A 922746-nucleotide genomic window follows, 5' to 3' on the forward strand; every position below is an offset into this window, starting at 1 on the left:
AGAGACAGAAAAGGAGTGAATTATTTCATACGATTGTGCAGACTTATATTGAATATAGAAATTCTGAAAGAGAAATTATTAGGGAAGAAAATATTTTAACAATTAGCGCTAACACAAGTGGAAATACAGAAGACGCATTTGGTTTAGATATCGCTTTTGTTAATCCGAAATTATTATATGGTGTGAATTATACAAAAGTATATTTAATTGAAGGCTACCGTTTAATTATCGACGAGTCTCTCAATAATTCAGAAATACTAAAAAGATCATTTAAGGAGACCAAATTCGAAAACCTCAATTAGCAGTTAAGCACATTGACTACAGTGTAAAAAATTGGTATCTTATATTAATGATGATTATGAGATCATCGCAATTCCAGCGCCCTATCAAAAATCGGATGAAATAAAAAACTACTGATGAAAAAAGGTGTGAAGATTAAGAATCTTTAGATTCCACTATGAATGACAATTTGTGTAAAAAACAATAAACTGCTTACCATCTGAAACCACTTTCCAAAATCTCTAAATTTTTGAACAAATTCCTGTTCAAATTTCTCTTGTTCCGAAAAGCATGTCGTTTTTAGCGATTTACTTTTCCAAACCTTCGAAATTTCAAAAGAAAATCCTCCCTTCAAACCTAGCCCCGATGGAAGCGGCTACCCCACAGCAAGCGGGGGAATTTGCGGCTGCGCGAGGAGTAATAGCGGACAGTGGGAACACCTGTGAAAGAAAGCCAGCCCTTGTTGCTCCAAAAAAATCAGAACTTTGTGAGGATTCCCCAGTGGATTTTGGTGTCGCTGAACTTGATGGGATTGCCGAATTCGCTGCCGTTTGAAATCTGGAAACTCATTAACCCGATCGGAAGAAAAAAGTTGAAACCCGTGCCGAAACTGTAGAATTTTGGTTTTAGGGAAAGCGTTTTGTTGTTGAGCTGGCCGTACTGACCAAAGATGTCGAAGAACGCCTGATTGCCGATTACGTAGCGGTATTCTGCGGTACCGAAATAGTACAGGTCGGCGTAGAGCGAATTTTCGTTGAAGCCGCGCAGGGAATTCCAGCCGCCGAAACGCAGCAGCTCGTTGGCTGCAAACTCGTTTTTGGAGTTGATCATCGCGGTTTCGCCCCGAAGATTGAGCCAGTTGTTGCCCTTGATATTGAAGTTCCTTTCGCCATAGAAATAGAAATTGCTCTGCGAAACTTTCAGATCCTGTTTGGTATAGTTGGTCGAGAGCACATCTACTTCTGCGCGAATCTTTGTGCGGTGCATGAAAAGCTCGATTTCCGACGGCTCCGTAAAATCGTACCACACGCCGATCCCTTTTTTTTCGTAATCTTTTCCCGCGACGTAGAGCGAATCCATGACGGTGGAAGTTTCGAAAGTCCCTCTGAGTCCGAGTTTCTGACGGTTATTGAGATGCAGGTAAAGTGCGGGAATGAGTTTTACATTGGCGAAAGTGGAGTCCTGCCGATAGATATTGGCGTTGATATTGGTCCCGATATTGGAGCCGAAAAGGTAGGGAATATCGGTTTTCAGGTCGAAGGTTTGTCCGCGGTCGGGATTTCGCTGCCAGAAGATATTGATGCTCTCAAAGCTGTTGAACATATTTCGGAAGTTCAAATTGATGCTTCCGTTGAAGGTGAATTTGTCGGTTTTGTCGTTTCCGAAACCTAAAACACCGTCGAAGGAATTGGATTTCCGTTTCAGGGTAAAGAGAAAAATCTGGGTGGAATCTTTCGTGAAGAGCGTTTGTGGCGGTCTCTCGAGGATGATGAACGGATGGCTCTGCAACGATTGGTTGATTTGTAACAGGTTTCGGTCGTCGTAGATTTTTCCCTTAAAATCTTTTTCAAGGTTTTTGATGAATCTTTTCGGCACATTTTCATAACCGCGGAGAACGAAGCCGTCAATTTTCCTGACTGCTCCTGGAATTATGGATAACTCCACTTGTGGAACCCCGTTTTTCATTCCCGCGAATCTTGATTTTACCCGGTTGAAGGAATAACCCTGGTTTCGGTATTTTTCGCTGATCTGTTTCTTTAGTGAATCCAGATTTTTGGTGAAGAATTCTTTTTTCAGTTTCAGGTTTTGCTCGATTTCCTGTGAGATTTTCACATTTGCTTCATTGAAGTTCTTTCCCTTATCATAGATAATTTCGGTGGAGTTTCCGTTTTTGATGACGTCCTTTAGCTCGGTGAGGTAAAAATTATTTTGCGAAAGCGAATCCAGGAATTTCACAGCGTTGGCGGAATCTTTAACCAAAACCTTTTTGTTGGTCTGTACATCCACCATCCAGAATTCTTTTTGCTGTGCGTGGAAAAAGACACAGAAAAAAATGAGGAATATGTGGGTAAGGATTTTCAAAGGGAGATGTTCTCAATTTGAACTGAATTCTACGAAGTTTATTATCTTGCGGATGATTATTTTTATCTTTGGCAAATTATAAAAAATCTGTCGATTTTCCGTAGTTTTAATGTTTATGAAAAAAGTAGGTCTGTTTTTCGGTTCCTTTAACCCGATCCACATCGGACATTTGATTTTGGCGAACTATATCCTCGAAAATTCCGATATGGAAGAGCTTTGGTTTGTGGTGAGTCCGCAAAATCCGTTTAAGGACAAGAAATCTTTGCTGAAAGACCACAACCGTCTCGACATGGTGCAGCTCGCCGTGAAGAATTATCCCAAAATGAGGGCTTCAAATGTGGAGTTTTCTTTGCCAAAACCCAGTTACACGATCGACACGCTGACTTACCTCCACGAGAAATATCCCGATGTTTCGTTTTCGCTAATTATGGGAGAAGACAATCTGGACGGACTTTCGAAATGGAAAAATTCTGAAACCTTAATTAAGAACCACCAAATCATTGTTTATCCCCGGGTTTTTGAGGGTGAGAAAAAGGATCACGAATACCTGCAAAACGAGAATATCCATTTGGTAAAGGCACCGGTTATCGAACTTTCAGCCACGGAAATTCGGGCAATGATCAAAGAGGGAAAAAATGTGCGACCGATGTTGCCGCCGGAAGTTTTTGAGTATTTGGACGGAAGTTCTTTTTATAGGTGATGGGTGATGAGCGATATGTGATAGGTGATAACTGATAACTGATAGTGATTAATGATAGATTATGGAATTTGTAGATAAGTTGATTAATAAATATTCTGAAGAAAAAATTACCGACTGGTTTAAGAAAGTCTGCACGCTGGAAGCGATTTCGTGGTGCCTGCTTTTCTCGGCGATGATTTGGATCAGGTACGATAGGGAAGGGCTTTTGCCCACGATCTACATCATCATAATGGGAAACCTTCACGGACTGTTTTTTACCCTATATCTAATTCTTGTTTTACCTGCAAGAAAAATCTTTAAGTGGGATGACGAAGATTTTGTATTTGCATTAATTGCTGCTTTCTTTCCATTTGCCACAATCTGGGTAGAGAAAAAGTTGGCGAGATTTGACAGGGAATAACTTCTTTTTTATAAAAAAATTCTATTGAGATGTAATATTTTGCATCCTTTTGTTGTCTTTCGGATAGACCTTTAATTTTCAAAATAAATTTTTATTATTGATAATCAGCTGATTAAATTTGAATTTTAATTTTCTTTACTACTTTGTATTGCATGATACTAAAATAAAAATATATCTTTGTAACGGAAAGTATTATAAAACTACTCATTATTAAAATTCAAAAAAAATTAGAACCGGAAGAAAAGAAGAAAGCAAAACCAATAACCAAAAAACTGATCACCGAAAAAACAATAACCAGCTTTCTTCTTTTTCTTTTTTAAAAATCAAACTCATGAAAAAATTACTCATCTCGCTTTCTCTGCTGACAGGAATTGTTGCTTTTTCACAAACAGATTCAGCAAAGGTTCAAAACATTGAAAATGTAACCGTTACTAAAAAGGTCATTCAGAAAAAATCCGACCGCCTCGTTTTCGATGTATCCGCATCGCCAGTTGCGAAAGGAAATACAGCGTTCAACCTTTTGAAAGAAACTCCGCTCGTTTCTTCCACCGACGATAAAACCTTGAAAATTGCAGGAAAATCCAACGCGGTTATTTTCATTAATGGAAAGAAAACCCAGATGAATGCCGATGCCATCGAAGCTTTGCTGAAAAATACACCTGCTGAAAATATCCAGAAAATTGAGGTGATTACTTTGCCTGGAAGTGAATTCAACGTTGAAAGTTCGGACGGAATTATCAATATCGTTTTAAAGAAAAAATTAACCGACGGTGCAAACGGAAATTTCAGAGCGAGCAATTATCAGGGAAAGTTCAACAGTCAGTCGAGCTCGGCAAGTCTAAATTTCAGAAAAAATAAATGGGCGATAAGTTCTAATCTAAGTTCAAGAAACCAAATCCGAATTCAGGAATACGATATGATGAACGGCGATGCGAGAAGCACGAACAATTCCGTGGGATACGTAAAAAACGGAACTTTCGACATTGGCGGTTACCTGAATATTGATTACGATTTATCCGAAAAACAAACGCTCGGATTTTCCTACAACACTTGGTACAGCGAGAATTTCGATACCGAAACGAATCTTTTCAATACCATTAAATTTCTGGACAATTCGAATAATTGGCAAACGCATTACAACCGCACCCAAAATTTTATGACGTCGGATGACCTCAACAATAATTTCAATTTGAATTATGAACTGAAACTGGACGATAAAGGCAGCAAAATCAATGTGAATGCGGCTTACCTGAAATTCGGACAAACCGAAAAAAACCAAAGCATGACGAGTACCACCAACTCACAGAATCAGATTATCGGCTTGGAAGGAAAATTCAACCAACTCATTCCGCAGCATATTGATAATTTTTCTGGAACTGTTGACTTTACCAAAGCTTTTAAGAGTTTCACTTTGGGAGCAGGCGGAAATTTCAACAAGACAAAAACCGACAACGACACTTATCTCGAAAATCTGGATTTGAACACGGGGAATTATGTGAAGGATCTTCAGCAAAGCAACCATTTTGTGTACGACGAAAAGATTTCAGGACTATATCTGAATTTTGACAAGAATTTTGGTGAAAAAATTTCGGCAAAGTTGGGCGCAAGAATGGAATTTACCGACAGTTACGGACAAATTTTAGGGAGCACAATTGAAGTCGCAAGAAAACATCAGAATTTTTTGCCGACGTTCAGCGTCAACTATAATATCAATCCAACCAATTCCATTTCGTATTCCTTCACAAGTCGCATGAAGAGACCGAGTTTCTGGGAAATTAATCCTGAAAGAATTTATTTGACGAAGGTGAATTATGTACAAAATAATCCTTTTATGAAGGCGTCTTCGGTTTTCAATCAGGAGTTGATGTATATGTTTAAAAGTGCTTATTTCCTGCAAATTTCTAATTCTTACACGAAAGATGCAACAACGCAGGTTCCGCTCCAGAGAACGGTAAATGGCGTTAATGAATTGCGTTATATCCGAACAAATTACGGAACTAAGAATAATTTTGCCGCGAATTTGGGAATGAACAAATCCTTTTTCAAACAGATCTGGAATGTGAATTATGTGGTTGGTTTGCAGATTAATTCTTACAAAGGCAGCATCGATCAGGATCCGATTACGCACGAAGTTTTTGATCCGTTCGTGGTGGATGGAAGTTTGGTGACGCCGTTTGTCCAGCTTCAAAATACTGTTCGGCTCTCGGCAAAAAAAGATTGGTTTTTGGGCGTGAATTATTTCTACCTCGGCAAAAACAGAATTGATTTGGGAACATTAAAACCACTTCAACAGTTGGACATCAATGTGAAAAAAATCTGGAACGACTGGACTTTTTCTCTCGATTTAAAGGATATTCTGAAGACCAACAAAATTTACATCCACGATGTGCAGCCGACCGGAAAATTCAATATCATCGATCAGTATCAGGATTCGCGAAAAGCATTTTTTACCGTGACTTACAATTTTGGAAATCAGAAAATCAAAAAAGCGAGATCGATCGAAGGTGCGGCAAGCGAAATTAAAAACAGAACTGGAAACTAAAAACACTTCCTCATTAATTCTGCAAATAAAGACACAAAATCGAGGACGAGATCAATATGGAAACAGCAATTTCAAAGCTTAGAAAGAACATTTGGGCAAACTATTACATTTTAGGTGTTAGATTTGTGATAGGTTTTCCTTTGTTCCTTCGGGCTTAACAAAAATTTTTGAAGATCGGTTCACAAGTATTTCCACAGATAATCCCATTGGTGAAGGACTTTATCAAACAGGAATTTACTGGAATTTCTTAGGATTCTGTCAGTTACTTGCTGCATTTTTATTGATTACCCAAAGATTTGCGACCATTGGTGCATTGCTATTTTTCGCGATTATTTCAAATATTATGATGATTACGTTGAGTATGGATTTTAATTATACTCCTGTGATCACCGTACTGATGTGGTTGGCAAACTTAACTTTACTGATTTGGGATTGGGATAAATTGCGGGTTCTTTTTTCCGAAAAGTCGCATGAAAAGATCTATCAAACGCCAGAACGTATTTCAAAAAAGTGGAGAATTGGTGGTTTGGTTTTCTATGTTGTCATCATCATATTTCTTTGTTATGGGCGTTTTTTCTTTAAATAAATTACATTCATACTTCCTGTATTATTTTAAAAGAAATCTGCGTTTAGAATTCTGAACGCAGATTTTTTTTGCATAAAATTTGCAACCTCCATTTCAGTCCAAAATCTATTTTTTATGAAAAATTTTCTGTTTGTAATTTTCGGTTATTTGATAATTTCCTGTTCAGGTTCCACCACCGGAAATCCAACTGACGAACCGCAAAACCTTGCTGCCAAAGATGAAATGAATATTTCCTACGGAAGTAATACGCAGCAGAAATACGACATTTTTCTACCCGCCGGAAGAAGTGCAGACAAAACAAAAGTGCTCATCTACATTCACGGAGGTGGTTGGATTGCGGGTGATAAATCTGAAATCTATGGAGGACTTCCCAAAATGAAGCAGACCTATTTCCCGAAATATGCGATTGTAACCATGAACTACGTTTTGGCTCAACCGGGAACTTCTAATTATGCATTGCCAAATCACATTAACGATATTCAGCACGTCATCAATCAGATCAAGGCAAAATCGCAGGAATACCAGGTGAAGCCGGAATTTGTCCTTTGCGGAAGCAGTGCGGGTGCACATCTGTCGATGTTTTATGCGTACACGAAAAACAATCCGGAAGTAAAAGCGGTGGTGAATATGGTGGGACCTTCTGATTTTAATGACAGTGCATTTTCTACCAATCCGCTTGCGGGATATTTCTCGGGGTTCGTCAATCCTGCATCGGTACCATCGGGAATGAACATGCTTACTTATGCAAGTCCTTTAACCTGGATTACCAATGCCTCGGTTCCGACACTCGGCTTTTATGGAACAGGCGATACTACTGTTCCACTTTCCCAAAAAAATTTGCTCGAAGCAAAACTCACGCAAGAAAATGTACCCCACGAAATATATACCTATAACGGCGATCACGTAGGTTGGATGAGCGAGCCAATTACTTCTTGGATGCTGGATAAGACAAAGAAATTCTTAGAAAAGTACAATCCTTAAAAACAAAAAAGTCGAAAATTTTCGACTTTTTTTATTTTCTGCGGAAAATGAGCATTTATGATTTTGGCAAGAAAACCTCCGCCAACATGCATCTTGCGCTTCCTCCACCGTTGGTTTCAATGGTATGGAGGTCGGAATAGATGATTTCAGAATACTTTTCGATCCCTGAAATCTGTTCCTTGGTTAAAGATTTAAAGGCGGTCTCGCTCATTACTAAAAAAGTTTTTCCTTCGGAATTCCTTACCTGTAGCATATTTCCGGCAAACTGCTGCATCTGGTCTTCGGAAATTTCGATCAGTTCCTTGTCGGTGGATTTGATGACTTCCTGAACTTTTTCGCGCTCCAGCTCGTCGTCGATACAGTCGAGGCAGATGATTGCAAATTGATCCGCGATACACATCATCACATTCGTGTGGTAAATCGGCAAACGCTGATCGCCGACATTTTGGAAAGAATGGAAAACTACGGGTGTGAATCCAAATTCAGCACAGAATTTTCTGAACAGGTCCTCGTCGAGTCGGAGCGAAACAGAACCGTAAGCAATCTTGTAGTCGTGGTCGAAAATCATACTTCCAGTACCTTCTAAAAATCGATCTTCATTTTCGAAATGGGAAAGATCATCGACTTTGTCAATTTTAAAACCTTGATTTTTAATGGTCTCGAGAATGTCCTTGCGACGCTCAACTCGTCGATTTGGCGCAAACATTGGGTACAGCACTACTTTTCCGTCGCTGTGGAAACTCACCCAGTTGTTTGGGAAAATAGAGTCGGGTGAGTGTGGTTCGAGCGTATCTTTCACGGTGATCACATTCACTTCTTTTGCTCTCAGTTTTTCCACAAAGCTGTTGAATTCCTCAAGAGCTTTCTGCTGCGTGTCGGAATCTTTTTGTTCGACCTGGAAATAGTTGTTTTCTGCAGTTTGGGCGTTGTATCCGAAAGCAATCGGCTCGATCATCAGAACGGTATCTGTAGCTTGCATAAAGTAATTATTGAATTTATACAAAAATAGCCAATATTTTGTAATTTGGCATTGGGAAAATTGCTTAAGCGTTTTTTTAACTTTACATCAAATTATCATCAAACAACTACTGAAATTAAAAATTTCTAAGCAAAAATTTTCGTAATAATCCCTTATATTTACAATAACTAAATGAAAAAAATGTACGCAAAAATTTCAACTCTGGCCTTTATACTTTCCACAATTTTCATCAGTTCGCAAGTTACTACAAGTATTGTTTCAGAGGCGGCACGCTTTAACCGGTTTATGAATAGTGTGAAATCTGCAAAATTTGGTCCTATTCCTTATGACGAGATCGAAGGAAACCCTTTCTTCAACAAGAATTTTCTTGCAGCAAAGGTTGAAAGCGCTACAAATCCAATCCCTGCAAGGTACAACATGTTTACCGACTCTATTGAAATGATTAATGATGGGACAATTTATGAGCTGCCGAAAACAAGCGCCTACTCTAAAATTAGCTTTATTGCCTCCAGAGAAAACTTTGTGTATTTGAACCATGGAGTGGAAGCTAATGGATACTATCTGCTGCTCGCCGATGGGAAAAACAGATTGCTGAAAAAACTGAAAACCGAGTTCCGAGATGCGGTGCCTGCACTGAATTCCTTTACCCAGGCAACTCCGGCGAGATTTGAAAATCTACCGGCTGAATATTTTATTCAAACTGGTGAAAATTTAGTCAAAATCCCTAGGAAACAAAATGAATTCTATAAAATTTTTGGAGATAACAAGAACGAAGTTGAAAGTTTTGTCAAAAAGCAAAAACTCAAAGTCAACCAAGAATTAGACCTTATTAGATTAGTTCAGTTTCTGAACACCCAATAAGAAATGTCCGGCAAATTCGCCGGACATTTTTTTAGAAAAGCTCTTGCGCCACTTTCTTAATATTATTGCTTTTCCCCATCGAATAAAAGTGCAGCACCGGAACTCCGAAATCCAATAATTCTCTGCACTGGCTGATTGCCCATTCCACACCGATTTGTTTCACGGCGGTATTGTCTTTTGCTTTGGTAATTTCAGAAATCAAATCTTCAGGTAAATCAATCTTGAAAGTTTTCGGCAGCATCGAAAGATGACCTTTCGTCGCAATCGGCTTAATTCCTGGAATAATCGGCACATCAATTCCCATTGCTCGTGCTTCTTTCACAAAATCAAAGTATTTTTTATTGTCAAAAAACATTTGCGTCACCACATAATCTGCACCGGCTTCTACTTTTTGCTTCAGCCGCTCCAAATCATATTTCATCGACGGTGCTTCGATATGCTTCTCAGGATAACCTGCAACACCGATACAGAATTTGTTGTTTTCATCGCACCTGTCCTCGTCCGTCAAATATTTTCCGTGACCAATATCGTTGATATGCTCCACCAAATCAATCGCATAGCGGTGACCGCCTTCTGTCGGAACAAACTGATTCTGGCCCTTCATTGCATCACCGCGAAGCGCCATCACATTATCAATTCCGAGGTAAAGACAATCCACCAAAAGATATTCGGTTTCCTCCTTCGTAAAGCCGCCACACAAAACATGCGGAACTGTATCTACATTGTATTTATGCTGAATCGAGGCGCAAATTCCCAAAGTTCCGGGACGCATTCTTGTAATTTTTCGCTCCATCAAGCCGTTGCCTTTTTCGATATAAACGTATTCTTCACGCGACGTAGTCACATCAATAAAAGGCGGTTTAAATTCCATCAAAGGATCGATATTTTTGTATAAATCCTCAATCCCCACCCCTTTTTGTGGTGGAATTACTTCAAGTGAAAAAAGCGTTTTGCCGTTGGCGTTTTTTATGTGTTCGGTTATTTTCATTTTCTATTTTTTAACACAAAGTCAAAAGGTTTTTGCACAATGTGCAAAATATTTTGCGTCTTTGTGAAATTCTTAGTGCCTTTGTGGTTAATTTTCTACTAAGTTTGGTCGAAGCCATTTTCTCGCAAACTCTAAATCTACATTTTTACGTTTTGCATAGTCTTCAACCTGTTCTTCAGTAATTTTTCCAACACCGAAATACTTCGATTTTGGATTTGCAAAATAATATCCGGAAACTGCTGCAGTTGGAAACATTGCCAATCCCGGAGTAAGTTCCAAACCAATTTTTTCTTTTACATCCATCAGTTTCCAAATGGTTTCTTTTTCCAAATGGTCTGGACATGCCGGATAACCGGGAGCTGGACGAATTCCTAAATATTTTTCAGCGATTAATTCTTCATTGTCCAGATTTTCATCTTCGGCGTAACCCCAAAATTCTGTTCTCACTTTATGGTGCAGATATTCGGCATATGCTTCAGCCAATCTATCTGAAAGCGCTTTAGCGATAATCGCATTATAATCGTCGTGATCGTCTTTGTATTTCTGAACCAGTTCATCCGTTCCGAAACCTGTCGTCACGGCAAAACATCCGACATAATCCTGCTTTCCTGAATTTTTTGGAGCCACAAAATCCGCTAAAGCCAGATATTCTTTTCCTGCTGAACGCTTCAACTGCTGGCGAAGTGTGTGGAAAGTTCCAATCACATTTCTATTATTATCATACACTTCAATATCATCGTCGTTCACTGTGTTCGCAGGGAAAATTCCGAAAATGGCCTTTCCGGTCAGCAATTTATTATCGATGATTTCTTTGAGCATTTTTTTTGCGTCGTTGTAAAGTTCTTTTGCATGTTCACCTACAATTTCATCTTCCAAAATATTCGGAAATTTCCCGTGAAGTTCCCAACTTCTGAAAAATGGTGACCAATCCATAAACGGAATCAATTCGTTTAAGTCCTGATCTTCAATCACATAAATTCCTAATTTCTTCGGAACAGCAATTTCTTCGTTTTCCCAATCGATTTTAAATTTCTGTTCACGCACTTCCGCCATTGGCAGATATTCTTTTTCAACCTGTCTTGACAAAAATTTCTCCCGGAAATCGGCGTATTCTGTTTTCAGTTCAGAAACATACTCACCGTTTCTGTTGCTCAACAATGAACTTACCACACCAACTGCACGTGAAGCGTCGTTCACATGAACCACGGCGTTGTTATATTTCGGATCAATTTTTACAGCAGTATGTGCTTTAGAAGTGGTTGCACCGCCAATCAACAATGGAAAATTCAGATTTTTTCTTTGAAGTTCATCAGCAACATGAACCATTTCATCCAAACTTGGCGTAATCAAACCGCTCAAACCAATGACATCCACTTTTTCATCAATCGCAGTCTGAATAATTTTTTCCGCAGGAACCATCACTCCCAAATCCACAATTTCATAATTGTTGCAGCCCAAAACTACGGCCACAATATTTTTCCCAATATCATGAACATCCCCTTTTACCGTTGCCATCAACACTTTGCCGTTGGCAGGTTTTGAAGTGTCTTTTTCCGCTTCGATAAATGGCTGAAGGTAAGCCACGGCTTTTTTCATTACCCTTGCAGATTTTACTACTTGCGGAAGAAACATTTTCCCACTCCCGAAAAGGTCGCCGACAACGCCCATTCCTGTCATCAGATTGATTTCTATAACATCTAAAGGTCTTGGCGTGAGTTGTCTCGCTTCTTCCACATCTTCAATAATAAAACGGTCGATACCTTTGACCAAAGCGTGTGTAATTCTGTCCTGAAGCGGGTTTCTGCGCCACTCCAAATCTTCGACGATTTCTTTTTTAGATGATTTATGTTTTTCGGAATAATCTAAAAGTCTTTCAGTGGCATCATCTCTTTTGTCGAGCATCACATCTTCCACCAATTCCAACAAATCTTTCGGAATTTCGTCATAAACTTCCAGCATTGCAGGATTTACAATTCCCATATTCATTCCCGCTTTTATGGCGTGGTAAAGGAATACGGAATGCATCGCCTCACGCACCGAATCATTCCCGCGGAACGAAAACGACACATTGGAAACACCTCCCGAAACCGAAACATGCGGCAGGTTTTCGCGAACCCATTTTGTACCTTCAATGAAATCGAGGGCATTTCTGCGGTGTTCTTCCATTCCTGTTGCGACAGGGAAAATATTTAAATCGAAAATAATATCTTCCGGCGGAAAACCAACTTTGTTCACCAAAATATCGTATGAACGCTTCGCAATTTCGATTCTCCGTTCCAGGTTATCGGCTTGTCCTACCTCATCAAACGCCATCACAATCGCAGCGGCACCGTATCTTTTAATAGTTGTCGCGTGATGAATAAATTCTTCCTCTCCTTCTTTCAAACTGATCGAATTCACCACACATTTCCCTTGAACCACCTGCAGTCCTGCTTCCAAAATTTCCCATTTTGAAGAATCAATCATAATCGGAATTCTCGCAATATCAGGTTCTGAGGCGATTAAATTCAGGAATTTTACCATACAGTATTTTCCATCCAACAATCCATCATCAAAATTGACATCGAGAATCTGTGCTCCGCCTTCAACCTGGTGTCGCGCAATATCCAATGCCTCTGCAAATTTTTCTTCTTTAATCAAACGAAGAAATTTTTTGGAACCTGCAACATTGGTTCGCTCACCAACATTGATGAAGTTGGATTCCGGGGTTATAATTAGCGGTTCGAGACCGGAGAGTTTTAAGTATTTCATAATATTAATGTAACAATTTGAAAATGTACCAATATAACAATCAATGCGATTGATACATTGTTAGATTGATACATTGTTAGATTAAACAATCTTCCTTGGCTGATAGTTTTTCACCAAATCTGCAATGGCTTTAATATGTGGCGGTGTTGTTCCGCAGCAGCCGCCAACAACATTAATCAAACATTTTTCTGCGTATTCTTTAATCTGTTCTGCCATTTGCTCCGGCGTTTCATCGTAATGACCGAAAGCGTTCGGTAATCCTGCATTCGGATAGGCAGACACGTAAAATTCTGAATTATTGGAAAGGGTTTCCAAATATGGCGTCAGTTGTTTTGCTCCTAAAGCACAATTGAAACCGACACTCAACAGATTGAGATGCGAAACGGAAATCAGGAATGCTTCTGCGGTTTGTCCGCTCAAAGTTCGTCCCGATGCATCGGTAATAGTTCCCGAAACCATAATAGGAATTTGAATATTTCTTTCTTCCTGAATTTGATCAATGGCGAAAAGTGCGGCTTTTGCATTCAAAGTGTCGAAAATGGTTTCTACCAAAAGAATATCTGCACCACCGTCGAGAAGTGCTTCGCACTGCTGTTTGTAGGCAATTCTTAATTCATCAAAAGTAATAGCACGAAACCCGGGATCATTGACATCAGGACTTAAACTCGCTGTTTTGTTGGTTGGCCCGATTGATCCTGCTACAAATCTTGGTTTTTCAGGATTTTGAGCGGTAAATTCGTCACAGACTTTTCTTGCAATTTTTGCAGATTCAAAATTCAGTTCGTAAACCAAATCTTCCATATGGTAATCTGCCATTGCAATGGTAGTTCCCGAAAATGTATTGGTTTCGATAATGTCTGCTCCTGCTTCCAGATATTTTCTGTGAACTTCCTCTATTGCCTGTGGTTGCGTAAGCGAAAGCAAATCGTTGTTTCCTTTTACAGGATGTTCCCAATCTTTAAAACGCTCGCCACGGTAATCTTCCTCCGTAAATTTATAACGCTGAAGCATGGTTCCCATCGCTCCGTCGAGCACGAGAATGCGTTCGTTGAGGGCTTTGTATAGTTGTTCTGAATTTTTCATCATATTTTTTTTGTTTGAAAGATTTGAAATTGTTTGATTTCGTTTGACATTGTTGTTGTTGCACTCTTTGAACTTTTCAAACAACATCAAACCCTTAAACTGTCTTTTTTTTGCAATTTTACCCTTTTTTTGCTTGATTTTCAATTTATGACGCGCCTTTGCGTGAGGGCGAAGGCAATTGTTGGAGCTCTTTTTCGGGCGGCGGCTTCGCCGCCCGAAAAAAGCGACTTGCCGTAGACCGACCTGTTTTCAGCGAAGGGAAAAAGCGCGGGAAAAACAGGGCACGCCCAAATATTAATCCAACGCCTGTTTCAAATCGGCGATAATGTCTTCCACATTTTCTAAACCGACCGAACATCTCACCAAACCTGCGGAAATCCCAACCTCGTTTCTTTCTGCATCCGAAAGTTTGGAATGCGTGGTGGAAGCGGGATGTGTAACAATGGTACGCGTATCGCCAAGGTTGGCTGAAAGCGAACACATCTTGATTTTGTTGAGGAAATTTCTGCCGCCTTCAATTCCGCCTTTTACTTCAAAAGTAACGATATTTCCGCCTAATTTCATCTGTTTTTTGGCAATTTCGTAACTTGGATGTGATTTCAGGAAAGGATATTTCACGAACTCTACATTTGGATGATTTTCGAGAAACTCAGCGACTTTCAGTGCGTTTTCGCAGTGTTTTTCTACTCTTACCGCCAATGTTTCCAAGCTTTTGCTTAAAACCCAAGCATTGAAGGGCGATAATGAAGGTCCCGTTAATCTCGAAAAAGAATAAATTTCCTGAATCAAATCTTTTCTACCTACACAAACTCCTCCTAAAACACGACCTTGACCGTCAATAAGTTTTGTAGCGGAATGTACAACCAAATCAGCTCCATATTTAATCGGCTGCTGAAGATAAGGCGTTGCAAAACAGTTGTCTACAATAAAAATCAGGTTATGTTTTTTCGCAATCTGTCCGAAATATTCCAAATCCAAAACTTCAATCGCGGGATTGGTTGGCGTTTCGAGATAAAGGATTTTTGTGTTTGGTTTGATGTAATTTTCAACATTTGCAGAATCATCGGCTTTAAAATAAGTCGTTTCGATATTCCATTTTGGAAGATATTTCGTGAAAAGTGTGTGTGTCGCCCCGAAAACCGACTGACAGCTCAAGATGTGATCGCCCGAATTCAGCAGGGCTGCAAAAGTGGAATACACTGCTGCCATTCCAGTAGCAAAAGCGTAACCTGCTTCCGCACCTTCCATTTTGGTGATTTTATCAATAAATTCGTTGGTGTTCGGATTGCTGTAACGGCTGTAAAGATTTTTCTCCTTCTCCTCCGCGAAACTTGCACGCATATCCTCGGCTTCATCAAAAACAAAGCTTGAAGTGAGAAAAATCGGAACGGAATGTTCGCCATACTGACTTCTTTCTGCTTGAGAGCGTATTGCTAATGTTTCAAAATTTTCCATAATATTGGGTTTTTTAAGGAAGACCGGCAACAAGGTCAAACTGCTCTTTTCTTTAAAAAATAATTAATCCTTTCATTTTACTTTTTAATAGCCTTGTTACCTGAACTTTCCTGTTTTATTTATTTTCTGAAATTCTTAAAATGTCCCCAAAAACGCCCCGCGCCGTAACTTTTGCGCCTGCGCCTGCGCCCATAATTACTATTGGGTTTTCACCGTAACTTTCAGTGTAGATTTCAAAAATGGAGTCTGAACCTTTGAGTTGTCCGAGTGCTGAACTTGCAGGAACCGAAATCAGTTTCACGTCGAGTTCGCCTTTTTCCTGATGAAGATCGCCGTGTAAATCGCCTACGTAACGCAAAACGTGGTCAGGCTCCTGATTATCTTTTATTTTCTGATATTCTTCATCGAGTTCAGGAATTCTTGAGATGAATTCTTCTTTTGAAATATCAAGAAGATTTTCAGGAATAAGATTCTGAATGTTGATGTCTGAAAACTCGTTAATCAGGTCAAGCTCGCGCGCCAAAATCAGAAGTTTTCTTGCTACATCATTTCCTGAAAGGTCTTCGCGAGGATCGGGTTCTATAAAACCTTTCTCCATTGCCTCGCCAATAATGGTTGAAAATTTATCGTCACGAACCGAAAAATTATTAAAAATATAACTCAGTGAACCGGAAAAAACGCCTTTAATTCTCGTAATATTTTCGCCTGAAAGATGAAGTAATTTAATCGTATCAATCAATGGCAAACCTGCACCAACATTGGTTTCGTAAAGGTATTTCTTATTGTTTCTAGAAAGTGTCGTTCTGAACGTTCGGTATTCATCAATCGGCAAAGTGTTGAAAATTTTATTGGACGAAACCAGGTCGAAGCCGTTTTCTGCGAGTTTGTGGTAGTTCCTCACAAAATCCTTTGAACCCGTGTTGTCCACAGCGATCAGATTTTCCAACTGATTTTCTTTCGAAAAGCGAATGAGTTCATCCACATCCGAATTTCTTTCTGTTACCGACACTTCGTTATTCCAATCATTTCCGATTCCTTCGCGGTTCAGAGCCATTTTTTTAGAATTGGCGATGGCTACAATTTTCAAGTCGAGTTTCTTTCTCCGCCTGATTTCTTCCGAACTTTCCAAAACCTGGTTGATCAAAGTTCCGCCTATATTTCCGTGACCGATGATGGCGAGATGTACGGTTTTTGGTTTCCCAAAAATTTCAGTTTCGATGATGTTTTTCGCTTTCTCGTCCTGACTGGAACTTACCACAATATTCACCCGGTTTTCTGATGCGACCTGGTTCAGAATCAGTGGAAAGATATTGTTTCGTCCCAGCTCCTGCGCAATTTTCGTGTAGTCATTGGTTACAAATCCGATGACCGAAACATTGTTGATGCTGTAAATCATCTTTACTTTCCCCGATTTTCTTTCTTCGGAAAACTCTTCAATAAGGCAGTTTACGGCTTTTTCAGCATCTTTTTCATTGACCAAAACCGAGATCCCGTTTTCAATCGCCTGTTGCGAAATCACACCGACACTGATTCTTGCATAAGTTAGCGCCTTGAAAATCCGTCCGTCAATTCCCACTTCTCCGAGAAAATTCTTTCCTTCGAACCGAATGATCGATCTGTTCTTAATCAGTTTTATTTCATTTCTTCCTTTCATATATAGATTCTATTTAGCAATTGCTGCAATTTCGCAGAATAGTGGTTTTAAGATTGTATTCAGTTGGTCATATTCCATCAAAAAAGCGTCGTGACCGTGGATGGACTTGATTTCCCGATAATGAATATTGTTGGTTTCTTTCAGCAAATCATTAGTTTTTTGAATTTCAAAAGCGGGAAAAAACAGGTCGGAATTAACTGCTACCAAGTGTATTTCTGCAGAAATCTTCTTTAATTTTGATTCATCTGCATTGATCGTCATCAGCAGGTGATTCATGAGGCGATATGCCTTTAAACTAAATCTTTCGTTTAAAGATTTTGCGTGATAATTGAGCCAGTCGTGAGATTTTAGAATTTCGGGATTTTGAAGTTTTTCCCCTTTAAATCTTAAATTCAATGATTGCGGAGTACGATAACATAACATCGCATGAATCCGAGCTTTCTCCAATGGTTGAGTTTCAGATTCCAGCAGAAACTTCTGGACTAAACACTGTGAATGAAGCCAATCCGAAGTTTTGTAATCGCAGGCAACCGGAATGAATTTTTTTGCAAGATGATTTTCAAGAGCCAGCATTTCCCAACCGATTGCTCCGCCAACAGAACCGCCGATGATGGCAAAAAGTTTAGAAATTTGAAGAGATTTTAATCCCAAAAGAAAAATTTTAGCAATATCAACAGTTCTAAAATCCGCATAATGATCAATGGAGAAACCGTCGTATCCATTTCCAGGAACGTTAAAACAAATCACGGTGTAATGATTGGTATCAATCGTTTTGCCTTCACCTACCAAAGTTTTCCACCAACCACTTTCTCCAGCAGCGGTGGAGTTTCCAGTCAATGCGTGATTCACCAACACGACAGGTGCGGTGTGCAGAGGTTTTCCGAATAATTCGTAACTCAAAGAAATATCGAGAGTATTTCCCGATACGGTTCTAAAATTCTGTAAAGTGATATGTTGCAGCGAATTTTTCAATTTCTAAAAACTTGGTTAAAAATTGAAAATGCTACCTAAGAAAGTAATGAAGTCCGTGTTATCTCCCTCAAAAAAACTGAGTAGAATTTAGCACCTTTCCGCTTTCGCGGGAGGTTGCCAAGGTTTCACAGGGTCTATTCCCTCCACCTTTCTTGATAACATTTTCAATATGTAAATGAACAAATCTGACGCAAAAGTAGGGCAAATTTTGCGAACTGCAAATTTTTACAAGATCTTTTGTAAAAAATTTAATCCTCAGAAAAGATAATTTCCTTGTTTTTCAGGTTGGCCGCTTCTTTATCTTTGCCGATTTCTTTTAAGCTTTTTACTCACACCTCAATAAGAAGACGAATTTTGTCGAAAAGTTCCTCAATCGTTTTACCTTCCGACTGGATCCCGTCAAGTTCACGCGAATATCCGGAATATCCGCGAAGTGTTGGATGGTTAATAATGTGGATGCTGCTGGTTTTCATTTTATTTTAATATGACTTAAAATTAGTAATTTATTGATTTTCTTGGTGTTAAATATTATTCATTTCCCGTTTAAAAATAATTAACCAAAAAAAATATAAATTCGCATTATGAATGCAGAAAAAGAGCGGTTACAAAACCCCGACTGGAAAAATTGGGGACCTTATGTAAGCAATAGACAATGGGGAACGGTGCGAAGATTACAGTCCGAACGGAAACGCGTGGGGTTACACCACTTATGACGACGCGATCAGCAGAGCTTACCGCTGGAGTGAAGACGGAATTGCAGGAATCTGTGACAGCAAACAGCGGCTATGTTTTGCGTTCTCATTTTGGAACCGAAAGGACAAAATGATCAAGGAGCGGTTTTTCGGATTAAGCAATTATCAGGGAAATCATGGGGAGGATCTGAAAGAAATTTATTATTATCTCGACAACACGCCGTCTCATTCCTATATGAAGATGGTTTATAAATATCCGATCGACGAGTTTCCTTACGATGAATTGATTACTGAAAACGAAAGACGGTCCAAAACAGAACCTGAATATGAAATCGCTGAAACAGGGATTTTTGACAAAAATGAATACTTCGATATTTTCATTGAGTATGCCAAAATCAATCACGACGATATTCTGATCAGAGTTACTTGCTGTAACAGAAGTGGCAGTAAAGCGCCATTGGTAATTCTTCCGACGGTTTGGTTCCGCAATAACTGGAAATGGGGATATGGAACTTATATTCCAAAACTAAAGTCTTCGGTGAAGGGAATGATTGATATTGAACACGGCTCGATTCCTTTAAGAAAACTGTACTCAAGAGATCCCAATACTGAAGCTCTTTTTTGTGACAATGAGAGCAACCCTGAAATTATTGCCAATACCGAAACAGATTTCAAATTTTTCAAAGACGGCATTAATAACTTCCTAATTAATGGGGATAAAAATACCATTAACCCTGAAAAAACAGGCACCAAAGCTAGCTTCTTTATCGACACTGAAATTCAAGCTGGCGAAAGCAAAACCTTTGATTTCCGGCTTAGTCCGCATGAAATGGAAAATGCCTTTTTTGATTTCGACGAAGTTTTTAGTTTAAGAAAGAAAGAAGCAGATGATTTCTATGCGGAGCTTCAATGTGACATTGAAAACGAGGAAGAAAAAAATATTCAAAGACAAGCATTCGCAGGACTTCTGTGGAATAAGCAGTTCTATCATTATACCGTCTCGAAATGGTTGAAAGGTGATCCCAAACAGGAAGTAACAAGAGATTTCGACCATTATGTTAGAAATACGGAATGGGAACATATGCAGAATAAAGACGTCATTTCCATGCCCGATAAATGGGAATACCCTTGGTTTGCGACTTGGGATTTGGCGTTTCACTGCGTTCCTTTTGCACTGATTGATGGCGGTTTCGCTAAACATCAGCTGAAATTGCTGACCAAAGAATGGTACCTGCATCCGAACGGACAGCTTCCTGCGTATGAGTGGGATTTCAGCGACGTGAATCCGCCCGTTCATGCGTGGTCAACATTCCGGGTTTTCAAGATTGATGAAAAAGTAAACGGAAAAGCCGACATTCCTTTTCTGGAAAGTGTATTCCAAAAGTTGCTGCTCAACTTCACGTGGTGGGTGAACCGAAAGGACAAAAAAGGGAACAATGTTTTCGGCGGCGGATTCCTCGGTCTTGATAACATCGGCGCTTTCGACCGAAATATGCAGTTCAAGAACGGCGACCATTTGGAGCAAGCCGACGGAACAAGCTGGATGGCGATGTTTGCGCTGAATATGATGCGGATCGCAATGGAATTGGCGCTCCATAATCCGGTTTACGAAGATATGGCGATCAAGTTTTTTGAGCATTATCTGTACATCGCGGAAGCAATGGAAAATCTGGGTGAAGGAATTGACGGACTGTGGAATGAAGAGGATGGTTTTTTTTATGATGTACTGCAACTGAACAATGGCGAATCTATTTCACTGAAACTGAGAAGTATCGTTGGTTTAATCCCCATGTTTGCGGTGGAAATCATCGAGCGAGACACATTGGATAGACTCCCGAACTTTACCGCTAGAATGGAGTGGGTTTTGAAAAATCGGCCGGAACTTGCGAATCTCGTTTCGCATTGGGAGGTGGAAGGAAAAGGCGGAAAACATTTGATGAGCATCCTTCGAAAAACCCGTCTCAAAAGAGTTTTGAAGAGAATGGCAGATCCGAATGAATTCCTGTCGGAGTACGGAATTCGCTCGATGTCTAAGATTTATGAAGAAACCCCGTTCAAATTTTCAACCGACGAGCATGAATATGTTGTGAAATATATGCCCGCAGAAAGCGACAGCCGAATGTTTGGAGGCAACAGCAATTGGCGAGGTCCGATCTGGTTTCCGATTAATTTCCTGATTGTCGAAAGTTTGCAACGATATCATTTCTACTACGGTGAAAGCTTGCAGGTAGAATACCCGACGGGAAGTGGCGAAATGAGAAATCTTGATTTTGTAGCAGAAGACCTCAGCAAAAGGTTGCGCTCAATTTTTATTAAAGATGAGAACGGAAACCGAGCTTTCAACGGAGGAAACGAAATGATGAATCACGACGAATTCTTCAAGGACTATATCATGTTTTACGAATATTTCAACGGTGATACCGGAAAAGGAATCGGCGCTTCGCACCAGTGTGGATGGACTGCAACCGTCGCGAAGTTGATACAGCCGAGATGGAGGTAGATTTGCGATGCAGTGGTTCAGTGGAAAAGTGGTCCAGTGATTCAGTAGTAGAATCGATCACTTTCACTTGTTAATCAACTTTTTCGTTGTTTACATAAACACTGTATTCTACAGTTACATTGGGTTCAAAAGTTTTGGAAACTGAGCAGTATTTCTCAAATGAAAGTTCAGCAGCTTTCCGGGCTTTTTTAGGATCTATTTCACCTTCCAGAAAAAATTTCACTTGGATTTTCTTGAAAGGTTTTGCGTCATCTACCTGTACTCTTTCTCCTTCGACTTCTGCAGAAAAGGAGGTGATATGTTGTCTTTGTTTTTTCAGGATAGAGACTACATCAATCCCGCTACAGCCGGCAACTGCCATCAATACACTTTCCATCGGCGAAACCCCTTTCGCGTTTGGTTGTGAGGTGTTATCTAAAAGAATTTTGTTTCCTGCAGAATTGGTGCATTCAAAAAGGAAATCGTCGTTAATGCGGTTGAGTTTAATTTTCATCGTCAATATTGTTCAATAATGTAAAAATAGTGAAACAGCTTCGGAATACTTTCAGAATTTTTATTTTTATTTTGTAATTTTAAAAAAATAAAAAATTAAGATGAAATTTGAAAATAATAAATCTGGAAATGGTGGCTTTATTTCCCTTAATAATGAAACCGAAGAAGTAGGAAGACTTACTTACACTATTTTCCCCGAACTTCAAAAATTAATTATTTCATTTGTTCTGGTTCACCCAAAATTTGAGGGGAGGGGAATGGGGAAATTCCTCGTCGAAGAAGCGATTAAGTTTGCTCGCGAAAACAGTTGGAAAATCTACCCTCACTGTTCCTATGCACGTTCAGTAATGCAACGCCTGAGCGACGTTGATGACATTCTCTTAACATAAAAAAAACCGGGTTTGCTACCCGGTTAGTTTATTTATAAAGATTCCATCTGTTCATCGGTGATTTCCATGTTGTGGTAAACATTCTGCACGTCGTCATCTTCCTCAAAACGTTCGAGCATTTTCATATTTGCTTTGAACTGTTCGTCCGTCACTTCTTTCGTATTGTTGGGAATCCGCTGCAGTTCGCCACTTTTCGCCTCTATTCTGAGTTCGTCAAGCTTATGTGAAAGATGTCCGAAGTCTTCAAATGCTGTGGTCACCAACACTTCTTCGTCATCGCTTTCTATATCTTCAGCGCCACCGTCGATCATTTCCATTTCAAACTCTTCCCAATCCATTTTAATCACGGATTTTTCAATTGAAAAAATTCCTTTGCGATCAAAGATAAAGGCGAGTTCCCCATTTTTCCCAAGATTACCGTCAAACTTGTTGAAAATTGCTCTTACGTTTGCCACTGTCCTAGTTGGGTTGTTTGTGGTACATTCCACAAAAAAAGCAACACCTCCCTGTCCGTATCCTTCATAAGTGATTTCCTCGTAATTTTCAGCGTCTGCACCGCTTGCTTTTTTTATCGCTCTTTCTACATTATCTTTTGGCATGTTTGCACCCTTGGCATTTTGTATGCATCTTCTGAGTGCAGGATTAGAGTCTGGATCAGGTCCGCCAGCTTTTACAGCGAGCGCAATATCCTTCCCTATTTTTGAAAATGTTTTGGCCATTTTGTCCCAACGAGCCATTTTTGAAGCTTTTCTGTATTCGAATGCGCGTCCCATATTTTCTTAAAATTGTGATTGCAAAAATACGAATTAGTTCACAAAAAAACACCCCCAAAACTCGAGGGTGTTTATTATTTAGAAAACTTTTTTAATTATTTTCTTTTTTTAGCTGGAGCTTTTTTCTTAGCTGGAGCTTTTTTCACTGGAACTACTACATCATGTTTTTTGTATGTACCCCATTCAGTAGCATCTTCGATTGCTCTTACAACAACTTTTCTGTCTTGTTGTCTTTCAGCGTCTGTTGCAGTTTCAGGAACTACAGCTTTCGCTTCACCAACACCGATTGATTTCAATGCACCTGGATCAACTCCTCTTGCGTCTAATGCGTTAACTACAGCTTGCGCTCTTCTTCTTGAAAGGTCTAAGTTATATGCTTCAGAACCTTTTTTGTCAGTTTGACCTTCAAGTAGGTAGTTACCACCGTCAGTTTTGATGATTGTAGCAGCAGCATCCAATCTTGCGCTAGATTGCGGAGTGATTGTAGCTTTGTTGAAATCGAAATAGATGTTTTTCAATTCACCTTCAACTTCAGAAGCTGTTACAGATTTAGGTTTTGGACAACCGTTGTACTGTGGAAGACCTGGAACTGTAGGACAAGCATCGTCTTTATCAAGGATTCCGTCACCATCAGTATCTGGCCAAGGACAACCGTTGTTTTCAGCTGGACCTGCTACTGTAGGACAAGCATCGTCTTTATCAACTACACCGTCACCGTCAGTATCTGGCCAAGGACAACCATTGTTTTCTTTTGGTCCTGCTACATCTGGACATTGATCATCGATATCTGGGATTCCGTCACCATCAGTATCAGGACATCCTTGGAACTCAGCTAAACCTGGAGTATCTGGACATCTGTCTTCCTTATCTGGGATTCCGTCTTTATCTCTGTCAGTATTTCCGAATCTGAACAATAGGGAAGCAGAAGCTTGCCAGAAGTTAGCGATATCGGATTTGTCGATAGGTGTAGCTACATAATCACCTTGGATTCCTAAACCAAAGTTTTTAGTCAACCAGAAGTTAGATCCTAAACCACCAGCAACTGTGAAGTGGTCTTTTCTTCGTTGAGTAAATGGTTTGTTTTCAGAGAAACCAGGATATACATGATTATGATACATATCTGTCACTGGGAAATTCACCCCTGAATAATCATGTCTCAAATAGTTTGCTCCGATTCTTAAATATGGATCAAACCAAGATTCTTCGTTCCAAAGACTGTTGAATTTGAATTGAAGACCTAAACCAGTCTGAAGGAAAAATTCTTTTCCCATGTTGATTCTCTTGTTGTCGATGTTACCAACGGTGGTTTGCCAGTCTAGAACTAAGTATTTGTTCAAGCTTCTTGCAACTGTCAATTTTGACAAAGGAGGCATAATCGTGAAATAGTTCATATGGTACAAACGGTTAGCATCTTCGCCACCAAATGCACTTCCAAGAACTTTTCCTGCACCACCTGCACCAACGGCAACGTGATTTACTCCGTGTGCACCAACTCCGATTAACCACGGATTGTTGGTCGTCTGAGCGAAAACAGTAGAGGCAACTGTAAGTGCCAATGCTGAAATTCCTAATTTTAGATTTTTCATAGAATTAAATGATTAAATAATTGATAATGCAAAATAAATATAATTTTTCTTTATAAACAAAGATTTTCCGAGTTTTTTTAACTTTTCTTTAATAGTCGGTCGAGATTCCTTTTATTTTCTCTCTCTTTAATACTCTCCCTTTTATCAAAGAGTTTCTTACCGCGAGCAAGAGAAATTAGAAGCTTGGCTTTTCCTTTTTGGTTAATGTATAGTTTTAAAGGTATAATAGTATTGCCAACATCCTTCAGTTTTTTTTCAAACTTCAACAGCTCCTTTTTGTGTAAAAGCAATTTCCGTTCCCTTTTTGTTTTATGGTTATAAAAAGTTCCCAATTTATACTCGTCAATCATCATATTGATGATGTATAATTCACCGTCGATGAACTGGCAAAAAGACTCCGTGATGCTCGCTTTGGAAGACCTCAAAGATTTGATCTCAGTCCCTGTAAGAACCATGCCTGCCTCGATTTCCTCCAATATTTCATATTCGAACCGGGCTCTTTTATTTTGAATATTTATAGATTTTTCGATCTTCATTTTTCCCAAAAAAAACATCAATTTTTTTTATGTTAATTTTTTTAAATTTTAACATTTCACGATTCTCAAATTTTTGATTTTTTGATGAAAATAATCAAATTTTCACCGATACATCTCTACTTAAAAACCCGTTTTCTTTTCGTATTTTTGCCGCAAATTTACAAAACTATATGTTAACAGTATCTAATTTATCTTTACAGTTCGGAAAAAGAGTACTTTTCGATGAAGTAAACATCATGTTTACCAAAGGAAACTGCTACGGAATTATCGGCGCGAATGGCGCTGGAAAATCCACTTTCCTCAAAATATTAACCGGAAAACACGAAGCAACTTCTGGAAACGTCTCCTTAGAACCCGGTAAAAGAATGTCGGTTCTCGAGCAGGATCACTTTGCTTACGATAACTACACCGTTCTGGAAACCGTTTTAAGAGGTAACAAAAAACTTTTCGACATTAAGGAAGAAATGGACGCTCTCTACGCAAAAGAGGATTTCTCTGATGCCGATGGAATCAAAGCAGGCGAACTCGGCGTAATCTACGACGAAATGGGTGGCTGGAATTCCGAATCCGACGCGATGACGATGCTCTCCAATGTTGGGATCAAAGAAGATATGCATTACCAAATGATGGGCGAGCTTGAAAATAAGGACAAGGTAAAAGTTCTTCTTGCACAGGCGCTGTTCGGAAATCCCGACGTACTCATCCTCGACGAACCTACGAACGACCTCGATATCGACACCATTTCCTGGCTCGAAGATTTTCTGGCAGACTATGAAAATACCGTGATTGTTGTTTCTCACGACCGTCACTTCCTCGATGCGGTTTGCACGCACATCGGCGACCTCGACTATTCGAAACTCAACCTTTATACAGGAAATTATTCCTTCTGGTACCAAGCTTCGCAGTTAGCGACAAGACAGCGTCAACAGCAGAACAAAAAAGCCGAGGAAAAGAAAAAGGAACTCCAGGAATTTATCGCGCGTTTCTCTTCCAACGTGGCTAAAGCAAAACAGGCAACCGCACGTAAGAAGATGATCGACAAACTCAATATCGAAGACATCAAACCGACCTCCAGAAGATATCCCGCCATTATTTTCGATACCGAAAGAGAAGCAGGGGATCAGATTCTGGAGATCAAGGGACTCGAGAAAACCAAGGATGGCGAACTCCTTTTCTCCAACATCGACCTCAACCTCAAAAAAGGCGATAAAGTTGCGGTACTCTCCAAAAACTCTTTGGCGGTTACTGAATTTTTCGAAATCCTTGCAGGAAACTCAACACAGGATAAAGGAACGTACAATTGGGGAGTTACCACGACGCAATCTTACATGCCGCTCGACAACTCCGACTTTTTCAAAGAAAATATCAACCTCGTCGATTGGTTGCGACAATTCACTAAAAACGACGAAGAACGCCACGAAGAATTTATGCGCGGATTCCTCGGCAGAATGCTCTTCTCCGGAGACGAAGCCCTAAAATCCTGCACTGTACTTTCAGGAGGAGAAAAAATGCGCTGCATGTTCTCCCGAATGATGCTCCAGAAAGCCAACATCCTTTTGATGGACGAGCCAACCAACCACCTCGACCTCGAAAGCATCACCACGCTCAACAACTCGCTCGTGAGTTTCAAGGGAACCATCCTCCTTTCCTCACACGACCACGAAATGCTCGAAACAGTGTGTAACCGAATCATCGAACTCACCCCGAAAGGAATCATCGACCGCGAAATGACTTACGACGAATACCTTCAGGACAAAAAAGTGAAAGAACTGCAACAGCAAATGTATTCATAAATACGAAGTACGAAGTACGAATTAAGAAATGGTCGCTCAAGAAATTGGGCGGCTTTTTTTGGATCAACCCGATTCCGCATCCTTTCAATCGGGGACCGGCTTTCACTACTCGCTTTTTTTCTTTTCCCCCAAGCTTTTCCATTGCCAAAGAAAAAGAAAAAAGAGCTCAAACATGCCGTTCAATCCGGGCTAAAACAACAGAAATCGCTTCTTACCAAGGAGCTGCGTTGTTAAGGATTTTCTTCAAAATAAACTTCCATATTTATCGAAAAGGTGATTTCCCCCTGCAGAATTTCCAACTATTTTGAGTATTTTTGTAAACTATGAATCAAAAGTGGATCTACAAACCCGAACCTGATGAAGATATCGTGGACGGACTAAGTTCGTCGCTCGGTTTTGGAACTTTTGAATCCAAAATCCTAGTTCTTCGCGGCATCGACAATTACCAGAAAGCACGCGAATTCTTCAAGCCCAACCTCAACGATATCCATAATCCTTTCTTAATGAAGGACATGCAAATCGCCGTTGACAGAATTGCGACCGCCATTGAAAATGGTGAAAAAATATTGGTTTATGGCGATTACGATGTGGACGGAACCACCGCGGTTGCCTTAATGTACCTCTACCTCAGCAAAATCGTCGAAAAAAAATACCTCGATTTCTACATTCCCGACAGAAATTCCGAAGGTTACGGAATCTCGACCGAAGGAATCGACTTTGCGAAAGAAAACGACTTCTCATTAATTATTGCTTTGGATTGTGGGATCAAGGCATTAGACAAAATCCAGTACGCAAAAGAAAAAGGAATCGACTTTATCATTTGTGACCACCATTTACCGGGCGACGAAATTCCCGACGCAGTCGCTGTTCTCGATCCGAAAAGAAAAGACTGCAGGTATCCGTTCAAAGAACTCTCAGGTTGCGGAGTCGGCTTCAAACTTTGCCAAGGTCTAAACACCATCTACAAGATTCCAGAAGCAGAATTGTTCGAACTTACTGATCTTCTGGCGATTTCGATTGCTGCAGATATTGTTTCAATGACTGGCGAAAACCGCGTTCTTGCAAAACAGGGACTGAAAGTTTTAAGAAAAACCCGAAACCTCGGATTGCGGCTTTTGATTCCGGAAGACAAACTCGCAACTTTCGATATTTCCAACATCGTTTTTGAAATTGCACCGAAAATCAACGCCGCGGGAAGAATTTCTCACGGGAAAGCCGCAGTGGAATTAATGGTTTCCGACAACCTGAAGCACGCACACCAAATCGTAAACGACATCGTCAATCTGAACGATTCCCGCCGCGAAATGGACATGAGCAGTACAACCGAAGCTCTTTTACAAGTAGAAAAAACCGGGCAAGTCACCAATTTTACCACCGTAGTTTACGACCCTGAATGGAACAAAGGTGTGATTGGAATTGTAGCTTCACGACTGACAGAAACTTATTACAAACCGACCTTGGTTTTCACCGACGGGAACAATGGCGAAATGGTTGCTTCAGCAAGATCCGTTTCCGATTTTGATGTGCACGACGCGCTGGAAAACTGTTCCGACCTTTTTCTGAAATTCGGTGGACATCCCGCTGCAGCAGGACTCTCAATGGCGAAAGATAAATTTGATCTCTTCAAGGAAAAATTTGAAAAAGTAGTTGCCGAAAAAATTCAGGAACACCAGAAAGAACCGAGTGTCACCATCGATTCTGATGTAGAGATCGACGAGCTGAACAAGGATTTTTTCAACTTCCACAGAAAATTGGCGCCGTTCGGTCCGCATAATATGAAACCGATTCTGGTACTGAAAAACCAAAAAGTTTCCGGATACGTGAAGACAATGGGAAAAGACGGAAGTCACCTGAAATTCTATATTAAGCAGGAATCTACGGGGAGAAATATCGAGTGTGTCGGTTTCAAGTTAGGGAAATATGCAGACGATTTCCGTGAGAAAACATTCGACATTGCTTTCACTGCGGAAGAAAACCATTGGAAAGGAAACGTTACCTATTACCTGAATATTCGGGATGTGAAGTTTTCTGAAGCTTTGGATTAAAGAGATTGCACACCTACGGCGTGCCTTGAATTCAAAACAAATTTTTTGGCTACACAGATATTATTCCCACGGAATAAAGTTTCGTTAATCCTACAGAATTCTATGCCGCTCAAAAGTTTTCGTGCGGTCGAACAGATAGCGGTACGTCGCTAATTTTCTGGTAACTTCAGTTTCAAGGTTTTCTGCGATCTTCATCATTTTCGGATTGAAATCTCCGATCCACTGCATTTCGTAATCCTCGAAATCGGTGGTTTTGCGGAAATGTTTTGTGCCTTCCCAAATCATATAGCCGTCGATTCCCTTTCTTTGCCATTCGGGAACGATCCCGAAAACCAGTCCAATCATTTTCCTGTTCTTGGTAAATTTTTTCACCAGCAAAAATTTCAGTTTCTGCCAAATCCCGAATTTTCCGTCGAGATGTTTGAACCATTGGTTCAGGTCGGGAATGTTCATCCACATCGCGATCGGTTTTTCGTTTTCGTAGATGAACCAGGAAATATGTTCGTTGATGATCGGCTTCAAAGAATTGAAAAGTTTCAGTGTCTGTGTTTCGGTGAGCTGTTTTCCTTCTCCGTGACTTGCCCACGCTTTATTGTAAACTTCGGTAAAATCTTTGGCGAATTTTCCAAGGTCTTTAACTTTCAGTCTTTTTGAGGAAATATTTTTGTTTTTGGAAATCCTTGCGTGCATCTCCATGAAATTTTCGGCAACCGAATCGTGCACTTTCCTGCCAAAACACAATTGGTTAAAGTAAATCTCGAAACCATAATTTTCGAAAAGATTTTTATAATAAGGAGGGTGGTAATTCATCCCGTAAAGTGGCTCGCTGAATCCTTCGATGAGTAGTCCCCAGAATTTGTCGCGTTCACCGAAATTGATCGGTCCGTCCATCGCCTCCATTCCTTTTTCGGCGAGATGGTTTTTAGCGAAATCAAAGATGAAGTTTGCGGTTCGCTGGTCATTGATACAGTCGAAAAAACCGATTCCTCCGGTTGGCTGTTCCTGTCGGTATTTTTTGTTGATGAAGATGGCGACTTTGCCCACTGTTTCATTATTCTCATTCAAAAAAAGAAACCGCTCACATTCGCCGGAACGGAAAAACTTATTCTTCTTTTTGTCGAAAACCTCCTCAATATCTTTATCTAATGGTCGGATGTAATTTTTGTCATCGCTGAAAATCCGAATAGGAAAATCCAAAAATTCTTTCCGCTGTTCGTGGGAAACCACCTGTACTGCCTTCATATCTCAAAATTAAAAAAATATTTACCTTAACGATAAAATACCTCTGATTTTTTCATTAATTTTATAGAAAGTTACCCACTTTGAAAAAATCACTGGTTCTTTTCGCCCATCCCTATTTCGAATATTCTACGACCAACGTTGAATTAATCAAGGTTTATGAGGAATCGGGCAGTTTTGAGTTTAGGGATCTTTACGAGGAATATCCTGATTTCCATATCGCCACTTTTCGGGAAAGAAAACGGCTGCCAAATTATGACCGCCTGATTTTTCACTTTCCATTGATTTGGTTTGGTGTTCCGCCGCTTCTAAAACTTTGGATGGATGAGGTTTTCGATATGAATTGGTTTTCTGAGGACGATCATCCTTTAAGCAACAAAGATGCGGTAATCATTGTAACCATCGGTGGCAAAGAAGAAAATTATTCTACAGAAGGACTTTATGAAACCACAATCGATAATCTCATGCAGCAGCTGACGCTTTCTCTAAAAGTTTACAATATCGAGGTCCAGGAAATTATCGCGGTTCATGATGCGGATGATTTGGATCAGGAACAACTGGAAAAAATCTGCCAAGAAATTAAGAAAAAACTGGAAATATGATGGCGGAAAACTCACTCGCATATACTGCACTCGTATTTTTAGGAGCGGCGATCGTGATGGTTCCGCTGGTTCGTCGGCTTGGTCTGAGTTCTGTGATTGGATTCATTCTGGGCGGAATCATCATCGGTCCTTTCGGCTTAAAATTAACCGGAAGAGAAGCTGCAGACATTATGCATACTGCGGAATTCGGAGTGATCATGTTGCTTTTTCTGGTCGGTTTAGAAATTGAGCCAAGAAAATTCTGGGTCATCCGTAAAAAGATTTTCGGGATGGGTTTGAGCCAGGTTGTGATTACCGCACTTATTTTGTTTGTCATTTTCTATTTTGCAAAATGGCGTCCCGATCAGGCGATTGTCGCGGCATTGTGTTTCTCGCTATCATCCACGGCGATTGTTTTGCAAACCCTGAAGGAGAAGAATATTTTCCGAACCGACGCGGGTGAAGCTTCATTTTCGATTCTGCTTTTTCAGGATATTTCGGTGATTCCGATTCTGGCTCTGCTTCCCATCATTGCAAAAAAATCCGACGAAGATGAAAACCAGATCCTCCTGCAGTATCTTCCGGATTGGTTGCAACCGTTCTCCATTATTTTGGGAATTGCACTTTTGATTTTCATGGGAAGATATGTCTTTGTTCCATTTTTAAGGTTTGTTTCCAGATCGGGGATGAACGAGCTATTGACTGCATCTTCACTTTTCCTCGTTATCGGAGTTTCCGAACTGATGTATTCTGCGGGTTTAAGTGCGGCACTAGGAGCGTTTATCGCTGGCTTAATGTTGGCGAACAGTGAATTTCGACACGAATTGGAAAATCAGATTGAGCCGTTCAAGGGACTGCTTCTCGCGCTTTTCTTTGTGAGCGTGGGATCAACCATTAATTTTCATGTGATCATGCAGGATCCGATGTTTATATTCACGGTTGTCGTGGTCGTACTCATTGTAAAGTTTTTGGTTTTGTACGGCATCGGGAAGTTTTTCGGGTTAAAGACGAACCAAAATCTTCTCGTGGCATTCGCGCTTTCACAAGTGGGTGAATTTGCCTTTGTACTGGTGAATTATTCCACAAAACTCTACTTGCTAAGTCCACAATTGACGGCGCAACTGATGGCGGTCACTGCAATTACTATGTGTATAACTCCTTTGCTTTTAATTCTTAATGAAAAGCTGATCGAGCCAAGGACGACTTTTACCAAAAAAGAAGAAAATAAACTGGGACCGATTGTGCAGCAAAAAATAATCATCATCGGTTTCGGGCATTTCGGAAGCACTGTTGGCCGACTTTTGAGAGTGAATGGAATTCGTGCCACGGTTTTAGACAACGATCCGGAGCGGGTGAATCTGCTTCGTTCACACGGCTTCAAGGTGTATTATGGTGATGCGACCAAACCTAGAGTTCTTCGTTCAGCTGGAGCAGAAACTGCAGACATTCTCATTCTGTGCCTTGATAACGCCGAAAGCAATAAGTTTATTCTGACCTACGCCCGAAAGAATTATCCGCAGCTGAAGATTTTTGTAAGAGCCAAAAACCGTCTCGATGCTTATGATTTCCTCAACAATGGCGTTGATAATATTTACCGCGAAACTTTGGGAACCGCTGTTGAAATGGCAGTAGATGTGCTGAAAACTACGGGAATGCGTTCATACGCAGCACGAAGATTGGGACGAAGATTTATGCTCATTGACAAAGCGATGGTACGAAAACTCGCAAAAGAGCAGCTTCAGGACAACGTAACTTTCACGATGAAGCAGTCATTAGAACGGGAAGCAGAGCTCCTTGCAGAAGACAGCCACTCCTTCGACGAATCCCAATGGAATGAGAATGAGGAATATATGAATTAAGACTGCTTAAAATTTTCTTCTATTTAATAAAATTTTCGTTGATCGCAAAAATATGCTGCTGCAGTTCGGGGAAGAACCGGTCGAACTGTATTTTCAGCTCGGGTTTGTTACTGAGGAAAGTTTCGAAAACGGGTAGGTCTTTCTCCAGATATTTGGCTTTGTTGAGGACGTTTTGGATTGAAAATTTAATTCCCCAATCTTCACGGTAATTGTAGAGCCAGTTGTCTTTTTCCATTTTTTCCAGCATCAGAATGAGATTGATGGGAAGGAGTTCCCGGTATTTTCTGAAAGTATTGTACACTTTTTGGGAATGATCGAAAAGTTGTTTTTCTGGGATTGAATTGGCGAGGAAATAATCAAAACTTACATCGACGAACGCTCCTGAATACAGACGGACAAGCGGACTGAACACTTTCTTCGCCTCCGAAATTGCAGGATGTGAATCGGTAAACGTATCGATTTCGCGGTGGAGGGTAATTCCTTCTTGAATTTTTTCCGGAAACGAAAAGCGCTCGCTGTTTCGGATAAAGTCTTCGAGAAACTGTCCGACTATTTGCTCGTCGGTAAAAGTGAGGTAGGAGTGGGCGAGGAAATTCATTGATTACAAATCGAGGACGATTTTCAGGTTTCTCTTAAGTTTTGTTGCTTGTATTTCGTTTAACATTCCAATTCTTTTGATGAAACGGTCATTGTCTATTGCACGGATTTGGTCGACTAGAACATCTGATTCTGCGCTCAATCCATTAATATCTGCAGAAAGCCGCAATCGCAGAATCTGGGAGTTTTGCAAATTCGTTGTGATGGGACAAATAATCGTTGATGGATGTGCAATCTCGTTCAGGTCGTCGGTTTGAATGATTACAACCGGGCGAACTTTTCCTGCTTCTGTACCGAATTGTGGCTCCAAATCGGCGAGCCAAATTTCATTCCGGTATTTCATCTTCCAGTGCTTCAAATTCTTTTAAAACCTTCATTGATTCTTCACGTACCAATAGCGATTCTTTTTTCAGCTGAGCTCGCAGCATTTCTCTCTGTTGAGCTTTATTATAGAAATCGATCGCTTCGTTGATGTAGCGGTTTCTGGGCTTTTTCTTGGTTTTGAGGATGTCTTCAGTTTCCCTGAAAATATCGTCATCGATCTTTAGCGAAATAGTTTTCATATTAATTTGGTATATACTTTTTGGATATACAAATATAATGCAAAAACGAATATGAAAATTTCTTAATTTAAATTAAAACAGAAATTCGTGAAAATCTTCAATTTTGCTCACTTCAACGATAGTGATGCCGAATTTTCTCTTAGGGATTTTGTTGAGGTTGGAAATAAAGATCTTTTCGTAGCCCAACTTTTCGGCTTCAGAGATTCGCTGTTCGATTTGAGGAACCGGACGAATTTCACCACTCAAACCAATTTCGCCGGCAAAACAGAAATGTTCAGAAATGGCAATGTCTTCATTTGAGGAAAGAATTGATGCGACCACCGCCAAATCCAGTGCGGGATCATCGGTTTTGATTCCGCCGGTAATGTTCAGGAAAACGTCTTTTGCACCCAATTGAAATCCTGCTCTTTTTTCTAAAACGGCGAGAAGCATATTCAGCCGTTTGGAGTCGAAACCGGTACAGCTTCTTTGTGGCGTTCCATAAACCGCGGTGGAAACCAATGCCTGAATTTCAATCAGCATCGGTCGGTTTCCTTCGAGGGTTACGGCGACTGAATTCCCGGAGAGTTCCTCGGATTTCTTGGTAATGAGGATTTCGGATGGATTCTTGATTTCCTTCAAACCCTGCGAAATCATCTCGTAAATCCCGATTTCTGCAGTAGAGCCGAAACGGTTTTTGTTGGCGCGCAACAATCGGAAAAGGTGATTTCGGTCGCCATCGAAGTTGAGTACGACATCTACCATGTGTTCTAAAACTTTTGGACCTGCGATTTGTCCATCTTTAGTGATGTGACCGACAAGAAAAACCGGAGTGTTTGTTTCTTTCGCGAACTTGATAATTTCGTTGGAGCATTCACGGATTTGCGAAACGGTTCCGGGTGAGCTTTCTATCAGCTGGCTTTGTAAAGTCTGAATGGAGTCGATAATGATGAAATCGGGTTTCAGTTTTTTGGTTTCGTGAAGGATTTTCTCAACAGAAGTTTCGGTAAAGAGGAAGCAGTTTGGGTTTTGCAATTCCGTTAACCGGTCGGCTCTCATCTTGATTTGCGACGCGCTTTCTTCACCGGAAACATACAGGATTTTCTTCTTCATTTTTAATGCTAACTGAAGAAGAAGCGTGGATTTGCCGATTCCAGGTTCACCGCCAATCAAGGTAACAGAGCCCAAAACAATTCCACCACCGAGAACGCGGTTCAGTTCTTCGGAAGGGGTTTTAATCCGCGGTTCCTCATTGGTTTCAACTTCGATAATGTTGATGATGTGCTGCTTGCCTTTATCCGAAAAACTTTTCGACGGAGATTTTTCTACGATTTCTTCCACCAAAGTATTCCACTGTCCGCAGTTTTTGCATTGACCAAGCCATTGCGGATATTGCGTTCCGCAGTTCTGACAGAAATATGCTGTTTTTAGTTTTGCCAAGATTGAATGAATGATTTAAGTTCCAAGTTCCGAGTTTCAGGTTTCACGTTAATTCTTCAAACCTCAAACTTCAAACCTCAAACTTTCCTGTTTCGGTTTGCAATTTACGAATGATAATCCAAAAAAAAACAGCCGCCTAAAAAAAGGCAGCTGTTCCATAAAATATGATTGATCCGTGTTTAGTTAGCCACAATGTTTACAGTGATTTTTAGGGCGTCACCAGTTCTTACCCCCATGAATCCAGGTCTTTCCATTCCGAAGTCAGAAAGTTTCATGTCTTCTGTTCCGGTGATATTATAGGAGTTTCCGTTTTTCACAACATTTACAGGTAAGGTTACATCTTTTGTTACACCTGCGATGCTCAATTTTCCGGTCAAGTTGCCTTTTCCAACAGGTAGTGACGCAGCGGTGAAAGTAATCGTTGGGTTTTTGTCAGCTTTCAAAGCAGCGTAAGCTTTGTTATCCATCATTTTACCTTTTGTACTTACCAAGTTTTTTGCAGGCATTGTGAATCTTACGTTGGTAATTGCGTTTCCGCTCACAGTTCCGCTAAATGTTGCAGAAGACGAGGTCATCGTCCAGTCGTGCATTGGTGAAGTTCCGTCAACAGCTACTTTGGTAGATTTTCCGGTGATGTTTTGTGCGTTTACAAATCCGAACATGGAGATTGCAAAGAAGGCAAGAACAAGTTTCAGTGAATTTTTCATTTTATAATTGTTTTAAAGTTAAATTCAATATTTTTCTTTCTGTCTCTTGGACAAATTTTCTGATGTAAAGTTAAAGCGATTCCCCCTGAATTTCAATGACAAATCTCATGTTTAAGTTATGAAATAAATCACCCAGAAAGAGTGGTAAACATTTGTTTAAATTTTATTATTTCCACCAAATACAGATTGCCCCATAAAAGTTTTTAAGCTAACTTTGCGCAAACCTAATCTAATGAGTAAAAAGAACACCAAATACATCTTCGTCACGGGAGGTGTTACTTCATCTTTGGGTAAAGGAATTGTGTCGGCATCGCTTGGTTTGCTGTTAAAATCAAGAGGTTTCAAGGTCACCATCCAAAAGCTCGACCCCTATATCAATATCGATCCCGGAACTTTAAATCCATACGAACACGGCGAATGTTATGTAACCGAAGACGGTGCTGAAACTGATTTGGATTTGGGCCATTATGAGCGTTTTCTTGATTCGCAGACTTCGCAGAATAATAATGTGACGACCGGGAAAATTTACCAAACCGTCATCGAAAAAGAGAGAAAGGGCGACTTCCTCGGGAAAACGGTTCAGGTCATCCCACATATTACTAATGAGATTAAGCGGCGGATAAAGATTTTAGCCAAGAAAGATTACGACATCATCATTACCGAAATTGGCGGAACAGTGGGCGATATCGAGTCGCTTCCGTATATCGAATCGGTTCGCCAGCTGAAATGGGAACTGGGCGAGAACAACTCGATGGTGATTCATTTGACGCTGCTTCCTTACCTGTCTTCAAGCGGGGAACTGAAGACCAAACCTTCGCAGCACTCTGTTCGTCAATTAATGGAAAGCGGAATTCAGGCGGATGTTTTGGTTTGCCGAACCGAGTATAAAATCCCTAAAGAGCAGCGTGCGAAATTGGCGCAGTTCTGCAACGTTCCTTTGGAAAATGTAATTGAATGCAAAGATTTGGATACCATTTACGAAGTTCCGCTCTACCTGCAAAAGCAGGATTTTGATGATGTGGTGTTAAAGGAACTTGGCCTGAAATCTGACAAGGAAGCCGATTTGAAAGACTGGAAAAACTTCCTGAAGAAATATCAAAACCCCAAAAAGAAGGTGGAGATTGCTTTGGTCGGGAAATATGTTTCGCTGCAGGATTCGTACAAATCCATCGCGGAAGCGTTTATTCACGCCGGTGCAGATTTGGAGACTGAAGTGAAGATTCGATGGGTTTACAGCGGTGACATTACTAAAGATAATGTAGAAAACCTTTTCAAGGGAATTGACGGAATGCTGATCGCTCCAGGTTTTGGCGACCGCGGAATTGAAGGAAAGATTCTTTCGGCAAAATATGCGAGGGAAAACAACATCCCGCTTCTCGGTATTTGTTTGGGAATGCAGGTGATGACGATCGAGTTTGCAAGAAACGTTTTAGGAATGGCTAAAGCCAACTCGATGGAATTCGACACTTCGACTCCTGAACCTGTAATTTCATTGATGGAGGAACAGAAGAATGTGGTAGAAAAAGGCGGGACAATGCGACTTGGCGCGTGGAAATGTTCGTTGAAAGCGGGTTCGAAACTTTCAGAAATTTACGGAGCAAAAACAATTTCGGAAAGACACCGACACCGTTACGAGTTCAACTCGGAATTCAAAGATGAGTTTGAAAAAAAGGGCTTAGTTCCAACAGGATTTAACCCCGAAACAGGTTTGGTGGAAACGATCGAGTTGAGCAATCACCCGTTCTACATCGGTGTGCAGTACCATCCCGAATACAAAAGTACGGTGGCAACGCCGCATCCTTTATTCAAGGCGCTGATTAAGGCGGCGACAAAGAAATAAATTTTGTATTTTTACAAATAAAATGCCCAAGCTTTACGAAATATTTTGGTCTTATTATTTTGTTTTACTCGAATGAGCACGAACCTATTCACTTTCATTGCAAATTTCAGGAGAAAGAAAGCAAAGCGGAGATTATTTTTGAAGACGGCAAGTTTGTTGAAGTGAGAATTAAAGAGGTTAAAGGAAAAGACTCCTCTCGACGAAAAAAAAATCTCAAGAAGCTGAAAAAGCTTGTCGAGTATTATCGTGACGATATTGTTAGAAAATGGATAGATTTCTTTGTATATAATAAAGAAATAAAATCTGAAAAAATCACTAAAAAAATATGACAAAAGTAATTGCAATAACCAAAGCAGAATACAAAGGAAACTTTATGATAGAGCTGCAGTTTTCTGATGATTCGATGAAGGTTGTGGATTTCAAGTCATTTCTCGAAGAATCTAAAAACCCGATGACTAAGAAATATCTTGTTGAAAGCAATTTCAAAAAATTTAGATTAGCATATGGCGACCTGCTTTGGAGCGACTACGAAATGTGTTTTCCGATTTGGGATTTATATACAGGTAAGATTTGTGAATAATTCTGATGCCCGTTTTTCAGCGGGCATTTTTATTTGATGCCAAAATGCAGACCTATTTTAAAAAAATGAGTATTTTTGTCACCCAAAATAAGAGAGGTCCAAAGTTTGAAAATACTCGAGCTTTAAACCTCAAACTTCAAACCCCAAATCGTAGTAATGCAGCAAAACAACGGTCTTGATAAAAACCAGCTTCTAAGCTTCGTGCTTTTCACCTTAATATTAATGGGTGGAATGTTTTATTTCCAGAACAAGCAGGCAAAAGAACAGCAGCTGAAAGATGCAGAAAATAAAGTGCAGGCGACGCAAACTGCCCAAAGCAATCCAGTGAAACCGGCGATGGTTACCAATCTGAACGACAGTGTGAAAACAACTTCGATTCAGCAGGTTGAACTGAAAAATAAGGAACTTACCTTGAATATTTCCACACTTGGCGGGCAAATTTCTACCGTGCAGCTCAACGAGTTCAAAGCGTATGACAAAGCTGCCGACAGAAACGTAAAGCCGCTCCTGCTGTTCGATAAAAATAATTCTTCGTACGGATTTCAGTTTAAAGACAAAACCGGGAAAATCTTCAATACTAAGGATTTGGTTTTTAGCCCTACTCAAAACGGTAATTCTGTGACGATGCAGGCAAATGCAAACGGAGCAATCATTCAGTTTATTTATACACTTCTCGATAAATATACCGTTGACTTTAATGTAAAAACGCAGGGACTTTCGCAATTGGTTTCCGATTCCAAAACTGATTTTGTGTGGGATTACAATGTGCGCGGCGTTGAAAAAGGGCGTTCGCAGGAGCAAACCCACACCGAATTCAACTATGCTTTCAACAACTACAAAAGTTTTGATTACGACGGCAGAACCACAATGGAGGAGCCGAAGGAAACCTTGAACTGGTTGGGTGTGAAGCAGCAGTTTTTCTCTGCAGTAATCGAGCCGCAATATGGTTTCAAAAATTCTCGCGGTCACCAGGAAATGATCGAGGAAGGTGAGTTTTTGAAGAAATTCAATTTCAACGGGCAGATCGATTTGGCAGGAAACGAGCTCAATCAGGATTTCAAATGGTATTTTATGCCGCTTGATCTGAAGCTTTTGAAATCGTATGAAGGCAAAAATTTTGACGAACTCCTTCCGCTTGGTTGGTCGTTTATCGGTACGTTGAACAGATGGTTTTTCATCCCGATGTACAACCTGATTTCCAGTTGGGGAATTGCTGCAGGTTGGGTGATTTTCCTGATGACGATTTTTGTGAAGATCATTCTTTCGCCGGTAATGTTCAAGCAGCACAAACTCAGTGCGATGATGAGGGTAATCCGTCCGGAAATTGATGAGGTCAATAATAAATTCAAAGACGCCGATCCGATGAAGAAGCAACAGGAAGTGATGGCGGTTTACCGAAAAGCGGGCGTGAACCAGATGGCGGGCTGTTTGCCGGGGTTGATTCAGATTCCGATTTTCTACGCGCTGTTCCGCTTCTTCCCGAATATGATTGATTTGAGGGGCAAAAGTTTCTGGTTTGCAAAAGACCTTACCGCTTATGATGATGTGATCAAGCTGCCTTTCCACATTCCTTTTCTGCAGGATCACCTCAGTATTTTTGCGATTGCGTGTACTGTTGCGATTTTGATCTATACAATGATGACTGCCGGAAATATTCAGCAGCCGACGCAGCCGGGAATGCCGAATATGAAGGTTCTGATGTACATCTTCCCGATTACGTTCCTGTTTTTCCTTAATACTTCCGCATCGGGACTTTCGTGGTACTACTTTGTTTCGAATGCGATTAACGTGATTATTATCTTAGTCATTAACTATTTAATTCTTGACGAGAAAAAAATCCACGCGCAAATTCAGGCCAACAAACAGAAAGAGCCAAAACCGGAAGGAAAATTCCAAAAGAGAATGCGCGAGATGATGGAACAGGCGCAGGAACAACAGCGTTTGCAGCAACAGCAGCAACAAAAGAAGAAAAAATAACACACCTTAATATATAGTATAAAAAAACGGAAGCGACTGACTTCCGTTTTTTATTATCACTCATCACCTATCACCCATCACTCATAGATAAGCCGGAACGATTTTCTGTGATGTATCGTGGGTCCGTACTTGTTCAGTGCTTCACAGTGCTGTTTGGTGGCATAACCCATATTCCTGTTCCACCCATATTCTGGGAATTCGTCGTGGAGCTGGATCATCAGTTGGTCGCGATAATTTTTGGCGAGGATTGAAGCGCAGGCGATGGAGAGCACTTTTGAATCACCTTTAACGACGCATTGATGGGGAATATAGTTGTAGGGATGAAATTTGTTTCCATCCACTACGATGAATTCAGGTGGGTTCTTCAATTGGTCGAGTGCGAGATGCATTGCGTGGATGCTCGCGTTGAGGATGTTGTGCTGGTCAATCAGCGCGGGTGAAATCTCGGCGACGGCGAATTCTTTAACGTTGCTTTTTATATAGTCGTCAAGATCGGTTCTTTGTTTAAAAGTTAACTTTTTGGAATCATTAACCAAATTTTGGTTAAAATTTTCATCGAGGATTACCGCTGCGGCGACAACCGGACCACACAGGCAACCTCGGCCGACTTCGTCGCAACCTGCTTCAATAGAAAGATTTGACCATTTTTTTATTAAATCCACAATAAACAAATTAAATAGGCGTTTGAAATTATGACGAATGTCATATTACAAATTTATTAAGAATTTTTTAACAAAAAATTTTGTCGTTTAAGGAAAGTTTTGCACATTTGTCTATTGAAAAAATTTAATTTGATATGAAGAAACTAACAACAAGCGTTCTGGCTGTCGTTTTAACTTCCTCATTTGCTTTGGTAAATGCACAGAAGGTGGACACTGCGAGAACACAGGATATCGAGGGCGTTGTAGTGACGGCTCTTGGTATTAAAAGAGAAAGAAAATCTTTAGGTTACGCTACTCAGAGCGTTAAAGCTGAAGATATTGTAAAATCTCCTACCAATAACTTTACAAGTAACCTTTCGGGTAAAGTAGCTGGTTTGAACATCAAGAGCAGTGGTAACATTGGTGGTTCGGTAGACGTTACCTTAAGAGGTTACCGTTCTATGACTGGAAACAACTCTGTACTGTTTGTTGTAGATGGAGCGCCGCTAATTAACTCCTACACAAGTATCAATACTTCTGGATTGGCGATCGATACCGGAAACACAATTTCCGACATCAACCCTGAAGACATTGCAGAAGTAAACGTACTGAAAGGTGCGGCTGCAACCGCCCTTTATGGTTCACGTGCTGCGAATGGTGCGATTATCATTACGACTAAGAAAGGGAAAAGATCACAGAAGTTAGATATTGATCTTTCTTCATCAATTTCTTATTCGGCAATCAATAAAGAAACCTTCCCAACTTATCAAGATAAGTACGGTCAAGGTTATGGTACCGGATATGGCTATGCTCCTAATGATTTCTTTGAAGAGTATAATGGGCAACCTATGTCTCCACTTTATGAAGATGCTTCTTACGGGGCGGCTTATGATCCAAATCTTATGGTATGGCAGTATACAGCTTTTATCCCTGGATCAAAAGATTTTGGCAAAGCGACTCCCTGGGTAAAAGCAGCGCATGATCCTTCATATTTATTTGAAAAAGCGTTTAATTTCAATAACTCTATTTCGGTTTCGAAAGGGAATGATGTTGCATCTTTCCGTTTGTCTTATCAAAACTCACAAGGAAACGATATCTTACCAAACTCACGGTTAGATAAGAACGCGTTTACCGGTAATGCTTCTTACAAGATTGCTGATAACTTGACTGCAAATTTGTATGCAACTTACGTAACTCAGGGTACTGTTGGTAAAAACCCAACCGGTTACCATGGTATGATGGGTAACTTCCGTCAGTGGTGGGCTACAAACGTGGACATGTATGACCAAAGGGATCTTTATTTCATGGACAGAAAAAATAATTCATGGAATATGATGGATCCTGAAAATACTGCGCCGCTTTATTGGGATAACCCTTATTTCCGTCTGTACGAAAACTACGTTACCGACTCAAGACAGAGATTTGCAGGAAACTTCAGTGTAAGCTATGATGTTACGAGCAAGATCAACTTATTGGGTAGAGTATCTCATGACGGCTTTAACTATATGATTGACGAGAGAAGAGCTGTTGGCTCACTACCTGATGCAATGTCAATCGGACCTGGTACCGGAAACCACCCTTCAGGATACGCCGTTGTGAATCAAAAGAGAAATGAAGAAAACTTCGACTTCATTGCAACCTATAAAGATGATGTTACTGAAAACATTAACTTGACTGCATTAGTTGGAACCAACGTTAACATACAAAAGTTCTATTCGAATTCACAAAGTACACAGGGGGGATTAGTTATTCCAGGAGTATATTCAGTTACGAATAGTGCTTCAGCTCCGAACGCACCGATTATAAGAGATACTCAGAAAAATATCTATGGTATTTTTGGTCAGGCATCATTAGGATTCTTCGATACTTACTTCTTGGAGGGTTCAATCAGAAGAGACGTTTCAACTGCTTTGCCTGCTGAGAATAGAGTATACTGGTATCCATCTGTTTCTGCAAGTATGGTGATTTCTAACTGGGACTTCTTGAAAGACTCAGCATTGAACTTTGGTAAAATTAGAGCATCCTATGCTGTAGTTGGTAATGACACGGATCCAAACCAAATTATGAACCAATATAACGTAGGAACAACTTTCGGCACACCAACTTTCTTTTATAATACAACTGCGAAGAACCCTAACTTGAAACCAGAGAAAACTAAGTCTTTGGAAGCGGGTATCAATTTGCAATTCTTCAAAAACCGTCTGGGATTAGATTTTGGATGGTTTAGAAGTGATACTTCCGATCAGCTTCTTGCGCTTCCTGTAACACTTTCTTCAGGTGTGGCAGCGAAATTCCAGAATGTTGGTAACATGAGATCTCAAGGTATGGAAGTTGCCCTGAATTTGGTACCGGTGAAAACAAGCGACTTTACTTGGGGGCTCGACCTGAACTGGTCTAACCCACGTTCTAAAGTTACAGAACTAGCTTCAGGTGTGGAGAATATTACTTTGGGATCGTTCCAGGGTGGTGTAACTATTAACGCTTCTTTGAACGACGATTATGGTACCATCAAAGGATCTGATTTTGTTTATGACTCAAATGGTAATAAGATCATCTCTGCTGCAACTGGAAAATATCTTACTTCAAATACCAATTCTGTGATTGGTAATATGCAGGCAGATTGGTTTGGTAGTGTTATTAACCGCCTTTCTTACAAAAATTTGGCATTGTCATTCCAAGTTGACGTTAAGCAGGGAGGTTCAATCTTCTCTCTTGACCAGTACTATGGTTTGGCAACCGGTCTTTATCCTGAAACAGTTTTCATCAATGATTTAGGAAACCCTGTTAGAAACTCTTTAGCTGATGGTGGTGGGTTAATTTTGCCAGGTGTTGTAAATACCGGTACTGCTGCAAACCCTAACTATGTTCCGAATACAAAAAGAATTGATGCAGAATCATTCAATGCGTTTGGTTATCAAGCATATCCTGCGTCGCAGTTTGTATATGACGCTTCGTATATTAAGTTAAGAGAAGCAGCGATTACTTACTCACTTCCTAAGAAATTCTTAACATCTACATTTATTCAGGGAGCTTCATTCAGCTTGATCGGAAACAACCTTTGGATCATCAAGAAGCACATTCCTTATGCAGATCCTGAATCAGGATTAAGTGCTGGTAACGTACAAGGTTATCAAACCAGTGTTCTTCCAACAACAAGAACAGTTTCTTTCAATGTTAGACTTAACTTTTAATTAAAAAAAATGAAAAAAATATTAGCATCAATATTATTGGTTACTTTACTGCAGTCTTGCGGAAGAGAATCAATGTCGGAGATCAACACTGACCCGAACAGCTACTATACTGCAACTCCCGCTACATTGTTAACTTATGCGGAAAAGCAGTTGGCAGACTATGTTACAACTCCGAACGTTAACATCAACAACTTCAGACTGACAATGCAGTACTGGCAGGAAACAACTTACATCGATGAAAGTAATTATGACTTTTCAACGCGTAATGTTTCAAACAATGTGTGGACTTACTTGTATATCAGATCACTTAAGAACTTATCTGAAGCGAAAAAATTGGTTAACCAATATGCGCCTACAGCTAGTGAAGCTGCTACTTGGCCTGCCACAAAAGCTAATCAGTTAGCTATTTTGGATTTGCTGCAAGTTTATAGCTACCAGTTATTAGTGGATGCAAATGGGGACGTTCCTTATTCTGAAGCAGGTGACATCGATGCGCACCCACTACCAAAATATGATTCAGGTAAGGACATTTACGCAAGTCTTATTTCGAGAACGAAGCAAGATATCGCAAGCTTGACAAGTGGGAAGAGTTTTTCATCTGGTGAAAAATTCTACAACGGTGATGTTACAAAGTGGAAAAAGTTTGCAAACTCTTTACTTTTGAAATTAGCGATCGGTATTGCAGATTCTGATCCTGCACTTGCTCAAGCTACTGCTCAACAAGCAATTGCCGGTGGAGTTTTTGCGTCAAAAGCAGATGATGCTTTGATGCCTTATGCCGCTTCTCCTAACTATAGCCAGCTTTACGCCAACTTGGTTGCAAGTAATAGAAATGACTATGTAGCTGGGAAAACTTTGGTTGATTATATGAATGCTGGTAATGATGTTAGAAGAGATGTTTATTTCCAAAAGAATGTGCATTACTTAGCAGGTGTTGTTACAGGAGTTACTGGAAGTACAATCACATTTGATCCAGCTGATCCAGCAGCACCAGTTGCACCGCAAGTTGGTGATCAGGTTTTTGTAATGCCAAATACATTGGTGGGAACAATCACGAGCATCTCTGGAAATTCATTCACGCTTAGTGGTTATAAAGAAGGTTCTGTTATTCCTGATAATAATTTGGGATATAGTTTCTACTATCGTGGAGGTACGATTGGAGCGAGATCTTCTTTCAACTCATTCTCGAGAGCAGGTGCATTTGCTTACGCAGTTTCTACACCAGGAATCCTGTTGAACTATACAGAAGTTGCTTTCTACTTAGCTGAAGCTTCTGCAAGATGGGGAATTGGAGGGGATCCAGCAACCAACTATGCAAACGCGGTTACTGCTTCCTTCTTGCAATGGGGTAAAACTGCTGCTGAAGCGACTGCTTATCTTGCAACGCATCCTTATGATGCTACCAATTGGAAAAAGTCAATCGGTGAGCAAGCTTGGGTAGCAATGTATGACCAACCGCTGAACAGTTTCAATTTCTGGAGACGTCTTGACTATCCTGTAATGAGTCCAGCTGTTGCTGCAGTTGCTGAGTCTGAAGGAAAAATTCCTGTTCGTTTGAAATATCCAGTTACAGAACAATCAACAAATCCAACTAATTATGAGGCGGGATCCGCGGCAATTGGTGGAGACAAACTTACAACCAAACTGTTCTGGGACAAAAACTAATCAAATTTAGTATATACCTCAAACCACTCTTCGGAGTGGTTTTTTTATTTCCGTATATTTGTAACTCAATTTTTTCCAATGAATATCAAAGACCTTATTCAACATAAACTGGCTGAAATCGTCCAGACCAACTATCAGTTAGAAGATCAGAACAATCCCAAACCGGTGACACTCGAAGTCCAGCAAAACAAGACTGAGTACGAAGGAGATTTTACTATCGTCACTTTTCCTTTGGTTAAAATTTTGAAAAAAAGTCCAGACCAGATTGCAACAGATTTGGGAAACGCGCTCTCTACAAGGACAGATTTTGTTCAGAGCTACCACGTGGTAAAAGGTTTTCTGAATTTTAAAGTGAAGAACGAATTCTTTCTTGATAACTTCAATTCCATTAAAGAAAATTTCGACAAAGTTGAAGACAAAAACAAAATGGTAATGGTGGAATATTCTTCGCCAAACACCAATAAGCCGCTGCACTTGGGACACATCAGAAACAATCTTCTGGGGTACTCCGTTTCGCAAATCTTAAAAGCGGATGGTTATGAAGTCATCAAAACCCAAATCATCAACGACCGCGGAATCCATATCTGCAAATCAATGCTTGCATGGGAAAAATTCGGAAATGGCGCAACGCCGCAGTCAACCCAAACCAAAGGCGATAAGTTGGTCGGGAATTATTATGTAGAATTCGACAAAAATTACAAAGCACAAATCAAGGAATTGACCGAAAAAGGACAGTCGGAAGATGAAGCCAAAAAGAACGCACCGATTATTCAAGAAGCCCAGAAAATGCTCATCGATTGGGAAAAGGGCGACGAGAAAGTTCGGTCTCTGTGGAACGAAATGAATTCGTGGGTATATGATGGTTTTAATGAGACCTATCAACGACTCGGCGTAGATTTCGACCAGGTTCAGTACGAAAGCAATACCTATATTTTAGGCAAAGATTTGATTCAGGAGGGTTTAAATAAAGGGGTTTTATACAGAAAAGACGACGGTTCTGTTTGGTGCGATCTCACCGACGAAGGACTCGACCACAAACTTCTGCTTCGTTCCGACGGAACCTCGGTCTATATGACCCAGGATTTGGGAACCGCCGTGCAACGTTTCAAGGAAAACAACATCCAGAAATTGATTTACACGGTGGGAAATGAGCAGGATTATCATTTTGACGTCCTCTTTAAAATCCTCAAAAAATTGGGTTACAACTGGGCAGAAAACCTGTACCACCTTTCTTACGGAATGGTTGAACTACCGGAAGGAAAAATGAAATCCCGCGAAGGAACCGTTGTTGACGCCGATGATCTGATGCAGGAAATGTACGAAACCGCAAAAGAAAAAGCGGAAGAACTTGGCAAACTTGAAAATCTTTCACCCGAAGAAAAGGAGAAATCTTACGAAACCGTCGGAATCGGTGCACTGAAATATTTTATGCTGAAAGTGGATCCTAAAAAGAAAATGCTCTTTAATCCCAAAGAAAGCATCGACTTCAACGGAAATACGGGACCTTTTATCCAGTACACTTACGCAAGGATCCAGTCGTTGCTCAACAAAGCCAATTATCATGAACAAAAAGTTTCAGATTATGAAATGAATGAATCCGAGAAGGAACTGGTCGCCAATCTTTCCAATTTCAAGGAAGTGATTGCTAAAGCAGCGGAAACGCTTTCTCCTGCGTTGGTTGCGAATTATGTTTACGATTTGGTGAAATCCTACAACTCGTTTTACCAGAACAACCCGATCCTCAATCAGGACGACGATAACGCAAAACAGTTCCGTCTGCAACTTTCAGAACTTACAGGGAAAACCATCAAGAAAGGACTTTCGTTATTGGGAATCGGAACGGTGGATAGGATGTAGGGAAGAGCCAAGGAAAAAGAGCCAAGAGCCAAGGAAAAAGAGCCAAGAGCCAAGGCAAAAGAGTGAAGAGACAAGAAGTTGGAGAGTTGGAGAGTGGGTGAGTTGGAGTGGTGGAGAATGATAAGTGATAGGTGATAATTCGGAGCTTAGATGGCGAGAAAATTTTCCTCCCTCTATGGATTTTGGGGTAATCAAATTCAGGTTTAATTTTGATCTAGCTTTTTTGCAATATTTCTTATTGTGTTTAGTTAGTCGCCTAAATTAAGGATTCTTGAAACCTTGTATTCTACCTTTGCTAAATGAAATTGCTTTGCGCTCGTCATAGTTAGCATTTTCATTAAATTCTCTTTGCATCTTTGCGATAAAATACGCACGCAAAATTTGCTTTTCATTAATTGTCACTCAAACTTCATCCATGCAAATCGATTTTTCACAAAATATCAATTTACTATCACTTTCACCCCAAACCGAATTTGAGCGGAAAGTCGTTTCTTTTTTAGAAGAATGGTTTTCCGATTCTGAAACCGTTTTAGTACAAACTTCGGGTTCCACAGGAGTTCCAAAAATTCTTGAAGTTGAAAAAGTGCGAATGCTGAATTCCGCAAAGATGACCTGCAATTTTCTTGGACTGAAAAAAGGCGATTCGGCTTTTCTTTGCCTTCCCGTAGAATATATTTCCGGAAAAATGATGTTGGTTCGATCCATTGAGAGAAAGTTAAAACTGACCATTGTCAATCCTACTTCAAAACCACTCGAAAATATTGAACAATGGTTTGATTTCTGCGCGATGTCTCCGTTACAGGTCGAGAATTCTTTAGCCAAAACAAAAAATATCGGTAAACTGATTATCGGCGGAGCGCAGGTTTCAGAAACGCTCAAAAAAAAACTCAATCAAGCGCTCACTTCTTCTAACGCTCAAACTACAGTTTTCGAAACGTATGGAATGAGTGAGACACTCTCTCACATTGCGTTGAAAGAACTATTTCCTACTGATGAAAATTACTTTTCTGTTTTGGATGGAATTGAAGTTTCCAAAGACGAACGTGGTTGTCTGACAATTTTTGCGCCGAAACTCAATGCAGAAGTTCTCAAAACTAACGATTTAGTTGAACTTCGAAATTTAGAATCTGATAAGTTTGATAGACAGCAATTCAAATTTTTAGGAAGAACAGACAATGTAATTAATTCGGCTGGATTAAAAATTTGTCCCGAAGAACTGGAAAGCTTGGTGAAAAAGAAAATTGCAAATGAAGCTGTTTTCATCGGGGTTACAAATGATTTACTTGGCAAAAAATTGGTGCTGATTATTGAGGGAATTCAGAATGAAAAGTTGCTGCAGGATTTATCAGAAATTTCTTATCCAACCAAAAACCATCAGCCGAAAGAGATTATCTTTGTAGAAACCATTCCGAGAAAACCCAACGGAAAAATCGACCGGATGGAATTGAAGAAGAGATTTTAACCACCCCTGTCTTCTCCTTCGTCGAAGACACCCCCCCCAAAGGAGGGGAATTCCGAAAACCTTAACCCAAATGAAAGACTTTTCTACAGAGCTCACTTTCAAAACCTCGCGCAGCAGCGGCGCGGGTGGACAAAACGTGAACAAGGTAGAAACTTCGGTAACCGTAATGTGGAAAGTTTCGGCGAGTGAATTTTTCAGCGAGGAGGAGAAAGAACTCATTTCCCAAAAACTCAAAAACCGGATAAATTTGGACGGGATTCTTCAGATCACTGTTTCCGACAGTAGGACCCAACTGCAAAACCGAAAAATTGCGGTTGAAAGAATTACGGAACTGGTCAACAAATCCTTAATCAAACCAAAACCCCGGAAATCAACAAAACCATCGAAAGCACAAATCGAAAAAAGGTTGGACACCAAAAAGAAACTTTCGGCAAAGAAAGACAACAGGAGATTCCGTCCTGATCTTTAACTATTTGTTTTTTAGAAAGTTAATGATTATCTTTGAAGAAATTGAAAACATCCGGATGATCAATTTCCTATTTCATAACTCACGTCTTGACCAGATTCTGTCATCACTGCGTTATCTGCACCGCGACGCTTTCCTTAGGAACTCCAAGGAATTCGTCAGCTAAACCCTGTCCGGTCCGCGACAGGGTACTTATACATTCATTTTATTTTTTCGCTTCCGAAATTAGCATTACAGGACTTTGCTAAATTCGTTTTGCGGGTCATTTTGCGAAATATCATTTAATTTAGAGTGAAATATTTCAAAATAAAATAGTAACGGAAATTTTCTTTTTGCACTATTCGTCGCGACGAACGGACAGTTTCCCTCTAAATAAAGCTGAATTTGCTCCTTTTAGGGTCGGGGTAATCAAATTCAGGTTTATTTAGAAAAACCTAATTAATCTTAATTTAAATATTACAAAAATGTCAGAGAACATAATCTTAACAACCGGAATTTATGATGCCATTAAAGAGCATCTCAGAAGAAGAAAGGTAAGTATCGAGGAAGAAAAACGCCTACAAACCGAACTTAAGGGCGCACAACAGGTTTTGCGCAGGGATTTACCCGAAGACGTGGTGACTGTTGACAGGAAAGTTACCATCAAAGACCACACGAACGATCATGAGAATGAGTACATCTTTGTGGCTTCGACCAAAGCAAAACCGAAAAAGAACAAATACTCTATCCTCTCAGATATTGCACTTGCAGCGGTAGGTTACAAAGCAGGTGACATTATCAAGTGGCCTTTCAAAGACGGAGAAAGAAAAATCGAGATTCTCAAGGTAGAACCGTGGATTCAGCCAGCGTAAATGGTTTTCACGTTATCACAAAAGCCGTTTCCGAACAAGAGACGGCTTTGTTTTTGGGAACTCAACGCCGGGTTTCTGCTTCCAACCCAAATCCCTATCTTTGTGAAATCAAAAAAAACCTTTAAAAAATGAACAAGCCGATTACTGAATTTATCGAAAAATATTACCTGCACTTCAACGCTGCGGCTTTGGTAGATGCTTCCAAAGGATATGTCGCCCATTTGAAAGACGGCGGAAAAATGCTGATTTCTTTGGCGGGCGCGATGTCAACCGCGGAACTGGGCAAAATCTTGGCAGAAATGATTCGTCAGGACAAAGTGCAGATCATTTCCTGCACCGGAGCAAACCTGGAGGAAGATTTGATGAATTTGGTGGCGCATTCGCACTACGTGAGAGTTCCCAACTATCGTGACCTCACTCCGCAGGAAGAATGGGCGTTGCTCGAAAAAGGGCTGAACCGAGTTACAGACACCTGCATTCCCGAAGAAGAGGCGTTCCGACGGTTACAGAAGCACATCTACGAAATCTGGAAAGATGCCGAAGAAAAAGGAGAACGATATTTTCCGCACGAATATATGTACAAAATGCTTTTGTCAGGCGTTTTGGAGCAGTATTATGAAATCCCGAAAGAGAACTCTTGGATGCTTGCTGCCGCCGAGAAAAACCTTCCGATCGTGGTTCCAGGATGGGAAGATTCCACAATGGGGAATATCTTCGCGAGCTACTGTATCAAAGGCGATTTGAAACCTTCGACGATGAAATCTGGAATTGAATACATGACCTTCCTTGCCGATTGGTACCCGAAAAACTCAGCAGGAAAAGGAGTCGGATTCTTCCAAATCGGTGGCGGAATCGCGGGAGATTTCCCAATCTGCGTCGTACCGATGCTTTACCAGGATTTAGAAATGACCGACATCCCGTTCTGGTCGTACTTCTGCCAGATTTCAGATTCCACCACGTCGTTCGGATCCTATTCCGGCGCGGTACCCAACGAAAAAATTACTTGGGGAAAACTCGACATCAACACCCCGAAATACATCGTGGAAAGCGACGCCACCATTTGCGCGCCGCTGATGTTCCAGTACATTCTTGAAAACTCTTAAAAAGTACGAATTACGAAATACGAAATACAAATTGTCTCCAGAATTTGGGGGCGATTTTTTTTGGAGCAACGAGGTGGGAGTTTTCTTGCACATGCAGTCCCGCTTTTCCCTGTCTGACGACAGGCAGGGTTGCAATCTTTTTTGTTTTTTTGCGATTGTAGGAATGCGCCAAGAGGCGCATTTAATTAAGAAAAAAAACAAAAAAGGATTTCAACTGCGATCGGGGCTAGAAACTCATTCCCGTACTTCTTTGCAAAGCTGTGCGCTACAAAATCACTTTTCGGCGCTCGCTCCGCTCGCTCCTTCCTACTTACACCAAAAAATCCTACCTTTGAAATATGGACGAACTTTTCAAAAAACAGGTTTACCAAATCATTCGGCTCATCCCGGAAGGAAGGGTAACGAGTTATGGAGCGATTGCGAAGGCGGTTGGTTATCCGAATCATTCGCGCCACGTTGGAAATGTCCTGCGTAATTACGGCGACGATTTTCCTGCGCACCGTGTATGCAATTCGTGCGGACATATCACAGCGAGCTGTCTCCGTGATTTTGTCGGCAAACTGGCAAAAGAAGGAGTGGAAGTGAAGGACAATAGAATTCAGAATTTTAGGAATATCTTTTGGAATCCGTTGATTGAATTATGATATCTTAAGAGCCCAAAAAACTTAGCTTAACTTACTGGAATCATTCAAGAATTAGTTAGTTTCTTTTCATGTAAAATGTTTTGCACTGATGATATTAAATGAGTTAAAAATTTCCGAATTGTGATAAACACAGTATTGACCGCGTTTTTTCCTCATATTTATTTTGCATATTACAATGATAAATAAATATTATTGGGAATAGTAAGATAAAAAACATTCTTTTTCTAATCGTTGTAGTGTTCAATGTTTTACGGCGGAGAACATTTTTTTCATCATTTGTGTTTTTATAAATCCATCAATCTCAGCAGATTGGTGGATTTTTATTTACTCAAAGTGAGAAAAAGCGGTATAGATTAAATTTTTATCGAAAACGTGTTTGCGGAATTCAAAAATTATTTCAATATTTGCAGTGGTCAATTGTTCAACAATGGCCAAGAATAAATTTTTTTCATCATTTGTGTTTTTAGAATCTACCGAAGTTTTTCGGTAGGTTTTTTTTTATTTCTACCGGTTCATTTTACAAATTCGGAATTCAATAAGTTTCCCTATTTTTGCACGTCGAAAATTACTCATTACAAATACTTTATTGCTCATGATTTCAGTTCAGGGTTTAGGTCTGCACCACTCGGGAAATTATCTTTTTCAGAACGTCAATTTTACCATTAAGAAAGATGATAAGATCGGTTTGGTCGGGAAAAATGGAGCAGGGAAATCTACGCTGCTGAAAATGCTTTCCGGGGAAATTAATTTCTTCGAAGGTTTTATCGTTCCTGAAGGAAATATCACCATCGGTTTCCTGAAGCAGGATTTGGATTTCGTGAAAGGAAGAACGGTATGGAATGAGACTTTGCAGGCATTCGAACAGATCAACGCGATGAAGGCGGAACTCGATGACGTGAATCATCAGTTGGCGACAAGAACCGATTACGAAAGCGACGCCTACGAAAAATTGATCCATCGAATGACGGAATTAAATGATTTGTTGATGCACCACGACGCATACAATTTGGAAGGTGATGTGGAAAAAGTGCTTTTAGGATTAGGTTTTAAAGCCGATGATTTCCACAAAATTACTGATGAGTTTTCCGGAGGTTGGAGAATGAGAATCGAGTTGGCAAAACTCCTCCTTCAGAAAAACGACTTGATGCTCCTCGACGAACCGACGAACCACCTCGATATGGAGTCCATCATTTGGCTCGAAAGTTTTCTGAAGGAATATCCCGGTTCCATCGTTTTGGTGAGCCACGACAAACAGTTTATGACTTCCGTTTGCAACCGGACTTTCGATATTAACAATAAAAAGATTGACGACTATAAAGCCAACTATTCCAAATACCTTGAGCTGAGTAAGGAGCGAAAGGAAAAACTCACCCAAGCAAAGAAAAACCAGGACGCGGAAATCAAGCAGATGGAAGACAATATCAACCGGTTCCGTGCTTCTGCAACGAAGGCATCTTTTGCGCAGTCTTTGATTAAAAAATTAGAAAAAATCGAGCGCATCGAGATTGATAATGACGATGTTTCCAAATTCAACATCCGTTTTGTGCAGTCGGTTGTTCCCGGTAAAGTTATTTTCGAGGCGAAGAATTTAGGGAAAGCATATGGCAAGAAACAGGTTTTCGACAAAGTGGATTTCTTTGTGGAACGAGGAAGCAGAATCGCGCTTCTCGGGCAAAACGGACAGGGCAAAACGACTTTGGCAAAAATCCTCGCCGGTGAAATCAAAGATTATTCAGGAGAATGGAATCTCGGTCACAATGTGAATATTGGGTATTTTGCGCAAAATCAGGAAGAAGTTCTTTCGCCGAACAAAACTGTTTTGGAGGAAGCCGAAGACGCCGCAACCGAAGAAACCCGACCGCGAGTTCGCGATTTGTTGGGAAGCTTTCTTTTTCAGGGCGATGACGTGACGAAGAAAACCCGCGTTCTTTCCGGGGGTGAGCGAAACCGACTGGCTTTGTGTAAATTACTTTTACGTCCGTTCAACACCCTGATTATGGACGAACCGACAAACCACCTCGATATTCAGTCCAAGGAAATTATCAAATTGGCGCTACAAAAATTCGAAGGAACGTTGATTGTGATTTCTCACGACCGTGAATTTTTGCAAGGACTTTCCGACAAAATCTTTGAATTCCGCGACGGAAGGATGAAGGAGTTTCTCGGAAACATTGATGAATACCTTGAGTTCAGGCAAAAAGAATCGATCCGTGAAATTTCGGCCGAAAAGTCGAAACTGTCGGAAATGCGAAACGAACCCGTTGTTCAAAAGGAAGACGTTCCATCAAACGATGTCAAACCACATCAATCCAACCCTGTCCCGAGCAATTCGGGATCAAACTCTTTTCAAACCAAAGAACAAAAAAACCTTCAAAACAAGATCAAAAAAGTCGAGGAAAAGATTTCTGCTTTAGAACTGGAGATTGAAAATTTTGAAAGTTCCTTTGCCAAAGAAAATCCGTCGGCTGAAATTTTGGAACAGTATAATTCCAAAAAAGAGGAGCTGGATCTGGCTTTGCAGGAATGGGAGTATTTGGGAACGCAGCTGGAAAGTTAATACTTAATTTCTAAGACTGCGATAATCTGTCACGCTGAGGTTCTCGAAGCGTCAAAACTGATTATTTTCCAAAATAATTTTTGATTAAAGAAAAATTTTTTTTTTTGGACTTTTTTTGTCTGTACCGATGCTTCGAGAACCTCAGCATGACAAAGTTCTGGCTTCTAACAGGTTTTCACTGAAAGTTTTCGGTTTTTTATTTTTTTACAATCTGTCTTCCGACTTCGGACTTCGGACCTCAAGCTTTCTGGAAAAATACAATTCTAAAAAAGAGGAACTGGATTTTGATTTGTACGAATGCAGGAATGTGTCACGCTGAGGTTCTCGAAGCGTCAAAATGATTATTTTCCAAAATAACTTTAGACTAAAGAAAATTTTTTGGATTTTTTTGTCTGTACTGATGCTTCGAGAACCTCAGCATGACAAAGTTTTGTCTGCTAAGAAATCTTTACCGAAATCTTTCGGTTTTTTTGTTTTTTTTACAATCTGTCTTCCGACTTCGGACTTCAAACTTCAAACTTTTCAGTAGGAAAGTTAGTATCTCCGGAAATTCACAGGTTGAAACCGGTATCTTGAAGTTCTGATCTCAGCTGCGTTGACATCCAGTTCGTACCAAGGCGAAATTTTTGGATCAAACGGATTGCTCATTATTGAGATTGACTGTGCAGGAGTAAAACCTTCCGCCAAGAGATAACGTTTTTCTCCTTTTTCGTTTTTGCACGTTCCTGCAATGAAAACCACATGACCTGGACTTCCTGCGGTGATCAGGAGGTCGCCCGTTCTTAAATCAGAATTGCTTTTCAGAGGTTTTGTCTCGCGAAACTGCGAAATTGTACCCGCATAATTGTAAACAAGTTCCAGATATTTTATGAAATTGCCATATGAATCATCACGTGTTTCGGCTTTCCTGAAGGTTACTTTATTGCCGTTCACGAAAGCCCGCACTCCTTCCCTGTAGTCGTTCCACGTAAGTAAATCTCCGCTGGTGAAGTGAAATTTTATTTCATCGAATTTTCTGGTTTTGAACAGAAATTCTGATCTCATACGAATCACCGCATCCGCGCATTGCTGCAAATCTCTGGTTCCAACATCGAGATCGAAAACTCCTTCGCGCAGGTTTTGGTTGGCAACTGGTTCGCTGTTGAATTTCACGATTGGGGAACCATAGCTTTTCAGGGGAAAATGCTCAATGAAGTTGCCGTACGAATTTTCCTCAGATGTTATCCAGGTAAAACCTTGTGGTGGCTGAAATCGCTCGATAATCGTATTCTTTTCCCGGTTGATTTCAACTTTACCTGGCTTTTCATAAACAGCATCAGTTTCTCCAACCACTTGAGTTGAGGAAACGACTTTTTGCTCGCAATTGAGAAGCAGAAAGAACATCAGGAATAGGGAAATATATTTCATTTTCTAAAGTTAGCAATTATTGTTATTCGTTCCTCCGTCTTCCGCTTTCCAACCGAAAATCTTATCTTTACATGAAATTTTTGAATTATGACCCACAAACCGGTTGAAGGTTTTTCCAAGCTGCCAAAACAGGGAAAAATCGATTGGATTGTTAATGAATATCTCCACGGAAAAGAGGAATACCAGAAAATACTGAAACAATATTGGAACGAAGATGCGCAATTGCAGAAGCTCCACGAGGAATTTTCTGAAAATACCATTTCCAATTTTTACATGCCCTATGGAATTGCACCCAACTTCCTGATTGACGGTAAGTTACTGGCTTTGCCAATGGCGGTTGAGGAAAGTTCAGTGGTTGCAGCCGCTTCAAAATCGGCAAAATTTTGGATCGATAAAGGCGGTTTTAAAACGACGATTATCAACACCAAAAAATTAGGTCACACTCATTTCATATTTAATGTGGAATCGCACAAGCTGCAACATTTCTTCAACTTTAAACTGAAACAGAAACTGTTTGAAGCCACGGAAGACATCACCAAAAATATGCGCAACCGCGGCGGTGGAATCCTGAATATCCGACTGATCGACAAAACCGCGGATATGCCGAATTATTACCAGATCAAGGCGAGTTTCGATACCGTGGATTCGATGGGAGCGAATTTCATCAACTCCTGTCTTGAACAGTTCGGGAAAACGCTGAAAGACGAGGTTGCGAAAGACGAAACCTTTACCGCAGAAGAAAAAGATTCGTTGCAGATTGTGATGAACATTCTTTCGAACTTCACACCTGACTGTATAGTGAGAGCTGAAGTTTCCTGTAAAATCGACGACCTGAATGACGACAGCGGAATTTCCAACGAAGAGTTTGCGACCAAGTTCAAACGTGCGGTAACGATTGCAGAGATTGAACCTTTCCGGGCAACTACCCACAACAAGGGAATTATGAACGGTGTAGATGCGGTGGTAATCGCGACTGGAAACGACTTCCGAGCAACGGAAGCGTGTGCTCACGCGTATGCTGCGAAAGACGGAAGATACCGAAGTTTAACCCACTGCACGATCGACGACGGAGTTTTCAGATTCTGGATCGATCTTCCAATTTCGGTGGGAGTTGTTGGTGGCTTGACGAATCTGCATCCTTTGGTGAAATTTTCTCTTGCTTTGTTGGGAAAACCTTCTGCACAGGAGCTGATGAGTATTTTGGCGGTTTCAGGATTGGCGCAGAATTTTGCGGCACTCCGCTCGCTCGTAACGACCGGAATCCAGAAAGGACACATGAAGATGCATTTGTTCAATATCCTCAATCAGTTTAATGCCACCGAGGAAGAAAAACAGCACTTTGTAACTTACTTCAAGGACAAAACGGTGAGCCACCACGAGGTGATTGCGGAGTTGGAGAGAATTAGAAAAAATAATTAATTATGAAGATAATGATTGTTGCTGAAGGATCTGAAGAAAACTTAGATTTGCTCTTAGCTGTTGCCAACAAGTTTGATATACAAATCACCAAACCTTCATCTGAGCTAATCAATAATTACTTGGAAAAGGGAAGAGATTTAAGTCGTAAAGCTTATCTACCTTGGACGGAGTCGGATGATGAGAAACTTGAAATGTTTTATGTTGCAGGCAAGCAAGTAAAGGAAATGTGTCGTGTTTTTGAAAGAAATGAAGGCGCAATCAGGTCGAGAATAAAAAAACTCCAACTTTTTGAGAAATACGGAAAAATCTAAAATTATGCTACACTACTTACAATACGGATTGCCATTAATTTTTGTCGCATTGGGTTTGACAATCAAATTCAGCAAGAACCCTCGATGGAATTCCTCAAGGAAAATGGCGAATATTTTGATTATTTTGGGAATCCTCACTTTGCTGGGACGGATTTTTATTGATTATAGCAAAGGATAAGAAATCTGAAATCTGACATCTAAAAAACATGAAATCATTAACTTTAATTATTGGTGCAGTTTACGGGCTGCTTTCCGTAATCTTGGGAGCGTTCGGTGCGCATGCCTTCAAAAAAATTCTATCGCCGGATCGGCTTGAAAGTTTCGAGACCGGAGTGCGTTACCAAATGTATGCAGCATTCTTCCTCTTGATTGTCGGCTGGATTTTGAAATACGAAACGAAATCTGAAAACTGGATTTCTTGGATGATGATCTTTGGAACGCTGCTGTTTTCTTTCAGTATTTATTTCCTTGCGTTTCAGGATTATTTGGGAGTCAACCTGAAGTTTCTCGGGCCAATCACGCCGATTGGTGGTTTGCTGATGATTATTTCCTGGGTAATGCTGATTTTCTATTTTGTAAAAATGAAATTCTAAATCTAATAGGTTTTGGGATTTTTGATTATTTTTACTTGTCTCTTGTATCGTTGAAATTATGTTCTTCATCTTCGGATTCAATAAAAAGCCCATCGGCAAAGAAAACCGCAAAATCAGGCGAAATGGTTTTGAGGTCAATGCCATGATTACGGTTTACAGAAGGTACTTCGAGCTGTTCTTCATTCCGTTGATTCCCTACGGAAAAAGTTACAGCGTTTATATTCCGCACACTGACGAATATTACGAGCAGGGAACTTTCAGCAAGATGCCGGAAGATTTGCTGGAGATCTGTAAGGAAGTTGGAAGAAGTTATTAATGAAAGTTTGCAGTAATTGAGTTGGGAGTGGTTGAGTGGTTCAGAAGTTCAGTGGTTCAGAGGTTCAGTGGTGGAGCGGGAAGTTTGTAGATGTGGGGTGTAAAGTTTGAGGCATCGATGTTTGCGTAACGTGGTCAGCTTCGTAGAAGCGGAAAGTTTGTAGAAATATTAGCGCAACAATAGGCGGCTCCGTAGGAGCCGAATGTTTTTGAACGATTCTTTTTGTTAATGTTTGAAATCCACAAAGCGGTGCTGTACTTTGCACTTTTAAAATATTGTTAATACCCGTAGTGCATTATACATTTGCCACGAATACACGAATTTTTATGAAAGCCATGCTTCTTTTTTATAATTTTCTCGATTAAATGAATGATTTGTATTCAAGTTATTCATTTGGGGTGCTTCATTGATGAAATTATAATAATGTCTAATTCGTGTATTCGTGGCTAAAGATTAATAGTCTGATATTTAGTAGCTTATATTACGATTGATAATGCACTACTGGTTGTTAATGTTTTTTTTGACAAAAATCATTAGAGACTGAGGGACGGATAGATTGAAAAATATTAAATTCGCAGTCAATGCAAAAATTCATTACATGAAATTAAAACTATCTTTTTTCTTCCTGTTTCTTGTGATTCTATTGTCTGCACAAAACAGTTGGGAAGTGCTAAACCCTAAACCCAGCAGCGGCTCATATAGATCTTTGGTTTTTAATAATAATCGAGGGTTCGCGATTAATGATTCCCAGCAACTTATCATTACAGCTGATTATGGTCAAAGCTGGTCAGTGAAACAGCAGGTTTCTTCGGCAAACGATATTAAGTTCTTTGGTAATAATGGATATATTGTTGGCGACAGTGGCTATGTCTTGAAATCCGTAGATTCTGGCGAAACCTGGTCGGTAATTAACGTCGGAGCTTCGGAAAATTTAAATAGCGTAGATGTTTTTTCCAACAAAATAATCATCTCTTCAGGTACTAATCTATATGTTTCAACGGATGGAGTATCATGGAACAAAATTCCTTTCAACATTCCCAATGTTTGGGCGGTAAAGACTGTTTTCACCAGCTCTTCGAAGGGAGTGGTCTACACAAAAGGAAGTATCTTCAGAACAGCAGATGGCGGCAATACTTGGAATCTGACTTATGGTGACAATCAGAAAGCAAATGACCTGAATCTTCTTTACTTTAAGAATGAAAACGAAGGTTACCTGCATGACTATCACAGAAATTTTCTTAAGACAGTTGACGGTGGTCAAACCTGGTCCGCTGTTGTCGCCAATATTCCTTATCGAGTGAAGTCGGCTTTCTTTATTAATGAAAGTACCGGTTTCCTCGTTGGTCAGTATGGGAATATTTATAAAACAACAGACAATGGCGCATCATGGGTAAATTATCCTGAAAGCTATTTCATAGACTCAGGAAAAGACTTGAACAGCGTTTACTTTACAAGTTCTACTCAAGGTTTTGCTGTTGGAAATAACGGAATTATTTTAAAGACCGATAATAATGGCGATACTTGGGAGAAGTATACGTTTACATATGATTCCGTGTATAAGATTCAAAAAAATAATAATTTCACCGTAATAAACGCAGGAACCAGTTTTTTTAAAACAAATGATTATGCTTCATGGCAAAAATTGGGATCTCCTGTAGAGGAGGGACTTTATCCATATATCATGGACTTCCAGTTTGTTTCTGATCTTGTTGGTTATGCGCTTGTTGGTACTTCTGGTTCCACTAATTTGGCAAAAACTGTGGATGGAGGCGTTAGCTGGACAATAGTTCCAGATAGTTATAGTGGAGCGAGAAAGTTGCAGTTCATCAACGAGAATGTTGGTTTTAGGAGCGACAGCGGATTGACGAAAACAACCGATGGCGGATTAACATGGACCACGTTGTCTAATGCCGCATACTATAATGTAAAATTTGTTAGCGAGCAAGTTGGCTACGCGATGGGGAACTCCAAACTGTACAAATCAGTTGACGGTGGAATGATTTGGAATATCATCTCCGGAGCCGAATATATCAATGGATTTGACGTGATAAATGAAAATACCATTTATGCATCAGCAAGTAACAGCTTCATGCGTACAAATAGCGGTGGCGAAAAATGGGAAAAAGTAAATGTCCCAAATAACTATTATTATGTAAACTTCAGTGATGCAAATATTGGTTTTCTTACTGGGGGGAATATAAACGATAACCTGTATACCGACAATGGTGGTATTACATGGAACTCATTCGGCAAGTTATATGACACAAGTGTTTTTACGGCTTTTGACCAGCAACTTTACACGGGTTCGGGTTATGGGAGACTAGCTAGAACAAACATTACAACTTATAATCCTTTTCATCTTGTTGCTCGCCCTGCGAGTTTGGTCACTGCTGAGAAGGCGGTGTTGGCAGGATATGCAAGTGCAAACATCGGCAAGTTCGATAACGTTGTCTTTGAGGTAAGTACAGATAATGCTTTCAGCAACATAGTTGAATCGGTTTCAGCTCCTGGAAACATCCTTCAAAACCAAAATACGTTTCTATCAGCAACTGTTAATAATCTGATGCCTTCAACCAAATATTTTTTTAGAGTTAGAGCCGTCCATCAAGGAACTACACAGTACAGTAATGTGTTGGATTTTACTACGCTTCCTTCGTTTACCCAGGTTCTTTCTTTTCCGAAAATTCATACGAATCAAGTTACCATGAAAGCAGATATCACCAGCAATGACAGCAATGGAATTCAGAATATTCAGTTCATTTACGGTACTGATCAAACAAGCTTAAATAATGTTATTAATGTAACTCCAAATTCTGTAGATGGAAACTCGTCACAATCAATCCCATATGTTTTAAGTGGTCTTCAGGCGGATACAAGGTATTATGTAAAAATAAAATTCAATCATAATGGCAATGAGTTCTTGAGTAATGTATATACCTTCAAGACATTGAATGGACCTTTATTAAGGATCAACCCAAATTCAGGATCTAGTTTTTTCACAGGATTCGTAAGTGCAGATGCAGATGTTTCCAACATTGTTTTTCAGTATGGCACATTGAATTTTGAACAAACTTTGGAATCAGTTCCAAACTTTGTTGAAGCAGGTACTTCCAACGCAATTCGTTCAATTTATGCCTCCAATTTCGGATTGTATCCCGTAATTTTTTATCGTGCAAAAGCGGAACATCTGGGAAATACGATATACAGCAAAATACTCCTTGAGATCATGGGAATCCCAATTGATATAGCTCGCAAAAACGAAGTAGTCAATTCACCGTCCTCTGCTAAAGTTAATGGTTACATTAATACAGACGGAAACAGTATTACCAATCTCAAGGTTGTTTACGGAACCAGCTCAGCGTCGCTCAACAATAGCGTAACAATAAATCCAGGTCCTTACACAGTAGGTGATACAGACGAGATTTCTGCAGACCTTAATGGTTTGGATGAGAACACAACGTACTATTATCGTTATTCAGCACGCTACAACAACCAAACTCATTATTCAGATATTTATAGCTTTAAGTTAGCAGAACTAGGAACTCATTCAACGAAAAAAGAAGAATGGACGGTTTATCCTAATCCATTCGATCAAATTTTTAAGATTAACGGAACAGTAGAAAATGTGGTAAGTGCAGCATTATTTGATTCGAGCGGGAAGTTGATCAGAAATATAGACAAAAATAAAAATCTTGCTGACCATGGTTTTGATACGGGCGAAATTTCATCAGGATTGTACTTTTTGCATCTTAAACTAAAATCTGGTGAAATCGTGATCAAAAAAATTATGAAGAAATAAGATGAGGTTTTACGCTCTATTCAAAACAGATTCGGTGCTTTTTTCTTATCTTTGTCAATCTTAAAAAAATTAAATCTAACTAAAATATTATGAATCTTCACGAGTATCAGTCTAAAGAGATTTTAGCAAAGTATGGCGTTAATATTCAGCGTGGTTTCGTGGCAAACAACGTGGATGAAGCAGTGGATGCAGCCAACAAATTGAAAGCAATGACCGGGAACGAAGGTTGGGTGGTTAAAGCCCAGGTTCACGCAGGTGGTCGCGGAAAAGGTGGTGGTGTAAAATTCTCGCCGAATATGGACAAGCTGAAAGAAAATGCACAGAACATTATCGGGATGCAGCTGGTTACGCCGCAAACTTCTGCGGAAGGGAAAAAGGTAAATTCCGTACTGATCGCTGAAGATGTGTATTACCCGGGAGAAACCGAAACCAAGGAATTTTATGTTTCGATCCTTTTGGACAGAGCTAAAGGAAAAAACATGATCGTGTATTCTACCGAAGGTGGGATGGATATCGAACATGTTGCCGAGGTGACTCCGCATTTGATCCACAACGAGGTGATTGATCCAGCTGTCGGACTTCAGGGATTCCAGGCGAGAAAGATTGCATTCAACTTGGGTTTAAGCGGCGATTCGTTCAAGGATTTCACCAAATTCATTACCAATCTTTATAATGCTTATGTAGGGATCGACGCTTCTCTTTTCGAGATCAATCCGGTTCTGAAAACCTCAGACAACAAAATCATTGCGGTAGATGCGAAAGTGACTTTGGACGACAACGCATTGTTCCGTCACAAAGATTTGGCTGAACTTAGAGATACAAGAGAAGAAGATCCGACTGATGTGGAAGCTGGTGAAGCCGGACTGAACTTCGTGAAACTCGACGGTGATGTTGCATGTATGGTAAATGGAGCAGGTTTGGCGATGGCGACGATGGACATTATTAAACTTTCGGGCGGTAATCCTGCAAACTTCCTTGACGTGGGTGGAACTGCGGATGCTGAAAGAGTGCAGAAAGCGTTCGGAATCATTCTGAAAGATCCGAACGTGAAGGCAATCCTTATCAATATCTTCGGTGGAATTGTACGTTGCGACAGAGTTGCACAGGGAGTTGTGGACGCCTACAAAGCGATGGGTTCACTACCTGTTCCGCTCATCGTTCGTCTTCAGGGAACGAATGCTGTTGAAGCAAAACAGTTGATCGACAATTCCGGTCTACCTGTTCACTCGGCGATTACTTTGGAGGAAGCTGCAAATAAAGTGAAGGAGGTGATTGGTCATTAAGACTGAAACTCGAATATAATTAAATCCGTTCGGTTGTTGACTGAACGGATTTTTTTTCGCTTAAGTAATGATTTAGTGATGATTGCACGAATTGTCGTATTGGTTTTCAAAGGATTGTAATATTTGTTAATTACTTTTTATTTATTGCGGGTTTTGCATAAAAAGTTTATATTTACCATCCAAATCATGCTCCGATGAACTTAATTTACCTTTTGTCGTTAATGTTTTTTATTAACTGCACTTCGGGAACTGCCGCAATTGCTTCTGATGATAATTCTGGAAAAGTCAAAATTCAATTTGAGGAAGTAAATCACTATCCGTATTCGTTGACTTCAAAACGGTTTTTAGTAATTGACACACAACAAAAAATGGATCAGGTTTATTCGGTCATCCATCAAAAAAATGGAGGTGGAGGTAGAATGGCGCCGATTCCAACAGTTTCAAAAGAGGAAACTTATTTGGTTTTTAAACCGTCCGTAAAGTCCACCAATGATGTAACTGTAAAAGAAATGTACTTGAAAGGCAAAACGCTTTATGTTAATGTAAAGCCATTTCAAAGTCCCGATATTGCAAAAAGCAGTCGCGTTTCACCGAATGTTTTGGTTAAGCTCCTTGGTAAATACAATATTTTAGATGTCAAAGTTAATTATCAATAAAAAGTTACAGATTTTATGAAAACAAAATTTATCTCTTTATCATGTTTGTTGATAGGGGTATTTGGTTTCGGGCAGAATTATTGGTCCGCAACTAAAGCAACGCCAATCGATAATGTTAGTTCAAGAACTGCAGTTCCTAAGAATTTCTCTCTCTATCAGGTTGATATGGACAGAATTAAGAATGATTTAGCTAAAGTTCCACAACGTTTTTCGGCAGACAAAAGTCATCTGATCACTTTCCCTGCAACGGATGGGAAGTATCGTGACTATATCATTCAAGAAGCATCTGTAATGCAAGACGAACTCCAGGCAATGTATCCTGAGATGAGATCCTATGTTGGTTGGCAAAAAGACAATCCGCAGAATTCAATCCGTTTCAGCGTTACACCGCAGTATGGGATCAGCGTGATGTATTTTGACGGTTGGGACGTGAGCTATCTTGACCGTTATACGGATGACAATTCAAAATTTATTCTTTACAAAAGAAATGACCTGCCTGTAAATCAGCGCTCATTCGAATGTAATGTTGAAGGAACAGAAATGGCTCCAGCTGATCTTAAAGCTCCCCTTGTTTCCGACGGGCAATTTAGGAAATACCGTATTGCTGTAGCTGCAACCGGTGAATACACCACCTTCCATGGTGGAACCGTTGCAAAAGCTTTAGCTGCAATTATGACGACGATGACCAGGGTAAACGGCGTTTATGAAAAAACGATTTCGGCGACGATGGTACTTGTTAAAAATAATAACCTCATTATTTATACTGACCCAACGACCGATCCATATTCAAATGGTAATCCTAGTACGATGATTAATCAAAACCAGACCAATATCGACAGTGTTATAGGCACTGCCAATTACGATATCGGACACGTTGTTGGAACAAACAGTGGAGGATTGGCTGGATTAGGTGTTATTTGTACATCAAGTAAAGCAAGAGGAGTTACCGGATCTGGGGCACCGATCAACGATCCTTTTGATATTGATTATGTTGCTCACGAGATTGGTCATCAGTTTGGAGCTAACCACACTTTCCGTGCAAGTACTGGTAGTTGCTCCGGAAACGCAAATAATGCGACTGCATATGAGCCAGGAAGTGGAAGCACAATTATGGCATACGCAGGAATCTGCGGTGCAGCGAATGTGCAGACCAATAGCGACGCTTACTTTCACAATGTCAGCGTAACTGAAATGTATTCGGTTATAACCCGACCTTCTGACTGCTCGATAAAATCTCCTAACGGTAACCAGGTTCCAACAGCAGATGCTGGTGCCAATTATACAATTCCTTTTAGTACACCTTTCGTTTTAACAGGAATCGGTTCAGATCCTGATGGAGATGCAATTACCTATTCTTGGGAACAGATGAACAATCAAACCAGTACACAGCCGCCGGTTTCAACTGCAACGGGAGGTCCTGTTTATAGATCTTTAACACCAACAGATTCGCCGTCAAGATACTTCCCGGCAATGAGCAATATACTTTCAGGAAATTTAACGCCAACTTGGGAAGTTACTCCAAGTGTAGCACGAACCTTAAATTTCACGGTATTGGTAAATGATAATAAAGCAACTGGTAATCAGGCGGCAAGAGCGTCAATGATTGTTACGGTTGCGAATGCAGGTCCATTCAAAGTAACCTCGCATACAAGCAACATACAATATAATGCTACAACACCAACAACAGTAACTTGGGATGTTGCTGGAACCAATGCTGCGCCGATAAATACTTCAACGGTAACCATTTATTTGTCGAGAGACTTAGGTGTAACATTTACTGAGGTGCTCGCAACAGGTATTCCAAACAATGGATCCGCATCAATCATGTTGCCTAACGAAGATATTGCGGTAGCAAGATTAATGGTAAAAGCTGATAACAATATTTATTTTGCGGTAAATTCTTCGTTTTTCTCGATTAAGAAAGGCAGTATGGCGACTTCTGATGTAAAAACCAAAGCAATTGCAATCTATCCAAATCCTGCAAAAAATGAAGTGAGCGTAATCGCAAATAATAAATCTCAAGCTGCGGTTTACACAATTCACGACATCAACGGTAGAATTGTTTCTAAAGGAAATGTTGCAGTAAATGGAAAAATTAATGTTGAAAAATTAATTAACGGTAACTATGTTTTAAGTGTACAGCTTAATAACGGAGAAGTGGTAACCGAAAAACTGATGATTAAGAAATAAGTTCAGATTTTGTATTATAGTTGAAGGATGGCAATCGCCATCCTTTTTTTTTGTTAAAAACGCTGTGACTGTAGGTAATCATCGAAAATTTTTCTATGATGTGAAACTGTTTTTCTAGACGAGCTTTAGAAGATAAACAACATTGAACTTAAAACCTGAAACCTGAAACTTGAAACTTGAAACTCCAAAATCTTTACAACTGTACCATTTCCGTAACCTCTACATCATATCCACCGACAAGCGGTTTCTGGTTAACATTCTGGGTGATGACGCGGAATTTGTTGATGCCGAGATTTTTCAGGATCTGCGTCCCGATACCGTAATCCCTGAAGTTGGAAGCCAAGGTCGGGCGTTTTTCCTGCCCATCCTGGAAATCTAAGAATTGCTGAAGTTTACGCATCGTATTTTCGGAATTCGACACATTATTGATGAAAATCAAAGCGCCTTTTCCTTCGTCGTTAATCATATTGGTCACCTTTTCCAGTAAAGGTTTTTCGCCGGTAATCAGTCGGCTCAATGCGTCGAAATAGGAATTCGACGACTGTACCCTAACCAAAACCGGCTCATCTTCCGCCCAACTTCCTTTGGTTAAGGCGAAATGCATCTGCTCCGTACTCGTTTCCTTAAATGCAAAAAAATCGAAATCGCCATAAAAAGTCTTCACCTTTCTTTCTTCGATTCTTTCGATGAGGTTGCCTTTTCGCAATTGGTATTCAATCAAATCCTCAATAGAAACGATCTTTAGTCCGTGTTTCTGCGCGAGTTCGTGCAGTTGAGGCAAACGCGCCATTGAACCGTCCTCGTTCATAATTTCGCAAATCACGCCGCCTTCTTTCAGCCCAGCAAGTTTGGTGAGGTCGATCGCAGCTTCGGTGTGGCCCGCTCTTTTTAGAACACCGCCCTTTTTCGCCCGAAGCGGAAAAATGTGACCTGGACGCATAAAATCCGTCGGCTTCGTTTTTTCATCCATCAAAGCCAAAATCGTCTTACTTCTGTCGCTTGCAGAAATTCCTGTAGAAACACCTTCTCCCAGCAAATCCACAGAAACGGTAAACGCGGTTTCTTTCGGGTCGCTGCTTCTCGTGACCATAATGTCGAGTCCGAGTTCGTCGCAACGTTTTTCCGGAAGCGGCGTACAGATCAAACCTCTTCCGTGAAGGGTCATAAAGTTGATGATTTCGGGAGTTGTCAGTTCCGCTGCAGAAAGAAAATCGCCCTCGTTTTCGCGGTTTTCGTCATCAACAACGATGATGATTTTACCATTTCTCAGGTCTTCGATGGCTTCTGGAATCGTATTGAGTTTAATATCGGACATTTTTACTTTTAAGATTTCTGCAAAGATACTCACAATTAGCCCCAACTGCAATTTTTATTTGGGCGTCTTCATCCGTCTTCCGCTCCCAATCTTTTTTTCCAGCCGCCGAAATCCCATTCAAAAAAAAAGGATTTCCGCTCAAGCCGGGACGCGGGGTTGGGCATTCTAAGAAAGGGTATTCAATAATTCAAAGGAGCGAAATCAATAGCAACGATTTCAATAGCGACGGTTTCAATAGGAACGGGCTTTAGCCCGTTTAGAAGGGGAAATAATCAATTGGCTTTAGCCGAAACTTTTGGAAATTGAACTTTAAAAAAATAAGGTAAGAAATTACGACAAAGAATCCACCACGTTCCTGAAAATCCCGTACGATTTCAGCCGCGCTTCGTGGTCGTAGATATGCGACGTAATCATAATTTCATCCACATTAAACATTTTCTGGAAATTCTCCGTTTGCCTTTTTACGGTTTCTTCGCTTCCAATAAAACTGTACCGCAGCTTTTGGAGCACTCCCGCTTTTTCCATCGGGTTCCAGATTTCGTCCATATCATCAACTGGCGGTGAATAAGGTTTTCTGTCGTTTCTGATAATATTGATGAACGCCTGATAAAGCGTGGTCGCCAATTTTTTTGCTTCGTCATCGGTTTCTGCGGCAATTCCGTTGACGCATGCGATGATATAAGGTTCGGGAAATTTTTCGCTCGGTTTGTAGTTGTCGCGGTAAATTTCGAATGCGAAACTCATCATTTCTGGCGCGAAATGTCCCGCAAAAGCATACGGCAAACCAAATTCCGCAGCAAGCCACGCCGAATCGGTACTCGAACCCAATACATAAATCGGGATGTCGCAACCTTCACCAGGAATTGCGCGAACTGCACCCTCGGAATTCTCCGAAGAGAAATATTGCTGCAATTCCCTGATCTGTCGCGGGAACTGCTCATTAATAATCATCGGATTTCTTCCAAGAGCTTTTGCGGTGAGTCCATCGGTTCCTGGTGCTCTTCCTACTCCCAAATCGATTCTTTCCGGGAACAGACTTTCAAGCGTTCCAAACTGTTCTGCAATTACAAGCGAACTGTGATTGGGAAGCATCACTCCGCCTGAACCGACACGGATTTTGGAAGTTCCATTGGCAATAAAACCTATCAGCACCGAAGTTGCCGAACTCGCGATCGACGCCATATTGTGGTGTTCGGCGAGCCAAAATCTTTTGTAATCAAGTTTCTCAACAAACCTCGCCAAATCGAGACTGTCCTGAAAGGTGTCGTGAATGGTCTTATTTTGTTTTACGGGCGCCAAATCCAAAACGGAGATTTCGAATGGTTTCATACATGTTCTGTTTTTTCGGTTGTAACAAACTCGGAATTTTTTTGCAGGAAATTTTCCGCCCTTTAGGGTTGGGGTAAATGAAAATTTCCGATTCTACCAATAGCTCTGTATCAAGATATTACCTGTCCTTGCTAAACAACGTGCTGTTGCGTACTTGAAGTACAACTATTTTTTAAATTGTTTCCTTGCGTCGTTGCGATTAAAATTAAATATTTAACAAAGAGAAAATGAAATTTTATTGATATTTGCGTTTCAATCAAAACAATAAAATGCGGATATTCCCAATTTTGCTCCTACTGATTTTTTCGCACAAAATCTTTGCCCAACAGAATGCTCCTGCCAATTCGGCAGAGGAAATTGTTTTTCCGAAGATTAAGTCCTCGATTACGATGCCCGTAAAGATTCCGTTGTCAGAGATTTCAAACATCATCAATGCGTCGGTTCCCCAACTGATTTTTCAGGACGATTCCTATTCCGACAACAATAACGACCAGTTTAAGGTAAAAGTTTGGAAAACAAGACCGATCCGATTAGTAGGCGGAACTCAGCAAAATCTTCTGATCGAAGTCCCGCTGAAAATCTGGGCAGAAAAAGGGGTGGGAACTTTTGGCGTTTACAGCTATCAGAACACGACTTTTGAAACGGTGATGTACTTCAATTCGCAGCTCACCTTTAATAATAACTGGACCATTGCCACGAAAACTCAGCCGATGGGCTTCAAATGGGTGACGAAACCTGTTCTGGATTACGGCAGAATAAAAGTTCCCATCACTTCGCTTGTAGAATCGAGTTTAAAGAAACAGCAGCAGGATTTCTGCAAAACCATCGACGAAATGATGTCGAAGCAGCTCAACTTTCAACCGTATGCAGTGACTGCATGGAACCAGTTTTCGCAACCGTTCCACATTTCGGAGGAATACAGTACCTGGCTGAAAGTGACACCGATCGCCATCAATATTTCGCCATTGGTATTCTACGGAAATCAGATCGAGGCCAATATCGGAATCGACACTTATTCGGAGACCTTTACTGGAAGCAGACCGCAGGATTCGCCTTTAATTAAAACCATTGCCAACTTCAATTCGGTGCAGACGCTGCCGCAGAAGTTTCTGTTGCAAACCACCGCCAATATTCCTTTCACAGAAGCGACAAGAATTGCGGAAAAGATGTTTTTGGACAAGGAATTCGACTTTCGTGAAGGAAAATCAAAAATAAAGATCACGGGAATCAAAGTATATGGCGATAGAGAAAAAGTGATGATTGAAGCAAAAACGGAGGGTTCGGTTGAGGGAACTTCCTTTATTTCCGGTATTCCCGTTTATGATGAAACGAAAAGGAAAATTGTTCTGAGCGGAACCAAGTTTAAACTGCAAACCAAAAATATCCTGCAGAAAACGGCGACCTTGCTTTTCCAGGGAAAAATTGTGAGGATAATCGAGGACGAATACGGAATCCCAACCGCAGAATTGGAGGATTCGTCAAGGAAGAGCATAGAGGAGACCTTTAATAAAGAATATTATAAAGGGCTGAAAATGCAGGGAAAAGTGTTCAATCTAAAACCGTCGAAAATTATTGTGAATCCATCGGCAATAACTGCGGTGATCGACACGGAGGCACAATTAAAGATGCTGGTTCAGGGATTTCAGTTATAATCGAAAACTAATTTTTCAGAAGTTGGAAAAATTCTTATATTTGCAAACCCAAATGGTACTTTGGCCGAGTGGTTAGGCAGTGGTCTGCAACACCATCTACAGCGGTTCGAATCCGCTAGGTACCTCTTTTTTTAGCAAGTTATTGATTTTCAATAGCTTGCTTTTTCGTTTTAAGCAATTTTCTAATTTTTAACGTTTCTTTAACACCGCGTTGGTTTTGTTTTTGGCATACTCCTACCAACGATGACAAAAAAATCTATTTATTATTTAAAAAATTAAAGTTATGAAAAATATAGTATTAACAGGTTTGATGTCAGTTCTAATGCTGACCGCCTGTAAAAAGGACAACACGGTAGCTGAAAAATCTTTAGAACAACAAAAAGTTGAATTCCAACAAAGACAGCTCGAAATAGAAAAACAAAAACTCGCGATCGAAAAAGAAAGAATGGCTTACGAAACCCAAAAGAAAGCCGACAGTATCGCCGAAGTAAATAAAGCAAAAGCCGCTACTGCAGCAGCTGCAGCCGCTAAACCTAAAGTTGTTACCAGAACCAGAACGGTTTATGTAAACAACACACCGAGAAGAGCTTCAAGCTCTGGAACTTACGCAGGAACTACCGGTTCACAGGGAACTTCCGCAGGAACTACTCAGGGAACAACCCAGAAACAGGGAATGAGTAAAGCAGCCAAAGGTACAATTATCGGTACTGTAGGTGGTGCAGCAGCAGGTGCGATCATCAACAAGAATAACCGTGGTGCAGGTGCCGTAATCGGAGGAATCGTAGGTGGAGCAACCGGTTATGCAATTGGTAGAGCACAGGATAGAAAAGACGGTAGAGTGCAGCCGAAATAATAACACCAAACACTCATCATATTGAAAGATTGCTTACTTTTAAGCAATCTTTTTTTGTGAACTGAAATGAAAATATTTTTACCGTTCGTATTGGGTGCAGGAATTTTTCTTAATGCCCAACAAAATGTAGTCATCCACAGTGGGACACCTACAGAACCAACCATCGCCATTCATCCCACAAATCCAAATATCGTGGTTGCTGCGGCAAACATTAACAATTATTACTTCTCCACAAACGGCGGACAAAACTGGACCAGGAGAACTTTGACTTCGACTTATGGAGTTTGGGGCGATCCGGTGATGGTTTTCGACAATACGGGAAATCTCTTTTTTGGACATTTGTCGAATCCTTCTTCAGGAAGCTGGCTCGACAGAATCGTGGTGCAGAAATCCACCGATGGCGGCGTAACTTACAACAACGGAAGTTTTGCGGGACTGAACGGAAAACAGCACGACAAACAATGGCTCGCTGTCGACACCAACAACAACCTGTATATGATATGGACTCAGTTTGATTCCTACGGAAGTACAAATCCGAACCACAAAACGTCTATCCTTTTTGCAAAATCGACTGATGGCGGAGCTTCGTGGAGTACCGCAAAAAAAATTAATGAAGTTGACGGCGATTGCAACGACGAAGACAATACCGTTGAAGGTGCCGTTCCCGCAATCGGTCCCAATAACGAGATGTATGTTTCCTGGGCGGGAGCAGCAGGTTTGGTTTTCGACCGATCGCTCGACGGCGGAAATACCTGGTTGACCAACGACATTAAAATTGCCGACATTCCCGGAGGTTGGGATTATATGATTCCTGGAGTTGACCGTTGCAACGGTTTGCCGGTTACTGCGTGCGACGTGAGCAACGGACCCAACCGCGGCACTATCTACGTCAACTGGAGCGACCAAAGAAACGGCACCGATAATACCGACATTTTCCTCAGCAAATCCACCGATGGCGGAAATACTTGGTCGGCACCGATTAAGGTAAATAATGACAATTCTGGAAAACACCAGTTCTTGACCTGGATGACGATCGACCAATCCAACGGAAACCTGTATTTCGTTTTCTATGACCGCAGAAGTTATAACGACAACCGCACCGATGTTTATATAGCAAAGTCAACCGACGGCGGACAAACCTTTACCAATATGAAAATCAACGAGATCACATTTACTCCTAATGATCAGATCTTCTTTGGTGATTATACCAATATCGCAGTAAAAAATGGGAGAGTACACGCAATTTGGGGTGACCAAGTCGGCGGAAATAGTCGCATTGTAACTGCTGCGATTAATAGTGACCAAATTCTGCAAACTGTTGAATCTCACGATGACCACCAGATTTCATTTTTCCCGAATCCTGTTGTGAATGAAGCATTTGTGTCTTACAAATTACGTGAGGAGTCGCTGGTTGAAATCAATATTTATGACATGAGCGGCAAGAAAGTTCACAAGGTTTTGAAAGAAAAACAGGGTTACGGAAAATACATCCAAAAGATTGATGTAGAACACCTGAAACTGCCGAGAGGAAACTACCTGTGTGAACTGAAAGTAAACCACGAACTAAAAAAATCGGTGAAGTTTATTAAATAGCGGGTGTTTTATCTTTTACTTTCTGCGATTTTTCTGCTGCCGATTTTATGGGGAATCGGAGAGGTTTTCAGTCGGGTTTTTAAAATCGCGACCAAAGAATTTTCGTGGAAAATCATTTTCGGGATTTTCTCGCTTTCATTGGTTTTTACAGGCATTGCGTTTTTTGCACCATTAAGCTTGCATGTTGAGGTCGCAACGATCGTCATCGGCTTGTCTTCATTTTTTTGGTTCAAAGGTTACCTGCAATTTTGGGATTTCTTTTCGCGACAGAAATTGTCTCTCTGGTTTTTTGGCGGAGCGGTTTTATTCTTCGGTTCATTTTATCCGTTCATCCTTGATCATTTCGGGTATTATGTTCCGACGGTCAAATGGATTTCCGAGGTAGGTTTGGTTAAGGGAATTTCCAACCTCGATCTGCTTTTGGGGCAAATGTCGGTTTGGCATATTTTTCAGGCGGGTTTCTCGCATTTTTCGGATCCTTTTCTCCGGATGAATGGGATTGTCTTATTGGTTTACCTTGTTTTCATTTTCGAAAAAAAATCGTGGATTCATCTGGTTTTCCTGCCCATTCTGTTTTTGTTTTCGCAGTCGCCGAGCACAGATTTGCCCGTGATCGTATTCTCATTAATTATTTTGGATGAACTTTTCAAAAACAATAATAGAACTGGACATCTTTTCGCGCTTTCCGTTTTTGTTTTCGCCATCAAACCGACGATGATCTGGCTTCCTTTGCTGGTTTTTCTGTATCTGGTCTTCATCGTGAAATCGGGTTTCAAGGTGATCGTTCCAGGAACTTTCATCCTGATTTTATTCTTTGTCAAAAACATCTGGACTTTCGGGTTTCCTGTTTTCCCGGTGCAGTATTTCGATTTTGATTTTTCGTGGAAACCTAATGCGGATCTTTTGAAAAATTCTTCGGAAATGGCAATTATGAAAACTTACGACCTACAGTATTCCATTGATGAAATCAATAAATTCACTCATTTCGACCACATCAAAAACTGGTTTTTACTAAAAGGAATTAAAGGGAAAATCAACATTTTCTTCATCCTTACTTTAGTTGCATTTTTGGTGTATTCCCTGATCAAAAAATCAAGGTTGGTCTGGATTGTTTTCGTTTCTGTTTTGGTCAAAAGTGTTTTGGTGCTTCTGTTTTCCGCACAATACAGGTTTTTCATCGATGTGTTTTTTGTCGTGTTCTTTGTGATATTTTACAAAGAAATTTCATCGGTGTATGCGAAACTTATCTTTGTGGGTTTGTCGGTTGTTCTTGCGGGATTTTTGTCTTTTCCAAATATTCTCAAAACGCATCTGCCAAGTTTTCAATCGGGAAGTTTTATGGGTGGATTTAAATTCGCTCAGCTTTACCAACCTTCTGATTATGAATGGGATCAATTCAAAACTCATCAAATCGGAAATCTGAAATTCAATTGGGTCGATGGATATATTTTCAGTTTTCAGACGCCGATTCCCGCCATTTCGCCAGGTTTCGTTCAGGAGGATTTGAATGCCGGAATTTTCCCACAATTAAAAGGAAAAACTTTACGTGAAGGTTTCATCTGGAAAAAAATTAACGACGGCGAAAAAAAGCAACTTCAAAAAATCCTGGATGATTATTTAGAATCAGGTCGAAAGCAGTAGGACAACATATTTTTTTAAACCACAAAAGGAACAAAAGAATTTTGCTTAAAGCTTTGATTAATTGTTATTTGTGGACACTTTTGATAGATCGTAAAAGAAAAAATCGTAGATTTTTAAACTTTTGTGTCCTTTCAGAGTTGTGCATTAAGAGTTTTTTTAACGCAAAGGTTTGTATTAAAATCCTCTAAATTGAGTTAGGCAAAGATTGCGGATAAATCCGCTGAATAAGCGACCGCTTCATCAATTCGCTTTAGCGGATCAAGCTTTGCATTCTTATGATTGTGCGTATAAACCTTTAATTCTTTGCGTTTTCTAACATTAAGAATTTGATTATCAATGTCCTATCATTGATTTGACTGATTTTACCCAAATGTGTAATAGGTGCTATTTCATCTTTTTCATTTATAAAATAAAAACTTTTGTCCCTTTTCTGGTTAAAATATTTACGTATTTGACCCGATTCAAAATCGTTGACCGCTTTTCACTAACTTTGTAAAATGTTCAGTTTAGGAAATTTTCTCACACTCTCCACTTTCGGCGAAAGCCACGGAATCGCGTATGGCGGAATCATCACCAATTTTCCCGCAGGTTTGAAAGTCGATTTCGATGAGGTACAGAAACAGCTCGACCGCAGAAAACCTGGTCAAAGTTCAATCGTTACCCAACGAAAAGAAAGCGACACTGTGAAGTTTCTTTCTGGAATTTTTGAAGGAAAAACCACAGGAACTCCGATCGGTTTTATTATTGAGAACGAGAACCAGAAATCCAAAGATTACGGCCACCTCGAAAATACCTTTCGGCCAAGTCATGCCGATTTTACCTATGACCAAAAATTCGGTTTCCGCGATTACCGTGGCGGCGGAAGATCTTCTGCGCGCGAAACCGTGAACTGGGTCGTTGCAGGAAGTTTGGCAAAACAACTCCTTCCCGAAAATGTGGAGATTAATGCTTACGTTTCTTCGGTAGGCGAAATTTTCTGCGAGAAACCTTATCAGGATTTAGATTTTTCTAAAACCGATTCCAATGAAGTTCGCTGTCCCGACTCGGAAACTGCCGAGAAGATGATTTCTAAAATTAAAGAGATTCGGAAGGAAGGAAACACGATCGGCGGAACCATTACCTGCGTCATCAAAAATCTTCCTGCAGGAATCGGCGAACCTGTTTTCGGGAAACTTCAGGCAGAACTGGCAAAAGCGATGATGAACATTAACGCGGCAAAAGGTTTCGAATACGGAAGCGGTTTTTGTGGCGCAAAGATGACGGGAAAGGAGCACAACGATTTATTCAACAAAGATTTCAGCACCAAAACCAATCTTTCGGGCGGGATCCAGGGTGGAATTTCAAACGGGATGGACATCTATTTCCGTGTCGCGTTCAAACCTGTGGCAACGATTTTGCGTCCGCAGGAAAGTTTTGACAAAGACGGCAATCCCGTCATCCTCGAAGGAAAAGGAAGACACGATCCGTGCGTTTTGCCGAGAGCTGTTCCCATTGTGGAAAATCTCGCGGCGTTTGTTCTCGCGGATTTATTCCTGATCAACCAGCTCAGAAAAATCTAATGTGATTTCAGTTACAATTCTTAACAACGATAAAGACGAAATTTGTAAAAAATTTATAAAATGAAAGAATATTGGCAGAAAGCCCTCAGTGTCGACGGGTATATGGACATTGCAAAAGAAAGGGCAACCAACAATCCCAACAAAAACGACGAAAAACAGGAGTATTACGAACTCGGTCTCCAAAGAATGGAGCGCACCCTGAAAACTTTTAAGATGGATGAAGCTCAGCTGGAGAAACTCAAAACTAAAAATTTCGGTGGCAAAGTTTTGATCATTTCCGAACCGTGGTGCGGCGATGCAAGTGCGACAGTTCCTGCAGTTTCCAAATTTTTCGAGCAGGGCGGAAATGAAGTGCGCGTTTTCTTAAGAGATTCCGACACCTCGCTGATCGACCAGTTTTTGGTGAACGGAACGCAGTCCATCCCGATCGTACTTTTATTGGATGAGGACTACAACGTGATTTCCAATTGGGGACCCCGACCGAAATTCGGCACCGAACTTCTCAAGAAATTCAAGGAAAATCCCGAAACCTATCCAAGAGAGGAATTCTACAACGACCTTCAGGTGTACTACGCGAAAAACCGCGGCAAAGACGCCATCGAAGAGATTTTAGATTTATTGTAAATTTGTGAAGTGGCAATTTCCAAATTACCAAATTTTCAAATTACCAAATTAGAAACGGTATGAACTTTCTCAAAAAAAATCTTTTCTATCTCGTTGCAACCGCGATTTTATTGGTGGTGTGGCTCGTTCCGTCGGTTCGCGTCAAACTCAATACCTTGTTTTTCCCCATTGCAACGGTGGAAGAAGCGATCACGCTCAACGATGCCGATTACAACATCCAGCTTAAAGGAATGAACGTTCCCGATGCAAACCTGAAAGATTTTAAGGGCAAAAAACTCGTGCTGCTCAACTTTTGGGGAACTTGGTGCGCTCCGTGCCGCGAAGAATGGCCTACAATCCAGAAGCTGCACGACAGCAAAAAAGACAAGGTAGATTTCGTACTGATCGCGATGCAGGACAAAGAGGAAGCGGTGAAGAAGTTCCTTCAGGAAAATAATTACACCGTCCCCGTTTATATGGCGGAAAGTCCGGTAACTGCGAATGTGCTTCCTAAAGCTTTCCCCACGACTTTCCTGCTCGACAAAAACGGCAGAATCCTGCTGAAAGAGGACGCATCGAAAGACTGGAACACCAAATCGGTACACGATATGATCGATGCGATGGCGAAATAACTTTAACTAAAGTTTACGAAATCTTGGTACAGAATTTGCGAATTTAGTAGCGTTCTAAAACTAAAAAACAGAAATGAGAATATCAAAAATTCAGCTGGCAAAAGAGGCGTTCAAGCACAAAGGATTCATCCAAAAAATCCCCGTGATTGTGAGGATGATGAAGTCGGTGCTCAACAAAAACGGCTACAGACCAGAAGTCAAAAACATGATCGTTCCAGGTTTGGTGCTGCTTTACTTGGTATCGCCGCTCGACATCATCCCCGACTGGCTGCCTGTAATCGGCGTCCTCGACGACATGGCGCTCCTCGCTTTAGCCATCCCGATGCTCACTTCCGAAGCCGAAAAATTCGTAATGTGGGAAGCATCCAAAAAAACGGATCCCAACATCGCAGAAGCCGAAATCGTAGGATAAACATAGCCGCTCAGTAAAATGGGCGTTTTTTTTTGGAGCAAGAAACTGGGATCAATTTTCCACACCCGGTCCCGCTCTTCGCTGCAATTCCTCGCTCCTCCTTCGTCGGCGCTGCGGGATTTCCGCTGCGATCGGGGCTCAGAAGCAGGTCACATTAAAATTTTCCCCACAAAAGATTCACAAAAGAATAGTGTTTAAATCAATGAACTTGTTTAATGTAACTGTAACCGCAAAAGCGATAAAAGATAATAATACTGCGAAGTTCTTCAAAAGGCCATAAAAGCATATGGTATAAGAATTTCACCTTTTTTGTTCTTTTGGAGAGCTTATTGCATCAATCTTTTGCGGTAATAAAAAATGATTTTGCATTTACTTTAAACAACTTTAATATTTAATGAAATTCAAATGAAGTTTATAAGAGATAACGAAAGAAAAAATCTTCGATTTTTTGAACTTTTGTGTTCTATTAATAAGTTATATTTCAACTTTATCATTTTTTAGATATTGAGCTTTTGTGACTTTTGTGGTTGTAATGGATTTGTCTTTTAAATGCGTATGACCTGGTTAAGAAGACGATTCATTTCTTCTTTCAAAAAAAATCAGGAAATTAGCGCCATGAAAACTTTAATCTCCGTTATCGGAACCACTGGAATCGGCAAAACGAAACTCGCCATCGGAATCGCGAAACATTTCGGGACCGAAATCGTTTCCTGCGATTCGCGCCAGTTTTTCCGGGAGATGAAGATCGGAACCGCCACACCGAGCGACGCCGAACTTGCCGAAGTTACTCACCATTTCATCGGAAACCTTTCCGTGAAAGATTATTATTCTATCGGACAATTCGAAAAAGATGCTGCGGAAAAACTTGCCGAACTTTTCCAAAAACACGACGTCGCAGTTCTCGTCGGTGGAAGTATGATGTACGAAAAAGCCGTCATCGAGGGACTCAACGATTTACCCGAAGCCGACGAAAACCATCAGAAAAGACTCGCCGAAATTTGGGACTCCGAAGGAATCGAAAAACTCCAGCAAATGCTTCTCGACCTCGATCCCGAATATTACAGAAATGTTGATCTCAACAATCCGCGACGCCTGTTGAGGGCGATCGACATTATTTGGCAAACAAGAAAAACCTACACCGAAAATATTGCCGATCAGGTAATGAAAAGAAATTTCGAAGTCGTCCGAATTGGGATTGAAGCACCGCGCGAAACAATTTACGAAAGAATCAACCAGCGTGTCGAACAGATGATTTCCGATGGATTGGTCGATGAGGCGAGAAGTTTGGTCGACTATAAAAATCTTGTCCCGCTTCAAACTGTTGGTTACACCGAGCTATTCAAATACTTCGACGGATCGTGGACTTTGGATTTCGCGATTGAGGAAATCAAGAAAAACTCCCGCAGATTCGCAAAGCGGCAACTCACGTGGTACCGAAAAGAGGAAAACATCCACTGGGTAAATTTCGAAAATTCGCTGGAAGAATCCTTATCTTTGCTCAAGAAAATAATGTAACAATGTAACAATGTAGCAATGTAGCAATGAAGCAATGAAGCAAGGAAGCAAGGAAGCAATGTTTATTTAATAAGAATAATTTTTTCTGCAGTAGATTGGTAAATTGTTACATTGGTAAATTAGTAAATTAGTAAATTGAAAATTATGGCAAACACCCCCTCCAATATGCTTGAACTCGGAACAAAGGCACCTTTCTTCGAACTTCCCAATCCTTCGCACAGCAACGAAATCCAGTCGCTCGACGAGTTGAAAGGCGAAAAAGGAACTTTGGTGATCTTTATGTGCAACCACTGTCCGTTTGTGATTCATGTAATCGACAAACTCACGGAGCTGTATGAAGACTATCAGGAAAAAGGAATCGAGTTCATCGCGATCAATTCCAACGACGTGGAAAAATATCCGGCGGATTCCCCAGAAAAAATGGTCGAATTCCAGGTGGAGCGTCGGTTTGATTTTCCTTATCTGTACGACAAAAGTCAGGCGGTTGCAAAAGCTTACGACGCGGCATGCACTCCCGACTTCTATTTCTTCGATGACAAACTCGATTTGATATACCGTGGGCAAATGGACGATTCCCGCCCCGGAAACAGCAAGGAAATCACGGGTGAAGATTTAATCATTGCCTTTGAAAATCTTCTCGCAGGCGAACCGCAGGAAGAACTGCAGCGACCAAGTATGGGCTGCAACATTAAATGGAAGGCGGTGTAGGAACGCGACGAGAAACAATGATTAGCGGCTGCAAGAACTTTTCTCTTCTGTCTTTTTCCTTTAGTCTTTTTTCTTACCTAAAAAACGGATTATATTCCCTCTCAAAACCAATCTTCGTAGGATTTCCGTGTCCGCAGAAAACTTGGGTTTCACCGTCTAAAACGAAAAGTTTAGTTTTAATGCTTTCGAGCAGCTGCTCGTGGTTTCCTTTGTAGAGGTCGGTTCTCCCGATGCTTCCCTCAAAAAGGACGTCACCAGAAACGACGATTTTTTGTGCTTCGTTATGGAACGCAATATGACCGGGTGAATGTCCAGGAACGTGCAGAACTTTGAATTGGTCTTCACCTAAATTTATAGTTTCACCTTCTTTTAAGAATTGAATTTCACCTTCAAACGGTTTGAAGAAAAATCCAAATTGTCTCGCCGTCATTGGATTTCTGTCGAGGATTTCCTTTTCGGTTTCGTGAATCAGAACGGGAACTTTGTAGCGGTCGTAAACGGTTTGCAATCCGAGAACGTGGTCGATGTGTGCGTGTGTGAGAAGAATATTCTTTACATTCAGCCCGTTTGCGGAAATAAAATTCGTGAGCGCGGCGGTTTCCTGCTCGTTGAAATTTCCTGGATCGATGATAAAGCAGTCTTTATGATCGTTTAAAGCGATATAGGTGTTTTCTGAAAAAGGGTTGAAAGCAAAGGATTGGAGGTGCATCATAAACTTCTTTTGCCGCAAAGTTAACCCATTTTCTGTGGAAATGATTTATGGCTCTTCACCAAAATTTTTTAGCTCGTTTTTCGTTATCTTCGTACCGATGAAAAACTTATATCTCATTTTGCTTTTTTGCGTTTCGTTCAGCTTTGGTCAGGACATCAGAGGAATCCAACTGTTTAATCCGCAAACCAACGACGAAACTCCCGTGATTGGTTTCAATGAGCGCTTGATTCTGCGTTTCGACGACCTTTCCAATTCCAGCACGATTTATCGCTATACGATTAAGCATTTCGACAGAAATTGGAATGATGACGGACTCTTTTTCACCGAATATGCGAACGGAAGTTTAAATGGGCTCATCGACCAGTTTCAGTACTCGTTCAACACTTTGCAGCAGTACACGAATTATACGCTGACTTTCCCAAATGATAAGATGCAGCCAAAGATTTCGGGAAATTTCGAACTGATCGTCTATAAAGATTCTGCGAGCAAACCGATTTTTACCAAGAGATTCTCCGTGGTTGAAGATGGGGCGAATCTCGGGTTGAACGTGACCAGAACTTCGGATGCGCGAAATCCGCAAATCAATCAGAGAGTGGAAGTACAGGCGATTGGAAATTCCGGGGTTCTGACTTCGAACGTGAATTCTGTTTCGCTGAACGTCATCCAAAACAACAACTGGAATATGTCTGTACAGAATCTTCGACCAAGCTCAACTTTAGGGAATAAACTTTTGTTCCAGCAGATGAATTTGGTTTTCCCCGGAAACAACGAGTTTTATTATTTCGACAATAAGAATCTGATGGGCGCTTTCGATATGGTCGCAGGAAACGAAAATGTGGACGGCGTGAATTACACCTATCTCCATCCAGTTTGGGCTTTTCCGCTAAATTACCAATATCAACCAGATGTGAACGGAGCTTTCTATTTCCGAAGAAACGATTTGGGAATCGAGCGAAATGCTGATCGCGAAGCAGATTATTCGTGGGTGTATTTTGCCCTCGACTCCGAAAAGACCGATAAGGAAATTTATGTTTTGGGCGGCTTTAATGACTTTATCCCCTCAACAGAGAACCAAATGTTTTACGATGAAAAAGCAAAGAAGTATATCGCCAAAATTTATCTGAAACAGGGATTCTACAATTACATTTTAACGACAAAAAATCCTGACGGCACTTTGAACTTCGGGGAGATCAACGGGAATTTTTGGCAAACTGAGAATCTTTATCAGGCATTTCTGTATTACCAACCTTTCGGCAGAAACTACGACGGGCTCATTGGTTACGGCGAATTCCGATCACCAGTTCGATAACTTCTTACACATAACAACTTTAATATTGCCTGTTTTTAAGCAGGCATTTTTATTTTTCTTTCTTAATGATATCAATGATTTTCCATATCAGTAATGGCTTTTTCGTAATATATTGATATTCAATTATGATTAATTTAAATAGATATAAATAAGGAAAAGCAAATGGTTATTAGTAATTTATTGATATTTTTTTTATCATAAAGCATTAATGATTACAAGAAATTTATATAATATTGATGTTCATGATGAAAAAGATAAGTATTGAATAATATTTATTTTTAATTTTTCTCAACTAAAGTATGGTGTGAATGAAAATAAACAATACATTTATTCTGCAATTTTAAAAATCAATAAAAATGAACCGCAAATTTCTCCTCGCTGCTGCTTTCCTTTCAGCAACATTTGTTTTCGCTCAGGAAGCGCCTTCCAAATTAATTACAGGCAAAAACGGACTTCACGCCGAGTTCCTGAGATTTGACAAAAATGCACCCGATTTTCAGGGATTGCCAGTTTTGTTTAATGAAAGTTCAAGACAGTTTTCCAACGCTGAAGCCAGAAATTAGGAACCGAAACCGATCAGTTGGGTTATGAAGCCCACCGTTTTCTGCAGATGATTAACGGACTTCCTGTGGAATGCGGAATGATGAACGTTCAAACCAAGAACGGCAAAATCGTTGGTGAAACCGGAAAGTGGATTGTGGACAGCCAAAAATTATCTGCTGCAGCAAAATCGAAACAGATTGCTCTTTCTGAAAGTATCGCATTTCAGAATGCCTTGAATTTTGTGGGCGCTAAAGTGTACAAATGGGAAAATGCAGACGAAGAAAATATGCATAAAGCAAGCTCAAACAGCGATTTGGCAACCTATATGCCGAAAGGAGAAAAAGTGTATTACTCGCAACCGACAGATGAAAACCTTTCTGACCTTAAACTGGCTTATAAATTCGATATTTATGCGGAAGAACCTTTGAGCAGACAATACGTTTTCGTAGATGCAAAATCAGGAGAAATTCTCGGTACAGAGCAACTCATTCACGAAACGAACGCTCCAGGAACTGCGGTAACCGGCTACAGCGGAACGCAAACGAAGCAGCGCCTTCTGAAAAGAGGCGCTGTTTTGATTTTAGGTAATATTGAAGAAGCTTCAGACCAAATAGAAATCTCCCAACTCTTCTTCGCAAAGTGTTTTCACCACTTCAACCCATCGGTCTTCATCGTTCAGACAGGGAATGTAGTGGAAGTTTTCTCCACCCGCGTGAAGGAATTCCTCTTTTCCTTCAACCGAAATTTCTTCTAAAGTTTCCAGGCAGTCGGAAACAAATGCGGGACAGACGATTGCCAGATTCTTCACTCCTTTTTTCGGTAGATTTTCTAAAGTTTCGTCAGTGTATGGCTCGATCCACTTGTCTTTTCCCAGTCGTGATTGAAACGTAACCAAAGCTTTTTCTTTGGGTAAATTTAATTTTTCTAAAACCAATTCAGTCGTTTTGAAACATTGGTGTCGGTAGCAAAACCGGTGACTTGGATTATTTTCGCGTGAGCAGCAATCTTTCAGATTACAGGTTTTTGTTGGATCGGTTTTATAGAGGTGTCTTTCAGGAACGCCGTGATAAGAGAACTGCAGTGCGTCGAAATTCTCGGGCAGTTTTTCTCGGATGCTTTCCGCCAAACAGTCGATGTAGATTTCTCTGTTGTAAAACGGCTGCACATAATTGATTTTCACACCGGGGAAAAATTCCTTTCTCACTTCCTCTGCTTTTTCGACCACCGTTTCCGTCGTGCTCATCGCGTATTGCGGATAAAGCGGGAAAAGTACAATTTCAGAAACTCCCTGGTCAACCAGCTTTTGGATTCCTGTCCTGATGCTTGGTTCGGCGTATCTCATCCCGATTTCGACAGGAACGTCCACTAATTTTTGAAGTTTTCTCTGGATCTGTTCGGTAATGACGATCAACGGAGAACCTTCGTCGGTCCATACCGTTTTGTAAGCTTCCGCCGATTTTGCGGGGCGTGTTCTAAGAATAATTCCGCGTACCAAAAGCGTTCGGAAAAACCAGCGGTAGTCGATCACGCGTTCATCCATCAGGAATTCGTCCAGATATTCTTTTACATCTTCAACCTTTGTCGATTTTGGCGAACCGAGGTTTACAAGCAATATTCCTTTTCGGGAATCTTTCGGCTGTAGATTTGATATTTGCGATTCTTTACTCAAAAAAATTGACTTTTAATATTTAAAATTTTAAACTCGTATTCCGACGATTCAGTTTTGAACTTGAAACTTGAAACTCGAAACAAAAATCTACTCGTTCACTGCTTCCACTTTTTCCACGAGATCGGGAACGAATTGTTTTAGGATATTTTCAATTCCGCCCTTCAACGTCGCGGTAGAACTTGGGCATCCTGAACACGCACCTTGAAGTAGCATTTTCGCCACCTTATTTTCTTCGTCGTATTCCATTAATGAAATTTTTCCGCCATCGCCTTCTACAGCGGGAGCAACGTATTCATTAAGGATATCGGAAATTTTTTGTTCGTTTTCGTTGTATTCGCGGTTGATCAATTTCTCAACGGGAGTCTCGTGTTTTTGCGGCTCGATGTTCGCAACTCTTCCGCCATTCTGCAGATAGTCGGAAATAAAAGCTCTCACCGGAACCATAATTTCGTGCCACTGGTAAGTGTCGTCTTTGGTCACTGCCACGAAATTGTCGGAAATAAAAACCTGTGTCACATATTCAAACTCGTCAAAAATTGCTTTTGCCAAAGGAATGTCGTCAGCTTCTTCCCTCGATTTTGCTTCCAGAAAACCTTCGAGTAAAAATTTCGTGGAAACGAATTTCATCACATTCGGATTGGGCGTCATTTCCGAATAAATCTGGTACATTTCTTTTCTTTTTTGAAGATAAACCCGTGGATTTGCGAGCAACTCGTCTTCGATAACGGTTTTTAAGATTTCAGCAACGTGTTCCCATTCCACGGAATCCTGTTTCGCCACAGCAACAAAATTTGCGGTAATGAAAATTCTCTCAACGAAAGGATATTTCAGAAGTTCCTGCGCTAAAGGAATTTCGGAAAGATCGGAAGTTCTGTCCAGCTCCAAAGATCCAGGAATCAGGTTGTAATCTGCCACAAACTTCATCACTTTCGGATTCTCTGTCGGCTCTATGATAATCTTTGTCATTTTATTTATTAAATTTGAGATGCAAAAATACGGATAAGAAATCGGATAGCGAAGTCCTTATTTTAGACTTTGTCAATCACTGAAATTTTGATGGAAGATGGGAGATGGAAGTCTGAAGTCCGAAGACAAAGTATTGAAAGATTGAAATTTCAACAAACTGATCCGAAATCTGAATTGCGAAGCAATCACGAACTCCATAAAAATAATAGATTAATTCGTGAGTAAACTTGAAACTTGAAACCTGAGACTTGAAACCTGAAACTTGAAACTTGTAACAAATTCAAACAAATTCAAATTTATCAAACCAAATCAAACCAAAAGAATGGCAATTATTCGTGAGCTTTTAGGCAAAACCCCACAAATCGGTGAAGGAACTTTTTTGGCAGAAACCGCAACGATCATCGGCGACGTCGTAATGGGCAAAAACTGCAGTATTTGGTACAATGCGGTAATTCGTGGCGATGTGCATTATATCAGAATGGGCGATAAAGTCAACGTTCAGGACAACGCCATGCTGCACTGCACCTACGAGAAATTTCCGCTTACGTTGGGTAACAATGTTTCGATCGGTCACAATGCGATTGTTCACGGCTGCACGATCCACGACAATGTGCTGATCGGAATGGGCGCGATCGTGATGGACGACTGTTTGGTGGAAAGCAACTCCATCGTGGGTGCAGGTTCGGTGGTTACTCAGGGAACGCACATCAAGTCCGGCGAAGTTTGGGGCGGAGTTCCCGCAAGAAAAATCAAAGACATTTCCGCCGATTTATTGGAAGGCGAAGTGAACAGAATTGCAAATAATTACGTGAAATATTCCAGTTGGTACATGTAAGGACAAATCGAGCTTTGTCCAAAAACCGAAGGTTTTTTCGAGAATGATTTCAGGAAAACTATTTATTGACTCAATAGGAGCGAAATCTGTGTTCCAAATTACACGCAAAATAATCTGCGCTCCGAAGGAGTGATATTACAAATTTAATGATAGAATTAGGCGTTTACATAATGGTATCTAACATCAATAGGAACGGGCTTTAGCCCGTTTGTTTTAAGTGATTTCATTTGGCTTTAGCCAAAACTTATTTATTTTTAATCTGAATATCCAGCATTCTATAGTGCTTTTCGTATTAGTTAATTGTCTAAATCGGTATAATGAAAACCTTCCCCCAACTCCAAACACAGCGGCTCCTCTTAAACCGTCCCGTTCAATCCGACACCGACGATTTAATCAAGCAGTTGAACACCGATTCCGCATTTTCCGAAAACACGCTCAGTATTCCCTTTCCGTACAAAATCGAAGACGCGCAATTTTTCATGGAAAATTTGGTGAATAAAGGTTTTGAAGATCAAACCAATTTCACATTTGCAATCAGGCAGAAAGAGCAACCCGCGCTAATCGGCGCCATCGGAATTCATATCGACTTTAAAAACAAGAAAGCAGAGCTCGGTTACTGGTTGGGAAAAGATTTCTGGAATCGTGGATTTGTCACCGAAGCATTGAAGGAAGTCATCCGCTTCGGGTTTACCGACCTTCACCTAAATAAACTGTACGCATCCCATTTTCCGCATAATCCTGCTTCGGGAAAAATTATGATGAACTGTGGTATGAATTTGGAAGCGCAACTAAAAGAGGAATATTTTAAAAACGGGAAACACATCGATGTTTTAAGATATTCCATACTGAAAACCGATTTCGAAAACGGAATCTGAAATTCCTAAATAAAAATGCGCTACCTGAAATTCACTTGGCAACTTCTGAAAGAGACTTTCACCTCGTGGAATAATTCCTCCGCATCCAAAGATTCGGCGAGCATCGCCTACAACGCCATTTTTTCACTTCCCGGACTTTTGATTATCATTATTTGGGTAGCGGGAATGTTTTTTGGCGACGAAGCAATTCGCGGTGAAATCACCCGCCAAATCAGTGGGATTACAGGAAAAGAAATCGGTGACAGTGTTCAGGATATGGTGATGAGCGCGGTTTGGGACAGAGAAAATGTCTTCATGAAAATCATCGGAATCGCATCGCTGGTTTTCGGGGCGACTACCTTGTTTTTTCAGATGCAGCAAAGCTTAAACACTTTGTGGGATGTGGAAGCGGCACCGAAAAAAGCGTTTCAGAAATATATCCTCGACCGCGCCAACTCTTTGGGAATGATCCTGATTATCGCTTTTTTGTTATTGATAAGTTTGGTCCTTTCTTCACTCTTAGGAATCGCAAGCGACTGGATTACAAGACGTTTCGGTATCGAAACTTTGATTTTCACCCAAATCGTCAATTTTGTGGTAAGCTTTGTGGTGGTGACGGTTCTATTTGCAATGATGTTTAAAATTCTTCCCGATGTCGATATTTCCTGGCGTTCGGTTTGGATGGGTGCGTTGCTTACCGCCTTTCTTTTCAATGTCGGAAAATATCTGCTCGGAATTTATTTTGAATTTTCGAAGCCGACTTCAGTTTTCGGTGCGGCGGGAACGATTATTTTGCTGATGATGTGGATCAACTATTCGTGTCAGCTTGTATTTTTCGGAGCTGAATTTACCAAGGTTTATGCTGAAAAGATGGGGCATTACATCAAGCCGTCCCGTCACGCAAAATGGAGCGCAGCAAAACTTCTGAAAGACTCCCTGCACAAAACGGAGAGCAACCAAAGCGTCGGTTAAATCACTGCACTTCTGATACCGCCGACTTTCCTCCCATCAAAACTGCTTTTCCATTTTCGCAACGGATTCCGGAAGGAGCGGGAACCACCGCGCAATCCGAAATAATTCCGTATTTCTGGTTAAAGGCCGACTGCATTTGCGTAACGTTTTTGATTTTCGGGAGAATTTCGTTTTCGATTTTTATCGGATAGGCGATGTAGGAACTCGGACCGCCGCAAGGTTTGGACCCGATCGGTGAAATCCGCCATTCTGAGGCATCGGTGCAGGTTTCTTTCGCAATCTCGGCCTCAATTTCCTGAATCATCACCGAGAGCTTTTTGTAGTCCTCCTGCTGCACATAATTGTTGTCGGGTTTCAGCGCGATGTCTTTCGGAAGTGTTTCGGTATCAATATTTTTCTTTGATTTACAGGAATTTAATGATAAAACAGAAATGGCGATTACAAGAAAATACTTCATTTTTTGGGTTTTGAATTGTGCATCAAAAATACTGCCTTTTCCACGGAATACCAATTTTTGGGTGTTTTCCACATGGTTTGCGTCGAACATTTTCAGTATTTTTGAAGGATGAATGAATCTCTCTTCAATTTAGCCGAACATACCAACAGAAGTATTTTCCTCACCGGAAAAGCCGGAACCGGGAAAACTACTTTTCTGAACGATTTTGTGAAGAGAACCCGTAAGAAACACATCGTGGTCGCACCAACCGGGATTGCCGCGATCAACGCAGGTGGAGTTACGATTCACTCGATGTTTGGTTTGCCACTGCGAACTTTTGCTCCCACCACAGAAAGGATTGACGGAAATCTTGCGATGAATATTGCAGATTTAATGCACCACTTCAGATACCGAAAAGAAAAACTGAAACTGCTGCGAGAAATCGAGATCATCATTATCGATGAGGTTTCGATGTTGAGAGCCGATGTGTTGGATATGATGGATTTTTCTCTTCGCCACGTGCGAAGAAATCAGCAGAAATTCGGGGGAGTACAGATGCTGTTCATCGGAGATTTGTATCAGCTTCCGCCGGTGGTTCGCGATGAGAATATTTTGAACCAATATTATAATTCCCCTTTCTTTTTTGAAAGTTTGGCGCTGAAGGAATTGCCTTTAATAACGATTGAACTGACCACCGTTTACCGCCAGAAAGACGAAAAATTTCTCGACATCCTCAATGAAATCCGTGATGGTGAAATTCGCGATATCGATTTTGAAAGTTTGAATGAAAGGTATATTCCTGATTTCGAACCGACCGACGAACCTTATGTTTACCTCACTTCCCACAACCGAATGGCGGATGAAATCAACCGGAAAAAATTGGCGGAACTTCCCGGGAAATCCTTTTTCTTTAAAGCAGATATTGTCGGTGATTTTAATGAAAACCAGTATCCGAACGATGAAACGCTGGAACTGAAAGTCGGCTCGCAAATTATGTTTATCCGAAACGATGCTAGTGGCGAAAGAAGATATTTCAACGGAAAGTTGGCGGAAATTGTTGACCTCGACGAAAAAGGAATTACCGTAGTCATCGATGGCGACGATGAAAGTTACACTTTAAAGAAAGAAGTGTGGGAACAGAAAAGATATTCCCTCGATTCTGAGAAAAACATCACCGAAGATATTTTGGGAAGTTTCAAACAATACCCGATCCGTTTAGCTTGGGCGGTTACGATCCATAAAAGTCAGGGACTCACTTTCGACCGGCTCATCATCGATGCAGGAAAATCTTTTGCTTCCGGGCAGGTTTACGTCGCACTTTCGCGTTGCAGAACTTTGGAAGGAATTGTCTTAAAATCCAAAATCACACCCGACGTTATTTTTGCCGACAGAAGGGTTTCAAAATTTCAGGATGATACTCATGCAAACGACAGAATGGACGAAATCCTGAATGCCGAAAAATATGATTACAGCATCAAGAAAGTCCTGAATCGTCTCGACTGCAGGTGGTTTAAAAATTCATTGGATTCGTGGAACAACTCGTCGAAATACAGCAAATTCGTCGATAAGGATAAGGTGAAATTTCTTTATCAGGGAATCAAGCCCGAACTCGAAAACCTGATTTCCATTTATGATAAATTCGAAAAAATCATTCTTCAGAAAACGCAGAAGTTTGTTCATGGAAACGGGGAGTGGAGCGAGATTGAGGCCAAGTCAAAAGGGGCGGTGAATTTTTTCTTTAACAATGTTAATGAAAAGATTTTCCAGCAGTTGTTGGATTTTTATGCCGAAACTAAAGGCGTGAAAGGTCTGAAACAATATAATGAGGATTTCCGTGTTTTTCTGGATGATTTGGAAGATTATCTGAATGACCTGAAAAAAGTTTACCTGCTGGAAACCAAGCTGTTTGATGGAGAAAACGACGTGAAAATATCAACCAAGATTGCAAAAGTTCCTTCACATATTCTCACTTTCCAAATGTTTGAGGAAGGCAAAACCATTCCCGAAATCGCAAAGGAAAGAGGTTTGGTTACGGAAACCATTTTCGGGCACCTCTCGAAATTTGCAAGTCAGGGTTTGCTCGATCTTTCCAGAATTTTCCCAAAAGAAAAACTCAAGATTTTCGAAAAGGAATTTCAAAACGCCGATTCCCACGACAGTCTCACCGACTGGAAAAACGCGTTACCAAAAGATTTCGAATACAACGAAATCCGAATGCTGCTGAATCATTATACTTTTGAAAGAGCCAAGTAAAAAGAGCCAAGTAAAAAGAGCCAAGTAAATAGGTACGAACAAAAATTCACCATTCACCGACGAAGTCGAATTGACTATTGACTTTTCTTCCTCGCCTGAAACTGCTTAATCAAAGTATAAAACACCAAAAATCCGAGCACGAAAATTGAAATTCTGGAGAGCAAATCTCCGGCTCTGGTGTAGAAAGTCATTCCTTCATAAAGGTTGACTTTTGCAAAAAGGGCGGTTTTGTCGCCGTAAAGCGTATCTGCCAAAACATCGCCTCTCGCATTGATATGTGCAGAGATTCCACTGTTTGCGGATCGTGCGATTTCACGACGGGTTTCAATCGCGCGCAGTTGCGCATAAGACATCAATTGTTCGTGTCCCTGCGTAACTCCCCACCAGGAATCATTGGTCATAATTGCCAAGAAATTTGCGCCCTTTTTCACATATTCCGTCGTGAATTCTCCATAAATACTTTCATAACAAATGATCGGAGCGAGTTTTCCTTTGTTGAAAGGATTGGTGAAAACTTTTCTGTCCTCGTCAATTCCGAGTGAAGCCACAGTTCCGCCGAGATTCAGCATTGCGTCGCCGAGAATCGGTTTCAGAACATTCATATAAGGGAAAATCTCCACACCGGGAACGAGTTTTCCTTTATGGTAAACTTCCACTTTTTGGTTGGGAATAATCTGTACTGCGGAATTGTAACTGTCTACAAAACTTCCGTCGGAAACCTGATACGCCGAGTTCGGTTTTTCTTCGGAACCAGAATAAAATCGGTGAGAAGAAATGCCCGTTGCAAAAACCGATTTCGGATGTTTGGTGAGGAAATTTTTAACCGTATTCAAAAGCAGACTTTGCTCAAAACCTTTTTCGGAAATCGATCCAAAACCGGGAAGCGATGTTTCAGGACCGATGTAGTAATCGATCTGTCCTTTTGAATTTTGTTCCGCCAAAGTAAGCAGGTCGTTCAGAATCGTCAAACTGTCTTTTGCGTATTTTTCGGTATAGGGATCGAGTTCCGGCTGCAACAAAAGTACATTTACAGAGCCGCTCGGTTTTTCATTAAAGTTATTGTACTTCACAAGTGAAATCAAAATTGGCAGAAAAATGAATAGTGCAACAATCGACGTGTTGATAATCAGGGATTTGCGTTTCCTTCCTGCTTCCCAAATTCTTAAGGTATAGAAAACGTAAACATTAATAAGCAAAATCCAGAAACTTCCTCCGGTTGCGCCTAAAGTGTCGTACCACTGGATCAGCTTCGGATAATCAGAAAAGACATTTCCAAGATTTAACCATGGCCAAGTCAGTTCCCAACTCATGTGGAATTTTTCGAAACACATCCAGATCGCCACAAAAAAAGTGAGCCCCCAATAAGTTCCCTGCGCTTTTTTGTACCAGTGATACAGTTGAAAAACCAGCGAATACAAAAGTGAATTCACCACAACCGGAAAAACCACCGCCATCAGAGAATGGGTTCCATCGGGATTTTTCGAACCGTACAGCCAACCCGTCGTCACAATATTCCAAATGACAAAAGCGAGATAGGAGAGTCCGAAAACCGCCCAACCTTTTCTTTTGATTTTTGAGAATTTCGTGATATCGTGCTCCATCATCAGAAGCGGGACGAGCGCGAAAAATATGAAAAACGGGATGCCGTAAGTGGGCCACGAAATGCTGAGAAGTACCGCCGATAAAAGCGAGAGAATAAAATATTTCATACTGCGATTAATTTTGCCCAAGAAAAAAAGTAGGCAGAAATTTTTTGTTGCCGCACAAATTTAGGGAAAAATAAATGGGTTTTCTTTTTAGAAAAAAATATTGCCGAAGTTTAATTCTTCGGCAATATGTTGTTAATCTTTAATTCAATAACTTTTTTCAATTTCCACGCTTACTCCGCTCATTTCGCCGCGCATCGGTGGATTGGTTTTGGTCATCCTTACTTTAATAAAGGTAATCTGCGGAAACGCCAGCTTAATTTTCTTTGAAATCCTTCCTACGACGTGCTCCATCAGTTTCGAGGGGATTTTCATTTCTTCGTGAATAATGTCGTTCACTTCAGCATAATTAATGGTGTCGTTCAGATCATCGGTTCCGACTGCTTTCCACAAATCGGCGTGGATTTCGACATTCAGAATAAAGTAAGTGCCGATGATGTTTTCTTCGGGAAGAACACCGTGATAGCCGTAAATTTTTAGATTTTCAAGAAAAATTTTGCTGGTCATATTAAAAGGAATGAGCTAATTTGTGAATTTTCAAATTTTCAAATTTCCAAATTATTTAATCGATTTCGAAAGCTCCATCATCTTTTCGATCGGCTCCAATGCTTTCAGGCGAAGTTCCTCGTCGATGGTGATTTCCGGAAGTTCATACTTCATGCACAGATAAAGCTTTTCTAAAGTATTTCGCTTCATATAGAAACATTCCGAGCAATTGCACGATTCGTCAAAAACCAGTGCGGGAATCAGTTCTTTCTGTGGTGCGCGTTTTCTCATTTCGTGCAGGATTCCTTCCTCGGTTGCCACAATGAATTTCTGGCAGTCGTCTTTTTCCACATAATTAAGGAGTGCCGAAGTGGAGCCCACAAATTCCGCCAAATCCAGAACCGGAGTCTCACTTTCAGGGTGCGCGATAAGTTTCGCATCGGGATTATCGGCGAGCTGTTTTGCAATTCTTTCCATAGAAAACGCTTCGTGCACAATGCAGCTTCCGTCCCACAAAATCATGTCGCGACCGGTTTTTTTCATCAGGTATCTTCCGAGGTTTTTATCCGGAGCAAAAATAATCGGTCTGTCTTCCGGCATCGATTTAATGATGGTTTCTGCGTTGGAACTCGTCACGATAATGTCGGATTCCGCCTTGGTTTCCGCATTACAGTTGATGTAGGTTGCGATCAGCGCTCCCGGATGTTGTTCGCGCATCGCACGCAAACCTTCGCCGCTGCAACCGTCTGCAAGTGAGCAACCTGCCTGTGTATCGGGAAGAACCACTTTCTTGGTCGGGTTCAAAATTTTCGCTGCTTCCGCCATAAAGTGCACACCGCAGAACGCGATCATATCCGCATCGGTGTCGCGCGCTGCTCTCGCCAATTGCAGGGAATCACCAAGATAATCGGCAATATCCTGAATTGCAGGCGGTTGGTAATAATGCGCGAGGATTACCGCGTTTTTTTCTTTTTTTAATTCGAGGATTGCTTTTACCAATTCTTCACCGTCAGGAATAATCAGGTCGTCGATTTTTAGGAATCCTCTCACCGGAAGATTAGAGATGGCTTTATCTAATGTTGTTGTGCTCATAATATGTTTGAACTTTGTTTGAAATTGTTTGAAGTGGTTTGAAGTGGTTTGAAACTTACAAATAAATCGTGTTCCTCAAATTTAAGCATTTAAAAATTCCTGCACCAATTTACTGATTTCGGATTTGGCTTCGTCCAGATTATTGTTCACCACGATTTTATCAAATTGGTTTTGGAACGTCATTTCGTGCGCCGCTTTTTCCACTCTGGTTTGAATGGTTTCCGCGTCGTCCGTTGCTCTTGATATCAATCTTCGTTCCAGTTCCTCGATCGATGGAGGCATAATGAAAATGGAAAGCGCCTTTTCGCCAAAATATTTTTTCAGCGAGATTCCGCCTTTCACGTCCACATCAAAAATTACGGTTTTTCCTTCGCTCCAAATTCTTTCGACCTCCGATTTCAGCGTGCCGTAATATTTGTCTTCATACACTTCCTCGAACTCCACAAACGCTTCCTCCCAAATCTTCTGGCGGAATTTTTCGGGAGTGATGAAGTGGTAATCAACCCCGTCTTTTTCGGTTCCGCGCGGATTTCTCGTGGTACACGAAATCGAAAATGCCAGTTCGGGAAAATTTTCCAGGCAGTGCTTTACCAAAGTGGTTTTGCCGCTTCCGCTGGGTGCGGAGAAGATGATGACTTTTTCCCCCTTTCCCCCAAAGGGGGAGCGATGGTCAGTATGTGTTGCAGTTTGCATTTTTGTTCAAAAATTTAGAGTTTTTATCGAAGTTTGACTCGTTTACACTTTTTGCGTCAAATTTGTAGACCTTTTCTCCCCTTTGGGGGAAAGGGGGGATTATAGAACGTTCAGCGTTTGCTCCTTTATTTTTTCCAGGTCGTCTTTCATTTTTACGACTAATTTCTGGATTTCGGCGTGGTTGGCTTTCGAACCGAGCGTGTTGATTTCGCGGCCAATTTCCTGCGAAATAAAACCGAGTTTTTTTCCGTTGAAATCTTCGTCTTTCATCACTTCCAGATAGTATTTCAAATGTTGCGCGAGCCGGACTTTTTCTTCGGAAATGTCGAGTTTTTCTGTGTAATAAGCCATTTCCTGATAGAAACGCGTTTCGTCCAGATTATCGAATTCGTTCAGGGTTTTTCGGTAGCGTTCCTTCACGCCGTCCATTCTTACTGATTCAAATGGCTCAACCAAAGCTAGATTGTTTTCAATGTTTTGGATGTTTTTCGCGAGTTCATCGTGCAGGATTTCACCTTCTGTTTTTCTGAAGCTGTCGAATTTTGAAAGTGCCTCGTTCAGTAATCCGGTCAGGAAAATCCACTCGTTTTCGTTGAGTTCGTCGGGTCTTGTCGAGATAGCGTCGGGAAATCTGATCGCCATTTTCAGGTACTCGAAATCGGGGCCGTCGCTCGTGATTTTCTTTAATTCATCGATATAGGATTTCACCAGATCGTGGTTGATGCTCACGTCGTTGGAATCGTTGAGGGTTTCCAGATTGATGAAGCAGTCCACTTTTCCGCGCAGAATTTTGTCGTTCAGGATTTTTCTGACGTCGAATTCCTTTTCTTTATATCTTAAAGGAATTTTAATATTCAGGTCAAACTGCTTGCTGTTGAGCGACTTGATATCGACCGTGATTTTTTTTCCTTCAAAAACTCCCTCGCTTCTTCCGAAGCCGGTCATTGATAAAACCATTGGATAAATTTAATAAGCAAAGATACAGATTTCATGGCTTTTTCAATAAAAAACTGATTCTTCCGTTCTGATTACCGAAAAGATTATTTTATATATTTGCACTTATATTTTAAAGATTCCGTTTTATGCTAAAATCACTTTTCCACTGGAAAGTTCTGTTGAATTTACTATTGGCGGCTGCAGTTTTCACAGGTTTGGTTTGGCTTACGTTCCGCTGGTTGGAGCTTCATACCAATCACGGTAAAGAAATTCCGGTACCGAATGTGATGAACAAATCTGTGCACGACGCCATCAAGATTTTGGACGATTCCGGTCTGGAATATGAAGTGGACAGTTTCAAATACGACCCGAAATACCGTCCGTTCCAGGTTTTGCAGGTGTATCCTTCTCCGGGTTCCCGAGTGAAAGACGGAAGAACGGTCATCTTGAAAGTGAATCCTAGAACTTGGGCACAAGTTTCGGTACCCGATGTTTTGGATCGTTATAAAGGGTTGGCTTTCAGGCAACTTGAACAGGTTGGGCTGAAAGTGGGCGATACGATTTTTGAGCCAAGTATTCAGCGCGATGCAGTTTTGCGAATGCTGTACAATGGTTCTACGTTGAAACCGGGCGCACTTTTGCCCAGATTTTCCACCATCGATTTAGTCATCGGATCCGGTCCGAAAAGAAATATTGTCATTCCAAATCTCATCGGCTTAACCGTGCAGGAAGCAAAGGCGATTATCGTACAAAACTTATTTGAAGTTGGCTTGGTTGAACACGAAGACGGAAAGCAGGACGAATCCGATATCGTTTATTATCAAGATCCTGCATCGAGCGACGTTCGCGATCAGGGAATGCAGATCGACATTTGGGCGAGCAAGAAAACTCCGGCGGAAATGGGCGGAAAAATTTCTCAGCTGAACTCGATTTACAGAATCAAAATCGACACTACCGCACCACGGATCAACTACGATGTTCCCGTTTACAGAGAACCGTCACCACGTGTAACTCAGCCAAGAACGGAAGAGCCACCGACTGAAACTCCGCAACAGAAACCTTCAGCAGAAACCCCGAAACCTGCGGAAACAAAACCGAAACCAGCTGCAGAAACTAAACCTAAAGCAGACACTAAACCAAAGACAGAACCGGCAACTTCGGCACCGAAATCAACACCGAAACCTGAAGAAAAGCCAAAAGCCAAGAAAGTAATCGTTGAATAAACTTCAACCCAAAATATCATAAAGCTTCAGCAGAATGTTGGAGCTTTATTTTTCAAAAATAATGACTGACGAATACGAAGAATTTTCAGAAGAGGAGTTTTTAAACCAGGAATCCAGCGATGCGGAATCGGAAGGACTTTATGAGCATTTCAGTATCAAGGTTGACCGTGGTCAGGAACCGTTGAGAATTGATAAATTCCTTCAGAACTTCAGGCAGAATTCTTCCCGCAATAAAATCTCGCAAACATGTAGAGCCGGAAATGTGGTGGTCAACGGAAAAACCGTCAAACAAAACTACCGCGTAAAACCGGGAGACGAAATTTCGGTGCTTTTAACGAGACCTCCGCGGGAAAATGTCGTTATTCCACAAGATATTCCGCTAAATATCGTTTATGAAGATGACGATTTGGTTGTGGTCGATAAACCCGCAGGAATGGTGGTTCACCCCGGTCACGGAAACTGGGACGGAACTTTGGTCAACGCGCTTGCTTTCCATTTTGAAAAAAACGGAGAAAAGTCTGATTTGGACAGGGTTGGTTTGGTCCACCGGATTGATAAGGATACCTCCGGACTTTTGGTGATTGCAAAGAACGAATATGCACTAAGCTATCTTGCGAAGCAGTTTTTCGACCGGAAAACAAAGCGGCTTTACTGGGCATTTGTCTGGGGAAATTTAGCAGAAGACTCCGGAACCATCCGCGGAAATATCGGCAGACATTTGAAAAACAGAATGCAGATGGCGGTTTTCGAAGACGGAAGTATGGGGAAACACGCGGTGACGCACTACAAAGTCATTGAACGGTTTAAGTACATGACCTGGGTGGAATGTAAACTGGAAACGGGGAGGACGCACCAAATCCGTGCGCACTTTAAACATATTGGTCATACTTTGTTTAATGATGAAAGATATGAAGGCAACCAGATTCTGAAGGGAGTCAACCTGCCAAAATACAAGCAGTTTGTGAAGAATGTTTTCGAAGTGTTGCCGCGGCACGCTTTGCATGCACACACACTGGGATTCATTCACCCCACCACAAAGGAAGAAATGTATTTTGAAAGCCCGATGCCTGAAGATATGGACGAAGCCGTAAAAAAATGGCGAAAATATTTGGAATAGTTTGTATTAAAAAGTTTTTATATTTGCCGGAAATTCACTCAAATCTAATTATGAGAAAAATATATGCGTTGGTTTTCACAATAATTTGTACTGCATTGTGGAAGGGTCAGGAAACATTACCTTATTATCAACAATATTTGATGGAGGGCGATTTCCTTTTCAATCCGGCGCTATATGGAAAAACTAACGATGTCGTAGTGAATTTGAATTACCAAAAGCAGTTCTCGAAATTTGATCAGTCGCCAAATGTTCAGTCCATCGGTGTTCACGCCAATATTTTTGACAGGGTAGGAGCCGGATTACACTTTTTTAGAGACCAGAACGGGCCCGTTTCGTCGAACGGATTTTCTGCCGGAGCTTCCTACTTTATTCCAATTGATGATGATGGCGAAAGAAAGAGCCAGTTTTCATTTGGTACTAATGTGAGCTTCTATAATATGAGCTTCGATTATGGTATGCTTAATCCGCAAGATCCGGGAGATCCTGTACTGACGGGTGATCACAACAATCTGTTCTTGGTTTATGCCAATTTGGGACTTGCTGCAACCTACCGTAATTTTTTCACAGGTTTTTCGATTAATGATATTGCGCTAACCAATGATATTCCCATTATCAACGGTATTGAGCCGGAACCAACTAAATTTATGGTCAACGCCGGTTATAACTATTATATTGGTGAGCAGTTTTTTATAACGCCTTCTGCGATGGTGAACTTCAATACCAATTCCTCAAAAATGATCGATCTGAACCTAATGGCGACGGTTTTGGGTGAGGAGAATTCGTTTTCTGCTGGTGCAAGTTTCAGAACAGCAAACAATAAATTCGGTAATCAGAGTTTAGGGATTTCTCCCATCATCAAGGCGACGGTGAGCAGATTTACTTTCGGCGCCAGTTATAATTTCGGATTGTCAGATATTCAGCAATACGCGGGAAGCAGCTTTATGCTGAGCGTTGGCTACAATATCGAGAACTTTATCAACACGAGAGGTTTCAGGTATTAATTATAAGTGATGGATGATAAGCGATGTGCGATGGAATGCCCGTTTTAAGTGCTTTCACAGAACAAGATTTACATGCTCTACCTCCATATTCCCTTCTGCAAACAGAAATGCAGCTACTGCAATTTTCATTTCTCGACTTCCTTAAACTTTAAGGATGAAATGATTTCGGCCATAAAGAAAGAAATTTTTCTAAGAAATGGCGAGCTTCAAAACAAAAACTTAAAATCCCTTTACTTCGGCGGTGGAACACCATCAATCTTGAAAGTGGATGAACTAAAATCCATTATTGACGAGGTGCTGAAATATTTTACCTTCGACCGGGAAATTGAAATCACCCTCGAAGCCAATCCCGATGATCTTGATAAAAATTATTTAAAGGATTTATCGGATTCCGCAGTCAACCGTTTGTCGATCGGTACCCAAAGTTTTTTTGATGAGGATTTAAAGATGATGAACCGCGCCCATAATTCATCTGAGGCGGAAAGCTCCATCAAGAGAGCGCAGGATTTCGGATTCGAAAACATCAGCATCGACCTGATTTATGGTTCACCCACTTCCGATTTCGAAATCTGGAAGGAGAATTTAAACAAAATCATTGAACTCCAGGTTCCGCATGTTTCTTCATACGCTTTAACGGTGGAGCCGAAAACGGCATTAAATCAATGGATTAAAAACGGAAAAATCAATGCGCCGAAAGAATCGGAACAGAACCGCGAGTTCTACTATATGTCGGATTTTCTGAAAGATCACGGTTTCGAACATTATGAGATTTCCAATTTTGGGAAACCGGGTTTTCATTCCAAACACAATTCTGCATACTGGAAATATCGGGAATATTTAGGAATCGGTCCATCCGCACATTCCTACAACGGGCGAAATGAGAGGAGCTGGAATATTGCCAATAACCAGCAGTATATCAAGTTATTAAGTCAAAATATTTTAGCTAAAGAAACAGAGATTCTGTCTGAAAAAGACCGCTTCAACGAAATGCTGATGATTGGTTTAAGGACAATTTGGGGAGTGGATCTTTCAGATTTTGATAAAAATTTTGGTGACGAAATTAGGGAGCACTTCCAAAAAGAAATTACTCCAAAAATGGAGGAAGGTTTCCTGATCCTTGAAGACAACCACTTGAAAATACCTGAAAAACATTGGTTTCTTGCGGACGGGATTGCATCGGATTTGTTTATGGTTTGATGCTTCACCTTTTTTAGGAGGAGTTTTTACTCGCAACGAGCGCAAGGAAAACTTTGACAAAATTACTTCATATCTTATGAGCGCAAAGGCATTTCATTTAGCAAAGACCGAGAAGTTCCAATTAAAATGTGCTAAACTAGGTGTTCATTGTTTAGCATTAATAAGCGACAGCGCCTTGGTTTATCTTATTTTGAGGAATAAGAGTCAGATAATCTTGGTTTAGCTTTGCGAGAAATTTTCCAGGTAAAAGATACAGCGGAATTTTTACACTTTTGGCAGAATGGATTTGGCATAATAATTTGCGATAAGGTGAAAAATCGTTTTCCGCTCATTTTCATTATTTTTGTACAAATATTTTTCCTTTGAAAAACAGAAAACCAGATTTCAGCCATCTTTCGCCGAACCAGCCGATCGGGATTTTTGATTCCGGAGTGGGCGGATTAACCGTGGCCAAAGAAATCAAGCGACTGCTTCCACATGAAAACCTCATCTATTTTGGAGATACCAAACATTTACCGTACGGTGAAAAATCCAAGGAAGCGATTGTGGGATACTCCGAAAAAATCACCGAATTCCTTTTAGAAAAAAACTGCAAAGCCATCGTGATCGCCTGTAATTCGGCGACAGCAAATGCGCTGAAAGAAGTTCAGGATTTGGTGGCAGAAAAAGTTCCCGTGATCGACGTGATCAATCCGGTTGCAGAGAAAGTTTCCTACGAAATCCACAACAATGTCGGTGTGATTGCCACAAAAGCTACCGTGAATTCGGGACTTTACAAAAAATCCATCCGAAAGCACAACAAGTTCATCAAGGTGGACGAACTGGCAACACCGCTTTTGGTTCCCGCAATAGAGGAAGGTTTTAAGAACCATCCGATCACGCACTCGATCATCTACAATTACCTGAGCAACAATAAGTTAAAAAATATCGAAACACTCATTCTTGGTTGCACACATTATCCGCTCCTTATTGACGAGATCAAACAGTATTACGGAAACCGCGTGAGAGTCATCGATTCGCCGAATATTGTTGCCAATCAGCTGAAAATGATTTTGGAGAAACACCACCTTCTCAATGAAAATAATCCGAACCCAACCTACCATTTTTATCTTTCGGATATTACCAAGAATTTTGAGAGAATCTCTAAGAAGTTCTTCGGGAAATCTATTGATCTTGAGCTGAAGGTGCTTTAAGATTTTTTTGTTAACGGCGATCTACAAATAAGTAAAGGAGCTTCTTTTCAATTTGATTGGGCTTTCTATGTTTTGGCTAAAGCCAATGAATACTTTACTTCTGATAAACGGGCTAAAGCCCGTTCCAATTGATTCAACAAAAGACCTTTAATGAATTAATTCGGATTCTTCGTATGTCCTTGCTAAATGAAATGCTTTAACACACTTCAAATATGCAGTCATTTTGTTAAGTTTTTCTGTGCGAATTGCGGGGAAAATTCTCGCAAAGCAAAACAAAGCCATATTCATCTTTATTGCTCAGATATAAGCTAAACAACGGCGCTATCGCTTATTTTAGCTACACAAAGATAGCAATAAGACATTAAATATTTGGGTAATCAAATCGGAATCGTTGTGTGTCCTTGCTAAATGAAATGCCTTAACGCACTTCAAATATGCAGTCATTTTGTTAAGTTTTTCTGTGCGAATTGCGGGGAAAATTTTCGCAAAGCAAAACAAAGCCATATTCATCTTTATTGCTCAGATATAAGCTAAACAACGGCGCTATCGCTTATTTTAGCTGCACAAAGATAGCAATAAGACATTCAATATTTGGGTAATTAAATCGGAATCGTAGTGTGTCCTTGCTAAATGAAATGCCTTTGCGCTCTTCAAATATGAAGTCTTTAGTAAAAAAATCCTTGCGCGCTTTGCGAGAAATTGCAGTCACGAAGTCAAATTGAGGCAAATTAATATTTCACACCAATATTAATAGAAATGAAGACGACCTCGAACTCCGAAAACATTCTTATTTTTTAGCTAAATTTGTGCGCACAGAATATTATGCAGAAACTTTCGCTACTTTTCACCAAGGACGGGCTACAATACAGGATTTCAAAAAACAGGAAGGTTCTTGAGGAACACGAGTTTTTCGTTAATGAGGAAACTCCGGAGAATTATGTTCCGCTGAAACTTGACGAAATTCTTTCCCAAAAACAATTTTCCGAAATCAATGTTATTTCTGCGCTGAACCATTTCACGATGATGGCTGAAGGATTTTCGCACCACGATTTAGGAATGGATCTGATTGGGTTCAATGCTGATGTGGACAAAGAAAATGAAGAACTGATGCTCGCTGTGAATAAAAAGTTCGGCGTTCAGTTTTACTATACTTTTCCCAAGGATAACTATGGAAAAATCAAGGATTTGCAAAAAAAGACGACGTTCAATTTTTCAGGTGAAAAGTTTCTGGGCAGCATCACGACAAAAAATCAGAAGGAAATCCATATCAACCTTTACCATCACCAGTGTGAGTTTTTTGCGCTCGACAAAAAGAAAGTCATTCTGTACAACAATCTCGACGTGAGTTCGGAGGTGGATTTTCTGTATTTCATTATGTTTACCTTAAGCAAAATCGGTTTCGGAACTGCGGAAACCCAGTTTTTTGTCTACGGAGAAACGACCAGAAACGAGACCTTTATTTCAGAACTTCGGAAGTTTGTGAAGAACCTGAAAATTGTTTTCGACAATATTCCCAATAAGAACTTTATCCTCAGTTAAACAGCGCAGAACCCACGAATTATGTACAGAATTATTAGCGGAAAATGGAAATCAAAAAGAATTTCTGCACCGAAAAATTTCGAGGTTCGACCGACCACCGACTTTGCGAAAGAGGCGTTGTTCAGCATTATCGAAAACCGCTACGATATGGAAGCGGAGTTCATTTCGGTACTTGATCTGTTTGCGGGGATTGGCTCGATTTCGCTGGAGTTTGCTTCCCGTGGTTGCAACGATGTGACTTCCGTGGAGATGAATCCGAAACACGCGGCGTTCATTAATTCTACCGCTGCAGAGCTCGAAATGGCGATTCAGGTCAATGTTCAGCGCGCCGATGTTTTTGATTATTTAAAGAAAAACCGAAACCATAAAACTTATGATTTGCTGGTAGCGGATCCGCCTTTCGATACTGAGGAAAAAAAATATAACGAGCTGATCAGCTTGGTTTTAAATAATAAATTTCTGAAGCCAAACGGGATTTTCGTCCTCGAGCATCAAAGCCGAACGAAACTTTCGCACCCCAATATTCTCGAAACCAGAAAATACGGGAATGTGAGTTTTTCCTTCATTAAAGCAAATGAGGAAACGACGATAGAAAGCGAGTAATGTCATCAATATTTAGAATCCGTTACATTTTCAAAATAAACGTGAATTTGCTCCTTTTAGGATCGGGGTAAAGGAATTTCCGACATAATATTTTCTTAATAAAATTTAGACAACTATTAGTATTTACTACTTAATGAAAACCGTCACTTTTCCTGTTTGGTGATAGAAAAATTCGTGGTCTTCAAATTCCAAATTCGTTTGTCCTTCCAAGTAATCGTGCACCATTTTTTGTAAAACGCCGTCTCCGATTCCGTGAATGATTTCAAGTTTCCTGATTTTGTTTTTTCTGCAAAATTCAATGGTTTCGATGAGGTGATCGCGTTGGATGAAAAGCCGTTCGGTAGCGTCGTATTGTTTTGGATTCTCGACTAATTTCTCAAAATGAAGGTCGAGGACTTTGTGTATTTTTGGGTTTTTCTGTGATGTGGATTTTGTCTGCACCTTTTTGTTGACGGTTCCAAGTTCTTCATAAATGGAGGCGTTCTTCAGAACCAGCTTCTCTTTTTGATATTCGTGAACAAACCCGTGGTCATCTTTGAAATAAACGGTATCCTGCTTCACTGAGGTTATCTTTCCTTCCAAGTCTTCATCAATTACGGAAACGTGGTCGCCAATTTTCATTCGGTTATTTTTTTGCAAAGGTAATTAATCAGCAATTTACCAATTTACCGGTGTAGCAATTAGCGGTCGGCATTCGGCATTCAGCTTTCGGCAAATGAAAGCAACACGAGAAAATTCTGGATACCAAAAAGTTGAAACTTAAACCTGAAATGCGTAGCATTCACGAACTCAAATAAGAAATTAAAAAATTGTGAGTAAACTTCAAACTTCCATCTTGCACTCTGCAACTTGCACCTTGCAACATGAAACTTGTGTTTTGCATCTTTCACCTCGAATCTCGAATCTTAAAACTTGAAATGCATAGCATTCATGAACTCAAATAAGAAAATAAATAAGATTGTGAGTAATCTTGAATCTTGAATCTCCATTTTTTTTCTTTAAATTTACATCTTTAATCATTTAAACCAATTCCTTTATTTAAACTGATATGGATCCAATTTTTGACCTGATCGAACAGGAAAGACAAAGACAGACTCACGGAATCGAGCTTATCGCCTCAGAAAATTTTGTTTCGGAAAATGTGATGAAAGCGATGGGAAGCGTCCTCACCAACAAATATGCGGAAGGTTACCCTGGAAGAAGATATTACGGAGGTTGCGAAGTAGTGGATGAAGTGGAAACTTTGGCAATTGAGCGTGCAAAACAACTTTTCGGAGTGGAGTACGCAAATGTACAGCCACATTCCGGTTCACAGGCAAATGCCGCGGTTTATCTGTCAGTTTTGAAACCAGGGGATTCAATTCTAGGACTTGATCTTTCAATGGGAGGTCACCTTACCCATGGTTCTGCGGTGAATTTTTCGGGGATTCAGTATAATGCTAATTTTTATGGAGTTGATCGTGAAAGCGGACTGATTGATTACGAAGCAATGCACCACAAAGCACTTGAAGTAAAACCAAAAATGATTATTGCGGGTTATTCTGCCTATTCCAGAGATTTGGATTTCAAGAAATTCCGTGAAGTGGCAGATGAAGTGGGAGCGACGCTTTGGGCAGATATTGCGCATCCCGCAGGTTTGATGGCGAAAGGACTTTTGAGCACACCGTTTGAACATTGCCACGTTGTAACTACAACGACACACAAAACACTGCGCGGACCAAGAGGCGGACTCATCATGATCGGAAAAGATTATGAAAATCCATACGGACATAAAACTCCAAAAGGCGAAACCAAAATGATGAGCGCTGTAATCGACAGTGCTGTGTTTCCTGGGATTCAGGGTGGACCGCTGGAACATGTGATTGCAGGAAAAGCCGTTGCTTTCGGTGAAGCGATTGACGGAAAGTTTGAAACTTACGCTAAACAAGTGATATCCAATGCAAGAGCTTTAGCAAAAGCAATGATCGATAATGGTTTCAATATTGTGAGTGGTGGAACCGACAACCATTTGATGCTCGTGGATTTAAGGAATAAAAATGTCAACGGAAAAGAAACTGAAAAAGCATTGGTAAAAGCCGATATTACCTGCAACAAAAACATGGTCCCTTTTGACGATAAAACAGCGTTTACCACTTCGGGAATCCGTTTGGGAACCGCCGCCATTACAACTCGCGGACTGAAAGAAGAAGATATGTCAACTATTGCGGGACTCATCAATGATGTGGTAATGAATATTAAAGATGATAATGTAATCACCGGAGTTCGCAAGAAAGTAAACGAATTGATGGATTCGCGGCCGCTGTTTCAATACTAAAAGAATGGGGCGCGATAATCGCGTCCCAACTCTTTTGGCAACTTTTCTTTTTCGAATCAAGAATGCTCCCAGAAAAAAAATCCTACACCTTTGCAGAAATCAAGCAGAAAATGGCAAACTACTGTGTTTACCAGGATCGCTGCCATCAGGAAGTGGAACAGAAATTGCTTGAGTTCCGCGTTATTCCCGAAGCTAGAGAGGAAATCCTGCTTTATTTGATGAAGGAGAACTATCTCAACGAGGAGCGGTTTACCAGAAGTTATATCCGTGGAAAATTCAAGATTAAGCAGTGGGGCAGAAACAAGATCAGGAACCATTTGCGTATGAAAGGAATTTCTGACAAGTTGACTTCAAAATGTATGGATGAAATCGATGAAGGGGAGTACCAAAAGACCATCGTGAAGATCTATGAAGATTATGTTACGAGAATCCGCGGATTGAAGGAGTATCAAAAAAGGGCAAAAACGATACGTTATCTGTTAGGTAGGGGATTCGAATATGACGTGATGCAGAATGTATTGTTAAATAATTCTTGCGAATGAAAAAAAATTACAGTTATTTGAAATAAATTTAATTAATTTGCATGAAATATTACACTAAAATAATAACTATTAATAACTGGATATGAAGAAACCCATATTATTGTTAACAATTTTTCTCATGGTGATGGGTAATGCACAGGATTTTAAGTATGGAGTTACCGCAAATTTCCATAAGGGATCTATTGTCGGAGTTCATGACCGTTCGATAGGGAAGTTTGGTGGAAACTTAGGGATGTTCTTTCAGTTTCCATTAGTGGATAACGATATCTTTGATTCTGCATGGCTTTATCTTGAACCGCATGTAGAATACAGTATGCAGGGTGAAAATGCGGAGGTTAAAAAAGATGTGTACGGACTGCAAAAATTTCATCACGACTATATTACAGGAACCGTATATGTGAAATATTTTTTTAATAGTAAGGGATATAAAAAAGATTTCTTTGTTTTTGCGGGTCCTCAGATCCAGTTACTGGTGAGAGAAAACAGAAAAGTTGACCCAGAATATGATCGTACCCACTATAAATATAATTTGGACGACAAGGTAAACAGTTTTGGGTACGGAGTATCCTTAGGTGCCGGCCTTAGAATCGATGACGAGATCGAGGCGTTCATTCGTTTTGATAGGGGATTTAGTAAGGTATATCCGAATAATGACCGAAACAATACCTATAACAGATTCTTAGGAATCGGTATTAACTATTATTTGCAGGATCTGTTTGAGAGAAGAACTTTCTAATCAGATTCAATCAACAAAGATTTCAAAGTGTAATATTTTGATACATTTGTAATCTTATTTAATAAAAAATGAAAGAATACTTTAAGGTATTTATTATAATTTTCTTATGCTTACTCTCTTCCTGTAAACCTAAGGAAAATTTCGTCTATATGTCGAATGACAACTTCGAGAAAGAAGTTTCACAGGCAAAATATTCAGGGCTTCATATACAGGAGGGTGATGTGCTCCAGATCTTAGTTTCGGCTTTTGACGAGATTGCGGTCCGCCCCTTCAATGTTCGTACAATGCCCAGAACTTCCGATCCCTCTTCCGGTGCAGGGGGAAATATCAACCAGGCATCATCAGGTACTGAATACATTGTGAATTCCGATGGCACCATCACGATGCCAGTTTTGGGACAGGTATTCTGTAAGGGAATGACGAAGCAGCAGTTGAAAGCAGATCTCGAAAATCGTTTGAAAAGATACCTGACCGATCCACTGGTGACCATCACGCTGACTAATTTCAATATCAGCATTTTGGGCGACGTGAAAAATCCTGGTCAAAAGACGAGTCCCACCGAAAAAATCAATATTTTCCAGGCAATTGCTTTAGCGGGAGATTTAAATGATTCTGCCAACCGAACCAACATTAAGCTGATCAGATACTCGGAGCAGGAACAGAAAGATAAAGTGGTTTCCCTCGATCTCTCCGAGGCGTCTATTGTCAATTCTCCTTATTACTATCTTCAGCAAAACGATATCCTTTACGTGGAGGCCGACAGAAATAAGCAGATTGCCGCAAACACCACCAACCCCAACCGAAACCTGATTATCCAACTCGGAGGAATCGCATTGGGTCTCGTAACATTAATTTTCAGTTTAACTCGCAAATAATTTTTGATGGAACTACTCGAAAGTTCGCTTCCGGCTCATAAACCAAAACCTGTTAACATCAAGAGAGTTATTCTGAAATACCTCCGCAAGTGGCCTTGGTTCCTGCTCAGTATGGCGGTTTTTTATACTGCCGCAAAAATCTATCTCCGGTATGTGGAGCCACAGTATTTCAGCAAAACCAATTTGATGGTTCAGCAAAGCAAGAATACCGCCTCCGCTTCAGCCCTTAACGATATGAAGAATTTGGGGATGGGCGTTAGTGGAAACAGTGAGCTGGAGGGAGAAACAGTGGTCATTGTTTCAAAACCGATTCTGGGAAAAGTGGCAAAAAACCTTAATCTCGATGTAAGCTTTTTTGCGGTGGGAAAAATTAAGGAGGTTGAAATGTACGCCAACGGACTCACTGGTAAAATCATCAAATTGTATAGTCCCAACAGCTTTAGTGGAGCCACTTATTTTCTTCATAGTGTCGGAAAGAATTCATATAAACTCATAGACGAAAAAGGGTCGTCCAGTTTAACAATCCCTTTTGGCGTTCCGGCAAAATTACCTTTTGGTACCATCCAGATTGATATTGAGCCGGGAATGAAGCTCACCTCGCCACTAAAAGTGATTTTCAAGAATATCAACAGGGTTTCGCGCGGTTTAGAAAACAGTATTACTGTAAATCTTCCACAGGGAAAAGGAATGCTCATGGAGCTTTCCACAGTGGGGCCGGTTCCAAAAAAATCAGAAGATATCCTTAACGAGTTAACGAAGCAATATATCCTCGATGGGATCAACGATAAGAATCAGGAAGCCGAAGGTACTCAGGAATTCATCAACGACCGTCTTGCGATTATTACGGAAGACCTTTCAGGCATTGAAGGGCAAAAAGAAAACTTCAAAAGGCAGAACGGTATTGTAAACCTGGAACAGCAGGGGAGTATAAGTCTGGAAAACCTTAACGAAAACACCAAACAGATCCTGACTAACTCGATGGAACTGGAGTTGGTGAATGCCGTACTCTCCGCATCATCAGGTGAGCAGTTGCTGCCGACAGGTTTGGGTTTAAGTCCGGCGCTCGAAACAAATATTTCCGAGTACAATAATTTGGTTCTAACCAGAAATCGTGTGCTGAAGCAGGCAACGGGAGAAAACCCGGCAGTGATCGAATTCAATAAGCAGATTGCCGCAATGAAAAATCTCATACGCAAAAATCTCATTGAAGCCAGGGAAACCCTACAGCTCAAAATCGGACAGGCCAACGCGCAACTGAATTTGGCCAAAGGAAACATCAGCCGATATCCCACCCAGGAAAAAATATTCCGAAGCATCGACCGTCAACAGACTCTGAAAGAGCAGCTCTACCTCTATCTTCTACAAAAAAGAGAGGAAAATGCGATTACGCTTGCTGTGACTGCACCTAAGGCAAAAGTGGTTAATCCCGCCTTTACTACAGGGATTGTTCAGCCCAAATACGACCAGATTCTCTACGGATCTTTAGCGGCAGGTTTCCTGTTGCCGCTGCTTTTCTTCTACACAAGGAATATGCTCGATACCAAAGTTCATTCCCGGCAGCAGATCCTGTCACATATTCCGGATGCCTCAGTCATCGCTGAAATTCCAGAAAATGACGAGGACTACGCCATTGTGAAACCGAATGATTTCTCTGTATTTGCGGAATCGTTTAGAATTTTGGGATCCAACCTGAAGTTCCTGCTGAAAACCAAGGCAACAGCAAACGGAGGAGTGGTATTGGTGACTTCCTCGGTTAAAGGAGAAGGGAAAACAACGATTTCAATGAATATCGCCTTGACTTTGGCTGGGAAAAACAAAGTTATTGTTATCGGTGCCGACATCCGTAATCCGCAGCTGCACCGTTTTGTGGAAGGAAAAAATATTGGACTGACCGATTTTCTTATTTCAGACGAGACCGTGCCCGACAAGTGGATCGTCCATTCGAAGGTGAACGATAATCTTGATGTTCTTTTCAGCGGCCAGATCGCTCCAAATCCAAATGACCTGCTCGATATGCAGAAGTTTGATGACATGATCGGGTATCTGAAAACAAAATATGAATTCATCATTCTCGACTCTGCACCGGTAATGCTCGTAAGCGACACGCTGCACTTAATCGAGAATGCGGATGTGGTGCTGTACGCCGTTAAGTCCGACTTTACCGAAAAAGAAATGATCGATTTTGCGGAAGGTTTCAAAGCCGACAACAATATCCGTAACATGGCATTTGTCTTAAATGGAGTAAAACCGGAAAATACCAGATACGGCAAAAAATATGGTTACGGCTATTATTCCTATACCCACGACGAAAAACCGCCACTATTGGAAAGGATGAAATTCTGGAAATGGTAGGGAGTCCGAAGTCCGAAGTCGGAAGACCGAGATGCATGATGGAATGTGAGAAAATTTTCCTCCCCTGTCTGCCGACAAGGCAGGCTTTAGGGATGGGATAAAGAAAATTTTAGAACGAGTCCGAAGTCGGAAGTTCGAAGTGTCGGAGAGTGGGAGAGTGGGAGAGTTGGTGTGTAAGAGAGTTGGTGAGTAGGTGAACTGGAGAGTAGGGACAAATCGCGAAACCTAACGAAGTGGTTTGACGAAGTCAATTGTCCAATCAAAAGAGTTGGTGAGTGATATGAAATTCCGAATTCCGAGTTGCGAGTTCTGAATCTTCAAACCTGAAACCTGAAACTTGAAACTCGAAATTTCTTGGTAGTAATAATTAGGGAAACTTCAAACCCTCAAACTTCAAACTTCAATGAACATACTTATTACCGGCGGTGCCGGATTTATCGGATCCAATTTATGCGATTATTTTATTTCGAAAGGACATCAGATTACCTGTCTGGATAATTTTTCAACGGGGTTCCGTAACAATATCGAACATCTTTTAGAAAACCCCAATTTTATTTTGATCGAAGGCGACATCCGCGATTTGGAAACCTGCCGGAAAGCGTGTGAAGGTCAGGACTATGTACTGCACCAAGCTGCGCTCGGCTCCGTTCCGCGCTCGATCAACGATCCCATTACCAGCAACGACGTAAATGTGGGTGGATTCCTGAATATGTTGGTGGCGGTACGTGACGCTAAAGTGAAAAGATTTATTTATGCGGCAAGTTCCTCCACTTACGGAGATTCCAAAACGCTTCCGAAAGTGGAGGACGTGATCGGAAAACCACTTTCGCCTTATGCTATCACTAAGTATGTAAATGAACTGTACGCCGATGTTTTTAGCAAAACCTACGGAATGGAATGTATCGGACTGCGCTATTTCAATGTTTTTGGGAGAAGACAGAATCCGAATGGCGCGTATGCAGCAGTGATTCCCAAGTTCGTCATTCAGCTCATGAACCACGAAAGTCCCGTAATCAATGGAGACGGAGAGTATTCCCGCGACTTCACTTATATCGACAATGTCATCCAAATGAATGAACTGGCGATGCTGTCCGATAATCCCGAAGCGGTCAACCAAGTGTATAATACGGCAGTTGGCGACAGAACCACCATCAAGGATGTGGCTCAACTTTTAAAAGAATTTCTTTCAAAATATGATGAAAAAATCGGCGATGTGGAAATCAAGTACGGTCCGGTTCGTGCGGGAGACGTTCCCCATTCCAAAGCGAGTATCGAAAAAGCAGCAAGTTTATTGGGATATTCACCCAGTCACCGTTTCGCGGATGGATTGAAAGAAGCTGTAGATTGGTATTGGGAGCATTTGTAATACCGAAGAAATCTTACAATTAGATTTTCTTTTCTTATTTTTGAAGGTGATCCAACAAAACAATATCAAATAACCGATCCAACCCATGAAGGAAAAAATATTAATTACCGGAGGAGCTGGATTCATTGGTTCTCATCTTGCGCTACATCTTTTGGAGCTGGGAAAAGAAATAGTGGTTCTTGATAATCTTTCACCTCAAATCCATGGGAACCCGGATGATTCTCCGCTTTATCAAAGCATAAAAGATAAAGTGGAATTTATTAATGGGGATGTTCGGAATTATGAGGATTGGGAAAAAGCGCTCGAAAATGTCCAAAAAGTGGTACATCTTGCAGCAGAAACTGGTACCGGGCAGAGTATGTATGAAATTCAGAAGTACATTGATGTCAATTGTGGTGGAACAGGGATTCTTCTTGATGTTCTCGCCAATCGAAAACATCAGGTTAGAAAAGTGGTCATTGCATCTTCGAGAGCGGTGTATGGAGAGGGAAAATACAGTTGTTCAATTCACGGGGTAGTGTTTCCCGAATCCAGAAAAGATGCAGATATGGCGAAAGGCGAATTTCAGCCAAAATGCCCGGAATGTAATGCGGACCTTCAAATGCTTCCCACCACCGAAGACTCAAAAATTCATCCCGCATCAGTTTACGGAATTACCAAGCAGTTTCAGGAACAGTCCGTTCTTAATGTTTGCGATGCTTTGGGAATTGACGCAATCGCGCTGCGTTACCAGAACGTGTATGGACCGGGACAGTCCCTCAAAAATCCATATACCGGTATTCTTTCCATTTTTTCCACCCAAATGCTGAACGGTAATCCTGTTACTATTTTTGAAGACGGAGAAGAAAGCAGGGATTTTGTCTATATTGACGATGTGGTCAGAATCACGGCAATGGCTCTGGATGATGGAAGAGTAGGGGAAAAGTGTTATAATGTAGGTTCGGGTAAGGCGACTTCGGTACTTGCAGTGGCTGAAAAACTGAAGAGTATTTACAACAGTGATGTCGAAATTAAGATCTCCGGAAATTACAGAATCGGTGATATTCGACATAATATTGCTTGTGTAGATCAGTTGAAGAACGACTTTAAAATTTCTCAATTGGTAAGTTTTGAAGAAGGGATTACTCATTTTGGGAACTGGGTAAAGCAACAGGAAATCCAAACGGATCTTTCTGAGCAGTCCATGATCGAATTGAGAGAAAAGGGACTTTATAAATAAACGAATGCAAAACATAATAAAAAAATATTGAACATTGCATTAATTATATCATGAAAGCATGGGAATAGATTCCTTTTCAAGGTGTTCTGTTGATAAAGTTCGGAAAAGCGGTTTCCAAATTTTAAGAATTATTTAAAACCACAAATCTAAAAATAGAATATCTTTGCAGGATAATCTTTAAAAATATTATTTTTTCTACTAAATCAGAAAACACAGTGAATCATAAAATAACAGTTATCGGATTAGGATATGTAGGATTGCCGTTGGCGCGGCTTTTCGCGACAAAATTTCCCGTGGTGGGATTCGACATCAACCAAAAAAGGGTAGCCGAACTCAAAAATGGGCACGACGACACGTTGGAAGTTTCCGACGAACTCCTGAAGTCCGTCCTACTCTCAGAAAACCCATCCGTCATTGCCAGCGAAGCGTGTCACCCTGAGGTTCTCGAAGGGTCGACCGCCGCGAAGCAGGAAAACAACTCACCGACACTCCAACTCTCCGACACTCCAACACTTCCGTCTTCGGTCATTGCGAGCACAGCGTGTCACCCTGAGGTTCTCGAAGGGTCGACCGATGCGCAGCAAGGTTTGTACATCACCGACCAAATCTCCGATATCACAGATTCCAATATCTACATCATTACCGTTCCAACACCGGTGGACAAAAACAACCGCCCAGTTTTAACCCCCTTAATCAAGGCGAGTGAAACGGTGGGCAAAGTCATCAAAAAAGGCGATATCGTGATTTATGAATCTACGGTTTATCCCGGTGCGACAGAGGAAGACTGTATACCGGTGGTGGAAAAAACTTCCGGACTGAAATACAATGAGGATTTCTTCGCCGGTTATTCTCCCGAAAGAATCAATCCCGGAGACAAGGAACATACAGTCGAAAAAATCTTGAAGGTTACTTCCGGTTCCACTCCCGAAATTGGGAAAGTGGTGGACGAAATCTATAAATCCGTTATCACCGCGGGAACGCATTTGGCTCCGACCATCAAAGTGGCGGAAGCGGCGAAAGTCATCGAGAACTCACAGCGCGACATCAATATTGCATTTGTGAATGAGCTGGCAAAAATTTTCAACCTGATGGAAATCGACACCCACGCTGTCCTCGAAGCGGCGGGAACCAAATGGAACTTCCTCCCTTTCAAACCGGGATTGGTTGGCGGACACTGTATTGGTGTAGATCCCTATTATCTGGCACAGAAAGCACAGGAATACGGATATCATCCTGAGATTATCTTAGCGGGAAGAAGATTGAACGATTCCATGGGGAAATATGTTGCAGAGCAGGTCATCAAGGCAATGATCAAGAAGAATATTTCGGTAAACGGTGCAGAAGTGCTGATGTTGGGAATTACTTTTAAAGAAAACTGTCCCGATGTGCGCAATACCAAAATTGTGGACGTGATCGCCGCACTGGAAGATTTCGGGGTGAAGGTCACCACTTTCGATCCATGGGCAAATCCCGACGAAGTAAAACACGAGTATGGAGTCGAAAGTACGACTCAAATGCCGAAGAAAAAGTTTGATGCCGTGGTTTTAGGCGTGGCTCACAAGGAATTCCGCGACCTCGACCTCAGCCTCAACCTCAAGGAAAAAGGCGTGGTGTATGATGTGAAGGGAGTATTAGAAGAATCGCACGCAAAATTGTAATTGAATAAAATATATGATACCGGTAACCAAACCATTTTTACCACCACAACAGGTCTACCAAAGTTATTTGGATGGCATTTGGAAAAGACAGTGGCTTACCAATATGGGGCCATTGTCTTCGGATTTGGAATTGCGGTTGAAAGAAGTACTGAATGTGGATCATCTGCTTTTTGTGACCAATGGAACGGTGGCGTTGCAAATGGCAATTAAAGCCTTAGATATGAAAGGAGAAATTATTACCACACCCTTTTCCTTTGTGGCGACCACGAGCAGCATTGTGTGGGAAGGATGTACACCGGTATTTGTGGATATTGATGAAGATTCTCTGAATATCAATGCGGATCTTATTGAGGCAGCGATAACTGATAAAACCTCCGCCATCCTGGCGACGCATGTTTATGGTAATCCTTGCGATGTGGAGAAAATTGAAGAGATTGCCCAAAAGCATCAGCTTAAAGTGATCTATGATGCCGCACACGCTTTTGGAGTGGAGGTAAATGGGAAATCGATCTTTGAGTACGGCGATATATCCACCTGTTCGCTGCATGCTACCAAGCTCTATCATTCCGTGGAGGGTGGATTGGTGATTACCAAAGATGCTATTTTGTTGAAAAAGTTAGCGTACATGAGAAACTTTGGTTTCGATGGTCCGGAAAACTTTGCTGAATTGGGAATCAATGGCAAAAACTCTGAATACCATGCCGCGATGGGATTGGCAAACCTGAAATATTTGGACGCCATCCATCAGAGAAGAAAGGAACTCACCGAAAGGTATGATGAAAAACTAAAAAACCTAAAAGCGAGAAGACCCATATGGCATGCCGGTTCCGAAAACAACTTTGCCTATTATCCTTTGGTGTTCGAATCGGAAGCATTGATGTTGAAATGTGTGGAGCTGCTGAAACTGAATGAAATCTTTACCCGAAGATATTTTTATCCTTCCTTAGCAACTTCTTTGCCTTATGTACAACCTCAGGAATTACCAGTAACAGGCGATATTGCCCAAAGGGTTTTGTGTTTGCCTTTGTATTATGACCTAACTTTAGAGGAAGTAGATTTAATTTGTCGTTTAATTTTAAGAGTACAAAATAACTAATTATGCTGATCATTGGTGCGAAAGGTTTCGCAAAAGAAGTGCTTGAGATTCTTCATCAAAACGGACAAACCGAAGATCTTTGTTTTTATGATGATGTGAGTGACGATGTACCTGAGAAATTATTCTGGGAGTTTCCTGTTTTAAGAACGATGGAACAAGCAAAAACCTATTTTAATCAAACCTCAAATCAATTTATTTTAGGTATTGGGAATCCTCTTTTGCGCAAAAAACTTTGTGACCAATTTGAAAATATAGGTGGCGCGCTGAGCAGTGCCATCAGCAAAAATGCTGAAATAGGAAGTTTTGGAATTAACATCAGTTCAGGATGTAATATCCTTTCAGGAGCAAAAATTTCTAATGAGGTAGAAATAGGAAAGGGCACCATGATTTATTATAATTCAGTGATTACGCATGATGTAAAAATTGGAGAGTTTTGTGAACTCTCTCCATCGGTGAACATCTTGGGAAGAGTTCATATCGGCAGTTTTGTGAGTATAGGAGCAGGCTCCGTAATTTTTCCTGATGTGGTTATTGGTAGCAATTCGGTCATTGCTGCAGGATCAGTAGTGAGGAATAATGTGCCTGAAAAAGTGATGGTCGCCGGAATCCCTGCGGTGATTAAGAAAGAATTGATAAAGCCATAGAATGAAAAGAATTATTCATTTTGCCAATGATGAAAAGTTTATCGATAAAGCTTATGATGAATTCAAGCAGTTTGAATCATTAGCTCATTCGGATTTTACTATTTTCAGTAATAATTCTCAATTGAAACACATTCGTTTTAAGTGTTCTATAGCAGATGAAAATTATTTTAACCATCCAGAAACAGAGGTAATCTTAAATTCTTATGATTTAATTATTATTCACTTCATGGATGTAAGATATTTTGATTTGCTTAAAAACCAAAGAATTAAAACAAAAATTTTATGGATTGGATGGGGTGGAGATTACTATTGGTTGATCAATACGATTAATAATTTCTCAATATATAAGGAATTAACAAAAGCCCAACTTGGAATAAAAGACAACTTTTTTCTCAAAATTCTGAAAAAGTATAAAAACAACAAAAATGTAAATTTACTGAATAGAGTAAATTACTTTTCACCAGTATTAGAGGAAGACTTTTCACTAATTAAGAAAAATTATAAGAATTTTAAGCCTCAATACGTTGCATGGAATTATGGTAATCTAGAAGACCATTATAGATCCGATTTGCCAATACTTGGGGATGCTGTACTTTTAGGGAATAGTGCTACTGCTACCAATAATCACTATGATCTTATCAAGATTATTGACCAACTGAATCTCTCTTATGAAAAAATCTTCATACCGTTAAGTTATGGAGAGAAAGGATATAAAGATCGCTTGAAAAATTATCTTTTGAAAAGGGATATTAATGTAAAAAATATCATATTACTGGAGGATTTCCTGACAGTGGACGAATATAATAATATACTTTCCCAATGTAGTAATGTTTTTATGGGACATATTAGGCAACAGGCAATGGGAAATGTGATCTCTTTAATTTACATGGGAGCTCGGTTATTTTTCTTCAGGGAAAGTGTGGTATATAATTATCTCATCAAGAATGGTCTTGCGGTATATTCTTTTGATCAGTTACTCGACAATAGACAATTGTTACATGAAACAGTGGATTCCGAAACTCATTTACAGAATCAGGAAATCTTAACAGCACTTTGGGGAAAACAGATCAATAGAGAGAATACAGAAAGAATAATTATGTTGGCATAAAAGTATGAATAAGAATTTACCAAAAGTTAGTGTAGTAACCATCACTTATGGTCACGAGAAATACATCAAAGAAACCCTTGATGGAGTGATGATGCAACAGCATTCGGGACCCGTGGAATTTATTATCGCAAACGACAACTCTCCAGATGCCACCGATGAGGTCGTGAAGAAGTATTTCTTAGAAAATCCGGCACCCAGCAATTTTGAAATAAAATATACCAAACACAGCCAATAAGGGCATGATGCCTAATTTCATATGGGCATTAGAACAGGCAACCGGAAAATACATCGCCCTTTGTGAAGGTGACGACTATTGGAAAGATTCTTTGAAGTTGCAGAAGCAGGTGGATTTTTTGAATGAAAATAGGGAGTGTGTTTTTGTTTTTACTGGAGCAAATGTTTTAACGAATGAAAGCAAAATTCGATCTTATTATAAGCACAAATGTTTTAAAGAAGGGATTATGAAAAGCAAGAAGCACTTAGCTGAAGTCCTGACTAAAGTTTCGAAAGCAAACTTTAAGCCCCTTGTTTATGAAAATCATCGACAGGAAATCCGACAATTCGGATGGAAAGAAAAAATTAAAACTTGGGATCGCTTTTACAGATCACTATAATCAGAATGTCATTACGGAGTAAAACTTTTTCAGGCATTATTTGGTCTGCGATACAGCAGTTCAGTACACAAGGAATTCGTTTTGTTGTTTCCATATTTCTTGCAAGAACTCTCTTGCCCGAAGAGTTTGGTCTTATAGGAATGATCGCCATTTTTATGGCAGTTGCGACAGAACTTATTACTTCAGGTCTTGGTACTTCTTTAATACGTGCGGATGCCCCGGATGAACGGGATTTTTCTACAGTTTTTTTCTACAATCTTGTCGCAAGTGTTATTTTATACATTATGCTTTTTATTACTGCTCCTTTGATTGCAGATTTTTTTGATCAACCGCAGCTTATAAGTATCACTAGGCTTTATGCTCTTACTTTTATTATTAGTTCAGTTTCCGTGATACAGATTAGTGTACTGCGGAAAACAATGAATTTCAAAGGAGAAACTAGAGCTTCGGTTATTTCAACTATATTTTCGGCAATCGTTGGTATTGGCATGGCAAAATCCGGATTTGGAGTTATGAGTCTTGTTTGGATGTCAATTGTAGGTGCTGCTGTTCAGTCTTTAATTTTGTGGTTTGGCTCATCCTGGCGTCCTAAACTAATTTTCGACAGAAAAAAATTCAGATATCATTATAAATTTGGGTACAGAATGGCAATTGCTGGAGTGCTGAATGCGGTTTTCAATAATATTTATACTCTGGTAATCGGTAAACTTTTTTCCCCTGCACAATTGGGATTTTACACCAGGGCGGATACCCTTAAACAGTTTCCGGTAAGCAATATAGGAACTGTACTTAATAAAGTTACTTTTCCGCTTTTTGCAGAAATAAAAAACGATAACCAGAGGTTGCGGAGTGCATACCGCGAAATAATTCAGCTGGTAATCTATATCATTGCTCCATTACTTATTTTTATGGGAATACTTGCAGAACCTCTGTTCAGATTTCTGTTTACCGAAAAATGGCTGCCCGCAGTTCCTTATTTTCAGATTTTGTGTATTAATGGTATTTTGTATCCCCTTCATTCCTATAATCTGAATATTTTATTGGTTAAGGGGAGAAGCGATTTGGTGTTAAGGCTGGAAACACTAAAAAAAATAATTCTTGCTGTAATCCTGGTTTCATCTGTTCCATTTGGAATTTATGGATTGCTGTGGGGACAGGTTATTTATTCTGTAACTTGTTATTTTATCAATTCTTTTTATTCCGGAAAAATGATTGAGTATCCGGCCCTTAATCAATTATATGATATATCAGGAATAATAGTCCTTACATTTGCAGTTGGTGTTATTCTATATTTTTTTAATGAGTTTGTCATAAATTCAAGTTTCGGTGACCTTCTAAGAATTTTAGCGAATCTTTTTGTTGGATTTTTTTTATTTTATGCAAGCAGTTACTTTTTAAAGGTTGAAGCATTACAAAACATTATAAAAATGTACCATTCAAACATAAAGAAACACATGTCTCAAATTAAACTATAAAATTATCAATGCTAAAAAAAGATAAAAAAAAAAAAACAAAATCCTCCATATTCAACAATCTGTATCGTATGGTGGGGTTGAAAGACGTCGACTTTCGATGGCAAAATATTTGGATAAAAACTTGTTTGAACAAAAACTTGTTTGCACAGATGCTCGCGGTCCCATTTTAGAAGGACTTGATAAAGAAGGTGTAGAAGTAATTACGATTGGTCAATTCAAATCTCCTTTTGACTGGAAGCAACATAAAAAAGTCCAGAAAATAATTGAAGATTATCAGCCCAACATTATCCACGGTGCAGTTTTCGAAGGGGTTACCATGGCGGCAATTAATGGGTGGATTAAAAAAGTTCCTGTTATCATTATTGAAGAAACTTCATTCCCAGTCAACCGAACCTGGAAAGGAAATCTTTTAATGAAGTTGTTTTCAAAATTGGCAGATATTGTTGTGGGTGTTTCTACTGCTGTGACGGAAGAGTATTTAAAAGGGAAACTGAATTTATCCGACAAAAAAGTGGTTTTAATCAACAACGGAGTAGCACTGCCCAGATTGGTTTTGAGAGAAGAACTCCAGGAAGCAAAAGAAAAGTGGGGAATCAATGAAAATGATTTTGTCATAGGTTCGACAGGAAGGATGTTAAATGATTCCAACAAAAGATATTCCGATTTGATAAAAGCTTTTGCTGAATTTTCAAAGGGAAAGGAGAATGTCAAGCTTTTGTTGGTAGGAGACGGTCCGGAAAGAGAAGGTTACCAAAGATTAGTCAAAAAATTAGGGATTTCAGATAAAGTTATTTTTGTGGGTTACCAATCGGATGTTAGTCTGTTTTACGGCATGATGGATGTTTTTGCTTTGGTTTCGGCACATGAATCATTTGGTTTGGTATTAGCGGAAGCCATGTTAAACAAATTGCCTGTAATTGCTACGCGAGTGGGAGGAATGAAATATATAGTAGAAGATCAGGAAACAGGATATTTAATTGAGCCCAAAAACACTGAGGAAATAAAGAGCAAATTAGAGGTCTTATATGCAGATGCTGATTTAAGAAATAAAATGGGAAGTAGAGGACGATCTAAGGCGTTAAGAGAATATACCGAAGAAAATTATGTACAAAAAATTCAGGCATTGTATATAGACTTAATAAAACAAAAAGAAATCAACCAATGAAAAATATAGCTGTTTTAGATACATCTATCGTGACTCAGAATGTAGGTGATGAAATAATTATGGATTCTGTTTATCGGGAATTACATCATATATTTAATGAGGATATGTTTTTGAAAATACCCACTCACGAGATTATTGGTTTATCCAGTTTATCCCTTATTCGTAATTCGGAATTTGGAATTGTGGGTGGTTCAAACATCTTGTCTTCCGAGATGAATAGATACAGGCAATGGAAGATAAAAATATTGCAGAGTTTCTTCATTAAGAACAAAATGATTTTATTGGGTGTTGGTTGGCGTAATTATCAGCAAAAGCCTAACTTCTATACACGAAAACTTTTAAAAAATTTGCTCAATGAGGAATATCTACATTCAGTACGCGATAGTTATACAGAGAAAAAACTGAAAGATGAAGGTTTCCAAAATGTGATAAATACTGCATGTCCTACAATGTGGCAACTTACCCCGGGCCATTGCCAGCAAATACCCAAAAAAAAACAAGAAAAAGTTGTTTTCACTTTAACTGATTATTCAAAAGATCCGCAAAATGATAGATTTTTAATTGATACGTTATTGTCGAATTATGAAGAAGTTTTTTATTGGGTTCAAAGCAGAAAAGATTTAATTTATTTAAATGAATTAGTCAAAGATGCTAACCGGATAAAAATAATAGCACCAACCTTAAAGGCCTATACAGATTTTCTGGAATTCAGTGAATGCGACTATGTAGGGACCCGTTTACATGGTGGTATAAGAGCTTTGCAGTATAAAAAAAGAACTATTATAATTGGAGTGGATAACAGGGCTATTGAGAAGAAGAAAGATTTTAATTTAAACGTTATTGAAAGGAATGATTTAAAAAGCAATCTCGAAGGAATGATAAACTCGGAATTTGAAACTAAAATAAATATTCCGATGGAAAATATTGCAATGTGGAAAAGTCAGTTTATTTCAAAGAATTAGATTGTATGAAAATTATTCGCCTTTCTACTTTCCTTGATTTTGGTGGAATTGAATCCAAAATGGTTAATCTTTCTACGTATACAGATGATGAAAATGAATGGGTATTTGTTGCAATTGGAAAAGGAGGTGTAGCAGAAAAAAAAATCCTTTCAAATGGTAAGAAAGTAATCACATTGGGCTTAAATCATAGAATTCCTTCTGTCAGGACTCTTAGGGAATTATATAAGTTTTTAAAAAGTGAAAAGCCCGATGTAGTTCACTCCTCTGGTGCAGAAGCAAATTTTTTTGGCTTTATTGCAGGGAAAATGGCAGGCATTAAGAATATTGTTGTGGAAGAAATTGGAATACCCACTCATTCCAACAAAGCTAGAAAGATATTTCAATATATTTTTAAATATGCGGATTGGGTAGTAGGAGAATCCAAAATCGTCACTCAAAATTTAATTCAGAATTATGGTGTTTATCCGTCGAAAGCAAAGGTTATTCATAATTTTGGCATTTTTCAGCCACTCCCATCTTATGAAAAAGAATCAGGAAGTTCAGGAGTATTTAAATTAGTAATGATATCCCGTTTAGAGCCTGTAAAAAATATTGATGGAGTTCTAAATGTTTTAGCAAAATTGGTTAAGGGAACTAAAGACATTCATTTGACCATTGCCGGAACGGGAACTTCCGAGAGCAATTTAAAGGCAAAAGTAAAATCTCTACATCTGGAGGATTATGTGGACTTTGTAGGATTCATCCATGATCCTTATCCTTATCTTCTCAATTCAGATTTGTATGTCTTAAATTCCTTTTCGGAAGGTTTTTCCAATTCCTTGGTTGAAGCCATGTACAGTAAAACACCATCTTTAAGTACTGAGGTAGGCGCTGCATCTGAGATGATAAAAGATGGTAAAAATGGGTTTTTGGTTTCCGTAAATGATGAAAATGCATTGTATGATAAAATAATAAACATCATGAACCTGACAAAAACGGAAAGATTGGAAATTGGAAAAAAAGGAAACGCAACAGTCGTCCAGAACTTTTCATTAGAAAAACATATCCAAAACTTAATGACGATTTATGCAGAAAAATAAATCTATATATCTTCCCGGCCTAAATGGTATCAGAGCCATTGCGGCCATGTCGGTAATTGTATCTCATATAGGATTAAATTTAAAATTATATGATATTCCAAATTTTGGCGGATATTCCTTAGCCAATTTTGGGGTTACAATGTTTTTTGCTTTGAGTGGTTTTTTAATTACTTATCTATTATTAAAGGAAAAGGAGAAGATGGGAACAATTGCCATACGAAAGTTTTATTTTAGAAGACTTTTAAGAATTTGGCCGTTATACTATTTTTATTTGATTGTCACTTTAGTCGTATTAGGATTCTCAATCAATTCTTATTCATGGATGTATTTATTCATGCTTCCAAATGTTCCTTTTGCATTGGAGGCAGCATCTGTTTTTCCAGCCACTTTGCCACATCTTGCACATTATTGGTCAGTAGGTGTTGAGGAACAGTTTTATGGATTTTGGCCTTGGTTTATAAAGAAATCTAAGCGTTTGTTTCGGATATTAGTTGGATTTGCAGTTTTCTTTTTTTTAATTAAAGTTTTACTAACAGTATTAAATGCACCTAAGTTCATTGTTGTATTATTTCATTATACCCGATTTGGATGTTTAGGAATGGGAGGAATTGCGGCATTTTTATTAGTAAAAGGAAACAAGAGTTTTTTATCAATCTTCCAGAACAGAATAGTTGAACTCTGTGCTTGGTTTGTGTTTTTATTAATCTCGATTAATCAATTTCACTTGTTTTCAATTGTGGATCATGAAATTGCAACGCTGGCTACATTAGTAATCATCATTAACCAAGTAAATAATCAGAAAAAATTAATCAGTTTAGAAAATAAGGTTTTTGATTACCTGGGAAAAATTTCTTACGGACTTTATATATATAATCCCCTGATTATTTTTTTGATTTCATTTGTTCTGAAAGATTTATTAACATCCAGTTTATTCGTAAATCTAATTCTGATCTATTCAGTTACCATTTTAGTTGTCATACTGGTATCTCATTTGTCCTATTTTTATTTTGAAAGCAAATTTCTAAAATGGAAAGACAAATTTGCCGTTGTAAAAAGCAAGAGTAGTTATAGCAAATAAAATAAATAATTTAACCGATTTATGCAAAAAACTAAACCCATCTACTTCTCAGGTTTAAACGGGATCAGAGCCATCGCGGCTTTGGTCGTGGTGATTTCCCATATCAACAATCGTTTGCCCAATTTTAATCTAGAAAAAGGCCCACTGATCGTGGCAGCTGACTATGCCGTAACGGTTTTTTTCACATTGAGTGGATTTTTGATCACGTATTTGTTACTCGCAGAATTAAAAGAAAAACAATTCATCGATGTGAAGAAGTTTTACATCAGGAGGATTTTGCGGATCTGGCCCTTGTATTTTCTGTATTTGGTACTGACTATGGCGATCATCGGATTTGACCAATTGAGATGGCCTATCCTGCTCTACATTTTTATGATTCCGAATTTCAGAAATTCTATCGCCCAATATTTTTCAGGTTTGGTTTCAAAAATTCCGGGCCATAATTTTCTGGTAGGACATTATTGGTCGTTGGGTGTGGAAGAACAATTCTATGCGTTCTGGCCATGGATCGTACGGAAAACGAAATATTTACTGCCATTTCTTTTGATTTTTCCGGTGACGTATGTGGCATTAAAAATTCTGCTTCATTTTATTGATGCGCCTAAATCTATTTTGGTATTTGTAAATTATACCCGATTTGGCTGTATGGTGATCGGGGCATTGGGTGCTTATTTATATTTTCATAAAAAAGAATGGATAACGGACTTATTAAATAGGAAAGTTTTTGAGATTCTTGCTGTGTTGTTTTTTGTATTAGTTTTATTCAATAAATTTCACATAGCATCACCCATAAATCACGAGATAGCATCTGCCTTTACTTTGTTAATTATTATCAATCAAATTACTAATTCCAAAAAATTATTTTCTTTAGAAAACAGAATTTTAAACTTTTTGGGAAAAATTTCTTATGGCTTATATGTTTGGAATCCTTTGTTGATTTATTTAGTTTCTTTAATTTATCAGAACTACTTTTTAGACATTAAAATGAATACCGTGCTTTTGGTAATTTTAGTATTTATGATAAACACGGCTGTAATTATTGCTGTTTCGTATGTGTCTTATGAATATTTTGAAAAAAGATTTTTGCGCATAAAGCATAAATATACGACTGTGAAAAGTTCAGCAACCAAAGAAGAATATAATGAAAAAGCATAAAATCCTTTTCATCACTTGGGATGGTCCGCAAACTTCGTATAGGGAAGGATTGTTTATGCCGATTTTCATGAAATAGCAAAACTCCGTTCGCAAAACCAGAATATATGTAAAAATTTAAGATGCATAATCGAAAAAATTCCGAGAATCTGTTTATATTGTTACTTCAGGCATTATCCTTAAAATTAAAATCAAAACGATAACTTTAAAAATAAGTGGAAAAGTTTTAACTGTAATTATAATATTTATATATTTGCTGAATAATTAAAATACGATTATAGTTTTTATATCACGAAAAATGGATTCCGCAATTCCTCGTCCTAAGTATCTGAAGCGCATTGAGCCATTTATCGGGAAAAATCTCATTAAGGTTTTTACCGGACAGCGGCGTGTCGGGAAAAGTTATTTGCTTTTCCAGATTATAGAAGAAATTAAAAAAAAGGATTCCGAAGCTAAAATCATTTACATCAACAAAGAAGATTTGGCTTTTGCACATCTTCGAAATGCCGATGATTTGAACGGGTATGTTTTGCAAAATAAATCCGCAGAACAAAAAACCTATGTTTTCATTGACGAAATTCAAGATATAGAAAATTTTGAAGCAGCGCTTCGCTCCCTTTTGCTCGACAAAAATTTAGATTTGTATTGCACCGGAAGCAATGCGAATCTTCTTTCCTCGGATATCGCTGGACATTTGAGCGGCAGATACATTGAAATTCCTGTTTATAGTTTGTCTTATACCGAATTTTTGGATTTTCATCAGTTGGAGGATTCCGATGATGTGCTGGAAAAATATCTGAAATTAGGTGGATTGCCTTATCTTATTCATCTTCCTTTGGAAGAAGCGGTTGTATTTGAATACCTTGAAAATGTATATTCCACGATTTTGTTTCGGGACATCATCAATCGGTTTTCGGTGCGCAATACCGTGTTTTTGGAACAGTTGATTTTGTTTCTCGCTTCCAACACCGGAAGTCTTTTTTCTGCAAAAAAAATCAGTGATTTCTTGAAATCCCAAAAAATAAAAATGGCTCCAAACCAAGTTCAAACCTACATTCAGCATCTTACCAATGCCTTTTTAATTCATCGGGTAAACCGTTATGATATTGTAGGGAAACGGTTGTTTGAAATTGGCGAAAAATATTATTTTGAGAATCTCGGTATTCGAAATGCACTTTGGGGATTTCGTGCGGAAGATCGAGGGAAAATTCTCGAAAATGCAGTTTATAACCATTTGCTTACGGAAAATTATAAAGTACAAGTGGGGATTATTGCAGACAGCGAAATTGATTTTATTGCCGAAAAAAACGGTGAAAAAATGTATATTCAAGCCACTTTGACGCTCAACGAAGAGAAAACCATCGAAAGGGAATTCGGGAATTTATTGAAAATAAAAGACAATTATCCGAAACTACTCATCACAATGGACAAGTTTTCAGGAAACACTTTTGAAGGCGTAAAACTAACCGATTTAAGAACTTTTTTAATGGGAAATTAAAAACACAAATAAAACAATGAAAAACCTCCTCTTCATCACCTGGGACGGTCCCCAAACTTCCTATATGGAAGGATTGTTTATGCCGATTTTTCAAGAGGTTTCCAAAAGGGAAAATATCCGTTTCCACGTGATGCAGTTTACTTGGGCAGATCCGCAGAAAATCGCCGCGATAAAAAAAGTTGCTGAAGAATTCGGGATTCAATACACGTCGGTTCCAATTATGAAAAAACCGGTGGCTTCGCTTGGAAGTTTGTTCACACTGTTTACTTCAACCAAAAAAATAGAAAAATATATCCGCAGAAATAACATCGATGTGGTGATGCCACGCAGTACGTTTCCTGCTTTTATGGTGAATAAAATCAAAAACCAAAATTTCAGCATCATCTTCGATGCAGATGGACTGCCCATTGAAGAAAGAGTAGATTTTGCAGGATTAAGCCGACGCACTCGCCAGTACCGCTGGATGAAAGCCATTGAAACCCGAATGCTGAAAAATGCAGATGCAGTGATTACCCGTTCGCAAAAAGCAATTGAATTACATCTGCAAAATATTGGCGAATCGTACCGCGGGAAATTCTCCGTCGTAAAAAATGGGAAGGATGCAACGGTTTTTATACCCAACGAAATACAAAGAATTCAAACCCGAAAGGAATTGGGAATTGCAGACGAGAAACTTTTTGTGTATGCCGGTTCTCTCGGTCCTCAATACGGCATTGCAGAAATGCTGGAAATTTTCGGTCGATACAGCGCACTTCATCCGGCGAGATTTTTAATCCTCACCGGTTCTCCCGAAGTATTGGAATCTTATCTTACAACAGAACTTCGCGGCAAAACCATCATCCGCAAAGTTCCAGCAAATGAAGTTCCCCGCTATTTAAATGCTGCAGATTTGGCATTCGCCATCAGAAAACCCACTTTCAGCATGCAGGGAGTTGCACCGATCAAGTTGGGCGAATATCTGCTGTGCGGACTTCCCGTAATTGCCAGCAAAGGAATCGGCGACAGCGAATCGATTCTTAAAAACTTTCCGGAGAGCTACCTTTTCGACCACGACGTGTGCATTGAAAACCAAGGGCAAAAAATCCTAAACTTTATCGGGCAGTCTCAATCCTTTAATCGCGAAAATTGCCACGTCCGTGCAAAGGAATTTTTTTCGTTGGAAGCGGCGGCGGAATCGTATATTAGTGCATTGAAAAAATTAATATGAATACAGAAAAAATACTGATTACCGGTGGTGCCGGATTTATCGGCTCTAATCTTGCCCTTCATCTTTTGGAGCAGGGAAAGGAAGTCGTGGTTCTGGATAATCTATCGTCACAGATTCATGGGAATCCTGATGAATCTCCACTGTATCAGAGCATCAAAAGTAAGGTCACTTTTATTAAAGGTGATGTACGCAATTCCGATGACTGGAAGCAAGCTTTAAAAGGAGTCCATAAAGTGGTTCATCTTGCTGCTGAAACCGGTACCGGACAAAGCATGTATGATATTCAGAAGTATATCGACGTGAACTGCAGCGGTACAGGAATTCTGCTCAATTATTTGGCCAACGAAGAGCATGAGATCGACCGTGTAATTGTCGCTTCCTCGAGAGCAATTTACGGGGAAGGAAAATATCATTGTACAGAACACGGCATTGTTTATCCCGAAAGCAGAAAAGAAAGCGATATGGCAAAAGGTGAGTTTGAACCGAAATGTCCGGTTTGTAATTCAGAACTCAAACTGTTGCCAACAACCGAGGATTCTAAAATTCACCCATCATCGGTGTACGGGATCACCAAACAGTTTCAGGAACAAACAGTTCTGAATGTTTGTGGTTCACTTGGAATTGACGCAGTCGGCTTAAGGTATCAGAATGTTTACGGGCCGGGTCAGTCGCTTAAGAATCCATATACCGGAATCCTCTCCATCTTTTCTACCCAGATTTTGAATGGGAACAACATCAATATTTTTGAGGACGGAAATGAGAGCAGAGATTTTGTCTTCATTGACGACATCGTAAAAGTCACCGCAATGGCTCTTGACAATGAGAATGCTTCGGGAAAAAGCTATAATGTTGGAACCGGAAAGCAAACTACGGTATTACAGGTCGCAGAGAATCTCCGAAAGATTTACGGAAGCGAAGTGGAAATTAACATTTCTGGAAATTTCAGAATTGGAGATATCCGTCATAATATTGCAGATTTAACCCAACTTCAGAATGATTTTCAATTTACTCCTGAAGTGATGTTTGAAGAGGGAATTGCAAAATTTGGCAATTGGGTGAAAACACAGAAAGTGGAAGAAGACCGGTATGCAAAATCTATTCAGGAAATGAAGGAGAAAGGGTTATACAAATAATAGCGGATGAAGGAATTTGTTTTTTTTACGCTCAACGATTTTACCAAAGAGGGAGGTGGTACGATTCGGATTCTCGGCATTCTGAATGAACTTGCCAAGAAAGAGGTGGCAATTACGCTGATTTCAAATATTCAGGATCGGTCAAAGGTTGACTCCCGAGTGAAACATATTCCCATAAATTTTCCCATTTCAAGAGAAGATAAAAGGAAAATCCAGTTTCTACTCGGCGTCACAAATTATCAAACGGTAAACAGGAAATATAAGCCTTTGCTGTCGCGGCTTTCAGAAATTTTCAGCACACTAAGTCCGGAAAGCAAATTTATCTTTTGTGAATACCTTGATAATTCTGTGGGTTACTGGTTGAAAAAAAACAAGGTCATTCCCTCTTACATCAACGACATTCATGGAGTTGCGGGATTTGAATTTGATTTCCAGGCAAAGCAGGCAAAGAATCTGAAAACCAAATTGGGATTCATGCTTAGAAAATTTATTGCCGAAAGATTAGACCGCAAAGTCTTTGATGAAGCTTCAGGAATTATTTATGCAAGCAAAGCGATGTACAGCTATTATGACAGAAAGTACCGTTCCTTTCATACAAAGAAAAATTACCATCTTCCTTATCTCTTAAATGATGCCAATGTTTCGGCTTCTGATGAAAAGCTTGTTGCAGAAATTAGAAAGAATCTGGACTTAAATGAAAATGACTTTATATTTCTTTTTGCCGGTGCGTTTAAAGAAACGGGTGGTGTTCCCGATTTAATCAAAGCTTTTGCAAAGGTTAAGAAAAGGTTTTCTTCAGCGAAACTTATTGTGATCGGTGATGGTCCATCGTATGCCGAATGTGAAAAGATTGTCAAAGATGAAAAAATTGGGGACCGCTGTTTTCTTGTGGGCAGAAAACCGTATCACGAGTTGAGTTCGTACCAGGAAGTTGCAGATGTAATTGTTTGTCCAGACCGCCAAAATAATTATTCGGAACTGATCGTTCACGTGAAATACCTCGATGCACTTGCTTCAGGAAAATTGGTGATCAACGGAAGTTTTAAGAGCGTACAAGAAATTAATCAGGATAAGGAACTTTCCCTATTGTTTAAGCCATCGGATATTAATTCCCTTGCTGAACAAATGTCTTTAGCCATCACTAATCGTGAAGAATTGGAAAGAAAATTCGAAGGAGTAAACCGTTATGTTTTAGAGATTCTGACTTATAAAAATAATATTAACGTGCTTTTAAACTGATTTCTCTACATTTGTTTACATGATCCTTGACCTGATATACTTGCTCGTCATTATTGCTGTTACGCTGCAGTTCCCTGGGATGTTGCTTAATCAAAAAGAGCAGCAGTTTTTGGATATTGCTAAAAAACTGGTGTTGTTTCATTTTTTGCTGGGGGTCGCATACTACTTTCAGACCCGAAACGGCGGTGGAGATGCATGGGGGTATTGGCGTGCCGGAAAAAGTATGACAGGCGACACTTTTTGGGTGGCAATCAGAGAAGGAGAAGGAACGCTTTTCACTCAGGCACTCAACTATTTTCCTGCAGGAGTTCTCAATATGGGTTTTTTTGCCAACACCATGTTTTTCAGCATGCTGGGAGCATTGGGGATGGTTTTGTTTTTTGTGGTGGCCATCCGTACTGTTCCCTACAATAAAATTATTTCTGGTTATGTGTTATTTCCTGTCATTTTCTTTCTGCCCAACCTGCATTTCTGGAGTGCAGGGGTCGGAAAAGATACGATTCTTTTTCTGTGCATCGCGATGTTCGCTTATGGCGTGATGAAGCCGCTTGTAAGGATGCCTCTTTTGATCATCAGTATTTTACTGGCACTTTCCATCCGTCCTCATATCGTGCTTTTCCTCGTGGTGGGTTTTGGTTTGGCGTATATCATGGGGGGTAAAGTTTCCGCCTTTCAGCGGTTTGCATTTTCTGCCGTCCTGATCGGAATCGGCATTGCCATCCTGCCCTCCGTAATGGAGTTTGCAAAAATCGAGGAGGCCTCCGTGGAAAGTTTTGACAGTTTTGCAGCAAAAAAAGCAGACGTGCTTTCTCGTTCGCATACGGGTTCCGCAATTGATATTTCATCTTATCCTTTTCCTCTGAAAGTACTCACTTTCTGGTTCAGGCCTTTCTTTTTTGATGCAAGAAATATTAACGGACTTGTAGCTTCAATAGAAAATCTTTTGCTGGTAATCGTTTTCATTAAAGCGATGCGTACGCAGCCGCTTAAAGCCTTCAGAGCAGCCCCTTTCGTTATTAAAGGGCTTGTGTTTTTCCTGATCGTGGGTACCCTCGCTTTTTCACAATCCTTAGGAAATGTCGGGATCATGATCCGAATGAGGAATATGTTTCTTCCCGGTCTGCTTATTTACCTGATGTGGGTCTTTTCCTACGAACAGCAAAGAATCCGCGAGTTTCAACTCTACCAAAAACAACTTTCTGCACTGAAAAAGAAGAAAGAGGAATAGATGCAAATTGTTGCAGGTTGCAAATGGGTGCAAATTGTTGCAAGGTGCAGGGCGCAACAGCACCGCTGCGGCTTTGCCTCGGTGAGCAACCTTCGGAGTGACAAAACGCTGAGTACAGCTTTTTCGTCATTTTCAAGATAGCGTTTGTCGTGCTGTAAGCACCTCAACCCCGCGCAGCGGCACGGTTGCAAAACTCACCCGCTCACCAACCCCCAACTCATGCGCTCCTGTCATCCAGAACGCAGCGCAGCGGAGTGAAGGATCTGTTCAAAGTACGAAATGCGAAATACGAAAAGAAAATCTCAAGTTGGTTAAGTTCACTCGCAGAAACCTCAAACCTCAAACCTTAAATTCACGAACCTTCCAACACACCCCGTTTTTCTTCGGACTTCGGACTTCCGTCTCTCCAAGCTTGCACATCACTCTAAAGATAGCGTTTGTCGTGCTGGAAGCCCCTCAACCACTCGTAGTGGCACGGTTAGAAAACACTCCAACATCCGCTTCACGCAGAATAATTTGCCACAAATGCACGAATATTTCTTCTGATAATCTTTCGACCTCGGAGATTTTTGCGTGAAGAAAAATTGAAGTTTCTTCCGGACGGAATTTTCTACTGCTTCTGCATAAAAACCTCCACTGTCCGAAGCGCGGCAAAAATCGTTATCGAAGACAAATCTTACTTCCGCGCAAGTTTTGGAAACCTAATGAAATGGTTCAACGACCAACGGGAGTTAATTTTTCTTCGAAGAAACTTCAATTTTTTAGCAAAAAGATCCAGTCTTGATCTTTTGTTACTTTTGCATCAAGGCAAAAGTAAAAGAATAAAAAGGAACCTTGCTTCTGCAAAATCGTCCGACTTTTGAGCGAATTCACTCGCACAAATCCACCCGAAGCAACTTCACTCGCAGAAATTCACGCATTTCAATCTCCATCCCAATTGCCGAAAGCCGACCGCCGAAAGCAATCTCAAACCAAATTCCCTACATTTGCACAGCAATGAAAAAGTTTCAGCAATATTTTCCCGTGCTGCTTATATGCTACCACTTTGCGTTTTTCTACGTCGCGTGGCGGGTATTGCTGCTGAAAAATGGCGACGCCTACAAATACTGGTTCGTGGGAAAGGATTTGTCGGGAATCAGCTGGACAAGCTTCCTGAAACCCGGAACCGATCTCATCAATCTCCTCACTTTCCCATTGGTCAAATACCTGCATCTCCCATTTTGGAGCGGTTTTCTCATTTTCAGTGCTGTAAGTGGAGTAGGGATTTGGATTCTTTGGCGACTGCTGATGAATCTTGCAGAGGACCGCTTGAAAATCGTCGCGGGAATTCTGCTGTTATTACCCAACCTCCATTTCTGGACTTCGATTCCGGGAAAGGAGAGTGCGGTATTTTTGATATTGGTACTGCTATTGAAACGGTTTTTGGAACAGAAGGTTTTTACGCCCGCATTTCTCTTGTTTTTTATTGCTTTGGTTTTAATCCGGCCACATATTGGTGCGGTTTTTTTGGCTGCATTGGTTTTCGCTTTGGTCTTTACTGCAAAAATAGGGGTAAAGAACAAGGTTTTTTTGACGATCGGTGCGCTATTGCTAATGTCGGGAGTCGCCTGGATTTTAAAGGGAATACTTCGCGGAAATTATCCGCTTTTTTATAATATCGAGCGTTATTACCGTGCGCATATCAAAGTGCTCAAACATACCGAGGCGTATGTTCCTTTGGACCAGTACTGGCTCCCCCACAAGATTTTCACCTTCTGGTTTCGTCCGCTACCTTTTGAAAAGTCAGGTCTGCTTTACACCGTGCTCAGTATCGAAAATACGGTCTTGCTTCTCATTTCTGCATTTGCGGTGTATTTTGCCATCAGAAATTTCAGGAAAGTAATTGCAGATCAGAGGATCATTTTCTGCGCTTTATTCCTTCTCTTCTTCTCTGTGATGTATGTGTATGCATACGCGAACTACGGGCTTATTATGCGAACGAGGATTATGGGGTTTCCTTTCGTTGCGGTTGTTTTGATGATCGCATTGGGTTCTTTTCAGCGAAGAAGATAGTGATCTCGTGGGTGCATATGGGTGTTTAAAAAGAGCCAAGGAAAAAGAGCCAAGAGCCAAGTGCAAATTGGTGCAAGGTGCAGATGGACGTTAAAAAGAGCCAAGGAAAAAGAGCCAAGAGCCAAGTGCAAATTGGTGCAGGGTGCAGATGGACGTTAAAAAGAGCCAAGGAAAAAGAGCCAAGAGCCAAGTGCAAATTGGTGCAGGGTGCAGATGGACGTTTAAAAAGAGCCAAGGAAAAAGAGCTAAGAGCCAAGTGCAAATTGGTGCAAGGTGCAGATGGACGTTTAAAAAGAGCCAAGGAAACAGAGCCGAGAGCCAAGTGCAAATTGGTGTAATGTGAAGTGGTAAAGTGGTGCAGAGGAGAAGAGGTTCAGAGGTTTACTCACAATTTTATTTATTTTTTTATTTGAGTTCGTGAATGCTGCGCATTTCGAGTTTACTCACAATTTCATTTATTTTCTTTTATGAGTTCGTGAATGCTGCGCATTTCGAGTTTCAAGTTCCAACGTGGATAAACTCACTCGAAGAAATTCACAGCTCCGTGAATTCACTATTGACATTTTCCCGCTCCAATTCACCAACTCACCCACACACCAACACAAAAATTGCCGCCCAGCTTCCGACTTTTCATTATCTTCGCAGCCAGAAACAAGACATGAAAAAACTCATCCGCGTTACCACTATTCCGCTTTCCTTAGACAAACTTCTGGGGGAGCAACTGCGTTTTATGAACGGGCATTTTGATCTAACTGCGGTTGCTGCGGAAGAGGAGGAGCTGAAAAGAGTGGCCCGAAAATATGGAGTAAAGTATTTTCATGTTGAAATGACGAGGCAAATTACCCCGATTAAGGATTTACGGGCCGTTTGGAAAATGTACAGGTTTCTACGAAAAGAAAGCCCGGAAATTATTCACACCCATACTCCTAAAGCGGGATTGGTTGGAATGTTGGCTGGTTTTCTTGCGGGTGTTCCGGTTCGTGCGCATACCGTTGCAGGATTGCCTTTACTGGAAACAAGTGGAGCAAAAAGGAAAGTTCTGAATTTCGTGGAATGGTTTACGTACCGGTGCGCAACGCATGTTTATCCGAACTCTTTTGGATTGAAACAAATTATCCTTAACGAAAAATTCTGTAATCCCACAAAACTTAAAGTCATCGGGAAAGGGAGTTCCAACGGGATCGATACTGAATTTTTTAACCGTTCTCATATTTCTGAAGACGCCAGAGTTACTTTACGCAATGAGTTAGGAATTTCTGAAAAAGACTTTGTTTTTATATTTGTCGGGCGATTGGTAAAAGATAAGGGAATCAACGAATTGGTAAAAGCATTTTGTGAACTTCGAAACAGCAGAGATTTTACATTTTCCAATAATGGCATCGATTTATCGAATGTGAAACTTCTCCTGGTAGGACCACTGGAACAGGAACTCGATCCGCTTTCACCGGAAACCATTGCTGAGATTGAGAAAAACTTCAATATCATTACCACGGGTTACCGCGATGATGTGCGTCCTTATTTTGCGCTATCGGATGTATTGGTATTTCCGAGTTACCGTGAAGGATTTCCGAATGTGGTGCTTCAAGCAGGTTCGATGGAGCTTCCAGCCATTGTAACCGATATTAACGGCTGCAATGAAATAATCAAGGATGGCGAAAATGGACTTATTGTTCCGGCAAAGAACAGTGATCAGCTTCTGAAAGCGATGCGGAAAGTTTTTGATCCAGAACTCAGAAACCGTCTAAAAAGTAACTCCAGAACAGAAATTGTATCCAATTACCGGCGAGAAATAGTATGGAACGCACTCCTTGAGGAATACGGAAAACTTCTTAGCCAAAACCGTTGAGGTGCTTCCAGAGCAACAAACGTTATCGTCAAATTGAGGACATGCTATAAGAAGCGTTTTATCACTTCGAAGGTTGCCCACCGCGGCGAAGCCGTACCGGTACACTCACTCACTGTACTCAAACAAATGGTTGAGGAACTCCAGCTGTGGATTGACCCTGCGAATCAGTTCCCATTTTTTCGCCCGGGTAAAATCCTTGATTTCCTTCTCTCTGGCGATAGCTTCCTGAATCTATGTGAATTTTTCGTAATACAATAAATATCCGAGGTGATACCGCGCCGAAAAACTTTTGGGGTTTAACCTTGTTTGGTGCTGCCACAGTCTTCTGGCTAAATGGTTGTTTACTCCCGTCTAAAGGACTGTGCTGTTTTTGTTGGTGATGATGTAAATGTAGTAGGTGTGGTACCCTTCGAAGAAAGCGTTCATGGTTGAGTTTTGATCAAAGTTAGAAATTTTTTTCAACCTTGCCGCTGCGCGTGGTTGAGGTTCTTCCAGCACGACAAAAGTTGTCTTTAAAGTGACGTACATATTATACCCTGCGTTTTGTCACTCCAAAGGAGTCTCACCTCGGCGCAGCTGCAACGGTGCAATCACTCAGTCACTTAACTACATAGTCGATGATTTTCAGGAAGTTACTTAAACGCCTCCACAACTTCCTCCACCGTTACATTTCCGAAGAATTCAGTGAGGTTTTCTGATTCGAAAAGTTTCGTGAGCTGTTCAACTTCATGATGGAGCCCGATCAGTTTAGATTCTAATTCCTCTACAGGTCGGGATGCGAAAAAGTCGCCGAAAATCTTTGCCTTTTCGATGGTTCCTTTTACCACGTCCAAATGCACTTCAATAAAACCGGCGGGAACTTTAATCGCTTTCTGAAAATTATAGTTCGGCGAAAAACCGAAATTCCAGTCCCAGGTTTCGTATTTTTCTTTGGCGAGCTGCTCGATTCCGGCAATATCTTCAGCAGTGAGCATGTACGCTTTCGCTCCCGGATTGTTGGCGGCAATTTCTTCTTTTAGCAGGTGCTTCATCTTCTCGGTCGTTGTTCCTTCCGGAAGATAATGGATGAGGTTGGTGACGCGTGATCGGGTGGATTTTGTTCCTTTGTCGGTAAATTTTAGGGGGTTCACTTTTAAAGCTTCTGCCAGAACTTCCATTTCAGAATTCAGGAGGATGGTGCCGTGTTGGATCATTTTTCCCAGTCTTGCGAGTTTTGCGTTGCCGCTGAATTTCTTGTCTTCTACCAGAAGGTCATTTCGTCCTTTAAGAACTGCGGGTACTCCAAGTTTGTTCAAAAGTTTCAGCACCGGTTCGGTAAACTGTTTGAAATCCCCGAAATCATGGTCTCCTAAAAGCGTGTGGAAAGAGAAGTTGAGGTTGCCCAAATCATGGTAAACTGCGCCTCCTCCTGACATTCTGCGTACTACATTTATTCCTTTTTCTTTTACGTAATCGAGGTTGATTTCAGCAAGCGTATTCTGGAATTTTCCAACAATGATGGAGGGTGCATTTACATAAAGTAAAAACAGGTCTTCGGTTGGGAATCTGCTCAGAAGGTATTCTTCGGTAGCGATATTGAAATAGGCATTGTTGGAAGGGGAGTCGATAAGGAGCATGGGCTTTTTTCGCAAAATTAAGGAATTCTAACATTTTTTTTGCTCTTCTTTCCGCGGCAGAAAAAAACTAATCCTGTTTAGTTTAAGTTCTTTTAATTTTTGTGGTATCCAAAATACCTGGCTGTTCGGTGGACTAGTATAGGGTTTTAATAAAAATTTAGAGCAGGTTTAAATTTTACCAAATAGACCTGAATTTGTTTTCCCCAACCCTAAAAGGAGCAAATTCAGGTTTATTTGGAAGGAAATTTTCCTCCCTTTAGGGACGGGGTAAAGAAAATTTCCGATATAAAACTTTTATTGAATAAAATTTAAACAGGCTCTAAACAGGCTCTTAAAAGATATTGTTTTTTTTGATTTATCTTTGCACCGTCATGAGAAGACGCAGCGCTTATTTTTTGCTGTCTGGCTTCTATTAATGGCGAAAAAAACACAAATGATGAGTTGAGTTGTAACCATTAATTCATCATCTATGAAAGAATTTCAACAGCTGCAAAATAAGTTCGCTATAAGCAGCATTTTGACCAGGAAAACAATTTTCTTTGTTTTTCTATTGGTCTCATTTTTTACATTTGCCCAAAGTGCCGGTGATTTCAGAACTAAGGTTCCACAGTCTGCAAGCCAGAACTGGATTACCGTTTCTGCTTGGGAGACCTTTAATGGGACTTCTTGGGTGCCTGCAACGCAATATCCTGGTCAAACCTCTGGAAACTATAAAGTAACGGTTTCTGCGCAGACTTCAATTTTTACATCACTCCCGACGATCAGTATTGGAACCCTTGTTATTGAGGGTTTTCTTCAGATTGATGCAGATCTTACTTTGCCAACTACGTCAGTATTGCAAATTAACGCCGGAACATTGTATCTGAACGGAAAGAAAAGACAGGTTCGCTTAGCGGCGAATACCAAAATTGAGATCACCGGATATACCGGAACCAACGGAATTCAATCTTCGGACTGTAATAATAATGTTGCCGTTTTTATCGGATCTGTGAAATATGCTGCTTGTACCGGAAGCGGAAATACCACGGTGGGTGATTTTTCAACGATCAACGAAAATGGAGGATCGCTTAAGGCGGAACCTCTTGCAACGCCCAATGCAATCTGCTCAGGAGAAAGCGTAAATATCACTGCAACTGCAAATACTGTTACGGACTTAACCTATAAATGGCAGGTTGTGAGTGCGCCACCAGGATACAGTTTACCTAGTGGAAATTCAACTGCACAGTTTTTGGGAACGATGGTGCTTACACTTCCGGGTACCTACACATTCCGTTATACGGTGAGCAAAAACTCAACTTCGGTATCGGGAGACGTTACCATTCAGGTGTATGCAAAACCAGATGCCGGAACTATCAGCGGAGTTAATCTGTGCAGCAAATATGGTAATAACACTGTAACACTTACCGGACACACCGGAAATATCGTAAAGTGGCAGTCGTCGCCAACTTCGGATTTCAGCAGCGGTGTTGTAGATATTGCGGAAACAGCAAGTCAGATCCATATCGGTAGTCTTCAGCAAAATTTATTTTACCGTGCTTTAATTGCCAACGGTACTTGCAGCGTTTTCTCGCCGGTTGCCGCGGTAACAGTAAGTGCAACGGCTTTCGAAGGTAATCAGTGGAGTAACGGGCTTCCTGATATTACCAAAAGAATCGTGATCTATAACGATTATTCTTTTTCCGGAGATGTGCAGGGTTGTGCATTGGAAGTAGTTTCAGGAGCGAAAGTTACCGTTCCCGGAAACAGCAGCTTGACCTTGGACGGTGAAATTGAAGTTATTTCAGGTACTTTTACAGTGGACAGTGACGCAGGGTTGATTCAGAAAAATGACAATGCTCAAAATACTGGGAATATCACTGTAAAAAGACAGTCCAGAATGAAGCGTCTTGATTACACGTTGTGGGGAGCTCCGGTTGCTCAGCAGAACTTGTTCGGTTTTTCACCGCAAACTTTGACCAACCGATTTTATCTTTACAATGAGACCGATGATACTTTTAATACCAACGGACTTACCAGCTCAACGGTATTCGTTCCGGGGAAAGGTTATGTAGTTCGGTCACCAAATAATTTTCCTTCAACGTACAGCGAAACCAGCTCGGCAAACCTGTTTACCGGCGTATTCACAGGGAAGCCAAATAACGGGGCTTATTCGGTAACGCTTCAAAAACTGGGACAGGGCTTTAATTTGGTAGGAAATCCGTACCCGTCGAATATCGATTTTGACCAACTGTATCAGCAAAACAGTGCAGCAATTGAAAGCACTGCCTATTTTTGGACCTATGTGAACTCGGCCGATCCAAATGGGAACTATGTAGCCAACAACTATGCACAGTATGTGGGTGGAACCGGGAATCCTGCCACCAACGGAACCCAGGTTCCAACCAATATCATCAAAACCGGACAGGGATTTTTCGTACTGGCAAAAACTGATGGTGCTGTTTTGCACTTTAACAACAATATAAGAACAGAAAGGAAAACCGGTATCTTCTTCAATGTAGCGCATCGTGGCGTTTCTGCAGCTAAAGACCGGTTCTGGCTTAAACTCACCTCACCATTGGGCAACAGCAATTCTTTAGCAATTGTTTATACAGAGGGTGCAAAAGACCAGTTTGATGCTGAATATGACGGCAAGTTACGTATCATCGGTTCTGATTCCTTCTATTCTGTTGTCGATGAACACAAATTGGCAATCCAGGGAAGAAGCTACCCGCTTAAGCAGGACGACAAGGTGCAGATTGGGTTTGTAGCTTATCAGGACGGAATTCACACGGTATCGCTCGCCGGTAAAGAAGGAATTTTTAATGACGGTAATCCGGTGTATCTTCATGATAAAGTTACAGGCGTTTACAAAAATTTGCAGGAAGGGGATTATCAGTTCTCCGCTGAAAAAGGTTCCAACGATACCCGTTTCGAGATTGTTTATCTGGACAAAAATGTGCTTTCTGTAAATCCGGGGGCAAGAGAAGATATAATCATCTATAAAGACGGAGCAGATGTAGTCGTGAAGTCATCTGAGAAAATAGTTGAGGTTCAGCTTTATGACCTTTCGGGGAAACTGGTCTACCGTTCAAATGCAAACGGTAATGAGTTACGGGTAGAAAATCGATCAGCCCCAGGTGTTTTTATCCTGAAAGTGTTTCAAAAAGGAAAAATCACCGTGAAGAAAGTGAGAAACTAAATCACGGGAGATCAAATATTTTGTAAAGAAGGACAGGTGATGCCGTCCTTCTTTTTTATTTCTAAAAATTAATAATTAATTAACTAAAAAAAAACACATCGCAAAGCAAAAATATAGTAACTTTGTGCCGTGCGAGTCAGTGGTTACGATAAATATTGCTCTTGCATTTTAGCCCTGTATGCTTTTAAACTAAAGATTATGAAAAAAATATATTTACTGCGTTTTGTTTTTTCGCTCGTTTTTGCTGTTTTGTCTATAAAAGGAAGGGGGCAGGCTACACTGCCATTTTCTTATGATGATGGAAAAGGTTCATTGCCCACCGGACTAACCCAATCTGGATTAGGTTCAGATTATTCAGCGTCCCCGAAGCTGAAATTTGATACACAGGGAGCTGCTCTTAACCTGTTTTTCTCAGATTATCCAGGAGTTTTAAGTTATAATGTCAAAGGAAATCCAGGTACTGGTAGCGCTACTTCGGGCACGTTCTTAATTGAAGAATCCGATAATGGCATCAATTGGACTACTCTTCGGACCATTACTAACAAAAATAATACGACAACTACTTTTAATGATAATCCTAAGAACACCACAAGGCACATTAGGTGGACTTATAGTATTAAAACTTCTGGGAATATTGCATTAGGAGCAATAAATTTGACAAAATCTTCCTGCACAACCCCCACTCAATCCTTTTCCTCTTCTTCTGTAACAAAAACTGTCGGCGATCCTGCGTTTACCAATACTTTTACCACCAATTCCACAGGTACGGTAACGTACAGCAGCAGTAATACCGCGGTTGCTACTGTAAATACAACGACAGGATTGGTAACGATTGCGGGAGCCGGATCTGCAAACATCACTGCAACAACCGCTGCAAACGGATCTTTCTGTGCGGCGACATTAAGTTACTCGCTCACCGTAAATACCGGCTCAACGCCCTCTATTTCGGCTATTCCCACATCGCTCAGTGGTTTTACCTATGTTGCGGGTAGTGGTCCTTCTGCATCGCAAAGCTTTACCGTAACGGGAAATAATTTGAGTTCCGGAATTACCGTAACCGCACCTGCCAACTTTGAGGTTTCAACCAATAACAGCACTTTTAGCAATACGGTAAGTTTGCCAGTTTCAGGTGGCACGGTTTACGCACGTCTTGTTTCCGGACTTGCAGTGAACAATTATTCGGGGAATATTTCTTTATCCAGTACCGGTGCAACCACACAGAATGTGGCAGTTTCGGGGAGCGTGACGGCGGCAGTTTGTACTTTTTCCGAGACGTTTAGCGGAATTGGAACTACTGCAAGTTACGGCACACGAACTTGGACAGGTATTGATTCGACGGGTGGGAATACCGGTGCGTGGACTGCCACGGATGCAAGAGAAGATCAGACGATTAACGGAAAAGCAATTACAATAAGAAGCGGAGCGGTAACCTCACCAACATTCAATAATGGGATAGCAAGTTTGACACTAAAAACGAAATTTCCTTTTGCTGAAAGTTCTGGAAATTTAGTTTTAAAAATAAATGGAACGAGCGTTGGAACATTGCTTTATTCTGAAATGGATGGCTCAACAGTTATAACAAAAACATTCAGTAATATTAATATACCGGGAAATATAGTGATTACACTAGAGTCTTCGGGGGCGAGATACACCATCGACGACATTTCCTGGACCTGCTTCTCCGGATCACCAACCCCCGTAATCAACGTAAAAGGTAACAACATCACCATTCCCAATGGAAGTACCACCACTTCTACCGGCAACAACACTGACTTCGGTACGACATTAATTTCTGCTCCAATTACCAAAACCTTTACCATTGAAAATAATGGTTCTGCCAATCTGATTTTAGACACTCCTGCAGTGTTAATGCTTGACGGTTCAAAAGGGTTCAACGTATCTGCACAACCGGCAACCAACCCGATGACGGGATACAGTAACCAGACTTTTACGATCACATTTACGAAAACAACTCCAGGAATCTATGAAGATACGGTGATGATTGGCAGCAACGCGTCGAACACCACCGTTTATTCCTATAAGATAAAAGCCCAGGTTTTGGAACCGGTACTTAATGTATCCACCACTGCGCTCAGTGGATTTACGTATCCGCTTTCTCAGGGACCTTCCGATACACAGAACTTCACAGTGAACGCGAGCAATCTTAGTAGTGATGTTACCGTAACTTCCACCACAAACTGGGAAATCTCAACCAACCTAACTTATGATGGAAGCAATACAAGTCCTTACAATAGCATTACCTTACCGAAGACTGCTTCGAACACCGCACAAACCAATCCGAGCATCCATGTGAGGTTGAAAGACGGACTTCCCATTGGAATTTATTCCGGAACTATTACCATTGCTACGCCGGGAACTGCCTCGAAGACAATTGCTTTGAGCGGGGAAGTAACTGCGGGTATACCTTCTATAAAAGTTACAGGCGCAGGAAGTACGATTAATAATGGCAGCAGCAACCCAACTGGTTTGAACAACACACTTTTTGCCGGAACCAATTTGGGAAGCTCCAGTATCATAAAAGATTACGTAATTGAGAACAGGGGAGCGCTACCTTTAGTGATCAATGAGATTACGCTTACCGGCGCAGATGTTTCTAATTTTGTCCTGATCAATCCGCCTGCACCGGGAACAACGCTTAATCAGTTCGAGACGTACACGTTTTCTGCACAGTTCGCTCCGGTATCAGAAGGGGTTAAGAATGCAACCGTTACGATATCAAATAACGATTCCACCCAAAATCCATTCACCTTTGCCATCCGTGGAAATGGGCAGTATTGCGCGGCAGTGGGTAAAATCATACTTGCTCAGCAGGGATTTGAAGGAGCGACTACTGATCCGCTTGCTTTTTCAACGACGAGCTTTGGTGAACCAGGTCCGCTCACAGGGCTTATTTCAGGGAAAAGCACCACCGCTGATCGACCATCCAACAATAACTTCTATGCTGAAGGATTACAGGGCTATGCTGTGCAGGGAAAAGATCTCGTGGGCGAAATTGAGTCCGGACTTATCTTTACTTTTGATCCTGTAAGTACATTACACTACACAAACATTGAACTATCGATGAAAATTGCCGGTTTTTCCATTGGAAGTACTACAAACGGGATCGACTGTTCCAATACCGGAAATACGTGTTTAACCAATGACACGGAAAAGATCGACCGGTTTTTAATCGAGGTGAGTCCGGATGGAGGTGCTAACTGGTACAAGCAGGCAGCAGTTGTCGCTGGAGAAATGAATGTGGCATGGAGTTTTGGAAGTGCCAACGGTTCACCGGCCTCTATCGGCTACAACGAAAGTAATAATCCACAGTATTTTAAAGCTTATACTTCGGGTGCAATCAATGCCTTATCAATTACCAATCTTCCTGCCGTTGCAGCGCTCAAAGTTAGAATTACTGCGGGGAATAACAGTGACAAGGAAATGTGGGTCATCGATGCCGTAAAAATCACCAGTACCGGTTTGAATCCCAATATTTGGAACGGTACCCAATGGTCGCGAAATACTGTTCCCATTAATTCCGACAAAGTGATTATTGATGGAAATTATGATTCAGCAGTAAATGGTTCTTTTCAGGCATGCCAATGTGAGATTAAGAGTGGTGCAAAACTTACCGTTGCTGCAGGAAATCCTGTAACCGTTTCCGACTGGATGGTGAACAACGGCATTGTGTCGGTTCAAAATGATGCCGGTTTCGTACAGGTTAAAGATGTAAATTCCAACAGCGGAACGGGAACTTACGAAATCCACCGCGATGCGTTGATGAAACGCCTTGACTATACCTATTGGGGATCACCTGTTCAGTCACAACAGCTCAAAGCATTTTCTCCTCTTACGGTAGCGACTAGATTTTATACTTATAGGGAATCTACCGACCTTTTCGAAACAGTAGACTATAATCAGAATTTTATTCCTGGAAAAGGGTATGCAATCCGTGCGGCAAATACCAATCTTTCGTCAACATACAGTACTACAGCAGTAGTGCATCCCTACGTTTTTGTAGGTACAGTAAACAATGCAACGATTTCTTTCCCACTTTCCTATACTCCGGTAACCGACCCTATGACAGGGCTGCATGCTGTTGCAGGTTATAATTTAGTGGGAAATCCGTATCCGTCCAATATCAATTTTAGAAAATTTTACCAGAACAACAATACTAAAATTCAAAACAAGGCCTATTTCTGGACCAATACCAATCCAACTCCTTCAACTCCGCAGGGATCAACTTACAACGGCGCCAACTACGCAGCACTCAATGCTACAGGAGGTGCTGCAGCGACCAATTCATTTAAGATTCCAACAGAATATATCAAAGTGGGGCAAGGTTTTATGGTGCAGGCAAAACCAGGGAATAATAATATAAATTTGGTGTTTAGCAATTCCATCCGAGATAACCGACCAGACCATTCCTCTGTATTTTACAACAAAGGTCTGTCCGGAACTACTGATCAGCTTGACCGCTATTGGTTGAAACTGACCACTCCTTCGGGAAATTTTAATACGCTACTTATCGGCTATATTGATGGTGCAACCGATGGCATTGACGAAGATTACGATTCGCAGGTTTTCAAAATGGGCAGCGACGTGTTCTACAGTAGCGTGAATGATGAAAAACTGATTATCCAGGGAAGAAGTTATCCGCTGAACACGAATGATGTGGTTAAACTTGGTGCGGTAATGTATGAAACAGGAAACTATACCATCAGTTTGCTGAATAAAGAAGGAGTTTTTGACGGTACACAAACCATATACCTGAAAGACAAGCTCACCGGAATTGAAACCAACCTTAGTATTTCAGATTATGTATTCTCCGCTGAGCAGGGAACCAGTGCGGGACGGTTTGAAATCCGTTACCTTCCGGAGGCAATCCTTGGTGCTTCCGACTCCACAGCAAAAGGAGATGTTGAGGTCTACCGCGACGGAAATGCCTTCGTGATCCGCTCCCACAAAGAGGAAATCAAAAGCGTGGAAGTTTATGATTCGTCGGGAAGAATGGTCAGATCAAACAAAAATAAAGCGAAAGAAATCAGGATGGACGCGGAAGCGCTTTCTAATGGCGTCTATATTCTCAAAATTGAGCAACAAGATCAACAGATAACTAAAAAGGTCATTAGATAATCAATTTTTTAAGCCCTCTTTTACCTCTTCAAAATCATTTCGGGAACCGTAGGTGTTCCCGATTTTTTTATTTCTCATTTTGAGATTTTCTGTTTTTATCAGTTTTCTCAGGAAAATTTTAAGAAATTTTTAATAGATAATATGCTTAGAATAATTTATTAAGAAAGATTGTGAGTTGCGGATAATCTCCAAAAAAAAGGGATTTTTTTGGAGATTCCTAACACTTATCAACTCGACCAACGCATTCGATGTGAATACTGATGCACCCTTGCTGATCGTGGGATCTGATTCCTTATTCAGGGAAGGGCTTATCCGCTGCTGGTTACGGATGTAGTAAATCTGGGCATGAAAATGTTCCAACCGGGAATCCATACCATTTCGATGGTGGAAAGAGGAGGGGTGTTCGAGAGTGGACAACCAATTTACCTGCACGATAAAGTACAGGGAACTTACACAAACCTTCAAAATGGAGACTACACTTTCACAGCCAATGTTGGAGCTGACGAGTCACGCTTCGAAATCGTGTATGAAACAGGTGCGGTTTTAGGAACCGATTCTATGGTGAAAAAAGATATTTTGGTGTACCGCGACGGATATACATTTGTAGTAAAAGCGTCTGAAAATATCACGCAAATTCAAGTCTATGACACATCAGGCAAATTAATTTCAGTACAGTAGCCAAATTCTGCAAAAGCAGTTTATGATGCAGAATCTACCAGCAACGCGGTCTATGTATTGAAAATCACTACTGCAAGCGGAAATATCGTTACCAGAAAAGTGGTGAGGTAAATTGCGGGACAAGATGATAAAAAAGCTGTAGCTTCTTTGGACGCTGCAGCTTTTTTTCTTAAATTTAGTTTCTAAAAAATTAGTGAAAATTTATTATTTGGTTAATATAGAGGTTGGTATTCTTTTTGATAATGAGATGAAAAATATTTATAGGATTTAGCTGTATTCATCGTTGTTTGAGAGTACTAAATATAATTGTTCTTAAGAATTAACAGCTGAAATTCAAAAGTTGAAATAAAAATTAATAATTTTGTAACCTTAATCCTTTCGAAAAATTTTTGCGAATCGGTTTGAAAATTGTAATAAAGGCACAAAAAACATTAATATGAGTAAAGATTTATTTTTTAGAATAAGCGGTTTATTTGCTTTCGTTTTGTTATTTATGTCCGTTGATGTATTCGGGCAGATCTATACCTATGATTTTGGCACTGGTACAGGAACTGCCGATGGATCCAACGCCAATAACGGTGGAGCTGGAATTACCAACTTTTTCACTGGAACACCTGCAGGAGGAGGAACGTACAGAGTTCGAATGGGGACTGCTGGAGGTTCTTTAATCCTGGCCAATCCTGGTACTTCACTGGGAACAGGATCCGAAGCTCAGTTAACCGCATCCAGCAGTGGTGCGGTCAATATGTTCAGTGTGTACAACTGGAATAATCCGCAACAGATTCTCTATCTGAAAACAAAAATAAGAAGTACGTCCTCTGCAGACGGGACCATAACTAAACACAGCAGGGAATGGACAATGGTCGATTTGAAGTAGTGTATGAGATTCCTAATTTGGCAACTGGTGACAACATAAAGGAAAGCGTTTCCATTTTTAGCAAAGAAGAATCATTGTAGTGAAATCCTCAGAAACGATATCAAACATTCAAGTTTATGATACTTCAGGAAGATTGATTTCAACTGTATCACCTAATGCCAAAATCGCGGAAATTAATTCTTTTAGTTTTGTGAGAGGAATGTATGTTATGAAAATCTCTTTGGCTAAAGGAGAAGTGATCAATAAAAAGGTGATTAAGAATTAAACCGAAATTGTCATAACTGCTTTCAATAAACAGCGCACTTTATTTTTTTGAAAGCAGTTGTGTTTTTATCACAAAAAAACTAAAAAGTTTATTACTTTTGCATTCGAAAAAATAGAAGTAAAATTTACTGGTTATGTCTTTAACTTATTATTAAATTTTTGAAGTCGTAGTTGTGAGTTTTAAAAAAAATCATAAATTCGTTGAAATAAAAACGCATTGTCAATTATTTAGCTAAGTATTTATAATTTAGTTTTAAATAGTACAATCATTCAAGAAACAAAATGAAAAAAACTATAATAATACTGTTGCTCTGGGTCTGTGGGAATGTGTTTTCGCAGGAATACGGAAACCGTTTCCAGCAGAATGACGGACAGAACAACGTGGAAGGTTCTTACCAAATGGAAAATGCTCCCGGTGATCCACCAGGCGACGACGATCCGCCACCAACGCCAATTGATGACTATGTCCCTCTACTTGCAATAACTGCCGTAGGACTTATTGTATACTATTCCCGCAAGAGAATTATAATAACCAAGAGTTGAAATTTATTCTTTTTAGATTAAATTTGGGCTCAGTACTGTATAAAATGTACAAAAACCAACTAAAACCTGTATTAGATTTTACTGTTGCACTTGTAGCTTTCATTTTGTTAAGTCCTGTTTTTCTTGTTGTTAGCTTGCTGCTGGCAATAAGTAATAATGGGAAGCCATTTTTCTTTCAGAGAAGACCCGGTAAAGATGGGAAGATATTTAAGATCATCAAGTTCAAGTCGATGAATGATAAAAAGGACAAAGATGGTAATTTGCTCCCCGATTACGATCGGTTGACATTTGTTGGTAAAATTGTAAGAAAAACCTCTCTTGATGAACTGCCTCAGCTACTTAACGTGCTGAAAGGAGATATGAGTTTGGTTGGACCCAGACCGCTTTTGCCCGAATATCTTCCATTATACAATGCGATACAAAAAAGAAGACACGAGGTTAGACCGGGAATTACGGGTTGGGCACAGGTGAACGGGCGCAACGCCCTGAGTTGGGAAGAAAAATTTCACTACGATGTGGAATATGTTGATCATGTATCTTTCGTATTAGATATGAAGATAATCTTGATCACATTAGAAAAAGTGTACAAGAGACACGGGATAAACCCCAATAATTATGTGAGTGTGGAACCGTTTAAAGGGAGTTCTGTATGATTCTTTATGGAGCCAGAGGACAGGCAAAAGTGATCTATGACCTCATCCTTTCAAACAACCACCTGCTGGAGTATTTGGTGGATGATAACCCACCTGAGAATTTTCCGCATAATCTGGCCATCTATAAGCCGGAAAAAGGGTTAATCCAAGGAAAAAAGGTTATTATTGCGATTGGTGATAATAAAATCAGAGAAAAGATATGTAATGACATAAAGTTTCTCTGCGAATTTGAAACAATGCAGCACCATACCGCCTATGTTTCACGATTTGTGCAGATTGGAGAAGGTACTGTGATCATGCCGAAAGTGTGTATTAATGCAGAAGTGAAAATAGGTAAGCATTGTATTATTAACACTGGAGCAGTTATTGAACATGAGTGTGTTATCGAGGATTTTGTACATGTTTCACCCAACGCAACTTTGGCGGGAAATATTATGATTAAAAAGGGTGCCCATATCGGTATGGGAGCAAATATTATTCAAGGAGTGACGATTGGTGAGAATGCCACTGTCGGGGCAGGATCTGTAATCTTGAATGATGTTCCTGATAATGCCGTAGTCGTGGGAAATCCTGGACGGCTTATAAAGATGAAGCAAGAAAAATGAAAAACGAAAAAATTTGGCTTTCATCGCCTCATATGGGCGGTGCCGAAATGAAATACATTCAACAGGCATTTGACGAAAACTGGATTGCTCCGCAAGGTCCTAATGTGAATGGTTTTGAGCATGATATCGAAAAATTTCTTAATGAAGATATTTATGTAGCAGTATTAAGTTCAGGAACTGCGGCATTACATCTTGCACTTATTTTATTGGGTGTAGAGAAAGATGACTTTGTCATATGCCAATCCTTAACGTTTTCTGCTTCTGCAAATCCTATCGTCTATATGGGAGCTGTCCCGATTTTTGTAGACAGCGAGAAAGATACCTGGAATCTGTGTCCCAACGCTGTTGAAGACGCGATAAAGTATGGGATTTCTAAAGGGAAGAAACCAAAAGCTATTATTGCTGTATCATTATATGGAATGCCCTACAAGGCAGATGAAATAAAGGCTTTGTCAGAAAAATACGAAATTCCGGTTATTGAAGACAGCGCGGAAGCGTTGGGAAGCTCCTACAAAGGACAAAAATGTGGAACTTTCGGTGACCTCTCGGTTCTTAGTTTCAATGGGAACAAAATAATTACAACCTCAGGTGGCGGCGCACTTATCCTTAAAGATATGGAGTTTAAGAATAAGGCGGTTTTCTTGTCAACACAAGCAAAAGATGATGCGCCACATTATGAGCATACTTATATTGGATACAACTATAGGATGAGTAATATTTGTGCAGGGATTGGTAGAGGGCAAATGGAGGTGCTTGCGGAAAGGATCGATCAACGCCGAAAAAACCACTTCTTTTACAAAGAAATATTTAAAGATCACCCACACTTTAAGCTACATATGGAGCCAAGTTCAGATTTCTTTTCTAACCATTGGCTTAGTATCGTTCAGCTCGACCCTTCATCGAAAATAGATTCAGCACAACTTCGACATAATTTTCATCAGCAAAATATCGAGACAAGGCCAGTGTGGAAACCAATGCACATGCAGCCAGTGTTTAGGGATGCTTTATTTTTCGGATCTCATCTCTCTGATAATTTGTTTAGGAATGGTCTCTGTCTACCATCTGGCTCTAATCTTTCCGACAAAGATTTTGTAAGGATTAAGGAAGTACTATCCGAGGTATTCTTATTATCATAAGGAAAAATTGAAAATTAGTCGAATTTTCGTATTTTCGTATACTTTAGTGTGGCTCTCTTTTGTGAGGTAGTTATTTTTTGTTTATTAATCAATTAATGAAATGAATTTCCGCAAAAAAATCAGGAAGAAAATATACAGCGGGGATAATATTATGAACTTATCAGATATAAGATATTTACCACGATGGATAATATTGTTAATTGATGTTTTCTTTATTTTTCTCGCTATTTCTTTTTCTTGTTATCTTATAGAAAAGCTGAGCTTTAGTACCCAAAAGGTTTTTTATGACGGGCGATATATGTATGGGTTGATTGTGGCTACAAGTGTTGTATTCATGGTGGCTTTCCGTACATATGCCGGAATTATTAGACATTCTACATTTATTGATCTTTTTAAGCTTTTCTTGGCTACTTTATGTACAGCGATTGTTGTCGGTGTCATTAGTTTCTCAGTACGGATTGTTTCAGGATTCCGAATGATTCATATGTCGGTTCCTTTCCTAGCAATTTTTTTTGCATCTTCTTTTATGTTGCTGTTCATATTCCGACTTTTTGTGAAAGAGTTCTTTCACATTGCGCGTGAATTTAGGCGAAGTACTCTCAAGAAAAGGATTTTGGTTTTGGGTATTGATGAGCAGTCCATTGCTATTGCAAGAGCTATCCTGGATAATCCAAATTTGCCTTACCATGTAGTAGGATTTTTAACCCAAAGACACGACTCCAAACGTGCTCATTTGCTTGGGAAACCCATATTCATTAAAGAAAAAATAGAACGAAATACGAAGGAAGACCTTGCGTTAGATGGGGTTTTGATAGTTAAGGAAATGATGGCCAAAAACGAGATGGATTCTTGGGTTAATCTTTTTCTTGAAAAAGATCTTCAAGTTTTCAAAGCGCCTTCTGTACAAAAACTGCGAGATAGTGATTTTGGGATGACTATCCGAAATCTTCAGATTGAAGATCTTCTCAATCGTAAACCGATCAGGATCGAAAATGAAGAGGTCAAAAAAAGACACTATAAGAAATCCGTATTGATAACCGGTGGAGCTGGATCAATAGGAAGCGAAATATTGAGACAAGTTGCACAATTTGATCCCGAAGTCATAGTTGTCGTGGATCAGGCAGAAACGCCGCTTTACGAGATAGAGCTTGAAATGCGCAAAAGCTATCCTCATATTCAGTTCAAGTTTGTTCTAGCAGATATTTCTAACATTCATAGGATTGAACCGCTTTTCGAGAAGTACCGTTTCTCTATGGTCTATCATGCGGCTGCTTACAAACATGTGCCAATGATTGAAGAAAATCCACATGAAGCAATTTTGGTCAATGTGCTCGGCAGTAGAAATTTGGCCACGCTGTCTTGTAAGTACAAGGTAAACCGGTTTGTAATGGTATCAACGGATAAGGCGGTAAAGCCAACCAATGTGATGGGTGCATCGAAACGAGCTGCTGAACTTTTTGTGCAGGCACTGCAGAATACCGAAGGAAATATTACAAAATTCATTACCACACGTTTTGGGAATGTTTTAGGTTCAAATGGTTCTGTAATACCGCACTTCAAAAAACAGATTGAAGCAGGAGGTCCGGTTACAATCACTCATCCCGATATTGTGCGGTATTTCATGACAATCCCCGAAGCTTGTGATCTCGTTTTGCAAGCAGGTACAATGGGCAAGGGAGGTGAGATTTTCGTTTTTGATATGGGGGAACCAATGAAAATTCTTGATCTTGCCACAAGGATGATTAAGCTATCAGGATTTGAGCCAAATTCTGATATCAAAATTGTTTTCACAGGTTTAAGACCGGGCGAGAAATTATATGAAGAACTGTTAAGCGATGACGCTAAGACAATGCCTACCCACAACGAGAAAATAATGATTTCAAAAGATCCTACAATGGCTTATGAAGAAATCGAGGTTTTCTTCAAAAGAATTATTCGTTCTGCCTTTCGAAGGGAAAAAGTTGAAGTGGTGCAGATTTTGAAGGAGATCGTTCCCGAATTCAAAAGCAACAATTCCATTTACGAGGTTTTGGATAAGTAATACAGAATTGTATATTTGCAAAAATTTTTTTAGAAGATTTATAATGAATAAAAATATTCCATGGTTCCTATGCGTCATTTTTTTTATTACCGCATGTAAAACAAAAGAAAAAACCAGCCAGTTAAACTACATGCAAAATGTAGAACAGGTCGCGGTAGAAGCATCGATGAAGAATGCTTATCCTACAATCCAGATCGGGGATAACCTTTTGATCTACGTCACTGCAAAAAACATGGATGTAGTAAGACCATTCAACCAAAATTATTACTCTACTCAAACTTCCACCGCAGTAAATGCGCCTTCTTCTGAAAAACCTTACATTGTTGATACATCCTACGAAATCGACTTTCCAACACTGGGTAAAATTAATGTTCAAAATAAAACTGTTGAAGCGATCAAGCAAGAACTCACTACGCAAATTTCAAAATATGTGATTAATCCTACGGTTACCGTTCGGCTTGCAAACTTCAAAGTTACCGTATTGGGTGAAGTCGCTCGACCCGGTATTGTGGGTGTACCGGAGGGACAAACTAATCTCTTGGCTGCATTAGGTTTAGCTGGAGATGTCACAATGTATGCTGATAGACGCAACGTACTTATTGTGCGTAACGCTGATAACGAAATTTCTAAGCATCGAATCGATATGATGGATGCTAATTTCATCAATTCCCCCTATTTTCAGTTGAAGCAGAATGATGTAATCTATGTTGCGTCGAACGAAAACAAAGAAAAAGTTGCAAGGCAGGATCCAAACACCGGTATATACATTGCGGTTGCAGGTATGGTGATCGGTCTTGCGGGCATTTTTATTACCATTTTTAAAAAATAATTTAGTTTAGAAAATGAGTCAGATCTCAAAAGCAGAAAATTCAGAAGAAATAAATATAAGCGAGATAATTAGACCTTACCTTAATAAATGGAAATGGTTTTTACTTTCGTTATTTTTGCTCATATCTTTGGTTTTGTTTTACATTTTAAGGACATCACCAGTCTATGAAATACGTTCTACAGTACTCATTCGTGATGTCAAAAAATCGGCTCTGGATTTTGGGATGATGTCTGAACTTTCAAGTTTTGGTGGACGATCTTCGAGTACGATTAATAATGAGATGGAGTTATTGAGGTCTAGAAAGCTCATGAAGGAAGTAGTAGAGCGACTAGGCATTCGTACAAAAGTTTTTGCCGAAAATGGATTGAAAAAACCTGAATTATATGGGGAAATGATGCCCTTCGCTGTAAAAGTTATCACGGAAAAGGAGATTGACCCTGATGTAAAAATACGACCGGTCAAGGTTAAGATGTCAGGTGATATACTTACACTTGATGCAGATAATTTTAGCAAGCCAATTACGACCACATACAACAAGACTATCAGCTTGCCCTACGCAAATTTGATGATTGTAAAAAACCCGAATTTTAATAAAGTCAAAGCAAAGAAATTAGAAAACTTCTTTTTCACCTTTACTCCTGAAGAGAAAACCGTCATCGATTTACAGAAGAATCTTGATATTAGTCTAGTAGACAAAGACGCGACTGTTATTGGCATTAATTTTAAGTATGCCAATATAGAGAAAGGAAAAAAAGTTGTAAATACACTCATCGATGCTTATAATGATGACGCAATCAATGATAAAAATTCCGAATCAAAGAAAACCAAAGAATTTATTGATGAAAGACTTTCTATTATTACCAATGAATTAGGGGAAGTTGAAGATGAAAAACAAAGATTTAAAACCGCAAATCAAATTACTGATATTCCTACCGAAACACAAATTAATTTAGGGAATTCGGCGGCATCCAGATCGAGGTTGTTAGATACTGAAACACAGTTATCAATTAATAATGATTTGATTAGCTATCTTTCAAAACAAGGTACAAATCAAGTTTTGCCATCTACAATTGGTCTTAGTAATCCCACAGCTTCAGCAAATATTAGCACTTATAATGAGTTGGTTATGGAGCGAAATAGACTTCTAGAATCTGCAACGCCGCAAAATCCAGCCATTGTAGAACTTACAAAACAGATTGCCAATGTAAGAACTGCAATCATGGATAATCTTGTTAAGAATCGGACTAGTTTGAGCGAAATTCGCAATCAAATTATAAGTGAACAAAATGTACTGAACTCCAAAATTAGAAAAGTTCCGGTTTGGGAAAAAATGTTTAGAAACATTGAAAGACAACAATCCATCAAAGAAAATCTTTATCTTATTCTCTTACAGAAAAGAGAAGAAACCGCTATACTTTTAGCAAATACTACACCGAAGGCAAAAATTGTTGACTATGCTTTTCCTTCAATAAAGCCGGTAGCTCCAAAGAAACTTATAATTTTACCTGTGGGCGTTATACTAGGTTTACTGATACCCGGTATGTTTATTTATCTACGTGAGATTCTGAACAATAAAGTAAGAAGTAAGCATGATCTAGAGAAGATAAGTAAAGCAAACATTATTGGCGAGTTACCAAGTGTTGTTAAGGGTGAATCTGACATTGTTGTACAGAACGATTTGTCACCAATGGCTGAAGCATTTAGAATTTTAGTTACCAACATGAAGTTTATGCTTCCAAGAAAAGACAAAGCACAAATAATCTTTGTTACATCTTCAGTGAAAGGAGAAGGTAAGACATTCGTTTCCGTAAATATTGGTCTTACCTTGGCAAATGCTAAAACTAAAGTTCTCGTCATTGGCGCCGATATTAGGAATCCACAGTTGCAGAGATATAATCCTTCTGCAAAAGGCATTGCCGGGTTAACAGAATATTTGTATGACTCAACGATAAAACCTGAGGATGTAATTCACCAGTCTAACATAAATTCCTACTGTGATTTTCTTTATTCTGGAAGTATTCCTCCTAATCCAACAGAGTTGCTTAGCAATGGTAGAATGAAAACCTTAATTGATGAAGTAAGTAAACGTTATGATTATGTCATTTTGGATACAGCACCTTTGATGTTGGTTACAGATTCATTATTATTTGCAGACTATTCAGATTCTACTGTTTACGTTACCAGATCCAACTATACGGAAAAGAAATTAATAGATTTCGCAGATAATTTAATTGATCAAAAGAAAATCAAAAATGTAGCATTTGTGTTGAATGATGTTAAGAAGGAGTATTTCAGCTATGGAAATAAGTATGGTTATGGTTATCAAGCTGAAGAAAAGACTTGGTTTCAGAAGCTTATAGGTAGAGAATGAAGCTAATATTTAAAAGAATATTAAATAATAGTTTCCTACAAGACAGTTTTTGGGCACTTTTGGGGAATGTCATATTTAGAGGTGCTGCTTTGATCACCTCTATCATGCTTGCACGCATTCTGCAAAAAACTGTTTTTGGTGAATTTAACTCCCTGAAGAACACACTTACGACGCTTGCAATTTTTACTACATTTGGTTTGGGGTACTCTTCAACAAAATTCATTGCAGATTATATCATTCTAAAAAAAACTAATCCTAAATATTTGGTAAGAAAGATTTACACTATTACCCTTGTTTTCAGTGGGTTAATTTCATTTCTTCTGTATGTCTTTTCGTCAAAAATTTCTCTTTTATATTATAATAGTCTTACATTCTCGCAAGAAATAAAAATTCTATCTCTCTGGGTGCTGCTCACAGCGGTTTCAACTGCTCAGAATGGTGTTATTGCGGGTTTTGGAATATTTAAAAAGCTTACATCAGTTAATATTGTAATGGGATTAGTCACCATCTTATTTCTCCCTGTTCTTGCTTATTATTATGGATTAACAGGAGCATGTTTTGCTTTGCTACTCATTCAGGCCGCTAATGCAGTTTTATATTTTATATTGATTGACAAAGAACTTAAGCTATTAAGCACCAATTCATTTAAAAACATATCTACACATACAGAACCGGCATATAAAGATATTCTGATTTTCTCTCTACCCTTAACTCTTATTGAGGCATTCTTTTCTCTTTTTCTCTGGTTGAATTATTTTTTGCTTCAAACTTATCAGAATTATGATGAGGTTGCTTTGTATGCAGCTGCAATGCAATGGTATATTGTATTGCTATTTATTCCTACTGTATTAAGAAACGTTATACTTTCCTATTTTTCAAAGAACGATTCTGCTTCAAAAAAACAAGTTTTGAGAAACGCTGTCCTAATTTCATTTGTAACGACTCTTTTTCCAGCTTTGTTATTAAGTTTTATTGCCCCATATATTTCAAAAATGTACGGGGAATCATTTCATGGTCTCACTACGGTATTAAGGATTGTAATCTTTATTCCGGTTTTTTCTAGTATCTTGAATGTCCTTGAACAGTTTTTATTCTCATGTTCTAAAAATTGGATCGTTTTTATTATCTGTTTCACAAAGGATTTTCTAACATTTCTTATATTCTTTTGTGTTTTGTACTTTTGGAATGTTCAGCATGGTGCAATATATTTAACTTCTGCATATCTGCTGATGAATGTTGTAACTATGGTTATTTATGGATTAATCTATTACAGGACTGATGTTTTTAGACAGTATTTGAAGTCAGTTAACTAAACATTCGGCAGTAATTTGTTTTAATGGATAAAATTGTAGCAATAATTATATTAATATTTGGAATAGCTATTTTCAGCTATGCCCCGTTAAAATATGATTATGGGTATAGTGTATTTTGTGGTGTGGCTTATGTCGTAATAATTTTATTGTATAATCTTGTTAGAAAGAAGGCGAATTATTTCGATTTCGACTCGTTATTCTTTTTCACCTTTTTCTTTGTCACGCTTTACTATCCCATATTCATGTTTGAAACCGACGCGACTAGATATGTGTTCTTTTTATTTCAATTTGATACAGATGTAATTCCCAGATCTTCAGCATTGGCTGTTTTGGGTATGGCAGCATATGTTTTTGGGTCATTATTAGTTTTTCCAAAAAGCAATAAACAAGAAGATAGTAATGAAAAGAAAAGCGGCAGATTAGTTAAGACTAAAAAATTTTATTATATTGCTCTAATACTTTTCATTCTTTATATTGCTACAGGTGGCTATTTTGAATTGAGAGCAGTTTATTTTGGAGGAGTTTATGAGGCCAATCCTGTTTCAAAGTACATTAATTTGTTTTATCCTGCCTTTCTTTTCGCAGGCATCATCTGTGATTTTTATAATGCAAAAATTATTTCTCCCAACAAGTTCAGGTTCAGAAAAATTAGTATTATAGCATACATAACAATATTGGTAATTGTGCTCGGACTTTTGTTTGCAGGTAGTAGGACAATTCCCTTACAAGTTATTTTGATGATTTTGGGTCTTTATTCTCTTCTTTACAAAAAGGTAAATCTTATTAGATTTTTAGGTTTTATCCTTATTGGATTGATAACCATGTTCTCAGTGGTAATATTACGAGGATATCAACAGGACTCAAAAACTAGCGGTGCAGATATCGTTATGGATTTGATTATCAACAATCGTAATAATTTCTTAGCCATTGAACAAGTAAGGGATAACGGTTATACTTATGGAGAATCAATGCTATCCCAATTTGTTGCACCGATTCCATTCTTTCAAAACCTGTTGCTCAGTAGTGGATACAAAGAACAAGAATTATCGTCGCAAAAGCTTTTTACGTTTATTACCCTTGGAGAACTGGATAAGTTTTATGGTATTGGGACTACTATTATAGCAGATGTTTATATTGCATTTGGAGTAATTGGAGCTATTTTTTTTATGAGTTTTCTGGGTTATACCATTAATAAAAATCGCATTAAAGCTAACAATAGTATCTTTGCACTTACTGCGTACGCCATCTTTATCTCTTATTCAATCTATCTTGCGCGTGCGGAATATTTTTTCTTTATGAGATATTTAATATGGACATTAATGATTGTTTTATTAGCAACAAAAAAATTTAGATTCAATTAGATTTATGAAAGAGTTTTAGATTTATTGTTTAATTCATAATTAATATAGCTTTAAGATACGAAAAAAAGATAAGTAATGAAATTATTATATTGTATTCCGACACTGGAAACAAGCGGGGGAACAGAAAGAATTGTTGTTGAAAAAATAAATTACCTGATCGATAATGGTTACGAAATAATCATCATAACGACTGAAGGCAAATCCCGTAAATCTTTTTTTAATTTAAATGCGAAAGCAACAGTTATTCCTTTAAATATCAATTTTAATGAGGTCCTCAATGAAATACTGCCACTAAAATTACTGAAGACAAAAAGTAAATTACGGTTATATAAACAACAGCTTAAGCAATTAATAGACAGGGAATCAATAGACATTGTGATTTCAACTGGTGCAAAAGAATTGGAGTTTCTTGGAAAACTCGACATTTCCGCCAAGAAAGTCTGCGAGCTACATTTCTCTAAAAATTTTCGAAAGCAGGCCTACATTTCCAGAAGTGCCAATATCTTCTGGAATTTGATTGGCGAACTGCGTACCAGAGAATTGATCAACCAAACAAAAAATCTTGACAAACTCGTAGTATTAACAAAAGAGGACGAATCGGAATGGAAAGAATCGAATGAAAACATTACCCAAATCTATAATTTTAGTGCTTTCGAATCCGAAGAAGTATCCAACTTAAATACTAAAACCGTAATTGCCGTAGGAAGATTGGCAGAACAAAAAGGCTTCGACTTGCTCATCGATGCATGGTCTTTGGTAGTTGCAGAAAATAATGATTGGATACTTAGAATTTTGGGTACAGGACATTTAGAAAACCAGTTGAAAGAGCAAGCTAAAAGACTTGGAATATTTGATTCCATTGTTTTCGAAGGACAAACTGATTTTGTTGCAGAAAAAATACTTCAAAGTGCTATATTTGCACTTTCATCTAGATATGAGGGATTTCCATTAGTTTTGTTGGAGAGCATTACCTGCGGAGTACCAATCGTTAGTTTTGATTGTAAAACAGGGCCAAGCGAAATCATAACCGCAAACGACTGCGGAATACTCGTTCAAGACGGAAATATTCACGAATTTGCCAAATCACTCATTAAAGTAATGAATGACGAGGAGTTGAGAAAAAAAATGGGAGAAAAAGCAAAAGAAAAGTCCCGTTTTTTTTCTAAAAAATTTATTATGAACCAGTGGACCGCATTATTTGATGAGTTAATGAAGGTTAAGAAATGATACTTATAGACACAATCTTCATCAACAATGGTGGGGGTAAAATTTTACTTGATTATCTTTATGATGTGTTGGGCGCCATTCCAAAACACAAAATCATTATGTTAATCGACCACAGAATTAAGTCTGAGTATTCATTGAAGAAAGACGGTGATATTGAGTTCATTTTCTTGAAGGGACTGACTGAGCGCAACAACTTCTACAAAAAAAACGCAACAAAGTTTAATACAATATTATGTTTTGGTAATATTCCTCCAAATATCAGGACAGATGCCAAAGTTTATACCTATTTTCATCAGCCAATGTATTTGAATATTCCAAAAGAGTTTAGTACTTTGGAAAAAATCAAATTTAAGCTGAAGATTTTTATTCTCAATTCATATAAAAATAATACCGATTTTTGGTTAGTGCAAAGTCTATTCATAAAGGATGAACTGCAAAAAAAGTTCAAATTACCTGAGAAAGCAGTAAAAAAGTTACCTTTTTATCCTCCTTTCAAAGATGAAAAAACATATCAAAGAATACCTAATACGTTTCTGTATGTAAGTAATGCTAATCCGCATAAAAACCATTTTAGATTAATTGACGCATTTTGCCAGTATTATAACCAGCAAAAGAAAGGTGAACTCACACTCACAGTGAATCATACCTTTCCGGAAGTAGTAAAATATATAGAGAAAAAGGTGAAAGAAGGATACCCCATTAATAATATTGGTTTTATTTATAGGGAAGATCTGTATAGGTATTATCATACCCATGAATATCTAATTTTTCCAAGTTTAGCTGAAAGCTATGGACTGGGAATTATCGAAGCAATCGAAAACGGCTGTAAGGTTTTAGGAGCAGACTTGCCTTATATGCATGAAATTTGCGTTCCGACGCTTTCGTTTGACCCTTTACAGACGAACGAAATATTTAAATGTTTGATGAAGACCGGCGAAGCAGATAACCTCCCGTTCTCAAAACCCAAAACACGAAATCAAATAGACGAGCTAATAAAATTATTGACCTCGAATGAAAATTAAGGATAAAACTCTCCTCATAACAGGAGGTACAGGTTCCTTTGGAACAGCTGTACTAAATCGCTTCTTGAAAACAGACCATTTCAAGGAAATCCGTATCTTCTCTCGCGACGAGAAAAAGCAGGACGATATGCGGAATCTTTATAAAGACGATAAAATAAAATATTACATTGGAGACGTAAGGGATTACACCAGTGTTGAACCCGCAACAAAAGGTGTGGACTATGTTTTTCATGCTGCAGCACTGAAACAGGTGCCATCTTGCGAATTCTTCCCAATGCAGGCGGTAAAAACCAATGTGGAAGGAACGCAGAACGTAATCCGTGCTGCTGCTGCAAGTGGCGTGAAAAAAGTGATCTGTCTTTCCACTGACAAAGCGGCATACCCAATTAACGCAATGGGAATATCTAAAGCAATGATGGAAAAAGTTGCAGTAGCTGAGTCCAGAAATCTCACCGATACGGTTGTTTGCCTTACCCGTTATGGAAACGTTATGGCATCCCGAGGTTCAGTAATACCTCTTTTTGTAAAGCAAATTCAAGCTGGGCAGGAAATTACGGTGACTGATCCAAAAATGACAAGATTTCTAATGTCACTGGAAGAAGCTGTGGATTTGGTTTTGTTTGCATTTGAACATGGCAATCCCGGAGACCTGTTTGTCAATAAAGCACCTGCAGGAACTATTGGGGACTTAGCACAAGCTCTAAAGGAAATGTATAAAGCTAATAATCCAATCAAAATTATTGGCACACGGCATGGAGAAAAATTGTATGAAACGCTTTGTACAAGAGAAGAAATGATCAAAGCACAGGATATGGGAGAGTTTTTCAGGATTCCTGCAGATAATAGAGATTTGAATTATGCACAATATTTTTCCGAAGGAGTCAGTAATGTTGACGACATTCAGGATTACCATTCTCACAATACTGTACAGCAGGATGTTGAAGGTATGAAAAAATTACTGGGAAAACTTCCACTAATTAGGAAGGAGGTGTTCGGAGAAGACGTATTGCAGTATCCTGACTAAAATTTATGATAATGAACGATCCACAAATTATCTCAGGAAATAGTTATGCAGACCAAAGAGGGATTTTATTCTATAATAATGACTTACGACTCGACGAGGTAAAAAGACTATATTTTATTGAAAGTGTAGATTTGCACACCGTGCGTGGTTGGCAAGGACATAAAATAGAGAAAAGATGGTTTTCTGCAGTAGTCGGATCGTTTGAGATAGAAGTAATTTCCTTTGAAAATATGGAAAAAGGCAGCGCTATCGAACAAAAATTTGAGCTTGATAGTCCCGCCCAAGTGCTCCATGTACCAGCAGGTTACCTTACTGCAATAAGGAGTCGTGAACCGAAGTCCCGTTTGTTGGTATTCGCAGACTATGCTCTTAAAGAAATAAAAGATGAATACAGGTTTCCTTACAAGAATTAATACATGAAAAAAATGAAAGTGGCCACAGTTATAGGAACAAGGCCTGAAATTATTAGATTGGCAGAATGCATCAAATTATGCGACACCTATTTTGAGCACATTCTTATCCATACGGGTCAGAATTATGACTATGAACTTAATGAAATTTTTTTTGAAGACCTGGAGCTGAGAAAGCCAAACCTTTTTCTGAATGTGGCAGGTAATCATTTGGGTGAAACTATAGGGAATGTTATTGCAAAATCTTATGAGGTTCTAGCCAAAGAAAAACCTGATGCACTTTTAGTGTTAGGAGATACCAACAGTGTATTATGTACCATTGCAGCAAAACGTCTCAAAATTCCAATTTTCCATATGGAAGCGGGAAATAGATGTTTCGACCAGAATGTGCCAGAAGAAATCAATCGAAAAATTTCTGATCATATTTCAGATATTAATCTCACCTACACAGAAAATAGTAGAAGATATTTGCTGAGTGAAGGATTTAGAAAAGACCACGTTTTCGTAACAGGCTCGCCTCTATTAGAAGTCCTCGAAAAGTATAAAGATAAGATTGAAAATTCTGATGTGATTTCAAAATTAGGTTTGGAAGAGAATAAATATATCGTTGTAAGTGCCCACCGCGAAGAGAATATCGACATCAAAAACCATTTCGAAATTTTGGCGGAATCACTAAATACGGTAGCTGAAAAATACGGATTGCCAATTATTTTTTCAACTCACCCAAGAACCAAAAACAGAATTGAGAAAAGCGGAATCCAATTCCATCCTCTAATCAAAAATGTACCACCGCTTGGATTTTTTGATTATGTAAAATTGCAAAAAAGTTCATACGTTGTACTTTCGGACAGCGGCACTATCAGTGAGGAATCAGCAATGATGGGATTTCCTGCAGTAAGTATCAGAACAAGTACCGAAAGACCTGAAGCGATAGATTGGGGAACCATCGTTTTGGGCGGAATTTCCAAAGAGAGTATGATCAACTCAATAGAAATCGCAAAAGGACTTGCACTAACCGCCGATGCTCAACTTCCTATTGAATATACGATCAAAAATACATCTGCACGAGTAGTTCGCGCAATTCAGAGTTATACTTCAATTATTAACAAAGTGATTTGGGACAAATAATGAAAAAAGTTTTAGTAATTGGCATAAAAGGTATGGCAGGGCATGTGGTCTTTCGAAAGCTACAGCAAGAAGGAAACTATGACGTTTATGGCGTTGCACGAAGCATTGAGTCTACGGATAAAACCTTTAATCTTGATGTAATCCACACTGATAAACTTAAAGAAATTATTGCTGAAAACCAATTTGATGCTGTAATCAACTGTATCGGAATTCTCAATAAAGATGCCGAAGATCATCCTGCAAAAGCCATTTGGTTCAATAGTTATTTCCCACATTTCCTTGAGGACATCACCAAAAATAGTGCAACGAAGGTGATACATATCAGTACCGACTGTGTTTTTTCGGGGAAAGATGCAGGAGGATATACTGAAGAAAGTTTCCGCAACGGTATCGGATTTTATGCACAGTCAAAAGCGTTGGGCGAAATTACAAATGGGAAAGACCTTACGATCAGAACCTCCATCATCGGTCCAGAACTTAATCAGAACGGAATTGGGCTTTTCCATTGGTTTATGTTCCAAAGTTCTGAAACTCAACTGGGAGGATTTACCAATGTTTATTGGTCCGGAATTACCACTATTGAACTTGCAAAGGTAATAATCGACGCATTGGAAAAGAATGTAACCGGACTAAAGCAGATATCTCGCGAAAAAATAAGCAAGTATAATTTACTGAAACTCTTCAATGAAATTTTCCGCGGAGGCAAAATGAACATTGTTGAAAATCCGGATTATTATTCGGATAAAAGCTTGGTTAGCATAAGAAACGACTACGAGTATCAGGTTCCGGATTATGTAACAATGCTCGAAGAAATGAAAACTTGGATAGAGGAAAACGAAATTTATGATTACAAAGGGTAGGCTTTTTGTTGTTTCGGAACTGTTTTTTCCTGAAGAAACTTCTACTGCTTTTGTTATGACAAAAATTGTCAATAAACTAGCAGAGAAATATGACGATATAGAGGTGGTATGTGGTATGCCGGTATATGATAACAATACTCAAAAGAACGATAACTATTTTTTGAAGGACTCTGTAAAGGTAACTAGAATTGAAACTTTCGCTGGATCAAAGAATAATTTGATCCAGCGATCAATTCGTTTTGTATCACTTAGTTTCTCGATGTTTTTTCTACTTCTAAAAAAAGTTAAGCGAAATGATACCGTTACAATAGTGACCAATCCAGCTCCAATCATCCTTCTTGCGTCACTACTGAAATTGCTAAGGGGCATGAAACTGGTTATTTTGGTTCATGATGTTTTTCCTGAAAATACGGTGCCAGCAGGAATTTTAAAAGATAAGAAATCAATAGTGTACAAGGTTCTTTGTACGCTATTTAATAAAGCATATTCATCTGCCGACAAACTTATTGTTGTTGGAAGGGACATGGCAAATGTTATGAAACTTAAGACGGCAAAGAATCCCAATCTCGAAATAGAAGTAATAGAAAACTGGTCTGAAAATAAGCTGGTGATTCCTAAAGATAACTTGCTGAGTACTGATAAAGTGGTATTTCAATTTGCTGGTAATTTAGGGCGCGTTCAAGGACTAAAAGAACTTTTACAGGTTATTCATCGATCAACCAATAAAAATACGGAATTTCATTTCGTTGGCGAAGGTGCGGTAAAACAAGAAATGATTGAGTATGTATCGGACAACAATTTGAAGAATATCATCTTTCAGAAAGGATATAAGAGGAGTGAACAAGTGGAGATATTGAACAATACAGATATTTCGATTGTAATACTCTCTCCAGGAATGTTTGGTTTGGGCGTACCTTCAAAAACCTACAATATCCTTGCTGCCGGGAAACCTATTTTATATGTTGGTGACAAAGACAGTGAGGTAGATCTATTAATAAAGGATCATGAAATCGGTTACAGCTTTAGTACAGATGAAAAATTGCTACAGTTTCTGGATCAAATAAAATTAGCCGATAAAGAAAAGTTTCGAATAATGGGCGAAAGATCAAGAAAACTTGCGAATAGTATTTATTCGGAAGAAACTATTCTACAAAAATATCAAGATGCTATTTAACTTTTTTGAAAATGGTGAAAGTTGGGATATTTGGTTATAGTGGTTTTATCGGCAAAAATTTAAGGGCTTCCTTGAAGACAGAATTCGAAGGTATTAAAATCAACTTTCGCAATCCATCATGGTCGTTGAATACAGAAGGGTTGGATGTTTTCATCAACTGCATCGGAAAAGCGCACGACCACAAAGGTACCGCCACTGAAGCGGATTACTACAAAGCAAACTACGAAATCGCTAAAGATATTTTTGAGGAGTTCGTAAAAAGTGAGGCGTCACTTTTCATCCACATAAGTTCCATTGCCGCGGTGGAGGAGAATGAGAGAGAGGAATTAATAAGTGAGGAATCCGTATGCAGACCAGTTTCCTACTACGGGAAATCGAAAAGGAAAGCGGAAGAATTTCTGTTAGGACAACAATTACCGGAAGGTAAAAAAGTGTTAATTCTGCGTCCCAGTATGATTCACGGAGAAGGCGACAAAGGAAATCTCACTTTGCTTTATAAGATAATTTCTAGAGGAATTCCGTATCCTTTGGGAGCGTTCGACAACTCGAGGACTTTTGCTTCTGTAGATAATGTTGTTTTTCTCATCAATGAAATCATTGCTCAAAAAGACAACATGGCGAGCGGAGTTTATAATATCTGCGATGACCAACCACTTTCAACCAGGAAAATCATTGAGATTATTGGAAAAGTAAGGCAAAGTAATCCGCCTGTCTGGAAAATTCCCAAATCCTTAATCAATTTAATGTCAAAAATAGGAAATGTGGCGTCACTTCCACTAAATTCAAAGCGATTGGGCAAAATGACTTCCAACCTTTTGGTTTCCAATGTAAAAATAAAGAAAGCACTCGGCATAAATGATCTGCCATTATCTGCGGAACAAGGAATGATAAAAACAATCAAATCCTTTACCAAGTCATCCTAAATTCTTTACTATACCCCTGCTTATATTTTGGATTTAATTTCGTCTCGTGATTTTGCCTAATAAGAAACAACCGTATCGATAAACCTGTTCTTACGCTGATTGGGATCTGTACTTCTGTTTTCAATCTTATTACTGTTCTCAAAAATACTTTCCGCATCTGTATATAAATCACTATTGGTCAAATGAATTTGAAAAGGGGTTTCTAAAATGCTGTTACTTGCTTTGGTAAACTTTGCTTTAATTGCGAAATCTCTCTTCATATCCAAAGTAGGGTACAGAAAAACCTTATTCAAATACACGTTCCCACTTATCGTTTCACCAATATAAATACCGTTTCCGTCCCCTGCCAAAATAACATTATCGAAAATTAGATTAGTAATCATCTTTGATTGTCCCAACCTGATAGAGGTACTAAGAACTTTGCCATTCTTGGTGATGTTTTTATTCAATTGCTCAATCCTGATGTTTTCGAATCTGGCATTCAATAAATTATTCCATTTTTCATTATCTTCAGTATAGAGTCCATACAATCCTTGGTTCCAGCTTTGTCCAATAAAGTTTAGATTTTGAGAACTAGCAGCTTCTTTAGTAACATATACACTTGCCAATCCATTTTCTCCTGCCCAACTCATGTAGTCGTATAAGTATATAATATCTGTATACTGCGAAATCAAGATGCCAATGTCGCTTAATGTGAAAATATTCGACAAGTGTGAGACCTCAGAATCTCCGCGAAATTCAATGCCTACGTTCGCATTCTTCATATTTTGCGGGTTATCGGCAATTTGAGAAAGTTCAGCACGTGTCAATTGTGTGACGTCTCCGAAAAGAAATACCTTAATATTCTCAAGAGTCGGCTTATGCACGGCACCTATGATGATCCCCCGATTACCACGTAATCTCTTCTTATTGGGACTGGATATAACTACTGTTAAATCCTTAATATAATTATAGTCATAATTTCTTTCATTTACATTTCCGCCAACTTTTCCCAGTGAAAAAACATATGTATTAGAACGGTCTGTCTCAAGTATGACTTTAGTTTTTGCCATAGAGGTGCCTTTCAGTCCTTTAACCATATATTCGCCTTTTTTGGTATAATAGTCGCCGGGACTGAGTGAGATATCGTAAAATACCGGGTCAAGTTTTGTAAGTGCATCTACGAGATCGACTTTGATATCAAACGGAAAAACTCCATACCATTCAGGATATGCAAAATCGGTAACTGAAATAATAGATCCGCTAAGGTTAATGTTCTCAAAAATCTTCACGCGATCGGCCTTGATTCTTGTTTGTTGTCCTTTGAGCGTTCCGTTTTTCAAAATTCCTCCGTCAAACTCAAGAACGATTCTTGATGCAAACTTATCAAAATCAATAAGCTTGTTATTCAAATTAAAAATATAGTTCCCCGGAATTACTAAACTTTTGTTTTCCGAATTACCAGCAGACTGTAAAGCACTTAGAAAAGCTGCAGAATCATCAGTTTTGCCGTCTCCTTTTGCGCCGAAATCGAGGAGCGTAACTTTCTTTTCAATTTTTTCCGGATTGAGCTTACTCTTTCCCGAAAATAAAGTAGTGAGAAAAACTAAAACTAAGGAGAGAATACTTGCTTTCATTTTGTGAGGTGTTTGTACAAATATAACATTTTTCAAAAGATACAAATCAATGACCATTATTTAATAAAAATTGAAGAGAAATTATCTTTTAGGGAGAAATTTTCTCTATTTTTGCAACTGTTATTAAAATCACAAATGCTTTACCTCATTGTCTTTATCGGATTATTTCTATTAGAACTCCTCTATTTCAAAATTGCCGATAAATATAACATTATCGATAAGCCCAACGAAAGAAGTTCGCATACCAAAATTACCTTGCGCGGCGGAGGGATTATTTTCTATTTCGGGGTGCTTGCATTTTTTATTACTGCAGGATTTCAGTATCCGTGGTTTTTCCTGGGCCTTACGTTAATCACGGTCATTAGTTTCTTAGACGATATCTATTCGCTCTCAAATAAAATCAGGATCGCTGTTCAGCTTACCAGTATGCTGCTCATGTTTTATGAGGTGCATCTGTTCGGATTCCCGATGTGGGTAGCTCTTGTTGCTCTGATTTTCTGTGGGGGGATCACAAACGCCTACAACTTTATGGATGGGATCAACGGAATTACGGTTGCGAATAGTGTAGCAATTCTGATACTGTTGGGGATTGCAAATAATAGTATTGGTTTCGTAAATCAGGATATTATCTATTTCTCAATAATTGCTTGTTTGGTTTTTGGTTTCTTTAACTTTCGACGGAAAGCGAAGACTTTTGCAGGCGATGTCGGTGCCGTAGCAATCGCTTTTATCATCCTTTTCCTCTTGCTGTTGCTCATGATAAAGACAGAAAACTTGATTTATTGTTTATTTCTTTTTGTTTACGGTATTGATTCGGTGATGACCATTATCCACAGAATCCGTAAAAAAGAAAATATCTTCGAAGCACACAGGAGTCACCTTTATCAATATTTAGCAAACGAAGCAAAAGTAAATCCACTGCTTGTGTCCGGAATCTATGCATTCATACAGGTATTAGTCGGTCTGCTTGTGATGTACATGAGCAATTTCGATTGGCGTATACAGTTGGTCTTTTTCGTCATGATGCTTCTTCTGGGCATATTGGTTTATATTCTGACTAAGAACACTTTGAAAAAGAAGTATAATTTTCAGTAAATGATGGTTCTGCCAAAATTTAACAAGTATATTTTTTGGAAGTCGGTCATAGATTTTGTTTTCTCGTTACTGCTGATTTTTGTTTTGCTTCCATTCATTTTTGTTTTGTTCATTTTGGCAACGATCGATACCAAATCACATGGACTTTTTTCACAGATAAGGATCGGAAGGTACGGTAAACCATTCAAAATTTTTAAAGTAAGAACAATAAATCCATCAACAAATGTCTGCTCACGATACGGGCGATTTTTGAGAAAAAGCAAACTTGATGAGTTGCCACAACTCTTCAATATTTTTCTGGGACAAATGAGTTTTGTCGGGCCGCGTCCGGATATACCCGGATATTATGACAAACTCGTTGGGAAAGATAGGGAAGTACTTCAACTAAAACCAGGTGTCACTTCACGGGCAAGCATCAAGTACATTAATGAAGAAGAAATGCTCAAAAATGTAAACAACCCCAACTATTACAATGACGAAGTGATTTTTCCCGAAAAAATAAAAATGAATTTGGAGTATTTACGAAGTTTTTCATTTAGGGAAGACCTTCTGATACTTCGTAAAACATATAATGTTTATTTTAAAAGTAAAAAATAATTTATATTTGCGAGGTCTAAAAGTACAAAAGATCAAAAATTTTTCTTCCAAAACTTCTTATTAATGAAAATTAAAGAAACCCCACTCAAAGACTGTTACATCATAGAGCCAACCATATTTGAAGACGAGCGCGGCTACTTTTATGAAAAATTCAACGAAAAAAAATTTGAAGAACTTACAGGTATGAATGGACATTTTGTTCAGGACAATATTTCCAAAAGTTCTTATGGCGTCCTTCGCGGATTACATTTGCAGAAAGGTGAACATGCTCAGGCAAAATTGGTATCGTGTCTGGAAGGTAAGGTTTTTGATGTTGCGGTAGACCTTCGCCCGGATTCCCCAACTTATGGGAAATGGTTCGGCGTTGAACTTTCTGCTGAAAACAAATTGCAGTTTTATGTCCCGAGAGGATTCGGCCATGGTTTTTCAGTGTTGAGCGATACCGCCATATTTTCATATAAGTGCGATAATTTCTATAATAAAGAAGCAGAAGGAAGCGTAATTTGGAATGATCCGGATTTAGATATTGACTGGAAACTTCCGCACGATATCGTTATTCTTTCCGAGAAAGACAGAGATCTTCCTTCTTTTTCGGAACACAATTTCTAGTTCCCCTCCATTGGAGGGGTGTCCGAAGGACGGGGTGGTTTTAAATGACCTTCTCAAACTTTAACCATTAAATCAAATGAAATGAAAAATATCATTATCACCGGAGGTGCCGGTTTCATCGGTTCACACGTCGTAAGAGAATTCGTGAAGAATCTTCCTAATACCAAAATCATCAACCTCGATGCTTTAACTTACGCTGGAAACCTCGAGAATTTAAAGGATATCGAAAACGAGCCCAACTATGTTTTCGAAAAAGCCGATATCACAAAACCGGAAGAACTGAAAGCAGTTTTCGAGAAATATCAACCAGATGCCGTTGTACATTTGGCAGCCGAATCGCACGTGGATAGGAGTATCACCGATCCAAACGCGTTCATTAATACCAACGTGATCGGAACCGCCAATCTTTTGAATCTGGCAAGAGAATTTTGGACGTTAAATCCTGATCACCAACACGGAAACTATCCTGATGAGCCAAGAACAAACCTGTTCTACCACGTTTCTACAGACGAAGTTTATGGCGCATTAGGCGAAACAGGATTCTTTACCGAGGAAACCTCCTACGACCCGAAATCTCCGTATTCCGCTTCCAAAGCTGCTTCTGACCATCTGGTGAGAGCTTACGGAAATACCTACGGAATGCCGTTTATTATTTCCAACTGTTCCAACAATTACGGGCCGAACCATTTTCCTGAGAAATTAATTCCGCTTTGCATCCACAATATTTTGAATGAAAAACCGCTTCCAATTTATGGAGACGGAAAATATACCAGAGATTGGCTGTATGTGATCGATCACGCGAAAGCGATTTTCCAGATTTTTCATGAAGCGAAAACCGGTGAAACCTACAATATTGGTGGATGGAACGAGTGGCAGAATATTAATTTGGTTAAAGAATTAATCAAGCAAGTTGACGAAAAAATCGGAAAACCTGCGGGTTATTCTGAGAAACTTATCACTTTTGTGAAAGACAGACCTGGACATGACAAACGCTACGCCATCGATGCCACAAAACTTGCAAACGATCTGGGCTGGAAACCATCGGTAACTTTTGAGGAAGGACTTTCTAAAACCATCGACTGGTTTCTGGAAAATAAGGAATGGCTCGATCACGTGACGAGCGGAGATTACCAGAAATATTACGAAAAACAATATAATTAGAATGAAAGGGATTATTCTTGCAGGTGGATCAGGAACAAGACTCTATCCATTAACCATCGCAGTAAGCAAGCAGCTGATGCCGGTTTTCGACAAACCGATGATTTACTATCCGCTTTCTACCTTGTTGTTGGCGGGAATCAGGGAGATCTTAATCATCACCACTCCGCACGATCAGGAAGCGTTTAAGAAACTTTTGGGTGACGGTTCCCCAATCGGATGCAAGTTCGAATATAAAGTTCAGCCAAGTCCAGATGGATTAGCTCAAGCTTTTATTTTAGGTGAGGAATTCATCGGCGATGATTCCGTGGCATTGGTTCTGGGCGACAATATTTTCTACGGAACCGGGTTGCCGAAACTCCTCGAAAGTAAAACTAATGTTTCTGGAGGTTGCGTTTTCGCTTACCAGGTTTCAGATCCTGAAAGATATGGCGTTGTTGAATTTGATGAAAATCTGAAAGCCGTTTCTATCGAAGAGAAGCCAACAAATCCGAAATCTAATTTTGCAGTGCCGGGACTGTATTTCTACGACAATTCAGTGGTCGAAATTGCCAAAAACCTCAAACCTTCGCCAAGAGGAGAGCTGGAAATTACGGATGTCAACAGAATTTATCTCGAAAAAGGGCAGCTTGAAGTGGGAGTAATGTCGCGCGGAACGGCGTGGCTCGACACGGGGACTTTCGATTCGCTGCACGAAGCTTCGGAATTTGTAAAAGTTCTGGAGAAAAGACAGGGCTTCAAAATCTCCTGCATTGAAGAAATCGCCTACAAAAAAGGTTTTATTAATAAGGAGCAGTTGCTCGATGCAGCCGATAAATATGGCAAAAGCGGTTACGGCGAATACTTAAAATCTTTGGTAAAATAAGGTATTTGTTACGAGAACATCAAACTAACATTACAAGAAAAATTTCTTGCATAATAAACCTAAATTTGCTCCCTTTAGGGAAGGGGTAATCAAATTTAGGTTTATTTTTTGAAGAGAATCAAAACGTTGGTTCTCTTTTTTTTATTCTTAAATTTGCACGCCCAAAACAATCTCCCTGCTTGTGGCAGACAAGAAACGAACTCAAATTTTCAAACCACTTCAAACCATAATTATGCGCACAAAATCAACAGGTAAAAAGAAAATCAACATCATCACTTTAGGTTGTTCCAAAAATGTCGTGGATTCCGAAGTTTTGATGGGACAGCTGAAAGCCAACGGTAAAGAAGTGGTACACGAAAAGAAAGGCGATATCGTGGTCATCAATACCTGTGGATTTATCGACAATGCGAAAGAGGAATCGGTCAACACGATTCTCGATGCGGTTGAGGCAAAGGAAAGAGGCGAGATCGAAAAGGTTTATGTGATGGGCTGTCTTTCCGAGCGTTATAAACCAGATTTGGAAAAGGAAATTCCAGATGTGGATCAATATTTCGGGACCAGAGATTTACCATTATTGCTAAAGCAACTCGGCGCAGATTACAAACACGAACTGGTAGGAGAAAGATTGACCACTACTCCAAAACATTTTGCTTACCTGAAAATTTCCGAAGGTTGCGACCGACCGTGTTCCTTTTGTGCAATTCCTTTGATGCGCGGCGGACACGTTTCCACACCCATTAAAAAATTGGTGGAGGAAGCCAAAAAGTTGGCGACGAAAGGAACGAAAGAACTCATTCTCATTGCCCAGGATTTGACTTATTATGGTTTAGATATATACAAAAAACGCGCTTTAGCTGATTTACTAAAAGAACTTGTGAAAGTTGACGGAATCGAATGGATACGTTTGCATTACGCGTTTCCGACTGGTTTCCCTGAAGATGTTTTGGAAATCATCAAAACCGAGCCGAAAGTCTGCAACTACATCGATATTCCTTTGCAGCACATCAATTCCGATCTTCTGAAATCGATGAAGCGCGGAACGACCCACGAAAAAACCGACGCTCTTTTAGCAAAATTCAGGGAAAAAGTTCCGGATATGGCGATCAGAACTACTTTGATCGTTGGTTATCCCGGAGAAACTGAAGATCGTTTTCAGGAAATGAAAGAGTGGGTTCGAGAGCAAAGATTTGACCGATTGGGTTGTTTCACCTATTCCCACGAAGAAAATACAACGGCCTACAAACTGGAGGACGATGTTCCGCAGGAAGTGAAAGAAAGAAGGGTGGAAGAAATCATGGAGCTTCAGTCCCAAATTTCGTGGGAGAAAAACCAGGAGAAAATCGGCAACATTTACCGCTGCATTTTCGACCGGAAAGAAGGAAACTATTTCGTCGGAAGAACCGAGTTCGATTCACCTGATGTTGACAATACCGTGTTGGTAGATGCAACAGATACTTATATTTCCATCGGAGATTTCGCTCATGTAAAAATTACCTCCGCGGAAGAATTCGATCTTTATGGAGAATTGGTTACGGTTTTGTAAGACAAAATTTCACTCTTTTGAACGATGATCATACAAAAAACTTCCTGCTTTTCAAGGAAGATTTTATTTTTGCCTAATCGCTCATTATCAGTAGTATTGCAGTTGTTTTTGTACGGTATTATGCAATAGTTAGTTAATAACCTTAACTTTTTTGGATTGATTTTAACATTCTTTAACAACCTTTGTTAATTCCCATGAATAAGGAGAAAACGAATGTTATTAACAAAAAATTAAGAAGGCGTTAACGGACTTTAACACTTCGAGTATTGCGGGTTATTTTTTCGAAATAAATTTGCAGAGTCAAAACCCATAAAAGTATTCAAAATGATGAAAAGAGTGACTCTCGTAATCATAATGATGATTTCAACACTTGGCTTATTCTCTTTCAAGAATAATGCCACAGATGCCAAAAAAACAAGTTTTGCATCGTACTACCACGATAAATTCAACGGTAGAAAAACAGCAAGCGGAGAAATTTTCAGTAACAAGAAATTGACCGCAGCTCACAGATCGCTTCCTTTTGGGACTGAAATTTTAGTAACCAACCTTAGAACGGGGAAAAGCGTGGAAGTAAGAATCAATGACCGAGGTCCTTTCCATTCTTCCAGAGTACTCGATCTTTCGAAGGCAGCGTACAAAGCAATCGGTGATCCTGCAAGGGGAACAATGCCGGTTGAATTTGAAATTGTCGAAAACGATTAAGATTTATAAAAAATTTATGTAGCGCCAAACCTAATAGTTTGGCGTTTTTTTGTGCGCATCTGTCAATTTGTCATAAAAGTTTCTGCGGCATAAAATTGGAGACCGAATTAACAAATCTTAAAATTTAAACTAAAAAAATATAAACAAAATGAGTAAAATAATTGGAATCGATTTAGGTACAACCAACTCCTGCGTCGCAGTAATGGAGGGTAAAGATCCGGTTGTAATTCCTAACGCGGAAGGTAAAAGAACAACTCCTTCCATCGTCGCATTCACTGAAGACGGCGAAAGAAAAGTGGGTGATCCCGCAAAAAGACAGGCGGTAACCAACCCGACCAAAACCGTTTATTCCATCAAGAGATTTATCGGTACGCACTTTAAAGATGATGCTGCAGAAATCACGAGAGTTCCATACAAAGTGGTTTCGGGACCGAATGACACGGTAAAAGTAAAAATTGACGACAGAGAATATACTCCACAGGAAATCTCTGCAATGATTCTTCAGAAAATGAAGAAAACTGCTGAAGACTATCTTGGTCAGGAAGTAACCAAAGCGGTAATCACAGTTCCGGCTTACTTTAATGACTCGCAAAGACAGGCAACCAAAGAAGCAGGTGAAATCGCAGGTCTGAAAGTGGAGAGAATCATCAACGAACCTACTGCAGCAGCTTTGGCTTACGGCTTGGATAAAAACCATAAAGACCAGAAAATCGCGGTTTACGACTTAGGTGGTGGTACTTTCGATATCTCGATCCTGGATTTGGGTGACGGAGTTTTCGAAGTATTGTCAACAAACGGTGACACTCACCTTGGTGGTGACGATTTCGACGATGTGATCATCAACTGGCTTGCTGATGAATTTAAATCTGAAGAAGGTGTAGATCTGAAAGCTGATCCAATCGCGCTTCAAAGATTGAAAGAAGCAGCGGAAAAAGCAAAAATCGAATTGTCATCTTCAGCACAGACTGAAATCAACCTTCCATATATCACCGCGACTGCAACAGGTCCGAAACACTTGGTTAAGCAATTATCAAAGGCAAAATTCGAGCAACTTTCTGCTGATTTGGTGAGAAGATCAATGGAGCCGTGCAAAAAAGCTTTGTCTGATGCAGGACTTCAAGCATCTGATATCGACGAGGTAATTTTGGTGGGAGGTTCTACCAGAATCCCGATCATCCAGGAGGAAGTGGAAAAATTCTTCGGTAAAAAACCTTCAAAAGGAGTAAATCCAGATGAGGTTGTAGCAATCGGTGCCGCAATTCAGGGTGGAGTTTTAACAGGTGACGTAAAAGATGTGTTGCTTCTCGACGTAACTCCGCTTTCATTAGGTATTGAAACAATGGGTTCTGTTTTCACCAAATTAATTGATGCAAACACTACTATTCCAACTAAGAAATCTGAGGTGTTCTCAACCGCTTCCGACAATCAACCTGCTGTAAGCATCAGAGTTGGACAGGGAGAAAGACCGATGTTTAATGACAACAAGGAAATCGGAAGATTCGATTTGACCGATATTCCACCTGCACCGAGAGGAGTTCCGCAAATTGAGGTAACTTTCGATATCGATGCCAACGGAATCCTAAGTGTTTCCGCTAAAGATAAAGGAACCGGAAAAGAGCAGTCGATCAAGATTCAGGCAAGTTCAGGACTTTCTGATGCCGAAATTGAAAGAATGAAGCGTGAAGCTGAAGAAAACTCTGCAGCCGACGCTAAGAAAAAAGAGGAAGTTGAAATCTTCAACAAAGCAGATGGGCTTATTTTCCAAACTGAAAAACAGTTGAAGGAATTTGGCGACAAACTTTCGGCCGACAAAAAAGCAGCGATCGAATCTGCAGCAGCAGAACTGAAAACCGCTTTCGAAGCCAAAGACATCGAATCCGTAAAAACCAAAACTGAAGCACTCGACGCAGCTTGGATGGCGGCATCTGAAGAGCTTTACGCACAAGGACAGCAAGCGCAGGGAGCTGCAGACGCAGGTCAGCAAAACCCGGGCGGAAACGCAGACGCAGAAGATGTGCAGGATGCAGATTTTGAAGAAGTAAAATAAGGATCGATTAAAACCGATTAATAATAATTATAAAAACGCTGTAAGCTACTAGTTTACAGCGTTTTTTTTGTTTTTTAAATCGTTTACAGAATTTTTTTCAGATTAAAAAAAAATTAGGGATAAATATTTTTCTAAAGGTGATGCCTACTTTACCACATTTTTCAACGCTTGATGAAGCTCATTATATTTAAAAATAAAACCTTTTGATTTAATTTTTTGGTTGCTGGCATTTACTCCGTTTAGAATTATTTCGCTCATTTCACCCATGGTAAATTTCAAAACCACGGCAGGAACTGCCATGGGAATGTAATTTTTATCCATCGATTTCGCTAAAGTTTTCATTAATTGTGCATTTGTCGGAATTTCGTCTGCACAGGCGTTGAAGGACCCATTCATGTTTTCATTTTCAAGAGCGAATAATAACATAGAAACCAAATCGTTCACATGGATCCACGGAAAATACTGCTTACCGCTACCAACTGGTGAAGCAAGATGAAGATTGGTTAATTTTTTTAAAGGTTCCAGAAATCCACCATGGGCGGAAATTACAGGAGAAATTCTAAGTTTTACAATTCTTTCCGAAATTGCTTCGAACCGGTTTGCGGATTCTTCCCACAAGCCACAAACTTCCGTAAGAAAATCTTTTTTTTGCGGTTCATCATTTTCCGTAGCAGCTTTTTCATCGTTCCAGTCACCGTAATAATTAATTCCTGAAGCCGAAATAAATGACTGTAGTATAATATTTTTTTCTTTTACCTTTTTCTCTAAAAACAGGGCAGAATCCACGCGGGAACTGATGATTTCCTTCTTGTATGCCGTAGTCCACCGTTTCGCAATTGTTGCGCCTGCCAAGTGTATGATGCTATGAATACCCTCTAGAGCACCTTCTTCCAAATAGTCATTTTCATAATTCCAGACAAATTCATGTTCGAAAATGTTTTGTTTTTTTCTCACCACGCAATGTGCAGTATAACCTCTTTCCTTAAGCGCAGAATACAATTTTTTTCCTATCATTCCGCTAGCTCCCGTGATTAAAATTTTTTTCATTTTAATTTTTTTTAATGTGGTGGAGATTTAGATTAAATTATTAATTTCCGTAATGTCAGAATCCTTATATTGGTGATAGACATTAAAATGAAATTCGTTTAATTTTTTTAAAGTTTTAAGTAAACTATTCTTTTCTTCAATATCTAATTTTGCAGATAAAACTCTGGAAGTGATGCTTACAGCTTCAACGGATTGATCAAAGTACTTTTTGCCAAGTTCGGAAATTTTCAATCGGGTTACCCGCTTATCTTTGCTGTCCGAAATTTCCTCCAGCAGTTTGTTTTTCACTAATCTTCTAATGATTTCCATTCCTGTCTGCTTTTCATGGGCATTCTTTTCTACCAGTTGCATTTTGGTTAGCATAGGTTCGTCCATAATTCTGTAGAGGTAGGTAAACTCTTCGTTGTATAATTCCGGAAAATCTTGCAGACCTCTGCGAATCATCTGTTTTGTAAAACGAGACAACAGGATGACTTGCTTGGCAATTTCATTTTCTAAATCGTTGACCTTCTTTTGCTCACTCTCCGAGATAAATCGTGGACTTTGACTTCTGTAATACTTGTTATTTAAAAAATTACGAAAATCTTCAATGGTGGAACTGTTTTTAGAACTTCCGGAATTTTCAAATTCTTGAACTTCTAAAAGTAAATTGATAAAAAAATTGGTATTCATGATTAAGAGATTAAAATTTGAGGTTCTGAATTGGGTTTTGCATAAGACAACTTTCCAATTTTTTCCGGTACATAATACGTATCCAACCCGGAATTCATCATTGTATTTTCTAGGTTTACAAATCCGTCTTTCTCTAAACGGGAAGGCTCAATAAACACATTTTGGATTTCGCCGATAATTAAATCCGTGTTGTTTTGTTTTATAGTGATTTTTTCCAGAAATTTCATTCCTATTTTTACCGACGCTTCTTTCACAAAAACAAACTGATTTTCAAAGATTTCCTCCTGGAAACCGCATTCCTTAAATTCGGATTGATTTTTAGGATATCGTGCAGAGGTTTGATGCGCATTTTTTATAAAATGCTCAGTAACAAAATTAAAAGTATAGTGATTAGTTTCCAAAATATTCTCCAAGGTATGCCGTTCGACGGTGTGTGGACGAGAAATATAGCCAAATAACGAAGGTTCTGCACCTATATGGATGACCGAATTAATGATGGATAAATTAGATTGCCTATTTTTATCCATTGTTCCTACCAAAGCAACTTGCCTAATGCCCGCAAGCGAGTTAATTAGTATTGTTCTATATCTTTTATCTAAATTATTTAAATCATTGCCGGAAATCTGAATCATCGTTTTGATATTTTATTTAATGAAATGCTGCGTTGTCTTGAGCACTTGAATCTGCTGATTTCAGGATTTCTTTTCCTGAGGTGTTTTTGGCTGACTCCCGAGTTCACCCGCTTTCTCCACATTCGAAAAGAACTCGGTTTCAGGTGCTTTCGCATCAGCTTGATCACATCGGATTCCGAGAGCTTAAACTGATAGACGATGGCTTCGAAAGGAGTTCTATCTTCCCAAGCCATTTCTATGATCCTGTCTATTTGTTTTTGTTCTATAATCATAGCATTTTTAGGAGATGTTTACATTCTTATTCCTTCTGCACTTTTCGCTGCAATACTTCACTTCGTCCCACACTTTTTGCCATTTTTTGCGCCAACTGAATGGTCTGTTGCAAACAGCGCAAACTTTCATGGGTAATTCGGATTTCTTCATTAAGACATTAAATGGTAACCAAAGAAATCGTTTGCCACTGATTGATCTCAATATCCTTTGCTTTCAAATCATGCAGCATATTGTAAAGACCGAAAAATGTTCTGTTCATATAAATAAAATGTCTGGATCCGCGGTTGGTATTCATGTTTCTCAGTTCATTCATTTTTGAATATTTTTGGCCCAGTTCTGCAATTTGAGCAAAAAAGATCTCGTCCGAAAAATCAAAGGTTTCTTGATTAAAGGGTTTTGTAAACAAGCGCAGCATTTCATGAAACAATTCACCGAAAAACTGCTTTTCTTCCACACTATCTTTCTCGAGCAAAATTTCTAATTCATACAATTTTTTAATAAAATATTCCTGATTATTCAGGTTTTCTTCTTTTGCCAATTCGAAATAGGGTACATAAAAATCATTGGGAATTTCTTTGATACAGCCGAAATCGATTACTTGGAGCTCGTCTTTAGCCGAAATCAGGAAATTTCCCGGGTGAGGATCTGCGTGCACTTTTCTCAGGTGGTGCAGTTGGTACATATAAAAATTCCACAACGTTTGTCCAATTTTATCACGCTGCTCCTGGCTGGGATTTGTTGAAATATATTCAGAGAAATGCAATCCGTGCATCCAATCCATTGTAATCACTCTTTCAGAGGAAAATTCTGGATAGTATTTCGGAAATTTAAGGTTGGGTAAATGTTTACATGCTGCTGCGATTTCTTGGCTTTGTTTGATTTCCAACTCATAATCGGTTTCCTCATAAAGTTTTTCTTCTACTTCATTAAAATAAGATTCTGAACCTTCTTTTTGAATGTTGAACATTCTCATCGCAATAGGTTTAACCATTTTTAAGTCGGTAGAAATACTTTCCCGTACTCCCGGATACTGGATTTTCACAGCCAATTCTTTTCCTCCTTTTTTCGCTTTATGCACTTGCCCGATACTTGCTGCGTTCACGGATTCGGCAGAAAATACATCAAAAAGGTCTTCAGGATTTTTCCCAAAATATTTTCTGAACGATTTTTTGACCAGTGCTCCGGAAAGTGGCGGAACAGAAAATTGTGATAAAGAAAACTTCTCTACATATTGCTGTGGCATAATGCTCTTTTCCATGCTCAGCATTTGTGCAACTTTTAGCGCAGAGCCTTTCAATTCTTTTAGGCTGTCATAGATATCAGCAGCATTATCTTCGTGTAGAATTTGCTTGGCTTGGTCTTCGTCTTTGGTGATTTTGTTGCCGTAATATTTTATATAATTTACCCCTACTTTGGCACCTGCTTTTAGCAAGTTTGTAGTACGTTCTATTTTTCCTGTCGGTATTTTATTCAGCGTTTTCATTGTCGATGGATTTTGTTTACTTCCCGAATTTTTCTTTATAAAGAAATTTACCTAAATCAATAAATTTTCGAATGGGTTCGTTGTCGATCAATTCAAAACCAGTATCAATTGTTTTTTCAATGTAGAGGTCGGTTTTCTCAAACTGAGGCGACTGGTCGTTTTTCCAAAATTCGATTATTGATATAAAATGCAGCCAAAGAATCTCTTCACGATACTTGTCGTTCCATCTTTGTAAATCTTTTGAAACCTTTTTTAATAGTTCTAACTCCTCAAAATGCAAAGTTTCCACAAATTGCTTGTGCAAATTTTTCAGCGATTGCATCTTTATCATCATCTGCCTTGCATTACCTTTCAGTAATTCTAGGACGAATGAGCGATTTAATGTTAAATTTTCAATAAAAATATAATAGAGATTCAGCAACTTTTCTTTTGAAGACTGAGATGCGTATCCCTCCGCACTGATGCTTAATTCCAGCGATTTCTCAAATAAAATTTTCAGGTAATCTCGCTCGATGGCTTCAAAGTTTCCATAATATTTATAAAATTCTTGCTCTGTGGTGTTTAAATCTTTAGCAAATTGGTAAATATTTTTTGGACGCTCGCCATGAATCAAAATATAGTCAGAATAAGCTTCGATAATGCTGTCTTTTGTGATTGTTTGTGTTTTCATTTTATAGGTGATTTATTTATTTGTAAAATATTGTACAAATATAAAAATAAAAGTATATATTTGGACAATTATTTTTACTCATGAAAAAAGCTATAATTATTGGGTCCGGTTTTTCATCTTTGTCTGCAGCGTGCTACCTGGCAAAAGCTGGACTTAATGTAAATGTTTTAGAAAAAAATGAACAGTTGGGAGGAAGGGCTTCCATGATGGAGATAGATGAATTCAAATTCGATATGGGACCGAGTTGGTATTGGATGCCTGATGTTTTCGAACGTTTTTTTGCAGATTTTGGTAAAAGCGTATCAGAATATTATACGCTTGAAAAACTTTCTCCGGCCTACCGAGTGGTTTTTGGTAAAAATGATTTCATTGATATAGAAGATACACCAGAAAAAATTATCCAAACTTTTGAAAATATTGAAAAAGGTTCGGGAAAGCATCTGAAAAGATTTATGAGTGAATCCCAAGAGAATTATAATATCGCTATGAAGGATTTGGTTTATCAGCCAGGGCTTTCAGTAACGGAATTGGTGTCATGGGAAACAGCAACGCGATTAGGTCTCTTCGTGAAAAATATCAGTCAGCAAATCCGAAAAAATATTAAGAATCCAAAACTGAGAAGTATTTTGGAATTTCCCGTCCTGTTTTTGGGCGCGAAACCAAAGGATACACCCGCTTTTTATAATTTTATGAATTATGCAGACTTTGGTTTGGGAACTTGGTATCCGAAAGGCGGTTTTAATGCCGTTGCTTTAGGGATGGTGAAGCTGGCCAAGGAATTAGGTGTGGATTTCAAGACCAATGCTGCGGTGCAGTCTATACAGACAGAAAAAGGTAAGGTAGTGAGTGTTTCTACGGAAAAAGAAACCTTCGCTGCCGATGTTTTCGTATCGGGAGCGGATTATGCCCACACTGAAAATCTACTTAAAAATAACAGAAACTACAGAGAAGAATCTTGGAAAAAGAAAACTTTTGCTCCCAGCTCTTTGCTTTATTATGTTGCTTTTGATAAGAAAGTTGAAACTTTGGAACATCATAATCTATTTTTTGACACCGATTTTGAACAGCACGCTGAGGAAATTTACGACACAATGACCTTCCCGAAAGCGCCTTTGTTCTACGCTAATTTTTCCAGCAAAACGGACAGCTCCCTTTGTCCGGAAGATAAAGAAATTGGTTTTTTCCTTATTCCTATTGCGGTGGATTTAGAAGATTCGGAAGAGATCCATGAGCATTATTTTAATTTAATCTTAGATAGGATTAAGAATTCAACCGGTGAAGATCTGAGGCCGAAGATTTTATTCAAAAAAAGTTTTGGAACCCAAGATTTCAAAAATCGCTATAATTCTTGTCGGGGGAACGCTTATGGTTTAGCGAATACCTTAATGCAAACATCTGTGCTAAGACCCTCCATAAGAAATAAAAAATTAGATAATTTCTTTTATACAGGTCAGTTAACCGTGCCTGGTCCTGGGGTACCACCCGCATTAATTTCCGGAAAGGTAGTAAGTGAATATATTTTAAGCAAAGGAAAGTTTAATTAATAAAGAATATCATTATGAATAATTTTCAAAAATTCAATAAAATTTCAGATTGTACTTCTCAGTTGGTAACTAAACAGTACAGCACTTCTTTTTACTGGGCATCTTCGTTATTTAGTCGGGAAATTCGTCAGCATATTTATAATATTTACGGTTTCGTAAGGTTTGCTGATGAAATAGTGGATACCTTCCATGATTATGATAAGCAGAAATTGCTTAATGAGTTCGAAAGAAATTATAGAGAAACTTTGGAAAACGGAATTTCAATTAATCCTGTGATTCAGTCATTCTGCAGAACTCAAAAAGAAAATAATATTCCGCAGGATTTGGTTGATGCATTTCTATATTCCATGAAAATGGATTTAGGCGAGATTAAAGATTTGAATGATGAATTGTATAATCTCTACATTTATGGAAGCGCAGAAGTAGTGGGATTAATGTGTTTAAAAGTCTTTGTGAAAACGCAGGAGGACTACGAAAAAATGAAACCTTATGCACAAAGTCTGGGTGCAGCTTTTCAAAAAATCAATTTTCTTAGGGATATTTCCGCTGATTACAACGATTTGAATCGCACCTATTTCCCCAATGTGAATTTTCTGGATTTTTCCGAAAGAGAAAAAGCAGAAATAGAATTAAATATTAAGAGTGATTTTGAAAAGGCGCTCATCGGGATCAAAATGCTTCCTTTATCAAGCAGAAGTGCAGTTTTTATGGCGTACAAGTATTACATCAGTCTTTTCAAGAAAATTAAAAAACAGCGTGCAGAAACTTTAATGAAAAGTAGAATCCGTGTTTCTAATGCAAGGAAAATTTATCTGATGGGAGAAATGCTTCTAACAAAGAATTTATACTTTATTCGATGAAATTTTTGATCATAATTTTTACGCTGATGTGCAATATTATTTTTGCTCAAAACCTTAAAGAGCTGAGAAATTATTTAATTAAAGGTGAAAAATCTTCAGCTGCAGCAATACAATTAATGGAAAAGTCTGAGGCGCTTTTTAAACAAAATAAATTGCCTATTTACCAAGGTTTTTACAGTGTCGGACAATTTTTCATGGCAAAACATGCTGCCAATCCTTTTAAAAAATTATCTTATTTTAAAGAAGGAAAAAAAACATAAATAATGCAATTAGCAGCGATTCTTAAAAATTTGGGATTAAGATTGTTCAGACTGATGACCCAAGAACAGGCACCAGCTTTTCTGAATTATACCGATAATATTAAAGAAGATCGCTCATTTATTTTGAAAAATTATGAAAATACAACGGACGAAGATTTGAAAATTTTCATTAAAAAATATTTAAAAAAATGATTCTACTATATTTGGCAATCACAGCAGTTACTTTTGTAGCAATGGAAGGCATCACATGGCTAACCCACAAATACATCATGCATGGACTTCTCGGCTGGTATTTTCATGAAGATCATCATCAACCTGGCTATCCACACGATTTCGAGAAGAATGATTTTTTCTTTGTGGTTTTTGCTATTCCTTGTATGATCTTGTTTTATTTCGGCACTGTGGGCGGAATTACTTGGTTAGCGTTTTTAGCAGCGGGAGTTTTGCTCTACGGAATTTGCTACTTTTTGGTCCATGATGTACTGATACACCGAAGATTCAAATGGTTTGATAAAGTGGACCACTGGTACTTCCGAGGGTTGAGAAAAGGACATAAAATTCACCACAAACATTTGGGAAAAGAAGATGGCGAATGTTTCGGAATGCTATACGTACCCAAAAAATATTTTATTGAAGCCAGAAAAATGCGTAAATAGTTGATCTTGATTTTTTGTTGGACTTTTTACATTAATCATTAACGATGTACTAACCATTATTATGGAGAAATATTACTATATCCTTTTGAATATCGCGACATTTTCAGTGCCGTTTTTTTTTAGTTTTGAAAAGAAGTGGATGCATTTTGCGCGATTTTGGAAACCATATTTTCTAGCAATTATCAGCGTTGGGTTATTCTTTATTATTTGGGATATCTTCTTTGCATATTCCGATATTTGGGGTTTCAACGATCAATATTTATTAGGATTTAGAATATTTAAATTGCCTATTGAGGAATGGATGTTCTTTCTTCTCATTCCTTATTCCAGTAATTTTATCCATTACTCACTGGAATATTTCTTTCCAAGATTACAGTTAAGTATAATAGCTACGCAGATCATCAGCATCGCGCTACTCATAATTTCATTGGGCGTTGTGCTGAGTAATTATGATCGATTGTACACCTTATGCAGTTTCGGCTTATTTGCCTTGCTCATGTTGGCCCAAATCATCTATCAGTGGAAATACGCCCGACGTTTTTATCTAAGTTTTATCCTGATTTACGTGCCATTTTATTTTGTGAATGGCGCTTTGACGGGAAGTTATTCGGCAAATCCCGTAGTTTATTATGATAATGCTGAAAATCTTGGAATTCGTGTGGGAACTATGCCACTGGAGGATTCTTTCTATTGTTTTTCGATGCTTTATAGCAGCGTACTGCTTTTTGAATTTTTAAAGAAAAAAATGAATTTAGATCAACCGATTAGAATCAATCATGGACATAAAAATAACTAAACAATCTGGCATTTATACCTTAACTTCTAGACAGGTTTTGCCAATGCCCCTGGAAAAAGCATGGGCATTTTTCTCTTTACCACAAAATTTGGACAAAATTACCCCAGATGATATGGCGTTTTCCATCACCAATAATCCACCAAACTATACCTACCAAGGACAAATTATTACCTATAAAATAGGGATTTTTCCTTTGATTAAAAATAATTGGGTAACGGAAATTACGCACCTGAAAGAAGGTGAGTTTTTTGTAGACGAACAACGTTTCGGGCCTTATGCGATGTGGCACCACGAACACCATTTTGAAGAACTAGAAGATGGAAAAGTTCTCATGACGGACATTGTTAATTTCAAATTACCGATGGGATTTGTTGGCGATTTGGTAGCGGGATTTTTTGTGAAAAACAAAGTGAGAAAAATTTTTGAAAGTAGATTCAAAATTTTGGGAGATTTATTTCCCGCCAACAGTTAGAAAGCGAACGTCAATACCACAATATAAAATCCAGTTTTAATGAAAATCAATATATTCTGGTTCAGAAGAGATTTACGTTTAGATGATAATCATGGGCTGTATCAGGCATTATCCCAAGATTTAAAAGTAGTTCCCATCTTTATCTTCGATCAGCAAATTCTTACTCAACTTTCCGATAAGAAAGATAAGCGGGTTCAATTTATTTACGAGGCAATTGAAAGGTTAAACAAAAAATTAGCAAAGGTGGGTTCTGGAGTTGATCTCTATTATGGCAACCCAAAGGAAGTTTTCGAAAAAATTATTAAAAAGTATGATGTTCATTCCGTTTTCACGAACGAAGATTATGAACCGTATGCGCTGAGAAGAGACGGAGAAATTCATGAATTTCTACAATCTAAAAACATTGAATTTAAAACTTTTAAAGATCAAGTCATTTTCGCACCACAGGAAGTTTTAAAGATAGATGGGCAGCCGTTTCAGGTGTACAGTCCGTATGCTAAACAATGGGAATCGCAATTACCTGAAAATTTAGAAGAGTATAAATCAGAAGATTTATTAGATCATTTTTTTCAATTTACGCCCAATCATTTGACGCTGAAAGATATTGGTTTTGAAAATTCAGGAGAAATTTTTCAAAAGCCCAGTTTAAGTGAGGATGTCCTGAAACAATATGGTGAAAAAAGAAATTTCCCCGCAGCAGATGCAACTTCAAAAGTGTCCGTCCATTTGAGGTTTGGAACAGTAGGAATTCGAAAATTGGTAAATTATGCCAAGAAAAATAGTAATAAATTCCTTCGGGAATTGATCTGGAGAGAATTTTTTATGATGTTGCTGTACCATTTTCCACATACCGTCACCAAATCTTTCAAGCCAAAATACGATGACGTGAAATGGGAATTCGACGAAGATAAGTTTAAAAAATGGTGCGAAGGAAAAACAGGTTTTCCATTGGTGGATGCAGGGATGAGAGAGCTTAATGAAACTGGTTTCATGCACAACCGAGTTCGCATGCTCGTAGCAAGTTTTTTAATCAAAGATTTGCATATTGATTGGAAGATCGGGGAGGCATACTTTGCCAATAAATTGTTAGATTATGATCAGGCGCAAAATATTGGAAACTGGCAATGGGTAGCAGGTTCAGGTGCAGATGGTTCACCCTATTTTAGAGTTTTTAATCCATATCTGCAACAGGAGAAATTTGACAAAAATTTCACCTACATAAAAAAATGGATTCCCGAATATGGAACAGCAGAATATCCAAAGGAAATGGTTAACCACGATGAGGAAAGAAAAAAAGCCATCGAGTATTATAAAGATGCCTTAAACAGTGATTAAATTTATGGTGATTTCATTTTCTTTTTAATATTTAAATAAGCATAAAACGCTAGTGAGTGTCAATCTCAAGGTCAAGCAAACAGTGCAGACGATGTACAAGATGCAGACTTCGAAGATATAATTCAATAATGAATTAAGATCGATTAATAATGATCATAAAAACGCTGTAAGCTATTAGTTTACAGCGTCTTTTTTTGTTTTGAAGCTTACCGACTCCCTTTAATAGTCGTTTTCAATTGTTTTACCTTTAAAAAACTTCCTAATATTCCATAATCATTCTTCACGCAAATCTTGTTGGTCGATGAAATCTTTCAGTTGGTCGATAAACTTGTTTGGTGTTTCTATTTCATTTTAAGTCAACGGGTTATAGTTCTACCTTTGTTTCATCAAAATAAAGATAGAAATCATGAAAAAAAATATATTAATCCTATTATTTGCGGTGAACGCGGCTGTTTTTAGGCAGAGTTCCAAGTGGTCGCTTCAGGATTGTATTGATTACGCAATTCAGAACAACATCACCATCAAAAAAGCTGAAATCAACAAAAAGACTTCGGAACTGAATCTTCAGCAGTCGAAATACAACAAGCTCCCTTCTGTAACCGGAAACACGAGTTTGAGTCTGCTGAATGGTTCCAGTGTGGATCCGGTGACCAGTACTTTTAATTCTCAACTTACCACTTCCAACAGTTTCAATGTGAGCTCAAGTCTTACTTTGTATCAAGGAAACCAGCTGAATCTGAACATTGAGAAAAATAAAATCCTTGTCGATCAGAGCGATTTATACTTGAAAGAAGCTTCCAACAATATTACATTGAGCATAATCGAGGCCTACATGCAGGCTTTGTATAATTATGAGGCCATCGAGGTGGCGAGAATTACTTCAAAATCTACGCAGGAAGAGTTGAAGCAGGCGCAAGTTAAATATAAAAACGGGGCCATTTCGGTTGAACTCTTCAACAAAGCCGACGGTTTGATTTTCCAAACTGAAAAGCAATTGAAAGAATTTGGCGACAAACTTTCAGCTGACAAAAAAGCAGGTATCGAAACGGCACTTGCAGAATTGAAAACCGCTTATGAAGCTAAAGACGTAGAAAGCATCAAAACCAAGACTGAGGCATTAGACGCAGCTTGGATGGCAGCTTCTGAAGAACTGTACGCCGCAGGTCAGCAAGCTCAGGGAAATCCTGATATGGGCGGAAACCCAAATCCGGGAGCAGGCACCGGAGCAGATGATGTTCAGGATGCGGATTTTGAGGAGGTTAAGTAATTAACTTTATAATAATAAAAACCGCCACAAACAAAGTTTGTGGCGGTTTTGTTTTTACAATATTTAAATGATTATTTCATCAGCTTTCTGTATTTGATTCTTTTCGGAACCAAATCACCACCCAAACGTTTTTTCTTGTTTTCTTCATAATCACTGAAGCTGCCTTCAAAATAATAGACATTGGAATCGCCTTCAAATGCTAAAATATGTGTACATACACGGTCAAGGAACCAACGGTCGTGACTGATAATCACGGCGCAACCGGCGAAATTATCCAAACCTTCTTCCAATGCACGTAAAGTATTTACATCAAGGTCGTTGGTAGGTTCGTCGAGTAATAGGACGTTGCCTTCTTCCTTTAAAGTCATTGCCAAATGTAGTCGGTTTCGTTCACCGCCGGAAAGTTGAGCAACTTTTTTATTTTGTTCGCTTCCACTGAAATTGAAGCGACTGAGATAAGCGCGAGAATTTACCTGCTTTCCGCCCATCATCACCAATTCCTGTCCGTCGCTGAAGTTTTCCCAAATCGTTTTTTCTGGATCGATGTTGCTGTGCGTTTGGTCCACATAAGCGATTTTCACGGTGTCGCCGACTTCAAAACTGCCACCATCCGGTTCCACTTCATCCATTATCATTTTGAAAATCGTGGATTTTCCGGCTCCGTTTGGTCCGATAATTCCGACAATTCCCGCCTGTGGAAGTTTAAAGTTCAGATCATCATAGAGCAATTTATCGCCGTATGCTTTTGCCACATTTTTGGCTTCAATCACATTGGTTCCCAATCTCGGGCCGTTTGGAATATAAATTTCAAGTTTTTCGTCCAGCTGTTTCTGGTCCTGATTCAATAATTTATCATAACTCGCCAAACGCGCTTTTTGCTTGCTCTGTCTTCCTTTCGGTGCCATCCGAACCCATTCCAGTTCGCGTTCCAAAGCTTTCTGGCGCTTGCCTGCACTTTTCTGTTCCTGTGCCAAACGTTTTGATTTCTGATCCAGCCACGACGAATAATTTCCCTTCCACGGAATGCCTTCGCCACGGTCGAGTTCCAGTATCCATCCTGCCACATTATCAAGGAAATAGCGGTCGTGCGTTACCGCAATGACGGTTCCTTTGTATTCCGCCAAATGATGTTCCAGCCAGTGAACGCTTTCAGCATCAAGGTGGTTGGTAGGTTCATCGAGAAGGAGGATATCCGGTTCGCTCAGCAACAGTCGGCAAAGTGCGACACGGCGTCTTTCACCGCCTGATAAAACAGAGATGGGCGTGTCCGGATCAGGCGTATTCAGTGCATTCATTGCAATTTCAAGCCTTGTGTCCAGTTCCCACGCATTGGAAGCGTCGATCTGATCCTGAAGTTTGGCTTGTTTTGCCATCAGTTCATCCATTTTATCAGGATTTTCATACACTTCCGGCAAGCCAAACATATCGTTGATTTTGTTGTATTCATCCAGTACATCCACCACTTCCTGAACGCCTTCTTTCACCACTTCCAGAACGGTTTTCGATTCATCCAGTTTTGGTTCCTGTTCCAGTAAACCGACGGAATAACCGGGCTGAAATTCGAGTTCTCCCTGATAGTTTTTATCGGTTCCGGCAATAATTCTCAGCAAAGTAGATTTTCCGCTTCCGTTCAATCCCAGAATCCCGATTTTAGCACCATAGAAAAAACTCAAACTGATGTTTTTCAACACCGGAGTCTGCGCATTAGGATAGGTTTTGTTCATTTTCCACATCGAGAAAATGATGTTCTTATCGTCTGACATTTTTTTAAAATTTTAAGGGCTAAAGATACTGAATTTTATAACTTTTTATCATTTGAAGTATCGTCTGAATCTGTATGCGAACGATACGGGTTTTCTTTCTATTTTTTTGTAATTTAGAAACAAATAAATTTTATGTGGTTCGAAAAATTAATGGGTTTTGAAGAGGTTTCTCACGAAAACGTTCAGAAGAATATTGAAATTGTTGGCGATAGTATGGTTTCAGGGATTAACGCTAAGTCCTATAAGTGGGGGAAGTTTGAGGTTCCAACATTAGAAGAATTAAGAGAAAGAATTGTTCTTGAAGAATTCAGCTCCAAAATATCTGTTTCTGAAACAGTGGGAAATGTTCAGCGATTTCATTGTGATTCCGAAAATGCAAATGCTGTTTTTCAGGCGGCCTCACAATTTAATATGCTCGAAATGGTTTCTCCACGTGTCACTCCGGAAGCGGGTGTCGGAATCTATGAAAACGACAGAACTCAAGGTCCGGCGTGCGCTCTTGCCTGCGGTGCCGGAACCATTTACAGAAATTATTTTGCTGTGGTAAATGGACAAATTGGTCAAACTGAAAACAACCAGATAGACGGGCTCGAACACATTGGGAAAGCACTTGGTAATGATGAATTTAAGCTTTGGGAAATGCAAAACGGATACTGTTTTCCAAATGAAAACGGACTTCACCATATCAATACGCAGATTGCTGAAATGACCGATAAAGACCGGGAACACTTGAAAGGCAAACTGAAAGTCGGTATTCAGTGGAATTCTGAAGTTACCATTGCAAATCCGGAGCAGATCGTTACACAAGTTTATAGTTCGGCGCTTCCAATCGGTTATTCGGCGCATTTTCCACCGTCACTTTGGGAGCCATTGGCAAAAATTATTCTTGAGGCAACTTACGAAGCCACTTTTTGTACTGCACTGATTAATTTCGAAAATACCGGCTGTAACAAGCTCTTTCTCACTTTGGTGGGAGGAGGTGTTTTCGCCAATCCTGAATCCTGGATTTTGGATGCCATTAAAAGATCTGTCCAGAAGTTTCAGAATACGCCGCTTGATGTGAAAATTGTAAGCTACGGACATTCAAATTATTCCGTCCGGAATATGATTGCTGAGTTAAAAGAATAACGGCCTAAAACTTTGCACCCTCTTTCTTTAAATCTATATTTGCACTTCTAAAAATTAAAGAATGTTTTCAAATATCATTGTTCATAAAGTTGGTAATAAAATCAATCAGGAGTCGCTGGTTTTGTCGCAAGAAGAATTGCAGCTGGATGAAGATATGAACGAACTGCTGACCGATTTTTTTCTGAAAGGATTTAAATCAGAAGAACAATTCCAGTTCTACAGCGATACTTATTTGGTGAACAATCCGGTTTACAGTTCTGTTTCTGAAATTTTTGAAAACAGAAGCAAATTTATTTTTGAGAGTGAAAATATTGCAAAGCATCTGTATGATGCAACAGAAAATCCGCGTGTTCAGGATGGAGAACTGTTTATCTGTTATTTTGCAGGTCAGGCTGAACAGGAAAATGAGGTTGCCATCGACAAAATAGGCATCTTCAAAACTGAAAATAGGAATCCATTTCTTAAAATTTATCCTAAGAATGAAACTTTTGATATTGATAAAGATTATGGGATCGGACTTTCAAAACTGGATAAAGGTGCGTTGATTTATAATACTGGCAAAGAGACCGGTTATGCAGTCTCCGTGATTGACAACAACAAAAACGGCGACATCTATTATTGGTTCGAAGATTTTCTAAAAGTAAAACAACGCGACGACGAATATTTCCACACCCAAGAAACACTCGCAGTTTACAAAGATTTCATCACCAAACAATTGCCAACAGAATTCGAGGTTTCAAAAGCCGACCAGGCCGATTTCCTCAACAAATCCATCAATTTTTTTAAAGAAAAAGAGCAGTTCGATTTTGAAGAATTTACCAATGAAGTTTTGGAAGATAAAAACGTCATAGAAAGCTTTGCGAATTTTAAGACCGATTATGAGCAGGATATGCAGATTTCAATTTCGGAAGAATTTCCAATTAATTCTGCTGCGGTAAAAAAGAATCAACGTTACTTTAAAAGTGTGATTAAGCTTGATAAAAATTTCCACATCTACGTCCATGGTGACCGCAAAAGAATAGAAACCGGGCAGAACGAAAAAGGGAAATATTACCGACTTTATTTTGACGAAGAAAAATAAAATTTATTTGAATGAAATTGTTTTAGCAATCAATATTTCGTAAATTTGGAAGTCCGATTTTTTTTCAATTCTATTTGGACGAATGATTCTGATTCATTAAAAAAATAATTAAATATAAGTATTATCATGAAAGTTACCGTAGTAGGAGCAGGAGCAGTAGGTGCAAGTTGTGCCGAGTATATTGCGATGAAAAATTTCTGTGCAGAAGTTGTATTGGTTGACATTAAAGAAGGTTTTGCCGAAGGTAAAGCAATGGATTTGATGCAAACCGCATCTTTGAACGGATTTGATACCAAAATCACCGGAACAACAGGAGACTACAGCAAAACAGCAGGTTCTGATGTTGCCGTAATCACTTCCGGAATCCCAAGAAAACCCGGAATGACCCGTGAAGAACTGATCGGAATCAACGCGGGAATCGTGAAAGAAGTAACTGCAAACTTGGTAAAACATTCACCAAACGTGATCATCATCGTAGTTTCTAACCCAATGGATACCATTGCTTACTTAGTTCATAAAACTTCCGGACTTCCGAAAAACAGAATTATCGGTATGGGTGGAGCTTTGGACAGCGCACGTTTCAAATACAGACTGGCTGAAGCTTTGGAAGCACCGATTTCAGATGTTGACGGAATGGTAATCGCAGCACACAGCGACACCGGAATGCTTCCTCTAATGAGCAAAGCAACAAGAAACGGAGTTCCTGTAACTGAATTCCTGAACGAGGAAAAACAAAATTATGTGATCGAGGAAACGAAAGTTGGTGGTGCTACATTGACCAAACTTTTGGGAACTTCAGCTTGGTATGCACCGGGAGCAGCAGTTTCTGTGATGGTTCAGGCAATCGCTTGCGACCAGAAAAAAATGATTCCTTGTTCGCTAATGCTTGATGGCGAATACGGGCAAAGCGATATTTGTCTTGGCGTACCTGCAATCATCGGAAGAAACGGGGTTGAAAAAATCGTTGACGTTCCTTTGACCGACGCCGAAAAAGAAAAATTCGCAACTGCGGCACAAGCAGTAAGAGAAGTAAACGGAGACCTGAAATTCTAATATTTCAGAACCTTTCGATAAAGAAAAAACGCTTCGGATTTCCCGAGGCGTTTTTGCTTTTCCTAATCCTTGAAGGATTGAAGAATCAGAAATTTAGAACATATTTCAGTGTTTTTTGATAGATAAAAAAATGCTTCAGATTTCCCGAGGCGTTTTTTTTCTTCTTCCGACTTCGGACTTCGGACTTCCGTCTCCCATCTTCTAAAACTTATTCTCAACTTCTGCGGCTTTCAGTAGGAAAGTATGCATATCTGTATTTTTCATGAAGGGTTTCATTTTATCACTTCCCGGTCCGAACATTGCGAGTTCAGTATAATCTGCGGAGTGGTCCATGCTGATCCAGCCGACAGATGTGTATGCTTTTTGAATATCCGCAAGAAGTTTGAAAGGCAAATGTCGCGGGTTGTAAACGCCGTCTTCCATTTTTGCTTTAGAGTAATAACCCAAAAGTTCTCTTGCCTGATCATCACTGATATTGATTCCCGCATTGGCTAGTGCAATTCTGTTTTTTATTGTTGAAACGGAATCTGTAGGATTTACGCCCTGAAGAATCCACTCATTTGTCTGCGTAAATTTCTGAATTCTGTCGAAATCTGAATTTACATTTTTACCATAAATTAATCCCGGATTTGCGTTTCCGTGATCGGAAGTAATGATTACCAAAGTGTTTCCGTCTTTTTTTGCAAAATCGATGGCAACTTTCACGGCATCGTCAAACGCCAACTGGTCATAAAGTAGTCCCGCGATATCGTTTCCGTGAGCTGCCCAATCTACTTTTCCGGCTTCAACCTGCATCACAAAACCGTTTCTGTGGTCCTTCATCTGATTGATAGCTTTGTCGGTCATTTCAGCGAGCGTCGGAATATTGTTTTTCATAAAACTGCTGCTGTTCTGATCTGCGGAATAGGGAAGTCCGTCCACATCAAAGGTTGCGAGGAGCGGTTTGTTCTTGGAGGCCGCATTCATTTCAGTTTTATTTCTTGCCACGCTGTATCCTTTGTTCCGGAAAACCGAATACATGTCTTTCTTATCTTTTCTTTGGGCGGCATCGAAATATTTATGGCCACCTCCCATCATCACGTCAAAACCGAGATCGGAATAGATTTCAGCAATATCTTCCTGTGAATTTCTGCTTTTGGTATAGACGCAAAATCCTGCAGGTGTTGCGTGTGTGATCGGAACGGTAGTGACACAGCCGACTTTTTTGCCTGCTTTTTTGAATTTTTGAAGGATTGGCAAATATTCCTCTCCATTGGGTCCGATGTTCAAGCTGCCATTATTCACCCTTTTTCCGCCACCCCACGAAGAGCTTGCAGCAGCAGAATCGGTGACGATCGAGTTGAGTGAAGCCATATCCATTACACCGCGGTTTACCAAACTTTCTTCGTAAAGCGAAATCCAGTGGGAAGGTTTGCCGAGTTTTCTTCTGGAGTAAAGATCTGCCATATTGAGCGTTCCGGAACTCATCCCGTCGCTTACCATAAAGATAATGTTCTTGGCTTTTCTGCTCCCGAATTCTTCTTTGATTGTGTTGGCTTTAGCTCTGAATGGATTTAGGAGCAGTCCGCCAAATGCAAGAGCACCGCCGCGTAAAAATTCTTTTCTTTTCATAATTTACAATTTCGACAAATATAATTTTAAAATAATAATACAAAGGATGAATGTGATTAAATTTGCATCAACAAAAATTTTTTCAATGTTCAGAAAGACCATTATTACAGTCCTCGCTTTTTTCACAGTTGGAATCAATGCACAAAAAAATTCAACATCAAAATCAGAAAGACCGAAATTAGTAGTAGGTTTGGTGGTGGATCAGATGCGTTGGGACTATCTGTACCGGTATTACGACAAATATGGCAACGATGGTTTCAAGCGGTTGCTGAATCAGGGTTACTCGCTCAACAATGTACACATCGACTATATTCCGACGGTTACCGCGCTTGGTCATACTTCGATTTACACGGGCTCTGTTCCTGCAATCCACGGAATAGCGGGAAACGACTGGACTGATAAATCTACTGGCAAAAACATTTATTGCACCACCGATGAAAATGTAAAACCGGTGGGAACGACCAATGTGAAAATAGGAAGCCACTCGCCAAAAAATCTGTGGTCAACAACGATTACTGACGAACTTCGGTTGGCGACGAACTTCCAGGCAAAAGTCGTGGGAGTTTCTTTAAAGGATCGTGCGTCGATTCTTCCGGCAGGTCATAATCCTACAGGTGCTTTCTGGTTTGATGATTCCACCGGAAATTTCGTGACGAGCTCTTATTATATGAATGATTTGCCTCAATGGCTGAAAAACTTCAACGCGCAGAACCTTCCAGAAAAATTAGTTGCAAACGGGTGGAATACTTTGCTTCAAATTAATCAATACACTGAAAGTTCACCCGACAATTCTCCGTGGGAAGGACTTTTGGGAAGTGCAAAAACACCAACTTTTCCTTACAGTAATTTAGCCGCAGATTATCAGCTTAAAAAAGACAATATCCGTTACACACCTTTCGGAAATACATTGACGCTGAAAGTTGCAGAAGCTTCGATTGAAGGAGAAAGTTTGGGCAAAGACAACATCACCGATTTCCTTGCAGTGAATCTTGCTTCAACGGATTATGCGGGACATAAATTCGGTCCGAACTCAATTGAAGTGCAGGATGTTTATCTCCGTCTGGATCGGGATTTGGCTGAGTTTTTCCAATACCTTGATTCGAAAGTGGGAAAAAATCAGTACACCGTTTTTCTTTCCGCGGATCACGGCGGCGCACATGCAGTTGGATTTATGCAGGAACATAAAATGGCGACAGGATTCTTTGGTGAAAATGCAGAGAAGACTTTAAACCAGGTTCTGAAAGACAAATTCGGAACCGAGAAAATGATTATGGCGATGGACAATTACCAAATTTATCTCGACCAGAAATTAATCAAGGACAACAAACTTAATTCCGATGAGGTGACTAATTATTTGGTGGATGAACTCAACAAAGATCAAAGTGTTCTCTTCGCCGTCGATTTGAAAAAAGTTGGAAGCGCGCCGATTCCTGAACCCATCAAGACAAGAATTATCAACGGTTACAATTGGCAGCGAAGTGGCGACATCCAACTGATTTCCCACGATTCGATGCTTCCTCCATACGCAAAAACCGGAACCACTCATAGTGTTTGGAATTCTTACGATTCCCGCATTCCTTTGATTTTTATGGGATGGGGAATTAAAAATGGCGAAAGTAATAAGGGATACAACATGACCGATATTTCACCGACCATCGCATCTTTACTCAAGATACAGTTCCCAAGCGGAAATATTGGAAATCCGATTGTGGAGGTTTTGGGGAAATAACAAACAATCGAAACATTAATTATTAGTTAAGTTTTTTGATCATGATTTGTTTCGCAAAGATTAAATATTAGTTTTGTGAAATGAAGATCCTTTACGCCATTCAGGGAACCGGAAACGGACATGTGAGCAGAGCGCGGGAAATCATTCCCTTTCTGAAAAAACATGGCGAAGTCGATCTGCTGATCAGCGGAACACAGGCGGAAGTCGGTTTGGAGGATCCCGTGAAATACCGTTTCAACGGATTTGGATTCGTTTTCGGAAAAAATGGCGGTGTCGATTTTGCGGAGACTTGGCGGCGGTTTGATTCCTTGCAGTTTATCAAAGACGTAAGAAACCTTCCCGTTAAAGATTACGATTTAGTCATTAATGATTTTGAGCCGGTTACAGCTTGGGCGTGTAAATGGAGGCGTAAGAAATCTGTCGCGATGAGTCACCAATCGGCTTATCTTTCCCCAAAAACCCCACAGTTGAAAGGTTTCCATTGGGGAAAAGTGATCATGCATAATTATGCTCCTGCAAAAAACCCCGTCGCTTTTCACTTTGAAAGATACGACGACTTTATCAACACTCCCGTTATCAGAAGCGAAATCCGCAATTTGTCAACTCGGGATTTGGGTCATTACACGGTTTATCTTCCCGCCTATTCCGATGAGTTTATTCTCGACCAGGTCAATAAAATTCCAAACTCCAAATGGCAGATTTTCTCCAAACATTCCACGGAATCCTATCAAAAAGGCAATGCTGAAATTTTTCCTGTAAGTAACGAGCTGTTTCAAAGATCTTTAGCCGATTCCACTGGACTTTTGACAGGGGGTGGTTTCGAAGGTCCAGCTGAAGCTTTGTTTCTGAAAAAGAAGGTTTTGGCGGTTCCGATGCACAACCAATACGAGCAGCAATGCAACGCGTTGGGATTGGAAAAATTGGGAGTTCCCGTGATCTGGAAGGAAAGTGAATTTGCACACAAACTCAAAAGTTGGGTTGAAAGCGATGAAATTGTTCCAGTAAATTTCCCCGATGAAACCGAAGAAATCGTTCGAAGAACGGTTGAAAGATTTTCTTAGATTTTACCATTTTTATCAACTTTAGTTCGATTTATAGTTTCCTGAGTTATCAAAATTCTCGGTATTATTGGCAATGGCGGAACTTAAGATTCCCAATGAAATAAACCTTAATTTGCTCTTTTTAGGGACGGGGTAATCAAATTTAGGTTTATTTCATAATTCAAAAAATCTCTCAGTATTGTGTTTTGTCTTTCTAAAGTCCTTTTTTGAGACTTTAACAAAACTTTAGTAAATAGTCTTTTAACTAAGCCGATCTAATCACATCAAAAAGACAAATAACAATACTAACAAAATATTCAACAAATGAAAAAGTTAATTTTAAGCGCCGCTTTCGTAGCATTCGGAACTTTTGCAATGGCGCAGCAAACGGGAAAAATGCAGAAAGACCCAGCTCAAATGGAGCAGAAGAGAGCAGAAAAATTGAAAATGATGCAGGCGGATTTAGGGCTTTCTGACGCACAGGTTGCCCAAATCAAAGCATTACAGGACAAAAAAAAGGCGGAAAGAAAAGCGATGGCTCCACAAATGCAGGCAGAAAGAAAAGCAAAAATGGAACAGTGGAAAGCTAAAAAAGCACAGCACGAAGCTGAAATGAAACAAATTTTGACTCCTGATCAATTCCAAAAATGGCAAGCTAAGAAACAGGAAAATATGCAGAAAAGAGGCAAAATGATGAAAGATATGCAGATGAAGCGTACGCAGGTACAATAAACAAGTTCATAATTTTATTTTTAAGTGTGAAGGGCGGGAATTTTTTCCCGCTCTTTTTTTTAAACATAAACCAGCGCGGTCTCGATCACTTTTTTGCCCAATCGCTCCAAAACCGTTTGGTAAGTTTCAAGCTGAAGTTGGTGTTTTTCCTCTTCGTCGCCCGTCTTAAAATCAAGGATGATGTAACCATTTCCAGTATCGATGATTCGGTCGGGACGATACATTTTCGACTCGCCGTTTTCGGAAATCATGATGTCTTTTTCATTGATAACCATTTGGTTTTCAATAAAATATTTTGAATATTTTTCGTTAGTGATGATGCTGAAAATCCTTTCGGCGGTCGCTTCTTTTTCAGCCGAAGTGATGATTCCGTCCATCAAATAAGAATCCAGGACATTCTCAACATCTTGTGCAGAATTGATCTTCGCCAGAATTTCGTGGGTGAAAATTCCGATTCGAACTTTCTCCACGCGTTTTTGGTAACTTTTTGATGGCGTTGCAATTTTTATTGCGTCAGGATTTTTCTCTTTTTCAGGACTAAAGTCGATTTTTAATGTTTCGAGTTCCGGCCTTTTCTTTACGGTTTGTTTTTTTAGGGTTTCCGCGGAAACATCGTATAGATCAAACGACGAAATTTCTTCTCCCGCTTCAGTTTTCGGAATTTTTTCGGTGATGAAATCATAAATCTCAAGATGGTTTGTGGATTTGTTGGGTTTTTCAAGATAGAAGAAAAGCTGTTCGACAGGTCGTGTTGTCGCAACATATTGCAGGCAGAATCGGTCGATCATATTTTGGTACACATTCTCGCGGTTGAATTTTTCCAAATCGGAATCGTAGTTTTCCAGCTCTTTCGCAAATGGGGAAACGTTCACAGAAGCCAGTCCGTTTTCGTTTTCCAGATCGAGCCAGTTCGAGAATTTCCCGTCTTTATTGCTGTTTTCCATTGGCAGAAATACGATCGGGAATTCCAAACCTTTCGCTTTGTGAATCGTCATGATCTGTATCGCATCCAGGTTTTCTGATGCTTGAATCGTCGTCGATCCTGCTTCTTCGTCCCAATATTTTAGGAAGTCTTTCAGTGTCGAACCCGCGTTTTGAGTATAGCCAAAAACCATCTCAAGATAGTTGAAAAGGAAATCGGTTTCCTTATCCTTTACCGAAAACTCCTGAAGGTAATGCTCCACGAAATTATAGAGGTTCAGTTCAGGGAAGTCGTTGCTTTTCAGTCGGATTCCATATTTGTTTTCAATAAAACTTTCCATTTCGGGCTTGTTTCCGAGCTTCAACATTTCAAGCATTTCGGTCGTGAAATCTTCCACAGCGATTCTCCCCGAAATTTTCAGGTAATAAAGCATTTTCACAGGAAACTGAAAGTTTTTCGGGTGTTGCTCCCAGCGAAGAAATTCCGTCAAAGCCAGAAGTGTCGGCGAAAGATTCAGCGTGAGTCCGGATTCCGAGATGGTTTTAATGAAAACTTCCTCACCGTTATAGTTTACTTTCAAATTCCCGAGAAGCTGCGAATAACTGAAAATGTCAAAATTCCCACGGCAAAGAATCGTGATGTCCGAAAACTTGAAACCGTTGTCCAAACATGATTGGATATCTTCCTGCATTTTCGCCGCGACTTCTTCGTAATAAATTGCTTTGGTTGCGTTTTCGATGAGGTTGATGCGAACTCTGCCGTCAAAATCTGATTTTGCCGTTTGATGGGAATCGGCAAAGATTTTTCGGTGTTCTTCCTCCGTAAACTGCGCCATAAACTGGTACAGCTCGTTGTTAAATTTCACGATATTTTTTGCGCTTCGCCAATTGTTTTTAAGATTTTCAGGATGTGCGAAAGTTTGTGTTTTTTCTTTCTTGTTAATGATGTCGAGCATCAGCTGCGAATCGCCGCCACGGAAACGGTAGATGCTCTGTTTCGGATCGCCGACCAAAGTGAAGGTCATATTTTCCTGCGAAACGGCGTGATCTCTTAACGGCAGAAAATTTTTCCATTGAATCAAGGAGGTGTCCTGAAACTCATCAAAAAAGTAATGGGAAAATTGAGTTCCCACCTTTTCATAAATGAACGCTGAAGGTTCTTTGCGAAGGTTTTCATGGATTAGGACGTTGAATTTCGAAAGTAGAACTAGGTCGTTTTCTTCCTCGATTTCGGCGAGCTTGTCCTGAATTTCCTTGTTTACTTTTAAAGGTAGAATAGCTCCCAGAATTTTTTCCTTCTTTTTTTGAAAGATGTAGTTGTCGATGATTTTCTGACGGTTATCGATCAGATAGTCAATGATTTCGAGGATTTCATTTTGTCTGTTTTTTGCTTTGGATGATGCGCCTTTTCTGTAATTTTCTTGCACAGCAGCTTCGTCGGTTGGAAATGGGAATTTGTCTTTATTAATAAAATGTCCCAGAACATTCTCGAAGAATTTGCCGATGGTTCCTCCGCTTGCACGTGCAAAATCATCTGCGCTGAGGTTTTTTTCTTTAAGCAAGTCCAAAGTTTCCTTGGCGATTTTAACGGAATCTTCCCTCAGATTCTTGATACTCTGTCGTAAATTTTTCTTGGAATTTTCATACGATTCCCAATCGAAATCCCTGTTTTTGTCAAGTTGGAAGAAATGTTTGTCCTGCACATATTCCTTCGCAGAGCCATAAAGCGCTTTGCTCAGATTGATGCGGTCCTCGTTTTCCAAGCTGTAATCCACATAATCCATAAACGCGTCGGAAATGGTATTTTCACCGCCGATTTCATCCAGCATCTTATCGACCGCCTCGATCAGAAAAGGTTCGGGATTGATTTCTAAATTAAAGTTTTGCGCCAAACCCAACTCATGTGAAAAACTCCGCACCAGTCGCGAATTGAACTTGTCGATCGTGCCAATATTTAAAGTCGAGTAGTGGTGAAGAAGGTAATCGAGTGTTTTTTTTGAGCGGAGATGCAGTTCCTCAAGCGAGACATGGACTCCCCCGTTTTGAAGTTTTTGCTGAATTCCGAGCAGGTCATCGTTGTTTTCATAATCGGGTTTAATGAAATTTTTCAACCACTCGATGATGCGGTGCTTCATTTCATTTGCCGCCTTATTGGTAAAGGTGAGCGCCAAAATATTCCTGATTTTTTCGTGTTGGTCAGGATATTTCAGGCAGATTGCGAGCAGGTTTTGAACCAATGAATAGGTTTTGCCAGATCCCGCGGAAGCATTGATGACGGTGTAGTTGTGGTTCATCGCTAATTTTTAGATTTGAATTCGTGGATTATTTTTAACCTGTTCTGAAAATCATAACTTTCTACTTATAAAACCGTTTTCAGTTACCAAAATTTCCCATTGAGGGTTTACTTTATTGATGAGGTTTTCTTTTTTCTGTCGGTTCCATTTTTTAATCTCTTTTTCCCTCGTGATTGCTAAATCGATACTTTGAAACTCCTCATAATAAATGCAATATTCAAGGTTGTATTTTTCGGTGAAGGAGTTTTTAAGCAAATGGTTTTTATGTTCGTAAATTCTTCTGTGCAAGTCGTTTGTTACGCCAACATAAAGTGTTGTGCGATTTTTGTTTGTCATTATAGATGAATCCTATTTTGCTCATTTTTGTTTCTTTTTAATGAATCACATTGTAAATAATCAGATTTTTCACTTCTGTTTTCATGAGATTCCTCGCTTCGCTCGGGATGACTCGTCATCATTTTGGGGTTGCGTGGGGATTTAGCGGCGGCGAAGCCGCCGCTAAATCCCCATCTTTAATATAAAACGCGTCCGTCATTTCGAAACACCGCAGGTGATGAGAAATCTTTTTCATTAGTAGCGTCATAGGCACTACTGGAGAGCAGGTGGTAAGAAATCTACTTTTTATTAATAAATTTTTGAGATGTCGCTTTCTTGATAATAAGAGTTTATAAAAATAAAAAATAATTTGCCATTCCCGAAAAAAATCTTACTTTTGCAATCCAAAATGAGATGTAAAATATGTTAATTATCCCAGTAAAAGATGGCGAAGCTATCGACAGAGCACTAAAAAAATACAAAAGAAAATTCGACAAAACAGGTGTTGTAAGAGCTTTAAGAAGCAGACAACAGTTCATTAAGCCGTCTGTAACAAAAAGACAGGCAAACCTGAAAGCTGCCCACAAACAGAGAAATCTGAGCAAGGAAGAGCAGGCATAAGCCGAAATTTTCTACACGAAATACTAAAATCACTTTTCGAATAGTTATATTTGAAGAGTGATTTTTTGTTTACTATGGTTGAACGGTTTTTGGAATACATTTCTGTTGAAAGACGCTACTCGCCAAACACGGTGATCAGCTATGAAAAGGATTTGAAGGACTTCTCGGTTTTTCTGCTTGATACAGAATCGCACCAGGACTTTTCGAAGGTTGAAAAGAAAATCATCCGCAACTTCATGGTGGAGCTGAGTGAGAAAAAAATCTCCAAGCGTTCCATTAACCGAAAGCTTTCGTCGCTTCGGAGTTTTTATCACTTTCTATTAAAGGTCGGCGAAATCGAGGTTTCTCCCGTTGAAAGTGTCCAGTCACTTAAATTTTATGCCGATAAGCAGGTTCCGTTTTCGCGAGAGGAAATGGATAATCTTTCGATCATTGAAAATATTCCAAAAGGCGGCTCATTTCTGAAAGAGCTTATCATCGAAACCCTATATCAAACCGGAATGCGTCGTGCCGAACTGATCAATCTGCTTTTAGAAAACGTCGATCTTAACCAAGGTGAAATAAAGGTGATCGGCAAAGGAAACAAGCAGCGAATCATCCCGATTTCTGACTCGCTTATCGAAAAATTCGAAAAATATTTAGAGGAAAGAAAACCGCTGAAAGAAAGCGAATTGTATTTTTTTGTTAACGAAAAAGGCAAAAAACTTTACGACAAATTTGTCTATTCTGCAGTTAATTCTTACCTTAGTCTTGTTACTTCAAAGAAGAAAAAGAGTCCCCATATTTTAAGGCACAGTTTTGCGACGCACGTCTTAGGAAATGGGGCTGAAATTTCTAAAGTGAAGAAGTTGATGGGGCATCAGTCGCTTGCATCAACGCAGGTTTACACGGATGCCAATATCGAGCAACTTAAAAAAGTGTTTAACAGCGCTCATCCGAGAGCAAAAAAAATGTAGATTATGAAAATTAAAGTTCAGTCAATGGGATTGACACCACATGCACCACTTGAAGAGTATTTAGAAAAAAGATTAGGCAAACTCGAAACTTTTTATGATAAAATCCACGGCGTACAGGTTTTCTTGAAAGTTGAAAACAATAACGAGAAAGAGAACAAAACTGCAGAAATCAAGCTTGAAGTTCCTGGTGACGATATCGTGGTGAAAAAGACTTCGGCGTCATTTGAAGAAAGCATCGATCTGTGTGCTGAAACTGCTAAAAAGCTGCTAATCAAGAAGAAAGAGCTCGCTTAAAGCATAGTGCCAAAATTTTTTAAAATTTATTTGTAGATTTCAAAAAAACTCCCTTATATTTGCACTCGCAAAAAGAGATAAGAAGTTCTTTTGAAATCTATTTTGCCTCCTTAGCTCAGTTGGCCAGAGCACGTGATTTGTAATCTCGGGGTCGTGGGTTCGAATCCCTCAGGAGGCTCATTTTTGTAAAATTGGGGAGATTCCAGAGTGGCCAAATGGAGCAGACTGTAACTCTGTTGTCTTACGACTTCGCAGGTTCGAATCCTGCTCTCCCCACATTTTATGAAAAAATATTTGCAAATCGAAAAATTAGTTTTAAATTTGCAAACCGTTTACCAACCAATTTTGTAAACAAAATGCGGAAGTAGCTCAGTTGGTAGAGCGTCAGCCTTCCAAGCTGAATGTCGCGAGTTCGACCCTCGTCTTCCGCTCACAGAAATCACAACCAACAAACGGCTTGTGATTTTTTTTTAAGATTCCGAATTGAAATCTTGATTTTTGAATCAGGAATTTTGAATGAATTGCCGACTTAGCTCAGGGGTAGAGCGCTTCCTTGGTAAGGAAGAGGTCGTGAGTTCAAATCTCATAGTTGGCTCTGTAGAAAATCTCTCATTTTATGGGAGATTTTTTTTTATAAATTCCTTATTTTTGTTGTAAATTCTTTGCAAATGAAGATCCTTTTATTGGAAGACGACCTGATCCTTTCCGCCGAGCTGAGCAAATTTTTGGAAAACAACAACTTCGAGGTGAAGAAGGTTTACGACGGGGACCTCTTTCTGCGGGAACTTCGGCAGAACCAGTATGATATTTACCTTCTTGATATTAATGTACCGAAAATCAACGGGTTAGATGTTTGCGAAAAAATCAGGGAAGAAGACAAGAACACGCCTATCATCATGATTTCTGCTTACGGTGATCTTTCCGACAAAAAAGATGCTTTCAACCGACTTGCAGACGATTATCTTGTAAAACCTTTCCAGTTTGAGGAACTGCTGATGAGGATGAACTCCCATCTTCGGAGAAAAAGTACGTCCAACACCGCCACTGACGAAACAATTACCATCGATGATTTGAACATCAATAAAACAGAGCAGAAAGTTTTTCGTGGTGGAAAAGAAATTTCGTTGACCGTGAAGGAATTCCAGCTGCTGCTGCTTCTTGCCGAAAATCCGGGAAGAACATTTTCCAAACAGCAGATTTCGGAACTGGTTTGGCAGCACAACTTCAACACCAATACCAATACGGTGGAAGTGTACATCAACTTTCTGAGAAAGAAAATCGACAAGGATTTTGATGTGAAAATGATCCATACACGATCCGGATTCGGCTACTTCCTGAAACCTCAAAAATGAACATTAAGAACAAAATAGCGCTGAACCTCAGTTTGCTTTTTTCTGTTTTTCTGGGGTTGCTCCTGATCATTATTTACCTGTTTTTTGCTGAATTCCGAAAAGACGAGTTTGTGGATATTCTGAAAGACAGGATCTCGACGGTTGCCAATTATTTTGACGAAGATGGAGACAAAGGAGTTGACGTGTCAAAGATTTATAATACGCCGACTTATTCCATTCAGCAGGAAGAAATCCTGGTTTTTAACGAAAAATTCGATTTGATTTATAGCAGTCTCAAGGACCAAACGGTAAACTGGGATCGCGCGGATTTGGAGGCGATGAAGATAGACGGTGTGGTGTACCACAGTGACAAGAACAGTGAAGTGTACGGAGAAAAAATTAAGAAGAATTACTTCCTGATCGAATCTGCCGACATTTTGGGTAAGGAAAAATTGTCATATCTCGGTACTTTGATGTTCGTTTCGTTCTTGGTTGCTTCCGCATTGGTCTGGGTTCTGAGTTTTCTTTTTGCAAGAAAAATGATGGCGCCTCTGGATATTTTCCAGGAAAAAATCACGCGGATTTCTGCAAGTAACTTAACTGACCGATTGCCCGAAACCGACAAAAAAGACGAGATTAATCTTTTAGCAAAAGTATTCAACACGATGCTCGGAAGGATCGACAAATCCTATTCTTCCCAAAAAGAATTCACGGCGAGTGCTTCCCACGAAATCAAAACTCCTTTGACGAGGATGGCGTTTCAGCTGGAGAATCTGTCCGAACTCGTCAAAGAAAACCCCGAAACCAAGAAATACATCCGCGGAATTTCCGATGAAGTGTATCAACTTTCCGACACGGTGAACTCGCTGCTTCTACTTTCGAAATTGGAAGAGGAACACCTGAATGAAGAATTTGCCGATGTGCGGATGGACGAGGTTGTTTTTGATGCTTTCGAAAATGTCAGAAAAAACTTTCCCGATTTCGAGCTGAATTTCAACATCAGTGAAGAAAATGATTCAGGTGATCTTACTGTGAAGGGAATCAAACCGCTGTTGGATATCGTGTTCATCAATCTATTCAAAAATGCCTGTCTGTATTCCCATAAACATGAAGTAGAGGTTGAAATTGGCGAAAATGAAACAATGCTTACCGCAAAAATAAAATCCCACGGCGACTTGATTTCGGAAGAGGATTCACAAAGGATTTTCAACGCGTTCAAGCGGGGCGAAACTTCATCACAGAAATCGGGTTCCGGTTTGGGATTGCGGATTTGCAAGCGGATTCTGGATTTTCATCACGCCAAAATTTCTTACCAAGCCGAAGCTCCAAACTCCAACATCTTTATTATAGAATTTCCGCTGACTTAGAGTTTGTTTAAACTTTATCCAAAAAATTTTGCCGGAAATTTTCTTTTACCCCTTCCGATAATTATCGGAACTAAAGGGTGAAAAATTTCCTTCAAAATAAACATAAATTTGCTCCCTGTCTGCCGACAGGCAGGTTTTTTGGGTAGGGATAATCAAATTTAAGTTTATTTTGAAAATCTAAACACGCATTTAGTTTCCCCCACTATTTAAGGTTTTTTTAATCTTATTTAAAGACGCTTTTAAGGTAAAAACCGAAATTTTGCACTCATTAATTCGATGATTAATGATGAGAAAATTTTTCGTGTTGGCTCTCTTAGCGCCGGTCTTCTTTTTTTCACAACAATCCAGGACTTTGCAGCAATGTGAGGAAGCTTTCATTAAGAACAATCTTCTGCTGATCGCGCAACAGTACAACATTGATGTAAATGATGCCGATATCATGCAGGCAAAAATATGGGATTTGCCGCAGGTGAGTTTTCAGGCCAATCTTATTGATCCCAATAAACCGAGTTTTCTAAATCTTGGCCCTTCAAAAAGTGTGGGCGTTCAGCAACTTTTTTTACTCGGAGGCAAGCGAAAACTTGAGGTGGAATTTGCAAAATCCAACAAGGAACTCGCGCAGCTTCAGTTCAACCAATTATTGGTGGATTTAAAGGCGCAACTGCGGGAAACTTTCTACTCCCTTTATTTCGACCAGAAAAAAATCAAAAATATCGATAATCAGTTGGGTTATATGAATGACCTTCTGAAAGCATACCGTGTACAGACTGCGAAGGGAAATATTTCATTGAAAGACCAGGTTCGTCTCAACACCATTGTTTTAAGTTTGAACAACGACCGGATCCAGATCAACAACGAAATCGTTGCCCTAAATCAAACGATGATGACTTTAACAGGTGATCCACAAACCATTGAACCAGAAATCTCTATCGAGGAAGAACGCGAACTGCTGAGATCTGCACCGCTTCAAAATCTGGAAGAACTTCAACAGAAAGCCCTCGAAAATAATGCTGATTATCTTTTCAGTTTGAAGGCCATTGAAAACAACAGAGCCAATTACAATCTTCAAAAGTCGATGAATATTCCGGACTTAACTGCTGGTTTACAGTGGAATCAAGCGGGTGGACTTTACCAAAATGAAATCAACTTCGGCGTGGGAATTCCGATTCCGCTGTGGAAACGAAATGAGGGAAATGTGAAAAAAGCGCAGATGCAGATCGAGCAGGCGCAAAAAAATACCGACTACAAAAAACTGAGCTTGATGAACGCGGTAACTTCTGCCTATCAAACGTGGGAAAACCAATACCAAATGTACGAACGAATGCCGCAGAAAGACATCCAGGATCTAGAAACCGTATATAAAGGTATGACCGAGAATTTCCGAAGAGGAAACGTGACGCTGATTGAATTCACCGATTTTATGGACAGCTACAAACAGGCAACGCTGCAACTGTTTGAAATCCAGAAACAAATCCTGATTTCAGCCGAAGAACTCAACCGACTTACCCAAACCAAAACCTTTAATTAAATGAACCCAAAATCAAATATTTTACTGGCTTTAACTACAATAATCCTCGTCGCTTGTGGAAAATCTGAAATAAAGAAGGAAGAGCAGCATGCGGAGAAAGGATTCGTCATCAGCAATACGATGATGAAAGGGATGACGTTTGCCGAAGTTCAGAAAGAATACATCAGTGATGAAACCCGTTTCTTTGGAAAAATCGGAGCGGACCGAAACCAGTACATCGACATTTATCCTTTAGTGGGCGGAAATGTACTTTCGGTGAATGCAGAGTTGGGCGATTATGTGCGAAGAGGACAGGTCTTGGCAACAATCCGTTCAACGGAAGTTGCTGGTTTTCAAAGGGATTTGAGTAATGCAAGAACTGAATTAGCCGTTGCGGAAAACAACCTGCGCGTTGCGAGAGAAATGTACGAAGGTAAACTCAGCACCGAAAAAGATGTGTTGGAAGCAAAAAGCCAGGTCACTAAAGCGCAGGATGAGCTGAGAAGATCGCAGCAGGTGAGTCAGGTGTACAACGTGCGAAACGGAAATATTTATTCGGTAACGTCACCGATCAACGGTTATATCGTACAAAAAAACATCAATAAAGATATGCAGCTCCGAAGCGACCGAAGCGACAATATTTTCGATGTTGCCAATACTTCCAACGTTTGGGCGATCGTGAATGTGAACGAAAGCGACATCAACAAAATCGCGATCGGAATGAAGGCGGAAGTTTCCACGCTCATTAATCCAGAAAAAATTTACTACGGAAAAATTGACAAAATCTTTAAGATCATTGACCCCGAAACCAATTCGATGCAGGCAAGAGTAGTGCTCGACAATACCGACGGCTCGCTGATTCCCGAAAGTAAGGCGACCATAAAAGTAACGAGTACCGAAAATACGACTGCACTCACCATTCCAAAATCGGCTATGATTTTTGACGATAACAAATATTTCGTCGTGGTCTTCAAATCGCAAAACAATATTAAAGTACACGAAGTAAAAGTCCTGAAGCAAACCGACGACAAAGCATTTATTTCGGAAGGAGTCTTCGAGGGCGACAAAATCGTGACCACCAATCAGCTGCTTTTGTACAGAAGTTTGAATGAGTAAGAAGTAGAATAACCGAAACCGAAAATCTTCAACTTCAAAATCTAAATTTCTCCAATGAACAAATTCATTAAAAATATCATCGCTTTTTCCCTTAAAAACAAGGCGTTTACCTTTGTTTGGGTGGGAATTCTGGCGATTGCGGGCTTCATCAGTTTCAAGAATATGCCGATCGAGGCGTTCCCCGATGTAACCAATACACAAATCGTGATCATCACGCAGTGGAACGGAAGAAGCGCCGAAGAAGTGGAGCGTTTTGTGACAACGCCGATCGAGCTTTCGATGAGTTCGGTGCAGAAAAAAACCAGCGTTCGGAGTACGACGATGTTTGGACTCTCTATCATTAAAATCATTTTTGATGACGGTGTTGTCGACGCTTTCGCAAGACAGCAGGTGAATAACCAACTCAGAACCATTTCGCTTCCCGATGGAGCGGAACCCGATGTGCAGCCACCTTATGGACCGACCGGTGAAATTTACCGATATATTTTGAGCAGCCCGAAAAAGGATTCGCGAGAATTACTCACTTTGCAAACCTGGGTTGTTGACCGTGCTTTACGGGGAATTCCGGGAGTTGCGGATATCAACGTTTTCGGTGGACAGCAGAAAATTTTCGAACTCAGCATTGATCCCAGAAAACTCGATCAGTATAATTTGACGACTTCACAGGTTTATGATGCGGTTTCAAAAAGCAACCTGAATGTCGGCGGTGACGTGATCGAAAAAAGTGGGCAAAGCTACGTGGTGAGAGGAATAGGTTTGTTGAAAACCATTCAGGATATCGAAAATGTAACCATCAGAAACGACCACGGAAATCCGATTTTGGTGAAAAACGTGGCGACTGTTGACGAAGGTTCTTTACCAAGAGTGGGACAAGCCGGCTTTAACGATAAAGACGACGTCGTTGCAGGTACCATCGTTATGAGAAAAGGTGAAAATCCCGTAGAAGTTCTGCAATTGGTGAAAGCCAAAATCGAGGAGCTGAATAATAAAATTTTACCGAAAGATGTAAAACTCGTGACCTTCTACAACCGCGAAATGCTGATGGATTTTACCACGCACACCATTATGCACAACCTGATCGAGGGAATTGTTTTTGTGACCGTAATCGTGTTCCTCTTTATGGCGGATTGGCGCACCACGCTGATTGTTTCGATTATTATTCCGCTTTCGCTGCTGTTTGCATTTTTATGTTTAAAGATGATGGGAATGAGCGCCAACTTACTCTCGCTCGGAGCGGTGGATTTCGGGATCATCATTGACGGAGCCGTCGTGATGGTCGAAGGAGTTTTTGTAATGCTCGATCACAAGGCGAAAAAATACGGAATGGAACGCTTCAACAAACTGGCGAAAGGCGGTTGGATCAAAACTACCGGAACAGGTTTGGGTAAAGCGATTTTCTTTTCTAAATTAATTATCATCACCTCATTACTCCCGATTTTCTCATTCCAGAAAGTGGAGGGAAAAATGTTCTCGCCGCTCGCATTTACTTTAGGTTTTGCATTAATGGGCGCTTTACTTTTCACGCTGACTTTAGTTCCAGTGCTTTCACATATTTTATTGAATAAAAACGTGAAGGAAAAACACAATCCATTTGTACTTTTTTGGGAAATAATTGTGGAGAAGGGTTTCAACATCACCTTTAAACAAAAGAAGCTCAGCTTGATTATCGCATCCGCATTCTTGGCAGTTACACTTTTTTCCGCCAAATTCCTGGGTACGGAATTCTTGCCTCCATTAAATGAAGGCGCACTTTGGATTACCGCAGAAATGCCGATGAGCACCAGTTTGAACGAATCGCTGAAAACTACCGATAAACTGAAGAAAACGATTTTGACATTCCCGGAAGTTACCGGAGTTTTGGCACAAACCGGGCGAAGCAACGACGGAACCGACCCGAACGGATTTGGATTTGTGCAGTTTGGCGTCAACCTAAAACCTAAAGATGAATGGAGCAGAAAAATTACGATGGATCAGCTCATTGAGGAAATCGACGGAAAACTGAAAGAATATCAAGGGATTACGTTTAATTATTCGCAGCCGATTTCTGATAACGTGGCAGAAGCTGTCGCTGGTTTCAAGGCGGAAAATGGGGTGAAAATTTACGGGGATAATCTCAATACCCTCGATAAATACGCAAAACAGGTTTTCAATATCATCAAAAATGTGGACGGTGTTAAAGAGCCAGGAATCATCAAAAATATTGGTCAACCCGAAGTAAGCGTTGTTCTGGATCGCGATAAAATGGCGATGTACGGAGTTGCACTTTCTGATGCGCAGTCGGTGTTGGAAACGGCTTTCGGTGGAAAAACTGCCTCCGAACTTTTCGATGGAGAAAGAAAATTCGACATCCGAATCCGCTACGCAAAAGAGTACAGAAAAGATGAAAACGACATCGCGCAACTGATGGTTCCTACGCAAGTCGGAACACTAATTCCTTTAAGGGAAATTTCGGAAATCCATTCCGACAACGGTGCCGCGTTTATTTACCGCGACAATATCAAAAGGTATATCGGTATTAAATTCTCGATCCGTGACCGCGACTTGGGAAGCACGATTGCCGAAGCTCAGAAAAAAGTTGCCCAGATCAAACTTCCCGACGGTTACACGATCGGTTGGACCGGCCAGTTCGAAAACCAGCAAAGAGCCACAAAACGTTTAGGACAAGTGGTTCCGATCAGTTTGGTCATGATTTTCTTCCTGCTGTTTATTCTGTTTGGGAACTTGAAAGATTCACTTTTGGTATTGGCAAATGTACCTTTTGCACTAATCGGCGGAATCATCGCGCTCCATTTAACGAGGATGAATTTTGGGATTTCGGCGGGGGTTGGATTTATCGCGCTTTTTGGGATCTGTATCCAAAACGGGGTGATCCTGATTTCGGAATTCCACCAGAATATCAAATCAGGGATGGACGTTGCCGCAGGAATTTTAGAAGGAGTGAAGGTGAGAACAAGACCCGTCGTAATGACCGCATTAATGGCTTCGATCGGTTTGATGCCTGCAGCGCTTTCTACCGGAATCGGCTCCGAATCGCAGAAACCATTGGCAATCGTCATCATCGGTGGTTTGGTTACCGCAACAGTTTTGACATTACTGATATTCCCGATTATCTTCTGGATTTTCAACAGAACGAAAAAGACGGAGATTTTTGTGAATGATTAAAATGGGTGTGGTAAAGATTGTGTGGACAAATGTTTCCGTCGAACCACTTCGTTAGGTTTCACGATTTGTCCGTACTTGTACCGTATTGCAGTAATTCTTCCGCAATTTTTAGGGTGATTTCTTCTTCTGGATATTTTTGGTGGAGGAGTTGGCGGGTGTATTTGATGGCGTTTTTCTTCAGTTCTTGCGGGAATTCTTCATTCTTGCTCGAAAGGTAATTCAGGATGAGGTTTTGCTTTTGGGTATTCCTTTGCTGTTTCCTCAAAAGCTTTTCTTCCTCGATTTTCTGCTTTTTGAATTCTACGACTTCCTTCACGAATTCGGCGATTTCATCCACTTTCTTTTTAATGTCGCTTTCCCAGAAACGGAGTACGGTCCAACCTTCGCGCTGCAGCTTTTTATTGACTTTGAAATCTCTTTCCAGGTTTCTCTCGATTTTCTCGAACCAGAACGCGGCATTTACGCCAATCTTTTTTCGGCGGGTTTCCCAATCTTTTCCGTGCCAGAAATCACCATCGGCAAAAATCGCGATTCTGTATTTGGTGATGGTGAAATCGGGTGTTCCGTAAACTTTCCTGTTGTTTTTCCTAAACCTTAAGCCATTAGCAAAAAGTGCTTTACCCAAAAGGATCTCGATTTTCGTTCCTTTGGATTTGTTGTGCTGCATACTTTTTCGGCGCTGTTCGGGAGTGAGCTTGTCCATATTTATAGTAATGAATAATTGCCATCAAAAATAAGATAACTCGTAGTGCATTATATATTTGCCACGAATACACGAATATTATTAAAAACGATGAATTTTTTTTCAAATTTTCTCGATTAAATGAATGACCTGCATTCAAGTTATTGAAGTGAAATGGTTTCACTGATGATATTCAAATATTACCTAATTCGTGCATTGACTACGTCGAATTTTCAATTTCGTGGTCAAGCGTTAATATTTTGATATTTAGTTGCTTAGTTTTCGATTGATAATGCACTACGGGTAATAAAGTAGATTTTTCAGCATTAAATTCTGGGGTTTATATTTTGAAATGGAGTGAAGGAGGACTCTATAAAATTGAAAAGGTTATCAAAGAGTAAACGATTTCTTTCATATAAAGTTTTCATAAAACATCTCTGAGTCAACCGACTTAAAATTAAATTCCCTAAATTTGCAGTCCTGCTTTTAGGAATTTTTTTGGTTGCAAAACGCTGGAATTGAAGATTGGGAACTTTTTTTTAGGAAATGGTTTTTGATTTTCAAAATTTCACTATATTTGCACACCGAAAAATTAAATAATTAATTAAATAAATAATTTAAATCATGGCAAAGGAAACGTTTAATCGTAACAAACCGCACTTGAACATTGGTACCATCGGTCACGTTGACCATGGTAAAACTACTTTGACAGCTGCTATCTCTAAAGTATTGGCTGAAAAAGGATTGGCACAAATGAGAGACTTCTCTACAATTGACTCAGCTCCTGAGGAAAAAGAAAGAGGGATCACCATCAACACTTCACACGTAGAATACGAAACTGAAAACAGACACTACGCTCACGTTGACTGTCCTGGTCACGCCGACTATGTTAAGAACATGGTTACCGGTGCTGCTCAAATGGACGGAGCAATCCTTGTGTGTGCTGCTACAGACGGACCTATGCCGCAAACCAGAGAACACATCCTTCTTTGCCGTCAGGTAAACGTACCAAGAATCGTTGTTTTCATGAACAAAGTTGACATGGTAGATGACCCTGAATTGTTAGAGCTTGTTGAGCTTGAATTGAGAGACCTTCTTTCTTCTTACGAATACGACGGAGATAACTCTCCAGTAATCCAAGGTTCTGCTCTTGGTGCACTTAACGGTGAGCCAAAATGGGTTGCAACTGTTGAAGAACTGATGGATGCTGTAGATACTTGGATCGAGCAGCCGGTAAGAGAGCAAGATAAGCCATTCTTGATGCCGATTGAAGACGTATTCTCTATTACTGGTAGAGGTACTGTAGCTACAGGTAGAATCGAAGCGGGTGTTATCAACTCCGGAGATCCTGTGGACATCGTAGGTATGGGTGATGAGAAATTGACCTCTACTGTAACAGGTGTTGAGATGTTCCGTAAAATCCTTGACAGAGGAGAAGCTGGTGACAACGTAGGTCTATTGTTGAGAGGTATCGAAAAAACCGACATCAAGAGAGGTATGGTTATCGCTAAGCAAGGATCTGTGAAGCCACACAAAAAATTCAAAGCTGAGGTTTATATCCTTTCTAAAGAAGAAGGTGGTCGTCACACTCCATTCCACAACAAATACCGTCCTCAGTTCTACGTAAGAACTACTGACGTTACAGGTGAGATCTTCTTGCCAGAAGGAGTAGAGATGGTAATGCCAGGTGACAACCTTACTATTACTGTAGAATTGCTTCAGCCAATCGCTCTTAACGTAGGTCTTAGATTTGCGATCAGAGAAGGTGGTAGAACAGTTGGTGCAGGTCAGGTAACTGAAATCCTAGACTAATCGTCTACATATAAAATAAAGTTCCGTAGGGAAACTTGCGGAACTTTTTAATCTACGGGCATCGTCCAATGGTAGGATACCGGTCTCCAAAACCGTTGATCTGGGTTCGAATCCTAGTGCCCGTGCAAAAATAAGATAATGAGCTTAGTTGATTTTATTAAAGGTTCTTATACCGAATTTAAAGACAGGGTGGAGTGGCCGAAATGGCCGGATCTGCAATCCTCAACGATTGTAGTAGCTGTGGCAACGGTAATTTTGGCTTTGTTTACATTTGCAGTGGACTCTGCTTTTAGTGAAGCAATAGCCAATTTCCTCGCGCTCTTTATCAACCTCTTTAATTAAAATTATTTTTCCGAATGAGTGACTTGAAGTGGTATGTTCTGAAATCCATCAGCGGGCAGGAAAATAAGGTGAAAACCTATATTGAGAATGAAATGAAGCGGCTTGGTTTCGAAAGTTTCGTGACACAGGTAGTTATTCCTATGGAGAAAGTCATCCAGATGAGAAACGGGAAAAAGGTGCCAAAAGAAAAACCGTACTATCCCGGTTACCTGATGGTTGAAGCAAACCTTGTCGGAGAAATCCCACACATCATCAAAAACATTCCCGGTGTAATTTCGTTCCTGAGCTTGACCAAAGGCGGTGATCCCGTTCCGATGAGAAAAGCAGAAGTCAACAGAATGCTCGGAAGAATGGATGAACTTTCCGAATTCGCAGTGGAGCAGGCAATTCCGTTCGTGGTTGGAGAAAATGTAAAAGTGATCGACGGACCATTCAACGGTTTCAACGGTACGATTGAAAAACTCCACGAAGACAAGAAGAAGATCGAGGTTTCTGTAATGATCTTCGGTAGAAAAACTCCGATGGAGTTGAGCTATATGCAGGTAGAAAAAGTGTAATGCTTAAAGAAATATTTATTGAAGACTGTTCGAAGAGCAGTCTTTTTTTATGGATTAATCTTTATTGAGCGCGTGGATTGTTTTTCGTTTTTTTGCTGTTTGCGGAGTGTCTTTGAAATTTTAGAGATAAAAGCATGAATCATAAACGGAATAAAAATTGGTGCATCTTATTTATTCAGTAGCAATTACAAAATAATCATTATGGAAAATATTCAGTCACTAAAAGGAAAAACGGTAGTCATAACGGGAGGTTCGAGTGGAGTAGGAAGAGCTGCTGCTGAAGCTTTCGCTTTGGAGGGGTGCAATGTTGTAGTCGGATCGAGAGGAAAGGACGCTTTGGAAGATACAGTTGCTTTATGTCGAAGTTTGGGAGCGGTTGCACTCGGTGTTCCCACTGACGTATCGGTTTATGAAGATGTTCAGAATTTGGCGGAACAGGCAATGCAGTTCAACGGACGCATTGATATTTGGATCAACAACGCGGGAGTAATGGCAAGTGGAAAATTTGAGGATATTCCCATCACCGTTGCCGAACAGGTCATCAAAACCAATCTTTTTGGATATATGCACGGCGCATACGCTGCGCTGCCCATTTTCAAAAATCAAAATGACGGAATCCTCATCAACAATGTTTCCATCGGCGGGTTTATGCCCGCTCCTTACAGTGCAGCATATTCTGCCACGAAATTCGGAATTCGCGGAATGATGGAGTGTCTTCATGGCGAGATTTCGGATTTCCCAAATGTGCATATCTGTAATCTTTATCCTCAAATTCAGCGTTCGACGGGAAACAGCCATTCTGCAAAATATTCAGGCCTGGATTTTAAGATTCCTCCATTCGCTGCAGATCCGCGAGATACTGCGGCGGAAATGGTGAAACTTGCGAAAAACCCAAAAACACACACTTTTCCGGATGCCGCTTCTTTTCTTCTAAAAAATATTTATGGCCTTTTCCCAAAAACGATCATCAACACAGCATCCGCAGGAATGAGACTATTGATGAAAACAGTTGACGGTCCGGAAACCAACGGAAATGTCATGGTACCTTCTTCTGTTCCACACAGAATCTATGGCGAAACTATTTTGCCGGTGCCTTCACGTAAAACCAAAAGACTCGCGTTGGCTGCAACACTGGGAACTGCAGCGTATTTTCTGTTTAAGATTTCAAAAGGAAAGAAATAACTGGTAATCCGTTTGGAAATTGCCGTCAACAACTTCAAGTCGTCCTGAAAATGGGCGACTTTTTTTTATCCACAATTAAGGGCAGTTTTTAATTAATCCTGATAACTTTGTAAGAAACCTTCTACGGATGTTTGCCCTTATCGATTTGCAATAATTTCTTTGTGAGCTGTGAGAGGACTTTAGACCGAAGTCTTGAGGGGCAACCTGTTGTCGTATTGTCGAATAACGACGGATGTTTTGTGTCGAGAAGCAATGAGGCCAAGAAACTTGGGGACGACCTGCTCCGGAAACCTGAAATGTGGGTGCACCAAATCATGGGAATTCATGGAACGAGGATGGTGCGCGAACTTCAGGGGATTCCGCAACTGGTTCTAGAAGAGGCGCCTTCCGCAAAACAGTCGATCGCGACCACGAGAAGTTTTATGGAAATGATTACGGATAAAGAGAAGCTTCGGGAAAGGATGAAAACTTTTGCGTTTTCCTGCGCCGAGAAACTTCGCCGACAAAATACCTGCGCCAAAAAGATCACGGTTTTTATTTACACCAACCGTTTTCGCAAAGAGTTGGGAACGTATTATGGCGCGCTTTCCTATACTTTTCCGAATCCTAGCAGCTCGTCGGTGACGATTTCAAAGGCGGCGGATTTGTTGTTTGAGGCGATTTATAAAGACGGCTTTAGTTATAAGAAAGCGGGTGTCGTGGTTTCAGATTTTGCGCCCGATAATGAAAGATTGATCAGTCTTTTCGAAAAAGATGTGGAACAGAAACACATCCCTGTAATGAAGGCGATGGACTTCCTCAACAAAAAATATGGAAAAACAAAATCCGTCTCGGCTCCCAAAGCGGGAAACCTTCTTACGAACGAAAAATCCTCTCGCCCGAATACGAGGAATTCCTGAAACATAACACGCTTCCCGAAGCGAATTTCAGATTTCATTGATTCGGGAATTCATAGAAATAAAAAAACAAATCTTTTGATTTTTAATCAATTACTTGTTTGCTGTTCCGAAAATTATTCCTACTTTTGCAACCTCAAATATCGTAATGTGAGGTGAGATAAACATTGCGGTAGAATAATAAATGCTTCCAAACTCATTAATTATTCAATTTTTAAAACAAAAAAATGGCTAAAAAAGTCTTTAAAATGGTAAAACTCCAGGTAAAGGGAGGGGCAGCAAACCCTTCTCCGCCAGTAGGTCCAGCTTTGGGTTCTGCAGGTGTAAACATCATGGAGTTTTGTAAGCAATTTAACGGAAGAACTCAAGACAAGCCAGGACAGGTTTTGCCGGTAGTAATTACCGTGTACGAAGACAAATCTTTTGAATTCGTAATTAAAACCCCACCTGCGGCAATCCAACTTTTGGACGCTTCTAAGCAGAAGAAAGGTTCAGGTGAGCCAAACAGATCCAAAGTAGGTTCTGTATCTTGGGATCAGGTTAAAAAAATCGCAGAAGATAAAATGACAGACCTTAACTGCTTCACAATCGACTCAGCAATGACGATGGTTGCAGGTACGGCAAGATCTATGGGATTGAGAGTAACAGGAACTAAACCAACTAACGCTTAATACTTATTGAAATGGCAAAATTAACGAAAAAGCAAAAAGAAGTTGCAAGCAAACTGGATAAGAACAAAGTCTATAACTTAGACGAAGCTTCTTCACTGGTAAAAGAACTGAACTACGCGAAGTTTGACGCTTCTGTAGATTTGGCGGTTAGATTGGGAGTTGATCCGAGAAAAGCAAACCAGATGGTAAGAGGAGTTGTTTCCCTTCCGCACGGTACCGGTAAGGATGTGAAAGTTCTTGCACTCGTTACTCCAGACAAAGAAGCTGAAGCTAAAGAAGCTGGAGCTGATTATGTAGGTCTTGATGAATATCTTGATAAAATCAAAGGAGGTTGGACTGATGTTGACGTAATCGTAACAATGCCTGCAGTAATGGGTAAATTAGGACCATTGGGTAGAGTATTGGGACCGAGAGGTTTGATGCCTAACCCGAAATCAGGTACTGTAACTATGGAAGTAGGAAAAGCAGTTTCTGAAGTAAAATCAGGTAAAATCGATTTTAAAGTAGATAAATACGGTATCATCCACGCAGGAATCGGGAAAGTATCCTTCGAGCCGGCGAAAATCAAAGAAAACGCTCAGGAACTGATCCAGACTTTGATCAAGTTGAAACCGACTGCCGCTAAAGGAACTTATGTGAAGTCCATCTATCTGTCTTCCACAATGAGCCCTGGAATCGCAATCGATACGAAATCTGTAAACTAATTATAAATCCTAAGGACAATGACTAAAGAAAATAAAGTTGTAGCAATACAAGAGATTAAAGATTTGCTTCAGGATGCAAAAGTAGTTTATGTAGCAGATCTTGAAGGTCTTAACGCTCAGAAGTCATCCGATTTCAGAAGAGCTGCCTTCAAACAGAATATCAAAGTAAAAGTGGTAAAAAACACTTTGCTTCAAAAAGCAATGGAGCAGATCGAAGACGTAGATTTCTCTGAAATGTATGGTACATTCAAAGGAAACTCTGCCTTGATGATTTCTGAAACAGCAAACGCTCCTGCAAAACTAATCAAAGATTTCAGAAAGAAAGATGAGAAACCGGCTCTGAAATCAGCTTACCTACAGGAAACTTTCTATGTTGGTGACAACAACCTTGAAACACTTGCTAACATCAAGTCGAGAGAGGAAATGATCGGAGAAATCATCGGATTGCTTCAGTCTCCAATTCAGAGAGTTATCGGTGCGTTGCAAAACAAGCCTGAAACTGTTGAGGCAAAAGCAGAAGAAGCAGCTCCGGTTGCTGAAGCTGTACCTGCAGAAGAGGCTCCGGTTGCTGAAGCACAAGCTGAAGAAACACCTGCTGCTGAAGCTCCAGAAGCTCCTGAAGCAGCCGCAGAAGGAGAAGCTCCTGCTGCTGAATAATTACACTCAAAAAAATATCATAATCAACAATTAAAAACATTATTAAAATGTCAGATTTAAAAAATTTAGCTGAAACGCTAGTAAACCTAACAGTAAAAGACGTAAATGAATTAGCTGCTATCCTTAAGGATGAGTACGGAATTGAGCCAGCTGCTGCTGCAGTAGTAGTTTCTGGTGGTGCAGGTGGCGGAGAAGCTGCTGAAGAAAAAACAGAATTCGACGTAATCCTTAAATCAGCTGGTGCTTCCAAATTGGCAGTAGTTAAATTGGTAAAAGATTTAACAGGTGCTGGTCTTAAAGAAGCTAAAGATATGGTAGACGGTGCTCCTGCTCCAATTAAGCAAGGTGTGCCAAAAGACGAAGCAGAAGCCCTTAAAAAACAACTTGAAGAAGCTGGTGCTGAAGTAGAATTGAAGTAATTATTACTCAATCATAAAATTTCAAGCGGTATGTCCTAGACTTACCGCTTTTTTTTATGTTTATGTTAAGTTTAAATATATTTCTTAAATAAGTAATTATTTTTACTAATTTTGCAAAGTGAAAAAAAGTTTATTGTGTTCCGGTGCGAATGTAAAAGATTATGCCAATTTAGCTTCTAAATTCTGGCAATTTTCACTTATACTTTTGTTTCTATTTTTAAATTCTCTTTCTGCTCAGGAAGTTCCAATACAACAGCAGGCTTCTTCTGGATTAATTATTATGTCTGGAGATGCTGTTATCTATTCCAAGGATGCTTCTTTTAATGAGCAGATTTCAAAAAGTGAAGCTATACAGCAATATTCTAAAATTGTTAAAATTAGTGATAACGAATTAAAGATTGTTGCTAAAAATTTCGATAAGCCAACTAAAAAACAACAGCCTAAGATTAAAAAAGAAGTTGACTTATTGGCTGCAAAAAAATTAAAAGAAAGTAAGAAAGTAAATGTTCCTCAAAAGAAAATTGATTGTCATTTTTCTGATGGTTATAGAGATAGTCATTTTCTTACGGGAATGGGATCATTAAGAGGTTCATTTTTTCCTCCTAGTAATGATTACCAGTATTCTAAATATGTAGTAGGTTCTAATAATCAGCTTGCAAATACTTCTCTATATTTTCTTTATTCTACAACTCATTTTTCTAATGATAATAGTTCAATAGTACAAGCTAGTATATCTACTTATACTGTGCGACCACCACCAGATTTAGTTTAATCATTGAGCTTTTTACAATAAAATTCTTGAGAAATTAATTTATTTCAAAAGAGTTTAGTTTTTTAACAATAATAAATTTTTATGAAAAAATTAAATCTACTTTTTACAGTAGTGATTCTGCTTGTGGCAAATCAATTGCTATTTTCACAGGCAGTGGATAAACTTTATCTTTCCCTATCGGCAACAGGTAGGGTTTATGATATTACTGGTGTGCCAGCGGCACTGCCTGCTCCATTAGCTACACCAAACTATTCTGGTGGTACTCGAGAAAGAATTAGTAATTTAGCTGTGGGTTATGATACTCCTGGATCGAATCCTACAGGGCTTGTCTTTATTCATTCAAATACTGCTGTGGGAAGTACAATTTATAAAAACACTGTTTCTACGGGTCAGACTACACCGGCTGGTACAGCTCTTATCGGTGGTATTAGTACTAATAACGTTCCGAAAACAGATGGTAACCCGTCAGGTGTAACTTATGGTTTTAGTAACTCTACCAAGAATTTATATCAGATTTATCCTACCTCTGCTAATCTTGGAACTGTTACGGGTGATGCTGCTTGGAACGGAACTGGGGGGAATACTTCAACGATTTGGGCAACAGATACTTTTTTTGATTATCAGAATTTCATTTATGTAATTCTTCAGAATACAACCAATGGAACAACCTTTACAAGATATCTGTATAGAATTGATCCTGCGACCCTAACTGCTACTAGAGTAAGTACAATCGGCGGACCAGTAGGTGCTTATAATGCTTCGGCTACGACAAGTAATAACACAACAGTTGGTAATGTAAGAGGATTAGCATATCTAAATGGTTTGGTGTATGCAGTTTCTGTAAATAATAATACTCAATTAAATTTTTACAGTATTAATATTTCTACAGGAGCATCAACGTATTTAAGAACTTATACAGGTTTAGCTGGTTTAAATGCTTCTAACCAAGATTTGGCTTCTGTTCCATATTATATACCTTTCATTTTCAATTGTGGAGGTGCCAATATACAAGAGACAACTCCATTTGTTGCTGGCGTGAGTTCTACTAAAACTCTAAGAGTGCCAATTTCTACAGTTTACGGACCTGGAACATATAGAATTAATGTTTCGGGACCTGATTTTGCAACCAGTTTTACAGATGTTACAATTACTTCAACTACTACTTTTGTTGACATTCCGGTAACCTACAATGGTACAGGTTCAAGTGGAAACAAAACCCTTACCTATAATATTAATGGAAGCACCACTGCTTGTAGTGTAAATGTTGTGGTAGAAAAAGATACTGATAAAGATACTATTCCTGATTATCAAGATTTAGATTCTGATAACGATGGTATTTTAGATGCGGTAGAAATGTACTGCGATCAAACGATTGCTCCAAACGGAACTTTCCCAGTAAGCAATGGTCCAGCTACAACACCTGCTTATTCCAACCAACTTTTGTTTTTCGATTGGAATGGGGTAACTTTAAGTAATGCTTCTCCTACTGCAACTAAATCTGTGGTTTATAATGGTGTTACTTATACGGCTACAATATCTAATTATACTTCTGTAGGAACTGGTACTCCTAATGCTATGGTTGGTAATGATATTTTAACTTGGAGTGGGCCTTCACAAATGGTAGGAAGATATTATAATGTTAATTCTACAACATTTAAAGAAGCGCTATATATTCCATCTACAGGTTTTACCGGAGTGAATTCATTTAACATATCTGTTACAGCTAGTAAGGATGGTGTTGCTTATCCTGTTGATTTTGTATTCTTTGACGCTGAAACAACTAATAAATCTGCCATTCAAACAGAGCAAATAAAATTTACCAATAATACTGCTGGAACTATTGAACTTCTGGAAAAAACCGGTACCGGAACTATTGGAGCAACAACAGATGGAGTCGTTAATATCACTGGTATAGGTACTAACACTGTAACACTCAATGAAACAGAAACTAGTAATGTTAATGCATTATTATTTGTAAAGGGCTACTCACCATCTGTAAAAGTTGATATTACAACCTCTCTTGGTTCTCAACAAGGTGTAGGTTTTGCAGTAAGGTTAAATTGTGACACAGATAATGATGGCACGCCAAACTATTTAGATACAGATTCTGATGGTGACGGATGTCCTGATGCAATAGAAGGTGGTGATAATATTACTCAAACAATGCTAAATGGGAGCAATGCAATTGGTTCAAATATCTCTGGTACTTTAAATTCACCCGCAATTGCTACAGTAGATGCAAATGGTGTTCCTGTTATTACTAATACAGGTAGTACATTTAATGTGGACGGACAAGCTCAAGGACAAACAGCAGGAAGTTCTGCTAATGCATCTGTAAATGGATGTTATTGCTACAAACCAGCACAAACTTCTGGCACAATTTTAGACACCAACCACGGCATTACAGCTCTTGGTAGAGCTGGTGCAGACAACAGCAATTGGCCTATGGTAAGAAAAGGAGCTTGGACAGCACTTGAAGCCAAAACCAAAGGTTTTGTAGTCAATAGACTTACAGATGCTCAAATCACTGCTATTCCTAGTGCTGATCTTAGAGAAGGAATGATGGTATATAACATTACCCAAGACTGTCTCCAAATCAACATTGATGGTACATCTACGGGTTGGAGATGTTTCAACACTCAAACTTGCCCTGATTAATTATTTAAATTTGAGATAACATGAAAAATATATTTTTAACATTAACCTTATTTTTTGCTACTGCTCTTTCAGCTCAAGTAGCCATAGGAAAAGCTACCGTTTCTTCACCTGCAGTATCATTAGAATTTTATGATAATGCAGATAACACCAGAGGAATTATTCTTCCTTGGGTTACTTCTACAGCTGCAGTAACAGGAGCGGTAAACGGAACATTAGTCTACAATACTGCAGACAGAAAAGTTTATGTAAAGTATGCTTCTGGATGGAGAGATTTATCTGTAGATGCTACTGGTACTACCATAGACCCTATAAATAATGTAGATGGTCTTACGCTACAAAACAGTTTAAATGATTTAGACACCGCCAAAGTAAGCATAGGAACTCCTACTTCTACTCCAGGAATTTTAGTCCTTGAAGATACTAATAAAGCGATGGTTTTGCCAAAAGTAGCTTCCCCACATCTTACCATAATCAATCCTGCTCCTGGTATGATGGCTTATGACACCGTAAAAAATCAACTCGCTGTTTTTAACGGAAAAGTCTGGACTTTTTGGAAACCGTAGTTTTATCAAAAAAGTAGAAAATGAGCGGCAGGTAATACCTGCCGTTTTTTGTTAAAATCTTTGCGCTGTTTCAGATATTTAGCTAAATTTGCAGAACACAAAATGAAAAAAAATGAGAAAACACTATTCTTTGAAGGGTGTTTTATTTCCGGCGAATCCTGCAGTAATCTTCTGTTGGTTATTCATTTTTTTTTCCAGTTTGCTCCATTCCCAGATTTATGTTCAGGGAGGCGAAAGTGTAATCGCGGAACAAGATTCAGCTCTTCTTGCTAATGCCGAGGTGGTTGAGTTCCTGTAAAAGTTTTCAAAACTGAGGAGGTTAAAAAGCCGGTTATTGCTAAAAATGCCGAGGAAAAAGCGATTTCGCAGGAAAAGACAAAGATTGCAAAAGCTTCCAGGGAAAAAATCCGGGAGATTCAAAAAAACACGATAAAATCTGAAGTTTTCTATCAAACTCAGAAAACGCAGAACCAATTTTTCCTGTTAGGAAGTTTTGCGAAAAGCAGTGCTTCATCTACAAATAATTACAAAGATCAAAAAGCTTTAGGGTTTCATTATACCGAAAATTCACACTTCATTTTTTCAGGAAGCCATCACACAACATTCTACAGAAAATTTACTAAATTATCGAATGCACCCTTGCTTTTTTCTGTGCGTCCTCCTCCGTCGCAGCAAGAATTTGCTTAAAAACTAATGACCTATCATTTAATAATTTAATTTTTCGACGATGAAAAAATACTCTTTTATTTTTTGTAGCGCCTCCTATTTTTTAATTTTTTAATCCGACACAAATGAAAAATTTAGGAACAAAATATATTGTGTTCGCTTTTTTATTCTTGCTTTCTCTTAGTGCAAATGCGCAAACATGGATTACTTGGAATAATCAGGCGACAAAATCCAATATAATCAAAGGAACTGCTGTTGTTGGGGGAGTTACGGTTAATGCCACTATAACTGTAACCTCTAATACAACTTCAGGTGGCTCCTATCCTTCAACTACTCAAGATAACAGTATCTTGATAAGCGGAAATAACTGGAATACTATTCTTGGCTCTTTAGGAAACTATCAGTCCAATTTGGGTGTGCCTGCTACAAATAATTTTTTATCAGTAATCATAATTCTGTTAGATATCCCTCTGTTACTGTTTATTTTGATCAGCCAGTTATAATAAGCAAGTTTGGTGTAGATGATCTTGATACTGGTGGAGGTTGTTGTTGGAACGAATCTCACACCATGTCAGGTTATACATTTACCAGTACAAGTAGTAGCAATTGGGTTGATTCTCCGGCTCCTACTGTTACAAATTCATCAGTTATATTTAGTTCTGCGACCACCAGTACTGGTTCTACCCCAGGAAATGGTTATGTAGTTTATAATGGTGTTGCAGTACTGCCAGCATATACAAATGTTGTATTAACTTACACCGGGCAGAAATATGGAACATATAATTCTAGTAATGAAAATAATGGTTATGCAATTGCGCTTTTGCCGCCATGTACTACACCTGCAACTCCAACAGTTACTACTACTGGTGCGACCTGTACTTCTGCAGGAACCGCAACAATATCTAATTACAACAGTGCTTTAACCTATACTTTTTCGCCAAGTGGACCATCCGTTGGAGCAGGTGGTGTGATTTCTGGTCTTACTGCTGGAACTTCCTACACCGTAACAGCAACTGACGGCAACTGTACCGCAACTTCTACTTCATTCAGGGTCGCTGCACAGTTGTCGGTGCCAACCGCGACGGTAAGCTCGACTTCGCCAATCTGTTCAGGTCAGAACGCGGTATTCACCATCACGGGAACACCAAATGCGGTGGTTACCTACACGCTTAATGGTGGAGCAAATACCAACGTGACTTTGAGCTCAACCGGAACGGCAACAGTTACCGTAAACGGAGCAACAGCCAACCAGACATTGACCTTGGTTTCTGTGAATAATCCGACTACAAAATGTTCTGCAACGTTGAGCGGAAGTTCAACGGTGACTGTGAATCCATTGCCGACGGCGACGGTAAGCTCGACTTCGCCAATATGTTCAGGCCAGAATGCTGTGTTCAACATCACAGGAACACCAAACGCGGTGGTTACTTACAATATAAACGGTGGATTAAATACCGTAGTTACTTTAAGTTCCACAGGAACCGGAACAGGAACTGTAAGTTGAGCAACTTCAAATCAGACACTGAGTTTGGTTTCAGCTATTGCAAATGGTTGTTCACAAACCATCTCAGGTAGCTCTACAGTTACAGTAAATGCACTTCCGACAGCTACAGTGGTTGCAACGTCACCAATCTGTACAGGTGAAAATGCAGTGTTTACAATTACTGGTACGCCAAATGCGGTGGTTACCTATAATTTGAATGGTGGAAGCAATACCACGGTAACATTTGATTCTGCAGGATCAGCAACTGTAACGGTAAATGCGGTAACAACAAGCCAAGTGTTGAATGCTATTTCTGCAAGTAATCCGGCTACAAGTTGTGCCCAAAATCTGAATGGAACGGCTACAGTGGTAGTAGAACAGTGTGCTTGTCATAACGATCCTAACACTTCAACAGCAGGATTGCCGGTGAAACACGGTATTACGCTGCTAAAAAGAGCCGGAGCGGATAACGGAAACTGGCCAATGCTTAGAAACTCGGCACATACAGCATTAGAGTCAAATGTGAAAGGTTTTGTAATCACCAGAATTGCTACCGCAGATTTGCCAAATATTACCAATCCTGTTGAAGGAATGATGGTGTATGATACAACGGCAAAATGTTTGAAATTATTTGCAGATGGTGTTTGGAGCTGTTTCAATACCCCTGCTTGTCAATAATAAAACAAGGATGAAGTGCCTGATAAGTTCGGGCACTTTTCCCAATAATTTTAAATACTAAAAAAATGAAAAATTTAATCATATCAGCATTTCTTTTGATCAGTGCCTCAGTCTTTTCACAGACGATTATTGGGGACAATATTGGTACCGCAACCGACAAGACTTCTGTTTTGCCCGAGTTTGCCAATACGAATAACAAGGGAATTATTCTTCCATATGTTCGTGTTTTACCTGTTGCGCCGTCAGAAGGGACAATTCTTCTGGATTCTACTAATCCGCTTGCAGCAAGGGTAAAATACTTCAATGGAAGCTGGGTGGATCTCAGTGGTCAGAATGCGAATGTTACTACAGCGTTGGTAGATCAACCGACTGTTGTACAGGCGCCTGAACTACCGGTTGCAAAAACAATTATCGGTGCGGTGAGCTCATCTGCCGATGGAGTATTGGTTCTTGAATCTGCTACACAGGCAATGTTGCTTCCAATTGTTTCGGACGTAAACAATATTCCGAATCCATCGCCGAGAATGATGGTTTTTGTAAATAAAGCCGGAGCAAAGCGACTTGCGGTTTATAATAGTGCGAAGTGGTCTTTTTGGAAACCTGCTTCTTAACCAATCTCTTTCTCATAACAATAGCCGTCCCTGTATTTGGGGCGGCTATTTTATTTTGAGGAAACTTCTATGAATTTTCACCTATGAAGAGGTTACGAAGAGCGTAACTTGGCAAAATCTAACGCAGCTTTTCCATCCAAACCCAATAAAGAAAAAGGGCTCAGAAATTCCTGAACCCTTTTTTGTATTGCTAAGAATTATCTTATTCCGCTGCATCGAAATCTGCATCAGCATCAGCTGAAACTTTTTCGCCTTCTTCTTTTGATTTTTCTTTTTCAGCTTTTCTTTGAGAAAGTCCTTCTTTGATAGAATCTGAAACTACTGAAAGAATCATGTCGATCGCTTTGGAAGCATCGTCGTTTCCTGGGATCACATAATCTACTTTTCTTGGGTCCGAGTTCGTATCAACGATCGCGAATACAGGGATTCCCAATTTTTTAGCTTCAGTTACCGCGATGTGCTCGCTCATGATGTCAACCACGAAAAGAGCAGAAGGAAGACGCACCATGTCTGCGATTGAACCCAAGTTTTTCTCAAGGTTCGCTCTTTGACGGTCAACCTGCAATCTTTCTTTTTTAGACAAAGTTTCGAAAGTTCCGTCTTTCTTCATTTTGTCGATGTGGTTCATTTTCTTCACTGCTTTACGGATGGTAACGAAGTTGGTCAACATTCCTCCCGGCCATCTTTCAGTGATATAAGGCATGTTCAGTTCAGTTGCGTGTTTTGCAACCACTTCCTTAGCTTGCTTTTTGGTAGCTACGAAAAGAACTTTTTTGCCTGCAGAAGTGATTTTTTCCAAAGCGTTACAAGCTTCGTCCAGTTTTACTGCTGTTTTATGTAAGTCGATAATGTGAATACCGTTTTTCTCCATAAAAATGTATGGAGCCATATTTGGATTCCACTTTCTGGTCATGTGACCGAAGTGTACACCTGCCTCTAAAAGGTCTTTAACATTTGCTTTAGCCATGTCTCTTTTTTGTTTTTAGTTTACGTTCCGCTTTTTTGCAATCAACTCGTCTTTAGATGGGAGAGGAGTTTGGATGCTAAACTAAACGGGGCATTTTTGATTAGATAATAGATTAATAGACTTGAGACACGAGATAAATAGTCTCCACACTCTTGTCTTTTCGTCTCCTGTCTCCAGAAGATTAACGTTTAGAGAACTGGAATCTCTTTCTTGCTTTCTTCTGTCCTGGTTTCTTTCTTTCCACCATTCTTGCGTCTCTGGTAAGCAATCCGTGAGGTTTAAGCATTCCTCTGAATTCTTCGTTGATTTCGCACAATGCTCTGGAAAGACCCATTCTGATCGCTTCTGCCTGACCTGTGATTCCACCGCCGAAAACGTTCACTGTAACGTCATACTGACCTACAGTTTCAGTTAAAAGGAATGGCTGGTTGATTTTGTAAACCAACACGTCAGTTCCGAAGTATTCTTTCGAATCCTTTCTGTTGATGGTGATGTTTCCAGAACCTGGCTTTACATAAACTCTTGCAACAGAAGTTTTTCTTCTTCCGATTTTGTGAACTGTTGACATATTAATTATTTGAATTCGTTAATATTAATTACTTTTGGCTGCTGCGCTTCGTGCTTGTGTTCAGATCCTTCATACAGGTAAAGGTTTTTGAACAGCGTAGTTCCCAGTTTGGTTTTAGGAAGCATTCCTTTTACAGATTTCTCTAAAACTTTCAGGGGATCTTTTTTCAGAAGCTCTTCAGCAGTCTGAGACTTTTGTCCACCAGGATATCCGGTGTGCCAAACGTAAGTTTTATCAGCCCACTTGTTTCCGGAAAGGGTCACTTTCCCAGCATTCAAAACGATCACGTTGTCTCCGCAGTCTGCGTGAGGCGTAAAATTCGTCTTGTGCTTTCCTCTCAAAATCTTGGCAACGTTGGAAGCAAGTCTTCCCAACGGTTGACCTTCAGCGTCTACCACAACCCATTCTTTATTAGCGGTAGCTTTGTTCGCCGAAATTGTTTTGTAACTTAATGTATTCACACTTTATCGTTTACGGTTAAACATAATTTTCCCTTTAAGGGTGTGCAAAGGTATGGATTTTTTTCGAACCAGAAAAATTTTTTGAAAGAGTTTGGAGCCGTAGATTATTTCTTTAATTACCAATTTCTTATAGCTCGTCTGCCTTTATTATTATAGAACAAAAACCAACACTAATTTCGATTTTGGTATATTACTAGTGTTACAGTTTTAAAATGAAGTCTTTTTTTAACTTTTCACTAAAAACACATCTATATATATTTAGAGAAAGAGTTAATTTTTTATCAGCTCTTTTTTTCGTTTGAGGAGCTAATAACTTGTAATTTTTATTAAAGAAGATATTAGGTCGGAAATTTTCTTTACCCCAACCCTAAAGGGCGGAAAATTTCCCTTAAAATAAACCTAAATTTGCTCCTTTTAGGGTCGGGGTAATCAAATTTAGGTTTATTACTTTACAAGAAGGTTCTAAGCTTTAACGAAGTTGAGACGGATTATTTCCTTAATGAATTCGAACTTCGGAAACTCGCAATAAGGTAATACGCTACAAATACCGTAGAAAACTTGATCACCGATGGCACCGCTTTCTCAAGGTCAAAAATCAAAGCTCCAACAAGAACCATTAAACCCATCGCTGCGAAAGAGATGATAAACTTCTTTGCCAATGTAAATTTTTCATCATCCAGAAAATAGGCGATTCCCCAAGCTAAACCGAAGGCGATTCCATAGAACAGCTCGAGTTTCCAGCCCTGGCTTCCCAATAAGAAGTAGTTCAGTAGAAAACTGATTGCCGTTCCAAGTAAAAAGTAGGAGAGTGCTCGCTGCATATCGTAATTTTCTGCAAAAATAAGTTTTTTAAGCGATTCTCGTTTTTGTGGAATTTGGGGTTAGTTTCGCTTATCAAAGCTAAACAATGTAATAATGATCCATTGGTGTTGCAATTTCCTTTTGCTAAACGAAGTGCCATTGCGATCATCGGTTATGCAGTCAGGAACACAAATTTTCATTGCGTCTTTGCGATAATGATCCACCTATATACATAATTCATTAACCAGACAAATGTGAATTTTTATCTTGCCAAATGAAGTGTTCTTTGCGAGAAAAAAAGTGTGACAGGTTCATATAAAGCTTTGTGACTTTGTGGTTAATATTTACTTACGAGAATCTTAAGCGAATTTGCCGAAGTAACTAAAGAAATTTGATGTTTATTTATGTGGGATTTTTGTCTGCAATTGCTAAATGAAATGCCATTGCGCTCTTAAAATATGCATTTTATTGATAAATTTTCGTTGCGATCTTTTGCGAGAAAGAAAAGCACCGCAGGTTCATATCAAATTTTTTTTAGCTCACAGATTAGTGATTTTATACGTTTTAAACTGATTTAAATATCAAGTTTTTAATACTTCTCGCAGATTCCGTATTTTTGAAAACTTACATTTTTTTCTAAAATTCTTTATGGAAACCTCAAAGTACGAACCTAAAAACAAAGTAAGAATCGTAACCGCTGCCTCGCTTTTCGACGGGCACGATGCAGCTATCAATATTATGCGCCGCGTCATTCAGGGAACGGGTTGCGAGGTGATCCACCTCGGTCACGACAAATCTGCGGAAGAAGTAGTGAACACCGCGATTCAGGAAGATGCGAACGCAATCGCACTGACTTCTTACCAAGGCGGACACAACGAATATTTCAAATACATTTACGACCTTTTAAGAGAAAAAGGCGCTCCGCAGATCAAGATTTTCGGTGGGGGAGGTGGAGTAATTCTTCCCGAAGAAATTAAGGATTTAATGGATTACGGCATCGACAGAATTTATTCTCCAGACGACGGCCGCGAACTCGGATTGCAGGGAATGATCGATGATTTGGTGAAAAAATCCGACTTCGCAACAGGAGAACATATCACCGTTTCGGATTTGGATAAAATTTCTTTTGAGGATTCAAAATCGATTGCACAGGTTATTTCCGCCGTAGAAAATTTTTCTGAGGAAAAAGAAGATTTGGTAAAAGCGATTGATGAAAAAGCTAACGGTTCCACCATTCCGATTATTGGTATCACCGGAACAGGAGGCGCCGGAAAATCATCTCTCACCGATGAAATCGTCCGCAGATTCCTCCGTTCAAATCCTGATAAAAAAATCGCGATTATCTCTGTGGATCCTTCCAAAAAGAAAACGGGGGGCGCGCTTCTCGGCGACAGAATCCGGATGAATTCCATCAACGACAAACGCGTGTATATGCGTTCGATGGCGACGCGTGAAAACAATGTTTCGGTTTCGCCTTACATTCATTCCGCCTTAAATGTTTTGAAAATTGCCCAACCCGATGTCATTATTCTGGAAACTTCTGGTATCGGACAAAGCGGTTCAGAAATTACAGAAATTGCCGATGTTTCGATGTATGTAATGACGCCGGAATACGGAGCATCCACACAGTTGGAAAAAATTGATATGCTGGATTATGCGGATTTAATCGCTTTAAATAAATCTGACAAACGCGGTGCTTTGGATGCGCTTCAGGCGGTAAGAAAGCAGTTTCAGAGAAACCATACCCTTTTCGACAAGCCTTTGGAAGAAATGCCGGTTTTTTCCACAAAAGCAAGCCAGTTCAACGATTGGGGAACGACAGAAGTGTATAATGCGTTGATTAAAAAAGTAAATAATAAGTTTGAAAACATTGGCTTTCAGGAATATGTGGAGCAGAATGTTTCCGACGATACCACGGTAATTCCGCCAAAACGCGTGCGCTACCTTTCCGAAATTGTGGAAAACAACAAAGGCTACGACAAAACCGCTGAAGAACAGGCAAAAATTGCCCAGAAACTCTATATGATTGACGGTGCAAGGACTTTCCTGACCGATGATGAAGCCGCAGCAGAAAAACTCGAAAAAGTTTTCATAAAAACCAAAAAAGATTTAACCGAAGAAAATACGGCATTCCTACACGGATGGCACAATTTCAAAGAGCAAATGAAGCAGGACACGTATTCCTACTTTGTTCGCGGCAAGGAAATTAAGGTGAATACCACTTCCGAGTCGCTTTCCGGGTTAAAAATTCCAAAAATTGCCTTGCCGAAATTTCAGGATTGGGGCGACCTCATCCGTTGGAAAAGTCAGGAAAATGTTCCCGGAGAATTTCCTTACACCGCGGGAATTTATCCGTTCAAAAGAACCGGAGAAGACCCAACGAGAATGTTCGCCGGAGAAGGCGGCCCGGAAAGAACCAACCGCCGTTTTCACTACGTTTCTGCGGAAATGCCTGCAAAAAGGTTATCTACAGCATTCGATTCTGTAACTTTATATGGCCAAGATCCTGCTTTACCGCCCGATATTTACGGAAAAATTGGAAATGCGGGAGTTTCTATCGCGACATTGGATGATGCCAAAAAACTGTATTCCGGGTTTGATTTAATTAATGCGCTTACATCGGTTTCGATGACGATTAACGGTCCGGCTCCGATGCTGTTGGCGTTTTTTATGAATGCAGCCATCGATCAGAACTGCGAGAAATACATCGAAGAAAATAATCTTTGGAGCAAAGTTGAAGAAAAATTAAAGGCAAAATTCGACGATAAAGGCCTGAAAAGACCAACGTACAACGGCGAACTTCCGCCTTCCAACAACGGCTTGGGCTTAAAACTTCTTGGAATTACAGGTGATGAAATTTTAGACGCCGATGTTTACGAAAAAATAAAGGCTGAAACGATTGCCACCGTTCGTGGAACGGTTCAGGCAGACATTCTGAAAGAAGATCAGGCGCAAAATACCTGCATTTTCTCTACGGAATTTGCGTTGAGATTGATGGGCGACGTTCAGGAATATTTCATCAACAATAAGGTGAGAAATTTCTACTCGGTTTCCATTTCAGGTTACCATATTGCAGAAGCGGGTGCCAATCCGATTTCACAGTTGGCATTCACTTTGGCAAATGGTTTCACCTACGTCGAATACTATCTTTCAAGAGGAATGGATATCAATGCGTTTGCTCCTAACCTTTCCTTCTTCTTCTCGAACGGCGTAGATCCGGAATATTCGGTGATTGGACGTGTGGCAAGAAGACTTTGGGCAAAAGCGATGAAATACAAATACGGCGCAGATGAACGTTCCCAAATGTTGAAATACCACATCCAAACTTCCGGTCGCTCGCTTCACGCACAAGAAATTGATTTCAATGATATCCGAACAACTCTTCAGGCATTGTATGCGATTTATGACAACTGTAACTCACTGCATACCAATGCTTATGACGAAGCGATTACGACTCCAACTGAAGAATCCGTAAGAAGAGCGATGGCGATTCAGCTGATTATCAACAAAGAATTAGGTTTGGCGAAAAACGAAAATCCGCTTCAAGGTTCTTTCATTATTGAAGAATTGACCGATTTGGTGGAAGAAGCCGTTTACTCAGAATTCGACAGAATTACCGAAAGAGGTGGTGTTCTCGGTGCGATGGAAACGATGTATCAGCGTTCGAAAATCCAGGAAGAATCAATGCATTACGAGTGGCTGAAACACACCGGAGAATATCCAATCATCGGTGTCAATACGTTCCTTGGAAAAGACGGTTCGCCAACGATTCTTCCTCGTGAAGTGATCCGTTCAACTGAAGAAGAAAAGCAGCTTCAGATTTCCAATTTGGAGAATTTCCAGAATGCGCATTCCGATAAATCAGCAGAAATGCTCGATCAACTTCAGAAAGCAGCCATCAACCAACAGAACTTATTCGAAGTGATGATGGAAGCCGGAAAACACTGTTCGCTTGGACAGATTACGAATGCGCTGTTTGAGGTTGGCGGGAAATATAGAAGGAATATGTAAGAGTTGGAAGACGGAAGTCCGAAGATAAAAATCTCCTGAAAATTTTGGGGAGCGGCAGAGCCGCGAAATATTGGTAGAGAAAAGATTACAACATTTAATGAAGCCACGGAGTGGCGGCATATTGGTTAAAAACGAAACAATAAAAAAAGAAAAATATAGATAAACAGTAAAATAATATAAAAATATTTGAGCATTTGCTCTTATTCTCTAGAATCGGAAACCTAGGAAATTTCTAAAAATCACACGAGAATAAGTCTGCGAATAGTTCACGCTCTTGGGGCGTGGACTGTTTCGTTTGCGCTTATTGTGTGATGGGTTCTCCTAGGTGCCACGATTCTACGTAAGCAAAAAACGGCAGTTCATTGCCCTTTTTGCTTGTCGAAAGTTTAAGAGTTATTGCAGTTAACTCTTAAAAAATGGCAAAAAAATCTTTAAACAGCAATCTTCATCAGGCAAAAAACAATAAGAAAGATGAGTTTTATACACAACTTTCCGATATTGAAAGGGAACTTAAACATTATAAAAGTCATTTTAAGGGAAAAACTGTTTACTGTAACTGCGACGATCCGAGAATCAGTAATTTCTTTCACTACTTTTCCTACAATTTTGAAAAACTTGGTTTAAAAAAATTAATCACTACTTGTTACAAAAACCAAGATCGCGATCTGTTCAGTCAACATAACACTGAACAAGCCATTTCTTTAGAATATACCGGAGATAAGAATGGAGACAACATTCCTAATCCCGAAGAAATTGGAATCCATTATCTTAAAGGTGACGGCGATTTCAGAAGTCCTGAGTGTATAGAACTTTTAAAACAAGCAGATATTGTTGTGACCAATCCACCTTTTTCTCTATTTCGCGAATACATTGCACAACTCATCGAATACGATAAAAAATTTATAGTAATTGGACATCAAAATGCAATTACATACAAAGAGATTTTCACATTACTTAAAGAAAACAAGATTTGGCTTGGTGCAGATAATGGAGGAACAAAATGGTTTAAAGTAAATGATGACTACGACATAAAAACTGAATCTCGAAAAAAAACAGAAAATGGTGAAAAGTTTTTTAGCATGGGCAGTATTGTTTGGTTTACAAATCTTGACATTATGAAACGTCACGAACGCTTAATTCTCTATAAAAGTTATTCGATAGATGAATACATAAAATATGACAATTACGATGCTATTAATGTTGATCGAGTTGCCGAGATTCCTTTTGATTATGATGGAGTGATGGGTGTCCCGATAACATTCTTGGATAAATACAATCCTGAACAATTTGAAATAGTCAAATTCCGAAAAGGCAATGATGATAAAGATTTATCAATTAATGGCAAATGTCCATATTTTAGAATTCTAATCAAACACAAAAAACTATGAACATAGAACTTAAAGAAATTACGATTCGTGAATTAACCGAAGGTTATCACGACAATGAAGAACAGGGCGTTGTTGGCTACGGTGGAAAATTAGATATTCGTCCGCCTTATCAGCGTGAGTTTATTTATAAAGATAAACAGCGCGATGCAGTAATTGATACTGTAACCAAAAACTTTCCACTAAACGTAATGTATTGGGCTGTTCGTGAAGATGGCAATTATGAGGTTATAGACGGACAGCAGCGCACTATTTCGATAAGTCAATTTATTGAAGGTGACTTCTCTACAAAAATCGGGTCTTTTCCAGAAAACAGAGGTTTTCACAACTTGCAGCAAAACGAAAAAGAACAAATCCTGAACTATAAATTAACGGTTTACCTGTGCAGCGGAACCGACAGCGAAAAACTAGAATGGTTTAAAACCATCAACATTGCAGGAGAAAAACTTACCGACCAGGAATTGAGAAATGCGGTTTACAGTGGAAGTTGGGTTTCGGATGCCAAAAGATATTTCAGCAAAAACGGCTGTGCTGCTTATGGTTTGGGAAGTGATTATTTGGTAGGTTCGCCGATTCGTCAGGATTATTTGGAAACTGCGATTAAATGGATTTCCGAAGACCAAATCGAAAAATATATGGCGGAAAACCAACGTCAACCGAACGCAAACGAATTGTGGCTCTATTTTCAGTCTGTCATTAATTGGATAAAAGCAACATTCCCCATTTATCGCCGTGAAATGAAAGGAATTGGTTGGGGATTTCTTTACAACCGCTTTAAAACTCAGAATTTTGATCATAAAAAATTAGATGAAGAGATTTCAAGACTGATGCAGGACGAAGATGTCACCAATAAAAAAGGAATTTACGATTACGTTTTAACCCGAAACGAGAGAACTTTACATATCCGTGCCTTTTCTGAAAATCAAAAAAGGGAAGCATTTGAAAGACAAAACGGAATCTGTGTAAAGTGCGGAGAACAATTTAACATTAACGAAATGGAAGCCGACCACATTACACCGTGGCACGAAGGCGGAAAAACTTCTGCCGAAAACTGCCAAATGCTGTGTAAACTGGATAACCGATTAAAATCTGGAAAGTAAAGTTTCGGAATCTAACGCAATCTCCTGAAAATTGTGAGAGATTTTCTTTCTGCAATAAATTCATTTTGTTCTAAAGATACTCCCAAAAATTATCCCTATTGACGACGAATGTATTTTCCGGATGGTATTTTTCGGTAAATGACTTGGTGAATTTTACTTTTCGTTTCGGGCTGTATTTTATTTCGTAGGCATTGATTTTTCCTTCATTGAGTTCCAAATAATCGATTTCTGCCTGTTGTGTGTTTCTCCAGTAGTGCATTTTTCCGTAAAATCCATTATAATTTAGACGCTTGTATTTTTCGCTGATGAAAAAATTCTCAAAGAGCTCTCCTTCGTCATTCCGTGAAATAAGAGGCGAAAACTGACCGATGATTGCATTGCGGATTCCATTATCGTAAAAATAGATTTTGGGTTTTGATGTAATCTCATTCCTTTGATTGGTCGAGAAAGGATAAAGCCGAAAAACAACAAATGCTTTTTCAAGCAAATCAATATAATTTACTACGGTAAGCCGGTCGATTCCAATAATTTTTGCAATTTCATTATAAGAAACTTCGCTGCCGACCTGTAAAGCAAGTGCGTTCAGAAGTTTCATCAAGACATCGGGTTTTCGGATATCTGTCAGTTCAAGAATATCTTTATACAGGTAACTCCCGGAAAGTTCCAGCAACACTTTTTCCTTCTGCCTCGAAGTGACCACTTCCGGATACATTCCGTAAATCAGGAATTCTTCTAACCGATTGATGGCCTGTGCAAATGTAAACTCATCCCTCACTTCCTTCCACGACAACGGAAAAAGATGATGTTCCCATTTTCTTCCGGTTAACGGCTCATTGATTTCATTTCCCAATTCCAATGAAGAAGAACCCGTGATGATAATCTGCTTATCGAGTTTTGCATCCACGAGAATCTTCACCGCCAATCCAATATTTTCGATGCGTTGTGCTTCATCAATAAACAAAACATCATAATCTGAAACAAGATTCATCAGGAAGTTAGTGGATGCATCCGAAAGTTGTAAACGTGTTTGCGGATCGTCTCCATTAAGGTTCAATGCTTTCTTATCCTGAATTAAACTTTGAATCAGCGTAGTTTTTCCAACCTGACGCGGACCTAAAAGAACAATTGCTTTTTTATTGTCCCAGTCTTCTTTAATGTTTTTACTTAGTTCACGCGCAATCATATCACAAATATACGATATTTTAGGGTTGTAATCACAATTAAATATAATATATTAGGATTATAATCTCATAAAAATACAATGTTTTATGATTGTAATCTCAAAAAACTATAATATTTTGTGATTACGATTGCGCAAAGATAGAAAACAACTACTGTTTGATGATGTTTCAATTTGAAAATATTATTTTTATCAAAAATTCCATCGTGCACAAAATACAGTATTTATTATTTTATCTTCTTTTTATTATGGTTGTTTCCTGCAAATCCGAAGCAGAAATGAAAGCCGACGAATCTGCAAAACGTGCCGCGATTATTGACAGTACGGTCTTTAACTTTCAGAAAATTTATCTGAAAAATCAGATCGATTCGGTTTTTGCAAAAACTGGGTTTAACGGAAATATTTCTGTTTATCAAGCTAATGAAAAGATTTACGAAAAAGAAAATGGATTCATGGATTTCAGTACAAAATCCAAACTCGACAGCAATTCTGTTTTTGCGATCGGCTCTTTATCCAAGCAGTTTACAGCGGTTTTGGTTTTGCTGCAGGAAGAACAGGGAAAACTTTCAACTAAAGATTTAGTTTCAAAATATTTGGATGAATTTAAAGGAGAATCATTTAAAAACATCACTGTTCACCAATTATTAAATCACACTTCAGGTTTGAATGATTTTGGAAGCAGTTTACTTTCCAAACCCGGTGAAAAGTTTAATTATTCTAACAAGGGATTTCGCTATTTGGGAGAATTGGTGGAGAAAGTTTCAGGGAAATCTTACGATGAAAATGCCAAAGAACTTTTTGCAAAAGCGGGAATGAGAAATTCTTCAACCCCAAATTTATTTCAGGGAAAAGATTTTGCAGGTGCGTATACAGGAAATTCCAATAATTTTCAGAAGATTGACAACATGCCGAAACGACTTGCTGACAAAGAGATTTCAGTTGCTGCAGGTGGAATTTTATCCACCGTTCCCGATCTTCACCGATGGAATGATGCGCTTTACAACGGCAGAATTCTAAAACCCGAATCCCTGAAAGAAATGACCGAGAAATCCGCCGACCGAAATCACCCGATCCTCGGGAAAATGGGTTACGGTTTTGGAATTATGATGAATCCGCAAAAACCTGTCGCGTATTTTCATACAGGTTACGTGAAAGGTTCGCCGTCGCTGAATATTTACTATCCCGAAACAAAAACTTCGGTCGTTATCCTCTCCAACATCGCCGATGAATCCAAAGGGAAAAATGCGGTTTTCATTCCACATAAGGAGGTGAAAAAAGTGATGGATGTGATCGAGAATTCAGTGTTTGAGCTGAGAAAGGAAATGTTGAAACCGAAGAATTAATTATTTTTGTCCTGTGGAAACCGAAAAAGTCATATTGGGAATCGACCCCGGAACAACCATTATGGGTTATGGGATTATCTCCATTAAGAAAAATAAGATGGAAATGGTTTCCATTCACGAGCTGATTCTGAAAAAATATCCCAATCACGAAACCAAACTCAAGTATATCTTCGATAAAACTCTGGCTTTAATTGATGAATTTCATCCCGACGAAGTTGCTTTGGAAGCACCTTTCTTTGGTAAAAATGTACAGAGTATGCTGAAACTCGGCCGTGCTCAAGGAGTTGCAATGGCGGCGTCACTTTACCGAAATATTCCCATCACCGAATATTCGCCCAAGAAAGTTAAAATGGCCATCACCGGAAACGGAAACGCGAGTAAAGAACAGGTTGCCGGAATGCTCCAAAATCTCTTAAGCTTAAAGGAATTTCCCACCAAGTACCTCGATGCTTCCGATGGTTTGGCAGTTGCGGTTTGTCATCATTTCAATTCCGGTGGTATCGCTAATGAAAAATCCTACTCCGGCTGGGAAAGTTTTCTCAAGCAAAATCCCGATCGGCTGAAGTAACGTCAACGTATTCATTTCCAGAACTTTTAATTGTAAAATCCATTTACAATACTTCTACAACCGATTTACATTGCATTACCCAATACTATTTGTAACATTGTTGCGTTTTATATGACCAATTGAAAAAGTTACAAGACAAAAGTAAAAAGATAAAAGTGATGAAAAATGAAAAGATAATTCCCGCCACTGTAAACCACCGTATGAACTGGTTTCAGAAGTTTCTGCTCGTATGTTCCGGCGGAAATATCCATATCCTTAGAAAAACTCCGAGTGAGTGGAACAAGTTCGCGGGAATCGGCGGAATCATCCTGTTCACCGCAGTTTTTGCAACGCTTTCTGCGGGTTACGCAATGTTCACGGTTTTCGACGATTTGTGGATTTCGGTGGGTTTCGCCGTTCTTTGGGGACTGATGATTTTCAATCTTGACCGGTACATTGTTTCATCCATCAAAAAAACCGGAACGTGGTGGAACCAAATTTTAATGGCAATTCCGCGTCTTATTTTAGCGGCATTTCTGGGAATTATTATTTCTAAACCTTTAGAGTTAAAGATTTTTGAAAAAGAAGTCAACAAACAATTGAATACGATTATCCAGCGAAATAAAACCCAGCTTCAGGCGGAGATGAACGGTAGGATTCTTCAGCAGTCAGGACCATTCGAGACAGAAAAGAAGCAGATTCAGAGCCAGATCGCTGATTATCAGAAAGCATATGATTCCGCAACGGTGGAGCTTGAGAAGGAAATTCTCGGCAAGCAAAGCGGCTTGACCAGCGGAAAAGAAGGATTCGGTCCCAATGCGAAAAGAAAATCCGAACTGAAAGAACAGCGCCGTATCGACCTCGAAAACTATCAAAAACAGATGCAGCCGCGACTGGAATATTTAGACAAAGAAATTTCCAAAGTTTATAACAACATCGAAACCGAACGAAACAAGACCGAAACTTTCGAAGACCGTTTCAATGGTTTTGCGGCGCGGCTTCAGGCATTGGACGAACTTGGGAAGAACTCAGCGATTATTGGTGTTGCGGCGACTTTTATTATGGGACTTTTTATCTGCCTCGAAATTTCGCCCGTCTTGGTTAAACTGATTTCCTCAGTTGGTCCGTATGACTATCTTTTAGATAAAACCGAAAACGATTTCCGTCTTTATGCCAAAGAAAAAATGGAAAAAGGCAATGCAGGAACTAATTTCAGGATTGAGGACTTTAAGGAAAACCTCGGAAAATAATCAGTTCAGTTCATTGAGTTTTTTGGCTACCGCTTCAGCATTAATTCCGGCACCTTCTTCCTGACTCACCATTTCGCCGTTTCGGTTGAAAACGGTGATGATGTTGGAATGCGAAAACTCGATAGGCGAGATTTGTTTGTATTTCACCGCGAGTACGTTGGCAAATTCCCTCACCGATTCGTCATTGCTGGTTAGGAAAACCCACGGATCGCCGTACATATTTCTTTCCTCTGCAAATTTTTTCAAGACTTCGGGAGTGTCATTTTTTGGGTCAATGGAAACTAAAACCAGCGTGGTATTTTTGATTTTCTTTTGGTCGAGTTTGGCATAGATATTTTTCATATCGGTCACCAAAAGCGGACACGCCGTTTTACAACTCGTGAAAATCATCACCACGACAAGGTTTTTTCTCTTCAGATCCTGCAGATGTAAAGTTTTACCGTCCTGATTTTGCCACTTCGAATCGAGGTAGAAAATGGAGTCGGTAGATTTCTCTTTTGTTACTTCCTCGTTTTTATTGCAGGAAATTGCGATGATTAAAGAGAAGAAGAGGAGGATGAGGTTTTTCATTTTGTCGTTGTTAAATCTTTTGCACATCGGAAACCGAGATTTGCCACCGTATAATTGGCTTTTAAACTCTGCCGGAAAGCGTATCGCATAAAGGAGGCGTAGTTCAGCACATCGGTTGCGGTGGTTGCGGCGCTTGCACAGAATAATCCTTTGTCGTCGTATTCCGCAGTTCGGGAATCATTCGTGGTGAGCACCGAATTGAAATCTTCCGTCCATTCCCAAACCAAATCAAACATATTGTAAACGCCGTGATAGTTGGGTTTTGAGTGCATTACTGGGTTTTTCTCCCTGAATTTTACTTCGTAAAGTTTGATGATATCCGCTGAATAGGAAGGTTTTTTTCTTGCGTTCGCCGAAGTTTCGTCCGCCATTGCTACAAATTCCCACTCATCGATCGTCGGAAGCCGTTTTCCTGCACTTTTTGCATATGCTTTTGCTGCAAACCACGAAACGAAGGTTACAGGAGCATCGGGATTTACGCCGTCTCCAAGAGTTTCGTCGTCTTTCCAGTGTTTCAGGTAGGTGTCATCTGCGAAAACAGTTTTCACATTGCTTTTTTTCCATTTCGGGTTTTTCTTCACGAAATCCAGAAATTCGCGGTTAGTGACGGGTCTTTCGTCGAGCAGGAAATCTTTTACCTCTACCAAAGAACTGTCGGCTCCGTAGAAAGGTTGATATTTTCCGCCTTTAACGGAAACCATCTTCACATCGGGAGTTATGGCGTTTTCTTTGTGGTGTTCGGTTGAGAAATCGCCTAGATTTTCAGCACCCGCTTCGTTGCAGGAATAGAAAAAGATTCCGCACAGCATCATCAAAATATTTAATCCTCTTCTCATCGCGGAATCTTTACTAAAAAACAATTCTAACTGTTATATTTATTGATAGGAAATTTCTTCTGTTTCCTACTGTACTTTATTGTAAACCTTCTGGTTTTTCTTTTAGCAAACTTAAAACAAACTCTCTATTAAATTTGTCTTCGCTAAACGAAGTGCCTTTGTTTGTCTTAAAAGAGGAGGATAATTTTATTATTTTTCTTTGTCTGGCTTTGCGTGAAATAATCTCGCAAAGGTAAACAAGGATTTTCTGCAAATTATCATTCAAAGTTAAAGCTGAACAAAGGCGCTAACGCTTATTTTAGCTATACAAAGGGACTAAAACCCACTGTTTTTTACTGTACTTTATTGTAAACTTTCGGGTTTTTCTCGCCGGTTACTTTCAGCTTCCCGATTGCACCTTTGTTGAATGCGCGGAAAATAGAGTGGTCAACCAAAATGTATTCTCCAGGTTCTTCCACTTTAAACTCTACCATCACCGCACCACCTGCAGGAATCAGCGTCGTCTGAACGTTCTCGTTGATTTTTGAACCACCTTCTACCCAAACTTTGTCGAATATTTCGCCAATCACGTGGAATGAAGAAGCAAGGTTCGGTCCACCATTTCCTACGAACAGACGTACTGTTTCGCCCACTTTTGCCTGAAGTTCGTTTTTACCCATCAAAGCATTTTTCTTTCCGTTGAAAACCACATAGGTTGGTTTTTCTTCCACTCCTTTGTCCTGGTCAAATTCCTGAAGTCCCTTCTCATCGGTTTTTCCTTTGGTGTAGAATTCACCCTGCATGATGTAGTATTCGCGATCTACTTTTGGCAACCCACCTTCTGGTTCCACAAGGATCATCCCATACATTCCGTTGGCGATGTGCAAAGGAACGGGAGCTGCAGCGCAGTGGTACACATAAAGTCCAGGATTAAGCGCTTTGAAAGTAAAGATGGCGGTTTTTCCAGGTGCGACATTGGTTGCTTCAGCTCCACCACCGGGTCCGTTCACCGCGTGAAGGTCGATATTGTGCGGCATCACACTGTTGGACGCGTTTTTCAGATGAAGTTCCACTTCGTCGCCAACACGGATTCTGATGAAAGTTCCGGGAACGGTATTGTTAAAAGTCCAGAATTTGTAGGTAACACCGTCTGCAAGTTCGCCCTCGATTTCTGTTGCTTCAAGGTGCACGATTACTTTTTTCGCAGCGCGGTCACCAACTGGGGCGGGAACAAACGGCGGTGCGGTTACTTTTTGAGTTTCAGTGTCGCCGCTCACTTTCATGTCGATCGCAGGATTTGCCGATGAAGATTCGCTGGGGTTTTGTTTGCATGCCTGAAGAACAAGTAAACCGGCTGCCAAAAAAGTTACAATCTTTTTCATTAATTCAAATTTAATATTGGTATTTTTTAATAGGACAAATTTATCCTATTCAAATGAAATTATCAAATTATGGAAAGATGAGATTTGTCAGATGGGGGAGAATATTGGTGCAGATCGGTGCAGTTGGTGCAATGGGTGCAATGGGTGGAGTTGGTTCCAATGGTTAGAATGGTTAGAATGGTTGCAATGGGTACAATAGTTGCGTTGTTGTTAAAGAATTTCCTATACGTACCAAGCAAATTCACTATTCACAGCAAAGCGGATTCACCATTCACGCGAAGCAGATTCACTCTTCACGTTGTTCCCTGCTTTTTATCATTTCGCAAATCGGCTTATTGAAAAATTACCTTCTTAACTTAGCGGTTAAATTTAAACTTTGAAACAGAATAATATCAACAAATGGTTTGTGGCAGTTGCGGCAACGCTCACTCACCTCGGTCTCGGAACGGTTTATGCGTGGAGTTTTTTCCAGAAACCACTTACCGAAACTTTTGGGTGGAGCAATTCCCAAACCGCATGGACTTTCAGCATCGCGATTCTGATGCTCGGATTGACCGCAGCTTGGGCAGGAACAAAAATTGAAAAATTTGGCGCTCGAAAACTGGCTTTAACAGGCGTTTTGCTTTATGCTGCAGGTTACCTTATCTCTTATTTTGCGTTACAGTATCATTCGCTTTTCCTATTGTATTTAGGTTTCGGATTCATTGGCGGAATTGGTTTGGGATTGGCTTACGTCACTCCGGTTGCGGTGGTTTCGCGCTATTTTCCAGAGAAACAGGGTGTGATGACGGGATTGGTCGTGATGGGATTCGGTTTGGGAGCATTCGTGATGTCGAAGATTCTTGCACCGTTTTTTATGGAGTTGTTTAATGGAGATCTTCCCAAAGTCTTCCTTTCGACGGGACTCATATTATTATTGATTCTTCCATTTTTCGCTTACAGTTTAAGGACTTCGGAAACCGCTGAAATTTTAAAAGTTGATAAACCCGATATCCTCAAAGAAATTTTGAAATTTGATTATGCTTTGATTTGGCTCATCTTCATGTTTAATATTGTGGCGGGAATGATCTTCATCGCCTTCCAGTCACCACTTCTGCAGGATTTGATGATGAGGGGCGGAACTACCGATTTGGAAACGCTCGCAAAAAGTGGCGCGACACTGATTGCGGTAAGTGCTGTTTTCAACGGAATCGGGAGATTTTTCTGGGGAAGTGTTTCCGATAAACTCGGCAGGATCAGGACACTGCAGTTGATATTGTTGATCGAGATTTTGGTTTTTGCAATTTTGATGTTTTCCAAAAATGTTTTGATTTTCTCAATCGGAGTTTGTGTGGTTCTGCTTTGTTATGGTGGTGGATTCGGGATCCTTCCGTCACTGATTCGCGAACGATACGGCGCAAAACTGATGGCGTCGGTTTATGGCGTAACTTTGACAGCGTGGGGAATCGGCGGAATTTTTGGACCACAGATTGCCGCTTTTATGAAGGATCATTTTGCAGCGGATTCCGCGCTGTACTCGTATTCGGTTGCGTTGGGATTAATCGCGACCGGGCTGGTTTTGTCGCTGTTTTTAAGAAAGAAAACTATTTCCGAGTAAGGATGTTTTTTCTTCCAACTGGCAATTAGAATAAAATTCACGCCCGTTTATTAATCAAGATTCTATGGAAACTTAGTGTATCATTGTTAAACGAAGTGCCATTGTTTATCTTAAAAATATGCAGTCTTTAGCTAAAATATTTCTTTGCGGTCCTTGCGAGAAAAAAAATCACGCAAAGCCACACAAAGTTTAATTAACTTTATTGCTCTAATTATAAGATAAACAAAGAAACAAATTCACAACAGATATTTTTAATTACTGTTCAGTTTCAGAATAAGCGGTTCCACAATAATTTTCTGAGAATAATAACTCACTCCGCATATATTTGATTTCAGCGTATAGCCGCCTTTGTCGATCACGAACTGGTTTTTGTCTTTTCTCAGAACGGGTAAATTATAGACTTTGTCGTTTTTCACACCCACCAAACGAACGATGATGTCGCAGTTGGAATCGTTGGTAATGACTGCGGCGGTTCTGGTGTCTTTCGGGTCGGTATCGTTCAGAAGATAGGTCAGGACTTCGGCGGTCACTTTTTTCTTGTTCACCTTGTCTGCTTCCATCAACTGACTGAACTCCCTTGCTTCGTTTGCAGAAACCGGAGCCGGCGAGGATCCGGGAATATTTCCGTAAACCGGGTAGTTTATGGGAATCATGTCGCAACTGATAACCGTAGATAAAGCGATGACCGCAAAAAGAAATCTCATTCCTGATTTTTATTTAAAGTAAAATTAAAAATTATTTCGCAGAAAAAGAAACCGTAGAAAGTTTTGTCAATTGCCAAAGTTTTATCAATTGCCACGGCTTTCAAGCCGTGGACACAATCTGAAATATTCCTCTGGCTTTAGCCAAAATTTATTGAAGTCTTGATTAAAACCACAAAATCCATTTGAAAAAACCACGCCATTTATGGCGTGGCAATAGATGAATTTTGTTAAGAATAATGATGCTGATTTTTCTTTACAGAATATTGTATTCTAAAATTTACAGCGAATAATTCGGTGCTTCCTGCGTGATGATCACATCGTGTGGATGCGATTCCTTCAAACCGCTTCCGGTAATCATTACCATTTTGCCGTCGTTTTGGAGTGTTTCGATATCTTTCGTTCCGCAATATCCCATTCCTGCACGGATTCCACCGGTAAGCTGAAACACCACGTCCTCTAATTTTCCTTTGTGAGGAACGCGACCTTCAATTCCTTCGGGAACAAATTTTTTCGCCTCGCTTTGGAAATACCTTTCCTTTCCGCCTCTTCTCATTGCCGACAAACTTCCCATTCCCTGATAAGATTTGAATTTTCTTCCCTGGAAAATAATTTCCTCACCGGGAGCTTCGTCAGTTCCTGCCAAAAGCGAACCGAGCATCACTGCATTGGCTCCGGAAGCAAGTGCTTTTACAATATCTCCCGAAAGTTTGATTCCACCATCTGCGATCACGGAGACATTCTTGGTTTTTGCGTATTCGAAAACATTATAGATTGCTGAAAGCTGCGGAACGCCGACTCCGGCAATAACTCTCGTCGTACAGATGGAACCTGGACCAACGCCGACTTTCAGAACATTTGCGCCTGCTTCGATGAGGTCTTTCGCCGCTTCTGCCGTTACGATATTTCCGCCGACGATATCGAGTTCTGGGAAATTGTTTCTGATCTCCGAAATCTTGTCCAAAACTCCTCGCGAATGTCCGTGTGCTGAATCCACCGCGATAATGTCAACTCCGGCTTTTACCAATGCGGAAACTCTTTCAATGGTGTCTTCACCGACTCCGACTCCAGCTCCCACGATGAGACGTCCGTTTTTGTCTTTGTTAGCGTTTGGATATTCCAGTTGGTTGTCGATATCTTTAATAGTGATCAAGCCCGCCAGTTTGAAATTTTCATCCACAATCGGAAGTTTTTCCACGCGGTTGGCGAGCAGGATTTCCTTCGCCTGTTCAAGTGTAGTATTTTTTCCGGAGGTGATGAGTTTTTCTTTGGTCATCAGTTCCTCCACTTTGGCGTCGAGGTTTTCCTGATACTTCACATCTCGGTTCGTAATGATTCCGATGAGCTTGTTATCTTCGTCCACAACGGGAAGTCCCGAAATTTTGAAGTTGGCCATCAGTTCTTTTGCTTCCCTCAAAGTATGGTCTTTCGAAAGCGTGACGGGATCCGAGATCATTCCGTTTTCCGAACGTTTCACACGGTAAACTTGCGCTGCCTGTTCCGTGATCGGCATATTTTTATGGATAAATCCGATTCCGCCGACTCTCGCCAATGCAATCGCCATATCGGATTCTGTAACCGTGTCCATTGCTGCGGAAACGATGGGAACGTTGAGCGTGATTTTATCGGAAAGTCTTGATTTTAAGGAAACCTGGTTCGGTAATACTTCTGAGTAAGAAGGGATGAGCAGAACGTCATCGAAAGTGATGGCTGTCTCTGTGATTTTGTTGTGAATAGACATCTTTACTTTCTGCGCGAAATTACGGTTTTTTTATTAAAAATGAAAATTGGGTTTTGAATGTTAAGGGAAATTAATTTTTTGATTTGGAGTTGGTTGCCACGAAATCGCAGATTCGACTAGGTCAATGCACGAAGTTGAAAATAAAGTTTAAGTTAACCGCAAAATCATTTTTACCCCAAAAGACCCAAAAGAAGGAAGAAATAAGCCATCCCAATGAACAAAAAAGAAGAAATTCTTATAGCTTAGCACTTTTATGGACTTTTGAAAAACTTCGCAGCATTATTATCCTTTGTTACTTTTGTGGTTATTTATATTAAACAAACTCATTCCATAAAAAATGCACGAACAAAAAACCTTCGTGCATCTGTGGCAAAAATAATTTTACTGCGAAACCATTTTCCTCACATCATTCTTCTCCGAGAAATTGATGACTCGCGAAATATCGTCGGCGGTGAATTTTCCCGTTACATCCACATAGATCATTTCGGTGCCGGAAACTACCGCGATCAACAGGTTTCGGATTTCGTCGCCGGTCTGTTTTGCGTGGAAGTTGATGACTTCCTTTTCTTTTTTCACGCTCATCCATTCCTCGAAATTATTTCGGTTAAGGAAATTGGCGAAATCGGTCTGCATGTTTTGCTTTACATTGGAGACCATCATCACTTTGATGTCTGAGATTTTTTTGATGAGCGGGATCAGTGCTTCATCGCCGTCTTCGCGGAGCGCCTTTTTCACAAAAGGTTTCGCCAGAAAAGTGGGAACGTTCACGCTCATTACTTCCATACCGGGAGATTTTTTCACGAACTCCATATTCGGTCGGTGCGAAACGATGCAGGACTGCAAACTGAAGATCAGGATTAATATAGCGGAGAAGGATAGAATATTTTTCATGTCTTTTTGATATTTAATTTTGGTTGAAGCCAATCTATGATTTTCCTTTTATTGAACGGACTGCCTTCGACTTCGCTGAAGATCACATTTAAGGATTTTAATTAATCGGTTTTGTGGTTCCGCCGCTGCTGTTGGAAGCATTGAAGCTTTCAGGTTTTCCGTTGTAGCGCACAGAACCGCTGGAAGAAGTCACGGAATTTAATGACTGTTTGGCGTGAACCTTCAAACTTCCGGCAGAAGATGCATTCGCCGTAACATTTTTGGCAACCAAATTCTGTGCATTACAGCTCGCCGCACTGGAAATCTGAAAAGTCGCGGCATCCACAGTTCCGGTAATCGAAGACGATGAACCGCTCGAGCCGGCGAAGGTGAAGTTTTTTGTTTGTATTGCTAATTTCACGGTTCCTCCGGACTCCACGTTGGCTGTGATTTTGTCACCGTTCAGTTCTGCATTGATATTGCTTCCCGATTCCGCATTGATGTTGAAGCTGTCTTCATTAATTTCATTTAAAGTCGTGAGTGATGCACCGGAAGTTGTCTTAATACTTTTCAGATGGGGCGCTTTCACATTCACGAAAAGTTTTTTGAAGCGAAGGTTTTGCTTCCCTTGGTTTTTAACTGAAATTTTTAATGTTCCGTTTTGCACGATGGTTGAAACATACTGTTCCATTCCGGGATCGGTTTCTACCACGACAGATTGATTTTTATCCTGTGTAAAATTTACTTTGATTCCGGACGAAACCTCAATTCCTGAAAACGCATCTACATTTCGAACTTGAGAGCTTCCGCTGAAAGTGATATTTTCGTTTTTGCTGAAAGTTTTCGGAGAAGATTTTTCTGCTTCCTGCACAAGTCGGTTCACATCATCCATCGAAAGTTTTCCGTCGAGCATCATTAGTAATGTGTTTCCCTCGGAATTAATGCTGAGAAGCAGGTTTTCGAGATTTCCGTTGGTCGCGTCCGATGAAAGGAATTTAATTTTATTGTCTTTGCTGTTTACGGTGATCAGTTCTTCGTAATTCATTTTCTTGATGGAGGATGAAATGTCGTTCTGCAAACTTTGGAACATCCCGAATTTCTGGATGCTGTCTTTGGCGTTTTTCACGGATTCGGGTTTCTCCACGATCAGGATTTTCAACCCGTTGATTTTTGCGAGCAGCGGCTTGATTTGCGAAAGTTCGGCATCGTCGATATTCAGTTTGTTGAGCATACTAAACATCGGTTTTGTAATCTTGATGGAGGTTACTCCTTCTGATTCCTGATATTTGGTAAAGAGCTGGTCCAGTTTGTCTTTCTGTGCATTTACATTAAAAAAATGCGAAAAGAAAAGTGCGAATATAAATAGTAGTTTGTTCATTGCGTATGGTTTTTATTCAATAATGTCATTGAGGGTTTCGGTGTGGGCAACGGTTTTTGAAACATTTTCAGAAAGAACCTGGAACGAGTATTTTGCAATATCGATCGCTTCCTGTTCGTTTTCAATTCGTTGTCCGTTGATTATCACGTAGTTGGATTGGTATTCCGGTGTTGCAGATTTTTCAGGTGCAGATTTCCTGGGTGCAGAAACGTAATGTTGACGAACTTGCCTTTTCAGCCGGCCTCTTTTCGGAAGGATTTTGTATATCATTTCGTCGCCGCTAATTTCAGCAGGGGAGTCGGTGATTATACTGTCGCGAACAGTTTTCAGCGAATCCTGAGTGTGTACCGCCACGATTTCGTTTCCGTTTCCGAAGTCGTTTTTCTGTTTCAGGATTTCTGTTTTCGACAAATCATCCTGTTCCTCGATTTGGTTTTTATTAAAAATTGTAAAGAAAATTCCAAGAGAAACGAGCAGTACTACGCTTGCCGCCATCCAAAAGAATTTCGGGAAGGTTGCGCTATTCCTTTCCTTTTGCAGCGGAATTATTTTCTCCTGATTTTCTGCTTTGGCTAAGAAATCATCAAAATCCCAGTTCATTTTCTCTGATTTCAAATCGTTGAAAATTTCGCTGTATTTTTTGTCTGTATGGTCGTTTTTCATTGTTGTATCTTTTTGCCACGAATTCACGAATTTTTTAAGCTTAATTTTGTTACTTGGTACATCGAGCATTTGAATTTCGTGCTGTCTGAACTGTAATTAAATCAATAGAATTTTTGTGACTTTTGTGGTTTATTATAAATTTTCAATCATTCTGTTTTCGTAGTCGGTCAGTTTCTGGATCTGTTCCTTGATTTTTGTTCTGGCTCTCATTAAGTTGACGCGGACTGCATTTTCTTCCATTTCAAGGATTTCCGATATTTCCGAAACTTCGTATTCTTCGACGTCTTTCAGGTGGATCACGGCTTTTTGTTTTTCGGGAAGCGCGTTGATGAAACTGATGATCTGTTCTTTCAGATTGTTGGTTTCCATTTTATAAAGCTCACTCCGGTGAATCTGGAAATCTGCAAAACCCAATTTCACGTCGTGGTGCTTCAGTCGGTTCAGGCACTCGTTTTTCACGGATTTTAAAGCGTACGACTTCAAATTTCCGAAATCCGCGAGTTCCTCCTTTTTCTGCCAAAACTTCATCATCAGATCCTGTACAACGTCTTCCGCCTCGTCACTGCTCATCACGAACCGCTTCGCAAAACGGTACATCTCGTCGCGCAGACAAAATACCGTATTTCTGAATGTTTCGTGAGTCATAGTTTCGTTTCTAAAGGTAAGACAACGAAGGTCGGGATTTTATTACATCGGAATAAAAAAAACTTCAAAATGAATTGAAGTTTGCGTTGTTAAGGTTCTTAAAGCTCCGTTACTTTCCTGTCAATCTTATACACCGTTCCTCGGAAAGTCGCCACCAAAACTTTGTGCTGGTTGGTAATCGAAATATCGTAAACTCCCGTTTTTCGGGTGTCGGAAATCAAAACGCTTTCCGCCGTTAAAGTATCGCCGAGTTTTACGGCTTTTGTGAAATTAATCATGCAGTTCAGCGCTACGGAAGCATCGTTGGTATTATTCGACGAAAAAGCCAGCGCAGAATCGGCGAGCGAAAACGTGATTCCGCCGTGCACGGTTTTCAGTCCGTTGATCATTTCCTTCTTTACGGGCATTTCGATCAGGCAATATTTTTCGCGTACTTCGATTAGGGTGATTCCCATCCATTTTGAGAATTCATCCTGATTAAGCATGTATTGGGCGGTTTCGAATGGAGTCATATTGAGTAGGTGAGTAGGTGAGTAGGTGAATTGGTGTGTAGGTGAGATGGCGTGAAAGTCAGTTTGGTGACGCAAAAGAAGTTATTAATTATTAATTCTTCATTATTAATTTTCTTAACAGCGGGCTTTGTCTATACCGTTCCTCCTGGTATTCTTCGTAAAGTTTTTGCAGGGTTTCAGAAATTTTTCCGTACCCAATGTCGAATCCCCACTGAAGCAGACCTTTCGGATAGTTCACGCCTTTCTGCATTGCAAGTTCGATATCTTCGTCATTGGCGATTCCCAATCGTTTTGCTTCCACCGCTTCGTTGATGAGCATTGAAATAATCCGGTTGAAAATACTTTCATACAATTCCGGATCTTCAACTTCTTGGCTCTTGGCTCCTTCAACTTGGCTCTTGGCTCTTGACTCTTGGCTCTTCTCAGTGGAATAATCGTAAAACCCTTTCCCAGTTTTTCTGCCTAAAAGTTTCGCTTCAGCCATTCTTTGCTGGAGCAGGGAAGGTTTATATTTTGGGTCGTAGAAATAATCGGCGTAAACGGTTTTGGTTACCGCAAAGTTGATGTCGATTCCGATGAGGTCCATCAGTTCAAACGGTCCCATTCTGAAATTCCCCAAAGTACGCATCGCGTCATCGATCTGTTCAGGCGTGGCGATATTCTCTTCGGCGATTCTCAGTGCTTCACCGTAAAAAGGACGAGCGATTCTGTTGACGATAAATCCCGGAACATCCTTCGCAATTACTGGAGTTTTACCCCAGTTTTCCATTAATGAATAGAGTTTTTTAGCTAAAGTTTTTTCGGTTAAAAGTCCCGGAATAACTTCAACCAAAGGCATTAACGGCGCCGGATTGAAAAAGTGGATTCCGATAAAACGCGACGGATTTTTTAATTCCGCAGAAAGAGAAGTGATGGAAATTGAAGAGGTGTTGCTCGCAATCACGCAATAGTCGGAAACAACCTCTTCCAGTTCACCGAAAAGTTTAGTTTTAATTTCTTTGTTTTCGATAATGGCTTCAATGACGAAATCGCAATTTTTCAGTTCTGACAGCTGATTGCAGGGTTTTATTTGTTTGAAAATTTGGTCACTTTTTTCAACCGAAATCTTTAGTTTAGCGACTAATTTGTCTAAAGTTTGTTTTAAACCCGCTAAAGCTTTTTCCGTCTGAGCCGGATTTGCGTCGTACAGAAATACTTCACAACCCGCGGTGGAAGCAACCTGCGCAATTCCGATCCCCATCGTCCCGGAACCGATAATCCCAATTTTGTTCATTCCTATTAATTTACCAATTTATCAATGTACCAATTTACTAATCTACTAATCTATCAATCAATTAATCATGAACTTAATCTGTGAGCAGTGATTGCTACATTGTTACATTTTCACATTGTTACATTAAAACTACTTTCCTCGATACTTCGGTTTTCTTTTTTCGAGAAATGCAAAAACACCTTCCCTGAAATCCTCTGATTCCGCAGCTTCCTGTTGAAGGATTCCTTCAAGCTCAAGTTGCTGCGAAAGATTGTTGTCGTAGGATTCGTTGAACGCTTTTTTTGTCAGCGCAATCGCTTTTGTCGGTTGGTTGGAAATCTGTTCCAAAATTCCTATTGCGTTCACAAGAAAGTTTTCATTTTCAAAAACATCCGCAATCAACCCCATCTGTTTTGCTTCCACGGCGGATAATTTTTTGCCGGTGAATGCAAGATAATTCGCTTGTTGTCGACCCAAAAGTTTTGGCAGCCAGAACGTTCCGCCGGTGTCGGGAATCAATCCAATGTTTACAAACGCCTGCGAAAAATAGGAAGATTCTGTGGCAAGACAAATGTCGCAGATCAAGGCGAGCATCGCGCCGGCTCCAACAGCGGGACCATTGACCAAAGAAACGACAGGTTTTTTGCTGTTGTACATTACTTCAACTAAAGGATTGTAGTAATCCGTCACTATTTTTTGGATGACTTTGTCGTCTTCGGGATTTCCTAATGACATCGCGTCCTTCAGATTCTGTCCTGAACAAAACGCTTTTCCACGCCCCGAAATCGCGATGCAGCGAACGGTTTCCTTTTGGTTGCACTCGTTCACAAAATTCTTGAGTTCGGTAAGAAGCAGTTTATTTAAGCTGTTGTAAGTTTCCGGCTGGTTTAGAAAAGCGATCTGGAGTTTGCCGTCAAAATGGGATTCGGTTTCGAGTTGGGTGTACATATTAATTTGGAAATTTGAAAATGTGCTAATTTGAAAATATCGGTTTAGCGCAAATATAACTTTTTTGCTCATTATTTGAAAAGTGAATCGCTCTGAAAACCGATTGCTGCATAAGACTTCATAGTTTCAAAAATTTTCAAATTCTCAAATTAACGCATTTCCAAATTAGGTTAATGGCATTTAAAATAATCAAAAGGTTCGAGGCAGTCATTGCACTGATAACTCGCTTTGCAAAGGGTGGAACCAAATCTTGAGATTTGCGATGTGTTTTCTGACCCACATCTTGGGCATTTCTTCGGGACGTTTAAATGGTCTTGATCTGCTCCTTTTTCGGGTGGGGTAATTCCGTAAGCTCTCAGTTTTTCGCGAGCTTCGTCGGTGATCCAGTCGGTTGTCCAAACAGGTGATATTTTAGTGATGACTTTTGCAAAGATTCCGTTTTGATTAAAAAGTTTGATGATATCTTCCTCAATATTAAACATTGCAGGACAAGCCGAATAAGTCGGTGTGATAATAATTTCGGCCTCGCTGTCGGAAATCATTTCCGCACCTCGCACAATTCCCAGCTCCACAATATTGATCACCGGGATTTCGGGATCGGGAATTGTTGACAATAGTGAGATAAGGTCCCCCTTTCCCCCAAAGGGGGCAAAATCTCTAATATTATTCTCCTTATTATTAATCATTTTTTTTTGTGCGAAGTATTTTCAGCATTCCGAAGAAGCTTTTGAAAAAAAAGAGAAATCCAACCATTTTTCCCCCCTTTGGGGGAAAGGGGGATTTTACCAAACACAGTCCGGATAAGTCCGCTGCATATACTGAAGTTCGCAAAGAATGTAGCCAAAATATTCCGTATGATAACCGGTTCTGGAACCTTTCTGCATAAATTCGCTTTCAGGAATTTTTATTCCAAATTCGTTGAAGTCTTTTGAAACTTCCTTTTTCCAGTTTTCGTATAGCACTTTCGAATCCGGCACGATGTCGAGTTTCACCAAATCCAGTTCTCCTTCGGTTTCCGCGAAGATTCCGGCAGTATATTCCCACAAGTTTTCTACGGCGTTTTCCACTCTGGTTTTGCTTTCGTCGGTTCCGCCTGCAAACATTTTCACCCAGGTTGAAGCGTGGGTGTAATGGTATTTTACTTCTTTTAAAGATTTCTCGGCAATAGCGGAAAGCTGTTCATCGCTGCTTTTCATTAAACTTTCATACAGCAGTTTTTGGTAAACCGAAAAAAAGTAAACTTTCAAAATTGTTTGTGCATAATCGCCATTCGGAAGTTCGGAAAGTTGACAGTTCAAATATTCTTTTTCCAGACGGAGAAAAGCCAGATCGTCCTCAGTTTTTCCCTCATTCTGAACTTGAGCAGCATATTTAAACAAGTTGCTTGACTGTCCCAAATAATCGAGTGCGATATTGGTCAGTGCGATATCTTCTTCCAGATAAGGACCTTTTCCGCAGAGTTCGCCCAGTCTTTGTCCAAAAATCAAAGTATCGTCGGCAAGTTTGAGTAGGTAGTGGTATAGTGGATTCATTTTTTGTAGATTTCAGATTTCAGACAATAGATTTCAGACATTGTCGGTCTGCAATCTGATATCTGACATCTCGTGTCTAAATTACATATTCTTCACATCATTCGGGATTTCGTAGAAAGTCGGGTGGCGGTACAATTTGTCGTCCGCAGGATCGAAAAACGCCTCCTTGTCGACTCCTTCGGAAGTCACCATATATTTGCTCGGAACTACCCAGATCGAGGTTCCCTCCATTCTTCGGGTGTAAACGTCTCTCGCGTTTTGCAGCGCCATTTCTGCGGTTGCTGCCTGAACTGTTCCTGCGTGTTTGTGCGAAAGTCCCGGTTTGGTCTGGATGAAAACTTCCCACATTTCTAAGTTGCTCATTCGTTCAATTTTTATCGTTTAAAGATAAGGATTTTTAAAATTCTTCGAAAAATGAATTTTAAGTCACTAAGAGTTGATCATAAACCATTCATTCACCAAAGCTGCGGCAAGCCGAGCCGTTCTTTCCTGGATATCGAAATTTGGGTTGACTTCCGCTACATCGAGGGCGCAAAGTTTTTCTGATTTCAGGATATGCCGGTAGAAATTCATAAATGAAGCGTCTGCGAAAATTCCGTTATAGGCAATTGCAGAAACGCCTGGAGCTACACAAACATTGAAAACATCCATGCAAATCGTGAGGTAGAGCAGATCGACTGAACTGGTCAGCTCATCAATTTTTTGGTAAATTGAAGGGAGGTTCTCAAAGAAAATCTCATCCGCCATAATATACTTCATCCCGTATTGATGGGCAGTATCGAATAATTGGAGGGTATTAGAATTTTTCTGAATCCCGATATGGAGCGAATGAATTTCACCTTCCTGAGCAATTTGCCAAAACCCTGTTCCTGATGTTCCTGTTTTTCCATCTTCAGGTTTTCTGTTGTCAAAATGTGCGTCGATATTGATAATGCCGATTTTTTTGTCAGGAAAAGCTTTCCTTATTCCAGAGTAATGGGCGAAAGTGACTTCGTGACCTCCTCCGAAAACTACAGATTTTGCTTTTTTTTCTAATGCTAATGCAACTTTTTCCGCCAGTTCGTTTTGCGCTTTTTCTAAATCGCCGTTTTCACAACGGATATTTCCAAAATCCTTTAAAGTAAAATCCGTGCTGATTACTGGAAAATTGGAGCTGTTTTTTCGGATAATATCGGGAGCATCCTTTGCGCCGGTTCGTCCCTTATTTCGTCTTACTCCTTCATCCACTGCAAATCCGTGCAAAACGAAATCTTTAGGTGAAATAGTATTGTAATCAGTTTCCACAGAAACTTTTTGAAAGATTCTTTGGCTTAATGGATCATCACCGTCGAATCGACCGTTCCAGATTTTTGCTGTTTCAGGCATTTATATTTCTATTTTTTCTCCGTTAATGAAAATGTGCTCCGGCTTCAAACTTCCCTGTTGATAGAGAACGTTCTGGAAATTGTCGGTTTTAAAGGTGACGAAATCTCCCTTCATACCTTTTTCCAGTTTCCCGCGATCTTCCAATCCTAAGGCAAATGCAGAGCGGAAAGTGATTCCCGCCAAAACTTCAGCAGTCGAAAGTTTTTCAAAAGTGGCAAGAATTGAAGCTTGGGTAATTAAGTTTCCCATTGGTGCGGAACCGGGATTCCAGTCGCTTGCGATGGCGAGAATTCCGTTGTGGTCAAGGATTTTTCTTGCGGGAGTAAATTTTTCGCCCAGTCCCAAACTTGCGCCGGGAAGCGCAGTTGCCACCGTCTCTGATTGAGCCAAAAACTGCAAATCTTCATCGGTGGTTGCTTCCAGATGATCGGCAGATTTTGCGCCGACTTCTACCGCGATTCTCGAACTTCCGGGAGTGAATTGGTCGGCGTGAACGGTGATATCAAAACCTAAACTTTTTGCTTTTAATAAAAATTCTTTGCTCTCATCAGGTTGGAATGCCGATTTCTCGATAAAGATATCGATACGGTTTGCAAGGTTTTCTTCTTTAACTTTAGGTAAAATGTGTTCTAAAATATAGTCTAAAAATTCTTTGGAAGTTCCCTCGAAATCTCTCGGTTTCAAATGGGCGGAAAGACAGGTCGGAACCAATGTGGCTTTTGTTAATGTCTGTGCTTTTTTGATGACGCGGAGCATTTTCAGCTCGTTTTCCAAATCCAAACCGTAACCGGATTTTATTTCGATGGTGGTAATTCCCAATGAAATTAGAAAATTGATTCTTTCTAAAGTTGTTTTTAATAATTCTTCTTCAGATGCATTTCTGGTGTGTTGTACAGAACTCCATATTCCTCCGCCGCTTTCCGCAATTTCCAGATAGGTTTTTCCGGCGTTTCTCATCGCGAAATCATTGGCTCGGTTTCCTCCGAAACAGATGTGGGTGTGCGAATCGACGAAAGCAGGAAGTGCTATTGAGTCGGAGAGTGGGAGAGTGGGAGAGTCGGTGAGTTGAGGATTTTCTGATTTCAGTTTTTCGAAATTGTCGACGGCTTCAATTTTATTTTCTGAGTTGATGAGGATGCCGCCGTTTTCGATGATTTCGAGTTGGTCGTCGGATAGTTTTCCGCGTAGCGGGAGGTTGGCTAAAGTGACGATTTGTTTGAAGGGACCGATTAGTTTCACAGGTTAAGGTTAAGGTTGAGGTTGAGCCAGAATGTTATTTCAGGAGGTAATTAGTTATTTTATTGAGTTCGTGAACCACTTCTTTAATTAGCTTTTCGTTTCTTATGTAATCTTCTTCTTTAAAATACTTTACTCGAACTCCGTAGATTAAATGGCTTTTTGTTTCAAAAGCTGATCCACGGGAAATATCGTAGAAATGGGTTTTGTCTTTGGAGGTTCTTCTGCCAAAACCTTCTGCGATATTCGAAGAGATACTTTCAGCAGATCTTCTTAATTGTGAGGTTAAGGCGTAGTCTTCTTTCCGTGGGAGGTTTTCTGAAATATCAAAACATATTTCAGCGATGTCCATTGCTTTCTGCCAAACCGGCATTTCTGCAAAATCAGTAATCATTTTATTGGTTTTTAAGTTAACCTCAAAAATAATCAAAAATTAACAACCATCCTCAATCTTAACCTCAACCTCAACCTCCACCTCAACCTTAACCTCAACTATTGTTTCCACAAAAAAATTATTACCTTTGAAATTGTACAATTTTTTTAGAATGCCCGATTTCTTACACCCCGACAAAGAAAATTATTCCCACGACGAACTGCTGCAGGAGGAGAAAATCCGGCCGCAGAGTTTCAGTGATTTTGCGGGGCAAAGGAAAACTTTGGACAACCTCGAAGTTTTTGTAGCGGCAGCGAAAAACCGTGGCGGAGCTTTGGACCACGTTCTTCTACACGGTCCTCCCGGATTGGGAAAGACGACTTTGGCACATATTATTGCCAATGAATTGGGCGTAAACTGCAAAATAACTTCGGGTCCCGTTCTCGACAAACCGGGAAGTTTGGCGGGACTTTTAACCAATCTTGAAGAAAACGACGTGCTTTTCATCGACGAGATTCACCGGCTTTCGCCGATTGTGGAAGAATATCTCTATTCCGCAATGGAAGATTACAAAATCGACATTATGCTCGAAACCGGTCCCAATGCACGTAGCGTTCAGATTGGTCTGAATCCTTTTACCTTAGTCGGAGCCACGACTCGAAGCGGAATGCTCACCAAACCGATGCTCGCAAGATTCGGAATCCAAAGTCGGTTGGAATATTATACCGTCGAACTGTTGGGAATGATTATCGAAAGGAGCGCGAGAGTTTTGGGGGTGAAAATCTACGAAGATGCCGCTCTCGAAATCGCCAGAAGAAGCCGCGGAACTCCCAGAATTGCAAATGCACTCTTACGTAGAGTTCGTGATTTTGCCGAGATTAAAGGCAACGGAGAAATTGAGATCAACATTACCAAATACGCCCTGAATTCATTGAATGTGGATGAATTCGGGTTGGATGATATGGATAATAAAATTATGCGTGTGATGATCGAAAATTTCCGTGGGAAACCGGTGGGAATTTCTGCATTGGCAACTTCAATCGGGGAAAATCCCGAAACGTTGGAAGAAGTGTACGAACCGTTCCTCATTCAGGAAGGTTTCATCATCAGAACTCCGCGCGGAAGGGAGGTAACCGAGAAAGCGTACCGGCATTTGAAAATTGTAAAACCGAAAAATCCGGGGGAACTGTTTTAAAGAAACAAGAAAAAAGGCAAAAGACACAATGAAGTTGTTTAAAGTAAATGCAAAATCATTTTTTTTTACCACAAAAGTCGCAATAGAGTTATGAAATAAGCCATTCAAAAGAACAAAAAAGAAGAAATTCTTTTTTTATGGACTTTTGAAAAACTTCGCAGCATCATTATCTTTTGTCGATTTTGCGGTTACTATTTACATTAAACAAGCTCAATTTGTGAGAGTCCAATCATTTTTTTAAAAATTTGAAACCAATCAAAATTCAAAACATCATATGAAACTTTACCCGATACAATGCGGAAAATTTAAACTCGACGGTGGTGCGATGTTCGGCGTCGTCCCAAAAACGCTTTGGCAAAGGACGAATCCCGCCGATGAAAATAATTTAATAGAACTCGGAACCCGTTCACTTTTGGTGGAGGACGGCAAAAAACTCATCCTGATCGATTGCGGACTCGGAAACAAGCAGGACGAGAAATTCTTCGGGCACTACTCACTTTGGTTCGACGATTCTTTGGATAAGAATTTAAAGAAATATGGCTTTGTGCGCGAAGATATTACCGACGTTTTCCTCACGCACCTTCATTTCGACCACTGCGGCGGTGCGATTGAGTGGAACGACGACAAAACCGGCTACAGACCTGCGTTCAAAAATGCGCATTTCTGGACGAATGAAAATCACTGGAAATGGGCTACAGAACCCAATCCGCGTGAGAAGGCAAGTTTCCTTAAAGAAAATATTCTGCCGATGCAGGAAAGCGGACAGCTCAATTTTTTACCGATTCCTCAAAACGGAAATTACGGTTTCGCACCAGATCTGAAAATGGATGTGATTTTTGTGGACGGACATACCGAAAAACAGATGCTTCCCGTGATTCAGTATCAGGAAAAAACAGTTGTTTTCGCGGCCGATTTAATTCCTACAGCGGGACACATTCCGCAGGTTTATGTGATGGGTTACGATACCCGACCACTTTTGACCATGGAGGAAAAAGGAAAATTTCTGAAACAGTGCATCGATAACGAATACCTGCTTTTCTTCGAGCATGATGCACATCATGAACTGGCTTCCTTAAAAATGACGGAAAGAGGAGTTCGTTTGGATGAAACCTTTTCGATGAACGAAGTCTTTGGTTATTAATAGAAAGTTGGAAAATGGACGAAGAAAGTTTTCACACTAATTCAAAGATTATCGGCTTAACCGGCGGAATCGGTTCGGGGAAATCTACCGTGGCAAAATTCATTGAGGAGATGGGTTTTCCGGTGTATTATTCGGATCTGAGAGCAAAAGAAATTGTGAATGATGATGAAAACCTTAAAGTGGGAATCACTCAGCTGTTGGGAGAAAACGCTTATGACGTACAAGGACTTTATAACCGAAAATACGTTTCCGAACTGGTTTTTAATAATGAGGATTTGCTGCACCAATTGAACGGAATGATTCATCCTGCGGTGAAATACGATTTTGAGAACTGGGTTTCGCGGCAAACTAAAGATTTCGTTTTTAAAGAAACGGCGCTTCTTTTTGAATTAAAGTTAAACGAAAGCTGCTACCAATCGATCCTCGTAACTGCGGACGACAATCTACGGCTGAAACGCGTGATGGACCGCGACGGAAAAACCTACCGAGAAGTTGAAAGTGTGATGAACAAGCAGATGCCGGAAAAAGACAAAGTCAAACTCGCAGATTTTGTTATTTACAATAACGAGGGAATCGATGAATTGCGCGCTGAAACTGAAAAAGTGATCCAGAAGTTGCTGTTGCAGGAAACCCCTTAGTTTAAGCTCAAAATAAAAAAACCTGAATCCTATTAAGATTCAGGTTTTTAGTTGGCGCTATTCCCTGTTTTTCACGAAGATCCAGCCGTTTTGTTGGATTACATTCTGTGCTCCGGGTTCTTTCCATCTTACCACATACCAGTAAGTGCCGGTAGTGACCACTTTTCCGAACGCGGTTCCGTTCCAGATGAACTTGTTGCTGTTATCACCCGTGAAAAGCAGTTTTCCGTGTCGGTCAAAAATCTGCATAAAAGGTTCCTCTTTTTTTAGCAGTCCGGAATAGTTCAGTGTATCGTTAATTCCGTCTCCGTTCGGAGTAATGGAGTTGTAGGTTTCCATCACATTGAACTCAAAACTTACTGGCGCGCAATTGTCTGCTGAAATTACGTAAGCGGTATGGTCTCCTCCGCGTACATTGTGGAAAACGTTGGAATCCTGCCAGTTGAAGTTGTCGATAGCATATTTGTAAGGCGCAATTCCGCCCGATGCGGTGATGGTTACAGTGGTTCCCTGAATTTCAACACCAGTAATTGTCGGAAGTGGCAATGCCGAAACAATTACGTGCTGTCGGTACACACACCCGTTCGACTTCAGATCAACGAAGTATTCACCGATTCCGACATTCGTAAGAATCCTTGTCGTAGCACCGGTGCTCCATAGATATCCGTCGAAATCTGCTCCGGTATCGAGTTCAGTAAAGGTTTCTGGACAGATTTGCTTGTCTTTCAAATCAGATGAAGTTCTCGGCTGTTTGAAAGAAAGATTCAGCGTACCGATCACATCACAGAAACCAGCTTTTGAGAATCGGTAGTAAAACGTTTTGTTACCGGAGATCGTCTGATTAGATGGAATGTCGGTATTTGGAAGGTTCTGTTGTGCTTTTACAGGGTCATCAAAATATTTTACTGCTACAGTATTGTCGAGCGTAAACAGATTCTTGTAGGAAACGAGTTTGATATTTTCTGAATCGCTCAGGTCGCTGTCGCACACTGTGTCAGAAGCAACAGAAGTGATCAGTGGAAGATAGGTTCCAAACTTGAAATTCACCTGCTTGATTTCTGCAGGACAGTATTGCGAAACAGCTCTTACGTGAAGCGTGGTATTGGTTGAATAAGTCCAGGTTGCAGGGTTTTGAATATAATTATTGTTTCCTAAACCTGCATCAGTCGGATTCGTATAATATCTGATATCAAACAGCGAGGCATTTGTAATTAACGAAGTTTTCAGGATTTCCAGATCAACAGGAATCTGTCCGTCGAAATCTTCGTCACATTTTACAATATTGAATGAAGCCGTATTCCACAAAGGTTTTGGTGAATCTACAACAGTAATCGTTTTGGTGAAAACACAACCGGAACCATTTGTAAACGCAACGGTATAAACTCCCGCGTTCAGCGTTGCCTGAGAAGTGGTGGAAACTACAGTAGCTCCCTTTTTCCATAACCAAGTGGTGTAAGTTGGCGAACCTTCCGCATTCAAAGTAATCGAACTTCCCTGACAAACGGTGTATGAATTCAACAACGCGGTTGGAGTAGGAGATTTAAAGAGAATATTTAAGGTTCCGATAACATCGCATAAACCTGATTTACTAAATCGGTAATAAAATGTTTTTTCTGCCGAAATGGTTTGTGAAGCTGGAATATTCTGTCCCGGTAAATTATTTTGGGCTTTAACCAAATCGTCAAAATACTTCACAGAAGTTGTACCATCTGTTGTAAATATGGTTCTGTAACTGGCGAGATTTACCACTTCAGAACCGTTTAAGTCAGTGTCACAAACCGTTCTTGTATCTGCAGCGGTAATCAAAGAAATGCTTGTTCCGAAATTGAAATGAATTTCATCGGCAATATAGGTACAGTATTGCGTTTCAGCTCTTACATACACTGTCGTTGGTACAGTGAACGTCCAGTTGGTAAGGTTGGGAATAGTGTTGTTGTTTCCTGCATCTCTATCGCTTTGGTTCAGGTAATATCTGATGTTGAAAAGTGCAGCATTTCCTGCATAATTCGTCACAATAATCGGTGTTACGGAATTGAAATTAATCGGGTCGCTTGTTCCGTCAAAATTACTGTCGCACACCGAAGCGTTGTAAGCAGCGATGTTTAAAATTGGTTTTGGAGAATCTACAACAGTAATCGTTTTGGTGAAAACACAACCGGAAGCATTCGTAAACGCGACGGTATAAACTCCCGCGTTCAGCGTTGCCTGAGAAGTGGTGGAAACTACAGTAGCTCCCTTTTTCCACAACCAAGCAGTGTAAGTTGGCGAACCTTCCGCATTTAAAGTAATCGAACTTCCCTGACAAACGGTGTAGGAATTCAACAAAGCAGTTGGTGTCGCCAGTTTGTAGATCAGGTTCAGCGTTCCGATGACATCACAGAATCCGCGTTTGCTGTAGCGGAAGTAAAAGGTTTTGTCAGCGGTAATGGTCTGTGTCGCACCGATCGTCGGCGTATTGTTTTGAGCATTTTGAAGCGTAGCGAAAAACTTCGGTACCGTACCGTCGGAAGTGAACAGATTACTGTAGCTGTTCAGATTAACGGTGTTCGAAGAGCTGCACACATTATCACTTGCAGTTGCCGTAAGTAAAGGGAAATTGGTGCCGAATTTAAAATCAATCTGCTTCACTTCTCCTGGACAGTATTGGGAAAAAGCATTGACATAAAGCGTGGTATTGGCAGAATAGCTCCAAGCTGCAGGATTTTGAATATAATTATTATTTCCTGCAATCGCATCGTCTTGATTTAGATAATAATGAACGGTAAAACCTGCGGCATTACCGATAATTACAGGAGTTACCGTATTTAAATTCACCGGGATAATTCCGTCGAAATTATCGTCGCAATGCGTCGCGTTGTAGGCGGCAATATTCCAAACAGGTTTCGGAGATTCAATCACGGTGATTGTGTGGCGGTAAGTACATCCGTCTTTATCCGTTAAATCCACAAAATAAGTTCCCGCTCCCAAATTTCTGATCGCAGAATTGTCACCGTCATTCCAAAGAATTCCTGGATATTGGCTTCCGTCCGGTAAAGTTCCTACATTCAATGTGGCGGTGGAACCTTGGCAAACCGTGTAGCTTGGCTGCAAAGTGGTGGAAGGTGTTCCGTTTTTAAAAATAAGATTCAGCGTACCAATCGCTTCACAGGAAGCTCCATCTGTAAGTCGGTAGTAGAATGTTTTGTTTCCTGTAATAGTTTGCGTTGCCGGTATGGTCGGTGTATTGTTTTGAGCGTCGGCTAATGTGGCAAAATATTTAGGAGTCGGAACTGTAGCCGTGGTAAATAGCGGAATATAGCTTGCCAGATTTACCTGTTCAGAATTGTTATGGTCGTTATCGCAAACCACTTTACTCACCGGATCGTTGATGGTGAGTTTCGTTCCCACTTTCAGCAGAATTTCTTTGATTACAGTTTGGCAACCGTTTGGCGCATCCACTCTGATCCAAACCGAGGTGTTTCCGGTAAAGCTGTAAGTTCCGGTAATATTATTGGTTCCGTCGGCATTGGCAAAATCTTGCGTGGTGTAATATTTCACCACGAAATTCGACGGCTGCACCAAAACAATCGGAGTAATGGTATTTAAATTAACTTTATAAGTTCCGTCGATTACTCCATCTACATCTTCATCGCAGTGCAGTTTTGTGTAAAGATTTTCTTTTACTTCAGGAGCGAGTTTTGCTGTCAGTTCTACTTTTGCGACTGCAATACAACCGATGGAATTGACGAGCCGAACATAAATAAAGCCATCTGCGGAAGTATAATTCGTAAAGTTTAAAATTTGTTGGGAAGGAATATTGTTTTGGGCTCCATCCTGGGTTTTGAAATAAGTTGGTGGGTCTAGGTCCGTATCCGGAGATACGTTGGCTAAGCTAAGATTGTACGTTGCCTCACTGGGAATTGGTGAGCACTCCTGAAGCACGATGTCGTCCCGTTTTTCAATCATGTGGATCGAATACTGAATCGTTTCACAATCCGGAATGGCACCAATTCCGCAGAAAGAGATTTTGAAAGTATCGGTTCCGCTTGCATCAGGATTTGCGGTATAAGAAACCTGCCCAGATGGAGATATTGTTACTGTTCCCTTTGTTGGAGGTGTTGCTAAATTTACTGTTGCCGGATTTACAGTTTGGGAACTTAAGGTAAAATTAGGGGTGAAAACCTCATTTCCACAGGAATTGACATCATTGTTGGTATAAGTGGTACAGTTGTAGAACTTGTAATCCTGGGTTTGGATTTCTGGGCAAATACCCTGCTTCACAATTGCGGCATAAATTCCAGCTTGTTGAGGGGTGTACTGATATTTATCGTTTTCACCTGGAGCTGGATCATAGATTCCGTTTATGTTTTTGATAACCCACTTATAGGTCCTGTCAATATCGAAACCTCCCGTTACTTCAAGTGTTACACCGGGAAGACATTCTCCCTCCACTTTTAAAACGGCAGGAACCGGAAAAAATCCCGCAAAGAAACCACCATAACCCACCGCGCCATTTCCTGCGGAAATGCCCGCCGTTACTGCGTCTGTAGAAGAAACGGCAATGTTTCCGGAAACATTGGGAAATGAGTAAGTTACCCAATCAGTACTTCCGGTAACGTTAAAAGGCCCGTTCTGAGCATTCACGGGGATGGAAACTCCGTTTCTTTTGACTTCAAGAGTTGATCCTTTTGCGGTGATGATGTTGAGCTTTGTAGGTCGAGTTACGCTAAAACTACCGTCAATGTTTCCCTCGTTTTCATCTACCAGTGCAATTTCATCAATTTTTTTTGGAAGAAAACAGCTTAAAGGGGGAATGTAATTGTAGCCACCAGAAGCTACTCCACTAGCTGTACCGGAGAGCAACTGGAAAACATAAATATTTTCGTTACTCTTGATATACATATTGTAGTGTTCAAAACCCTGATTAAGCTATTTGCTTCCGGGGATCACAAAATATTGTCCTGCGTTTAAAGGGGTAGGATTAACTGGTGTAGTCTCATTGTTTACATAAATATTGGTATCGTTTGCGGAAGCGATGATATAGGCGCCTTCCATTCCTGAAAATCGATCTCCATTCCCTTTTACCATGCTAAATTCTTTTCCCAACATCTCTACAGGGACACTCTGGTCCATCAATATATCAGTGCTGCTCGCTGAAGTTGGTGTATATTGTCCGTTGAAGTTTCCGTTGGTTACCGTGATGTCCTCCGTTGCACTTATTTTTGCTCCGATAAAACCGTCCCAGTTTATTGAGGAATCTTGAGCACGTCCATCAATAATGTAAGATTGTCCTTCATTTAAAGTGAAACTGAAACTTGGCCTCTGTACACCATCTGAAAAAATAACATTGGGCTTAAATCCGGTGATGGTTACGAGAGTATTGTCTTTGGTTGCCATGATCGACGTCATGAACATTACGTTGTTAAGACTTGCACGAATTGGAGCAGGTGAAGTATAAAAATCTTTACCGACTCCAGCGCGTCCTTTGGAAGTCACAATTTCCGCATGTTGGTTTACGGAGAATCGTAAGTTAGCAAAAAATGGTTTTGCACCTTTTAGATAAATTCCTTTTCCAATGGGTTTAAATAAATCAATTACAGATGTTGTTATGATTTTATTTCTGTCAGGCGCTAAAATTCTAAATTTACCTGGATTATTCTTGCTGATAGTTACGCTCCCTATTTTAACTTTGTTACTGAAAATATCAACAGTAAACGGTGTTGTTTCACCGGTGGACATATAAATTGATTGATAAGGAGCACTTTGTCCGGAACGATCGATCATCGGTGCAAACCAGTGCTCGCGGTCAAGCTGGGCAAATGAAAACGAAGAAATCAGCGCAACAAAAAGAAATAGAAGTTTTTTCATGAAAATATAAATACGCAACAAATGTAAAATTTTATTGTAATATTTTAAAAAATAATTGGATTAAGGATTTTTTTTAATAAAGATTAGCGATCAACTACCTTTCGGGATGAAAATATTGATGCGATTTTGTTGCGACATTAATAAACCTTAGTCCAAAACGCCTTTCCAAACTCAGTTGCCTTTTTAAAGATAATTTTTCAGAAAATTATGATGAGAATTCAGGCAGACATCGTAGTACTTCTTGAAAAATAGAGTTATATTTACCATAAATTTATTGAGATGATAAAATATTTACTGACCACGGTTTTTCTTATGTTTTCGCTGATGGGGTTTTCCCAAAAAATGCAGACTAATGAAAGCAGAAACGTAAAAAAGGAAAGAAAGCAGTTGCAAAAACTCTATTCCAAATACGAGAAAAGCTTAAAAAAGCTTCATGCACAGAAAGATAATGCGATCCCACCCAACGAATACAACGAGCAGGATTTCAAAAGCACGATGAACCCGAAAACCGGGCAACCGGAATTCTATAAACTGATCGACCTGAAAGCCGATCTTGATGCAGGCAAATATAGACCTACAAAAGAACTCTCCATGCTCGCCAACAAAGGCGCGGGCAGAAGTGTCATCAATCAACCATGGACGGAAAGAGGGCCATATTCTGTGGGAGGCAGAACCAGAGCGATCATGTTCGATCCAAATGATCCCACTGGAAAAAGAGTTTTTGCCGGCGGTGTTTCGGGGGGATTATGGGTAAACCAGGACATCACAAGTTCAACTTCGGAGTGGACTCCACTGAGTGGCTTGTGGTCCAACACCTCTATTTCAAGCATTACCTATGATCCGAACAACACGATGACTTTTTACGTGGGAACAGGTGAAGCTGAAACCGGCGACGCAGTAGGTTCAGGAATCTGGAAAACTACGGATGGCGGCGCGACGTGGACCAACATCTTCGTGATTCCGACAAGTTATACAGGAACCACGAAGAACGGGAACTTTTACATTAACGATATTAAAGTTAGAAACAATAATGGAGTGTCAGAAATTTATGCGGGAGTAAGTGGCGGTTCAACTGCCATTAATTATGTTGATGGATTCTTGGGAACACGACAGGCGGGATTATACAAATCTGTGGACGGCGGTCAAACTTTTACCAAAAATAAAGCTTTGGTAACACCACAGGACGCGACGATAGGTTTGTCCATTCAGCAGATCGAAATCGGTGCCGACAACGCGGTTTGGGTTTCTACTCGACAGTCAAGGGTTTCAGGACTTAGTTCAGGAGGAAGAATCTACCGATCAACCGACGGAACCGCCTTTACCAAAGTATATGATGCCAATTTGCAGAATTCAAGAGTGAGATTCGGACTTTCCAAAACCAACGGACAAAAAGCTTATGCTCTCCTTCAAGGCGGTACAGGTGAACCGGTAAGGATCATCAAAACTACGGATGCGGGAACAACATGGATTTCAACCAACGACACGACACAAACGATCACATTGCCAAAAGACGCCGACACAGGAATTCCAAACAATGACTTTACCCGGGGACAGGCGTTTTATGACCTCGTAATTATTCCCGATCCAGTGAATGACGAGATTGTTTATACCGGTGGAATCGATTTGTTTAAATCAACCAACGGAGCAGGAACCTGGTCACAGATCAGCAAATGGTCCAACAATAATTTTCTTGCTGGGTTGTCTGTTTCTTTGGTACACGCAGATCAGCACACGATTGTCTTTAACCCAAAAAATCCGGCACAAATGGTTTTCGGTAATGATGGCGGAATTTTCTTTGCGGCAAACAGCAGCTCAATTAATAGTCCAAATACGATTCTTGCAAGAAATACGAGATACAACACCACGCAGTTTTACGGCGCCACTTTAAACCCAACCAGAACTCCGGCAAACGAAGAAATGCTTGCTGGAGCGCAGGATAACGGAACGTCGATGTTGTCTGGAGCGCCGCTTGCCAATAATTTTTACAATACCCTTGATTACTATGGTGGTGACGGAATGTATACCGAGTACGACGATGCAGGACTTTACAGAATATACAGCTACGTGTATAACTATCATTATATTACAGCGCCGAACGGAAGCAGATATGCTCTGATTTCTGCAGCCAACCAAAACAACGGTCTCTTTGTGAATCCAATCGCGGTTGATAGAAATAAAGATATTTTCTTTTCTTTCAATAACGGAATGGAGCTTAACAGGGTTTCAGGACTTACTACCAATAACAATTATGTGCGAGGAACAATTGTGATAGGAACGGGTGGCGATGCTGCTTCTAAGCTTCGAGTTTCTCCTTATACCACAGCGACAACCACGCTTTTTGTTGGAACCAATACCGGTCGTTTGATGAAAGTGACCAATGCCGATACCACTCCGGTTTCAACAAACATTGCCACGCCTTTTGCTGGAACTGTTTCAGACATACAGTTTGGGCTTAATGAAAACCAAATACTGGTAACACTTAGCAATTATGGAGAAACGATGGTGAATGTGTGGTATACCAACGACGGAGGTGCAACCTGGCAAAACAAAGAAGGAAATCTTCCGGATATGCCGGTTCGTGCGATTTTCATGAATCCCGACAATACCGAGGAAGTGATCGTAGGAACCGAAATGGGAATCTGGGGAACTGCGAATTTTTCTGCATCCACTCCTATCTGGGCGCAACACACCGGAGATATCGGAAACACAAGAGTTACACAGATCGATTACAGACCTGCAACCAGAACACTTCTTGCTGCAACCTACGGAAGAGGAGCGTGGACTTCAACCAACACCGAAAACCTTGCTGTTGGGAATGTTGAGTCAATCAAAGAAAACTTCAAGATTTATCCAAATCCTTCAAGAGGTTCAGTTTACATCAAATTCGAAGAAGCCAAGTTCAAAAAGCTAAATGTGACCGTATTTGATGCTTCAGGTAAAAAAGTATTTACTAAAAACAATGTAGGTTCCGATCAGGAAATAATCACCAACCTTCCGAAAGGATATTATGTACTGAAAGCCGACAACGGTACGGAAATGGTTTATACCACACCAGTAATAATAAGATAATATGTTTCTGAAAATATTTTTAGCGGCATCCATGATGGTTCTTTCCTGCAGTCCTGTTGCGAAAGAATCGTCTTTGGCGAAAAACCTCACCATACTTTCTGCAACAGAATCCACCTGGGTTGGTGGAGTTCGCGGAGTTCGCGGGAAAATTTATACCGTAAAGGTGAAAAGTTCTTTAAAACAGAAAATCAATTTCACCGGACTCAATATTGATGGTGAAAAAGTTCCTGTAACTGCCACTGTTAAAAGCAATGTTTACACCGTCACTGCAAGAACGACCGAAAACAATGAGTTGCCGAATATGGGTGAAGAACCCGCTCAAGAGTCAGCTGCTACAAAATCTTTCGTACTGGAATATAGCGAAGGTGAATCGAAAGTGGTGAGAAAACTCAACATTCCCAAATTTACCAAAGTTGCGACCGTAATCAAAGACGGCGAAGCACCGGTACAATAATAACTGAAAAGCGATGAAAGTCGCTTTTTCTCTTTTAATGAAGTTTAAGAATCTCTATCTCCTGCTTTTCACGGCGGTTGTCGTTTTTTCGGTAACCGATCTTTCGGTGTTGAGCACGTTCAGAAAGCAGATCAAGCGGCAGGTGAAGATGACCATTAAACAGAGTAAACTGAAACCACACGAGATTCTCGTTTTCGAAGCAACCCAGATTCCCGATGCGATCTGGGTGGAACCACACGAGTTTATTTTTGGTGACCAAATGTACGACGTCATTAAAAAAGAAGAAAAAAACGGAAAAACCTATTACCACTGCTTCAAAGATTCCAACGAAAACAAGGTTCGGAAACTTCAGGAATTCATCGCAAAAACCTTTCATAAAAAACAGCCCAAAATCTACGAGATCGGTGTCGCGAAGATTTTTGCACATCCCACTTTTCAATACCTGTGCATTCAAATAACCCAGGAATTTTTCAGCTTTAAAAAGATGAAATTAGCTCGTTTTAAAATACTTCAATCAGAAATATTTTTCCCCGAACCTCAACGGTCAAGGATTGAGATTCCTCCCGAAGTTTACTTTTAATTCTAATACTTTTTTTGAATTAGAACATTAATAATCTTGGTTATTAAAGAAAGAATCCTACGCATTTTTTCAAGAACTAATTCAATTTCCTAACAGTAAACTTTTAACATCAATGAATAAAATTGTATGGATTGTTGCTTTTTTGGCAGCAACATTCTGCGTTGCCCAAACTCAGGAGCAGCAGATTGACACGGTGCAGATTCTGGGCCGTACAAAAATTAAAAAAGAGAGATCAGAATTTAAGCGACACGCGCAGAGTTCCGAAATCCTATCGTCTTACGAACTTAACCGGAACACCAATAACTTCATCGAGCAGTCGCTGGGAACGGTTGCCGGAGTTCAGGTGGACAAAAGAACCACAGTCGGCGGACAGCGCGTAACGGTACGCGGTTACGGAAACGACCAGAAATTCAACAACTGGGGCGTTAAGATGTATCTGAACGGTTTTCCGCTGACAAATGCCGATGGAGTGACGATTCTGGAAGATATCGACTTCTCACTCATCAACCAGATCGATGTGATCAAAGGACCTGCTTCTACACTTTACGGAGGCGGAGTTGGCGGTGCACTGCGGTTTTACATTAAACCAAATACTGAAAAAGGAACGAGCTTGTCGCAAAATTTGATGGCGGGTTCGTTCAAAACTTTACAGCTTGCAACGAGAGCCGATGCAGTGACAGAAAATTCGTCGGTGATGATGAACTACAACCATTTTGAAAGTGAAGGTTATCGACCACGTGGAACCAGCAACAGAAACAACTACACGTTTCTGGGGAATTTCAAGCTGAATCCAAAACAGACGGTCGAGGTGTACGCTGCCCATAATAATTCTTACGAAGGTGTTCCCGGACAGATTTCGTACGCAGATTACTACGCAGGAATCGATAACGGAAACCTTGCCTACGCGAGAAGGAATTCGGGAAATAAGTTTGTTTCCAGCAGAATGTCGGTTAGTCACCACTGGAAGATTTTGCCGGAACTTCAGAACCGAACCAATATTTTCTACGGAAACCTCGAATCTACGCGGAAAGCTGCAGGTGCCTATGAAAATTCGATGACGCCGACTTATGGTTTCAGGACGAACTTTAGCCACGACATGAGAATCGGTTCGGATTTTAAAAATAATCTTGAATTTGGTGCAGAGTATCTCATTACCAAAGCTTTAGTGTCGAATTATCGCTACACCGGAACCAATCCCGATGTTCCCGACGAAGTAAGACCGATGGACAAGAACTCGTATTTCAGGTACAATAATTTTGCGACCTCGGTTTTTGCGGTGGACAGAATTACTTACGAACCGTGGGATTTGAGCGTTCTTGCAGGAATCAGCTTCAACAAGCTGGGTTACGACAGAACAGATTTGCTTGCGGTTCCAGGAGTGGTGACGGCGAACTACAAAGACCAGTCGTTCCAAAAGGATTTCAAACCGAGTTACGCGCCGCATTTTGCATTGCAGAAAACCTTGGGTGCACATTTGCTGAACCTTAGTTACAGTGAGGGTTTCAACGCGCCAACTGCGGCGACAGCTTTCGTTGCAGGAACAGGATTGGCAAACGATAACCTGAAAACCGAACACGCGAAAATGTGGGACCTTTCAGCTCACGGACTTTTTGCCGATACCAAATTCGACTATCAGCTTTCACTGTTTTCGATGAACATCAGCGACAAACTCACGCAGCTTGCTTCCAATGCAAATGGTGTAAATTACACTTATTGGGCAAATACGGGACACCAGCAAAACCGCGGACTGGAAATGAGTTTGGGTTATGTGGAAAATTTCAGTTCTGGTTTTTTCAAGAGAATTGAGCCGTATTTCAATTATGCTTATTACGACTTTAAGTACAAGGAATTCAAAACTGGCGGAGTTGATTACTCGGGAAATGAAGTGGTGGGAATTCCGAAAAACCGAGCGTCACTTGGTCTCGACTTTACCACACATTCGGGATTTTACCTGAACAACACCTTTAATTATATGGACAGAGTTTTTACAGATTTTGGCAATACCAATAAAGTAAAGGCGTTCCACCAGATTAATGCGAAGTTGGGATACAGAAGAACCGTCGGTCAGTTTGATTTCGACGCTTATGTGATGGGCAATAACTTGTCGAGCCAGATTAACTACACCTTCCTGTTTCTGGGGAATAATGTGAATGACAGCGATCCAGATTCCCAATATCCGAGAGGAGTAGCGACAGATATTACGCCCGGTCCTTCGAAAGCCTATTTCTTTGGCGGATTGAATGTGAAGTATCGATTTTAAATAAATTGTTGATGAAACCGCGGACGATTTGTTCGCGGTTTTTTTATGTTTTCAGTACTGTTCTCAAGGTTAGTTTAATGATTTCTCAAAAAAGAAATAATGCAAAGTCTTACCTGAAAAACTATCTGTTTTAGAAAGCAAAGGTTGCGGATAAATCCGCGATTAAGCGACCTCTTCATCAATCCGCCGTTGGCGGACAAAACTTTGCCACCTTAACTAAAGCGCAACGTAACTTAATTCTTTGCGTGAAAATCGTTGAGTCTGAAACCGCGGACGATTTGTTCGCGGTTTTCTTTTGTGATTAATGCAAAAGTTTCTCAAACGCTTTCCTTACTCCGCCCGAAAGAAAAACCTCGCCGCAATAAGTGTAACCAAGTTTCTCCAATATATGAAGCATCGCTCCGTTATCGAAATTGGTATCGACTTTAATACTGTAAATCTGATTTTCTTTTGCGAAATCTTCAATCTTCTCAAAAAAAACTTTCACCAAACCTTTGCCATGAAACTTTTCATTGACCGCAACTCGGTGAACCACAACGAAATCCCCGTCAGAAAGCCATTTTCCTTTAATGTCATCATAAGCAGGTTCATCATTTAGGATTAATGCGCCATAAACTGCAATTTCATTTTCAGAAACAAGCACGAATCCATGGTTTTTCTCGATGTCAGTTTTTACGGTATCGGGATTCGGATAGCCGTTTTGCCATTGTTGGGAACCGTCTAGTCTGCGTCGTTCAATCGCCTGCTGAAGGATATCCCAGATTTGGTCGGCGTCTTCGGGTGTTGCTTTTCTGAACTCAAATTGCATAAAGTTGCTTTTCTGTAAAAATAGAAATTTGTATTCAATTTTTTATAAAAAAACCTTGTCAAGGTTCTGAACTCTGACAAGGTTGATTACGTTTGTGAAAGTTTTTTTATTTCACAATCCTTCAAGGATTTGGAATCCTTGAAGGATTAATAGTTACTCAGGGATCCAAACACTCAAATTTTCTACAGATGAAGTTGGCGATGAAATCGTTTCTTTTCCTTACACTTCGCTTCGGATTCGGCTGAGGGTTTCCTGCGAAATTCCGAGGTAAGTTGCAATCATTCCGAGCGGTGCACGCAGAATAATTCCTGGATTTTCATCGAGAAGATTTTTATACTTCTCTTTTGCCGTCATATATTGTAAAGATGAAATTCGAAGCGACATCTGCATCATCAGATTTCCCAATACATACCTGCTGAAATTGGCGGCAGTGAGTGAAACATTGCACAATTCTTCCAATTTGCGGTAACTGCAATAGGTAATCACGCTTTCTTCAATAGTTTCCATATTGTAGCGTGTTGCTGAATCTTTAAATATGGTATCAATATTGGCGAAAATCTTTCCTTCAGTGAAAAAATTGGTGGTGATGTCCTTGCCGTTTTCGTAGTAGAACATTCTTGCCAAACCTTCGTCCACAAAATAAACATTGCGGTTATACTGATCCTGTGTGCTGATGATTTCATTTTTCTGGAAAGTCCGCGTGGTTACTTCATTTTCAAAAAAGTAGCGGATTTCATCATCTATCCTGATGTGCTGTGCAAGTGTATCAATCAGTTTCACAAATAAGCTTTCAACAAAAATAAAAATAAAAAGGGAATGTCCCCGAAAAAAGAGACATTCCCAACAAACAAACTATTAATGAAAACCTTATTCTGTTTCGGACAACAATTCTTCATCTTCATAATTTTCATCAAGATTATATTTTTTGAACAGTGTATTGATTTTAATTTTCAATGCAATCCATCCCAAAATAAAATAAATCCACGCTAAAATAAAAAGATGTACAAAATATTTCTTGGTCAGATAATCTGAACCGCGTTCCACCATCATTATTTTTAGAGCTTCGAGATATGGCGTAAGCGGAATTATTGAATTAAAATACTGTATAAACTGTGGCATTGCAGAAGAAGGCCAGGTAAATCCACTGATGATAAACGCGGGCGATGCAATAACCATCAGATACTGTGTTGCTTTCAGGGCGTTAGGAACTAAGATGCTGAAAAGCACACCCAAATTGGTAGAAGCGATGACAAACACGGCGGTGAGCAGAAAAAAATTGGCCACATTTACCGGTGCGGGAATCTTGAAATACAAACTGCAGAGGTAAAAAAACAGAATATTGAAATTCGCAAAAATCCAAACCGGAAGACATTTTATTGCCATTACCAACACGGCGTATTTATGCTTGCCTGCAAAATCACGTGCAAAACTGTCCCGTTTGAATTCCTCTGCAAAAGTTACCGCCATTGCCATAAGAATAACCTGTTGCAAAACTACCGCCATCATCGCCGGCCACATGAAAATCAAATAATTGCTTGTGGTGTTGAAAAGCGTGATATAATTGGCTTTGAATGGTTCGTACTGCGTTTTCGCAATCTCGGCATTCATTCCTTTTTTTTGCAAAGCTTTGATTTCAACACCCGCCGAAAAAGTTCCTAAAATCTGCTGTACCGCTTTCGATGCGAAATTAGCGGTCAATACATTGGAAGTATTGATATATATATTGATTTCAGGATATTTCTTCTGAAGCATCTGCGCCTCAAAACGTTCGGGAATAACCACAACTGCGGCTGCTTCAGTTTTGATGACTTCGTCTTTCAGTTGCGGCGGTTCATCAATGTAGTTCAGTACTTTTATCGTGTGGTTGTCTTCAAACATTTGCACTACCTGTTCGGAAAGCGGTGTTTTATCGTGGTTAATAACAATGACAGGTATATTTTCCACTTTCCCTTTCTGATAGGTAAATCCGATGAGCAAAGCGTAAAACGCAGGCGCCAGAAAAAACACCGAAAGCATCGTTTTATTGGTGAAAAACAAGCGGAACTCCCTTTTGAGTAAATATCGTAACTGTTTCATTTTAAAAGAATTAAAAGGAAGTTATTTCAAAATCACATTCGAGTTCACCAGAAGATTTCCTAACTGATTCCGATGTTCAGGAATGACCTTGATTTCGTACACCGCATCTTCAGGATTATAGTCAGGGAAAGCGGTGGTGATATCTGCATATTTTGCCAGCTGTTTTATAGAAACAATGCGCCCCGAAATTTCTTTCTTGTTATAATTCACCAGCATTTTTACATTTCCTCCTTTTTGATAGTGGGAAATTTTACTTTCAGGAACTGTAAATCTAAAATACACCGTATCAGGAATATAACCGGAAAACAGAGCGAAACCTGCTGTTGCGAGTTCGCCTTTGTTCAAAGAAATCGTTTCAATTTCCATATCGTTGGTCGCGATAATGTACCTTTCTGAATAAGCAACATTGGCTTCCTGAAGTGCTCCCATTGCCTGATTTGCCTGTCCTTCTGCCATTTCTATTTTCTCGAAACGCGTTCCGGTTTGTACATCGTGCAGTTCAGCATTTGCTGCATCCAACTGTGCTTTTGCGCCTTGAAATTTTGCAAAAGCTTCATCATAATTTTGTGGTGAAAGCAAACTGTCGCGGTACATATTTCTGGCTCTATTATATGCTTTCTGCGCATACTGAAACTGCTCCTGCAAACCTTTCTGTTTGGCTTTCAACTGACGCACTTGGTCGGCTGTGGCACCATTTCTTGCCATTTGTGCCTGTGCTCTTGCTGCGGAAGTTGCTCCTTTTGCCTGTGCAATTTTTGCAGAAACTTCGGGCACATCGAGTTTTGCAAGGGTGTCGCCTGCTTTTACAGTCTGCCCTTCCTCTACATAAATTTCAAGAATTCTTCCCGTAACTTTTGGCGAAAATGTCACCAGTTCTTTCCGGGTTTTACCTTCTATGGCGCGTTCCGCAGGTTGCTGGTTACAATTGATTAATGTAAAAAGCGTAATAAGTGACAGTATTTTATTTACTTTAGATTTCATATCTTGTTTGTTTGTTTTTGAATTATTAAAGATTTTCAGGATTCAGATTTTGGGTAGATTTCATAAGTTCGATTGCTGCTCTTCTTTGGTTAAAAATCGCGGTCTGCAGCTCCAGTTCTGCATTTTGCAAATCGTTTTCTGCATCTATAAGTGCTGATGATGTTTTGGTTCCGTATCTAAATTCTTTTTCTACCTGCTCCAAGCCTTTGGCAGCAATCTGTTTTGCTTTCTCTTTCAATTTGATTTGAGCATTGGCGATATTGTAATTGGTTTGGTTGTTGGCGAGATTCAGGTTGAGTTTTTTGATGGCGTCTTTTTGTTTGCTTTCAAGAATCTGCTTTTCGATTTTTGCTTTTTCTACGGCGTGCTTTCCTTCATTTCCGTCAAAAACATCCCACTTGAATCCAATTCCTGCCTGAAAAATTGGAAATACACTGATTCCTTTTGGGTTAATGTCTAGCTTTCTTCCAGTCCCAGGAAAAATTTCGTTTGAAGTCGTAATATGATTATTATAAAGTCCGAAATACGACAATGAAGTCTGTGCCTGAACTTTAGGAATCCACCATCTTTCTTCCGCTTTGATTTTGAAATAAGTGGCGTTAATTCCGTGCTGAAGGGCAATTACTTCTGCCCTGTTTTGTACGGTTTCATTCAGGACTTCGTAGTTTATAGGAGTTAAATTCGGGTGGATTTGTGCAATAAGTTCCTGCTCGATTCCTGTCAATAGGTAAATTTGGGTGATTAAAAGTTCTTTCTTGCCTTCGTATTCCACCATTTTTGAATCTAAAGTTGCTTGTGCCAATTCAATTTTTTTGTGGTCATAAGGAGTGATGAGACCGTAACCTAATGCTTTGTCCGCGGTTTTCTTATTGATTTCAAGACGTTTTTTAGATTCGTCGAGCACTTTTTTGGATTCGTAAACCAGCGCTAATTGATCATACGCTTTTGAGATTTCTGTAATGACCTCATCTTTGGTTTTCTGTGTCAGCACCTCTTCTGATAAGCTTTTTTCACGGTTGGCTTCTTTCAGATATTTCACTTTTCCGCCTGAATAAATCAGCATACTTGCTTCGGCTTTTGCCGCCGCTGAAATACCGGAAATATTAAAAGTATTATTCAACTGACCTTCAGGAAAAACAGCTCCAGGAAAAATTGGCGGAACCGACGGGATTTTGATTTCAGGAGATTGGATATGCGCCGAAGTATGCATATAACCTGTTTTTCCCGATACTTCGATTTTTGGCAGAAAAACATCTTTCAGTTTTTCGTCATCCAGTTTGGTGAATTTATTTTCTAAAATCTGCTGATTCAGGGTTTCATTGCTTAACAACGCGTTATTGATAAGCTCCTGAAGCGACGGTGCCTGCTGCGAATAAAACGAAATCGGCAGCGAAAAAACTGCACCGATCAATATATTGTGTAAGGTTTTCATTTTCTGTTTTGTTTGCTTTTTTTGACGGTGCAAATTTCCGTCGGCAGAAAATGAATTCCTTTGATAAATGTCAAAAAGAAAATTCAAAAAAAACCTTCAAGGTTTTCAAATCCTTGAAGGTTAAGGCTCAAACGAATGTTGCAGGATTTTCCAGATTTTATCTGCGTCTTCGGGTCGGGTTTTTCTGAATTTTAGCTCGTGCATTGTACTCTCTTTTACGCAAAAATACTAATTATGACGTTTCCCTGGACAAGCGATTGCAGCGGAAATCCTTTTTGATGCATGGTTAAAGTGATGGACAAAAAGATTGGAGCGGAAAGCGCGGTCCCGAAAAAAAGAGCAGGGATTGCAAAGATTTTTTTTCGGGATGGCCCCAAATGATATTATTCCGGAATCCACACACTCACATTTCCAGCGGGACACGTAAAATTTCCCCAACCGTTTTCATCAATCGTTATTTTGTGGTCGAACCTTCCGAGTAAGTCGTAGAAATTCTGTCCAGCGTATGAAGTTCCCATTTCCATCGGTTTGTCGTACTGGTCTTTGTTGCTGATGACCACTGCGCAACCTTTATTGTAACCGTCGCCTTCGCGAGTCCAGCCGATGCAGTTGGCGTCTTCGAAATAGTCGCGCTGCAAACCGTAGGCATTTTCTTTTCTGGCTTTTAGAAGCTGTTCGATTCCGTCAACTTTATCAAGAAAAATCTCCTGATCGTTTCCTTCCTTATCTTTGTCCCAGTAATGAGCACCGTACAAATCTGGGTAGAAAACGCACGGATAACCGCTTTCCCGCAGAAGAATCAGCGCGTAAGCAATCGGCTTGAACCATTTCTCAACCGGAGCTTCGAGATCCTGAAGCGGTTGTGTGTCGTGATTATCGACCACGGTTACAGAATGTTCGGGATCGGCCAAAGTGAGCGTTTCGTCGAAAATAGTCCGAAGATCGTAATCCGCTCCCGATCTCGAGGCAACATGAAAATTCTGCTGAAGCGAAGAATCGAAAAGTGACATCGTTCCCTCGGTTGCGGCAATGTATTCCTGAAGAAGGTTCAATTGTCCGGGTGCCCAATATTCGCCGACCGCAAAAAGGTTTTTGCCAGTATTGGTTCGAAGCAGCTGAAGCCATTCCTTGTAAAATTCTGGCGACTGGTGTTTTACCGCATCCAGACGAACTCCATCAAAACCAATCTGGTCGTGGTACCATTTTCCCCAATAATTCAGTTCTTCGCGAACGTGCGGATTTCTGTGTTCGATGTCGTTGTACATCAGGTAATCGTAGTTTCCTTTTTCGTCGGAAATCATTTCTTCCCAACCGTCGCCGTGGTCGTGGATGATCTGGAAAATTCCTTTGTCCTGACCTTCGGCGAAATCCACTCCCGAAAAACAGGTGAAATTCCATTCGAAATCAGAGTAGGTGTTTCCTCTTCCTGGAAAAGTGAATTTGGTGAAACTCTCGATTTCAAAAACGTCCGAGATATTGTGTTGGCGGTTGTTTTCATCAACTTTTACCGCATTGAAACGTTCCTTTTCGTCGCCTCCTGCTTTGTGGTTGAGAACGATATCGGCAATGACGGCGATTTCTTTTTCCTTTAAAGTTTTAATGACTTCCAGGTAATCTTCCTTTGTGCCGTATTTCGTGGGAATGGTTCCCTTCTGGTCAAATTCGCCAAGGTCAAAAAGATCATAAGGATCGTAACCAACGGAATAACCTCCACCTGCGCCTTTGTAAGCGGGCGGAAACCAAACTGCGCTGATTCCCAGTTCTTTAAGCCAATCCGATGAGTCTTTGATGTGATGGTAAAGTGAGCCGTTTCCCTCGGAATACCAGTGGAAACTTTGAAGTAATGTTGCATTCATAATCTTATTTGTAGGCAAAAAAGCAAATATTGTCCCAATCTTCTATAAATCGAAATCAGGGAAAGGAATTGTCAGCTGTACCGAAATCTTCTTTTTCTCCATCGTGTTGAGGTTGGAAAGTGATAATCCCAATAATCTCACGGGTTTGTCAAACGGACGGAGTTCCCAAAGTTTTTGTGCGGTTTCGTAGAAATCCTGCGCGTTTTCGTAATACACTTCCTGGGTTTTGCTTCGGGTGAAAACGGAGAAATCTCTGTACCTGATTTTCAGGGTTAATGATTTTCCCTTTATTTCTTTTCTGCTCAACCGGGATTCCAAATCTTCACTGATCTCTTTCAACTGTTTGAAAACAGCTTCCTCATCCAAAAGATTCTCGAAATAGGTTTCCTCCACGGCGACACTTTTCTGGATTCGGTGGGGTTTCACCTCACTTTTGTGAATCCCACGGACAACATTATAATAATACGTTCCCGATTTTCCGAAAAGTCCGACCAGCTGTTCCAAAGTTTTCTGCTTCAGATCGCGGCCATTGAAAATATGGAGTTCATGCATTCTGTTGGCGGTAACTTTTCCGATACCGTAGAATTTTTCAATAGGCAGTTCCTCCATAAATTCCAGGATTTGGGTGGGATGGATGGTTTTTTGTCCGTTGGGTTTGTTGTAATCGGACGCGACTTTTGCCAAAAACTTATTCACGGAAATCCCTGCAGAAGCAGTGAGTCCAGTTTCTTCAAGAATTCGTTTGCGGATTTCGCGGGCGATTTGGTTTGCCGACTCGATGTTCTTTTTGTTTTCGGTAACGTCGAGATAAGCTTCGTCCAAAGAGAGTGGTTCCACCAAATCGGTGTATTCGTAGAAAATATTACGGATCTGCTGCGAGATTTCCTTATACCGTTGAAATCGGGGTTTTACCACAATCAAATGCGGACATTTTTCCAACGCCATTCTTCCAGGCATTGCCGACCAGATTCCAAACTTCCTTGCCTCATAACTTGCGGCCGCAACTACGCCGTATTTTCCGCCACCTACACAAACAGGTTTCCCACGAAGTTCGGGATTGTCGTGCTGCTCCACGGAAGCATAAAATGCGTCCATATCGATGTGGATGATTTTGCGTTGCGGTTGCATAACACAAAATTAGGACAAAGAAACGGTTTTGTCAAAAGGTGTTAGATTTTCTCAATTTTTTCCCAACCAATCACTTCTGCTGCCGAACGTTTCTGATTTACCGCACCGGAGTTTACCAAAAATTTGTCTTTGATGCTGTCTTTCGCCAGTTCTGTAAAGAAGTTCAGCCCTTTGAACATATCGCTCATTATGGTTTGCGAAGCTTTGATTTCCATAATATTCAGCAATTGATTGTCCTGAAAAAGCAGATCGACTTCCCGTCCCTGAACATCGCGCCAGAACCAAAAATCCCGCATCAAATTGCGGTGGTAATTCACCTTGACCATTTCTGCAATGATGAAATTTTCGAAAAGTTCGCCTTTGTGCGGATGAAGCTGTAAGTCTTCAGGTTTTGTAAGTTTTAGGAGAAAACTCAGCAAACCTGTGTCATAAAAATAAAGTTTCGGACTTTTGGTAATCCTTTTATTGTAATTTTTATGATACGGTTGCAGTAGGAAAATGATATAACTTGTTTCCAAAACCGAAATCCAGGATTTCGCCGTGGGTTGGGAAATTCCGCACTCGTTGGCTAAAGAGTTCAGGTTGAGCAACTGTCCCGATCTTGCCGCACAAAGTGAAATAAAATTTCGGAACGCCCGAAGATCACGAATGTTGATGATTTCCGACAGATCCCTTTCAACATAAGTTTGCAGGTAGTTGGAGTAGAATGTTTTTGGCGGAATATTTCTGTCGAAAATTGCGGGGTAAAATCCACGTTGAAGGTTCACACTGTAATCTTCATCTAAAAAACCGCCTGACTTCATTTCTGAAAAATCAAAAGGAAACAGTTTGAAAATCGCGACTCTTCCCGCAAGACTTTGTGTGATATTCTGCATTAGGTGAAAATTCTGGGATCCAGATAGAATAAACTGACCCCTCACTTTGTCTTCGTCCACTTTTGCCTGGATGTATGAAAACAGAAACGGCGCACGCTGTACTTCATCGAAAATGACAAATCGGTCGTACTGCTCGAGAAAAGATTTGGTGTCGGATTCAGCAAAATTTCTGATATCGGGATTCTCCAGATTGACGTAAGTGTAATTGGAAAACTCTTCTTTCAGAAAAGTAGTCTTTCCCGATTGTCGTGGACCTGTAACCGCAATAACCGGATATTTTCCGCAAAGAAAATCAATTTCTTCCTTAATGGTTCTCTGTACGCTCATTATCGATGTTTTTTCATTGCCAAAGATACTATTTATTTTGAATATTACGACAATAAACTTTGAAAAATACGATAATAAACTTTGAAAAATACATCAGTAAATTTTGAAAAATACGATAGTCAACTTTGAAAAATACGGTCTTTAATTTTGAAAAATACGAAGAAAAATATTAGTTTCTGCACAAAAAAAACTGATGATTCCGCGGTTGAACTTTTGCAAATTCTGTTGCTGAATCATCAGTTAAAGTTTTTACTTCTGTTTTCGCTTCAAGTACTGACTTTAGATTTAAATTCAAAAAACTTTTCCTTGCGGTCTCGTCTTTTTTATTTGGCAAATCAGTAAACACTTTCTGCTCCAACGCGATTTTTTGTTTCCTGTCTTTTCTTTTTCAGCTTCCGGATTTCTGCTTTGCAGCTTCTATCTTTGTGCTGACGAGTTTAAAAACTTCTGTTTCCAATCTCAGTGCTAACTTTTAAGATCTTCACTTTCGTTTTAATTTTTCAGATTTCACCTTACGGTTTACGTCTTCAAACTATACTAAAAAGTTTCGACTTTTTTAGTCTGTGCATTTTAATAAAGTCGGTTTTTTCATCTTACGTTTCTTTTCGTCTTTTCAGCTGTTTTCTTTCGAATTCAACCTCGAATCAGAAATCTGTGATCCGGATTTCAAATCCCGTCTTTTGTTTGAGTTAAAACTTTTCACCTTGCGGTTACCGGTTTGTGCCTCTGCAACTATGACTTGATTGTGATGTAAAGATAACAGGATTTTATTGAGAAAAGCAAAATAAATCGATGGTTTTTATCAAGAATGTTTAAAGGGAGAACCAAGTACATTGTGTTAATAACAACGTATTGGAAATCAATGATTTACAATTTTATTCACAATTAATTCATACTGTGGATAAAATTTTATCTACAAAATGTGGCAGAAAAAGCAAATTCATAATCGAAAAAAAGGATGAACTGAACGCTTAAATCCGTTTTTCTCAAAAAAATTCATTTCAAATCTGAAAGAATTTATCAATAATTTTTAATCAGCCCTTTTACGATTTTAATGACGTTCGGCATTGCTTTATTCGCTGCTTCCAGAACTTCGTCGTGGGATACGGTGAAAGCGATTTCGGGTCCACCCACATCGGTGATGATCGAAATCCCGAAACAGTCCATTTCCTGATGTTTTGCGACAATCACTTCGGGAACGGTGCTCATTCCCACCGCGTCGCCGCCGATCGCGCGAATCATTCCGTATTCAGCTGGAGTTTCGAAGGTGGGTCCCTGCAAAGCGACGTACACTCCTTTATGAACCGGAATGTTATTTTCCTTGGCAAAAGTTTCGGCGGTTTCGAGCATTTTCTTGTTGTAAGGTTCGCTCATATCCACGAAGCGTGGTCCAAGTTCGTCGAGGTTTTTTCCGCGAAGCGGATGTTCCGGCATCATATTGATATGGTCGGAAATCAGCATCACATCGGCAACTCTGAAATTGGGATTCACGCCACCTGAAGCGTTAGAAACGATCAAGTTTTTGATTCCCAAAAGATGAAATACTCGGAACGGAAAAACCACCGTCTGAATATCGTGTCCTTCGTAATAGTGGAATCTGCCGCTCATCATCAGCACTTTTTTCCCCTCAAGGATTCCGTAGATTAATTTTCCGCCATGACCGACAACCGTTGTCTGTGGAAAGTTTGGGATTTCGGTATAGTCCAAAATATGGATCGGCTCTACCTCGTCTTTAAGTTTGCCCAATCCGGAACCTAAGACGATTGCAAAATCCGGAGTTTCCTTAATAATATTCTTGATGAATGCTGCTGTTTCCTTAATTCTTTCTAACATAATCCAATATGATTTGGTTAAATTCGTCCTTTTTATCGATGTTGACGTTGATCGGCCAATAATAGACAAGATCACGAAGGTAGTCAAAAGTTTTCAGCCGCACGTAATCCTTCTCTGTTGTTAAGATCATTCTGTATTCGCCCAACTTCTTGTATTCCGCCAAAATATTTTTAATGTCCTGGTCGCTGAAATTGTGGTGGTCCTTAAATTTTAAATGCTTTACACGCTGCGAAAATCTTGAGAGGTGATCGAGGAGCGGTTTCGGATTCGCGATTCCTGTGATGAGCAGGATGTCGTAATATCCCAGATTATTGTCGGGCAAAAACTTGTCGTGAGCATACACATTCTCGTCGTAGCCAATGCTCGAAAAGAAAACTTTCTGGTTGTGCTGCGGTTTGATCCTCGAAATGTAGTATTGCTTTTTCTCGTCGGTTAGGTTATCGGGACATTTTGAAACCATGATGATTTGCGCCCTCTTTTTTCCAGCTCGACTCTCCCGCAAATCTCCTGCAGGAAGCAGAAAGTCTTTGAAATAAGGGTCGTTATAATCCGTCATCAAAATATTGAAACCCGGATTGATCGCGCGGTGCTGATAAGCGTCGTCCAGGATCAGAACATCCAGGTCCATATCTTCGATAATCTTTTTCGCACCCGGAACTCTCTCTTCGGAAACGCCGATTACAAAACGGTTTTTGAATCTTTCGAAAAGCTGCATCGCTTCATCACCTACCGTTTTATAGTTGCTGTCGTAATTGGTGATTCCATAACCTTTGGTCACTCTTCCGTAACCTCTTGAAAGAACCCCCGTCCTGAAGTTTCTTGAGAGCAGATCTGCCAAATACATCACCATCGGCGATTTTCCACTTCCGCCTACGGAAAGGTTTCCGACATTAATGATCGGAGTCCTGAACTTTGTAGATTTAAAAATTCCCAAGCTATAAAAGGCGTTGCGTACTGCAGTGACCAAATGATAACCAAGGGAAAAAGGGTAGAGATACCATCTTTTCATATGAAGATGTTTATTTTTCTAAGACCACAAGGAATCTTTCGATTTAATAAGGGGCAAAAATAAGGTTTTTTAGGCGGAAAATAAAACCGCAACTGGCTCATTTATCCACAAAAAAGTACATGATTCTGAAGGTGAAAATCGGAATATTTTCTCTCGCGGAACCTTATTTATAAACAATTTGTTTAAATTTGCTTGATTTGTTAATAAAGCCATGAAAAAGAAAAACGTAGCCGTTGTAATGGGCGGTTATTCTGATGAATACATCGTTTCCCTGAAAAGCGGGCAACTGATTTTCGATTCCCTCGATCGGGAAATATACAATGTTTATAAGGTGGTGATTCTGAAAAACGAATGGTATTTCCTGGATGACCGGGATCAGAAGACTCCCATCAACAAAGCAGATTTTTCGGTGAACCTGAGTAGTGGTTTTACCGTGAAGTTTGATGTGTGTTTCAATATCATTCACGGGAAACCGGGTGAGAATGGGGAATTGCAGGCGTATTGGGACACGATCGGGCAAAAATATACCGGTTGCGGTTTTTACCAAAGTGCTTTGACTTTTAATAAAAAAGATACACTGGCTGTACTTTCAAAATACGGAATTCCTTCTGCGAAAAGTATTTATTTAAGAAACGGGCAAGATATAAATGAAGATGAAATAGTTGCAGAACTTGGACTTCCCTTGTTTGTTAAACCCAATCAGAGCGGCTCTTCATTAGGAATTACAAAAGTGAAGGAAAAATCTGAACTGAAAAAAGCGCTGGATTTCGCATTTGCGGAGGACGATGAAATTCTTATCGAAAGTTTCCTTAATGGAATGGAAGTTTCGGTTGGTGTTGTAGATTTCGAGGGAGAAACTATTGTTTTGGGAATCACTGAGATTGTGCCGAAAGAGGGCAAAGAATTTTTCGATTACGAAGCAAAATATGAAGGAGCTTCCGACGAAATTACCCCGGCAAGAATTGATGACGAAACCAGAATCAAAGTGGAAGAAATTGCAAAGAGAGCTTATGAGTCCTTAGGAATGAGCGGTTTTTCCAGAAGTGAATATATCATAATGGACGGTATTCCCTACATGCTTGAAATGAATACCAATCCAGGATTTTCACCTGCATCAATCCTGCCGCAACAGGCGAAGCATTTTGGGATTTCCATCAAAGACCTCTGCGGAAACGAGGTAGAAAAAGCATTGCAGAAAAAACCCTAAATAATCTGAGTTTCTGAACTTGAAACTTGAAACCTGAAACTTGAAACTAAATTTATGAGAGTCGCCGTTTTCCCGGGTTCATTCGACCCAATTACGCTTGGTCACTACGATATTGTTGAAAGAGCATATCCGCTTTTCGACAAAATTATTATCGCGATCGGTCAGAATTCACAGAAGAAATATATGTTCTCGCTCGAACAGCGAATGGAATTCATCAAGAAGACTTTTGAAAAGTTTCCCAACATCGAAGTCGATCATTTCGAGGGTTTAACTATCGATTACTGTCACAGCAAGAATGTTAACTTCATTCTCCGCGGACTCAGAAATCCCGCCGACTTTGAATTTGAGAAAGCCATTGCGCAAACCAATCGTGAACTAACGCGAGAGAACAAAATAGAAACAATTTTCCTTCTGACTTCTTCGGGCAAATCATTTATCAGCAGCAGCATTGTGCGTGAGATTATCAGTTTTAAAGGAAATTATGAATTGTTAGTACCAGACGCAGTAAGGGTTTAAAACTTAAGAATGTACAACCTCGAATTTCATCAAAGTTTCAATCTGGTCATCGAGATTTTCGGTACTATCGCATTCGCAATGTCGGGAGCTTTCGCGGCGATGCAGAAGCGTTTTGATCCTTTCGGGGTGCTTATCATTGCATTTGTCACTTCTGTTGGTGGTGGTACGGTGAGAGATGTTTTATTGGATGTTCCGGTGTTTTGGATGCGCCATATGATGATGGTTTCCGCGATTTTTGGAGGTACGCTCTTGGCTTTTCTTGTTAAATATTTTGAGAAAAGTTTTAATGTTACGCTGTTTATTTTCGACAGTTTAGGTTTGGGACTTTTCACCATAATCGGTATTCAAAAAGGTTTGAATGCTGATCTGCACCCGATAATCTGTTTGACGCTTGGTACGATTACCGGTTGTTTTGGCGGGATTATCCGAGATATTTTTCTGAACAGGATTCCTCTGATCTTCAGAAAAGAAATTTATGCTACCGCCTGTATCGTTGGCGGAAGTTTGTTTTTGCTGATGGTGAAATTCAGTAATCTTTCCTATGTATTTGTGCAGATTTCCACAATTGCGCTCATCGTGATCATTCGAACTTTGGCCGTGAAATACCATTGGCAGATGCCGAAGTTTTATGATAGAAGCAGCAATTCTGAAATGTAAATCAGTATGAAAAGTATGTCGATGAAATTAATTCACTGCAAATTTTCTTTCTCTTACTAAATCGGCAATTGCGGTAATGTCGTCGCCAATTAAGCGATCGTCTTCCAATTTTGCCACTTTTGATCTGATGAGACTATATGCATTTTCTACATATCTGGAGCAGGTTGCAGGTCGTCTGAATTCCAATCCCTGAGCTCCAAACATCAATTCTACAGCGAGAATGTTTTCAAGATTTCCCAAGACCTGGTTGAATTTTCTGCCGGAAATACTTCCCATTGAGACGTGGTCTTCTTGACCTAAACTTGTCGGTATAGAATCTGCTGAAGCCGGGAAACAAAGCGTTTTATTTTCCGTAACCAAAGCGGCGGAAGTGTATTGCGGAATCATAAATCCTGAGTTGAGTCCTGAACTTTCTACCAACAATTTCGGCAAACCGTATTTTCCTTCCAGTAGAAGATAGCTTCTCCTGTCTGAAATATTACCCAGCTCTGCAGCTGCCAAAGTCGCATAATCTAAAGGCAACGCCAAAAGTTGTCCGTGAAAATTGCCGCCGGAAATCGATTCCTCTGCACTTAACACAATCGGATTATCGGTTACAGAATTTAGTTCGGTTTCAGCGAGAGTTTTCAAATGTTCATACGCATTTCTGCTCGCTCCGTGAACTTGCGGTACACATCTCATCGAGTACGGATCCTGAACTCTGTCGCAGAATTCGTGACTCTTGAGGTTGTCTGAGTTTTTCAGGAATTTCACCATTCTTGCAGCCACTTTTTTGCTCCCTGAAAACGGACGGATTTCGTGAAGTTCCTTTTTAAAAGGACTTGCCGATCCACGATAAGCTTCCAGTGATAGTGCCGCCGTTAAATCTGCCAAATCAAGCAAATAGTCAAATTTATGAAGTCCGATAATTGCGTGTGCCAAAATAAACTGAGTTCCATTGATCAGTCCCAATCCTTCTTTTGGACCGAGCTGCAAAGGTTTGAGCGAGTGTTTTTTCAGAATTTTTGAAGTTTCCACCGGTTGATCGTTTTCCCATACTTTTCCCAATCCAAGTAAAGGCAGAACCAGGTGTGCAAGCGGAGCCAAATCTCCGGAAGCGCCAACAGAACCTTGTTCCGGAACGACGGGAATAATATCTTTTTCCAGCATCAGAATCATTCTTTCAATCACATCGAGCGAAACGCCGGAAAATCCTTTTGAAAGTGCGTGGATTTTTGCAATCATCATCACTTTGGAAAGTTCTTTGGAAATAGGTTTTCCGACACCTACAGCGTGGGAAATTATCAGATTATGCTGAAGCTGTGCTGTTTCTTCCTCGGAAATTTTCACGTCACAGAGCGGTCCGAAACCGGTGTTGATTCCGTAAACAGTTCGGTCGGATTCCACAATTTGTCGAACATTTTTTTGGGATTTCAGGATTTTGTCCTTTGCCTGCTTGTTGAGTTTTGCCAGTTTGGGATTGTCTAAAATCGCCATTACATCGGAAATTGTGAACGTGTCGATACCGTAAATCATTGTTGTGAAAATTTCTATAAAAATACAGAATTTTATGTGAAAGCGGAAATCGCACCCCGGACTGAACGGAGCTCTTTTTCTTTTGGCTGGATTGAGCATGGGAAAAGAAAAAAGCGGGAGTGGAGTACGGAAAAGGTGCCCAAATAAGAATTGAAATCACTGATTTTTGATTTGTTGTAGATTTTCTTTGGTGTTTATTTTTAGTATTTTTGATTGAAATCTAAATAGTTACGGAAATGGCAAATGTTTATTCTCAAGTTTATATTCAGCTAATTTTTGCTGTGAAGGGCAGGTCTAATCTCATTCGTAATGACCGCCGCGAAGATGTACAGAAGTATATTACGGGCATTATTCAGAATAAAGGTCAAAAGGTATTGGCAATCTATTCAAATCCAGACCACATTCATATTTTGGTTGGTCTGAATAAGTTCGATGTTTCCATTTCAGAGCTTGTACGCGATATTAAGGCAAGTTCATCAAAAATGATTAATGAGGAGTGCTGGTTTCTTGGGAAATTTCATTGGCAGGAAGGATATGGAGTGTTTTCATATTCAAAGAGCCAAATTGATCAAGTAGCGAAATATGTTTTGAATCAGGAAGCGCACCATAAAAAGCAGACATTCAGGCAAGAATATGTTGAGATTTTGGAAAAATTTGAGATTGATTTCAAGAACGAGTATTTGTTTGAATTTTATGAAGGTGAGGAAGGGAATTGACTTGCCGCTCCTGCAGAGCTGGTTTCGCGCGCTTTCTTGTTTTCTACAAACCTATGGCTTCTACGAAGCCGACAAGAAAGTGAGGGGCAGATTTTTTTTGATGAGGGAATAGCTTGAATTGACTGTTCCAAGGTTGTGAAAGAAAGGAGGAAACTTGCCGGTCCTACGGTGCTGGTTTTGTACGTGTTCATGTTTTCTACCTCTACAAACTTTCGGCTTCTACGAAGCCGCACGGAAAATCTGTAGCGCTGTAAAATAATTCCAAAATCAGAAAGAGAATAACAAAACAACCGATATAAATCAGGTTCTCGCTCCGTAGGAGCGAAATGTTTGTGGCAGCAGATTGCCGGTAAACATATCGAGCTCCGTAGGAGCAAAACGTTTGTAGCATCCGATTACCGGCAAAAGTACAGAGCTCCGTAGGAGCGACAAGTAAGACAGAGATTGACCTCACAAATTTCGCAGAATGCGGATACTGAGCTCCGTAGGAGCGACAAGTCGTTTATTTGAGATTTTTCTCCAATTAAGACCAAAACAACCCCTCATCCAAAATTTTACGTTGCTTTTAGAATTTCATTTTCCCTATTTTTGTTATATGAATCCCAATCTCGAACTTCAGCTGAAAACTTTGCCAACCGATCCCGGCGTTTACCGTTATTACGACAAGAACGACGAGCTGCTGTATGTGGGAAAGGCCAAAAACCTGAAGAAAAGGGTACTTTCTTATTTCAACAAAAACCTTTCGGGATACCGTACCAAAATTATGGTAGGGAAAATTCAGCGGTTGGAGACTACGGTCGTAAACAGTGAGTACGACGCGCTTCTGCTCGAAAACAATCTCATCAAGGAACATCAACCGTTTTATAATGTGATGATGAAGGACGACAAATCCTTCCCGTGGATTTGTATCAAGAATGAGGATTTCCCAAGGATTTTTCTGACGCGAACCTTGGTTAAAGATGGTTCGGAATATTTCGGGCCTTATGCAAAAGTTCGTCCAGCAAAGGTTTTGCTCGATACCATTAAACATATTTATAAAATCCGAACTTGCACACTGAATCTCGCCCCCGGCAAAATTGCGGAAGGGAAATACAAGGTTTGCCTGGAATACCACATCAAAAATTGTGAAGGACCGTGTGAAGGATTGGAATCGAAAGAGCATTACGACCAAAAAATTGATGCAATCCGTGGGATTATCAAGGGAGATTTCAGGAAGGCGAAGGAGCATCTTGTGCAAAAAATGATGAGTCACGCCGAGAATCTGGAGTTCGAAAAAGCGCAGATGGTCAAAGAAAAAATCGATATTCTCGACGATTATCAGCATAAGCATACGGTGGTGAATCCAAACATCGACGATGTGGATGTTTTCGGAATGACGAGCGATGAAACTGCGGCGTATGTGAACTATTTCAAAATCCAGAACGGGAACATCATCCAAAGTTACACCACCGAAATCAAGAAGGTTTTGGAGGAAACCGATGAAGATATCCTGGAGGAAGCGATTATCGAGATTCGGCAAAAATTTCTTTCCGACTCGCGTGAAATCTTGGTTCCGTTTCATCTTGGCTTTGAGATTCCAAATGCGAAATTTATCGTTCCCAAAGTCGGCGACAAAAAGCGAATCGTGGAACTTTCTGAAAAAAATGCCAAAGAATACCGCGTCGAAAAACTGAAGCAGGTGCAGATTGTGGATCCCGAAAGACATACGAACCGAATTATGGCGGAGATGCAAAAGCTGCTGAGAATGCCTGTAGAACCGCGCCACATCGAAGGTTTTGATAATTCCAACATTCAGGGAACAAATCCGGTTTCTGCCTGTGTTGTGTTTAAAGATGGGAAGCCAAGCAAAAACGATTACCGTATCTTTCACCCGAAAACGGTGGATGGTCCGAACGATTTTGCGACGATGGAGGAAGTGATTTATCGTCGCTACAAACGGCTTCTCGATGAAAATGAAGATTTGCCGCAACTGATCTTGATCGACGGTGGGAAAGGTCAGCTTTCGTCTGCCGTGAAAAGTTTGAAACTGCTCGGACTTTACGGAAAAATCACCATCATCGGAATTGCAAAGCGGTTGGAAGAAATCTATTTTCCCGAAGATTCGATTCCGCTTTATCTCGATAAAAAATCAGAAACTTTAAAAGTTCTACAACGAGTGCGCGATGAATCCCACCGTTTCGGAGTGAAGCATCACCGGACGCGAAGAAAAAATTCCACCATCAAATCGGAACTGGAAGAAATCCCGGGAGTGGGCGAAAAATCAATCGAGCTTCTTTTCTCTAAACTGAAATCGGTAAAACGGATCAAGGAATCCTCTTTGGAAACACTGGAAGAAATTCTCGGTAAATCCAAAGGGAAAATAGTTTGGGAGTATTTTAATTCGGGGGAATAATTACTTTCTACTCAAAACCTCCTTCCTAAAAGTTCCGTCAGAATTGGGCAGGTCGATCACGATTTTTCCATCCTCAAAATATCCTATTGTCGAAGTTCCGTTTTCAAGCTGAACATGGAAAACATCTTTCTTGCTCGACGCTTTGAAAATTGCATAAGGAACAGAGCTGTTGGGATTTGCCAAAATAAATTGGTTTGCAGAAATATTGATTTTGTTCAGATTCAAACTTCCGTTGCTAAACACTTCCGCTTTTGAAACTGGGTTATTGGTTGTCGGCGTTGTTTTATTTTCTGAGAAAATTGGTTGAGCCGTATTTTCTGTTTTAGTCACAACCGGGATGGAAACCGCTGGTTTTGAATTTTGAGTTTGGACAATTTTTGTTTGTTCTACCGGATTTGAAAAGCTTAAGTTTTTAAGGGCATTTTCCAGCGCATCACGCATTCCTGGTTCGAAATCTTTAATGCTCGATTTCCCTGAAAAGCTTTCAATGATTTTTCCGTTGCAGTCTTTGAAATCTACAATGATTTTATTGGTGAACATATTGCTGTTGTCGCGTAAGTCGGCTTTCAAAATTCCACAATTGTAGTCTGCATTTTCGTGGATGACCACGTACTTTTTCGCCACCAGTTTTTTTGCCAGCAAGTCTCCTAATCCAAATCTGTTAGCTTTCGCATCCGCAAATTCTGTTGGGATTAAGATGTTTTGATAGTTGGAGATATTTTGACCAAAACTAATCGCAAACAGAAAAAATGTAACCAATTGTAAAAACTTTTTCATATCAATATCTTTCAAAAAAATCTAATTTCTAAAATCTCCCATATCCAATTTCAAAGAAAAGAAATTCGAGTAAAAGTTGGAACCGCCCACTCCTGAATTCGTAATAGCGTAATCTAAAGTCAAGCCGTGGTATTTGATTCCGATTCCCGCACTGGGTTGGAAAGAGAGTTTGCGCTTAAGGTTTTCGATGTCGGTCACGGTTTGGAAACGGTTCAAGCCGACACGCACAAAAATCATGTCTTGAAATTTCAGTTCCGCACCAGCATAAGGAGTGATGCTCGCAAAATCGGTCGAGATCAACGCGGCGGTTTTGGCAAAATCCACATTGATTCCTGCTTCAGGAAGAAGTTCCAAATCACGGTTGATTTCATAATTTCGACTGATTCCAAGGTTTAATTTAGGCATCGTGAGTTCGAGTTTGTCTTTTGGAGCAGGGTTGAATTCCTCACCATTCACCACAGCTGAGAGCTCTTTTTGGTTCACCGTCCAAAAGTTCACGGTTGTTGTTGCATCCTTTAAAACCGCACCATAACTCCAACCGGAATCTGCATTGTACAGCAAGCCGAGGTCAAAACCAAAACCAAATCCGTTGGCAAATTTCCCCACATTTCGGTAAACCACTTTTGCGTTTACCCCCGCAGAAAGCCGGTGGTTTCCTCCCGGTCGGAAAGCATAGGAAAGTAATGCAGCGTAATCAGATTGCGAGAAACTGGTGATTTTGTCGTAGTCGATATTTCCTTCGGAATCGATCATTTGGGTAGTGTTCAGAATATTGTCGACACCCAATCGCACCACAGAAATTGCGAAAACTCCGCCTTTATTGTCTAATGGTTTCGCAAAAGCGAGATAATCGTATTTTGCAATCGACTCGAAATATTCGGCGTGCATCGCCGCACCTTGCCAATCGCGGTCGATCCCGATCAATCCTGCAGGATTCCACATCGGGGAGTACACGTCGTTTTGGTTTACTATTACTGAACCTCCCATTGCCAAACCTCTTGCTCCGGCTCCGATATTCAGAAACTCGTTGGAATATTTCCTCACGATCTGTGCGTCGGAGAAAATTCCAAAAACAAGTAGGATGGCAATAATTATTTTTCTCATGCAGCTTCAACTTTTTTGGTGGCCGCTTTTCGTTGCTTGATCACACCGTTTGCAATGATCGCCATAATCATGATGAACGAGGCGATATAAAAAACCGGACTCATCTGTTCGGACTCGCCAAAGATAAAAAAAGCGAGAATAATGCCGTAAACAGGTTCCAGATTTACCGTGAGGATCAGTGTGAACGGCGAAATATACTTCATCAGCTTCACCGACTCCAGCATCGGGAATGCGGTGAAAACGCTCGCCAATATTAAGATTAACGCCAAATCGCGGTAACTTATTTCATTTAGTTGAAAAATTTGCCCGGTGAAAAGATAAAACACACTCAGAATCATTAATCCCGAAAATATTTCATAGAAAATAATGTTTCCCGAACTGGTCTTGCCAAAAATCTTTCCATTAAAAACAGAAAAAATAGTCCCGAAAAGTGCAGTGAGGACTCCGTAAAAAATTCCCTCCTTATAATGAAACTCAGTCTTGAAGATCATTCCCATACAAATTACGATGACGATTCCCATGATGACTTCCGAAATATCGATTTTCCTTTTAAAAATTAAAGGTTCCAGAACCGACGCGAAGAGTGTGGACAAGGAAAGGCAGCTCAACGCGATCGACACGTTGGAAACCTTAATCGAATGGAAAAAGAACAGCCAGTGAAACGCCATAAAACCGCCAATTGCAGCCAGCTGAAAGAAAAGTTTCTTTGAAATTTTCAAGCTTTGTCTCTGAAAAAAACGGATGAAGATAAAGAGGAAAAATGCCGCAAAAAACATCCTGTAAAAAACCAGGATTTGTGCATTGGCATGAATCAGTTTCCCAAGAATCGCCGTGAATCCCCACAAAAATACGATGAAGTGCAACCGAAACAGCGCCGATTTATTGACCATGAAAACTTCTTAATTGTTGCAAATTTACAAAATTGGAGTGGGTTTTAAATGGTTTGAAAGATTTTAAATGGTTTGAAAGATTTGAAATGGTTTGAAGTTGTTTGAGATAGTTTGAAATAGTTTGAGGTGGTTTGAAGTTTTTTGAAATGGTTTGAAGTTGTTTGAAATGGTTTGATAAGATTTGGATTGGTTTGAATAGTTTGGTATTAATTTTTTTTCCACTTTTCACTGAACCACTGAACCGTTGAACCACTAAACCACTCTCCTAAAAAACCACCCCGGTTCCTCCTCCGTCGGAACCAACCCTCCAAAGGAGGGGAATTTTCAACTCCCTACTCATTCATTTCACCACTGAATCACTGAATCACTGAACAACTCAACCATTCAGCCAAAAATCCCCAAAAATTTTTCAACTTCCGGGGACTTTCAAATAATAAACTATTAAAAAAATAAACTAGGAACAGAATCTCATAAATTATAGGAGTCATTTATTAAATTCTAAAGTTTCAACGAAATTTTGCGGAAAATATTTTGTTTAAATTCAGCTAAAAAACGTTAAATTCTCTTAATTAATTTTCTGTATTTCAAACAATTACTTCGTAAACTCTTTGGTGTTCGGCGAATCGGGTGAAAAAATCGTATATTTAACCCTGACTTATTTTTAAAGAATGGATTTAGAATTTAATAAGAGAGAAGACCAAAATAAACTGAAGCTTGCAGAAATCAACCGACTCCTCGCCGAAATAAAAAAAGGCGGTGGAGAAAAACGGCTCCAGAAGCAGCGGGACGAAGGAAAAATGACTGCCCGCGAAAGAATTGACTATCTTCTCGACAAAGATTCACATTCCCTTGAAATCGGTGCTTTTGCTGGTCACGAAATGTATCAGGAACACGGCGGTTGTCCCAGTGGTGGAGTAGTGGTGAAGATGGGTTACGTTTCCGGAAAGCAATGCCTGGTCGTAGCCAACGACGCATCAGTAAAAGCTGGAGCTTGGTTTCCGATTACTGCTAAAAAGAATCTTCGCGCACAGGAAATTTCCATCGAAAATAAGTTGCCGATCATTTACCTTGTAGATTCTGCCGGAGTTTACCTACCGATGCAGGACGAAATTTTCCCCGATAAGGAACATTTTGGAAGAATCTTCCGAAACAACGCGAAAATGAGTTCGATGGGAATTATTCAGATTTCTGCGGTGATGGGAAGCTGTGTTGCAGGTGGAGCGTATCTCCCGATTATGAGCGACGAAGCGATGATCGTTGATAAGACAGGATCCATCTTTTTGGCAGGAAGTTACTTGGTGAAAGCAGCGATCGGCGAAAATATCGACAACGAAACTTTAGGCGGAGCAACAACTCATTGCGAAATTTCGGGAGTAACCGACTATAAGGCGAAAGACGACAAAGACGCTTTAGACCGCATCAAGAACATAATGAAATCCATCGGCGATTACGAGAAAGCCGGATTCGACCGGATCGAAAGTTTTCCGCCGAAAGAAAAAATCGAGAATATTTTCGGTTATATGCCGGTTTCCAGAGCTGACCAATACGACACTTTCGACATCATTAAATGTTTGGTCGATAATTCTGAGTACGAAGAATACAAACCGGATTACGGTAAAACCATTATCTGCGCAACCGCTAGAATCGACGGTTGGAGCGTGGGAATCGTTGCCAACCAAAGAAAATTAGTAAAAAGCGGAAAAGGCGAAATGCAGTTTGGCGGCGTGATTTATTCCGATTCCGCCGACAAAGCGACGCGGTTTATCGCGAACTGCAACCAAAGAAAAATACCGCTGATTTTCCTTCAGGATGTAACCGGATTCATGGTCGGTTCCAAATCCGAACACGGCGGAATCATCAAAGACGGTGCAAAAATGGTGAACGCAGTTTCAAATTCCGTGGTGCCAAAATTTACAATAATTACAGGCAATTCTTACGGAGCCGGAAATTACGCGATGTGCGGAAAAGCGTATGATCCGCGACTGATCGTAGCTTGGCCATGGTCGGAACTTGCGGTGATGGGCGGAAGTCAGGCCGCCAAAGTTTTGGCTCAAATCCAGGAATCAACGCAAAAAAAACAGGGTAAGGAAATTTCCGAAGAGGAACATCAAGAAATTCTCGACACGATTTCAAAAAGGTATCAGAAACAAACTGAGCCAGTTTATGCAGCCGCAAGATTGTGGACTGATGCGATCATTAATCCAATCGACACCAGAACCTGGATATCCATGGGAATCGAGGCAGCAAACCACGCACCGATTACCGAGAAATTTAATTTAGGAGTGATCCAAGTATAAATCCAAAAACTAATAACAAACTAACACACACACACAAATAATAAAAAAATTTACTTTACTCTTTCTCTTTTAGGTACGATTTTGGTTTAATGTTCCACATAACACCAAAAAAGTACTATTATGAAAAAGATTCTTACAGTATTCAGCGCAATGCTGTTTACAAGCGCGTTTTCGCAATGCGTTATTAACGGAAATTCAGAAATCAGGATGGGAACAACTTCAAACTACACCATCCAAAACAACCAATCGCAATGTGGGAACTGCCACCTTTGGGAAAATAAAGGAAGTGTTGCTTCCTTAAATGGAGATGTACGAAAAAGCTCGATCAGAGTAAGAGGAAATACTCCCGGAACCATGACTCTGCAGCATACCGCACTCACTTTGCAGGGAGTAACCGAGTGCAGCAAAACAATCAATATTGTTGACGGAACGGGGATAAGAGTAAACAGCAATGCTTCTTCAACTGGTGTTTCTAATTCCAATGCATCTTCCAACTGCGATATTGTTTTCGATAATTATGTGGAGGTAAAAAATTCCGACGGCTTGGTTTCTTTCCGTCCAGAAGTTCAGAACAGCCGTTATAAATATGAGTGGACCGCAACTTACGCAAACGGAGAACAAAAGACTTCTACAGCAGATATTCCAAACTTCAGTTATACAGGTGATAATGGAATTTCGTCGGTAGCCGTGAAAATTACTTCGCCAAGCTGTATTAAAAACTTCAACAAAAAATACAATTCGACGTATTGGAAAACGTTTTAAGAAAGACCCTCATTAGTTTTTCAAAAAAAGATTCAGAGAAATGTCTGAATCTTTTTTTTGTTATCCAATTTTCAAACTCGTCATGCTCAAACTTCCGCCGATGAGTTCGTCATTGAAAAGTGTGATTTCTTCAGATTTTTCTTTCAGACCTAAAGAATAAATCAATGGCAGAAAGTGATCGGGAGTCGGAACAGCGTATTGCAGTGCTGTTCCCTGATTTTGGTAGTCGATGATTTTTCTGAAATCGCCGTCGAGAATCCAGTTGTTGGTTTTTTCCCGCGCCTCGATTGCCCAATCCCAACCGGAACCGACGGTGTTGATATTTCGCCAATCGATCATCCGTAAATTGTGCACGATATTTCCGCTGCCAATAATTAAAACCCCTTTTTCACGAAGTTTTTGCAGTTGCGCGGCAAGTTCGAAATGATACTGAGTCGGTTTGCGATAATCGATGCTGAGTTCGATTACCGGAATATCGGCATTTGGATAAAGATGTTTGATGACGCTCCACGCACCGTGATCGAGTCCCCAACTGAAATCCTCCTCCACGGAAATGGGAAGTAAAAGTTCTGCGGTTTCTTTTGCCAGTTCAGGATTTCCCGGAGCGGGATACTGCACCTCGAAAAGTTCCTTCGGAAAACCATAGAAATCGTGAATGGTTTTCGGCGTTTCCATGGCGGTGACAAAAGTTCCGTTCGTAAACCAGTGTGCTGAAATACAGAGTATCGCATTCGGTTTCGGAATTTCTTTTGAAATATTTCTAAATCCCTGCACAAAGATATTTTCCTCAATGGCGTTCATCGGCGAACCGTGTCCCAGGAAAAGTACGGGCATTTTCTGGGTGCTGTTGAAGCTGTCGGAAATCTTGGAAAGATCGTTGAGATTCATTTGTTGAACTTGTTTGATGTGATTTGAAATGGTTTGAGGTTGTTTGAAAAACTTTGAAGTCGTTTGAAATGTTCTGATGAAGCATCAACTTTATCAAACCAAATCAAACGACCTCAAATATAATCAAACGAAAAAACTACGCTTTTACGAACTGAAGTTCACCTGCAATTTTCACGTCGTCGGAAACCATCACTCCTCCTGCTTCCAGCGCTGCGTTCCAGTTGAGTCCGAAATCGCTTCTCTTGATTTTTCCTTCGAAAGAGAAACCTGCTTTGGTTTGTCCCCACGGATCCACATTGATTCCACCGAAATCTACTTCCAGTTCGATTGGTTTGGTAACACCGTTGATGGTGATGTTTCCTGTAATATCGTCGTTCAGCGAATTGGCGTCGAAAGTAATTTTCGGATGCTGTTCCGCGTTGAAGAATTCTGCAGATTTCAGGTGGTTGTCTCTGTCAGTATTGTTGGTGCTTATAGAATCAGTATCGATTACTGCGTGAGCTTTTACGTTTTTGAAGTTGTCGTCCTCGCTTTCCAGATCCACGTTGAAGTTTTTGAATTCTCCTTTTACGTTAGAGATCATCATGTGTCTTACTTTGAAAGTGATTTCGCTGTGAGTTGGGTCTAAATTCCATTTAGTTGCCATAATAATATTTCTTTTATTGGTTAATGATTAAATTTTCTGGTGCAAAGATATGGCGGCAAAAAACCTGTGACATTGATGTAGGATAAGAAATGGTTTCGCAGCCATTTCTGTAAATTTACTCCAAATAAAAACCAAGTCCGAATAATTAATATATTTTAACTCATCCGGAAAAGCTTTTCTTATTTTTGCCAAAACTTCAGAACTGATGAAAAAACTAATTTCGTTTCTGCTGGTCTTCAATCTTTTCTTTGTGAATTTTTCGCAAGAGAATGACGGCATTAAAACCGAGAATCAACGATTTACCTTTCAATACAAAAAGGCCTATATTCCTCTTGGCTTAATGGTTTCGGGAATTGCTTTGAACGGCATCGGACAAAACTCGGTAAAGAGCGAAATTGCAACTAAGACGCATGAACAGCTTTTAGGATTCGGAAATCACATCGACGATTATGCGCAGTTTGCACCATTCGCCGCGGTTTATGGATTCGAATGGTTGGGAATGACTCCGCGAACCGACTGGAAAAACCGTACAGCAATTATGGTTAAAGGACAGATCATCAATCTCGGGTTGGTTTACGTTTTGAAGCGTGCAGTAAATTCTACAAGACCCGATGGAACTGCATATTCTTTTCCTTCAGGACACACCGCGAATGCTTTTGCAGGCGCAACGATGCTCGCAATCGAGTACGGCGAAAACCACAAATGGGTTCCATATGCTGCTTACGGAGTGGCGACCGGAGTCGGTGCAATGCGGATGGTGAATAACAAACACTATATTTCCGATGTGCTTTTCGGAGCGGGACTGGGAATTCTGTCGATGAAAGTGGCGTACTGGACTCATCAATACAAATGGAACCAGCCGAAATCTGACAAAGATCCTTTTGCGGGTATTATTTATGGAAATCAAGAATATTTTTAGTTTTCAAGATTTCCGCTTCCAGCTTCCCTGCTTCCCTCTTCCAAAAGGCATTAACGTTTTTTAACATTTCGATTTTATTTCTTATTTTTAGCACTCTAATTTTCAAGAAATGAAATTTTCAAAAATTACTTTGTTATTCATGGTTTCGGGAAGTTTTCTTTTTGCCCAGAACCAAAAATTTACCATTGCTGAAGCAGTAAACGGACTCCGCAGCAATCTTGCCGTGAAAAACATCTCTCAGTTTTCGTGGAGCGGCGACCATAAAGCATTTTACCAAAGTGTGAAAAATGGCTATCTCGTGACGGAAGTTCAGAGCATGAAACAGGACACGCTGGTTTCTTTGACCCAACTGAATAAAAATCTCTCTGCCGAGAATAAACTGAAATCGTTCCCGAGAATTACCTTCATCAACCAAGACAAAGGATATTTTACCCAAAACTCCAAATATTTCTGGATTGAAAAGTCTGGGAAAGACTGGAAAATCAAGGACTGGACTTCACTCGACGAAAATGCCGAGAATACTGAACTCTTGAGTGACAACAGTGGTTTTGTTTATACCATTAAAAATAACCTTTACCTTAATAAAAACGGAAAGATTACCGCGATCACCAATGATCAGGACGAAAACATCGTTAACGGAAAAACGGTGCATCAACAGGAATTTGGGATTACCAAGGGAATCTTTGTTTCACCCGACAATTCCAAAATCGCTTTCTACAGAATGGATCAAACGATGGTGAACGATTATCCGATCATCGATTGGAGCACAACGCCTGCCACGAACAAGAATATTAAATATCCGATGGCGGGAACGAAATCGCACCACGTTACCTTAGCAATTTATGACATCAAATCCGGAAAAACGACTTTTGTAAATACTGAAGGCGATCCTGAGCAATACCTCACTGCAATTACCTGGAACCCTGATTCTAAAACGGTTTTCATTGGAGTTCTAAACCGAGATCAAAATGATTTGAGAATAAATCAGTACGATGCTTCGACTGGAAATTTCATAAAAACTATTTTTGAGGAAAAGTCAGATAAATACGTTGAACCACAACATCCACTGATATTCTTCCCGAATTCGACGACTGATTTTCTGTGGCAAAGTCAGCGCACCGGATTCAACCACCTTTTCCATTACAACCTCGAGAAAGGTTTGGTTTCCCAAGTCACGAAAGGCGATTGGATCGTGACGGATTTCCTGGGATTCAATGAAAAAAAGAAAGAGATCTTTTATGCTTCCACGCAGGAAAGTCCGATGGAGAGACATCTTTACAAAGTAAACTGGAACACTTTCAAAACCGACAGAATCAGTCAGCAATCGGGAATGCATTCGGGAATTTTGAGCAAGGACGGGAATTTCATCTATGATTCTTACTCAAATGCGACCACTCCAAGAATCGTGAATCTCATTAATACCAACACTTTAAAATCGAAGAATATTCTTGTTTCTGAAAATACCCTGAAAAATTACCAAAGACCAGAAATCAAGAATATTACACTTTCTGCGGATGACGGGACTCCGCTTTATGGGAAGCTGATTTTACCGACGGATTTTGATCCGAATAAGAAATATCCTGCGATTGTTTATCTGTATAATGGTCCACATCTTCAGCTGATCACGAATTCTTTTCCGGCTTCAGGAAATTTGTGGTACGAGTTCATGGCGCAACGTGGCTATGTTGTTTTCACGATGGACGGACGAGGTTCTGCAAACCGCGGACTGAAATTTGAACAGGCGGTTTTCCGAAACTTGGGAGAAACGGAAATGAACGATCAGCTGAAAGGAGTTGCATATTTGAAATCTCTTCCTTACGTGAATGCCGACAAACTGGGAATCCACGGTTGGAGTTACGGCGGTTTTATGACGACGAGCTTTATGCTGAAACATCCCGAAGTTTTCAAAGTAGGAGTTGCGGGCGGTCCCGTTATCGACTGGAATATGTATGAAATTATGTATACCGAAAGATATATGGATTCCCCACAGAAAAATCCCGATGGATACAAGCAGGCCAATCTTTTGGATAAAGTTCAGAACCTGAAAGGTCACCTTTTAATGATTCACGGAGCGCAGGATAATGTGGTGGTTTGGCAACATTCCGTGAAGTTTCTGAAAGCGGCGGTTGACAATGGAGTGCAGCTCGACTATTTCGTTTATCCTGGTCACGAACACAATGTTCTTGGGAAAGACAGGGTGCACCTGATGCAGAAAGTCACCGATTATTTTGACGAATATCTGAAGAAATAAAAAGAAATTCCGAAGCTGAAGGTTTCGGAATTTTTCTTTGCTAACAATTTCTTTTTCTCGCAGATTGCGCAAATTTCGCGGATCTCTTTTCTGCTAAAAACAGCCACGAATACACGAATAAATTATTTCGTGCATTCGTGGCAAGAAAAATCCGTGCGATCACTGAAATCTGGAAGAGAAAAACCGCAAAGATTTTATCCAAGTTTCTCTTTATTATTAGGTTGCAAAGTATTATCCGCCAGAGGCGGCTTGATTAAGCTTTCGCTTGAATGCAAGAAAAATTTTTCTCGCAAATTGCGCAAATTTCGCGGATCTCTTTTCTGCTAAAAAACAGCCACGAATGCACGAACAAATAATTCGTGCATTTGTGGCAAAAAAAGTCTGCGCGATCCCTGAAATCTGCGAGAGAATAATCGCAAAGATTTGACTGGATTTCATCAATACACAAATATAATTCGTGCATTCGTGGCGATGAATAGCAAACAAAAATTCCGAAGCTTTGCAGCTCCGGAATTTGTTAAGAGTTTTAGTTTTGGTATTACTTCAGTTCAGAAGTCATCACCGCATTGTTCATTGCTGGTAGTACCGCTTCTGTTTTTACCGCGATTTTTCTTGCAGGATCAATCCACAGAGTCATTTTTTCTGCCGGATTCTCAGCATTGGTTTCTACCACTTTCCAAGTGTCGATACCTTTGATCTTTTCTTTTCCTTCCACTTTCAGGATCCACGTTTTCGGTTTCATCGTCATCAGATCGACCGTATAGAAACTTGTTGTATATCCTTCTTTCAGTGGAAGTCTTGCAAGAATCATATCTGCACCCGCTCCTTCACTTAGATAAGCTCCGGCAAGCTGTACAGGAATTTCTTTACCCATTGCGCTGATCTTTACTTCGTTACCGTTTTTCGTCATTGCCATCGTTACTGGTCCTTGAACGACGTTACGTTTCACAGGTTCGAAATTTTTACCAAAAGTTACTTCGTCACTCATTTTTCCCATAGGTGAAGTGGCTTCATCCAGAACTACCCAGTTGTTTCCGTCTTTTTTCACAGTTCTGGTCACGTCCATTTTGATGTTTTGTCCCATCACTGCGATATTTGCATCGTAGTTATATGTACCCGCCGAGAAGTCGCCGCTCAACGCAGGAAGAGATGCCGGAACTTTTACGTCCACTTTTTCTGCAAGTTTTACGGTGTTGATGTCAACGGTCATTTCTTTCAGTCGTTTTGCAACGTCATCCGGCATTTCCGCTTGATAACGGGTTCCGATATATTTTGCCAAAAACTTTTCTGCCGCTGCAATCATCGCCATATTGTTTACGGGTTTTGCAAATCCGTGTCCTTCATCTTCGGCGAGAATGTACTGCACATCGCGTTTCAAATCTCTCAATGCAATCACGATTTGGTCGCTTTCCGGCTGTTTTACTCGTGGGTCGTTTGCTCCCTGAATAATCATTAAAGGTGCCTTAATATTTTTAGCATGGAAAAGCGGACTTGCCTGTGTTAAGAGTTTTTTGCCTTCTTCCGTACTTTCGTCGCCCATCCTTAGGGTGAAGATTTTTCGTCCTGCTTCCCAATACGGAGGAATTGTTGCAAGAAGCGTGAACAGGTTACTTGGTCCTACAATGTCAACTCCGGCTGCATAAAGGTCAGGAGTAAAGGTAAGCCCCGCCAAAGTTGCGTAACCACCGTAGCTTCCGCCCATAATCGCCACACGTTTCGGATCCACAATTCCTTTGGCAACCAAATCTTTTACGCCCCAAGTAATATCGTCCTGCATGAGTTTGCCCCACTGAAGATTTCCGGCATCAAGAAACTTTTTGCCGTAACCGGTACTCCCTCTAAAGTTAGGATCAAGAACTGCAAATCCTCTGTTTGCAAAAAGTTGCGCATAGGAGTTGAACCCCCAATAACTTCTCGCCCAAGGTCCGCCGTGAGGGAAAACCAGAAGCGGCAAATTCTTGGCCTCGACATTTTTAGGCAAAGTCAGATAGGCAGGAATTACAAGTCCGTCGCTACTTTTGTAGGTGATCGGTGTCATCGGGCTTAAATACTGCTCATAAGGTTTCAGTTTCGGACGAGGTGTATATTGCTCGGTGATTTTTTTGGAATCTCTGTCGAAGAAATAAACTGTGGAAACTTTGGTGTCGCCGTGCGCGGTGAAGAGCCATTTGCGCTCGTCTTTCGTTTGGCTTGCAATCGCGATTTCAGCTCCCGGGAATTTTGACTTCAGAAAATTGTAGTCGGCTTCCATTTTTTTGTTTTTGAAATAGATGCGCGGTTTTTCGTCGAAGTAGGAAGTGTAGTTCAGTTCCTTGGTCAAGTTACTGAATGAAGCGGAAGACAAATCCACCTTCTTCAGTGGGTCTTGTTCGAAATCGGTAGCTGCTCCCGTTTTCGGATCCATGAGTACCAATTTCGTAAGGTCTGTTTCTGCACCTTTGTTGGTTTCCACGTATACTCTGGAATTATCTTTTGTAAATGCAAGCGGATAAGCCGATTCTAACGGGGAAACCGAATAGATTTTGGTGAATTTCCCGTCGTTTCCTACGGAAAGAAACTCTGTAGAACCGTCTTCAGGATTTCTGAGAGCGAGCCGTGGTTTCTCGTCCCAGTCAAAAATCCAGCCACTGATTCTGTCGGTATTTTCGTTGAGTTTGGTCAGTTTTCCGGAATTGATTTCAACTTTGTAGAGGTCATGCCATTTCGCATCGCGGTTGTTAAGCCCGATCATCATTACGTTTGGATCTTTCTTGCTCACCATATAGATTTGGACTCTTGCATCGTCGAAAGGAGTGAGATTTCTACTTTCGGGGATTCCTGTTTTCGCATCCGCAGCTGCAGTCGGTGAAACTGCATAGGCATTGTAATTTTCGTTACCGCCTTTGTCTTTTACGTAAAGAATATATTTCCCGTCTTCAGTCCAGAAATATCCTCCGGTTGGTCTTTCAAGGTTGGTCAATCGACGTGCCTTATCGAAAGGTTCGTCGAATTTTTTTACCCAGATGTTCATGATTCCGTTATATTCTTTCATAAACGAAATGAACTTTCCGTCCGGACTTAGTTGCCCACCGGAAATTTCGGGATTGCCGAAGAAAATGCTTCGGTCGATAATTGGGACTTCTCCGGAAGCAGCTTTCGTTGATTTAGTCTGCGCAACTGCACCTGCTGAAAACAGCGCCATCGCCATGAATAAAAAGACTCGTCTCATAGATTTGGTTTTTAAGGGGTTAAGGAAAATTTTGATTAAAGATAAGTGATTATTTTGTGATTTTATGCTATTTTTGAAAAGTAGCTTTCCCCTATTAGACGAATTGTATTACGGGATGTTACATAATTTCTAAAGAAAATCGCCAACATTAAATCAATATTTTAGAGCATGACAATTCCTGCAGACAGTATAAAAGAATACCTTGAGAAAGTCCCTGAAGAAAGAAGATCCGCTTTCAAGAAGCTCTTCGAAACGATTGCCGAGAACTTGCCGGAAGGTTTTGAAACCGGTTTATCTTACGGGATGATTGGTTGGGATGTGCCGCTCAAAACTTATCCAGCGGGTTATCACTGTACACCGGGGAAACCGCTTCCGTTTATGGGAATGGCTTCGCAGAAAAACTTTATCGCGCTTTATCACATGGGAATTTATGCAAATCCTGAACTTTACGATTGGTTTGTCGCAGAATATCCAAAACATTCGAAAAGAAAGCTGGATATGGGAAAATCCTGCATCCGTTTTAAAAAGCCGGACGAAATTCCTCTTGAATTGATCGCAGAATTGGCAAAGAAAATGTCACCCGAAAACTGGGTTTCGATGTATAAGAAAATGCTAAACAAGGAAAAGTAATCTAGCTCAACCTCAACCTCAACCTCAACCTCAACCTCAACCTCAACCTCAACCTCAACCTTTACTCCCTAATCACTTTAATTCTCCCGTCGTTCCAAACGCGAATCACGGATGAGCCGGAATATTCGGAAACTTTGTCGTGATCTTCATCGGCAACTACATCAACTGCGTTGATAATTTCTTTGGAAATGTCGCTAAATTTCATCGGCGATCTGTCACCGCTCAGATTGGCGGAAGTAGAAACCAATGGTTTGTTGAGTTTCGAGATCAGTTTTTTCAGGAATTCTGTTTTTACCAACCGGATTCCGATGCTTCCGTCCTCTGCAAGAAGTTCCTTTGGCAAACCTCTCGGACTGTCATAAATAATGGTGACAGGTTTCTCGGAAAGGTCGATGATTTCCCACGCCATTTCGGGAACATCCACCAAATCCTGAAGCCGCTTTTCGCTTTCCACGAGAATAATCATTGACTTGGTTTTATCCCGCTTCTTGATTTCGAAAATTTTGTTGATGGCATCTACATTTGTGGCATCACAACCAATTCCCCAAATGGTGTCGGTAGGATAGAGTAGGGTTCCGCCGGATTTTAATGTTTCAATGAGTTTTTCCATTTTGTAATGAAGGGATTAATCTTTGATGGATGGGTTCGGATTATTCAATAGGAACGGTTCCGATAACTATCGGAATTAGCCATTTTAATATTTTGTCAAATTTCTTTAGTTTTAGCATTTTGTGGTGAAGAGATTAATATTATACTGGATGTGTTTGGATTAGGATTATTCAATAGGGGCGGGCTAAAGCCCGCCTTCTGGTTTGCTCTTCGATTTGGCTTTAGCCAAAACCTATTTCAGAATCCTAAAACCATAATGATTGATAAACTGATCATATTCTTCTGAAAATGATTTCAAAGTATGATGCTCTTCTTGTTTTTTGATATAATTTCTCACTCTTTCTATGTGAGATTCAGAAACTGAAACAGCTAAGTATTCATCTTGCCAAGAAAATTTTTCTGTTGTCAGATTGTTTTTGTTAATCCAGTGTGAGCATTCGCCCTTGATCAGTTGTACCACTTTTTCTATAGTTTGGTCGGAACCTAAAGAAACGAGGCAATGACAATGCTCTCGGTAACCATTAACCATGTCGATGAAAATATTTTTCTTCTTTGCATTTTCCTTGATATGTTTCCACACCGAGATTCGTAATTCTTTTGAATTAAGGAAAGGTTTTTTGTTTAAAGTTGAGAAAACAATATGAAAATAAATTTTGATAAATGGCATCGCGATTAGTTTTTTCAAATGTAACAAAATTTTAAGTTTTGGCTAAAGCCAAGAGAATCGCCTTTATTAAGACGGGCTAAAGCCCGCCGCAATTGATACCCGATGTTCTACATTGTTCATTCGAATAGTAATCTCAACGATTCTAATACATTTTTTTATTATTCGGTCGATTGTGGTTTTGGAATTTTTCTTTAGGAATTTGAAGAAAATTGGTTTTTTGAAAATGGCAATATTAGGTTTTGGCTAAAGCCAATTAGATTGCCCCTAAAAAGACGGGCTTAAGCCCGTCCCTATTGATGTTCTCTATTGATTTTTTAATATTTAATAGAACAGGATTTCGTTTTAGATTTTGTCTATTCTTTAAAAAAACTTGCGAAATCCAATCCCAATTGATGTGAAAAATATACCGTCTCTAAAATTCAATGGAAACTTGCTTCAACTCAAAATTTTTTCAAGCCAATAGAAAATAGGGTTTAAGTTCTTCCTATTCTCAAGCACACATTTCATCATTTCTATTTATCACTAGGAACGGGCTTTAGCCCGTTTAAAATTTTCGTGAAGTTCAATTGGCTTTAGCCAAAATTTATTTCGTCATCAATATTTAATCATTGAGCAAAGGGATATACCGCTCCTTAATAATGTTCAAATGATGAATATTGTGGCCCACAATTAATTTTCCGAGGGTTTCTACAGAAATCTCATTCCCGTTTGCAATTCCTTTTCTTTGAAGAGTTTCAGGGTCAAGTTTGCTGAAAAAACTGATGGTCAGATTTCTCGCCCAGGAAAACTCGTTAACCAACTCATGCAATTCGTAACGGGAAACGTTGTTGTTTTTACCGTACGGTTCTTCATCCCAACCGGGAAGTTCAGTCTTGTCATTTCTGGAAAAACGGAGTGCCCGATAATGGAAGATTTTCTCGGAATCAATAAGATGTTGCAGAAGAACCTTTAAACTCCATTTTCCTTCTGCATAAGCAAAATCGGCTTGTTTTTCGGTAAGCTCACGGTAAAAAAGCTCGGTTTCGCTACCTGTGATTTCCATCTGCTCCAACCAATTTTGGGTAGGAATAAGGTCGAGGTAACGCTGGATGTATTTTTGAAACTCGGTCATGTTCTAATGTTGAGCTGAAATTAATGTATTTATACAAAAGTATTTTCCCGATAAAAAGAATCGGCTTCGGCAATTACCTGATCCATTTCTTCAAGGGTGAAAACTTCCAAAAACTTCATTCGCCATTCTTTGAAATGAGGAATTCCGCGGAAGTAGTTACTGTAATGTTGTCGCATTTCAATCAATCCGAGTCTTTCACCTTTCCATTCGGTGCTCCATTCTGCATGTTGCCGAACTGCTTCCAATCGTTGGGTAATGGTCGGTGCTGGCAATTTTTCTCCCGTTTCAAAAAAATGTTTGATTTCGTTAAATATCCACGGGTAACCGATGGCGCCACGACCGATCATAATTCCGTCGCAGTCGTATTTTTGTCTGTATTCAAGGGCTTTCTCTGGGGAATCTACATCTCCGTTTCCGAAAATCGGAATTTCAATATTGGGATTGTTTTTTACTTTAGAAATGAAATCCCAATCCGCTTCGCCTTTATACATTTGCGAACGGGTCCTTGCGTGAATGGTCAAAGCTTTGATGCCCGCTTCCTGCAAACGTTCGGCAACCTCCATAATGTTGATGGTTTCCGTATCCCAACCGAGACGCGTTTTCACCGTCACTGGAAGATGAGTGGAATTGACCACTGCTTTCGTTAACCGCACCATCAAATCGATATCTTTCAAGACACCTGCTCCTGCTCCTTTGCATACGACTTTTTTTACCGGACATCCAAAATTTATGTCCACCAAATCGGGGTTTACCGTCTCGACAATTTTTGCAGAAAGTGCCATCGCTTCTTCATCCCCGCCAAAAATCTGAATTCCGACGGGTCGTTCGTAATCGAAGATGTCGAGTTTTTTTCGGCTCTTCATTGCATCGCGAATCAGACCCTCCGAAGAAATAAATTCAGAATACATCAAATCTGCACCATGCATTTTGCACAGCCGACGAAAAGGCGGATCCGACACATCCTCCATCGGTGCGAGCAGCAAAGGGAATTTAGGCAGTTCTATATTGCCGATTTTTATCATGCGGCAAAGGTAAAAAAAGTTGAGGAGATTTTGTTTGGGAGAGTTGGAGAGTTGGAGAGTTGGAGAGTGATAAGTGATAGATGAGCGAAATTCAATGGTGAATTCGCTTGGCTGTGAATTTCTTCGAGTGAATTTTTTTCTTCAGTTATGATCTCGAAACTTGAAATTTGAAACTTGAAATTTGAGTATTGCAACAACGTCAAACCGCTAAAAGCTTATTGCCGAATGCCGAATGCTACATTGCAACCTTGTCTCAATCAAAATCGTGATGAGTGTCGTCTTTGGAGTTTTTGTACACAAACCACATCCCTATGGTTAATCCTACTACACCTGCAACCGCAGTCATTAATGCCCGTTCTAATTTGTCGGCTTGGTCATTACCGATATAGTTCATCAGGAAAAGGATGATGAAGGTAATCGCGGCAACAACTAGAAATTTTTTGCTCTTGATGTTCATTATTTCAGTCGGTAAGAAATCATTAAACCTCCTTTGTAGGGAACCCATTCTCCACTGCGGTTGTATTCTCTTGTGGGATCCGTATCATATCTCGCACCCGAGACTTTGTCGAAACCCTTATAAAATCCTTCGGAATGCCCACCTCCTACGAATAGGTCCAAATTCCAGTTGTCATTAATTTGCCATTGATAACCAACAGTTGCGCCCACCATTATAGCATAACCGTCCTGGTAAAGATTTGACGTGATGTAAATCGGTGAGTGGGGTTCATACTGGTAGGGTTCATCAGTCCAATAATTGTATTTTTGGAATTTATATCTGGCAAAATGAATATTTCCGCCAATATACCAATGTTTGAAAGCTTCCTTGAAATAATATCTTCCTTCAACTCCGCCCATGTAAACTTGCGCATATTTCCCTGCAAAAGACTTCCATGGAGAAATAAAGATTTCTTCCTGCATTGTCCACTTGTTACTTAACTGGTGTTCAATTCCAGCATTCACTACTCCAATTGGCAAAAAGACTGCATTTGCTTTTGCATATAATTTTTTTTGATCTTCGGAAGCTTTTACTTGGGAATTCGCGTACGAAAACAGGCAAACCGCAAGAAATAAAATGAACTTTTTCAATGGACCTTATTATTTTAAATTTTCAAGTAATTTTTTTGCTAAAGAAGCGTCTTTTCCCTGAGTTTCAGCAAGGTGCATGGAGAGTTCTGCATACATTTTGGCGTTTTCGGTCTTTCCAATCTTAGAATAAAGCTTTGCTAGAATATAGGTGTTTTCTGAGGTTTCAGATTTTATGACAGATTTTTCTGCCCATTCCGATGCCTTTGCTAAAGATTCCTTGTTGTCGATATGTTCACTGAACAGCCATGCTGCTTTCAAAAGTTCCTCCGGATCAAAGTTTTCCGATTTTTTGTAATATTCCAAAGCAGCTTTTTCGTAACCGCCAAAGTTCCCGATATTCGGATAATAAATAACTTTCAAACGGTTGAGTGCGGTTTCTGCTTCGGTTTTGCCGACAAGTGGAACAGCGTTTGTCATGAAGTACCCGTCGTTGATGATACCTGTTTTCTGGTCTACAGAATTCTCCATTACTTTAGATAGCTTAATGTTTACATCAAACTGGTTATAAACGTCTTCCGACATCACGTTTGCAATTTCATTTTTCCGCTCTGTGAAAATTTTATAGTTGGGATCGGTAGGTGACTTTAGAAAATAAAGCAGCAATCCTACATCTTCTCGTGTGAGTGGTTCTTTTTTTCCGGCAAAAAACCTCTCGGAAGCTTTCTTCGCAAGTTCATAATCGCTTTCGGCATAGAGGCGGATCATATTCATGAGGAATTCCGGATCGTTTTCACCTTTTTCGAATTGCTCTTTGTATGAACCACTTTTTAATTTGGGATTGTTGGCTTCTTTTGCGAGCGAGAGGAACTGGTTTTCGTCCATATAGCCGTAACTCTTCATTACCACCTCGCCATCGCCGTTCAGAAAAAGAAATGATGGATAAGAGCGGATCCCGTATTTTCGCGCAATCTCCCGTCCTTCACCTTTTTCCATGTCAAACCTTGAATTGATGAAGTTGGCGTTGTAGTATTCTCTTACCGATTTCTGGGGAAAGATATTTTTTTCCATCAGTTTGCACGGACCGCACCAAGTAGCATACGCATCCATGAAAACCAATTTCTTTTCTTTCTTTGCTTTTGCTAAAATTTCTTTGAATCCGGTATTCTGGAAGTCGATACTTTCCTGCCCAAAAACTGCAAGTGAAATAACGAGCGTAATCAACAGAAGGATTTTTTTCATTTCGATAGAAAAATTTGATGCGAAGATAATTATAAAAATTTTACTGAATAGTTATGAAAGCATTTATAAGGAAATTTTAATTAACGTAAACTTAAAATTCCTTTAAAACCTTCGAAGTCTATAAAAGCTAATTTTGTTAGCAAATAAGTCATCGGATATGAAAAAACTCATTACAAAACTAAAAAGAAACTTGATGCTTTTTTCTGAGTCGGTCATGAAATATATCTTCATTAAAGGCGTAATCTGAAATAGGAAACCCCAAAACGGGGTTTATAAAACTATTCTGGTTTGTAGCCGTCCTTCAGCGTAACTGTCCTGTTGAAAACAATTTTCTCTTCCGACGAGTCACGGTCTTTGGTAAAGTACCCCATTCTCTGGAACTGGTAATGCTCGCCAACTTCTGCATTTTTCAAACTTGGTTCCGCAAATCCTTGAACTGTTTTCAAACTTTCTGCATTGATGAATTCCATAAAGTCGGTTTCCTTTTCTGCATCCGGTTGCGCGGTGGTGAAAAGCCGGTCGTAGATTCTTACTTCCACTGGTATTGCGTGCTTTGCAGAAACCCAATGCAGTGTTCCCTTAACCTTTCTCAAACTTTCTTCGGTTCCGCTTCCGGATTTTGATTTCGGATCGTAGGTTGCGTAAATGGTCTTAATCTCGCCATTTTCGTCTTTGTCCACTCTTTCAGCTTTGATGATGTAGGCGGATTTCAAACGAACTTCTCCACCCAGTTTCAAGCGGAAAAATTTATTGTTAGCTTCCTCTTTGAAATCTTCTCTTTCGATATACAGCTCCCTGCTGAAAGGGATTTCTCGGGTTCCAGCGTTTTCGTCTTCGGGATTGTTTTCGGTTTCGAGCCATTCTTCTCCGTTTTCTGGATAATTTTCGATGATGAGTTTTACCGGGTCAACTACCGCCATCACTCTTGTAGAAATTTTGTTGAGGTCTTCACGCACAAAAAACTCCAAAAGTTGAATATCGATCAGGTTCTCTCTCTTTGCAACTCCCACTCTTTCGATAAAATTCTTAATGGACGTCGGTGTAAAACCTAATCTTCTCATCCCTGAAATCGTTGGCATTCTTGGATCGTCCCATCCTGTAACAACTCCTTCAGTAACCAAACGCTGCAGTTTTCTTTTTGAAGTGATCATGTAGGAAACATTCATCCTCGCAAATTCCCGCTGCTTGTTTCTCACCTTGGATTCATCATAAACCTGATCCAGATACCAATCGTAGAGCGGTCTGTGGTTTTCAAATTCCAAAGAACAAAGTGAGTGTGAGATCTGTTCGATATAATCGCTTTGTCCATGTGCCCAATCATACATTGGATAGATTTTCCATTTGTCGCCGGTTCGGTGGTGCGGTCTTTTTAGGATTCTGTACATCACAGGATCACGCATGTTCATGTTCGGCGACTTCATATCGATTTTTGCCCGCAAAGACATTGCGCCTTCTTCAAACTCGCCGTTTTTCATTCTTTCGAAAAGTTCCAGACTTTCTTCTGTTGGTCGGTTTCTGTAAGGAGATTCGATTCCTTCCTCGAAAGGGTTTTTTCTTTGCGCAGTAATCTCTTCGGAAGATTGTTCGTCAACATAAGCTTTCCCTTCCTTAATCATCTGAACCGCCCAATCGTAGAGCTGGTCGAAATAGTCGGAAGCGTAAAGTTCTTTATCATATTTAAAACCGAGCCAGTCGATATCGGCTTTGATGGAATCCACGAATTCCTGTTCTTCTTTTTCGGGATTGGTATCGTCGAAACGCAGATTTACCGGCGCTCCATATTTTTCGCCCAGACCAAAATTAATGCAGATTGCTTTGGTGTGTCCCACATGCAGATAACCGTTGGGTTCCGGCGGAAAACGGAATCGGAGCTTGGAAGTATCCAGTCCGTTTGCGAGATCTTCTTCTATGATTTGCTCAATAAAGTTGAGTGATTTTTTTTCTTCTTCCATTGTTTGGGATTGTAAGGTGCAAATTTAGGGATTCACGGTTGAAAGTGCAAGATGGTTTAAACTGCCACTTATAGATATTGAGAATCCAAGAGAGAGTTGTAACGATAATTATTAACAAAAAAAAGAAGTTTGAAAATTATTCAAACTTCTTCATTAAAGTATTTGGAATAAACTACGGGAACACACCACAGTCGAGATCTCTCATCTGTTGCTTAATCGGATTAAGGTAAGTCGCATCAAAATTATGACAATTTTCCATCGCTTCTACTGCAATAAACCATTTCTGTTTCAAATCGGAGCAATTAGAATAGTTCTGGTTCGCGATGAATTTGTTGTAAGCGGTCATCATAATATCCACTTTCTGTTGTACATTTTCAACACAATTATTGTCTTCTTCATCTCTTTCACAGGAATTAAGACAGAATCCAGCTAAAACCAAGGACGAAATAAAAAAAAGTTTTTTCATGATAAATAGTTTATAGGTTACTGTTACAAATTTTGTAAAAGATTTACAAGTAGGCAATTACACAAAAGGGTGATTTTTGACTTGAATGTATTAGAACAAAAAACTCCGAAATTCAACAATCTCGGAGTAAGGAAATAAATGATTAGGTAATGAAAAATGCTGATGAAATTTATTTCCCCATTTATGAAAAGAGTTAGTAGTTCTGGCACAAAATTCCATCAAAATTCTATATGGAGCAATTACACAAAAGGGTGATATTTTAAAAAAACATTCGGCTATTCCCCAACTCGAAAAAAAAAATTAACTTTATCTCTGTAAAAACTAAATATTAACCCCCGCTCAGTTCTCAAATATTCAATATCACCCTTTTGTGTAATTGCACAGCCAGAAATCAATCGCCATTTTTGTTAAATTATTTTCGAGAAATGCCCATCACCGTCGCAATAGTAGAAGATGACCGCCATTACAGCAACGCGCTGAAGAAGATTCTGGAAGCTGATCCGGAAATGAACTGCGTTGCCCAGTTTTTTGACGGTAAATCTGCATTGGCAGACTTGAAACGGTATGAACCAAATGTGGTTTTAATGGACATCCGACTGCCCAATATGTATGGATACGATATTGTGTACAACCTCGCAACAGAAATGGAAAATACACAGTTTATCATGTGTACCAGTTTTGACGATGATGAAAATATTTTTAAATCACTCAAAGCCGGCGCAACCGGTTATCTCGTAAAAGGCGACAGTATGGATAAAATCATCGCGTCCATCAAAGAAGTTTACAACGGCGGTGCTCCCATGAGTTTTTCGGTGGCAAAAAGGGTTCTGCAATATTTCAGAGAAGAAAGAAAGGTTTTTGAGCTCGACTCACTTACCAATACTGAAAAAGAAATTCTCGATATGCTTGCGCAAGGTTTGCTTTATAAAGAAATTGCGGATAAGAAAACTGTCTCCATCGACACGGTGAAAAAGCACATCGGACACATCTACCGGAAACTACATGTCAGCAATAAGATTGAGGCAATCAACCTTTTACGGGGAAAAAATTAAATGGAAATCCCGAAACAAAATGCGCAGGAAATACCTGTTAAAAATAGCTTTATTGAAAGTGAAAATCTTGATGTTTTCACTGTTTTTTTCTGCGCTCTTCTCGCAAACCAAAACCATCACATTTACCGAAAGCGATTCTGCAATTTTCATTAACCCGTCGTTGGATTATTATTTTTCAAAGTCATCAACAATTCCTCCGGATTTCAATACTGCAAAACCTATCGCTTCTTACTCCGCATTCAAAGATTCTATAAGGAAGGCGCCACAATATCGATCTGTTTGGGGAGTAATGAAGGTAAGAAACCTCTCCAAAGATTCGGTATTGTTCATTAATGCCAAAGAATATGTTGCAAAACTGAGGGTGTATGAAAAAGTGAACGGAAAGCTTAAGGAATCGGGCATAACTGGATTCAACATTAGCAGAAGTTTGCTGCATGCCAAGAACGGCGACCTCTACCATATTCGGATTCATGTTCCTGTCGGAGCTGAAAAAACTTTCTATTTTCAGTCATCGCTTTATAGGAATCAGGTTTTTTTTCCCGAACTGGATCTTATCACTTACACGCATCACCTCTCGCTTACTGATGCCTACTTCAGCTCATCGGAATTCAATTACTACCAGTACACCTTGTTTTTTATTGGCATCCATTTTTGTCTGATGGTTCTGGCTCTTTCGCGTTTTCGCGCGCAGCAGTTTCGTTTGGCGCTCTTGGTTTTTGCGGGAATAAATCTTTTCTACATATTCTATTATCTGGCGGAATATGACTTCATAGATTTCGAAAACAAACTTTTTCCGGGATTTATCCACAATAATTACGTTACTTTTTTGGGTGCAATAGAACCCGGGCTTTACTATATCTTTTTCTGGAGCTACCTGGATCGGGACAAAAACCTTTGGTTCAGACGATTTCTCTTGGCATGCAGCGCGTTTTGGATCGCATTCTATTTTATGGTGAATGTGAACTGGGACTATGTTTTTCTTAGTAAATTGAGCGTCTTTACCCGAAATTTCGGTCCCATGTTTGATCTTTTGGTGACTGGTTTGGTTTTTGTGTATTTAATGCGTTATAAATCAACGTTTTATAAGTATGCAAGAATGGGTGTATTCATTCTATTGATTAGTGCGATACAGCTTTCAATACCTTATTTCATGGCGTCGTTGGGTATCAATAACGAAATGCCTCGATTCATCAGTAACTTTTCACTGCTTGTCATGCAGATCTGCATTGTTTTGGATTTTATCTTGTTTTTATATGGTCAAAACCGTAACGAAATTGAGTTGCAGGCAGAAAAAGAAAATATCAAGAAACAGCTTCTACAAAAAGAGATTGAAAGACAAAAGTCGATACTCGCCGAACGCCGAAGGATTTCTCTCGATATGCACGATGATTTGGGCGCGGGAATTTCGGCGCTTAAACTTCAGGCAGAGTTTCTCAAGAAAAAGCTTGACGACGAATCATTGAAACAGGACGTACACGATATTTTGGTGACTTCCGAAGAAATGAACCTCTCGATGCGGGAGATTCTTTGGTCGCTGAATTCATCAAACGACACCGTTAAAAGCTTGGTGGACTATATTTCGGTTTATGCTGAGAATTTCCTTCGAAAAAGTGGAATCAGATTGGAAATGCAGGTGGATAAAATCAATAGAAATGAGCTTATCGATGCAGAGTCGCGAAGAAATATCTTTCTTGTTTGTAAAGAATCACTGAACAATATCTATAAACACAGTAACGCGAAGAACGTTAAAATTAGCTTTTTCCATGAAGGGGAGTTTTTGCATGTAGTAATCAGTGATGATGGTTGTGGGATTCCGGAAAATTCCGTCACTGGCAACGGTCTTATAAACATGAAGGAAAGAGTTGAGGAAATTCATGGTGAACTCAATGTTTCTTCAAATAACAGAGGTACTTCGATACATATAAAGCTAAAAAAAGACAAAGAAAAATTGTTGTAAAATCACCCGAAAGTGGTATTTTTTTTAAAAAAACTTTTCAGGATATTTGAAACACATTAATCTGATCTAAACATTAGCTATCATGAAAACAATTTTTCTTAAATTAGTGTTGACTTTATTCATTGTTCCGTTAACGGCGCAAAACGTAGTAATTAATGCATCGGAATCCGACGCACAAATTATAGTCAACGGGCAGAATGTGAGTTCGGGGAGCTATAACCTCAAACTTGACAAGCACCAGTGTTACAAAGTAAAAGCGCAGAAATCCGGATTTCTTAGGTATGAAGTCGATGTATGTGGGAAAAAAGCGGGACCCGAACCGCCTAAATCGATTTATTTCGAAATGAAGCCCGACGATGCGGAAGAGGCATCAGTGAAAACCGACCAAGCAAATATTGATTTTGCCATTGAGGTTAATAAAGACCTAAATGTAAACGACGCCTGGAAGCTTACTAATCAAATTGTTACTGATTATTTCGATGCAATTGAGGTTGCAGACAAGGAAACTTCTTATCTTCGCACTGCATGGAGTGTACAGACATTTGCCCAGAATACGATTAGAACCCGACTAATTATTAAGCTTGCCAAATCTGATCCCCTAACCTTTAAAGTTAAATTAAACAGCGAGCAATCCGGAGCAGCGGGAACAAGTGTAAAAGCTGACGAACAGTTCCGTGATTGGGACCGCATTCTGAGAAAATATAGAAATGTTATTAACGACTTTTCTACAAGGTTAATGAAAAAATAATGGAATTATCATGAAAAAAATAGTTGCAATGATTTGCATACTGCTTTCAGTGCAGACTTTTTCACAGACTGATAAGAATAATATCGTAAAAACGAATGTTACCGCTTACGCTTTTCGAAACATCAACCTTACTTACGAACGTGTTCTCAGTAAAAGATTTTCGATCACTGCAGGTTTTGGAACAATGCCAAAAGGAAGTATTCCGTTTGCAAGCACTTACCTGAAAGATACCGAAGTAAAAGATCCGCAGGTTGCACTCACCAATTTTACAGTTGAAACGAGAATTTATCTGGGTGAAGGTTACGGTAAAGGGTTCTACATCGCCCCTTATTACAGATATACTTCAGTCAATGCAGAAAACGCAACCATTACCATGGACTATACTACAACGCCGGATCCAACCAAGATTTCGGGAAAGGCAACAGGAAACAGCGCAGGTTTGCTCCTTGGAGCACAGTGGTTTTTCGGAAGCAGCAAAAACTGGGTGATCGACTGGTGGATTATCGGTGGACACTACGGAGCGGGAAGCGGAGATTTCCGGGCAAATTCTTCCCGACCTCTTACTGCGCAGGAACAGCAGGAACTAAAAAAAGAAATCGACGATTTGAATATTCCTATGGTGAAATATACAACCACAACCGACGCAAATGGTGCAGATGTTAAGATGGATGGACCTTGGGCGGGATTTAGATCGGGGTTGTCTGTCGGTTACAGGTTCTAAAAGAAGGATTTTTGGAGAGATTTCATAAGCTTGCAATATGAGATCCATGATTTTTTACTCGTGTTGGCATCGGATTGGCTCATTGCCATTTCCATTAACGCATAAAAAAACATTGATGAGAACGATTAAGAGAAAACTTGCGTATTTCTATCACATGATCGCGAAATTTATATTTGTAAAAGACGTTATATAGATAGAATCACTACACTTTCAAAGAGAAGAAATTAAGATTGTTTTTTGAGAAACAGCTGGTCACCATTGAGTTCCAGTTGGGTTTTGAAATTATTTGTAAAAAGTCCGCCAGTTCCAAGTCCCTGTGGAATAGTTGACTTTTTGGTATAAGTGTATTGTGCTATTGCATTTAGACCAATGTTGCTTTCCAGGGCAGAAGTGATCCACCAACCGATTCCGAGGTTTTCAGCTATGGAAATCCATTCGTCAGTTCCCGAAAAGCCACCGACCAAAGATGGTTTCAGGATAATGTATTGCGGTTTGATGATTTCTAAAAGTTGCTTTTTGTCTTCGAAATTCACTACACCGATCAATTCTTCATCCAGCGCAATCGGAATCGGTGTTGCCGCACAAAGTTGTGCCATCAAAGAATTTTCGTATTTCGTATTTCGTATTTCGGACTTTTTAATGGGCTGTTCAATAGAATGAATTTCTAAATCCGCCAATTCTTTCAGCACTCTTTTTGCTTCGTCAAATGAGAATGCTCCATTCGCGTCGACACGTAACTCAAGCTTTTCGGGTGGAAACTGATTTCTAAGCTCGGCCAGAATCTCTTTTTCAGAATTCCAGTCAGTGCCAATTTTCAATTTGATGCAGTCAAAACCTTTTGCAAGTTTTTCTTCAATCTGTTCCTTCATAAAATCCACATTCCCCATCCAAATCAGTCCGTTAATTTTTATGGAATCTTTTCCTTCGGTAAATTCACTTGGGAAATAGATGTTGTCCCCGTGTTTAAGATTTAAGATTGCCTGCTCATAACCAAACCAAATGGAGGGAAACATTTTCAGTTCTTGCTCAAGGATTTTTGGATTCTGATTAATGTTTTCAACTAGCCATTGCAGTTTTTCTTCGTAATTGGGGACGTCATCAAAACTTAGCCCACGAAAAAGTCCGCATTCGCCAATTCCTTTTTTTCCGTTTTCGGAGATTTCAAGGATGAAGGTGTCTTTGGTGTGAAGTACACCGCGAGAAGTTCCGCCTGGTCTTTTGAATTCTAAAATATGTTTAAAAAAACTTGCTGATTTCATTGCAGATGCTTAAAAAAATGAAGACGCGATTCATCGCGTCCTCAAAGTTATTAAAATCTTATTCTTATTGGTTTTCTGCGTTGCGCATAAATTCCTCCGCTTTTTCCACCATTTCCAAACTTCCGCAGAAGAAAGGAACTCTTTGGTGAAGTTCTGTTGGTTGGATTTCCAGAATTCTATTGAAACCGTCCGTACATTTTCCTCCTGCCTGTTCTGCCAATAATGCCATTGGATTGCATTCGTACAAAAGTCGTAGTTTTCCGTTTGGTGATTGAGAAGTTGATGGGTAAATGTAAATTCCGCCTTTAATCATATTTCTGTGGAAGTCGGATACCAAACTGCCGATATACCGCGAAGTATACGGACGATCTTCTTCCTCTTTTTGGCAATATTTGATGTAGTTCTTTACACCTTGCGGAAATTTGATATAGTTTCCTTCATTGATCGAGTAAATTTTGCCTTTCTTCGAAAACTGCATATTGGGATGTGAAAGGTAGTAAGTTCCCAAACTCGGGTCGAGCGTAAAGCCGTTCACTCCGTTTCCTGTGGTGTAAACAATCATCGTGGAGGAGCCGTAAACTACATAACCCGCTGCAATCTGGTTGACTCCTTTTTGAAGAAAGTCTTCTAAAGTAACGGGAGTTCCCGGTTCGGTAATTCGTCGGTAGATCGAGAAAATTGTTCCCACGGAAACGTTCACGTCGATATTCGATGAGCCGTCCAAAGGATCGATCAAAACCACGTATTTGCTGAGGTGTGCGTTGGAGCTGCACTTGATTTCAATAAAGTCGTCACTTTCTTCAGATGCGATTCCGCACACAACTTCACGCTGAGAAAGTGCCTCGATGAAGATGTCGTTTGCTATCACATCGAGCTTCTGCTGTTCTTCTCCCTGAACGTTTTGCTGGCCGACTTTACCTATGATATTGGCAATTCCCGCTTTATTTACTTCGCGGTTTACAACTTTTGAAGCAAGGCGGATTGCACTTAGCAAACGAGAAAGCTCACCGGTAGAATACTGAAAATCCTCCTGTTTGTCAATAATAAATTCACCGAGTGTTTGAAAGTTTTGTTCTGACATTATTTTACTTTTTGTGGATTTACAAATTTCGTAAAATTCTTTTACATTCCCCTAATTTCTTTAGTTAAACTAATAAAAATCATTAATACAAATCGGCTTTTTTAGACACGAAAATTGTTGCTGGTTACTTGCTGGCAAAACGTTCTTTTTTTTATTTCGTTCTAAATTAATAATTTTGAAACTTGAATTTTTTCAGGGAGCTATTTCCTGAATTTTAAAAAATTGACAATCAGTTTATTAGATGAAGATTTTTAAGTTTGGAGGAGCATCGGTGAAGGATGCGGAAAGTGTAAAAAATGTTGCCCGCGTTTTGGGCTCTCAAGGTTTTGAGGAATGTTTAATTGTGGTTTCCGCAATGGGAAAAACTACTAATGCACTTGAAAAAGCAGTGCAGGTTTATTTTGAAAAAGGCGGTTACGAAGCCGAAATTAAGAAAGTCAAGCAGAACCACCTCGAAATATCTAATGGACTTTTCGCTGAAAACCATCCCGTCTTTGCCGAGATTTCACTTTTTTTTGACGATATCGAATCTTTTTTAAGGAGGAATAAATCACCAAACTATAATTTCGTTTATGATCAGGTGGTGAGCTGTGGTGAAATGATTTCATCTAAAATCCTCAGTGAATTTCTGAATGACAACCAGTTTGAAAATGCTTGGCTCGATGCACGTGACTACATCAAAACCGATGATTATTACCGCGAAGGAAATGTCAACTGGGAAGAAACAGAGAAAAAAATCTCAACGCTCAACAAAACCGTAAATTATGTAACTCAGGGTTTTATCGGGTCCGAAGACAATAATTTCACGGTAACGCTCGGTCGGGAAGGATCCGACTATTCTGCGGCAATTTTCGCGTATTGCCTCAATGCCGATGCGATGACCATTTGGAAAGATGTTCCAGGTGTGATGACCGGCGATCCGCGAAAATTCGAAAATGTGTCGCTGCTTTCAGAAATTTCTTATGAAGACGCGATCGAAATGGCGTATTACGGAGCTTCGGTAATTCACCCGAAAACGCTGCAGCCACTGAAACAAAAGAATATCCCTTTTTATGTGAAATCTTTTGTGGAACCCGAGAAATCGGGAACCAAAGTCGGAACTTCGTTGGGCAAGCAAAATGCTGAATCATACATTTTAAAAGAAAACCAGCATTTCATGAGGATTTCTACGCGAGATTTTTCTTTTATTGCCGAGGAACATTTAAGCCAGATTTTTGCGATGTTGGCAAAAAACAAAATCAAGATTTCTTTGATGCAGAACACAGCAATTTCACTGGAACTCTGTCTGGAAGACAAATACGGAACGATTGACGAGTTTGAAAAAGAACTTCAGAAAAATTTTAAAACAGAACTTCTAAAAAATGTTTCGCTTTATACCGTTAGAAATGCTAATTTAGAGGGCGGAAACAAAATCTATAAAGACAAAAATGTGCTGCTGGAACAAAGTTCAAACAGAACGATTCAGGTAGTAACCAACTAATAACCAATGAGTCTTATTTCTAAAAACGATCTGATCAAAGCATCGGGACTGAACAAAATTGGATTTTTGAAAAGTCCCGTCGCTGCTGCAATTATGAAGTTGACCAAGATCAACGAGGTCAACAAGCTTTATGATATTCTGAAAGATAAGAAGGGAAAAGATTTCTTTGACTCTTTCGTGCGCGAAAGAGATTTGAAATATGTAGTCTTTGAAGAAGACCTTGCCAAGATTCCGAAAACGGGCCCATTTATTTTGGTTTCGAATCATCCGTTAGGAGCGATTGATGGAATTCTGATGACGAAGATTCTCACAGAAATTCGCCCTGATTTTAAGGTGATGGGAAATTTTCTTCTCGAGAAAATCAAACCGATGGAACCCTACGTAATTCCGGTCAATCCTTTTGAAGGAAGAAAAGAAGTTAAGAACAGTTCTATCGGAATGCGCGAAACCCTTAAACACCTTGAAAATGGTGGCTGTGTCGGGATTTTTCCTGCGGGTGAAGTTTCCAACAAAAACAATGAATTCGGTGAAATCTTGGATAAAAAATGGGAGAAACCCGCACTGAAACTCATCAAAATGGCTAAAGTTCCTGTCGTTCCGATGTACTTTCACGCCAAGAACAGTGGTCTCTTTTACCAGATGTCAAAACTGCACCCGGATTTACAGACGTTAATGCTTCCTGCCGAGATGATGAACCGGCGCGAAAAACCAATCCGAATCAGGTTCGGTAAAGCAGTTTCGGTAAAGGTGATGGATGAGTTTGACTGGGAGGAATTAGGCGATTTTCTGCAGAAGAAAGTCTATATGCTCAAATCCTATTATGAAAAACGGAGATCGATTGCGGAGCGGCTCAATATTCCCAACCTTAAAATTAATTTCACTTTAGGAAAGGAGGAAAACGTGGTGCAGAACATCATCGATGAGACGCCCATGGACGATGTCTATCGAGATATCGAAAATCTTCGCCAAAACGATAAGATGCTTTTCCGCAATGCGGATTATGAAGTGTATTTTGCAACTTATGCCGAAATTCCTTCTGTGATGAGGGAAATCGGGAGACAACGCGAACTGACTTTCCGCAAAATTGGGGAGGGAAGCAATCTCCCATTCGACCTGGATGAGTACGACCAATACTACCACCATCTTTTTCTGTGGGACAATGCTGCCAAGAAATTGGCGGGAGCTTACCGAATGGCACTTGGTGCCGAAGTAATGAAAAAGTACGGAATTGATGGGTTTTATACCAGTTCCCTGTTTGAGTTTGATCCGGAACTTCGTCCGTTTTTCAGGAAGGTGATCGAGATGGGACGTGCCTATATTTCCACCGAGTACCAGCAGAAACCTTTGCCGCTTTTCCTTTTGTGGAGAGGGATTGTGCACGTTTGTTTAAGAAATCCTGAGCATAAATTCCTGATGGGAGGAGTGAGTATTTCGGATAAGTTTTCGGAATTCTCCAAATCTTTGATGATCGAGTTTATGCGCTCGAATTACTACGACTCCGCGGTTGCGCAGTATATCCACCCGAAAAAGGAGTTCAAAGTGCGTTTGAAAGACCGCGACAAGAATCTTTTTTTCGACGAAGTGGAATCCGACCTGAACAAGCTCGACAAAATCATCGACGATCTGGAGCCGGAAATGCGTTTGCCGGTGCTGATCAAGAAATACATCAAGCAGAATGCAAAAGTAATTTCCTTCAACGTTGATCCCAATTTCAACGATGCGATCGACGGCTTGATGTACATCCGAATCAGCGAGCTCCCCGAAAGTACGATAAAACCTGTATTGGAAGAAATGAGCGAACAGATGGGGAAGGAAGAAAATAATCCTTCTGAAAATCAGTAGCTTTTTGAAAATAGCAAAAAAGTTGGCGAAAAAGTTTGTCCAATAAAGATAAAGTTACTATTTTTGCCCCACTCAATTAGAGAGAAGGTTTCTTAGCTCAGTTGGTAGAGCAACGGACTGAAAATCCGTGTGTCCCTGGTTCGATTCCTGGAGAAACCACTTTAAAAAACCGTAACACGCTGAAATAAAGCAGGTTGCGGTTTTTTTTTTGTTCGAAATTGTGACCACATTTGTAACCGCTTTTTCTTTTTGTGGAGAAAAAGACACCTATTCACCGCAAATAATGCGGTAAATAATTGCTATATTTACCGCATAATCTACAAAATGGCAGTTTACAACCATCAATTAAAACAGTGGCCAAATTTTTTCTGGCAAGATGATGAGTTAATCAATCTGCTTGCAGAAGTCCGTTATTTGCAGGGAAAACTGTTGGGCAAGGTCGAAAATTTAGGTTTTGAACTCAGGAATGAAGCCAATATGGAAACTTTAATTCAGGATGTAGTAAAATCATCGGAAATTGAGGGCGAAATCCTGAATCCAGAGCTGGTAAGGTCATCAATTGCGGTGCGTCTTGGTTTAGACTATTTTGGCAAAGAAAATAAGGATCGCCATATCGATGGTATCGTGGAAATGATGTTGGATGCAACTCAAAATTCAGACAAAACACTTACCAATGATCGATTATTCGGATGGCATTCGGTCTTGTTTCCCACCGGAAGAAGCGGAATGTATAAGATAGAGGTTGCAAAATGGAGGATGGGTGATATGCAGGTGGTTTCAGGAGCAATGGGAAGAGAAAAAGTTCATTTTGAAGCACCTAAGGCGGATGTTTTAGAAAAAGAAATGAACAAATTTTTCCAATGGTTCAACAGTGAGCAGGAATTAGATATGATCTTGAAAGCGGCAATTGCGCATCTTTGGTTTGTAACCATTCACCCTTTTGATGATGGAAATGGAAGAATAGCGAGAGCAATTGCCGATATGCAACTGTCTAAAGCGGATGGTGTAAATCAAAGGTTCTACAGTATGTCCACACAGATTAATGCTGATAAAAAATCGTACTACTCGATACTTGAGAAAACTCAAAAAAGCGATTTGGATATTACGGATTGGCTTGTGTGGTTTTTGAAATGTTTGAAAGAAGCCATCATCAACTCAGGAGAAATCATTGACAAAGTTTTGATAAAGCATGATTTCTTACTCCAGAATAATTTCAAAATTGCGAATGAGCGTCAGAAATTGATCATTACAAAAATGTTGGACGGATTCACAGGCAACCTCACTACTTCCAAGTATGCCAAGATTACAAAAACATCTACTGATACGGCACTTCGCGATATCACGGATTTAGTTGAGAAAGGGATATTTCTGAAATCTGATTCCGGAGGTCGTAGTACTTTTTATGTGCTAAATTTAAGCAGGTAAATTTAGATTCTTTCCAACTCATGGGTTGAAATTGTAGTTAGTCCAATTTTATTTTGAACTAATTTTCAAGCTTTTGATGATTTCCCGCAGATCTAAAATTTGATTTTTTGACATCGCCCTTTTTGGAGAAAGTCCAAACATATTATTTGAGTAAAAAAATAGAAACCAGGAATTTGTTTCTTCGACTTTGTAAACAGTATTCCAGGAAACTTCAGCTTTGTTTCATCTGAAATATCCGTCATTTTCTCATCGGTAATTTCTGAAATCACTCGCTGTTGAAGAGGTTTGCTTGAACGGTATTCTCGCTTGAATCTGAAATAATTGATGATTGGCGCTACAATCACGAAATAAAAAGTAATCAGTAAAATAAAGACCCCAAACTGGCTGTATCTTCCAAATACAACAAGCTCACGAAGTTCTTTCATTGCTAGTGCCATAAAAACAATCATTGCAAAAATGTAAGACGGTTTTCTATAAGCTAAGAAAAACCGTAGTTTAATAAATTCTTTCTCTTGTATTTGATATTCAAATTTCATAATGATTGTATCTTAAATCCGCTCTAACTCATCTGCAGAAATCTGCGTTTTGAAGGTGCCGTAATTCACCGTCACTTTTCCGTTTTTGTGGATTTCGATGATGGTTCCTACGGAAGTTGAGCCAGAAATTCTCACACGCTGTCCGACTTTGATCCAAACGCCGCGCTCCTTTTTCTTTTTCTCCTCCAGTTTTTCGTGGGTTTCGGCGATTCGTTCCTGAACGTTTTCCTTTTTCAGCTGTTGGGTAATTTTACGCTTGATGACCTGCAGTTTTTTCGATTCGTCCTTGTCGGAACCGAGTTTGCGGAATTTTTCCTGCTCAAGGATTTTCACGAAATCTTTCACCACATCTTTTCTGGATTTTCCTTTTACATAAGAGTCGATAAATCCCTCAATCTTGTTCCCGAACTGAAGTTTGCGGTGCTCTTCTTCGTATAATTTTTGAAAGTTAAAAAGTTTTTGCTGAAGTTGCTCGTTCAGTTTTTCCAGATTTTCTCGTTTGTTTTGGGTAGATTCTTTTTGCTCTGTTAAATTCGATTTTAATTTTTCGACCTCAAATTTTTCCTGCTGAAGTTTTACAATCGTTTTGTCGAGGTTCACAATGTCGTGTTCTACCTTTTTCTTGGCTGCATTGATGATGAACCTCGGAATTCGGTTTTTCTCCGCAACTTCAAAGGTGAACGAACTTCCGGCTTGTCCGACTTCCAGTTTATAGAGTGGTTCCAGAGAATTTTCGTCGAAAAGCATCGCCGCATTGGTCGCATTGGGAAGCTGTTCCACCACCAGTTTGATATTGGTATAATGCGTAGTGATGATGGCGAAAGATTTCTTGTCATAGAAAAACTCCAGAAAACTTTCTGCTAACGCTCCACCCAATTCCGGATCGGAACCAGTCCCAAATTCGTCGATCAGCAAAAGTGTTTCTGCATCGGCTTCCCGGATGATTTTCGACATTTTTTTCAGGCGGGAAGAGTAGGTGGAAAGGTGGTTTTCAATCGACTGGTTATCACCGATGTCGGTCATTATTTTGTCGAAGAAAAACATTTCCGATTTTGGATGCAGCGGAACCAGAATGCCGCTCTGAATCATCAGTTGCAGCAATCCGACTGTTTTTAAGGTGATGGATTTTCCACCCGCGTTCGGTCCCGAAATACAGAGGATTCTGTTGTGTTCGGTTAAAGTAAGCGTCTGTGGAAATATCTGTTTGTTTTCCGCGCGATTTCGGATCAAAAGCAGTGGATGATATGCGTCTTTCAGCCGTAAAGTCTTGTGTCGGTTGATCTGTGGAAGAACGCCTCCGATCATTTCGGCAAATTTGGCTTTTGCCCGGGTTAAGTCAAGATCGAAAATATAATTTTGGTAATCAGAAAGATGTGGCTGGAATTCTGAAATTTCAGCGGTGAGTTTTCGTAGAATTTTATCGACTTCCTTTTTTTCTTCCTCCAGATTTTCTCTCAGTTTAAACTGGTGCTTTACCACAGATTCGGGTTGGATGTAGGTAATAGAACCCGTTTTTGAAACTCCTAAAACTCTTCCCGAAACTCTTTTCTTAAAACCCGATTTTACCGCCAAAACTCTTTGGTCATCAATAATACTTTCCCGGATTTCATCTAAAAAATCGGTGGAAGCCAAGGAAGCCAAAGTTCGGTTGAAGTTTTCCTGAATGGCTTTTCGGGCGTGCTGGATTTCCGTTCTTAAAACTTTCAGTTCTGCAGATGCCTCGCTTTTCACTTCGCCGAAACGGTTGAAAACACGGTCGATTTTGTCAATGATTTCCTTGCGGTATTCCAAATCTTTAACATCATTATTCAGGTTCAGAAACAAGTCTTCGTAGGTGGGGTAAAATTTCTGCAGCTTCCCGATTTGCTGGGTGATATTTTTAATTTTGATGAATCCGTTGTTTTCCAGACGGAAATTTTCGATCATCATCAGTTTCAGTTCGGTTTCAATATCTTCGTATTCATCGAAGGGAATGGCGTTTTCGCTTTCGAAACTCGATAAATATTCTGCAACTTTCTTTAATGAAATTTCTGCTTCGTCAATAGGAAGGGGGAGAAGTTCTGATATCCTTTCCGCGATTTTCGGGGAATAGGCAAAAGGTGAAATTTCCGCGAGAAGCTCGGGAAATTCAAGTTCGTTTAAATCGTCTTGTTGGATGTGCACGGAGCAAAAATAATCAATTTAAAAATGTTTTCACTTGAAATTCGCAATCTCAAAAGTGGAAAGGTAATTGCAGAAGATTGATGAACCAAATCAAATGAATTATGAAAAAGCTCTTTTTAGCAGCGGTGTTTTTCGCAATAGCTTCTTGCAGCGAGAAGAAAGAAATCACCGAAGAAACCGCAAAGTCTACTGATACCGTCACTTTAAAGCAAGATTCGGCAAAGGTGGTTGTCTCTAAAAATCAACAGTTTTTAGATAAATTCAAAATAATTGAACTTGATTCAACCCGGTTTGTTTCTCCAGATTACGATGTAAAAAATGTGGGTCCTTCATTAACAAAGAAAGAAATGGAATTGTTCCCTAAATCATTGAATGTGGATTCTTTTGTTGGCGAACAGTCGGATTTTCAGGCATACGCGAAATTTGAAATCAATCCGCAGTTGTTGGGTTTGGTTGCAAGAATGCCGGGAGAATATTCTTTTACTGCTCTGAAACTTTTTTTCTATGACAAAACCAAAGACGAAATTTTGCCTCAATATTTTGAAGTTGCCGATAAAATGGGAGACGCAGGTTACTCTGAAGAAATAAAAAGCTGGCTATGGAAAGAAGGAAACCAACTGAAATCATTGACCTATTATTGGACAAAAGTTGAGAAAATCGAACCGGATGATCCTACTCGAGAATCGCAAACCAACGATTATTATCTCATCAAACTTTCACCGGAAAAAATTGATACCGCAAGAATTTCAAAAGCCAACTTGGGTAAATTTCAGAAACTTTTGAATCAGAAATAAACCTTTATTTTTGCATCACTCATCACCATCACTCATGAACCAAACCTGGACTGAAATTCTCGCTCCCATTAAAAATTCCGATTACTTCAAAACGCTTTGGCAAAAAGTAAAAGAAGAATATGCTTCCTCAAAATGTTTCCCGCCAAAAAATCAGATTTTCAGAGCTATAGAGTTAACTCCATTTGAAAATGTGAAAGTGGTCATTATCGGACAGGATCCTTATCACAATGATTTCCAGGCGAATGGATTGTGTTTTTCGGTTTCGGAAGAAGTTGCTGCTCCGCCTTCATTAAAAAATATTTTTACCGAACTAAAGGAAGATTTGGGAATTCTTCGAACCAAAAAGGAACTCGACGATTGGGCGGAACAGGGAGTTTTGCTGCTCAATGCGACACTTTCGGTAAAAGCTCATTCGCCAAATTCACACAAAGATTTGGGTTGGGAAAAATTCACTGATTTTGTCATTAAAGAAATTTCTGAGAAAAAGGAAAATGTGGTGTTCGTTTTGTGGGGCGCGTTTGCACAAAAAAAGGAGGAACTAATCGATTCCTCCAAACATTTTATCATTAAATCTGCGCATCCATCGCCGTTTTCGGTGTACCGTGGCTTTTACGGAAGCAGACCTTTTTCAAAAATAAATGATTATTTAAAATCCAAAAACTTAGAAGCTATTTCGTGGTAGTACCACCTTTCGTAGCTGGCGTTGCTGCTGCTTTTTCGAATTTCAAACCGATTTTATATTTTCCTTTCAATTGTTTATATCCTTTATCTGAAGTAGTTTCAGGAGTCAAAGAAACTAGCGTAACATTATAACCGTTGAAGTTCTGAGTTTTTGCCAGTCCTTTGTTGGCATCGTTCATTGTGCTTAATCTCAAAGTTTGCGGTCGTGTATAGGTTCCCATAAATTCCACTTCGGCGGTTGCGGCACCTTCCCAGATACAGTTCACGTCTTTCGGACATCGGCTGTCTTCGGTGATTTGTTTGAAAGTCACATTCATTTGCTGTTCCTTCAGGAAAGTATTTTCACCTTCAGCTAGGTAAACTGTTGCTTTTTTTTGTGCCTCCATTGCTGCTGCTTCTCTTTTTGCCTGCTCTATCGCTTCCTTATCGGGAGGCATTCCTGGAGCCATCTCTTGTTCGCCGGTTTTAGTCGGTGTTGAAACTGTTCCCGTTGTAGTTTTTGGAGTAGCGGTTTCAGTTTTTTCTGAAGTAGATTTTGTGGTTTGCTGATTTTGACACGTTGCCAAAGTTAGCATCCCGAAAGTGGCGAGAACAATTCTGTGTAACATGACTTTCAATTTTTAAACATATCTAAAATAACCACCAAAAACATTGCCAAAGCAACAATGAAATTAAAGCCGGTTCCGTAAATAAACCCTATGAATGCACCTTTGGTGGAGTTCAGCGCTTTCTTTTTGTCGTTCGCATCGTGAAGAAGTTCGCCGATGAAAACTCCTAGAAACATCCCGATCAAGAAACCGAACGGAATCGGAATGAAAAACATTCCTGCAAAAGTCCCGATTACCGAACCGACGCTTCCCCAACGAGTTCCGCCGTATTTCCTGTTAGTTCTTGCGGGTATCACATAATTCAAGACGACCGAAATCGCCGTGAGTGCCACAAAAATCCAGACATAACCCATAGAAAGCGGAGCATCGGTACCAAATTTATAAATCAGCAAACCGCAGATACTTAGCAAAAGTCCGGGCAAAACAGGAATAAAAGTTCCCAGAATTCCGACAATCATTAAAACAATGCAGACCAGATAAATGATACTGTTGTCCATCTCTAATTTTTGTTAAAAATAATTATTAATCTGCGAATGACAAACAGTTTTCTTATTTTTGTGGGGATGAAGGGCGAACTGATAGACACCAAAGATTTATTGCAGAACATTAGCGATCATATTCACTTTTTCGCTAAGGATTATTTTCCCGATTCGTGGATCTTGTTGGGACAGATCGTGCTGAAGTTTCTGTTTTTGGTGGCATTGGTTTATTTCGTTGATTTCATCTTCAAGCTCATCCTTAATTCTGTTTTTCGGATTTTCTTTAACAAGGACAAATATCCGGTTCTGAAATCGGTGTACCGTTCCAGGATTACCAATTCCTTTTCGCATCTGCTGGCTTTGCTTTTTGCAAGTTTTGCGTTGCTGTCGGTTTTTTACAGGCACCCAAAAAGTTTTACTTTTTTGGAAAGGTTGGTCGGGATTGCTATTGTTTTCGTTGTCGCGGGAATGCTTTACAGAGGTTTAGCTGCCCTCAAAAATTATTCGATCATTCAGAACGACCATTATAGAATTATCGCGCTGAACGCGGTTTCGCAAACGGTCAAAATCTTCGGAATATTTGTTTCGACGGTAGTTGCGGTTTGTGTGATATTTGGAATCAGCGGATCTGCCATTGTGGGAAGTTTGGGTGCGATCACTGCGGTTTTGGTTTTGGTTTTTCGCGATACGATTTTGGGTTTTGTGACGGGAATTCATGTGGCAACATCCAAGAACCTGAAAGTCGGCGACTGGATCGGAATTCCGAAATACAATCTCGAAGGCAATATTCAGGATATCAATCTTTTAACAACGAAAATCCAAAATTTCGACAAAACCATTTCGACCATTCCAACTTACGATTTGCTCACGACAGAAATCAAGAATATTCAGGTAATGTCGGAAAGCAACAAACGGCGGATCAAGCGTTCGATTATCTTCAATATTAACTCGTTTAAATTTCTGAGCAGTGAAAATATCGACCAGCTCGCAAGAATCAATCTGGTCAAAGAATACCTTCTGGAAAAAAAATCCGAAATCGTTGCGGAACGCGAATCGCTTTCCAACCCCGAACTTCTCATTAATGGAAGACAGTTGACCAATATCGGCGTTTTCCGGGAATATGTCTTTAATTATCTGAAAAACAACGAGCATATCGATCAGGACGAAACCATTCTTGTGCGACAGCTGGAAAATACCACTCAAGGAATGCCTCTGGAAATCTATTGTTTTACCAACAGTTCCGTGTGGTCCAATTACGAGGATATTCAGGCAGATATTTTCGACCACCTTCTCGTAGCGTCCAAAGAGTTTGACCTGCAGATTGTGCAGTTTGCAAAAATGTATGAATCATGACAAAACTTAGTGTAAATATCAACAAAATTGCCACCATCAGAAATGCGAGAGGTGGCGAATTGCCGAGTGTGACCGAAGCGGCGATAAAACTTCAGGAATTCGGCGCGCAGGGAATTACTGTTCATCCACGTCCCGACGAAAGACACATTACCCGGAAAGATGTTTATGACCTGAAACCTTTGGTTCACACGGAATTCAATATCGAGGGAAATCCACACCGACCGTTTATCGATATGGTTCTGGAAATCAAACCGGAGCAGGTAACCCTCGTTCCCGATGCGGACGACGCCATCACGTCCAACGCAGGTTGGGATTGCGAAAAGAATCTCGATTTCCTGAAATCGGTCATTGCGGAGTTTAAGAGTGCGGGAATCCGAACCTCGATTTTTCTCGATCCAAATCCTGAAATGGTAAAGTTTGCCGCAGAAACCGGAACCGACAGAATCGAACTTTATACGGAAGCTTATGCCAGGAATTATCTGCTCGATAAAGAAGCGGCTATCAAACCTTATTACGAAACCGCTTTGGAAGCGACGAAATTTGGTTTGGGAATCAACGCCGGTCACGATTTGAGCTTAGACAACCTGAAATATTTTGCCGAAAATATCCCGAATCTTTTGGAGGTATCGATTGGTCACGCCCTGATTTCGGAGGCGCTTTATTTGGGACTGGAAAATACGGTACAGCTCTATCTGAAGCGATTGGCGAAATGGTAGCTTAAAATGAAATTCCTGAAATTTTTCGCGGTACTTTCCCTTTTAATCCTTTACGGTTGTCAAATCAATTATCCTTTGCTGCAGCCGTGGAAGAACGATCCTGACCGACGAAATTTTTCGTGGAAAGAAAAAGAAGACTCGATTCATTTGAAGATTGTGGGAGAGAATCTGCAACCTGTCTTTTTTAAAAATAAAGATTCACTGCAGCGCAATTTTACCATTACCAGTTATTTTTTTAATGGAAATAATGGCCGGAAAATCAACGCGTGGCTTTTGCAGCCAAAGAGCAAGGTAGCTGATAAATCGGTTTTTGCCCTCCACGGAAACGCAGGAAATCTCAATACCCAACTTGGCTTTTTTTCAAACCTCACGGATTTTGGCTTCCAGGTTTTTATTTTTGATTACCCCGGATTTGGTTATTCCGAAGGGAAGCCGACCCGGAAAGCTGCTCTCGAAGATTCTTTTTCGGCGTTTGAATTTTTTCGGAATTTAGATAAGGTGAAGTCCACTTCAAAAATTATTTACGGTCAATCCATCGGCGGAAATTTTGCGATTCCCGTTGCCACACAAAACCAGGGAGAAATTGCAGGTTTGGTTTTGGAGGGAACTTTTCTGCAAACCGACGATATTGCCAATCACTATTTTCCGGTTTTGGGAAGAGTTGCGTTAAAGAATAACTTCGATAACAAGCTGAATATCAAAAGTTTCAAAAAGTCGGTTTTGGTAATTCACAGCAACGAAGACAAAGTTGTCCCCGAAAAGTTGGGAAAAAAGCTTTTCGAGAATGCCAACGAACCCAAATCTTTTCTTGAAATCGGCAAGTGCCATATTTGCGGAATCAAGTTTTACGGTGAAGAAATCGCTTCCAGAATCGGGGAGGTGATTTTCGGAAATTAGTTTGTATTTTTGGGGAATGAATTCCACAATCACAGTTAACGATTTTTCGAAGCATCTTTTTTGGAATGTCGATTTGGAGAAGTTTGATTTGGATAAACATAAAGTCCAAATGATTCAAAAAGTCTTAGAATACGGCAGGATAAATGATTGGAATCTATTGAAACAATATTACGGATTAGAAGAAATAAAAAATGTTTCTCTTAATTTAAGGAGTTTAGATGCTGTCACACTTTCGTTTGTTTCAACCATTTTTAAAATTGATAAATCCAAATTTCGATGCTACAAACACAGACAGTCAGTCGAGAATTATTGGAACTCTTAGCTGTTGGTTTTTCCTACAATTTTACTTAATCGCTGAAAACTTCAAACCTCAAACTCCAAACCTTAAACTTTAATAATGCAAATCCTCCACTCTAAAATTTACGGCACCGAAAAATCGGGAACACCGCTTCTGGTTTTTCACGGTCTGTTCGGAATGCTCGATAACTGGGGAAGTTTCGGCAAAGAAATGGGCGAGTTTTTTCCGGTACACCTTATTGATTTAAGGAACCATGGTAAAAGTTTCCACTCTGAAGAAATGTCGCACGACGATTTGGCGCACGATATCACGCATTACATGGAGCATTACGGGATCGAAAAAGCCAATTTGCTCGGTCACTCTCTCGGCGGAAAAGCTGTGATGCAGTTCGCGATTAAATATCCGTTAAAAGTCGAGAAACTCATCGTGGTCGATATCGGTCCGAAAGCTTATCCTCCTCATCACCAGGGAATTATGAAGGCGCTCGAAAGTGTGGATTTTAACAAGGTTACGACAAGGCAGGAAGTAGAGCAGGTTCTGCAGCAATTTATCCCGGAAAAGTCTGTCATTCAGTTTCTTGCAAAAAATCTGTATTGGACGGAAGACAAAAAATTAGCATGGCGTTTCAACCTCGAAACACTTTCTTCGAAATACAGTGAATTTGTTTCCAATGCGATAAAGTACGGAGTTTTCACGGGAGAAACTTTGTTTGTTGCAGGTGCCAAATCCAACTATATCCTTCCGCAGGACGAGTTTCAGATCAAGCAGCAGTTTCCGAATTCTTCCATCGTGAAAATTGAAAATGCAGGACATTGGGTTCAGGCAGAAAATCCGAAAGATTTCAACGAGGTGGTAAAGGATTTCTTAATGCATAAATTCCAGAATTAATTTGATAATGAGCTAATTGGGAAATTTGAAAATGTTCTATTTAAAACTACTATTGTAAAATTCACCTATCACCCATCACCCATCACCTATGATCTTAGTAACCGGCGCAACAGGAATTCTCGGCAGAGTCCTAATTTTGGAACTGCAAAAACGCGGTAGAACGGTTCGTGCCACGAAACGAAAATCCAGCAATATTGCCGAAGTGAAAGATTCCTTCAAATTCTATGTCGAAAATCCTGACGAAGAATTTGCCAAAATCCAATGGATTGATGTGGATTTTGACGATATCAGTTCCCTGAAGTCGGCATTGGAAGGTGTGGATGAAGTATATCACTGCGCTGCAAAGGTGAGTTTTCATCCCGATAAGAAAAGGGAAATGTACCATACCAATATTGATGGAACTAAGAATCTGCTTTACGCTTGCGAAAATTCCTCGGTAAAGAAATTCTGCTTTGTGAGCTCGATTGCGGTTTTAGACGGGCTTAATGAAAACGGCGAAATGGATGAGAACTCCGACTACAACCCGAAAATCGACCATTCTGCTTATGCGGTCTCCAAACATTTTTCGGAGATGGAGGTTTGGCGCGCTTCCGCGGAAGGTCTGAACACCGTGATCATCAATCCTGGAATGATCGTAGGAAGCGGAAACTGGAACCAAAGCAGCGGCGAACTTTTCGGCACATTCGAGAAAAACGGATTCATCGGAAGCGGCGGAACTTCGTATGTGGATGTGCGCGATGTTGCCAAAATCGCAGTAGAACTGATGGACAAAAATATCTTCGGTGAAAGATTTATCCTGATTTCCGAGAACGTTCGGTTTTTTGATTTCGGAAAAATGGTTCGCGGAAAACTGGGTTTAAAAGACCAGAAAATCCTCTCCGCATCAGTTTTAAATCTCGGTAGAATCTTGAGTTTCCTTTTCGGCTGGATGGTTCCGAAACTGAAAATGGCAAACAAAGTCAATATCGAGGCGATCAGCAATTTCAATAAAATTTCAAATAAGAAAATCGTGGAAAAGCTGGATTACCACTTCATTCCCATTTCAGAAAGTATTGATTTTCATTTAAAAAATTATCTTAAAAAAGACGGAAGTTTGAAGACAGCGGACTGAAGTTAATAATTCTCCCTATCTTCCGACTAACGACCTCCACCTTCCAACTATTAGAAATGAATCTTACCCAATTCCTCAATACCAATACCGAAAAATTTCCTGAACGCGCCGCAATCGGCTTTAAGAAAAAAGAAGAATGGAAGGAAATCAACTGGAAAAATTTTCGCAGGATGGTTTTCAAAACCGCAAATGCGCTGAAAAATGCGGGGATTGCCGAGAATGACCGTGTCGCGATCTATTCCGACAATTCCGCGGAATGGGTGGTTTTCGATTTGGCGGCGCTTTCTTTGGGAGCGGTGTCGGTGCCGATTTATTCGACCAATAACCGCGAACAGGCAGAATATATCCTCAACGATTCTGAAGCGAAAATTATTCTTGTCGGAAATCAGGAACAGTACGATGCCGCGCTTGAAATCCTTCAGAATTCCCAATATCTAAAGGAAATCATCATCTCGAAAAAAGCGGTTTGGATCAAGAAAGAACATTCGCAATATCTGGAAGATTTCATCAAAAAAGCCGATGAAAATTTCGACATCGCTGAAAAAGACGACGAGGATTTGGCGACCATCATCTACACATCGGGAACAACGGGGGTTCCGAAAGGTGTGATGCTCACTCACGGAAATTTCCACAAATGCTTCGATGCCCATTTCGATTTCTTTAAATTCAAAAATTTCGAAAAGGAACATTCGCTCGCTTTTCTCCCCCTGACACACGTTTTCGAGAGAAGCTGGACTTTACTTTGTTTGACAGGCGGCGCGAAAGTCTCGTTTCTGGAAAACACCAAACTTATCGCAAGTTGCTTAACCGAAGTGAAGCCCACGATGATGTGCTCCGTTCCGAGGTTTTACCAAAAAATTTATGCGGGAGTCAACGAAATGGTTGCAGCAGGTTCCGACATGAAAAAGAAGATTTTCCGTTTTGCGATGAATACGGGAAGTGAAGTTGCCGAACTGAAGCGGCTCGGCAAATCAGTTCCTTTCGGATTAAATCTCAAGAATGCGATTGCCAATGCTTTGGTTTTCAAAAAAATCAAAAACAAAATGGGTGGAAAACTTTGGTTCATGCCGTGTGGAGGTGCATCGATTTCTCCCGAGGTGACGAAGTTTTTTGACGCGATGGGAATCCACATCACCGTCGGTTACGGACTCACCGAAACTACCGCGACATTGACGGCGTTTCCGTTCAAAAATTACGAACACGGAACGGCGGGTATTTCGCTCGGCGACACTCAAATCAAGATTGGCGAGAATGACGAAATCCTTGCCAAAGGAAGTGGAATTATGAAAGGTTATTATAAAAAACCTACAGAAACCGCCGAAGTTTTTACCGAAGACGGTTGGTTTAAAACAGGCGATGCGGGAAGGTTTGACGAAAAAGGAAACCTCATGATCACCGATAGAATCAAGGATCTGATGAAAACCTCAAACGGGAAATACATTGCTCCGCAACCAATTGAAAACCTGTTGTCGAACGATAACTACATCAATCAGGTGATGGTGGCCGCGGAAGGAAAACCTTTTGTAACCGCGCTGATTATTCCTAATTTTGAGGCGTTAAAAGAGCAGTTGCCAAAACTGAATATTCCTTTTACGAGTTGGGAAGAAGTGGTGAAACTCGATAAAGTGAAAGATTTTTACCACCAAAAAATCGAGGAGATCCAGAAGCAGCTTTCGGGTTTTGAAAAGGTGAAGAAATTTGTTCTGATGCCCGCAGAATTCGAAATCGGAAGCGGCGAAATCACACCAACATTAAAGGTAAAACGAAATGTGGTTCTCGCAAAATATGCGGATTTGATTGAGAAGATGTATCTGCATTAATAAAGATACAAGATACAAGGCAAAAGAAACAAGTTAAAGACTAAAGATTAAAGGCAAAGGAAATAAAGTCTTTGAAATGGGAATTTTTAAAATGAATTCTTAAAGTGGTCAAATTCGACCACTTAAGATAAACTTAAAACTCTGCGTACTTTGTGAAATCTTAGTGTACTTTGTGTTAAATAGATATGGAGCAAGACTTTTTAGGAAATAAGAACTTCACGGTTTCTTCGCAAACCGTTTCTGCGAGTTGTCCGAGCAATATCGCACTGATTAAATATTGGGGAAAATTCGACAATCAGATTCCCGCGAATCCGAGCATCAGTTATACTTTGAATCACTGTAAAACCAATACTTCTGTTGAGTTTTTGGCAGATGAAAGTTTTTCCGTCCAGACTTTTTTGGCGGGAAATGAAGAGAAGAAATTCGCCGAGAAAATCGAAAAATATTTCAGAAATATCGAGGAATACTTACCCTGGATTTTAAAGGGAAAATACATCATCAAAACCGAAAACACGTTTCCGCACAGTTCGGGAATTGCGAGTTCTGCATCGGGATTTGGCGCGATTGCAAAATGTTTGATGGAACTCGACGGGATTTTTTCAGGAATAACCGATGAAGATTCTAAACTAAAAAAAGCCAGTTTCCTCGCTCGTTTGGGAAGCGGAAGTGCGTGCAGAAGTTTATACAACGGACTGATTGTTTGGGGCGAAACCAAGGAAGTTGCAGGAAGTTCCGACCTTTTTGCGGTTCCTTATCCGAATGAGGAAATCCATTCCATGTTCAAGAAATTTAACGACTGGGTTCTGCTCATCCACGAAGGCGAAAAATCGGTGAGTTCCACTGTGGGACACGGTTTGATGAAAACCAATCCTTATGCGGAAAGAAGATTTCAAGAAGCCCATGAAAATTTCACTACACTGAAAGAAATCCTGAAAACGGGCGATATGAGGCGCTTTATCAAACTCGTGGAACACGAAGCACTCACGCTTCACGCGATGATGATGATGAGCGACCCTGCCTTTATCCTGATGAAAACGGGAACGTTGGAAGTCATCAACAAAATCTGGGAATTCAGAAAAGCAACCGGACTAGACTTGTTTTTCACGCTCGACGCGGGAGCAAATGTTCACCTGCTCTTCCCTGAAGATTCTTCATCCGAAACCATCAAAAGTTTCATCGTGAAAGAACTTTTGCAACACACGCAAAACGGTGGAGTAGTGAAGGACGAAATGAGGTTTTAAGATAAAAATTATTAGAAAATTTTTTGATAAAGCTGGATGAAATAAACCCAAATTTGATTACTCCGTCCCTAAAGGGAGTAAATTTTGGTTTATTTCTAAAAACTAAATTGGATCTAAGATGACCTTTAACAAAACTTTTTTAAAGGAAAGAAGATTTCGCCTAAACAGAAAGTTTGCGGTGTATCGCTACCTTCCTGAGAAGAAAGTGTTTAGAAAAGGTAATCTGTATTTTTGGCAGTTGCTGTTTTTCCTTGCGGTATTTATTTTCCTTTATTGGAAGTTAAAGTCAGATGAATTCTCACCGACTCTATTAATGATATTATTTGTCGTTTCAGTTTTTCTCATCGGATTTCTGGTGAAATTTACTTTAAGCCAGATTTTTCCCGAAGTTGTTTTGGATGAGCGTGGAATCAAAATCAGGGGAGTGAAAAAAATTCGTTGGGAAGAGATTTCATCCTTGAAAATCGATACCAGTTTTGATCTTTTTGCTGACGTTAAACTGAAAAATTCAAAACAGATCCGACAGCGATTAGAAAATTCCAAACCCGAAATACTGCAAAAATATTGCAGGTCATTTTTCAAAAAATACAGAAACTAAATGACTCGATGAAAGTTTCGTATTCATTGAATCGCAAAGACTTACTGATCTTTTCCCGATTTTTAAGTGAGCAAAGAATTGATCTGCAGGCAGATTTTTGAAGCGTGATCTTTCCAAGCTTCATCAGTTCACCTTTGGTGAATGGAACCTTGCTTTCTAGATGGAGAGTTTTAGTTGAAAAACTTTGCGTTTAACAATGTCGATTCACTTTTGAATTTTATTTTTTTCTTGCAAGTTTGCTCATAAAGTGCAGCACGAAAACAACGATGATTCCTAAGATTCCTGCCGACATTGAAAGTATGAATTTAGAATTCTCCTCGTGCCAAAAACCCAAATTCCACTCCATTACATAAAGGTTGAAGCCGATGAAGATCACGAAAAGTGCGAGGAAAATCTTATAGAAAAGTTGCATTGTTGCGGTTTTAAAATTTAATATACTGCGTAAAAAGCTGCGCGAAATTAGCGGTAAACAGCTTGATTGAAATCGCCAAAAGTACAATCCCGAAAACTTTCTGCAAAACCTGCAGGGTTCCATCTCCCAATTTTTCTTCGATCCAGTTTGCCGATTTCAGCACCAAATATACGAAAATGATGTTGATCAGTATCGCCAAAATAATGTTGATGTCGTGGTATGCGGAACGAATGGAAAGAATCGTGGTCAAAACTCCCGCACCTGCAACCAGCGGAAACGCGATCGGCACGATGGAAGCAGATTTCGCTTCGGTATTTTTCTGAATTTCGATGCCAAGAATCATTTCTACCGCGATGATGAAGATTACGAAAGCTCCTGCAATAGCGAAGGAATTCACGTCAACTCCGATCAGTTTCAGGATTTTATTTCCGATGAAAAGAAAGGCAATCATCAAAGCTGCTGCAACCAACGATGCGCGTTCTGCCTCGATTTTTCCGAATTTTTTCTTGAGTCCAACGATAATCGGAACGGAGCCCACAATATCGATTACGGCAAAAAGAACCATGGTCGCCGTAAGCGTTTCTTTGACGGAGAAATGTTCTAACATTTTTTGAAATTATTAATTTCGCAAAAATATAAAAATAAAATGATTATTTTATAATCTGGGAAAATAAGGAGGTAATTCCGTTCAATAGCTCATCAATACGTTCTTTGCTTTGCATTGGTGAATATTTTTCGAAATGGATTTGCTCGGAGAGTACTCGGTATTGGTCGGCAAATTGTGGTCCTTTTGTTTCTTCAATGAATTTTCTGAACCCGCTTTCGTCGGAAATCGAGTTTTGTTTTTTCACATCTTCCTTCAGATCTTCATAAGCCGAAAAGAATGTTGAAAAATTTTCATTTTCTTTCAGTTTTCTTAAATATTCGATATTCTCTTCGAAGGTGGTTCCGAAATCTTTTCGAATGAGTTCCTCAGTTTCGGCAATGGTTTTGGATGGAGCAGGAGCGTCGGTTACAGGAACCAGTCGCTTTTTCTGCTTTCTTTTAGAAACAACCATAAACATTCCCACCACAGAAATCAGCAAAGCAAGATTTCCTGCAACAATTTTCCAGTTGATGCGGTTTTTGTCCTTTTCCTTAACCTTTAAGTTTACGGTATTCAGAACAGGTGTGTTTACGGTTTCCAGCACATTGTTGGTGATGTCGTTTACTTTTTCCAAAGTCGATTTTGCCGCATCGATTTCCTCTGGAGTTTTCACATTCAGCGCAATCGCTTTCGAACCAAGGTCCACATATTTTTGGGAATTGGGATCAAAGAAGGAGAAGTTTTCGAAACCTACGGTAACCAATCCTGGTTTTTTGGGAACCACAACATATTCAGCAATAATGTCGCCCGAAAGATTATCATCACGGGTTACTGCATTTGAAGTAATTTTCGGAGGATACGCAACATAATCTGCGGAATGCAGAATCTTCGGCAAGTGCAGCGTTCCAAAGTTACCCGCACCAGAAAGTTTTAGCGAAACATTCAGTGGTTTTTCAACTTCGGCAACGTCATTTTTGTTGAGGTTTGCAACTGAGACATCGAATTTTCCTACCGCGTTTTTGAAGTGTTCCGGCATTCCTGCGGGAAGTTTCTTAACGTTCAGTTTTACTTTGTTGGAGACGATTCTGTTTTCGGCGGATGAATTCGCAACCGATGCAGAAACAGGGTTGATCTCAATATTTCCCGATTCGGATGGGAAAATCATAAACACCGCAATCACCTGAGAATTCATTCCTGCGGAAGATTCGATTTCCGATTTGGCAAAACTAACGGGTTTGATGTTGACATTTCTTTGATGCGGAACCTGGATGTTTCTAAGATTCCTGAAACTGCCGTAATTTCTGCTGTAGGCACGCAAAACCGCAATCGTGGATTCGTTTTTATAAACTTCTCGGTCCTGAACTTCAAGATTCAGGTAAACATCGTTGCTTTCGGTATTGGCAGCAACGGAGGATCGTTTTTCAGCATCACGAACGTTGATTTCGAATGGTTCAGTTTTGTAGATTTTTCCGTTTACCGTCACGAGTACCGAACCAATCTTGATTTTCCCCGACTGTTTCGGACTTAAAACCAGTTGATAAACCATCTGGTTCAAAACATCACCTCTTTTTGCATCGAGCACGATCGTGTTCTGCTCCGATGCGGTTCCGATGATGTCGAATTTGGAGAGATCGGGCATTCTGAGCGGCGTTTCCTGCTGCATATTTTCACCGCTGATTTCCAGGATCACATTTAGGTTGAAGCGCTGGTTCAGCTTGGCTTCCTTCACGTCAGAGACAGCCAAGGTGACCTGGCTGTATGCAAACAGTGATGAAAAAATTGACAATATGTAGAGTATTCGCTGCTTCATTTACCAGTCCTTCTCGTTGCTTTGCGGCATCGAATAGGAATTTTTGTTGAGGATCCTTTTCGCTGTTTCCCGTTCTTTGTTTTCTACTCTGTTTAGGATTTGGTTTTCTAAGTCTTTCGGCATCTGGTCCGAATTGTTGTTTTTATTTTCGTTCGGGTCTTTTCCTTCGCCTTCGCCTTTGTTCTGTTCACCGCTTCCTTGCTGCTGTTTCGGCGTGTTTCCTTTATCGTTGCCTTGGTTTTGGTCTTTGTTGTCGTCTTTTCCTCCTCCTCCGCCAGAATTGTTTTTCTGCTGCTGTTGCTCTTTTTCCTTCTCTTTCAGCATTGCGATTTCGTAATTTTTACGGATGGTTTCGTTGTACGGATCCTGTTTCAGCGCCTTTTTGTAGAGTTGGGCGGCTTTTTCGGAATCGTTCATCATCATTTGGGAATTTCCCAGGTTGTAGAGTGCCGCAGCTTTGTCGGGGAGGGTTTGCGAAAGTTTTTCGGCTTTTTCGAATTCGGCTTTTGCTTCTTCGTATTTGCCGCTTTTGTAGAGGGAATTACCAAGATTGTAGTGCGCCGTGAATTCTTTTTCGTTCAGTTTCGCGGCTTCCATATATTTTGAGGAAGCAGATTCGTAGTTCTTTTTGTCGAACTGTTGGTTTCCTTTAAAAATGAGGGTTTTGTAACTTTCCTGTGCAGAAAGAAACACCATTCCGAAAAGCACCAATACTGCCGATAAAATAGCATTTGTGTTCATTACTGCAAAATTATTCCTTTAATTGTTAAGGTTGAAGCACGAAACTGTTAAATTTCGGTTAAAATCCTGCTTAAACACGTTGATTTATAGTTAAATATTAAACTCCCTTTTCGGATTGAGGAGAAGAATCAGCAAAAAGAAAAAGATGGAGACACCCAAAAAATATTGGTAATAATGAATGGCGTTCTGCGACTTCACGATACTTTCTGATGAGGTGGAAGTTTTCTTCAGTCCGTCGATAATTTGAGCGGTCGCATTGTCGAGGTTGTTTCCATCCACATAGGTTCCGCCTGTTTCGGCGGCGATATTCTGCAGCGCGTTGATCTGTCTTTTAGAAATCACGGTTTGTCCCGTCATATCGTTTTTGTAGCCCATCAACTGACCGAAAACGTATTCGGGAATCGGCGCGCCTTCCTCTGTCCCAATTCCGACGGTGATCACAGAGATTCCTTCGCGGTTGGCTTCTTTGATGGCGGCTTTTTCATTTCCCTCATTGTCTTCGCCGTCGCTCAACAAAACGACCTTTCTTGAACCTTTTGCCACGTTTTTGAATTTTTCGGCAACAGTTTTCATCCCGCTCAGGAAATCTGTTCCCTGTATTTTTATGATGTTGGTTTCGATTCCGCCGATATAGGTTTCTGCTGCAGTAAAGTCTGTGGTTAAAGGCATTATTGATGATGCCTCACCCGCAAAAACTACAATTCCCACCTTGTCGTTGGTCATCTTGTTCATGGTTTGGACGATGATGTTTTTCGCTTCGTCCAAACGGTTGGGTTGCACATCCTGTGCATTCATCGAGTTGGAGACATCGAGCAGGAAGATCACATTGTTCATCTTCTGCTTAGTCTTTACTTCTTCGGAACCGCTCAGCAAATCAACGATGGAAAGAACCAGAAATAGCGTCGCAATCAAGTAAAGAACGGGTAAAACTTTGGAGAAACCCGATTTTTTTTCAAACAAAGTTTCCTGGAAACGGCTTTCAGCGAAAGTGTCTTTTCTGCGGTTTTTCCACCTCACGAAATTCAGCATCAGAAATCCGAGCAGCGGCAGAAGCAACAGCAGCGATAAATACCAATAATTTCCTAAGTACCAGTTCATTTAGAGGGTTTGGAGTTTGAGGTTTGAGGTTTGACGTTGTTTGAGGTTATTTGAGGTGGTTTGATTCGAGTTTCGAGTTTCAAGTTTCAAAACATAATTGTCACATTGTTAAATTGTTACATTGTTAAATTGTTCCATTTCCAAATTTCCAAATTATCAAATTTCCAAATTTTCTTCAGCTTAAAAACTTATAAAACACCCATCTCAACAGTGCATCCAAAAGCAGTATCGCCAAAGCGATCCACAGAAATTGCCGGAAATATTCCTGGTAATTGTAGAGCTTGGTGGTTTTCAGTTCGGATTTTTCGAGGTGGTTGATTTCGTTATACACTTCCTCCAAACTTTGGTTGGAGGTAGCGCGGAAATATTTTCCGCCCGTAGTTTCTGCAATTTCGCGCAGAACGGGTTCGTCGATTTTCACTTCTACTTCGTTGAAAACCAAATCACCGAAAATATCTGTTTGAGTCGGCATCAGTGCATAACCGTTGGTTCCGATTCCGATGCTGTACACCTTGATGTCGTTGGATTTTGCCAATTGTGCGCCGATTTGCGGCGGCATCGCATTTTCAATCGTATTTACACCGTCGGTCATCAGAATAATGATTTTCGATTTCGCTTTGCTGTGTCGCAAATGACTTACCGCAACCGAAAGTCCTTCTCCAATCGCTGTTCCTGGCTGCAGTTCGAGCGGATTCAGATTCTCGAGTTCGTCCAGAATAATTGCTTGGTCGGAAGTGACGGGAACTTTAGTGAAAGCTTCTCCGGAATACGTCACCAAACCAATTCTGTCGCCTGGTCTTTGATTGACAAATTTTTTGGCGATTTTCTTCAGCGCGGTCAATCGGTCAGGTTCCAAATCTTTTGCTAACATACTGAGCGAAACATCGACGGAGAGCATAATGTCGATGCCTTTCGAGTCGTCATCATTTTGCGACACGGCGAAAGTTCGCGGACGAGCCATTGCGATAATCAGCGCGGAAAGGATGAGGTATTTCGAAATCTTCAGCAGAAAAAGGACAAAGAGAATTCCTTTGTTTTCCTCCATTTTCGCAGTCGTCGGAACTTTGATTCCCGTCCGTTTCTTTTTCCTCATATCAAGGATCAGAAGCGGGATAAACGCCAAAAACAGCAGCAAAAACCACGGGCTGTAAAACTCGAAATTCATTAAATCAAAATTCATTTATACGCCTGTTCTTAATTGTTCTGCCTCCAAATCTTTGGACGAGCGTTTCACAAAATTCTTAATGTCTTCAAAATCCTTCGACATCGTTTGCTGGTCGGGGAAAGTCTTGGCAAATTTCACCAGGTCTCCCCGCACAAAAACTTCTTCCACGATTTTTTCATTTTGGGGGGAAATGGTGTTGTTGAGTTTCATCACATCGATCAAATCGTCGGTCAGCAATACATCTGCGGGAATTTTGTACTGTTTGGTGATAAAGTTTCGCGAAATATCGATCAGCTCCACATAGAACATACGGAAGTCGCCATTCTCGATAAACTTTTTCTTTCTGAGTTTCTCCAGATCCTTCAAGGTTTGGTTGGTCATCATCACAGGCGAAGATTTTCTTCGTTTCGCATATTTCACAATGTTCCAGATGATGAAGATGAGTGCAAGGAGCGTCAGTATTCCCAAAATGTACCATTTGTAAAGTTCCCAATAATCTTTCACATCGAGTTTTACCTCTTTGTTTTTCATAATGTCGTTGATCTGGTCGCCTTTCTGCGCGGTATTGATCACTTCAACTTCGTAGGGAATTGTGTGGTAAAGCTGGTCGCCAATTTTGAAATCCAAAGCGGGAATGGTGAATTTTCCTTCCTCAAAGATCTGGAATTCCACCGTCCGTTCGTACATATCCATCTGTTTGCTGATGCTGTCCTTCACCGTTTCAAAATGGAAGGGAAGCAGCTCGTTTTTTGGGGAAGACTGCACATCTTTCCCCTGAAGATTGGAAATGTTGACTTTATAAATGCCCACTTCTCCCAAAGCAAGCGTCTTCTTGTCGAGTTTAGACCCGAGAACCTGCGAGAAAGCTAAAACGCTAAGGAAACTGAAAATGGTAAATAATATTTTTTTCAAAATCTTTTCTTTTTTCAAATGAGACACGCGATAAATCGAGTCTCTACACAAAATTATCGTTTCTGAAAATACTGATACAGAAACTTCGAATAATCTTCCCCCGTATTGATATTCATAAAACTTGCCGACGAATTTTCAAAATCTTCTGTTACCTGTCTTACTTTCTGTTTTTGGTTTTCGGCGAAAACATAACGCCATCTTGCACTGGAAGTATTTGCCCAAACCTGTTTCCCCGTTTCCGCATCGGTGAAAAGCGCGTAACCGATGTCAGGAATCTCATTGTCTTTTTCATCAAAAATCCTCATTCCGAGGAGTTGGTGCTTTTTCGAGGCGACCCTCAGAATCTTTAAATCATAGGAATCCTCAAAATCCGAAAACATAAAAAGCAATGATTTCTTCTTGAAAACACTCATCATATATTGAAGGGCGTCATCGATTTTGGATTCTGCAGGAACATAATCGGCGCTCAGAATCGTACTGATGATCGCCAAAATATGCTTCCTCCCTTTTTGTGGCGGGATGACTTTATAGACTTTGTCGGCGAAGAGGATCAGTCCGACCTTATCATTATTTCCTGCGGCTGAAAACCCTAAACTTGCACAGATTTCGGCAACGAATTCACGTTTCAGCTGGGTTTTGGTTCCGTAATCCATCGACGCAGAAATATCGACCAGGAGCATCATCGTGAGTTCCCGCTCTTCTTCCATCACTTTTACGAACGGTTCGCGAAAACGGGCGGTCTTGTTCCAATCGATCCTGCGGATTTCATCGCCGAACTGATACGGACGAACTTCAGAAAAAGTCATTCCCTGTCCTTTGAATGCGCTGTGATATTGCCCCATCAAAGTCTGCTCCGTCTTTTTTCTCGTACGGATTTCAATCTGCTTAACTTTTTTGATGATGTCCTTGATGTCCATTCTAATGTAAAAATGTATCAATTTAACAATGTAACAATTTTGTGAATTTAAGATTGGTACATTGGTAGATTCTTAGATTGGCAAATTAAATTACGGTGCCTGTTTTTTTAATGATTCCAACGCTGCGATATCGTTCGTTGCTCCGCAACTTGTAACTTTTGCCTTGTTTCTTGCTTCTTGAAAAAGCGGAACTTTTTTACGGTGCCTGTATTTTCCCTAAAATCTTATTGATGATTTCGTCGGCGGTGATTTCTTCTGCTTCGGCTTCGAAACTCAGTCCGATTCGGTGGCGGAGAACGTCTTTTGCGATTTCTTTCACGTCTTCAGGAATTACGAATGCGCGGTTTTTCAGGAATGCGAAAGCGCGGGCTGCAATTGCCAAATTGATGGAAGCTCTCGGTGAAGCTCCGAAACTGATGTAGTTTTTCAGTTCGGCAAGTCCGTATTTTTCTGGGAAACGGGTGGCAAAAACCATATCGAGAATATATTTCTCGATTTTTTCGTCCACATAGATTTGATTGATAAGCTCTTTTGCCTCCACAACATTTTGCAGCGTAATCACAGGTTTGATCTGCGGTTGGTGCGATGTTGCGACCATCTGCATAATTTTTCTCTCGTCCTCGAAATCGGGATAGGTGATCGTGCATTTCAGCATAAAACGGTCGCTTTGTGCTTCAGGTAAAAGATACGTTCCTTCCTGATCGATTGGGTTTTGTGTTGCCAAAACAAGGAAGGGTTTCGGAAGCGGCATTGTTTCATCACCGATGGTTACTTGTTTTTCCTGCATTGCTTCCAGTAACGCCGACTGCACTTTCGAGGGAGCACGGTTGATTTCGTCCGCAAGAACAAAATTGGCGAAGATCGGTCCGCGCTTGATGGAGAAATCATTGTCTTTAATATTGTACATCATCGTTCCCACAACGTCGGCGGGAAGAAGGTCGGGTGTAAACTGAATTCTGGAAAAGTCGCCGTGAACCGCATCCGCCAAAGTTTTGATCGCCAAAGTTTTCGCCAATCCAGGAACTCCTTCCAAGAGAATGTGTCCGTTGCCGAGAAGTCCGATCAACAGGCGATCCACCATATATTCCTGTCCGATAATTGCCTTGTTGATTTCCTGTTTTAAAAGCGAAAAAAAGTAATTCTGCTCCCTTACTTTTTCTGTCAATTGTCTGATATCTTCCGCTTGATGTAGTTCTGACATAGGTTTCCTAAAATTTAATCGGTAAATTTCTAATAATTACCGATGCTAATCAACACAATTAATGCCAATATAGCGTTAAACTTTGTTAAAAAGAACGGCGTCCACAACTTAAATAAGAAGATAAAGCCAATGAGAGCTGGTCACTTTTGCCTTTGGACTTGAATTTTTGCTCCTCGGACTTCGCTCTCCCATCTCCCATCTTCCATCTTCGGTCTTCGTACTTCGGACTTCCATCTTTTTTCACTACTTTTGAAGCATAAAACTCTCGAAATGAACTATCATTTTCAGGCACACCGACAGGTGCGGAAAAACCTGCTCGAAATCCTTCAGCAAAATTCACTTCAGGACCTGCTCTTAATTCCCGACGGTTTCAACAACAATATGTACTGGAACATCGCGCACACCGTTGCAACGCAGCAGTTGTTGTGCTATTACCTGAGCGGAAATCCCTTCAGGATCGATAAATACTGGATTGAAACCTACAAAAAGGGAACGCTTCCCAACCTAAACGTGCAACAGTCGGAAGTGGATGACCTCTGTTTTCTGCTTACGGAAACTTCAAAAATCCTGATGAAGGATTACGACGCCGATTTCTTTTCCGACTACACTCCTTATACCACCAGTTTCGGTTTGGATCTTAAGAACATCCAGGATGCGATCATCTTCAACAATATGCACGAAAGCTTGCATTACGGTTATGCGATGGCGCAGAAGCGGGCGATTCTTGGGGAGAAGTTTTAACTTAATTAATAAATAATAATGAATAATTAATAATTGGTTGTAAAAGCAAACGAAGTTTGATCAATCTTGAGTTAAGCATTATTCATTATTAATTCTTCATTATTCCTTACAAAAAATATGAAAGACGACTTTATTTTCGGTTTGCGCCCTGTAATCGAAGCGATTGAAGCGGGGAAAACCATCGACAAGATATTTTTGCAGAATGCTTTGCAGGGACCGATTTACGCGGAACTGAAAGCGCTTCTAAGCAAGCATAAAATCCGCCCGAACTACGTTCCCGTGGAGAAGCTGAACCGCTTCACCCGAAAAAATCATCAGGGAGTGGTGGCTTTTATTTCCGATGTGCCGTTTGAAAAAATCGAGGACGTGCTCCCGCAACTTTTTGAAGAGGGAAAAACTCCCTTTCTCCTAATTCTTGACCGTTTGACAGATGTAAGAAATTTCGGAGCGATCTGCAGAACCGCGGAATGTGTCGGAATTCACGCAGTGATTTTACCAGAAAAAGGAGCGGCTCCCATTAATTCGGATGCGATTAAAACTTCTGCAGGCGCGATTTACAGCCTAAAAATCTGCAAAGAAAAAAATCTTGCACACGCGGTAGATTTCCTTCAGCAATCGGGAGTACAGGTTTTTGCCGCGACCGAAAAAGCCCAGAAATTAGTTTACGAAGTCGATTTCACCGAACCATGCGCGTTGGTGATGGGAAATGAAGAGACAGGAATTTCCAAGGAAGTGCTTCATCATTCCGATGAGAAAATCAAACTCCCAATCGAGGGAAGAACCCAGTCGCTGAATGTTTCCGTAGCTTGTGGAGCAATTCTTTACGAGGCGGTGAGGCAAAAATTGGGTAAGTGAGTTGGAGTGTGGGTGAGTTGATGAGTGATGAAATTGAGTTTTGCAAATTTATACGATGATGAAATTTCAAATTACAAATAAAAAAAGATTTTTATCTTTATTTAAAATTTGGAAGGATGCAGAAGAACACCGTAACCAAAAGTGACATTAGGAATTATATTCGCGAGGTCATTATCACCAAAATAGAAAAGTTAGAAAAATTCATAGAATTCACTCTTGATGCAAGCCGCGAAATCAAGAAAACTCCGAAATATGACTCAATCCGAGAGGAAATGCAGGAGGAAATCTACCAAATGCAGAAACAGCTTGCCTCGCTGAACGACCTTAGAAGAAATTTGACAAAAGTTCTGAATACGCCAACCGACAAAGTCCAGCTCGGTTCAGTGGTGTTTACCAACAAAGCAAGATTTTATATATCAGTTTCGCTGGGCGAGTTTTTCTTTGAAGGAGACCGTTTCTATGCGATTTCTGAAGAAAGTCCGATGGCAAAAATAATGTTCGGCAAAAAACAGGGCGACTCTTTTGTGCTCAACAATATTAGTCAAACCATCGAAGAGGTAATGTAATATGGAAGATTCAAAGCCGACTAAGCAAGAAAAAGCTGCCATTCTAAAAGGGATTATCAAATCCAGACGAAGCGTCTTTCCGAAAAACTATTCTGATGAAAAAATTGATGATGAAATTCTAGAAGAAATTCTTGAATCCGCCAATTTTGCCCCGAATCACAAGCGGACAAAACCTGTCCGTTTGAAAGTCTTTCGTGGCGAAGAAAAATCGAAATTCGGACTTAAACTGGCAGAAATCTACAAATCTACAACGCGACCAGAAGTTTTTCTTGAGAAAAAATACATCGACATTACCAATAAAATTTCGAAGACCGACACGTTATTGGCTATTTGTGTGAACTTCAGTGGTTTGGTTCCCGAATGGGAGGAAATTGCTTCTGCCGCAATGTCTGTGCAGAATATGTATCTTACTTGTACGGTTTACGGAATCGGATGTTATTGGAGCACGCCTGGAATGATTGTCCATCTTGGCGATTTTCTTGGTCTTGAAGAAAACCAGCGGTGCATCGGTCTTTTTTATATGGGTAAAGTCAAAGAAGATCAGTCTTCGTAAACCACATATTTCGTGCGAATTTTTTCGAAAGCATCTAAATCTTTTTGCCAAGATTGTCTAATTTCTACTTCAGTTTTACCTGCGATAATCTGCTTTCTCAGTTCGTCGGTTCCTGCGAGTTTGTCGAAAAACAGATTTTTTAGAAAGAAATCCTGTTGCGGGTTTTTGTAATTTTTGTAGGCGTTTAAAAGCCAGTCCAAATTCAGCTTCCTGAGTTCTTCTGGATGTTTAGAGAGGTTTTCGCCATAACAAAGTTTGCCATTCAGGAATGGATCTTTTGCACCATAGTTTGGTTTTGGGGTGAATTTGTAGGGCAGATTTTTCGTCCACGGACTTCCATAAATCTGGAAAGGTAAATCCGTTCCGCGACCTACGGAAACCTGCGTTCCCTCAAAGAAACACAAGCTCGGATAAAGATTGATGGATTTGTCATTCGGAAGATTTGGCGAAGGTTTGTCTGAGATTTTGTAGCGTTGTTTTTTGTGGTAGTTCATCATCGGAATCAAAGTGTATTTTGCTTGAATTCCGTTTTTGAGCCACTTTTCGCCATTTATCATTTTGCCGTATTCGCCAATCGTCAAACCATAAACAACGGGAATATTGTGCATTCCGACGAAACTTTTCCATTGGTCTTTTAAGGCAGGGCCGTCAATATATCCGTCGTGTGGATTTGGTCGGTCCAGAACCATTATTTCGACATTGTTTTCCGCTCCAGCTTCCATTACATAAGTCAAAGTGGAAATATAGGTGTAAAAGCGTACGCCAACATCTTGAATATCAAAAACGACCAAATCGATTCCCTTCAATTGTCCAGGAGTCGGTTTTTTGTTGCTTCCGTAAAGTGAGACAATTGGGATTCCTGTCTTGGAATCCACTCCGTTTTTTACGTGCTCACCTGCATCAGCATCACCGCGAAACCCGTGTTCGGGGGCGAAAATGGTTTTAATCTTAATAGTGTTTTTAACGAGGAAATCTACCAGAAAAGTTTTGTCGTTGAGCAATCCGGTTTGGTTCGTAACGACTGCAATTGTTTTATTTTTAAGCAAAGGAAGATAAAGTTCGGGTCGGTCTGCACCTGTTTTAAAGCATTGCTTATCGGTGTTTTGTGCTGAAACGGTGGTTTGAAAGCTAAAATAAATCAACACAATCAGAAATAAATTTTTAATTTTGGACATTAAATTCATCTGTTTGAAATTTCCATTATACTTTTCCAAAAAAATAGCGTTTTCCAAAGATAACAAAAATAATCTCTCGCGGATTATTGTCTTTATTGGTCGGCTTTCTGTAGCTTTGGGTGTGATTGTTTCGCTGATCACGGTATCTACTGGAATCGGTTCGAAAACTGCGATCAAGGAAAGAATGGCCGATTTTTCGGGACACATTTCTATCAAGTCGGAAAAGTCGAATAACTCTTACAATTCTTCGCCATTGAGTACGGAAGGTCTTCAAATTCAAAAAATTAAAGAACTTCCTGATGTCGCATCGTTGCAAGAATATGTTACCTCAAGCGGAATCTTGCGTAAGGAGCACAATTTTGCTGGAATTATTTTTAAAGGAATAGGACCTGATTTTGACCACGAAAGATTTAAGAAATTTTTGATTGAAGGGAAAACTCCAAGAGTGAAAGAGGGGGTTTATAATGGAGGTGTTTGTATTTCTTCAAAGTTGGCGTCGGATCTGCATTTAAAAGTTAAAGACAGTATCGTTGCGATCTTTTCAAAAGAAGATCAGAAACCGCTTTACAGAAAATTCGAGGTAGTAGGAATTTACAAGACCGATATTAAAATGATTGACGACCTTTTCGTTATCGGTGGAATCAATCACGCGCGAAAAATTCAGGGAATGAATGACAGCGAAATTGGTGGGATTGACGTGTTCCTCAAAAATATTAACGATATCGATAAAGACGCACCTGCTGTTGATAAACTCTCAGGATACAAAAACTACACTGTAAAAGCAACCGAAGAATATCCACAAATTATGGATTTTATTTCGATTTTTGATACCAACATCGCGCTGATCATTGCTATCATGCTTTTTGTGGTCATCATCAATATAGTGATGGTACTTCTGATTCTGATTATAGAAAGGACTAATTCGATCGGGATGCTTAAAACATTGGGAGCAAGTAACGGACAAATCAGGACGATTTTCATCAACTATACTTTGCTCATTATGATTCCTGGGCTGGTTTTAGGGAATTTGATTGGTCTTGGTTTTCTGCTACTCCAGAAATATTTCAGCATCATTAAACTAAATCCCGAAAATTACTATATAAGTACGGTTCCTGTAGATCTGAACATCTTCTATATTCTCGCAATTTCGTTGGGAATTCTAGTGGTATCGGCAATTTCGCTCATCTTGCCGAGTTACCTGATCAGTAAGATTTCGCCAGTGAAAGCAATTAAATACAATTAATAAAATCTTTTAAAAAAAAATCATTCGGTGGAGATTGACTATTTTTGTCGCTCCAAAAAAAGAAATACGCACAATGAAATATGCAGAAAACATTCTCGAAACTATAGGAAACACACCTCTTGTGAAACTCAACAAGGTTTTAGGTGAAGATTTCCCTGCTTTGGTTTTGGCAAAAGTAGAAACATTTAACCCTGGAAATTCTGTGAAAGATCGAATGGCGCTTAAAATGATCGAAGACGCTGAGAAAGACGGCAGATTGAAGCCAGGAGGAACCATTATCGAAGGAACGTCTGGAAACACTGGAATGGGATTGGCTCTGGCTGCAATTGTGAAAGGATACAAATGTATCTTTGTGACAAACTCGAAGCAGTCCAAAGAAAAATGTGATATTTTGAGGGCGGTAGGAGCGGAAGTAATCGTGTGTCCGACTGATGTGAAACCAACCGACCCGCGTTCTTACTATTCCGTTTCAAAAAGATTGGCTACAGAAACCGAAAACGGGTGGTACGTGAATCAATACGACAATTTATCGAACAGGGAAGCGCATTACGAATCAACCGCGCCCGAAATTTGGGAGCAAACGGACGGAAGAATCACGCACTTTGTGGTAGGAGCGGGAACGGGTGGAACAATTTGCGGCGTTGGTAAATTTTTAAAAGAAAAGAACCAAAACATCCAGATAATCGGCGTTGACACATTTGGTTCGATCCTGAAAGAATTTCACGAAACTGGTGAAATACATTACGATCACGCCTATACTTATATTACAGAAGGAATCGGCGAAGACATTATTCCTGAAAATTACGATATGTCGGTAATTGACCATTTCGAGAAAGTGACGGATAAAGACGGAGCCGTTTACGCCCGGAAACTTGCAAAGGAAGAAGGGATTTTCTGCGGTTACTCTGCAGGAAGTGCTATTTCTGCATTGGTACAGATGAAAGATCAGTTTACAAAAGATGACGTGGTTGTAGTATTGCTTCACGACCACGGTTCAAGATATGTCGGGAAAATTTATAATGACGACTGGATGAAAGAGCAGGGTTGGCTCTGAGCACCAATTTACTAAAAGTATTACTTCATAACATTAATGCTGGATTTCTTAGTCCAGCTTTTTTTTAAGCACCAGAATAAATTCAAAACAGGTGTAAGGTGCATCATGATAATTACTTAGACAATTTCCATCTTATTCTCGAATTTCGCACTTCGTATTTCGTATTTCGTACTTTGTACTTTGTACTTTGTACTTTGTACTTTGTACTTTGTACTTTGTACTTTGTATTTCGTCCTTCTAAAAGCTTGCTTTCACCTGCACCGATCCGATATGAATGGTTCGTTCACCAGAATTTCTTCCCTCATAATTGATGTTCAGCTGGATTAAAGACGAAATTGCCTGCTGAAAGAATACACTCCAAACTTGGTTTTTGCCCGGTTTCAGTCCGTCGAGCATTTGGTTTCCGACTAATGAAAAACTATTCCCTGTGAAGTTGTTGTTGATAAACGAAAAACTTCCGCGAACCGAAGTCTTTTTCCGTTCCCATTGTAAACTACCTGTAAGATCGAAAGTTTTCAGAAGCTCTTCACCATCCGTTCTTTTCTTTTGCCTTAAAGCGGACGAAAGTTCTGCCTGAACCGCTTCCGTCAACTTGTACGTCGCTTTCGGTCTCGTCTCAAAATTATTTAATAGATAATCCCTGGTTTTAAAAAGTTGTGATGAATTGGAGATTTGATGCAACGAATTTTCCCAATCAATCCGAAATTCCTTATTGAACCAATATCCGATATTTAGAAAGTTTGAAGTTTGCGACCGCTCTTCGTTGCTGAAATTGGCATTAATGAGGTTTTGGCTGTCCACAAAGCGGTAACTTCCGTTCCAACCTGATTTGTCGGTGGGGTTGAACTGCGCTGAAGCAAGGATATTTTGATTTTTCAGTATTTGGTCACTGTTTTTCTCAAAAGGATTCCAAACCAATACCTTGTCTTTTTTGAAGAATGAGTTTTGGGAATTTAGGGAGATATTAAAATTCCATCGTTTCAGAAACCTGTTTTCCGAATTGAAAATCACGGATGGATTCACAAACAAAGCAAGCTGCATTTTGTTTTTGTTGGAGGGGAGATAATTCACGGTATTGGTGTAAACTCTGATATACTGTGCCAAATCTGCATATTCCGCAATTTCGAACTCGTCGAGCTGTTGGATTCCGTCGCCGTTGTAGTCGGTCCATTTGTAGATTCCCTGTCCGTCGGTTACTTTGATGTACTGAAATTCCCGCAGTGCTTCCTGTCCGTTTCCGAGTTCATAAAATGCCTGCAAACGCATCCCGTTTTTAAAAAGCTGTTGATTGTATAAGATATTTCCCACAACAAAATCCTGGTTAAACTGGTTCGCAAAATCCTGTTGCTGGTAATAGAATTTGCGGTAGTGAACCAAGGCGTTCAGCGTAGTTTTTTCAGTTTTAATAATTTGGCTTTCCGCCATTAATCCCAAAATGTGGTTCATATTTTCAAGCGCATTATTCCGAATCGAATCGTTGTCGCGAAAGTAAAGTTTGGTTAAAAGTTTCGTTCTTGCAGAGTCGCCAATTTTCTTCTGCACGAAAATTTCTTTCCAACTGAAACTTGAGACGTCATATTTTTCAGTTTCGTTGAATTTCTTCAGGTTATGCTCCATATTTCCGCCAATTCCCCAACTTCCTTTTTTTCCAGTGTATTCAGAAATTACTCCGCCGCGGATAAATTTGGTGTTCTGCAAATTTGCCTTTGTGTCGAGATAAGAAAATTTTCCTGTAGTGTTAATTTTCCCTTTGACCCAAGCAAAATCCAGATCGTTTTTCAGTCCTTTGTAGGAATCTTTCTCGTCCAGATAATTCATCCTATAATTAATGAAGGAAAGGTTTTTCCATTGGTTTAGGAAGCTGAAAATGAATCTGTTCTGTGTTTTTTGGTTAAATTCCTGAAGAAGGTTGAAGTCCCGTGAAAACTCCACGTCATTGATCCTGTCGAGAATATGGAACCGTGAACTGATTTGCTGGAATTCGAAGGACGGTGTTCCTTTCCAGTTATTCTTGGTGAAAGTTTTGTTCCCAAAGATTCTTCCTGCATAACCGATATTCTGTTCGGAATCTCGGGAAGAAAAAAGGTTCGGGTCGTAGTTGCTCAGCGAAAAATCAGTCCCGATTCGCCCATTATTGAGCAAAACCTCCGTATTGGTAGAAAAAACTTGGGATTTCTGTGGAGCTGGAAGTTTTCTCACCGCTCTGTAATCACCGAGATTAGTGCCTACATATTCGAAAACGCGTCCGTTATTGGTGGTTTGTTTCAACCGGTAGTCGCCGAGGTTTTGCCCGAAATAGGTAAATGCGACCTGGTAAAGCGTCAAACTCTGGTCGTTGGAGTGTTCGTAATAATTTCCGTTTGGATTTTGCACCAATTGATAAAGGATTTTATTCACGTCAAACTCTGAAATCGTTCCGGAAGGCGCATACATCAGTTCGGGATTATTTCCAGCATTTGCCAAAATCTGCTCTTCTTCCTTTGTTAGGTTTAAGGAAAGCGGCGCGTTCTTATTGTCATTTTCCAAAAACCAGTTGAACCCGAATTTTACTTTTTCTCTTTCGTGGCGTATTCCGCCGGTTACGACGAATCTGTTGTAGTTTCTGTTGGTATAGTTGTAGGAAATGGTGATGAAATTCTGTTTGAAGATTGGTCGAAAGCTGGTAAAAGTCACTTCCCCTGTATTGTAGTTGATGAAATAATCCTGGTTTTCGCCGCGTTTCATTAAAATACCGTCGATAAATACCTGTTCGGAGCCGGAAATTATGGTGATGAACTGTTCGCCGTTTTTGCCATTCAGCCGGTACGGTCCCTGATTTCCTTCCACTCCCTGAAAACGGATTCGGTGAAATTCGCTTCTTGCAACTCCCGCAGAAACATCAACGAAGGTTTTGTTTTGATTTCCGAAATTGGTTTCAAACTCCAGTCCCATACTTCTTCTTTGAAATCTTCCGAAATAGGTTTGGTTGTCGAGCAAGTCGAGGTGTCCGGCTCTGAGAATCGATTTTTCCTTCATATTGAGCTGGATATAGACTTTGTCAAATTCTTCCAGCGTCTGTGTGTATCCGTCGGCTTGGATGGGGAGATTGTGGTCGGAAATACTTGCGAGAATAGAGATATCTTTCGACAATTTACCCGAAATCTGCATATCCATCGAGCTTTGCACGCTTTGGCCTTGATTATTGCCGAATGTGATTCCTCGGATAATGGAACCTTTCGACTGCAGGTCGCCCAAAATTTGTGATCGGGTATTTTTTACCAGTACTCCTTCATCTACAATGATCTTGTTTCTGGTTCTGATAAAGTCGAGCGTATCTTTAGAGAAAACATCTTTATTGATTTTTGCGGCAATAATCGAATCTCTTTTTAGCGAATCTTCGGGAATGTTGGGATTCTTCCACATGAAAATTTGGGCATTAATTAAACTAAAGCCCGAAAAAAAAAGGAAGAAAAAAAATATTCTTTGAATCAAAATCCACGCAAATGCTTGGTGTAAAAGTAACGAAAAACCTTTGTTAATATTACGGTTGGATATTTAACAATTATTTAACCCTTTAATTATGGTAATTGTAAAATTCGTTGTATTTTTGCGGTGTAAAATATTAACAATTAAAATTTGAAACAATGAAAAAACTTTATTCATTATTTGCAGCTGTAGTGATTGCTGCAACGGTTAGTGCGCAGGGAACGGAAGGATTTAGTTCTCAAGCAAATACTACTGGTACTAATTATACCACAGTTAACTTCACAGGTATGGATAATACAACTTGGGCTTTAGCTCTTGCAAGGATTGTGGACACCTCTGCAAACTATGCGATTACGGGATCCACTGCTTTGATGAACGCCAATGGTACAATCACAATTACTTTTGGTAGTGGTGTTGGAAATTTGAAATTCCAGTATATGAAGGCGTTTACTGGCGGTACTGCAAGAAGTATTCAGGTTTCCGTAAATGGAACTATTGTTAATACAACTCCTACTTTTGGATCAGGAAGTGGAGCTCAAACGACAGTTTATGATTATTCCTACGATATCAACAGTAGTGGAAGTACAGTAGTTGAAGTTAAGGTTCTTGGAGCACAAACTTCTCTTGACAATTTTGTTTGGACAGCTGCTCCAACAATGTCAGTTACCGACATCAACGCTGCTAAAGCAAGCTTGGTTAAAAACACTTTGGTTAATAACACCATCAACTTCGCTGCTAAAGCTGACGTGAAAATCGTGAACATGAACGGACAGGTTGTGAAAACAGCTTCTGTAAACGAAAACACAACTCTTGACGTTTCTGCACTTACTAAAGGAACTTACATCGTAACCGGTGTGGTAAACGGTAAAGCGGTTTCTGAAAAAGTAATAAAAAAATAATCTCTTTCGATCGATAAATCTAAGGTTGCCAATTATCGGCAACCTTTTTTTGTTAGAATGTTAACAAAATTTATTAGACTTTAGTCTATTTAATAAAAACTAATGCGTAAATTTGTATTCCAAAGAATAAGTAACAATTTAAAATTTAAAACAATGAAAAAAATCTTTACAATTTTAAGTATTGCGGCAATTGCTTCATTATCTGCTCAAAATTTATTAGTGAATCCAGGATTTGAAACCTGGACAGATCCAGCTGCGAAACCAGATGGTTGGAACGCGATGAACGGAGGTTCTAAAGAAACAGTTACCGTACATTCAGGTGTTAATTCCGTTAAATTAATTCCGGTTGCTCCAAATACAAATGCAAATATTGCGGCAGTAGATGTACCTGCAACTGAAAACACACAATATTCTGTTGGATATTGGGTTCTTGACAATGTTGCAAATTCAAGAGGAAGACATTGGATTCAGTTCAGAACAGCTTCAGCAAACATTACACCAGGAGCAGGCGGAGCAGCTTTTCAGCCATCTACCTACACTTCAGATGCTCCACAGTGGGTATTTGTTAGCGCAACTGCAACAACTCCGGCTACAACAACAATTTTAAGATTTGATTACAGAGTTTATTCTCAAAACAACATCATCACAGATCCAATTTATTTTGACGACGTTCAGTTAGTTCAAGGTGCTTTGGCTGTAACAGATGTGAATTCCTTCGACAAAGCAATTAAAATGAACACTATCGTTGGAAACGAATTAAGAGTAATTCTTCCGGCAAGAGCTACCGTAAACATCTATTCTGCAGAAGGAAGATTGGTAAGTTCAAACAGAGTAAACAGCGGAGAGGCAATCAATACTTCTTCCCTTGCAAAAGGAAACTATATCGTAACAGTAAGTGACGGTTCTGCAACTATCAGCAGAAAAGTGATGAAAAACTAATCATTAGTTTTATAAAGCATTTGAAAGCCGCTTCAGTGAAGCGGCTTTTTTATGTCGATATTATGGAAAATGGTTGGTTTACATGCTTCGAGAACCTCAGCATGACAGGAAAGAGTTTCTTATTAAGAAAAGTGAAAGAAAAGTGAATGGTGAATTTGCTTCGCAGTGAATAGTGAATCTAAAAAAACCTCAAACCTCAAACTCCTGTCCCGCAAATGCGGGATCAAACCTCAAACCTCTTAGAACCATCCTCTCCTGAAATAATTGGTGATCGCCGAGAAATTCATCACCAAAGTAAAGCGGATTCTCTTTTGGTAATCCTTAAACGACGGTTCGAAACCGAGCGAACTCTGCACCGGGAAATACACTTCCAGAAAATCGGGGATCACTTTCACCTTCACTCCCGAATCCCAGATGAATTTCGCATCCATCGATTTGCTTTTGTACATTCCTGCATCTGCGTAAACATTGAACCAGCGCCAAACGTGCGAGTCCACATTGAAACTGGTGATCCATTGGTTTGCGCTGTTTCCGAGATAAGATTTAAAGCCGCCTTCCGCAATGACCATCTGCTGCGACAAAATTCCCGACGTGGCGCTCTGTCCCAGAAGTCCGTAAGAGAAAGCATAGTTTGAAACCCTGGAAATTCCATAATCGAAAAGATTATTTTTGGTATAGTTCGTCAGGAAGTATCCGCCAAACCAACGGAAGCTGATTTTCTTGTCTTTGGCAAATTCCCAACGGTAAAATGCCTCCGCAGAAATTTTCTGGAAATCTTCCATAAACTGGAAGTTCGTGCTGAAATATTTCTCGTGGATCAGTCGCCGATCCGAATATCCGTAACCGATATTCCAAAGATTGTATCGCGAGTACTCGTTTTCTGCAATCATTTTTGGAGTCAGGTCTTTGTCAAAGTAATTGTAGGATATTCCCAAGTTCCTGCCGATATCACTTCTCGGGTTTTTGGCAAAGCTCATTCCGGCAAATGCACTGAATTTTCGGTAGCTCAAACTATAATCGTAATGAAAGTAGGAACCGCTCAGTCCCAAATCCAAACTTCTGAAAAAACTTTCCGCGGGCTGAAAAGAGTAGGAGAGTCCGCCGGAACCGGTCAGTTTTCCTGTTCCCGTGCTGAAGTATGGCGTGAACGAATAATTAAATTTCCTTTCAAAAAGCGAGGAGTTCCTGAAATTCAAACCCATCAAAATTTTGTCGTAAGCATTGAAATTTACCCGCGGATTCAGGTAAATCTCATTGAATTCAGGATTGGGAATATCCTTGAAGAGCTTGAACTTAATTTTCTTGGTGTTGGCAAAAAGTCCTCTCGTGTAACGGTAATTGTCGCGAAAATTATTTTCCGGGAAAATATACTCGTTATTAACTACAATTTTCTCGGCATCTGATTGCGGGATATTGTAGGTTTTCGGTTCTGTGGAGTCGTCGGTGTCGAACCAAAACTCGTGTTTCTTGCCGTTTTTGCTTTGGGTTTCGACTTTAAATGGAATTTGCTGCACGGTGTTTTTGCGGATTTTCACCTGAAATTGGTCGCCGTTTTTTTTGTAGCGTTTAAGGTCGAAGTTGGTGCGGTTTTTCTGCTGGATGAATTTTTCCAGAAACTCGGATGAATAACTGGAAGCTAAAGTCAGCTGATCCAGAAAATCCTTGCTGTCGATGGGTTTCCCGTTATTTTTTTCCACGTAGCTTCGCACGAAGTCCTCGAATTTTTCATGCTCCATTTTTTCGGCGATAAAGAAAAAAATGTTCCCCATCTCGAAGTGGCTGATTGCCGTCGCATTGAAGTTGCTCAGTTTATCAAAAGGTTCCGAAATCTTTTGATCCATATTCTGGGTCATAATGTACTGGTACGCTAATCCGTATCGTTCGGAAAGTTTCAAATCTGCGGCGTGAAAAAGTTTCAGCGGCTTCAACCCAAAAATGTCGAAGTTTTCCGGCAGTTTTCCAAGGAGTTTTTCATCTTTGTAATACCGGTCGATGTACTGAATTTCGAGATAGGTTTTCAGTCCGTTGATCAGCCAGTGGTCTTTGTTTTTTTCGAAGGTAAATGACTGCTCCACAACATCTTTCGCCAAAATACTGAAATAGTTGAGGTCGGTTTTCTGCGATTCTGTAAAAAGTTCCCACTTGAATTTCCAGAACCTGACATCGTCGGTTCCAGTGAAGTTTTCAGCATTCTTTAACTTTTCACTAATGAAGATTTTCTTGGGCAAGAAACCTGTTTTGGTTTTAATGAAATTCAGTTGAAGCGGTAAATAGAATTCCAGGTTTTCCGATTCTTCGCGTGTTAGTTCATATCCGAAATCGATCTTTATATTTTCACCATCCACAGGAATTTCCATTCGGTGAAATTTGTTTTGCGAAATAAGAAATTCAGGATCGTTCGTCAGTTTTCCTTGAAAATAATTCGGCAGATTTTCGTCTAAGTTGCTTGTCACGTTCCAGTTGGCAGGAATGTCGAGATTCACCGTCCAGTAGATTCCGCGGGTTTGGTTTTCGCCGATATCGATGTAGTGTCGCGGGTTCTGGTTTTCTGTTTCCAAACCATCGGGAACGATGAAGAAGTATTTCAGTAGAAATTGTTTGCCATCAAAACCATATCCAGTAAAGTTTGACTTTGGTAAATTGAGTTGATAATCTAATTCTATTCTTACCTTTTCCCCGGGTTGCAGATTTTGGGTTAAAGGAAGGTAGAGCATTTCACTTTCTGCCAAGAATTTTTCCGGTGCTGAACTTCCAATCCGAAAACTAAAATTTTCTATACTTCCCAATTCATCGGGTTTCGCGAAGTAGAGGTCGCTTTTTCTGTCTTCCAGTTTTCTTTTCAGGAGCGGCGTGTTTCGGTTTTTATACGCTGCAGTCCAGTTCAGTAATTTGATTTTATTTAATGGAGTTCCGGTCGTATTATGCCAAACAATTTCCTGATGCACCTCGATTTGGTTGGAATGTGCTGAAATCCGTGCATTCACATAAACGCTGTCCTGTTGACCAGAAACAGCAATCCACATAATCACCGACAAAATTCCGCACAAAAGTCTTTTCATAGGAAGCAGTTCCAAATATAACGATGTTATTTGAAAATATTATTTAATTTTGGTTTAAAGTTCCCACCATTGGTAAAATTTCGACACATCCTGTTTCTGCTTTCAGTCTTCGCTTTTCAGCGGATCTCTGCACAAGTTGTCGAAACTACCACGCCTTTAATCATCGACGAAAGCAAGTCAACGATCCGAACAAGGTTTGCGCCGCCAAAAGGTTTTTCGTGGGTGCGTGAAGAGCAGGGGAGTTTCAGCGAGTACCTCACTTTTTTTCCGCTCCATCCGCCGAATTTGCCGGTTCGGGATTTTAATATGGTCCCGATCGAAAAGCAGTACAACCATATCGCAATCCTGAATATCGATGTGGGCGACAAAGACCTTCAGCAATGTGCCGATGCATGGATGCGGCTTTATGGTGAATATTTATGGTCGCAGAAAAGGTTCGACGAAATCGGGTTTCATTTCACAAGCGGCCAGTTTCTGTCGTGGAACGATTACAAAAGCGGAATACGCACCAAGGAAGACCGCCGCAAGAAAGTGACCTTTCACAAAACGGGAAAAGTCGATGATTCCTACGCAACATTCCGAGAATACCTCAATATTATTTTCCGCTATGCGGGAACCATTTCTTTGGATAAGGAGGCGGTTCCGGTGCGCAGAAACTACGAAATTAAACCGGGCGATTTTCTCATCACTCCGGGAAGTCCGGGGCACTCGGTTTTCGTTGTTGGAAGAGTCAGAAGCAGCACGGGGAAATATCTTTATCTTTTGGCGGAAAGTTTCATGCCGGCTCAAGACATCCACATCTTGCGAAACCCGAACAACGCCAATCTTTCGCCATGGTACGAACTCGATATCAACGCACCGAAAACGGTAACCGCGAAATACATCTTCAAACCGACTTCAATTAAAAGGTTCCACGCGATCAAGTAGAATAGGATTTCTTTGTGATGATTATTAACCAGTTGTGTAATTAGGATTGAATTTGTATATAGTTAATGAGCAGCCCTTTACAAATGTTTGTCTTAACTAAATGAAACGGCTTTGTGCTCTTCAAATGGCGAGTCTTTTATTAAATTTTTTTATGCGAACTGCGTGGAAAATTCTCGCAAAGCTAAACTAAGCCATATTAATCTTTATTACTCTTTATTACTCAGAAGTAAGCTAAACCAATGCGCTATCGTTTATTTTCAGATAAACAAAGAAATAAACTTGGGAAAAAGCCATTGTTTATCTTGGCTAAGCGTAAGCGCCGTTGTTTGTCTTAAAAATATGAAGAATATAGAATGTTTTTCCTTGTCTATCCTTGCGAGATTTTAAGCGTTGCAAGTTTGTTCAAAAAATATATACTGCCGAGGAAAACATAGGCTTTTACAAGTTTATTGTCTTTCGTTTGTTAAATGAAATGCCTTTGCGCTCTTCAAATACGAAGTCATTTTGTCAAATTTTTCTTTGCGCACATTGCGAGAAACATATACTTGCAAAGAATTTTTGTTTTGGAAAGCAGAAAAGAAAAACTTTGTGTTTATCATTACGCTCTTTTACTACTTTAACTTTACCGCAAAAAAGAAAACGGAAGCAAGGTTTCCCCAACTTCCGTCTTCAACTATGAAAACACAAATGATTAGTCTGCTGTCAGTTCGAAATCACCTTTGATTCTGATCAGGTCGTTGATCATCGGGATTGGGAATTTCGGACCGATTCCGAAGTCGGACCTGTTCAGAGTTCCGGAAACTTGGTAACCGTGAGTGGTTTTTTTGTTCATCGCATTTACGGTCGAACCTCTGTAAACAAGCGTTAAAGTCACCGGTTTTGTAACTCCGTGCATGGTGAGGTTACCGTTGAGCGTATAGAAATTGTTTGCGGTCTTAACGAGTGAAGTGCTCACAAAATCCATCGTTGGATATTTTGCCACATCAAAGAAATCTGCGCTTCTCAAATGGTTGTCTCTCGCTTCAATGTGGGTGTTGATCGAGTTTACATCAACGGTGAAGGTCAGTTTCGAGTTGACGAAGTTTTTTTGGTCGGCATTAATGGTAAGATTCGCTTTGTCAAAATTTCCGGTAATATCGTTGATTCCAAGGTGGATCACTTCAAACTGGATTCTCGAGTGAGCGGGATCGTTTTTAAGGACAAGCTGCCCGAAAGCAGAAACCGAAAATACCAACGCGGTAAAGATTGCAAATAATTTTTTCATAATGATTTTACTTTAAATTGATTTTGTTAAAATTTCTTTGGCAAAGATACCGTGAGTAAAATTTGCCGGCATTGATGTAGGGTAAGAAAAAAGGTGTAGGGTGCAAATGGGTGCAAGGTGCAAATTGTTGCAGTGGTTGCAGTTGTTGCAGTAGTTACAATTGTTATTGATGAAAGTTTCAAGTTTACTCACAAGTTTTTTTATTTTTTTTATTTGAGTTCGTGAATGCTTCGCATTTCAGGTTCCAGGTTTCAAATAGGAATTCACTGCGAAGCTAATTCACTCGAAGAAATTCACCGCGAAGCGAATTCACGCCCCAACTCACCCACACTCCAACTCACCCACTCTTACTCACAATTCCCATCCACATCACAGCTTTCGCCGGAGTTTAAAATTTGTAATCCCTTGTCGCCCTGTGCAAATTCGCTGTAGGATTTCTCTAAAACTTCCAGGAAAAGTTCAGGTTGCTGCGCTCCGGAAACGCCATACTTGTCATTAAATACAAAAAACGGAACGGAATTGATTCCCAATTGTCGCGCGATTTGTGAGTCTTCGCTTACCTTATAGCCAAAGTCGGCGGAAGTTAATGCATTGCGGATTTCTTCTTCATTCAAGCCCACAGATTTTCCAATTTCGATCAGCGTTGCTTCGTCGTCGATATTTTTTGCATCGATAAACTGTGCTTTGAAAAGCGCTTCTTCCATTTCATTGGCAATATTTTTTGATTTCGCAAGCTGAATCAAAAGGTGACCTTTAAACGAGTTTGCCACTTTTTGGTTTTCGAAATTGAATTCGATTCCTGCTTCTTTTCCAGCGTTTCGTGCATGGTCGTGCATCAGTTTTGCCTGTGCAACAGGAATTCCCTTGGCTTCAGAGAAGAAATCGAAAGGATCTCTTTCCGGCTGAGTTTTCAGATTGGGATCCAGCTGAAAGCTGTGCCACACCACGTCAATATTTTCACCGTGCGAAAATTTTTCGAGGGCTTTTTCAAATTTCTTTTTTCCTACGTAACAGAACGGACAACGGATGTCGCTCCAGATATCTACTTTCATAATAAATTATTTTAAGGTTTGAAGATTGAAGTTTGAGGTTTCAAATTGAAGTACAAAGTTAGGAATGATAAAACGGTTGGTTCTTGATGTAGGATAAGGAATTGGGAAAAGCAAGAGCCAAGTGGAAAGAGCCAAGAAAAAAGAGAAAAGAACAAAGAACAAAGAACAAAGAACAAAGAACAAAGAACAAAGAACAAAGAACAAAGAACAAAGAGAAGATGATTAAGTAACGATGTTGCTGCTGAAACGGAGCGCCGATTGCTGAAGGCTGTCTGCCAAAAGCTGAAAGCCGATTGCCGTTCGCCGCTCTCTACACAAAATACTTCATCACAAAATACCAGAACGCCAATGTGATGAACGACAGCGGAATTCCGATTCCGATGATGAGGTTGGTTAATTTTGGTTGAAGATTGTGGGTGTTCGCAATAATTCCAGCGGTGATCATCGGCGCCATTCCTGCTTCCAGAAAGGAGATTTCAATCATTTCGCCACGTTGGTTGAAGATGAAGAAATACAGGATGAAAATCAGCAACGGAAATAAAATCAGCTTAAAGACGAGTGCTAGAACAAGCGGCTTCTTTTCACTTTCGAATTTCTGCCATCTCAGCTGACTTCCCACAGAAACCAACGCGAGAGGAACCGTTGTTGCTCCCAATTTTGCAAAAACCTCGTCCAAATCAGTTGGGATCTGAAGTGAGAAAATATTTAGCAAAACCGCAATCGTAAAGGCGATGAACGGCGGATATTTCACAATTTTCAGAATGGTTTCCTTTACTGAACTTCGGCCACCGGAAAAATAATTCGCCACCGCAATTCCCACCGTAAACAATGCTACAAATCCTCCCGGTTGATCGACGAGCATCACTGTTTTCATGCCGCTTTCACCATAGAGAGCGTGAATCACCGGAATTCCGATAAAGGAAGAATTTCCCAATCCAGCTCCTAAAATTAGCGCGCCGATCATTCCTTTGCTCCAGTTCATTTTCCGGCCGATCAACACAAAGAAGGGGATTGCAAGCAGAATATTCAGCCACTGTACCGCGACCGGAAAAATCACCTGCCAATTCATCTCGATTTTAGGAATGTAATATAAGGACAGTGACGACAACGAAATATTCACGACAAATGCGTTCAGCGCCAAATGTCCGTTCTTGGGAAAAAGCTTTACTTTCCTCAGAAAAATTCCAAGAAACAGACAAAGGAAAAGTAAAATGAGGTTTGACATAAACGTTGAAGCACAAAAACTTTGTTAAGCTTAATAGTTTGAGGAAGTTTCGAAAAATCTTTGTGTCGCATTGCGAGATCAATTTTACTGCAAACAGAATTTCATTTCATTGCAGAAAGCTGATTGCCGACTGCCGAACGCAAAACGCTCCTCTACAACGACTTCTCATACGCATTCCAACCCGCGATTTTGTAGTTCAGCGCGGCTTTTTCAACATCATCGGATTTGTAGATTCCGCGTCCCACGATGATAAAGTCGGTTTGTAACTTATTGAAAACGTGTTCCGGCGTATTGTACTGTTGTCCTTTTCCGTCACCAGAATCGGCGAGGTTTACACCGGGTGTGAAAAGCAGAAGTTCGTCAGGAATCCTGTTCTGAGAAACGCCGCCGAAAACATTGGGATGAGAAACCGCAATATTCGCTGCCTGTTCGCGATACTGAAGATCGGTCAAAGTTCCTGTTGAAGACATGCTTAAAATGGCGACTACGCCTACATTTCTAAAGCAGTCGAGAGAATCGTAACCAGCGATAACCTGCGCAGTAACGAAATCCGCCCAATTCGAGATTTTGAAAACCCCCATCGAAAACTGAAGTTCCTGCGTATTTCCTATGTCGGCAAATTTTCTGTCTTCCATTAAAAGAAAGTTGTATTTGCTCGCCAAATCTTTAAGCGGAAGAATCGTATTGTCCGCATCAAAATCGGAAATGATATCGATATGCGTTTTCAGCGCGACGATGTGTGGACCAACTTTTTCTACTAAATCCAGAAGTTCTTTCGTCGTGGTAACATCCGCGGAAACGATGAGGTTGGATCTTTTTTCTACGGCGATTTTCAGCAGTTTTTGAGCAACGGAATGGTCGCAGATTTCCAGTTTATCTTCGTAGGAAAGTCGCTTTTTTTCTTCGAATTTCACATTGTTTCCATTAAGGAAATCCTGGATTCTTTCGATCTCGTCGTCGGTTAGATGACCTTCTTCCTGAAGCATTTTGCAAACTTCCGAAATCGTGAAAAGCGTGTGTACATTATAACCGCGGCTTTCCAAAAGCTGTTTTCCGCCTTGCTGTCTGTCAAGAACCACGACAATGTCTGAAACGTCGATTCCTTCATTTTCAACCTCGTCAATGGTTTCCAAAAGTGATTTCCCCGAGGTGATTACATCTTCCACCAAAAGACAATTTTGACCTTTAGTAAAAATTCCCTCGATCAGTCGTTTCGTGCCGTAATCTTTGGCCTCTTTTCTTTTGATAATCAATGGAATGTAGCTTTCCAAAGACATTGCGGTTGCCATCGGAAGTGCTGCGTAAGGAACCCCACAAATCAAATCGAAATTGTCCAGCGGAAGCATTTCCAACAAATAATTGGCAAGAGATTTCAGGATTTTCGGGTCGGATGCGAGCGGACGCAAATCCACATAAAACGGACTTTCAATACCGCTTTTCAGCGTAAACCTTCCAAACTTGATAATGCCGAGTTTGTAGCACTCGAGAAAAAATTCCTTTTTAGTTTCCATTCACTTTTACTTTTTCACAAAGTTAAGGGTAAAAGTTGGAAGTTGGAAGCTGGAGGTTGGAAGATTTCCACACTTTCGCTGGAAAATCTCTATCTTTGAAAAAACCAAAAATTTAGCAATGAAGATCAGATTTTCCTTCGTTTTCTTTTGTTTGTATTTCCTTTCATTTTCTCAAATCGAGGAGAAAAAACTCGACGAACTCATTCAGAATACCATTAAAACTTTTGATGTTCCGGGAATGTCGGTAGGAATTATTAAAGATGGAAAAACCGTTTACTCAAAAGGTTTCGGAATCCGGTCGATGAACACCAAACAAAAAATGGACGATCAGACTTTGGTGGGAATCGCTTCGAATTCAAAAGGTTTTACCGGTACTGCTTTGGCGATTTTGGTTGATGAAGGTAAACTGAACTGGGACGATAAAGTGACCAAATTTATTCCCGAATTTCAAATGTACGACCCGTTCGTATCGCAGGAAGTTACAGTGAAAGATCTGATTACACACAGAGCAGGACTCGGTTTGGGACAGGGAGATTTGATGTTTTTTCCAGAGGGCGGAAGCTTGACGGTGAATGACATTGTGCACAACGTCCGTTATTTAAAACCGAAAAATTCGTTTAGAGAAAAACTGGATTACAACAATATAATGTTCATCGTCGCTGGAGAAGTGATCCACAGGATTTCCGGTTTGAGCTGGGCGGATTTCATCGAGCAAAAAATCATGAAGCCGGTCGGAATGACTTCAAGTTTCGGAAGTTACAACCGTGCTGTCAAAGCCAATGTTTCGAATATTATCGAAGCGCACGCTCCAGTCGATGGGAAAGCGATTCCGGTTCCACACGACTGGAACGAAACCGCAAATGCAGCGGGTGGAATCATCAGTAACATTAAAGATATGATGACGTGGGCTGATTTTCTGATGAACGGTTTCACCACGAAAGACGGTAAGAAACTCGTTTCCGACAAGCAGATTCAGCAGTTATGGAACTTACAGATTCCGACTCCGGTCGCGCTGAAAAATCCTTATGATTCCAATTTCGGCGGTTACGGATTGGGATGGTTTGTTTCAGATATTAAAGGCCACAAACAAGTTTATCACACCGGCGGATTGATCGGAACGGTGACGCAGCTCATCCTCGTTCCCGATATGAAACTGGGAATCGTGGTTCTGACCAACCAGCAAAGTGGTGTCGCTTTCAACACGATTTCAAATACAGTAAAAGATTCCTACCTCGGAATTGCCGACAGAAACTGGTTGAAAACCTACAGCGAAAGAATGGCAAAACTCAATGCGGATTACGATAAGGAAAAGAAGGATGCTTTCACAAAATCGACGACTTTTGCCAAAGAAAAAAACAACCAAATCAAACCGGAACAGATCGTGGGAACGTTTAACGATCCTTGGTTTGGAGATGTGATTATTTCTAATGACGGCAAAAATTTCAGAATTATCTGCAAGAATTCGCCACGATTGAAAGGCGATCTTTTACCGTATTCACCAAATGTGATGATTGTGAAATGGGACGACAGAAGCTACGACGCAGACAGCTTCATCAATTTCAACATGGATGAAAACTGTAAAGCACAGTCGGCGAAAATGAAACCGATTTCGGGAGTTACCGATTTCTCTTTCGACTTTGAAGATTTGGATTTGAAGAGGAAATAAATTAAAGTGTGTTTTTTAAATTTTTAAATGAATAATATATTGGAAATTCTCTCCACCCATTCCGATCATTACGGGATCTAAAGGACGAGAAATATCCCACAAAATAAACCTGAATTTGCTCCCTTTAGGGAAGGGGTAATTTATTTTAAATTTTAAAAGAAACTCTAGATCTTCTTCGGTTCGTAAAAGAAAATCAGCTTCTTTTTTGCGTTTTCAAAATCTGACCAGGAATCGGTATCGATCTGAAATCCTGCAACGCCACAAGTTGGAAACATAAAAATATCGTCGGACATCGAGTTGGCGAAATTCGAAATACCGTTATTGTGCGAAAACATTGCTACAGATTCCACGTTGTCTTCTAAACCATAGATCACTTTTTCGAAATTACTTTCGGTAGGATTGTAAAGCTTTTGCTCCTCTTGGATGTCGATTTCGTAGGTTTGATTAAAAATTTTGCAGGTATTCAAAGCACGAACCGCCGGACTCGAAATAAATTTTTGAATCTTGATTTCGCTGTCTTTTAGGAATTTCGACATTTTCACAGCATCATCCAAACCTTTCTCGGCGAGCGGTCGGTCAAAATCCTCGGTATTTTCTGGCCAGTCGCTTTTTGCGTGGCGCACCAGAATCAATGTTTTCATACTGCAATTTTTTGAAGAAATAAAATTAAAAATAATTCTTGATAAATGATGAAAAAATTATCCCTTTAAAACCGAATTTTATAAAATTTAGTAAATTTGCACGCTATGGGAAAAATAATGGCGGTTGATTACGGGAAGAAACGATGCGGAATTGCCGTGACCGACGATTTGCAGATCATCGCAAGCGGATTAGAAACCGTGCCGACCGAAATCATTTTTTCATTCCTGAAGAAGTACTTTGCTGAAAATGTGGTTGATGCAGTCGTTGTCGGGCAACCTGTAGATTTGAGAGGAAATCTTTCTGAAGTGGAAACAGATATTCTGGGATTCATCAAGAAGTTTCAGGAGCAGTTTCCGGGAGTTGAAGTTCACCGTTTTGATGAACGTTTTACTTCAAAAATGGCTTCGTATTTCATTTCGCAAAGCGGAAAAAATAAAAAGAAAAGGGAGGACAAATCACTGATCGACAAAGTGAGCGCAACCCTGATTTTGCAGAATTTTTTAGAGCAGAAACAAAGATGATATTACCAATTAGAGCGTTTGGTGACGCAGTTTTAAGGAAACACTGCCACGAAATCGACAAAGATTACCCGGAACTGAAGGAGCTGATTTCAAATATGTTTGAAACCATGGAATCTGCACACGGAATCGGTTTGGCTGCACCGCAAATCGGTCTGGATATCCGACTTTTCGTTGTGGATGTGTCTCCTTTGGCTGAAGATGAGGATTATGCCGATATTGCCGATGAGCTGAAGGATTTCAGAAAAGTTTTCATTAATGCCAAAATCCTGGAAGAAAGTGGCGAAGAGTGGAAATTCAACGAGGGCTGCCTTTCAATTCCCGATGTACGCGAAGATGTGAAACGCAAAGAAAATGTGACGATAGAATATTTCGACGAAAACTTCGTTAAACATACCGACACTTTTTCCGACATGAGAGCGCGTGTGATCCAGCATGAATACGACCATATCGAGGGAATTCTGTTCACCGATCATTTAAGCTCGCTAAAGAAAAAATTAGTTAAAGGAAAACTCATGAAGATTTCACAGGGCGATGTGTCTGTGAACTATAAAATGAGGTTTCCGAAATAAAAATTTTGTTTCGGGTTTCAAGTTCCATGTTTCAAGTAAATGAAGCGGACTTGATATGAAACCTGAAACGTTAAACTTGAAACAAAAAGACATATTATGCAGTTAGAAAAAATCATTTCAATCTCCGGTAAGCCGGGACTTTACAAACTGATTTCGCAGTTGAAAAACGGGTTCATCATTGAAGATGTACTGACCAAAAAGAAAACCAGCATTTCCAACTCTTCTCAGGTAAGCTTGCTCGACAATATCGCGATGTTTACTTTCGATAAGGAAGTTCCGTTGTTCGACGTTTTCGAGAATATCGCAAAAGCAAAAGATTACAAGGAGACCATTTCCCACAAATCATCTGATGCGGATTTGAAGGAATTTATGTTGGAGGCGCTTCCTGATTACGACACAGGAAGAGTTTATGCGTCCGACATCAAGAAACTGGCGCAATGGTACAACACGCTGCAAAAAGCCGGCTACATCACACCGGAAAGCTTTGTGAAAGCTGAAGAAGCAGCAGCTGAGGAAGCAGAAGTGGCAAAAGAAGAAAAAGCAGAAAAAAAATCTGCGGCGAAGAAAGCAGCTCCAAAAGCTGAAAAACCTGCAGCTCCGAAAGCAAAAGCAAGCACTTCAGCTGCGAAATCGGCTCCGAAAAGCACGCACAGAAAACAAGGATAATCCACTTTGACAAAGTTTAATTCTTTGACAACTTTTGAATATTTAAACCCTTTCAGAATATCAAACTCTGAAAGGGTTTTTCTTTAACAAAATCAGTAAATTTGTGTTTCCGAAATTCGAAACCCGTACCTCAAAATTATGAACAGTAAAGCCCAAAAACTCGAAGCATTTTCAAAACTTTTAGATATCATGGATGATCTTCGGGCGCAATGTCCGTGGGATAAGAAACAAACGCTGCAGTCGCTTCGCCATCTGACTTTAGAAGAGGTTTACGAGCTTTCAGACGCTTTGCTGGAAGAAGATTTACCGGAAATCAAAAAAGAGTTGGGCGATGTGTTGCTGCACTTGGTGTTCTATGCAAAAATCGGTTCGGAAAAAGGAAGTTTCGACATTGCTGATGTCATTAATTCATTAAATGAAAAACTGATTTTCCGCCATCCGCATATTTATGGAGACGGGAAAGTCGCAGATGAAGAAGAAGTAAAACAAAACTGGGAAAAACTAAAACTAAAAGAAGGCAATAAATCCGTGTTATCCGGAGTTTCCAAAGGAACGCCGAGTATCGTGAAAGCATTTAGAATTCAGGAAAAAGTGAAAGGAATCGGTTTTGAATTCCACGATGCGGAAGACGCCTGGAAAAAAGTAGGCGAAGAACTGTCAGAATTTCACGCCGAAACCGATTTGGACAAAAAAGAACAGGAATTGGGGGACGTATTTTTTTCCTTAATCAATTACGCAAGAATCTCTGGTATTAATCCCGACTCTGCATTGGAAAGAACCAACCTGAAATTCATTTCCCGTTTCCAGAAAATGGAAAATCTGGCGAACGAAAGAAATTTGAATCTCTCTGAAATGCCTTTAGAGGAAATGGATTTGCTTTGGGAAGAAGCCAAGAAAAATTAATCCTCCAGTTTTGATCTGAAGGATTAATGTTTATTATCTGTTCAAAAGGATGGCGGCTTCTTTTGCTGCGTAGGTGAAAATCATATCTGCTCCCGCTCTTTTGATGCATGTTAAGCTTTCGATGATCGCCTTGTCGTTATCGAGCCAGCCGTTTTGTGCGGCAGCTTTCAACATCGCATATTCTCCTGAAACATTATAAACCGCAATCGGAAGATCGATGGTTTCGCGAACTTTGGAAACGATGTCCAGATACGGAAGTCCCGGTTTGATCATAATGATGTCGGCTCCTTCTGCAACGTCTTTCAGCACTTCGTCGATCGCTTCCCGCGAATTGTGGAAATCCATCTGGTAAGTTTTTTTATCCTTTGGAATCTCGATATTTTCTTTTGGTGCAGAATCCAGTGCGCTTCTGAAAGGTCCGTAAAAAGAACTCGCGTATTTCGCTGCATAGCTCAAAATTCCAACATCGGTAAAACCACTTTCTTCCAGTCCGGTGCGGATTGCGGCGACTCTTCCGTCCATCATGTCACTTGGTGCAACAACGTCGGCTCCCGCTTCTGCGTGAGAAACTGACATTTTTACCAATGCGTCATTCGTGGCGTCGTTGTCGATTTTTCCGTTCGTGATAATTCCGTCGTGCCCATATATCGAGTAAGGATCAAGCGCCACATCGGGCATTACGACCATCTCGGGAACAGCGTCTTTAATGGCCTTGATCGTATTCTGCATCAATCCGTTTTTGTTCCACGACTCGGTTCCTTTGTTGTCTTTCAGATTTTCAGAAACTTTCATGTACAGATTGACCGCTTTTATGCCAAGTGAGAACAATTCGCGACATTCTTTCACAGTAAGGTCGAGTGTTCGTCGGTAAATTCCCGGCATTGACGGAATCGGTTCTTCCTTGTTTCCACCCTCCATTACAAACATCGGCATTACAAAATCATTGGTGGTTAGAACAGTTTCTTGAACTAATGCACGGATAGAGGAGTTGGTGCGCAATCTGCGGTTTCTTGAGTATATGATCATTTTTGGAATAGTATTTGGAATAGCTTCTGCAAATTTAATCATTGTTTTGATTAAAAAGTATTGCATATTAATTTGAAATTCTTATTTTTGTAAAGATATTTCGATAAAAAAAGTTTATATCGGTGAAAAAATTATTACTTTTCTTAATATTTATCGGTAGTTTAACAGTTTTCTCAGAAAAAGTTTCTGCGCAGACATTTGTTAAAGAGCCGACTTCCGCATCAATGAAATCTGATGACGGAGTACTCGTTGCATATCCAAATCCGGCAAGGGATTTTATCATTGTTAAATCTAAAGATGCCGATCTTAAAATAAAGTCTGTTACTTTTTATTCAATTTTAGGGATGGAGGTTGCGCAGTTTAATGTGAATATGAATTCTGGGGAGATTCGATTAGATAAACTTAGACCCGGAAAATATCTGATGAAGTACATCCTGAGTGACGGCACACAGAAAGTCACCCAAATCGTAAGACAATAAATTGAGTCCCTGAAATTGCTTCAGGGATTTTTTTTGATTCGTCCAACTTTAAATTAAGTAAATTTGCAGCATGGAAATGCGGGAAAAAATTATAATTGTTGGCGGTGGCTTTGCAGGACTTCAGCTGGCGAAAAAGCTCAACAATAAGAATAAGAAGATCATCATCATCGACAAGGTGAACCACCACATGTTTCAACCGCTGTTTTACCAGGTTGCGTGTGGAAGGATCGAACCTTCCAATATCTCATTTCCTTTCAGAAAAATTTTTCAGAACTCCAAGAATATCCGTTACCGAATGACGGAAGTATTGAAGATAATTCCTGAAGAAAACAAAATCATTACTTCTACCGACGAAACCGAATTCAGTTACGACAAACTGATTATCGCGACGGGATGCAAAACCAATTTCTTCGGCAATGAAACCATGGAGAAGCTCACTTTCGGGATGAAGAACACGCAGGAAGCCATCGCAATCCGAAACCACGTTTTGCTCACTTTCGAGAAACTCATCATGGAAAGAAAAAGAAGTGATGACGGCAACTGGAATATCGTGATCGTGGGAAGCGGACCGACCGGCGTTGAATTGGCAGGAGCTTTTGCAGAGATGAAAAAAGACATTCTTCCCCGTGATTATCCGCACATGAATTTTGACGATTTGAAGGTGATTCTCGTAAGTTCCACAGAAAAGCCATTGGCGGTGATGAGCGAAGAATCCCAAATAATGTCAGAAAAATATCTGAAAGATTTGGGAGTGCAGTTCATGAGTGGCGAATATGTGACAGGTTATGACGGTGATAAAGTAGTGACAAAAAGTGGTTTGGAAATTCCATCTAACAATGTGATTTGGGCAGCAGGAGTCTCCGGAAATGTAATTGATGGGCTGAATCCCGAAATTCTTGTAAGAAACCGATACAAAACCGACCGCTTCAACAGAGTTCAGGGTTACCAAAATATTTTTGCGATCGGCGACATAGCGTATATGGAGACGCCGAAGTATCCGCAAGGTCACCCGCAAGTAGCGAATGTTGCGATCAATCAGGGAAAAAATCTGGCAAAAAACCTACTGAAAAAATCGGAGAAAGATTGGACGGAGTATGAATACGAAGACCGCGGAAGTATGGCAACGATCGGAAAACACCGAGCCGTAGTCGATTTACCGAAATTCAAATTCCAGGGATTCTTTGCTTGGTATTTTTGGATGTTTCTCCACCTGATGCTCATTTTGAGTGTGCGAAACAAACTCGCCATCTTCTTCAACTGGATGTGGAGCTACTTCAACAAAGATTCGTCGCTGCGACTGATCATCATTCCCAACAAAAAGAACGGAACCGTACAATGAGAATAGATATTATTAGTGTTTTGCCTGAACTGATGGAAAGTCCGTTCAGAGCATCAATTTTAAAAAGAGCGATGGATAAAGGTTTGGCGGAAGTTCACTTTCATCAGCTTCGCGACTACGGCTTAGGAAAATACAGGCAGATCGATGATGAACCTTACGGAGGTGGAGCAGGAATGGTGATGATGATCGAACCTTTGGATAAATGTATTTCGGAACTCAAAGCTCAACGCGATTACGACGAGGTCATTTATCTCACTCCCGATGGCGAAACTCTAAACCAGAAAATTGCAAACACGCTTTCCATCAAAAATAACCTGATTTTTCTCTGCGGTCATTATAAAGGAATTGACCAAAGGGTGCGCGAGCTCCACATAACAAAGGAAATATCGATCGGAGATTATGTTTTGACTGGAGGCGAATTAGCGGCCTGTGTTTTGGCGGATTCCGTGATTCGATTGCTTCCCGGAGTTTTAAATGACGAACAGTCAGCGCTGACCGACAGTTTTCAGGACAACTTACTTTCGCCGCCGATTTACACAAGACCCGATGAATACAAGGGCTTAAAGGTTCCCGAAATTCTGCTGAGTGGTAATCAAAAAAAGATTGAAGATTGGCGTCATGATGAAGCGGTAAGAATCACTAAAGAAAAAAGACCCGATATTTTAGAATAGGTAAGGATTGTTAATTATTTTTATTAAATTTACAATCTTAAAAAAAGGAGCAATCAGGTAGAAAATGAACAGTGGAAGAAAAGAACTCGTCGCTTTCTATAATGTTGAAAATTTGTTTCCGCCCGATCCGCCACCAGTTCATAAACTGGATCCAACTTTGTCGGGACTGAACAATTGGAACGAGAAAAGATACAGAAATAAGCTCTTCAAGATTTCACATGTTTTTCAGTTGATCAAGGAAAGCGAGGGAGTGCTGCCGATGTTGATCGGGCTTTCTGAGATTCAGGGACAGAAACCGTTGGATGAACTGGTTCAACTCGAGCCCTTTAGCACTAATTATGGAGTGATGCACTACGATTCAATGGATGAACGAGGAGTGGATGTGGCGCTACTTTACGATAGAGAAAAAGTTGAAATCATCTCTTCTGAACCGATTACCTATTTCTTTGAAATTCCCGATGACGATCCCGCAAACTATGATACGACAAGAGATATTCTTTTTTGCAAGGTAAAAGTTTCAGATGTTTTGCTAAATGTTTTTGTGTTGCATCTTCCCTCAAAACGCGAAAAGGATGTCAATAAACCGAAACGTGACTACATTCTCAAAGATATTCGGGAACGGATTCAGAAACTGCAATCGGATGGGGAAATGATACTTTTGATGGGCGATTTCAATGAAAATCCAAATGAGGAAAACCTAATGAATCTTCTTTATGATGAAAATTTTAATAAAACTTTAACAAACCCATACATCGATTTATTCAATAATAAATTATTTTCTACGTTTCACTATAATGATGGTTTGCTTTTTGACCAAATAATTTTTTCCAAAGAATTTTTTAATTCAGACAATGTGGTTCGGTTTAAAAAAGCAAGTGTTTACAATGTGGAGAAATTGGGAAGTTGGGATAAAAAATTTTACGGACGACCGTTCCGGACTTATGCGGGAACAAGATATTTAGGCGGTTATAGCGACCACTTTCCTGTTTTTGCAGAGTTAATTTTAGATAAATAATTGCGAAAAAATAAACAAAACAATGAAAAATGCGACAAATGCCGGTTATCATCTGGATGCAGTAGATAAAGAAATTATCTATATGCTGATGGATAATGCCAAAACATCTTTAGCCCACATTTCGAAAAATGTTGGGATTTCAACAACGGCGGTACACCAGAGAATTAAAAAACTTGAAGCTGCAGGAGTGATTGAAAACTCAATCTCATTTCTGAACCCCAGAAAAATTGGATACAAAGTAGTTTCCTACATTGGCGTTTTTCTTGAGCAGCCAAGTCATTACCAAGACGCGGTGAAAGCGCTTAAAGAAATCAACGAAGTTGTGGAAGCGCACTACACCACAGGAAATTATACCATTTTCTTGAAGGTGCTGTGCAAAGACAACGACCATTTAATGGAAATTCTCAACAAACTTCAGAAACTGAAAGGAGTTACCAGAACAGAAACTTTTATTTCTTTGGAGCAAAGTATCAGCAGACAACTGAAAGTATAACGATTACGAAAATAGTGTAGAAAATACATTTCCATCCGGGAATGTATTTTTTGTTTTCAGCCGACAAAGAAAATATTATTGCAAACCATTACTCACAATAGCAGATATTTAGTTAATTTTACACTCCCAATTTTGAAGACGGATTTTTTTAATAGAATTTAAAGATTTATGGAAAAGATTTTAGATAAAAAACATTCAGGAACAGTTGTGCAGAATTCCGAGGAGAGAAACGAGGGAATTCCCTTCAACACGAAGTTTTTTGATTCGATCAATATCAACAGGAGCGCGATCGAAAGAAGAGTCGGTACCCTCACCGGAAGAAGAAGCGTGAAGAAAGAATTCCAGGCGGCGTGGTTACTGAAGGCGATCTCAATGATCGACCTCACCACGCTTGCAGGCGATGATACCCGTGGAAACGTACTCCGGCTCTGCGAAAAAGCACAACATCCGGTTCGCGAAGACTTGCTCGCAAAACTCGGCATGCTTGATTCCAAGCTTACAACAGGCGCGGTCTGCGTTTACCATAACCTGATTCCGTATGCAAAAGAAGCGTTGAAAGGCAGCAATATCCCAATCGCGGCAGTTTCAACAGGATTTCCTGCAGGAAAAAATTCGCTGGAGGAAAAAATTGCAGAAATCAAGAAATCCGTCGCGGCGGGAGCTACAGAAATCGACATCGTGATTTCCAGAGATTTGGTGCTCGAATCCAAATGGAAGGAACTCTACGAAGAAATCAAACTTTGTCGTCAAGCGTGTGGCGACGCACACATGAAGACCATTCTCGCAACCGGCGAAATCCCAACCTACACGAAAGTGGCGAAAGCAAGCTGGGTTGCAATGATGGCGGGTTCAGATTTCATCAAAACATCCACCGGAAAAGAGTCGGTCAACGCAACTTTGGCGGTAAGTTTGGTCATGATCCGCTGCATCCGCGACTACTACGAACTAACCGGCGTGAAGGTCGGCTACAAACCGGCGGGAGGAATCCAGAAGGCAAAACAGGCACTCGATTATTTAATTTTAATTAAAGAGGAACTCGGCAACGACTGGCTCAATCCGAACCTCTTCCGATTTGGCGCAAGTTCGCTATTGGGCGATATCGAGCGGCAATTGGAGCACTATGTTACCGGAAGGTACAGTGCAGGTTTCCGTCATCCGATGGCGTAGTTTTTTTTGATTTGGGCGCCTTTTTCCGCCCATAGTTTATGCTGAGCCAGTCGAAGTATTCCCGCTTTTTTGCGCCACTTCGTTTCGCAAAAAGAGCTCCACTCAGGTCGGGGCTCGGCTCGGGAAAAATTGAAAGGGAGGTTTCCAAAATCAAAAAACTTAACACATAATAATTTTTTCATCAAACAATCACATTTTCAAATCAACAGAAATGGAAATCAAAGAAATATACGACACAATGGTTTACGGTCCCGCTCCAGAAACTGCAGCTCCTGCAATTGAGTTTTTAGAAACGCATAAAAGAAGTTTCGACCTCTTTATCGGTGGAGAATGGGTAAAGCCCCATTCAAAAAAATACATCGATTCGCACAATCCAAGCAATAAGGAATTTTTGGCAAAAATCGCCGAAGCCGATGAAGCCGATGTTGACAAAGCTGTGAAAGCAGCCAACAAAGCACTCCCGGAATGGGTAAAAATCGGCGGCTTCGAAAGAGCAAAATACCTTTATGCATTGGCGCGACAGATCCAGAAAAACTCACGGCTCTTTGCAGTGCTCGAAACTTTAGACAACGGGAAACCCATCCGTGAAACCCGCGATATCGACATTCCGATCGTGGCGAGACATTTTTATAACCACGCAGGTTGGGCAAAACTGATGGATACCGAATTTAAGGATTACAAAGAAGTAGGAGTTATCGGCCAAATTATCCCTTGGAATTTTCCGCTGATGATGTTGGCGTGGAAAGTCGCACCAGCTTTAGCAATGGGAAATACCGTGGTTTTAAAACCGGCAGAATATACTTCGCTCACCGCTTTGCTTTTCGCGAAAATCTGTGAAAAAATCGGACTTCCGAAAGGAGTGGTAAATATTGTTACCGGTCGTGGTTCCGTTGCAGGGACGGCTTTAGTCAATCATAAAGACATCCAGAAAGTTGCATTCACCGGTTCAACAAGAGTAGGTAAAATTTTAAGAACAGAAATCGCGGGAAGCGGCAAGAAAATTTCCCTCGAATTAGGCGGGAAATCTCCATTCATCGTTTTCGAAGACGCCGATTTGGATTCTGCGGTGGAAGGAATTGTTGACGCAATTTGGTTCAACCAGGGACAAGTTTGCTGTGCAGGTTCCCGACTTTTGGTTCAGGAAAGTATTGCTGAGAAATTCTATAAAAAATTAAGGACGAGAATGGATACGCTCAGAATTGGCGATCCACTTGACAAAGCGGTCGATATGGGCGCAATCGTAGATAAAGTTCAGCTCAAAACCATTGATAATCTGGTGAAACTCGGCGTTGAGGAGGGCTGCAAAATGTACCAACCAAAAAACGGTTTGCCGAAAGACGGATGGTTCTTCCCGCCGACTTTATTTACCGACGTTCCCACAAGTTCGGTAATCGCCCAGGAAGAAATTTTCGGACCGGTTTTGGTGGCGATGACTTTCCGTTCGCACAACGAGGCGGTTGCTTTGGCAAATAACACCCGTTACGGTTTGGCTGCAAGTATTTGGACAGAAAATATCAATCTTGCTTTAGATGTGGCTCCGAAAATTAAAGCAGGTGCAGTTTGGATCAACTGTACCAATCAATTCGATGCAAATGCAGGGTTTGGCGGATACAGAGAATCTGGTTTTGGAAGAGAGGGTGGAAAAGAAGGACTTTATGAATACATGAAGCCAAGAATTGAAGACGAATTTGCTTCAAAACCGATCGTTCCCAAAGCTGAGAAATCTAAACCGAGAGCTAAGAATATTCTTGCAGATATCGATAGAACCACAAAAATGTATATAGGTGGGAAACAGGCACGTCCGGATGGCGGTTACAGTATGGAAATCAAAAATGCGTTCGGTGAATACATTGGCGAAGTTTCTGAAGGTAACAGAAAAGACATCAGAAATGCCGTGGAAGCTGCGCACGCCGACAAATCCTGGAACGGAATGACCGGTCACGGAAGAGCGCAGGTTCTTTACTATATCGCAGAAAACCTTGCAATCCGTGCAGAAGAATTCGCAGAAAGAATTGTGGAAATGACCAACCAAAGCTTAGCTTCCGCAAGAGTAGAGGTGGAGAAATCCATCGAGAGAATCTACACCTACGCTGCTTTTGCAGATAAATACGATGGAGCGGCACATTCCACCGTTCAGCGGATGGTAACTTTGGCGATGCCGGAAGCAGTGGGAGTGATGGCGGTAATTTGTCCCGACGAAAATCCGTTGTTAGGATTTATTTCTACGGTGATTCCAGCAATCGCGATGGGAAATAATGTGGTGGTGGTTCCTTCGGAAAAACATCCTTTTTCAGCGACCGATTTCTACCAGATTCTGGAAACGTCGGATGTTCCTGCAGGAACGGTAAACATTGTAACTGGATCAAAAGAAGAATTGGCAAAAGAACTCGCAAAACACTATAACATCGACGGAATCTGGTATTTCGGAACTGCGGAAGGAAGCAAAGACATCGAACTGCTTTCGACAGATTCTATGAAACGTTCGTGGGTGAATTTCGGCAAATACAGAAACTGGCTCGACAATGCTCAAGGCGAAGGTCAGGAATTCCTGCGACACGCCACTGAAATCAAGAATATCTGGATTCCTTACGGAGCTTAGAAAATTCAATCCTTCGACAAGTTCAGGATGAAAATGTCAAATTCAAGATTAAATCCACGTAATTGTCGTGGATTTTTCATTGAAATAAAAATTATAATCCGCCAAAACTCAAAAACGAATAGAGTTTTGGCGGATTATAAAATATTTAGTCAGTAAATAAATCTGTGATTTCTATTGTGTTTTCAACTTATTCACGGCTGTATTCGTAGTTGTCCTTCATTATAAAAAAGTATTCTTTTGACAAAAGATTTAATAAATCTATTTTTGCAGACCCATGGCAAAACAAACCATCAGAAGAAAAACCACCCGAAAAATTCACAAGCGCAGAAAACAACACTGGCTGTTTCGGCGGTGGATTTTACTTTTGGTACTTGCTTTGGCTTTGTTGGGAACCGGTTTTTATTTAAAGGAGAAAATTGCGTTTTACTATGCGATGTATTTCAACCAGTTTGAGCATAAAAAACTTTCGAATTCCGAGTTTGAGGAAAGGAGGATCAACCGGATTCTCGGTGACTATGCCGATAAAACTTTCGGGATCGATATTTCCCATTACCAAAGAAAAGAGGATATCGAGTGGGACAGTTTGAGCATTGGAAACCGAACGATTCCCATCAAGTTCGTCATTCTCCGGGGAACGATGGGAAACAAATCTGCTGATCGCCATTTCGACGAATTCTGGAAAATCGCCAAAAAGCACGAACTCATCCGTGGAGCTTACCATTTTTACCGTGCCGATGAAGATCCTGTAATGCAGGCAAATAATTTTCTTTCCAACGTAAAATTGGAATCTGGAGATTTGCCGCCCGTTCTCGATATCGAGAAAATCCCGAAACGGAAAACCAACAAAAAACTTATCGAAGACCTGAAAATCTGGTGCAGAATTGTGGAGGAAACCTACGGCAAAAAACCGATTATCTACACTTACTACCATTACTACAAGGATTTCCTGAGAGGTGAGTTCGACGATTATCCGCTTTGGTTGGCCAATTACAACGATGTGCCGCAACCTTCACCAACTGACGACTGGAAAATTTGGCAGTTCACCGAAAACGGAATCGTGTACGGAATCAACACCAAAGTCGATGTAAACGTCTTTAATGGAAATAGGTGGAGCTTGAAAAGAATGACTTTGGATTAAGTCATTAAGCGTGGAAAGCTTTTAGTTTTGGTGGATTTTTCCTGAAGATTTCTCTTTCGGTTTCCAAATCGTAATTTCTTTGCAATCGAAGCCAGAATTCAGCGTTTCCCCCGAAAACTTTTTCAATGCGAAGAGCAATATTGGGCGTAATTCCACCTCGACCATTTAGAATTTTTGAGAGACTCAACCTTGAAATTCCGAGCAAAGAAGCGGCTTCGGTTACGCTCAAACCAGTTGGCGTGATTAAGTCTTCTCTGAGAATTTCACCGGGGTGAATGCTGTTGCTGATGTGTTTTTTCATTTTTGATGATTTAATGATAATCCACAAAATCTACTATACTTGCCTCCTTCGTTTCATTGTTGAAGAAAAATAATTCTCCAATTTCCATTGACCGTCAAAGACCAAAAATCTTTCAATTCGCCTTTCAATGGATGCGGGCGAAGAGTATTTAAATTTTTTAGATCATTAGGAACATGTTCAAGAGTGTCAATAATGATTAAAATCCTGATGATTTTGTCAACCATATTTGAAGGCAGTTTGCTGCGGTCACCTTTAGTCCAGAGCAATTTTAACCCTTTATGTTGGAATGAAACGATCATTAGATTTTGTATAGTGTAAATATACAATATTCATTCCGAACGACGTGTATCTGTTTGTTTTTTATTTTTTTAGAATGCACAAGATTTCCGGGTTTTACTGTTTCTGATTGAAGAAGAAACTCATTCTTGTCTTTAATGATTTAAATTCCCAAGGTTTCTTTTTCGTATTTTCGCAACCTCAACCTTTACCTTTACCTTAATTTGAAATGAACTACGTTTCCGCAGAAAACCTCACCAAATCTTACGGCTTAAAAGTTTTGTTTAAAGATATTTCCTTCAATATCAACGAGGGAGACAAAATTGCCATTGTCGCCAAAAACGGTTCGGGTAAATCGACTTTGCTTAAAATCCTGATGGGAAAAGAAATCGCCGATTCCGGAAATGTGGTGGTCAATAAAGATATTCAGGTAGTGCTTTTTGACCAGGAAATCGATTTCGAAGGTGAGCTGAGCGTGGAGGAATTTATGATGACGCTCGATTCCGCACCGATTATGGCCTTGAAAAATTACCATCACGCGCTGCATACGGAAAATGCCGACGATATGGAAAAAGCCCTTATCGAAATGGAGCTCCACAAAGCGTGGGATTTGGAAAATGAGATGAAGCAAATCCTGTCGCAGCTGAAGATTACCGATTTGGAGGCGAAAATGAAAACACTTTCCGGTGGACAAATTAAGAGGGTTGCTTTGGCGAAACTGCTTTTGGAAACCCGTGCAGAACACCGTCATACCCTTTTGATTATGGACGAACCCACGAACCACCTCGATGTCGATATGGTGGAATGGCTCGAAAACTACCTCTCGAAGGCGATGGTGACTTTGCTCCTCGTGACTCACGACCGATATTTCCTCGATTCTGTGTGCGACACAATCTGGGAAATGGAGGATCAGAATCTTTACCTTCACAACGGGAGTTACGCCACTTATCTGGAAAACAAGATGATCCGCGAAGAAAATCTGAACGCAACCATCGACAAAGCAAACAATCTTTACCGAAAAGAACTAGAGTGGATGCGGCGACAACCGAAAGCAAGGACTACAAAATCAAAATCGCGAATCGACGCCTTTTACGAAACTGAGAAAGTGGCGAAAACAGACACCAGGAAACAGAATCTCAAACTGGATTTCGAAATGAAACGACTTGGGAAAAAGATTCTCGAACTGCAGCATATCGACAAAAGTTTCGGCGACAAAGTTTTGCTTAAAGATTTTTCATATTCATTTCAACGAGGCGAAAAAGTCGGGATTGTCGGAAAGAATGGAGCAGGGAAATCGACGCTACTTAATATCATCCAGGAACTGGAACCGTTTGACAATGGAAAGATCGAAACAGGTGAAACTATTAAGTTTGGCTACTTTTCCCAGAAAGGATTGGCCTATAAAGAAGATGAACGCGTTATTGATTTTATTAAAGAAATTGGTGAGAACTTCCCGTTAGCAAACGGAAGAACCATTTCTGCATTGCAGTTTTTGCGGCTTTTTCTTTTTGATGACCAAACTCAATATTCACCGATTTCGAAACTTTCCGGTGGCGAAAAAAGAAGGCTGCATTTGATGTACGTTCTTTATCAGAATCCGAATTTCCTGATTTTCGACGAACCGACGAACGATCTCGATCTGCCGACATTGTCAGTTTTGGAGAATTTCCTCCTTAATTTCCAGGGTTGTCTGATTATCGTTTCCCACGACAGATATTTTATGGACCGGATTGTGGATCACATTCTGGCATTTGAAGGCGATGGAAAAATCAAAGATTTTACTGGAAATTTTTCGGAATATAGAGAAAAGAAGAGCCAAGAGCAAAGTAAAAAGAGCCAGGTTGAAGAAGCAGAACCACCCTCTCAAATTGTTTCCAACGAAATCAAACAATATCAAACCAAGAACAAACTGACTTTCAAAGAACAGCGCGAACTGGAAACCATCGAAAAAGAAATGCCTGAACTTGAAGAAAAGCGCGCGAAGATTTTAGAATTCCTCAACAACGAAACCGACTACGAGAAAATCTCTGTCCTTTCCAAAGACCTCGAATCCATTTCTGAAAAACTGGAAGAAATGGAAATGCGCTGGCTGGAACTTCAGATTGAATGAGTTGGAGCGTAGTTGAGTTGGAGAGTGGGAGAATTGGAATGTTAACTATCTTTCTTTGAAACTTTACATTAAACTTCAAACTCCAAACTTGAAACTTGAAATGCGAAGCATTCACGAACTCAAAAAAAATAAGTTAGATTGTGAGTAAACTCGAAACTTCAAACCCAAAACCTAAAACGTCAAACTTAAAACCTCAAACCTCAAACTTTTATGTCTTCCCGTCTCGAACCCAAATACGGATTATTTACAGCCATCTCTTTAGTGATCGGACAGGTCATTGGTTCCGGTATTTTTTTCAAAGTTGATGATGTTCTTTTTGCCGCTCAGGGAAATATTCTCGCGGGTTTGCTGGGATTTGTCTTCGTTGGAGTGAGCGTGGTTTTTGCGGCGGCATCGATGGCGAATTATGCGGAGATTTTCCCAAAAGACGGTGGAATCCTGAATTATGTCGAATACCGTTTTGGCAAAAAATCTGCGGCTTTCGTCGGCTGGATGTATCTGAGTTTGTTTTATCCGCTGCTTACTGCAGTGCTTTTCACGGTTTCAGGGATTTATATTGCGCATCTTTTGGCGGAATTTACGGCGTTCAAACCGACATTTTTACATTACTCGCTGATTGGTTTTTTCAATCTATGTCTTTTTCTCGGGATGAATATATTCCGTCCGAAAAGCAGCGGGATTTTTCAGCAGTTGACGACGGTCATTAAGCTCATTCCTTTAATTTTTATCGCTTCTTTGGGGATTTTGAGCATTGCGCAGGGAAATGTGACAGAAGCCAATGCTTTTACCAATGCTACGACAAACCTGAGTTCGGATCAAAGTTTGTGGCTTTTGGTGGCGGCAAGTTTCATCCCGATTTCGTTTGCGTTTGACGGTTGGTACATTGCGACCCAACTTTCGGGAGAGATCCGGAATTCTGAGAAAAATCTGCCGAAAGCTTTAATCATCGGAACTTTGACCGTCTTGTTGGTTTATGTTCTGTACTATTGCGGAATTGTTTTGAGAATGGACAGCTCAGATATTCTGGAATTGAAGGACACCTATATCACTGAGTTTTCGCGCAAAATTGCCGCAAAAAGCGGAGCGGTCTTGATTCAGGTTTTTGTAATTATTTCGGTTTTGGGAACGTCCAACGGTTTGCTGTTGGCTTCGACGCGGGTTCCTTACCAGTTTTACAATCTTGAAAATTCCCGAAAGTTTCTGAAACTTGGGAAAGTGAACGAAAAGACGAATACGCCGATCAACAGTGCGGTTCTTGCATTTGTGGTGATCGTTTTCTATTTGGTTTTGTATTACCTCACGAACACGCTCCCTTTTTTCACTGAAATAAATTACGATATTTCCGCGATTCCGATTGCGTTTATCTACATGGTCAATGGTGCGCTGTTCGTCGGTTTGCTTTCTCTCATCAAAAAGGACATATTCAAAGGAAACCGTTTTTTCAAATATTTTATGGCGGTAACCGCTATTCTGGGAGTGGTAATTGTCTTGATCGGAACGGCGACTGCTCAGAATGGAATTTCTTATATATTCATCAGTGTTATCTATTTTCTGGTGGGTTTTCTCTTTGTCAATAGTAGAAACTGACGAAAATCAGTAGCGAATTTTTCTGGCTCATTTTCAGTAATTTAAACAACTGTTTTAATTCTTTATTTAGAATTGTTCAAAATAAATTTTGCTTTTGCGGATTTCTTCTCTACATTTGCACCGTTATTTTAATTCATTCTAAATAAAAGGTAAATGACCAAAGAGATACTTTCAGCAGGATTAATGGTGTGTGCGATTTGTGGAAAGGCGCAAATGATGTATCAGCAGGAAAGCGACACGCTGAGAATTCAGGAAATTGAGGATATCCATATGCACCGAACGGGAAATCCAAACCAGGCGAGAATTTCTTCTTTCAAGTCCAATATTCCGGCCATTGAAAATCCGCAACCGATTGCTGTCGTTGCCCACGAAGTGATCGAACAGCAGCAGTCGAAGCAGTTGAGCGACGTGATCAGAAATGTGAACGGGCTGTATCTTACTTCTTCACGAGGCGGTTCTCAAGACAGTTTCGGCGGTCGAGGTTTTACCTTTGGTAATGAGAATATGTTCAAAAACGGCTCGAAAGTCAACAGCGGAATGTTTCCCGAAGTTTCCGCGCTGGAAAGAGTGGAGGTGTTGAAGGGTGCAAACGCAATGCTGTACGGAAATGTCGCTCCCGGTGGGATTATCAATATGATTACCAAGAAGCCGCGTTTCAATTTCGGCGGAAGTGTCGGGATGAGCGCAGGAAGCTGGAATACCTATAAACCGACGGTGGATATTTTCGGTCCGTTGAGCAAAAAAGTTGCATTTAGAATGAATGGAACTTACGAATATGCCAACAGTTTTCGGGATGTAGTGAAATCGCAGAAGCATTATTTCAATCCGTCTTTTGCCTTTAATCTTGGTGAAAATACACAAATTATTCTGGAAGCTGATTACCTGAAACACGACTTCACGCCAGATTTTGGAATTGGTTCGCTTTCGGATTACCAAACGATGATTTCTTCGTTTGAAACAGGATTAAAGAAAAGCGATTTTCTTGGTGCAAACTGGCAATATCAAACGAATCAGATGGCGACAACCGACATCATCGTGAATCATCAGCTGAATGACAACTGGATGGTGAATTCCGTAATTGCCTACCAAAATTACACGAAGGATTATTTTTCAACCGAAAGAATCCAGTGGTATTACAATTCCCCGAAACAACCCGACAGAAGTTGGTTGAGACCTTTGAACAGAACCTACAACGAGCAGAATTTGGCTTCCTTGCAAATCAATCTGAACGGTGAATTCAAGACTGGAAAACTCATCCACAAAGTCCTGTTCGGAACCGACGGCGATTTCGGGAACAACGACGGCTACACGTATTTCAACCCGTCAAACGGAAAAACGTACGGAACCTCCTATCTCTACGGAACTAACGGAAATGCTAATGGAATCCTGCTGTTAGACGATCCTTCAACCTGGATTTCCGGAGCGATGCCTGATTCCCAAAAGAAAAACCGAAGCAGAATCGAGACACGGCGGTTTGGGTTTTATGCACAGGATTTTCTGGAAATTACCAAACAGTTCAAGGTTTTGGGTGGAATTCGATATTCAAATTTAGAAAATAAAGATACGGTTGTAAAAGATTTCGTTGCGGGAACCGAAAAAGAAACGCCGAAAACTGGGACGAAAGATTTCGCATTTTCCCCAAAAGCGGGACTGGTTTTCACGCCGACGGAAAACTTCACGGTTTACGGAACCTACACCAATTCCTTCGTTCCCAATTCGGGATTTCTGGTAACGGAAGAACCTTTGAAGCCATCGATCGTGGATCAGTTTGAGGTTGGATTAAAGAAGAATCTTTTTAAAAATTCAGTGGCAGTCAATCTGAACGTTTACCAGATCGACAACAGAAATACTTATACCACCGCACGATTCAAAGCCGACGGATCCGAAAATTCAGATTCAACTATCAAGGAATTTGCGGGAAAGGTACGAAGCAGGGGAGTTGAACTCGACATCACGGGAAATCCGACTCCGCAACTGTCATTGATTGGCGGTATTTCTTACAACCACGCGGTTTATACAGAAACTCCTGCAGAAAACGGTTATGTTGAAAACCAAAGATTGGTGCGAACCCCTGCAACCACGGCAAATATGTCGGTTTTCTATAAGTTTGATGAACAACTTAAAGGACTGATCTTGGGTGCGTCCGCATTTTACACCGGTGATAGAAAAGCGGGGTGGAACGATACCAAAAACCAATCGCAGGTAACAAGAATGGTCGATTTGAAGGGCTTTGCCACCGTAGATTTCTCTTTAGGTTACGATTACAAAAACTTTCTGATTCAGGGAAAAATCGGAAATGTCTTCAATGCCGAGAACTTCAACGTGCACGAAAATTACTCGGTGAACCCGATTGCGCCAAGAAACTTTTATTTCACCTTGACTTACAAACTGTAACCAAACCGCTTCAAACCATATCAAACCACCTCGAATCATCTCAAACCTTTTCAAACGCTCTCTTTATGGCAGAAATTAAAAACACCCGCACTTTTATGAGGATTGTGCACCGTTATCTCGGATATTTTATGGCGGGAATTATGACAGTTTATGCAGTGAGCGGCGTTTTGCTCGTTTATCGCGACACCGATGTTTTGAAGAAAGAAAAAAACTACGAGAAAGTTTTTGAGAAAAATCTTGATGAGAAAGCACTCGGGAAAGAAATCAAAATTAAAGGTTTTGAAGTAGAGAAAACGGAGAATGGAATTTTGTATTTCAAAGGAGGAACCTATAATTCTGCAACAGGTGAAGCGAAATATGTAAAAAAGGAACTTCCTTATGTTTTAGATAAAATGACGAAACTTCACAAAGCCCCGTCAAAAGAAAAACTTGGTGGATTGAATACTTTGTTTGGAATTTCATTGTTCTTCTTTGTGGTTTCAAGTTTTTGGATGTTCAACCCGAAATCAAAAGCGTTCAAAAGAGGAATGATTTTCACGGGAATTGGACTAGTGGTTTCAATTATTTTGCTTTTGATTTAAATCTATTCAGATTAACTTGGTAAAAAACACCCTTTCAAAATCTTTGAAAGGGTGTTTTTATTACTTGGCTCTTTTTACTTGGCACTTATTTATTCGGTTGCGGTGTATATCGCAAATATGGTTTCAGTTCCGTCACCCCTTTCGGGAAAATTCCGCGTGCATCTTCGGTGGAAATTGCGGGTGGAACAATCACATCGTCACCATCATTCCAATTTACGGGAGTTGCCACTTTGTAGTTGTCGGTTAATTGTAAAGAATCGAGCACACGAAGAATTTCATTGAAATTTCTTCCTGTGGAAGCAGGATACGTAATGATTAAACGTACTTTCTTTTCAGGGTCGATGATGAGAAGCGAACGAACTGTTGCCGTTGCAGAAGCATTTGGATGGATGAAATCGTACATTTCGGAAACTTTTTTGTCTTTGTCTGCGATGATTGGAAAATCTACGGCGCAGTTTTGGGTTTCGTTGATGTCTTTAATCCAACCGCGGTGGTCATCTGCATCATCTACAGAAAGCGCGATGACTTTGGTGTTTCTTTTATCGAATTCGCTTTTCAGTTTGGAAGTCATTCCCAATTCTGTGGTACAAACCGGAGTATAATCTGCAGGATGGGAAAACAAAATCCCCCAAGAATCCCCTAAAAAGTTATAAAAATCGAGTTCTCCCAAAGAAGAATCAGCTTGAAAATTCGGTGCGGTATCGCCTAATTTAATTGACATATTCTTGTATTTTTAAAATTTAAGAATCAAAATTAGTAAACACTTGTTTAAATTTGTAATCGAGGTGAATGATTAACATAAATTTAACTATGGATAAAGTAAATTATATTTAATTTAGAAAAAACTCTTCAAATACTGTAAAAAATTGATTAGAAGTCGAATCGTAACTAGCCCTGATTGAACGACATGTTTGAGCTCTTTTTCTTTGAATGGACTTAGCCAAGGAATAAAAAAGCGAGTAGTGAAAGCAGGTTCCCGGCTCCAAATAAACCACAAAATAATTCGCAAATTGTTACATTGATAGATTGTTACATTGAAAAATTTACTATCTTTGCACCCTCAATAATTAATCGGGACGAGTTCCCACAAAATCAAACATTTATGTCAGTAAAAATTAGATTACAAAGACACGGGAAAAAAGGAAAACCTTTCTTCCACATCGTAGTAGCCGATGCAAGAGCAAAAAGAGACGGTAAATTCATCGAGAAATTGGGAACTTACAATCCTGTTGCGAATCCTGCAATTATCGACCTGAACGTGGATTCAGCGGTAAAATGGTTGAACAACGGTGCACAACCAACCGACACAGCGAGAGCGATCCTTTCTTACAAAGGGGCACTTTACAAAAAACACCTTCAAGGCGGTGTAGCTAAAGGAGCTTTCGACGAAGCTGAAGCTGAGAAGAGATTCAACGCTTGGTTGGAGAACAAAGAAAAACAGGTTCTTGGTAAGAAAGACGGTTTGGCAAAAGCAAAAGCAGACGCTAAGAAAGCGGCGATCGAAGCTGAAGCTAAAGTAAACCAGGCAAGAATCGACGCTGCTGCAAAAGCTGAAGCTGACGCAAAAGCTGCTGAAGAGGCAAAACTTGCAGAAGAGAAAGCCGCTGAAGAAGCTGCAAACGCTCCTGCTGCAGAAGAAACAACTGAAGAAGTTGTAGCTGAAGCAACTGAAACTCCTGCTGCAGACGCGGAAGGAACTGAAGACGTGCAAGCTTAAAAAATTTCTTACAGAAATATATGGAGGCGCGATTTATCGCGCCTTTGTTATTTTAAAAGCCGTTATCTTTGTGGAATAATTTGTTTTTATATGCTTCGAGAACCTCAGCATGACAAATGTTCGCATTCTTATTGACGAAACGAATTTTGAAAACGGTTTCGCTGTGAGATTATAGAAGCAATAAAATTTTAGAAATTTCCGAAAACGAAAATTAATGAAAAAAGACGACTGCTACTTTTTGGGAAAAATTACCCGACGACATGGACTTCAGGGAAACGTGTTCCTGAAACTCGACACCGACCAACCTGAAATGTACAACAAACTCGATTCGGTCTTGATCGAGATCAACGGGTTGCTTGTTCCTTTTTTCATCGCGAAACAGTCGTGGAGCAAAAACGACACACTCATTATTTCCTTCAAAAATTCCACGGAGCAGCTTGTGGATCAAGCTATTGGGAGAGACGTATATCTTCCGCTTTCCACGCTGCCGAAACTTTCGGGCAACAAGTTTTATTACCACGAAGTCATCGGTTTCGAAATCCGTGAAGATGATGGCAAATCCTGCGGAACCATCACGTCAATAAATGACCAAACTGCGCAGCATTATTTCATCCTCGATTTGGCGGGCAAGGAAATTATTATTCCTATAATTAAAGAATGGATTTTGGAAGTGAACAGAGATGAAAAATTCATCAAAATGTCTTTACCGGAAGGATTGATGGATGTTTTCCTCGTACCGTCGAAAAAAGATGAGTGATGCTCATTGAAGATGTGATTAGTCTTGATTCTGATCAATGTTTTTGAAAATTCGGTAACTTAGTTTTGTACCGTTAATTTAAAATTTTCGGTCATGAAAAAGTCAACGCTAATTTTTTTCTTTACTTTTTTCTCTTGTTTTTCATTTGCTCAGCAAGCAGACTCGGTGTTTACTCGAAGTAAATTAATTGCGTTTTCGCCATCGAAATTTGGAGATTATGACGTCAATGGAATTAATTTCGGTGTGCTTGATGCTTATCACCAACAAAAGATCATGGCTTAAATGTTCAGTTGAATCCGCTCGTGCTAATCTATCCTTTGATTCCGCGCGGAATTGAGGTTCCCGCTGAAGAGGAAGCAACTGTGGTTGTGAATGGAATTCATGTTTCTACCGGAGGAATGACTGATGGAAATTCGGTCAATGGAATTGGGGTTTCTGCATATCATCATGCGGTGAAGACCAATGGGATTTCTGCAAACTTTTATAATAATACTTCCGGCACGCTCAACGGTATTCATGTCTCTGGATTTGCCAACAATTCTGAAAAAGGCGCAGGAATTACGATTGCTGCGATTGGCAATTATTCCGAAAATTTCAGTGGTTTGCAAGTTTCTTTTTTCAATGAAGCCAAGTCGATGAAAGGCATTCAGATTGGTCTTTCCAATAAATCAGAGCGTTTGAAAGGTTTACAGTTGGGGTTATGGAACAAAAACGGAAAGCGCAGTTTGCCAATAATCAATTTCTAAATTGTGCTTGGATTTTTTGTTAATGAAATTTTGCGATTTTGTAAGATTCATTCCATGCTTATCATTCTTAATAAAAATGGGTTCCAGCATCAAGAATTACGCCAAAATCCTTACCTTTGCAGCTATTGATTTTATACGAAATGAGAACGACGATAAAAGAACTACTCGGAGATTACAGGAAAGTTTTACACCACGATATTACCATTCAGGGATGGGTTCGCGCATTCCGTTCGAACAGGTTTATTGCGCTGAACGACGGTTCCACGATCAACAATTTGCAGGTGGTGGTAGATTTCGAAAATTTTGACGAGAACGTGATTAAAAATATTTCTACGGCTTCTTCGCTAAAGATTGTCGGCGAAGTGGTAGAAAGCCAGGGAAGCGGACAAAGTATCGAAATCATTGCCAAGAAAATCCAGGTTTTGGGAGACAACTTTACCGAAGAAAGAGACAAAACGATTCTTCAGCCCAAAAAGCACTCCCTCGAAATTCTTCGTGAGCAGGCGCACCTTCGCTTCCGAACCAACCTCTTCGGTGCAGTTTTCAGAGTGAGAAGTGCGGTGAGTTTTGCGATCCACCAGTTTTTCCACCAAAACCAGTTCTTCTATATGAACACGCCGATCATCACGGGTGCAGATGCGGAAGGAGCCGGTGAAATGTTCGGGATTACTTCGTTCGACCTCAATGAGATTCCAAGAGATGAAAACGGCGATATCGACTTTGACCAGGACTTTTTCGGTAAGAAAACCAACCTTACCGTTTCGGGTCAGCTAAACGTGGAGACTGCGATGATGGGATTGGGAAGAGTTTACACTTTTGGTCCGACTTTCCGTGCAGAAAATTCAAATACAACGCGTCACCTTGCGGAATTCTGGATGGTGGAACCTGAAGTTGCCTTTAACAATCTGGAAGACAATATCGATTTGGCGGAAGATTTTCTGAAATACGTGATCGGTTATGTTTTGGAAAGCTGTAAAGACGATCTAGAATTCTTGGACAAAAGATTTGCGGAAGAGCAAAAACAAAAACCGGAGAAAGAAAGAGCTTCAGAAGGTTTGATTGAGAAGCTTCAAAATGTGATCAAGAAGCGTTTCAAGAGGGTTTCTTACACCGAGGCAATCGATATTCTGAAAAATTCCAAGGAAAACAAGAAAGGAAAATTCCAGTTCCCGATCGAGGAATGGGGAGCAGATTTACAAAGTGAGCACGAAAGATATTTGGTAGAGAAACATTTTGAAAGTCCAGTCGTTCTGTTTGATTACCCGAAAGAAATCAAGGCATTCTATATGAAACTGAACGAGGACGGGAAAACCGTTGCCGCGATGGATGTACTTTTCCCGGGAATCGGCGAGATTATCGGTGGTTCGCAAAGGGAAGAAAAACTTCAGGTGCTGAAAGATAAGATGAAGGCGATGAATGTGGATGAACACGAACTTTGGTGGTATTTAGATACCAGAAAATTCGGGTCGGTTCCGCACGCAGGTTTCGGTTTAGGTTTGGAAAGATTAATTCTTTTCGTGACGGGAATGACCAACATCCGAGATGTGATTCCTTTCCCAAGAACTCCGAAAAATGCAGAGTTTTAATTAAGAATTTCAGTGCTGTTTAATTCAAGACATAGAAATAAAACAAAAAACTTTCAGAAATCCTGAAAGTTTTTTTTGTTGACAATTTTTTACTGCAAAAATCGTGCAAATTTGCGCTCAATTAAAAATATTTATCTAAATTCGTAGAGGAAAACTCGGTGAACCATCACCAATGGAATTGCAATTTGCCAATGTCGAAGAAAGAATCATCACGATTCGGAATACGAAAGTCATTATCGACAGTGACGTTGCAGATTTGTATGGAGTTCAAACTAAGGAGGTGAATCAAGCTACGGAATAATCCGGATAAATTCCCAAGTGGATACATATATGAGCTTGGTAAAGAAGAAGTTAAAGATTTGCGGTCAAAAACTTTGACCACAAATTTAGCGATGAGCCGAGTAAAACCAAAAGCTTTTACTGAAAAGGGACTGTATATGCTTGCAACGATCCTAAAAGGTAAAAAGGCGACGGAAACGACTATCGCAATAATTGAAACCTTCACGAAAAATCAGGGAACTCTCGAGAACAGTTGCGCAGCTTGCAGAAATTAGTGACGAGAAGGAACAGAAAACCTTGATGCAGAAAAGCGGCGAAATAATTTCTGACTTGTTAGGAGAAGAAATGAAAACGACAGATACAGAAACTACAGTAGAACTGAACTTTGCTGTGCTGAAATTTAAACACACCATCAAAAGAAAAACGGAGAAATAAGAATACAATGCTGAAACAAAACCTACAGATCAAACTCGGGCAGAAACTTGCACCGCAACAAATCCAGCTGATGAAGCTCATTCAACTGCACACATTGGAATTTGAGGAGGAATTGGAACGCGAACTTGAAGAAAATCCTGCACTGGAAAAAGTTCAGGAAGAGCAGAAGGAAGAAGATTATTCCTCTTTGGATGAAGGTTTTGAAGACGAGGGAACCGAAAGCATCGATACCGATTTCGATGTGAACGAATATATTTTTGATGACGAACCTGCTTATAAAACGGCGTCCAGCAATTATTCCGCAGATGATGAGGAGTTTGACAATGAATCTCTTTTGACGGAAGGTCAATCCTTGTACGACTATCTTTTGGAGCAGATCAATTTGGTCAATATCGATAAGGAAGATCTGAAAATTGCGGAATATATTATCGGAAACCTTGACAACGACGGTTATCTTCGTCGCGAAATCAAGCAGATTGTGGATGATTTGGCGTTCTCTGTCGGTGTTTATACCACCAAGGAAAAGGTAGCCGATATTCTTGAGAATTATGTCCAGAAGCTTGATCCACCGGGAGTTGGGGCGCGAAATCTGCAGGAATGTCTGCTTCTCCAAATCGAGAAAAAAGTAAGTGCTGATAAAGCGGTAATGCTTGCTGCGAATATTCTGAGAAACCAATTCGATGCCTTAACCAATAAGCATTACAACAAAATCATCCAAAAATACGATATTGAGGAAGAGGATTTGAAAGACGCGCTGGAAGTGATCTCTAAGCTTTCCCCGAAAGTCGGCGGAAACTTCGATACACAGACGATCACCATTAACCAGGAAATTATCCCGGATTTTGTGATCCAGGTGAAAGACAACGGAAAAAAAGGAGTAGAAGTAATCCCGCTCCTTAACAGCAAAAATGCGCCGACCTTGCGTGTTTCCGATGAATATAAAGATATTCTGACCACTTATTCTCACGACAAAACTTCGGCGGAACATAAGCAGGCGGCTTTGTTCATCAAGCAGAAACTGGATGCTGCGAAATGGTATATCGACGCTATAAACCAAAGACAAAATACATTGCTGCAAACGATTACTGCAATCGTAAAACTACAGAAAGACTACTTTATCACGGGCGACGATAAATCTCTGAAACCGATGATTCTAAAGGATGTTGCCGATATTACAGGTTTCGATATTTCCACTATTTCAAGGGTGGTGAAAAGCAAATATGCCGATACGCCGAATGGTATTGTTTACCTGAAAAACCTATTCTCGGACTCATTGACCAATGACGACGGCGAAGAAGTTTCCACGAAGGAAATCAAAACCCATCTTCAGGATGTGATCAATAACGAGAACAAGAGAAAACCTTTAACCGACGATGCTTTGGTAGGCTTACTGAAAGAAAAAGGGTATAACATCGCCAGAAGAACCATCGCAAAATACCGCGAGCAACTCAATATTCCTGTTGCGCGATTGAGGAAGGAGCTGTAGGAGAAAAAAAATTCCACCCTTTAGGGATGGGGGTAAAGAAAATTTTTGTGTGGGTGAGTTGGAGTGTAGGTGAGTTGGTGAGTTGGAGCGTCGCAACTGATAAGTGATAAGTGATAAGTGATAAGTGATAAGTGATGGTACTTCGTATTTCGTATTTCGTATTTCGTAATTCGTTCTTCTAACTTCGTTTTTTCCCAAACATTCCTTTCTTGTAATTCGTGATAAAAACCCCGAGAATAATCATCACCGTCGCGGATAAGAATGTTGCCGAAATCTTTTCGTTCAAAATCAGCCAACCTAAAAATATGGCAATAATCGTATTGACATAAGAAAGAAGCGAAATCTGCGTCGGCGAAACTTTCTTCAATGAATAATGAAATGCAAAATACGCTGCAACCGAACCGAAAATCCCGAGGTAAACAATTGCTCCAAAACTCTTAACCGACCACGTTTCTGGCACAATCTCTTTCGAAAACAAAAACCCAAAAACAATCTGAACCACCGCTGCAAACACAAACTGGTAAAACAGGTTCAGTGAAATGTTCTGCTCCTGAAGATTCAATTTTTTGGTAAAAATAGAACCGAGCGACCAACCGAGAATTCCAATGAAAATTGCGACGATTCCCCAAAGATAATCGGGGTTTGCAAGATCGTGCAGTCCGTCTTTGAAAATTAAGAGGATTCCGCCAAAACCGAGAAAAATACCTAAAAGCGAGCGGAAGGTAAACCGCTCCAAACCGATAAAAATACTTCCCAGAAAAACCAAAATCGGTGATGCCGCAGAAATCAGTGAAGCGAGACTGCTCGTAATATGTTTTTCGGCAACGGTGGTCATTCCGTTGGCAACAATCAGCATCAGAATCGAAAACAGAATCTGTATTCTAAGATTTTTCCAGCCGATCCACTTTAACTCTTTAGAAAAAAGAAGAATCACCATCAGCAAAGTTGCTGCAATCAACTGTCGGATTCCCGCGACAAACCAGGGAGGAATAGTTTCCACCGCAATCCTGATTCCCAGGAAAGTCGTTCCCCAAACAATGGCGACGGTGAGGATGGCGAAAAGGAGCTTCAAATCTTTCGTCATATTAAAAGGCAGATTTTTGTCGGTGGGCAAGTAATTTTATTCCTGCCGCGGAAATAATACACAACACAATTAACACGATCCACAAAGCATTGTAGCCGAAATGGTCTGCGATAAAAGCGCCTCCTGCAGGTGCGATAATTCCCGAAAGCGACCACACAAAAGTGTATGCGGAAGCGTAACTTGCGCGACTCTCCGCTCCTGCTCTTGTCATCACAAAAGTGTTGATGAACGGCAAAGCAAGCATCTCACTGATGGTGAGGAAAATCACTGCAATTACCGCGGAAACCACGACCGAAACAACTGGGAAAAGAATCAGTGCAAAGCTGATTGCCGCAATAAAAACCCCAGAATAAATATAGAGAATATCTCTTTTTCGGGTTTGAAGATTCTGCACCAAAACCATCTCGAAAACGGCGATCAGGATTCCGTTGAGTCCGAGAATACTTCCCGTCAAAGATTCGTCGATATGCTGCACATCTTTCCAGAAAACGGGTACCAGTTTGAAAACTACCAGAAAACACGAAATATAGATCAGAATAAGAAGTAGGAATTTCAGATAGAGCGCATCTTTCCAAGGAGATTTCGGCGCAATGACCTCTTTGGTAGAATCACTTTTTCTTCTAATGTTGATTTTAGGGAGAAGAAAGAAAATCAACAATCCGACAAGAATATAGGTGCTTCCTTCAACAAAAAACAAAAGATGATAATCGATCGCGGCCAAGAAACCACCGAACGCAGTTCCCAATCCCATCCCGAGATTCACCGCAAAACGGTTGAGCGAATAGGATTTCGTGAGCATTTCGGGTTTGGAATAATAGGCAACCGCCGTGAAGTTTGCAGGCCGGAACGCTTCGCTGATCAACCCAATCAAAACCGCGACAACGCACAGCAAATGAAAATCGGTAATCTTGCCAAAGAAAATAAAAAGAATCCCGCTGAAAATACTGGTGAAAATCTGCACCGCACGGAAACCGATCCTGTTCACAAAATAACTGCTCGACAATGCTCCCAAAACCGCTCCCGCTCCGAAAAGCGTAATGACCAAACCTGCATCGGCAAGACTTCTGCCAAAAATCCTCGTCACATACACGCTCATAAAAACCGCCGCCATTGTTCCCATCCTGTTGATGAGCATCACAAAAGAGAGCATCCAGCTTTCTTTGCTCAGTCCACTGAAGGCCGCTTTGTAGGTGTGAAAAATCTTTTTGAACATAAAAGGAATCGGGGTGTCCCGAAATATTTTGCAAAGGTAGAAGTTATGCAACGAACAGCCAACGAAGTTGAATTAATAATTTCTAAGGTTAAATGTGATATTTCAATAACCGAGAGCGGGTTCTTTTCCAGATTGAAACCGTAAAATCCAGGAACTTTTCGAACTTTTTTGCACATTGAGTAGTTAACTTGTTTTATCCTCGACACTTTTAATAATATTGTCTTTGTGACTTTGTGGTTGAAACCATTACTCATTTGATTTGCTTGAGTTGTTAAGGTATTTTCCTAAAAATCCTTAACTTTAAACCATAAATTATTTGGGGAGACGAGTAGCTTCAAACCCCTGTCCCGCGAATGCGGGGTCAAACTTCAAACCTCAAACTCTTTTCTATGGTCGGAATAATTATGGGAAGCCAAAGCGATTTGCCGGTAATGCAACAAGCGGCGGAATTTTTGAAATCAATGGAAATTCCTTACGAACTCACCGTTGTTTCTGCACACAGAACGCCCGAAAGGATGTTCGATTATGCAAAAACTGCCAAAAACCGAGGGCTGAAAGTCATCATTGCGGGAGCGGGAGGAGCGGCGCATCTTCCGGGAATGGTTGCGAGTTGCACAACTTTGCCCGTGATCGGGGTTCCGATTCTTTCGTCTAATTCGATTGACGGATGGGATTCAATTTTGTCGATTCTGCAGATGCCGTCAGGAATTCCTGTGGCGACCGTTGCGTTGAACGGCGCAACCAATGCTGGTATTTTAGCGGCAAAAATATTGGGAGCAACCGACCAGAAAATTTCTGAAAAACTTGAAACTTACCAAAATTCCATGAAAGACAAAGTGTTGGGAACTGTTGATGCTATTAAGAAAATTCATCCCAATAACTACGAATAACAAAAGCGCCGATTTGGCGCTTTTCAATTATTAAGAATATTCTGCTTTTATTTATCTGATGATAAATTTAGTTGAATAGTCACCGATTTTGATCACATAGGTCCCCGTTTTTAAATGGTTGGTTGTTGGATTCCATCCATTTTTTGCTTCGGTTTTTTCTAGGAGTTTTCCAGATAAATCAAAGATTCGAGTTTCAGAGGCGCTGCTTAATCCGCTTACGAAAAATCGGTTTTTTTCGAAATTGAGTCTAATGTTTTTTTTTGCTGAATTTGCAGTACCCATATTCGTGTTCTGAAAAAGCCATTGGTAAGCCCCGGCAAATTCTCCTTTCCAGTAATTTTCGTTGTGTTGTCCGTAGGAATCAAGCTTTACCTTTGTATTTGCTGTTGTCAATCCTTTTGTCTGAAGGTTGTCTTTCACGGTTTCGATGTCGGATGCCATCGTTGCGCTTTCGTTGGTTCCCGCCACAAAATAAATCCTCATATTAGAAAGATTCGAAGTGGAGTTTAGAATGTAGTTGTTAAATTGGTTAGCGACAATCCAGTAAGCTGGGCTGAACGACCCGATTTTGGAAAAAGTCCCACTGTATTTCACGCCTCCGTAATTCGAAATCAGCGCTCCTAAAGAACTTCCAATGAGTGCATTATATTCTGCTCCTGGTTTTGTGCGGTAATTTGCGTCCACGTACGGTTTCAGCGTTTCTGCCACAAACTGCATATATTGGTCTCCTTCGCCGCCTCCGTATTGTGGGTTGTTCCAAGGAGTGTATTCGTTAATCCTGGTGGTTCCGCCGTTGTCGATCCCAATTACAATCGCACCGTAATCTCCCTGTGCAAAAAGGTTGTTCAGCGTTTCATCGATTTGCCATTCTCCAGAAAATCAGGTTGCGTTGTCGAACAGGTTTTGTCCATCCTGCATATAAAGAACGGGGTAAGTTTTCGTGCTGGTTTCATAATCTGGTGGAAGATAAATCCAGATTTTTCTGCTTCTGTCCAATTGCGGCATATAGAACGAATTGCTCATAATATGCACATTTGAAGCTGCTGTACTCGTATTACCGCCTCCCAAATCTTCCCAGGATTGAACAGTAAGGTTAAGCGTTTGAGGTGACCCAGTAAAAGTAAAGGTCCGGTTCGGTAAATATCCTCCAGTCGCGTTTCCTTCTACCTGTTGCCAAGTTCCGCGGTGGAATTTGTATTCTGCATTTCCACTACCTTCTGGAACGGTGAAAACAAAGTTTCCCATTCCGTCGGGAAGCATTTCCGAAGCGGTAAGATTCCAATTGTTAAAGGTTCCAGAAACGTAAATCTTCGCTCCAGAAGGAGTATTGGTCGGAACTGAAGTTATTTTGAGCGTTACCTGCGCCGAAACGAAGACGGCGAATAATAGTAACAAAAGCGTAATTTTTCTCATACTGAAATTGATATTTCAACAAAGGTATTGTTTTCAGTTTTAATTAAATTTGGTAGAAATTGTTACAGCACGCCCGTCTTCCTCATACACTCTTTCATTTTCCCATAGGTTCTTTCGATATCGTGGTCGAGACCGATCGAGAAGCGGATCAGTCCTTCGGAAAGTCCCATTTCTTTTCTTTCTTCTTCAGGAATTTCTGATGAGGTAGAAGTTCCCGATGCGGAGAATAAAGTTTTATAGAAACCAAGACTCACGGCGAGATATCCGAGATTTTCGTTCTGCATCATTTCCATCAGTTCGTTGGCTTTTTCCACCGTTTTTACGTCGAGAGTGAGCAATCCGCCAAAACCATATTCTGCGTGCATCATTTTTTTGAAAAGCTCGTGGTTTTTGTGGCTTTTCAATCCTGGATATTTCACGGTCAGTCTGTCCTTTTCAAAATTTTCGGCAAGAAACATCGCATTCTCGCTGTGTTTTTTCATCCGGATGTGCAGCGTTCTCAGATTCTTCAAAATACTTGATGCGCGCAAACTGTCCATCGTCGGTCCCAACAACATACACGCACCGGTATTCACGCTTTTCAGATCGTCGATCAGTTGCTGTTCACCGCAAATTACGCCGCCTACAGAATCACTGCTCCCGTTGATGAATTTCGTCAAACTGTGGATCACGACATCCGCACCCAAAAATATCGGCGAAACCGACAATGGCGAAAAAGTATTGTCAACAACCAATTTCAGGTTGTGCTTCTTACAAATTTTGGAAAGAGCTTGCAAATCGGCAACTTCCAGAAGTGGATTGCTCACCGTTTCACAGAAGATAACCTTAGTGTTTTCAGTAATCGCTGCTTCCACTTTTTCTAAATTGGTGATGTCCACAAACGCCGTCTGAATCTGGAATCCAGGCAGGAAATTTTTCAGGAAAGCATAAGTTCCGCCGTAAATGGTTCTGCTGGAAACAATATGGTCGCCGCTTTTGCAGAGTTGGAGCAGGGTAGAAGTAATTGCACCCATTCCCGATGCGGTTACGTTGGCATTTTCCGTTCCCTCCATATTGGCGAGAGCTTTTGCGAGATAAAGATTGCTTGGCGAAGAATGTCTTGAATAAAGATAGCAACCGTCGGTATTTCCTTCAAATGTGTCAAACATTGTTTTTGCTGAAAGAAAAGTGTAGGTAGAACTGTCTGAAATTGAAGGGTTTACTCCACCGAATTCTCCGAAGAACTGCAGATCCTGAATGTTGTTCGCTGCGTTGAAATGATCCATGATTTTATTTTTTTTTGATAGTTTAAGTAAAATCCATTTGTCAAGAAATTTTCCTCCCTTTAGCGATGGGGTCAAGAAGATTTCGAGGTTACAAGTTCAAAATGCTATAATTAAAGCGTGCTATAAATTTGATAATTCCTAAATTTTAAAACAATATTTAAATTAAAATTTAGAATTAAATTCCATTATTCTGAGAATAATTAGTTTTAAAATTTGCTATTTTTGAATTCTTAAACTTTTACCAAAAAATATTCAGATGAACTTCGACGATAAAGACCGAAAACTCCTGGTTCTGCTTCAGGAAAATTCCAAAAAAACCACAAAAGAACTTGCGAATGAGCTTAATCTTTCGGCAACCGCAGTTTTCGAGCGGATCAAGAAACTCGAGCGACAGAAAGTCATCGAAAAATATGTTGCGATTATCGATAAGAAATTAGTGAAAAAAGATTTCGTGGTTCTGTGCCACGTGAAGTTGTCGCAGCACAGCAAGGAATACATCACGCAGTTTGAAAAGGAAATCGTGAAGTTCCCCGAAATCCTCGAATGTTTCCACGTGAGCGGCGATTACGACTACATCCTGAAAATCTGCATGGAAAACATCGAGGAATACCGCGAGTTTATGGTCTCCAAACTCACGTCGATGCAGCATATTGCGAGTACACACAGCTCTTTCTCGATCAAGGAAGTGAAAAATACGACGGTGGTTTTCCCTGATTGATCTAACTTCTTCTTATGTACCGCGAAAGCAGCATTCGTGCATTTGTGGAGATGGCTTCGTTCCTCGCAATGACAAAGTAGAGCAGAAAATAAATCGCAAAGTCTGATATGAATTATTCTTTAATGAAGGAGGCAAAGTTTTTTCCGACAGGTCGGAAAGATGAAGCGCACGCTTATTCAGCGGATTCATCCGCAATCTTTGCTAAACATAATGGTGAGCAAAGAAAAAGAATCTTTGCGTTTGCGTAATTCCTTGCGAATTTAATCACCCTATTCCCCGAAGAAATCCATCAGATCCATATAGTTTTTTTGGTTCACGCCGTGTCCGCTCATATACTCGCGGAAGGTAAAATAGCATCCCAAATCGTACAGCAAATCCGCAGCTTTTCTTCCCCAGTCAAGCGGGATAATTGCATCGTCAGTGCCGTGCGAGATGAAGAAGCGCATCTTTTCGAGCTTTTTCTTGTCTTTAGAAATATTGTCGAGCAGCTTTTCCTCCGGATAACAGCTCATACACGCAACTTTTGAGAAAAGTTCAGGATTCTGCAAAGCAAGCGCGTAACTCAGGATTCCACCTTGCGAAAATCCGCAGAGATGAGTTTCGTTTTCGGTGAGTCCGTAATGGTTGGAGATTTTTAGAATGTTTTCGAGAATCGTTTGTTCTGACTTTCTTGCCTGCGGAATATCGATACGGTTTTCTGCATTCATCAAGTCGATATCGTACCACGAGTAACCTTCATACGGTGTAGAAAAGGGCGCCCTGAAACTTACAACGAGCCAATCTTCGGGTAGAGTAGGAGTGAAGGAAAAGAGGTCTTCCTCGTTACTTCCATATCCGTGAAGCAGAATTAAAAGTGGAGTTTTTTCGGTGATATTTTTCCGTTCGCGAACGAGATATTGTAAATCCATAGCGCAAAGATAAAGCTTTTTGTCGGGTGTTTCGTAGTCGGTCTTTCTGATGTTGAATGGCGGTTTTTAATCAGAAAGTGAGCGATTTATTCAATATGAAATTATTTACAAATTATCAATTATAATAAAAATATTACATTAATAATGTTATTAATTATTTTAAATAATTGTGTATATTTGAATTCAATCATTAATGAATATTCATTTGATTTTGTTTACTTGTAAGCCAATCTCTTATTTCCAATCATTTTCCAAGAAGATTTTCTCTCATTTTTCAGTGTCGTTCTATTACTTTAATAATTAATTTATATTAGGTAGTTTTTAACATCTGATTTTTAATTAATTAAAATTATTATCGAAAAAATAGTTTAAGTAATTACAAATAAGAATTTGTTCTATTTTTATCAGATTAATGATAGTTTTTAGTTTTTTGATCAAAATTCGGTTAAGGATTAGCTCTTTTTAACGGTTTTGTTTTTTAAAAGAAAAGTTATTTTTTGCCATTTATTAGTCAGTTTACGATATTTTCTTATCTATTATAAAAATCGTTAAATAATTGACAATTTGAAAATACATAAAAATTGCTTTTTCATTAAAGTTTGTCGATTCGTTGCATCCCGTTTTCAGTCAAAAATGTTAGGAAATTCGAAGGTAAAAAAGTAAGTTCATCCTGAAAAATCATCCAGCTTTATTGATCATTGGAAACACTTTTTCTGTCTTGCGGAAATTTCAGTTTGTTGTTCCTTTTGAGTAAATCTTTAATGATAAGCTATCTCCAAAAAAAAAGCTGGTCGAAATCAACCAGCTTATGAGTACTAATGAAAAACATTTCTAAATCTCACGCTTCACATTTGCGACAGGATTCAGTTTGATGAGTTTCATCTTGTCGAGTAAAATCATGATATAATACGTCACGTCGATTTCGTGCCATCTCACGCCGCCGAAATTGGCTCTTCCGCCATATTTGTGGTGGTTGTTGTGATAACCTTCCCCCATCATTAACCAGTCAAAATGGAACAGGTTTTTTGAGGTGTCGGAAACTTTGAAATTTACGTAACCGTAGATGTGTCCAAACCAATTGATGATCACACCATGAATCGGCGCCATCAGATAAGCGACAGGAAGCAGAATCCATTGCCACCAAGCGGTTGCGAAGAAGTAGAAGAACAGAGTGTACAAAGCGGCCCACGCAATTCTGGATCCCCACGAACTTGCAAAACGGTCAAAACCTTCCCATTGCGGAACATTCTTGGTGAATTTTTCCTCGATCTTTACCTTTTGCTGGTTGATCTGCTGGTAGATTTTTTTGGTGCGCCACATCATCGTGAAGAGGTTATGGTCGTATTTTGGCGAGTGCGGATCTTTTTCCGTGTCCGCATACGCGTGGTGCATTCTGTGCATTACGCCGTATCCGTAAGCGGAAAGGTAGTTGGAACCTTGCGTGATCCAGGTTAAGACATAACAGATTTTCTCGCCAAATCTCGACATTTTGAAGGTTTGGTGCGCTGCGTAACGATGCAGGAAAAAAGTTTGAAAAAACAGTCCTGAATACCACAGGACGATAATGAAGATGATAATTGCCATATTGGCAAAGATAGGATTTTTTTGATTTTTGCGGATCATTTCAGCAGATCGTTCTGCGATGCGATGGAGATCATTTCTGCGACGTTCTTTACGCCGAATTTCTGCATGATGTTCTTGCGATGCGTATCTACCGTGAGCGGACTCAGAAAAAGTTCTTCGGCAATGATCACGCTGGTTTTTCTTTTGGTCAGAAGCTTCAGGATTTCTTTTTCACGCTTGGTGAGTCGCGGAACCCCGATAAGTTCTTCCTCGGAAGGTTTGCTGATGATCTCCTTCACGGCGCTGCAGAAAACGATATTTCCCGACAAAGCACCGCGGATGCAGTCGGTGAACTCTTCCACGGATGTGTTTTTCAGAAGGTAGTCGCTTGCACCGTTTTGTATCGACTGTACAATGATGCTTCTTTCGGAGCGGTTGCTGAGCATGAAACGGAAAGACCGAGGTTAACGAAACTAACACATTAACCGGAGACGGAAGTAGCTTCAACAAACACTATAATTTTTAGTGGTTAATTTTTTTTTTTTCATAGTTCATTAATTTTACAGAGAAATCCGCCCCGTAAAGAGGCGGATTTCTTCTTTGGATATGTTTTTCGCTACTAAACCGCCTTCACGATAAAGTAATTCTTCTTGCCTTTTTGTAGAAGTACAAACTTGCCGTCGATCAAGTCTTTCTCGGCAACTTCGAACGTGTCGTTTACCTTTTCTTTGTTGATGGAAATTGCGTTTTGCTGCAGTTCTCTTCTTGCTTCACCTTTCGATTTCAGGAATCCGCTTTTCTCGGAAATCAAGTCAACCACATTCGAACCGATCACCTCGGATTTCGAAATTTCCTTTTGGGGAACACCGTCAAAAATTTCCAGGAAAGTCGCTTCGTCCAGATTCACCAGATCTTCCGCAGTTGATCGCCCGAAAAGGATTTCCGATGCCTTCACCGCTTTTTCGAACTCTTCCCGGTTATGAACCCAAACTGTCACTTCTTCCGCCAGTTTTTTCTGGAGTTTTCGTTCGTGTGGTGCGGTTTTATGTTCTGCGATGAGGGTCTCGATTTCTTCTTTTCCCAAGAAAGTGTAGAATTTAATAAACCTTTCCGCATCGTCATCGGTCGCGTTGAGCCAGAACTGGTAGAATCGGTATGGCGAAGTTTTCTTCGGATCGAGCCAGTAATTCTCGCCGCTTTCGGATTTCCCGAATTTCGAGCCGTCGGATTTTGTGATGAGCGGAACGGTCAAAGCAAATGCTTCTCCCTGCGCTTTTCTGCGGATCAGCTCGGTTCCCGTCGTGATATTTCCCCACTGGTCGGAACCGCCCATTTGCAGTTTCACATTTTTTTCTTTGTAAAGGTGCAGGAAATCGTAACCCTGCAAAAGTTGGTAGGTAAACTCGGTGAAGCTCATTCCTTCCGCGCCGCCTTCTCCCGTGATCCTTTTCTTCACAGAGTCTTTCGCCATCATATAATTCACCGTGATGTTCTTCCCGATATCGCGAATAAAATCGAGGAAGGAAAACTCCTTCATCCAGTCGTAATTGTTCACCAACTCGGCTTTGTTTTTGGCTACTCCGTCGAATTTCAGGAATTTCGAAAGTTGGTTTTTCAGGCAGTCAACATAATGATTTAAAGTCTGCTCATCCAGTAGGTTTCTTTCGTTGGATTTTCCCGACGGATCGCCGATCATTCCTGTTGCACCACCAACCAAAGCAATCGGTTTATGGCCGTGCTGCTGAAAATGCGCCAAAATCTTGATCTGAATCAAACTCCCGATATGCAGCGAATCCGCAGTAGGATCGAACCCGATATAGCAAGTGGTCATTTCCTTATTCAGTTGCTCATCGGTTCCGGGCATCATGTCGGCAAAAAGTCCGCGCCATTTCAGTTCTTCAATAAAGGGGTTCATTTTCTTGTAGATTTTTAGAAGTTGCAAAGATAGCGAATTCGTAAAAATTTTTGGGCGTTTTTTTCGCATCCGCAATTTCCCCGCCAAAAAAAACCGCGCTTTCCGCTGTATCTTTTCTTCCGCTGCGCTCCAGAAAAAGATGCCGCTGCAATCGCTCACGCAATTAGGAAATAACTTGAAAATTACCTTTTGTAAGCAAAGAAAATATCTTTTGTAAAAGTCTGAATATTAATATTTTATTCGTTACAAACGACTACAAACGACTTTAAACATTTCTCTACCGACTAAGTTTTCCAACCCGGTGAATCTTTGCACCAGAGATTTGCGGAAAATCAGTGAGCCGCACTTCTAATGTTTAATTATAAAAATTTAAGATCATGTCACTAAGAAACAAAGTTACCTTAATCGGTAGAACAGGAAAAGAAGTCGAAATCGTGAAATTCGAAAAAGGACAAATCGCTAAGGTCACTTTAGCAACGTCAGATTTCTACACCAACGCATTGGGCGAAAAAGTAGAGGAAACGCAATGGCACAATTTGGTTGCCAATGGAAAAACCGCGGAAATCTTCGAAAAGTACGTAGAGAAAGGCAGAGAAATCGCAGTAGAAGGAAAAATTGTTTACAAATCCTACGATGATAAGGACGGCGTGAAACGCTACATCACCGAAATCCGTGTTGAAGAGCTGGTTCTTCTCGGAGGAAAATAATCAATGATACTTTGCCATTGCCGAAAATGTCAGTGGCAAAGTTTCTACCGTCACCAAATCAAAAAAAATACAGTTATGAAAGTCAAGTTAATCAAAGTTCGCCTGTCGGATGAATTTATCTATGGCGACCAGAAAATTCTCGACCAGTTTTTGGCGCAGAACAATATCCTGAAATTCGAGTCCGCGTTTGTGAAGGACGAAGAAAGCTATTGGTCGGTGATCCTTTATTACGAGGAAATGAAAATGACCGTCAACGAATCCAAGAACCAAAAATACTCCGCGGAAGAAAACGATGGACTGAATCCCGACGAAATCAAGATATTGGAGTCCCTGAAACTTTGGCGCAGCGAGAAAGCGAAAGATCAGAAACTTCCCGTTTATTTTATCGCGACGAACAATGAGCTTCTTTCCATCGCGAAGTACAAACCACTAAATAAGGAAGAACTTATCGACATCAAAGGTTTCGGCAAACACAAAATCGAGAACTACGGCGAAGAAATCATCGAGATTTTGGAAAGTGTTTAGAATTAACAGTTTTAGCGATCAAGCTTCGCCAAAGTAACAGGCTTTGGCGAAGTTACTGTAGATTTGAACTTCAGTCAAAGAAATAAATCAATAGGAACGGGCTTTAGCCCGTTCAATTTGATAAAAGATCAAATTGGCTTTAGCCGAAAATTATCAAGCAGCAAGAAGTTTATGCAATAATCCCATTTGCAGAAAATCATCATTTTGCAAATGGAATCTCAACACAATTTTATTAATAATATTGAACTCCTACGGAGTTCTGGGCGACTGTTTTTAATATTTCTACACAGATTGAACTCCTACAGAGTTCTGTGTGCCTGTTTTGTTGTTCTACAAACATAAAACTCCTACGGAGTTTCAAGGGATAATTTTCTGTGCGCATTTTTTAGCGCATTCTCTTAGAACTTGTCTTTTGATCCTTTTTGGTTATGGTTGAATACGGATCTTCAAAAATTGTTTAATGACAAACTTGTTATGAAGGTTCAAAATTAATCCCGTTCAATTCCTTATTTTTGCAATCATTAAGATTTTAAAATGAAGCCAAGCTTAGCAAAAGGAACCCGAGATTTTTCGGCGAAGGAAGTCAGCCGACGAAGATATATCATCAATGTTTTACAGAAGAATTTCGAGCTGTTCGGTTTTCAGCCGCTTGAAACCCCGAGTTTCGAAAATCTTTCGACGCTCACTGGGAAATATGGTGAAGAAGGCGACCGATTGATTTTCAAGATTTTGAATTCTGGCGACTACGCTGCAAAAACAAAAGACGAAGACTGGAATGCCAAAAATTCGCAAAAACTGATTTCGCAGATTTCCGAGAAAGCACTTCGCTACGATCTCACCGTTCCGTTTGCAAGATACGTGGCGATGAATCACGGGGTTTTGAATTTTCCGTACAAGCGCTACCAGATCCAGCCCGTTTGGAGAGCCGACCGACCGCAGAAAGGAAGGTTCAGAGAGTTTTACCAATGCGACGCCGACGTTGTCGGGAGCGAAAGTTTGTGGCAGGAAGTAGAGTTGGTTCAGCTATACCTGAAATCTTTTGCAGAGCTGAAAATTCCTGTGACGCTGCACCTGAACAACAGAAAAATTCTTTCGGGTTTGGCGGAATATGCAGGAATTTCGAAACATCTGATCGAGTTTACGGTTGCTTTAGACAAACTCGATAAAATAGGTAAGGAAGGCGTCGTCAAAGAGTTACTCGAAAAAAATATCAGCCAGAAATCCATCGACAAGCTCGATTTCCTTTTTGAGCAGAGCGACGAATCGATGGAAAATCTGTTGCAGCTTAAGGAAAAATTGGCGGGAGATGATTTGGGATTGAAGGGTGTTGACGAACTTGAGTTTGTCTTTACCAAATGCCTTGATCTGGGAATTTCGGCAGACAACTTGAAATTCGACATCACTTTGGCGAGAGGTCTCGATTACTATACAGGTGCGATTTTCGAGGTAAAGGCGGATGAGGTCCAGATGGGATCGATCGGTGGAGGCGGAAGATACGACAACCTTACCGAAGTATTCGGGGGGAAAAATATCCCTGGAATAGGGATTTCCTTCGGGCTCGACAGGATTTATCTCGTGATGGAGGAACTTGGACTTTTCCCTGAAAATACTGAAAACTCCGTACAGTATCTTTTTGCCAACTATGGCGTGAATGAAGCTACGGAAGCGATGAAAATTATAGTCAATCTTCGTGAAAAAGGTGTATCTGCAGAACTTTACCCAGAATCTGCGAAACTGAAAAAGCAGTTTACCTATGCCGAGAAAAAAGCGATTCCAAACCTTGTGTTTTTTGGCGAGCAGGAAATAAACGAAGGAACAATTACCGTCAAGAATCTGGAAAACGGCGAGCAGAAAACCATTTCCATCCCCAAATTCCTGAAAGATCAAGCTTGAAAATCGGAACTTGGAACCTGAAATGAAACTTGAAACGTCAAACTTCAAACTTTCCTCTATGTGGTGGCTTTACGCACTTCTATCCGCGCTCTTCGCTGCACTCACCGCAATTTTTGCCAAGGTGGGCGTTGAGAATGTGAACTCGAATCTGGCGACGGCGATCCGTACCGTGGTGGTTTTGGTGATGATTTGGCTCATTGTTTTTTCGCGTGGCGAGATGAAGGGGATTTCGGGGCTGTCTCCCAAAACATGGTTTTTCCTCGGCATTTCTGGGGTGGCGACAGGACTTTCCTGGATCTTTTATTTCAAGGCGCTGCAGATGGGCGAAGTTTCAAAAGTGGCGGGAATCGACAGGCTGAGTTTAGCATTAACCATCATTTTTGCAGTCATTTTTTTGGGTGAAACTTTGACGTGGAAAACTGCTGCAGGAGCTGGTTTGATTATTATCGGAACCCTCTTTCTGATTTGGAAATGAAACGATTCCATATTTTGAACGGCGATTGTTTGGCGGAAATTTTCCCAAAAGAAATTGAAGGGGAAAGAATTATTTGGCGGGAATGTACTGTTTCAGAAGCCGAATTTTTCGTGAACCGCGAGAAGTATCTTTCTAAGAATTTCGGTGCTGAAGAAGCGGATTATTTAAATAAGGTTCTTTCCGAATTTCATCGAATAAAAAAGATTACCTTTGATTCCGAAGTCTATTTCTGGTTCGAGGACGACTTGTTTTGCCAGGTAAACCTCTGGTTTTTGTTGAAAGAATTACCGCGAAATATCGAAGAAGTTTACGTGGTTTTACCAACCGTGAAAGATGAAGAGAAAAGATGGAGGGGTTTCTCTGCGCACGATTCCGAACTATTGACCGAAAGTTTGCAGAATGCGATCAAAATAGATGAATCCGATCTTAATTTGGTGCACGAGCTTTGGAACGCATTTTCGGCAGGAGATTATGAGACGCTTAAGAATCTATCTCATTCTGAACAAAAGTTTTCCAGAAAGTTGAGAGAAGTGATTATTGCGAATGAGAATCGTTTCAACGGTCAGCTCATCAAGCAAATTCGCGAATTACCACAGAATGATTTTGTGGAACTGTTCAAAAACTTTTCGGAGAAATACGGCGTTTACGGATTCGGCGACCTGCAATTGAAAAAGTACCTTCCTTAACCTCAACCTCAAGAAATGGAAAACTATATCGACATTAACCGCAATTCCTGGAATGCGAAAGTGGGACCGCATTTGAAATCGGATTTTTATTTCGTGGATGAATTTATCAACGGGCGTACTTCTTTAAACTCTATTGAGTTCGATCTTTTGGGCGATGTGAAAGGGAAGGAAATTCTCCATTTGCAGTGTCATTTCGGCCAGGATTCCATTTCGCTTTCAAGGATGGGTGCGAAAGTGATGGGAATCGACCTGTCCGACAAAGCCATTGAAGCGGCAAGAGATTTAGCCAAGAAATGTGGAACCGACACCGAATTCATCCTATCCGATATTTATGATTTGCCAAATGTGCTCGACAAAAAATTCGACATTGTTTACACGAGTTACGGAGTGATCGGTTGGCTTCCCGATATGGAGAAATGGGCAAAAGTGGTTTCCCATTTTCTAAAATCTGGAGGAAAATTCGTGTTTGTGGAATTTCATCCTGTCGTTTGGATGTACGATGACGATTACACTTTTGTGAAATACAACTATTTCAACGAAAAACCGATCGTGGAAACGTACGAGGGAACTTATGCCGACAAATCTGCTGCAATCGTTCAGGAGTACGTGATGTGGAACCACCCGACTTCGGAAGTGCTGAATGCTTTGCTTAAAGAAGGGCTACAGCTAAAATCCTTTGACGAATACGACTGGTCACCTTACGCTTGCTTCCGACACAACGAGGAATTCGAGAAAGGAAAATTCCGAATCCCGCAGCTCGGGAACAACGTTCCGTATGTATTTTCGTTGGTGGCGGAAAGTCAAACAAGTTCAAATTAATTCAAGCCACATCAAACCAAAATATTTGAAATTCTGCAAAATTTTTGTACTATTGCAACTCTTTTCGGGGGATTAGCTCATTTGGCTAGAGCGTTAGACTGGCAGTCTAAAGGTGGTCGGTTCGATCCCGATATCCTCCACAATCTGCAAACCATCTTCCACATTAGGTTTGCGACGATTTTAAAAAATTATTCTCTGATGCTATTTTCAAAAACGTGTAAAAAAACGTGTAAAAAATGGCATTATTCACTGATTTAAAGGTCTGATCCGTTTGAAATTCCGAAAAAAGAAATAAAATCAATTTGGTTCATTCACGGATGGCTGAATAAGAATACTTAATTTTTAAATACAAACGATATGAAAAAACTATTATTATTTGCCGTCCTGATTTCGGGGTTCGTTTTCGGGCAGTTTAAAATTACTGACTCATCCGATAATTGGGAAAAAGTCGGGAATGTACAGCAATTTATATTTCTATACCAAAAGCAAGACAAATCTAAGGCAAAAATCGAGTACAGAGACTACACAACGATTTCAACAAATCCATTCGGCCTCGACCTTTCATACTATACTTTCGAATTTTCGACAGAACCCGACACACTCGACAAAATATACCAGATCATAAAAGACCACTTCGAAAGCAAGAAGCAGGAAACGATGACACTTACTTTTCCGGAGGGAAATATGACTATAAACTTCGCTTCAGGATTTGGTGGTTATTCTTGCGCTTTCAAATTTGACAAGGCAAATAAGAATCTTGAAGGAGATAGGTCGCAACGCTCTACAGGCGGTTTTACAATGAAGCAAGCCAACAAACTTTTTGGGAAAAAATAGCGTGTAATCCACCGTGTAAAAACAAACGAAAAACGTGTGAATTTTAACAATTCCTATTTTAACAAGCACTAATCTATTTCCCTAATTTTTTTAATTATTTTACGATTCTGTTGATTTCCTCATCATAAAATTTCTTGATTTGTCGACCTCTGGATGCAACTTCTTTGTAATATCTTGTGAGATATTCAAGGTCCTTTAATAAGTCCTGTCGTAGTTTTTCTTTATCCTTTTTTGCACGGTCATATTAGTTTAGACAAAGCTAATAATCATTTATGTATTAACCAAGAACTTTTTTTTAACTAAAAAGCTATAAATCCTCCACAAAAATTCAAAACACCAGTATTGACGGGTGGTTTTTTTTTATGCCACAAACTGATAGATTCCGAAGAGGGAAACCGCAGAAATAATTAACCACAGCAGGATTCCCAGCAGGAAAGGATTGATCCCGATCTTTTTTAATTCCTTTAACGGAAGTCCAGCTCCGATAAAGAATAGGGCGGTTTTAAGTGTCATTCTGGAGATTTCGCTGACGGTTTTCGGGAATGCAAACTGGTCTCCAACAAAAGAGTTGATCACGATCGCCACCACAAACCATAAGATAAAATAAGGAAATTTCACCTTTTCATTGGTCTTTGTTAAAAACGAGAAAATGAGTGTTACGGGAATGATCCACAACGCACGGGAAAGCTTCACGACGGTTGCGGTCTTCAACGCTTCAGCTCCATATTTGCTCGCCGCACCAACTACAGAACTCGTGTCGTGAATCGCGATTGCAGCCCACATTCCAAATTGATTTTGGGTGAGATGGAAAAAATTTCCGATCATGGGAAAAATCACCAAAGCCACCGCATTTAAAACAAAAACAACTCCTAATGCAATGGAATTTTGACTGCCCTTCGATTGAATGACTGGTGAAACAGCGGCAATCGCACTTCCGCCACAAATTGCAGTTCCCACCGAAATCAGCTGCGAAATTTTTTTGTCGATTTTCAGCCATTTTCCGATGATGAGTCCGAGAGAGAGCACTAAAACGATGGTGAAAACAGTGAAGGTAAAACCTTCGCTTCCCGCTTTTGCCGCTTCATTCAGATTAATCCCGAATCCTAATCCAATCACGGAATACTGCAGGATCTTCTTAGTGTAACTTGAAAGTTCATTGAAAGGAATTCCGAAAACATTTACAAACAGAATTCCCGCCACCAAAGCAAGCGGCGGCGAAACCCAGTTGGTGAGCGTGAAGCCCGCAATCACCAGAAAGAGAATCCTGATAACCGTTTTCTTTTCCATAAACCGATTTTGCAAGGGAGCAAAAATAAAGAACACATTTGTCGGCCAATGTGATTTAGGTTGCACAAGATGAAGAAATGGGAAATTACTTTTGCGGAATGAAATTATTTAATTTAAGAAATGCAATATACTTCGTCGCAACAGTCGGGTTTTTCAGTGTTGTGCAATGTCAGGAAAATAATTTTTCCGCACCGAACAGTTCAGAGCAAGCCAACTCCAAATCCCTGAAGCAGGTGATTTCGGAGGGTGCTTTTTTGGTGGACGTTCGAACTCCCGCTGAATTCAGCTCTGGTTCTATTGAAGGTGCGGTCAATATTCCATTGGATGAAATTCAGGACCGCGTTCACGAGTTTCAGGGTAAAAAGGGAGTGGTGGTTTTTTGCAGAACAGGAAACCGAAGTTCAACGGCTAAAAGAATCTTAGAAAAACAAGGTATTCCCGATGTTTACAACGGAATCAATACTTCTTATATTAAGAATGAAATGAAAAAGTAACCACTTTTTTTAATCAGTTATAGTTAAAAATCCTCCGAAATCGATGCGTTTCGGAGGATTTTTCGGTTTTCAGCTTGATCTGCAATCAACTCAATCCCAAGATTTTCCCTTCCTTATTGATTGTCATTCCTTCAGCTGCGGGAACGCTCGGTAAACCAGGCATTCTCATCATGTCGCCCAGAATCGGGATGATGAATCCTGCTCCAGCCGCAAATTCAAATTCACGCACGGTGATTTTGAAGTTTGAAGGCCGTCCGATTTTGGTTTCATCGTCGGTGAGGGATTTCGGAGTTTTCGCCATACAGATCGGAACTTTATCGAAGCCAAGGTCGTAAATGGTTTTTAGCTGGTTCTTCGCTTTCTGCGAAAATACCACGGTTTCCGCGCCGTACACTTCTTTTGCGATGGTCTCGATTTTATATTCTACAGAATCTTCAACTTTGTACAAAGGTTGGAAATCATTTCCGCAATTGGAAGCGCAATACACCACTTCTTCGGCAAGTTCGGTCATTCCAGCGCCGCCTTTGGTAAATTCCTCTGCAAGGATTGCTTTCACGCCCATTTTTTCACATTCTTCCTTAATGAAAGTAATTTCCTCATCCGAATCCGTCGCAAATCGGTTGATCGCGACAATCGGTTTCAAGCCGAATTTCATTCCGTTTTCGATATGCTTTTTCAGGTTTTCGATCCCGTTTTTCACAAATGGCAGATTCGGTGTTTCGTATTCGCCTTTTTTCGCGCCGCCGTGGTAACGGAGCGCACGAATCGTGGCAACGATTACATAAGCGTCGGGTTTCATCTTTCCGTAATGACACTTGATGTGCAAAAACTTTTCCGCCCCTAAATCAGCGCCGAAACCAGCTTCCGTCACCACGTAATCGGCGAGTGAAAGTCCGGTTTTGGTAGCGATAATCGTATTTGTTCCCTGTGCAATATTCGCAAAAGGTCCACCGTGAAGAATCGCAGGATTGCCTTCCAAACTTTGAACAAGATTAGGTTTAATGGCGTCTTTCAATAGAATTGCCATTGCATTTTCGGCTTTAAGGTCGCGTGCGAAAATCGGTTTCTTGTCAAAGGTGTAGCCCACGAAAATATTTCCCAGCCGGGTTTTCAAATCTTCGAAATCTTGACTCAGGCAAAGAATCGCCATCACTTCACTTGCAGGAGTAATATTGAAGCCCTCTTCACGGGTAATTCCGTTGTTGGAGCCGCCTAAACCCACAACAATTTGTCGAAGCGAGCGGTCGTTCATATCCATCACCCTTTTCCAGACGATGGTTCTAGGATCGATGTTGAGAGAATGTTTTCTGTTCTGCAAATTATTGTCAATCAGCGCCGAAAGGAGGTTGTTTGCTTTCTCGATCGCCGCAAAATCTCCCGTGAAGTGCAGGTTGATATCCACCATCGGGATTACCTGTGCGTAACCGCCACCTGCAGCACCGCCTTTCACACCGAAAACTGGACCAAGCGATGGTTCACGCAAAACCGCGATGGATTTCTTACCGATCTTGTTCAGTCCGTCGTTCAGTCCGACAGAAACTGTGGTTTTTCCTTCGCCGGCTGGAGTCGGGTTAATTGCGGTCACCAAAATCAGTTTGGCTTTTTTGATCTTTTCTTCGTCGATGTATTTTAAAGGGATTTTGGCTTTATATTTACCGTAATACTCCAGATCGTCGTTGTCGATCCCAATTTTTTCTGCAATATTTTTAATATGCTGAATGTTGGCGGATTCTGCAATTTCAAGGTCGGTCGGAAAACTCATATCGTAAAATTTTAATCACTCAAAAATAGTGAAACCAAACGCTTCGGGAAAACATTTTCGGGTGTGATTTGTCAGTTTGAGAAAAGTCAGTTTCTTTAAATATGGAAAAAGACAATCCGCGAAATCTGCGTCAGCTGCGAAAAAAAATTCAGTGTTATTAATAAAGATAGAACCACAATCTGCGAAATCTACGATGATCGGATAGTGCTTAAAACGAGCTTGTTACAAAGATTTTGTTTGGCTTTGTTAAACAAAGTGCCTTTGTTTGTCTTAAAATTATGAGGTCATTTATTTAGATATTTCTTTGCGGCCGTTGCGTGAAAAATATCTCGCAAAGCCAGACAAGGATTTACGAAATTTTAGGCTGCTTTTAAGCTAAACAAAGGCGGTAACGCTCATTTGAGATATACAAAGTCATAAACAAATAAGATGTTAATTCTCCTTAAAATGAATTTTCCCCAATTCCGATTCGCCCAAAAAATCCGTAAATTTGCAGATTCCCGAACTTTCGATAAAAAGAAGCAGGGAAACATTAAAAATGAAAGACAATAAAGAATATATCGAAGTTTACGGCGCCCGTGAACACAACCTTAAAAATATTTCGGTAAAGATCCCGCGAAACGAACTTGTAGTCATCACTGGACTTTCGGGAAGTGGGAAATCGTCCCTCGCTTTCGACACTATTTTCGCGGAAGGACAGCGAAGATATATCGAGACTTTTTCTGCCTACGCGCGACATTTTCTCGGCGGTTTGGAAAGACCCGATGTGGATAAAATCGACGGACTTTCGCCAGTAATAGCCATCGAGCAGAAAACGACCAACAAAAATCCACGTTCTACAGTTGGGACGGTGACTGAACTCTATGATTTTCTGCGTCTGCTTTTTGCGAGGGTTTCAGATGCATACTCGATGACTTCTGGCAAAAAGTTAGTGAGCTACACCGAAGAGCAAATCCTGGAAACCATTAAGGAAAATTTTAAGGGCGAAAAAGTGATGCTTCTTGCACCCGTTGTTCGTGCGAGGAAAGGACATTACCACGAACTCTTCGTACAAATGGCGAAGAAAGGTTACGGACAGGCGAGAATCGACGGCGAACTTTTGGACATTGAATATGACCTGAAACTCGACCGCTACAAAACCCACGACATCGATATCGTGATCGACCGATGGATTATCGGCGAAAATGCCACTGAAAACCGTATGGAAAAATCCCTGCGAACCGCGATGGAAATGGGAGAGGGAACCATCGGTCTGCAAAAATTGGGAGAGAATGAAGTCCATTATTTTTCTAAAAACTTGATGGACTCCGAAACCGGAGATTCACTCGCTTTACCCGAACCGAACACGTTTTCGTTTAATTCGCCGAAAGGAAGCTGCCCACACTGCAAAGGTTTGGGAACCATCAAGAAAGTGAATACCGATTATTTTGTGGAAAATCCTAAACTCTCTGTAAACCAGGGCGGTTTGTTGCCGCTTGAAGACATTAAATCCAACAAATGGATTTTGGGGCAGATTAAGAATATCCTCGAAGTTTTCGATCAGGATTTATCGACTCCGTTTAAAGATATTTCCAAAGAAGCGCTGGAATTGATCTATTTCGGGGCGCACAAAGAAGTTTCCAAAGAACTGAAACACGCGGGAATCACCAAAAAAATCAAGGTGAATTTCGACGGATTGGTTTCCATTATCGAAGAAATGATCGAGGACAAGGAAAGCTACGACGCGATTCTGCTCGAAAGACACTTTACCACCGAAGAAATTTGCCCCGAATGTAAAGGAACCCGACTTCAACCGTCAAGTTTGAGTTTTAAAATCGACGGGAAAAATATTGCGGAAATCAACTCATTGAGTTTGGCTGATTTTAAGGATTGGCTCAACGAAGTGGAAAATAAGTTCAGCGAGAAAAACAAAATCATTGCCCACGAAATTTTAAAGGAAATCAAGACTCGGCTGCAGTTTTTGCTCGATGTCGGACTGGATTATTTGAGCTTAAGCCGAAGTTCAAGAACACTTTCCGGCGGTGAATCGCAGCGGATCCGTTTGGCGACGCAGATCGGTTCACAGTTGGTGAATGTACTTTATATCCTCGACGAGCCTTCGATCGGACTTCACCAAAGAGATAACGAGCGGCTCATCAACTCCCTAAAAAATCTCCGCGACATTGGGAATTCCGTAATCGTTGTGGAACACGACAAAGACATGATCCTAGAAGCAGACGAGGTTTTGGATATTGGTCCGCGCGCAGGAAAGTTCGGTGGCGAAATTCTTTGGCAGGGAAATCCCAAAGATCTGCTCAAAGCCGATACCATCACCGCCGATTATATGACGGGAAAACGAAAGATCGTAATCCCAGAAAAAAGGAGGGAAGGAAACGGTAAATCGCTGGTTCTGAAAGGTGCGACAGGAAATAACCTGAAAAATGTGACGCTGGAAGTTCCGCTCGGGAAATTAGTCGTGGTAACAGGAATTTCGGGAAGCGGAAAATCTTCTTTAATTAACGGAACGTTGTACCCGATTCTGAACCGACATTTCTACCGAAGTGTGCAGGAACCGTTACCTTACAAAAGTTTCGAGGGAATCGAGAATATCGACAAAATTGTGGACGTGGATCAAACTCCGATCGGAAGGACTCCGCGCTCCAATCCTGCAACTTATACGGGAATGTTTACGGACATCAGAAACCTTTTCGCTGAACTTCCCGAATCGAAAATTCGCGGCTACAAAGCGGGACGGTTTTCGTTCAATGTAAAAGGTGGAAGATGCGAAACCTGTCAAGGAGGCGGTTTGAAGGTGATTGAAATGAATTTTCTTCCCGATGTTTACGTACATTGCGAAACGTGCAACGGAAAACGTTTCAACCGCGAAACTCTTGAAGTGCGCTACAAAGGAAAATCGATTTCCGATGTTTTGGAAATGACGATCGATGAGGCGGTGGATTTCTTTGCACCGATTCCGAAAATCTATAATAAGGTCAAGACTTTGCACGACGTCGGATTGGGCTACATCACGCTCGGTCAGCAATCTACAACTTTGAGTGGAGGAGAAGCGCAACGGATCAAACTCGCCACCGAACTTTCGAAAAGACAGACTGGAAATACGCTCTACATCCTGGATGAACCCACAACTGGACTCCATTTCGAGGATGTGAAAGTGCTGATGGAAGCAGTGAACAAGCTAGTTGATTTAGGCAATTCATTCATCATCATCGAGCATAATATGGATGTGATCAAATTGGCGGACCACATCATCGACATCGGTCCTGAAGGCGGGAAACACGGCGGGAAAATCATCGCTGAAGGAACTCCCGAAGAAATCGTGAAATCTAAAAAATCATTGACAGCGAAGTTTTTGAAAAGAGAGTTATAAAAGAAACAAGACAAAAGTAAAAAGACAAAAGTAAAAAGATAAAAGTAAAAGAAATCAGAAGGTAATTTTAATAATGAAAGCAGATTTCTACCTTTACTTTACATGTCTCTCAATTTCATACTACGCAAATCAGCGCTGAACCTGCATTACTTCAATAGCGACCGATTGGTATCACCCAATTTATTTCAAAAATTGTCACGTTTATCTACAACAACAATAATCGCTTTCCATTTTTCGTTGTTGATCATCCGTTCTGAAAATCACTCGGTTTTTATGAAAAAATAACCCGTTTCTTCGGTGATTTTGCTGTTATTTGTCATTTCTATTAAATATTTCATAAATTTTTATTTAAAATAAAATATTGATAATCAATCGTTTATTAATTATCTATTTCCAATGTTAACCCAATGTTAACAGAATGTAAACCAACTATTAATTATATTCTATACATTTGTCTCATAATTATTCAACTATTTATTAACCAATTAACTAATCAGAGAAATGAAAAAGATTATCTTTAGGATTGCAGCGGTTTTGATTTTGGTTTTTACAGTTTCTTTTTTTAATAACGTAAAAGCACAAAGCTCTAATACCATCGAAGAAATTAAACTTAACCCGAACGACGGTTTCGGGGAGTTACGCAAACTCGTCATCAACAATTTTGATTTTACCAACCCGAATTTTACGGAAGGAGTGGTGAATTCTGATGTGCAGTTCAGTATCGCCGAAAACGGAAAGATTACCAATGTTCACGCAAAAGGTGATTGCAAGTATGTTTCAGAGGAATTGGAAAATGTGTTGAGCCATCTGCTTTACAAAGTTGATACCAGCAAACTCAGCAAAAATATGATCGCATCCACTTACGTAATGCCTGTAAGTGTGCGAATAAACCGCTAATAAGAATTAGAAAACATAGAAAAACCGAACATTGCGTTCGGTTTTTTTTTGTTTATCCCTTCGCTAAAATTTATATCCGATACTGAAGTAGAAACGCCATAAATTGAGGAAGTCGTTTCTTGAAACGGAAAAATTGATGGGACCCGCCATCGAATTGTAGCCAAAATTAATCCCGTAACCGAAAACTTTCTGAGCGAAGTCATCGTCCTTAAAACTCGTCAGATTTGCCGAGATCTGCGAAAAGCTCATGGATGGAGTCACATAAAACTCGCCAAAAGGATTGTACTGTACAGCAAAACCCGCTTTGTAAAGGGAGTTTACGGGGAGCTCCTTTTGTCGGAAACCTTCAAATTCGGGATTCATCCCATCGTTGTTAAACTCGCTTCCTCCCACGTAAAATTTCTGATTGAGAAACAGAAACGGAATCTGACCTTCTTCAATTTTCGAACTGCTGAAATGTTGACCAACATATCCATTGGCTTTCAGCGTTATCTTTTTTGAGACCGGGAACGAGAAGTTTTCGTTAAGGTATAACCCAATCAGCGATTTTGGTGTGGTGTACATCGGGTTCTCGGGATTCAGGTAATCGTAAAGCATCGGCTGCAGATGAACCAAATCGTACAAATTGTAGTGGTCGCCGAAATAGCTTCTTGCGCCAATTTGCAGAAAGTTGCCGCTTTTTGAAAAATATCTCGTGTTTAAACTATTCTGAATAAATCGTAAGGAAACGGAGTAATTGCTGTGGCTGTACATTTTCTTGCTGTAGTTATCGAATGTGCTTTGTGAGATGTCGTTCAGCGAATTTTTCAAAAGTTCGGTGTTGTATTCGATTCCGGTTCCGATGGCGGAGTTGGTGCCGAGTTTATAGTTGATGCTGAAGCTGCCGCCAAAATTCTGGTATCGGTATTCCGAGAACAGTTTGCCCGAACCGTCGTTATCATTCAGTATCTTGAAGAAAATATCGTTGCTGTCCGCCGTGGTATATTTTGCATCGGCAGAAACCCACAAACGGTCTTTTCCGTCAACAAATTTCTGCATGTTGAGCCGTGCTTTAAACCGTTCTGAAACATCTACTGTCGCTACAAGCCGCGACTTCGACAGCAGTAAATTCCGGTATGTGTAATTCAGGATAATTCCAACAGACTGTTCGTTGTCGTAATGCAGCGCCATCTTGAACCTTCCCGAAGTTGATTTTTTCAGGAAAATATTCATAATCAGTCCGTTTTCAGTGTCGGTATAAGTGTAATACGCCTTGTCATAGAGCCGGGTTCCAAAGATTCGGTCAATGCTTTCGTTCACGGTTTTCGCATCGTAATAATTTCCTTCTTCAAGCTGTAATTGATTTTTCAAAGAATTGAGTTCCTTTTGCGAGGTGATCTCGGTTCCATCTTCATTAAAATATTTGAAAGCAACAGTCGGTTTCTTTATTTCCTGAACGCTGTCGTGGCTGAAACTGATTCCGAGTTGTCTTTGTTCTTCCGCTATTTTTACCAGTTCGGGAAGCATTTTCTTGGTTTCGTCCTCACCGATTTTAATGATTTTCTTAAACTTTTTGAAATCCTTCGTGGTAATGTCTTCAAGCGGTGCGACGAAATTTACCAACACATCGGTGTTTTTCTTTTGTACCTCGTAATCCTCCACCGAGCGGATTGCATGCGTTTGGTAGATCATTTTCAGCGGATTTTCGATTTCTTTTTTCGTGAAAAGTCGGAATCCAGTGTAACCGCCGATCACAACATCGGCTCCCATCTGTTTCACTTCCGCAACCGGAAAATTTCTGTCGAGACCGCCGTCAACCAACATTTTGCCGTCGATGAAAACTGGGGAGAAAGCTGCGGGAATCGCCAATGTAGAACGGATTGCAAGAGGAAGCGAACCTTTTTTCTGCATGATGAGCCCACCGTTAATAATGTCGGATGAAGTCATTTCAACCGAAATCGGCAACTTACTGAAATCATTGATGTGTTTCGCCGGAAAAGTAAGCGTATTCAGTACTTCTCCCATGTATTGACCTTCAATATAGGAGTTGGGAAGTGTCGGTTTTCTTTTTTCCACCGGAAACTCGATAATGTATTTGTCGAACTCGTCTTTTTCCTCGATGCTTACTTTGTTGTACGGGATTTTGTTGCTCAAAATCCGTTTCCAGTTCATGCCGTAAACGGTGGATTTCAATTCTTCGCCGGTATAACCCATCGCGTAGAGTCCGCCGAGAATTCCGCCCATACTGGTTCCTGTGATGTAGTCGATCTTAATTTGAAGGGAGTCAATCGCCTTCAGCAATCCAATGTGTGCGAAACCCTTTGCGCCGCCGCCGCTTAAGGCGAGTCCGTATTTTTTCCGGGGAGTTATTTGCAATGAGTCCTGCGCATTGACGGAGAGAGTCAGTGCAGCGAACAGTGCACAGAAGAGCAATTTTTTTGTCATGGTTAGTAATTTTCCGCTAAATTAGTTTTTTTATTTTTATCTTAATTCATGGTTCTGTAGATTATTGTTCACCATATAATTTTAAATTTGTGTAATGAATCCGTTTTTAGATGTTTCGCTCCGTTCGCTCGCCGTTTATATGTTTATGATATTGGGTTTGAGGATTTTTGGCAAGAACCAGCTTTCGCAGCTTAACGCGGGAGATGTAATCCTGCTGTTATTAATTTCCAACGCGGTGCAGAATGCGATGGTTGGTCAGGATACCTCTTTGCAGGGCGGTCTTATTGCGGCAACGGTTTTGTTTATTGCCAATTTTGGTTTGAAGAAACTGATGTTTAATAACCAGAAAATCAAACATCTGTGGAAGACGAGCCGGAAATTTTAATTAAAGATGGTGTCGCAGATTTTGAAAAATTGAAAAAGGCGGAAATCAGCGTCGACGAACTCCTGGAAACGGTGCGTGAACACGGTGTCGAATCGGTAGAACACGTAAAACTCACCGTTCTGGAAGTTGACGGTAACATCAGCGTAATTTCTACCGACCAAAATAACCAGACTAATTTTTCGCGCCATAAAAGGAAATTTCCAAGAAAAGCGCATAGGATTTAATGGAAACAGAGCGACTCACTTTGCGGGAATTTAAGAGTGAAGATGCAAAACATTTATTTGAAATAAATGAAGATTGGGAGTGCGTAAAATATACTGGAGATTCCGCTTTTAACAGTATCGAAGGCAACAAACCTGATCAATAATTATGATCATTATGAAAAATATGGTTTTGGAAGATGGTCTGTTCTACACAAAGAAACACAGGAATACTTGGGGTGGTGCGGCTTAAAATATGATGAAGCTTTAGACGAAGTTGATTTAGGATTCCGCTTTTATCAAAAGCACTGGAGAAAAGGATTTGCAACAGAAGCTGCTAAGAAATGTATTGAGATTGGTTTTGCACAATTGCGCTTGAAGAAAATTGTTGGTCGTGTAATGCCAGAGAATAGAGCTTCGATAAAGGTTTTAGAAAAGGTGGGAATGTCGTTTGTAGAAAGAAGAATCGTAAACGATCAAGAATGGTTTGTCTATGCCATTTCTTCCTAAACTGATAACTTTAAACTTTAAACTTCAAACCTCAAACTATTTTAATGAATTACGAAATCCGACAAATGCTGCCGACTGACGGCGAGAAAGTACTCGAAATTTTCCAGCAGGGAATCGATGGCGGAAACGCAACCTTTGACCAAAATGTTCCAACGTGGGAAGCGTGGGACAATAAGTTTTTCAAAATCTGCCGCTTCGTTCTGCAAGACGAAAATGAGCAGATTCTTGGTTGGGCAGCATTGCAACCTATCAGCAAAAGAGAATGTTATTCAGGTGTTGCCGAAGTGAGTATTTATATCGCCAACGAATTTCAGGGTAAAGGTTTTGGAAAAATGCTTTTGTGGAAACTGATTCTCGACAGTGAGGAACACGATTTCTGGACATTGCAGTCGGGAATTTTTCCTGAAAACGAAGCAAGCATCGCAGTTCATTCCAAGCTGGGATTCCGTATCGTGGGAACACGCGAGAAAATAGGGAAGATGAACGGAGTGTGGCGCGACATTATTTTAATGGAAAGAAGAAGCACTGTTGCGGGCATTGAATAACACTTTTCACCTCGGTTTTACTTACCGTTTTTAAGTTGGCATTAAGATTGAATCTATTATGTTAAATTTTTAAATTTAACTAAAATGAAATCTTTACTTAAAATAATGGCAGTTGCAGGTTTAGCTTTTACACTGGTTTCCTGTGCAGCGACAAATGATCCTTACGGAAATAACTATCCGACGAATTATCCAAACAACGGTCCGGTTTTTAGAGCACCCGACGGAACTGTTTACAGACAGGGCGACGTGTACCGCGACAGAAGTGGAAATGTGTACCAAAACGGTAGAGTAATCAGGACCGGTGATGTGTACGGACAACCTGGAATCTTAGGAAGAAACGGAAGCAACACCGTTTACTATCCGAACAATAACGCGAGAAATCTTCCTCCGGGACAAGCGAAAAAAATCTATGGCGGTAAAGCTACAGACTATGCACCAGGACAGGTGAAAAAACGAAACGGAAACTGGGAAAACGACAAAAAATGGAGAAAGGAAAATGATAAAAGATACAAAGCGTACCAGAAAAACAACAAGAAATACGACAAACGATACGAAAACCATCAAGGTGATCAGGATTAATAACAAAAGCGGGAAATTTTTCCCGCTTTGTTTTTTTGTTTCCATTAATGAAATAATGAAATCTGCCATTATTCCGTAAAAAAGAAAATCTGAATTTGCTCCCTTTAGGGAAGGGGTTAACAAATTCAGATTTTTGTCAATATTCGATAAAACGATTAATTTTTATCAATACTTCCCAAAACTTTCTGGGCAAAACCGTTGAGCGCGTCTCTCTCGCTCATTCCGTTTTTCACATTTTGGTGAACTTCGAGAGCGCCGCAAATATCCGTGATCATTTCACCAACCACATTTAGATCTTCTTCAGTTGTTCCGCGGAACTCAGAGAAAGATTCCAAAACTTCGAGTGCCTTTTCGAGATTCTCGGGAGTCTGGGTTTGGTAAAACTGTCTGATTATTGGGAGTTTCATTAATTCAATTCTTTAAAAAGGTTGATCAAAGCTTCCTGCTGGTTGGTCTGAACCTGGTTCACCAACTGTCCTTGCTTGAAGATTGCGAAAGTCGGCAGGTTGTCAACTTTTGCCAGCTTTCTGCTTTCAGGGAGCTTTTCCGCATCCACATAAAGGAATGGGATCGCTTCGTTTTCAGATGCCAGTTTCTTGAACTTTGGCTTCATAATCCTGCAGTTTCCGCACCATGATGCTCCATACTGAACCACCACTTTGTCGTTTTCTGCCACGATTTTCTGCAAATTATCTTCTGCTAATTCTGTGTACATTTTTCTAATTTAGAAATTAATCAATTTACCAATGTAACAATCAAATTTATTAAAGAGTAATCCTTAACCAAGTGATTGCTACGTTGTTAAATTGCTATATTGTTATATTAACCTTTGTGTGTCGCCAGATATTCTGCGGTAGAATTTCTGTCGGCCTTCATCGCGTCTTTTCCTTCTTCCCAGTTTGCAGGGCAAACTTCGCCGAATTTCTGTACGTGTGCGTAAGCGTCGATCAATCTTAAATACTCTTTCACGTTTCTACCAAGCGGCATATCGTTTACCGATTCGTGGAAGATTTTTCCGGTTTCGTCGATCAGGTAAGTCGCTCTGTAAGTTACGTTGGATCCTGTGAAGAATTCGTTTCCTTCTTCATCAAACTCGAACTCCTGATCTACAATTCCAAGAATGTTTGCCAATTGTCTGTGCGTATCTGCAAGGATTGGGTAAGTTACACCTTCAATTCCTCCGTTGTCTCTCGGTGTATTCAGCCAAGCAAAGTGTACTTCGTTGGTATCGCACGATGCGCCGATGATTTTAGTGTTTCTTTTATCAAATTCTGGTAATGCTTCCTGAAAAGCGTGAAGTTCGGTCGGACAAACGAAAGTAAAATCTTTCGGATACCAGAACAGAAGAACTTTTTGGTGGTTTTTTGTTGCTTCTTCGAAGATGTTGATTTTCAGATCATCACCCATTTCGCTCATTGCATCGATTGCAATGCTTGGGAATTTTTTTCCTACTAATGACATAATATTTTGTATTAAATTTTGACGGTGCAAAGATACGAAACAAACGTCGATTAAAAAACGCACGGTGATTTATATCATCTATTAGCGTTGATAAATTTTTTCAAATTGAAATTAAAATCTTAACTTCACCAAAAGAAAATGAGCTATGAAAAAAATATTGGTAATTCTTTTGGTCGCATTTGTCCTGATCCAGTTCTTCCAAATCGACAAAACCAATCCTGCACCGACGCCACAAATGGACTTCCTGAACATCAAAAAAACTCCGGAATCCACTGCGAATTTAATTAGAAACGGATGTTACGACTGCCACAGCAACGAGACGAAGTATCCATGGTACTCTAATGTTCAGCCGATCGCATGGTTCCTGAAAAACCATATTGATGAAGGAAGGCAAAAACTAAATTTCTCGACTTTCGCAACGTATGAACCAAAAAGACAGGCGCACAAATTAGATGAAGCCGTTGAAATGATCGAAAAAGGTGAAATGCCGATGCAGAGCTATATTCTGAATCATCCCGAAGCGAAGTTTACCGAAGCTCAGAAACAGGAACTGATCAAATATTTCAAATTCATCGCAAGTGATACGCGAATTCTGAATAACCTCCCTGCAGAAGGAGATAAAAACTAAATTTTCTTTAAAGTGGATTCCTCAAAATATTATGTTTTCTACGATGGCGATTGTGGGTTCTGCAACCACTGGGTAAAGTGGATCCTGAAAAACGATCGGAAAAACCAGTTTCTTTTTTCGCCACTGCAGTCCGAATTCGGGCAAGGTTTTCTGAAAGACAGAAATTTGTCCACCAAAGAATTGAACACGCTTTATCTTTGGAAACCCGGTTCTTTTTACCTCACCAAATCACAGGCGGTTTTTGCGGTCGGTCGAATCCTCGGCGGAATGAATGCCGTGTTCGGACACATGAATTTTTTCCCAAGAATGTTGACCGATTTCGTCTATGACAAAGTCGCTGAAAACCGAGACAGAATTCCTTCGCAGAAATGCTTGGTCCCGACGGAAGAAGAAAGGAAGAAATTTATCGAAAAATTATCTTAACCTCAACCTCTGGCTCAACATTTTTAACCCCAAAATTTTTATCTTTGCACCTATGGAATACAATACCCAACGAACTCAGTTGCACTTGCCTGAATACGGCAGAATCATACAGCAACTGGTGGAACGATGCAAAGAAATGCCAACGAAGGAAGAAAGAAGCGAACTTGCCGCCGCAATCGTAGATTTTATGGGGCAGCGCAATCCGCAGCTTCGCGATGAGCAGAATTACAAGCACAAACTTTGGGACCACCTCTTTATCCTTGCAGATTATGATCTGGATGTGGATTCGCCATATCCGTTTCCGACGAGGGAAGAACTCCATCAAAAACCTAAAAGAATGGAATATCCGTTGCTGCAGGGTGAGTTTAAATTTTATGGAAAAAGTATTCTTCAGTTGATCGAGAAAGCGATTGAGCTTGAACCTGGTGATGAGAAAGACGCGCTAATCCAGGTCATTGCCAACAATATGAAAAAATCCTATAATGTATATAATAAAGAACATGTTCAGGATGAGGTGATTTTCCGCCATCTAAAAGACCTTTCCGAAGACCGCCTTGATTTAACGGGAATCGACTCCCTCGACAAAAGTAAAATCTACTACGCCAACAACCGAAGTAATAAGGGCAACAAAAACAACAACAGTCAGAACAAAAGAAGAAACTTCCACAATAACAAGAACAGAAAATAATGAGCGGAACATTTCAGATCAGAGGCGGAAAAAGGTTGCATGGCGAGATCACTCCGCAAGGTGCGAAAAATGAGGCGCTGCAAATTTTATGCGCGGTTCTGCTTACCGATGAGGAAGTAAGGGTGAAGAATATTCCGGACATCCACGACGTGAACCGGCTTATCGAAATCCTGGGCGATTTCGGGGTGAAAGTAACCAAAAACGGTCACGGCGATTACACCTTCAAAGCCGACGATATCAACTTCGACTATATCAAATCCAAAGAATTTAAGAAAGACGGCGCGAAACTTCGTGGTTCCATCATGCTTTTGGGACCGATGTTGGCTCGATACGGCGAAGCTTATATGCCGACTCCGGGTGGCGACAAAATTGGGAGAAGACGACTCGATACCCATTTCCAGGGATTGGTGGAACTCGGCGCGGAATTCCATTATGACGAGCAGGAATATTTTTATTCGTTAAAGGCAAAGGAACTTACCGGGAAATTCATCCTTCTGGAAGAAGCGTCGGTAACCGGAACTGCAAACATCGTGATGGCGGCAGTTTTAGCAAAAGGAAAAACCAGGATTTACAACGCCGCTTGTGAACCGTATTTACAGCAGCTCTGCAAAATGCTTAACCGAATGGGAGCGAACATTTCCGGAATCGGATCGAATCTCTTAACCATCGAAGGAGTTCCATACCTCCACGGAACAGAACACACGATGCTTCCCGATATGGTGGAAATTGGTTCGTGGATCGGACTCGCTGCAATGACCAAGTCCGAAATCACCATTAAAAATGTAAACTGGAACCAGCTCGGCGTCATTCCGAATACCTTCAGAAAACTGGGAATCCAGCTGGAGCAAAGCAACGACGATATTTTCATTCCTTCGCAGGAAAACTATAAAATCCAGAAATTTATCGACGGGTCGATTCTTACGGTTTCAGATGCACCTTGGCCGGGGTTTACACCCGATTTGCTTTCCATCGTTTTGGTAGTGGCAACTCAGGCAAAAGGCACGGTTCTGATTCACCAGAAAATGTTTGAATCCAGATTATTCTTTGTGGACAAGCTCATCGATATGGGAGCGCAGATCATTTTGTGTGATCCACACCGCGCAACAGTGGTTGGCTTGAACCACGAATTCCCACTTCGTGGAACCACGATGACTTCACCCGACATCAGAGCCGGAAACGCACTTTTAATTGCCGCGCTTTCAGCGGAAGGAAAATCCATCATCCACAACATCGAGCAGATCGACCGCGGCTACGAAAATATCGACGGAAGGTTGAAAGCTTTGGGAGCGGACATTGAAAGGATTTAATTGATTATCGCCAGGACAAATTTCCTGGCTTTTCTTTTAGAAAAATCAAAAACCATATCTTTGCAAAAATTTTTTGGGCTCGGAAAGTCCGGGTAACCCATTCTTAATCAAGAAGAATTAGGGGATTAAGAGATTAAGGAATTATTAGATTAGGTTCGTAAAACCGATTTCGCTTTTCTTTATGCTTAGACGCTTAATTCGGAAAGAAACAAAATTTTATGAGCAACATTGTCGCAATCGTTGGGCGTCCCAACGTAGGAAAATCCACACTTTTTAACCGTTTACTCGAAAGAAGAGAAGCCATTGTAGATTCCACAGCTGGGGTTACAAGAGACCGCCATTATGGAAAATCCGACTGGAACGGGGTAGATTTCACCGTCATCGATACAGGAGGTTACGAAGTAAATACCGAAGATATTTTCCAGGAAGAAATCTCCAAACAGGTGCAATTGGCAATTGATGAAGCCACTTCCATCATCTTTATGCTGAATGTGGAAGAAGGTCTCACCGACACTGACAGCGAAATGTACGAAATGCTTCGCCGTTCTAATAAACCAACGTATATCGTTGTCAATAAAGTGGATTCCGCAAAGGAGGAACTCGCTGCAACCGAATTCTATCAGCTGGGAATCGAGAAATACTATACAATGTCTTCTGCAACTGGTTCGGGAACGGGTGAACTTCTGGATGATATTGTTAAAGATTTTCCAACCACCGAATACAAAGATCCGTTCGAAGGTTTGCCAAAAATCACCATCGCAGGAAGACCTAATGTCGGTAAATCTACGTTGACCAATGCGCTTCTTGACGTCGAAAGAAATATCGTGACCGACATTGCGGGAACAACGCGTGATTCCATCGAAACACTATACAATAAGTTTGGGCACGAATTCGTATTGGTCGATACTGCCGGAATGCGCCGTAAAGCCAAGGTGAAGGAGGATCTGGAATTCTATTCTGTAATGCGTTCGGTACGTTCGATCGAGCATTCCGACGTGGTCATCATTATGGTGGATGCAACTCAGGGTTGGGAAAGTCAGGACATGAATATTTTCGGGATCGCCCAGAAAAACAGAAAAGGAATCGTCATCCTCGTCAACAAATGGGACTTGGTGGAAAAAGAAACCAACACGATGCGCGATTTCGAAAACGCGATCAAAACAAAAATCGGTCAGTTTACCGATGTGCCGATTCTTTTCATTTCGGCTTTAACCAAACAAAGAATCCTGAAAGCAGTGGATGTGGCGATGGAAGTGTACAACAACCGCGCGAAAAAAATCAAGACTTCAAAACTCAACGAGGTGATGCTCCCAATTTTCGAAAACACGCCGCCTCCCGCGCTGAAAGGGAAATACATCAAAATCAAGTATTGCGTTCAGCTACCGACACCGAGTCCGCAGTTTGTGTTTTTCTGCAACCTTCCCCAATATGTGAAAGAGCCGTACAAACGCTTTACAGAGAATCAGTTGCGAAAGGAATTCGGTTTTAGCGGAGTTCCGATCGAAGTGTATTTCAGACAGAAATAAACGTTGTCAAATCAATAGGAGCGGGCTTTAGCCCGATTTTTATTTGAAGTTTTATTGGCTTTAGCCGAAATTTATCTTTAATTTTGTAACCTAATAAATCTAAAATAATGGTCACTGTTTTATCTGATAACTTCTCGCTGGTCAACACCTGGATTAACGATTTACGCAACACTGAAGTTCAAAACGACCGCATGAAATTCCGCAGAAACATGGAGCGTATCGGCGAAATAGCTGCATTCGAGATTTCAAAAGGTCTCGAACAGAAAGAGTTGGAAATCCGGACGCCTTTAGATAAAATCAGGGTTAAAGAAATTGCTGTGCAGCCCGTTATTACTACGATTTTGAGAGCAGGAGTTCCTTTGTTTCAGGGAATTTTGAATTATTTTGATAATGCGGATTGCGGATTCGTTGCCGCTTACAGAAAACATGAAGCCAACGATTATTTTTCCATCAAACAGGATTATCTTACCTGCCCAAATATCGACGGAAGACCATTAATCGTCGCAGATCCAATGCTTGCAACAGGAGCAAGCTTGATTGAAGCTTTGAAAGATTTATTGAATCACGGAAAACCGACCCAACTTCACATCGTCGCAGCAATCGCATCGAAAATTGGGGTTGAAACTTTACAGAAAGCTTATCCGGAATCACAGATTTGGATCGGCGCGCTCGACGAGGAACTCACCTCAAAAGGATACATCACTCCAGGTTTAGGCGATGCGGGAGATTTAAGTTATGGCGAAAAACTTCAACGATAAACTTAAGTCCCTTTCCTTTGGAGAGGGATTTAGGGAGAGGATCAATCCATCGCCATCACCAAAACACTCACTGTGTTATTCTCCGATTTCAGGATTTCCCACGCCATTGAAGCCATCGTGTTTCCTGTGGTAAAAACGTCGTCGATGAGCAGAATATGTTTGTTTGTGACTTCCTTATTAATGGAAAAAATATTCTCTGTCTGAATTCTTTCCTCCCGTCGTTTCTTTGCCTGTGCTTTTTTGTAGAAGTTTCGCCGTACCAAATGAAGGTCGAATGGAATTTCGAAATCTCTTGAAATGGTCTCAGTAAAAAGATGGAGCTGGTTGTAGCCGCGTTTCCTAAGTTTTCTTGGATGAAGAGGAACGGGGACAAGCAGGTCTGGTTTTCCATTTTCAAAGGAAATTCTTTCGGAAGTCCATTCTGCCAAAATTTTTCCGATTTTCTCGCGGCTTCCGTATTTCAGGTTGTGGATGATTTTTTGGCTCAGACTTTCTTTATCAAACTGCATTAGTGCGAAAGCGTTTTCCACGGGAAAGAGTAGTTTGCATCGTTCTTTCAGCAGATTGTTGTCATTAAAATCGTCGTGGGTAAAATGAATTTTTTCAAAACATATTTCGCAAACCAGTTCTTCCGCGGAAATCATCGTTCCGCATTCTAAACAACGGTTCGGGAAAAGGAGGTTCAGAAACATCCATTAAAATTACAGAATTTACAGCAGATCCTTCCTGATTTTTTCGATGGCCTTCTTCATGTCTTCATTAAAGAGTTCTTTTTCGAGCCGGATTGGTGGCGCTTTTCTTTCCTCGCAGTCGGGAATGCTGCACGATTCGCAGGTCACGCCGACGTTCACCGTTTTGATGCTGTCGCTTTTCGAGAACTTTATTTTCTTCAACGAGTTGGAATTCAGGAGGATTCCGATGCAGTAACTTCTGTTGGTCCCGTCGGAAAAAGGATTTTTCTGCGAGGTTGAAATCACGAGGTAAGTCAGGCCGTTGTGCTTGTAGTGCGAGATTTGCGCATCGGTCACTTTTTCGTTGTCCTTCAGATTCGTCAGGTTTTTCACGGCGATCCATCGTCGGCAATAATGCTCGTTGGTTGCATTCGCGTGCGGAGCTTGTTGCTGGTTAAGGTGCAATTCTTTGAGAATCTGTATTTTATCTGAATTTTTCTTTTTGGTAAAGCAGAGATAGAAAATGTCCTTAATACCAAATTCCTGTGGTAGAATATTGGTCAACCGATAATAAAACGTTTCGGGCGAGTTGGTGAATCCCGCGATGAGTGCTTCGAAATCTTTGGGTTTCCAATCGCGGTTCTGGAAAAACTCGCTGAGTTTTTGGGTTAAAGTTTCCTGATGGATCAGCAAACATCCGGCAAAATAGGAAGCGTAATAATTGTTGAGCAGCTCCTCAAAACTCGTGAAATCCAGCCAGGAATAAGTGTTCGGACGAGGTTGAAGGTTCAAAACACTGTACCCGATTTCCTTTGCGAGAATGAACGTTTTCTGGTCTTCATCCAAAAGCTGGTTCAGAATGAGCAGTTTCTTTTCGGGGACGAAGAGCGAGCGAAGTTTTCCCGACGCGCCGTATTTTTCCAAATCCCTCGACTGGATTTCGTAGTCGTGCTGTTCGGTGAGAATCTTTTCGAGTTCCGTGGATTTGGGTTTTACGGAGATTTTGTTTTCAAAAATATAGTCCGATGCTTGTTCCTCAATTTCTGGGAAATAGTTGTCGTACAATTCCTGAAAGCTTCTCACCACCGCAAAATAGAAACGTTCTTTGCTGAGGTTGTAATTCTTCGAAATCTCAATCAGTGTGTTGATGAATGCCGTCACTTTTTTCGGTGCGTCACTGATTATTCCGATGAGTGAGTTTTTGTTGATTCCAAAAAGGTCGAGTGGAATTTCCTTGAAAAAATCCGACTGTACAATTTCGGCGATCGGTTCCAGCGTTTTGTCGAGTTTCGTGGAAACCAGGTCGTCGTAGCTGCAGTGCAGCGCTTCCGAAAGCTGTACAATTTTATCGTGTTTCGGAAATTTTTTGCCGTTTTCAATCTCGTTTAAATATGATTTTGAAAGCCCCGTAATATTCGCCAAATCCTGTAGGGAAAGTGCACTTTTCTGTCGGAACTGCTTCATTTTCAGCCCAAAAACGGTTTTGATAAAATCTGCCTCGTTTGCCATTTAAATTGTTTTTAACCGTGATTTAACTATTTCGAATTAATTTATAATCTTTCTAAACAGTTTCCGAAATCCGATGGATACAAAGTTAAACAAAAAACAGCGATTGTTCGCATAGTAATTTTTAGAAATATTTAGCGAACGTTCGCTATAAGTGAAAATATTTTTTTAGTTTTGCAATATCAAATCACAAAATATTCTTGAAAATGGAAACGGTAACTCAATTCAGAATCCTCGCAAAAGAGCAGTATCACTATATTTTTACTCCTGAACTGACGGATTTTCTCACTGCACTTCACAACCAGTTCAACGAGAGAAGAAAGAAACTTTTGGTTTCAAGAAAAATGAAGCAGGTGGAATTTGACCACCACCAACTTCCGAAATTCTTTCCTGAAACTTCCGACATCAGAAACGGAAGCTGGGTTTGTAATCCACTTCCGGAAGATTTGCTCGACAGACGAGTGGAAATCACGGGTCCTGTTGACCGCAAAATGGTCATCAATGCTCTGAATTCGGGGGCTTTAACTTTTATGGCAGATTTCGAGGATAGCAATTCGCCGACCTGGAAAAACTGTATGGAAGGACAGATCAATCTTTCCGACGCGATCAGCAAGACAATTTCCTTTGAAAATGAAGTAGGAAAAAAATATCAGTTGAACGAGAAAACCGCAACGCTCTTGGTTCGTCCACGCGGACTTCACCTCGAAGAAAAACATATCGAAATCAATGGCGATAAAACTTCCGGTTCGCTCACCGATTTTGGAATCTACTTTTTCCGAAATGCCAAAAAACTAATCGCGAACGGAACTGGACCGTATTTCTATCTTCCAAAATTGGAGCATTATAAGGAAGCGGAATGGTGGAACGACGTTTTCAAATTCGCACAGGATTACCTGGAAATTCCTCACGGAACGATCAAAGCGACGGTGCTTATCGAGACGATCACTGCAGCTTTTCAGCTTGACGAGATTCTTTACGAACTGAAAGAACACAGCTCCGGACTCAACTGTGGAAGATGGGACTATATTTTTTCGTACATCAAGAAATTCAGAAATCTGCCCGAATTCCTTGTTCCCGACAGAGATCAGGTAATGATGACTTCGCCTTTTATGAGTGCTTATTCGAAAAGGGTAATTCAGGTTTGCCATAAAAGGAATGTCCACGCAATGGGCGGAATGGCGGCACAAATCCCCGTGAAAAACAACGAGGAGGAAAACGAAATCGCCTACACAAAAGTGCGCGCCGACAAAGAGCGCGAAGTGCGAAACGGACACGACGGAACCTGGGTTGCTCATCCAGGATTGGTTCCGGTGGCGAAAAAGATTTTCGATGAATTGATGCCCGACAAAAACCAAATCGACAAAAAGTTTGAGGAATATTCAATCACCGAAGAAAATCTCCTTGAAATCCCGACAGGAACCATTACTGAAAATGGTGTCCGAAAAAACATCAACGTCGGAATTCTCTATATCGAGTCGTGGTTGATGGGAACAGGAGCTGCAGCACTGTACAATTTAATGGAGGACGCTGCAACCGCAGAAATCTCAAGAACCCAGGTTTGGCAATGGCTGAAAAACGAGGCAAAACTCGACGACGGCAGAACTTTGATGCCTGAAATGATTTTGAAATGGGAAGAAGAGGAGCTTCAGAAAATCAAAAAATATGTAGGCGAAGAAAGGTACTACCTCGGAAAATTCAAACTGGCAACGGATATTTTCAACGATCTTGTTCTGAACGACAACTTCGAGGAGTTCCTTACTTTGAAAGCGTACGAATATCTTTAAAGTAAAGACAAAAGAAACAAGGCAAAAGAAACAAAGCAAAAGAAACAAGGCAAAAGAAACAAGGCAAAAGAAACAAGGCAAAAGAAACAAGGCAAAAGAAACAAGAAACAAGATAAAAGATCAAAGACGAAAGTCGGGTAATCATTTTCTGATGTTTTGAGCGGCGAAGCCGCGACAGCAATAGCATTGGGTGAAAATGACGAAATCAAAAAATATACGCAAAGAAAGAAACGTGCAATTGTCGCGTGAGCGATTGAAGTGAAAATCCCGCAGTAAGCGTCGGCCAAAGCAAAGGCACGAGGAATTGTAACGGAAAGCGCGGCCTGCTTGGTTTTTTTCAAGGAACAGAAGTGGCAAAAACCAAAAGGACACGCCCAAAAATACAAAATCAATAAAATCCAAAAATATTATGAAAAATCAAGAACAAATCCAGCAACTGGAAAAAGAGTGGTTAGAAAACCCAAGATGGAACAGCGTGAAAAGACCTTATTCCGCCGAAGAAGTACTGAAACTGCGCGGTTCGTACAAAATCGACTACACGATCGCAAAACTGATGTCGGAGAAACTTTGGGAAAAACTGAACAGCCAGGATTTCGTGGCAGGTTTGGGCGCATTGACAGGAAATCAGGCGGTGCAGGAAGTTGACGCAGGTTTGGAGGCAATCTATCTTTCAGGATGGCAAGTTGCGGCAGACGCGAATCTGAGCGGCGAAATGTATCCCGACCAATCGCTTTATCCTGCGAATTCGGTTCCTTCCGTAGTAAAAAGAATTAACAACGCTTTACTGAGAGCCGACCAAATCCAGTCGGTAAATAAAGTGGACGAAGTCAACCGCAAAAATTACCTCGTTCCGATCGTTGCCGATGCTGAAGCAGGATTCGGCGGAAATCTGAACGCTTTCGAACTGATGAAGCAGATGATTGAAGCAGGAGCAGCTGGAGTTCATTTCGAGGACCAACTTTCTTCCGCGAAAAAATGCGGACACCTCGGTGGAAAAGTTTTGGTACCGACTCAGGAAGCGATCAACAAGCTCATCGCGGCTCGTTTGGCGGCCGATGTGTGCGGCGTTCCGACCGTTTTGGTGGCGAGAACCGATGCTGATGCTGCAGATTTATTGACTTCCGATATCGACGACAGAGATAAAAAATTCGTGACCGGAAAAAGAACTTCCGAAGGTTTCTTCGAGGTGAAAAATGGAGTAAAGCAGGGAATCGACAGAGGTTTGTCCTACGCTCCGTATGCAGATTTGATCTGGATGGAGACTTCGAATCCCGATCTGGATTACGCCAGAAAATTCGCCGAAGGAATCCACGCAAAATATCCGGGAAAAATGTTGGCGTACAACTGTTCGCCAAGCTTCAACTGGGCGGCGAAACTCTCGGTTGCCGAAATGGAGACGTTCCGTGAGGAGTTGGCGAAAATGGGCTACAAATTCCAGTTCATCACTTTGGCAGGTTTCCACGCACTGAACACGTCGATGTTCGAATTGGCGCTCGCTTACAAAAACCGCGGAATGGCAGGATATTCCGAACTTCAGGAAAGAGAGTTTGCGTTGCAGAAGGAAGGTTTCCGCGCAGTGAAACACCAGAGTTTCGTGGGCACCTCTTATTTCGACGAAATCCAGACCGTGGTTACCGCAGGAAATTCCTCAGTGGTGGCGATGAAGGATTCTACGGAAGCGGCGCAATTCCACTAAGAATGAATAATTAAGAATTCGATTCCATAATCTTTAATTGTTATTTGTGATGACCTTCCGAGCTTTTTCGGGAGGTTTTTTTTGGCGTGTTTTTCCCCTCCGCAAAATCCCTCCGCCGAAAAAACCGCGCTTTCCACTGCAATCTTTTTTTCCAGCACCAAAATGCCCATCCAAAAAAAAGGATTTCCGTTGCAATCGCTCACGCGGATTTAGGATTTCTAAGCAAGGATTTCATCAAATCGACCATTGGAAATTCTGAAACCGGGGCAAATGCATTTTAAAATAAACCACAAAAGGAGTCGCAAAAGATTAACTATAATAATGATAAAATTGAAATAAAATAAGCGAAGAGAACTCAAAAGCTAAAAAAATCTTCGATTTTTTCTTTTGTTATCTACTAAACGCATAGTTTAAGATTTTTGTGATTTAGTGTTTAGCGGAATTCTTTTGCTCCTTTTGTGGTTTTAAAAAAAAGCAATTTTTGCGTTAGATCTCCACCGCTGCAATCTTCTCCCAACTTTCTTTATCTTTGCACCATGATTCGCATCACCAAAATTTTCACCTTCGAAACCGCCCACGTTCTCTACAATTACGACGGCAAATGCAAGAATATGCACGGACATTCGTACAAACTTTTTGTCACGGTAAAAGGAACGCCCATCATTAATCTTGATGATCCAAAAAACGGGATGGTCGTAGATTTCGGCGACATCAAGAAAATTGTGAAGTCCGAAATTATCGATGTTTGGGATCACGCGGTTCTGATCAACGCACTTTCTCCACACAAAGAACTCGGCGAAGATTTGGAACAGAAAGGCCATAAAGTAATCTACTGCAACTTCCAGCCAACCTGCGAAAATATGTTGTACGACATCGCGGAGAAAATCAAAAGTCAACTTCCCAACCACGTAAGTTTGGCCTACCTCAAACTCCACGAAACCGAAAACTCGTACGGAGAGTGGTTTGCGGAAGATAATTAATTTGAAAATGTGCTGATTTGAAAATTTGAAAATTCCAAAACGGGAACTCAAAACCTGAAACTTGAAACCTGAAACTTGAAACTTGAAAAAAATCCTCCTTCAACCCGACAAGAAAGTTTACTTCTGCTCCGATCAGCATTTCGGTGCGCCGACTCCCGCTGAAAGCAAGCAGCGTGAGGAAAAGTTCATCCGCTGGTTGGACGAGATCAAGAGTGATGCGCAGGTTTTGTTTCTGATGGGCGATCTTTTTGATTTTTGGCACGAGTGGAACCACGTGATTCCAAAAGGTTATGTGCGGGTTTTGGGAAAACTCGCCGAACTCAAGGATTCAGGAATCGAACTCTATATGTTTGTCGGAAACCACGACTTGTGGATGAAAAACTATTTCGAGGACGAAATCGGATGCACTGTTTTTTTCGAGAAACAGAATTTTGAAATCGATAGTAAGAATTTTCTCCTCGCGCACGGAGACGGACTCGGTCCGGGTGACAAAGGATACAAACGGATGAAGAAACTCTTCACCAATCCGGTTGCACAGTGGGCTTTCAAATGGCTTCATCCCGATATTGCGATGAAGGTGGCGATTTATTTTTCGACCAAGAACAAACTGATTTCGGGTGAGGAAGACAAGGCGTTTTTGGGAGAAGACAAAGAATTCCTCATCATCTATTCCAAAGAAAAGCTGAAATCCGAAAAAATCGACTATTTCATTTACGGGCACCGACATTTGCCGATGGTTTTAGATTTGAAATCGGGTGAGAATTCTGCGAAATACATCAACCTGGGCGACTGGATTTCTTACTTTACGTACGGAGAATTTCAGAAGGAATTTGAGTTGAAATCTTATTAACTATTTTCTTGAAATCCGATAATTTCAACATAACAACCGAATCAGAATTCCAAACCGCGTGTCTGGAAACCTTCCGCTATCAGTATGAAAATGTGGAGGTGTACAGAAAGTTTGTTGATTATCTTAACATTAATCCAAACGAAATTAACGAAGTTGAGAAAATTCCTTTTCTGCCAATCGAGATGTTTAAAAATCATTTGGTTTTGGACAAAGGTTTTGAAGCCGCAGATTTTTTTCAAAGTTCGGGTACGACGCAGATTCAGACGAGGTCGAAACATTATATCGCCGATTTCAAACTGTATGAAGAAAGCATTTACAGGAGTTTCGAACAGTTTATCGGGAAACCAGAAGACTATATTTTCCTCGGACTTTTGCCGAATTATTCCGAGAATCCTCATTCCTCACTCATCTATATGGTTGATTTTCTGATGAAGAAATCGGCAAAACCCGAAAACGGCTATTTCCTCTACAACCATTCCGAACTCTTTGATTTGCTGGAGCGCTTCGAGAACCTCAGCGTGACAGAAAGCAAAAAAGTAATCCTCTTCGGTGTTTCCTTCGCACTCTTAGATTTCCTCGACTACTGCAATTCCGAGCGCAGTGAGGAAACTCAATCTCCAACGCTCCAACTCTCCAACACTCTAACTGTGATTGAGACCGGCGGAATGAAAGGCAGAAAAGAGGAAATGACCAAAGACGAGCTTCTAAAAATTCTACAGAAAGGTTTCGGAACCGACCGAATTTTTTCGGAATATTCGATGACCGAACTGCTTTCGCAAGCATATTCGCTGGGAGAAAATATTTACCAAACTCCAAACTGGATGCGGGTTTTGATCAGAAACACCGAAGATCCTTTTTCCTATGTCGAGAACGGAAGAAACGGTGCGGTAAATATCGTTGATTTGGCGAACAGGCATTCGTGCTCGTTTATTGCGACGCAGGATTTGGGCAAAATCGTGAACGATGTTGAGGCTCCTCGCTATGCTCGGAATGACAAGGGAAAATTAAGTTTTGGAAATGAGTCGGTTAATATGCTTCGAGAACCTCAGCATGACAAATCGCTGATCCAGAAAAGTAGATTTCAGGTTTTGGGCAGGATCGACCATTCGGATATTCGCGGGTGCAGTTTGTTGGTTTCGTGATCTTGTTGGTTCCTGCAATAAAAAAGCCCTGATTAACAGAGCTTAAATTTAAGGGGCAATTTTTTTTGCCATTGCTTGTTCCTGTTGCTTTCTGTTTTGCTTCTCTTCGTATTTCTTTACGATATAGCCGACTACAAACGGCGCAACCCACATCAGGATTCTTCTTAAAAGTGCTGGATTCATAATTTAATTTTTTTGATATAATGCGTAATTACAATTATTACGCCAACTGTATGACGAGAATCACAAACTATACAATAAATTCTTTAGTATCTTTGATAAGATAAAAATCTGACTTTGAGAATCGCCGACCTTATTACGATAAAATACAGTGAATTCTATCTCGACGAATTCACGATGATTCTCTTTAAAAAATTTTTGAGGAAACCAACTTAAATTTTGTTTGTATTTCAGTTTCTGATTTGGAATCTCATTTTGATTTTCCATTATTCATTATGTACTAATTTAAACAAAATAAAAAATGTTACCAAAAAGAGACAGTTGGGCAGAACCCTACAAAATAAAAATGGTGGAACTCCTGAAAATGACCACCCCTGAACAAAGAAAAAAAGCACTTATAGAAGCGGGTTACAACACATTCCTGCTGAAATCTGAAGACGTTTATATCGACCTCCTTACTGACAGCGGAACCAGCGCGATGAGCGATGAACAATGGAGCGGAATGATGCGCGGCGACGAAGCGTATGCCGGAAGTAAAAACTATTATAATCTTGAAAAAGCCGTCCAAGAAGTTTACGGCTACAAATATCTCGTTCCCACGCACCAAGGACGCGGCGCCGAGAATATTCTTTCCCAAATCATGATAAAACCTGGAGATACCGTTCCCGGAAATATGTATTTCACCACCACACGACTCCATCAGGAATTGGCGGGCGCGGTGTTCCACGACGTGATTATTGATGAAGCGCACGATTCCAATTCGGAATATCCTTTCAAAGGAAATGTTGATTTAAACAAGGTTGAAAAGCTGGTTCAGGAATATGGCGCGGATAATATTCCATACATCTGCGTCGCGGTAACAGTGAATCTTGCAGGAGGACAACCGGTTTCCATGAAAAACCTGAAGGAACTCCGCGCTTACACCCATGAAAAAGGAATCAAAATCATGCTCGATATGACGAGGATTGCTGAAAACGCCTATTTCATTCAACAAAAAGAAGAAGGTTACCGCCTGAAAACCATCGCTGAAATCGTGAAAGAAATCTGCAGTTATACTGATGGTGGAACGTTCAGCGGTAAAAAAGATGCATTGGTCAATATCGGCGGGTTTTTGGCGCTGAATGATTTTGAAAAATTTGAAGAAGCTAGAAATATGGTGGTGGTTTACGAAGGTCTGCACACCTACGGCGGACTTGCCGGAAGAGATATGGAGGCAATGGCGATAGGTATTCACGAAAGTGTTCAGGATGAGCACATGAAAGCCAGAATCGGACAGGTAATTTATCTGGGAGACAAGATGGATGAGTTCGGGATCCCCATTGTAAAACCAATCGGTGGACACGGGATTTTTGTGGATGCCAAACAGTTTCTGCCGCATATTCCCCAGGATGAATTTCCGGCGCAGACTTTAGCTGCAGAAATCTACCTCGATGCCGGAATCCGAACTATGGAGCGCGGGATAGTTTCTGCCGGAAGAAAAGCTAACGGAGAAAATTATCACCCGAAATTGGAATTGGTGAGATTTACAATTCCGAGACGTGTTTATACACAAGCACACATGGACGTAATTGCCGAATCTACTGCCAGAGTTTATGAAAGAAGAAATCAGATCAAAGGTCTTAAAATGATTTATGAACCGAAGTATCTGAGATTTTTCCAGGCGAGATTTGAACAGCTTTAGCATTTAAAATAAACCTTCGAGAATTCCAAATCCTTGAAGGTTTATAAATAGTTCATAAAAAATCCCGAACCATTATGAATTGCCCCTAAAAAATCTCTAACTTTTTGGGGGCAGTCCATTAATTCCAGAATTTATCTGTTTATGAATGGAGAATTATTTGCTTCCTCCTCCTCTCGCAACAAGTGCAATCAGAACGATCAAAACCAATGCTCCGATTACCCAAACAAGAGGGTTGCTCATCCAGTCTCCTCCCATTGCGTCTCCGCCTTTGTTCATGTCAACATCTACTTTGAGGTCTGGAGCTTTTTCTTGTGCTTTTACCAATAGTGTTGCTGTATTTGCCATTACTGCTAAAACCAGCATTTGAATTTTTGAAGTTAAGTTAGCGCGTGTCATAATTTTATTTTTTTGATGTTATGACTTTTGTCATTCTAAAACCGTACCAAAAAATAAAATCAGATTCAGAAATTGGGATTTCCGTTTTGGCTTAAAGCAGGAATTCCATCATGTAATCGTCCATTACAAAGCCGTTCCCGATGTCCACAACTTTTTCTTCAGATACCCGAAAACCTTGTGATTCATAAATGTTCTTAGCATTATTCTGTTTGTTGACGTTCAGAATAATCCGATTGTTACCTGATTTTGCCACTTCTTCCTTTAAGAATTGAATGGCGGTTTTGCCCAAACCTTTTCCCTTCATTTCCGGAATCAGGTAGATGCGGTGGAGTTTGGTGGTGTCTTTTTCGTAATTAAATTCAAAACCGAGGAATCCGGCGGGAATCTCATCATTAATAATCAAGAAATATGGATAGTCGGGACTGTTGAGATGAGAGGTAAGTTCTTCCACGGAATACATTTGTCCCAGCATATAGTCGATCTGTTCGCGAGTGAGAATTTCAGCGTAAGCAGAATTCCAGGATTTTTCCGCAAGTGTTCTGATCAGTTCGATGTCGCTTTCTTTAGCTTTTTTAAAGGAAATCATTTTAGATATTTAATTAAGACAATTCAAAAAGGGTAATCTCTGGTTCAATTCCGACACGTCCCGGAAAACCGATAATTCCGAAACCGCGGTTCACATAAAGATATTTCCTTTCGCTTTCGTACAGATCCGCCCATTTTTTGTATCGATACTGAACGGGACTCCAACGAACATTTTTTAAGTCAATGCCAAACTGCATTCCGTGCGTGTGTCCGGAAAGCGTGAGCTGCACGTTCGATGGATGATTTTTTACCACCAAATCAAAATGCGTAGGATCGTGGCTCATCAAGATTTTCACCGCCTCCGAAGGAATTCCCGATGAAGCTTTATCCAGATCGCCGTATTGTGGAAATGGTTTTTCGCCCCAGTTTTCAACGCCGAGAATATAGATCTTTTCATCGTTTTTTTCAATGATTCGGTGTTCGTTTCTTAGAAGCTCAAATCCCGCCTCCTTCTGATATTTTGCAAGATTTGGGATGTTTTGGGCTTTATCCTGTGGAGATTTCCACTGTGCATAATCGCCGTAGTCGTGGTTTCCGAGGATGGAAAATTTTCCGTCTTTTGATTTGATGGAACTGAAAAGCGGGACAAACCGTTGAAATTCTTCCGCAAAATTATTCACAAGATCACCGGTGCATAGAACCAAGTCGGCGTTCTGCTCATTAATCAAATCAATTGCGCCTCTCAGTTTTTCTGGATTAAAGAAACTACCTGCATGAATGTCGGAAATCTGAACGATTTTGTACCCTTTGAAACTATTTGGTAGTCCCGCAATTTTTAGTTTTACCTTTCTTACTCGATGTCGGTATTTTCCGAAGATAATTCCGTCGATAACCATGGTCGAGAATATCCCCGCGATTCCCAAACCGATCAAGCTTAGAAATTTTCGTCTTTCAGGAAAGTAGGATTCTGGTTTTGCGTAGACTGTAAAAAGATACCTGAAGAACCTCGAAATATCTTCCAGCAAAAGAAAAAATACGACGAATATTTTCGGAATCAAGAAAATCAATAGGATCGACGCGATCACCTGGATTCGATGGTGGTCTTTTTCGCTTCGGCTGAATCCCAAAACTTCGTAGATGAAAAAGCCATAAATCAATAAAGTGACCACCCAGTAACCGACGCGAAGCCACGGATTTGAAACAACCGTCTTAAACGCTTGGTACACATAAAATTCCAGCACGAAAATAATTCCGGTGATGATGAGGATGTTTTTCTGCATCGGTGTTTTTAATTAAAAAAGCACAAAACCAATTTTTGTGCCTTCAGTAAATCATATTATTTTCGGTTACGGAAACCGATACACAATCGCATTGATGTTCATTCCCGCACCAATAGATGCGAAAACGATGTTTCCTTTTTCCTTGAAACGGTGACCTTTCATTTCGTCTTTGATGATGAGGTCGTACATGGTCGGAATCGTTGCAACCGAAGAATTCCCAAACTGCTGAATCGTCATTGGTGCGATATCGTGGTCGTAATCGGTTTTTCCGTAGAGTTTGAAAAGCCGCGAAATCATGGCGTAATCCATTTTCGCGTTGGCTTGATGAATCAGAATCTTGTCGATGTCGTCAATCGTCAATCCCGCTTTATCGATGGTTTCCTTAATCGCATCGGGAACATTTTTTAAGGCGTACTCATAAATTTTTCTTCCGTGCATTCTGATGTACAGCGGTTTTTGGTCGACCTCTTTGTTCAGCGACGGCGAATTTTCAAGATAGTTGAGTTCCGCATCGTTATCACAAATCGTGGCGTCGGCGATGATTCCTACGTTTTCCTGATCAGTTGCTTTTACCACAACAGCTCCGGCTCCGTCAGCAAAAATCATTTTGTTTCTATCGTATGGATCGGTTACTCTGCTCAAAGTTTCTGAACCCACCACCAAAATCAGTTTGGCTTTGTTTGCTTTAATTAAAGTATTTGCCAAAATCATTGCTTCAACCCAACCTGGGCAACCGAAAATCATATCGTAATTGATGCATCTTCTGTTTTTGATTCCCAGTTTGTTCTTCACTCTTGCCGACATTGAAGGCATGAAGTTGCTCATCCCGTTCTTATCAACCTCGCCGAAATTGCTGGCATAAATAATATAGTCGATCGTTTCTGGATCGATTTGTGCGTCGTAGATTGCCTCTTTTGCAGCGCGAAATCCCAAGTCAGAATTGTACTCGTCATCTTCCAAATACCGCCTGTTTTCAATCTCAGTAATCTCGATGAATTTCTGAATAATTTCTTCGTTGGGTTTGTTGATTTTGTCTCCTTCGTCGGTGTAAAAATCAGAGTCCATAAAATGTTCTCTCCCGATTACCTTAGTCGGAATGTAACTACCTGAACCTATAATGATTGTATTGGGCATACTTTTTTTGAAAAATTTAGGCAAAGTTAAGAATTAATCTTGTACCACGTAAAAACAAAATAATTAGTAAATTTGCAACGTTTTATCCCATTGATTTCATGAAAATAAGTCCGTCAACTAAAGGTTTGATTTTCTCGGTTTTTGCCGTAGTTGCCGCATTTGTGATTTATTTTCTGTTTCTTGCAAAAAAGAATTATTACCTTGTAGATAATCCTACGGTGAACACTTATTATCTTAAAATCAATAACGGTGCGGAACAGATTATTTCTGCCGGACAGAATTTTAAGGTGAACTTAAACAAAGGGAAGAACAGCGTGAAAGTTTTCGATGGACAGAAGAAGTTGCTCTACGATTCAGCTTTCGTGGTGAGAAAAGACCGGGGTTTATTGAATATCGCTCATCAGGATTATTACATCAATGAACAGTTTTACGGTTACGGACTGAACAAGGACTCGTTAATTGCCGCAAGAGGAGCCACTGAAATCGACGGCAAAAACTACTTGAACAAACCGATCCGTTTTTACAAGCTTTACACCGACGATTTTTACTACAATATTGATGAAGATTATGATCAGGTGGTGAAAAACATCCAAAAAGTGGAGTCGAGAACAAAGATTTTCCGCAAACAGGATTATCTGAATTACTATAAAGAATACTATAAATTTTAAAAAAATACCAGTTGAGCCAGGTTAAACCATACAATACAGAAGCGGGAAAGAAGCAGGAAGTTGAAGACATGTTCGACAATATCGCGCCGAAATACGATTTGCTGAACCACGTACTTTCTATGAAGATTGATGTGCTTTGGAGAAACAAACTCGTGAGGTGGATGAACAAAGACCAACCCAAAGAAGTCCTGGATGTAGCGACCGGAACCGGCGATTTGGCAATTGCAGTACAGAAAGGAACCGGAGCAAAAGTGGTCGGTTTGGATCTTTCGCAGCAAATGCTCAATGTAGGTATTGATAAAATAAAAAAACTTAATTTAGACGGCGAAATTACAATGCAGAAAGGCGACGCTGAAAACCTTCCGTTCGAAAGCAATAAATTCGATGCGGTTTCCGTTGCATTTGGAGTCAGGAATTTCGAGAATCTTGAAAAAGGTTTGGCGGAGCTGAGAAGGGTAGTGAAGGAGGAAAAAAGCGTTTATATTTTGGAGTTTTCGAAGGTTGAAGGTTTCTTGGAGCCGTTTTATATGTTCTACTTTAAAAATATTTTGCCCCAAATCGGCAAGTTTGTTTCTAAGGACAACCGAGCGTACACCTATCTTCCCGACTCTGTGAACGCTTTCCCGTTTGGGGAAAAAATGAAAGCGATTCTCCTCAACACAGGTTTTCGGAAAGTAGAATACAAAAAATTAAGTTTAGGCATTGCCACCATTTACAAAGCAACCAAATAGTATGTGGAAATTTCTCTTTAGAACAAATATCATCGTTGCATTCTGTTTGGCGACACTTCTGGACGCACAGCTTTTCAGGACAAGAGACAGGATGGATAATCTGGAAGGATTCGACAACCAGAAATTCAGTTACGGATTTTATCTTGCTGCCAATAATTTTGACTATAAATTAGTTCTCGATCCAAAATTCGGAATGGACGGACAGAAAAGTCTCGTGCAGACTAAATCTTCCTACAGCTTCGGAGCCGGACTCATCGGAAAAATGCGGCTGAACGATCATTTCGACCTTCGTATCGAACCTGCGCTTCAGTTCATGCAGCGTGAAATTTTATTCGATACACAGTCCAACGATCAGTACGCAGCAGAAACTCCGGCCAACGAACCTTTTACTCCAAGAGTTCTTACGGATGCCGACAAAGTGCGTAACGTGAAATCTACCTACGTCGATGTTCCCCTTTTAATCGAGGTTCACGGCGATAGATGGTACAATTCTCGAGCATACGCTGCGGCTGGGGTAAACTGGATGGTCAACCTGCAATCAAACAGCAAATCTGCGGACGACAATATGAATGGGATTTTCCGAACCACATCCAGTAATTTTGCGTGGACTGCCGAAATCGGAATGCAGTTTTACTTCAGTAGATTTAAATTGACTCCAGGATTTCGCGGAACATTTATGATTAATGACGAGATGGTTGCCGATAATGCCGGTACGCCACCGTATTGGAGTGCTGCAATCGCGACTGCGAAAACTCGTGCATTTATGTTTGTGCTTAAATTTGAATAGAAAAAATTGTAATACATTCAGACAAAGAGGGTTGTGCAGACTCTCTTTTTTTGTTAAAAGAATTTAAGAATTAATTCACATTTCAAATTAATTTTTTTACTTTTGCTTAATAGTTAGAATAAACCTGAAATGCTCAAAGATTTAGAAAATAATTTCTCGCAGCTGGAAAAAAAGGTTCTGAATATCAGGAAGAACTACCAGAATCTTAGTGAGCGATTTGAAGAACTGAGTCGGGAGCACGAGGAACTGAAGAAGAAATATGACGAGGAAAGAAAGAGCAATCAGGTATTAGCAGAAGAACATAAAAATATAAAACTTTACTCAGCAATCTCAGGAAACCCGGATTATAACCGGTTGATGAAAACCCATATCAACCGACTGATCAAAGAAGTGGACCACTGTATTGCAGAACTTCAAAACAGCGGACTGTAATGGAAGTAAGAAGAATTACCATCACCATTGCCGGAAGAAATTATCCGCTGAATGTGCCCGCAGCAGAAGAAGAAACCCTGCGAAGAGTCGGGAAGCAGATTGAAGGAATGATTAAGGATTTTGAAAGAAATTTCGACGTTAGAGACAAGCAGGACGCTTTAGCGATGTGTGCCCTGAAACTGGGAACCAATGCGGAAGTTTCACAAGTCACCAACGAAAAAAATATGAATGCGGCCAACGAAAGGTTAACCCAGATTAACCAGATTTTGGAAGCGCTGGAAAAGTAGATTTTTCTTTTCCGGGAAACGACTGCCTACAATAGTTCTAACACATTAAAGGTAAACTCAACGCTAAACAATTACCGGACGAAAGTCTTTTCAATGGCGTGCTGCCTCGCGCAGATTACAGAGAAAAGAAATCAGTTCAAAACGTGTTGATTAGGAGTTTACTCTTATATCACTGAATTATTGTGGGCTTTTTTTTATTTAAAGTTTGAAGTTTAAAGTTTGAAGTTACCCCTTCTTCAAACCTCAAACCTCAAACCTCAAATGTGAAACAATAATTATATATATGACAACAACTATCGCTATTATTATCGGCATTGTTGGTCTTGCAATCGGTACCGCAATCGGAATGTTTCTTTCCAAAAGCTCGCTGAACACCAAGGCAAAATTCATCATCGACGATGCGAAGAAAAATGCTGAAAACCTTATAGAAAAAGCTACTGTACAGGCAGAAGCTGTGAAGAAAGAAAAACACCTTCAGGCAAAAGAAAAATTCCTTGAACTGAAGTCGCAACATGACGCCGACATTCAGCAGCGTGAAAAGAAAATGCAGGAAGCCGAGAAACGCACCAAAGACAAGGAAAGCAAACTCAACGACGAGCTGAGCAAAACAGGCAAACTCGAAAAAGACCTCGACAGACAAATTGCCGACTACCGTAAGAAACACGAAATCCTCGAAAGAAAACAAACCGAACTCGACGCGATTACCGCACAGAAAGTTGAAATCTTAGAGAAAATTTCCGGATACTCCGCTGAAGACGCCAAAAACGAACTGGTGGAAGCAATGAAGGCAGAAGCCAAAACGAAAGCGCAAGCTCACGTACAAAGCATTCTGGAAGAAGCCAGCCTCAACGCAAAACAGGAAGCCAAGAAAATCGTCATCCAGACCATTCAGAGAATCGGTACGGAACAGGCGATCGAAAACTCAGTTTCCGTTTTCAACATTGAATCTGATGAGGTGAAAGGTAGAATCATCGGTAGAGAAGGACGGAACATTCGTGCTTTGGAATCCGCGACAGGTGTCGAAATCATTGTTGACGACACTCCTGAAGCAATCTTGTTATCTTGTTTCGATCCGGTTAGAAGAGAAATCGCACGGCTTTCTTTGCATCGCTTGGTAACCGACGGACGAATCCACCCCGCAAGAATCGAGGAAGTGGTAGAAAAAACCAAAAAACAGATCGAGGAAGAAATCATCGAAGTGGGTAAAAGAACCATCATCGATTTGGGAATCCACGGTCTTCACCCAGAACTTGTGAAAATTGTAGGTAGAATGAAATACCGTTCTTCTTACGGGCAAAACTTGCTTCAACACTCTAGAGAAGTTGCCAATATTGCCGCAACGATGGCTGCAGAACTCGGACTAAACGTGAAACTTGCGAAAAGAGCGGGTCTTCTTCACGACATCGGAAAAGTTCCGGAGCAGGAATCAGAACTTCCTCACGCTTTACTCGGTATGCAGTGGGCGGAAAGATATGGTGAAAATGCCGAAGTAATCAACGCGATCGGAGCACACCATGACGAGATTGAAATGACCTCGCTTCTTTCACCAATTATCCAGGTTGCAGATGCAATTTCCGGAGCGAGACCAGGAGCAAGAAGACAAGTTTTGGAATCCTATATCCAAAGATTGAAAGATTTGGAAGCAGCGGCTTTAAGCTTCGACGGAGTTTCCAGCGCATACGCAATTCAGGCAGGACGCGAACTCCGAGTGATGGTGGAAAGTGGAAAAGTAAACGACGAACAGAGCGCGCAACTTTCCTACGACATCTCAGAAAAAATCCAGAACGAACTGACTTATCCAGGACAGGTTAGAATCACTGTGATCCGCGAAACAAGGGCGGTGAATATCGCGAGATAGAAAACAGTTTGAAGACAGAAGTCCGAAGACCGTAGAATTAAATCCTTTCATTTTTTTGGAAGGATTTTTTGTTGTATTGAACTCATTGTCAAAGTCGAAAATTATGTAATCCATTATTTATTAATGAATTGTCAGTATTTTTTTTGATTAACTTTATGCGGAATCAAACACAGAAGCTAAAATGAAAAATATCCTCATCAAAAACGGCTTCGTCTTTACGGGAGACAAAGATGATCGTGCCGTCTAAAACATATTCTGATTGAAGAAGGAGTGATCAAAAAAATTAGTTCCTAACTTTTTGAGGTTCCTTCCGAAACGGAAATTATCGACGCATCCGAGGAGTTCGACAATTACAGCCGACTGGTGAACCGCGCCGAAGATTTGGTGGAGAAGGTTTTGTGAATGGAAACCTGATTTTCGAAAACGGAGATTTCGTTGAAGACGGCAAAACGAAGAAATTCGGAAAGTTCCTGAAGGCGGGATAAGATCATTAAAACTTCAGTAACTTTATACCATGAAAAAAGTATTCTACCTGAAAACCTGCGGAACCAACAAGAAAATTATGGCCGACAAAGATCTGTCGGATTGGGAGCTGCGGGAAATAAAATCAGAACCGATCACGAAAGACGAACTGGCGGAAATGTACGCAAAAACCAAATCCTACGAAGCGCTTTTCAGCAAGAAATCCACCCAGATCAAAGCAAGAGGAATCGATGTGAAATCATTGCAGGAAAAGGATTTCAAAAAATTGTTGCTCGATCATTATTCGTTTTTGAAGCGGCCAGTTTTCATCACCGATAAAGAAATTTTTGTGGGAAACGACAAAAGCAATTTAGAAAATCTTACCGAATTTTTTGAAAGAAAATAATGCGTTGGCCGATCTTTTTGTTGTTGATTTTTTCGGTTGGTTTTTCTGCACAGACCGTTTACAAAACCCCATCTGGAAGCAAGTATCACTTGTCTAATTGTCGGATGGTGAAAAATGTATCTGCCGCGGTTTCTGTTTCACACGCGCAACAGCAGGGTTTGTCGCCCTGCAAAATTTGCAGACCGCCGTTTACTCCAGGATTGGGAATCATGAGCACGTCGAAAAAACCGGCTGGAATCAATTCAGGCAACCGATGTCCCGCAATTACAAAAGCAGGAACGCGCTGCAAAAGAAACACCAGAATCGGAAACAACTTCTGTTTCCAGCATCTCCCCAAATAGAAAAACCATCTGAACATCTCAACCGGTTTTCTCTTTTGTCTTTTTCCTTTTGTCTTGTTTCTTATACAAACGGCGTTTTCACCACTTTTGCAGGAACACTCTTATTCCTAATCTGGATGAAAATATCGGAACCTACTTTGAAGTGCGGTTTCGCAACATAAGCCAACCCGATTCCCACGTTTCTCATCGGACTCATTGTTCCCGAAGTCACTTTTCCGATCACGTTTCCGTCTGTGTCTACAACGGGATAGTCGTGTCTTGGGATTGCTCTTTCCTGCATTTCGAAACCGACTAATTTTCTGGTTACGCCTTCTTCCTTTTGTTTTGCAAATGTTTCTTTGTCCACAAAATCTTTGTCGAATTTCGTAATCCACCCCAATCCAGCTTCCATCGGCGAAGTCGTGTCGTCGATATCGTTTCCGTACAGGCAGAAACCTTTTTCAAGTCGCAAAGTGTCTCTCGAAGCCAGTCCGCAAGGAATCAGTCCGAATTCTTGTCCGGCGTCAGTCAAAGCGTCCCAAAGCTTCACCGCATCGTCATTTTTAAAATAAATCTCAAAACCGCCACTTCCCGTATAACCGGTGTTCGAAATAATCACATCGGCAACTCCCGCAACAGTTCCCTCCGTAAAATGGTAATACGGAATTTCCGAAAGATTAGTATCCGTAAGCTTTTGCAGCGTTTCGGTTGCTTTCGGACCCTGGATTGCGATCAGCGACATCTCGTCGGACACGTTCGTCAGTTTCGCCCCGAATTTCTCGTTGTATTTTTGCAGGTGATTCCAGTCTTTATCGATGTTAGAAGCGTTCACCACCACAAAATATTTTCCGTCGGCCATTTTGTAGATAATCAGGTCGTCCACAATTCCGCCGTTTCCGTTTGGCAAACAGTTATACTGCGCCTTTCCGTTTTCCAGCGTGTCCAGATTATTCGTCGTCACATATTGCAGCAGATCCTTTGCAGAATCGCCTTCCACAAAAAACTGCCCCATATGCGAAACGTCAAAAATTCCGACTTTTTCGCGCACTGCAAAGTGTTCTTCCGTCACACCAGAGTATTGCACAGGCATTTCGAACCCTGCAAAAGGAACCATTTTCGCACCCAGCGAAACGTGTTTGTTATAGAGCGCTGTTTTCTTTTCCATATCTAAATTTTCTTATTATTTCTAAATTCCCCTTCTCTGAAGGGGTGTCATCAACGAAGTTGAGGACCGGGTAGTTATTATCTAGGAGCAACCAGGTTTCGCATTCTTTGCAATTGCGGTCCCGCTTTCCATTCCAATCTTTTTTGCACCGGCGACGCCGCCACAAAAAAGGATTTCCATTTCAATCGGGGCTAAAAAGTCCTTTCGGTTTTACTTTCGAATTTTCTTAACCAACATTTCACCATTTATCGTCATCAGTAAAAACCTGAAACCTGAAATGCGAAGCATTCACGAACTCAAGTAAAAAAATAAATCAAATTGTGAGTAAACTTGAAACTTGAGACCTGAAACTCGAAACTAATAGCTTCAAACCTCAAACTCAAACTTCAAACTTCGTAATTCGTCCTTCCTACTTCGTCCTTCGTACTTCTAAAGGTGTTCTTTATACTCTTTTAGTATTATCTTAAACCATTCCGTGAAATTCTCCGGATTGTCGCTCATTTCGCGGTCCAGCTCTTCCATCGAGATATAGCGCACTTCCGAAACTTCCTCTTCGTTCAGTTGGAATCCGCCGTTATAATTCCCCGTGAAAACGTGGTCGCGTTCGTGTTCCCAAAGATTTCCGCCCACATCTGCTTTATAGATAAAGTGAAACTTCTCCGTGATTTCGGTATCGATTCCGAGTTCTTCCCTCAATCTGCGTTTTGCGCCTTTTTCGTAGGTTTCGTCGATTCGCGGGTGGCTGCAAACTGCGTTCGTCCACTGGTTCGGCGAGTGGTATTTTCCTGCAGCTCTTCGCTGGAGCAGGAGTTCGCCTTTGTCATTAAACAAAAAAACCGAAAACGCCCGGTGAAGGATTCCGTTTTCGTGTGCCTGCATTTTTTCCATTAATCCCAGAACTTCGTCGTTTTCCGAGATCAGTACTACCTGTTCTTCCATTCTCACAAATTTACGCCTTATTCATCAGCCAAAAAAATTTTTCCTCCGAAAAAGAGGTGGTGGTTTCCTGATGAGTGTTTAACTACATCAAAGATTCAATTGTATTCAAGCTAAAAAAATTTCCTTTAATCATTTGAAAATTTCAGGTTGGACAGCTGCTTTCGGTAAAATCCATTTCCTATGTTCGGAATACGATGTTCTACCACAATTGCCGATAAACAGTAGATTTTTTAGATTTAATTGATCGTTAATATCTTAATGGTTAAAAATTCGTAATTTTGCACCTTAAAATTTAATGATGGAATTAGAACATAAAGATCACGTAAGTCCGATTTTGAAAGACGGTGTAAAGAATTATCTGATCGATATCGACGGAACCATTACCGACGATGTTCCCAATGAGGAGCCCGAAAGAATGGTCACTTGCGAACCGTATCCCGACGCACTCGAAACCATTAACAGGTGGTACGATCAGGGACACATTATCTGCTTCTTCACGTCGCGAACTGAAAACCTGAAACAGATCACGATCGAATGGCTCGACAGACACGGATTCAAATACCACAGTGTTCTATGCGGAAAACCGAGAGGCGGGAATTACCACTGGATCGACAACCACCTCGTGAAGGCGACACGATACAAGGGGAAATTCACCGATATGGTTGAAAAGCAGGTAACCATCGAGGTTTTCAAAGATTAATAAGGAGCGGAATTCAAAATGAAAATATTAGCAAACGACGGACTCGACCAATCGGGAATCGATGCACTGACCGAAAAAGGTTTCGAAGTCATCACCAAAAAAGTTCCACAGGATTTCCTTGCGGATTTTATCAACGACCACCAGATTAAAACGCTTTTGGTAAGAAGTGCGACGCAGGTTCAGCGCGATCTGATCGACGCTTGTCCCTCTTTGGAAATCATCGGAAGAGGTGGAGTAGGAATGGACAATATCGATGTCGATTACGCACGCTCCAAAAACATCCACGTGATCAATACACCTGCAGCTTCTTCGGCTTCTGTGGCGGAATTGGTTTTCGCGCACCTGTTTTCGGGGGCGAGATTTCTTCAGGAATCCAACCGGCAGATGACTGTTTTGGGAAATACCGATTTCGCAAAACTGAAAAAGCAGTACGAAAAAGGAATCGAGCTCCGCGGTAAAACCATCGGGATTATCGGGATGGGAAGAATCGGGCAGGAAGTTGCCAAAATCGCACTCGGTTTGGGAATGCGCGTGATCGCCGCCGACAACAATATCGGGAGAGCAAGCATCAAGGTGAAGTTTTACAACAACCAGTTCATCAATGTAGATATCGAAACCGAACCGCTCGAAGGCGTTTTGAAACACGCAGACTTCATCACGCTCCACGTTCCTGCACAAAACAACGGCGCGATGATCGGCGAGAAGGAATTTGCGATGATGAAGGACGGTGTCGCCATCATCAACTGTTCCAGAGGCGGCGTAATCGATGAGGAAGCACTGATCGCTGCACTCGATTCTGGCAAAGTTGCTTTCGCAGGACTCGATGTTTTCACCAACGAACCGACTCCGTCAAAAGAAATTTTGAGCCACCCGAAAATTTCGCTTACTCCTCACACAGGAGCGTCAACAATTGAAGCGCAGGACAGAATCGGGATTTCGCTTGCCGAACAGATCTGTTCGATACTTCAGATTCACTAAGCATAAAAACCTGTTAAAATTTCTTCGAAAAATAAAACTAAATTTGCTCCCTTTAGGGACGGGGTAATCAAATTTAGGTTTATTTTGAGAATACGAAAACTAAGCATAAAAAAACCGCCCCAGATTTCTAGGCGGTTGTTTTTTTGGAGTCCAGATTATTTGTTTTTCAACAAATCTCTGATCTCAGTCAATAATTTTTGATCTTCTGTAGGTCCAGCTGGAGCTTCTTCTGCAGGTTTTTTCATTTTGTTGGCTGCCTTAATGATAAGGAACAAAACAAAAGCGATACACAGGAAACTGATTACCGCGGAAAGGAAGTTTCCATAAGTAACCCCGTTCCACGAAAGTTTCGCGATATTTTCAGCACCTGCAGCTTTCAAAGCTGGATTCAGCAGAAGTGGAGTGATTACGTCTTCAACCAAGGAAGAAACAATCTTACCGAAAGCAGCACCGATGATCACACCGACTGCCAAATCCAATACATTTCCTTTAAATGCAAATTCCTTAAATTCTTTTACAAATCCCATAGTTTATATTTTTAACGTTGATGCAAAAGTAGTGAATTAATTTAAAAATGAAAGTTGTTTATAAATTCCTGATTCTTTGAATGTAAAATGCGGTATTCTTTTGTAGTCACCTAGATTTTCTGTAATTTTAATGAAGGAAAATATCGATTGATTATGAAAATTTTCAATGCAGAACAGATCAGGAATTGCGATAAGTTCACCATCGAAAACGAGCCGGTTTCTTCACTCAATTTAATGGAGCGAGCTGCGGAAAGTTGCTGCGAATGGCTTCTGAAGCGTTTTAAAAATAATGAAACTTTCCAGATTTTTTGTGGTAATGGAAACAATGGCGGTGATGGATTTGCCGTGGCGAGAATGCTCTACCAAAAAGGGTTTGACGTGAATGTGTTCATCGATCAGACAAACGCAAATTTTTCTCCCGATGCAGCGATTAATTTTGAAAAAGTAAAAGGAATTTCGGGAATCGATATTTTTGATTTTAATGAATCGGCGAATTTTTCGTTTGAGAAGAACTCGGTGATTATCGATGCGCTTTTTGGTTCTGGACTTAACCGAAAACTGGAGGGGAAACCTGCGAAACTGATTCAGATTCTCAATCAGCTTCCTTACCGAAAAATTTCGATCGATATTCCGTCCGGACTTTTTGCCGATAAGCTCCCAGATGAAGATTCGGTGATTTTCAAAGCGGATGAAACGTTGAGTTTTCAGTGCTGGAAAAAGTCATTCCTTCATCCCGAAACTGGTTTTTTTTGTGGCAATGTTTCTGTCCTCGATATTGGTTTGAGTAAAACTTTTGTCGATGCTGAACCAACCAATGATTTTATCATTAATGATGAAATGATCCGAAAAATCTACCAACCGAGAAATGATTTTTCGCACAAAGGAACTTATGGTAAAGCTACGCTTGTTGCAGGAAGTTTCGGTAAAATCGGAGCCGCCGTTTTGGCGACGAAATCTGCATTGCGAACAGGAAGCGGACTGACTTTCGTTTGTGCGCCCAACTGCGGTTACGAAATTCTGCAATCGACCTGTCCTGAAGCAATGTTCATCAGTGGTGGAGAAAAAATAATTTCCAACATTGAAACGGAAAAAGATTCTGTCGTCGCGATCGGTCCAGGTTTGGGAACTGAAGATGGAACGGTGGCTGCATTATTACAATTCCTGAAAAATTACGACGAACCTTTGGTTTTAGATGCGGATGCTTTGAACATTATTTCCAAAGCTCCAGAAAATCTAAAAATGATTCCGAAAAACTCAGTCATTACGCCACATCCAAAGGAATTTGAGCGGCTTTTCGGGGTTTCAGAAAACTCATTTGAACGCCTGGAAACCGCAAAGAAAAACGCCCGAGAATTAGGAATCTACATTGTTTTAAAGGATCATCACACGCAAATCATCACTCCCGAAAATAAAGTTTTCTACAATATCACCGGAAATTCAGGAATGGCGAAAGGTGGAAGCGGAGATGTTTTGACAGGAATATTGGTGTCGCTTCTCGCACAGAATTATGCTCCAAAAAAGGCTGCAATTCTCGCAGTGTGGCTCCATGGAAAAGCCGGCGATTTAGCTGCAAAAAAATACTCGAAAGAGTCGATGCTGCTTTCAGATCTCATTGCTGAAATCGGAACTGTCTTTAAACAATTAAAATAGAAATTTTTTACTAACAACTGCAACCATTGCAACAACTGTAGCCATTGCAACAACTGCAACCATTGCAACAACTGTAACCATTGCAACAATTTACATGTCACTCAGGTTTTGCATTCTCTTCCTCAGTAATCGTCCTGTTTTTCGCGGTAAACATAATGACGAATCCCGCAATCATAAACGGAATCGACAGAACCTGACCCGTATTCAAACCTGCAAAATTGATGAACTCGTCTCCTTGCGGCTCTTTCAGGAATTCTACGAAGAAACGGATCGCCCAAAGAATAATGAAAAACAATCCGAAAAGCCAACCCTGTTGATATTTTTTGTTGGTGTATCGGTATAGAATCCAAAGCAAAACGAAGAGCAGAAAATATCCTCCCGCCTCGAAAAGTTGGGTCGGATAACGCGGGACAATCGCCCCGTATTCCGAACTCTGCTGTGGAAACAATACTGCAAATGGTGAGTTTTCCGGTGCTGGTTTCCCGATGATTTCGGAATTGAAAAAGTTCCCGATTCTCACGAAAGCTCCACCTAAAGCAACTACGATTCCCAAACGGTCATAAACCCAGAACGGATTTTTTTTGATGATTTTATAGGAATAATAAAGTGTGGTAAAAATCAATGCAATCGTCGCACCATGACTCGCCAATCCCGAAAATCCTGTGAATTCAAAATGAGGTTTCGTTCGGATCGGAAGAAAGACCGACCAGAAATCTTGCTTAAAAAGTTCCGGCTGGTAAAAAATAACATGTCCCATTCTCGCTCCGAAAATCGTCCCGACCAAAGTCCATGTGAAAAGCGGCTCCAGATATTTTTGGTGAACGTTGTCGATTTTGAAGATTTTGGTCATCAGAATATATCCCAATCCAAAAGCGAGGATAAACATCAAACTGTAGTAGTGGAGCGTAATCGGCCCCAAATGAATTCCCGTTTCAGGATTCCAGGTGGTATATAAAAATGTCAACATATTCAGAAAAAATATTTAAAATTTGAGGTTTGACGTTTAAGGTTTGAGGTTTGAAGTCCCAGGTTTCAAGTTTCAGGTTTCAAGTTTACTCACAATCTTATTTATTTTCTTAGATGAGTTCGTGAATGCTTCGCATTTCAAGTTTCATGTTTCGTTTTCACCTACAAATCTCAGTTTCCAAACAATATCACTTATCACCCATCACTTATCACTTATCACTCACCAACTCATCCACACTCCAACTTACCCACGCTCCAACTCACTTCCTCGGTACCGGATCATAACCTTCTCCTCCCCACGGATGACAGCGCAAAATCCTTTTTACACCGAGATAAAATCCCTTGAAAATCCCGTGAATCTGGAGTGCTTCCATCATATAATGAGAACAGGTCGGTTCGTATCGGCAATTTTTTGGCATCAACGGCGAAATGAACCATTGATAAATCTTAATTAAAACTACGAGCGGAAACGTGATGACCTTGTTAAAAGTGATTTTCAAAACAATGCAAAAATAAACTATTAATTCGAAATTTAAGATTCAAAATTCAAGATTCAAGATTCAAAATTTCTTTAACTTTGAACTTTGAATTGAACCAATTGCATCGATCGCGATTTGCGCCAAAAAGATTTGAATCACAATATCCCTTTAGCCGAAAAACTGAGACCGAAAACTTTGGATGAAGTTTTGGGGCAGGAACATTTAACCGGAAAAAACGGCACCATCCGAAAAATGCTGGAAAACGATTCGCTGAATTCGCTCATCTTTTGGGGACCGCCAGGAACTGGAAAAACCACTTTGGCAGAAATTATCTCCGAAAAATCGGGCAGGAAATTTTATAAACTTTCTGCGGTTTCTTCTGGTGTGAAGGATGTTCGTGACGTGATCGACGAAGCCAAAAAACAAAACCTTTTCTCCGGGAAGTCGCCCATTCTTTTTATTGATGAAATTCACCGCTTCAACAAATCGCAGCAGGATTCCCTGCTTCACGCTGTCGAGAAAGGATGGATTGTTCTGATTGGTGCGACGACAGAAAACCCAAGTTTTGAAGTTGTTTCCGCGCTTTTATCGCGAAGTCAGGTGTATGTTCTGAAATCCTTGAGTTTTGAAAAACTCGAAGAACTTGCGGAAATCTCTTTGAACAAATTTAACGAAGAAGAAAACACTTCATTTACAGTAAAAGACAAAGAAGCGTTCATTCAGTATTCTGGTGGCGACGCGAGAAAGCTGATCAATTCGGTGGAGTTGGTTCTGAATCAATTTAAGAATTCCAGAAAGAAGGAAATTACCAATGAAGACGTGATGTCGGTTTTGCAGGAAACCATGGCGCTTTACGATAAGAATGGTGAACAACACTACGATATTATTTCGGCATTCATCAAATCGATGCGCGGTTCCGATCCGAACGGTGCGGTGTATTGGTTGGCGAGAATGTTGGTGGGCGGTGAAGATATCAAATTTATTGCAAGAAGAATGGTGATTCTTGCGGCGGAAGATATCGGTTTGGCAAATCCGAATGCATTGGTGGTCGCGAATAACTGTTTTCAGGCAATCAACGTCATCGGAAATCCTGAGGCGAGAATTATTCTGAGTGAGACCGCGGTTTATCTGGCGGTTTCCCCAAAATCCAATTCAACTTATGTGGCGATCAATGAAGCGATGGCTTTTGTAAAGAAGACAGGAAATCTCCCGGTTCCGCTTCATTTGCGAAATGCGCCTACCAAACTGATGAAAGATTTGGATTACGGTAAAAATTACGGCTATGCACATTCGCACGAAGGAAATTTTGTAGATCTTGAATTTCTGCCCGAAGAAATCCGGGGGACAAAGTTTTATGAACCCGGAAATAATTCCACTGAGAATAAGATCGCGGAAGAGCTTAAAAAGAAATGGAAAGACAAGTATTGATCTCCCCGAAAAACATTTGAGAATTATTTCGTTGATTTCCAGATGTTTTTTTATCTTTAAGTCAAATTATTCGAGATGAAGAATTTTTATTTTCTCCCTATGTTTTTGGCGCTTTTTGTGAATGTTTCGGCACAAAGTTTTTTCGAAAATAAAAGTGTTGTCGATCAGGAAATCGCGCGTTACCACAAAATGGTCGATTTCAACATCAATCCCAATACCTTAAATTACGATATCAAATACCAAAGGTTGGATCTGCAGCTTGATCCCAATATTTTGTGGGTTGCAGGTTCTGTGACTTCGCATTTTTTGGCAAAGGAAAATCTTTCGAATATTTACTTTGATTTTACCAATACGATTCCCGTTTCTCAAGTTACTTATCACGGACAAATTTTAAATTTTCAGCAGATTTCGACCAAGGAACTAAAAATTGATTTTCCTACGACAATTGCTACTAATTCGCTGGATTCATTGACGATTCATTATTCGGGAGTTCCTGACAATTCTGGACGAACTTCTTTCTATGTCGGCAGCAAGTACGGGAATCCGACTCTGGCAACGCTTTCAGAACCTTATGGTGCGCAAAACTGGTTTCCAACCAAGCAAAGTATGAACGACAAGATCGACCGCTTTGATTTCAAAATTACCACACCCGATCAGTTTGATGTGGCTGCAAACGGAAAACTGATGTCGGAAACGCCGCTTCCCAATAATCAGAAAATGACTTTCTGGCGAACTCAATATCCAATGGCGGCTTATCTTGCGGCGGTTTCGATCGGAAAATTTACGAAGATGAATGATGTAATGGGAGCATCCAATTTTCCGTTTGTAAACTATATCTATAATGAAACAGCTACGAGCAGCGCAATTCTCGCCAATCTTGAGTGGACGAAGACCGCAATGAATATTTTTGAAAACCATTTCGGACCCTATCCTTTTTCAAATGAAAAGTATGGACACATGGAGTTTAACGTAAACGGAGCGGCGATGGAGCATCAGACGATGTCTTCAATGGGCGATTTCGGAAAAGGTACGATCGCGCACGAATTGGCTCACCAATGGTTTGGCGACAAAATTACATGTGGAAGCTGGAACGATATCTGGCTAAATGAGGGATTTGCAACCTTTGGCGAACATCTGATTTTCGAGAAAAATTTGATGAGTCAGCCAGAGTTTATGAATTATCTGCAAGCTCAGCTGAACGATATTACAAGTTTGCCAAATGGGAGCATTTATGTGAGCGATTCCAATTTGGGAAATGTTCCGGTCGTGTTCAGCGGACGACTCAGTTATCGGAAAGGTGGCTATGTCTTGAGAATGATGAAATGGATTTTGGGCGATGATGTGTTTTACCAACTTCTTAGGGATTACACTGCAAATCCTTCATTTGTTTATGGTTACGCAAAAACGGAAGACTTCAAGAACCAGATTTTGGTTTCTACCGGAAAAGATTTTACAGGTTTCTTTAATGATTGGATTTATGGGCAAGGTTATCCGACTTACACCATAAAGTGGAACCAGATTCCAGGAAATCCGAATGTGGCTTTTTCGGTTTCCCAGATCCAAAGTGATTCGTCGGTAGATTTTTTTGAGCTTCCGTTACCGGTGAAAGTTGTCGGAACCAATGGCGAAATTGCGAATTTGGTTTTGGATCATAGTTACAACAATCAGCAGTTTTCGCAGCCCGTAAATTTTCAAGTCGCAAGTGTCACTTTTAATGATGAACGGCAAATTATCGAGAAGAATTCTGCAGTCGTTTTTGATCCCTCGCTGTCGGTAATTTCAAGTGAAAATCAGAGAATAGCATTGTATCCTAATCCGGTGCAAAATGAAATCTTTTTTAATGGAATTCAGAAAGTTTCGAAGTATGAAATTTTTTCCTTGGATGGAAAGTTGGTAATTACCGGAAATTATCATCCACCGAAAGGAATCGCGGTGAATATTCTTTCCAAAGGAACCTATCTCATCAAAATCAACGGGCGCTCTTTTAAGTTTATTAAAGAATAATTGGAATTTACAAAAACAACAGAGAACTGCGCATATGCAACAGTTCTCTGCAACAAAATAAATTGAATGAAATGATATCTGCTTTAGCTTACGCTTTTACCTCGGCGTTGATCCCTTCGCTAATCGCTCCGCTGGAAACCGCGATTTCAGGCATTGCGTAGATGTGGGATTTTGCACGGAGTTCCACGATTTTCTTGATGTAGTTCAGGTCTTTCGCTTCTTCCAGAGTCATATCCTGGAATTCGTAGATTTTCACCACATCGTTTCGCTCGAAGGATTTCTTCACTTGGTCGAGTTCCTCTTCATTTTGCACGACGACACTGGTAATCAGTTTGTCCTGCTCGATTTTTTCTGTGTAAAGGGTTTCCTGCCCGAAAAGCCGTTTCCAAAAGTTTCTTTTCACTTCAGGAGCGTTTTCACGGTCGGTTCGGTAGATGATATAATCCTGGTCTTCGAACCCGAATTCTTCTAAACTTGCCGAAACATCTTTCGCTTGATCTTGACTTGGGAATAATCCGACAACGGTGTAATTCATATCGTATTTTTTAATGGTATTATTTTCAATGCAAAGATACGTCTATTTTATTTGTAAAATGTTAAAAAATAAAAAATTAACAGAAAATTGATAAAAATCAGCTTTATTTTTATTAAATAAATAATGATTGATTTTACAAAATTTCATCAATGTGACGAGAATGTTTAAAGGAAAGTATCTTATTGTCAGGAAAGGTCGCAAAAGAATAATTTACAATCCTTAAATTTGCCTTTTCCTTAAAATCTTTAATAATAATGAATATTGTCCTGGCTTCAACTTCCACGCTTTTTGGCGGCAACTATCTGGAATATTTAACCGATGAAATTGTAAAACTTTTTGCGGGAATTGACGACATTGTGTTCGTACCTTTTGCTAGACCATGCGGAATTTCACACGATGCGTACACGGAAAATGCTCGGAAATTTTTTGCTAAATTAAATATCCGTGTAAAAGGACTTCACGAGTTTGAGGATAAAGTTAGGGCAGTAAACGAAGCGAAAGGTTTTTTTACCGGCGGCGGAAATACTTTTCTGTTGGTAAAGACGCTCCACGAAGAAGGTTTGATGACGGTCATTAAACAAAATGTGGAAAGCGGAAAACCTTATCTCGGAACAAGCGCCGGTTCCAATATTGGCGGACTAAATATGAAAACCACGAACGATATGCCGATCGTCTATCCACCGAGTTTTGACTGTATGGGATTGGTTCCGTTCAACCTCAATCCGCATTATCTGGATCCAAATCCCGATCTGAAACACAACGGCGAAACCCGGGAAACAAGAATTAGAGAGTTTTTGACTCAGAATGATACCAAAGTAGTTGGACTTCGCGAAGGGAACTGGATCCGAAAAATTGACAACAGAATTACCGTTGAAGGTTCGGAGTTCACGAGGATTTTCGAGAAAGGGAAGGAGCCATACGAAATTCCACCAGGTTCGGAATTATGATTATGGAGCCCAGTTTTTTTCGATTAATTTCATTAAAAATTCTGGGCAGCGCACGATTTTATGGGTTTGCGAATCCAGAAAAAAAAGCGTAGTTTTAGCTTCCGTGATTTTTTGTTTGGCGTCGTTGTAGATTTCGTACTCAAACTCAATTTTCACGCCCGGAATTTTTTTGATGTAAGTATGGATTTCCAAAACTTGGTCATAAAAAGCCGGCTTTAAGTACTTGATGCTGTACTCGGAAACGGGAAGCCAAATTCCCTGGTTTTCAATTTCGTCATACGGCATTCCGAGCTCGCGGAAAAGTTCGACTCTTGCCACCTCAAAGTATTCGGCGTAGTTGCCGTAATAGACATATTTCATAGGGTCGGTTTCCCCGTAACGTACTCTTATTGAGTGGGTTGTATGTATCATTTTAAGTAATAAATCGGTCATACAAATATATTTTTTAATAATCAATAGCACAACGATTTTTTTTTCATAATATAAAATTCGATATTTGTGTTCTCTCTTAAAAACAAACCAAAGGAAAAATTGCTGGTAGAAAAATGGACGAAAATTTAACGCTTATATGGGGAAGATGCTTACAGTTTATGAGGGATAACCTGAATGCAGCTGAAGACAATACCGACCTGAAAAAACTTGAGAATTCATTTGATCTGCTTTTTGATAACGTGCAACCGGTTTCACTGGTGAGCAACAATCTTACGCTTTTGGTTCCAAGTGATTTTTATAAGGAGTATATCGAAGACAATTACCTGTCTTTGCTATCGGCTGCGTTAAAGAAAAATATCGGAAAAGGCGTGAAACTTTGGTATTCTGTGATGGAAAACAAACCGTCGGGACAGGATTCGCCAATCACGGTGAACCAAAAAGGGAAGAGCATTGCAACTCCGAAAATTCAGGAAGCTTTGCCGCCTTCGATGGCTGCGAATCTGATCAACCCGTTCGTGGTTCCCGGAATGCAGAAGGTAAAAATCGATTCCAACCTGAAAGCAGATTTTTCGTTTGACAATTATGTGGAAGGAGAGAGCAACAAGTTTGCTTCTACGGTTGCAAAGTCGATCGCGAAAAGACCTGGAGCAACTGCATTTAACCCACTGTTTCTGTACGGAGGTTATGGTGTTGGAAAAACGCACCTTGGTCACGCCATTGGTTTGGAAGTGAAAAACGCATTTCCGGATAAAGTGGTTTTATATTTATCTTCGGAGAAATTTATCCAACAATTCGTTTCCGCTGCAAAAGCGCATAAACAGACAGAGTTTGCCAATTTCTACCAAATGGTGGATGTGCTGATTATCGACGATATCCAGTTCCTTTCCGGAAAAAAATCAACTCAGGACAGCTTCTTCCATATTTTCGATTACCTGCACCAAAACGGAAAGCAGATCATCCTTACTTCAGATAAAGCACCGGTTGATATTCTCGATATTCAGGAAAGGATTGTTTCCCGGTTCAAATGGGGACTTTCCGCGGAAATCAAGTCGCCGGATTTTGATACCAGAAGAAAAATCATCGTTGATAAACTCAGCCGCGACGGAATTGTACTCACCGAAGATATGCTCGATTTCCTAGCATCGGAAGTGAAAACCAATGTGCGCGAACTGATCGGAGTAATTAACTCGGTGATCGCTTATTCGACAATTTATAAGTCAGATCTTAGTTTGGAACTTTTGAAGGAGACCATCAACAAAATTGCTGCGAACCAGAAAAAGGTCATCAACATTCCTTACATCCAGGATGTGGTTTGCGAGTATTTCGGAATCCAACGCGAGCAGCTTTTATCGAAAACCAGAAAAAGGGAAATCGCTTTGCCACGACAGTTGGCGATGTATTTTGCAAAAGAATTTACCAACGCAACCTTTACCAAAATCGGTGAAGAAATGGGCGGAAAAGACCACTCAACCGTAATGTACGCTTGTGATACGATCAAGGATGTTTCCAAAATCGACAAGGAACTGAAAAAATATGTGAAGGAACTCACGGAGAAAATCAAACAGTAAAAGTCGGAAGTCCGCAGTCGGAAGTCCGAAGAAAAAATATATAATAATAAATGAAGAGTAGCAATATTCTTCATTTTTTTTAAAATCACTTATCACTCATCACCTATTACCTATGAAGTTATTGATGGTTTGCCTCGGCAATATTTGTAGAAGTCCGCTCGCGGAAGGAATTATGAAGTCGAAACTTCCCGAAATTTTTCACATCGATTCGGCGGGAACGATTTCCCAGCACGAAGGAGAACATCCCGACAAAAGGGGAATTGCCACCGCGAAAAACCACGGAATCGATATTTCAAAACAAAGATCGCGACCCATTACCAAACAAGATTTGGAAGATTTCGACAAAATCTACTGCATGGATTTAAGCGTTTACGAAGACGTGATTTCAATGGCGAAAGACGAGGAGCAACGCAAAAAAATCTCACTTTTCTTAGAAGAAGCAGGCGAAACAGGAAACAACACCGATGTCTTCGATCCGTATTGGAGCGATATGGACGGCTTTGAGAAAGTTTATCAGGTATTGGAAAAAGCAAGTTCGGTGATCGCGAAGAAATTGCAAGCGCAATAATTGGTATTTTGTTTGTACGGAAATTATACGTACATTTGAACAAAAGATTGAAATGCAGACAAAAACTTTAAATACGAAACAGGCAAGATTCGACACCCGTCTTTCTCAGGAGCAAAAGGATGCTTTTGAAAAAGCTTCTGTTTTAGGTGGGTTCAGGAATTTCTCGGATTTTGTCATTACCGCGATCCAGGAAAAGGCGGATAAAATTTTTGAAGAGAATGAAAGAATTCTCGCTTCTGAAAAAGATAATGAGTTGTTTTTTGAGGCGATTTTTGACAGTCCAAAACCTAACAAAAATCTTTCTAAGGCATTAGAAGATTACAAAAAAGCGGTTTCCTAATTGGATTTTTTCACCGAAATATTAAACTCAAAACATATCCGCAAAGATTTTTCTTGTGGTAAACCGATGCTTGATGATTATTTTCAGAAGCAGGCAAATCAGGATATGAAGAAGAAACTTTCGGTTTGCTTTGTGAGAACAGAGGGTGCCGATCATTTGGTTTCTGGTTTTTACACGCTCTCCAATGCAAGTGTTCCTTTGGAAAATATCCCCGAGAAATTCAGCAAAAAGTTTCCTAAGTCGTACGTTAAAATTCCTGCGACTTTACTGGGGAGATTGGCGGTTGATCAGAATTTCAAGGGACAAAATATCGGAAAGCTTCTTCTGATTGACGCATTACGCAGGAGTTTGGAAATTTCTGAAAAGATCGGTTCATTCGCTGTAATCGTAGATCCGATCGATCTCGATGCCGAAAAATTTTACGAAAAATTCGGATTCATCAAACTTTCAGACAGCGGCAAAATGTTTCTCCCGATGAACACGATTAAAAGTCTTTTTTCTCAACCTTAACCTTAACCTAAGAATCGAATGTTGTTCCTCATTCCCGCTTATCTTTCAGAAAACTCGCCCATCGATTATTTTGCTCCCGTTATTAAGGAGTATATTTTGAAGACCGACTATTTTTTTGTGGAAAATGAAAAAACTGCAAGAAAGGTCATCAAGTTTTTTGCGCCCGAGAAGAAACAGCCGGATCTGAAACTTTTTCTTTTAGACAAATACCCTGAGAATACAGATTTAAAGGAAGCTCAATCGCTGATGAAAAGTGGACAGGATTTTGGGTTGCTTTCCGAAGCTGGACTTCCTTGTATTGCAGATCCGGGAAATCTGATGGTGAAGTGGTGCCACGAAAATAAAGTGAAAGTTATTCCCATTAATGGACCTTCGTCGATTATTTTGGCGCTGATTTCAAGTGGTTTTAATGGGCAGGAATTTACCTTCCACGGTTATCTTCCAATCGACAAATCCGAGAAAAGACAGAAGATCCAGTTTCTGGAAAGTCAGGTGCAGAAAACGGGTTATTCGCAGATTTTTATGGAAACGCCATACAGAAACAACCAGCTTTTGGAAGACTTGATCAAGTTTTTGAATCCTAACACAAAACTCTGCATCGCCGCCAATATCAACGACCCGAATGAGGAATTCATCAAGACTTTAACCATGAAAGAATGGCAAAAACAAAAACCGGAACTCCATAAGATTCCGGCAGTTTTTGTTTTGGGGAAATAGGAATTTATTTCTCGTAATAGTGCGTCAGTTCCGCGTAATCGTCGTCTTTCAGACTTAGGTTTGTGGCGTCAATATTGACGATTATTTTTTCGCCGTAATTAGAAAATACGATGAATGTTTTTTCGGTGTGGTCGGTTGAAGTCGTTCCTTTTTGAATCGAGTAGGTTCCTTCATGCTTTACCACGTCGTTTTCGGCAATTTTATAATGGCTGTTTTCAGAAATCGTCAGTTTGCGCGCGATTCCAGACAAATCGGGACTATCTACGATATTTCCACTCGGGTTTCTTGTCGCCTTCCAATTCCAGGTTCCGATGTATTGGTCGTTATTCAGTTCGTCTTCCCGCGTTCCGCACTGTATGAGGAACAAAAACAGAAAGGGTAGGAGCAGAAGCAGTTTTTTCATTGTTTAATATTTTTAGCAAAGATAAGGGTTGATGTGGACTAAATTCGCAACTATTTCTCCATTAAACGCGTTAACTGACCAAAATCAATATCTTATTCCCCATTTTTTCAGCAAAAAATGCAATAGCCAAATTGGCCCAACTAATAGAAACTGCAAATCTTTCAGGAAGCTGGGTTTCCTGCCTTCGATTTTATGTCCGTAAAATTGTCCGATCCATGAAAGAACGAAAACCGCCAGAAAATTGATCCAGGATTGGTGCTGGAATTTTACATTGATAAAATAAACCAAATGTTCCATTAAAAGCATTACGAAAATCATTATTAATGCAATGCGCCACGACAATCTAAAGTAAAACAGCGTAACCAAAGCGATCGCAATAATTGAAACGATGCTGATTGCCCCAAAATATATCACAAAAAAATGTGGCGAAGGAATGATGGAAATAAACCCGAGAATGCTCCAAAAAATCAGCGGGACACAAATCCAGTGGATGGTTTTGTTGGTGGGATTTTGGTGACTTTCGGCGTACTCGGCGAAGAGTTGATCGATTTTTCTCATAATTTCAAATTATAAGCTAAAATTAAAAAAGATTCGGGAAAATTCCTGAATCTTTTTTATGTCTATCTTTTTATTTGATTTCTTACCCTATTTCTATTCCGTTTTCCACTTTTTCGTCAGGAGTTACGAAAGCGAGTTTCCCGTCGGGTTTTGTGGTGAGGAGCAGCATTCCCTGAGATTCGATTCCGCGGATTTTTCTTGGAGCAAGATTCAGCAAAATCATTACCTGCTTTCCGATACATTCTTCAGGAGTAAAGCTTTCAGCGATTCCTGAAACTACGGTTCTCACGTCAACGCCGGTATCGACTTTAAATTTCAAAAGCTTGTCGGCTTTTTCCACTTTCTCGGCTTCGAGGATGGTTGCAGTTCTGAGGTCGATTTTGGTAAAGTCGTCAAAAGTGATTTCGTCTTTCATTGGATTGGCGTTTGGATTTGTTTTCTTGTTGGATTGTTTGGTGTTTTCAAGTTTCTGTATCTGGAAGTCGATGGTTTCGTCTTCTATTTTTGAAAACAGTAATTCTGCAGGATTGATTTGATGACCTGTCTTTACAAGGATTTTCTCATTTTCGATTTCCTTCCAGCTCATTTGCTGCACATTGAACATCTTCAATAATTTCTCTGAAGAGAAAGGCATGAACGGTTCGCAAACCTGCGCTAATCCCACCGCAATCTGTGCCGCGACGAACAGTGAGTTTGCTGCTTTTTCGCGCTGATCTTTGATGGTTTTCCAAGGTTCTTCGGTTTGAAGATACTGGTTCCCGAATCGTGCGAGATTCATTAATGAAGACAACGCGTTTCGGAATTCGAAGTTTTCGAGGAAGTCCTCGATTTCTTTTGCAGACTTGGAAACTTCATCGAGCTCATCGGAATTTTCGTTACCTGCTGGAACAATTCCGTCATAATATTTATGAATTAAAACCGCAACTCTATTGATAAAATTACCGAATATCCCAACCAACTCCGAATTGTTTTTGGTTTGAAAATCCTTCCAGGTGAAGTTGTTGTCCTTGGTTTCGGGAGCGGATGAAAGCAACGCGTACCTCAATACATCCTGTTGTCCAGGGAATTCTTCCACATATTCGTGTGCCCAAACTGCCCAGTTTCGGGAAGTCGAGATTTTGTCGTTTTCTAAATTTAAGAATTCAAAGGCGGGAACATTCTTCGGCATCACGTAATCTCCGTGCGCCTTCATCATCGCTGGGAAAATAATGCAGTGGAAAACGATATTGTCTTTCCCGATGAAATGAATGAGGTCCGAGTTTTCGTTCTGCCAAAAATCTTTCCATTTTTTTCCATTCTTTTCCGCCCATTCCTGGGTGAAGGAAATGTAACCGATCGGTGCATCAAACCACACGTAAAGCACTTTTCCATCTGCATCCGGAAGCGGAACCGGAACTCCCCAGTTCAAATCTCTGGTCATCGCTCTGGGTTTGAGACCGTCGTTCAGCCACGATTTTACCTGTCCGTAAACATTGGGTTTCCAGTCGTCTTTATGGCCTTCAATAATCCATTCGTTTAAGAAATCCTCATATTCATTTAATGGAAGATACCAGTTTTTGGTTTCCCTCAAAATAGGAACATTTCCGCTCAGCATCGATTTGGGGTTGATAAGTTCGGATGGCGAAAGTGTGGAGCCACATTTTTCGCACTGGTCTCCGTACGCATTTTCGTTGCCGCAGTTCGGGCAGGTTCCAACGATATAACGGTCGGCAAGGAATTCATTGGCTTGCTCATCGAAATACTGCTCGGAAACTTCTTCGGTAAACTTACTTTTATTATATAGTGTAGTGAAAAAATCTTGGCTTACTTCGTAATGTTTCTTGGAAGTGGTCCTGGAATATTCGTCAAAGGAAATTCCTAAATCGCTGAAAGATTTCTTGATGATTTTGTGGTATTTATCGACGATATCCTGCGGAGTCACTCCCTCTTTCTTAGCGCGGATCGTGATGGGAATACCGTGTTCATCGGAACCGCAGATAAACGCCACCTCTTTTCCCAATCTTCTCTGAAATCTCGCGTACACATCGGCGGGAACGTAAACTCCGGCTAAATGCCCTATATGAACCGGTCCGTTTGCGTAAGGCAAAGCTGCCGTGATCATCTTTCTTTCTGACATAGTTTATTGTAAATTTTTGCAAAGATAACGCATCTTCATTTTAATTAAAAGTAAATTAGGCATTAACAAAATATGAACATTTTTTTTGAATTATTCACAAAAATCGATTTTCATGACGAAAATACGCTAAACAGCTGTTTAACTTTTTCTTAATTAATTATAGTCTCCAAATGAGAAAATATTAATTTAGTACCTTGAAAAACAGCTATTTGACAATAATAACACCGATAATATATGACAATTCTCATTAAAAAATAAGAATTTATTAAAAAATTTTAAATGATTGTTTTTTTGATTAAATTGCAACACTTCATTGAGTGAAGTAGTTATGTATTAAATATTAATCCTTAAATTTTATTTTTGTGAGAAACTATACTAAAGTTTTGAAAATTGCTCCCGCCTTTTTACTGGCTGGAACAATGATGCATGCACAAACCAAAGACTCAATTAAGACCGCTGATATTGAGCAGGTTGTATTGATTGGTTACGGTAAGCAGAAGAAAACCGATGTTACGGGTTCTGTTTCTTCTATCTCATCGAAAGATTTCAACGGTGGTGCTACTTCACCTGCGCAGTTAATCCAGGGTAAAACTCCCGGGGTTTCGATTACACAGAACAGTGGTGCGCCGGGTTCTGGTTCTGCGATCAGAATTAGAGGTATCGGTACTTTGAATGGAGAGCAAGCTCCTTTGATCGTAATTGACGGGGTTCCTCAGGATTTCAAAGGGATTTCCGGAGCAGCGGATCCGCTATCACTAATCAACCCGAACGACATCGAGACCTTCGATATCTTGAAAGATGCATCTGCAACCGCAATCTACGGTAACAGAGCTTCGAACGGGGTTATTTTAGTTACGACTAAAAGAGGTTCTGCAGGAAGATTCAAAGTGAATTTTTCAACTTTAGCATCGGTGTCCACAAAAATGGGAAATACTCCTGTGTTGAGCGCTGATGAATTCAGAGATTTCGTGAATGCAAATGCTTCCGATGGCTACAAAGCGAAATTAGGAACTGCAAACACCAATTGGCAAGACCTTATTTACCAGGCAGCTTGGGGAACCGATAACAACGTTGCATTCTCCGGCGGTATAAAAGGATTGCCCTACAGAGTTTCTTTGGGTTATAACGAGCAGAACGGTATCGTAAGAACCAACTCCTTCAGAAGAACATCTGCCGGTTTGACGATGAATCCTAAATTCTGGGACAACCACCTTTCTGTAACCGTTAACGCAAAAGGAACGTTTACCGATAATCAGTTCGCTCCAGGTGGAATTATTGGTGAGGCGACTTACTTTGATCCAACTCAGCCAGTTTATTCAGGAAACAATAAATATGGAGGATACTACGAGTGGATTCTAAATAATGAACTGAACGTTAACGCAAATGCAAACCCACTTGCAAGAATTGCCGCAACAAGAGATATTTCTTCGATCTGGAGAGGTTTGGGAAATATTCAGTTGGACTATAAATTCCATTTCTTGCCTGATCTTCATTTCAATGTGAACGCTGGTTACGATTATAGCAAAGCGAAAGGAACCAAAGATGAAAGTGGGCTTTATAAAACTGCTTTCGCCGATAAAGGAAGACACAGATTTTATACTCAGGAGAAACAGAATAAACTTTTGGAAACTTTCTTGAGCTATGCCAAAACCTTCTCTCAAGTTAATGTAGATTTAGTAGGTGGTTACGCTTACCAGAATTTCTACAGAAGCGAACCTTTCGCACCAACATTCAAAGGGAATGGTGACCAAGATCCAACCACTGGAAGCGATTTTGCAACAAGAAACGTACTGCTTTCATTCTATGGTAGAGGTATTTTCACTATTGCCAACAAGTACATCGTTTCCGCATCGATCAGACGAGATGGTTCTTCCAGATTCTACAACGGTACTACCGACAACTTGTGGGGTAACTTCCCAGGAGTTTCAGTTGCTTGGAAAATAAACGAGGAAAGCTTCCTGAAAGGAAAAGGAATCAATACTTTGAAATTGAGAGCTGGTTGGGGTAAAACAGGTAACCAGGAAATCGGTACCGGAGACTATCCTGCTTATTCATCGTACAACTACAGTAACGGTGGGGCTCAGTATTTCCTTGGAGACCAGTTCTACCAAATGTACAGACCAAACATCTTCAACCCGAACTTAACTTGGGAAACAACTACTACTAATAACGTAGGTTTGGATTATGGTTTTGCGAAGAACAGAATTTTTGGTTCCATCGACCTTTTCCAAAAAGATGTTGAGAACCTATTGGTTGATTCACCGATTTTTGCAGGAGATGTTACCAACCACAACCTTCTTAACGTAGGTAATATGAAGTCGAACGGTATTGAAGGTTCCATCACCTTTGTTCCGGTAAGAAACGAAAATACCAACTGGGAGGTTTCATTCAACGCGACTCATTACAAATCTGATATTACTAACCTTGTAAACGGTGCAAATGACGCGTACAACATCCCAATCGGAGGAATTACCGGAGGTGTTGGTAACACTGTTCAGGCACATGCGGTTGGACATCAACCATACGCTTTCTATGTATACCAACAAGTTTATGGTAATGATGGGAAACCGCTAAGCGGCGTGTATGTGGACCGAAATGGTGACGGTAGAATTACTGCTGCCGATATGTACTACTACAAATCTACTCAACCGGATGCAATCTTAGGTTTCAACACCAAGTTGAGCTACAAAAACTGGGACGGTGGATTGAGCGCAAGAGCTGTAATCGGGAACTATGTTTATAATAACGCTGCTTCCAACAGTTCACTGCAGTCTGCATCTACCAACGAGTATCTGCAAAACGTTTATTACACAGCTGTGAACAACAAATTTGGAGCGCCACAGTATTTCTCTGACATCTTTGTAGAAAATGCTTCTTTCTTCCGTTTGGATAATATCAATTTAGGTTATAACTTTAAAGATATCCTTTCAGCAGGATCAAGCTTAAGAGTTTACGGTATGGCACAAAACGTACTTGTGGTTACTAAATACACAGGTGTTGACCCTGAAGTTTTCGGAGGAATCGACAACGGTTACTACCAAATGCCGAGAGTATATTCATTAGGATTAAACTTTAATTTTTAATAAAGAAAAAAATGAAATCATATAAAACAAGATTTAGAACACTTATTGCCGCAGCTTCTGTCGCAATGCTTTTCTCGGCTACATCGTGTATGAAGGATTTGGAACAGACTCCGATTGTAGATGTAACCTCTGAAACGATCTATTCGAACTTTGCCAACTATCCTAATGCCCTCGCAAAACTCTACGGAGGATTCGCCCACGGTGGACAGGACGGTGGTGGTGGAAACCCTGACATTTCTGGGATCGATGCCAACTTCTCACAATACACAAGACAACTTTTCACTTTGCAGGTTTTGCCTACAGATGAAGCGGTAATCGCGTGGAATGACGGATCACTTCAGACCATCCACAAAATGAACTGGGATTCTTCCAGCGAATTTGTGAGTGCTTTCTATTATAGAATTTTTACTGAAATTGCATTTTGTAACGACTTCATCAGAAATACAACCGATGAAAAGTTGGCAGCCAACAATATTACTGGCGACAACCTTACTCAGGCAAAATACATGAGAGCAGAGGCAAGATTCCTTAGAGCATTGGCTTATTATCATGCACTCGATATGTTTGGAAACGTTCCGTTTGTAACTGAAGACAATATGCCGGTAGGTTCTACAAACCCTCCTCCAAGGATTACAAGACCTGAACTTTACAAATTTGTAGAAGCTGAGCTTCTTGCCGTTGCCGGTCAATTGAAAGCACCTCGTGCTGCAGGTTACGGTAGAGCTGATCAGGCAGCAGCTTGGACGCTCCTTGCAAGACTTTATTTGAATGCTGGAGTTTATACAGGTACAGCGCAGTATGCTAAAGTAATTGAATATACCAATAAAGTAATTGCTGCTGGATACGGACTAAAATCAAAATATGCAGATTTATTCTTAGCGGATAATCACCTTAATAACCCGGAAGTAATTTTCCCAATTGTATTTGATGGAATAAAAGCGCGTACTTTCGGTGGTACAACCTACCTGGTTCATGCTGCGGTAGGAGGTACCATGAAAGCTAAGGATTTCGGAATAAATGGTGGTTGGTCTGGCCTTAGAACTACCAAAGCTTACGTAAATCTATTTGGAGGAGCAGGAACCAACGATCAGAGAGGAAATTTCTATACCGAAAAACAATCGCTAGAAATTGAAGATTTGGGCAACTTTGGACACGGTTATGCTTTTGTGAAATTTAAAAATATAACAAGTACCGGTGCAGAAGGTTCAGACGGACCGACAAATGGTTCAGGTGATTTTGTAGATACAGATATCCCATTGTTCAGATTAGCAGATGTTTACTTAATGTATGCAGAAGCTACTCTTAGAGGAGGAGGTGGTGATACTGGAACCGCTTTGGGCTACATTAATGATTTAAGGGCAAGAGCAGGAGCAAATCCAGTCGCTTCCATCAACCTTAATTTTATCCTTGACGAGAGAGGAAGAGAACTTGGTTGGGAGATGACAAGAAGAACCGACCTAATACGTTACGGTAAATTTACCACAGCCAGTTATTTATGGCCTTGGAAAGGTGGGGTTAAGAACGGACAAGCTGTCGAGGATTACAGAAACCTGTACCCGATCCCAGCGAAAGATATTATTGCGAATCCAAACCTGGTACAAAATCCTGGTTATTAATTTTCAAACTTAAATGAATCATAATACAATGAAAAATAATCATATTTATAAGGCAATATTTGCGCTCCTGATTATCTTTGGCTTGACTTCATGTGATAACAGGGAACTCATTCAGGTTGAAAACACAGCGGCGCCGATAGCGGTAAATCTGTCTGACGAACACATTTTTCTTGATAAGAACTATCCGGATAACCCTGCACTAACGGTAAGTTGGTCACAAGCAACCTATTCGGTTCCTGTAGAGGTAAATTATAAGATTGAGGCATCAAAAACTGCCGACTTTAAGGATTCTGTTTATACGATGGGAACTGTTTCTCAATCAGTTAAAACAGCGACTTTTACAGTTAATCAAGTTAATACCGCCGCGCAAACAATCGGTTTGGAAAAAGATGTTGAAGGAAAAATGTACATCCGTGTAACTTCTTACCTGGGATCCAACGCTATTGCTGCGGTTTCGAACGTGACTTCTGTGATGGTGACTCCGTATGCACTCACTTATCCTGACTTCTTTTTGGTTGGTGCAGCTACTTATGTTGGATGGGATTCCGGAACTGCGCAGATACTTTATAAAAAAGACAGCAAGTCCTACATCTACACTTATATGCAGCCGGATAATTTCAGATTCCTCGGTCAGCAAGCTTGGGGTCCAAATAACTACAGCATTGATACTCCGGCAACACAGGAGGCAAATAGATATTTCCTTCAAACCTCTCCAAATATTGTATTTGGTGATGTTGAAAACATGAAATTTACTGATCCTGCAGGAATCTATCTCCTGGAAATTGATGCCGACGGAACCAAGAAGTCCCTTACTGCAACAGCATCTTCTCAAGGTTTTGATTATCCTAACCTTTACCTGGTAGGAACTCCTAACGGATGGAGCGATGCAAACGCTATGGAAATGACCAAAGTGGATACAGGAGTTTTTGAAATTACCTTGAACCTTGATGCCAATGCAGAATTTAAGTTCATAGGCCAAAAATCCTGGAACGGTCTTGAATGGGGACATATCCTAAAAGACAATAACGGTGATTCCGGATTTATCGGGCCAAAAGGTGACAATTCCAATATCGTTTATAGTGGTGCAGCTGGATCTCATAAGATTACAGTGAACCTTAAAGCAGGAATCTATACAATCGAATAACATTAAGCAGATATACAATGAAAAATATATTTAAAATATTAGTGGTATTGATCTTACCATTGCTTTTGATCAACTCGTGTAGAGATGATGCCGACAAAAACTGGACGAGTCCAGAAGCTTCAATCCACCTGTACAACACTACATTAAGCAGCAACACTCTCTATCCAACGATGGATAACAACACCTTCCGTCTTGTTTGGGATCCAGTTGCCAGTGCTACAGGTAATTACACAGTGCAGTTTTCGAAAACTGCAGACTTCAAGACCCCGATCGTTTTCGGAACTTCAACCAACAATACTTTGGTAAAAAGTATCAGTGAGCTGAACACTGCTTTATTGCAGGCAGGATATTCTCCGTATGCTCAAACCATGCTTTACATCAGAGTAATCAATGGCAATCAGGTTTCTAATGTAATTTCATTAGGTGTAACACCATATCCTGTATCGATTCCTGTAATTACCAATCCAACTGCTGGTCAATCTTTCGTACTGGATGCAGCAAATCCGACCGCAACGATTACCACTGTTAAATGGACTGATTATGATTATGGAACAGCTGCTCATTACACGTTAGAAATTGCAAAAAGCGGAACGACCAACTTTATTACATTGGCAACAGTAGATAACGCTAAAGAGCTCGAAATCTCTAACTTTACCATGAATGATGCAGCATCTAAACTGGATCTTCCTGTTGGAGTTGCAGCAAATGTTGACATAAAAGTTACTGTAAAAACTGAAACTGCAGGTGGTATTATTACCAAGACTTCAGATATTGTGACATTCAGCATTACCCCTTATCAACCTGCTTATGTTGACTTCTACCTTGTTGGTGGCGGAACTGCTGTGGGCTGGAGTGCTTCTGGAGCACAGATCCTGAAAAACAATCAGAATATTTCAGAAATCTATACTTACCTGACTAATAATGGTGAGTTCAGATTCCTGGGACAGCAAGAATGGAACCCAATCAACTACAGTCTAAATGCGCCTGGAATCAGAGATAGCTACAAGTATTTCAAAACCTGGTCAAATAACCTGACTGTTGGTGGTGGCGACGAAAACATCATGTTCACCGGTGATTCTGGAGTTTATAAAGTTGTTATTGACCAAAACACTAAGAACATCACTGTTACTGCGTCTTCAATTCCGACACTTCCTACCGACCTGTACCTTGTTGGTTCGATTAACGGTTGGGATGCTACAAATGCAATCCCAATGACACAGATTAATGACGGTCTTTACGAACACGTAATCGCACTTCCAGACGGAGCTGCATTCAAGTTCATCGGTCAGCAATCATGGGGTGACCTCGATTGGGGAAATATCCACGGTCAAGGAAACACAGGGTTTGTTGGTCCAAAAGGTGACAATGGTGACATCAAGTTTGACGGAGGTGGCTCTATGTACAAGATTACCGCTAACATCAAATTAGGTACTTACACGATCACTCCTCAATAATTAGGAGGTTGTTTTAACAAAAAACTGTTGCTTTTTAGCAGCAGTTTTTTTATTTTTAATGTTTGAAATTAATTAGAGCTGATGAGAAATTTAAAAATATCCGCAATCTTCCTGTTGATGGGAACTTTTGCACTCAATGCACAGTCATTGAAATCTCCCGACGGAAAATTTGAAATGAACTTTCAACTGAAATCCGGTGTGCCTTTCTATAATTTAAAATACCAGGGGAAAACCGTAGTCGAAGATTCCAAACTCGGGCTTCGTTTGCTGAAGGACAATACCATCAGTTTTGGGACCGATATTAAGAATAATGAAGGGAAAAACCTGAATGCAGATTTTGTAAAAACCGACGAAAAGAGGGATTCTAAAAACGAAAGCTGGGCACCAATTTTAGGGGAGAAAAAAGAGTACATTAATAATTACAATGAACTTGCAGTTACGCTCAATCAGCCGAAAGAAGACCGAAGCATCATCATTAAATTCCGTTTGTTCAACGACGGTTTGGGATTCCGTTACGAATTTCCGCAACAGAAAAACCTGAACTATTTCGTGATTAAAGAAGAAGATACCGAGTTCGACCTTCCTTCCGACCACAAAGCATTCTGGATTGCCGGAGATTACGACACTCAGGAATATCAACCGCAAACGACCAATATTTCTGAAATCCCACAACGATGGGCAACAAGTTTCGATGGAAATGCTTCTCAAACCCCGATTCCAAATGCGGTTCAATCACCATTAATGCTGAAAAGAAATTCGGACAATCTCTATGTCAATATCGCGGAAGCAGCAGTTCTGGAATACCCTGCCTCAAATTTGGAAGTAGATGCAGTTAATTTTAAATTTAAAACCCATTTAACTCCCGATGCACAAGGAGCAAAAGGATATATTCAAACTCCTGCAGTTTCGCCGTGGAGAACGATTATCGCTTCACCAAAAGCTGAGGAAGTTCTCGCTTCTAAAATGCTTTTCAACCTTAATGAACCCACAAAATACAAGGACACTTCCTGGATTAAACCCACGAAATATATCGGAGTTTGGTGGCAGATGTTTGTTCCTGGTCGCGGAAGCTGGAACTACGCCGATGTCGATAATGTGAAACTTGGCGTAACCGATTACACCAAACTTACCCCAAATAAAACGCACGCCGCCAACAACGAAAATGTGAAAAAACATATCGATTTTGCGGCAAAACACGGTTTCGATGCAGTTCTGGTAGAAGGATGGAACGAAGGTTGGGAAGACTGGTTCGGAAAATCTAAGGAATATGTTTTCGATTTTGTAACGCCATATCCGGATTTCGATATCAAAATGCTGAATGATTATGCCCACTCCAAAGGTGTCAGATTGATGATGCACCACGAAACTTCGGCGTCCGCAACTAACTACGAACGCTGGATGGAAAAAGCATTTCAGCTGATGAATAAATATGGTTACAATGCTGCGAAGACAGGTTATGTTGGCAATATTATTCCGCGCGGCGAACACCATTACTCACAGTGGATGATCAACCACTACATCCGTGTTGCCGAAAAAGCCGCCGAATACAAAATCATGATTAACTCCCACGAATCAGTTCGTCCCAGCGGACAAAGCCGTACCTATCCAAACTGGATTGCCGCCGAAGCTGCACGTGGTACAGAATTCGAAGTTTTTGGCGGTAATAATCCTGATCATACCACAATTCTTCCTTTCACAAGATTAATGGGCGGTCCGATGGATTACACTCCCGGAATATTCCAAACTCAAATCAATTACTACGACAAAAACGACAAACGTTTTGTGAAAACTACTTTGGCGAAACAGTTGGCGCTGTATGTTACGATGTATTCCCCACTCCAAATGGCGGCAGATTTGCCTGAAAATTACGAAAAACATTTGGACGCTTTTCAGTTCATTAAAGATGTAGCCGTTGATTGGGACGACACGGAAATTCTTTCGGCAGAACCTGGAGATTACATTCACATCGCAAGAAAAGCCAAAGGAAAAGACGAATGGTATGTTGGCGGAATTACCGATGAAAATGCGAGAAATTTTGTTGTGGACTTCTCATTCCTTCCAAAAAGTAAAAAATACGAAGCCACCATTTATGAGGACGGAAAAGCCGCCGATTACATCAACAATCCGCAGAGTTACAATATTTATAAGAAAACGGTAACCAACAAAACCAAAATTCCTGTGAAATTGGCAAGAAGCGGTGGTTACGCGATTTCGGTGAAAGAATCAAAATGATTATCTTACTAAACCTCATAGGTTTTGGAAACCTATGAGGTTTAGTAATTTTGCATAAAAAAGATGATTCTCCAAAAACCAATTCACGACGATTTTGAATTTGAACAGATTTACCATTTGTTCACGAGAGTCAGCGGAAATGAATTGATTTTCCGCAAGGAGGGAAGTTATCTTTATTTTCTAGACCAAATCAGTAAATACCTTCTGCCTATAATGGATATCTACGCTTATTGTCTAGTTCCGCAAAGATTCAGTCTTCTGATTTGTTTTCGTTCGCAAGCGGAAATTTGCCGAAACTTGAATATCGAAATGAAAGACCTGTCAAAAAATGAAAAGCATAAATTTTTGATGCAGCCTATCAGCAATCTTCTCAATTCTTATGCGAAAGCGTACAACAAAATGTTTCAGCGAAAAGGTGCTTTGTTTGTAGATTTTATAAAAAGAGAAAAGTTTGATGACGAAGAATGGTTAAAGGAAGTGTATAAGAATATTCACCAGATTCCTGTTCACAGTCAGGCAGTAAATGACATTTCTGAATGGAAATACTCTTCGTACAAAAGTTATCTTGACGTTTCAAAACCTTCAAAAATCAACAGAAACTTTATGCTTGGGTTTTTTGAGAACCAAAATGATTTTATTGAATTTCATAAAAAATAATTGAACTTATCTAAACCTTATAGGTTTCAAAAACCTATAAGGTTTCCCCCAAAACAATGAAAAAATATCTGCTCTTCCTGCTTATCCCTCTGTTTTCATTCGCCCAAATCCAAAAAGTAGAACCCGCTTTTTGGTGGAAAGGAATGAAAAACCCGGAACTTCAGATTCTGGTTTATGGAAAGAACATTGCCAACCAAAATATTGAACTTTCGGACGGAGTTCAGATTAAAAATTTAACGACAGTTGAAAACCCAAATTATGTTTTCATCACCGTGAATACGAACGAAATCAACGCTTCAAAATTCAAAATCAATCTGAAAAACGGAAAAAAACTCATCAGTTCCTACAACTACGAACTGAGACAGAGAAATCACGGATCTGCAGAACGAAATTCATTTTCTTCCAAAGATGTGATTTACCTGATCATGCCCGACAGATTTGCGAACGGCGATGAATCCAACGATTCCAAACCCAATCTGACCGAGAAAGCCAACAGAAATCTGCCAAGCGGAAGACACGGCGGAGATTTGCGCGGTATCATCAAAAATTTGGATTATTTACAGAATTTGGGTGTAACAGCACTTTGGCTAACTCCTGCAAACGAGGACAACGAGAAACAGACTTCTTATCACGGCTATGCGCAAACCGATTTGTACAAAATCGATGGCAGATACGGAACCAACGACGAATATCTGGAACTTTCCCGCGAACTGCAAAAACGAGGAATGATGCTCATTCAGGATTATGTAACGAATCACTGGGGAATTTCTCACTGGCTGATTCAGGATTTACCAACCAAAGACTGGATTCATCAGTTCAAGGACGGAGAAGGAAAATACGGTTTCAAACGTTCCAATTACCGCACGACTTCACAATTCGACAAAAACGTTTCGGATGTCGATAAAAAAGAAGCGCTCAACGGCTGGTTCGATACAACGATGCCCGATTTGAATCAGAGCAATCCTTTAGTTTTAAAATATTTAACCCAAAACGCAATCTGGTGGATTGAATTTGCAGAACTGGGCGGACTTCGTGTCGACACCTATCCTTACAACGACAAAGAAGGAATGGCAAAATGGGCAAAAGCGATTACCGACGAGTATCCGAATTTCAATATCGTGGGTGAAGCGTGGATGTATCAACCTGCGCATATCGCGTACTGGCAAAAGGATTCCAAAATTGCAGCAATCGAGGGTTACAATTCTTATTTGCCTTCAGTGATGGATTTTACACTGTATTCTGATTTGCCGAATGCCTTGAAAGAGCCAGAAAGTTGGGACAAAGGGATGATCAAAATCTACAATGCTTTAGGCAGCGATTTTCTTTATCCTGACATTAACAATATTTTGGTATTCTTTGAAAACCACGATACAGAAAGGTTTAACGAGATTTTCAATGCTGATCCCAATTCTTACAAATTGGCTTTGACTTTAATTTCCACTATTCGCGGAATTCCACAAATCTATTACGGTTCCGAAATCGGAATGCGCGGCGAAAAATCTAAAGGAGATGCCGATATCCGAAGAGATTTTCCAGGTGGTTGGAAAGGGGATCAACAAAACGCATTTAATCCAGAAACAAGAACAAAAGAGCAACGGGAATATTACGATTTTACCCAAAAAGTTCTAAACTGGCGAAAGGGAAAAGAAGTCATCCACACCGGAAAAACAACGCATTACGCACCGAAAGAAAGTGTTTACGTTTATTTCCGTTACAATGACAAAGAAAAAGTAATGGTGATATTAAACAATAATGAAAAATTGCAAACACTGGATTTAAGCCGCTTCTCAGAAAGTTTAAATGGAATTTCTGAGGGTAAAGAGGTAATCACCGGAAAAGAATATCAGATCAATTCTCAAAATAAATTGACCGTTGAACCAAAAACTTCATTAATTTTAGAATTAAATTGAAAATGACCTCGGAGATTTTTGCGTTAAGAAAACCAAGTTTCGCTGATTCCATTAAAAACAAATAAATTAATGAAGCAAATTTGAAGTTATTTTCGTTAAGAAATTTCCACTGTTCGAGTGGCGGCAATAGTTTTTTTAATCAACAAACTTTTCTTACCGCCCGAATTTTGGAAATTTTAGAAAATAAATTCAAATTTTAGCAAAAAGATCCATTTATGAAAAAACTCTTTTTATTATTTTTCGTGGTGTTTGTAACATTCTCAAACGCCCAAACCAAGGGCTTCTACGAAAATGTACAAAAGAAAAATGTCTCCAAAGTTTTGGATGATCTGAACACTTTCGCTGCCAATGCCGACTTCAAAAATTATTTCAGCTTATACGCAGAAGAATCCACTTTCACTGGAACCGACGCCACTGAAGTTTGGAACAAAAAAGAATTTATGGACTATGCAAAACCGCATTTCGACAAAGGCAAAGCGTGGAGTTTTAAATCTTTAAAAAGAAACATTACCTTCAGTAAAGACGGAAAATACGCATGGTTCGATGAATTGCTGGAAACCCAAATGAAAATCTGCCGCGGTTCCGGCGTTCTTGAAAAAATCGGCAACACCTGGAAAATCCGTCAATATGTTCTTTCAATGACGGTTCCTAATGAAAACTCCAATGAAGTCATCAAAATAAAATCACCAATTGAAAATGCACTTCTTCAAAAATTGAAACAATAACGGAAACCCTGCAACTTGCACCAATTGCAACCTGCACCAATTTGTAACACGAAACTTGAAACACGAAACTCGAAACAAAAAAAATAAACTATGGCAAAAAAAATAAAACCCAATCTTTCCCTCGCTCAGATCATCAATATGAGTATGGGATTCCTTGGAATCCAGATGGCATTTGGATTACAGAACGGTAATGCGAGTAGAATTCTTCAAAATTTTGGCGCCGATGTGCATCATCTTTCCTGGTTTTGGATAGTGGCGCCACTTACAGGACTTATTGTTCAGCCAATTATTGGACATTTGGGCGACCACACGTGGTCTGAAAAATGGGGCAGACGTAAACCTTACTTCTTGATTGGAGCACTTGCAACCGCAATTGGATTGGCTTTTCTTCCAAACTCAGCGTCTGTGAGTGTTTTTCTTGCGGGTGGAGTTTTGGTATTCGCTGTGCTTTTTCTTGCAATGATGGACGCTTCTATTAATGTGGCGATGGAACCTTTTCGCGCTTTGGTGGGCGATATGTTGCCAAAACATCAAGGAACTATCGGATTTTCGGTGCAGACCATTCTGATTGGAATTGGTGCGGTAATCGGTTCAAATATGCCGGCTTGGCTAACAAAATTGGGCGTTTCCAATGTTGCAGCTGAAGGTTTTGTGCCGGATTCTGTGATTTATTCGTTTTACTTGGGTGCAGCGATTCTTTTGCTCACGATTCTTTATACAGTTTTAACAACCAAAGAATATTCGCCTAAAGATTTTGCAGAATTTTCCGAAGAAGAACCTCATGAAGTAAAACCGCGATTTACTGATATTTTAAAAGATTTTGCAAACATTCCTTCTTTGATGAAAAGTTTGGGCGTCGTGCAGTTTTTCTCCTGGTTTGCATTATTTACGATGTGGGTTTATACGACGAGTTCCATTGCAACCCATCATTTTGGGTTATCGCCTGATGATGCGAAATCGGAGCAGTTCAACAATGCAGGAAATTTAGTGGGTGAACTTTTCGGTTACTACAACCTGTTTTCTATCGGATTTGCATTTCTTTTGATTCCTTTGGCTAAAAAAATAGGGAAAAAGCAGACGCACGCATTGGCTTTATTTGCCGGAGGTTTGGGTTTAATTTCCCTTTATTTCATCAAAGACACTTCACTGCTTTGGATTCCTATGATTGGCGTTGGTTTTGCTTGGGCAAGTATTCTGGCAATGCCTTATGCGATGCTGATTAACGCCCTTCCTTTGAAAAAAATGGGTGTTTATATGGGAATTTTCAATTTCTTTATTGTTCTTCCTCAAATTGTAAACGCTCTGTTTGGTGGACCGATTGTGCATAGCGTTTTCGGAAATTACGCGATTGGATATGTTGTTCTAGGTGGTGTTTCGATGATTATCGCAGGAATCATTTCCTTGACATTGAAAGGAGTAGGGAAAGATGACGATGCTCAACAAAATATTGAGGGAAGTGTGCAGGTAGAAAAATATGCTTAAAATAATTAGAGTTTTAATGTTATTAAATCCGTCGCTATGACGGATTTTTTATCTTTATTCCGTAGGAATAACATCTTTGTAAAGCAATATTATGTACGCAATTGGACATTCCGTAAGAAACTTAACGAAGTGGTTCGACGCAGTCAATGCTATCTTCAAAATTTCACATTAGGAACTTGATTCTATAAAGCGCTTAAAAATCGGCAACGCACTTATTTCAATGTCCTTTGCAGAGGTAAGAATAGTAACGGTTTTATGAGTGTTCAAATTTTTCAGAAAACCATCAGTTTCAGGATTGTCTTTCAATTCTTTTAAATACTTTTTACTGAATTCCTTAAAATCGATTTCATCGGAATGATAGGATTTCCTCAATTCTGTTGAAGGCGAAATTTCTTTTGCCCATAAATCGATATGCGCATTTTCTTTCTTAATTCCTCTTGGCCAAAGTCGGTCGGCAAGAATACGGAATCCGTCGGATTTGTCGGCTTCTTCATAGGTTCGCTTCATTAGGATTTTCATAATGAAATTTTTATTAAAGTTAAGGATTTTTGTTATTGAGAGTACAAATAAAAGGTTTGCGAACGAAATCATATAGCAAAAATGGAAAGTGTTTTATTGAGGTTGCCGCGTCGTTCGTTCCTTACTCCTCGCAAAGACTGTCGTCTATGTTTGGTTTTCCGTTTTTTTTCGAAGCCGAATCGTAACTAGCCCTGGTTGCAACGGAAATCCTTTTGCTTTTCTTTCATATAAGGAAAAGCAAAAGATTGAAGTGAAAAACAGGTTCCCGGCTCCTTGTTTTTAGTGGAAAAAGTTGGAACACTGTTTAGTTGGCCTGCATATTTGTAAACTTCGGTCTTCAGTCTTCAGTCTTTGGACTTCCTCTTCCTTTCTTACCTTATATCAATGTTTTGGGAAGTTGGTCGCGGTATCTTTGCATCATAAATTTAAAATAAAATCACACGATATGACAACAACATTGCATAAAGCAGATACAAGAGGTTACGCAAACCACGGTTGGCTGAAAAGTTTCCATACTTTCAGTTTTGCCAATTATTACAATCCCGAAAGAATGAATTTCGGTGTTTTGCGGGTTTTGAATGATGATACTGTGGAATCGGGAATGGGTTTTGGAACGCATCCGCACCGCGATATGGAAATTATTTCGATTCCGTTGCAGGGCGATTTGGAACACAAAGATTCGATGGGAACTACCGCAGTGATCAGAAAAGGAGAAATCCAGGTGATGAGTGCAGGAACCGGTGTGATGCACAGCGAATACAACAAAAACGCCGAAGAACTGGTAAAATTTCTACAGATTTGGGTGATTCCGAATAAGATGAACGTGACACCAAGATACGACCAGATTTCCATCAAAGAAAATGCGAAACCAAACGATTTCCAACAGATTTTGTCGCCAAGTCCCGATGATGAAGGTGTTTGGATTCATCAGGACGCTTGGTTCAACCTTGCCAATTTCGATAGGGGAGTTTCGAAAGAATATCAACTGAACAAAAAAGGAAACGGAGTTTATGTTTTCGTGCTTTCCGGTAAAGCGAAAATTGGCGACATCGAACTTTCTACTCGGGACGGACTTGGAATTGAAGATACCGACAGTTTTGTTCTTGAGGCACTGGAAAATTCGGAAATTCTGCTGATGGAGATTCCGATGGAATTGTAGTGGTTCAGTGGACAAGTGGTTCAGTGGGTGAGTTGGGAGTGGATCAGTAGTTCAGCAACAATGTGGTCTGCGCAGCAATAGTCAGCTCCGTAGGAGCGGAAAGTAGGGGTTCAGTGGACAAGTGGTTCAGTGGTGCAGGTATAGTTATTTACTATTTTAATAACAAATAACTATACCTTTGCCTCAACCTCAACCTTAAATCTATGAAAATATTAGCGTTTGCCGGCAGCAATTCCGGCGTGTCGATCAATAAACAGTTGGTTACTTTTGCTTCTTCGTTTTTTAATGAAGATGATGTTGAAATTCTTGATCTGAACGATTATGATATGCCGATCTACAAAAACGAAAGAGAAATCGAAAACGGTATCCCGCAATTGGCGCACGATTTTGCGGCAAAAATTGATGGTTCAGACTTGATTCTGCTGTCTTTGGCGGAAAACAACGGCGCATATTCTACCGCTTTCAAAAATGTGTATGATTGGGTTTCGAGGATTAAAGGCAGAAAAACTTTTGGCGACAAAACGGTTTTTCTGATGGCGGCTTCTCCCGGAAGAAGAGGTGGCGCAAGTGTCCTGGATATCGCTTCTAAGAGATTTCCGTTCGATGGAGCAACGGTTTTGGAAACATTCTCATTGCCGTCTTTCTACGAAACTTTTGATGCGGAGAAAGGAATAGTCGATCAAGAGAAACTGGATGAACTAAAAAAGAAAATTGAGATTGTGAAATCAAATTTTGCTTAATTTTTTCTACAGATTTTCACTTTAAAGGGTATGAAAATGCGTGTTTTTCGACACGCTTTTTCTGTTTATTTAATTTAAATTATGCCTTCTTAAAAGAAGCAAAAATCTTCTTAAAAACCATAAACATAGGAATCATCATCAAACCTGCGACGATTCCGTAGAGTGCCTGTTTCAGCATTGCTGGAATATTGGGAAGAAGATGATGCAGGAAGTCAATATTATGATCGAAAATTCCGCCGGCAACCAAAATAAGCGCAACGGTTCCGATCACGCCCAATCCCTTGATGACCCAGGGAAGAGCTTTTACAAGGAATTCGCCTAAGGTTTTCAGAAAACCTTTATTTTTCGATTTTCGAATGAGTCCATAACCGGCATCGTCCATTCTTACGATCAGCGCGACAATTCCGTAAACGCCCACTGTTGCGAGAATCGCGACAATTGATACGGTAATAATCTGTATCGTCAATGATTCCTGAAGTGCCGTTCCCAACGCAATAATCACAATTTCAATCGAAAGGATGAAATCCGTCATGATTGCAGATTTAATTTTTGTTTTTTCAAGATTGGGATCGTCCTGCTTTTCTTCGATTACTTCTTCACCCTTTTTTTGTTTGTGGAAGAGGTATTCGATGATTTTCTCGACTCCTTCATACGCAAGATAAAGTCCACCAAAAACCAAAATAATTTTGATTGCAGGAGGATAAAGCCACTGCAGAAAAAAAGCAATCGGAAGAATAATCAGTTTGTTGATGAATGATCCCTTCATAATCGCAAGTAAAACGGGGATTTCTCTTGATGAAAGAAAACCTGTTGCTTTCTCGGCATTCACGGCAAGATCATCGCCGAGAATTCCGGCAGTCTGTTTGGTCGCGATTTTGGAAGTCACCGCCACATCATCCATCAATGCGGCAATATCGTCGAGGATGGCAAAAAATCCTGAAGCCATAAAGTATCTTTAATTTTGTCAAAAATAACTATTTTCAGATTACCGTAAGTAATACTTGTTGATAATTTGATTTTCAAAATTCACCAAAAATTCGTACTTTCGCACAACTGAATTTTTAGAAAAATGACAACGCAGAAACCATTTTCAGAAAAGGAAAAATTCCAAAATTTTGGAAACGGAACCTGCGCCACAAGATAATAATGAGCCGACGACCGCAAAATCGCCGGCTTTTTTATTGAAAGTTTGGGAGACGGAAGTCGGAAGTCGGAAGTCCGAAGTCCGAAGTCAAAGCGTTACCAAACTTAAAACCGCTTTTCTACTAATTCGCTAAACTTGAAACTTGAAACTTGAAAACTCAAACCTTAAACCTCAAACAGCAAATGAATACTTACAAATCCGCCGGTGTCGATAAAGAAGAGGGATACAAAACCGTTGACAAAATAAAGTCAGCCGTAGCAGAAACCCACAACAAAAATGTGCTTAACAATCTGGGAAGTTTCGGTGCTTTCTATGAAATCGGTGGCTACAGAAATCCTGTTCTGGTTTCCGGAACCGATGGAGTAGGAACAAAATTGAAGGTCGCTTTAGACACCAAAAAATACGATTCCATCGGGATCGACTGTTTCGCGATGTGTGCAAACGACATCGTTTGTCACGGTGCGAAACCGTTGTTTTTCCTCGATTATTTGGCGTGCGGAAAACTCGATGCCGATGTAGCCGCAGAAATTGTGATGGGAATGGTGAAAGCGTGTAAAGATAACGAGTGCGCCTTAATCGGTGGCGAAACCGCGGAAATGCCGGGAATGTATCAACCGGGAGACTACGACGTCGCCGGTTTCTGTGTGGGAATTGTGGAGAAAGACCAGGTCATCGATGGTTCCAAAATCAAGAAAGCAGATAAAATTATCGCTTTGCCAAGTTCCGGATTTCACAGCAACGGATTTTCTTTGGTAAGAAAAATTTTCCCCGATTTCAATGAAGAATTTGAAGGGAAACCAATCCATGAAACATTATTAATTCCTACAAAACTGTATTATCAAGACATCAAAAAACTGATGGATAATGTGGAAATCAGCGGGATTGCCCATATTACAGGTGGCGGTTTGATCGAGAATGTTCCGAGAATTATTCCGAATGGACTTTGTGCAACCATCAATGAAAAGGAAATCAAAGTTCCATCAGTAATGCTCGAACTCGAAAGACGTGGAAATATCGAACGAATGGAAATGCACGGAACGTTCAATATGGGAGTCGGAATGACCGTGGTCGTCGACGAAAAATATGTTGATAAATGCCTCGAATTGATTCCCGACGCTTACATCATCGGCGAAATCACGGAAGGTTCAGAGAAAATAATTTTAGACTAAAAGACCTTGAGAGTGGAGAGTGGAGAGTGGAGATTTTATCTCGTGTCTCGTGTCTCATAATCTCCAATCTATGAAAAATATCGTTGTTTTAGTCAGTGGTTCCGGAACCAACCTACAAAGAATTCTCGACTGTATCGACAGTGGAGAAATTGCTGGTGCGAAAGTTTCCCTCGTTGTTGCTGACCGCGAATGTTACGGTTTGCAACGTGCAGAGAAAGCTGGGATCGAAAACCATCTGATCAAGAGGGGGAAATCATTTTCAGAAAAACTCGAAAAAATTTTACCCGAAAACACGGATTTAATTGTTCTTGCTGGTTTTCTCTCGATTCTTAGCAATGATTTCTGTGAGAAATACAAAGGTAGAATCATCAATATCCATCCCGCTTTACTGCCAAAATTCGGCGGTTTCGGAATGTGGGGAATGAATGTGCACAATGCCGTTATTGAAGCAGGAGAAACAGAAAGCGGCGCAACCGTTCATTTCGTGACTTCAGGAATTGATGAAGGGGAAATTATTTTGCAGGGAAAAGTTGATGTTGAGGAAAATGAAACGCCCGAAACATTAGCCCAGAAAGTTCATCAGGTGGAATATGAAATCTTTCCGAAGGCGATTGATAAAATCCTAAAAAATAAATATTCATGAAAAACATTAGGATTTTCAGAAAATTCCAGTGTCCTCTGTGATTCCTTTGTGCACTTTGTGTTTAAAATAAATAAAAAGTAAAAATAAAATGTCCAAGAAAAGAGCATTAATCAGTGTTTCCGATAAAAACGGACTCGCAGAATTTGCAAAATTTTTAGAAAACAACAACTACGAACTCATTTCCACGGGCGGAACTTTCAAACACCTGAAAGACGCTGGTTTAAGTCCAATCCAGATCGATGAGGTGACCAACTTCCCCGAAATGCTCGACGGCAGAGTGAAAACGCTTCACCCAAAAGTTCACGGCGGATTGCTTGCGGTTCGTTCAAACGAGGATCATATGAAAACCGTTCAGGAACACGGAATTGGCTTGATCGATATGGTCATCGTAAATCTTTATCCTTTTTTTGAAAATGTAAATAGAGAGATTTCGTTAGAAGAAAAAGTAGAGTTCATCGATATTGGCGGTCCTTCAATGCTTCGTTCTGCAGCAAAAAACTTCGATTCCGTAACCGTAATTACTGATGTTGAAGATTACGAAAAAGTACAGCAGGAAATGTCGGAAAGTGGCGACACGACTTTAACCACAAGAAAAAAACTCGCGGGAAAAGTGTTCAACCTTACTTCTGCTTACGACGCGGCGATTTCAAGAATGTTGCTTGATGAAGAATATCCTACATATCTGAACGCTTCTTACAAAAAAGTTTATGATTTAAGATATGGTGAAAACCCGCACCAAACCGCGGCTTACTACACTTCTACCTTTGAAAACGGAGCGATGAAGGATTTCGAAATTCTGGGCGGGAAGGAACTTTCTTTCAACAATCTCCGCGATATGGATTTGTGCTGGAAAGTGGTCAACGAATTCAAAAACGAAATGGCGTGCTGCGCAGTGAAGCACTCCACTCCGTGCGGTGTTGCGGTAGGAAACTCTCCTTTGGAAACTTACACCAAAACTTTCGAATGTGATCCTGTTTCCATTTTCGGCGGAATCATCGGGATGAACTTTAAAGTAGATGCCGAAACTGCGGAGGAACTCAACAAAACCTTTCTCGAAATTGTGATGGCAACCGACTTTGACGAAGCCGCACTCGAAATTTTAAGAAAGAAGAAAAACCTCAGAATCATCAAAATCAAAAATCCAGTTTCCGACCAAAAAACCTGGGTAAAAATCGACGGCGGAATTCTCGTTCAGGACAATGACCTGAAATTTTCAGAAGACATCAAAACCGTTACCGAAAAACAGCCGGCTCCCGAACAGGAAAAAGCTTTGCTTTTCGCGCAAAGGGTGGTAAAATATGTGAAGTCCAACGCGATCGTGGTTTCCAACGGAATTCAGGCACTCGGAATCGGTGGAGGACAGGTCAACCGAATCTGGGCGACAGAACATGCGGTAGAAAGAGCGAAACAAAAGTTTTCTGGCGATCTGGTTTTAGCTTCGGATGCGTTTTTCCCGTTCCGCGATGTGGTCGATTTCTGTGCAAAAGAAGGAATCAAAGCCATTATTCAACCGGGAGGAAGCATGAAGGATCAGGACTCCATCGACGCGGCAAACGAACACGGAATCCCAATGATGTTTACGGGAATGAGGCATTTTCTCCATTGATTCAAATGGGTGCAGGTGGGTGCAATTGGTGCACATTGTCGATCGATGCAGATTGGTGCAAATTGTTCCAACAACTTTCAACTACTGCAACAAGTGCAACCATCTGCAACAACACTCGAAGATGTTTGCACTTTCACTTTCAAAACATTAAATTTGTAGAAATAATAAAATAAGCTTTTATGAGAGTTTTAATCGTAGGAAACGGTGGCAGGGAATCCGCTCTCGCTGTAAAACTGAAAGAAGATAGCAGAATCTCTAAAATGTATTTCGCGAAAGGAAATGCGACCACTGATAAACTGGGACAAAATGTATATGAAGACGGTGTGGAGCAACTCCGCAATTTCGCCATCAAAGAAAGAATCGATTTAACCATCGTGGGTCCGGAAGCTCCGTTAGTGGACGGAATCGTGGACGAATTCAATAAACATAACCTGAAAATTTTCGGTCCAAGAAAAAGAGCTGCGGATTTGGAGGGAAGCAAGGCATTCTCGAAAAAATTTATGCAGACCAACAATATCAAAACCGCGAAAGCAGTCGTTTTCGATGCTTATCAGGATGCGATCGACTATGTGAGAACGCAGCAGTTTCCGCTCGTCATCAAAGCGAGTGGTTTAGCGGGCGGAAAAGGTGTTGTAATCGCTAATAATCTTACTGAAGCTGAATCTACCATCCACAGTTTTATGATCGACAGAATCTACGGTGACGCTGGAATCCAGGTGATCGTAGAAGAATTTCTGAAAGGTTTCGAGGCGTCGATCATCGCATTTTCCAACGGTGCAAAATTGTTTCCTTGCGTTCCCGTAAAAGACTACAAGAAAGTCGGAAGCGGCGAAAAAGGTCCAAACACAGGCGGAATGGGAAGTGTTGCACCGAATCCGGATTTTACCGACGAGCATTATAAAGACTTTGAAGCCAATATTCTGACTCCGACTTTGGCGGGACTCAATGCGGCAAATATCCAATTCAAGGGATTCATTTTCTTTGGGTTAATGGTGACCAACAACGGCGTTTACCTTTTGGAATACAATATGAGGTTGGGCGATCCCGAAACTCAGGTCATCCTTCCTTTGATGGAAAACAATCTTCTCGACGTGATCAATGACTGCCTCGACGGAAAGGATGTGGAACTCAGGTTTAAAGACCAAAAAGCGGTTTGCCTCGTAATGACTTCAGGTGGTTATCCTGGGAAATTCGACACGGGATTTGAAATCAAGAACTCCGAAAAAGCGCAGACCCAGGTTTTGTTCGCGGGAGCAAGAAATTCTGGCGACAAAATCAAAACTTCTGGCGGAAGAGTGCTGAGTTTGGTGGCGACTGCCGATACTTACGACGCAGCCAGAAAAGCGGTGTACGAAGACGCAAAAACCATCAACTTCGACTACGAATATTACAGAGACGATATCGGAAAATTTTAGAAAGTGGGGGATTTTTCCCTCATTTTTCTTAGGAGCTTAATCCCTCTTTGTTCGTCGAACCACTTCGTTAGGTTTCCGCTGTATCTTTTTTGTTTTTTCCCTACGCTTTTAGCAAAGTACGAAATACGAAACACGAATTACGAAATACGAAAAAAGATAAAAGAAGAAAGAAAAAAGAAATGCGTATTTCGCAACCAGAAACCTGAAACTTGAAATGCGAAGCATTCACGAACTCAAATAAAAAAAATAGAAAAAAATGTGAGTAAACCAGAAACCTGAAACTCGAAACCCTATCCCCGAACCTCGAACCTCGAACCCCGCATCTCGTATCTCGCATCTGAAATCTGACATCTGACATCTGACATCTGACATCTAATATCTATTAAATGAAAAACGGCATCATCATCCTCGATTTCGGCTCACAATACAACCAGCTCATCGGTCGCAGAATCCGTGAAATGGAAGTGTATTCTGAAATCGTACCTTTTAATACGCCTTTAGAAACGATCATCGCCAAAAACCCTACGGGAATTATACTTTCCGGCGGTCCCAGTTCCGTGAATTCCGAAAATGCACATTTGGTGGAAAAAGCGTTGTTCGACCAGAATATTCCCGTGCTTGGAATCTGTTACGGAATGCAGCTGATCACCCATCTTTTCGGCGGTAAAGTGAAGAAGGGCGAAAAAGGCGAGTACGGAAAATCGGAATTCGAAATCATCAGAAGCAATCCAATGTTCACCGGAGTTTCGCGTAATTCCACTGTTTGGATGAGCCATTTCGATGAGGTGGAAGAAGTTCCCACAGATTTTGAAATTTCAGGAAGGAGCGGCGTAATCGCTGCAATGGCGAATGAAAAGAAAAATATTTTCGCCATCCAGTTTCATCCTGAAGTTACGCATACGGAGGAAGGTTCCAAAATGCTCGAAAACTTTGTGTTCAATATCTGTAAAGCCGACCGCAACTGGAAACTTTCCGGCTATATCGAAAGGACCGTCGCCGAAATCAAAGAAAAAGTTGGAAACGAAAAAGTAATCCTCGGACTTTCCGGCGGAGTGGATTCCTCGGTTGCCGCGGTCTTAATTCATAAAGCGATTGGCGATCAGTTGCAGTGCATCTTCGTCGATACCGGACTTCTGCGAAAAGACGAAGGCAAAAAAGTGATGGAGCAGTACGGAAACCATTTCCATATGAATATCGATATGGTCGATGCTTCCGAAAGATTTTTGTCAAAACTGAAAGGAATCTCTGATCCCGAAGAAAAACGTAAAACTATCGGAAAGGAATTCGTTGCCGTTTTCGATGAGGAATCCCACAAATTTGAAGGCGCAAAATTCCTCGCTCAAGGAACCATCTATCCCGACGTGATCGAGTCGCAGTCGGTGAAAGGTCCTTCCGCAGTCATCAAATCCCATCACAATGTGGGCGGACTTCCCGAAGAAATGAAACTTCAGCTTCTGGAACCGCTCCGCGAACTCTTCAAAGACGAGGTAAGAAAAGTAGGGGAGGAACTCGGAATTCCGCACCATCTGGTTTACCGTCATCCTTTTCCAGGACCAGGTTTGGGAATCAGAATCTTGGGCGAAGTTTCCGAAGAAAAAGTAAAAATCCTTCAGGAAGGCGACGATATTTTCATCCAAGAACTGTATAAGAACAACCTTTACGAAAAAGTTTCGCAGGCGTTTGTCGTGCTTCTTCCCGTAAAATCTGTCGGCGTGATGGGCGACGAACGAACCTACGAATATACAGCAGTCGTTCGTTCGGCAAACACCATCGATTTTATGACCGCGGAATTCAGTAAACTCCCGTGGGAATTCCTCGAAAAAGTTTCAAACCGCATCATCAATGAAGTCCGCGGAATCAACCGTGTTACTTACGATATTTCCAGTAAACCTCCTGCGACGATCGAGTGGGAATAATTGTAGGAACGTGCCTTTGGCGCGTTCATTTTTTTTGTTTTAGGATTAAATAAAAATCAAATTACTTCCCACCACCACTTTCCTTCTCCACATTCGTTTTTGTATTTTCCTTTACTTTCTGGTTTCCGAATCTTTTAACCAAAGTGAAAGAAACGCCGTACCAATCCCACTTCATCTCGTTTCTGAAAGTTCCGATCGGTGAGTAAGTGGTTCCGTCGAAATTGGGTCTCGCGAAAATATTGTTCAGTCGAACGGTTGCCTCCATTTCCAGCGCCGGAAAAATTTTGGTGGCAGAAACCGTGTGGAAAACATTCATTCCGTTGGCAATCGTGTTTCCGTTATTTTGGGTGAAAACCCCAATCCAGGCGTTCAAATTGATGTTTTTGTTGAAAAGATTGGTGTAGCTAATGTTGGAATTTCCGGTGAAATTGTTCAGGTATTTTTTAAGTCCAAGATTATTGCGGTCGTTGAAATCGCTGTTGTCGGTATAGCTGTAACCCGCATTAACATTGATGCTGAGTTTGTTTTTCAGAAACATTTGGTTCGTATTGAAAAACAGTCCATAACGTTCCACCCTACCTGAAAAATTAGTCGGCATATTGATGGTTTTTCCGTTTTCGATAGAGAAAGAATTCCAATAATCCTGATTGGTAAACCAGTAACTTGCCGTGAGGAAATATTTTTTGTAAAGTCCCAGTTTCAGGGTAAAACGGTCGCTCGGATTGGGAAGCAGCTCCATATTTCCACGAAAATAATTACCGTCGTCTGTCGGCATCAAAAATGGGTTGAATTCCGAAAACCAAGGCCGCCAAAGGTTGTGATTATAAGTTGCGGAAAGATTATAGTTGTCGTTGAAGGAATATTTCAGCAATAAATTCGGCAAAAAAGTTCCGTAGGAATCGCTTCTCCCGATGTTCCCGATATCCTGTTTAATGTTGAACGAAATGTGTTCATAACGCAAACCAATCCTGGTTTCCAGCTTTTTGAAAAATGTTTTGGTAAAGTTGGCGTACACCGAATTAAGATTGTCTTTATATTGAAAATGATTGCTTCTGGAGAAATCTTCAACCCACCCGTTTCCTGAAAAATTGAGGTAAGTGTAAGGGATTACGTTGTTTCTAAAATTCATTTTCCCGCCCAATTCCAATTGACTGCCAGATTTTCCGAGCGGTTGAGAATAATCGGCTTTTACATAATATTCTCTGTTTTCGTTGTCGGCAATAATTCGGTTTCCGGAATTTTCCGTATTGCTTTGGGTTCTGAAACGGTCATTGGTATCTTGCAAACCGAAATAGTTGAAACCCGTATTCAGGTCGAGAATTTTGTTTTTTTCCTTGTCGTAATATTTGTAGAAATAATTGTTTCCGATGCTTCTGTTCAGTCCGGTTAAATTTTGGGTTTGTTCGTAATTATTTTGCAGAATATTGTTCAGAAATTGTTCACCAACGGCTTTTCCCTCCAAAGTTCGATTGGTTTGACTGAACTCGAAAATCATTCCTGCCGAATTTTTGTCGTTCAGTTCCACTTCTGATGAGGTGGAGAAGGAAGGGGTTTTAAAATTTTCATCCGTTTGAATATTCACTCTGTTGGAAGATTGATCGGCATAAATGTAATTTTCCGTAAAACTTTTCACCACGCTCAGATTGTCTCCATAACTTCCGGAAACGGTTTGTGTAAATTTATTTTTATGGTAATTTAGATTGAGATTGGTGTATTGCGAATTTTTGGTACTTTGGGTATTGGTGAAGGACGCGCTGCCTTTCATTCCTTCGTTGTCCGGTTTTTTCAACACGATATTTATCACAGCTCCGGAAGTTTCGTAACGGGAAGAAGGTGTGGTTATCACTTCAATTTTCATCAGATTTTCAGCAGGAATACTTTTCAGATATTCCTTCAGTTCCTTTCCGGTAAAAACCGATTTTCGGTCGTTGATGTACACAGTAACAATCAGACCTTCCGCATTTATAGTGTCGTTGTTATCAATGGCAACTAAAGGCGTCATCCGCAAAACATCCCAAGATGTATTTCCTGCAAGTATAGAGGAATTGGCGACATTGAAAACCGTTCGGTCCACTTTCGTTTCCACGGTTGGTTTTTTGGCAATTACCGTAACTTCTGCAATCTCTTTGGTTTTGGTGGAATCTGTTTTGGTTTCCTGAGCGAAAACGATAGTTGTCGATAAAAGCAGGACGGAAACGGTAAATTTCTTCATAAATGCGATGATTGGAATAATAAGACAATAGAATCTGACATTTTGTTACATAAAATTCTAATAAATTTTATAACTAATAATTTAGTGATACAAATTAAAAACAATTATTTTAATTATACAACAATTTTTATAGTGATATTTCTTTTGAGAATAATTTTAATGAAATGAAAAACTGTTAATTTCAACACTGAACCATTGAACTACTTAACCATTTAACCACTCAAATACTTCCCTCCAAAACCTTATCTTTGCAAAATGGAAAAACTCACTTTTGCCGATTTTGATTTGCCGGAAAAAATCCTCGATGTTCTTGCGGATTCCAATCTTTTTGAACCGACGCCGATTCAGGAAAAGTCTCTGAAACCAATACTTTCAGGTCGCAACGTGATGGGAATTGCGCAAACCGGTACCGGGAAAACTTTGGCGTACCTTCTTCCCGTCCTGAAAAACTGGAAGTACAACAAAAGTGGAAATCCGACTGTGCTGATTCTTGTTCCGACACGCGAACTCGTGGTGCAGGTTACCGAAATCCTTGAGAATTTAACCCAAAATCTTACCGCGAGAGTCATTGGGATTTATGGCGGAAAAAACATCAACACGCAGAAACTGCTGTTTAACGACGGTTGCGATATTTTGGTCGGAACTCCGGGAAGAGTGATGGATTTGGCGATTGACAACGCGGTTTCTTTACGGGAGGTCCAGAAACTCATCATCGACGAGTTCGACGAGATGCTGAACTTGGGATTCCGTCCGCAACTGACGCATATTTTCGAGATGATGAAGGAGAAGCGCCAGAACATCCTTTTTTCTGCAACGATGACCGAAGCGGTTGACGCAATGCTCGACGAGTATTTTGCAAATCCAGTGGAAATTTCTTTGGCGAAATCGGGAACGCCGCTCGAGAAAATTGAACAGATCGGCTATAAGGTTGAAAACTTCAACACCAAGATCAACCTTCTTGAACATCTTCTTAAAACGGAAACCGATTTCTCGAAAGTGCTGATTTTCTGCAACAATAAGAAACACGCCGATTATCTTTTTACCAAAATCGATGAGCTTTTTCCAGGTGAATTCGATGTGATCCATTCCAACAAATCGCAGAATTACCGCCTGAACGCGATGCGCAAATTCGAATCGGAAGAAATCCGCGGACTGATTACCACCGACATAATGGCGAGAGGACTCGATATTTCGAATATTACGCACGTCATTAATTTTGAAATTCCCGAAGTTCCCGAACAGTACATTCACCGAATAGGAAGAACCGGAAGAGCTGATAAGGACGGAACTGCAGTTGCTTTCATCACCAAAAAAGAAGAATCACAGCTTTTGGATATCGAGCTTTTGATGGATAAGGAATTGGAGATTCTTGCATTTCCTGAAGGAGTAAAAATCAACCCGGTGAAAATCGCTTCCGAGAAAGAGGAGGTGAAGATGAAAAATGCACACACCGTAAAACTCGAAGAAGGAGGCGGCGCTTTCCACGAGAAAAAAGACAAGAACAAAAAGGAAAACTGGGGCGGTCCGCACAAAAGAAAACCTGCAAATAAAGTCGGAGCAAACCGCGCTCAACAGAAAGCCAAATCGAAGGCGAAGCGGAAGAAGTAAGAAATCTTTCTTGCTCCAATTCTATTGGAATTTTAGTGAATGTCTCATTTTCTCACAAAAAAATCATTCAGTTCGCTCGTTGAACACTCTGGTTTTGTCTCTTGTCGTTCAAAATTTCAGCTCGTTTCGGCAAATGATTGAGGAGATTTTCGACTGCCTCGTTTTCTTCTTTTATGGACTTGAAAACGGGTTTAGCTTTTTTTGTGTTTTTTCCGTCAACAATTTTTGCGCCGGTAAGTTCCCCCACCGTAAGAACTCCTGTGTTACTTTTTCGCTTAGATCTCGTTTTGCGGCTTCCGATATCTCTTAACTCATAATAGATTTGGTTTCCTGTGGTAATATCGGTCGCAACCAGTTGGTATTGATCAGATGCATTACGGGAAAGCTCATAATACAGCGTTTGAGGCACACGCGGTAACTGAAAAAATGTAATAAAACTGTTCTCAAACCATTGAAAATGTTGATCGGGAGAAAGAATTACCACGTCTTCAACAGATTCGGTCTCATCAGCGGACTTATTGCCTGAACTGATGTTGGCGAAAAATTCCCTTAATTCCGACTGAATCTGAACAGGCGCAAAATATACGGTGTTTTTTGAGCTGTACAAGTCTTCGTCTGCACCGTCAAAATATTCGTAGAAAACACCTTGATAATGTACTTTTTGTATGTCCCAGGTTTTGCCGATTTTTTTTGTTTTTTGCGGAAAAAACATACTTCCCAAAATGAAGAACAAAAGAATAGATGATTTTTTCATAGTCAATTTTTTAGGATAACTAAAATTAATGAAAAATTTTCTAAGAAGATCCAAAAATTATTAAAAATGCTAATTTTCTTTCGACTATTTAAATCAGGCAGTGTTAAAAATTCATATGCAACACGAAGAACTGAGGAATTATTAGGTAGGAGAAATCGTTTCTAATTGCCTATTTAGCAATAGTTATTTCTTGATTATTTTTACGATTTTCTCATCATTTATTTTCACAAAATAATTTCCTGCAGGTAAGTATTTTACATTGATTTCTAGGGTTTTGTTACCCTGTTCAATCGTTTGGATTACCATCTTACCGCTGCTGTCATAGATTTTGATCAGTGAAACCTCACCAAGATTCCCGATTTTCAGAACGTCATCTACCGGATTTGGAAATATTTTTAGTTTATCTTTTGGTATGTCGTTGATTGACAGAATTCCTGCCCAGTAATAAATTTGATTCCCGGTAGAAGGTTCTGTCAGGATCAAGTTGTATTCGTAACCGTCCTGTGTGATGGTGTAATCAAAAACTTTCGGGTTTCCCGTAATCTCCAACACGGATCGGTATGCACTTTCAAATGTGTCAAATGGCCCATCTTGACACTGAGCAAGCGTTCCACCAGTTTGGTACACTGAAATTTGGGAATCGGTCACTGAAATCTGACTCATTATGGTGTTGTAAAGTTTGGTAGATAAGGAAGTACTGGCGAAAGCTGCAGAATTGTTGTTTCCACATAAAGAGGATGGAACGTAATTATGAAACTCGTTATTGTATTTTACTTTGGTTACCTTCCATTGTGGCATAAAGAGAAGCTGGTTCTGTGAAAAAACAAAAATCCCGCATAAAATAAATAGAGAAAGTAGCGTTTTTTTCATGATTAATAGCTTTAAAAGATTTTCGTTAAAATTACAAAAACTTTGGAGGTGTTTCCAAAGTTTTTGATTTTTGTCGCTGAATTGAGAATTCTTAGTGATTTATTAATAACTCATCTCCACGATTTTGTACACATCCTGTGGCGACAGTTTTTTGTATTCACCCAAACCGAGCCATTTTCTTTCGGTAAATGCTTCCTCGATTTTTTCGGCAGTTCCGCGATAATCTTCGGTGTACTGCGAAAGTTTAGTGTCGATTCCCAAGCTGTGGAAAAACTCCTCGAGTTTCACAATTCCTTTTTCCGCCTTTTCCTCAACCGAACCTTCGGTGATGTTCCAAACCCTTTCTGCGTACTGCGCGAGTTTTCCTTTCTTCGTTTCAAAATTATAACGGTAATGCGAAGGCGCAATCACCGCCAAAGTTCGCGCGTGATCGATGCCGAAACGTGCGGTCAGTTCGTGTCCGATCGCGTGTACCGCCCAATCGGTGAGCACGCCTTTGGAAACGAGTCCGTTCAGCGCCATCGTGCAGCACCACATAAAGTTGGAGGCAGCGTCATAATCGAATTCTTCAGCAAGCACTTTCGGCGCAACTTCCTGCAGCGTTTGCAGAATACTTTCCATCATTCTTTCCTGCAAAGTTGCGGAAGTAGGGAAAGTCATATACTGCTCCAAAACATGGGAATAAGCATCTGCGATTCCGTTGGCAATCTGCTTTTTCGGAATGGATCGGATTACTTCAGGATCAAGGATGGAAAACTGCGGAAACAAACCGGGACCGCCCGTAGAAAGTTTCTCGTTGGTTCCCCTTCTGGAAACTACATATCCCGAATTCATCTCGGAACCTGTCGCAGGAAGCGTGAGTACCGTGGCAAAAGGAATTCCTTCTCCCTCCATTGTTCTGACTGGTTTTTTCAGGATTTCCCATTTGTCTTCTCCCGAATAATTTGCCGCAGCGGAAAGAAATTTCGTTCCGTCGATTACAGAACCTCCACCGACTGCAAGCAGGTAATTGATGTTGTTATCTTTAATGACTTTCAGCGCATCCATCAAAACATCATATTCAGGATTTGCGGGAATACCGCCGAATTCCGTAACCTCAAAACCTTGGAGCGCCGCTTTAACCTGGTCGTAAACTCCGTTCTTCATAATGCTTCCGCCACCGTACAGAAGCAGGATTTTGGCGTCATTCGGGATTTCTTTAGACAGTTTGTGGATTTCTCCTTTACCGAAAATAATCTTGGTTGGGTTTTTAAATTCGAAGTTGAGCATTGTAAAAATCTTTTCTTCAAATTTACGAAAAAAAGAGCGCCCGAAGAGTTTGAAGTCTTAGATATCAGATTTCAGATTAAAAGTTTCGAGTTCCAAGTTTACTACCACAATTTCTTTATTTTTTTATTTGGGTTCGTGAATGCTTCGCATTTCAGGTTTCACGAAGAGAATCGGAACAGAGATTTAAAGACTGTCTAAATTTCAAAATAAGCCTAAATTTGATTACCCCGACCCTAAAAGGAGCAAATTCAGGTTTATTTTGAAGGAAATTTTCCGCCCATTAGGGACGGGGTAAAGAAAATTTCCGAAATGATATATTTTTTCGAATGTAATTTAAACAAGCTCTTAGTTCGTAAACAAAAAAAGGCATCACAAAATGTAATGCCTTTAATTCTATTCAAAGTTCGTCTTCGGTCTTCGGTCTTCGGTCTTCCGACTTCAAACTTGGTACCTTGTACTTCGTACTTTTTAATATCTGTAGTATTCCGGTTTATACGGTCCTTCAACCTCCACGCCGATGTATTTTGCTTGCTCATCTGAAAGTGTTTCCAATTCCACACCGATTTTTTTCAGGTGGAGCATCGCTACTTTTTCATCCAGCTTTTTAGGAAGCATATACACTTTGTTTTCGTAAGCATCGGAATTCGTCCAAAGTTCGATCTGCGCCAAAGTTTGGTTGGAGAATGAGTTACTCATTACGAAACTTGGGTGACCGGTTGCACAACCAAGGTTTACCAAACGTCCTTCAGCAAGGATGATGATGTCTTTTCCATCAACATTGTAAATGTCAACCTGTGGTTTTACGGTAGATTTTGTAGCACCGTAGTTTGCGTTTAACCAAGCCATATCGATTTCGTTGTCGAAGTGTCCGATGTTGCAAACGATAGTTTTGTCCTTCATTTTTTTGAAGTGCTCACCGCGAACGATATTGAAATTTCCGGTGGTGGTGATTACGATATCTGCAGTTTCGATCACGTTTTCCAGTTTCTTTACTTCGTAACCTTCCATTGCAGCTTGAAGTGCACAGATTGGATCGATTTCAGTAACGGTAACGATTGAGCCCGCTCCTCGGAAAGAGGCCGCAGTTCCTTTACCCACGTCTCCGTATCCGCAAACTACCACTCTTTTTCCTGCAAGCATCACGTCGGTTGCTCTTCTGATCGCATCTACAGCAGATTCTCTACAACCGTATTTGTTGTCGAATTTAGATTTGGTTACCGAATCGTTTACGTTGATTGCAGGCATTACCAAAGTTCCGTTCGCCATTCTTTCATAAAGACGGTGAACTCCCGTTGTCGTCTCTTCGGAAAGTCCTTTGATGTCTTTAGTCAGTTCAGGATATCTGTCGAAAACCATATTGGTCAAATCTCCACCATCGTCCAAAATCATGTTTAATGGCTTTCTGTCTTCACCGAAGAAAAGTGTTTGCTCGATACACCAATCGAATTCTTCCTCGTTCATTCCTTTCCATGCATAAACGGGGATTCCTGCTGCCGCAATAGCCGCTGCTGCATGATCCTGTGTCGAGAAAATATTGCAGGAAGACCAGGTAACATCAGCTCCCAATGCAACCAAAGTTTCAATTAAAACCGCAGTTTGGATCGTCATGTGGAGACATCCGGCGATTCTTGCGCCTTTCAACGGTTGCGACGGACCGTATTCTTCACGGATCGCCATCAAACCGGGCATTTCTGCTTCGGCAAGTTCAATTTCTTTTCGTCCCCACTCAGCGAGGGAAATATCCTTAACTTTGTAAGGAACGTATTGTGTTGTAGTTTCCATCTAATTGAAAAAATTTTTGCAAATTTACGAACTAATTTTCCGCCCACAAAATATGCCGCTGTACCGAGATTTCTCTGACCAAAAAGCCAAAATCCTGCTCTGGAAGTACGATGAGAGCGAGGAACTGGATCAGAAACATCTTGTGGAGGAAGAGAATTACGACAAGATTAAGGATTATCATCCCACAAAGTTGAAAGAACTTCTGCTGGTGCGGAAAATCCTGAAATCGGTTTTGCCCGATCACAAGATTCTTTACGATGACCGAACTCCGGTTCTCTTTCCCAACGACTACGAGATTTCGATCACACATTCTTTTCCATACGCAGCTTTGGCGATTTCTGAACATAAAATCGGCATCGACATCGAACCTTTTAATCCCAAAATTCTAAGGGTTAAAGACAAATTCCTTTATCCCGAAGAAGCGGAGTTTATCGAAAAAAATAAGGAAGTCGCCTATCTGACCGTGATTTGGTCGCTGAAGGAAAGCTTGTACAAAATCCACCATTCCAATTACTGGTCGCTGAAGAAGCATTACGAAGTAAAACCGTTCGATCTGGATTTCCCGTACAATATTATGTGCCGCGTTCACGACGATAAAGTGTCGGATTTATTCAAAGCCAGGGTGGAGTTTTTTGATAATTATTGCTTTACAATTGTCAACTAAGAAAGTTTGAAGTTTGGGGTTTGAGGTTTCGAGTTTCGAGTTTCAGGTTCCAAGTTTACTCACACAATTTTTTTTATTTTTTCATTTGAGTTCGTGAATGCTTCGCATTTCAAGTTTCAGGAGTAGCGTTCGAAATTTCATAATTTACTTAAATTGGAACTACATGCTGATTGCTGAATGCTGAATGCTGACTGACGAAAGCCGATTGCTACATTGCTACATTGCTACATAGCCAAATCCGCCATCAGTTTCTCGGCAACACGTCGTTGTTCTTTCGCCACATCGTAGATGAGTTCCAGGATTTCGGTGAGGTTTTTTAACTCTGTCAAATGAGTGATTCTATTCGGATCGCGTCGGTTCACAATATCTGATTCGCCGATTTCCCGCTTTCTTTTTTCGAGGAGTTTTTCTACGGAATCTTCAGGAGTGATGCTGCTTTCGATGGCGATTTCCTTGCCCGGTTCTTCCTGATTTAGAAGAAGATCGGTGCGTAAAAGTTCGGCGGTAATTTTCTTGTTCCATCCATCGATGTCGATTTCAGGATAATCTGACGCGGACTTTTGATATTGTGAAAATGAGGCGGTATATGCGGTGATCAAATGCGCAGTATTGACGAACTGATGCACTTTCTGCAACCTTTTCTGCTGGTTCTTGGGATCGGAAATCATCCGCTGGAAATTGTCGGAAAGATTCGCCAAATCGATGACGGCATCTTTTCTTTTCAGTTTGTAGTCCTGGATTCCGATGTTTTGATTTTTAAAGTAAGCCATTACCGCCTCGAAATATTTCAGGTTGCTGTGTGCAGATTTCTTCATAAATACAATGTTCTGCGTATGTTCCCAAACCGGAAGAACAAAATAGGAAACCGCAAACGCGACCACCCCCGCAATCGCAGTGTCGAGGATTCTGTCCTTAAAGATAAGGTTTACATTTCCCGGATTCAGAAAGTTGAAACTAAGGAAAATATAAACGGTCATAAACAACACGGCCCAGAAATACTGCCACTTTAAAAAGCTGAAACACAGGATCATACTGAAAAGCAAAATGAGCAGAAGCGCAGTATTATTATGGATGAAGAAAAGCAGCGCATACGCCAAAACCGCACCGGTCACGGTTCCGTACAAGCGCAGAAGATTCCGGTGTTTGGTGGTGGAATAGGCAGGTTTCAGAATTGCGGTGATGGTGATGAGAATCCAATACGAATGTCCGATTCCCAAAAAGTGAAGTTTGGAAATCAAATAACCGATTAACAACGCCACTGTAATTCGGATGGAATGACGGAAATGCGATGACTTGAGTGAAAGGTTGTCGCGAATGACTTTTCGGTTGAGCTTTTCTTCGCTGGGAAGAAATTTCTTGTAATCCAAACCGGTGGATAAGCTCTTGGCAAGCTTGATGTCCTGCGAAAAAACTTTGTAGATGGTTTTTACTTCGTCGGTAATGTCGGTGATGCGGTTCAGAATCAGCCGAAGAATCATAAAGTTTTCGAGCGTTTCCGGAGAAAGTTTTGCATTCCGCAAATCGAAATACTGATCGTAAACCAGACCAATTTCGTCCTCGATATTGTTGATCGGCTTCGCTTTGTTCCCGCTTTGCAAAGCAATTCCGATATTGCTCAGTTCGTCGGAAATTTTGACGAGGTATTCGCCGACAAATTGTAGAAATCCCGAATCGCCGAAGCTTTCCTGAATTTTCCGGTAGTCGCTTTCGGAGGTCATCAGTTTTTCGTGCAGGTCGATGGAATTCAGGAACATCAACATCAGCAAGCGGCTCGTTGTAGTCGATTCATTGACAATTTTCCTCGTCTTGAAAACAGTTTCCCGCGTTTCTTCCTGAAGGTTTTTAATCTTGATTTGCTGCGCGATCACTTGTCTTTGCAGGGTTTCGAAATCTGGGTTTTCGAGGTAGAACTTAGATTTGGTTTTCAGGTAATTGGCAAGTTCGATATAGTTTTCGCCAATCATCTGCGACGCCAATTTGTAGGGCTGAATTCGCGAAACCACCAGAAAAACGAGTACAAACCACAAACAACCCGCAAAGAAAATGAGTACACTCTTGGCAATATTGCTTCCGGTGAGATGACCGTCAATAAAGATTCCCAGTACAACCAGCGAGAGCGAACCCACCGCTGCGAGACGCTGCCCATAAATCCCGATCATCGAAAAGAAGATTCCAAAGAAGATAATTTCAACATAAATCAATGGCGGAAAATCCTTCAGCAAACTCGCAATCGCCGCGACCACCGCAAAACTCACCACGGCGAGAATCAGTGAATTTCTTCTCCTGATAAACGGTCCCGGTTGATCGGTAAGTCCCACGAAACTGGTTCCCAAAGGAAAAAGGAAAAACTCCTTGAGCAAACCGAAATGTGCCAAAATAATACTGGGAACCACGATCGCCAAAGTAATCCTCACCGCCGAATTGATGTACTGGCTCGTCGCGTATTTCTTGAGTTCGGTGGCGTAATTCATTACCACAAATTTAATTCTTTAGTCTATAAAAAAAGCCCCGAAAATCGGGACTTTGTTATTTGTAAAATTTCTTTTAGTAATCCTGTGCATTCGAAGATTCTTCCCCAATATTCCAGGTGAGTCCAAATCTTAACGTATTGTCCAGTGCAGAATTCACTTTAGAAGTGTTGATGAGGTAAGAAAGATCCAAACCAAATGATTGATATTTTAATCCAACACCAACGGTAGCGTACTGTCTTCCTCCTTGTTCAGGACTTTCGTGGAAGAAACCACCTCTAACTGCAAATGCATTGTCGTATTCATATTCCAAAGCACCGCTGTACATTAAGCTTTTTGGATTACTGAACGATTTTCCGATTCCCGACATCACGCCTACGTTTGGCACGTTTCCAGTTTCATCCGGACCTGGAACAAGAAGTTTGGATGCTTCCAGATTGATACCAACTCTGTTCAGATCATCGATGAACAAATCGTAACCGGCACCTAATCTCGCCATTGTAGGAAGATAAGATCTTGATTCTTCATCACCGGTGTAATCCAAACGAGGACCTAAGTTTTGAACTGCAAATCCCGCTCTCGCTCTTCCTTCGTATTCACCGAAACTCTGGTGTTTTGGTGATTGGAAATAACCAGATACGTCAACCGCAAAACTGTTTGCCGGCTTTAGTGTATTGTCACTTCCAAATCCTCCGGACAAGTCGGATCTAATGTATCGACCGGTTACAGCCATAGAGTAGGTATCGGAAAGTTTGAGTCCGTAAGCAACATCGATTGAAAATTCGTTGGGTTTTGCTGTACCCATTTGTACCACTTCCGTACCAACAAGGTTTGTAAGATCTACTGAACCCATATTGAAGTAGTAGATGCTCGCAGAAATCGTCGATCTTTCCTCGTCACCCAAAAATCTGTGATAAGCTCCATACAAAAGAAAAACGTCGTTGGTGAGTTTACTCATATAAGGAGTATAGTTAATACCTACTGCGGAAGTGGTTTTGCTGAAAGGGTATTTCGCAGCATTCCAGAATTGCGAAAAAGCGTCAGTTGTTGTTACAACTCCTTGGTCACCCATACCTCCGGCTCTCGCGTCTGGTGAAATTCTCAAGAAAGGAGCTCCTGTAAGTACCGGCCGAATGTTTCCAATCTGCGAATAAGCAACCATACTTACTCCTAAACCTAATCCTACAAAGAGTTTTTTAGTCAATGTCATAAAGTCAATTTTTTTCGTTTATATATTGTTATCTTAATAAAACCATTTTTTCTACTGCTGTTGCAGTGCCTTTACATTTGTCTTGGTTTTGGCTTTTTGCAAAGATTTTAAAAATGTAAGTTCCTTTGCCTACCGCGTCTCCAAAATCATCTTTTCCGTCCCACTCAATTGCTGTTCTCGGTGTTCTGTACCCTTGAAGGAACGGTTCGTTGGAAACAGTGGTCGAGATCGTTCTAACCAGTTTTCCGGTAATGGTGTAGATCTGCACGTTTACATCCAAAATATCGTCGCAATTATGCTCAAACTGCACATAAGTCTTATTGGTAAAAGGATTTGGCCAGTTCAGCAATTTATTTACCTCCAAGTTTTTGTTCGTTTCATCCTTAACTACAAAGTTTAACGTGGCAGTTGTAGAATTATTGTTAATGTCCCAAACCTTAAAGGTCAACTGGTGCGGTCCTGGCGAAAGATTTCTGAAAGGGTAGGTTACATTTCCTTTCTGATAATCGGCCAAATTTGGATTGGTACAGCCATTACCTTCTCCCGAGAAAAAGAAATCATTAAGTACGGCAGTATTGATAATTTGACCATCAAGAACTACGGTTATATCATGTCCGATTCCCGAACCGGTGGAGTTTATCCCATGGTCGTCTGTAACACATGCTAAAAGCATCGGGTTTTGATCTGTAATACCACCATCGGCAAAGTTGGTGTTATTCATAAATAGACTTACGGTAGGAGGTTGGGTATCATTAATGCCATCTGGATTGATTCCTCCGATTACCTGGGTTTGGTTGTTAAAAACGTCGAAAGATTTATTATCTGCATAAACCAATATTCTTCCATTTCCATTTTCATAGTTAATGTCTTTAGGAACATAGAACTCAACAGTGAACACGCCATTTGTAGCAGTTCCGGATGATTTTACAATTGCGCTTCCTTCTTCAGTATAATTTAGGACTGGAGTCATTTTGGGATCCTGGTCGTTGTTTAGCGTTTTTTTGTTCAGGCGTTTATCAAAAATATTCACTGCAACCCGTCCATTGAAGGTATTGTCAAGGGTACCGTCCGGTTTGTTGATGTGGCCTTTAACTTTTACAAAATCCAGTGCACGCAATTGTCCGGGAACCGGTGATTCTATTTGATCGACAACAAGATATCGTTTTGGTCGGCTCAATTTAGTGGCGGGATCACCAAGGAAATTAATCTTCAGGTGATCCGCTTGAGGTCCTGCTTCAATTTTTGCCTTTAAAAATGAATCGCCCATATTGATAAAATCATCATTCACAAGCTCGAACAAGTGTTTGGTGAAAATGGTGGTAAAACTTCTACCGTATCCCACACCGATTGCTCGGCTGGATGTAATCATTGTTGAAGCTCCTCCCTGTTTGGATTTTATTACCTGTTCGCCGGCAGAGAATGTTCCCGGTTCGTCCCAAAGTGTAAATTCACAGGTAATGGTAGAAATGAGTGGGAATCTGGAGAACACCCCATTGAAATTATTAAAATTCTGAATCATACCGATAGTGAGAACCCTTTCCTGTGCCCAACCGTTGATACCGCCATGACCGAAATAAAACATATAGAGACTGTTGCCCACATCATTTGCAATGGCCTGGTTTACCTGCGGATAACGCTGTCCTCCAGCTGAAGTCTGCGCAGCAAAAGAGTCTAAATACAGTTTTCGGATATTATATTCCGGCTTTTTATTGACAAAGTTTTGCGGCGGGGTATTGGGGAACGGAGATCCGGTTTCCATCTCTGCCTTAATCAGAGCGTTGTTCATAGTGTTATGAAACGGGTCTCCACCGTCGTAGTCGTCATCCACCACGAAATCCATTTTCATACGCCATTCACCAAAAGGTGTTGACTGCCCTGGAAGAGCATTGTTGTATGCAAGGGTTTTATCGACAAGAAGTTTGGCCTCGCTTATGTTTTCGGCAGGTAACCTCCCAATCGGTAAATCGGGAAGTCGGCTGTAAACCGTAGTAATCGGGGAAATTGGATTCGTGGGAATGGCTTGTTGCGAGGTCATCACATAATAATCGTCCGTCACGAAAGAATCAGCGTAGTTGCTGCTTTCTTCACTTTCGTAACTCGGTATTATGTCGGAGTTGGGGTGATTTTTACCTTTGTAGTCATAAGAAGTGTCTCCCAGAATCAATGCATATTTCAAAGTGCCTTTTGGCGTGTTGAGCTTCGTAATGAAATCACGGATTGCGGTAATGTCTTTTCCTCCACTGCTGTATTCGTTGTAAATTTTATTTACATCTACAACTGCCACATTATACTTGTTTTGATAATAATCTGCAAGACGCTGTGCCTGACTCATCATTTCGGGAACGGTAATCATCACGTAACCTATATTCTGAAGTCCCGCTAAATCCTGATTCTGAATTTTTCCCACAAAAGAAGGAGAAAATGCCTCACTGCTTTTGAATGCCACAAACTCGTTTACGAAAGTATTGCTGTCTGCAGTGTAACCGAAAAGAAAGTTCGAATTATTTCCGGATTTATTAACCATTTTCTTGGCATTGGTGATGTCGGAAACTTCCCAAACCTGTTCTGCGGAAGCTGCTTCAGACAAATTAAAACTATAACTGCTTCCGCTTCCTTCCTGAATCTCGTAGCTTCTGAAATTCATCTGAGTATTGTTGAATTTCAGGTCTTCTTTGTATTGAACTTCAGCATAGTCAAAATAAAATTTTCCGTTTGGATTTGCGGAGGTATTTGGATCATAGTTAAAACTTATCTGATTTCCCTGCTGATTCGTTAGAAAATTGGTGTAAACTAATGAAACATAATCTCTTTTGTCGTCAATTGGAATACTTAAGTTGACCGGATTAGTGTTGTTAATATTGATGGATACCTTATTTCCCTGACTTAAATATCCTATTACTCGGGACCGGTAGCGGATCACATCTGATGGCTGCATTGGTGACCTGGTCGTGAAAGTAACTGTCTTAGTTTGGTTAAATGCATCACCTACCCAGTTTCTACCGATCTTCATCAGGTTAAATTTTTCCTCGTTGATGAATTGGTACTCATCATATCTCGTGATTGGATTTGATGTCGCAGTTCGGTCACTTTCGATAACTCTTTTTCCCGGGCCTAAATCAAAATTGATGAAATAATAGGCGAAATCTTCATAAATGTTAATATAGTTACCCGACTGATCGGAACGGGTTTCAAATCTCCGATTACCGGTTCCGTTGTCGTAGGTTTTATAAACATTGAATCCGTTTGGTCCCTGTGCATAAAAAATTGCGTAATCTTCCTCGTTCCACACCCCGTCATTTTCACCCACTACTTGTATTGCGTTTTCCTGTAATGCGGGGAATCTGAAATCTCTGTTATGCTCTGGAAGCATTAATCCTCCGTTTCCGTAAATTCTGAAGTTTTTCGGATTAACACTTGAAGGATTGATCCCGTTGCTTCGCAAGAAATCTGAAGTAATCTTGAAGATTCCCGATTTGTCAACTTTAATCTTATAGAAATTACCTGTCTTCAGCGGATTTTCTGTAGTTGCAGTTCGCGAAGTACTCACGACGGAGCTCGTCGAAGCGGGCTTTTCATCTGCCAAACCGAAGGAAACTAGGCGGTAAACAACGCCTTTCTCATATTTCAGTGCGGCTACCCTTATATTGGTCGTGTTTTCGTTGGAATATGGGTTAGTATAATAGGTAACCTCGCCATAGTCACTTTTGGGCAGCTGATGGATGTTGATTTCATACAGGTTTTTGGCTTCCACTTTTTCCCAGGAATAATTGACCACCTTCTTATTTCCTGAATTTTTTTCGGTTGCCCTGTAATAGATTCCGCCTTCCTCAAAGGTGAAACCGCTGTTCTTGAAAAACGGCAGTGTGATTCTGTAGCTACCAAAATCCTGCACTGTGCTGCCTTCCCACTCAATTTTGGTGGTTTGTGAAAAGGAAAGCATGAAAAAGAGGTTAATAAAAACAAGAGTTAAAATTCTTTTCATCGGATAAAAATTTCGCGGATACAAATTAAACGAAAAATAATAAATAATAATATGGTGCAATAAAATTAATTTGTTAACGTTTTCCAAAAAAATCAATATATAAATTTGATTTATTAGAGAATTTATTTTTTCTTTGTACTTTGTAAATATTTATATCAACTATGAATAAACTTAAGTTGTTTACACTATTGACGCTTGGCGCCTCAATTCTTCTCGTGAGTTGCGGTGGCGGAGGCACCAAAAATGGCGGCGGAACGAAGCGTTTTACCAGCAAAACTGGTTGGAAGCCAAATGACCAGAAAGGTTGGTTTTTTACCGGGAAGCAACAAAAACAGAAAGGATGGCCGGGAATGGTGTATGTAGAAGGTGGAACTTTCACAATGGGACTTGTGAAAGATGACGTGATGCACGACTGGAATAATACTCCCAGAAGAATGCAGGTAAGCTCATTCTTTATCGGTGAGACCGAAATAACAAACTATGAATACAGAGAGTACGTAACCTGGCTGAAATTTGTTTTTCCATCTTCAGACCCAAATTTCAAAGATATTTACACTGGTGCACTTCCTGATACGCTGGTTTGGAACAACAAGCTTTCGAGAAATGACTTTGCAGAAACTTACTTCAGAAGTCCGGAGTTTGATTATTATCCTGTAGTTGGGGTGTCTTGGCTTCAGGCATCAAGATATTGCGATTGGCTTACTGACAGAGCAAATGAAAAAGCGTTGATGGAACAAGGGGTAATCTCAAAGGATTTCTACTCCAATGATGCCAACAATCAGGGAGCGAATTCATTCAGCTTAGATAAATTTAAGGCAAATGATCCAGAAATCGAAGCTTATGTTAACAAACAACGTCTTCAGCAAAAAACCGGTATCAAAACCAGCAACCAAAGAATCGCTGCGGCAAACAGAAATGCAACTGCAGGAATCGTAGAGAAATTCCGACTCCCAACAGAAGTTGAATGGGAATTTGCTGCTCTCGGACTTCAAAAAGACCGGGAATATAACCTATACCAAAATAAAAAACCGGAAATTGAGACTCTGAAAGGTAAGAAAGGAAGACAGAGAGGAATGTACCTTGAAAACTTCAAACAGGGTAGAGGTGACTACTCAGGAGTTGCGGGCTGGAAAAATGACGGTTCTCCTACGACTTCAGATGTTAAACAATACCCATCCAACAACCTCGGTATTTACGGAATGTTTGGTAACGTAGCAGAATGGACTGCAGATGTTTACAGACCAATTATTGACGATGAAGCAAGTGACTTCAATTACTACCGCGGAAATGTGTCAAGAGAAGTGGTTAAGAATGCTGATGGTACCTTCAAGAAAATTGAAAAACCAACTTATGATACCTTAGCTGATGGAAGAGCTGTGTACAGAGGACTTCCTGGTCAGTACGAAAGAGTGATAGTAGCCGATAACAAAAATTTCAGAGACGGTGATTTCCAGTCCTCTCTTGATGCAGGTTATGGAAGAGGCGAAGACAGTACAACCGTAGATTACAACATGTACAACTCAAAACAGAAAAGATTTATCGTGGATGGAAACGGTAGGGTAATCCTCCAAAAAGATCCGCTATCCAGAACGACGAGAATTACAAACGAAGTTAGAGTAATCAAAGGTGGTTCTTGGCTGGACGGTGCTTACTGGCTGGATCCGGGACAAAGGAGATTCCGTGATGAGGGCAAATCTTTCGGATGGGTTGGCTTCCGTGTTGCACAGGATGCGAAATCTACCGGAAAAGGCAGAACGAAAAGATAATCAATCTAAAATATTTTCAAAATCCTTCTCACTTGCAGAAGGATTTTTTTATTTTTGAACCATGAATGCAGAAAGTTTCTATCCTTTGTTATTAAAGGGCTCAAAGGTAACCATCGACAGCAGGAAAATTGAAAACAACGATATATTCTTCGCCTTTTCGGGCGAGAATTTCAATGCTGCAACTTTGGCAGAAGAAGCCATCAATCAAGGCGCACTCGCAGTAATTGTGGAGCAGAAGGAATTTGAAAACACCGAAAGAAATATCTTTTATGTTCCCTCCACTCTTGATTTTCTGCAGCAGCTTGCAACGTTTCACCGTGAAAAGCTAAACATCCCAATTATTGCATTGACGGGAAGTAACGGAAAAACGACTACCAAAGAAATTATTCACGCCGTGCTTTCAGAGAAATATAAGGTACAGTACACTTTCGGAAATCTCAACAACCATATCGGAGTTCCTTTAACGCTGCTTTCCATAAAGCCGGAGCACGAAATCGCTGTTGTGGAAATGGGCGCAAATCATCAGAAGGAAATCGAAATGCTCTGCAAAATTGCAAAACCCAACATTGGTTATATCACCAATTTCGGGAAAGCGCATTTGGAAGGGTTTGGCGGATTTGAAGGAGTGATCAAAGGAAAATCTGAATTGTACGATTACTTGATGGGGAATTCCCAAACCATTCTCGTCAACGAAAATGATCCGATCCAGCTTGAAAAAACGGTGGATTATTCCAATAAAATTACCTTTGGTAAAGAGACTTCGGATTATTCTTTTGAAGAATTTTCCGACAATAATTTTGTGGGTCTGGTTCACGACGGAGAAATCGCTCAGTCGAAATTGACCGGTAATTATAATTTCACCAACCTTTGTGCGGCAGCTTCGCTGGGATTTCATTTTGGTTTAAACTTTAACGAAATCAAGAAAGCAATCAGTAATTATACGCCAACGAATATGCGTTCGCAGATTTTGGAAAAAAATGGCAAAACCTTCGTGCTCGATACTTACAACGCCAATCCAAGTTCGATGACGGAATCGCTAAAAAATTTCAGCAAATTTGAGGGTTCAAAAACCATCATTATCGGCGATATGTTGGAGTTGGGTGATGAATCTGAAAATGAACACCACAATATTTTGCAATTAGCCAATTCCCTAAATTTTGACGAAATTATTACCGTAGGCAAATTTTTCAAAGCAGTAAATTCAGAATCAGCTTCTTTCGCCAGTTCATCGGAACTCGCGGATTATCTGAAAGAAAAGAAAATTGATTCCAAAAACGTTCTGCTAAAAGCTTCCCGCGGAATCGCGCTCGAAAAAGTCTTGGATTTTATCAGTTAGAAAGATTCCCAATATTCGTTCAGAATCAGTTTGATATTTTCGAAAGTCGAAGGGAAAACTTCGTCCCTAATCTGCTGTTCGTTTTTCCATGATACCTGCGAAATTCCTTCCTCGGTTTGCGGTTTCGGAACTTCGTCACCTACCGAAGTCATTTTGAACCAGTACGTAGTTTTAAGGATTTTGTCGCCGTTTCGCTCGGTATAGATGTGGAAGGTGTTGTTCAGAAATTTCTCCACCATCAGGTTTTGGAGTCCCGTCTCTTCGCCCACTTCACGGATCGCGGCTTGCTGTTCGGATTCCCCTTTTTCAATTTTTCCTTTCGGCAGATCCCATTTTCCCAACCGGTGGATAAAGAGAACTTCGCCGTTTTTGTTGCTCACAACGCCGCCTGCAGCTTCTACCACTTTAAAAATATGGGTAAAATCTTCCCAGATATCGTCGATGTTTTCACCATACACATTAAGTTCCGGGCAGGAAGTGTTTTCCAGCAGATCCACTGCAATTTCCAAAGTTGCAAATCCCTCGAAACGTAATTTTTTTTCCATTTCTTCCGGGTATTTACTCAATGTTAATTTTTTTTCATTGACAAAAACTTTATACATTTGCAGCACTTTAATTTTACAAAAATATAAAAATGAATTTAGAAGGACGAAAAATCATTGTGAATAAATCAGTAGCGGAACTTGTAGAAATGCTGAATAAACCCGAAGACTACAAAACGCTGATGCCGGAGTCGCTGCAAAGTTTTGAGACCCGCGACAATGGTTTTAAGTTCAGCTTGAAGGGAATGCCGGAAATCGCACTGAAAATCGAGGAGGTTACAGACAGCCAAGTGGTGTTGAAATCCGCAAGCTCAAGTCTGGATTTCGCTTTGCGCGGAACAATGGCTCCGGTTAGTGATTCACAGACCGAAATTCAGCTGCTTTTCGACGGGAACTTCAATCCGTTTATCAAAATGATGGTAGAGAAGCCATTACAGAATTTCATCAATTCCTTGACCGACAATATCGAAAAATTGTAAGAGATTTTCTCAAAAATAACAAATCCCGGAACGATCAAAAGTTTCGGGATTTTTATTTGGGTTAAAGTTAATGGGTATAACTTGCGAACGCCTCTTCCAAACTGTCGTATTTGCCTTTAAATTCATCAATTGGCGAGTCCTGGATAATGTTTCCTTCGTGAATTAAGATCACTCTGGAACAAAGCGCCTCGACTTCCCGCATGATGTGCGTTGAAAGGATCACGGTTTTCTCTTTCCCAATTTCGCGGATCACGTTTCGGATTTCAATAATTTGGTTAGGATCGAGTCCGTTGGTTGGCTCGTCGAGAATCAATAAATCAGGTGAATGTAAAATCGCTTGAGCCAGACCTACACGCTGTTTGTATCCTTTCGAGAGTTGCGAGATTTTCTTGGATTTCTCTGGGGTAATTCCGACCAGCTCGATGACTTCGTCGATTCTCTCTTTCGGTATTTTGTGGATTTCTGCAACAAAGTTAAGATACTCTTTCACATACATATTCTGGTAAAGCGGATTGTTTTCCGGCAGGAAACCGATATTCTTCTTAGCTTCAATTTCGTTTTCCGAAATATTTTTGCCATTAAAGATGATTTCGCCTTCGTCAACTTTGATCACGCCGCATACCGACTTCATCAGGGTAGATTTTCCGGCACCGTTTGGTCCGAGCAGTCCGATAATTTCGTTATTAATAATTTCGATATTGACCTGGTTCAGCGCGGTTTGTTCACCGAATTTCTTAGTCAGATTGATAATTTGGAGGGACATGGTTCTATGGATTGAACTGCAAATGTACATTATTTGAAACAAAAAAAACCCCGCAATTGCGAGGTTTGGTGAGCGCGATAGGATTCGAACCTATGACCGTCTGCTTAGAAGGCAGATGCTCTATCCAGCTGAGCTACGCACCCATAATGGTAAAAAAAAATTCCCGAAGGAATTCTCAAAAAGTCGGGGCGGCAGGATTCGAACCTGCGACCTCCTGGTCCCAAACCAGGCGCGATGACCGGACTACGCTACGCCCCGAAAATTGTCCAAAGGTTGCGGAGGGTGTGGGATTCGAACCCACGCGACCCTTGCGGGTCGACAGTTTAGCAAACTGCTCCGTTAACCACTCCGGCAACCCTCCTTTGCAATTTTTATAAGAACTTCTTTTCTGTAATTGCGAGTGCAAATATAAAACAGTTTTCACTATTAACCAAAACTTTTTACTTAAATTTTTTCGTATTTTTGGGAGATTAAACACAATAACGATCGTACAATGCGTAAATCCTTATATTTCATCGGCTTAAGTTTTTTCATTATTTCCTGCGGATCCCAAAAGCCAGTTCAGGCGACCAACCCAAAAAGTAAAACGACGGTCACTAACGTAAAACCTGCACAGAATCTGACGGAACCAACAAAGCCACCCGTTCAACATATCGGAGAATACGATTTCTTCAAAACCAATATTTCTGATCCAACCAAAAATGACAATACGATAAGCTACGGGTCGATCGTTTCTGCAGCTCCCAGAGGTTACCACGTTGTAAAAACCTTTTTTCCAGCAGTGGCGCAAAATTTTAGACAGCGATATATTATTCTGCATTATACCGCACTTAATGACGAGAAATCGGTTTCAGTTTTGACGCAGCAGTCGGTGAGTTCGCATTATTTGGTGAATAACAAAAATGATAGCGAAATCTACCAACTGGTTGATGAAAACAAACGTTCTTATCACGCGGGAGTAAGCGCATGGCGAAACGACAAAATGCTGAATGACACATCGATCGGAATTGAGATTGTGAACGACGGCTATAAAACTGATGCTTCGGGAGCAAAAATCTTCCCCGATTTCGATAATCATCAAATAAAGAAAGTTGCTGCTTTGGTGAAAGATATTGCAACACGTTATATGATTCCTCCAACCAATATTTTGGCACATTCCGATATTGCTCCGACGAGAAAACAGGATCCGGGACCGAAATTTCCATGGAAGAAACTTTACGACGATTACCAAATCGGTATGTGGTACGACGAAGCTACCAAGCAAAATTTCTATGCTGCGGCTCAGCTTGAAGATTACACCTTGCAGATGACGGTTCCTTCGTTTGTGTTTAAGGTTCAGGCAGCTTTCAAGACTTTTGGATATGATCTGCAACCTTCAGGAATGGTGGACGACGCGACCAAGAAAACCATTGAGGCGTTCCAATACCATTTCCGACCGGAGAAATACGACGGCGTTGTGGATGCTGAAACCTGGGCGATTTTGCAGGCATTGAATCAAAAGTATCCCAACAAGTAGTCATAAATCACAGATTATCAGTTAAATTCGGGCGAACAAATCGTCCGTTTTTAGTATAGCCATTAATAAAGTCAATTTTAGAAATCCACTTTTTAATCTTATCTTTTCATCAAATTTATTTTATGGAAAATTTCAGAAATGAAAGCGATTTGCTGGGTACGCTGCAGGTTCCGGCAAATGCCTATTACGGAGTCCAGACTCAGCGTGCGATCGATAATTTCAAAATTTCAGGGCAGCATCTTTCGTCATACCCCCATTTTATTGCAGCATTGGGAATGGTCAAAAAAGCCGCCGCAAAAACCAATTACGAATTAGGAATGCTCGATGAGCAGCTTTACCTAAAAATTGCTGAAACCTGTGATGAACTGGTTGCAGGAAAACTTCACGGCGAATTCCCTATCGATATGATTCAGGGAGGTGCAGGAACTTCCGTTAATATGAATGCGAACGAGGTGATCGCAAACCGTGTTCTGGAAAAACTGGGCAAGGAAAAAGGCGATTATCAGTTTTGCTCGCCAAACGACCATATCAACCTTTCTCAGTCAACAAATGATGCTTACCCAACTTCGATCAAGATCGCGTTGCTGAATATGAATATTGAGCTGGTTGAAAAACTGAAGAAAATCGTTGCAGCGTTCCGCGAAAAAGGGAAGGAGTTTTCTAATGTGATCAAAATGGGAAGAACCCAGCTTCAGGACGCAGTTCCGATGACTTTGGGACAGGAGTTCGAAGCATATGCAGCCAATCTTGAAGAAGATATTTCCAAACTCAACGCCAACGCTAATCTTTTCGTAGAAATCAATATGGGTGCAACTGCGATTGGAACGGGTTTAAACGCACCGGTTGGTTACGCAGAATTGTGCGCCAAAAATTTAGCCCAGATCAGCGGATTTCCAATTGTTTCCGCACCTAATTTGGTCGAGGCAACTCCTGATACCGGTTCTTACGTCATCTATTCATCGGCAATGAAGCGACTTGCCGTGAAGCTTTCAAAAATCTGCAACGACCTCCGTTTGCTTTCATCAGGACCGAGAGCAGGATTCTTCGAAATCAATCTGCCACCGATGCAGCCAGGTTCTTCGATTATGCCCGGAAAAGTAAATCCTGTAATTCCAGAGGTGGTGAATCAGGTTTGCTATAAAGTGATTGGAAATGATTTGACGGTGACTTTCGCTTCCGAAGCGGGACAGCTTCAACTGAACGTGATGGAGCCGGTTCTTTCGCACGCCATCATGGAAAGTAATATTTTCCTCGGTAATGCGATCGACACATTACGTGAAAAATGTATTAAAGGAATCACTGCTAATAAAGACGTTTGCCTGAATATGGTGAAGAACAGCATCGGAATTGTTACCGCACTCAATCCGTACATCGGGTACAAAAATTCAACGGAAATTGCGAAGGAAGCTTTGGAAACCGGAAAAAGTGTTTACGATCTCGTTCTTGAAAAAGGCGTGCTTTCTCAGGAGAAACTCGACGAAATTCTTGATCCTGCAAATATGTTGAATCCACATCATTTTTAAAATAAAAAAATTGCTCACTCTAAAAGGAACTTAATGAAGAAAATTTTAACGACCATTACTTTAACCGCAACATTATTGATGACCAGCGCACAAAAATTTGAAACCAGACAAATTACCGACAAATCCGGCTATTCCTACGAAACCGTGGAAGGCGACAAAAACGGAGTTCGGATTTATACCTTAAAAAACGGATTGAAAGTGTACCTCGCCAAAAACGACGACGCTCCCAGAATCCAAACCTACATTCCGGTCAGAACGGGAAGCAACAACGATCCCGCCGACAACACTGGATTGGCTCACTATCTGGAACACATGATGTTCAAAGGAACCTCAAATCTCGCGTCCGGAAACTGGGCAAAAGAGAAACCGCTCTTAGACGAGATTTCGGAACTTTACGAGCAGCACAAAGCCGAGAAAGATCCTGAAAAGAAAAAAGCCATCTACAAAAAAATCGATGAGATTTCGCAGGAAGCGAGCAAGTACGCGATCGCAAACGAATACGACAAAGCGATTTCTTCTTTGGGAGCAACCGGAACCAACGCACACACCTGGCTTGATGAAACGGTTTATAAAAACAATATTCCCAATAACGAGCTTGAAAAATGGCTCAAAGTGGAGAAGGAGCGGTTTTCTGAACTTGTTCTGCGATTGTTCCACACTGAGCTTGAGGCGGTTTATGAAGAATTCAACCGTGCGCAGGATAATGACAGCCGACTTGTAAATTATGAGCTAATGGACGCGCTGTTTCCGAAACATCCGAACGGACAGCAAACCACGATCGGGAAGTCGGACCACCTGAAAAATCCTTCGATGGTGGCGATTCATAAATATTTCGACACCTATTACGTTCCCAACAATTACGCAATGGTTTTGGTAGGCGATCTGGATTTCGACAAGACCATCAAATTGGTGGATGAGTATTTTGGTGGATTCAAATTCAGCGAACTTCCAAAGAAAGAAACGATTACCGAAGAACCGATGACCAAGATTGTGGAGCGAACTGTGAAAAGTCCTTCCGCACCTCGACTTCAGTTAGCGTGGAGAACGGATTCCTACGGAACAAACGGAGCGCGTCTTGCAGATATGGTCGCCAATATTTTGACCAATTCGGGGGAATCTGGTTTGATCGACCTTAACATTAACCAAAAACAAAAAGCGTTGAGAGCATTTGCTTACGCTTCTCCATTCAAAAACTATGGAAATTTTTCGATGGTGATTGTTCCTAAAAACGACCAAAGTTTGGATGATGCCAAAAAACTTTTGCTCGAACAAATAGATTTGGTGAAGAAAGGCGACTTCCCGGACTGGTTGATTCCTTCGATTGTAAATGACATGAAGATTCAACGGATGAAGAGTTTCGAAACAGCTGATGGACTTGCTACAACGCTTTACCAAACCTATATCGGAAACCAATCTTGGGAAAATGAACTGAACGAACTTAACGAATATTCCAAAATCACCAAAGCCGATGTGGTGAAGTTTGCCAACGATTTCTTTAAAGATAATTATGTCGTTATTAAGAAAGAAAAAGGCGTGAACGACAAACTCGTGCGCGTTGAAAATCCAGGGATTACTCCTGTGAAAATTAATCGTGATGCACAATCGCCTTTCCTGAAAGAAGTGATGGGAATTACACCTGCCGAAATCAAACCGCAGTTTGTGGACTACGCGAAAGCCATTAAAACAGATAAAATCGGCGACAAGAAAGCCAGCTTTGTCAACAACAAGTACAACGATGTTGCGCAGGTTTTCTTTATCTATCCATTTGGTGGCGACCACGACAAGGAGCTCGGTTTGGCGACACAGGTTTTGCAGTATCTCGGAACCGACAAACTGACGCCGGAACAGCTGAAGCAGGAATTCTTCAAATTGGGAATTACCAACGATTTCAGAACCGCTCCTGATCAGCTGATCATTTCATTGACCGGACTTGAAGAAAATATGCCGAAAGGAATCGAGTTACTGAAAAACTGGATGCAGAATGCAAAACCGGACGAAAAAGTTTACATTGACTATGTTCAGACCATTCTTGAAAGCCGCGAAGTTGCCAAGAAGGACAAGAACAGGATTATGAACGCACTCTCTAACTACGCCAAATTTGGCAAAGATTCGAGAATGACGGATGTGGTTTCTAAAGACCGACTGAATTCCATTAAATCGGTGGAAATGACCCAGAAAATCCAGAACCTGTTGAAGATGCCGTACCAAATTTTCTTCTACGGAAACGATTTCGGAAAGTTCAAAAATTATGCAAAATCCTTTGTGGAAAAAGAAACGTTGAAAGTTCCGGCAAGAAAGATTTATCCCGAACCGGCAACCACGGGTAAAGTTTTCTTCACCAACTACGATATGGTGCAAACCGAAATGAGCAAGATTGGAAGAGGAAGCGACGTGAATACCGAAAACTTTGGAAAGATCAACGTTTTTAATGAATATTTTGGAAGAGGGCTATCTTCGATTGTTTTCCAGGAAATCCGCGAGAGTAAGAGTTTGGCGTACACTGCCTATGTTTCGTACGCCGCAAACAACGAGTTGAAACACCCGGATTATGTGACGACCTATATCGGAACTCAGGCGAACAAACTTCCGCAAGCAGTAAATGCAATGGATGAGTTAATGGCGAACCTTCCGCAAATTCCGGCGCAGTTTGAAAATGCGAGAAATTCAGCACTAAAGCAGATTGCTTCGCAAAGAATCACGAGAACCAATATCTTTTTCAGCCAGCTGAATCTGCAGAAACTGGGAATCAGCACCGACTTCAGAAAGAATATCTACTCACAGATTGAAAAGCTGACTTTGAAAGACCTCACCGATTACTACAATTCAACGATAAAGCCACTACAATACAACACCGCAATTATCGGGAAGAAAGAAAACCTCGATATGGACGCGATGAACAAGATGGGAACTTTCCATGAAGTGACGCTGGAAGAGATTTTCGGGTATTGATAATTGGGGAAATCCTAAAAAAAAGTGAAGTTTCGGCTTCACTTTTTTTGTCTGACTCACTTTTTCGAATTCTTCTCCTCAATCCATTTCCCCAGATATTTGGTGCTTTGAAGCGTATGGTGCTGCAAAACCTGACCGAGAAAATTGTGGGATCTGTGTTGCTCTAAATTTTCGGAAAGTTGATTCAAGACCAAAGAAAATTTAGGAAGATGATTTCCTGGATTGAATCGATTTTGAATAATTTCAAAACCGTTTGTTTGCTTTTCCTTCCACAGATTTTCATCTTGGTAAAGCAGTATCGATTTTTCAACAAAGTCATCATCTTCATCACAAATAAAGCCGTTCCAGGAAAGGTTTCCATTCATCGCTTCTGCACCGATCGATGAAGTAATATTAGGAATCCCAAATTCCATGCTTTCCAAAAGTTTGCCTTTAATTCCCGCTCCGAAAGGAATCGGCGCAAGCAGAACCTTGTAATCTGAAAAAACGGTTTCCTTTTTTTCTGCCCTTCCTTTGATGAGGAAGCCCTCTTTTTCATTGTGCAATTGCAGTGCTTTTTCAGAAACATACGCTCCGTAAATATGCAGTTCGGAATCTGGAAGTTTCCCGCGGATTTTTGGCCAGATTTTTTTTAGATTCAAAACTGTTTGCCAATTCGGTTCGTGCAGGAAATTGCCGATGCTCACGAAGTTTTTACGCTCCGTGAATGTTCTTTCCGAAGTTTTTGTTTCCCCAAACATAGGGAGATAGTGGAGGATTTTAGGGTCGATTCTGAATTGCTCGGTAAGCAATTGGAATTCAAATTCGGAGATGATTAAAGAAAGATCACACCTTAGAATGGACGCGATTTCTCTTTTAAAAATGTCATTCACCAAATCGGAATATTCGGTTGTTCTGTGTTGTTTAAAGCTCATTTCACGCGCTTTTCGCAGAAAATGCAAATCTTCGGTATCGAGGATTCTCACTGCATTTGGACAAATCTCGGAAACTTTCCAGCCAAACTGTTCCTCAGTAGTGAAACGGTCGAACATCACAGTGTGTGGATTGAGTTCTGCGATGAGTTGCTCGAAAGAGCTGTCGTTTAATTTTATGGAATAAATGTCGATTCCCTTGGATTTCAGATCAAAACTGTTTTCTGAAACCGCAGCTGCCGATAGAAACGAGATTCTGTAATTTTCGCTCAGAAAAAAATCGATGAGCTGAAGCATTCTTTGTCCTGCAGCGGTGGAATCTGGCTCTGGAAAGACGGTGCCGATGATGACGAGATGCTTCATGTTTCAAAAATAGAAAAAGTAAAGGAATTCCAATTTTGGTAATAATTATTTATGAATAAATTTTTAGGTTACATAAATGTAACGTATATTTGTTTGAAACTTCTAACATGGATAGCAAAGAATTGATCAGAATTTTGACCAGGGACAATCGGTCTTTAAAAGCGGTGAAAGGAAGTCACCATCATTTCAGCCATCCGGAAAAGAAAGGTAAAATTACTGTTCCGCATCCCAAAAAGGATTTATCAATTGGAACGGTTAATGCAATTTTAAAACAGGCAGGACTTAAATTGAAAGCAATGAAAAAAATTAAGGTTACGGTAAGAAAATCCAACGGAGAATATTTTGGAAACACCGAAAATATTGAAGGAATCGTCGTTTCTTCAGGATTTTCATTAGATGAATTGAAAGAGAATATGAAACAGGCGTTTCTTTTTCATTTGGAAGAATGTGAAAAAGATGGTGATACTGATTTCGTTGAGAAATATAAGAATGGAGTAGAGTTCGTCTATGAAATCGATTTAGCGGGTATCGGAAAACAATTACCGGAACTGAACTTCGCGGAGTTGAGCCGCAGATTGGGAATTAGTCCTGTAATGATGAGAAAATATGCGACCGGAAAAACCAAAGCTTCTGAAAAAAGACTTTCTGAAATTCAGAAAGGAATTCGGGAAATTGGTAAGGAGTTGTCCGAAATAAATCTGCTTTAATTCTGCAAAAAAAAACTTTGCAGCGTGTGCAAAGTTTCTTGTGAGCTCGACAGGATTCAAACCTGTAACCTTCTGAGCCGTAATCAGATGCGCTATTCAGTTGCGCCACGAGCCCCGATTTTTGGTTTGCAAATATAACACTTTTTTGCTTTCTTTGAGAAATGAAATCCTATTTTTTCGCATTTGTTGCATTTCTCCTCATCTTTTCCTGCAAGAAAGAAACCCCAAAAACAGTTACCGACTGGGAAAAAATCTCTGAAAATCTTCAGTTTATACAAAACGAAAACACCTTTGACCTGAAATCGGGAAAGTTTAATTATTCATTTCCAAAAGAAAAATTGCCGTTGCAGAAGGTCATGCTGCTGAATGCAAGTTTGGTCGGTTACTTTACTGAACTCGGTTTGGAAGAGAAAATCATCGGGATTTCAAGTCCGGAATATGTGTACTCGGAAAAAATTCATCAACTGATCGATCAAGGGAAAATTACCAATATCGGGAACGAACAAAAGTATAATGTCGAGAAAATCATCGCGCTGAAACCCGACGCAGTCTTTACCAATTACATCGCAAGCTTTGAAAACACCTATGAACTGCTCAAAAAAAACGGAATCGAAATTATCTTTCTTGATGAATTTTTGGAACAGAATCCTTTACAAAAATCAAAATACCTGATCGTTTTCGGGAAACTTTTTAATGAAGAAGAAAAGGCGGTTTCAAGATTTAATGAAATTGAGAAAAGCTACGATTCCTTAAAAACTTTAGCAAGGAAATCAGCGACAAAACCGATTGTCTTGACCAACGAAATTTACGGTAACCAGTGGTTTCTTCCCGGTGGGAAAACCAACTTCGCGCAGTTTGTAGCCGATGCGAATGCGCAATACATCAATTCAGAAAACGATGAAACGAAAGCGGTTCCCATGAGTTTCGAGGAAGTCTTCGTAAAAGCTGAAAAAGCGGAATTCTGGGTAAATGCGGGAAATCACAAAACCAAAAAGGAACTGTTGCAGATCAATCCCAATTACGCTAAGATGAATGTCTTTAACAAAGGAAAAATCTACACGGTCACAGGAAGGGAAAAGGGAAACGCGAACGATTATTTTGAAAGCGGAGTGGTGCGCGCAGATTTAATTTTGAAGGATTATGTAAAGATTTTCCATCCCGAACTTTTACCAAATTATGAATTGACTTATACGAAGGAACTTCATTGAGGTGGCGAGTTTCAGGTTTCAAGTTTACTCACAATTTGATTTATTTTTTTACTTGAGTTCGTGAATGCTTCGCATTTCAGGTTTCAGTTTTGAAGTTTCACTAAGTTACTTGATGAAAAAACTTAGGATTCTTGTCGGACAAAATTCCTATTTTTGCTGAATTATTACGTGTTTTGGATGGTTATCGAACAATTTCAAACCCAATCAAACATTTCAAACTATCTTCAGATGTGGAAGAAAATCAAAAAAATCATATATCTTATCGTCCTCGCCAATATTCTCTTTATTGTTTGGGGTAAGTTTTTCAATCCGCCCATCACCATTACGCAAATCGGCGGTTTGTTTGAATTTGGAAAGCTGAAAAGAGATTATGTTTCCTACGCCGAAATGGGCGACAATGTGAAAAAAGCGGTCATTGCCGCCGAAGACCAGACTTTTTTCGACCACAACGGATTTGACTACAAGGCAATCGAGAAAGCCGTAAAACACAACAATGCAGGAAAAAAACTTCGGGGCGGAAGTACGATTTCGCAGCAAACCGCAAAAAATATTTTTCTTTGGCAGGGAAGAAGCTGGATCAGAAAAGGTTTGGAGGCAGTTTACACCTTCATTATCGAGCTGATTTGGGGCAAAGACGTGATTCTTGAAAGATATCTGAACTCCATCGAAATGGGACGCGGCGTTTTTGGGGTTGAAGCGGCTTCGGAATATTATTTCAATAAACATTCGAAGGATTTGACCAAGAGTGAAGCTGCGTGGATTGCCACCATTTTGCCGAATCCCAAGAAATATGATCCCAAGAATCCGTCCGCTTATCTGAACAAAAAACACAGCTGGATCATGCGGCAGATGAACAATGTCAGTTTGAAATAATTTATCTTTGCGGTAACTATGGAGTTTAAGTTCCGAAATACCGAGGATTTCCGCAGTGTTTGTGTGAAGTATTTCAGTTTCAGAAATGAGACTGATTCCACCGAACCGATACGCAAACTGCTACCTGCAATCAGGAACGCATATTTTTCTGAATTTCTCGATTTTCTAAAAGAGAATCCCGAAATTACAGAAAACCTCTCTCAATATATTCATCAACTTTTTAAAGGTAAACCTTTCAACCTTTCGTTGACGGAGGCGAATATTCTTTCGGAAAATGCGTTCTATCCCGAGTTGAAGAAACGGCTTCTTGACAAATTTCTCCCGGCAATCGAGAATGAGCAAACCGTTTGGTATTTGGTCGATACGATTTCGGTGCGTCCGAAAAAAGACCTGGAATTTTTCCATAATCAGGATCAGGATCAGTTAGACGAGCTTTTCAGATTGCTGCGAATCGACCGCTTTATCGGTGAAAAATTTGTAAAAAAAGAACTGTATTTCTCGCTGAACATTTTGGCGTGGCGGGCTTTAGGAAACGCGCTCGATGTGGAAGTAGTAAATATGGCTCCGAATTATCGTAATCTTGACAACCCTTTTGTCGCGATGCAGAACGAGATCGATTCGCTAACCAAAGATTTTCAAAAGAACCCCGATTTTGTGCTCAGTTCAAAAGATCCGCACTATAAGCAGATCCGGATTTACCTGACCCAGTGTTTCACTTTCGTGGGCGAAGCTTTTAAGAATTCAAGCAAGTACGGTATTTCGGGTAAGATTAACCAGTTCCTGTTGAAAATTCGGCAGCAGCTTGCGAGGATTAATGATATTCTGGCGGTTTTGGTGATTGATAAAGAGGAAGATGCTCTGCAAAATTCCAAACAGTTGTTTTTCAATATTCTGGAGTATAAATCGCACAAGAACAATGTTGCGGAATTATTTTCTGACAGTACCACGCTCATTTCGCACCTGATTACGAACCACACCGCGGAAACCGGTTCCCATTACATTACCTCGACGCGAAGGGATTACCTGAAAATGTTTCTACGCGCGAGTGGAGGTGGAGTGATTGTGGGCGCACTTTGTGTGCTGAAGCTGCTGTACAGCTATATTCCGGGAAGTGATTTTTCGCACGCATTTCTTTATGCTTTAAATTATGCGATGGGGTTCATTATGATTTATCTGATGAATTATACCCTGGCTACGAAACAGCCCGCAATGACGGCTGCAACGATGGCAAAAGTGCTTTCCGAAGGGAAGAATACCCGAAAGAATTACGTCGATTTTGCGCACTTGGTTTCCAAGGTTTTCCAGTCGCAGTTTATTGCGTTTATGGGAAATGTGCTGCTCGCTTTTCCGGTGGCGCTCGCTATTATTTATGGAGTTGACGTTATTTTCAAAGAGAACTTTGCTTTTGACAAATCGGCGAAACTCTTAACTGATTTAGACCCTTTCCAATCAAAGGCAATTTTTCATGCGTCGATTGCAGGTTTCTTCCTTTTTCTTTCAGGGATTATTTCTGGAAATATCGGCAACAGTTCGGTGTTTTACAGAATTCCTGAAAGGATTGCCAAGAATCCTTCTCTCAATTATTTCTTTGGGGCAAGAATCTCTAAAAATATCTCCGATTATTACTCGAAAAACTGGGCGGGAATTGTCTCCAACTTCTGGTTTGGTATTTTCTTGGGGGTAACCGGACCGGTCGGACTTTTCTTGGGTCTAGATCTCGATATCCGACACATTACTTTTGCTTCCGGGAACTTTGCACTCGGTCTTTACGGTAAAGAATTTTCGGTAAGCCATTACGCTTTCTGGATTTCTTTTATTACCGTTTTCCTCATTGGTTTTTTCAATTTTGCGGTAAGCTTTGGCTTGTCGATGATTTTGGCGTTCAGGTCAAGACAGGTGAAATTTGGCGATATGAAAGAGATTTACCGGGAAATCCTGCGGTATTTTATGAAAAATCCGTTGAGGTTTTTCATTCCTTTACGTTCGGAACTGGATAAAAGTGCAAAAGAGCTTGTTGAAAAAACGGTCGCTACAAAACCAAAAGATCACTAATTTTTTCGCTGCCGAACTTTTCCTGAAATTTCTTTAGAAAAAAAGTTTTCCGCATTCTGAAATCGTTTTTCAGCAAAGACGATTTTATTTTGATGGAAAGGAGTTTGCCGTTCAAATTCACGTCTCCGATTTCTCTGAAAAGTGCATCGTCCAAGTATTCCGAGAGAAAATCTTTCACCTCAAAAGCGAGCAGTTTTTCCTCAAAACCATAAATCTTCGCAAATGATTTCACGACTTCTGAACTTTGGTATTCTCTTTTTCTTTTCATTCGAAAATGTTCGGGTTTACAAACCTAAGAAAAAATTATAAGCCACTGGTAGGAATAATCAAAATCCATTGAAAAGCCGAAATCTATCCTTTACGAATCGATTCCTTTATTGGTTGCTCATGCTCTATGTTTTTTGGTTAGTTTTCAAAATCCATCATTATTTTGGCTTTATCAGAAAAATATTGACTGTATTCAAAAAGAAATTTGCCTTTGGATTGTTAATAATTGCTAAATTTTAATACTTTTGAAAATCTTTAAAAAATTAAAACAATGTCGAATCTTTGGAGAACGAAACCATTAAACCAACTTCTTGCAGAGGCGGAAGAAAGTGATAAAGGACTCAAGAAAACCCTCACTTCCGGTGCGCTGGTTGCGTTGGGAATCGGTGCGATTATCGGAGCCGGGCTATTTTCAATCACCGGAATTGCAGCGGCAAACTACGCCGGTCCGGGAATTATGATTTCATTTATCATCGCCGCTTTAGGTTGTGCTTTTGCCGGATTGTGTTATGCGGAATTTGCTTCGATGATTCCTGTTGCAGGAAGTGCTTACACGTATTCTTATGCAACAATGGGTGAGTTCATCGCCTGGATTATCGGTTGGGATTTGGTTTTGGAATATGCAGTGGGAGCGGCGACAGTTGCTTCGAGTTGGTCGGGATATCTCGGTAAACTTTTCCATACTTTTGGGGTGAGTCTTCCTCAGGAACTTCTGATGACACCATTCGACGTGGGTGCAAACGGAGCAGCTGGAATTATCAATCTTCCCGCAGTTTTTATTGTGGTCATCATGTCATTAATTCTAATCAAAGGAACCAGCGAATCAGCATGGGTGAATACCGCGATTGTAATTATGAAGGTAGGGATTGTCCTGATTTTCATCTTTGTTGGTTTTAAATATGTTAAGCCGGAAAATTTAACTCCGCTTATTCCTGAAAATACGGGTAAGTTCGGTGAGTACGGTTGGTCGGGAATTATTCGGGCCGCGGCAGTCGTCTTTTTTGCCTATATCGGTTTTGATGCCGTTTCTACAGCTGCACAGGAAACTAAAAATCCTAAAAAAGCGATGCCGATCGGAATCATGGGTTCGCTCCTGATTTGTACCGTTTTGTATATCGCCTTTGCTTATGTAATGGTGGGAGTTGTACACTATAAAGCTTTTACAGCTGGAGGTGGAGCAGATCATTTAGCGCCGGTTGCGATTGCGATTGAAGCGATGGGAGCTGTTATCAACGGAACAGTGGTTCCTGAATATCCTTGGTTGAATACGTCGATCATTATTGCGATTCTTTTGGGTTACGCGTCGGTAATTTTGGTGATGTTGATGGGGCAGAGCCGCGTTTTCTATTCTATGAGCCATGATGGTTTGCTGCCGAAAGTTTTCAGCGAGATTCATTCTAAATTCAGAACTCCGTTCAAATCCAATATTTTCTTTTTGGTTTTTGTGAGTTTGTTTGCAGCGTTTATTCCAGGTAGAGTTGTTGGTGAGATGACTTCAATCGGGACTTTATTCGCATTCATCCTCGTTTGCGTCGGAGTTTTGGTGATGAGAAAAACCCAACCGGATGCACCGAGAGCTTTCAAAACTCCATTAGTTCCGCTGATTCCTGTGTTGGGAATTTTGACCTGCTTCGGAATGATGGCGTTTCTGCCTTTCGATACCTGGATCCGTTTGGTGATCTGGATGATGATTGGTTTGGATGTGTATCTTTATAGAGGAATCAAAAACTCCTTCCTTGGGAAACACAACAATACGACCAACGATCCGAAGAACTATACTGTTTCGGCAATTTGCGGCGCAGCGTTGACATTGATTTTGATCGTTCTTACCTATTTCCATCACCAAGCGGCAATTGCTGAAAACATTGACGATGGCGGTTTGGTAATTTTCTCTGTGGTAATGATCGTTCTCCACGTACTGATTTACGGATATTACTATTTCGTTAGAAGCAAGAAATAGCATTTCAAATAAACTGTGAACTTCCCGTCGTAATGGCGGGATTTTTTTTAATTTTGGTTTAAAGGTTCTTGCGACGTGCAGGGAATTTCCTTCGAAATAAACCTAAATTTGCTCCCTTTAGGGGATTGGGGTAATCAATTTTAGGTTTATTCAAAAAATTTAAACACGCATCAAAGAATTATTAACAATGAAAAAGATTATTGCCGGATTATTATTAATGATATTGAATTTCACATTTGCGCAGAAACTGGAATTTCAAACATTATTAAAAGACAAAATCAGCATTCGAGCCATTCAGATATGGAACGGGAAAGTTTGGTATGCAGGAACGGATTCGAAGTTTGGGTATGTTTCGCTAAAAGATTCTGCAGATAAGAAACAACTGATTCTTTGTGACATCAAATTGCAGTTCAGAACTCTGGGTTTTGACGGAGAACGATTTTATGCAATCGGCATAGAAAGTCCTGCATATTTTTTCGAAATAGACAAAAATACACTTGATTTCAAAAATACATATGTTGATACTCATCCAAAAGCATTTTATGATGCAATAAAATTTGATGATAAATCTCGTGGAATTGCTATAAGTGATCCGGATGAACACCATTTCGTCAAATTTAAATATTTTAATTTCAGACCAACAAAAGGAATTTACAGGTTACCAAATTATTTTGATGGTGAAGCGCATTTCGCCGCGAGCAATTCAAATATTGCAATGAAAGGCGATTGGGTTTGGATCGCAACAGGAGGAAGTAAAGCCAGAATTTTTAAATTCAATTGGAAAGATTTGATGGATTGGAAGAAAATTGATACGCCCTTCATTCAGGGAACTTCAACACAGGGAATTTATTCCATCGATTTTTATGACGAAAAATTCGGAATCGCTGTCGGCGGTGATTATACCAAACAATCTGAAAATGTCGATAACATCGCAACCACCAACGACGGAGGGGAAACCTGGCAAATTCAGGCATCGGGGAAAAATGGCGGCTACAAAACCTGCGTGAAAATCCGCCCGAAATCAAAAGGAAAAGACATTATTGCAGTAGGTGACCAAAACATCGAGTTCTCCTCAGACTACGGAAAAACCTGGACAAAGATCTCCGATGAAAAAGGACTCTACGTTTGTGAATGGGTTGATAAAAACACTTTGGTTTTCGCAGGAAAAAATCGGATTGTTAAAGTGATAATGAAGGATTAATAATTAATAATGAAGAATTCTGGTGAGATTTGTCATTAAGTCAAGGAAAATAATTTGCCTATTTTTGCAGACATGAACTCTTTAATCGACAAATACAATATTCCCGGACCTCGATACACTTCTTATCCAACCGTTCCTTTTTGGGACGAAACCACCTTCACCGCCGATCAGTGGAAAGAATCCGTGATTCGGTCATTCAATGAAAGCAACAGTGGTGAGGGAATTTCAATCTATATTCACCTTCCGTTTTGCGAACAGCTGTGTACATTCTGCGCGTGTCACAAGAGGATTACCAAGCAACATTCCGTGGAAACTCCGTATCTGGAAAGCGTTTTGAAAGAATGGGATCTGTATCTTGAATTGTTTAAGAGCCAAGAGCCAAGAGCCACGAGCCAAGAACCAATTAACGAAAGCCAAGATACGCTCCAACTCACCGACACTCCAACTCACCGACCCAAAATAAAAGAACTCCATCTCGGTGGCGGAACTCCAACTTTCTTTTCTCCTGAAAATTTAAGGATTTTACTGGAAGGAATTTTCGCCAAGGCAGAAATCGCTGAGAATCCTGAATTTTCTTTCGAAGGACATCCCAACAATACGACGAAAGAACATTTGCAGACGCTGTACGATTTGGGCTTCAGAAGATGCAGCTTCGGTGTACAGGATTACGATCCGCAGGTGCAGAAAGCCATCAACAGAATCCAGCCATTTGAAAATGTTGAAAAGGTGACAAATTGGGCTCGAGAAATCGGCTACAAAAGTATTTCCCACGATTTGGTGTTCGGTTTGCCGTTCCACAACTGGAAAAAACAGGAATATACGATCCGCAAAACTCTGGAGCTGAAACCTGACCGTTTGGCATTCTACTCCTACGCTCACGTTCCTTGGATTAAAGGTGTCGGACAAAGAGGTTTCGACGAAAACGATTTGCCGAGCGGCGAAGAAAAACGCAAACTCTACGAAAACGGAAAAAAACTTCTCGAAGAACTCGGCTACATCGAAGTCGGGATGGATCACTTTTCGCTGGAACACGACGATCTGTATCAGTCGATGATTTCGGGCGATATCCACAGGAACTTCATGGGGTATTCATCCAGCAAAACCCAGTTGATGATTGGTTTGGGAATGAGCGCGATCTCGGATTCGTGGTACGCTTTTGCCCAAAACGAAAAAACGGTGGAGGAATACCAAAAAAGAGTGGAAGAAGGAATACTGCCTGTTTTCCGCGGACATATTTTAAACGAAGAAGATTTAATCATCAGAAAGCATATCCTAAATTTAATGTGCCGACTTGAAACTTCTTGGGACACACAGAACTTCGTGCCCGATCTGGAAAACTCCATTCACCAACTAAAAGAAATGGAAGCCGACGGTTTGGTGGAAATCTCCGACAACGCTATCAAGATTACCGAAAAAGGACGCGCCTTCACAAGAAACGTGGCGATGACCTTTGACCTGAGGATGATGCGTAACCAACCGGAAACAAGGATTTTTTCGATGACGATTTAAATAAATGAGCTTATCGTTTATTCAACCGCATTTATTTTATGATTATTTTCTGAGAATAGATTTTTAGTTGACCAGTTTTAATCGTTAAGAAATAGACTCCAGGTTTCAAATCCGAAACATCAATTTTTTCTTTATTAACCATTTTATTCAAAACTGTTTTTCCTTCGTAGTCAATGATTTCTGCGGCATAATTTCCGCTTTTAAGTCCTCTAACAAATATTTTATCAGAGGTCGGATTTGGAAATATTTTGATCTGACTGATATTAGAATTTTCCGTCGCAAGTGGAGTCGTGGTAACTTTAAAAATTTTTCCGTTGTTTATTGCAGCTACATAAAGTTCTTTGTTGGCATCAACTCCGAATGTTGAAAAATTATTTCCAGCAAAAACTGAACTCCAGATAATACTTCCGTCATCATTCATCATTCCGATTTGTTTTGAGCAAAAATCTGCGAAAAAATATTTTCCTACTAAAGCTGGGTACAGAGTTCCGCGATAAACATAACCTCCTGTGATGGAGCATTTTCCTCCGGAATGATCATAAACTGCCATTGGAAAAGTCATGGTAGAACTGATTGCGCAACCCGAATTATTGTAAACAGAATTTCCCTCGTAGCAGCGCCATCCGTAATTAATTCCTGATTGGGAAACAGGCATTCTGTTGATTTCTTCAAAAATCTCTTGTCCAACATCGGCAATCATTACATTTCCGGTCGTTTCATCAAAAGAAAATTTCCATGCGTTTCGAAGTCCAATTGCCCATATTTCATCAGCTCCATCAGTTCCCACGAAAGGATTGTCGGTAGGAATATTGTAGGTTCCGACAGAATTAACATCAATCCTCAACATTTTTCCTAAAAGAGAGTTCTTGTTTTGTGCGTTGTTGTTTGGATCGCCGCCACCGCCACCATCACCGGTTGAAATCCAAAGGTTTCCGTCGGGCGCAAAATGCATGCTTCCACCGTTATGATTAGTAAAAGGTTTTGTAATATTCAGCAAAATTTTTTCTGAAGCGGGATCTGCAAGATCGGGATCTGTAGGATTCACAGAAAATCTCGAAACTGTAATATTTCCTTCGGTGTTATTGTAGTAAACAAAGAAATACCCGTTGGTAGAATAATTTGGATGAAAAGCAAGACCAAGCAAACCTCTTTCACCGCCAAATGTAATTTTTGAGCTGATGTCGAGAAAATCAGCAGAATTGCTAACTCCGTTGGGCTGAACAATTTTGATAAACCCATTTTGTTGAACAACAAAGAGCCGACTGTCTTTGGCATTTACAATTTCTACGGGGCTTCCGAATCCGCTCGCAAATTCTTGTAAAATAATTTCCTGACCTTTCACCCCGAAAGTCAGAAAAAGTATGAGAATAAAGGTTGTTTTTTTCATAATATTTTGGTTTTTAAAGTTTTGTGAATTTATTAATATTTGTTCAGTTTCGCAATAAATTGCTATAAAAAGAAATTTTTGTTTTTTTTTTCTTTGTGAAATTCATGAATGAAATCTTTTGTTAAATTATTCTTAATTCTATTGAAAATCATTATATTTGCCGACTATAATTTAAATGTTGTAAACTATTAACAATGCAAGGAAAAGGACTTATTACGCTGGTTGCGATTGTTTTGGGACTCATCTGTCTTAATGAATTGTTGCCGACTTGGTACGCTGGAAAAATTGAAAAGCAGGCGAGTGCAGTTGCCGGAAACGATCCTGTGAAATATCAGAAAGAGATGGCCCGGCTTTCCAAAGATACCCTGAATCTCGGCTTCACCAAACTTTATTATACAAAAGCGAAGGAGAAGGAAATGAAGCTCGGTCTCGACTTGAAAGGAGGGATCAACGTACTTTTGGAAATTAACCAGAGAGATTTGGTAAACGATTTGACTAACTATTCGGCAAACCCAGTTTTGCTCGAGGCACTCGATCAAACCGACAAAGCACAGAAAAATTCAACCAAAACCTATATCGAGGATTTCTTTACCCAGTTCGATGCGGTAAACAAAGCGAAAGGAACCAACCTAAAACTTGCTGATCCTGAGGTTTTCGGGAACACCAACTTGTCAGAAATCAAATACAACAGTTCCGACGAGGAGGTGAAGAATATTGTGAGAAGAAAAATTTCTGCTTCCGTAGGTTCGGCGTATGAGGTGATCAGAACGCGTATCGACAAAATGGGAGTTACGCAGCCGAACGTACAGCGAGTACCTGGAACCGGAAGAATCTCCGTGGAAATGCCGGGAATCAAAGATATCGACAGAGTGAAGAAAATGCTTCAGACTTCTGCAAAACTCCAGTTCTGGGAAGTGCAACAAGCGCAGGAAATTTTCCCTTATTTCGATCAGCTGAATACCGTGATCGCCGCAAAAGGTGATTCCCTCGGAATTGCAAAAAATTCGAATTTCATTAACCTGATGCAGATGAACACGCTTCGTTCGAACGGAGTGGGGAATGTGAAACTTTCGGACACTGCAGTAGTAAACAAAATCCTTAACAACGATATTGCTAAGAGACTTCGTCCTGCAAACATTAAGTACACCCAGTTTATGTGGGGTTACAAACCGGAAGCAGGTGATGAGAACAACCTTGTTCTTTATGCAATCCGTGGAAACATTAACCAAAAAGCACCTGTAGACGGAGCAGTAGAATCTGCAAGAGTAAACTACGACGAACTCGGAAGAGTAGTGGTTGATATGCAAATGGACTCAAAAGGTTCTAAAGACTGGAAAACTTTGACAGGTAAAAACGTAAACAAACCTGTTGCAGTAACTTTGGACAACGTGGTTTATACCGCACCAAACGTAATCAACGAAATCCCGAACGGTAGAACGCAGATCTCTGGAAACTTCTCACAGCAGGAAGCTCAGGATTTGGTTGACGTGTTGGGAGCAGGTAAACTTCCTGCAAGTGCAAAAGTGGTTCAGGCGGATGTTGTGGGACCTTCATTAGGTAAGGAGTCGATCAACGCGGGGATGCTTTCCTTCATTATCGCGTTCTTCGTGATTATTGTTTACATCATCGTTTATTACGGTGGAGCAGGTATTTACGCAGTAATCGCAATGGTGATCAACCTTTTCTACATCTTCGGAATTATGGACTCGGTGGATGCGACACTTACGCTCCCTGGAATCGCGGGTATCGTACTCTCGATGGCGATGGCGATTGATACCAACGTAATTATTTATGAAAGAACCAAGGAAGAACTTTTCGCGGGTAAAAATATCTTAGAGGCCTACAAAGACGGTTTCAAACACGCACTTTCGGCGATTGTCGATGGTCACTTAACTACGATTCTTACAGCGGTTGTACTCTATATCTTCGGAACGGGGCCGATCAAAGGATTTGCCGTAACGTTGATTATCGGTATTATGATGACCTTCTTTACTTCAGTAATGTTATCGAGGGTAATGATTTTCGCACGTCTTAACAAAGGAAAACACCTTTCTGTTTGGACCCCTCCAACGAAAAACCTTTTCAGAAATATCTGGATCGACTTTATCGGAAAGAGAAAGTATGCTTATATGATCTCTGCATTCCTTACTGTGGCAAGTATTCTTTCGATCGCGGTGAACGGATTCAAATACGGTATCGACTTCACTGGTGGTAGAAACTTCGTGGTAAGATTCGACAAACCAGTTGATGCCAACAAAGTTGAAAGTGATTTGGTAAAACTCTTCACAACTCAGGATGGAAAAAATTCAGCAGTAGAAGCGAAAACTTTCGGTAGCGGGAACCAGCTGAAAATCTCAACCGATTACCTAATCGACGATGAATCACTTAAAGCAGATAATATTATCGAAGAAAAACTTTTCCAGGGATTGAAGCAGTATCTTCCTGCAGACATGACCATTCAGCAGTTTAAGGTTGCAGATAAAGACCATTCGGGAATTGTTTCCTCTGCGAAAGTGGGACCGACTGTTGCAGACGATATCAAAACCCACGGAACTTTTGCGGTGATCGCAGCTTTGGCGGGAATCTTCCTCTATATTTTGTTGAGGTTCAACAAATGGCAGTTCTCTCTCGGTGCGGTTGTTGGTCTCTTCCACGATGCGGTGATTATTTTGGGAACTTATTCCTTGCTCCATAAGTATATGCCGTTCAACATGGAAATCAACCAGGACTTCATTGCGGCGATTCTTACGGTACTCGGTTACTCGATCAACGACACGGTGATTATCTTCGACAGGATCCGTGAATACCTGCGCGAGAAGAAAGCACTTACCCTTGCTGGATTATTCGACGACTCCATCTCCAGTACTTTGGGTAGAACGTTCAACACTTCATTCACAACGATTCTTGTAATCTTGGCGATCTTCATCTTCGGTGGAGATAACCTTAGAGGATTTATGTTTGCGTTGCTTATCGGTATCGGATTCGGTACTTACTCGTCCATCTTCGTTGCATCGGCGATCGCTTACGACTTCCTGAAAGGTAAAGGAAAAGAAGAAGCGGTACACGGTAGAACTTCCGTAGCAAAAGAAGTAGTTGATAAGAAAAAGAAATAATTAAAGTCGGAAATTTTCTTTACCTCATTCCTAAAGGAAGGAAAATTTCCCACAAAATAAACCTAAATTTGCTCCTTTTAGGGTAGGGGTAATCAAATTGAGGTTTATTTTGAATCTTACTTAAATGTCCGTCGAAAGAGGGACATTTTTTGTGTTAAAGTTTTGCAGTTTGACGGTTTCGAATAACTAACTTTGCATGCTCAATGAAAAAAAACCAGAAATCAGCAGCAATCGCATTCATCTTTATCACGCTCCTCATCGACATTACGGGATGGGGAATTGTGATTCCCGTGGTACCCACGCTGATCCGCGAGCTGATCCACAATCCTGATCTCAGTGTCGCCTCACAATACGGAGGTTGGCTGAGTTTCGTGTATGCGGCGATGCAGTTTGTGTTTGCGTCGGTTCTGGGCGGGTTGAGCGACAAGTACGGAAGAAGGCCGATTATTCTTTTTTCGCTACTGGGTTTTTCCATCAACTTTTTCATTCAGGCGATTGCTCCGACGATTTTCTGGCTCTTTGTAGGACGGATTTTTTCGGGAGTTACGGGAGCGAGTATCACCACTGCAAGTGCGTATATCGCAGATATTTCGAGCGATGAAGACCGTGCTAAAAACTTTGGGATGATCGGTGCTGCATTCGGTTTGGGATTCATCATCGGTCCTGTTATCGGTGGAGTTTTGGGGCATTATGGACCAAGGGTTCCTTTCTACGCCGCTTCGATTTTATGTTTGATCAATTTCCTTTATGGACTCTTTATTTTACCTGAAAGTTTAGACAAAGAACACCGCCGTCCTTTCGACTGGAAACGTGCGAATCCCATTGGTTCGCTGCTTCGGCTTAAACGATATCCGCAGATTTTGGGACTCATTGCCGCATTGATTTTCGTGTATATTGCGGGTCATGCGGTGCAGACGAACTGGACTTTCTTCACCATGTACAAATTCAGCTGGACGGAACGTATGGTCGGGATTTCACTCGGAGTTTCGGGTTTTATGGCGGCGTTGGTTCAGGGATATTTAATAAGGATTATTCAGCCAAAAATTGGTGATGAGCGAAGTATATTTTACGGACTAACTCTTTACGCAATCGGGATGGTGCTTTTTGCATTTGCAAGTCAAAGCTGGATGATGTTTGCCTTCCTCGTTCCTTATGGATTGGGCGGAATTGCAGGTCCCGCTTTGCAGTCGGTGATTTCATCGGAGGTTCCGAAAAATGAGCAGGGCGAGTTACAGGGAGCGTTGGCGAGTTTGATCAGCTTGACGGCGATTGTCGGTCCACCTTTGATGACGAATACGTTTTACTATTTCACTCACAGCGATGCGCCTTTCATCTTTCCAGGTGCGCCGTTCTTCCTTGGATTTCTGCTGATGGCGATTTCTGCAGTCATCGTGTTTTTCGTCTTCAACAAAAAGAAATCCTGACGATTGATTTTCTTCATCATTCTAATTGCTTTTAAATGCACCATTTTGAATCGGTCATTGTTTAATTTTACGGTTTTAGTTTTTCACAAAGCTAGCAATGACTCTATTCCGCGTTTACTTCTTTGTCTGTCTGAAAAATAAGCGTTAGCGCCTTTGTCTAGCGTAAAAGCAGCATAAAATTTAAGTAAATCTTTGTCTGGCTTTGCGAGAATTCCTGTACGATTGTAGTTTACATAATTTGTGAATGAATAATATGCAACGCTCAAAATCTCGCAAAGCAAGACAAAGAAAAACATTCTACATCCTTCATATTTTTAAGACAGACAAAGGCGCTTGCGCTTAGCGAAGATAAACGATGGCTTGATTGATAATCAACTTTTATGGCTTTAGAACTTTGTTTGTCTGAAAAATAAGCGTTAGCGTCTTTGTTTAGCTTAATAACAGCATAAGTTTTTTGTGATTCTTTGTTTGGCATTGCGAGTAAATTTCCACGCAAGTTTTTCTGGGATTTCTGCTGATGGCGATTTCTGCAGTCATCGTGTTTTTCGTCTTCAACAAAAAGAAATCCTGACGATTGATTTTCTTCATCTAATTCTAATTGCTTTTAAATGCACCATTTTGAATCGGTCATTGTTTAATTTTACGGTTTTAGTTTTTCACAAAGCTAGCAATGACTCTATTCCGCGTTTACTTCTTTGTCTGTCTGAAAAATAAGCGTTAGCGCCTTTGTCTAGCGTAAAAGCAGCATAAAATTTAAGTAAATCTTTGTCTGGCTTTGCGAGAATTCCTGTACGATTGTAGTTTACATAATTTGTGAATGAATAATATGCAACGCTCAAAATCTCGCAAAGCAAGACAAAGAAAAACATTCTACATCCTTCATATTTTTAAGACAGACAAAGGCGCTTGCGCTTAGCGAAGATAAACGATGGCTTGATTGATAATCAACTTTTATGGCTTTAGAACTTTGTTTGTCTGAAAAATAAGCGTTAGCGTCTTTGTTTAGCTTAATAACAGCATAAGTTTTTTGTGATTCTTTGTTTGGCATTGCGAGTAAATTTCCACGCAAGTTTTTCTGGGATTTCTGCTGATGGCGATTTCTGCAGTCATCGTGTTTTTCGTCTTCAACAAAAAGAAATCCTGACGATTGATTTTCTTCATCTAATTCTAATTGCTTTTAAATGCACCATTTTGAATCGGTCATTGTTTAATTTTACGGTTTTAGTTTTTCACAAAGCTAGCAATGACTCTATTCCGCGTTTACTTCTTTGTCTGTCTGAAAAATAAGCGTTAGCGCCTTTGTCTAGCGTAAAAGCAGCATAAAATTTAAGTAAATCTTTGTCTGGCTTTGCGAGAATTCCTGTACGATTGTAGTTTACATAATTTGTGAATGAATAATATGCAACGCTCAAAATCTCGCAAAGCAAGACAAGGAAGACATTTACATTCTTCATATTTTTAAGACAAACAAAGGCGCTTGCGCTTAGCGAAGATAAACGATGGCTTGATTGATAATCAACTTTTATGGCTTTAGAACTTTGTTTGTCTGAAAAATAAGCGTTAGCGTCTTTGTTTAGCTTAATAACAGCATAAGTTTTTTGTGATTCTTTGTTTGGCATTGCGAGTAAATTTCCACGCAAGTTTTTCTGGGATTTCTGCTGATGGCGATTTCTGCAGTCATCGTGTTTTTCGTCTTCAACAAAAAGAAATCCTGACGATTGATTTTCTTCATCTAATTCTAATTGCTTTTAAATGCACCATTTTGAATCGGTCATTGTTTAATTTTACGGTTTTAGTTTTTCACAAAGCTAGCAATGACTCTATTCCGCGTTTACTTCTTTGTCTGTCTGAAAAATAAGCGTTAGCGCCTTTGTCTAGCGTAAAAGCAGCATAAAATTTAAGTAAATCTTTGTCTGGCTTTGCGAGAATTCCTGTACGATTGTAGTTTACATAATTTGTGAATGAATAATATGCAACGCTCAAAATCTCGCAAAGCAAGACAAGGAAGACATTTACATTCTTCATATTTTTAAGACAAACAAAGGCGCTTGCGCTTAGCCAAGATAAACAATGGCTTTTTCCCGCTCTTAGTTTCTTTGTCTATCTGAAAATAAGCGATAGCGCCTTTGTGTAGCTTGAAGCAGGATAATGTCAAGAAAAAACTTTGTTTGTCTTTGCGAGAATTTCTACGCAATTAAGTTATAATGCAATTTTCGAAAACAATAGCAACGCTTAGATTCTCGCAAAGCAAGACAAGGAAAAATATTTTACACTCTTCATATTTATAAGACAAACAAAGGCGCTTGTGCTTAGCGAAGATATACAAAGAAGGAAAAATCTACTGTTAATTTCTATGGTTATTTTTGATTATTGATAACCATTTAAGAAAACAACATGACTGAAAATGAAATCTCAAAAATCGTATTCGAACTCGGATTGAAAATCCATAGAAAACTTGGAGTTGGACTCTACGAAAGGGTTTATGAGGAATGCTTAATGTATGAATTGAAAAAAGCAGGACTGAAAGCTGAAAGACAGAAATTCCAAGCAATTCAGTATGAAGAATTGTTTTTCGAGAGAGCTTACCGAATGGATATTCTTGTTGAAGACAAAGTGGTAATTGATTTGAAATCTGTTGAATTTATTAGCGATTCTAATACGAAGCAACTCAATAATTATCTGAGATTAGGCAATTATAAATTAGGAATGATTCTTAATTTTAACAGCCCATTATTTAAGGATGGCGTTAAGAGGGTAGCAAACGGATTATGACAAACCTGCACTTTTTTCCTTTGTCTGTCTGAAAAATAAGCGTTAGCGCCTTTGTTTAGCTTAAAAACAGCATAAATTTTTTGTAATTCTTTGTTTAGCATTGCGAGAATTCTTACCAAACTAATAGATTAAGCAGTCCAATGAATACATTTATAATGCTTAAAATCTCGCAAAGCAAGACAAAGAAAAACATTTTGCATTCTTCATATTTTTAAGACAAACAAAGGCGCTTGTGCTTAGCGAAGATAGACAATGGCTTTACTGATAATCAATTTTAACGACTTTTAGAACTTTGTCTGTCAAAAATAAGCGTTAGCACCTTTGTTTAGCTTGAAGAAGTATAATGTCAAAGAAAATCCTTGTTTAGCATTGCGAGAAACTTTCCATGCAAGTTTTTATTGGACTTCTGCTGATGGCGATTTCTGCAGTCATCGTGTTTTTTGTCTTTAACAAAAAGAAATCCTGACGACTGATTTTCTTCATCTGGTTTTTACGCGGAAAATTCTTTAAATTTAGATGCTTTTTAAGAGTAAAATTATTGGTCTTTGTTTATCTAAAAATAAGCGTTAAGCACCTTGGTTTAGCTTAAAAGCAGCATGAGATTTAAGTAATTCCTTGTTTGGCTTTGCGAGAAATTTTCCGCGCAAAGCAAAGCAAGGGAAAATAATCATTCAATTCTTTGTTGCTTCAATGACGAAGATAATGAGGTAATTTAATGATGAATATACACGGTTAATTTTAGACAATGGATTTCAATATTCCTGAACACTTATCGGGACTTACCGATGCGCAAGTGGTTTCCTCACGGGAGAAACATGGCGAAAATCAAATAGCGGAATCAGGAAAATCGACCTGGTTTTCGCTCTTGCTGGATATTTTAAAGGAACCGATGCTGATCCTCCTGTTCGTGATCACAATTATTTATTTGGTGGTCGGCGATTACGGCGAGGCGGCGTTTATGTTTTTGGCGATCGTCGCGGTTTCGGGAATTTCATTTTATCAGGACAACAGAAGCAAGAAGGCGCTGGAAGCTCTGGAGAAACTCAACGAACCTTCGAGCAAAGTCATCCGAAATTCAAAAATAGAGACCATTCCCACCCACGAAATTGTGGTCGGAGATCTGTGCATTACCGAAGAGGGAAAAATGGTCAATGCCGACGGAACCATCGTACACAGCAACGATTTTTCTGTCAATGAATCTTCTTTGACGGGGGAAAGTTTTTCAAAATCTCCCGACTTTGAGCCGCTCCAATAGAAAATCTAATAATTATGTCGCTCTCATCAAAAAAGTCCCCACCAAAAACTTTTAACAACATTTTAATCCAACGCAAACTCGGGTTTCGCAATCTTTTGTAAATTTGCCGTATGGAACTAAGTTTAGGCGAAATGCTTTTGATTGCCGTGGCAATCGTCGTTTTATTCGGACCCGACAAACTGCCGCAGATTGCACGCGATCTGGGAGCGGGTGTGCGTAAAATGCGCGGCGCGATGGAAGACGTGAAAACCGAAATCCTGAAGGAAACCGACAATCCCGTTTCCGAAATCAAACGCGAGATCGACAAGGTAAAACAGCAGGCAAAAGATTTCAATCCCTTGAGCGACTTGGAAAAAGACGCCATCGCCGAACGCTCCAAATCCAAACAAAACCTAGCCGAAAACGACGACCACGAAGGACCGGTAAGCAGATAGCTCTTGCTGAATTTCATATGATCTCGGAGATTTCAGTGATTACGTAGAACGACTTGCCACAGATGCACGACAATTTCTTATAAAAAATTCACGCAAAGGTTTTTTTTCAACCTAAAAAATTGAGACAAGCAAAGTTTGCGGATAAATCCGCTGAATAAGCGACCGCTTCATCAATTCGCTTTAGCGGATTAAACTTTGTCGTCTTAAAATAGAAAATGATTTAGAAAATGCTTTGCGGGTTTTATTCTCGCAGATTTCAGTGATTACTCAGAACGACCTGCCACTAATTCACGAATATTTCTGTTAGTAACCTCACTCATTTCGACCTCGGAGATTTTTGCGTGAAGAAAAATTGAAGTTTCTTCCGGACGTACTCTTCAACTAATCCTCCATAAAAATTTCCAGTGTTCGAAGCGCGGCAAAAAATGGGTATCGAAGACAAACTTTCTTTCCGCGCAAGTTTTGGAAATTTTGTTGGAAGAAACTTCAATTTTTTAGCAAAAAGATCCAGTCTTGATTTTTGGTTACTTTTGCATCAAGGCAAAAGTAAGAGAATTGAAGTCCAGCATTTTATACTCTCGAAGATTTCAGTGATTACGTAGAACGACTTGCCACAATTGCACGACAATTTCTTATAAAAATTCACGCAAAGTTTTTTTTCAACCTAAAAAATTGAGAGAAGCAAAGTTTGCGGATAAATCCGCTGAATAAGCGACCGCTTCATCAATTCGCTTTAGCGGATTAAACTTTGTCGTCTTAAAATAGAAAATGATTTAGAAAATGCTTTGCGGTTTTTATTCTCGCAGATTTCAGTGATTACTCAGAACGACTTGCCACTAATTCACGAATATTTCTTTTCATAACCTCACTCATTTCGACCTCGGAGATTTCTTCGCAAAAAGATCCAGTCTTGAAACCGAAGGTTAGCCGATTCCATTGAAAATCTTAAATTGCAGAAAAGCAATTTTCGTTACTTTTGCATCAAGGCAAAAGTCAAAAAGTATTTCTCGCTTTTCACCTTAATATACACAGCTCAAAATCAATTCAAATAGTATTTTCAAGTATTATTATGCACGAAATCATCACCGAAGACAAAGAAATATTCCTTTTCCTCAACAATTTGGGGAGCGACACTTTCGACCGTTTTTGGATAATGGTTTCGGGAACGTGGATCTGGGTTCCGCTGTATGTGATTTTCCTTTATCTCCTTGCCAAAAATTATAAAGTCCGCAATTTGGTCTTCATTCTGATTTTCATTGCGTTGGGAGTTACGGTTTCGGATCAGTTGGCGGGAATCTTCAAATCGGGGATCGGCAGATTGCGACCATGTCACGATCCGAGTTTGGACCATTTGATGCGGGAAGTTCAGTGCGGTGGTCAGTTTGGGTTTTACTCCAGTCACGCCTCCAATACGTTCTTTATCGCAACTTTTATGACGATGCTGCTCTTCAAAAAATACAGATTTCTTCCGTATTTCCTCTTCTTTTGGGCGGCAATGGTTTCGTACAGCCGCATTTATCTTGGCGTACATTTCCCGATGGATATTTTAATGGGAGCCGCGATGGGATTTTTCCTCGGAGGTTTCTTCTCGACACTGGCTTTGAAGGTAATCAGAAAGCAGGAAAATAATGAGTCGGAGCGTGGGTGAGTTGGTGAGTTGGAGTGTAGGTGAGTTGGAGAGTATGAGAGTTGGAGCGTGAATTTCTCCGAGTGAATTTGCTTCGCTGTGAATTTCTCCGAGTGAATTTTGAAACCTGAAACCTGAAACCTGAAACTTGAACCTCGCACCCTGTATCATGCACCTAATTTGACCGAATAAATTACTTGTTTCTTGGTCCTTTTACTTGGCTCTTTTTTCTATCTTTGCTCTCATGACACACAACGAAAACGACAAGCGCCTTTTCCTTATAGACGCCTATGCGATGATCTTTCGCGGCTATTACGCACTCATCAGAAGTCCGAGAATTACCAGTACGGGAATCGACACTTCGGCAATTTTTGGGTTTACCAATTCTTTGATTGAACTGATCCGAAGAGAGCGTCCGTCGCATTTGGCGGTGGTTTTCGATGTGGGTGAAGCAAGTGTGCGAACCGCCGACTTTGCCGAATACAAAGCCAATCGGAGCGAAACTCCCGAAGCGATCAAAATTGCCGTTCCCTACATTCACAGAATACTCGAAGCGATGCATGTCCCGATTTTGGGAGTGGAAGGTTACGAAGCCGACGATGTGATCGGAACCATCGCCTGCAAAGCGGAAGCGGAAGGTTACAAGGTTTTTATGGTGACTCCCGATAAAGATTTTGCGCAGTGCGTTACCGAGAACATCAAGATTTACAAGCCAGGTTTGAAGGGTGCCGAATTTGAGATTCTGGGAATTCCAGAAGTGTTGGCGAAATACGAAATCGAGGATCCGAAACAGGTCATCGATTTCCTTGCAATGATGGGCGATTCCGTTGACAATATTCCGGGATTGGAAGGAGTGGGCGAGAAAACTGCCAAGAAATTCCTGAAAGAGTACGGAAGCATTGAAAACCTTTTGGCGAATACCCACGAAATCAAGGGGAAACTTCGCGAAAAAGTTGAAGCTTCTGCAGAACGTGGGATTCTTTCAAAGAAGTTGGCGACGATTCTATGCGACGCACCGATTGAGTTTCATCAGGAACAGTACGATTTGGAGACTCCTGATTTTGAAAAAGTTAAAGAGATTTTTGATGAAATTGAATTCCGCAGATTGTATGAAAATCTGTACCGCGCTTTTGCGACCAATGGGGAATCAACCAACGGAATTCAGCAATCGGCGGATCCGAATAAAGTTTCACGATACGACAAAGTAGAACAGAAAAGCGGACCGATTCAACTGGATTTATTTGCCAATTTCGAGGAACTCGATCACGCAACGACCACTAAATCGACGGTGGACAATAACGACCACCTTTACCAATACATTGCTTCACCGAAAGCGCAGAAAATTTTGGTGGAAAATCTTTTGGCTCAAAAAGCAGTTTGCTTCGACACCGAAACCACATCATTAAACGAAATGGAAGCCGAACTGATCGGGATGAGTTTCTCGTACAGAAAAGGTTTGGCGTATTATATTCCACTTTCGGAAAACAGGGAGGAAGCTTTGGAAACACTTGAAATTTTCCGTCCGTTTTTTGAGAAAAAGGAAATTATCAAAATCGCCCATAATTTAAAGTTCGACTATAAAATCCTCAAACAGTACGGAATTGAAGTGGAAGGTGCGATGTTTGACACGATGATCGCGCATTACCTCCTGAATCCCGACGGAAGACACGGAATGGATTACCTCGCCGAAGTTTACCTGAATTACAAACCAGTACCGATTGAAACCCTGATTGGCAAAGGAAAAAATCAGGGAACGCTGCGTTCGGTTTCGATTGAAGATCAGACGAAATATGCGGGGGAAGATGCGGATGTTACTTTTCAACTTTATGAGATTTTCTCGCCTCAACTGAAAAAGGAAAACCTGGAGGATCTTTTTTACCAGGTCGAAATGCCTTTAATGAAAGTCCTTGCCAATATGGAATTGGAGGGAATTTCACTCGACAAAAAATGGCTCGAACAGGAAAGCAAGGATTTGGAAAATGACTTGAAAGAACTCGAAACCAAAATCTTCAACTTGACGGGAGAGGAATTCAATATGAACTCGCCGCGACAGTTGGGAGAGATCCTTTTCGACAAACTGCAACTCGACCCAAAAGCAAAGAAAACGAAGACAGGTCAATACGCCACTTCCGAAGATGTGCTGCAGAAACTGAGTTCGAAACACGAGATCATTCCATTAATTCTGGAATACAGAACCTACCAAAAACTGAAATCAACCTACGTTGACGCCTTGCCAAACCAGATCGACAAGGACGATAACCGCGTACACACCAATTTCTCGCAAACCACGGCTGCAACGGGAAGATTGGCTTCAGTAAATCCGAATTTGCAGAATATTCCGATCCGTACTTTGCGTGGTCAGCAAATTCGTGGCGCATTCAAAGCTGATGAGGGAAAGAAGATTATTTCCGCCGATTACTCGCAGATTGAACTTCGCCTGATTGCCGAGATTTCCAACGAGGAAAATATGATCAAAGCTTTCCAGAACGGGGAGGATATTCACGCTTCCACCGCTTCAAAATTGTTTAATGTTCCTTTGGAAGAAGTCACCAAAACCCAGCGTTCACAGGCGAAAACCGTCAACTTTGGAATCATCTACGGACAAGGAGCATTTGGTTTAGCTGAACAAACCGGACTTTCCCGTACCGAAGCAAAACAGATGATCGAAAACTATTTCGCGACCTATCCGCAACTGAAAAAATATATGGCAGAACAGGTGAAGAAAGCCCAGGATTTAGGTTACGTGGAAACAATCCTGAAAAGAAAGCGCCACCTGAAAGACATCAACTCCGCCAATTTTGTCGTGAAAGCGCACGCCGAAAGAAACGCGGTAAACGCACCCATTCAGGGAAGCGCAGCCGACATCATTAAAATCGCCATGATTAAGATTGATGAGGAACTTTCTGCAAAAAATTTAAAAACAAAAATGTTGCTTCAAGTTCACGACGAACTGGTTTTCGAAGCACCGATTGAAGAAATAGAAACCGCCAAAGAACTCATCAAAACCGAAATGGAATCTGCGTTTGACACAAAAGTTCCGCTACTCGTGGAAGTTGGAGTGGGCGAGAACTGGTTGGAAGCGCACTAACGAAGTTGGAGAGTTGGAGAGTTGGAGAGTTTGAAGTTTCGGGTTTCAAGTTTCAGGTAAGCCATTTAATGAACAATTCGCAATTTGATGAGCTGTTTTTATTTCGGAGAAATGAAATCTGTGTAGAATAATCATAACATTGCGAAAATGCGTTCCGTAGGAACGATATAATGTAAAAAAAAAAATAACGGAATTAAATGAATTTCGCGGATAAAACATCAAACATCAAACATCAAACATCAAATCTTAAACAAAAATTTTTTAGATATGAGAACCGTAGTATTTTACGAAAACACGCCCGATGCAACGATGGAAAAAATGCTGGAAAAATAGGTGGATATTGTTGCAGTAGTTGCAATGGTTGCAGTTGGTTGCATTGGTACATTGCTACATTTTTAAATTGGTAGAATAAAGAATGAAGTTCCTGATCATCATTCCCGCACACAACGAAGAGAAAAATATTTTCTTTACGCTCGAATCTTTAAAGAACCAAATCTTTAAAGACTTCGAAATAGTGGTCGTGAATGACGGATCAACCGACAAAACTGGCGAAATCGTCGAAAACTTCAAATCTCAAATTCCAAACCTCAAACTTTTGAATTTAGAAAAATCGGTACACGAACCTGGAGCAAAAGTGGTGAACACTTTTAATAAAGGTCTTAAAAGTGTTGACGTTCAGAGTTTTGATATCATCTGTAAATTCGATGCCGACATTATTTTTCCTGATAATTATCTGAAAAAAGTCAATGAGGTTTACGAAACAAATCCCAAAGCAGGAATGGTTTCTGGATTGGTAAAAATCAAGAAATCGGTATTTGAAAAGAATTTGGCTTTTGATTTTAAAGATGAAAAGCATCAGTGGATCTTTGAAAATATTTCCTCTAAAAACCATATTCGCGGCCCCATAAAATCTTACCGAAAAGAATGTTTTCTGCAGATGAACGGACTTCGACCAGTTCTCGGTTGGGACAATATCGACGTGATGCTCGCGAAGAAACACGGTTGGGAAACCGTCACCATCAAAGACTTGTGGGTGAAACATCTTCGTCCGACTGCCTACAAATACAAAAAACAGAAAGCCGAAAAACTCGGGGAATATTTCTACAACATCGGTTTGAGTTTCCCGTTGGCAATGATTTCATCGGCAAAATCTTCATGGAAAAACAAATCATTTTCAGAATTTTTCGCCACTATGAAAACTTTTCTGAAACAGAGTTCCAAAAGAAAGCTCACCAAAGAAGAAATCAAACATATCCGAAATCTGCGGTGGAAGCAGATAATCAATAAAAAGTAAATTATGAATATGAAGTTTAATAGTGTGTTTAGAAAATTATTCGTGCATTCGTGGCAGTTGAAATTGGTATTGGTGTTCTCGTCGGTAATAATGTCCGCCCAGAAATCCACCGATCTCATCATTCACAACGCAAGAATCTACACCGTCAATAAGAATTTCTACGTGGCGCAATCCATGGCAGTTTCCAAAGGAAAAATTGTCGCGGTAGGAAAAAGCTCAGATATCCTTAAAAAATATAAATCTAAAAATATTCAGAATCTGAATGGGAAAACAGTTTTCCCTGGATTCATCGATGCGCATTGCCATTTCACAGGTTATGCGACCGACAAATGGAAGTGCGAACTTTGGGGTACGAAATCTTGGGATGAGATCATTGCGCGGTTAACCGAATATTCTAAAAATGCGCCGATGGAATGGATTTACGGTAGAAGTTGGGACCAAAACGATTGGCCAGTAAAAGAGTTTCCAAATAAGGAACGACTTGACCAGCTTTTTCCTAACCGACCCGTTTATCTGAAAAGAATTGACGGTCACGCTGCAATTGCCAATCAGAAAGCGCTCGACATCGCTGGAATTACTTTGAACACTAAAGTTAACGGTGGCGAAATCGAACAGAAAAACGGAAAACTGACCGGAGTTCTCATCGACAATGCGATGCTTGTGGTGGAAAAACATTTGCCGCAGATCAGCGACGAGATGGCTATTAATTATTTTTCGGAGTTGCAAAAAGAATGTTTTTCTTACGGCTTGACTTCCCTTCACGACTGCGGAATCACAGAACATACTTTGTCGCTACTGGAAAAAGCGCAATCCCAGAATATTTTGAAAATGAAAATTTTTGCCCTTCTTGAAGATAATCCCGATTACTACGACAAATGGGCAAAGAAAGGAAGGTACACCAACGGAAATATCACAGTGGGCGGATTCAAGGTCTATTCAGACGGCGCGCTTGGTTCGAGAGGAGCGTGTCTGATTCACGATTATTCAGACAAAAAAGGGTGGAAAGGGTTTCTCCTAAGTGAAGAGGAATATTTTCGAACTTTAGCTAAAAAACTGAAAAACAGCAACTTGCAAATGTGTACACACGCAATCGGAGATTCTGCAAACCGAACGATTCTCAAAATTTATGGTGAAGTTCTCGGAGCCAAAAACGACCGAAGATGGAGAATTGAACACGCCCAAATTATGGACAAAGACGATTTCGGACTGTTTGGTAAATATTCTATAATCCCTTCTGTACAGCCGACTCACGCCACTTCAGATATGTACTGGGCAGAAGAAAGAGTGGGAAAGGAGCGCTTGAAATATTCCTACGCTTACAAGGATTTGTTGAAACAAAACGGATGGCTTCCTTTGGGAACTGATTTTCCTGTGGAAGAAATCAGCCCATTCAAAACCTTTTTAGCGGCGGTTGCAAGAAAGGATGCCAACAATTTCCCTGCAAACGGATTTCAAAAAGAAAACGCTTTAACCCGCGAACAGGCGATCCGGGGAATGACGATTTGGGCGGCAAAAGCTGGCTTTCAGGAAAATGAAATCGGGAGTTTGGAAGTGGGGAAATCCGCCGACTTCATCATCCTGAATCAGGATCTGATGAAGGTTCCCGAAGATCAAATTTTGAAAACGAAGGTTTTGAAAACTTACTCCAGCGGAAAGCAAGTTTTTTGATTCGATACTAAAAGAACGAATTGCAACAAATGTGACTTTGTAACCAACTGCATCAAACCTTGAAAAAAATCGCCTACATCGAACTCGACACCCACGCTGAGATTGCAGTCAACTTTATGGAGCTGATGCAGGATTCCAAAGAATTTTCTGTGGACTATTATTTCTCCCAAAAAATTTTGAAGAGCATCGGCAAGCATCATCCGAATATTTTTCTGTCGGAAAATTCGATGCTTTTGGATCAGTTGAAGGCGAAAACTTATGACTTGGTCATTATCGGGACGGTTCATCGTTATTTCAATCTTTTCAATGAAATTTGTACGAAATATCAAACATCGGTGATTGTGCACAATCTGAATTTCACGAAAATTTCCAAATTTCAGCTTCTGAAAAATATCTTCAAGAAAGATTTCAAATACCGGCTGAAACTGTTGTTGAAAGAAGACCTGCTTTCCGCACCCAATGTTTTCAAGAATTCTAAAAACCTGTTGGTTCTGGATAAAAATCTTGCAGTTGGGAAGTTTAAATTTTTGCCTTTGTTTTTTAATCAGTTTAATGAAAATTCGGGTTCACAGATTTTTACCATCGTTATTCCAGGAGCGGTTTCGCAGCAAAGAAGGGACTATAAAAAAGTTTTGGGAAAATTAGAAAAACTGGGATGGAATAATAAGAGTGCAGAAAATGATGCGGAATTTGAAAAACTCCGTAGGAGTGACAGGTTTGTAGAAAATGATTTTGCTGAGGAAGCAAGCTCCGTAGGAGCGACAAGTCAAAAAGTACAGGTGGTTTTTCTTGGCAAAGCAAAAGGGAACGAACTTCATTGGTTACAGAAATTTGAGAAAGTTCTACCCGAAAACCTTACCATTAAATATTTCACCGAAAAAGTTCCACAACCTCTTTTTGACGAATGGATGAACAATGCCGACGTTTTATGGTGTCCCATTCTAAGCGAAACCGAATTTTTTAGCCAAAAAGAAATCTACGGTAAAACCAAAATGTCGGGAAATATCGGCGACGCTATTAAATACGGAAAGATGGCGGTTTTCCCAGAAAAATACAGTTCCGATTTTGACTTTATTATCTCAGAAAAAAAGCTGGATGTCTTCAGTTTTAGTGGTGAAACATCATTCGATTTTTCAAAGGATTTTAACAAAGAAAAAGTGATAAAAGAGTTGGAAGATAAACTCCTACTTTTACTTTAATATTTTAGCAATCAATAGGTTTAAGTATAAAATTTGTTTCCTTATTGGGAAATTGTTGTTTTTGAAGAAAAACTGATGAAAAATAATTTTGAGGTTGACTTGTTGCCCGAGGTATTGGAATTTTTGGGACGGATTGCAAGAGAAGGCGAGAGCTAAGATTTACTACAATATCAGAAAATCTCAAATGGTTACTGATGAGGAGCTATTCAATAAACTGAATGAGAATATTTGGGAATTCAGGACTTTATTCGCAGGAAAAACCTACCGTCTTTTTTCATTTTGGGATCCTCGCAGAAAATCATTTGTTATCGCCACGCATTGAATTATTAAGAAAACTCAAAAAACTCCTAAAAAAAAATTACCAAAGCAGAGAAAATTAGAATAGAATACTTAGAAGCCAATTACAATGAAAAATAAGTTAAAAACAGTATCGCTGGAAGTAGCAATTGACAAACACATCGGAAAAATCGGGACTGAAAGTAGAGATGCTTTCGAGAACGAACTCAGATTGGAAATGCTTGGTCACGCAATAAAAATGGCCAGAAAGGAGAAAAATCTGACCCAGGAAGAACTTGGTGAACTTGTTGGTGTTCAGAAAGCCCAGATCTCGAAAATTGAAAACAGTATGAAAAATGCCCGTTTCGAAACGATTATGAAAGTTTTTGACGCGCTTGGTGCTAAAGTAAATTTCAATGTCGAAATCAACGACCGAAAACTTGCTTACTGAGGAACTAGTGCATCAAAACCTAAACAAACTCCTGAAAAAATCGCGGTTCAGGTAATCCTCCACAGGGAAAATATTCATGAAGTAATTTCCCGTGAAAATAATTCCCAAAACCAACGTGGGTTTGTAAATCAGGTTTGCAAAACTACTCTTGAAATCAGGAAGGATGATCGCCACCGTAATCGCCACCGTCGAAATTATTGCGGCATAAATCATCTCGATTGTGAGCGGCGAAACTTTGAATTTGACGAAGTTGAAAACGATTTTAATGATATTGAAAAGAGTGAGTGAAATCGCGGTCGCCATTGCAATTCCGATGATTCCTAAATGTGTTCTGGTGAGAAAAAGCCAGTTGAGACCGATCGTTGTCAACGCCAGAAAAAGCATCACCACAATATTGAAACGATAATGTTTTGAAAGCGAAATAATATGCCCGTTGAATCCTGTCGCCAAATCGAACAGCATTGCAAATCCCAGAATCCAAACCACGGGTTCCGCTTGCCGAAGTTGTTCGCCGTTCTTGATAAAGTCGCACAAATACGGGAATCCCACAAGAATACACGAAAAAAGCAGTGAACCGAGGAAGAACAAGCTGAGCGAAGTTTTTTTGTGGAAACGGTCGAGCTCCTCATAATTGCCTTCCGCAATGGTTTTGTTGATGATTGGTGCAGAAATGTTGAACAGTCCCATTTGCGGAATCATGATGAAGGAAAGCACTGAGAGAATAATGCTGTAAACTCCGTTTTCCTCGAAATTCAGGAATTCGCCGATCATGAAATTATCAACTCTGAAAGCGATGTAGTTGCCGATATTACCCAGGAAACCGAAGAAACTGTAACTCAGGACTTCTTTCCAGAGCTGTTCTTTTTTTAAGTAATCGGTGTTGAAGTCGGGTTTGATTTTTTCCAGTTTGTTGGCATAAAAAATATAGCCCAAAAACGAAAATACAAACATCCCGAAGAAAAATGCATAAGAACCTTTCTCGGAAACCCCTAAATAGAAAAACAGACAGAAAGCCCCCAAATTAGCCAGTTTCGGGAACAAGTTCTCGAAGATATTTGGTACAACGATCCTTTTGAAATTCGAAATATATTTGTTGAAAACCGCCGAAAGCGCCAAAACCAAAATCAGTGGCAAAATGAGCCGCTTCATTTTCCAGAGTTCCAAAGTTTTGAACTGTGGGAAAACCGTGAAGAACAGAAAGAATATCGCCGTGAAAATCAGAAAATTAATTCCGACTCCCAATAATGACAAGCTCAGGAAATTCTGGTTTTTCCCGTCTTTCTGAGTTTGGTGAAAAAACTTCACATTCGAAAAGGAAAGTCCGAAAACCACGATGGGCAAAAGCATTTCCGCGGTCGGCATAATGTAGCGCAGTTTTCCGTAGAACTCCATATCTCTTGGAAATATGAAGATCGCCGAAAAAGTCCCGAGTAAAAACCCGAAATAGCCGATTAATGAATATTTGAATCCCTGTCTCGCTACAACGCTCATTATCAGTGTGTTTTGATTTGATTGGGGATGAAGATGATATTATTGATATAGCTGTTTTTGTCTTTCAGCAGATTTTCGTTTTGAGACTTCAGCACCTCTTCGTCAATTTTCTGGAGTGTGAAATTTTCGCGGTTCAGGAAATTGGCGGTGTAGTTCCAGTTTTCAATCTCAGCAATCATTTCCTGCAAAGGTTTTTGGTGGTGTCGTTGCTCCATTTCCACCATCAGAACTGGGCGAAATTTCTTGATCACATTTTTTGCCCCATACAAAGTCTGTATCTCGTTTCCTTCCACATCGATTTTAATGAAATCAATCCTTCGGATTCCCTCCAATCCAGCCCAATCGTCGAGTTTGATGACTTTTACTTTTTCCGTAAAGAATTTCTTTTCGCCATTTTCCACAAAGTCGGTTTGAAGCGTTCCGCGGGAATTATAGACTTTTCCGTTAATGACGGGAATCTTGAACTCCGCAGTTTTATTCTCATCAGAAATCGCCAACGGATAAACGTGGTGATGTGGGAAAATCCTTCGCAACCGTCGGTACAGTTCGCGGTTCGGCTCGAAAGCATACACATTATGAGGTGCCAATTTATTTTCAAGCTGATAAAGATAGGCACCCACATTTGCTCCGATGTCGAAAAAAACAGCATTTCTTTCCAAGAAATCTTTAATCCAAAACAATTCAGGTTCCACATTATTTGCCAAAAAACTCTGTTCAGAAAGATTTTTCAGCTTTTTGAAATATCTTTCCTTATAAAATCCAGGTGCCACAAACTGTAGCTTTTCAGCAATTTTTTGGTAAATCGACATCGATTATCTTGGTTAAGGGAGAACAAAGATATAAATAAATGTTAAATTAATGTTAAAATCGATTCGAATTCAGAAATGACTTTCCCAAAAGTCGCTTTTGCCGTAACTTTATATGTTTGAAAAAAAATTATGAAAAAGATATTCCTTATCGCAGGTTTGGCGCTATTTTCCTCCTGCACAACTTTGCAGAAATCCACCAGTCAACCGTTTTCCTGGGAAGGTGCAAACCTTTATTTTCTATTGACCGACCGTTTTCAGAATGGCGACAAATCCAACGATATTAATTTTGGAAGAACCGAGAAAGCTTCTGTTTTGCGAGGTTTCGAAGGGGGCGATTTGCGCGGGATCATCCAGAAAATCGATGACAATTATTTTACCGATTTGGGAATCAACGCGATTTGGATGACGCCGATTGTGGAGCAGATTCACGGCGCATCCGACGAAGGAACAGGAAAAACTTACGGTTTCCACGGATATTGGGCAAAAGATTGGACCGCGCTCGATCCGAACTTCGGGACAAAAGCAGACCTGAAAGAACTCATCGAAAAAGCTCATGAAAAAGGAATCAGAATTGTTCTCGATGCCGTGGTAAATCACACAGGTCCAGTTACAGCGATCGATCCAGTTTATCCGAATTCTTGGGTACGAACTTCGCCGCAGTGCAAATACGATAATTATATCAACACGACTGCCTGTACTTTGGTGGCGAATCTTCCCGACATTTTAACGGAATCCAACGCAGCTGCGGAACTCCCGCAAATGCTGGTCGATAAATGGAAAAAGGAAGGTCGATACGATGCGGAAATGAAGTCGCTGAACGAATTTTTTTCAAGAACAGGGTATCCGAAAGCGCCGAAATATTATATCATGAAATGGCTCGCTGATTATGTTCAGGAATTCGGGATTGATGGTTATCGTGTTGATACCGTGAAGCATACGAACGAAGATGTGTGGAAGGATTTCCAGAAAATCTGTCAGGAAGCGTTTGATATTTACAAAAGAAAGAATCCGACGAAAGTTTTAGACAATAATCTGTTTTTCACTGTGGGAGAAGTTTATGGATACGGGATTTCGCAAAAACAGAATTACGATTTCGGCGATAAAAAGGTAAATTATTACCAAAATGGTTTTAAGTCGATGATCAATTTCGATTTTAAAGGGGATGCCAACAAACCTTATGAGGAGCTGTTTTCGAACTACTCTAAAATTCTGCATTCTGACCTGAATGGAAAAACGGTGATGAACTACCTGACTTCCCATGACGACGGATATCCTTTCGACAAGGAAAGAAAGAAAACTTTCGAGGCGGGAACGAAATTGCTTCTTGCACCGGGAATTTCACAGATTTACTATGGTGATGAAACAGCGCGTCCGCTAATTGTAAAAGGTGCGGAAGGTGATGCGAATCTCCGTTCAAATATGAATTGGAATGACGAAAAAAACAATGCGGAAACAAAAAAACTTTTGGAACATTACCAAAAACTCGGTCAGTTCAGAGCGAAACATCCTGCAGTTGGAGCGGGAGTTCACCAAATGATTTCGTCGTCGCCATATTGGTTTACGAGAACCTTTAACAATGATAAGGTTTTGATCGGCTTGGATCTGAAATCGGGCTTAAAAGAAATTTCAACAACAGGTATTTTTGATAATGGCACCAAACTTCGTGACGCTTATTCAGGAAAGACTATCAAGATCGAAAACGGAAAAGCAGTGATTGACACACCGTTTTCTGTTGTACTTTTTGAAAAATATTAAATGAAAAATCTCACATTCTTCCTCATTTTTATTTCAGCAATTGTTTTCGGGCAGAAAATTCCGTCGGTGATGAAAACCGGTTTCACTAAGGAAGCGCTGGCTCAGAAAATAACTTCGTTTGAAGGCAAGAAAATTCCGATTTCCCAGGTGTTGAAAAAACACGAAGGAAAAATTCTCATCATCGATTTTTGGGCGAGTTGGTGCAAAGACTGTATTCTTGCGCTTCCTGCAACCAAGGAGTTGAAAGACAGCAATCCCGAAATCCATTTCGTTTATTTTTCGCTCGACCGTTCTTATGACCAATGGAAAAGGGGACTCGATAAATACGGAATCGCCGAAATGGAAAACTACTGGTTTGATGAGGGCTGGAAGAATAATTTCAACAATTATATCGACCTGAACTGGGTTCCGAGATTCATGGTCATTGACCAAAAAGGAAAAATTGCGAAATATTACGCGGTCCATCCAAATGATCCCGACCTAAAAAAAGTAGTCGAGGGATTGAAGGAGCAGAAACCGTGATGCTATGCGATATGGTACCAAAAATTGCGTCTAAATGAAGAATGAAATATTGTATATTGAATTAAAAACAGGATTTTCTCATAATGGTCCTGCTTGGATTGGATTTGCTGAATTTTCTAAATCAGGACAAACTGTTTATTTTGACAATAAAGCGCTAAAAAAATTTAAAACGCCAGGAATTTCTTCAAATTACTATGACATTTAAAATGGAGATGAATATTGGATTTCAGGCGTTAAAAAAAATGGGCTTGACAGACATAAATTCGGTCAAGGAAAAATAATGCTTGATGAAAATGCTTTTGAAGAATATATGAAAATTATTGATGAAAAAACTGTTGATAATAAAAAGTATGAAATTGTAAAAATAGAAGATACTGATAAAAAAAGATTTGTAGATATAGAAAACACAAAAGTTACTATTGAGGAATCAAATTCCTATTATCGCAATAACTATAACAAACTGAAAAACAGAAGATAGTATAATGTTTGTAAAATGCAGGGCTTAAAACTATAATAGAACTTCGTGAAGCATTCATTATCACCTGCTTTTCCACTTCACATTTTTTCAATTTAGTTTGTCGACCTTAATTTGCAAGATTCTTTTGGTCCTTTTGTGGTTAAAAAATCCTTATGGCGGCGACTATTACCGAAACGGCGCCTCCAAAAAATCATTCAGCGGTTGGATGGATTTGTAGATGTTGGCAAAATTCTTCACCGCTTTCTCGTTGGTAAGGTCGCTGTCTGAAATCGGGTGGATTACGACAAAGCTCTTCAGTTTAAGGTATTCCGCCATAGGATCGTCTTTTTCAAAACCTTGTGGAACTTTCTGCAATTTGTTTTCGACACTCAACCCACGGAAATTATTTCTGAAATCATCTTTTTCAATAATCTTTAGAAACGCTTTTCCGTTCATCGAAATTTCTTTTCGGATTTCCTTTAACACGGAACTTTCAGGTTGGTAAACTCCTCCCGCCAAAAAAGATTTTCCTGGCTCAATATGAAGGTAATATCCTGCAATTCGATTTCCTTTTCCCATTCCTAAACCTGCGCCGAAATTGGTTTTGTAGGGCGATTTGTCTTTAGAAAAACGGGTGTCACGGTAAATTCGGAACAGTGCTTTTTTCGCGTCGATTTTCCCGATTTCTTCATCAAATAAGGCGATTTCGTCAATAAGCTCATCAACGAACTGGATGACGTTTTCGCGTGCAGCGGTGTATTGATGCTTATTTTCGTTGAACCACTCGCGGTTGTTGTTTTTCAATAAATCTTTGAGAAATTTTAAAGTGGAGTTTTCTATTTTGTGATTCATAATTTTTATTGTGATATAATTGTGTTTCAATCGGGCATTTGTCATGCTGAGGTTCTCGAAGCATTTTCAAATACTGATTTTCCAAAACAATTTATTGTAACATATTCTTTGGGAGTTTCCAAATGGAGCTTTCAAATTTTGGAATCCAAGGCTTTTGTTCGTGCTATAATTGTGTTTCAATCGGGCATTTGTCATGCTGAGGTTCTCTAAGCATTTTCAAATACTGATTTTCCAAAACAATTTATTGTAACATATTCTTTGGGAGTTTCCAAATGGAGCTTTCAATTTTGGAATCCAAGGTTTTTGTTCGTGCTATAATTGTGTTTCAATCGGGCATTTGTTATGCTGAGGTTCTCGAAGCATTAATAATACTAAATTTCCAAAACAATTTAACGATTTGGATTTTTTCGTTTCGATAAATTAGGAAGTTTTTCCCATTCCCCGTTTATTACTGCTTCTTTCTTTTTTCGACTCCATCCTTTCAGTTGTTTCTCGAATGCGATTGCTTGATGGACGTCATTAAATTCAGTAAAAAATACCAATTCGACTGGCCTTCTTAGAAAGGTGTACGATTTAGGATCATAACCTTCCTGATGCTCTCTTAATCTCACATCAATATCGCTTGTAATTCCTGTGTAATAGGAATTATCTGTACATAGCAATATGTAAACGAAATATTTTTTCATGATTTGTTTTTCAAAATTAGAAAATTCTATTGGAATAAACTTCGTTTATGCGGTAGTTTTCATCCTTCCCTTCGACAAGCTCAGGATAAACTTCACCTCAGGATGACAAGATTTCTGTTACTGATTTAAGTTTTAATTAAAATTAGAATTGATATTTTCCCCATTTAACAAAATATTAATAAAACCCATTAAATTTTATCAAAAATAAAAAGCGTATCTTTGCCGCCGAATTATAGACGATCATTTACATGAATTTATTTACGGAGACCAACCTAAGTCCTGAATTATTGAAGGCAGTTGGCGAACTGGGCTTTGTGAGCCCAACAGAAATCCAAAAACAGACTATTCCTTTTATCTCTTCAGATATTCGCGATCTCATCGCACTTGCGCAAACAGGAACAGGCAAAACAGCAGCATTTTCGCTTCCGATTTTGGATATGATTGACGACGGGAGTCGCAAAATCCAATTATTGGTGCTGTGTCCTACAAGAGAACTTTGTTTGCAGATTACCAAAGACATTAAAAATTACTCGAAATACCTACCCAACATCAAGACCACTGCGGTTTATGGTGGAAGCAGCATTATGGAGCAAATCCGCTCGCTGCGCGAGAAACCACAGATTATCGTGGGAACTCCGGGAAGGGTAATCGACCTGATCAACAGAAAAGCGCTCGACTTTTCCGAAATCCACTGGCTGGTTTTGGATGAGGCGGATGAAATGCTGTCAATGGGTTTCAAAGACGATCTGGAAACAATCTTGAGCGAAACTCCTGAAACAAAGCAGACTTTTTTATTCTCGGCGACGATGAATAAGGAGGTGGAAAGAATTTCTAAAAACTATTTGACTAAGCCGCACAGAATTTCTGTGGGTTCGATCAACGAGGTTAAGAAAAACATTACCCACGAGTATTATGTAGTTGGTTACCGACACAAAAAAGAGGCGCTGAAAAGGTTGATCGATGCGAATCCGAACCAATATTCCATCATTTTCTGCCGAACCAGAATGGAAACTCAGGAGATTGCAGATTTCCTGATGCAGAACGGTTATGCAGCAGATGCGCTTCACGGAGATCTTTCTCAGGCGCAACGTGACACGGTGATGAAGAAATTCCGTTTGAAAAATATCGACATTCTTGTAGCGACCGATGTTGCAGCGAGAGGTTTGGACGTGAATTCATTAACCCACGTTATCCACTACTCTTTACCAGATGATCCCGAAGTTTTCGTGCACCGAAGCGGAAGAACAGGAAGAGCAGGGAAGGACGGGATTTCGATGGCACTTATTAAACCAGAAGAATCCAGAAAGTTGAAGCAGATTAAATCTTCGACCAAGATTGAGATTTCTGAAAAGAAAATCCCAACAGGAACGGAAATTATCAAGGCGCAAGTAGGTGGAGTTTTCGAAAAATTATTAACGGAACACGCGGACTTCTTCGAGTTCGATGATCAACTGATTCCTGATTTGTCAGAATTCAGCAAAGAAGAGTTGGTACACAAACTTCTGCAATTCCAGCTGAGAGATTTGGCGCTTTACTATAAAGACAAAAATGATTTGGCGGAACAGAAATTCAGCGAAGACGGTAGAGAAAGCCGAAGAGAGAGAAGAGACCGAGAAAGAGACGGCAGAAGAGGCGACAGAAGAGACCGTGATGGCGGAAGAGACGGCGGAAGAGATTCCAGAAGGTCAAGAAAAAACAGCGAGGATATGGTGAGATTCTTCTTTAACCTTGGAAAAAGAGACCATCTGAAGAAAGTGGATATGCTCGACATTATCAATAAGGCGACAGCAAAATCAAAATCCAGAAAACGTCCGGATATCGGCGACATCGAAATTATGGAGAAATTCTCTTTCTTCGAAGTTGAAAAATCGTTTAAGGATGAGGTTTTGAGAGGTTTGCCCAACCTGAAATTCAAAGGAAAAGAGATGCGCGCAGAAGTTGCGAATTAATCTTTAGAAATATTAAAAATAGAAAAGTCAGTTCAGTTTTTTGAGCTGATTTTTTTTGCGAGAAACTGATATAACTCAATGTTAACAAAACTTAATATTGAAACAAATGTTATCGGGTGACTTTTTCGGAAATTTGCACCACTAATTTTATAAACATTTAAGTAATGGGAATCGGTAATATATTTAAAGCATTCCAGCCAAAAGACAAAGTATTTTTTGTGTTGTTTGAAAAAGTGGCGCAGTCATTAACCGCAATGTCAAAAGAGTTTCATGAAGGACTACTGGACTTCGATATGAACGACGACACGATGCTTAAGAATATGAGCGATTACGAGCATAAACTCGATGATCTGACCCATGAAATTTTTGTGCAGCTGGGCGAAAACTTTATCACTCCGTTTGACCGTGAAGACATCAATTATTTGGCGAGCGGGATGGACGATATTGCGGATTACCTTTACGCATCGGCAAAGTACATTTATCTTTACAAAACGCCGCTTGATCCTGCTTATACCGAATTTTCGCTGTTGATCCATAAGTCTTGTGTAGAGCTTGAAAACGCGATCAGCAACATGAAAGATTTCAAAAATCCAAAAGCGGTAAAAGAATCCTGCATCAAGATCAATTCCTATGAAAATATCGCGGACGATGTTTTGAGTCAGGCAACTGTGAAGCTTTTCGAAACCGGCGACGCGATCAACATCATCAAAGTGAAGTCGGTGCTGGAATACCTTGAAATTGTTACCGACAAGGCAGAAGATGTTGCCAACACTATCGAAAATATCGTTATTAAGTACGCTTAATCTGTTCTAATCTATCAATATCTCAGAAGAATGGATTTACCAGTTCTATTAATAGTCATCATCGTACTCGCCTTAATTTTTGACTACATCAACGGTTTTCACGATGCGGCGAACTCGATTGCCACCATCGTTTCAACCAAAGTTCTTACTCCTTTCCAGGCGGTGCTTTGGGCAGCAGTTTGGAATTTTGCCGCATTCTTTGTGGCAATGTATATCATCGGTGAATTCAAGATCGGAAACACGATCGCCAAAACCGTCAACGAAGAATTTATCAACCTCGAAGTTATTTTTTCGGGGCTTATTGCCGCCATTTTCTGGAACCTTTTAACTTGGTGGTTCGGTATTCCTTCGTCATCATCGCATACCCTGATCGGAGGTTTTCTTGGTGCTGCGTTAATGCATGCTTTTACACTGGATTATCATTCAGTTGCTGCCGCCAATCCCGGAATTTCCTTTGTTGAAAACTTCCAGCTCGCGCTCAAACAGCTATTTACGCAGAGCGTTGTGAAGTATGAAAAAGTGATTCCGATCTTCCTTTTCATCTTTTGCGCGCCGTTAATCGGTATGATTGTTTCCATCATAATCACGCTGATTATCGTGAATTTTGCCAAAAACAGCAATCCTCACAAAGCTGATGTGCAGTTCAAGAGATGGCAGCTTGTTTCTTCCGCATTGTTCAGTTTGGGACACGGTCTAAACGACGCACAGAAAGTAATGGGGATTATCGGAGCAGCCGTGATTTATTACCATGTTACTCTGATCGGAGGTAATGATCCGTATGCTTTGATGGATTCTGCAGAAAGATTCAAACACTTTACAACGGATTATATTTGGGTACCTTTCGTGTCTTTCCTTGCCATCGGTTTGGGAACGATGAGTGGTGGTTGGAAAATTGTGAAAACAATGGGAACCAGAATTACAAAGGTTACTCCACTCGAAGGAGTAAGTGCCGAAACAGCGGGAGCGATTACCCTGTTTCTTACCGATCACTTGGGAATTCCGGTTTCTACTACACATACCATTACAGGTTCGATTATCGGTGTGGGATTAACCAAGAGGATTTCGGCAGTTCGATGGGGTGTAACTGTAAGTTTGCTTTGGGCGTGGATTCTTACCATTCCGGTGAGTGCTCTAATTGCTGCTGCATCCTACTTGTTGGTTAATTTTGTATTTTAAAAGTATAACTTAAAAGAACTCAAAAACCATTTCTAAGGAAGTGGTTTTTTGTCTTTCAAGATTTAGCTTAAACCTTTTGTATCTCTGTATATCATTAATGAGCCATAACGCCTTTTTATAGCTTAATAACGGCATAATAATAAAATAGAATCTTTGTTTAACTTTGCGAGAAATCGTTCACAATTAGTAGATCATACAAATTAATGAACGCACTTGCAATGCTTTAAATCTCGCAAAGCAAGACAAAGACATCATCCTTCATTGCGTATATTCTTAAGACAAACAAGGGCGCTTTCGCTTAGCCAAGATAGACGATGTTTTTTCTGCTTTAGGTTTCTTTTTCAATAGAAGTGGCTTTTTTTGTCTTTCAAGATTTAGCTTAAAAATTATTAAAATCGTATTTTTGCCAAAAACAAGAGAATTTATGCAGTTTTTAGACGAGTACCAAAAAATCGTAGCCGACGCAATTGAAAAATATAAGTTCAAAGATAAGCCAAAAGAACTTTATGAACCGATGAACTATATTATTTCCCACGGTGGGAAACGGCTTCGACCAATTATGGTTTTAATGGCGAGCGATATGTTTGGAGGAGATATTAAAGCTGCGTTGAAACCTGCACTGGCGATTGAGTTTTTCCACAACTTCACGCTGATCCACGATGATATTATGGATGAGGCGCCTTTGAGAAGAAATAAGCCGACCATTCATACCCTGCACGGAATCAATGCGGGAATTCTTTCGGGTGATGCACTGCTTTTCAAGGCGTTCAAATTCTTCGAAGATTTGGAACCCAATCTTTTCAAAGCTTGTATGAGGGTTTTTTCACACACCGGACTTCTTCTTTGCGAAGGACAGCAATACGACATTAATTTCGAGACTAAAGGTGATGTGACTTTCAACGACTATATCCGGATGATTACCTACAAAACGGGAATCCTGAGTGCTTCTTCGTTTGAAATCGGAGCATTGATCGCAGGTGCCGAATTCAAGGATGCTAAAGCCATTTTCAATTTCGGTAAACATGTGGGAATCGCGTTCCAGATTATGGATGATTACCTCGACGTCTTCGGGAACCAGGAATCTTTTGGAAAAAAACATGCGGGCGACATTGTAGAAAACAAAAAAACCGTATTATATCTTCTCGCAAAAGAAAACGCCACAGAAGCTGAAAGAAAAGAACTGGATTTCTGGTATTCAAGAAAAACTGACAATGTCGATAAAATCTACAGTGTCGAGAAAATATTCCGCAGAACAAGAGTGGACGAAAAAACGCTTCTGCTGATCCAGAAACATAACGAAATCGCTCAGCATTACCTGAACAAAATTAATGTTCCCGACGAAAAGAAGAAACCGTTTGTTGAACTTGCCAATTATTTGTTGAGAAGAGAATCTTAAACGCATAAAATAACTGGAAAAATTCACGTCACTGTTCCCCTTCCTTGAAGGGGTGGCAAAAATTTGAAAAAATTTTTGACGGGGTAGTTTAAAAATAATGAAATTCCGCACCGAAGTACATATCGAAGACTCAGCAAGAAAAATCGGAGTTGAAGACAAAATCTTTTCAATCGGTTCCTGCTTTTCCACGGAGCTTTCTGATCTGCTGAAAATGGGGCAGCTGCAGACGCTGAACAATCCTTTTGGGACGGTCTTTAATCCTTTTTCGATCAACACGGCGATCAAGAAACTCCACGATTCCGAGTTTTATACGGAAGATGATTTGATTTCTTTTAATAATGAAGTCATTTCGCTCGACCATCACACCAGTTTTAATTCTCGATTTGCGCACCAAACTTTAGAGAAAATAAACACCAGCATTGAAGCTGGGAACCTTTTCTTACAGGAAACTAATTGGGTGGTAATTACTTACGGAACGAGTTTCATCCATGAGTTTATTCCCAGAAAAAAACTCGTCGCCAATTGCCATAAGATTCCCGGAAAGCACTTCGAAAAGCTGCTTTTGACGCAACAGGAACTCGAGGATTCCATTAATGAAACCATTGACAATCTGAACGACATCTGCAAAGAAAATGTGCAAATTCTGTTCACCGTTTCTCCTGTTCGCCACACCAAAGACGGAATCGTAGAAAATAATTTGAGCAAATCCAAACTGACTTCTGCGATCCACGAGGTTTTGCCGCGGTTTTCAAATTGTCACTATTTGCCGATTTTTGAAATCATGATGGACGATTTGCGCGATTACCGTTTCTACAAAGACGATATGATCCATCCGAATTCTCAGGCGGTAACCTACATTTTCGAGAAGTTCGGGAATTCTTTTTTCTCAGATGAAACGATGGATTTTGTGGAAGAAAATTTCAGCATTACCAAAGCACTTGAGCATAAGACCGATGACGAAAACAATCCAAAATATCTGGAATTTTGCGAGAATCTGAAGGGAAGAATTGCGTTACAGCAAACGAAAGTGAAACATTCGATTTTTGAAGATAAAAGGTAAAAGGCAAAAGAGACAAGAGAAAAGAGAAAAGAGAAAAGAATCTCTTAGTATGAGAATTCGTATTCTCGAGAGTTTTTTACGTTCCAAATTGCCGGAATTCACCTGATTTCAGGAAAACAGTCAAACGGGTTTTGCTGAAAAATAAAATGTACATCAGAAAAATTGGTATCTCAGATTTAGCGTTCCTTCAGAAAATCAGCATACAGACTTTTTCTGAAACCTTTTACGACATGAATTCCGCGGAGGATATGCAGAAATATCTTTCTGAAAACCTTAGTGAAAACCAGCTGAAATCCGAGCTTGAAAATCCTGATTCTCAATTCTTCTTCGTTGAATATGAACAGGTTGTTTTAGGATATTTGAAATTGAATTTGGGAAAAGCACAGACCGAAGACCTGGGAGATTCATCCATAGAAATCGAGCGAATTTACGTGTTGAAAGAATTCTTAGATTTGAAAATCGGACAACTCCTTTTCAATAAAGCAGTGGAAATCGCAAAAGAACGAAATGCAGAATTCATTTGGCTCGGCGTTTGGGAAGAGAACAAAAGAGCCATCAGATTTTATGAAAAGAACGGATTTGAAATATTTGGCAAACACGATTTCGTACTTGGTAACGATGTGCAGACCGATTTGCTAATGAAACTTAAACTATAAATACAACAAAGTCCCTCTCCTTTGGAGAGGGATTTAGGGAGAGGATTATGATTGACACCCACACTCACCTTTATTCTGAAGAATTCGACCACGACCGCGCCGAAATGATTCAGCGAGCCATCAGCAAGGGAATTACAAAATTCTACCTTCCAGCGATCGATTCGGAATACCACGAAAAAATGCTGGATTTGGAAAAACAATATCCGAACCAAATCTTTTCGATGATCGGACTTCATCCTTGCTACGTGAAACCCGAAACTTGGGAAAATGAACTAAGAATTGTGGAGGATTATCTCAGTGAAAGAAATTTTCCCGCGATTGGCGAAATCGGAATTGATCTGTATTGGGACAAAACCACGCTCGATATTCAGATTAAGGCGTTCGAAAAACAAATCGACTGGGCGATCGAAAAAGATTTGCCAATCGTGATTCACACCCGCGAAAGTTTCGACGAGGTTTTCAAGGTTTTGGAAAGAAAAAAACATCCGCAACTTCGTGGAATTTTCCACTGCTTTTCGGGGAATCTCGAACAGGCAAAGAGAGCAATTGACTTAAATTTTGTTCTCGGAATCGGTGGAGTAGTGACGTTTAAGAATGGGAAAATCGACCAGTTTCTGCACGAAATTCCTTTGGATAAAATCGTTTTGGAAACGGATTCCCCGTATCTCGCCCCGGTTCCGCACCGAGGGAAGCGAAACGAAAGTTCCTATCTGGATTTGGTGGTCGGCAAACTTGTCAACATTTACGGAAAAGATTTCTCTGAAATAGACCGGATCACGACAGAAAACGTGGAAAGAATCTTCGGTAAATAATTTTGCCACGAATGCACGAATATTCTTAACGTATTCAACAATAAGATTTTCTGCACGATCTCCCTCAAATTCTTGATAGAAAACGCAAAGGATTTCCTTTAATTATGCACTATTTTAAGGTTGCAAAGATTTCCCCGCAATTGCGAGTTGATGAAGCGCACGCTTAATCAGCGGAATTTTCCGCAATCTTTACTTAACTAAATGTGAATCTTAAAAGAGAATTTTTGCTATAAATTGCAAAAACAGTTACTATTTCTTTCTAAAGAAATTCTTATTCCTCACTTTCTTGAAACCGATTTCTTCCTTCGCTTTCGGCTGTGGTTTCGGTGTGAAAGGTTTGTTGTTGGAGTCCCGTTTCTGCACCACCAAATCGTCGGTGTGGAAAGGATGGTCTTTCTCTACAGGAATTTTCTTTCCGATCAGTTTCTCGGTATTTTTCAGGTTGATCAGGTCGAGACCGTCAACAAACGAAATCGATTTTCCTTCCGCACCTGCTCTTCCAGTTCTTCCGATTCGGTGAACGTAGGTTTCGGAAACATCGGAAAGCTCGAAATTCACCACATATTTCAGTTCGTCGATATCGATTCCTCTCGCTGCAATATCGGTCGCGACAAGGATTCTCGTTTTCCCTGACTTAAAGTTGTTCAGGGCGTTCTGTCTTTGGTTTTGTGATTTGTTGCCGTGGATTGCCTCTGCCGAAATTTTACTTTTCTGCAGTTTTCTCGCAATTTTATCTGCGCCGTGTTTAGTCCTTGCAAAAACCAGTACGGAATCGGAAATATCATTTTGCAGGATGTGTGTAAGCAAGTCGAGCTTGTTGTCTTTCTCCACGAAATAGACTTTCTGCTGTATTGTGTCTGCAGTTGCAGAAACAGGTGCAACTTCCACTCTCACAGGATTGGTGAGCATCGAATTCGCAAGGTCCTGGATTTCTTTCGGGAAAGTTGCCGAGAAAAACAGCGTCTGTCTTTTTGGCGGTAATAATTTCACAACGCGTTTTACATCGTGCACGAATCCCATGTCGAGCATACGGTCCGCCTCGTCAAGAACGAAGATTTCAAGGTTTTTTAAGCTGATGATTCCCTGCGAAATAAAGTCGAGCAGTCGACCGGGAGTTGCCACCAAAATATCGACTCCTTTTTTCAATGCGGCTTCCTGTGCTCCTTGTTTTACCCCTCCGAAAACTACGAGATTCCTCAATCTCAAATGTCGTCCGTAAGCATTGAAACTTTCTTCAATCTGAATGGCAAGTTCCCGAGTTGGCGTTAGAATAAGCGCTTTGATCTGGTTGTTTCTGATGTTTTTTTCGGTGAGGTTTTGCAGGATCGGAATGGCGAAAGCTGCCGTTTTTCCTGTTCCTGTTTGTGCGGTTCCGAGCAGGTCTCTTCCTTTAAGGATACTGGGAATTGCTTTTTCCTGAATCGGTGTCGGTTGGGTGTAACCTTCCTCCTGCAAAGCTTTTGCAATGGACTCTATTAAGTTTAAATCGGTAAAGTTCAAATGATAAAATTTTGGTTAATATGAAACTGTGTCATTCCTGAAGATGCAACGAAAAAATGGGAATCAACCCATTCCGAATGACGACGTTCCATAAAAAATCCTTCAATTGTGAAGGATTTTGTGCTGCAAAGATAATTCAAATATTTTTAACCTTTAATTGACCTTCGTCCATTTCTGGGTTTTTCTAAGATTTTCAATAAACTCGTAAAATTCCCGAAGTTTCTCGGTTCCGCTTTTTCCATAATCCTCGATATGTTTGGAGCTTCCATCCTTGAAAGTCACGATCAGGTGTGATGTTGGCAGATCGGTGATGTTTTTGTCGCCGTAATAGTTTTTCAGAGATTTCAGATTCAGTGAATCTAAAAAAGAATTTAGTTTGGCAAAACTTTCCTTATCGATGGTTGCCTTAAAAATTCCTTCCCGCGGTTTTGAGAAATCATCTTTTGAACTTCCGTCGGTGAATGTAAACCTTTCTGCATCGATGATCGCGGTTCGGTCGGGACTGATGGTGAGTTTAAACATCGGGCAAAACCCAAAACAAGCACCTGCTTCGTAAGTGATTTTCGAGTAGTTGGTTTGGTTCTGCGTCGAACAGGAGCTCAAAATGAGGGCAGCAAAAAGCGTGATTAGGATTTTCATAATGTTGTAATTAATGAAATCTTACCGACAAGAACCGTTCCGAAATTATTTGAAACGGTAACCTAAACCAACCTGAACAAAAGCAATTTTGTGATTGGGACCGCCTCCTTCATTGATCTTGATAAAGTTGAAATGATAACGTGCGTCAGCAAAAAGATGGTTGCTGAATTGATATTCAGTACCAATAAAAGGGAAAATGTTCAGCGTTTTGATATTTTCCATCTTTCCCGATTTATTTTCTAATGTTTCGGGATCGAATTCAAGATTAGGATTCAGATTAATGCCGAAATTCAGACCCGCAGATAAGGAGAAAGGAGTCGCGAAATAATATTTTGCCGAAAGTGGAATCTGCAGCTGTGGATAATGAAAGTAAAGTTTCTGCGTGCCAATGTTAACTATTTCATTACCAATGATTTTCTGCGCTTCATAAGTATCTTTGCCTCCAAGTTCAGTATAAAGCAATTCACCCTGCAAGGAGAATTTTTCAGAAATCTTGTGTTCCGCCAAACCTCCCAAGTAAAAATAGGATTTGTTTTGATTTTGATAACTTCCGATTTGATAACCTGATAAGTTGTAACCAGCTTTTACGCCAAATTCGGTTTGTGCGAAGGTTCCAACAGAAATCGCAACCGCAATAAGAGATAAGAATTTTTTCATTAAAGATCAAAATTAGAATTTGAAAGAAAAGTTAACCGTGAAGTTTTTTCCAGATGACATCTTTTAGTTCTGTCAATCCTTCGCCAGTAACTGCAGAGAAGAAAATGGGTTGTCTGTTTTCGGGGAATTCTCTGCTGATTTCTGTTTTCAGTTCGTCATCAAGGAGATCTGCTTTGGAAACGGAAATGATAAAGTCTTTATCTAAAAGTTCGGGATTATACTCCTGAAGTTCATTTTCCAGGATCTTGAATTCCTCGAAATGGTTTTGTGAATCGGCAGGAATGAGGAAAAGCAGAATTGAATTTCTTTCGATATGCCTTAAAAATCGGTGACCGAGACCTTTTCCTTCAGCTGCACCCTCGATGATTCCAGGAATATCCGCCATTACAAAAGATTTGTAGTTTCGGTAATCCACGATTCCCAAATTTGGGGTCAAAGTGGTGAAAGCGTAGTCCGCAATCTTAGGTTTCGCTGCAGAAACTGCCGCTAAAAGTGTAGATTTACCGGCATTCGGGAAACCGACCAAACCGACATCCGCCAAAAGTTTGAGTTCGAAAGTCACATAACCTTCCTCACCTGGAAGTCCTGGTTGTGCATATCGTGGCGTTTGGTTCGTTGCAGATTTGAAATGCTCATTTCCCAAACCGCCTTTTCCGCCGTGCATCAAAATGATTTCCTGCTGATCTTCGAGAATTTCACCGATGATTTCTCCATCCTCATTTTTGGCAATGGTTCCAATCGGCACGTCGATATATACATCCGCTCCGTAAGCTCCTGTCAATTGGTTTTTTCCACCGTTTTCACCACGTTCGGCTTTTACGTGACGTGTGTAGCGCAATGGAAGAAGTGTCCATTCGTGGGCATTTCCCCGCATAATGATATGACCGCCTCTTCCGCCGTCGCCGCCATCAGGACCGCCTTTCGGAATATATTTCTCACGGCGCAAATGTGCGGAACCAGCGCCACCGTGACCGCTTTTGCAGTGTATTTTTACGTAATCTACGAAATTGCTCATATTTTCTGGGCGATCTGCAGTCGGCGCTCTGCTTTCAGCGTTCAGATGCCGATTGCGGAATGCCGAAAGCAGATTGCATTATTTTTTTATTTTCTCAACCTCCGCGAAAAGTTTCTGCGAGATTTCTTCAATTTCACCGACGCCGTTTACTTCAACATATTTTCCTTGCTGTTTGTACAGTTCGGCTACTTCGGCTGTTTTCGCGTAATATTCTTTGATTCTGTTTCGGATAATTTCCTCATTGGAATCGTCGGTTCTGCCAGAAGTTTCACCTCTTTTCAGGAGACGCTGCACGAGAATTTCGTCTTCAACCACTAAGGAAAGACAAACGGAAATGTCCGAATCCAAAACCTCTTTCACAATATTTTCGAGTGCTTCGGTTTGGTTTGCGGTTCGCGGGTAACCGTCGAAAATGAATCCGTTGGTGTCGGTTGGTTTTTTCACTTCATCAGTCAGCATATCGGTCGTTACCTGATCGGGAACAAGTTCTCCCTTGTCGATATAGGATTTTGCGAGTTTCCCGAGTTCCGTATCATTTTTCATGTTGTAGCGGAACAGGTCGCCTGTCGAAATCTGTTTAAGGTTGAATTTTTCGATTAGGTTCTGCGCTTGAGTCCCTTTACCGCTTCCCGGAGGACCGAATAGTACAATGTTGATCATGGTTTGTCGTGGGCGATTAGCTTTCTGCCATCAGCAATCTGCAATCAGCTTTCGGCTTTAACCCCTTTTGTTTATTAGACTTATTAATTATCGTTTTTGCCTTATTTTTCTTTTTATCAATATCTTCCTGTATTTTCAGGATGAGTTTTGAAATTTTCATTTTCAGTTCTTCGGCTTTCGGAGCCATTTCAAGGAAGGATTTTTCAGAAATTAATCCTAAATCTTTACAAAGTAATAATCCATATTCAACCTCAAATGCACTGCCTGAAGCAATTCTCAGCATTCTCTTGAAATCTTCATCGCTTCCTCTTCCGCAACCTTCGACAATGTTGAAATTTACAGAGGTCGATGCTATGCTCATTTGCGAAGTCAATCCAAAAACTTCTTCTTTAGGAAAATGCTCTGTAATCTTATAGATCTCCAACGCAAGTTGATGACCTAATTTCCAAATATCATATTTTTATAATCTCTCATAACTTTGTCTGTTGCCGTTAGCCGATAGCCGAAAGCTCATAGCTGACTGCCGAAAGCTTTCTTAATGATTAATTCTTCCTTCCGCCAACTGATACAGATCGGGGAGGTTTCTTCCCAATTCATCATAATCCAACCCGTATCCTAAGACAAATTTGTTTGGGATTTCCTTCGCCACATAATCGATGGTGAAATCTTTTTTGAAGACTTCTGGTTTTAACAGGAGCGACGCTACTTTCAACGATTTCGGACGCTGCGTGTTTTTGAAATACTCGAACAAGCTTTCGATCGTGTTTCCCGTATCCACGATGTCTTCCATTAATATAATGTGCCTTCCTTCGACGTCTTTAGTGAGTTCCATTTTTTTATACACGATTCCCGTGCTGGTCAAGCCGCCCATATAGGAGCTCATTTGGATAAATGCGATTTCGCACTTCCCGGGATAATATTTCAGGAAGTCGGCAAAAAACATGATCACACCGTTTAAAACACCGATGAATACTGGTGTTTCGTCTTTGTAGTCTTCGTAGACTTTTTCGGCAAGGTTTTTAATGATTTCCTGAATTTCGTCGTGTTTCAGGTAGGGTACGAATTCTTTGTCGTGGATTTTGACTGTGTCCATATTGTTTCCAAAAAGCAAATTTACGGATTTTTTTTTCTAAACCTTCAAGGATTTGGAATCCTTGAAGGTTTACGTTGTTTGTCTTGAAATGTGCAGGTTTATGAAAAAGAATTCTTTGTTTGCGAGAATTCTTACCAAACTAATAGATTATGCAGTCCAATGAATCCATTTGCAATGCTTAAAATCTCGCAAAGCAAGACAAGGAAAAATATTTTACATTCTTCATATTTTTAGGACAGACAAAGGCGCTTGTGCTTAGCCAAGATAAACAATGGCTTGATTGATAATCAGCTTTTATGGCTTTAGAACTTTGTTTGTCAGAAAAATAAGCGTTAGCGCCTTTTCCTCCATCTTTTTATTTTTAAATGGAATCGGCGAATCTGCGATTTGTGTAGTTTAAAAGCAGAATGATGTCAAAGAAAAATCTTTGTTTGTCCTTGCGAGAATTTCTACACTATTAGTAGATCATATGATTTTTGAAAATGATTGCAACGCTTAGATTCTCGCAAAGCCAGAAAGGTTTACTTTTCCCGACTCCGCGTGAGGGATTGAAGTGGAAACCCCGCAGTTGCGTCGGGAAAGCTGCGGAATGAGGAGTTGCAACGAAAAGCCCGACCCGAGCTGTAGGAAAGTAAGGAGCTGAGAAGATAAACGCAGGAGAGGGACACGCCCAAATTTTTATGCCCAAACTTTTGCGGAAAAGGTTTATTAAAAGTATTTTTGTGGAAATCTAAAAAAGTAAAAATTTATGTCAACTTATGTGGTTGTAGGTCTTCAGTACGGCGACGAAGGCAAAGGGAAAATTACGGACGTGCTTTCTGCAAAATCGGATTACGTGGTGCGTTTCCAGGGAGGCGACAACGCGGGTCACACCGTTTATGCGGGTGAGGAAAAGTTTGTTCTGCACCTGCTTCCGTCGGGAGTTTTGCAGTGTAAAGGGAAATGCGTGATCGCGAATGGAGTGGTGGTGAATCCGAAATCGTTCATCCGCGAAATCGAGCAGATCGAAAGCAAGGGACTGAAAACTGACCACGTTTTTATTTCGAGAAGAGCACACGTGATTATGCCGTACCACATTTTGCTGGATACTTACCGTGAGGAAGAAACGGGCGGAACACAGATCGGGACGACGAAAAAAGGAATCGGTCCTTGCTACGAAGACAAAATCGCGCGAGTTGGAATCCGAATGGTGGATTTGCTGAATCCCGATATTTTGGCAGAGAAAATCAGAAAGAATCTGAAAATCAAAAACGCGTTGTTCGAGAAATATTTTGAAAAACCTGGACTGGAATTTGACGAAATCTACCACGAGTTTCTGGAGCTTGGAAAAAAACTTCAGGACAGGATCGTTGATACCGAAGTAGAGCTGAACCAGGCAATACACGATGGTAAGAATATCCTTTTCGAGGGTGCTCAAGCGTTGATGCTCGACATTGATTTTGGAACTTATCCGTTTGTGACTTCTTCTTCGCCATCTACAGGCGGCGTTTGCGCAGGAGCTGGAGTTCCGCCAACTGCTTTGCAAAACCTGATCGGTGTGGCGAAAGCTTATACGACAAGGGTTGGAAACGGACCTTTCCCAACGGAACTCGATAACGAACTGGGCGAAAAAATAAGAAAGATCGGCTTTGAGTTTGGTGCCACCACAGGAAGACCGAGAAGAACGGGTTGGCTCGATCTGGTTTCGCTGAAGCATGCGACGATGATCAACGGAATCAATAATCTTGTGATTACGAAACTGGATGTGCTTTCGGGAATTTCGCCTTTGAAAATTGCTACGGCATACAAAACGGAGGACGGAAAAATCATTGATTACTTTACTTCTTCCACGACGAAACTTTACGATTACGAACCGATTTATCAGCAGCTCGACGGTTGGGAAGAGGATATTTCGCACGCAAGAAGCTACGACGAACTCCCTGAAAATGCGAAACGCTACATCGAATTTATCGAGGAGTATTTAGGAATCAATGTTTATTTGGTTTCGGTAGGTCCTGAAAGAAGTCAGAATATTATTCGGAAAGAATTGTTTTAATCTCAATTAAAATTTTAATTAAATATATTAATATAACCGTTCCTAATGGAGCGGTTTTCTATTTGTGAAGGTTTAAAATTTTCTTATTGCTATGAATTGAATACATTCTTTCTTGAATTACTAAAAAGTTGGCGTGTTCTTTGGTAATGTTTTATTGATAATTTAAAATTGATAATGATTTGATGTTTTTAATTTTAAATGAAATGTTAACCAAAACAAAATAATTTAGCGATGAAAAATTTACTCCAAAATGAAAAAAATAATTTCGATGAAATACTTTTTCAAGGCAGAAACAAAGATTACGGAGCGTATGTAATTCGGGCTGAATACAGCCAAACCATAACCAAGGCAATGTTTGCAGGAATCGCACTATTTGCAGCGGTTGCGGTTACGCCGTTGTTGATCAACGCCTTCAAAGCTCCGGTTGAAGTTCCTGCGGAAAGAGGGACTGAACATATTTTGAAACGAATTGAAATTCCGCAGGATCCGCCAGAAAAAGAGCCCGAAATCGTGAAGCCGGTCGTTCCTTTGAAACCAGCAGAAAATACAGTGAAAATTGAAATTCCTACACCAGTACGAAATGCAGTGAAAGAAACTCCCGCTCCAAAGCAGAGTGTGATTAAGGATTCGAAAATCGGTCACGAAAATATTGTGGGAACAACTCCCGCAACGACTTACACTCCGCCTGCAGAAGTAGGTCCGGTTGAAGTGATCGCACCTCCTGCAACGGTTCCTATCGAGAAACCAAAACCAGTTGACAACACCCCAAAAACCACCGTGGATGTTTCAGCGGATTTCATCGGGGGAATCAATGCCTTTAGAAATAAAGTGGTGAGCAATTTCGATACTTCTGCAATGGACGGTATTGGTGAATTAGTGAAAACCACCGTAATGTTCATCGTGGAAAGAGACGGAACCATTTCCGACATCAAAGCGAGCGGTCCAAACCCAACCTTCAATAGGGAAGCGGAAAGAACCATCCGCTCCGTAAAAGGGAAATGGACTCCTGCAAAACTTGACGGCGAGAATGTGAGAAGCTATTTCAAATTCCCGATTTCAATGCAGTTTGAGTAAAATTCAAAATGAAAAATTAACAATAAATAATGAATAATTTTCGTCATTGAGTTTTCAGAAAATTATTTAACTCTTTAAATCTCAGAGCCTGTGATAAATTTCGAAATAAACCTAAATTTGATTACCCCAACCCTAAAAGGAGCAAATTTAGGTTTATTTCATAGGAAATTTTCCACCCTTTAGGGATGGGGTAAAGAAAATTTACGACATAACGTCCTTATTAAAATCAAATTTATCACTGGCTCCCAGCTTATCCACAGAAAACCATTTTCTGTGGATAATTTTTTTTCGTGATAAAGCGTTAATTAACAATATTTTAACCAAAACTCATTACGCATCGGCCGTCCGAAAATCAGAAAAAAGTGTATTTTTGGAGATTAAAATTTGAAGAATGGCTAAAATTATAGGCGTCGCAAATCAGAAAGGCGGAGTTGGCAAAACGACCACTGCGGTTAATTTGGCGGCGGCACTCGGTGTTTTGGAGAAAAAAATTCTCCTGATCGATGCCGATCCGCAAGCAAACGCCACGTCGGGATTGGGAATTGAGCAGTCGGCTTTTTCTACCTACAACCTTTTGGAGCAAAGTGCGGAGGTGAAGGAATGCATCCAGAAAACGGCATCACCGAATCTTGACATCGTGCCGTCGCACATCGACCTGGTTGCCGCTGAAATCGAATTGGTGGACCGCGAAAACCGCGAGTACATGCTGCGTGAAGCGCTGAAATCGGTGAGAGACGATTACGACTACATCATCATCGACTGTGCGCCAAGTTTGGGTCTGATTACCATCAATGCTTTAACCGCCGCAGATTCTGTGATTATCCCGATTCAGTGCGAGTATTTCGCTTTGGAAGGTTTGGGTAAATTGCTGAACACCATTAAGAATGTTCAGAAAATCCACAACAAAAATCTCGATATTGAGGGACTTCTTTTGACGATGTACGATTCGCGTCTGCGTTTGTCGAACCAGGTGGTGGAAGAAGTGAATTCGCATTTCCCGGAAATGGTTTTCGAAACGATCATCAGCAGAAACGTGCGTTTAAGCGAAGCGCCGAGTTTTGGTGAAAGCATCCTGAACTACGATGCAGAAAGCAAAGGAGCGATCCAGTACCTTCAGTTAGCCGAAGAAGTTTTATTGAAAAACGAAAATTTAGTTAAAAATTAGAAGCCGAAAGCAAATTGCCGAAAGCTGAGAGCGATTTATGAAAGACAAGAAAAGAGCAATGGGACGCGGTTTAGGCGCTATTCTGAGTGCAGAATCGAAAGCGACCGTCAATTCCGCGACCGACGAAGGAGCAGATAAATTTGTAGGAAATATCGTGGAGGTTTCTCTGGAAGATATTTATCCCAACGCTTCGCAGCCGCGAACTTATTTCGACGAAAAGGCGCTGAACGATTTGGCGCAGTCCATCAAAAATCTCGGAGTGATCCAGCCGATAACTCTAAGAAAAGATGGTGATAAATTTGAGATTATTTCTGGTGAACGACGTTTCCGTGCGAGTAAAATTGCAGGTTTGGAAACAGTTCCAGCGTATATCCGTTTGGTGAATGACCAGGAACTTTTGGAGATGGCGCTCGTTGAGAATATCCAGCGAGAGGATTTAGACGCCATCGAAATTGCACTGACTTATCAGCGATTGCTTGAAGAAATCGGGATGACTCAGGAAAATCTCAGCCAACGAGTGGGAAAGGAGCGAAGCACGATTACCAACTCCATCCGATTGTTGAGATTGAATCCCGATGTGCAGAACGCGATCAGAAGCGGCGAGATTTCTGCGGGTCACGGTAGAGCCATCATTAGTTTGGAAGATGCCGAAAAGCAGGATGTCCTTTTCCAAAAAATCATTAAAAATAATTTAAGTGTTCGCCAAGCGGAGCAGGAATCACAGCTTTTGAAAAATCCGAAATCACCAATTGCCAAAACAAAAGCAGCAATTCCGAATCTTTACAGGAAAGCAGAAAAAAATCTTGCCGATATTTTAGATGTAAAGGTGGAAATCAAAACATCCGCAAACGGCAAGAAAGGCAAAATCGTCCTCGACTTCAAGAATGAGGAAGAGTTGGAACACATTCTTTCGCACTTTAAATAATGAAGAAATTCACGGTCATTTTCTTTCTGGTTTTAATGGTTAAGGTTTTCGCGCAGGTGAATCCGAACGACACCATCCGCGTGGAAAACCATCCGAAAGATTCGATTTCTGCGGTGACACCAAAATCGGAAATTCAGGTATTGACCGAAATTACGGAATCCAACGCGCCGCAAAAAACCGTAAAATACAACCCAACAAAAGCTGGACTTTACTCCGCGGTTTTGCCAGGACTCGGTCAGTATTACAACAAGAAATACTGGAAAATCCCGATTGTTTGGGGCGCAATCGGAACTGGAGTGGGAATTACTTTGTGGAATCAAAAGCAATACAACCGATACCGAAATGCCTTCATCGCTCAGCTGAACGGACAAACCCACGAGTTTTCCGACATCCCTGGAATTACGGCGGATGTTTTGGGCAGAACGCAGGATCGTGCAAAAAGACAGCGTGATTACGCGATTGCAATTACTGCATTGATCTATGTCCTGAATGTCGTAGATGCCGTCGTGGACGCTCATTTATACGAAGGAAGAAAAGATCCCGATCTGGCTTTGAAACCTGCAATCATCTTCGACGAGTTAGGAAACCAAACCACAAAAGCAGGACTTACCTTTAACTATAGTTTTTAACTTCCCTGCTTGCAGCAGACAAGAAACAATCTCAAATCAAATCAAACCATTTCAAATAACATCAAACAAAATAAAATGAAGGTCGCTTTAGTCGGATACGGAAAAATGGGAAAAATCATCGGCGAGATCGCTGAAAAGAGAGGTCACGAAATCGTAGCCAAACTCAATGAAACGCCGACCGCGGAAACACTGAACAATCCCGATGTGGTGATTGAGTTTTCGAATCCTGAAGTGGCTTTTAACAATATTAAAGTTTGCCTCGAAAATAAAATTCCAGTGATTTGTGGAACGACGGGTTGGCTTGAACAAAAACCAGAAATCGAAAAGATTGCACAAGAAAACAACACCTCGTTTCTCTACGGATCCAACTTCAGTTTGGGAGTGAATCTGTTTTTTGCATTGAATGAAAAGTTGGCGGATCTGATGAAAAACTTTTCTGAATATAACGTGCAGCTCGAAGAAATTCACCACACCCACAAAAAAGATGCACCGAGTGGAACAGCGATTTCTTTAGCGGAAGGAATCATTAAGAATGATCAAAGATTCAGCAGCTGGAAATTAGATGAAACGAAAGGAAGCGAACTCGGAATTTTCGCCATCCGTGAAGATGAGGTTCCGGGAACGCACAGCATTTTCTACAGAAGCGAAGTGGACGAGATTGAAATCAAGCACACCGCCTTCAACCGAAACGGATTCGCTTTGGGAGCAGTAGTCGCAGCAGAATGGATTCAGGGAAAAACAGGAAACTTCACGATGAAGGATGTGCTTTTTTCGTGATTAATGTACAGAAAGAATAAGAAATAAGGAATATAATAGCAGAAAGTTTATAAACCGATCATACAAATTTTTGAGCTGACAATTACTATTAAATTTCTCTACATAATTAATGGAAAGTGTAATTTTTAAGAAAAGTAAAATTAAGTATTATTCATTTTGTTTTCTTTTGCTATTAATTATCATTGTAACTTTATACTTCAGTTTTCGATTTTTATTGTATTCTGATGAATATGTTTATTGGATGCTTCCAACTGAGACAAGAGTAATTTCATTAGGGATAATTGGAATTTTAGCTTCTTTAGCTTTAATCTCAATTCTCACAAAAAGTATATTAAATAAGAATTTTCAAATCAAAATTGACAATAGTGGTCTATTTTTAGGATTGATTCAACATTCTAAAAAATTAATATATTGGAAAGATATTACAAAAATTGAAAGTATTAATATTGAAGGAATAAGACATATAATAATTTACGTCAAAAATGTAGAGTATTATGGTGAAAATGAAAAAGGAATCCAAAAATATTTCTTCAATTCTAAGATGAAAAAATATAAAACTCCATTTGTAATAAATGTAACTGCCTTATCTGAAAATTTCGATACTATTATAAATTCAATAATTACGAATTGGAAAAAGTATAAAGAATAAAAACTTCTTCCAACAGCGTATTTGTAACAAATAACACGAACAAGAAACTAATCTAAACACACCGCCGAAAGCAATTTGCTGAAAGCTGAAAGCAAAAAGAAAATATGGACTACTTTCTCACCTATACCGTTTACGTTCTGATTCTCTCCGTTTTGATGGGGATTTCTACGTGGAAACTTTTCAAGAAAATGGGTTACAGCCCTTTGTTGGCGTTTGTTCCGTTTTACAATTATTTCATCATCCAAAAAGAAACCAAGCATCCGAAATGGTGGGTTGTAATGGCGTATCTGCCGATTGTGGGTCCGATCATGATGACGGTTTTCCATTTGTTTTTGATGAAGCATTTCGGGAAATCGACCTTCACACAGCGTTTGCTTACGGTGATTCTTCCGTTTATTTATATGGCGGTAGTCAACTATTCCAAAGATGCGGAGGTGGAAAAAGAAGACGAACTTTATTTAACCGAGGAAGAAAAAAGTGCCAAGAAAAAAGATACTTTCTTGGGATCGGTGACTTTTGCGGTGGTTTTTGCGACCATCATTCACGTTTTCTTTACGCAGCCGTTCGGAATTCCGACAGGATCGATGGAGAGGACACTTTTAGTGGGAGATTTCCTGTTCGTTAATAAATGGAGTTACGGTTTCAGAATGCCGATGCGACCTTTAGCAATACCATTTTTGCAGGGAACGATTATGGATACTGGCGAAAAAGGAAATCCGAAAGACGATCCGAAATCCTATGTAGATGCCGTAAAACTTCCGTACTCAAGAATCTTGCAATTAAATAAACCACAGAAAAACGACATCGTGGTTTTCAATTATCCACAGGATTCCGTGCATACCGCGATCGATAGAAAGGATCCGTATGTAAAAAGATGTGTCGCCGTTGCTGGTGATGTGATCGAAATGCGTGCAGGTCGCCTATTCGTGAACGGAAAACCTGAGCAGATTTTGGGAGATCAGTTCGAGCAGCACAAATACATTGCTCACGCAGGAAGCCAGCTCGATGTTCCCGCATTGTACAAAAAATACGGATTTTTACCGCTCCAAGAAATTCAGACCAACGACGGATTTATTTACGATTTCCAGGGACTGACGGATCAAACGGCGAAAGAAATCAAGGCGCTTCCGCAGATTATCGATATGAAGGAGCATATCTGGGAGAAAGATTCCGCTGCAATCAGCTATAAGATGAATTCTATGCGCGACGGATATTCGAAAAATATCGATACCACCCAGTCGATTTTCCCGATCAATAAGAAGTGGAACCAAGATTGGTACGGACCGCTGAAGATTCCGAAAAAAGGTGATGTGGTGACTTTGAACCAGGAAACACTTCCCGAATATCAGTGGATTATTTCCGAATATGAACATAACAAACTCGAAAACAGAGACGGAAAAATTTATGTGAACGGTCAGGAAACAAACCAATATACCATCAAACAGGATTACTATATGATGATTGGCGACAACCGCGACGCGTCCCTCGATGCGAGATTTTTCGGTTTTGTTCCTGAAGAAAATATCGTCGGAAAGCCGATGTTTACGTGGATGAGCGTTGAAGGACTTTTCAAGGATGGCGGCTCTACTTATCAAGCACCGACAAAAGTTCGTTGGGACCGAATGTTCAAAGCGACCAACACTGGTGAAGCCAACAAAACTTCATATTGGTGGGTTGCGGTGCTGATTTTGGTGCTGTTTTTTGGTTGGGATTATTTTGCGAAATTCTTTAAGAAAAAGGAAAAAGAGGATTAATTTTTTCAGGAGCTTTTTCCCGCTTTCCGCTCATACTCCTCACTCCAACGCTTTTGCCAACGCTTGTTGCGGGGTATCCGCTGCAAAACGACGAAGGAGTTTCCGTGATTCAATTAAAAAAAACAAGAAAATAGAACCAATCGGGGCTAAAAATGTTCCGCTAAAAATAAAAGTTTGGAACGGGCTTTAGCCCGTTTACTTAAAGAATGAAAATCATTTGGCTTTAGCCAAAACTTGTTTGAGGGATGAAAGTTTTATTACCAATATTTTACCTTCCGCCGATTTCGTGGTGTTCCGTTTTTTTGGATGAGGAAAACGAAGTAACTCTGGAACAGTTTGAGAATTTCCCAAAACAAACCTATCGAAACCGCGCCAACATATACGGAGCAAATGGCAAACTGTCATTAAGTATTCCCATTTCTCATAACGGCAAAAGGATCTTTAAGGAAATCGAAACCTCCAACCGCGAAAATTGGCAGCAACTTCACTGGAAATCCATTAAGACTGCCTATCAAAGTTCGCCGTATTTCGAATTTTATGAAGACAAACTTCAGAATATCTTCAATTTCAAAACGGTTTCACTTGTAGAATTTAACCTTAATGCTTTAGAAATCATCCAAAAGATTCTGAAGACAGAGAAAACGTATTCGTTCAGTCAGGAGTATATGAAACCTCCTGAAGGACAGGATTACAGAGCATCGTTTATGGCAAAACAGGAATCGGATTTCGAAATGGAGGAATATTATCAGACTTTCAGCGAAAAGTATGGTTTCCTGAAAGACCTTTCCATTATCGATCTGATCTGTAACAAAGGTCCCGAAACTTTGACTTATCTAAAAAATATTAAAACAAATACTATTTGAATATGAAAAAAATACTGATCGCCGGAATCTTTATGGCCGGTTTCACCGCTTTCTCACAAACAGCGGAAACTGCTTTAGATCCGATGAAAGACAAGGATCTGATGACTTGGTACCACAAGGATTTCTCGGCAACCAATGTATATGGAGTGAATACCCAGAATGCCTACAAATATTTGGAAGCGAAAGGTTTGTCGCCTAAACCTGTCGTTGTAGCAGTTGTTGACAGCGGTGTGGAAGTAGATCATCCCGGTTTGATCAAAAACATGTGGAAGAACGTGAACGAAGTACCGAACAACGGAAAAGATGATGACGGAAACGGCTATATCGACGATGTTTATGGATGGAATTTCCTTGGTGGAAAAGGCGGCGATGTAGATGTGGACAATATGGAGGTAACCAGAGTGGTGAAAAAATACAAGCCAATTTTTGAGGGAACGAATTCTACTACAAACAAAGAAAACCAGCAGAAAATGCCGGAAGAGTTTGCGATGTATATGAAATCCAAAGAAATTTTCAATAAAAAAAGTATCGAGGCAAAACAAGGATTTGAAACGTACACCAAAATCCAGCAGATGATTCCTTCGATGGTTGCAATGTTGGGTGGAAGAAATTTGACACCAGAAGTGGTTGCATCCATCAAACCAACAACACAGGAGCAGGCAATGGCTGCATCGGTACTTGGTCAGATTGTGCAGGATCCGTCAATAAAAGGAAAATCTCCAGCTGAAGTTGAAAAATTCCTAAACGACCAAATGAAGGAAGCGCTTGATTATTATGGTCCTCAAGCAACCAAAGGGTACAATCTCGATTATGATCCGCGTGCAACGATCGTGGGAGATAATTACGAGAATTATTCCGAAAAAATCTACGGAAACAACCACTACGAAGGTCCTGATGCAAAGCATGGAACGCATGTTGCCGGAATTATTGCGGGACTTCCTCAAGGTAAAGAAACCCAGTACGGAGTTGGTTACAAAACCGCGAAGATTATGACTGTAAGAGCCGTTCCGGATGGCGACGAAAGAGATAAGGACGTAGCAAACTCGATCCGATATGCAGTTGATAACGGAGCGAAGATCATCAACATGAGCTTTGGTAAACCGGTTTCTCCAGGGAAATCTGTGGTTTGGGATGCGTTTAAATATGCGGAGCAAAAAGGAGTTCTCTTGGTAAAAGCGGCAGGAAACGAAAATGAAAATATTGCAGAAAGCCAGTATTTCCCTACGAATTTCAAAAATGTAAATGACGCAAAACCTTTCATCAACAATATGATCGTAGTGGGAGCTTCAACGAACGACAATGAGTTTCTGAGAGCGAGCTTCTCTAACTACAACCAGAAAATGGTGAATGTTTTCGCGCCTGGAGACAAAATTTATTCTACCGTTCCAGACGGTAAGTACGAATATTTGCAGGGAACTTCGATGGCGTCGCCTGTTGTTGCCGGTGCAGCTTCAGTACTTTTGGCGTATATGCCGAATCTAAAACCGGAGCAAATTATCGAATCTTTGGTGAGAACGGCAAACAAGTCGTCGGTAAATGCAATGATCAATTCCAACACCAACAACCGATTCGACTTGATTTCGGAATCAGGAGGAGTAATCGATCTTAGAAAAGCTGCAGAGTACGCATTCACTAATTTCTACAGTCCTGGAACTTCTTCCGTTACTCCGGTAAAGACAACTCCCGTTAAGAAAACGGTGAAAAAGCCAGTGAGATAGCCAGTAGAGAAAGCTGTGAAAAGAAGATAAATATTATTTCATACATTGATTAAAGTCCGTTTTTAGACGGACTTTTTCGTTGACTCATCTAAATTGGCACGGTTTTTTGTAATTGTTAAAGCAAATAATTTTACTACTATGAAAAATTTACTATTGGCAGGAATTGTGGGAGCTGCATTGACAGTTTCCTGTTCCACAGCAAAAACCGCACAGCAAAACAGAGCAGAATTCCTTAAACTAAAAGGGGAATGGGAACTGACGAGTGTAGATTACGACAAAAACTACAAAATCAAACCTTTTGATGAAGGTGCTGATATCCAGTGTTTTGTAGGAAGCCACTGGACTTTGATCCCGAATAACTGGACTGGTTCATACACACTTCCTGGAGGTGGCAACTGTCCGAGTGTTGTAATGCCTATCAAATTTGAGGTAGTGAACGGTAACGAATTCAAGTTCAAAAAAATTCTTGAGGGTTCAAAAGCTAAATCAGTAATTTCTGGTTATTCTTTAAATCTAATCAACCAAACTACTGATCAGTTCAGCTTGGAGCAAAACGTTCCTTCTGCAGGACAAAATGTGAGAGTGGTTTACAACTTCCAACGAACTGGAATGAAATAATTTAGTAATCGACGGTAAATCTCTACCTTTATAAAAGAGGGCGAATTCAAGTTTCAGAGATTTTACCATTAAATAGAAAATATTATGAAAATTTTAAACAAAACAAATATCGCTGCACTTTTCGTGTCTTCAGCTTTGTTGCTGACCAGTTGTGAGGCAGTGAAAAATTCAAACAACCAACAGAGAGGAACAGTAATCGGAACCGCAGCAGGTGCGGTGATCGGAGGTGTTCTTGGGAACAATATCGGTAAAGGTGGAAACGCTCCAGCTGGTGCAGTTCTCGGAGGAATCGTTGGTGGTGTTGCCGGAAACGTTATCGGGCGCCAAATGGACAAACAGGCAAAAGAAATCAAGGAAACCCTTCCTGGAGCTGAAGTGGAAAGAGTAGGTGAAGGTATTAAAGTTACCCTGAAAGAAAACATGGTAAACTTTGCTTTCGACAAATCTGACCTTCAGCCGCTTGCAAAAACCAACCTTGATAAACTGGCGGAAGTTTTGAAAAACAATCCGGATACCAACATCAATATCTACGGACATACCGACAGTAAAGGTACTGCGGCGTACAACCAGGGACTTTCTGAAAGAAGAGCGGCATCCGTGAAAAGCTATTTGGTATCTAAAGGTGTTGACGCTTCCCGAATGTTTACAATGGGAATGGGTCTGACCGAGCCAATCGCAACCAACGAAACCGAGGCAGGCCGCGCTCAGAACCGTAGAGTTGAATTTGCAATTACTGCAAACGAGAATATGATCAATGACGCTAAAACGAGTGGACAGAATTAATTGTTCGCCAATATTTCAATAATAAAAAGTCCGCTTCGGCGGATTTTTTTGTTTTAAAATCCTTAATTTTGTTGTTGAAATCGCACGAATGATAAAATATCTCAAATTACTTCGGGTAGAACAATGGGTGAAAAACCTGTTTGTTTTCGCGCCCCTGTTTTTCTCGGGAAATATACTGAATCAGGATTTACTGCTGAAGAGCATTTTCGCATTCTTTGTTTTTTCATTTGCAGCAAGTGCGATCTACATCATCAACGACTACTCCGATATCGAGTCGGACCGGAAACATCCTGAGAAATGCAAAAGGCCACTTGCAAGCGGGGCGATTTCTAAACCCACCGCAATCGTATTTTTGATCGGGCTGGTTCTGCTCAACATTGGACTTGTTTTCGTTGGGGAAAGTTACTTTCACCTTAGTTACTGGAAGTTTGCGACAATCATCGTTTTCTACTTCCTGATGAATATTGCTTATACTTTTAAGCTGAAACACGTGGCAATTATCGATGTATGCATCATCGCAATCGGTTTTGTACTAAGGGTTTTGGCGGGAGGTTACGCAACGGGAATTTATATTTCTCAATGGGCGATTTTGCTGACTTTTGTTTTGGCACTGGTTCTCGCGATTGGTAAGAGAAGAGGCGAGCTTATCAATGCACAGATTTCTGGAAGAACGAGAAAAGCACTCGACGGTTACAATGTGCAGTTTGCCGATATTGCGCTTTCGATCAGTTGTACTTTGGCGATCATCTGTTACCTGATGTTTACCCTTTCACCGGAAGTTCAGCAGCGATTTCATACGCGGGTTTTTTACACCGTATTTTTTGTGGTTTTCGCATTTCTAAGATATTTGCAGCAAACGTTGGTGTACAACAGAACGGAGTCGCCCACGAAAATCATTTACAAAGACCGCTATATCCAGGTGACTTTAGTGCTATGGATCGCGGCATTTTTACTTCAAATTTATTTTAAATAATGAAGCCGAATTTTATTCAGAAAGTTACGAATTGGGGGAATTTCCCGGTGGTGGAAAAGGAGATGAAGTCTGAAGATTCACTGCGGAAGATCAAGGAATTTGTAAGAAACAATAACGAGGTCATCGCAAGAGGAAACGGCAGATGTTACGGTGACGCCTCGCTTTCTGAGCATATTTTTTCTACGAAACGGCTCAATAAATTCATTAGTTTCGACCGACTGAACGGTATTTTGGAATGTGAATCGGGAATGCTTCTTTCGGAAATTCTGGAGGTGATCGTTCCGCAAGGATATTTTCTGTACGTCACTCCAGGAACCAAACTAATCACCATTGGAGGTGCGATTGCATCCGATGTTCACGGCAAAAACCATCACGCGGAAGGTTGCTTCTCAGATTATGTTTTGGAGTTTTCTCTATTGAATGAAAACGGGGAAGTTTTGAAATGTTCCCGAAATGAAAATTCTGAAAAATTCTGGGCAACCATCGGTGGAATGGGTTTAACGGGAATTATTATTTCCGCTAAGTTTAAACTTAAAAATATTGAGTCCGCATATATTCGCCAGGAAAGCATTAAAGCAGAAAACCTCGATGAAATTTTCAAACTCTTTGACGAAAGTGAGTCCTGGACGTACAACGTTGCCTGGATCGACTGCCTGCAAAAAGGGAAGAATATCGGAAGAAGTATTCTGATGCGCGGTGAGCACGCCTTCAAACACGAGCTTCCGAAGAAGTTGCAGGAAAATCCGCTTCGGCTGAAAAAGAAAGTCAGTCCGACGGTTCCGTTTTATTTTCCTGATTTTGTTTTGAATAATCTTACGGTGAAGCTGTTCAACCTGCTGTATTTCAATAAACAGACAACCAAGGAAATCAAGAATTTTGTGGATTATGAAACGTTTTTTTATCCGCTCGACGTCGTAAATGACTGGAACAAGATTTATGGCAAAGGCGGCTTCATTCAGTACCAAATGGTGATCCCCAAAGAACAAGGAAAAGAAGGGATGAAGAAAATCCTCCAAACCATTGCCAACAGTGGAAACGGCTCTTTCCTTGCCGTATTGAAGCTTTTCGGCAAAAACAATCCCGATGCGTACAACTCCTTTCCGATGGAGGGTTATACGCTGGCTTTGGATTTTAAGGTCAATTCAAAACTGAAAGATTTGGTAGCGAAACTCGACAAAGTGGTTGAAGATTATGGCGGCAGAATTTACCTGACCAAAGATTCGATGAGCAAATCGTCGCTGACCAATTATCTGCAGAATGTTCAGAACCCGAAATTCGTGTCGCTTCAGCATAAAAGAATCGTAAACAATAATTAATGAATTTGCTTCGCAGTGAATGGTCAATACGTGAATTTTAAATTCACTCAAAGAAATTCACTCAAAGAAATTCACTCAAAGAAATTCACTAAGACTATGATCGTTCTCGGCAGTAATTCAGAAATCGCCCAACAGTTTGTAGAGAAAACGCTTCAGGAAGGAGAGAAGTTTGCGACCGTATATCTCTTCACTTCCGATGTGGAAACGGCTGAGCGTTTTGCAAAGCATATCGATGTGAAATACCTTCAGCAAACCAAAATCTATGAACTGGATTTGTTGGGAGAAGTTGATTTCTCAAAATTTGACGATATAGATTCAAATCTGCTTTTTTGTGCAACGGGTTATCTCGGCGAAGGAACGGAAGAAGGTCTTTATGACAGAAAAAACACCGAAAAAATCATCGACATTAATTATTCGAAATTGGTTCCGGTTCTCAATTATTTCGCCGAAAAAATGGAAAGAAAAAGGACGGGTACGATGATCGTTCTTTCCTCTGTCGCAGGTGACCGAGGAAGACAGAGCAATTTCATCTACGGAAGTGCAAAAGCGGGAATGACCGCCTATCTCAGTGGATTGAGGAACTATCTTTTCAGCAAAAAAGTGCATGTGCTCACGGTGAAGCCGGGATTTATGGATACGAAAATGACGGAAGGACTTCCTTTAAATCCGAAACTTACAGCCAGTCCGAAACAGGCGGCAGAAGCGATCTATAAAGCATACAAAAACGGAAAAAACGTGGCGTATGTGCTGCCAATTTGGGGAATCATTATGATGATTATCAGAAATATTCCTGAATTTATTTTTAAGAAGTTGAAGCTTTAAATTAATTCGGAATTCTACAAAGATTAAAGTTTTCTTATTTTTTGAAATTCATGAAACATCATTAATTTTGAACTGTAAATCTTCGGTCCTCGGACTTCTGTCTTCCTGCTTTTAAACATGAAAAAACTGTATCTATTTGATTTCGACGGAACTTTAACGTACAAAGACACGATGTTTATGTACCTGAAATTCTACAATCCCGCGAGATTCAATTTCCAGTTTGCCAAACATATTCCGCTTTTCATTTTGTTGAAACTGAAACTCGCCAATGCAGAAAGGGTGAAGAAAAGTTTTGTTTCATCAATTCTAAAAGGGCAGAGCAAAGCAAAAATCGAAGCAAAATCTAAAGAGTTTTTCGAAAAATACTATCCTGAAATCTTCAGAGAAAATGCGCTTGAATTCATCAAAAATATCGACAGGCAAAACACGGAATCACTGATTGTTTCGGCATCACTCGATATTTGGGTTAAACCCTTTGCAGAACAGCTCAAGATGAAACTTCTTGCAACCAGAGCGGAATTCAAGAATGATGTTTTTACAGGAAATTTTATTGGGGAAAACTGCAACGGTGAGGAAAAAGTAAAACGTGTGAAAGAAGAAATTGCTGGAAAGAAATTCGATAAAATCATTGCGTTCGGCGATACTTCGGGCGACCGTCCGATGATGGAATTTGCAGATGAAAGCCATTACCAATTTTTTCATTAAATTTATTCCCGCAAAAATTTCAGCCGCAATCAACAAACTTTTCAAGTAACAATGGACAAAATATATCTGGACAATGCCGCCACGACGCCGCTTTCGGAAGAAGTAATCGATGCAATGGTCGGAGTGATGAAAGTGAATTTCGGGAATCCCTCATCTACGCACACTTTCGGACAGGAAGCCAAGGTCCTCATTGAAAATGTCCGACGAGAAGCTGCGGATTACCTCCACGTTTCGCCTGCCGAAATTATTTTCACCAGCTGCGGTACTGAATCCAACAACATGATCATCAAATCCTGTGTGAACCACCTCGGTGTGGAAAGGATTATTACCTCGCCGATCGAGCATAAATGTGTTGCAGAAACTGTTCTGGATATGAAGAAAAGGAGAGGAGTGGAAGTAGTATATCTTCGTCCGAACAAGAAAGGCGACATTGATTTGGCGAAACTCGAGGAAGTGTTGAAAACTTCCGACAAAAAAACCTTGGTTTCGCTGATGCACGCCAACAACGAGATCGGCAATTTACTTGACCTCAAAAAAGTAGCGGCAATCTGCAAAGAAAACAACGCATTATTCCATTCCGACACCGTTCAGTCGATGGCGCATTTAGAAATGGATTTCTCCGAAATTCCTCTTGATTTTGCTTCCTGCAGTGCCCACAAATTCCACGGGCCAAAGGGAAGCGGTTTCGCATTTGTCCGAAAATCTTCGGGATTAAAAGGAATCATCACGGGCGGACCTCAGGAAAGAAGTTTGAGGGCGGGAACTGAAAATGTTTGCGGTATCGTCGGCTTAGGAAAAGCGCTGGAACTTTCGCTGAAAAATATGGAGGAATACACTTCACATATTGAGGAAGTGAAACAATATGCGATTGACCGTCTTTCCGCAGAAATCGGCGGGGTAAAATTCAATGGCAGAAGTGCGGAACTTGATAAAAGTCTTTACACCGTTTTGAGCGTTCTTCTTCCTTTCAAAGATCCGATGATCGGTTTGAAACTCGACATGAAGGGAATCGCGATTTCGCAGGGAAGTGCCTGTTCTTCGGGAGCGACGCATCCTTCGATGGTGATGATGACGGTGCTTGATGAAGAAGAAATGGAACATACGACGCCGTTGCGCGTTTCTTTCAGCCACCTCACCACAAAAGCCGAAATTGACCGGCTTGTAGAAGCTTTGAAAGAAATAGCAGTGACTTTCAGTATAGAAAAAACAGATGTTGAGAATAGATAAATCTTTCAACCAATTGGTAGGAAAGTTGTAACTTTGAACTCTTAAAAGAACAATTAAAATTTAGAAGAAATGGCATTAGAAATTACAGACCAATCGTTCCAGGAAACGGTTTTGAATTCAGATAAACCTGTATTGGTTGACTTTTGGGCGGTTTGGTGCGGCCCGTGCAGAATGTTGGGTCCGATCATTGAAGAGGTAGCTGCAGATTTTGAAGGGAAGGCAATCGTAGGAAAGGTAGATGTGGACAATAACCAGCAGGTTTCTGTGGACTACGGAATCAGAAATATCCCAACAGTTTTGATTTTCAAAAACGGTGAAGTCGTTGACAAAATCGTGGGTGTTGCTCCTAAGGAGGTAATCGCAGAGAAGCTATCCGCACATCTGTAAAAATAACTTACTTGAAAATGAATGCTTTCCTTTTTTGGGAAGCATTTTTTTTGCAAATAGTTTGTGAGATTAGATAAATGTTGTATTTTTGCACTCACCAAAAAGAGAGACGTTCTTTTTTATTTCAGATCCGGTAGTTCAGTTGGTTAGAATGCCGCCCTGTCACGGCGGAGGTCGCGGGTTCGAGTCCCGTCCGGATCGCAATTACGAAAATTCAGACAACAACTACTGATCCGGTAGTTCAGTTGGTTAGAATGCCGCCCTGTCACGGCGGAGGTCGCGGGTTCGAGTCCCGTCCGGATCGCAAAATCTTTCAGTTTACTGAAAGATTTTTTTATTTTAGGAAATCAAATAAAGTAATTGTCTATGTTCTATGTATATATTCTTTATTCTGCAGATTTAGATATCTATTATAAGGGTTTTTCTGAAAATGTAGATCAGCGGCTTATTTATCATCTTAAACAGCGTGAAAAAAATACACTTCAAAAGCTACTGACTGGAAGTTAGTTTACTCCAGAAGTCTAAACAATGCCAAAGATGATTTTGAAAAAAAGGGTGTTTTCACGGTGTTCTGGTTCATTTTAAAGTTGCAACTTTGTTACAAGCAAAAGAGATTTTTGTGATTGACCCATAAGCATTACTAAAACCCTAATCATGAGAGCTTGAAATTCCGGAACAATGTTTCGGAATTTTTTTTATTGTCTTTTGGAAAGAAAAGGTTTCCTTGGATGAAGGAACGCGGCATTATCACAATGCAGAACGCGCCAAACGGCGCGTTCCAACAGTTATTATTTTACAACCTTCATTTCGTTAATCAGCCATTTTGCGTCGGCGTATTTGTCGATAATGAAGAGGATGTATTTCGTATCGACCATGATGTTTCGCGAGAATCGCGGATCGAAATTGATGTCGCTCATCGTTCCTTCCCATTGTCGGTCGAAGTTCAGTCCGATCAAGTTTCCGTGTGCATCGAGAGCCGGACTTCCCGAATTTCCACCGGTGGTGTGGTTGGTGGCGGTGAAGTTTACGGGAACATCGCCTGTTTTGTCTTTATAGATTCCATAGTTCTTCGTGTCGTAAAGTTCTATCAACTTTTTCGGAACATCGAATTCGTAATCACCGGGAACGTATTTTTCCATCACACCCGCCAAATGCGTTTGGTAACCGTAGTAAACCGCATCTCTCGGATTGGAACCTGCAACTTTTCCGTAAGTAACCCTCAAAGTAGAGTTTGCATCGGGGAAGAATTTTCGGTCTTTGTCGGTTTCCATTTGTTGCGCCATATATTTCTTTTGGGCCGTATCGATATGTCCCTGGAAAGTTCTGTACTGTTCATCGGTAGTGTCGAGATAAGCTTGTCTTAATGAAAGAAACAAGTTCATCAATGGATCGTTTTTCAGGTTTTGAGCGAGTGCTTTTGGATCCTGGAACACTTTGTTGATGTCTGAAACTGTGGTTGCCCCGTTAAAGATTCCTCTTCCAGTGATGACTGAGTTTTTCGAAAGCTCCTCAATTTTTGTAAGATTTTGGCTTTCATTTTTGTATTGGTCAAAATCTTTTGGTAAAAATTTCGCCGGTGTTTTATTCGCATAAAGCGCCAAAACTTTTGCCGTTACTTTTGCATCGAGTTCGCCGTCGAAATCAGCGTAGATATTGGTCAGCCGTTTTTTGAAATTTTCGATTGTGGTGGCATCCACTTTTCCTGCATCGAGAGCTTCTACGAAACTTGCGTAGTTATTGGCAAGAGTCAGCGTTTCTGCATTTCTGACCACTTCAGTATAATAAGCTCGGTTCAGTGCAAAAGGTGCTTGCAAAGTGTAAAGCCGTTTCAGTTCTGTGATTGTTGGAGTGATGTCTTTGTTCAGCGACATCAGTTTTTTCTCGTATTCCTCCTTTTTTCCGACCGCATCTGATTTTTTCAATCCTTCGACTTCACCAATCCATTTTTTCCAGTAGTTGGCGATTGAGGCGTACTTAGAAGCATATTTGATTTTGGTTCCTTGATCTGCGCGCATTTTTTCGTCCAAAGTTTTCAGGGCGACTTCGCGAACAGAAATCATCGCCGGATCAATTTCGTTCATTACTTTTTCAACAGCGATGGAAGGAAGGTATTCCGTGGTTCTTCCCGGGAAACCAAACACAAAGGTGAAGTCGTTTTCCTGTTTGTCTTTAATGGAAACTGGCAGAAAATATTTTGGTTTGTACGGAACGTTATCTTTTGAATATTCCGCAGGTTTATTGTTCTTGTCGGCGTAGATTCTGAACATCGCAAAATCACCGGTATGTCGCGGCCAAACCCAGTTGTCGGTATCGGAACCGAATTTTCCGATCGAACTTGGTGGAGCTCCAACTAAGCGAACGTCCTTATAAGTTTCGATGATGTAGGCGTAATATTTATTTCCGTAATACATTGGTCGGATCACGACTTTCTGCCAAGGTTCAAGTTTGAACCCCGCTTTTACGGTTTCCATATTTTTGTTGATGAGATCATCTGCTGCTTTTCCTTCGAGGTTTTGAGTTCCCGCCAAAACTTGGTTGGTCACTTCTTTGATGTCTGCGATAAAATCAACGGTTACTCCTGGATTTGGCAACTCGCCGTTCATATCTTTTGCCCAGAATCCGTCGGTCAGATAATCGTTCTGAACGGAGGAATGTTTCTGGATTTGTCCATAACCACAATGGTGATTGGTCAGAAGCAAACCTTGTGGCGAAATAATTTCTGCGGTACAGCCACCGTTGAATTGAACTACCGCATCTTTAATACTCGGTTTTGAGGGATCGAAAATCTGTTTTGCAGAAATCTTCATTCCCATTTCCTTCATTTCTTTTTCGTTCACCTCGGTGGGAATCCACATTCCGCCGTATTGCTGTGCAAACGCCATCACTGCAGGAACAATCACCGCAGAAAGTAAAAAACTTCTTTTGATCATGAATACATTTTTTAGATTGAATCGTTAAAAATAAGGATTTTGAGGGAAATGGGAAAATAGAGGAGTTCCCCTCCGTTGGTGGGATGGCGAAAATTTGAAGAATTTTTGACGGGGTGGTCTGTAAATTAAAAGGTCTAAATCAACCTCGCCGCATTCCTCACCAATTCCCGCGCTTCAAAATCCGAGTCGGCAATCGCGCTCCATAGTTAATCTTGGTTCATTATTTCCAAATTTTCATCATTATACTTTTCAGCTTCGTCGTAATAATCCATCTATTGCTCTTCGTAGAACTGCTCCAATTTTTCCTTTTTTTGAGCGATTTCTTTCAGCTTCTCATTGAATTTTTCCACCTCCATAATGTCCTGTTCCAGCGATTTCATCAGGATATTCATTTCCCTAAGTTCCTGTATTTTATTCATTTTTAATTTTTAATTTTTTATTATTCATTATTTATCATTCATCACTCATCACTCATCACCCATAATCAATGTCTGTCCGCCGTCGTTTCCACCACATCAATATTGATCAGATGAAGTTCGATATGTCGGTCGTGTGCTTTTGACCTGAATTCCGAAATAATTTCCTGTACATCGAAATCGATAAAGTGCAGGTCGGTTCCGTCGATTGTGAGAATCGAGTAGGGTGGAACATTCTCCAAGCTGATTTTAATTTTTACTTTATTTAAAAAGGTGACGTTTCCGTGTAGTTTCAATTGATAATAATCCAACCCATTCTTGTGTTCGTGGGTTATTTCGTAATCTTCCTTGAAATGGTTTTTGATGATGTAATAAATGGAAAATAAAAGTCCAACTGTGACACCAAAAAGCAGGTCAGTCGCCAATACCACACCAATAGTCACCGCAAACGGAACAAATTGGTTTAGTCCCAACTTGAAAATATTTCTGATGATTTTCGGCTTGGTTAATGAATAACCGGTCATAATCAGAATCACTGAAAGCGACGCGTAAGGAATCATATTGATTACAAACGGAATCAGTATTACTGAAAGGAGCAGTAAAACGCCGTGTGTAAAAGAAGCAACCTTAGTTTTTGCACCTGCATCGTTGTTAGCGGCACCTCTCACAACAACGGCTGTCAAAGGAATTGCACCCAATAATCCGCAAAGCATATTTCCGGTTCCTTGTGCGACGAGTTCGCGGTTTACAGGAGTGATGCGGTTGTGCTTGTCGAGCTTGTCCATTGCTTCGATGCAGAGCAAGGTTTCGAGTGTTGCCAACATTCCAATAACCAAACCGTCTTTCCAAACCTGTTGTGTGGAAAAAAGTTTAGAGAAATCGGGAAACTGGATGTGCGCGAAAATATTGTCGGGAATATTTACCAATTGTTTGGTGCTCAAAGCCAGTTCGGAGTTAGAAATTGTGAGCAGATAATTCATCGCAATTCCTAGAAGAACGATAACTAAAGGTGTAGGAATAATCCGGAACTTCTTATTTTTTTCCTGCTTTAGGAAAATATAAACGCCAAGCGAAATTGCGGAAATGAGCACCGCGCCTTTCGTGAGATGACTGTTCAAGTCCTGAAAATTTTGCACAATATGTGTAGAGGAAAAGAGTTCCAAAAAACCGCTTGACCAGAAATTGGGACCGTTGTAGCCCAGTGCGACCGGAATCTGTTTTGAAATCAAAATAATCCCGATCGCTGCAAGCATTCCTTTAATCACCGAACTAGGGAAATAACTCGCAAAAACCCCGAGTTTCAGAACTCCCAATATCAACTGGAATAATCCGGCAATTATTACTGTGAGCAAGAAAACTCTGTAATCGCCCAAACTGAGAATGGAAGCAGCAACCAAAGTGGTCAAACCCGCCGCTGGTCCCGAAACTGAAAGTTGCGAACCGCTGATGACTGTTACGACCAAACCGCCAATAATCCCGGAAATCAGTCCCGCATAAAGTGGAGCTCCCGAAGCGAGCGCGATTCCCAAACAAAGCGGAAGTGCGACCAAAAATACCGTAAGTCCTGCCGCGAAGTCGTGCCGCACAAACATCAATTTGTAATATTTGAACGAACGCGGGATTTCTTTTTGCATGTGTAGTTGTTTACGACAAATTTACGGATAATGAATCAGCTTGTCAAGGTGCAGAATCCTGATAGTGATTAGTGTTTTTGGCGGTTATTTCTTTTTGTTCGCTTCCAGTTTCGCAACTTCTGCGCAGGAAATTTCAGCGTATTTTTTCCAGGAGTTTTTGTGTTCGAAAGGGATTTCAATCCAACCGTTCATCACATAACCTTCCTTTGGGGAAAAGGGTTTTACACCGGAAAGTTTTTCTGCTTCCGCTAAAGTTTCCCCGCTGATTTTTACAATCAATATACCGTTTTTGAAGAACGCGACCGCTTTTCCGTTGGGCATTTTGATGGCATTCGCGCCGAACATCTTTCCGGGAGTTGCGAGAGGAATGGTGTTGAGGAGTTCTTCGAAAAGGTGTTGTGCTTCGGTCATTTCTGGATTTTTTTCAAAGTTAATGATTTGGTGGTTTTTGAAGATTTTATTTTTCAAATCCTTGAAGGATTCGTCGATACTGAAAGGTTGAACTCTCGCGAAGTTTCTCAAAATTCAGTTATTATTAAAGAAAAGTGTTTGAGATAGAGATTCGTTAAGCGATTGAAAGCTTCGTTATTCGATATTCGTAATTCGTACTTCGTACTTCGGACCTCGGACTTCCTTCTTACGCAAATCTCATTCTCTGAATCCTAACCGCATTCAGAATTGCCAAAAGCGCAACTCCCACATCTGCGAAAACCGCTTCCCACATCGTCGCCAAACCTCCTGCGCCGAGAATCAGTACCACCGCTTTCACGCCAAATGCCAATCCGATATTTTGCCACACGATTTTTTTGGTTGCTCTTCCGATTTTTATCGCCATCGGAATTTTCGACGGTCGGTCATCCTGAATGACGACATCGGCAGTTTCGATGGTGGCGTCGCTTCCCAATCCGCCCATCGCGATTCCGACGTCGCTTAACGCTACAACTGGAGCATCGTTCACTCCGTCGCCGACGAAAGCAACGGTTTCGTTCGTTGCCTTGATTTCTTTTACTTTTTCGACTTTATCTTCTGGAAGCAATTCCCCGAATGCATTGTCAATTCCCACTTTTTTGGCGACTTCTTTTACTACGCTCGTTTTGTCGCCACTCAGCATCGTGGTTTTTACGCCGAGTTTCTTTAGTTCTGAAATTGTAAATGCGGAATCGTCCTTGATGCGGTCGGAAATGGTGAGGTAACCCGCAAATTTATTGTCAACGGCGATAGCGATTAAGGTTTCTGATACTTCCGTATGTTTGGCTGTGTAAATGATTCCGAAACGATCCATCAGTTTGAAATTCCCGGCAAGGATTTCTTTGCCGCCAATATTTCCCTTCAAACCGTGACCTGGAATTTCTTCCACATTTTCAATTTTTAAGGCATGATCAACTTCGCCCACGAATTCATGGATTGCAGTGGCGATCGGATGTGTTGACTTACTTTCAAGCACATTCAAATATTTCAGGATTTGATCTTTGTTAAATTCCTTTTCAATAAACGCTTGCTGTACGCTGAAAACGCCTTCTGTCATGGTTCCTGTTTTATCGACCACGACATTTTTTACATTCGCCAAAATATCGAGAAAATTGCTGCCTTTAAAAAGAATTCCGTTTCTGCTTCCTGCCCCAATTCCCCCAAAGTAACCAAGCGGAATCGAAATCACCAATGCACACGGACACGAAATCACGAGAAAGATGAGTGCGCGGTAAAGCCAGTTTCGGAATTCGTAATGTTCCACAAAAAAGTAGGGCAGAAGCGTAATACCAATCGCCAGAAACACTACGATAGGCGTATAGACTTTTGCAAATTTTCGGATGAAGAGTTCGGTTTTTGCTTTTTGAGAGGTCGCGTTTTGCACCAACTCCAAAATTCTCGACAACTTGGAATCCTGATAAGCGGTATTGATTTTTACCAAAGAAACCGTATTCAGATTGATCATTCCCGCCAAAACAGTTTCGCCGGATTTCTTCGATGAAGGTTTACTTTCGCCCGTTAAAGCTGAAGTATTAAATGAGCCGCTCTCTGAAAGAAGTTTCCCGTCCAAAGCTAATTTTTCACCAGGTTTCAGCTGGATGACTTGTCCGATTTCGGCATTTTTAGGATTAATGGTTTTTGGGATATTGTTTTCAATGATGGTGATTTCTTCGGGTCGTTGATCGAGCAGGTTTTTGATATTGGATTTTGCCTTCTGTACCGCCATCGACTGAAAAACTTCTCCCACGGAATAAAACAGCATCACGGCGACCGCTTCCGGATATTCGCCAATTGCAAATGCACCGATTGTGGCGATGCCCATCAAAAAAAATTCTGAAAAAAAATCGCTGTGCAAGATACTTTTCCACGCGTCTTTCAACACTGGAAATCCAACGGGAATGTAGCAAATCAGATAAAAAAATAAGCGAATCCAGCCATTGAACCAATCCGGCTTTACGACATAATCCAAAGCGATTCCTGCCATCAGAAGAACAAATGAAGTTATCGGAATCAAGAAAAGCTGAAACGTAAAATCCGCGTCGTGATCGTGGGAATGATCGTGTCCATCATGCTCGTCGTGAATGTGGGAATCCGGCTTTTCTGCGGTTTTCGGTTCGTGACTGCAACATTCCTGCGACATATTGTAAGATTTTTTTTGAAGACGAAATATACAAATTAAACACCAAAACTTTTCGGTGGCATTACTTTTGTCGGAGAAAAATAAAGAAACTATGGAGCCGCTTTCTCAGCAGATCATTCAGCTATTTTTAATGGCAGTGCCGGTTGCGTGTATTGCGTGGACAGTTACACACGAAGAAATTTTCAAGGAACCAAGGGAGTTCTGCGTGAAGAAATCGAAGGAATGCAGGAAGCTGTTGGAAAGAAAATTCTTCTACCTCTTCACCTGCGAATACTGTTTCAGTCATTATGTAACGGCATTTTTCATCATCATTACAGAATTCAAGCTGCTTTACGATGATTGGCGCGGTTATCTGATTTCCTTTTTCGCAGTGGTTTTTGTGGCGAATGTCTATATGAGTTTGTTCGGATATTTAAGGCAAAGCTTGAAATCAGAAAAATTGGAAGCCAACCTGAAAGACAACGAATGGCATGAGGTAAAAGAAGAAATTGAAGCAAAGCAAGATAAGTAAAAGATACTTTGCATTTAGATCTTTGTATGTCTTTAATGAGCGATAGCGCCTTTGTCTATCCTGAATTTGGAGTAAAGAAATTAAGATGTCTTTGTCTGGCTTTGCGAGGTTTTTTTCTCGCAAGGATCGCAAAGAATATTTAAAAAAAGGACCTCATATTTTTAAGTTAAACCAAGGCACTTCGTTTAGCGATGATATACAAAGATATGAACCTGATTATTAGATATAAATTATGAGCTGAATGCACACAGCGATAAATTAATAAATCAACACCAAAAAAATATTATTATGGACAATTCTAGAAAACTGCACAAGTTTGCTTATGACGACTACACGGTGGTCACGAATTTTGAAACTTTCGAAGACGCGAAAAATTATGCTGCCGAAAGAAACGGTGAAATGCTCGAAGTGGGCTTTACCGACGGTTCAGATAACCCGATGCCTAACTCTGATGGAAACCTGATTGCCGACAAAAGAACGTTCAGAGTCGGACTCGATCCTGAATATCAGGTGCTTTATTCCGACGATCCGAAATTTCAGGAAATGTCGGAACTCATTCTTGAGGAGATGAAGAAAAAGGAGAACGATGTTGCTCCCGAGGATTGGCTCGGTGACCAAAATATCGCTCCTGGAGACCGAATTATCATCGTGAAAAATGACCAGGTAAATACAGTAACCACCCGCGAAAGAATCAAATTTCTGATGCGTGGTAATGTGTATGAACTTGCGGTGAAAATTCCCGGAACGGAAACGGAATAATTTAAATTAAGGATAAAAGAACCGAGGCGAATTTTGCTTCGGTTTTTTTAGTTTTATATTTCGCTGGTTTCGTTGCGGATGAGTTCGGCTTTTTTTGCCAGCTCTTTCGGATCTTCGGTGGTGTCGTAGTACAGCCATTCCATCGCTCTCGGAAATTCCTGCGACCAGTAGAATTCCTGGTGTTTCCCTTCGGGATTGATGCTGATCTTGAAATCAAACTGCAGCGAGTGAGAATCTTCCCAACCTTCCATCGTTTGCTCGAACAGCTCTATCCTTTCGGTCATTTGTGAGCCCTCCTGTTCGCCGCCGTACATATAGACTTTGATATTGTACGGATTCTTGAAATTCATCTGCGGGAAATTGTTTTCGGGATTCACCCAAAGCGATGGAGAAAAAATCATCAACTTGGAATACACCTCCGGATAAAGGAAGCCACTGTAAATGCTGATCAATCCGCCTAAAGAACTTCCGCCGATTCCGGTAAACTCCCGTTCTGGTTTCGTTCTGTAAACCGAGTCTACATAAGGTTTCAGCGTGTCGGCAAGAAAACGGATGTATTTTTTACCTTCTGCATTTTCCGTAATCGAATTGTAGTCGAGAACGTATTCCTTGATTCGGTCGTCGCTCCCATTTTCGATGGCGATGATGATCACGTCGCCTCTTCCGTATTCCGCGAGGATCGACATTTTTTTATCGATTTCCCAGTTTCCGTAGGCAGAACCTTCATTGAAAAGATTTTGTGCGTCGTGCAGATAAAGAACGGGATAGCTCTTATCAGTTTGGTTGTAGTTATAGGGAAGCAGTGCCCAAATCTTTCGGGTTTTGTTGAGTTGGGGGATGAAGAACTTTTCCGAAATAATTTCTACCATTGGGAAAAACTCTTTCTTAAAAGGTCCCCAGTTAACCCTCCATCTTTCGACGATATCGTCAGTTTTGCCATCGGATTTATTGGCTTTTCTGTTGGGCGTGATGTTTCCAAAGCGGTCGATTTCTACATTTTCCCAACCGCCTCGTGTGAACTTGTACTCGATATTCTCGGGAAGCTTTTCATCGGCGATTTCTATCGAATAGAGCTTATCACCTGCTGCTGCCATTTCAAATGCTGCGTCTCTCGGATCCCATTTATTAAAGTTTCCAGTTATAAAGACTGGTCTTTCGTCATCTTCATCAGATTTCAGGTTGAATTTCATTTTTTTTCTGAAGTAAATTTAAGGGTTTAAAAGTAGGAAATAATATTCCAATCAAGAAAGAATACCTTTCATAAAGTGAGAACCTCCATCAACCATTGCAAAAAAAATCCGCTTCCCATAGCGGGAAACGGATTAAGAAACATTAAAAATCAACTATTTTTTGATAAATTTTGAAGTGAAAACTCCCTGCTTTGTTTTAGTTTTAATAAAATAGGTTCCGGCGGTTAAGTTTCGAACATCGATGGACTCGATTGATTTTCCGGTATCCACTTTCATCAGCAATTTGCCCACGAGGTCAAATACTTCTACCGAATAAATCGCGTGTTTTGTTTTCAACTTCAGAACGTCGTCTGTCGGATTTGGGTAAACAGTCAGTTCCTTCTCTGTAATTGCCTGATCTTCTGTGTTCAAAGCAATAATTGATGTGGTAAAAGTATTCGTGGCGACTGCTTGCTGGTTGAATCCAAGAAATACATCTGCGCGGTTCTGGAAAGTGTCGCCCGGTTGAAGCGTAGGTAAAGTCTTGATTTTGAATGATACAAATCCTTCTTCGTTGGGCGGCAGGTTGATATTTTCAAAGATAAACTCCACTACATTGCCGTTTGTCACCTGCACGTCGTAATCATAATTGCTATACAGCGGAACGAAACTGTTCACGTTAAATTTGCTGGCATCGATCACGTTTTTAATGATGATATTTTGAGCGGATGTAGCTGAAGTATTTTCGAATCCCACCTGATAATGCACATCATTACCGATGTACTCTGCTCCCACGGTATTTCCCTGGAGGCACGTTGTACTCATCGGCAAGCGACCTGCAAACACTTCTTGAACCAGGGTGAAAGTGTTGTCTTCAGGTGTAGCATCATCTGCAACAGGCGCGGTTACCGTGAAAGTTACGAAATCTCCGGGATAAAGCGGACTTCCGTATGGCGAATCTTCATCATTAAAGCTGAATCCAAGTCGATACAGTCTCTTTTCAAATGGTTTCAGATTGGCGTAGGTCCATGTAACTTCTCCTAATGTAAAGTTGTCTTCGACAGGATTGGAGATGTGGAAGTTTACATGTTCGCCGTCATAATTAAGCTTCATCGTTCCGCTCAATGTGTTTACTCCCTGGTTTTCGATATAGAGATCGTAGCATTGGTAAGATCCTGGAGTGACCTGTCCCCACGGAATTAATGTCACTTTCAGGTCTGAGATATTTCCAACTGGAGCAATGCAGATGTTCTGAACAAAAGGATTTGGGTCTGTCGGAAAATTCACCGAAAAGCTCAGTGGAGAAACGGTGTAGTACTGATGGGAAAAGGTAGGGGTTACCGTATAATTTCCTTGCGGTACCGCGTTGTTGAAGTTTCCGTTAATATCTGTATAATAATAGTTGGAGGAGGTTCCATCACTGATTTTAAGTTCTGTGAACTTTACTCCAGCGTCTCCCGCATCGCAACCATCTGCTTCATCATCATATTTTACGGTACCCGTGATGAACGAATTGTTGCCACCCGGCTCGAAGGAGCAGTAGGAAGTTATCACAACTCCCGAATATCCATAATTAAGGTTAAGCAGTACTATTCCTGCAATTTCATCTTCATTGGCGCAAATCACCTGGATGTTGGTGTCTTGGTAATTAATGAAGTTCAGGGGACCCTGCGTGATATTGTGCCCGTTCTTGATGTTGAGATATTCTAGCGGGTTTCCCGTCAAAAGAAGGTTGTTGAGGATGTAGTTTTTTGATGCGTCTAATTCAGTTAAGCTGTTGTAGCTGATGTCAAGTGACGTCAATGAGTTTATTGAACTGAGGTTAACGGAAGTCAGCGCATTATTATTCACCTTGATGCTCTGCAGGTCGGGATGGTTGCCGAATATCATGCTGTCGAACTCGCCGTTGTTGGCAATTACCGAGATGAGTTTCGGGTTGTTGGTAAAGTCCAGCGAAGAAATCATTGTATAAGAAGCAGCAAAATATTCCAATAGTGGATTATTGCTGAGGTCAAGCTGATGCAGGGAGGTAGTGTTGAGATTAAGCGTTTTCAGCTTCGTGTTACTAGCAATATTTAGCACAGAGATATTGTTGTTGGTCATGTGCAGGGTGGTGAGGTTTACTGCCGCCGAAACATCGGCGGTGACCAGTGGGTCCAGTTGCATCGCAGTTCTTCGAGTTTTGTGAATCCGGTTAAGTTAAGCGAGGTGAGTGAGTTGTTTCCCACATGCAACAGCACCAAATTCGGAAAGTTTTGTAGATCTGAAATACTCATAATCTGAGCATAATCCATCCGTAAACCTTGCACAAGAGCCGCTTCTGTAAAGCTGATTTCGCCGTCGCCGTCAGCATCAATTGCAAAAAAAGTTCCCGAGGTATTGGTTGCAATCATATTGTCGGGAGAGGATTGCAGGAGCTTTGCCTTCAAAACCTGGTCGGTGAACTGTATATTTTGTGAGTACAGAATGGCCAAACAACCAAAAATCAATAAAGTAGAGAGTAATTTTTTCATTTCATTAAATTAATATTCATCACATAGCAACAAATTTAAATTTCGTTAAGGATATATTTATTACCTAATTTTAAGTATTTTTTGATTTTATTTTGCAACTGTATTTTCCGGAGCTGTTTTCATGTTCGTGGTTGCCGTAAATTTCAATCCTTGTGAATAAGCTGTTTTGCAAGTATTTGGATGATTTTCGATATATTGAACTGATAATTAATTTGTTAATGAAAAAAAGTAATATTTAGACAGGCGTTAAGATTTTTTAGAAATGATCAAATTTTAAATTTTATGTAATGAAAGTTTTTTTGTAACAAAAAATTATTAACTTTATACACGAACATTAAATAATTTTATTATGAAAAAACTTTATCTCGGGATTTTCATGCTATTAACTGGAGCATGGGCATCCGCACAGATTAATTCTGTGACCAATTTTGACGGGTCAACAACGATGCCAACCGGTTGGACTCAAACAGGTGCTAGCAGCTCCGTAACCAGTATAAATACTTGTTCTGGAAATTCAGTACGCGCTAATCTATGGGGTTCAGCAGCAGCATCTACTTTAGTGAGCCCTAATTTTACAAACACAAACGGAGAGGCGATCAATGTATCATTTGATTACAAAGTCATCAACTTTACCGGAGCGAGCACTCCGCCAGGTACTGCGACTCCTGCAGGATGGGGCTCTATTACCGTACAGTATTCTACGGACGATGGAGCGTCATGGAATAACATCTTGGTTATCAATGACTCTAATCACGTAGTTTCCACAAGTTGTGCAAATAAGTCAATTTCACTAACTGCTGGAACAATTGCGGCTGGAAGTTCGTTTAAGATTAGATTTAACAATGCTAGAACTGCTGGTGACTGGTATGTTTACTTTGACAACATTAAGATAGAGCAGGGCTTTACCGCGCTAACAGTTGACTGGGGAAATCTGCAGTGGCCAGCTTCAGGAACAATTACTATGGGCGGTAATTATGAAGTTTACGGACAAGTCTATAAAGCGGGAGTTACCGAACCTGCAGGTGCAGGAGCTGGGATCAACGCTTGGGTTGGTTACAGTACAACCAATACAGACCCTTCAACTTGGACAAACTGGATTCCTGCTACATTCAATGTAAATGTTGGGAATAATGATGAGTATATGGCGAATCTGGGTACATCAATCACTGCTCCTGGAACGTATTATTACGCGATGAGATATAATTATAGCGGTGGGGTTTACTACTACGGTGGTTACAATGCTGGAGGAGGTGGTGCATGGGACGGAACCAATAATGTAAGTGGAGTCCTTACTGTAAATGCTCCTGTTGGATTTGCTTGCAGTAATCCAATTCAGGTTACTACGCTACCATATACAACTACGGACGATACTGCAAATTACGGAGATCTTATCGATGGAACTCCGGGAGCTACAGGCTGTGGAAGCTCTAGTAGTTATTTGAATGGGAACGATGTGTTTTACGCATATACCCCAACTTCTGATGGTCAAATCAATATTAAAATGACTCCTACAGCAACTTGGTCAGGTATTTTCGTTTACAACTCATGCGCAAGTGTTGGAACTGCGTGTATTGCGGGTGTTGCAAACTCTGGTTCAACTGTGAGAAATATCAACAACTTGGCTGTTACAGCAGGTACAACTTATTATATTGTGATTTCGACCTTTCCAGCACCACAGACAACAGGATATCAGTTAGAGATTTCACAGGTGACTTTAGCTACGGACAATACTCAGGTAATAAGCAATATTCAGCTTTATCCTAACCCGACCAAAGACGTACTTAACGTGAAAGGAATGAATCCAGCTTCTGTACAGGTTTACAGTATGGACGGAAAAATGATCCCACTTTCTGTAGATGGTAATGTGATCAATACCAAAAACTTACCTGCAGGTTCCTATGTGATCCAATTAACAGATAAAGAAGGAAATATTACCTCCAGAAGATTTGTTAAAAAATAAACATGCTTAATACTAATTCTAAAGCTGTCCCTGTTTCTGGGGCGGCTTTTTTTGTGAGGAAGAAGGAAGCATCATAACAAAATTGAGTGAAATGTTTTTGAAGCAAAGTCAACTTGAATCTCGAAGATGTTTGAGATGAGATACAAAACGTTGAGATGTAATTGTAGGTTTCCAATACAAAGCTAAAAAAAGCCGACATCAAATATTGAGACGGCTTTCTTCTATTTTGTCTGAGGATTATTCAACGATAAATTTTGCGGTTGCTGTACCTGCTTTCAGGATATAGACTCCTTTAGGCAGGTTTTTCAAATTGATTTTATTTGAAGTCTTAAAAGGATTCCCAACAGACTGTACCAGTTTTCCGGTGAAGTCGAAAATATAAGCAACTTCTACTTTTTCCAAATCTTTGCCGGAGATATTTAACTCACCATTTTTCACAGGATTTGGGTAAATAGAAATCTGATTTTTAGCCCCAGTTTCGCCTACTGCAGCGGTTGGAACGTAGCAAGTCCATGTAATATCGTCAATTGCTACTCTATTGGTGGTTGCTCCGTTTTGTTGAAGACGTATTTCTACAGTTCCGGCCACGTTGATTCCTGTTACAGTTGTTGTGATCGGCGCAGATCCTTGAGCTCCATATGGAATGGTTTTTCCTGTGTCGACATCATTAACGAAAAGTTTCAGGGTTCCCGCACTTCCGGAATATTTTAATTGAGTGGTCACTTTTAGCTCACCAATACCGTTTGGTACAGACAGCGCAGTTAAAGAACCATTTCTTATTGTTAGTGCTTTTCCGTTGATCGTTTCATCGGTTCTAGAATCTTCAGAAGTCCAAGAGATTCCATTACTTACCCAATTGTATGTGGAGTACACATTTGCAACTACCTGCAGATTATCGAAATGCTCGTCTCCACAAGTTGTTCCTACTGCCAAAGTTGTTGCAGTTACACTGTTACTTTGCTGTGAAACGTTACCTACTGCGTCTTTTGCAACTACATAGATCGTATACGTTGTTGTAGGGTTCAGGTTTGCAATATTCGTTGTGGTAGTTCCTGCTGATCCCATTAGTGCTCCATTTACATACACATCGTAAGAAGCAACTCCGATATTATCGGTTGATGCATTCCACTGTATTTCAATATTGTTCGTACCTACGGAAACGATAGAAAGATTTGTTGGAGCGGTAGGAGCGATATTGTCGGTTAATGTTGTTCCTGTAGCTGTATTACTTTGCGGCGAAATATTTCCTGCGCCATCCGTTGCAACGACGTAGAAAGTATAAGTGGTACCTTGATTTAATCCGGAAACCGTTGCAGAAGTTGAAGTAGAGCTTGTTTTGTAAATTCCGTCCGCATAGATCTTATATGAAGTTACAGCGATATTGTCGGTTGAAGCAGTCCAGGTCAGATTAGCTGAAGCCGTCGAGGTTGAAACAACAGCTAAGTTTGTAGGAGCAGTAGGAGCTTGTGTATCGGTAACCGGTGCTCCCCAAATTTGGTTAACCCATTCTGGGTGGTCGATGAAAGGGTTTCTGTTTTTTTGGAAGGCGAAAGCCGCATTATTTCTTTCAATTTCCGAAGGAGAGACTGGATCCTGTGCTGCCCAAGATAAAAGCACATCTCTTTCCCACGTTTGAAGACCTGGAAAAGCAGACCCACCCAACATATTTCCTGTTGAAAACCCAGAAAGCTGCGATTCATACCTTGTAACAAAGTAGAAAATCATTCTTGCGATATCTCCTTTGAATTCATTGATCGGTTCGCAAACTGTTCCACTGTAACCCGGAGAAACGCTTGGTCCAACTTTAGTTCCGTTTCTTGAGGTAAAAGCAGGGTTTGCAACAGCTCCGTAAGGATAATTGCTTCTCATGCCGTTAACTTTGCCGTCAGTTGGACGTACATGGTGGATGTCGGATACCATCGGCGCTCTGGAATTAAAGAAGCTTTGGGGTATAACGTGCTCTCTGTTGTAGCAGTCTCCCTCAATACTATAGTTTCCGCACTTTTTTATTCCATGTCGGTATGTATAGGGGTCTGTTCCGTTAGGATTTTCAGAATACATATCTAAAACAGAGTTGTCATTTTCATAGAAATGATCGGAGTCTGTTGTTGGGTAACCATTGTAAAGCCCGTCATAACCTTTATCGGTATGACCAGCGGTAATAATTGAGCTGAGTTTGGTTTTCAAAGCAGCTCCGCTTAAACCTTCGGTTCCATTGTAATAACCGGCAGGAGCTTGAGCAAGTATTACCGAAAACATAAAACCAAGCAAAAGTGTGGTGAGTTTTTTCATTTGTTCTATAAAAAATTTTGGACGCCAAAGGTAGCAAAAAAAATAACCTGACCAACTTATTTTCAGGGTGTTAACCAATATTTAACATTTTAATAGAAACAATCAGAAAAATAATAATTAAATTAGTCGAAATCTATTATTAAGTAAATGATTTTTCTGGAAATTGTAAAAAGGAAATTAAAAAAAAAGAGACTGTCTTTTGTGACAGTCTCTAATCCAATTAATCAAAAAAATGATTTTGTTACTTTGAGAATCTTACAGCCATTTTTCTATCAACTGCTCTTTCAGCGTCAGAAGCAGAAGCATCAACTGTGGCGAATTTGCTTCCGTAACCTTCGGCTCCAAGAACTTGAGCACCAACTCCAGCTTTTCCTAAAGCAGCTTTGATGAAGTCAGCTCTTGCCTGAGAAAGTTTTACGTTTGCGTCTTCGTTTCCAGTTTTATCAGTGTAACCACCGATTTTAACTTTTGCATCTGGGAATGCTTTCAAGATTGCAACAAGGTTGTCAAGCTGCTCCTGAGAACCTGCTTCAAGCTCGGTAGAAGATCCCATTTTGAAGTTCACTTTATCGAAATCGTACCAAGCATCTTTCAATGCAGCGTCGTCAGCAGCGTTGGTGTAACCTCCTGACTTAAGGAAAGAAATCATTCTTTCTTCCATTCCGCCGGCGTAACCTTTCAGTTTAGTTCCGTTAAGATCGATTTCAGAATCGGTTTTAGTGGTAGTACCGGTTGCAACGGCAATTGTATCGGCTGGTACATTAACAGCAGCAGTATCAGTCATTACTGCAGTAGAATCAGTAGTTGTTGTTTCTGAGTCTGCTGGTTTATTGCACTGTTTCCACAGGAACCATGCAGCAAGGGCGAGAAGAAGCAATGGCAATAACCACTTCCAGATTGAACCGCCTCCGTTGTTGTCATTTCTGTCAACGTTTACGTGAGTACTTCCACCTCTGTTTACTTCCACTTTTGGCTGGTCGTAAGAAGTCACTTTTACCTTTTCGGCATCAGCGGAACCTCCCCAATTTCCTAATCCAAGAGAAGCAAGCGAAAGACCTGCTGGAAGCAATGTGGAAACGATTCCTTTTTGATCACTAAGCAAGCTTGTTAATCCAGCTGCTCCAAGGTTATTGTCGGCAGAATACTTTCCAAGAGATCCCAAAGCAGCACCTGTAACTATATTCAGCAAAGAATTTGATGAAGAATTGCTTACTCCAGAGAAAGTTGAAATTGCGTTTACAAGTCCACCAACTTTGTCACCGAAAATTGCCGACAAAACTGTCGCAATCAAAGAATTGTTAGAAGAACCTCCTAACAGATTGCCAAGAAGTCCGCTAGAAGCAGCTCCTGTAATTGCATCGAGAACTTCCGGCTTATCGGCATTATTTGCTAAACCACCCACAACTGCAGGAAGTAATCCGCTAATGGCTTTAGAGATTCCTGATTCGCTCTCACCTAAATGAGTAGCTGCTTGCGAAACCAATGCAGGACCCAATTGTCCTTTGATCAGATCAATAACGTTTAATGACATAATAGTTTATTTTTAAATTTAACTTCATCAAATGTAGCAAAATTCAATCCAATCTTTGGAAATGAAAAGACTTTATAAAAATATTAACTTTTATGCAATATTGTAATTATTAAGCGATTAGTACGCTTTTGCGAAAATTACTCTCTGTTTCGAAGGTTTTCCTGTAATCATTGAAACACCGTCTTCCAACTGGTTTTCCAATGGAATGCAGCGGATTGTCGCTTTAGTTTCGTTTTTGATCTGTTCTTCCTCTTCGGCGGTTCCGTCCCAATGTGCGGAGATAAATCCACCTTTTTCTTCAAGAACTTTTTTGAATTCATCGTAGGAATCCACTTTCGTGATATGGGAATCCCGGTAATTCAGCGCTTTGTTGAAAATATCTTTTTGAATGGTTTTCAAAAGTTCCTCAATATAGGTGTCGATGTTTTCTATTGGCTGAACTTCTTTGGTCAAATTATCGCGTCGCGCAATTTCTACCGTTTTGTTCTCCAGATCTCTTGCTCCCATTGCGATTCTTACAGGGACACCTTTTAATTCGTATTCGGCAAATTTCCAGCCCGGCTTATTTTGATCGTTGTTGTCGTACTTTACGGAAATTCCTTTAGCCCTGAGTTTTTTCTGGATGTCGAAAGCTACTTCATCGATTTGCTTCAACTGTTCTTCTCCTTTGAATATTGGGACAATCACCACCTGAATCGGTGCGAGAGAAGGAGGCAATACCAATCCCAAATCATCGGAATGCGTCATGATCAGCGCACCCATCAATCGCGTGGAAGTTCCCCATGAAGTCGCCCATGCGTGTTCTATTTTTCCTTCTTTGTTGGTGAATTTCACGTCGAAAGCTTTTGCGAAATTTTGTCCGAGGAAGTGAGAGGTTCCTGCCTGCAAAGCTTTCCCGTCCTGCATCAATGCTTCGATACAGTAGGTTTCGTCAGCTCCCGCGAACCTTTCAGATGGAGTTTTGATTCCTTTAATTACTGGAATCGCCATAAAGTTTTCGGCGAAGTCTGCGTAAACTTCCAGCATTTGCTCGGTTTCCTCGATAGCTTCCTGTTTTGTGGCGTGTGCGGTGTGACCTTCCTGCCATAAAAATTCGGCGGTTCTTAGAAATAAGCGGGTTCTCATTTCCCAACGTACAACATTTGCCCACTGATTGATGAGGATTGGTAGATCTCTGTAGGACTGGATCCAGTTTTTATAGGTACTCCATATAATTGCTTCGGAAGTTGGACGCACAATGAGTTCCTCTTCCAGCTTTGCTTCAGGATCGACAATCAGTTTCTTGGGATTATCGGGATCTGCTTTTAGTCGGTAATGGGTGACTACGGCGCACTCTTTCGCAAATCCTTCAGCGTTTTGTTCTTCTGCTTCAAAGTAGCTTTTCGGGATGAAGATCGGGAAGTAGGCGTTCTCATGACCTGTTTCCTTAAATTTCTTATCCATTTCGTCCCGCATCTTTTCCCAGATTGCGTAACCGTAAGGTTTGATCACCATACATCCGCGAACTCCGGAATTTTCCGCCAAGTCAGCCTTAACTACCAATTCGTTATACCATTTACTGTAATCTTCTGCACGTGAAGTGAGTTTTGCCATTATTCTTAACTTTGATTTAACTTTTCTCTAATCCTTTTATCTAAACTAAAAAGTGTAATTTTACACTGAAATTATCACCATTGATTGGTATAATTTTGGTATAAAGTGCAAATATAATTCAAATTAAAACTTTTCACCTTATCATGAAAAAAATTACCTATAAAAATTTGGTCGGATTGCTTACTTCAAAAGCAGTGTTGGCAGTTGCCGGAGGGTTTTTGCTGACTTCCTGTGTGATCCAGACTGGAGGATATTCTGAAACTGATGGTGTTTACTACGATCCAAACCGCGATACTTTACCGGTAGGTGCAGTGATGGACTCAGGAAACCGTGTCGGCGATTATTACGATTATCAGGCAAATGATAACCAGAATAAATACTTGAACTCTGACAACAGAAACCAGAAATGGCAGGATGCACAGAACTCAGATTGGGGAACTTTCTCGGGAACAGAAACCTACTATACTGATAACTGGGGTTATTATCCTTACGGATATTACTCTGGTTTCGGCATGAGCTTCGGTTGGGGTTCACCTTGGAGTTTTGGCGGATACTATAGTCCATGGGGATTCGGATATAATCCTTGGTACGGTTACTACAGCCCTTGGTATGGTTATTACGGTCCATGGTACGGATACTACAACCCTTGGTACGGACATTATAATCCTTATTACGGATACTACAATCCTTACTATGGAAACTACGGATACGGATATGGCTACAACAGCTACAACGGTGGCTTCGGTTACAAGAGAAGCGGTGCGGATGGAAGACTAACAACTCCAACAAGAAATTCCAGCTCTTCCGGATTTAGAAATATCAATAACAATGATTCCGGATTCAGAAATTCTTCATCGAATTCTGGATTTAGAAATACGTCTCCAAATGCGAACCCAAATAATCAGAGCCAGCCACGGTTCAGAAATTATCCGCAGCAGAGTGCGCCAACTCAGAACAATACTCCAAGATATCAGCAACCAACAAGGTCTTATGATAACGGTGGATTCCGTTCCGGAAGTGACGGCGGTTTCAGATCAGGAAGTTCCTCTTCTTCTTCTTCTGGAGGATTCAGATCAGGTGGTTCAGGCGGTGGTTTTAACAGCGGTTCATCCGGAACAAGATCTTCCGGCGGTGGCGGTGGTTTTAGAAGATAATTTTTATAACAGTATATTCAGAAAATGATTAAAAAGTCTTTATTGCTCGTAGGAATTACGGCAGCTTTTTACCTCAACGCACAGGATGTTTCAACAATCAGAAATACAGTGGAGGTTTATTCCAACAGTTTTGTGATCGGGACATCAAAATACGATGCGATGGTTGGCTCTACAGGAGCTTTGGGTGGTGATTTCAACAGTTTAAATGTGAACCCGGCAGGAATCGGGGTAAGTATCGCAAACGAATTATCGGCAACACTTGCTGTGGAAAGCAACAAGAATACTACCGCTTTCGGAGGAAAAAGCATCGATTCCAAAATCAACAAAACCAACCTGAACAATGTGGGCGGAATCATGGCTTTCCAGATCGATGGTTCTACACCTTGGAAGTTTGTGAACATCGCCGTAAACTATTCCAGCAAATCAATCGAGGATTATACGGAAACTCCCGGAAATGCTAATCTGGTTTACCCGATTTACGATCAGGATGGTGCATTGATTACCGATCTCGCGTTTGCGGGTCATGCCTATAACCGATACGGAAACCAGTCGAAAATGAGCGTCGGAGTTGGAGCGAACTATAACAACAATCTTTATTTCGGGGCAGGTCTGAACTTTCATAACGTGGTTTTGGATCAGTACGATTCGGTGGCTTTTAACTCAAGCGCCGACAATGCTCGCGAAGTAGGAGACAAGCAATACACGCCGTTCTCTGAAGCTTCCAGTGGTTTTTCCGCATCAGTCGGAGTTATTGGTAAGGTTAATCCGCACTTCAGATTAGGAGCAGCATTGGAAACTCCTACTTGGTGGAGAATCGAGCGGCTCTATACCGAATATGAAAACCCAACCGACGGAACCTACAGAGAAGACAGAGATCTTACTTCACCGATGAAGGCAACTTTAAGTGCAGCGTACGTTGCTAATAAGAACTTTGCCATCAACGTCGATTATTCCCTTGGTTTGACAAAACCAAAATATAAAGTGTACGGTGACGCTGAAACAGAATTGAATAAGTTCTTTACCGATAATTACAAATCAATGTCTGAGGTAAAAGTAGGTGCAGAATACCGTATCAACGCGCTCCGATTGAGAGGTGGTTACGGTTTCGCATCGAATCCGTTCAACTCGATGTCGATCGCTACAATTTCAGATAATGGAGTAGTTGGGAACAGCAATTTCAGCAATTTGTTTGTGGCTAAAAGAAACACTATTGGAGCCGGAATTGGATATGATTTCAAAGCATTCTTCATTGATGCGGCTTACCAGAATGTGAGTTCCGAATACAGCTCTCCATTCATCCAAGGTTCTGCGGCAAATAATTCGGGCTACTTTACCAACCATTACATTATTGAATCCAACGAGTCATTGGTATCAAATGTAAAGAACAAGCGAGATAATTTCTTTATTACACTCGGCTGGAAATTCTAGTCGGAATTAAGTGAAATAATGATGGGAGACTCCAAAGCAATTTGGAGTCTTTTTTTGTTTGAGTCGTTGGAAATTTTCCTCCCTTTAGGGACGGCGTCAAGAAAATTTCCATGACCATATTTTCTCTTTACCCAAAAAAATCGCGAGCTTTTAATGATGATGAAAAAGATGTCCAGCCATCGCGAGTAGGATTCCCAGAACAACCAGTCCAACTTTCTTCCAGTCGATATTGTGGTTGTTGCTGCCCTCGAAAATGATGACCGACGAAATATGCAGGAAAATTCCGCCCACCAACGCGAGGAAATATACTTCCAAGTCCGGATTAAAGTATTTACCCAAAAGAAGACCGAGCGGCGAAGCGAAGGCAAAAACAGAAATAATAAGCCAAGAAGCTGTAGAAAATTTTCCCTTCTGAACAAGAAACGCACCCAAAATAAACGAAATCGGCAGATTGTGGAAAAGGATTCCCGAAAGATACGGACTCAAAACTTGCTCATTTGCCAACGGAATCCCTTCCAGAAAAGCGTGGATAAACATCCCGATCATCAAAGCTACTGGAAGAATATTTTTGCCTTCGCTGTGGTGGTGGAAATGACCGTGTTCAAACCCTTTCGTTAGATTTTCCAAAAGCATTTGCAGCAAAACCCCCGCAATCACCCAAATCCCGATATTGTGGTCTTTGGAATCGTAAACCTGTGGGAAAACTTCATTTAAACAAATCGTGATTAAGAATCCCGCACTCAGAATTAGCAGATTTTTAGCGAGCGCAGAACGGTTTCCGAAATATTTCCCGAGGAAAACTCCCGCCAAAACACTTAAAACCAGTAACAGAATAATCATTGTCGAAGTTTTTTATTAATCCCGTTTTCTGTTTCCCTTTTTTTGAAGACATTGATGCACCTTGGTGAACTTTCAAGCTCAAATTTTCCGAGAAGATAGTCGCCATATATTTTCACCCGCTCGAAACCGTTTTCCACAGCGTATTTTTCGATGTCCTCTAAAGTGTGGAGCTTCACTTTTTCAAAGAAATGAAAATCCTTTCCCTTGTCTTTGAAGTTAATGTCTTTAATAATATGCTGGTTCTCAATCCTTTTTTTGATATGGAAAACAATTCCTTCTTTTTCCACGGTATCTGCTTCCACCAAAGTATTTTTCACCCATTTCTCGTTCAGAAAATCCAGCACGAAATATCCACAATCCTTCAAAACGTGGTTCACCGACTGGAACACTTTCTGGTCATCGCGGTCATTTTCGAAATACCCGAAACTGGTGAAAAGGTTGAAAACGCCATCTACCTTTTCTTTGGAAACATTTGGTAAAATCTCGTTCCGCATATCGTGAACTTCAAATTTCAGGGTAGGATTTTCAAACTGTTTGTTGTGGAAAATACTTTCCTTCGACAAGTCAAGTCCCAAAACCTTGTAGCCGAGCTTGTTCAGAAAAACCGAATGTCTTCCTTTTCCGCACGCCAAATCGATAATTGTTGATTGTTGGGGGATTTCTAAATCTTTAACCAAAAGCGAAATAAAATTTTCTGCCTCCGCGAAATCCCTGTTTTTGTAGAGAATGTGATAGTAAGGTGTATCAAACCAAGTTTCGAACCACGCCATAGTGCAAAAATAATTAAATTTGTCGATTAATTGCTTTCCGAAGTGTGCAATCGGTTACCGAATTTTGCTAAAAATCGAAAGCAGCAATCAAATACATGGATACAGAAAACTTACAGATACAGATCAAAACCTTCTTCGGACTGGAAGAGGTTTTGGCGGAAGAAATCAAAAAACTCGGCGGCAAAAAAGTGGAGGTGAAGAACCGTGCCGTGAACTGCGAAGGAGATTTGGGCTTCCTTTACAAAATCAACTATTCGGCGCGAACTGCGCTGAAAATCATAATTCCCCTACTCACCTTCAAAGCTTGGGACGAAAACCGTTTCTACGACAAACTCTTCGATTTTCCGTGGGAGAAGTATATGAGTGTGGATCAAACTTTCGCGATCGACGCAACCGTGTATTCCGAAAGGTTCAAACATTCACAGTTTATGGCGTTGAAAATGAAGGATGCGATCGTGGATTCTTTTAAATTCAGACATCGAAAAAGACCCGACGTCGATCCTAAAAACCCCGACATTAAATTCCACCTCCATATCGACCGAGAACTGGTGACGATTTCGCTCGATTCTTCGGGTGATCCTTTATTCAAAAGAGGTTACAGAAAAGAGCAGGGTGAAGCGCCCATTAACGAAGTGCTTGCTTCGGGAATGCTGCAACTCGCCGGTTGGGACGGAAAGGGAAATTTTCTGGATCCAATGTGCGGTTCGGGAACGCTTTTGATCGAAGCCGCGATGATTGCGATGGATTTGCCTGCGCAGATTTTCAGGAAGAAGTTCGCCTTTCAAAACTGGAAGAATTACGATGAGGAACTTTTCCAGAAAATCAAGGAATTCCGAATCAACCGTGTTAAGGAATTCACGGGGAAAATTCTCGGTTACGATATCGACCAAAAAATGCTGAACGCCGCAAAAGCCAATATAGAAGCGGCGGAAATGGAAGACGTGATCGAAATCAGAAAACAGGATTTCTTCGAATCCGAAAAAGAGCTTTTCCCGTTGATGATGGTGTTTAATCCACCTTATGACGAGCGAATCGAAATCAATGACGAGGAATTTTACAGAAAAATCGGTGACACCTTCAAGCAGCACTATCCGAATACTTTGGCGTGGTTCATCACTTCCGATCTCGAAGCGGTGAAGAAAATCGGTTTGCGCCCATCAAGAAAAATCAAGCTCTTCAACGGAAAACTCGAGTGCAGATTCATGCAGTATGAAATGTACGAGGGAACTAAGAAGGTGCATAAGTTGGAACAGAAGTAATTTAGTAATTGGGAAATGTGCTAACTTGAAAATGAAACAATGTAGCAATGTAACAATGTAACAATGTAACAATGTCAACTGCTGCCTAATTTTTTGTTACTTTTGAAAGTTGAATGAATAAGATTATCTTGAAATTGGTTTCCACAGACAGAAAATTAGCACATTTCCAAATTTCCATATTACCAAATTGATAGATTGCTACATTGGTAAATTGGTAAATTGTTACATTATAAAACCGTGAACTCCATCTCCCTCATCATCGCCATCTACAACCGCCGAGGCGAACTTTTCGAGCTCCTCAATTCGCTTTCCCATCAAACGGATAACGATTTCGAAGTGATCATTGTGGATGATGGTTCGCAGATCGATCTTCGGCACACCATCGAACTTTTCCAGGAAACACTCGACATCCAGTTTTTTAGGAAGGACAATTCGGGACCAGGTTTGTCGAGGAACTATGGCGCAAGAAGGGCAAAAAACAACTGGCTCGTCTTCGTGGATTCCGATGTGATTGTGGAAAAAGACTATATCGAAAACATCAAGAAAAATATTGCCGAAATTCCGTGCGACGCATTCGGCGGTGCAGACAAGGCGCATCGTGGTTTTAACCTCATGCAGAAGGCGATTTCCTATTCGATGACCTCCGTTTTCACAACTGGCGGAATCCGCGGAAGCAAAAAAGCCGTCACCAAATTCCAGCCGCGAAGTTTCAATATGGGCGTTAAAAAATCTGCATTCGAAAAAGTCGGCGGCTTCTCCGAAATGCGCATCGGTGAAGATCCCGATCTTTCGATGACGCTCTGGGAAAACGGTTTCACCACTGCTTTTTTCGACAATATCGGGGTTTATCACAAACGCCGTGTCGATTTCGGAAAGTTCTCCAAACAGGTTTACCAGTTCGGTTGCGCACGACCCATTCTCAACCAGCGCCACCCGAAATATGTGAAGATTTCGTTTGCATTTCCGTCGCTGTTCCTCACCGGGTACATTCTCGGGTTCATCGAATATTTCGCGTTCCAGCGCGGCTTCATCATGGCGATGTACGGTTTGTACACGTTCCTGGTCTTCTTCCACTCGCTCTACAAAACCCGCAACATCAGCATCGCTGCAATGGCGGTGATCTCCACCTACATCCAGATGTTCTCCTACGGTTACGGTTTCCTGAAATCTTGGTTCCTCCTCAATATTTTGCGGATGAAACCTGAGGAGGCGTTTCCGCACCATTTTCACAAGTGATTTTTTGGGCGACTTTTCCGCCTTCCACTCCCGCTTTTTTGTTGCACTGCGTTCCACAAAAAGAGCTCCGTTCAAGTCGGGTCGCGGTTTTCGTCACCATTTGAACGATTCTTCTAAATACAATCAGATTTTCTTAAGTAAATAATTTTCGCTTCTGTGAAACCCGCGAGAATAACAAAATCCGTACTTTTGCAAAAATTTTCCGATGAACAACTATCTTGAATTCAACTTCAAAATTTCCCCGCTCCATCCCTGGAACGAAATCCTTATGGCAGAACTTATCGAAATCGGTTTCGACAGTTTTACCGAGGAACACGACGGAATTTTGGCGTATATCCAGAAAGACCTGTTCAATGAAGAAGATCTGAAGGAAGTTTCAACGCTGAACAACAACGAGGTTACAACTTCCTACACCTTCCAGGAAATGCCCAATATCAACTGGAACGAGGAATGGGAGAAAAACTTTTCGCCGATCAATGTGGAAGACAAAGTTTGGATCCGTGCCGAGTTCCATGAAAACCAGAATCTTCCCCACGAAATCATCATCCAGCCGAAAATGTCTTTCGGAACGGGACATCACGCCACAACTTATCTGATGATTCAGCAGATGCTCGATATGGATTTTCAGAACAAAACAGTTCTCGATATGGGATGCGGAACTTCCGTGCTTGCAATTTTTGCCAAACAGAAAGGTGCAGGAAAAACTGTAGCCATCGACATCGACGAATGGTCGGTGGAAAATTCCAGAGAAAACGCCGAAAGAAATGGAGTAGAACTTGAGATTTCGCAGGGAACCGCCGAGAATTTGGGCGGTGAAAACTTCGACATTATTTTGGCCAACATCAATAGAAATATTCTGATTTCGGATATTCCAACTTATGTTTCGGTTTTGAACAAGGGAGGGCAATTGCTGCTTTCGGGACTCTGCTTCTTCGATGTGGACGATGTCCTCGAAGTGTGCAACCAACAAAATTTAACCCTGAAAAAGAAACTCCAGAAAGAGGAATGGGTTTCCTTGCTGTTGGAAAAATAATCTTCGGTTTGCCGAAGAGAATTGCATTAATTTTATACCTAAATCTTATAAATTGTGGGTTTTTCACCAAGAAAAAACCTTCCCTGTTTCCAAGAAAGGTCTTCACTATTAAATAATCAAAACTTGTTCTTTTAAAGATTCAAGAAAAGCTTTGGATTCACTGGAGTGTTGTTCTTGTGGACTTCATAGTGCAAATGCGGTCCTGTTGAACGTCCGGAATTTCCGGATTTTGCGATCACGTCGTTTACTTTTACCACATCGTTTTCCTTAACCAAAAGCTGCGAAAGATGACCGTAAAGTGTAGCCAGTCCGTTGCCGTGGGAAACGATGACGCAGTTTCCGTAACCTCCTTTCTGGCCGGCAAAAATCACTGTTCCGGTTGCGGCGCAGCGAACATCACTTCCATATGGAACTGCGAAATCCAAACCTTTGTGAAACTGGATTTGGTCTGCTTCTGCTGCCGGATTGTTAACTTCTGGTTTTGCGGTATTTGCCAAAGAAGCTGTAGGGTTTACCAACGTGCGCTTCACCACATTTCCTAAGCTGTCTTTTTCTTCAATATATTGTGGTTCAGCTTTAACTTCGTTTTTCGGAGTTTGTACAGAGGCAAGTAAAATATTTCTTACAGGAATGGGGTTGATTCTTTTGCCGAAGTTCGACGAAATGTATCCATTAGTAGGAATTCCGAGAGGAACCTGTTGCAGTTTGTTCTGAAGGTCTACAAGATATTGGCTGTATCGGTTGCTTTGTTTTGCAAGATAAACCGCATTTGCCAAACTGTCCTGAGCAAGCATTTCAATTTTGCCGTCGCTGATGTTTTTCGCTGCAAGAAAGGAGTGGAGCTGTCTTACCGTATTGTCAACCAAGTTGAGGTTGTTCTTCATTTCCAGGTAGTCGATGCTGTCTTTTTGCGTATTGATCTTCACCAGATTCACTTCGTAATTCTTGTAATCTCTTTCCGCGTAAAGCTTTCCTATGAAAAGCGCCTGTCCGAAAATCACGAGAAGCAAAATTCCCAAAAGCAGACCGACATTCTTTTTTGAACTCAGGTAATTTCTCATTGAAAATTAGATTAATAGTTTTGAGCTTGCAAATTTAAAAATTTATTTTAATATGTTTTTTTGTTTAAGTTTAATTCGGTTGCTTTTTCTGTGGAATAATGAGTTAAAGTTTTGCCAAATTTCTTAAATTCGCAATGGTGTACATTTACTACTTTTGATTAATTTTCTAAATAAACCTAAATTTGATGACCCCGTCTCTAAAAGGAGCAAATTTTGGTTTATTTAGAAGGGAATTTTCCTCCCTTTAGGGTAGGGGTTAAAGAAATTCCCGATTACATATTATTCAAATGAATTTACACAGACTTTTATTCGTATAGCTTTAATATCTTTGTTGAATTACTTAAAATAAAACCACTCCATCATAATGGCTAAAAAGAAGTCGTCTTCGTCCAAATCTGTAAAAAATGAAACCAGTGTAGGTGTAGTAGGAAGCGGAAGTTTTGCTACTGCAATTGTGAAAATGCTGGTCGAAAACTGCAGAACGGTTCACTGGTGCGTGAGGAACGAATTTGTAAAAGGCGCCATCGAATTGCGTGGTCACAACCCAACCTATCTTACTTCGGTGAGTTTTACGCCAAGATCCATCAAAGTTACTACAGACATCAACGAACTCGTTTCGGAATGTGAAGTTATTGTTTTGGCAACACCTTCGATTTATCTTTCTGATGCGGTGGAAAAAATGACCTGCAACTATGAAAACAAAATCTTTATTTCTGCAATTAAGGGAATTGTTCCAAAAGTAAACGATGTGGTGGCACATTACCTTCGAGACGAATTTAAAATAGGTTTCCGCAATCAGGCGGTGATCGCGGGTCCTTGTCACGCAGAAGAAGTTGCGATGGAGCGACTTTCTTATCTTACGATTGCCACCGTGGAAGATGAGGTTTCCGAGAAACTCAACGCATTGTTTTCGTCAAGCTTTATCAATGTACATTCCAGTAAAGATATTTTAGGCAACGAATACAGCGCGATCCTTAAAAATATATATGCAATCGGGGCGGGAATCGCAAGCGGACTTGGTTATGGAGACAACTTTACGGCAGTCTTTGTTTCAAATGCGATCAGAGAGATGGAAGTTTTCCTTGAAGCCATTTACGAAGCGCCGCGAGATGTAAACGAAAGTGCCTATCTCGGCGACTTGCTGGTTACTGCATATTCTCTGTTTTCCAGAAACAGAAATTTGGGGAACCTGATCGGGAAAGGATATACCGTAAAATCTGCAATCCAGTCGATGAATATGATTGCTGAAGGTTATTACGCAGCCGATTCCATCTACAAAACTTCCAAGGAAAAGAAGTTGAACACCCCGATTATCGACACGATCTACGGAATTCTTTACGAAGAAAAAAACGCCGAAAAGCAGTTTAAGAAACTCACCGCAAAACTGAACTGATGTCTGAAAACCACCATCAATACAAGATTCACACTTATCCAGAACTCGAGGAGAAAATCAATGTTCTTACTCATTTGATCGGGTTGGTCTTAAGTATTGTGGGATTGGTGTTACTTGTTTTAAAGGCGATTGATCTGGGAAGTATCTGGACGCTCATCAGTTTTCCTGTTTTTGGGTTAAGCATGATTGTGCTTTATTTGGCTTCAACACTTTACCACCATTCAAAAAATCCCAAAATCCGATATCGGCTCAATATTTTCGATCACGCTTCGATTTATGTTTTGATTGCAGGAAGTTACACGCCATTTGTTTTGGTCACCCTCAATGGAACTGAAGGTTGGGCAATTTTCTCCATTGTCTGGACGATTGCGCTTGTCGGGATCATATTCAAAATTTTCTTCACGGGAAGGTTCAATATTTTGTCCACGATTCTGTACGTTGCAATGGGTTGGTTGATTGTTTTCAATTTCAAATCTTTGGTGCAGAATCTTGATTTCAACGGATTGGTTTGGCTGATTTCGGGTGGAGTTGCCTATACTTTAGGCGCTATTCTTTTTTCGATTGATAAATTGAAGTTCAACCACGCCATCTTTCATATTTTTGTGTTGATGGGAACTTTCTGCCATTTCGTATCCGTATATTTCTACGTTACGCCATCGAATCTTATTTAAGTTCTCCCCTAAACTTTCTTAATTATTTTTTTGCAGGAAATTTTCCTCCCTTTAGGGTTGGGGTAAGAAAATTTCCGAAGTATTTTTTTGTATTAAATCTAAACACGATATTTGATTCTGAGGTAAAGAAAATTTTCAATATTAGATTTTTTTGGTCATCAGTTTAGTTTTCGATAACTCCAAAAATTCGTTTTCACCTTTGCCGTTCGTTAAATAATTCCGAAATTCGTGAATCAAATACTTACTTATGCCGGAAGCTCTCAGAAACAAAACCCCAAAACCCAAATACGACGTCGCACTGATCGGTGGTGGAATTATGAGTACAACTTTGGCGACATTGCTCCACGAGCTGGAACCAGGTTTGAAAGTCGTGATTTTTGAGCGGCTCGGAAGATTCGCGCAGGAAAGTTCCGCGGCTTGGAATAATGCAGGAACGGGTCATTCCGCGTTTTGTGAACTCAATTATACTCCGGAAGACGACGATGGAAATATCAGCATTTCAAAAGCGGAGAAAATCGCGGAACAGTTTGAGATTTCCAAGCAGTTCTGGTCTTATCTGGTTTCTAAAAATATCATTGATCATCCTAAAGAATTCATCAACAACTGTCCGCACATGAGTTTGGTTTTTGGTCAGAATGAAGTTGCTTTCTTGCAAAAACGCCATCAGGAAATGATCAAGTCGGTACTTTTTCACGGAATGGAGTTTTCAGCTGATCATGACCAACTAAGGGAATGGATTCCTTTGATAATGAGCAAAAGAAAAGAAACCGAAGTTCTTGCCGCAACCAAAATGGATTTGGGGACAGATGTGAATTTTGGAACATTAACAAGGAAAATGGGGAGATTTCTTTCGGAAGATTCGAATGTTGAAATTTTCCTCTACCACGAAGTAAAAGACATCGATTTGCGTGAAGACGGAAAATGGGCGATCGATGTTAAAGACCGACTCCACAATCACCGACAGGAAGTGGTTGCAGATTTTGTGTTTATCGGAGCAGGAGGTTATGCGTTGCCGCTTTTGGAAAGTTCCGACATTCCTGAAAGTGAAGGTTACGGAGGTTTCCCTGTTTCTGGCGAATGGCTCGTTTCGCATAATCCAGACCTTATCGAAAAACACCACGCAAAAGTTTATACACAGGCAACAGTTGATGCACCACCAATGAGCGTTCCCCATTTGGACTTAAGAATTATCGACGGTAAGAGAGCGCTGCTTTTCGGGCCGTTTGCAGGATTTTCGACCAAGTTCTTGAAGGAAGGAAGTTACCTGGATTTGCCAGAAAGTATCAATTTCAAAAATATCCGTTCGCTGTTTGGCGCGTGGTGGCATAATTTACCTTTAACGCAATATCTTGTGCGACAGGTTGCGATGACTAAAATGCAGCGAATCCAGCATTTAAGGGAATTCATTAAAGATGCCCGCGATGAAGATTGGGAAATGAGAGTTGCGGGACAACGCGTACAAATCATTAAAAAAGATGAGGAAGAAGGTGGCAAACTCGAGTTTGGAACGGAGGTCGTGGTTAATGAAAACGGAACCATCGCCTCGCTTCTCGGTGCTTCTCCAGGTGCATCAACCGCAGCGTATGCGATGATTCAGGTTTTAGAAAAATGTTTTCCTGACAAAATCAAAAATGAGTGGAGGGAAAAGCTCTTGGAAATCATCCCCAGTTATGGCCAGAAACTTTCTGAAAATCCTGAACTTACCCGCAAAATAAGGGAATATGCAAAAGAGAAACTTCAACTAGACCATTAAAAATCTAATTAAGAAAACGACAGTCTCGTGGAAACATTAACCAAACCCGAAATCGTCACCGAAGTTCTGGAATCTCTGCAAACCAAAATCCAGGAGGAGCGACAGGTTATTGTACATTGCTGTCTGCCTGCAACTTATCAGTTAGGAAATATGATTCGGGTTTGGCAATCTACATTCTTGATCGACAATGCCTTGAATCACAGAAGTCCGCTCATCCATCACGAAAATATTTCATTATTTCCCGAGTGGACTTTAGTTCCGCCTACGAAGGATTTTTGGTTTACGCTTGTTTTTGCTGGACTTCCGAAAGACTGCAAGATATTTGATTTAAAGGAGGTCATTCCCGAAGAAGGTGGATTTTTTGTGAAGAATATCAAAAGAAATGCAACCGATATTTACCGAGTTATGATTGACTGATACTAATTAAGAATGAAGAATTAATAATGAACAAATGAAAAAAATCGCAATACTTTTCCTACTTTTTTCAGTTTTGGGATTCTCGCAATCGACGAAAAAACAGGTTTCTGAAATTAAGAAATTTCAAAGAGAGCTGAACAAGGAATACCTCAACAAAAATGAAACTCCGCTTCGTGGCGAGAACTTTACCAATTTCAAAAAGCATCCTTTCTTTCCCATCGATTTAAAATACAGGGTAAAGGCGAAATTTACACGAACAGAAGACGCGATCCCTTTTGAAATCCCGACTTCTTCAGGCAAAACAAAACCGTATGTAGAATATGGCAAAGCAACTTTTAAACTTGAAGGAAAAGAGCTGACTTTGACCATCTATCAAAGTTTGGATTTGGTGTCGCAAAAAGTTTACGAGGATTACCTCTTTCTCCCATTTCGTGATGAAACCAACGGAAAAGAAACTTACGGCGGCGGAAAATATATGGATTTGCGGATCCCAAAATCCGATGAGATTATTCTTGATTTCAACCGTTCTTACCAACCGTTCTGCGCGTATAATGCTTATGATTACAGCTGTCCGATTGTGCCAGATGAAAATCATTTACCAATTCGGATTGAGGCGGGAGTAAAGTACGAGGATGTTTATCACCATTAATGGGCTAAAGATGATCTCAAACCTTCGCCAAAAACTCATCAAAAGCAGGAACTACTGAAACAGTACCGTCGCTCTCGATTTTAGAGAGCTGCATTGATTCGATTTTGTTGATGGAATCCGCATCGAAAGGTTTTTGCACGCGAACGTAATTCTCTGTAAATCCAAACATTAAACCATTCTTGTTTTCGTGTTCCCAAAGTACGGGAAGTGTTTTGCCAAGTTGCGTTTGGTAAAAAGCGACCTTTTTCTTTTCCGAAAGAATTCTGAGCATTTTGTTTCTCTTCTTTCTTTCCGCAATCGGTACCGCTCCATCCATTTTGGCGGCTTCGGTGTTTTCTCTTTCAGAATAAGTGAATACGTGCAGGTAAGAAATCGGCAGATTGTTGAGATAATGGTAGGTTTCGAGAAATTTCTCCTGCGTTTCTCCTGGGAATCCCACTATCACATCGACACCGATACAAGCATTCGGCATTACTTCACGAATCTTCGCAATTCGGTCGGAGTATAGTTTTGTTTGGTAACGACGTTTCATTTTTCCTAAAAGTTCGTCGCTTCCGCTTTGTAATGGAATATGGAAATGGGGAACGAAACTGCGGGACTTGGAAACCAGCTCAATACTTTCGTCCTTCAAAAGGTTGGGTTCAATGGAGGAAATTCGGATTCGGTCGATTCCTTCCACTTTGTCGAGTTCGGTGATCAAATCCAGAAAAGTATGCTCGTGTTTTTTGTTTCCGAATTCGCCTTTTCCGTAATCGCCGATATTCACGCCTGTCAAAACAATTTCTCTGATGCCTTTTGCCGCGATTTCCTTCGCGTTTTTCACCACATTTCCGATGGTGTCGGATCGGGAAATTCCTCTCGCCAATGGAATGGTGCAGTAAGTACATTTGTAATCGCAACCATCCTGAACTTTAAGGAAAGCTCTGGTTCTGTCGCCGATCGAGTAGCTCCCTATAAAGAAATCGGCATCGTCAATTTCGCACGAGTGCACGATTCCGCTGGACTGTGATTTTTTCAGGTCGTCAAGATAATTCAGGATATTAAATTTCTCGGTAGCTCCCAAAACCATATCAACTCCGTCGATGGAGGCGATTTCCTCGGGTTTCAGTTGGGCATAACAGCCGATGATGATCACCAAACCGTCGGGATTGGCTTTCAGAGCTCGTTTTACGTGAAGTTTACATTCCTTGTCTGCTGCTTCGGTTACGGAGCAGGTATTGATGATGTAAACGTCGGCTTTATCTTCAAAACTTACTTTTTCGTATCCAGCATCAGTCAATTGTCTTGCAATGGTCGAGGTTTCTGCAAAGTTCAGTTTACAGCCAAGTGTGTGAAAAGCAGCGGTTTTTGTTTCTGAATGTTCCATAATTTCTGTCGGCAAAATTACGTAATTTTTAAAGACCAACTTTTAGCTACCCAAAAAACCACAACCGAAGTTGTGGCCTTATTGAAAAAATTTAATTTGATATGTTAAGAAACTATATCCTAAACGTAGGTAACTTCCCGATAGCAATTCTCTGGAAGATTCCACGAACACGATGTTGCCTGATCCGAAAGTACAGCGGTTCTACGGTTTTCGGTATCGAAAATCGTTGTTCCTTCCAGATTCAGTTTGTCGGTTCTGTAGATATGCAGACTTGCTGAAACTGAGTCCGAATTGTTGATAATTGAATGAATCCCGCCAAGTTCTTCGGAAAAAATATCGTCTTCATTGGCGAAAGTTCGCGCGTCGTACTCGATGAAGTTGGAATTTTTCCTGTAGCTCACTTCAGTCAAACTGCCTTTTAGAATTTTTATTTTTCCATCGTAATTGCCGTGGTCGTGAATCGCCGAACAATTGTCGACTCCCCAAAGCATAATGAATGCTACAGTTTCTCCGTTGTAGATGGGGATTCGCTGATAAGTTGAATTTTCCACTTTAGTTTGTGAAAGCGGAAAAACTTTGTTGAAATCGTTATAATCAAAAGTGAAGAGTAGATCACAAATCTCCTCAAAACTAAGGGGCTTCTTGTGCTTCAGGTCGTCTAAAACCTGCCGTAAATTCTGGAGTCCAGCTGAAACTTTCATGATGAGCAATTTGGTTGTACAAATTTACTCATGACCTGTTTAAAGCTTGGCTGCAAGTGGTTGATTTATATCAATATTGATAAATATCAGTTGGCAAAATCAGTCTTTGAACTCGGAACGTACCTCTTCACTTTTCGCGAAACAGACTGGTGAAGCGTTTTCCTGAATTTCATCTGCGCTTTGGTTTTTCAGCATTTCAAGATTGTATTCTGCGGATTTATTTCGAGCGATGGAAAGCGTTTTCCATTCGTCGTTTTTCATCATTTTGGCAAGATAGATGATCTGACCAATATGGTACGGATAATGGGCGAGTTGACGCAAAACCGCATCCAAAACAGAATGTTTCTCCCCGCGAATGGTAATTTCGGTTTGCCACAAATCTTCATTGATTTGGTTTAAAGCGTCAAAAAGAACGCGCCATCCTTTTTCCCAAATTTCCAGCATTTCAGTTTTTGAATGAATATCGTTTTCAAATTCCGAGTCGCGGTTTCTCCATGACTTTTCGCCGTCCTCGGTCAGAAAGTTGGTCCATCTCGAAATCATATTACCAGAAACGTGCTTTACGATAGTCGCAACGGAATTGCTTTCAGGATTGTACTGCCACAGAACTTGTTCGTCGGTTAACTGAACAAAAGTTTTGTCGCCCAGTTCTTTATAATATTTAAAACGCTTTTCGAATAATTCTTTCATAATCTCTGCTTTTTCGATTTTCCTATTCGTGATTAAAATTACAAAATTTTGGATAGTTAAAACTTTTTAAGGTCTCAAAATAAAACTCAATTTGATTACCCCGATCCTAAAGGGAGCAAATTTATTTTGAAGGAAATTTTCCTCTCTTTAGTTCCAATAATTATCGGAATGGGGGTAAAGGATTTTTCCGATATCGTATTTTCTCAAATAACTTTAACAAGCTTTACTTTAGGTTTAAAGAAAATATGATATCAAACGGTCAATGTGTAAATTGCTACATTGTTCCATTGCTACATTGTTACATTGTTACATTGAATTCCCCTTGGTATCATTATTGTTAAGATCATTTCACAAGAAATAAACTACGATGGTTACGAGATTCTGCAAACCCTTAATAATACATTTGCTACTTGCAGCTTTTTTTATTTTCACTTTGGTTCAGTGTAAAAAAGATAAAGTTGTCGTGACGGATGACACCGCTCAAAAAAAAACCGACTCTATCGCAAAAGCAAAAAAGGATTCGATCACGCTGGATTCCATCAACAAGGCAAAAATCAATTATTCTGCATTCATTTTCCCTACAAAAAAGAAAGATTCCGCTATGGCAGTTTTCAATAAGCAGTTTTCGGAGGAGGAACGATACACGATTTTGGCACTCAACCGACTCGATTCCAAAAATAAATGGAGAGCCGATACTTTAGCGATTCCCGATAAAATCGATAAAAGTTTAATGTCGTACACGCCGTTTCCCACTCATCTGGATATTTTAAAGGATGTGAAAAAAATTGTTTTCTTTTCGTACCCGATTCAGGCATACTCACTGTATGAAAACGGAAAACTCGTGAAATGGGGACCGACAAGTATGGGCAAAAAATCTGCGCAGACGAAACGTGGGTTAATGTTTGCCAACTGGAAAAAGGAACTCGCAATTTCGACTGTTGACAGTGAATGGAAATTGCCTTACAACGTCAATGTACACAATACTTTGGGAATCGGATGGCACCAGTACGACCTCCCTGGTTTTCCTGCATCACATTCTTGTTTAAGATTGTTGATGGACGATGCGAAAGAACTTTACGGTTGGGTCGATACTTGGGTTCTGAACAAAGGCGGTGCAACGGTAAAAGTGAACGGAACTCCCGTAATCGTCTTCGGCGACTACAATTGGGGTGGCAAAAAACCGTGGAAAAAACTGATCGAAGATTCCGCGGCGGATAATATTTCGGTGGAGGAAATGAATTCCATCATCCAGCCAAATCTTTCAAAAATCTTGGAGGAGCAGAAGAAAAGGGATGAGTATTTAACGACGGTTCCAGTTTCTAAAGAAAAGGAGTCGGCTTAAAATTCTTTTGCCACAAATGCAAGAATTAAACTTTGCCAAAGTTCAGAACTTTGGCAAAGTTGTTTTAGGAAATCGCAAAGATTCCCATTTTTCTATTCATAATTTTAGTAAGCAAAGTTTGCGGATAAATCCACTGATTAAGCGACCGCTTCATCAATCCGCCTATGGCGGAAAAACTTTGCATCCTTAAAGCAAGTCAGTTTTTTGATTAAACTTTGCGGTATTGTCATTGCGAGGAACAGCCTGTCCTGAGCAAAGTCGAAGGAAAGCAATCGCCACAAATGCACGAATATCTTAATTACTCTCAAACCGTTTAATCGACTCCTCCGCAAACTCGCGAAGCTGCTGCATCTCTTTTCTTGCCTTTCGCTGTCCGATGAGCGAGGTGAGATAGGTGAGGAGCATCAAAGCTAACATCGCAAACGAAAGCGGAAGTGCCCACGGAAAATCGCTGCTATTGATCTGTCTTTCTACAAACCAGATGGTAATGAAGACCATCCAAAAAATCCCGAAAATAAAATATAGGAACATAAAGAAAGTCCACACCGCCGAACTCGGCCCGAAAATTCCGCGGATTACGGTCTTGTTTTCTTCGCGATCGGTTTCGGTACGCAAACTCAGGTTGGGTTTCCAGTAGTCACTTCTATCGTTTTTTACAGTGATAATGGCAACTTCACTGTTGATGTTTCCCGAAAAATTCGTTGATTTTTCCTGCAAGAATTTTTTCAAAAACAGCGTGTAGTCTTCTCTGCTGACTTCGGTGAGCATTTTGAACCGCGGTCTGGAACGGACTTGGTCTAAAACAGTTTCCTCAATTTGCATCGCTGTACGGGATTGGATCTTTTAAAATTACGGTGTGGTTGGATTCCTCGCCGTTTCGCTCGATTCTGAAATTCAGTCGGGTTCCTTCCTGGCTTTTCAGCAGATCGTTGATGCGCTGCAAGGTGAAATTTCCGATCGCTTTTTTATTAATGGAGATAATTCGGTCTCCCTTCCTGATTCCCGCCTCGAAGCATGGTGAATCTTTTCTACATCCGGAAACGGTATATTGGGGTTTCAAAACAAAATTGTATCGGAATCCTTCGTTGGCACTGTAAATATTGGTTCCCTCCGAAGCAATTTCCATCCTCTTTTTCGTTTCAATTTTTACAAGGTCTTTTTCCCACGACATTCCGTCGTGCATGATGTCGAGACCGCTGCTGTTGAAAAGGAAAGGATCATTAAAGCTCCTGTTTTTTCTCAAGAAAATTTTCTTCTCGGGATAATTGAAGATGACGGTAAACCTCCGCAAAATATCACTTCCGATAGATCCTTTTCGGTTGGGAGCCAAATTCAGATGTTGGATGGAGTATTCATCTGGCATCGCTGTCAAAGGTTTTACAAAGGAGAAGTTCCCGATGTACAATCCGTGAATTCTGCTGCGCTTTCCAAAAATATCGCCATTAAAACCCTGTCCCAAATAATCATCAATATTCGGTCGGTTGTATTCAAAATCCTTGATCAGTTTCGGAAAAAGCCAAATCGCGTCACTGTTTCCCGAATCCACCAAAAGTTTCGAGGGAACTCTTTGGTTTGTCATTTCCACGTCGGCGATGATGTAAGGTTTGTTTCCTTCAATGGTAATGGGGAATTCTTCGAACCTGCGGATTTGTCGTTCGTAACGTTTGCTTTCATTAAAAACCGTAATCTTTTTTGATTCAAAGTCAATCATGATCGGATGGTCTTTAAAAAAATGGTAACCAATAATCCCGTTCACAGGAATCCCGACGTGCGAAGAAAAGTTGATGCCTTCATCCAAAATAACGTAAACTGTGTGGTTTTGGTCTCTGAAGTCTTTACCAATACTGATCGTGTTTTTCTCTGATTTCAAACCTTCAATATCCAAACTTTCACCCATTCCTGAGAATTTGATTTTCTCCACATTGTTAAAGTTCACCTCCTTATTTTCCAAACTGAAGAGGATGGTCTCGCTAACTCCCGAATCGAGCAGGAAGGTAAGTTCGGTCCCGTTGATGTTGACGGGGATGAAGATGAGGTTATTGATCAGCTGAAACGGAATCACCGTTTTCTTGGGATTCGAAATCTGAAATCCATCCTGACTTCGGGCAATCACGAAGAACAGCAGGAATATGGTTTTCAGGAATTTCATTGAATGAAGATACGGAAATTTTCAGAAATATTGATCCGACTTTTCATTTCACCATTTCAAACAAGCTATTTGATCCAAATAATAAAAATTACAAAGTCATAAAGGAATACAGACTAAATATTGTATTTAAGCAGAATTCTTTTGTGAGTTTGTGGTTAGAATCTTAAGCGCTTTACATATTCCTGATCAGAAAAATCCTCCTTTCTAAAATTCAAAAATCGCAGGAAATCTATTTCACAACTTTTCCGTTATATATCACATTCTCCGCATTTTTGAGTTTAAACAGATTTCCTTCCGAATTGATTTGGGTATTTTTCATCATAATGTTTTTAGCATTTTCTGCGAGAAATCCTCTGTTTGCGGTGAGCTTCACATTTTCAAAAAACAGATCGTGGATCGGCGAGTTTGCAAGTCCACTGAGATCGACGGCGGTTTCTGCATTGGTACAGACAATGTTTTTGAAATAAAAATTGAAATACTCGGGAATTTTTTCACCTTTCACATTGTTGTCGGGAGTTCGGCCCACTTGTCGGTTTTCATAGGTGGAGGAGAGCGAAATCGCTTCATTGACGATATTCCGCATTGTTAGATTTTCAATGTAAATATTAGAAACTTTTCCGCCAATTCCCTCATTGCTTTTCACGCGAACGCCAATGTCGGTTCCATCGAAAGTGCAGTCGGTTACAAAAATATTATTCATCCCACCATCAGTGTTTGAACCGATCGAAAATCCTCCGTGTGCGTTAAATACAGTGTTTTTTGCGATAATGATGTTTTCGAGCTGTACGGAATCATCATCCTTTTTGCTGCTGCTTTTCATGCAGATTCCGTCGTCGCCCACATCTACTGTACAATTGTAAACCAGCACATTTCTGGAACCGCTGATGTCGATTCCGTCAGTATTTTGTCCCCATTTCGGATTCAGAACTTTTAGGTTGTTGAGGATCACACCGTTTGACTGCGAAATGTACACCGTAAGTTTAGGCGAGTTCTGCACTGTGATGCCGTGCATCTGCAAGTTTTTACAATTAATGAGGTTCATCAGATAAGGTCTTTGGAAATCCCTTGTTTTTACGGTTGGAGATCGGGTTCGAAAGAAATGATGACTTCCATCGCGAGAAAGCTTTCGCAAAACGGTTATCACTGTTTCGCTGTGGAATATCGACTTTCTGGTGAAGCAAAATATCCTGCAGCAATTGAGGATGTGAAAGATGCAATACTTTTCATTAAGAAAAATTCGAAGAAATATAAAGTTGACGCTCAAAAGATCGCGGTTTTGGGAACTTCTTCTGGCGGACAAATTTCGGCATTAATCGGCAGTAAATATCCAGAGTTGGTCAGCGCTGTAGTTGATATTGACGGGATTCTAGCATTTCATCATCCGCTTTCCAAGGAAGGAGCGAGCGCTGCAAATTGGTTAGGCGGGACTTTCGAACAAATTCCCGAAATTTGGAACGACGCATCACCATTAACTCACGCAAACAATATTTCTGTTCCGTATCTTTTTATCAACAGTCAATTCGACAGGTTTCACGCAGGTCGTGATGAGGTGATTGAAAAAATGAACAGAAATCGTATTCCAACCGAAGTCCACCAAATCGGAAATTCGCCACACACGTTCTGGATGTTTGAACCGTGGTTTCAACCTACGATGGATTTTGTCCTTGAATTTTTAAAACATAATTCGAAACCAACAACATTTAAACAAAATAAAAATGAAAATAAGTAAAACTCTTTTTGCAGTGGGCTCACTTGCTTTGGTAATGAGCTGCAGTACTGTGAAGACTTCCTCGATTAAAAGTAAAAACGGGAAAACCTACGCTGAAATCTCTCAGAAAGAAGGTGGTTCCTGGAATGGAAGAAAATATTCTGGCGGAAATTTTAAAAATGTTCAAACACTTGTGCTAAACCCGCTTCATACCGATCATTCCTTTGATATCCGGTACGAAGGTCCAGGTTGGGAAAGCAACAAAATCGGTTATCGACTTTATCTTGACTGGAGAAACGCCATCGACATCTATGGTAAGAAAACGGAAGAAATTGTCTTGCCAAATGTCGGACAAGATGGATTCGATTCTTACCACGAAATGAGCGATTGGGGGGCAGATATTTTGAAAGTAGGTAAAGGTTTGGGAATCGGCGCCATCGGAAGAGTGGTAAACGGTGAGATGCTCCACTTTAACGATGTTGAAAAAACAACCGCTTCGGTAGAAAATAACAAAGCCAATTCAAAAGTAACGGTCGATTACAAAGGTTGGAAAACAAACGGGCAAAGCACGGATTTTACTTCCGAACTCACAATTTTTCCCGATGAAAGATATACACAACATACGGTCAAAAGCAGTAACGCGCTGGACGGAATTGTAACGGGAATTGTCAACCTCTACAAACTACCTTTAATCCAAAGAACGGTTCCCAACGGAAAGTGGGGCTATATCGCGACTTACGGCAAACAAACTCTTTTCGACGATAATTTGGGAATGGCGGTGTTCTACAAAATTTCCGACACCGAGGAAATCTACAAAGGAAAAGACGATTACCTGATCAGATTCAAACCAACTACCGAGAAAGTGACTTTCTATTTTCTTGGAGCGTGGGAAAAAGAACCCAACGGAATTAAGACAGAGAAGGAATTCCTGAAATACCTCAACCAAAATCTCTCAAAGCTCAATGCTGGTAACGTATTAAAATAAAAATTTATGAAGATCAACATTAATAAAGTATTTCTTATTCTCGGTTTAATGATTTTGGCGGGATGTCAATCAGTTACAAAAACTGCGGGTAATTACTCGGAAATTCCAGCAACAAAAAAATGGTCAGAAAGAATGGCGCTGACTTTAATGAAGAAATATCCGCAAGCTTATATGATCGATGACAAGGCCGAACCAAAATGGGATTATGTGCATGGTTTGAACATGATTGCTTTTGAGGAACTTTATGCGAAAACCAAAAACCAGCAGTACATCGATTATGTGAAAGGTTATGCAGATTCAACGATCGACAGCGAAGGCAAGATTCCGAGCTATAAGTTCGAGAACTACAATATCGATATGATTATCGCGGGTCACCATCTTTTTGATCTTTACGCAAAAACCAAAGATGCTAAATATTTGACGGCTCTGAAAACGCTTCGACTTCAATTAGAAAAGCAACCGCGAACTTCCGAAGGCGGTTTCTGGCACAAGAAAATTTATCCCAATCAGATGTGGCTCGATGGACTTTATATGGGTTCGCCTTTTTACGCACGTTACAACACGACTTTCGAAAAAGGTGACAAACTCGACGATGTTGCGCACCAGTTCGAACTGATTCAAAAGCATTTGCTCGACAAGAAAACAGGACTCCTTTATCACGGTTGGGACGAATCCCGAAAAATGGCTTGGTCCAATCCGCAAACGGGGACTTCACCAAATTTCTGGTCACGTTCGCTCGGTTGGTATGCGATGGCGTTGGTTGACGTCCTCGATTATTTTCCAGCCAATCATCCAAAAAGAGCCGAACTGATTTCGTATCTCAACAGTCTTTCTGCAGCATTGGTTAAATATCAGGACAAGTCTGGATTATGGTATCAGGTAACAGATCAGGGAAGTCGAGACGGCAATTATCTGGAAGCATCGGGTTCTGCAATGTTTGCGTATGCCTTTGCAAAAGGGGCGAACAAAGGATATTTGCCAAAAGAATATAAAACGATTGCCAACAAAGCTTTTGACGGTTTGGTGAATGATTTGGTGAAAGTTTCTCCTGAAGGTTACGTAACTTTAACCAATGTTTGCGCCGTTGCAGGTTTAGGCGGAAATCCTTTCAGAGACGGTTCTTTCGAATATTATGTTAATGAAAAAATGAAGGACAACGATCCGAAAGGAACTGGGCCGTTTATTTTGGCGGCACTTCAACTCGACCGATAAATTTTAAAAAAGATGTCTCGAATTTCATTTTCTCTGCTGTGTTTTCTGTTGTTTTTCCAATTCGGGAATTCACAGATTCACGATAAAACGTGGCATCGAATTGCGTTGTCGAAAGACGTCGATTTTCTGAAATCTGCCGAAGCAAGAAGAATTGCAGAAAATGTACTGCTGCACCAGAAAAACAACGGCGGTTGGGAAAAAAATGTGGCGATGCACAAAACACTTTCGCCCGAAGAAATTCAGAAACTCATCGCGACCAAAAACAATTTCACGGTAACCACGATCGATAACGATGCGACTTCGCAGGAAATGAGATTTCTCGCGTCGGTATATCAGTTTCAGCCAGAGAAAAAATTCAGCGATGCATTTTTGAAAGGGGTGGATTATCTGCTCAAAGCGCAGTACGAGAACGGAGGTTGGCCGCAATTTTATCCCATTCAAAACAATTACAGTTCGCACATTACTTTTAATGACGATGCGATGGCGAATGTGCTTTTTTTGTTTCAGGAATTGCTTGAAAGGAGAAAAGATTATCCCATAAAGATTCCCGCTGAAACGTTATCAAAAATCGAGAGTTCTTTTAATAAAGGAATTGATGCGATCCTCAAAACGCAGTATCGGCAAAACGGAAAACTTACGGTTTGGTGCACTCAACACGACGAATTTTCTTTGTTTCCCGCAAAAGCGAGAGCGTATGAACTTCCGTCTTTGAGCGGTAAAGAATCAGCAACTTTGGTTTTGCTTCTGATGTCGCTGAAAAATCCGTCGAAAGAAGTAATCCGTTCCGTGGAAAGTGCGGTAAACTGGTTTAAAGTCAATAAAATTACGGGGTTCAGAGAAATCAGGATTAATGGTGACAAACAGTTGGTGAAAGATGAAAATGCAAATCCAATTTGGGCGCGCTTCAGCGATTTGGAAACCAATCAACCCTTTGTAAGCGACCGCGACGGAATCAGGAAAAAGTCCTACGACGAAATCGGTGCCGAACGCAGAAACGGTTATGCGTGGTTTATAGAAGATCCCGCAGAAGTCCTTCGCCAGTACGAAAGCTGGAAAAAGCTAAATGTGAAAATCATCCCAGACAAGAATTACTATACCATTTCCAAAGACGGAAGCGGAGATTTCGATAACATCCAGGAAGCGATCGACCACTGCAAATCTTTTCCTGATCAGAGAATAACGTTGTTTGTGAAAAATGGAATTTACAAGGAGAAAGTGAGCATCCATCAGTGGAACACCAATCTTAAAATTTTGGGTGAAAGCAAGGAACGTACGATCATCAGTTTTAATGACTATTTCGAGAAAATTGACCGCGGCAGAAACAGCACTTTCTTTACCCCGACTTTTTCCGTAGAAGCCAATGACACCGTTCTCGAAAATCTTACCATCGAAAATTCGGCAGGAGATGTTGGACAAGCGATTGCTTTAAGTGTTGTTGCAAACCGCGTCGCAGTCATTAACTGTAAGCTTTTGGGAAATCAGGATACACTCTATTTGGGAAATGAGGGAAAGGTTTTCATTAAAAACACCTATATCGAAGGAACCACCGATTTTATCTTTGGCGGAGCAACTGCTTTTTTCGAAAACTGCGAGATTCATAGCAAGAAAAATTCATTTATCACCGCTCCGTCAACACCGAAAGGAACTGAATTCGGTTTTGTTTTTCATGGTTGCAAACTCACCGCAGATGATGGAGTTACCGAAGTTTTTCTCGGTCGACCCTGGAGAAATTTTGCGCAGTCGGTTTTCATTAATTCTGGATTAGGAAGCCATATTTCGCCGAAAGGTTGGGACAACTGGAATAAGAAGGATGCTGAAAAGACAGTCTTTTTTGCCGAATACGGAAACCACGGAAAAGGTGCGGTTTTAGATTCGAGGGTTAATTACGCCAAACAACTTTCCAAAAAGGAATCCCGGAAATTTGCCAAAGAAAATATTCTGAAAGATCCACTTCAAAAAAAATGGTATGAAAATTTATAAACTAATTTTTCTGTTATCGTTGTTAATGGTAAGTTGCGCCGCTTCCAACAATTCAGGGAAGAAAGTGACGGTCCACACGATCGGAGATTCAACGATGGCGATTAAACCTGATCCCGACAAAAATCCCGAAAGAGGATGGGTGCAGGTTTTGCCGCAGTTTTTCAGTGATGAGGTACAGATTTTTAACCACGCTGTGAACGGTAGAAGCACGAAAAGTTTTCGCGAACTCGGTCATTGGAAACCAGTTCTGGAATCTTTGAAAAAAGGTGATTATCTCTTTATTCAGTTCGGACATAATGATGCGAAAGACACTGATCCGACAAGATACACCAATCCGCAAACTTCTTACCGACACAACCTGATTCGCTACATCGACGAGGCGCGTTCGAAAGGTGCGGTTCCGATTTTGTTTTCGTCGATCGCACGAAGGAAGTTCAATAAAGAAGGCGTTCTTCTTGATTCCCACGGAAATTATACGTTGGTTGCGCGACTTGTCGCCCAGGAAAAAAACGTTCCTTTCTTCGATATGCAATACCGCACTGAAAACCTCGAAATGGAATATGGAGTAGAGGGTTCCAAAAAACTACATCTTCATTTCCAGCCAGGTGAAAACGCTTTCTTTCCTGAAGGAAAAACCGACGATACCCATCTTTCTGTTTTAGGGGCAACCGAAATTTCGAAACTTTTTGTTGAGGAATTGAAAAAGCAAAATCATCCGCTGGCGAAATTTCTTAAGAATTAATGGTGTTTGGAAACAGGAATTGAAAGTAGTTCGGACCATTTTTGAAAAAAAGATTTCATTCGGTCAGTGTTGAGTTATTCCACTTTCTAAATGAAATGCCTTTGCACTCTTCTAAGAGGTTATTAATGAAATAATATTCATTGGGTTTATTGCAATGGAAAAATACAAAGACATTATAAAAACAAGAAAAATTAAATTATCGTTAAAGTCAATTTTTTACCTATTTCAAAATCCTTTCCCATTAAAAATCCCGTAAATTTGTTCAATGCAAAACCAGGAAATCACCGAAAAATTTCGGCAACTCGTTGAGAATAAATTCCAGATATATAACTCCCTGTTTATGAGTTTGCCTTACGATAAAATGACCAATATCGGGATGTTGCTCCCTTTTCTGTATGAAGAAAGCAAGTCGGGATACGAAAACGGAAAAAGTCCCGACGAGATTGTGGAGGAGTTTTTCGCCAAACATACCGAGCTGAAAACCGAGGAACAAAAATGTGAACTCCTTTTCAAGATTATCCAATACATTGAGAGACAGGTTGTTTTGTTTGATTCTATCGAAGATGCGGCGTTTTCGCAGCTGCATTCGGAGAGCGATGCAGGAACTTTGTTTCAGCTTCACGAACGCGCGCTGCAGGAACATCAGCTGGAATCTACTCGGAAAAAACTGAAAGATTTTGGGGTAAAGGTTGTATTTACGGCACATCCGACGCAGTTCTATCCGAATTCGGTGCAGAGAATTCTTCACGATTTGCGCTCGGCGATCATGAGCGATTCGGTCACCGAAATCGATATGCTGCTTCAGCAGTTGGGAAAAACACCTTTCGTGAACAAAGAAAAACCTACGCCGCTCGACGAGGCAATGAGCATTATTTTCTATCTGAGGTATGTGTATTACGACACCATCGGTGAACTGTATAAAAAGTTGAAAAACGCTTTTGGAACTGCGGGTTTTTCGCCGCATCCGGATGTGGTACAGCTTGGTTTTTGGCCAGGAGGAGACCGCGACGGAAATCCGTTCGTGACCGCAGAAATCACACGAAAAGTTGCCGACGAATTACGCAGCTCGATTTTGAAATCCTATTACGAACATTTAAAAAATGTCAGAAGAAGGTTGAGTTTCAGAGGGGTTTCGGAAGTTTTGGAATCTTTGAGCCACGATCTTTACGATGCGATTTTCAAGGAAGGGACGGTGATTTCTTCAAAGCAGATTTTAACTAAAATTAATGAGGCAGAGAAAATTTTGACCGAGCAGCACAACGGGCTTTTCAAAAATATTCTGGATGATTTCAGGGATCGCCTTCAGATTTTTGGGACGCATTTCGCCACTTTGGATATTCGCCAGGACAGCCGGGTTCATCAAAAATCCATTGACGAAATTATTCTAAAGAAAGCCAACTTTAACCAAGAAAATATTTCAACTGAAGAAAAACTGAAATGGCTTTTGGAAACGGAAACCATTATCAGTCCCCATGATTTTGAAGGAATAACGAAAGACACTTTGCAAACGGTTTTAAATATCAAGGATATTCAGCAAAAAAATGGTGAAAGAGGAATGCACCGCTACATCATCTCGAATTCTGACGGGATTAAAGATGTGCTGAATGTGTACGGATTTTTCCGACTTTCTGGGTATAAAGAAGAAGAAATCAATATCGACATCGTGCCACTTTTTGAAACCATCGAGGGACTCGACAATGCTGAAAATGTGATGCGTCAATTGTACGAACTTCCGATCTACAGAAAACATCTGGAACGGCGTGGCAACGGACAAACTATTATGCTCGGTTTTTCGGACGGAACTAAAGACGGCGGTTATTTGAAAGCCAACTGGGAAATCTACGAAACCAAGGAAAAGCTGACCAAAGTTTCGGAGGAATACGGGATAAAAGTAGTTTTCTTCGACGGCAGAGGAGGACCGCCAGCAAGAGGAGGCGGCAAAACCCACGATTTTTACGCTTCGCAGGGAAAAACCATCGCCAACAACAAGATTGAAATTACGATTCAGGGACAAACCATCACGAGTGTTTTCGGAAATAAGGAACAGGCGAAATATAACTTCGAGCAGTTGCTGACCGCGGGAATCGAGAACGACGTCTTTAAAAATTCCAGAAAAGATTTAACAGACAAAGAAAGAGAACTGATTCAGGAACTGGCGGAAATCAGCTTCCATAAATATTCTGATCTGAAACACCATCCGATGTTTGTGCCGTATCTTCAAGAAATGAGTACGCTGGAATATTACGGCAGAACCAATATAGGAAGTCGACCGACGAAACGCGGTGCAGGAAGCGAACTGAAGTTTGAGGATTTGCGCGCGATTCCGTTTGTCGGTTCCTGGGCGCAGCTGAAACAGAATGTTCCAGGATTTTTCGGGTTTGGTTTTGCCCTGAAGAAATTGAAAGATGAGGGAAGATTTGCCGAGGTGATCGATTTGTATCGAGGTTCCGACTTCTTCAAAACGTTGGTGCTCAACTCGATGATGAGTATGAACAAGTCGTATTTCCCGCTGACTTCGTATATGAAAGACAACCCCAAATTTGGTGCTTTCTGGAATATCCTGCACGACGAATATCAGCTTTCAATCGAAATGATGCTTGAACTGACTGGATTCAAAATGCTTCAGGAAGAGGAGCCACTTTCAAGAAAGTCGGTAAAGATCCGCGAGAAGATTGTTTTGCCGCTTCTGAGCATTCAGCAATATGCTTTGATTAAGATTCAGAAAGACGAGGGAAATCGGGAGGTTTACGAAAAATTAGTCACCCGTTCTTTGTTTGGAAACATCAATGCGAGCAGAAATTCGGCATAAAAAAAGACCTCCGTTTTGTGGAGGTCTTTTTCTTATTTCTTAATGATTTTTTCTACATACTCGTTTTTGTCGGTTTTAACTTTCAGGAAGTAAACACCGCTTTTCAGTTGTTCGACACTGTTCGTTTTCTGATTTTGAAGTGATTGCAGTTTTCTTCCCAAAACATCGTAAAGTTCAACTGAACTGATTTTTTCTGTTGTATCAAAGGTGAAGTTATTGATTACAGGATTCGGATAAATCTTTAAACTATTGAATTTTGTGGAATTGTCAGTTGCCAAAACAGCATTTAAGGTATTCCCGAAATTCAGAATTCCATAACCCATTTGTGCGGTTGTGTTTGGATACTCAGAAGAATTCTCTCTCAATAAATCTCGGAGTTCTGCCAAAGATTTGTTCGGAAGTGCCTGAATCAAACACGCAACTCCACCTGCAGCAAGCGGTGTTGCAAACGAGGTTCCACTGCTTGTGGTAGCGGAATTGTTATACGCCATTGCAGTATTGGTTCCTCTTGCACTTGCATCAGGTTTGATGACTCCGACTGAATTCGGCCCAAAAGAGGAGAAAGATGAACTTACTCCGACTGAGTTCACTCCACCCACGGTGAAAACTTTTTCGTTATCGGCAGGAGTGATGATGTAATGCCAGTATGTGAGCGCTTCGTTTCCTGCGGCAGCCAAAACGAAAATTCCTTTTTCTACAGCGATTTGTGCGGTTCTCGCGATGAAGGAAGTGGTGCCGTTCATATCCGAGTAAAGCAAATTGTAACGAGTGTCGTCGAAATCGTAGTATCCGAGAGAAGTGGAAATAATGTCGACTCCTTTTCGGTCCGCTTCTTCAGCGGCTTCCGTCCAATAAATCAATTCCTCGGGAAATTCGTTGTAGGCATCTTCTGTTGCGTAAAGATAGAAATCCGCATCTGGAGCAGAACCCACATATTGATTGTCGATATATCCTGCAATCGTCCCTAAACAGTAAGAACCGTGATTGTGTAATGCAGTGTTATAAATGTCACTACTTTTGTTGATGAAATTGTAGCCGCCCTTAATTTGCCCATTATTTCTGATTCGTGCATAAGCGGATCCCGTATTTACTCTCGGAAAACCTGTGTCGATCACCGCAATTGTGATTCCGGTTCCTGTATAACCAGCGATATGCAGCGGTCGGAGATTGATCTGGTTGATTTGCGACAAACCTGTTCCGTAATTGAAAGTGGTTCGTACGGAATTATCGAATTCTTCGAATTTGTTGACTTTTTTTATTTCGGGTTTTCCACCGGTTGGATGTTTGATGAATCGCTCCACTGACTGCACATACGATTGCTGCTCAAGTTGGGCAATCTGCGCAGAAGTGGCATTCACAGCGACTCCGTTCATCCATTTGGAATAATCTGTCACGGTAAATCCGAGGTTTTGGATGTTCTGAATATAAGTCGGCTCAATCGGCGCGTCCTGGTCGTTGAGGGCGATTCCGTATTTTGTTCTTCGGTCTAAAGATTTTTGTGAAAGCTCCGAAAGTGGATTGGCATAAAAAGCGGCCTTGTTCGGTTTATCTTTAAAGTACACAAAAACCAGCTCCGTCTGCGCACTCATAAACATCACAGCTCCGACGAGAATGAATGATAGTAATTTCTTCATTAATATAACTTTTTTGATTTCAGCAAAAATAAGAAAAATGCTGAATCTCTTCAGCATTCCGTTTTTACAATTTGATTATCGTTATTTAATGTACGTTTTGTTTCCGTTTTTGTTAATGTAATATTTTCCGCCTTTTGGCCCGATCAGGATTTGGTGACCATTGTAAGTTCCGCCATTTTACAGGTTTAAATTTGCATTTGATGAACTAAATTTATTCCATAAATACCTGAATATCAAATTTTTAACAAGGTTTATTATTTCTTGAAAAAAACATTAACCGCGATAAGTTTTTTCACAGCCCTAATTTTCATAAATTTGAACAAATATTTTTTATGAGGAAGATTCAGATGGTTGACCTTCAAAGTCAATACTACAAGATAAAATCCGAAGTTGATAACGCTGTTTTGAACGTGATGGATTCCGCGGCTTTCATCAACGGTCCCGAAGTGAAATTCTTCCAGCAGGAACTGGAAAACTACCTCGACGTGAAACATGTGATTCCGTGCGCAAACGGAACCGACGCTTTGCAGATTGCTTTAATGGCGCTTGATTTAAAGGAAGGCGACGAAGTAATCACCGCCGATTTTACCTTTGCCGCGACTGTTGAAGTGATCCACCTTTTGAAATTAAAATCGGTTTTGGTCGATGTGGACTATGATACTTTCACCATTGATACCGATAAACTGAGGGCTGCAATTACCCCGAAAACCAAAGCGATTATTCCTGTTCACCTTTTTGGACAGTGCGCAAATATGGAGGAAATCCTGAAAATCGCTAAAGATCACAACCTTTTTGTGGTTGAAGATAATGCACAGGCAATCGGCGCCGATTTTGCCTTTTCTGATGAAACGTTGAAGAAATCTGGAACGATGGGAACGATTGGAACGACTTCATTCTTCCCTTCAAAAAACCTCGGTTGCTACGGAGACGGCGGTGCGATTTTTACCAACGATGACGAACTCGCCCACAAAATGCGCGGAATCGTAAACCACGGAATGTACGAAAGATACTACCACGACGAAGTGGGCGTGAATTCGCGTTTAGACAGTATTCAGGCAGCGGTTTTGAGGAAGAAACTTCCGCTTCTGGATGTCTATAATGAGCAGCGAAGAAAAGCGGCAGATTATTATGACGAAGCATTTGCCAATCATCCGAATATTTTGACACCGAAAAGAGCTGAAAATTCCACCCACGTTTTCCACCAATATACGCTGAGAATTCTCAATGGAAAGCGGAACGAGCTTCAGCAATTTCTCACCGAGAAAGAGATTCCTGCGATGATCTATTATCCGGTCGCGCTGAGAAAACAGAAAGCATACTATCAGGAAAGCGACCCCAAAGATTTTGTGAATACCGACAAACTTTTGGACCAGGTTATTTCTCTGCCGATGCATACCGAACTCGACGAAGAGCAGCTGAAATACATTTCTGATGCGGTTCTGGAATTTATGAAATCTTAATTTGTATGTGAAGGAAATTTTCCTCCCTTTAGGGAAGGGGTAAAGAAAATTTTCGAATTCATCTTTATTTACTCTTAATCTTCAAAACTTCTCAATGACAATACTTGTTACAGGCGGACTCGGCTATATCGGTTCGCACACTGTAGTTGAACTTTTGAACAACAATTTCGATGTCGTGATTGTTGACGACCTGTCGAACAGTGAAAAATTTATTCTTGACAATATCGAAAAAGTGGCGGGGAAGAAACCTGTTTTCTATCCCTTCGATCTCAAACGAAGAGATCTGCTGAAACAGCTTCTCGATGCACATCAGATTGACGGATGCATCAACTTTGCCGCATTCAAGGCGGTAGGAGAGAGCCAGGAAAAACCAATCGATTATTACGAAAACAACCTGTTCTCGCTGATAAATATTCTTCAGGAATTTAAGGAAAGAAATATTTCCAACTTCATTTTCAGTTCGTCGTGCACTGTTTACGGACAAGCCGACCAAATGCCGATCGACGAAAACACGCCACTGAAAACTCCCGAATCTTCCTACGGAAAAACCAAACAAATGGGAGAGGAGATTCTAATGGATTTTTCAAATGCCCATCACAAAAAGGTTTCCTTGCTGAGATATTTTAATCCGATCGGGGCGCATCCTTCTGCACTTTTAGGAGAGTTACCGATTGGCATTCCTAATAATTTGATTCCTTACGTTACTCAAACCGCAGCAGGAATCCGCGAGAAACTTTCAGTTTGGGGTGATGATTATCCAACTCCTGACGGAACCGCAATCCGAGATTATATCTATGTGGTGGATTTGGCGAAAGCACACGTGAAAGCTTTGCAAAAACTCATTGCAGATTCTTCTGAAACCGTAATTGACGTTTACAATCTCGGAACGGGAAAAGGATCATCCGTTTTGGAAGTGGTACACGCTTTTGAAAAAGCCAACAATGTCGAAGTGCCCTACCAAATCTGCGACCGAAGAGCAGGCGACATCACCATCGCTTACGCCAATGCCGACAAAGCCGAACGCGAACTCGGCTGGAAAGCAGATACGAGTTTGGAGGAAGCATTGAGGACGACGTGGGAATGGCAGAAGTACTTGGAAGAAAGAGCCAGGTAATTCCGATAGCTATCGGAAGAGCCAAGAGCCAAGAATCAAGAGCCAAGGTCAAAGAGCCAAGTAAATTATGGTCATAAAAAAAATCAGGAAAAAACTTCCTGATTTTTTTTATTTCGTACTTCACATTACATCGGTGGTCCCTGATCATCACCACCTTGATCATTGGCATTGATGTCTTTTTTCTTTTTCGGCTGATCCACTTTCTCGCCCTGTTTGAAACGGTAGGTGAAAGAGAGGTTGAAAGTTCGCGGCATCCACTGCATGTATTGCTCTTTCTCAAAATTGTTTCCGAATCCGACTACGTTTCTCGCCCTGGTTCCAAATATATCCTGGATATTGAAGGCAATGGTTCCGTTTCCGTTCCAGATGGTTTTGTTGGCACCGAAATTAAGTACGTACATCGGTTTGCTCTCGCTGGATGCGGTTTTCTCGCCGCCACGGTAGAATCCCTGAAGCTGCATGCTGAACGTTTTATCAATTCTAAAAGAGTTCGTTAATCTGAACCTTGAAGAAAACCCGGAACCGTCGAAGGAAAGCGGTTTGCTCATCTTCTCGGCATCGAAGAACGTTCCCTTAGAATTATAGCCGAATAGGTCGATGCTTCCCATGATTTTCCACCAACTTAAAAGATCGGCATTAAAGTTCATGTCAAGTCCATACTGATCCTGGGTTCCGATATTGAAAGGTTTTGTAATCAAAACATTTGAGCCGGGTGTCTCGCTTAAAACCACCATTCTGATATCGTCTTTTTCATGACGGAAATAAAGGGTTGGGTTTATAGTGAACTTCCTTTTCTGGATCGCGTAACCTAGTTCGAAAGAGTCGATGTATTGTGGATTCAGGTCCTCGTTTCCTCGGAAAAGGTTCTGTCTGTTTGCCAATGAGGTTGGATAAGGAATCATGAACCACGATCTCGGTCGGTTAATTCTTCTGGAATAGTTCATCAAAAGCTGGTTACTGGTGCTCCCCAAATCGTAACTCAGGAAAACGCTCGGGAAGAAACCGATATAGTCTTTTGTTTTGCTTGAGCTGTTCCCCTGAAGATTCAGGTAGTCGATGTTGATATTCGAATGTTCAGCTCTCAATCCCACTTGATATCCGAAATTTTTAACCTTGCTTTTAAACTGGGTGTATCCGGCGTTGATCATTTCTTTATACACCGTGTTTCCGCTGTAATCGTTCAAAACATTGTAATTCAAATTGATGTCGGTTCCGCGGTTTAGGAAGTCGTAATCGTTGGTATTGTTGTCGATTCTGTAACCTGCCTCTAATTTTGAGATTTCACCTACCGGAAGTTCATAGTCGATCTTTCCGATCACCGATTTATTCACGGTATTATTGTTTCCCAAAGTTCCATAGATGAAGTTTCCGGCATCAAACTCTCTGGAGTTTTCTGTGCTTTCGTTTTGGTTTCTCTGCAAGCTTAATGAAAGTGCAATATTGTGTCCCTTGTCGTCAAATTTATGGTCGAGTCCCACATCGCCTTGCGCGGAAATACCTTTACCTGTACCTAAAGCGAGTGTTTGCGAATAGCTGTTCTGGATTCTCGCCGCATCGAAACCGTAATTGTCAACGGTGTTGTTGTTTGTGCTGTTGGAACCACGAACCATTCCGGAAACGTTCAATGAGGTTTTCTCTGTTAAATCTACATTGAAACCGGCATTCGCGTTGTAGTTTTTGTTTTGGCTTTTGTTCAGGGAATTCTGTTCCAGATATTGTGTAGTGGCCAAAGTTGTCGGATCAAAAAACCTGGTGTCGCTGTTATTTTCCCCCTGGCTTTCGCGGTAACCGCCGCCTCCGTTCAGAAACCAGGACCAGTTTCCTTTTTTCCAGCTGAGATTCGTATTAAGGTTGGTGCTCGGAAGATAACCGACACTTCCGGTTACGCTTCCGTTGAAGCCCATTCCTTTTGCTTTTTTTAGGATGATGTTCAAAATCCCTGCGGTTCCCGAAGCTTCAAATTTCGATGAGGGATTGGTGATGACTTCAATTCTTTCGATCTGATCTGCCGGGATCGACTGTAGTGCACTTTCGCCGCTGTCAAGACCGAGAAGAGCGGAAGGTTTTCCGTTGATAAGGAATTTCACGTTGGAGTTTCCTCTCATCGAAACGGTTCCGTCGGTTTCCACTGATACGGACGGAACGTTGCTCAATACATCCTGCAGGTTTCCACCTTTACTGATGAGGTCGGTTGATGGATCGTACACTTTTTTGTCGAGTTCAACGCGGTAGGGTTTTGTGGCCTGTGCAACGATGGTGACTCCTTCAATGTCTTTGGTCGGTGCTAAAGTCGAGGAGCTTTCTGCTTCCACGGTGAAGTTTCCGAGATTTCCGGGAGTTCTGATTTGTTTGTTTAAAGTCGATTTCTTGAAGTCGATCGCTTCGATGGTGATGTCGTAATTTCCGGGAGCGAGAGCGAGTTTGTATTCGCCTTTCTCGTCGGATAAAGTGGCGTCGCTGAAGAGTTTGTTCGCCTTGTTGCTGAAGGTTACCGATGCGTAGGGAACAGCTTGGTTCTGTTTGTCGGTGATTTTTCCCGAGATGTTGATTTTTTCCTGTGCAAACGCCAAACTTGCTGCACCCAAAACGAAAGTTAGTCCTAAAGTCCGTTTTCTGATAATTGATGTGATCTCAATCTTATTCGTCATACTTTTAGTTTATACCAATACAGATGGTTTTTATTGACATTAGTTAAATCGATTGATGTTATAAATAATGTTAAACTTTAGTATTGGTGTTAAAATTTACTTTTTATGATTTTTTTATTTGTTAAACCTCATAGGTTTGCCAAACCTATGAGGTTTCCCTGCTTAATGAATTTATTTAATGTTCTTCGAGTTCAGCCAGTCCTGGTATGCTTTTGCATTCACTGCGTGTTCCGCCGCACTTGCCGTAAACTTGTGGTAACCGAATTTTGCAGGATTGGCGCACATGTAGATGTAGTCGTTCTTTTCGGCGTTTAAAACTGCGTCCACAGAATTTTTGTCGACCACGCAAATCGGTCCGGGCGGAATTCCCACATTTGCATAAGTGTTGTAGGGCGAATCTTCTCTAAGATGTTTGAAGAGTACGCGGCGAATCGGCGCATCCTTGAAATTGTTGGCTTTGGCAACGGCATAGATCACAGTAGGGTCACTTTGCAGCTTCATCCCTTTTTTGTAGCGGTTCAGGTAGAGTCCGGCAACGGTTTTCATTTCGTCGGGTTTTCCGCCGGTTTCTTTGTAAACCAATGAAGCCAATGCATAAATTTGATTTCTCGTAAGTCCCGATTGCTGTTCTTTCTGCTTTCTTTCTGCGTTCCAAAACGTGTTATATTCGTCCTCGAATTTCTTGAAGAATTCCTTTGGAGTTACAGTCCAGAAAAAGTTATAGGTATCAATGAAGAAATATTTCTTGAGATCTTCGGCGCTGGAATATCCTTTTTCGCTGGCAATTTTGTTAAAGTCTGTGGCAAAACGCAGCGAGTCGAGTTCCGTTTTTTTGGCGACTCTTCCCACCATTTGGTAAACCGTGAAGAAATCCCCGATTCTGTAGGTGTTTTCGGTTTGGTTTCCAGCTTTGATCATGTTGACCAAATCGGTATTGTTGGTTCCGGATTTAATCCGATAACGACCGGCGTTGAAAAAACGGTTCAGGTTTTTATCTTTCGCAACTGCAGCAAACGATTCCTTGTTTTTCACAAAAGGCGTGATCGAATCGAGAATCGAGTTGAAATTCGCAGAGTGGGGAATGAGGATGTATCCTTCCTTTTCCACATTGTTGGCAAAATATTTCTGGTAGTATCTGTAGCCGAACCAACCGCCGATAAGCAGTGCCAGTAAAGCGATTCCCGCAAATATTGAACAACCTTTTTTCATAAATAAATTTTGCTTTCTGCCTTCAGCAATCCGCTTTCGGCAATCTTTGTCTTTAGTTTTTGCTGAGAGCGGAAAGCCGACAGCGGATTGCTTCATAAATCAATTTTTCCCCTAAACACCTGTTTCGCGGGTCCTTCTAACCAAATATTTTTAAAGGAATCCCCGTCTTTATCGGCATATACTTTCAGGTTTCCGCCGAGAACTTTCACTTTGACAGAGGTTTGGTTTTTGTCCTTCATAAAAACCAACGCAGAAGCGGTGACTCCCGTTCCGCAGCTGTAGGTCTCGTCTTCCACGCCGCGTTCGTAGGTTCTTACGAAGATTTCGCCATCCGAGATTTCTTCGGCAAAGTTCACATTGATTCCTTCAGTTTTGTAAGTCGCAGAATTTCTTATTTCGTTACCGTTCGTATAAACTTCATAGTTTTCGACATCGTCCACAAATTTCACGAAATGTGGAGAACCAGTGTTCAGCTCAAAATTTCCGTCGAGGTTCTTAATGGAGTTCACGTCGCCCATTTTCAGCTTCACAATACCGTTTTTAATCTCGGCTTCGTGTAATCCGTCAATGGCGATAAAGGTTGTTCTGTCCTCGAAAATATCCAGGAAGTGGGCAAAAGCCACGATACATCTTCCGCCGTTTCCGCACATGGTGCTTTCGTTTCCGTCGGAATTGTAGTACACCATTTTGAAATCAGGAAATTCTGAAATTGCTCCCTTTAGGGTCGGGGTAAATATTTCAGAGTTTTCGGATTGTACTTCATTAGCTGAAGAATCTGGATCAGCAACTTTTTTTTCCTCAATCCTAAAGGATGAAAAAGTTTCTGTTGCATTCTCAAGAAGGATCAAGCCGTCGCCGCCGATTCCGAATCTTCGGTCGCACAGTTTCTCGATCAGCGCTCTGTCTTTCGGGAACTGCAGGTCGCGGTTGTCGATCATCACGAAGTCGTTTCCTGTTCCCTGATATTTAAAAAATTCCATCATAAAAAAAGCGGAAAAATCCGCTGTTGAATTGGGTTTGCAAAGATACTTATTTCGTGGGAAACCGCGAAGGGGAGCGGTGTTAAAGTAATCACAAAAATGAGAGAGAGATAAGGTGTTCGAGATTCGGAAAAGATCAACTTAGGAAGTATTGGAAATCTTCACTACTATATTGCCCTTTTTCCTTTCCGTGTCCACATATCGGTGTGCTGCCACAATTTCGTCGAGCGTAAAAATCTGGTCAATCACGGGACTGAGTTTGTTGGTGGTGAACATCTCTTTCAAAAACTCGAGCTGTTCCACGCTTTCTGATGCGACTTCGAGTCCGCCGACGGTTTTGTAGATTCCCTTTTCCTTGAGTAGTTTCCTTGCGGTTTTTCTGTCGAGTTTTCCGACGGCGTCAAAAACGATGTCGAATTTTTTTTGGAGTTTTTCCAAGCTTCCATCACGGTAGTCGATTTGCTCATCCGAACCGAGACTTTTTACCAGATCGAAATTTGTCCGGCTGCAAACTGCGGTGACATTTTTTCCAAAATACTTCGCGACCTGTACCGCGGAAGTCCCGACAGAACCCGTTGCTCCATAAACTAAAACGTCTTGAACGCTATCATTTCTGATTTCCGCTTTTTCAAGAAAATAAATGGCGGAAGTTCCACCAAACACGATTGCCGCCGCATCTTCGAATGTTGAGTTTTCTGGTTTTAAAGCAATGACGGAACTTTCCTTTAAAGCAATGTATTCCGCATAAGCTCCAAATCGGAAACCGGTCATTGCAAAAATCTCGTCTCCTTTTTTGAACTTTGAGCATTTGTCGCCGACTTCTTCCACAATCCCCGAAACAACGGTTCCAAGAACAGGTTTCCGCGGTTTCGAAAATCCGAGTGCAAAACGCAACACCAGTTTCAGGACACCTCCAACTTTCAATCCTCATATTCTCACATCTCCCGAATTGAAGGTACTTGCCATCACTTTTACCAGGACCTCATTTTCTCCAAGAACAGGTTTTGGTACTTCACGAATTTCTAAAACTTCGGGTGGTCCATATCGGGTGCAGACAGCGGCTTTCATAAATTAAGTTTTGGGCTAAATTAGAGAATCTGAAGAAACTGTTTGTTAATGTAACTTTAAGAAAAGCAAAAGATTACTTGATTTGGGTTTAGATTTTTATTGTAACGCAAAGATTTTTTTTCAACACGCAAAATTGAGTTAAGCAAAGAATACGGATAAATCCGCGGATTAAGCGACCGCTTCATCAACTCGCCTTTGGCGGAAAAAACTTTGCATCTCTTTAAAGTAAGGCAGTCTTTTTGAATAAATCTTTGTGTGATAAAATTTTAAACTGTTGCTTTTTCTTGCAGTTACAGTTCATCTAATTATTTTATTCCTAGTGTAAAAATAATCATAGATCAAATCTGTGAGTTCGGCTTTTTCAAATTCCTCTTCCATTCAAACAAGCCGATGATCGCCATTACCGTAAAAACCAGGTATTGAATCGAGGTAATTCCCAAACCTTTGTAAATCATCATCGGAATACAGATGATGTCGCCGATAATCCAGAAAATCCAGTTTTCTACCTTTCTTTTCGCCATTAACCACATTCCAACCAGAAAAATTGCGGTGGTCACTACATCGAGCCAGTTCGCCCAGTCGAGATGATAAAGTCCGAGATCTACGTCCTTCATCGAAAATCGGTTGTCAATCCACGGTTTGTAGTAGTAAACCAGTGTCACCAGAAACAAACTGATGATAAATAAGATTGCAGAAATCGCCCATTCCTTTTTCGTTGCCCATGAAACTTCCACATGGATGTGGTCCTCCGAACTTTTTGCCCACAAAATCCAGCCGTAAACGCTCATCACGGTGTAGTAGAAATTGATCATCATGTCGCCGAGAAGTCCGAAATTGAACAGGATGTAAACATACAGCGCAGTGGAAATAATGCCTGTCGGGTAAACCCAGATGTTCTTCCTGATCGAAAAATAGACACTCAGAATTCCGAAGAAAGTCGCAACCGCTTCCAGAAAAATCTGAAAGTTGGTGTAGGATTCATAAGGTTTCAGAAAGAGCTCGTGGAAATTCATGCGACCAAAGATAGCGAAAAAGAGGGTTTGATTTGTTTGAGGTTTGGGATTTGAGGTTTGAGATTTGAGGTTGTTTGAAGTTATTTGAGGTTGTTTGAAATTGTTTGAAGTTATTTGAGGTTGTTTGAAGTTATTTGAGGTTGTTTGAACCGGTTTTTAGGTCGATGATCATCAATTGCTAATTGTTGGAACGAGATAAAGCAATTTCTAACATGAAAATTAGAAAATGGTTTTTGCGCCATTGTCTGTCTTTGTTAAACGAAGTGCCTTTGCCTCCATCTTTTTCTATTATTAAATGGAATCGGCGAATCTGCGATTTGTTTGTCTTAAAAATCGGAAGCATTTTGAAGAGAATTCCTTGTCTGGCTTTGCGAGTAATGGAATTTTGTAAGAAAAAACATCTGTAACACTTGTCACACATTAATCATTAAGAATTCTCTAATTTTGAAAAAAGTACCAAAATGAAAAAGATCATTCTCATCGCTTCCGTTTTTTTGTTGGCGGTTCAGTGTTCGGAAAACCAATCGGAAACTTCTGTATCTCCTACACAAACAAAAACCGCAACCACCGAAATCAGCACCGATTCCCTGAAGAATTACGCCGGGGAAACCAAGAAACTCCTCGTGAAAAACCTTACCCAGAAAATAGAGGAGGGTGGAGCTGAAAACGCCCTCGAATTCTGCAATATCGAGGCAATGCCGCTCACCAAATCCATGTCGGAAAAACATGGGCTGCAAATCAGCAGAGTGACCGACAAACCGAGGAATTCCTCAAACCTTGCCAATGACGAGGAGCTGAAACTTATCGAAAAATACAAGCAGCAGATTTTGGCAGGCGAAACTTTGGCGCCCACAAGAACTGCAACGCATTATTACGAACCGCTCGTCACCAACGCGATGTGTCTGCAATGTCACGGCGAGAAAGGAAAAAACATCCAAACGAAAACCCTGGAAAAAATCGCGCAGCTTTATCCTAATGATTTGGCGACCGGCTACAAAGAAAATGAGGTGCGCGGATTGATCAGCATTAAGACTAATTAGCAGACTTTGAAACCGAATTTCAGGAATTCAATATCCTGACTGTTTTAATTTTTTAATGCAGAAGCCCCGGAAATTCCGGGGCTTCAACGTGATTAAAATATGAAATAACCTACTCTCTTAAACAGTTAGAATAGTGGGTTTCATGGTGATTTTTGATTTCACTGAGTTGGAAATCAAGCAAGCTGCTTCTGATTTTTGAAGCACCCGTTCTGCTTTTTCTTTGTCTGCCTCATTCACGATCGTTACGGTCGGTTCCAGAATCACCTCGGTCATCAGGAATTTTCCTTCCACCTGCTCGAGTTTTCCGGAGGATTTACATTTAAAGCCGGTGAATTCAAGTCGCGAATTTTCTGCAATCGCAAGAAAGGTCGTCATCAGACAGCTCGAAACTGCAGCGGTGAAAAGATGTTCCGGAGACCAGATATTCTCAACTCCTTTCGGAAACTGCGGCGGAGTTGCGATTTCTACTTTCTCTGAAAGTTCTGGAGAAGACATTTCTCCCAACCGGTCATTTTTCCAGTTGATATCTATGGTATAAAAGTGCGGATCCATTTTCTTAGATTTTATTGTTTAAACTCATCCATCCTCCGCCGTTGTACACCTGTGTGTAACCTGCATTGGCGAGAATGCTTTTTGCATTTGCGCTTCTCATTCCTGATGCGCAGCACGTGATGATCGGTTTGTTTTTGTCCTTCAGTCGCGAAAGGTTATTCTTTAGCTGATCCACGGGAATATTGATGGAATTCTTGATGTGTCCACCGGAAAATTCGCCTTTGCTTCGAACATCCACAATGATCGCTCCTTTTTTCACTAAATCTGCGAAATCGGTTTTCTCAAGACCGAAAAGGGATTTAATAGTATCTAACATAATTTTGGGTTTTATTAAATTATTACCGCAAAATTAGGTTCATTGAAAATGCTACACCGTAACTAAAGTTACATAAGCAGGATTTTATTTCGGGAGAGTTTCAGGATCTGCTCTTTTTCCAGCTGTTTCAGTACGCGACTCGTGGCTTCGCGCGTGATTCCGAGTTCGTCGGCAATCTGTTGGTGGGTTACCGAAAGTTCTTTTGAATGATACAGCTGCGATTTTTGCCGGAGGAGATGCAGGATTCTGGCGTCCGCTTTCTGGAAGGCGACTGCATTAACCACTTCCAGGAGTTCTTCAAATCTTTTTTGGTAAAGCGTAAAGATAAAGTCTGTCCACTCAGGATATTTTTTCACCCAATCTTTGGCTTTGTCGACAGGAATCATCATGATTTCGGCGGCTTCTTCCACCACCGCCTTGATTTTGGAGGTTTCGTTCTTCATTCCCGCCAAGATCGAAACGATGCAGCTTTCACCGGGAGTCAGGTAATAGAGCAGGATTTCTCTGCCGTCTTCCTCGGTTCTGATCACTTTGATGCTCCCGGAAACCACTACCGGAATGCTTTTGATATAGGAATCCATATTCACGATCACGTCCCCGGAACGAAAACTTCTGAGGTTGCCCGATTCCACAATTTCTCTCTGTAAATCCGACTGGAAAATGTCCTTTAAAATCATTCTTTAAAGTTAAGCAATTAAAAAATATTTTGTTGGACAGAATGCGGCAAATGAAGTCATATCTCAAAAATTTTCGACTCCTCATTGATCCTTTTCACCACGCTTTCTGTTCTTTCGCGGTGCGTGTCGGTAATGAAAATCTGACCGAAATTTTCCTTGTTCACAAGTTCGATCAGTTGCGAAACCCGCGAATCGTCGAGTTTGTCGAAGATGTCGTCCAAAAGCAGGATCGGCGTTTTTCCCGTCAATTCTTTAATTCTGGTCATTTGCGAAAGTTTCAGCGCGATGAGAAACGATTTCTGTTGTCCCTGACTTCCAGTTTTTTTTAGCGGAAAACCATTCATTTCAAAGAGCAGGTCGTCTTTGTGCGTTCCGCGTGAAGTGTAGGTGAGGATGCGATCCTTCTCAAGATTTTCTTTAATGAGAATTTCAAAACTGTTTTCAGCCAAATCGGATTGGTATATTACCGAAACTTTTTCGTTTCCGTTAGAAATAATCTGGTAATAATTCTGAATTAATGGTGCAACAGAACCGATGAATTCTCGTCTTTTATTAAAAATTTTTATTCCAAATTTAATGAGCGGTTCGTTGTAGATTTCTAAACTTTCGCTGTCGAAGAATCGGTTTTTGGCAAAGTTTTTCAAAAGTGCATTTCTCTGCTGAACGGTTTTTTGATATTGAATCAGCGTGAAAAGGTATTCGGAATCGGTCTGCGAAATCATCGAGTCGAGGAACTTTCTGCGGCTTTCTCCCGAATCGGAAATCAGGTTCGAATCGTAGGGCGAAATAATCACACTCGGCAAAAAACCAATGTGGTCCGCAATTCTATCGTAGGGTTTATCGTTTTTTTTAATGATTTTCTTCGCTTCTTTCGGCTGCTGGATTTTAATGATATTCTCCTTTTCCCCATCAAAAATTTCACCGTCGATGGCAAAGAAATCTTCACCGTTCTTGATATTGTTAAAGTCGGTATTTCCCAGGAAAGATTTTCCCACGGAAAGATAGTGAAGCGCATCCAGAACATTGGTTTTCCCGACGCCGTTGTTTCCGACAAAGCAGTTGATCTGCGGCGAAAATTCAAACGATTTCTGCGAATGGTTTTTAAAGTTGGCGAGCGTAAGTTTTTGGATGATCATTAATTGAAGTTCTTTACGAAGGAAATTTCTGCTTCTTAGATTTAATGGTAAAGAAATTTTCCGACATCATATTTTTTTAAACTTGGTGCGCATTTGGAGTTCTTTCAAAACGCAAAGGTTTACTATTATTTAGCTTATGATTAGAAAGCAAAGATGACGAATAAATTCGTTTTGAAGCTTTCTCTTAATCAAATTCGCTTGCGAATTCTTTCTTTGCTCTCTAAATTTCTCGTTTTTAGTATAAATCTTTGCGTGAAAAATACGCTATTTTTAAAAGTAATAATCAAACTTGACTATCACCAAAAATTTCAGTAAAGGTAAAGATTTCTGCCGAGAATCTTAATTGCCGAAATTTACGAAATGTGGCACATCGGTCGAAAAAGAACTGATCGGAAAGTAGTCGCTTCTGTACTGGTTGAAGTCGAACCCAGGTTTGTTGTCGAGCGGAAGTTTCGGGTAATACATAAAGGAAACCTGGATCCTGTTGAACACCAGAAACGGATTGTAGATCAGCATTCCGACTCCGACTTTGGTTTGAGTGGGCGCACTGAAAAGTGAGTTTCCGTTTTGGGAAAGCCAGCCGAAAGCGGTCGTGAGATAAGGATTGAAATGGAAGTTTTTCCAGGTTTTATTGATGAAAAACTGCATCTGGTATCGCAGAATGAGCTTCTTCGTTCCGATGAAATCCCCGCTGAACATCGGGAACTCGTCTGCCGCGGAAAGATTAATTCTGTCTTTGTACGAGTAATTGTAGTGCTGGTTTCCGATCGCGAGTGTGGGTGAGAAAAAATGGCGAACCCTCGCAAATTTCCAGTTTTGCAGTGGGGTGAAGTAGGTTCCGTCAATCCGGAATTCGTCGCGGTTCTGTTTTTCGTCGTGGAAAAATCTTCCGTATTGCGCTTTGACATTGAAGAATCCCCAATCCGTAAATTCCCCCAAAGACGCAGAAATGCCGCCATAAGGAACAATTTCTTTTCCCTCAATGACGATTCCGGAGGTCAAGCCCAAAGATTTTCCGAACGGAATATCTTCAGGAAGTTCGTATTGGAAGACGTTTTTGTGTACACGGTATTGTCGGTCGGTGTAAACAGCGGAAGCCAAAATGCTGTTCGAAGTTCTGAAAAAGCTGTTGTTGTAAACTTCCGGCGAATCTTTGTACTGGTAATTCTGAAACCTGCCCAAAACCGCAATGTTCTTAGAAATCCTGCCGTCATCTTCTCTCTTTAATGGAAACTGGTAACCTCCCCACCAATCCTGGCGGTAAACCTTGATCTGGACTTCCGGGAAAGGATAGGTGTTTTCCAACGGCAGTGCAACTTTTCTTTTAAAATATTCGAACGCAAAACCTCCTGCCCATCGAGTAAGCGGCGAGAAAAATCCGCGGGTCGCACTGAAACCGATTCTCTCGTTGTTTACAAAATCTCTTTCGCCTAAAATCGTGGCGTCGATAAAGCTGCCGAAAAGATTGTTTGCGGTATAACTTCCGAAAACGTGGTCCTGTTTTTCCTTAAAATTTCTGGTGTAGTACAGGTTCACTTCATCACCTAACCCCATGAAATTCTGCTCGAGAATTCCCAAGCCGATTTTGCTTCCCGAAAAACTCAGCTGAGGTTTCAAGCTCCAAGAATCGAGAACTCTCACGCGAACATCCACCGAATCTTTCGTCGAAGTACTGTCGATTACTCGAATATCGACGCGGTTTACAAAAGGTTTAGTACGGAGCAATCGTTCGGATTCGTAAATTTTTTGCGGATCATATTCTTCCCCTTTCTTAAACATCAGGTAATTTTTCACGGTCGATTTTCGGGAATCAATATGCACTTTTTCGGCGAGTCGGTCGTACCATTTCGAATCTTCCTGTCGCTGTTCCTTCGTGTAACCGAACGGATCGATGGTTTCGATTTTAGTATTTCTGATGAATTTTCCCTTGTAGTTGTTCTCAGTATTTTTTTTAATGGCAGAACTTACCGATGCGGAATCGGCTTCTCTTCTGAAAATAAAGCGGTGCAGAAATTTGGTGACTTTTCTTTTGTCTGAGAATTCTTCGATTTTGGTGTACAGCGAATCTTTTTTCTCCTGCGCCGAAACAGTGGAAAAACTCAACAATAACAAAAAGAAAAAAAAGAATTTTAGTTTCAAAGAAAAAAGGTTTGGGAAACGGTTATCAATAAATAAGCCAATATAGTACGGGTTTTTTTATCGCAACGAACGCAACGAAAAATTTAACAAAATTACTCCATATTTCAAGAGCCAAGGCATTTTATTTAGCAGAGAAAGACAAAAACTTCATGATAACCTATTACAAAAGGCATCATTCTTTTTAGTAAAAGCTTTTTGCAATTGCTCTTTGTCTATCTTCAATAAGCGATAGGGCCTTTCCATCAATCTTTTTATTAATGAATGGAATCGGCGAATCTGCGATTTGTTTAGCTTATCAATGCAGCACGAAAATTAATTTAGCTTTGTTTGGCGTTGCGAGAATTCTTAGCAAATTAATAGATTGTGCAATCCAATGAATGCACCTGCAATGCTCAAAATCTCGCAAGGCAATACAAGGAAAATCATTCTGCATTGCGCACTTTTTAAAGACAAACAAAGGCGCTTATGCTTAGCCAAGATAAACAATGTTTTTTTTCCACGTTAATTTCTTTGTCTGTCTGAAAAATAAGCGTTAGCGCCTTTGTCTAGCCTAAAAGCAGATTGATGTGGAAGAAAAATCTTTGTTTGGCGTTGCGAGAATTTTTCAACGCAACGAGCGCAACGAAAAATTTAGCAAGATTACTTTATTTCAAATCAATTTTAGTTAGCCAATACAGAATCAGAGGCAGTCCGCTCAAACTTTCAACCCAGAAAGAAAAATATGATTCCCGGTTGGAGTTTTCTGAAAAATAGATAAGGATGAAGGTTAAGGTTGAAGTTAAGAAGAAGACGAATGCAAAGTCGGTGTTCAAAAAGAATATCGCAATCATCAAACTTGCAAAAACCAAAACATAAGCAAAGTATTTCGTGTTCTGAACCCCGATTAATCTTGGAAAAGTTACGACATCATCCACATCCATATCACGGATGTCGAAAGGTAAAACGAGTGCAGTGATAAAAAATAAACTGATCAGGAAAATACTGAAATGAAATTCGGGCAAGATCAGCCAGGAATTGATCAAAGCCCACGTTAATCCTACATAAAACACCTTAAATAAAGGAATTTTTCTCACGAAGGAATCCAGAAAAGAACTGTTGTACAAAAGTCCCAAAACCACGATGACCAACCATTTGAAAATACGGATTTCGTTATGGTTAAGAAAAATTAATATCATGGATGCGATTCCAAATATCACATTGATAATCAGTATTTTATTAAATAGCCGATGTTTTTGGTATTTGGTGTAAAGATAACCGCTGAAATAGGTGATATAGATCAAAACCACCGTCGGAAAACGGAATATATTTTGCTCGTACATGAAAAAAACGGCAAACAGTGTTCCCATCAAAGCGACAAGAATCTGACTCTCGACCACATATTTTTTTAGTAACTTTAATGTCTGCATTCTGCAACAAATTTAACCAATTCTCACATTTGAAATCCATACAGTACTGACTGCGCCACATCTGTTTTTGGTGCCTCCATCTTCAAAAAAAGCTTTATGAAAAAATTTACGCAACTTTTCGTGGTTTTTCTTTTCCTGGTTTCTTTCACCCCAATTTTCGGGCAAAAATATTATGACGACCAGTGGAAGAAAATCGAAAATAATTACAAGCAGGGTTTGTACAAATCCAACCTCCCCATTATTTTAGAAATCCAAAAAACCGCTATGAAAGAAAGCAACGCCGTGCAGCTAATCAAGTCGCTGAAAGCGGAATTCAGTATCGTGAACCAAACCGTGGATGATCCCCAAAACGACGCTTCAACGCAGTTTTTCAAAAAATTATCCGAACTCGATCAATCGCTGAAAGGGGAGGATAAATGGATTTACCAGGTGCTTTTGGGAGAGTTTTTTCACGATTACTACCGACAGAATCAATGGAGGATCAACCAAAGAACCTATATCGACAATCAGGATTTTACAAAGATCGAGACCTGGAGCAAACTCGACTTCAAAAATTATCTGACCAAGCATTTTGCAGATTTGGAAAGCAATAAAGCGGAACTGCAAAAGATTTCGATGGACCGCTACAAAGCAATTTTTCACAGAACGGAAGATTTGGAATATTTCCCGACACTTTACGAATGGAATGCAGTGAAAGAGATTGATTTCCTGAGCAATGAAGAACTTTTCACACCCAACGAACTGAAGGTGAACCATCCGAAAATCAATTCGGTTTATGATGAGGTCATTGCCAAAAATAGTGGAAATTCAAAGTTGTATTTTCAACATCAAAAACTCGATTACAACTGTACTGCAACGAAATGTAAAGACCGACTTGCACAACTGCAGAATCTTTACAATTCCGCTCCGGAAAGTGATTACAAGGTAATGTTGATAGCGGATATCATTGATGAACTCACACAAAAACAAAAATATACGGAAGCTTTGACTTGGGTAAATACCGCAAAAAATCAGTACTCGAAATCCAAGTTTCTGAATAATATTCTGAACCGTGAAAATGCGATCGTCAATCCGTCGCTCACGATTTATTTCGAAACCCACACCCAACCTAATTTGCCGATCCATTTGGTGGCAGATGCGAAAAACGTTAACCAGTTTTCGCTGAATATTTATGAGGTGAAAAGCGACATCACCAATTTTCTGAGGTACGTGTCCAATTCCTACGACAAAAATTTCTTCGCTGCAGTGAAAAAAACTTTGGTGAGAAAGGAAAGTTTTGATCTTCAGGATTTAAAGGATTTTAAAAACCATAAAACTTCCCTCGAAATCAAGCCGCTCCCATCGGGAATTTATATGGCGGAATATGTCGTGGAAAACGCGATTCAGGAACATTTTTATTTCATCGCGACCAATTCCAGGGTGATTTACAACAAGAAAAATGAGCGGAAAATCTCCGAGAACCAACTGAAATTAGTCAACCGCGAAAACGGGAATTCCATTCCAAGCGAAGGATTGAAACTTTATGAATATTCAAGAGGAACCGCGGTAAATAATTTTTCTCTGAATACCGACGGTTCGGCAATTTTTCAGCTTCCTGAGTCCAGAGACAAAAACTATTACCGTTTCTACCTCGTGCAGCAACCGAAAACCAATGATTTCAATCTGATCCAGGTTTACGGAAACCAGTATTATGACGAGGATTACGTAAACCGATCTCGAAGTTCGGCACAGATTTTTTTAGACCGGGCGATTTACCGACCCGGACAAACCGTCTATTTCAAAGTCATCAACACGCAGCTTTTAAACAAAAAGGAAAGCGTTGCTGCAGGAATTTCGCAGAAGATTTCGCTTCACGACGCGAATGGCGAGGAAATTTCCTCACAGAATTTTACCACCAACGAATTCGGCTCCTACAACGGGACATTTACACTTCCGACAGGAAAACTCAACGGACAGTTTTCTCTGCAAATCCACGGAAACAGGGTGGATTCCTACAAAGATTTCAGGGTTGAAGAATATAAAAGACCGAAATTCGAAGTGAATTTTGAGCCCATCAAAAATGAGTACAAATATGGCGAAACCATCGAACTGAAAGGAAAGGCGACGACTTTTTCGGGAATTCCGCTGAGCAATGCATCGGTCAATTATGAAATCAAAAAACGCAATATCCGATGGATGTATTTTTGGTGGTTTCCGCGCGGAGACGATAATGAAAACTCGATTCTTGGCGAAGTGAAAACCAATGAAAAAGGTGAATTTACCATCAAAGTCGATTTGAAAAAAGATGAAACCTTGGAGGGAATCCAGATCGACAATTACGAAATCAACGCATCGGTGACCGACATCAACGGTGAAACGCAGTCTGCCGTGAAAAATGTGAAGGTTGCGTCGGTTTCGCATTACATCACAACTGATGATATTAAAGATACCTTTACCGATGAGCCAATAAAAGTGCAGGTCGAAACCAAGAATTACAACGACCAAAATCTGCAAAAAAGTTACACTGCAAAGCTTTCAAAACTCAAGCAACCGGATCGGGTTTTGCGCGATAATTTCAAATCCCAGATTCAGGATTTGCCAAAGTTTTCGAAATCTGGATTCATACAAAAGTTCCCGCACGATCTGTATGACAAGAACGATCTGCCCGAAAACTGGAAAGTGGAGAAAGTGGTTTTCGACCGTGTTGAAAATCAAACAAATTCAAACGATGTCAAACAACCTCAAACTTTAGAATTAGGCAAGTTGGATGCAGGAACCTACAAGTTGGAACTCTTCAATATCGAAGGAAAAGACACCATTAAAACAGAAAAAATTTTTGATGTCTTCGACAGAAAATCATTGGCGGTTTCCCAAAAACCTTTCTTAAAAGTCGTTCAGCCAAAACTGGAATTCAAAAGGGAAGAGAAAGCGAAAATTTATGTGTATTCCGCAATTCCAAATTCGATGGTTACGGTGTATGTTCAAAATGGAAACGGCGAAACTGTGACCGAACAGAAAACCTTGAAAAATGGAGTTTTGGAGTATGAGGTTTCGTTCCCGAAAGATGAAAGCATCGATCAGGTGAATGTTCAGTTCCAGTTGGTCGCGTTCAACGATGTGCAGACGGAAACTGTCAATTTGAAAATCGCTTCCGACAAAAAGCCGTTACGCATCGAAACGGTCACCTTCCGCGATAAGCTTTTACCGAACGAAAAAGAAAAATGGACAGTGAAGATTTTGGGCGACCAAAACGAAAAAATCAATGCCGAAGTTTTGGCGAATATGTACGACAAGTCTTTGGACAATTTTGCCGCGAATAGCTATTACTGGCAAAAGCTTTACCAGAAATTATTTATTCTGAATAATTATTCAATCCGCGAAAACCTTGCGCAGGAATATTACAGCAAACGCTCAAGATATCTAAATCAGAAGGGAATCAGTTTCCCTGAATTCAATTGGTTTGATGGTGGAATTGCATCTTCGGGATTGGCAAGAATTACGCCGCAAGTAGAAACTGCGGGTGGAATCAGAAACCAAAGCGGAATTAAAGATGCAAATTATTCTGCACCACCAGCACCGATGCGCACGATGGCAAAAGCGGAAGTGGCGATGGATGCAGGGATTGACAGTGCGGTTTCAGCAAAAGTCGCAGGAGTTGAAATTGCACCAAAAGAAAACTTGGAAAAAATCCCAGTCCGTCAAAACCTGAATGAAACCGCCTTTTTCTATCCGAATCTGATGACGGACAAAGACGGAAATGTGAATTTTGAATTTACTTCGCCCGAAGCGTTGACGCAGTGGAAAATGATGTTTTTGGCACACACCAAAGATGCAAGAAGCGCCTATCTGGAAAAAGAGGTCGTAACGCAGAAGGAATTTTCAGTAAATCCGAATTATCCGAGATTTTTGAGCGAAGGTGACGAGATTAATCTTCAGACAAAACTCTCAAGTCTCGTGGCGAAGTCTTTGAACGGCTACGCCAATTTACAGATTTTGGATGCCTTTACAAACGAAGATATTACAGAAAAATTTGGAATCAGCCAACTAACGCAAACTGCAGGCTATAACATCACCAATCCTTTTTCATTAAATGAGAATGGAAATACAGTAGTGAACTGGAAACTTCGTGTTCCGAACGATGTTTCTTCTATTATTTTAAAAATCGTGGCGAAAGCAGGCGAATTTTCCGACGGCGAACAGAAAGCAATCGCCGTTTTGCCTAACCGAATGTTGGTAACCGACGCGGTTCCGATTTTTGTGAAAGAAGGTCAAACCAAGACTTTCGTGCTTGAAAATTTAGCCAAAAATACTTCGAAAACGGCAACCAATTTTGCCAATACGCTGGAACTCACAACCAACCCGATTTGGGAAATTATGTTTGCTTTGCCGAGTTTGAAAAACGACACCAACAATTCTGCAGATGTGGTTTTCAACAAATGGTTTGCCGATGTTCTGGCTTCCGAAATCTTCAAAGCCAACCCGAAAATGAAAACCGTTTTCGACGAGTATCAAAGCAAAGGTTTGCTGACTTCCAACCTCGAAAAAAATCAGGAACTGAAACAGCTGCTTTTAGAGGAAACTCCGTGGGTTTTGCAAAGCAAAAATGAAACGGAACAGATGGAAAAACTGGCGCGGATTTTCGATGCCAACACCATGCGGAACTCCATTAATAATGATTGGAGCGATCTGGTAAAACTTCAGAATCCCGATGGTGGATTTTCGTGGTATCAAGGTTATCCGAGTTCGTATTACACCTCGCTCTACATCCTGAAAAATCTCGGAAGAATTAACGAATGGCTGAAAGGAAACGTGGCAGATTACCAAAGTTCCGACCAGAAAAAAATGGTCGCAAAACTGGTGAATTATGTCGATACAGAAGTGCATAAATACTGGGAAATCGACAAGGAAAGAGTTTGGAACAACCACGTTCTGGATTATCTTGACACCCGTCATTATTGGGAAAACCAGTATCCGCTGAAAGGAAAGGGTGCAACGCTGAAAAATTTAGTCATCAAAAAAGCACCATCTGCGAAAATTACCGACTTCACCTTCTTCGGACTGCACCGTGCCGCGAAACTGTTCGATGACTACAAACTCACGAATCTGTCGAACAAACTCATGGTTTATCTAAAGGAAACCTCGACCCAGAGCGAAACACAGGGAATTTACTGGAAACAGAACCTGAACGATTGGGGATGGTATTCGTCTAAAACCGTGAATCACTCCGGAGCTTTGGAAGCATTCCAGAAACTGAAACCGAATGATCAGAACTTCATCGAAGAAATGAAAATCTGGCTCGTTACCCAAAAAGAAGTCAACAGTTGGGGCAGTTCGCGCGGAACAGCGGAAGTAATCTACACGATTCTGAATTCAGGAAAATCCTGGACTTCCAACGACAGCGACCAAGCCACGATTGTTTGGGGCGGAAAAACCCTCGAAAACTTCGACAAGAAAGCGACGGGATATGTAAAAACTTCCGTGAAACCTGAAAATGTCGACAAAAATCTGGGAACGGTCACCGTAACAAAACCTGGTCCCGGAATTGTACAGGGTGGACTTTTCTGGCAGTATTATGAGGATTTGGATAAGATCAAATCAACAGAAACCTACATTTCCATCACCAAGGAACTGTATCGAAAAGTGAAAACCGCAAACGGAGAGGAGCTGCAAAAAATCACTCCACAAACTCCGCTGAAAGTCGGCGACAAAGTGACCGTGAGAATGATTCTGAACACCGACCGAAATATGGAATTCATCCACATCAAAGACATGAGAGCGGCAGGTTTTGAGCCACTGAAAGCTTTGTCTGGTTACGAATGGAAAAACGGTTTGGGTTATTACCAAAGCACCAAAGATGCTTCGACCAACTTCTACATCCAGTACATGCCGAAAGGAAAATATGTGTTCGAGTACGACTACATCTGCAACGCATCGGGTACGTTCAGCAACGGAATCACTACGCTGCAAAACTATTACGCACCACAGATGAACGCGCATACGCAGGGAACGAGGGTGACGATCGCTGAATAAAAAAATGTTTGAACATAAAATGAAATCCACTTCACTAATGAGGTGGATTTTTTTAATATATTTAACAAAAATACTCCCATGAATACAAAATTTGCTTTTTTCATTCTGAAACTTCCCATGGCAATGAGCATGTTGGGACATGGCCTGGTTCGGTTGCCAAAGCTTAATTCCTTTGCTGAAGGAATGGCTGAACAGTTCAAGGATTCAATGCTTCCCGATTTTCTGGTGCTGCCTTTCGGTTATTTGCTTCAGCTGGTCGAGTTGGTCATCGGAATTCTTTTGCTGACCAATTGGCAAACCAAAAACACGATTTACGCAGGTTTGCTTACGATGGCATTGCTGATTTTCGGAAGTTCGATGATTGAGAATTGGGGAGCGATTACCGCACAGTTGGTTCATGCGATTTACTTCGCAGTTATGTTTTATTTTTTGACAAAAAATGAATTAGCAACTCATCCAGCGTGAAAATTCCTATTTCATTAAAATCAAATAAACTTTAAAGGATTGCTTCCATAACCAAATGTCTTTCAAAAATATTCTTATGAAGAAATTTCTCGTATTGTCCATGATGATTCTGTCGGCAGTTGGCTTCTCTCAAAAACTCACCGAAAGTCAGAAATTCTGGATCAACCTCGAAAAACATTGCGGCAAATCGTATGAGGGAACTGTGACCCAAGGTGGAAAAGAAGGTGACGGTTTTACAGGAAAGAAGCTGGTCATGCAGGTTTTGTCTTGCGAACCGAACCGCATCAGGATTCCGTTTTATGTCGGAGATGATAAATGCAGAACCTGGGTTTTATTTAAAAATGAAGAACAGATTTTGCGTTTGAAACACGATCATCGCCACGAAGACGGAACCGAAGATAAAGTCACCCAATACGGCGGCGAAAATTCCAACCACGGTTTTGAAAACCTGCAGATGTTTCCCGCCGATAAAGAAACGGCACAGAGAATTTCTTACGCCTCAACCAATTTATGGTGGATTACTTTAGATGAAAAGACTTTTACCTATAACCTTCGAAGGATCGGGAGCGACAGACTTTTTACAGCAACATTCGACCTCACAAAACCTGTAGAATTTAACGAAAAACCTTGGGGTTGGAAAGAATAGGGAAGTATTAAATTACTTTAAAAACTCAACCAAAAAAACACTATTTTTGTTATATAAAAAACTTGCTATGGAAAATGTTTTCGATGCAAAAACCGCTCAGAACTACATCGACAGAATCAACAAACTCACTCCCGAAACCCAGCGAAAGTGGGGGAAAATGTCCGCAGATCAGGTTTTAGCCCACCTCAATGTAGCGTACTCCTTTATCTTCGAACCTGAAAAAATGAAGAAGCCGAGCTTTATCGCCAAATTCCTGTTGTCGCGTTTTGTGAAACCAAAAATCGTGAACGACAAACCTTATAAGCAAAATCTACCGACAAGTCCGGTTTTCATAATCGGTGACCAAAGAAATTTTGAGGAAGAAAAGAAAAAACTGATCGGAAACATTCAGCGTGTGCAACAACTTGGGAAAGAAGCTTTCGATGGGAAGGAGAATTTGAGTTTCGGAGTGATGACTTCCCGGGAATGGAACAATATGCTCGCAAAACATCTCAACCACCACCTCGATCAGTTCGGCGTGTAGAAATTCCCCTCCTTTGGAGGGGTGGCAAAAATTTTTAGAAAAATTTTTGACGGGGTGGTTTAATAGTATCAGACAAAATCAAAAAAAAATCCACCGTCATTGCGAGCGCAGTGAAGCAATCTGATGATCTGATTCCTAAATCAAATAAAACCAAGATGAAAAATATCCTTTTCCTGTTCCTTTTCCTTTCCAGTTTCGCATTCTCACAAATGCCGAATATCGAAAAAGTGTGGCTCAACAACTCGAATCCCTACATCGGAACGATCGGCAATCAGAAGCAGGAGCTGAAAATGAAAATCAATATTTCTGAGCAGGACAGAAAGAATGACCAGGAATATTTTGTCGCGGGTTACACGCTTGTTGACCGAACTTATTCCAAATTCGAGGGCAAAATCATCATTACAAAATACAAGAACGGCAGGAAAAGAAACGTCGTTTTCGGCGAATACGATTTCGCGGAAGAACCGACTGGAAAACATTCAGGAACACTGAAAGGGAAATTCATCTACACTTTCAACTGGAATCGTAAAACCGAACAAATCGACAGTCAGTTCATCGAGTTCATCGGCGCCTGGACGAGTTACGACGGTACTTTGAACTACAGAACTAATATCAAAAACCAGTAGAATGTTAAGAAAAATTTTAGCGACTTTGGCGGGTCTCGTTGCCGCAAGTTTTGCAGTTGGATTGGTTCAGCAATTGGGGCATTATCTTTATCCGCTTCCCGCAGGAACAGATCCCAACGATCCCGAAGCGATCAAAAACTATGTGCAGACCGCTCCGTTTATGGCCATCTTTTTCGTCATCATCTCTTACGCAGCGGGAGCTTTGACGGCGGGCTTTGTCTCAACTTTAGTGGCAAATGACCGCAAGAAAACATACGCTGCAATCTTAGGAATCGTCTTTCTCATCACGTCCATTTACATGATGATCACCATTCCGTCGCCGATTTGGTTCTGGATTCTAGGAATCGCCGTTTGGGGACTGGTTTTCGTGGGATGGAAAATGGCGGTCTCACTTAAAAAGTCAAATTAAACAAGAAACAAGTTAAAAGATAGAAGGCAAAAGAAACAAGAAAAAAGGCAAAAGAAAAAAGAGAAAAGAAAAAAGAGAAAAGAGAAAAGAGAAGAAGCAAGACCAAAATGTTTTCCAAATTGAAACTTAAAACTCCCATCCCGAGAATGCTAGATGAAACCTGAAACTTGAAACTTGAAATGCGAAGCTTTCACGAACTCAAATAAAAAAATAGATAAAATTGTGAGTAAACTCGAAACCAACTTCAAACCAACTTCAAACCTCAAACAATCTCAAACAACCTCAAACAATCTCAAACAATTTCAAACTTTTCTCCTATGGCACAAGTAAATGCTTACCTCACTTTCAACGGCAACTGCGAAGAGGCGTTCAACTTCTACAAATCCGTTTTCGGCGGCGAATTCCCGTTTATCGGCAGATTCGGCGATATGCCTCCTTCCGAACATGGCAAACAGATTTCCGAAGAAGACAAAAACAAAATCATGCACGTAACGCTCCCGATTTCCCAGGAAACCGTATTGATGGGTTCCGACACCGGCGGCGAATGGGCATCCAATTTCAATGTGGGAAACAACATTTCGCTTTCCATCAACACCGACTCCAAAGAAGAGGCAGATCGCCTGTTCAACGGACTTTCCGAAGGTGGCAAAGTGACGATGCCGCTTGCTGAAACATTTTGGGGTGCCTACTTCGGAATGTGGACCGACAAATTCGGCATCAACTGGATGGTGAATTACGACGATCCCGCGAAAATGCAGCACTGATTTTTTAGGAGCACGACGGTTCAGGTATTCTTAGGAATCTCGGTCCCGCTTTTTTTGCGGCGGCGAAGCCACCGCAAAAAGGATTTCCGTTTCAATCGGGGCTAAAAGCACATTTCACGATTTCTTTCAAAGCCCACAATTCTTCAGACTTCCCAAAAACTATGTCAGAAAACAAAACCAAACCCACCGAAATCAGCGTCGAGGAATTCATCAGAAATTCTGATCCAAACAAGGTCGAGGATTCTTTCGAACTCGTGATGATCATGGAGAAGCTTTCAGGCGAGAAAGCCACGATGTGGGGCCCTTCGATAATCGGTTTCGGGAACTACCACTACAAATATGAAAGTGGGAGAGAAGGCGAGATGTGCAGGATTGGTTTCTCGCCACGCAAATCTGCATTTTCCCTTTACGTGCTTCATTGCGACGATTCCGAAAACGAGCTGATTTCCCAACTCGGCAAAATCAAAATGGCAAAAGGTTCATGCATCTACTTCAAAAAACTCGCTGATCTGAACACCGAAGTTCTTGAACAACTCATTGTTCAGTCGCTGAAAAAAACTAAGGAACTTTACGGGTAATTTTTTTATGACACAAAGAATCCGAAGAAGCCACAGAGAACACAAAGATTACTTATTTTCAAGAACGCTTCGCTCGTATAGGTTTGCGCAAGGATTTTCTTTGCCAAGCAACGCACCTTTGTGAACGAAAACTTTGTGATCTTCGTGCTAATTCTTAGTGTACTTTGTGAAACGAAAAAGGTTCTCCCAACTGTATAACAGTGAAGGAAGACTGATTTCTTCTGGTAGCTTGAATTCTGGAAACAGCAGAATCAATGCTTCTCATTTGAAGAACGGAATGTATATTTTGCAACTTAAAAACGCGCAGGGAAATAGCGTGAAGAGTAAGTTGTTGAAGTAAACTTCTAAAGTATGACAAACAAAAATGACTGGAGCTAAAGCTTCAGTCATTTTTTATTGATTTTAATTAATCTTCACGGTTGCCATCAACTTCTGCAAATCCTCCATTTCGTTTTCTTCGTAGAGGTATTTCATCGACCAGTTGATAAAATCTTGAACTACCGGGAGCAATTCGAGCCCTTTTTCAGTAATGTTGTAGTGGAAAACCAGTTTGTTTCTACTGCTTCTGGTTTTGGTGAGCATCCCTTCGGAAGTTAATTTTTCCAGTCGGTCAGATAGGGTGTTGGTCGCGATTTTTTCCTTCATTTGGGAGAGTTCTTTAAAAGTTGTTTTCCCGAACGCCGAAATATCGCGCAAAATTAATAGTGTCCACTTGTCACCCAAAATATCGAGACTTCTCGCTAAAGGGCAATTTGAACGGAATGTTATCATGTTATTGTTTTTACTCTTTAATCGCAAGTAATTAATTGATGAACAAATGTATAACAATAAAATAACAAATCTGTCATTTTATTTTGACGAAGTATGTTAAGTTTTTATTTGGATACATTTTCAAGGATTACAGCATATCCCTGTCCAACGCCGATACACATGGTGCAAAGCGCATATTTCTTACCGGTTTTCTGAAGTTCCAAAGCGCCAGAATACGTAATTCTCGTTCCACTCATTCCAAGTGGATGACCTAATGCGATGGCGCCACCGTTTACATTTACTCTCGGATCATCATTAGCAATTCCCAATTCTTTCAGACAGGCGATGGACTGTGCCGCAAATGCTTCGTTCAGTTCAATAATTTCAATATCTTCGAGGGTTAAATTCGCTCTTTTCAATGCTAATTTTGTGGCTTCCACAGGTCCGATTCCCATAATTCTCGGTTCGGTTCCGGTAACTGCAGAAGTTACGATTTTTGCTAAAGGTTTCAGGTTATAATTTTTCACAGCTTCGTCGGAAGCGATGATTACAGCAGCAGCACCGTCATTCAATCCCGATGCATTTCCCGCGGTTACCGTGCCGTTTTCTTTTACGAAAGCAGCGCGCAGTTTTCCCAAAACTTCCATTGAAGTATTCGGTTTGATGAATTCATCCTGATTTACAACAATTGGTTCACCTTTTCTTTGTGGAATAACAATGTCTGAAATCTCCTCTGCCAATCTTCCGCTTTCCTGTGCTTTTTTAGCTTTCATCTGAGAATTCAGAGCAAATTCGTCCTGTTCTTCCCTTGAGATTTTATAAATTTCAGCCAAGTTTTCGGCAGTTTTTCCCATCGCTTCAGTACCGTACATTCTTTCCATTTCAGGATTGATGAAACGCCATCCAAAACTTGAATCATACATTTTCTGTGTGGTATCAAAACCGTTTTCCGCTTTTGAGATGGCGTAAGGTCCACGTGTCATTCCTTCAACACCGCCTGCAATAAACAAATCACCTTCATTCGATTTAATTGCTCTTGATGCCTGTGCAATCGCGCTCATTCCCGAAGCACAAAGTCTGTTCACTGTTTCTCCCGGAACAGTTACGGGAAGTCCGGCAAGCAAAAGTGCCATTCTCGCAACATTTCGGTTGTCTTCACCGGCTTGGTTTGCGCATCCAATGATAACATCATCGATTTTATCTAAAGGTAAATCCGGATTTTTTTCTACAAGACTTTTAATTACAGATGCAATTAAATCATCCGTTCTCACAGCGGCAAGACTTCCTTTGAAATTGCCGATTGCAGAACGTGTTCCGTCGATAATGTATGCGTTTTTGCTCATAACTTATTATTGATTTTATTTCAAATTCTTTAGTTTATATTCGGCTTTCAGCCAATTTTTGTGCACGAAGCGTATCATGTAACCCGTTGTCACTACAACGATCAGTCCGATTAAACAGCCAATCAGTACAAAAGAAAATCTTTCGATTGAGGCAAGATAACCTTCGTCCGGTTTTTCAATAAGAATGATAATCACTGCGACAATGGCACTTCGTGATACACCAAGTAGTTTTATTGCGTTGCATATTATTGCGGTTACCGTAATTGCGATGATCGCTTTTATAAATAAGCTGAATGGCAAAAAAACTACGACGAAACCCGACAATGCTCCAATCAGATTGGCTTTTACACGTTCGGTAGTCAGTCTCGGAGAATCTTTTCCTTCCGGCGAAATCACCAACATTATAGAAAGCAATGCCCAAAAGAAATCATACTGCGGAAACTGTTTCATCAGAAAAAAACCGATGGAAAATCCGATAAGGCATCTTACAACAAAAATGACAATTGGTGAAAAAATAAAACTCCGGAAATCTCTTGCTGCATCCATAATCTGCTGTTAGCAATTCCCAAAAATAGTGATTTTATGCAAGTTTATCTTCAAATTTCGCCGAAGTTTTTTCTCTCACTTCTTCCAAAGTCGCTCCCGGAAGCAGTTCTGTGAGGGTCAGCTTTCCGTCGATAAATCTGAAAACTGCCAAATCGGTAATATTTAAGATAAACAAAGGCGTATCTAAGATACTCAGCGATAATATTTATGATATATAAATCTGAAAAAATCCGTGTTATCTGTGCGAGAAAGAAATCTGCGTAATCCACGAAATCAGCGGGAGATTATTCCTTTACAAATTCCAAAAGAGGCTGTATAAATCGGTCAAAGACTTCGATGTGCGGTGAATGCCCGACATCGTCCAGTTCCACCAGTTTTGAACCTTTGATTTTCTTTTGGGTTTCTTTTCCGAGATTTTGGTATTGTCCCATCAGTGGTTGAAGTTCTTTTGGAGCAAAAGCTTTGCCAATAGCGGTTCTGTCGCGGGTTCCGATGATGAGAAGGGTAGGAGCAGTGATTTTTTCGAAATCATAAACGACTGGTTGCGTGTAAACCATATCGGAAGTCAACGCTGCATTCCAGGCGGTGATTGGGAAGTCTTTATGCACCGTCCAACCTGCGAGAAGATTCAGCCATTTGTCGTATTCGGTTTTCCATTTTCCGTCGTAATAGAATTGGAGTTGGTAGTTTTTGTAGGATTCGTAAGTGTTTTTCAGTTCAGAAGCGTATTGTTTCTCGATGTTCTGATAAGGTGAAAAACGTTTGTAGTCTTCGAGTCCGATTGGATTTTCGAGGATTAACTTTTCTACATTTTCGGGATACATTACTGCCATTCTTGAAGCGAGCATTCCACCCATGGAATGACCGAGAACCATGAATTTATCAATTTTCAAATCATCCATGATTGATTTTGTGTTTTCTGCCAACTGATGAAAACTGAACTGATATTGTTTCGGTTTTGATGATTTTCCGAAACCAATCTGATCGGGCATTACAACACGGAAACCTTCCTTGTTCAATGCTTTGGCAACAGATTCAAAATAATATCCGTTGAAGTTTTTTCCGTGAAGAAGTAGAATGGTTTTTCCGTTCCAGTTTGCAGGTTTTGCATCCATATAAACCATTTTCAGTTCCTGTCCCTGGTTTTTTACAATTTTTGTGGTGGTTGGAAACGGATATTTAACCGTGGAAAGCTCAGCATCAAGCGGAGTGAGTTTGGATAAATCTGCGGTGTTTTGTGCTTTGCAGGAAAACAGAAAAGCAAATGGTATTAATAAAGAAAGAAGGTTTGGGAATTTCATAATTTGGATTTTTTCAAAAATACGAAAAAATGAGTTTGTTTTGCTTTGAAGCTTTCAGCACTCTGCAATCGGCTGATGGTTTCTATTCATCCCACAGCTTCACAATGAGCTATTGCTTTTTCGCTTTCTGCGCTTCACTTTTCTGAACCACTGAACCGCTGAACTACTGAACCACTGAACTACTCGTCCACTCAATCGTAAGCTTCCCACCATTTTTCATAAACCTTCTCATCATCCTTCCAATCCACATTTTCACCGATTTTTGGAGTGATGATTCTTAAGTTTTCGGTATTGAGTTCGGTGATTTTCTGTAAGGGTTCGTTCCACGGGTGTACTGCCAATGCAAATTTGCTGTTGTGAACCGGAATCATTCTTTTGGCATTAAGTTCCTTCATTGCCTTGATGTTTTCGCCGGGAAGGAAATGGATGTATCGCCAATCTTTATTGTACTGTCCGTTTTCGAGGATTGCAAGGTCGAAACTTCCGTACTTCTCACCAATTTTTTTGAAATGGTCGTCGTAGCCGCTGTCACCGCCGATATAAATTCGTTGGTTCGGCGATTCAAAAACAAAACTTGCCCAGATTGCCTGGTTTCTTTTAAAGGTTCTCCCTGAAAAATGTCGGGCAGGTTCTGCATTGATTTTGAATCCGTTTCCTAAATCTGAACTTTCAAACCAATCGAGTTCGATCATATTTTTGGGATTATACCCCCATAATTCGAGATGTTCACCGGTTCCTAATCCTGTGATGATTTTTTTGGTTTTTGGGAAAAGTTTCAAGACCGTGTTGTAATCCAAATGGTCCCAATGATCGTGGGTAATGATCAAATAATCCAATTCGGGAATATCTTCCGCGGTGTATAAGTCACTTCCCTTGAATGCTTTTGTGGTGAAGGAAAACGGCGAAGCATAACCGCTCAGAACGGGATCAACGAGGATTTTCTTGCCGTCAATCTGCATATAATAAGAAGAGTGGCCCATCCAAATAAAAGTATCCTGGTTGGGATCAAGATTTCTCAAATCGGTTTTTTCGAAATGGAAAGCGTGAACAGGAGCTTTCTTTTCAACTTTCCCGAAAAGGAATCTGAACATTATTTCGGGCATCGAAGTATCTTCAGCCAACTGCGGTGTGGGATTCAGGTTTTGGAAACTTCCGTTTCGCCAGTTGGGAGATTTCTTGATTCGTTCGAGCCTTTCGCCTGACGGTGTTTTGCCAAATTTTTTCTGTTTCATAATAAAGCAGGCCGTCATCGAAAATAATCCGGCCAAAATCAAAGTAAAGATGAGGGTTCTTCTAAGTAATTTCATTTTTTCTCTTGACGATGCAGGTGCAAAAATACTTTAAAAATCACCAATAAAATTTTTAGGTGAAAGTTGCCACAGAATATCGACAGTTGTTGATTTAAATCACATTTTGTTAATAATCGCTCTTTTTTACTTGTTTGATGATTAAATATTTTTTAATTTTAATCAACCTTAAAAATTACAGCTATGCACGATAATGTAGTCGTTAAACAGAGAGTTAACGCACCTGTAGAAAAAGTTTGGAATGCGCTTACCGACAAGGCGCAGATGAAAGAGTGGTATTTTGATATCCCGGATTTTGAACTTGGTTTACATAACGAGTTCAATTTTTATGAACCGGGGGACGCAAAGAAATTCCATCACCACGGAGAAATTCTTGAAATTATTCCGCAATCGAAGCTGAAACATTCCTGGTCATATCCTGAATACTCAAAAGATAAAACCCTCGTGAAATGGGAACTGGAACCGGATGGAGAAGGCACAATGGTAACGCTCACCCATAAAGGACTTGAGAATTTCGACCACCTCGGACTGGATTTTGCGACCAGCAATTTCGAAGACGGATGGAAGGAGATCGTCGGTAAAGCGCTGAAGGATTATGTAGAAAATTAAATCTGTAGAAATATTTTGTTAGGGAGCGTGTTATGAAGCACGCTCTATTTTTGTACTTTTAACAGGAAGAAATTATAACGAATTATGGAAAATCAAAATTTTGCAGAAGCAGGAATGCTCATCAGGAAACCGGTTTCAGAGGTATTCGAGGCGTTTGTGAATCCTGAAGTGACGACTAATTTCTGGTTCACCAAGAGTTCTGGAAAACTTGAGGAAGGCGAGGAAATCACGTGGACTTGGGAAATGTATGGACTGGATGTTCCCGTAAGAGTTTCCGACGTGGTGAATAACGAAAAAATCGAAATCGAATGGGGAAATTACGACGATATGACGAGAGTTGTTTTCACCTTAAAAAAAATATCAGAGAACGAAACTTTTGTGAATGTGGTGAACGACCTTTTCAAAGGAAATACCGACGATATGAAGAAACAAATCCGAGATTCGACGGGTGGTTTCAATCTGGTGATGGCAGGTTGCAAAGCGTGGCTCGAACACGGAATCAACCTGAATCTGATTAAAGATCGGTTTCCGATGGGGAAGTGATTCATGAGTGATGAGTGATGGATTTTTCTCTTCAAAGAAGAAATGAAAGATGTTTTTAGCCCCGGTTGTAGCGGAAATCCTTTTTGTTTTTTTTGAACGCACCTCTTGCACGTTCTTACAATGAGGATAAAAAAAACAAAAAAGATTGCAGCGGAAAACGGGTAGGGTCGTCGAGAATTGATCCCACCTTCAAGCTCCTAAAAAATTATGCGGTTTTTGCAGGTAGCTGGTTTCTTTTTTCCAGTTTTTTGTAGGTGTACGAACTCATTACGATGCTGAATTCATAGAGCAAGAGCAGCGGAAATGCCGCCATCAACATACTCAGAACATCGGCTGGAGTTACGATTGCCGCCACAACCATAATCAGTACGATCGCGTGGCGACGGTAAGTTTTCATGAAAACCGGTGTGAGAATTCCGATAGAAGTGAGGAAATAAACGATGACCGGAAAAAGGAAAATTACGCCCATTCCCAAAACAACCTGCAGGAAAAGTGTCGTGTAATCGCTTAAATCGTAGAGCGGAACGATGATGTCGGAGATTTTGAAGATGACCCCGAAGTTGATCGCGAACGGTAAGATCAGGAAATACCCGCACAAAATCCCCGTGAGAAAAAGGATCCACACGAAATTGATCATGAAGACCGAATTTTTTCTTTCGTTGGGATGAAGAGCCGGACTGATAAACCGCCACAGTTCCCAGATAATGTAGGGAAACGCCAATACGATCCCGCCGAAAATGGAGACCGCCATCATGACGTTGAACTGCTGGTAAAGTTTTTGAACTCGGACTGGAAAATCGTCGGGAAGCGTGATGCTGTCGTGTCCCAAAACCATATTCGAGAAATGGTTGACAATCTTAAAGGTCGGGAAATCATTCCTGGTCGGACCGAAAAAAACATGGTCCATGATCCAGTTGATGTTGAACCCGACAATCAGCGCACCGATCACAATCGCAATGATAGAGCGGATCAGATGTCCACGCAATTCACCGATGTGTCCCCAAAATGACATTTCCTTGCCGTCGCTCATTGGATTTTTGAAGTTTGAAGTTTAAGGTTTGAGGTTGCGAAATTACGGAAAAAAGAAATTTATTTGAGGTTTGAAGTTTGAAGTTGGTTTCAGGTTTACTCACAATTTTATTTATTTTTTTATTTGAGATCGTGAATGCTTCGCATTTCAGGTTTCAGGTTTCAAGTTCGTATTTCGTATTTCGTACTTCGTCTTTCGTATTTTTCCTTTTATCTTTTTCCTTTTATCTTTTTCCTTTTATCTTTTTCCTTTTATCTTTTTCCTTTTATCTTTTTCCTTTTATCTTTTGTCTTAGTTAATGCCTTCATCCAAAAGTCGGTGGATGTCGATGATTCCGAAATATTTTCCGTTTTCCGTTACAATGAGCTGACCGACATTTTTTTCTTTTAAAATTGCCATCGCATCTTTTGCTAATGAATTTTTGTCGATGCTTTTTGGGTTTTTGCTCATAATGTCTTTTGCGGAAATTTTCGACAGGTCGGCTTCGCTCATCAACATTCGTCGCAAATCGCCGTCGGTAATCACTCCCGTAATCGCTTCGCTATCGGTGACCACGGTTATTCCGTGTGTGGATCCGCTCACAGAAATAATGATGTCGCGGATTCCGGCATTTTCAGAAACCTGCGGTTTTTGTGAGGAAAGGAACTGTTCCACTTTTGCGGTGAGGTTTTTGCCCAGACTTCCGCCGGGATGAAACTTGGCAAAATCTTTTTCCTTAAATCCGTTGATTTCCATCAGGCAAACCGCCAAAGCATCACCGAGCGCCATTTGAACGGTGGTTGAACTTGTTGGTGCAAGTTTAATGGGGCACGCTTCTTTTTCGACATGGGTGTTTAAAACAACATCGGAAAATTCGGCAAGTTTTGAATTTAGATTTCCGGTCATACCGATCAACGCGGCAGAATAATCTTTTAAGAAAGGAACAAGGTTCACGATTTCCGGCGAATTACCCGAATTGGAAATGCAGAGCACTACATCCGTTTTTTGGATGACGCCCAAGTCGCCGTGAATCGCTTCCGATGCGTGCAGAAACTGTGCGGGAGTTCCGGTGGAGTTCAGCGTTGCGACAATCTTGTTTCCCACGTGAGCCGATTTCCCGATTCCCACGATGATGAGTTTTCCCTTTGCAGAATTGATGAGTTCCACTGCTTTCAGAAAACTTTCGTCGAGCCGGTTTTTCAGATTTTCAAGTTCGTTGATCTCTATGGAAATGGAATCTTTCGCGATTTGCAGAATTTCAGAATGGTTCATTGGTTAACGCTTTAACCCAAATTAAGGAGAACAGGAATAACTTTTAACATTTTTTTAATTAAGCGCAAAGTCCTGATTCTTTCAAATCTGATTTTTATTTTTTAACTTTGGGTAATATGCAAATTTAGCAAACAAATTCAGATGAATACAAAAATCGCCGGATTAGCGAAAGAATTGAAGAAATTATTCGGCTTCTCAACCTTTAAAGGACAGCAGGAGGAAATTATCCAGACGCTTTTGGATGGCAATGATGTTTTCGTCCTAATGCCAACCGGTGGCGGAAAATCGCTTTGCTACCAACTTCCGGCATTAATTTCAGAGGGTACTGCAATTGTGGTTTCCCCACTGATCGCGTTGATGAAAAACCAGGTCGATGCGGTGAACGGACTTTCTTCCACGGAAGGAATAGCACACGTTCTGAATTCCTCATTAAACAAAACCCAGACTAAACAGGTTTTCGACGATATCAAGGCGGGAACAACCAAACTTCTATATGTTGCTCCGGAATCTTTAATTAAAGAAGAGTACCTCGATTTTCTGAAGGAGGTTAAAATTTCCTTCGTAGCCATCGATGAGGCGCACTGTATCTCGGAATGGGGTCACGATTTCCGCCCCGAATACAGAAACCTGAAACTTATTATCGACAAAATTGCTGATGTTCCCGTAATTGCCTTAACTGCGACTGCAACGCCGAAAGTTCAGGACGATATCCAGAAAACTTTGGGAATGGCGAATGCGGTGGTGTTTAAGGAAAGCTTTAACCGACCGAACCTTTTTTATGAAGTTCGCCCGAAGATCAATGTCGATAAGGAAATTGTAAAATTTATCAACAGGAATAAAGGGAAGTCGGGAATTGTCTATTGCCTGAGTCGAAGAAAAGTGGAAGAATTTGCACAGCTTCTTCAGGTGAACGGAATCAATGCGCTTCCTTACCACGCAGGTTTGGACCAGAAAACCAGGGTTGCGAACCAGGATAAATTTTTGATGGAGGAATGTGACGTGATCGTTGCAACGATCGCTTTCGGAATGGGAATCGACAAACCCGACGTGAGATTTGTGATCCATTACGACATCCCGAAATCCCTCGAAAGTTATTACCAGGAAACAGGAAGAGCCGGAAGAGACGGCGGTGAAGGTCATTGCCTCGCTTTCTATGATCCGAAAGACATTGAAAAATTAGAAAAATTCCTTGCCCAAAAACCGGTTTCGGAAAGAGAGATCGGACTTCAGCTTTTGAATGAAGTCGTGGGTTACGCCGAAACATCGATGAGCAGAAGGCAGTACATCCTCTATTATTTTGGGGAACAGTTTGATCCCGAAAAAGGACTGGGTGCAAAAATGTGCGATAATTCTGTGGATCCGCCAAAATTGAAGGATGTTTCGAAAGAGCTGAAATTGGTTCTGACTTTGGTTAAAGACCTTGAAGAGAAATTCAAAACCAAAGATTTGATTTCGGTGATTGTGGGAAAAGAAAATCCTGTGACGAAATCATATAAGTTAGAATCCACGAAACATTTTGGTATCGGGAAAAAGGAGACCGAGAATTTCTGGAAATCGATTATCAGACAGGCAACGGTTCAAAATTTCTTAGCGAAAGATATTGAAACCTACGGCGTCCTTAAAATTACCGAAAAAGGTCAAAACGTGATCGACGGAAAAGATAAAAACTCTTTCCTGATCGCGGAAGACAGGGAATACGATTTGCAGCAGCAGAAAGCTGATTCCGAGAAAATCCAGGTGCAGCAAACGGGAGGTTTAGACGAGAAGCTTTTCAACCAGCTCAAAGATTTAAGGAAGAGCGTCGCCAAAAAACACGGGATTCCGCCGTACACGGTTTTTATGGATCCGAGTTTGGAGGATATGACGGTGCAATATCCGATCACCATTGAAGAGATTGGAAAAATCTACGGTGTCGGTGAAGGCAAGGCAAAAAGATATGGGAAAGAATTTGCTGACTTCATCAAGAAATATGTGGAAGAAAACGATATTGAAAGAACCCAGGATATGGTGTTGAAAGGTGTTGCCAACAAATCCAGCCACAAGGTTTTCATTATCCAGAGTACCGACAAAAAAATCGATCTTGAAGATATCGCCAAAGCCAAAAACCTTTCAATGGACGAGCTTCTGCAAGAAATGGAGCGAATCGTTTACCAAGGAACCAAACTCAATATCGATTACTATATCGACGAAAATTTTGATGAGGATATTGTGGAGGAATTCATGGAGTTCATGGGCGAAAGCGAGAGCGACAGTATGAAAGTCCTTCTTGCGGAATTCGGCGACGATTTGACTGATGAGGAAGTAAGGATGTTGAGGATCAAGTTTATTTCTGATGTAGCGAATTAATTTGATAATTTGGAAATTTGACAATTTGAAAATTAGAAAAACCTAAATAGCTCTTAGTAAAAAATGGATTTAAAGTATTTACAGAAAAAAGAGCATCTTATTGATTGGATTTCGAAATTGGAGGATGAGGAGATCATTGCCCAACTTTTGAAACTCAAAAAAGAGTTGGAAAGAAGTTTTGTTGTTTCTGAACCCGAAACGGAATACGCGGTGAAAGACGATTTCGAGGAAAGATGGGTGAAAGGTTTGACATCTGAAGAATCGCGTGCAAGAACAAAGAAATTCCTTGAAAGTCTGCCTTGGAAGAAATAATATATTCAGATGAATTTCATCAAGCTTTGGAAGACCTTATTGTCATCTTGTTTGATGAGGAATATTTCGGTTTTTTAAGTTCATCCGTTACTTATGTTTTTAAGATTTATGAATTTGTCGACCAAAGTTTGATGTTGCCAATTTCTAAGAAGTCGCCTTTTGCTTTCAGAAATATGGTAAGTTTTACATTAGGTACAAAGCCAACCACCGTACAACATGGTATATTTTCTTTGACAAAAGAGAAAACCGATTTCTAATAAACCACATTTTAAACAATCACGAAGAAGATTTCCAGAATTATTTTAAAGGGAAATACTTGAATTTTGGCGTTAATTGAATCCGATAATTTTGAATATTATTTTTTGACTTTTGTGGTTAAGATTTATTAGCGACTTTTGCAGCAGAGAAAATTTTCCGTGAGCAACTCCCAAAAAACACAAATCATCTTCATCCTTCCTGACCTTGAAACCGGAGGTGCAGAACGCATTGTGACGACCATTGCGAATCATCTTCCCCGAGAAAAATTCGAACCGAAAATTATGCTCCTCCGAAAAGAAGGTGGCTATCTCGAATTTCTGAAAGATGATGTAGAAGTGATCGACCTGAAAACGCAGCGGATCCGAAATTCACTTTTGCCCATTTTAAGAGAGATCAGAAAAAGGAAACCCGATATTGTTTTTAGCGGTTTCGGTGAGGTCAACGCGTATCTTTCGCTTTTCATCAAGCTTTTTCCAAAGACGAAGTTCATCGCGCGCGAAACCAATGTCGTGTCGAAACACGTTACCAGAAAGGAAATCCGTTTCTTTTACAAATTTTACAATAATTACGATAAGATCATTTGCCAGAGTGACGATATGAAGAATGACTTGCTTGAAAACTTCAGTATCGATGAAGAAAAGATGGTCAAAATCAACAATCCTGTCGATTTTGATTTTATTGAAAGCAAATTGCAAGAATCCATCAAACCTGAAAGTTTCAGAGAGGATTTCAAAAATGTAGTGGCAATTGGAAATCTCTCTGCGAGAAAGGGTTTCGACATTCTGCTGAAAGTTTTTGCCTATTTAAAGAAAGAAAAAATACTGCTCCATATTTTGGGTGACGGTCGTGACAGAGAATTTTTGCACCATATGAGAAATGAGTTGGGTTTAGAAAACGTCATCTTTCACGGACAGCAGAAAAATCCGTATCAATTTCTAAAATTTGCAGACCTGTTCATCCTTTCCTCTCGTTATGAAGGCTTTCCGAATGTGTTGTTGGAAGCCGGTGCGTGTGGAATTTTTTCTTTGGCCAATAATTGTCCGGGTGGAATCTCGGAAATCATTCATCCTAAAATAAACGGTGAAATTTCGGATATTGAGAACCATGCAGCTTTCGCGAAAAAAATTGTCGAGGTTCTATCCCAAAATCGTGATGCTTCCGTCATCAAAAATTCTATAAAGTCCAGATTTTCAAAGGAGATTATTCTTGGGAAATACGAGGATTTGTTTTTGAGTATTTAGTAAGGTATTCTTTTATGGTTTTCATTAATTTTCTTTGAATCCTATTTGCGTTACTTTAGTTTAGACTTCTTGTATGATCTCAATCATAGTATCGTTATACAAATTTGTAAACTTTTTAATGAGATGAAAATTTTAAAATACTATAAATCAATCTATTAAATACTAATATTTGTAAACTTTTTTTTATTCGAATATTCTTTTGTAGTTTTATTTCGTCAAAAAAATTAAATAATGGAGACAAAAACTGCTGGAAAAAAGAAAACTATTTTTACGTATGAAGATGCTTATCAGTCAACTTTGGATTACTTTGAAGGGGACGATTTGGCTGCAAAAGTTTGGGTGAGCAAATATGCACTGAAAGATTCCGACGGAAATATCTACGAAAAAACTCCCGACGATATGCACCGAAGAATCGCCTCGGAAGTGGCGAGAATCGAAGCAAAATATGAAAATCCACTTTCTGAAAAAGAGGTTTTCGACCTTATCAAAAATTTCAAATACATTATTCCGCAGGGAAGTCCGATGACGGGAATCGGAAATAATTTCCAGATCGCGTCGCTTTCCAACTGTTTCGTGATCGGAAGCGGAACCGACAGTGATTCCTACGGTTCCATTATGAAAATCGACGAAGAGCAAGTCCAGCTGATGAAAAGGAGAGGTGGAGTAGGTCACGATTTGTCTAATATACGACCAAAAGGTTCTGCCGTAAAAAACTCTGCGCTCACCTCTACAGGTTTGGTGCCCTTTATGGAAAGGTATTCCAATTCCACCCGCGAAGTTGCGCAGGATGGACGACGTGGCGCATTGATGCTTTCGGTTTCGATCAACCATCCCGATTCCCAGGATTTTGTGGATGCGAAAATGGAGCAGGGGAAAATTACGGGTGCAAATATTTCGGTGCGGATCGACGACGAGTTTATGAATGCCGTAGTGAAAAATCAGGATTACGTACAGAAGTATCCGATACACAGCAAAAATCCGAAATTCAAAAAAGAAATAAAAGCCAACGATCTCTGGAAAAAAATCATCCACAACGCCTGGAAATCCGCCGAACCTGGAGTTCTTTTCTGGGACACCATCATCCGTGAATCGCTTCCCGACTGTTATGCGGATCTCGGCTACGAAACGGTTTCCACAAATCCGTGTGGCGAAATTCCGCTTTGTCCGTACGATTCCTGTCGGCTTTTGGCGGTGAACCTTTTCTCGTATGTGGAAAATCCTTTTACCAAAAAAGCCAAGTTCAATTTCGATTTATTCAAAGAACATGTGGGTTACGCTCAAAGAATGATGGACGATATCATCGACCTCGAAATTGAAAAAATCGACGCGATCCTCGAGAAAATTGGGAAAGATCCCGAATCTGCAGAAATCAAGCAGACCGAGAAAAACCTCTGGATTAAAATCCGCAAAAAAACCATCGAAGGCAGAAGAACAGGAGTCGGAATTACAGCGGAAGGCGATATGCTCGCTGCTTTGGGAATCCGCTACGGAAGCAAGGAAGGGAATGAGTTCTCGACTTTGGTGCATAAAACTTTGGCACTCGCCGCGTACCGTTCGTCAGTTGAAATGGCGAAAGAAAGGGGAGCTTTCACAATTTACGACGCGAAAAGGGAAGCTAAAAATCCTTTTGTATTAAGAATTAAAGAAGCCGATCCTAAACTCTATAAAGACCTTCAGAAATTCGGAAGGAGAAATATTGCGTTGCTTACGATCGCACCGACTGGAAGTACATCTTTGATGTCTCAAACTACTTCCGGAATCGAGCCGGTTTTCCTGCCTGTTTACAAAAGAAGGAGAAAAGTGAATCCGAACGACAAAGATGTTCGCGTCGATTTCGTGGATGAAGTGGGCGATTCCTGGGAAGAGTACATCGTTTTCCACCACCGTTTTAAACAATGGATGGAAGCCAATGATTTAGATACCGACAAAAATTATTCTCAAGAAGAGATTAACAAGATTATTGAGATTTCACCGTATTATAAAGCGACTTCCAACGATGTCGATTGGCTCAGCAAAGTCGAAATGCAGGGCGCGATACAGAAATGGGTGGACCACTCGATTTCTGTGACCATTAATATTCCAAATGAAGCTTCGGAGGAATTGGTCAACCAGCTCTACATCAAAGCTTGGGAAGTGGGCTGCAAAGGAGTGACAGTTTACCGTGACGGTTCGCGTTCAGGCGTGTTAATTTCTTCAGAAGACAAAAAAGAAGAGCATCATGAAACACCCAAATCGGTTTTTCCAACAAAAAGACCACAGGTTTTGGAGGCGGATGTTGTTCGTTTTCAAAACAATAAAGACAAATGGATCGCTTTTGTCGGCTTGATCGACGGTCGTCCGTACGAAATCTTCACCGGTTTAGCCGATGATGAGGAAGGAATTCTGCTTCCGAGATGGGTAAACAATGGTCTGATTATAAAAAGCCGAGACGAGGACGGAAAATCCCGATACGACTTCCAGTTCAAGAATCTCCGGGGCTACAAAACTACGATTGAGGGACTTTCGCATAAATTCAACCCAGAATTCTGGAATTACGCGAAGCTCATTTCGGGAACACTTCGCCACGGAATGCCGCTGGAAAATGTGGTCGAGCTCATCAACAGAATGGAGCTGAACCTGGAATCGATCAACAACTGGAAAGCGGGAGTCGCGCGTGCTTTAAAGCGCTACATTCCCGACGGAACCAATGCGGCAGGAAAATGCTCCAACTGCGGATCGGATCAGGTGATGTATCAGGAAGGTTGCCTTACTTGCAAGAATTGCGGAAGCTCGAAGTGTGGGTAATTCCTGAGTCATTGCGAGCAGAACGAAGCAATCTCGTTTTTGCCAGTAGTAAAAAATTTAGGAGCCGGGAACCTGCTTTCCGCTTTTACTCCTCGCGCCAAAGCTTTTTCCAACGCTTGCTGTGGGGTAACCGCTTCAATCAGGGCTAGAATTCCGTGATAGAAACCAATGAGGATAAAAAAACACAATTCGTCCTTGCGAGGAATGGAGCGCAGCGGAATGACGAAGCAATCTCAATCAATAACTTTTCGGAATTCTCAATGGAATTCTTATCATCGAGATTGCCGCGCTCCGCTGCGTTCCGCTCGCAATGAAGATGGATGCAAAAATCCCTGAAAATCCGTGCAGTCTGTGCGCAAAAAATCCGTAATTTTGTAAATCTCAAAAAACGATTAATAATATTCTTAAAAAAATAAAAATGAGTCAATTCGATGTTACCATTATCGGTTCAGGTCCTGGTGGTTATGTTGCGGCAATCAGAGCGGCACAGTTGGGTTTCAAAACAGCAATTATTGAAAAATATCCCGTGATGGGCGGAACCTGCCTGAATGTAGGATGTATCCCGTCCAAAGCGATGCTCGACAGCTCGGAGCATTTCGAAAACGCAAAGCATAACTTCGCCAACCACGGAATCATCATCGATGAGCCGAAAGCGGATTTGGCAAGAATGGTGGAGAGAAAAAACGAAGTTGTGGACCAAACCACCAAAGGAATTAAATTCCTGATGGATAAAAACAAGGTGACCGTTTTTGAAGGAGTGGGTAGCTTCGAATCGCCGACACAGGTTAAAGTGACGAAAAACGACGGTTCATCCGAAGTGATCGACTCCAAATACGTGATTATCGCAACAGGTTCTAAACCATCGAACTTGCCGTTCATCACTTTAGATAAAGAAAGAATCATCACTTCCACAGAAGCGTTGAAGCTGAAGGAAATTCCGAAAAAGCTACTGGTAATCGGTGGTGGAGTAATCGGGCTTGAATTGGGTTCCGTTTATTTACGATTGGGAGCAGAAGTGACCGTGATCGAATTTATGGATAAGATTATCCCTGGAATGGACGGCGCTCTGTCGAAAGAACTTCAGAAAGTCCTGAAAAAGCAGGGAATGAAATTCGAACTTTCAACCGCTGTTTCAGCCGTGGAAAGAAACGGAGACTCGGTGAAAGTAACCGCCAAGAATAAGAAAGGCGATGAGGTGACTTTCGAGGGAGATTACTGTTTGGTTTCTGTTGGTAGAAAACCTTATACAGAAGGACTTTCGCTCGAAAAAGCTGGAGTTGATCTGGACGAAAGAGGAAGGGTAAAAGTGAATGAGCATCTTCAAACCAATGTTGCGAATATTTATGCGATCGGTGATGTGGTTCAAGGAGCGATGTTGGCTCACAAAGCTTCAGAGGAAGGCGTTTTGGTCGTGGAACAGTTGGCTGGACAAAAACCGCACATCAACTATAACCTGATTCCTGGCGTAGTTTATACTTGGCCGGAAGTTGCGGGTGTCGGAAAAACCGAAGAGCAGCTGAAAGCAGAAGGAGTTGCAATAAAAGTGGGCAATTTCCCGATGAGGGCTTTAGGAAGAAGCCGTGCTTCAGGGGATTTGGATGGTTTCATCAAAATTATTGCCGATGAGAAAACCGACGAAGTTCTGGGTGTTCACATGATCGGAGCAAGAGCCGCAGATATGATCGCAGCAGCAGTAACCGCAATGGAATTCCGTGCAAGTGCAGAAGATATCGCAAGAATGTCGCATGCTCACCCAACATTTGCTGAAGCTATTAAAGAAGCTGCGTTGGATGCAACGGGTAAGATTGCGATACATATGTAAGAAAGAAACAAGAAACAAGGCAAAAGAGACAAGTAGGGACAGATCGCGATCTGTCCACCAAGCAAAATAGTAAAGGCGCGATTGATCGCGTCTTTTTTGGTAATTTGAAACCGCAATTTGTAAAATGAATGAAATTATCAATCTTTCTGAGGAAACAGTTATCCTTGCGAGAAAACAATTTTTAAATGTAACTGGAGGAATCAATAAAAACCTCTATTTTATAGAGAGTGGGAGCTTGAGGATTTTTGTGATGAATGATGATCAAGAGCAAATTGTTAGATTGGGATATGAAGGGAATTTTATCGTTGCATTAGATTCATTCTTGACAGGTAAGCCGTCAGAATTCCTCATTCAAGCAATTAAGAGAACAGTATTAAAAGTTATTACGAAGCAACAAATTGATGAGTTCCTAAAAGATGAATCCAATCAGAAACTTTGGACTGAAATACTGGAAAATATCATTATTCAAAAAATGGAAAGAGAGGTTGATCTTTTGACAAATTCTCCATCTGAAAGGTATGAAAGGGTATTAAAAAGAAGTCCCCAACTTTTTCAGAAAATCCCCAATAAACACATCGCCAATTATTTAAGAATGAGTCCCGAAACTTTATGGCGATTGAAAAAGTCTTGACTTCGATCAACAGTTATCAATTACCTGTTTCTGAACTTTGCCTAAAATTTAAGAAATGCAATCTGCGGAAGTAATAAAAACGGTTTCAGAACAAGCAAAATTGGTTATAGAAAAAGCGGAACAATTAGCGAACCTCGATCTTCGCACATTAACTTGGAGAAGTAATGAAAGCTCCTGGAATATTTTGGAATGCTTGGAGCATCTGAATTTATACGGTGAATACTATTTACCACAAATCGAGAACAAAATTCAGCATTCGACTCCAAAAGAGGATTTAGAATTTAGGAGTGGAATTTTGGGAAATTACTTTGTGCAGAGTATGAAATAGCGCGTAATGTCAGTTTGAACGAAGTGAAGATTCCTACATCTTTTTCGCGTTTCATCAGAATAAAATTAGGTGATACTTTACTTTTTCATATCAATCATATTCAGCGACATTTAAACCAAATTGAAAGAATACAAGCAGCACAAATCAAATAGCGGATAAATCACAGGTTTTACAAATGCAAACCAAAAGTTAAACGTTGGTAAAACAATCAAAAAAATATATGAAAGACTCGAATACCATCAAAGACGGCGATTTCTGCAAAGTCACCGACGGCACACATAAAGGAAAATCTGGAATTGCGACCGATCTGAACATGAGCATAACAGGACATTTGACGATTACGATGGTTCAGGAAAGCGGCGTCCGTTTTAAGACTTAGCTAAAAACGTTGAGGTCGTCAAGAAATAACTTCCCTTTTCTGAAAATTGAATCTTCCCTTGATGAATCGGTTGAGGAAATTTCCCTTTGAAAAAGAACTTCGGAAATTTTCAAAAACATTCTGTGGAACCTGGAAATAATCGTAAACTTTTCCCGAAACAAACATTACTGTAAGTATCATTTGCTCAGGATTATAAGAATATTTTCTGATGAATTGTGATGGCATATTCATAAGATTACAATTTCTATTCCAACCAATTAACCTAAATTTGCAGCATGGAAATCGGTAAAACACAGCAGCTAAAAGTTTCTGAGAAAAACTCGTCGGGATATATTCTGGTCGATGAACATGATTGGAAGGCGTTTCTTCCCAAAATATTTGTTCACGATGAAATGGACGAAGGCGACGAAATTGAAGTCTTCGTTTACCAGGACGACGGTAAACTGAAAGCAACCACCGAAAAACCTAATGCGGAAGTAGGGGAGTTTGCGGTGATGAGCTGTGTGCAGAGTTTGCCAAGTGGCGCATTTATGGATTGGGGAATTATCAAAGACCTCTTCATTCCCTATACGCAGCAGAAACTGAAAATCCTCGAAGGAAAAAGATACCTTGTGTACATCTACATCGACGAAAAAACCGGACTGATTACCGGAACCACGAAGTTTAAGCGAAACCCGCAATATGTCGATCTTCCTTTTAAGAAAGGCGATAAGGTGAACTTGATAATCATGGGTGAAAGCGAGCTCGGCTGGAACGTGGTCATCAATAAGCAGTATATCGGGTTGATTTATGCGTCGGATGTCTTTAAAAAACTATATCCGTTGTCGGAAGAAACAGGATACATCAAAACCATCCGTGAAGACGGCAAAATTGACGTTTCCCTTCAACCGCAAGGTTATGAGAACAATGACGAGTTCCAAACCATTATCCTGAAAAAACTGGAGCAAAACTATGGTTTGCTTTACCTTTCAGACAAATCCACTCCAGAAGAAATCAAGGATGAGCTGCAGATGAGCAAAAAGAATTTCAAGAAAGCAATCGGCGGTCTTTACAAAGACAAAAAGATTGAGATTTTGGAGGATAAAATCAGGTTGCTGTAAAACGAAATTTTCAGTAATTTTGCAGGATAATTCGGGATGTGGCGCAGCTTGGTAGCGTACTTGCATGGGGTGCAAGGGGTCGCTGGTTCGAATCCAGTCATCCCGACTTTTGTCTTTTAGATTATTCCTTCCTTACCAACAAAATCCAGTCGTCTTCTAAAAATTTGTAGCCAATGTCGTACACAAAGCGATATTCCGCGCCGTTCTTGTAAACACGAAGATTGGTGAAATAATCAAAGCTGAAACCTTCCGAGATTAATTTGTTTCTCGTCGTTTTTGCTTTGCCTTCGACGTAATTTTGTTCTGAAAGGATACGGTGGTTTTTGCGCAGCTTGTTGTTGATGTTGCGCATGAGGTTGGTCGAATCCTTGTTATGTTTGTTGTTGTAGGCGTTTCTGCAGCCGTCGTTACAGAATTTCTTGTCGCTTCTGCCGATGATTTTGTCGCCACATTCAAGACAGTTGCTCATGGTTGTTTATTTTATCAAATATAAAAAAAAATATCCGTTTGTAAGCGGATATTTTTTTGAAAATGACTGAATTGCGTTAAACTTCGTGACCGTACATCTTATTATAAAGTTTCAGGTATTTTTCTTTTACTGCTTTTCTCTTTAACTTAAGCGTTGGGCTAAGTTCGCCTCCGTCTATTGACCACGTATCTGGTGTAAGTTCAAATTTCTTGATCTGTTCCCAGCTTCCAAGTTTGGTGTTCAGGTAGTCGATTTCTTTACCGATTCTGGCTTTCAGTTCAGGACTATTTACAATTTCATCAGGAGTTTTTCCGATACTGATTCCCTTTCTTTCAGCCCAATTATGGATAAAGTTGAAATCGGGTTGAACCAATGCGCACGGCATTTTTTCGCCATCTCCGACCACCATAATCTGCTCGATGAATTTTGAAGCTTTTGCCTGGTTTTCGATTGCTTGAGGTGCAATATATTTTCCGCCGGAAGTTTTAAACATTTCTTTCTTGCGGTCGGTAATATGTAGGAATCCTTCCTCATCGATATGTCCGATGTCACCGGTTTTAAAATAGCCGTCTTCAGTGAAAGCTTCCCTCGTCATTTCTTCACTCTTAAAGTAACCTTTAAAAACTGAAGGTCCTTTCACCGTGATTTCTCCATCTTCCTGAATTTTCACATCCAGGTTTTCCAAAACATGTCCCACAGTTCCAACCTTTATTCTACCGAAACTGTTTACCGAAATTACCGGTGAAGTTTCCGTCAAACCATAACCTTCCAAAATCGGAATTCCAGCATTTTGGAACATTTTGTTTAATCTTGATGAAAGCGCGGCAGAACCGGAAACGAGCGTAATGATATTTCCGCCAAGTCCTTCTCTCCATTTGGAGAACACCAGTTTGTCGGCAATGATTTCTTTAAGTCCAGATGGTTTTCCGATATTCTGTTTTGCTTTATTAACGCCAAGTGCCCAAAGGAAAATTTTTGATTTAAGACCTCCAGCGGAAGTTCCTTTGTCATAGATTTTATCGTAAACTTTTTCGATCAGTCGCGGAACAACCGACATCAAATGTGGTTTGATTTCTTTGATATTGTCGCCCATTTTCTCGATGCTTTCAGCAAAGTTGATAGAGTAGCCGTTGTACTGATAAAGATAGAAAAGCATTCTCTCGAAAATATGGCATATTGGCAGGAAGCTCAGAATTTTGATGTCTTTGTAGTCAAGACCTTTAATTCTTGGAATTCTTGGATCTGATGCCAAAACATTGGAAACGATATTTTGGTGCGTAAGCATAACGCCTTTTGGTTTTCCGGTAGTTCCAGAGGTGTAGATGATGGTCGCTAAATCTTCGGAATTGATGCTTTTTGCTAAATCTTCAACTTCACCTTGGGTTGCCTCGTCTTTTCCCATATCGAGAATCTCGTTCCAGTTGGCTGCGCCTTCGATACTGTCGAAAGTGAAGATTCCCTGCAAAGAGGGCACATTCTGTTTGATGCTCATAACCTTCTCAAGTAAGTCTCTGTCGGAAACAAAACAATATTTTACCTCCGCGTTGTTGAAGATAAAGTCATAATCTTCGGGTGATATCGTAGGATAAACGGGGACAGATACAGCACCAATCTGGGAAATTCCCAAATCCATTACTGCCCATTCCGTCCTTGTTGCAGTGGTGATCAAAGCGATTTTGTCGCCCGGTTTAATTCCAAGTTTTAATAATCCCCTCGAAATCTTGTTTCCAAGGTCGATGTATTCCTGGGTTGATGTTTTCTGCCATTCGCCGTGGTATTTGGTGACGAACATGTCTTCTCTCGGATATTTCTGAAGCGCATTGTGAGCGAAATCAAAAGTCCTTTTTATTGTCATAATTAAAGTTTTAGCTAAGTTTTGTTAATGTTAACATTCAATTAATGTAAAACTATTAATTTTTTTTTGATCAGCAAAGCTGGCTAAAATCAATTTTCAATAAAATTTCCTAATTTTTAGAAATATTGTAATTTTACAGTCAAACAATCAATATACTATATGGACTTTAATTTATCAGAAGAGCAATTGATGATTCAGCAGGCAGCAAGAGATTTTGCACAGGCGGAATTGTTGCCCGGAGTAATCGAAAGAGACAACGAACAAAAGTTTCCTTATGAACAGGTAAAGAAAATGGGGGAGCTCGGCTTCCTTGGAATGATGGTGGATCCGAAATATGGCGGCGCCGGAATGGACAGTGTTTCCTACGTTCTCGCCATGGAGGAAATTGCAAAAATTGACGCTTCTGCTGCAGTGGTGATGTCGGTAAACAACTCGCTGGTTTGTGCAGGATTAGAAAAATTCTGCAATGAGGAGCAGAAAATGAAATACCTAAAACCTTTGGCGAGTGGAGAAGTGATCGGTGCATTTGCACTTTCTGAACCTGAAGCAGGATCTGATGCGACTTCGCAGAAGACAACCGCTGAAGATAAAGGCGACCACTATTTGCTGAACGGTATCAAGAACTGGATCACCAATGGTGGAAACGCTACTTACTATATCGTAATTGCACAAACTGATCCCGAGAAAAAACATAAGGGAATCAACGCCTTCATCGTGGAAAGAGGATGGGAAGGTTTCGAAATCGGTCCCAAAGAAGACAAACTGGGAATCCGCGGAAGCGATACGCATTCACTGATCTTTAATAATGTTAAAGTTCCGAAGGAAAACAGAATCGGTGAAGATGGATTTGGCTTTAATTTCGCAATGGCCGTACTGAATGGCGGTAGAATCGGCATTGCTTCACAGGCATTGGGAATCGCTTCAGGTGCGTACGAACTTGCGCTGAAATATGCGAAAACAAGAAAAGCGTTCCGTACCGAAATTATCAATCACCAAGCAATCGCATTCAAATTAGCAGATATGGCGACCCAAATTACTGCTGCAAGAATGTTGTGCTATAAAGCTGCGGTTGAAAAAGACGAAGGAAAAGACATTTCTGAAAGTGGAGCGATGGCGAAACTTTACGCTTCCCAAGTAGCGATGGACACCACGATTGAAGCAGTGCAAATCCACGGCGGTTATGGTTACGTAAAAGAATACCATGTTGAAAGAATGATGCGCGATGCGAAGATTACCCAGATTTACGAGGGAACTTCCGAAATCCAGAAAATCGTGATCTCTCGATCTATCTCTAAATAATAAAAATTTTGCGTCATGAAATATCTATGGATCACTTTACTTGCCGTACTCTTGGTTTTGGGCGGTTTCATTTGGTACAAATATTATTTTGTTTTTGGTGAAGGTGTGAAATCCGGAGTTCTGAATTACGCCGTGAAAAAAGGAAATATCTTCAAAACGTATGAAGGAAAGCTGATTCAGGAGGGTTTTGGTCGAGGAAAAACGGGCGCTTTAACCAGTTATGAATTTGAATTCTCTATCGAAAACGAAGAAGTGTTTAAACAGCTCGAAATGAACAGCGGAAAAACCTTTGACCTCCACTATAAAGAATATCATGGTGTTCTTCCATGGCGCGGAAATACAACTTATCTCGTTGACAAAGTTGTCAATATGAAGTAAGTCACATAGCAACTGTCATCAACAAAATCCTTTTGGTTAGTTCCGAAAGGATTTTCTACTTTTATGGAATGAAAAAGTCACTGCTTCTTTTCGTGTTCGCTGCAGTTTTTGCAAATTCCCAGCAGGTTCCAACCTTGACTGATGAAATTGCTTCAAAGTTGGCAGATAAACCGTTGAAATGCATCAACCAGGAATATCCCAATAAAACCGCTCATGTCATCAATGCTGAGAAAGATGCATTATTAACTCCAGCTCAGCTTCACCCGAGTTTTTACGGATGTTTTGATTGGCATTCTTCTGTTTATGGGCATTGGATGCTTGTTCGGCTTTTGAAAACAAAACCAAATCTGAAAAATGCCAAAGAGATTGAAAGTATTTTGGACGGTTCTTTTCGCCCGGAAAAAATTAAAGAAGAAGCTCAGTACTTTACCAAATATGAAGTGGCGACCAATTTTGAGCGAACTTACGGATGGGCGTGGTTGCTGAAACTGGACGAAGAATTAGCGACTTGGAACCATCCGAAAGCGAAAGAATGGCATTGCAATCTCAAACCTTTGACAGATGAAATTCTACGTCTTTGGAAACTGTATCTCCCAAAACAGACGTATCCCAACAGAACCGGCGTTCACCCAAATTCGGCATTTGCATTAGCGTTTGCCATCGATTGGGCAAGAGCGACCAACGACAGAGTATTCGAAAAACAACTCATCGAAAAATCAAAATACTTTTACCTGAACGACAGGAAAACTCCAGCTTACTTGGAACCCGACGGAAGCGATTTCTTTTCACCCAGTTTGCAGATCGCGGACTTAATGAGAAGGGTTCTTCCACAACAGGACTTCGTGAAATGGCTGAATCAGTTTTATGACAAGAGAAGTTTGAGCAACATCGAGCAGATTCCGATAATCAGCGACATCAATGATTATCAGACAGTACACTTGGTCGGACTTTCCTTTTCCAGAGCGTGGTGCATGAAAGGTGTGGCAAAATCGCTTCCCGAAAATCACAAGCTGAAAAAACAATTTCAACAATCAGCGGACAAATTTCTCGCCAATGCATTGCCGCTACTTTTTCAGGGGAATTACGGTGGCGACCATTGGTTGGCAAGTTTTGCGGTATATGCTTTAAATGAGTAAAAAACGATCTAAAAAAATTGTTTGTTGAAAATTATTAAATTTCTATCTGCTCATTAAAGGTTTCTTTAACGCAAAGATTAATAGTTTGGATAGAGACTTAGGAGACAAAGATGACGAATAAATTCGTTTTGAAGCGTTCGGTTAATCACATTCGCTTGCGAATAATTTCTTTGAACCCTAAAAATGTGATTTTATGATTGAAAACTTTGCGATTGGAAATATTAGAATATTGATTATCTTGTCGTTATATTTATAATCTCGTTGAGAAAAAAGGTAATTTCTTATTTCAAATACTTCACCGCGATCTCCTCAAATTCAAAAATATCAAATGGTTTCGCGATATATTCATCGGCGCCGGCTTGTTGGGCGAGATCCTCAATATTGCTGTTGGCAGAAAAATAGATGACGGGAATATTTTTCAGATCGGGATTGGCTTTGATTAATCTTGTTGCTTCAATTCCACTGATGTCGGGTAACCAATTGTCCATATAAATCAGGTTGGGCATGAAATCTATTACCTGTTGCTCGATATTATTAGTGGTGGGAGAAGTTCTTACTTCGCATCCCAAATCGTTTAGAATGTCGGTGCAAAGTTCCAGGATCTCGGCATTATCGTCAAATATAAATACTTTTTTGTTCATGTTTTCGGTCATTCTGATAATTGGTTGATATAGTTTGGCATTTCTTCAATCTGCAGAATTGCATCGGGTTCACTGTTTCTTGCTGCGTTTTCGGGCATAAATGGGGAGGTTGCAGATTCAGGATGCTGTACCAAAATCGTTCCGCCGTGTTCTTTTACTGTTTTTAATCCAACAGTTCCGTCGGTGTTAGAACCGGATAATAATAACGCAACCAGATTTTCTCCATATACATCTGCTGCGTTTTCTAAGGTGACATCAATTGCGGGACGGGAAAAGTTCACTTTTTCTGATGCATCGAGCGAAAATGTGCGGTCTTTTTCAATCAGTAAATGATAGTTTGGTGGCGCAATATAAATGGTTGAAGGCAATATTTTTTCCTTTTCTTCGGCTTCTTTTACCTGAAGTTTAGTTCTTGATTTTAGCAATTCGGTAAGCAAACTGTCCTGTCCTGGTTTTCGGTGGAGCACTAAAATAATCGGGAAACTGAGCACAGAATGAAGTTTCGGCAGTGTTTTGAGCAACACATCCAAACTTCCGGCAGAACCGCCAATAATCAGTGCTTCACAGTTTTTTTTCATTTTTGTTAATGAATTTTTCGCCAGATTTTTTGTGAGGTTATTCGTTCATAATTCTTAGAAACTGCCGAGAAATCAAGTGTTTCCTTTGTTCCCAACGCAATATAGCCAAACTTGTCGATACTTCCGTCGAAGAGTTCGAAAACCTTGTTCTGCAAAGGCCGGTCGAAATAGATAATCACGTTTCTGCACATAATCAACTGAAATTCGTTAAAGGAATTGTCTGAAACCAGATTGTGTGTCGAGAAAATAATTTTCTGTTTCAGTTCGTCTTTCAGTTTTCCGAGGGAATAATTGGCGGTGTAGTAATTTGAGAAATCTTCGGTTCCGCCCGCTGCAATATAATTCTCGGTGTAAAGTTGAATTTTATTTAATGGAATCATCGCCTGTGCTGCAGTTTCCAAAACGGCACTGTTGATGTCGGTGGCGTAAATCAACGCTTTGTGAAGCAGGTTGAGTTCTTTCAGAAAAATCGCGACAGAATACGCTTCTTCTCCCGTGCTGCAACCGGCAATCCAGATTCTGATGAATGGATAAGTTCCCAATTTTGGAAGGATCTCATTTCGCAAAGTCCTGTAAAACGCAGGATCGCGGAACATTTCCGTCACATTAATTGTGATTTCCTCCAAAAAACGGTTGAAGTATTTAACATCGCTCCTTATTTTATAACGGAATTCCGCAATGCTCACAAAATGATCCATCTGAAACAGCCGCGAAATCCGCCTCTTCAGTGAAGCACGCGAATATCCCGTGAAATCATAACCGTAAACTTCCAGCACATCGGCAAGAATCTCTTCTATATTTTCATCTGTAATTTGCGTTGTGTTCAATGTTATTTCATTAATTGGTCCAGAAGTTTTACCAGTTCATCCACATTTACGGGTTTCGAAACATATCCGTCTGCACCGGCTTTCAGACATTTTTCTTTGTCTCCCGTCATTGCCTGTGCAGTGATTGCGACTACCGGAAGGTCTTTTTGTTCGGGATTGCTTTTCATTTTTTTGATGGCTTCATAACCGTCCATTTCGGGCATCATCATATCCATCAGTACGATGCCGATATCATTGTTTTGAGACATTATTTTGAAACCTTTTTCAGCACTCGTCGCAGAAATGCAGTTGTATTTTTTGGCTTTCAGAACTGCTGTCAGTGCAAAAATGTTTTTGTTGTCATCATCAATGATGAGAATCTTTTTTGAATTTTTCATAAGATACAGTTGCTAAATTTTGTCGTAAAGCCAAACTCTTAAAAGTGAAACCAATTGGTCGATATCCACAGGTTTTGAAATATAGTCCGAAGCGCCCACAGCAATACATTTTTCTCTGTCGCCCATCATTGCTTTTGCAGTCACGGCGAGAACCGGGAGATTTCTAAATTGCGGCAATGTTCTGATTTCGCGGATGCTTTCGTAACCGTCCATTTCGGGCATCATCATATCCATCAGAACCACGTCGATTTTAGGTTCACTGTTCAGGATTTTCAGGGCTTCTTTGCCATCCATTGCAGGAATTACTTTCATTCCGTGAACTTCGAGTGCTTTGGTTATTGAGAAAATATTTCTCACGTCATCATCGGCAATCAGTACGGTTTTGTCTTTCAAGATATTTCGGAGTTCGCTGCCATTTGAAAAATCGCTGTTTCTTTCGTTTTTCTTCTTGCTTTTTTCTTCCACCAAATGAAGGAAAAGTCCAGCTTCATCCAGAATTCTTTGGTAGGAATGAGCCGTTTTTACCACAATAGAATCTGCATATTGCTTGATGCGGTTTTCTTCACCTTTAGAAAGGTTTTTACCTGTAAACACAATGATTGGCAAATTTTCGAGCCCTTCATTTTGCTTGATGGTTTCCAAAGTTTCGTATGCAGTTTTGTCGGGAACACCCATATCGAGAATCACGATGTCAACTTCACGGTTTTGAAGTGAATCGATACTGTCGGAAACATTCGTCGCAATTTCGGTGTTGATGTTATTGGACTGTAAAAAGAAACTTAATGCTTTGGCGTGCTGTTCGTTTTCTTCGACGATTAAAACTTTCTTCGGTGAACGGTTCAGCGCATCTTCCAGTTTTTTGAAAACAACCTGCATCTGTTCCAGCGCAAAAGGTTTATTGATGAAATCTACGGCTCCGCGCAACAGACTTTCCTGCTTCATTTTCATGGATGACATAATGTGAACAGGAATCGGTTTGGTTTCCGGGTTTGATTTCAAAGCTTCCATCACTTGCCAACCGTCCATCACCGGCAACTGAATGTCGAGGAGAATTGCAAGTGGTTTGTAATGTTTTGCCATTTCGAGACCTGTATCTCCCTGTACTGCTACGATTCCCTTATAATTTTTTGCTCTTGCAAAATCGAGTAAAATTTTTGCGAAAGGCGTATCGTCTTCAACAATCAAAATCACTTTGTCGCCTTCCTGAATATTGTCGCGGTCGTCATCAACCGGTTGTGGGATATTTGGTGAAAGGAATCTTTCCGGTTGTTTCTCAGAAGTATCGACAGGAATTATTTTTTCGATTTTTGGCTGTTCGATAATGATTTCTTCACTTACCTTTTCCGAATTTTCAGGAACAATCAAAGTGAAGGTACTTCCTTTTCCTTCGGTGCTTTCTAAAGTGATTTCGCCACCCAACAATTTCGCCAGTTCACGACTGATGGAAAGTCCAAGTCCCGTTCCGCCGTATTTTCTTTGGGTAGAACCGTCCGCTTGTTGGAACGCCTCAAACACCATTCTCACTTTGTCTTTGGCAATTCCAATTCCTGTGTCGGCGACTCTGAACAGGAATTTCTTTTTGCTCTCATCATTGGAAACGTGCAGGGTGATACTACCTTCCGAAGTAAATTTGATCGCGTTGGAAAGCAGGTTTTTCAGAATCTGTTCAATTCTTAGTTTATCTGTTTTTAAAACATCCGTCGTTCCGGGTTCGATTTCGATATTTAAATCCAAATTTTTGTCTTTTGCTAAAGGACTGAAAAGTTGTCGCATATCGGAAGTGATTTCCTGCAGCGGCATATCCTGAATTTCTAAAGTCATTTTTCCGGCTTCGATTTTAGAAAGGTCAAGGATTTCATCAATTAAAGTTAAAAGTCCCTGTCCTGAATTCTGCATCACTTCGGCGTATTCTACATATTGTGGATCCAAATCTTCGCTTTCGCTCATCAATTTTGAAAGGAGCAGGATAGAGTTGAGCGGTGTACGCAGTTCGTGCGACATATTTGCTAGGAATTCCGATTTGTATTTGGTGCTTTGTTCAAGTTCTGCAGATTTCTGCAATATATCGGCGTTTCGCTGTTCTATAAGTGCGTTTTTTTCTTCCAGAAGTCCTGTTCTTTCTTCGAGTTCCTGATTGCTCTGCATCAGTTCTTCCTGCTGTACACGGAGTTCTTCTTCGGACGCGAGAAGTTTCTGCGACTGTGCTTCAAGTTCGGCATTGATGTTTTCAAGTTCAGAATGTTGAGTCTGCAATTCTTCCGACTGCGCCTGAGTTTCTTCCAAAAGTTCCTGAAGCCGCATTCTGCTCTGCGTTCCAAAAAATGCGATACCGATATTTCCTGCAACCGCTTCAATAAATTGAAGTTGAAGCGGCGTGTATTCCTTCACTGAACCGAGTTCGATTACACCCACCGGAAAGTTGTAACGCTTGATTGGAAAGGCAATAATATTCTTTGGTTTTGTAGTTCCCGAAGCATAACTGATGGTGGTATCGATTTCAGAAATATCATTTACAAAAATTGTTTTTTGTGATTCAAATGATTGTCCGATAATTCCTTCCCCCGCTCTGAAATCTTTTTTCAAATCAGATTCAGTCATCGCGTGACTTCCGATAAGGTGAAGTTGACGGTTTTCATTTGCGAGATAAATGCTTCCTACAACACTTTCTGTCTTTATGATTAACCCTTCTAGAATATCTGCAGCGAGTTTTTCAAGAGATTTTTCACCCAGCATTCGGTCGTTCATTTTAGCGAGGGAAATGTTCAGCCATTCGTTAGATTTCAGCGTGTTGATCGATGTTTTCAGCGATTCTGCCATGGTTTTCAGTGAAGATGCGGTTTCGCCGAGTAGTTCTTCGGACTTTTCATCAATCAAAATATCGTATTTCCCGCCCGAAATCTGCTTACTGACGCTTTCTATTGCGGCCAAACGTTTTTCGGTTTCTCTATTTTTCACTTCAAGTTCGCTATTGAGATTATTTTTCTCGCTATAATCCTGAGAAACTCTGCGGAAGAAAATAAATGTAATTAAAAGCGCTAAAATTGCGGTAGTGACAATGAAATAAGGAGTAAAAGCCGCGAATTTCTCCATGGTCTCCGTTCGTGAAGCGAGCACTGCACGCTCTTCAGTCTGCATTGTGTTTACGATTCGGCTGATTTCATCCATGTGTCTTTTTCCGTCCAGCAACTGTCCTGTGGTAACGCCACCGTTCTTTCCATCGTTCAGATTTTCATCAAGGATTTCAAACCGGATTTCGATTTCTTTTTTCAGATCTTCAAGATTTTTTGCTTGGGCAGGAGTTTTGGCGATTTCTTTTGAAAGCGTATTCACACTTTCGTTCAGTTTTTCTTTTGCATTGTAATAAGGAGCCAGAAACCTTTCATTTTTGGTAAGCAAAAATCCTCTTTGGCCGGTTTCCGCATCTTTCATTAAAGAATTTACCTCATGAAGATTTTTAATAATCAGGTTGCTTTCCCTCATTAACTGAGCGCTTTCAATCAGGTTTTTTATGCTTGAATATGACGCGATTGAACTGATCAGTAGCAGAAGTACCGAAAGTCCAAGTCCGAATAGCAGGTTTTTTTTGAATGACATCATAATCTTAGTTTTGTTCAATGTTTACAGGATTCACAGGTATTGTAAAATAAAATTCTGAACCTTGATCCAGTATGCTTTTTACACCAATTGTTCCGTTGTGGCGTTCGATGATTTCACGACATATATACAGTCCGATTCCCAATCCCTGAAAGCGTTCCGAGGATTCTTCAACACGGTAGAACTTATCGAAAATCTTTTTCTGATGTTCCTCGCTCATTCCGATTCCGAAATCTCTAACGGAGCAATAAAGTTGGTGGTCTCTTATTTCTGATGTGATATGAATTTCATGAGTTCCCGGCGAATATTTAATGGCATTGGTGATGAAATTTACCAAAACCTGTTCGATACGCATTTCATCGCCATAAATTTCCTGATTCACCTTGTTTTCAACCACAAAGTTAATTTGCGGATTTGCCTGCTGCATTACTTCCAAAAGATGATTGATGAGCGAACTGCACTCGAAATATTTCATATTAAACATCAGTTTTCCGCTCTCAATTTTAGAAATATCGAGTAGGTCGGCAATCAGAAGATTCAGTTTTTCAACCTGATTCTGTACTTTATGGATTCGGGTTTTTATATTTTCGGTTTCGCCTTTGTTGATGCTTCTTTCCAATAATTGTAGATATCCTTTCACGCTCGTCATCGGAGTTTTCAGTTCATGACTTGCAATACTGATAAACTCGTCTTTCTTTTTTTCGGCTTCTTTTCGGTATTCAATTTCCTTTAGAAGTTTGGTCTGCATTTCGTTCAGCGCGCGGCTTTGCTCATAAATTCTGTAAAAAGTTTTCACCTTTAGCAACAGAATATTCATATCCACCGGTTTGCTGATATAATCCAGCGCTCCCGAAGAATAACCGCGGGTAATCAGATTAATATTCGGAGTCGCTGCCGATAAAAAAATAATCGCAGTTTCTTTAGCTTTACTGTAACCCGAAATCGTTTCGGCCACTTCAAAGCCGTCCATTCCAGGCATCTGAACATCGAGAATGATGAGAACATACGAGTTCTTTAACACTTTTTTTAGTGCTTCCTCGCCTGAAGACGCCGTGTCAACCTCAAAATTATTTTTTTCGAGAACTTTTTTTAAGGAAATAATATTTTCCGGAGAATCATCTACAATTAGAATCATTTAGAAATAGCGATTGGTTATAAAAATGCCATCAAATATAGCGAATTGTGGGGGAATAGGATGGCAAAAATTATTCCTTTATTTTATAAAAAGAACAAGGATAATCACAATTTGTTAATTAATGATCGAAAAAAGTAGGGCAGAAGTACCTATTAAGAAGCAACCTATTTCACAAAATAGATTCCCGAATTTAGCTTCCAAGAAAATGTTTGAAAATCAACCACTTTGATTGATAATATTTTTGTGTTTGATTTTTTCCGCGCCTTCGCCATGTTTCAGGAGCTTGTCCGTAGAATCCGAAATGCGCTCGAACTACAGCCCAAAGGTGAGCGAAACCATCTTTTAATCCAAAGCGAATTCCAGCTATTCCGTCTAAGCAAAGTCTGAAAAAAATCAGCCAAATTAATTTTGGAAATGGAAGATTCTTCAACATCATTGAGAGATTATTCCTGAAATTGAGATACGTTTTTTGTGGATTCTGTTTGCTTAAAGTGCCGCCACCAACATGATAAATCGTAGATTTATAAGTATAGAAAATTTTCCTTCCCGAATTCTTCAATCGCCAGCAAAGATCGATTTCTTCCTGATGCGCGAAAAACCTTTCATCAAAACCATTTTGGGAATGAAATGCTTCTGACCTTACGAACAAACAGCATCCTGAAGCCCAGAAAATTTCACACTCGTCATCGTACTGACCGCGGTCTTCTTCAATATTTTCAAAAATTCTCCCTCTACAATAAGGATAACCAAGATTGTCGATGAAACCTCCCGCTGCTCCTGCAAATTCGAAAAAGTTTCTTCGGTTGTAGTCAAGGATTTTTGGTTGTACAGCAGCAATTTCCGGATCTTTCTCAAAAAGCTGCAGAACGGGATCGATCCAGTTTTCTGTAACTTCAACATCGGAATTGAGTAGGCAATAAATTTCGGCATCGATTTTTTTCAATCCCTCGTTGTAACCTCCTGCAAAACCGAGATTTTCTTTATTAATAATGATTTTAACCGATGGGAAATTAGCTTTCAGAAATTCCACAGAATCGTCGGTAGAACCATTGTCGATAACAAATATTTCAGCACTCACCGAATGTTGAATCACGTTGGGAAGAAATTTTTCGAGCCATTTTTTCCCGTTCCAGCTCAGGATCGCGATTGCTAATTTTTCAACTGGCTTTTTGCCGACTGCTGAGTACTGGTTGTTCATTTTGTCAAACATTTTCATCCATCACCTTAATCGCACTTTGGTATTTCCATCTTCGGTGCGACCACAGGTAATTATCGGGATTTTTGTGGAGGGAATTTTCGAGCATTTTGTGAAACTTTTTCACCACCTCAAAATCGGTGAATTTGTCGCCATCCGGTTCAATCCGGAAATAATTAACTTGGTAGAAACCGCGCTTCACTTTTTTCATATCGCAGTACACGAAAGCCAAATCCATTCGTGTCGCAAGTTTGTCGTACCCGATGAAGGCGGGAGTTTTTTGGTTAAGGAAATTTAGCCCGTAACTTACATCTGCAACGTGCGGCGTTTGATCGGCAACAAACATATAGATGGAGTTTCCGTCGTTTGGATTCCTGAAAATATGGCGGATTACATCACGCGCTTCCAACGACTGGTTTCCGAAACGGTTTCGGATATTCTTTATTTTTTCTTCCCAAAAACCGTTCTGCACCTTTCTGTAAACAGGGTAGGAGTTTTCTTGCGGTACGATCGAAGCAAGTGCGGTGTACCATTCCCAGTTGAAAACGTGTCCAGCAAGCAGAATCATATTTTTTCCCTCGTCATGCGCTTCCCGGAAAACGTCTTGATTAATGTGCTGAACTCTTACCCGCAATTCCGTGTTTGAAATCGTGAACGATTTGAAGGTTTCAACAATATAATCGGCAAAGTTGATATAGAATTTTTTGGCGATTGACTTGATTTCCTGATCAGATTTTTCAGGGAATGATTTCGTGAGGTTTTCGATGACCACTTTCTTTCTGTAACCCACGACGTAGTACATCACGAAAAAAATGATATCTGAAAACAGATAGAGGATTTTTAACGGTAACCTTGAAAAAAATAATGCTATGCCAAAAAGAAAATTCATAAACTGCCCACAAATTTAATCATAATAAACTTCTGTTGGTTCAAAATTTGCTATTTTGCAGGAATTTTAATCTAATTTTAAAGTAATGAACAAGATAAAATTTTTCGCGCTCTCTTCATTACTCATCACCGGTTTCGCCTGTTCGCAGAAAACCGACGTAGTGAAAATGGGAACGCCAAAAACCGATAAATCACTTATCGTGGAAGCAGATAGCGCGGCAATAGCCGAAGCCAAGAAGAAAGCAGCCGCAGAAGAAAAGGCAAAGCTCCCGAAACCTTATAACGACAAAGAAAATGCGGAAGAGAAAATCGCAGAATTGGTAAAAAAAGCACAGACAGAAAACAAAAATATCATTTTGCAAGCCGGTGGAAACTGGTGCATCTGGTGTCTTCGTTTCAACAATTTTGTGCAGACAACCCCCGAATTAAAGGAAATTGTGGACAAGAGCTACCTGTATTACCACCTGAATTATTCGCCCGAAAATAAAAACGAAAAGGTTTTTTCTAAATACGGAAATCCCGGTGAAAAATTCGGTTATCCTGTTTTTATCGTGTTGGATAAGAATGGAAAACAAATCCACACTCAGGACAGTGCAGTTTTGGAAGAAGGGAAAGGATACAGCGTAGAAAAAGTCAAAGCTTTCTTCAACGAATGGATTCCGAAATCATAAAAAAAACGTGGGCTTTCCCACGTTTTCTATTTAGATCACTTTCTTGATCCAGCGCAATTTCTTTTCTGAATAAGGTGGATATTTAAAATACGGTTCGCCCCAATTGGCTTTCTCCAAAACTGATTTTTGGTGAGAAAATGTATCAAATCCGGTTTTGCCGTGGTAACTGCCAATTCCTGAATTTCCCACACCGCCGAAAGGAAGATGGTCATTGCTTAAATGCATCACCACGTCATTGATACAGCCACCACCGAACGAAATTTTTTCGGTAAAACTTTTTTTCTCGTCAGAATTTGTGCTGAACAAATAGGCAGCGAGTGGTTTTTCGTGTTCGGAAACGGTTTGAAGCGCCTCATTAAAATTCTTATAAGTCAAAACGGGCAGAATCGGTCCGAAAATTTCTTCCTGCATCACCGCGTCATTCCACGTCACGTTGTGCATAATCGTAGGTTCGATGTATCTTTTTTCACGGTCAAAATTTCCGCCGAAAAATACCTTTTCCCGATCGATGAACTGAACCAGTCGATCAAAGTTTCTGTCGTTGATAATCCGTGTATATTCTTGTGAATCTGGTTTGTAGCCAAATTTATTGATGTTGGATTTCAGGGAATCAATCAAAGTGTCCTTAATTCTTTCATCGACCAAAATATAATCGGGAGCGACACAGGTTTGCCCCGCGTTCAGAAATTTTCCCCAAACGATTCTTTTCGCAGCAACTTCGATGTTCGCGTTCAATGTTACAATCGCAGGACTTTTTCCGCCGAGTTCCAAAGTGACGGGAGTTAGATTTTTCGCCGCGGCTTCATATACGATTCTCCCTACTTTCGGACTGCCTGTGAAAAAAATCTTGTCGAATTTCATTTTCAGGATTTCGGTAATTTCCTCGACACCGCCTTCCGCAACGAAAATATATTCCGCAGGAAAATTTTCATTAATGATTTTCGCCATCACCTTCATTGTGTTTTCCGCGATTTCGCTGGGTTTTAGGATGCAGGTGTTTCCCGCGGAAATTGCAGCAACCATCGGTGAAAGCGAAAGTTGGTACGGATAATTCCACGCGCCGATTACCAAAGTATTTCCAAGCGGTTCCTGATAAATTTTACTAGAACCCGGAAGATTCGCAAGATTGGTAGAAACTCGTTTGGGTTTTGCTAAAGTATTGAGGTTTTTCAGGTAATAGTCAATGTCGTTGAGGACAAAAGAAATCTCGGTAGTAAAAGTGTCGAACCTCGATTTGCCGAAATCTTTATCAATTGCGTCGTATAGCAGTTCCTCATTTTTTGTGAGGACTTCCTTCAGTTTTTCAAGCTGTCTTTTTCGGAATTTTAGGTTTTTCGTTTTCTGCGAAGCGAAAAATTCTTTCTGTTGTGCGAGGATCTCTTGAAAATTCATTACTTTTATTTCTTAATTCATTACAAATTTAGACCAAAAAAATAACTTTTATTATAACATGGATTTCAAAAATAAAACAGTGCTCATCACCGGTGGATGCTCGGGAATCGGTAAGATCGTGGCAAGAAAATCTTTGGAACGGGGTTGTTCGAAACTCGTGATTTGGGACATTAACGAAGAAGGACTGATCACCACAAAAGCAGAACTTTCACGACCAGGAAACGAGATCTTCACCTTTAAAGTTGATGTTTCCCAACTTGACGAAATCCGTATCGCCGCCCAAAAAACCAGGACTGAAGCTGGAAAAGTTGATATCCTTATCAACAATGCGGGAATCATTGTCGGTAGATATTTCCACGAACATTCCCACGAGCAAATCCAGAAAAGTATGGTGATTAATGCCGATGCGTTTATGCACACCACTTTGGAATTTTTACCCGATATGATGAAGGAAAATTCGGGTGCGATCTGCAGTATCGCGTCTTCTGCCGGCTTAATTTCCAATCCCAAAATGTCGGTTTATGCGGCTTCGAAATGGGCGGTTGTCGGTTGGAGCGACTCATTGCGGCTGGAAATGGAGCAGCTCAAAAAAAATGTTTCGGTCACCACGATTATGCCGTTCTACATCAATACCGGAATGTTTGATGGGGTAAAATCCAAACTGCTTCCGATTTTGGACCCCGAGAAAACCTCGGAAAGAATCATCAAAGCCATTGAGCATAAAACAAAAATGTTGGCAATGCCGCTTCCTTATTGGTTCATTCGTCTGTCGCAGGGAATTCTACCACTTCCGGCATTCGATTGGGTCATGGAAAACGTTTTCGGAATTTACGATACGATGAAGGAATTCACGGGTCGGAAATAAAAGTGGCAAGTTTTGGATTTATCTAAATTTGACATAGAATAATTGTTGTATCGGAAATTTTCTTTACCCCTTCCCTAAAGGATGGAAATTTTCCAACAAAATAAACCTTAATTCGCCCCCTTTAGGGATTGGGGTAATCGAATTAAGGTTTGTTTCAAAATCTTAACAACTCACAAAATTCGGTTTTAATTTCCTGTTTATTTTCCTTAAATTTGTGGGTCTAAAAAGTAAAAAGAAAGAATGAATTCCTACAAAAACCCGCTTGAAGAACGCTATTCAAGTGAGGAAATGCTGTATAACTTCTCTCCAGAAAACAAATTCCGCAACTGGCGGAAACTCTGGATCGCGCTCGCTGAAATCGAGAAAGATCTGGGACTCGATATTTCTGAAGAACAGATTGCAGATCTTAAGAACAACGCTGAAAACATCGACTATATAAAAGCTGCGGAATACGAAAAAAAGTTCCGGCACGATGTGATGGCGCATGTACACGCATACGGCGACGTTGCGCCCGCTGCAAAAGGGATTATTCATTTGGGAGCGACTTCCGCATTTGTTGGAGACAATACTGACTTGATCCAAATCCGCGACGGATTGTTGCTCATCAGAAAACAATTGGTGAACGTTATCAAGAATCTGTCGGATTTCGCACTGAAATACAAAGACTTGCCTACACTTGGTTTCACCCATTATCAACCGGCGCAATTAACCACCGTCGGAAAACGCGCAACTTTATGGCTCCAATCTTTAATTCTCGATTTTGAGGAACTTGAATTTTTCCTTCAAACATTAAGATTCCGCGGTGTAAAAGGAACAACTGGAACTGCGGCGAGTTTTCTTGAATTGTTCAATGGCGATTATTCCAAAGTAAAACACCTTGATAAGGAACTTTCAAGACGTTTCGGCTTTGATAAAGTTTTCGGCGTTTCCGGACAAACCTACGACAGAAAAATTGACGCAAAAGTAGTTTCGCTTTTGTCGAATATCGCGCAGTCTGCCCATAAATTCACCAATGATTTACGGCTGTTACAGAATTTGAAGGAAATCGAGGAACCGTTTGAAAAGAACCAAATCGGTTCTTCTGCGATGGCGTATAAACGAAATCCGATGCGTTCCGAAAGAATCGGTGCATTGGCAAAATTCGTGATATCGCTTTCCACAAGTTCCGCAATGGTGGCTTCAACGCAGTGGTTTGAAAGAACTTTGGATGATTCCGCCAATAAGCGTCTCACGATTCCGCAAGCGTTTTTGGCAGTCGATGCGATTCTTCTGATCTGGAACAATATTATGAATGGAATCGTGGTGTACGAAAACCGCATCCACAAACATATCATGGAGGAACTTCCGTTTATGGCGACCGAATACATCATTATGGAAGAGGTAAAAGCGGGAGGCGACCGACAGGAAATCCACGAAACCATCCGTATCCATTCGATGGAGGCGAGCAAAAAAGTAAAAATCGAGGGAAAAGAAAACGACCTGATCGAAAGAATCATGAACGACAATTCCCTGAAAATGGACAAATCCAAAATAATGGAGGTGCTCGATCCGAAAAACTTCATCGGTTTTGCACCTATCCAAACAGAGGAATTCATCAAAAACGAAGCGCAGCCAATTTTCGATAAATATGCCGACGAAATCGGCTTGAAAGCTGATTTGAAAGTGTAGATTAATGCAGGCGGCTTCGTCTGCATTTTTTTGTTGACCACGAAGTGGTCAAATTTGAATTGCCGTTGGTGTAACCAATGGGAAAATAATTTTTCAGATAAAAAATGCGATAATTAAAGAGCTCCGCAGGAGCAACCCCTAAATATGAAACGTAGAATCTTCGTAGAAAAAAGAGGAATTTTCGACGTCGAAAGTCCAAAAATTTTTAATGAAATAAAGAATATCGTTCCCACAATTCAGAACGTCAAAATCTTTAACATTTACGACATTTTCGGACTGGATGATATTGAACTTAACAAAGTGATTTACAATACGTTTGTGGATCCGGTTACCGACATCGTACATTTTGAGAATCCAGCGAAAAATCTGAATTTCGCCACGGAATTCTTACCCGGACAATACGATCAAAGAGCAGATTCCGCTGAACAGTGTATCGCACTTTTAACCGAAAATGAGAGAGCCACCGTTCGGAGCGGAAGATTAGTTGAGCTTTTCGGAGTGAACGAAAATGATCTGGAAAAAATCAAAAACCACCTCATTAATAAAGTAGAATCTCAGGAAAAAGATCTGTCGATACTCGAAATTCCTGCCGAAGAAACCCCTGATGAAGTTGTTGTCCACGATGGTTTCAAGGATTTTTCAAAATCTGAATTGGAGGGTTTTTACCATAAACACGGTTTCGCTTTCGGGCTCGATGATTTGGAACACATTCAGAACTATTTCAAATCCGAGGACAGAAATCCAACCGAAACCGAACTCAAAGTTTTAGACACTTATTGGAGCGACCATTGCCGACATACTACTTTTGAAACGGAACTTACTGATATTCAATTCAATGGTAAGTTTAAAGAAACGCTTGAAAACATTTTCAACGATTATCTGGAAAAAAGAAAATTCCTCGGTCGTGAAGCGAAACCGGTTTCACTAATGGATTTGGCAACGGTTTGCGCGAGATATTTCCACAAGACGGGAAAACTTGAAAACCTCGTTGTTTCAGACGAAATCAATGCATGTACGATCGAAATCGAAGCAGAGTTTGATGGTAAAAAAGAACCGTGGTATCTTCTTTTCAAAAACGAAACCCACAATCACCCGACAGAAATCGAACCTTTTGGCGGTGCTTCCACTTGTTTGGGAGGTGCGATTCGTGATCCGTTGTCGGGTCGTGCATTTGTTTATCAGGCGATGCGGTTGACTGGAGCTGCGAATGTTCTGGAATCCGTTTCTGATACTTTGCCTGGAAAACTTCCGCAGCGAACCATCACAAAACAGGCGGCGAGCGGTTATTCTTCCTATGGAAACCAAATCGGTTTGGCGACGACTTTAGTAAATGAAATTTATCACGACGGCTACAAAGCTAAAAGAATGGAGGTCGGCTTCGTAGTCGGTGCTGTAAAAAAAGATTGGGTACGAAGGGAAAAACCTGCAAAAGGCGACATCGTCATTTTATTGGGAGGTGCTACAGGAAGAGACGGAGTAGGCGGCGCGACGGGAAGTTCGAAAGAACAGGACGAAACCTCGATCCACACGCTTTCTACGGAAGTGCAGAAAGGAAATGCGGTGGAAGAAAGAAAAATCCAGCGACTGTTTAGAAATCCTGAAGTCACCACATTGATCAAGAAATCCAACGATTTCGGAGCGGGTGGGGTTTCTGTCGCGATTAGCGAAATCGCTGATTCTCTGGAAATTAACCTCGATATCCTTCCATTAAAATATGAAGGATTGAACGGAACCGAACTTGCCATTTCGGAATCTCAGGAAAGGATGGCGGTCGTGATTGAGCAAAAGGACAAAGACAAATTCATCAGATTCTGCGAGAACGAAAACATCAAAGCCGTAGAAGTTGCTAAGGTAACCGATTCGGGAAGGATGCAGATGTTTTGGAGAGGAAGCAAAATCGTGGACTTAAGCAGAGATTTTCTCGACACCAATGGTTGTGCGAAAAAACAGCATGCTTCGGTTTCACACTTGCAAGATGTTGATAATCAAAGTTTAAGCTTTAATAGGGATAATTTCCTACAGCAGCTTTCAAAGAAAAATGTGGCTTCACAAAAAGGTCTTGTCGAAATGTTTGATGCTTCGGTCGGCGGAACCACTGTTGCAATGCCTTTTGGCGGGAAATACCAATTGACGGAAACTGAGGGAAGTGTCCAGACTTTACCGATTTTAAATGCAAAAGATATCGAAACCGTTTCTTTGGCAAGTTGGGGATTCGATGCTGAAATTTCTTCCCAAAACTCGATGATCGGTGCTGCGAACGCCGTGGTAGAAAGCGTTGCAAAAGTTGTCGCGATGGGCGGTAATTACAAAAATATCCGTTTAAGCTTCCAGGAGTATTTTGAAAAAATGGGCAATAACCCGGAAAAATGGGGGAAACCTTTGGCGTCGCTTCTCGGTGCTTATGATGCGCAGATGAATTTCGAACTCGCCGCAATCGGGGGGAAAGATTCGATGAGCGGGACTTATCAGAATTTGAACGTTCCGCCAACGTTGATTTCTTTTGCGTGTGCAAATGGTGAAAAGAAGAATATCATTTCACCAGAACTGAAAAAAGAAGGAAACAAACTTTATCTTTTCAACCACATTCCGCAGGAAAACGGTTTGCCTGATTACGAAAAACTGAAGACGGTTTTCGATTTTGTTCACGAAAATATCAAGTCGGGAAAAATAGTTTCGGTGAAGACAATCAGGGAAGGTGGAGTTGCAGTGGCGTTGGCGAAAATGAGTTTCGGGAACCAACTCGGTGCAGAAATTTCAGTGGATGAACAATTGCTTTTAACCAAAAATATCGGAAGTTTCATTATTGAAAGCGATGGTGAATTAGAAAATAATTTGCTTCAATTAATAGGAGAGATAAACAGTAGTAAAACATTAAAAATAAATAATTTAGAGTTTTTTATAAAAAATTTACTTGAAGTATGGAACGGAACTTTCGAGGAGCTTTTCCCTACCAAAGAATCGGACAAAATCGTGGTGGAAATCGACCACAAATTAAACTCTACAAATCCTCGATCGATTCAAATTCTGAAACACGGAATTGCGAAACCCAAAGTGTTCGTTCCTGTTTTTCCTGGTACGAATTGCGAATACGAAACCCAAAATGCATTCAGAAAAGAAGGCGCCGAAGTTTCAAGTTTACCATTAATAAATCTTAACCATCAACTTTTAAATGAAAGTTTGGACGCGTGGATTTCTGAGATCGAGCAGTCGCAGATTTTGGTATTCTCGGGTGGATTTTCTGCAGGTGACGAACCCGACGGTTCAGCGAAATTCATTGTGAATGTCCTTAAAAATGAGAAGATGAAAAATGCCGTTCACCGACTTTTGGAAAGGGACGGGATGATTCTCGGAATCTGCAACGGATTTCAGGCACTCGTGAAATCGGGACTTTTACCTTATGGAGAAATCCGCGATTTGGATGAAAATTCTCCCACTCTGGCGCACAACGCAATCGGTCGACATATCTCGCAAATGGTGAATGTGAAGGTCGTGAATGACGATTCGCCGTGGTTGAAGGGAATGAAAGACCAGGTGTTTACGATCCCGATTTCTCACGGAGAAGGAAGATTCATGGCTTCGGAAAATCTGATCAAGGAGCTGTACGAAAACGGACAAATTGCGACGCAGTACATTGATTTTGAGGGAAATATTGCACACGGAATGCCGTTTAATCCCAACAATTCGCTGTTTGGTATTGAAGGAGTGACTTCACTTTCAGGAAAAATATTCGGGAGAATGGGGCATCCTGAAAGGTTTGCGGAAGGTTTGCTGAAAAATATTCCAACCGCGAATTACCACAATATCTTTAAGAATGGCGTTGAATATTTCAGGTAGGGACAAATCGCGATTTGTTCATCAAAAAATAATATAAGTCAATTCGCTAATATTTAGTAATTATAAGTTTTTTCGCTTATATTTGGTTGTTATAAGTTATTTTACTTATATTTGTGGATTATAAGCAAAAGTGCTTATGAAATGATTATGAAAGCTGTAATTACTGGCGACATCGTAAATTCACAGGAAGCAGATTCCGAAAATTGGCTGCCCAAACTAAAGCAGCTTCTTGAAAAATGGGGAAAAACGCCAACTGATTGGGAAATTTACAGAGGCGATGAATTTCAACTCAAATGTGATATTGAGGAAGTTTTCTGGACGGCTTTAACCATCAAGTCATTAGTGAAACAATTTGAAAATCTGGACGTTAGAATTGCGATAGGTATCGGTGAAGAACAATATTCCTCCGAAAAAATCACAGAATCTAACGGAACGGCGTATGTGCATTCAGGAAGGTTGCTCAACGAGATTAAGAACGAGGGGAAAACTTTTGCCATTAGAACTCCAGACGAAACAATTAACGCTGATTTAGGTATTCTGTTCAAGTGGTGTTCGCTGGATTTTGATTCCTGGACGATCGCTGTTTCAGAAATCGTACATTTGTTGATGCTGGACAAAAATCTGACTCAAGATGACTTGGCAAAAAAATTGGGTATCTCTCAGTCGTCTGTAAGTCAAAGAATTAAACGGGCAAATCTGGACCTAATTCTGGAAACCGACCAGTATTTCCGCAAAAAAATAGCTGAATTGAAATGATTTTCACTCCACTCATATTGGCACATTTGCTTGGCGACTTCCTACTGCAGCCAACTTCCTGGGTCGCCGATAAGGAGCGGAAAAAAGAGCGCAGCATCTATCTTTACTTCCACATTCTGATCCACATCGTTTTGGTGCTGATTCTTCTGTGGGACCTACAGCTTTGTTGGATTGCCGCAATCATCGGAGTTACTCATTTTTTCATCGATTTGGCGAAACTGCGATTGCAAACCCCGAAAAACAAAAGAACTTGGTTTTTTGCTGACCAGCTGCTTCATATATTGGTAATCGTCTTATTATCAGTATTTTATTATCCCTACTTCAAGTGGGAAGATTTCTTCAACCACGAAAATCTGAAACTGATTTCGGCAGTCGTTTTCCTCACCGTTCCGAGTTCGATCATCATCAAAACCTTAATTTCCATTTGGACTCCGGTCACTGTTGACCACAGCAAAGTGCGGACGGAATCACTCGTCAATGCCGGAAAATACATCGGGATTCTCGAGCGGCTTTTGGTTTTCGTGTTCATCATCGTCAATCATTGGGAAGGAGTGGGATTTATGATCGCCGCAAAATCGGTGTTCAGGTTCAGTGATTTGGCGGAAGCAAAACAGCGCAAACTCACCGAATACGTACTGATCGGAACATTGCTGAGTTTCGGAATTGCAGTACTGACGGGGATTTTAATTAAGATTTAGAATGTTAAGATTTGATACCTATGAAATAAATCGAAATTTGCTCCCTTTAGGGACGGGGTAATCAAATTTAGGTTTATTGAAAAAATCTAAACAGGTTTTTAAATATAAAAGAAAGAAATAATTCAAGTAAAAGTAAAATGACTAAAGGTAAAATGCTTTACGAAGGGAAAGCAAAACAGGTTTTCGAAACCGATCATCCGAATGAAGTCATCGTTCGTTTCAAAGACGATGCAACCGCCTTCAACGCTCAGAAAAAAGGAAGCGTGGATTTGAAAGGGGAGATGAACAACGCCATCACGACCTTGATTTTCGAATACCTGAATGAGAAAGGAATTCCCACCCACTTCATCAAAAAGCTGGATGAAAGAGAGCAGCTCGTGAAAAAAGTGAAAATAATTCCTTTGGAAATGGTGGTTCGCAACTATTCCGCAGGAAGTATGGCGCAAAGGTTGGGTGTGGAAGAAGGCGTCAAATCGCCTGTCACGATTTTCGACATCTGCTATAAAAAAGACGAGTTGGGAGATCCGCTTATCAACGACCACCACGCAGTTTTTCTGGGTGCGGCAACGTATGAGGAACTCGACGAGATGTATGAGTTGACTGCAGACATTAACGAAATCCTTATCGACCTTTTCGACAAAATGAATATTATTTTGGTCGACTTTAAAATCGAACTCGGCAAAACTGCTGACGGAAAAATTGTTTTGGCAGATGAAATCTCTCCCGACACTTGCCGACTTTGGGATAAAGACACGATGAAGAAACTCGACAAAGACCGGTTCCGCCGCGATTTAGGCGAAGTGACCGAGGCGTACGTCGAAATTTATGAGCGACTGAAAAAAGTTTTGAACAAATAATTTTTGCAGCAGTAAAAATGAAAGATTTACAACAAAAGAAAGAAAATTATTTAAACCGTTTCAAAACCGAAATCTACGGCAGAAATCTTATGAAGACCGATGAACCGCTGGATTCGCCGACTGAAGAATGTGGGATTTTCGGACTTTATTCCGAGAACGACCTGGATACTTTTTCGCTGTCGCAGTTTGGGCTTTTCGCATTGCAGCACCGCGGTCAGGAAGCGTGCGGAATTTCGGTGATGAACAAGGGGCGGATTTTCAATATCAAAGATGAGGGACTGGTTCTGGACGTTTATAAAGACATTCGCGAACCCGAAACTTTCATGGGAAATTCTGCGATCGGACACACGAGATACACGACTGCAGGCGACAAGAAAAAATACAATTTCCAGCCGTTCTTTGCCAAGAATGAATACGACCAGATTATCCTTTCCATCGCACATAACGGGAATTTGACCAACGCCAGAAAACTCAAAGCCGAACTCGAGGAGGAAGGAGTGGTTTTCAAGGCAACTTCCGATTCGGAGGTGATTCTTCGACTGATCCAGAAGAATCTTGATTTAGGTTTAAGAGGTGCAATCAAAGCGACGATGGATAAGATCGAAGGCGCTTATTCGGTTGTGGGAATGACGCGAAACAAGTTTTTTGCATTCCGCGATTTCCACGGGATCCGTCCTTTGGTTTTGGGCGCGATCGACGAGAAAACCTTTGTTGCTGCTTCCGAATCTGTCGCGTTAGACGCGGTTGGAGCGCAATATATGCGCGACATTCTTCCTGGAGAAATTGTCTTTACCAGTGAAAACGAGCCAGGTTTGCAAAGCTTTTTAGTCAAAGAAGATTGTGAGCGCAGGATCTGTGCTTTTGAATATATTTATTTTGCGAGACCTGACTCTACTTTGGAGGGAATCAATGTGCACGAAGTCCGCGAGAAATCTGGGGAGAAAATTTGGGAACAGGCACCAGTTGAAGCCGATATCGTAATCGGCGTTCCCGATTCTGGAGTTCCGGCGGCGATTGGTTTTTCTAAGGCATCGGGAATTCCGTTCCGTCCGGTTTTGATCAAAAATCGTTATGTTGGGCGAAGTTTCATTATTCCTACTCAGGATATGCGCGAAAGAATCGTGAACCTTAAACTGAACCCGATCGTTTCTGAAATCAAAGGGAAAAGGGTAGTGATCATCGACGATTCCATTGTTCGCGGAACGACCTCGAAACGTTTGGTGAAAATTCTGAAAGATGCGGGTGTGAAGGAAATCCACTTCCGAAGTGTTTCCCCGCCGATCATCGCGCCGTGTTATCTTGGAATTGACACGCCTTCGAAAGACGACCTGATTTCAGCAAATATGAGCAAAGAGGAACTGAGAAAATATCTCGGCGTCGATTCTTTGGAATTCCTGAGTATGGAAAATCTGATCGAGATCCTGGGAAGTGACAACCACTGTTTTGGTTGCTTTACCGAGAAATATCCCGTTCCGAAAGGGGATGATGAAAGTTTGTTTAATTAAGAAAATTCACTAAAGGAATATAAAAAAGAAAAAGGTTGGGAGCAATTTCCCAACCTTCTCTATTAAGTGAAATTAAATGATGTTTCTTAATTAGAATTTGTAATTCAAACCAACTTGGAAAACGTTGTTCTTCACTGCGTCACCGTTGTTGTTTTTAACAATATCTGTAAATCCAGCAACATATCTTGCGTTAACTCCGATATTCGGCGTGAAATAGTAACCTGCACCTAATCCTACTCCAAAGTTGAATCCGTTCAAATTGTCTTTGATGTCGTCTGATCCAGAAGAAGAAGATGTTGTGGTCGATGTACCTGTTGTAGTAGTAGTTGTAACTTCACCTTTTGTTTTTCCGCTTAGGAGAAGACCGAATTCTGGACCTGCTTCAAGGTAGAAAGATGGAGTAGCATTGTACTGGAACATTACTGGTAAAGCCAAATAATCTAGAATGGTTGAACCCGTAGTTTTTCTTGTAATTGTAGTTCCTCCACTAGTTGCTGTAGAGGTATTGGTAGCTTTGTTACCGTATTGCGAATAAATCAATTCCGGCTGAATGCTAAAGTTTTCCGCGATTGGAGCGTTCATAAAAACCCCTGCGTTAAACCCAACCTTTGCTTTTGCATCATCCATGGAAGAAGTTTTTGACAAAGAGGAAACATTCATACCTGCTTTTAATCCAAACTGTTGTGCAAATGTCAATGAACTCATTGCGATCGCTGCACCTAAAAATAACTTTTTCATAATTTTAAATTTTCGATGTTTTTTTTGCTTTTTTGATAATCGTAACTTTTTGATGGAAGTGAAAATTTACTTTCAATCTAAAAGTCCGGTTATCATTGCAATTTTAAATTTTGTTTTACGGGTTGAGTAAGACAAACGGTGTGCCAAAACAGAAAATTATGGAAGGTTTTTGAAGTTAAGTTTAACTGTATAATTTAGTAAATTATTGATTTTCAATCAGTTTTGATGTGTATAAGAAAAGGTGTTTAATATTGTTGTTTTTAATTCCAAAAAACACATAAAGTAACTTTTATCCTTAATTTTGATAAAAATGTAATGCGGTAATTACATGTTCAGTGGAAACGGAATGGTCGAAATTGCAACTTCCGATATTGGTAAGCAACGAAAACTTGATTGTTCCGTGCGAATTTTTCTTGTCATTTTTCATTAAAGACAAAAGTTCTTCCGTTTTCAATTGTTGAATATCTTGTTGGGGAAAAAACTTCAGGATGTTGGTAATGACTTGATTTGCTGTGTTTTCAGAAATAAGGTTTTCCAAAAAAGAAAGTCGGGTTTCGCAGATTATTCCCATCGCAACCGCTTCACCGTGGAGAATCGGGGTTCCTTTTTGCAGAAAGCTGCTTTCAAAAGCGTGACCGATTGTGTGTCCGAAATTCAGGGTTTTGCGGATATTCTGTTCCTTGAAATCTTTTTCCACCACATTTTGCTTTATTTTCATTGATGCTTCAATAAAGGGTGCGATGTTTTCGGGAGTCAATTCTTTGATAAAAATTAAATCGTTCCAGTGTTTTTCGTCGGTGATCAGTCCGTGTTTGAGCATTTCGGCGAAACCGCTTCTGAGTTCTTCGAAAGGTAATGTTTTCAGGAAATCAGGAAAACAGAAAACCATTTCTGCTTCTGCAAAAGTCCCTACAATATTTTTCAGAAACTGATGGTCAATTCCCGTTTTTCCGCCGATGGATGCGTCAACCATTCCTAAAAGTGTGGTGGGAATATTGATAAATTTGATTCCCCTTTTATAGGTAGAACCGACAAATCCGCCCAAATCGGTGATGACGCCGCCTCCAAGATTGATGAGCAGGGATTTTCTGTCGGCTTCAAATTCAGAAAGAATTTCCCAAAGCTGAACCGCGGTGTCGATGGTTTTCAGTTCTTCGCCCGGTTCGATTTCGATGATTTCAAATGGGATTTCGGTTTCCAGATTTCCCAAAACTGTCGGCAAGCAGTATTCGTGCGTGTTTTCATCAACCAGGATCAGTAGTTTTGACGGCTTTAATTCATCCAAAAAAACATTGAGCTGCGAAAAGTCCTGGTCCAAAAATGAAATCATCTGCTGAAATTTCTCACAAAATTAAACTTTAATTTAGTTTTTTCAAGTCACCGAGTATTATTAAATTTGTTGGATTATAAACTTTCCAAATAATGTCTGTTTTCAACGATACTCAAATTGCTTTTCAGGACAAATCGACCAATCAGCTCCGAAAAGCGTACTGGATGTTCAAAGCCATCGAAAATCCCACTGTCACCAATTTAGGAATCAACGCCCTTAATTTTACCATTAAGAATAACTTTCCGTTTGTGGAGGGAATTGTGAGGCAAACCTTGTTTGAACAGTTCGCCGGCGGCGAAACCCGCGAAAAAAGTATGGAGGTGGTGAAGAAACTTTTCAAACACCACATCGGAAGTATCTTTGATTACGCTATCGAAGGAAAAGAAGACGAAGCCACTTTCGACCATACCTGCGAAGAAATTAAGCAGAACATTAAGTTTGCCGAAGGAAATCCAGCGATTCCTTTTGTGGTTTTCAAACCGACCGGTTTCGGAAGATTGGACCTCTACTCCGAAGTTCAGAGCGGAAAAGAACTCACGACCAGCGAAAAAGCGGAGTGGGAGAAAATCAAAAACCGCTATGAGGAAGTCTGCAAACTCGCCTACGAAAAGAATGTCGTTTTAATGATCGATGCTGAAGAAACCTGTATGCAGGATGTTGTAGATGACGTGGTAAATTCGATGATGGAAAAATACAACCGAGAGAAAGCAATCGTTTGGAACACCCTGCAAATGTACAGAACAGGCAGAATCGAAAACCTGAATGAAGATCTGAAACGCGCGAAAGAAAAAGGATACTTCCTGGGTTACAAATTTGTGAGAGGTGCGTATATGGAAAAAGAAAGAGAGCGTGCCGCCGCGATGAATTATCCCGATCCGATACAGCCGACAAAAGCCGCAACCGACGATAATTACAACGCCGCAATCGATTTTGTTTTGGATAATCTCGACAGAGTTTCGGGCTACTTCGGAACGCACAACGAGAAATCGACGGAACTGGTGATGAATAAAATGAAGCAGAAAGGTTTGGCGAACGACCACCCGCAAGTTTATTTCGGGCAACTGTACGGAATGAGCGACAATATCACGTATTTTCTGGGAGAGAAAAAGTACAACGCCTCCAAATATCTTCCGTACGGACCTGTGAAAGATGTGGTTCCGTATCTCACGAGAAGAGCTCAGGAAAATACTTCAGTTGCTGGACAAACCGGCCGCGAACTGGGCTTGATCGAAAAAGAACTGAAGAGGAGAAAGGAGTGATAATTTGATAATTTGATAATTTGATAATTTGAAAATTTCTTTGCCGGTACAAGCAAAGGTAATTTGATAATGTGATAATTTCTAAATTTGAAAGTGTATTGGAGAGTGGAATTCCACTATTGAAATTATTGAATAATTTTTAGCAACTTCAACCATTATCGGACAATTTCAAACCATTGCACCAATCTGCACCAACTGCAACTATTTGCACCCCAAACTTAACCAGTTTTGAACTTTGCACAGATCATTCTTCCGCTCAACCTCAAAGGAACTTTCACCTACAAAGTTCCTGTTGATTTTTTGGAAAAGATCGAAATTGGGATGCGTGTGCTGGTTCCGTTTCGCGGCAAGAAAATCTATACGGGAATTGTGTGCGAAATTCACGACACAGAACCCGAAAGTTTTGTTCCGAAGGAAATCATCAGCATTTTAGACGATGCCCCGATTTTGCCGAACGAGCAGATCCGCTTCTGGAACTGGCTTTCCGAGTATTACCTCTGCAATTTGGGCGAAATTTACCGTTTCGCTTTTCCTTCTTCATTAAAACTTGAAAGCGAAACTTATTTGAAATTAAAGACAAATGTCACGATCGATTTCGAGAATTTGGATGTGAACGAAATGTATCTGATTCAGGCGCTGGAAGTTCGACAAACCATTAATTTGACGGAGATTGAGGCCTTCATTCCCAAAAAGGAAATTATGAAGACCATTTCTTCGCTGATTGATTTGCAGTACATCGAAATCGACGAAAAAATTGCAGAGAAATATAAGCAGAAAGAAGTTGCATTTGTAAAAATTAATGAAGAAGCCCTGAAAAACAGGGCCCTTCCTGAAATTCTTCTCGAGCTGAAACGTTCGCCGAAACAGCAGGAGCTGTTCCTATTAATCCTCGAAAAACAAACCGAGAATCCCGAAAAACCCATCAGGAAATCTGAACTTTTTGATGAAGGAAATTTTTCGCATGCACAGTTAAAATCTTTAGTTGAAAAAAATCTGGTGCATGAATTTCTGATCCAAAAAGACCGTCTGGAAAGTTTTGAGGGTGAAATTGAAGAAATCGAAAAACTGACCGATGCACAGTTGAAAGCGAAAAACGAAATCGACGATGCCTTTTCGGAAGGGAAAAATGTCTTGCTTCACGGCGTGACTTCTTCTGGGAAAACGCACATTTACCTTGAAAAAATCGAAGAAACTGTTACTGAAGGAAAGAATGTGCTTTTTCTGTTGCCCGAAATTTCATTAACCAAACAGATTGTTCAGCGGTTGGAAAAAAAATACGGGAAGCAACTCGGCTTTTATCACCAGAAACTGACCGATTTCGAAAGGGTGGAAGTATGGCGAAAAGTTCGAAACAACGAACTGAAAATCCTTATCGGGACGAGGAACGCGCTGTTTCTTCCTTTTCAAAATTTGGGTTTGATCGTTGTTGATGAGGAACACGACTCGATGTACCGACCGCGCGAAGTTTCCCCTTATTTCAATGCAAAAGATGCGGCGCAGGTTTTAGCCCAGATTTACGGAGCCAACGTGATTTTGGGTTCTGCAACACCTTCGGTGGAATCCTATTATTTTGCCAAAAAGGAAAAGTTGAAATATGTTTTTCTCGGTGAACGATTTGGGAATGTGAAATTGCCTGAATATGAATTGGTTAACTTTAAAGAATCTCAGGATTCCAAAAATATTGTCGGGAATTTTTCAACGCAACTGATTGAGGAAATCCGAAAAGAACTTGACCGAAAAAAGCAGACGATGATCCTCCACAACCGCCGTGGTTACGCAAATGTCGTGGAATGTGAAAGTTGCGGCTACGTCAATTATTGCTCCAACTGCGATGTGGTGATGACTTACCATAAATTTTCAAACGAGTTGAAATGCCATTACTGCGGACAAAAAGCGGCGAAACCAAAGATCTGTCCGAAATGCCATTCCGAAAAACTGAATACTCGCGGAGTTGGAGTGGAGCAGATTCACGAGGAAATTTCTAAGATTTTTCCTGATGCTGAAGTCGATCGAATGGATGTAGATTCGATGCGCAGAAAATTTGCTTACGAAAAACTTTACGAAAAACTGGAAGAAGGCGAAACCGATATTTTGGTTGGAACACAGATGATTTCGAAAGGTCTTGATTTCGACAATATCGAATTGGTCGCGATTCCGAAAGCCGATTCACTGCTGTATGTGCAGGATTTCCGCGCGGAGGAAAGAGCATACCAACTGATCACACAAGTTTCCGGAAGAGCAGGAAGAATTTCCGGCGAAGGAAAAGTTCTGATCCAAACCTATAATCCTTATCATCCTGTTTTTGAGAGGATTAAGGAGCATGATTCCAGCAAAATCTATGAACATTTTTTGGAAGAACGGAAGAAATTTCTTTACCCGCCGTTTGTAAAATTAATTCTGATCGAACTCAAGCACAGAAGGGAAGATAAAGTAAACCGTGCTTCACAGTTCATGGGTTCGGTTCTGAGAAAATATTTGCCCGAAGAATGTATTTTAGGTCCAGAAAAATCACCGATCGGGAAGCTGAATCTGCTATATCAATATCAGGTTTTGCTCAAACTTCCGAGGGGAAAAAAGTATGCGGAATTTAAAAAATTGCTGATTAAGAGTTTGGAGGAATTCAATGAAATTACCGGTTATCAGTCAGTGAAAAAGTCCCTTTTCGTTGATTTTTAACAAACTTTAACAAATTTTACCTCGATTTATCACTGTTAACTCCTTGACTTTCAACAATAATTTTTACATTTGAACGTTGAAAAGGAGTCTTGCAATCGTCTTTTCGGCAATTTAACATAGGAGTTTACCGATAATCAAATAAATAAAATTAAATGATTAGCATCAAAAATATCTTAGCTTCCTCAGCAATCGCCATTTCATCGGCAATCTTTGCTCAGGGAACTTTCACTTCAAATAATTTCCCCCAATCATACGAAACTTCTTCATCTTCATCTTCATCCAGCGTTTCATCTGAAAAACTGATGAGTGCCAAAGAATTGGTTGACATCAAAATCAACTCGATGATGAATGATCCTGTACTGCGAAACGCAAACTGGGGTTTTGTAATCTACGATCCTAAGACAAAGAAAATCGTTAGTTCCTATAACGAAAACGCTTCTTTGATTCCAGCATCTACCACAAAACTTTTGACTACCGATACAGCAATGAAGCTTTTAGGAGAAAAATTCCGTTGGATTACACAATTGGAATACTCCGGAAACATCGATGAAAACGGAACCCTGAACGGAAACCTCTATATCGTTGGAAGCGGCGACCCATCATTGGGAAGCAGCAAAGCGGGGGCAAGTTCTTACTCTGCTATTATTTCTGACTTTATTGCAGAAATCAGAAATAAGGGAATTAAAAGAGTAAATGGAGACATCGTTTTGCAGACCGCGGTTTTCAAGGTTAACAAAATGGAGAAACTCCCTGCAAACATCGTGTGGCTCGATAACGGAAGCTATTACCTTCCTGTTGGAACGACTTACGAAATCAACCCTCAGAACGAGAAACTGATTGCAAAACAATCCAACCCTTTTGTTGAAAACAAAAATTTCTACTACGTTTCGCCATACATCAACCAAATGGTTTATGCCGATAAGTTTGAAGGAGGTTATCTTACCACGAAATTGCCGGAAGTTCCCGCTTACCTCGCCAATAATTTAAGAGCAAATATGGTTAAACGCGGAATCGGAGTTTCGGGGAAAGTGGTTTCAAAACTCACCGACCTTAATCCTGAGAAACGAGAAACAATCACTTCTTACTCATCGCCAACTTTGGCAGATATTGTTTACTATACCAATCAGCACAGCGACAATGCGCTTGCTGAAGCGACTTTGAGAATGGTTGGCTTCCAAAAAGACGGTGACCAAACTTTGGAGTCGGGTAGAAATGTGGTGTTACAGCATTTGACCGCTGAAGGTTTCGATACCAAAGGACTGAATTATATGGACGGAAGCGGATTGTCGCGAAACAATTTGGTGACGCCGATTTCCCAAGTGAAATTCCTGACGAATCTGATGAACGAGAAATACTACAAAAGTTATTTCGAGTCTTTGCCAATCGCGGGACAGACAGGAACTTTGAAGAAGTCATTCTACGGAAGCGGAAACGGGCAGATTTTTGCCAAAACAGGAACATTAAACAAAGTGAAAACTTTGGCTGGATATATGAAAACCTATTCAGGAAAAACGTTGGTGTTCTCATTGTTGATCAATAATTACGGAGGTTCGGTGGATCAGGTGAAAAACAGGATGGAACAAATTCTGGAACCCGCATTGAATCTTTAATTTTAGTAAAATACAAGTTGGCCTTTCAATTTTATTGAAAGGTTTTTTTTATCTTTAGCCACAAAAATCATTATTAATATGAAAAAACTTTATATCATCGCATTTGCAGTTTTGTTTGCCAACCTTTTTTCCCAGAAGCACGAAGAAGCCGAGATGAAAAGCTTGATCAAGCAGGAACTGAACAGGTATTCTAAAATGATTGACTTCAACGTGAATCCGAATACCCTAAATTATGACCTAAAATATCAAAGGTTAGAACTGGACCTTGATCCTGCACAACATTTCGTGAGCGGAACTGTCACGAACCACTTTGTTCCCAATCAGGGAATATCGAGCATTTATTTCGATCTTTCGAACATGCTGGTTGTTTCTGAAGTAAAATACCGCGGCAATAATCTGAACTTTATCCAACTCAGCTCCAAAGAAGTGAAGATTGATTTCCCATCGACTTTACCGGCAGCAACTTTGGATTCCCTTTCCATCAAATATTCCGGAGCTCCAGATACAGGCGGAAGTGCTGGTGATGCTTTTACGATTTCCACACAGGGAGGAGTTCCCGCGCTTTACACGCTTTCCGAACCTTACGGCGCTCAGGAATGGTTCCCAACAAAGCAGAGTTTGAACGACAAGATTGAGAAAGTAGCACTGAAAATTACCACGCCGTCTCAGTATAATGTCGCTTCCAACGGGAAACTTATTTCGGAGACGATCTTGCCCAACAACAAAAAACTCACCTACTGGCAAACCAATTATCCGATTCCCGCCTATTTGATTGCTTTGGGAATTACCAATTATACCAAGTTGAATGACACGATGGGAAATCCGCCGTTTCCGTTTGTGAACTATGTGTATCCTTCTACCGCCAATAATTCAACTTCAATGTCAAATATCAACTGGACCAAGGAGATTATGAACATCTTTGAAAACTATTTTGGTCCATATCCTTATCGTTCGGAAAAATACGGTCACATGGAATTCGGATGGGGAGGCGGAATGGAGCATTCCACCATGTCTTCGATGGGAACTTGGGGAAGATCGATCATCGCACACGAACTGGCTCACCAATGGTTTGGCGACAAAGTTACTTGTGGCACATGGAACGACATCTGGATTAATGAAGGTTTCGCAACGTACGGACAGCATTTGGCAAACGAGAAATCACTGATGACCAATGCTCAGTTTAGGTCTTATTTGGCAAGCGAAATGGATTACATCACCAGTTCACCAAGTGGAAGCGTTTATGTGTCCGATGCCAATCTTTCTAACATCAACGCGATTTTCAGTGGAAGGTTAAGCTATTCTAAAGGTGGCTACATCCTTCGAATGATTAAGTGGATTTTGGGCGACGACGTTTTTTATCAGGCGCTGAAGGATTATCACGCCCGTCCCAATTTGGCTTATAATTACGCGGTAACTGCAGATTTCAAAAACTCATTGCTGCAATCGACCGGAAAGGATTTCACGGAATTCTTCAACGACTGGATTTACGGACAGGGTTATCCAACCTATCAAATCCGGTGGAACCAAACTGCTGATCAGAATTTGGTTATCAAGGCATCTCAAACTCAAAGTCACTCTTCGGTAAGTTTCTTTGAACTTCCGCTTCCGATCAAGGTGAACGGTACAGGAGGGCAGGTTGCGTATCTTGCTTTGGACCATACCTCGAACAACCAGATTTTCGTGAACCAGATCAGTTTCCCGATTGCGAGTATTCAGTTTAATTATGAATACCAGATTATTCAGAGAAATTCTTCTTTGCAAAAGGACACGACGCTTTTAGGTGTTGAGAATATCAACAAAAATGCGGTAAAAATATATCCAAATCCTGTAAAAAATGAACTTTCGGTTTCAGGAATTAAAGGGATTCAGCCATTTGAAATTTACTCAATTGACGGTAAGCTGGTGAAATCAGGAAGCTACAGTTCGGAAAGAAAAATAGATTTAGGAAATCTTGCCAAAGGAACTTATCTTTTGAAAATAGGTGATTCCAAAATGAAGTTTATTAAGGAATAACGAAAGCTGCAAAATGACACAAAGAACACGGAAGTTCCACTGAGTTCACAAAGAGGTGAGTACAACAAATCTTTGTTTCTCCTTTTATGGTTACAAACACCATACAAAAGCACTCGGAAATGAGTGCTTTTTTCGTAAATTAGCCATCACTTAAATTTCAAAATCATGATTTCTAAAAACTATCTGGAAACCCTTCAGAACGAACTACAAAATATCAAGAACGACGGACTTTTTAAAACCGAAAGAATCATTACTTCCCAACAGTCGGCTGAAATTGAAGCCAATGGAAAGAAGCTTCTGAACTTCTGCGCCAACAATTATCTGGGACTTTCAAACAATCCCGAAGTGATGAAGGCATCGCAGGATATGATCGAAAGCCACGGTTACGGAATGTCGTCGGTTCGTTTTATCTGCGGAACTCAGGATATCCATAAAAAGCTTGAAGAAAAGATCTCGAAGTTTTTAGGAATGGAGGACACGATTCTTTATGCAGCATGTTTCGATGCAAACGGCGGGGTTTTCGAACCATTGTTTTCAGAAGCTGACGCCATTATTTCTGATGAGCTGAACCACGCCTCAATTATTGATGGAGTACGGCTTTGCAAAGCAGCGAGATACCGCTACAAAAACAATGATATGGCGGATCTGGAAGAACAGTTGAAAGCAGCTTCCGAAAAAAATCACCGTTTCAAAATCATCGTTACCGACGGAGTTTTCTCGATGGACGGAATTGTTGCCAACTTGAAAGGAGTATGCGATTTGGCCGAGAAATACGATTGTTTGGTAATGGTCGATGATTCCCACGCAACGGGATTCATCGGAAAAACGGGTCGCGGAACTCACGAAGCCAACGAAGTGATGGGAAGGGTAGATATCATTACCTCGACTTTAGGGAAAGCTTTGGGCGGTGCTTTAGGTGGATTTACTTCTGGAAAAAAAGAAATCATCGATATGCTCAGACAGCGTTCGAGACCCTATTTGTTTTCGAATTCTTTAGCTCCAGGAATTGTGGGTGCGGCGATGAAAGTGCTCGACATGATATCTGATGATACCGCACTTCGTGACAAAGTCATGGAAAACGCGGAATATTTCAGAACCCAGATGAAATCGAAAGGTTTCGACATTCCCGACGGTGATGCCGCGATCGTTCCTGTGATGCTTTACGACGCACCATTATCCCAAAAAATGGCAGAAAAACTGATGGACGAAGGAATTTACGTGATCGGATTTTTCTATCCTGTAGTTCCTAAAGGAAAGGCGAGAATCCGCGTTCAGCTTTCCGCCGCTCACACCCGAGAACAGCTCGACAAAGCAATTGCAGCATTTGAAAAAGTGGGTAAGGAATTGGGAGTGATTTCGTGAAAAGAGCCAAGTAAAAAGAGCCAAGTATAAGAAGGCAGTTTCAAACTTGAAACCTGAAACTTGGAACCTGAAACTTAAAACGTCAAACCTCAAACTTTCTTAATGTTCTCCAAACAGGAAGCCCAACTTTTAAAAACTGAGTTTTGGACTGCCTTCGGAAAGAGTTTTCCGAGGAAGTGGATTTTGTATGATACCAAGATCAAGGATTTTTCTTTCAAATTTTCTGCGGACAACAAAAAAGCGGAAGTTTCCATCGACATTGAGATGAAGGACGAAATCTACCGAAACGCGTATTACGAGAAAATCTGGTCGCTCGAAGAAATGCTGAAGGAGGAAATCGGCGACTTCCACAAAGAAGAACATTACCCGCTTGAAAACGGAAAAGTAATCTCAAGAATTTGGGTGACCAAAGAAAACGTCTCCCTCTACAACAAAAATACATGGCAGGAAATCTTCGAATTCTTTGTCGAAAAAATGGACGGCTTCGAAAGGTTTTTCTGGGAGTACGAGGATTTTATTAAAGACGTGTGAAAGTCAATGCTCCAAACCACCCCGTCTTCAACGAAGTTGAAGACACCCCTCCAATGGAGGGGAATTTCAGCCGCCGAATCTCCGTTTTCTCAACCAAAAGAAAAGACCTCCTAAAATTCCGATAATACCCAATGGTAAAAGTAAATTGAACCATTGCCAGTTGGTTTTCTCCTCGTCGATTCTTTGTCGGTCGAGAAGTCGTGCCTCGATATTTCGGTTTCTCAATTCCATCAAGTTAGAATCGTCGAGCAGGAAATCGAGGGCGTTTCTCAGGAACTGTTCGTTGCCGTACCGCTGTTTGGTGAGCAAATCTTCACCGAGAGGAAGCGCATTTCCTTTAAAAATTTGGTTTCGACCAATATCGCCGTCTGCAATGACGATCATTTTATTTTCTGGACTTTGAGCTTTGAAGTTGGGGAAAGAGTTTCTCTCGCTTCGCTGTGAATAAGCGGAAGTGAATTTACCCTGTAAACTTACCGCGAAGATTTTCGGAGCAGTCGGTTTGTCGAATTCACTCAATGAGTCGGTGCGAACGATTTCAGCTAACGCGACATAATTCGGAACCTGTTTGATATTGGTTCTTTCGCTGGATTCGAACAGTACGTTGGTTTTGATTCCTTTTCTGCCCAAAGTGTCGATGGAAGTTGGGAATTCGAATTTTACAGGATTGATATTTTTGGTAATGGGATTTTTGCTTTCCGCAATTCCGAGAGGGAAGTAGGGCCAAAGAAACGAGCTGTATTGAGGGTTTCCTGCAATTTCACCAGAAACAATTCTGATGAGCGCGGATTTCTTCATATCCTTCACCAAACCTGCATTAATCCTTAAACCATAATTAAAGAAAAAGTCGCCCAAATTCGTATCCATCGGATATGCCATAATTTTTTTGGACTGGAACAGCGTGTCCATTTCGGCATTCACCGCATCGATCATCCACAAGGTTTTCCCGCCGTTCATAATATATTGGTCAAGGATCACTTTTTCGTTGTTGCTAAATGGTTTTCTGGGTTTTGCGATGACGAGCGCGTCCATTTTCTTCAACTTCGGAAAATCAGCCGTGGTGAGCTCCGTTCCGTTTTCGGGAATGATTGGACCTGCATTGTAATTGTCGAGTGCCATTTCCATGAAACCCTGAAAATGATCGGGACCCAGTTCGTCGTGGTTGATGAGTACACCGATGTTCTTTTTATGTTCCTCTGTAATCGATTTGATCTTGGAGGCAAAGTTATATTCCAGATTTTCGATGGATTTGCTGAGCTGTTCCGATGCGTCGATTCCACTTTGGTTGATGATTAAAGGTATGGAAGTTCCGTAAGAATTATATTTCAAAGTAGCGTAAGGAAACATCACGATTTCCGAGATTTTCCCGTCCTTCATATCGGGAAGGATCGAGGGCTGCATTCCCATCGCCGCCAAAGTGTCTTTCGACATTTTCGTCTTGATCGGATCGATTAATTTAAAGTCGATTTTCGGGTTGACCTTCCTGAATTCTTCAAGCATAAATTTGGTCTCATTCTGCAGCTGCCTGAAACTTGCCGGGAAATCGCCTTCAAGGTAAACATCCACTTCCAGAGGTTTTTTCACCGATTCCAGGATTTTTATGGTCGAGTTTGAAAGCGTGTATCTTTTTTCCTGCGTAAGATCGAACCGTTTCGAAAAAATTCCGAAAATGCCCATTAACAGGATAACCGCAGTGACTATAAATAAAACTATGTTCTTCTTCATCTTTGAAATTACTTTTTCTTTTCTACAAAAATTTTAGCCAAAAAAAGGCAGATTCCGATGACCAAAAGAAAATAGGAAACGTCTCTCGTGTCGATCAATCCACGGGTAAATCCGAGGAAATGCTGGTAGAAACCGAGGTTTGCCAAAACATAATCTGCTCCGCCCAAGAGTTTGTAGCTTGCAAGTTGCTCAATTCCGAAATAGAAGATGAAACAAAGAAAAACACCGAGCAAATACGCCATAATCTGGTTCTGGGAAAGCGAAGATGCCAAAATTCCTACCGCCGAAAAAGCCGCAGTTAAAACCATCAAGCCGAAATAGCTGCCAAAAGTTGCACCCAAGTCGATATTTCCCTGCGGAACTCCCAAAACATAAACCGTGTAAAGATAAACCAGCGATGGAAGCAGACACAGAATCCCAATAATCCAAACGGAAAGGAACTTACCGAGAATGATTTCGGAGATTTTCAGAGGTTGCGAAAAAAGCCAGTTGAGGGTGCCGCTTTGTTGTTCCTCCGCCAAAGTTCTCATGGAAATGGCGGGAATAATGAACATCATAAGCCAGGGAACAAGCACAAAGTAACTCTGCAAACTTGCGGTGCCGATTTCAAATATGTTGGAGTCGTTTTCGAAGAAAAACAGAAACAGCGTACCGATCAAGCTGAAAGCCGCGATGATGATCCACGCACTCCAGTTCCCGAAATAGCTCCAAAGTTCTTTTTTTAGTATTGCGATCATTTATCTAATTACTCTTTTTATTCCATTTTTTAAGACGGATTCATTGAAATTAAAAATCAGTCCCAGCTTAAAGTTTCCAAATTTTAAATATGTAAGGGTTTGCGCGATATGGTTTTCTTTAATGTCTTCGACAGTTTTTAGTTCAATTACCACTTTTTCTTCAACGATGATATCAATCCTATATCCTTTGTCGATAATCTTACCTTTGTAAACAATCGGCAATACTACTTCTCGTCTTGCGCTTATTCCATTGAGGTCCAATTCGTAAAGCAGACATTCTTGATAAGCCGATTTCAGTAAACCTGGTCCTAAATTTCGGTGCACTTCAATAGCGCATCCAATAATAATGTTTGATAATTCGTTTTCGGTCATGGTTTTTTTTGATCACAAAGTTCCCGAAGGATTTTCACAAAATTCTCAAAGTTTTTCGGCCTCAAAGGCGCGTCGCTTGTTTAAGGGCAACGTTTTGATCAAACCTTTTAAAGCGAAGTGTCCTCAAAAACAAAATCTTTGTAACTCCGTGGATCTTTCGAATTCTTTGTGTTATGAGCTTCTATTCTTATTCACCAGCTTCACCGTCATCATAATTAGAATTACCAAAACGACAAATCCCGTGATTAATTGCCACCAATACTCGATCACCATCGATTTCAGAATGACCGTGAAAACGACGAGGAAGAGGATGAAGGTTGCGATTTCGTTCTGCTGCCGCAGTTTGATGTTTCTGATCGGCAATATGCCACCTTCCAGTTTTTTGAGCTGCAGGACTTTCTTCCAGCACCAGTAGTGGTAAAAAGCCAGTGCGACAAGAAACGTGAGTTTCAGGTAAAACCAGGGCATTTTCATCAATCCGAAATTTAGAAAGATCATCACCAAACCGCTCAAAAGCATTATAACTCCTGCAGGAATAATGATGATGTTCCAAAGTCTTCGCGACATAAACACGTATTGCTCACGAAGAATTTTCGCCTTGTTTTCGTCAAAATTATCAGTATCTTTATAGTACACAAAAAGCCGCACGAGATAGAAGATTCCCGCGAAATAACTGACCATAAAAATAATGTGGATTGCTTTGGTGATGGTGTAAAGCATCTGAATAATTTAGGTGCAAAGATAATTAAAGATTTTTAGGATATGGGAAAAGGCGTTACTATAAAATTCTTTTAATTATGTTAAAATGTTTAAGTTTGGACATTATCTCGTTTTTTTTTAGTTTTTTTGTCAATCGAAAAATTTTATTAAATATTTAAGTATTATGAAGAGAATTTTCCAATTGTGTTTCACTTTGGCAATTTTTTCTGCAGGGTTTTCGCAGAATTTAAAGCCGGTGGCGCAAAAAGTAAAAAATTCGCAAACAGCAAAGAAAACGTTTGTAAAGTATGACCTTTTTACTGCAGACCGTTCCAGCCAAAAGCAGGCGATGTACAAAGCTGCGGCTGAAGATATTACGGTGATGCAGCTGAACAAATCCGAGGTGCAGAGAATCAACACCGAAAGACCGGAAGCTCTTGAAATGAGTTTCCCGTTTGAAGGGCAAAATCTTACCTTGGAATTGGTGAGAAATAATTTCCTTACCAATGATTTTAGTGTGACTACCGACAAAGGAGCGGCTAACTATACCCCGGGAGTTTATTATTATGGAATCGTAAAAGGAGACTACGAATCGCTTGTTGCAATTAGTTTCTTCAAAGACCAAGTAATGGGAGTTACTTCCATCAAAGACGTGGGGAACGTAGTTTTAGGAAAAGCAAATAATTCTGATGACTATGTTTCTTACAACGATTTTAAACTGAAGGGAACCAATCCATTTGCATGTGGTGCAGACGATCTTCCAGAAAACAAAACCGCGGCTCCATCTTTTGATCCGGAAACCATGACTGCCGCCATGACCACCAACTGTGTGAGAGTATATTATGAAGTGGGTTACGGTCCCTATACGCAGAACGGATCTAACGTTACTACTACAACCAACTGGGTAACCGCAATGCATAATAATATTTCGACACTATATGCGAATGACGGAATGACAATGTCACTTAGCAATGTAATGGTTTGGACTACAACAGACCCTTATACAGGACAACCTAATCAGATTCTTGCGCAGTTCCGTTCAACAAGGCCTACTTTCAACGGTGATATCGGTCAGTTGGTAAGAAATCCTGCAACTACAAGTATCGCCTATCTTGATACACTTTGTACAGGTTCTAACCACTCTTATTCAGGGGTAAATCAATTTTATTCAAACGTACCGACTTATTCCTGGAACATTATGGCGATGGCTCATGAAATGGGGCACAACTTAGGATCGCCTCACACTCATGCCTGTAGATGGAACGGTAACAATACTGCGATCGATGGTTGTGGACCCGCTGCAGGTGCCGATGAAGGATGTACCGCGCCTTTACCAGCAAAAGGTGGAACAATCATGAGCTACTGTCACTTGGTTTCATCGGTTGGTGTGAATTTCTTGAATGGCTTTGGTCCACAACCGGGAGCTTTAATCAGAAGCAGAATCAATTCAAGTGCATGTTTGGGTACCGACTGTGTTAATCCATGTGCGGTTACTGCCACTGGACTTACTGTAAACTCGGTTACAACAAATTCTGCAACTGCAACCATTTCAGACGCAACCGGTACAAGCTGGAGATACGTATTGTCAAAAACCGATGGAACTGTAATTACATCTGCAGTTACTACCAACAAAGTTTTGAATTTGACCAACCTAACGCCTGGTTCCTTCTACTTCCTGTCTATTGGTCCTGAATGTACAGGTCCGGAAGCTTACCAGTTCAGACAGCTGATCTTCACAGATGCAGATTGGTGCTCAGGAACTTTATTTACCGATTCTGGTGGTGAAACTGGAAACTATACTGACGGTGAAAACTGGGTTAAGACTTTCTACCCAAACAATCCAACGGATAAACTTAAACTTACTTTTACAGAGTTTAATACTGAGCCGGCAAGCGATTACATGATTGTTTATAACGGGCCAAGTGTTGCATCACCAAGGTTCCCGGGTCCTGCTACACAAAGTGGTACTACAATTCCAGGTCCTTACCAGTCAACTCACGCTACAGGTGCGATTACCGTAAGATTTATCTCTAACGGATCGGGTAATCAAACCGGTTGGAAAGGAAATTTTGAGTGTATTACTTTGGGAACAAAAGAGTCTTCGGCGATGAATGATGTAAATATCTATCCGAATACAACTAAAGGAACGTTTACCATTAGCTCCAAAGACAAGATTCTTTCTTACCAGGTATTTGATTCTTCAGGTAAATCTGTCTCGGTTTCAAACCAGTTGAGTTCTTCCAAAGAAATCCTCGACTTATCGAAACTTCCTGCAGGAACTTACCTTGTTCAGGTAAAAACAGCTAATGCAACTGTTAGCAAGAAAGTGATTAAATAATCATAGAGATTAATTTCAGGCCGGTTCTATTTCAGAACCGGCTTTTTTATTTTGAACAGGTTTGGCGATATTGTTAAAATGTTGAATTAGCAGTAGATTCTCATTTATTTTTACTTTTTTTGTAGGTGCTAAATCTATTCATCATGAAAAAAACTCTACAATTGTTCTTTGTTTTCATTTTTGTGAATCTTGTCTTTTCTCAGAATCTGAAACCAATTGCACAAAAAGTGCAAAATGCAACAAATGATAAGAAATCATTTGTTAGATATGATCTCTTTACAGAAGACCTCTCACCGCTAAAAAAAGCGCAATATAATAAAGCCGCGGAAGGAGTGACGGTTTTGAATATTCAACAAGCTGAAATTCAGCGATTAATTTCTGAAAGACCGGATGCCATGGAAATTAGTTTCCCCTTTGAAGGAGAAACCATCCATTTAGAATTGGTAAAGAGCGATATCTTCACCCATGATTTTAAGGTGAATACAGATAAAGGTTATGCTAATTATTCGCCGGGAGTTTATTACCATGGGATTGTTAAAGGGGATTATGAATCTGTGGCTGCTTTCAGTTTCTTCCAGGAAGGAGCTTATGGTGTAGCTTCTGTAAAAAATGTGGGGAATATCGTGTTAGGAAAAGCAAAAAATTCCAATGATTACGTTTCCTACAATGACCAAAAATTGAAAGGAGAGAATCCTTTTTCATGCAGTGCTGATGAGCTTCCCGAAAATAAGGCCAACCATATTTCTTTTGATCCCGGTGCTGTTTCTTCAAAGAAAACAGATAACTGTGTCCGGATTTATTACGAAGCGGGTTATGGTCCATATACCCAGAATGGTTCAAACGTTACTACTGCAGCAAACTGGGTAACTGCAATGCACAACAATATTTCAACACTATATGCGAACGACGGAATCACCGTGGCTTTGAGCGAGGTTTTTGTATGGACGACGACAGATCCGTTTTCCGGTTCGCCTTCGCAGATACTTAACCAGTTCAGAAATTATCGAACAAGTTTTAATGGAGACGTTGCACAGCTGCTCCGAAATCCAGCAACTACAAGTATTGCGTGGGTTAATGCACTTTGCTCTGCCTACAAATATTCTTATTCCGGTGTAAACTTTAATTACGAGAATGTTCCAACCTATTCGTGGAATATCGAAGCGATGACTCACGAAATTGGGCACAACCTCGGTTCGCCGCATACACATGCATGTGCGTGGAACGGAAACAATACCGCTATCGACGGTTGCGGTCCGGCTTCCGGAAACAACGAGGGCTGTAACGCTCCACTGCCTACAAACGGTGGAACAATTATGAGTTACTGCCATCTTGTATCTTCAGTGGGGATTAACTTTGCCAATGGTTTTGGAGCGCAACCAGGAGCTTTGATCAGAAATACGATCAATTCCAAAGGTTGTCTCGGAACCGATTGTATTACTTCTTGCGCATCCACTATTTCTGCTTTGGAGATGACGAATATCGGACAAAATTCTGCAACCGTAACCATTGTGGATCCTGCTGGAACCAACTGGAAATACAGGGTTCTGAAAATGGACGGCACTGTCATTTCAAACGGAACTACAACTAACAAAGTGATTAATATTACGAATCTTCAACCCAATACTTATTATAATGTCAAGGTTGGTACCGACTGTTCCGGACCGGAAGCTTTTGCGTACGAACAACTCGTGCTTACCGATACAATCTGGTGTAATGCTGGTGTGATCTTTACTGATACAGGAGGCGAAGCAGGAAATTATGGCGATACAGAAACTTTGATCAAAACCTTTTATCCTTCGAATTCGGCTTCGGTAATGAAAATGACATTTACCCAGTTCGCAACTGAGGCAGATTATGATTTTATGGATGTGTACAATGGTCCAAGTACGGCTTCACCGAAATTTGCTAATGGAAGTCAGCTCAGCGGGAATACGATTCCTGGTCCTTTTATTTCGACTCATTCAACAGGGGCGATAACCGTGAAGTTTGTTTCCGATCCAGGATTAAATATGGCGGGTTGGAAGGCGACTTTCGATTGTCTTAATTTGGCGACCGGAGAAAATTCTGTTTCTTCCTCCATTAATATCGTAAAATCTGATTCAAAAGGACAGTTTAAAGTAACCTCTAAACAGAGAATTCTTTTTTATGAAGTGTTTGATTCTTCGGGGAAAATGGTTAAAAAACAGGGCGATATCAACGCGGTAGAGGCAAGAATCGATCTGTCCGCTTTCCCGAGAGGAAATTATATCATTTCAGTGATGACGACTTCTGAAACAGCAGTGAAAAAAGTAATAAAATAAAGGTTAAGATAAATAGAGATACCGGTTCACAAGAGCCGGTATTTTTTATTGAAATTCGATAAAGATATTTTCGCCGATATTCATGCCGAGCAAAGTTTTGGCACCGCTCAGAATATTGCCTTTGTAAATGGTCAGTTCGAGCAATCCCGCCGCGTTGAAGATCGCAGCCGATTTTCCGTGGTATTCATGCTCGTTTTCCCAGTCGCTTACTACATCGGTGTATCGGTCATAGATTTTTGTCAAAGCCAGATTCCTGAATTTCAGGATAAAGTTTTCAAGAACCAATCCGTTTTGCTCCAGGAATTTTTTGCTAATGTTTGAAACCACATTCCCAAAGTTGTCGATATAGAGTATTTCGCCGATAATCATTTTTTCACTCTCATTAAATACCGGTTTTGGGAATGAAAGCTGTTTTGGATTCTTAAATTTTCTGCCGATTACTTCAGGCAAGCCACCGTTCTGGAGGTGTACAGCAACGGGAGCAAAAATATCGATGGAGGTGAAATTGACCTCGTCGTCAAAACGGTTGTTGAAGGTGATTTCGTACATCGCTTCAGGTTTCTGGTCAAAGAAAATCAAGCTCAGAACGCCGTTGTCTGCCGCAATGAAGTAATGTCCGTCCGCTTTATAGAGGATGCATTTTCTTTCTTTCCGGAAAAAGCTGTCAACAGAAATGATGTGCACCGTTCCTTCAGGAAAGAAAGGGTACGCGTTTCTTACAATATACGCGGTCTGCATAAGGTTGTACGCCTGGATTTCATGCGAGATATCTATAATTCTTGCATCTTCCTTCAAACTCAGGATCTTGCCTTTGATCGAGGCAACTCGGTGATCGACTAATCCATAATCTGATGTAAGGGTAATAACGGGCATGAAGAAAATTAGGATAGCGCAAATTTAAGCCAAAAAATTATTTTTATCTTAATGTGGAAAAGTAAAACCCGAAATTCAAAATAAATTTGATACTTTTAGAACAATTAAAACAATAAAAAAATAAATGTTCGAACTGAATTACGAAATCACGGGCATCGATGCCAAAATTTTCTACGGAGTCAACAACCAATTCTTTAACCTGCTGAAATCAAGTTTTCCCACACTGAAAATTACGGGAAGGGATCATTTCATCTTCGCCATGGGAAACCAAGAAGTATTGGATATTCTGAAGAATAAGCTTGACGATATCGTGAATTTCATTTCCAAAAATAACAACATCACGCTGAAAGATATCGAAAACATCCTGAACATTAAAGACGAGCAGGAAAAGCAGCTGGTCTTCGATCAGGACATCATCGTCAAAGGAGTGAACGGTAAAGTTATCAAAGCGAAAACCACCAATCTGAAAAAGCTGGTGAAGGAAAGCGAGAAAAAGGACATGGTTTTCGCGATTGGTCCTGCCGGAACCGGGAAAACCTATACCAGTGTCGCACTTGCTGTGCGAGCTTTGAAGGAGAAAGAAGTAAAGCGAATTATTCTTACAAGACCCGCTGTGGAAGCAGGGGAGAGTCTCGGTTTCCTTCCAGGAGATCTCAAAGAGAAGCTTGATCCATATTTACAGCCGCTTTACGATGCTTTGCGCGATATGATTCCCCACGAGAAACTCGAAGGTTTCATTGAGAAAAGGGTGATCGAAGTCGCCCCGCTTGCTTTTATGCGCGGAAGAACTTTGGATGAAGCATTTGTAATTTTAGATGAGGCCCAGAACACCACCCATTCTCAAATGAAGATGTTTCTCACCAGAATGGGGATGAATGCCAAATTCATCATCACCGGAGATCCAAGTCAAGTCGATTTGCCGATGAAGCAGAAATCTGGATTAAGGGAGGCGATGCGGATTTTAAAGGATGTCGCCGAAATCGGATTCGTGCACTTAACAGAGGAAGACGTAGTGAGACACCCAGTTGTTAAGAAAATCATCCTTGCCTATAATAAAGAGGAAAAAAGAATGCGCGACGAGTAGTTACTAACATTTCCACATTGAGCTACATAACGTAATTTATTTTAGTATTAAAGATGTCTTGCGTAAAATCTTTTATAAATTTTGTTAATAATTTATTAATTAAAAAATAAATTTTATATTTGTTGCACAATTTAAATATTTTTAATCATGAAAAAATTATTTTTAGCAGGTGCTTTGGCACTTTTTGGAGTGATGAACGCTCAAACCGAGAAAGGATCTTGGGTAATAGGTGGTTCTACAACTTTAGGGTTTAACAGTGTTTCTACAAAGTACAGCGGTGGTGGTCAATCAGCAGATGGACCTACAGTTAGTACTATAACAGTTACGCCATCCGTAGGTTATTTTGTAATTGACAAATTAGCTGTTGGTGTGGATCTGGGTGTCACTTCAATTACCTCAAAGCAGGGAAACACCAAAGATACTGTTTCATCTTTTACAGTCATGCCTACAGGAACTTATTATTTCCGCAATGCAGGTAATATTATTCCTTATGTTGGCGCAGGAGTTGGATATGGATCTGTGACACAATCTGGCACATATAATAATCAATCCGTATCAGACTCAGAAAGCGGGTTTGCATGGAAAGCAAAAGGAGGTTTGGTTTATTTGATTAACCAAACTGTAGGAATTGATTTAGGAGTAGGTTATAATCAGTTTACAAGCAAGAAAAACTATAGTGGAGTCGATGTTACTACTCAAGTTGGTACTATAGGTGCAAATTTAGGTTTTTCTTTATTTTTGAAGTAATTAACTCATTTGAGATAAATCCATCCCGAATCCCACCGATTCGGGATTTTTATTATCTTTAGCCAAAAATTAAACTCTTGCTATGAAAAAAATCTTCTTTCTGGGGATGTTGATTGCGTTCGGTTTTTCTAATGCGCAGGTTAAATTCGGGATCAATGGCGGTTTCGCTTCCGCAACGGTTTCGGACAAATATGATGACTTGACGGCGGGTTATTATGCAGGGCTTTTTACGGAGATCGGTTTGGGAGCATTCGCGCTTCAGCCGGCAGTAAATTATGTGAGGATCAACAAGGATTCTTATGTTCAGATTCCGGTGATGATGAAATTTTACTTCGTTCCTAAAGTTAATGTACAGGTAGGTCCACAGTTTGCGTTCCGCACCGGACAGGTTCCTGCAACGATGAACAAGACCAATTTCGGAGTCGCAGTCGGTTTGGGAGCGGATCTGGTAAAGGGATTGTTTATCGAAGGCAGATACGCTTTCCAACTGAATAATGCGCTCAACAGTCCACCTTCAGGACAAAAACTGCATTTCAACCTTTTCAATGTCGGACTTGGTTTACGACTGAACTGATAGGATTCCCGAATCGTTTTTGATTCGGGATATTTCGTAATGGTTTAGATTTTGTATGTTAAAAAATATTAACAACATTAAAAAAATAAAATTATGAAAAATGCGATTTTGGCTGCAGCGCTTCTTGTTTCTGCAGTAAGTTTTGGGCAAAGAGCACAGAAAGGTGAATTTCAACTGAACGCAGGTGTTGCGCTACCAAGTCATTATTCCGATAACGTAGGTCTGTACGCAGGTTTTGACTACGGAATCCATAAAGACATTACTTTGGGTGCGGAAGCAAGATTCGGTGGGAAAGATTACGGCAATAACTGGAACGGCAGATGGTTCGGAATCGGTATCAACGGAAACTACCACTTCAACTCCTTGATCGGAATTCCTAATAACTGGGATTTTTACGCGGGTCCAACAATCGGTTTCAATACTTTTACTTGGAAGGACAAAAACAATAATTTTGCTGAGCCCTACAAATCAAATGTAGCAATTTCTGCACAGGTTGGAGGAAGATATTTTATCACCAACAATTTTGCGTTGAACGCTGAAGCGAACGCAGGTGATCTCTTCAACGGAGGAAAATTCGGTATCACCTACAAATTCTAAACCCTCAGAAGAAATTAAAAAAAATTCCCGAATCATTCTCGATCCGGGAATTTTTGTATTCGTAATTCGTAATTCGTATTTCGTACTTTGCCTTATCGTCCAAACAGGTTTCCGCCCATTCCAGGCATTTTCGGCATTCCTTTGCTCATCATTTCCATCATCTGTTTTCCTTGCGGTCCCTGCATCATCTTCATCATTTTTCCCATCTGTTCAAACTGCTTCATCAGTTGGTTCACATCCTCGATTTTTCTTCCGGAACCTTTCGCGATTCTGTTTTTTCTTTGGGTATTGATAATTGATGGGCGTCTTCTTTCATCCGGCGTCATCGAGTGGATGATGGCTTCGATATGTTTAAAGGCGTCGTCGTTAATGTCTACATCTTTAATCGCTTTGCCAACTCCAGGAATCATCCCCATCAAATCCTTCATATTCCCCATTTTCTTGATCTGGTTGATTTGCTTCAAGAAGTCGTCGAATCCGAATTCGTTCTTAGCAATTTTCTTGTGGAGTTTCTTTGCCTCTTCTTCGTCGAACTGTTCCTGAGCTCTTTCTACAAGGGAAACTACATCACCCATTCCCAAGATTCTATCCGCCATTCTTTCGGGGTAGAACAGATCGAGTGCCTCCATTTTTTCGCCTGTCGAAATAAACTTGATTGGTTTCTCCACAACGGAACGAATCGTTAAAGCAGCACCACCACGAGTATCACCATCTAATTTGGTTAAAACAACTCCATCGAAATTCAGTGCTTCGTTGAACGCTTTCGCCGTGTTTACCGCGTCTTGTCCCGTCATGGAATCCACAACGAAAAGGGTTTCATTCGGCTTGATGAAATAATGCACGGATTTAATCTCGTTCATCATCTGCTCATCAATCGCCAAACGTCCCGCTGTATCGACGATCACTACATCGTGGTTGTTTTCTTTGGCAAACTTCACCGCGTTTTCAGCAATTACAGAAGGGTTTGTTGCGCCCGGTTCGGTATAAACTGGGATTCCGGTTTGTTCGCCTAAGATTTTCAGCTGGTCGATTGCGGCCGGTCTGTAAACGTCACAAGCAACCAATAAGGGTTTCTTGCTTCTTTTCTGTTTTAAGTAATTGGCGAGTTTTCCGGAGAAAGTCGTCTTACCCGAACCTTGAAGTCCTGCAATCAAAATCACACTTGGTTTCCCGGAAAGGTTGATTCCTTCCTGTGTTCCGCCCATCAAATCCACGAGTTCGTCGTGAACGATTTTTGTCATCAATTGTCCCGGAGTTAACGAAGTGAGAACGTTCTGTCCCAATGCTTTATCCTGAACTCTTTTGGTTAAATCTTTGGCGACTTTATAGTTCACATCGGCGTCAACCAACGCTCGGCGGATTTCCTTAACCGTTTCTGCAACGTTGATTTCGGTGATTTTCCCACGTCCGGAAATATTATGGAGGGCTTTGTCTAATTTATCCTGTAAACTGTTGAACATTGTTTTTTGTTTAAGATTTGCAAAAATAGGGAATTTTGATGATATTCTTTTGTTGATGTATTACAAGAACGGGTGGTGGATTTTATTTCGTTCTAATTTTTATAGACATCGCATCAATACGGTGGGGAAAAAATATATTCCCTATTTTTGCAAAAACAAAAAAATGCCAGACAACCACCAAAATAACGACGGTTTCACACCGGAAGACGAAAAGAAATTCGCCGCGAACAGTCTGCGTCAGTACGGGGTTTATTCCGGAATTGTGTTCCAGATGCTCGCGACGATGGGGCTCGCTTTCTGGGGCGGGAAAAAACTGAACGACCATTTCGGGATCGAGAATAATCTGTTGACTGTCGGTATTGGTTTTTTGGGGATGGGACTCGCTTTCTACAATTTATTGAAACAACTGAAAAATGTACAGAATGAAGATAAAAAATAACACCTTATATATTATCCTTTATTTCTTGATGTTTTTCATCCACTTCGGGATTTGGCAATTTCTGGAGGTGGGTTTCGAGACGACCTTCATTAAATACTATCTTTTCCTCACGGTACTTTTTATGATGGTGATTACCATTCTGTCGATTATCAAGAAAATTTATCCGACCTATATCGGTTTTGCGTTTATGGGATTGGTAATGTTTAAACTGATGGTGATGTTTTTAATTATGAAAAAACTGAACCTAAGCGAAGTTCCCAATTACAAAATCCAGTTCATCGTTCCTTATCTGATTTCTCTTTTGCTTGAAACTTTATATTCGGTGAAGCTCATCCGGACAGAGGATTTTTCTCACTTGAAAAAAGAGGAGGGAGAGGAAGAAACGGTGGAATAATTTCATCAGTAAATAAATTGACGTTTTCAATGATTTTTTTGGTGAGCAATTCCCACAATTCTGAACTGAAAAAAATCAGTAAACTTTGGCTTTTTTATTCTGATAATTTGTTCTATTTTTGCAAAACTTTAAAATAAGATATATCAATGCTGAAAAGAGTAGTACTTGTATTAGGTTTTTTATCGACATTTTCCCTTGCAAATGCACAGCACGAAACAGCTACAGCAACTGCAGCACCACATGAAACTGAAGCAAACGCACCCCTTTCTGAAAAGGAGCAGTCTCTCGAAGAAGTGAACGCCTTCAAGCAGCACCACCTTCTGGATTCGCACAGCTTCAACATCATGGTTGAGAAAAAAGCCGACGGTACTGAAAAGCCAATTGGTTTCCCGCTTCCTGTGATTTTCTACGATCCTGCGAACGGACTCCACACAATGATGAGTTCAGCATTTGATGGCGACAAAGTTGTTGAGAGCAACGGCGGCCACTACAAACTTTACCACGAAAAAATTGTAAAAACCGACGCTTCAGGTACCATCACTTACGATGAAAACCATCACGCAACCAACGAAAAAGTCTGGGATTTCTCGATCACCAAAAGTGTTTTAATGATTCTTGTGACTGCACTTCTGATGCTTTGGATTTTCGGTTCGATGGCAAAAAATTACAAGAAATCTCTTGTTCCTTCCGGATTCGGAAAACTGATGGAACCCGTTATTCTTTTCGTGAGAGACGATATCGCAAAACCAAACATCGGGCACAATTACAAGAAATACATGAGCTACTTGCTTACCGTGTTTTTCTTCATCCTTTTCCTGAACCTTTTCGGTTTGATGCCGTTCGGAATTAACGTTACAGGAAATATTGCTATTACACTGGCTTTAGCTTTAATCACATTCTTCATCACTCAGTTTACAGCTAACAAAAACTATTGGCAGCACATCTTCTGGATGCCGGGAGTTCCAATTCCGATGAAACTGGTTATGTTGCCGATCGAGGTTTTGGGAATGTTTATCAAGCCGTTCTCGCTTCTGATCCGTCTCTTTGCAAACATGTCTGCAGGTCACTTGATCGTGATGAGTTTGATCGGATTGATTTATGTGTTCAAAAATGTGATCGCAGGAGTTGCGTTCCCGTTCCTGACTTTCGTATTGTATTTACTGGAAGTTTTGGTAGCGTTCCTTCAAGCGTATATCTTCACCATGCTTTCTGCGGTATATTTCGGGATGGCAAATGAGGAGCACGGACACGAAGGTGAAGAGGGAAGGGCTCATTAATTAAAGAGCCAAGGTAATAGAGTCAAGAGCCAAAGTAAAAAAGTCAATTTTTTGAATTTTGAGTTCGGAATTTTGAATTAAATATTTAGACTAATTTTTTAAAATTATATATTATGGAAATGCCAAAAATCATTGGTGCAGGTTTAGTTGTAATCGGAACAGGTATCGGTATCGGTAAGATCGGTGCTGCTGCTTTGGAAGGTATGGCTAGACAACCAGAACAAGCTGGTAAACTTCAGACTGCGATGTTGATCGCTGCAGCTCTTGTAGAAGGGGTTGCGTTCGCTGCATTGTTCGCAGTAAACTAAGAAGTTGCAAACAAAATTTTCATCTGCCGGGAACGGTTGGTTACGGCAGATGATCTTTTTAAAAAATTAAAAAAACAATTACAATATTTTATCATAACTCATTATGGGATTATTAGAAAATTTTTCATCAGGTCTATTTATCATTCAGTCGGTTATATTCCTAATCCTGATTTTTGTCCTAAAAAAGTTCGCGTGGAAACCAATTATGGACGCCGTGAATGAAAGAGAGGTAACCATCGTTGACTCGCTGAACCAGGCAAAATTGGCAAAACAGGAAGTACAGAACCTGAAAGCTGAAAACGAGCACATCATCCGTGAAGCGAAGATTGAGCGCGACAACATCCTGAAAGAAGCCAGAGAAATCAAAGACAGAATCGTAGGTGAAGCCAAAGACGCTGCAAAAGCGGAAGGCGACAAAATGATCGAGCAGGCAAGACAGTCGATTCAGGCAGAGAAAACTGCTGCAATGGCAGATATCAAAAACCAGATCGGCGCACTTTCTGTAAACATCGCAGAATCGATCCTGAAGCAAAAGCTTGACAACGACGGAGCGCAGAATGCTTTGGTGGAAAATATTCTTAACAAATCTAACCTGAACTAAAATGCTCACATCTAAAGTAGCAAAAAGATACGCGCAAGGTTTGCTTAATTTCACGCAGGATTCGGGAAGCACGAATTCGATTTTTGGTGAAATGGGCGACGTTGTGAAAACCATCTCCAATTCCCGCGAGTTGCAGAATTTCTTCAATTCCCCGATTATCGAGCAGAAGAAGAAAGCAAGTGTTGCAGGTGAGATCTTCAAAGGATTTTCGCCAGTTACGCAAAATCTGATCCAGTTGGTCATCAAACACGGAAGAGAAGGACAGCTGCAGAATATCGCCCAGGAATTCATCAACAAAGTGGAGGATATGAACGGAGTTCAAAGAATTACGCTCACTTCCGCAACCCAGCTTTCCGGAGAGAATATCAATAATATCCTTAAATCTACAAACCTGGTTAATCACGACAATAAGTTCGACGTGAAGTCCATTATCAACCCAGAGATTTTGGGTGGGTACATTCTGAGAGTCGGCGACCAGCAAGTAGATGCATCAGTGAGAACCAAACTGAACAAACTGAAAAAAGAATTTCAATTAAATTAAGACAAAAACAACCATAAAATGGCAGAAATAAATCCGGCAGAAGTGTCTGCAATTCTTAAACAGCAGTTGGCAAACTTCGATACACAGGCAAATGTGGAAGAAGTGGGAACTGTTTTGACCATCGGTGATGGTATCGCTTTAGTGTACGGTTTAGAAAATGTTCAGTACGGGGAACTGGTTAAATTCCAGAGCGGTATTGAAGGAATCGTACTGAACCTTGCAGAAGACAACGTGGGTGTTGCACTTCTGGGTGAGTCAAAATTAGTTAAGGAAGGTGATACGGTAAACAGAACCAACAGAATTTCATCCATCAAAGTTGGTGAGGGAATGTTGGGAAGAGTAGTAGATACCCTCGGAAATCCAATCGACGGAAAAGGACCAATTACTGGTGATCTTTATGAAATGCCGTTGGAAAGAAAAGCTCCTGGTGTAATCTTCAGACAGCCGGTAAACGAGCCGCTTCAAACAGGGATTGTTGCAATCGACTCCATGATTCCGATCGGAAGGGGACAGAGAGAGCTGATCATCGGTGACCGTCAAACCGGGAAAACTACCGTTGCAATCGACACGATCCTTAACCAAAAAGAATTCTACGATGCTGGTCAACCGGTATTCTGTATCTATGTTGCAGTTGGGCAGAAAGGTTCTACTGTAGCACAAATCGTTCAAACATTGGCAGATAAGGGAGCTTTAGCTTATACCGTAGTTGTAGCTGCAAATGCTTCTGACCCTTCACCAATGCAGGTTTACGCACCAATGGCGGGAGCTGCGATCGGCGAATATTTCCGTGATACAGGAAGACCTGCTTTGATTATTTATGATGACTTATCAAAACAAGCGGTAGCTTACCGTGAGCTTTCTCTACTTTTGAGAAGACCACCGGGACGTGAAGCTTATCCGGGTGACGTTTTCTACCTTCACTCAAGATTGTTGGAAAGAGCGGCGAAAGTAATTGCTGACGACACCATTGCTTCACAGATGAACGACTTGCCGGAATCTTTGAGACCAATGGTTAAAGGTGGCGGTTCATTAACAGCACTTCCGATTATCGAAACTCAAGCGGGTGACGTTTCCGCATATATCCCGACCAACGTAATTTCGATTACCGACGGACAGATCTTCTTGGAATCAGATTTATTTAACTCCGGAGTTCGTCCTGCAATCAATGTAGGTATTTCTGTATCGAGAGTAGGAGGTAACGCTCAGATTAAATCGATGAAAAAAGTTTCCGGTACATTGAAACTTGACCAAGCTCAGTATAAAGAATTGGAAGCGTTTGCGAAATTCGGTTCCGACCTCGATGCTTCTACACTTGCGGTAATTACTAAAGGTGAGAAAAACGTGGAAATCCTGAAACAGCCGGTGAACTCTCCATTGAGAGTTGAAGATCAGGTGGCGATGGTTTACGCGGGTACCGAAAACCTCTTGAGAAATGTTCCTGTAAGAAAGGTAAAAGAATTCATGAAAGAATACACCGAATTCTTGAAAACCAAGCATCCTGAAACAATGGCTGCGATCAAATCAGGAAAAATTGACAATGCTGTAACCGATGTATTGAAGCAGTCGGCAACAGATTTAGCGTCGAAATACAACTAAAATAATTGTTTGAAATTTGATATTGTTTGATGTAATTTGAACAATATCAAATTCGTCAAACTTTCAAACAATATCAAACCTTATTTAAGGAATGGCAAATTTAAAGGAAATACGCGGAAGAATTACTTCCATCTCTTCTACAATGCAGATTACGAGTGCGATGAAAATGGTTTCGGCAGCGAAACTAAAGAAAGCAACCGATGCCATTGTAATGTTGAGACCTTACTCGGAAAAATTGCAGGAAATTATCGAGAACGTAAGTTCCACAACCGATTTGGAGGAAGTTGCAACCTACACCGCTGAAAGAGAAGTGAAAAAAGTGCTCTTCATCGTGGTGACTTCAAACAAAGGACTTGCCGGTGCTTTCAACTCTTCCGTAATTAAGGAGCTGAACCACCAAATCAGCAATTCTCAGCACGAAGTGGAGATACTTTCTGTCGGGAAGAAAGTTTATGATGCCGTAAGAAGAAGCAGAAATGTTTACGACAACCAGAGTGCGATTTTCGATTCGATGAGCTTTGAGCGTGTTTCCAACTTTATGGAGCAGGTGATGAGGGATTACAGAGAAGGTCGTTTCGACAAGGTTTTTGTGATCTACAACAAGTTCATCAACGCGGCAACGCAGGAAGTGAAGACAGAGCAGGTGCTCCCAATCGCAATGGCAGAGAAAGCCGGTGATGCCAACACCGACTATATTTTTGAGCCGAATGCGAAAGAAATTCTTGATGTGTTGATTCCTAAATCAATCAAAACTCAGGTTTACAAATCTGTTTTGGATTCGGTAGCATCAGAACACGGCGCGAGAATGACAGCGATGCACAAAGCGACGGACAACGCTCAAGCTTTGAAAAACGACCTCGTTATTTTCTACAACAAGGCACGTCAAGCTGCGATTACCAACGAAATCCTCGAGATTGTAGGTGGAGCGGAAGCGCTGAAGAATTCTTAGGAAGATTTCTTAAATACAAATACAAAAGCACCGAAAATTTTCGGTGCTTTTACATTGAAGTATGATGAAGGTTTTAGTTTCAATGATGTTTACTTTAGTAATCAGTTTAGCCACGAAACTACTGCGGCCTGAAATATTTGTTCTGCCCTGTGCCATCATCAAGAAATCCCAACATAAGCGGTCCCTGTAGATTATTGTACGTTTCGCCAGCAGGGATAAATAAACCATAATAAGCCCATCCGACATTCCACCCAACAATATCGTCGAATCGGTTGAAGGTAAGGTTGGGAACCGTGTTCGGATTATTGGATTGAGTCATTTTGTCAAGACCAAATATCAGATAAAAGTTTTTGTTGATGTCTTTATATTTCTTAAGTGTAAAATCCTGCAACATTGATTTGTCGTAGAACTTCGCGTTTTTTAACAAGTAAAAGTTCCCGAACTGAAAGTAATAAGCAGAAACTAAGGAGATTTTTCCCTTCTCATCTTTCTTAATGCTTATCCTAGACAAAATATCGCCGTTATTCGCCATGATGTCAAAAGTTCCGTCTCCTTTGTCGTTTATGGTCGTAGAGGAGAAAATCCCCTCTAGGATAAAAAAATGAGTAATATTCTGTTGCCCGCTGATTTCGAAGCTGATTCCGACCAGTCTTTTGTCGCCCGATAAGTCAAATTCCCCAACAATATATTTGCCTTTCAGGTCATTGACGGTAATCTAGATAGGTTCTGGTTGCGGTGTTTCTTCATTGTTATTCCTGCAAGAAAAGGTGAGGATAAGCAGCGCGGCTACGAATAATAGTTTGATTGTTTTCATCATGATATTTTTTTAATTTGTTAATAGGTTATAGAAATTTGGTTTCGCAGTAATCAATTTTATAGTTTCCGTTTTCAATGACGAGATTTACGATGCTTTCTGTTTTGATAATTCCGTCGTAATTCACGAAAACCCGGTATTTCATTTTCGTCATTTTTTCAACCTTCACCTTGCGGATGTTGAGCATATCGTCCTGCCCGCAACCGAAATGCCAGGTTTCTTCCTCAGTGCGAAGTGGATAGATTCCCGTCCATTTCTTTTCGTATTATTAAAAATCTTAGCAGTTTTTATAGTCGTTAATATTACTGCCTGTAGTAGAGGGAGTTCAGATTCTCCTGATGAGCCGGTTGTAGATCCCGCAAAAATTACAGCGGCTGAGCTGAAAGATACCGGGGTAGGAATTATTATCAAAGATCCTGCAAATGCAACTTCAGGAAAAGTTGGTATGATCTACTTTATCAATGAAGCAAACGAAACCAAAGCTATTGTAGATGGGATTAATTCAAAAAGAATAATTACAGTTGCCGACACGAACTACAAGGAAGGAACCGGTTTTACAGTTGAGTTTCCGAATACCAATAACCTTAACACCATAAAAGTGGTCTTCAAGAAAACCACCGTTGACGGTCAGCAGAAGATTCAGCTTGCCAATTTATTATCAGGAACCCGCGACATTACTGCTTGGTAATGCTCCAGATTTGAGTTCAGGAATTTATTCTGCCGATATGTTAGGTGCATTTGGAATGAAAAACGTATACCTCGCAACTTATTTTGGCCGACTCAAAAGATATGTAGGCGGTGCTTACAGAATGTATACCAACTATGACGGAAGCAACGGTAAATTCGGAAACACCTATGTGAAAGCTACCTCTTCAGATGACAGCAAACTCACAGTATACTCTTCGTTGCAGGGAAATGATGAAAACAAAGTCCACATTATTCTTATTAATCGCTCAGCAACTGCCCAAACTGCAAATATTTCAGTGTCAGGAATACAAAGTTATACAAATGCATCTGTTTATGCGATGTTGAAAACTCAGGAGGAAATATCACTTCTGCAGCTCCAATCCAGAATATCGTAGGAAATGCTTTTAGTTTTTCGGCTGCGCCAAATGCAGTTTACCACTTTGTTTTGAAAACTGCTGCATTGGCTACAAGCGATATCTTAGATTCCATGTTCTCGATTGTTCCAAACCCATCAAAAGGAGAGTTTTCCATCAAATCAAAAAGTGAAATAAAAATGATAGAAGTTTATTCAGCAGACGGGGTTAAAGTTCCGTACGAAAATACTTCAAGACAAAGATATAGAATAAACGCGCTTTCAGGAGTTTATTCGGTAAAAATCATAGATGACGAGGGGAAAACATACAACAAAAAACTGTTAATCAACAGGTAGTGGTTTTTTTATAATGGTGTTAACTGGGCAAAGTCGATTTTCGGCTTTGCTTTTTTTGATTAATAATCAATAAGTTATCATTAAAAAAAAAAGAATATCTTTGCAAAAAATATTTTTAAATCTCTAAATGGACTCGGACGTCGTCAAGCTTTTATTAGCTTTATTTTTAGTACTACTCAATGGTTTTTTCGTAGCCGCAGAATTCTCAATCGTTAAAGTTCGTTACTCCCAAATCCAGCTCAAAGCAGCCGACGGTCACTCGATGGCAAAACAGGCAGAGCATATCATCAAACATCTTGATGAATACCTTTCTGCTACGCAACTCGGGATTACCTTGGCTTCACTTGCTTTAGGTTGGGTCGGCGAAAGCGCGATGCACCATATGATCGAAAAGATTTTTGTTTACTTCAACTTTGCAATCGATCAAACTACAGTCACCACCATCTCGCTGGTTCTCAGTTTCCTTGTCATTACGGTAATGCACATTGTTTTCGGGGAGTTAATTCCTAAATCCATCGCAATCAGGAAGTCAGAACCTACGACAATGGCGATCGCGGTTCCGCTCAGAGTTTTTTATACGGTATTCAAACCATTCATTTGGTCGATGAACCTCATGTCAAACGCATTCTTGAGGTTAATTAAAATTCACCCCGCTTCCGAGCAGGAAATTCACTCTACTGAGGAGTTGCAGCTATTGGTAAAGCAATCCGCGGATTCAGGTGAAATAGAGGAGGAGAACTACGAAATCATCAAGAACGCTTTTGATTTTACCGACCATTCCGCAAAGCAGATCATGGTTCCGAGACAGAACATTTCTTCCGTCGATATCGAGGAGCCAGTGGAAGAAATCATCAATAAAATCATGGACGGTGGTTACTCGCGACTTCCGGTGTACAAAGATTCCATCGATAATGTGGTCGGCGTTTTATATGCCAAGGAAATCATCCGCGAATACGTAAGAAGAAAAGGAAACCTAACCCACGAAGATTTGAAGAATTTGATGAGAGAGGCATTTTTCGTCGTGGGCAGTAAAAAGATTTCAGATCTTCTTAAAGTGTTCCAGCAGAAAAAGCAGCATTTGGCTGTAGTCATAGATGAGTTCGGCGGAACCGAGGGAATCATTACGCTCGAAGATATTCTGGAGGAACTGGTAGGCGAAATTCAGGACGAGGAAGACGACGAAGAAAAAATCGTGGACAAAGTCGGGGAGAACGTGTTCTGGGTACAGGCAACACAACCTTTGGACGAAATCAACGAGTATCTTCCGAAAGATTTTCCGCTTTCTGAGGATAATGAATACAACACTTTGGCGGGATTCATCCTTCACGAATTGGAAGAAATCCCTGAAGAAAACCAGGAATTCAACATCAACGATTATCATTTCAAAATTCTGAAAATGAACAACAAAAGCGTTGATTTAGTAGAATTGGTTTACGAGGAACCATCGATTGTGGCCGAAATTTCCGACGAAATCGGCGACCTGTAGAGACACGATTTATCGCGTGTCAAAATTCACCACGTATCATTAAGATCAAAAAGTAAAAAATGTTCAAAAACATAAATTTTTCCAGGAATTACGAAGATCCAAAAAGGGAACATCAGGAAGACGTCGATGTCCTCGAAATGGAGGACGAGGTCTATAAACTTGTTCTGTGGAACGACGATGTCAACACTTTCGACTTCGTGATCGAATCCCTCATCGAAATCTGCGGACACACATTGGAACAGGCGGAACAGTGTACGCTTTTGGTTCATTACAAAGGAAAATGCACCGTGAAAACCGGCTCACTCGACCTTTTGAAACCGATGCATGAAAAGTTGATCTCGAGAAGCTTGACTTCAGAAATCGTTTAACCACCACAAAGTTTCACACCGCTGAAACTTTTTATTTATAATACAATATGAACTCGATCCTTCTGATCATCATCGCCGCGACAGCAATCATCAGTTACGTGGCGTTCAACAATACCCGACTTTTCGAGAAGTACAAATTCAATGTGGGCGCGATTCTTGGCAACAAAGAATACATCCGGTTAATATCTGCAGGTTTCCTTCACGCCGATTTAATGCACTTGCTCTTCAACATGATGACGCTGTATTTCTTCGGTCCCATCGTGATTCAGGCGTTTGGCGAACTCGGATTTCTCGTCGTTTATTTTGGCTCAATCCTTTTAGGAAACATCTTCTCGCTTTACCTGTACAAAAACCAATCGTGGTATTCCGCAATCGGCGCAAGTGGTGGAGTTTCAGGGATTTTGTTCGCATCCATCGCGATGATTCCGGATTTGGGAATCTACTTTTTCTTCATTCCGATTCCGATTCCGGGCTACATTTTTGGGTTACTCTATTTCGGGTATTCGGTTTACATGATGCTCAATCCGCAGCAGCACGACAATATAGGTCATGCCGCACATTTGGGAGGCGCATTTTTCGGGTTGGTTTACGCGGTCGCACTGCAGCCGGAACGTGCAATAGAAAACTCGCTTTTCCTCGGGATCATGGCGCTTCCGTTGATTTATATGGCATATCAGGTTTTCGTGAAGAAAAGGATCGGGTAATTTTTTGGGAGCTACAAGGTTTCGTCGTGTCTCGAAGATTCCACCCGCTTTCCACTGCAATTCCTCGCTCCTCCTTCGTCGTCGCTGCGGGATTTTCGTTTCAATCGGGGCTAAGAACTCTTTTCATTTCTTCTTTGCCGGGACAAAAGGACTTTTCGGCGCTCGCTTCGCTCGCGCCAAACACAAATCACCGTTTACCTCTACTTCTTCCCCCAAACAAACCGTTCGTTTCCCGAAATATCCTTTACCAGCTTTACTTCAGATAAAATCGGCTTGAACAACTCCAAAGTTTCCTGCCCCAATTTTTGGTTGATTTCCAAAAAAACCATTCCATTTTCTGTGAGGTGTTCGGTGCAGTCGTTCTCGATTTTTCTGTAGAAAACAAGCGGGTCGGAAGTAGGAGAGAACAGCGCCATTTTAGGTTCGAATTCCTTCACGGAGTCGGCAATTTCATCCACTTCATCTCTCCCAATGTACGGCGGATTCGAGATGATGAGATCGTACTTTAGATTAGGTTTCCATTCCAGGTAATTTTGGTAGAGCCATTCAATTTTCACATCGTGCAGTTGGGCGTTTCTTTTAGCTGTTTCAAGCGCTTCTTTAGAATAATCCAAGCCAAATAGTTCGGCTTTGTGAAAAAGTTTCTTTAAGACAATAGGGATTATTCCGCTTCCTGTGCCAATATCGAGAATCTTTATGCTTTCGTTTTCGGGCAAATTCTGTTCAATCTGATAAATCGCCAGTTCAAGAAGTTCCTCGGTTTCCGGTCGTGGAATCAGAACATGCTCATCAACAAAAAATTTCATCCCGTAAAATTCGGTTTCTCCCAAAATTTGTTGGAAAGGTTTGCCGGTTTTCAAAAGAGTCAACGCGTGATGCAAATCTTCCTTATGGCTTTCCTGTAAATGTTGGTGCATGAATCGTCGCTGCTGGAATCTGTCGAATCCCACTGTTTTAAAAACAAAAATTGAGAATAGTTCAGCGCTTTCAGATTCTGTATAGATAGTGGAAAGTTCTTTTTTGAAGTACCGTTTGTATTCGAGAATGGTCATCCTGCAAAATTACAATTTAGTGGGTTACGAACGTCAAAAATCACTGTAAATGCCCAATTAATCAAACCAAATTGTGTTTGATGAAAATTAATTTGCTATTTTTGGGAAAATCAATTAAGTAGAAGTGAAAAAGTATTTGATGATCTTATTTTCCGCGGGAGTTTTGCTTTCCTGTGGGAGTTCAAAAAAAGTAGTTGCCAAGAAAAAAAATACTAGCACAACTGTTTCTAAGAAGCCGACGAATTTAAGAGATTTGGAATCGGACTTCTCTGGATCGAATTCTAAGGTTGTTCAGAATCTGATCAAAGATGCAAAAAAATATTTGGGAGCACCTTACCGATACGCAGGGAATACTCCTGCAGGTTTCGATTGTTCTGGTTTGGTGAGCAGGGTTTTTGATGAAAATAATATGAAATTACCGCGAAGATCTTCCGATATTGCTTTGGAAGGGAAAAGGATCGATATCAGTGATACGAAGCCAGGGGATTTGTTATTCTTTGCTACCTCCGGTGGAACCCGTGTTTCGCACGTTGGGATGATCAGCGATATCGCAAGCGATGGAGAGATTTCTTTCATCCATTCCTCAACTTCCAAGGGTGTAATTATCTCTTCCCTAAACGAAAAATATTGGAACAACGCCTTTTTGTTCGCGAGAAGAGTGCTTTAAGCAAACGTTTTTTTGGTTTCTTATTAATCCTTAATTCGTATTTTTGCCCCCGAATTTATAGTCAGACAAAAAATTAATTTCAATATAAAACAGTTATGTTAAAGGAAACCATCGAAAATATTTGGGATAACCGAGAATTGCTACAGAATGAAGAAAGCCAGAAAGCAATCCGTGAAGTGATTCGCCAGTTGGATTTGGGTGAACTTCGTGTTGCGGAACCTACCGAAAATGGTTGGAAAGTAAATGAATGGGTGAAGAAAGCAGTGGTAATGTATTTCCCAATCCAGAAAATGGAGACGATCGAAGTGGGTCCTTTCGAATTCCATGATAAAATGCCGCTGAAAAGAAACTATGCGGAAAAAGGAGTTCGCGTTGTTCCACACGCAGTCGCTCGCGAAGGCGCGTATATCGCACCGGGAGTGATCATGATGCCTTCTTATGTGAATATCGGCGCTTATGTTGATTCAGGGACGATGGTCGATACTTGGGCTACAGTTGGAAGCTGCGCGCAGATCGGAAAGGATGTGCACTTGAGTGGAGGAGTTGGAATCGGTGGTGTTTTGGAGCCGCTTCAAGCAGCACCCGTGATTATCGAAGACAATGTTTTTGTGGGTTCAAGATGCATCGTTGTGGAAGGAGTTCATGTGGAAAAAGAAGCTGTTTTGGGTGCAAATGTAGTCTTGACCGCTTCAACAAAAATTATCGACGTGACCGGAGACGATCCAGTGGAGATCAAGGGAAGAGTTCCTGCAAGATCCGTCGTGATTCCGGGAAGTTATACCAAAGAATTTCCCGCAGGCGAATATCAGGTTCCATGTGCGCTGATTATTGGGAAAAGGAAAGAATCGACTGACAAGAAAACTTCTCTGAACGACGCTTTGAGGGAAAACAACGTTTCCGTTTAAGATTACAATTCTACCATCTTGAAAGATAAATTCTTAAAATTTATTTCGAATCCTAAGTATATTTTTGGGATTTATCTTTTGGTTTCTGCGATTTCCGCGGTGTTGAAATATCTGAACGGCCCACTTAATTACAACAATTATCTGATCTTCAGAAATGTTTTCACCAATACGGTGGCGCAGAACAATATTTACCTTCAGTATCCCGATGTACATTGGGATTCCAACCATTACGGAGTTTTCTTCAGCGTTTTGATTGCACCGTTTGCGATTTTACCCGATTGGCTGGGAATCGTTTTGTGGAATATTGCCAATACACTGGTTTTTCTTTTTGCGATTCATAAACTCCCGTTTTCATCGCAGAAGAAGGCATTTTTTGCCTGGCTTTGTTTGCAGGAATTCATCACGGCGGCGGTAAGTTTACAGTTCAATATCGCGCTGACCGGTTTGCTGATCCTTTCCGCAGTTTATATTTATGAACGGAAAGAAACAAAATCCGCCGTTGCAATTCTGATTGGATTTTTTGTAAAACTCTACGGAATTGCGGGACTTTCAGCGTTTTTCTTCATTAAGAATAAAACTAAATTCATCTTATCGTTCATCGGTTTCGGAATATTGTTTTTGGTTTTGCCGATGCTGCTTTCGAGTCCGCATTTCGGTTTGCAGTCGTATGCGGATTGGTATCAGTCGCTGTCGGAGAAAAATCTCTCCAACCAGGTTTTAGGAAATCGTCAGGATTATTCATTAATGGGGATTGTGAGAAGAGTTACCGGAAATGCAGATATTTCCAACTTTACATTTCTGATTCCGGGGATTTTGGTTTTTGGTTTGCCTTATCTGCGAATCAAACAGTATAAACATTTGGCTTTCCAGCTGATGATATTGGCTTCAACGCTTCTGTTCATCGTGCTTTTCAGTTCAGGTTCTGAATCGCCGACATACATCATCGCTGTTTCGGGAGTGATGATCTGGTTCATTATTCAAAAAGAGAAAACACCTTTAGTAATAGGAATGCTGGTCTTTGTAATCGTTTTGACCTGTTTTGGTTTCTCGGATTTATTCCCGAAATTTATCAAGGAAAACTACATCATGAAATATTCCCTGAAGGCGTTGCCGTGCTGCATAGTGTGGTTCAGGATTATTTACGAACTGATGACCATGGATTTCGAGAAAGATTATCAACTTACCTAATTTCCAGAAGTGAAGAAAATCTCAATTGTCATTCCCGCCCACAATGAAGAAGGCAATGTTTCTTTGATTCATCAAAGGATTAAGGAAGTGTTTTCCGGACTCGAAAATTATCGTTTCGAAATTATCTTTGTGAATGACGGTAGCCGCGATAATACCCAACAGAAACTTGTGGAGCTTGCCGAAAAATTTGAGGAAGTAAAATACATCGAGTTTTCAAGGAATTTCGGACATCAACCTGCGGTGAAAGCGGGAATGGATTTTGCCAATGGAAACGCGGTGATTTCTATGGATGCCGATTTGCAGCATCCACCGGAATTGATTCCGGAAATGATCAAGAAATGGGAAGAAGGTTTTGATATCGTTTATACGATCAGGACTTATCCGAAACAGATTTCGGCGTTCAAGAGGAAAACTTCTGATCTTTATTATAAACTGTTGTCAGTGATTTCTGACGTGAATCTGAAAGAAGGTGGCGGTTCAGATTTTCGGTTAATGGATTCGTCGGTCGTTGATGTAATGCGGAATATGAATGAAGCAGACATTTTCCTCCGTGGACTTTCGAATTGGATGGGTTTCCGACAAACGGGAATTCATTTCACAGCTGGAGAAAGAGCGAGTGGCGAAAGCAGCTACAATCTAAAAAAAATGATGAAGTTTGCTTTTACCGGAATTACGGCGTTTAGTGTGAAACCTCTGTATTTGGCGGCTTATCTGGGATTTCTGTTTTCTGTTTTCGCTGTGCTCGGATATGGGATTTATGTGATTCACTCGTTTGTTTCGAAGACGGAGATTTCAGGATGGGCATCACTGATTATCACGGTGGTTTTCTTTGGCGGAATCCAGCTGATTATTTTGGGAATTATCGGGATCTATCTCGGGAAAATTTTCAAACAGGTGAAGGAACGGCCGAACTACATCATCCGCTCAAAAAATTTCTAAAAGTTTTGCTGAATGAAAATCGCTTTCGACGGTAAAAGATTTTTCAACAACAGTTCGGGTTTAGGCAACTATTCACGGGATTTGGTGAGGATTCTAGCTTCCTACTTTCCGACGAACCAATATTTTTTGCTGAATAAAAACAAATCCGAAAGAGGAAAAGAAATCCTTTCGCATCCGAATGTGACTTTCGTTCCGACGTCGAAAGGTAATTTTTCACGACAGCTCAAAATGGGAATCGATGCCCAAAATCTCGGCGCTGAGATTTTCCACGGACTTTCTGGCGAAATTCCCCTAAAATGGAACGACAAACCCATCAAAAAGATCGTTACCATCCACGATCTGATATTTCTGAGGTTTCCCGAATATTACAGTTTCTTTGACCGAAAAATGCATTTTTGGAAATTTAAGAAAGCCGCGCAACAAGCCGATCTGATTATTGCAATTTCTGAGCAGACCAAAAAGGACATCGTCGAATTTCTGAAAGTTCCCGAACAAAAAATCGAGGTGGTTTACCAAGGTTGCCATAAAGCTTTCAAGGAATTTATTTTTCCCGAGTTTCTTGCCGCAACCAAGGAAAAATTTTCGCTTCCCGACAGATTTATCCTGAACGTAGGAACAATAGAACCTCGCAAAAATCTGCTGAACATTGTGAAAGCAATCAGTGGGACCGATATTCCGTTGGTTGTTGTGGGAAAGAAAACCAAATATTTTAAGAAGATTGAGAAATTTCTTGTCAAAAATAAACTACATAACCAGGTTCATTTTCTCGAAAATGTTTCGATGGAGGAGCTTGCTGCCATTTACCGTTTAGCGGAAATTTTCGTGTACCCCAGTTTTTTTGAAGGTTTCGGAATACCAATCATCGAGTCGCTTTTTTCGGGAACTCCAGTGATCACGGGAAATATCAGTTCGCTGCCTGAAGCAGGTGGAAAAGATTCCATGTATGTGAATCCCGAAAATGTTGATGATCTCCGTGCGAAAATTCTCTTTCTGTGGAATAATGAATCTGAAAGAAAACGCAGAGTTAGAAAGGGTTTCGAGCATTCAAAAAACTTCGAGGACGAAAATATTGCACGCTCCTTAATGGAGATTTATCGAAAAGGTTGATTTTATTCGACAAAAGTCTTTTTAGTTTGAGACAAAAGTCGTAACTTTGTGGAAAGATAAATGAGATGAAAAAGTACGAGCAAACCGATAATGATCTGAAGACCGTAAATGAAGCGGCTTTCGTGTATGGCTACAAATCCTTTGATGACCGGGGAATCTACCGATTGATCGATATCGCCAATAAAGGTTTGGATTTCAAAACCTTTTCCCATATTTTCAACCGATTTTCTTTTACCCTTCAGGAATGGGCGGATTTTCTGCATATTTCCAGTAAAACGCTTTCCCGTTACCAAAACGACGGGAAATCTTTTGATACTCTTCAATCAGAAAGGATTTTGCAGATCCAGATGCTTCATTCCCGCGGTGAGGAAGTTTTCGGCAACCAAGAAAATTTTACTTCCTGGTTGAATACCCAAAATATCGCCCTTGGAAATGTAATCCCGAAAACCCTCCTGAAAACCACTTTCGGAATCCAGCTCCTCATGGATGAACTCGGAAGAATAGAACACGGCGTTTTGGCATGATTGTGTACCGGCTTTCCAAAAGAATGTATGCTGAAGATCTTTCGGGGAAAGGCGCGGAACTTTACGGCGGAAGATGGAACAGCAAAGGCAATGCGATGGTTTACACGGGTCAGTCGATTGCGCTGTGCGTGACGGAAATCGCTGTCCATACGCCTTTAGGAAAAATTCCGGAAGATTACGTTTTGGTTCACCTCGAAGTTCCCGACGATTCAATTCACGAGGTTAAAAAACTCCCGTCAGATTGGCGGTCATTTCCTCATTCCAACTCGACGCAGGAAATCGGGGACAGGTTTCTAAAAGCCGGCAAATTCCTGATGCTGAAAGTTCCGTCGGCTGCAGTCCAGGGAGAGTTCAATGCGGTCATTAATCCTCGTCATCAGGATATAAAGAAAGTCAAAATTCTAAAAGTCGAAAAATTCACTTTTGATGACAGGATTTTTGTGAAATAGTAAAACCGCTTACTTTTCAATAATGATTTTTCGGGTGGTTCGCTGATCTTCAACCTGCAAAGTACCGAGATAAATCCCTTTTGGAAGTCGCGAAACATCGACTCTTTTGCTGTTCTTGGTTTTAAGTAGTTTTTTTCCTGACAGATCCGAAATACTGAAGGTGTAATCTCTTAGATTGGAATTCAACATTTCAATGTACAGAAAATCTGAAGTTGGATTAGGGGCGATTTTTAATGATTCCAACATTTTTGCAGGTGGACAATCGGTGACCGCAAGTAATTCGGTGCTTGCAGTAGAGAAATGCTGTACGGCTCCCAATGCGGCTTTGGCAACATTGTAAACATACACAGGATCCATGTTTGCAAACGTGTCGCTTCCTGAATGCGGATACGGACTTTCATTATATTCATAAAAACCGGTGATCACCTCGCCGTTGGATTGGAACGGCATATAGTCTGAACCGTACGCGGAAGCAAGGTTGGTTTGAAGCGGTGAGTAAAGTGTCACACAGTTCATCAGTTCCTGAGTTGCAGTGTTCGATGCGGCATTGTTCGTAGATGGACTGTTGTTGGTGTCTCTTTCGCAGGTAATAGTATTGTTGGTTTGCCCCGCAATTCCGCCGACTTCGTCAATATTGAAAACAAGCTTGATGTTCATTTTCGGATTGGTCGCATTGACCACGGTGTTCACATAGTTTTGACTTCCTCTCAATCCCTGTTCTTCGCCACTGAAATTGATGAATTTGATTGAATACTCGGTGGGTACATCCTTCAAGATTCTCGCCATTTCAAGGATGATGGAGGTCCCGCTTCCGTTATCGTTTACGCCGGGTCCGCCGATGGTATCATAGTGTCCGCAGACAATAATGTAAGTATTTGGGTAAGTGGTTCCCGTTTTCGTCAGGATTAAGTTCTTGGTAGGATTTCCGTTAAGTGTAAACACGTTCTCAGAAAGCTGCGCTTCAGAATAACCGAACGAAAGGTATTTGTTTTTAAGCCAGTTGAATGTATTGTTGTTATTGGTACTTCCCGAACTTTTTACACCAAAAGATGCAAATTCAGTGAGATAAGAATTAATGTTGGTCTGCGTGATTTGATTCACCCGGTTTTGGTATTCCTGGATGAAGCTTTGTGCGGAAAAACCAACTGAAACCGTTATTGCCGAAAGTAGAATTAGTTTTTTCATTACGTCGGGGGATGTTATGCAAATCTAACAAAAAAATCCCGAACCTAAGTCCGGGATGATATTGATAACAAAAAATTCTACATTATTTTACTTGATCTACAACTGCTTTGAACGCTTCAGGGTGATTCATTGCTAAATCAGCTAAAACTTTTCTGTTCAGTTCGATGTTGTTTTTCTTAAGAGCGCCCATGAATTGGGAGTAAGACATTCCGTGTTCTCTGGTACCTGCGTTGATACGGGTGATCCAGAGAGCTCTGAAATTTCTTTTCTTCTCTTTTCTTCCGCGGTAAGCATATTGCATTGCTTTTTCCACGGCGTTTTTAGCTACGGTCCAAACGTTCTTTCTTCTACCGAAAAAACCTTTCGCCTGCTTCATTACTTTTTTTCTGCGAGCTCTTGAAGCTACTGCATTTACTGATCTTGGCATAATTTAAATTGTTTTTTTGAAAAGGGCGGCAACTTGTTTCATTGCACTTTTTTGCTCCGTTTCAGGGTTAAAATTTTGAATTGTTTGCGAATTCTTATAAACCGAAATGATTTATAAAAACTACTTGATGGCTAATTGGCGCAAAACGCTCTTCTCGTCCACAGTAGCTACATAGGAAGTTTGCGTAAGATTTCTCTTCTGCTTGGTTTCCTTTTTAGTCAGGATGTGGCTTTTGAATGCATTTTTTCTTTTAATCTTGCCGGTTCCGGTAAGCTTAAAACGCTTTTTAGCACCTGATTTCGTTTTTAATTTTGACATTTTTTTGATTTTTGTTTCTTGTTATCAATGAGTTTGCAAAAGTACAAAAATTTATGGAATTCTGCATATTAAATAGTTAAAAGAGACTTCTTCATAAAATCTCTTTTTTAATATATTTTAAAGTAAATTCACCTATTCACTGCGAAGCAAATTCACTCATTCAAGTAGCATTATTTTGCCGCTTTCTTCGGGCTCATCATCATGATCATTCTTTTTCCTTCCAGTTTTGGGAGCTGGTCAACTTTACCGACATGTTCCAATTCCTGGGCAAGCTTCAGCAAAAGGATTTCTCCCTGATCTTTGAAGATAATGGAGCGGCCTTTGAAGAATACGTAAGTTTTCAGTTTAGAACCTTCTTCCAGGAACTTTTCGGCGTGTTTCTTTTTGAATTCGTAATCGTGATCGTCGGTTTGTGGTCCGAAACGGATTTCCTTTACGACAACTTTTACCTGCTTCGCCTTCAGTTCTTTCTGCTTCTTCTTCTGTTCATAAAGGAATTTTTTGTAGTCAAGAACACGGGTGATGTAAGGTTCCTGCTTATCGGAGATCACGACTAGATCCAGTTCCTGATCTTTCGCGATCTGTAGTGCTTTCGCAATGGGATAAACTCCCGGCTCTACATTGTCGCCAACCAAACGTACTTCTTTCGCACGGATCTTTTCGTTGATCTGGTGCAAGTCTTCCTGAACGCGTCTCTGTGGACCTCTTCCTCTTGGGTTAAATTTCTGTGCTATTGTATTAAATTTTTAAGTTAATTTCTAAAAGTTTGCTTTATCGTCGATTTATTTTGAAGAAAATTTTCCTCCCTTTAGGGTAGGGGTAAAGAAAATTTTCGAAATAGATTTCTTTTTAAATCGTTAATAAATAGACTATTAAATTGCAGCTTCTTTTTTGAAGTAATTGATGAAGTCCTCCACACTCATTGTTCCTAAATCCCCTTCACCACGTCTTCTTACCGAAACAGTTCCGTTGCCTTCCTCATTTTCGCCCACAATCAGCATGAATGGGTATTTGTTGATTTCGGCATCGCGGATTTTCTTACCGGTTTTTTCGTTTCGGTCGTCAATCAGTCCGCAAATATCGTGATTTTCTAATAGAGTTGAAACTTTTTTTGCATAATCGACAAATTTTTCACTAATCGGCAAAATGATGAACTGATCCGGAGCTAACCAAAGTGGGAAATCTCCCGCAGTATTTTCGAGCAGGATTGCGATAAACCTTTCCATAGAGCCGAATGGCGCTCTGTGAATCATCACCGGTCGGTGTTTTTCGTTGTCGCTTCCGGTGTACCACAAGTCGAATCTTTCCGGGAGGTTGTAGTCCACCTGAATGGTTCCTAACTGCCATTTTCTACCAAGCGCGTCTTTCACCATAAAGTCGAGTTTAGGACCGTAGAAAGCAGCTTCACCGTATTCTACAACGGTTTTCAATCCTTTCTTTTCCGCCGCTTGAATGATGGCATCTTCCGCTTTTTTCCAATTCTCGTCCGAACCGATGTATTTCTGTTTGTTGTCGGGATCTCTCAAAGAAACCTGGGTCACGAAATCTTTAAAACCTAGAGAATTAAAAACGTAAAGCGTTAGATCAATCACATTTTCAAATTCGGACAAAAGCTGATCAGGAGTACAGAAAAGATGCGCGTCATCCTGTGTAAATCCGCGAACTCTTGTCAAACCGTGAAGTTCACCCGATTGTTCGTATCTGTAAACCGTTCCAAATTCAGCAAAACGTTTCGGCAAATCTTTATAAGACCATTGTCCCACTTTGTAAATTTCGCAGTGATGAGGACAGTTCATCGGTTTCAGCATGAATTCTTCTCCTACGTTCGGCGTTTTTATCGGTTGGAAGCTGTCTGCGCCGTATTTGTCCCAGTGTCCGGAAGTGACGTACAGTTCTTTCGCGCCGATGTGCGGCGACATCACGAATTCGTATCCGGATTTTTTCTGTGCCTCGGAAAGGAAGTTTTCTAATTTTTTTCTTAAAGCTGTTCCTTTTGGCAACCACAGCGGAAGTCCCGCTCCAACTTTTTCGGAGAAGGCAAAAATTCCCAGTTCCTTACCGAGTTTTCTGTGGTCGCGACGTTTTGCCTCTTCCAGTTTTTCAAGGTATTCGGTGAGTTCTCTTTGTTTTGGGAAAGAGATTCCGTAAACTCTTGTGAGCTGTTTGTTTTTTTCGTCGCCTCTCCAGTAAGCGCCGGCTGCGTTTAGGATTTTCACGGCTTTCACAATTCCGGTCGAAGGAATGTGACCGCCTCGACACAGGTCGGTGAAATTATCGTGCGTGCAGAAAGTGATTTCGCCATCGTTTAGGTTCGAAATCAATTCTGTTTTATACGGATTATCGGCGTATTCTTTTAGTGCATCTGCTTTTGAAACCGCGTAAAGATTGAAGGTTGCGTCTTTCTTGGCGTTTTCGAGCATTTTCTTTTCGATTTTTTCAAAATCTTTTTCCGACAAGGCTTCGTCACCGAAATCCACGTCGTAGTAGAAACCGTTGTCGATAGCGGGACCAATGGTGAGTTTCGCATCAGGATAGAATTCCAAAATCGCCTGCGCCAAAAGGTGGGCGGAAGAATGCCAGAAAGCTTTTTTGCCCAAATCATCATTCCAGGTAAGAAGCTGAACCGTAGAATCCGTCGTGATCGGCGTGGCAATCTCGGTTTGCGTACCGTTTACCACTGCAGAAATCGTGTTTCTTGCCAAACCTTCACTGATTGATTTTGCTACGTCGAGCGGAGTTACCGCACCTTCAAATTCTTTAATGCTTCCGTCGGGAAGAGTGATTTTAATCATTTTGAGCTAAAAATTATAAGAGGCAAAAATACGGATTTTTTGTAAAACAATGAAGTGTGAGAAAATGGATTCGGTGGATTTTGATATTGAATTCAAAACCCTTTCTGAAAGATTCAAAAAGGGTTAAAAAAATTATGAAAACTAATGTAAAACAGTGTTTGTTTCCTACGCTATTTTTCAGAAATACCAATTTTCAATGTTGATCGGAATTGCGATCGAGGCAGATTTTGCTGGAGGTCTCCAACTAAATTTGTAAATGCCGTTTTGGTTTCCTCAAATAATGTTTTGTTAGAAAATCCTGATTTCATCTTTGTTGAAACAGCTCCAATTTTGGCTAGGATATTTTTAGCTTTAAATGCCCTGTTCAAATTGGGAGTAAAGACGGTTACCGAATTTTTTTCGATTTTGTGGTCTTCAACCAGAGCTTCCGGGTGAGCCAGCGCATTTTGGGTATAACCATTAAATTCCTTTCTGAATCCCGCAGAAAACAATTCTGATGATGCAGAATTTGCTTCCTTTTCTGTGGGAAAAATTGCTTTTATTTTATAGTTCATGACGTTAATTATTAAGTAGTTGTTATTCATTGAATACAAAAAACGTGTCAGTCTGCTTCTTCCCGGTGAGTTTGTGAATACTTTAACAAAAAAGCGAAAGATTTAACTTTCGCTTTCTGTATTGTCGGTTTTACCTGTGTCATGAAGTTTTGATGATTCGTGAACTTCTTTTTTTAAGGTTTTTTCGGAGTGCACTTTTTCCGATGATGCGGGAATGTTTGGGAAATCTTGGTTTTGCTTTTTGATTTCCGCTTTAGTCGGCTTTTTGTCCTTTTCAGTGTTTTCCATAATGAATATTTTTTAGTGTTGATAAGATATATTCAAAGCATTTGCCAAAACAAAAAAATCGCCCCATCATAAATGAGACGATTTTTCTTAAAGCTTTATTACAATTATTTTTTGATGAATTTTGTTGTTGTCTTTTCACCGTTTTTGCCGGTAAGTTCTATAATGTAGCTTCCAACGGACAATCTTTCAGCATTGATTTTCTTGTTGCTGGAGGTTCCTTTGCTTACCACTTGACCTGCTGCATTGAAGATCACGTAAGTCATTTCACTGTTATCATTGCTTTGGATGCTGATCAAATCTTTAACAGGATTCGGATAAACCGCAACTTTTGTAGAGTTCTTGTCTGCAACGGCTAAAACCTTATCCATGATATTGACGGTGTAGTCTTCAACCTGCCCATAATTGATAGTGCCGCAAGATGAGGTCGGTATGGAGCTGAAGCGCATGATTACCCGCATTCTGGTAGCACCCGTTGTGGCTCCTGCAGGAATTGTAATGTTTCCTGTGACCGGTGTAGTTGTAGATCCGGACTTAGTCCACGCAGTTTCTCCTGCATCTGTGAAGTCGCCGTCGTTATTCCAGTCGATATATACGGCATATGCTTCATTGTAAACGGTTCCTGTCCAGTGTGGCGTAACGGTAATCGGATAGGTTTGCTCTTTCGTCACATCTGTTGAAAGATAGGTGAAATCTTCATATCCAGCAGTTCCGGTGCTGCTGTTATCGATCGTTCCGAACTGTACTCGCTTGATTCGTTCGTCATTAGTGTTGTTTGAAGTTGCATCACAATAAGTGTTCACATTCAAAGTAGTTACCGCAACAGTGTTACTCGCATCAGAAACATTGGTATATGGGTCCTCGGCTTTCACATAGAAATTGTAGGTGGTGTTTTTTGTGAGACCCGTAACAATGTGTGTGGTTTTGTTTCCAGCCACGGTTGTCAACAGCACACCGTCTTTGTAGATGGAATATTTTTCGATGTCGTTTTCGTCAGTCGCGGCAGTCCATTGCAATTGTGTTTGTGATCCTGTAGTATTCGTCGCGTTCAAGTTTGTAGGCGCCGTTGGTGGAGTGGTGTCGGGAACTGCAAGATACTTTGCTCCCAATCCAACAGCATAAAATGCGTCCTGAGTGGCGATCATTTCGGGGGAGTTTGCTCCAAAGAGATCTGTCGCTGCCTGAATTCCAAAGTTTCTGGCATTCATAAAATTAGAGTTGGCTCCCAAATAAACGGTTTCCAATCGATACGCAATCTTGGCGGCTTTCTCGAGGGTAATTCCTGTTACGCTATAATTTTTTCCTAAATCGTTGGTGCCGGTTTTTCCATCGGAAAGAATATAGAACCAGTGATTGATCACGCCGCTATTATAATGTACGCCGCAGTTGTCGTTGGTGCTGCCAGGAGTTGCACAACCTTCTTCCACCGTTGCGGGATACCAGTTGGTTCCGCGGTAAGTGTCCGGTTGAGGAGTAAGTCCTGATTTAGGGTTACTCATCGATCTCAAATATTGTGGAGCCATCTTTACTATTTCTTCACCAATCAACCATTTTTGCTTATTAGGAGCATAGGTGTGTTCCGCTGCGGCTCCCCATATGTCCGAAAGCGCCTCGTTCAAAGCACCTGATTCCCGTTGGTAAAGTAGTGCGGCGGAACTCGAGCAAACTCCGTGTCCCAGTTCGTGTGCGGTAACGTCGAATGCCGTAAGTGGCTTAAATTTGGTTGCTCCGTCACCGTAGATCATTTCGGAACCGGTCCAGCCAGCATTTTCATAGGAACTGCTGTAATGAACATAGCTTTTTAACAAAGTTCCATTGCCGTCATAACTGTTTCTGCTAAAAGTGTTTTTAAAGTAATCATAAGTTTTTTCCACTCCCCAATGTGCATCTAATGCGGCGTTGTCGAAGTTGGTATTGTCAAATTCAGCGGCAGTCCAGTTGTTGTCGTTATCCGTGAAATCTACTCCGTTACTTAATATGGTACTTTTTTTCAAGTTATAAGTTCTCACCCCGTTTCCACGAGTAGTGTCGTGCAAAATGTAGTTCGTTCCCGACAAGGTTGTTTCAATATTCTGCGTTCCGCTGTATCTTGTGGCAGCAGTTCCAGGAAGAAGTGTGGCATTACCTCGCTCCAAATTAGTGAAGGAACTGTTTGCTACATTTTCATAGGGTTCAATTGCTATCGGCGATTTTTTTGGTGATTCATGGAACCGGTCCGCATGCTTCATAATTGGATCTTTTGCTGCAATTCGCCCGCTGATTGCATCAACATAGATATAGTCTCTGCTGATTGGCGTTTGTGCATAGATATCGAATTTATAGGCAAGCATTAAGGAATATTTTCCGCCCGCTTGCAAAACAGGGATTAAAACCAGTTCACCAGTAGGTTTTTTATAGTCGTTATTGGCAACATAGGCAGCATCTTCCCACATGTATTTTTGGGCAGCCACATTATTTACAGCAATTTCGAAAGCTTCAGCTGCGCTGATTTGCGGTTGAGTCAATGTAGTGTTATCGCCATAAATTTCACCGTTCATACTTACCAGATTTCCGGCTTTATAATGCAGGTTGTAGATTCCGCCCTCAACTTTAATGTTTTTGTAGTAAAGCTGGTATTTTTCGTCGGTAAATTTACCGGTGAAATCGTTTTCTGTCTTAAGGTGACGGAATTCCTGATCTGATGAGAGATTCAGCACTTCTTTGAAAATAGTAGCCGCTACAGCGGAACTCAGCTTGTGATTGGGTTTAAAAACGACAAGACTTGTGGAGCCGTCTTCGTTTGTAACTCTTTTCGCTACGGATTCCTGTGCAGAAAGATTTCCGTTGAAACTCATCAACATTCCCAGAATTCCGAGAGTCAGTAATTGTTTTTTCATGATTAAATAATTAACATTTTTGCAAATGTAATAAATTATTCGAATGAAAATTAATTATAATAGATGGTTTTGACGTTAATGATGAAAATGTAAAAAAATGTTGAGTCTCGAAATTCTTGAGATATTTTCGTCAAAAAGAACAGGTCGAAGCTTTAGAAACTGCTTGGATCTAACTTTCCGGTATTATCTTCAATTTTGTAGTTGAGTGCTTTTGCCAAAACGAAAATATGGTCGAGATTTTCCAGTAGCTGCTTTTTTCCTTCTGCTTTCAAGCGGTCCTGGTTCACCGTTTTCACAGCATTATCTTTGGCGTACTGCGTAATTTTTTTCAGGTCGTTTTCGTTGAAGCGGTCGAAAAAGGAATCGTCCATCGACTGGATCTCCACACTGGGAATGATCTTAACTTCGGGGGTTGGTAATTCCTTAATAATCAGTTTTTTATTAATGGAATCAACCTCGATGGTCATTTTGTTGAGGTCGTAGGAAACCTGCGCATTGGTCTTGGTAAAAGTGATAATTTCCTTTTCTAAAGAGGGCAATAATGGACTTCCCAATAGCTGCGAAGTCATCTTCGTTTTCTGCATGCTCGAAAAATCCTGCTCCATCACCACCATTTTGTTCATCTTCCTGATTTGGTTGGTAATGATGTAGTAGTCGTTCTGAACCTTGTCGTCGGCTTTCTTTGTGATTTTGTTCCACAAGAGGAAAAGGAGCAACATTGCGGCTGCTCCCAAAATGAACGGTAATATTTTGTTCCGGTAATTCAACTTATTTGAAAATATCTTTAATGGATGAATCGTCTTTTTTCAGAATTTGTAAGAGGTCTTGCTCAATATATCCAGTTTCTGGGTTTTCAATAATTCTTCCAATTTCTTTACCATATTTTTTTAGAATTATTGTGGGAACACGCTGCACGTTTAGGCGAACTTCGTCCCCATTTGGTGATTCCTTTTTTCTATTTACTGCTAGAACTTCCAGTTTTTGCTCTGGATAATTCACTGCTTCCAATATTTTCATAAATCGCGGTACCTCTCGATGGCTGTCTTCACACCATGTTCCCATTACCAAAGTAATATTATAGGACCCTAATTTTTGTTTTTTCAATTCTGCGATGCTTTTCTGATCGAGTGCGTATTCATCATGTTCTTTGGTGTACCAACCGTTGTAGGGTTCTTTCAGTAATTGGTCTTTAGTTTGGTAACCCAAAAGCATTTTTCCGTCTCTCTCGGTGGTTACTTCACGATTCACGACTATTTTTTGCGATTGACAGGATTGAAACGTCATAAGTACCGTAACCGTGATAAACATTGATTTTGTTATATTTCTCATTTTTTCTATTTATTAAGGATTGCCTGAAGATCAGCTGGAGAGTAGTATTTGTTTTTCAGAACTTTGTTGTCGGATTTTCGGTGAACGTTGATTTTGTTACCTGAAACTTCGGAATAGGCGTCTTCACCTTTTTCTTTGTAGAAAGCAATTGTTTCGTCAGCTTCGGATTGTGTTGAGCATGCCTTTGACATATTCGAACGCTGCACCTCATCAAACAGTTGAACAAACTTTTCGCCCAAACCAAATTCAAGCACCGCACCGCTCAAAACGTACTGCAGATCGCACAATGCGTCGGCAATTTCTACGATATCGTTGTCGGCGATCGCTTCTTTCAGTTCATTGAGCTCTTCCTGCAACAACGATATTCTTAGTTCGCATCTTTCTTTGGAAGGGATCTGTGGAGATTCTAAAATCGGGGCATTAAACGTTCTGTGGAATTCTGCAACCTGGTTTAGCGAATCTATTTTCTGCATGAAACTTAAATTTAGACAAATATAAAAATTCAATTTTAAAAGAAAAATGCCGTCTCGGGCGAAACAGCATTTTCTTATATTTAATGAAAATTATTTTGAGATTTCTCTGCCGATGACCAACTTTTGGATTTCGGATGTTCCTTCGCCGATGGTGCAAAGTTTGGAATCTCGGTAGAACTTCTCAACCGGGAAATCTTTGGTGTATCCGTATCCGCCGAAAATCTGTACGGCATTGTTAGAGATTCTTACACATGCTTCAGAAGCGTAAAGTTTAGCCATCGCACCTTCCTTGGTCATTTTTTGATTGGCGTCTTTCAGAGTGGAAGCTCTTCTGATCAGCAATTCCGATGCATCGATTTCTGTCGCCATATCGGCAAGCATAAAGTTGATCGCCTGGAACTGGTTGATTGGTCGCCCAAACTGTTGACGTTCCAATGAATATTTCAAGGCGGCTTTGTAAGCTCCTCTCGCAATTCCCAAACTTAATGCGGCGATCGAGATTCTACCTCCGTCCAAGATTTTCATTGCCTGTTTGAAACCTTCGCCCACTTCACCTAAACGATGTGAATCAGGAACCCGCACATTGTCGAAAATCAGTTCCGCAGTTTCGGATGCGCGCATCCCGAGTTTGTTTTCTTTCTTTCCTGAAGAGAATCCGGGCATTCCTTTTTCAAGAACAAAGGCGGTCGAATTATTTTTAGCGCCTTTCTCCCCGGTTCTGGTCATCACAACCGCAATGTCGCCAGAAATTGCGTGGGTGATGAAATTTTTAGCACCGTTCAGAATCCAGTCGTCACCATCTTTTACAGCGGTTGTACTCATGCCGCCAGAATCGGATCCGGTGTTGTGTTCTGTTAATCCCCACGCTCCGATTACTTTTCCGGAAGCAAGCTTCGGAAGCCATTTATGGCGCTGTTCCTCGTTTCCGAATTCATAAATATGATTGGTGCAAAGTGAGTTGTGCGCCGCAACAGATAATCCAATTGATGGATCGACTTGAGAAATTTCGTCGAGAATGGTTACATATTCCTGATAACCTAAACCGGAACCTCCGTATTCTTCCGGAATCACAATTCCCATGAAGCCCATTTCACCCAACTGGTGGAAAAGTTCAACGGGGAAGGTTTGGCTCTCGTCCCATTCCATTATATTTGGACGGATGTTTTTTTCTGCGAAATCTTTTGCAGTCTCTGCAATCATATTCAGGTTGTGTAAAGTATCGTGGCTCATTTATTTAATTTGACCTCAAAGATAGTAAAATGTGTAAAATTAATAGGATGGATGAGCAAACTTTTATTTTCGGAGAAAACATTAAACAATTGTTAAAGATTGCAAATCATTCTAAAAACCAATGCTTAATGGAAGTTAAATTGTAATTTTGCAAAAAATTGCAACATGAGAAAATTATTATTTTCGTTATTCATAGTTCCAGCTATTTTACTTGCGCAAGAACCTGCAGGTTACTACAACGGTACAACCGGACTTACCGGCTACGCATTGAAAACAAAGCTTCGCGACATTATTTCTGCGAAAAATGTGAACTGGCATTACAGTGATCTGCAGAATATCTATAATCAGACCGATATTGACAAGTTCTATGATTATGATGCGACGAACACTAGTTATCTGCTAGATATTTACTCGAATAATCCGACAGGAACTACGGCTTATCATTATACTTCGGCGCAGATGATCGGTTCTTCCAATGCAGAAGGATTAGGGTGGAACAGGGAGCACCAGATGCCGCAAAGTACCTTCAACAGTAATTATCCGATGTATTCGGACCTGTTTTTTGTGATTCCTACGGATGCGAGAATCAACCAGTTGAGAAGTAATTATCCTTACGGAATTTCGTCCACGACGCCATCTTATGTTTATTACACCTTTACCAATGGCTCAAAGATTGGAAGAAACAATACGCCGAATTCTGCGTACACAGGAAGGGTTTATGAGCCGCATCCCGAATTTAAGGGAGACATAGCGAGAGCGCTTCTGTATTTTGTGGTGAGATATGAAGGCAAACTTGGTTCATTTAATTTTTACAATGGAACTTCGCCGGCAAATGATAGGTCGCCTTTGGACGGAACTGAAGAAAAAGCTTTTGAGGATTGGTACATCTCCCTTCTTTTGCAGTGGCATAACGAAGATCAGGTTTCACCTCGAGAAATAGCGAGAAACAACAGTGTTTTCGCGGTACAGAAAAACAGGAATCCCTTTATCGACCATCCGGAATGGGTGAACATGATTTGGGGGCAAACTCCTTCAACCGTAGCTCCTTCTACAATTTCGGATTTGAACGTTACCCAAACAAGCGCTTACTTTGTTAACTTAAGTTGGACACCCTCAACAGGAAACGGAATTTTGGGCTACAAAGTTTACCAGAACGGTACCTTCATCGGATATACAAAAACCAATTCTTTCATTGCCGACCGACTTTCACCATCGACGCCGTATAATTTTACAGTGAAGGCATATAACGACAATTATATGGAATCGGCGGAAAGCAATGTTGTTTCTGTAACAACCCTCGATACCGATATCTACGCAAAAGATTTGATGATTACAAAATATATTGAAGGAACTGCGAATAATAAAGCGCTGGAAATTACCAACAAAACAGGTCATGCTGTTGATCTCACCAAATACAGATTGAGTATTCAGTATTATAGCGGAACCAATTATTATTTCCCGGCTCCATACGAATTGGAAGGTGTGGTTGAAAATAATTCAACTTTTGTAGTGCTAAATCCGAAAGCAAATTTATCCTGCATTACCAATGATCAGGCGAGATTTGTAACCGCAGCGCCGCAACTCACTTTTGACGGAAGCAATTATATCGAACTCCGAAATTCTTCTACAACTGTGGATGCTGTTGGAACTTTGGCGGTCAATAACTTTGCGACTCTCGGCAATACTTCTCTTTACCGTAATGCTACAGTAACACAACCGAGCAGCACTTTTGTTTTCGAAGAATGGACAAAGTATCCGAATGATTACTGCACCGGTTTAGGAATGCTGTCTGCTTCTGATGTTTCGGTTTACGCAGATAATAATTTTACGGTTTATCCGAATCCTTCTGTTGGCAATATTGTTTACATTAAGGGAAAAAATCTTGAGAAAGTGCAGACTGTTTCAATTCTCGATATTTCAGGAAAAATTGTGGAAAGATTAACGGCTCCTTTCAAAAATGACAACTCGCTGAATGTACAGAAACTAACTTCCGGAGTTTATATCCTGCAGCTTGATGACAAAGCGGTGAAGTTTATTAAGAATTAAATTTCTTAGTAATATGAAAGTCAGCTTCCGAAGAAGCTGACTTTTTTACTTCATATAGAGCCGCATTTTTTCTTCCGCTTCTGGTTTTACCTTCATTTCCCTGAAGAATTTGTTTTCATTTTTGAAGGAGATTCTGTAGTAGATAATTTTATCCGCATAATATTTAAAGTAAGGATGGTTTTTCAGCCAGGATTCAGGCGCGTCCATCAGTGAGTATTTCTGAACATTATCTGTAGTTAGCGGTGCAATGAAAATCAATCGGTGCGCCTGAACTTTGTCGATATTATAGGTGTCTAAGATTTGCTGCTTGTTGACGAAACCGCCCAGTTTGTTTCTGAAACCGATGAAGCTTGCCGCGCTTTTTTCATCAAAACCATATTCGATCAGTTGTTTGAAGTTGATCTCGTTTAAATCAATTTTAGAAAAATCAGTTTTGGATTCAACAGAAGCTGTCGCCTTTTGTGATTTCGGATTTTCATGATTTGAAACGGTTGAAGAAACGTTATTCTTTTGAAACGAGTCAGGATTTAGAACGATGTACGGTCTCATTTCCTCAAACTTCTCAGGAGAGATGGCGTAACATTTCTGGATTTCTTCCAATGACTTAAAACTGCCTTTCAAATACCGGTCTCTGTAGTTGATAATGGTTTGTGCCTGTTTATCGGTAAAGCCCAGAATTTTCCAACCATCGAAGTCGGTTTGATTGGGGTCGAAATTTTGATACTGAACTTTCGGCTTTTCTGTTTTTGCATAGTTGTTGGAGAAACTTGATCTTTGATTTGAATAATTCTCGGGAGTTTTTTGCGGAAGCAAAAGGTAAGGTTCCATTTTGCGATAGTTTTCTTCGCTAATGATAAAACATTCCTTAAACTTTTCCTTGCTGATAAAGCTTCCGCCAAGATAGTTTTTGTATTTTAAAATAGAAGCTGCCTGTCTTTCTGTAAACCCCATTTTTTCAAAATCTGACTCTGAGAAATGGTCTGGGTTAAATTTACCTGGGATTCGAAGTTCATCGCTGCCTTTTTGTCGGTATGAATGGTAACCGGCGAACTGTATAGTCTTTCGATAGCTATTTCTGCTACTTCTAAAATGTCTGTTCGCTGTTTCCGGCAGAAGAATGTACTTTTCAATCTCATCATATTTACTCTCGGAAATTGCATAGCATTTTCTCAATTGTTCTTTTGAAACAAAGCTTCCGCCCACTGCTTGTTTGTATTTTAGGATCGTTGTTGCCTGTTTTTCTGAAAATCCTAAAGTCATCCACTCTTCCTTGTTAAGTGAATTGGGATCGTATGCTTTCAGAACAATTCTTTCGGAGGCATTTGTTTCTTCCGTGAATATTTGCGTGGGAAAGGAGTTGTCTTTCTTAGTCGTGTTGAAATATAAAAGACCGGTGATAAGAATTGATCCTGAAGTGGCGAATCCGAAAAAATAGTTTTTCACTGCTGATAATTGGAGATGTATGTTCATGTTTTTTTTTGCAAACATACAACGGACTTCATGTCAAAAAATAGGTGAAATCACCTATTTTTATAGGGTTATTTCACCCATTTTTACAGTAAGCTCTAAAAATTATTGTTCGGGTTTATCTGCCAGTGATTCCTTAAGCTTCTGCAGTTCGGCCTTCACAAATTCTAGCCGATCGATAATGGTAATGGTTTCGGAGATTTTGGAGTTGGTCGTCAATGCAATCCTTGCTCCATCGAGGGTGTAACCTTTTTCTTTAACAAGGTGATAAATGATCTTCAGATTCTTTATGTCTTCCGGAGTAAAATAGCGGTTTCCCTTTTTGTTTTTTTTGGGTTTGATGATTGGGAACTCCTGCTCCCAATAACGGATTAGCGAAGTGTTAACGCCAAAAGCTTTGGCGACTTCGCCAATGGGATAATATAATTTATCGGGCAGATCAATCTTCACTTCTTAATTTTGAGCAAATATATAAAGTTTAATATTTATTAGAAAACAAAAGACACTTCAATCGAAATGTCTTTTTATTTATTTTGAAAGTTTTTTTAGGAAAGGTCGCCCGCAGAATCCATTGGGTCCGTCATTCCATCTCTTTTTCTGAAACTGTACTCGCGGTTGTTGTCAAGATATGCACCAGATCTTGCCTTTGCAATTATTCTTGCGCGATTTTCAGGATCTAAGTTTCGGTCTCGGTCATTGATAAATTCTTCCGACTGAGGGTAATAATCCTTTGTAAAATCATTCACGTTGATTGCTCCCATATCGTTCATAATGTCTCGTGCCTCTTCCGCTCGATCACTGTCGTTGGTATAAACGGTAACGATATTGCTTTTTGTTCCAGCGTAACTGTATCTTTTTCTGTCCTCGTGGTCTTCACCAAAAAGCCAGTCCCAAAAACCTGTTGTTTTTTCATCCTCATTATAGTCGTAATGTAGGTCGTTGTCTATTATTTCATTTCTGCGGTAAGAAGATACATTGTAATCTTCTTTTGAGAATCCGTTATTGTCCAATTTTTCTGATGCTTTTGCAGCATCCTCATTGTTGGGAAACATTCCCACTACGGTATAAGCCATAATTAAAATTTTTAAGATTAATATTGTGATTTTGTGTCATTTAATTATCAAAAACGGTGACAAAAAGTATTGTTTCATCAGCTTTATAATAAGTTTAACGCGATGTTAAAACATTATGTAGAGAATATTATCTGCCTAACTTTGGTTCTCCATAGAAATTATTGGGAAACGGTATTTGCTAGTGAGATTTTTTTAAATAAATCATCTTAATTTTTATGGTCTAAGTTAACATTGAATATTTTGTCAAAAGTTAAAGGAATTAATAAGTGCGAATTAAATGATAAATAATGTTGCGCAACCAGAAGACTTTTCGTAAATTTGCACCACTTTTTGTGGGAGCATTTGGCGAAGCTTAAAACATTAACAATTAACATCTTCCGTATTTTTCAGAACCACATTCAGCCAAAGTTTGAAAGAGAAGGAATACAAATTTTTTAATTATGTCTGAAACGACAAACAAAGAAACGGTTCTTTTGAACCAAAACGTAGCACCTGAACAATTTGACTGGGATTCTTTCGAGTCTGGTCTTGATGCTGATGCAAGAAAAGAAAAAAGCGACCTCGAGGAAATCTACAACGGGTCTCTTAACAACTTGAGCGACAACGACGTACTTGTAGGAAAAGTAGTAAGACTTACCGACAAAGAAGCGATTGTTGACATCAACTTCAAGTCTGAAGGTGTTATTTCTCTGAACGAATTCCGTTACAACCAAGGATTGCAGGTAGGTGATGAAGTTGAGGTAATGGTCGACAGAAGAGAAGACAAAACAGGTCAGTTGCAACTTTCCCACAAAAAAGCGAGAACGCTTAAAGCTTGGGATAAAGTAAACGAGCTTCACGAAAGCGGTGAAATCGTAAACGGATTTGTAAAATCAAGAACTAAAGGAGGTATGATCGTTGACGTACACGGTATCGAGGCATTCTTGCCTGGATCACAGATCGACGTGAAGCCAATCAAAGACTACGACCAGTTCGTAGGAAAAACAATGGAATTCAAAGTGGTGAAAATCAACCCAGAATTCAAAAACGTGGTAGTTTCTCACAAAGCGTTGATCGAGGCAGACCTTGAAGGACAGAAGAGAGAAATCATCGGTCAGCTTGAAAAAGGTCAGGTTCTGGAAGGAACTGTGAAGAACATCACTTCTTACGGGGTGTTCATCGATCTTGGAGGTGTTGACGGATTGATCCACATTACAGACCTTTCTTGGTCAAGAGTAAACCACCCATCAGAAATCCTTGAAGACGGACAGACTGTGAAAGTGGTAATCCTTGATTTCGATGATGAGAAAACTAGAATCCAGTTGGGTATGAAGCAGTTGGAACCACATCCGTGGGATGCGCTTTCTGCTGATATGAAGGTAGGTGACAGAGTTAAAGGAAAAGTGGTTGTTCTTGCTGACTACGGTGCATTCGTTGAGGTTGCTCCAGGTGTTGAAGGATTGATCCACGTTTCTGAAATGTCTTGGTCAACTCACTTGAGAAGCGCGGGAGATTTCGTGAAAGTAGGTGACGAAGTAGAAGCTGAAGTTTTGACTTTGGACAGAGAAGACAGAAAAATCTCTTTGGGAATGAAGCAGCTTAACCAGGATCCTTGGTCAAACATCGAAACTAAATATCCGGTTGGTTCTAAGCATGTTGGAACCGTAAGAAACTTCACCAACTTCGGAGTATTCGTTGAGTTGGAAGAAGGAATCGATGGATTGATCTACATTTCTGACCTTTCTTGGACTAAGAAAATCAAGCACCCATCTGAGTTCTGTGCAGTAGGTGATAAGTTAGACGTAGTTGTTCTTGAATTGGATACTGCTGCAAGAAGACTTTCATTAGGACACAAGCAACTGTTGGAAAATCCTTGGGATAAGTTCGAAACTAAATATGCTGAAGGTACTGTACACACAGGAAAAGCTACAGAAGTTTTCGACAAAGGAGCTCAGGTTCAGTTCGAAGATGCTGAAGTTGAAGCTTTCTGCCCATCAAGATTATTAGAAAAAGAAGACGGTTCTAAAATCAAGAAAGGAGAAGAAGCTGAATTCAAAGTAATCGAGTTCAACAAAGAATTCAAGAGAGTAGTGGTTTCCCACACCGGAATCTTCAGAGATGAGGAAAGAAAGAACGTGAGAGACAACGCTCAGAAACCTGCAGCATCTTCAAGCAACGAAGAGAAAGCTACTCTTGGTGACCTCGATGTTTTAGCAGAATTGAAAAAGAAAATGGAAGGGAACTAATTCCTGATTTTCAATGATACTTTGAACGCCTCATTAACTTGGGGCGTTTTTTTATGTTAAATATTTATGAACATCAAATATTTTTTATATATTCGGCACCGAATAATCAATATATATGAAAAATAGAAATTTACCCTTGAAAATTGCGGCGCTTTTTCTTGCATTTTCTTTCGGGAATTTACAGGCGCAGGATTTTAAGTCCATCATTCAGAGCCATATGTCGGCTAAGAACACTTTTGCTAAACCAGAACTCAGCAATTTCGAAGTCACCAACCACGATTTTTCGAAATCGATGAATTCGGAGGTGGTGATGTTTCAGCAACATTATAAAGGAATCCCTGTATACAATTCCGTGGGAACAGCTTTGGTGAGAAACTCACAGGTAAACTATATCAACGAAAATTTTACTAAGGATTTCACTTCGGCTTCGTTGCCTTCGACTGCAAAATCAAATCAGGCAATTTTTGCGACGGTAGCACAAGCTATGGGATTGAAAAACGCAGCTAATTATGAGCTGCTCAACTTCGGTGAGGCAGATAAAGACCATGCATTTGCCAAAACCAGACTGACTTATTTTGTCGATAGCAATAATAATCTTCGTTTATGCCATCAATACGAATTTGAAGAAAAAGGAACTTCAAACTATTGGGAGGTATTGGCAGATGCTGTAACCGGCGAGATTCTGAGTAAGCAGAACCTTACACTTTCCTGTACTTTTGAGCACGGTGCTTTCGGAAGAGACCATTCTGAGCACATTGCTGACGAACTCTTGGGTCATTTTGTAAATGATGCGAATGATGATTCGTTTTCAAATTCAACTGTTGCTGCTTTAGCGCCGCTTGATGCTTCCTATCGCGTATTCCCTTTTCCTTTAGAAAGTCCTAACCACGGTTCGAGAGTAATGTTGGCCAATCCATGGTTTACCGACGCGTCACCCGACGGATGGCACAGTATTTTGGGCGGGACATACTTGGGAACCCACACCACCACGCGTGGAAACAACGTAATGGCGTATGATGACCGCGCAAATGCAAATGCACCGGGATCCTATGCGGAAGGTGGGGCAAACAGAGTTTTCGATTTCCCGTTTATAGTTAATGACACTACCGGAAACCTTAATGCGGCCACAACCAATCTGTTTTATGCCAACAACAAAATTCACGATATTTTCTACCGTTTAGGATTTAATGAAGTTTCAAGAAATTTCCAGGCGTGGAATTATGGAAAAGGAGGAGCTCAAAACGACTACGTTATGGCTGAATCTCAAGACGGAGGTGGAACCAATAATGCTAACTTCAGTACACCGAGTGACGGAGGTAGAGGAAGAATGCAGATGTATCTTTGGGATCCAGATGTTATTCAAAGAGTTTTTTACAACGCTCCATCTGAAGCCGTGGGTAGATTAGTGCCTAACGTTATTTCTACCACTTTCGGTCCTGCTCTTACTGTAACAGGAGTAACGGCCGATGTTAAGGTTTCACCTGTATTAGACGCATGTACTCCGCTTCCAGCTGGATCATTAACCGGCAAGATAGGACTCATTGAAAGAGGTACTTGCGAATTCCAAGCAAAAGTTCAGGCAGTGCAAGATGCAGGTGCAGTTGCAGCAATTATTTATAGCTTACCAGATTCTGCTCCAACTGGTGGAATGGCGGGAACAAACCCGAATATAACAATTCCATCTGTGTTGATCGAAAATCCTGAAGGCGTTTATATGAAAGGATTGCTGGACGGTGGAACAAATGTTAACATTACCTTGAAATACGATCCAGCTACTCAACCAACAAGAGACGGAAGCTTCGACAACGGAATTATTATCCATGAATATGGACACGGGATTTCCAATAGAAGAACAGGAACCGGTTCAGGATGTTTAAACACTAGCATTAACAAAGAGCAGATGGGCGAAGGTTGGTCTGATTTCTTTGCATTAATGCTTACCAACCAACCGGGAGACAACGCTTCCGTCCCAAGAGGAATCGGGACTTATGCAGTAACAGAACCTATCAACGGTGGCGGAATTCGACCTGCTCCTTATTCTCCTGACTTTGCTGTCAATAACTTTACTTATGGTAAGACAAACGGTATGGAATATACCAATGCGTCAGGAGTATTGACAACCAATGTGCACTCAATTGGATTTGTATGGGCTACAATGCTGTGGGATCTGCACTGGAAGTATGTTGAGAAATACGGATATTCATCGGACGTGATGGCAAACAATACCAACGGAAGTACAAGAGTGCTTCAATTGGTGTATAACGCTTTAGGACTTCAGGGATGTAATCCTGGATTTATCGAAGGAAGAAACGCAATTATTGCGGCAGAGCAAGCAGCAACAGGAGGTGCGGACAAATGTATGATCTGGAATGTATTTGCGAAAAGAGGATTGGGTGTAAACGCAGCTTCTGGTTCAAAAACCAACATCAACGATCAGGTTGAAGATTTCAATGTTCCTGCAGACTGTCTGATGGCAACCAACGAAGCCGGAGTTAAGGATGCGCTAAGCATTTATCCGAATCCAGCTAAGAACGAGTTCTTCATCAAATCTGGAAAAGCAATTGCAGGAAAGGTTTTGGTTGAGATTTTCGATGCTTCAGGAAAAGTGGTTTCAAGCCAAAGAATGTCAGCTGATGCAGCAGTTAACACTCAAACTCTAACAAATGGAGTTTTTGTGGTGAAAGTTTCCGGCTTAGGCGTGAACTATTCTTCCAAACTTATGATTAAAAAATAATTTTTAATTCATAATTTTATGGTCGTCCTGATTTTTCGGGACGGCTTTTTTTATGGTTTTAGATTTTGAAATTCGGAAGTCGGGGAGGATCTCCAAATACTTTATAGAAAATGGTATTTCCTGTTTTCAGGAAGCGGGCGCTTTTGTGCAGAATCTTCCCTACAAACGAAATGGAAATAAAGAGGACGACCTTTGCGTAATTAATGATGGTGGAGGAACTTGCAGCACGAAACATGCTTTATTGAAACTGCTCGCTGATGAAAATGGAATCGCAGAGGTAAAACTGATGCTCGGAATCTTTAAGATGAATGTGCTCAACACCCCAAAAATTTTCGCAGTCTTGGAAAAATATCGCTTAACTGAAATTCCGGAAGCACACAATTACCTTCGTTGCAAAAACAGGGTTTTAGACTTTACAAAAAAGAATTCCAGTCCCGAGAATTTCATCAGTGATCTAATGGAAGAGATCGAGATTCAGCCCAATCAAATCAGCGGATTTAAAGTTGATTTTCATAAAGAATATCTCAAGAAATACCTCAATCAAAATCCGCAGATTCCTTATTCGCTCGAAGAGTTCTGGGAAATTAGGGAAGAATGTATCGCCGCTTTGCAGCAATGAAAAACCCACCAAAAAAATCTGATGGGTTTCTCTATTGTTGTTGTCTGAATTTTTATTTGTAAGAAGCGTCTTTGATTCTCGCCTTTTTACCTCTAAGGTTTCTGAAATAGTAGATTCTCGCTCTTCTTACCTTACCTCTTCTGTCAACCTCGATTTTCTGAAGAGCAGGCATGTTGATCGGGAAAACTCTCTCTACACCCACATCACCGCTCATTTTTCTGATGGTGAAAGTTTTGGTAGCACCTGTTCCTCTCAACTGGATCACAACTCCTTTGAAGAACTGGGTTCTTGTTTTCTGACCTTCTTTAATCTCGTAATACACAGTGATGGTGTCACCGGCTTTGAATTCTGGGAATTCCTTTTTAGCAATGTACTTGTCTTGTACGTACTTTAATAAATCCATTATTATTAATAAAAATTGGTGAAGCTAAGCAACATTCACGTCCTTCGTCAGAGGTTGGTTAACGGACTGCAAAAATATGATATTTTTCTGATTCTGCAAATATTTCATTAACAATATTTTAGAAATGTAGTAATTACCGGTAGTACCAGTGGAATTAGGATTGGGAATTGCCGAAGCATTTGCCAAAAATGGAGACCACATCATCTTTAACGGACTGGAAGAAAACGGATCGGAGATTGCCGAAAATATAGGTAAAAAGTACGGGATGAAAACAGCTTTCCGTAACTCAAATCTGATGACTGCGGAAGGAGGCCAGGACCTTATCGATTTTGCTTACAGGGAGTTTGGGCGGATTGATATTTGGGTCAATAATGCCGGAATCCAGTATGTTTCTCCGGTAGAAGATTTTCCATTAGAAAAATATGAGCAGATTATCGCACTGAACATAAACTCCGTGTTTTATGCGTCCCGCGCTGTTTTCCGGCAGATGAAGGAGCAGAGGTTCGGTAGAATCATCAATATTTCTTCCGTTCACGGGTTGCGAGCGTCAGAATTCAAATCGGCTTATGTCACCGCCAAGCATGGAGTGGTGGGACTTACCAAAGTTTTGGCTTTGGAAGGAGCTCCTTACAATGTTACCTGCAACGCAGTTTGTCCGGGATATGTAAAAACTCCGTTGGTAGAAGGACAGATTAAAGACCAGGCAAAAGCCGATGGAATGAGTGAAAATGAGGCAGTGGAAAAGGTAATGCTAAAGAAGCAGGCAGTAAAAAGTTTCGTGCCTGTAGAGAAATTAGGAGAAATTGTAGTATTTTTATCTGCAGAAAATGCAACCAGTGTCACAGGAACCACCTTTACATTGGATGGAGCATGGACTGCGCAATAAAAAAGTAAAATATGATTGACAAAAGAGTAAAAAATGCTCAGGAAGCCATCGCAGGAATCGAAAACGGAATGACCGTGATGTTGGGCGGTTTCGGTTTGTGCGGAATTCCCGAAAACTGCATCAACGAGATGGCGAAAAGCGATTTGACGGATTTAACCTGCATTTCCAACAACGCGGGAGTTGACGATTTCGGATTGGGACTGCTTCTTCAGAAAAGGCAGATCAAGAAAATGATCGCTTCCTATGTTGGCGAAAATGCAGAATTTGAAAGACAGATGCTTTCCGGCGAACTCGATGTGGAGCTTACTCCGCAAGGAACTTTGGCAGAAAAATGTAGAGCTGCACAACACGGAATTCCTGCTTTTTATACACCGACCGGTTATGGAACCGAAGTTGCCGAAGGTAAAGTAGCACGCGAATTCCACGGAAAAATGCATATTTTGGAACACGCTTATGAAGCAGATTTCTCCATCGTGAAAGCTTGGAAAGGCGATCATACGGGAAATCTAATCTTCAAAGGAACTGCAAGAAACTTCAACCTTCCGATGGCGGGTGCAGCAAAAATCACCATTGCCGAAGTGGAGGAACTTGTAGAGCCGGGAGAACTCGATCCCAATGAAATCCACATTCCCGGAATTATGGTCCAGCGAATTTTTCAAGGCGAAAAATATGAGAAAAGGATCGAACGGGTGACCACTAGGAAAAAAGAAAATACTTGATTTTCGTTTTGTGTCCTTAGTCAATAATTATTTGTAAAACTTAAGAAATCCACGAGGAAACTTTTGTTCCTTTTGTGGTGAATGAAAAGATGTTAACAAAAGAGCAAATCGCACAGCGCATATCAAAAGAAGTAAAAGACGGTTACTATGTAAACCTCGGAATCGGAATCCCGACTTTGGTCGCAAACTACGTTCCCGAAACGTTCTCCGTAGATTTCCAAAGTGAAAACGGAATCCTCGGAATGGGGCCTTTTCCGTATGAAGGCGAGGAAGATCCCGACTTGATCAATGCCGGAAAACAGACGATCACTTCGCTTCCCGGAGCTTCGTTTTTCGATTCTGCATTCAGTTTCGGGATGATCAGAAGTCAGAAAGTGGACCTCACTATTCTCGGAGCGATGGAGGTTTCCGAAGACGGCGACATCGCAAGCTGGAAGATTCCCGGCAAAATGGTGAAAGGAATGGGAGGCGCGATGGATTTGGTGGCATCTGCTCAGAATATCATCGTCGCTATGATGCACACCAACAAAGCAGGGGAAAGCAAAGTTCTGAAAAGCTGCACACTTCCTTTGACGGGCGTTAAATGTGTAAAGAAAATCGTTTCTGATCTCGCAGTGATGGAGGTTACGGAGAACGGACTCAAACTTTTGGAAAGAGCACCGGGAGTTTCTGTGGAAGACATTGTAAAGGCAACCGAAGCCAACCTCATCGTGGAAGGTGATATTCCCGAAATGCAGTTTTAGAAACAGTCAAATCATTATTATAGAAATCCTCTCCGTTCTTATGTTGAGAGGATTTTTTTGTAGCTTTGAGATTAGCTACACCTTTTAAGTCCTAAATTTTCAAAATAGAAAAAATGCTTACAAAAATTCATCCGAAATTACCCATGCGTAATCTTTCGAATACAAAAGATTTCTATTTCAAAATTGGTTTTGAAAATTGTGGGGTAGTGGACTATGAAGAATATCTGATGTTAAAAAAAGACGACATCGAAATTCATTTTTTCCTTTTCGAAAATCTTAATCCTAATGAAAATTACGGAATGGTTTACATCAGAACAGGAGATATTGATGGACTTTATAAAAATTTTACTGAGAGTAAAATTGAGATTCATCGCAACGGAAAATTAGAAATGAAACCATGGGGAATTAGGGAATTCTCAATCCTCGATCCTGATTACAATCTTTTGACTTTTGGAGAGCATCGAGATTAAATTGCAGAAGTTCCTTTTTTAGGAACTTTTTTTTGTCAAAAAATATTGGATATACAAAATTTTGTTATATCTTTATGATATCAAAATAATATCAAACCAAGAATTAAAATCATGGAAAAAATCTTGAAACCGATGTCGGGATATCTCGCCTTAGTAATTTGCCTGCTTCTTTTTGCAGCGGGGCTTTTCTTCTTTATCAATGGGGTTGATCAGAATGTGACCTTCGTCATTTTGGGCATTTTATGTTTCATTGCTTTTGCATTTTTTATCAAAGGTTTAATGATCATTAACCCCAATCATTCGCGTGTTCTTACGTTTTTTGGGAAATATGTCGGTTCTGTGAAAGAGAATGGTCTGTTCTTCATCAATCCACTTTATTCATCCCAAAAGATTTCTTTGCGTTCTGAAAACTTGCAGGGACAGACGCTTAAGGTAAACGACAAAATGGGAAACCCCATCGAAATCGGTGTTGTAATCGTTTGGAAAGTAGGCGATACCTACAAAGCGGCATTTGACGTGGAGCGTTATATCGACTTCGTGAAAATGCAGAGTGAAGCGGCGGTACGTCATTTGGCGATGAGTTTTCCTTACGACAATTTGGAAGATGATCATGCGCCGATTACGTTGCGTGAAGGTGGCGAGAAAATCAACCAAATCCTGGAAAACGAACTCACCGAACGTCTCGACAAAGCAGGAATCGTCATTCAGGAAGCGAGGATTTCGCATCTTGCCTATGCTTCGGAAATTGCGGGAGCGATGCTTCAAAGACAACAGGCAACGGCGATTGTTGCGGCAAGAATCAAAATCGTGGAAGGCGCGGTTGGAATGGTGGATCTCGCTTTGAAGAAACTTTCCGAAGAAAATATCGTGGAGCTCGACGATGAAAGAAAGGCGGCAATGGTTTCGAACTTAATGGTGGTCCTTTGCGGCGAAAAAGCAGCGCAACCGATTTTGAACACGGGAACGCTTTATAATTAATAATTAACAATTAATAATGTCTGAGATCTGAAATTATTAATTTTTCAATTAAAAAATCTTGGCAAAGAAAAGTTTTGTTTTACGAATTGACGAATCGACCTACAAACTCCTTGAGAAGTGGGCAAGTGATGAGTTCCGCTCAGTGAATGGACAGATCGAATTTCTACTTCACGAAAACCTCATTAATACAGGCAGGAAAAAGAAAGAAGTTCCGAAAGAGGAACCCAAAAAAGAAAAATAACGACGGCGGGAATTTTCCTGCCGTTTTTCTTTAATTTTGAGTCATGAAAAAATACAGAATCCAAAAGTCGCCGTTCGTCGTTCCCACTACCGATGGGAAACTTATCGAAGAAATCTGGGGCAACTCTACTGGAAACTCCAACATTTCCATTGCACACATGGTTGCACCGCCGAATTGGAGCGAGCCACACCAAACTCCGGAATTTGACGAATTCACCTACATCATCCGCGGAAAAAAGCAGTTCGAAATCGATGGTGAAACAATTATTCTGGAAAAAGGTCAAAGCATCCTGATAGAAAAGGGATCGAGAATCCGCTACAGCAATCCGTTTTCGGAAGAATGTGAATATATCGCGATTTGTCTTCCGGCATTTTCGATAGAGCTGGTGAATCGGGAGGAAGGAAGCTAACTGATTTTCGTCAACGCTTTTCCTTTGTGTGACGCGATGTGGTCGGTTTTGTCGCTTTTGATTTCGTATTGCGGATCATCTGCACTCGCGTGATGGGTGTAACCTTTGTAATCGAAATCCTTGGTATGAACTTTAATGATTTTCCCGGAAACGATGCCGGCTTCAGAATTCCACTTTACTTGGTCGCCGACTTTAAACTTTTTGTCCATAATGATGAAATTTTAGGTGATTGCTACAATAATCACGAAAAAATCATTAGGAAATGAGAGCTTATCTAGGTTTATTTTGCAGGAAATTTTCCTCCCTTTAGGGTTGGGGTAAAGAAAATTTCCAAGATCAAATTAATTTGAAGTCCAGTTCTCAGATGCCTTAACTTCATCAATTATTCACATCAAAAATTACACCCCGGTTTTCAAAATAGAATGCCGAGCTCATGAAGCTGCTTTTCTAAATCAGCGTTTTCGGTTATGTGAACCGTGATGAATCCCAACTTTTTGGCAACCTCGATGTTCTTTGCATTGTCGTCGATAAAGACTGTTTCCTCAGGTTTGATTTGGTATCTTTCGGTCAGAATTTTCCAAATTTCAGGATCGGGTTTGATGAGTTTCTCGGTTCCTGATACGACAATTTTTCCCTCAAAAATCTGGAAGAAATCATAGTTTGCCAGAGCGTACGGAAAAGTTTCAGCCGACCAGTTCGTCAAACCAAAAAGTCGATAATCGGTATGTTCCAGTTTTCTTAGAACCGCCACATTTTCAGGGATGTCGGAACGCAGCATCGTGGTCCAATTGTCATAATAAGCCCTGATTTCTTTTTCCCATTCAGGATGTTTTTCAACAAGGATTTCTGTACCTTCCCGCAAAGTTCTTCCTCGGTCCTGCTCGGCGTTCCATTCGTCGGTCGCGATATTTTTCAGGAAATACTCCATCTTTTCGTCGTCATTAAAATAGCTTCTAAAAAAATAGCGCGGGTTCCAATCCATCACCACGCCGCCAAAATCGAAAACGATATTCTTAATCATTACAAAAAAATTCTAAAACTCAAATCTACGGAATTCATAACCGTTTTCTGTGAACACTGCGTTAATATGCTGCATTCCGTTGCTCAAAATAATTTCTTTGGCACCGACAATCGAGTTGTAGCGAGCGGTTTGCTCAAAAGTCTTTTCCGTGAGTTTGATGTGCGGAGCTTTGCATTCCACCAAAATTTTCGGCAGCGTTTTTTCGGTCACGAGCAGGTCGATTCTCTTCGTGGTTCCGCTCAACTCGATTTTTTTTTCAAGAATTAATGACGACAGATTTCTCTCCTTTTTATAGTGATAATAGTGGATCCAATGCTGTCTCACCCATTCTTCGGGAGTCAGGAGCAGCCACGTTTTGCGCACCAAATCATAAATAAAAAACTTATCTTTGTCTGTCCTGATTTTAAAGTCAAAACCATCCTCAAAGTTAAGTTTCGGCAGCTGCATTTATGAAAGAATTAGATTTAATCCTCAAAAATATTAAAAATAAAGAGTTATTGCCGATTTATTTTTTCCATGGCGAAGAACCGTACTTTATGGATGTGGCGGTAAAGTCCTTTGAAAACGACGTTTTGGAGGAAGACGAGAAAGCGTTCAACCAAACCGTGGTTTACGGGAAAGACACCACTTATGCGGAAGTGCTCGCTTTGGCACGCCAATTCCCGATGATGGGCGACAAACAGGTCATTATCCTAAAAGAAGCGCAGGAAATAAAAATGACCGAAAAAGAAGCAGAAGCACTGAAAGTGTACGCGGAAAATCCTGTGGAATCCACATTGCTCGTCATCGCCCACAAATACAAAAAAGTCGATGCAAGGAAAGCATTCGCCAAAACATTGACCAAAAATAAGATGCTGTTTCTGAGCGACAAAATGAAGGATTACGAAGTCCCGACATGGATCGATTCCGAAATTAAAAATCTGGGATTAAGCGCGAAACCCTACATTCCAGCGCTGCTTTCAGAATATTTGGGAACGGATCTTTCGAGAATTTCCAACGAGTTGGGCAAGCTAAAGATGATCCTCAAAGACAGCGATATTCTCGACGAGAAAGTGATAGAAGCCAATATCGGGATCAGCAAGGATTTCAATGTCTTCGAACTTATTAAAGCTTTAGGGAAAAAAGACGAAGCCGCGGCGTTTAGGATTGCTTACTACATTGGCAAAACCCCGAAACAGAACCCGTTTGTGCTGATCGTGGGCAACTTGTACAACTTTTTTTCGAACCTCGTAGTTTACCACACGATGATCGGTCAGAATCCGCAGACAGTAGCTTCAGCAATGGGCATCAATCCGTACTTTGTAAAAGATTTTGCCGAGGCGTCGAGAAATTACAACCTGAAAAGCACCACCCGAATCATCTCCATCCTTCGCGAAATCGATTTGAAAAACAAAGGTTTGGGCGCGGTAAACATGGACGAAAGCGAGCTCCTGAAAGAAATGGTGTACAAAATCCTGAATGTGGACAAAATAAAGGTGAAGCTATGATTTTTTTGGGCGGCTTTTTCCGTCTTCCGTTCCCGCTTTTTTCTAGCCAAAGCATTTCCCTTGCTGAAGAAAAAGAGCTCCACTCAAGCCGGGCCGTAATGATCGTCACCAAACCACAAAAGGGAATCATTGACAAAATTCATCACAAATAAATTCCAAACCCCGATAAAATTCCCGATTTTTGAAACTTTAACCTCAACCTATTTAAATGGAACAAAATATTTTAGATTGCGTCATCATCGGTTCCGGACCTTCCGGATTCACTGCGGCGATTTATGCGGCAAGAGCCGACCTGAAACCCGAACTCTACACCGGACTTGAACCCGGCGGACAATTGACCACCACCACAGAAGTGGATAATTTCCCGGGATATCCCGATGGAATTACAGGTCCGCAAATGATGATGGATCTGCAGAAGCAGGCAGAAAGATTCGATACCAAAGTTCATTACGAGATGATTACGAAAGCAGAATTTTCCACTGAAGTAGGTGGGATCCATAAACTTTGGGCAGGAAACAAAGAGATTCTTGCAAAGTCGGTGATCATTTCAACCGGTGCCACTGCAAAATACCTCGGTTTGGATGACGAGAAAAAATACAGCGGTGGAGGAGTTTCCGCGTGTGCAACGTGTGACGGATTTTTCTACAAAGGAAAAGACGTAATCGTGGTCGGAGCAGGAGATACGGCAGCAGAAGAAGCAACTTATCTCGCAAAACTCTGCCGAAAAGTAACGATGCTCGTTAGAAAAGACCACTTCCGCGCGTCGAAGGCAATGATTCACCGAGTAAACAATACATCGAATATCGAGGTGAAGTTCAACCACGAGCTGATCGGCATCGAGGGCGAAAACGCTTTGGTAGAAAGAGCGAGAGTCATCAACAATCTTACTCAGGAAGTTTCGACCATCGATGTTCACGGAATCTTTATCGCCATCGGACACAAACCGAATACCGATATTTTCCAGGGACAGATCGACCTTGACGAAAATGGCTACATCAAAACAGTTCCAGGTTCTACGAGAACGAATTTGCCGGGCGTTTTTGCTGCGGGTGATGTTCAGGACCATATCTACAGACAGGCGATCACTGCTGCAGGAAGCGGCTGTATGTCGGCAATGGATGCGGAAAAGTATTTGGCGGAACTTGGGTAATGTGAATGGTGAATTTCTTTCAGAGTGAATTTTCTTCGATTGAATTTTTTCCTGGAACTTGAAATGCGAAGCATTCACGAACTCAAATAAAAATAATAAATAAGATGGTGAGTAAACCTGAAACCTGAAACCTGAAACTTGAAACCTCAAACCTTGAAACACCTTCTGTACATATTCATCGGCGGTGGTTTGGGAAGCGTTTTGCGTTTCCTGATCTCGAACCATACACAGAAGTTGTGGAACATCAGTTCGTTTCCGATGGCGACTTTTTTGGTTAATATGGTTGGATGTTTGTTGATCGGAATATTCAGCGGTTACTTTCTGAAATATGATTCGGAACTCAAATTTCTTTTGATTGCAGGTTTCTGCGGAGGGTTTACCACGTTTTCTACATTTTCGGCGGAAAATATTTCCCTATGGCAAAGTGGGAGTTACGGAATACTGTTAGTATATGTTTTGTTGAGCGTTTTCGTAGGTTTACTGGCGGTTTATGTGGGTTTAAATATGGTTAAAAACTAAAATATTCCTTTGAGCATTAATGTTTTAATGGTTTTTTGGAAAAATAATTTGGTCAGAATATAAAAGGGTTTTATATTTGCACCACTGAAAATGAGAAATCATTTTTCTGGAGGAATGGCAGAGTGGTCGATTGCGGCAGTCTTGAAAACTGTTGACTGTAACAGGTCCCGGGGTTCGAATCCCTGTTCCTCCGCTAAAAACCTGGACAAAAAGTTCAGGTTTTTTTGTTTTTTGTGGGTTCCCGGTTGGTCTCATGTAGATAACGTTTTTTGTGACCGGATGAATAGTTTTACAGCGTAAATTGTCTTGACAAAATCTATCGCAATCTCTGGACTGAGGTTTGATTTTCTTGATTTTAGCTGGCGTTCAAGCTCTGGCGGATTTTCAAGTCGGTCTTGGCAATTCAAATACTTTTTCGATCCGCCATACACTTTGTAATTGTCCAAAAATTTCTCTTTGGTGATGTTGTATTGTTGATATGTCCTTTCAGTTCATCCATTTCTAATCATTCTTTATTTTTTTTTCGTTTATGGAGGGATGAAAGTGAGGTATGCTTTTTCCACGAAACTAAATTACAAAAAAAATGTGGAGTGGAAAAGCAGGCGCGGCTAAAGGATTCGGGTAGTTCTATTAAATATTCAACCCCGCCTTTTGCAAATATTATGTTGGCTGCAGTTTTTTCATTTATTCATTAAGACATAATTCACTAAACTCATTTACTATATTGCAGAGCCGCAATGAGAACTTCATAATGTTCTTCTCTTGTTTTTTTGTCATCCCATTCAAAATTTATATCACCAGTTAATAAACTTCCTGCATGTGCAATCTTTGATCTAAAATTGTAAAGCTTATTTATTGCGGTTTTTAGTTTTTCACTATCTGACAAATATTTTTCCAGATATAACTTTATTTGTTGACTAATTCCCCAAATTGGTATTCCACATTTACTACAAGAATAATTTGATTTTTTAATAGATTTACAAGAATTACATTCAAATTCGATTTCTTCTTTATTAATCTTAGCTTCTAAAGTCGTCATAGTTTCAATGCTAGACATAAAAGCTAAAATGCTAAACTTTTCATTTCATTGCGTATTTTCATTCCATTGTTAATTAGAACAACAGCTGAATCAAAATATTTCTTTTGTAAACTAGATAAGGTTTCAAGCTTGTTAAAAAAATCTAGACTAAATTGACTCATTTCTAACTCTCCATTCTCTCCGTTATCAATATCAGGAAATTGATAATAATTAGAATGTTTTATTAGTCTAATATTTTCATAGTCAGTTTTTGTAAATTCCGAAATGAAACCAAAATATTCCAAACGATTATCATAGTATATTTTACTTCCATATTTGCAAGAGAAATCTTCATTTTTTTTACCATCTAAATTCATAAACCATCCTGCTTCTGAAACATTGTATAAAAAAAATGATAATTTGTAACGATACTTAAAAGGCGTAGAATATAAACCATGACATTATATTCATGATTCATTTCTGAAAAGAATTTATTATCTTCTTCGAGTAATTCATCTCCTTCTTCTAATAAATCTTCATAAGAAAGTCTTTTTATATCATCTGTGCTGATTTTATACTCTAAAACAAAAGGGTAATGACTTGTCTTTAATTCATTATTGATATAATCTTCCAGGGGATAAATTTGAAACCAATCACAGATAAATGTTTTTGTGATTTTTTTATCGCAGAAGCAAATGGTTCTTTTAAAACTCAAATTTTGTGGACATAATTTTCTTTAAAATTGCGGCTAACGGTTACATCTATGAAACGTTGGGGATTGCGGGCTTCGTCCCTGTCTGCCGACACAAAAGCCGATGCGGGGCGGAACACATCAAATAACCACTTACCTCCCCAATGGTTAATACATGATGTTAGCAAACGTTAATTTCTTATTAGTCTTATAGTTGCCTTTTTATTTTCCGAATTAATTGTCAAAAAATAAATGCCTGGTTGAACATTTAAATTCAGTTCAAAAGTTTTAGTGTTTTTGTAGGTTGATTGTTGAATTAATTTTCCGTTTAAATCATATAAACTTGCTATAAATTCCGACAACGATTCAGGTAAATTAATTGTAACATTTCCATCAGTTGGGTTCGGGTAAACAGTAATGTGATGGGTAAAAGTACTTTCTAAAATACCTACAGTTGCAGTTCTGTAATTAATTTGCAAATCATCTAAAATGATTTCGCTAGCTGAGGTAATATCATTCACTCGAAGCTTAATTGATGTAACTGTTTGATTTATGGAAAAGGATTTCAGACGAGGCACAACATCAGCAACACCGCTGTTTACAGGTAATGCCCCAAGTGCATCAGATGCATAAAGACCATCATCAAGTAACAGTTGACCTTGCGAACCCCAATTTCCACCAATTTCCATTTCTTTCCAAGAAATATTTTCAACAAGGGTTGGCACTGAAAAATTAATAACAAGGGTAGTCACGTAGCTGTTAAAACAGCTAGCGGCACAAACAGATTTTCCAAAGCTAAAAGCCTTACTACTCCCAAAATTGGTATTAGAAACAATTCCTGGACTTGATGAAAACGAACCAATGGTCTCGAATGAAATTAATGGATTAAAACTGCCTGATTCAAATCCTTCATCTAATAAAGATTGAGCATTAACAGTCATTGTCGTTGCTAATACAGCAATTAAAGTAATTAAAATGTGCTTTTTCATTTGTGTATGTTTTTAAGGTTATGCTATTGCTTTTTTTAATGTTTGCTAGCGGAAAAAGTATTGGCGAAGTGCGGACTAAGAAGTTGAAAATGTTCAACTTAGACTACACTTAGCAAAAAACTTTTTCGTGGAACTAAATTACAGAAAAAATGTGGAACGAAAAGTTTTTTTGCGGATAAAAATTACAAAACTTTCACCGCAAGGGAACTTCAACCCCGCTTTTGCAAAACCCATGTTGTGTGTTGGGCTTCTTCGTCAGTCTAAGCTTAATTTATTTCCACGCTGTTTTAAACATAGGAAGCCTGTACAAATTCATATAAAGAACTTTGACAGGCTGCCATTTTAGAATAATTGTGGTATGTTTATTTAGCCGCTAAAACGTCTATTTTCTCAATAGATGGTGCAGTAGCCAACAATTCAGGTGCATTTTCCATTAATGCCTTTGCAATCTTACCACCAAGATGTGCTTCTCTGCCTTCTTCATCTGAAAAAGTGTCAAAAATGCCAAATGTAGATGAGTCTATACGGAACGCATACCACGTAATAGTACCCGCTTCTTCATTAGCAAGTGGCAATGCACTTGTAATAAACTCTTCAACATCTTTTTCTTTTCCTGCTTTTGCTTCTAGTCGAACTAATAATCCTAATTTTTTCATGTCTTTTTAATTTTAAATTAAACCAATTTTGTTTTAACAAATGTAGCTCATCTAAGCCTGTGAGGCTTTTTTATTTAGTTCAAATACTTATGAAAAAAGGTCAACTTTTCATAATGTTTTTTGGACTGTAACCAAATTCATTTTTAAAGGCTGTGCTAAAATTTGATAAGCTGTCATAACCAAAGTCCATATAGATTTCTGATGGTGTCGCTTCATTATTAAGCAATATTTTTTTGGCCTTGTTGAGCCGTTTTAGTTGAAACCATTTTCCTGGAGACTCTTGATATAATTGTATAAATTTTCGCTTAAAGGTAGACAGGCTCATATTGCATAGAAAAGCGACCTCATCAATATTCAAACTCGTGTACAGATTTTTTTCAATGACCATTTTAAAAGATAATTCTCTTTCATTGATTAACAATGAATGTAGATAAACAAAAAAAATTGGCCCATACTTATCAGCCAGATAAAGCATAATTTCTTCAAATTTCAATTCCAGAATCTTTTGAGAGATTGTTTGATTCAAGCCATAAATTTGTTGAAGAGAATTAATAAAATGGATAATGAAATTGTCTTTTTCAATAAGGAAATAAGGACTACTAGTAGCTGCTTTATTAAAGTCATTTGGGTTAAAAAAATGCCCATATTTCAATAAAAAATCATTAATGTTTTTTTGAGAAAAGAAAAAGAGTAGGCAACTATAACTATTTGCTCCAACAATTTCTGTTGTTAAAAAATTTCCCGATGCAAGGAGTAAGGATTGTGTATCATCTATCGAAACGATGTCATTTGAAAAGTGAATGTTCTTTTGTCCGTCCAACAAAAAACTGAATACATTTTTGTTTAGGTTAATCTTATTTTTGGAAACATGTTTATACACTTCGTAGTTAGCAATTTGTAGGTCTAATGTCTCCGTGTAGCTATTTTCAAATAAATGTTCTGGCAAATTTGTAATGTCCATAATATTGTTGTATTAAAAAACATTTTGGTATGGCAAACATATTAATTTTTATTTCAAAAATTGTTTGCTAAAGTTTGGATGAATAGGTCTTTAGCCTTGCACACAACGTTTTGGGTATTGCCGAAGGCGGGAATTTCTAGCACAAAAGTTCAATAGAATTACTACTGTTGAACCTTGCAAAAATGCTCAATCGAAGAACTTCGGCCCCGCTTTTGGCAAACCCTTGTTAGAGGCTGCCTTTTTTTTCAGTTTGTTAGTTTTAGTTTCATCATAATGTCCGTTTGTTCGTCATCGCCAAGTTTGAAAATATGCTTGTCAAACTCTACAAATCCGTTTTTCTTATAAAAACTTATCGCTCTCGGATTTTCTTCCCAAACTCCTAACCAAACGTAGTCCGCATTTTTTTGTTTCGCAATTTCAATTGCTTTATCATACAGAATTTTTCCTACCTTTTTCCCGTGAAATTCTTTAAGCACATAAATTCTCTCAATTTCAATAGCTTTGTCGTCTTTTAATTCTGTTTGTGATTGTCCAAAGTTGAGCTTTAAATATCCAATAATTTTTTCTCAATTTTAGCGAAGTAAAATTCGGCATTTTCGTCATTTAATTCGGCGGTTATTTTGTCAATTGAAAAACCATTTTCTAAATAGTTTTTCATATTTTCTTCGGTGTTACTTTCAGAAAATGTTTCATAAAAAGTCTGCCTGCCAATTTCTTGCAATTGCAGAACTTCGCTTATCGTAATTTGTGATATTTCTACGTTTTCCATTTTCTAAATTTTCCATTCATAGTTAAGCCACTCATTATTTTCTGTTGCTCCCAAACGCTCATAGAATTTCTGTCCTGCTTTGTTCCAAGGTGCATCTGTCCATTTTATTTGATTGCAATTGTTTTGTTCTGCCTCAATTTTTAAAGCATTCATAAGTTGTTCGCCAATTTTCTGTCCACGATAATTTTCGTCCACATAAAGCTCTTTCATATAAATCGCTGGTCGGTTTTGAGCCGTGTAAGGCAAGAAATAATAAAGCAACATTCCCGCAATTTTGTCGTTGTCGTCCGCTACTATACAATAAAAGTCTGGCGGAATTTTGCGAAATCCACTTTCTTTTACAATTTCTGGCGTAATGGCAAAACTGTCAATATATTTTTCAAAAACAGCAAGTTGTTCCATTAAAGTCCAAATTTTTTCGCTGTCTTTTTCTTCTGCTTTTCTGATAATTATTTCCATAGTTTCTAATTGATACGGTCGCTCTGTCAAGGTTGCCGCTAATGGTTTTGGGCTTTGCGTTCGGGCGGGTTTCGGAGCACAAAATTTCAACTTATTACTAAAATTTATTAGAAGCGCAAAGCTTCAAGTTTGCACGCCTGCCCGCCTGACGCAAAGCTCATGTTACCGGGTCGTTGTTATTTTTTCAATTTCATTAAGCTCTTTTGTCAATAGTCTTTTTGTCTCGTTAATGCTCTCTTTCTTTAATGGAACCCCTAGGATAAATATTGTATTTGTTGCTTCATTAATACCGTTTTTATACTGAATGCTTTTTATTTCAATTTGGTCAGATGGATAGCACAGGAAGCCAAATTTAAAATCTGACTTACTGAATGATGAGTAAGCCATTATTTGATGTAAGTCGTGCCTGTGGTCTTCTTTCAGTACTTCACTTTGGTCAAACTTGTTGTATAAATTCGATTTGTATTTTGCGTCTAAAAAAACCAAAACATTTTCTTTTTGAAAAATTGCGTCCGGCTCGATATGTTTTAGTTCCCAAGAGTAATGTTTTGAAGTCCTGGAATGAAACTTAAAATTTGAGTAAAGTTTTCCGCCAGTTTCTTTTGTAGCTTCTTTAAAAATATGTTGAATAAATTTTTCAAACACATCTGAAAAGTCAACACGCCAAGCAGTACTGGCTACAAGGTTGAAGTTTAAAATTCTATTAGCTTGTTCCTTGCAGTTTTTCACAGTGGGACTGTCGGAAAATCCAATTGTGATATAGTTTGTTGCTTTTGGCTTGTGATGATACAAACACTCTTCAAGGAAACTTAATTTGTTTCGTAAAGTATTCTTAATTCTTTGCGGTGTATTGGCTGAAAGTAGTTCACTTTTACAAATGTCAAAGACATATCTAATTTCAGAATATTCGGTATGGAATTCACTTAAAACATTCGTTCTTGCCGGAAATTTCAACCTGTTTTCTACCTTATATTCGTTGTTGATATATTTTGTCCAATTGATTTGACCAGTAGGCTGATTTGAAACCTTTTCAATATTGTCAAACTTTCTCCACGGCCTCATTGTTAGTTTTTCAAGAGCTGCTATGAATTTTACAGCCTCCAAATACAATGGTGGTCTAAAATTCTTACCTGATGCTAATGGTAAACTATCAATTACCTCTGGGTTAATTTCAGTTCCAAGTAGGTCTAGAATTTCGATGTAGTCCTCAAATCTGTCACGTCCGGTAAACCTTGGCATAACCACAAAATCTCCGATTTGCTTTCCAGTGTCAGAAGCTCTTAAAGGAATAGAGCCAATGAAACCAGATGAACGGAATGTTAGTGCAGTGCTTTGGTCAGAGCCAATTATATAAGGTTGAATACCAAGGAATTTAAATTGTTCGGTGTTGTAATCTATAAATTTTTGAAGATACTGACCAATTATTCTTTTATCTGCTGATTTGAACCACTTTTTTTGCAAAGCAACTCCACCCAACTGTTTTGATTGTTCAGTTAGGCAAGGGATTTCACAAAAAACGTCTAATGGCTTTGTCATTCGAAAAGAGATAGATTTATTCTTGTCGAGAAATAGTTGTTGAACTCTTCTTTAGCATTTCGCAATAGTCCTTCTTGAAGATATTCTTTAATCAAAGGGAATATTTCATAACGAATACGATTTTTCATTTCGTCTTCGGTTTCAGCAATGAAGTAGCCTTGTCCTGGTTGTAAGTTTAATTCAGTGCTTGAAGCATACCAGTCAAATATATTGCTGATTTTAGTAAAGTCTTCTGTGAAAAAGAAACTGTTTGAATTTTCGATTTGAACAACTTTTTTGTTATCTATTTTCTTTGTCTTTCCTAATATTGAAGTAGGTTTTAGTGAATACCAGGCAAATCTTCTTCGTAATGCAAAATCAACTACAGCTAAACTTCTGTCTGCGGTATTCATAGTTGTTAAAACAAAAAACTTAGTTGGCAACTCTTTAATCTTTGTGTTAGGAGAGATTTCAATTTCAGAATTAGTAATATCCATTTTGTGTTCAAACAAATAGAATATTGGACCTAATACATTTGCAAGGTTAGCTCGGTTAATTTCATCAATGATTAGTATGGTGTTTTTTTGAGCATTTTCTGGTTTTGACGCAAACTCAATCGCTTTTACAAGCTCTCCTTTTATGAGTTCATATGATAATTGGTCAGAAGTTAATTTAGGTCTAACGCCGTAAATGAAATCAGAGTATGATGTTTCTGCGTGAAATTGAGTGAAGAAAATCTCAGCCTCCATCAATTCAGCTACTTGTTTTGCAATTCTGGTTTTGCCTGTGCCAGGAGGACCCTGAAGAACCAAATATTTTCTTTCTAATAACAGATTACGTACTTCATTTTTGCAATCTATAGCAGTATCTGTAATGAAAGGTTCTAAAGCCTCGTCTATTGCCTTTGTATATTCTGCTTTCCAATTCCACCCTCTAATTTTAGCATAAAGTGCTACGAAAGCTGTTATCAAAGCCTTTGAATCATCAGATTCTGGGTCTTTCAGTATTTGAATAGCCGGTAATACCTTTCCATATCCTTTACTATTGTCAATTGACTTTCTCAGATGGACAATATCTTCACGATTGAAAAATTCTTTTGGCAAACCATTCTCAATGTCAGAAAAATCAGACTTAATGAAACTATGTGAATCGACAATTTTTGAAAATAACCTTCTTAGTCCAGGATATGAGGCTAGGTCGTAATCATTTTTAAAACCAAGTGAACCTATTCCTAAAGCTATAAGCCAAGATTTCCCTTCCTCTTTAGATGGGAATACAACAATTGAGAAGTCGTGATAAGGTCCTTGATTTTCTTCTTCCGGTGAAATCAACCCAAAATAAGCACCACCTTTTTCAAATGCGTCTTCTTTAGTATTATTACGTTCAATAAAATCAGAGCTTTGTTGTCCTCCGAATTGTTCTGCTTTTTCTTTTATGAATTGTCTAATGTTTTCTATACTCATTTTCTTTATTTGAATGTCGTTTTACAATGCCCGCTAACGGAAAAAGTATTGGCGATAGTGGCGGATTAGAAAGCCAAAACTTTCAATCTTGCACTAAACTAAGCAACAGCCTTTTATTATTTTCATAATTTATGAAAAAAGAAAATATAAAAAGCTGTTGCGACTAAAAAAGGAGAAGGTTTCGATTTCTCCCTTATCCCGCCATTTCGCCAATACGATGTTAGCGGTAGTTGTTGTTTTTTATTGCGTATTTTGATGAAAGTTTAATAAAAGTTGGTATATTTGCAATATAAATGAAATAAATCATTTCGTATTATGGAGATAGTTAGAATAAAATTTGGAGGTTTTTCCAATGTAGAAAATGTTGAGTTAGATTTTAACAAAATAAATACTCTTGTTGCTTTAAATAATTACGGTAAATCAAATATTATAAAAGGTATACAGTTTGGAATTGACTTTATTAAAAATCAATCGAAAACAAAAGCTAAAATGATGGCTTTTAAACCTTTTATACCTTATAATAAAAATATTGACGATAAGCCTTTTAAATTCGAAATTGAGATAAATTATTCAGAAAAATTTTCTATTGTTTATTCTTACTCGTTTGACTGGATAAAGAATGATAAAGATAAAGGTAAAAGGATTCTAGAAGAATCATTGAAAGTTAAGAATCTAGAAGAGGATTCTAAATATTCTACCTTTCTTAAGAGGGGATTGAATAAAGCTAATTATTTGCCATCAAAGACTGGTAGATGTGATAGAGAAATAAAAATAGACAAGGATGAATTGGTTATAAATAAATTGGAGAGTTTTGATGATTTATTTTATTATTCAATTATTAAAGTTGTAAATGATTTAAATATAGCATCTGTTGATACTTTACAAAACCCAGATGATTTATTTAAAAAAATTAGAATTCAAAATAATGAAAACTTAATTGTAAAAAATGATTATTCATTATCTATGAATGAAGCTGCAAATTCTGCCTATTTTATTTATAGTTTATCTAAGAAAAAGCCTCAATTTTTTGAACTTTTTAAAGATGCAGTGATGACATTATTACCATCTTTAGAGGATTTTGAGCCAGTTGAAATAGATTTAAAAGAAAAGTTTTCATTCAATAATGATGAGGATAAATTAAAGTTGCCCTTGGATTTTCCTGAAAAAATTTATGATATAAGAGTAAAGGAAAAAAATAATAATCAGCAGACAAGTATTACTAGTTTATCTTCAGGTTCGCAAAAAATCTTTTATGTAGTTTCTATTGCGATAGCTGCAGAGATCAATAGAGTTCCATTGATTACATATGAAGAATTAGAAAATTCAATTCATCCAGGTTTATTACAAAAACTCCTTATAATTTTAGATAACTTATTAGAACATTCAAAAATACTATTAAGTAGCCACTCTCCGTACCTAATTCAGTATTTGGATTTTTCAAATATTAAAATAGGAACTCCAAATGACAAAGGATTGGCCACATTCAAGCAATTGAAAAAGACAAAGTTCAATAAATTACTTTCTTTAGCAGAAGATGAAAATATTTCTGTTGGAGATTTAATCTTTGAAAAAATGATTGAATGTGAATCATACGACAATGAATTCTTTAACGAAATGTGTAGCTAATGAAAAATCAATCTAAACTAGTTGTTTTGTTTGTTGAAGGAGATACTGAAGCGGAGTTCTATAAATTGTTAATTAGTTACTATAGAAGTAAATCCAATAAAAATTTTCCTGAAATAAAAATAATAAATTTAAAAGGTATTGGAAGATTTGAGGCTAAAGTTATTTCAAAATTGAAAAACGATATTCTAAAAGATAAAAAATTTGCCGGGTTTGAAATTAATGTTTTCTGTTGCTATGATACAGATGTATTTGAATTAGCAAAAAAGCCTCCGACTAATTGGGCTAAAGTTCGAAAAGGTATTAAAGAACTAGGAATAAAGTCTTTTTATGAAATAAAATCCGAAAAAATGATTGAAGATTGGTTCATTAAGGATTTAGATGGAATCTGTGATTTTTTGAAACTAAAGAGACCTAAAAAAGTTTCGCAAGAAGGATTGAAAGTGTTGAAGGATTTGTTTAAAGCAAGTAATAAAATTTACCAAAAAGGATCTTACACTCATAAATTTCTTGAAAAATTAGATTTGGCAAAAATTATTGCATCTTTAAAAGGTGTTTTCAATGATTTAGAAAATTGTTTGAATGTCAAAGCTGGCTCTTAGACAATTACCGCTAACGGGAAAAGTATTTGCAAAGGGCGGGCTAAATTGGACGAAAAGTTCAATTTTGACCAACCGTAGCGAATGCTTTTTCCACGAAACTAAATTACAAAAAAAATGTGGAGTGGAAAAGCAGGCGCGGCTAAAGGATTCGGGTAGTTCTATTAAATATTCAACCCCGCCTTTTGCAAATACAATGTTATCTGCAGTTTTTTCTTCTTTTTTCGTTAATGTTTTTCAATACATAATTTACTAAACTCATTTTACTATATTGCATTGCTGCAATTAGTTCAATATTATGTGCTTCACGTGTTTTTGGATTATCCCAGTCAAAGAATTCATCGCTTGTAAATAAACCTCCTGTGTGCGCAATTTGAGACCTTCTACTATATAATTTGTTAATTATTGTTTTGAACTTTTCAGAACTAGACAGGTATTTTTCAAGATACAATTTAATTTGTTGACTAATTCCCCAAATTGGTCTTCCGCATTTTTTACAATTGTACGCTGAAGTTTTTATTGATTGACAAGAATTACATTCAAACTCAATTTCTATCTTATTTATTTTTCCTTCAAGTGTTGTCATTGCTTCGATACTTGAAACAAAAGCTAGAAATGAAATACTTTTCATGTTTTGTCTAATCTTACAGCCATTATTAATTAAAGTAACTGCAGAATCAAAGTATTTTTTTTGTACATCATCTAATTCAGTAATATATTCAAAGAATTTTTTTGTCATTTCGGAAAATGTTATTTCGTTCTTTCTTTCATTATCCAAATCAGGATTTGTGTAATATTCTGAATGTTTTTGTGGTTCGATTTCTTCTTCTTCAATTTTTGTAAATCCATTTATATGCATTTTGTCTTTCATATTTGAGTCGAAATATAATTTCGCACCATACTTACAGGAAATTTCTTCTTCTGTTTTTCCATTTAAATTAATAAACCAAGCTTGATCATTGATATCGTATGTGAAAAAAATAAAATTTGAAACAACAGTTAAAAGTTTCAATATATAATTCATTGTATTGGTTTCGTGCGATATCTCTGAAAGAAAATCTTTTGTTTTGTTATCGAATGTTTCGAAAATGTCTTCATAAGAATAATAAATGACATTGTTTTTATCTACTTTATATTCTAAAATAAAAGGGAAATGATTTGTAGGAATATCTGAGTCTATGTAATCAGTGATTGGTTTTATCTGGAATAAATCACATATGAATGGTTTTTTGATTTTTTTGTTACAAAAACAGATTGCTCTTTTATAATATATTTCAGACATAATATTGGGAAAAAAAATTGCAGATAACGGAAAAAGTATTGGCGAAGTGCGGGCTTAATTTGAACGAATGTTCAAGTTCAGACCAAACGGAGCCGATGCTTTTTCAGATTGTCTAAATTAAGAAAAAAAACAATATGAAAAGCAGCGGCGGGTAAATTTTAGTGTGGAAGTACAATTTGCAGCACCTTCAGCTTGAGCAAAATATAAATTTTCACCTTCAAGTTTATCAAAATTTACTATTCCAGTTGGTTTTATGATTATTGATGTTAAACAAATTATCATAAATCCTAATAAATAATTTCTAGTTTTTTTTGCAAATCCTTCTTTAGTAGAAATGTAAATCTGTCTAATTAGTTCAATAAATAAAATGAAAAAGATAATAAAGAGAATAATAAAAATTGGGAAAGTCAGAATTCCAAATTTGCCTTCCCAAAAATAACTCAAATTCATTAATAAAAATAAAAATAGAGTTGTAGTAAATTGTAACGGATATTGTTTTATCACGGTGTTTGGATAAGATTACAGCTAACGGAAAACGGCTTTGCGAAGGCGGGGATTTTACAACCGAAAAGTTCTATAAAAACTACACCGAGCAAAAACCATTTTCGTTTTTTCAAAATTACAAAAAATAAAAAAACGAAATGGTTTTTTGCGGCGAAAAGTGCTGAAAACTTTCAACGCAAGGTAACTTCGCCCCCGCTTTTGCAAAACCGATGTTATGTGATGTGGCAACTTTTCAGCGTATTTTCAGCAGTCAGATTCAGTTTCATCGCCTTTATTCAGCAAGATTTTAAAAATTCAGCGTGAAATTTGTAAAAATCAGTCAGATGAAATATTCAGAGCGTTAAATTTCAAAAATTTTTTCGGAAAGTTTTTGCGCGCGAGTTTTTTTCAGCGTTTTTATTTTCAGGAAGTTGTTTTTCAGGCAGAATTTTATTCAGCAGCGTGATATTCAAGCGTAAGTTTTTTTTCACGCAGAGTTTCCGTTAGTGATTTGGTGTCAGAAATCAGTTTTTTTAAGTCAAGTCCGCATTTTATTTAGTCAGTCAAGCAGAAAATGAATTCAGACCATATTTTCAAGCACATTTAGGTCTGGATTCAGTTTCTTTTTATTCACTAAAAATCGTGGATTTTATTTCGGAGCGTGATTTTAGGCGCCATATCACATAACGGAAAAAGTATTGGCGAAGTGCGGGCTTAATTTGAACGAATGTTCAAGTTCAGACCAAACGGAGCCAATATTTTTTCAATGGAACTAAATTAAACAAAAATGTGGAATTGAAAAATATTGGCGTCTAAATATTTCAAATTTTTCAATTCACACCTTCATCCCGCCTTTTGCAAATACAATGTTATTACAATATCTTAATTATTTTTCACAAAATGCTGTTAAATGCTTATTAATAGGACAATGTGATTTTTTGTCTGTGCAAACAAATGCTAAAAAAAGTAGGGAAATGTGTTATTTGTTGTACTAAATGTTGTATCTTTGTTTCAGGTTGCATACAGTTACTTTGTAGGAGTTTCGGCAATCTTCATTCGGTTGCTTTCCTTTTCAAAATTAGTATAACATTTTCAAAAACACAATACCATGGCCTCAGTAAAATTAATCCTCAGAACACAGCAGGCAGACAAAAAAGGCGAATGTCCTCTGTATGTCCGCGTCATTAAAGACCGTAAAACAAAATTCATTGCAACGGGATATAAATTCCGGGAAAACCAGTGGGATGCAGAAGAACAGCGGGTAAGAAAAAATTTTCCGAATTCTGCCAGGATGAATGCCATTCTGATCAAGAAGGTTGCGGATGCTGCCGGCGAAGTTGCCGACCTTGAAAGAAAATCCAAAACTGTTTCTGCAAGAAGATTAAAAGAAGCCATCAACGGAAAACGCTCAGAGAATTTCTTTACCTATGCTTTTGCCAGGTTAGAGAAAATCAAACCTTCGCTTTCAATCAAAACGCACAGAACTTACAAATCCCAGTTGGAGAAATTTGAAACTTATATAGGAAGCAGGGATGTGAATTTTGATGATATGACGGTTACTTTCCTGAATGATTATGTAAGTTACTGCCAGAACAAATTGAAAAATACCAATACCACTGCAAAATACTCTCTGCTGATTTTGGCGATATTTTTCAAAGAAGCAATCCGTGAGGATATTGTAGATTCCAACCTTTATCCATTTGACAAAATCAAACTCAAAAAAGAAGCAGGAAAGCGTATGTTTTTATCGAAAACCCAATTGGAAGAATTCAAAAAAATAGAAGTCAATCCCGACAGCAAAGCGCAGGTTTTTAAGGATATGTTTCTGTTCAGCGTTTCCGCGGGCGGACTTCGTTTGAGTGATGTTATCGAAATCAGATGGGAGCATATAGATTTGGAAAACCACCGTCTTTCAAAAAAAATCAGAAAAACCGGCAGAGTACACAGTTTCAAATTCGGACAGTCGGCCATTGATATTCTGAATAAATACAAACCCAAGAAAATCAATCCGGCGCACTTCGTATTTCCTTTGTTGGAAAATGACGGTCTTTATTTGAGCAATGATCTTTTTGCTGACAGCGAATTGGCGCGTTGCAGTTCCCTGTGCAGTCTACATTTGAGGGCAATAGGAAAGAAAATGAAACTGCCTTTCAGTCTGTCATTTCATTTGGCAAGACACACATTTGCAACCAATGCGCTGAACAACGGAATGCGTATCGAACATGTTTCAAAACTCTTAGATCACACCAATATCGGAACGACGCAGATTTATGCCAAAATCGTTTCCCAGGAATTGGATGATGCGGTTGATAAGTATGTTTTCTGATAATTCAAAATCAAAAATCGACAAAAGCAATCTTCGTGCATAGACATTGCCTTACATTTAATTTTAGCAAATCTTCAATCAGGGGTGAAATGAATTTGCCAAATTCGAAACCACAATCAAACGGTTAAATTTCCTCACTTAATTGCACCTGTTTTTACCGAAATGTGGGTGTAAGGGGTGTAACCACTTTTTGGCTTAAAACTTTTTTTATTTTTATTTCAATGAAAAACATATAAATCCAAAATAAAAGCAAGCATTTCAAAACAGCCGCTTCGTTCAGTTGCATAATATTACACACTGTTAATAGGGAAATTTTTACTCAAAAAAAATAAAATTTTCTTTACTGAAAAATTGCTTACACCGCTTACACCCATTGCTTTTTCATTCAAAATTCTTGATTTGCATTTCATACTGAATGGTGTTGATTGCAAATTTCATAAAAATTCAACCGCAAAATAATCAATTTCTAAACTGCGGAAAACCAGGATGTAAAATTTTCCTTCAAATGCATTCAAATTATCGGGTAAGCAGGGTAAGCATTTTTTTACAAAACATTTTTTTTAATTTCTTCACTAAAAATTTTTTACTAAATCAAATGAATTTCAAAGCAAACGAGCAGGAGCGGTTCACTCTTTTTCATTCTAATCATCGTATAAAATAGTTTTTTTAAAAGAGAAAATTTCAAAATTTTCTTTTGATGAAATTTACTTACCCTGCTTACCCTAAAATTATTGCCTTTGTTTTACCAGAATTCCACAATACATGTCGATGAAAAATCGCTTTAAATTTTACTCGCTTTTGGTTCTTCATAATTTTGCCCCCATTTTCTTTCAAAAAGTAAGTAAGTAAAGTAAGTAACTTTCGGCAAAACAAAATTTTATTTTTTACTCTCAAAAATTTTCTACTAAATCGGGAGTAATACAAAGCAAACAAGAATTTTCCCGTTTTAATTTGCCTCTTAATTCATTGTTTTAATTAGTTTTTTTTCATGCTTAATTTCTAAAAAAGTTTTTTCTCAAATCTTACTTACTTTACTTACTTATTTAAGTCATTCATCCTTTTACCTTATTCTGCTTTTTCCTTATATTTACATCTTCACAAAAATTTATTCCCACAAAGAAAACTATGCTCACCAGTCACAACCTTATTGAGGATATTCGTAATATTATTGCCCAATCCCGCGATCGTGCCATTCGTGCCGTCGACCACGAACGCACCCTGATGTATTGGCATATCGGCAAAAGAATCTTTGAAGAAGAGCAAAACGGTGAAGACCGTGCTGAATATGGCACACAGTTGATAAAATCAATATCAAAATCACTGCAATCAGAATATGGCAGTGGATTTTCTTATCGCCAGTTGAATCTTTACCGACAATTTTACCGCACCTTTCCAATTGTGCACGCACTGCATGCACAATTGAGTTGGACACAGTATAAATTTTTGTTGCGTGTTGATACTGAGGAACAAAGGGAATTCTACATCGCAGAAACCATAAAGAATAATTGGACATCAAGACAATTAGAAAGACAGGTGTATTCCAACCTTTATGAACGGCTTTTGATTAGCAATAATAAAGAAGATGTTTTAGCAGTTGCAAGAAATGAAAAACAGCCTTCAGATGCCAAAGAAATCATCAAAGATCCAATGTATTTGGAATTTTTAGGATTGAAACGCGAGGCATCTTACTACGAAAAAGACCTTGAACAGGCAATTATTACCCATTTGCAGGAATTTCTTTTGGAATTGGGAAATGGTTTTTCTTTCGTCGCGAGGCAGAAAAGAATCCATATCGATGGTGATGAATTTTTTATTGATTTGGTTTTCTACAACCGTCTACTTCAATGCTTTGTAATCATCGAAATCAAAACAGATAAACTGACACATCAGGACATCGGACAGTTGCAGATGTATGTCAATTACTACGACCGAATCGAGAAAACGCCAACAGAAAATCCAACAATCGGAATCTTACTTTGCGCCCACAAAAACGATACTGTTGTAAAATTCACCCTTCCCGAAAACCAAAAGCAAATCTTCGCCTCAAAATACGAACTGTATCTGCCTACTGAAAAACAGTTGATGGATGAAGTAAATAAGGAAATTGAAAGTTTTGAGGATGACAAAAAATTATAAATATTTTGATTACTTGTTGGGTTTACATTTGAAAAAAAATCATAACATAGAATGTTAATAGCGAGCAATCAAAAATTTTTTCGTTTTCATTTACCTATTGATTTATTATCTTAAAATGTTTTTTTTTAAAACCTATTTTCGGAAAAAGTTTTTTCACAAATCTTACTTAATTTACTGACTTATTTCAGCCCTGCATTGTATTACCTTATTCTGCTTTTTTATTATATTTACATTTTTAACAAATTTTTAATATTGTTAAATTTTGATAATTGCTACTCCCAATATTATTGAATCTGAAAAATATATTATTACGATTTTACGCAGCAATAGGGGATGTGAAGCATTTTGTTAAAATTAACTTACTTAATTTTTTTATTCAAAAATGACCTTAGAAGACTTGTATTATGATGATATAATTACCACAAGAACTTACAATGCTTGTAAGGGAGAAGGTATGTCTACTGCAAAGGATGTATTTGAATATTTTAAAACTAAGGGTTCTTTTCGCAATCTGCGAAATTGTGGTAAAAAATCCTATAATGAACTTAGAGAAGTTTGTGAAATTTTTCAAAGAAACAATGAAGAATCAACCGATGTCATATTAGAGGAAATTGAATCAAACAATGGTATGTCAGATATCTTGTCAACTACAATACAAGAAATTTACGAATCTGATGAAATTAGTGTCAGAACTTATAATGTGTGCTACTATAATGACTTGCTTACAATTAAGGATATTGTTAATTATTTTGGAAAAAACAGTGGTTTTCACCTGCTTAGAAACTGTGGCCTAAAAACTAGAACAGAATTACATTCAATTTACCAAAAAGCAGCACCATTTCTTTATCAAAATACTAATGATAACATTAACAAAGAATTTGTACCAACGGAATTTAATAGAACAGAGCGGGAAATCGCAACAAACATTATAAGATTCGAATTTGAAAGTCTTTCAGTTAGAACACAAAATGTGCTAAATCGTTATCTTGATGGTAATCTATCATTCAATAATATAGAGAAAAATGTTTTGCTTGTAAGTAATAAGAAATTATTTGAGCTTGATAATCTTGGTCAAAAATCTTGGCAGGAATTAATTAATTTTAAAGAGAAAATTCAAAGCCTGATTTCCGATTTGAAAACCGTGAATAATGATCAGGAATTAATGAATTTAAAAAATTCTTATTTCCTGAAAACTAAATTTTCCAGCATCTTAATACCAGAAGATATACTAAACAGCCAATCTTTATTTAAAATAATACATTATTTGATAAATGAAAATTTTTTTGATAGTTCAAATGAAAATTTTATTCTAAAACACTGCCTTCAAGTTTTTGTTGGCATACCTCGATATAATTTAACTGAAGCAGCTGAAAAACTAAATATTACAAGAGAGCGTGTTCGACAAATAAGAGAAACATTAATTGATAAACTTGTAGAGAAATTTGCTTTTGTAGGAAACATTTATGATCGCTATGTTCTGAAGTTAAGAGAAGAGTCAACCGATAACTTTCTCTTTATAAATAATGAAGATGTTGATATAATTAATCTGAAAAATTGTACAAATTTTACTGCAGAATTTATTTTGTTCATTATATATTTAAGTACAGATGATCACTATAAAATTGTTGGTGACATAAACGATGTATTATTAGTAAAAGATTTTAAAAGACGCGGCTGCTTCAATTGGAAAAATTTTTATTTATTAGATAAAGATCTTTCTCACAAATTCAAAACAGAAAAATTTGTTGAAGACATAGAAAAAAGGATCAATGAAAGATTAAATGATGACTATTCACTAATTTTCAAAAGTTATCTCTCAAATTTTGTTTATGATTCTGATTTTACAACCCTTGAAAGAATCTTACCTTTTGCGGAATTCATATTAAATCGTGAATTCGATTTGTTTTTGGATTCCGAAGATCGGATAACATTTAAACGAAATACATTCAAACAGGTTTACGAATATTCCTTTGAAGCTCTTGAAGAAATCGGAGGACCCGCAACAGTATCAGAAATATATCTAAAAGTAAAAGAATTATACCCTCATTACGAGACTAGTGAAGCGGGTATTAGAGCTTCTATGAAAAGAAAAGATGGCTTTGTTTCCGTTAGTAGAACTAGTACATTCGGTCTTAAAAAATGGGAAAAAGAGTTGTTAGGATTTAAAGGGACACGATAACGTTGAAATATACCATAAATAATTTCGTGGTATATTTTATGTTTGTAGTGTAATTTAACATAACGGATGAAAGATAGCGCTACACCGAAGAAATACACGATAAAAAACATAAAGAAGTCGCAGCATAATGCGGTAGATTTCAATTTTTATACTTTTGAACACTTCCTGAAGGATGCGGAACACCTTACCAAATCGCACCGCCACGACTTTTATACTTTTATACTTACAGTGGACGGTATCGGTTCGCATATTATTGATTTTGAAGAATATGAAATCAAACCGCGCCGGCTTTTCTTTATTAATTATGACCAGATTCATTCCTGGAAAATTGGTGGTCCTATTCAGGGTAAAATAATCCTTTTTTCAAAGTCTTTCTATAACCTCATTTATACAGGAAACAGCGATATCAGAAGCGATACCGCATTAGAAAACCTTCCGACTTATGTGGATATTCCCGAAGACCGGTTTCCGTCCTGGCTTTCAATATGTGAGAATATTGAATATGAGTTTACAAGATCGGAGAAATTTTCAGAAGAAGTAATCTGCCTTTTTCTTAAAACCTGCGTCCTGAAAATGGAGCGAATTGCAGATGACTTCAGATCTGAAAATAATGAGGCAGACCATAAAAGCAATGTGGTAGATGAGTTTAAAATACTGGTCAACAAAAATTTCCGCGAACTGAAAACCACGAAAGATTACGCTGAACGGCTGTCCATAACGCCTAATTACCTCAATGCGCTGGTGAAGGAAAGTCTTGGCAAATCTGCAGGAACGGTCATCAAAAACCGTGTTATTCTTGAGGCAAAAAGGTTGCTCTCTCATTCCGATCTTACGGTTCGGCAAATCTCACTGGAACTGGGGTTTACCGACAATTCGCACTTCGGTAAATATTTTAAAAACGTTACAGCAGTCACACCAGACACTTTTAGAAAAAATTCAATTAACAATTAATTCAGATACTTATGAATAACAACAACTTAAAGACAAAATCAAAAAACAAGACCCATTTCTTTTATAGGAAGAAACCTGAAAGTCTTAAACTAAGACACACCGGCATTTCAACGTTGGTGGATTTGAGTTTTGATGCGTTCGCACTTATTACCATTAAGCAAATCGAATCAGAGAAGCAGAAAGAAAAAAATGTAAGAAATGGCAAAGTCCGTTCATAAAAAATTAAACGAACTGCAGTCTACCGCAATCAGTGGTAACGACATCAGTTCAAGTTGCCTTTATGTATCGGCATTAACGATTATGTATGCTGGGCAATTCGCTTGGGTTTCGCTGCTTATAGTGGCGGTGGTGCTTTTTCTGTTCAGGAAAATCTATGGTGAAGTGGTAGGTGCGCTTCCTTTAAATGGGGGTGCATACAATGTGCTGCTCAATACTTCTTCTAAAAAAGTGGCTTCTGTGGCGGCGGCACTCACGGTGTTGTCGTATATGGCAACGGCGGTTATTTCCGCTTCCGAGGCAATGCATTATCTGGATCATTTAATTCCAGTAAATGTGATGTTGGCAACCGTTGTGGTATTGGGTATTTTCACTGTGCTGACCATAATCGGAATTTCAGAATCGGCATTAGTAGCCGTCATCATTTTCATTACGCATTTGGCTTCATTGAGTCTTTTGCTGATTACTGGGTTGGTTTTTATTTTAGGACACGGTTTGGATGTTTTTCAAATCAACTGGAGTTTACCGGTGAAAGGCGGAAGTTTGCTGATGGCACTGTTTCTTGGTTTTTCTGCAGCGATGCTCGGTATTTCGGGTTTTGAAAGTTCGGCCAATTTTGTGGAAGAACAGGAACACGGTGTATTTCCAAAAACACTGCGGAACATGTGGGGTGTTGTAAGTTTCTTCAATCCTGTAATGGCTTTGCTCATCATATTTATTATGCCGGTATCAGAAGTGGCTGAAAACAGTTCGGCATTGTTGGCACATTTAGGAAGCAAAACAGGCGGCAACTGGTTGGGAACCATTATTTCTATTGATGCGGTATTGGTATTATGTGGGGCAGTGCTTACTTCTTTTGTGGGTGTTTTAGGGTTGATAAACCGGATGACTTTGGACAGGATCCTGCCCAATTACTTCCTGAAAACCAATAAAAAAGGATCTTTTTACAGAATTTCCATCGCATTTTTACTGTTGTGTATATCTGTGCTTTTTGCAACTAAGGGGAATATTCCGGCATTGGCAGGCGTTTACACATTCTCATTTCTTTCCGTGATGGCATTGTTCGGTATCGGAAATCTTTTACTGAAAATTAAGCGTAAAAAACTGCCCCGTCCTGAGGTGGCACCCGTATTCAATGTCCTTATTGCGGTTTCCTTTGTGCTGATAGCGTTTTTGGGAAATATATTGCTCAATAAAGATTCATTCTACACATTCCTGCAATATCTGGTTCCTGCTTTAGTTGTGGTTGGGATAATGCTCAATAGGACGACCTTGATTTCCGCAATCATTTCGGGTCTCGAAGCATTGTCGCGGCCTTTCAGAAAATTCTTTGCTAAATCCAACAGATATTTGCACCGGCTGAACCGTAAAATCCATTCGCAGGAATTTGTATTCTTTACCAAAAAAGACAGCGTAGCAATTTTGAACAAAGTTATGCAGTATGTGCAGGACAACGAAACCACCAAAAAACTCAAAGTAGTCAATGTCTATAAAATTGGAGAAGACAACATCCAGTTAAAACACGACCTTGAAGTGCTGGACAGGGCATATCCCGCCATAGATATTGAATTTATTGAAATACCGGGCGACTTCACACCGGAACTGATAGACCAACTCTCAAAACACTGGAATATCCCGAAAAACTTTATGTTCATTGCCTCACCAAGCAACAGGTTCAGTTACCGCGTGGCAGATTTGGGCGGCGTTAGATTAATAATGTAAGAATTATGAAAGAAATAGAATTTGGTTTCCGCGAGTTTCTCAATTACAAACTCTTCAGCATAGGAAAAGAAAATATTGAAGTTTCTTCCATCATTTTCCTAATAATTTTTGTGATCATCCTTAATCTTGTCATCAAACTGATACGCAAACTGATTTACCGTTCCCAAAACTGGACGACAGCAAGAAGTTCACCATTTTCAGTCTGATTAAATATGTCCTGTATGTATTGGGCTTCATCCTGGGAATGAATATGATTGGCATTAATGTCTCGGTATTGATGGGTGCTTCCGCAGCACTTCTGGTAGGTATCGGTTTAGGGTTGCAGAATATTTTCAGCGATTTTGTTTCCGGCTTTGTCTTGCTTTTGGATTCCAGCATCAAAGTAGGCGATGTGATTGAGGTGGATAAACTGGTCTGTCAGGTAAAAGAAATCAATCTGAGAACCACTACTGTTTTAACGAGAGATGATAAATACATCATATTGCCCAACACAACACTCACCAAAAACCATGTCATCAACTGGACGCATACCGACCTCAATTCAAGGTTTGATATTCAGGTGGGCGTTTCATATAATTCGGATGTAAAAACCGTAATGGAAATTTTGAAAACCGAAACGCTCTCGCATCACCGCGTTTCCAAATCGCCTGAACCGTTCGTGAGATTTAATGATTATGCCGATTCTGCACTGATTTTCAATGTCTATTTCTGGTCAGCAGATCCGTTTCGGGTTGAGAATTTAAAAAGCGAATTGCGGATAAAATTTTTTGAAGCCTTCGGCAAACATGGTATTGAAATTCCGTTCCCGCAACGGGTAATCCATAATGTCTGAGGTCGCTTTAGGGCCTCATTCAGAATAAAATTCAAGATTTAATTATTAACACCCTAAATCACATACTATGGAAAATACAATTACTGAAAAACCAACCTATAAATCTTTTGCATTACACAACTTCAGGAAAATTCCGCAGATGGAACAGCTGCCTGAAGAATTGAAAAAGGAGATTGAAGTGGTTGGAAGCGTTCTGCCTTTCAAAGCCAATAATTATGTGGTGGATGAGCTGATTAATTGGGATAATGTTCCGGATGATCCAATTTACACACTTACTTTTCCAAAGAGAGAAATGCTTATTCCTCAACATTACCGCCGCATTGAAAAACTGATTGATGAAGGCGCCTCAAAAATGCAGATTAAGGAAGAAGCCAATAAAATTCGTGCAGAACTGAATCCACATCCGGCCGGACAGTTAGAACACAATGTCCCGATGATTGAAGGGCAAAAACTTACCGGAATGCAGCACAAATACCGTGAAACCGTTCTGTTTTTCCCAAGTCAGGGACAAACTTGCCACGCGTATTGTACATTCTGTTTCCGCTGGCCACAGTTTGTGGGAATGGACGAATGGAAATTTGCAATGAAAGAAACCGAACTGCTGGTAAAATACCTAAAAGAACATCCCGAAGTTACCGACATTCTCTTCACCGGTGGTGATCCGATGATTATGAAAAACAAAATTTTTTCAACCTATATTGATGCACTTCTGGATGCCGACTTACCAAATCTGCAAACAATTAGAATTGGTACTAAAGCATTGGCGTATTGGCCGTATAAATTCCTTACCGATGACGATGCGCAGCAAACGCTTCATACATTTCGCAAGATTGCTCACAAAGGAATTAATCTGGCAATTATGGCGCACTTCAACCACCCCGTGGAAATGTCCACCGATGCCGCGAAAGAGGCCATAAAAGAAATCCGGAAAACAGGAGCGCAAATCCGCACACAGTCACCGCTGATGAAGCATATCAACGACAGCGCAGAAATCTGGGCAGAAATGTGGCGCGAACAGGTCAACCAAAACTGTATTCCTTACTATATGTTTTTGGCAAGAGATACCGGCGCACAGCATTATTTCAAAGTTTCCCTTGTGGATGCCTGGGAAATCTTCCGCAATGCATATCAGCAGATCAGCGGAGTTTGTCGTACCGTTCGTGGTCCGAGTATGAGCGCTGATCCCGGAAAGGTGCAGATTCTGGGTGTTTCTGAAGTTAATGACCAAAAAGTGCTTTCGCTGCGATTCCTTCAGGGCAGAGATCCCGACTGGATCGGAAAACCGTTTTTTGCAGAGTATGACGAGGAAACTTATTGGCTTGATGAACTGAAGCCTGCTTTCGGAGAAGAAAAGTTTTTCTTTGAAAATTAATCTTTGAAACTTAATATGATTATACAATGGAAACCAACAAACTTTTACAGTCCTTTCAGGAAAGTTGGAACAGTTTTATAGATCGCATTCCTGAATTTCTGGTGGCCATTCTCATTATTGCCATCGGGGTTTTTGTGGCCAATAAAGTTTCAGATTTTGCACGCAGCACCATCCGGGGAAAGTCAAAAGACCCGCTGATGACCAATTTTCTGGTGAAAGCCATTAAACTTGTTTTTATTACGGTAGTGATTATGTTTGCCCTCAAAATTGCAGGTTTGGACGGTATTGCGACCGGACTTCTCACGGCGGCAGGTGCTTCGGCGGTTATTCTGGGTTTTGCCTTCAAAGATGTGGGCGAGAATTTTATTTCCGGTATTATTCTTTCGTTTAACAGACCTTTCAATCTGAATGACACGGTAAGCATCGGCGATATTTTCGGAAAAGTAAAGGCAATGGAATTCCGCTATACCAAACTCAAAACCTTTGACGGGAAGGATGTCTACATCCCCAACAGCGATGTTATCAAAAAACCGGTGTTCAACTTTACCGAAGACGGTTACTTCAGAATGGACTTTATGGTCGGTATTGCTTATGAAAATGATATTGACCAAGCCAAAAAAATTATTCTGGACACGATGAATCAACACCGTTTGGCATTGCAGGATATTGACCGCCAACCGTTTGTAATGACGGACGAACTGGCGACCAATTCTGTAAACATTAAAGTCCATTTTTGGGTTGAAGCCGAAGATTACCGCCGGGATGCGCTGATGATTCGCAGCGAAATGATAGACCAGGTGAAAATCAATCTGTTGTCCAATGGTATTTCTATGCCGGCAAATATTCAGGAACTGAAATGGTATAAAAAATAATGCATTAAATTTGTGATTATTTCAGTAGCGATATGAACAAACTTTTCAACCTGCACAACGGCGAAGAAGACAAAGCAAAAGTCCTTGAAAATGTCCGCAACAGCATCTCTTTTTCGGGTTCCAATTTCTGGATTTTGGCTTGTGCCATTATGGTGGCTTCCGTGGGGCTTAATGTCAATTCTACGGCAGTAGTCATTGGTGCGATGTTAATTTCACCGTTAATGGGCCCAATCGTTGGTGCCGGCTTCGCTTTGGGAATGTATGATTTCAGTCTGCTCCGAAAATCGCTCAAAAATCTGCTGATTTCTACTTTGGTAGGCCTTGGCGTTTCGTTTATTTATTTTTTACTTTCTCCTTTCAAAGAAGCCCAAAGTGAAATCCTGTCCCGAACCGCACCCAATATTTATGATGTAATTATTGCTTTTTTTGGTGGTTTGGTTGGTGTAATTGCGGTAACGCGTGTAGAGAAAGGAAATCCTATTCCGGGAGTGGCCATTGCCACGGCTTTGATGCCGCCGCTCTGCACCGCAGGTTATGGTTTGGCAACCGGCAAATTCGGTTATTTTGCTGGAGCAATGTTTCTTTACACGATTAACTGTGTGTTTATCTGTATTGCTACCTTCATTATCGTAAAATATCTTAAATATCCTGCCGCAGAATTGGTGGACAAGAAGAAAGAAACCAGAGTCCGCAACTGGATTTCTATTATTACGCTGCTAATGATTATTCCGAGTGTATTTTTTGCTTACCGTTTTATTCAGCAGCAAAGGTTTTACGAAAAAGTGTCGCATTATGTCACCAAAGAATTTGAGGAAAAAGGCAACACCATCGTTTACCGCAAGACCTCTTATACCACAAATCCGAGACGGATTGAACTGGCGTTTCTGACCCGTAAATTCACTTCGGAAGAGATTAAAGAAGAAGAGCAAAAACTGTCTGAATACGGTATCACCAATACAAGGCTCATCATCCGGCAGGACAGTGCTTTTCTCGCTCAGGCCACCAAAATTCAGAATAATGAAGTTTCAAATGATGCCACTAAAATTGCGGCAGAACTTAATGCCAAAATAGACCGTTATGTGTTCAAGACCGATAATCTATATTCCGAAGCCAAAGCCATCGTTCCCGGCCTCAAATCACTTTCCGCATCCAAACAGGAAATACTTTCAGATAAAGACAGTGCGGTTGTAATTCCCGTGGCAATGTATGAAAGCGAAAACAATCTTACTGATGCCCAAAACAAAACTTTGCAGAATTGGCTCAAAGCCCGCCTGAAAGTGGATACTATAGAAATTTATAAGCGTCACTGATTTTCTTTGTTTTACCTTATTATTTGAAAGTAAGTAAAGTAAGTAACTTTCAGCAAAAGAAAATTTTATTTTTTTTGTACAAAAATTTTCTACTAAATACAGTGTATTTCAAAGCATATAAAAATTTAGTCGTTTTACTTTACCTTTAATTTCATTGTTTTAAATAGTTTTTTTTCATTCTGTTTTTCTGAAAAAGTTTTTTCATAAACCTTACTTACTTTACTTACTTTTTTATTTCTTCTTTCCGTTGCCTTATTTTTCTTTGCAAAATATTCCCGCTCATTTTCATTATTTTACGCCTTACACTGCAATTCCTCTTCCCCAATCTGCTTTGTTTTTCCTATCTTTGGATTCCTTTTTTTATCCTTAAACTAATCTCAATCAACTCAAAATCAACCGTATGAGTATAAACATTATGAAGTATGAAAGCGATGTTTGGAAAACCGCCGACCTCCTTATCGGTGCCGGCATCAAACAGAGCGACTTCCCCAAATTTATGATGCCCTATTTCGCACTGCTGATGGTGGAAAGCCGCCTGATTCGTGAAGCGGATAAACTTGCGGAAGACATCGGGAAAGACGATATGGAAGATTTTATCGAGATGTTTAAACTCGAAGGTTTGGGCTATAATGATTATGTGGTTCGCAAAGGAAAAACATTGAAAGACATCTGCAAAAACGATACAACTTTCGATGCTGATTTTGATTCTTACCTAAAATCTTTCGATTTAGAAACACAGTATTTGTTAGGCGTTGATAAGAGTAATGAAGAAGAAAAATTTCTTGATATCTCAGGAACAAACGGAGTTTTGAAGAAAAAAAGGATTTTATTTGCTACAGTGCAGGCGTGGAGTGAAATAGACCTTACACCGTTCAACAACTCCGAAATTACGACGCTTGAAGAACACATCAAAAGAAAATGGGCAGATATTTCTGCGGAAACTGCCGGAGAGCAATATACACCCGATGATATTATTTCCCTGATTTCCGAACTCATTGCCGCACGTATTGAAGATAACGGTCAGTTCCTCACCATTTACGATGCAACCTGTGGCGGTGGAAACTTACTTTTTGGGGTAGAAGACAAAATTCAGGAAACCACAAGCAGACCTACTGCAACTTTCGGGCAGGAATGGAACGATACACTCTATGCATTGGCTAAAATTGAAAGCCGCTTCCGTAGAGATACACAGATTGAATACGGAAACACCCTTACAGAAACCGGTAAATTTTTCGATAAATCTTTTAACGTCGCTGTGGCAAATCCGCCGTATGGTGTTGACTGGAAAGGTTATGAAAAAGAAATCCGTAAAGATGAAACCGGGCGTTTCGTGGCACTCCCTTCCATTTCAGACGGGCAGTTCCTCTTTACCCAGCACATTCTCTCCAAACTGAATGAAGAAGACGGGTTTGCTGTTATCGTTCACAACGGTTCCACGCTTTTCAGTGGCGACGCCGGAAGTGGCGAAAGCAACATCCGTAAACATTTCTTCGATAAAGATTGGGTAGAAGCCATTATTCAGATGCCGACTGATGAATTCTTCAACACCGGCATTTACACTTACCTTTGGGTATTCAACAAAAACAAACCGGCAGAAAGAAAAGACAAAGTCATCCTGATCAACGGCAGCGATTTTTGGGAACCCCTTAAAAAAAGCAAAGGTAAAAAGCGCCGCCAGATGAATCCCGAAAACCGCAAAACCATTGTAGAAGCGTTTCTGAATTTTGAAGATTCCGAATATGCCCGTGTCTTTGATAAATGGGAGTTTTATTACAACAAACAGGCAATTACGCTTACTGCCGTAGATTTCGAGGGAAAAGCCTTGCAGATGCCTGATAAAATAAACCGCAATGGCGATGTAGTGGAAGAAAAAGCCATAAAATTGCAGGTGAAAACCGTTGCCATTCTCGATACGCTGAATAAAGAACGCGCAAAATCCTACAACGCCAGAACGCAGTTTGAGGTGGATGCCGAAAAATATCCTACACTGGAAGATTTCTACAACGGCTATTTCAAAAACTGGATTGCTGATTTCGATTATACTGATGATGCTTTTGTCTTGATTGATGAAGATGGTATTGCTTATGATTACGACAAAAAGCGCGAAACCATTGTAAAGACGGGAAAAAGTCAGGAAAAAGAGTTTTTAGGCAATGGCAAAATTCTCATAAAATCCAAATACAGCAAAGCCACCAAAACAAAACCGGAGCAGATAGAGGTGTGGGCAGAATTGGTGAAAGACCGCCAGAAAGACTACGAAATCATCCCATATTCGCCGGTTGAAGAGCAAAACAGCCAGAACATTGCAGATTTTATGGCAAAATATGTTACCAAACCTTTTGAATATTTGGAAAATACGGTAGGTGTAGAACTGAACTTCAACAAAGTCTTCTACAAACCGGAAGAACTGCCCGAAATTGAGGAACTGCAGGCCAATCTTTTGGCACTGGATGTGGAATTAGAGGAACTTGAAAAGGAGTTGGAGGTATGAGATATGCAGAATATAAAAAAGTTGACATAGATTGGGTTAACGAAATTCCTAGGCATTGGGAAACAAAGATGTTTAAAGGAATTAGTTATATGAAAGGTAGAATTGGTTGGCAAGGTCTGAAGTTTTCCGAATTTTCAGACGATGTGAATTTACCTTATCTAATTACAGGAATGAATTTTAAAGATGGTAAAATAAGATGGAATGAAGTTTATCATATTTCTGAAGAAAGATATAATGAAGCGCCTGAAATTCAACTTCAAGAAAATGATATTCTAATGACAAAAGATGGAACAATAGGTAAACTTTTGTTTGTGGAAAATCTACCAGGGAAAGCATCATTAAATAGTCATTTACTTTTGTTAAGACCATTGATGAAATCTTATTTTCCAAAATTTTTATATTATGAACTTCAAAGTTCTGTTTTTCTTGGTCACATAGAGTATTTTAAATATGGAACTACTTTCTATGGGTTATCGCAAGAATCAATGGGAAAGTTCGTAACTGTTCTTCCACCACTTAAAGAACAACAATCCATCGCCCATTATCTTGAACGCAAAACCGCAGCCATAGACCGCAAAACTGAAATCCTGCAGCACAAAATCGATACCTACCGCCAACTGCGCAAAGCCATCATCAATAACGCCGTTACCAAAGGTTTAAATCCAAATGCAGAAATGAAAGATTCTGAAATTGGTTTAAAAGTTCCGGCGCATTGGTTACACAAAAGGTTAAAGGATATTGGCAATTTATACAGCGGTCTATCAGGCAAAAGTGGTGACGACTTTAATCAGGATGATAATGTTGATAATAAAGGTTTTATACCGTTTACCAATATTGCTAACAATATCTATTTAGATAAAAATCATTTGGGAACTGTAGTAGTTTATCCGGGCGAGAATCAGAACGAAGTGAAGAAAGGAGATTTATTTTTTCTGATGAGTTCAGAAGGTTACGAAGATATTGGTAAAACGGCTGTTTTGGCTAATGATATTCCGGAAACTTACTTAAACAGTTTTTGTAAAGGGTTCAGAATTAATCTTGTTAAATATAATCCTAACTTTTTAAATTATCTCTTACTGTCAGATTTTTACCGCAAAAGAATGACTGTGGAGGGAAAAGGTTTTACAAGAATAAATCTAAAAATGGAAAAGGTTTCCAATTTTCAAGTTTTTATTCCTAAAGACAAAAAAGAACAGTCCGAAATTGCTGAATACCTCGATAAAAAAACCGCAACCATAGACCGTATTGTTGCCAATCTGCAGGAGCAAATTGCAACTTTAAAAAACCTGCGCAAAACCCTTATCAATGATGCCGTTACCGGTAAAATAAAAGTGGTGTAGCATTGTCTTTGCTGTATGTTTTAAGGCTTTTACTTACGGCATATCGCAGAAAATTAAAGCAATTATTTGTCTTTTTGTTTGGTAATATGATACAATTGTAATATATTTGCTTCACAATCAGTGCTTCACATTTTAGGAAGTATTTTAGAACAGAAAGTTTTTTAACTAAAGATAATACACCCTCCTTGCCTCTTAACAATGCACACTTGGAGGGTCTTCTCTTTTTATAGGCCAATGGGTAAAAAAGTATACAGCAAACCGCCGCTGCCTTTTGCAGACCAAGTTCAACTCCTTATGAGTCGTGGGCTCGCGGTTCCCGACCGGCAAAAAGCAGCCACCGTACTTTCCCAGATAAGTTATTTCAGATTAAGTGCTTATTTCCTGCCTTACCAAAACCAAAAAGACATCTTCAACCTGGGCACAACCTTCGATTTGGTTCTGAAAACCTATGGTTTCGATAGAGAACTTCGGCTCTTTGTTTTTGATTGTATTGAGCGTATTGAGGTGGCCATCAGAACACAGTTTATTTATCAGTTGGCAACCAAATACAATAATGCGCATTGGCAGGACGACAGAAATATTTTTATTACACCCTTCCGCGACAGATTCGGCAATACTATCGACCCGTTTCAGTCTTTTCAGGACATTATACAGAAAGCCAAAACGCACCATAAGCCGGAAGTGTTTATAAAACATTATACCGATAATTATGGTAATCCGCAAAATCCGCCTTCGTGGATGTGTTTTGAATTGCTTACCATCGGCGAACTCTCCAACCTTTACAAAGGACTTTGGGAAAAAGATGATAAAAGAATAATTGCAGACTGCTTTAATCTGCATCACACGGTTTTTCAGTCGTGGCTGCACTCGCTTACCTATGTCCGAAATATCTGTGCACACCACGCCCGTTTATGGAATCGTGATCTGGCTATTGAACCTGCCTTACTTTTGAAACCGAGAGGGAATTGGGTGGGCAGCCAATACAGCAATAATAAGAGAACTTTTTATTTTCTTTGTATCTTAAAATATTTGATGGATGCTTCCGGGCAGCATAATGATTTTACCGCCCGGTTGAATGATTTGCTTTCCCGGTATAGTATGGTGCCTGTAGAATTCCTCGGAATTCCGTCAGACGGAAACGGGAATTTGCTGGACTGGAATTCCGAACCATTATTTAAAAACTGATGAAACTATGAACGAACTCGACCTTCAGGAAAAATATTTAATCAACTTCCTCTGCGAAAGAACTGATGGACTGCGCTACCGTGAAGCAAAAGCTAATACGGTTTCTCCATCTTTCTTCATTACCGAAGACCTGAAATTGTTCATTTCAGAAACATCGCTCAATAAAGTCAATTATAAAAAACTGCTCAAAAAATTCAGTTCCGAAAAAGAACTGATGGATGCTTTTACCGCTTTTCTGGATGATAAGATAAAATCATCTATGAATATGGCGGTGTTTTTCAATACCTATAAATCGGTAACCTTTGAAGGGATTAAACTGCATCTTTTTTATCCGAGTGGCAGTGTCCTTAAAGAAGACCAAAGATTTGAAGAAAATATTTTTACCGTCGTTCAGGAACTGCCTTATACCTATCGTCACGACGGCAAACAGAAATATGCGTTCCGTCCCGACCTTACTTTTTTCATCAACGGTATTTTCTTCTCTTACAGCGAACTGAAAAGTAATTGGAACAGTCAGACTGCTTCTAAAAATGGTCGTCATAAAGTGATGAAAGATTATCTCTCGGCTGCCCAGGAATATTTGATTGTTGCTGATAAAAATGACCTTTCGCAATCCATAAGAAAAAATTTCCTGCATATCTTCGAAAAAGCAGTGCACATTACAGCAACAGATCTTGCAGAAACTTTTGTTATCAGAAACCTGTCATCATTGTTTGACGAAATTAAACAGGCCGTAAATGATGGCAGTTATGATTTTACCGATTACGAAAAAAAACTGTTGAAAGAATTCAAACCTTATCCTGTAAGAATTCGTGAAGCCAGTAAAATTGAAAAGTTTGAAGAAGTCTTCCGCACGCTCTATGATAAGAAAATGATAGAAAAAGAAATCCTGTATTATAATTTCATTGAGCGTGAACTCATTAAAAAAGAAGGCAGCAAAACCAAAGAATACAAGCATAACGACGGTAAACTCATTTCTCCAAGGCCTAAACAGAAATTTGGTACCGATAAGGTTGTTTCAAAGATTGATGAGTTTTTGGCGCACGAATCAGACCCCGAATATTTCATTAAGAAACTCGAAAAAGAACTCCAGAATAAAGGATTGGGAACAGCGCAGATTCAGGAACTGATAAATAAACGCCTGAAATATCAGAACAACAAAAATGTGTATTCACTCTTGTTGCAGTATGCCGCAGGTTTTGGTAAAAGTAACATCATTGGTTGGCTTGCTTTACAGTTAAAGGACTTGCGCCGTGGCGAAGAGTTTATTTACGACAAAGTTATGTTGGTGGTAGACCGTCTGCAGTTGCGCGACCAGTTGGATACCAAAATGCATAATATGAACATTCAGAAATCAATGTTCATTGAAGCGTCAGACCGTAAATCCTTTATAGAAGCATTAAATTCCGAAAAAAGAATTGTGGTGGTAAACCTTCAGAAGTTTACAGGAATAGACAGTATTTTGGATTCTACGGCCATAGAAAGACTTTCAACATTAAGAATTGCTTTCCTGATTGACGAAATACACCGTAGCAACAGCGGAACCCAGCACGAAGAAATGATTAGCGTGTTTGATGAATTGCAGAGCACTTTCGATAACAGCAAGGAATATCAGAAAAAACATAAAAAGAAAAATCTGATTGTAGGTTTTACAGCCACTCCAAGCGACCATACTTTGGCACGGTTCGGAGAATTCAATAAATATGCGGAAGCGGAAAAAATTTGGATTCCTTTTGACAGTTATACCATGAAGGAAGCTATTGAAGACGGTTACATCCTGAATCCAATTAAAGGCATCGTTCCGGTTTCAGCAAAAATGTATTTTGAAGTGCCCGAAAACGAATTGGAAGGGTTTGAAGGCGACACAGGTTATGAATATGAAGAAATTCCGGAAGGCACCAACACCGGCTTTGGAATGGATGGTAAAAAATACGCTATCCGAAAAAGGAAAATCTACGAGAATCCTGACCGTATTGATGCCATTTCAAAATTCATTGTAGAACGTTTGGTTTCTACAGTATATCATAACATTCGCGGAACGGCAAAAGCAATGCTGGCAGCCGCAAGTATTCCTGCAGCAATCAGATACAAAAAAGCCATATCAAAATACTATGCAGAGATAGTTGAAAATCCTAAATATGATAGGTTCTCTGAAGCACCGGTTTACATTATTTATTCCGACAGTCAGGAATATGCAAGTTGCAGTTCTTTAAACGGTGGAATTAATGAAGAACGTGTACTGCAGAATTTCAAAACCTCCAAAAACGGAATCATTATCGTGGTTGATAAATTGCAGACCGGTTTTGATGAACAGAAACTGCATACATTATTTCTGGATAAGGAAATCAGAGGTATAAATGCCATACAGACCATTTCAAGGGTAAACCGAACAACCAAATATAAAAACGACTGTAAGATTATCGATTTTTCTTACAAGAATGTGAATGTAAAGAACATCAAGGACGCTTTCGAACATTTCAGCAATGTGGTGGTTTCAGATTTTGACCCGTTGGGAGATGAAGAAAAACTGGAGATGCTTTACAAAGATTTGCGTACCGATGAACTTTTTAAAAAATTCTTTCCGATATTTTCAGCATATCACACCGGCGACCACGACATTAAACTGATTATGCAGATTGAGGAGGGCTTTGATGATTTTATCAGAAGTCAAAAAGTAGACGCAAAAAAAATAAAATCCAAAATCCTTAAATATTTCAAAATCATTAATCTGATAGAATTTGTGATTGAATTGGATGCCAAATACTCTGAAAGTTTATTCCTTGAATTTTGGCAGCGGTATAACGTGATTTACAATCAGATTAACCGCACCGATGAAATCATTGATGATGTGGAAATCTATTTTGATAACCGTATTGGTATTGTCGCTCCTAAAGAGTATGAGCAGAAGGAAAAAAAGAAAGTGGTTGCGGAAGACAGGGATAATTACGGAGAAGGTAACAAATACCGCTTCAATATTCTAAAAGTCATTGAAAAACGAAATCAGGAAGAAGAAGCCATTGCAGAACTCATTGCAGATTTTGAACAGAAAATCAGTCAGTTTTTTGAATTTATAAAATCTGATGACAATGGCAAGCGTCTTATTGCAAAAATTAATGATACCGGTTCTGCTTTCTCACAGGATGAGATTACTGCCGATTTCTCCAAATTATACCGCCGCTTCACAATTAAGAATAAGCAGTTGGGAGATTTCTTCCTCCGCGAAATCAAAGACATCCTGTACCAGTTATATGATGATTTCGAAAGGGATTTGAAAAAGCAATAATTTGTATAAACACCGCTCTGCCACAGCAAGTTACATAATCGAAATTATACGCGCAGCAGCCGCAAACGGGGACTTCCTCCATAATGTCGGTGTGCCAAACCGCTGAAAAGCCAACCGCTATACACCGCCAAAATTCCGTCAGAAAGCCAACGGCGCCTATAATTTGAGATTATGTAAAATGCTTTCCTTGCAACGGGCGAAGCCCTTTTGCGCCAACGCCTTCCAGCCGCCAGTGCAGTTATAATTTACGCGGTCAGTCCTCCAATTGAAAACCTACAAATCCCCTCCACCCCAAAATAGGATGCAGAAAAATGGTGCAGAGAGTTTCGGGATTTGCCAGTGGCTCCAGTATATTGCCATTGCATAAAGGAGAGTTTATTTTTCATAGGTTTTTATGCAATGGCAAAACACTTCCACCACCGCGTACAGCAATATTCCAGGCAGAAGAAAATTGCTTTCTCCTTTCCAGGATTCTCAGCACACACCACAAAAACTTTAGTTTCATAGGCTAAGAGTTGTAGTGTGTTTGTGGCGCGTGCTGGAAATTCCCAAGCAAAGCATTTTCTTTCCGCCCTCCATACCGCTGTCTTTCCAACCACTTTCTCATTCAGGTATTCTTATAAAGATTTTCGTTGGTTGAGCGGAGCCGAAACCACCATTTTTCTGCGAGTCTGTTTCCCCGGACTGCCAACGCTCGTCCAAGTTCCTCCGGTATATAGCCGCCTTTCCCTTCTGGGATTTTTTGAACCCATTCATTCCAGGCGTCTATACACCTCCGTCACCGCGCACAGTCATATGCCGTTGCTGCGAGCCCTCGCACCGTCATATCACTGTTTTTTCCATTGCTTCCCATCGGCTTGAAAGTGAAAGCAAATAGAAAAGCAGTTTTGAATTGAAGATTTTTTTTGGTCTTATTTAGAAGATATCGGATAAGAAAAAATAAAAAAAAAAGAAAGTAAAGTTCTGTTGTCAGGAAAATGCGCTGACAATATCAAGCCCTACAGGGTTTTTCGGAAAAAGTTTTGTGGCGCTTAAATTTAGCCCCAAAATTTTTCCGAAAAAATATTGCATCGCATTTTCCTTCCACACGGGCGGAGCACTTTCTTTTTTTCTTTTTTTTCTTTTGAAAAATTTTCAGCGGAGCAAAATTTTTTAAACCAAAATTATGCTTACACACAAAGTACGCACTTACTCAGTGCACCGCGAAACGCCGAAAATGGCTCTTTACATCCTGAACCGTGGCAGAAATGCCGGAAAACCCCTGCAGGAACCTTGCCCGAACTGCTTTATCCTGTACTGCAGAACCACGGAAGAAGTGGAAACCTATTATTGGACTTTTTACGCCTTTTGGAAGCACGGCTTTTTTCATCCGCACCTTTGCGGATCGGTCATCGAAATGCTTCGCCTCTGCGACCTCAAAACGCTGATGCGGAACTTCATCCAGCCTGCCTTTGAAAAGTCCTGCCAATCGCCCGAAATGATGCTCAAAATCAAGGCAACTTGGGAATTGGAGCAGAAAATCACACAGCAGGCAGCAGCAGTCCAAGAACTGCGAAACTCTTTAGTCCGACGTTATTACCTTACCGTTTAATTTTAGAAAACTTCCTTCGGGAAGTTTTTTTTGATCCAAAATTTTCGAAATCCAACACCAAAAAACACCGCTGACCAGCCGCCGGATGCCAACCCCAAAAAAACTGCACTATAATTCGACTTCATTTCACCATCGTAAGCAGGATAAGGCATACATATTTCGCCCTTTTAAACGAACGGGTGCAATCCGATGAAATAAGCGGAAGCAAACGAAAAAAACCGTCCGGATGGACGGTTTGCCTTGATTCTTCCAGGAAGATAACTGCTATTTAACTTCCTGATTTCCAGAATTTTCGCCGGATTCAGTATCCGATTTTCGGGATTTTTCGCCGTACTCTTCCGCGCTGACTGCCGTCTGACTGACCGCGCCAATTATAGAACCGCCCAAAAGCAGGTAGCCACCAATGGTAACAATTCCAGCAGGAAGCGCCACCGGAGCAGCGACCAGAACACCGCCAACTGCGGAGAGAGCCAGTCCCAGATTTCGCACTATCCTGAACCATTTTGGTGTTGGGGATTCTATTCTGCTGATAAGGTTAAGATTTCTCTGTTTCATGATCTTGATTTTTAAATTGGTTTAACTCTAGTTTTGATACCCTTTGTTCCAGAAAATCGACTTTCTGATTCAGAAGGTCGTAACTGTTTTTGAATTCTGTCTTGATGAGCAAAGCCATCGTCTTGACTTCGGTAATGTCCTTTTCCATACTCTTAAAATCGCTGTGCAACTGCCGTATGAAATAGGCAACAATCGCCAAAAGCACGGAACTGACAGAGCCAAACAAAACATTTAATGTGATTTCGGTTTGCATAATGGATGATTTTTAAAACTGAAAATTATTTTCAATACTGATTCCGGAATTTCCTGAACCCAACACTTTCAAAAGTTTTGGATAGATGATTTTGTAGGCATCTGTTGACTGAAGCACCTGAAAATCGCCATCCTTTTTTATCCAGGAAAGACCGCAAAGCGGACAGCCTGCCGTTTCTCCAATTGTGTTTCCAATATGGATGTAAACCGAATGAAAAGTAGGAAGTCTTTCAATCTCAATCATTCCCTTGTGAATGGCAGGAAATTTCTGCTCATACTTCTCATTCATTCCGCCCCAGGTGTTCAACTTCAATTCAAATGTTCCTGTTGGAATAGCTGTCTGTTTTAAAATTTTTACGGATCTGATTTTGTCCTCCAACAGGAAGCACTGAAAAATGCCGTCAATATACAGATGCGAGAGCGTGCTTTGTTTGCCTTCGGCAACCCTTACGATTCTTGTTCTCATTGTTGATGATTTTTAAAATGAAATTGAAACTTTACAAAAAAAGCCTTCCCGAATTGGGAAGGCCTTAGAAGATTTTATCCTAAAATACCTCCTCAATGCGGAGACAGTTTCCGCTTGAAAACGGATAGTACTTGCCGTTGACTTCCTGATAGAATTCAATACCTATGCACTGAACCACGGAAACCTTATTGTCAAGCACCGGAGCACCGCCTAATTCTGCCGTAATGGTTGCGCCGGGATAATCTGCATTCAGCGGAATATAGTCGGAATAAGACACCACATTCGCCTCGTTGTTTACAGCATCATCCGCGTCATAAGTTCCGGTTGTGGGATTAAATGAAAAGTCAGACAATACCGCGATTGCGTTAAGCAAACGGAAATGAGTGGATCCTGAAGGAGCAGAAACTAAAGCAGACGGAGTGAACGGAGCCACCACCAAATCAGCAGATGTTCTTTCCGGAGTGTGCGTTACATCATAAGGAGCGTTGAAAACGCCGTTGATGGAAACATTCTTGTCAAACTCGAAACCTTCAAGGTACTGTCTTTGTGTGGAGATTTCCACTTTTCTGTAACCTCTCGCTTCGGTTCCGTCCTCCAGATTGATTTTCTTCATGATAGAAGTTAAACGACCGGTTACTTGTGGATCCGTAAATTTTCCCATAAGAGCGGAGAGAGCCGTTCTTAACGATTTACCTACCTTGGCGCAACCGCCAAATTCGTTCATATTTTCGCGTGTTCTTTCGAACTCCGGTGCAGAGTGCACCTGCTGCGCAGTTGGACCGCCGACCATACCGGCGAAAAATCCTTCCTGACCTTTGATTTTAAAATGCCTAACGTCACCGATTGTTCCGACGTATTTCATAAGGCCTTTTTGTCTTGCCATTGTTATAAGCTTTTGAAATTAGAAAAGAGAGAAAAACACTGTTGTCTAGACAGATACAAATTTCATTTATTAACTTTGAAAAAACAATAGTTAAAATACTGTAAATCAATGAAATACAACGCAACAACAGCAAATCGGGAAGTAAGCGAAGGCAGAAATCCCACAGAAGAAAATAGAAAATATTTTACGATTCCCCACAGCCATATCCAGACCTTTTGGATTGTGGAAGAAGTTTTGGACGGGGACAGTTTGAAAGTGAAACAGGAATTCACACAGGAAAGGTGCGAAATTCGGCTTTATGGTTTGGATGCACCGGAAGTACATTTTTCAAGAAAGATGCGCGAGGATGAAGTGAAAAGCGGCATTCCTGCTTCGCTGCTATTGCAATATGGATTGCTTAGTTTGGATTATGTTCTGCAGGTGTGTCCACCCGGAACAAGAATAACTCTGATAACAGAACTGGAAAACAGGACGGATTTTTGGCTTCGCGATTTGGCTTATGTCATTCTGCCTTCCGGCGAATGCCTGAACGAACTCTTAATAAAAAATGGCTTTGCTAAAGCAAGCCATTCATATTATTGTTCATTATTGCCGGAATATCAGACCTTAAATTTCCAGGCAAAACAAAATAAGGCAGGAATCTACCTATTTATCGATGTTTTCTAATTTGTTGCACCTATGTTATACCTTTTGGTGTAGGATAGTAAGAAAATCTAGTGTTTATAATACATCCCAAACAGACTTGTTATAAACCGATGTTATGTGATGTGGCAATTTCGCAGTAATTGGTCAGTTAGATTCAGTTTCAACGGTATTTTTAGTCAGCAACATTTTAAAATTCAGCGTCAAGTTTGTGAAGTCAGACACGAATAATATTCAGAACGTTAAAATTCAAAAATTTTTTCGCAAAGGTTTTTCGAGCGAATTTTTGTCAGCGTTTTTTAATTTCAGAAAGTTATTTTCACGCAGAATTTTTTATTCAACAGCGTAAATTTAAGGCGTTAAATTTTATTTCACGCAGAGATTCCGTTAGTGATGTGGTGTCAGAAATCAGTTTTTTAAGTCAAGTCAGTAATTTATTCAGTCAGTCAAGCAGAAATTGAATTCAGACCTTGTTTTCACGCACATTTCGGTCTGGATTCAGTTTCTATTTAATCACTCAAAATCGTGGAATTTATTTCGAAGCGTGATTTCTGATGCCATATCACATAACGGTAAGGGGCTTTGCGAGGTGCGGGCTACTGCAACTGAAAGTGGAGAGGAGAACGAAACTCTAGCAAAAACTTTTTCCATTTTTTAAAATTACGAAAAAACTAAAAAATGGAAAAGTTTTTTGCGGGTATTTTCTAGAATATTTCTCTGAGATTTCCTTCAACCCCGCATCTTGCAAAACCCATGTTATCTGCAGGCGTTTTTCAGTTTTCTATTATTTCATCAACATTTAAGGCAGTCAAGATTGCAGATATTATATTGCCATTTTTTTCAAATACAATTTCAGCGTCCATGTCGTAAAATTCATTTTCTTTATCAGGAATTATAATATTTACAACCTTATAATTTTCAAATTCAATTTGTGAATTAAGATTTTTCAGTTGATTTATGATAGAGTTCCAATTATTTTCAATTTTCTTAAAATATTCGGTTTGATAAGTTGATATTTCAGTTCCATTTATAGGAAAAAGCAATTCAATATTTTGACCAATATTTGAATTAATATTTCCTTTGAAATTTTTTGTTCCGTCAAATTCAACTAATGAAAACTTTCCAATACTATTAAAAATCGGATTTGCATTTTCGTTTTTTGAAGATTTAAAGATGTCAAATATTCCCATTTTTTATTTTTTAAGATTTCAAAATATTAATTTTTAGTGTCTGTCTTTTGTACACGATTTTTGATACGCTTGCAGATAACGGAAAAAGTATTTGCGAAGGGCGGGCTAAATTTAACTGAAAGTTCAATTTCGACCGAACGAAGCAAATTGCTTTTTCAGATTGTTAAATTACAAAAAAATACAATATGAAAAGCAAGTTGCGACTAAATGCAACTGATAGTTCTATTAAAGATTTAACCCCGCCTTTTGCAAATACTATGTTATACGACGTAATTTTATTTCTTTGTAAATATGCTGTCAACTTTTTTAAAAATTTTCCTTCTTAATTCGTTCTCATTTGAATTCGGCTTTCCTAAAATAAATCCAATCCATTTTGTTGAGTTTTTATTTTCTGTTGATAAATAGATAGAGTCAATATTGGATTGATTATTATTTTGAAAAGCAATTTTTCCATCTATTCTGTCAAGAATATAAATTTCAGATTTTTCAATATTATTTCGGAATTTATCCATTGCATAATCTGACAATTTAGTTCCATCTTCAAATTTTACAATTTGATTTAGTATACCTTTTTTTCTTTGAAAATCAACAAATAGAATTCCATTTTTAGGGATTTTATATTCTATGTTTTGTTTATTATAATCAATATTTTTTTTCTGTCGATAAATTACAATAAAATTATTCACATTGTTAGGAACAGTAAAAATTTCTTTAGGATTTTCCTTTTTACAACCTAAAAATAATATTAAAAATATTACTAAAATTTTATTCAACGTAGTTTTGGTATTATGTCGTATAACGGTTCTCGGCTTGGCGAAGGTGGGGAATTAGAAGTACAAATGTTTATGTTAGTACAAAAGTTGATTAGAATTCCCAATGTTCAAATTTAGCACAAAAGCCCCACTTTTGCCAAACCGATGTTAGCGGTAGTTTTAATTGTCAATGTTGAGTATTTGGGTTAATTGTTTCTTTTTGTATTGATTTACCAAGATATTTCCTAAATAAGAGAGTAATGCAAGATGCCAAAACAAAAGGAAACGTAAGTTGGATAATGTTAAACTTCAGCATTAAGAAGCTAATGGCAAGCGAAAGTAATACGGCAATTAAAACCCAAAATCCGTCTTTAATTTGGTTGCCTGCAAACATAATAGCGCACAATACAGCATTATAACTAAATAGTCCAAGGCTTATGTCGCTAGCAGGTGCAGAGAGGTTGAAGGCAATAACAGCGGATAGCATTGCTCCGGCAAGTCCATATAATGCAGAAATTGGTGAACTAATAAATACTGCGATAAAAAAGAGCATCCCAGAAACTAAACTACCTTGAAAAATTACTTGTCCATAGCCCTTGAAAACAAAAGTAAAATTGTTATCAGTAGAGGCAGTTGCCACTGGTAGTTCTGAAATTATACCTGCGAAATAATTATTAGCAAATAAAAGGATAATCCAAGTTACCAAAACAAAAGGCAGTGTAAAAGCAGGTATTTTTCGTTTTATAAAAAGGTGCTGCAACACAGTTGCTAACGCAGAGCCGATAATAATAATTATCCAACTTATCAAAACTTGTTTTAGAAATAGTATGGCTGCAACACCAACCAATGCCGCACTAAAACCGTAAAGTCCTTTATCAATTACTGATTTTTCATATTTCAGCAGTAAGGCAGTAGTAGTTCCACACACTACTGCTAAAAGCGCAGCAGCACCCATTATAAATGAACCATAGAAAATGCCAATGAGAAAAAGTAATCCTGTAACGGCATTTTCCTGGAGCATTATTTGTCCAAGTCCTTTTAGCACAATAAGCATTGAATAAATGAGCTTTTCGACTACTCCATTTCTTATTTCAAATTTTCTAAGCATTATTTAGCATTGAAAGATGGTTTATTTAAATATAGTTTTTCGATTTCGTATGCTAAAATCTTTAAATCTTGTTTCATCAAAGTAACATATGCTTCCGTTTGGTCTAACATATCGGCTCTATTTTGTAAATCATCAGCCCGATACTGTCCTCCTTTGCCAAAATATACCTCGATCTTCTTATTATTTGAATTTTCTTTCTCACTTGAAATTTGCCCAAAGAGCATCCACTTATCTACTAACAATTTAGCTAATGATTTCTCGTTATTATTAGGGTTTTCATAAGTTAGATAATACCAAATAGAGGACGGAAAATAGTTAGAAACGTCTGAATTTTTCCAAATATCTGTTAGTGCATTGTCATTATGATAGAATTCTATTTTTCTTTTATTGATTAACATCAAAGCACCTAATGTTGCTTCCGTAAGACTAATACCAATTGTTAGACCAGTTGTAATCTTTTCATTAGAACTATTGTTTGATATTACTTCTGTTACGACCGCACCAGCAGCACCTACAATTATTGAACCTATAATCAATCCTTTTTCGGTTTTTCCTTCTCTTTCTTTTAAGTAATATGCAAATTGGTTTGCACGTTCTTCTTCACAGTCAAGTTCACTTGCTAAGGCTGATATTTCAAGAGAAGCAATATTTAATTTTTGATTGATATGTTGCGAATACTCAAGTAAGTCAACCTTCTTTTCTAACGTGGGGTTTGAGCTATAGTCAATTTGTAAATGTGTATATTTTGTTAACACATCAATTAAACCAATGGCATTGGCGATATTAAGCGATTGGTCGGAAAACCTGTTTGTCAGAACTGTATCAAGTTTAAGTTCGTGAAAAGGTTTAGGTACATCGTCTTTGGTATATGGAGAAACAGTCTGCTTATTGCAGTAACTCTTATCGAATTGTAATGCTTGTTGTGAATTTTTGAGTCCTGCACAGGATGTCAAGACTAAATTCATAGCAACGATTGTCCAAATAGCGAAATTCTTTTTTATAATATTCATTTGTCTTTCGGGTCTGTCATTTGTATGTTGTCGTTATGGTGAGTGGTATTGTCTGTAAAAATTACCGCTAACGGGAAAGGGCTTTGCGAGGTGCGGGCTACTGCAAATGAAAGTGGAGAGGAGAACCAATCTCTAGCAAATACCATTTTCATTTTTTCAAATTTACAAAAAAAATGAAATGGTTTTTTGCGGGTATTTTCTACAAATTTTCTGAGATTTCCTTCAACCCCGCATCTTGCAAAACCCATGTTATCTGCTGTTATTTTTCTAGTTTTTATTTTCCATCTCTTATAATTTGAAATATTATTCCGACAAGCATAGACAAAAACATATATGAAATTACAACTCCTAAACTTCTAATAACTAAAGTTTTTTTTGAGTATCCGTAATCTGAAAAGAATTGCCTATAATACCAAAATGCATAAATTATTGTCAAAAGACTAATCAAACTATATATTATCATTAGGACTTTAATGTTTGCATAGAATATTGTAAGTATGACAAATAATAATGTGATTAAAGATTCCGCAACAGTTTTATACGAATTTAAGACAAAGTGTTCGGTTAAATTAAGTTTTGATTTTCTAAACCAAAGAAAACTGCAAATCGCATAGAATGGAATTGTTAAAAGCAAAGTGGTTTTTGGATATTCCTTTGTAAATACTTCAAGTGCATTCATTGCATTTTTTCCACTTTCAGGCATCAAGTCAGCAAGTTTTATTTGAGTATATTCTCCTAAAAAATGGGTAATACCTAGTGTAATTAACAATAATGTTACAAAACTAAAATATCCTACTCTTTTACCTTGGATAAATTCTCTGATACTATGTCCTGGTCTTGTAAATAACTCCTTAATAGTGAAAAGAATTCCTCTATCAACATGCCAAAATCCATGAATTAAATCGTGTTCTATAAAGTGTTTGAACGAATATCTGTGAACACTTGCTTTTTGTCCACAATTTGAACAAAAATTTTCGGAAATTATGCGTCCACAATTTAGACAGTTATTAGTTTTCTCCATTAAAATTTTAAATTTCTTTCTTTTAGTAGTTCTTCAACTTCTTTAAATTTTTTATTTTTTGGGTCTTTTACCATTTTGTAAATAAAAAATAAAGGAATAAGCATTACAAATCCGAAAGAACCTCTGTAAATGCTAAAAAAAACTATTCCAAATAAAACTCCAATAAAAAGTGCGTTTGTAATTGAAAACGATTTTAATTTTTTTACTTCTTCTAATAATTCTTGGCTCGTGAGTTGTGAAACCTCTTTATTTCTCATCTAAATTATTGTTTTTTCATTTTGTTAGACAGTTTGGCTATAATTCTGACTAACATTAAATTTAAATACTGATAATCAAATAGTTACATGTTCTCATTGTTTAACCATTTGATATCCAAAAATAGTGAAAATTTCTTCGTTAGCGGCTAAAAACAACTCCGTTTTCGAGTAGGGGAATAGCAGATAACGGAAAAAGTATTTGCGAAGGGCGGGCTAAATAGAACAAAAAGTTCAATTTCGACCGAACGAAGCAAATTGCTTTTTCAGATTGTTAAATTACAAAAAAATACAATATGAAAAGCAAGTTGCGACTAAATGCAACTAATAGTTCTATTATATATTCAACCCCGCCTTTTGCAAATACTATGTTATCTGCCGTTTTTTTCTATTTTTCAAAGTATTCAGAAATATTTTTTCTGAAAGTAATTAGAGTAATTCCAAGAATTAAATTCAATAAAGAAACGGATAAATTTAAATAATTATTTGGATTCCTAGGAAACATTGGATTGTTACTCATTTTAAATTCTTGATACAATAATGAAATTAAAGTTGTTATATTTTCTATAATTAAAAATCCGCCTATTATAAAAAGTCCGATTGTGAGAATATTTTTTGCGTCAAAGTTGTTTATCCCGATTTTGTCATTCTCAAAGCCTTTGTCAAGTCTAAACAAGTTTATTATTTTATCTGGAAATCTAATCAGAAAGTAAAGGATTGCGATGGAAAGCAGGACAGTAATGAAAATATAAATTAAAGTCCCAATTTTTCCACTGAATTCAGAATCAAATCCTAAAAAAGAAATTTGAGAAGGAATTACGCTAAAAATTACTTCAATAAAGAAATATAGTCCAATTATTTTTATTAAAATTCTAAAAAAAATCTCTATTTAACATACTGTTGGTTTAAAATGGCAGATAACGGAAAAAGTATTGGCGAAGTGCGGGAAAAGAAGCTGAAAATGAACAACTTAAACTGCAATAAGCAAAAACTTTTTTCTTTTTGCTAAATTACAAAATTGGGCGAAATAAAAAAGTTTTTTGCGACAAAATATTACGAAAATTTCAACGGAAACTTTCTCCCGCATTTTGCCAATACTATGTTATTAAAAGTATTAAATCGTATGTAGCTTTTTGCATTTAAATACATAATTATCAATAAGTTATAAAATTATAAAGAGCGAAATAATGCAAAAAAACGCAACGAAATGTTAGGTTTGTTGTACCAAATGTTGTACCTTTGTATCAGGTTGCACCGCTTTGAAATAGCTGATTTATAAAGGGTTTCATCGTTTTGCACTCGATTGTTTTTTTAGTACAACAAATATAATACTTTTTCTTATGGCTTCGATAAAATTAGTGCTTCGGACAAACCAAGAAGACAAAACAGGTCATAGCCCTTTATACATAAGACTTATAAAAGATAGAAAAGCCAAATTTGTTGCCACAGGCGTAAAGCTGAAGCACAACGAATGGGACGATGACAAACAGAAGATAAAGAAGAACCACACCAATAGTGCGAGAATGAACGCCTTTCTTGCCCAGAAAATTGCCGATGCCGAAGGAACAGTTGCAGACCACGAACGCAAAAGAAAATCCGTATCAGCCCGAAAACTCAAAGAAGCAATAAAAGGTAAGGATATGGCAAACTTCTTTGAATATGCTTACAATCGTTGCGAGCGTATCAAAGGAACGGTATCAGTTGCCACCTATAAAAATTACAAACAGTATGTAGCCAAGTTTGAAAAATTCATTGGACACAGGGATATTTATTTCGATGATATTACTGTTACGATGCTGAAAGACTATATCAATTATATGTCTAACAATTTGAAAAATGGAGCAACTACGGTACACTATTCTTTATTGATTTTATCCGTAATGTTTCGTGATGCTCAAAGGGAAGATGTAATTGAAGAAAACATTTATCCGTTTTCAAAAGTTCGTGTAAAACGTGATAAAGGCAAACGATTATTTTTGAGCAAAGAACAAGTAGAAAAGTTACGCAATTTTAAAATCGAATACACAGGAAAAGACGAAGTCTTTAGAGATATGTTCATTTTTTCGGTGTATGCAGGTGGCTTACGTTTTAGTGATGTAGTGAGCTTGAAATGGGAAAACTATAATGAAAAAGAGCAACGCATTACAAAAACCATTCGCAAAACAGGAAGAACCCACAGTTTTAAAATCGGCCAGACGGCAATAGATATTCTGAACCAGTACAAAACAGCTATATCACAATCAAGTGATTTTGTTTTCCCGATATTGGAAGATGTAGAAAGATTTGATACCGATACCGATTATCAGGCACATATCATCAATGCAAAAAACATTCTATGCGGTCAGAAGTTAAGAAGAATAGGTAAGGATATGGAATTGCCTTTTTCGTTATCATTCCATTTAAGCCGTCATACATTCGCTACAAATGCTCTTAACAACGGTATGCGCATTGAATATGTTTCAAAGCTGTTAGACCATTCAGATATCGGCATTACGCAGATTTACGCCAAAGTGATTAGCGAGGAATTAGATAAAGCCGTGGATAAGTATATAAATTGAAGAAACCATAAGCATTACCCAATATTTTAATTACTAAATTTACCCTATAAATTTCATACCGTGAGCAAAGTTTTAATCATAGATGACGAAGAAAAAATAAGAACCCTGCTTTCCAAAATCATTACGTTGGAAGGGTTTGACGTGCTACAAGCAGGCGACATCAAAAGCGGTTTAAAAAAACTGGAAACAGCTGATGTTGATGCCGTGATATGCGATGTAAAACTACCAGACGGAAGCGGTGTTGAAGCCACTAAAAATATCAAAGAGAAATATCCCTCAGTAGAAATCATATTACTCACTGCCTACGGCAATATTGCAGATGGCGTTCAGGCAATGAAAAACGGAGCTTTTGATTACATTACCAAAGGCGATGACAATAACAAAATCATTCCCCTGCTCTATAAAGCAACCGAAAAAGTAACACTCTCCAAACGGGTAATGCAGTTAGAAAAGCTGTTAGGCAATAAATATTCCTTTGATAACATCATCGGAAAATCCAAAACGCTTGGTGCTTCCATTGATGCCGCCAAAAAAGTGGCAGATAGTGAAACAACCGTTTTGCTTACCGGAGAAACCGGAACGGGTAAGGAGGTTTTTGCACAAGCCATTCACAATGCGAGTAATAGGAACAAACAGAATTTTGTAGCCGTAAATTGTTCTGCGTTTAGCAAAGAATTGTTGGAAAATGAATTATTCGGGCATAAAGCAGGTGCGTTCACAGGTGCGGTAAAGGATAGTAAAGGAATTTTTGAGGAAGCAAACCACGGGACGGTTTTCTTAGATGAAATTGGTGAAATGCCTTTAGATTTACAGGCAAAGCTCTTACGGGTTTTAGAAACAGGAGAATTTCTAAAAGTAGGTGATAGTAAACCAACCAAGGTAAACGTCCGTATTATTGCTGCCACTAATAGAAATTTACAACAAGAAGTAGAGGAAGGACACTTCCGTGAAGATTTGTTTTACCGAATTGCCGTCTTTCAGATTTCACTACCCCCACTCAGAGAACGGGTTATTGATATAGAAGAACTGGCGATATTCTTTCTTCGCACATTTACAAATAAGACGAACAAAAAAATCAATACCATTTCAAAAAACTATCTCGAAGCACTGAAACAACATACGTGGAAAGGCAATATCAGAGAACTCAAAAACGTAATTGAGCGTAGCGTAATACTTACAGGTAATACAGAATTAGAAGAAGATAGTCTGCCATTGGAACTACAACGTCTTGGCACTTTAGATAACCGTGAAAAAACACTATCTGCCTTTGAACTTGCAAGCGTAGAAAAAGTTCATATTCAAAAAGTGTTGAACTATACCAATGGCAATAAAACAGAAACAGCAAAACTGCTCAATATTGCCTTAACTACTCTATACCGGAAGATTGACGAGTACCATATAAAATAACCCTTTCAAAACGATAGTATTTACCCTTTCAAAACGAAAGGGTTTTTTATTTTCCCTATATTGATTTTATATGTTAAATAATTCAAAATCAATATATTAAAATATTTTTGGTTCTGGTGGAATAGAAATTGGCATAAGAAGAATATAAATAAAATATTCTTATGACAACGGAACACGAACAAAAAAGCGAATTTCAAAAAATTCAACAATTAGAGGTTGAAGCCCTCGATGCCATCTTTAAGGGGCAAAAGAAAAAAGTTGTAAACCTGTTTGGTAAAGCCGAACAATTATTTCAGAAAGGGAGCAACTATACGCGCACAATCATTTCCAACACATTTATTCTTCCCTTAACCCAACTGCTCGAAATGAATTACAGTTGGGGTAAAGAATATCTCATCTTGTTTCCCGGACAGCTCAAACAAGAGTATTGCAGGCAAATCTATTCATCAGGAATTTAATAACTATACAAACAATGGTAATACTATTAATAATCGTAGGTGTAGCACTTTTCGCATTCTTTTTTTTACTAATCAGATTATTTGAAAAGATATGAAATCTAAACAGAAAATCAATGAAGACCGGGCGGCTGTTTATTTAGCTGAACATCATAAAGAAATCAGCAATGAAATTAGGGAACTGTATGCTCATAAAAACTTCGCTGGTATTCTTCAGGCAGTTGTAAATCTGATTAAATGCTTACTCGAAAAGGGAGAATTTACAAAAATTACAAAACACATAAAATACATTGGGTGGATATATCAGAGAGGAAATGACTACATCAGGTATATTATTGAAAATCTATTTGTACGCTCATTTGAAGGCATACGAAAACGTTGTTCTACAAACCAGTGGCAGCAACTATATACTGAAATTCCAAAATCTTTTCAGATGGTATATATAAAACAAAACAACATCATTCAAACAATAAAAATATGATAGCATTATTCATCATCGCCATTGCAGTATTTTTCTATATGTGCTACGTGCTGATTAAACCAGAAAAATTTTAAAAACAGCATCCATTAAAAAAACCGGGAAATGAGGAAAAAAATAAAAGAAGTGTTTACAATCATCTTCTGGATACTTGTGCTCATATCTTTTATATACCTCCTATATATAAAATTAAACATCCTTTTCTAATGAAAAACAATATGAAAAGCTTTAGAAGTGATGTCCGAGAAATATGCAGAGTTATCATTGTATTTCTTGTTGTTTTCGGATTTGTGATGCTTTTCGGATGGCTTATTAAACTAATATTTAATTAAAAGATATGAACACAGAAATTTTAGGAATTATAGCAATGTTCGGGGTAACGCTGTTGCTGGCAATACCCCTTGGTAAATACATCGCGAAAGTATATGCAGGTGAAAGAACTTTTCTTGACCCTGTATTTAATCCCATAGAGCGATTGTTCTATAAAGTATCAGGCATAAATCCTGATAATGAAATGAACTGGAAACAGCATTTGGTAGCCTTGCTGACCATTAACCTGCTCTGGTTTCTGATGAGTATGGGAATACTGATGAATATGGGAAGTTTACCGCTCAATCCCGATGGTAATCCAAGCCAGTCCGCAGATTTGGCGTTTAACACCACCATTTCATTTTTAGTAAACTGTAACCTGCAACACTATTCAGGCGAAACAGGTATCAGTTATTTAGGACAAATATGGTTAATGTTTCTCCAGTTTGTAACTGCGGGTGTAGGTATGGCAGCAGCGGTTGTGGTGTTCAAAGCATTCCGGGAGAAATCAACTACTCAATTAGGCAACTTTTACAATTATTTTTTAAAATCCTGTACCCGTATTCTATTGCCCATATCATTGGTATTAGCTGCCATTTTTGTTTTTGAAGGTATGCCAATGACATTTGATGGGAAAGATACCATTACCAACCTACAAGGCGATACCGTACAGGTGAGCCGTGGTCCGGTTGCAGCTTTCGTGCCTATCAAACACGTTGGTACAAATGGAGGTGGCTTTTTCGGTGCTAACGGTGCTCACCCATTAGAAAACCCTTCATACCTGACCAATATGGTTGAAATGTTTGGTCAGTTTATCATTCCTATGGCAATGGTATTTGCTTTCGGTTTTTTCATCCGTAGGAGAAAGTTTGCCTGGATGATGTATGGGGTAATGACCGTAGGATTTCTTTTGCTGGCAATTCCAAATATCAATATGGAAATGAACGGAAACCCTGCCATAACACAGATGGGAATTGACAACTCGTTGGGTGCAATGGAGGGGAAAGAAATCCGCTTGGGCGCAGCAGCGTCCGGCTTCTGGAGCATAGTAACTACCGTTATTTCTACAGGCAGTATCAATTCGATGCACGATAGTTCAATGCCATTGTCCGGTATGAACGAATTGTTGGCAATGATGATTAATGCCTTTTATGGAGGTGCGGGAGCAGGCATACTCAATTTTCTAATCTTTATCATTTTGGCGGTATTCATCAGCGGATTGATGGTGGGTAGGACACCCGAATTTATGGGTAAGAAAATTGAAGCCAGAGAAATGAAAATAGCAATGATAATCGCTTTGGCACACCCTTTCCTTATTTTGGTCGGAACTGCTTTGGCAGCCGCATTACCACAATATACATCGGCAACATTAGCCAATCCTGGCTTCCACGGTTTTAGTGAAATGCTCTACGAATATACTTCATCGGCAGCCAACAACGGGAGTGGTTTTGAAGGCTTGGGAGATAATACCGTATTCTGGAACATATCAACAGGGATTGTATTACTATTAGGCAGATTTCTTCCGATAATCGGTCCCGTTGCCATAGCAGGTTTACTGGCGGAAAAGAAATTCATTCCTGAAAGTGCAGGTACACTCAAAACCGACACATCTACATTTGGCTTAATGGTGTTTGCGGTTATTGCCATCATTGCAGCATTGGCATTCTTCCCTGCATTAGCGTTAGGTCCGATTGCAGAATACTTTTCACTTTATTAATCTTTATCAATTCAACAGAAATGAATAATAACAAAAATAAATTATTTGAACCTGCATTAATGAATGAAGCCTTGAAGCAATCATTCATCAAATTGCACCCTGCAAAAATGTTCCGAAATCCGGTAATGTTTATGGTGTGGATAGGTACACTCGTGATGGCAGCTGTATGTGTATGGATAGCATTTGGCGAGCAGAGCCAGGGTAGTTTTGCCTATAACCTAATCGTTACAGTTATACTATTCGCAACGCTATTGTTTGCCAATTTTGCCGAAGCCATTGCCGAGGCTCGGGGAAAAGCACAAGCCGACAGTTTACGTAAAACAAGAGAAGAAACACCTGCCCGGTTAGAAAATGGAGAAACTATTTCTTCCTCACAACTTAAAAAAGGCGACGTATTTATCTGTGAAGCAGGCGATATCATCCCCTCCGACGGCGAAATTATTGAAGGCTTGGCAACCATAGATGAAAGTGCCATCACAGGCGAAAGTGCACCCGTAATCCGGGAAGCAGGAGGCGATAAAAGTAGTGTTACCGGCGGTACAAAAGTACTGTCAGATAAAATTAAAGTTTGCGTAACCACCGAAGCTGGCGAAAGTTTTTTAGATAAAATGATTGCTTTAGTAGAAGGTGCAAGCCGTCAAAAAACACCTAACGAAATTGCGTTGACTATACTGCTCTCAGGCTTTACACTTGTTTTTATTATCGTAGTCGTTACATTGAAGCCCTTTGCAGATTATGCGCAAACCCCCATTACCATAGCTGCATTTATATCACTTTTTGTTTGCTTAATTCCTACCACCATTGGCGGATTACTATCAGCTATCGGTATTGCGGGAATGGACAGGGCTTTGCGGGCTAATGTAATCACTAAAAGTGGTAAAGCGGTTGAAACCGCAGGAGACGTAGATGTATTACTACTCGACAAAACCGGAACCATTACCATTGGTAACAGAAAAGCAACAAAATTCTACCCCGTAAACGGTGTGGATGAAAAGCATTTTCTGAAATCGGTCGTGTTAAGTTCTATGGCAGATGAAACCCCCGAAGGTAAATCTATCATAGAATTGGCAGGTGTTAATCCACTAAGTTATCAGATACAAAATCCACGTTTCATAAAATTTACGGCAGAAACAAGAAGTTCCGGAATTGATTACGATACTATAAAAATCAGAAAAGGAGCATCAGATGCTATCAAAAATCTGGTTGAAAAAGCAGGAAACCACTTTCCATCCGAAACAGAAGAACAGGTAAAATCCATTTCAAGCAATGGCGGAACACCACTCGTTGTTGCCGAAAATGAAAAAGTATTGGGCGTAATTGAATTGCAGGACATCATCAAGCCAGGCATACAGGAACGCTTTGAACGCTTACGCAAAATGGGGATTAAAACCGTAATGGTTACAGGCGATAATCCGCTAACGGCAAAATACATTGCTGAAAAAGCAGGTGTAGATGACTTTATTGCCGAAGCAAAACCCGAAGATAAAATGAACTATATCCGCAACGAGCAATCACAGGGCAGACTGGTAGCGATGATGGGCGATGGTACCAACGATGCGCCCGCCTTAGCACAGGCAGATGTAGGCGTAGCGATGAACAGCGGTACACAAGCAGCCAAAGAAGCAGGTAATATGGTGGATTTAGATAACGACCCGACCAAACTGATTGAGGTTGTTGAAATAGGCAAACAATTGTTAATGACAAGGGGAACATTAACCACATTCAGTATTGCCAATGACGTAGCGAAGTATTTTGCCATTGTTCCGGCACTGTTTATTGCTTCCATTCCTGCTTTACAGGGATTAAACATTATGAATTTGCACTCACCCGAAAGTGCCATTCTATCGGCAATTATATTCAATGCCATCGTCATCCCGATGTTAATACCATTAGCATTAAAAGGAGTAGCCTACAAACCTATCGGCGCCAGTGCCCTGCTTCGCAGAAATTTATTCATCTACGGTTTGGGCGGCATTATTGTTCCGTTTGTAGGCATAAAACTTATCGACCTGTTGGTTTCAGTATTTATTTAAAACATTAATCAAAATGAAAAAACATATTTTACCGGCTATCAAGCTAACAGTTTTAAGCATCCTATTACTCTGTATAGCCTATCCGCTTATCGTTTGGGGTATGGCACAGTTCGCTCCAAATAAGGGAAAGGGAAAAATTATCACACACAATGGTAAAACATACTATGCCAATGTTGGGCAGTCTTTTACGGAAGATAAATATTTCTGGTCACGTCCTTCTGCAGTGGATTATAATGCCGCAGGTTCCGGAGGCAGCAACAAAGCAGCTTCCAATAAGGAATATCTCCAACAGGTTCAGGCAAGGATAGATACATTTTTAGTGCACAATCCCGGTATTGCCAAGTCTGAAATCCCCGTGGATTTGGTAACGGCAAGTGGTAGCGGTCTTGACCCGAATATTTCCGTACAGGCGGCAAAAGTACAGGTAAAACGTATTGCTAAAATTCGTGGAATTGCCGAAGGAAATCTTCTGCAACTCATCCTTGCGAAAACAGAAAAACCTTTGTTCGGCCTCTTCGGACCTGAAAAAATAAATGTACTCGAATTAAATATAGCATTAGATAATTTAAAATAAATAAGATGAAGAACCTAATAACTGCATCGCTGATTTTGTTAAGCATAAATAGCTTTGCACAAACAGATACCACCAAGTCACCCTTTACTTTTAGTGGTTATTTAGAAACATACTATGCTTATGATTTTGGCAATCCTGACAATCATAATCGACCTGCATTTATGTATTCACACAATAGACACAATGAGTTTAACCTGAATTTAGGCTTTGTAAAGGCATCCTATAATACGGATAATGTGAGGGCAAATCTCGCTTTGGCTACAGGTACCTATATGAATGCAAACTACGCAGCAGAACCGAGCGTATTGAAAAATATATACGAGGCGAACGCAGGTATAAAAATTTCAAAGAATAAGGATTTATGGATTGACGCAGGCGTTTTTTCATCTCATATTGGTTTTGAAAGTGCCGTAGGTATAGACAACTGGACATTGACCAGAGGGATATATGCAGAAAATTCGCCCTATTTTGAGACAGGCGCAAAAATTTCATATACAACCGATAACGGCAAATGGTTTGTAAGCGGATTGTTACTAAACGGATGGCAGCGCATTCAACGTATAGATGGTAATAACACCCCTGCATTCGGTCATCAGCTAACCTACAAACCCAATTCAAAAATCACCCTCAACAGCAGCTCCTTTATTGGAAATGATAAAGTCGATAGCACAAGGCAAATGCGGTATTTTCACAACCTTTACGGCATCTTTCAAATCACAGAAAAATTTGCTTTAACAGCAGGGTTTGATATTGGAGCAGAGCAGAAAAACAAAGGAAGCAACCATTATAATACATGGTACGCACCGGTTGTGATTGTAAAATATAGCCCCGCCGAAAAACATAATTTGGCAATAAGAGCAGAGTATTATAACGACGAAAACGGTGCAATAATTGGTATAGGTACACCAAACGGATTTAAAACCTGGGGATATTCCATAAATTACGATTACCTGATACGTAAAAATATACGATGGCGTATAGAAGGACGAGGACTTACCAGCAAGGACAAGATTTTTATAGGAAATGAAAAGCTGGGCAATAACAATTTTTTCATCACAACATCATTAGCCATTGCTTTTTAATGACAGAAAAAGACCAAACAGTACAACAATTTCTTGACCTGATAAAAAAGTCAAGGAGAGGGAAATTTAAAGTCTACATCGGTATGAGTGCCGGTGTAGGCAAAACCTTTCGTATGCTACAGGAAGCACATTCGCTCTTGCGAAATGGTATCGACATAAAGGTGGGCTACATTGAAACGCACAATAGAAAAGAAACACACGATTTGTTAGAGGGGCTACCTGTTATCCCACGCAGAAAGCTGTTTTATAAGGGCAAGGAATTAGAAGAATTAGATGTTCAGGCAGTTATCAATTTACGCCCCGAAGTAGTAATAGTAGATGAACTGGCACATAGCAATATCGAAGGCAGCAAAAATGAAAAACGCTGGCAGGATGTATTAGACATTTTAGATGCAGGTATAAACGTCATCAGTGCCGTAAATATACAACATATAGAAAGTCTTAATGAAGAAGTGAGAGCCATCACAGGAATTGAGGTAAAAGAACGTATTCCCGATAGTGTGATAGCCGAAGCAGACGAAGTAGTAAATATTGACTTAACAGCAGATGAATTAATTACACGTCTTAAGGAGGGGAAGATATATGAACCCGCAAAGATAGAAACGGCACTCAATAATTTTTTCAAAAGTGAACATATACTTCAGCTAAGAGAGTTAGCACTAAAAGAAGTGGCCTCTCAGGTAGAACGTAAAGTTGAAAGCGAAGTTACCTTGACCAGTACAGCTAAACGGGAAAAGTTTTTAGCCTGTATCAGCTCAAACGAAAAAACAGCTAAAAACGTAATACGAAAAACAGCGAGGCTTGCCAATTATTACAACAGCAAATGGTCTGTACTTTATGTACAAACACTCCGTGAAAGCCCTGATAAAATAGCCCTTGACAAACAAAGACATCTTATAAATAACTTTAAATTAGCAACAGAATTGGGTGCGGAAATCATTAAAATTGAAAATGATAATGTTTCCAGAGCCATAATAGAACAATGTGAACAACGGAAGATAACAACCATTTGCATAGGGAAACCACATCTAAGCCTGTTGCATATTATTTTGGCAGGTAATGTTTTTAATGGTCTTCTGAAAAAGTTGTCAGAAAATAATATTGACCTTGTGATATTAAGTTAAAAGAATTGAAGCGATGAAAATAAAAACGAAGCTAACATTAGGTGTCGGACTCCTGTTTGCAATGATAGCATTTCTTACTGTATTAAGTGCAACCCACATAAATAAGCTATCTAATGATGCTAAGAATATACTGGCAGATAATTACAATACTGTAGATTATTGTCGCCAGATGCTCAATGCACTGAACAGTGATATTCATAATCCTGAACAACAAAAGAAATTCAGGCAAAGCCTGGAAAAACAAACGAGGACTATCACAGAAGTTGGAGAACAGGAAATTACGGACAAGATTAAACAGGATTTTGCACTCATAGTTAATTCTCCTGATGATAGTTCTTTGCTACGAACGATACAGAAGGACATTACCGATGTAATGCTGCTGAATATGCAGGCAATACAGCGAAAAAATGAGGTAGCAGAAGAAACGGCTGATAGTGCAATTTTGTGGATTGCCATAACAGGGACATTCTGTTTCCTAATAGCGTTCACACTTCTGATAAATCTGCCCTCAAATATTGCTAATCCTATCCGAGAATTAACGGAAAGTATAAAAGAGATAGCTGCAAAAAACTACTCCAGAAGAGTGCATTTTGAAGAACACAATGAATACGGGGAGTTAGCCAAATCATTCAACACAATGGCGAAAAAATTAGAAGAATACAGTAATAGTAGCATTGAAAGGCTGATGATGGCAAAAAAACGTATCGAAACCCTTATTAACAATATGAGCGAACCGGTTATCGGTTTGGATGAAAAACACACTATTTTATTTATGAATGACATCGCATTAAAAATAGCGGGCTTACAAAAAGAAAAAGTGATTGGCGCACCCATTCAACACATCGCAGAAGAAAACGACCTTATAAAAACTCTTATAAAAGATTTACCGGAGAAAGAGACACACGAAAAAAAGATAAAATCTTTTCCTATTAAAATCTATGCAGATAACAAAGAAAGTTATTTCGAGAAAGAAATTATTCCTATCCTGATAACACCCACGGGAGAGAAAGAAGAAAAACATATAGGCAACGTAATTCTCCTACAAAACATCACTCCATATAAAGAATTGGATTTTGCAAAAACAAACTTTATCGCCACTGTTTCACACGAACTAAAAACTCCTATATCATCTATACAGATGAGCTTGCAATTATTAGGAAATAAAAAAGTGGGTGAATTAAATGCGGAGCAAGAAAGTCTTTTACATAGCATCAATGATGATACAGGGCGATTATTGAAAATTACAGGAGAATTATTGAATATGACACAGGTGGAGAGCGGCACTATTCAAATAAGTGTTGTTCCGTCTGAAGCCAAAGAAATTGTAGAATATGCTGTAAATGCTACAAAGGCAGCAGCCGAACAAAAGCAAATCAGGTTTGAAATAAAAATAGCCGATAATTTGCCACAAGTGCTTGCTGATAATGAAAAAACCGCTTGGGTATTAACTAATTTGCTTTCCAATGCAATTCGTTATTCCTATGATAATTCAATTATTAGCATTGATGTTAATGCGACAGATAATAAGGTGCGCTTCTCGGTCACGGATACAGGTCAAGGTATTTCCCCACAATATATTGACAAAATATTTGACCGATATTTCCGCATACCCGGTACAAAGAAGGAAGGTACAGGATTAGGTCTAAGCATCAGCAAAGAGTTTATTCAGGCACAGGGCGGTGAAATTTCTGTAAAAAGTGATTTAGGAGCAGGGAGTACTTTTACTTTTTCATTAAACAGCCTGCAAAGCAATAATAATATCAGTTCCACATAGTAGATGCTGGACATTCAGTAAATGGACCGTGTTGAAAATGAAAAAATAATACGGAAATATTATTATGTCAATGATTGCGGAAGACGACCCAATCTTAAATTATCTACATTATGCCAATTAAACATCAAATAAAAAATACAGTTCAATTTCCCGAACATACGGCAGTTCCAAAAGAACAGTCCGAAAATACACTGCTCGACATTTTTCAGGAAGAAATTTCCGATAATTTAGCCTATTGTCAGCAACTAATGAATAAAATTTTCTTTCTTCCCTATTCCAAACTGCCCGATTTCTTTTCACACCATTGCGATTTTACAACCAACCCAATTAAATGGCTAAACAAATTTGAAAAGCTGATTTCAGAGAACGAAGAAATATTTGTCAGTACGACCAAGCGCGGACGAATGATAAAATGCTATACCATTATAGAAAGTAAGCGTAAAGAATTAGACATTTTAAGAAACAGGCACACGAAAGTAAAACCGCCAATGCAATACATCAATGCAGAATGTGAGGAGCGGTATTTCTCATTCAGAGAAGTAAAAAGTAAAGTAAATGCAATGGGTGATTATACAGACAAGATAATGTTCTTAACCAATGAAAAGTTCGATTACGAACAGGCAAGCATAGATTTTATAAATCCCAAACTACCTGATTATTCAGACCAATGCCAAAAAGAGATAGACCAGATACAACATTTAATCCGTTTAACCGATGAGTTTTCTAAACAGCAGATGCAGAAGAATACAAACGGCATTCCATTTAACAAGCTCAAAATAAACTGCAATATCAATCAATTGGTAGATATATTTTATCAATTACATAGAGAATTGTTTACAGGCGGCAAACCCATTATTGACGGCAATATAAATGATTTCGTTGCTGTTATTGTAAATTCATTTATAGATAAAGACGGCAGGGAATTAAGTCCCGAAACAGTAAAAACAATGCTTACACCGTCAAAGACCGATAAACGCCCCAAACCCCACAAAAGAATAGACATTGATAAAATGTTGTAAATAAATCTTGTCCCGAAAGACCAAGTACGGACATTATGACTTTTTTATGTTGCTGTCCTTTGCTTCCACAATCATAAATATTTATACAAATGGAAGCAATTATTTTATCAAAAGACCAATACACAGAGTTGGTAGCAAGGTTGGACGAAATTACCCAACGCCTTAATGCAAAGAACGAACCTAAAAAGGACACGTTTTTAGACAATCAGGAGTTTTTAATGCTGATGAAAATTTCCAAACGTACTGCCCAAACGTGGCGGGACGAGGGGCGTATTTCATTCTCACAAGTTGGCAACAAAATTTATTACAAGCTGTCAGACGTTGAAAAGCTGTTACAGGAACATTACAACAAAGCATTTGCTAAAAAGTAATGCAGGTAAGAGTTTCAGAACAATAAAAAACGTTTGACTATGGTAGCAAGTATTTTTAAAAACTTCAATGAAGTGGTAGAGAACCAAAAAATCATTGAGGTATTGAACGACATCAAAACAGGTAAGTATATCAATGTGATAACTTATTTAAGAAAGTCATTGGCAGAAAGCAAAATGGACGCATACGAAAGGGCAAAGAAATCTTTGCCCGCTTTCACGCCTTCGGCTTCCTTTAAAGGTGGCAGAAAATTAGAGTTTGTTACACAATATACCCAAATCGTAGTATTAGACATAGACAAGCTCACAAAAGAACAATTAACCAATGCTAAAGCATTGGCACAGGAAACGCCCTATACTTATTCGGCTTTTATCAGTCCATCGGGAAACGGTTTAAAAATCTTTGTTCGTGTAAATTCATCACAGGAAAACCACAAAGAAGCGTTTATAGCACTTCAAAAATTCTATGAAGAATTTTTATCGTTACCCATTGACAAATCGGGCAAAGACGTTACACGCCTTTGCTTTGTGTCTTACGACACCGATTTGTATTTGAATGAAAATGCAACCGTATATCCTGTAATTTCAACCGAAGATTTAAGCCCATACTTTAACCAAGAGCAGGGAGCAGAACCCGAACCGCCAACCATTGCAAGCAATGGTTTTTCTACCGAAAAATTTAGTAATGATTATTTGGCAACGTATGAACATTGCGTAAGATTTACCGAGAAGAAAGAAAGCTATGTAAATGGCAATAGAAACAACTTTGTGCATTTATTGGCTTGCAACCTTAATCGTAAAGGAGTGCCATTGCCTATGGCAATGGGCTATATTCTTTCTGATTATAATTATGATGCAAAGGAAGTAGCAACAACGGTAAACAGTGCCTATAACAACACCTACGAACATAACAAAAGCACCTTATCCATTTCGCCAAATGGCGAAATTTCCGAGCAATCCAAAAGCATAAAATCATCTGAAGATGATACAGACGAGGAAGAAGAAAAACCGAGTTTCATAGACCGATTGGAAACCTTTTTGAATTACCGTTATAGCTTTCGCTATAACGTAGTTTCGGGAAAGTTGGAGTACAAGGCTACCAAAGCTACGCTTTGGAAACCTGTAACGGATTTTGTAGAAAATTCCGTATTGAGAGAAATACTCAAAGCAAAAGTAAAATGTAACATCAACACATTACGCAATTTGTTACGTTCCGATTATTGCGAACAGTTCGACCCATTCAAAAATTATTTTGATAACCTGTCGAACAATGAAGATGAAACCGACTACATCACAGAGCTTGCCAATACTATTACAACGACAAAGCAGGATTTATGGCAGGTATGTTTTAAAAAATGGTTTGTCGCAATGGTGGCTTGTGTAACCAATGATAAAGCAATAAATCAGACCGTAATTGTATTTAGTGGCAAACAAGGCGTAGGAAAAACAACGTGGATAGAAAAGCTGATACCAAAGCCTTTAAAGGATTATATGTTTTCAGGTACAATAAACCCAAACAATAAAGACACCTTGATACATTTAGCGGAATGTATGCTTATCAATTTGGACGAACTCGAAAACTTAAACCGTACCGAAATCGGTACGTTAAAAGAGCTGATAACAAAAACGCATATCCGTATGCGTAAAGCATACGGACACAACAACGAAACCCTACCACGCAGGGCATCGTTTGCAGGTAGTGTAAACACTGCCCAATTCCTAAATGATACAACAGGTTCGAGGCGTTTCCTATGTTTTGAAGTGGAACACATCGAGTACACACATAACATTGACATCAACCAAGCGTATGCACAGGCAAGGCAACTCTATAAAGACGGTTTCCGTTATTGGTTCAATCAGGAAGAAATAAAAGAAATCAACCTGAACAACGAACAATACCAAATCCGAAGCCCCGAAGAAGAATTGCTTTTAACGTGGTTTGAATTAGCCGACAGAGATACAGCAAACAATTTTCTGAACACCACACAGATAGCCACCAAATTAGCAGAGCGGGCAAAGCTGAACATCACAGACGGTACAGTTATGAAGTTAGGCAAAGCATTGAAGAAACACGGTTATTTAAGGTTATCCAAAAAAAGCGGTTATGTGTATGCCGTAAAAGAATTGACTTGGGAAGAAGTGGACAATCAAAACAGGGAAAAAGAACCACCACCCGAACCGCCCAAACCACCAGAGCAAACAGGATTACCGTTCTGAATTTCTAAAAGGTGCAAAATGCACCTTTTTTCATTATATGGAGTGGATAAGTAAGATAACCTTTTTTGAACAAAAAGAATTTTCATTTTTTAGCTTCGCTAAAAAACAAGCCAAAACAATACAATATAAAGCAAACTAACCTTTACACTTCATTATTTTACTTCCGATAATCCCGATAAATCATTTTTTTTAATTCCTGCGGAATAAAAAAATATTCTTTTACTGAAATGTAGTTATCCTACTTATCTTCTTATTTTGCGTTGAATTGCATTACTATAATAATAGTATAGAATGAATAATTTTTGTTCATTCAAATACGCTTCGCTTTTTGATTTTAATTCGGTGCAGAATGCACCTCATTACATTAGTTTAGGGGGATAAGTAAGATAACCTTTTTCGGGCAAAAACATTTTTTATTTTTTATCTGCGATAAAAAACAAACCATAACAAAACTATTCGGTGCAAATGGAAACCTGCGGTTTACCATTTTGCCCTCATACAGCCCAATAAATCAGTTTTTATATTTCTGCGAAATACAAAAAAATCTTTTTGGCAAAAGTTACTTATCCTACTTACTTAAAAAGAAATAGGCTATTCTGAAATACAGAATAGCCTATTTTGTAAAAAAAATAAGATACATCTTATTTTTCTTTGCGAACACCTTTAAATGGTGTACCGTCTTTCTTGACATCCATAAAACGTCCAGTATCACTATCTCTTTTTACCCAAGTTTCAGTTTTTGGATTATATGTTTGACTTCTGTCTCTTACGGCACCATTTCTATGCCCGTCACCTTTAGGAGGATTAGTTGCCATTTCCTTTAAATTTAAAAGTTGATACTTAAGATAAATCTTCAATTACTGCGTTTGGAGCATATCGCTTTACGGCTTCTATACCATTGTCTCGATTGTAGGTTGATGAATACATTTCACTCGTTCCCAATACTTGGTAGTTATTAGAGTTCTGAGTAAAATAAGGTTCATTTCTTACCGATGTCAATCGTCTAAAGTTAGCATCAGCAACACTAACTTTACTGCTCGCAATACCGCCTTGGCAGTTTTGCTTTGTAGTATAAGTTTCACTTGTTAATAGGGTTTCTCCATTTGGAGCTTTTAAAACCCACCAATATTGTCCGTTGGACGTTTTACGAATAATGTACTTTGACATTTTTTTAAATTTTAATTAGTTAATCAATTGTAATTGTACCTTTTCCAAGGTATTCTAGATGGATGCACATTTGCTAAGAAGTTTACAATATCTGTTCTTCCTTGATACCTTGGAACACCACGGCTGTTTTGAGCCATCAAAATGATTGGCATTCTCGGAAAAATAGTTTGAAAACCGCTTCTTGCATTGTTACACTCTGAAGGGCTATTCAATACGTATTCTTTTACTACAACAATAGCAAATGATACACCTTGCTCTTTTATTACTGCTCCTTCGAACGTCATAAAATGTAATTTTAAATTATTAAAAACTTATCCTCTACATTCACGGAGTTAGGAATTTTACCCGGTGCGTACTTTTTATTGAAAAACTAATTAAAATCTATGTTTATTAAAATAAACAGTTACTTTTGCAAAACGAAACTTTTCAATATTGGAATGCCAAAGGGTTACCAACCCCGATAAGCTACACACTGCTTTCTACATTCCGGTTTAAATTATTGTCTTAAAAGCTGGAACTTTTAAGACATTTTTTTGTCTTTTTTTGTTGGTAATTTTTATCCATTTAATCTAATTCTTACTTCTTCTCTTATTTTTACGTTGCTATGAACGAAACTAAAATTGTTCAAGAGCTGCGTAACTTCATTGTAAATATTTCCTCTTTTTTTTGTGTCCTTAATTGTTATGACCAAACAAAATTCTTGGCTCGGAACGGTTTTTTGAATTTCACACTTACTTTCCGTAAAATGCCTGAAAAGTCCTTCAAGTTTCAAGTACCAATTCTTAGGTGCTTTTAAAAACTTATCTTTATTAGTTGGTGTGAAATCATCAAAATTTACACTCCATTTTTTTACAGGTTGGAATTTATCCCCATAAGATAGCAGCATTCTTTCACTTGCAAACGAAGTCTCAAAATCCTTCATAGCCTTTTTACTGTAAACGCTTGTTGCTAAAACATTTTGCCTTCCATCTGCTCCAATTGGGTTTTTAACCCTTGGTTGAGTTATATCTTTTTCAATTTTTTCATCATAGCTTCCTAAATAGACATCAATATTCGATTGGCAATATTCAGCTCCTTGTGATACTTCCAAAATAGGAGAGGTTACAAGTGTTACGGTAAGTTCTCCATAAAAATATCCTTCGTCATCTATCATACTTTGTGGAAATGGAAAATCAAGAATATCAATGAAAGAACCTTTCTCTATGTTGTCTTGGAGGATTAATGTAATTTCATTGGGTTGATTAAACAAAATATCGTTGATATTTGATGGCATTCCAAATCCTGCTGCATCAATTTTTTCTGCAATGGTCATTCTCATTTCTTCTGGATACTTTGCAGAATGTATTACAAGTGCTTTCAAAAGAAGAGGGTTAAACTCTTCACTTAACATTGAATGAACGCCTGCCGTTATAGCCGCAATACGAGGTGTAGAAAAACTGGTTCCCACTTGTTTTGCTAAACTTCCATCTGAAGAGAAAGATTTAACAGGGTTAATAACAAGTTTGTTGGTGTTATCTAAACCAGCATTTCCACCAAAATGAACAACATCAGGTTTTATCAAATTTGATGGTCCTGGGCCAATTCTTGAAAAAGGAGATGAATTGTTTTTCTCGGCGTAATCTGTAGCCAACTTGTCGTGAGCAATAGAACCAACTACAAGTCCTCTAACTGTATCGGCAGATTTGGCTATTCTGCTTTTTGGTGCATTAATTCTAAAATTATTACAATTGCCTGCAGATTTGCATATCAAAACATTGTTTTCTTCTTGAATTTCATCTAATGCCTTTGCAAAATCTGAAAATTCATATAAATCGGCTTCTCTGTCCGTCCCAAGAGATAAATTCCATATTTTTATTTCATTATGGTCAGTGATTGCTTCCCTAATGTTTTCAATTAATTCGTCCTCAAATATTTTTTGTTTACTCAAATCAGGCATTACTATGGCTTCAAACAATTTACACCCTTCAAAACCAGTGTAGTCTTTACCTTCCAAATTATCGCCGTATAACAAAACGCCAGCTACAAAAGTACCGTGTCCTTTATTAATATAATCTTCGTGATATTTGGTGAAACTTTTATTGTGCAGCCAAGGAATAAGGTGTGGAATGTTTGAAATCCCTGTATCAAGAACTCCTACAACTGGATAATTCGCACCTTCCTTTGGCTGTTTTATTTCAATAACATTTTCTTCTGTCAATTCATCTAAGGTCAGGCTATAAGTAGGCATTTCTGTAATTAGCTGAATGCCGTCAAAGTCACGCAATTCGTCAAAATCATCGGTAGTTACCTTGCTAATTCTGAAAATGTTTAATTCGTCTGAATATTCAGCTTTTTCAAATTCAATATTGTTGTCTCTACAGTACTTTTCGAAACTTCTGATAAGGATATTGTTCAAATCGGCATTGCCGTAATTGAATAGTTTTACTTTATATACTTGCTCTTCATCTTCTTCCTCAATGTCAATTTGAGGTTTAAATTCTTCTATGTTATTAATCGCTGAAATACCTATTTGATGAGTATAATTTGGAAGTTCAAAATTGACACTTGAGAATTTTTTTAAAATGCCTTTTAGGTCATTTTCGTTGTCGATTTTAATCAATACTTCATCTTCACCGCTCACACCAATTATATTCAGCTTACCAACATTGAAAAGATTACCAATTTCTTTTCTGTAGGTTTTAGCTAAAGCATCGCCATTTACCTTTAGTTTTACTACTGAAGGTATATAGTTGTTCTTTTTAACTTTTTCGGCTAATGAAGTGGAAACTTCTGCCAAGACTGTTTTAATATACTCTGATTTCTCTCTTAACTGTCCTTGAGAAGCCCATTTAGGGATTGTTTGACCTCCGCCAGCTTCTGTTCCCATTTCATCTTTCTGTCTTTTCTGAAAGAATTTAATTGGCAAATTTTTATTTTCCATAGTTTAGGCTTGTTTGTTTAAATAGTTTCTTATTTGTCTTAATGATACTTTCATACGTTCGGCAATAGTTGCTTGTGGTACTCCATTCTCATTTAGGAACTCAACAAGCTTTTCAATAGTAATATTTCCATTATTATTAAATTCGTATAGTTCAATAATAACATCTTCATAAGATAAGGTATCACTGTTATGAATAATTGTATGTGCTTTTGCATTGTTAATGACAGCTTTTATATCTGATGGTGTTTTCCCTTCAAAAAGTTTCACTAATCTGTCTTTCTTTTTTTCATCGTTTATGAAATCGGTTTTGAAATCATCAACAAAGTTTTTAATAAGCTCTTCAATTTCATTTTCTTGAGGAGCACCAATTTCGATAACAGTATTAAATCTTCTCCAAATTGCTTTATCTAAAATTTCTGGATGATTGGTTGCTGCAATAAGTATATTGTTTTTAGCAAAGACATCAATGTTTTGAAGCAAGCTATTAATAACCCTTTTTAATTCTCCTAACTCATATTGGTCATCCCTTGCTTTAGCAATTGCATCAAATTCATCAAGAAATAGGATGCAAGGTTTGTTTTCAGCAAACTCAAATATTTTTCTGATGTTCTTAGCTGTATTTCCCAAAAGTGAAGAAACGATTGCATCAAATCTTGCTATTACAAGAGGTAATCCGGTACTTTCAGAAATATATCTTGCAACGCTTGTTTTTCCAACTCCAGGCTTTCCAAATAGCAATAATGTATTAGACGTTTCTATACCACTTCTAATCAATTCGTTTTGATGTTTTACGAGATTAATAAAATCGCTAATCTTGTTCTCTACAAGTTGAGGTAGAACGATTAAATTCTTCTCTTTCGACGGAACTTCTACATCAACAATACTTAGACGACTTTCTTGGTCAACAGGGGTTGTAAGTAATTCATCCATAGTCACTGTTGTAGCGGGACCTTTATCTATAGTCTTAAGGATAAGCTTAGCCAACTTTTGGTTACCATCTCCATCTAGCTTTTCAGCAAGCGTTTTAGAATAATTTAAAACCTTTTTAGTGTCTTTATTCAGTCCGCCTTCAATTATCCTTAGTATTTCCGTGTACATAATATTTCGATTGTAAGTTACATTTTGTGATACAAAGATATTATATTCTGGAATTAAAAACAAATAAATCGTAAAATTAAATCTAAAAAACGTAATAATTTTACAAAACTCGAGATTTAAGTTTGTATGTGTGAGATATTATTTTTAAAAATCGAAATATTGAAGCAATAGCAAAAATGCTTTTGCTACCAAATCTATACAACCCACGCTCTGCCTACGCACAGAAAAAATACGGCTTTAGCCAGACCCAATCGCACAAAGCCAACGCTTGGTCTGTCTTCTATGGCATTGCCACCGTTTGCAACTGTCATACTTTTTGCGTTGTTTTTTGCCAACGCTCAACAGCACATTGCAATCCTCGTTCCTGCGGTTGCAAAGAGCTGTCCCAATGCGAAAAAAACAAAGCAAAAAGACACTTCACTCCAACCACCACCACCGTTTCGTTTATGCCAGTATGCAAATCGGTGGAAGCTATGTTTACATAATGTGGCATTATAGGTTCGCTTCGCACAGCCTTTTCCCTCGCTTATGCGAGCATCCAACCGCACAGGCTGTCCTATAATAACATTATGTAAAATATCCAATGCCATAGTCTTCACCCCGAAAAAATATCCCACCGCACAAATGCCAACGCTAATTTTTTTCGGGGTTCAGAAGCCGTATTTTTCCCCCAACCGCACCCACCCGATTTGCCACAGCACCCCACCACCCATTTCAACGGTGCAGTAAAAAAATAAAGCATTGATTGGTTGTATTGCCGATGTGCTGAATAAAGTGTTTAGTCATTTCACTTCATTACATTTCGGTAAGCTAAAGCAAAATTTACCTTCATTTATTCCGTTCCATTCCCTGAACACCTTATTTCAGCACCGCACAGCAAGCGTATTTCGTACCTCATACCCTTGCTTTTTTCCCACGCTTCAGATAATGGTATGCTTTATTTTTTACTGCGGAGTGTTTGCCCCATTGCCAACGCTCAAAGAAAGTTTAGGAATTTAATCAACGGTAGTAGGTACACGTTTTCCAAAAGAAAAAAGAATAAAAAGGAAAGCAAAGGTAGGCAGTTCCGCACAAGCCCACCGCACCAAAAAAAATCCAAAAGACTACGGCATAATGGCAAGGCAAATAAGGTGCTTCGCAAAGTAATTTTCATTGCCTTGCCACCCTTCGGGACTTATTCCGTTTCCTTTTGGATTTTTTGCCCCACTGCCTGATGAATGGCTTTCTTTTTTTTCTGTTTTTTTCTTTGTAAAAAAGTTTTGGTTTTCAGCCACAGCAACGAAAGGAACGGAGCTAATCTCAAAAGTGGTGCGATATGAAAGCCGTTAAAATCTTTACTTACAACCCGAAAAATCAAAAGTCGGAATTTGAATTTTACGCCTTATCCAAAGGCTTAAACAGTGGCAAGCCGTTAGATGTACCTTGCCCGAATTGCTTTGTTATTTCCTGCCGTAATGCGGAAGAATTGGACGTTTACCGTAGCTTATTATTTGGGTTATGGCAAACAAAATCTTTTCATCAGTTCCTTATTGGTTCTGTCATTCCTTACATTCGGATAGGCGATTTTAAAAACTTCGTTTCTGAACAGGTAAGCCATTTGAAAGGCAAAGAAAAAGTGTTTAAAAATGATGTTCGCAAAGTCAAAACATTAGAGCAGAGAGAAAGGCACATATACGAACAGTTGCTTTTGATTTCAGAACTCAAACGCATTTACATTGCAAGGCATTTAAAGCGGTAGCCCTGCGGGCTACGCTCTTTTGCCTTTACAGTTCCCACTGAATAACCGTTATAGGCACTTTGTCAGCAACATAAAGGCAATATAAAAGCACCAATTTATAAAAAGAGTGTAAACAGGTGCAATAAAAAAACCTGCCCAATCGGGCAGGTTTTCACACATCAACCAAAACCAAACAGCACCGTTATTTTATTGCTTCGGGTGCGTCAGCTTTCATAATTGCAAATCTGATTTTTACGGTGTCCACTTCTTTGGGTGTATCTTCGGGCGTTTCTTGCAAAATGCCTTTCAATACGATTTCAAAATTTTCAGTGCTTCCCTGCGTTTCGCTGTAAACGGTTGCACTTACTGCATTGACTTTGCCCGATAGTTCCGCACCTGCCTTAAATCGGATTTTCTTTTTTTTCTCTGCCATAACTTTTGATTTTAAGGTTGCTTTGAATTTTCCTTTTGTTCGGCTTCATTGTCGTTGTCCGTTTGCATTGCCGTTTGAGATATGGCAGTTGCCACAGTTCCGCCCAATATCAAATAACCGCCTACGGTTACAATGGTAGCAGGTAACGCAATGGGTGCGGTCAGGATTGCACCGCCTACGGCTGTTAATGTGATGCCGATGTTCCGAATGATTTTAAACCATTTCGGAGTGGGAGCGGTTACACGCTCAACCAAATTAAGACTGTCCTTTTTCATTGTTGAAATTTTTTAAGATTATTTTTCTAAATTGTTTACTCGGTGTTCCAGATAATCTACTTTGTGATTAAGCAAATCATAACTGTTTTTGAACTCTGTTTTTATCAGTAGAGCCATTGTTTTTACTTCCGTTAAATCCTTTTCCATTTTCTTAAAATCAGCGTGGAGTTGTTTAATGAAGTACGCAACAATCGCCAACAGCATACTAATCAAAGAGCCGAACACTACATTTAATGTGATTGCATTTTCCATTTGCTTTGCTTTTTAAAATTGGAAATTGCTTTCGATGCTGATACCTTTTTCATTGCCTTGTGCTATTGCTAACAACTTCGGGTAAATCATTTGGTAAGCATCTTTACTGGGTAGCACTTGAAAATCGCCATTAACCAACTCAAACCCGAAACCACACAACGGACAACCTGCCGTTTGTGTATGGGTGTTCCCAATATGGATATATACAAAGCTGAATTGTGGCAGACCGTTAATTTCAATCATACCTTTGTGAAGCTTTGGGAATTTCTGCCGATAATCGGCATTCATACCGCCCCAAGTATTCAGCCTTAATGTATAGTTTCCTGTTGGGATTGCGGTTTGCTTTGGTATCTTAACGGCTCTTATCTTGTCTTCTAAAAGGTAGCATTGAAACACATCATCAATATATAATTGGCTTAATGTGCTTTGCTTGCCTTCGGCTACTCTTAAAATTTTTGTTCTCATTGAAGATTGATTTTAAAGGTTAGAAGAAAAGCCCCCAGGAATGTAGGGGGCTTTCGTTTGTTAGTGCTTAAAAAGCATCTTCAATCCGTAAACAGTTACCAGAATTGAAAGCGTAATAGTTTCCGTTGACCTCTTGGAAAAACTCAATCCCGATGCACTGAATAACCGTTACATTTGTTCCCAATGTCGGAGCAGTCGGAAACGTAGCCGTTAATGTAGAGCCTGTAAATGCAGTATTTAACGGAATATAAGATGAATATTCAATAACGCTCAATTCGTTGTTTGCGATGTCGTCAGGTTCATACGTTCCTGTTGTAGCATTATACACGAAGTCGGCAACAACCGCCAATGCGTTAATCAATCTGAAATGCGTTGCTCCAGACGGTGCAGAGATTAAGTCCGCAGGATTGAACGGAGCAACCGTAAAATCTGCACTATCTCTGCCTGTGGTATGGGTAACATCATACGGAGCATTGAATACACCGCTTAAAGAAAGTTTTTTGTCAAACTCAAAGCCTAACAAATAGTTTCTTTGCGTTGAAATCTCAACCTTTCTGTAACCCCTTGCTTCTGTACCGTCTTCGAGATTGATTTTTTTCATTACGGACGTTAAACGTCCTGTAACTTGACTGTCTGCCATTTTTGACATCAATGCAGATAGGGCAGTTCTTACCGACTTCCCAGCTCTTGCACAACCGCCAAATTCGTTCATATTCTCACGAGTACGTTCAAATTCGGGGGCGGTCTTTACCTGTTCTGCGGTTGGTCCGCCAACCATTCCGGCGAAAAATCCTTGTTGACCTTTTATTTTGAAGTGTCGGATATCGCCTATCGTTCCGACATACTTCATTAAGCCTTTTTGTCTTGCCATTTTCTTAAATTTTATGAGTTAATAAATACGTTGCGTACGCATTTACAAAGTTCACTCTATACTATTTTATAGACAATACGCAAGGTGTTGAAATACAATGCAATACGGTGCTAACGCACCGAAAACAGGAAAAAGAAAAGGGCAGGACTGCAATCGGTATGGTAGAACGGACGAAAAATTGACAGGAAAACAAATAAAAAAAGCAAGGTTTTTCACTATAAAAATCCTTGCTTTGAAAGGTATAAAATATATACCTCTAAAAGTTGTACTTATGTTGTACCTACGATTTGAAAAAGTATAAAAATATACTGAAAATCAATGCACTATAATAAGACTTTTATTAATACCTTGTTGGCAGAAGTTTCTCTTTGAACAAAATAAAAACGGAATCAATTTAGATTCCGTTTTTTTCATTTATTTTTTCTCGTCAAGCGTTATATTATAGACCTTTGTGTCATATTTTTTGAGTGAACCGGTTGCGGCGTCAATACCCCAACCTAAAAGCCCAAAGAGATTAAGTATTGAAACTCCATTAAATTTTGAATCTAATGTAAATACTTTGTTTTCATAGCCGTCTTTTTTCATTTCAATGTTTTTTTGCGATAAACTTCTCGAGACTTTGTACGTGCAAGGAGTAGTACACTTTTCAATTCCAGCTTCAAAAACTTTCGCTCCTTCTGGAGTCGAGTTGAAAGTTATAGCATCAGAAGTTCCTGTGAAAATCGTTGCACAAGAAGTCAAAGACAAAGCTCCAATAATTAGAGCAGCAGAAAATCTAAATATTTTCATAAAATAGTTTTTTAATTACCTACTTTCAGGTTTCTTTAAGTCGCTGTTTCGGCTATTCCGACTATTGTCAGAACAACCGTTTTTCGATTTTAGAACGGTTTTTTATGAAATTTCTGCCAACGGAAAAGGGCTTTGCGAGGTGCGGGCTACTGCAAACCGAAAGTGGAGAGGAGAACGAAACTCTAGCAAAAACTTTTTCCATTTTTTAAAATTACGAAAAAACTAAAAAATGGAAAAGTTTTTTGCGGGTATTTTCTAGAATTTCTCTGAGATTTCCTTCAACCCCGCATCTTGCAAAACCCATGTTGTACGCAGTTTTTTTATTTAATTCCTTTTACCATATTTTCTCCTCTTGTTAAAAGTTGAAGATTGTCTAATTTTGTCAAACCTCCGTTATGCATTGGAATAATGTGGTCAACCTGAAAAATTAAACGGCTTTTGCTTTTATATCCACTTTCTGCACTATAATAAAATCCTTCTTCATCTTTGAATTTCTCAAAAACTTGGTCTCTTAACCATTTTTCATAAGCAGGATTTACGTTTCTAATTTCATACAAACTCATTCTTTCAAATTCTCTAATTTCGTGTTCTTCTGTCGGAAGTTGTTTATTTCTTTGATACAATTCAGGAAACGAAAGTCTGCTTTCTGCAATATTTATTTCATTTAAAAATATGCGTTGGTCAAAATTGAAAAATGTTTGCCACTCAATTTCGTTATCATTCCAAATTCCGCTTAAGAAATCAGTTTTTAATTTTCCGCCTAAACCTTTTTCATAAAGTTCGTGTGCAATTCTGTCAATATCATAATTTTCTCTGTCTTTCAGTTCAATATATTGCGGAACTTCGTCTTGAACGATATAATATTGCAAAAGACTTTTTATATCGTTTATGCTGTATGCAGGATATTTTTCAACGCCCGAAAAGAATTCATCTTCAATTTGTTTAGAATATAATATCAATTCTTTTTCGTCCAAACTTTCTCTTTCCTCCAATTTGTTGTCTTTAACGAAATAGGGAAGAGTTTCTACAAAATTTTTGTAAGAATTTTCAATATTGTCATAAACTAAAATTTCACAATTTTTTTCAATTTCTTCGCCTTCGGATTTTACCAAATATCTGAACTGATAAATTCCCTTTGGAATTCTTTGAATAAAATCCAATTTTTCAAGTTCGCTTTTTGTTTCGGGGTCAATAATGCTATTCGTTAAAACTGCAAATTCTTCAATTTTGCTGATAGAAACCAAACGAAGAAGCGATTTTTTGGTTTCTTTGTCTTGGTCGTTAAAATCAACATTTTCTTCAATAAATAATTTTTCGGGATTAATCCACGCAATTTTATCTTGCCAATCGTCAACAAAACTTACAATAAATGCTTCCTTTGTTCCGCCTGCTTTTGGACCTCGCAAACCGCGACCAATCATTTGCGTCATTAAAATTGTAGAAATTGTTGGTCTTGTTAAAAATACGGATTGAACATTGGGAACGTCAGTTCCCTCTGTTAAAATATTTACATTTATCAAGACTTCCAATTTTCCTTGTCGGAATTTTTCAATTTTTTCTTTATTTTCTTTCGTGAAATTACTTGTAACTCCTGTAATTGCATCTTTCACATTTGAAATTACAAAGTCAGATTTTACGCCTCTTTCTTGGAATAATTTATTGAGTGCAATTGCATTATCAACATTTAATGCGAAAACCAAAGTTTGCTTATATTTTTCCTTGTTGGAAACATATTTATCAACAATTTTGTAATTTCTTTCTCGGTTTTTTGCAATGGTTTCGGCAATTTGTTCTCCAATGCTGTTAATATCAAAAGTGTTTAAAAGTTCAATTTGTTGGTCGGTCAAATCTTCTATAAAATTTTGTCCCGTTTCTACTTCCTCAAAAATTGGTTCAGATAAAATTCCCAATCTGATAAGTGTTTTCAAATCAATCTTGAAAATAATATCATCAGGGAAAACCTTTTGCAAAAGACCTTTTTCGTTTTCTGCAGTTCTTGTCGGAGTTGCGGTTAATCCTAAAAGTCTGAATTTTTTTACATTTTGTTTTATGTTTTCAATTAGTTTTCTGTAAGTTTTTGCTGTTGCGTGGTGTGCTTCGTCAATAACTAAAAAAACTTCGTCTGTATTTTCGTGTATCCAATTCTTAAATAAATGGTCAAATCCCGAATTCAAACTATCCTTACTTGCGAAAATAATATCATCGGATTTTCTAATATTGATTGGCTTGTCGTGAATTCCCGAAATAATTCTATAGTTGAAATTGTCTTTTTCTTTGAAAATGTCGGAATAAGCCAAAGTTTTTGTAAAAGTTCCTTTTGCTTGTTCCAAAAGTTCGTGTCTGTGCGCAATCCAAAGAACTTTTTTGTTTTTGTCAAGAAAATTTTTCGCAATCCACCAAGAAGCAGTCAGTGTTTTTCCTCCTCCCGTTGGTAAAACTAAAAGTCCTGCAAATGGATTTTTGTCATTTTTATAATTTGTTTTTGAAGATTATAAAAAGCATCTTCTTGATGTTTATATGGAGTAATTCCGCTTTCAGATTTTGAAATAGTGATTTTTCCTGCAAATTTCACTTCTGCGGTTCCGTTCATTTCTTTTTGTTCGCTCATTAAAGTTTTCTTAAAAGTTATTGTTGAATTTTTTGTGAATTCTGAAAGTTTTGTCATTTGCGCTTTTCCGCTCCAAAAAGTAATTTTCAGTTTCTTAAATTGTGCTTCGTATTTTTTGAGTTTGTCAAAATCTCGTCTATTTTTCATTCCGATTTTTCCAAAAAAAGTCTCATATTTTCTCGTTGTATAATTATAGCGGTTTTTCTCAATGTCTTCATTGATTTCGTTGGCAATAATTTCAAAAATAGTTTTCTTTAATTTTCGTCGTGGTAACTTTCTATCACTCATTTAGGGCGTGTTTTTGGGTAAAATTGCGTACAACGGAAAAAGTATTGGCGAAGAACGGACAACCTTGTAAACAATTTCAAAGGAAAACCGAACCTTAGCAAAAATTTTTTCCGCTGACTAAATTACTAAAAAAAAGAAAGCGGAAAAATTTTTGCGGATACTGCTAAATCAATTCTCAAAGACAGTATTCACCCCGTTTTTCGCCAATACAATGTTAGCCGTAGTTTTTATTCCACATTAATTTTTAAAAATCTAATTTCACCAACTCCTGTTTGATTTGTTGATCGATCACCAACAATTATAAATTGATTATCATTAATTTCAAATGCACGGTTTGCAATAAATGTATCTGTATTTTGCCCAATTCCGTCGCTCCATTCCCAAATAAAATTCCCATTTTCATCAAATTTTGTTAAAGTAATTATATTATAAACCGGAAAAGTAGGAGCATACATTTCATTCATCAGCGAGTATAGATTGTTTTGATTATTAGAGAAAAAATCTAAGCCATGATATATAAAATATTGTTTTGCAGGTAATTTATTTTGCCAAACAATATTGCCATCAAAATCTGTTTTTAAAATCCAATGTTGTTTATCAGAATAACCACTATTGCCACCATAAAATCCATCAATGTAAAAGTGATTGTCTTTAATAAAATAATTATCGAAACCATCATCTCCACCATAATCACCATAATATTTTGACCAAAGCACATTTGATGTTGAATTTGAAAAATCGAATTTTCTTATGCAACCTTCAACTGTCCAAGTCCCATTTTGTGGATATTGGTTTTGTGCATAGATCGAAATTATAGAGCCGTCATTCATATATTTCCCATCCATCATCGCTTGATTGTTTGAATTTTGAATAATTGTTCTTTGAGAAATAATGTTCCCATCATTATCAATAAATATCTCTTCTGAATTATGCCAATCTCCTGGTCCGGTAATGATTTTTATTAAGTTGCTATGATATGAATAACCAAAGATAGTATTACTTTGATATCCATCAGCATCAATTAAAGGAAATTCTTTTTTCCATATTTCATCGCCGTTTGTTGGGTTAATTTTTGTAATTATTGTCGCTTTTTGATTTGATTTGCCTGTTATAACTGCAATATTATTATCTGATAAAAATTGAATTTTATAGCCATTATGATTTACATTTACACTAGGAGAATTCGAATCTTGAATTAATTTGCTCCATAACAAATTTCCATTTAAATCAATTTTGTGTAAAACTATTTTTTTTACTTCCGTTGCATATTGTTGAATTTGTCTAGTAATTAAATATAAATAAGATTTAGTAGGATCTATTTCACTATTCATTAAATATATAAAATTTCCATTATCCGGATTTAATCCAATATTTTTATCTAAAATTGTAGAAAATACTATTTCTTTTGTATTTGCTTCTATTGTATTGCTGTAATCTGCTGAATACCATCCCTTAAAGTAATATTTTTTATTAGGTAACAGATTGTTTATAGTTATTGTTCCTTCTGTATTTTGTATGGGAATTTTTACTTCATAATTTTCAATGTCAAAATTATCAGATTGGCTACAAATCAGATATTTTTCGGTATTAATATTTTGAATTTTATAATTAATAGAAACACTACTATTTGTTACATTGCTAATAGTTATTTCAAATTTTGATTTGTTAGAATCTATTTCATCATTTCTGCAAGAAAAAAATATGAAAGTAAATAAAAAAAGAAGTAAAATGTTTTTCATTGATATGTGTGATTTTTTAAAATTACGGCTAACGGAAAAAGTATTTGCGAAGGGCGGGCTAAATTTAACTTCAAGTTCAATTTCGACCGAACGAAGCAAATTGCTTTTTCAGATTACCAAATTACAAAAAAAGTAATATGAAAAGCAAGTTGCGACTAAATGCATCAGGTAGTGGTTTTATAGATTCAACCCCGCCTTTTGCAAATACTATGTTAGCTGTAGTCCTTATTTTTCCCATGTGAAATTTTTATTATTTACACCAAAGTCTGTCACATGATTAACAATATCAACTACAGTATTTTTTCCTTTTTTATCAATTTCAAGTAGTGAAACATTTGACAATTCAAAATTTTCATCAAGGAATTCAGGCAGTAAAGCTAGATTATATCCTAAATAATCACTTTTAACGCTTGGGTATTTTACTCCTCCAATATTTGGAGAAGAGTTGAGAGATAAATTAAAATACATTGATGATAACTTATAATCATGATGTGACTTTATAGTTTTTTTTGAAAATTCTGATGTGAAAAACTCTAATATTAATTTAAAACGTTCTTCGAAATCTGGTAAATCTCTTTTTAAGTTTTTGTAATGATAGTCAAATGCTCTTTTATTTTCTTCTGATTTTAAAAAATCTTCTGAAAATATAACTTCTAAAACTTCAGTATTTTTCTTTAATTTCCATCTCCCTAAAGTTGCATAAAACTTAATGTCTAAATCTTCATGTTTTTCTATTTCTCTAAATATTTCACTTGTTTCTATAAGATTGACAAATCTCGGGAGCTTAATATTTTCTGATTCAAATGCTCCGTAAAATAAGGATTGTTTCATGAGATTTGCTCTTCCATACTTTTCGATATTTGTTTCATCCCGACGATAAGAAATTTGTTCTTCAGAAGTATATAATTTGTCGCCTTGATTTAATCTAATTCTATCAACATAAAATGTATTTTGCAACATTGCGGTTGGAAAAGGAATGAATACTAATTCTTGAATTTTCTGGAATATTAAGTTTTCATCTGTTAATTCTAAATCAAATGATTTTAATTCACGAATAATTTCGTTTATCCTTTCAATTGTTGGGAGTTTACTAAAATCCATAGATTATAATTTCGTTTTATGGTGTTTGTTTTGTAGGATTACAGCTAACGTTTTGCAGCTTGGCGAAGTGGCGGAAATCGAAGCACAAATGTTCAGTTTTGCACAAAAGTTCAATCGAAGAACTACTGTTGAATTTAGCACTGAACCCGCCATTTTGCCAAACTGCTGTTACCTGCTGTTTTTATTTTGTCTATATAATTTTCTTACGCTGTCATCACTATCAAATTCAAGCTCTGCAAAGATTTTGTCGGACAACACTTTATTGTCAAGCAAGATTTTCACAATGTCTTTACGATGAAGTCCACAATTCATTTTGTTGTAAATTGTCTCCAATGGCTCTTTACACTCTTTTGTTGCGTTTGCTTCGTAAATGTCTATGAAACCAAAAACAATAGAGTGTATAAATTCATAGTCGTCTGAACGACTCGCTATTTCTGTTAAAAGTTTATAGTCGCCTTTTTGGTAATTGCTAACCAACAAGTCTAAATAGTCGCAAGGATTTTTTTCTGTGTTAAGTTTTTCCAAAGCAAGTTGCCGGATTTCTTTTGCAGAAAAATGTTTAAGTGATTCTACTGCATATTCAACCATTCTTGTTTTCTTCGGATTTTTTCCACTTGCAATTAGAAATATAGGTTTGTAGTCAAATGGAAATTTCCGTGAACTAAAAAAACGTAAATATCTTTCTTTTTTAATATTGTCTTTTTCAGCCAAGAATTCGTTTGCTAATTTTTCTACTTCGTTCTCGGTTAATTCATTATTCCTTTTTGACGAAAGAAAACCATATCTTTTATTTTCAATGCTTTCTTTAATAAGTTCATAAGTAAACCTTTTTATTTTTCTGCGTCTTGGCAATGTCCATTTGTTTTTAATTATGGAATCATAGTAAGCCTTTATATATTCACTTTTGTTAGAAGCTTTTTTTAATTCCGCATATATATCAATTGACTTATGACGTTTCTGAAAATAGTCAATTCGCCAACTTTCTTCATAATCATCTGGATTTTCAAAAAGTGTTTTGCCTACAATTTCAGCAACTTTCAATATTCCGTTTATACCGTCAATTTCCATCAGTTGGTCTTGTCCACAAAACTCGTAATCTTCAAGACTATTTTTCTCAAAGCGGTTGTAAAGAGCTGTTTTTGCTTCAAGATGTCCTGCTTTATAAAATTTTACAGCCAAGTCACACATTTGGTCAAGTCCATAGTAGTCATTCTTTTCAGATACTAATTTGGTTAAAACCGATTTTATAATTTTGTCTTTTTGTTTTGAGTTCTTAATAAGTCTATAAATGTAATCAGCCCTACTTCCTTCTGATTGGTTGTCATAAGAGTAATTTTTTATTGCTCCTTTTATAATTAGGTCTGAAAAGTCGATATTTCGGTTTTCTTTGAGTAGGATATATGCTTCTCCTGTCCCACGTTTTAGCGAGTCAAAAAATTGTCGTTTTATGTTTGTAGTGTCGTTCATTTAAAATAGCAGGTAACGGAAAAAGTATTTGCGAAGGGCGGGCTAAATTGGACGAAAAGTTCAATTTCGACCGAACGAAGCAAATTGCTTTTTCAGATTGTTAAATTACAAAAAAATACAATATGAAAAGCAAGTTGCGACTAAATGCAACAAATAGTTCTATTAAATATTCAACCCCGCCTTTTGCAAATACTATGTTAGCCGTAGTTTTTTTAATTTTCGTTTAAGATTAAGTTCGCTTCTTTTTCTCTTTCCTTTTTTTTTAATAATTTCTTCAGAAACAATAGTTTCAATTTTAGTTCTTTTCCAAAATGGATAGATTAGAAGGTTGGTTGTACCAATATTTAAAGGTTTAGAATTGTCATATTCTATTTCAACAGTTGTTTTGAAAATGGTATTCCCTTTTATAAAATTAGTTGTTTTAATTCTATTTGTGAGTAAATCTAAAGTTTGAAAAATTCCATCATCTAAATTTCCATATTCGTCGCTAAAATGTGTGTGATTTAGTCCGAATCCAACAGTAAATTCTGTTTTATCCACCATTAACCAAAAATTAGAATTTTTGATTTCTATAATTTCATTTCCGTTCTCTGAAATTACATCAATTTTTTCACCTAATTTTTCTTTAAGTAGATTTTTTATTTCGTTAAATTTTCTTTGGTGGCGCTGCATTGGATAAAATTACGGCTAACGGTTTGGATTTGCGATGTGGCGGCTACGGATGACGAAACTCTCAACACAGAATAAAAGTGAAAGCGAGTGAGAACCGTCAATTAACTTTTCAGACCGCCATATTGCAAAAACAGTGTTATACGACGTCTTTTTTAAACTCCTGTATTTTTTTACAGAGATTATCCAATACGGAAATTGCTTCCTTTAAATCTTTATCAGTTATTCGTTGCTTTCCTGAACCCGATACATTTTCAGCGAGTTTATTCGCAAGTTTAGTATTCGCAGATTTAATATTAGGATACATCAATTTAGCGAGTTGCGCATTATTAATTATCGGATTTGCTTCTAAAAATTCTTTGAGTTTCATAAAGCAAATATAAAAAATATAAAATAAATGTTGCATATATAAAATAAATGTTTTATATTTGTATCAACAAAATGAGAGACAAACCAACTCATTCAAAAATCAAGGCTATGACTACAAAAGAGAAAAGACAAAAAGAAGAACAAAAGCTAATTAAAAGAGCAATTGATATGTATATATTTGTGCATGGTAAAGAACCAAAGTCTTGGTGGTGTACTTCTGCTGGTAGAGCGAGAACGCTTTTAGATTATTACAAATCTGAATTTAATATTATTGGGTAATGAAAAAAGACCAATTTTTTAAAAAATGTAAGGCTGTCAAGATTGAAAAGAGAGTACAGCACACTGGCAGTTTCTCTAATTTGCGATCTTGTGGGTTTGACTACTACGTCTATGTTTGTCCTATAAATTTTGAAACTTTTAACCCGTTTACAGCAAAACACAAAGGAAGACCTTATAGATGTTTCTTTAGTTCTGTGTCTGCTTATCACGCTAAAGAGCAGGCTTACAAATATATTGTTCAACAAAATGGGATGTTCAGTGACAATGAATGTTAATTTTTTTTGAACGCTTTCTTTTTAAGATGTCGTATAACGGGAAAGGGCTTGGCGAAGGCGGGGATAAGAAGGACGGAAATTCCAACTAAACCCGAACCGAGCAAAAACCATTTTCGTTTTTTCAAAATTACAAAAAATAAAAAAACGAAATGGTTTTTTGCGGCTAAAATTGCTGAAATCTTCTAAATGATAACTCTCCGCCCCGCTTTTGCCAAACCCATGTTGTACGACGTTTTTTTTATGCAGTTATAGGATTAACTCTTATTTGTCCGCCAACTGCTTTCAAAACTTTCATAATTGTTGAAAACTGTGGTTTTGCACCTTCAGAAAGTGCTTTGTACAAACTCGGTCTGCTCATTCCTGTTTCTTCTGCAATTTTTGTCATTCCGATTGCTTTTGCAATATTACCAATTGCTACAACAATTTCAGAATCATCGCCTTCTTCAAGGACAACATTAAGATATTCAGCAATCATTTCGTTGCTGTCCAAATAATCTGCAATGTCAAATTTTGAAATATCCATTCTTTATTCTTTTACTTTTTCCCAAATTTCTTTCGCTTTTTCTATATCTTTTTGTTGGCTTGATTTGTCGCCGCCAATTAACAAGATAATAATTTTTCCATCTGTCTCTTTGAAATAGATTCTGTAGCCCTTTGCAAAATTTATTCGCAATTCGCTGATTCCATTTCCAACAGGTTTGCAATCTCCAAAATGTTCTTCGTTTTGTAATTTCTGGATTCGGAACAAGATTTTAGCCTTTGCTCGGATATCTTTTAATTTTCGGAACCACTTGTCAAACTCATTCGTTTTCTCAATAAAGTACATTTTGTATTCATTTGGATACAAATATAGGAAAAAGTTAAATCAATCCAAAATTTTTGTTTTAAGCGGAATCTTTCTAAAATGTCGCACAACGGGAAAGGGCTTCGCGAGGTGCGGGACAACTAACGATGAACTTCGGGCGTGGAAAAATCTTCAACCTGCGAAAATCTTCCGGGCGCGGCCTTCAACCCCGCATCTTGCGAAACCCATGTTGTGCGACGTGCTTTCTTTTCCTATAATTTTTCGTTTTTTTTTTGTTTCGATAAAGTTAATAATTTTTTCCTTTCGCATGGAAAATCCCCGACTAAAATCCTAAAAAATTTTCCGAAAATGTTTTGAGCACTTTTTTTGCAAACTTCATGCACACTTTTGAAATATTCACGCACTTTAACGTGATTTTGTCGAGATGTGGATTTTACGGCGTTTTTCCAAAGATGGTTTTTCGGCGCAATTTTTAACGCAACGTTTTTCACGCAGTTTTTCCAAAGTATCTAAAATTTTGCGGCTTGAAATATTCACGCAGTTTTTCCAAAGATTTTCGCCCAATTTTTAGGAACCTTGAAGTTTGGCTTGTTCAAAAATTTCAGATAAACTTTTCGATTTTCAGACACTTTATGCGCAATTTTGGCAGCATGTCGCACAACGGGAAAGTATTTGCGAAGGGCGGGCTAAATTTAACTGAAAGTTCAATTTCGACCGAACGAAGCAAATTGCTTTTTCAGATTACTAATCTACAAAAAATTGTAATATGAAAAGCAAGTTGCGACTAAATGCATCGGGTTTTTCTATTATATATTCAACCCCGCCTTTTGCAAATACTATGTTATCGGCAGTGTTTTTTAGTTGTTAAGTTGCAAAAATAATTCACTATAATATTCGTCTTTGTTTAAATCTTCAATGACTTGATTTATATCTATAACTTTTTGATTCTCAATTTCTGTTTCAGAAGTGTTGAAAAAGAATATTTTCTGAAAATCTTCATATTTTTCTAATTTCTTGATTTTCTGTTTCATTGTTGCCAAGTTTTTGGTGTTTGAAACTTGACCGATTAATTTTTTGTTGTCTTCTGTAACAGCAAAAACGTCAATATCTTTTTTGTTTCCTCCTGTTTTTAAGATTTGATATTTGATTTTGAATTCTTTTGGTGCATACTTGCTACGAAGCCATTCCGAAACTAAAACCTCTATTGCTTTGTCGTCCATTTCAAAGTTTTGCGTAAAACACGCGACTCTCGGATAAATTTTCCTTAAAGATTGGTGCTTTCTGTAGATATTGCTCAAAGTTACATTTGAAGGCAGAATAGTTTGAACAAACGGGAACAAATCTAAATCAACTTCTTTAGCATTTTCAAGTTTGAAAAAATAATATGCGAAATTATCATCCGAAAGTTTTCTAAACTTCGTTCCTTTCCTAATTTTTCCGATTTTAAAACCAATACCTTGATAACTTGCCAAAATTATAACGTCTTCTTCTTTCAGCAATTCGTTTAAACTTTTCCAACGTTGCAGATACTGTTGTTTAGGATTTTCTCCATTTTCTATTCTTTTCCAATCTTCAAAATCTCTGTCAGTATCTAAATAAATTGCTGTTTCGTTCTTATCATAAAATTTTTTGATTTGGGTTTTGTTGCCAAAATTATTTCTGAATAAAACAAACTTGTGAAATGGTTCTTTTTCAAAAAATAGAACTTCAACAGCATATTTTATCGCTTCAAAATAGTTTTCCTTCGTTGGGTTTTCCAAGAAAAATCTTACAACATATTCACTATGATAGTCAAAACCCATATCAATCATATAACCTACAAAATTTTTGTTGCGGAAATCTGGAAGTAGATTATGCTTTAAAAATTTGTAAAGGTGGAAATATTGCTCCGCAAAAGGTTTGTTCTCTTCTGCATCTCTCTGTTTTACTTTCTTGGTTATGTCTTTTTCTAAATCAATTTTGAAAAAGTTCTTTTGCATTTCATATTCGGTCTTGTTTTCGGCCAAATATGAAGAAACAAATTTGTCTACAGAGTATTTTTCTGCGGTCAGTTTTTCAAGTTCAGTTTTTAGAGCGGAAATAATGGCTTTGAGTTTTGCTTTGTCTTTTCCATAGGTTTTGAATGAAATTTTAGGATTTAGTTTGGTGACTAAAAAGTCTAAAGTTTTATTTACTTCGTCAACAATATCTTGTCTGTTATTTTCTTTGTAATTTTTTTGATATTCCTTAACTGTCTGTTCCAAAAAACCATATTTGTTAAGTAAAGCGAGAGTTTGGAATTTTTCTTCAACAGTTGAAGATTTAAATTCGTGACTAAAAGAGTCAAAAAGACTTCTTAATTGAATTCCATTCAAAATATTGATTTTCTTCATTTTATGCGGGGTTTTTATAACATTGCCGATAACGGAAAAGGGCTTTGCGAGGTGCGGGCTACTGCAAACCGAAAGTCGGGAGGAGAACCAATCTCTAGCAAAAACCATTTTCATTTTTTCAAATTTACAAAAAAAAATGAAATGGTTTTTTGCGGGTATTTTCTAGAATATTTCTGAGATTTCCTTCAACCCCGCATCTTGCAAAACCCATGTTATCGGCAGTTGCTTTATTTTTTTGTTAATTTCTCAATTTCTTTAAGTGTATATTTTTTTGAATAATCAATTCCCATTGATTTCGCATATTCTTCTATTGACATTTTAATATCCATAGAAGTTCTTAATTCATTTACTTTTTCAGGATTTTCAATTGGCCAAATAAAATTTGTCCATTCTTCCTTTTTGGTTTCGGGATTAACAAATAATCTTCCTGCACCTTGAGTTCCATAAATTTGTTCTTTACCTTGATACATAAGCATCCTATCTTTCATCATTGCGATTTGTTGTTTACTTAAATCTCCATTTTCTTGTGCTTTTATCATTAATGGAAAATACTTTTCAATAATTGGAAGTTTTGAATGTTGAATAACATACCAAACTGCATTACTTAGTTTCTCTCCGACAAGTTCCTTTCCTGGATAACCATATTTTTTGATTATTTTTTCCGTTTTTAACAAATTGATACTGTCATTTTTTTCTGTTATTTTCCATCCTTGCTTTTGAAATTCACTTTCGCTTATTTTATAAGTCTGTAAAATTTCATTTTTTCTTTCTGGCCTTAAATCTGGTGTCCAAAGTTCTCTCAATTCTTGGTCAGATTTTAGAATTTGAGTTAATTCACTTTTCAGTTTGTCTTTCTGATTTTGAGTAACAGAGCAAGAGGTTAAAAGTGCTAAAAAAGTTATAATTGTCAATTTAATTTCCATTTCAAACATAATTTTGGTATACAATTGCCGATAACGGGAAACGGCTTTGCGATGTGCGGGCTTTTACAACTGAAATTTCTACTAAAAACTGCATAAAGCAAAAAAAGTTTTCCGCTGACTAAATTACGAAAAAAATGGAAGCGGAAACTTTTTTTGCGACTAAAATTGACGAAACTTTCAACGCAAGAGCCTTCAACCCCGCATATTGCAAAACCGATGTTATCTGCCGTTTTCTTATTTCCATAGTATACAATTTATTTAATTAGTCAGTTTTCAATTAATTATCTTGTTTTGAAAATTATCGGATTTAGCAATCTTTACAATCCTTTTCCTTAAAACAGAATTAAGATTTTCATTTTTCTTTAGAATTTTAGAATTCAAATATCTCAACAAATCTTCATCTGTTTTCGTGGAATTAAATGCGGAAATCAACTCTGCTTTTCCTCCTTTTTCTAATATCAAATCGCATAAAACTGCTCCAATTACATATTGAGGATTCGTGTTTTCATCCAATTCAAAAAAATCAAAAGGTTTTGAAAGATTGATTTCCTGATGTTTTTCTAAATATTCATAAACTCTTTTTGTGTGATAAATCAAAGGTTTTCCCAAATGCGCCTTGTCTTTTGAAATATATGCCGAAATTCCTGTCAACAGCAATTCGTGTGCATTTGGAAAATGTTTGTTAATGAAATGTGTAATCTCGTGAAAATGATTTGCTCCTGCTTTTTCAGTAGCAAAAATGAAATTATTCTTCTCTTCAAAATATCCGCATTCTTTGGACATTCCTTTGCTGAAGATAAATTCGTAGCCGAGAATATCAAAAATATGGTCACAATTTTTTGCAATGAAATAAGTGAGTTTTTCGGGTTGAACACTGAAAGTTTTACATAAATCCAAATAAAAATTTTCTGCTTCATCAATCTCGTTTTGCTTCAAATCATAATCAGGTTGATAAATATATTTGATGTTTTTCGAATTAGTCGATTTCCAATTTTTAGTAATTTCAAAAAGATAATTGGAGAGTTTGAATTGATTTCCTTCTTTAATCGCAACAACATTCGTAATGGCAAAAACATCTTTGTTTTCCTGTTCAAAAAGCGATTTTATCAAATATTTGTTTTCGAAAATTTGATTAATACTCAAAATCCGATTATCAAAACCCCAATTCATAAGCGATGGATTTAGAATTCCTTCCATATCCAAAACATTGAAGTTCGCAAGATTCTTCGTTTCACTTTCTGCCCAAAAATCTTTGGAATTACTTTTAAGATAGGATTGCCATAATTCTACAATTGATTTTGTATCGCTATTGTTAAGATTTACATTGAAGTTTGTTGTAAAAGTTTGCGCCTTTAATCCGATTGCAAAAACCATTAACAAAAAGAAAATTCTTATTTTCATCACTTTCAAAAATATCAAGTTTTAGTTTTTCTTCATTTCCGCATATTCCTCATAAAAATGCTTATTCGGTTTCAGATAAACCACATTTTTTTGAAAATCTATAATCGCATTAAATCTTTTCAAAACCTCGTTTCCTAAAAAATTCGTTTTGTAACCCGCGGATTTATTGTAAGAATTTATCTGTGAAGGAATATTTTCTAAAAAATATTTTCCAAAATATAATTTGGGAAGTAAAACCGATTTCAAAGGAATTTCTTCATTTTGGCTGTTATACATTTTTGTTTCTTTAATAAGTTTAAATTCTCCAACCTTTAAATTATTTTCATTGAGAATATCATTGTCTAACATTATTGCTCTTTGATAACCGCTGTCAAAAAGAAAACGAGTTTTGTTTTTTTTGCCATTATTTTCTAAATCTACAGAAATACAAAAATGTTCTTTCATAAGTTCCATTGGGAATTTTTCAAATTCTTTTCCAATTTTTGGAAGTTTTGAATAAACAATCATTATATTTTTGTCATAATCAATTTCCAAAATTTTTCCGTCGAAAGCATTCCAACCGAACATTCCGTCATTTCCTTGTACCGTTGTTTCAATCGGATAAATTTGTTGATGTTTCCAATTCAGATTTGAAATTTCAAAATTATTGTCGGAAATATCTTTCATTGTCAATTTCAAACCATTGGGATTTAGATATTTTTTAATTGCTTCTTTTGTTAAGTAAAAATCAACTGAACCTGTGTCAAACATCAATTTTATAGAATCCTTTTTGTTTAGAACAGCATTCACGGAAATATTATTGAATTCAGTTAAATGAAATGGAATTGTTTGGCGAAAAGTTGTTTTTGTTTTAGAAAAATCTACATTTTTCGGACTCTCAAACCTTGTAAAGCAAGAATCTTTTTTGTTGAGTAAAATAATAAAGTCGAATTTTTGATTTGGTTTTAATTTTACTTCAATGCTGTCAATATCTGTAACAAGTTTTACTTCCTTATATTTTGAAACTTTTCCTGTGGTGTAAACATCAGGTTTTAGCTTTGGGTTTAAAGTCCAATCAGTTATTATTTCTTTACTCTCAATAATTTTTACATTCGGCGTATTTGAATAAATGGTAGTTGCATTTTTCTGCGCAAAAATTATTGAAAAAGTAAAAATAAATGCTAATGAATAAAAAATCTTCATATTTAGACACGGTTTTTATAAAATGGCAGATAACGGAAAAAGTATTGGCGAAGTGCGGGCTAAAAATGAACGACTGTTCAATTTTCGAACAAGCGGAGCCGATATTTTTTCCATGAAACTAAACTACAAAAATAATGTGGAATGGAAAAATAGCGGCGGCTAAATGTGACAAATCTTTCAATTATCCCTTCACCCCGCATTTTGCCAATACTATGTTAGCTGCAGTGTCTTTTATTCAGTCAATTTTATCACTTTAGTTTTTGCAAGTAAATCACCCAATCGCTGGCTTTCTGGCGAATTTTTAATAATAATTATTCCAACCAAACCGAAGAGAGACATATCAATTGGATCGAGTAAATGTCTTAAAAATGATTGTTTAAAGTCAATATTCTTTTCAGTATTTAAATCAACAGGTTTAAGTTTCATCAAATAATTTCCCAAAGTTGAATTCAGGGTTGATTCAATAACACAAAAATAGAAAAACCAAAAAATAAAGATTGGAATTGCTTTTAGTCCATTTACGGAATATTCGCCTAATTCATTTTTTTCTCCAAAAGTAAAAATGTAAATGCAAGTTAAAGTCAAAACAATTGAATAATCAATAACTCCAGCAATAATTCTAGATATTAGATATTTTTCTTTTTTCAATTTTTAGTTTTTTAAGAATTTGGATTTTAGCGGAGTCTTTCTGACATTGCAGCTAACGGAAAAAGTATTGGCGAAGTGCGGGCTAAATAGAACGAAAAGTTCAATTTAGACTGAACGTAGCCGATGCTTTTTTCGGATTGTTAAATTACAAAAAATAATCAATACGAAAAAGCAGCGGCGGATAAATTTTGCAAGTCTTTCAACTTTGTACTTCTCCCCGCATTTTGCCAATACTATGTTAGCTGCAGTTTCTTTAAGAGAAAATTTCTTTAAAAGTGTTTTTTATTGTATTTAGTCCATCATTATTAATTCCAAAGAGATAGAGAAAAATAACCCAAGGAAGAACATAGTATTTTTTTGGATGTTCCGAGTAAAATAAAATGAAGATAAAGAATCCCACAAAAGTTAAATACAAAATCCAATGCATTAATCTTAAATATGAAAAGAAAGAAATGCGGCAGTTTTCATTATCGACTTCTTTAATTTTTATGTATACATTTAAGTATGAATTTTGACTTTTCATGCCATAAACTTTCATTCGCTTTAATAATATACTACCATTTTTCTCATTAATTTTTAATTCATAGTCATATGTGGATTTAAATCGATCTTTCAAACTGTCTATTATTTTATTTTTTGACATCTCAGATGATATTATAAAAAAATCAAATGGTAAGAATTTCATAGAATTAATTTTAAATAAAGATTATCATATAAATATGATTATAAATGCAATCTTTGAAAATCTATTCAATAAAATATTTTAATAATCTAATATTTCAAAAACATTTTAAACGGTACTATTCTGAAATTCTGACTAACGTTAAATTAATTCAGTGATAATCAAATAGTTATAGATTTTAATTTTTGACCATTTGATTATTCAAAATAGTGAAAATTTCTTCGTTAGCGGCTAAAAACAACTCCGTTTTCGAGTAGGGGAATTGCAGCTAACGGAAAAAGTATTGGCGAAGGACGGGCTACCTTGCAGACAATTTCAAAGGAAAACCGAACCTGAGCAAAATGCTTTTTCAGATTTCTAATTTACTAAAAAAAGAAATATGAAAAGCATTTTTGCGGATATTGTTAACTGAATTCTCAAAGACAATATTCACCCCGTCTTTTGCCAATACTATGTTGTAGGCAGTGCTCTTATTTTTCTGGATATGGAATTGCCTTGTCCTTTTCTATCGGATTATAGAATTTTTTTATCATTTGTTGCATAAATTTTCTTTTTTGATCAAGTTGCTCTTGAGTAGTAATATTTTCTCCCATAATATTTACTGTTCCGCCACTGCTCAATGCCTTTTTCATATCGGAAACGGGGTCAGAGTAATAATCTAATTTAACTTTATGATATTGCTTTAGAGTTACTGGAACAGGATTTATTCCATAATGTGTTTCAAGAAAATTCTTTGTGTCAAAAGTTTCCTTTAAGTTTATACTTTTTACAAGTTTGTAACTGTATTCATTATCTTTATCGTTAAGTTCAAAAATTAAACCCGGTAAACCTGCAAATTTAAAAGGTCCTTCTTGAAAAGGGATTTCAGGAGAAAACCAAGCGGTCCATTCTCTTCCCCCAAAACTTGTTGTTGCTTTTTGTAGTTTATAGTTGTCCAATTTTTTGGTTTCTTTTGTTACTTTCCAATTCATTTTATCTTTTGAACTCAAAACAAAATAGTCAAAATTATTATCGTGGAAAGTTTTGTTTTCGCTAGAATTTCTTTTTCTAATTAAAAGTTGGTCAGCCATTGTATTCGTCCTGTTATTATTTCCTCCAAATTTTTTGTTGATGGAGTCCATTTCAAGAAATTTATAATCGTAAAATTTCACGAAGTCTTTGTCAATATCCAAGACCATATTTGTTTTCATTTCTTGACCTGCCATTTTCCAATCTAATTGATAAATAAATCGGTTTGTTTGACCAAAAATAAAAAATACTGAAAAAGTTAAAATTGTTGTCAAAATTTTATTCATATCTATTGTTTTTATGCGGGTTTTTGGATAGCATTGCCTACAACGGAAAACGGCTTTGCGAAGGCGGGGATTTTACAACCGAAAAGTTCTATAAAAACTACACCGAGCAAAAACCATTTTCGTTTTTTCAAAATTACAAAAAATAAAAAAACGAAATGGTTTTTTGCGGCGAAAAGTGCTGAAAACTTTCAACGCAAGGTAACTTCGCCCCCGCTTTTGCAAAACCGATGTTATGTGATGTGGCAACTTTTCAGCGTATTTTCAGCAGTCAGATTCAGTTTCATCGCCTTTATTCAGCAAGATTTTAAAAATTCAGCGTGAAATTTGTAAAAATCAGTCAGATGAAATATTCAGAGCGTTAAATTTCAAAAATTTTTTCGGAAAGTTTTTGCGCGCGAGTTTTTTTCAGCGTTTTTATTTTCAGGAAGTTGTTTTTCAGGCAGAATTTTATTCAGCAGCGTGATATTCAAGCGTAAGTTTTTTTTCACGCAGAGTTTCCGTTAGTGATTTGGTGTCAGAAATCAGTTTTTTTAAGTCAAGTCCGCATTTTATTTAGTCAGTCAAGCAGAAAATGAATTCAGACCATATTTTCAAGCACATTTAGGTCTGGATTCAGTTTCTTTTTATTCACTAAAAATCGTGGATTTTATTTCGGAGCGTGATTTTAGGCGCCATATCACATAACGGGAAACGGCTTGGCGAAGGCGGGGGAAAGAAAGACAAAAAGTTCAACTAAACCCGAAACCAGCAAAAAACCATTTTCGTTTTTTCAAAATTACAAAAAATAACAAACGAAAATGGTTTTTTTGCGGCGAAAAGTGCAGAAATTTTCTAAATGATAACTTTCACCCCCGCTTTTGCCAAACCGATGTTGTGCGCAGTATTTTCGGTTCGAGGACTTGGATTTAACGGCGTTAAATTCGAGTCAGAGAAGTGAAAATCAAGCACGACAGATGTTTTCTGGTGCAGAATTACAAAATAAATTCAGAACTTTAGTCAGCGAATTTTTTTAAATCTCCGCGCAAATTATATTCATTCAGTTAAGCGCAATATTTGTCAAAGTCAAGCACGTTTTTTGAAAAAGTTAATGAGATTTTAATTAGAAATTTTAATGCGCAAAGTTTTTTAAAAGTCAAGCACGATAATTTTAAAAGTCAGCGCAATTTTTTTGAAACTCAATTCCGCAATTTTCTTAACAAAGTTTTCTTCATAATTTTTAAAAGAATTAGCACAGAGTTTTAAAAATTTAAGTCAGTTTTAGAAGTTAAACTCGAGCAAGTTTTAAAAATTAAAACCGCATTTTCTTTTGATAACCGCACTTCAAATATTGCGCACAACGAAAAAGTATTGGCGAAGTGCGGGCTGGATTGGACGAAAAGTTCAATTCAGAACTGAGCGTAGCCGATGCTTTTTTCGGATTGTTAAATTACAAAAATAATCAATACGGAAAAAGCAATCGGCGGATAAATGCTAAAAATATTTCAACTTGCGTTTCGCCCCGCATTTTGCCAATACACTGTTAGGCGATGTTTTTTTATTTTAGGTGTAATCAAATTCGGTGTCATTTTCATCTCGTCTTGCGTCCCAAATTGATTGAACAATTAGTTCTTTTTCTGTAAATTCATAGAAAATTAAATAGTCTCGAACAATATTTATTCGAGTTTCCCCATCATTTGTGGTTCTTCCGATTTTCGGATGTTCAGATAAAAGATTTACGGCTTCACTAAATAATTTGTTAAGTTTTTTGCTATAGGTTTTAGATTTTGTTCTATTAATCCAATAAATCAAAATTTCTTTTCGTTCAAATTTTGCAGATTTGGTCCAAATTATTTTTCGTTTAGCCATTGTTCAATTTCGTTTTCTACTTCATCATTTGTAAAAGTTTCTCCATTAGTATATTCTTTTCTTGCTTTCATAATACGATTTTTTTGTTTTTTCGATAGTTCGAAAATTTCTTCATCAAGTTCGAAATCAAGAAGTTTTTTTAATTCTTTAATAATCCGAATTTCTTTTAATTCGGTTATTTTATTGATCAATTCTAATTTAAGTTTCAACTCAGCTGTACTCATTTTGCAAATTATTTATCTCAAATTTACATAAAATTTTGAAACAAAATATTTAAGCGTATAGTTTTTATAAAATATCGCCTAACGTTTTTCGGCTTGGCGATGTGGCGGATTTTTAGCACTAAAGTTCAATCGAAGAACGAAAGTTGAAGCTTGCACAAATGTTTCATAGAAGCACTTCAGCCGCCATATTGCCAAACCGATGTTATAGGTAGGCGTTCTTTCTACCGTGTCGTTATTATTAATATATAAAGTCAATGTCTTCAAATGTTTCACTTGGTTTAAAGTCCTTGTTAGTTCCAAAATAAATTTCGTCTTCGTGGAAAAAAAGTAATGCCCAATTCAAGCTTTGGTCAATAATAGTCAAGTCGTCTGAGCCACCATAATAAAAACTGTCGAAGTATTTTATTAAAAGTTTCCAAGGAACAATCATTGCGTCTGTCTCGTCCCAAGATAGATAAACAGGCTTGTCAAAAGGAAGTCCACGATGGTAAAGCCACTTTTTAATTTGCTTTTCGTTACCGTCTAAAATTTTTGCGTTGTCAATTGTCCGAAAGAAGTCTTTTTTAAAAGGGATGTCGTGGTGCAAATTTGTCTTTGCGATATAGTCCCACAAGAATTTTGCAGCTTTTTTGTCTAACGGTTTTAACTGGTCAAGATGTTGGTCGGTTAATACGTCATACTTCTCTTCCGTAAAACGCCATTTTCGTCCAAAGTTGTCCATTGGAATTACGTGTTGAAATATGTTGTCAAAGTCTATGCTCATTTGTCGTTGTGTCGTCTTTTACGCTTACCTATAACGGAAAAAGTATTTGCGAAGGGCGGGCTAAATTTAACTGAAAGTTCAATTTCGACCGAACGAAGCAAATTGCTTTTTCAGATTGTTAAATTACAAAAAAATACAATATGAAAAGCAAGTTGCGACTAAATATATCGGGTTTTTCTATTATATATTCAACCCCGCCTTTTGCAAATACTATGTTAGCTGTAGTAATTTTTCTTTGATTTATTTCAGCAAATTTATTACTTTTTAATATTAAGGGGATTAATAATGAACTAAGTAATATAAATAATGTAAAAAATTTATCAAGAATTTTAGTTTTCTTGTTTCTTCTTGGAGTGAGAGTCTTTCCAACAACTTCTATAATTATATTTCTATTATAAATTTTTCTTATTAAAAAATTGAAAATATTGTAAGAACTATAAAAATTATTGGAGAAAAATAATATGTTTCAAGAGTTAAGGTGTTAAATCGGATTATTCCAATTACACTTAGGAATAATGAGATTAGTATATATTTTAATGAAGATTTAAATTCAAATAATTGATGATATTCATGTAGATTATTTTGTTTGTTCTTTTTCTCAATTAGAAAAATTATGAATCCGAATCCAATTAAAATGGAAAGTATTGTTAAGAATGAATTCATTTTCTATTTAAACGTCATTTTTGGAATTATTACAGCTAACGTTTTGCAGCTTGGCGAAGTGGCGGAAATCGAAGCACAAATGTTCAGTTTTGCACAAAAGTTCAATCGAAGAACTACTGTTGAATTTAGCACTGAACCCGCCATTTTGCCAAACTGCTGTTACCTGCTGTTTTTATTTTGTCTATATAATTTTCTTACGCTGTCATCACTATCAAATTCAAGCTCTGCAAAGATTTTGTCGGACAACACTTTATTGTCAAGCAAGATTTTCACAATGTCTTTACGATGAAGTCCACAATTCATTTTGTTGTAAATTGTCTCCAATGGCTCTTTACACTCTTTTGTTGCGTTTGCTTCGTAAATGTCTATGAAACCAAAAACAATAGAGTGTATAAATTCATAGTCGTCTGAACGACTCGCTATTTCTGTTAAAAGTTTATAGTCGCCTTTTTGGTAATTGCTAACCAACAAGTCTAAATAGTCGCAAGGATTTTTTTCTGTGTTAAGTTTTTCCAAAGCAAGTTGCCGGATTTCTTTTGCAGAAAAATGTTTAAGTGATTCTACTGCATATTCAACCATTCTTGTTTTCTTCGGATTTTTTCCACTTGCAATTAGAAATATAGGTTTGTAGTCAAATGGAAATTTCCGTGAACTAAAAAAACGTAAATATCTTTCTTTTTTAATATTGTCTTTTTCAGCCAAGAATTCGTTTGCTAATTTTTCTACTTCGTTCTCGGTTAATTCATTATTCCTTTTTGACGAAAGAAAACCATATCTTTTATTTTCAATGCTTTCTTTAATAAGTTCATAAGTAAACCTTTTTATTTTTCTGCGTCTTGGCAATGTCCATTTGTTTTTAATTATGGAATCATAGTAAGCCTTTATATATTCACTTTTGTTAGAAGCTTTTTTTAATTCCGCATATATATCAATTGACTTATGACGTTTCTGAAAATAGTCAATTCGCCAACTTTCTTCATAATCATCTGGATTTTCAAAAAGTGTTTTGCCTACAATTTCAGCAACTTTCAATATTCCGTTTATACCGTCAATTTCCATCAGTTGGTCTTGTCCACAAAACTCGTAATCTTCAAGACTATTTTTCTCAAAGCGGTTGTAAAGAGCTGTTTTTGCTTCAAGATGTCCTGCTTTATAAAATTTTACAGCCAAGTCACACATTTGGTCAAGTCCATAGTAGTCATTCTTTTCAGATACTAATTTGGTTAAAACCGATTTTATAATTTTGTCTTTTTGTTTTGAGTTCTTAATAAGTCTATAAATGTAATCAGCCCTACTTCCTTCTGATTGGTTGTCATAAGAGTAATTTTTTATTGCTCCTTTTATAATTAGGTCTGAAAAGTCGATATTTCGGTTTTCTTTGAGTAGGATATATGCTTCTCCTGTCCCACGTTTTAGCGAGTCAAAAAATTGTCGTTTTATGTTTGTAGTGTCGTTCATTTAAAATAGCAGGTAACGGAAAAAGTATTTGCGAAGGGCGGGCTAAATTTAACTGCAAGTTCAATTTCGACCGAACGAAGCAAATTGCTTTTTCAGATTGTTAAATTACAAAAAAATACAATATGAAAAGCAAGTTGCGACTAAATGCATCGGGTTTTTCTATTAACTATTCAACCCCGCCTTTTGCAAATACTATGTTACCTGCAGTTCTTTTTTGGTGGTAGTTTTATTTCGTGCTTTATGCAATAGTCGATAAATTTTCCATTTTCAATAACTTCAAAAGCAGAAGATTTCGCATCGTCTAGTTTTGAATATCGTTTTTTTCCTTTTTTTCCGTGTATTGTTAGAATATAAGCATTTTCAACTTCTTCAATAATAATTTCAAACAAATTTTTCTTTATAGAATGCTGATTTCCAATATCTTTCCATTTATGTGATTTGATGAAATTTCTTTTTCTATTTTCAAATCTGCGAAGAGATTCCATATGATTTGAGGCCTCAAGACTATGTGTCAAATTATCGCAGCATTGTCTTCCAACCTGAATGCATCCCCATTTTTCGTGATATATGTGAAATGCATATCTCATATTGTTTCCACAATTTTCGCATTCTCCAATTAAATCGCCTAAATCTTCATCACAAACATATTCCCAACCAAAATTAGGCATTATTATTCCGTGTTCCATAGCGTGACATCCACGACATAAAGTAATGCAATCTTCAGAAGCATATTCCCATAATTTTCTTCCTTTAATATAATTCTTATGGTGAACTTGCAAAACAACTTCAAAAGAATTGCGTCCACAATGTGCGCAAACATAACCGTCAGATTCAATAATATCTTTGCGAAATTCTTTCCAAACTTCGTTTTTGTATTTGTTATTGTTCTTGTGCGGACTTTTCATAGAATTGCAGGTAACGGTAAGGGGCTTTGCGAGGTGCGGGCTACTGCAACTGAAAGTGGAGAGGAGAACGAAACTCTAGCAAAAACTTTTTCCATTTTTTAAAATTACGAAAAAACTAAAAAATGGAAAAGTTTTTTGCGGGTATTTTCTAGAATATTTCTCTGAGATTTCCTTCAACCCCGCATCTTGCAAAACCCATGTTATCTGCAGGCGTTTTTCAGTTTTCTATTATTTCATCAACATTTAAGGCAGTCAAGATTGCAGATATTATATTGCCATTTTTTTCAAATACAATTTCAGCGTCCATGTCGTAAAATTCATTTTCTTTATCAGGAATTATAATATTTACAACCTTATAATTTTCAAATTCAATTTGTGAATTAAGATTTTTCAGTTGATTTATGATAGAGTTCCAATTATTTTCAATTTTCTTAAAATATTCGGTTTGATAAGTTGATATTTCAGTTCCATTTATAGGAAAAAGCAATTCAATATTTTGACCAATATTTGAATTAATATTTCCTTTGAAATTTTTTGTTCCGTCAAATTCAACTAATGAAAACTTTCCAATACTATTAAAAATCGGATTTGCATTTTCGTTTTTTGAAGATTTAAAGATGTCAAATATTCCCATTTTTTATTTTTTAAGATTTCAAAATATTAATTTTTAGTGTCTGTCTTTTGTACACGATTTTTGATACGCTTGCAGATAACGGAAAAAGTATTTGCGAAGGGCGGGCTAAATTGGACGAAAAGTTCAATTTCGACCAACCGAAGCGAATGCTTTTTTCGTGGAACTAAACTACAAAAAAATTGTGGAACGAAAAAGCAGGCGCGACTAAATGCATCGGGTAGTTCTATTAAATATTCAACCCCGCCTTTTGCAAATACTATGTTATGCGACGTCGTTTTATTCATCAAATTCAAATTCTGCTGATTTTTCGAACTTACAGTCGTTATTAATTATGTCAAATTTTCTAAAGTCAGAATCTTTTATGAAAAGCATTTTGCGTAATTCAAGTCCGTCAGGATAGCGAAATTCGTAAATGCCATATTTTGAGTCAATTAGTTTTATTCTCAAATTTGTTTTGTGTTTTTGAGGAAACCTAGAAATAAAAATGATGTTATATTCTTTTTCATTTATTTTTTTAACAGATTTTATTTTTTCTTTTATTAATTCACAGCCACTAACTTGCAAAAAATCATCATTTATTTGTAATTTAGTATCATTACACCAATCACAAGGTGCATATAGAAAATATTCATTGTTAAATTTGTGTATTCTTATCCATTTTGAATTTAATCCAATCTTCATTATTTTTTCAGTTTTTCCCTCATCAAAATTTTTAAAATTAGATAAATCATTATACATTTTAGAATTTCGATTTTGAATTTTGTAAATATTATGACCTTTTTCCTTTTTTAGAAATATTGTATCTTTTGTTTGAGAAAAACAAATAATAGAAATTAGTGTCAGTGTTAATAAAATGAATTTTCTATTCATAACGGGTTTTGATACGATGTCGCATAACGGAAAAAGTATTGCCGAAGAAGCGGGATTTTTATAACCGAAATTTCAAAAGAATCACTTCCCGAAGCAAAAATTTTTCCCTTTTTCAAACTTACAAATTTCTTTGAAAAAGGGAAAATTTTTTGCGACTATTTTCCCAAAACACCCAAATAATTCCTTCAACCCCGCTTTTTTGGCAATACTATGTTGTGCGACGTTTTTTTATACGAAACAATTTGGAATTTCTTTTTCAATTAACTCAATTTCTTTTTTGGAAATTGCTATATCTTCAGAATTTTTTACAAAATCGAACTGACCATATTTTGAGATATATTCAAATTCATAAAGTCCAGGATAATTTGATAATACTTTTTTAGCAATTTCTTTAAAAAACTTTACTTTTTCAATATGGTTAATTGAATTGTCGCTAAAAATCTCGTGTTTAATTACTATTTCAGCCATTATTTTACAACGTTATCTATTTTTAAATTTGCGATTGAAACATATCCTGATTTATATTTTCCAAGTAATATATTTCCATTATAAATGTATAAATTGTCTCCGCCTACTTGTGACCATTGAAGACCTAAATCTGATAATTTTTCTAATAAATTTCTTTGAATATTGTCTTTTTGATAAGTTTCAGTATAAGGAAATGAAATTTTAATGTCATTCGCATCAAGAATAACCAAAGAATTTTTTATATTTTTTTCGGTTATGCTTTTAAACGCAAGTTGCTGTTCAGAAGGCATTGAACTTCCTATTTTTTCAAAATCAAATTCATATAGGAATAGTTTTCTACGATTTTGTATATTTTCAATATTCGTAAATATTTTTAAGGGGTCAACATCGTTCCACTCATTTTTGGAATCATTTATCCTATTGTCAAAGTCGACAAAAATCTTATTAAAAGTTACTGTTTGAGTTTTAGTCAGAAAATTCCTTGCGTCATAATTTTTTCCAATCAAAAAATTAGTTGAATTTTTTTGAGAAAATAAAAATCCTGAAATTAATGTTAGAATTAAAAAAATAATTTTTTTTTTCATACGGTCTGTTTAAAATGTCGCACAACGGAAAAAGTATTGGCGAAGGACGGGCTACTTTGCAAACAATTTCAAAAGAAGACCGAACCGGAGCAAAATGCTTTTTCAGATTTCTAAATTACTAAAAAAAGAAATATGAAAAGCATTTTTGCGGATATTGTTAACTGAATTCTCAAAGCCAATATTTACCCCGTCTTTTGCCAATACAATGTTGTACGATGTGCTTGTATATTTTTTTTGCGATTTATTTCACTTAAAAACTCAAACCAATATCTGTCTTTTCAATTAGACCAGTATCTTCGAGATTACAAATACAGCCTTTTATTGTATTTGCCATGCCATTTATTCTTATCTCTTTATTGGTTGAATTGGTTATTATTATACCAGTGTTGTTTTTTCCGTTTTCTGCAAAATAGGTTCGATAAATCAAGTAAGTATATCCACCGTTTGTAAATTGAAGGTTGTCAATTTCCATTCCTGAATTGTCTTTTCCGCCACCTCTCCAATAAGAATTGTATTGAAATTTTTTCCAGCTATCTTTATTGCTTTCTTTCGGAAATTCAAGTTCAATTTTCCCATTATTCCCATATCTGTACTTTATATATGCATTACTTTTATCTTTTACGATAAATATTTGCTTTTTATTTTTAGTTTTAAATGAGTATATCAATTCTTCATTTTCATAAATTAATTGTTCTAGTTTTTGAGCTTTACTTTCAAAAAATTGAAACGAAAAAATAATTATTAAAGTTAGTCTGATTATGTTTTTCATTTTAAATCGTTGATTTTACTAGAATGTTGGAATAGGATATCGTACAACGGGAAAAGTATTGGCGAAGTGCGGGAGAAAGATGCTGAAAATGAACAACTTAAACTGCAATAAGCAAAAAACTTTTTCGTATTACGAACTTACAATAATTTTCGGAATACGAAAAGTTTTTTTGCGACTAAATCTAACTGAATGTTCTATTAGTGCTTCAACCCCGCATTTTGCCAATACTATGTTAGCTGTAGTTGTTTTTTCGTAAAAGTATCTCAAACTCATTTTTTAAACTTTCAATCTTTTCTGCTGTTATTTTTTCTAACGAGGTTAAATAAATTAATGGATACATACTTCCTCCCTTGAATTTATCTGATTGATATAATGCAACTGATTCTCTATATTTTTGCCACTTTTGAATGCTAGATTTAAACAATTTTATATCTATTGAAAAAGCATCATCGAGCTTTTCATAATTACTAGTAACAAAATCAATTAAAGTTTGAAGTTCAGTTTCTTTGTTTTTGAAATTATTATCCGCTTCCAAATTCATTTCTGTTTGTGTTTCAGGAGAATTAGGATATAAAGTTTCCCAAATTATAACATTGGTGAATTCTAGAAAATCTTTACAATTTTCATAGTTTTTTATAATTCTATCTTTGTCAATATTCACATTTGTCGCAAATTCATGACAGAATATATGTCTCAATTCATAAGTTTCTTTTACACTTTTAATAATTTCTGGCAATCTATTCTTCTTATCATAATTTAAAGCATTAGCAGTATGATAAACAGATTTTTTGTCAAAATTTTTCATTTCTTCTATGAAATCTTTACCGATAATGACTGATAAGTTCGATTTAATATCTTCAAAATTATTAAAAGGTAACAAATGACCAACTAATTCTCCGACAGTAACTGATTTTGTTTGAATTGCTCCTATTATTTCAAAATCGAGTTTAATATTTTTTGATTGATTAAAATTTACAATATTCTTACTAAAAGGCTCACCAAAATCAACTAACTCTTTTATAACTGATTTAAAAAATGCCTCAAAACATGAAACTGTTGAAATTGGAATATACTTCAAAATTTCAGAATTATAATTACCATTATAATTTGTAAATTCTGTCAAAGCATAATCAATTTCATACAACCTAGATGTTAAATCATATCTTGAATTAAACTCTGTTCTTGACTTTATTAGTTTTATCTCTTCAATGAAATCTCGTTTTCCCAATTTTGAATTTGTTGCGATTTTTTTATACAATTACAGCTAACGGAAAAAGTATTGGCGAAGAACGGGCTACCTTGCAGACAATTCCAAAGAAAGACCGAACCTGAGCAAAAATTTTTTCCGCTGACTAAAATACAAAAAATATGTTAGCGGAAAATTTTTTTGCGGATACTGCTAAATGAGTTCTCAATGACAGTATTCACCCCGTTTTTTGCCAATACACTGTTATCTGCCGTTATTTCTTTCGAATTGTATTTTTTGGAAGTAAGTTCTGAGTAAAGGAAGTGTATGGAAATATTTTCGGCATTTTACTATAAATAAATTCATCTTCAAAGAATGATTGGGCTACTTTATCATCAAAAAAAGCAGGATTTAATGGGATTTTAGCGTTTGGGTTATGAAACACAACCGTTCCTTCTGACCAAGTTTCAAGGCTTTGTTCATTCACTTGATAAGATACTAAATTTGGTTTGTCGGCATTTGGAGTGTGATTATAAAAGGCACCCATTCGAATTAATATTGGAATGTCGCTTCCCAATCCTGCTTGTTTACCCATTCTGTTAAACTTGGATAAAGTTCCGCAAGATGAAAAAATGATTGCACTTACATTTTCTGATTCTGGCTGGAAAAAGAAACCGCTCGGTATTTTTGTGCCATTTGGTTTTGTGTAATCGTCAATTTTTACTGGTTTAATTACTAAATTTCCTTGTTTGTCAAATGAATGTTCATATTTATAGCCATAAAGATAATCCAAAATAGCATTATAAGTCCAAGTCATCGACATTGAATCATGAAAATCGGCAATAGCAATTACAAAAGGCTTCCCTTTTACATGATTTTTTTCCCAATATTTTTTTTTCATTTTGTCAAAAAGAGCACTACTAAATAATAATGGGGTTTCATTATTTAGTTTTTCTTGAATTTGTTCAATTTTTTGCGGCTCACTTTCAATATCTGTTTTTCTACTTATTATGACTGCTTCAACTGCAATTTCTTGATTGAATTTTTCCACAATAAAATCTGGTGCATAATTGTTTCTTTTGAAAGAGAAGAATTGTTCTCTGAAAAAACAAAATAAAAATAATTCCCAAATTCTGGAATCAAAGCCATTGACTGATTGGAATTGTTCAATAAAATTTCCATCAATATCTTTATAATGATATGAAATTTCTTTTATTGCTTCATTAGCGGAAGAGAATGCTACGTTTGATTTTAATAATTTGAAAAATGGATGTTGTTTATCTTCGTTGCCTATATTTTGAAAAATGTCAAAAAACTCAAACTTATTGTCATGAAAGGTTATTGAATTGCTACTCATTTTCTCATCAATCCATTTTCTTGCTTCCTCTATTGTTTTAAGACTAGCAACTATTAATTCTGCTCGATATTGTTTTGCTTTATCTCTCGAAAGAATACATCCATAATAATCGTTATCTGTTAAATCGAGGCTTATTAATCCTAATAGTCCACCATTTCCATTCGAATAAAATTCTAATTCTTTAGAAAAATATTGAACAAACGGTTCGCGTGTAAAAAGTAAATAGATGTCAAAAAGTTTCTTGTTTATTGGGATTGCTGTTTTCATATAATGGCAGATAACGGAAAAAGTATTGGCGAAGTGCGGGCTTAATTTGAACGAATGTTCAAGTTCAGACCAAACGGAGCCGATGCTTTTTCAGATTGTCTAAATTAAGAAAAAAAACAATATGAAAAGCAGCGGCGGGAAAATATTACAAATCTTTCTATTATACATTTAACCCCGCATTTTGCCAATACAATGTTAGGCGACGTTTTTATTTGAAAATATTTGTATAATTTATTACTTTATTTTTGTGATTTCTTTCCTCCACATTATAAAAATCTCCTCCTCGAATTTTAGTGAATCCCTTTTTCTTCATAAAATGTATTACTAAGTCATTATGCTTTTGTCTAACAACTTCTTTATCAAATTCAAGTATTTTAATTAAATTAATTAATTCTGTAGGCTTGTGAATCTTTGTCCATTCTGAACCTAAACCATTACATTCATTTAGTATGGCAAGAGTTACATTTTTTGATTTTCCAATAAAATAATTATCATTTTCTAATTTTAGAATAAAGAAAAAATAACCAGCTTCATTTACTCTATAATTTTTTGGATTTTTAATTGTCAATAGTTCACTTCCTAAATCTTCATTTGCAGATAATAAAAAACGTAACTTTTCAATGTTCAATGTACAATAATCACCACCTCGAACATTTTCCCAACCATACTTTCTCATATATTTTACTGTAATCGAGTTTTCTAAAGATATTGCTTCTGAAATTTTTGTAAAATTGGTTGTTATTATTTCAATTATTCTTAAAGGTTTATATTTTTTAGTCCACTCTGAGCTTAATTTTCCTTTTAAGTGCTGTTCAAATCTAAGATTTACATCTTTTGTCTGTCCGATGTAATATTTATCTTCTTCTAATTCTAAAACGTAAATGTCTATTGGCATTGTGTTTTTATAAAATGTCGCCTAACGGAAAAAGTATTTGCGAAGGGCGGGCTAAATTGGACGAAAAGTTCAATTTCGACCAACCGTAGCGAATGCTTTTTCCACGAAACTAAATTACAAAAAAATGTGAAGTGGAAAAGCAGGCGCGGCGAAAAAAATCGAGTGGTGTTATTATAAATTCAACCCCGCCTTTTGCAAATACTATGTTAGGCGACGTTGTTTTCTGGATTTTCATATTCTTTTAGAGTTTTTCCCCCTTGCAATTTCCACTCTGTTAATCCATTTGCATTTCTTCCCATCACTGTTGCTGCAGCTAAAGATGGACTTGTAAATATATAATCTTCACTAAATTGATAATATTCTGGAAACTCTACTAAAATTCCTTTTTCAATCAAATTATTTCGTAAGTTGATGAAGGAATTAGATAAGGAAGGAACCGTATCTTTTGATGCTTTTGAGCCTTTGAATACTAAAAAACCATCTGAATTTGGTTCTCCTGTTGCATTTGCTTCTCTTGCAGCATTGATATGAAAAATATTTGAAATTAATTCTGCTTGGATTTCTCTTTTATCTTCGAAAACTTTATGCCCCAATGTATTTACTAATAATCGAATGTTCTCGATATATTCTTCCATTTCTGCTCTGTCAGATTCTGAAATAGAAGATAGAGTAGGAATGTTTGAGTTTTCTACTTTGTAACGATTTACTTTTGTTGCAATATCATAAAGGCGATTTTCAAGATACTTAATATGAGCTTTATTTAAGTTTTCGTCTTTGCTAACAAAAACGATTGACTCGTTCCAAAAGTCTTTTTGGGCAAGATGTTGATTTAATCTATTCAAAACTGTTTCGGCTTCTCCAATATAAACTAATTCTTTTCCATCTTGATCTTTTCCAAACAATAAATAAATTCCAGTATTAAAAATATCAGGTCTGTCTTTACAATCTTTAATTTTATTTCTTGGAATTTTATATGCTTTTCCGGTCCAATTTGATAATTCACAAGTCATTCTTCCATTTGGATCTCCATCAATTAGAAATATTTTGATTGTTTTGCCGAATTTCATGTTCTATAGTTCTGTTTTTTTTACAATGTCGCCTAACGGAAAAAGTATTGGCGAAGTGCGGGCTTAATTTGAACGAATGTTCAAGTTCAGACCAAGCGGAGCCGATGCTTTTTCAGATTGTCTAAATTAAAGAAAAAAACAATATGAAAAGCAACGGCGGATAAATATTACAAATCTTTCAATTATATAATTAGCCCCGCATTTTGCCAATACTATGTTAGCAGAAGTTTTTATTTTCCGTATGTTTTTGAATTAGCTTTTATGTAAGTTATTAATGCATTGAAAAGTGGATTAAAGGTATTTTGATCATTCACACCAACCCAAAAATCATCATAAAGAGTATCACCAACAAATATTTCGTCAAAATTCTCAGGATTAACTAATTTTAATTGTATTCTTTTACTTTTTTCTTTATTATCGTCAAACTTTAGATATAGAAATTTTTTATATTTTCTGTATACATTATTAATTCCTATTTTTCCAGTTATTGCTCCAACTTCATCTTGTTTTCCGTCTTTTATAATATCTTTTTCTAAATCTTCAAAAGTAATTACTTTGTCAAAATATCCTAATTTTTCAGCCATTCCTTTCATAAATGCATTGTTTGGAACTACAAGTAATTCTTTATTACTATCTAAATCATAAGGTTGATTAACTAAAATGTCTGCTTTTTTTGATGATTCAAAGTATCCATCTTGTTTTTTCTCTGATACTTTCATTACTGTACAACTTTGAATTGAGAAAGCTGTAACAATTAAAATAGGTAAAATTAATTTTTTCATTTCTTTATTATGGAGAATGTTGTTTAAAATTTCTGCTAACGGAAAAAGTATTGGCGAAGTGCGGGCTTAATTTGAACGAATGTTCAAGTTCAGACCAAACGAAGCCGATGCTTTTTCAGATTGTCTAAATTAAGAAAAAAAACAATATGAAAAGCAGCGGCGGCTAAATTTTTCAGATCTTTCTATTATACACGAAACCCCGCATTTTGCCAATACAATGTTAGCAGAAGTACTATTATTCACCATATTTGACAGCTTTATCAAGTTCGATTGGATTGTAATATTTCCTTTTTTCTTGTTGAATAACTTTTCTAACTTCATCCAAGTCTTTAACGGATTTAATTTGCCTTCCATAAGCAGCAAAAGTATAATCTTCACCTCGTTCCAACTTTGTTCTGATTTCTGAATATGGATTGTTGTAAGAATTCAAAAGTATTTTATTATATTTTTCTAAAGAAATTGGAATTGCGTTCTTTCCAAAATTTGAATCAATAATTCTAGCAGTATCATATTCATTCTCAAGCTTTTTAATTTGAATAAGGTTAAAACTAAAATGTTTTTTCTCATCTTCAATTTGGAAAATCAAACCTGGTAAACCTTGAAATTTAAAAGGTCCCTGATTAATAGGAATATTTTTGCAAAACCATGCAACCCAAGTTCTTCCTCCAAAGCTTGTTGTTGCTTTTTGTAAATCATAATTATTCTGCTTCTTGGTTTCAGGCAAAATTGTCCAAATCATTTTATCGGTGGTTTCATATTTGAAATAATCAGTATCAACAAAAACAAAATTTTCATTTTTGAAACTATTTGCTTTTCTCTTCAGCATTAAGCTAGTATTGAGAGACATACTTGAAGCATAATTTTTCGTTGCTTTTTGGGTTGAATCAAGTTCATATAGTTCTTGGTAATAGAATTTTATTTCTTTGTCATTTGTATCTAGAAACAGAATATTAGTCAACGGCTTATCCGAAATTGTATCTCGGACAAATTTTAATTCATAAACAAATCTGTTATTTGATTGAGAATATAATTGATTAAATAAAATGATCAAAATTATCAAAAATGTTTTATTCATAACTATTCGCACGAGTTTGGTAAGTATTTCTGCTAACGGGAAACGGCTTTGCGAGGTGCGGGCTACTGCAACCGAGAGTGGAGAGGAGAACCGAACGATAGCAAAAACTTTTTCCATTTTTTAAAATTACGAAAAAACTAAAAAATGGAAAAGTTTTTTGCGGGTACTTTCTGAAAATTTTCTAAGATTTCCTTCAACCCCGCATCTTGCAAAACCCATGTTATGCGACGTTTTTTTTATATTTCCATTTATTGTAATCGGTAATTTTCAGAAATAGGAGTGAATTTTCTCAATTCACAAATTTTAACGGATTTATTATCCTTTATAAAAACTAGAAGTTCAAAATAATCACTATACGAAATGTCATTTTGGTAAATATTAGTAAAATTTAAATTCTTTGTTTTTGCATAATCTTTAACATTCGTATATGGATATAAAATAGTGTATGTATCCCAGTCAAAATCGGTGATTTCTTTTAGATTTACAGGTCTTTTTTCAATTTCATATTTGTTTTCAATTTTCTTAGTTAATTCACTATCTGATTTCAGTTGATTCAAAAATCCACAGGATTGAAAAAAGAATAAGGAAAAGATAAGGATTAAAATTTTAATATTCATTTTAACAGCTGTTTTCATAAAATGTCGCATAACGGTTTGGGGCTTTGCGAAGTGGCGGAAAATCGAAGCGGAAAGTTTCGATTTAGACGGAACGCAGCAAAAGCCAATTTTTATTTGCTAATTTATGAAAAAAAGCTAATAAAATTGGCTTTTGCGGATTAAAATGTAGAAACTTTCAATTTAGACTGAAACCCGCCATTTTGCAAAACCCTTGTTACCTGCTGGCATTTTCATTTATCAATGTAAATTTAGTTTTTTTATTAGCAGTCATTACGCCTGTTGCTTCTAAACTCATAATTCCGTCATAATTTATCCAACGTCCTTTGTCAACGGAAAACTCTGAAATACCCTGATGAGTAAATTTCATCATAGTTTCTTTTTGTCCACCTTCACTACCAAAAAATGAAGGAGTATTGAAATTCCCCTTTACATATTCGACAATGTTATATTTAAGAACTGCTATTGTCTCTCCGTTTATTTTCTTTATGTCTGCAAGCGTTACTTCGTTTATCTTATAAGAACTGTCACAATCAAAGTTTTGGTCGTTTGTAATCAGATTAATGTCAAGAGACCATTTGTCACCAATTTTTACTGGTTTTGTTGGTAATTCAAAAAATAAAGCAATCAAATTCTTTTGAGCACTCTTGACCCAAAAACTATGAATTCCACCTGTCTCATAAACTGAACCACGAAGCATTACACCTTGTGTCATTGATTGCATCATTTTTAAAACTTCAGCTTCCTTGTTGTCTGTTGTGTCAATGTTTTCTTCTTTAATGGTCTCTTTGGGTTTTGTCGTCATTAATATGTCAATAACACCGTTATTTTTATTGGTTAGTGTCGTTACATAGTCTTGATTTTTGAAAGCATCATTAATTTTTTTGAATAAGTCTTTACTTTCCTTAAGTCCATTGTCTGTGCTGTCCGATAGAGATTTGAAAAGTCCACCAAAATCCATCTCTATTGAGGATTCGTCAATGTCACTCATAATTGTGAAATAGTTGAGTTTTTCACTCTTTCCAATTTTCCATTTCAGGTCAACCGTTTGGTTTTTCTGTCCGAATGCTGTCAAAGTAATGACTGCAAATAGTATAGTTAATTTTTGTTTCATATTGTCGTGTCGTCTGTTATGCTTGCAGGTAACGGAAAAAGTATTTGCGAAGGGCGGGCTAAATTTAACTGCAAGTTCAATTTCGACCGAACGAAGCAAATTGCTTTTTCAGATTGTTAAATTACAAAAAAATACAATATGAAAAGCAAGTTGCGACTAAATGCATCGGGTTTTTCTATTATAGATTCAACCCCGCCTTTTGCAAATACTATGTTACCTGCAGTCTCTTTATTCACGAAGCCATTTTTTAATTTCGGTAAAAGATTGTTCGCTTTGTTCAATCCAAGGAAAATGTCCTGCTTTATCTATAAAAACTAATTTGGAATTTTGCAACCTAAAATGTAGTTCTGTTGCAAATTCGGGCAAATTGTTTGTGTCGTATTTTCCGTTAATTATTAAAATCTTTGTTTTTAAATCCTTAAACTTCTTTTGAAATTCCAAATACTTTTGTCTTTCTTCAGGTGTTTCTTGATAATAATTGTTTCCAATTGGTTTTCTTCTTCCTACTTTTGTAATTTCCTTTACAATCGGAATCACTTTTTGTGCAGTTTCTTCATCATAAGTCCACCATTTTGTTCTTGCAGTTGAAATATCATTTCCATTTTTATCAAATGTTGTATTATTTTCAATCATATAATCCCAATCCTCAATAACTTTAGCAAACCATTTAGATTCTTTTAATCTTTTGTTTTCAGAAGTTTTTCGTCTTTCAATAGATTCATTTTGACTTCCAACATAACTTGTCCCTGATAAAATTATTCCCGAAATATTTTTTGGATATTCAACAGCGTATTGCAAAGCGATTGCACTTTGGTCTGAATGTCCAAAAAGCCAAATCTTTTTTACACCAAGTTTTTCTCTTAATAATTCAATTTCTTTTACGGAATTTTTAGCACTGTAATCTTCAAGTTTTTTTGGGGTTTCGGATTTTCCTATTCCACGAGAATCATAGTAAACCATTGTAAAACTTTCTTCAAGTGGTTTTAAAGTCATTTCGTAGCCGATTTTTCCTGAACTTGGGTGTCCAACAATCATAATTGGTCCTTTTCCTTTTACTGTAAAATTGATATTTAAATCGTCAATTTTTTCGGTATAATTCCCATTCTCAAATTTAGAATTTGAAGCGCAGGAAATAATGAATAAAAAAATTATAAATGTTTTGAAAATTTCTTTCATACTCGCTGTTTTGGTGAGATTGCAGGTAACGGAAAGGGGCTTTGCGAGGTGCGGGCTACTGCAACCGAAAGTGGAGAGGAAAACCGAACGCTAGCAAAAACTTTTTCCATTTTTTAAAATTACGAAAAAACTAAAAAATGGAAAAGTTTTTTGCGGGTATTTTATAGAATTTCTCTAAGATTTCCTTCAACCCCGCATCTTGCAAAACCCATGTTACCTGCAGTGCTTTTATGATTTCTTTTTATCGTCAAAATATTTTTCTTTAAAGTATTTATTTGGTTTTAAATACACAATTTTTTTCTGAAAATCTAAAATAGTATTAAATCTTTTAAGGACATCACTTCCTAGAAAATTAGTTTCGTAACCTGCGGGTTTATTATAGGTATTCAATTCAGCAGGAACATTTTTCAGCAAAATTTTTCCCAATTTTAGGTTTTTGATTTTTACAGTATTCAAAGGTATTTCATCATTATTTGAATTATGCAAAATAGTTGTTTTGATAACTTCCAATTCATTTACTGGAAATTTTGCCTTTTTCAACAAATCATTATCTAACATTAATGCTTTTTGAAAGCCTGTATCAAAAAGAAATTGGCTGTTGTATTTCTGACCTTTCTCTTCCAAATCCAAATTAATTGAAAAATGTTCATCCATAACATTCATTTCAAATTTTTGATATTTTCTTGATATTTTTGGAAGTTTTGAATAGACTTTCAATAATTTTTTCTCATAATCAATTTCAATAATTTTGTTTTGAAACATATTCCATCCAAACATGCCATCCGTTCCTTGTCCTGTTGTTTCAATAGGGTAGACTTGTTGGTTGCTCCATTCTAGTTTCTCTATCAAAAATGAATTATCACTGATGTCATTCATTGTCAATTTTAAACCTTTTGGGTTTAGATACTTTTTTATCGCTTCTTTTGTCAAATAAAAGTCTATTGAGCCTGTGTCAAAAGTCAAAAATATAGTATCTTTTTTGTTTAGGATAGTTTTTACTTTGATATTATTATATTCCGTTAATTCAAAAGGAATTTTCTCAATTAGAAATTTTTGTGAAAAACTAAAAGTAAAAACTAAACAGAAAAAAAATGTTAAAATAAATTTCATAGGTTTTGAGGCATTTTTGGTAGCATTGCAGGTAACGGCAAAGCATCTTGCGAAGTGTGGCGTATGCAGATTGAAAGTTTCCGCCACATTTTGCAAATGCCATGTTATCTGTAGTGTCTTTTTAAATATTGAATTATGAAAGTATATGTATCAATTTTTTATTTACAATCTCCGTTTGGAGATAGAATAAACTGCGGAGTGGTTATGTTCAGCAGAAAGGGTTGTATTGTTAAAATAAATGAGGACAGGTTGAAATTTATTAAAAAGTTTCGCCCCGGTGGCGCAAAATTATTTACGATGGCAGTTAAAAATATGGCTTATCATTTTAATAACGTCCATATTCCAACTGTAAAAGGATTAACTGATTTACATTACAACTCAAATAACCTTTTCGGAATTGAAAAGCCTAAAAGAATTATGATTGATTTCACACAAGAAAATTTCGATAATTTTTTTGAGCGGGTTTTTCAGTGACATTACAGATAACGGAAAAAGTATTTGCGAAGGGCGGGCTAAACTGCACGAAAAGTTCAATTTCGACCAACCGAAGCAAATTGCTTTTTCGTGGAACTAAATTACAAAAAAATGTGAAACGAAAAGCAAATTGCGACTAAAAAAGTAGAGTGGTTCTATTATAACTTCAACCCCGCCTTTTGCAAATACTATGTTACCTGCTGCCGTTTTATTCATTTAGTTTTTCTAATATTTCTTTTACTAATTCCTTATACTCGTCGTTGATTTTGAAATTGTCCTTTTCCCACGGATAATTCGGAAATTCATAGTGAATAACTTGTCTCAAGTAATCGTTCCATTTATGTCCGAGTTGATTTGAGATTAATGCCAAAAAGTATCCCGCTTGTCTTTCGTTATCAGCGGCGCCATTTCTTGCAAATTCTTTTCTCATTTGCACTCTTGTTAGCATATCTTTTTTAAGTAATGCAGGCAAAAAATAATCTTTGATTCTTTGAGAGGATACGATATTTTTTGAAAGATACTTTATGAGATTTTCTCTTAATTCATTTATTTCATATGTTCCTGGTTCATTTGACATATCAATAATGAATTTCTTTTTGTTTGATTTTTCCCTTTCAACTTCTTCTGGAATTATTACAGTTTTGGATAAAAGTTCATCTCCGCTTTTGGTTTTAATGTAACTTAAAACAATTGCATTAATTCCTAAATTATAATTTGTGGATAGCCATTCAATCATTCTACTCAGCGGTTCTTCAACAGCAAAACCAACAAGTAAAAGTCGCTGAACCTGATTTATAGACAAATCTTCAATTTGTTTTTGAGGAAATTTTTCGGATAAATAATCAATCAAAGATTGGTCAGTAAATTTTTGGCAAATTTCTCCAAGTTTTTCAATATCCCAAGTAGAAACGTCAGAAGCATAGTCAACAACTTGTGCTAATACTTCTCTCGGCAGTTTTTCTCTCTTAAGTTCAATGATAACGACATTTCCATTGTTATCAATACCCAAAAAATCTAACGGTCCGGATTTAGTTTGAACTTGTTGACCGATAATTGCAATATCATTTCCGAGAATTTCAGAATTACTTTTAATCCATTCTTCTAAATCCTCTTTTTCTTTTCTTCCGTTTTCACTTAAAGTCGAATTTACGATATTCAATTTACCGTCAATAATTTGCCAAGTTTGTATTTCTGTTGCCATATTTGTTTTTATGCGGTTGTTCAGTTACGGTTGCAGGTAACGGGAAAAGGCTTGGCGCAGTGCGGGCTTAATTGAACGGCAAGTTCAATTCAAACCAAACGAAGCCAATGCTTTTTCCGTGGAACTAACTTAAGAAAAATTTGTGGAACGGAAAAGCAGTGGCGGCTAAATTTTTCGGGTAGTTCAACTTGGATTCAAGCCCCGCATTGCGCCAAACCTATGTTATCTGCAGTATTTTTTACTTCGGTTTATAATGAAATTTTACGATTTCCAATTCAGGATGTTTTCCAATTTTTGTTGTTGGAATTAATATTATTTTATCTTTAGAAATAGCTGTCACTTTTCCTTCAATTTCTCCATAAGGATTTTGAAAATATACGCTTTTTTCTTCCACATTAAATTCCCATTTTCCATTTGATTCGGTTCCGTTATCATAAACGGTGTAAGTATTATCTTTTTTGAATTCATATTCCATCGAACCTTCCTCTTTTCCAAACTCTTCCATTTTTTGATTATTCAATTCAACATAATCAATTTTCCATCTTTTAAATAAGACAGAAACATTTTCAGAATTTTTTGAGGTCATACAGGAAAGCAGAAAAATTGTAAATAATAAGATTAATAGGTTGGTTTTCATTATTTATGATACTAATTGAATTAATTTGTTACGGTCTTCATAATATTGCAGATAACGGTTCGCGTATTGGCGATGGGCGGGATTTTTAGCACTAATGTTCATACGAAGCACAAATGTTGAATTTTGCACTTCCGTTGATACGAAGCCGTTCAGCCCGCCTATTGCCAATACGATGTTATAGGCTGCCTTTTTAGTTGTTATTTATTTTTAGTTTCATCATTATGTCCGTCTGTTCGTCATTGCCCAATTTGAAAATGTGTTTGTCAAATTCAACGAAACCATTTTTCTTGTAGAAACTTATTGCTCTTGGATTTTCTTCCCAAACGCCTAACCAAACATAGTCAGCGTTTTTTTGTCTTGCGACTTGCAACGCCTTGTCGTAAAGAATTTGTCCGACTTTTTTTCCGTGAAATTCTTTCGGAACGTAAATTCTTTCTATTTCAAGTGCTTTGTCGTTTTTAAGTTCTGTTTGTGATTGTCCAAAGTTCACTTTTAAGTAACCGATTACATTGTCATCAAGTATTGCAAAATAAAATTCAGAGTTTGGGTCTGTAAGTTCTTCTGTCAATTTGGTTTCGGCAAAACTTTCGTCTAAATATTTTTGCATATCTTCTTCGGTGTTTGAACCTGCAAAAGTTTCATAAAAAGTTTTTCTTCCTATTTCCTGTAATTGTTTAATGTTGTTTAGCGTAACTTTCTGTACTGTTATATTTTTCATTGCTTAAATAATTAAATATTCCATTCATAATTCAGCCATTCTTTATTTTCATTTGCTCCTAATCTCTCGTAAAATCTTTGTCCTGCTTCATTCCAAGGTGCAACTGTCCATTTAATCTGCGAGCAATTATTTTCTTTTGCTTCATTTTTTAAAGCATTCATTAACTGTTCTCCCATTTTTTGCCCTCTGTAATTTTCATCTACATACAATTCTTTCATATAAATGGCAGGTTTGTTCTGGGCTGTGTAAGGATGATAATAATACACCAACATTCCTGCGATTTTATCACTGTCTTCCGCAACAATACAATGAAAATCGGGTGGATTTTTTTTAAATCCACTGTTTCTAACAATTTCCGGTGTAATGGCAAATGAATTAATATACTTTTCAAAAACTGCCAATTCTTTCATTAACTGCCAAAGTTGTTCACTGTCTTTTTCTTCTGCTTTTCGTATTGTGATATTCATTTTGTAAATTTAATTTGGTTAATGTGCAGAAACAGCTTTAAGTCCAACAATTGAACCAATTAAAGTAGTCAGAAACAGTATTCGTAAGAAGGTTGCAGGTTCTTTAAATACAAAAATTCCTACTAAAACTGTTCCTACGGCTCCGATACCTGTCCAGACAGCATAAGCTGTTCCGATTGGTAATGCTTGAGTAGCTTTAACAAGAAGTCCCATACTGATGGCAAGAGTAACTAAAAAACCTCCATACCATAAATACATTTCGTTTCCTGTTGTCCCTTTTGCTTTACCTAAACAAAAGGCAAAAGCGACTTCAAATAAACCAGCAATCACTAAAATAATCCAATTCATTTTCTCTAATTTTCTGCTTGCAAAATTCGGAAATGAAATTGAGAGAAAATTTTACAAATGATAAAAAATGAACTAGCTATTTTATTTCTGCTCTTATTCTGCTTAAACTAACTTGTGTTATTCCCAAATATGAAGCTATGTGTCCTAATTGAACCCGTTGAATTAGGTCGGGATTATCTTTTAGAATTTCTTTGTAACGTTCTTTTGCAGTTCGGAATTGTCGGGAAATAAGACGTTCTTCTGTTTTTACAAGCTCCTGTTCGGCAAATCTTCGCCCCCAATTTGCAATATGAATGTCTTCGTCAAAAAGTTTTTTAAGGCTTTTTGTTTTCAGTTCATACAGTTTGCAACTTTCCATCAATTCAATATCTTCATATCCTTTCTGATTTGAAACATAACTTTTCATAGAAATAATTGTATCTCCCTCTTTTCCAAACCAAAAAGTTATTTCGTTGTCGGTTGTTTTAGAATAACCTCTGACAATTCCTTGTTTAATAAAGTAGATATTGTTTTCGATTTTGTCTGCTCTTAACAAGATATGTCCCTTTGAAAAACTCACTTCATCAATTTGCTTTTTAAGCGTCTGCTTAGATGTTTGTGGCAATAGATATATGTTGTCAAGAATGTTGTCTATATTCATTTGAGGGGTTTTGGTAAGGTTGCCTATAACGGAAAAAGTATTGCTGAAGTGCGGGCTTTTACAAACTGAAAGTTCAATTATCACTACACTGAACAAAAACTTTTTTCTTTTGCTAATTTACTAAAAAGAGTGAAAAAAAAAAGTTTTTGTGGGTAAATATAACCGAGTTTTCTATCTTGACTTTAACCCCGCATTTTAGCAATACCATGTTATATGCAGTGCTTTTTGTTCAGTGTGTTTGAAAATATGTAGGAGTAGTTGAGGGAAATTTATTCTTTTTTGGCGGAGGGGAAAAAGAGGGAAGGGAAAAGCTCTTTTGCAGTCTTGGGTTTTGAGGCTGGTGAAGCGGACTGCAAATGTGCTTTTTCCTTTGCGGTGGGCTTTTTTGCAAGTTGGATTTTAAATTATGGAAGAATGTAATTTACAAACACGAAAATATAACTTTCAAACGCTCCAATATAAATTACAAACACGAAAATATATTTTACAAAGACAAGAATATAGCTCCACATCATGCCAATATAATTTACAAACGAAAGAATATAAAAACATCCTAACAGAATATTCCGTTAGGATAGAAGAATATAAATACAGGACGCTCTAATTGAAAAACTTCCTGTTCTAATATTAAACTGGAGAGGTGAATTTGATGTCCAATACATTTTTATACTCCGGCGACGTTGCTCCATAAAGGCTTTTTACATACTTCTTGATATTTTGGGCGATAGGATATAAACCTGTTCCGTCTGCATATAAAAGATTGTCTCTTTCTATGAGTTTTGTGTTGAGTTCCGCTTCGGTTTGGTCAATGGATTGAGTGGAACTTACTAATGAATCTTTGTAGGTGTTGAGATTTACTAATTTTAAATCGTCCTCGTTTGGGTTGTATGCTGTAATTGTAGACAACAATTGCAATAAAATTCCGAAATTCTCTGCTTGTTGGGTATAAGATTGTCGGAAGTGGAAACGGTGGGTGCAGGATTTCCGTTTTCATCGGGTGGTGCAGTCGTTTTCTTTTGTCCGCCTTGGATTACCCGGTTTAAGGATTTTGCTTGGTCGATTGTTCCCTCGGGAAGTCCCAAAATTTCTAAATGATTGATGATTTTTGTGCAGGTAGATTTCAAATTTTCAAATGCAGATTGGCGTAATGCGATTGCATTTTTGTTGGCGTGTCGCTTGTCTTCAACTTCGCTCAATTTTGTGGAAGCGGTTGTATAAAGGGTTTGTAGGTTTGCAACTTTGAGGTTGTCTACTGGTGGATTGTAATTGGTAAAAGTAATTACTTGTTCTGTAAGTTTTTGTAGGTTGGCTACGTTTTTGGCGTGTCCTACTTCTGATGTTGATGGCATATTATTGTTTTTTTTTGTAGGATAAAGTTACTAATTCATTTTTAATCAATATGATAAACTACTCAATTATTGGAAATTATTAGTGTTGAGGGTATTGATGTAAGCCAAATGCTTTTGCTATCAATTAGTTTTTTCCAGCTTTGGGTACTAATTAGCATGAGTTGCATTGTTGCGAGAAATTCTTTGTCTATTTTTTGATTTTCATATAGTGAAATATTGTTTGGGGCTACTTGTTCTATGTTTCTGATGGTTTCTTTAATTTCGGTATTACGATTTATTTCCCCTGCTGCATCTAATATGATGATTTGTGAGTCGTTGTTATGAATGAGGTTTTTTGCATATTCTAAGAGGAAGAAATCATTGAGATCAAAAATCGGAACAAATACTTTGGTGGCATTCTGGAAATTTTTATTAATCATAATCCCAACAGGAATGGTGGTTTTGTCCATAATGCTGAGCGTGAAATCATCGAATGGTGATGAGTTGAATATTGGATTTTTTCCTTTTACGGTATTGATTAATTTTTCGGGATTGATGATTTTTGTCGTAAACCCTAACAGTTTTCCTAAAATACTTCCTTCGTAAATGGATCTTCCGAGCATGATAAGGAGTAAATCGTAATTTCCTTTTTTTGAAATGTTCAGTAAATCTCCTTCTAAATCATTGGATACTTTGAAGAGCGTTTTAACGGGGATTTTCAGTTCCTGAGAGGTCTCTAATGTTTCGGCGAATTGTTCTTCTTTGTATAAATCTGCATCGAAGGAATGAAGCTCTGTTGTGGGTGCTATATTCATCACGGTAATGCTTTTTTTATCCTTCATTTTATGTGTCAGGTTATCTGCGAGTTTTAGCAAGGCACTCCCAGAATCTGGCTTGTCAAAAGAGATTAAGACTTTATATTGATTCGCATTGATTTCATCAATAATTTCATTTTCTGATGTTTTGTTTTTGAACAAAAAGTTAATCAGATCTAATGCAGGCCCTGTCATGAAGGTTGTAAACAGTGCCATAATCACCATCATTGTAAAAATCTGTGGGCTAAGAACTCCTAATTCATATCCAATATTGAGGACGATTAATTCCATCAATCCCCTTGTGTTCATCAATGCACCAATGGTAAGGCTGTCTTTCCAACTCATTTTGAGAAATTTTGCAGTGAAAGCACTTCCTGCGAATTTTCCTACAACTGCAACTGAAATGATGAGTGCTGCTGTGATCCAGAGATGGCTATCGTCTAACAGACCAATCTGGGTGCGTAATCCTGTAAATACAAAGAAAAGCGGTAGGAGTAAAATCATAGCTACATCCTCTACTTTTTCTATAAAAAGGTTTCGGAATTTTGTGTTCTCCGGCATGATTGCACCTGCCATAAATGCTCCGAAAAGGGCATGAATACCGATGACTTCTGTAGCATAAGAAGATAAAATGAGAACTAAAAAGAAGATAGCAACAAAGGCTTTGCTAATGATGCCTTTGCCTGTTTGTAAATCTGCAATTCTTTTAAGAAATGGGCGCACAATTTTGATCATCATCAGTACGTAGATAATCGCCATTATGATAACAAATAAAGAACTGGTAAATGAGCCTGCCTTTACGATGGCAATAACCGCTGCCAAAATGCACCAAGCTGTAATGTCATCTGCCGCTGCACAGGTAATGACAACGGTGCCCAGTCGGGTTTTTTGTAGATTCCTTTCTTGCACGATCCTGGCTAAAACCGGGAAAGCAGTGATGCTCATGGCGATTGCGATAAATAGTGCAAATGATGTGAACTGAACTCCTTTTGGAGCGAATTCGAGATAGAGAAAATAGGAAAGTCCTATTCCTAAGGCAAAAGGGATGATGATACTTGCGTGGCTGATTACAACGGCATCGTGTGCTTTTTTGCGTAGAACACTTAAATCGAGCTCCATACCGACAATAAACATAAAAAGTATTAATCCTATCTGGCTTAGAAACTGAAGATTCCCCAGTGATTCTGATGGAAAGAGGAAGGCGGAAAAATCGGGGAAATAAAGGCCAAGTAGGGAGGGGCCTAAAACGATCCCCGCAATCATTTCGCCAATGACCGCCGGTTGTTTTATTTTGATGCAAATCCAACCAAAAAGTCTAGCTGCAAGGATAATGGTGACGATTTGTGCCAGCAGCAAAGCCAAAGGATGATGCAGATTTTCTTTAAAAGATGCTACAAATGTTTCCCACATGGATCCTTCTGAAACTTTGTGTATTACATTTTGATTGATTTCTAAAGTTTTACCTTCAATAAAAAAATAATACATTAATCCTGAGAAAAATAGGATTGTTATTACATAAAAAAACACATTTCTATACTTCGCCATATTGATAAATTTGAAGGGCAAAGTTGGAAAAAAGCGATAAAAATACCAATAGTCGGAAATGGAAATGCAGTAAAATCCTGTTTTTCTGTAATGAAATTTCAGCTGTTTATTTTCTCTAAAAAAGAATTTCGGTACACATCGCTTATGTGTAATGAGAGGTTGGATTCGGGTTTGCTTTTAAGATGGATTTCGTTGTTGGAAAATGCTTTTATGGCTCTTATCGCAACGATTTCTTTTTTGTTGATCTGCGCAAATTCTTTTTCTGGCAGAAGGTCTAAAAGTTTTTTGAAATTGATGTTTTTCAAGGTTATTTTTATATGATCCAATAGTAAAACATCTTTATCCCGGCTATCAATTTCGGAGGTCTGTATATAGAGTATTTGATTGATTTCTATATGGCTTTTTCCGAGATTGGAGTTCCATTCTAAAAAGCTATTTGGAGTATGTTCCAGCTGTTCCCAAACTTTGTCAAACGCTTGCAAAAGCCGTTCTTTTTTAATTGGTTTCCTGACATAGTCGATAACGTTTAAGTCGAATGCTTCTGCCGCATATTCTTTGTAGGCTGTCGTGAAAATGATGTGTTTCTTCGCAATTTGTTCTGCTACTTGTAGCCCATTTATTCCGGGCATTTCAATATCCAAAATGCAAAGATTGCAATCGATATTGTTTATTTCTTCTAAAAATGCACGAGGATTATTAAATACTTTTATCACTTCCACATATTCTACTGACTCGCAAAGTAGTTTCAGATAGCTTATTGCAAGCAATTCGTCATCGAGTATAACGCACTTGATTGTATTTTTCATTGAGATTGATTTTCAAATATGCAGTATGAGTATTGCCATTAATTTGTTTGCTGATTTCGAAATTTTTACGGTAAAGCATTTTTAGCCGTTGTTCCAAAGATTCGCCACCAAAACCACTGTTTTTTTTTGTTAGTGGTGTTTTTTGAGTGATTCTGTTTTCTACTTTTACTTCTAAAATTTTATTTTTCAACGACATAAATACGTATATAAAGGAATCCTCAGATAGAAAATCGGTATGTTTGAAGGCATTTTCTACAAAATCGACGGTAATGAGTGGTGCTAAAACTTTTTCATTATATGTTTCATCTTCTTGGTCGATATGAGATTTGATTCTAAAATTAAATAATGGATTGAGTTTTATTTTATTGATCTCGATTAGATTAATGGTGAAGTCGAATTCGGATTTTGGTGTAACAAATTTTTCACTACTTTCATAAAGGATGTAATCTAAAACGCCCGAAAGTTTGTCTAAAGAATTATAGGTTTGATAAGCGTGGCTTTGTACAGAATTTAAGATATTCTTGAATAAATGTGGGCTTAGTTTGGTCTCAATATAGTCTATGCGAACATTATTAAGACGATTTTGTAATTTTTTTTTGTCCGTTTCTAAATTCATAATTTCTTTTTGAAGCCTTCTATTTTGAATAAACAGAAAGAAAATTGAAGCAATAAGAATGAAAATAAAAGTAGAAAGATAAATCCAAAAATTCCAAGAGTATTCCATTATTTATAAAATTGTTCAAATGTACGTGTTATTTGGGAAAGCTGGATGGGAAAATTAGCTCTTTTGCAAAATAAGCGTTGGAAAAGGCATGGGCATTTTGTAAATGTGCTGATGAGCGATGGCAAAAAAAGCGGCTGGAAAAAAGAATAAATTTTGGGTGGAGAAAAGGTTTTTATTTTTATGCGTAATTTTTTTTAATAGCATTGCATATAACGGTTTGGGTATTGCCGAAGGCGGGGATTTTTAGCGCTAAAGTTCAATCGAAAAACGAAAGTTGAACCTTGTACAAATGTCCAATCGAAGCCGTTCAGCCCCGCTTTTGGCAATACCTTGTTAGCGGTAGTTTTTTTGTTTGTTACTAAATATACTGCGGTACTTATAAAATCGATATGCCATAAATAGAGTTCCTATTCCTCCAATTAAGCCAATATAAATTAGTGAACTTTCTTTTTTCTCATATTCTTCCTTGCCAATTAGAACCTGTCCATCTCTTTCTACTTGAATTAAGTCAATGTTTATGTTCTCCCTTTCGTTAGAACTCGGTCGGTAGTAAACTTTAACCTTGTCTCCAACATTTACTTTTTTAAGCAAGTCTTCGTATTCTTTTGACATTCTGTAAATGCCTAAATCTTCGTCCAAGTCTTTTAAGGATAGGTAAAATACATTTGATTTACGACCCTTACTTCCATAATGAATATCAATTCCTTTGTCGATTATAATATTTTCATATTGTGCATATTTTGATAAGTCAAGATTTTGTTTTCCGTAACCGATATAAGCAAGAAAAAAATATAAAATCGATGTTGAAGCAAACAAGATTGAGCTTAGTAAATGCTTTGTTTTTTTATTCATTGTCAATTCTCGTGTCGTCTGTTAAAATTACCGCTAACGGGAAAGGGCTTTGCGAAGTTACGCCAAAAACGAGGCTGCCATAGCTTTGGAGGCGTAATTTTGCAAAACCCATGTTATCTGCTGTTTTTGTTTAATATTCATACCGCTAATCTACAAAAACAGTTTCAGTTTTATCTCCAATCTGCTTGTTTTTTTTCGTTTTTTTATTTTGCAAAACCCCGCTTTGCGAAGTCATAAAACGAAGAGAGGAAAATCTCAGTGTCAAAAATTTTTGTTTTAAGCCACCGAAGGAAAATCCATGGTGTTGACTTTGTCATTTTTTTTCGGTAACTTCGCCAAACTTAATAGCGAGTATTCGCTTTGAAAGTAAACTTTCAGCAAAGATCTCTTTGTAAGTTTGACAGCGAAATCCATACTTCCTTTCGCTTAATCTCAAAAATTTTTTCCGCTAAAATCCAACCTGATTTTCCTCTAAAAACCGCAATATTGGTATAAAATTGCAGATAACGGAAAGGGGCTTTGCGAGGTGCGGGCTACTGCAACCGAAAGTGGAGAGGAGGGCGAAACTCTAGCAAAAACTTTTTCCATTTTTTAAAATTACAAAAAAACTAAAAAATGGAAAAGTTTTTTGCGGGTATTTTCTAAAAATTTTCTGAGATTTCCTTCAACCCCGCATCTTGCAAAACCCATGTTATCTGCTGTTGCAATTTTCAAGCATTTTTGATATTAAATTGTCATATTTACCTTGAGTTTCTAAAATTGTTCCGTGTTCTGTTTCCAAATCATATTTTATCTGAAAATCTTCATATTCTTTATAATTTTCATCATATAATCTTTGGAAAATTTCATTAAAGTCTTTCGTATTCTTTATTGATTTATCAACTATTTTTTGAAGTTTAGATGCAAATATTTGTGCTATATCAAAATGTTTTTGTTCGTGATTCAGTAATTTTTCAGAAATATGTTGCGGTTTAATCCATGAAATTGTTGTGTCAAAAGTAGGATAAATTTTCACTTTTATTTTTCCTGTCCAAATAGAAGTTGATAAAATTTTATATTCAAGCGTTATCATTGAACCTGCAGATTTTTCACTTTCCACTTTTGGAATTTCTCCATTGAAATCTTGAGATTTTAATTTATATTGATTATTCCACTCAATTTTTTGAGCAAAACCGAAAAAAGAAAAGAAAATTAGTAAAAAATTTAATGTTTTCATTTTTTAGCGATATTTTTAGACGCAATAGCAGATAACGGAAAGGGGCTTTGCGAGGTGCGGGCTACTGCAACCGAAAGTGGAGAGGAGAACCAATCTCTAGCAAAAACTTTTTCCATTTTTTAAAATTACGAAAAAACTAAAAAATGGAAAAGTTTTTTGCGGGTATTTTCTAGGATATTTCTAAGATTTCCTTCAACCCCGCATCTTGCAAAACCCATGTTACCTGCAGTATCTTTAAGGTATTTGATAATTATAGATTAGAGTTTTTAGTTTACTATTTTTAAAAATCATTTCGGCAGAAAACTCAAGTCCGTCATGTACAAATGGTTTTAGATTTCCAAATTCGTAATTATTTCGGTTCTCGTTCATTGTGAAAGTCCAATATAAAGTTTCATTTCCATTGTTAATTTTCGTTGAATCAGGTTTTCCATAAATTTTTTCCACGAATATTTTTGACATTCCGAGTTTAATTTTCTTGTCTGTTTGAATTTCAGTTGTTTCAATTGAATTTAAAGAATCTTCAACCATTATTTTATCTGCTTTCATAAGTTCAATCAGTTTTTTATTCTTTAAAGGTTCATCTGTCAAAATTAGCGTTGTAATTGAATAATCAGTGTAAGGAATGAAAAATAATTTTTGATTTTTAAATCTGAACCATTTTGAATTTTCTCCATTTGCAAATTTTTCAAAGTCTGTTTCAGATAAATGTATGAAGTCAGGAAAGATAGTTTTTTCTGCAATCTTTATTTTATTGATTTTTGAAAGTTTTTCGGAATTACTCTGTTCACCCATGTTGTTTTTTGAACAAGAAACAATGAAAAATATTGCTAAAACTCCTTTTAGGACGGCTTTTGTCATGATATTGCAGGTAACGGAAAAAGTATTTGCGAAGGGCGGGCTAAATTGGACGAAAAGTTCAATTTCGACCAACCGAAGCGAATGCTTTTTTCGTGGAACTAAACTACAAAAAAATTGTGGAACGAAAAAGCAGGCGCGACTAAATGCATCGGGTAGTTCTATTAAATATTCAACCCCGCCTTTTGCAAATACTATGTTATGCGACGTCGTTTTATTCATCAAATTCAAATTCTGCTGATTTTTCGAACTTACAGTCGTTATTAATTATGTCAAATTTTCTAAAGTCAGAATCTTTTATGAAAAGCATTTTGCGTAATTCAAGTCCGTCAGGATAGCGAAATTCGTAAATGCCATATTTTGAGTCAATTAGTTTTATTCTCAAATTTGTTTTGTGTTTTTGAGGAAACCTAGAAATAAAAATGATGTTATATTCTTTTTCATTTATTTTTTTAACAGATTTTATTTTTTCTTTTATTAATTCACAGCCACTAACTTGCAAAAAATCATCATTTATTTGTAATTTAGTATCATTACACCAATCACAAGGTGCATATAGAAAATATTCATTGTTAAATTTGTGTATTCTTATCCATTTTGAATTTAATCCAATCTTCATTATTTTTTCAGTTTTTCCCTCATCAAAATTTTTAAAATTAGATAAATCATTATACATTTTAGAATTTCGATTTTGAATTTTGTAAATATTATGACCTTTTTCCTTTTTTAGAAATATTGTATCTTTTGTTTGAGAAAAACAAATAATAGAAATTAGTGTCAGTGTTAATAAAATGAATTTTCTATTCATAACGGGTTTTGATACGATGTCGCATAACGGGAAAGGGCTTGGCGAAGGCGGGGATAAGATAGACGGAAATTCCAACTAAACCCGAACCGAGCAAAAACCATTTTCGTTTTTTCAAAATTACAAAAAATAAAAAAACGAAATGGTTTTTTGCGGCTAAAAATGCTAAAAAGTTCAACGCAAGGGAACTTCAACCCCGCTTTTGCCAAACCCATGTTGTGCGCAGTATTTTTAGTTCGGCGACTTGGATTTAACTCGTTAAATTCAGGTCAGAGAATTAAAAATCAAGCACGACAATTTTTTTCACCCACGAAATAGCGAAGATTTTCAGAATTTTATTCACGGATTTTAGAAAAGCATTCACGCAGAATTTATTCACGCAGTTAAGTGAAAAATTTGTAAAAGTCAAGCACAATTTTTACAATCCAGTGGAATTTTTGTAGATTGATTTTAGGCTTTTTGCGCATTTTTCAGTCAGCGTTTTGAAAAATTCAGCACAATTTTTAATACTCAAATCCGTAAGTTTTTCGCAAAGTTTTTTTCTGGATTTAGGAAAATCAGCGCAAAGAATTTCAGATTTCATTCAGTTTTAGAAGTTTAAATTCAGGTCAAAATTTTGATTTTTCAGACCGAAATTTCTTTTTGATACCGCGCTTCTAATATTGCGCACAACGGAAAAGGGCTTTGCGAGGTGCGGGTTACTGCAACTGGAAGTGGAGAGGAGAACCGAACGCTAGCAAAAACTTTTTCCATTTTTTAAAATTACGAAAAAACTAAAAAATGGAAAAGTTTTTTGCGGGTATTTTCTAGGATTTTTCTGAGATTTCCTTCAACCCGCATCTTGCAAAACCCATGTTGAACTAAACCTTCGGTAGCTTTCTCAGCGCTATATTTAGTTACTTTGTAAAACTAATTAAAAATCAGTAAAATGGCAACAAAAAAAAGAGTGTAGAAGAGCTTAGAGAAAACAAGATCATCAATCAGGCAAAGCGCGAAGTTCCGGGATTTGCGGAGCTTTTGCATAGGTTTGAACGTACGGTTTCTGTATTGGGAAGAAGCCAAAGTACCTTTCAAAATTACTCCAGACACGTCGCTGCGGTGTCGCTACATTTCGGAAAAATTCCTACAGAATTGGATCCCGAGCAAATTCACGATTACCTTTTTTACCTTCAGAAAAAATCAAAATCACCTTCACAGTCGTATTTTAAACACACCGTTTACGGACTTCGATTTCTGCTTAAATCGGAAGGTTTGAGCTATGATTATTTGAGTCTTCCGGAAATTAAAAGAGAGAAAAAACTGCCTGTAGTGCTTAGTAAACAGGAGGTTTGGCAGATGTTGTCCGGCTGTAAACTTTTAAAACATAAAATTTTGATCGGCATTCTTTACGGCTGCGGATTGCGCTGTATGGAAGTTCGAAATCTCCGTTTGTGCGACTTAGATTTTGGTCGAAAACAACTCAAAGTGGTTCAGGGAAAAGGCAAAAAAGACCGCTATTTACCACTTTCCGAACATCTGATTCGTGGGCTCAAAAAGTATATCGAAGCGGAAAAACCGGAAGATTATCTCTTTGGAGAACCTCGTGGAGGGCGTGCTGGTGGCGATTTCGATTCCCGTTACTCCCAGCGCGGCGTTCAGTGGGCGGTAAAGCAGGCATCAAAAACGGCAAATATCCTGAAAGAAGTGAGTGTCCATACGCTTCGGCACAGTTTTGCGACGCATCTTCTGGAAGATGGGATGGATATTTTGAGCATCAAAAATCTTCTCGGTCACGAAAGTATCGATACCACGCTGGTTTATCTTCAAATTGCCCAGCTTTCAACCCAAAAACTCTTTTCACCGCTCGATACCCTTTTTTCAGAATTTGGGAAAAAATGAGCGGTTTAAAAACCTCAAAAAAACAGTCAGTTCAACCTCAATCTCAACCTCAATACGAAGTCGCCGATGTTTTAAACAAATTAGGTTCAAAATTGGAAGATTTAGGACTTAATTCTTGGCAATTACGAACACTTTCAGCGTTGAAAAAATGCCGTACCTCTGCTTTGGGTGGTCATATTGACGCTTGTGATGAATGTGGAAATGTAAGCATCAGTTACAACTCCTGCCGAAACCGTCATTGCCCAAAATGTCAGAGCAAAAACCGAGAGCAATGGATTGAAAATCGGGAAACCGAACTGCTTCCGGTACCTTATTTCCACGTGGTTTTTACGCTTCCTGATGTATTGAACAAAACCGCGCTTCACGAGCCCAAAATGTTGTACGATTTTTTATTTGAATCTGCCTGGGAAACGCTTCAAACGTTTGGTGAAAATCGAGGTTTAAAAATGGGAATGATTGCTGTTTTGCACACTTGGGGGCAGAATCTGAGCCTTCATCCGCATTTGCACTGCATTGTTCCGGGCGGTGGAGTGGATGAAAGCGGAGCTTGGAAAAATCTACGTTCAGACGGCAAATTTTTGTTTCCGGTAAAGGCTTTGAGTAAAGTTTTCAGGGCTAAATTTTGTGAGAAATTAAAAGATAAAAACTTTGAAGAGTATACCAAAATCAGGCAAAATCTGTGGGAAAAGTCTTGGGTTGTTTACGCCAAAAAGCCTTTTGGAAGCCCAAAATCTGTGGTAGAATATTTGGGCAGATACACGCATAAAATCGCCATCAGCAACCAGAGAATCAGGAAAATTGACGCGGAAACGGTAACTTTTTCTTACAAAGATTACCGCCAAAAAGGCATCAAAAAGCAGATGGTTTTGAGCCATGAAGAGTTTATCCGCCGTTTTGTGATGCATATTTTACCGAAAAGATTTGTAAAAATCCGTCATTATGGTTTTTTGAGCAGCACCTGGAAGCGTATCAAACTTAAAAATCTACAACAAAATTTAGGCATCCAGCCCAAAGAAAAGCTTCCGCCAAAAGCTTTTCAGCCGAAATGTACGTGTTGTAAAGATGGAAATCTTGTGACGATTGCCACGTTCGATCTACGAGGTCCGCCAAGTTGGTTTTTGGAGATGAGCCGAAATTTACCTGCTCCTAAATCTGCATTTTAGCGGATTTGGGTAAGGGAAATGTTAACCTAACGTGAAGGAAAGCACGATAAAACCAAGAAAAACTCGCCAAAATCACCCACAAAAAAAGAGACTCTTCTCAAAGTCTCTTGTATCTCTAAAAATCTTTTGTCGATAAACCCATAGTGTGGGAAAATACCCAACCAAAAGCTGCCGAAGGTTCCGTTCAACAGGGTTTTCATTGTTCGTGCTGCGCACGCAACGAAAACTTAGCTATTACCTGCAGTTCTTTTTATTCAGCAAGTTTTGAGAAAAGATAGAACATTTCTTGTCCGATTTCTATACTTTTTTGCAAATATTTTTTGTTCATTTCTGTTGTTCCGTAAAAAGTTTTCGGGTCTTCGTAGCGAATTGCAATTCTTTTGTCCGCTCCTGCAATGAAAGGACAGCCTTGGTCTGCACTCGAACAAGTCATAATTGCACAAAAATGGCTTTCAGGATTAAATTTGTCGTCGTATCTTTTTGAAAATCCTATAATTGGACTTTCATTTTCATCAAATTTTATGGCGTAAATTGGATTTTGATTTTCGGATAATTTAACGATTTCAAAACCTTGATTTGCCAAGGTTTCCGCAACTTTAGGGAACATTGCAGTTGCTTGTGTTCCGCCCGAAAAACACGATACATTTTCTATTTTAAAATAATTTGCCAAAGTTTGCGCCCAAATCTGCGACAAATGACTTCTCCGTGAATTGTGTGTGCAAATAAAGTTCAGACGAATTTTTTCGCTTGTGTTTCTTTTGCTTTGAATGTAGTCAATTAGCGGTTGCAAAACTTCTTTTCTTTCTTTGGAAATTTCGCTGTTTTGAAAGTTTGAAATGATTTCAAGAATTTTAGAGTTCATTTTTATAGTATTTTGATTTTAGATAAAGACTGATTTTTACGAGTAGAATTAAAACGGGAACTTCAACTAAAGGTCCGATTACGCCTGCAAATGCCTGTGGCGAATGAATTCCGAAAACGGCAATAGCAACTGCAATCGCCAATTCAAAATTATTTCCTGTTGCCGTAAATGAGATTGAAGCGTTTTTGTCGTATGGAATTTTCATTGATTTTCCCAAAAAGAAACTCACGAAAAACATCAACATAAAATAAATGACAAGCGGGATTGCAATTTTCACAACATCAAATGGAAGTTCTAAAATTTTGTCGCCTTTCAAACTGAACATCAGAACAATCGTAAACAAAAGCGCATACAAAGTAAAGGGCGAAATAAAGGGAACAAATTTTCTATCAAACCAAGTTTTTCCCTTATGTTTGATGAGAAAATATCGGCTCAAAAAACCAAGCAAAAAAGGAATTCCCAAATAGATTAAAACGCTTTCTGCAACATCTTTCATTGGAACTTGAACATTGAAATTTCCCAATCCCAATTTTTGTGGCAAAACATTAATGAAAAGCCAAGCGTAAAAACTATAAGTTATCAATTGAAAAATGCTGTTTAGAGCAATTAACAATGCTCCATATTCTCGGTTTCCTTTTGCCAAATCGTTCCAAACAATCACCATTGCGATACATCTCGCCAAACCAATTAAGATTAATCCGACCATATAATCAGGCTCATTTCTTAAAAAAATAATTGCGAGAACAAACATTAAAATCGGGCCAATTATCCAATTCAGAAGTAAAGAAAGCGACATCGCTTTTTTGTCGGAAAATGCTTTTGGAAGTAGGGAATAATCCACTTTTGCAAGTGGTGGATACATCATCAAAATCAATCCTATTGCTAAAAGTATGTTCGTTGAAGCTACAGAAAGTTTTTCGTTAATTTCTTTAATATTTGGGAAAAAATATCCCAAAGTAACGCCGAAAATCATCGCAAGGAAAATCCAAAGCGTGAGATAACGGTCTAAAAATTTGAGTTTTGGTTTCATTTTGTATTATTGCGATATTACGATTAAGTTTTTTAAATTTTTTAACAGCAGTTTTGTTTTTTAAGTTTTGTAGTCAT

General features: G+C 39.6%; 847 protein-coding genes, 16 tRNA genes, 8 pseudogenes and 1 riboswitch (2 of these 872 cut by a window edge). Of the genes and pseudogenes, 506 read left to right on the forward strand and 365 right to left on the reverse strand.

Annotation, left to right across the window (positions count from 1 at the left end):
- On the forward strand, positions 1-302 hold the 3' portion of the coding sequence (locus MTP09_RS01925; protein WP_243550125.1) for a hypothetical protein. 61 nt of this gene lie to the left of the window's left edge; 302 of the gene's 363 nt are visible here — the last part of the coding sequence; its start codon lies off the left edge, out of view; the stop codon is at positions 300-302.
- Between the two features lie 454 nt (positions 303-756).
- Here MTP09_RS01925 and MTP09_RS01930 read toward each other — a convergent pair whose 3' ends face one another.
- Positions 757-2361: a BamA/TamA family outer membrane protein gene (locus MTP09_RS01930; protein ID WP_243550127.1), complete on the reverse strand. Its 1605-nt coding sequence runs from the start codon at positions 2359-2361 to the stop codon at positions 757-759.
- A gap of 115 nt (positions 2362-2476) precedes the next feature.
- On the opposite strand from MTP09_RS01930, the gene nadD reads away from it, so the two are divergent.
- From nadD to MTP09_RS01955, 5 genes are all read left to right on the forward strand, one after another.
- A complete protein-coding gene (gene nadD / locus MTP09_RS01935; protein WP_243550129.1) occupies positions 2477-3061 on the forward strand; it encodes a nicotinate (nicotinamide) nucleotide adenylyltransferase in 585 nt (194 codons plus the stop codon).
- A 61-nt stretch (positions 3062-3122) separates the two neighbouring features.
- Complete coding sequence (locus MTP09_RS01940; RefSeq protein WP_243550131.1) at positions 3123-3461, forward strand: DUF3817 domain-containing protein; 339 nt, start codon at positions 3123-3125, stop codon at positions 3459-3461.
- A gap of 331 nt (positions 3462-3792) precedes the next feature.
- Positions 3793-6003: a TonB-dependent receptor domain-containing protein gene (locus MTP09_RS01945; RefSeq protein ID WP_243550133.1), complete on the forward strand. Its 2211-nt coding sequence runs from the start codon at positions 3793-3795 to the stop codon at positions 6001-6003.
- 343 nt (positions 6004-6346) lie between these two features.
- On the forward strand, positions 6347-6589 hold the full coding sequence (locus MTP09_RS01950; RefSeq protein ID WP_243550135.1) for a hypothetical protein: 243 nt from the start codon (positions 6347-6349) through the stop codon (positions 6587-6589).
- Between the two features lie 114 nt (positions 6590-6703).
- A complete protein-coding gene (locus MTP09_RS01955) occupies positions 6704-7570 on the forward strand; it encodes an alpha/beta hydrolase (RefSeq protein ID WP_243550136.1) in 867 nt (288 codons plus the stop codon).
- Positions 7571-7625: 55 nt separating this feature from the next.
- Here MTP09_RS01955 and ctlX read toward each other — a convergent pair whose 3' ends face one another.
- Complete coding sequence (gene ctlX / locus MTP09_RS01960; RefSeq protein ID WP_243550138.1) at positions 7626-8549, reverse strand: citrulline utilization hydrolase CtlX; 924 nt, start codon at positions 8547-8549, stop codon at positions 7626-7628.
- Between the two features lie 171 nt (positions 8550-8720).
- Between ctlX and MTP09_RS01965 the strand changes: the two genes are divergently transcribed.
- Complete coding sequence (locus tag MTP09_RS01965) at positions 8721-9410, forward strand: hypothetical protein (RefSeq protein WP_243550140.1); 690 nt, start codon at positions 8721-8723, stop codon at positions 9408-9410.
- 31 nt (positions 9411-9441) lie between these two features.
- Here MTP09_RS01965 and metF read toward each other — a convergent pair whose 3' ends face one another.
- The 7 genes from metF to MTP09_RS02000 form a co-directional block, all read right to left on the reverse strand.
- The gene (metF, locus tag MTP09_RS01970; protein WP_243550142.1) at positions 9442-10398 is read right to left on the reverse strand and encodes a methylenetetrahydrofolate reductase [NAD(P)H]; all 957 of its coding nucleotides are present in this window, start codon (positions 10396-10398) and stop codon (positions 9442-9444) included.
- Between the two features lie 87 nt (positions 10399-10485).
- The gene (gene metH / locus MTP09_RS01975) at positions 10486-13149 is read right to left on the reverse strand and encodes a methionine synthase (RefSeq protein WP_243550144.1); all 2664 of its coding nucleotides are present in this window, start codon (positions 13147-13149) and stop codon (positions 10486-10488) included.
- A gap of 81 nt (positions 13150-13230) precedes the next feature.
- Positions 13231-14232, reverse strand: coding sequence for a homocysteine S-methyltransferase family protein (locus MTP09_RS01980; RefSeq protein WP_243551562.1), 1002 nt, complete (start codon positions 14230-14232; stop codon positions 13231-13233).
- A gap of 294 nt (positions 14233-14526) precedes the next feature.
- Positions 14527-15687 (reverse strand): trans-sulfuration enzyme family protein, encoded by a 1161-nt coding sequence (locus tag MTP09_RS01985; protein WP_243550146.1) that lies wholly within the window; start codon positions 15685-15687, stop codon positions 14527-14529.
- A 115-nt stretch (positions 15688-15802) separates the two neighbouring features.
- Complete coding sequence (locus MTP09_RS01990; RefSeq protein ID WP_243550148.1) at positions 15803-17341, reverse strand: ACT domain-containing protein; 1539 nt, start codon at positions 17339-17341, stop codon at positions 15803-15805.
- Between the two features lie 9 nt (positions 17342-17350).
- Positions 17351-18313: an alpha/beta fold hydrolase gene (locus tag MTP09_RS01995; protein ID WP_243550149.1), complete on the reverse strand. Its 963-nt coding sequence runs from the start codon at positions 18311-18313 to the stop codon at positions 17351-17353.
- A gap of 55 nt (positions 18314-18368) precedes the next feature.
- Positions 18369-18475, reverse strand: a riboswitch (SAM riboswitch).
- A 167-nt stretch (positions 18476-18642) separates the two neighbouring features.
- A complete protein-coding gene (locus MTP09_RS02000; RefSeq protein WP_243550151.1) occupies positions 18643-18786 on the reverse strand; it encodes a type II toxin-antitoxin system HicB family antitoxin in 144 nt (47 codons plus the stop codon).
- 349 nt (positions 18787-19135) lie between these two features.
- On the opposite strand from MTP09_RS02000, the gene MTP09_RS02005 reads away from it, so the two are divergent.
- Positions 19136-21505, forward strand: a complete 2370-nt coding sequence (locus tag MTP09_RS02005) for an MGH1-like glycoside hydrolase domain-containing protein (protein ID WP_317618766.1) — start codon at positions 19136-19138, stop codon at positions 21503-21505.
- Positions 21506-21575: 70 nt separating this feature from the next.
- Here MTP09_RS02005 and MTP09_RS02010 read toward each other — a convergent pair whose 3' ends face one another.
- Positions 21576-21998: an OsmC family protein gene (locus tag MTP09_RS02010; protein WP_243550153.1), complete on the reverse strand. Its 423-nt coding sequence runs from the start codon at positions 21996-21998 to the stop codon at positions 21576-21578.
- A 100-nt stretch (positions 21999-22098) separates the two neighbouring features.
- Here MTP09_RS02010 and MTP09_RS02015 point away from each other — a divergent pair, with 100 nt between their 5' ends.
- On the forward strand, positions 22099-22386 hold the full coding sequence (locus MTP09_RS02015; protein ID WP_243550155.1) for a GNAT family N-acetyltransferase: 288 nt from the start codon (positions 22099-22101) through the stop codon (positions 22384-22386).
- Between the two features lie 32 nt (positions 22387-22418).
- Here the strand turns inward: MTP09_RS02015 and MTP09_RS02020 are convergent, their stop codons facing one another.
- The 3 genes from MTP09_RS02020 to smpB all read right to left on the reverse strand — a co-directional run bounded on the left by MTP09_RS02020 (position 22419) and on the right by smpB (position 25281).
- Positions 22419-23159 carry a YebC/PmpR family DNA-binding transcriptional regulator gene (locus MTP09_RS02020; RefSeq protein WP_243550157.1) on the reverse strand — a complete coding sequence of 247 codons (741 nt, stop codon included), beginning with the start codon at positions 23157-23159 and terminating at the stop codon, positions 22419-22421.
- Between the two features lie 95 nt (positions 23160-23254).
- Positions 23255-24745 carry an OmpA family protein gene (locus MTP09_RS02025; protein ID WP_243550159.1) on the reverse strand — a complete coding sequence of 497 codons (1491 nt, stop codon included), beginning with the start codon at positions 24743-24745 and terminating at the stop codon, positions 23255-23257.
- A gap of 77 nt (positions 24746-24822) precedes the next feature.
- Positions 24823-25281 (reverse strand): SsrA-binding protein SmpB, encoded by a 459-nt coding sequence (gene smpB, locus MTP09_RS02030; protein WP_243550161.1) that lies wholly within the window; start codon positions 25279-25281, stop codon positions 24823-24825.
- A gap of 170 nt (positions 25282-25451) precedes the next feature.
- Between smpB and MTP09_RS02035 the strand changes: the two genes are divergently transcribed.
- Both MTP09_RS02035 and recJ read left to right on the forward strand, forming a co-directional pair.
- Entirely contained in the window at positions 25452-27074 is a 1623-nt protein-coding gene (locus MTP09_RS02035; protein ID WP_243550163.1) for an ABC-F family ATP-binding cassette domain-containing protein, read from the forward strand.
- 323 nt (positions 27075-27397) lie between these two features.
- A complete protein-coding gene (gene recJ / locus MTP09_RS02040) occupies positions 27398-29119 on the forward strand; it encodes a single-stranded-DNA-specific exonuclease RecJ (protein ID WP_243550165.1) in 1722 nt (573 codons plus the stop codon).
- Between the two features lie 90 nt (positions 29120-29209).
- Here the strand turns inward: recJ and MTP09_RS02045 are convergent, their stop codons facing one another.
- Positions 29210-30361: a hypothetical protein gene (locus MTP09_RS02045; RefSeq protein ID WP_243550167.1), complete on the reverse strand. Its 1152-nt coding sequence runs from the start codon at positions 30359-30361 to the stop codon at positions 29210-29212.
- Positions 30362-30441: 80 nt separating this feature from the next.
- On the opposite strand from MTP09_RS02045, the gene MTP09_RS02050 reads away from it, so the two are divergent.
- Positions 30442-30960, forward strand: coding sequence for an NAD(P)H-dependent oxidoreductase (locus MTP09_RS02050; protein ID WP_243550169.1), 519 nt, complete (start codon positions 30442-30444; stop codon positions 30958-30960).
- On the forward strand, positions 30960-32798 hold the full coding sequence (locus MTP09_RS02055) for a monovalent cation:proton antiporter-2 (CPA2) family protein (RefSeq protein WP_243551563.1): 1839 nt from the start codon (positions 30960-30962) through the stop codon (positions 32796-32798). Before MTP09_RS02050 ends, MTP09_RS02055 begins: the two co-directional genes overlap by 1 nt.
- Positions 32799-32817: 19 nt before the next feature.
- Here the strand turns inward: MTP09_RS02055 and MTP09_RS02060 are convergent, their stop codons facing one another.
- The 5 genes from MTP09_RS02060 to MTP09_RS02080 form a co-directional block, all read right to left on the reverse strand.
- A complete protein-coding gene (locus tag MTP09_RS02060; protein WP_243550171.1) occupies positions 32818-33396 on the reverse strand; it encodes an acyl carrier protein phosphodiesterase in 579 nt (192 codons plus the stop codon).
- Positions 33397-33399: 3 nt separating this feature from the next.
- On the reverse strand, positions 33400-33738 hold the full coding sequence (locus tag MTP09_RS02065; RefSeq protein ID WP_243550173.1) for a type II toxin-antitoxin system PemK/MazF family toxin: 339 nt from the start codon (positions 33736-33738) through the stop codon (positions 33400-33402).
- A complete protein-coding gene (locus MTP09_RS02070) occupies positions 33722-33958 on the reverse strand; it encodes a hypothetical protein (RefSeq protein WP_243550175.1) in 237 nt (78 codons plus the stop codon). The genes MTP09_RS02065 and MTP09_RS02070 overlap by 17 nt, the downstream gene beginning before the upstream one ends.
- 72 nt (positions 33959-34030) lie before the next feature.
- Positions 34031-35377, reverse strand: a complete 1347-nt coding sequence (gene radA, locus MTP09_RS02075) for a DNA repair protein RadA (RefSeq protein ID WP_243550177.1) — start codon at positions 35375-35377, stop codon at positions 34031-34033.
- A gap of 179 nt (positions 35378-35556) precedes the next feature.
- The gene (locus MTP09_RS02080) at positions 35557-36084 is read right to left on the reverse strand and encodes a YceI family protein (RefSeq protein WP_243550179.1); all 528 of its coding nucleotides are present in this window, start codon (positions 36082-36084) and stop codon (positions 35557-35559) included.
- A 232-nt stretch (positions 36085-36316) separates the two neighbouring features.
- Here MTP09_RS02080 and MTP09_RS02085 point away from each other — a divergent pair, with 232 nt between their 5' ends.
- From MTP09_RS02085 to yidC, 4 genes are all read left to right on the forward strand, one after another.
- Positions 36317-37924, forward strand: coding sequence for a CTP synthase (locus tag MTP09_RS02085; RefSeq protein ID WP_243550181.1), 1608 nt, complete (start codon positions 36317-36319; stop codon positions 37922-37924).
- 59 nt (positions 37925-37983) lie between these two features.
- Positions 37984-38253 (forward strand): DUF4160 domain-containing protein, encoded by a 270-nt coding sequence (locus MTP09_RS14495; RefSeq protein WP_396022236.1) that lies wholly within the window; start codon positions 37984-37986, stop codon positions 38251-38253.
- The gene (locus tag MTP09_RS02090; RefSeq protein ID WP_243550182.1) at positions 38250-38504 is read left to right on the forward strand and encodes a DUF2442 domain-containing protein; all 255 of its coding nucleotides are present in this window, start codon (positions 38250-38252) and stop codon (positions 38502-38504) included. The genes MTP09_RS14495 and MTP09_RS02090 overlap by 4 nt, the downstream gene beginning before the upstream one ends.
- 156 nt (positions 38505-38660) lie before the next feature.
- Positions 38661-40481 carry a membrane protein insertase YidC gene (gene yidC, locus MTP09_RS02095; RefSeq protein WP_243550184.1) on the forward strand — a complete coding sequence of 607 codons (1821 nt, stop codon included), beginning with the start codon at positions 38661-38663 and terminating at the stop codon, positions 40479-40481.
- 77 nt (positions 40482-40558) lie between these two features.
- On the opposite strand, the gene MTP09_RS02100 is transcribed toward yidC, so the two are convergent.
- Positions 40559-41143 (reverse strand): ribonuclease HII, encoded by a 585-nt coding sequence (locus MTP09_RS02100; protein WP_243550187.1) that lies wholly within the window; start codon positions 41141-41143, stop codon positions 40559-40561.
- A 134-nt stretch (positions 41144-41277) separates the two neighbouring features.
- Between MTP09_RS02100 and MTP09_RS02105 the strand changes: the two genes are divergently transcribed.
- The 10 genes from MTP09_RS02105 to MTP09_RS02150 all read left to right on the forward strand — a co-directional run bounded on the left by MTP09_RS02105 (position 41278) and on the right by MTP09_RS02150 (position 54918).
- Entirely contained in the window at positions 41278-44313 is a 3036-nt protein-coding gene (locus MTP09_RS02105) for a SusC/RagA family TonB-linked outer membrane protein (protein ID WP_243550188.1), read from the forward strand.
- 9 nt (positions 44314-44322) lie between these two features.
- Positions 44323-45978: a SusD/RagB family nutrient-binding outer membrane lipoprotein gene (locus MTP09_RS02110; protein ID WP_243550190.1), complete on the forward strand. Its 1656-nt coding sequence runs from the start codon at positions 44323-44325 to the stop codon at positions 45976-45978.
- Between the two features lie 78 nt (positions 45979-46056).
- Positions 46057-47835: an arginine--tRNA ligase gene (argS, locus tag MTP09_RS02115; RefSeq protein WP_243550192.1), complete on the forward strand. Its 1779-nt coding sequence runs from the start codon at positions 46057-46059 to the stop codon at positions 47833-47835.
- A gap of 415 nt (positions 47836-48250) precedes the next feature.
- Entirely contained in the window at positions 48251-49297 is a 1047-nt protein-coding gene (locus MTP09_RS02120) for an AMP-binding protein (protein WP_243550194.1), read from the forward strand.
- Between the two features lie 70 nt (positions 49298-49367).
- Entirely contained in the window at positions 49368-49766 is a 399-nt protein-coding gene (arfB, locus tag MTP09_RS02125; RefSeq protein WP_243550196.1) for an alternative ribosome rescue aminoacyl-tRNA hydrolase ArfB, read from the forward strand.
- Positions 49767-49788: 22 nt separating this feature from the next.
- The gene (locus tag MTP09_RS02130) at positions 49789-49929 is read left to right on the forward strand and encodes a hypothetical protein (protein ID WP_243550198.1); all 141 of its coding nucleotides are present in this window, start codon (positions 49789-49791) and stop codon (positions 49927-49929) included.
- Between the two features lie 298 nt (positions 49930-50227).
- On the forward strand, positions 50228-50614 hold the full coding sequence (locus MTP09_RS02135) for a GreA/GreB family elongation factor (RefSeq protein ID WP_243550200.1): 387 nt from the start codon (positions 50228-50230) through the stop codon (positions 50612-50614).
- Positions 50615-50742: 128 nt separating this feature from the next.
- Positions 50743-51717, forward strand: coding sequence for a deoxyhypusine synthase family protein (locus MTP09_RS02140; protein ID WP_243550201.1), 975 nt, complete (start codon positions 50743-50745; stop codon positions 51715-51717).
- A 338-nt stretch (positions 51718-52055) separates the two neighbouring features.
- A complete protein-coding gene (locus MTP09_RS02145; protein ID WP_243550203.1) occupies positions 52056-52361 on the forward strand; it encodes an MGMT family protein in 306 nt (101 codons plus the stop codon).
- A gap of 592 nt (positions 52362-52953) precedes the next feature.
- Positions 52954-54918, forward strand: a complete 1965-nt coding sequence (locus tag MTP09_RS02150; RefSeq protein ID WP_243550205.1) for an ABC-F family ATP-binding cassette domain-containing protein — start codon at positions 52954-52956, stop codon at positions 54916-54918.
- Between the two features lie 534 nt (positions 54919-55452).
- Here MTP09_RS02150 and MTP09_RS02155 read toward each other — a convergent pair.
- Entirely contained in the window at positions 55453-56325 is an 873-nt protein-coding gene (locus MTP09_RS02155) for a DUF4846 domain-containing protein (protein ID WP_243550207.1), read from the reverse strand.
- An 87-nt stretch (positions 56326-56412) separates the two neighbouring features.
- On the opposite strand from MTP09_RS02155, the gene MTP09_RS02160 reads away from it, so the two are divergent.
- From MTP09_RS02160 to MTP09_RS02200, 9 genes are all read left to right on the forward strand, one after another.
- Positions 56413-57744, forward strand: a complete 1332-nt coding sequence (locus MTP09_RS02160) for a hydroxymethylglutaryl-CoA reductase, degradative (protein ID WP_243550209.1) — start codon at positions 56413-56415, stop codon at positions 57742-57744.
- Between the two features lie 2 nt (positions 57745-57746).
- A complete protein-coding gene (locus MTP09_RS02165) occupies positions 57747-58055 on the forward strand; it encodes a hypothetical protein (RefSeq protein ID WP_243550211.1) in 309 nt (102 codons plus the stop codon).
- Between the two features lie 4 nt (positions 58056-58059).
- On the forward strand, positions 58060-58233 hold the full coding sequence (locus tag MTP09_RS02170) for a hypothetical protein (protein WP_243550213.1): 174 nt from the start codon (positions 58060-58062) through the stop codon (positions 58231-58233).
- 28 nt (positions 58234-58261) lie between these two features.
- Positions 58262-58648: a DUF423 domain-containing protein gene (locus MTP09_RS02175; RefSeq protein ID WP_243550215.1), complete on the forward strand. Its 387-nt coding sequence runs from the start codon at positions 58262-58264 to the stop codon at positions 58646-58648.
- A 58-nt stretch (positions 58649-58706) separates the two neighbouring features.
- Positions 58707-58964: a hypothetical protein gene (locus tag MTP09_RS02180; RefSeq protein WP_243550216.1), complete on the forward strand. Its 258-nt coding sequence runs from the start codon at positions 58707-58709 to the stop codon at positions 58962-58964.
- Between the two features lie 598 nt (positions 58965-59562).
- A complete protein-coding gene (locus tag MTP09_RS02185) occupies positions 59563-62763 on the forward strand; it encodes a YCF48-related protein (protein WP_243550218.1) in 3201 nt (1066 codons plus the stop codon).
- 89 nt (positions 62764-62852) lie between these two features.
- Positions 62853-64046, forward strand: coding sequence for an ADP-forming succinate--CoA ligase subunit beta (gene sucC, locus MTP09_RS02190; protein ID WP_243550221.1), 1194 nt, complete (start codon positions 62853-62855; stop codon positions 64044-64046).
- A gap of 194 nt (positions 64047-64240) precedes the next feature.
- Complete coding sequence (locus MTP09_RS02195) at positions 64241-64702, forward strand: hypothetical protein (protein ID WP_243550223.1); 462 nt, start codon at positions 64241-64243, stop codon at positions 64700-64702.
- Positions 64703-64717: 15 nt separating this feature from the next.
- Positions 64718-66892, forward strand: coding sequence for a reprolysin-like metallopeptidase (locus MTP09_RS02200; protein WP_243550224.1), 2175 nt, complete (start codon positions 64718-64720; stop codon positions 66890-66892).
- 193 nt (positions 66893-67085) lie between these two features.
- Here MTP09_RS02200 and ribB read toward each other — a convergent pair whose 3' ends face one another.
- Together ribB and MTP09_RS02210 are read right to left on the reverse strand one after the other, a co-directional pair.
- Positions 67086-68207: a 3,4-dihydroxy-2-butanone-4-phosphate synthase gene (gene ribB, locus MTP09_RS02205; protein WP_243550226.1), complete on the reverse strand. Its 1122-nt coding sequence runs from the start codon at positions 68205-68207 to the stop codon at positions 67086-67088.
- Positions 68208-68537: 330 nt separating this feature from the next.
- Positions 68538-69536 carry an LLM class flavin-dependent oxidoreductase gene (locus MTP09_RS02210; RefSeq protein ID WP_243550228.1) on the reverse strand — a complete coding sequence of 333 codons (999 nt, stop codon included), beginning with the start codon at positions 69534-69536 and terminating at the stop codon, positions 68538-68540.
- A gap of 269 nt (positions 69537-69805) precedes the next feature.
- Here MTP09_RS02210 and MTP09_RS02215 point away from each other — a divergent pair, with 269 nt between their 5' ends.
- The 11 genes from MTP09_RS02215 to MTP09_RS02270 all read left to right on the forward strand — a co-directional run bounded on the left by MTP09_RS02215 (position 69806) and on the right by MTP09_RS02270 (position 80704).
- Entirely contained in the window at positions 69806-71188 is a 1383-nt protein-coding gene (locus tag MTP09_RS02215; RefSeq protein WP_243550231.1) for a DUF4403 family protein, read from the forward strand.
- A gap of 54 nt (positions 71189-71242) precedes the next feature.
- A tRNA-Cys gene (locus tag MTP09_RS02220) sits at positions 71243-71313 on the forward strand.
- A 158-nt stretch (positions 71314-71471) separates the two neighbouring features.
- Positions 71472-72041: a YMGG-like glycine zipper-containing protein gene (locus MTP09_RS02225; protein WP_243550233.1), complete on the forward strand. Its 570-nt coding sequence runs from the start codon at positions 71472-71474 to the stop codon at positions 72039-72041.
- Positions 72042-72107: 66 nt separating this feature from the next.
- Positions 72108-73634 (forward strand): T9SS type A sorting domain-containing protein, encoded by a 1527-nt coding sequence (locus MTP09_RS02230; protein WP_243550235.1) that lies wholly within the window; start codon positions 72108-72110, stop codon positions 73632-73634.
- Between the two features lie 3 nt (positions 73635-73637).
- Positions 73638-75275: an LIC_10190 family membrane protein gene (locus tag MTP09_RS02240; RefSeq protein ID WP_396022237.1), complete on the forward strand. Its 1638-nt coding sequence runs from the start codon at positions 73638-73640 to the stop codon at positions 75273-75275.
- A gap of 497 nt (positions 75276-75772) precedes the next feature.
- A complete protein-coding gene (aroC, locus tag MTP09_RS02245) occupies positions 75773-76834 on the forward strand; it encodes a chorismate synthase (RefSeq protein ID WP_243550242.1) in 1062 nt (353 codons plus the stop codon).
- A 60-nt stretch (positions 76835-76894) separates the two neighbouring features.
- Entirely contained in the window at positions 76895-77458 is a 564-nt protein-coding gene (locus tag MTP09_RS02250) for a thioredoxin family protein (RefSeq protein ID WP_243550244.1), read from the forward strand.
- 59 nt (positions 77459-77517) lie between these two features.
- Positions 77518-78069, forward strand: a complete 552-nt coding sequence (locus MTP09_RS02255) for a TlpA family protein disulfide reductase (protein WP_243550245.1) — start codon at positions 77518-77520, stop codon at positions 78067-78069.
- A gap of 73 nt (positions 78070-78142) precedes the next feature.
- Positions 78143-78481: a YkvA family protein gene (locus MTP09_RS02260; RefSeq protein WP_243550247.1), complete on the forward strand. Its 339-nt coding sequence runs from the start codon at positions 78143-78145 to the stop codon at positions 78479-78481.
- A 615-nt stretch (positions 78482-79096) separates the two neighbouring features.
- Positions 79097-79996, forward strand: coding sequence for a tRNA (adenosine(37)-N6)-dimethylallyltransferase MiaA (gene miaA / locus MTP09_RS02265; protein ID WP_243550249.1), 900 nt, complete (start codon positions 79097-79099; stop codon positions 79994-79996).
- A gap of 144 nt (positions 79997-80140) precedes the next feature.
- Entirely contained in the window at positions 80141-80704 is a 564-nt protein-coding gene (locus tag MTP09_RS02270) for a thioredoxin family protein (protein ID WP_243550251.1), read from the forward strand.
- 73 nt (positions 80705-80777) lie between these two features.
- Here MTP09_RS02270 and MTP09_RS02275 read toward each other — a convergent pair whose 3' ends face one another.
- The gene (locus tag MTP09_RS02275) at positions 80778-81416 is read right to left on the reverse strand and encodes an MBL fold metallo-hydrolase (protein ID WP_243550253.1); all 639 of its coding nucleotides are present in this window, start codon (positions 81414-81416) and stop codon (positions 80778-80780) included.
- 97 nt (positions 81417-81513) lie between these two features.
- Here MTP09_RS02275 and MTP09_RS02280 point away from each other — a divergent pair, with 97 nt between their 5' ends.
- Positions 81514-82725 (forward strand): type IX secretion system plug protein, encoded by a 1212-nt coding sequence (locus MTP09_RS02280; RefSeq protein ID WP_243550255.1) that lies wholly within the window; start codon positions 81514-81516, stop codon positions 82723-82725.
- A gap of 356 nt (positions 82726-83081) precedes the next feature.
- Positions 83082-83288 carry a hypothetical protein gene (locus MTP09_RS02285; RefSeq protein ID WP_243550257.1) on the forward strand — a complete coding sequence of 69 codons (207 nt, stop codon included), beginning with the start codon at positions 83082-83084 and terminating at the stop codon, positions 83286-83288.
- A 581-nt stretch (positions 83289-83869) separates the two neighbouring features.
- Here the strand turns inward: MTP09_RS02285 and hemH are convergent.
- Both hemH and MTP09_RS02300 read right to left on the reverse strand, forming a co-directional pair.
- The gene (gene hemH, locus MTP09_RS02295) at positions 83870-84937 is read right to left on the reverse strand and encodes a ferrochelatase (protein WP_243550259.1); all 1068 of its coding nucleotides are present in this window, start codon (positions 84935-84937) and stop codon (positions 83870-83872) included.
- 87 nt (positions 84938-85024) lie between these two features.
- Positions 85025-85903, reverse strand: a complete 879-nt coding sequence (locus MTP09_RS02300) for a NifU family protein (RefSeq protein ID WP_243550261.1) — start codon at positions 85901-85903, stop codon at positions 85025-85027.
- A gap of 322 nt (positions 85904-86225) precedes the next feature.
- Here MTP09_RS02300 and MTP09_RS02305 point away from each other — a divergent pair, with 322 nt between their 5' ends.
- From MTP09_RS02305 to MTP09_RS02315, 3 genes are all read left to right on the forward strand, one after another.
- A complete protein-coding gene (locus MTP09_RS02305) occupies positions 86226-86738 on the forward strand; it encodes a gamma carbonic anhydrase family protein (RefSeq protein WP_243550263.1) in 513 nt (170 codons plus the stop codon).
- Positions 86739-87055: 317 nt separating this feature from the next.
- Positions 87056-87613, forward strand: a complete 558-nt coding sequence (locus MTP09_RS02310; protein WP_243550265.1) for a GNAT family N-acetyltransferase — start codon at positions 87056-87058, stop codon at positions 87611-87613.
- 15 nt (positions 87614-87628) lie between these two features.
- Positions 87629-88564 carry a YihY/virulence factor BrkB family protein gene (locus MTP09_RS02315; RefSeq protein WP_243550267.1) on the forward strand — a complete coding sequence of 312 codons (936 nt, stop codon included), beginning with the start codon at positions 87629-87631 and terminating at the stop codon, positions 88562-88564.
- Position 88565: 1 nt separating this feature from the next.
- On the opposite strand, the gene MTP09_RS02320 is transcribed toward MTP09_RS02315, so the two are convergent.
- Positions 88566-89111, reverse strand: a complete 546-nt coding sequence (locus MTP09_RS02320; protein WP_243550269.1) for a hypothetical protein — start codon at positions 89109-89111, stop codon at positions 88566-88568.
- A gap of 18 nt (positions 89112-89129) precedes the next feature.
- Here MTP09_RS02320 and MTP09_RS02325 point away from each other — a divergent pair, with 18 nt between their 5' ends.
- Positions 89130-91253, forward strand: a complete 2124-nt coding sequence (locus MTP09_RS02325; RefSeq protein WP_243550271.1) for a helix-turn-helix domain-containing protein — start codon at positions 89130-89132, stop codon at positions 91251-91253.
- 74 nt (positions 91254-91327) lie between these two features.
- On the opposite strand, the gene lnt is transcribed toward MTP09_RS02325, so the two are convergent.
- The 5 genes from lnt to MTP09_RS02350 form a co-directional block, all read right to left on the reverse strand.
- Complete coding sequence (lnt, locus tag MTP09_RS02330; RefSeq protein ID WP_243550273.1) at positions 91328-92962, reverse strand: apolipoprotein N-acyltransferase; 1635 nt, start codon at positions 92960-92962, stop codon at positions 91328-91330.
- 144 nt (positions 92963-93106) lie between these two features.
- Entirely contained in the window at positions 93107-93466 is a 360-nt protein-coding gene (gene folB / locus MTP09_RS02335) for a dihydroneopterin aldolase (RefSeq protein ID WP_243550275.1), read from the reverse strand.
- Positions 93467-93517: 51 nt separating this feature from the next.
- A complete protein-coding gene (gene nadA, locus MTP09_RS02340) occupies positions 93518-94537 on the reverse strand; it encodes a quinolinate synthase NadA (protein WP_243550277.1) in 1020 nt (339 codons plus the stop codon).
- A gap of 81 nt (positions 94538-94618) precedes the next feature.
- Positions 94619-95230: a guanylate kinase gene (gene gmk / locus MTP09_RS02345; RefSeq protein ID WP_243550279.1), complete on the reverse strand. Its 612-nt coding sequence runs from the start codon at positions 95228-95230 to the stop codon at positions 94619-94621.
- Between the two features lie 99 nt (positions 95231-95329).
- Positions 95330-96187: a YicC/YloC family endoribonuclease gene (locus MTP09_RS02350; RefSeq protein WP_243550281.1), complete on the reverse strand. Its 858-nt coding sequence runs from the start codon at positions 96185-96187 to the stop codon at positions 95330-95332.
- A gap of 125 nt (positions 96188-96312) precedes the next feature.
- Here MTP09_RS02350 and MTP09_RS02355 point away from each other — a divergent pair, with 125 nt between their 5' ends.
- The 7 genes from MTP09_RS02355 to MTP09_RS02385 all read left to right on the forward strand — a co-directional run bounded on the left by MTP09_RS02355 (position 96313) and on the right by MTP09_RS02385 (position 104039).
- The gene (locus MTP09_RS02355; RefSeq protein WP_243550283.1) at positions 96313-97389 is read left to right on the forward strand and encodes a PASTA domain-containing protein; all 1077 of its coding nucleotides are present in this window, start codon (positions 96313-96315) and stop codon (positions 97387-97389) included.
- A 61-nt stretch (positions 97390-97450) separates the two neighbouring features.
- Complete coding sequence (locus MTP09_RS02360; protein ID WP_243550285.1) at positions 97451-98506, forward strand: RluA family pseudouridine synthase; 1056 nt, start codon at positions 97451-97453, stop codon at positions 98504-98506.
- A 50-nt stretch (positions 98507-98556) separates the two neighbouring features.
- Positions 98557-99507: a PorP/SprF family type IX secretion system membrane protein gene (locus MTP09_RS02365; RefSeq protein ID WP_243550287.1), complete on the forward strand. Its 951-nt coding sequence runs from the start codon at positions 98557-98559 to the stop codon at positions 99505-99507.
- Positions 99508-99579: 72 nt separating this feature from the next.
- Positions 99580-100704, forward strand: coding sequence for a radical SAM family heme chaperone HemW (gene hemW, locus MTP09_RS02370; RefSeq protein ID WP_243550289.1), 1125 nt, complete (start codon positions 99580-99582; stop codon positions 100702-100704).
- Between the two features lie 362 nt (positions 100705-101066).
- Positions 101067-101897 (forward strand): glutamate racemase, encoded by an 831-nt coding sequence (gene murI / locus MTP09_RS02375; RefSeq protein ID WP_243550292.1) that lies wholly within the window; start codon positions 101067-101069, stop codon positions 101895-101897.
- A gap of 822 nt (positions 101898-102719) precedes the next feature.
- The gene (locus MTP09_RS02380; protein ID WP_243550294.1) at positions 102720-103436 is read left to right on the forward strand and encodes a DUF3822 family protein; all 717 of its coding nucleotides are present in this window, start codon (positions 102720-102722) and stop codon (positions 103434-103436) included.
- A gap of 21 nt (positions 103437-103457) precedes the next feature.
- Complete coding sequence (locus tag MTP09_RS02385) at positions 103458-104039, forward strand: RsmD family RNA methyltransferase (protein WP_243550296.1); 582 nt, start codon at positions 103458-103460, stop codon at positions 104037-104039.
- 126 nt (positions 104040-104165) lie between these two features.
- On the opposite strand, the gene MTP09_RS02390 is transcribed toward MTP09_RS02385, so the two are convergent.
- Positions 104166-104660 (reverse strand): Smr/MutS family protein, encoded by a 495-nt coding sequence (locus tag MTP09_RS02390; RefSeq protein ID WP_243550298.1) that lies wholly within the window; start codon positions 104658-104660, stop codon positions 104166-104168.
- 427 nt (positions 104661-105087) lie between these two features.
- On the opposite strand from MTP09_RS02390, the gene glyA reads away from it, so the two are divergent.
- From glyA to MTP09_RS02520, 27 genes are all read left to right on the forward strand, one after another.
- Entirely contained in the window at positions 105088-106353 is a 1266-nt protein-coding gene (gene glyA / locus MTP09_RS02395; RefSeq protein ID WP_243550300.1) for a serine hydroxymethyltransferase, read from the forward strand.
- A gap of 62 nt (positions 106354-106415) precedes the next feature.
- Positions 106416-106895, forward strand: coding sequence for a regulatory protein RecX (locus MTP09_RS02400; RefSeq protein WP_243550302.1), 480 nt, complete (start codon positions 106416-106418; stop codon positions 106893-106895).
- A gap of 100 nt (positions 106896-106995) precedes the next feature.
- Positions 106996-107631, forward strand: coding sequence for an outer membrane beta-barrel protein (locus MTP09_RS02405; protein WP_243550304.1), 636 nt, complete (start codon positions 106996-106998; stop codon positions 107629-107631).
- Between the two features lie 149 nt (positions 107632-107780).
- Complete coding sequence (locus MTP09_RS02410; RefSeq protein WP_243550306.1) at positions 107781-108506, forward strand: polysaccharide biosynthesis/export family protein; 726 nt, start codon at positions 107781-107783, stop codon at positions 108504-108506.
- A 6-nt stretch (positions 108507-108512) separates the two neighbouring features.
- Entirely contained in the window at positions 108513-110858 is a 2346-nt protein-coding gene (locus tag MTP09_RS02415; RefSeq protein ID WP_243550308.1) for a GumC family protein, read from the forward strand.
- Between the two features lie 403 nt (positions 110859-111261).
- Entirely contained in the window at positions 111262-112224 is a 963-nt protein-coding gene (locus tag MTP09_RS02420; RefSeq protein ID WP_243550310.1) for an SDR family oxidoreductase, read from the forward strand.
- Between the two features lie 85 nt (positions 112225-112309).
- On the forward strand, positions 112310-113443 hold the full coding sequence (locus MTP09_RS02425) for an NAD-dependent epimerase/dehydratase family protein (RefSeq protein WP_243550312.1): 1134 nt from the start codon (positions 112310-112312) through the stop codon (positions 113441-113443).
- Between the two features lie 215 nt (positions 113444-113658).
- Positions 113659-115101: a nucleotide sugar dehydrogenase gene (locus MTP09_RS02430; RefSeq protein WP_243550314.1), complete on the forward strand. Its 1443-nt coding sequence runs from the start codon at positions 113659-113661 to the stop codon at positions 115099-115101.
- Between the two features lie 13 nt (positions 115102-115114).
- On the forward strand, positions 115115-116197 hold the full coding sequence (locus tag MTP09_RS02435) for a DegT/DnrJ/EryC1/StrS family aminotransferase (protein WP_243550316.1): 1083 nt from the start codon (positions 115115-115117) through the stop codon (positions 116195-116197).
- A gap of 2 nt (positions 116198-116199) precedes the next feature.
- Positions 116200-116841 (forward strand): acetyltransferase, encoded by a 642-nt coding sequence (locus MTP09_RS02440; RefSeq protein ID WP_243550317.1) that lies wholly within the window; start codon positions 116200-116202, stop codon positions 116839-116841.
- A 1-nt stretch (position 116842) separates the two neighbouring features.
- Positions 116843-117949: a TDP-N-acetylfucosamine:lipid II N-acetylfucosaminyltransferase gene (locus MTP09_RS02445; protein WP_243550319.1), complete on the forward strand. Its 1107-nt coding sequence runs from the start codon at positions 116843-116845 to the stop codon at positions 117947-117949.
- Positions 117950-117953: 4 nt separating this feature from the next.
- A complete protein-coding gene (locus MTP09_RS14500; RefSeq protein WP_396022238.1) occupies positions 117954-118184 on the forward strand; it encodes a glycosyltransferase family 2 protein in 231 nt (76 codons plus the stop codon).
- 4 nt (positions 118185-118188) lie between these two features.
- Complete coding sequence (locus MTP09_RS02450) at positions 118189-118563, forward strand: glycosyltransferase (RefSeq protein ID WP_396022239.1); 375 nt, start codon at positions 118189-118191, stop codon at positions 118561-118563.
- Between the two features lie 5 nt (positions 118564-118568).
- On the forward strand, positions 118569-120038 hold the full coding sequence (locus tag MTP09_RS02455; protein ID WP_243550321.1) for a lipopolysaccharide biosynthesis protein: 1470 nt from the start codon (positions 118569-118571) through the stop codon (positions 120036-120038).
- Positions 120039-120135: 97 nt separating this feature from the next.
- On the forward strand, positions 120136-121203 hold the full coding sequence (locus MTP09_RS02460; RefSeq protein ID WP_243550323.1) for a glycosyltransferase: 1068 nt from the start codon (positions 120136-120138) through the stop codon (positions 121201-121203).
- Positions 121200-122165 carry a polysaccharide pyruvyl transferase family protein gene (locus MTP09_RS02465; RefSeq protein WP_243550325.1) on the forward strand — a complete coding sequence of 322 codons (966 nt, stop codon included), beginning with the start codon at positions 121200-121202 and terminating at the stop codon, positions 122163-122165. Before MTP09_RS02460 ends, MTP09_RS02465 begins: the two co-directional genes overlap by 4 nt.
- The gene (locus tag MTP09_RS02470) at positions 122135-123244 is read left to right on the forward strand and encodes a glycosyltransferase (protein ID WP_243550327.1); all 1110 of its coding nucleotides are present in this window, start codon (positions 122135-122137) and stop codon (positions 123242-123244) included. The genes MTP09_RS02465 and MTP09_RS02470 overlap by 31 nt, the downstream gene beginning before the upstream one ends.
- A complete protein-coding gene (locus MTP09_RS02475) occupies positions 123231-124322 on the forward strand; it encodes an acyltransferase family protein (RefSeq protein ID WP_243550329.1) in 1092 nt (363 codons plus the stop codon). Before MTP09_RS02470 ends, MTP09_RS02475 begins: the two co-directional genes overlap by 14 nt.
- Positions 124323-124412: 90 nt before the next feature.
- Positions 124413-125477 carry an acyltransferase family protein gene (locus MTP09_RS02480; protein WP_243550331.1) on the forward strand — a complete coding sequence of 355 codons (1065 nt, stop codon included), beginning with the start codon at positions 124413-124415 and terminating at the stop codon, positions 125475-125477.
- A 295-nt stretch (positions 125478-125772) separates the two neighbouring features.
- A complete protein-coding gene (locus MTP09_RS02485; RefSeq protein ID WP_243550333.1) occupies positions 125773-126972 on the forward strand; it encodes an ATP-binding protein in 1200 nt (399 codons plus the stop codon).
- A gap of 16 nt (positions 126973-126988) precedes the next feature.
- Positions 126989-128179, forward strand: a complete 1191-nt coding sequence (locus tag MTP09_RS02490; protein WP_243550335.1) for a glycosyltransferase — start codon at positions 126989-126991, stop codon at positions 128177-128179.
- Entirely contained in the window at positions 128176-129312 is a 1137-nt protein-coding gene (locus MTP09_RS02495) for an SDR family NAD(P)-dependent oxidoreductase (protein ID WP_243550337.1), read from the forward strand. Before MTP09_RS02490 ends, MTP09_RS02495 begins: the two co-directional genes overlap by 4 nt.
- A gap of 6 nt (positions 129313-129318) precedes the next feature.
- Entirely contained in the window at positions 129319-130551 is a 1233-nt protein-coding gene (locus MTP09_RS02500) for a glycosyltransferase family 4 protein (RefSeq protein WP_243550338.1), read from the forward strand.
- Between the two features lie 19 nt (positions 130552-130570).
- Complete coding sequence (locus tag MTP09_RS02505) at positions 130571-131779, forward strand: hypothetical protein (protein ID WP_243550340.1); 1209 nt, start codon at positions 130571-130573, stop codon at positions 131777-131779.
- Between the two features lie 996 nt (positions 131780-132775).
- A complete protein-coding gene (locus MTP09_RS02510; RefSeq protein ID WP_243550342.1) occupies positions 132776-133831 on the forward strand; it encodes a hypothetical protein in 1056 nt (351 codons plus the stop codon).
- Positions 133832-133908: 77 nt separating this feature from the next.
- The gene (locus tag MTP09_RS02515; protein WP_243550344.1) at positions 133909-134169 is read left to right on the forward strand and encodes a hypothetical protein; all 261 of its coding nucleotides are present in this window, start codon (positions 133909-133911) and stop codon (positions 134167-134169) included.
- Between the two features lie 206 nt (positions 134170-134375).
- Positions 134376-135677 carry a glycosyltransferase family 4 protein gene (locus MTP09_RS02520; protein WP_317618767.1) on the forward strand — a complete coding sequence of 434 codons (1302 nt, stop codon included), beginning with the start codon at positions 134376-134378 and terminating at the stop codon, positions 135675-135677.
- Between the two features lie 351 nt (positions 135678-136028).
- Here MTP09_RS02520 and MTP09_RS14425 read toward each other — a convergent pair whose 3' ends face one another.
- Positions 136029-136205, reverse strand: a complete 177-nt coding sequence (locus MTP09_RS14425) for a hypothetical protein (RefSeq protein WP_317618768.1) — start codon at positions 136203-136205, stop codon at positions 136029-136031.
- A gap of 104 nt (positions 136206-136309) precedes the next feature.
- Positions 136310-137293, reverse strand: coding sequence for a lipoate--protein ligase (locus MTP09_RS02530; protein ID WP_243550346.1), 984 nt, complete (start codon positions 137291-137293; stop codon positions 136310-136312).
- 469 nt (positions 137294-137762) lie between these two features.
- Here MTP09_RS02530 and MTP09_RS02535 point away from each other — a divergent pair, with 469 nt between their 5' ends.
- From MTP09_RS02535 to MTP09_RS02635, 22 genes are all read left to right on the forward strand, one after another.
- Complete coding sequence (locus MTP09_RS02535) at positions 137763-140471, forward strand: T9SS type A sorting domain-containing protein (RefSeq protein ID WP_243550347.1); 2709 nt, start codon at positions 137763-137765, stop codon at positions 140469-140471.
- A gap of 198 nt (positions 140472-140669) precedes the next feature.
- Positions 140670-145607: a choice-of-anchor D domain-containing protein gene (locus tag MTP09_RS02540; protein ID WP_243550348.1), complete on the forward strand. Its 4938-nt coding sequence runs from the start codon at positions 140670-140672 to the stop codon at positions 145605-145607.
- Positions 145608-145952: 345 nt separating this feature from the next.
- Entirely contained in the window at positions 145953-146285 is a 333-nt protein-coding gene (locus MTP09_RS02545; RefSeq protein ID WP_243550349.1) for a hypothetical protein, read from the forward strand.
- A gap of 436 nt (positions 146286-146721) precedes the next feature.
- The gene (locus tag MTP09_RS02550; protein ID WP_243550350.1) at positions 146722-147162 is read left to right on the forward strand and encodes a hypothetical protein; all 441 of its coding nucleotides are present in this window, start codon (positions 146722-146724) and stop codon (positions 147160-147162) included.
- A gap of 79 nt (positions 147163-147241) precedes the next feature.
- Entirely contained in the window at positions 147242-147427 is a 186-nt protein-coding gene (locus tag MTP09_RS14505) for a T9SS type A sorting domain-containing protein (RefSeq protein WP_396022240.1), read from the forward strand.
- 305 nt (positions 147428-147732) lie between these two features.
- Complete coding sequence (locus MTP09_RS02555) at positions 147733-147969, forward strand: hypothetical protein (RefSeq protein WP_243550351.1); 237 nt, start codon at positions 147733-147735, stop codon at positions 147967-147969.
- A 44-nt stretch (positions 147970-148013) separates the two neighbouring features.
- A complete protein-coding gene (locus MTP09_RS02560; RefSeq protein WP_243551567.1) occupies positions 148014-148622 on the forward strand; it encodes a sugar transferase in 609 nt (202 codons plus the stop codon).
- A complete protein-coding gene (locus MTP09_RS02565; protein WP_243550352.1) occupies positions 148619-149227 on the forward strand; it encodes an acetyltransferase in 609 nt (202 codons plus the stop codon). Before MTP09_RS02560 ends, MTP09_RS02565 begins: the two co-directional genes overlap by 4 nt.
- Positions 149224-150363, forward strand: coding sequence for a DegT/DnrJ/EryC1/StrS family aminotransferase (locus tag MTP09_RS02570; RefSeq protein WP_243550353.1), 1140 nt, complete (start codon positions 149224-149226; stop codon positions 150361-150363). Before MTP09_RS02565 ends, MTP09_RS02570 begins: the two co-directional genes overlap by 4 nt.
- A gap of 100 nt (positions 150364-150463) precedes the next feature.
- On the forward strand, positions 150464-152404 hold the full coding sequence (locus MTP09_RS02575) for a nucleoside-diphosphate sugar epimerase/dehydratase (protein WP_243550354.1): 1941 nt from the start codon (positions 150464-150466) through the stop codon (positions 152402-152404).
- 43 nt (positions 152405-152447) lie between these two features.
- Positions 152448-153233, forward strand: coding sequence for a polysaccharide biosynthesis/export family protein (locus MTP09_RS02580; RefSeq protein ID WP_243550355.1), 786 nt, complete (start codon positions 152448-152450; stop codon positions 153231-153233).
- Between the two features lie 13 nt (positions 153234-153246).
- Positions 153247-155604 (forward strand): GumC family protein, encoded by a 2358-nt coding sequence (locus tag MTP09_RS02585; protein ID WP_243550356.1) that lies wholly within the window; start codon positions 153247-153249, stop codon positions 155602-155604.
- Positions 155601-156917: an oligosaccharide flippase family protein gene (locus MTP09_RS02590; protein ID WP_243550357.1), complete on the forward strand. Its 1317-nt coding sequence runs from the start codon at positions 155601-155603 to the stop codon at positions 156915-156917. Before MTP09_RS02585 ends, MTP09_RS02590 begins: the two co-directional genes overlap by 4 nt.
- Before the next feature lie 23 nt (positions 156918-156940).
- Positions 156941-158278, forward strand: a complete 1338-nt coding sequence (locus MTP09_RS02595) for an O-antigen polymerase (RefSeq protein WP_243550358.1) — start codon at positions 156941-156943, stop codon at positions 158276-158278.
- A 75-nt stretch (positions 158279-158353) separates the two neighbouring features.
- Positions 158354-159505 (forward strand): glycosyltransferase family 4 protein, encoded by a 1152-nt coding sequence (locus MTP09_RS02600; RefSeq protein WP_243550359.1) that lies wholly within the window; start codon positions 158354-158356, stop codon positions 159503-159505.
- Positions 159502-160527 (forward strand): glycosyltransferase, encoded by a 1026-nt coding sequence (locus MTP09_RS02605; RefSeq protein WP_243550360.1) that lies wholly within the window; start codon positions 159502-159504, stop codon positions 160525-160527. Before MTP09_RS02600 ends, MTP09_RS02605 begins: the two co-directional genes overlap by 4 nt.
- Positions 160517-161551 (forward strand): polysaccharide biosynthesis protein, encoded by a 1035-nt coding sequence (locus MTP09_RS02610; RefSeq protein WP_243550361.1) that lies wholly within the window; start codon positions 160517-160519, stop codon positions 161549-161551. The genes MTP09_RS02605 and MTP09_RS02610 overlap by 11 nt, the downstream gene beginning before the upstream one ends.
- An 11-nt stretch (positions 161552-161562) precedes the next feature.
- Positions 161563-161964 carry a WxcM-like domain-containing protein gene (locus MTP09_RS02615; RefSeq protein WP_243550362.1) on the forward strand — a complete coding sequence of 134 codons (402 nt, stop codon included), beginning with the start codon at positions 161563-161565 and terminating at the stop codon, positions 161962-161964.
- Between the two features lie 12 nt (positions 161965-161976).
- Positions 161977-163089, forward strand: coding sequence for a non-hydrolyzing UDP-N-acetylglucosamine 2-epimerase (gene wecB / locus MTP09_RS02620; protein WP_317618769.1), 1113 nt, complete (start codon positions 161977-161979; stop codon positions 163087-163089).
- Positions 163089-163949 (forward strand): dTDP-4-dehydrorhamnose reductase family protein, encoded by an 861-nt coding sequence (locus MTP09_RS02625; protein ID WP_243550364.1) that lies wholly within the window; start codon positions 163089-163091, stop codon positions 163947-163949. Before wecB ends, MTP09_RS02625 begins: the two co-directional genes overlap by 1 nt.
- Positions 163933-165123, forward strand: a complete 1191-nt coding sequence (locus MTP09_RS02630) for a glycosyltransferase family 4 protein (protein ID WP_243550365.1) — start codon at positions 163933-163935, stop codon at positions 165121-165123. The genes MTP09_RS02625 and MTP09_RS02630 overlap by 17 nt, the downstream gene beginning before the upstream one ends.
- 71 nt (positions 165124-165194) lie before the next feature.
- Positions 165195-166046 (forward strand): NAD-dependent epimerase/dehydratase family protein, encoded by an 852-nt coding sequence (locus MTP09_RS02635; protein WP_243550366.1) that lies wholly within the window; start codon positions 165195-165197, stop codon positions 166044-166046.
- Positions 166047-166102: 56 nt separating this feature from the next.
- On the opposite strand, the gene MTP09_RS02640 is transcribed toward MTP09_RS02635, so the two are convergent.
- Positions 166103-167662 (reverse strand): hypothetical protein, encoded by a 1560-nt coding sequence (locus MTP09_RS02640; protein ID WP_243550367.1) that lies wholly within the window; start codon positions 167660-167662, stop codon positions 166103-166105.
- A gap of 135 nt (positions 167663-167797) precedes the next feature.
- Between MTP09_RS02640 and MTP09_RS02645 the strand changes: the two genes are divergently transcribed.
- From MTP09_RS02645 to dnaK, 8 genes are all read left to right on the forward strand, one after another.
- Positions 167798-168757: an MraY family glycosyltransferase gene (locus MTP09_RS02645; protein ID WP_243550368.1), complete on the forward strand. Its 960-nt coding sequence runs from the start codon at positions 167798-167800 to the stop codon at positions 168755-168757.
- A gap of 3 nt (positions 168758-168760) precedes the next feature.
- Positions 168761-169354: a sugar transferase gene (locus MTP09_RS02650; protein WP_243551569.1), complete on the forward strand. Its 594-nt coding sequence runs from the start codon at positions 168761-168763 to the stop codon at positions 169352-169354.
- 63 nt (positions 169355-169417) lie between these two features.
- Positions 169418-169963, forward strand: a complete 546-nt coding sequence (gene rfbC, locus MTP09_RS02655; RefSeq protein WP_243550369.1) for a dTDP-4-dehydrorhamnose 3,5-epimerase — start codon at positions 169418-169420, stop codon at positions 169961-169963.
- Between the two features lie 81 nt (positions 169964-170044).
- On the forward strand, positions 170045-171124 hold the full coding sequence (gene rfbB, locus MTP09_RS02660; RefSeq protein ID WP_243550370.1) for a dTDP-glucose 4,6-dehydratase: 1080 nt from the start codon (positions 170045-170047) through the stop codon (positions 171122-171124).
- A gap of 1 nt (position 171125) precedes the next feature.
- The gene (gene rfbA / locus MTP09_RS02665) at positions 171126-171986 is read left to right on the forward strand and encodes a glucose-1-phosphate thymidylyltransferase RfbA (protein ID WP_243550371.1); all 861 of its coding nucleotides are present in this window, start codon (positions 171126-171128) and stop codon (positions 171984-171986) included.
- Positions 171987-172218: 232 nt separating this feature from the next.
- On the forward strand, positions 172219-173529 hold the full coding sequence (gene rimO, locus MTP09_RS02670) for a 30S ribosomal protein S12 methylthiotransferase RimO (protein WP_243550372.1): 1311 nt from the start codon (positions 172219-172221) through the stop codon (positions 173527-173529).
- A gap of 324 nt (positions 173530-173853) precedes the next feature.
- Positions 173854-174231 (forward strand): septal ring lytic transglycosylase RlpA family protein, encoded by a 378-nt coding sequence (locus tag MTP09_RS02675; RefSeq protein ID WP_243550373.1) that lies wholly within the window; start codon positions 173854-173856, stop codon positions 174229-174231.
- Between the two features lie 148 nt (positions 174232-174379).
- Entirely contained in the window at positions 174380-176278 is a 1899-nt protein-coding gene (gene dnaK, locus MTP09_RS02680) for a molecular chaperone DnaK (RefSeq protein ID WP_243550374.1), read from the forward strand.
- 144 nt (positions 176279-176422) lie between these two features.
- On the opposite strand, the gene MTP09_RS02685 is transcribed toward dnaK, so the two are convergent.
- Genes MTP09_RS02685 through MTP09_RS02715 form a run of 7 tightly spaced genes read right to left on the reverse strand, consistent with a single transcriptional unit; the run spans position 176423 to position 181055 of the window.
- A complete protein-coding gene (locus MTP09_RS02685; protein ID WP_243550375.1) occupies positions 176423-177325 on the reverse strand; it encodes a TIGR01777 family oxidoreductase in 903 nt (300 codons plus the stop codon).
- 27 nt (positions 177326-177352) lie between these two features.
- The gene (locus tag MTP09_RS02690) at positions 177353-177997 is read right to left on the reverse strand and encodes a MarR family winged helix-turn-helix transcriptional regulator (protein ID WP_243550376.1); all 645 of its coding nucleotides are present in this window, start codon (positions 177995-177997) and stop codon (positions 177353-177355) included.
- A gap of 2 nt (positions 177998-177999) precedes the next feature.
- Positions 178000-178629 (reverse strand): flavin reductase family protein, encoded by a 630-nt coding sequence (locus MTP09_RS02695; protein ID WP_243550377.1) that lies wholly within the window; start codon positions 178627-178629, stop codon positions 178000-178002.
- Positions 178626-178901, reverse strand: a complete 276-nt coding sequence (locus MTP09_RS02700) for a TIGR03643 family protein (protein WP_243550378.1) — start codon at positions 178899-178901, stop codon at positions 178626-178628. The genes MTP09_RS02695 and MTP09_RS02700 overlap by 4 nt, the downstream gene beginning before the upstream one ends.
- A gap of 7 nt (positions 178902-178908) precedes the next feature.
- The gene (locus tag MTP09_RS02705) at positions 178909-179052 is read right to left on the reverse strand and encodes a DUF2256 domain-containing protein (RefSeq protein ID WP_243550379.1); all 144 of its coding nucleotides are present in this window, start codon (positions 179050-179052) and stop codon (positions 178909-178911) included.
- 7 nt (positions 179053-179059) lie between these two features.
- Entirely contained in the window at positions 179060-180385 is a 1326-nt protein-coding gene (locus MTP09_RS02710; RefSeq protein WP_243550380.1) for an ABC1 kinase family protein, read from the reverse strand.
- 16 nt (positions 180386-180401) lie between these two features.
- Positions 180402-181055, reverse strand: a complete 654-nt coding sequence (locus tag MTP09_RS02715; protein ID WP_243550381.1) for a TetR family transcriptional regulator C-terminal domain-containing protein — start codon at positions 181053-181055, stop codon at positions 180402-180404.
- An 80-nt stretch (positions 181056-181135) separates the two neighbouring features.
- Between MTP09_RS02715 and MTP09_RS02720 the strand changes: the two genes are divergently transcribed.
- The 9 genes from MTP09_RS02720 (at position 181136) to MTP09_RS14510 (ending at position 188245) form a co-directional block, all read left to right on the forward strand.
- A complete protein-coding gene (locus MTP09_RS02720) occupies positions 181136-182599 on the forward strand; it encodes a phytoene desaturase family protein (RefSeq protein ID WP_243550382.1) in 1464 nt (487 codons plus the stop codon).
- Between the two features lie 14 nt (positions 182600-182613).
- Positions 182614-183459: a phytoene/squalene synthase family protein gene (locus MTP09_RS02725; RefSeq protein ID WP_243550383.1), complete on the forward strand. Its 846-nt coding sequence runs from the start codon at positions 182614-182616 to the stop codon at positions 183457-183459.
- A 26-nt stretch (positions 183460-183485) separates the two neighbouring features.
- Positions 183486-183719: a hypothetical protein gene (locus MTP09_RS02730; RefSeq protein ID WP_243550384.1), complete on the forward strand. Its 234-nt coding sequence runs from the start codon at positions 183486-183488 to the stop codon at positions 183717-183719.
- 3 nt (positions 183720-183722) lie between these two features.
- Positions 183723-183911, forward strand: a complete 189-nt coding sequence (locus tag MTP09_RS02735) for a hypothetical protein (RefSeq protein ID WP_243550385.1) — start codon at positions 183723-183725, stop codon at positions 183909-183911.
- Positions 183908-184375 carry a sterol desaturase family protein gene (locus MTP09_RS02740; RefSeq protein WP_243550386.1) on the forward strand — a complete coding sequence of 156 codons (468 nt, stop codon included), beginning with the start codon at positions 183908-183910 and terminating at the stop codon, positions 184373-184375. Before MTP09_RS02735 ends, MTP09_RS02740 begins: the two co-directional genes overlap by 4 nt.
- Before the next feature lie 61 nt (positions 184376-184436).
- Positions 184437-185171, forward strand: coding sequence for a lycopene cyclase domain-containing protein (locus tag MTP09_RS02745; protein WP_243550387.1), 735 nt, complete (start codon positions 184437-184439; stop codon positions 185169-185171).
- Positions 185172-185214: 43 nt separating this feature from the next.
- Complete coding sequence (locus MTP09_RS02750) at positions 185215-185643, forward strand: SRPBCC family protein (RefSeq protein ID WP_317618770.1); 429 nt, start codon at positions 185215-185217, stop codon at positions 185641-185643.
- A gap of 39 nt (positions 185644-185682) precedes the next feature.
- On the forward strand, positions 185683-186978 hold the full coding sequence (locus MTP09_RS02755) for a cryptochrome/photolyase family protein (protein ID WP_243550389.1): 1296 nt from the start codon (positions 185683-185685) through the stop codon (positions 186976-186978).
- A 406-nt stretch (positions 186979-187384) separates the two neighbouring features.
- Positions 187385-188245 carry a TolC family protein gene (locus MTP09_RS14510; protein ID WP_396022242.1) on the forward strand — a complete coding sequence of 287 codons (861 nt, stop codon included), beginning with the start codon at positions 187385-187387 and terminating at the stop codon, positions 188243-188245.
- Positions 188246-188316: 71 nt separating this feature from the next.
- On the opposite strand, the gene ettA is transcribed toward MTP09_RS14510, so the two are convergent.
- The gene (gene ettA, locus MTP09_RS02770; protein WP_243550390.1) at positions 188317-190008 is read right to left on the reverse strand and encodes an energy-dependent translational throttle protein EttA; all 1692 of its coding nucleotides are present in this window, start codon (positions 190006-190008) and stop codon (positions 188317-188319) included.
- Positions 190009-190140: 132 nt separating this feature from the next.
- Between ettA and MTP09_RS02775 the strand changes: the two genes are divergently transcribed.
- The 3 genes from MTP09_RS02775 to MTP09_RS02785 all read left to right on the forward strand — a co-directional run bounded on the left by MTP09_RS02775 (position 190141) and on the right by MTP09_RS02785 (position 193270).
- Positions 190141-191136, forward strand: coding sequence for a hypothetical protein (locus MTP09_RS02775; protein WP_243550391.1), 996 nt, complete (start codon positions 190141-190143; stop codon positions 191134-191136).
- 61 nt (positions 191137-191197) lie between these two features.
- Positions 191198-192217 (forward strand): nucleoid-associated protein, encoded by a 1020-nt coding sequence (locus MTP09_RS02780; protein ID WP_243550392.1) that lies wholly within the window; start codon positions 191198-191200, stop codon positions 192215-192217.
- Positions 192218-192343: 126 nt separating this feature from the next.
- Positions 192344-193270, forward strand: coding sequence for a malate dehydrogenase (locus tag MTP09_RS02785; protein WP_243550393.1), 927 nt, complete (start codon positions 192344-192346; stop codon positions 193268-193270).
- Between the two features lie 201 nt (positions 193271-193471).
- Here the strand turns inward: MTP09_RS02785 and MTP09_RS02790 are convergent, their stop codons facing one another.
- Complete coding sequence (locus MTP09_RS02790) at positions 193472-194881, reverse strand: alkaline phosphatase (protein ID WP_243550394.1); 1410 nt, start codon at positions 194879-194881, stop codon at positions 193472-193474.
- Positions 194882-194966: 85 nt separating this feature from the next.
- On the opposite strand from MTP09_RS02790, the gene pafA reads away from it, so the two are divergent.
- From pafA to MTP09_RS02805, 3 genes are all read left to right on the forward strand, one after another.
- Positions 194967-196610 carry an alkaline phosphatase PafA gene (pafA, locus tag MTP09_RS02795; protein WP_243550395.1) on the forward strand — a complete coding sequence of 548 codons (1644 nt, stop codon included), beginning with the start codon at positions 194967-194969 and terminating at the stop codon, positions 196608-196610.
- A gap of 80 nt (positions 196611-196690) precedes the next feature.
- Positions 196691-197671, forward strand: a complete 981-nt coding sequence (locus MTP09_RS02800) for a glycosyltransferase family protein (protein ID WP_243550396.1) — start codon at positions 196691-196693, stop codon at positions 197669-197671.
- Positions 197672-197974: 303 nt separating this feature from the next.
- Positions 197975-198382, forward strand: a complete 408-nt coding sequence (locus MTP09_RS02805; RefSeq protein WP_243550397.1) for a hypothetical protein — start codon at positions 197975-197977, stop codon at positions 198380-198382.
- Positions 198383-198441: 59 nt separating this feature from the next.
- Here MTP09_RS02805 and MTP09_RS02810 read toward each other — a convergent pair whose 3' ends face one another.
- Entirely contained in the window at positions 198442-201597 is a 3156-nt protein-coding gene (locus MTP09_RS02810) for a UvrD-helicase domain-containing protein (RefSeq protein ID WP_243550398.1), read from the reverse strand.
- Positions 201598-201648: 51 nt separating this feature from the next.
- A complete protein-coding gene (locus tag MTP09_RS02815) occupies positions 201649-201933 on the reverse strand; it encodes a GIY-YIG nuclease family protein (RefSeq protein WP_243550399.1) in 285 nt (94 codons plus the stop codon).
- A gap of 402 nt (positions 201934-202335) precedes the next feature.
- On the opposite strand from MTP09_RS02815, the gene rpsU reads away from it, so the two are divergent.
- The 12 genes from rpsU (at position 202336) to MTP09_RS02875 (ending at position 212266) form a co-directional block, all read left to right on the forward strand.
- Positions 202336-202533, forward strand: a complete 198-nt coding sequence (gene rpsU / locus MTP09_RS02820; protein WP_243550400.1) for a 30S ribosomal protein S21 — start codon at positions 202336-202338, stop codon at positions 202531-202533.
- Between the two features lie 74 nt (positions 202534-202607).
- On the forward strand, positions 202608-203489 hold the full coding sequence (locus MTP09_RS02825) for a tyrosine-type recombinase/integrase (protein WP_243550401.1): 882 nt from the start codon (positions 202608-202610) through the stop codon (positions 203487-203489).
- A 3-nt stretch (positions 203490-203492) separates the two neighbouring features.
- The gene (locus tag MTP09_RS02830) at positions 203493-203783 is read left to right on the forward strand and encodes an HPF/RaiA family ribosome-associated protein (RefSeq protein WP_243550402.1); all 291 of its coding nucleotides are present in this window, start codon (positions 203493-203495) and stop codon (positions 203781-203783) included.
- Positions 203784-203887: 104 nt separating this feature from the next.
- A tRNA-Thr gene (locus MTP09_RS02835) sits at positions 203888-203961 on the forward strand.
- Positions 203962-203976: 15 nt separating this feature from the next.
- Positions 203977-204059 (forward strand) — tRNA-Tyr (locus tag MTP09_RS02840).
- A gap of 82 nt (positions 204060-204141) precedes the next feature.
- Positions 204142-204214 (forward strand) — tRNA-Gly (locus MTP09_RS02845).
- 92 nt (positions 204215-204306) lie between these two features.
- Positions 204307-204378, forward strand: a tRNA-Thr gene (locus MTP09_RS02850).
- A 73-nt stretch (positions 204379-204451) separates the two neighbouring features.
- Positions 204452-205135, forward strand: coding sequence for a response regulator transcription factor (locus tag MTP09_RS02855; protein ID WP_243550403.1), 684 nt, complete (start codon positions 204452-204454; stop codon positions 205133-205135).
- The gene (locus MTP09_RS02860) at positions 205132-206481 is read left to right on the forward strand and encodes a HAMP domain-containing sensor histidine kinase (RefSeq protein WP_243550404.1); all 1350 of its coding nucleotides are present in this window, start codon (positions 205132-205134) and stop codon (positions 206479-206481) included. Before MTP09_RS02855 ends, MTP09_RS02860 begins: the two co-directional genes overlap by 4 nt.
- A gap of 283 nt (positions 206482-206764) precedes the next feature.
- Positions 206765-208009: a TolC family protein gene (locus MTP09_RS02865; RefSeq protein ID WP_243550405.1), complete on the forward strand. Its 1245-nt coding sequence runs from the start codon at positions 206765-206767 to the stop codon at positions 208007-208009.
- Entirely contained in the window at positions 208010-209104 is a 1095-nt protein-coding gene (locus tag MTP09_RS02870; RefSeq protein ID WP_243550406.1) for an efflux RND transporter periplasmic adaptor subunit, read from the forward strand.
- 54 nt (positions 209105-209158) lie between these two features.
- Positions 209159-212266: an efflux RND transporter permease subunit gene (locus MTP09_RS02875; RefSeq protein ID WP_243550407.1), complete on the forward strand. Its 3108-nt coding sequence runs from the start codon at positions 209159-209161 to the stop codon at positions 212264-212266.
- A gap of 58 nt (positions 212267-212324) precedes the next feature.
- Here MTP09_RS02875 and MTP09_RS02880 read toward each other — a convergent pair whose 3' ends face one another.
- A complete protein-coding gene (locus MTP09_RS02880) occupies positions 212325-212969 on the reverse strand; it encodes a very short patch repair endonuclease (RefSeq protein WP_243550408.1) in 645 nt (214 codons plus the stop codon).
- Positions 212970-213572: 603 nt separating this feature from the next.
- On the opposite strand from MTP09_RS02880, the gene tuf reads away from it, so the two are divergent.
- The 17 genes from tuf (at position 213573) to MTP09_RS02965 (ending at position 227619) form a co-directional block, all read left to right on the forward strand.
- Positions 213573-214760: an elongation factor Tu gene (gene tuf / locus MTP09_RS02885; RefSeq protein ID WP_243550409.1), complete on the forward strand. Its 1188-nt coding sequence runs from the start codon at positions 213573-213575 to the stop codon at positions 214758-214760.
- Positions 214761-214814: 54 nt separating this feature from the next.
- Positions 214815-214885: transfer RNA gene (locus MTP09_RS02890), tRNA-Trp, on the forward strand.
- A gap of 13 nt (positions 214886-214898) precedes the next feature.
- Complete coding sequence (gene secE / locus MTP09_RS02895; RefSeq protein ID WP_243550410.1) at positions 214899-215102, forward strand: preprotein translocase subunit SecE; 204 nt, start codon at positions 214899-214901, stop codon at positions 215100-215102.
- A 14-nt stretch (positions 215103-215116) separates the two neighbouring features.
- Entirely contained in the window at positions 215117-215659 is a 543-nt protein-coding gene (nusG, locus tag MTP09_RS02900) for a transcription termination/antitermination protein NusG (RefSeq protein ID WP_243550411.1), read from the forward strand.
- Between the two features lie 201 nt (positions 215660-215860).
- A complete protein-coding gene (locus MTP09_RS02905; RefSeq protein ID WP_243550412.1) occupies positions 215861-216841 on the forward strand; it encodes an SDR family oxidoreductase in 981 nt (326 codons plus the stop codon).
- A 161-nt stretch (positions 216842-217002) separates the two neighbouring features.
- Positions 217003-217740 carry a DinB/UmuC family translesion DNA polymerase gene (locus MTP09_RS02910; RefSeq protein WP_243550413.1) on the forward strand — a complete coding sequence of 246 codons (738 nt, stop codon included), beginning with the start codon at positions 217003-217005 and terminating at the stop codon, positions 217738-217740.
- A gap of 224 nt (positions 217741-217964) precedes the next feature.
- On the forward strand, positions 217965-218408 hold the full coding sequence (rplK, locus tag MTP09_RS02915; RefSeq protein ID WP_243550414.1) for a 50S ribosomal protein L11: 444 nt from the start codon (positions 217965-217967) through the stop codon (positions 218406-218408).
- Between the two features lie 11 nt (positions 218409-218419).
- Entirely contained in the window at positions 218420-219112 is a 693-nt protein-coding gene (gene rplA, locus MTP09_RS02920; protein ID WP_243550415.1) for a 50S ribosomal protein L1, read from the forward strand.
- A gap of 18 nt (positions 219113-219130) precedes the next feature.
- Complete coding sequence (gene rplJ / locus MTP09_RS02925; RefSeq protein WP_243550416.1) at positions 219131-219769, forward strand: 50S ribosomal protein L10; 639 nt, start codon at positions 219131-219133, stop codon at positions 219767-219769.
- Positions 219770-219816: 47 nt separating this feature from the next.
- On the forward strand, positions 219817-220188 hold the full coding sequence (gene rplL / locus MTP09_RS02930; RefSeq protein ID WP_243550417.1) for a 50S ribosomal protein L7/L12: 372 nt from the start codon (positions 219817-219819) through the stop codon (positions 220186-220188).
- 118 nt (positions 220189-220306) lie between these two features.
- Complete coding sequence (locus MTP09_RS02935) at positions 220307-220960, forward strand: hypothetical protein (protein ID WP_243550418.1); 654 nt, start codon at positions 220307-220309, stop codon at positions 220958-220960.
- Positions 220961-221041: 81 nt separating this feature from the next.
- On the forward strand, positions 221042-223618 hold the full coding sequence (locus MTP09_RS02940; protein WP_243550419.1) for a hypothetical protein: 2577 nt from the start codon (positions 221042-221044) through the stop codon (positions 223616-223618).
- A gap of 20 nt (positions 223619-223638) precedes the next feature.
- Entirely contained in the window at positions 223639-224181 is a 543-nt protein-coding gene (locus MTP09_RS02945; protein ID WP_243550420.1) for a hypothetical protein, read from the forward strand.
- Between the two features lie 791 nt (positions 224182-224972).
- Entirely contained in the window at positions 224973-225350 is a 378-nt protein-coding gene (locus tag MTP09_RS02950) for a hypothetical protein (RefSeq protein WP_243550421.1), read from the forward strand.
- A gap of 65 nt (positions 225351-225415) precedes the next feature.
- Positions 225416-226351: a hypothetical protein gene (locus MTP09_RS02955; protein WP_243550422.1), complete on the forward strand. Its 936-nt coding sequence runs from the start codon at positions 225416-225418 to the stop codon at positions 226349-226351.
- Positions 226352-226375: 24 nt separating this feature from the next.
- The gene (locus tag MTP09_RS02960; protein WP_243550423.1) at positions 226376-227008 is read left to right on the forward strand and encodes a hypothetical protein; all 633 of its coding nucleotides are present in this window, start codon (positions 226376-226378) and stop codon (positions 227006-227008) included.
- A 65-nt stretch (positions 227009-227073) separates the two neighbouring features.
- A complete protein-coding gene (locus tag MTP09_RS02965; protein WP_243550424.1) occupies positions 227074-227619 on the forward strand; it encodes a hypothetical protein in 546 nt (181 codons plus the stop codon).
- A gap of 202 nt (positions 227620-227821) precedes the next feature.
- Here MTP09_RS02965 and rpsB read toward each other — a convergent pair whose 3' ends face one another.
- The 4 genes from rpsB to MTP09_RS02985 all read right to left on the reverse strand — a co-directional run bounded on the left by rpsB (position 227822) and on the right by MTP09_RS02985 (position 230436).
- The gene (gene rpsB / locus MTP09_RS02970; RefSeq protein ID WP_243550425.1) at positions 227822-228586 is read right to left on the reverse strand and encodes a 30S ribosomal protein S2; all 765 of its coding nucleotides are present in this window, start codon (positions 228584-228586) and stop codon (positions 227822-227824) included.
- 181 nt (positions 228587-228767) lie between these two features.
- Positions 228768-229154 carry a 30S ribosomal protein S9 gene (gene rpsI, locus MTP09_RS02975; RefSeq protein ID WP_243550426.1) on the reverse strand — a complete coding sequence of 129 codons (387 nt, stop codon included), beginning with the start codon at positions 229152-229154 and terminating at the stop codon, positions 228768-228770.
- A gap of 5 nt (positions 229155-229159) precedes the next feature.
- A complete protein-coding gene (gene rplM / locus MTP09_RS02980; protein WP_243550427.1) occupies positions 229160-229615 on the reverse strand; it encodes a 50S ribosomal protein L13 in 456 nt (151 codons plus the stop codon).
- Positions 229616-230103: 488 nt separating this feature from the next.
- The gene (locus MTP09_RS02985; RefSeq protein ID WP_243550428.1) at positions 230104-230436 is read right to left on the reverse strand and encodes a hypothetical protein; all 333 of its coding nucleotides are present in this window, start codon (positions 230434-230436) and stop codon (positions 230104-230106) included.
- 628 nt (positions 230437-231064) lie between these two features.
- On the opposite strand from MTP09_RS02985, the gene MTP09_RS02990 reads away from it, so the two are divergent.
- The 3 genes from MTP09_RS02990 to MTP09_RS03000 all read left to right on the forward strand — a co-directional run bounded on the left by MTP09_RS02990 (position 231065) and on the right by MTP09_RS03000 (position 236912).
- Positions 231065-234427, forward strand: coding sequence for a methylmalonyl-CoA mutase family protein (locus MTP09_RS02990; protein WP_243550429.1), 3363 nt, complete (start codon positions 231065-231067; stop codon positions 234425-234427).
- Positions 234428-234843: 416 nt separating this feature from the next.
- Positions 234844-235815, forward strand: coding sequence for an adenine-specific methyltransferase EcoRI family protein (locus tag MTP09_RS02995; RefSeq protein ID WP_243550430.1), 972 nt, complete (start codon positions 234844-234846; stop codon positions 235813-235815).
- Positions 235812-236912 carry an HNH endonuclease family protein gene (locus MTP09_RS03000; RefSeq protein ID WP_243550431.1) on the forward strand — a complete coding sequence of 367 codons (1101 nt, stop codon included), beginning with the start codon at positions 235812-235814 and terminating at the stop codon, positions 236910-236912. The genes MTP09_RS02995 and MTP09_RS03000 overlap by 4 nt, the downstream gene beginning before the upstream one ends.
- A 70-nt stretch (positions 236913-236982) precedes the next feature.
- Here MTP09_RS03000 and MTP09_RS03005 read toward each other — a convergent pair whose 3' ends face one another.
- Positions 236983-238095 carry an ATP-binding protein gene (locus MTP09_RS03005; RefSeq protein ID WP_243550432.1) on the reverse strand — a complete coding sequence of 371 codons (1113 nt, stop codon included), beginning with the start codon at positions 238093-238095 and terminating at the stop codon, positions 236983-236985.
- A 203-nt stretch (positions 238096-238298) separates the two neighbouring features.
- Here MTP09_RS03005 and MTP09_RS03010 point away from each other — a divergent pair, with 203 nt between their 5' ends.
- The 3 genes from MTP09_RS03010 to MTP09_RS03020 all read left to right on the forward strand — a co-directional run bounded on the left by MTP09_RS03010 (position 238299) and on the right by MTP09_RS03020 (position 241232).
- The gene (locus MTP09_RS03010) at positions 238299-239435 is read left to right on the forward strand and encodes a serine hydrolase domain-containing protein (protein ID WP_243550433.1); all 1137 of its coding nucleotides are present in this window, start codon (positions 238299-238301) and stop codon (positions 239433-239435) included.
- 13 nt (positions 239436-239448) lie between these two features.
- Positions 239449-240003, forward strand: a complete 555-nt coding sequence (gene ruvC, locus MTP09_RS03015; protein WP_243550434.1) for a crossover junction endodeoxyribonuclease RuvC — start codon at positions 239449-239451, stop codon at positions 240001-240003.
- A gap of 158 nt (positions 240004-240161) precedes the next feature.
- Complete coding sequence (locus MTP09_RS03020) at positions 240162-241232, forward strand: DUF4407 domain-containing protein (protein ID WP_243550435.1); 1071 nt, start codon at positions 240162-240164, stop codon at positions 241230-241232.
- Here the strand turns inward: MTP09_RS03020 and MTP09_RS03025 are convergent, their stop codons facing one another.
- The 3 genes and pseudogenes from MTP09_RS03025 to nirK all read right to left on the reverse strand — a co-directional run.
- Complete coding sequence (locus MTP09_RS03025; RefSeq protein WP_243550436.1) at positions 241233-241802, reverse strand: SCO family protein; 570 nt, start codon at positions 241800-241802, stop codon at positions 241233-241235. It abuts the gene before it with no gap.
- A complete protein-coding gene (locus MTP09_RS03030; protein ID WP_243550437.1) occupies positions 241799-242638 on the reverse strand; it encodes a formylglycine-generating enzyme family protein in 840 nt (279 codons plus the stop codon). The genes MTP09_RS03025 and MTP09_RS03030 overlap by 4 nt, the downstream gene beginning before the upstream one ends.
- A gap of 347 nt (positions 242639-242985) precedes the next feature.
- Positions 242986-243999, reverse strand: a pseudogene (gene nirK, locus MTP09_RS03035) (copper-containing nitrite reductase); the annotation flags it as partial.
- Positions 244000-244375: 376 nt separating this feature from the next.
- Here nirK and MTP09_RS03040 point away from each other — a divergent pair.
- On the forward strand, positions 244376-245596 hold the full coding sequence (locus MTP09_RS03040) for an MFS transporter (RefSeq protein ID WP_243550439.1): 1221 nt from the start codon (positions 244376-244378) through the stop codon (positions 245594-245596).
- Between the two features lie 251 nt (positions 245597-245847).
- Here MTP09_RS03040 and MTP09_RS03045 read toward each other — a convergent pair whose 3' ends face one another.
- The 15 genes from MTP09_RS03045 to MTP09_RS03115 form a co-directional block, all read right to left on the reverse strand.
- Positions 245848-246300 (reverse strand): DUF6759 domain-containing protein, encoded by a 453-nt coding sequence (locus MTP09_RS03045; protein WP_243550440.1) that lies wholly within the window; start codon positions 246298-246300, stop codon positions 245848-245850.
- Positions 246301-246577: 277 nt separating this feature from the next.
- Positions 246578-248038 (reverse strand): IMP dehydrogenase, encoded by a 1461-nt coding sequence (gene guaB, locus MTP09_RS03050; protein WP_243550442.1) that lies wholly within the window; start codon positions 248036-248038, stop codon positions 246578-246580.
- A 381-nt stretch (positions 248039-248419) separates the two neighbouring features.
- Positions 248420-248929 carry a DUF4252 domain-containing protein gene (locus tag MTP09_RS03055; RefSeq protein ID WP_243550444.1) on the reverse strand — a complete coding sequence of 170 codons (510 nt, stop codon included), beginning with the start codon at positions 248927-248929 and terminating at the stop codon, positions 248420-248422.
- A 97-nt stretch (positions 248930-249026) separates the two neighbouring features.
- Complete coding sequence (locus MTP09_RS03060) at positions 249027-250286, reverse strand: DUF4252 domain-containing protein (RefSeq protein ID WP_243550446.1); 1260 nt, start codon at positions 250284-250286, stop codon at positions 249027-249029.
- A 12-nt stretch (positions 250287-250298) separates the two neighbouring features.
- Positions 250299-250949, reverse strand: a complete 651-nt coding sequence (locus MTP09_RS03065; RefSeq protein ID WP_243550448.1) for a hypothetical protein — start codon at positions 250947-250949, stop codon at positions 250299-250301.
- Positions 250950-251081: 132 nt separating this feature from the next.
- Positions 251082-251594, reverse strand: a complete 513-nt coding sequence (locus MTP09_RS03070) for an RNA polymerase sigma factor (RefSeq protein WP_243550450.1) — start codon at positions 251592-251594, stop codon at positions 251082-251084.
- A gap of 98 nt (positions 251595-251692) precedes the next feature.
- Positions 251693-252106, reverse strand: a complete 414-nt coding sequence (locus MTP09_RS03075; RefSeq protein ID WP_243550452.1) for a PaaI family thioesterase — start codon at positions 252104-252106, stop codon at positions 251693-251695.
- A 91-nt stretch (positions 252107-252197) separates the two neighbouring features.
- On the reverse strand, positions 252198-253379 hold the full coding sequence (locus MTP09_RS03080) for a 3-hydroxyacyl-CoA dehydrogenase NAD-binding domain-containing protein (protein ID WP_243550454.1): 1182 nt from the start codon (positions 253377-253379) through the stop codon (positions 252198-252200).
- Positions 253380-253508: 129 nt separating this feature from the next.
- Entirely contained in the window at positions 253509-254306 is a 798-nt protein-coding gene (locus MTP09_RS03085; protein ID WP_243550456.1) for an enoyl-CoA hydratase/isomerase family protein, read from the reverse strand.
- A 170-nt stretch (positions 254307-254476) separates the two neighbouring features.
- Positions 254477-254992: a 1,2-phenylacetyl-CoA epoxidase subunit PaaD gene (gene paaD / locus MTP09_RS03090; protein ID WP_243550458.1), complete on the reverse strand. Its 516-nt coding sequence runs from the start codon at positions 254990-254992 to the stop codon at positions 254477-254479.
- A gap of 96 nt (positions 254993-255088) precedes the next feature.
- Complete coding sequence (gene paaC, locus MTP09_RS03095; protein ID WP_243550460.1) at positions 255089-255838, reverse strand: 1,2-phenylacetyl-CoA epoxidase subunit PaaC; 750 nt, start codon at positions 255836-255838, stop codon at positions 255089-255091.
- 81 nt (positions 255839-255919) lie between these two features.
- A complete protein-coding gene (paaB, locus tag MTP09_RS03100) occupies positions 255920-256201 on the reverse strand; it encodes a 1,2-phenylacetyl-CoA epoxidase subunit PaaB (protein ID WP_243550462.1) in 282 nt (93 codons plus the stop codon).
- A gap of 66 nt (positions 256202-256267) precedes the next feature.
- On the reverse strand, positions 256268-257203 hold the full coding sequence (gene hutG, locus MTP09_RS03105) for a formimidoylglutamase (protein WP_243550464.1): 936 nt from the start codon (positions 257201-257203) through the stop codon (positions 256268-256270).
- Positions 257204-258442 carry an imidazolonepropionase gene (gene hutI / locus MTP09_RS03110; RefSeq protein ID WP_243550466.1) on the reverse strand — a complete coding sequence of 413 codons (1239 nt, stop codon included), beginning with the start codon at positions 258440-258442 and terminating at the stop codon, positions 257204-257206.
- Positions 258443-258476: 34 nt separating this feature from the next.
- Positions 258477-258833: a four helix bundle protein gene (locus MTP09_RS03115; protein WP_243550468.1), complete on the reverse strand. Its 357-nt coding sequence runs from the start codon at positions 258831-258833 to the stop codon at positions 258477-258479.
- A gap of 151 nt (positions 258834-258984) precedes the next feature.
- Here MTP09_RS03115 and ruvB point away from each other — a divergent pair, with 151 nt between their 5' ends.
- The 3 genes from ruvB (at position 258985) to coaE (ending at position 261786) form a co-directional block, all read left to right on the forward strand.
- The gene (ruvB, locus tag MTP09_RS03120) at positions 258985-260007 is read left to right on the forward strand and encodes a Holliday junction branch migration DNA helicase RuvB (RefSeq protein ID WP_243550469.1); all 1023 of its coding nucleotides are present in this window, start codon (positions 258985-258987) and stop codon (positions 260005-260007) included.
- 274 nt (positions 260008-260281) lie between these two features.
- Complete coding sequence (locus tag MTP09_RS03125; RefSeq protein ID WP_243550471.1) at positions 260282-261148, forward strand: MBL fold metallo-hydrolase; 867 nt, start codon at positions 260282-260284, stop codon at positions 261146-261148.
- A gap of 14 nt (positions 261149-261162) precedes the next feature.
- Complete coding sequence (gene coaE, locus MTP09_RS03130; protein ID WP_243550473.1) at positions 261163-261786, forward strand: dephospho-CoA kinase; 624 nt, start codon at positions 261163-261165, stop codon at positions 261784-261786.
- Between the two features lie 57 nt (positions 261787-261843).
- On the opposite strand, the gene MTP09_RS03135 is transcribed toward coaE, so the two are convergent.
- Both MTP09_RS03135 and MTP09_RS03140 read right to left on the reverse strand, forming a co-directional pair.
- The gene (locus MTP09_RS03135) at positions 261844-266667 is read right to left on the reverse strand and encodes a T9SS type B sorting domain-containing protein (protein WP_243550475.1); all 4824 of its coding nucleotides are present in this window, start codon (positions 266665-266667) and stop codon (positions 261844-261846) included.
- Positions 266668-266694: 27 nt separating this feature from the next.
- A complete protein-coding gene (locus MTP09_RS03140; RefSeq protein WP_243550477.1) occupies positions 266695-267633 on the reverse strand; it encodes an IgGFc-binding protein in 939 nt (312 codons plus the stop codon).
- 279 nt (positions 267634-267912) lie between these two features.
- Here MTP09_RS03140 and MTP09_RS03145 point away from each other — a divergent pair, with 279 nt between their 5' ends.
- From MTP09_RS03145 to MTP09_RS03160, 4 genes are all read left to right on the forward strand, one after another.
- The gene (locus MTP09_RS03145) at positions 267913-270702 is read left to right on the forward strand and encodes a T9SS type A sorting domain-containing protein (RefSeq protein WP_243550479.1); all 2790 of its coding nucleotides are present in this window, start codon (positions 267913-267915) and stop codon (positions 270700-270702) included.
- Position 270703: 1 nt separating this feature from the next.
- On the forward strand, positions 270704-271156 hold the full coding sequence (locus MTP09_RS03150) for a hypothetical protein (protein ID WP_243550481.1): 453 nt from the start codon (positions 270704-270706) through the stop codon (positions 271154-271156).
- 13 nt (positions 271157-271169) lie between these two features.
- Positions 271170-271736 (forward strand): hypothetical protein, encoded by a 567-nt coding sequence (locus MTP09_RS03155; RefSeq protein WP_243550482.1) that lies wholly within the window; start codon positions 271170-271172, stop codon positions 271734-271736.
- Positions 271737-271848: 112 nt separating this feature from the next.
- Complete coding sequence (locus MTP09_RS03160) at positions 271849-273996, forward strand: TonB-dependent receptor (protein ID WP_243550484.1); 2148 nt, start codon at positions 271849-271851, stop codon at positions 273994-273996.
- A gap of 301 nt (positions 273997-274297) precedes the next feature.
- On the opposite strand, the gene MTP09_RS03165 is transcribed toward MTP09_RS03160, so the two are convergent.
- The 10 genes from MTP09_RS03165 to lpxK all read right to left on the reverse strand — a co-directional run bounded on the left by MTP09_RS03165 (position 274298) and on the right by lpxK (position 286321).
- Positions 274298-274804, reverse strand: a complete 507-nt coding sequence (locus tag MTP09_RS03165; protein WP_243550486.1) for a GNAT family N-acetyltransferase — start codon at positions 274802-274804, stop codon at positions 274298-274300.
- Positions 274805-275023: 219 nt separating this feature from the next.
- On the reverse strand, positions 275024-275584 hold the full coding sequence (locus MTP09_RS03170; protein WP_243550488.1) for a Crp/Fnr family transcriptional regulator: 561 nt from the start codon (positions 275582-275584) through the stop codon (positions 275024-275026).
- An 87-nt stretch (positions 275585-275671) separates the two neighbouring features.
- Positions 275672-276880, reverse strand: a complete 1209-nt coding sequence (locus MTP09_RS03175; protein ID WP_243550490.1) for an ABC transporter permease — start codon at positions 276878-276880, stop codon at positions 275672-275674.
- Positions 276881-276901: 21 nt separating this feature from the next.
- Entirely contained in the window at positions 276902-277861 is a 960-nt protein-coding gene (locus MTP09_RS03180) for an HlyD family secretion protein (protein ID WP_243550492.1), read from the reverse strand.
- A gap of 25 nt (positions 277862-277886) precedes the next feature.
- Positions 277887-279293 (reverse strand): TolC family protein, encoded by a 1407-nt coding sequence (locus MTP09_RS03185; protein WP_243550494.1) that lies wholly within the window; start codon positions 279291-279293, stop codon positions 277887-277889.
- Between the two features lie 383 nt (positions 279294-279676).
- Complete coding sequence (locus tag MTP09_RS03190) at positions 279677-281149, reverse strand: alpha-amylase (protein ID WP_243550496.1); 1473 nt, start codon at positions 281147-281149, stop codon at positions 279677-279679.
- A 42-nt stretch (positions 281150-281191) separates the two neighbouring features.
- Positions 281192-282277, reverse strand: coding sequence for a DNA polymerase IV (gene dinB / locus MTP09_RS03195; protein WP_243550498.1), 1086 nt, complete (start codon positions 282275-282277; stop codon positions 281192-281194).
- A gap of 41 nt (positions 282278-282318) precedes the next feature.
- On the reverse strand, positions 282319-283479 hold the full coding sequence (locus MTP09_RS03200; RefSeq protein WP_243550500.1) for an ATP-binding protein: 1161 nt from the start codon (positions 283477-283479) through the stop codon (positions 282319-282321).
- A gap of 1020 nt (positions 283480-284499) precedes the next feature.
- Complete coding sequence (locus MTP09_RS03205; protein WP_243550502.1) at positions 284500-285312, reverse strand: purine-nucleoside phosphorylase; 813 nt, start codon at positions 285310-285312, stop codon at positions 284500-284502.
- Entirely contained in the window at positions 285296-286321 is a 1026-nt protein-coding gene (lpxK, locus tag MTP09_RS03210; RefSeq protein ID WP_243550504.1) for a tetraacyldisaccharide 4'-kinase, read from the reverse strand. Before lpxK ends, MTP09_RS03205 begins: the two co-directional genes overlap by 17 nt.
- Positions 286322-286532: 211 nt before the next feature.
- Between lpxK and MTP09_RS03215 the strand changes: the two genes are divergently transcribed.
- The 3 genes from MTP09_RS03215 (at position 286533) to MTP09_RS03225 (ending at position 288701) form a co-directional block, all read left to right on the forward strand.
- The gene (locus tag MTP09_RS03215; RefSeq protein WP_243550507.1) at positions 286533-287528 is read left to right on the forward strand and encodes a D-alanine--D-alanine ligase; all 996 of its coding nucleotides are present in this window, start codon (positions 286533-286535) and stop codon (positions 287526-287528) included.
- Between the two features lie 54 nt (positions 287529-287582).
- On the forward strand, positions 287583-288044 hold the full coding sequence (coaD, locus tag MTP09_RS03220) for a pantetheine-phosphate adenylyltransferase (RefSeq protein ID WP_243550509.1): 462 nt from the start codon (positions 287583-287585) through the stop codon (positions 288042-288044).
- 78 nt (positions 288045-288122) lie between these two features.
- A complete protein-coding gene (locus MTP09_RS03225) occupies positions 288123-288701 on the forward strand; it encodes a trimeric intracellular cation channel family protein (RefSeq protein WP_243551571.1) in 579 nt (192 codons plus the stop codon).
- Positions 288702-288728: 27 nt separating this feature from the next.
- Here MTP09_RS03225 and hutH read toward each other — a convergent pair whose 3' ends face one another.
- Positions 288729-290216 carry a histidine ammonia-lyase gene (gene hutH / locus MTP09_RS03230; RefSeq protein WP_243550511.1) on the reverse strand — a complete coding sequence of 496 codons (1488 nt, stop codon included), beginning with the start codon at positions 290214-290216 and terminating at the stop codon, positions 288729-288731.
- Positions 290217-290452: 236 nt separating this feature from the next.
- Between hutH and tnpA the strand changes: the two genes are divergently transcribed.
- Positions 290453-290932: an IS200/IS605 family transposase gene (tnpA, locus tag MTP09_RS03235; protein ID WP_243550513.1), complete on the forward strand. Its 480-nt coding sequence runs from the start codon at positions 290453-290455 to the stop codon at positions 290930-290932.
- 595 nt (positions 290933-291527) lie between these two features.
- A complete protein-coding gene (gene uvrC / locus MTP09_RS03240) occupies positions 291528-293324 on the forward strand; it encodes an excinuclease ABC subunit UvrC (RefSeq protein WP_243550515.1) in 1797 nt (598 codons plus the stop codon).
- On the opposite strand, the gene MTP09_RS03245 is transcribed toward uvrC, so the two are convergent.
- From MTP09_RS03245 to MTP09_RS03255, 3 genes are read right to left on the reverse strand one after another with little or no spacing between them, the layout of a single operon-like run.
- Entirely contained in the window at positions 293325-294101 is a 777-nt protein-coding gene (locus tag MTP09_RS03245; RefSeq protein WP_243550517.1) for a hypothetical protein, read from the reverse strand.
- A 21-nt stretch (positions 294102-294122) separates the two neighbouring features.
- A complete protein-coding gene (locus tag MTP09_RS03250) occupies positions 294123-295205 on the reverse strand; it encodes a putative type IX sorting system protein PorV2 (protein WP_243550519.1) in 1083 nt (360 codons plus the stop codon).
- On the reverse strand, positions 295202-296095 hold the full coding sequence (locus MTP09_RS03255; protein WP_243550521.1) for a DMT family transporter: 894 nt from the start codon (positions 296093-296095) through the stop codon (positions 295202-295204). The genes MTP09_RS03250 and MTP09_RS03255 overlap by 4 nt, the downstream gene beginning before the upstream one ends.
- Before the next feature lie 668 nt (positions 296096-296763).
- On the opposite strand from MTP09_RS03255, the gene MTP09_RS03260 reads away from it, so the two are divergent.
- The gene (locus MTP09_RS03260) at positions 296764-298392 is read left to right on the forward strand and encodes an acyl-CoA carboxylase subunit beta (RefSeq protein ID WP_243550523.1); all 1629 of its coding nucleotides are present in this window, start codon (positions 296764-296766) and stop codon (positions 298390-298392) included.
- A gap of 120 nt (positions 298393-298512) precedes the next feature.
- Positions 298513-299154 carry a hypothetical protein gene (locus MTP09_RS03265; RefSeq protein ID WP_243550525.1) on the forward strand — a complete coding sequence of 214 codons (642 nt, stop codon included), beginning with the start codon at positions 298513-298515 and terminating at the stop codon, positions 299152-299154.
- Between the two features lie 60 nt (positions 299155-299214).
- Here the strand turns inward: MTP09_RS03265 and ygiD are convergent, their stop codons facing one another.
- Both ygiD and MTP09_RS03275 read right to left on the reverse strand, forming a co-directional pair.
- The gene (gene ygiD / locus MTP09_RS03270) at positions 299215-300042 is read right to left on the reverse strand and encodes a 4,5-DOPA-extradiol-dioxygenase (RefSeq protein ID WP_243550527.1); all 828 of its coding nucleotides are present in this window, start codon (positions 300040-300042) and stop codon (positions 299215-299217) included.
- Between the two features lie 136 nt (positions 300043-300178).
- Positions 300179-300688 (reverse strand): YceI family protein, encoded by a 510-nt coding sequence (locus MTP09_RS03275; RefSeq protein ID WP_243550529.1) that lies wholly within the window; start codon positions 300686-300688, stop codon positions 300179-300181.
- 205 nt (positions 300689-300893) lie between these two features.
- Here MTP09_RS03275 and MTP09_RS03280 point away from each other — a divergent pair, with 205 nt between their 5' ends.
- Both MTP09_RS03280 and MTP09_RS03285 read left to right on the forward strand, forming a co-directional pair.
- On the forward strand, positions 300894-301607 hold the full coding sequence (locus tag MTP09_RS03280; protein ID WP_243550532.1) for a phosphatase PAP2 family protein: 714 nt from the start codon (positions 300894-300896) through the stop codon (positions 301605-301607).
- Between the two features lie 109 nt (positions 301608-301716).
- On the forward strand, positions 301717-303858 hold the full coding sequence (locus MTP09_RS03285) for a S9 family peptidase (protein ID WP_243550534.1): 2142 nt from the start codon (positions 301717-301719) through the stop codon (positions 303856-303858).
- 538 nt (positions 303859-304396) lie between these two features.
- On the opposite strand, the gene MTP09_RS03290 is transcribed toward MTP09_RS03285, so the two are convergent.
- Positions 304397-307066: a S9 family peptidase gene (locus MTP09_RS03290; protein WP_243550536.1), complete on the reverse strand. Its 2670-nt coding sequence runs from the start codon at positions 307064-307066 to the stop codon at positions 304397-304399.
- Positions 307067-307234: 168 nt separating this feature from the next.
- Here MTP09_RS03290 and MTP09_RS03295 point away from each other — a divergent pair, with 168 nt between their 5' ends.
- Positions 307235-307696, forward strand: a complete 462-nt coding sequence (locus MTP09_RS03295) for a DUF1801 domain-containing protein (protein WP_243550539.1) — start codon at positions 307235-307237, stop codon at positions 307694-307696.
- Between the two features lie 61 nt (positions 307697-307757).
- Here MTP09_RS03295 and MTP09_RS03300 read toward each other — a convergent pair whose 3' ends face one another.
- The 9 genes from MTP09_RS03300 to MTP09_RS03340 form a co-directional block, all read right to left on the reverse strand.
- Positions 307758-308306 carry an L-threonylcarbamoyladenylate synthase gene (locus MTP09_RS03300; protein WP_243550541.1) on the reverse strand — a complete coding sequence of 183 codons (549 nt, stop codon included), beginning with the start codon at positions 308304-308306 and terminating at the stop codon, positions 307758-307760.
- A 231-nt stretch (positions 308307-308537) separates the two neighbouring features.
- Entirely contained in the window at positions 308538-308972 is a 435-nt protein-coding gene (locus tag MTP09_RS03305) for a transposase (protein ID WP_243551573.1), read from the reverse strand.
- A 601-nt stretch (positions 308973-309573) separates the two neighbouring features.
- Entirely contained in the window at positions 309574-310083 is a 510-nt protein-coding gene (locus MTP09_RS03310; RefSeq protein ID WP_243550543.1) for a DinB family protein, read from the reverse strand.
- Between the two features lie 29 nt (positions 310084-310112).
- On the reverse strand, positions 310113-311105 hold the full coding sequence (gene dusB / locus MTP09_RS03315) for a tRNA dihydrouridine synthase DusB (protein WP_243550545.1): 993 nt from the start codon (positions 311103-311105) through the stop codon (positions 310113-310115).
- A 253-nt stretch (positions 311106-311358) separates the two neighbouring features.
- Entirely contained in the window at positions 311359-311562 is a 204-nt protein-coding gene (locus tag MTP09_RS03320; protein ID WP_243550547.1) for a hypothetical protein, read from the reverse strand.
- On the reverse strand, positions 311562-312191 hold the full coding sequence (locus MTP09_RS03325) for a DUF3575 domain-containing protein (RefSeq protein ID WP_243550548.1): 630 nt from the start codon (positions 312189-312191) through the stop codon (positions 311562-311564). The genes MTP09_RS03320 and MTP09_RS03325 overlap by 1 nt, the downstream gene beginning before the upstream one ends.
- Positions 312192-312200: 9 nt before the next feature.
- Positions 312201-313370 (reverse strand): thioredoxin family protein, encoded by a 1170-nt coding sequence (locus MTP09_RS03330; RefSeq protein WP_243550549.1) that lies wholly within the window; start codon positions 313368-313370, stop codon positions 312201-312203.
- A gap of 278 nt (positions 313371-313648) precedes the next feature.
- On the reverse strand, positions 313649-315322 hold the full coding sequence (locus MTP09_RS03335; protein ID WP_243550550.1) for a glutamine--tRNA ligase/YqeY domain fusion protein: 1674 nt from the start codon (positions 315320-315322) through the stop codon (positions 313649-313651).
- Between the two features lie 172 nt (positions 315323-315494).
- On the reverse strand, positions 315495-315788 hold the full coding sequence (locus MTP09_RS03340; protein WP_243550552.1) for a hypothetical protein: 294 nt from the start codon (positions 315786-315788) through the stop codon (positions 315495-315497).
- A 425-nt stretch (positions 315789-316213) separates the two neighbouring features.
- Between MTP09_RS03340 and MTP09_RS03345 the strand changes: the two genes are divergently transcribed.
- The 4 genes from MTP09_RS03345 (at position 316214) to MTP09_RS03360 (ending at position 320266) form a co-directional block, all read left to right on the forward strand.
- Positions 316214-316840: a response regulator gene (locus MTP09_RS03345; RefSeq protein ID WP_243550554.1), complete on the forward strand. Its 627-nt coding sequence runs from the start codon at positions 316214-316216 to the stop codon at positions 316838-316840.
- Between the two features lie 58 nt (positions 316841-316898).
- Complete coding sequence (locus tag MTP09_RS03350; RefSeq protein ID WP_243551575.1) at positions 316899-318797, forward strand: sensor histidine kinase; 1899 nt, start codon at positions 316899-316901, stop codon at positions 318795-318797.
- A gap of 82 nt (positions 318798-318879) precedes the next feature.
- Positions 318880-319545, forward strand: coding sequence for a hypothetical protein (locus MTP09_RS03355; RefSeq protein ID WP_243550556.1), 666 nt, complete (start codon positions 318880-318882; stop codon positions 319543-319545).
- Between the two features lie 10 nt (positions 319546-319555).
- Positions 319556-320266: a DUF3575 domain-containing protein gene (locus tag MTP09_RS03360; protein WP_243550558.1), complete on the forward strand. Its 711-nt coding sequence runs from the start codon at positions 319556-319558 to the stop codon at positions 320264-320266.
- A 224-nt stretch (positions 320267-320490) separates the two neighbouring features.
- Here MTP09_RS03360 and MTP09_RS03365 read toward each other — a convergent pair whose 3' ends face one another.
- Entirely contained in the window at positions 320491-321525 is a 1035-nt protein-coding gene (locus MTP09_RS03365) for an o-succinylbenzoate synthase (protein WP_243550560.1), read from the reverse strand.
- 64 nt (positions 321526-321589) lie between these two features.
- Entirely contained in the window at positions 321590-322606 is a 1017-nt protein-coding gene (gene fbp / locus MTP09_RS03370) for a class 1 fructose-bisphosphatase (protein WP_243550562.1), read from the reverse strand.
- A 241-nt stretch (positions 322607-322847) separates the two neighbouring features.
- Here fbp and MTP09_RS03375 point away from each other — a divergent pair, with 241 nt between their 5' ends.
- The 4 genes from MTP09_RS03375 to MTP09_RS03390 all read left to right on the forward strand — a co-directional run bounded on the left by MTP09_RS03375 (position 322848) and on the right by MTP09_RS03390 (position 327353).
- Entirely contained in the window at positions 322848-324086 is a 1239-nt protein-coding gene (locus MTP09_RS03375; protein WP_243550564.1) for an aspartate kinase, read from the forward strand.
- A 6-nt stretch (positions 324087-324092) separates the two neighbouring features.
- Positions 324093-325928 (forward strand): lysophospholipid acyltransferase family protein, encoded by a 1836-nt coding sequence (locus MTP09_RS03380; RefSeq protein WP_243550566.1) that lies wholly within the window; start codon positions 324093-324095, stop codon positions 325926-325928.
- A gap of 86 nt (positions 325929-326014) precedes the next feature.
- Positions 326015-326087 (forward strand) — tRNA-Phe (locus MTP09_RS03385).
- A 165-nt stretch (positions 326088-326252) separates the two neighbouring features.
- Positions 326253-327353 (forward strand): Fic family protein, encoded by a 1101-nt coding sequence (locus tag MTP09_RS03390; RefSeq protein WP_243550567.1) that lies wholly within the window; start codon positions 326253-326255, stop codon positions 327351-327353.
- Positions 327354-327401: 48 nt separating this feature from the next.
- On the opposite strand, the pseudogene MTP09_RS14515 reads toward MTP09_RS03390, so the two are convergent.
- Together MTP09_RS14515 and MTP09_RS03400 are read right to left on the reverse strand one after the other, a co-directional pair.
- A pseudogene (locus MTP09_RS14515) lies at positions 327402-327509 on the reverse strand (hypothetical protein); the annotation flags it as partial.
- A 392-nt stretch (positions 327510-327901) separates the two neighbouring features.
- On the reverse strand, positions 327902-330052 hold the full coding sequence (locus tag MTP09_RS03400) for an endonuclease MutS2 (RefSeq protein ID WP_243550571.1): 2151 nt from the start codon (positions 330050-330052) through the stop codon (positions 327902-327904).
- A gap of 101 nt (positions 330053-330153) precedes the next feature.
- Here MTP09_RS03400 and MTP09_RS03405 point away from each other — a divergent pair, with 101 nt between their 5' ends.
- A complete protein-coding gene (locus tag MTP09_RS03405; protein WP_243550573.1) occupies positions 330154-330846 on the forward strand; it encodes a hypothetical protein in 693 nt (230 codons plus the stop codon).
- Positions 330847-330880: 34 nt separating this feature from the next.
- The gene (locus tag MTP09_RS03410) at positions 330881-331528 is read left to right on the forward strand and encodes a uracil-DNA glycosylase (RefSeq protein ID WP_243550575.1); all 648 of its coding nucleotides are present in this window, start codon (positions 330881-330883) and stop codon (positions 331526-331528) included.
- On the opposite strand, the gene MTP09_RS03415 is transcribed toward MTP09_RS03410, so the two are convergent.
- Together MTP09_RS03415 and MTP09_RS03420 are read right to left on the reverse strand one after the other, a co-directional pair.
- Complete coding sequence (locus MTP09_RS03415) at positions 331515-332135, reverse strand: hypothetical protein (protein ID WP_243550577.1); 621 nt, start codon at positions 332133-332135, stop codon at positions 331515-331517. The genes MTP09_RS03410 and MTP09_RS03415 overlap by 14 nt on opposite strands.
- Positions 332136-332140: 5 nt before the next feature.
- On the reverse strand, positions 332141-332632 hold the full coding sequence (locus tag MTP09_RS03420; protein ID WP_243550579.1) for a DUF456 domain-containing protein: 492 nt from the start codon (positions 332630-332632) through the stop codon (positions 332141-332143).
- Between the two features lie 66 nt (positions 332633-332698).
- On the opposite strand from MTP09_RS03420, the gene MTP09_RS03425 reads away from it, so the two are divergent.
- From MTP09_RS03425 to MTP09_RS03460, 9 genes are all read left to right on the forward strand, one after another.
- Positions 332699-333967 (forward strand): mechanosensitive ion channel domain-containing protein, encoded by a 1269-nt coding sequence (locus MTP09_RS03425; RefSeq protein ID WP_243551577.1) that lies wholly within the window; start codon positions 332699-332701, stop codon positions 333965-333967.
- A complete protein-coding gene (locus MTP09_RS03430) occupies positions 333964-334683 on the forward strand; it encodes a pyridoxine 5'-phosphate synthase (protein WP_243550581.1) in 720 nt (239 codons plus the stop codon). The genes MTP09_RS03425 and MTP09_RS03430 overlap by 4 nt, the downstream gene beginning before the upstream one ends.
- Positions 334684-334689: 6 nt before the next feature.
- A complete protein-coding gene (locus MTP09_RS03435) occupies positions 334690-335580 on the forward strand; it encodes an alpha/beta hydrolase (RefSeq protein WP_243550583.1) in 891 nt (296 codons plus the stop codon).
- A gap of 16 nt (positions 335581-335596) precedes the next feature.
- The gene (locus tag MTP09_RS14520) at positions 335597-335902 is read left to right on the forward strand and encodes a DUF6922 domain-containing protein (protein ID WP_396022243.1); all 306 of its coding nucleotides are present in this window, start codon (positions 335597-335599) and stop codon (positions 335900-335902) included.
- 75 nt (positions 335903-335977) lie between these two features.
- Entirely contained in the window at positions 335978-336766 is a 789-nt protein-coding gene (locus tag MTP09_RS03440) for an alpha/beta fold hydrolase (RefSeq protein ID WP_243550585.1), read from the forward strand.
- An 88-nt stretch (positions 336767-336854) separates the two neighbouring features.
- Complete coding sequence (locus MTP09_RS03445) at positions 336855-337877, forward strand: NAD-dependent epimerase/dehydratase family protein (RefSeq protein WP_243550587.1); 1023 nt, start codon at positions 336855-336857, stop codon at positions 337875-337877.
- A gap of 56 nt (positions 337878-337933) precedes the next feature.
- Entirely contained in the window at positions 337934-339697 is a 1764-nt protein-coding gene (locus tag MTP09_RS03450; protein ID WP_243550589.1) for an AMP-dependent synthetase/ligase, read from the forward strand.
- A 185-nt stretch (positions 339698-339882) separates the two neighbouring features.
- Positions 339883-340938, forward strand: a complete 1056-nt coding sequence (locus tag MTP09_RS03455; protein WP_243550591.1) for a diphosphomevalonate/mevalonate 3,5-bisphosphate decarboxylase family protein — start codon at positions 339883-339885, stop codon at positions 340936-340938.
- A gap of 118 nt (positions 340939-341056) precedes the next feature.
- A complete protein-coding gene (locus tag MTP09_RS03460) occupies positions 341057-341536 on the forward strand; it encodes a hypothetical protein (RefSeq protein ID WP_243550592.1) in 480 nt (159 codons plus the stop codon).
- A gap of 217 nt (positions 341537-341753) precedes the next feature.
- Here the strand turns inward: MTP09_RS03460 and MTP09_RS03465 are convergent, their stop codons facing one another.
- The 9 genes from MTP09_RS03465 to MTP09_RS03505 form a co-directional block, all read right to left on the reverse strand.
- Entirely contained in the window at positions 341754-341948 is a 195-nt protein-coding gene (locus tag MTP09_RS03465) for a hypothetical protein (protein ID WP_243550594.1), read from the reverse strand.
- Positions 341949-341958: 10 nt separating this feature from the next.
- The gene (locus tag MTP09_RS03470) at positions 341959-342555 is read right to left on the reverse strand and encodes a MarC family protein (protein ID WP_243550596.1); all 597 of its coding nucleotides are present in this window, start codon (positions 342553-342555) and stop codon (positions 341959-341961) included.
- Between the two features lie 43 nt (positions 342556-342598).
- Positions 342599-344344: a BatD family protein gene (locus MTP09_RS03475; RefSeq protein WP_243550598.1), complete on the reverse strand. Its 1746-nt coding sequence runs from the start codon at positions 344342-344344 to the stop codon at positions 342599-342601.
- Complete coding sequence (locus tag MTP09_RS03480; protein ID WP_243550600.1) at positions 344345-345085, reverse strand: tetratricopeptide repeat protein; 741 nt, start codon at positions 345083-345085, stop codon at positions 344345-344347. It lies immediately after the preceding gene.
- A gap of 90 nt (positions 345086-345175) precedes the next feature.
- Positions 345176-346183 carry a vWA domain-containing protein gene (locus MTP09_RS03485; protein ID WP_243550602.1) on the reverse strand — a complete coding sequence of 336 codons (1008 nt, stop codon included), beginning with the start codon at positions 346181-346183 and terminating at the stop codon, positions 345176-345178.
- Between the two features lie 175 nt (positions 346184-346358).
- Positions 346359-347363, reverse strand: coding sequence for a vWA domain-containing protein (locus MTP09_RS03490; RefSeq protein WP_243550603.1), 1005 nt, complete (start codon positions 347361-347363; stop codon positions 346359-346361).
- Complete coding sequence (locus MTP09_RS03495) at positions 347364-348263, reverse strand: BatD family protein (RefSeq protein ID WP_243551579.1); 900 nt, start codon at positions 348261-348263, stop codon at positions 347364-347366.
- Positions 348264-348313: 50 nt separating this feature from the next.
- Positions 348314-349177 (reverse strand): DUF58 domain-containing protein, encoded by an 864-nt coding sequence (locus MTP09_RS03500; protein ID WP_243550606.1) that lies wholly within the window; start codon positions 349175-349177, stop codon positions 348314-348316.
- Between the two features lie 196 nt (positions 349178-349373).
- Positions 349374-350378: an AAA family ATPase gene (locus tag MTP09_RS03505; protein WP_243550608.1), complete on the reverse strand. Its 1005-nt coding sequence runs from the start codon at positions 350376-350378 to the stop codon at positions 349374-349376.
- 270 nt (positions 350379-350648) lie between these two features.
- On the opposite strand from MTP09_RS03505, the gene MTP09_RS03510 reads away from it, so the two are divergent.
- The 4 genes from MTP09_RS03510 to MTP09_RS03525 all read left to right on the forward strand — a co-directional run bounded on the left by MTP09_RS03510 (position 350649) and on the right by MTP09_RS03525 (position 353093).
- Positions 350649-351119 (forward strand): DinB family protein, encoded by a 471-nt coding sequence (locus MTP09_RS03510; RefSeq protein WP_243550610.1) that lies wholly within the window; start codon positions 350649-350651, stop codon positions 351117-351119.
- Positions 351120-351236: 117 nt separating this feature from the next.
- Complete coding sequence (gene rlmB / locus MTP09_RS03515) at positions 351237-351974, forward strand: 23S rRNA (guanosine(2251)-2'-O)-methyltransferase RlmB (protein WP_243550612.1); 738 nt, start codon at positions 351237-351239, stop codon at positions 351972-351974.
- A gap of 116 nt (positions 351975-352090) precedes the next feature.
- The gene (locus MTP09_RS03520; protein ID WP_243550613.1) at positions 352091-352540 is read left to right on the forward strand and encodes a GreA/GreB family elongation factor; all 450 of its coding nucleotides are present in this window, start codon (positions 352091-352093) and stop codon (positions 352538-352540) included.
- Between the two features lies 1 nt (position 352541).
- Positions 352542-353093, forward strand: coding sequence for a nitroreductase family protein (locus MTP09_RS03525; RefSeq protein WP_243550616.1), 552 nt, complete (start codon positions 352542-352544; stop codon positions 353091-353093).
- Here the strand turns inward: MTP09_RS03525 and MTP09_RS03530 are convergent.
- On the reverse strand, positions 353081-354277 hold the full coding sequence (locus MTP09_RS03530; RefSeq protein WP_243551581.1) for an exo-beta-N-acetylmuramidase NamZ family protein: 1197 nt from the start codon (positions 354275-354277) through the stop codon (positions 353081-353083). The two genes, MTP09_RS03525 and MTP09_RS03530, sit on opposite strands and share 13 nt — an antisense overlap.
- A gap of 4 nt (positions 354278-354281) precedes the next feature.
- On the opposite strand from MTP09_RS03530, the gene MTP09_RS03535 reads away from it, so the two are divergent.
- Both MTP09_RS03535 and MTP09_RS03540 read left to right on the forward strand, forming a co-directional pair.
- Complete coding sequence (locus MTP09_RS03535; protein WP_243550618.1) at positions 354282-355511, forward strand: ABC transporter permease; 1230 nt, start codon at positions 354282-354284, stop codon at positions 355509-355511.
- Positions 355512-355584: 73 nt separating this feature from the next.
- Positions 355585-356565, forward strand: coding sequence for a PLP-dependent cysteine synthase family protein (locus tag MTP09_RS03540; RefSeq protein ID WP_243550620.1), 981 nt, complete (start codon positions 355585-355587; stop codon positions 356563-356565).
- A gap of 237 nt (positions 356566-356802) precedes the next feature.
- On the opposite strand, the gene MTP09_RS03545 is transcribed toward MTP09_RS03540, so the two are convergent.
- Positions 356803-359967: a hypothetical protein gene (locus MTP09_RS03545; protein ID WP_243550621.1), complete on the reverse strand. Its 3165-nt coding sequence runs from the start codon at positions 359965-359967 to the stop codon at positions 356803-356805.
- A 221-nt stretch (positions 359968-360188) separates the two neighbouring features.
- On the opposite strand from MTP09_RS03545, the gene MTP09_RS03550 reads away from it, so the two are divergent.
- Together MTP09_RS03550 and MTP09_RS03555 are read left to right on the forward strand one after the other, a co-directional pair.
- Positions 360189-360929, forward strand: coding sequence for a T9SS type A sorting domain-containing protein (locus MTP09_RS03550; protein WP_243550623.1), 741 nt, complete (start codon positions 360189-360191; stop codon positions 360927-360929).
- A 153-nt stretch (positions 360930-361082) separates the two neighbouring features.
- Positions 361083-361868: a T9SS type A sorting domain-containing protein gene (locus tag MTP09_RS03555; RefSeq protein ID WP_243550625.1), complete on the forward strand. Its 786-nt coding sequence runs from the start codon at positions 361083-361085 to the stop codon at positions 361866-361868.
- A gap of 239 nt (positions 361869-362107) precedes the next feature.
- On the opposite strand, the gene MTP09_RS03560 is transcribed toward MTP09_RS03555, so the two are convergent.
- A complete protein-coding gene (locus tag MTP09_RS03560; RefSeq protein WP_243550627.1) occupies positions 362108-364927 on the reverse strand; it encodes a gluzincin family metallopeptidase in 2820 nt (939 codons plus the stop codon).
- A gap of 30 nt (positions 364928-364957) precedes the next feature.
- Between MTP09_RS03560 and MTP09_RS03565 the strand changes: the two genes are divergently transcribed.
- Positions 364958-365854: a DUF4846 domain-containing protein gene (locus MTP09_RS03565; RefSeq protein WP_243550629.1), complete on the forward strand. Its 897-nt coding sequence runs from the start codon at positions 364958-364960 to the stop codon at positions 365852-365854.
- Between the two features lie 691 nt (positions 365855-366545).
- Here MTP09_RS03565 and MTP09_RS03570 read toward each other — a convergent pair.
- The 4 genes from MTP09_RS03570 to MTP09_RS03585 all read right to left on the reverse strand — a co-directional run bounded on the left by MTP09_RS03570 (position 366546) and on the right by MTP09_RS03585 (position 370906).
- On the reverse strand, positions 366546-367118 hold the full coding sequence (locus tag MTP09_RS03570; protein WP_243550632.1) for a YceI family protein: 573 nt from the start codon (positions 367116-367118) through the stop codon (positions 366546-366548).
- Between the two features lie 347 nt (positions 367119-367465).
- Positions 367466-368170, reverse strand: a complete 705-nt coding sequence (locus MTP09_RS03575) for a DsbA family oxidoreductase (protein WP_243550634.1) — start codon at positions 368168-368170, stop codon at positions 367466-367468.
- A gap of 310 nt (positions 368171-368480) precedes the next feature.
- The gene (locus tag MTP09_RS03580) at positions 368481-369395 is read right to left on the reverse strand and encodes an AEC family transporter (protein ID WP_243550636.1); all 915 of its coding nucleotides are present in this window, start codon (positions 369393-369395) and stop codon (positions 368481-368483) included.
- A 152-nt stretch (positions 369396-369547) separates the two neighbouring features.
- A complete protein-coding gene (locus tag MTP09_RS03585) occupies positions 369548-370906 on the reverse strand; it encodes an orotate phosphoribosyltransferase (protein WP_243550638.1) in 1359 nt (452 codons plus the stop codon).
- Between the two features lie 118 nt (positions 370907-371024).
- Between MTP09_RS03585 and MTP09_RS03590 the strand changes: the two genes are divergently transcribed.
- Entirely contained in the window at positions 371025-372572 is a 1548-nt protein-coding gene (locus MTP09_RS03590) for a serine hydrolase (protein WP_243550640.1), read from the forward strand.
- Between the two features lie 164 nt (positions 372573-372736).
- On the opposite strand, the gene MTP09_RS03595 is transcribed toward MTP09_RS03590, so the two are convergent.
- The gene (locus MTP09_RS03595) at positions 372737-373213 is read right to left on the reverse strand and encodes a SixA phosphatase family protein (protein WP_243550642.1); all 477 of its coding nucleotides are present in this window, start codon (positions 373211-373213) and stop codon (positions 372737-372739) included.
- A 105-nt stretch (positions 373214-373318) separates the two neighbouring features.
- Here MTP09_RS03595 and ruvX point away from each other — a divergent pair, with 105 nt between their 5' ends.
- From ruvX to mazG, 4 genes are all read left to right on the forward strand, one after another.
- Positions 373319-373735, forward strand: coding sequence for a Holliday junction resolvase RuvX (gene ruvX / locus MTP09_RS03600; protein ID WP_243550645.1), 417 nt, complete (start codon positions 373319-373321; stop codon positions 373733-373735).
- Positions 373732-374304 (forward strand): peptide deformylase, encoded by a 573-nt coding sequence (gene def, locus MTP09_RS03605; protein ID WP_243550646.1) that lies wholly within the window; start codon positions 373732-373734, stop codon positions 374302-374304. Before ruvX ends, def begins: the two co-directional genes overlap by 4 nt.
- A gap of 96 nt (positions 374305-374400) precedes the next feature.
- The gene (locus tag MTP09_RS03610) at positions 374401-374970 is read left to right on the forward strand and encodes a DUF5606 family protein (protein WP_243550647.1); all 570 of its coding nucleotides are present in this window, start codon (positions 374401-374403) and stop codon (positions 374968-374970) included.
- A 138-nt stretch (positions 374971-375108) separates the two neighbouring features.
- Positions 375109-375873, forward strand: a complete 765-nt coding sequence (gene mazG / locus MTP09_RS03615; protein WP_243550648.1) for a nucleoside triphosphate pyrophosphohydrolase — start codon at positions 375109-375111, stop codon at positions 375871-375873.
- A 33-nt stretch (positions 375874-375906) separates the two neighbouring features.
- Here the strand turns inward: mazG and hemB are convergent, their stop codons facing one another.
- Positions 375907-376899: a porphobilinogen synthase gene (gene hemB, locus MTP09_RS03620; RefSeq protein ID WP_243550649.1), complete on the reverse strand. Its 993-nt coding sequence runs from the start codon at positions 376897-376899 to the stop codon at positions 375907-375909.
- Positions 376900-377021: 122 nt separating this feature from the next.
- On the opposite strand from hemB, the gene MTP09_RS03625 reads away from it, so the two are divergent.
- The 8 genes from MTP09_RS03625 to MTP09_RS03660 all read left to right on the forward strand — a co-directional run bounded on the left by MTP09_RS03625 (position 377022) and on the right by MTP09_RS03660 (position 385800).
- Positions 377022-377378: a T9SS type A sorting domain-containing protein gene (locus MTP09_RS03625; RefSeq protein ID WP_243550650.1), complete on the forward strand. Its 357-nt coding sequence runs from the start codon at positions 377022-377024 to the stop codon at positions 377376-377378.
- 70 nt (positions 377379-377448) lie between these two features.
- The gene (locus tag MTP09_RS03630; protein ID WP_243550651.1) at positions 377449-378717 is read left to right on the forward strand and encodes an NAD(P)/FAD-dependent oxidoreductase; all 1269 of its coding nucleotides are present in this window, start codon (positions 377449-377451) and stop codon (positions 378715-378717) included.
- Positions 378714-379388 (forward strand): tRNA (guanosine(37)-N1)-methyltransferase TrmD, encoded by a 675-nt coding sequence (trmD, locus tag MTP09_RS03635; protein WP_243550652.1) that lies wholly within the window; start codon positions 378714-378716, stop codon positions 379386-379388. Before MTP09_RS03630 ends, trmD begins: the two co-directional genes overlap by 4 nt.
- Positions 379389-379452: 64 nt before the next feature.
- Positions 379453-380403 carry an endonuclease/exonuclease/phosphatase family protein gene (locus tag MTP09_RS03640; RefSeq protein WP_243550653.1) on the forward strand — a complete coding sequence of 317 codons (951 nt, stop codon included), beginning with the start codon at positions 379453-379455 and terminating at the stop codon, positions 380401-380403.
- A gap of 22 nt (positions 380404-380425) precedes the next feature.
- Positions 380426-380896, forward strand: a complete 471-nt coding sequence (locus MTP09_RS03645) for an Lrp/AsnC ligand binding domain-containing protein (protein ID WP_243550654.1) — start codon at positions 380426-380428, stop codon at positions 380894-380896.
- Positions 380897-381064: 168 nt separating this feature from the next.
- Positions 381065-382063 carry a deoxyribose-phosphate aldolase gene (gene deoC / locus MTP09_RS03650; RefSeq protein ID WP_243550655.1) on the forward strand — a complete coding sequence of 333 codons (999 nt, stop codon included), beginning with the start codon at positions 381065-381067 and terminating at the stop codon, positions 382061-382063.
- A gap of 211 nt (positions 382064-382274) precedes the next feature.
- Positions 382275-384662 (forward strand): aldehyde dehydrogenase family protein, encoded by a 2388-nt coding sequence (locus MTP09_RS03655; protein WP_243550656.1) that lies wholly within the window; start codon positions 382275-382277, stop codon positions 384660-384662.
- Positions 384663-384936: 274 nt separating this feature from the next.
- Positions 384937-385800, forward strand: a complete 864-nt coding sequence (locus MTP09_RS03660) for a glycoside hydrolase family 25 protein (RefSeq protein WP_243550657.1) — start codon at positions 384937-384939, stop codon at positions 385798-385800.
- Positions 385801-385804: 4 nt separating this feature from the next.
- Here MTP09_RS03660 and MTP09_RS03665 read toward each other — a convergent pair whose 3' ends face one another.
- Complete coding sequence (locus tag MTP09_RS03665; protein ID WP_243550658.1) at positions 385805-386101, reverse strand: HigA family addiction module antitoxin; 297 nt, start codon at positions 386099-386101, stop codon at positions 385805-385807.
- Between the two features lie 53 nt (positions 386102-386154).
- Entirely contained in the window at positions 386155-386400 is a 246-nt protein-coding gene (locus MTP09_RS03670) for a type II toxin-antitoxin system RelE/ParE family toxin (protein WP_243550659.1), read from the reverse strand.
- A 206-nt stretch (positions 386401-386606) separates the two neighbouring features.
- Between MTP09_RS03670 and MTP09_RS03675 the strand changes: the two genes are divergently transcribed.
- The 4 genes from MTP09_RS03675 to MTP09_RS03690 all read left to right on the forward strand — a co-directional run bounded on the left by MTP09_RS03675 (position 386607) and on the right by MTP09_RS03690 (position 393049).
- Positions 386607-388487 carry an ABC-F family ATP-binding cassette domain-containing protein gene (locus MTP09_RS03675; RefSeq protein ID WP_243550660.1) on the forward strand — a complete coding sequence of 627 codons (1881 nt, stop codon included), beginning with the start codon at positions 386607-386609 and terminating at the stop codon, positions 388485-388487.
- A 210-nt stretch (positions 388488-388697) separates the two neighbouring features.
- A complete protein-coding gene (locus MTP09_RS03680; RefSeq protein ID WP_243550661.1) occupies positions 388698-390074 on the forward strand; it encodes an APC family permease in 1377 nt (458 codons plus the stop codon).
- Between the two features lie 153 nt (positions 390075-390227).
- Positions 390228-392468: a TonB-dependent siderophore receptor gene (locus MTP09_RS03685; protein WP_243550662.1), complete on the forward strand. Its 2241-nt coding sequence runs from the start codon at positions 390228-390230 to the stop codon at positions 392466-392468.
- Positions 392469-392533: 65 nt separating this feature from the next.
- Complete coding sequence (locus MTP09_RS03690; RefSeq protein WP_243550663.1) at positions 392534-393049, forward strand: hypothetical protein; 516 nt, start codon at positions 392534-392536, stop codon at positions 393047-393049.
- A gap of 85 nt (positions 393050-393134) precedes the next feature.
- Here MTP09_RS03690 and MTP09_RS03695 read toward each other — a convergent pair whose 3' ends face one another.
- The gene (locus MTP09_RS03695) at positions 393135-393770 is read right to left on the reverse strand and encodes a peroxiredoxin (RefSeq protein ID WP_243550664.1); all 636 of its coding nucleotides are present in this window, start codon (positions 393768-393770) and stop codon (positions 393135-393137) included.
- A gap of 381 nt (positions 393771-394151) precedes the next feature.
- On the opposite strand from MTP09_RS03695, the gene MTP09_RS03700 reads away from it, so the two are divergent.
- From MTP09_RS03700 to rpoN, 8 genes and pseudogenes are all read left to right on the forward strand, one after another.
- Positions 394152-394766, forward strand: coding sequence for a 30S ribosomal protein S16 (locus MTP09_RS03700; RefSeq protein ID WP_243550665.1), 615 nt, complete (start codon positions 394152-394154; stop codon positions 394764-394766).
- A gap of 214 nt (positions 394767-394980) precedes the next feature.
- Positions 394981-395523 carry a ribosome maturation factor RimM gene (gene rimM / locus MTP09_RS03705; RefSeq protein ID WP_243550666.1) on the forward strand — a complete coding sequence of 181 codons (543 nt, stop codon included), beginning with the start codon at positions 394981-394983 and terminating at the stop codon, positions 395521-395523.
- A gap of 93 nt (positions 395524-395616) precedes the next feature.
- Positions 395617-395805 (forward strand): hypothetical protein, encoded by a 189-nt coding sequence (locus tag MTP09_RS03710; protein WP_243550667.1) that lies wholly within the window; start codon positions 395617-395619, stop codon positions 395803-395805.
- Positions 395806-395813: 8 nt separating this feature from the next.
- On the forward strand, positions 395814-396269 hold the full coding sequence (locus MTP09_RS03715) for an LA_2272 family surface repeat-containing protein (protein ID WP_243550668.1): 456 nt from the start codon (positions 395814-395816) through the stop codon (positions 396267-396269).
- A gap of 140 nt (positions 396270-396409) precedes the next feature.
- Positions 396410-397855, forward strand: a complete 1446-nt coding sequence (gene asnS, locus MTP09_RS03720) for an asparagine--tRNA ligase (protein ID WP_243550669.1) — start codon at positions 396410-396412, stop codon at positions 397853-397855.
- Positions 397856-398027: 172 nt separating this feature from the next.
- A pseudogene (locus tag MTP09_RS03725) lies at positions 398028-398409 on the forward strand (ORF6N domain-containing protein).
- The gene (locus MTP09_RS03730; protein ID WP_243551695.1) at positions 398348-398569 is read left to right on the forward strand and encodes a hypothetical protein; all 222 of its coding nucleotides are present in this window, start codon (positions 398348-398350) and stop codon (positions 398567-398569) included. The pseudogene MTP09_RS03725 and the gene MTP09_RS03730 overlap by 62 nt, the downstream one beginning before the upstream one ends.
- A 7-nt stretch (positions 398570-398576) precedes the next feature.
- Positions 398577-400055 (forward strand): RNA polymerase factor sigma-54, encoded by a 1479-nt coding sequence (gene rpoN / locus MTP09_RS03735; RefSeq protein WP_243550670.1) that lies wholly within the window; start codon positions 398577-398579, stop codon positions 400053-400055.
- 178 nt (positions 400056-400233) lie between these two features.
- Here rpoN and MTP09_RS03740 read toward each other — a convergent pair whose 3' ends face one another.
- Both MTP09_RS03740 and MTP09_RS03745 read right to left on the reverse strand, forming a co-directional pair.
- The gene (locus MTP09_RS03740) at positions 400234-401139 is read right to left on the reverse strand and encodes an EamA family transporter (protein ID WP_243550671.1); all 906 of its coding nucleotides are present in this window, start codon (positions 401137-401139) and stop codon (positions 400234-400236) included.
- Position 401140: 1 nt separating this feature from the next.
- On the reverse strand, positions 401141-402352 hold the full coding sequence (locus MTP09_RS03745) for an MFS transporter (protein ID WP_243550672.1): 1212 nt from the start codon (positions 402350-402352) through the stop codon (positions 401141-401143).
- Positions 402353-402741: 389 nt separating this feature from the next.
- Here MTP09_RS03745 and purE point away from each other — a divergent pair, with 389 nt between their 5' ends.
- A complete protein-coding gene (purE, locus tag MTP09_RS03750; protein WP_243550673.1) occupies positions 402742-403242 on the forward strand; it encodes a 5-(carboxyamino)imidazole ribonucleotide mutase in 501 nt (166 codons plus the stop codon).
- Between the two features lie 51 nt (positions 403243-403293).
- Here purE and MTP09_RS14525 read toward each other — a convergent pair whose 3' ends face one another.
- The 3 genes and pseudogenes from MTP09_RS14525 to MTP09_RS03765 form a co-directional block, all read right to left on the reverse strand.
- Positions 403294-403524 carry a T9SS type A sorting domain-containing protein gene (locus MTP09_RS14525; RefSeq protein WP_396022249.1) on the reverse strand — a complete coding sequence of 77 codons (231 nt, stop codon included), beginning with the start codon at positions 403522-403524 and terminating at the stop codon, positions 403294-403296.
- 33 nt (positions 403525-403557) lie between these two features.
- Positions 403558-404655: pseudogene (locus MTP09_RS14530) on the reverse strand (alpha/beta hydrolase); the annotation flags it as partial.
- A 62-nt stretch (positions 404656-404717) separates the two neighbouring features.
- A complete protein-coding gene (locus MTP09_RS03765) occupies positions 404718-405920 on the reverse strand; it encodes an aminotransferase class I/II-fold pyridoxal phosphate-dependent enzyme (protein WP_243550675.1) in 1203 nt (400 codons plus the stop codon).
- Between the two features lie 256 nt (positions 405921-406176).
- On the opposite strand from MTP09_RS03765, the gene MTP09_RS03770 reads away from it, so the two are divergent.
- Positions 406177-406638 (forward strand): Lrp/AsnC family transcriptional regulator, encoded by a 462-nt coding sequence (locus tag MTP09_RS03770; protein ID WP_243550676.1) that lies wholly within the window; start codon positions 406177-406179, stop codon positions 406636-406638.
- A 269-nt stretch (positions 406639-406907) separates the two neighbouring features.
- On the opposite strand, the gene MTP09_RS03775 is transcribed toward MTP09_RS03770, so the two are convergent.
- The 4 genes from MTP09_RS03775 to tyrS form a co-directional block, all read right to left on the reverse strand.
- Complete coding sequence (locus tag MTP09_RS03775) at positions 406908-407546, reverse strand: alpha/beta hydrolase (protein WP_243550677.1); 639 nt, start codon at positions 407544-407546, stop codon at positions 406908-406910.
- Positions 407547-408377: 831 nt separating this feature from the next.
- Positions 408378-409130: an acyl-CoA desaturase gene (locus MTP09_RS03780; RefSeq protein ID WP_243550678.1), complete on the reverse strand. Its 753-nt coding sequence runs from the start codon at positions 409128-409130 to the stop codon at positions 408378-408380.
- Between the two features lie 35 nt (positions 409131-409165).
- The gene (locus tag MTP09_RS03785; RefSeq protein WP_243550679.1) at positions 409166-409555 is read right to left on the reverse strand and encodes a LuxR C-terminal-related transcriptional regulator; all 390 of its coding nucleotides are present in this window, start codon (positions 409553-409555) and stop codon (positions 409166-409168) included.
- Positions 409556-409728: 173 nt separating this feature from the next.
- Positions 409729-411024: a tyrosine--tRNA ligase gene (tyrS, locus tag MTP09_RS03790; RefSeq protein WP_243550680.1), complete on the reverse strand. Its 1296-nt coding sequence runs from the start codon at positions 411022-411024 to the stop codon at positions 409729-409731.
- 377 nt (positions 411025-411401) lie between these two features.
- On the opposite strand from tyrS, the gene MTP09_RS03795 reads away from it, so the two are divergent.
- From MTP09_RS03795 to MTP09_RS03830, 8 genes are all read left to right on the forward strand, one after another.
- Positions 411402-411731: a single-stranded DNA-binding protein gene (locus tag MTP09_RS03795; protein WP_243550681.1), complete on the forward strand. Its 330-nt coding sequence runs from the start codon at positions 411402-411404 to the stop codon at positions 411729-411731.
- 75 nt (positions 411732-411806) lie between these two features.
- The gene (locus MTP09_RS03800; protein WP_243550682.1) at positions 411807-412256 is read left to right on the forward strand and encodes an HRDC domain-containing protein; all 450 of its coding nucleotides are present in this window, start codon (positions 411807-411809) and stop codon (positions 412254-412256) included.
- 534 nt (positions 412257-412790) lie between these two features.
- Positions 412791-414149, forward strand: coding sequence for a histidine--tRNA ligase (gene hisS, locus MTP09_RS03805; protein ID WP_243550683.1), 1359 nt, complete (start codon positions 412791-412793; stop codon positions 414147-414149).
- Between the two features lie 58 nt (positions 414150-414207).
- The gene (locus MTP09_RS03810) at positions 414208-414624 is read left to right on the forward strand and encodes an EamA family transporter (RefSeq protein ID WP_243551584.1); all 417 of its coding nucleotides are present in this window, start codon (positions 414208-414210) and stop codon (positions 414622-414624) included.
- Entirely contained in the window at positions 414621-415310 is a 690-nt protein-coding gene (locus MTP09_RS03815; protein ID WP_243550684.1) for a hypothetical protein, read from the forward strand. The genes MTP09_RS03810 and MTP09_RS03815 overlap by 4 nt, the downstream gene beginning before the upstream one ends.
- A 15-nt stretch (positions 415311-415325) precedes the next feature.
- A complete protein-coding gene (locus MTP09_RS03820) occupies positions 415326-416129 on the forward strand; it encodes a class I SAM-dependent methyltransferase (protein ID WP_243550685.1) in 804 nt (267 codons plus the stop codon).
- Between the two features lie 66 nt (positions 416130-416195).
- Positions 416196-416269, forward strand: a tRNA-Ala gene (locus tag MTP09_RS03825).
- A 217-nt stretch (positions 416270-416486) separates the two neighbouring features.
- Positions 416487-416963 carry a hypothetical protein gene (locus MTP09_RS03830; RefSeq protein WP_243550686.1) on the forward strand — a complete coding sequence of 159 codons (477 nt, stop codon included), beginning with the start codon at positions 416487-416489 and terminating at the stop codon, positions 416961-416963.
- Positions 416964-417323: 360 nt separating this feature from the next.
- Here MTP09_RS03830 and MTP09_RS03835 read toward each other — a convergent pair whose 3' ends face one another.
- On the reverse strand, positions 417324-418250 hold the full coding sequence (locus MTP09_RS03835) for a YeiH family protein (RefSeq protein WP_243550687.1): 927 nt from the start codon (positions 418248-418250) through the stop codon (positions 417324-417326).
- 77 nt (positions 418251-418327) lie between these two features.
- On the opposite strand from MTP09_RS03835, the gene MTP09_RS03840 reads away from it, so the two are divergent.
- Positions 418328-418744, forward strand: coding sequence for a rhodanese-like domain-containing protein (locus MTP09_RS03840; protein ID WP_243550688.1), 417 nt, complete (start codon positions 418328-418330; stop codon positions 418742-418744).
- An 85-nt stretch (positions 418745-418829) separates the two neighbouring features.
- Here MTP09_RS03840 and MTP09_RS03845 read toward each other — a convergent pair whose 3' ends face one another.
- Positions 418830-420506, reverse strand: coding sequence for a formate--tetrahydrofolate ligase (locus tag MTP09_RS03845; RefSeq protein WP_243550689.1), 1677 nt, complete (start codon positions 420504-420506; stop codon positions 418830-418832).
- A 538-nt stretch (positions 420507-421044) separates the two neighbouring features.
- Between MTP09_RS03845 and uvrA the strand changes: the two genes are divergently transcribed.
- Both uvrA and MTP09_RS03855 read left to right on the forward strand, forming a co-directional pair.
- Entirely contained in the window at positions 421045-423873 is a 2829-nt protein-coding gene (gene uvrA / locus MTP09_RS03850) for an excinuclease ABC subunit UvrA (protein ID WP_243550690.1), read from the forward strand.
- A 501-nt stretch (positions 423874-424374) separates the two neighbouring features.
- Positions 424375-424770: a hypothetical protein gene (locus tag MTP09_RS03855; protein WP_243550691.1), complete on the forward strand. Its 396-nt coding sequence runs from the start codon at positions 424375-424377 to the stop codon at positions 424768-424770.
- Between the two features lie 63 nt (positions 424771-424833).
- On the opposite strand, the gene MTP09_RS03860 is transcribed toward MTP09_RS03855, so the two are convergent.
- Positions 424834-427194: a patatin-like phospholipase family protein gene (locus tag MTP09_RS03860; RefSeq protein WP_243550692.1), complete on the reverse strand. Its 2361-nt coding sequence runs from the start codon at positions 427192-427194 to the stop codon at positions 424834-424836.
- A 94-nt stretch (positions 427195-427288) separates the two neighbouring features.
- Here MTP09_RS03860 and MTP09_RS14600 point away from each other — a divergent pair.
- From MTP09_RS14600 to MTP09_RS03885, 5 genes and pseudogenes are all read left to right on the forward strand, one after another.
- Positions 427289-427803: pseudogene (locus MTP09_RS14600) on the forward strand (DUF421 domain-containing protein).
- Entirely contained in the window at positions 427803-427946 is a 144-nt protein-coding gene (locus MTP09_RS03870) for a GNAT family N-acetyltransferase (RefSeq protein WP_243550693.1), read from the forward strand. The pseudogene MTP09_RS14600 and the gene MTP09_RS03870 overlap by 1 nt, the downstream one beginning before the upstream one ends.
- Complete coding sequence (locus MTP09_RS03875) at positions 427939-428289, forward strand: GNAT family N-acetyltransferase (RefSeq protein WP_243551586.1); 351 nt, start codon at positions 427939-427941, stop codon at positions 428287-428289. The genes MTP09_RS03870 and MTP09_RS03875 overlap by 8 nt, the downstream gene beginning before the upstream one ends.
- Before the next feature lie 44 nt (positions 428290-428333).
- A complete protein-coding gene (locus MTP09_RS03880; protein ID WP_243550694.1) occupies positions 428334-428834 on the forward strand; it encodes a GNAT family N-acetyltransferase in 501 nt (166 codons plus the stop codon).
- 84 nt (positions 428835-428918) lie between these two features.
- Positions 428919-429413 (forward strand): hypothetical protein, encoded by a 495-nt coding sequence (locus tag MTP09_RS03885; protein ID WP_243550695.1) that lies wholly within the window; start codon positions 428919-428921, stop codon positions 429411-429413.
- A gap of 155 nt (positions 429414-429568) precedes the next feature.
- Here MTP09_RS03885 and MTP09_RS03890 read toward each other — a convergent pair whose 3' ends face one another.
- The 3 genes from MTP09_RS03890 to MTP09_RS03900 form a co-directional block, all read right to left on the reverse strand.
- Positions 429569-429820, reverse strand: coding sequence for a DUF6952 family protein (locus MTP09_RS03890; RefSeq protein ID WP_243550696.1), 252 nt, complete (start codon positions 429818-429820; stop codon positions 429569-429571).
- On the reverse strand, positions 429820-430128 hold the full coding sequence (locus tag MTP09_RS03895; protein ID WP_243550697.1) for a thioredoxin family protein: 309 nt from the start codon (positions 430126-430128) through the stop codon (positions 429820-429822). Before MTP09_RS03895 ends, MTP09_RS03890 begins: the two co-directional genes overlap by 1 nt.
- A 107-nt stretch (positions 430129-430235) precedes the next feature.
- Positions 430236-430874, reverse strand: a complete 639-nt coding sequence (locus MTP09_RS03900; RefSeq protein WP_243550698.1) for a peroxiredoxin — start codon at positions 430872-430874, stop codon at positions 430236-430238.
- A gap of 145 nt (positions 430875-431019) precedes the next feature.
- Between MTP09_RS03900 and MTP09_RS03905 the strand changes: the two genes are divergently transcribed.
- From MTP09_RS03905 to upp, 6 genes are all read left to right on the forward strand, one after another.
- Entirely contained in the window at positions 431020-431502 is a 483-nt protein-coding gene (locus MTP09_RS03905; protein ID WP_243550699.1) for a heme-binding domain-containing protein, read from the forward strand.
- A 12-nt stretch (positions 431503-431514) separates the two neighbouring features.
- Positions 431515-431925: a thiol-disulfide oxidoreductase DCC family protein gene (locus MTP09_RS03910; RefSeq protein WP_243550700.1), complete on the forward strand. Its 411-nt coding sequence runs from the start codon at positions 431515-431517 to the stop codon at positions 431923-431925.
- Between the two features lie 52 nt (positions 431926-431977).
- Positions 431978-432613 (forward strand): DUF4290 domain-containing protein, encoded by a 636-nt coding sequence (locus MTP09_RS03915; protein WP_243550701.1) that lies wholly within the window; start codon positions 431978-431980, stop codon positions 432611-432613.
- Positions 432613-433920, forward strand: coding sequence for a UDP-N-acetylglucosamine 1-carboxyvinyltransferase (murA, locus tag MTP09_RS03920; RefSeq protein WP_243550702.1), 1308 nt, complete (start codon positions 432613-432615; stop codon positions 433918-433920). Before MTP09_RS03915 ends, murA begins: the two co-directional genes overlap by 1 nt.
- Positions 433921-434138: 218 nt before the next feature.
- The gene (gene der / locus MTP09_RS03925; protein WP_243550703.1) at positions 434139-435446 is read left to right on the forward strand and encodes a ribosome biogenesis GTPase Der; all 1308 of its coding nucleotides are present in this window, start codon (positions 434139-434141) and stop codon (positions 435444-435446) included.
- 107 nt (positions 435447-435553) lie between these two features.
- Positions 435554-436204, forward strand: a complete 651-nt coding sequence (gene upp / locus MTP09_RS03930) for a uracil phosphoribosyltransferase (RefSeq protein ID WP_243550704.1) — start codon at positions 435554-435556, stop codon at positions 436202-436204.
- Positions 436205-436245: 41 nt separating this feature from the next.
- Here the strand turns inward: upp and MTP09_RS03935 are convergent, their stop codons facing one another.
- Both MTP09_RS03935 and MTP09_RS03940 read right to left on the reverse strand, forming a co-directional pair.
- Positions 436246-436896 carry a ComF family protein gene (locus MTP09_RS03935; protein WP_243550705.1) on the reverse strand — a complete coding sequence of 217 codons (651 nt, stop codon included), beginning with the start codon at positions 436894-436896 and terminating at the stop codon, positions 436246-436248.
- Between the two features lie 18 nt (positions 436897-436914).
- The gene (locus MTP09_RS03940) at positions 436915-438384 is read right to left on the reverse strand and encodes a helix-turn-helix domain-containing protein (RefSeq protein WP_243550706.1); all 1470 of its coding nucleotides are present in this window, start codon (positions 438382-438384) and stop codon (positions 436915-436917) included.
- 203 nt (positions 438385-438587) lie between these two features.
- On the opposite strand from MTP09_RS03940, the gene aceB reads away from it, so the two are divergent.
- Positions 438588-440165, forward strand: coding sequence for a malate synthase A (aceB, locus tag MTP09_RS03945; RefSeq protein ID WP_243550707.1), 1578 nt, complete (start codon positions 438588-438590; stop codon positions 440163-440165).
- Here the strand turns inward: aceB and MTP09_RS03950 are convergent.
- Entirely contained in the window at positions 440162-440506 is a 345-nt protein-coding gene (locus MTP09_RS03950; RefSeq protein WP_243550708.1) for a hypothetical protein, read from the reverse strand. The two genes, aceB and MTP09_RS03950, sit on opposite strands and share 4 nt — an antisense overlap.
- 68 nt (positions 440507-440574) lie before the next feature.
- Here MTP09_RS03950 and aceA point away from each other — a divergent pair, with 68 nt between their 5' ends.
- The 4 genes from aceA to MTP09_RS03970 all read left to right on the forward strand — a co-directional run bounded on the left by aceA (position 440575) and on the right by MTP09_RS03970 (position 444833).
- On the forward strand, positions 440575-441861 hold the full coding sequence (gene aceA, locus MTP09_RS03955; protein ID WP_396022244.1) for an isocitrate lyase: 1287 nt from the start codon (positions 440575-440577) through the stop codon (positions 441859-441861).
- 536 nt (positions 441862-442397) lie between these two features.
- Positions 442398-442841 (forward strand): 6-pyruvoyl trahydropterin synthase family protein, encoded by a 444-nt coding sequence (locus tag MTP09_RS03960; protein WP_243550709.1) that lies wholly within the window; start codon positions 442398-442400, stop codon positions 442839-442841.
- A gap of 82 nt (positions 442842-442923) precedes the next feature.
- Entirely contained in the window at positions 442924-443691 is a 768-nt protein-coding gene (locus MTP09_RS03965; protein WP_243550710.1) for a UDP-2,3-diacylglucosamine diphosphatase, read from the forward strand.
- Between the two features lie 8 nt (positions 443692-443699).
- Positions 443700-444833 carry a LuxE/PaaK family acyltransferase gene (locus tag MTP09_RS03970; protein WP_243550711.1) on the forward strand — a complete coding sequence of 378 codons (1134 nt, stop codon included), beginning with the start codon at positions 443700-443702 and terminating at the stop codon, positions 444831-444833.
- A gap of 48 nt (positions 444834-444881) precedes the next feature.
- Here MTP09_RS03970 and MTP09_RS14400 read toward each other — a convergent pair whose 3' ends face one another.
- On the reverse strand, positions 444882-445016 hold the full coding sequence (locus MTP09_RS14400; RefSeq protein ID WP_263008872.1) for a hypothetical protein: 135 nt from the start codon (positions 445014-445016) through the stop codon (positions 444882-444884).
- 298 nt (positions 445017-445314) lie between these two features.
- Here MTP09_RS14400 and MTP09_RS03975 point away from each other — a divergent pair, with 298 nt between their 5' ends.
- Entirely contained in the window at positions 445315-446694 is a 1380-nt protein-coding gene (locus MTP09_RS03975) for a tyrosine phenol-lyase (RefSeq protein WP_243550712.1), read from the forward strand.
- A gap of 153 nt (positions 446695-446847) precedes the next feature.
- Here the strand turns inward: MTP09_RS03975 and MTP09_RS03980 are convergent, their stop codons facing one another.
- The 4 genes from MTP09_RS03980 to MTP09_RS03995 form a co-directional block, all read right to left on the reverse strand.
- The gene (locus tag MTP09_RS03980; RefSeq protein ID WP_243550713.1) at positions 446848-447090 is read right to left on the reverse strand and encodes a hypothetical protein; all 243 of its coding nucleotides are present in this window, start codon (positions 447088-447090) and stop codon (positions 446848-446850) included.
- 91 nt (positions 447091-447181) lie between these two features.
- Positions 447182-447676: a GNAT family N-acetyltransferase gene (locus MTP09_RS03985; RefSeq protein ID WP_243550714.1), complete on the reverse strand. Its 495-nt coding sequence runs from the start codon at positions 447674-447676 to the stop codon at positions 447182-447184.
- 13 nt (positions 447677-447689) lie between these two features.
- A complete protein-coding gene (locus MTP09_RS03990) occupies positions 447690-448895 on the reverse strand; it encodes a metallophosphoesterase (RefSeq protein ID WP_243550715.1) in 1206 nt (401 codons plus the stop codon).
- 66 nt (positions 448896-448961) lie between these two features.
- Entirely contained in the window at positions 448962-450029 is a 1068-nt protein-coding gene (locus MTP09_RS03995) for a 3-oxoacyl-ACP synthase III family protein (RefSeq protein WP_243550716.1), read from the reverse strand.
- Positions 450030-450127: 98 nt separating this feature from the next.
- Between MTP09_RS03995 and MTP09_RS04000 the strand changes: the two genes are divergently transcribed.
- From MTP09_RS04000 to rny, 6 genes are all read left to right on the forward strand, one after another.
- Entirely contained in the window at positions 450128-450697 is a 570-nt protein-coding gene (locus MTP09_RS04000; RefSeq protein WP_243550717.1) for a hypothetical protein, read from the forward strand.
- 68 nt (positions 450698-450765) lie between these two features.
- Complete coding sequence (gene ubiE / locus MTP09_RS04005) at positions 450766-451428, forward strand: bifunctional demethylmenaquinone methyltransferase/2-methoxy-6-polyprenyl-1,4-benzoquinol methylase UbiE (protein WP_243551590.1); 663 nt, start codon at positions 450766-450768, stop codon at positions 451426-451428.
- A gap of 1 nt (position 451429) precedes the next feature.
- Positions 451430-452215, forward strand: coding sequence for a type IX secretion/gliding motility protein PorT/SprT (gene porT, locus MTP09_RS04010; protein WP_243550718.1), 786 nt, complete (start codon positions 451430-451432; stop codon positions 452213-452215).
- A gap of 129 nt (positions 452216-452344) precedes the next feature.
- A complete protein-coding gene (locus MTP09_RS04015; protein ID WP_243550719.1) occupies positions 452345-452647 on the forward strand; it encodes a V-type ATPase subunit a family protein in 303 nt (100 codons plus the stop codon).
- Positions 452647-452934: a cell division protein ZapA gene (locus tag MTP09_RS04020; RefSeq protein ID WP_243550720.1), complete on the forward strand. Its 288-nt coding sequence runs from the start codon at positions 452647-452649 to the stop codon at positions 452932-452934. The genes MTP09_RS04015 and MTP09_RS04020 overlap by 1 nt, the downstream gene beginning before the upstream one ends.
- Before the next feature lie 283 nt (positions 452935-453217).
- A complete protein-coding gene (gene rny, locus MTP09_RS04025; protein WP_243550721.1) occupies positions 453218-454792 on the forward strand; it encodes a ribonuclease Y in 1575 nt (524 codons plus the stop codon).
- Positions 454793-455142: 350 nt separating this feature from the next.
- Here the strand turns inward: rny and MTP09_RS04030 are convergent, their stop codons facing one another.
- Entirely contained in the window at positions 455143-455283 is a 141-nt protein-coding gene (locus MTP09_RS04030) for a hypothetical protein (RefSeq protein WP_243550722.1), read from the reverse strand.
- A gap of 23 nt (positions 455284-455306) precedes the next feature.
- On the opposite strand from MTP09_RS04030, the gene MTP09_RS04035 reads away from it, so the two are divergent.
- Positions 455307-455660 carry an arsenate reductase family protein gene (locus MTP09_RS04035; RefSeq protein WP_243550723.1) on the forward strand — a complete coding sequence of 118 codons (354 nt, stop codon included), beginning with the start codon at positions 455307-455309 and terminating at the stop codon, positions 455658-455660.
- Positions 455661-455745: 85 nt separating this feature from the next.
- On the opposite strand, the gene MTP09_RS04040 is transcribed toward MTP09_RS04035, so the two are convergent.
- The 3 genes from MTP09_RS04040 to idi all read right to left on the reverse strand — a co-directional run bounded on the left by MTP09_RS04040 (position 455746) and on the right by idi (position 458084).
- Positions 455746-456018: a hypothetical protein gene (locus MTP09_RS04040; protein WP_243550724.1), complete on the reverse strand. Its 273-nt coding sequence runs from the start codon at positions 456016-456018 to the stop codon at positions 455746-455748.
- Positions 456019-456062: 44 nt separating this feature from the next.
- Entirely contained in the window at positions 456063-457145 is a 1083-nt protein-coding gene (gene gcvT / locus MTP09_RS04045; RefSeq protein WP_243550725.1) for a glycine cleavage system aminomethyltransferase GcvT, read from the reverse strand.
- A gap of 429 nt (positions 457146-457574) precedes the next feature.
- The gene (gene idi / locus MTP09_RS04050) at positions 457575-458084 is read right to left on the reverse strand and encodes an isopentenyl-diphosphate Delta-isomerase (RefSeq protein ID WP_243550726.1); all 510 of its coding nucleotides are present in this window, start codon (positions 458082-458084) and stop codon (positions 457575-457577) included.
- 298 nt (positions 458085-458382) lie between these two features.
- Between idi and MTP09_RS04055 the strand changes: the two genes are divergently transcribed.
- Together MTP09_RS04055 and MTP09_RS04060 are read left to right on the forward strand one after the other, a co-directional pair.
- Positions 458383-458784 (forward strand): LNS2 domain-containing protein, encoded by a 402-nt coding sequence (locus MTP09_RS04055; protein ID WP_243551592.1) that lies wholly within the window; start codon positions 458383-458385, stop codon positions 458782-458784.
- Between the two features lie 18 nt (positions 458785-458802).
- Positions 458803-459762 carry a D-2-hydroxyacid dehydrogenase gene (locus tag MTP09_RS04060; protein WP_243550727.1) on the forward strand — a complete coding sequence of 320 codons (960 nt, stop codon included), beginning with the start codon at positions 458803-458805 and terminating at the stop codon, positions 459760-459762.
- 155 nt (positions 459763-459917) lie between these two features.
- Here the strand turns inward: MTP09_RS04060 and mscL are convergent, their stop codons facing one another.
- Positions 459918-460289, reverse strand: a complete 372-nt coding sequence (gene mscL, locus MTP09_RS04065; protein WP_243550728.1) for a large conductance mechanosensitive channel protein MscL — start codon at positions 460287-460289, stop codon at positions 459918-459920.
- A gap of 153 nt (positions 460290-460442) precedes the next feature.
- Between mscL and MTP09_RS04070 the strand changes: the two genes are divergently transcribed.
- Positions 460443-461939, forward strand: coding sequence for an NAD(P)H-hydrate dehydratase (locus MTP09_RS04070; protein ID WP_243550729.1), 1497 nt, complete (start codon positions 460443-460445; stop codon positions 461937-461939).
- Positions 461940-462036: 97 nt separating this feature from the next.
- Here MTP09_RS04070 and lgt read toward each other — a convergent pair whose 3' ends face one another.
- Positions 462037-462906, reverse strand: a complete 870-nt coding sequence (lgt, locus tag MTP09_RS04075; RefSeq protein WP_243550730.1) for a prolipoprotein diacylglyceryl transferase — start codon at positions 462904-462906, stop codon at positions 462037-462039.
- 259 nt (positions 462907-463165) lie between these two features.
- Entirely contained in the window at positions 463166-463405 is a 240-nt protein-coding gene (gene yidD / locus MTP09_RS04080) for a membrane protein insertion efficiency factor YidD (protein ID WP_243550731.1), read from the reverse strand.
- Positions 463406-463534: 129 nt separating this feature from the next.
- Between yidD and MTP09_RS04085 the strand changes: the two genes are divergently transcribed.
- Positions 463535-464812, forward strand: coding sequence for a replication-associated recombination protein A (locus MTP09_RS04085; RefSeq protein WP_243550732.1), 1278 nt, complete (start codon positions 463535-463537; stop codon positions 464810-464812).
- Between the two features lie 75 nt (positions 464813-464887).
- Positions 464888-466816, forward strand: a complete 1929-nt coding sequence (locus MTP09_RS04090; RefSeq protein ID WP_243550733.1) for a M1 family aminopeptidase — start codon at positions 464888-464890, stop codon at positions 466814-466816.
- An 88-nt stretch (positions 466817-466904) separates the two neighbouring features.
- Here the strand turns inward: MTP09_RS04090 and MTP09_RS04095 are convergent, their stop codons facing one another.
- Entirely contained in the window at positions 466905-467351 is a 447-nt protein-coding gene (locus MTP09_RS04095) for a hypothetical protein (RefSeq protein ID WP_243550734.1), read from the reverse strand.
- Between the two features lie 254 nt (positions 467352-467605).
- On the opposite strand from MTP09_RS04095, the gene pepE reads away from it, so the two are divergent.
- Complete coding sequence (pepE, locus tag MTP09_RS04100; RefSeq protein WP_243550735.1) at positions 467606-468298, forward strand: dipeptidase PepE; 693 nt, start codon at positions 467606-467608, stop codon at positions 468296-468298.
- Here the strand turns inward: pepE and MTP09_RS04105 are convergent, their stop codons facing one another.
- Positions 468299-468709: an acyl-CoA thioesterase gene (locus MTP09_RS04105; RefSeq protein WP_243550736.1), complete on the reverse strand. Its 411-nt coding sequence runs from the start codon at positions 468707-468709 to the stop codon at positions 468299-468301. It abuts the gene before it with no gap.
- A 134-nt stretch (positions 468710-468843) separates the two neighbouring features.
- Here MTP09_RS04105 and dnaA point away from each other — a divergent pair, with 134 nt between their 5' ends.
- From dnaA to MTP09_RS04130, 5 genes are all read left to right on the forward strand, one after another.
- Entirely contained in the window at positions 468844-470298 is a 1455-nt protein-coding gene (dnaA, locus tag MTP09_RS04110; RefSeq protein WP_243550737.1) for a chromosomal replication initiator protein DnaA, read from the forward strand.
- Between the two features lie 112 nt (positions 470299-470410).
- On the forward strand, positions 470411-470866 hold the full coding sequence (locus tag MTP09_RS04115; RefSeq protein ID WP_243550738.1) for a low molecular weight protein-tyrosine-phosphatase: 456 nt from the start codon (positions 470411-470413) through the stop codon (positions 470864-470866).
- Between the two features lie 52 nt (positions 470867-470918).
- Positions 470919-471206: a type II toxin-antitoxin system TacA family antitoxin gene (locus MTP09_RS04120; protein WP_243550739.1), complete on the forward strand. Its 288-nt coding sequence runs from the start codon at positions 470919-470921 to the stop codon at positions 471204-471206.
- Entirely contained in the window at positions 471207-471716 is a 510-nt protein-coding gene (locus tag MTP09_RS04125) for a GNAT family N-acetyltransferase (RefSeq protein ID WP_243550740.1), read from the forward strand.
- Between the two features lie 18 nt (positions 471717-471734).
- Positions 471735-472433, forward strand: a complete 699-nt coding sequence (locus MTP09_RS04130) for an SAM-dependent methyltransferase (protein WP_243550741.1) — start codon at positions 471735-471737, stop codon at positions 472431-472433.
- A gap of 4 nt (positions 472434-472437) precedes the next feature.
- Here the strand turns inward: MTP09_RS04130 and MTP09_RS04135 are convergent, their stop codons facing one another.
- From MTP09_RS04135 to metG, 3 genes are all read right to left on the reverse strand, one after another.
- Complete coding sequence (locus MTP09_RS04135; protein ID WP_243550742.1) at positions 472438-472836, reverse strand: hypothetical protein; 399 nt, start codon at positions 472834-472836, stop codon at positions 472438-472440.
- Between the two features lie 84 nt (positions 472837-472920).
- The gene (locus MTP09_RS04140) at positions 472921-473394 is read right to left on the reverse strand and encodes an Mpo1 family 2-hydroxy fatty acid dioxygenase (RefSeq protein WP_243550743.1); all 474 of its coding nucleotides are present in this window, start codon (positions 473392-473394) and stop codon (positions 472921-472923) included.
- Between the two features lie 82 nt (positions 473395-473476).
- A complete protein-coding gene (gene metG, locus MTP09_RS04145) occupies positions 473477-475510 on the reverse strand; it encodes a methionine--tRNA ligase (RefSeq protein ID WP_243550744.1) in 2034 nt (677 codons plus the stop codon).
- Between the two features lie 362 nt (positions 475511-475872).
- Between metG and MTP09_RS04150 the strand changes: the two genes are divergently transcribed.
- The 9 genes from MTP09_RS04150 (at position 475873) to MTP09_RS04190 (ending at position 489813) form a co-directional block, all read left to right on the forward strand.
- Complete coding sequence (locus MTP09_RS04150) at positions 475873-478593, forward strand: SusC/RagA family TonB-linked outer membrane protein (protein WP_243550745.1); 2721 nt, start codon at positions 475873-475875, stop codon at positions 478591-478593.
- 11 nt (positions 478594-478604) lie between these two features.
- A complete protein-coding gene (locus MTP09_RS04155) occupies positions 478605-480209 on the forward strand; it encodes a RagB/SusD family nutrient uptake outer membrane protein (protein ID WP_243550746.1) in 1605 nt (534 codons plus the stop codon).
- A gap of 28 nt (positions 480210-480237) precedes the next feature.
- The gene (locus MTP09_RS04160) at positions 480238-481353 is read left to right on the forward strand and encodes a SusE domain-containing protein (protein WP_243550747.1); all 1116 of its coding nucleotides are present in this window, start codon (positions 480238-480240) and stop codon (positions 481351-481353) included.
- A gap of 17 nt (positions 481354-481370) precedes the next feature.
- Positions 481371-482807, forward strand: a complete 1437-nt coding sequence (locus MTP09_RS04165; RefSeq protein ID WP_243550748.1) for a SusE domain-containing protein — start codon at positions 481371-481373, stop codon at positions 482805-482807.
- Between the two features lie 81 nt (positions 482808-482888).
- Positions 482889-485039: a glycoside hydrolase family 97 protein gene (locus tag MTP09_RS04170; RefSeq protein WP_243550749.1), complete on the forward strand. Its 2151-nt coding sequence runs from the start codon at positions 482889-482891 to the stop codon at positions 485037-485039.
- 63 nt (positions 485040-485102) lie between these two features.
- Complete coding sequence (locus MTP09_RS04175) at positions 485103-485696, forward strand: transposase (protein WP_243550750.1); 594 nt, start codon at positions 485103-485105, stop codon at positions 485694-485696.
- 56 nt (positions 485697-485752) lie between these two features.
- The gene (locus MTP09_RS04180; RefSeq protein WP_243550751.1) at positions 485753-487606 is read left to right on the forward strand and encodes a glycoside hydrolase family 13 protein; all 1854 of its coding nucleotides are present in this window, start codon (positions 485753-485755) and stop codon (positions 487604-487606) included.
- Positions 487607-487821: 215 nt separating this feature from the next.
- On the forward strand, positions 487822-488331 hold the full coding sequence (locus MTP09_RS04185; RefSeq protein ID WP_243550752.1) for a nuclear transport factor 2 family protein: 510 nt from the start codon (positions 487822-487824) through the stop codon (positions 488329-488331).
- 90 nt (positions 488332-488421) lie between these two features.
- Entirely contained in the window at positions 488422-489813 is a 1392-nt protein-coding gene (locus tag MTP09_RS04190; RefSeq protein WP_243550753.1) for an MFS transporter, read from the forward strand.
- A 168-nt stretch (positions 489814-489981) separates the two neighbouring features.
- Here MTP09_RS04190 and MTP09_RS04195 read toward each other — a convergent pair whose 3' ends face one another.
- On the reverse strand, positions 489982-490332 hold the full coding sequence (locus MTP09_RS04195) for a DUF488 domain-containing protein (RefSeq protein ID WP_243550754.1): 351 nt from the start codon (positions 490330-490332) through the stop codon (positions 489982-489984).
- Between the two features lie 445 nt (positions 490333-490777).
- Between MTP09_RS04195 and MTP09_RS04200 the strand changes: the two genes are divergently transcribed.
- Together MTP09_RS04200 and MTP09_RS04205 are read left to right on the forward strand one after the other, a co-directional pair.
- Positions 490778-491491: a pirin family protein gene (locus tag MTP09_RS04200; protein WP_243550755.1), complete on the forward strand. Its 714-nt coding sequence runs from the start codon at positions 490778-490780 to the stop codon at positions 491489-491491.
- Positions 491492-491694: 203 nt separating this feature from the next.
- Complete coding sequence (locus MTP09_RS04205; protein ID WP_243550756.1) at positions 491695-492231, forward strand: NADPH-dependent FMN reductase; 537 nt, start codon at positions 491695-491697, stop codon at positions 492229-492231.
- Positions 492232-492310: 79 nt separating this feature from the next.
- Here the strand turns inward: MTP09_RS04205 and MTP09_RS04210 are convergent, their stop codons facing one another.
- Entirely contained in the window at positions 492311-493177 is an 867-nt protein-coding gene (locus tag MTP09_RS04210; protein ID WP_243550757.1) for a DUF808 domain-containing protein, read from the reverse strand.
- Between the two features lie 380 nt (positions 493178-493557).
- Between MTP09_RS04210 and purM the strand changes: the two genes are divergently transcribed.
- From purM to guaA, 5 genes are all read left to right on the forward strand, one after another.
- Positions 493558-494544: a phosphoribosylformylglycinamidine cyclo-ligase gene (gene purM, locus MTP09_RS04215; protein WP_243550758.1), complete on the forward strand. Its 987-nt coding sequence runs from the start codon at positions 493558-493560 to the stop codon at positions 494542-494544.
- A gap of 70 nt (positions 494545-494614) precedes the next feature.
- Positions 494615-495187, forward strand: coding sequence for a phosphoribosylglycinamide formyltransferase (purN, locus tag MTP09_RS04220; protein WP_243550759.1), 573 nt, complete (start codon positions 494615-494617; stop codon positions 495185-495187).
- A gap of 88 nt (positions 495188-495275) precedes the next feature.
- Complete coding sequence (gene purH, locus MTP09_RS04225; RefSeq protein WP_243550760.1) at positions 495276-496793, forward strand: bifunctional phosphoribosylaminoimidazolecarboxamide formyltransferase/IMP cyclohydrolase; 1518 nt, start codon at positions 495276-495278, stop codon at positions 496791-496793.
- Between the two features lie 179 nt (positions 496794-496972).
- Complete coding sequence (purD, locus tag MTP09_RS04230; protein ID WP_243550761.1) at positions 496973-498208, forward strand: phosphoribosylamine--glycine ligase; 1236 nt, start codon at positions 496973-496975, stop codon at positions 498206-498208.
- A 386-nt stretch (positions 498209-498594) separates the two neighbouring features.
- Positions 498595-500124: a glutamine-hydrolyzing GMP synthase gene (guaA, locus tag MTP09_RS04235; protein WP_243550762.1), complete on the forward strand. Its 1530-nt coding sequence runs from the start codon at positions 498595-498597 to the stop codon at positions 500122-500124.
- A gap of 61 nt (positions 500125-500185) precedes the next feature.
- Here the strand turns inward: guaA and MTP09_RS04240 are convergent, their stop codons facing one another.
- Positions 500186-502336, reverse strand: coding sequence for an outer membrane beta-barrel family protein (locus MTP09_RS04240; protein ID WP_243550763.1), 2151 nt, complete (start codon positions 502334-502336; stop codon positions 500186-500188).
- Positions 502337-502591: 255 nt separating this feature from the next.
- On the opposite strand from MTP09_RS04240, the gene MTP09_RS04245 reads away from it, so the two are divergent.
- A complete protein-coding gene (locus MTP09_RS04245; protein ID WP_243550764.1) occupies positions 502592-503944 on the forward strand; it encodes a DEAD/DEAH box helicase in 1353 nt (450 codons plus the stop codon).
- A gap of 67 nt (positions 503945-504011) precedes the next feature.
- On the opposite strand, the gene MTP09_RS04250 is transcribed toward MTP09_RS04245, so the two are convergent.
- The 4 genes from MTP09_RS04250 to ahcY form a co-directional block, all read right to left on the reverse strand.
- Positions 504012-504698 carry a hypothetical protein gene (locus MTP09_RS04250; protein ID WP_243550765.1) on the reverse strand — a complete coding sequence of 229 codons (687 nt, stop codon included), beginning with the start codon at positions 504696-504698 and terminating at the stop codon, positions 504012-504014.
- A 183-nt stretch (positions 504699-504881) separates the two neighbouring features.
- A complete protein-coding gene (locus MTP09_RS04255; protein ID WP_243550766.1) occupies positions 504882-505568 on the reverse strand; it encodes a T9SS type A sorting domain-containing protein in 687 nt (228 codons plus the stop codon).
- Positions 505569-505670: 102 nt separating this feature from the next.
- Positions 505671-506837, reverse strand: coding sequence for an iron-containing alcohol dehydrogenase (locus tag MTP09_RS04260; RefSeq protein WP_243550767.1), 1167 nt, complete (start codon positions 506835-506837; stop codon positions 505671-505673).
- Positions 506838-507305: 468 nt separating this feature from the next.
- Positions 507306-508619, reverse strand: a complete 1314-nt coding sequence (ahcY, locus tag MTP09_RS04265) for an adenosylhomocysteinase (RefSeq protein WP_243550768.1) — start codon at positions 508617-508619, stop codon at positions 507306-507308.
- 52 nt (positions 508620-508671) lie between these two features.
- Here ahcY and MTP09_RS04270 point away from each other — a divergent pair, with 52 nt between their 5' ends.
- The gene (locus MTP09_RS04270; RefSeq protein WP_243550769.1) at positions 508672-509283 is read left to right on the forward strand and encodes a 4'-phosphopantetheinyl transferase family protein; all 612 of its coding nucleotides are present in this window, start codon (positions 508672-508674) and stop codon (positions 509281-509283) included.
- Positions 509284-509507: 224 nt separating this feature from the next.
- On the opposite strand, the gene MTP09_RS04275 is transcribed toward MTP09_RS04270, so the two are convergent.
- From MTP09_RS04275 to porU, 3 genes are all read right to left on the reverse strand, one after another.
- Positions 509508-511754 carry an FUSC family protein gene (locus tag MTP09_RS04275; RefSeq protein WP_243550770.1) on the reverse strand — a complete coding sequence of 749 codons (2247 nt, stop codon included), beginning with the start codon at positions 511752-511754 and terminating at the stop codon, positions 509508-509510.
- Positions 511755-511827: 73 nt separating this feature from the next.
- Positions 511828-512961: a type IX secretion system outer membrane channel protein PorV gene (gene porV, locus MTP09_RS04280; protein WP_243550771.1), complete on the reverse strand. Its 1134-nt coding sequence runs from the start codon at positions 512959-512961 to the stop codon at positions 511828-511830.
- Between the two features lie 28 nt (positions 512962-512989).
- The gene (gene porU, locus MTP09_RS04285; protein ID WP_243550772.1) at positions 512990-516943 is read right to left on the reverse strand and encodes a type IX secretion system sortase PorU; all 3954 of its coding nucleotides are present in this window, start codon (positions 516941-516943) and stop codon (positions 512990-512992) included.
- Between the two features lie 161 nt (positions 516944-517104).
- Here porU and gldJ point away from each other — a divergent pair, with 161 nt between their 5' ends.
- Together gldJ and MTP09_RS04295 are read left to right on the forward strand one after the other, a co-directional pair.
- Entirely contained in the window at positions 517105-518709 is a 1605-nt protein-coding gene (gldJ, locus tag MTP09_RS04290) for a gliding motility lipoprotein GldJ (protein WP_243550773.1), read from the forward strand.
- A gap of 61 nt (positions 518710-518770) precedes the next feature.
- Positions 518771-520045: a UDP-N-acetylmuramoyl-tripeptide--D-alanyl-D-alanine ligase gene (locus MTP09_RS04295; RefSeq protein ID WP_243550774.1), complete on the forward strand. Its 1275-nt coding sequence runs from the start codon at positions 518771-518773 to the stop codon at positions 520043-520045.
- Here the strand turns inward: MTP09_RS04295 and MTP09_RS04300 are convergent.
- Positions 520042-520647 (reverse strand): NUDIX hydrolase, encoded by a 606-nt coding sequence (locus MTP09_RS04300; protein WP_243550775.1) that lies wholly within the window; start codon positions 520645-520647, stop codon positions 520042-520044. The two genes, MTP09_RS04295 and MTP09_RS04300, sit on opposite strands and share 4 nt — an antisense overlap.
- Positions 520648-520679: 32 nt before the next feature.
- Between MTP09_RS04300 and MTP09_RS04305 the strand changes: the two genes are divergently transcribed.
- Positions 520680-521066, forward strand: a complete 387-nt coding sequence (locus MTP09_RS04305; protein WP_243550776.1) for an SRPBCC domain-containing protein — start codon at positions 520680-520682, stop codon at positions 521064-521066.
- Positions 521067-521133: 67 nt separating this feature from the next.
- Here the strand turns inward: MTP09_RS04305 and MTP09_RS04310 are convergent, their stop codons facing one another.
- From MTP09_RS04310 to MTP09_RS04325, 4 genes are all read right to left on the reverse strand, one after another.
- Positions 521134-521829 carry an ABC transporter ATP-binding protein gene (locus MTP09_RS04310; RefSeq protein ID WP_243550777.1) on the reverse strand — a complete coding sequence of 232 codons (696 nt, stop codon included), beginning with the start codon at positions 521827-521829 and terminating at the stop codon, positions 521134-521136.
- A gap of 66 nt (positions 521830-521895) precedes the next feature.
- Positions 521896-521972: transfer RNA gene (locus tag MTP09_RS04315), tRNA-Arg, on the reverse strand.
- Positions 521973-522012: 40 nt separating this feature from the next.
- A tRNA-Pro gene (locus tag MTP09_RS04320) sits at positions 522013-522087 on the reverse strand.
- An 18-nt stretch (positions 522088-522105) separates the two neighbouring features.
- Positions 522106-522190: transfer RNA gene (locus MTP09_RS04325), tRNA-Ser, on the reverse strand.
- 132 nt (positions 522191-522322) lie between these two features.
- On the opposite strand from MTP09_RS04325, the gene MTP09_RS04330 reads away from it, so the two are divergent.
- The 3 genes from MTP09_RS04330 (at position 522323) to MTP09_RS04340 (ending at position 527817) form a co-directional block, all read left to right on the forward strand.
- Positions 522323-523345 carry an N-acetylmuramoyl-L-alanine amidase gene (locus MTP09_RS04330; protein ID WP_243550778.1) on the forward strand — a complete coding sequence of 341 codons (1023 nt, stop codon included), beginning with the start codon at positions 522323-522325 and terminating at the stop codon, positions 523343-523345.
- A 122-nt stretch (positions 523346-523467) separates the two neighbouring features.
- Positions 523468-524868 (forward strand): aspartate ammonia-lyase, encoded by a 1401-nt coding sequence (aspA, locus tag MTP09_RS04335; protein WP_243550779.1) that lies wholly within the window; start codon positions 523468-523470, stop codon positions 524866-524868.
- Positions 524869-524901: 33 nt separating this feature from the next.
- Positions 524902-527817, forward strand: a complete 2916-nt coding sequence (locus tag MTP09_RS04340; protein ID WP_243550780.1) for a M16 family metallopeptidase — start codon at positions 524902-524904, stop codon at positions 527815-527817.
- A gap of 56 nt (positions 527818-527873) precedes the next feature.
- Here MTP09_RS04340 and MTP09_RS04345 read toward each other — a convergent pair whose 3' ends face one another.
- Positions 527874-529091 carry a glycosyltransferase gene (locus tag MTP09_RS04345; protein ID WP_243550781.1) on the reverse strand — a complete coding sequence of 406 codons (1218 nt, stop codon included), beginning with the start codon at positions 529089-529091 and terminating at the stop codon, positions 527874-527876.
- 107 nt (positions 529092-529198) lie between these two features.
- Between MTP09_RS04345 and MTP09_RS04350 the strand changes: the two genes are divergently transcribed.
- A complete protein-coding gene (locus MTP09_RS04350; RefSeq protein ID WP_243550782.1) occupies positions 529199-529798 on the forward strand; it encodes a type II toxin-antitoxin system HicA family toxin in 600 nt (199 codons plus the stop codon).
- Positions 529799-529839: 41 nt separating this feature from the next.
- On the opposite strand, the gene MTP09_RS04355 is transcribed toward MTP09_RS04350, so the two are convergent.
- A tRNA-Arg gene (locus MTP09_RS04355) sits at positions 529840-529913 on the reverse strand.
- Between the two features lie 46 nt (positions 529914-529959).
- On the opposite strand from MTP09_RS04355, the gene MTP09_RS04360 reads away from it, so the two are divergent.
- The 3 genes from MTP09_RS04360 to MTP09_RS04370 all read left to right on the forward strand — a co-directional run bounded on the left by MTP09_RS04360 (position 529960) and on the right by MTP09_RS04370 (position 533931).
- Positions 529960-531006, forward strand: coding sequence for an ABC transporter substrate-binding protein (locus tag MTP09_RS04360; RefSeq protein ID WP_243550783.1), 1047 nt, complete (start codon positions 529960-529962; stop codon positions 531004-531006).
- Positions 531007-531234: 228 nt separating this feature from the next.
- Positions 531235-531879 carry a monofunctional biosynthetic peptidoglycan transglycosylase gene (mtgA, locus tag MTP09_RS04365; RefSeq protein ID WP_243550784.1) on the forward strand — a complete coding sequence of 215 codons (645 nt, stop codon included), beginning with the start codon at positions 531235-531237 and terminating at the stop codon, positions 531877-531879.
- An 18-nt stretch (positions 531880-531897) separates the two neighbouring features.
- A complete protein-coding gene (locus tag MTP09_RS04370) occupies positions 531898-533931 on the forward strand; it encodes a site-specific recombinase (RefSeq protein WP_243550785.1) in 2034 nt (677 codons plus the stop codon).
- Here MTP09_RS04370 and MTP09_RS04375 read toward each other — a convergent pair.
- The gene (locus MTP09_RS04375; protein WP_243550786.1) at positions 533909-534199 is read right to left on the reverse strand and encodes a hypothetical protein; all 291 of its coding nucleotides are present in this window, start codon (positions 534197-534199) and stop codon (positions 533909-533911) included. The two genes, MTP09_RS04370 and MTP09_RS04375, sit on opposite strands and share 23 nt — an antisense overlap.
- Before the next feature lie 270 nt (positions 534200-534469).
- Between MTP09_RS04375 and MTP09_RS04380 the strand changes: the two genes are divergently transcribed.
- The 3 genes from MTP09_RS04380 (at position 534470) to hemN (ending at position 538868) form a co-directional block, all read left to right on the forward strand.
- The gene (locus MTP09_RS04380; protein WP_243550787.1) at positions 534470-536158 is read left to right on the forward strand and encodes an amino acid permease; all 1689 of its coding nucleotides are present in this window, start codon (positions 534470-534472) and stop codon (positions 536156-536158) included.
- A 187-nt stretch (positions 536159-536345) separates the two neighbouring features.
- Positions 536346-537359: a WD40/YVTN/BNR-like repeat-containing protein gene (locus tag MTP09_RS04385; protein ID WP_243550788.1), complete on the forward strand. Its 1014-nt coding sequence runs from the start codon at positions 536346-536348 to the stop codon at positions 537357-537359.
- Positions 537360-537431: 72 nt separating this feature from the next.
- Positions 537432-538868 carry an oxygen-independent coproporphyrinogen III oxidase gene (hemN, locus tag MTP09_RS04390; protein ID WP_243550789.1) on the forward strand — a complete coding sequence of 479 codons (1437 nt, stop codon included), beginning with the start codon at positions 537432-537434 and terminating at the stop codon, positions 538866-538868.
- A 31-nt stretch (positions 538869-538899) separates the two neighbouring features.
- Here the strand turns inward: hemN and MTP09_RS04395 are convergent, their stop codons facing one another.
- Complete coding sequence (locus MTP09_RS04395) at positions 538900-540255, reverse strand: PQQ-dependent sugar dehydrogenase (RefSeq protein ID WP_243550790.1); 1356 nt, start codon at positions 540253-540255, stop codon at positions 538900-538902.
- Positions 540256-540449: 194 nt separating this feature from the next.
- Here MTP09_RS04395 and secD point away from each other — a divergent pair, with 194 nt between their 5' ends.
- Positions 540450-543368, forward strand: coding sequence for a protein translocase subunit SecD (gene secD / locus MTP09_RS04400; RefSeq protein WP_243550791.1), 2919 nt, complete (start codon positions 540450-540452; stop codon positions 543366-543368).
- A 203-nt stretch (positions 543369-543571) separates the two neighbouring features.
- A complete protein-coding gene (locus MTP09_RS04405; RefSeq protein ID WP_243550792.1) occupies positions 543572-544792 on the forward strand; it encodes a TCR/Tet family MFS transporter in 1221 nt (406 codons plus the stop codon).
- Positions 544793-545054: 262 nt separating this feature from the next.
- On the opposite strand, the gene MTP09_RS04410 is transcribed toward MTP09_RS04405, so the two are convergent.
- The 3 genes from MTP09_RS04410 to MTP09_RS04420 form a co-directional block, all read right to left on the reverse strand.
- On the reverse strand, positions 545055-545267 hold the full coding sequence (locus MTP09_RS04410) for a hypothetical protein (protein WP_243550793.1): 213 nt from the start codon (positions 545265-545267) through the stop codon (positions 545055-545057).
- A 360-nt stretch (positions 545268-545627) separates the two neighbouring features.
- A complete protein-coding gene (locus MTP09_RS04415) occupies positions 545628-545840 on the reverse strand; it encodes a hypothetical protein (RefSeq protein WP_243550793.1) in 213 nt (70 codons plus the stop codon).
- A gap of 181 nt (positions 545841-546021) precedes the next feature.
- Positions 546022-546411: a hypothetical protein gene (locus MTP09_RS04420; protein ID WP_243550794.1), complete on the reverse strand. Its 390-nt coding sequence runs from the start codon at positions 546409-546411 to the stop codon at positions 546022-546024.
- Between the two features lie 775 nt (positions 546412-547186).
- Between MTP09_RS04420 and MTP09_RS04425 the strand changes: the two genes are divergently transcribed.
- The 10 genes and pseudogenes from MTP09_RS04425 (at position 547187) to MTP09_RS04470 (ending at position 558856) form a co-directional block, all read left to right on the forward strand.
- Positions 547187-547564: a GxxExxY protein gene (locus MTP09_RS04425; RefSeq protein WP_243550795.1), complete on the forward strand. Its 378-nt coding sequence runs from the start codon at positions 547187-547189 to the stop codon at positions 547562-547564.
- Between the two features lie 745 nt (positions 547565-548309).
- A pseudogene (locus MTP09_RS04430) lies at positions 548310-548801 on the forward strand (P-type ATPase); the annotation flags it as partial.
- A gap of 128 nt (positions 548802-548929) precedes the next feature.
- The gene (locus tag MTP09_RS04435; protein WP_243550796.1) at positions 548930-549253 is read left to right on the forward strand and encodes a Sec-independent protein translocase subunit TatA/TatB; all 324 of its coding nucleotides are present in this window, start codon (positions 548930-548932) and stop codon (positions 549251-549253) included.
- 1069 nt (positions 549254-550322) lie between these two features.
- On the forward strand, positions 550323-550901 hold the full coding sequence (locus tag MTP09_RS04440; protein WP_243550797.1) for a phosphatase PAP2 family protein: 579 nt from the start codon (positions 550323-550325) through the stop codon (positions 550899-550901).
- Between the two features lie 223 nt (positions 550902-551124).
- Positions 551125-553968 (forward strand): DNA polymerase I, encoded by a 2844-nt coding sequence (polA, locus tag MTP09_RS04445; RefSeq protein WP_243550798.1) that lies wholly within the window; start codon positions 551125-551127, stop codon positions 553966-553968.
- A 415-nt stretch (positions 553969-554383) separates the two neighbouring features.
- Positions 554384-555262, forward strand: a complete 879-nt coding sequence (locus tag MTP09_RS04450) for a glycosyltransferase family 2 protein (RefSeq protein ID WP_243550799.1) — start codon at positions 554384-554386, stop codon at positions 555260-555262.
- Positions 555263-555271: 9 nt separating this feature from the next.
- Positions 555272-556930, forward strand: a complete 1659-nt coding sequence (locus tag MTP09_RS04455; protein ID WP_243550800.1) for an amidohydrolase — start codon at positions 555272-555274, stop codon at positions 556928-556930.
- Positions 556931-556989: 59 nt separating this feature from the next.
- On the forward strand, positions 556990-558129 hold the full coding sequence (locus MTP09_RS04460) for a hypothetical protein (RefSeq protein ID WP_243550801.1): 1140 nt from the start codon (positions 556990-556992) through the stop codon (positions 558127-558129).
- 133 nt (positions 558130-558262) lie between these two features.
- Positions 558263-558451, forward strand: coding sequence for a type II toxin-antitoxin system RelE/ParE family toxin (locus MTP09_RS14440; RefSeq protein WP_317618774.1), 189 nt, complete (start codon positions 558263-558265; stop codon positions 558449-558451).
- A gap of 84 nt (positions 558452-558535) precedes the next feature.
- Entirely contained in the window at positions 558536-558856 is a 321-nt protein-coding gene (locus MTP09_RS04470) for a helix-turn-helix domain-containing protein (RefSeq protein ID WP_243550802.1), read from the forward strand.
- Between the two features lie 12 nt (positions 558857-558868).
- On the opposite strand, the gene MTP09_RS04475 is transcribed toward MTP09_RS04470, so the two are convergent.
- Together MTP09_RS04475 and MTP09_RS04480 are read right to left on the reverse strand one after the other, a co-directional pair.
- Positions 558869-560347, reverse strand: a complete 1479-nt coding sequence (locus MTP09_RS04475; protein WP_243550803.1) for a lipopolysaccharide biosynthesis protein — start codon at positions 560345-560347, stop codon at positions 558869-558871.
- A 2-nt stretch (positions 560348-560349) separates the two neighbouring features.
- Complete coding sequence (locus MTP09_RS04480; RefSeq protein WP_243550804.1) at positions 560350-561156, reverse strand: FkbM family methyltransferase; 807 nt, start codon at positions 561154-561156, stop codon at positions 560350-560352.
- 129 nt (positions 561157-561285) lie between these two features.
- Here MTP09_RS04480 and MTP09_RS04485 point away from each other — a divergent pair, with 129 nt between their 5' ends.
- The 4 genes from MTP09_RS04485 to MTP09_RS04500 all read left to right on the forward strand — a co-directional run bounded on the left by MTP09_RS04485 (position 561286) and on the right by MTP09_RS04500 (position 563911).
- Positions 561286-562911: an alpha-amylase family glycosyl hydrolase gene (locus tag MTP09_RS04485; RefSeq protein ID WP_243550805.1), complete on the forward strand. Its 1626-nt coding sequence runs from the start codon at positions 561286-561288 to the stop codon at positions 562909-562911.
- Positions 562912-563433 carry a TlpA family protein disulfide reductase gene (locus MTP09_RS04490; RefSeq protein WP_243550806.1) on the forward strand — a complete coding sequence of 174 codons (522 nt, stop codon included), beginning with the start codon at positions 562912-562914 and terminating at the stop codon, positions 563431-563433.
- Between the two features lie 34 nt (positions 563434-563467).
- Complete coding sequence (locus MTP09_RS04495; RefSeq protein WP_243550807.1) at positions 563468-563638, forward strand: hypothetical protein; 171 nt, start codon at positions 563468-563470, stop codon at positions 563636-563638.
- A 75-nt stretch (positions 563639-563713) separates the two neighbouring features.
- Positions 563714-563911 carry a hypothetical protein gene (locus MTP09_RS04500; RefSeq protein ID WP_243550808.1) on the forward strand — a complete coding sequence of 66 codons (198 nt, stop codon included), beginning with the start codon at positions 563714-563716 and terminating at the stop codon, positions 563909-563911.
- A gap of 165 nt (positions 563912-564076) precedes the next feature.
- Here the strand turns inward: MTP09_RS04500 and MTP09_RS04505 are convergent, their stop codons facing one another.
- Together MTP09_RS04505 and MTP09_RS04510 are read right to left on the reverse strand one after the other, a co-directional pair.
- Positions 564077-564742 carry a DUF2461 domain-containing protein gene (locus tag MTP09_RS04505; RefSeq protein ID WP_243550809.1) on the reverse strand — a complete coding sequence of 222 codons (666 nt, stop codon included), beginning with the start codon at positions 564740-564742 and terminating at the stop codon, positions 564077-564079.
- A 389-nt stretch (positions 564743-565131) separates the two neighbouring features.
- Positions 565132-565428: a GIY-YIG nuclease family protein gene (locus MTP09_RS04510; RefSeq protein WP_243550810.1), complete on the reverse strand. Its 297-nt coding sequence runs from the start codon at positions 565426-565428 to the stop codon at positions 565132-565134.
- A gap of 248 nt (positions 565429-565676) precedes the next feature.
- Here MTP09_RS04510 and MTP09_RS04515 point away from each other — a divergent pair, with 248 nt between their 5' ends.
- The 7 genes from MTP09_RS04515 (at position 565677) to MTP09_RS04545 (ending at position 573280) form a co-directional block, all read left to right on the forward strand.
- The gene (locus tag MTP09_RS04515) at positions 565677-567377 is read left to right on the forward strand and encodes a DEAD/DEAH box helicase (RefSeq protein WP_243550811.1); all 1701 of its coding nucleotides are present in this window, start codon (positions 565677-565679) and stop codon (positions 567375-567377) included.
- Between the two features lie 164 nt (positions 567378-567541).
- Positions 567542-568180, forward strand: a complete 639-nt coding sequence (locus tag MTP09_RS04520) for a DUF47 domain-containing protein (RefSeq protein WP_243550812.1) — start codon at positions 567542-567544, stop codon at positions 568178-568180.
- A gap of 30 nt (positions 568181-568210) precedes the next feature.
- Positions 568211-569356: an inorganic phosphate transporter gene (locus MTP09_RS04525; protein WP_243550813.1), complete on the forward strand. Its 1146-nt coding sequence runs from the start codon at positions 568211-568213 to the stop codon at positions 569354-569356.
- A 424-nt stretch (positions 569357-569780) separates the two neighbouring features.
- Positions 569781-570752, forward strand: coding sequence for a polyprenyl synthetase family protein (locus MTP09_RS04530; protein WP_243550814.1), 972 nt, complete (start codon positions 569781-569783; stop codon positions 570750-570752).
- A 97-nt stretch (positions 570753-570849) separates the two neighbouring features.
- Positions 570850-571812 (forward strand): GSCFA domain-containing protein, encoded by a 963-nt coding sequence (locus MTP09_RS04535; RefSeq protein WP_243550815.1) that lies wholly within the window; start codon positions 570850-570852, stop codon positions 571810-571812.
- A 146-nt stretch (positions 571813-571958) separates the two neighbouring features.
- Positions 571959-572468 carry a GNAT family N-acetyltransferase gene (locus MTP09_RS04540; RefSeq protein ID WP_243550816.1) on the forward strand — a complete coding sequence of 170 codons (510 nt, stop codon included), beginning with the start codon at positions 571959-571961 and terminating at the stop codon, positions 572466-572468.
- 47 nt (positions 572469-572515) lie between these two features.
- Positions 572516-573280: a TatD family hydrolase gene (locus MTP09_RS04545; RefSeq protein WP_243550817.1), complete on the forward strand. Its 765-nt coding sequence runs from the start codon at positions 572516-572518 to the stop codon at positions 573278-573280.
- 249 nt (positions 573281-573529) lie between these two features.
- Here MTP09_RS04545 and MTP09_RS04550 read toward each other — a convergent pair whose 3' ends face one another.
- The 7 genes from MTP09_RS04550 to hpt form a co-directional block, all read right to left on the reverse strand.
- A complete protein-coding gene (locus MTP09_RS04550; protein WP_243550818.1) occupies positions 573530-574780 on the reverse strand; it encodes a DEAD/DEAH box helicase in 1251 nt (416 codons plus the stop codon).
- 153 nt (positions 574781-574933) lie between these two features.
- Positions 574934-575419: a DUF6438 domain-containing protein gene (locus tag MTP09_RS04555; protein WP_243550819.1), complete on the reverse strand. Its 486-nt coding sequence runs from the start codon at positions 575417-575419 to the stop codon at positions 574934-574936.
- Between the two features lie 45 nt (positions 575420-575464).
- Complete coding sequence (locus MTP09_RS04560; protein ID WP_243550820.1) at positions 575465-576076, reverse strand: porin family protein; 612 nt, start codon at positions 576074-576076, stop codon at positions 575465-575467.
- A 31-nt stretch (positions 576077-576107) separates the two neighbouring features.
- Entirely contained in the window at positions 576108-577091 is a 984-nt protein-coding gene (gene obgE / locus MTP09_RS04565) for a GTPase ObgE (RefSeq protein ID WP_243550821.1), read from the reverse strand.
- Between the two features lie 78 nt (positions 577092-577169).
- Positions 577170-577751 carry an adenylate kinase gene (locus MTP09_RS04570; RefSeq protein ID WP_243550822.1) on the reverse strand — a complete coding sequence of 194 codons (582 nt, stop codon included), beginning with the start codon at positions 577749-577751 and terminating at the stop codon, positions 577170-577172.
- Positions 577752-577767: 16 nt separating this feature from the next.
- Positions 577768-578175 carry a four helix bundle protein gene (locus tag MTP09_RS04575; protein WP_243550823.1) on the reverse strand — a complete coding sequence of 136 codons (408 nt, stop codon included), beginning with the start codon at positions 578173-578175 and terminating at the stop codon, positions 577768-577770.
- A 111-nt stretch (positions 578176-578286) separates the two neighbouring features.
- Positions 578287-578844, reverse strand: coding sequence for a hypoxanthine phosphoribosyltransferase (gene hpt / locus MTP09_RS04580; protein ID WP_243550824.1), 558 nt, complete (start codon positions 578842-578844; stop codon positions 578287-578289).
- Between the two features lie 748 nt (positions 578845-579592).
- Here hpt and MTP09_RS04585 point away from each other — a divergent pair.
- The 21 genes from MTP09_RS04585 to MTP09_RS14535 all read left to right on the forward strand — a co-directional run bounded on the left by MTP09_RS04585 (position 579593) and on the right by MTP09_RS14535 (position 597771).
- The gene (locus MTP09_RS04585) at positions 579593-580879 is read left to right on the forward strand and encodes an adenylosuccinate synthase (RefSeq protein WP_243550825.1); all 1287 of its coding nucleotides are present in this window, start codon (positions 579593-579595) and stop codon (positions 580877-580879) included.
- 231 nt (positions 580880-581110) lie between these two features.
- Positions 581111-581953: an energy transducer TonB gene (locus MTP09_RS04590; protein ID WP_243550826.1), complete on the forward strand. Its 843-nt coding sequence runs from the start codon at positions 581111-581113 to the stop codon at positions 581951-581953.
- 391 nt (positions 581954-582344) lie between these two features.
- Entirely contained in the window at positions 582345-583118 is a 774-nt protein-coding gene (locus MTP09_RS04595) for a ParA family protein (RefSeq protein ID WP_243550828.1), read from the forward strand.
- 37 nt (positions 583119-583155) lie between these two features.
- Complete coding sequence (locus tag MTP09_RS04600; RefSeq protein WP_243550829.1) at positions 583156-584043, forward strand: ParB/RepB/Spo0J family partition protein; 888 nt, start codon at positions 583156-583158, stop codon at positions 584041-584043.
- Positions 584043-584672, forward strand: a complete 630-nt coding sequence (locus MTP09_RS04605; RefSeq protein WP_243550830.1) for a DUF5683 domain-containing protein — start codon at positions 584043-584045, stop codon at positions 584670-584672. Before MTP09_RS04600 ends, MTP09_RS04605 begins: the two co-directional genes overlap by 1 nt.
- 75 nt (positions 584673-584747) lie before the next feature.
- Positions 584748-585449 (forward strand): 4-hydroxy-tetrahydrodipicolinate reductase, encoded by a 702-nt coding sequence (dapB, locus tag MTP09_RS04610; RefSeq protein WP_243550831.1) that lies wholly within the window; start codon positions 584748-584750, stop codon positions 585447-585449.
- Positions 585450-585558: 109 nt separating this feature from the next.
- A complete protein-coding gene (locus MTP09_RS04615) occupies positions 585559-586098 on the forward strand; it encodes an STM3941 family protein (protein ID WP_317618775.1) in 540 nt (179 codons plus the stop codon).
- Positions 586099-586202: 104 nt separating this feature from the next.
- A complete protein-coding gene (lepB, locus tag MTP09_RS04620; protein WP_243550833.1) occupies positions 586203-587852 on the forward strand; it encodes a signal peptidase I in 1650 nt (549 codons plus the stop codon).
- Between the two features lie 245 nt (positions 587853-588097).
- Complete coding sequence (locus MTP09_RS04625; RefSeq protein ID WP_243550834.1) at positions 588098-588715, forward strand: WbqC family protein; 618 nt, start codon at positions 588098-588100, stop codon at positions 588713-588715.
- A 2-nt stretch (positions 588716-588717) separates the two neighbouring features.
- Positions 588718-590433: a S8 family serine peptidase gene (locus MTP09_RS04630; RefSeq protein WP_243550835.1), complete on the forward strand. Its 1716-nt coding sequence runs from the start codon at positions 588718-588720 to the stop codon at positions 590431-590433.
- A gap of 138 nt (positions 590434-590571) precedes the next feature.
- Positions 590572-591051, forward strand: coding sequence for a lipocalin family protein (locus MTP09_RS04635; protein ID WP_243550836.1), 480 nt, complete (start codon positions 590572-590574; stop codon positions 591049-591051).
- An 84-nt stretch (positions 591052-591135) separates the two neighbouring features.
- Entirely contained in the window at positions 591136-591834 is a 699-nt protein-coding gene (locus MTP09_RS04640; protein ID WP_243550837.1) for an OmpA family protein, read from the forward strand.
- Between the two features lie 88 nt (positions 591835-591922).
- Complete coding sequence (locus MTP09_RS04645; RefSeq protein ID WP_243550838.1) at positions 591923-592807, forward strand: decaprenyl-phosphate phosphoribosyltransferase; 885 nt, start codon at positions 591923-591925, stop codon at positions 592805-592807.
- The gene (locus tag MTP09_RS04650) at positions 592807-594123 is read left to right on the forward strand and encodes an FAD-binding oxidoreductase (protein WP_243550839.1); all 1317 of its coding nucleotides are present in this window, start codon (positions 592807-592809) and stop codon (positions 594121-594123) included. The genes MTP09_RS04645 and MTP09_RS04650 overlap by 1 nt, the downstream gene beginning before the upstream one ends.
- Before the next feature lie 96 nt (positions 594124-594219).
- Positions 594220-594945, forward strand: a complete 726-nt coding sequence (locus MTP09_RS04655) for an SDR family NAD(P)-dependent oxidoreductase (protein WP_243550840.1) — start codon at positions 594220-594222, stop codon at positions 594943-594945.
- 117 nt (positions 594946-595062) lie between these two features.
- On the forward strand, positions 595063-595650 hold the full coding sequence (locus tag MTP09_RS04660; protein WP_243550841.1) for an HAD family hydrolase: 588 nt from the start codon (positions 595063-595065) through the stop codon (positions 595648-595650).
- A 51-nt stretch (positions 595651-595701) separates the two neighbouring features.
- Positions 595702-596877, forward strand: a complete 1176-nt coding sequence (locus MTP09_RS04665) for a cysteine desulfurase family protein (protein WP_243550843.1) — start codon at positions 595702-595704, stop codon at positions 596875-596877.
- A gap of 69 nt (positions 596878-596946) precedes the next feature.
- Positions 596947-597264, forward strand: coding sequence for a thioredoxin (trxA, locus tag MTP09_RS04670; protein WP_243550845.1), 318 nt, complete (start codon positions 596947-596949; stop codon positions 597262-597264).
- A gap of 127 nt (positions 597265-597391) precedes the next feature.
- Positions 597392-597465: transfer RNA gene (locus tag MTP09_RS04675), tRNA-Asp, on the forward strand.
- A 29-nt stretch (positions 597466-597494) separates the two neighbouring features.
- Positions 597495-597568, forward strand: a tRNA-Asp gene (locus MTP09_RS04680).
- A gap of 62 nt (positions 597569-597630) precedes the next feature.
- Positions 597631-597771 carry a GIY-YIG nuclease family protein gene (locus MTP09_RS14535; RefSeq protein ID WP_396022245.1) on the forward strand — a complete coding sequence of 47 codons (141 nt, stop codon included), beginning with the start codon at positions 597631-597633 and terminating at the stop codon, positions 597769-597771.
- A gap of 281 nt (positions 597772-598052) precedes the next feature.
- Here the strand turns inward: MTP09_RS14535 and MTP09_RS04685 are convergent, their stop codons facing one another.
- The 5 genes from MTP09_RS04685 to MTP09_RS04705 all read right to left on the reverse strand — a co-directional run bounded on the left by MTP09_RS04685 (position 598053) and on the right by MTP09_RS04705 (position 604852).
- Positions 598053-600194 carry a S46 family peptidase gene (locus MTP09_RS04685; protein ID WP_243550846.1) on the reverse strand — a complete coding sequence of 714 codons (2142 nt, stop codon included), beginning with the start codon at positions 600192-600194 and terminating at the stop codon, positions 598053-598055.
- Between the two features lie 272 nt (positions 600195-600466).
- Positions 600467-600613: a hypothetical protein gene (locus MTP09_RS04690; RefSeq protein WP_243550847.1), complete on the reverse strand. Its 147-nt coding sequence runs from the start codon at positions 600611-600613 to the stop codon at positions 600467-600469.
- Positions 600614-600678: 65 nt separating this feature from the next.
- A complete protein-coding gene (locus MTP09_RS04695) occupies positions 600679-602244 on the reverse strand; it encodes a SulP family inorganic anion transporter (RefSeq protein WP_243550848.1) in 1566 nt (521 codons plus the stop codon).
- 84 nt (positions 602245-602328) lie between these two features.
- Positions 602329-602766: a hypothetical protein gene (locus tag MTP09_RS04700; RefSeq protein WP_243550851.1), complete on the reverse strand. Its 438-nt coding sequence runs from the start codon at positions 602764-602766 to the stop codon at positions 602329-602331.
- A 115-nt stretch (positions 602767-602881) separates the two neighbouring features.
- Complete coding sequence (locus tag MTP09_RS04705; protein ID WP_243550852.1) at positions 602882-604852, reverse strand: heavy metal translocating P-type ATPase; 1971 nt, start codon at positions 604850-604852, stop codon at positions 602882-602884.
- Between the two features lie 91 nt (positions 604853-604943).
- On the opposite strand from MTP09_RS04705, the gene MTP09_RS04710 reads away from it, so the two are divergent.
- Together MTP09_RS04710 and MTP09_RS04715 are read left to right on the forward strand one after the other, a co-directional pair.
- Positions 604944-605363, forward strand: a complete 420-nt coding sequence (locus tag MTP09_RS04710; RefSeq protein ID WP_243550853.1) for a hypothetical protein — start codon at positions 604944-604946, stop codon at positions 605361-605363.
- Positions 605364-605651: 288 nt separating this feature from the next.
- A complete protein-coding gene (locus tag MTP09_RS04715; RefSeq protein ID WP_243550855.1) occupies positions 605652-606122 on the forward strand; it encodes a hypothetical protein in 471 nt (156 codons plus the stop codon).
- Positions 606123-606175: 53 nt separating this feature from the next.
- Here MTP09_RS04715 and MTP09_RS04720 read toward each other — a convergent pair whose 3' ends face one another.
- From MTP09_RS04720 to MTP09_RS04730, 3 genes are all read right to left on the reverse strand, one after another.
- Positions 606176-607312 carry an alpha/beta hydrolase gene (locus MTP09_RS04720; protein ID WP_243550857.1) on the reverse strand — a complete coding sequence of 379 codons (1137 nt, stop codon included), beginning with the start codon at positions 607310-607312 and terminating at the stop codon, positions 606176-606178.
- Between the two features lie 153 nt (positions 607313-607465).
- A complete protein-coding gene (locus tag MTP09_RS04725) occupies positions 607466-609457 on the reverse strand; it encodes a DUF7619 domain-containing protein (RefSeq protein WP_243550858.1) in 1992 nt (663 codons plus the stop codon).
- Entirely contained in the window at positions 609412-609804 is a 393-nt protein-coding gene (locus MTP09_RS04730; RefSeq protein WP_243550859.1) for a protein phosphatase 1 regulatory subunit 42, read from the reverse strand. The genes MTP09_RS04725 and MTP09_RS04730 overlap by 46 nt, the downstream gene beginning before the upstream one ends.
- A gap of 349 nt (positions 609805-610153) precedes the next feature.
- On the opposite strand from MTP09_RS04730, the gene MTP09_RS04735 reads away from it, so the two are divergent.
- Positions 610154-611764 carry a T9SS type A sorting domain-containing protein gene (locus MTP09_RS04735; RefSeq protein WP_243550861.1) on the forward strand — a complete coding sequence of 537 codons (1611 nt, stop codon included), beginning with the start codon at positions 610154-610156 and terminating at the stop codon, positions 611762-611764.
- Between the two features lie 237 nt (positions 611765-612001).
- On the opposite strand, the gene MTP09_RS04740 is transcribed toward MTP09_RS04735, so the two are convergent.
- From MTP09_RS04740 to proS, 3 genes are all read right to left on the reverse strand, one after another.
- Positions 612002-614056, reverse strand: a complete 2055-nt coding sequence (locus tag MTP09_RS04740; RefSeq protein WP_243550862.1) for an endonuclease — start codon at positions 614054-614056, stop codon at positions 612002-612004.
- A gap of 241 nt (positions 614057-614297) precedes the next feature.
- Positions 614298-615587, reverse strand: a complete 1290-nt coding sequence (locus MTP09_RS04745; protein WP_243550864.1) for an OmpA family protein — start codon at positions 615585-615587, stop codon at positions 614298-614300.
- A gap of 117 nt (positions 615588-615704) precedes the next feature.
- Complete coding sequence (gene proS, locus MTP09_RS04750) at positions 615705-617180, reverse strand: proline--tRNA ligase (protein ID WP_243550865.1); 1476 nt, start codon at positions 617178-617180, stop codon at positions 615705-615707.
- A gap of 143 nt (positions 617181-617323) precedes the next feature.
- On the opposite strand from proS, the gene MTP09_RS04755 reads away from it, so the two are divergent.
- Both MTP09_RS04755 and MTP09_RS04760 read left to right on the forward strand, forming a co-directional pair.
- On the forward strand, positions 617324-618334 hold the full coding sequence (locus tag MTP09_RS04755; RefSeq protein WP_243550866.1) for a prolyl-tRNA synthetase: 1011 nt from the start codon (positions 617324-617326) through the stop codon (positions 618332-618334).
- Between the two features lie 24 nt (positions 618335-618358).
- Positions 618359-619762 (forward strand): OmpP1/FadL family transporter, encoded by a 1404-nt coding sequence (locus MTP09_RS04760; protein ID WP_243550867.1) that lies wholly within the window; start codon positions 618359-618361, stop codon positions 619760-619762.
- Between the two features lie 150 nt (positions 619763-619912).
- On the opposite strand, the gene MTP09_RS04765 is transcribed toward MTP09_RS04760, so the two are convergent.
- Together MTP09_RS04765 and MTP09_RS04770 are read right to left on the reverse strand one after the other, a co-directional pair.
- Complete coding sequence (locus MTP09_RS04765; RefSeq protein WP_243550868.1) at positions 619913-620602, reverse strand: ZIP family metal transporter; 690 nt, start codon at positions 620600-620602, stop codon at positions 619913-619915.
- The gene (locus MTP09_RS04770) at positions 620599-621372 is read right to left on the reverse strand and encodes a class I SAM-dependent methyltransferase (protein WP_243550869.1); all 774 of its coding nucleotides are present in this window, start codon (positions 621370-621372) and stop codon (positions 620599-620601) included. The genes MTP09_RS04765 and MTP09_RS04770 overlap by 4 nt, the downstream gene beginning before the upstream one ends.
- A 95-nt stretch (positions 621373-621467) precedes the next feature.
- Between MTP09_RS04770 and MTP09_RS04775 the strand changes: the two genes are divergently transcribed.
- The 3 genes from MTP09_RS04775 to prmA all read left to right on the forward strand — a co-directional run bounded on the left by MTP09_RS04775 (position 621468) and on the right by prmA (position 624900).
- The gene (locus MTP09_RS04775; RefSeq protein WP_243550871.1) at positions 621468-622631 is read left to right on the forward strand and encodes a THUMP domain-containing class I SAM-dependent RNA methyltransferase; all 1164 of its coding nucleotides are present in this window, start codon (positions 621468-621470) and stop codon (positions 622629-622631) included.
- A 237-nt stretch (positions 622632-622868) separates the two neighbouring features.
- Positions 622869-623867, forward strand: a complete 999-nt coding sequence (locus tag MTP09_RS04780) for a glycosyltransferase (RefSeq protein WP_243551594.1) — start codon at positions 622869-622871, stop codon at positions 623865-623867.
- 205 nt (positions 623868-624072) lie between these two features.
- The gene (prmA, locus tag MTP09_RS04785; protein ID WP_243550872.1) at positions 624073-624900 is read left to right on the forward strand and encodes a 50S ribosomal protein L11 methyltransferase; all 828 of its coding nucleotides are present in this window, start codon (positions 624073-624075) and stop codon (positions 624898-624900) included.
- Between the two features lie 131 nt (positions 624901-625031).
- Here the strand turns inward: prmA and MTP09_RS04790 are convergent, their stop codons facing one another.
- Entirely contained in the window at positions 625032-625961 is a 930-nt protein-coding gene (locus tag MTP09_RS04790; RefSeq protein WP_243550873.1) for a M23 family metallopeptidase, read from the reverse strand.
- 364 nt (positions 625962-626325) lie between these two features.
- On the opposite strand from MTP09_RS04790, the gene MTP09_RS04795 reads away from it, so the two are divergent.
- The 5 genes from MTP09_RS04795 to MTP09_RS04815 all read left to right on the forward strand — a co-directional run bounded on the left by MTP09_RS04795 (position 626326) and on the right by MTP09_RS04815 (position 630844).
- Positions 626326-627354, forward strand: a complete 1029-nt coding sequence (locus tag MTP09_RS04795) for an NAD(P)H-dependent glycerol-3-phosphate dehydrogenase (protein ID WP_243550874.1) — start codon at positions 626326-626328, stop codon at positions 627352-627354.
- Complete coding sequence (trhA, locus tag MTP09_RS04800; RefSeq protein WP_243550876.1) at positions 627354-628025, forward strand: PAQR family membrane homeostasis protein TrhA; 672 nt, start codon at positions 627354-627356, stop codon at positions 628023-628025. Before MTP09_RS04795 ends, trhA begins: the two co-directional genes overlap by 1 nt.
- A 247-nt stretch (positions 628026-628272) precedes the next feature.
- The gene (gene mqo / locus MTP09_RS04805; protein ID WP_243550877.1) at positions 628273-629778 is read left to right on the forward strand and encodes a malate dehydrogenase (quinone); all 1506 of its coding nucleotides are present in this window, start codon (positions 628273-628275) and stop codon (positions 629776-629778) included.
- A gap of 27 nt (positions 629779-629805) precedes the next feature.
- Entirely contained in the window at positions 629806-630195 is a 390-nt protein-coding gene (locus MTP09_RS04810; protein WP_243550878.1) for a hypothetical protein, read from the forward strand.
- Positions 630196-630229: 34 nt separating this feature from the next.
- Positions 630230-630844 carry a DUF1684 domain-containing protein gene (locus MTP09_RS04815; protein ID WP_243550879.1) on the forward strand — a complete coding sequence of 205 codons (615 nt, stop codon included), beginning with the start codon at positions 630230-630232 and terminating at the stop codon, positions 630842-630844.
- 16 nt (positions 630845-630860) lie between these two features.
- Here the strand turns inward: MTP09_RS04815 and mtaB are convergent, their stop codons facing one another.
- The 3 genes from mtaB to MTP09_RS04830 all read right to left on the reverse strand — a co-directional run bounded on the left by mtaB (position 630861) and on the right by MTP09_RS04830 (position 633601).
- Positions 630861-632210 carry a tRNA (N(6)-L-threonylcarbamoyladenosine(37)-C(2))-methylthiotransferase MtaB gene (gene mtaB, locus MTP09_RS04820; protein WP_243550881.1) on the reverse strand — a complete coding sequence of 450 codons (1350 nt, stop codon included), beginning with the start codon at positions 632208-632210 and terminating at the stop codon, positions 630861-630863.
- A gap of 119 nt (positions 632211-632329) precedes the next feature.
- Positions 632330-632911, reverse strand: coding sequence for a cysteine dioxygenase (locus MTP09_RS04825; protein ID WP_243550882.1), 582 nt, complete (start codon positions 632909-632911; stop codon positions 632330-632332).
- A 99-nt stretch (positions 632912-633010) separates the two neighbouring features.
- The gene (locus tag MTP09_RS04830; RefSeq protein WP_243550883.1) at positions 633011-633601 is read right to left on the reverse strand and encodes a DUF1572 family protein; all 591 of its coding nucleotides are present in this window, start codon (positions 633599-633601) and stop codon (positions 633011-633013) included.
- A 463-nt stretch (positions 633602-634064) separates the two neighbouring features.
- Here MTP09_RS04830 and MTP09_RS04835 point away from each other — a divergent pair, with 463 nt between their 5' ends.
- Together MTP09_RS04835 and MTP09_RS04840 are read left to right on the forward strand one after the other, a co-directional pair.
- A complete protein-coding gene (locus tag MTP09_RS04835) occupies positions 634065-634943 on the forward strand; it encodes a L,D-transpeptidase (protein ID WP_243550884.1) in 879 nt (292 codons plus the stop codon).
- Positions 634944-634959: 16 nt separating this feature from the next.
- Positions 634960-635133 carry a hypothetical protein gene (locus tag MTP09_RS04840; protein WP_243550886.1) on the forward strand — a complete coding sequence of 58 codons (174 nt, stop codon included), beginning with the start codon at positions 634960-634962 and terminating at the stop codon, positions 635131-635133.
- A 104-nt stretch (positions 635134-635237) separates the two neighbouring features.
- Here MTP09_RS04840 and MTP09_RS04845 read toward each other — a convergent pair whose 3' ends face one another.
- The 3 genes from MTP09_RS04845 to MTP09_RS04855 form a co-directional block, all read right to left on the reverse strand.
- The gene (locus MTP09_RS04845) at positions 635238-635711 is read right to left on the reverse strand and encodes a hypothetical protein (RefSeq protein WP_243550888.1); all 474 of its coding nucleotides are present in this window, start codon (positions 635709-635711) and stop codon (positions 635238-635240) included.
- A gap of 43 nt (positions 635712-635754) precedes the next feature.
- Positions 635755-637092, reverse strand: a complete 1338-nt coding sequence (locus MTP09_RS04850) for an aspartyl protease family protein (protein ID WP_243550889.1) — start codon at positions 637090-637092, stop codon at positions 635755-635757.
- Between the two features lie 229 nt (positions 637093-637321).
- A complete protein-coding gene (locus MTP09_RS04855) occupies positions 637322-638134 on the reverse strand; it encodes a glycoside hydrolase family 28 protein (RefSeq protein WP_243550890.1) in 813 nt (270 codons plus the stop codon).
- A gap of 57 nt (positions 638135-638191) precedes the next feature.
- On the opposite strand from MTP09_RS04855, the gene MTP09_RS04860 reads away from it, so the two are divergent.
- The 6 genes from MTP09_RS04860 (at position 638192) to MTP09_RS04885 (ending at position 646528) form a co-directional block, all read left to right on the forward strand.
- A complete protein-coding gene (locus MTP09_RS04860; protein ID WP_243550891.1) occupies positions 638192-638821 on the forward strand; it encodes an alpha/beta hydrolase in 630 nt (209 codons plus the stop codon).
- Entirely contained in the window at positions 638808-639785 is a 978-nt protein-coding gene (locus tag MTP09_RS04865; protein WP_243550892.1) for a DUF4861 family protein, read from the forward strand. The genes MTP09_RS04860 and MTP09_RS04865 overlap by 14 nt, the downstream gene beginning before the upstream one ends.
- 6 nt (positions 639786-639791) lie before the next feature.
- A complete protein-coding gene (locus MTP09_RS04870) occupies positions 639792-640997 on the forward strand; it encodes a glycoside hydrolase family 88/105 protein (RefSeq protein ID WP_243550893.1) in 1206 nt (401 codons plus the stop codon).
- Between the two features lie 12 nt (positions 640998-641009).
- Positions 641010-642977, forward strand: a complete 1968-nt coding sequence (pelA, locus tag MTP09_RS04875) for a pectate lyase (protein ID WP_243550894.1) — start codon at positions 641010-641012, stop codon at positions 642975-642977.
- Entirely contained in the window at positions 642964-643719 is a 756-nt protein-coding gene (locus MTP09_RS04880; protein ID WP_243550896.1) for a rhamnogalacturonan acetylesterase, read from the forward strand. The genes pelA and MTP09_RS04880 overlap by 14 nt, the downstream gene beginning before the upstream one ends.
- Positions 643720-643984: 265 nt before the next feature.
- Positions 643985-646528, forward strand: a complete 2544-nt coding sequence (locus tag MTP09_RS04885) for a phosphoenolpyruvate carboxylase (RefSeq protein ID WP_243550898.1) — start codon at positions 643985-643987, stop codon at positions 646526-646528.
- Between the two features lie 32 nt (positions 646529-646560).
- On the opposite strand, the gene MTP09_RS04890 is transcribed toward MTP09_RS04885, so the two are convergent.
- Positions 646561-648162, reverse strand: coding sequence for a S8 family peptidase (locus MTP09_RS04890; protein ID WP_243550899.1), 1602 nt, complete (start codon positions 648160-648162; stop codon positions 646561-646563).
- 332 nt (positions 648163-648494) lie between these two features.
- Between MTP09_RS04890 and MTP09_RS04895 the strand changes: the two genes are divergently transcribed.
- Together MTP09_RS04895 and galE are read left to right on the forward strand one after the other, a co-directional pair.
- Positions 648495-649622 (forward strand): DegT/DnrJ/EryC1/StrS family aminotransferase, encoded by a 1128-nt coding sequence (locus MTP09_RS04895; protein WP_243550901.1) that lies wholly within the window; start codon positions 648495-648497, stop codon positions 649620-649622.
- A 94-nt stretch (positions 649623-649716) separates the two neighbouring features.
- A complete protein-coding gene (gene galE / locus MTP09_RS04900; protein ID WP_243550906.1) occupies positions 649717-650736 on the forward strand; it encodes a UDP-glucose 4-epimerase GalE in 1020 nt (339 codons plus the stop codon).
- A gap of 125 nt (positions 650737-650861) precedes the next feature.
- Here galE and MTP09_RS04905 read toward each other — a convergent pair whose 3' ends face one another.
- The 6 genes from MTP09_RS04905 to pnuC form a co-directional block, all read right to left on the reverse strand.
- Complete coding sequence (locus MTP09_RS04905) at positions 650862-653384, reverse strand: outer membrane beta-barrel protein (RefSeq protein ID WP_243550908.1); 2523 nt, start codon at positions 653382-653384, stop codon at positions 650862-650864.
- A gap of 171 nt (positions 653385-653555) precedes the next feature.
- The gene (mltG, locus tag MTP09_RS04910) at positions 653556-654593 is read right to left on the reverse strand and encodes an endolytic transglycosylase MltG (RefSeq protein ID WP_243551596.1); all 1038 of its coding nucleotides are present in this window, start codon (positions 654591-654593) and stop codon (positions 653556-653558) included.
- A gap of 92 nt (positions 654594-654685) precedes the next feature.
- On the reverse strand, positions 654686-655573 hold the full coding sequence (gene dapF, locus MTP09_RS04915) for a diaminopimelate epimerase (RefSeq protein ID WP_243551598.1): 888 nt from the start codon (positions 655571-655573) through the stop codon (positions 654686-654688).
- A 141-nt stretch (positions 655574-655714) separates the two neighbouring features.
- A complete protein-coding gene (locus tag MTP09_RS04920) occupies positions 655715-656497 on the reverse strand; it encodes an NAD(P)-dependent alcohol dehydrogenase (protein WP_243550909.1) in 783 nt (260 codons plus the stop codon).
- A gap of 3 nt (positions 656498-656500) precedes the next feature.
- A complete protein-coding gene (locus MTP09_RS04925) occupies positions 656501-656641 on the reverse strand; it encodes a hypothetical protein (RefSeq protein WP_243550911.1) in 141 nt (46 codons plus the stop codon).
- Positions 656642-656979: 338 nt separating this feature from the next.
- Positions 656980-657654: a nicotinamide riboside transporter PnuC gene (pnuC, locus tag MTP09_RS04930; protein ID WP_243550913.1), complete on the reverse strand. Its 675-nt coding sequence runs from the start codon at positions 657652-657654 to the stop codon at positions 656980-656982.
- Positions 657655-658115: 461 nt separating this feature from the next.
- Between pnuC and MTP09_RS04935 the strand changes: the two genes are divergently transcribed.
- Positions 658116-658694 (forward strand): Tll0287-like domain-containing protein, encoded by a 579-nt coding sequence (locus MTP09_RS04935; protein ID WP_243550914.1) that lies wholly within the window; start codon positions 658116-658118, stop codon positions 658692-658694.
- Positions 658695-658811: 117 nt separating this feature from the next.
- On the opposite strand, the gene MTP09_RS04940 is transcribed toward MTP09_RS04935, so the two are convergent.
- The 6 genes from MTP09_RS04940 to MTP09_RS04965 form a co-directional block, all read right to left on the reverse strand.
- Positions 658812-659246 (reverse strand): OsmC family protein, encoded by a 435-nt coding sequence (locus MTP09_RS04940; protein WP_243550915.1) that lies wholly within the window; start codon positions 659244-659246, stop codon positions 658812-658814.
- Positions 659247-659250: 4 nt separating this feature from the next.
- Positions 659251-659562, reverse strand: a complete 312-nt coding sequence (locus MTP09_RS04945) for a rhodanese-like domain-containing protein (protein ID WP_243550916.1) — start codon at positions 659560-659562, stop codon at positions 659251-659253.
- A 68-nt stretch (positions 659563-659630) separates the two neighbouring features.
- Positions 659631-660239 carry a Crp/Fnr family transcriptional regulator gene (locus tag MTP09_RS04950; RefSeq protein ID WP_243550917.1) on the reverse strand — a complete coding sequence of 203 codons (609 nt, stop codon included), beginning with the start codon at positions 660237-660239 and terminating at the stop codon, positions 659631-659633.
- Positions 660240-660295: 56 nt separating this feature from the next.
- A complete protein-coding gene (gene recF, locus MTP09_RS04955; RefSeq protein WP_243550918.1) occupies positions 660296-661375 on the reverse strand; it encodes a DNA replication/repair protein RecF in 1080 nt (359 codons plus the stop codon).
- A gap of 339 nt (positions 661376-661714) precedes the next feature.
- Positions 661715-663514 carry a BamA/TamA family outer membrane protein gene (locus MTP09_RS04960; protein WP_243550919.1) on the reverse strand — a complete coding sequence of 600 codons (1800 nt, stop codon included), beginning with the start codon at positions 663512-663514 and terminating at the stop codon, positions 661715-661717.
- Between the two features lie 644 nt (positions 663515-664158).
- Positions 664159-664920 carry a UbiA prenyltransferase family protein gene (locus tag MTP09_RS04965; protein WP_243550920.1) on the reverse strand — a complete coding sequence of 254 codons (762 nt, stop codon included), beginning with the start codon at positions 664918-664920 and terminating at the stop codon, positions 664159-664161.
- 96 nt (positions 664921-665016) lie between these two features.
- Here MTP09_RS04965 and MTP09_RS04970 point away from each other — a divergent pair, with 96 nt between their 5' ends.
- The 9 genes from MTP09_RS04970 to MTP09_RS14540 all read left to right on the forward strand — a co-directional run bounded on the left by MTP09_RS04970 (position 665017) and on the right by MTP09_RS14540 (position 675280).
- Positions 665017-670929: an alpha-2-macroglobulin family protein gene (locus MTP09_RS04970; RefSeq protein ID WP_243550921.1), complete on the forward strand. Its 5913-nt coding sequence runs from the start codon at positions 665017-665019 to the stop codon at positions 670927-670929.
- Positions 670930-671007: 78 nt separating this feature from the next.
- On the forward strand, positions 671008-671394 hold the full coding sequence (locus MTP09_RS04975; RefSeq protein ID WP_243550922.1) for a DoxX family protein: 387 nt from the start codon (positions 671008-671010) through the stop codon (positions 671392-671394).
- Between the two features lie 76 nt (positions 671395-671470).
- Complete coding sequence (locus tag MTP09_RS04980; protein WP_243550923.1) at positions 671471-672040, forward strand: hypothetical protein; 570 nt, start codon at positions 671471-671473, stop codon at positions 672038-672040.
- A 67-nt stretch (positions 672041-672107) separates the two neighbouring features.
- A complete protein-coding gene (locus MTP09_RS04985; protein ID WP_243550924.1) occupies positions 672108-672563 on the forward strand; it encodes a DUF1569 domain-containing protein in 456 nt (151 codons plus the stop codon).
- 155 nt (positions 672564-672718) lie between these two features.
- Entirely contained in the window at positions 672719-673189 is a 471-nt protein-coding gene (locus tag MTP09_RS04990) for a hypothetical protein (RefSeq protein WP_243550925.1), read from the forward strand.
- 1 nt (position 673190) lies between these two features.
- On the forward strand, positions 673191-673598 hold the full coding sequence (locus MTP09_RS04995) for a hypothetical protein (protein WP_243550926.1): 408 nt from the start codon (positions 673191-673193) through the stop codon (positions 673596-673598).
- 317 nt (positions 673599-673915) lie between these two features.
- A complete protein-coding gene (locus MTP09_RS05000) occupies positions 673916-674362 on the forward strand; it encodes a VOC family protein (RefSeq protein WP_243550927.1) in 447 nt (148 codons plus the stop codon).
- Positions 674363-674523: 161 nt separating this feature from the next.
- Positions 674524-674940: a DUF1801 domain-containing protein gene (locus tag MTP09_RS05005; RefSeq protein WP_243550928.1), complete on the forward strand. Its 417-nt coding sequence runs from the start codon at positions 674524-674526 to the stop codon at positions 674938-674940.
- Between the two features lie 166 nt (positions 674941-675106).
- Positions 675107-675280, forward strand: coding sequence for a T9SS type A sorting domain-containing protein (locus MTP09_RS14540; RefSeq protein WP_396022246.1), 174 nt, complete (start codon positions 675107-675109; stop codon positions 675278-675280).
- A gap of 62 nt (positions 675281-675342) precedes the next feature.
- Here MTP09_RS14540 and MTP09_RS05010 read toward each other — a convergent pair whose 3' ends face one another.
- The 5 genes from MTP09_RS05010 to MTP09_RS05030 form a co-directional block, all read right to left on the reverse strand.
- Positions 675343-675711, reverse strand: coding sequence for a winged helix-turn-helix transcriptional regulator (locus tag MTP09_RS05010; RefSeq protein WP_243550929.1), 369 nt, complete (start codon positions 675709-675711; stop codon positions 675343-675345).
- Between the two features lie 104 nt (positions 675712-675815).
- Positions 675816-677033, reverse strand: a complete 1218-nt coding sequence (locus tag MTP09_RS05015; protein WP_243550930.1) for an acetyl-CoA C-acyltransferase — start codon at positions 677031-677033, stop codon at positions 675816-675818.
- A 15-nt stretch (positions 677034-677048) separates the two neighbouring features.
- Entirely contained in the window at positions 677049-677579 is a 531-nt protein-coding gene (locus MTP09_RS05020; RefSeq protein WP_243550931.1) for an FUSC family protein, read from the reverse strand.
- A 284-nt stretch (positions 677580-677863) separates the two neighbouring features.
- Positions 677864-678880 (reverse strand): alpha/beta fold hydrolase, encoded by a 1017-nt coding sequence (locus MTP09_RS05025; protein WP_243550932.1) that lies wholly within the window; start codon positions 678878-678880, stop codon positions 677864-677866.
- Between the two features lie 191 nt (positions 678881-679071).
- Positions 679072-680187, reverse strand: a complete 1116-nt coding sequence (locus MTP09_RS05030; RefSeq protein ID WP_243550933.1) for an MBL fold metallo-hydrolase — start codon at positions 680185-680187, stop codon at positions 679072-679074.
- Between the two features lie 183 nt (positions 680188-680370).
- Here MTP09_RS05030 and MTP09_RS05035 point away from each other — a divergent pair, with 183 nt between their 5' ends.
- Positions 680371-680796, forward strand: coding sequence for an SRPBCC family protein (locus MTP09_RS05035; protein WP_243550934.1), 426 nt, complete (start codon positions 680371-680373; stop codon positions 680794-680796).
- A gap of 84 nt (positions 680797-680880) precedes the next feature.
- The gene (locus MTP09_RS05040; RefSeq protein ID WP_243550935.1) at positions 680881-681339 is read left to right on the forward strand and encodes an SRPBCC family protein; all 459 of its coding nucleotides are present in this window, start codon (positions 680881-680883) and stop codon (positions 681337-681339) included.
- 205 nt (positions 681340-681544) lie between these two features.
- Here MTP09_RS05040 and tatC read toward each other — a convergent pair whose 3' ends face one another.
- Positions 681545-682369 carry a twin-arginine translocase subunit TatC gene (tatC, locus tag MTP09_RS05045; protein WP_243550936.1) on the reverse strand — a complete coding sequence of 275 codons (825 nt, stop codon included), beginning with the start codon at positions 682367-682369 and terminating at the stop codon, positions 681545-681547.
- Positions 682370-682660: 291 nt separating this feature from the next.
- Positions 682661-683620 carry a KpsF/GutQ family sugar-phosphate isomerase gene (locus MTP09_RS05050; RefSeq protein WP_243550937.1) on the reverse strand — a complete coding sequence of 320 codons (960 nt, stop codon included), beginning with the start codon at positions 683618-683620 and terminating at the stop codon, positions 682661-682663.
- A 141-nt stretch (positions 683621-683761) separates the two neighbouring features.
- Here MTP09_RS05050 and recQ point away from each other — a divergent pair, with 141 nt between their 5' ends.
- The 9 genes from recQ (at position 683762) to MTP09_RS05095 (ending at position 693721) form a co-directional block, all read left to right on the forward strand.
- On the forward strand, positions 683762-685966 hold the full coding sequence (gene recQ / locus MTP09_RS05055) for a DNA helicase RecQ (protein WP_243550938.1): 2205 nt from the start codon (positions 683762-683764) through the stop codon (positions 685964-685966).
- A gap of 63 nt (positions 685967-686029) precedes the next feature.
- Positions 686030-686278, forward strand: coding sequence for a hypothetical protein (locus tag MTP09_RS05060; RefSeq protein ID WP_243550939.1), 249 nt, complete (start codon positions 686030-686032; stop codon positions 686276-686278).
- On the forward strand, positions 686266-686535 hold the full coding sequence (locus tag MTP09_RS05065; RefSeq protein ID WP_243550940.1) for a hypothetical protein: 270 nt from the start codon (positions 686266-686268) through the stop codon (positions 686533-686535). Before MTP09_RS05060 ends, MTP09_RS05065 begins: the two co-directional genes overlap by 13 nt.
- Before the next feature lie 159 nt (positions 686536-686694).
- Positions 686695-687777 (forward strand): glycosyltransferase, encoded by a 1083-nt coding sequence (locus MTP09_RS05070; RefSeq protein ID WP_243550941.1) that lies wholly within the window; start codon positions 686695-686697, stop codon positions 687775-687777.
- A gap of 231 nt (positions 687778-688008) precedes the next feature.
- The gene (locus tag MTP09_RS05075) at positions 688009-690561 is read left to right on the forward strand and encodes an adenosylcobalamin-dependent ribonucleoside-diphosphate reductase (RefSeq protein WP_243550942.1); all 2553 of its coding nucleotides are present in this window, start codon (positions 688009-688011) and stop codon (positions 690559-690561) included.
- A 418-nt stretch (positions 690562-690979) separates the two neighbouring features.
- Positions 690980-692383, forward strand: a complete 1404-nt coding sequence (gene lpdA, locus MTP09_RS05080) for a dihydrolipoyl dehydrogenase (protein ID WP_243550943.1) — start codon at positions 690980-690982, stop codon at positions 692381-692383.
- Positions 692384-692507: 124 nt separating this feature from the next.
- Positions 692508-693014 (forward strand): Crp/Fnr family transcriptional regulator, encoded by a 507-nt coding sequence (locus MTP09_RS05085; protein WP_243550944.1) that lies wholly within the window; start codon positions 692508-692510, stop codon positions 693012-693014.
- 55 nt (positions 693015-693069) lie between these two features.
- Positions 693070-693342 carry a DinB family protein gene (locus MTP09_RS05090; RefSeq protein WP_243550945.1) on the forward strand — a complete coding sequence of 91 codons (273 nt, stop codon included), beginning with the start codon at positions 693070-693072 and terminating at the stop codon, positions 693340-693342.
- Between the two features lie 220 nt (positions 693343-693562).
- Positions 693563-693721, forward strand: coding sequence for an RNA-binding protein (locus MTP09_RS05095; protein ID WP_243550946.1), 159 nt, complete (start codon positions 693563-693565; stop codon positions 693719-693721).
- An 18-nt stretch (positions 693722-693739) separates the two neighbouring features.
- Here MTP09_RS05095 and MTP09_RS05100 read toward each other — a convergent pair whose 3' ends face one another.
- Positions 693740-693901 carry a KTSC domain-containing protein gene (locus MTP09_RS05100; protein ID WP_243550947.1) on the reverse strand — a complete coding sequence of 54 codons (162 nt, stop codon included), beginning with the start codon at positions 693899-693901 and terminating at the stop codon, positions 693740-693742.
- A gap of 95 nt (positions 693902-693996) precedes the next feature.
- Between MTP09_RS05100 and MTP09_RS05105 the strand changes: the two genes are divergently transcribed.
- Positions 693997-694821, forward strand: a complete 825-nt coding sequence (locus tag MTP09_RS05105; RefSeq protein ID WP_243550948.1) for a CvfB family protein — start codon at positions 693997-693999, stop codon at positions 694819-694821.
- Between the two features lie 32 nt (positions 694822-694853).
- A tRNA-Pro gene (locus MTP09_RS05110) sits at positions 694854-694927 on the forward strand.
- 15 nt (positions 694928-694942) lie between these two features.
- Here MTP09_RS05110 and MTP09_RS05115 read toward each other — a convergent pair.
- Both MTP09_RS05115 and MTP09_RS05120 read right to left on the reverse strand, forming a co-directional pair.
- Positions 694943-695290 (reverse strand): hypothetical protein, encoded by a 348-nt coding sequence (locus MTP09_RS05115; RefSeq protein WP_243550949.1) that lies wholly within the window; start codon positions 695288-695290, stop codon positions 694943-694945.
- 76 nt (positions 695291-695366) lie between these two features.
- On the reverse strand, positions 695367-697145 hold the full coding sequence (locus tag MTP09_RS05120) for an AMP-dependent synthetase/ligase (RefSeq protein ID WP_243550950.1): 1779 nt from the start codon (positions 697143-697145) through the stop codon (positions 695367-695369).
- Positions 697146-697304: 159 nt separating this feature from the next.
- Here MTP09_RS05120 and MTP09_RS05125 point away from each other — a divergent pair, with 159 nt between their 5' ends.
- From MTP09_RS05125 to MTP09_RS05135, 3 genes are all read left to right on the forward strand, one after another.
- The gene (locus tag MTP09_RS05125; RefSeq protein WP_243550951.1) at positions 697305-698444 is read left to right on the forward strand and encodes an acyl-CoA dehydrogenase; all 1140 of its coding nucleotides are present in this window, start codon (positions 697305-697307) and stop codon (positions 698442-698444) included.
- Between the two features lie 15 nt (positions 698445-698459).
- Complete coding sequence (locus tag MTP09_RS05130) at positions 698460-698822, forward strand: hypothetical protein (protein ID WP_243550952.1); 363 nt, start codon at positions 698460-698462, stop codon at positions 698820-698822.
- A gap of 68 nt (positions 698823-698890) precedes the next feature.
- A complete protein-coding gene (locus MTP09_RS05135) occupies positions 698891-699958 on the forward strand; it encodes a DUF2891 domain-containing protein (protein WP_243550953.1) in 1068 nt (355 codons plus the stop codon).
- A gap of 281 nt (positions 699959-700239) precedes the next feature.
- On the opposite strand, the gene MTP09_RS05140 is transcribed toward MTP09_RS05135, so the two are convergent.
- The 8 genes from MTP09_RS05140 to MTP09_RS05175 form a co-directional block, all read right to left on the reverse strand.
- Positions 700240-700599, reverse strand: a complete 360-nt coding sequence (locus tag MTP09_RS05140) for a response regulator (RefSeq protein ID WP_243550954.1) — start codon at positions 700597-700599, stop codon at positions 700240-700242.
- A gap of 8 nt (positions 700600-700607) precedes the next feature.
- Complete coding sequence (locus tag MTP09_RS05145) at positions 700608-701177, reverse strand: chemotaxis protein CheB (RefSeq protein WP_243550955.1); 570 nt, start codon at positions 701175-701177, stop codon at positions 700608-700610.
- A gap of 5 nt (positions 701178-701182) precedes the next feature.
- Entirely contained in the window at positions 701183-702004 is an 822-nt protein-coding gene (locus MTP09_RS05150) for a CheR family methyltransferase (protein WP_243550956.1), read from the reverse strand.
- A 2-nt stretch (positions 702005-702006) separates the two neighbouring features.
- Positions 702007-702381: a response regulator gene (locus tag MTP09_RS05155; RefSeq protein WP_243550957.1), complete on the reverse strand. Its 375-nt coding sequence runs from the start codon at positions 702379-702381 to the stop codon at positions 702007-702009.
- Positions 702382-702393: 12 nt separating this feature from the next.
- Complete coding sequence (locus MTP09_RS05160) at positions 702394-705978, reverse strand: response regulator (protein WP_243550958.1); 3585 nt, start codon at positions 705976-705978, stop codon at positions 702394-702396.
- Between the two features lie 4 nt (positions 705979-705982).
- Positions 705983-707110: an ATP-binding response regulator gene (locus tag MTP09_RS05165; RefSeq protein ID WP_243550959.1), complete on the reverse strand. Its 1128-nt coding sequence runs from the start codon at positions 707108-707110 to the stop codon at positions 705983-705985.
- A gap of 190 nt (positions 707111-707300) precedes the next feature.
- A complete protein-coding gene (locus MTP09_RS05170; protein ID WP_243550960.1) occupies positions 707301-708308 on the reverse strand; it encodes a glycosyltransferase family 2 protein in 1008 nt (335 codons plus the stop codon).
- Positions 708309-708312: 4 nt separating this feature from the next.
- A complete protein-coding gene (locus MTP09_RS05175) occupies positions 708313-709194 on the reverse strand; it encodes a lysophospholipid acyltransferase family protein (RefSeq protein WP_243550961.1) in 882 nt (293 codons plus the stop codon).
- 166 nt (positions 709195-709360) lie between these two features.
- Between MTP09_RS05175 and MTP09_RS05180 the strand changes: the two genes are divergently transcribed.
- Positions 709361-709864 carry a thioredoxin family protein gene (locus MTP09_RS05180; protein ID WP_396022250.1) on the forward strand — a complete coding sequence of 168 codons (504 nt, stop codon included), beginning with the start codon at positions 709361-709363 and terminating at the stop codon, positions 709862-709864.
- A 30-nt stretch (positions 709865-709894) separates the two neighbouring features.
- Here MTP09_RS05180 and MTP09_RS05185 read toward each other — a convergent pair whose 3' ends face one another.
- Positions 709895-711256: an aldehyde dehydrogenase gene (locus tag MTP09_RS05185; RefSeq protein ID WP_243550963.1), complete on the reverse strand. Its 1362-nt coding sequence runs from the start codon at positions 711254-711256 to the stop codon at positions 709895-709897.
- A gap of 58 nt (positions 711257-711314) precedes the next feature.
- Between MTP09_RS05185 and MTP09_RS05190 the strand changes: the two genes are divergently transcribed.
- The 7 genes from MTP09_RS05190 to purF all read left to right on the forward strand — a co-directional run bounded on the left by MTP09_RS05190 (position 711315) and on the right by purF (position 721439).
- Entirely contained in the window at positions 711315-712121 is an 807-nt protein-coding gene (locus MTP09_RS05190) for an SDR family oxidoreductase (RefSeq protein ID WP_243550965.1), read from the forward strand.
- A gap of 240 nt (positions 712122-712361) precedes the next feature.
- Complete coding sequence (purB, locus tag MTP09_RS05195; protein WP_243550967.1) at positions 712362-713789, forward strand: adenylosuccinate lyase; 1428 nt, start codon at positions 712362-712364, stop codon at positions 713787-713789.
- Between the two features lie 144 nt (positions 713790-713933).
- Complete coding sequence (locus MTP09_RS05200) at positions 713934-717623, forward strand: phosphoribosylformylglycinamidine synthase (RefSeq protein ID WP_243550968.1); 3690 nt, start codon at positions 713934-713936, stop codon at positions 717621-717623.
- A gap of 141 nt (positions 717624-717764) precedes the next feature.
- Positions 717765-718379: a SatD family protein gene (locus MTP09_RS05205; RefSeq protein WP_243550970.1), complete on the forward strand. Its 615-nt coding sequence runs from the start codon at positions 717765-717767 to the stop codon at positions 718377-718379.
- Positions 718376-719077 (forward strand): DUF3307 domain-containing protein, encoded by a 702-nt coding sequence (locus MTP09_RS05210; RefSeq protein ID WP_243550971.1) that lies wholly within the window; start codon positions 718376-718378, stop codon positions 719075-719077. The genes MTP09_RS05205 and MTP09_RS05210 overlap by 4 nt, the downstream gene beginning before the upstream one ends.
- Before the next feature lie 137 nt (positions 719078-719214).
- Positions 719215-719934, forward strand: coding sequence for a phosphoribosylaminoimidazolesuccinocarboxamide synthase (purC, locus tag MTP09_RS05215; protein ID WP_243550973.1), 720 nt, complete (start codon positions 719215-719217; stop codon positions 719932-719934).
- A 17-nt stretch (positions 719935-719951) separates the two neighbouring features.
- Positions 719952-721439, forward strand: coding sequence for an amidophosphoribosyltransferase (gene purF / locus MTP09_RS05220; RefSeq protein ID WP_243550974.1), 1488 nt, complete (start codon positions 719952-719954; stop codon positions 721437-721439).
- 90 nt (positions 721440-721529) lie between these two features.
- On the opposite strand, the gene MTP09_RS05225 is transcribed toward purF, so the two are convergent.
- Both MTP09_RS05225 and aroB read right to left on the reverse strand, forming a co-directional pair.
- On the reverse strand, positions 721530-722177 hold the full coding sequence (locus MTP09_RS05225; RefSeq protein WP_243550975.1) for a porin family protein: 648 nt from the start codon (positions 722175-722177) through the stop codon (positions 721530-721532).
- Positions 722178-722472: 295 nt separating this feature from the next.
- Complete coding sequence (gene aroB, locus MTP09_RS05230; protein WP_243550976.1) at positions 722473-723507, reverse strand: 3-dehydroquinate synthase; 1035 nt, start codon at positions 723505-723507, stop codon at positions 722473-722475.
- Positions 723508-723599: 92 nt separating this feature from the next.
- Here aroB and MTP09_RS05235 point away from each other — a divergent pair, with 92 nt between their 5' ends.
- The 6 genes from MTP09_RS05235 (at position 723600) to MTP09_RS05260 (ending at position 732958) form a co-directional block, all read left to right on the forward strand.
- Positions 723600-724766 (forward strand): proline dehydrogenase family protein, encoded by a 1167-nt coding sequence (locus tag MTP09_RS05235; protein ID WP_243550978.1) that lies wholly within the window; start codon positions 723600-723602, stop codon positions 724764-724766.
- A 228-nt stretch (positions 724767-724994) separates the two neighbouring features.
- Complete coding sequence (gene priA / locus MTP09_RS05240; RefSeq protein ID WP_243550979.1) at positions 724995-727442, forward strand: replication restart helicase PriA; 2448 nt, start codon at positions 724995-724997, stop codon at positions 727440-727442.
- Between the two features lie 152 nt (positions 727443-727594).
- A complete protein-coding gene (gene dacB / locus MTP09_RS05245) occupies positions 727595-729052 on the forward strand; it encodes a D-alanyl-D-alanine carboxypeptidase/D-alanyl-D-alanine endopeptidase (protein WP_243550980.1) in 1458 nt (485 codons plus the stop codon).
- A 78-nt stretch (positions 729053-729130) separates the two neighbouring features.
- On the forward strand, positions 729131-731065 hold the full coding sequence (locus MTP09_RS05250; RefSeq protein ID WP_243550982.1) for a M1 family aminopeptidase: 1935 nt from the start codon (positions 729131-729133) through the stop codon (positions 731063-731065).
- A 165-nt stretch (positions 731066-731230) separates the two neighbouring features.
- Positions 731231-732427 carry a glycine C-acetyltransferase gene (gene kbl / locus MTP09_RS05255; RefSeq protein ID WP_243550984.1) on the forward strand — a complete coding sequence of 399 codons (1197 nt, stop codon included), beginning with the start codon at positions 731231-731233 and terminating at the stop codon, positions 732425-732427.
- A gap of 102 nt (positions 732428-732529) precedes the next feature.
- Positions 732530-732958, forward strand: coding sequence for a DUF4268 domain-containing protein (locus MTP09_RS05260; RefSeq protein ID WP_243550986.1), 429 nt, complete (start codon positions 732530-732532; stop codon positions 732956-732958).
- A gap of 66 nt (positions 732959-733024) precedes the next feature.
- Here MTP09_RS05260 and gldG read toward each other — a convergent pair whose 3' ends face one another.
- From gldG to MTP09_RS05280, 4 genes are all read right to left on the reverse strand, one after another.
- The gene (gldG, locus tag MTP09_RS05265; RefSeq protein ID WP_243550987.1) at positions 733025-734683 is read right to left on the reverse strand and encodes a gliding motility-associated ABC transporter substrate-binding protein GldG; all 1659 of its coding nucleotides are present in this window, start codon (positions 734681-734683) and stop codon (positions 733025-733027) included.
- 8 nt (positions 734684-734691) lie between these two features.
- Positions 734692-735420, reverse strand: a complete 729-nt coding sequence (locus MTP09_RS05270; RefSeq protein ID WP_243550988.1) for an ABC transporter permease subunit — start codon at positions 735418-735420, stop codon at positions 734692-734694.
- On the reverse strand, positions 735421-735792 hold the full coding sequence (locus MTP09_RS05275) for a GxxExxY protein (protein WP_243550989.1): 372 nt from the start codon (positions 735790-735792) through the stop codon (positions 735421-735423).
- A gap of 171 nt (positions 735793-735963) precedes the next feature.
- The gene (locus MTP09_RS05280; protein WP_243550990.1) at positions 735964-736512 is read right to left on the reverse strand and encodes a CopD family protein; all 549 of its coding nucleotides are present in this window, start codon (positions 736510-736512) and stop codon (positions 735964-735966) included.
- A 163-nt stretch (positions 736513-736675) separates the two neighbouring features.
- Here MTP09_RS05280 and MTP09_RS05285 point away from each other — a divergent pair, with 163 nt between their 5' ends.
- Positions 736676-738829 (forward strand): M12 family metallo-peptidase, encoded by a 2154-nt coding sequence (locus MTP09_RS05285; RefSeq protein WP_243550992.1) that lies wholly within the window; start codon positions 736676-736678, stop codon positions 738827-738829.
- Positions 738830-738972: 143 nt separating this feature from the next.
- Positions 738973-741129 (forward strand): M12 family metallo-peptidase, encoded by a 2157-nt coding sequence (locus MTP09_RS05290; RefSeq protein WP_243550993.1) that lies wholly within the window; start codon positions 738973-738975, stop codon positions 741127-741129.
- Between the two features lie 45 nt (positions 741130-741174).
- Here the strand turns inward: MTP09_RS05290 and MTP09_RS05295 are convergent, their stop codons facing one another.
- Positions 741175-742002, reverse strand: coding sequence for an SAM hydrolase/SAM-dependent halogenase family protein (locus MTP09_RS05295; RefSeq protein ID WP_243550995.1), 828 nt, complete (start codon positions 742000-742002; stop codon positions 741175-741177).
- Positions 742003-742126: 124 nt separating this feature from the next.
- On the opposite strand from MTP09_RS05295, the gene MTP09_RS05300 reads away from it, so the two are divergent.
- The 4 genes from MTP09_RS05300 to MTP09_RS05315 all read left to right on the forward strand — a co-directional run bounded on the left by MTP09_RS05300 (position 742127) and on the right by MTP09_RS05315 (position 745004).
- The gene (locus MTP09_RS05300) at positions 742127-743086 is read left to right on the forward strand and encodes a PhoH family protein (RefSeq protein WP_243550996.1); all 960 of its coding nucleotides are present in this window, start codon (positions 742127-742129) and stop codon (positions 743084-743086) included.
- 147 nt (positions 743087-743233) lie between these two features.
- On the forward strand, positions 743234-743833 hold the full coding sequence (locus MTP09_RS05305) for an OmpW family outer membrane protein (RefSeq protein ID WP_243550997.1): 600 nt from the start codon (positions 743234-743236) through the stop codon (positions 743831-743833).
- Between the two features lie 82 nt (positions 743834-743915).
- The gene (locus MTP09_RS05310) at positions 743916-744407 is read left to right on the forward strand and encodes an outer membrane beta-barrel protein (RefSeq protein WP_243550999.1); all 492 of its coding nucleotides are present in this window, start codon (positions 743916-743918) and stop codon (positions 744405-744407) included.
- 93 nt (positions 744408-744500) lie between these two features.
- On the forward strand, positions 744501-745004 hold the full coding sequence (locus tag MTP09_RS05315; RefSeq protein ID WP_243551000.1) for an outer membrane beta-barrel protein: 504 nt from the start codon (positions 744501-744503) through the stop codon (positions 745002-745004).
- A gap of 92 nt (positions 745005-745096) precedes the next feature.
- Here MTP09_RS05315 and ffh read toward each other — a convergent pair whose 3' ends face one another.
- Positions 745097-746464, reverse strand: a complete 1368-nt coding sequence (gene ffh / locus MTP09_RS05320; RefSeq protein WP_243551001.1) for a signal recognition particle protein — start codon at positions 746462-746464, stop codon at positions 745097-745099.
- A 163-nt stretch (positions 746465-746627) separates the two neighbouring features.
- On the opposite strand from ffh, the gene MTP09_RS05325 reads away from it, so the two are divergent.
- The 8 genes from MTP09_RS05325 (at position 746628) to atpG (ending at position 752569) form a co-directional block, all read left to right on the forward strand.
- Positions 746628-746903: an AtpZ/AtpI family protein gene (locus MTP09_RS05325; protein ID WP_243551002.1), complete on the forward strand. Its 276-nt coding sequence runs from the start codon at positions 746628-746630 to the stop codon at positions 746901-746903.
- A complete protein-coding gene (locus MTP09_RS05330) occupies positions 746887-747297 on the forward strand; it encodes a hypothetical protein (RefSeq protein WP_243551003.1) in 411 nt (136 codons plus the stop codon). Before MTP09_RS05325 ends, MTP09_RS05330 begins: the two co-directional genes overlap by 17 nt.
- Positions 747298-747443: 146 nt before the next feature.
- Positions 747444-748574, forward strand: a complete 1131-nt coding sequence (gene atpB / locus MTP09_RS05335) for a F0F1 ATP synthase subunit A (protein ID WP_243551004.1) — start codon at positions 747444-747446, stop codon at positions 748572-748574.
- 113 nt (positions 748575-748687) lie between these two features.
- Positions 748688-748882 (forward strand): ATP synthase F0 subunit C, encoded by a 195-nt coding sequence (gene atpE, locus MTP09_RS05340; protein WP_224136505.1) that lies wholly within the window; start codon positions 748688-748690, stop codon positions 748880-748882.
- Between the two features lie 103 nt (positions 748883-748985).
- The gene (gene atpF, locus MTP09_RS05345) at positions 748986-749483 is read left to right on the forward strand and encodes a F0F1 ATP synthase subunit B (RefSeq protein WP_243551005.1); all 498 of its coding nucleotides are present in this window, start codon (positions 748986-748988) and stop codon (positions 749481-749483) included.
- Between the two features lies 1 nt (position 749484).
- Entirely contained in the window at positions 749485-750024 is a 540-nt protein-coding gene (gene atpH / locus MTP09_RS05350; RefSeq protein ID WP_243551007.1) for an ATP synthase F1 subunit delta, read from the forward strand.
- 18 nt (positions 750025-750042) lie between these two features.
- On the forward strand, positions 750043-751620 hold the full coding sequence (atpA, locus tag MTP09_RS05355; protein ID WP_243551008.1) for a F0F1 ATP synthase subunit alpha: 1578 nt from the start codon (positions 750043-750045) through the stop codon (positions 751618-751620).
- Positions 751621-751711: 91 nt separating this feature from the next.
- Positions 751712-752569 carry an ATP synthase F1 subunit gamma gene (atpG, locus tag MTP09_RS05360; RefSeq protein WP_243551009.1) on the forward strand — a complete coding sequence of 286 codons (858 nt, stop codon included), beginning with the start codon at positions 751712-751714 and terminating at the stop codon, positions 752567-752569.
- Positions 752570-752687: 118 nt separating this feature from the next.
- Here the strand turns inward: atpG and MTP09_RS05365 are convergent, their stop codons facing one another.
- A complete protein-coding gene (locus MTP09_RS05365) occupies positions 752688-753101 on the reverse strand; it encodes a hypothetical protein (protein ID WP_243551010.1) in 414 nt (137 codons plus the stop codon).
- 490 nt (positions 753102-753591) lie between these two features.
- Between MTP09_RS05365 and MTP09_RS05370 the strand changes: the two genes are divergently transcribed.
- The 6 genes from MTP09_RS05370 (at position 753592) to MTP09_RS05395 (ending at position 757337) form a co-directional block, all read left to right on the forward strand.
- Positions 753592-754071, forward strand: a complete 480-nt coding sequence (locus MTP09_RS05370; RefSeq protein WP_243551011.1) for a hypothetical protein — start codon at positions 753592-753594, stop codon at positions 754069-754071.
- Positions 754072-754126: 55 nt separating this feature from the next.
- The gene (locus MTP09_RS05375) at positions 754127-754465 is read left to right on the forward strand and encodes a hypothetical protein (RefSeq protein WP_243551012.1); all 339 of its coding nucleotides are present in this window, start codon (positions 754127-754129) and stop codon (positions 754463-754465) included.
- A 65-nt stretch (positions 754466-754530) separates the two neighbouring features.
- On the forward strand, positions 754531-754779 hold the full coding sequence (locus tag MTP09_RS05380; protein WP_243551013.1) for a T9SS type A sorting domain-containing protein: 249 nt from the start codon (positions 754531-754533) through the stop codon (positions 754777-754779).
- Between the two features lie 127 nt (positions 754780-754906).
- Positions 754907-756265, forward strand: a complete 1359-nt coding sequence (locus tag MTP09_RS05385; protein WP_243551014.1) for a hemolysin family protein — start codon at positions 754907-754909, stop codon at positions 756263-756265.
- A 59-nt stretch (positions 756266-756324) separates the two neighbouring features.
- On the forward strand, positions 756325-756633 hold the full coding sequence (locus MTP09_RS05390; RefSeq protein WP_243551015.1) for an ATP-dependent Clp protease adaptor ClpS: 309 nt from the start codon (positions 756325-756327) through the stop codon (positions 756631-756633).
- Positions 756634-756680: 47 nt separating this feature from the next.
- Positions 756681-757337, forward strand: coding sequence for a rhomboid family intramembrane serine protease (locus MTP09_RS05395; RefSeq protein ID WP_243551016.1), 657 nt, complete (start codon positions 756681-756683; stop codon positions 757335-757337).
- A 200-nt stretch (positions 757338-757537) separates the two neighbouring features.
- Here MTP09_RS05395 and prmC read toward each other — a convergent pair whose 3' ends face one another.
- Positions 757538-758389 (reverse strand): peptide chain release factor N(5)-glutamine methyltransferase, encoded by an 852-nt coding sequence (gene prmC, locus MTP09_RS05400; RefSeq protein WP_243551017.1) that lies wholly within the window; start codon positions 758387-758389, stop codon positions 757538-757540.
- Between the two features lie 139 nt (positions 758390-758528).
- Between prmC and MTP09_RS05405 the strand changes: the two genes are divergently transcribed.
- From MTP09_RS05405 to MTP09_RS05435, 7 genes are all read left to right on the forward strand, one after another.
- The gene (locus MTP09_RS05405) at positions 758529-759056 is read left to right on the forward strand and encodes a C40 family peptidase (RefSeq protein WP_243551018.1); all 528 of its coding nucleotides are present in this window, start codon (positions 758529-758531) and stop codon (positions 759054-759056) included.
- Between the two features lie 95 nt (positions 759057-759151).
- Positions 759152-759961, forward strand: a complete 810-nt coding sequence (locus MTP09_RS05410) for a 2,3,4,5-tetrahydropyridine-2,6-dicarboxylate N-succinyltransferase (RefSeq protein WP_243551019.1) — start codon at positions 759152-759154, stop codon at positions 759959-759961.
- An 18-nt stretch (positions 759962-759979) separates the two neighbouring features.
- Positions 759980-761149 carry a glycosyltransferase family 87 protein gene (locus MTP09_RS05415; protein ID WP_243551020.1) on the forward strand — a complete coding sequence of 390 codons (1170 nt, stop codon included), beginning with the start codon at positions 759980-759982 and terminating at the stop codon, positions 761147-761149.
- 9 nt (positions 761150-761158) lie between these two features.
- The gene (locus MTP09_RS05420; RefSeq protein ID WP_243551021.1) at positions 761159-762088 is read left to right on the forward strand and encodes a glycosyltransferase family 2 protein; all 930 of its coding nucleotides are present in this window, start codon (positions 761159-761161) and stop codon (positions 762086-762088) included.
- 12 nt (positions 762089-762100) lie between these two features.
- Positions 762101-763195, forward strand: coding sequence for a glycosyltransferase family 4 protein (locus MTP09_RS05425; protein ID WP_243551022.1), 1095 nt, complete (start codon positions 762101-762103; stop codon positions 763193-763195).
- Positions 763196-763260: 65 nt separating this feature from the next.
- Positions 763261-763719, forward strand: coding sequence for a type II RES/Xre toxin-antitoxin system antitoxin (gene parS / locus MTP09_RS05430; RefSeq protein WP_243551023.1), 459 nt, complete (start codon positions 763261-763263; stop codon positions 763717-763719).
- Between the two features lie 23 nt (positions 763720-763742).
- Complete coding sequence (locus MTP09_RS05435) at positions 763743-764168, forward strand: RES family NAD+ phosphorylase (RefSeq protein ID WP_243551024.1); 426 nt, start codon at positions 763743-763745, stop codon at positions 764166-764168.
- A gap of 9 nt (positions 764169-764177) precedes the next feature.
- Here MTP09_RS05435 and MTP09_RS05440 read toward each other — a convergent pair whose 3' ends face one another.
- The 12 genes from MTP09_RS05440 to MTP09_RS05495 all read right to left on the reverse strand — a co-directional run bounded on the left by MTP09_RS05440 (position 764178) and on the right by MTP09_RS05495 (position 775637).
- Positions 764178-765353: a M28 family peptidase gene (locus MTP09_RS05440; RefSeq protein WP_243551025.1), complete on the reverse strand. Its 1176-nt coding sequence runs from the start codon at positions 765351-765353 to the stop codon at positions 764178-764180.
- Positions 765354-765435: 82 nt separating this feature from the next.
- Positions 765436-765780, reverse strand: a complete 345-nt coding sequence (gene rplT, locus MTP09_RS05445) for a 50S ribosomal protein L20 (RefSeq protein ID WP_243551026.1) — start codon at positions 765778-765780, stop codon at positions 765436-765438.
- Between the two features lie 120 nt (positions 765781-765900).
- The gene (rpmI, locus tag MTP09_RS05450) at positions 765901-766098 is read right to left on the reverse strand and encodes a 50S ribosomal protein L35 (protein ID WP_243551027.1); all 198 of its coding nucleotides are present in this window, start codon (positions 766096-766098) and stop codon (positions 765901-765903) included.
- Positions 766099-766268: 170 nt separating this feature from the next.
- Positions 766269-766775 (reverse strand): translation initiation factor IF-3, encoded by a 507-nt coding sequence (gene infC / locus MTP09_RS05455; protein WP_243551028.1) that lies wholly within the window; start codon positions 766773-766775, stop codon positions 766269-766271.
- 195 nt (positions 766776-766970) lie between these two features.
- On the reverse strand, positions 766971-768890 hold the full coding sequence (gene thrS / locus MTP09_RS05460; protein ID WP_243551029.1) for a threonine--tRNA ligase: 1920 nt from the start codon (positions 768888-768890) through the stop codon (positions 766971-766973).
- 170 nt (positions 768891-769060) lie between these two features.
- Positions 769061-769444, reverse strand: a complete 384-nt coding sequence (locus tag MTP09_RS05465) for a hypothetical protein (protein ID WP_243551030.1) — start codon at positions 769442-769444, stop codon at positions 769061-769063.
- Positions 769445-769546: 102 nt separating this feature from the next.
- The gene (locus MTP09_RS05470) at positions 769547-769732 is read right to left on the reverse strand and encodes a hypothetical protein (RefSeq protein WP_243551031.1); all 186 of its coding nucleotides are present in this window, start codon (positions 769730-769732) and stop codon (positions 769547-769549) included.
- Between the two features lie 104 nt (positions 769733-769836).
- Positions 769837-772605, reverse strand: coding sequence for a M4 family metallopeptidase (locus MTP09_RS05475; RefSeq protein ID WP_243551032.1), 2769 nt, complete (start codon positions 772603-772605; stop codon positions 769837-769839).
- 152 nt (positions 772606-772757) lie between these two features.
- Positions 772758-773324, reverse strand: coding sequence for a DUF4230 domain-containing protein (locus MTP09_RS05480; RefSeq protein ID WP_396022251.1), 567 nt, complete (start codon positions 773322-773324; stop codon positions 772758-772760).
- 49 nt (positions 773325-773373) lie between these two features.
- Positions 773374-773934 (reverse strand): TlpA family protein disulfide reductase, encoded by a 561-nt coding sequence (locus MTP09_RS05485; protein ID WP_243551034.1) that lies wholly within the window; start codon positions 773932-773934, stop codon positions 773374-773376.
- A gap of 5 nt (positions 773935-773939) precedes the next feature.
- Positions 773940-774407 (reverse strand): nucleoside triphosphate pyrophosphohydrolase family protein, encoded by a 468-nt coding sequence (locus tag MTP09_RS05490; RefSeq protein WP_243551035.1) that lies wholly within the window; start codon positions 774405-774407, stop codon positions 773940-773942.
- Positions 774408-774497: 90 nt separating this feature from the next.
- Positions 774498-775637, reverse strand: a complete 1140-nt coding sequence (locus MTP09_RS05495) for an acyl-CoA dehydrogenase family protein (protein WP_243551036.1) — start codon at positions 775635-775637, stop codon at positions 774498-774500.
- 165 nt (positions 775638-775802) lie between these two features.
- Here MTP09_RS05495 and MTP09_RS05500 point away from each other — a divergent pair, with 165 nt between their 5' ends.
- Positions 775803-777683 carry an endonuclease gene (locus tag MTP09_RS05500; protein WP_243551037.1) on the forward strand — a complete coding sequence of 627 codons (1881 nt, stop codon included), beginning with the start codon at positions 775803-775805 and terminating at the stop codon, positions 777681-777683.
- A gap of 45 nt (positions 777684-777728) precedes the next feature.
- Here the strand turns inward: MTP09_RS05500 and MTP09_RS05505 are convergent, their stop codons facing one another.
- The 3 genes from MTP09_RS05505 to MTP09_RS05515 form a co-directional block, all read right to left on the reverse strand.
- Positions 777729-779153 carry a helix-hairpin-helix domain-containing protein gene (locus MTP09_RS05505; protein WP_243551038.1) on the reverse strand — a complete coding sequence of 475 codons (1425 nt, stop codon included), beginning with the start codon at positions 779151-779153 and terminating at the stop codon, positions 777729-777731.
- Positions 779154-779255: 102 nt separating this feature from the next.
- Entirely contained in the window at positions 779256-779600 is a 345-nt protein-coding gene (locus tag MTP09_RS05510) for a MerR family transcriptional regulator (RefSeq protein WP_243551039.1), read from the reverse strand.
- Between the two features lie 95 nt (positions 779601-779695).
- Positions 779696-780223 (reverse strand): hypothetical protein, encoded by a 528-nt coding sequence (locus tag MTP09_RS05515; RefSeq protein ID WP_243551040.1) that lies wholly within the window; start codon positions 780221-780223, stop codon positions 779696-779698.
- Between the two features lie 440 nt (positions 780224-780663).
- Here MTP09_RS05515 and rpsA point away from each other — a divergent pair, with 440 nt between their 5' ends.
- From rpsA to MTP09_RS05530, 3 genes are all read left to right on the forward strand, one after another.
- Positions 780664-782448: a 30S ribosomal protein S1 gene (gene rpsA / locus MTP09_RS05520; RefSeq protein ID WP_243551041.1), complete on the forward strand. Its 1785-nt coding sequence runs from the start codon at positions 780664-780666 to the stop codon at positions 782446-782448.
- A 115-nt stretch (positions 782449-782563) separates the two neighbouring features.
- A complete protein-coding gene (locus MTP09_RS05525) occupies positions 782564-785182 on the forward strand; it encodes a T9SS-dependent M36 family metallopeptidase (RefSeq protein ID WP_243551042.1) in 2619 nt (872 codons plus the stop codon).
- 52 nt (positions 785183-785234) lie between these two features.
- Positions 785235-785801, forward strand: a complete 567-nt coding sequence (locus MTP09_RS05530; protein ID WP_243551043.1) for a hypothetical protein — start codon at positions 785235-785237, stop codon at positions 785799-785801.
- Between the two features lie 52 nt (positions 785802-785853).
- Here MTP09_RS05530 and rplS read toward each other — a convergent pair whose 3' ends face one another.
- Positions 785854-786204, reverse strand: a complete 351-nt coding sequence (rplS, locus tag MTP09_RS05535; protein WP_243551044.1) for a 50S ribosomal protein L19 — start codon at positions 786202-786204, stop codon at positions 785854-785856.
- A gap of 148 nt (positions 786205-786352) precedes the next feature.
- On the opposite strand from rplS, the gene MTP09_RS05540 reads away from it, so the two are divergent.
- From MTP09_RS05540 to MTP09_RS05570, 7 genes are all read left to right on the forward strand, one after another.
- The gene (locus tag MTP09_RS05540; protein ID WP_243551045.1) at positions 786353-787090 is read left to right on the forward strand and encodes a 3-hydroxybutyrate dehydrogenase; all 738 of its coding nucleotides are present in this window, start codon (positions 786353-786355) and stop codon (positions 787088-787090) included.
- Between the two features lie 11 nt (positions 787091-787101).
- Positions 787102-787809 (forward strand): CoA transferase subunit A, encoded by a 708-nt coding sequence (locus MTP09_RS05545; protein WP_243551046.1) that lies wholly within the window; start codon positions 787102-787104, stop codon positions 787807-787809.
- Positions 787810-787898: 89 nt separating this feature from the next.
- The gene (locus MTP09_RS05550; protein ID WP_243551047.1) at positions 787899-788552 is read left to right on the forward strand and encodes a CoA transferase subunit B; all 654 of its coding nucleotides are present in this window, start codon (positions 787899-787901) and stop codon (positions 788550-788552) included.
- Positions 788553-788665: 113 nt separating this feature from the next.
- Positions 788666-789022, forward strand: coding sequence for a bleomycin resistance protein (locus MTP09_RS05555; RefSeq protein ID WP_243551048.1), 357 nt, complete (start codon positions 788666-788668; stop codon positions 789020-789022).
- Between the two features lie 111 nt (positions 789023-789133).
- Positions 789134-790000 (forward strand): SPFH domain-containing protein, encoded by an 867-nt coding sequence (locus MTP09_RS05560; RefSeq protein WP_243551049.1) that lies wholly within the window; start codon positions 789134-789136, stop codon positions 789998-790000.
- A 55-nt stretch (positions 790001-790055) separates the two neighbouring features.
- A complete protein-coding gene (locus MTP09_RS05565; RefSeq protein ID WP_243551600.1) occupies positions 790056-790241 on the forward strand; it encodes an Arc family DNA binding domain-containing protein in 186 nt (61 codons plus the stop codon).
- Positions 790242-790284: 43 nt separating this feature from the next.
- Complete coding sequence (locus MTP09_RS05570; protein WP_243551050.1) at positions 790285-790650, forward strand: cupin domain-containing protein; 366 nt, start codon at positions 790285-790287, stop codon at positions 790648-790650.
- Here MTP09_RS05570 and MTP09_RS05575 read toward each other — a convergent pair.
- From MTP09_RS05575 to MTP09_RS05585, 3 genes are all read right to left on the reverse strand, one after another.
- Positions 790647-790859: a hypervirulence associated TUDOR domain-containing protein gene (locus MTP09_RS05575; protein WP_243551051.1), complete on the reverse strand. Its 213-nt coding sequence runs from the start codon at positions 790857-790859 to the stop codon at positions 790647-790649. The two genes, MTP09_RS05570 and MTP09_RS05575, sit on opposite strands and share 4 nt — an antisense overlap.
- A gap of 203 nt (positions 790860-791062) precedes the next feature.
- Positions 791063-791671 carry an HAD family hydrolase gene (locus MTP09_RS05580; RefSeq protein WP_243551052.1) on the reverse strand — a complete coding sequence of 203 codons (609 nt, stop codon included), beginning with the start codon at positions 791669-791671 and terminating at the stop codon, positions 791063-791065.
- 12 nt (positions 791672-791683) lie between these two features.
- The gene (locus MTP09_RS05585; RefSeq protein ID WP_243551053.1) at positions 791684-792118 is read right to left on the reverse strand and encodes a type I restriction enzyme HsdR N-terminal domain-containing protein; all 435 of its coding nucleotides are present in this window, start codon (positions 792116-792118) and stop codon (positions 791684-791686) included.
- A 2-nt stretch (positions 792119-792120) separates the two neighbouring features.
- Between MTP09_RS05585 and holA the strand changes: the two genes are divergently transcribed.
- The 4 genes from holA (at position 792121) to MTP09_RS05605 (ending at position 795020) form a co-directional block, all read left to right on the forward strand.
- The gene (holA, locus tag MTP09_RS05590; protein ID WP_243551054.1) at positions 792121-793158 is read left to right on the forward strand and encodes a DNA polymerase III subunit delta; all 1038 of its coding nucleotides are present in this window, start codon (positions 792121-792123) and stop codon (positions 793156-793158) included.
- A gap of 208 nt (positions 793159-793366) precedes the next feature.
- On the forward strand, positions 793367-794308 hold the full coding sequence (trxB, locus tag MTP09_RS05595) for a thioredoxin-disulfide reductase (protein WP_243551055.1): 942 nt from the start codon (positions 793367-793369) through the stop codon (positions 794306-794308).
- 153 nt (positions 794309-794461) lie between these two features.
- Positions 794462-794827, forward strand: coding sequence for a fluoride efflux transporter CrcB (gene crcB / locus MTP09_RS05600; RefSeq protein WP_243551056.1), 366 nt, complete (start codon positions 794462-794464; stop codon positions 794825-794827).
- Positions 794828-794935: 108 nt separating this feature from the next.
- Positions 794936-795020 (forward strand) — tRNA-Ser (locus MTP09_RS05605).
- A gap of 519 nt (positions 795021-795539) precedes the next feature.
- On the opposite strand, the gene MTP09_RS05610 is transcribed toward MTP09_RS05605, so the two are convergent.
- The 10 genes and pseudogenes from MTP09_RS05610 to MTP09_RS05655 form a co-directional block, all read right to left on the reverse strand.
- On the reverse strand, positions 795540-795866 hold the full coding sequence (locus MTP09_RS05610; protein ID WP_243551057.1) for a HEPN domain-containing protein: 327 nt from the start codon (positions 795864-795866) through the stop codon (positions 795540-795542).
- A gap of 23 nt (positions 795867-795889) precedes the next feature.
- A complete protein-coding gene (locus MTP09_RS05615; RefSeq protein WP_243551058.1) occupies positions 795890-796222 on the reverse strand; it encodes a hypothetical protein in 333 nt (110 codons plus the stop codon).
- Positions 796219-796560 (reverse strand): hypothetical protein, encoded by a 342-nt coding sequence (locus tag MTP09_RS05620; protein WP_243551059.1) that lies wholly within the window; start codon positions 796558-796560, stop codon positions 796219-796221. The genes MTP09_RS05615 and MTP09_RS05620 overlap by 4 nt, the downstream gene beginning before the upstream one ends.
- Positions 796561-796727: 167 nt before the next feature.
- Positions 796728-797525 carry a T9SS type A sorting domain-containing protein gene (locus tag MTP09_RS05625; protein WP_243551060.1) on the reverse strand — a complete coding sequence of 266 codons (798 nt, stop codon included), beginning with the start codon at positions 797523-797525 and terminating at the stop codon, positions 796728-796730.
- A 362-nt stretch (positions 797526-797887) separates the two neighbouring features.
- On the reverse strand, positions 797888-798181 hold the full coding sequence (locus MTP09_RS05630; protein WP_243551061.1) for a putative quinol monooxygenase: 294 nt from the start codon (positions 798179-798181) through the stop codon (positions 797888-797890).
- 100 nt (positions 798182-798281) lie between these two features.
- Complete coding sequence (locus MTP09_RS05635) at positions 798282-799142, reverse strand: helix-turn-helix domain-containing protein (protein ID WP_243551062.1); 861 nt, start codon at positions 799140-799142, stop codon at positions 798282-798284.
- A gap of 245 nt (positions 799143-799387) precedes the next feature.
- A pseudogene (locus MTP09_RS05640) lies at positions 799388-799911 on the reverse strand (GNAT family N-acetyltransferase).
- 3 nt (positions 799912-799914) lie between these two features.
- Positions 799915-800370 carry a GNAT family N-acetyltransferase gene (locus tag MTP09_RS05645; protein WP_243551063.1) on the reverse strand — a complete coding sequence of 152 codons (456 nt, stop codon included), beginning with the start codon at positions 800368-800370 and terminating at the stop codon, positions 799915-799917.
- A 162-nt stretch (positions 800371-800532) separates the two neighbouring features.
- Positions 800533-801906: an McrC family protein gene (locus MTP09_RS05650; RefSeq protein ID WP_243551064.1), complete on the reverse strand. Its 1374-nt coding sequence runs from the start codon at positions 801904-801906 to the stop codon at positions 800533-800535.
- Entirely contained in the window at positions 801903-803348 is a 1446-nt protein-coding gene (locus tag MTP09_RS05655; protein WP_243551065.1) for an AAA family ATPase, read from the reverse strand. The genes MTP09_RS05650 and MTP09_RS05655 overlap by 4 nt, the downstream gene beginning before the upstream one ends.
- 315 nt (positions 803349-803663) lie before the next feature.
- On the opposite strand from MTP09_RS05655, the gene MTP09_RS05660 reads away from it, so the two are divergent.
- Entirely contained in the window at positions 803664-804974 is a 1311-nt protein-coding gene (locus MTP09_RS05660) for an AAA family ATPase (RefSeq protein ID WP_243551066.1), read from the forward strand.
- The gene (locus MTP09_RS05665; protein WP_243551067.1) at positions 804974-805573 is read left to right on the forward strand and encodes a toprim domain-containing protein; all 600 of its coding nucleotides are present in this window, start codon (positions 804974-804976) and stop codon (positions 805571-805573) included. The genes MTP09_RS05660 and MTP09_RS05665 overlap by 1 nt, the downstream gene beginning before the upstream one ends.
- A gap of 196 nt (positions 805574-805769) precedes the next feature.
- On the opposite strand, the gene MTP09_RS05670 is transcribed toward MTP09_RS05665, so the two are convergent.
- Entirely contained in the window at positions 805770-806852 is a 1083-nt protein-coding gene (locus MTP09_RS05670; protein ID WP_243551068.1) for a HEPN domain-containing protein, read from the reverse strand.
- Between the two features lie 117 nt (positions 806853-806969).
- Positions 806970-807356, reverse strand: coding sequence for a hypothetical protein (locus MTP09_RS05675; protein ID WP_243551069.1), 387 nt, complete (start codon positions 807354-807356; stop codon positions 806970-806972).
- 1087 nt (positions 807357-808443) lie between these two features.
- On the opposite strand from MTP09_RS05675, the gene MTP09_RS05680 reads away from it, so the two are divergent.
- The 15 genes from MTP09_RS05680 to MTP09_RS05750 all read left to right on the forward strand — a co-directional run bounded on the left by MTP09_RS05680 (position 808444) and on the right by MTP09_RS05750 (position 831141).
- Complete coding sequence (locus tag MTP09_RS05680) at positions 808444-809661, forward strand: site-specific integrase (protein ID WP_243551070.1); 1218 nt, start codon at positions 808444-808446, stop codon at positions 809659-809661.
- A 1125-nt stretch (positions 809662-810786) separates the two neighbouring features.
- Positions 810787-811797 (forward strand): PDDEXK nuclease domain-containing protein, encoded by a 1011-nt coding sequence (locus tag MTP09_RS05685; protein ID WP_243551071.1) that lies wholly within the window; start codon positions 810787-810789, stop codon positions 811795-811797.
- 382 nt (positions 811798-812179) lie between these two features.
- Positions 812180-813976, forward strand: a complete 1797-nt coding sequence (locus tag MTP09_RS05690; protein ID WP_243551072.1) for a hypothetical protein — start codon at positions 812180-812182, stop codon at positions 813974-813976.
- 66 nt (positions 813977-814042) lie between these two features.
- On the forward strand, positions 814043-814927 hold the full coding sequence (locus MTP09_RS05695) for an AraC family transcriptional regulator (protein WP_243551073.1): 885 nt from the start codon (positions 814043-814045) through the stop codon (positions 814925-814927).
- A 198-nt stretch (positions 814928-815125) separates the two neighbouring features.
- Positions 815126-816865 carry an APC family permease gene (locus MTP09_RS05700; RefSeq protein WP_243551074.1) on the forward strand — a complete coding sequence of 580 codons (1740 nt, stop codon included), beginning with the start codon at positions 815126-815128 and terminating at the stop codon, positions 816863-816865.
- A gap of 5 nt (positions 816866-816870) precedes the next feature.
- Positions 816871-817071 (forward strand): hypothetical protein, encoded by a 201-nt coding sequence (locus MTP09_RS05705; RefSeq protein ID WP_243551076.1) that lies wholly within the window; start codon positions 816871-816873, stop codon positions 817069-817071.
- A gap of 20 nt (positions 817072-817091) precedes the next feature.
- Positions 817092-817697 carry a mechanosensitive ion channel family protein gene (locus tag MTP09_RS05710; protein WP_243551078.1) on the forward strand — a complete coding sequence of 202 codons (606 nt, stop codon included), beginning with the start codon at positions 817092-817094 and terminating at the stop codon, positions 817695-817697.
- 67 nt (positions 817698-817764) lie between these two features.
- Positions 817765-819069 carry a KamA family radical SAM protein gene (locus tag MTP09_RS05715; RefSeq protein ID WP_243551080.1) on the forward strand — a complete coding sequence of 435 codons (1305 nt, stop codon included), beginning with the start codon at positions 817765-817767 and terminating at the stop codon, positions 819067-819069.
- Between the two features lie 26 nt (positions 819070-819095).
- The gene (locus MTP09_RS05720) at positions 819096-819941 is read left to right on the forward strand and encodes a mechanosensitive ion channel family protein (protein WP_243551082.1); all 846 of its coding nucleotides are present in this window, start codon (positions 819096-819098) and stop codon (positions 819939-819941) included.
- 32 nt (positions 819942-819973) lie between these two features.
- The gene (locus tag MTP09_RS05725; RefSeq protein WP_243551084.1) at positions 819974-821251 is read left to right on the forward strand and encodes a DUF389 domain-containing protein; all 1278 of its coding nucleotides are present in this window, start codon (positions 819974-819976) and stop codon (positions 821249-821251) included.
- Positions 821252-821651: 400 nt separating this feature from the next.
- Positions 821652-823742: an HsdM family class I SAM-dependent methyltransferase gene (locus tag MTP09_RS05730; protein ID WP_243551086.1), complete on the forward strand. Its 2091-nt coding sequence runs from the start codon at positions 821652-821654 to the stop codon at positions 823740-823742.
- Positions 823739-825082, forward strand: coding sequence for a restriction endonuclease subunit S (locus MTP09_RS05735; protein ID WP_243551088.1), 1344 nt, complete (start codon positions 823739-823741; stop codon positions 825080-825082). The genes MTP09_RS05730 and MTP09_RS05735 overlap by 4 nt, the downstream gene beginning before the upstream one ends.
- A gap of 234 nt (positions 825083-825316) precedes the next feature.
- Complete coding sequence (locus tag MTP09_RS05740) at positions 825317-826267, forward strand: Abi family protein (protein ID WP_243551091.1); 951 nt, start codon at positions 825317-825319, stop codon at positions 826265-826267.
- 7 nt (positions 826268-826274) lie between these two features.
- Positions 826275-829550: a DEAD/DEAH box helicase family protein gene (locus MTP09_RS05745; RefSeq protein ID WP_243551093.1), complete on the forward strand. Its 3276-nt coding sequence runs from the start codon at positions 826275-826277 to the stop codon at positions 829548-829550.
- Between the two features lie 1165 nt (positions 829551-830715).
- Complete coding sequence (locus tag MTP09_RS05750; RefSeq protein ID WP_243551095.1) at positions 830716-831141, forward strand: DUF6943 family protein; 426 nt, start codon at positions 830716-830718, stop codon at positions 831139-831141.
- A gap of 264 nt (positions 831142-831405) precedes the next feature.
- On the opposite strand, the gene MTP09_RS05755 is transcribed toward MTP09_RS05750, so the two are convergent.
- From MTP09_RS05755 to MTP09_RS05770, 4 genes are all read right to left on the reverse strand, one after another.
- On the reverse strand, positions 831406-831696 hold the full coding sequence (locus MTP09_RS05755) for a hypothetical protein (RefSeq protein WP_243551097.1): 291 nt from the start codon (positions 831694-831696) through the stop codon (positions 831406-831408).
- On the reverse strand, positions 831677-831949 hold the full coding sequence (locus MTP09_RS05760; protein WP_243551099.1) for a hypothetical protein: 273 nt from the start codon (positions 831947-831949) through the stop codon (positions 831677-831679). Before MTP09_RS05760 ends, MTP09_RS05755 begins: the two co-directional genes overlap by 20 nt.
- 12 nt (positions 831950-831961) lie before the next feature.
- Positions 831962-832414, reverse strand: coding sequence for a DUF5675 family protein (locus MTP09_RS05765; protein ID WP_243551101.1), 453 nt, complete (start codon positions 832412-832414; stop codon positions 831962-831964).
- 79 nt (positions 832415-832493) lie between these two features.
- The gene (locus MTP09_RS05770) at positions 832494-833297 is read right to left on the reverse strand and encodes a hypothetical protein (protein WP_243551103.1); all 804 of its coding nucleotides are present in this window, start codon (positions 833295-833297) and stop codon (positions 832494-832496) included.
- 108 nt (positions 833298-833405) lie between these two features.
- Here MTP09_RS05770 and MTP09_RS05775 point away from each other — a divergent pair, with 108 nt between their 5' ends.
- Positions 833406-833963, forward strand: a complete 558-nt coding sequence (locus MTP09_RS05775) for a thermonuclease family protein (RefSeq protein ID WP_243551105.1) — start codon at positions 833406-833408, stop codon at positions 833961-833963.
- Between the two features lie 749 nt (positions 833964-834712).
- Here MTP09_RS05775 and MTP09_RS05780 read toward each other — a convergent pair.
- The 8 genes from MTP09_RS05780 to MTP09_RS05815 all read right to left on the reverse strand — a co-directional run bounded on the left by MTP09_RS05780 (position 834713) and on the right by MTP09_RS05815 (position 839950).
- Positions 834713-835129, reverse strand: coding sequence for a hypothetical protein (locus tag MTP09_RS05780; RefSeq protein ID WP_243551108.1), 417 nt, complete (start codon positions 835127-835129; stop codon positions 834713-834715).
- Between the two features lie 275 nt (positions 835130-835404).
- Positions 835405-835902 carry a hypothetical protein gene (locus MTP09_RS05785; RefSeq protein WP_243551110.1) on the reverse strand — a complete coding sequence of 166 codons (498 nt, stop codon included), beginning with the start codon at positions 835900-835902 and terminating at the stop codon, positions 835405-835407.
- A 166-nt stretch (positions 835903-836068) separates the two neighbouring features.
- Positions 836069-836989, reverse strand: a complete 921-nt coding sequence (locus tag MTP09_RS05790) for an urea transporter (RefSeq protein ID WP_243551112.1) — start codon at positions 836987-836989, stop codon at positions 836069-836071.
- Positions 836989-837999, reverse strand: a complete 1011-nt coding sequence (locus MTP09_RS05795) for a hypothetical protein (protein ID WP_243551114.1) — start codon at positions 837997-837999, stop codon at positions 836989-836991. Before MTP09_RS05795 ends, MTP09_RS05790 begins: the two co-directional genes overlap by 1 nt.
- Positions 837996-838247, reverse strand: a complete 252-nt coding sequence (locus MTP09_RS05800) for a hypothetical protein (protein ID WP_243551116.1) — start codon at positions 838245-838247, stop codon at positions 837996-837998. The genes MTP09_RS05795 and MTP09_RS05800 overlap by 4 nt, the downstream gene beginning before the upstream one ends.
- 26 nt (positions 838248-838273) lie before the next feature.
- Positions 838274-839020: a DUF3667 domain-containing protein gene (locus tag MTP09_RS05805; RefSeq protein WP_243551118.1), complete on the reverse strand. Its 747-nt coding sequence runs from the start codon at positions 839018-839020 to the stop codon at positions 838274-838276.
- Complete coding sequence (locus MTP09_RS05810; RefSeq protein ID WP_243551120.1) at positions 839020-839277, reverse strand: FUSC family protein; 258 nt, start codon at positions 839275-839277, stop codon at positions 839020-839022. Before MTP09_RS05810 ends, MTP09_RS05805 begins: the two co-directional genes overlap by 1 nt.
- Positions 839278-839662: 385 nt before the next feature.
- Complete coding sequence (locus MTP09_RS05815; RefSeq protein ID WP_243551122.1) at positions 839663-839950, reverse strand: hypothetical protein; 288 nt, start codon at positions 839948-839950, stop codon at positions 839663-839665.
- A gap of 664 nt (positions 839951-840614) precedes the next feature.
- Here MTP09_RS05815 and MTP09_RS05820 point away from each other — a divergent pair.
- The 14 genes from MTP09_RS05820 to MTP09_RS05885 all read left to right on the forward strand — a co-directional run bounded on the left by MTP09_RS05820 (position 840615) and on the right by MTP09_RS05885 (position 856389).
- A complete protein-coding gene (locus MTP09_RS05820) occupies positions 840615-841832 on the forward strand; it encodes a site-specific integrase (protein ID WP_224135652.1) in 1218 nt (405 codons plus the stop codon).
- A gap of 60 nt (positions 841833-841892) precedes the next feature.
- On the forward strand, positions 841893-843239 hold the full coding sequence (locus MTP09_RS05825) for a sigma-54-dependent transcriptional regulator (protein ID WP_243551124.1): 1347 nt from the start codon (positions 841893-841895) through the stop codon (positions 843237-843239).
- Positions 843240-843400: 161 nt separating this feature from the next.
- Positions 843401-843697: a DUF7674 family protein gene (locus MTP09_RS05830; protein ID WP_243551126.1), complete on the forward strand. Its 297-nt coding sequence runs from the start codon at positions 843401-843403 to the stop codon at positions 843695-843697.
- 91 nt (positions 843698-843788) lie between these two features.
- Positions 843789-844175 (forward strand): DUF7674 family protein, encoded by a 387-nt coding sequence (locus MTP09_RS05835; protein WP_243551128.1) that lies wholly within the window; start codon positions 843789-843791, stop codon positions 844173-844175.
- Positions 844172-844249, forward strand: a complete 78-nt coding sequence (locus MTP09_RS05840) for a potassium-transporting ATPase subunit F (protein WP_083811774.1) — start codon at positions 844172-844174, stop codon at positions 844247-844249. The genes MTP09_RS05835 and MTP09_RS05840 overlap by 4 nt, the downstream gene beginning before the upstream one ends.
- A gap of 260 nt (positions 844250-844509) precedes the next feature.
- Positions 844510-846198, forward strand: coding sequence for a potassium-transporting ATPase subunit KdpA (gene kdpA / locus MTP09_RS05845; RefSeq protein ID WP_243551130.1), 1689 nt, complete (start codon positions 844510-844512; stop codon positions 846196-846198).
- Between the two features lie 20 nt (positions 846199-846218).
- Positions 846219-848231 carry a potassium-transporting ATPase subunit KdpB gene (gene kdpB, locus MTP09_RS05850; RefSeq protein ID WP_243551132.1) on the forward strand — a complete coding sequence of 671 codons (2013 nt, stop codon included), beginning with the start codon at positions 846219-846221 and terminating at the stop codon, positions 848229-848231.
- Between the two features lie 13 nt (positions 848232-848244).
- Positions 848245-848805, forward strand: coding sequence for a K(+)-transporting ATPase subunit C (locus tag MTP09_RS05855; protein WP_224135650.1), 561 nt, complete (start codon positions 848245-848247; stop codon positions 848803-848805).
- A 5-nt stretch (positions 848806-848810) separates the two neighbouring features.
- Positions 848811-849887 (forward strand): porin, encoded by a 1077-nt coding sequence (locus MTP09_RS05860; protein ID WP_224135649.1) that lies wholly within the window; start codon positions 848811-848813, stop codon positions 849885-849887.
- Entirely contained in the window at positions 849887-851011 is a 1125-nt protein-coding gene (locus tag MTP09_RS05865; RefSeq protein ID WP_224135648.1) for a sensor protein KdpD, read from the forward strand. Before MTP09_RS05860 ends, MTP09_RS05865 begins: the two co-directional genes overlap by 1 nt.
- Before the next feature lie 13 nt (positions 851012-851024).
- The gene (locus MTP09_RS05870) at positions 851025-852785 is read left to right on the forward strand and encodes a sensor histidine kinase (protein WP_243551134.1); all 1761 of its coding nucleotides are present in this window, start codon (positions 851025-851027) and stop codon (positions 852783-852785) included.
- Between the two features lie 110 nt (positions 852786-852895).
- Positions 852896-853804 (forward strand): hypothetical protein, encoded by a 909-nt coding sequence (locus MTP09_RS05875; RefSeq protein WP_243551136.1) that lies wholly within the window; start codon positions 852896-852898, stop codon positions 853802-853804.
- Between the two features lie 89 nt (positions 853805-853893).
- Positions 853894-854175, forward strand: coding sequence for a helix-turn-helix domain-containing protein (locus MTP09_RS05880; RefSeq protein WP_163490656.1), 282 nt, complete (start codon positions 853894-853896; stop codon positions 854173-854175).
- A gap of 39 nt (positions 854176-854214) precedes the next feature.
- Entirely contained in the window at positions 854215-856389 is a 2175-nt protein-coding gene (locus MTP09_RS05885) for a VapE domain-containing protein (protein ID WP_243551138.1), read from the forward strand.
- Positions 856390-857030: 641 nt separating this feature from the next.
- Here the strand turns inward: MTP09_RS05885 and MTP09_RS05890 are convergent.
- From MTP09_RS05890 to MTP09_RS05910, 5 genes are all read right to left on the reverse strand, one after another.
- Positions 857031-857246, reverse strand: a complete 216-nt coding sequence (locus MTP09_RS05890) for a hypothetical protein (protein WP_224135644.1) — start codon at positions 857244-857246, stop codon at positions 857031-857033.
- Positions 857230-857556: a YegP family protein gene (locus tag MTP09_RS05895; protein ID WP_224135643.1), complete on the reverse strand. Its 327-nt coding sequence runs from the start codon at positions 857554-857556 to the stop codon at positions 857230-857232. Before MTP09_RS05895 ends, MTP09_RS05890 begins: the two co-directional genes overlap by 17 nt.
- 23 nt (positions 857557-857579) lie before the next feature.
- The gene (locus tag MTP09_RS05900) at positions 857580-857840 is read right to left on the reverse strand and encodes a hypothetical protein (RefSeq protein WP_224135642.1); all 261 of its coding nucleotides are present in this window, start codon (positions 857838-857840) and stop codon (positions 857580-857582) included.
- 272 nt (positions 857841-858112) lie between these two features.
- Entirely contained in the window at positions 858113-860476 is a 2364-nt protein-coding gene (locus tag MTP09_RS05905) for a S8 family peptidase (protein ID WP_224135641.1), read from the reverse strand.
- A gap of 3 nt (positions 860477-860479) precedes the next feature.
- On the reverse strand, positions 860480-861574 hold the full coding sequence (locus MTP09_RS05910) for an AAA family ATPase (RefSeq protein WP_224135640.1): 1095 nt from the start codon (positions 861572-861574) through the stop codon (positions 860480-860482).
- Positions 861575-862889: 1315 nt separating this feature from the next.
- Between MTP09_RS05910 and MTP09_RS05915 the strand changes: the two genes are divergently transcribed.
- Positions 862890-863312, forward strand: coding sequence for a DUF6943 family protein (locus MTP09_RS05915; protein ID WP_243551140.1), 423 nt, complete (start codon positions 862890-862892; stop codon positions 863310-863312).
- Between the two features lie 181 nt (positions 863313-863493).
- Here MTP09_RS05915 and MTP09_RS05920 read toward each other — a convergent pair whose 3' ends face one another.
- The 14 genes and pseudogenes from MTP09_RS05920 to MTP09_RS05985 form a co-directional block, all read right to left on the reverse strand.
- On the reverse strand, positions 863494-863724 hold the full coding sequence (locus MTP09_RS05920) for a hypothetical protein (RefSeq protein ID WP_243551141.1): 231 nt from the start codon (positions 863722-863724) through the stop codon (positions 863494-863496).
- Positions 863725-863735: 11 nt separating this feature from the next.
- Positions 863736-863999, reverse strand: a complete 264-nt coding sequence (locus MTP09_RS05925; RefSeq protein ID WP_243551142.1) for a hypothetical protein — start codon at positions 863997-863999, stop codon at positions 863736-863738.
- 18 nt (positions 864000-864017) lie between these two features.
- On the reverse strand, positions 864018-864251 hold the full coding sequence (locus MTP09_RS05930; protein ID WP_243551143.1) for a hypothetical protein: 234 nt from the start codon (positions 864249-864251) through the stop codon (positions 864018-864020).
- Between the two features lie 12 nt (positions 864252-864263).
- A complete protein-coding gene (locus MTP09_RS05935) occupies positions 864264-864716 on the reverse strand; it encodes a DUF5675 family protein (protein WP_243551144.1) in 453 nt (150 codons plus the stop codon).
- Between the two features lie 67 nt (positions 864717-864783).
- Positions 864784-865587 (reverse strand): hypothetical protein, encoded by an 804-nt coding sequence (locus MTP09_RS05940; protein ID WP_243551145.1) that lies wholly within the window; start codon positions 865585-865587, stop codon positions 864784-864786.
- A gap of 414 nt (positions 865588-866001) precedes the next feature.
- The gene (locus MTP09_RS05945) at positions 866002-866376 is read right to left on the reverse strand and encodes a hypothetical protein (protein WP_059137259.1); all 375 of its coding nucleotides are present in this window, start codon (positions 866374-866376) and stop codon (positions 866002-866004) included.
- Between the two features lie 320 nt (positions 866377-866696).
- Positions 866697-868076, reverse strand: a complete 1380-nt coding sequence (locus MTP09_RS05950) for a helicase-related protein (protein WP_243551146.1) — start codon at positions 868074-868076, stop codon at positions 866697-866699.
- 282 nt (positions 868077-868358) lie between these two features.
- A pseudogene (locus MTP09_RS05955) lies at positions 868359-868787 on the reverse strand (DEAD/DEAH box helicase); the annotation flags it as partial.
- Positions 868788-868813: 26 nt separating this feature from the next.
- Positions 868814-869272 (reverse strand): hypothetical protein, encoded by a 459-nt coding sequence (locus tag MTP09_RS05960; protein ID WP_243551147.1) that lies wholly within the window; start codon positions 869270-869272, stop codon positions 868814-868816.
- Positions 869273-869499: 227 nt separating this feature from the next.
- Positions 869500-871011 (reverse strand): hypothetical protein, encoded by a 1512-nt coding sequence (locus MTP09_RS05965; RefSeq protein ID WP_243551148.1) that lies wholly within the window; start codon positions 871009-871011, stop codon positions 869500-869502.
- Between the two features lie 225 nt (positions 871012-871236).
- A complete protein-coding gene (locus tag MTP09_RS05970) occupies positions 871237-872112 on the reverse strand; it encodes a hypothetical protein (protein ID WP_243551149.1) in 876 nt (291 codons plus the stop codon).
- A gap of 168 nt (positions 872113-872280) precedes the next feature.
- Positions 872281-873579 carry a hypothetical protein gene (locus MTP09_RS05975; RefSeq protein ID WP_243551150.1) on the reverse strand — a complete coding sequence of 433 codons (1299 nt, stop codon included), beginning with the start codon at positions 873577-873579 and terminating at the stop codon, positions 872281-872283.
- A 192-nt stretch (positions 873580-873771) separates the two neighbouring features.
- A complete protein-coding gene (locus MTP09_RS05980; RefSeq protein WP_243551151.1) occupies positions 873772-874251 on the reverse strand; it encodes a hypothetical protein in 480 nt (159 codons plus the stop codon).
- 136 nt (positions 874252-874387) lie between these two features.
- Entirely contained in the window at positions 874388-874618 is a 231-nt protein-coding gene (locus MTP09_RS05985; RefSeq protein ID WP_243551153.1) for a hypothetical protein, read from the reverse strand.
- 71 nt (positions 874619-874689) lie between these two features.
- Between MTP09_RS05985 and MTP09_RS05990 the strand changes: the two genes are divergently transcribed.
- Both MTP09_RS05990 and MTP09_RS05995 read left to right on the forward strand, forming a co-directional pair.
- On the forward strand, positions 874690-874896 hold the full coding sequence (locus MTP09_RS05990; protein ID WP_243551154.1) for a hypothetical protein: 207 nt from the start codon (positions 874690-874692) through the stop codon (positions 874894-874896).
- The gene (locus MTP09_RS05995; protein ID WP_243551156.1) at positions 874896-875171 is read left to right on the forward strand and encodes a hypothetical protein; all 276 of its coding nucleotides are present in this window, start codon (positions 874896-874898) and stop codon (positions 875169-875171) included. The genes MTP09_RS05990 and MTP09_RS05995 overlap by 1 nt, the downstream gene beginning before the upstream one ends.
- Positions 875172-875409: 238 nt before the next feature.
- Here the strand turns inward: MTP09_RS05995 and MTP09_RS06000 are convergent, their stop codons facing one another.
- The 6 genes from MTP09_RS06000 to MTP09_RS06025 all read right to left on the reverse strand — a co-directional run bounded on the left by MTP09_RS06000 (position 875410) and on the right by MTP09_RS06025 (position 881854).
- Positions 875410-875694, reverse strand: a complete 285-nt coding sequence (locus MTP09_RS06000) for an addiction module antidote protein (RefSeq protein ID WP_055041555.1) — start codon at positions 875692-875694, stop codon at positions 875410-875412.
- A 3-nt stretch (positions 875695-875697) separates the two neighbouring features.
- Complete coding sequence (locus MTP09_RS06005; protein ID WP_243551158.1) at positions 875698-875997, reverse strand: type II toxin-antitoxin system RelE/ParE family toxin; 300 nt, start codon at positions 875995-875997, stop codon at positions 875698-875700.
- Positions 875998-876833: 836 nt separating this feature from the next.
- Positions 876834-878348, reverse strand: coding sequence for a hypothetical protein (locus MTP09_RS06010; RefSeq protein ID WP_243551160.1), 1515 nt, complete (start codon positions 878346-878348; stop codon positions 876834-876836).
- Positions 878349-878575: 227 nt separating this feature from the next.
- Positions 878576-879271: a DUF6624 domain-containing protein gene (locus MTP09_RS06015; RefSeq protein ID WP_243551162.1), complete on the reverse strand. Its 696-nt coding sequence runs from the start codon at positions 879269-879271 to the stop codon at positions 878576-878578.
- A 273-nt stretch (positions 879272-879544) separates the two neighbouring features.
- Positions 879545-880672 (reverse strand): hypothetical protein, encoded by a 1128-nt coding sequence (locus tag MTP09_RS06020; RefSeq protein WP_124643211.1) that lies wholly within the window; start codon positions 880670-880672, stop codon positions 879545-879547.
- Between the two features lie 21 nt (positions 880673-880693).
- Positions 880694-881854: a hypothetical protein gene (locus MTP09_RS06025; RefSeq protein ID WP_124643213.1), complete on the reverse strand. Its 1161-nt coding sequence runs from the start codon at positions 881852-881854 to the stop codon at positions 880694-880696.
- Positions 881855-881876: 22 nt separating this feature from the next.
- On the opposite strand from MTP09_RS06025, the gene MTP09_RS06030 reads away from it, so the two are divergent.
- On the forward strand, positions 881877-882017 hold the full coding sequence (locus tag MTP09_RS06030; RefSeq protein ID WP_243551164.1) for a hypothetical protein: 141 nt from the start codon (positions 881877-881879) through the stop codon (positions 882015-882017).
- A gap of 68 nt (positions 882018-882085) precedes the next feature.
- Here MTP09_RS06030 and MTP09_RS06035 read toward each other — a convergent pair whose 3' ends face one another.
- The 23 genes from MTP09_RS06035 to MTP09_RS06145 form a co-directional block, all read right to left on the reverse strand.
- Positions 882086-882502 carry an RDD family protein gene (locus MTP09_RS06035; protein WP_209391450.1) on the reverse strand — a complete coding sequence of 139 codons (417 nt, stop codon included), beginning with the start codon at positions 882500-882502 and terminating at the stop codon, positions 882086-882088.
- Positions 882503-882755: 253 nt separating this feature from the next.
- Positions 882756-883187: a hypothetical protein gene (locus MTP09_RS06040; protein WP_243551166.1), complete on the reverse strand. Its 432-nt coding sequence runs from the start codon at positions 883185-883187 to the stop codon at positions 882756-882758.
- Between the two features lie 467 nt (positions 883188-883654).
- Positions 883655-884479: a GLPGLI family protein gene (locus MTP09_RS06045; RefSeq protein WP_243551168.1), complete on the reverse strand. Its 825-nt coding sequence runs from the start codon at positions 884477-884479 to the stop codon at positions 883655-883657.
- A 1539-nt stretch (positions 884480-886018) separates the two neighbouring features.
- The gene (locus tag MTP09_RS06050) at positions 886019-886324 is read right to left on the reverse strand and encodes a type II toxin-antitoxin system RelE/ParE family toxin (RefSeq protein ID WP_055041231.1); all 306 of its coding nucleotides are present in this window, start codon (positions 886322-886324) and stop codon (positions 886019-886021) included.
- Positions 886306-886548 (reverse strand): hypothetical protein, encoded by a 243-nt coding sequence (locus tag MTP09_RS06055; RefSeq protein WP_055041230.1) that lies wholly within the window; start codon positions 886546-886548, stop codon positions 886306-886308. The genes MTP09_RS06050 and MTP09_RS06055 overlap by 19 nt, the downstream gene beginning before the upstream one ends.
- Before the next feature lie 238 nt (positions 886549-886786).
- The gene (locus MTP09_RS06060) at positions 886787-887269 is read right to left on the reverse strand and encodes a DUF2947 family protein (protein ID WP_243551170.1); all 483 of its coding nucleotides are present in this window, start codon (positions 887267-887269) and stop codon (positions 886787-886789) included.
- Positions 887270-888133: 864 nt separating this feature from the next.
- The gene (locus MTP09_RS06065) at positions 888134-889432 is read right to left on the reverse strand and encodes a hypothetical protein (protein WP_243551150.1); all 1299 of its coding nucleotides are present in this window, start codon (positions 889430-889432) and stop codon (positions 888134-888136) included.
- 197 nt (positions 889433-889629) lie between these two features.
- Positions 889630-890337, reverse strand: coding sequence for an HNH endonuclease (locus MTP09_RS06070; protein WP_185210948.1), 708 nt, complete (start codon positions 890335-890337; stop codon positions 889630-889632).
- A gap of 217 nt (positions 890338-890554) precedes the next feature.
- Positions 890555-890971 (reverse strand): hypothetical protein, encoded by a 417-nt coding sequence (locus MTP09_RS06075; RefSeq protein WP_243551108.1) that lies wholly within the window; start codon positions 890969-890971, stop codon positions 890555-890557.
- 276 nt (positions 890972-891247) lie between these two features.
- Positions 891248-891841, reverse strand: a complete 594-nt coding sequence (locus MTP09_RS06080) for a hypothetical protein (protein WP_243551172.1) — start codon at positions 891839-891841, stop codon at positions 891248-891250.
- 228 nt (positions 891842-892069) lie between these two features.
- Complete coding sequence (locus MTP09_RS06085) at positions 892070-892309, reverse strand: hypothetical protein (RefSeq protein WP_243551175.1); 240 nt, start codon at positions 892307-892309, stop codon at positions 892070-892072.
- Positions 892309-892893, reverse strand: a complete 585-nt coding sequence (locus MTP09_RS06090; protein WP_243551177.1) for a hypothetical protein — start codon at positions 892891-892893, stop codon at positions 892309-892311. Before MTP09_RS06090 ends, MTP09_RS06085 begins: the two co-directional genes overlap by 1 nt.
- A gap of 250 nt (positions 892894-893143) precedes the next feature.
- Positions 893144-893662, reverse strand: coding sequence for a hypothetical protein (locus MTP09_RS06095; RefSeq protein ID WP_243551179.1), 519 nt, complete (start codon positions 893660-893662; stop codon positions 893144-893146).
- Positions 893663-893894: 232 nt separating this feature from the next.
- Positions 893895-894890, reverse strand: a complete 996-nt coding sequence (locus MTP09_RS06100; RefSeq protein WP_243551180.1) for a lysozyme inhibitor LprI family protein — start codon at positions 894888-894890, stop codon at positions 893895-893897.
- Positions 894891-895122: 232 nt separating this feature from the next.
- Complete coding sequence (locus tag MTP09_RS06105) at positions 895123-896472, reverse strand: hypothetical protein (protein WP_243551182.1); 1350 nt, start codon at positions 896470-896472, stop codon at positions 895123-895125.
- Between the two features lie 208 nt (positions 896473-896680).
- Positions 896681-897367, reverse strand: a complete 687-nt coding sequence (locus tag MTP09_RS06110) for a GIY-YIG nuclease family protein (RefSeq protein WP_243551184.1) — start codon at positions 897365-897367, stop codon at positions 896681-896683.
- Between the two features lie 206 nt (positions 897368-897573).
- Positions 897574-898434: a GIY-YIG nuclease family protein gene (locus MTP09_RS06115; protein ID WP_243551186.1), complete on the reverse strand. Its 861-nt coding sequence runs from the start codon at positions 898432-898434 to the stop codon at positions 897574-897576.
- Between the two features lie 230 nt (positions 898435-898664).
- Positions 898665-899216: a hypothetical protein gene (locus MTP09_RS06120; protein ID WP_243551188.1), complete on the reverse strand. Its 552-nt coding sequence runs from the start codon at positions 899214-899216 to the stop codon at positions 898665-898667.
- A 235-nt stretch (positions 899217-899451) separates the two neighbouring features.
- Positions 899452-900408, reverse strand: a complete 957-nt coding sequence (locus tag MTP09_RS06125; protein WP_243551190.1) for a GLPGLI family protein — start codon at positions 900406-900408, stop codon at positions 899452-899454.
- A 131-nt stretch (positions 900409-900539) separates the two neighbouring features.
- Positions 900540-900926, reverse strand: coding sequence for a hypothetical protein (locus MTP09_RS06130; protein WP_243551192.1), 387 nt, complete (start codon positions 900924-900926; stop codon positions 900540-900542).
- Between the two features lie 196 nt (positions 900927-901122).
- On the reverse strand, positions 901123-902019 hold the full coding sequence (locus MTP09_RS06135; protein ID WP_243551194.1) for a hypothetical protein: 897 nt from the start codon (positions 902017-902019) through the stop codon (positions 901123-901125).
- A gap of 228 nt (positions 902020-902247) precedes the next feature.
- Entirely contained in the window at positions 902248-903195 is a 948-nt protein-coding gene (locus tag MTP09_RS06140) for an alpha/beta fold hydrolase (RefSeq protein WP_243551196.1), read from the reverse strand.
- Positions 903196-903423: 228 nt separating this feature from the next.
- Positions 903424-904305, reverse strand: a complete 882-nt coding sequence (locus MTP09_RS06145) for a pepsin/retropepsin-like aspartic protease family protein (RefSeq protein ID WP_243551198.1) — start codon at positions 904303-904305, stop codon at positions 903424-903426.
- A gap of 135 nt (positions 904306-904440) precedes the next feature.
- Here MTP09_RS06145 and MTP09_RS06150 point away from each other — a divergent pair, with 135 nt between their 5' ends.
- Positions 904441-904779 (forward strand): hypothetical protein, encoded by a 339-nt coding sequence (locus tag MTP09_RS06150; RefSeq protein ID WP_243551199.1) that lies wholly within the window; start codon positions 904441-904443, stop codon positions 904777-904779.
- Positions 904780-904987: 208 nt separating this feature from the next.
- Here the strand turns inward: MTP09_RS06150 and MTP09_RS06155 are convergent, their stop codons facing one another.
- From MTP09_RS06155 to MTP09_RS06205, 11 genes are all read right to left on the reverse strand, one after another.
- Positions 904988-905980: an endonuclease NucS domain-containing protein gene (locus MTP09_RS06155; protein WP_243551201.1), complete on the reverse strand. Its 993-nt coding sequence runs from the start codon at positions 905978-905980 to the stop codon at positions 904988-904990.
- Between the two features lie 238 nt (positions 905981-906218).
- A complete protein-coding gene (locus MTP09_RS06160; RefSeq protein ID WP_243551203.1) occupies positions 906219-906617 on the reverse strand; it encodes a lipocalin-like domain-containing protein in 399 nt (132 codons plus the stop codon).
- A 190-nt stretch (positions 906618-906807) separates the two neighbouring features.
- Entirely contained in the window at positions 906808-907335 is a 528-nt protein-coding gene (locus MTP09_RS06165) for a GNAT family N-acetyltransferase (protein WP_243551205.1), read from the reverse strand.
- A gap of 11 nt (positions 907336-907346) precedes the next feature.
- On the reverse strand, positions 907347-907802 hold the full coding sequence (locus MTP09_RS06170) for a GNAT family N-acetyltransferase (protein ID WP_243551207.1): 456 nt from the start codon (positions 907800-907802) through the stop codon (positions 907347-907349).
- A gap of 18 nt (positions 907803-907820) precedes the next feature.
- Positions 907821-908150: a DMT family transporter gene (locus tag MTP09_RS06175; RefSeq protein ID WP_243551209.1), complete on the reverse strand. Its 330-nt coding sequence runs from the start codon at positions 908148-908150 to the stop codon at positions 907821-907823.
- A 76-nt stretch (positions 908151-908226) separates the two neighbouring features.
- Positions 908227-908790, reverse strand: coding sequence for a Crp/Fnr family transcriptional regulator (locus MTP09_RS06180; RefSeq protein WP_243551211.1), 564 nt, complete (start codon positions 908788-908790; stop codon positions 908227-908229).
- A 627-nt stretch (positions 908791-909417) separates the two neighbouring features.
- Positions 909418-909696, reverse strand: coding sequence for a hypothetical protein (locus tag MTP09_RS06185; RefSeq protein WP_243551213.1), 279 nt, complete (start codon positions 909694-909696; stop codon positions 909418-909420).
- On the reverse strand, positions 909654-910139 hold the full coding sequence (locus tag MTP09_RS06190; RefSeq protein ID WP_243551214.1) for a hypothetical protein: 486 nt from the start codon (positions 910137-910139) through the stop codon (positions 909654-909656). The genes MTP09_RS06185 and MTP09_RS06190 overlap by 43 nt, the downstream gene beginning before the upstream one ends.
- Positions 910140-910201: 62 nt before the next feature.
- Positions 910202-912478, reverse strand: a complete 2277-nt coding sequence (locus MTP09_RS06195; RefSeq protein ID WP_243551216.1) for a cation:proton antiporter — start codon at positions 912476-912478, stop codon at positions 910202-910204.
- Between the two features lie 98 nt (positions 912479-912576).
- On the reverse strand, positions 912577-913284 hold the full coding sequence (locus tag MTP09_RS06200) for a LytR/AlgR family response regulator transcription factor (RefSeq protein WP_243551218.1): 708 nt from the start codon (positions 913282-913284) through the stop codon (positions 912577-912579).
- Positions 913250-913900, reverse strand: a complete 651-nt coding sequence (locus MTP09_RS06205; protein ID WP_243551220.1) for a histidine kinase — start codon at positions 913898-913900, stop codon at positions 913250-913252. Before MTP09_RS06205 ends, MTP09_RS06200 begins: the two co-directional genes overlap by 35 nt.
- A gap of 226 nt (positions 913901-914126) precedes the next feature.
- Between MTP09_RS06205 and MTP09_RS14405 the strand changes: the two genes are divergently transcribed.
- The gene (locus MTP09_RS14405; protein ID WP_263008873.1) at positions 914127-914255 is read left to right on the forward strand and encodes a hypothetical protein; all 129 of its coding nucleotides are present in this window, start codon (positions 914127-914129) and stop codon (positions 914253-914255) included.
- An 86-nt stretch (positions 914256-914341) separates the two neighbouring features.
- Here the strand turns inward: MTP09_RS14405 and MTP09_RS06210 are convergent, their stop codons facing one another.
- The 4 genes from MTP09_RS06210 to MTP09_RS06225 all read right to left on the reverse strand — a co-directional run bounded on the left by MTP09_RS06210 (position 914342) and on the right by MTP09_RS06225 (position 917739).
- Positions 914342-914860: a hypothetical protein gene (locus tag MTP09_RS06210; RefSeq protein WP_243551222.1), complete on the reverse strand. Its 519-nt coding sequence runs from the start codon at positions 914858-914860 to the stop codon at positions 914342-914344.
- Between the two features lie 691 nt (positions 914861-915551).
- Positions 915552-916076: a DUF922 domain-containing protein gene (locus MTP09_RS06215; RefSeq protein WP_243551224.1), complete on the reverse strand. Its 525-nt coding sequence runs from the start codon at positions 916074-916076 to the stop codon at positions 915552-915554.
- A gap of 234 nt (positions 916077-916310) precedes the next feature.
- On the reverse strand, positions 916311-916934 hold the full coding sequence (locus MTP09_RS06220) for a hypothetical protein (RefSeq protein WP_243551226.1): 624 nt from the start codon (positions 916932-916934) through the stop codon (positions 916311-916313).
- A gap of 211 nt (positions 916935-917145) precedes the next feature.
- Positions 917146-917739, reverse strand: a complete 594-nt coding sequence (locus tag MTP09_RS06225) for a hypothetical protein (RefSeq protein ID WP_243551172.1) — start codon at positions 917737-917739, stop codon at positions 917146-917148.
- Positions 917740-918834: 1095 nt separating this feature from the next.
- Between MTP09_RS06225 and MTP09_RS06230 the strand changes: the two genes are divergently transcribed.
- Both MTP09_RS06230 and MTP09_RS06235 read left to right on the forward strand, forming a co-directional pair.
- Positions 918835-919614 (forward strand): tyrosine-type recombinase/integrase, encoded by a 780-nt coding sequence (locus tag MTP09_RS06230; RefSeq protein WP_035572951.1) that lies wholly within the window; start codon positions 918835-918837, stop codon positions 919612-919614.
- Complete coding sequence (locus MTP09_RS06235) at positions 919611-920777, forward strand: IS91 family transposase (protein WP_024564049.1); 1167 nt, start codon at positions 919611-919613, stop codon at positions 920775-920777. The genes MTP09_RS06230 and MTP09_RS06235 overlap by 4 nt, the downstream gene beginning before the upstream one ends.
- 250 nt (positions 920778-921027) lie before the next feature.
- On the opposite strand, the gene MTP09_RS06240 is transcribed toward MTP09_RS06235, so the two are convergent.
- The 3 genes in view from MTP09_RS06240 to MTP09_RS06250 are tightly spaced (at most 41 nt apart) and all read right to left on the reverse strand, a layout consistent with a single transcriptional unit that may run on beyond the window.
- Complete coding sequence (locus MTP09_RS06240) at positions 921028-921639, reverse strand: arsenate-mycothiol transferase ArsC (protein ID WP_243551228.1); 612 nt, start codon at positions 921637-921639, stop codon at positions 921028-921030.
- Positions 921629-922669: an ACR3 family arsenite efflux transporter gene (arsB, locus tag MTP09_RS06245; RefSeq protein WP_243551230.1), complete on the reverse strand. Its 1041-nt coding sequence runs from the start codon at positions 922667-922669 to the stop codon at positions 921629-921631. Before arsB ends, MTP09_RS06240 begins: the two co-directional genes overlap by 11 nt.
- A gap of 41 nt (positions 922670-922710) precedes the next feature.
- A protein-coding gene (locus MTP09_RS06250; protein WP_243551232.1) for an ArsR/SmtB family transcription factor crosses the window boundary here: on the reverse strand, positions 922711-922746 show its end. 291 nt of this gene lie beyond the right edge of the window; the window shows 36 of its 327 coding nt (coding positions 292-327); the start codon falls outside the window, past its right edge; the stop codon is at positions 922711-922713.

It is taken from the genome of Chryseobacterium suipulveris, from assembly GCF_022811685.1.
GTDB lineage: Bacteria > Bacteroidota > Bacteroidia > Flavobacteriales > Weeksellaceae > Kaistella > Kaistella suipulveris.

Coding starts and splice junctions, on each gene's coding strand:
- nadD (WP_243550129.1), top strand. CDS start 2,477: ATGAAAAAAGTAGGTCTGTTTTTCGGTTCCTTTAACCCGATCCACATC.
- MTP09_RS01940 (WP_243550131.1), top strand. CDS start 3,123: ATGGAATTTGTAGATAAGTTGATTAATAAATATTCTGAAGAAAAAATT.
- MTP09_RS01945 (WP_243550133.1), top strand. CDS start 3,793: ATGAAAAAATTACTCATCTCGCTTTCTCTGCTGACAGGAATTGTTGCT.
- MTP09_RS01950 (WP_243550135.1), top strand. CDS start 6,347: ATGATGATTACGTTGAGTATGGATTTTAATTATACTCCTGTGATCACC.
- MTP09_RS01955 (WP_243550136.1), top strand. CDS start 6,704: ATGAAAAATTTTCTGTTTGTAATTTTCGGTTATTTGATAATTTCCTGT.
- ctlX (WP_243550138.1), bottom strand. CDS start 8,549: ATGCAAGCTACAGATACCGTTCTGATGATCGAGCCGATTGCTTTCGGA.
- MTP09_RS01965 (WP_243550140.1), top strand. CDS start 8,721: ATGAAAAAAATGTACGCAAAAATTTCAACTCTGGCCTTTATACTTTCC.
- metF (WP_243550142.1), bottom strand. CDS start 10,398: ATGAAAATAACCGAACACATAAAAAACGCCAACGGCAAAACGCTTTTT.
- metH (WP_243550144.1), bottom strand. CDS start 13,149: ATGAAATACTTAAAACTCTCCGGTCTCGAACCGCTAATTATAACCCCG.
- MTP09_RS01980 (WP_243551562.1), bottom strand. CDS start 14,232: ATGAAAAATTCAGAACAACTATACAAAGCCCTCAACGAACGCATTCTC.
- MTP09_RS01985 (WP_243550146.1), bottom strand. CDS start 15,687: ATGGAAAATTTTGAAACATTAGCAATACGCTCTCAAGCAGAAAGAAGT.
- MTP09_RS01990 (WP_243550148.1), bottom strand. CDS start 17,341: ATGAAAGGAAGAAATGAAATAAAACTGATTAAGAACAGATCGATCATT.
- MTP09_RS02000 (WP_243550151.1), bottom strand. CDS start 18,786: ATGAAAACCAGCAGCATCCACATTATTAACCATCCAACACTTCGCGGA.
- MTP09_RS02005 (WP_317618766.1), top strand. CDS start 19,136: ATGATCAAGGAGCGGTTTTTCGGATTAAGCAATTATCAGGGAAATCAT.
- MTP09_RS02010 (WP_243550153.1), bottom strand. CDS start 21,998: ATGAAAATTAAACTCAACCGCATTAACGACGATTTCCTTTTTGAATGC.
- MTP09_RS02015 (WP_243550155.1), top strand. CDS start 22,099: ATGAAATTTGAAAATAATAAATCTGGAAATGGTGGCTTTATTTCCCTT.
- MTP09_RS02020 (WP_243550157.1), bottom strand. CDS start 23,159: ATGGGACGCGCATTCGAATACAGAAAAGCTTCAAAAATGGCTCGTTGG.
- MTP09_RS02025 (WP_243550159.1), bottom strand. CDS start 24,745: ATGAAAAATCTAAAATTAGGAATTTCAGCATTGGCACTTACAGTTGCC.
- smpB (WP_243550161.1), bottom strand. CDS start 25,281: ATGAAGATCGAAAAATCTATAAATATTCAAAATAAAAGAGCCCGGTTC.
- MTP09_RS02035 (WP_243550163.1), top strand. CDS start 25,452: ATGTTAACAGTATCTAATTTATCTTTACAGTTCGGAAAAAGAGTACTT.
- recJ (WP_243550165.1), top strand. CDS start 27,398: ATGAATCAAAAGTGGATCTACAAACCCGAACCTGATGAAGATATCGTG.
- MTP09_RS02045 (WP_243550167.1), bottom strand. CDS start 30,361: ATGAAGGCAGTACAGGTGGTTTCCCACGAACAGCGGAAAGAATTTTTG.
- MTP09_RS02055 (WP_243551563.1), top strand. CDS start 30,960: ATGGCGGAAAACTCACTCGCATATACTGCACTCGTATTTTTAGGAGCG.
- MTP09_RS02060 (WP_243550171.1), bottom strand. CDS start 33,396: ATGAATTTCCTCGCCCACTCCTACCTCACTTTTACCGACGAGCAAATA.
- MTP09_RS02065 (WP_243550173.1), bottom strand. CDS start 33,738: ATGAAATACCGGAATGAAATTTGGCTCGCCGATTTGGAGCCACAATTC.
- MTP09_RS02070 (WP_243550175.1), bottom strand. CDS start 33,958: ATGAAAACTATTTCGCTAAAGATCGATGACGATATTTTCAGGGAAACT.
- MTP09_RS02080 (WP_243550179.1), bottom strand. CDS start 36,084: ATGAAAAATTCACTGAAACTTGTTCTTGCCTTCTTTGCAATCTCCATG.
- MTP09_RS02085 (WP_243550181.1), top strand. CDS start 36,317: ATGAGTAAAAAGAACACCAAATACATCTTCGTCACGGGAGGTGTTACT.
- MTP09_RS02090 (WP_243550182.1), top strand. CDS start 38,250: ATGACAAAAGTAATTGCAATAACCAAAGCAGAATACAAAGGAAACTTT.
- yidC (WP_243550184.1), top strand. CDS start 38,661: ATGCAGCAAAACAACGGTCTTGATAAAAACCAGCTTCTAAGCTTCGTG.
- MTP09_RS02105 (WP_243550188.1), top strand. CDS start 41,278: ATGAAGAAACTAACAACAAGCGTTCTGGCTGTCGTTTTAACTTCCTCA.
- MTP09_RS02110 (WP_243550190.1), top strand. CDS start 44,323: ATGAAAAAAATATTAGCATCAATATTATTGGTTACTTTACTGCAGTCT.
- argS (WP_243550192.1), top strand. CDS start 46,057: ATGAATATCAAAGACCTTATTCAACATAAACTGGCTGAAATCGTCCAG.
- MTP09_RS02120 (WP_243550194.1), top strand. CDS start 48,251: ATGCAAATCGATTTTTCACAAAATATCAATTTACTATCACTTTCACCC.
- arfB (WP_243550196.1), top strand. CDS start 49,368: ATGAAAGACTTTTCTACAGAGCTCACTTTCAAAACCTCGCGCAGCAGC.
- MTP09_RS02130 (WP_243550198.1), top strand. CDS start 49,789: ATGATTATCTTTGAAGAAATTGAAAACATCCGGATGATCAATTTCCTA.
- MTP09_RS02135 (WP_243550200.1), top strand. CDS start 50,228: ATGTCAGAGAACATAATCTTAACAACCGGAATTTATGATGCCATTAAA.
- MTP09_RS02140 (WP_243550201.1), top strand. CDS start 50,743: ATGAACAAGCCGATTACTGAATTTATCGAAAAATATTACCTGCACTTC.
- MTP09_RS02145 (WP_243550203.1), top strand. CDS start 52,056: ATGGACGAACTTTTCAAAAAACAGGTTTACCAAATCATTCGGCTCATC.
- MTP09_RS02150 (WP_243550205.1), top strand. CDS start 52,954: ATGATTTCAGTTCAGGGTTTAGGTCTGCACCACTCGGGAAATTATCTT.
- MTP09_RS02155 (WP_243550207.1), bottom strand. CDS start 56,325: ATGAAATATATTTCCCTATTCCTGATGTTCTTTCTGCTTCTCAATTGC.
- MTP09_RS02160 (WP_243550209.1), top strand. CDS start 56,413: ATGACCCACAAACCGGTTGAAGGTTTTTCCAAGCTGCCAAAACAGGGA.
- MTP09_RS02165 (WP_243550211.1), top strand. CDS start 57,747: ATGAAGATAATGATTGTTGCTGAAGGATCTGAAGAAAACTTAGATTTG.
- MTP09_RS02170 (WP_243550213.1), top strand. CDS start 58,060: ATGCTACACTACTTACAATACGGATTGCCATTAATTTTTGTCGCATTG.
- MTP09_RS02175 (WP_243550215.1), top strand. CDS start 58,262: ATGAAATCATTAACTTTAATTATTGGTGCAGTTTACGGGCTGCTTTCC.
- MTP09_RS02180 (WP_243550216.1), top strand. CDS start 58,707: ATGTTCTTCATCTTCGGATTCAATAAAAAGCCCATCGGCAAAGAAAAC.
- MTP09_RS02185 (WP_243550218.1), top strand. CDS start 59,563: ATGAAATTAAAACTATCTTTTTTCTTCCTGTTTCTTGTGATTCTATTG.
- sucC (WP_243550221.1), top strand. CDS start 62,853: ATGAATCTTCACGAGTATCAGTCTAAAGAGATTTTAGCAAAGTATGGC.
- MTP09_RS02195 (WP_243550223.1), top strand. CDS start 64,241: ATGAACTTAATTTACCTTTTGTCGTTAATGTTTTTTATTAACTGCACT.
- MTP09_RS02200 (WP_243550224.1), top strand. CDS start 64,718: ATGAAAACAAAATTTATCTCTTTATCATGTTTGTTGATAGGGGTATTT.
- ribB (WP_243550226.1), bottom strand. CDS start 68,207: ATGTCCGATATTAAACTCAATACGATTCCAGAAGCCATCGAAGACCTG.
- MTP09_RS02210 (WP_243550228.1), bottom strand. CDS start 69,536: ATGAAACCATTCGAAATCTCCGTTTTGGATTTGGCGCCCGTAAAACAA.
- MTP09_RS02215 (WP_243550231.1), top strand. CDS start 69,806: ATGCGGATATTCCCAATTTTGCTCCTACTGATTTTTTCGCACAAAATC.
- MTP09_RS02225 (WP_243550233.1), top strand. CDS start 71,472: ATGAAAAATATAGTATTAACAGGTTTGATGTCAGTTCTAATGCTGACC.
- MTP09_RS02230 (WP_243550235.1), top strand. CDS start 72,108: ATGAAAATATTTTTACCGTTCGTATTGGGTGCAGGAATTTTTCTTAAT.
- aroC (WP_243550242.1), top strand. CDS start 75,773: ATGTTCAGTTTAGGAAATTTTCTCACACTCTCCACTTTCGGCGAAAGC.
- MTP09_RS02250 (WP_243550244.1), top strand. CDS start 76,895: ATGAAAGAATATTGGCAGAAAGCCCTCAGTGTCGACGGGTATATGGAC.
- MTP09_RS02255 (WP_243550245.1), top strand. CDS start 77,518: ATGAACTTTCTCAAAAAAAATCTTTTCTATCTCGTTGCAACCGCGATT.
- MTP09_RS02260 (WP_243550247.1), top strand. CDS start 78,143: ATGAGAATATCAAAAATTCAGCTGGCAAAAGAGGCGTTCAAGCACAAA.
- miaA (WP_243550249.1), top strand. CDS start 79,097: ATGAAAACTTTAATCTCCGTTATCGGAACCACTGGAATCGGCAAAACG.
- MTP09_RS02270 (WP_243550251.1), top strand. CDS start 80,141: ATGGCAAACACCCCCTCCAATATGCTTGAACTCGGAACAAAGGCACCT.
- MTP09_RS02275 (WP_243550253.1), bottom strand. CDS start 81,416: ATGATGCACCTCCAATCCTTTGCTTTCAACCCTTTTTCAGAAAACACC.
- MTP09_RS02280 (WP_243550255.1), top strand. CDS start 81,514: ATGAAAAACTTATATCTCATTTTGCTTTTTTGCGTTTCGTTCAGCTTT.
- MTP09_RS02285 (WP_243550257.1), top strand. CDS start 83,082: ATGAACCGCAAATTTCTCCTCGCTGCTGCTTTCCTTTCAGCAACATTT.
- MTP09_RS02300 (WP_243550261.1), bottom strand. CDS start 85,903: ATGACAAAGATTATCATAGAGCCGACAGAGAATCCGAAAGTGATGAAG.
- MTP09_RS02305 (WP_243550263.1), top strand. CDS start 86,226: ATGGCAATTATTCGTGAGCTTTTAGGCAAAACCCCACAAATCGGTGAA.
- MTP09_RS02310 (WP_243550265.1), top strand. CDS start 87,056: ATGAAAACCTTCCCCCAACTCCAAACACAGCGGCTCCTCTTAAACCGT.
- MTP09_RS02315 (WP_243550267.1), top strand. CDS start 87,629: ATGCGCTACCTGAAATTCACTTGGCAACTTCTGAAAGAGACTTTCACC.
- MTP09_RS02320 (WP_243550269.1), bottom strand. CDS start 89,111: ATGTTCGACGCAAACCATGTGGAAAACACCCAAAAATTGGTATTCCGT.
- MTP09_RS02325 (WP_243550271.1), top strand. CDS start 89,130: ATGAATGAATCTCTCTTCAATTTAGCCGAACATACCAACAGAAGTATT.
- lnt (WP_243550273.1), bottom strand. CDS start 92,962: ATGAAATATTTTATTCTCTCGCTTTTATCGGCGGTACTTCTCAGCATT.
- folB (WP_243550275.1), bottom strand. CDS start 93,466: ATGACCAGCAAAATTTTTCTTGAAAATCTAAAAATTTACGGCTATCAC.
- nadA (WP_243550277.1), bottom strand. CDS start 94,537: ATGAGCACAACAACATTAGATAAAGCCATCTCTAATCTTCCGGTGAGA.
- gmk (WP_243550279.1), bottom strand. CDS start 95,230: ATGCAAACTGCAACACATACTGACCATCGCTCCCCCTTTGGGGGAAAG.
- MTP09_RS02350 (WP_243550281.1), bottom strand. CDS start 96,187: ATGGTTTTATCAATGACCGGCTTCGGAAGAAGCGAGGGAGTTTTTGAA.
- MTP09_RS02355 (WP_243550283.1), top strand. CDS start 96,313: ATGCTAAAATCACTTTTCCACTGGAAAGTTCTGTTGAATTTACTATTG.
- MTP09_RS02360 (WP_243550285.1), top strand. CDS start 97,451: ATGACTGACGAATACGAAGAATTTTCAGAAGAGGAGTTTTTAAACCAG.
- MTP09_RS02365 (WP_243550287.1), top strand. CDS start 98,557: ATGAGAAAAATATATGCGTTGGTTTTCACAATAATTTGTACTGCATTG.
- hemW (WP_243550289.1), top strand. CDS start 99,580: ATGCTCTACCTCCATATTCCCTTCTGCAAACAGAAATGCAGCTACTGC.
- MTP09_RS02380 (WP_243550294.1), top strand. CDS start 102,720: ATGCAGAAACTTTCGCTACTTTTCACCAAGGACGGGCTACAATACAGG.
- MTP09_RS02385 (WP_243550296.1), top strand. CDS start 103,458: ATGTACAGAATTATTAGCGGAAAATGGAAATCAAAAAGAATTTCTGCA.
- MTP09_RS02390 (WP_243550298.1), bottom strand. CDS start 104,660: ATGAAAATTGGCGACCACGTTTCCGTAATTGATGAAGACTTGGAAGGA.
- glyA (WP_243550300.1), top strand. CDS start 105,088: ATGGATCCAATTTTTGACCTGATCGAACAGGAAAGACAAAGACAGACT.
- MTP09_RS02400 (WP_243550302.1), top strand. CDS start 106,416: ATGCTCCCAGAAAAAAAATCCTACACCTTTGCAGAAATCAAGCAGAAA.
- MTP09_RS02410 (WP_243550306.1), top strand. CDS start 107,781: ATGTCGAATGACAACTTCGAGAAAGAAGTTTCACAGGCAAAATATTCA.
- MTP09_RS02415 (WP_243550308.1), top strand. CDS start 108,513: ATGGAACTACTCGAAAGTTCGCTTCCGGCTCATAAACCAAAACCTGTT.
- MTP09_RS02420 (WP_243550310.1), top strand. CDS start 111,262: ATGAACATACTTATTACCGGCGGTGCCGGATTTATCGGATCCAATTTA.
- MTP09_RS02425 (WP_243550312.1), top strand. CDS start 112,310: ATGAAGGAAAAAATATTAATTACCGGAGGAGCTGGATTCATTGGTTCT.
- MTP09_RS02435 (WP_243550316.1), top strand. CDS start 115,115: ATGATACCGGTAACCAAACCATTTTTACCACCACAACAGGTCTACCAA.
- MTP09_RS02440 (WP_243550317.1), top strand. CDS start 116,200: ATGCTGATCATTGGTGCGAAAGGTTTCGCAAAAGAAGTGCTTGAGATT.
- MTP09_RS02445 (WP_243550319.1), top strand. CDS start 116,843: ATGAAAAGAATTATTCATTTTGCCAATGATGAAAAGTTTATCGATAAA.
- MTP09_RS14500 (WP_396022238.1), top strand. CDS start 117,954: ATGAATAAGAATTTACCAAAAGTTAGTGTAGTAACCATCACTTATGGT.
- MTP09_RS02450 (WP_396022239.1), top strand. CDS start 118,189: ATGATGCCTAATTTCATATGGGCATTAGAACAGGCAACCGGAAAATAC.
- MTP09_RS02455 (WP_243550321.1), top strand. CDS start 118,569: ATGTCATTACGGAGTAAAACTTTTTCAGGCATTATTTGGTCTGCGATA.
- MTP09_RS02460 (WP_243550323.1), top strand. CDS start 120,136: ATGGCAAAATATTTGGATAAAAACTTGTTTGAACAAAAACTTGTTTGC.
- MTP09_RS02465 (WP_243550325.1), top strand. CDS start 121,200: ATGAAAAATATAGCTGTTTTAGATACATCTATCGTGACTCAGAATGTA.
- MTP09_RS02475 (WP_243550329.1), top strand. CDS start 123,231: ATGCAGAAAAATAAATCTATATATCTTCCCGGCCTAAATGGTATCAGA.
- MTP09_RS02485 (WP_243550333.1), top strand. CDS start 125,773: ATGGATTCCGCAATTCCTCGTCCTAAGTATCTGAAGCGCATTGAGCCA.
- MTP09_RS02490 (WP_243550335.1), top strand. CDS start 126,989: ATGAAAAACCTCCTCTTCATCACCTGGGACGGTCCCCAAACTTCCTAT.
- MTP09_RS02495 (WP_243550337.1), top strand. CDS start 128,176: ATGAATACAGAAAAAATACTGATTACCGGTGGTGCCGGATTTATCGGC.
- MTP09_RS02500 (WP_243550338.1), top strand. CDS start 129,319: ATGAAGGAATTTGTTTTTTTTACGCTCAACGATTTTACCAAAGAGGGA.
- MTP09_RS02505 (WP_243550340.1), top strand. CDS start 130,571: ATGATCCTTGACCTGATATACTTGCTCGTCATTATTGCTGTTACGCTG.
- MTP09_RS02510 (WP_243550342.1), top strand. CDS start 132,776: ATGAAAAAGTTTCAGCAATATTTTCCCGTGCTGCTTATATGCTACCAC.
- MTP09_RS14425 (WP_317618768.1), bottom strand. CDS start 136,205: ATGTACGTCACTTTAAAGACAACTTTTGTCGTGCTGGAAGAACCTCAA.
- MTP09_RS02530 (WP_243550346.1), bottom strand. CDS start 137,293: ATGCTCCTTATCGACTCCCCTTCCAACAATGCCTATTTCAATATCGCT.
- MTP09_RS02535 (WP_243550347.1), top strand. CDS start 137,763: ATGAAAGAATTTCAACAGCTGCAAAATAAGTTCGCTATAAGCAGCATT.
- MTP09_RS02540 (WP_243550348.1), top strand. CDS start 140,670: ATGAAAAAAATATATTTACTGCGTTTTGTTTTTTCGCTCGTTTTTGCT.
- MTP09_RS02545 (WP_243550349.1), top strand. CDS start 145,953: ATGAAAATGTTCCAACCGGGAATCCATACCATTTCGATGGTGGAAAGA.
- MTP09_RS02550 (WP_243550350.1), top strand. CDS start 146,722: ATGAGTAAAGATTTATTTTTTAGAATAAGCGGTTTATTTGCTTTCGTT.
- MTP09_RS02560 (WP_243551567.1), top strand. CDS start 148,014: ATGTACAAAAACCAACTAAAACCTGTATTAGATTTTACTGTTGCACTT.
- MTP09_RS02565 (WP_243550352.1), top strand. CDS start 148,619: ATGATTCTTTATGGAGCCAGAGGACAGGCAAAAGTGATCTATGACCTC.
- MTP09_RS02570 (WP_243550353.1), top strand. CDS start 149,224: ATGAAAAACGAAAAAATTTGGCTTTCATCGCCTCATATGGGCGGTGCC.
- MTP09_RS02575 (WP_243550354.1), top strand. CDS start 150,464: ATGAATTTCCGCAAAAAAATCAGGAAGAAAATATACAGCGGGGATAAT.
- MTP09_RS02580 (WP_243550355.1), top strand. CDS start 152,448: ATGAATAAAAATATTCCATGGTTCCTATGCGTCATTTTTTTTATTACC.
- MTP09_RS02585 (WP_243550356.1), top strand. CDS start 153,247: ATGAGTCAGATCTCAAAAGCAGAAAATTCAGAAGAAATAAATATAAGC.
- MTP09_RS02590 (WP_243550357.1), top strand. CDS start 155,601: ATGAAGCTAATATTTAAAAGAATATTAAATAATAGTTTCCTACAAGAC.
- MTP09_RS02595 (WP_243550358.1), top strand. CDS start 156,941: ATGGATAAAATTGTAGCAATAATTATATTAATATTTGGAATAGCTATT.
- MTP09_RS02600 (WP_243550359.1), top strand. CDS start 158,354: ATGAAATTATTATATTGTATTCCGACACTGGAAACAAGCGGGGGAACA.
- MTP09_RS02605 (WP_243550360.1), top strand. CDS start 159,502: ATGATACTTATAGACACAATCTTCATCAACAATGGTGGGGGTAAAATT.
- MTP09_RS02610 (WP_243550361.1), top strand. CDS start 160,517: ATGAAAATTAAGGATAAAACTCTCCTCATAACAGGAGGTACAGGTTCC.
- MTP09_RS02615 (WP_243550362.1), top strand. CDS start 161,563: ATGAACGATCCACAAATTATCTCAGGAAATAGTTATGCAGACCAAAGA.
- wecB (WP_317618769.1), top strand. CDS start 161,977: ATGAAAGTGGCCACAGTTATAGGAACAAGGCCTGAAATTATTAGATTG.
- MTP09_RS02625 (WP_243550364.1), top strand. CDS start 163,089: ATGAAAAAAGTTTTAGTAATTGGCATAAAAGGTATGGCAGGGCATGTG.
- MTP09_RS02630 (WP_243550365.1), top strand. CDS start 163,933: ATGATTACAAAGGGTAGGCTTTTTGTTGTTTCGGAACTGTTTTTTCCT.
- MTP09_RS02640 (WP_243550367.1), bottom strand. CDS start 167,662: ATGAAAGCAAGTATTCTCTCCTTAGTTTTAGTTTTTCTCACTACTTTA.
- MTP09_RS02645 (WP_243550368.1), top strand. CDS start 167,798: ATGCTTTACCTCATTGTCTTTATCGGATTATTTCTATTAGAACTCCTC.
- MTP09_RS02650 (WP_243551569.1), top strand. CDS start 168,761: ATGGTTCTGCCAAAATTTAACAAGTATATTTTTTGGAAGTCGGTCATA.
- rfbC (WP_243550369.1), top strand. CDS start 169,418: ATGAAAATTAAAGAAACCCCACTCAAAGACTGTTACATCATAGAGCCA.
- rfbB (WP_243550370.1), top strand. CDS start 170,045: ATGAAAAATATCATTATCACCGGAGGTGCCGGTTTCATCGGTTCACAC.
- rfbA (WP_243550371.1), top strand. CDS start 171,126: ATGAAAGGGATTATTCTTGCAGGTGGATCAGGAACAAGACTCTATCCA.
- rimO (WP_243550372.1), top strand. CDS start 172,219: ATGCGCACAAAATCAACAGGTAAAAAGAAAATCAACATCATCACTTTA.
- MTP09_RS02675 (WP_243550373.1), top strand. CDS start 173,854: ATGATGAAAAGAGTGACTCTCGTAATCATAATGATGATTTCAACACTT.
- dnaK (WP_243550374.1), top strand. CDS start 174,380: ATGAGTAAAATAATTGGAATCGATTTAGGTACAACCAACTCCTGCGTC.
- MTP09_RS02685 (WP_243550375.1), bottom strand. CDS start 177,325: ATGAAAAAAATTTTAATCACGGGAGCTAGCGGAATGATAGGAAAAAAA.
- MTP09_RS02690 (WP_243550376.1), bottom strand. CDS start 177,997: ATGAATACCAATTTTTTTATCAATTTACTTTTAGAAGTTCAAGAATTT.
- MTP09_RS02695 (WP_243550377.1), bottom strand. CDS start 178,629: ATGATTCAGATTTCCGGCAATGATTTAAATAATTTAGATAAAAGATAT.
- MTP09_RS02700 (WP_243550378.1), bottom strand. CDS start 178,901: ATGATTATAGAACAAAAACAAATAGACAGGATCATAGAAATGGCTTGG.
- MTP09_RS02705 (WP_243550379.1), bottom strand. CDS start 179,052: ATGAAGAAATCCGAATTACCCATGAAAGTTTGCGCTGTTTGCAACAGA.
- MTP09_RS02710 (WP_243550380.1), bottom strand. CDS start 180,385: ATGAAAACGCTGAATAAAATACCGACAGGAAAAATAGAACGTACTACA.
- MTP09_RS02715 (WP_243550381.1), bottom strand. CDS start 181,055: ATGAAAACACAAACAATCACAAAAGACAGCATTATCGAAGCTTATTCT.
- MTP09_RS02720 (WP_243550382.1), top strand. CDS start 181,136: ATGAAAAAAGCTATAATTATTGGGTCCGGTTTTTCATCTTTGTCTGCA.
- MTP09_RS02725 (WP_243550383.1), top strand. CDS start 182,614: ATGAATAATTTTCAAAAATTCAATAAAATTTCAGATTGTACTTCTCAG.
- MTP09_RS02730 (WP_243550384.1), top strand. CDS start 183,486: ATGTGCAATATTATTTTTGCTCAAAACCTTAAAGAGCTGAGAAATTAT.
- MTP09_RS02735 (WP_243550385.1), top strand. CDS start 183,723: ATGCAATTAGCAGCGATTCTTAAAAATTTGGGATTAAGATTGTTCAGA.
- MTP09_RS02740 (WP_243550386.1), top strand. CDS start 183,908: ATGATTCTACTATATTTGGCAATCACAGCAGTTACTTTTGTAGCAATG.
- MTP09_RS02745 (WP_243550387.1), top strand. CDS start 184,437: ATGGAGAAATATTACTATATCCTTTTGAATATCGCGACATTTTCAGTG.
- MTP09_RS02750 (WP_317618770.1), top strand. CDS start 185,215: ATGCCCCTGGAAAAAGCATGGGCATTTTTCTCTTTACCACAAAATTTG.
- MTP09_RS02755 (WP_243550389.1), top strand. CDS start 185,683: ATGAAAATCAATATATTCTGGTTCAGAAGAGATTTACGTTTAGATGAT.
- MTP09_RS14510 (WP_396022242.1), top strand. CDS start 187,385: ATGAAAAAAAATATATTAATCCTATTATTTGCGGTGAACGCGGCTGTT.
- ettA (WP_243550390.1), bottom strand. CDS start 190,008: ATGTCAGACGATAAGAACATCATTTTCTCGATGTGGAAAATGAACAAA.
- MTP09_RS02775 (WP_243550391.1), top strand. CDS start 190,141: ATGTGGTTCGAAAAATTAATGGGTTTTGAAGAGGTTTCTCACGAAAAC.
- MTP09_RS02780 (WP_243550392.1), top strand. CDS start 191,198: ATGTTTTCAAATATCATTGTTCATAAAGTTGGTAATAAAATCAATCAG.
- MTP09_RS02785 (WP_243550393.1), top strand. CDS start 192,344: ATGAAAGTTACCGTAGTAGGAGCAGGAGCAGTAGGTGCAAGTTGTGCC.
- MTP09_RS02790 (WP_243550394.1), bottom strand. CDS start 194,881: ATGAAAAGAAAAGAATTTTTACGCGGCGGTGCTCTTGCATTTGGCGGA.
- pafA (WP_243550395.1), top strand. CDS start 194,967: ATGTTCAGAAAGACCATTATTACAGTCCTCGCTTTTTTCACAGTTGGA.
- MTP09_RS02800 (WP_243550396.1), top strand. CDS start 196,691: ATGAAGATCCTTTACGCCATTCAGGGAACCGGAAACGGACATGTGAGC.
- MTP09_RS02805 (WP_243550397.1), top strand. CDS start 197,975: ATGAAAAAGTTAATTTTAAGCGCCGCTTTCGTAGCATTCGGAACTTTT.
- MTP09_RS02810 (WP_243550398.1), bottom strand. CDS start 201,597: ATGAACCACAACTACACCGTCATCAATGCTTCCGCGGGATCTGGCAAA.
- MTP09_RS02815 (WP_243550399.1), bottom strand. CDS start 201,933: ATGACAAACAAAAATCGCACAACACTTTATGTTGGCGTAACAAACGAC.
- rpsU (WP_243550400.1), top strand. CDS start 202,336: ATGTTAATTATCCCAGTAAAAGATGGCGAAGCTATCGACAGAGCACTA.
- MTP09_RS02825 (WP_243550401.1), top strand. CDS start 202,608: ATGGTTGAACGGTTTTTGGAATACATTTCTGTTGAAAGACGCTACTCG.
- MTP09_RS02830 (WP_243550402.1), top strand. CDS start 203,493: ATGAAAATTAAAGTTCAGTCAATGGGATTGACACCACATGCACCACTT.
- MTP09_RS02855 (WP_243550403.1), top strand. CDS start 204,452: ATGAAGATCCTTTTATTGGAAGACGACCTGATCCTTTCCGCCGAGCTG.
- MTP09_RS02860 (WP_243550404.1), top strand. CDS start 205,132: ATGAACATTAAGAACAAAATAGCGCTGAACCTCAGTTTGCTTTTTTCT.
- MTP09_RS02865 (WP_243550405.1), top strand. CDS start 206,765: ATGATGAGAAAATTTTTCGTGTTGGCTCTCTTAGCGCCGGTCTTCTTT.
- MTP09_RS02870 (WP_243550406.1), top strand. CDS start 208,010: ATGAACCCAAAATCAAATATTTTACTGGCTTTAACTACAATAATCCTC.
- MTP09_RS02875 (WP_243550407.1), top strand. CDS start 209,159: ATGAACAAATTCATTAAAAATATCATCGCTTTTTCCCTTAAAAACAAG.
- MTP09_RS02880 (WP_243550408.1), bottom strand. CDS start 212,969: ATGGACAAGCTCACTCCCGAACAGCGCCGAAAAAGTATGCAGCACAAC.
- tuf (WP_243550409.1), top strand. CDS start 213,573: ATGGCAAAGGAAACGTTTAATCGTAACAAACCGCACTTGAACATTGGT.
- secE (WP_243550410.1), top strand. CDS start 214,899: ATGAGCTTAGTTGATTTTATTAAAGGTTCTTATACCGAATTTAAAGAC.
- nusG (WP_243550411.1), top strand. CDS start 215,117: ATGAGTGACTTGAAGTGGTATGTTCTGAAATCCATCAGCGGGCAGGAA.
- MTP09_RS02905 (WP_243550412.1), top strand. CDS start 215,861: ATGGAAAATATTCAGTCACTAAAAGGAAAAACGGTAGTCATAACGGGA.
- rplK (WP_243550414.1), top strand. CDS start 217,965: ATGGCTAAAAAAGTCTTTAAAATGGTAAAACTCCAGGTAAAGGGAGGG.
- rplA (WP_243550415.1), top strand. CDS start 218,420: ATGGCAAAATTAACGAAAAAGCAAAAAGAAGTTGCAAGCAAACTGGAT.
- rplJ (WP_243550416.1), top strand. CDS start 219,131: ATGACTAAAGAAAATAAAGTTGTAGCAATACAAGAGATTAAAGATTTG.
- rplL (WP_243550417.1), top strand. CDS start 219,817: ATGTCAGATTTAAAAAATTTAGCTGAAACGCTAGTAAACCTAACAGTA.
- MTP09_RS02940 (WP_243550419.1), top strand. CDS start 221,042: ATGAAAAAATTAAATCTACTTTTTACAGTAGTGATTCTGCTTGTGGCA.
- MTP09_RS02945 (WP_243550420.1), top strand. CDS start 223,639: ATGAAAAATATATTTTTAACATTAACCTTATTTTTTGCTACTGCTCTT.
- MTP09_RS02950 (WP_243550421.1), top strand. CDS start 224,973: ATGAAAAATTTAGGAACAAAATATATTGTGTTCGCTTTTTTATTCTTG.
- MTP09_RS02955 (WP_243550422.1), top strand. CDS start 225,416: ATGTCAGGTTATACATTTACCAGTACAAGTAGTAGCAATTGGGTTGAT.
- MTP09_RS02965 (WP_243550424.1), top strand. CDS start 227,074: ATGAAAAATTTAATCATATCAGCATTTCTTTTGATCAGTGCCTCAGTC.
- rpsB (WP_243550425.1), bottom strand. CDS start 228,586: ATGGCTAAAGCAAATGTTAAAGACCTTTTAGAGGCAGGTGTACACTTC.
- rpsI (WP_243550426.1), bottom strand. CDS start 229,154: ATGTCAACAGTTCACAAAATCGGAAGAAGAAAAACTTCTGTTGCAAGA.
- MTP09_RS02985 (WP_243550428.1), bottom strand. CDS start 230,436: ATGCAGCGAGCACTCTCCTACTTTTTACTTGGAACGGCAATCAGTTTT.
- MTP09_RS02990 (WP_243550429.1), top strand. CDS start 231,065: ATGGAAACCTCAAAGTACGAACCTAAAAACAAAGTAAGAATCGTAACC.
- MTP09_RS02995 (WP_243550430.1), top strand. CDS start 234,844: ATGGCAAAAAAATCTTTAAACAGCAATCTTCATCAGGCAAAAAACAAT.
- MTP09_RS03000 (WP_243550431.1), top strand. CDS start 235,812: ATGAACATAGAACTTAAAGAAATTACGATTCGTGAATTAACCGAAGGT.
- MTP09_RS03005 (WP_243550432.1), bottom strand. CDS start 238,095: ATGATTGCGCGTGAACTAAGTAAAAACATTAAAGAAGACTGGGACAAT.
- MTP09_RS03020 (WP_243550435.1), top strand. CDS start 240,162: ATGAAAAATGAAAAGATAATTCCCGCCACTGTAAACCACCGTATGAAC.
- MTP09_RS03025 (WP_243550436.1), bottom strand. CDS start 241,802: ATGAAAAACCTCATCCTCCTCTTCTTCTCTTTAATCATCGCAATTTCC.
- MTP09_RS03030 (WP_243550437.1), bottom strand. CDS start 242,638: ATGAGAAGAGGATTAAATATTTTGATGATGCTGTGCGGAATCTTTTTC.
- MTP09_RS03045 (WP_243550440.1), bottom strand. CDS start 246,300: ATGAGATTTCTTTTTGCGGTCATCGCTTTATCTACGGTTATCAGTTGC.
- guaB (WP_243550442.1), bottom strand. CDS start 248,038: ATGTCTATTCACAACAAAATCACAGAGACAGCCATCACTTTCGATGAC.
- MTP09_RS03055 (WP_243550444.1), bottom strand. CDS start 248,929: ATGAAAAATATTCTATCCTTCTCCGCTATATTAATCCTGATCTTCAGT.
- MTP09_RS03060 (WP_243550446.1), bottom strand. CDS start 250,286: ATGAACAAACTACTATTTATATTCGCACTTTTCTTTTCGCATTTTTTT.
- MTP09_RS03065 (WP_243550448.1), bottom strand. CDS start 250,949: ATGAAAAACGACCATACAGACAAAAAATACAGCGAAATTTTCAACGAT.
- MTP09_RS03070 (WP_243550450.1), bottom strand. CDS start 251,594: ATGACTCACGAAACATTCAGAAATACGGTATTTTGTCTGCGCGACGAG.
- MTP09_RS03075 (WP_243550452.1), bottom strand. CDS start 252,106: ATGACTCCATTCGAAACCGCCCAATACATGCTTAATCAGGATGAATTC.
- MTP09_RS03080 (WP_243550454.1), bottom strand. CDS start 253,379: ATGAACAAAATTGGGATTATCGGTTCCGGGACGATGGGGATCGGAATT.
- MTP09_RS03085 (WP_243550456.1), bottom strand. CDS start 254,306: ATGTACACCCAACTCGAAACCGAATCCCATTTTGACGGCAAACTCCAG.
- paaD (WP_243550458.1), bottom strand. CDS start 254,992: ATGATTAATAATAAGGAGAATAATATTAGAGATTTTGCCCCCTTTGGG.
- paaC (WP_243550460.1), bottom strand. CDS start 255,838: ATGAATCCACTATACCACTACCTACTCAAACTTGCCGACGATACTTTG.
- paaB (WP_243550462.1), bottom strand. CDS start 256,201: ATGAGCAACTTAGAAATGTGGGAAGTTTTCATCCAGACCAAACCGGGA.
- hutG (WP_243550464.1), bottom strand. CDS start 257,203: ATGCCTGAAACAGCAAAAATCTGGAACGGTCGATTCGACGGTGATGAT.
- MTP09_RS03115 (WP_243550468.1), bottom strand. CDS start 258,833: ATGATTACTGATTTTGCAGAAATGCCGGTTTGGCAGAAAGCAATGGAC.
- ruvB (WP_243550469.1), top strand. CDS start 258,985: ATGCCCGATTTCTTACACCCCGACAAAGAAAATTATTCCCACGACGAA.
- MTP09_RS03125 (WP_243550471.1), top strand. CDS start 260,282: ATGAAACTTTACCCGATACAATGCGGAAAATTTAAACTCGACGGTGGT.
- coaE (WP_243550473.1), top strand. CDS start 261,163: ATGGACGAAGAAAGTTTTCACACTAATTCAAAGATTATCGGCTTAACC.
- MTP09_RS03135 (WP_243550475.1), bottom strand. CDS start 266,667: ATGTATATCAAGAGTAACGAAAATATTTATGTTTTCCAGTTGCTCTCC.
- MTP09_RS03140 (WP_243550477.1), bottom strand. CDS start 267,633: ATGAAAAAACTTCTATTTCTTTTTGTTGCGCTGATTTCTTCGTTTTCA.
- MTP09_RS03145 (WP_243550479.1), top strand. CDS start 267,913: ATGATAAAATATTTACTGACCACGGTTTTTCTTATGTTTTCGCTGATG.
- MTP09_RS03150 (WP_243550481.1), top strand. CDS start 270,704: ATGTTTCTGAAAATATTTTTAGCGGCATCCATGATGGTTCTTTCCTGC.
- MTP09_RS03155 (WP_243550482.1), top strand. CDS start 271,170: ATGAAAGTCGCTTTTTCTCTTTTAATGAAGTTTAAGAATCTCTATCTC.
- MTP09_RS03160 (WP_243550484.1), top strand. CDS start 271,849: ATGAATAAAATTGTATGGATTGTTGCTTTTTTGGCAGCAACATTCTGC.
- MTP09_RS03165 (WP_243550486.1), bottom strand. CDS start 274,804: ATGCAATTTGAGTTCAGAAAAGCAACACCCGAAGACGCCGACCAAATC.
- MTP09_RS03175 (WP_243550490.1), bottom strand. CDS start 276,880: ATGAAACAGTTACGATATTTACTCAAAAGGGAGTTCCGCTTGTTTTTC.
- MTP09_RS03180 (WP_243550492.1), bottom strand. CDS start 277,861: ATGAAATCTAAAGTAAATAAAATACTGTCACTTATTACGCTTTTTACA.
- MTP09_RS03185 (WP_243550494.1), bottom strand. CDS start 279,293: ATGAAAACCTTACACAATATATTGATCGGTGCAGTTTTTTCGCTGCCG.
- MTP09_RS03190 (WP_243550496.1), bottom strand. CDS start 281,149: ATGAATGCAACATTACTTCAAAGTTTCCACTGGTATTCCGAGGGAAAC.
- dinB (WP_243550498.1), bottom strand. CDS start 282,277: ATGCAACCGCAACGCAAAATCATCCACATCGATATGGACGCATTTTAT.
- MTP09_RS03200 (WP_243550500.1), bottom strand. CDS start 283,479: ATGAGCGTACAGAGAACCATTAAGGAAGAAATTGATTTTCTTTGCGGA.
- MTP09_RS03205 (WP_243550502.1), bottom strand. CDS start 285,312: ATGTTAGAAAGAATTAAGGAAACAGCAGCATTCATCAAGAATATTATT.
- lpxK (WP_243550504.1), bottom strand. CDS start 286,321: ATGAAAAGATGGTATCTCTACCCTTTTTCCCTTGGTTATCATTTGGTC.
- MTP09_RS03215 (WP_243550507.1), top strand. CDS start 286,533: ATGAAAAAGAAAAACGTAGCCGTTGTAATGGGCGGTTATTCTGATGAA.
- coaD (WP_243550509.1), top strand. CDS start 287,583: ATGAGAGTCGCCGTTTTCCCGGGTTCATTCGACCCAATTACGCTTGGT.
- MTP09_RS03225 (WP_243551571.1), top strand. CDS start 288,123: ATGTCGGGAGCTTTCGCGGCGATGCAGAAGCGTTTTGATCCTTTCGGG.
- hutH (WP_243550511.1), bottom strand. CDS start 290,216: ATGATTTACGGTATCGACACGTTCACAATTTCCGATGTAATGGCGATT.
- tnpA (WP_243550513.1), top strand. CDS start 290,453: ATGGCAAATGTTTATTCTCAAGTTTATATTCAGCTAATTTTTGCTGTG.
- uvrC (WP_243550515.1), top strand. CDS start 291,528: ATGAATCCCAATCTCGAACTTCAGCTGAAAACTTTGCCAACCGATCCC.
- MTP09_RS03245 (WP_243550517.1), bottom strand. CDS start 294,101: ATGAAAAAGTTTTTACAATTGGTTACATTTTTTCTGTTTGCGATTAGT.
- MTP09_RS03250 (WP_243550519.1), bottom strand. CDS start 295,205: ATGAGAAAAATAATTATTGCCATCCTACTTGTTTTTGGAATTTTCTCC.
- MTP09_RS03255 (WP_243550521.1), bottom strand. CDS start 296,095: ATGGTCAATAAATCGGCGCTGTTTCGGTTGCACTTCATCGTATTTTTG.
- MTP09_RS03260 (WP_243550523.1), top strand. CDS start 296,764: ATGGATTTAGAATTTAATAAGAGAGAAGACCAAAATAAACTGAAGCTT.
- MTP09_RS03265 (WP_243550525.1), top strand. CDS start 298,513: ATGAAAAAGATTCTTACAGTATTCAGCGCAATGCTGTTTACAAGCGCG.
- ygiD (WP_243550527.1), bottom strand. CDS start 300,042: ATGAATCTCAACGATCTTTCCAAGATTTCCGACAGCTTCAACAGCACC.
- MTP09_RS03275 (WP_243550529.1), bottom strand. CDS start 300,688: ATGGCAACTAAATGGAATTTAGACCCAACTCACAGCGAAATCACTTTC.
- MTP09_RS03280 (WP_243550532.1), top strand. CDS start 300,894: ATGAAAAAACTAATTTCGTTTCTGCTGGTCTTCAATCTTTTCTTTGTG.
- MTP09_RS03285 (WP_243550534.1), top strand. CDS start 301,717: ATGAAATTTTCAAAAATTACTTTGTTATTCATGGTTTCGGGAAGTTTT.
- MTP09_RS03290 (WP_243550536.1), bottom strand. CDS start 307,066: ATGAGACGAGTCTTTTTATTCATGGCGATGGCGCTGTTTTCAGCAGGT.
- MTP09_RS03295 (WP_243550539.1), top strand. CDS start 307,235: ATGACAATTCCTGCAGACAGTATAAAAGAATACCTTGAGAAAGTCCCT.
- MTP09_RS03300 (WP_243550541.1), bottom strand. CDS start 308,306: ATGGAAAAACTCATTGAAACATTAAAATCCGGCGGAACCCTACTCTAT.
- MTP09_RS03305 (WP_243551573.1), bottom strand. CDS start 308,972: ATGCCATTTATCAAAATTTATTTTCATATTGTTTTCTCAACTTTAAAC.
- MTP09_RS03310 (WP_243550543.1), bottom strand. CDS start 310,083: ATGACCGAGTTTCAAAAATACATCCAGCGTTACCTCGACCTTATTCCT.
- dusB (WP_243550545.1), bottom strand. CDS start 311,105: ATGATAAAAATCGGCAATATAGAACTGCCTAAATTCCCTTTGCTGCTC.
- MTP09_RS03320 (WP_243550547.1), bottom strand. CDS start 311,562: ATGAACATCAAGAGCAAAAAATTTCTAGTTGTTGCCGCGATTACCTTC.
- MTP09_RS03330 (WP_243550549.1), bottom strand. CDS start 313,370: ATGAAAAAAATCCTTCTGTTGATTACGCTCGTTATTTCACTTGCAGTT.
- MTP09_RS03335 (WP_243550550.1), bottom strand. CDS start 315,322: ATGGAAGAAGAAAAAAAATCACTCAACTTTATTGAGCAAATCATAGAA.
- MTP09_RS03340 (WP_243550552.1), bottom strand. CDS start 315,788: ATGAAAAAACTTTTTTTTATTTCGTCCTTGGTTTTAGCTGGATTCTGT.
- MTP09_RS03345 (WP_243550554.1), top strand. CDS start 316,214: ATGCCCATCACCGTCGCAATAGTAGAAGATGACCGCCATTACAGCAAC.
- MTP09_RS03355 (WP_243550556.1), top strand. CDS start 318,880: ATGAAAACAATTTTTCTTAAATTAGTGTTGACTTTATTCATTGTTCCG.
- MTP09_RS03360 (WP_243550558.1), top strand. CDS start 319,556: ATGAAAAAAATAGTTGCAATGATTTGCATACTGCTTTCAGTGCAGACT.
- MTP09_RS03365 (WP_243550560.1), bottom strand. CDS start 321,525: ATGAAATCAGCAAGTTTTTTTAAACATATTTTAGAATTCAAAAGACCA.
- fbp (WP_243550562.1), bottom strand. CDS start 322,606: ATGTCAGAACAAAACTTTCAAACACTCGGTGAATTTATTATTGACAAA.
- MTP09_RS03375 (WP_243550564.1), top strand. CDS start 322,848: ATGAAGATTTTTAAGTTTGGAGGAGCATCGGTGAAGGATGCGGAAAGT.
- MTP09_RS03380 (WP_243550566.1), top strand. CDS start 324,093: ATGAGTCTTATTTCTAAAAACGATCTGATCAAAGCATCGGGACTGAAC.
- MTP09_RS03390 (WP_243550567.1), top strand. CDS start 326,253: ATGGCAGTTTACAACCATCAATTAAAACAGTGGCCAAATTTTTTCTGG.
- MTP09_RS03405 (WP_243550573.1), top strand. CDS start 330,154: ATGAAAAAGCTCTTTTTAGCAGCGGTGTTTTTCGCAATAGCTTCTTGC.
- MTP09_RS03410 (WP_243550575.1), top strand. CDS start 330,881: ATGAACCAAACCTGGACTGAAATTCTCGCTCCCATTAAAAATTCCGAT.
- MTP09_RS03415 (WP_243550577.1), bottom strand. CDS start 332,135: ATGTTACACAGAATTGTTCTCGCCACTTTCGGGATGCTAACTTTGGCA.
- MTP09_RS03420 (WP_243550579.1), bottom strand. CDS start 332,632: ATGGACAACAGTATCATTTATCTGGTCTGCATTGTTTTAATGATTGTC.
- MTP09_RS03425 (WP_243551577.1), top strand. CDS start 332,699: ATGAAGGGCGAACTGATAGACACCAAAGATTTATTGCAGAACATTAGC.
- MTP09_RS03430 (WP_243550581.1), top strand. CDS start 333,964: ATGACAAAACTTAGTGTAAATATCAACAAAATTGCCACCATCAGAAAT.
- MTP09_RS03435 (WP_243550583.1), top strand. CDS start 334,690: ATGAAATTCCTGAAATTTTTCGCGGTACTTTCCCTTTTAATCCTTTAC.
- MTP09_RS14520 (WP_396022243.1), top strand. CDS start 335,597: ATGAATTCCACAATCACAGTTAACGATTTTTCGAAGCATCTTTTTTGG.
- MTP09_RS03440 (WP_243550585.1), top strand. CDS start 335,978: ATGCAAATCCTCCACTCTAAAATTTACGGCACCGAAAAATCGGGAACA.
- MTP09_RS03445 (WP_243550587.1), top strand. CDS start 336,855: ATGATCTTAGTAACCGGCGCAACAGGAATTCTCGGCAGAGTCCTAATT.
- MTP09_RS03450 (WP_243550589.1), top strand. CDS start 337,934: ATGAATCTTACCCAATTCCTCAATACCAATACCGAAAAATTTCCTGAA.
- MTP09_RS03455 (WP_243550591.1), top strand. CDS start 339,883: ATGGAGCAAGACTTTTTAGGAAATAAGAACTTCACGGTTTCTTCGCAA.
- MTP09_RS03460 (WP_243550592.1), top strand. CDS start 341,057: ATGACCTTTAACAAAACTTTTTTAAAGGAAAGAAGATTTCGCCTAAAC.
- MTP09_RS03465 (WP_243550594.1), bottom strand. CDS start 341,948: ATGCAACTTTTCTATAAGATTTTCCTCGCACTTTTCGTGATCTTCATC.
- MTP09_RS03470 (WP_243550596.1), bottom strand. CDS start 342,555: ATGTTAGAACATTTCTCCGTCAAAGAAACGCTTACGGCGACCATGGTT.
- MTP09_RS03475 (WP_243550598.1), bottom strand. CDS start 344,344: ATGAAGCAGCGAATACTCTACATATTGTCAATTTTTTCATCACTGTTT.
- MTP09_RS03480 (WP_243550600.1), bottom strand. CDS start 345,085: ATGAACACAAATGCTATTTTATCGGCAGTATTGGTGCTTTTCGGAATG.
- MTP09_RS03485 (WP_243550602.1), bottom strand. CDS start 346,183: ATGAACTGGTACTTAGGAAATTATTGGTATTTATCGCTGCTGTTGCTT.
- MTP09_RS03490 (WP_243550603.1), bottom strand. CDS start 347,363: ATGAATTTTGATTTAATGAATTTCGAGTTTTACAGCCCGTGGTTTTTG.
- MTP09_RS03500 (WP_243550606.1), bottom strand. CDS start 349,177: ATGGACATCAAGGACATCATCAAAAAAGTTAAGCAGATTGAAATCCGT.
- MTP09_RS03505 (WP_243550608.1), bottom strand. CDS start 350,378: ATGTCAGAACTACATCAAGCGGAAGATATCAGACAATTGACAGAAAAA.
- MTP09_RS03510 (WP_243550610.1), top strand. CDS start 350,649: ATGAACTATCATTTTCAGGCACACCGACAGGTGCGGAAAAACCTGCTC.
- rlmB (WP_243550612.1), top strand. CDS start 351,237: ATGAAAGACGACTTTATTTTCGGTTTGCGCCCTGTAATCGAAGCGATT.
- MTP09_RS03520 (WP_243550613.1), top strand. CDS start 352,091: ATGCAGAAGAACACCGTAACCAAAAGTGACATTAGGAATTATATTCGC.
- MTP09_RS03525 (WP_243550616.1), top strand. CDS start 352,542: ATGGAAGATTCAAAGCCGACTAAGCAAGAAAAAGCTGCCATTCTAAAA.
- MTP09_RS03530 (WP_243551581.1), bottom strand. CDS start 354,277: ATGAATTTAATGTCCAAAATTAAAAATTTATTTCTGATTGTGTTGATT.
- MTP09_RS03540 (WP_243550620.1), top strand. CDS start 355,585: ATGAAATATGCAGAAAACATTCTCGAAACTATAGGAAACACACCTCTT.
- MTP09_RS03545 (WP_243550621.1), bottom strand. CDS start 359,967: ATGTGGAAGAATCCCAACATTCCCGAAGATTCGCTAAAAAGAGATTCG.
- MTP09_RS03550 (WP_243550623.1), top strand. CDS start 360,189: ATGAAAAAACTTTATTCATTATTTGCAGCTGTAGTGATTGCTGCAACG.
- MTP09_RS03555 (WP_243550625.1), top strand. CDS start 361,083: ATGAAAAAAATCTTTACAATTTTAAGTATTGCGGCAATTGCTTCATTA.
- MTP09_RS03560 (WP_243550627.1), bottom strand. CDS start 364,927: ATGAAAAGACTTTTGTGCGGAATTTTGTCGGTGATTATGTGGATTGCT.
- MTP09_RS03570 (WP_243550632.1), bottom strand. CDS start 367,118: ATGAAAAAATTATTTGCAATCTTTACCGCGTTGGTATTTTCGGTTTCT.
- MTP09_RS03575 (WP_243550634.1), bottom strand. CDS start 368,170: ATGAAAGTAGATATCTGGAGCGACATCCGTTGTCCGTTCTGTTACGTA.
- MTP09_RS03580 (WP_243550636.1), bottom strand. CDS start 369,395: ATGTCAAACCTCATTTTACTTTTCCTTTGTCTGTTTCTTGGAATTTTT.
- MTP09_RS03585 (WP_243550638.1), bottom strand. CDS start 370,906: ATGGAAACTAAAAAGGAATTTTTTCTCGAGTGCTACAAACTCGGCATT.
- MTP09_RS03590 (WP_243550640.1), top strand. CDS start 371,025: ATGAAGATCAGATTTTCCTTCGTTTTCTTTTGTTTGTATTTCCTTTCA.
- MTP09_RS03595 (WP_243550642.1), bottom strand. CDS start 373,213: ATGAAAACATTGATTCTGGTGCGCCACGCAAAAAGCGACTGGCCAGAA.
- ruvX (WP_243550645.1), top strand. CDS start 373,319: ATGGGAAAAATAATGGCGGTTGATTACGGGAAGAAACGATGCGGAATT.
- def (WP_243550646.1), top strand. CDS start 373,732: ATGATATTACCAATTAGAGCGTTTGGTGACGCAGTTTTAAGGAAACAC.
- MTP09_RS03610 (WP_243550647.1), top strand. CDS start 374,401: ATGCAGTTAGAAAAAATCATTTCAATCTCCGGTAAGCCGGGACTTTAC.
- mazG (WP_243550648.1), top strand. CDS start 375,109: ATGAACAGTAAAGCCCAAAAACTCGAAGCATTTTCAAAACTTTTAGAT.
- hemB (WP_243550649.1), bottom strand. CDS start 376,899: ATGATCATATACTCAAGAAACCGCAGATTGCGCACCAACTCCTCTATC.
- MTP09_RS03630 (WP_243550651.1), top strand. CDS start 377,449: ATGGAAATGCGGGAAAAAATTATAATTGTTGGCGGTGGCTTTGCAGGA.
- trmD (WP_243550652.1), top strand. CDS start 378,714: ATGAGAATAGATATTATTAGTGTTTTGCCTGAACTGATGGAAAGTCCG.
- MTP09_RS03640 (WP_243550653.1), top strand. CDS start 379,453: ATGAACAGTGGAAGAAAAGAACTCGTCGCTTTCTATAATGTTGAAAAT.
- MTP09_RS03645 (WP_243550654.1), top strand. CDS start 380,426: ATGAAAAATGCGACAAATGCCGGTTATCATCTGGATGCAGTAGATAAA.
- deoC (WP_243550655.1), top strand. CDS start 381,065: ATGGAAAAGATTTTAGATAAAAAACATTCAGGAACAGTTGTGCAGAAT.
- MTP09_RS03655 (WP_243550656.1), top strand. CDS start 382,275: ATGGAAATCAAAGAAATATACGACACAATGGTTTACGGTCCCGCTCCA.
- MTP09_RS03660 (WP_243550657.1), top strand. CDS start 384,937: ATGGCAAAACAAACCATCAGAAGAAAAACCACCCGAAAAATTCACAAG.
- MTP09_RS03665 (WP_243550658.1), bottom strand. CDS start 386,101: ATGAAAAAACACATCAGCAACAGCATTCACCCCGGTGAAATTCTCAGA.
- MTP09_RS03670 (WP_243550659.1), bottom strand. CDS start 386,400: ATGATCGTTTCATTCCAACATAAAGGGTTAAAATTGCTCTGGACTAAA.
- MTP09_RS03675 (WP_243550660.1), top strand. CDS start 386,607: ATGAACTACGTTTCCGCAGAAAACCTCACCAAATCTTACGGCTTAAAA.
- MTP09_RS03680 (WP_243550661.1), top strand. CDS start 388,698: ATGTCTTCCCGTCTCGAACCCAAATACGGATTATTTACAGCCATCTCT.
- MTP09_RS03685 (WP_243550662.1), top strand. CDS start 390,228: ATGACCAAAGAGATACTTTCAGCAGGATTAATGGTGTGTGCGATTTGT.
- MTP09_RS03690 (WP_243550663.1), top strand. CDS start 392,534: ATGGCAGAAATTAAAAACACCCGCACTTTTATGAGGATTGTGCACCGT.
- MTP09_RS03695 (WP_243550664.1), bottom strand. CDS start 393,770: ATGTCAATTAAATTAGGCGATACCGCACCGAATTTTCAAGCTGATTCT.
- MTP09_RS03700 (WP_243550665.1), top strand. CDS start 394,152: ATGTCAGTAAAAATTAGATTACAAAGACACGGGAAAAAAGGAAAACCT.
- rimM (WP_243550666.1), top strand. CDS start 394,981: ATGAAAAAAGACGACTGCTACTTTTTGGGAAAAATTACCCGACGACAT.
- MTP09_RS03710 (WP_243550667.1), top strand. CDS start 395,617: ATGAAAAAGTCAACGCTAATTTTTTTCTTTACTTTTTTCTCTTGTTTT.
- asnS (WP_243550669.1), top strand. CDS start 396,410: ATGAGAACGACGATAAAAGAACTACTCGGAGATTACAGGAAAGTTTTA.
- rpoN (WP_243550670.1), top strand. CDS start 398,577: ATGCTGAAACAAAACCTACAGATCAAACTCGGGCAGAAACTTGCACCG.
- MTP09_RS03740 (WP_243550671.1), bottom strand. CDS start 401,139: ATGACGAAAGATTTGAAGCTCCTTTTCGCCATCCTCACCGTCGCCATT.
- MTP09_RS03745 (WP_243550672.1), bottom strand. CDS start 402,352: ATGTTCAAAAAGATTTTTCACACCTACAAAGCGGCCTTCAGTGGACTG.
- purE (WP_243550673.1), top strand. CDS start 402,742: ATGGTCGGAATAATTATGGGAAGCCAAAGCGATTTGCCGGTAATGCAA.
- MTP09_RS14525 (WP_396022249.1), bottom strand. CDS start 403,524: ATGGGTACTGCAAATTCAGCAAAAAAAAACATTAGACTCAATTTCGAA.
- MTP09_RS03765 (WP_243550675.1), bottom strand. CDS start 405,920: ATGGATCATTTCAACGCAGCGAACAACATTCAGGATCTGCAGTTCTTC.
- MTP09_RS03770 (WP_243550676.1), top strand. CDS start 406,177: ATGAACTTCGACGATAAAGACCGAAAACTCCTGGTTCTGCTTCAGGAA.
- MTP09_RS03775 (WP_243550677.1), bottom strand. CDS start 407,546: ATGGATTTACAATATCTCGTTCGCGAACGGAAAAATATCACCGAAAAA.
- MTP09_RS03780 (WP_243550678.1), bottom strand. CDS start 409,130: ATGGCAATTATCATCTTCATTATCGTCCTGTGGTATTCAGGACTGTTT.
- MTP09_RS03785 (WP_243550679.1), bottom strand. CDS start 409,555: ATGCTCAGCAACCGCTCCGAAAGAAGCATCATTGTACAGTCGATACAA.
- tyrS (WP_243550680.1), bottom strand. CDS start 411,024: ATGAACCCCTTTATTGAAGAACTGAAATGGCGCGGACTTTTTGCCGAC.
- MTP09_RS03795 (WP_243550681.1), top strand. CDS start 411,402: ATGTCACTAAGAAACAAAGTTACCTTAATCGGTAGAACAGGAAAAGAA.
- MTP09_RS03800 (WP_243550682.1), top strand. CDS start 411,807: ATGAAAGTCAAGTTAATCAAAGTTCGCCTGTCGGATGAATTTATCTAT.
- hisS (WP_243550683.1), top strand. CDS start 412,791: ATGAAGCCAAGCTTAGCAAAAGGAACCCGAGATTTTTCGGCGAAGGAA.
- MTP09_RS03810 (WP_243551584.1), top strand. CDS start 414,208: ATGTGGTGGCTTTACGCACTTCTATCCGCGCTCTTCGCTGCACTCACC.
- MTP09_RS03815 (WP_243550684.1), top strand. CDS start 414,621: ATGAAACGATTCCATATTTTGAACGGCGATTGTTTGGCGGAAATTTTC.
- MTP09_RS03820 (WP_243550685.1), top strand. CDS start 415,326: ATGGAAAACTATATCGACATTAACCGCAATTCCTGGAATGCGAAAGTG.
- MTP09_RS03830 (WP_243550686.1), top strand. CDS start 416,487: ATGAAAAAACTATTATTATTTGCCGTCCTGATTTCGGGGTTCGTTTTC.
- MTP09_RS03835 (WP_243550687.1), bottom strand. CDS start 418,250: ATGGAAAAGAAAACGGTTATCAGGATTCTCTTTCTGGTGATTGCGGGC.
- MTP09_RS03840 (WP_243550688.1), top strand. CDS start 418,328: ATGGGAAATTACTTTTGCGGAATGAAATTATTTAATTTAAGAAATGCA.
- MTP09_RS03845 (WP_243550689.1), bottom strand. CDS start 420,506: ATGAGTTTTCCGACCGACCTTGAAATTGCAGAATCCGCCAACATTCAG.
- uvrA (WP_243550690.1), top strand. CDS start 421,045: ATGAAAGACAATAAAGAATATATCGAAGTTTACGGCGCCCGTGAACAC.
- MTP09_RS03855 (WP_243550691.1), top strand. CDS start 424,375: ATGAAAAAGATTATCTTTAGGATTGCAGCGGTTTTGATTTTGGTTTTT.
- MTP09_RS03860 (WP_243550692.1), bottom strand. CDS start 427,194: ATGACAAAAAAATTGCTCTTCTGTGCACTGTTCGCTGCACTGACTCTC.
- MTP09_RS03870 (WP_243550693.1), top strand. CDS start 427,803: ATGGAAACAGAGCGACTCACTTTGCGGGAATTTAAGAGTGAAGATGCA.
- MTP09_RS03880 (WP_243550694.1), top strand. CDS start 428,334: ATGAATTACGAAATCCGACAAATGCTGCCGACTGACGGCGAGAAAGTA.
- MTP09_RS03885 (WP_243550695.1), top strand. CDS start 428,919: ATGAAATCTTTACTTAAAATAATGGCAGTTGCAGGTTTAGCTTTTACA.
- MTP09_RS03890 (WP_243550696.1), bottom strand. CDS start 429,820: ATGAAACTCCCAATAATCAGACAGTTTTACCAAACCCAGACTCCCGAG.
- MTP09_RS03895 (WP_243550697.1), bottom strand. CDS start 430,128: ATGTACACAGAATTAGCAGAAGATAATTTGCAGAAAATCGTGGCAGAA.
- MTP09_RS03900 (WP_243550698.1), bottom strand. CDS start 430,874: ATGTCATTAGTAGGAAAAAAATTCCCAAGCATTGCAATCGATGCAATG.
- MTP09_RS03905 (WP_243550699.1), top strand. CDS start 431,020: ATGAAAAAAATATTGGTAATTCTTTTGGTCGCATTTGTCCTGATCCAG.
- MTP09_RS03915 (WP_243550701.1), top strand. CDS start 431,978: ATGGAATACAATACCCAACGAACTCAGTTGCACTTGCCTGAATACGGC.
- murA (WP_243550702.1), top strand. CDS start 432,613: ATGAGCGGAACATTTCAGATCAGAGGCGGAAAAAGGTTGCATGGCGAG.
- der (WP_243550703.1), top strand. CDS start 434,139: ATGAGCAACATTGTCGCAATCGTTGGGCGTCCCAACGTAGGAAAATCC.
- upp (WP_243550704.1), top strand. CDS start 435,554: ATGGTCACTGTTTTATCTGATAACTTCTCGCTGGTCAACACCTGGATT.
- MTP09_RS03935 (WP_243550705.1), bottom strand. CDS start 436,896: ATGTTTCTGAACCTCCTTTTCCCGAACCGTTGTTTAGAATGCGGAACG.
- MTP09_RS03940 (WP_243550706.1), bottom strand. CDS start 438,384: ATGGCAAACGAGGCAGATTTTATCAAAACCGTTTTTGGGCTGAAAATG.
- aceB (WP_243550707.1), top strand. CDS start 438,588: ATGGAAACGGTAACTCAATTCAGAATCCTCGCAAAAGAGCAGTATCAC.
- aceA (WP_396022244.1), top strand. CDS start 440,575: ATGAAAAATCAAGAACAAATCCAGCAACTGGAAAAAGAGTGGTTAGAA.
- MTP09_RS03960 (WP_243550709.1), top strand. CDS start 442,398: ATGATTCGCATCACCAAAATTTTCACCTTCGAAACCGCCCACGTTCTC.
- MTP09_RS14400 (WP_263008872.1), bottom strand. CDS start 445,016: ATGAATCCAGCACTTTTAAGAAGAATCCTGATGTGGGTTGCGCCGTTT.
- MTP09_RS03975 (WP_243550712.1), top strand. CDS start 445,315: ATGTTACCAAAAAGAGACAGTTGGGCAGAACCCTACAAAATAAAAATG.
- MTP09_RS03980 (WP_243550713.1), bottom strand. CDS start 447,090: ATGACACGCGCTAACTTAACTTCAAAAATTCAAATGCTGGTTTTAGCA.
- MTP09_RS03985 (WP_243550714.1), bottom strand. CDS start 447,676: ATGATTTCCTTTAAAAAAGCTAAAGAAAGCGACATCGAACTGATCAGA.
- MTP09_RS03990 (WP_243550715.1), bottom strand. CDS start 448,895: ATGCAGAAAAACATCCTCATCATCACCGGAATTATTTTCGTGCTGGAA.
- MTP09_RS03995 (WP_243550716.1), bottom strand. CDS start 450,029: ATGCCCAATACAATCATTATAGGTTCAGGTAGTTACATTCCGACTAAG.
- MTP09_RS04000 (WP_243550717.1), top strand. CDS start 450,128: ATGAAAATAAGTCCGTCAACTAAAGGTTTGATTTTCTCGGTTTTTGCC.
- ubiE (WP_243551590.1), top strand. CDS start 450,766: ATGTTCGACAATATCGCGCCGAAATACGATTTGCTGAACCACGTACTT.
- porT (WP_243550718.1), top strand. CDS start 451,430: ATGTGGAAATTTCTCTTTAGAACAAATATCATCGTTGCATTCTGTTTG.
- MTP09_RS04015 (WP_243550719.1), top strand. CDS start 452,345: ATGCTCAAAGATTTAGAAAATAATTTCTCGCAGCTGGAAAAAAAGGTT.
- MTP09_RS04020 (WP_243550720.1), top strand. CDS start 452,647: ATGGAAGTAAGAAGAATTACCATCACCATTGCCGGAAGAAATTATCCG.
- rny (WP_243550721.1), top strand. CDS start 453,218: ATGACAACAACTATCGCTATTATTATCGGCATTGTTGGTCTTGCAATC.
- MTP09_RS04030 (WP_243550722.1), bottom strand. CDS start 455,283: ATGATCTTATCCCGCCTTCAGGAACTTTCCGAATTTCTTCGTTTTGCC.
- MTP09_RS04035 (WP_243550723.1), top strand. CDS start 455,307: ATGAAAAAAGTATTCTACCTGAAAACCTGCGGAACCAACAAGAAAATT.
- MTP09_RS04040 (WP_243550724.1), bottom strand. CDS start 456,018: ATGTTCAGATGGTTTTTCTATTTGGGGAGATGCTGGAAACAGAAGTTG.
- gcvT (WP_243550725.1), bottom strand. CDS start 457,145: ATGGAAAAGAAAACAGCGCTCTATAACAAACACGTTTCGCTGGGTGCG.
- idi (WP_243550726.1), bottom strand. CDS start 458,084: ATGGAAGAACAGGTAGTACTGATCTCGGAAAACGACGAAGTTCTGGGA.
- MTP09_RS04055 (WP_243551592.1), top strand. CDS start 458,383: ATGGAATTAGAACATAAAGATCACGTAAGTCCGATTTTGAAAGACGGT.
- MTP09_RS04060 (WP_243550727.1), top strand. CDS start 458,803: ATGAAAATATTAGCAAACGACGGACTCGACCAATCGGGAATCGATGCA.
- mscL (WP_243550728.1), bottom strand. CDS start 460,289: ATGGGATTTGTAAAAGAATTTAAGGAATTTGCATTTAAAGGAAATGTA.
- MTP09_RS04070 (WP_243550729.1), top strand. CDS start 460,443: ATGAAAATTTTCAATGCAGAACAGATCAGGAATTGCGATAAGTTCACC.
- lgt (WP_243550730.1), bottom strand. CDS start 462,906: ATGTTGACATTTTTATATACCACCTGGAATCCTGAAACGGGAATTCAT.
- MTP09_RS04090 (WP_243550733.1), top strand. CDS start 464,888: ATGAAGAATTTTTATTTTCTCCCTATGTTTTTGGCGCTTTTTGTGAAT.
- MTP09_RS04095 (WP_243550734.1), bottom strand. CDS start 467,351: ATGAATTACACCGTTGTCGGATTATTCCCAAGTCAAGATCAAGCGAAA.
- pepE (WP_243550735.1), top strand. CDS start 467,606: ATGAATATTGTCCTGGCTTCAACTTCCACGCTTTTTGGCGGCAACTAT.
- MTP09_RS04105 (WP_243550736.1), bottom strand. CDS start 468,709: ATGATACATACAACCCACTCAATAAGAGTACGTTACGGGGAAACCGAC.
- dnaA (WP_243550737.1), top strand. CDS start 468,844: ATGGACGAAAATTTAACGCTTATATGGGGAAGATGCTTACAGTTTATG.
- MTP09_RS04115 (WP_243550738.1), top strand. CDS start 470,411: ATGAAGTTATTGATGGTTTGCCTCGGCAATATTTGTAGAAGTCCGCTC.
- MTP09_RS04120 (WP_243550739.1), top strand. CDS start 470,919: ATGCAGACAAAAACTTTAAATACGAAACAGGCAAGATTCGACACCCGT.
- MTP09_RS04130 (WP_243550741.1), top strand. CDS start 471,735: ATGTTGTTCCTCATTCCCGCTTATCTTTCAGAAAACTCGCCCATCGAT.
- MTP09_RS04135 (WP_243550742.1), bottom strand. CDS start 472,836: ATGAAAAAACTGCTTCTGCTCCTACCCTTTCTGTTTTTGTTCCTCATA.
- MTP09_RS04140 (WP_243550743.1), bottom strand. CDS start 473,394: ATGAGAAAAATCGATCAACTCTTCGCCGAGTACGCCGAAAGTCACCAA.
- metG (WP_243550744.1), bottom strand. CDS start 475,510: ATGTCAGAAAGAAAGATGATCACGGCAGCTTTGCCTTACGCAAACGGA.
- MTP09_RS04155 (WP_243550746.1), top strand. CDS start 478,605: ATGAAATCATATAAAACAAGATTTAGAACACTTATTGCCGCAGCTTCT.
- MTP09_RS04160 (WP_243550747.1), top strand. CDS start 480,238: ATGAAAAATAATCATATTTATAAGGCAATATTTGCGCTCCTGATTATC.
- MTP09_RS04165 (WP_243550748.1), top strand. CDS start 481,371: ATGAAAAATATATTTAAAATATTAGTGGTATTGATCTTACCATTGCTT.
- MTP09_RS04170 (WP_243550749.1), top strand. CDS start 482,889: ATGAGAAATTTAAAAATATCCGCAATCTTCCTGTTGATGGGAACTTTT.
- MTP09_RS04175 (WP_243550750.1), top strand. CDS start 485,103: ATGATTCTCCAAAAACCAATTCACGACGATTTTGAATTTGAACAGATT.
- MTP09_RS04180 (WP_243550751.1), top strand. CDS start 485,753: ATGAAAAAATATCTGCTCTTCCTGCTTATCCCTCTGTTTTCATTCGCC.
- MTP09_RS04185 (WP_243550752.1), top strand. CDS start 487,822: ATGAAAAAACTCTTTTTATTATTTTTCGTGGTGTTTGTAACATTCTCA.
- MTP09_RS04190 (WP_243550753.1), top strand. CDS start 488,422: ATGGCAAAAAAAATAAAACCCAATCTTTCCCTCGCTCAGATCATCAAT.
- MTP09_RS04195 (WP_243550754.1), bottom strand. CDS start 490,332: ATGAAAATCCTAATGAAGCGAACCTATGAAGAAGCCGACAAATCCGAC.
- MTP09_RS04200 (WP_243550755.1), top strand. CDS start 490,778: ATGACAACAACATTGCATAAAGCAGATACAAGAGGTTACGCAAACCAC.
- MTP09_RS04205 (WP_243550756.1), top strand. CDS start 491,695: ATGAAAATATTAGCGTTTGCCGGCAGCAATTCCGGCGTGTCGATCAAT.
- MTP09_RS04210 (WP_243550757.1), bottom strand. CDS start 493,177: ATGGCTTCAGGATTTTTTGCCATCCTCGACGATATTGCCGCATTGATG.
- purM (WP_243550758.1), top strand. CDS start 493,558: ATGAATACTTACAAATCCGCCGGTGTCGATAAAGAAGAGGGATACAAA.
- purN (WP_243550759.1), top strand. CDS start 494,615: ATGAAAAATATCGTTGTTTTAGTCAGTGGTTCCGGAACCAACCTACAA.
- purH (WP_243550760.1), top strand. CDS start 495,276: ATGTCCAAGAAAAGAGCATTAATCAGTGTTTCCGATAAAAACGGACTC.
- purD (WP_243550761.1), top strand. CDS start 496,973: ATGAGAGTTTTAATCGTAGGAAACGGTGGCAGGGAATCCGCTCTCGCT.
- guaA (WP_243550762.1), top strand. CDS start 498,595: ATGAAAAACGGCATCATCATCCTCGATTTCGGCTCACAATACAACCAG.
- MTP09_RS04240 (WP_243550763.1), bottom strand. CDS start 502,336: ATGAAGAAATTTACCGTTTCCGTCCTGCTTTTATCGACAACTATCGTT.
- MTP09_RS04245 (WP_243550764.1), top strand. CDS start 502,592: ATGGAAAAACTCACTTTTGCCGATTTTGATTTGCCGGAAAAAATCCTC.
- MTP09_RS04250 (WP_243550765.1), bottom strand. CDS start 504,698: ATGAAAAAATCATCTATTCTTTTGTTCTTCATTTTGGGAAGTATGTTT.
- MTP09_RS04255 (WP_243550766.1), bottom strand. CDS start 505,568: ATGAAAAAAACGCTACTTTCTCTATTTATTTTATGCGGGATTTTTGTT.
- MTP09_RS04260 (WP_243550767.1), bottom strand. CDS start 506,837: ATGCTCAACTTCGAATTTAAAAACCCAACCAAGATTATTTTCGGTAAA.
- ahcY (WP_243550768.1), bottom strand. CDS start 508,619: ATGGAAACTACAACACAATACGTTCCTTACAAAGTTAAGGATATTTCC.
- MTP09_RS04270 (WP_243550769.1), top strand. CDS start 508,672: ATGCCGCTGTACCGAGATTTCTCTGACCAAAAAGCCAAAATCCTGCTC.
- MTP09_RS04275 (WP_243550770.1), bottom strand. CDS start 511,754: ATGAATTACGCCACCGAACTCAAGAAATACGCGACGAGCCAGTACATC.
- porV (WP_243550771.1), bottom strand. CDS start 512,961: ATGACATTGACTAAAAAACTCTTTGTAGGATTAGGTTTAGGAGTAAGT.
- porU (WP_243550772.1), bottom strand. CDS start 516,943: ATGAAAAGAATTTTAACTCTTGTTTTTATTAACCTCTTTTTCATGCTT.
- gldJ (WP_243550773.1), top strand. CDS start 517,105: ATGAATAAACTTAAGTTGTTTACACTATTGACGCTTGGCGCCTCAATT.
- MTP09_RS04295 (WP_243550774.1), top strand. CDS start 518,771: ATGAATGCAGAAAGTTTCTATCCTTTGTTATTAAAGGGCTCAAAGGTA.
- MTP09_RS04300 (WP_243550775.1), bottom strand. CDS start 520,647: ATGTATAAAGTTTTTGTCAATGAAAAAAAATTAACATTGAGTAAATAC.
- MTP09_RS04305 (WP_243550776.1), top strand. CDS start 520,680: ATGAATTTAGAAGGACGAAAAATCATTGTGAATAAATCAGTAGCGGAA.
- MTP09_RS04310 (WP_243550777.1), bottom strand. CDS start 521,829: ATGTCCCTCCAAATTATCAATCTGACTAAGAAATTCGGTGAACAAACC.
- MTP09_RS04330 (WP_243550778.1), top strand. CDS start 522,323: ATGCGTAAATCCTTATATTTCATCGGCTTAAGTTTTTTCATTATTTCC.
- aspA (WP_243550779.1), top strand. CDS start 523,468: ATGGAAAATTTCAGAAATGAAAGCGATTTGCTGGGTACGCTGCAGGTT.
- MTP09_RS04340 (WP_243550780.1), top strand. CDS start 524,902: ATGAAGAAAATTTTAACGACCATTACTTTAACCGCAACATTATTGATG.
- MTP09_RS04345 (WP_243550781.1), bottom strand. CDS start 529,091: ATGAAGCATCTCGTCATCATCGGCACCGTCTTTCCAGAGCCAGATTCC.
- MTP09_RS04350 (WP_243550782.1), top strand. CDS start 529,199: ATGGATAGCAAAGAATTGATCAGAATTTTGACCAGGGACAATCGGTCT.
- MTP09_RS04360 (WP_243550783.1), top strand. CDS start 529,960: ATGAAATCCTATTTTTTCGCATTTGTTGCATTTCTCCTCATCTTTTCC.
- mtgA (WP_243550784.1), top strand. CDS start 531,235: ATGTGGAAGAAAATCAAAAAAATCATATATCTTATCGTCCTCGCCAAT.
- MTP09_RS04370 (WP_243550785.1), top strand. CDS start 531,898: ATGGAGTTTAAGTTCCGAAATACCGAGGATTTCCGCAGTGTTTGTGTG.
- MTP09_RS04375 (WP_243550786.1), bottom strand. CDS start 534,199: ATGAAAAGAAAAAGAGAATACCAAAGTTCAGAAGTCGTGAAATCATTT.
- MTP09_RS04380 (WP_243550787.1), top strand. CDS start 534,470: ATGTCGAATCTTTGGAGAACGAAACCATTAAACCAACTTCTTGCAGAG.
- MTP09_RS04385 (WP_243550788.1), top strand. CDS start 536,346: ATGAAAAAGATTATTGCCGGATTATTATTAATGATATTGAATTTCACA.
- hemN (WP_243550789.1), top strand. CDS start 537,432: ATGAACTCTTTAATCGACAAATACAATATTCCCGGACCTCGATACACT.
- MTP09_RS04395 (WP_243550790.1), bottom strand. CDS start 540,255: ATGAAAAAAACAACCTTTATTCTCATACTTTTTCTGACTTTCGGGGTG.
- secD (WP_243550791.1), top strand. CDS start 540,450: ATGCAAGGAAAAGGACTTATTACGCTGGTTGCGATTGTTTTGGGACTC.
- MTP09_RS04405 (WP_243550792.1), top strand. CDS start 543,572: ATGAAAAAAAACCAGAAATCAGCAGCAATCGCATTCATCTTTATCACG.
- MTP09_RS04410 (WP_243550793.1), bottom strand. CDS start 545,267: ATGCCAAACAAAGAATCACAAAAAACTTATGCTGTTATTAAGCTAAAC.
- MTP09_RS04415 (WP_243550793.1), bottom strand. CDS start 545,840: ATGCCAAACAAAGAATCACAAAAAACTTATGCTGTTATTAAGCTAAAC.
- MTP09_RS04420 (WP_243550794.1), bottom strand. CDS start 546,411: ATGCCAAACAAAGAATCACAAAAAACTTATGCTGTTATTAAGCTAAAC.
- MTP09_RS04425 (WP_243550795.1), top strand. CDS start 547,187: ATGACTGAAAATGAAATCTCAAAAATCGTATTCGAACTCGGATTGAAA.
- MTP09_RS04435 (WP_243550796.1), top strand. CDS start 548,930: ATGGAACTAAGTTTAGGCGAAATGCTTTTGATTGCCGTGGCAATCGTC.
- MTP09_RS04440 (WP_243550797.1), top strand. CDS start 550,323: ATGCACGAAATCATCACCGAAGACAAAGAAATATTCCTTTTCCTCAAC.
- polA (WP_243550798.1), top strand. CDS start 551,125: ATGACACACAACGAAAACGACAAGCGCCTTTTCCTTATAGACGCCTAT.
- MTP09_RS04450 (WP_243550799.1), top strand. CDS start 554,384: ATGAAGTTCCTGATCATCATTCCCGCACACAACGAAGAGAAAAATATT.
- MTP09_RS04455 (WP_243550800.1), top strand. CDS start 555,272: ATGAAGTTTAATAGTGTGTTTAGAAAATTATTCGTGCATTCGTGGCAG.
- MTP09_RS04470 (WP_243550802.1), top strand. CDS start 558,536: ATGAAAAATAAGTTAAAAACAGTATCGCTGGAAGTAGCAATTGACAAA.
- MTP09_RS04475 (WP_243550803.1), bottom strand. CDS start 560,347: ATGAGCGTTGTAGCGAGACAGGGATTCAAATATTCATTAATCGGCTAT.
- MTP09_RS04480 (WP_243550804.1), bottom strand. CDS start 561,156: ATGTCGATTTACCAAAAAATTGCTGAAAAGCTACAGTTTGTGGCACCT.
- MTP09_RS04485 (WP_243550805.1), top strand. CDS start 561,286: ATGAAAAAGATATTCCTTATCGCAGGTTTGGCGCTATTTTCCTCCTGC.
- MTP09_RS04490 (WP_243550806.1), top strand. CDS start 562,912: ATGAAAAATCTCACATTCTTCCTCATTTTTATTTCAGCAATTGTTTTC.
- MTP09_RS04495 (WP_243550807.1), top strand. CDS start 563,468: ATGAAGAATGAAATATTGTATATTGAATTAAAAACAGGATTTTCTCAT.
- MTP09_RS04500 (WP_243550808.1), top strand. CDS start 563,714: ATGCTTGATGAAAATGCTTTTGAAGAATATATGAAAATTATTGATGAA.
- MTP09_RS04505 (WP_243550809.1), bottom strand. CDS start 564,742: ATGAATCACAAAATAGAAAACTCCACTTTAAAATTTCTCAAAGATTTA.
- MTP09_RS04510 (WP_243550810.1), bottom strand. CDS start 565,428: ATGAAAAAATATTTCGTTTACATATTGCTATGTACAGATAATTCCTAT.
- MTP09_RS04515 (WP_243550811.1), top strand. CDS start 565,677: ATGAATTTATTTACGGAGACCAACCTAAGTCCTGAATTATTGAAGGCA.
- MTP09_RS04520 (WP_243550812.1), top strand. CDS start 567,542: ATGGGAATCGGTAATATATTTAAAGCATTCCAGCCAAAAGACAAAGTA.
- MTP09_RS04525 (WP_243550813.1), top strand. CDS start 568,211: ATGGATTTACCAGTTCTATTAATAGTCATCATCGTACTCGCCTTAATT.
- MTP09_RS04530 (WP_243550814.1), top strand. CDS start 569,781: ATGCAGTTTTTAGACGAGTACCAAAAAATCGTAGCCGACGCAATTGAA.
- MTP09_RS04535 (WP_243550815.1), top strand. CDS start 570,850: ATGAAATTCCGCACCGAAGTACATATCGAAGACTCAGCAAGAAAAATC.
- MTP09_RS04540 (WP_243550816.1), top strand. CDS start 571,959: ATGTACATCAGAAAAATTGGTATCTCAGATTTAGCGTTCCTTCAGAAA.
- MTP09_RS04545 (WP_243550817.1), top strand. CDS start 572,516: ATGATTGACACCCACACTCACCTTTATTCTGAAGAATTCGACCACGAC.
- MTP09_RS04555 (WP_243550819.1), bottom strand. CDS start 575,419: ATGAAAATCCTAATCACGCTTTTTGCTGCCCTCATTTTGAGCTCCTGT.
- MTP09_RS04560 (WP_243550820.1), bottom strand. CDS start 576,076: ATGAAAAAATTCTTATCTCTTATTGCGGTTGCGATTTCTGTTGGAACC.
- obgE (WP_243550821.1), bottom strand. CDS start 577,091: ATGAGCAATTTCGTAGATTACGTAAAAATACACTGCAAAAGCGGTCAC.
- MTP09_RS04570 (WP_243550822.1), bottom strand. CDS start 577,751: ATGATCAACATTGTACTATTCGGTCCTCCGGGAAGCGGTAAAGGGACT.
- hpt (WP_243550824.1), bottom strand. CDS start 578,844: ATGGACACAGTCAAAATCCACGACAAAGAATTCGTACCCTACCTGAAA.
- MTP09_RS04585 (WP_243550825.1), top strand. CDS start 579,593: ATGTCAACTTATGTGGTTGTAGGTCTTCAGTACGGCGACGAAGGCAAA.
- MTP09_RS04590 (WP_243550826.1), top strand. CDS start 581,111: ATGAAAAATTTACTCCAAAATGAAAAAAATAATTTCGATGAAATACTT.
- MTP09_RS04595 (WP_243550828.1), top strand. CDS start 582,345: ATGGCTAAAATTATAGGCGTCGCAAATCAGAAAGGCGGAGTTGGCAAA.
- MTP09_RS04600 (WP_243550829.1), top strand. CDS start 583,156: ATGAAAGACAAGAAAAGAGCAATGGGACGCGGTTTAGGCGCTATTCTG.
- MTP09_RS04605 (WP_243550830.1), top strand. CDS start 584,043: ATGAAGAAATTCACGGTCATTTTCTTTCTGGTTTTAATGGTTAAGGTT.
- dapB (WP_243550831.1), top strand. CDS start 584,748: ATGAAGGTCGCTTTAGTCGGATACGGAAAAATGGGAAAAATCATCGGC.
- MTP09_RS04615 (WP_317618775.1), top strand. CDS start 585,559: ATGGAAAGTGTAATTTTTAAGAAAAGTAAAATTAAGTATTATTCATTT.
- lepB (WP_243550833.1), top strand. CDS start 586,203: ATGGACTACTTTCTCACCTATACCGTTTACGTTCTGATTCTCTCCGTT.
- MTP09_RS04625 (WP_243550834.1), top strand. CDS start 588,098: ATGAAAGTTTTATTACCAATATTTTACCTTCCGCCGATTTCGTGGTGT.
- MTP09_RS04630 (WP_243550835.1), top strand. CDS start 588,718: ATGAAAAAAATACTGATCGCCGGAATCTTTATGGCCGGTTTCACCGCT.
- MTP09_RS04635 (WP_243550836.1), top strand. CDS start 590,572: ATGAAAAATTTACTATTGGCAGGAATTGTGGGAGCTGCATTGACAGTT.
- MTP09_RS04640 (WP_243550837.1), top strand. CDS start 591,136: ATGAAAATTTTAAACAAAACAAATATCGCTGCACTTTTCGTGTCTTCA.
- MTP09_RS04645 (WP_243550838.1), top strand. CDS start 591,923: ATGATAAAATATCTCAAATTACTTCGGGTAGAACAATGGGTGAAAAAC.
- MTP09_RS04650 (WP_243550839.1), top strand. CDS start 592,807: ATGAAGCCGAATTTTATTCAGAAAGTTACGAATTGGGGGAATTTCCCG.
- MTP09_RS04655 (WP_243550840.1), top strand. CDS start 594,220: ATGATCGTTCTCGGCAGTAATTCAGAAATCGCCCAACAGTTTGTAGAG.
- MTP09_RS04660 (WP_243550841.1), top strand. CDS start 595,063: ATGAAAAAACTGTATCTATTTGATTTCGACGGAACTTTAACGTACAAA.
- MTP09_RS04665 (WP_243550843.1), top strand. CDS start 595,702: ATGGACAAAATATATCTGGACAATGCCGCCACGACGCCGCTTTCGGAA.
- trxA (WP_243550845.1), top strand. CDS start 596,947: ATGGCATTAGAAATTACAGACCAATCGTTCCAGGAAACGGTTTTGAAT.
- MTP09_RS14535 (WP_396022245.1), top strand. CDS start 597,631: ATGTTCTATGTATATATTCTTTATTCTGCAGATTTAGATATCTATTAT.
- MTP09_RS04685 (WP_243550846.1), bottom strand. CDS start 600,194: ATGATCAAAAGAAGTTTTTTACTTTCTGCGGTGATTGTTCCTGCAGTG.
- MTP09_RS04690 (WP_243550847.1), bottom strand. CDS start 600,613: ATGAATAAAATACAGGAACTTAGGGAAATGAATATCCTGATGAAATCG.
- MTP09_RS04695 (WP_243550848.1), bottom strand. CDS start 602,244: ATGCAAAAAGAAATCCCGCGTTCGTTCAAATATTACAAATTGATGTTT.
- MTP09_RS04705 (WP_243550852.1), bottom strand. CDS start 604,852: ATGTCGCAGGAATGTTGCAGTCACGAACCGAAAACCGCAGAAAAGCCG.
- MTP09_RS04710 (WP_243550853.1), top strand. CDS start 604,944: ATGGAGCCGCTTTCTCAGCAGATCATTCAGCTATTTTTAATGGCAGTG.
- MTP09_RS04715 (WP_243550855.1), top strand. CDS start 605,652: ATGGACAATTCTAGAAAACTGCACAAGTTTGCTTATGACGACTACACG.
- MTP09_RS04720 (WP_243550857.1), bottom strand. CDS start 607,312: ATGAAATTCAACCTGAAATCTGATGAAGATGACGAAAGACCAGTCTTT.
- MTP09_RS04725 (WP_243550858.1), bottom strand. CDS start 609,457: ATGCAACTGGACCCACTGGTCACCGCCGATGTTTCGGCGGCAGTAAAC.
- MTP09_RS04730 (WP_243550859.1), bottom strand. CDS start 609,804: ATGAAAAAATTACTCTCTACTTTATTGATTTTTGGTTGTTTGGCCATT.
- MTP09_RS04735 (WP_243550861.1), top strand. CDS start 610,154: ATGAAAAAACTTTATCTCGGGATTTTCATGCTATTAACTGGAGCATGG.
- MTP09_RS04740 (WP_243550862.1), bottom strand. CDS start 614,056: ATGAAAAAACTCACCACACTTTTGCTTGGTTTTATGTTTTCGGTAATA.
- MTP09_RS04745 (WP_243550864.1), bottom strand. CDS start 615,587: ATGTCATTAAACGTTATTGATCTGATCAAAGGACAATTGGGTCCTGCA.
- proS (WP_243550865.1), bottom strand. CDS start 617,180: ATGGCAAAACTCACTTCACGTGCAGAAGATTACAGTAAATGGTATAAC.
- MTP09_RS04755 (WP_243550866.1), top strand. CDS start 617,324: ATGAAAAAAATTACCTATAAAAATTTGGTCGGATTGCTTACTTCAAAA.
- MTP09_RS04760 (WP_243550867.1), top strand. CDS start 618,359: ATGATTAAAAAGTCTTTATTGCTCGTAGGAATTACGGCAGCTTTTTAC.
- MTP09_RS04765 (WP_243550868.1), bottom strand. CDS start 620,602: ATGATTATTCTGTTACTGGTTTTAAGTGTTTTGGCGGGAGTTTTCCTC.
- MTP09_RS04770 (WP_243550869.1), bottom strand. CDS start 621,372: ATGGCGTGGTTCGAAACTTGGTTTGATACACCTTACTATCACATTCTC.
- MTP09_RS04775 (WP_243550871.1), top strand. CDS start 621,468: ATGGATACAGAAAACTTACAGATACAGATCAAAACCTTCTTCGGACTG.
- prmA (WP_243550872.1), top strand. CDS start 624,073: ATGAACAACTATCTTGAATTCAACTTCAAAATTTCCCCGCTCCATCCC.
- MTP09_RS04790 (WP_243550873.1), bottom strand. CDS start 625,961: ATGAGAAATTACCTGAGTTCAAAAAAGAATGTCGGTCTGCTTTTGGGA.
- MTP09_RS04795 (WP_243550874.1), top strand. CDS start 626,326: ATGGCTAAAAAGAAGTCGTCTTCGTCCAAATCTGTAAAAAATGAAACC.
- trhA (WP_243550876.1), top strand. CDS start 627,354: ATGTCTGAAAACCACCATCAATACAAGATTCACACTTATCCAGAACTC.
- mqo (WP_243550877.1), top strand. CDS start 628,273: ATGCCGGAAGCTCTCAGAAACAAAACCCCAAAACCCAAATACGACGTC.
- MTP09_RS04815 (WP_243550879.1), top strand. CDS start 630,230: ATGAAAAAAATCGCAATACTTTTCCTACTTTTTTCAGTTTTGGGATTC.
- mtaB (WP_243550881.1), bottom strand. CDS start 632,210: ATGGAACATTCAGAAACAAAAACCGCTGCTTTTCACACACTTGGCTGT.
- MTP09_RS04825 (WP_243550882.1), bottom strand. CDS start 632,911: ATGAAAGTTTCAGCTGGACTCCAGAATTTACGGCAGGTTTTAGACGAC.
- MTP09_RS04830 (WP_243550883.1), bottom strand. CDS start 633,601: ATGAAAGAATTATTCGAAAAGCGTTTTAAATATTATAAAGAACTGGGC.
- MTP09_RS04840 (WP_243550886.1), top strand. CDS start 634,960: ATGCAAGAATTAAACTTTGCCAAAGTTCAGAACTTTGGCAAAGTTGTT.
- MTP09_RS04845 (WP_243550888.1), bottom strand. CDS start 635,711: ATGCTCACCGAAGTCAGCAGAGAAGACTACACGCTGTTTTTGAAAAAA.
- MTP09_RS04850 (WP_243550889.1), bottom strand. CDS start 637,092: ATGAAATTCCTGAAAACCATATTCCTGCTGTTCTTCGTGATTGCCCGA.
- MTP09_RS04855 (WP_243550890.1), bottom strand. CDS start 638,134: ATGAACCTCATTAATTGTAAAAACTTGCAGATGCACGGCATCACAGTG.
- MTP09_RS04860 (WP_243550891.1), top strand. CDS start 638,192: ATGATGACTTCCATCGCGAGAAAGCTTTCGCAAAACGGTTATCACTGT.
- MTP09_RS04865 (WP_243550892.1), top strand. CDS start 638,808: ATGAAAATAAGTAAAACTCTTTTTGCAGTGGGCTCACTTGCTTTGGTA.
- MTP09_RS04870 (WP_243550893.1), top strand. CDS start 639,792: ATGAAGATCAACATTAATAAAGTATTTCTTATTCTCGGTTTAATGATT.
- pelA (WP_243550894.1), top strand. CDS start 641,010: ATGTCTCGAATTTCATTTTCTCTGCTGTGTTTTCTGTTGTTTTTCCAA.
- MTP09_RS04880 (WP_243550896.1), top strand. CDS start 642,964: ATGAAAATTTATAAACTAATTTTTCTGTTATCGTTGTTAATGGTAAGT.
- MTP09_RS04885 (WP_243550898.1), top strand. CDS start 643,985: ATGCAAAACCAGGAAATCACCGAAAAATTTCGGCAACTCGTTGAGAAT.
- MTP09_RS04890 (WP_243550899.1), bottom strand. CDS start 648,162: ATGAAGAAATTACTATCATTCATTCTCGTCGGAGCTGTGATGTTTATG.
- MTP09_RS04895 (WP_243550901.1), top strand. CDS start 648,495: ATGAGGAAGATTCAGATGGTTGACCTTCAAAGTCAATACTACAAGATA.
- galE (WP_243550906.1), top strand. CDS start 649,717: ATGACAATACTTGTTACAGGCGGACTCGGCTATATCGGTTCGCACACT.
- MTP09_RS04905 (WP_243550908.1), bottom strand. CDS start 653,384: ATGACGAATAAGATTGAGATCACATCAATTATCAGAAAACGGACTTTA.
- mltG (WP_243551596.1), bottom strand. CDS start 654,593: ATGAAAAAAGGTTGTTCAATATTTGCGGGAATCGCTTTACTGGCACTG.
- dapF (WP_243551598.1), bottom strand. CDS start 655,573: ATGGAATTTTTTAAATATCAGGGAACAGGAAACGACTTCGTGATGATC.
- MTP09_RS04925 (WP_243550911.1), bottom strand. CDS start 656,641: ATGAAAGCCGCTGTCTGCACCCGATATGGACCACCCGAAGTTTTAGAA.
- pnuC (WP_243550913.1), bottom strand. CDS start 657,654: ATGAATTTCCACGAGCTCTTTCTGAAACCTTATGAATCCTACACCAAC.
- MTP09_RS04935 (WP_243550914.1), top strand. CDS start 658,116: ATGAAAAAGATCATTCTCATCGCTTCCGTTTTTTTGTTGGCGGTTCAG.
- MTP09_RS04940 (WP_243550915.1), bottom strand. CDS start 659,246: ATGGATCCGCACTTTTATACCATAGATATCAACTGGAAAAATGACCGG.
- MTP09_RS04945 (WP_243550916.1), bottom strand. CDS start 659,562: ATGTTAGATACTATTAAATCCCTTTTCGGTCTTGAGAAAACCGATTTC.
- MTP09_RS04950 (WP_243550917.1), bottom strand. CDS start 660,239: ATGATTTTAAAGGACATTTTCCAGTCGGATTTACAGAGAGAAATTGTG.
- recF (WP_243550918.1), bottom strand. CDS start 661,375: ATGATCATCCAAAAACTTACGCTCGCCAACTTTAAAAACCATTCGCAG.
- MTP09_RS04965 (WP_243550920.1), bottom strand. CDS start 664,920: ATGCAGACATTAAAGTTACTAAAAAAATATGTGGTCGAGAGTCAGATT.
- MTP09_RS04970 (WP_243550921.1), top strand. CDS start 665,017: ATGAAAAAATTTACGCAACTTTTCGTGGTTTTTCTTTTCCTGGTTTCT.
- MTP09_RS04975 (WP_243550922.1), top strand. CDS start 671,008: ATGAATACAAAATTTGCTTTTTTCATTCTGAAACTTCCCATGGCAATG.
- MTP09_RS04980 (WP_243550923.1), top strand. CDS start 671,471: ATGAAGAAATTTCTCGTATTGTCCATGATGATTCTGTCGGCAGTTGGC.
- MTP09_RS04985 (WP_243550924.1), top strand. CDS start 672,108: ATGGAAAATGTTTTCGATGCAAAAACCGCTCAGAACTACATCGACAGA.
- MTP09_RS04990 (WP_243550925.1), top strand. CDS start 672,719: ATGAAAAATATCCTTTTCCTGTTCCTTTTCCTTTCCAGTTTCGCATTC.
- MTP09_RS04995 (WP_243550926.1), top strand. CDS start 673,191: ATGTTAAGAAAAATTTTAGCGACTTTGGCGGGTCTCGTTGCCGCAAGT.
- MTP09_RS05000 (WP_243550927.1), top strand. CDS start 673,916: ATGGCACAAGTAAATGCTTACCTCACTTTCAACGGCAACTGCGAAGAG.
- MTP09_RS05005 (WP_243550928.1), top strand. CDS start 674,524: ATGTCAGAAAACAAAACCAAACCCACCGAAATCAGCGTCGAGGAATTC.
- MTP09_RS05010 (WP_243550929.1), bottom strand. CDS start 675,711: ATGATAACATTCCGTTCAAATTGCCCTTTAGCGAGAAGTCTCGATATT.
- MTP09_RS05015 (WP_243550930.1), bottom strand. CDS start 677,033: ATGAGCAAAAACGCATACATTATCGACGGAACACGTTCTGCAATCGGC.
- MTP09_RS05020 (WP_243550931.1), bottom strand. CDS start 677,579: ATGGATGCAGCAAGAGATTTCCGGAGTTTTATTTTTTCACCAATTGTC.
- MTP09_RS05025 (WP_243550932.1), bottom strand. CDS start 678,880: ATGAAATTCCCAAACCTTCTTTCTTTATTAATACCATTTGCTTTTCTG.
- MTP09_RS05030 (WP_243550933.1), bottom strand. CDS start 680,187: ATGAAATTACTTAGAAGAACCCTCATCTTTACTTTGATTTTGGCCGGA.
- MTP09_RS05035 (WP_243550934.1), top strand. CDS start 680,371: ATGCACGATAATGTAGTCGTTAAACAGAGAGTTAACGCACCTGTAGAA.
- MTP09_RS05040 (WP_243550935.1), top strand. CDS start 680,881: ATGGAAAATCAAAATTTTGCAGAAGCAGGAATGCTCATCAGGAAACCG.
- tatC (WP_243550936.1), bottom strand. CDS start 682,369: ATGAGCGACGGCAAGGAAATGTCATTTTGGGGACACATCGGTGAATTG.
- MTP09_RS05050 (WP_243550937.1), bottom strand. CDS start 683,620: ATGAACCATTCTGAAATTCTGCAAATCGCGAAAGATTCCATTTCCATA.
- recQ (WP_243550938.1), top strand. CDS start 683,762: ATGAATACAAAAATCGCCGGATTAGCGAAAGAATTGAAGAAATTATTC.
- MTP09_RS05060 (WP_243550939.1), top strand. CDS start 686,030: ATGGATTTAAAGTATTTACAGAAAAAAGAGCATCTTATTGATTGGATT.
- MTP09_RS05075 (WP_243550942.1), top strand. CDS start 688,009: ATGGAGACAAAAACTGCTGGAAAAAAGAAAACTATTTTTACGTATGAA.
- lpdA (WP_243550943.1), top strand. CDS start 690,980: ATGAGTCAATTCGATGTTACCATTATCGGTTCAGGTCCTGGTGGTTAT.
- MTP09_RS05085 (WP_243550944.1), top strand. CDS start 692,508: ATGAATGAAATTATCAATCTTTCTGAGGAAACAGTTATCCTTGCGAGA.
- MTP09_RS05090 (WP_243550945.1), top strand. CDS start 693,070: ATGCAATCTGCGGAAGTAATAAAAACGGTTTCAGAACAAGCAAAATTG.
- MTP09_RS05095 (WP_243550946.1), top strand. CDS start 693,563: ATGAAAGACTCGAATACCATCAAAGACGGCGATTTCTGCAAAGTCACC.
- MTP09_RS05100 (WP_243550947.1), bottom strand. CDS start 693,901: ATGATACTTACAGTAATGTTTGTTTCGGGAAAAGTTTACGATTATTTC.
- MTP09_RS05105 (WP_243550948.1), top strand. CDS start 693,997: ATGGAAATCGGTAAAACACAGCAGCTAAAAGTTTCTGAGAAAAACTCG.
- MTP09_RS05115 (WP_243550949.1), bottom strand. CDS start 695,290: ATGAGCAACTGTCTTGAATGTGGCGACAAAATCATCGGCAGAAGCGAC.
- MTP09_RS05120 (WP_243550950.1), bottom strand. CDS start 697,145: ATGACAATAAAAAGGACTTTTGATTTCGCTCACAATGCGCTTCAGAAA.
- MTP09_RS05125 (WP_243550951.1), top strand. CDS start 697,305: ATGGACTTTAATTTATCAGAAGAGCAATTGATGATTCAGCAGGCAGCA.
- MTP09_RS05130 (WP_243550952.1), top strand. CDS start 698,460: ATGAAATATCTATGGATCACTTTACTTGCCGTACTCTTGGTTTTGGGC.
- MTP09_RS05135 (WP_243550953.1), top strand. CDS start 698,891: ATGAAAAAGTCACTGCTTCTTTTCGTGTTCGCTGCAGTTTTTGCAAAT.
- MTP09_RS05140 (WP_243550954.1), bottom strand. CDS start 700,599: ATGAACAAAAAAGTATTTATATTTGACGATAATGCCGAGATCCTGGAA.
- MTP09_RS05145 (WP_243550955.1), bottom strand. CDS start 701,177: ATGAAAAAAAACTGTGAAGCACTGATTATTGGCGGTTCTGCCGGAAGT.
- MTP09_RS05155 (WP_243550957.1), bottom strand. CDS start 702,381: ATGAAAAATTCAAAAAAGATTCTCATCATTGATGATGACAACAAAAAC.
- MTP09_RS05160 (WP_243550958.1), bottom strand. CDS start 705,978: ATGATGTCATTCAAAAAAAACCTGCTATTCGGACTTGGACTTTCGGTA.
- MTP09_RS05165 (WP_243550959.1), bottom strand. CDS start 707,110: ATGATTCTAATTGTAGATGATTCTCCGGAAAATATTATTTCCTTAAAA.
- MTP09_RS05170 (WP_243550960.1), bottom strand. CDS start 708,308: ATGAACAACCAGTACTCAGCAGTCGGCAAAAAGCCAGTTGAAAAATTA.
- MTP09_RS05175 (WP_243550961.1), bottom strand. CDS start 709,194: ATGAATTTTCTTTTTGGCATAGCATTATTTTTTTCAAGGTTACCGTTA.
- MTP09_RS05180 (WP_396022250.1), top strand. CDS start 709,361: ATGGGAACGCCAAAAACCGATAAATCACTTATCGTGGAAGCAGATAGC.
- MTP09_RS05185 (WP_243550963.1), bottom strand. CDS start 711,256: ATGAATTTTCAAGAGATCCTCGCACAACAGAAAGAATTTTTCGCTTCG.
- MTP09_RS05190 (WP_243550965.1), top strand. CDS start 711,315: ATGGATTTCAAAAATAAAACAGTGCTCATCACCGGTGGATGCTCGGGA.
- purB (WP_243550967.1), top strand. CDS start 712,362: ATGAATTCCTACAAAAACCCGCTTGAAGAACGCTATTCAAGTGAGGAA.
- MTP09_RS05200 (WP_243550968.1), top strand. CDS start 713,934: ATGAAACGTAGAATCTTCGTAGAAAAAAGAGGAATTTTCGACGTCGAA.
- MTP09_RS05205 (WP_243550970.1), top strand. CDS start 717,765: ATGATTATGAAAGCTGTAATTACTGGCGACATCGTAAATTCACAGGAA.
- MTP09_RS05210 (WP_243550971.1), top strand. CDS start 718,376: ATGATTTTCACTCCACTCATATTGGCACATTTGCTTGGCGACTTCCTA.
- purC (WP_243550973.1), top strand. CDS start 719,215: ATGACTAAAGGTAAAATGCTTTACGAAGGGAAAGCAAAACAGGTTTTC.
- purF (WP_243550974.1), top strand. CDS start 719,952: ATGAAAGATTTACAACAAAAGAAAGAAAATTATTTAAACCGTTTCAAA.
- MTP09_RS05225 (WP_243550975.1), bottom strand. CDS start 722,177: ATGAAAAAGTTATTTTTAGGTGCAGCGATCGCAATGAGTTCATTGACA.
- aroB (WP_243550976.1), bottom strand. CDS start 723,507: ATGATTTCATTTTTGGACCAGGACTTTTCGCAGCTCAATGTTTTTTTG.
- MTP09_RS05235 (WP_243550978.1), top strand. CDS start 723,600: ATGTCTGTTTTCAACGATACTCAAATTGCTTTTCAGGACAAATCGACC.
- dacB (WP_243550980.1), top strand. CDS start 727,595: ATGATTAGCATCAAAAATATCTTAGCTTCCTCAGCAATCGCCATTTCA.
- MTP09_RS05250 (WP_243550982.1), top strand. CDS start 729,131: ATGAAAAAACTTTATATCATCGCATTTGCAGTTTTGTTTGCCAACCTT.
- kbl (WP_243550984.1), top strand. CDS start 731,231: ATGATTTCTAAAAACTATCTGGAAACCCTTCAGAACGAACTACAAAAT.
- MTP09_RS05260 (WP_243550986.1), top strand. CDS start 732,530: ATGTTCTCCAAACAGGAAGCCCAACTTTTAAAAACTGAGTTTTGGACT.
- gldG (WP_243550987.1), bottom strand. CDS start 734,683: ATGAAGAAGAACATAGTTTTATTTATAGTCACTGCGGTTATCCTGTTA.
- MTP09_RS05270 (WP_243550988.1), bottom strand. CDS start 735,420: ATGATCGCAATACTAAAAAAAGAACTTTGGAGCTATTTCGGGAACTGG.
- MTP09_RS05275 (WP_243550989.1), bottom strand. CDS start 735,792: ATGACCGAAAACGAATTATCAAACATTATTATTGGATGCGCTATTGAA.
- MTP09_RS05280 (WP_243550990.1), bottom strand. CDS start 736,512: ATGCTTTACACCATCACCAAAGCAATCCACATTATTTTTATGGTCAGT.
- MTP09_RS05285 (WP_243550992.1), top strand. CDS start 736,676: ATGAAGAGAATTTTCCAATTGTGTTTCACTTTGGCAATTTTTTCTGCA.
- MTP09_RS05290 (WP_243550993.1), top strand. CDS start 738,973: ATGAAAAAAACTCTACAATTGTTCTTTGTTTTCATTTTTGTGAATCTT.
- MTP09_RS05295 (WP_243550995.1), bottom strand. CDS start 742,002: ATGCCCGTTATTACCCTTACATCAGATTATGGATTAGTCGATCACCGA.
- MTP09_RS05300 (WP_243550996.1), top strand. CDS start 742,127: ATGTTCGAACTGAATTACGAAATCACGGGCATCGATGCCAAAATTTTC.
- MTP09_RS05305 (WP_243550997.1), top strand. CDS start 743,234: ATGAAAAAATTATTTTTAGCAGGTGCTTTGGCACTTTTTGGAGTGATG.
- MTP09_RS05310 (WP_243550999.1), top strand. CDS start 743,916: ATGAAAAAAATCTTCTTTCTGGGGATGTTGATTGCGTTCGGTTTTTCT.
- MTP09_RS05315 (WP_243551000.1), top strand. CDS start 744,501: ATGAAAAATGCGATTTTGGCTGCAGCGCTTCTTGTTTCTGCAGTAAGT.
- ffh (WP_243551001.1), bottom strand. CDS start 746,464: ATGTTCAACAGTTTACAGGATAAATTAGACAAAGCCCTCCATAATATT.
- MTP09_RS05325 (WP_243551002.1), top strand. CDS start 746,628: ATGCCAGACAACCACCAAAATAACGACGGTTTCACACCGGAAGACGAA.
- MTP09_RS05330 (WP_243551003.1), top strand. CDS start 746,887: ATGAAGATAAAAAATAACACCTTATATATTATCCTTTATTTCTTGATG.
- atpB (WP_243551004.1), top strand. CDS start 747,444: ATGCTGAAAAGAGTAGTACTTGTATTAGGTTTTTTATCGACATTTTCC.
- atpE (WP_224136505.1), top strand. CDS start 748,688: ATGGAAATGCCAAAAATCATTGGTGCAGGTTTAGTTGTAATCGGAACA.
- atpF (WP_243551005.1), top strand. CDS start 748,986: ATGGGATTATTAGAAAATTTTTCATCAGGTCTATTTATCATTCAGTCG.
- atpH (WP_243551007.1), top strand. CDS start 749,485: ATGCTCACATCTAAAGTAGCAAAAAGATACGCGCAAGGTTTGCTTAAT.
- atpA (WP_243551008.1), top strand. CDS start 750,043: ATGGCAGAAATAAATCCGGCAGAAGTGTCTGCAATTCTTAAACAGCAG.
- atpG (WP_243551009.1), top strand. CDS start 751,712: ATGGCAAATTTAAAGGAAATACGCGGAAGAATTACTTCCATCTCTTCT.
- MTP09_RS05365 (WP_243551010.1), bottom strand. CDS start 753,101: ATGGCGAATAACGGCGATATTTTGTCTAGGATAAGCATTAAGAAAGAT.
- MTP09_RS05370 (WP_243551011.1), top strand. CDS start 753,592: ATGCCAGGTTTCTTCCTCAGTGCGAAGTGGATAGATTCCCGTCCATTT.
- MTP09_RS05375 (WP_243551012.1), top strand. CDS start 754,127: ATGAAAAACGTATACCTCGCAACTTATTTTGGCCGACTCAAAAGATAT.
- MTP09_RS05385 (WP_243551014.1), top strand. CDS start 754,907: ATGGACTCGGACGTCGTCAAGCTTTTATTAGCTTTATTTTTAGTACTA.
- MTP09_RS05390 (WP_243551015.1), top strand. CDS start 756,325: ATGTTCAAAAACATAAATTTTTCCAGGAATTACGAAGATCCAAAAAGG.
- MTP09_RS05395 (WP_243551016.1), top strand. CDS start 756,681: ATGAACTCGATCCTTCTGATCATCATCGCCGCGACAGCAATCATCAGT.
- prmC (WP_243551017.1), bottom strand. CDS start 758,389: ATGACCATTCTCGAATACAAACGGTACTTCAAAAAAGAACTTTCCACT.
- MTP09_RS05405 (WP_243551018.1), top strand. CDS start 758,529: ATGATCTTATTTTCCGCGGGAGTTTTGCTTTCCTGTGGGAGTTCAAAA.
- MTP09_RS05410 (WP_243551019.1), top strand. CDS start 759,152: ATGTTAAAGGAAACCATCGAAAATATTTGGGATAACCGAGAATTGCTA.
- MTP09_RS05425 (WP_243551022.1), top strand. CDS start 762,101: ATGAAAATCGCTTTCGACGGTAAAAGATTTTTCAACAACAGTTCGGGT.
- parS (WP_243551023.1), top strand. CDS start 763,261: ATGAAAAAGTACGAGCAAACCGATAATGATCTGAAGACCGTAAATGAA.
- MTP09_RS05435 (WP_243551024.1), top strand. CDS start 763,743: ATGTATGCTGAAGATCTTTCGGGGAAAGGCGCGGAACTTTACGGCGGA.
- MTP09_RS05440 (WP_243551025.1), bottom strand. CDS start 765,353: ATGAAAAAACTAATTCTACTTTCGGCAATAACGGTTTCAGTTGGTTTT.
- rplT (WP_243551026.1), bottom strand. CDS start 765,780: ATGCCAAGATCAGTAAATGCAGTAGCTTCAAGAGCTCGCAGAAAAAAA.
- rpmI (WP_243551027.1), bottom strand. CDS start 766,098: ATGTCAAAATTAAAAACGAAATCAGGTGCTAAAAAGCGTTTTAAGCTT.
- thrS (WP_243551029.1), bottom strand. CDS start 768,890: ATGATTAAAATCACTCTTCCCGACGGAAGCATTAAAGAATTTGAAGGT.
- MTP09_RS05465 (WP_243551030.1), bottom strand. CDS start 769,444: ATGAACTATAAAATAAAAGCAATTTTTCCCACAGAAAAGGAAGCAAAT.
- MTP09_RS05470 (WP_243551031.1), bottom strand. CDS start 769,732: ATGGAAAACACTGAAAAGGACAAAAAGCCGACTAAAGCGGAAATCAAA.
- MTP09_RS05475 (WP_243551032.1), bottom strand. CDS start 772,605: ATGAAAAAACAATTACTGACTCTCGGAATTCTGGGAATGTTGATGAGT.
- MTP09_RS05480 (WP_396022251.1), bottom strand. CDS start 773,324: ATGTTGCTCCTTTTCCTCTTGTGGAACAAAATCACAAAGAAAGCCGAC.
- MTP09_RS05485 (WP_243551034.1), bottom strand. CDS start 773,934: ATGAGAAATATAACAAAATCAATGTTTATCACGGTTACGGTACTTATG.
- MTP09_RS05490 (WP_243551035.1), bottom strand. CDS start 774,407: ATGCAGAAAATAGATTCGCTAAACCAGGTTGCAGAATTCCACAGAACG.
- MTP09_RS05495 (WP_243551036.1), bottom strand. CDS start 775,637: ATGAGCCACGATACTTTACACAACCTGAATATGATTGCAGAGACTGCA.
- MTP09_RS05500 (WP_243551037.1), top strand. CDS start 775,803: ATGAGAAAATTATTATTTTCGTTATTCATAGTTCCAGCTATTTTACTT.
- MTP09_RS05505 (WP_243551038.1), bottom strand. CDS start 779,153: ATGAACATACATCTCCAATTATCAGCAGTGAAAAACTATTTTTTCGGA.
- MTP09_RS05515 (WP_243551040.1), bottom strand. CDS start 780,223: ATGGCTTATACCGTAGTGGGAATGTTTCCCAACAATGAGGATGCTGCA.
- rpsA (WP_243551041.1), top strand. CDS start 780,664: ATGTCTGAAACGACAAACAAAGAAACGGTTCTTTTGAACCAAAACGTA.
- MTP09_RS05525 (WP_243551042.1), top strand. CDS start 782,564: ATGAAAAATAGAAATTTACCCTTGAAAATTGCGGCGCTTTTTCTTGCA.
- MTP09_RS05530 (WP_243551043.1), top strand. CDS start 785,235: ATGGTTTTAGATTTTGAAATTCGGAAGTCGGGGAGGATCTCCAAATAC.
- rplS (WP_243551044.1), bottom strand. CDS start 786,204: ATGGATTTATTAAAGTACGTACAAGACAAGTACATTGCTAAAAAGGAA.
- MTP09_RS05545 (WP_243551046.1), top strand. CDS start 787,102: ATGATTGACAAAAGAGTAAAAAATGCTCAGGAAGCCATCGCAGGAATC.
- MTP09_RS05550 (WP_243551047.1), top strand. CDS start 787,899: ATGTTAACAAAAGAGCAAATCGCACAGCGCATATCAAAAGAAGTAAAA.
- MTP09_RS05555 (WP_243551048.1), top strand. CDS start 788,666: ATGCTTACAAAAATTCATCCGAAATTACCCATGCGTAATCTTTCGAAT.
- MTP09_RS05560 (WP_243551049.1), top strand. CDS start 789,134: ATGGAAAAAATCTTGAAACCGATGTCGGGATATCTCGCCTTAGTAATT.
- MTP09_RS05570 (WP_243551050.1), top strand. CDS start 790,285: ATGAAAAAATACAGAATCCAAAAGTCGCCGTTCGTCGTTCCCACTACC.
- MTP09_RS05575 (WP_243551051.1), bottom strand. CDS start 790,859: ATGGACAAAAAGTTTAAAGTCGGCGACCAAGTAAAGTGGAATTCTGAA.
- MTP09_RS05580 (WP_243551052.1), bottom strand. CDS start 791,671: ATGATTAAGAATATCGTTTTCGATTTTGGCGGCGTGGTGATGGATTGG.
- MTP09_RS05585 (WP_243551053.1), bottom strand. CDS start 792,118: ATGCAGCTGCCGAAACTTAACTTTGAGGATGGTTTTGACTTTAAAATC.
- holA (WP_243551054.1), top strand. CDS start 792,121: ATGAAAGAATTAGATTTAATCCTCAAAAATATTAAAAATAAAGAGTTA.
- trxB (WP_243551055.1), top strand. CDS start 793,367: ATGGAACAAAATATTTTAGATTGCGTCATCATCGGTTCCGGACCTTCC.
- MTP09_RS05610 (WP_243551057.1), bottom strand. CDS start 795,866: ATGACGACTTTAGAAGCTAAGATTAATAAAGAAGAAATCGAATTTGAA.
- MTP09_RS05615 (WP_243551058.1), bottom strand. CDS start 796,222: ATGAATTTAGATGGTAAAAAAAATGAAGATTTCTCTTGCAAATATGGA.
- MTP09_RS05625 (WP_243551060.1), bottom strand. CDS start 797,525: ATGAAAAAGCACATTTTAATTACTTTAATTGCTGTATTAGCAACGACA.
- MTP09_RS05630 (WP_243551061.1), bottom strand. CDS start 798,181: ATGAAAAAATTAGGATTATTAGTTCGACTAGAAGCAAAAGCAGGAAAA.
- MTP09_RS05635 (WP_243551062.1), bottom strand. CDS start 799,142: ATGGACATTACAAATTTGCCAGAACATTTATTTGAAAATAGCTACACG.
- MTP09_RS05645 (WP_243551063.1), bottom strand. CDS start 800,370: ATGGAAATAATTATCAGAAAAGCAGAAGAAAAAGACAGCGAAAAAATT.
- MTP09_RS05650 (WP_243551064.1), bottom strand. CDS start 801,906: ATGACAAAGCCATTAGACGTTTTTTGTGAAATCCCTTGCCTAACTGAA.
- MTP09_RS05655 (WP_243551065.1), bottom strand. CDS start 803,348: ATGAGTATAGAAAACATTAGACAATTCATAAAAGAAAAAGCAGAACAA.
- MTP09_RS05660 (WP_243551066.1), top strand. CDS start 803,664: ATGGAGATAGTTAGAATAAAATTTGGAGGTTTTTCCAATGTAGAAAAT.
- MTP09_RS05665 (WP_243551067.1), top strand. CDS start 804,974: ATGAAAAATCAATCTAAACTAGTTGTTTTGTTTGTTGAAGGAGATACT.
- MTP09_RS05670 (WP_243551068.1), bottom strand. CDS start 806,852: ATGTCTGAAATATATTATAAAAGAGCAATCTGTTTTTGTAACAAAAAA.
- MTP09_RS05680 (WP_243551070.1), top strand. CDS start 808,444: ATGGCCTCAGTAAAATTAATCCTCAGAACACAGCAGGCAGACAAAAAA.
- MTP09_RS05685 (WP_243551071.1), top strand. CDS start 810,787: ATGCTCACCAGTCACAACCTTATTGAGGATATTCGTAATATTATTGCC.
- MTP09_RS05690 (WP_243551072.1), top strand. CDS start 812,180: ATGACCTTAGAAGACTTGTATTATGATGATATAATTACCACAAGAACT.
- MTP09_RS05695 (WP_243551073.1), top strand. CDS start 814,043: ATGAAAGATAGCGCTACACCGAAGAAATACACGATAAAAAACATAAAG.
- MTP09_RS05700 (WP_243551074.1), top strand. CDS start 815,126: ATGGCAAAGTCCGTTCATAAAAAATTAAACGAACTGCAGTCTACCGCA.
- MTP09_RS05705 (WP_243551076.1), top strand. CDS start 816,871: ATGAAAGAAATAGAATTTGGTTTCCGCGAGTTTCTCAATTACAAACTC.
- MTP09_RS05715 (WP_243551080.1), top strand. CDS start 817,765: ATGGAAAATACAATTACTGAAAAACCAACCTATAAATCTTTTGCATTA.
- MTP09_RS05720 (WP_243551082.1), top strand. CDS start 819,096: ATGGAAACCAACAAACTTTTACAGTCCTTTCAGGAAAGTTGGAACAGT.
- MTP09_RS05725 (WP_243551084.1), top strand. CDS start 819,974: ATGAACAAACTTTTCAACCTGCACAACGGCGAAGAAGACAAAGCAAAA.
- MTP09_RS05730 (WP_243551086.1), top strand. CDS start 821,652: ATGAGTATAAACATTATGAAGTATGAAAGCGATGTTTGGAAAACCGCC.
- MTP09_RS05735 (WP_243551088.1), top strand. CDS start 823,739: ATGAGATATGCAGAATATAAAAAAGTTGACATAGATTGGGTTAACGAA.
- MTP09_RS05740 (WP_243551091.1), top strand. CDS start 825,317: ATGGGTAAAAAAGTATACAGCAAACCGCCGCTGCCTTTTGCAGACCAA.
- MTP09_RS05745 (WP_243551093.1), top strand. CDS start 826,275: ATGAACGAACTCGACCTTCAGGAAAAATATTTAATCAACTTCCTCTGC.
- MTP09_RS05750 (WP_243551095.1), top strand. CDS start 830,716: ATGCTTACACACAAAGTACGCACTTACTCAGTGCACCGCGAAACGCCG.
- MTP09_RS05755 (WP_243551097.1), bottom strand. CDS start 831,696: ATGAAACAGAGAAATCTTAACCTTATCAGCAGAATAGAATCCCCAACA.
- MTP09_RS05760 (WP_243551099.1), bottom strand. CDS start 831,949: ATGCAAACCGAAATCACATTAAATGTTTTGTTTGGCTCTGTCAGTTCC.
- MTP09_RS05765 (WP_243551101.1), bottom strand. CDS start 832,414: ATGAGAACAAGAATCGTAAGGGTTGCCGAAGGCAAACAAAGCACGCTC.
- MTP09_RS05770 (WP_243551103.1), bottom strand. CDS start 833,297: ATGGCAAGACAAAAAGGCCTTATGAAATACGTCGGAACAATCGGTGAC.
- MTP09_RS05775 (WP_243551105.1), top strand. CDS start 833,406: ATGAAATACAACGCAACAACAGCAAATCGGGAAGTAAGCGAAGGCAGA.
- MTP09_RS05780 (WP_243551108.1), bottom strand. CDS start 835,129: ATGGGAATATTTGACATCTTTAAATCTTCAAAAAACGAAAATGCAAAT.
- MTP09_RS05790 (WP_243551112.1), bottom strand. CDS start 836,989: ATGCTTAGAAAATTTGAAATAAGAAATGGAGTAGTCGAAAAGCTCATT.
- MTP09_RS05795 (WP_243551114.1), bottom strand. CDS start 837,999: ATGAATATTATAAAAAAGAATTTCGCTATTTGGACAATCGTTGCTATG.
- MTP09_RS05800 (WP_243551116.1), bottom strand. CDS start 838,247: ATGGGTTTTGCAAGATGCGGGGTTGAAGGAAATCTCAGAAAATTTGTA.
- MTP09_RS05805 (WP_243551118.1), bottom strand. CDS start 839,020: ATGGAGAAAACTAATAACTGTCTAAATTGTGGACGCATAATTTCCGAA.
- MTP09_RS05810 (WP_243551120.1), bottom strand. CDS start 839,277: ATGAGAAATAAAGAGGTTTCACAACTCACGAGCCAAGAATTATTAGAA.
- MTP09_RS05820 (WP_224135652.1), top strand. CDS start 840,615: ATGGCTTCGATAAAATTAGTGCTTCGGACAAACCAAGAAGACAAAACA.
- MTP09_RS05830 (WP_243551126.1), top strand. CDS start 843,401: ATGACAACGGAACACGAACAAAAAAGCGAATTTCAAAAAATTCAACAA.
- MTP09_RS05835 (WP_243551128.1), top strand. CDS start 843,789: ATGAAATCTAAACAGAAAATCAATGAAGACCGGGCGGCTGTTTATTTA.
- MTP09_RS05840 (WP_083811774.1), top strand. CDS start 844,172: ATGATAGCATTATTCATCATCGCCATTGCAGTATTTTTCTATATGTGC.
- kdpA (WP_243551130.1), top strand. CDS start 844,510: ATGAACACAGAAATTTTAGGAATTATAGCAATGTTCGGGGTAACGCTG.
- kdpB (WP_243551132.1), top strand. CDS start 846,219: ATGAATAATAACAAAAATAAATTATTTGAACCTGCATTAATGAATGAA.
- MTP09_RS05855 (WP_224135650.1), top strand. CDS start 848,245: ATGAAAAAACATATTTTACCGGCTATCAAGCTAACAGTTTTAAGCATC.
- MTP09_RS05860 (WP_224135649.1), top strand. CDS start 848,811: ATGAAGAACCTAATAACTGCATCGCTGATTTTGTTAAGCATAAATAGC.
- MTP09_RS05865 (WP_224135648.1), top strand. CDS start 849,887: ATGACAGAAAAAGACCAAACAGTACAACAATTTCTTGACCTGATAAAA.
- MTP09_RS05870 (WP_243551134.1), top strand. CDS start 851,025: ATGAAAATAAAAACGAAGCTAACATTAGGTGTCGGACTCCTGTTTGCA.
- MTP09_RS05875 (WP_243551136.1), top strand. CDS start 852,896: ATGCCAATTAAACATCAAATAAAAAATACAGTTCAATTTCCCGAACAT.
- MTP09_RS05880 (WP_163490656.1), top strand. CDS start 853,894: ATGGAAGCAATTATTTTATCAAAAGACCAATACACAGAGTTGGTAGCA.
- MTP09_RS05885 (WP_243551138.1), top strand. CDS start 854,215: ATGGTAGCAAGTATTTTTAAAAACTTCAATGAAGTGGTAGAGAACCAA.
- MTP09_RS05895 (WP_224135643.1), bottom strand. CDS start 857,556: ATGTCAAAGTACATTATTCGTAAAACGTCCAACGGACAATATTGGTGG.
- MTP09_RS05900 (WP_224135642.1), bottom strand. CDS start 857,840: ATGACGTTCGAAGGAGCAGTAATAAAAGAGCAAGGTGTATCATTTGCT.
- MTP09_RS05905 (WP_224135641.1), bottom strand. CDS start 860,476: ATGGAAAATAAAAATTTGCCAATTAAATTCTTTCAGAAAAGACAGAAA.
- MTP09_RS05910 (WP_224135640.1), bottom strand. CDS start 861,574: ATGTACACGGAAATACTAAGGATAATTGAAGGCGGACTGAATAAAGAC.
- MTP09_RS05915 (WP_243551140.1), top strand. CDS start 862,890: ATGAAAGCCGTTAAAATCTTTACTTACAACCCGAAAAATCAAAAGTCG.
- MTP09_RS05920 (WP_243551141.1), bottom strand. CDS start 863,724: ATGGCAGAGAAAAAAAAGAAAATCCGATTTAAGGCAGGTGCGGAACTA.
- MTP09_RS05925 (WP_243551142.1), bottom strand. CDS start 863,999: ATGAAAAAGGACAGTCTTAATTTGGTTGAGCGTGTAACCGCTCCCACT.
- MTP09_RS05930 (WP_243551143.1), bottom strand. CDS start 864,251: ATGGAAAATGCAATCACATTAAATGTAGTGTTCGGCTCTTTGATTAGT.
- MTP09_RS05935 (WP_243551144.1), bottom strand. CDS start 864,716: ATGAGAACAAAAATTTTAAGAGTAGCCGAAGGCAAGCAAAGCACATTA.
- MTP09_RS05940 (WP_243551145.1), bottom strand. CDS start 865,587: ATGGCAAGACAAAAAGGCTTAATGAAGTATGTCGGAACGATAGGCGAT.
- MTP09_RS05945 (WP_059137259.1), bottom strand. CDS start 866,376: ATGAAAATATTTAGATTTTCTGCTGCTCTAATTATTGGAGCTTTGTCT.
- MTP09_RS05960 (WP_243551147.1), bottom strand. CDS start 869,272: ATGAGTGATAGAAAGTTACCACGACGAAAATTAAAGAAAACTATTTTT.
- MTP09_RS05965 (WP_243551148.1), bottom strand. CDS start 871,011: ATGAAAAACATTTTACTTCTTTTTTTATTTACTTTCATATTTTTTTCT.
- MTP09_RS05970 (WP_243551149.1), bottom strand. CDS start 872,112: ATGGATTTTAGTAAACTCCCAACAATTGAAAGGATAAACGAAATTATT.
- MTP09_RS05975 (WP_243551150.1), bottom strand. CDS start 873,579: ATGAACGACACTACAAACATAAAACGACAATTTTTTGACTCGCTAAAA.
- MTP09_RS05980 (WP_243551151.1), bottom strand. CDS start 874,251: ATGCAGCGCCACCAAAGAAAATTTAACGAAATAAAAAATCTACTTAAA.
- MTP09_RS05985 (WP_243551153.1), bottom strand. CDS start 874,618: ATGAAACTCAAAGAATTTTTAGAAGCAAATCCGATAATTAATAATGCG.
- MTP09_RS05990 (WP_243551154.1), top strand. CDS start 874,690: ATGAGAGACAAACCAACTCATTCAAAAATCAAGGCTATGACTACAAAA.
- MTP09_RS05995 (WP_243551156.1), top strand. CDS start 874,896: ATGAAAAAAGACCAATTTTTTAAAAAATGTAAGGCTGTCAAGATTGAA.
- MTP09_RS06000 (WP_055041555.1), bottom strand. CDS start 875,694: ATGGATATTTCAAAATTTGACATTGCAGATTATTTGGACAGCAACGAA.
- MTP09_RS06005 (WP_243551158.1), bottom strand. CDS start 875,997: ATGTACTTTATTGAGAAAACGAATGAGTTTGACAAGTGGTTCCGAAAA.
- MTP09_RS06010 (WP_243551160.1), bottom strand. CDS start 878,348: ATGAAGAAAATCAATATTTTGAATGGAATTCAATTAAGAAGTCTTTTT.
- MTP09_RS06015 (WP_243551162.1), bottom strand. CDS start 879,271: ATGGAAATTAAATTGACAATTATAACTTTTTTAGCACTTTTAACCTCT.
- MTP09_RS06020 (WP_124643211.1), bottom strand. CDS start 880,672: ATGAAAATAAGAATTTTCTTTTTGTTAATGGTTTTTGCAATCGGATTA.
- MTP09_RS06025 (WP_124643213.1), bottom strand. CDS start 881,854: ATGAAGATTTTTTATTCATTAGCATTTATTTTTACTTTTTCAATAATT.
- MTP09_RS06030 (WP_243551164.1), top strand. CDS start 881,877: ATGGCAGATAACGGAAAAAGTATTGGCGAAGTGCGGGCTAAAAATGAA.
- MTP09_RS06040 (WP_243551166.1), bottom strand. CDS start 883,187: ATGAAATTCTTACCATTTGATTTTTTTATAATATCATCTGAGATGTCA.
- MTP09_RS06045 (WP_243551168.1), bottom strand. CDS start 884,479: ATGAATAAAATTTTGACAACAATTTTAACTTTTTCAGTATTTTTTATT.
- MTP09_RS06050 (WP_055041231.1), bottom strand. CDS start 886,324: ATGGCTAAACGAAAAATAATTTGGACCAAATCTGCAAAATTTGAACGA.
- MTP09_RS06055 (WP_055041230.1), bottom strand. CDS start 886,548: ATGAGTACAGCTGAGTTGAAACTTAAATTAGAATTGATCAATAAAATA.
- MTP09_RS06060 (WP_243551170.1), bottom strand. CDS start 887,269: ATGGACAACTTTGGACGAAAATGGCGTTTTACGGAAGAGAAGTATGAC.
- MTP09_RS06065 (WP_243551150.1), bottom strand. CDS start 889,432: ATGAACGACACTACAAACATAAAACGACAATTTTTTGACTCGCTAAAA.
- MTP09_RS06070 (WP_185210948.1), bottom strand. CDS start 890,337: ATGAAAAGTCCGCACAAGAACAATAACAAATACAAAAACGAAGTTTGG.
- MTP09_RS06075 (WP_243551108.1), bottom strand. CDS start 890,971: ATGGGAATATTTGACATCTTTAAATCTTCAAAAAACGAAAATGCAAAT.
- MTP09_RS06080 (WP_243551172.1), bottom strand. CDS start 891,841: ATGAATAGAAAATTCATTTTATTAACACTGACACTAATTTCTATTATT.
- MTP09_RS06085 (WP_243551175.1), bottom strand. CDS start 892,309: ATGGCTGAAATAGTAATTAAACACGAGATTTTTAGCGACAATTCAATT.
- MTP09_RS06090 (WP_243551177.1), bottom strand. CDS start 892,893: ATGAAAAAAAAAATTATTTTTTTAATTCTAACATTAATTTCAGGATTT.
- MTP09_RS06095 (WP_243551179.1), bottom strand. CDS start 893,662: ATGAAAAACATAATCAGACTAACTTTAATAATTATTTTTTCGTTTCAA.
- MTP09_RS06105 (WP_243551182.1), bottom strand. CDS start 896,472: ATGAAAACAGCAATCCCAATAAACAAGAAACTTTTTGACATCTATTTA.
- MTP09_RS06110 (WP_243551184.1), bottom strand. CDS start 897,367: ATGCCAATAGACATTTACGTTTTAGAATTAGAAGAAGATAAATATTAC.
- MTP09_RS06115 (WP_243551186.1), bottom strand. CDS start 898,434: ATGAAATTCGGCAAAACAATCAAAATATTTCTAATTGATGGAGATCCA.
- MTP09_RS06120 (WP_243551188.1), bottom strand. CDS start 899,216: ATGAAAAAATTAATTTTACCTATTTTAATTGTTACAGCTTTCTCAATT.
- MTP09_RS06125 (WP_243551190.1), bottom strand. CDS start 900,408: ATGGAAAAAGTTTTTGCTATCGTTCGGTTCTCCTCTCCACTCTCGGTT.
- MTP09_RS06130 (WP_243551192.1), bottom strand. CDS start 900,926: ATGAAAACAGCTGTTAAAATGAATATTAAAATTTTAATCCTTATCTTT.
- MTP09_RS06135 (WP_243551194.1), bottom strand. CDS start 902,019: ATGAAACAAAAATTAACTATACTATTTGCAGTCATTACTTTGACAGCA.
- MTP09_RS06140 (WP_243551196.1), bottom strand. CDS start 903,195: ATGAAAGAAATTTTCAAAACATTTATAATTTTTTTATTCATTATTTCC.
- MTP09_RS06145 (WP_243551198.1), bottom strand. CDS start 904,305: ATGAAATTTATTTTAACATTTTTTTTCTGTTTAGTTTTTACTTTTAGT.
- MTP09_RS06150 (WP_243551199.1), top strand. CDS start 904,441: ATGAAAGTATATGTATCAATTTTTTATTTACAATCTCCGTTTGGAGAT.
- MTP09_RS06155 (WP_243551201.1), bottom strand. CDS start 905,980: ATGGCAACAGAAATACAAACTTGGCAAATTATTGACGGTAAATTGAAT.
- MTP09_RS06160 (WP_243551203.1), bottom strand. CDS start 906,617: ATGAAAACCAACCTATTAATCTTATTATTTACAATTTTTCTGCTTTCC.
- MTP09_RS06165 (WP_243551205.1), bottom strand. CDS start 907,335: ATGAAAAATATAACAGTACAGAAAGTTACGCTAAACAACATTAAACAA.
- MTP09_RS06170 (WP_243551207.1), bottom strand. CDS start 907,802: ATGAATATCACAATACGAAAAGCAGAAGAAAAAGACAGTGAACAACTT.
- MTP09_RS06175 (WP_243551209.1), bottom strand. CDS start 908,150: ATGAATTGGATTATTTTAGTGATTGCTGGTTTATTTGAAGTCGCTTTT.
- MTP09_RS06180 (WP_243551211.1), bottom strand. CDS start 908,790: ATGAATATAGACAACATTCTTGACAACATATATCTATTGCCACAAACA.
- MTP09_RS06190 (WP_243551214.1), bottom strand. CDS start 910,139: ATGCCATCAACATCAGAAGTAGGACACGCCAAAAACGTAGCCAACCTA.
- MTP09_RS06195 (WP_243551216.1), bottom strand. CDS start 912,478: ATGGCGAAGTATAGAAATGTGTTTTTTTATGTAATAACAATCCTATTT.
- MTP09_RS06200 (WP_243551218.1), bottom strand. CDS start 913,284: ATGAAAAATACAATCAAGTGCGTTATACTCGATGACGAATTGCTTGCA.
- MTP09_RS06205 (WP_243551220.1), bottom strand. CDS start 913,900: ATGAATTTAGAAACGGACAAAAAAAAATTACAAAATCGTCTTAATAAT.
- MTP09_RS14405 (WP_263008873.1), top strand. CDS start 914,127: ATGGCAAAAAAAGCGGCTGGAAAAAAGAATAAATTTTGGGTGGAGAAA.
- MTP09_RS06210 (WP_243551222.1), bottom strand. CDS start 914,860: ATGAATAAAAAAACAAAGCATTTACTAAGCTCAATCTTGTTTGCTTCA.
- MTP09_RS06215 (WP_243551224.1), bottom strand. CDS start 916,076: ATGAAAACATTAAATTTTTTACTAATTTTCTTTTCTTTTTTCGGTTTT.
- MTP09_RS06220 (WP_243551226.1), bottom strand. CDS start 916,934: ATGACAAAAGCCGTCCTAAAAGGAGTTTTAGCAATATTTTTCATTGTT.
- MTP09_RS06225 (WP_243551172.1), bottom strand. CDS start 917,739: ATGAATAGAAAATTCATTTTATTAACACTGACACTAATTTCTATTATT.
- MTP09_RS06235 (WP_024564049.1), top strand. CDS start 919,611: ATGAGCGGTTTAAAAACCTCAAAAAAACAGTCAGTTCAACCTCAATCT.
- MTP09_RS06240 (WP_243551228.1), bottom strand. CDS start 921,639: ATGAACTCTAAAATTCTTGAAATCATTTCAAACTTTCAAAACAGCGAA.
- arsB (WP_243551230.1), bottom strand. CDS start 922,669: ATGAAACCAAAACTCAAATTTTTAGACCGTTATCTCACGCTTTGGATT.